The organism is Klebsiella sp. CN_Kp073, from assembly GCF_040065495.2.
Lineage (GTDB): Bacteria > Pseudomonadota > Gammaproteobacteria > Enterobacterales > Enterobacteriaceae > Klebsiella > Klebsiella aerogenes.
Genome location: NZ_CM198051.1, coordinates 2,581,233 through 3,484,890, shown reverse-complemented (window position 1 = coordinate 3,484,890; position 903,658 = coordinate 2,581,233). Strand labels below are relative to the sequence as shown.

The window sequence follows — 903,658 nt, the reverse complement described above, 5'->3', positions numbered from 1 at the left end:
TACTTTGCTGTTTCGCTGCGCCTGATCGGCGCGCTGGCGCTCATTCTCACCTCCTGCGGTCTGGCGGCGATCAACGCCGATGATATCTGGTACTTTGCCTCCGGCGGCGTCATTGGCAGCCTGCTTAGCACCACATTGCAACCTTTGCTGCACAGCAGCGGCGGTACAATCGCTCTGCTATGCATCTGGGCCGCCGGTTTAACGCTGTTCACCGGCTGGTCATGGGTCAGCATTGCCGAGAAACTCGGCGGCGCCATCCTTTCTATTTTGACCTTTGCCAGTAATCGTACCCGTCGGGACGATACCTGGGTTGATGAAGGCGAATATGAAGATGAGGAATATGAAGATGAAGACGACGACGATACCGCGCAGCCGCGGGAATCGCGTCGTGCCCGCATTTTGCGTAGCGCGTTAGCGCGTCGTAAGCGTCTGGCGGAAAAATTCGCCAACCCGATGGGGCGTAAAACGGATGCCGCACTGTTCTCCGGTAAACGTATGGATGATGCGGAAGCCGTACAATATAGCGCCAGCGGCGCGCCTGTCGCGGCCGATGATGTCCTGTTCTCAGGCGCCAGCGCCGCGCGTCCTGGCGATTTAGACCCTTACGATCCACTACTGAATGGCCATACGGTTGCCGACCCGATCGGCGCGGCTTCCGCCGCTGCAGCTGTGCCGCAGGCATGGGCGGAGCAGGGGACAGGGCAGGCATATCAACCGGAGGCTGCCCACCTGCAACCACCAGTGTATCAGCCGGAATACGCGCCGCAGCAGCCACCGGTTTATCAACCGGAAGCCGCCCATCCGCAGCAGCCGGTGTATCAACCTGAATACGCGCCGCAGCAGCCACCGGTTTATCAACCGGAAGCCGCCCATCCGCAGCAGCCGGTGTATCAACCTGAATACGCGCCGCAGCAGCCGCCGGTTTACCAGCCGGAAGCCGCCCATCCGCAGCAGCCGGTGTATCAACCTGAATACGCGCCGCAGCAGCCGCCGGTTTACCCGCCGGAAGCCGCGCATCCGCAGCAACCGGTGTACCAGCCGGAATACGCGCCGCAGCAGCCGCCGGTTTACCCGCCGGAAGCCGCGCATCCGCAGCAGCCGGTGTACCAGCCGGAATACGCGCCGCAGCAGCCGCCGGTTTACCAGCCGGAAACTGCGCATCCGCAGCAACCGGTGTATCAGCCTGAGTACGCGCCGCAGCAGCCGCCGGTTTATCAGCCTGAACCGGCTGTTCAACAGCCTGTTTACCATCAGGAACCGGCGCCTGCCGCTGAGCCTGAAGCGCCTCAGGAAGAAACTAAACGCCCGCCGATGTACTACTTCGAGGAAGTCGAAGAGAAACGTGCGCGCGAGCGTGAGTTGCTGGAGTCCTGGTATCAGCCAATCCCTGAACCGGCGAGCCCGGTAGCAACCAAACCGATAACCGCCCCGGCTGCCCCATCCGTGCCGTCCGTCGATGCCGCCGCTGTGACCGCCGTCGCCGCTGGCGTTCATCAGGCCACGACGTCTGGCAGCGCAGCCGCAGCCGCTTCAGCGGCGTCAGCCGCCGCCGACGCAGCGCCAGTCTTCAGCCCGGCATCCAGCGGCCCGCGGGTACAGGTTAAAGAAGGCATCGGTCCGAAATTGCCGCGCCCGAATCGCGTTCGCGTGCCGACGCGTCGGGAGCTTGCTTCCTATGGCATTAAGCTGCCGTCTCAGCGTATTGCTGAAGAGCGCGCGCGTCGGGCCGAGCTGGAACAGCATTACGATAACGAGCCGTTGAGCGACGAAGAAGCCGATGCGCTGGAACAAGACGAGCTGGCGCGCCAGTTTGCCGCAACCCAGCAACAGCGCTATGGCGAGTCCTGGGAGTCAGAAAGCGATGAGCAGGACGAAGACGCAGCCGCTGAAGCGGAACTGGCTCGCCAGTTTGCCGCGACCCAGCAGCAGCGCTATGCCAGCGAGCAGCCGCCGGGAGCCAATCCTTTCTCACCGGCGGACTATGAGTTCTCGCCGATGAAAACGCTGGTCAATGATGGTCCGAGCGAGCCGCTGTTTATGCCGACGCCGGAAGTGCAGCCCCAGCAACCGGCTCAGCACTACCAACAACCGGCAGCCGCGCCGCAGCAGGGTTATCAACCTGCGCAGCCGCCCGTACACCATCAGCCGGTAGCGCCGCAGCCGCAGGCTTATCAGACTGCTCAACAGCCAGTGCAGCAGCAACAGCCGGTTGCTCCGCAGGGTTATCAGCCGCCCGCGCCGCAGCCACAGGATAGCCTTATTCATCCATTGCTGATGCGTAACGGCGACAGCCGTCCGCTGCAAAGACCGACGACTCCGCTGCCGTCGCTGGATCTCCTGACGCCGCCGCCGAGCGAAGTTGAACCTGTTGATACCTTTGCGCTTGAGCAGATGGCGCGCCTGGTCGAAGCGCGTCTCGCCGATTTCCGCATCAAAGCGGATGTGGTGAACTACTCGCCTGGCCCGGTGATCACCCGCTTCGAGCTGAACCTCGCGCCTGGGGTGAAGGCCGCGCGAATCTCTAACCTGTCGCGCGACCTTGCGCGTTCGCTGTCGACCGTGGCGGTGCGTGTGGTGGAAGTCATTCCGGGTAAACCTTACGTCGGCCTGGAATTACCGAACAAAAAACGCCAGACCGTATACCTGCGCGAAGTGCTCGATTGTCCGAAATTCCGCGAGAACCCATCGCCGCTTACCGTGGTGCTGGGTAAAGATATCGCCGGCGATCCGGTGGTGGCCGATCTGGCGAAAATGCCGCATCTGCTGGTTGCCGGTACCACTGGTTCTGGTAAATCGGTTGGCGTGAACGCCATGATCCTCAGCATGCTCTACAAGGCGCAGCCGGAAGACGTGCGTTTCATCATGATCGACCCGAAAATGCTTGAGCTGTCGGTGTACGAAGGTATCCCGCATCTGCTGACGGAAGTGGTCACCGACATGAAAGACGCCGCTAATGCGCTGCGCTGGAGCGTCAACGAAATGGAACGCCGTTATAAGCTGATGTCGGCGCTGGGCGTGCGTAATCTGGCGGGCTACAACGAGAAGATCGCTGAAGCCGCGCGTATGGGACGTCCGATCCCGGATCCTTACTGGAAACCGGGCGACAGCATGGATGCCGTACATCCGGTGCTGGAAAAACTGCCGTATATCGTGGTACTGGTGGATGAATTCGCCGATCTGATGATGACCGTCGGTAAGAAGGTAGAAGAGCTTATTGCGCGTCTGGCGCAGAAAGCGCGCGCGGCGGGTATTCACCTGGTGCTGGCGACCCAGCGTCCGTCAGTTGACGTGATTACCGGTCTTATCAAGGCCAACATCCCGACGCGTATCGCCTTTACCGTATCAAGCAAGATTGACTCGCGCACCATCCTTGACCAGGGCGGCGCAGAATCGCTGCTGGGTATGGGTGATATGCTCTATTCCGGGCCTAACTCCACGATGCCGGTTCGCGTGCATGGCGCGTTTGTCCGTGACCAGGAAGTACACGCCGTGGTTCAGGACTGGAAAGCGCGCGGTCGTCCGCAGTATGTTGACGGCATTACCTCCGACAGTGAAAGCGAAGGCGGTAGTGGCGGCTTTGATGGCGGCGAAGAGCTGGATCCGCTGTTCGACCAGGCGGTCAACTTCGTGACCGAGAAACGCAAAGCCTCGATCTCCGGAGTACAGCGTCAGTTCCGCATCGGCTATAACCGCGCGGCGCGTATCATTGAGCAGATGGAAGCCCAGGGGATCGTCAGTGAGCAGGGCCATAATGGTAACCGTGAAGTCCTGGCGCCGCCGCCCTTCGAGTAAGTGCAAAGTTCGGTAAATAAGCGCAAAATCAGCCTGTTCTGCTATTCCGTTGTTATCAACGGCTCTACAGTAGAGACAGAACAGGCTCCCGCGTCGGGAGTGACGCACAATAAGGATCAACAATGAAGAAACTTGCCATCACCTGTGCATTATTGTCTGGCTTCGTGGTAAGCCAGGTTTGGGCAGACGCTGCCGGCGACTTAAAAAGCCGTCTGGATAAAGTTAGCAGCTTCCATGCCAGCTTCACTCAGAAAGTGACCGACGCAAGCGGCAATGCCGTGCAGGACGGGCAGGGCGATTTGTGGGTGAAACGCCCGAATCTGTTCAACTGGCATATGACCCAGCCGGATGAAAGTATTCTGGTATCGGATGGGAAAACGCTGTGGTTCTACAACCCGTTTGTCGAGCAGGCAACCGCGACCTGGCTGAAAAACGCGACCAGCAACACGCCGTTCATGCTGATCGCCCGCAACCAGTCAGCGGACTGGCAGCAATACAACATCAAGCAAAACGGCGATGATTTTGTGCTGACGCCGAAAAGCGGTAACGGCAACCTGAAGCAGTTCACAATCAATGTGGGCCGTGACGGCACTATCCATCAGTTCAGCGCTGTTGAGCAAGACGATCAGCGCAGCAGCTACCAGCTGAAGTCGCAGCAGAATGGCGCCGTCGACGCATCTAAGTTCACTTTTACACCGCCGCAAGGGGTGACGGTGGACGATCAACGTAAGTAGAGGCGAATGTGAGCAACTTTTCGCTCGATTTTTCCGATAACGCGTTTCAACCTCTGGCCGCCCGTATGCGGCCAGAAAATTTAGCGCAGTACATTGGCCAGCAGCACCTGCTGGCGCCGGGTAAACCGCTACCGCGGGCGATTGAGGCCGGGCATCTGCACTCGATGATCCTGTGGGGGCCGCCGGGCACCGGTAAAACTACCCTTGCGGAAGTGATTGCACGCTACGCCAATGCCGATGTCGAACGTATCTCGGCCGTCACCTCTGGCGTCAAAGAGATCCGCGAAGCTATCGAGCGCGCGCGGCAAAACCGCAACGCCGGTCGGCGCACTATCCTGTTTGTAGACGAAGTGCATCGTTTCAATAAAAGTCAGCAGGACGCCTTTCTGCCGCACATCGAAGATGGCACCATTACTTTTATTGGCGCGACGACCGAAAACCCGTCATTCGAACTTAATTCCGCTTTGCTTTCCCGCGCCCGCGTCTATTTACTTAAGTCGCTGACCACGGATGATATCGAGCAGGTGCTTAACCAGGCGATGGGCGATAAAGCGCGCGGCTACGGCGGGCAAGATATTGTCCTGCCAGATGAAACTCGCAAGGCGATTGCCGAACTGGTCAACGGCGACGCGCGTCGGGCGTTGAACACGTTAGAAATGATGGCCGATATGGCTGAAAGCGACGATTCGGGCAAGCGAGTGCTGAAAGCCGAACTGCTTACTGAAATTGCCGGCGAGCGTAGCGCGCGTTTTGATAATAAAGGCGACCGTTTTTACGATCTTATTTCCGCGTTACATAAGTCGGTGCGCGGTAGCGCCCCGGATGCGGCATTATACTGGTACGCACGGATCATTACCGCGGGCGGCGACCCGCTGTATGTTGCGCGCCGTTGTCTGGCTATCGCGTCAGAGGATGTCGGCAACGCCGATCCCCGGGCTATGCAGGTGGCCATTTCCGCGTGGGATTGTTTTACCCGCGTCGGGCCGGCAGAAGGCGAACGGGCTATTGCTCAGGCTATTGTTTATCTGGCCTGCGCGCCGAAGAGTAATGCGGTGTACACCGCCTTTAAGGCTGCGCTGGCCGACGCCCGCGATCGCCCTGATTACGACGTGCCGGTTCATTTACGCAATGCGCCGACCAAACTCATGAAAGAGATGGGCTATGGTCAGGAATACCGCTACGCGCACGATGAACCTAACGCCTACGCCGCCGGCGAGCAGTATTTCCCGCAGGAAATGGCGCAAACGCGCTATTATCAGCCAACAAACAGGGGGCTCGAGGGCAAAATCGCTGAAAAGCTCGCCTGGCTTGCCGAACTGGATCAAAATAGCCAGATAAAACGCTACCGCTAATTGTGGCGTTGCGGTAAGGTTATTACCTATATTTCCGTGGCCGTAGTTTGCGGCCATTTTTCCTATTTAAATTCGATAAGCACAGGATAAGCATGCTCGATCCCAATCTGCTGCGTACCGAGCCAGACGCAGTCGCAGAAAAACTGGCACGCCGGGGCTTTAAGCTGGATGTAGATAAACTGCGCGCTCTTGAAGAGCGTCGTAAAGTTCTGCAGGTTCAAACCGAAAACCTGCAGGCGGAGCGTAACTCCCGATCGAAATCCATTGGCCAGGCGAAAGCGCGCGGGGAAGATATCGAGCCATTACGCCTGGAAGTGAACAAGCTTGGCGAACAGCTGGATGCCGCAAAGTCCGAGCTGGAAACGCTGTTGGCGGAAATTCGCGATATCGCGCTGGCGATCCCGAACATTCCTCACGATGACGTGCCGGTTGGCCGCGACGAAAACGACAACGTTGAAGTCAGCCGCTGGGGGACACCGCGTCAGTTCGATTTCGAGGTGCGCGACCACGTTACGCTGGGTGAAATGCACGGGGGGCTGGACTTCGCCGCCGCCGTTAAGCTAACCGGTTCCCGTTTCGTGGTGATGAAAGGCCAACTGGCCCGCCTGCACCGCGCGCTGGCGCAGTTTATGCTGGATCTGCACACCGAACAGCACGGTTATAGCGAGAACTATGTTCCTTATCTGGTGAACCAAGACACGCTGTATGGTACTGGCCAGTTGCCGAAATTCGCCGGCGACCTGTTCCATACTCGTCCGCTGGAAGAAGAAGCCGATAGCAGCAACTATGCGTTGATTCCGACCGCCGAAGTGCCGCTGACCAACCTGGTCCGCGACGAAATCATCGACGAAGACGATCTGCCGATTAAAATGACCGCCCATACGCCGTGCTTCCGTTCTGAAGCGGGTTCGTATGGTCGTGATACCCGCGGTCTGATCCGTATGCACCAGTTCGACAAAGTTGAAATGGTGCAGATCGTACGTCCGGAAGACTCTATGGCGGCGCTGGAAGAGATGACCGGCCACGCTGAGAAGGTTCTGCAACTGCTGGGTCTGCCGTACCGTAAGGTAGCGCTGTGTTCCGGCGATATGGGCTTTAGCGCCTGTAAAACCTATGACCTCGAAGTGTGGGTTCCGGCGCAGGATACCTATCGCGAAATTTCTTCCTGCTCCAACGTCTGGGATTTCCAGGCGCGTCGTATGCAGGCGCGTTGCCGCAGCAAGTCCGACAAAAAGACTCGTCTCGTTCACACTCTGAATGGTTCTGGTCTGGCGGTTGGCCGTACGCTGGTTGCGGTGATGGAAAACTATCAGCAGGCCGATGGCCGTATCGAGATCCCGGAAGTCCTGCGCCCGTATATGCGCGGCCTCGAGTATATCGGGTAATCTTTTCTGCTCTTTCCTTAAAAGCGCCTGCGGGCGCTTTTTTTATATCCTTATTGATACCGGGCAATAATCCCCTCAGTAAATCCGGTGATACTCCCTTTGGATTAATACAGCATAAAAAGCCAATAAAATCCGATATATATAAAATTATATAACGATTGTCAGCTTATTGTGAGCAACCAAAGCGAGTATCTATGAAAATCAAAGCCCCCGATGCTTTACTGGCTGCCGAAGTTAGCCGACGTGGTTTGATGAAAACCACGGCGATAGGCGGTCTGGCGATGGCCAGCAACGCATTGACCTTACCCTTCACGCGTATTGCGCACGCCGCTGATACGCTGGCGCCAGTCAGTGAGAAAGTGGTCTGGAGCGCCTGCACCGTTAACTGCGGCAGCCGTTGCCCGCTGCGTATGCACGTGGTTGACGGCGCGATTAAGTATGTAGAAACCGATAATACCGGCGACGATAACTATGACGGTCTGCATCAGGTTCGCGCCTGTCTGCGCGGCCGCTCTATGCGCCGCCGCGTCTATAACCCCGACCGGCTGAAATATCCGATGAAGCGCGTCGGCAAACGCGGTGAAGGAAAATTCGAACAAATTAGCTGGGAAGAGGCGTTCGACACTATCGCCAGCAATATGCAGCGCCTGATTAAAGATTATGGCAACGAATCTATCTATCTGAACTACGGAACCGGTACGCTCGGCGGGACTCTGACTCGTTCCTGGCCGCCGGGTAAAACCCTGATTGCTCGTCTGATGAACTGCTGCGGCGGCTATCTCAATCATTATGGCGACTATTCATCGGCGCAGATTGCGGCTGGTTTGAATTACACCTATGGTGGTTGGGCCGATGGCAATAGCCCGTCGGATATCGAAAATAGTCAGTTAGTGGTGCTGTTCGGCAATAACCCTGGCGAAACGCGCATGAGCGGCGGCGGGGTCACTTACTACCTTGAGCAGGCGCGGCAGAAATCCAATGCCCGCATGATCATTATCGATCCGCGCTATACCGACACCGGAGCCGGGCGTGAAGATGAATGGATCCCAATTCGTCCGGGAACCGACGCGGCGCTCATTTCAGCGCTGGCGTGGGTGATGATTACTGAAAATCTGGTCGATCAGCCCTTCCTCGATAAATACTGCGTCGGCTACGACGAGAAGACCTTGCCTGCCGATGCGCCGTCTAATGGACATTATAAAGCTTACATCCTTGGTCAGGGCTCCGACGGTATCGCTAAAACGCCGGAGTGGGCGTCCACCATTACCGGGATCCCGCGTGAGCGCATTGTGAAACTGGCTCGCGAGATTGCGACGGCGAAGCCGGCGTATATCAGCCAGGGATGGGGACCGCAGCGTCACGCCAACGGCGAAATCGCCACCCGCGCCATCTCCATGCTCGCCATTCTGACTGGTAATGTTGGGATCAATGGAGGTAATAGCGGCGCGCGTGAAGGATCATATAGCCTGCCTTTCGAGCGCATGCCGACGCTGGATAACCCGGTAGAGACCAGCATCTCCATGTTTATGTGGACCGACGCGATTGAACGTGGTCCGGAAATGACCGCGCTGCGTGATGGCGTACGCGGCAAAGATAAGCTCGATGTACCGATCAAGATGATCTGGAACTACGCGGGTAACTGCCTGATCAACCAACACTCCGAGATCAACCGCACCCACGAAATCCTGCAGGACGATAAGAAGTGCGAAATGATTGTGGTAATCGACTGCCACATGACGTCGTCTGCGAAATACGCCGATATTCTGCTGCCGGACTGTACCGCCTCGGAGCAGATGGACTTCGCGCTGGATGCCTCCTGCGGCAATATGTCTTACGTCATCTTTGCCGACCAGGCGATTAAACCGCGTTTCGAATGCAAAACCATCTATGAGATGACCACCGAGTTGGCGAAACGCATGGGGGTGGCGGAGAAGTTTACCGAAGGCCGCACTCAGGAAGGCTGGATGCGCTATTTGTATGAGCAGTCGCGTAAAGCGATCCCCGAACTGCCGGATTTCGATACTTTCCGCCAGCAGGGGATCTTCAAGCAGCGTGACCCGCAGGGGCATCATGTGGCGTATAAAGCCTTCCGTGAAGATCCGCAGGCCAATCCGCTGACTACGCCATCGGGCAAAATCGAAATCTATTCCCAGGAGCTTGCCAAAATTGCCGCGACCTGGGAACTGCCGGAAGGCGATGTGATCGATCCGCTGCCGATCTACACCCCGGGGTTTGAAAACTACAACGATCCGTTGTCCGCCAAATATCCGCTACAGCTGACGGGCTTCCACTACAAGTCTCGCGTCCACTCAACTTATGGCAACGTTGATGTCCTGCAGGCAGCCTGCCGCCAGGAGATGTGGATTAACCCGATCGATGCGCACAAACGCGGCATCGCCAACGGCGATCGCATTCGCATTTTCAACGACCGCGGCGAAGTGCATATCGAAGCGAAAGTGACGCCGCGTATGATGCCAGGCGTTGTCGCGCTGGGCGAGGGCGCCTGGTATAACCCGGACGCTTCACGCGTGGATCAGGCCGGCAGCATTAACGTGCTGACGACTCAACGTCCGTCGCCGTTGGCGAAAGGCAACCCATCGCATACCAACCTCGTCCAGGTTGAAAAGCTGTAAGGAGTAACCGATGACAACTCAGTATGGATTTTTTATCGATTCCGCCCGTTGCACCGGTTGCAAAACCTGCGAGCTGGCCTGTAAAGACTACAAGAACCTGACGCCGGACGTCAGCTTCCGTCGTATCTATGAGTATGCCGGCGGCGACTGGCAGGAGGACAACGGCGTCTGGAATCAGAACGTTTTCGCCTATTACCTCTCTATCGCCTGTAACCACTGCGAAGACCCGGCGTGCACCAAGGTCTGCCCGAGCGGGGCGATGCACAAGCGCGAAGACGGTTTTGTGGTGGTCAATGAAGAGGTGTGCATCGGCTGTCGCTACTGCCATATGGCCTGCCCGTATGGCGCGCCGCAGTACAACGCCGCCAAAGGGCATATGACCAAATGCGACGGCTGTCACGAGCGTGTCGCACAAGGCAAGAAACCGATTTGCGTCGAGTCCTGCCCGCTGCGCGCGCTGGACTTCGGGCCGATTGCCGAACTGCGGGAAAAACACGGCCAGCTGGCCGCCGTGGCGCCGCTGCCTTCAGCGCACTTCACCAGGCCGAGCATTGTGATAAAACCTAACGCCAACAGCCGTCCGTGTGGGGATACCACCGGCTATCTGGCCAATCCGAAGGAGGTCTGAAATGGGAAATGGATGGCATGAATGGCCGTTGATGATTTTCACGGTCTTTGGTCAATGCGTCGCCGGGGGCTTTATCGTTCTCGCGCTGGCGTTGATGAAGGGCGAACTTTCGCGCGAGCAGCAGCAGCGGGTGATAATGAGCATGTTTGGGCTATGGGTGCTGATGGGGATCGGCTTTATCGCCTCCACCATGCACCTTGGTTCACCTATGCGCGCGTTCAATTCGCTGAACCGCGTTGGCGCATCATCGTTAAGCAATGAAATCGCCAGCGGCGCGCTTTTCTTTGCCGTCGGTGGTATTGGCTGGCTGCTGGCGGTGGTAAATAAACTGTCGTCTGGGCTGCGTAGTCTGTGGCTGGTCGTCACCATGATCCTCGGCGTCATCTTCGTCTGGATGATGATCCGCGTATATAACACCATCGATACCGTGCCCACCTGGTACACCATCTGGACGCCGCTCAACTTCTTCCTGACCCTGTTTATCGGCGGGCCGCTATTGGGTTATCTGCTGCTGCGTGTCGCGGGCGTAGATGGTTGGGCGATGCGTTTATTGCCGGTGATTATGCTGGTGGCGTTGGTGATTAGCGTGACCGTCGCGCTGATCCAGGGCAGCGAGTTGGCGACTATTCATAGTTCGATTCAGCAGGCTTCGGCGCTGGTGCCGGATTATGGTTCATTGATGGCATGGCGGACGGTCGCATTAGTGCTGGCGCTGGTCTGCTGGATTGTACCGCAGCTTAAAGGTTATCAGCCCGCATTGCCGCTGTTGGGCCTGGCGTTTGCGCTGGTGCTGGTTGGTGAGATGATTGGTCGCGGCGTATTCTATGGTCTGCATATGACCGTCGGTATGGCAATCGCCAGTTAATCGCGAGTAATCACGCCGGAAGTTTATTCCGGCGTGATTAAAAAATGCGGTTGATTGATGAAATTTTTCTACTGATATTTCCTTCTTCGTTTTCCAATAAATTAATAAAAACAATGGAATAATATAAAGAATAATTCCGTTACCGTTCCGCTGGATAAAAAACTTCTATCGTTGCCCTGAAAACCGCGTCAGGCCTGAATTCTGGCGGATTGACAATGTTTACAGCGGTGTCATGATGCGCACGAAATCTGAACTTCCTCACGGTTAACACCCATGACCATCTACACTCGCCCAGTGCAAATGTTGCTCTGTGGCCTGCTTCTGTTGACGCTGGCAATCGCGGTTTTAAATACGCTTGTCCCACTCTGGCTCGCCCATGAAAATATGCCAACCTGGCAGGTTGGGATGGTCGGCTCCTCTTATTTTACCGGCAATCTGGTGGGCACGTTATTTGCCGGTTGGGTCATTAAACGTCTGGGGTTTAACCGTAGCTATTACCTGGCGTCATTAATTTTTGCCGTTGGCTGCGTTGGCCTGGGTATTACGCTCGGCTTCTGGACATGGCTGAGCTGGCGTTTTATTGCCGGGGTGGGCTGCGCGATGATCTGGGTGGTGGTGGAAAGCGCGCTGGTGTGCAGCGGTACTTCCCGCAGCCGCGGTCGACTGCTGGCGGCGTACATGATGGTCTATTACATCGGTACCGTATTGGGCCAACTGATGGTCAGCAAATTACCGACCGATTTAATGAGCGTGCTGCCGTGGGTTACCGGCCTGGCGCTGGCGGCGATCCTGCCGCTAATGTTTACACGTATTATGAGCCAGGCCGACGAGCCGCATGAAACGGTACGTATCTGGCCGATGCTGAAACTGCGTCAGGCGCGCCACGGTGTGAATGGCTGCATCATTTCCGGCATCGTGCTTGGTTCACTGTACGGCCTGATGCCGCTGTGGCTAAATCATCAGGGCGTCAGCGATTCGGGTATTGGTTTCTGGATGGCGGTGATGGTTAGCGCAGGCATTCTCGGGCAGTGGCCGGTCGGGCGTCTGGCGGACCGCTATGGCCGCCTGCTGGTGCTGCGCGTACAGGTCTTTATGGTGATTCTGGGCTGTCTGGCGATGCTGAGCCAGGCGGCAATGGCTCCCGCGCTTTTTGTGCTCGGCGCATCCGGTTTTACTCTGTATCCGGTGGCGATGGCCTGGGCCTGCGAGAAGGTTGAACACCATCAACTGGTGGCGATGAACCAGGCGCTGCTGATGAGCTATACCATCGGCAGCCTGCTGGGGCCGACCCTGACGGCAATGCTGATGCAGAACTTCTCTGATAACCTACTGTTTATTATGATCGCCAGCGTATCGTTTATTTACCTGCTGACGCTGCTGCGCAAAGCCGGGCATCATCCGACGCCGGTGGCACACGCGTAAACATTCTGGCGCGCGGCGAAGGCCGCGCGTAGTCCGTTTATCAAATGAATGTTCCTGTGGGCAGACGGTATTGCGTTCATAGTGTGGCGTTATCGGCGGGATTGATACTATTATAGTTGCGGGCCGTGGTGAGAGTACCTCCGGCCCGCTGCTAGTTTAGTACATCACCTTATGGCCATACTGCTCCAGGATGCCTTTTACCCGCTCCATGGTCTCTTTCTTCGGTGGGTGTACGCCGTCAAGTTTGTACTCTTCGCCCATTGCCACCCATTTGTGTTTACCCAGCTCATGGTAGGGCAGGAGTTCGATTTTCTCGACGTTACCCATATCGCGGGTAAACTCACCCAGACGATGCGCGGAATCGTCATCATCAGACCAGCCGGGAACCACGACGTAGCGGATCCACACGTTAATCCCTTTCTTCGACAGATACTGGGCGAACTCCAGCGTACGATGGTTAGAAACGCCGACCAGGTTCTGGTGGATTTCATCGTTCATCTGCTTAAGGTCAAGCATCACCAGATCGGTGACTTCCAGCAGCTCGTCAATCACGGGATCGTAGCGACGTACGAAGCCGTTGGTATCCAGACAGGTGTGGATACCTTCTTTTTTACAGGCGCGGAACCAGTCGCGAACAAATTCCGCCTGCAGGATTGCCTCGCCGCCGGATGCGGTGACGCCGCCGCCGGAGGCATTCATAAAGTGGCGATAGGTCACCACTTCTTTCATCAATTCTTCAACGGTGATTTCTTTACCGCCATGGGTATCCCAGGTGTCGCGGTTATGGCAGTAAAGGCAGCGCATCAGGCAGCCCTGGAAGAAGGTAATAAAGCGGATACCTGGGCCATCGACGGTGCCACAGGATTCAAAGGAGTGAATACGACCAATAGTTGACATTGCGGTGATATCTCCGGATTCGGCCCTCCAGGGCCTATGATGCACAGCTCAAACCGGCTGTGTTAAGTCTGTTTTGACAGGTACCCAAAGTATAGATAACTGGCAAAGCAGGCTGGGGCAGGGTATCACTTGTTAAAAAGGCCCCACTGATGTGGGGCCTTTATTGTACGCTTTTTCAGTCAGACAGGGAATTACATGGTCTGAGTGAAGGTACGGGTAATAACGTCCTGCTGCTGTTCTTTAGTCAGGGAGTTAAAACGTACCGCGTAGCCAGATACACGGATGGTCAGTTGCGGATATTTTTCCGGGTTTTCCATCGCGTCGAGCAGCATTTCGCGGTTCATGACGTTCACGTTCAGGTGCTGACCACCTTCGATGGACGCTTCGTGGTGGAAGTAACCATCCATCAGACCAGCCAGGTTAGTCTTACGAACTTCGTCATCTTTACCCAGCGCGTTCGGTACGATAGAGAAGGTGTAAGAGATACCATCTTTAGCGTAAGCAAACGGCAGTTTAGCAACGGAAGTCAGAGAGGCTACAGCGCCTTTCTGGTCACGGCCGTGCATCGGGTTAGCACCTGGTCCGAACGGCGCGCCAGCGCGACGACCATCTGGGGTGTTACCGGTTTTCTTACCATACACGACGTTAGAAGTGATGGTCAGAACGGACTGAGTCGGGATAGCGTTGCGGTAGGTATGCAGTTTCTGAATTTTCTTCATGAAACGTTCAACCAGGTCAACGGCCATGTCATCGACGCGAGCATCGTTGTTACCAAACTGCGGATATTCGCCTTCGATTTCGAAGTCAACAGCCAGACCGTCTTCGTCACGAATCGGTTTAACTTTCGCATATTTGATAGCAGACAGGGAGTCAGCAGCAACGGACAGACCTGCGATACCACACGCCATGGTGCGGATAACGTCACGGTCGTGCAGCGCCATCAGAGAGGCTTCGTAGCTGTACTTGTCGTGCATGTAATGAATGATGTTCAGCGCGGTGACGTACTGTTTAGCCAGCCAGTCCATGAAGTGATCCATGCGCTCCATGACTTCGTCGAAGTTCAGGACGTCGCCTTTGATCGGTTCAGATTTCGGACCAACCTGCATTTTCAGTTTTTCATCAACGCCGCCGTTGATAGCATACAGCATGGTTTTCGCGAGGTTAGCGCGAGCGCCGAAGAACTGCATTTGTTTACCAACAATCATCGGGCTTACGCAGCATGCGATAGCGTAATCGTCGTTGTTGAAGTCCGGGCGCATCAGGTCATCGTTCTCGTACTGCAGAGAAGAGGTATCGATGGATACTTTAGCGGCGAATTTCTTAAAGCTCAGCGGCAGTTTTTCAGACCACAGGATGGTAATGTTCGGCTCCGGAGACGGCCCCATGGTGTACAGGGTGTTCAGGAAGCGGAAGCTGTTTTTGGTTACCAGAGTACGGCCGTCAACGCCCATACCACCGATAGATTCCGTTGCCCAAATCGGGTCGCCGGAGAACAGTTCATCATATTCCGGGGTACGCAGGAAGCGAACCATACGCAGTTTCATGACCAGGTGGTCAACCATTTCCTGCGCGTCTTGCTCGGTGATTTTACCCGCCTGCAGGTCACGTTCGATGTAGATATCCAGGAAGCTGGAAGTACGACCGAAGGACATTGCCGCGCCGTTCTGAGATTTAACGGCGGCCAGGTAACCGAAGTAGGTCCACTGAATAGCTTCCTGAGCGGTAGTCGCCGGACCGGAGATGTCGTAGCCATATTTAGCCGCCATCTCTTTGATCTGACCCAGCGCGCGATGCTGTTCAGCAATTTCTTCACGCAGACGGATGGTTGCTTCCAGATCTTCGCCGCTTTCCAGTTTCGCCTGCAGCGAGTTGAACTGGGCGAATTTGTCTTTCATCAGGAAGTCGATACCGTACAGCGCAACGCGACGATAGTCACCGATGATACGACCACGGCCGTAAGCATCCGGCAGACCGGTCAGTACGCCGGATTTACGGCAGCGCAGGATGTCCGGGGTATATACGTCGAAAACGCCCTGGTTGTGAGTTTTACGGTACTCGGTGAAGATTTTTTTCAGCATCGGGTCCAGTTCGCGATTGTACGCTTTGCAGGAACCTTCAACCATTTTGATACCGCCGAACGGGATAATCGCACGTTTCAGCGGAGCTTCAGTTTGCAGACCAACGATTTTCTCGAGCGCTTTCTCGATGTAGCCCGCGTCGTGAGAAGTGATGGTGGATGCGAGAGAAGTGTCGAAATCAACAGGCGCGTGAGTGCGGTTTTCCTGTTTAACGCCTTCCATTACGCTGTCCCACAGCTTGGTGGTCGCATCAGTTGCGCCAGCCAGGAAGGATTCGTCACCTTCATATGGGGTGTAGTTTTTCTGGATAAAGTCACGTACGTTGACTTCGTTCTGCCAGTCACCTTTCGCAAAACCTTCCCAGGCTGTGGCTAACTTTTCATTAAGCTCGGACATGTAACACCTACCTTCTTAAGTGGATTTTTTATTTACTGCCTGAGACAACCATTAATGATGATCGTCGCCACGCAGGTAAATGACCCAGTATGTCAACCCAACCAACAAACCACCGCCGATGATGTTTCCGATAGTGACTGGAATCAGGTTATCAGTGATGAAGTTCATAACGGTTAAGTGAGAAAAACTCTCCGGAGTTGAACCGATAGCGGTCCAGAATTCCGGGCTTGCAAAGTTGCGAATTACGATACCCATCGGGATCATAAACATATTAGCGATGCTGTGTTCAAAGCCGCTGGCGACAAACATCGCAACCGGCAACACCATGATCATCGCTTTGTCCATCAGGCTGCGGCCGGAGTAACTCATCCAGACAGCCAGACAAACCATCAGGTTCGCCAGGATACCCAGGCAGACGGCTTCAATAAACGTATGGTGCATTTTGTGGTCTGCAGTTTGCAGAACATTTAAGCCCCAGCCGCCGTTGGCAGTCATATATTCGCCTGATAACCACATTAACAGTACAAACAGCAGCGCGCCGATCAGGTTTCCAACATAGACGTTAAGCCAGTTTTTTGCCAGCTGACCCCAGGTAATACGCCCGCTGGCTTTCGCCACGACGATCAGTACGGTCGAGGTGAAAAGGTCAGCACCGCAGATGACGCAAAGAATCAGACCTAGTGAGAAGCATACCCCGCCGATAAGTTTGGCAATCCCGAAAGGCATTGCGGCAGTACCGGTGGTCGCCGTGATATAAAACACAAAAGCGATGGAGATGAAGACACCTGCGGTAATCGCCAGATAAAATGTCTTCAGCGGATGTTTCGTCGCTTTATAGACACCTGCTTCTTCGGCGACTTTCGCCATCGCGGCAGGGAGTAAAAGATCAAAAGGGTTGTCAGCTTTCACACTAACTCTCTCTTTATATAAGTTGGCGGTGTGATACTAACAAAGCATTATAGAAGGGAATTTGATGTAGATCATATCCTACCGGAGTCATAGGCCCATTTTGCGTGTGGAATTAGCCTGTTATGGCTTTATCTTTTTGATTTTTAATGAAAAACTAAATTTTAATATTTGCAAATAATGTTGAAAATTTCCATGAGTGACCATTGTTTACGGTTAATTAAAATGGAGTATTTTTATTAAAATTAACAATCTAAATATCATCAATGTTTGGATTTTACTTATAGTTAACTTTGCACCTACAAAATGGCGTGGTTTTGGAGCAAATCATAAAAAAACGGAGCCGCTGGCGGCCCCGTAACGTTATGGTTTACCCCTAATGGGTTATTTGGCCCAGAAGGCCGCTTTTGCCCGCTGCAGCTTTTCGTAGGCCTTCAGTAAAGACTGATGTGCCGGGAAAGCGCGCAGATCGTTATCGACCGCCTGAAGGCCATAGAATGGCGCCTCTCCGCTCAGGGCGGCGCTAGCGGCTTCCACAGCATCCGCGCCATACATACGGATGAAGGCATTCAGGTACTGCAGCGGCTGGCGCTCTTCTTCCTGGCTAAGCAACAGCAGCGTTTGCAGGCAGCGATAATAGTTGGCGCGCTCAGGGCTGAAGATGGAGGCATTGAATTCCATGGTCCACTCTGTCCAAATCAACGCCTGTTCAAGGTCGCCGCCGGCCAAGGCCAGCATCGCTTTCAGCTCGCCGATACGCAGGGTATACCAGCCATTGTCTTTGCCGGTTGCCAGGCCTAATAGTTCGCGGACGCGCGTGAAATCATCAAGTCCTTCATCGTCCATTTGCTCGATGAGCGCCAGATAATCTTCTTTTTCCCACTCGCTACCCGGCAGGGAGAGAATAGTGTCGCGCAGGTGTGCGCCCATGCTGTTATTAGCGAGCCACAGGTCTTCCGCCGGATAAATATCGGACATCCCCGGAACGATGATCCGGCAGGCGTAGACGCTCAGATGTTCGTAGTCGGCGATATAGACTTCTTTATCTTCAGCTTTGAAGATAGCCATCAGGGTGGCGAACTCTTCTTCAGTGCTGCCGGAGAAATTCCAGTCAACGAACGGATAGTCGGCATCCTGTTTAAACATATCCCAGGAGATCAGGCCGCTGGAATCAATGAAGTGAGTTTCCAGGTTGGCGTGCTCGGCAACTTCTTCGTCATCAAAGGTCGGAGGGGTAAAGACGTCGAGATCTTTCAGACTGCGGCCTTGTAGCAGTTCGGTAACAGTACGCTCCAGCGCCACGCCGAAATCCGGATGGGCGCCGAAAGAGGCGAAGCAGGTGCCGTTAGCCGGGTTAAACAGGACTACGCAGATAACCGGATATTTACCACCAAGAGAGCCATCGTAGGCGAAGATCGGGAAACCTTCGGCTTCCAGTTTGGCGATAGATTCAACGACGCCCGGATAGCGCGCCATCACTTCAGCCGGGATCTCCGGCAGGCTGATGCTCTCTGCGATGATACGGTTTTTGATATGACGCTCAAAGACTTCAGACAAGCCCTGCACGCGCGCTTCATTCGGGGTATTACCCGCTGACATGCCGTTGGAAACGTACAAGTTGCCGACAATGTTCATCGGAATATAGACGGTTTCGCCGTCTGATTGACGGGTAAACGGCAGGCCGCAGACGCCGCGCTCGTCGTTGCCGGATTGCAGATCCACGAGCATGCTGGCGGTCAGTTGATCGTCCGGATCGTAAAAGGCGCGCAGGCGGGCATCCAGCAGGCCTTCCGGTACTTCATCATCTTCCGTCAGCGGGAACCACTTTTCGTTCGGATAATGAACGAAGGGACCGTTGGCGATGGTATCGCCTAACCAGAAGTCCGCGAAGAAGTAGTTGGTAGACAGACGTTCGAAATATTCGCCCAGCGCGGAAGCCAGCGCCGCCTTTTTAGTTGCGCCTTTACCATTGGTAAAACACAGCGCGCACTCTTTATCGCGAATGTGAACGGACCACACGTGTGGTACCGGATTCAGCCACGAGGCCTCTTCGATATCAAATCCGAGGTCGAGCAGTTTCTGCTGGAAGCGAGCGATGGAATCTTCCAGGGCGGCATCTTTGCCGGGGATAAATGTCTGGGTCATAGCAATTCGTTTATTGTTGGCAGGATGCGCAATGATACGGGTTTTACCGGTAAGTGGCTATGTCGTTAGCCGCGGCAATGCATAAAAAGAGAAGAGCGGTAAATGGCATGCGGAGAAACTCCACATGCCGTAGCAAGTTACAGAATCGGCGTACAAATGCTAACGATCATTGCCGCGCCGGCGAGACTGGTACCGACGATGCCTGCCGCCATTACCGCGAAGCCTGCGCCCAGCGTAAAGGGCCCGGTTATCGCTCCGATGACAATCGTCGGAATGCTGACCAGTAAACCAACTGCCGCAGGAATGGACAACAGGCCAAAGCCGCCGCTCACATCAGACATTTCGTTATAGGTTAATTCACGCATAAATATTCCTTTAAAAGTGATTAATACCAGTCTTCATCGGCTGGTTCGAAAATTTTAATGATCTGGAAATACGACGGTAAATGACGGTGCTCTCGCGGAAACATAATTCATGAAGAATTAAGATAATATTCAAGTATTAAATGAGTTGACGGGGGGAGCTACGGCGAGATCGTTTCCTGTGAACGTAGATGATAATTATTTATGCCGTCAGTCCAAATCCGGAATGGACGGCGGAAGAGAGAGGAAAAAGCGATCTGCTCGCAGCGATTATGTCGGTTTAATGACGTCAAGCTGGTTGATTCTTTTGTGTGACGGTGGCCTCGTTTGTGGGCCGCTTAGTTTTACTCGTTGCGGTGTGTGTCACTGAATGATAAAACCGATAGCCACAGGAATAACTTATGCCCGCGACGGTTCGCGTGCAGACAATATAGCAACGTGGTGAGGGGAAATGGCTCAGGTCTATAACTTTAGTTCGGGCCCGGCAATGCTGCCGGCAGAAGTTCTCAAACTGGCGCAACAGGAACTGTGCGACTGGCACGGTCTGGGGACGTCGGTAATGGAAATCAGCCACCGTGGTAAGGAGTTTATCCAGGTGGCTGAAACGGCAGAACAGGATTTCCGCGATCTGCTTAATATCCCTTCCAACTATAAAGTGTTGTTCTGTCATGGCGGCGGTCGCGGACAGTTTGCCGGGATCCCGTTAAATCTGCTGGGTGATAAAACGACAGCAGATTATGTGGACGCCGGTTACTGGGCGGCAAGTGCGGTGAAAGAAGCGCAAAAATACTGCACGCCGAACGTTATCGATGCGAAAACTACCGTTGACGGCCTGCGAGCCGTTAAACCGATGAGCGAATGGCAGTTGACGCCGGGCGCGGCCTATTTGCACTTCTGCCCAAATGAAACCATCGATGGTATCGCTATTCACGAAACGCCGAATTTTGACAAAGATGTCGTCGTCACCGCGGATTACTCCTCCAGTATTCTGTCCCATGAAATCGACGTCAGCCGTTATGGCGTGATTTACGCTGGCGCGCAGAAGAATATCGGCCCGGCAGGGTTGACGCTGGTTATCGTGCGTGAAGACCTGCTGGGTAAAGCCAGCGTCGCCTGCCCATCAATTCTTGATTACACCGTGCTGAACGCCAATGACTCAATGTTTAACACGCCTCCGACCTTCGCCTGGTATCTGGCGGGGCTGGTATTCAAATGGCTGAAAGAGCAGGGTGGCGTGGCCGCGATGGATAAAATCAACCGCCAAAAAGCGGACCTGCTGTATGGCGTGATTGATAACAGTGATTTTTATCGTAACGATGTTGCCGCTGCCAACCGCTCGCGGATGAACGTGCCGTTCCAGCTGGCGGATAGCGCGCTGGACAAACTGTTCCTTGAAGAGTCTTTTGCGGCCGGTTTGCATGCGCTGAAAGGCCACCGCGTGGTGGGCGGTATGCGTGCTTCTATCTACAATGCGATGCCGCTGGCCGGCGTCAAGGCGCTCACCGACTTCATGCAGGACTTCGAACGTCGTCGCGGCTAATTGCTGAGCGCTTATTTTCATCCCCGCGGCCGGTCTGCGGGGTTTTTATTCTGTTTTTTTGAGAGTCGAGTTTCATGGAATCCCTGACGTTACAACCCATTGCGCGCGTTGATGGCACCGTAAACCTACCCGGGTCAAAAAGTGTCTCTAACCGCGCTTTGCTGCTGGCGGCATTAGCCCACGGCACCACCGTGCTGACCAACTTGCTGGACAGCGATGATGTTCGCCATATGCTCAATGCGCTTAACGCCCTGGGAGTTCACTACACCTTGTCTGCCGATCGCACTCGTTGTGAAGTCACCGGCAACGGTGGTCCGCTTCAGGCCAGCGGCGCGCTGGAGTTGTTTCTCGGTAATGCTGGTACGGCGATGCGCCCGCTGGCAGCGGCGTTGTGCCTCGGCCACAACGATATTGTGCTGACCGGCGAACCGCGAATGAAAGAGCGACCGATAGGGCACCTGGTCGATGCGTTACGCCAGGGGGGCGCGCAAATTGAGTATCTGGAGCAGGAAAACTATCCGCCCCTGCGCCTGCGCGGTGGTTTCAACGGCGGCCAGGTGGAAGTTGATGGCAGCGTCTCCAGCCAGTTCCTTACCGCTTTACTGATGACTGCGCCGCTGGCGCCGCAGGACACGACGATCGCGATTAAAGGCGAGCTGGTATCTAAACCTTATATCGACATCACGCTGCACCTGATGAAAACCTTCGGCGTTAACGTTGAAAACCACAACTATCAGCGCTTTGTCGTGCGCGGTGGGCAACAATATCAGTCGCCGGGCGATTATCTGGTGGAAGGCGATGCCTCCTCAGCTTCTTACTTCCTCGCTGCCGGCGCTATTAAGGGCGGTACGGTGAAAGTGACCGGTATTGGCCGCAATAGCGTACAGGGCGATATTCGATTCGCCGACGTGCTGGAAAAAATGGGCGCGACGGTTGTCTGGGGCGACGATTTTATCGCCTGTACACGCGGCGAGTTGAATGCCGTTGATATGGATATGAACCATATTCCGGATGCGGCCATGACCATCGCTACCGCGGCGTTGTTTGCGAAAGGTACCACGGTGCTGCGTAATATTTACAACTGGCGGGTGAAAGAGACCGATCGTCTGTTTGCGATGGCAACTGAACTGCGTAAAGTCGGCGCCGAAGTGGAAGAGGGTGAAGACTATATTCGCATCACGCCGCCTGAGACGCTGAAATTTGCTGAAATCGGTACCTACAACGATCACCGCATGGCGATGTGCTTCTCGCTGGTGGCGCTGTCGGCAACGCCAGTCACTATCCTTGACCCGAAATGTACGGCGAAAACGTTCCCGGACTATTTCGAGCAGTTAGCGCGAATTAGTACCCTGGCGTAAATTCTGTCTCGTCCGATAAGGTAAAGCTTTGTCATCTTCCGGGCTGGTATTCCGCCAGCCCGCTATAATTGCGCAATTCTTCTACATTTAATTTCTACTATTCCGTAATTTGCACACAATGCTCACTTTCTGGCGCATTGATGCGTATAATGCGCGGCGTTTATATTCATGCGCCTTGCTAAAGGAGAATAAAGATGACGGCAAATGTTCCGGTAATCACCATTGATGGACCTGGCGGTGCGGGTAAGGGTACGTTGTGCAAGGCAATGGCGGAAGCGCTTGGCTGGCATCTGTTGGATTCCGGCGCTATCTATCGCGTTTTGGCGCTGGCGGCCTTACATCATCATGTTGACGTCGAGTCAGAAGAGGCGCTGGTTCCGCTGGCCGCTCATCTCGATGTACGTTTTATTTCTGCTGACGGCAACCTGGAAGTGGTGCTGGAAGGTGAGGATGTGAGTGCGGAGATCCGCACCCAGGAAGTGGCCAATACCGCCTCGAAAGTCGCTGCCTTCCCGCGCGTTCGCGAAGCGCTGCTGCGCCGTCAACGCGCCTTTCGCGAGCAACCCGGCCTGATTGCCGACGGCCGCGATATGGGCACCGTCGTTTTCCCTGATGCGCCGGTTAAAATTTTCCTCGATGCGTCGGCGGGAGAACGCGCGCAGCGCCGCCTGCTACAGTTGCAGGAAAAGGGTTTTAGTGTTAACTTTGAACGTCTTTTGTCCGAGATAAAAGAGCGTGACGATCGCGATCGTAATCGTGCCGTGGCGCCGCTTGTCCCGGCCGCTGATGCATTAGTTCTCGATTCAACTGAACTAAGCATTGAGCAAGTAATTGAAAAAGCGCTACAATATGCGCGCGAAAAACTGGCTATCGCTTAACCGTTAAGCGGCAAAGCGTTGCGAGCCTCCGAATTATAGCAGTACCCCCGCAGCAACGGAGTGTTAGCGGGTATGTTAAACAACCCCATCCGGCACGGAGCCAGGTGGACGTTAAATATGAAACCTGAAGATTAAACATGACTGAATCTTTTGCTCAACTATTTGAAGAATCCTTAAAAGAAATCGAAACCCGCCCGGGTTCCATCGTTCGTGGTGTTGTTGTTGCTATCGACAAAGATATCGTACTGGTTGACGCTGGTCTGAAATCTGAGTCCGCCATCCCGGCTGAGCAGTTCAAAAACGCCCAGGGCGAGCTGGAAATCCAGGTTGGTGACGAAGTTGACGTTGCTCTGGATGCAGTAGAAGACGGCTTCGGTGAAACCCTGCTGTCCCGTGAGAAAGCTAAACGTCACGAAGCTTGGATCACGCTGGAAAAAGCTTACGAAGACGCTGAAACTGTAGTCGGTGTTATCAACGGCAAAGTTAAAGGTGGCTTCACTGTTGAGCTGAATGGTATTCGTGCGTTCCTGCCGGGCTCCCTGGTAGACGTTCGTCCGGTGCGCGACACGCTGCACCTGGAAGGCAAAGAGCTTGAATTCAAAGTCATCAAGCTGGACCAGAAACGTAACAACGTCGTTGTTTCTCGTCGTGCCGTTATCGAATCCGAAAACAGCGCAGAGCGCGATCAGCTGCTGGAAAACCTGCAGGAAGGCATGGAAGTCAAAGGTATCGTTAAGAACCTCACTGACTACGGTGCATTCGTTGATCTGGGCGGCGTTGACGGCCTGCTGCACATCACCGATATGGCCTGGAAACGCGTTAAGCATCCGAGCGAAATCGTAAACGTTGGCGACGAAATCACTGTTAAAGTGCTGAAGTTCGACCGCGAGCGTACCCGTGTATCTCTGGGCCTGAAACAGCTGGGCGAAGATCCGTGGGTAGCTATCGCTAAGCGTTATCCGGAAGGTACCAAACTGACCGGTCGCGTGACCAACCTGACCGACTACGGCTGCTTCGTTGAAATCGAAGAAGGCGTTGAAGGCCTGGTTCACGTTTCCGAAATGGATTGGACCAACAAAAACATCCACCCGTCCAAAGTTGTTAACGTTGGCGATGTAGTGGAAGTTATGGTTCTGGATATCGACGAAGAACGTCGTCGTATCTCCCTGGGTCTGAAGCAGTGCAAATCTAACCCATGGCAGCAGTTCGCGGAAACCCACAACAAGGGCGACCGTGTTGAAGGTAAAATCAAGTCTATCACTGACTTCGGTATCTTCATCGGCCTGGACGGCGGCATCGACGGCCTGGTTCACCTGTCTGACATCTCCTGGAACGTTGCAGGCGAAGAAGCAGTTCGTGAATACAAAAAAGGCGACGAAATCGCTGCAGTTGTACTGCAGGTTGACGCAGAACGTGAGCGTATCTCCCTGGGCGTTAAACAGCTGGCGGAAGATCCGTTCAACAACTACGTTGCTCTGAACAAGAAAGGCGCTATCGTAACCGGTAAAGTAACTGCAGTTGACGCTAAAGGCGCAACCGTAGAACTGGCTGACGGCGTTGAAGGTTACCTGCGTGCTTCTGAAGCATCCCGTGACCGCGTTGAAGATGCAACTCTGGTTCTGAGCGTTGGCGACGAAGTTGAAGCTAAATTCACCGGCGTTGATCGTAAAAACCGCGCAATCAGCCTGTCTGTTCGTGCGAAAGACGAAGCTGACGAGAAAGATGCAATCGCAACTGTTAACAAACAGGAAGATGCAAACTTCTCTAACAACGCAATGGCTGAAGCTTTCAAAGCAGCTAAAGGCGAGTAATCTTAGTTATTCAGGCCACAACGGTCTGAATAATGACGAGTTTACTTGACAGATTGCAGGATTCGTCCTGTAATCAAGCACAAAGGGCGGCTACGGCCGCCCTTGTTTAAGCTGTAAGCTAACTTTGCCTTGAAGGAAACCGGAGGAAAAATGACCAAGTCAGAATTGATAGAAAGACTTGCCAGCCAGCAATCTCATATCCCGGCGAAAGCGGTGGAAGATGCTGTTAAAGAAATGCTGGAACATATGGCCTCAACGCTTGCTCAAGGTGAGCGCATTGAAATCCGCGGTTTCGGCAGCTTCTCTCTGCACTATCGAGCACCTCGCACCGGGCGTAACCCGAAGACTGGCGATAAAGTGGAACTGGAAGGTAAATACGTTCCGCACTTTAAGCCTGGGAAAGAACTACGCGACCGCGCCAATATTTACGAAGAGTAAGTTTTTCCGCATCAGGCAAAGACTTACTTAATAAAAAAGCACCTGAGGGTGCTTTTTTTATGCCTGTTTTCCGTGTCCGCTCGCAAAACTTTTGTTAACTGATAGCAAGAGACAATATTTCCCGGACAGCGCGACGCAATGCCATTCTTTTCAACATGATCGCGGCGGCGAATTGTCTGACACTCCCCGATAACAGGGAGGTGTTATGCGATTACCACATCTGGCAGGCTGCGCCATAATCGGAATTTCGCCGCTGCTTTGGCTACCGGCACTACCGAATATGCTAAGCGTTTGGTGTCTTATTGGCGTTGCGATAATCATGGCAACGCTGCGCAAACCTTACACAACGTATGCCGCATTGACGTTGCTATTTCTCGTGTGGGGAATATTACATGCCCGGCAGGCGCTGTGGCCCACTGAGCATATTCCCGGTCGCAACCGGCAGGCCGTTATTGAGCTGGTAGGCGGTGATGGCCTGACGAGCTGGCAAGGTAAGATAATCCGTCTTGATGGGCGGCGTTTATATCCCGCGGTTGGGATCACCCTCCACGGCGGCGAACTGCCTGAAGCAGGCTGCGTTGGGCAGCGCTGGCTGATGACCATCCGCGCTCGTCCGGTGCATGGGCAGTTAAATGAGGGCGGCTTCGATAGCCAGCGCTACGCCCTTGCTCAACATCGTCCGCTTAGCGGACGTTTTCTGAATGCCTCATCGCTTGATTCACGTTGTAGTTCCCGGGCTCGCTATCTGGACTCGTTGAACCGCGCACTTGCTAATTATCCGTGGAGAACGGTGATGCTGGGGCTGGGAATGGGGGAGCGCCTTGCGGTTGCGGATGAGATAAAAAGGTTAATGCAGGAGACGGGGACGTCTCATTTAATGGCTATCTCCGGCCTGCATATTGCGCTGGGGGCGTCGCTTGGCTGGTTGCTGGTTCGCGGAATACAGTTCTTTCTCCCGTGCCGCTGGATAGGCTGGCGGATACCGCTGCTTGTCGGGTTAGGTTGCGCGCTGTTTTACGCCTGGCTTACCGGCATGCAACCCCCGGCGCTACGTACCTGTGCGGCCTTAACCGCAGGATGTCTGTTGCGGCTACAGGCCAGGCGCTGGTCGCCCTGGCAAATATTTTGCTGTTGTATTGCGGCAATACTGCTGGCCGATCCACTGGCGATAATTTCAGAAAGCCTGTGGTTATCGGTCTTTGCGGTTGCTGCGTTGATTTTCTGGTATCAGCTTGCGCCGCTTCGCCCTTACCGCTGTCATTCACCGTGGCGGCACCTGCTGGCGCTGAGCCACCTGCAGTGTGGCCTGATACTATTATTGGCACCGCTGCAGATAGCCCTGTTCCATGGTATTAGTCTGACATCACTGATAGCGAACCTGATTGCCGTTCCGCTGGTGACATTTCTAATAGTCCCGCTGATTTTAGCGGCCATGCTACTGCATCTCAGCGGTCCGGCATTGCTTGAAATGGCGTTATGGCAACTCGCCGATCGGTTGCTGGCAATCTTATTCTGGTTCTTACGCCATTTGCCTGCGGGATGGGTATCGCTTGACGAACGCTGGCTGGCGGTCAGTTTACTGCCGTGGCTGGCGCTTCTGGTATGGCGTTTTCAGGCCTGGCGTCAGATGCCGTTACTCTGTATTAGCGGCGTGGCGCTACTCAGTTGGCCTTTCTGGCGCGCCGCCTCACCGGGCGAGTGGCGGGTGACGATGCTGGATGTCGGACAAGGGCTGGCGGTGGTCATCGAGCGTCAGGGCGCGGCAATTTTGTACGATACCGGCCCGGCCTGGCCGGGAGGCGATAGCGGCGAGCGGCTTATCGTACCCTGGCTACGCTGGCGCGGTCTTCATCCGGAAGGCATAATATTGAGCCACGAACATCTTGATCATCGCGGTGGCCTGAATGCGATTATTCAGGCGTGGCCCAATCTCGTTATTCGTAGTCCGCTTAAAGCGCGCGGGCATCTACCCTGTCGCAGAGGGGAAACCTGGCGCTGGCGAGGGCTCCGATTTCAGGCGCTTTGGCCATTGCCTGCGGGTGAGCATAAAGGGAACAATGGTTCCTGTGTGGTTAGGGTCGATGACGGCAAGCGTAGCGTTTTACTTACCGGCGATATCGAAATCCCGGCCGAACAGCAGATGATAAGCCATTACTGGCAGCATCTTATGTCTACACTTATTCAGGTTCCGCACCACGGCAGCAACACTTCATCCGGCGTGACATTGTTGCAGCGGGTAGGGGGAGAGGCGGCTATCGCCTCGGCAGCGCGATACAATGCATGGAAGATGCCTTCCCAAAAAGTCGCGCAGCGCTATCGTGAGCAGGGATATCGGTGGTTTGATACGCCGCACTCGGGGCAAATAACGATTATTTTTTCTCCAGAAGGTTGGCAAATCCATAGCTTACGAGATCAACTTTTACCGCGTTGGTATCATCAGTGGTTTGGCGGGGACGCGCAGAACGGGTAGAATATGCGGCTATTTCAACATAAGCTGGTTTATTGAATGCAGAACGATAAAGATCTCTCCACGTGGCAGACCTTCCGCCGACTTTGGCCGATGATAGCGCCGTTTAAAGCCGGGCTAATCGTAGCGGCCGTGGCGTTGGTGCTTAACGCGGCAAGTGATACCTTCATGTTATCGCTTCTTAAACCGTTATTGGATGATGGTTTTGGTAAAACGGATCGCTCAGTGCTGTTATGGATGCCGCTGGTGGTGATCGGTTTGATGGTGCTGCGTGGCATCAGTAGCTATATCTCGAGCTACTGTATCTCCTGGGTTTCCGGCAAAGTGGTGATGACCATGCGTCGCCGCCTGTTCGGTCATATGATGGGCATGCCTGTCGCTTTCTTCGACAAACAGTCCACCGGGACATTGCTGTCGCGTATCACCTACGACTCCGAACAGGTCGCTTCATCTTCCTCCAGCGCGTTGATAACCGTAGTGCGTGAAGGGGCCTCAATTATCGGCCTGTTCGCCATGATGTTCTATTACAGCTGGCAATTGTCGCTAATTCTTATCGTGCTTGCGCCTATCGTCTCTGTGGCGATTCGGGTGGTTTCGAAGCGTTTTCGTAATATCAGTAAGAATATGCAGAACACCATGGGGCAGGTGACCACCAGCGCGGAACAGATGCTCAAAGGGCATAAAGAAGTGCTGATGTTCGGCGGTCAGGCGGTTGAAACCAAGCGTTTTGACAAAGTCAGTAATAAGATGCGCCTGCAGGGCATGAAAATGGTCTCCGCGTCCTCCATCTCCGACCCGGTCATTCAACTCATTGCCTCTCTGGCGCTGGCCTTTGTGCTCTACGCGGCGAGCTTCCCAAGCGTCATGGAAACGCTGACCGCCGGTACCATTACCGTGGTCTTTTCTTCGATGATCGCGCTGATGCGCCCGCTGAAATCCCTGACTAACGTCAACGCGCAGTTCCAGCGCGGTATGGCTGCATGTCAGACGCTTTTCTCCATTCTGGATTCCGAGCAGGAGAAAGATGAAGGCACTCGCGTGATTGAGCGCGCCAAAGGTAACCTGGAGTTCCACAACGTCACCTTTAGCTATCCTGGCCGCGAAGTTGCCGCGCTGCGTAACATCAATCTGAGCATCCCGGAAGGGAAAACCGTTGCGCTGGTAGGGCGTTCAGGCTCAGGTAAATCCACCATCGCCAGCCTGATTACCCGGTTCTACGACGTTGACGAGGGGCAGATTCTGCTGGATGGCCACGATTTACGCGAGTACAAACTGAGCTCCCTGCGCGATCAGGTGGCGCTGGTTTCGCAGAACGTGCATCTGTTCAATGATACCGTCGCCAATAACATCGCCTATGCGCGTACCGAAGAGTACACCCGCGAGCAAATTGAAGAAGCGGCGCGTATGGCCTATGCGATGGACTTTATCAACAAGATGGATAATGGACTGGACACGATTATCGGCGAGAATGGCGTGATGCTCTCCGGTGGTCAACGTCAGCGTATCGCTATTGCGCGTGCGCTGCTGCGCAATAGCCCTATTCTGATCCTCGATGAAGCCACCTCGGCGCTGGATACCGAGTCGGAACGTGCAATTCAAGCGGCGCTGGATGAACTGCAGAAAAACCGCACCTCGCTGGTTATCGCCCACCGTCTGTCGACTATCGAACAGGCTGACGAAATCGTGGTGGTAGAAGATGGTCGCATCGTTGAACGCGGCAGCCATCTGGATCTGCTGGAACATAAAGGCGTTTACGCGCAGTTACACAAGATGCAATTCGGTCAATGATAGCGCGCATCTGGTCCGGCGAATCGCCGCTATGGCGGCTATTGCTGCCGCTTTCCTGGCTGTATGGCCTGGTGAGCGCTTGCATCCGCCTCAGCTATAAACTGGGGTGGAAAAAAGCCTGGCGCGCGCCGGTGCCGGTGGTCGTGGTCGGTAATCTGACCGCCGGCGGCAACGGTAAAACGCCGGTGGTGGTTTGGCTGGTGGAACAACTGCAGCAGCGGGGCATACGCGTCGGCGTGGTATCTCGCGGCTACGGCGGCAAAGCCGACCGCTATCCGCTGCTGCTGGATAATGCCACCAGTACAGCGCAGGCGGGCGATGAACCGGTGTTAATTCATCAGCGTACCGGCGCGCCGGTGGCGGTTGCGCCACTGCGTAGCGAGGCGGTAAAAGCCTTATTAGCCGCTCACGATTTACAAATTATCGTCACCGATGATGGTCTTCAGCATTATAAGCTGGCGCGGGATACAGAAATCGTTGTGATTGACGGCGTACGCCGCTTTGGCAATGGTTGGTGGTTGCCGGCCGGGCCGATGCGCGAGCGAGCATCCCGTTTGCAAAGCGTCGATGCCGTTATCGTCAACGGCGGCGTCGCACGTCCGGGGGAAATCCCGATGCAGTTGCGTCCCGGCATGGCGGTGAACCTGCTTACCGGCGAGCGTCGCGACGTTGCGACCCTCGACAACGTAGTGGCGATGGCCGGCATTGGCCATCCGCCGCGCTTTTTCGCGACGCTTGAAAGCTGCGGCGTGCATCCGGTGAAAACCGTGGCGCTGGCGGATCATCAGGCACTTAGTCAAAGCGCGGTCGCTGTACTGGCAAGCTCGGAGCAGACGCTGCTAATGACCGAAAAAGACGCGGTTAAATGCCGTGAATTTGCCGCCGCTAACTGGTGGTATCTACCGGTTGACGCCATAATGACCGATGAACGCGCACAGCGGTTGCTCGCGGACTTAGTGACGCTGGCGCAACGTTAACCTGCGTGCTGGTTTTGCTCGCCGCTGTGCTTGAATCCCCTACGGAGAACCTGCATGTCGGTATTGCAATTGTCGCTAAAAGAGGCTCGCCATCTTCATCTCGCGGCGCAAGGGCTACTGAAAAAGCCCCGGCGTCGCGCTCGCCAGACTGACATCCTTTCCACTATTCAGCAGATGTCGCTGCTGCAAATCGATACGATCAACGTGGTCGCCCGTAGCCCTTATCTGGTGCTGTTTAGTCGTCTTGGCAGTTATCCTCAGCACTGGTTGGATGATTCTCTGCGTAGCGGCGAGCTGATGGAATACTGGGCGCATGAGGCCTGTTTTTTGCCGCGTAGCGATTTCGCCCTCGTGCGCCACCGGATGTTGAATCCTGACAAGATGGGTTGGAAATACCATAAAGAGTGGATGCACGAACACGCCGCTAGCATAGAAGAGTTGCTGGCGCATATCGCGCAAAATGGCCCGGTTCGATCGGCGGATTTTTCCCATCCGCGTAAAGGTGCCAGCGGCTGGTGGGAATGGAAACCGCATAAACGTCATCTTGAAGGGTTGTTCACCGCCGGCAAACTGATGGTCGTTGAGCGGCGTAACTTTCATCGCGTCTATGATTTAACCCATCGGGCGATGCCGCACTGGGATGACGAGCGCGACGCGCTCTCCCGCCAGGAGGCCGAGTCTATTATGCTGCGTAACAGCGCGCGCAGCCTGGGCGTTTTTCGTCCACCGTGGCTGGCCGATTATTATCGTCTACGCCAGCCTGCATTACCGGCGCTGCTGAAGGGCTGGCAGGATGAGGGGCTGGTGGTGCCGGTTATGGTTGAAGAACTGGGGGAAATGTGGCTGCATCGCGATCTGCAAGCGTCGCTGGAATCGGCATCCGGCGGTAAGTTAACCGCCAGCCACAGCGCCGTGCTCTCGCCGTTTGACCCGGTGGTGTGGGACCGTAAACGGGCCGAGCAGTTATTCAACTTCAGCTATCGACTGGAATGTTATACCCCTGCGCCGAAACGGCAATACGGCTACTTTGTGCTACCGTTGCTGCATCAGGGAAAACTGGTTGGCAGGATGGACAGCAAGTTGCACCGAAAGGACGGCATGCTTGAGATCTTTTCGCTGTGGCTGGAAGAGGGCGTGAAAGTGACCGCCGGGCTGGAAAGCGGACTCCAGCGGGCAATTAACGATTTTGCGCGCTGGCAAGGTGCAGAAGAGGTTGTGCTGCGCCAGCTACCTGCGACGCTATTTGCTAACCAGCGGCAAGGTTGGGGCGTTGAAGCCGCGTGATACGCCGGCTACCATCCTGTGATATGCTGCTGATAAATCTATTCGGTCCATCAGGAGGAATCATGGATCACCGTTTACTTGAAATTATCGCCTGCCCGGTTTGTAACGGTAAGCTGTATTACAGTCAGGATAAGCAAGAGCTTATCTGCAAAGCCGACAGTCTGGCCTTCCCGCTGCGCGAAGGGATCCCGGTACTACTTGAAAACGAAGCGCGCTCACTCGCGGTAGAAGAGAGCCAGCCATGAGTTTCGTCGTCATTATTCCTGCCCGATTTGCCTCCACGCGCCTGCCGGGGAAACCTCTGCAGGATATCAACGGTAAACCGATGATCGTCCACGTGCTGGAACGCGCCCGTGAATCCGGCGCGGATCGCATTATTGTCGCCACCGATCATGAAGATGTCGCGCGTGCGGTTGAAGCCGCGGGCGGCGAGGTTTGCATGACCCGCGCTGACCATCAATCCGGCACCGAGCGTCTGGCGGAAGTCGTTGAAAAATGCGCTTTCAGCGATGACACCATCATCGTCAATATTCAGGGTGATGAACCGATGATCCCGTCGGCGATCGTGCGCCAGGTGGCGGAAAACCTCGCGGCCAGCACCAGCGGGATGGCAACGCTGGCGGTGCCTATCCACGATGCCGAAGAAGCGTTTAACCCGAATGCGGTCAAAGTGGTCATGGATGCCGACGGCTACGCGCTCTATTTCTCACGAGCGACGATTCCGTGGGATCGCGATCGCTTTGCAAAATCGCGTGAGCAAATTGGCGATTCCCTGCTGCGCCATATTGGTATTTACGGCTACCGCGCTGGTTTTATTCGCCGCTACGTCAGCTGGGCGCCAAGCCCGCTCGAACAAATTGAGATGCTCGAACAGCTGCGCGTATTGTGGTATGGCGAAAAAATTCACGTTGCGGTGGCGGAAGTGGTTCCTGGCACTGGCGTGGATACCCCGGAAGATCTGGAACGCGTCCGCGCCGAACTGCGTTAATTCTTGCCGTCCCCTTCGCCTGGAGGGGACATATTTCTGCCGCTAATTAGCCCATTTTTGATCTTATCCGCTGACAAGTCGCCCCCAGACGCTCATTATGAAAACAGTAGTCTTCATGAGGGTATCTATGATGGAACAGTTGCGAGCCGAACTGAGCCACCTGCTTGGCGAGAAGCTAAGCCGCGTGGAATGCGTTAGCGAGAAACCCTCGTCAGCGCTGTGGTCGCTGTATGATGCGCAGGGAAACCCGATGCCGCTGTTGGCGAAAAGCTTCACTACGCCGGGCGTGGCGCGCCAGCTGGCGTGGAAAATCTCAATGCTTGCCCGTAGCGGCACCGTTCGTATGCCGGTGGTGTATGGCGTCATGACACATGAAGAGCATCCAGGGCCTGACGTATTGCTGATTGAACGGTTACGCGGCGTTTCAGTAGAAGCGCCGGCGCGCACGCCCGAGCGGTGGGAGCAACTGCAGGATCAGATTGTCGAAGGATTACTGGCATGGCACCGCCACGACAGCGGCGGCTGTGTGGGAATGGTCGATAGCACTCAGGAAAACGTCTGGCCGCACTGGTATCGCCAGCGGGTAGAAATGCTGTGGAGCACGCTTAACCTCTATCATGACACCGGGCTGACAATGCAGGATAAGCGCATTTTATTCCGCAGTCGTGAAAGCCTGCCGCAATTGTTTAGTGATTTCAACGACAACTGCGTGCTGGTCCATGGCTGCTTTACGCTACGTAGCATGCTCAAAGACGCGCGCACCGATCAGCTGTTGGCGATGGTCGGGCCGGGGATGATGCTGTGGGCGCCGCGCGAGTATGAATTGTTCCGCCTCGCCGACGGCGGGTTAGGGGAGCAGCTGTTATGGCGTTATTTGCAGCGGGCGCCGGTCGCGGAGTCTTTCGTCTGGCGGCGCTGGTTATATCAGTTATGGGATGAAGTCGAAAACCTGGTGAATACCGGGCGCTTCGATCGCGCCCGTTTCTCATTTGCCGCGAAATCAATCCTGCCCTGGATCGCCTGACGCTCCCTTCAGCCACTGCCAGCCCCGCCCCAGAGTCTCGTAAATCGCGCGTTCGCTGTGCATCAGCCAATACGGTGACGGCAGCGCGCGCTCCCAGGGGTTAAGCGCCGACTCTACCGCCAGCTGGTTGGCTGGCGCCGGTAACGGATTTAGCCCTGCATGGCGGAAAAATATCATCGCTCGCGGCAGGTGCGAGGCGGAGGTCACCAGCAGGAATGGCGCGCCGCCGATGGTTTTTTTCACTTCAGCCGCTTCTTGTTCGGTATCTTTTGGTCGGTCAAGGACGATAATGGCGCTGCGCGGTACGCCGAGGCTCTCGGCGACGCGCGCCCCCGCCTCGGCGGTGCTGACCGGATTGGTTTTGGCCGCCGCGCCGGTAAAAATCATTTTCGCGCCAGGGTTTTCTCGCCACAGGCGGATCCCTTCTGCCAGCCGCGGCAGACTGTTGTTGATCAGGTTGGAGCTCGGTGCCCACTGCGGGTTCCAGGTATAGCCGCCGCCCAGCACCACGACATACTCAACGGATTTGCCGCCGCGCCAGGTCGGGTAGCTTTTTTCTATCGGTTTTAATAACCCATCAGCCACCGGCTGCAGGCTTAATAGCGCCAGCAACAGCCAGCTTAAAGTGACCACCGTCTTGCCGGTTTTTTGAAAACGGCTGCGCCACAGCAGGGCGATGCCGACCGCCATCAGCAATAACAGCAGAGGAAGCGGCAACAGCATACCGCCAAAAACCTTTTTCAGCGTAAAAAGCATCCCGGATGGTTCCTTTTTTAACCATATAAGCAAAGTTCTGCGTGGATCTTATAACAGATCGCTTCATTATCGCCGTGGGTATGACAAAATAGCGGTTTTGTGTTGGCTTGTGGAGTCGTCCGTGCAGGATCGCAATTTTGATGACATCGCTGAAAAGTTTTCGCGCAATATTTATGGCACCACCAAGGGCCAACTGCGTCAGGCGATCCTTTGGCAGGATCTGGAACCGCTGCTTAAGCAGATGGGGCCAGGACCGTTGCGGGTGCTTGATGCCGGCGGCGGCGAAGGGCAAACGGCGATCCGCGTCGCGGAATTAGGCCATCACGTCACGCTATGCGATCTTTCCGCCGAAATGGTGGCTCGCGCTCAGCAGGCGGCCCGCGATAAAGGTGTGATCGACAACATGTATTTTGTACAATGCGCGGCGCAGGATATTGCTCAGCATTTGGAAAGCCCCGTCGATCTGATACTGTTTCATGCGGTGCTTGAGTGGGTCGCGGAACCGCAGGAAATGTTGCGCACGCTGTGGTCGGTGTTGCGCCCGGGCGGCGCGCTGTCGTTAATGTTCTACAATGCTAACGGCCTGCTGATGCACAATATGGTCGCCGGAAACTTCGACTACGTACAAATCGGCATGCCGAAAAAGAAAAAACGCACGCTGTCGCCGGATTATCCGCGCGATCCGCAGCAGGTTTACGGCTGGCTGGAAGATCTCGGTTGGCAGATAACCGGTAAAACCGGCGTGCGGGTGTTTCATGATTATCTGCGTGAGAAACGTAAACAGCATGACAGTTTTGCGGTGCTGCTGGAGCTGGAAACGCGCTACTGTCGCCAGGAGCCGTATATCAGCCTGGGCCGCTATATTCATGTCACCGCGCTTAAGAAAGATCCAGGCGCACAGCCGCAGATGCAAGGATAAACTATGAGTGAATTTTCCCAGACAGTCCCCGAACTGGTTGCCTGGGCCAGGAAAAATGATTTTTCCATCTCGCTGCCGGTCGACAGACTCTCTTTTCTGCTGGCTGTCGCCACGCTGAACGGCGAGCGGCTGGAAGGGGAAATGACCGAGGGAGAACTGGTGGACGCGTTCCGCCACGTTAGTGATGCGTTTGAGCAGACCAGCGAAACCATCAGCCAGCGCGCCAATAACGCCATCAACGATATGGTGCGCCAGCGTCTGCTGAACCGCTTTACCAGCGAAATAACGGAAGGGAATGCTATCTATCGCCTGACGCCGTTAGGTATCGGCATTACCGATTACTACATTCGCCAGCGTGAATTTTCCACCCTGCGTTTGTCGATGCAGCTGTCGATTGTGGCCGGCGAACTGAAGCGGGCTGCAGATTCCGCGGATGAGGGTGGCGATGAATTCCACTGGCATCGCAACGTTTTTGCGCCGCTGAAATATTCGGTGGCGGAAATCTTCGATAGTATCGATCTGACTCAACGCATCATGGATGAGCAGCAGCAGCAGGTGAAAGACGATATCGCCCAACTGCTGAACAAAGACTGGCGCGCGGCGATTTCTAGCTGCGAACTGCTGCTGTCCGAAACCTCCGGCACCCTGCGCGAATTGCAGGATACCCTGGATGCGGCGGGCGATAAGCTGCAGGCCAACCTGTTGCGTATCCAGGACGCTACCATCGCGCGCGACGATCTGCATTTTGTCGACCGTCTGGTGTTCGACCTGCAAAGCAAGCTCGACCGTATCGTCAGCTGGGGCCAACAGGCTATCGACCTGTGGATCGGTTACGATCGTCACGTACATAAATTTATCCGTACCGCCATCGATATGGATAAAAACCGCGTTTTCGCCCAGCGTTTGCGTCAGTCGGTGCAGACCTACTTCGATGCTCCGTGGGCGCTGACCTACGCCAGCGCCGATCGCTTGCTGGATATGCGCGATGAAGAGATGGCGTTGCGCGATGAAGAAGTCACCGGCGAGCTGCCGGCAGACCTCGAATTCGAAGAGTTCAACGAAATTCGCGAGCAGCTGGCCGCGCTGATTGAAGCGCAGCTGGCGGTCTACAAAGAGAAAGGGATGCCGCTGGATCTCGGCCTGGTGGCGCGAGAGTTCCTGGCGCAATATCCGCGTGCGCGCCATTTTGACGTCGCGCGAATCGTCGTTGACCAGGCGGTACAGCTGGGCGTCGCCCAGGCAGATTTCACCGGACTGCCGGCAAAATGGCAGCCGATTAATGATTACGGAGCCAAGGTACAGGCGCATGTCATTGACAAATATTGAACAAGTGATGCCAGCTAAGCTGGCGCAGGCGTTGGCCAATCCGTTATTTCCGGCGCTGGATAGCGCCCTGCGCGCAGGTCGTCACATTGGCCTCGATGAGCTGGATAATCACGCATTTTTGATGGATTTTCAGGATTACCTGGAAGAGTTTTATGCGCGCTACAACGTTGAGCTGATCCGCGCGCCGGAGGGGTTCTTCTACCTGCGCCCGCGCTCTACGACGTTGATCCCGCGCTCGGTATTATCAGAGCTGGATATGATGGTCGGCAAAATTCTTTGCTACCTCTACCTCAGCCCCGAACGTCTGGCTAATGAAGGCATCTTCACCCAGCAGGAGCTCTACGATGAGCTCCTGACGCTGGCGGACGAAAGCAAATTGCTGAAGCTGGTGAACAACCGTTCCACCGGCTCCGACCTCGACCGCCAGAAGCTGCAGGAGAAAATGCGCGCGTCTCTCAACCGCCTGCGTCGCCTCGGCATGGTGTGGTTTATGGGTCACGACAGCAGTAAATTCCGCATCACCGAATCGGTGTTCCGCTTTGGCGCTGATGTGCGCGTCGGCGACGATCCGCGCGAAGCGCAGCTGCGCATGATCCGCGATGGCGAAGCAATGGCGCTGGAGAATCACCTGCAGCTCAATGACGAGAATGAAGAGAATCAGCCGGATAGCGGGGAGGAAGAATAATGATTGAACGCGGTAAGTTTCGCTCGCTGACGCTGGTTAACTGGAACGGTTTTTTTGCCCGGACCTTCGATCTTGATGAGCTGGTAACGACGCTCTCCGGGGGTAACGGCGCCGGTAAATCGACAACCATGGCGGCTTTCGTCACGGCGCTGATCCCCGATTTAACCCTGCTGCACTTCCGTAACACCACCGAAGCGGGCGCCACCAGCGGTTCGCGTGATAAAGGCCTGCACGGTAAACTGCGTGCCGGCGTCTGTTACTCGGTGCTCGACGTGATCAACTCGCGCCACCAGCGCGTGGTTGTCGGCGTACGTCTGCAGCAGGTTGCCGGGCGCGATCGTAAAGTCGATATTAAGCCATTTGCCATCCAGGGATTGCCAACCTCGATCCAGCCGACCCAACTGTTGACCGAAACGCTCAACGAGCGCCAGGCGCGCGTCGTGAGCCTCAACGAGCTGAAAGACAAGCTCGACGCGATGGAAGGGGTGCAGTTCAAACAGTTCAACTCGATCACCGAATATCACTCGCTGATGTTTGATTTGGGCGTGGTGGCCCGTCGTCTGCGCTCTGCATCCGATCGTAGCAAATACTACCGCCTGATTGAGGCCTCGCTGTACGGCGGGATCTCCAGCACCATTACCCGCTCCCTGCGCGATTACCTGCTGCCGGAAAACAGCGGCGTGCGTAAGGCGTTCCAGGATATGGAAGCGGCGCTGCGTGAAAACCGTATGACCCTGGAAGCGATTCGCGTAACTCAGTCCGATCGCGATCTGTTTAAGCACCTTATCAGTGAAGCCACCAACTACGTGGCGGCGGACTACATGCGCCACGCCAACGAGCGGCGAATCCATCTGGATAAAGCGCTGGAGTACCGTCGCGAGCTCTTTACCTCGCGTTCGCAGCTGGCGGCAGAGCAGTACAAACATGTCGATATGGCGCGCGAGCTGCAGGAACACAACGGCGCAGAAGGCGATCTGGAAGCTGATTATCAGGCCGCCAGCGATCACCTGAACCTGGTACAAACCGCGCTGCGTCAGCAGGAAAAAATCGAGCGCTACGAAGCGGATCTCGACGAACTGCAGATTCGTCTGGAAGAGCAAAATGAAGTGGTGGCGGAAGCCGCCGACCAGCAGGAAGAGAACGAAGCTCGCGCCGAGGCCGCCGAACTGGAAGTGGATGAGCTGAAAAGCCAGCTCGCCGATTACCAGCAGGCGCTCGACGTGCAGCAGACTCGCGCCATTCAGTACAATCAGGCCCTACAGGCGCTGGAGCGCGCGCGCGCGCTGTGCCACCTGCCGGATTTAACCGCCGATAGCGCCGATGAATGGCTGGAAACTTTCCAGGCGAAAGAGCTGGAAGCGACGGAAAAAATGCTGTCGCTGGAACAAAAAATGAGCGTGGCGCAAACCGCGCACAGCCAGTTTGAACAAGCGTATCAGCTGGTTGCGGCGATCAACGGCCCGCTGGCGCGTAATGAAGCCTGGGATGTGGCGCGTGAATTACTACGCGATGGCGTCAACCAGCGTCATCTGGCGGAGCAGGCTCATGGGTTGCGTAGCCGTCTCAACGAGCTGGAGCAGCGCCTGCGTGAACAACAGGACGCCGAGCGCCAGCTGGCCGAGTTCTGTAAGCGCCAGGGCAAACGCTACGATATCGACGATTTGGAAACGCTGCATCAGGAGCTGGAAGCGCGCATCGCGTCATTGGCCGATAGCGTTTCTAACGCTCAGGAACAGCGCATGGCTCTGCGTCAGGAGCTGGAACAGCTGCAGTCGCGTACCCAGACGTTGATGCGCCGGGCGCCGATTTGGCTGGCGGCGCAAAACAGCCTCAACCAGCTGTGCGAGCAGAGCGGCGAGCAGTTTGAATCAAGCCAGGACGTCACCGAGTACCTGCAGCAGCTGCTGGAGCGCGAGCGCGAAGCCATTGTTGAGCGCGATGAAGTCGGCGCCCGCAAGCGCGCCATCGACGAAGAAATCGAGCGTCTCAGCCAGCCGGGCGGTTCTGAAGACCCGCGTCTGAACGCGCTGGCGGAGCGCTTTGGCGGCGTGCTGTTGTCGGAAATCTACGACGACGTTAGCCTCGAAGATGCCCCGTACTTCTCCGCGCTGTATGGCCCATCGCGCCATGCGATCGTGGTTCCGGATCTGTCGCAAGTGGCGGAGCAGCTCGAAGGGCTGGAAGATTGCCCGGAAGACCTGTATCTGATCGAAGGCGATCCGCAGTCCTTCGATGACAGCGTTTTCAGCGTCGATGAGCTGGAAAAAGCGGTGGTCGTGAAAATTGCCGACCGCCAGTGGCGCTATTCGCGTTTTCCGACGCTGCCGCTGTTTGGCCGCGCCGCGCGTGAAAACCGCATCGAAACGCTGCACGCCGAGCGTGAAAGCCTCTCCGAGCGTTTTGCTACGCTGTCGTTTGACGTGCAGAAAACGCAGCGCCTGCATCAGGCCTTTAGCCGCTTCATCGGTAGCCATTTGGCGGTTGCCTTTGATGACGACCCGGAAGAAGAGATCCGCAAACTCAATAGCCGCCGCGGCGAACTCGAGCGCGCGCTGAATGCGCATGAAAGCGATAACCAGCAGAACCGCGTCCAGTACGAGCAGGCGAAAGAGGGCGTGTCGGCGCTTAACCGCCTGCTGCCGCGCCTGAATCTGCTGGCCGATGAGACGCTGGCCGATCGCGTAGATGAAATCCAGGAGCGTCTGGATGAAGCGCAGGAAGCGGCGCGCTTTATCCAGCAGCATGGCAATCAGCTGGCGAAACTGGAACCCATCGTCTCGGTACTGCAGAGCGACCCGGAACAGTTCGAACAGCTGAAAGAAGACTACGCCTATTCGCAGCAAATCCAGCGCGATGCGCGCCAGCAGGCTTTCGCGCTGGCGGAAGTCGTGCAGCGCCGCGCTCACTTCAGCTACTCTGACTCGGCGGAGATGCTCAGCGGCAACAGCGATCTTAACGAAAAGCTGCGCCAGCGCCTGCAACAAGCAGAATCCGAGCGTAGCCGCGCTCGCGAAGCGATGCGTAGCCACGTTGCGCAGTTGAACCAGTACAACCAGGTGCTGGCGTCGCTGAAAAGTTCGTATGACACCAAGAAAGAGCTGCTCAACGATCTGTATAAAGAGCTGCAGGATATCGGCGTGCGTGCCGATGCCGGCGTGGAAGAGCGCGCGCGCGCGCGTCGTGATGAGCTGCATATGCAGCTGAGCAACAACCGCTCCCGCCGTAATCAGCTGGAGAAAGCGTTGACCTTCTGCGAAGCGGAGATGGACAACCTGACCCGCAAGCTGCGCAAGCTGGAGCGCGATTACTGCGAAATGCGCGAGCAGGTGGTGAGCGCTAAAGCGGGCTGGTGCGCGGTGATGCGTCTGGTGAAAGACAACGGCGTGGAACGTCGTCTGCACCGCCGCGAGCTGGCCTATCTCTCCGCCGACGAACTGCGTTCGATGTCGGATAAGGCGCTGGGTGCGCTGCGTCTGGCGGTCGCTGATAACGAGCACCTGCGCGACGTCCTGCGTATTTCGGAAGATCCGAAACGTCCGGAGCGCAAAATTCAGTTCTTCGTTGCCGTTTATCAGCATCTGCGCGAGCGTATCCGCCAGGATATTATTCGCACCGATGATCCGGTAGAAGCGATCGAGCAGATGGAAATCGAACTCAGCCGTCTGACCGAAGAGCTGACCAACCGCGAACAGAAGCTGGCGATCAGCTCACGCAGCGTGGCGAATATCATTCGCAAGACCATTCAGCGTGAGCAGAACCGTATTCGCATGCTCAACCAGGGGCTGCAGAGCGTATCGTTTGGTCAGGTCAACAGCGTGCGTCTGAACGTCAACGTGCGTGAAACCCACTCGACGCTGCTTGATGTCCTCTCCGAACAGCATGAGCAGCATCAGGATCTGTTTAACAGTAATCGCCTGACCTTCTCGGAAGCGCTAGCGAAACTTTATCAGCGCCTGAATCCGCAGATTGATATGGGGCAACGTACGCCGCAAACCATCGGCGAGGAGCTGCTCGACTACCGCAACTATCTGGAGATGGAAGTGGAAGTTAACCGTGGTTCCGACGGCTGGCTGCGCGCGGAGTCCGGCGCGCTGTCAACCGGTGAAGCGATCGGTACCGGGATGTCGATTCTGGTGATGGTGGTGCAGAGCTGGGAAGATGAATCCCGTCGTCTGCGCGGTAAGGATATCTCGCCTTGCCGTCTGCTGTTCCTCGATGAAGCAGCGCGTCTTGATGCTCGCTCTATCGCCACGCTGTTCGAACTGTGCGAACGTCTGGAGATGCAGTTGATTATCGCGGCGCCTGAAAATATCAGCCCGGAAAAAGGCACAACTTATAAACTGGTGCGTAAAGTGTTTAATAATCACGAACACGTACACGTTGTCGGCCTGCGCGGTTTTGCCGCGCCGGTGCCGGAAGCGCTGCCTGGAACCGCTGACGCCTCCTGAAAGGGTGCCGATTAATAGGAAAAAGGGTGACAATTTGTCGCCCTTTTTGTTTTTCTGTACAGTACGCTAACAAGGTATAGTCTTTAAACTTCTTTACATTTGGTAAGGCAAAAGCGTTTTCGCCTTTATATACTGAGAATAAGCCCCATTAGGCGGGCAGCAATGTGTTAACAGGGGGCAAGGGATGTTGCTAAAGAAACGGTATGGTCGACAATTGTCGGTGCTCAGCCTGAGCCTGAGCCTGGCTTTTGCATTTGCTCCGCTGTTCAATGTCCAGGCCGCAGAGCCTGAAGTTATACCCACAGATAGTTCCGCGACGGTGGGCGATCTGTCGTCGGCATTAGCCCAAAGCGACGGCCAGTCCGCTGCGGTCGCGCAAATGGCCGGCGAGAAGCCGCTGGCGGCGGATGCGGTGGCGAAAAGCCGTGCTGAAATCGAGGGCTTACTGCCGTCTGGTTATCATCCGGTTTATATCAATCCGCTGGTAGCGCTGTACGCTGCCCGCGACATGAAACCCATGTGGGAGAACCGCGAAGCGGTACAGGCCTTCCAGCAGCAGCTGGCGGAGGTCGCTATCGCTGGCTTCCAGCCGCAGTTCACCACCTGGGTGAGCCTACTGACTGACCCGTCAGTCAGCGGCCTGGCCCGCGATGTCGTGCTCTCCGACGCCATGATGGGATATCTGCATTTTATTAGCGGTATTCCGATGCAGGGGAACCGTTGGCTGTACGGCTCAACGCCTTACAAAATGACGACGCCGCCGCTCTCGGTCATCAATCAGTGGCAGCTGGCGCTGGATAACGGTTCGTTAACGCAATTTATTGCCGGACTGGCGCCGCAACATTCACAATATGAAGCAATGCATCAGGCGCTGCTGACGCTGGTGGCGGATAACCGTCCGTGGCCGCAACTGACCAGCAACGCCTCGCTACGTCCGGGAGAGTGGAGCAACGATATTGGCGCGCTGCGTGAAATCCTGCAGCGTACCGGCATGCTGGATGATTCGGCGAAAATCGCCCTCCCGGGCGATGTGGTAAGCCCATCGGCGAAACCGAAATCGAAAACAAAACCTGCCGCGCGTGGCGTGTACGATCGCCAACTGGTCGAGGGCGTTAAACGCTTTCAGGCCTGGCAGGGGCTGGGCGCTGACGGCGTCATCGGCCAGTCTACCCGCGACTGGCTGAACGTCTCTTCGGCGCAGCGTGCCGGGGTGCTGGCGCTGAATATCCAGCGTCTGCGTTTGCTACCGAGTAAATTGTCCACCGGTATCATGGTCAATATTCCGGCGTTCTCGCTGGTCTACTATCAGGACGGCAGTCAGGTGCTGGCATCGCGGGTCATTGTCGGTCGTCCGGATCGTAAAACGCCGATGATGAGCAGCGCGTTGAACAACGTGGTGGTCAACCCGCCGTGGAACGTGCCGCCGACGCTGGCGCGCAAAGATATCCTGCCGAAGGTGCGCAACAATCCAGGCTATCTGGAGCAGCATGGTTATACGTTGATGCGCGGCTGGAACAGCAAAGAAGCTATCGATCCGTATGGTGTCGATTGGTCTACCATCACCGAGAAGAATCTACCGTTCCGTTTCCAGCAGGCGCCGGGCGCGCGCAACTCGCTGGGGCGGTATAAGTTCAATATGCCAAGCTCGGATGCTATTTATCTCCACGATACGCCGAACCACAATCTGTTCCAGAAAGATGTTCGCGCGTTGAGCTCGGGCTGCGTTCGCGTCAATAAAGCATCTGAACTGGCGAATATGCTATTGCAGGATGCGGGCTGGAATGATTCACGCATTTCCGACGCGCTGAAACAAGGGGATACGCGCTACGTCAATATTCGGCAAAATATTCCGGTTAATTTATATTATTTGACTGCCTTTGTTGGCGCTGATGGACGTACACAATATCGAACAGATATTTACAATTACGATCTCACCGCGCGATCCAGCGCACAAATTCTGCCAAAAGCGGAACAATTAATCAGGTAAATGAAGTAGTTCTGCGAAAAATGTTGTCCTAGCACTGAACGAAATCGGGCCATGGTCGTCTACAAGGCCCGTATTTCCTGGGGTGAGGCTGCCTTGACGTTGGCAATAATGCCCGGTAAGGTGCCTTTCGTGCGCCAGAAGTGCATATACATATAATCCGCAAAAATGTATTGCGGCGGTCAGTACGAAAACGCTCTCCTGCTGAGCTTTATTAGCGGTAAGGGAGCGTTAGCGCGTCGTCAGCCAAATACGTTGTAGCGGAATAGTATATTACGATTCATTTACCTGTAGACCTGATTATCATGGACAAATTTGACGCTAATCGCCGCAGATTGCTGGCGTTGGGTGGCGCTGCCCTCGGTGCTGCCGCCATTCTCCCTGCGCCGGCATTTGCCACCCTCTCGACCCCCCGACCGCGTATTTTGACGCTGAATAACCTGCACACCGGTGAATCACTCAAGGCGGAGTTTTTCGATGGTAGAGGCTATATTCAGGATGAATTAGCAAGACTTAACCATTTTTTCCGTGATTTCCGCGCGAATAAAATTAAGTCTATTGACCCAGGATTATTCGATCAGCTTTATCGCCTACAGGGACTACTCGGCACCAATAAGCCTGTCCAGCTCATCTCCGGTTATCGCTCCGTCGATACCAACGATGAACTTCGCGCACGAAGCCGTGGTGTAGCGAAACATAGCTATCACACCAAAGGCCAGGCGATGGATTTCCACATTGAAGGCGTTGCCTTAAGCAATATTCGCAAAGCGGCGTTATCTATGCGCTCAGGTGGTGTAGGATACTACCCACGTAGCAACTTTGTGCATATTGATACCGGTCCGGTACGGCACTGGTAACGAAAGGAGCATCATGAACTATCGTATTATTCCGGTCACGGCGTTCGCCCAGAACTGTTCTTTAATTTGGTGTGAACAAACCCGGCTTGCCGCTCTGGTCGATCCTGGCGGCGATGCCGAGCGCATCAAGGAAGAAGTCGCGGCGGCAGGCGTCAGCCTGATGCAGATCCTGTTGACGCATGGTCACCTGGATCACGTCGGCGCGGCAGCCGAGCTGGCGCAACATTACGGTGTGCCAATTATTGGACCGGAAAAAGAAGATGAGTTCTGGCTGGAAGGATTGCCGGCGCAAAGCCGCATGTTCGGGCTGGATGAATGTCAGCCTTTGCAGCCGGACCGCTGGCTGAATGAAGGGGATGTGGTAACCGTCGGCAATATCGCTTTGCAGGTATTGCACTGTCCTGGCCATACGCCGGGGCACGTGGTTTTCTTTGACGATGCCTCGCGTCTGCTGATTTCCGGCGATGTGATTTTCAAAGGCGGAGTAGGACGCAGCGACTTCCCGCGCGGCGACCACGGCCAGCTGATTGATGCGATTAAACGTAAACTGTTGCCTTTGGGCGACGACGTGACGTTTATCCCCGGTCATGGCCCGTTATCGACGCTGGGATATGAGCGCCTGCATAATCCGTTCCTGCAGGATGAAATGCCGGTCTGGTAATGCCTGACCTCAAGGAAGTAAAAAAGGCCGCGATTGCGGCCTTTTCTTATGTGTCAGGGCTGGGAATTACAGCACCGCGACGATGGCTTCGCACAGCGGCGCCATATTATCAGGCGTCATGCCGGCAACGTTGATACGCCCGGACGCGACCGCATAAATAGCGAACTCTTCACGCAGACGCAGTACCTGCTCTTTGGTCAGGCCGCTAAACGAGAACATCCCATTCTGTTTGGTGATGAAGGTAAAGTCGCGGCTGGCGCCTTTTTCCTGCAGAGTATTCACAAACAGTAAGCGCATGCGCTGAATACGCTGGCGCATATCGGTGAGTTCTTGTTCCCAGATGGCGCGCAGCGCGTCGTTGCTGAGAATCGTCGCCACCACCGAGGCGCCGTGCGCCGGCGGGTTTGAGTAGTTGGCGCGGATAACCGCTTTCATCTGGCTGAACGCGCGATCGACGGTGTCCTGATCGGCGGCAACCAGCGTACAGGCGCCAACGCGCTCGTTATACAGGCCGAAGTTTTTCGAGTAAGAGCTGGCGACCAGTAGCTCTTTATGCAGCGCGGCAAACGCGCGCAGGCCTTCAGCGTCTTCTTCCAGACCGCGGGCGAAGCCCTGGTAGGCGAAGTCAAACAGCGGCAGCCAGCCTTTTTCGGCGGACATCTGCGCCAGCTGTTGCCACTGTTCCAGCGTTGGATCGATGCCGGTTGGGTTGTGGCAGCAGCCGTGGAACAGCACAACGTCGCCCGCCTGCGCTTCGTTCAGGCTGGCTAGCAGACCGTCGAAATCAAGCTGGTGGTTAGCGGCATCGTAGTAAGCGTATTCACGCACTTCCAGCCCGGCAGCGCCAAAAACGCTTTTATGGTTCGGCCAGCTTGGGTTGCTTACCCATACCCGTTTAACGTCGGTGTTTTTGGCAAGGAAATCAGCCGCTACGCGCAGGCCGCCGGTGCCGCCTGGGGTTTGGGCGGTACGGGCGCGCTTATCGCTGATAATTGCGCTTCCTTTACCGAACAGCAGCTCCTGAGTGCAACGACCAAACTCCGGAATACCATCAATACCGAGGTAGTTTTTGGTGGTTTCATTTTCCAGCAGATATTGCTCGGCTTTTTTTACGCTGGTCAGAACAGGCGTTTTACCTGTCTCATCTTTGTAAACACCAATTCCGAGGTTAATTTTGCCTGGGCGGTCATCGGCACGAAACAGATCGGCCAGGCCCAGAATAGGGTCGGCAGGGGCGGCTGTAATGTTCTCAAACATGACGAGGTTCCATTGTGATTACTGAGGGAAATCCGCTATCAGGGTAACGGTAGATTTACAAATTGCCAACCGTTTGCGACAAAAAGCGAGAAGGTTTTTGCAAGTTACGATCTTCGTCTTAGTAACGCAGAAAAGCAGGACCGAAGTCCTGCTTTTTAGGCATATCACGAAGGGGTGTACTACAGATTAGAACTGGTAAACGATACCAACCGCAGCCTGGTCGTCGGTGGCAACGCCTGCTTCACGAGTATAGGAGTTGTCGTCCAGCTGGTTGAACTTGTACGCCGCGTACACGTTCATGTTTTTGTTGAAGTAGTACCAGGTACCCAGTTCAATGTATTTAACCAGGTCCGCATCGCCGCCGCCGAAGCCGCCGCGAGCCTGCAGATTTTTACCTTTAGTCTGCACGTAGCCGAGGGACGGACGCAGACCGAAATCGAACTGATACTGAACCACAGCTTCGAAGTTCTGAGTTTTGCCCGCGAAGTAGTTATCTTCTTCCGGGGTCATGTTGTAAGTCTGGGAGTACATAACAGCGGCGTAGATGTTGTTAGCATCGTACTTAGCAGAGGTTGCCCATGCTTCAGCTTTGTTACCGTTGCCGTCGCGCTTCTGGTCAACGCTACGGTTGGAGTTAGCGTAACCTGCGGACAGCGCGATACCGTTATCAAACGCGTAGGTTGCCGCGGTGCTGAAGCCGTCGCCGTTCTGTTTACGAATCACACGGTCGTGATCGTTTTTACCCTGGTACTGCAGCGCGAAGCTCAGACCGTCAACCAGACCGAAGAAGTCTGAGTTACGGTAGGTGGCCACGCCGTTAGTACGGCCGGTCATGTAGTTATCGGTGTAGTTCCAGCCGTCGCCGCCCCACTCAACCAGCATATCGGTTGCGGATTCGACGTCGTAGATGGCGCCGTAGTTACGGCCATAGTCGAATGAACCATATTCGCCCGCTTTCAGACCGGCGAAGGCCAGACGGGTTTTAGTGGTCTGGGAACCTTCAACGTTGGACGCATCCATGTTGTATTCCCACTGGCCGTAACCGATCAACTGGTCGTTGATTTGGGTTTCGCCTTTCAGGCCGATACGGGCATAGGTGGTGTCGTCGCTGCTGGTGTCACCATTGGTGGTCCAGACATGTTCGCCAACCATTTTTCCGTAGAAATCCAGCTTGTTACCATTTTTGTTATAGATTTCCGCAGCGTTGGCCGCACCGGCTACCAGCAGGGCAGGGATCACCACTGCCAGAATATTGCGCTTCATCATTATTTATTACCCTCATTAATATTTTTTATATGACACTTGCCACCGCCGCCAATAAATTCCGTCAATGAAAATTTACAGAACTATTGAAGATAGTTTGGTGTCTGAAGGCATCTTTCCATCGGTAGTGCCGTTTCGCTAGCCGGAAAATGCTACCAATATCGTAAAATAGTAACAAAAAGAAAAAACATGTAACCAAATATTTATTTTTGGGAACTTTGTGAACTCAATCAAAATTCCGTTCCACTTTGCGAAGATTGTCACCTTCTTATATATATCTATATGAATTAGTTATGAATATTTTCGCTAAAGACAGATTTGATTATTTTTTGTCTCAGTTTGGCTCCTTTTTCGCTCAGGCGCCTTTTTTGCATAACGTGCGCGTAATGATTAAAAAATAGCCAATTCAATCAGTGTATTCATTTGTGTCTTAACATAAGGTGCGAAATCTACGTACTAAGGGTAAGGAAATAGTGAGTAACATAATTACGAATTGTGAAGGTTGATGTTTAAGTTTGTTGAAATTCGCTCACGAAAATTGACATAAAAAAAGGCCGGCTTGCGCCGACCTTGTCAGTGTTTTAACGAAACGCGATTAGAATGTGGCGTTACGTGGCGTACGTGGGAAAGGAATCACGTCGCGAACGTTCTGTACCCCTGTTACGTAGGCGATAAGACGCTCGAAGCCCAGACCGAAGCCAGAATGCGGTACGGTGCCGTAACGGCGCAGGTCGCGATACCACCAGTAGTCTTCTTTATTCAGACCCATTTCGGCCATACGCGCGTCCAGCACATCGAGACGTTCTTCACGCTGGGAGCCGCCGATGATTTCACCGATGCCCGGCGCCAGAACGTCCATTGCGGCGACGGTTTTACCGTCTTCGTTAAGGCGCATGTAGAAAGCCTTAATGTCTTTCGGATAGTTTTTCACGACCACCGGCGCTTTGAAGTGCTCTTCGGCCAGATAACGCTCATGCTCTGAGGAGAGATCCACGCCCCAGTACACCGGGTTTTCAAACTGCTTGCCGCAGTTTTCCAGGATAGTGACGGCGTCGGTGTAATCAACCTGGGCGAAATCAGCAGAGACAAAACGCTGCAGACGGTCGATGGCGTCTTTATCCACGCGCTCGGCAAAGAACTTCATGTCATCCGCACGCTCTTCCAGTACCGCCTTGAAGACGTACTTCAGCATGGCTTCCGCCAGACCGGCAACATCGTTGAGGCTGGCGAAGGCAACTTCTGGCTCCAGCATCCAGAACTCCGCCAGGTGGCGGCTGGTGTTGGAGTTTTCGGCGCGGAAGGTTGGGCCGAAGGTATAGATTTTGGACAATGCGCAGGCATAGGTCTCACCGTTCAACTGGCCGGAAACGGTCAGGAACGACTCTTTACCGAAGAAGTCTTTATCGAAATCGACTTTACCCTGGTCGTTACGCGGCAGGTTTTCCAGATCCAGCGTCGATACGCGGAACATTTCACCGGCGCCTTCGGTATCGGAAGCGGTGATAAGCGGGGTGGATACCCAGAAGAAACCCTGTTCGTCGAAGAAGCGATGCAGTGCCTGCGCCAGGGTGTGGCGTACGCGCGCTACCGCGCCAATCAGGTTGGTGCGCGGACGCAGGTGCGCCACTTCACGCAGATACTCGATGCTGTGGCGTTTCGCCGCCATCGGGTAGGTGTCCGGATCTTCAACCCAGCCGGTGACTTCCACGCTGGAGGCCTGGATTTCAAAGCTCTGGCCCTGACCCTGGGAGGCCACGACTTTACCGATGACGATAACCGAACAGCCGGTGGTCAGGCGCAACACTTCCTGATTGTAATTGGGCAGAGAATTATTAATAACGGCCTGTACAGGATCAAAGCAGGAACCGTCATAGACGGCAAGGAAAGAAAAGCCAGCTTTAGAATCTCGGCGGGTACGCACCCATCCGCGCACGGTGACTTCGCTGTCAACGGCAACGCGGCCCTGGAGTACGTCGGCTACAGGCACAACGCTCATAATATTCTCTCTATATAGTCCAATAAAAAAGTCTCTTCCCCTTCAACGGGGGGATATCTATGTTACCTGTCATCTTCCATCAGACAAGCAGAATTCGCATCATAAAGGGATAATTTGACAATAAATAATAAAGAAAAAGGAGCCTGAGAGGCTCCTTGTTGAAATTAACTCGCCTTTTTAATCGGCGGCAGGTCGAAGGCCTCGCGCAGGGCGCGGACGAACGCCTTATCGTGGCAGATGGTTTTACCCGGGCTATCTGAGAGTTTCGCCACCGGCTTGCCGTTACATTCTACTAGTTTTATCACGATATTTAGCGGTTTCACCTGTGGAATGTCGCAGGTTAACCGGGTGCCGATACCGAAGCTGAGCTTCACCCGCGAGGAGAAGTGGCGATACAGTTCGACCGCTTTGCCGAGGTCGAGGTTATCGGAGAACACCAGCACTTTACTCATCGGGTCGATACCCAATTTCTGATAATGGGCGATAGCTTTCTCGCCCCACTCCAGCGGATCCCCGGAGTCATGGCGCAGTCCCTGATAGCGGGTAGCGAATTCAGGGCCGAAATCACGCAGGAAAGCGTCCATGGTGATGCAGTCGGTCAGGGCAATACCCAGCTGATCCGGATATTCCGCCAGCCAGGCGGCTAGCGCCGCGCGCTGGCTGCTGGCCAGGTTTGGACTGATTTGCTGGTGGGCCTGGAACCATTCGTGCGCCTGGGTGCCCATCGGGGTTAAATTGAGTCGGCGGGCCAGATCGTAGTTGCTGGTGCCGACAAACCACGGCTCCTGCTGCAAGCGCTGCACGATAGCCTGCTGTACTTCGCGGGAGAAGCGGCGGCGGGTGCCGAAATCCATCAGGCGGAATGCCGACATATCGATGTCGGCGGTCATATCAGCGAAGTCGGCAAGCTTATGTTCGAGCGTCTCCAGCGCCAGGTCGACGCCGATTTCCGGCGAACGGTAGTGGTGCACCAGTTCGCTGATGACCGCCAGCAGCGGCACTTCCCACATGATCACTTCGCGCCACGGCCCGGCGAGGCGAATATTCAGCTTGCCATGATCGTTGATGACGGTGACCTGGCTTGGGTCGTAGCGGAAGTCGCGCAGCCAGTCGAGATAGTCCTGCGAGAAGAACGGCAGGGTGGACAGCCAGTGATACTCATCGTCCTGCAGCTTCAGGTCGCGCATGGTTTCAACCTGCTCACGAATCGCGTCGGCATAGATGCCGAGCAGGTCGTCTCCGCGGCAGCGGAACTCTGCCGCCACCTCCACATCATAGTAGCGGTGGAAGACGGCCTGCTGCATATGCAGCTTATAGGCATCCGTATCAAGCAGCGAGTGCAGTACAGGAGAAGTGAATTGTGTCATGGTGCGCAGTAGCATCCTCTCACTGGGGCGTTCCATTCAAACCAAAGCAGAAAAAAGGAGGCGGAGTATACCTTTAATACCCGGTGCTGTCCTGCTGCGATGGCTCGACGGTAACGCTGACGGTCATTTGCGAGGCCTAGTTTAATATATTGAACACGGATCACACCACAAGCTTTGCGCCGGGTCGAGCGCATTTCGTGCCTCATGTGTTATCAATATGTAGCGATTTTCGTGTTGAACGTTGAAAAGATGAAGATTCTGCATAGCGCGATCTGCGCAACAGGAATAGACTGGAGCCGATACTTTACAGACACGCTAAAGGTTTTTTATGACACAACAGCCCCAAGCCAAATACCGCCACGACTACCGTGCGCCGGATTATCTGATTAGCGATATTGATTTGACCTTTGACCTGGATGCCGCGAAAACCGTTGTCACGGCCGAGAGTAAGGTTTCCCGTCACGCGGCTGCGTCTGATGTGCCATTGCGTCTGGATGGCGAAGACCTGACCCTGATTTCACTGCAGGTGAACGGCCAGCCGTGGAACGACTATAAAGAAGAAAACAATCAGCTGGTGATTAGCGGTTTGCCGGACAGTTTCACTCTGACTATCGTCAATGAAATTAGCCCGGCGGCGAACACCGCGCTGGAAGGCCTGTATCAGTCAGGCGAAGCGCTATGTACCCAGTGCGAAGCAGAAGGCTTCCGCCATATTACCTGGTACCTCGACCGCCCGGACGTGCTGGCGCGCTTCACCACCAAAATCATCGCCGATAAAGCGAAATACCCCTACCTGCTTTCTAACGGCAACCGCGTAGCGCAGGGCGAGCTGGACAATGGCCGTCACTGGATCCAGTGGCAGGATCCGTTCCCAAAACCCTGTTACCTGTTCGCGCTGGTGGCCGGCGATTTCGACGTGCTGCGTGATACCTTCACCACCCGTTCCGGGCGCGAAGTCGCGCTCGAACTGTACGTTGACCGCGGCAATCTCGACCGCGCGCCGTGGGCGATGACCTCGCTGAAAAACTCAATGAAGTGGGACGAAACCCGTTTCGGTCTCGAATATGACCTCGACATCTATATGATCGTCGCCGTCGACTTCTTCAACATGGGCGCGATGGAGAACAAAGGTCTCAACGTCTTTAACTCTAAATATGTGCTGGCCCGTACCGATACCGCGACCGATAAAGACTACCTCGACATCGAGCGCGTCATTGGTCACGAATATTTCCATAACTGGACCGGCAACCGTGTGACCTGTCGCGACTGGTTCCAGCTCAGCCTGAAAGAAGGGCTGACCGTATTTCGCGATCAGGAGTTCAGTTCCGATCTCGGCTCGCGTGCGGTAAACCGTATCAACAACGTGCGTACCATGCGCGGGCTGCAGTTTGCCGAAGACGCCAGCCCGATGGCGCACCCGATCCGTCCGGATATGGTTATTGAAATGAACAACTTCTACACCCTGACGGTCTACGAAAAGGGCGCGGAAGTGATCCGTATGCTGCACACCCTGTTAGGCGAAGCCAATTTCCAGAAAGGGATGCAGTTGTACTTTGAACGCCACGACGGCAGCGCCGCCACCTGCGATGATTTCGTGCAGGCGATGGAAGATGCTTCGAACGTAGATCTGTCGCATTTCCGTCGCTGGTACAGCCAGTCCGGCACGCCGGTCGTTACCGTGCATGACGACTATAACCCGGAAACCGAGCAGTACACGCTGACTATCAGCCAGCGTACGCCGCCGACCGCGGAACAGGCCGACAAGCAGCCGCTGCACATCCCGTTCAGTATCGAGCTGTACGATAACGAAGGCAAAGCGATCCCGCTGCAGAAGGGCGGCCATCCCGTGCACCACGTGCTGAACGTGACCCAGGCGGAGCAGACATTCGTCTTTGATAACGTTTACTTCCAGCCGGTACCGGCGCTGCTGTGTGAATTCTCCGCGCCGGTCAAGCTTGAATATAAATGGAGCGACCAGCAGCTGACGTTCCTGATGCGCCACGCGCGTAACGACTTCTCGCGCTGGGATGCCGCGCAGAGTCTGCTGGCGACCTACATCAAGCTCAACGTTAATCGTCATCAGCAGGGACAGCCGCTGTCGCTGCCGATCCACGTCGCTGACGCCTTCCGCGCGATCCTGCTCGACGAAAAAATCGATCCGGCGCTGGCGGCGGAAATTTTAACGCTGCCGTCGGCCAACGAAATCGCTGAACTGTTCACCATCATCGATCCGATTGCCATCGCGGCGGTGCGCGAAGCGCTGACCCGTACGCTGGCGAAAGAGCTGGCCGATGAGCTGCTGGTGGTTTACAACGCCAACAAGCTCGACAGCTATCGCGTTGACCATGCCGATATCGGTAAACGTTCTCTGCGCAATACCTGCCTGCGCTATCTGGCTTTTGGCGATGTTGAGTTGGCAGATAAGCTGGTGCAAGCCCAGTATCATCATGCTGACAACATGACCGACGCGCTGGCTGCGCTGTCGTCGGCGGTGGCGGCGGAGTTGCCGTGCCGTGATGCATTGATGCAGGAGTATGACGATAAGTGGCACCAGGACGGTCTGGTGATGGACAAGTGGTTCATCCTGCAGTCCACCAGCCCGGCGGCCAATGTGGTTGAGACGGTACGCGGATTGCTCAAGCACCGTTCATTCACGATGAGCAACCCGAACCGGGTACGTTCGCTGATCGGCGCCTTCGCGAGTAGCAACCCGGCGGCGTTCCATGCCGAAGACGGCAGCGGTTACCAGTTCCTGGTGGAAATGCTGACCGAGCTCAATAGCCGCAACCCGCAGGTGGCGTCGCGTCTGATTGAGCCGCTGATTCGTCTGAAACGCTACGATGAGAAACGTCAGGCCAAGATGCGTGCGGCGCTGGAACAGCTGAAAGGGCTGGAGAATCTCTCCGGCGATCTGTTCGAGAAGATCGCCAAGGCGCTGGCGTAACGGCGGTGCAAATCCCGGATAGCGGCGCAAGCGCCTTATCCGGGCTACCGTTCATTCACTACGCTGGCTGAAACTGCCGGTGTTGGTGGCCGCAAAATCCCCGGTGGCGCACTCGCTTACCGGGGCTACAGCGCTTTGCGATTTGGTAGTCCGGCCGAGCGAAGCGCGGGCCGGGGACGTTAGTTAGCCATGACTAAACAAACGCGGCGCGCGCTCGCTGTCGCCGCGCTTCATCACCCGATCGAGCACCTGTGCTTCCAGTTCCGCCAGCTTCGCCGAGCCGAACCGCCTCGGACGTGGAATATCCACGTTCAAATCGAGGCCGATTTTCTTTTCTTCTATTAACAGCACCCGGTCGGCCATCGCCACTGCTTCACTCACATCATGGGTTACCAGCAACACGGTAAAGCCGTGCTCCTGCCAGAGCGAAACAATCAATTCCTGCATTTCCAGGCGGGTGAGGGCGTCGAGGGCTCCCAGCGGTTCATCCAGCAATAACAGACGCGGGCGATGGATCAGCGCGCGGGCCAGCGCAACGCGCTGTTTTTGCCCGCCGGAAAGCGCGGCCGGCCACTCATCGGCTCTCTCTTCCAGCCCGACGCTGGCCAGCGCCTGGCGGGCGGCATCGCGCCACTGGCCCTTCAGCCCAAGCCCAACGTTGTCGATAACCGTCTTCCAGGGCAGCAACCGCGCGTCCTGGAACATCATGCGCGTATCCTCCTGAATCTGCGCAAGCGGCGTCGCGCCTGCCAGTAGTTCGCCGCCGTTGGGTTTTTCCAACCCGGCCAGCAGGCGCAACAGGGTGCTTTTACCGCCGCCGCTGCGGCCGACCACCGCGACAAATTGCCCGGTAGGAATATGTAAATCCAGCTCATTGAGAATGACATTGTCGCCGTAGCGTTTGCTGACCCCATTGAGTAACAGCGGGATCCCGGGATTAAGACGAGCAGTATTCATGCGTTAGCCTCCTGAAGACGGTACGCCGGGTTCCAGCGCAGCCAGACGCGTTCCAGCAGTTGCGCGCTGAAATCGGCGAGCTTGCCGAGTATGGCGTAAAGAATAATGGCGACCACCACCACATCGGTTTGCAGAAATTCGCGGGCGTTCATCGCCAGATAGCCAATCCCGGCATTAGCCGAGATGGTCTCAGCGACGATAAGCGTCAGCCACATCAATCCGAGGGCGAAGCGAATGCCGACCATAATCGAGGGCAGGGCGCCGGGGAGGATCACGTGGCGGAAAAGAGCGAATCCGGATAAGCCATAGCTACGCGCCATTTCCACCAGACCGCGATCGATATTGCGAATGCCGTGCCAGGTATTGATATAAATCGGAAACATCGTCCCCAGCGCGACAAGAAATATTTTGGCGCTTTCATCAATACCGAACCACAAAATCACCAGGGGGATCAGCGCGAGATGCGGCACATTGCGCAACATCTGGATGGAGGTATCCAGCAGGCGTTCGCCCCAACGCGAGAGCCCGCTAATGAGCCCGAGCGTCAGGCCGATGGAGCCGCCGATGGCGAAGCCAAGCAAGGCGCGCCAGGAACTGATCGCCAGATGTTGCCACAGTTCGCCGCTGGCGGAGAGCGTCCAGAAGGCTTTCAGTACCCCCTCCGGAGAGGGGAGAATACGGGTTGAGAGCCAGCCTACCGAGGACGCCAATTGCCAGATAAGCACGGTGCCTACCGGTAAAAACCAGGGGGCGAGGCGTAACAGAAGTTTTTGCGAAGAGGCTGCCATAGTTCGCTCCCTAACTTTGCGCCGCTTTACGCGGGATAAATTCATTCGCTACCGCTTCCCCCTGCATGCGCAGGTTTTGCGGCTGAGGGATCGTCGGAACGTTGACATCGAGCAGCGGGAACAGCAGTTCGCCGACTCGCCAGGCTTCCTCAAGGTGCGGGTAGCCGGAGAAGATAAAACTGTCGATGCCAAGTTCGGCGTATTCATTAATACGTTCAGCGACGGTGGCCGCATCGCCAACCAGCGCAGTACCTGCGCCGCCGCGCGCCAGACCGACCCCGGCCCACAGGTTCGGGCTGATCTCCAGTTTGTCGCGACGGCCGTTGTGCAGCGCCGCCATGCGGTGCTGGCCAACAGAATCGGTTTGCGCGAAGGCTGCCTGCGCGCGGGCGATGGTCTCGTCATCCAGATGGGAGATTAAGCTCTCCGCCGCTTGCCATGCCTCTTCATTGGTTTCGCGAACGATGACGTGCAAACGAATACCAAAGCGGACGCTGCGGCCGAGGCGCGCGGCTTTCTCACGCACCTGGGCGATTTTTTCCGCCACCTGCGCCGGCGGTTCGCCCCAGGTCAGATAGAGGTCTACCTGTTCGGCGGCCAGATCCTGGGCAACGTCCGAGGAGCCGCCAAAGTAGAGCGGCGGTCGCGGCTGTTGCTGCGGCGGGAAGAGCAGTTTCGCCCCGCGTACGTGCTGATGTTTGCCGTGAAAGGTCACGGTTTCGCCTTCCATCAGCTTGCGCCAGATATGGGTGAACTCGGCGGAGGCTTCATAGCGTTCGGTGTGGTCGAGGAATACGCCATCGCCGGCTAATTCATTTGGATCGCTGCCGGTGACCAGGTTGAACAAGGCCCGGCCATTAGAGAGTCGATCAAGCGTAGCTGCCTGGCGCGCGGCGACGGTAGGCGATACGACGCTTGGGCGCAGCGCGACGAGGAACTTCAGCCGCTGGGTGACGGGGATCATTGAAGCGGCAACCAGCCAGGCATCTTCACAGGAGCGTCCGGTGGGAATAAGTACGCCGGTAAAGCCGAGTCGGTCGGCGGTCTGGGCGATTTGCTGCAGATAGCTGTAGTCTACCGGGCGCGCCCCTTCGTCGGTGCCCAGATAGCGGCCGTCACCGTGGGTGGGTAAGAACCAGAACATATTCAGACTCATGATTTCGCTCCTTGTGCGGGGGCAGGCTGCCAGATACGGTTTTGAATAGTGATTTTTTTCGGTACCAGCTTGTTCTCATAGAACAGATCGGCGGTTTGCTGTTGGCGAGCGGCCGTTTCAGCGCTTACCGGGGATATCGCGGTTGGCGGACGATGGTCGAGATAGCTGGCGATTACCGCTTCGGGTAGCCCCATCGTTTTGGCCAGCAGGGCAATACTTTCCTGGCGATGGCTGATGGTCAGGGCATCCGCCTGGCTAAAGGTCGCCAACACGCCTTCGATAAAGGCGCTGTTCTTTTCGGCATAAGGACGGGCGGCAAGATAGAACGAACCGGTCTGCTTCAGGTCGCTACCATCTTTCAGTACCCGTACCCCGCCTTGCAGCAGCGCCGCAGAGTAATAGGGATCCCAGATAGCCCAGGCGTCGACATTACCCTGCTGAAATGCGGCGCGGGCATCGGCGGGGGCAAGATATACCGGCTGGATATCGCTGAATTTCAGGCCTGCCTGCTGCAGAGCGCGCAGCAGCAGATTGTGCGAGCTGGAGCCCTTCTGGAACGCCACCTTACGTCCTTTCAGTTCTGCCACGCTTTTGATTGGGCTGTTATCGGCGACCAGAATCACTTCCGCTTTCGGTTTCGCGGGTTCCGCGCCGATATAGACCAGATCGGCGCCGGCAGCCTGAGCGAAAATTGGTGGAATATCGCCAGTACTGCCGATATCAATACTGCCGACGTTCAGCGCTTCCAGCATTTGCGGCCCGGCGGGAAACTCGACCCATGAGATCTTAGTTTGCGGATAGCGCTGCTCCAGCAACTGATGGCTCTTCGCCAGCACCATACTGACGCTGCCTTTCTGGTAGCCGATGCGTAACGCTTCCGGCGCCTGCTGGGCCGCATGCGTAATAAAGGAAAGCATGAGTAGCCCGCCGAGAGTCAGGGCGCGCAGAGGATTAAGCATGCTCAACCCCCTGTAATGTCTTTAGTCCGGAGATACGGCTGTTGCGGCGATTCAGCGCCTGCCAGAAGGTCTCCAGCGCCTGGTCGAGACGGTTTTGCAGATTCGGTGTGAACTGCGGCTTGTGTTGATAATCGGTGACCTGGCTATCATCGGCGAAAACGCCATGTAAGATTTCCTGCGCTTTCAGAGCATTAAGCACCGGTTTCAGAGCGTAATCGACCGCCAGCATATGGGCGATGGTGCCGCCTGTCGCCAGCGGCAGGACAATTTTGCCTTCCAGAGCGCGTTCCGGCAGCAGGTCGAGCAGCGTCTTCAGCGCGCCGGAAAAAGAGGCTTTATAGACGGGGGTGGCGATAATCAGGCCATCGGCGCCGGCCAGTTGTTCATTTAAGGTATGCAGAGCGTGGTTATCGAAGCGGGCGTAAAGCAGATCTTCGGGATCAAAATTCTGTAAATGCCAGTGATAGACTTCGATGTCGGCTGCGGCAAGTTTCTCTCTGGTGTACTCCAGCAATGCGCTTGAGCGAGAAGGGTAGCGGGGACTGCCCGCGAGTGTAATAACGCGCATACTCTCTCCTTATAACCAAATGTTTGCATTTATCTATAATTGATAACATTTTATGGCAGTGTGACAGAGGGCGTTTATTTCCCTAAATGATTTTTCCGGCGTTAAATTGCCAAAATGCGCATAACAGGCGGTAGAGAAGTAAACGTTTGCGTTGGACACGTGATTTTTTGTCGCAGGTCAATTCCCTTTCGGGCGCGGATCGAACATAATACGCCCCCGGTTTGCACACCGGGAATCCAGGAGAGTTCATGTACTATCCCTTCGTTCGTAAAGCTCTTTTTCAGCTCGATCCTGAGCGCGCTCATGAAGTAACCTTCCAACAATTACGCCGCGTAACCGGCACGCCGCTGGAAATACTGGTTCGGCAAAAAGTACCGTCGAAACCCGTTACCTGCATGGGGCTCACTTTCAAGAATCCGCTGGGGCTGGCGGCCGGGCTTGATAAAAACGGCGAGTGCATTGATGCGCTCGGTGCGATGGGCTTCGGCTCAATTGAAATTGGTACCGTAACCCCGCGTCCACAGCCGGGCAATGACAAGCCGAGGATCTTCCGTCTCGTCGATGCCGAAGGTTTGATCAACCGCATGGGCTTTAATAACCACGGTGTTGATAACCTGGTCGAGAATGTGAAAAAAGCGCATTTTGACGGCGTACTGGGGATTAATATCGGTAAAAATAAAGATACCCCGGTTGAGCAGGGTAAAGATGATTATCTGATTTGTATGGAAAAAGTCTATCCATACGCTGGATATATCGCCATTAATATCTCCTCGCCGAATACCCCAGGGTTACGTACTCTACAATATGGTGAAGCGCTGGATGATTTACTCGGCGGTATTAAAAATAAGCAGCTCGAACTTCAACAGAAACATCAAAAATATGTTCCTGTGGCGGTGAAGATCGCCCCGGATCTTTCCGTCGAGGAATTGATCCAGGTGGCCGACAGCTTAGTTCGCCATAATATTGATGGCGTCATTGCTACCAATACCACCCTCGATCGTTCACTGGTCCAGGGGATGAAGCATTGTGATGAAACCGGTGGGTTGAGTGGTCGTCCATTACAATTAAAAAGCACCGAAATTATTCGTATGCTGGCGACGGAATTAAATGGTCGTTTGCCAATTATCGGAGTTGGCGGTATTGACTCGGTGATTGCCGCTCGTGAAAAGCTGGCTGCTGGCGCCACGCTGGTGCAGATTTATTCCGGGTTTATTTTTAAAGGCCCGCCGCTGATTAAAGAAATTGTTACACACATCTAATCTTTTCCGTCTCTGAATCTTCCCCAGGGCTTTATTTCCGGCCCTGGTTGTTTTATATTCCTTCATTGTTGCTTATTTAGACATTTTAGTCTTTTCTTAATTTTAGAAATTATTCTGTAGCAGGATGCCATTGCTTTGCAGAAGGAAGTGGAAGAGGACGGGGGTAGAAATGCGGATTAAACCTGACGATAACTGGCGTTGGTATTACGACGAAGAGCATGACCGCATGATGCTCGATCTGGCCAATGGTATGTTATTTCGCTCACGTTTTGCCCGGCGCATGTTAACGCCTGACGCTTTCGCACCGTCGGGATTCTGCGTCGATGACGCGGCGCTTTATTTTTCTTTTGAAGAAAAATGCCGCGAAATTGAATTAAACAAAGAGCAGCGTGCCGAATTAGTATTAAATGCCTTAACCGCGATCCGTTTTCTAAAACCGCAGATGCCGAAGAGCTGGCATTTCACCACGCATCAGCAGAACTGGCAACCCGCCAGCGGCGACGCTGCCAGCGTGTGGATCAGCGATACCGGCGAGCAGGTCAATTTGCTGGTGGTCGAACCGGGTGAAAACGCCACGCTTTGCCTGCTGGCGCAGCCTGGACTAACTCTGGCTGGCCGGGTGATGCAGTTAGGCGATGTGATAAAAATTATGAATGACAGGCTGCAGCCGGCACAGAGCGCGGCCAGCTACAGCCTCGGACAGGCGGTTTAAGGCGCCAGGCGCAGCGCGGTTTTCGGTACGCAGCTGCAGCATAAAATGGTGCCATCCGCGGCGACCGCATTTTTCTTTAACGGACTCACTTCTCCCTCTTCGAGGCGGATACGACAGCTGCCGCAGATCCCGGCGCGGCAGGAATAAGGGATACGAATACCCTGTTGTTCCAGTTGCTCCAGCAGTACCTGCTGGTTATTGCCGGTAAACTGTTGCCCTTGCCACTCAATCTCAACCGTCGCTTTTGGCTGCGTATCCGCCGCCAGGGTATCGTCGCTATCGCCGGCGCCATAGGCTTTAGCCGGACCACGGGTCAGCACTTCCACTTCATCACCCACGCGTATCACGCCGCTGTTGCGGGCGATCAGATTCTGGCCAAAATCGACATCGCCATTATCCTGCGCGGTACGAAAACGCTTTAACGTCTCCAGCGGTTCGCCGGACGGATGCTTTTGCCCACGTTCCGGGCTGACGGTGGTGAAAATGCAGCGGCTGCAGGGTTTGGCGACGTCAAATACTACCTCGCCGATGCGAATGACTTTCCAGCTATCTTCATCCCACGCCGCCGCGCCGGTGACCACCAGATTAGGGCGAAATTGTTCTATGCTTACGCTGGCAGGGCACCGCTGCTGCAGGTCGCGAAGCGAGGCCTCGTTGGCGAGCAGGTAGGGATAACCGTCGGCGAAGGAGAGCGGCACCGCGTCGTGACGTTTTACTCGCCGCGTTAGCTGCGGCCCGAGCCAGCGCAGTTGGACGTCGCGGTTGAAGAAGCCGCTGAGCCACTGGTTGATGGCGGCTGGCGCGATCAAGGCGGTGAAATGGTTGCCCCAGACCTCCGTCGGCTCGCCCTGGGGAGCGAAATCATCAAAGCGCACCAGCGCGCTGCTGCCATCCGGCGCGGTCAAATGCAGGCCGTCGTGAAGCGGAGAAGGCAGGAATTTTACCATCTGCGGAAACTGACGCGCGGTAATAAACGTACCGTCGGTTTCGGTCAGCATAAAGATGCGGTCGAAGGCCATGCCGCTAATATCGGCAAAGGCATGGGTGACGCCAATTCCGCGCATGGATTTGACGGGATGAATAAAAAGTTTCGATAGCGTTACCATACGCTGCCCCTGGGTTCAAAAATAAGCCTTTAACTTTATGACATAGGGCACATATTGGCTATAATGCGCACCAATTTTCTTTAAGTAAAAGTGACGATATGAAATCTCTGTTTGCCAGCACGGCTCGTGGTCTTGAAGAGCTGTTAAAAACTGAACTGGAAGGACTTGGCGCCACGGAGTGCCAGGTTGTCCAGGGCGGGGTTCATTTTCAGGGAGATACGCGACTGCTGTATCAAAGCCTGATGTGGAGCCGGCTGGCCTCGCGCATCATGCTGCCGCTGGGTGAGTGCAGCGTGTATAGCGATCTGGATCTCTACCTTGGGGTTCAATCGATTCCGTGGACGGAGATCTTTACCACTGACGCCACCTTTGCGGTGCATTTTAGCGGCCTCAACGAGGAGATCCGCAACAGTCAGTATGGCGCATTGAAAGTCAAAGACGCTATCGTCGATAGCTTCACGCGTAAAAACCTGCCGCGTCCGAATGTCGATCGTGAAAACCCCGATCTGCGTATCAACGTCTGGCTGAACAAAGAGACGGCGCATATCTCGCTGGATCTGAGCGGCGAAGGCCTGCATCTGCGCGGCTACCGTGACGGTACCGGCATGGCGCCTATCAAAGAAAACCTCGCGGCGGCAATCGTTATGCGCTCCGGCTGGGTAGCGGGAACGCCGCTGCTCGATCCGATGTGCGGCTCCGGCACATTGCTGATTGAAGCGGCGATGCTGGCGACCGATCGCGCGCCGGGTCTGCACCGCGGCCACTGGGGCTTTGGCGGTTGGGCGCAGCATGATGACGCTATCTGGAAAGAGGTGAAAGCCGAGGCGCAAACGCGCGCGCGCCAGGGGCTGGCCGCTTATGAATCGCGCTTCTACGGCTCTGACGTCGACGCGCGCGTGATTGAACGCGCGCGCCGCAACGCCCGCCGCGCCGGAATTGGCGAGCTCATCAATTTTGAAGTGAAAGACGTCGCGCAGCTCAATAATCCGCTGCCGAAAGGCCCGTACGGCACCGTTATCAGCAACCCGCCGTACGGCGAGCGCCTGGAAAGCGAACCGGCGCTGATTGCCCTGCACAGCCTGCTGGGGCGGATTATGAAAAACCAGTTTGGCGGCTGGAACCTGTCGGTCTTCAGCGCCTCGCCGGAATTGCTGAGCTGCCTGCAGCTGCGTGCCGATAAACAGTTTAAAGCCAAAAACGGCCCGCTGGACTGCGTACAGAAGAACTATCATCTGGCGGAAAGCGAAGGCGGCAAGCCGGCGATGCTGGCGGAAGATTTCGCCAACCGCTTACGTAAAAACCTGAAGAAGTTTGAAAAGTGGGCGCGTCAGGAAGGCATTGAATGCTATCGCCTGTACGATGCCGATTTGCCGGAATACAACGTGGCTATCGACCGCTACGGCGAGTGGGTGGTGGTGCAGGAGTATGCGCCGCCGAAAACCGTCGATGCGCACAAAGCGCGCCAGCGTCTGTTCGATATTATCGCCGCGACTATCGCGGTGTTAGGGATCGCGCCGAATAAGCTGGTGCTGAAGACCCGCGAGCGGCAGAAGGGTAAAAATCAGTACCAGAAGATGGCGGAGAAGGGCGACTTTATCGAGGTACAGGAGTATAACGCGCGTCTGTGGGTTAACCTTACCGACTATCTCGACACCGGTCTGTTCCTCGACCACCGTATTGCCCGTCGTATGCTGGGCCAGATGAGCAAGGGTAAGGATTTCCTCAACCTGTTCTCCTATACCGGCAGCGCCAGCGTCCACGCCGGTCTCGGCGGCGCGCGCTCCACCACGACCGTCGATATGTCGCGCACCTATCTGGAGTGGGCGGAACGCAACCTGCGTCTGAACGGCTTAACCGGCCGCGCGCATCGCCTGATGCAGGCGGACGTGCTGGGTTGGCTGCGGGAAAGTACCGAGCAGTTCGATCTGATCTTTATCGATCCGCCGACCTTCTCCAACTCCAAACGTATGGAAGATGCCTTTGACGTGCAGCGCGACCATATCCGTCTGATGACCGATTTAAAACGTCTGCTGCGTAAAGGCGGCACGATTATGTTCTCGAATAACAAACGCGGTTTCCGTATGGATCATGACGGGCTGGCGGCGCTTGGCCTGAAGGCGCAAGAAATTTCGCAAAAAACGCTGTCGCAGGATTTTGCCCGCAACCGTCAGATCCACAACTGCTGGCTGATTACCGCGGCCTGAAAGGAATAAAGAATGTCACTGATTAGTATGCACGGCGCCTGGCTTTCGTTCAGCGATGCGCCGCTGCTGGATAACGCTGAACTGCATATCGAAGATAACGAACGCGTCTGCCTGGTAGGGCGTAACGGCGCCGGCAAATCGACCCTGATGAAAATCCTCAACCGCGAGCAGGGGCTGGACGATGGGCGTATTATTTATGAACAGGATCTGATCGTCGCGCGTCTGCAGCAGGATCCTCCGCGTAATGTCGCCGGTACGGTGTACGATTTTGTCGCGGAAGGTATTGCCGAGCAGGCGGCGTACCTGAAATCCTACCATGATGTTTCGCATCAGGTGATGACCGATCCGAGCGACAAAAATTTAAATGAACTGGCTCGCCTGCAGGAACAGCTGGATAACCTTGGGCTGTGGCAGTTAGATAGCCGTATTAATGAAGTGATCGAGCAGCTTGGCCTTAACGCCGACGCGCAGCTGGCGTCGCTCTCCGGCGGCTGGCTGCGTAAAGCGGCGCTGGGTCGCGCGCTGGTCAGCGGGCCGCGCGTGCTGCTGCTGGATGAACCGACCAACCACCTCGATATCGAAACTATCGACTGGCTGGAAGGGTTCCTCAAATCCTTTAAAGGCACCATCATCTTTATTTCGCACGACCGTTCTTTCATCCGCAATATGGCAACGCGCATCGTCGACCTCGATCGCGGCAAGCTGGTGACCTATCCGGGCAATTACGATCAGTATCTGCTGGATAAAGAAGAAGCGCTGCGCGTCGAAGAGTTACAGAATGCTGAATTCGACCGCAAACTGGCGCAGGAAGAGGTGTGGATCCGTCAGGGGATTAAAGCGCGCCGTACCCGCAACGAAGGCCGCGTCCGCGCGCTGAAGGCGATGCGTCGCGAACGCGGAGAGCGCCGTGAAGTGATGGGCAGCGCGAAGATGCAGGTCGAGGAGGCTTCTCGCTCCGGCAAAATCGTCTTTGAGATGGAAAACGTCAACTATCAGGTTGACGGCAAAGTGCTGGTCAAAGATTTCTCCGCACAAATCCAGCGTGGGGACAAGATTGCGCTGATTGGCCCGAACGGCTGCGGTAAAACCACGTTGCTGAAGCTGATGCTCGGCCAGCTACAGGCCGATAGCGGGCGTATCCACGTCGGTACCAAGCTGGAAGTCGCCTACTTCGACCAGCACCGCGCGGAGCTGGATCCGGACCGCACGGTGATGGATAACCTTGCGGAAGGTAAGCAAGAGGTAATGGTTAACGGTAAGCCGCGTCACGTGTTGGGCTATCTGCAGGACTTCCTGTTCCATCCAAAACGGGCGATGACTCCGGTACGCGCGTTGTCCGGCGGGGAGCGTAACCGCCTGCTGCTCGCGCGCTTGTTCCTGAAACCCAGTAACTTATTGATCCTCGATGAACCGACTAACGACCTTGATGTCGAAACGCTGGAGCTGCTGGAAGAGCTGATCGATGGCTACCAGGGCACCGTGATGCTGGTGAGCCACGATCGTCAGTTTGTCGACAACACCGTGACCGAGTGCTGGATCTTCGAGGGCGGCGGCCGTATCGGCCAATATATCGGCGGTTATCACGACGCGCGCGGACAGCAAGCGCAGTCGCTGGCGAATAAACAGACGATTGTAAAAAAACCAGCGGAAGTCGCTCAACCGAAAGCAGAAAGTGTCAAACGCGCCGCCAGCAAACTAAGCTATAACCTGCAGCGCGAACTGGAACAGCTGCCGCAGAAGCTGGAAGATCTGGAAACTCAACTGCAGACGCTGCAGGAAAAAGTTGCCGATCCTTCGTTCTTCGGCCAGCCGCATGACCAGACCCAGCAGGTGCTGGCGCAGTTAGCGGAAGCGGAACAGGCCCTGGAAGCGGCCTTTGAACGCTGGGAATATCTCGAAGGACTCAAAAACGGCGCTTAAGCTGAGGAGTGTTCATGTGCGATCATCATCATGCTGCGCGGCACATATTGTGCCCACAATGTGATCTGCTGGTGGCTTTGCCGCCGCTGGAGCATCGCCAGAAAGCCGCATGCCCACGCTGCGGCACCACGCTCACCACATCGTGGGACGCGCCGCGGCAGCGTCCCACGGCCTATGCGCTGGTGGCGCTGTTCATGCTGCTACTGGCAAACCTGTTTCCTTTTGTTTATATGAAAGTCGGCGGGATCAGCAGCGAAATTGAGCTGCTGGAAATACCAAACGTGCTGTTCACCGAGGATTACGCCAGCCTTGGTACGTTCTTTTTACTGTTTGTCCAACTGGTCCCGGCGTTTTGTCTGGTGACCATCTTATTGTTGGTCAATCGCGTTCATATGCCTTCACGCTTGAAGGCGTTTCTGGCGCGGATTTTGTTTCACCTCAAAAGCTGGGGGATGGCCGAGATTTTTCTCGCCGGGGTGCTGGTCAGCTTCGTTAAACTCATGGCCTACGGTGATATCGGTGTTGGACTGAGCTTTGTTCCCTGGTGTCTGTTCTGCCTGCTGCAGTTGCGGGCGTTTCAGTGCGTCGATCGCCGCTGGCTGTGGGACGATATTGCGCCAATGCCGGTCATCAAGCAGCCGCTGCGCCCTGGCGTACCGGGGCTGCGTCAGGGTCTGCGCTCCTGCTCGTGCTGTACGGCGGTGCTGCCAGCGGATGAGAAAGAGTGTCCGCGCTGTCACACCAAAGGTACCCCGCGGCGTAAAAACAGCCTGCAGTGGACGCTGGCGCTGCTGATGACGTCGTTTGTGCTCTATTTACCCGCCAATATTCTGCCGATTATGATTACCGATCTGCTGGGCGATAAAATGCCGTCGACAATCATGGCGGGCGTCGTTCTGCTGTGGAGTGAGGGCTCTTACCCGGTCGCGCTGGTTATCTTTATCGCCAGTATCATGGTGCCGACGTTAAAAATGATCGCTATCGGCTGGCTGTGCTGGAGCGCGAACGGAAACGGCGCGCGTGATTCAGAGCGTATGCACCTGATTTATGAAGTGGTTGAATTTGTTGGCCGTTGGTCAATGATCGACGTTTTTGTCATCGCGGTACTCTCGGCGCTGGTGCGCATGGGAGGCTTGATGAATATCTATCCGGCGATAGGCGCGGTGATGTTCGCGCTGGTCGTTGTCATGACCATGTTCTCGGCCATGATGTTTGACCCACGTCTATTGTGGGACCGTGAACCAGATCCAAGCCATGAGGAAATGCAACAGCATGGAAAATAAGAGCGGAGAAGCGAAAGTGCAGAAGGTGAAGAACTGGTCACCGGTCTGGATCTTTCCGATTGTGACTGTGCTCATCGGCGCATGGATACTGTTTTACCACTACAGCCATCAGGGGCCGGAGGTGACGCTTATTACCACCAACGCCGAAGGCATTGAAGGGGGTAAAACGCGTATCAAGAGCCGCAGCGTTGATGTCGGGGTGGTGGAAAGCGCTATCCTGACTGATGACCTGAAACACGTAGAAATTAAAGCGCGTCTGAACTCGGGGATGCAGAAGCTACTGCATAAAGATTCGGTGTTCTGGGTGGTGAAACCGCAGGTGGGGCGCGAGGGGATCAGCGGCCTCGGCACTTTGCTTTCCGGCGCCTATATCGAATTACAGCCGGGTAAAGAAGGCTCTGTCGCGCCGCAGTATCCGCTGTTGGATTCGCCGCCACTGGCTTCACCGGATGCCAAAGGTATCCGTGTTTTGCTGGAAAGTAGCAAAGCCGGGCAACTCTCGCCCGGCGATCCGGTGCTGTTCCGCGGCTATCGCGTTGGTTCGGTTGAAACCAGCACCTTTGATACGCAGAAGCGCCGCATCACTTATCAGCTGTTTATCAACGCGCCGAACGACCGTCTGGTGACCACTAACGTTCGCTTCTGGAAAGATAGCGGTATTGCGGTTGATCTTACCTCTGCGGGAATGCGCGTTGAGATGGGATCGCTGTCGACGCTGTTTGGCGGCGGTGTAAGCTTTGATATTCCGGAAGGATTGGATCTCGGCGAGCCGGTGGCGAATAAAACGGAATACCACCTGTTTGACGATCAGAAGAGTATCCAGGATTCGGTGTTCACCCAGCATATCGATTACGTCCTGTTCTTTAAAGATTCGGTGCGTGGTCTGCAGCCGGGAGCGCCGGTTGAATTCCGCGGTATTCGCCTTGGTACCGTCGGCAAAGTACCGTTCTTTATCCCCGGTTTGAAACAGAGCCTGAACGATGATTATCGTATCCCGGTAGAAGTGCGTATTGAGCCGGAACGTCTAATCAACCAGCTGGGCGGCGACCCTAACATTCGCGCGCATATTGACGATCTGATCAACCGCGGCCTGCGCGGTTCGCTGAAAACCGGCAACCTGGTCACCGGGGCGCTGTATATCGATCTCGACTTCTATCCGAAAGCGCCTCCGCGCGGCAAGATTCAGGAGTTCGGCGGCTATCCGATCATTCCAACCGTCAGCGGCGGTCTGGCGCAGATCCAGCAGCGTCTGATGGATGCGCTCGATAAGATTAACAACCTGCCGATTAACCCACTGCTGGAGCAGGCGACCAGTACCCTGGCGCAGAGCCAGAAAACCATGCAGCGTGTCCAGACTACGCTCGACAACTTGAATAAGATCACTTCAAGCCAGTCGATGCAGCAGCTTCCTGCCGATATGCAGAGCACGTTGCGCGAGTTGAATCGCAGTATGCAGGGCTTCCAGCCGGGCTCGGCGGCCTACAATAAGATGGTTGCGGATATGCAGCGGCTGGATCAGGTGCTTCGTGAACTGCAGCCGGTACTGAAAACCCTCAACGACAAGAGCAATGCGCTGGTATTTGAGGCCAAGGATAAAAAAGATCCGCAGCCGAAGGGAGCGAAACAATGAAAAAGTGGTTAGTGGCGGCAGCGGTATGCGTACTGACGGCCTGCAGCAGCGGTGGTGAGAGTAAAACTTACTATCAATTACCGGTAGCAAAGAGCGGCGCGCAAAGCGCCGTCAACCAGAGCAAGAATTTGCTGTGGGTTGAGCAGGTCAGTATCCCTGATTATCTGGCCGGCAATGGCGTGGTTTATCAGACGACCGATGTGCAGTATGTGATTGCTAATAACAATCTGTGGGCCAGCCCGCTGGACCAGCAGTTACGTACCACTCTGGTGGCGAATCTGAGTAACCAACTGCCGGGCTGGGTGGTGGCATCGCAGCCGTTAGGCAGCGAGCAGGATACGCTTAACGTCTCCGTAAGCGGTTTCCACGGTCGCTACGACGGCCGGGTCATCGTTAGCGGTGAATGGCTGCTTAAGCATCAGGGGCAGTTAATTAAGCGTCCGTTCAATATTGAACTTAAGCAACAGCAGGATGGCTACGACGCGATGGTTAAGACCCTGGCGCAGGCCTGGAGCCAGGAAGCCACCGCGATTGCGAGCGAGCTGAACCGCCTGCCATAAGTAAAATTAATACAATACAAGCCGCCGCGACCTGAAAAATCGCCGCGGCTTTTTTATTTGCCGCGTCAGGTTGATAGTTGTGCTGGCTCACGATTTTTGTACAAATGAACTTTCATATAGCTCACAAATATGACACTGGCGTGAATTTTGCGCATTGACGCTGCCTGCGTTTCGCGGTAAAGGTTATACGTGGTTGCATATTTAGTGACCACTGTTTTCTTTTCCACCAGATCAAATAATGAGGGAAACGAGGCATGAAGAGACAAAAACGAGATCGCCTGGAACGGGCACATCAGCGTGGATATCAGGCCGGCATTACCGGCAGATCGAAAGAAATGTGTCCCTACCAGACCCTTAATCAGAGGTCCCATTGGCTAGGAGGTTGGCGAGAAGCCATGGAGGACAGGGTGCAAACTGCCTGACTGTCTCTTTAAAAAAGAAGCCTTCGCTCTGCGAAGGCTTCGCCTTTTGTACTTCAGGACCTTTTGTACTTCAGGATAAGTACGGAAGGTAAATCAGAACGCGGAAGTATCCTGGAACAGACCTACTTTCAGGTCAGTTGCAGAGTAGATCAGACGACCATCAACCAGCACTTCGCCATCCGCCAGGCCCATGATCAGGCGACGGTTTACAATGCGTTTGAAGTGGATACGATAGGTGACTTTTTTCGCCGTCGGCAGAATCTGACCGGTAAATTTCACTTCGCCTACGCCCAGCGCGCGGCCTTTTCCTTCGCCGCCCAGCCAGCCCAGATAGAAGCCAACCAGTTGCCACATTGCGTCCAGACCCAGGCAGCCAGGCATTACCGGGTCGCCGATGAAGTGACAACCGAAGAACCACAGGTCCGGGTTGATGTCGAGCTCAGCTTCAACGTAACCTTTGTCGTAGTTGCCGCCGGTTTCGGTCATCTTGACGACGCGGTCCATCATCAGCATGCTTGGCGCCGGCAGTTGCGGGCCTTTCGCGCCAAACAGTTCACCACGACCAGAGGCAAGAAGATCTTCTTTTGTATAGGATTCGCGTTTATCTACCATGTTTTCAGTAAGCCTTATTTTGAGTTCGGGACGCAGGATAGCTAACACGTGTAAGCTGAACAAGTCCGATCAGTTCGAATTTGATCCGCCTAACCAGCGTAGCGGCCATGGAAAACGATGGCGAGTCTCTTGTTGCATCGCCTGCGCAATCCGTTCCTGAATAGTTTGTCGTAGCGTTTGTCCTTCGCCATCCCATTGCAGTTGGGTGAGAAGCGGCAGGGCTTCGGTAACGTCGTCAATGGCCCAGATAAAGAACCGCTCGTCAGCCACTGCCTGGCGAAGTTCCTGGGCGAGGCTCAGATGACGGACGTTGGCAGACGGGATAATGACGCCTTGCTTGCCTGTTAATCCGCGCTGCTGGCAGATAGTGAAGAAACCTTCAATCTTTTCGTTCAGACCGCCGACCGGCTGGACGCGACCGAACTGATCGACCGAACCGGTAATCGCAATACTCTGGTTAATCGGCACATTGGCCAGCGCGCTGATGAGAGCGCACAGCTCGGCCATTGAGGCGCTATCGCCATCCACTTCGCTGTAGGACTGTTCGAAGGTCAGCGATGCGCTAAACGGCAGCTGCTGTTCAAGTTCAAGCTCGGACATGATAAACGCCTGCATGATCATCATGCCTTTGGCGTGAATATTGCCGCCGAGTTCAGCTTTGCGTTCTACATCAATGAATTCGCCGTCGCCGATATGCACTACGCAGCTGATGCGCGAAGGTTCGCCAAAGGCGCGTGGGTGGCCTGGAAATTCGATTACCGACAGGGCGTTGATCTGACCGATGCATTCGCCTTCGGTATCAATCATGATCTGATCGAGAAGAATTTCATCGCGCATCCGCTCGGCAAGATAGCCTTCACGCCATTCACGGCGCTCAAGCATGGTTTGCATCTCCGCGCCGCTAATCCATTCGCCTTCGCAGAAGGCTGCCGCTTCACGCAGCTGGCGGCTAATCCAGAGAGGGGAAAGCGGAAGCGTCTCCTGATCGCCGGTGTCTCGAGCGCCTTCTGCAATCAGCAGCGGCCATGCGTCTGCCGCCGGCCCCGGTAGCGAAAGCTGGCGAGCATTTTGCCAGACCCACTGACACCAGAGTTTCAGGGTGTCAGCATCGGCTATCTGCAGGTTGTCTTCATACTCGCTATAAATGGCCTGCGAGGCGAGTTCCGGTTCCATCTCCTGGAAATCAGCCAGCGCATCGCGCTCGCCGATCAGAATGATCCTCAGGTTCAGCGGCATGGAGGGAATGCTAACGGGAAGAGGGCGGGATTCGTCAATAGACAGCCAGTCAAAGCGCTGACGGGTCACCATGTTCTTCAGGCGCATCCACAGCAGCGGCTGGGCCAGCAGCGCGCGCAGGGAGAGCAACAGGACGCCGCCGTTCGCGCGATGCACCAGGCCCGGTTGCAGCGAAATTTCGCCGTTAAACTGGCGTACGCAGCCAAAGAGCTGTTCCGCTTCAATCCAGTCTGCGGATTCAACCGGACCGCTGCTGGCAAAATTGTCTTCCGCGCTTTGGGCCGGCGACAGGGTTACGTTGCCGCCGTTGACCTGATAGCGTACACCGAAGAGCGCTGTTGTGGGTTGCTGCAGGCTGCGGGCGGCTTCGGCTACCCAATGCAGATATTCCGGTTCTTCCGGCGCCTTTACCAGCATAAAAGATGAAATGGCTGGCGTGATCAGAAGCTGTTCCAGCGCATAAAATAAACGGGGCTGTAGATCGCCGGCGAGGGATGCCTCTGCCTCGGCGAGATTGACCTGGGTAAACAGCGCCTGATAACTTTCCGTATCAGGAGCGAGGTCGTTTCGGGTAAGTTTCGTAATGGTCAAAGTCGCTGTTTTTTAGTCAGATGTAAAACGAGCGATTATACCCGATGCCGCGTCTGAGCACACGGAGGATTGCGTTTATCACGCTGATAATGGAATCGTCCACATCACGAAAGATGATTTATTCTCAGCACATCCAGAAAAAACTGATATCCTGAAATGAGTTACACGGTCACATTGAGATCGCAATGAAATATCAACAACTGGAAAACCTTGAAAGCGGCTGGAAATGGAAATATCTGGTAAAGAAGCACCGGGAAGGTGAGCTGATTACCCGCTACATTGAAGCCAGCGCTGCGCAAGCCGCGGTCGATGTCTTGCTGACGCTCGAAAATGAACCTGTTCTGGTGAATACCTGGATCGATCAGCATATGAATCCGGAGCTGGCTAACCGGATGAAGCAGACTATTCGCGCACGACGCAAGCGTCATTTTAACGCCGAGCATCAGCATACGCGGAAAAAGTCCATCGATCTGGAGTTCGTTGTCTGGCAACGCCTGGCCGGGCTTGCCCAACGGCGAGGAAAGACATTATCAGAAACCATCGTACAGCTGATTGAAGACGCCGAGCATAAAGAAAAATATGCCAGCAAGATGTCGAGCCTGAAGCACGATCTGCAGGTGCTCTTAGGAAAAGAGTAAGTATTGTCGCGACGTTGCTTGTGATTTTTCTTTTTGAGCTCAAAATCAGGCCAAAAAAAACCCCGCATCAGCGGGGTTTTTTATCGTAGAAAACTTAAGCCTGCGGCTGAGTTACTACGTCTTTGTAACCTTTAACTTCGATCGCTACGCGACGATCCGGAGCCAGGCAGTCGATCAGTGCAGCGCGAGCTTTCACGTTGTCACAGGTGTTGCCGGTAACCGGATCAGATTCGCCCATACCGCGAGCAGAGATCTTGTTAGCCGGGATGCCTTTAGCTACGAGGTAGTCAACAACGGACTGAGCACGTTTCTCAGACAGTTTCTGGTTGTACTGCTCGGAACCGATGCGGTCGGTGTAACCCAGAACAACTGCAGAACCGTCTTTCGGGTCCATGTTGCTCAGCTGGGTGTACAGCTGATCCAGAGCCTGCTGACCTTCTGGTTTCAGAGTTGCTTTGTTGAAGTTGAACAGTACGTCAGACTTCAGGGTGAAGGTCTTGGTGGTGACTTCTGGAGCCGGAGCCGGAGCCGGAGCTACAACCGGTGCATTGTCTTCCTGACCGAAACGGTAGGAAACACCAACGCTCAGCATGCCGTTGTCCGGACGAACGCCTACAGTGCCTGCGTCGCCGATGTTGTTAACCCACTGGTATTCCAGACGGGTAGCGATGTCACGGGTCATTGCCCACTCAACGCCGCCAGCGAATACTGGGGAAACGCCGGTGTCGTGGTTGTCGCCAGCGATGCTGTTGCTGGAGTCAGCGCGCCATACCATGCCGCCCAGACGGGTGTAGATGTCCAGATCGTCAGTGATCGGGTAACCCAGTTTAGCGGTCAGCTGAACGCCCTGAGCTTTGAATGCGCCGTTAACTTTGTCGCCTTTGTAAGGCATACGGCCCAGCCAGTCGTAACCCATTTCGAAACCGAGGTACGGGTTAACCTGATAACCACCGAACGCACCAGCGCCCAGCTGGCTTTCGTGGGTCGGGCCATTGTTGTTCAGGTTGCTGTTGTACCAGCCGGTGTCATGGAACTGGGACCAACCCAGTTTACCACCTGCATACCAGGTGTTATCTTTCGGAGCGGCCTGCGCTACGGTAGCGAAGCCAGCCAGTGCCACTGCAATCGCGATAGCTGTCTTTTTCATTTTTTGCGCCTCATTATCATCCAAAATTCGCCATGATGGTACATAAGACCTCACGGTTAAATCCTTCACCGGGGGCGTGACTCGTTGTTAACTATGCTGATACATGCAGCGTAAGCCGATCACCCCTGGCGATGTAAAGTCTACAACTTAGTTAGAAACTTACAAGTGTGAACTCGGTCAGGCATATGAAAAAAAAGGGTTGTATACACAATATTTAACAAATATGGTTAATTTGTGAACACGGTAAAAAGTCGCGAAACCGCACCACACCGGGATCTCTGTGAAATTAACCACTTTACGAGAATGGTTTTTGATGAGGCAAAAAAAATTCCAGGATTAATCCTAATTTCACTCAATGATATAAATTTGAGTGAATTTTTAGCCCACTTAATTGTCTCCCAGGCTGGCTTGTATTTCTCACCGGGCGCATGATAAAGCCCATCGCATGACCTTCTTCTGCGGCGAGCGCCAGGCGTTCATGCTCTTGTTCAGTAAGTTCATCCGTCAGCCAGCCAATAACCACGCTATAATTCCCGGTACGTAAAGCGCGAATCATCGATTCCAGAGTGTTGCAGGGCGACATCTGGTTAATTTGCATCACTTTTGATAGCGGCAGACCGGATGATTGTACCCATTCTTTACTCAGCTTCTGCTGCGGCGTGAGCCACAGTTGCCAGCGCGACTGCTGGCCCAACTGTTGTAATAAAGGTAGCAACAAAAGCTGCGTCATCATGGGTTGATCTTCGCGATAGACGATTTCACTAATCAGCCCAGTGGCTGAATGTTCGACGACGCTGTGCGAAGAGCGACGTACTGAAGCCGAAGTCAGTGGTGAACGATTTGCGTGAGCTGAAGTAAACATAGTCTATCTCGCCTGTGAGTTACTGTATGTATATACAGTATATCCACCAGGGGTTAACGTCAACCTCATTTTCCCACTTTTGCATATATTTTATGCACTCTACCCGGCTATGAATCAGAGCTGCGGCGACTTGTTTATATGAATTCACTGTCCCCATGCTGAAGCCGCAGGAGATATTTCCCTCTATTTATCTTTGCTTCACGGCTACCGGGCATGATGTCGATGGGGCCGATATGCTGTTTATCAATTAACATTGCTTAAGTATTCAGCGAGTCTCTGCAACACGATTTGCAGAATAACTTTTTCCTGAAAGCGCCTCGCAAAACGGCGAGCTGGTTGAAATGAAGCCAAAATTCATCTTGCTGCACAAAACGAACTCACTTATTTTCTTCAATAACGGATCCGTTAATAAAAATTACTTTTATATGCATGATTACCAAAGGAATGATCATGAAGAAACTATCAAAATTACGGTTCCTCCAGTTTCAGGAGTGCCTTTCTCCCTTAGGCAAAATCAGTAGCCGGCCTCTATTTGGCGGTTACAGCCTGGCGATAGACAATACCGTGTTTGCCATGGTGGCCGAAGGCGAAATCTATCTTAGAGTGTGTGAGCAAAGCGCAGAATATCGGGTCGAGCATCATAGCCCAATGTTAACCATGCGCAAAAATGGTCGGCCGGTAGCGCTAAAATATTACCGTATAGATGAAGCATTATGGCAGGACAGTAAAATGCTGTTTCACCTCTCGGAGCTGTCTTTGCATACGGCGCGTAGCGAAAAGCAGCATCAGCGTGATTCTGGCAGGCTAAAAGATTTGCCTAATATCAGTTTCCACATGGAATTGATGTTGATTCATGCCGGAATAACCGATGTGAAAATGCTGCGTACAATTGGTGCGGAAAAAAGCTGGTTAAAATTGAGGGAGCATAATAAAGGAATATCAATCAATGTCCTTGAGTCCCTGGCGGGCGCGATTGCCGGCACCCATTCCGCCGCGCTCCCGGCGCAGCGGCGCCAGGAGCTACGGGAGTGGGCTAATACGCAAGGGTACGGCGTGGAGGATTATTCTGGTTGACCGGCAATCCGGCGCTGCAGGCGACATATTTCCGGCAGCAGTGCGAGCAGTAGCCCAATCTGCTGCAGGACCAATGGTTCTTTGCTGTCGGCTCGCGGTTCCAGGTGTTGAATACGTGATTGCAGGTTGCTGAGCGCCTGCTGAACGCGCTGTTCGTCCGCGGGAGAATGATGCAGCGCATCATCGACGTAGCAGACGGCATCATCGAGTAACGCCAGTATTTCCGGCGTCGTCAGTTTCTCCCTGTGCGCCCCCAACGCGGAAATATAGCTGGTAAACGTATGGTTAAGGCACAGCAGGCGGAATGCGGTTTCACGCATTGTGTTGTCGGCTTTTGGCTCTGTGGATAAATTGGATACCACTGATGCCAGCTCGCTATCCCGGTTATGTGCATTACGTCGGGCGACGCGATACTCAAGACGGTTGTCGCGCCCCTGATGGTACTGCTCAAGAATAGCGTCCAGATAACGGCAGTTAGCGTTGATAGCCTGATCAAGTACCCGAGGTAAATTACGGAAGTTCCAGTCTGGCCAGATAAAGGTCACTGCCGCCCAGGCGATAGCGCAGCCGATTAATGTATCGAGGATACGCGGTAAAGCGACTTCGAATCCCTCGCCCAACAGGTTAAAGCACAGCAGTACCAGCAGCGTGATAAACATAGTGGCATGCGCATACTGGACGTTGCGAAAGGCGAAAAACAGCACACCGGTTAGTACAATGAGCAATAGCTGGCCTTCGACCGAGGGAACCAGCAGCAGCACCGGTAGCCCGATAGCGACCCCTACCAATGTCCCGATGATCCTTAACGCCAGGCGATGCCGGGTAGCGTTATAGTTCGGCTGGCAAACAAACAGGCTGGTCAGCAGAATCCAGTAACCGTGGTTGAGGCCGGTAAACTGAATGAAGGCATAGCCCGCGCACAGCACCAGTGACATGCGCACCGCATGGCGGAAAAGCGCCGATTCCGGCGTCATATTGCTGCGCAGCCGTAGCCAGATATCGCTAAAGCCGCTGGGGCGATCGTCTGCAAGCAGGTTTTCGGGATGGTTGCTGGCCAGCACGCTGGTTTGCACCGATTCGATGGTTGCCAATTGCGCATCAATGGCGCGTAGGTTATTGAGTAGAAAACCCAGCGCTTTGACCTGATCTTGCGGCGCGCCGCTGGCGCGAACGCGATCCAGCGCCGCGTCAAGATGCATAAAGGCGCGTTCAAAATGCGCATCATGCTGATACGGAACGCGTAAGAGGATGGCGCGGGAGAGTTTCTGACACGCCTGCGCCTGCATCGACAGCATCCGCTGGAAACGGAACATCACATCGCTGTAGCGGAAATGGTCGCGAAGCGTCTGATACTGAATATGCGACGAGCTGGCACGCTCATGAATGTCCTGAGCGACGAAATAGTACTGTAGGGTACGACGAGTACCGCGTTGCCCGCGGTCGCCGCGCAGGCGCGTAAGTAAAGACGCTTTCGTCTGGTTCAGCATCGCAACCAGTTTGCCGTTGGCGAGCGCCAGATCGTACAACGGCGCCTGACTTTCATCTTCGATATCCGGATCGAACAACCGTGATTTAAGTTCAAGATACTGCGCCAGCTGTTCATAGCTGCGCGCAAGGTTATCCTGCAGCGGACGAATGGGGAAAATAAGATGACCGGCGAGTGTTAATACGTTGTACCAGATGGCGCCAGCCAGCAAAAAGAGCGGCTGCAGGTACCAACTGTTATACAGAGTGACCCCTAACATGGTGTAGATAGCGATCAGTAAGGCGCCGAAAGCAATGGTGGCATAGCGTTGACCCAGACCGCCGAGCAAGATAAAGCCCGTCGTGGACAGGGTTAAGCCTATAGCAAACAGCCATGGCCACGGAAACAGTAATTCCACCGATGCGGAAGCAATAAAGAAGCAGACCAGCGTAATGGCGAGATTACGTAGCCGCCCGGTGAGGCGATCGTCGAGGTCGGTCAGCGCCGCGGCTACCACCCCGAGCGTTAACGGGATCGTGAGTTTGACTTCGCCAATCCACCACGGCGCGATCGTGGTGCCACAAAGCGCAATAAATATCCTGGCGTTATATAACCAGGCGCTATTCCATGTATAACGGCGGAGCAGGGGGCTTAACATAACAGTGATCCGTACAATTACTGAAAGCGGCGGCGGGCGTTGGCTTCGCGTGCGGCGCGAGCCGTTTCAACGGAGACCACGCGGCGTCCTACTGGCCAAAGCGCAATAGCGGCAATTTTAAAGTTGGCGATCCCGACAGGGATACCAATGATGGTCAGGCACTGGGCGATACCGCTGAAGATATGCATCAGGCACAGCCACCAGCCAAAGAACATGAACCACAAAATATTCAAAATAGTGCCGCCCGCGTTCAGTAAGCTGTTTTTTGCTTCAGGTTCCAGTTCATCAACATGAATGGCTTCATTACCGTAGGGGAAAAGCGATAACCTGGTAATTTCCCAACATGAACGGGTCAGCGGTAACGTGAAAATCAAAACAATACTGACCAGCGTCGCCAGTAGCCAACCGAGCGTGGTGGCGAAACCGCCAAGAACAAAGTTTAAAATATTCAGAATGGTACGCATAAACCCTCTGGTTAACCCTATGGATAATAAGACCCGACAATTGTAACGTTTTTTTGCGCTGGAGCACCTGCTCGCGGGCGGTTAAACTTAAAAACATTCAAACTGATTGAAATTTGGCGATATATGGAACTTAAAGCGACAACATTGGGCAAACGCATGGCGCAGCATCCTTATGATCGGGTGCAGTTGCTGAATGCCGGGGTTAAAGTCTCCGGCGATCGTCATGAGTATCTTATACCTTTCAATCAGTTATTGTCAGTTCAATGTAAGCGTGGCCTGGTGTGGGGCGAGCTGGAGTTCGCACTGCCTGAAAGCAAAGTTGTGCGTTTGCATGGTACCGAGTGGGCTGAGACGCAACATTTCTATCATCATCTCAATAATCTCTGGCAGCAGTGGAGCGCGGAGATGAGTGAAATTGCCGCGCAATTACTGCGCCAACAGTTAAGTGAAATTGAACGCGCCAGCGCCGAAGGTAAGTGGCTGACCCGCCAGCAGGTCGCCGATGTTCAGGCGAAGATACGCCGGGCCTTAACCGGACTGCCTTTCCCTGAGAGCCGTCTGGATGAATTTGATAACTGCCGCGAACTGTGGCGCCAGTGTCAATGCTGGCTTAGCGATATCGACGAGGCTCGCCTGGCGCATAATCAAGCCTATACCGAAGCCATGCTGGAACAGTATCGCGCTTTCTTCGATAAGGTCGAGTCTTCACCGCTCAACCCGGCGCAGGCGCGGGCGGTGGTTAACGGCGAGCGTTCGTTGCTGGTGCTTGCCGGCGCCGGTAGCGGAAAAACCTCGGTGCTGGTCGCCCGTGCAGGGTGGTTGTTAAATCGCGGCGAGGCGGCAGCCGATCAGATCCTGCTCCTGGCGTTTGGCCGTCAGGCTGCTCAGGAAATGGATGAACGTATTCAGGAGCGATTGGGAACCGACGAGATTGCTGCTCGGACCTTTCATTCACTGGCGTTACATATTATTCAGCAGGGTAGTAAGAAGGTTCCGGCGATCAGTAAGCTGGAAAACGATACCGCCGCCCGGCAAAAGCTTTTGTTGAAGGCCTGGCAGCAGCAGTGTCAGGAGAAAAAAGCGCAGGCTAAAGGCTGGCGTCAGTGGTTGATGGATGAGATGGAGTGGCAGATTGACGAAGGCGATTTCTGGCAGGATCGCGCGCTGCTGCGTCGCCTGGCCGGCCGTCTTGACCGCTGGGTTAGTTTGATGCGTATGCATGGCGGCTCGCAGGCGGAGATGATCGCCAGCGCGCCTGAAGAAGTACGCGACCTCTTTAATAAGCGTGTGAAACTGATGGCCCCGCTACTGAAAGCCTGGAAAACGGCGTTGAAAGAGGAGAATGCCGTTGATTTCTCCGGGCTTATTCACCAGGCCGTTAACATACTGGATAAAGGCCGTTTTGTGAGCCCCTGGAAACATATTCTGGTGGATGAATTTCAGGATATCTCTCCACAGCGCGCTGAATTGCTGGCGGCGCTGCGCCGGCAAAATAAACAGACCACGTTATTTGCGGTGGGTGACGACTGGCAGGCTATCTATCGCTTTAGCGGCGCGCAGCTCTCTTTAACCACGGCATTTAACCACTACTTTGGCGAAGGGGACTGTTGCGCGCTGGATACCACCTATCGATTTAATGGTCGTATCGGCGAAATCGCCAACGGTTTTATTCAGCAAAACCCGCATCAGTTGGCTAAACCGCTGAATAGTCTGACCGCTGGCGATAAGAAAGCGGTAACCCTGCTGCCCGACGATAAACTCGACGATCTGCTCGACAAGTTGAGCGGCTACGTTAAACCGCAACAGCGGATTTTGCTGCTGGCGCGCTATCACCATCTGAAACCCGCCGCGCTGGAAAAAGCCGCGACCCGCTGGCCGCATCTGCAGCTAGATTTTATGACAATTCATGCCAGCAAAGGCCAGCAGGCTGACTTTGTTATTGTGTTGGGCTTGCAGGAGGGTGATGACGCCTTCCCGGCGCCGGCAAGAGAGTCGGTGATGGAACAGGCATTGCTCCCACAGCCGGAAGATTTCCCTGATGCTGAAGAGCGTAGGCTACTGTATGTGGCGATAACCCGCGCCCGCCTGCGGGTCTGGCTGCTGTTCAATAAAGAACGACCATCGCCGTTTGTTGAGGTTTTGCAGGAGTTGGGCGTGCCGGTGGCGCGAAAGCCCTGATCATCGGCGGCCGTCTGGCCGCCGTGGGAATTACTTCAGGCGCTCGGCAAGGTAACGCTGGTAATCAGGGATGAGAATATCGATAGGCTGGTTGAAATCCGGCGACTGAATAATAAAGTCAGCGGTGGCGGCATTCGTGGCAACCGGGATATTCCACACCGTCGCCAGACGCAGGAGCGCTTTGACGTCAGGATCGTGGGGCACTGCATTCAGCGGATCCCAGAAGAAGATCAGCACATCAATTTTCCCTTCAGAAATCAGCGCGCCCACCTGCTGGTCGCCGCCCATCGGGCCGCTCAGCATCGCTTTCACTTCCAGCCCGGTGGTGCGTGAGACCAGGTTGCCGGTGGTCCCGGTTGCATAGAGCTGGTGCTGAGCCAGTAGCGCCTGGTGACGTTCGACCCATTTCATCAGCAGATCTTTGCAGTGATCGTGTGCTACCAGCGCGATATGTTTGCGTGCGGGCAAGGTGCGTGTTGTCAGTTCCATAATGGGGTTCCACTTATATTAACTTGCAGACAGATTACTGGAAGTGACTGATGCTGCAAGCGTTGGGGAGAAAATTTTTGCTGTATCTGTGAGTTAGTCTGGATGGCTGCTTTACCCGTATTAGCTTACACTAGGGCTAAAGAGCAGGAGGATTATGATGAAAGAGAACGATATTGCCGGCATTCTAACCGCGACGCGGACGATTGCGCTGGTAGGCGCCAGCGACAAGCCCGATCGCCCGAGCTATCGGGTAATGAGATATCTGTTGGAACAGGGCTATCATGTCATTCCTGTTTCGCCCAAGGTGGCGGGCAAAACGCTGCTCGGTCAACAAGGCTATGCCACCCTGGCGGAGGTACCTGAAAAGGTCGATATGGTCGATGTGTTCCGCAATTCCGAAGCGGCGTGGGGCGTGGCGCAAGAGGCCGTCGCCATCGGAGCGAAGACGTTGTGGATGCAGCTTGGCGTTATTAATGAACAGGCAGCGGTTATGGCGCGTGAAGCGGGGTTAAATGTGGTCATGGACCGCTGCCCTGCGATTGAAATTCCGCGGCTTGGGCTAGCGAAGTAAAATAAAAAACCCCGTGTTAACGCAATGCCGTTCACTTAAGCGGAGCGGCATGAGAGTTCACCGGATAGCGGGTTTTTGACATCTTAACCGCCCTCGGCCTTGATGGTCGGGGGCGTTTTGTTATGAACACCGCCTCCAGATTTCCTCGCAGATGCTCCAGCCGCCTCGGGATGGTTCCCGGCGATACCGTATTGCCCAGTACTATCATTTCCGTCGCGATAAACTGGAACGCGAACTTGAAGCTTATTTCTGAGGGCGCCTTCCTGTGTTTCTCCGCCGCCCTTGTTGCCTCGCGCCGTATCAGGTTATAGGCCAGTAACATCCCCCATACCTCCTGCTCCAGCAGGTCAACTTTCCGGCTTCTCAGCACCAGCGCATTATCCAGAAGACTGCCTGAACCCGACCTCGATTTCCCAGCGTGAATGATAAAGCTCTGCCACATCCTTTGCCCGATAGCGGTCTGCCGGAAGCGAGGTCAGGACCGTTTTCTCCACACCATTCACCTCGTAAGTCACCGCCCGGGCATACCAGTATTCCGGCAGTGAAGCATTCTTTTTCCGGGCCTGCGGGGACACCTTCAGCTTCAGTAGCCTGTCTCCTGAACCGTAACTTTCCTCTGTTGCCGCCACCATATTCTTGCGGGCTGGCAGCAGCCAGTGCCGGTTATTCCCCTGCTGATTCAGCGTCACCAGCAGGTCTGCACTGTAGAACAGTTTGTCGAACAGCGTGACGGAGTTGTCCGGAATAGAGGCCGTCATCGACTGTGCCAGCAGGATTTCACTCCGTCGGTAAGGGGCGGTCACCGCATCCAGCAGCACATGACTGCCCAGGTTCATTAAGGCCACCAGACGCATAACCGGATATGCACTCTGGCGCGTGGTGGACGTATTCGCTGAGCCGTAATAGTCGCGAAGTTCAGGTTCGTCAGGTGTTCTGAACTGAGCGCCATCAACAGCAAAAAGTTGCAGGCCCTGCCAGTCATCTTTGTGGTAGCGCTCGGCTCCCCAGGTCTGCGCGGTCTGGCGAAAGAGCCATTCAACCGGAGCCGCTCCGACCTGCTGGCGAGCCTGGGTGACAGCGCTGCGGGCCAGCAGGTTCATACCCGCTTCACCATCAGCACTCAGGTTCAGTCGGCGGACCACATCGGTAATCGGCTCATTGCGGAAAAAGGCCATCGCCACGACCATCCAGATAACCATATCACCGGGCAGACGGCGACGCCGGACGGTGGCGTGCTCAGAGAGCGTCAGGCAGTGTTGTATCCACTCAGCAGGGAGATGTTCTGCAAACATCTGTGCAGAAGGCGGCGGCATAAGGGGATGGTCGCTGAAATCGAGCAGGTCATTGAGAAGTGGCATAAGAAAACGGCTCCCTGTAGTGGAAGCCGTTATAGTGCCGTAGTTTGAGGATCGATCAACCGATCCTTAACTGATCGGCATTGCCCGTGTTAACGGGGTTTTTAACAAAGCATCGGGAACAAAGGCCAGTCAGTTCCGCAGCCGCGGCGCCTGCAGCTGTTTACGGATAGTCTGCGCCAGTTCGTCCATCGATGGCTGCTCAGGATGCTCATCGCTGGCTTCACTACTGAGCTGCGCTTCCGCGAGGTAGGTGTGGACCGGCTGGCCGTCCTCATCTTCCATCACAACATGATACCAGGGGGCCGCGCGCAGTTCATCGTTGGCGCCGATTTCATCCGCGGCGGGCTCGTCAAGCGAATACTCTGGATCGATATCAACGATTACGCCAAGGTAGCCGAGTAGCGTATGGCGAACCTGTTGGCCGATACCGAATTTGCTGGCAATCATAGTCACCTCCCGGGAAACGCTGGCGCCCACTGTATCCATCATCTTCAAATGTTCTTGAGTCATGAGAATAACGTGTGGGCGATGTTCCGCTTTTCAAGTTACATGACGCGACAGGCAAACCCTTTCAGATACAGTCCTTCCGGGTAGGTTGCGATCACCGGGTGATCGGCAGCCTGACGGAACTGCTCTATAAATTGTACATCACGCCCGGCGTCTATTGCGGCATCGGCGATGATTTTCTGAAATAAATCGGTAGTCATCAGGCCGGAACAGGAGAAAGTCAACAGCACGCCGCCGGGGTTCAACAGCTGGATCGCCAGCATGTTGATGTCTTTATAGCCGCGGCAGGCGCCCATCAGTTGGCTTTTGTTTTCGACGAATTTTGGCGGATCCATGACGATGACATCGAATTTTTCCCCCTGATCGCGATATTTACGCAGCAGTTTGAATACGTCATCGCGCACGAATTCGGCTTTGGACAGATCCAGCTTATTGAGCTCAACGTTCTGCCGGGCGACGTCCAGCGCTTCCTGTGAAGTATCAACGCTGGTGACCTGACGGCAGCCGCCCATCAGCGCAGAAACCGCGAATCCACCGGTATAAGAGAAGCAGTTGAGGACGCGCTTATCGGCGACGTAGCGGCGGGTCGCCAGACGGCTATCGCGCTGATCGAGATAGTAGCCGGTTTTATGGCCGCCCTGGATATCTACCAGCAACTGCATACCGTGCTCGGTAATGGGCAGCAGCGCAGGCGGCAGTTCGCCTACCACCGGGCCCTGCGCCAGATCCAACCCTTCTTTTTTACGCACCGCCACATCGCTGCGATCGTAAATAGAGCATTGCGGGAACAGGGTCTGCAGGGCGCTGACAATGGCCGCACGCTGATATTCGGCGCCGGCGCTCAACAACTGCAGGACGAAGAAATCGCCAAAGCGATCGATTGTCACGCCAGGCAGGCCGTCGGATTCCCCGGCGATTAAACGATAGCTGTCAAGACCATCGCGCTCTGCCAGCCATTGACGCCAGGTTTGCGCCTGCTGCAGGCGACGCTCGAAAAAAGCATTATCGATAGCTTCATGACGATCGAAACTCCAGACACGGGCGCGGATCTGCGAGGAGGGCGAATAGGCGCCGCGAGCGAGCCATTTCCCTTGGGAATCAACGATATCAATCGTCTCGCCGGAACGAGCTTTACCTTCCATCCGGGCGACGGCGCCGGAGAAAATCCATGGATGGCGACGCAGCAGGGATTTCTCGCGTCCTTTGGCTAATACTAAGCGTGGGATAATGGAATCTGTCATGGGGCTACCTTTAAGCGACGGAGCGTCGGCACCGAAAAATGGCGCGTAGATTAGCATAACTGGCTGGGGCAAGCACCATTCCTGCCGCCGCCGGGCGGATGTTTTAGCGTCAGGCAAAAGTGAGTATGCTGGAGAGAATTTGCTATTCTCTGCAACAGGATAGCGTAGTAGAGGGGGTAATATGGCGAAGGTATGCACGATGGCATGGGTTCACGGAGTCGTTCAGGGCGTGGGATTCCGCTATTCAACGCAGCGTGAAGCGCTGCAGCTGGGGCTTACAGGTTATGCGCGAAATCTGGATGATGGCAGCGTGGAAGTGCTGGCCTGCGGGGAGGTGGAGCAGGTGGAGAAACTGATTGCCTGGCTTAAGGCCGGCGGGCCGCGTAGCGCAAGGGTCGACAGGGTGTTAACCGAGCCCCATCAACCCACCAGAGAGTGGCAAAAATTCGCTATTCTCTATTAAATGCATTTTACGGGCTTCGGCAGACCGGCGATTTTAGTCGCCTGTTTAGCCGGGCCTTTGGGGAATAATCGATACAGGTAGCGGCTGTTGCCTTTCTCTTCACCGAATTTATTCGCCATCGCTTTGACCAGCATACGGATGGCTGGCGAAGTGTTGAACTCCAGATAAAAATCGCGCACGAAGCGCACCACTTCCCAGTGTTCGACGGACAGGGTGATCCCTTCCTGAGCGGCGATAACTTCCGCCATCGCTTCACTCCACTGAGTCGTCTCTTTCAGATAGCCTTCGCTATCGGTCTCTATTTCACTGCCTTCAAAGATAAACATGATTTTTCACATAATGCGGAAACTGCGCGCAGTGTAGCAAAAAATAAGGCCCCGCATAAGCGAGGCCTGGTGTTGCAGGAGAGAAGGTTAGTCTCTGCTGGCGAAGCCGAGGATGCTCAGCAGGCTGACGAAGATATTGTACAGCGAAACATACAGGCTAACGGTGGCGCGAATGTAGTTGGTCTCGCCGCCGCGGATGATGTTGCTGGTTTCAAACAAAATCGCGCCGGAAGAGATAAGGATGAACACCGCGCTGATGGCCAGGTGCAGAGCCGGCAGCTGCAGGAAGATGTTCGCCACCATACCAATCAGGACGACCACCACGCCCGCCATCAGCATGCCGCCGAGGAAAGACATGTCTTTGCGCGTCGTTAATACGTAAGCCGAGCAGCAGAAGAAGACCAGCGCGGTGCCGCCCAGCGCCAGACCGATCAAATCGCCCATGCCTGCGGACAGGTAAGCGTTCAGCATTGGCCCCAGGATGTAGCCGAGGAAGCCGGTAAAGGCGAAGGCCGCCAGAATACCGCTTGGTTTATTAGCCAGTTTGTAGGTCAGGAACATCAGACCATACATGCCCACCAGGGTGAGGATGAGCCCCGGAGACGGCAGCATCAGCACGGTGCTGGCGGTGGCGGTGATCGCCGAAAACGCCAGCGTCAGGCTAAGCAGAAAATAGGTGTTACGCAGAACTTTGTGCGTGCTGAGCAGCGATGAACGGTCACGCGATGAGGTAATTATACGATCCATGAGTCACTCTCTTATGACAGATGTAATTAGTTATGAAGCATAAGAAAAGCGAGCCGAAAGCCATAATGCTTTTACCCATCTTTACTCAGATCCCGGTGCCGGTGGGGTAGCGTTTTATTCTGGTAAAATAGATTAAGACAGTATGTTTATGCGTTCAACGACGGAAAGCAGATCTGAATCTTATAGGTCACTGAAAAATATTGCCTTAATGCCAGCCAGCGACTAAGTGTGGAAGGGGTATCAACGAAGCATAAAGGCAAGGGAAATGAAACGAAAACAATATAACCACATCACACACGCATTATTGGTCCTGGGTTTACTCGGCAGCGCGGCCACGGCAATGGCCGCCCAGGTCCCGCAGGGTACCGAACTTGCAGCAAAACAGGAGCTCGTCAGGAACAATGGTAATGAACCCGCTTCGCTCGACCCGCATAAGGTCGAAAGCGACGTCGAGTATAATATCATCAGCGATCTGTTCGAAGGGTTGGTGAGCGTTTCGCCGCAGGGCGAGATTCAGCCGCGGCTGGCGCTGAAGTGGGAGAATAAAGAGAACCTCGTCTGGACTTTCCATCTGCGTCCTGGCATCACCTGGTCCGATGGGACAGCGATTACCGCGCAGGATATCGTCTGGAGCTGGCAGCGGCTGGTCACGCCGACCACCGCTTCGCCGTACGCCAGCTATCCGGGTAATATGCATATCGTTAACGCCCGCGATATCTCGGAGGGAAAACAGTCGCCGGAAACTCTCGGCGTAAAAGCGCTGGACGATACCACGCTGCAGATCACGTTAGATCAGCCTAACGCCGCCTTCCTCGCAATGCTTGCTCACCCGTCGCTGGTGCCTATTGATAAGGTGCTGGTGGAGCGTTTTGGTGACAAATGGACTAAACCGGAACATATCGTCACCAGCGGCCCTTATACGCTTTCGAAGTGGGTCGTCAACGAGCGCATCGTGGCGCAACGCAACCCTAAGTACTGGGATAATGAACATACGGTAATTAATAAAGTGACCTATCTGCCGATTACCTCCGAAGCGGCGGATGTGAATCGTTATAAAGCCGGTGAGATAGATATTGTTTATACGCTGCCGGTGAACCAGTTTGCGTTACTGAAGAAAACGATGGGCTCGCAGCTGAATGTTTCTCCGCAGCTGGCGACCTACTATTACGAACTCAATACCACTAAACCGCCCTTTAATGACCCCAGAGTGCGCCGGGCGCTCAACATGGGGCTGGATAAAGATATCATCGCCGATAAGGTGATGGGGCAGGGACAGCGTCCGGCATGGCTAATTAGCCAGCCCGATATTGGCGGCGTCACGCTGAAACAACCGGATTACGCCAGCTGGCCGCGCGACAAACGCATTGCTGAGGCAAAAAAACTGCTTAACGAGGCGGGCTTTAACGAAAGTCATCCGCTGGTCTTTAACCTGCTTTATAACACCTCGGAGACGCACCAGCGCATTGCCATCGCCGCCAGTTCAATGTGGAAGAAAAATCTCGGCGTAGAGGCGAAGCTGCAGAACCAGGAGTGGAAGACGATGCTGGATACCATGCATACGCATAATTTTGATGCCGTGCGTTATGCCTGGATCGCCGATTATGACGATGCGGCGTCATTCCTGAATAACTTCCGCACCGGCGATAGCGAAAACACCAGCCAATACAGTAACCCGGCCTATGATAAAGCGCTGCATGATGCGGCGAAGGCGGCGGATACCGCCGCGCGAGGCAAATTCTATCAGCAAGCGGAGGATCTGTTGGCTGAGGATGTGCCCGCGATTCCTGTTTATCACTATGTGCGTACCCATTTAGTGAAGCCGTGGGTCGGCGGGTTCGAGCCGGATAAGCTGGGCTTTTACTACACCAAAGATATGTACATCATAAAACATTGAGTCAAAGGGCGTTCTTAACGCCGAATTTCTGCGCAAACTGCCTGAAATTCAGACGAATAACGCATATTTGTTTGTTTTTAAGGCAGTTGAACAAAATGATGCTTTACAGCATCGGCAGAGGTGTTTATAGTGCGCCCCATACCGGAAGCGTGGCCGAGCGGTTGAAGGCACCGGTCTTGAAAACCGGCGACCCGAAAGGGTTCTAGAGTTCGAATCTCTACGCTTCCGCCAAATATGAAAAGGGGTTACCGAAAGGTAACCCCTTTTTGCTTTGGGCTGTTGGTATAGTGTTGGTATATTCACTTGGTCTATTTTCACTTGCCGGTTGCTTTTTTTGTTAAATTTTTTGGCTTTAGGCTAGCGCAGCTAGGGTTAGTTGGCAGCGTACCTACCTGTCTTTTTTGGCTACTCGTCCTCACCGTTTTATACGTGTTTTATTGCATCAAAAACAATCTAGCGCTAACAAACATCGAGGAAAAGGAGAAGCATATGAATAAAAATCTACATATCATGGTTTTATCATTTTTTGACACAGTATCAACCGCCATCATGGGGCTAGTGGTCAACTCAGTCAGCGGTGCAACCTCGCTAACCTAAAGCCAAAATTTGCATTCCCCATGTCAGTGGGATTGAGTTTCTTTGTATTACGTTACTTTTTAATCTTCCTTATCTAATGGTGGGACGTCTAAAGTCGGTGATAGCTTCACTTTCCTATCGTAAGTTACTACCTGGCTTTCTGTTTTGTGTCCACTAAACATCTGCTTCTCTTTGCTACTACCTTCATAGACTGAAATTGCTTTGGCTTTAATATCGTGGAACGTACCCGGAACAGGGCGACCCAGTTTCACCGCGGCTTGCTTTTTCGCATTATTCCACCATGTATTGAATGTTTTTTTATTCATCCGCCCATACATGCGCAACGGTGAGAGGGTGAACGACGATCGCCTGCAGCTGGATAACAACGTAATCATGATGGACTCGCTGGCAGCGGTAAAGGTGCTGATTAAGCGAGTAGACGAACTGGAGGAGAAATTATCTGCATTAGAAATCCAGTAATCGTGTTTATTTGTCCAGACCCCAACTGACAATTTGTGCATGCAGAATGCAATCAAATCTGACAGTCCGCTTTGAGCGAGGAGCGGACGTTGGCAGTGACCATAAATCACAGCAGCCAAAAATGACGGTTAGTTAAGCAGTGGGGATTCCTTTCGCATTCAGCCGGTTGCTATAAACTGATCTGGTCAGCTTTATAAGGACTATGCAATCTCACGGTCATTTAACTAAGGTAACTCAGAATGCCAATTTCTATTAAAACGACGAAAAATACCCGCACAGGCATCAGGGGGGTACAACGATATGGAGCAATGTATCGCTGGCGTGTTGATGCTACTCGATTTAGAAGTCTTACAGGACAAGACCCAACACCGCCATTCATTGCCTGTCTTAATAAGAGTAAATCCGGGTGTGTAGACTCTGTTCGTTTTCATACGATTGAGGATGCTGGTGATGACCTTTGCCGGTTCTTAAAAGCTATGACTGGGGTCTCATTCGAGTATCAATGACCTTTGCATCGACCCGTTGAACTCACAGTGGAGGAGCAGACATTGCTAACAGCGTATGTGAAACACGGGGGAGCAGATTAATAGAACATAGGGGGTAAAATCTGTACTAAAATCACTCTAAATCAAGCAGTGGTGTTTTATCCGTATGAGGATAAATGATGAGAACAATCGTTGCTTTTGTCTGCCTGACATCTGTTTCCTGCACCTCGCCTTACCCTAATGCTATTCCTGAGATGAATTACGTCAGTTCATTAGATTGCAGTAATAAAAAAACGGCTTCTCAATGCATAAACACAGCTAAAAATGATTATGAAAAAATGGCTACTGAAGTTAAAAGATATGAAATGCAATTACGAGAAAAAGAACAGCAACTAGCCACGCAAAAATATCTTCTAAGTGATACCAGTGCCGCTGGTGCTGTGACATCAGTGATTGCGGCTGCGAGTGGAGCACTGACCACGGCACTTTATGCCGGTGGAACTTCTGTGGTAGGTGGTGCCGCAAGCCAGCGATATAATTATGATATTCAACTTCTGAATTATCGCTCTACCCGGAAAAAATTAAACTGTATATATCGCTCCATGATGGATATAACATCCGACCAAATGGATATTGCAATAAGTACCGACCCCAATCCTTCAGTAAGTGGGCTGATACAACCATATTTAAACAGTGTAATGTCTGATCTGGAGTTTGAACTCCAGTCGGAGCAGGCCGCCGTCAGTCTGGTTGCACCCGATGTCACAGAGATTGCTGAGACCTTAAATCAGCAAAAGGCGGCGCAGAGTAGCTTAATGTCTTTTTCGGCCGCCGATAAAAATTCAGCAATAGCTCTCGCTGAGCTTATCCGTACCAACATAAAAATGTGTAAAGCAACGCCTGCCACTGCGCCGGTAGTTGCATATCAGGTAACCAAACCGGCAGGCGGAAATAGTGCTCAAAGTAAAGGTGATGGAAAATGAGGAATATCAATATGATAAATAGTATCCAGAACTTTAAAATTGCAAGGCTTACTTGGCGCACATTTCTGTCGCTGGGAGGGGGAGCGCTCGTCAGTTCCTGTATGCAACCTGCACAAATTATCAATCAGGAATATCGCATACTGACACCTGATTTTCAGGACACTTTTGATATCCCGCCTCCCCCCGACAGTTCGACCGGGAGAAAAATAAAGCTATGGTCGACTAACTTTTATACCACGCAACCCGTCGAGGATAAAAACGGCGTCCCATTCCGGGATAAAGATGGTATCCCGATATCGGATAATGTCAGTAAGCGTAGCTGGTGCCTGGGTGCTCAGGAAGGTTCTGTCAAAACAACATTTCATGGGGAGGAAATCAGGCTCACGCATGCAGGAGTATTTAAGAAAAAACCTCCTTATTATATCGACTGTGATGTGGAATATGAAACCCATACTCATGATCTGTCTGCCTATGGGTTAAGTTATCATGTAAAAACCAACGCACCGTTTGGCTTAGGAATTAACAATTACTTTTTGGTTCCGTACCGGACTATGGCTGTAAAGGTTAATGATAATTCAGGTTTAAAATTAAAGGCAGGAGACGTACTTTATATTAATGATGTGACTAACAATATGATCACAGATCCCTACACTGGCAGGAAATTCAAGCATGACGGATATTTCTTTGTCGGAGATGTTGGTGGAAAAGTTAAAGATATCCATGCTGACACCTTTTGTGGTTTCCAAAAAAATTGCCTTCCTCCGTTTACAAGCAGTGATGACGATCATCATTATATGTTTACAGCCGTGGTTATCACTGACCCCGCAATCAAAGAAAAACTGCTACGAATGCACTTAAAATCCAGCTACAGGTAGTTGCGGGTATAACATGCGCTGCAATCTGTGCTTTTAGGCGTAGTCAAAAGTTTCCGGCTATTGCAGAAGGCGCCGCCAGGCTCTGCCTGGTGGCGGCAACCGTGGCTAGCTATCGTTGCGATAAGCCGGTCGGGGAATTCTGTGAACTGCACCCCGTAGATCCAAAAAAATGTAGTTAGCTACTTCCGCTTCTGGCACGGAGCGGACTTTCAGATTATGTTTGGCTCTGTGACTTAAGAGTGTCAGATCAGATCTAAGATACAACAAATAATGTCATTAAATGACATGCTATCACCCAGTAACCGTCTGCAGGGGTTACCGGGTGGGGATAGTCTTCGATACCGGGTATTTGGGGGCAGATTTTGGGGCAAAACGCGCCGTATTCAGCCCCGAAAATGACAGAGGTATACTATCTGCAGAGAAGTGGATAACTAACTGAAAAATTTGGGCGTAATAATGTCTAAATATACCACTGGCTTATGATAAGACATTGATTTTAAATAACTTTTACACATCCTTGAAAACCGGCGACCCGAAAGGGTTCTAGAGTTCGAATCTCTACGCTTCCGCCAAATATGAAAAGGGGTTACCGAAAGGTAACCCCTTTTTGCTTTGGGTTCCTCCGGCACATCACTGCTTCACCCATTCTCGTCGTTAATGAATCTCTTCCTCCCAGTAGGGCGGCATCCCAATCTTTTCAACCATAAAGTCGATAAAGGCTCGGACTTTATGCGGTACTCTCCTGTTTTGTGGGTACAGCATCCAGATGGCGGTTTCGCTGGGGAACATACTAAATTCCCACTCCGGGAAGACGCGTTGAATAAGCCCTTGTTCTTCAGCCTGCTGCGATAGCCAGTTCGGTAAAATCGCAATCCCGGTGTGATTGACGCAGGCATAAAGCATGGCGGCGCTATCGCTAACGCTCAGTCGGTAGTGAATCGGGATGCGCTGCCATTCATCTTCTGAACCCGTCTTACGGGTATACCAACCGGCGCCATGCAGACGAGAAAACATCACAATATTAATCTGCTGCTGGTCGGCGCCCGGCGTGGCAGAAGGGCGGTTTTCCGCAATCCACTGCGGGCTGGCCCAGGCTGAACGCGTCTGAGAAGCCAGTTTACGGGCATGAATCGAGGAGTCAGGCAAAATGCCGATGCGAATACTCAGGTCGATGCGCGCTTCAATCAGGTCCTGCACTTCATCGTTAAAGCTAATATCCAGCGAAATGTTGGGATGCAGGCGAAGAAATTCATCAACAAAAGGCATCACGTGCAGACGGCCGAAGGTACTGGGTACGCTTAACCGCAGCAGGCCGGAAGGTTGTTTATCCAGTGCGGAAGTTAACTGACGGGTTTCCTCCCATTGTAATAACAGTTGTTGGGCGTGCGAGTAAAAAAATGCCCCGGTTTCGGTTAATGCTAATCCACGGGTTGAGCGGTTAAACAACGTCACCTGTAAATACGCCTCCAGCTCGGAAATATGGCGAGAGACGGTGGATACTTCAATATTTAAGGCTTTGGCGGCGGCGCTGAAACTTTGATGATCAGCGGCGCTGACGAAGGTTCTGATTGCGGATAAATGGTTCATCTGTTTTACGTCTCATTGATGATGAATGTTTCTCAGCAACCTGTTCTGGTGTAGCCGACTACAATAGCGGTCCTGATGTCACAGCTTATCACTTTGTTTCTCGAATTATTCCCGGCAATATCTATGGATAATGATTCTCAGGATATAAAAAAGGCTTCCCTGACTGCGGGAAGCCGGATAATTGATAGTTATATTTTATTTTGCGCTGACGCGCCAGACGGTATTACCGACATCGTCGGCAATGATTAACGCTCCTTCGTTATCCTGCGCGAGTCCGACCGGCGCGCCGTACAATTCTTTCTCATCGCGGGAGACAAAGCCGGTGACCACGCTCTCAGGTTTACCGACCGGCTTGCCGTCTTTAAAGGCGACAAAGCTGACTTTGTAGCCATTCAGCGGCGAACGGTCCCAGCTGCCGTGTTCGCTGATAAACACGCCGCCCTGATAGGTCTGCGGCAAAATTTTTCCGGTATAAAACAGCATTCCCAGCGGCGCAACGTGGGAACTCAGGGCATAATCCGGTTTGATCGCTTTAGCGACCATGTCCGGGCGCGGCGGCTGTACGCGGCGATCCACATGCTGTCCGAAATAGCTCCACGGCCAGCCATAAAATCCGCCATCCTGCACCGAAGTTAAATAATCAGGCACCAGGTCGGCGCCGATCTCATCGCGCTCATTGGCAATGGCCCAAAGCTTGCCCGTCTGCGGTTCCCAGCCGAGTCCGGTAGGATTCCTGATACCGCTGGCGAAGATACGGCTTGCGCCGGTTGCCGTATCAACCTCCAGAACGGTGGCGCGACGATATTCGATATCCAGCCCATTCTCGGTGATATTACTGTTCGAGCCGACGCCCACATACAGCTTCTTACCATCCGGGCTTGCCAGTAACGCTTTGGTCCAGTGGTGATTGACGGTGCTGGGCAGGTCAGCCAGCTCGCTCCCCGCATCGCTGATATGTGTCGCCCCTGGCTGGTAGTGATAACGCATGATGTTGCCGGTATTGGCGACGTATAGATTATCGCCAATCAGCTGGACACCGAAAGGCGAGTGCAGGTGTTCAAGGAAAATATGTTTTTCCCAGCCGCTGGCGTTTTTACGCAATAGCGTAATGCGATTCCCGCCTTTTCCACCTTTGCCTGACTGATTTTTCACTATCCCGGCAATCAGCTGCTTCGGCGTAGTCAGCGGCTCCTCGCCAGGACCGTTGCTTTCAACGACCAGTACATCGTCGTTTGGCAGGACATAGACCATTCTGGGATGCAGGAATCCATCGGCTATTTTTTCTATTTTCAGCCCCTGGGCAACCGCCGGTTGCCCATCTGTCTTCCAGCCCACGCCGCGGGGAACCTGCATCGGCGGCATCAGGAAATCCTGGGCCTTCGGCATTACGGGATCGGGCCCTACCTGCTGATCCGGGCTAAGTTTCGCTTTCTCATCGCATCCGGACAGGGCAAGCGCCATGGCGAGCATAACGGGCAGGGGCAGTAGTAATTTATTCATGGCGAATCCCCTTATTATTAGCCAGGCAAGTGGAGCTGATAATATTGGCGACCAGCAGGCAGATAACGGTAATCGATGAATAGATTACGTTCTGCGGCGCAATCGCCCAGGCGTCGCGGCTATGAACAAAACAGTTTACCAACGCGGCAATAATAGCGATAAGGTTTAGCCAGAAATCAATTTTTGCCGCCGGGCGTCGAGGAGTAAAAAACCACACCTGCGCCAGATTAATCAATCGCGGAATGATGGCAAAAATAAGGCCAAGGGCAATAAGCCAGCTGGCACTTTTTCCCCACATCACGTTCGTACTGTAGAGATAAATAATATCGAAGATGAGACCGGCGATAAAAAAGCCGTAAGGCACCGGATTGAGTAGATTATATATGACCATCGCAAGGCTATTACCTCGGTCATGAGAGCGTTCACTCATTGTCAATTCCTTGTCAGGGGGAATAAGGTAGGATGAAAATAATGCTGACGTTCAAGCCGGAATAATGAATACCGCTTAGCAGATAAAATTATACATATTGTTAACAATTTCAGTATGCCAATCGCGGGAAATCTGTTTTGCGCAAATGGTCATACTGGCTACGGTGAGATTGTTGCAGAAGGGAGGAGGCGGGCCAGATGCTGGCCGCGCCATCGTACGTTTAACTTTCTATTCGGGCAGCCAGCTGCTGGGCCATTTCGGCGAAAATCCGCGCTGCAGCTTTTGGCCGGGCGCCTTTGCGCTGCATTAACACCGCGGTTCTCTCAAGCGCGGCTTCTTTAAGCAATCGGGTCGTCAGGCCGGTACGCTGGGCGGCGACCTTCAGCGGCAGAATGGACACTAATTGGGTTCGCTGGATGATATCGAGGATGGCGTTGATCGAATGCATTTCAATGGTCACCTGCGGGTGGAAACCGGCTTGTTGTAAGCAGTGGTCAATTTGCAACCGGGTGGCGAAATGATGATTAAGCAGAATAAACTCCTCCGCGGCCAGCTGGCTCAACGAAAGGGAGTCTTCGCGGGCCAGCGGGTGATGGTCCGCGACAACTAGCGCCAGCACCTCCTGTAGCAATGGGGTGGAAACGATGTCCGGCGCAATTCCGCCAGCAAAGGCAATACCAATATCCAGCTCATTTTCCAGCAGCATACCTTCCATTTTCTCCTGCGACATCTCCTGTATATCCAGCGTGATATGCGGATAACGCGCATGAAATTCCGCCACTAATGGGACGACGAAATAGGAAGTAAAGGTGGGCGTCACGGCAATGCGTAGAGAACCGCGACTGAGGTCTTCGACATCATGAATGGCGCGTTGGCCCTCATCCAGCAGTTGAAATGCCTGGCGCGCATACTGCAAAAACACCTCACCTGCATCTGTCAGGTGAATATGCCGGCCGCTGCGGTCAAAAAGCTGCGCATCCAGGCTCTCTTCTAACATCCTGATTTGCTGTGAGAGCGCAGGCTGCGAAATGTGCAGGGCTTCCGCCGCGCGGGTAAAGCCCTGATGTTCGGCGACGGCGAGGAAATATCTGACATAGCGAATATTCACACGTTCAACTCATAAGTTTTTTGAATGAATTTGATTATAAACAAGACTTTTATTTTATGCCACGCGGCGCGTAACCTCCCTGACATTCCACAGCGAGGTAGACATTATCATGAAAGAAATCATTGATGGTTTTCTTAAATTTCAACGTGATGCATTTCCTGCACGCGCTGAACTGTTTAAAAGTTTAGCCTCCCGGCAGAGCCCCCGTACGCTGTTTATTTCATGCTCCGATAGCCGGATGGTTCCTGAGTTGGTTACCCAGCGAGAACCCGGCGATCTATTTGTCATCCGTAATGCCGGCAATATCGTCCCTTCTTACGGTCCGGAGCCCGGCGGCGTGTCGGCATCGGTGGAATATGCCGTTGCCGTCCTGAAGGTCACGGATATTGTGATTTGCGGTCACTCCGATTGCGGGGCGATGACGGCGATTGCGCAGTGTAGCTGTCTGGATCATGTCCCCGCCGTTAAGCACTGGTTGCAATATGCGGATTCGGCAAAAGTGGTGAACGATGCCCGCGAGCATCGCGACCCGCAGGCCAAAACCGCGGCGATGGTGCATGAAAACGTGATTGCCCAGTTGGCGAATATTCAAACCCATCCGGCGGTGCGTCTGGCGCTTGAGGAAGGACGTCTGGCGCTACACGGCTGGGTGTATGACATTGAAACGGGAGAGATTGCCGCCTATGACGGCAATGCCAGAGCTTTTATTTCGCTGGCCGGTCATCCGGATACCCGAGCGGTGCCGGTTTACGGTTAGTCATTTCATTTCACTACGATATAACGAGGTAACACCATGATTCAGTCACAAGTTAGCCGCGAAGTTCGTCTGGAGTTAGCGAACAAAATATTGCTGATTAAAGCCAAAAAGGATCTCTCCTTTGCACAGCTTGTTGAAGGCACCGGTTTATCAGAAGCCTTCGTGACGGCCGCGCTATTGGGCCAGCATCCGCTGCCTGCCGAAGTCGCGAAAATGGTAGGCGCAAAACTGGAGCTCAGCGACGATGACATTTTGCTGCTGCAAACCATCCCGGTCAGAGGTTCTATTGAAGACCGCATACCAACGGACCCGACGATGTATCGCTTCTATGAAATGCTGCAGGTCTACGACACCACCCTGAAAGCGCTCATTCATGAAAAATTCGGCGACGGGATCATCAGCGCGATTAATTTTAAGCTGGATGTGAAAAAGGTCAGCGATCCGGAAGGCGGACATCGCGCGGTGATCACGTTCGATGGAAAATATCTGCCAACGAAACCTTTCTGATGACAATTAACCGTTAACGGCACGGGCCTGAACCACGATCCAGGCCCGTTATTATCTGGCGGGCTGATAACGCATTTGCAATGTTGCGGGCAGATAACGCTGCAGCGGCTGTGGCGTTTTACCATCGATCAGCTGACTGATGAGATCGTAGCAGTGCCAGGCCAACTGGCGGTTGTCCTGCTGGATGGTGTCGATGCGCAGCGACAGCGAATCATACAGATAGTGGTCATCGAAGCTGGCTAAATGGATCCCGGAATCCAGCAGGTTATGCTGGCTCATATAGCGTAGTACCCCTTCCAGCAAGCCGCAGGCGGCGGTAAACAGCGCCTTAGGCGGCCGCCCGAGGCGGGCGCACAGCGCGGCAAACATCTCATAGCCTGAGCTTGGGTGATAGTTGCCGTTGATAATCCACTCCGGGCGCAACTCAACGCCTGCCTGGGCTAATCCCTGACTAAATCCGGCCAGCCGATCGCGCGAAGGCGAGAGCCGCGGCTGCCCGCCGAGAAACCAGAACTCATCCGGGTGTTGCCCGGCGATACGGGCGATAAGTTCCGCCGTCGGCGCCAGTGAATCGGTCATCACCAACGGCAGGGCGCTATCGTTTGGATTGCGATCGAACAGCACCACCGGCAGCTGTTCGCTGAGCTTCAGATAGTCGGCGTCGCTGTGCATACAAGAGGCGACAATCAGGCCATCGACCTGACGGGCAATCATATTATTGACCACCATGCTCTCCTGACCGGGATTCTCATCGGTGCAAGAGATAAGCAGCTGTACGCCGGCTTCGCGGCACAGGGTTTCCAGCTCGTGAGAAAAAACGGCAAAACCATAGTTAGTGATCTCGGGTACCACCAGACCAATGGTATGGCTGCGGCTATCGCGCAGTGAACGGGCGTGAATGCTCGGCTGGTAGTGCTGCTCGCGGGCGATAGCCAGCACCCGTTCGCGCGTCTCCTGCGCCACGCGCAGCTCTTTGCCGCGACCGTTCAAGACCAGGCTGGCGGTGGCTTTAGAGACGCCAGCCAGTTCGGCGATATCTTTTATGGTAATGCGTTTGGGTTTCATCACGAGCCTGGGGCCTGAAAGCAAAACGCTTATTCTACCATGCATGGCCGCAGCGGCCAGCAGCAGAATGCCCCCGGCGTCGCGCCGCTGAATATCAGTTCTCCTGGATAATCGGCAAAGAAGCGGCTGCTCATCACCCCGGCGCCATCATTAATAAAAATTTCGACGCTGGAACGATCGATGAGGATCTGCAGTTTATGCGCCGAGCCGCGCCAGTAACGGTAATCGACAGTATCAGCTACCAGGCTTCGACGGGCCAGGCGTACGCCGCGACTGTCCAGCGAAAGCTGCAGCGCACCCGCGAAATCCAGCGTCAGCGCATCGCCTGGCGCAACCTCGAAGGCCAGTTCCATCGGCTGCAGCACCTGCGGTTCGGTCTGCCAGCCTTGCGCCTCGCCGCGCAGCGCCGCCAGTTCGCGTACGGGATTTTGATATAGCGTGCCGTGGCGCCAGCTGAGTTCCCGCAGGCAGGTCATCTGGTGGATCCAGCCGTGGGCTCGCGTAGGTTGCTGCATCTCTTCTCCGTCGGGAACGCCCATCCAGCCAACCAATAGGCGCCGACCATCTTCCGCCAGGGTGGTTTGCGGCGCATAGAATTCGAAGCCGCTATCCAGCACTTCGAGCGCGCCGTGGCTAAAAGTCGCGTCCGCATTGTCGAAATGCCCGTGCATCCAGACCGCCGGATAGGTGTTCAGGAAGCGCTGGGCTTCTCGCGGTAGCCCCTGTGGGCAACTGAGTAAAATATGCTGGTCGCCGAGCGGGAACAGATCCGGGCATTCCCACATATAACCGCCATCGTTCAGGCCGTTAAGCCCGCTACCGGCAATTTCGCCATGGCTGCTCCACTGCATCAAATCAGCGGAGCTGAATAGCAGTACCTTACCGCGGTCGGCCAGATCGCGCGCGCCCAGCACCATCAACCAGCGATCGCCGTCGCGCCAGACTTTGGGATCGCGCACGTGTCCGCTATAGCCGGCTGGCAGCGCCAGCACCGGGCCCTGCTTGCGAAAAGTACCGTCGGGATTTTGCGTCGCCAGACACTGCCAGGCGGTACGGCTGCCATCGTTAAATTTCACATTACCGGTGTAGCACAGCGTCAGGACGCCGTTGTTATCTACCGCACTGCCGGAGTAACAGCCGTTACGGTCGTACTCCGCATCCGGCAGCAGGGCAATCGGTTCATGCCGCCAGTGCAGCAGATCCGCTGAACTCCAGTGTCCCCAGCCTTTATAGCGATGATCGCAGGCGAGGGGATTCCACTGATAAAACAGATGATAACGGCCATTGAAGTGGATAAAACCGTTTGGATCGTTCAGTAGCCCACATACCGGCGCCAGATGCCACTGCGGATAGTGGTCATCCCGCCGCGCGCGCGGCTGGTGGTTCATGACGGCCTGCAGGACCGCCGGTAACAAAGAAGGCTGCGTCATTATTCAGCATCCGTTTTGTATTTGAGCGTCAGCGAAACGATAAAGGCGACCACAAACGCAATAGCCAGCCCGATGATGTAGTTAAGCAGGGAACTGGCCTGCACGATAGCCATGCCGGGGATGGCCGTCAGGCCGACGGCGGTCATATAGACGTGCATGGAGACCACCCAGGCGCCACCCGCCGCGCCGCCAATCAATGCGGCGATAAATGGCTTAACGAAGCGCAGGTTGATGCCGAATATCGCCGCTTCGGTGATGCCAAGCATCGCCGAAAAGGCTGAGGGGAGGGCAATGGCTTTCACTTTTACATCTTTGGTTTTAAACCACACTGCCAGACAGGCGCCGCCCTGGGCAATATTAGCCATCGCCCAGATAGGCAGCAGGAAATTGACGCCGATCGACGGGTTGCCGAGCAGCCCGGCTTCGATGGCATGGAAGCTGTGGTGAATACCGGTAATAACAATCACCGAATACAGCCCACCGAACAGGAGTCCCGCCAGCCAACCGGCGTGGGCAATGAGCGTGCTGAGAATAAAGGAGATGCCGTCGCCGAGGGCACGACCGGCCGGACCGATTATCAACAGGGCGATAAAACCGGAGATAATAACCGTCAGGAACGGGGTGAGGATCAGATCCAGCGCGTCGGGAATCAGGCGTCGCAGTTGCTTCTCAAGCAGGCTCATAAACCACACCGCCAACAGCACCGGGAACACCGTCCCCTGATAACCGATCATCGCCACCTCGAGGCCGAAGAAATTCATGGTGTGGAAGCCCGAAGCCACTCCCCAGGCGTTGGTCAGCGCCGGGTGGGTAAGAATACCGCCGAGGGTTGCGCCAAGATAAGGGTTGCCGCCGAATTCACGCGCGGCGGTAAACCCGATCAGGATTGGCAGAATAATAAAAGCGGCCGAACTACACATATCGAGGATCAGGTAGATGGCGTTGCCCGGGTCGACCCAGCCGTAGGTTTTCACCATCCCCAACAATCCCATCAGCAGGCCGGAGGCGACGATAGCCGGGATAATGGGCACAAAGATGTTCGATAGCAGGCGGGCGATCCGCTGGAACGGATTCAGTTTTTTCGCCGCCAGATCTGCGGCTTCGGATTTGCTCGACTCGCTAATACCGGCTGCCTGAATAAAGGCGGCATACACTTTATTGACCACGCCGGTACCGAAGATGATTTGCATCTGGCCGGCGTTGCGAAAGCAGCCTTTTACCCCCTCAATTTTGCCGATGGCCTGCTGGTCGGCGAGCGCGTCATCGACCAGTACCAGACGCAAGCGGGTGGCGCAGTGCGCGGCGCTGGCGATATTTTCTTTGCCGCCAAGCAGCGGCAGCAGCGTGCGAGAAATCTGTTGAAAATCCATAGTACCCTCTACAAAGTCTGTCATCATCATGGGCAATTGGGGATGTCCGAATCCCCGAACCGCCGCTTTGCTAATTTTGCTAAAACGTTTTAATTATTTTGCCTGCCTGCATCGTTAAAACTGGCGGTTCACATCGGCCTGGTACGGTAAGGCGGTCATCGCGCCTTTGGCGGTGGTCGCCAGCGCGCCGCAGGTTTGCGCCAGCGCGACGATCGGCTCCAGCGCGGCGACATCGTCAGGGAAGCCGTGAGCGGCGAGGCTGGCGAGTAGCCCGGCAACAAAGGCATCACCGGCTCCGGTGGTATCAACGCTGACCACCGGACGGGCCGGGAAGTGAATATGCTGTTGCTGGAACAGCGCTTGCACCCCGGCTTTTCCTTGCGTGACCAACAGCAGTTTTGGCTGAAAGCGCTCGCGGAATCGCGCAATACCGCTGGCGATATCGTCGCCACCGCTAATAAAGGCCAGTTCCTCTTCCGATAGTTTCACTACGTCAGCTAATGCCAGCGCCTGTTCGAGACAACGCCGTAACAACAGGGGATCCTGCCACAGATCGCTGCGGATATTCGGGTCGAAGCTGACGCTACCGCCGGCGCGTTTAATCTGTTCCATTGCCATAAAGGCGCTGCTGCGGCTGGGCTCGGCGCTGAGAGCGATAGAGCAGACGTGCAGCCACTGGCCGGCCGCGAAAGGGGGGAGATCGTCTGGTTGTAGAAAAAGATCGGCGCTCGGACGGACCATAAAGGTAAAGGTGCGTTCGCCGTGTTCATCCAACGCGACCACGACGGTTGAGGTGCGCTGTGCGGGATCTAAAGAAAGGTGGCGGATATCCACGTTCTCTTGTCGTAGCGTCTGGCGCATAAAATGGCCAAAAGGGTCACCGCCGACCCGACCGATGAACCCGCTATTGCCGCCAAGCCGCGCGACGCCGACCGCGACGTTAGCCGGTGCGCCGCCCGGACATTGTAATAAGCGGCCATCACCCTCAGGCAGCAGGTCGACGACCGCATCGCCGAGTACCCATACTTTACTTGTCATACTGAAATTCCTTCTTGCTAAACTTTGTTAAACCGGTTTAGCTAATTTAAACATAACCCCTAACCCAACGGAACGCGGAAGTGATGAAAATGCGATCGGCTACGATAAAATGTGATCCAGCCGCGATATTGCGCGCTTAGCGCTAGCTATTTTTCCTTTACTACAAATAGGCAAATGAACTGTCATTTTCCCTACCAATAATAAGGGGGAGGGAGGTCTGGTTGAAAGAGCGCTTATTGTCGGATGAAAAATCCTCATATATCTATTTATTAATATTAACTTGCCGTCAGGGTGCGGCTAAAAAATATATTCCTGATGGCTTTATGCCAGGGTTTGACACCGTTAATTACTTCTCATTTTTTATTATTACCACGTGATAATAAGCCCGTTTCGTTAAAAGAATGTTAGAAAAATAACCCGGGAAAAATACCTATTTGGGGTAATACGTCAGGCCGTAAATGTTATAAAAAATTTATCCATATCTGGAGGCGTTCAGCCACGAGCAGGAGCGCAAAAATAGCGTCAGGCGTCGCGATATAGGGTGAATTGAACGCATCTTGTACAATTGGTTGAGCTGAAAAAACAGGCTAACCCAGGTCGTTTTTGTTCGATTTTTATACTCCTTCCGTCACTGTCATCCGAGTAGTAGATCTAATATCCTTGTATTACACCATGGTTATTTTTTGCGGTGAAAACTAATGATTTACGTTGAATTTAACGCTTGTTCAGATTTTTATTCTTCAATTTTTATAATGTTATTTTTTTGTTCTAAATGTGCCAGAAAAAACTAATTGCAATGGTTGATAACACTTTTTTTAAGATAATTCATTTACTTGTGATCGTTAAATGATCGAATGTTGGCTATAAAGTGATCGAAATGGGGTGTTGTTACCGGTATTATTTTTTGTTTTTGTGATCTATATCTCATTATATTCAAAATTTCCCCATACTTAATTGTGTGTGCTAATGATTCGGGAGTAGAGTTGCGCCGCCTTAAGAATATTCTTATAGAATTTCTAAAAATAGTTTCATGGCAATTCAACTCTCTAGAAGCAAATTCTTTACATCCTCCACTCCAGTTTGCACCTGTAACAAACTATTAACAGTGGGGCGAATTTGACGATTAGCTGAATTTTTAGCTATCGCGAGTGAGCGTTTTAATTGCCGTCTTGGGGAAATGACTGAGGTCACGGGCGATTAAGTATCACGCCCCGTGTATGTTTTCTAACATGGCTTATCGGGATAGGGATTATGGGTACCTCCGAATTACTTAAGCATATTTATGACTTCAACCTGTCGTATTTATTTTTAGCGCAGCGGCTGATCAACGATGAAAAAGTATCCGCAATGTTTCGTTTGGGAATTGACGAAACCATGGTTGATACCCTGGCGCAGCTGACGTTACCGCAGATGGTGAAACTGGCTGAAACTAATCAGCTGGTGTGTAATCTGCGCTTCAGCGACCATCAGACTATCGAGCAATTGACCAAAGAGTCGCGCGTTGATGACCTCCAGCAGATCCATACCGGTATCCTGCTTTCCAGTCACCTGCTGCAAGAGCTCCGCGCCAAAGAAGGCGCTGCGGCGAAGAAAAGTGTTTGATAATGGCTGAGAAAAGTATTGTTCAGGAAGCGAAGGATATTCAGCTCGCCATGGAGCTGATATCTCTCGGCGCGCGTCTGCAGATGCTGGAGAGTGAAACTCAGCTCAGCCGCGGGCGCTTAATTAAACTCTACAAAGAGCTGCGCGGAAGCCCGCCGCCGAAAGGGATGCTGCCGTTCTCGACCGATTGGTTTATGACCTGGGAGCAGAATATTCATTCGTCGATGTTCTACAACGCCTATTTGTTCCTGCTGAAGAGCGGCAAATGCAGCGGAGTGGAAGCGGTGATCAAAGCCTATCGCCTGTACCTCGAACAGTGTCCGCAAGAGGCGGGCGAAGCGCCGCTACTGGCGTTGACCCGCGCCTGGACGCTGGTGCGCTTTGTTGATAGCGGTATGCTGCAGCTCTCCGCCTGCAATAGCTGCGGCGGCTCATTCATCACCCACGCGCACCATCCGCAGCACGATTTCGTCTGCACGTTATGCCAACCGCCGTCACGCGCCGTAAAAAGACGTAAACTTTCTCCGCAACTGGCCGATATAACCTCTCAACTGCTGGACGAGCAGGCTAAACGCGTCATGTAAGTCGCCGTTCCGACGACTTACGGCAATCCATTTTCGACGTGTAATACGCAGGGGCGGCATGCCGCCCCCCATTCCCCGCCTGGTTTACGCCAGGGCGCGTTTGCCTCGCCCGCCATCCACATTGTTAATTTGAGGTATGCGTGTGCTAGTGATATTGGGTTATCTCGTGGTCCTGGGAGCGGTATTTGGCGGCTATTTGCTGGTGGGGGGCCACCTGGGCGCGCTGTACCAACCGGCGGAATTCCTGATTATCGGCGGCGCCGGCATCGGCGCGTTTATCGTCGGCAACAACGGAAAGGCCATCAAATCCACGCTGCGGGCGTTGCCCAAAATGGTACGTCGTTCCAAATACAGCAAGGCGCTGTATATGGATCTGATGGCGCTGCTGTTCCTGCTGCTCGCTAAATCCCGTCAACAGGGAATGCTGTCGCTTGAGTTCGATATCGACAATCCTCAGGAAAGTGAAATTTTCGCTAATTATCCGCGCATCCTTGCCGATAACCATCTGGTGGAGTTCATAACCGATTATTTACGCCTGATGGTGAGCGGCAACATGAATGCTTTTGAAATTGAAGCGCTGATGGACGAAGAGATCGAAACCTTCGAACAGGAGAGCGAAGTGCCCGCCGGCAGCCTGGCGATGGTCGGCGACTCTCTGCCGGCATTTGGTATTGTCGCGGCGGTAATGGGGGTGGTGCACGCGCTGGCCTCGGCGGACCGTCCGGCGGCAGAGCTCGGGGCGCTTATCGCCAACGCGATGGTGGGGACTTTCCTCGGCATTCTGCTGGCCTATGGATTTATCTCGCCGCTATCGACGCTGCTGCGGCAAAAAAGCGCCGAGACGGTCAAGATGATGCAGTGCATCAAGGTGACATTGCTCTCCAGCCTCAACGGCTACGCGCCACAAATCGCCGTCGAATTCGGCCGCAAAACGCTGTATACCACCGAGCGCCCGTCGTTTGTTGAGCTCGAAGAGCACGTGCGCCAGGTGAAAGCGCCCGCCGCGCAGGCGACGGAAAGCGAAGAAGCATGAAACATAATCACCCGGTGGTACTGGTCAGAAAACGCAAATCGCACCAGCACGCCCATCACGGCGGTTCATGGAAGATTGCCTATGCCGATTTTATGACGGCGATGATGGCTTTCTTCCTGGTCATGTGGCTGCTGGCGATCGCCAGCCCGCAGGAGCTGACGCAGATTGCCGAATATTTTCGCACGCCGCTGAAAGTGGCGCTGACCAGCGGAGATAAAAGCAGCTCGGAAAGCAGCCCGATCCCCGGCGGCGGCGAAGACCCGACCCGTGAAGTCGGGCTGGTCAGCAAACAGATCAATACCGCGGATAAACGCGCCGAAGAGCTACGGCTTAACAAACTGCGTGACAAGCTCGATCAGTTGATTGAGTCAGACCCGCGTCTGAAGGCGCTACGTCCGCATCTGCTGATCAACATGATGGACGAAGGACTGCGCATTCAGATTATCGATAGCCAGAATCGCCCGATGTTTAAAACCGGTAGCGCCCAGGTGGAAAGCTATATGCGCGATATCCTGCGGGCGATAGCGCCAATCCTCAATGATTTGCCGAACAAGATAAGCCTCTCCGGCCACACCGATGACATCCCCTATGCCAGCGGCGAACGCGGTTACAGTAACTGGGAACTGTCGGCGGATCGCGCCAACGCCTCGCGCCGCGAACTGATTGCCGGCGGCCTGGCGGAAGGGAAGGTGCTGCGGGTGGTCGGTATGGCGGCGACCATGAGTCTGAAACAGCACGGCGCTGATGATGCCATCAACCGCCGCATTACCGTACTGGTGCTTAACAAAGAGACCCAGCAGAGCATTGAGCATGAAAATGGCGAAAGCAATGCGCTGGAGATTAGCCAGCCGGATGCGCTGCCAAAGCTGGTCGCGCCCGCGCCGGTTAACCGTGATTCACACCCAGAGGTGACCCCATGAGCATGGATATTAGCGCTTTTTATCAGACTTTTTTTGATGAAGCAGACGAGCTGCTGGCAGACATGGAGCAACACCTGCTGGAGCTGGATCCGCAGGCCCCCGATATCGAACCGCTGAACGCGATTTTTCGCGCGGCGCACTCGATCAAAGGCGGCGCGGCGACGTTTGGCTTTTCCGTATTGCAGGAAACCACCCATCTGCTGGAGAACCTGCTCGACGGCGCCCGGCGCGAAGAGATGCGCTTGAGCACCGAAATTATCAATCTGTTTCTGGAAACCAAAGATATTATGCAGGAGCAACTGGACGCCTATAAAACCTCGCAGCAGCCTGACGCTGAGAGCTTTGACTATATCTGCCAGGCGCTGCGGCAGCTGGCGCTGGAAGCACAGCAGCAGGACGCGCCAGCCGCGCCGCCCGTCGTGGCCCAGCCTGCGCCGACGGCCGTCGCCGGCGGTATGCGCGTAAGCTTAACCGGGCTAAAAGCCAATGAAATTCCGCTGATGCTGGAAGAGCTTGGCAATCTCGGCGAGGTACAGGATCCGCTGCAAACTGACAATAGCCTTGAGGTGACCCTGCTGACCACCGCCAGCGAAGAAGACATCTGCGCGGTGCTCTGTTTCGTCCTTGAGCCGGAACAAATCAGCTTTACCACGCCGCCAACGACTGCCGCTAAGCCATTGGCGTCGGCCGAAGTTGTGCCGCCGCCTGTCGCCCAGCCGCAACCTGCTGCCGTCGAGCCGCCCAAAGCGCCGAGAGCGAAGGCCAGCGAATCGACCAGCATTCGCGTGGCGGTAGAGAAAGTTGACCAGTTGATTAACCTCGTCGGCGAACTGGTGATCACCCAGTCAATGCTGGCGCAGCGTTCTGGCAATCTGGATCCGGTAACCCATGGCGATCTGCTCAACAGCATGAGCCAGCTGGAACGTAATGCCCGCGACCTGCAGGAATCGGTAATGTCGATTCGCATGATGCCGATGGAATATGTATTCAGCCGCTACCCACGGCTGGTGCGCGACCTGGCCGGCAAGCTCAATAAGCAGGTGGAACTGACGCTACAGGGCAGCTCTACCGAACTGGATAAGAGCCTGATAGAGCGCATTATCGACCCGTTGACCCACCTGGTGCGTAATAGCCTCGACCACGGTATTGAAGATCCGCAAACCCGTCTGGCGGCAGGTAAGTCTGAGGTGGGCAATCTGATTCTTTCCGCTGAACATCAGGGCGGCAATATCTGCATCGAAGTGATCGATGACGGCGCCGGGCTTAATCGCGAAAAAATTCTCGCCAAAGCGGCGGCGCAGGGGCTGGCGGTCAGCGACAGCATGAGTGATGAAGAGGTCGGAATGCTCATTTTCGCGCCGGGCTTTTCGACCGCGGAACAGGTGACCGACGTCTCTGGCCGCGGCGTCGGCATGGACGTCGTGAAACGGAATATCCAGGAGATGGGCGGTCACGTTGAAATCCATTCCCGGGCGGGCAAAGGGACCTCGATTCGTATTTTGCTGCCGCTGACGCTCGCCATCCTCGACGGCATGTCGGTCAAGGTCAATGAAGAGGTCTTTATTCTGCCGCTCAATGCGGTCATGGAATCGCTGCAGCCGCAGGCTGAAGACCTGCATCCGATGGCCGGCGGCGAGCGGATGCTGCAGGTCCGCGGCGAGTATCTGCCGCTGGTGGAGCTCTATCGGGTGTTTGATGTCGCCGGGGCGAAAACTGAGGCCACCCAGGGCATCGTGGTGATTCTGCAAAGCGCCGGCCGCCGCTATGCGCTGCTGGTGGATCAGCTGATCGGCCAGCATCAGGTAGTGGTAAAAAACCTGGAAAGCAATTATCGCAAAGTGCCGGGAATTTCCGCGGCGACGATCCTCGGCGACGGCAGCGTGGCGCTGATCGTCGACGTGTCGGCGCTGCAAATGCTCAACCGGGAAAAGCTGCTGAGCGCAGCGGCCGCGTAACGACTCATCTCATAAAATTAACAGGTGCAGACCATGGCAGGATTAGCAACCGTCAGCAAACTGGCTGGCGAAACGGTAGGTCAGGAGTTTTTAATTTTTACCCTCGGCAATGAAGAATACGGCATCGATATTCTCAAGGTGCAGGAGATCCGCGGCTATGACCAGGTGACGCGTATCGCCAACACCCCGGCTTTCATCAAAGGCGTCACCAATCTGCGCGGGGTGATCGTGCCGATTATCGACCTGCGGGTAAAATTCGCCCAGCAGGGCGTCTCTTATGATGAAAACACGGTGGTTATCGTGCTTAACTTCGGCCAGCGGGTGGTGGGGATCGTGGTCGACGGCGTCTCCGACGTGCTGTCGCTCACCGCTGAGCAGATCCGCCCGGCGCCGGAATTCGCGGTAACGCTGGCGACCGAGTATCTCACCGGTCTTGGCGCGCTCGGCGAACGCATGTTGATTCTCGTCGATATCGAAAAGCTGCTCAGCAGCGAAGAGATGGCGCTGGTCGATAACGTCGCCAAAAGCCACTAAGCAACGGGGCGCGCTCGGTCGCGCCCGGTAAAAATAGTCCCCGCCTGGCATAAAGTTCCCCTCCCGCGCGCCGATAACCCTTTCAGTCACATACGTAAAGCCTGGCCGTTCAGGCTTCCAGGAAGGGGAAACATGTTTAATCGTATTAAGGTCGTCACCAGTCTCTTGTTAGTGCTGGTGCTATTTGGCGCATTGCAGCTGATTTCGGGCGGTCTGTTTTTTTCGTCGCTGAAAAGCGATAAAGAGAACTTCACCGTCCTGCAAACCATCCGTCAGCAGCAGTTGCTGCTAAGTGAAAGCCGGGTCGATCTGCTGCAGGCGCGTAACTCCCTGAACCGCGCAGGGATCCGCTACATGATGGATACCAACAAAATCGGCAGCGGCGCGACTATCGACGAGCTGCTGGCGAAAGCGAAAGAAGAGCTGGCCCGCGCCGAGCGCAACTATGCCGCCTATGAAAAAATCCCGCAGGACCCGCGTCAGGATCCGCAGGCGACGGAAAAACTTAAGCAGCAGTATGGCATCCTGTACGGCGCGCTGTCGGAGCTTATCCAGCTGCTGGGCGAGGGTAAAATCAACGCCTTCTTCGACCAGCCGACGCAAAAATACCAGGACGATTTCGAGCAGACTTATAACGCCTATCTGCAGCAAAACGGCAAGCTGTACCAAATCGCCGTTGACGGTAGCAACAGCTCTTATAGCTCGGCGATCTGGACCTTAATTGTGGTCATCATCGTGGTGCTGGCGGCGATCGTCGGCGTGTGGATGGGTATCCACCATATCCTGGTGCGCCCGCTGAACCGCATGATTGAACACATCAAACGTATTGCCTCCGGCGACCTGACCCAGCCTATCCCGGTGACCAGCCGTAATGAAATCGGCGTGCTGGCCGCCAGCCTCAAGCACATGCAGAACGAGCTTATCGAAACGGTGAGCGGTGTGCGTCAGGGGGCGGATGCCATCTATAGCGGCGCGTCGGAAATCGCCGCCGGGAATAACGATCTCTCATCGCGCACCGAACAGCAGGCGGCATCGTTGGAAGAGACCGCCGCCAGTATGGAACAGCTGACGGCGACGGTGAAACAGAACGCCGAAAACGCGCGTCAGGCCAGCCAGCTGGCGCTGAGCGCCTCCGAAACCGCGCAGAAGGGCGGCAAAGTGGTGGCCAACGTGGTGGAAACCATGCACGACATCGCCAGCAGCTCGCAGAAAATTGCCGATATCACCGGCGTTATCGACGGCATCGCCTTCCAGACCAACATCCTGGCGCTTAACGCCGCGGTAGAAGCGGCGCGCGCCGGTGAACAGGGCCGCGGCTTCGCGGTCGTGGCGGGCGAAGTCCGCAACCTGGCGCAGCGCAGCGCCCAGGCGGCCAAAGAGATCAAAGCGCTGATCGAGGACTCGGTCAACCGCGTGGATATGGGCTCGGTGCTGGTGGAAAGCGCCGGCGACACCATGGGCGATATCGTCAATGCGGTCACCCGCGTGACCGACATCATGGGCGAAATCGCCTCTGCTTCCGATGAGCAGAGCCGCGGCATCGACCAGGTCGGCCAGGCGGTAGCGGAAATGGATCGCGTCACCCAGCAGAACGCCTCGCTGGTGGAAGAGTCGGCCTCCGCCGCCGCCGCGCTGGAAGAGCAGGCCAGCCTGCTGACGCAGTCGGTTGCCGTCTTCCGTCTGAAGTCGGAAGGGCAGGAAGAGTATAAAGCGCCGGTCAGCAATAAAACCGCGCCTGCCGCCATCGCTACGCATAAAAAAACCAGCGCCAGCGACTACCAGGATAACTGGGAGACGTTCTAACGGGTACCGGCCGCCGCATCCCTACACGCGGCGGCCTCTCTTGCGTTGTAAGCCGGCCAAGACCGGCTACCAAGGAGATTGCTATGTTTAACCGAATCCGTATCTCTACCAGTCTTTTCCTGCTGCTGATCTCCTTTTGCATCATGCAATTGATCAGCACCGGGCTCTCTTACGTCGCGCTGCGCGCCGACAACCACAATCTTGAACGTATTACCGTCAGTAGCCAGCAGCGCGATGCGCTTAGCCTGAGCTGGGTATCGCTGCTGCAGGCGCGAAATACCCTTAACCGCGCCGGTACCCGCGCGGCGCTGAAGGTGCCGCAGGAGCAGGTGGATGCGCTGATGGGCGGCGCCCGCAGCTCGCTGCAAAAAGCCGATCTCTACTTTAACCAGTTCCTCGACACGCCTCGCGCGGATGAGCAGGAGCAGCAGTTGGCCGATGCCACGCGCGACAGCTACGAAAAGCTGCGCGGCGCGCTGCGCGAGCTGATCGTGTTCCTCGAAAATCGCAACCTGCAGGCCTTTATGGACCAGCCGACGCAGAAAATACAGGACCGCTTCGAGGCTGACTTTGTGCAATATCTGCAGCTGGCGAAAGCGACGACCGATGAAGCCAGCGCCTCCAGCCAGCGGGCCTACGGCTGGTCAATCTGGTTGGTTGCCGGGGCGGTGCTGATGCTCTTGGTGGTCACCCTCAGCGCGATGTGGTGGCTGCGAACCATGCTGGTGCAGCCGCTGAATATTATTCGCGGCCACTTTGAACGTATCGCCAGCGGCGATCTTTCCGCACCGATTGCGGTCTATGGCCGCAACGAAATCAGCCAGCTATTTGCCAGCCTGCAGCGCATGCAACAGTCGCTGATTGGTACCGTCGGCGCGGTGCGCGACGGTGCGGAGTCGATTCTTATCGGCCTGCAGGAGATTTCAGAAGGCAACAACGATCTCTCCTCGCGCACCGAACAGCAGGCGGCTTCGCTGGAAGAAACCGCCGCCAGTATGGAGCAGCTAACGGCGACGGTAAAACAGAATGCCGATAACGCCCGCCAGGCATCGCAGCTGGCGCGTGATGCTTCTTCAACCGCCGCCAAAGGCGGCGAGCTGGCGGATGACGTGGTCACCACGATGCACGACATCGCCAACAGTTCGCAAAAAATCGGCGCGATTACCAGCGTCATCGACGGCATCGCCTTCCAGACCAATATTCTGGCGCTCAACGCGGCGGTGGAGGCGGCGCGCGCCGGTGAGCAGGGGCGCGGCTTTGCGGTGGTAGCCGGTGAGGTGCGCAACCTGGCCAGCCGCAGCGCCCAGGCGGCAAAAGAAATTAAGCTGCTGATCGACGAATCCGTTAGCCGCGTCAAACACGGCTCGGTGCTGGTGGAAAATTCCGGCGCCACTATGCAGGACATCGTGCGCTCGGTAACCCGGGTCACCGACATCATGGGCGAAATCGCCTCCGCCTCCGATGAGCAGAGCCGCGGCATTGAGCAGGTGACGCAGGCGGTAACCCAGATGGATCAGGTCACGCAACAGAACGCCGCCCTGGTGGTGGAATCCGCTTCCGCCGCCGCTGCGCTGGAAGAGCAGGCGATTACCCTCGCCGATGCAGTGGCGGTATTCCGTCTGGCGGATGACAACTTCGTCGCGCCGGAAACCTCATCCACGGTAAAGGAGACCCTGGATTGTCAAACCGCATAAACCGCTCGTATTTTGCCGGTGCGTCGGCATGAAGCAGACAACATCAACCGCGCCGCGCGAAAGCGGCTCGGCGCTGGCGCAGATGGCCCAGCGTCTGCCGCTCTCCGACGCGCATTTTCGCCGCATCAGCCAGCTTATCTATCAGCGCGCCGGGATCGTGCTGGCGGCGCATAAGCGCGAGATGGTGTACAACCGGCTGGTGCGCCGCTTACGTCTGCTGGGCATTCATGATTTCGGCGACTACCTGGCGCTGCTGGAAAGCGACCCGCACAGCGCCGAGTGGCAGGCGTTTATCAATGCGCTGACCACCAACCTGACGGCCTTTTTTCGCGAGGCGCACCACTTTCCGATTCTGGCGGAGCATGCGCGCTCGCGTCCGGGCGGCTATAGCGTGTGGAGTACCGCCGCTTCGACCGGCGAAGAACCTTATTCCATCGCCATCACGCTCGGCGATGCGCTGGGGGAGCGCGCCAGCGGTTGCCAGGTCTGGGCCAGCGACATTGATACCCAGGTGCTGGAGAAAGCCGAAGCGGGGATTTATCGCCATGAAGATCTGCGTACCCTGACGGCCGGGCAGATGCAGCGCTATTTTCTGCGTGGCACCGGGCCGCATCAGGGGCTGGTGCGCGTGCGTCAGGAGCTAGCGGCGCGGGTCAACTTCCAGCCGCTGAATCTGCTGGCGCCAGAGTGGGCGCTGCCGGGGCCGTTCGACGCGATTTTTTGCCGCAACGTGATGATCTATTTCGATAAGCCGACGCAGGAGCGCATCCTGCGCCGCTTTGTCCCCTTGCTTAAACCGGGGGGGCTGCTGTTTGCCGGTCACTCCGAGAATTTCAGCCAGATCAGCCGGGATTTCTACCTGCGTGGACAGACCGTGTATGGGCTGACCAAGGAGAAGTGATGAGTAAAATCAGAGTGTTATGTGTTGATGATTCGGCCCTGATGCGCCAGCTGATGACCGAGATCGTCAACGGCCACGCCGATATGGAGATGGTGGCGGTGGCCCCGGACCCGCTGGTCGCACGGGATCTGATCAAAAAATTTAACCCACAGGTGCTGACGCTGGACGTCGAAATGCCGCGCATGGACGGCCTCGATTTCCTCGAAAAGCTGATGCGCCTGCGGCCGATGCCGGTGGTGATGGTTTCGTCGCTGACCGGTAAAGGTTCGGAAATTACCCTGCGCGCGCTGGAACTGGGGGCGGTGGATTTCGTCACCAAACCACAGCTCGGGATCCGCGAAGGCATGCTGGCCTACAGCGAACTGATCGGTGAAAAGATCCGCACCGCCGCGCGGGCGCGGCTGCCGCAGCGCGCCAATGGCCAGCCGCCGGCGATTTTAAGCCACGGACCGCTGCTGAGCAGCGAGAAGCTGATCGCCATTGGCGCTTCCACCGGCGGCACCGAAGCGATTCGTCAGGTGCTTCAACCGTTGCCGGCCACCAGCCCGGCGCTGCTGATCACCCAGCATATGCCGCCGGGATTTACCCGCTCGTTCGCCGAACGGCTGAATAAGCTGTGCCAGATCACGGTGAAAGAGGCGGAAGAGGGGGAACGCGTGCTGCCGGGACACGCCTATATCGCGCCTGGGGATCGCCATCTGGAGCTGGCGCGTAGCGGCGCTAACTATCAGGTCAAGCTGCACGACGGCCCGGCGGTGAATCGCCATCGTCCCTCGGTGGATGTGCTGTTTCGCTCGGTGGCCCGCCACGCCGGGCGCAATGCGGTGGGGGTGATCCTCACCGGCATGGGCAACGACGGCGCGCAGGGGATGCTGGAGATGCATCGCGCCGGGGCCTATACCCTGGCGCAGAGCGAAGCGAGCTGCGTGGTGTTCGGCATGCCGCGCGAGGCCATCGCCAGCGGCGGGGTCAGCGAAGTGGTTGAACTGGAGCGCATGAGCCAACGCATGCTGGCGCAGATAGCCGGCGGCCAGGCGCTGCGAATTTAAATTCACGCCGCCGGGACGTCCCGGCGGCGTGGTGTGAAGTGAGTTAAAAATGACACTGTTCAGGGGTAGTAATGGCAGATAAGAATCTCCGTTTTCTGGTCGTCGACGACTTTTCCACCATGCGTCGTATCATCAGAAATTTGCTTAAAGAGCTCGGCTTCAACAACGTCGAAGAGGCGGAAGATGGCGCGGACGCGCTAAATAAGCTGCGGGCCAGCAGCTTTGATTTCGTGGTCTCCGACTGGAACATGCCCAACGTCGACGGTCTGGAGCTGCTGCAGACCATTCGTGCCGATGCCGCGCTGGCGGCGATGCCGGTACTAATGGTGACGGCGGAAGCGAAAAAAGAAAATATTATTGCCGCCGCGCAGGCAGGCGCCAGCGGTTATGTGGTGAAACCTTTTACGGCGGCGACGCTGGAAGAAAAGCTCAACAAGATTTTCGAAAAATTGGGCATGTAAGGAGAGGGCGATGAGAGAGATTCCAATGCCTGCCAGCGATGCAGCGACCGCGGGAGAGATAATCTCCCGTATCGGCCAGCTCACCCGCATGCTGCGCGACAGCATGCGCGAGCTGGGGCTCGATCAGGCGATTGCCCAGGCGGCCGAGGCGATCCCGGATGCCCGCGACCGCCTTGATTACGTTGTCACCATGACGGCGCAGGCGGCGGAACGGGCGTTGAGCTGCGTGGAGGCGGCGCAGCCGCGCCAGGCCGAACTGGAGTCCGGCGCCAGCGCGCTAAAATCGCGCTGGGATGAGTGGTTCGCCAATCCGATCGAACTGGACGACGCGCGCGCGCTGGTGACCGACACCCGTGAGTATCTGGAACAGGTGCCGGGCCATACATCCTTTACCAACGCCCAACTGATGGAAATCATGATGGCGCAGGATTTCCAGGACCTGACCGGTCAGGTTATCAAGCGCATGATGGACGTGGTGCAGGAAATTGAAAAGCAGCTACTGATGGTGCTGATGGAAAACATGCCGGAACCGCCGGTGAAAGAGAAACGGGCCAACGATAGCCTGCTTAACGGCCCGCAGCTTGATCAGAACGGCGTCGGCGTTATCGCCAACCAGGCGCAGGTTGACGATCTGCTCGATAGTCTCGGTTTCTGAATATGACGGGGCGCAGTTGCTGCGCCCCTGCCGCCTTTCCCTCATCCGTGAAATAACCCCTCTTTTTCGCCGTTGTTCCGCCAATGACTTCGCCAATTTTTTGGCATGCTGACCGCCATTCTTTACCCTCCCGACACAGGAACTGCAGGCTTGGCGGAAGACAGCGATCTGGAAAAAAGCGAGGCCCCCACCGCTCACCGGTTGGAGAAGGCGCGTGAAGAGGGCCAGATCCCGCGATCGCGCGAGCTGACCTCGGTGCTGATGCTGGTGGCCGGGCTCGCCATTATCCTGATGTCCGGCAGCAATATCACTCGCCAACTGGCGGAGATGCTGACGCAGGGCCTGCACTTTGACCACGGAATGGTCAGCAATGACAAACAAATGCTGCGCCAGCTGGGAATGCTGCTGCGTCAGGCGGTGCTGGCATTGCTGCCGGTAATGGCCGGGCTGGTGCTGGTGGCGCTGGCCGCGCCGATGCTGCTTGGCGGCATTTTATTCAGCACCAAGTCGCTCAAATTCGATCTTAAACGGCTGAATCCGCTTTCCGGTCTGAAACGCATGTTCTCCACCCAGGTGCTGGCGGAGCTGTTAAAAGGGATCCTCAAAGCCACGCTGGTCGGTTGGGTAACCGGGCTGTACCTGTGGCACAACTGGGCGGCGATGCTGCATCTGATGACCCAACAGCCGCTCGACGCGTTGGCCAATGCGCTGCAGATGATCCTCTATTGCGGATTTCTGGTGGTGCTCGGATTGACGCCGATGGTGGCGTTTGACGTTTTTTATCAGCTGTGGAGCCACTTCAAAAAGCTGAAGATGACCAAACAGGATATCCGCGACGAATTCAAAGATCAGGAAGGCGACCCGCATGTTAAAGGGCGGATCCGTCAACAGCAGCGGGCGATTGCCCAGCGGCGGATGATGGCCGATGTGCCGAAAGCGGATGTGATAGTCACTAACCCGACCCACTATGCCGTGGCGTTGCAGTACAACGATAAAAAAATGAGCGCGCCGAAGGTGTTGGCTAAAGGGGCGGGGGAGATTGCGCTGCGCATTCGCGAACTGGGAGCGCAACACCGTATTCCGATGCTTGAAGCGCCGCCGCTGGCCCGCGCGCTCTATCGCCATAGCGAGATTGGCCAGCATATTCCCGCCACCCTCTATGCCGCGGTCGCCGAAGTGCTGGCCTGGGTTTATCAGCTGCGCCGCTGGCGGCGCGAGGGCGGCCTGATCCCGAAAAAACCTCAACGTTTACCGGTGCCGGAAGCACTGGATTTTGCAAAAGAGAGTGACTCTGATGGCTAATTTGGCCTCCCTGCTGCGTTTGCCGGGGAATGTTAAAGATACGCAATGGCAGGTGTTGGCAGGCCCAATCTTGATCCTGCTGATTTTGTCGATGATGGTGCTGCCGCTGCCGGCGTTTATCCTCGACCTGCTTTTTACTTTCAATATCGCATTGTCGATCATGGTGCTGCTGGTGGCGATGTTTACCCAGCGCACGCTGGACTTCGCCGCGTTTCCAACCATTCTACTGTTCTCGACGCTGCTGCGCCTGTCGCTCAACGTCGCCTCGACGCGCATCATTTTGATGGAAGGGCACACCGGGGCCGCCGCCGCGGGACGGGTCGTGGAGGCCTTCGGCCACTTCCTGGTCGGCGGTAATTTCGCCATCGGTATCGTGGTGTTTATTATCCTCGTGTTGATCAACTTCATGGTTATCACCAAAGGCGCCGGGCGTATCGCCGAAGTGGGGGCGCGTTTCGTGCTCGACGGCATGCCGGGTAAGCAAATGGCGATCGATGCCGACATGAACGCCGGGCTTATCGGTGAAGACGAGGCGAAAAAACGTCGCGCTGAAGTCACGCAGGAAGCCGATTTCTACGGTTCGATGGACGGCGCCAGCAAGTTTGTCCGCGGTGATGCCATCGCCGGGCTAATGATTATGGTGATTAACGTGGTCGGCGGACTGCTGGTCGGCGTGGTGCAGCACGGTATGGAGCTGGGCGCGGCGGCGGAAAGCTACACCTTGCTGACCATCGGCGACGGGCTGGTGGCGCAAATCCCGGCGCTGGTGATCTCTACCGCCGCCGGGGTCATCGTTACCCGGGTGGCGACCGATCAGGACGTCGGCGAACAGATGGTCGGCCAGCTATTCAATAACCCAAAGGTCATGCTGCTGTGTGCCGCGGTACTTGGGCTGCTGGGGCTGGTGCCGGGGATGCCGAACCTGGTTTTCCTGCTGTTTACCGCCGCGCTGCTCGGGCTGGCCTGGTGGCTGCGCGGCCGTGAAAAACAGGCGCCGAAAGCCGCCGACGAACCCATCGTGCAGGAGAATACTCAGGCCGCGGAAGCCAGCTGGGCTGATGTCCAGTTGGAAGATCCGCTGGGCATGGAAGTGGGTTACCGGCTGATCCCGATGGTCGATTTTCAGCAAAATGGCGAGCTGTTGGGGCGTATCCGCGGGATCCGCAAGAAATTCGCCCAGGAGATGGGCTATCTGCCGCCGGTGGTACATATTCGCGATAACCTTGAACTGGCGCCCGCCCGCTACCGCATTCTGATGAAAGGAGTGGAAATCGGCAGCGGCGAAGCGCAGCCGGGGCGCTGGCTGGCGATTAACCCCGGCAACGCCATCGGCGAGCTGGCGGGGGATAAAACCATCGATCCGGCCTTCGGTCTGGAGGCGGTGTGGATCGATAGCGCGTTGCGCGAGCAGGCGCAAATCCAGGGCTATACGGTTGTTGAGGCCAGTACGGTGGTGGCGACCCATCTCAACCATCTCATCGGCCAGTTCGCCAGCGAGCTGTTTGGCCGCCAGGAGACGCAGCAACTGCTCGATCGCGTGTCGCAGGAGATGCCGAAGCTGACCGAAGATTTCGTACCGGGCGTGGTGTCGCTGACCACGCTGCATAAGGTGTTGCAGAATCTGCTGGCCGAGCGGGTATCGATCCGCGATATGCGTACCATTATCGAGACGCTGGCGGAGCATGCGCCGACGCAAAGCGATCCCTACGAGCTGACCACCGTCGTGCGCGTGGCGCTGGGGCGGGCGATTGCCCAGCAGTGGTTCCCCGGCAATGGCGAAATTCAGGTTATCGGCCTGGATACCCAACTGGAACGACTGCTGCTACAGGCGCTGCAGGGAGGCGGCGGTCTCGAACCGGGCCTTGCCGACCGCCTGCTGGAGCAGGCGCGGCAGGCGCTGCAGCGCCAGGAGATGCTTAGCGCGCCGCCGGTGCTGCTGGTTAACCACGCGCTGCGCCCGCTGCTGGCGCGTTTCCTGCGTCGTAGCCTGCCGCAGATGGCGGTGCTTTCCAACCTGGAGATCAACGACGATCGCCAGATTCGCATGACCTCAACCATTGGAGCGGCCTGATGACGCGCTTTCTTCCTTTATTGTGCCTTTTATTGCCGGTTGCCGCCGGCGCGGCATCGGGCTCATGGATTGCCGAAGGGCCCGGCGTCACTCTTGAACAGGGCGGGATGAGTGATTCCTCCGCCGCGCTGCTGCCGCCCAATACGCTGCCTGGCGGCAATGCGCGCATCGAGACCGTTAGCTGGCGCTATCGTCTGCTGTCAGCGGAGCCGGCGGGGCTGCAGGTGCATTTGTGTAGCCTGAATCGCTGTATTCCGCTGACCAGCGCCAGCGGCACCAGCCACGCGTTGGCCGGCGAGGCGGCAGAAGGGCCGCTGCGTTTTGTCTATTCCGTACAGACCCGCGGGCCGTTAAACCCGCCGCTGCGGGCGATTGCCAATCAGGTTATCGTTAATTATCAGTAGTTGTGGGGAAAAGTTTTGTATTAATACAGAGCACATTGCGCTCCCGAAATGTCTTCCGCGTTATGTCTCTCCTGGCGCAGGGAGCGCACAGGGGGATTCTGAGATCACCAGCACCAGTAGTGTCAGCCAGCATGGTGAATAAATTAAAGGCAGGCCGCACGGACCGTAGATACTGTTATCGGTTGGCAACTTTTTTAAGGGTTTTTCCCGGACGCGGCGCGTTGCGCCTTCTCCGGGCTACCAAATCGCAAAGCGCTGTAGCCCCGGTAAGCGGCAGCGCCACCGGGGGATTTTGAGATCACCAACACCGGCAGTTTCAGCCAGCATGGTGAATAAATTAAAGGCAGGCCGCTCGGACCGTAGGTCAGGTAAGCGTAGCGCCACCTGACAAAAAACGGCGCTACGGGTAATCGTCACCAGCGGGGAAAATACAGAGAAAGGCGTTCAGACGCCGATTTTACGGCCCAGCAGACTCGCGGCGCGCGACTGGCCATCCGGCCCGTACAGCGATTTATTATTCTGGCTAAGAATTGCCAGCGCCTGCTGGTTATGGGCGATCTGTTGATTGAGCAACAGACCGTTATGCTGATTCTTTTCACGTAGGCTCTGGCTTAACTGCTGGATCTGCCGCCAGCGTTCGCCGAAGCTTTCATGGCCGGGGTAAGGCGCGCGTAGCGCAAGGTTGGCTTCCAGCGTCGGGCGCTGTTGCTCAAGCCAGGCCACCGTCGCCAGCAGCTGGCTCTTGCTATCGGTGATGCGCTGCAGCGCCACGCCGGGCAGTTCATCCGCACATAGCAACTGTTGCTCTTGCGCCAGCACGTCATCCAGCGTCCGCAGGGTTTCCGCCAGTTTATCCAGCAGAGTGCGTAATCTGTCCATCATCAGGCCTTATCTGTTTTGCTACCGGCAAGGCGCTGGATATCGTTGTGCGCATCCTGCAGCAGGGCGTCGGCGATTTTGCCCGCGTCCATTTTCAGTTCGCCGCTGCGAATCGCCTGTTTGATGGCCTCAACCCGGTTCATATCAATATCCTGGGTGCCTGGCTGCATCAGCCGCGCCTGCGCATCGCTCAGTTTCACTTTGGTGGCGCTAACGGCGGTTTCCGCCACGGCGGCCTTACGCGGCTGAAGCGGGTTGTCGGCCGTGGTTTCACGCGGCTGCACCGTGGAAACCGGCTGTAACCGCTGGGTGCGATCGATACTCATGGTCCATCTCCAAAATGGGTTTCTAATGGGGTTATCGGCAGGGGCTGGCAAACCTTTACTTTTTTATAACGTAATACGGATGGATCCATCCTCCCCGGCGATACCGCTGACGATTTTGCCAGAAACCATGCGTACGCGCACGCTATCTTCGGCCGCCGCGTTATTCATTGCTTTACCGGAACCGCTGATGCTAAAGCCGTCGCCCTCGGCCATGACCTGCACCGGCTGACCGGCTTTAATCACCCACGCGCGACGCAGCATCGACAGCGTCAGCGGTTGCCCTGGGCTGATATTTCGCAGCGTCACGGCGCCCAGCGCTTTCTTACTGTCGGTCAGCGTACGCGGCGGCAGGGTATCGAGCCTGCCTGATTTTAGCACCACATCCGCCGGGGTCAGCGGCGTTCCGCCGCTAATACCGCGCGCCGCCGTCAGATAACGGCCAAATACCTGTACCTGGGTCTGAATAAACCGCCGCTCCTGTCCGCAGCGGGCGGAGACGCTGATATTGCCGCCGATTCGCGCATTGGGCGCCAGCGACAGCTGCGGTAATTCACACGGCGGCCACTGGGCGGGCGGCGTGCGCACCAGCACTTTCACCTGCACGGCATTATCGTTGAATTTACTTTTAATGAAGCTTTCGATTTGCGTCGCCAGCGTGTCGGCGCGGGCGCTCAGGCTGCACAGCAGGCCGACCAGCAGGATTTTACTTTTCATCGCGTTCCCCTCACGCCACCCGGAAAGGGGTTAAGTGTAACGGCTGCCCTGAGGGACTAAACAGATAAATAGCGCTCCATTTTGCCCCTATTCCCGCGATAGGTTGGCGCAGGGGGCGTTTATGCTGTCGGCTCCAAATTCTAACCTTGCGGAGGGAGCATGCTCGACAAACTGGACGCTGCTCTGCGTTTTGGCCAGGAGGCGCTGAACCTGCGCGCCCAGCGCCAGGAAATACTGGCCGCCAATATCGCCAACGCAGACACGCCGGGCTATCAGGCGCGGGATATCGATTTCGCCAGCCAACTGAATAAAGTCCTGCAACAGGGGCGGGTAAACGGCAACGGCATGGCGCTGAACCTGACGGCGGCGCGTCATATTCCGGCGCAAACCATGCAGCCGCCTGAGCTGGATCTGCTGTTTCGGGTGCCGGACCAGCCGTCGATGGACGGCAACACCGTGGACATGGATCGCGAACGCACCAACTTCGCTGACAACAGCCTGAAATATCAGACCGACCTGACGCTGCTCAACGGTCAGATCAAAGGGATGATGTCGGTGCTGCAACAAGGATAAGGCGAATGTCTTTACTCAATATTTTTGATATCTCCGGCTCGGCGCTCTCGGCCCAGTCGCAGCGGATGAACGTCAGCGCCAGCAATATGGCCAACGCCGATAGCGTCACCGGCCCGGATGGCGAACCCTATCGCGCGAAGCAGGTGGTGTTCGAAGTGGCCGCGGCGCCGGGGCAGCAGACCGGCGGCGTGCGCGTCTCACAGGTGGTTGACGATCCGGCGCCCGCGCGGATGGTTTATCAACCGGGTAATCCGCTGGCCGATGCTAAGGGCTACGTGCGGATGCCGAATGTCGATGTGGTGAGCGAAATGGTTAACACCATCTCAGCCTCCCGCAGCTATCAGGCCAACGTCGAAGTGCTCAACACCACTAAGTCGATGATGATGAAAACCCTGACGCTGGGTCAGTAACCGGAGATCCCGATGGCTATCGCCGCAACCACCAATGAATCGACCAATAACGCGGTTCTTGATTCCGCCAGCAAAAGCAGCACCAGCCAGGATTTGCATAACAGCTTCCTGACGCTGCTGGTGGCGCAGTTGAAAAATCAAGACCCGACCAACCCGATGCAGAACAACGAGCTGACCTCGCAGCTGGCGCAGATTAATACCGTACAGGGCATCGAAAAACTCAACACCACCCTTGGCGCGATCTCCGGGCAGATCAACAGCAACCAGTCGCTGCAGGCCAGCGCGCTGATCGGCCACGGCGTGATGGTACCGGGTAATAACATTCTGGTCGGCAGCAAAGAAGGCCAGGTCAGCACCACGCCGTTTGGCGTCGAACTGGAGCGTGCCGCCGATCAGGTCACGGCAACCATTACCAACGCCAACGGCCAGGTGGTGCGGACCATTGAGATTGGCGGCCTCACCGCCGGGGTGCACGCCTTTACCTGGGACGGCTCGCTGGATGATGGTACCGCCGCGCCGGACGGCGCCTATAAAGTGGCGATTAACGCCAAGGGCAACGGCGAGCAACTGGTGGCGCGCAGCCTGCACTTCGGCATGGTTAACGGCGTGATTAACGACAGCAACGGCGCGAAGCTGGATCTTGGCCTTGCCGGTAACGCCAGTCTCGAAGAAGTGCGGCAGATCCTGTAATTCGCACCTGATTTTATCGATATCCTCAATATTTGGAGAGTAACATGGCCTTTTCTCAGGCAGTCAGCGGCTTAAATGCGGCGGCCACCAATCTCGACGTGATTGGCAACAATATCGCTAACTCCGCGACCGCGGGTTTTAAATCCGGCAGCGTGTCGTTCGCCGATATGTTCGCCGGTTCGCAGGTTGGACTGGGGGTTAAAGTCTCCGGAATCACCCAGAACTTTAAAGGCGGCACCACTACCGGCACCAGCCGCGCGCTGGATGTGGCGATTAACGGCAACGGCTTCTTCCGCATGCAGGATAAAGACGGCGGTATTTTCTATACCCGCAACGGCCAGTTTAAGCTGGACGAAAACCGTAATCTGACCAATATGCAGGGGCTGCAGCTGACCGGCTATCCGGCCGCCGGCACGCCGCCGACCATTCAGCAGGGCGCCAACCCGGTACCGCTGAGCATTCCCGAAGGGATGATGAACGCCAAAGCATCGACTTCCGGCGAAATGGTCGCCAACCTCAAGTCGACGCATAAAGTGCCGGAGAACAAGACCTTCGACCCGGCGAAGCAGGACAGCTACAACTACGTCAACACCATCACCGCCTACGATTCGCTGGGTAACGCCCACAACATCAACGCCTATTTCGTGAAAACCGACGATAACAAATGGCAGGTCTATACCCAGGACGGCAGCGCGGCTGCGGTCAGCGCGGGCACCATGGAGTTCAATACCAGCGGCAACCTGGTCAGCGTTAACGGTCAGGCGGGCGAGTTCAGCATGACCATTCCGATGAGCGCGAAAGACGGCGCACCGGCGCAGAACTTCACGCTTAGCTTCGCCGGTAGTATGCAGCAGAACGTCGGTAGCGATTCGGTGAGTAAAGTGGCGCAGGATGGTTATGCCGCCGGCGAATACACCAACTTCCAGATTAACGATGACGGTACCGTCGTCGGTATCTACTCCAACCAGCAGACCCAGGTCCTGGGGCAGATTGTGATGGCCAACTTCTCCAACCCGGAAGGGCTGGCGTCGCAGGGCGATAATGTCTGGCAGGAGACCGGCGCGTCCGGCCAGCCGCGTGTAGGACTCTCCGGCGGCGGCGGTTTTGGCAAGCTGACCAGCGGCGCGCTGGAGTCGTCCAACGTCGACCTGAGCCAGGAGCTGGTGAACATGATCGTCGCCCAGCGTAACTATCAGTCCAACGCCCAGACCATCAAGACGCAGGATTCGATCCTGCAGACGCTGGTCAGCCTGCGCTAACGGAACTGAGTTATGGATCACGCGATTTATACCGCGATGGGCGCCGCGCGCCAGACGCTGGAGCAGCAGTCGATTACCGCCAACAATCTCGCCAACGCCTCGACGCCGGGCTTTCGGGCCCAGCTCGCCGCGCTGCGCGCGGTACCGGTTGACGGGCCGAGCCTCGCCACCCGCACGCTGGTGGCGGCCTCGACGCCGGGCGCCGATATGAGCCAGGGGGCGCTGAACTACACCGGGCGCCCGCTGGACGTGGCGCTGCAGCAGGACGGTTTTCTGGCGCTCAGCCTGCCGGGCGGCGGCGAAGCCTATACCCGCAACGGTAGCATTCAGGTTTCGGCCAACGGTCAACTAACGGTGCAGGGGATGCCGCTGCAGGGCGACGGCGGGCCGATTGAGGTGCCGCCGTCGGCGGAAATCACTATCGCCGCCGACGGCACCATTTCGGCGCTGAATCCCGGCGACCCGCCGAACACCATCGCACAGATTGGCCGCCTGAAGCTGGTGAAAGCCGATGCGCGCGAAGTGATGCGCGGCGATGACGGCCTGTTCCGCCTGACCCCGGAAACCCAGCAGCGCCGCGGCAACCAGTTAGCCAACGACCCGCAGGTGCGGGTCATGCCGGGCGTGCTGGAGGGCAGTAACGTCAAGCCGATGGAGACCATGGTCGATATGATCGCCAACGCCCGTCGCTTTGAAATGCAAATGAAGGTCATCCACAGCGTGGATGAGAACGAACAGCGGGCGAATTCTCTGCTGTCAGTAAGCTGATAGCCAGTCGGCCCGCGGCCAAAGGAAATAACCAATGATTCCCTCTTTATGGATTGCGAAAACCGGTCTTGATGCGCAGCAGACCAATATGGACGTGATCGCCAACAACCTGGCGAACGTCAGCACCAACGGTTTTAAACGCCAGCGCGCGGTGTTTGAAGACCTGCTGTATCAGACCATGCGTCAGCCGGGGGCGCAGTCCTCCGAACAGACCACGCTGCCTTCCGGCCTGCAGATCGGTACCGGCGTGCGCCCGGTCGCCACCGAGCGTCTGCATAGCCAGGGCAACCTGTCGCAGACCAACAACAGCAAAGACGTGGCGATTAAAGGCCAGGGCTTCTTCCAGGTGCTGCTGCCGGACGGCAGCCAGGCCTACACCCGCGACGGCTCGTTCCAGATCGATCAGAACGGCCAACTGGTGACCGCCAGCGGTTTCCAGGTGCAGCCGGCGATCACTATTCCGGCCAACGCGTTGACCATTACCATCGCCCGCGATGGCATCGTGAGCGTCACCCAGCAGGGTCAGACCGCCGCCCAGCAGGTCGGGCAACTGACGTTAACCACCTTTATTAACGACAGCGGCCTCGAAAGCGTGGGCGAGAACCTGTACCAGGAAACGGAGAGCTCCGGCGCGCCGAATGAGAGCACGCCGGGCCTGAACGGCGCCGGCATGCTCTATCAGGGTTATGTCGAGACCTCTAACGTCAACGTGGCGGAAGAGCTCGTTAATATGATCCAGACCCAGCGCGCCTATGAGATCAACAGCAAAGCGGTCTCGACGTCGGATCAGATGCTGCAGAAGCTGACCCAGCTGTAATCTTTGATGACGGGCGTCGCCTGCCGCGCCCGTCGCTTTTTTGGTGTAACAAAGGCGATACCCCGTGGTAACCACACATTCGATGGCCACCCTGCCGCGCCAGGGACAACGCTTGCTGGCGGGCATGGTGATGCTGACGCTGAGCGGCTGCGCGTACATTCCGCATAAACCGTTGGTCGATGGCTCGACCTCGGCGCAGCCCGCGCCGCCGCCCGCGCCGGTACCGAACGGCTCTATTTTTCAGGCCGCGCAGCCGATGAACTACGGCTATCAGCCGCTGTTTGAAGACCGCCGCCCGCGCAACGTTGGCGACACGCTAACCATCGTGCTGCAGGAAAACGTCAGCGCCAGCAAAAGTTCTTCCGCCAATGCCAGCCGTAACGGTTCCAGCAAGTTTGGCGTCGCCACCGCGCCGCGCTACTTAGACGGCCTGCTGGGCAACGCCCGCGCCGATATGGATATTTCCGGCGATAACAGTTTCGGCGGCAAAGGTGGGGCGAATGCCAATAACACCTTCAACGGCACCATTACCGTCACCGTTAATCAGGTACTGAGCAACGGCAACCTGCACGTGGTGGGGGAAAAACAGATCGCCATTAACCAGGGCACCGAATTCATTCGCTTCTCCGGGGTGGTTAACCCGCGCACCATCAGCGGTAGCAACTCGGTCACCTCAACGCAGGTGGCGGACGCGCGCATCGAGTATGTCGGCAACGGCTACATCAATGAAGCGCAGACGATGGGCTGGCTGCAGCGGTTCTTCCTCAACGTCTCCCCGTACTAATGGGCGGGCCATTTGCGGTGTTACTGAAAAGAGATTCACATGGTTAAAAAACTCATCCTTGCGCTATTAATCGGCGCGGCCAGCTTACCGGCGACGGCGGAGCGTATTCGCGATCTGGTGACGGTACAGGGCGTGCGCGATAACGCCTTAATCGGCTACGGCCTGGTGGTGGGGCTCGACGGCTCCGGCGACCAGACCATGCAAACGCCGTTTACCACCCAAAGCCTGAGCAACATGCTATCGCAGCTCGGCATTACCGTGCCGCCGGGCACTAACATGCAGCTGAAAAACGTCGCCGCGGTGATGGTCACGGCGAAGCTGCCGCCCTTTGCGCGCGCGGGGCAGAATATCGATGTGGTGGTCTCATCAATGGGTAACGCCAAAAGCCTACGCGGCGGGACCTTGCTGATGACGCCGCTCAAAGGGGTGGATAACCAGGTTTATGCGCTGGCCCAGGGCAACGTGCTGGTGGGCGGCGCCGGCGCGGCGGCGGGCGGCAGCAGCGTACAGGTCAATCAGTTGGCCGGCGGACGCATCAGCAACGGCGCCACCATCGAGCGCGAACTGCCGACTACTTTCGGCAGCGGCGGGGTGCTCAACCTGCAGCTCAATGATGAAGATTTCACCCTCGCGCAGCAGATTAGCGATGCGATTAATCGCCAGCGCGGCGGCGGCACCGCATCGCCGCTCGATGCGCGTACCATTCAGGTACTGGTGCCGCAGGGCAATAGCTCGCAGGTGCGTTTCCTCGCTGAGATCCAGAATATCAACGTTAACGTTGGCGCCATGGACGCCAAAGTGATCATCAACTCGCGTACCGGTTCGGTGGTGATGAATCGCGAGGTGATTCTTGATTCCTGCGCGGTGGCTCAGGGCAACCTGTCGGTGGTGGTCGACCGACAAACCAGCGTCAGCCAGCCGACGACGCCGTTCGGCGGCGGCCAGACGGTGGTCACGCCGAATACCCAGATTTCAATGCAGCAGCAGGGCGGTTCGCTGCAGAAAATCAACGCCAGCGCCAATCTCAACAACGTGGTGCGCGCGCTGAACGCGCTGGGGGCGACGCCAATCGACCTGATGTCTATTCTGCAAGCCATGCAAAGCGCCGGCTGCCTGCGCGCCAAACTGGAAATTATCTAATGGCCAGCGATGTTATGGCGATGTCGGGCGCCGCCTATGACGCCCAGGCGCTGAACGGCCTGAAGCGCGATGCCGCCGCCGATCCGCAGGGCAACCTCAAACAGGTGGCGCAGCAGGTCGAAGGCATGTTTGTACAGATGATGCTAAAGAGCATGCGCGCCGCGCTACCGCAGGATGGCGTACTCAGCAGTGACCAGACCCGGCTCTATACCTCGATGTACGATCAGCAGATTGCCCAGCAGATGTCGCAAAAGGGATTAGGGCTGGCCGACATGATGGTCAAGCAGATGAGCAGTGCCAACGCGGTCCCCAGCGAAACGGCGGGCACCGCGCCGATGGCGCTGGATAATGAGGTGCTGCAGACGCTGCCGAATCAGGCGCTGGAGCAGATGATCCGCCGGGCGGTACCGAAAGCGCCGCCAGCCGCCGCGCCGCTATCGCTAAACAACGGCAACTTCGTTGCCCGTCTGTCAATGCCGGCGCGTGCCGCCAGTGAGCGCAGCGGGATCCCGCATCAGCTGATAGTCGCCCAGGCGGCGCTGGAATCCGGCTGGGGGCAGCGCGAAATCCCGACCGCTGACGGTACCCCGAGCTACAACCTGTTTGGTATTAAGGCCGGGGGCAACTGGAAGGGGCCGGTTACCGAGATCACCACCACCGAATTTGAACAGGGGGTGGCGAAGAAGGTGAAGGCCAAATTCCGCGTCTACGATTCGTATTTCTCGGCGATTGCTGACTACGTCAAGCTGCTGACCAACAACCCGCGTTATGCCTCGGTTGCCGAAGCGTCCACTCCGGAGCAGGCGGCGCACGAGCTGCAGCGCGCGGGCTACGCCACCGACCCGCAGTACGCGAGCAAGCTGGTCAGCGTGATTCAGCAGATGAAGCACGCCGGGGCGCAGGCGGTGAAAGCCTATGCCGCAGATATTAACGATCTGTTCTAGGTTCGAAGGTCGCGCCTTCTCCCGGCTCGCGCTCCCGGTTAATTCTGCTGCGATATGTTTTCCCGGAGGCGGCGCATTGCGCCTTGTCCGGGCTACCACATCGCACAGTGCTGTAGCCCGGTAAGCGGTAGCGCCATCCGGCATAAAAGCGGCTGCGGAATTTTGCAGGCAGATTTACTCAAGTTTTTACTTCTCTGACCGATAACAAGGGCAAGCTGAGCGAATTGACTTGGCAGCATAAGGAACCCTGATGTCCAATAGCTTAATCAATACGGCGATGAGCGGACTGAATGCGGCGCAGGTGGCGCTCAGTACCGTCAGCAACAATATCTCTAACTACAACGTGGCGGGTTATAACCGGCAGACGGCGATTCTGGCCCAAAACGGCGGCCTGGCCACTATGAACGGTTTTATCGGTAACGGCGTGACCGTGACCAGCGTCAACCGCGAATATAACCAGTTCATCACTAATCAGCTGCGCGGCGCGCAGAGCGCGGCCGGTTCGCAGAACGCCTACTACGAAAAGATTTCGCAGATCGATAATCTGCTGGCCAGCAAAACTAATACCCTGTCGGGGAGCCTGCAGGATTTTTTCACCAATTTGCAGAACCTGGTGAGCAACGCCGGCGACGACGCGGCGCGCCAGACGGTGCTGGGTAAGGCTAACGGCCTGGTCAACCAGTTTAATAATACCGATAAATATCTGCGCGACATGGACAGCGGCGTTAATCAGCAAATTAACGACACCGCCCAGCAGATTAACAGCTATAGCCAGCAGATTGCCCGTCTTAACGATGAGATTACCCGCCTGCGCGGCAGCGCCAGCGGCGAACCGAACGCGCTGCTCGATCAGCGCGATCAGCTGGTTAGCGAACTCAACCAACTGGTGGGCGTTCAGGTAACCCAGCAGGACGGCGACGCTTATACCGTCTCCTTCGCCAACGGCCTGACCCTGGTGCAGGGCAACAACAGCTATCAGGTGGAAGCGATCCCTTCCAGCAGCGACCCTTCGCGCCTGACTCTCGGCTATAACCGCGGCAGCGGCGCCAGCGAAGTGCCGGAAGGGCAGATCACCAGCGGCAGCCTGAGCGGCGTGCTGCGTTTTCGCAGCGAGACGCTGGACGGCGTGCGCAATCAGCTCGGGCAACTGGCGCTGGCGATGGCCGATAGCTTTAACCAGCAGCACCGCGAGGGCTTCGATCTCAACGGTGAGCAGGGGGGCGATTTCTTCAGTTTCAGCGGCGCGCGGGTGGTTGATAACACGCGCAATACCGGCGATGCCTCGCTGTCGGTCTCCTATACCGATACCAGCAAGGTAAAAGCCAACGACTACCGCGTGGAGTATGACGGCGCCAACTGGCAGGTCAGCCGTCTGCCGGACAACGTCAAAGTCAACGCCACCGCCGGTAAAGATGCAGACGGTAACCCGACGCTGAGCTTTGATGGTCTCGAAGTCAGTATTGATGGCAACCCGCAGCAGAAAGATAGCTTTACGGTGAAGCCGGTCAGCGACGTGGCGGGCAACCTGAAAGTGGCGATTACCGATTCAGCGAAAATCGCCGCCGCCGGTAAAGATGACAGCGGCCGCGGCGATAACGATAACGCTAAAAAACTGCTCGACCTGCAGACCAAAAACCTGGTGGATGGCAAAGCGACGCTCAGCGGCGCCTACGCCGGGATCGTCAGCGGCGTGGGCAACCAGACCGCCGCCGCGAAGGTGAGCAGCGAATCGCAGTCCAGTATCGTCACCCAACTGGCCCGTCAACAGCAGTCGCTCTCCGGGGTAAACCTCGACGAAGAGTATGGCGAGCTCCTGCGTTTCCAGCAGTACTACATGGCGAACGCCCAGGTGATCCAGACCGCCAGCTCGCTGTTCGACGCGCTGCTGAATATTCGTTGATTGTATTGAGGAACTGACAGCATGCGCATGAGCACCAGCATGATGTACCAACAGAACATGACCGGCATCACCGGCAATCAGTCGCTGTTTATGAAGGCCGCCGAGCAGCTTTCAACCGGCAAGAAGGTGATTAATCCCTCCGACGATCCGCTGGCGGCATCGCGGGCGGTGATGCTGTCGCAATCGCAGGCCGAGAACAATCAGTACACTCTGGCGCGCACATTCGCCCGCCAGAGCGTATCAATGGAAGAGACCGTGCTTTCCGGGGCCACCTCGACGATATCTGATATCAAGGCGCTGATTGTTAACGCCGGCGGCACCGAGAGCGATAACGACCGCGATTCGCTGGCGACCCAGCTACAGGGGCTGAAGGATCAACTGCTCAACCAGGCCAACAGTACCGATGGCAACGGACGCTACCTGTTTGGCGGCTATGAGAATGATAAGCCGCCGTTTGTCGATACTAACGGCAAGATTAGCTATCAGGGCGGCAATAAAACCGTGGAACAGAAGGTTGACGCCAACCGTACGATGACCATCGGCCATACCGGTAATTCGGTATTTATGGCGCTGACCAGCAATCCGAAGCCGGAGCCGGACGGCAGCGCGCCGGTCGCCGATGTGTTCGCCAGTATCGATATTGCGCTGGAGGCGTTGAAAACGCCGCTGCAGGGGGCCGATGACGCCACCAAACAGCAGGTGAACGATGCGCTGGCGAAGGCCAACCGCGGCCTCGATAACTCCTACAACAAGGTATTGAGCGTGCGCGCTGAGCTGGGCAATCAGCTACAGGAGATGGATCAGCTCGATAGCATCGGCAAAGAGCGTGATATGACCAACCAGCTGCAGATGAGCGCCCTGACCGATGCTGACCTTGCGGAATCTATCTCTTCTTATTTTATGCAGCAGGCGGCGCTGCAGGCATCTTATAAAACCTTCAGCGATATGCAGGGCATGTCGCTGTTTCAGATGAATCGCTAATCACGAATATCCACTTTTTCATTTAGCACCTTGGCACCACATCCCGTTCTCTCTGTGTACGCGGGGTGAGGTGCCCTTTTTTTCGGGGGCCTGATTAGGGAAGAGAGTGGGTGGGCTCTCAGCGACAAATTCACCACATCGTAGCGTGTAAACTCAAACCGGATCCCAACCTTCACACCGTATCCTCTTCAGGAGAATCCAGGATGTTTACTCATATGCGTATCGCCAAACCCGTCACCGATCTTGCACGGTCCTGTTTGATGTACTGCCAGGGACTGGGCTTACACAAAATTGCTGAATTCAACGATCACGATGGTTTTAATGGAATAATGTTAGGGCGACAGGGGCTCGGCTGGCATATAGAATTTACCTGGTGCCAGTATCATCCCGTGCAACCCTTGCAGACGGAGGAAGATTTACTCGTGCTGTATTACCCGGATAAGAAGGAGTGGTCGGATGCTTGCGCCAGAATGCGCGAAGCGGGCTTTAACTTGACGAATTCTTTTAACCCTTACTGGGATGTCAATGGCCAAACGTTCGTTGATCCAGATGGCTACAGGGTGGTACTCCAGAATAAAGCGTGGGGATAAAGACTCGCGCCTCAATGCGCTAATTCTTCCTCAGCAAGCCCCAATACGGGGATGTTCATTTAAACAGTCTAATGCCCTTCGCCACAATTTTTTTAAATTCAGGGCATTGCATATGTTCCGGCGCAGTACAGCGGGCAGCGTGTTTTAGCCCCTGGCTTAACAGCTGTAACCGACGAATGGTGTTATCAATTTCCTGCGCGCGCTGCTCAAGCCGTTGGTTATCAATGGCTATCTTGCCGTCAGCGTTAAATATCCCGGCTATTTCAGAAAGCGAAAAGCCGGCGGCCTGTCCCAGCACGATCAGTTCCAGCTTGTTCAGCACATTTTCATGGTACTGCCTTCGCAGGCCATGACGACCAATCGGTTTGATCAAACCTTTCTTTTCATAAAAACGCAGCGCTGAAGGCGTAATGCCGGACAGCGTCGCGACCTCGCGGATATCCAGTTCTTTCATGATTGACTTAAACCTCACTTTAAGTTGCACACTGGTCAACAGAGTAGCATTGGCTCATAAAAAGGAAGAATAAATTGAAGATGATTGTTGCTGTGCAAATTTTGCTGACGGGCCTCGGCGCCACGTTAGTCATGGATTTATGGTCGCTCTTTCAGAAGCATATACTCAAGATTGCGCCGCTGAACTATGCGCTGGTCGGTCGCTGGGCGTTATGGCTTTCGCGGGGGAAAGTGCGGCATAACACCATCGCCGCAACCCCTCCGCTAGAGGGTGAGCGTTTTATCGGCTGGTTATGCCATTATCTGATCGGTATCGCTTTTGCGGCGGTGCCGCTTGTGTTGAGCGGCGCCGATTGGTTTTATGCCCCCACTCTGGCGACAGTGCTGCTGTCAGGGGTCGTAACCTTATTCGCGCCGTTCTTGATCCTGCAGCCCGCATTTGGTTTTGGCGTCGCGGCCTCACGGACTCCCCGACCGTGGCTGGCGCGTTCGCTGAGCCTGGTGGCGCACCTGGCCTACGGCATCGGGCTGTATCTGGCGGCGAGCGCTTACAGAGTTATGGCGATGTCAGCTGATCTTTAATCTCATCAAACAGGGCAATTAAATGATCGGCCACCACTCTGACGCGCCGCGAGTGGGCTAAATCGGAATGCATTACCAGCCATAGGGTTTGGTCGACGCCGATATCCGCATTCACGCACTGCAGGCCATTTTTTCGCGCCATAAAGTGTGGCAACACGCCCAACCCCAGGCCGGCTGAAACCGCCGACAGTTGCGCCAGCAGCGTGTTGGCTTCCACCCGGCACGGCCTGCCGCGAAGCGTCCGAGTTATCCAGCGCGCGGCGGGCAGATGCTGGTGTGATTCTGGCCAGCCTATGTAGTGAGCGTGATTGAACGCGACGTCGGTAGAACCTGCTTGTCCGGTATCGGCGCTGTACAGACCAAACCCCACCTTCCCGAGACGCTTCAGCGTCAGGTTGCCGCTTTCCGGTTTGACCATTCGAATGGCTAAATCGGCATCCCGTCGATGCAGGTTGACGGATTGCACGCCGCTGAGCACCTCGACCCGCAGGTCGGGATATTTTTCCATCAAGCCGTTGAGTGAAGGCAGAATAAAATGCGCCGCCAGATTGTCCGAGGTAGCCAGCCGGACCAGCCCGGCAACATTCCCCTGCAGCCTCGCCGTCTCGCCAAAAGCGAGCCCTGCATGCTCGAGCGCCTCTGCTCGCGCCAGCAGCGCCTCGCCATCATCCGTTAGCCGGTAGCCGCTTTGATGCCGGCTGAAAAGGGGGACGGCCAATGATTTTTCCAGCCGGTCGAGTCTTCTTGACAGGGTTGCGATGCCCATATCCATAGTTTCTGCCGCGCCGCTTAGCGTACCTGAGCGGGCCACAGCCAGAAAAATCCGCGTATCGTCCCAGTTAAAATCTGCTTTCATTATTTTCCATTTTTGGAAAACGGCTCTCCGTTTTCATGGCTGTTTTATCACTTCTCCTGGAATGATACTGCACTGCACCTCAAGAGAAGGCAATAAGCAACGACGCGGAAACTCTAGCGTATCAGGCAAGCCAACTCCTTTTCAGCCATTTTCACCGGGATACAGAAGACATGAACGACCTTGTTTTACAGGCCAACCCAACGCCAATGCGCGCATGGCTCGCCGTAGCTGCGCTGGGCGTCAGCGCATTTTCGATTGTGACCAGCGAACTGGCGCCGGTCGGTATGCTCAGCGCGCTGGCAAACGATTTGCATCAGTCGCAGGCGGGAGCGGGTCTTGCCGTCACCGCTTATGGCTGGGTAGCCGCGCTGGCCGCCTTACTGGCCGGCGCGATCCCCGCCCGGATTTCACGTAAGGCGTTGTTGATTGTGTTGATGTTAATCCTCGCATTTTCTTGTCTGGCGGCGACCCAGTCGCACACTATGCAGACATTTATGACGGCGCGGATGACAGGGGCGCTGGCGCATGGCGCATTCTGGGCGCTAATAGGCACCGTGGCGGTACAACTGGTACCGGTTGATAAACTGGGGCTGGCCACCTCGGTGATTTTCGCCGGTGTTTCGGCGGCCAGCGTGTTGGGCGTGCCGCTATCGAGCTTTATTGCCGACATGGTCGGCTGGCGACAGGCATTCAGCGCGATTTCACTGCTCTCACTAGCCACCGCCGTGGCTTTGCTCTGGACGCTTCCCACGCTGGCGGCTCCGCAGCCGTTGAGGCTGAAGGTTTACGTTGGGATAGTTAAGAATCCGCTACTGCTTTCATTGTTCGGCGCTACAGCCTGCGTTATTTCCGCGCATTTTGCAGCTTTCACCTATCTTGAGCCGTTGCTCACGCAAACCCGAGGTATACCGACATCGGCGATTTCCGCGCTGCTGCTGATGTCAGGACTTTCCGGGCTGCTGGGAAATATCATCGCCGGCAAACTCATCGATCGACATATCAGGTTGCTGATTATGACATCACTGCTGCTCAGCGCAGGCGCGCTGGGGATGCTGGGGATGAAGAGCCTGTCCTCGCTTCCTCTTTGGTTCACCGCGGTATTGCTCGGCATATGGGGCGCGGGCATGGCTATCGTGTTCGTTGGCTTGCAAACCTGGCTGCTACAAAGCGCAGGGGAGGCGACGCAACCCGCATCCGCCTTATATGTCGCTATTTTCAATGCTGCCATCGGCACTGGCGCGCTTGTCGGCGGCCTGGTATCGGCAAGGTTTGGTCTTTCGTCACTGGCATTACTGGCGGCGGTGGCGATGATCTGCGGCATGGCGCTGGTCTGGAAGCTGAAAAGCCCAAGAGCGATATAACGCTTTACTCATCGAATAGTCATCGGTAAATGGACAACGTGAGCGGGTCTGGCAGACGTAAGGTTTGCCAGATATCTGGCTGCGACGGGCGGTGTTATTTTATAACTTATTGAAATTTAATTTGTTTTTGTTTTTTCTCAACGTTCTCCTTCTTTACCGACTTTAAACATCTGTGATTCACCTCTTATTTACATCATTTAAACCAATCGTTAACTGGATAAAAACGCGACAGCCTCGTTATAGTAGTTTTGTAAAATAAAACACGGTTGTACATAGTACAACAAAAGCGAGGTGTTCATGGAGATCGTTACCGCACCGCATCTTGCGGTCAGAAACGAGTGGCTTGCGTTACATCGTGAGGCGCCACTACAACCCGAGCTGCCCATCATTGATGCGCATCATCATCTCTGGGATAGGCAAACCGGACGCTATCTCACCCATGAGTTCAGCGACGATATCCAGACCTCAGGGCATCGCGTTTACTCATCGGTCTACGTGCAATGCCGCTCTATGCTGCGCCGCCACGGGCCGGAAACGCTGAAACCGCTTGGTGAAATCGAGTTTGCCAGCGGGATAGCCGCGATGTTCGCCAGCGGACATTATGCAAACGCTCTCGGATGTGGAGCCATCATCGGCGGCCTTAGCTTGCTGGCGGGCGATGCGATGCAGCCTGCCATCGAGAGCGCGCTGGCTTTATCAGGCGGGCGGTTGCGCGGAATGCGTAATCCACTGGCCTGGCATCCGGATCCGCGGGTCACGTCCAGCCCGGTTACGCCACCAGCAGGACTGGCGCTGAGCGACCCGTTCCGTCGGGGCGCTCTCTGCCTTGCGAAAAATGGATTGTCGCTTGATGTGTGGGTTTACCACACGCAACTGGATGAAATTGCCGAGCTGGCGCGGCACATACCAACGCTTCAGATTGTGCTCGATCACTGTGGCGGGCCAGTCGGCGTTGGACCCTATTCAGAAAGGGATCCAGACATGTTTCAGCAGTGGCGAAACAGTATGCGACATCTGGCGGAACTACCGAACGTATGCGTAAAAATTAGCGGATTTGGTATGACGGTCAGGGGATTTCCCTTCGCAGCGGCAGAAACACCGCCGGATTCGCAAATGCTGGCACAGGCCTGGCAACCGTGGTTTGAGACCATTGTTTCGCTTTTCGGTGCGGAACGCTGCATGTTCGCCAGCAACTTTCCGGTCGATAAAGGCATGTTCAGCTACGGCGTTTTCTGGAACGCCTGCAAACGCCTGGCGCAACAGATGTCCCCTGGCGAACAGGCGCAGTTGTTCTGGCGCACTGCCGCAACCTGTTATCGGTTAACCTCTGTGGAGAATATCAATGACCAGTAAAAGCGAGCTGAATCAATTTACTGCGACTAAATCGACGCCTGACACATTGCCACAACGCGTTGCTGAGAGGCGGACGCTGGCGTTGGGCGGCCTTGGCTGGACATTTGAAAGCTACGACTCCTTCCTGCTTTCGCTGCTATTGCCGGTACTGGGCGTGGTGTTCGGTATTAATAAAACCGAGCTTGGGCTGTTTATCAGCGTCACGGCCGGGGGGCAGATTATTGGCGGGATCCTGTTTGGTTTTATCGCCGACAAAATTGGCCGTGTAAAAACGGCGCTGACCTGTATCGCCATCTATTCACTCTTTTCCGGCCTGTTAGCCTTTACGCACGATCAACAACATTTCGCGCTTTTACGTTTTTGCGGCGCGCTGGGTATGGGCGGAATGTGGACATCGGGCGCGGCGCTGATTGCGGAAACCTGGCGGCCAGAGCGGCGCGCGCGCGGCGGGGCGCTGATGCAAATGGGGTTGCCCGTTGGCGCGATTCTGGCCATCAGCCTGACGGCAATCGTGAGCTCGGTTAATGGCGGCCTGGAGCAGGGCGCATGGCGCTATCTGTTTATGATCGGCGCGCTACCGGTGTTCATTATGAGCGTGGTGGCCTGGTTCACGCCGGAATCGCAGGTTTGGCTTGCTCGTCAACAGGCGAAGGCGACGAGTAGTCAACCTGTCGCGAAGCTGGGTAAACACAATCTGAAAGGTCTGCTGCTGGCCTTTGTCTTTATCTTTTTTATTCAGTATCTGTTCTGGGGCGTATTTACCTGGACACCCACCTATCTGCGAGAAGTAAAACACCTGGATTTTCTGCACAGTCTGAAATTTGTACTTGCGCTGCAGGCTGGGGCCATCGCGGGTTTTCTGGTGTTTTCGGTGCTGGCAGATAAATGGGGACGTCGTCCGATGTTCCTGATTTATCTGTTAACGGGCGCCATTGCCGTCGCGCTTTACCTTGTGACCACGCAACCCTTCATTCTGATGGTGGCGATTTTCATGGCCGGTTTTGGTGTTAATGGTATTTTTGCGGGATCGGGACCCTTCCTTGCAGAAATCATTGGAGACACGTCATCGCGCGGTTTCCTGATGGGGCTTGCCTACAATGGTGGCCGGCTGGGCGGATTTATCGCGCCGCTACTGATTGGCGCCGTCGCCAACGCCGGCGGTTTCACCGCGGGACTGGCGACGACCGTGGTCGCCTTCCTTGCGGCGATGCTGGTGGTGTGGCGAGCGCCGGAAACCAGGGGCATCAAGCTGAAGTAACGTATTTCATCTCTACATCGTTTTCCTGATAAACATAATGAAACCCTGCGAGGAAACAATGACCGATCAATTACCGAATAGCGCTATCGACAACGACGCGCTGGAAAAAGAGACCATGCGGCGGGTTATCTGGCGCATCCTGCCCTTTTTGATTGTCAGCTATCTGGTCTCGATTATTGACCGGGGCAATATTGGTATGGCGGCGCTACAGATGAATGAGGATCTGGGCTTGAGCAAGGCGGCTTTTGGCTTCGCCAGCAGCTTGTATTTTGTCGCCTACTTTATATTTGAAGTTCCCAGCAACCTGGCGATGCAGAAGGTGGGCGCGCGATTGTGGCTCCCGCGGATAATGATCAGTTGGGGCGTGGTATCGATGTGCATGGCGCTGGTGCAAAATACAACCTCCCTTTATATCGTGCGTTTTCTGCTGGGAGCGGCGGAAGCGGGCTTTTTCCCGGGCGTGGTGCTCTATCTTACCTGGTGGATCCCTTCGCGTTACCGTGCGCGCATTATTGCCTCTTTTATGGTGGCCATTCCGCTGGCTAACTTTATCGGTTCACCGCTTTCAGGGTTGATCCTGACGCTGGATGGCTGGTTCGGGTTACGCGGCTGGCATCTGTTATTCATCATTGAGGGGCTGCCTGCGGTGCTGCTGGGGATAGCCGCATTTTTTATCCTGCGTGACCGCCCACATCAGGCTGGCTGGTTGAACGAGCGGCAGAAAGTGTGGCTGGAAAACACGCTTCAGGCAGAGCGCCAACAGCAGAAACAGATCGGTCACATCAGCACATGGCAACTGTTAAAGCATCGCCAAATCTGGCTGATGGCGCTGATATACGCGGGCGCGTCGTCTGCTGGCACCACGCTTAGCGTCTGGTCTCCACAGCTACTGAAGTCTTTCCATCTTGATAACCTGACTACCGGGCTGCTCAATGCCATCCCCTATGGTCTGGCCTCGGTGCTGATGATTGTCTGGGGGCGGAGTTCGGATCGCACCAATGAACGCCGCTGGCACACGGCTCTCACCCTCTTTATGATTGCGGCTGGCGTGTTCGCGGCGTTCATCAATCTGTCGCTGCCGATTACCATTGTTATTCTCAGTACCATATTAATTGGCGCTTATTCGGCGAAGGGGCCATTCTGGGCGTTGGCCTCAGGCTGGATGAGCAACACGTCAGCCGCTGCGGGGCTGGCGGCAATCGGCGCGATAGCCAACCTGATTGGCGGAGTGGTGATGGTGAATGCCTATGGTGTGATTAGCGAACAGACAGGAAGCCATACGCTGGCGATGCTACCGCTGGCTGGATTGTGCCTGGCAGGCGGCATCGCGGTGCTGATCATGGGACGCCGTTACTCGCAGCCTGCCGGTCAGGAAAAACCGGTCACCCATTAATAAGCACAGGCGGGATTTTTCCCGCCTTTTCAACATACGTTATTCTTTTATACCGTAAAACGTTTCGCAGAAGGATTTACTGGCCCCTAACTTGATCGACAGGCGGTTGGCCGTCTCGCGCATTAGCTGGCTGAGGCCGCTCTCTTTACGGTCCGCAGTCAGACGCGATGACGGTCCTGTCAGCGCCAGTGCCGCGATGGGGTTATCGTGGACGCCAAAAACCGGCATCGCGAAGGCGGAGGTGTGCGGATCGCGCGCGCCAGAGGTATAGAACGGAAGCGTTTCTTCGTCTTCCGGCAGCGCCTCACCCAGTCCCCAATGACGTAAAACTTTGCTGATCGCGGAACCGTCCAGTGGGAACTGGCTGCCGGGCAGGTTGCTATGGCGTAATCCCTCTGAAGCTTCGGCGCGGAACAGACACAGTCGTTGCCCGCCCTCTATCACATACCAGCTCGCGCTTTCACTGGAGGCCTGAGACAGCGCCTGCAATTCCGGCTGTACAATTCTCGCAAGCTGAAATGATTGCTCATAAAGCTTGCCGAGATAGAGCAGACGGTGGCCGAGCGTATAGGTGCCATCGTCATGCCGGATAATGTAGCTCATACGCTCAAGCGAATTCATTAAGCGATAAACGGTGGTTTTGTGATATCCCGAAAGCTGGGCCAGCTCAGTTAACGTCAGGCTGTCATTACCGGGACGGAAGCAATCCAGTAAAGCGAGCGCCTTTTCAACGGCAATTACGCCTTCATTCCCCATCATTTTCTCCTTTTGGCCGAACAAAATTGTACCTGAATTTTGTGATTAACATCGTGTTTACATCACAAACACGCTCTCAGCGCTGGCGAAAAGAGAAGCAATGCTCGTATAGTTGTTTTATATAGTACATCTGTGTTGTACATAGTAAAACAAATGGAGACTAACCATGCCTGCATCACAACAGAAATTAATAAATGTGGATATTGAGCGCGTTAGCGCGGAGGAGGTCCGTCAGGCCGCTGAATATCAGGCGGCGATTCTCGCTGACGTGGCCGGACGCCGCGGCACATTACATGGCCGTATCAAGCCACTGGCGCCACACATGGCTGTGGCCGGCCCGGCGATTACCGTAGAGGTCCGCCCGGGAGATAACCTGGCGATTCACGCTGCGATGGCCGTCGCTAAACCTGGCGATGTGCTGGTGATAGACGGCAAAGGCGATCTCTCCTGCGCTTTACTCGGTGAGATCATGGCCACGCAGGCGCAGGCCAGCGGCATCGCAGGTATCATCATTGACGGCGCAGTTCGCGATGCTGAAACCTTAAGTAAACAAAACTTTCCTGTTTTCGCTGCCGGTCTTAATCCGTGTGGTCCCACCAAGTTCATTCCCGGCCGGGTCAATCATGCTATCTCGGTCGCGGGCGCCGCGGTGCAGGCGGGTGACCTGGTGGTAGGGGATATTGACGGCGTGGTGGTTATCCCCCGCGATGAAGTACGCGCCATCATTGAGTTGGCGAAAGGTAAACTGGAAGGGGAAGTCAAACGTCTGTCGGCCATCCACGACGGCGATCTTCGCCCGCACTGGCTGGAGAACGCGTTGCGTCAGGCGGGTATGCTGAGCGAAGGGGAGGCATTGCCATGAGCGATAAAAAAGTCGTACTGGTAACCGGCAGCGATTTGGCTGAAGCCGCGTTCGGCATGCTGGAAGATTATGAACTCGTATTTGCTGGCCGCCAACCAACAGAAAACCAATTGATAGCATTATGTCAGCAGCATAATCCGGTCGCCATATTAGTGCGCTATGGCAAGATTACGGCATCTGTGATGGATGCCGCTCCGGCGTTGAAGGTCATTTCCAAGCATGGCAGCGGCATTGATGTCATTGACGTCGAAGCGGCGGCGGCGCGCGGCATTATGGTTCGCGCGGCGACAGGCGCTAACGCCGCGGCGGTTTCAGAACACGCCTGGGCATTAATTCTGGCCTGCGCCAAGTCAATCATTCCGCTTGACCGCCGCCTGCGCGAAGGGCACTGGGATAAATCGACGCATAGATCGCTCGAACTGGAGGGCAAAACGCTGGGGCTGATTGGTCTGGGCGCGATTGGCAGCCGCGTGGCGAAAATTGCCGGCGCCTTCGGTATGAAGGTGCTGGCTTACGATCCGTATGCCGCCACGGTTCCTCCCGGATGCGAACGTGTTGATGTACTCAAAGACCTTCTCACGCAGGCTGATGTTGTCTCCCTTCATTGTCCCTTAACGCAGCAAAATCGGGGAATGATAAATGCCGTTACCCTGGCACAGTGTAAACCCGGCGCCATCCTGGTCAATACCGCGCGGGGCGGATTAATCGACGATGCAGCGCTGGCAGCGGCACTAAAAGGAGGGGCGTTGCGCTGGGCGGCGCTCGATAGCTTTAACAGCGAACCACTCACCACGCCGCACATCTGGGAGCGGGTCGAAAATGTCATTCTATCTCCGCACGTTGGCGGCGTAAGCGACGCCTCTTACGTCAAAATGGGTACCGCCGCCGCGGCCAATATTCTACAGGTAGTGCAGGATTCATCGCAGACTGAAACAGCGTACTAACTTGTCTTTCAGCAGCTCCGCTCTTTCGGGGCTGCTGTGCTTTTTGCAAAGAGCAAGATGAGTGATGCTGTGAGCAATGTTATTGCTCCGCAAAATTAACCAGCGCTTCGCCATCGAGGCGATAGCGGACCCATTCGCTTTGCGCCGCGGCGCCAATACTGAGGTAAAAATCAATGGCCGGCTGGTTCCAGTCCAGCACGCTCCACTCAAGGCGTCCGCAGCGGCGCGCAACCGCATACCGGGCAATGGTTTTTAGCAGCGCTCGACCCGCGCCCTGGCCGCGATAGTCCGGTGAGATATACAAATCTTCCATATAAATACCGTTGCGTCCGAGCCAGGTTGAATAGCTGGTGAAGAACACGGCATAGCCCGCCGTTTTACCGTCAATTTCGCAGATCAGCGCTTCGGTTTTACTGTCGTCGCCAAACAGGGTTTCGCGGATCTCTTCGGGGGTGGTGACCACTTCCTGCGGGGCTTTTTCGTACACCGCCAGTTCATAAATCATGTTGTAGATGGCGGAAGCGTCATCCGCACGGGCCTGTCTAATCGTAATACCCATAATTTTTCCTGTCGTTTTCACACGTTAACGATATTGATGACGCTAAGCATAGGGGGTATTGTCAGAAGAATTAAGTGCAATGAAATCACCCAATGATGAATATTATGCATCCGGCGCTCAGACGCCTCGATCTCAATCTGCTGCTCGTTTTTGATGCTATCTATCGCCACTGTTCCGTTCGTCTTGCCGCCGATGAGCTGGCGATGAGTACCTCCGCGTTGAGCCACGCGCTGTCGCGGCTGCGCGTGGCGCTGAACGATCCGTTGTTTTTTCGCGAAGGACATCGGATGTGCCCGAGCGTCTATGCCACTCAGCTCGCGCCCTCCATCGCTTCAGTATTGAAATTGCTTAATCAGGAACTCACGCGACAGCCCGAGTTTATTGCCGCCGACAGCACCGAGCGGATCCAGATAGCCATTACCGATTTCACCGCGTTATGCATTTTTCCTGCGCTGATGCAAAAGCTGCAGCATGAAGCGCCGGGACTGCGTTTTGAACTCCGTTATTTGCCGCATAGCCCGGCGCTGACGGAGCTGCTGGCGGGAGAGGTGGATCTGGCGCTGGGCTTCAGCACCGCTGAAGATATCCGTCATCATGAACTGGAGGAAATTGACTGGTTTGAGGATGAGTACGTGGTTATCAGCAATACCCGTCGCACGGCGCTGACGCTGGCGGATTATCTCGCCGCGCGGCATCTGGTGGTCACGCCGTGGAATGAAAAGCAGGGAGTGTTGGATTTACGCCTGCAGGAATTAGGCTATACGCGGCAGATAGCGCTCAAAACCCCCTCGATGCTCAGCGCGCCGTTTATTGTGGCGCAAAGCGATCTGTTAATGGCGATTCCTCGTTATGCCGCAGAGAAGTTCCTTCATGCCGCCCCGATCGCGATTTTTCCTTTGCCGTTCGCCATAAGCCCGTTCACCGTGAAGATCTATTCCCATAAACGCGGCGGGCAGCGAGGAGCAACCAAATGGCTTAAGACGGCGCTACAAAGCCTGGCGTTGGCAGAGAATGCCGGGAGTTTTTAACCTCAAAAAACCGAACTTAAAATAACTATCGCTATGGTAACCGTCGCGACAAAACCGGTCTGAAAGGCGAGCGTTCGGATAACGGGGATCCCGGCGGTATGCGCAATATAATGGACAATGCGCGCGAGCAAATAAACTTTAGCCGCAATTAACGTTATAGCGTTATTGACGTTAAGCAACGCGGCGACCACAACCAGTGGGGCAAAAATAACGAGGTTTTCTACCGCGTTGGCATGCGCCTTTTGCGCACGCTGCGCCCAGGGCGCCAGCCCGGTTGATGGCGAATGGCCGTTTCCCGCCGCGGGCGCGACGTTAACGCGCGTGGCTCTGGCAATAATATAGGGGATCCACATCATAACCGTTAGCAGACAAATTAACGCAAGGATAATCAGTTCAGGATTATTTTTCATGGCAATTGACTCTGGTAATTAATAACGATAGAGGAAAGTCTATGGCTAAGGTTAAAATAGAACCATATGCGAAAATGACAATTTCAATACCATTAACGACATGAAGATAAATATTCTGACTCTGGATGGCGTTTTCGACACCGGCTTAGCGACGTTGCTGGATACGTTCGCCGCGGCCAATGATATGGCGCGACGCCAGAGCATGAATATTTCTCGCTTTGAGGTGCAGATGATTGCCGTGACCGGGCAGGTTAAATCAGCCCATGGGTTGAGTATTCCTGCTCATCAGGCATCGGGTTTGGATTATCCCGACTGGATTGTGGTGCCGGCGATCAACGTTCACGCACGACAATCGCCACCGGATGGCTGGCACGATATTGCTGACGCTAAGCGGTTTTTGCAAAACATGGCGAAGCGCGGCGTTAAAATTGCCGCCGCCTGTTTAAATACCTCATCCTGGCGGATAGCCGTTTGCTCAATGAGCAGACCGCCGCTGCGTCATGGCTCAATGCGGCTGCGCCGATCCTTCCCGGCGCAATGATGGGCCATGTGGAGCTGGCGCTGTGGCTGATTCGCCAGAGCAGCCCGCCGCTTGCGGATTTGCTGGCAAAAGCGATGGCGGCTGATATCCGCCATCCTCAGGTTTCACGCCTGCCGGCAGGTTATCCTCAGCATGCCGATGATCTGATCAACCGCTTTGCGCACTGGTCGCGATCGCATCTGGCGCAGGGATTTTCCCTGCAGGCGGCTGCCGGCGCGCTTAACGTGCATCCACGCACCTTACAGCGCAGAATGGAAGCCGCGCTGGGGAAATCACCGTTGGCTTTTTTCCAGCAATTACGGATCGAACGAGTAAAGCAGCTGCTTGCCGAGGGGAAAGATATTGAGACGATTACCGCTGACGTGGGTTATTCGGAAGTGTCAACGCTGCTGGCGTTGCTGCGCCGTCAGACTGGAAAGGGAATACGGGCGCTGCGTCATGCTGTGTGATTTTATTTATTAGTCAGGGTAAGATGCGGTAAGTTATTATTCTGAGCAGGCTACCAGTGAATGCGACCAAAAGTAACATCACTATTTAATAGCACCTTTATTACTTTTTTTTGACGCTATAACTATTTTAATAATACCATAAATTATTATTGTAACTATACTGCATAGAAACCAGTATCCTGGGATTGTAAAGTAATAAAATGTAAAAAGAGAAATGATAATGACATAAACTTTAAGGTCGTTAAGTATTTCTTTAAAAAAAGGAGATAAACAGGGCATTACATCACCTTTTTAATCTTTAAAAATACCACGCTGCTGATAATGATAGCACCTATGAATGATAATATAACCAAAAAGATAAACCATGAATTAAACGAATCGATAAAAACTGATTTTTCCATAAAGTTGATAACTTCATCAGCCTTTAATAGGCGAAACGCTAATTCAAACATCAGGGTAACCAGGATGATAAATGATAGGATGAAAGAAAAAATAATAAAAATCCATTTTTTCATAATTCATTCCTCATGATATGGTGCTAATTACACCTCGTGTTTTTATCATGAAAAGGGAATTCAGGCAATGTCTATATCTTCGATGGTCAAATTTAGAATGGAAACCGACAGGTATGCTGCTATAGCACTCGACCGTGCTGTAAGAGGTGTTCAACAGAATAGTATCAGTGTCCTGGAAGATGTTCGATCTGGTTTAGAGAGGGCTACATGGTACAGTACATGTCTTTTGGATGAGTATAAGGCTATATGCTCGGAATTATCAGAAGAGGATATCCGTTTCATAAAATGTATTTACGAGATATATAAAAGGAAAAACATCATTGCAGATATGATGAGGATGTATATTGAGGAAGAACTTAAATATTTAAAAGTGAGCGAGATAAAATATCTTGATATCAGTCTTGCAAAAGGTCTATCAAGTTATCGAAGTGGATTACTAACAAGGGGCGCAATTGCAAATGCTTTATCTATCATCATTGTTAACTCATTTAATTTCAAAAATGATGTCATGATGCAACTTAACCGATCCAGTTTTGTGGTAGTGACAGCCGCATCTCTTTATGGAAAGGTTCAGACGGCAGCGATTTCTGCAAGAAAACTCAGGGATATATCGCCTCAGTTATATTTGGCACTCTACAACAATAATATGGAAATGCTTTATTTTCTTGTCAGCGATAAAATTGATAGAGCTTTGATAAATGCAATAGGGCTTCGCGGAGAAGAGCGCATTCTTTCAGTAATAAAAAGCTTAGCATATTAATCGTCATTGAATAAGTTTGGGTTACGTAGGGTTGAAAATATTCACAGCATCTACCCGCGTTACTTTTTTGTCGGGTGGCGGCTAGCGCCTTACCCGACCTACGGTCCGTGCGGCCTGCCTTTAATTTATTCATTGCGCTGGCTGACACTACTGGTGCTGGTGATCTCAAAATCCCCCGGTGGCGCTGCCGCTTACCGGGGCTACTGCGCTTTGCGATTTGGTAGCCCGGAGTAGACGCAACGCGCCGCGTCCGGGAAAAACCATTAAAAAAGTTGCAAACCGATAACAGTATCTACCACGGCATGTGATCTGTAGGCCCGCGCAAGCGTAGCGCCGCCGGGCAATAACCGCGGGTAAAGAGCTACTTTCGCGCCGGATGGCGGCTGCGCCTTATCCGGCCTACGGTCTACGACTCGTACCATTGAGAACTGAAACTGCCGGTATTGGTGGCCTCAAAATCCCCGGTGGCGCGAGCGCTTACCGGGGCTACGGCACTGTGCAATTTGGAATTATGTTGCGCAAAGATCAATTGCCAGTCAGGATTATTTCTTTTTCTTCACCACTTTCCATTTTCCGCCAGCGGCGGTGTCGGCCAGCACGATTTTAAATCGGTTACTTTCCCAGTGGGGCAGGCCTAATACACGCCGCGCTATACGGTTACCTTTCGCCTTAATCATGATGTCGCTCCTTATTTTATTAAAGATGCACTAAACCCACGCATAAAAATATTCTGCGTTTCCCGAGGTTTTAATTTTCTAAAAAATAAAATTCACTAACAATTAAATTCAGGCTTTATTGTAGGGTGGCTATTTTTTAATTCAAGCCGCTATGAACATTCGGACCTTAGTAGCAATAAAAACGTTTTTCCAGGCTTTTATCCCAGTAAACGGTTTTTATTGCCATTTTGTCCGGCGAAAAAGAGGGAAATAACGGCAGGGTTAAAACGTCATACCGCCGATAACGGCCGCCAGGCGATCGAACATCTCGCCAAACAGGTGTTCGCAGAAGGGGGCCAGCATCGGCATCATCATGCCGAGGGTCATAATGCCAAAGGTCATGGTCACCGGGAAACCGATCACGAATACCGATAGCTGCGGCGTCATGCGGTTGAGCAGACCCAAAGCGATATTGAGCGTGAGCAACAGACAAATCAGCGGTAACGCCAGCATCATGCCGTTGATAAAGATTAACGAACCCAGTTGGGCGAGCGCCAGGAAACCGTTGCCGTTTAGCGGCTGGCTCTGGATCGGCAGGGTATGGAAGCTGTCGGCCAGCAGCGAGATAAGCCACAGGTGGCCGTCAAAGCTTAAAAACAGCAGCATTGCCTGCAGGTTCAGCAGCCGCGCCAGCACCGGCATATTGGGGCCGCCGCTGGGGTCGAAGAAGGTGGCGAACGATAGCCCCATCTGCATGCCGATGACTTCGCCGGCGAGGCGTACCGCGGCGAAAGCCAGCTGCATCGTCAGCCCCAGCGCCGCGCCGATCAGGATCTGCTGAATCGCCAGCCATAAACCGGCAGTAGAGATAATGGGGATCGCGTTGGCGGGCAGCGTTGGGGCGATCAGTATCGCAATCAGGCCGCCGAGGCCGATTTTCACCTTTTTGCTTATCTGCTTTTCACTCAGTACCGGCGCGGTGCTGATGAGGGCCAGAATACGCAGCAGCGGCCAGAAATACTGGCTGAGCCATTCGCTAAGCTGGGCGCTGTCAAAGGGGATCACGGCTAGCCGATAATATTAGGCAGGTTGCTGAATAACGTGCGCATATAGTCCAGCAGCAGGTTCAGCATCCACGGCCCGGCGATAATAATCGTCGCCACCACCGCGAGAATTTTGGGGATAAACGACAGGGTCATCTCGTTAATCTGGGTGGCGGCCTGCAGCAGGCTGACCACCAGCCCGCTGATTAGCGCCGCCAGCAGCAGCGGGGCGGCCAGCGCCAGGGCGACCTTCATCGCTTCGGTGCCAATGGCCATCACGGATTCTGGCGTCATGATTGTTCTCCGGCGGTTCAGGAATAGAAGCTCTGCGCCAGCGAGCCGAGCAGCAGCTGCCAGCCATCCACCAGCACAAACAGCATTAGCTTAAACGGCAGCGAGATCGTCGCCGGCGGCACCATCATCATCCCTAGCGCCATCAGCACGCTGGCGACCACGAGATCGATAATCAGGAACGGAATAAACACCGTAAAACCAATCTGGAAGGCGGTTTTCAGTTCGCTGGTGACGTAGGCGGGCAGCAGAATACGCATCGGTACCGCCTCCGGCCCGGCCAGCGGCGGCTGGTTGGCCAAACGAGCGTACAGCGCCAGGTCGCTTTCGCGGGTCTGACGCAGCATAAATTCGCGCAGCGGCTGCGCGCCTTTATCCAGCGCCGCATCAAGGCCGATTTTGTCCTGACTAAAGGGCAGGTACGCCTCCTGATAGACCTTGTCGAACACCGGCGACATGATAAAGAAGGTCAGGAACAGCGCCAGCCCGAGCATCACCTGGTTCGGCGGCGCGGAAGGCGTGCCCAGCGCGTTACGCAGCAGACCCAGTACGATGATAATGCGGGTAAAACTGGTCATCATCAGCAGCATCGCCGGCAGGAAGGTCAGCGAGGTCAACAGCACCAGCGTCTGCACCGGCAGCGACCAGCTCTGGCCGCCGTTGGCCAGCGGCTGACTGATAAGCCCCGGAAGCTGTGCGAAGGCGGCAGGACTCAGCAGCAGTAACGCGGCGGCGAGCCACGGCGCCCGACGGCGGAGACAAGCGAACAGAGTAGGGAACATGGCTATTTTTCCGGGCGGTTGAGGACGTTGCGCATCAGCTGGCGGAAGTCGTTCGCAGGCGTGACCGCCGGAGTATCTTCATCGCGCGGCGGAGCCGGGTACTGATGAAGCGGGGTGATCTGCTGGGCGGTGACGCCCAGCACCAGCAGGGTATTATCGACTTCCACCACCACCACGCGCTCGCGCTGGCCAACCTGGCAGCTGGCGCGCAGGTTAAGCAACCGACCGTTGCGCGCCTGCGGCGCAAAGCCGAGGCGGCGGAACAACCAACCGGCCAGCAGGATCAGGAGCAGAATCGCGCCGAGCGCGCTGCTTACCTGCATGAGCGCCGAGCCGCCGGATATTGCCGGTTCGGTAGCCGGTTGGCTGGTCTGCACGATAACGGGGGCGGTCATTAGCGGCTCAACCGACGCATACGTTCGGACGGAGTAATGATATCGGTAATGCGCACGCCGAATTTATCGGCCACCACCACCACTTCGCCCTGGGCTATCAGATAGCCGTTGATCAGGATATCCAGCGGTTCGCCCGCCAGGCCATCCAGCGCGACAACCGATCCCTGCGACAGGCGCAGCAGCTCTTTAATCGTCATTTTGGTGCGCCCCAGTTCAACGGTCAGCTTCACCGGAATATCGAGGATCAGATCGATATCCTGCAGGCTGCCGAGCGCATCCTGGGCCTCCAGCGATTTGAACACCCCATCGGTGGTGGCGCTGGATTTCTCAGACGACTGTTGTTCATTAAGCGCATCAGCCCACAGATCGTCTACGGATTCCTTCCCTGCGCCAGACGGTTGCTTAGGATCACTCATTGGGCTGTTCCTCACTCAGAGCATTCAAAATAGGGTTTATCAAGTGTTCAACACGAAGGGCGTACTGCCCGTTTAAGGTGCCATATTGGCTGGTCAGCACCGGCACGCCGTCGACATGGGCGATAATGCGATCCGGTTTATCTATCGGTAAAACGTCGCCAGGCTGCAGCTTAAGAATTTTCGACAAGCGCATCGGGATATCGACGAAGTTGGCAATCAGCTCAAGCTCGGAGTGCTGCACCTGCTTGACCAACGTTTCGCGCCACTGGCTATCTTCCTGGCGGGAATTCTCCAGCGGCGGATTGGTCAGCAGTTCACGCAGCGGTTCAATCATGGCGAAAGGAATACAGATATTAAATTCACCGCTTAGCGCGCCAATCTCCACCTGGAACGGCGTGGTCACCACGATATCGTTCGGCGAGGTGGTGATGTTGGTGAATTTGACCTGCATTTCCGCACGCACGTATTCGACGTCAATCTTATAGATTGCGCTCCACGCGTCGCCGTAGGCGTCCAGCGCCAGGCGCAGCATACGTTTGATGACCCGCTGCTCGGTGGGTGTGAATTCGCGGCCTTCGACCTTGGTCGGGAAACGCCCGTCGCCGCCGAACAGGTTATCGACGGCGATAAATACTAGGCTCGGCGCGAAGACGAACAGCGCGGTGCCGCGCAGCGGGTTCAGGTGTACCAGGTTAAGGTTGGTCGGCACCGGCAGATTGCGGGCAAACTCGTGGTACGGCTGAATTTTAATCGGCCCGACGGTGATGTCCGGGCTGCGGCGCAGCAGGTTGAACAATCCCATGCGGAACTGCCGGGCAAAACGCTCGTTGATAATTTCCAGCGCCTGCAGGCGTTCACGCACCACGCGGCGCTGGGTATTCGGATCGTATGGCTTAACCTCGCTCTCTTTACCGCCGACAACCGTCTCGGGCTCATCGCCCGTGTTGTCGCCGTTGAGCAAGGCGTCGATCTCTGCCTGTGAAAGAATGCTATCGCCCATGGTGATTACCGCAGTATGAAGGCGGTGAACAGCACATCGCTGACCACCTGCTTCGGTTGTCCCTTAACCAGCGGCGCGCTCAGCGTCTCTTTGATCTGCGCGACCAGCTGCTGCTTGCCCTGCTCATTCGCCAGGTGACCGGCCTCCTGACGCGAAAGCAGTATCAGCAGACGGCTACGCACCTCCGGCAGGAAATCATTAAGCTGGCGGCGGGTTGCTTCATCCGGCAGGCGCAGCGTCAGGCCGATATACAGTACGCGGTCCGGATCGTTGTCCGGGGTCACCAGATTGACGGTAAAGGTATCCAGCGGCATAAATACCGGCGGCGCGGGCGGTTTTTCCTTTTCGATGGCGGTTTGCGCGCCGCCGTCGCGCTGTTGCAGCAGCCACCAGCTGTAACCTGCGGCAGCACAGGCGGCCACGGCCACGATCGTCAGCAGGATGATCAATAAGGGGCGTTTGGGCGCGGTTGCCGGAAGGGAGTTTTGAGACATAGCCAAATCAAATTCCTGTTGTTCCGCCCGCCGCGTTGCTGACGGGCATCACGCGCGGCGGCGCCGCACGTATGACATATAAAGGTATTATCGCGGCTAACGCGCGAGGCAATAGCCGGAATAAACGGGCAAATGGGGGCCAGATTGGCCGTTTAGCGCCCCTCAGGCGAAAATATCGACGCCGTTGACCTGGCTGACCATTCGCTGCAGGGCTGCCGGGGCGCTGACTGGCTCAATCGGCGCGCCATCGTTGCCGCCGCCGTGGCGTTCCGCGTAGCTGGCACGGCCTTCACCGTTGCCGTTTTGCTGCTGCCATTGCGGCGTCGCCTCGCCGCCAACGCTGCTCTGACCGAGGTTGATTCCGCTCTCCGCCAGCGCGTGACGTAGCTGCGGCATAGCCGCTTCGACCGCCGCGCGTACCTGACCGTGTGCGGAAGCGATATGCAGCTGCGCCTGTTTATCGTCGAGCTGCAGGGTGATCTGCAGCGCGCCCAGCTCCTGCGGATGCAAGCGCAGTTCGGCGCTCTGCTGGCCATTGCGGTGGAACATCAGTACCTGCTGGCTCAGCGCCTGCTGCCATTCCGGACTACCAAGCTGGGCATTAAGCTGCGGCGTCGGCGGCGCGGTTACCAGCGCACTGGCGGGCGTGGCGCTCTGGCTGGGGCTGGCGGTGGCGAAAGCGACGGCGGCTGGCTGCGCCGGAGTATTCTCCACCGGACGTTCGGCCATATCGTGCTGCGGCGTGGCCGCGGCCTGCGCGACAGGGGAGGGCAGATTTTGCCCGCTAAGGGGATCCGTGCCCGGCTGCGGCTTCGCCGCCGGTTCGCCTTCCGGCAGATTCACGACATGCTGAGTCGCCACGTTGCCGATGCGGAACGCGGCTTTATCGCCGCTGGGCGCTGGTTGTTGAGCCTGCGGTAGCGCGGTCTGCGGCGACGGGGCGACGATTGCCGCCGGCAGCATGGCGTACAGCGCCTGCAGCGTCGCCGGATCTAAGGTTTTCGCCTCGCTGAGCGGCGGCGTATGCGGGCCGCTATCCTCTTTTTTCGCTGTTGCGTCGACGGCGTTTCCCGCCGATGGCGGTAACGCATTGACCAGCAGCGCGCCGCGTTCGCCGAGCGCCGCCAGCAGCTGGTTAAGCTGGTTACGGCTTAGCGGCGGGGCGCTTTCATCGTCGGCGCTCAGCGCCGCGGGCGGCAGCGTGCCGCTTTGCGCGGGCGTGAAGCGCGCGCCGAGCAGTTGCGCGAAGGCAGACGACAGCTGAACGTCGTCGAGCGCCAGATCCGGCAGGGCGCTGGCGTCGCCGGGCAGGCTAAGGGCGGGCAAAGCATTGAGATTCATGAAGCGGTATTCCTTTGTGTACTGCGTTGCGCGAACTCATCCATCAATTTTTGATTGCGTTTGTTTTCCAACTGCAGCTCGGCGTTTTGCGCGCGCGTGTGCAGGGTGTCGTAGGCGTTCAGCCGCTGCTGATGGTCCTGCCACTGCTTCACGGCGTGCTCCACCTTTTGTCCCCACTGCAGCAGCTGCTGGCGCTGTTGTTCGATGGCCTGTTCGAGGGTGGCGATAAACTGCTGGTAGTTCTGCCAGCGAGAGCTTTCCATGCCGCCGGAAAGGGTGCTGTTGAGCTTTTGCCGGTACTCGTCCTGATAGTTAAGCAACATCGTCAGCTGTTGCTCGGCGGCCTGTTGCGCCTGGCGCGCCTGGCCCAGACGCTGCGCCGCCTGTTCGACGGCCTCCTGGGCCAGATTGCGCAGGGTAATCAAAGGGGACTGTGCTTTCATCGCGTGGCGTCTCCGATGGCGTTAAACAATCAGCTGCTGTAGCTGCTGACAGGCTTCGTCATAACCGCAGCGCTCGAAAATTCCCTGCTGCAGATAGGTCTCCATTTGCGGATACAGGGCAATGGCTTTATCCAGCAGCGGGTCGCTACCGGCGGCATAGGCGCCGACGCTTATTAAATCGCGGTTACGCTGGAAGCTGGCCAGCATCTGCTTAAAGGTACGTACCCGGCGATAATGTTCGTCATCGATAAGCGACGTCATCGCGCGGCTGATCGAGGCTTCAATATCGATGGCCGGGTAGTGACCGGCTTCCGCCAGCCGTCGGGACAGCACCACGTGGCCATCGAGGATCGCGCGTGCCGAATCGGCAATCGGATCCTGCTGATCGTCCCCTTCGGTCAGTACGGTATAGAAGGCGGTGATTGAACCGCCGCCGCTGATACCGTTGCCCGCGCGTTCAACCAGCGCCGGCAGTTTGGCGAATACCGAAGGCGGATAGCCCTTGGTAGCCGGCGGTTCGCCGATCGCCAGCGCGATTTCACGCTGCGCCATCGCATAGCGGGTGAGCGAATCCATGATCAGCAGCACGTGCTGACCGCGGTCGCGAAAATCTTCGGCAATGCGGGTGGCGTAAGCGGCGCCCTGCATGCGCAGCAGGGGGGATACGTCTGCCGGGGCGGCGATCACCACCGAACGCGCGCGGCCTTCGGCGCCGAGAATATTCTCGATAAAGTCTTTGACTTCCCGGCCGCGTTCGCCAATCAGGCCGACGACGATAACGTCGGCCTGGGTGTAGCGCGCCATCATGCCCAGCAGTACGCTTTTACCGACGCCGGAGCCGGCGAACAGCCCCATACGTTGGCCGCGCCCAACGGTCAGCAGGCCGTTGATGGTGCGCACGCCGACGTCCAGCACCTGCTCGATAGGGGTACGCTGCAGCGGGTTAAACGGCGCGGTAATCAGCGGCGCGCGATAGCCGGTTTCCGGCGCGGGCAGGCCGTCAAGCGGCCTGGCGCCGCCGTCGAGCACGCGTCCCAGCAGCGCCGGGCCCAGCGGGAGTTGTTTACCGGCGTGCTGGCCGTCCGCCGTGCTGCGGGCGTAAACCCGCGCCCCAGGCACGATCCCTTCGACCTCTTCCAGCGGCATCAGATACAGCCGCTGATCGTTAAAGCCGACCACTTCGCTTTCCACTTCCTGCACGCCGTCGCCGCCGTCGCGCTCGATAAGGCAGGTTGCGCCGAGCGGCAGCTGCAGGCCGGTGGCCTCCAGCACCAGGCCGGTGGCGCGGGTCAGCCGACCGTAGCGTCGCACGGTCGGCGTTCGGGCGATACGCTGTTCCAGCGCTTCAAGCGAATTCAGCCAGCGGCCAAGACGGGCGGTCATCACAGCGCTCCCGGCGCGGCGAGGCGACACAATTCATGCCAGCGGGTGGCGAGGCTGGCGTCGAGATCGCCCTCTTCGGCGCTGACCTTACAGCCGCCGGGATGCAGATCGCCGTCCGCCAGCAGCCGCCAGCCATGCAGGCTGAGGGTGGTACCTAACTGCTGTTCAACGCGCTCATAATCTTGCGGGTGTACGCGCAATTGCGGCTTGCCGTTGAACATCGGCTCTTGCTGGATCAGCTGTTGAATTTGCGTCAGCAGGGCGGTGCCGTCACAGACCGGCGGCTGGCCAAGCACCTGTTTTGCGGCGGTCAGCGCCAGCTGCATCAGACGTGAGGCGATCACCGAATCGAGCGCATCAAGGGTGTGCTGAAACTCGCTCACCAGCTGCTGCCAGTGGTCGGTCAGCGGCTGTTGCTGCTGCTGAGCTTCCAGTAGCCCCTGCTGGCGGCCCTCCTCAAGCCCCTGCTGAAATCCGGCTTCATAGCCTTTTTGCTGGCCATCGGCATAGCCGGATTGCTGACCTTGCTGCTCGGCCTGTAGGCGCAGGGCGGCAAGCTGCTGCTGCAGTTCTGCCTGCGCGTCAGGCTGCAAGGCTTCGTTATCCAGCGTCGGTAGCGGCGGTTCGAAAGCCGGGGCCGCGTCGCCAAGGTCGTTGAGCGACCAGGGCTGCCAGGGCATGGAATTAATGCGATCAGACATAGGTGTCCTCGCCGCCGCCAATGATCATTTCGCCGCTTTCCGCCAGCCGTCTGACTATCAGCAGAATCGCTTTCTGTTCGTTTTCCACCTGCGACATGCGCACCGGCCCACGGTTGGCGAGATCGTCGCGTAGAATATCGGCCGCGCGCTGCGACATGTTTTTGAGGAACTTCTCGCGCAGCGGCTGTTCGGCGCCCTTCAGAGCAATCAGTAGCGATTCGCTGTCCACGTCCTGCAGCAGGCGCTGGATACTGCGATCGTCGACCTCCACCAGGTTTTCAAACAGGAACATCTCGTCGATGATCTTCTGCGCCAGCTCGCCATCGTATTCGCGCATCGCGTCGATAACGGCTTCTTCCTGCTGGGTTTTCATCAGGTTGATAATCTCGGCGGCGGTACGCACTCCGCCCATTTTGCTGCGCTTGAGGTTCTGGCCGTCGAGCAGGTTGTTGAGCACTTCGGTCAACTCCGCCAGCGCCGCCGGCTGCACGCCGCCGAAGGTGGCGATACGCAGCATCACGTCGTTGCGCAGGCGCTCATCGAACTGCGCCAGAATATCCGCCGCCTGGCCGCGCTTGAGGTGTACCAGGATGGTGGCGATGATCTGCGGGTGTTCATCGCGGATCAGGTCGGCGGCGCTCTGCGGCTCCATAAAGTTGAGCGTTTCCATCCCGGAGGTGGTTTCGCGGGATTCGAGAATATCCTCCAGCAGGCTGGCGGCGCGCTCTTCGCCCAGCGCTTTCACCAGCACCGACCGCAGATAGTCGCTGGCGTTGACGCTCAAGGCGGCGAACTGTTCGGCATCGTCTTCAAATTCAGAGAGGATCTCGCCGAGCTGTTTATGCGAGACCTGGCTCATGCCGGCCATGGTGCCGCTCAAAAGCTGGACTTCGCGGGAGGAGAGGTGCTTGAGCACCTCCGCCGCGCGGTCTTCGCCCAGCGTCATTAATAAAATGGCGCTTTTATCGGTTCCGGTCAGGCTCATAGTTCGTTACTCATCCATTGGCGGATTACCAGAGCGACGACCCGCGGATCTTTATCCGCCAGTTCGCGGATGCGTTGGCTCTGGACTTCTGCGCTGACGCGCTGCTGCGATTTACGGCGCAGCGCCAGCTCCTCATTGCTTGGTTTATGGCTGTCGTTCGCCTTAGCGACCGGCGCGCTGGCGGCGGCCACCGCGGCTTGCTGCGCGGCTTGACGCTGCTGCAGCTGCGGCTTAATCAGCTTGCGCCATAATACCCAGCCGACCAGCAGTACCAGCAGGTAACGTCCTAGTTCGAGCAGCAAATCGATAAACGCCTGGCTCTGCCAGAACGGCAGTTCGCCGCCGGTCATCTGATTGTCGGTAAATGGCGTATTGACCACCTGCAGGCTATCGCCGCGGGTGCTGGAGTAGCCCATCGCTTCGCGCACCAGCGCTTCAATTTGCGCCAGTTGTTCTTTACTCATCGGCTGCGCTTTGCCGTCGGCGTTGAGGCTATAGTTCACCACCACGGCGACCGACAGGCGTTCCACCGTCCCGGCTTTCTGTTGGGTATGGCGGATGGTGCGATCGAGTTCGTAGTTGGTGGTGGCGTCGCGTCGGGTGCTTAACGGGCCGCTGTTGGCCGCGGCGCTGCGGGTGTTGGTCGCGTTATTGGCGTTATTGGCCGCCGGTTTAGCGCTTTCAATCGGCGCCGTTGCCGGCGCGCTCGGCTGGTTGGATAACGCCCCAGGGACGCCGCCCACCTGCGGACCGCCGATTTGTTCGTTGCTGCTGGTTTGCTGCGAACGGATCGCCGCTTTCTCGGGCTGCTGGTTCGGCTGATATTGTTCGTCGGTCTGCTCGCGGGAGGCGAAATCGATCTGCGCGGTCACCTGAGCGCGGACGTTGGCGCTGCCGACCACCGGCGCCAGGATAGTTTCAATGCGTCGCTGATAGCCGTTTTCCACTTCGTTGGCATATTTCAGCTGCGAGGCGTTGAGGTCGCGTCCGGTGCCGTCGGACTGCGTCAGCAGGCGTCCGGCCTGATCGACCACGGTGACGTTACCCGCCGGCAGGCCGGCGACGCTACTCGATACCATATAGACGATAGCGTTGATTTGGCCATCATCCAGCGCACGACCCGGCTGCAGCGTCAGGGTGACAGAGGCTGAAGGGGATTTTTGCTCGCGGACGAACAGCGAGGGCTTCGGCAGCGCCAGGTGCACCCGCGCATTCTGCACCGGCCCCAGCGACTCGATAGTGCGTGAGAGTTCGCCTTCGAGAGCGCGCTGATAGTTAATCTGTTCGCTGAACTGGCTGATGCCGAATTTTTCCTGATCCAGCAGTTCGAAGCCGACGGCGCCGCCCTTCGGCAGCCCCTGCTGTGCCAGACGCAGGCGGGTTTCATGCACTTTTTCCGCCGGGATCATCAGCGCCGCGCCGTTCTCGGCGAAGCGGTAGGGGATGTTCATCTGCGTCAGCTGGGTGACGATAGCGCCGCCGTCGCGATCGTTTAGATTGCTGTACAGCACGCGATAATCCGGGCTTTTCGCCCACAGCAGCAGCGCGACGATAATGGCAATCGCGGCGGAGGCGGCCACCAGCAGCGGAATTTTTGGATTGGCGCGCAGACGGCTCCAGATGGCCTGCAGGCCGTTGTCGCGGCTTTCGCCGGCGGATAACGAGGCACTCATGGTAGGCGGTATCCTTCGCTGGCGTTCAGACGGCGACGCGCGCTGGCGTGCTGACGAACGGTATGGATAGCGTTATGTGACAAAACAGACTCCCTGATACACATCTTTTCTCAATAGCGGCGCTCCCATTTCTGGGCAGGCCATTATTCGTCTTATCAGATGATTCTGATTGCCCGATAAGCCGGGTTTTTTGCAGCTAATTAACCGCTTTAAGCAAAAATCGCTGTGTTAGGGTGTGCAGCATTGGAGAAATACAGGGTGAAATAGCGCCTGGCGATCACGAGAGTATTGAGGAAAAGATGGCGATTCAGGGTATTGAAGGCGTACTGCAACAGATGCAGGCGATGGCGATTCAGGCGGGAAAAAACGGGCAGAATAGCGTACCGCAGGGAGTCAGTTTTGCCAGTGAACTCACCGCCGCGCTGGGTAAAATCAGCGATACTCAGCAGGCCGCGCGTCAACAGGCGCAGAACTTCGAGCTGGGCGTGCCGGGCATCAGTCTGAATGATGTGATGGTCGATTTACAAAAATCTTCAGTTTCATTGCAGATGGGCGTGCAGGTGCGTAATAAGCTGGTGGCGGCCTATCAGGACATTATGAATATGCCAGTTTAGTCATAAAATCTCGGCGCTACTTCTTCCTGCAAACCGCTATGCTTAACGCTGGCGGTTTTGTCTATTTACGGCGACAACGGCAAAAAATTGCGCGCCTCTGCATTGATTTTAACCCATCAACCGGTGAATGAATGAGTCTGAAATATCACTACAATCGATAGGGGATACAGATCAATAGCCGTTCATCGATCGATACAAACGATCTGACTACTACCACTACAAACTGTATGGTCTTGCCAAAATAATTCTAATTTGGAATAGCAGATGTCCGAAAAAGTAGACCATCAATTGCGGCGTAAGGTATGGATAGGGATTTTTCTCGGTTTGTTGGTCTTTTGGGGAGCGATAGCGACGATGGTGGCCTACGCGTTGGCGTAGTCCGAACAGCTTAGACTGTTATTTAGTATCGGCTTGTCAGCCAGAAGACAGGCATTGTTGTGTTATCGGGGTAAGGCGAAAATTTAAATTTGGATGGCAATTCACTATCGTTTTTCGGCTCTGTAGCAAATAATCTGCGCAAATTTTGCTCCGCGGAGGCGTTATGCTGTGGCTTCAGACCGTTGTATTTTTTGTCGTTTTAGCTTTTGTTGCGATAGCGATGTTTCATGAAACCTGGCGACAGGATAGCGAGTAACCGCCGCTTTTACTCTTCTTGATATGCCCCTCCTTACCAACAACTAAACTTAGATCGTGTCTAACAATCGTCTGGAGGTTGTTGTGAATAGATCCCACGATGAATACGACGAGCGGGAACTGTACCATATGGTCTGCCGTTGGGAGGATGAAGGCGGGGCGGTAGCGTAACGCATCTCCTTTAAACTGACAGCATTCTGGCGGCTCAGGCGTGAAACCGTTGTAGGGTATGAACGCGCGCGCTTGACCCCTGGCAACTTCAGGGGCAATATTCCACGGACTGTGGTAACCCCGGCAGTGGCATTACATCTGAGCATTTGGCTGAGCAACGCAATGGGTATCTTCAGTCGGAAATATTGGAAAAATATATAACCAGCATGGAGGAGCCGGGCGTGGGAAAGCAGCTAACTGAAGATGATCTTCGTGAACATGGCTTCACCGAAAAAGAGATTGCGCGCCTGCGTGAAATCCTGGCGCGACAAGAAAGCCAAAACAAAAGCTATTTTGATTTAATCGATGAACTTCGCAAAAGACTTTGGGCTGGAGTCTTAGGTTTTTTTATTGTTTTTATAGTGCTCATTCATTGGTGTTATAATTATGATTCAATTAATCATTTTGCCTATTTTTTCATTTTATTATTCGGTTTCTCGGTAGTTTACAAACTAACTCCGTTTCCAATGGCGCTCAAAGCATACAAATTGTATCTAAAAATAAGATAGTCATTTATCTTTAACTTCATACATCGTGTTACCTATCTGTATCCCTTTTACCGTTTTGGCTGAGCGATATAACGGGTATCTTCAGTCGGAAACGTTGGAGAAATATATAACCAGCATGGAGGAACCTGGCGTGGGAAAGCAGCTAACAGAAGATGATCTTCGTGAACATGGCTTCACCGATAAAGAGATTGCCCGCCTGCGCGAAATCCTGACGCGACAAGAAAGTAACAATGAAACCTATGCTACTTTGATCGACAGTTTACGAAAACGTTTTTGGGGCGGCGTTATTATTGTTTGTATTGCCTTTGCCATAGTCGTTTCGTGGATTTTTAACTTCGAAAGTAATGATTTTACTTATCCGCTAATCATTATTTTTATCCTGATTGCTGTTTGGAAATTAACACCTTTCCCGATGGCTTTTAAAGCATATCTTATCTACTTGAAAATCGAGTGATTACTTATTATCAATTTCATATATGGTATTGCCTGTTTGTATTCTTTTACTGTTGATGAAACACCTTAAAGAGCCAACGCAGGGGCACTCATTTCCCGAAGAATACATCCATGTTTTATCCCGTGAGTAATATCATATTAATCCGGTCAAGATAACACAGTATATTTTACAGGCATATTTCCCTAAGCCCGTGAGTGGCTTATTTTAGCTGGCGCGATGTTTGGAATATTTAATTGATGAATGTATGAAGCGTAAATGAAATAATTGATTATATATTATTGCTTATTCACTCCTGTAAAATCCGCCGATGGCTTACCAGGCAACACTCTGCATTGCCCTGGTGAGACCCATCATGCGCTTCCTGACCGGATATCAGGCTGTGACGCTGTTGTTGTTATTATAATTCTTCGCTTTTGCTCTTGATGGCGACCACATTATCGGACTGCAGTTCGCCAAGCAGGAGCGAGCGATCGTCGAACTGGCCGTAAGCGTTGTTGACCGCGTTCTGGCGGGTGGATTGATCGATCAGCGTTTTTAATTGTTCCATCCGCTGTTGCAATAGCCCTTTCAGTACTCCCTCATTGTCGATAATCTGCTTCAACTTAGCGTTGAGCATCTCTTGCAGAGCCAGCGATGGCCCCGCTTTGCCGGTAAATTCGGCGGTTTTCTCGACCGCCGTCACGTAGGCAAACTGCATTTCCACCAGCGCTTCCCATTGCCCGGCGCGCGCCAGGGCAATCATCTGACTGCTCAGGGTATGGATCTGCTGATAGGCGGCTAAAAGCTGCTGTTGGCGTTCCATCACAATGTACCCTGAGCAGGTTGATAGTTTGGCCCAATTTGCCGCCAGGCATCGGCGATATTCTCCAGCAGCTTGACCACTTCGACGATCGCCGCTTCGTCATTATGCAGGTTGGCCTGCATCAGGCGTCGCTTCATATAATCGTACAGCGCCGCCAGATTATCGGCGATTTCGCCGCCTTGCTGGTGGTCGAGGCCGCTTTTCAACCCGTTGTCGATGATGTTGATTGCCTTCGACAGCGCCAGGCCTTTACCGGCGATATCCCCCTGATTCATCAGGATGCGTGCGCGAAGCAGGGCGTTAAGCGCCCCGTCGAACAACATTACGATTAACTGGTGCGGACTGGCGCTCATCGCGCTGCTTTCCAGACTGACCTGTGCGTAGGCTTGCGTGCCGCTACGGTTATACATGCTGTTTCATTACCTGATTAAGGGTTACTGGGACGAGAACTGCTGTTGTAAGTAGTTACCCGTGCTGCTCAGCTTGGACATCATGGTATCCAACTGAACAAACTGTTGTTTATAGCGATCGATAGTGTTCTGGATGCTGTCGGAAACGGTGTCGATCTGGATATTCAGGCGATCGAGATTGGTGTTGATGCTTTTGGTCGAGTTCTCGATGATGCCGCCTGCTTTAATATAGTTCTGGATTTCATTATGGATTTCGGTGGCCATCCCGGTGTCTTTACCGTTGCCGGCGAAGAAGTTGGCGACCTGATCCGGTTTCTCGTCGAGCGCTTTATTGAGCTTCGTGCTGTCGACTTCAAGCTTGCCGGTTTTGGGATTGGTAGAGATCCCGAGGTTACCAAGGCCTTTCAGCTCCGGATTGTCCTGAGCGGCGCTGAGCGCGCTTTTAATCGAGGACTGAATGCCGCGCAGGGTGTTATCGCCGAGCAGCGCGCCGTTCTTGGCGCTCTGCGCTTCACCGCTTTTCACCGGGGTATATTTGGTCAGCGAGCCGAAGGTGTCGAGCAGCGAATTGTAGTTATCCACCCAGGATTTGATTTTGTCGGCGGTGCCGCTTTTATCGATGCCGATCACCAGGTTTTGCGGTTCGCCGGCTTTGGTGGTGGTTTTCAGGTCGATGGTGACGCCCTGCAGCGCATCGGCAATCGAGTTGGTGCTGCGCTTAATTTTGGTGCCGTTGACGACAATCTCCGCATCCTGCCCGGCGACGGTCTGCTTCATCGCGCCGCTTTTGCTGCTGCTGTCGTAGTTGAGGATGGCGCCGAGTTTATCGTCGTTATTCACCTGCACCGAAACGGTGTTTTTCTCGCCGGTGGTGGAGGAGCTCAGCGCCAGCTGATAGTCATTGTCGCCGACGCGCATGATGCTGGCGGTGACGCCGGCTTTAGCGCCGTTGATGGCATCGCGCATCTCCAGCAGCGAGGTCTGGTCGTCGCTCAGCGGAATCGTGGTCTCTTTTGGTGGGTCGCCGGCGGTGATCGTAATGGAGCGATTGCTATTGCCGGCGGTACCCAGCTTCTCTTGTTGGTCGGTAATCGTCGCCTGGGTGGTCAGGGTTTGCGGCTGCGCCAGCTTCTGCACTTCAACGCTATAGTTGCCCGGCACCGCCTTATTGGTGGTGGTGATGGTGAACTGGTCGTGCTTGGTGGCGGTGGTGCTGTTGAAAAACTCCGGCTTGGCCAGCTCCTTGCTCAGGTTATCGAATTTTTCCAGCGAGCTTTTTAACGTGCCGTAAGCCGTTAGCTGCGCGTTATAGCTGGTTTGCTGAGTGGTATACGGCGTCAGGCGCTGTTGTTCCGCCTTGCTGAGTTTGTCCAGTAAACCGTTGAGGTCGAGTCCTGAGCCGATGCCTAAGGAACTGATCGATGCCATTGGTGTTTCTCCTTACTAATGACGTTATTCGCTTATTGCGTTATCGGCCCAGTGGAGAAAAAGTTTACCGAAAAAGTGAAAAGGCGATGGCGTAATAGAAGAGGGAAAAAGCGCGTTATTTTCGCCATTGGCGGAGGGGCAAAAATTTTTCAAAAAATGGCTAAAGGTTGCAAAGGATACGTCGATACCAGAAGGGACGGTGGTTGACGCCGTGGGCAAGCAAGCCCGAACCTTTTAACCACGTTGCACTGAACGCAACTGACTCGTAAGGAATGCATATAATGGCACAAGTAATTAATACCAACAGCCTGTCGCTGATGGCGCAAAATAACCTGAACAAATCCCAGTCTTCCCTGGGCACGGCGATTGAGCGTCTGTCTTCCGGTCTGCGCATCAACAGCGCCAAGGACGATGCCGCGGGTCAGGCGATCTCCAACCGTTTCACCGCTAACATCAAAGGCCTGACTCAGGCTTCCCGTAACGCTAACGACGGTATCTCCCTGGCGCAGACCACCGAAGGCGCGCTGAACGAAGTCAACGATAACCTGCAGAACATCCGCCGTCTGACCGTACAGTCACAGAACGGTTCTAACTCCGCAAGCGACCTGCAGTCCATCCAGGATGAAATCTCCCAGCGTCTGTCTGAAATCAACCGTATCTCCGAACAGACCGATTTTAACGGCGTTAAAGTCCTGAGCGGCGACCAGAAGCTGACCATCCAGGTCGGCGCCAACGACGGCGAAACTATCGATATCGATCTGAAAGATATCAATGCGAAGACTCTGGGTCTGGATAAGTTCAGCGTGGCTAATCCGATGGATCCTGCAACTCAGATCGGTGCAACCGCGGTTACTCAAGTAGGTGGTACATCTACTACAACAAATACAGCGGTATCCACGACTAGCACCGGTGCTGATACGGCGGATCTGTATCAAGACGTGGGTGGTACGGGTGATTACTACGTTAAGAAAGGTACTGATACTTTCAAAGTGGACATGGATCCTGCGACAGGTAAATATACCTACGATGTTTCTGATGCAACGACTAAAATCACAGCTACTGGTACTGAAACTAAAGTGACAACCGTACCTGTTACCACCACTACTGGTGGTAAAACCGTCTCAGGTTTGGGTACTGGTGAAGAGTTACGTACTCTGACTGATGCGAAAGGCAATGCTAACGGCTATGCCATCAAAGGTAAGGATGCAGACGGTAATGATGCTTACTTTAAGGCGAATATCGATGAAGCTACTGGTAAGGTAACGAAAGGCGATCAAATCCAGACTTCAGCGAAAACTGCCGATCCGCTGGCTACCCTCGACAAAGCCCTGTCCCAGGTTGACCAACTGCGCTCCTCCCTGGGTGCGGTACAGAACCGTTTCGATTCTGTAATCAACAACCTGAACAGCACCGTTAACAACCTGTCCGCTTCCCAGTCCCGTATTCAGGATGCTGACTACGCGACCGAAGTGTCCAACATGAGCCGCGCGAACATCCTGCAGCAGGCGGGTACCTCCGTGCTGGCGCAGGCTAACCAGTCGACTCAGAACGTCCTGTCTCTGCTGCGTTAATCGCACGTCTGATTACTGTCGCATCGCAACCCCGCTTCGGCGGGGTTTTTGTTTTTTGCCCGTAGCCACCCGGTACAAAACGGCGCAACGGCAAAGCATGTCGTAAATAGAGACGCTTTTATGCGGTTTTTCCGGCGATTGGCATTTTTGCCCCTGCGCATAATAGCGCTGACTCTCTTATCCGCAGGTTTCAGAAATAGTGAGCGATTTGTATACCGCCGAAGGCGTGATGGACAAAAATTCCCTCTGGCTGCGCTACGTTCCGTTAGTGCGGCACGAGGCGTTACGCCTGCAGGTCAGGCTGCCCGCCAGCGTCGAGCTTGACGATCTGCTGCAGGCCGGGGGAATCGGGTTGTTGAACGCCATCGAGCGTTATGACTCGCTACAGGGCACGGCCTTTACCACCTATGCGGTGCAACGTATCCGCGGCGCAATGCTCGATGAACTGCGTAGCCGCGATTGGGTGCCGCGCAGCGTGCGGCGTAACGCCCGCGAAGTCGCTCAGGCGATGCAGAAGCTGGAGCAGCATCTGGGCCGCCCGGCCACGGAAAGCGAACTCGCGCAGACGCTGGGTATCACCCTTGCCGAGTACCGACAAATCCTGCTGGATACCAATAACAGCCAGCTGTTCTCCTATGACGAATGGCGGGAAGAGCAGGGCGAGAATGCCGAACGACTACTGGAAGGGCACGAAGAGGCCAATCCGTTGCATCATCTGCTGGAAGGCAGCCTGCGCCAGCGGGTCATTGAGGCGATTGAAGCCTTGCCGGAACGCGAAAAAATGGTCCTCACCCTCTACTACCAGGAAGAGCTAAACCTTAAAGAGATCGGCGCGGTGCTGGAGGTGGGGGAATCCCGCGTTAGCCAGCTGCACAGCCAGGCGATTAAGCGCCTGCGCGCGAAGCTGGCCAACGAAGGCTGATAACCACCTGCCGGGCAGGTGGTTAGCGGATTACGATTTACGCAAATCAATGCGCAGAATGCGCTCCTTCGCCCCTTCGACAAATACCTCAGGATCCCACTCGCGATTGAACCCTTCTTTAATGCCGACGTACAGGGTATCCATGTCCGGCGACAGCACCATTTGATTCGGATAAACCGGGGCGCGGAATTCATGGGTTACCCGCCAGGTTTTGCCATCCACGACGCTGATGGTGCCGCTGGTGAAATTGCTGACGTACAGCTCGTTGTATTTCGGATTGTAGCGTACCGCGTTGGCGCCCACTCCGGTACGCACGTAACCCCGCGATTTGCCGTCTTTCAGATCGAAAATATACAGGCCGTCGTGAGGGCCGCTGCGATCGTCGTGATCGAAGGCGACGACGAAAATACGCCCTGAGTCGGAATCGACGATCAGGTTTTGCGCGCTGGCCAACTGCGGCGCGTTAAGCGGGATAGTGCGGACAACCTGCTGGGTTCTGGCATCGATCTCGTTGATATAGTCGCGGCCGCCAACGTAGATCTTCTGCGTCTTTTCATCCAGCGTCAGGCCGTAGGCGGTGCCGCGATAGGCGCCTTTGACTTCCCCTTTTAGCTGTAACGTCGTGCCGTCGAGCATCAGTAATTTATGTAGCGGACGCATTCCGTCCTGGGTTTTCAACATATGGCTGTAGCTGACGAATAACAGGTTAGCGGCGCGGCTGTATACCATATGCCGCAGATGCTCGAAGCGCGCATCGGCGGCGCCGTCGGTGGTGAAGCTCAGGCGCGGACTGGTGCGGGTGATTTTACCGCTGGCGACGTTGAACTGGCTGATACGCAGCGAAGCCGCCTGGGTATGGCCGACGTAAAGCACGCGCGCCGGCTGGTTCATCGCCAGCGAGAAAGCGCGCCAGGGCATATCATAGCGCTGGATAACCTGCAGGGTGGCCGGATTAAAGGCGTAGAGATAACCTTTATTGGCCGCGCGGTTAACCCGGTCGGTCGCCGCGGCGAATAGCAGGTTGTCGCCATTATCGAACGCCAGCTCATAAACCCCTTCATTGGCTTCCTGCAGGTAATTGGTTTTCATCGCAAAGCGCGACGCTTCCCGCGGCGGCGGATCGATGGCGAATGCCGGCGGGGGGAGCAGGGCGGCGAGCAGCAGCGCAGCCAGCGGTTTTATCAAGTTGCGATTAGGCATGATGGTTATCCTTGTTGATAAATAGGGCTCAGAACTGGATTTCGCCGCCGAAAATATAGGTGCGGCCGCGGGCGGTGGTGTTAACAGACGCCCCCTCTTTGGCGTTATCGAGACTCTGGTTCATACGGTTTAGCGCTTCGGAATAGTCACGATTCGTCACGTTCTGCACGCTAAAGCGCAGCAGCACGTTCTCGGTCATCTGCCAGCTGCTATAGAGGTCGATAATGGTCGGGATCTTCGGCATGCTCTCTTTCGGCACCGTATTGGTATCGAGGCTAATACCTTCGGTACTCAGGCGTTTTGATTTACCGGTGAATTTCACCAGGCTGCCGACGGTGAGTTTGCGATCGAACAGGCGCCCGCCGACATCAACCGTGGCGTAGCTGCTGGGAAGATCGCTCAGGTCGCTATAGGCGAAGCTATAGACCGTGCTGGCAATAGAGGTGGGCTGATCGGTACGCTGCTTGCTCCATGACACATTGGCGTAGGCAAAACCGATGTCGTATCCGGCTTCAATCTCATAGCCCTCGGTGGTCACCGGCGAGGTCACGTTAACTGAGATATTGGCGTTGAAATCCGGCGAAGCATTGGCGACATCTTTACACAGCCCGCCGTTGCTGCACAGCAGGAAGGATTCGCTGGTGATGTAATCTTTAATCCGCGAGCGGTAGGTAAGCGCTTTCAGATGAAGGCTATCCTGCTCGCTCAATAATCCTTTTTTGATAACGTTAAAACCGGCCTCCCAGGTCTCGGCTTTTTCCGGCTTCAGGAACGGATTCATTGATGCGCCGCCCTCGTTGGCGAAGAACACTTCCTGAACGTTCGGCGCGCGCGATGAACGGCTCCAGCTGACAAACGGCTGCAGCCATGGCGTCACCTGAGCGGAGAAGGTCGCCGAGGGATTAAAACCGTTATCTTTGACGTTGAGCTGGGTTGCCCCTTGCGGGAAGCATTTTTCGTTATCTGCACAGGCCGGTTTATAGCCCTGTACCCGGCTACGGGTATAGTTGAGATTAAGATCGAGCTGATAAATATCCTTGTTTAATGTCAGCCCGCTATAGAGCGAGGCGATCTTCTGTTTGCCCGCCGGGGCAAAGGCGTTATGGTCGGTCTCGTTATCCTGCACGAAGCGGCGGGAATAGCGGGTGTCCATTAACTTGCCGCCTAGCTGGAAAGCGGCATACAGATCGTCGGTAATACGAAAACGGCTGGTGTTGTTCACGTCCAGCGCGTTGGACTTATTGGTGGTCGAGGAGTCGTTAAAATTATACAGCGACTCCGGTTTATATGCCTGATTGCCGCGGCTGGTGCTGGCCAGGACATTAAACTCGACCAGTTCATTGAGCGGCGCATAGTTATAGCGCAGATAGTAGTCGTCGCTGCTAATATCGCGACGGGTAAAACTATTGCGATAATTACGCCCGGAAAACTCGAAGCGGTTAAATTGATCGACGTTGAAATTGATTTTGTACAGCTGCGAGCGCGGCTCCTGGCGCAGATATTTATTATCTTCGCCGATAAACTCTTCGCTGCTGCGTCCGCCGCCGTTTTTATAGGTCGCATAGGTGCGGGTGCCGCTGATGCCGAGCAGCGCGCCAAGGCCGCCGCCGTTATCGAAAGTGTCGGTTTTGCCGGCTACCGTTACCATACCGGTACGGCCGAGTCCGTTATCGCCCACGGAAAAACGCGACAGCAGGCCGACTTGATGCCCCGGTTTTAACACATCATCGATACCGATCGTACGCAGGTTGGCGCTGCCCGCCAGCGCGTTGACGCCTTGCGAACCGGCGCTATTGCCGCGGGTGATATCCACTTCGGCCAGAAAGTTAGGGTCCAGCGGCACTCCGGCGGCGGTATTCGCCCCGCCGTGATAGTTAGCCGGCGCCATGCCGAAGAAGGTCTGGGTGACGCCATCCACCATGGTGTTGACCCGGCCCAGCCCGTTCATACCGCGAATATTGACGCTGATGGTGCCCTGCAGCGGGTCGATTTGCGTATAGGTGCCCGCCATGCTGCGCAGCGAGGCGTCGAGGCTTTGCAGATTCTTATTGAGCGTTCGCGAGCTGTAGGCGCCGGGACGGGTATAGCTCTCCTCTGAGGAGCCGACCTGGCCGGCATTCTCCGCCAGCGGGTTATCGGTAATGGTGATAGGAGAGAAAACAGATTCTCCTTCGCTTTCGGCGGCGAAAGCCTGGCCGTTGACGATAAGGAGCCCGGTGACGAGCCCCTTAATGAGCTGTGATTTTTCCATAATCAAATCCTGAGGTAATAAATATTTAACGCACAAAAAGGGCAGCAGCGTGCATCGCGCTTATTGCTAAGTGCGATGACACATTGCCCAAAATAAAAAAACATCAGCGGTCAGTGACCGTTATAAATAACGTCCGGGTTGCCTGAATAAATAACAGGGAACCTGGGGTTTATATTTTTAATAAGCCGAATTCCACCGGCAGCGTGACCTTATTTATACCGTTACGCAGCAGCTCTTTTGGCGGCGGCGGAAGCGGACGCGCATTTTCCAGCGCCATCAGCGCGGCGCGATCCAGCGAATGGGTCCCTGAAGAGTTCACCAACTGCGATTGCAACACCTCGCCGCGTTCGTTGACGCTGAAGGTAATAATGGCGGTACCGGTACGTTTACGGCGGCGCGCATCTTCCGGGTAGTGGCGCATTTTGTTGATTTTGCCTTTCACCAGCGATTCCCAACTGATCTTGTTGTCGCTCAGGCGTGCGGCATCGCTATCGAGCGGCGCGGTGGTACGCTGAGTGAGGGCGGCTGGCGCCGGGGGCGCGGCGAAGCTGGTGATGGTTGAGTTACCCTTTTCCTCTTGCTGCTGGCGGCGGGACTGTTTTTTAACCTCGATTTTCTTTTTCCGCTGCGGTTCGGGTTTGCTGGCGGAGAGCTTTATTTGCGCATTGTCATGAATGAGCAGCTTCGGCGCCTCTTTCACCGCTGCGGTTTCCTGCTCGGTCATCGCCTCGACTTTGCGCTGCTGGGTGACGCCCGGCGGCAGCTCGGGGTGAATAAATGACACTTCCAGTTCCGGCGCGAACTCTACCATCACCGCGGCAGGGGGGGCGACATCCGGCGGCGAGGCGAAGTGAATGATAAAAGGCGCCGCCAGCGCCAGATGGCCCAGTACGCTGGCCGTTGTCCCCGCGAACCAGCGGGGACGCGACGCTATTAATGGCGTGGAGAGAGGGATATTCATTTTTCTGCCGCTACCGACCAGACATAATCAGCCTGCTTCGCCGTCGGCGTGACGCCGTCGGTGGTCAGTAGCAACACCAGCGGTTTTTCCGCCCTGAGGTCGGCCAGATGCAGCGGTACGCCAATATCTTTGGCCGCATGATAGCCGCCGGCAATCAGCAGCGCCGGGCGCGGCGCGGCTTTCATTTGCGTCGCCATCAGGCGATCGCGCTGCTGCTGGATGGCGAGCATGGAAGTGACCTGCTCGCCATCGATTTGCCCGTTATGTATCAGATAGATAATGGCCGATAGCGATTCATGTACCTGCGGGCTGTTGGAGAGCGTTCCGCGGGGAAACGTGGGATGCTGATAGATGTCGCTCACCTGCTGGCGGCTGAGATTGGCTGCCAGCAGCGGATAAGGCGCTTGCAGCGCGGTCATCACGACGTCGCGATAAAGCGCCCACGGCCAGCCGGGATTCCAGTGCAGCGTTTCCGCCGCGCGAGTGGCGGAAACGGTCGTCCCGCTGAGGCTGGCCTGCTTGACCCGATTAACCGCTTCCTGCTGGCTTAGGTCGATCATCTCCATCAGCACGCTACCCTGCGGGCGAAGGGTGTGAAGGTTCTGCAGCAACCAGCGCTCAATCTGGTGATGCTGGGTGTTGGTATGTTCTTCGCCAACAATAACCAGCGGCGCCTGGGCGAGTTGGTTCAGCAATTGTTGCGGCGTCAGGGAGCGCCCGCTGGCGGTATCACGAATATCCGCCTGCTCTACCAGCGCGCCCTCCCCGGCAGGGGAGAGGGGATAAACCGGGCTGTGACAGGCGCTCATGAGCAACGCGCAGCCTATAACCAGAGTGTTTAAAAGGGTTTCCTTAAACATAAAATATCCATTTTCGGCTTTTTAGTCGTCTTTTCTTCGTATCTTGCTGCTGGAACAGGATGATATGTGATATTGAGAATGATTATCAAGATCATTCTCATTTAAAGTTATTGGCAAGAGTGATGGTTTCATCCGGCAAACAGCGGTCCGTTGCCGTGTCGCGGGGAGAATCTGTGAAGACGATCAAGATTTTAAACAGCGATAATATTTAAACCTGTTGGCTTAATGTTGTCTTAAGGTTTGTTTCAGTCGCGCGTCGAAATAAGCATTTTGTCATCAGGAAATTCTAATTGGCGGTGTTTTTCACTTTTTTAAAATGATGGTAATTGTTTTCATTATCATTCACATTCCTCTGTGATTTAATCCGTGCCAGCCCGGTTTCTCCACGGCTTTTCGACTACCCATACTAAGGATTAGCTTATGAATTTCCGCTTATCGGCATATTGCGCGGCGATGCTCGCTGCGACGGCTCTGTTTACCGCTCCGCAGGTTATGGCTGCTGACAATGGCGACGGCATTGTGGTGTATAACGCCCAGCACGAAAACCTGGTGAAATCCTGGGTTGACGGCTTTACCAAAGAAACCGGTATTAAGGTCACGCTGCGCAACGGCGACGATAGCGAATTGGGTAATCAACTGGTGCAGGAGGGGTCAGCCTCGCCGGCGGATGTCTTCCTGACCGAAAACTCGCCTTCCATGGTGCTGGTCGATAACGCCAAACTGTTTGCGCCGCTGGATGCCGCAACGCTGAATCAGGTCGCCCCGCAGTATCGTCCCGAGCACGGCCGCTGGATTGGCATTGCCGCCCGCAGCACCGTTTTCGTTTATAACCCGGCGAAAATCAGCGAATCTCAGCTGCCGCATTCGCTGATGGATCTGGCGAAACCTGAGTGGAAAGGGCGCTGGGCCGCCTCCCCATCGGGTGCCGACTTCCAGGCTATCGTCAGCGCCATGCTGGCGTTGAAGGGTGAAAAAGCGACCCTCGACTGGCTGAAGGCGATGAAAACGAACTTCGTGGCCTACAAAGGCAACAGCACGGTAATGAAAGCGGTCAACGCCGGTCAAATCGACGGTGGGGTGATCTACCACTATTACCGCTTTGTCGACCAGGCGAAAACCGGCGAGAACAGCAAAAACACCAAACTTTATTATTTCAAAAATCAGGATCCGGGCGCTTTCGTGAGTATCTCCGGCGGCGGCGTACTGGCTTCCAGCAAACATAAAGAGCAGGCGCAGGCCTTTATCAAATGGATCACCGGCAAGCAGGGTCAGGATGAGCTGCGCACCAATAACGCCTTCGAATATGCGGTGGGCGTGAATGCCGCCTCTAACCCGAAACTGACGCCGCTGAAAGAGCTGGATGCGCCGAAGGTTGAACCGTCAACGCTCAATAGCAAGAAAGTGATCGACCTGATGACCCAGGCGGGCCTGCTGTAATTTGATGCTGAAGTGATTTATCTATGTCTGCTCTGAGTCTGGTACTCGGAAAGAAAACAGGACGCCTGCCCGAGCGCAGGCGTCCTGCATTTCCGATGGTTGCCTTAGCTGTACTGTTTTCGCTAATGGCGTTACTGCCGTTAGGTTTTGTGGCCGCCGTAGGAATTGAGACCGGCTGGCCGACCATAAAAGCACTGGTGTTTCGCCCGCGGGTGGCTGAACTGCTAAGCAATACGCTATGGCTGACGCTGCTGGCGGTGCCTATTTGCATCGCATTGGGCGTGGCGGTGGCCTGGCTTACTGAACGCACCGCGCTTGCCGGGCGTCAGCTGTGGTCGGCGCTGGCTGTCGCGCCGCTGGCTATCCCGGCATTTGTCCAAAGCTATGCCTGGGTCAGCGCGGTTCCTTCGCTCCACGGTCTGTCCGCCGGGGTGTTCCTCTCCGTGCTGGCCTACTATCCCTTTATCTACATGCCGGTGGCGGCGGTGCTCCGTCGTCTCGACCCGACGCTGGAAGATGTTGCCGCCTCGTTGGGTACGCCGCCGTGGAAGGTTTTCTTCCGCGTGGTGCTGCCGCAACTGCGGTTGGCTATCTGCGGCGGCGCGCTGCTGGTGGCGCTGCATCTGCTGGCGGAATATGGCCTGTATGTGATGATTCGCTTCGACACCTTCACCACCGCCATTTATGACCAGTTCCAGTCCACCTTTAGCGGCCCGGCGGCGAATATGCTGGCGGGAGTGCTGGCGCTGTGCTGCCTGGCGATCCTGCTACTGGAGAGCGTTTCGCGCGGTAAAGCGCGCTACGCGCGCATCGGCGCCGGCGCGGCGCGCGAACAGAAGCGACGTCCTTTGGGGAACGTGGCCGCATGGGCCGCGCAACTGCTGCTGCTGACGCTGGTGATGCTGGCGATGGGCGTCCCGCTGCTGGTGCTGTGCCGCTGGCTATGGCTCGGCGGGGTGGAGAACTGGCTGCATGCCGATCTCTGGCATTCGCTACGCCAGACCCTGATGTTGGGCGCGGGCGGCGCGCTGCTGACCACCGCCTGCGCGATTCCTGTCGCATGGCTCGGCGTGCGTTATCCGCGCCGGCTGTTCCGCCTGCTGGAGGGCTGTAATTACATTACCAGCTCACTGCCGGGTATCGTCACCGCGCTGGCGCTGGTGACGGTGACTATCCACTATGCCCGCCCGGTGTATCAGACCGAAGTGACGCTGTTTCTGGCTTACCTGCTGATGTTCATGCCGCGAGCGTTAATTAACCTGCGCGCCGGTATCGCCCAGGCGCCGGTTGAGCTGGAAAACGTCGCCCGTAGCCTTGGGCGCAGTCCGGCCCGCGCCTTATGGAGCGTCACCATGCGTCTTGCCGCTCCGGGAGCGGCCGCTGGCGCCGCGTTGGTGTTTCTTGGCGTGAGCAACGAGCTTACCGCGACGTTGCTGCTATCGCCGTTAGGCACCCGCACGCTGTCGACCGGTTTTTGGGCGTTAACCAGCGAGATCGACTACGTCGCCGCGGCGCCTTATGCGATGCTGATGATCGTGATTTCGCTACCGCTGACGGCGGTTTTTTATGTGCAGTCGAAAAAAATTGCAGGGTTGTAACATGCTGGAATTGTCTTCTATCTCGAAATCTTTCGCCGACGCGCTGGTGCTCGATAACCTTAATCTGACCGTGGCGCCGGGAAGCCGTACCGCCATTGTCGGCCCGTCGGGTTCCGGTAAAACCACGCTGCTGCGAATTCTTGCCGGTTTTGAAACCCCGGATCACGGGCGAATCGTTCTGCAGGGCAACACCCTGTTTGCCGACGGCGTGTTTGTGCCGGCGCATCAGCGTGGGATCGGTTTCGTGCCGCAGGAAGGGGCGCTGTTCCCCCATCTTAACGTCGCGGACAATATCGCCTGGGGGCTCGATTGCGGTCGCGAAGAGAAACGCCGCCGGGTCGCCGCGCTGATGGAGATGGTGGCGTTAGATTCGACATTAGCGAGCCACTGGCCGCATGAAATTTCCGGCGGCCAGCAGCAGCGGGTTGCGCTGGCGCGCGCGCTGGCCCAGCGGCCATCGCTGATGCTGCTGGATGAACCTTTCTCGGCGCTGGATACCGGGCTGCGTGCGGCGACGCGCAAAGCCACCGCCGACCTGCTGGCCGAGGCTGGCGTAGCGTCGATTCTGGTTACTCACGATCAGACGGAGGCGCTGTCGTTTGCAAGCCAGGTCGCGGTGATGCGGCAGGGGCGTTTTACTCAGGTAGGAACCCCGTTCGAGGTCTATTCGCGCCCGGTTGACGAGGCCACCGCGCTATTTCTTGGCGATGCGCTGGTGCTCGACGCCGAGCTCACGGAGGGGCGCGCGCGTTGCGCCATCGGCGAGTTACCGACTGACAATCCTCACGCCAGCGGCCGCGGACGCGTAATGCTGCGCCCGGAGCAACTGCGGGTGTCGCCGTGCGGGCCGCAGGAGAGCGCCTTTCGCATCGTAGATGTCGATTTCGCCGGCCATATCTCGACGCTGACGGTGACGGTAGCGGGGCAATCAATGCCGCTGGTGCTGAAAACCGTCAGCCAGGCTGCCTGGCAAACAGGCGCTCCGGTTCGCCTGGAGATTATTGGCCAGGCGCGGATATTTTGCGCATAGCGGCTAAAAGCTGACCGCTCAGCTGGGATAAAAATTGATTTGGCGCGGAGATGCGTTAATTAGCTGCTGATGTAGCACATTGTGCTAATTACACTACCAGCGAACGCATTAGTATCCGCGCCACTGATCTCGTCGCCATGGAGTGGTAGGTCGTTGGAATATTTCCGCGGGGTCAGTCCATTCTTATTTCCCCTGAGATGATTAACGCTGCTGCGCGCTACGGCAGTGGCGACGATATTCCGAAGGTGAACGTTCAGTATTACGTTTAAACACCCGGCAAAAATAGTTGCTATCGATAAAGCCGCAATTATGCGCAATTTCTTTTACTTTTAAATCGTAACCGCGTAATAGTTGCTTGGCTTTTTCCAGCCGCACGGCGGTTAGATATTCATTAAAGCCCACTGAACCCGATTTCTGAAATATATGCGAAAGATAGTTCGGGGTAATATGAAAGCGTCTGGCAACCGATTCGCGGGTCAGCGGCTGGCTAAGATTTTCTTGCAGATAATCCTGAACCGCTAAAAACAGATCGCGGCTGCGGCTAACGCGCATTTCCAGACCGACAAGTTGTTCAAGGCAGTGGCTTAACAGCGCGGAAACCACCAGCCGGGCGGTTATTGGGTCAGGTTGCAGGCAGACTTCATTCAACGCCAGCAGCAGATAGGAGCCAACGCGTGGGCCCAGCCGGGCGACGTTTTGCTTTTCAGTATGTAGTTTTTTTCCGTCCCAGCGCTGAATGCAAAAGCCGAGCTTTTGGCGGCCAAATAAAATGCTGAGCGTGACCGCCGGACCGTTCCACTCGGGTAGCGTCCACTTTCCCGCCTGTACGTAGAGTACCTGCGAAGTGGCTAAAACCGCCGCGGATAGCGGTAGACCCTGATCATGGAGCTCGCCTTCAAGGACGATTTCCAGACGCGGGAAGGGCACCTTCAACGCCAGCGCCGGAACGGGAATATCCGGCTCCGGAAAGCGGACCTGCAGCCTATCTTTTTGATTAACTAAACGATTTAGTATGCCCGCCAGATCATCAATCATCCTGTCGACCCCGAGTTAAAATTATCTCTTTGATTATAATCTTTTTTATCCTGATGTTCCGCCTTACGGCGCGCGGCGGATGCATTATTAAATGGGTGAATATTTACAACGAATTTACCCATCGGCAATTATTGATAAGGCTCACATTTTTGTGTCTGGCGTACGGATATCCAGTTTTTCGTAGTTTTCCCTTCCTGCCTGGTCGTTGGCCGCATCGTAGAGTTTGATTGTGTTATCTAAAAGTTAAAAGGAAGGCAATATGGACTCACAATCGATGATTCATCTGGAGGCGCTTGGCGCGACCCGGACGCTAAGCGACCAAATGAAACATGAACTTGATACGCTTGGCTATACCGTGGTGCACAACGTCGTTGATCCTCAGTGGCTGAGCGAGATACGCGAGCGCATTGACGCGCTGGTGGAGCGTGAAGGCGAGAATCTGGCGATGGAACACCATCAGGAGGCGACGGCGACGCGTATTGCCAACCTCATCAACAAGGGCGTTATCTGGGAGAAGGTGTGGTCGCATCCGCTCATTCTTTCCGCCTGTCGTTATATTTTTAATGGCGCGTTTAAAGTTTCCAGCCTCAATGCCCGCGAGGCGCTGTATAACGGTGGTCATCAACCGCTGCACGCCGACTGGAAAAAGCCACGGGTAGACTTCCCGAAAGTGCATCTGGTCAATACGATATGGGCTATTGATGATTTGAGCGCCGCCAACGGCGCGCCGCGGATTATTCCCGCTACCCATCTGCTCCCGGAGCTGCCGGAAGAGGTTTTGGCGGATCCGGAAAAGACACATCCTGATGAAATTGTTTTTGCCGCGCCGGCCGGCAGCGTAATGATTTATAACGCGCATGCCTGGCACGGCGGCACCCGCAATCTTGAAGGCAGCAGAAGGCGCGTGCTTCATGGCTTATATATTGATCGTGCTGATACCGCGCAGCAGGACCAGCAGCGCTGGCTGACGCCAGAAACGGCGAGCCGCCTGACACCCGCGCAAAAGTGGCTGCTCGACGTGCAATAAACGCCGTGGCCGGTCAGGGAACTTCCAGGTAAACGACCGGCTTTTTCATAATGCTATTAACGGCTTTGACAATCTGCTGTGGCTGCAACAGGAAGGTGGCGATACTGGTTTTAATGGTACGGAGTCCGTTAAAGCGCTGAGCGCCATCGATTTCGATATCGGTTACCAGTAACACCACCGTGGCGCGGGCAATATCCTCTTCGCTAATTCGGTTTTCCACGCCGAGCGCGCCCTGGGTTTCCACTTTCAGAGACCATTTTTCATGATGACCAACTTTTTCCAGTAGCTCGGCTGCCATATAGGTATGTGCAACTCCGCTCACGCAGGCGGTCACCGCGACAATGTTGAAGTCCATAACATCCTCCAGGCGTTAACCGCCGATAGTGACGTGATATCCTGCTGCTTCAGCCAGCGCTTGATAAGGATGAATATCCGCCTCTCGGGGAGCGTTGACGTTGGCCAGCGGCCAGGTTTTACCCAGCAGACGGTATTTCGCCTCGCCATATTGATGAAACGGCAACAGATGAATCTCCGTCAGACCGAACGGCGCGAGGAACTTTAAGATCTGCTTAAAATTCTCCGTGTTCATCGTGTAGCCAGGGATCAGCGGCACGCGCGGGATAAGATTCATTTTGCGGATGGCCAACTGACGGAAGTTGTCCAGCACTCGCGGCTGATTCATCTGCAGTAGTGAATGGGCCTGCTCGCTATTCATGATTTTCAAATCAAACAGTATTTCGTCACAGGCTTCGGCGACCGGGATAAAACGGGTAAAGGCGCAGTCGCCCGCGGTCTCGATAGCGGTGCGCACCCCCCAGTGGCGCAGGTGCTGGAGGAAGCGGGCGGCAAACACGGCCTGCATCAGCACTTCGCCCCCTGACAGGGTGACGCCGCCGCCGGAGGCGCGGAAGAAGACCTCGTCCTTAAGCACCTCGCGCAGCAGGGCATCGAGCGTAACATCCCGGCCAATCTGCTCCCATGCCCCGGAGGGACACTCGGCGACGTCCTGCAGGCAGCGCGTGCAGCGCAGGCATTTACTCTCCCGGCGCACGGTCTGGATCTTTGGCGAGATCGATTCAGGATTGGCGCACCACGGGCAGGTGTGGGGGCAGCCTTTGAAAAACACCACCGTGCGGATCCCTTGCCCGTCATTAAGCGAGTAGCGTTGGAGGTTAAAAATGCGCGCCGTATCGGCGCGCGTTTCGATGACCTCACAGCTGATGCGCGGTGCGGCGGATAATGTCATCCTGTATCTCCTTTGACAGCTCAACAAAGAAGGCGCTGTAACCTGCGACGCGCACCACCAGACCGGCAAAATCCTGCGGCCGCTGCTGCGCTTCACGCAGCGTGTCCGCGTTGACCACGTTAAACTGGATATGCTGCAGTTTGAGCTTGCAGAAGGCCTGTAAAAAGTCTGCCAGTTTGTTCAGGCCGCTGTCGCCGGCAAGCGTTGCCGGGGTGAATTTGACGTTCAGCAGCGTACCGTTCGATAGCAGATAATTATCCAGTTTGCTGACCGATTTCAGCACCGCCGTCGGCCCCTGGGCATCCTGCCCAATCATTGGCGACAGGCCGCCGTCCGCCAGCTGTTCGCCGGCCAACCGGCCGTCCGGCGTCGCGCCGACCACCGAGCCCAGCGGCACATGCGCGGATACGGTATAGGAGCCTGGGGTGAAATGGCCGCCGCGCGGGTTTAGATACCGTTCTACCTCTTTACAGTAAAAACGCAGCAGATCGGCGCTAATATTATCCACTTCGTCGATATCGTTGCCGTATTTCTCGTAACGGTTGATCAAACGGGCGCGGATTTTTTCTCCTTCCGGCGTGCGGAAGTTGGCTTTCAGTACCGCCATCAGTTCGGCAAAGCTGAGGCGCTGTTGCTCGAAGACCATGCCCTTCAGCGCGTGCAGCGAATCGCTCAGGTTAGCGATTCCGATACCCTGAACGCCGGAGAAGTTATAGCGCGCGCCGCCTGCGGTGATATCTTTGCCGTGCTGCACGCAATCTTCGATAAAGGATGACAGCAGGGGGACCGGAGCCCAGTCGCGGTGTCCGATATCGCAAATGTTGCTGCCCTCGACCATCAGCTTGATGTAATAGCGGATTTTGTCGCGGATTTGGCTGATGAGACCGTCCCAGCTGACTTCAGGCTGATGTTCATTTTCCTGCAGCACAATTTCCATCACCTTCAGCAGATTAAACATCGCGATATCGTGCAGGCCGTAGGTGCGCCCTGGAATAGAGAGCTCTACGCAGCCGACCACCGCGTAATCGCGGGCATCTTCCAGCGACACGCCGCGGTTAAGGAAGGCCGGGACGACCACTTCATCGTTGAAAATCTGCGGGATCCCGGTACCCAGGCGAATGGTCTCAGCGGTTTTGCGCAGGAACGGGCGGTCAATCAGCTCATTGACCCGCACGCCCAGATTTGGCTGCGGTAGCTGCACATTCTGGTAAGCATCGAGAGAAAGAAAGGACAGTACGTTTACCGCACTACGCCCGGTTTCCGTCAGTCCGCCAAGCAGGGCGGTGTAGCCGGTGGGAAAACCGGCGAAATAGCGTGCGCTGCTGGATGAACGCAGTAGAACGATATCGTTACACTTCACCCATAGCGACTCCAGTAGCTCCTTGAGATACGCGGGATCCTGACCCTGATTCAGCGATGCCTGATAAAAAGGCAACATGTACTGGTCAAAGCGTCCGAGCGAAATCGAGCTGGCGTTGGACTCGTACTGCAAAATAATATTCATATACCAGAACAGCTGGCAGGCCTGGGCAAAATCCTGCGGCCGATGCTGCGCGTTATGGCGTGAGATGGCGGCGATGGTTGCCAGCTCCTGCTGACGTTGGGTATTTGTGCAGTTGGCGGCCATCTCTTCCGCCAGCGTGGCGTAGCGCAAAATATGACGCTGCGAAGCTTCAAGCAAGATCAGGACCGCCTGATAAAAGTGGTTATCAGGCTGCCGGGCGCAGTGTGATTTCAGCTCGGCGATCAGCGCATCAAGGCCATTATTCAGCAGCCGCGGATAGTCGATAATAATATGGCCCTGGCCTTTATCCGTCTGGTTAACGCTGAAAATCTGCGTGCCGATCGCGGCCTTGACCTCCTCGGTTATTTGACCGTTAATGAAATCTTTCATCGAACGCTTTTCCCAGTAAGGGAACAGCGTTTCGCGGTAAATCCGCTTATCTTCTTCACTTATCGCGAAGCGGTCCTGCGGGCGGGTCGGGAAGGCGTCGAGCTCGTTGAGCAGCCAGTAGGGGTCCATCTCCGGCGACATGATCCCCGCACGTGGTTTGACGGTGCGGTTGCCGGCAATCAGTTCATCATCACGAATCGAAATGGCCACCTTATCGAGGATCCACGCCGTGGCTTTCGCCCGGCGGATAATCACCGGCTCCCCCTCCGTCAGCCGATGGCTGGCGGTATAGAGCAATGCGCGTTCAAGGGAGATTTCGCGCGGCTGGGCGAACAGGCTGGCTTTCAGGCGTTGAGTACGATTCGTCATGACAAACTCCATGTTGTGGCTAAGAGGCGCGTAGCGCCTCTGAGATTAATGACAAACCTCATGCAATCATTGAGCTTGCAAATTGCACCAGGCAAATAACAAGGAAAATCAATTTATTGATTTTCGGCTGATAACCACAAAGAAGGAAAAACCACGCTTTTTCCTTCTTTGTCAGCAGTCTGAGAGGCGCGTAGCGCCTCTTTTGGGCTTCAGGCGTTCTGGGAAAGGTGGCTGTCTATCTTGTTCATGATGGCGTCTGCGCGTTTTACCGCATCGCTGATGTTGACGCGCACAATGGTTTTCCCGGCAAAGCGTTCTTCAAACTTAATGCCGATGTCTTTGGTCAGGATGACCATATCGGCAGCGGCGATCTCTTCCGCCGTAAGTTCGTTCTCAATACCAATGGAACCCTGGGTCTCTACCTTAACCTGCCAACCTTTGGCTTTGGCGGCGCTTTCCAGCGACTCGGCGGCCATATAGGTATGAGCGACGCCCGATGGGCAGGCGGTAACGGCGATAATGTGGGTCATAAGGTGTTCCTTCCAGTCTGTTAGTTAATTTCGAAATCAAGATCTAATTCATCGTCGTCCTGGGCGTCGGACGGTTTCTTTTTGGTGAATGCTTTCAGAGTGATGACACAGGCCGCGCTGACGCAGGCGCCGACAAAGAGTGCGGTGACAAAGGCGAGTTTGCCCTGGACCACCGGCAGCACGATAAGCCCGCCCCAGCCGGCATAGCACTGCGCGCCCATCAGCGCGGCGGTAACGCAGCCGCAGGCGGCGCCAATCATGTTGGCGGGAATAACGCGCAGCGGGTCGGCGGCGGCAAAGGGGATGGCGCCTTCGGTCACGCCGACGCAGCCCATCACCAGCGCGGCCTTGCCGGTTTCACGCTCTTCGGCGGTAAAATATTGACGGCCAATCAACGTCGCCAGCCCCATGCCCAGCGGCGGTACGGCGATGCCGACCGCGGCGATTGCCACGACGCTGTAGACGCCCTGAGAGACGCAAATCAGCATAAAGGCGTAGGCCACTTTGTTGACCGGGCCGCCCATATCAAAAGCCAGCATCAGGCCCATAATGATGGCCAGCACCACGATGCTGCCTTCGCGCATCCCTTGCAGCCAACTGGTCAGGTTTGCGGTCAGCGCGCCTACCGGCTCGCCGAGCCCCCACATCATGATCCCGGCGGTGATAAAGGTGCCGACGATGGGAATGATGAAAATCGGCATCACCGAGCGCAGAACTTTATGTACGGGGATTTTTTTCAGGTAATAGACCACCAGACCGCCAATCATGCCGGCTATCAACGCGCCGAAGAAGCCGGCGCCGAAGCTGTTGCCCACCCAGGCGCCAATGGCGCAAGGGGCCAGCGCGGCGCGGTCAGAAATGGAGTAGCCGATATAGGCGGCAAGAAAAGGCACCATCAGCGTCAGCCCGGCGACGCCGATATCAAAGAGCTTCTTCAGATTAGGGTCGGTGGCGGCATCGGGCACCGCGCCTTTGCCATACAACATGACGGACACCGCCAGTAGGATCCCGCCCGAGACGACGAAGGGGATCATGTGTGAGACGCCGGTCATCAGATGCTGGCGAGTATTTTTTAGTATTTGCACCAGTTCGTTCATTGCTTGCTCCTGAGCGCTGTGTGGCCCGTGACAGTATTGATGCTTCAACATTAGAAAAAGGGCGGGGTATAAAATAGTAGAGAAAAAGTGCATTTACTGGATATTTGTAAGGTGAGAAAGGAATTGCGATCAACCTCAAATCTTAGCTGTGAAGAGGGTTATGTATGTCCTGGCTGATGAATTGTGATGGTGAGCATAAAAAAGATGTATGTGTACAATAGTCCAGTAATTGCCAGTTTTATCACGTAGTTCATTGCGCCTTCTTTCATTACCTTTGGCTGAAATAACGCATTGCTCAGGAGGAAGGCGATGGCACTGGTAATTGAATTCATATGTGATTTGCCAAATGGCGTGCATGCGCGCCCGGCAAGCCTGGTCGAAACGCTGTGTAACCGCTTTTCATCGGCGGTTGAGTGGCGGAATCTGCGTAGCGACGGTCGCGGGAATGCGAAAAGCGCGCTGGCGATCATTGGTAGTAACACCCTCAAGGGCGACGCCTGTCAGCTGATTATCAGCGGTGAGGATGAAGCCGAAGCATTTGCCGCGTTAACCGCGTTTATCGAAAATGAGTTTCCGCACTGCGATGCGCCGCTACCTGCCGCGCAAGCGTTGGATATCGAGCCGGTACCGGAATCGCTGTCGCGGCTGAATCCAACGCTGTTTCCTGCGCGCCCGGTCTGCGCCGGCAGTGCGGGCGGTAAGCTGGTTCATCTCAAATCACGCGATCTTCACGACCTTGGCGAACTGCCCGTCGCCGCCGGCCTTGAACAGGAGCAGACGGCGCTGGATAACGGTTTGCGTCTGCTGGTGCAGGATATCGATCTGCGGTTGCTGGACAATGACGGCACCGCCAGCGCGATTCTGCAAGCTCACCGTTCGCTGGCGACCGATGCTTCCCTGCGCCAGCACCTGCTTGGCGGTATTCTTACCGGCCTTAGCTGCGCGCAGGCTATTGTCGCCACCGGCGACCACTTCTGCGCCCAGTTCCGCGATTCCGGCAACAGCTATCTGCAGGAACGAGTGCTGGATGTCCGCGACGTCTGTTTCCAGCTATTGCAGCATATTTACGGTGAAGACCGCTTTCCGGCACCGGGACAACTGCGGGAAGCGGCTATTTGTCTTGCCGATGAACTGACCCCAAGCCAGTTTCTGGAACTGGATAAGTCGCAGTTGAAAGGGCTACTGCTGCGCAGCGGTGGCACCACTTCACATACTGTCATTCTGGCCCGTTCGTTCAATATTCCTACCCTGGTGGGGGTTGACCTGCCGGCGCTGCTGCCGTGGGTCGATACCCAGGTACAGATAGACGGTAATGCCGGGCTGCTGGTGGTGGACCCCAGCCCAGCGGTGGCGCGTTATTATCAGCAGGAGGCCTGGCTACAGGAGCAAATTCAGCAACAGCAGCAGGTATGGCTCGATAAAGCCGGGCAGACGCAAGACGGTATCCGCGTCGAGATTGCCGCCAATATCGCGCATTCGGTGGAAGCGGTGGCGGCATTCAATAACGGCGCGCAGTCGGTTGGGCTGTTCCGCACCGAAATGTTGTATATGGACCGCCCTGGCGCGCCGTCGGAAAATGAGCTCTACAACATCTTTTGTCAGGCGCTGGAGCCGGCCAACGGCCGCAGCATTATCGTGCGGACCATGGATATCGGCGGCGATAAGCCGGTGGCGTATCTCAATATTCCGGCGGAAAACAATCCGTTCCTCGGCTACCGCGCGGTGCGCATTTATGAAGAGTATCAGGCGCTGTTTCATACTCAACTGCGGGCGATTTTACGCGCCTCGGCGCATGGCTCGCTGAAAATTATGATCCCGATGATTTCATCAATGGAGGAGATTCTGTGGGTGAAAGAGCGGCTGGCGGAGGCCAAGCAGTCGCTGCGCGCCGAACAGATCCCGTTTGATGAAAAGATCCCGCTCGGTATCATGCTGGAGGTACCGTCGGTGATGTTTATCATCGATCAGTGCTGTGAAGAGATCGATTTCTTTAGCATCGGCAGTAACGACTTAACGCAGTATCTGCTGGCGGTCGATCGCGATAACGCTAAAGTAACGCGCCACTACAACAGCCTGAATCCGGCCTTCCTGCGCGCGCTGGACTATGCCGTGCAGGCGGTGCATCGTCAGGGGAAATGGATTGGCCTGTGCGGCGAGCTGGGGGCGAAAGGGTCGGTGCTGCCGCTGCTGGTTGGCCTCGGTTTAGATGAATTGAGTATGAGCGCGCCGGCAATCCCGGCGACCAAGGCGCGCCTGGCGCAACTGGATAGCCGCGCCTGCCGCCAGCTGCTGAATCAGGCGATGCAGTGCCGTACTTCGCTGGAAGTGGAACATCTGCTGGCCCAGTTCCGCATGCGTCAGCAGGATGTTCCGCTGGTGAGTACCCAGTGCATTACGCTTAATAGCGACTGGCGCAGTAAAGAAGAAGTTCTGAAAGGGATGACCGACAATCTGCTGTTGGCCGGGCGTTGCCGCTATCCGCGTAAGCTGGAAGCCGATCTGTGGGCCCGCGAGGCGGTGTTCTCCACCGGTCTGGGCTTTAGCTTCGCCATTCCGCACAGTAAATCCGAGCATATTGAGCAGTCGACCATCAGCGTCGCGCGGCTGGCGCAACCGGTGATGTGGGGCGATGAAGAAGCGCAATTTGTCATTATGCTGACGCTGAACAAACACTCGGCGGGTGACCAGCATATGCGGATCTTCTCACGCCTGGCGCGGCGGATTATGCATGAGGGTTTTCGTACCGCTCTGGTGAATGCGGCAAGCCCCGAGGATATCGCCGAACTGTTGCGCCGCGAGCTGGAACTGTGATTGTCTCTCCGGCTAGCGCCGCTGGCCGGAGAGTGAGCTATAAATCCAGCACTAACCGGCCGCCTTTAGCGCGTGAGCAGCAGATCAGCATACTCTGCTGGCTGGCTTTCTCTTCATCGCTGTAGTACTGATCGCGGTGGTCGGCTTCACCCTCGAGAATCATCGTTTCGCAGGTGCCGCATACTCCTTCGCGGCACAGGCATTCCACCTTCGCCGCTTTGTTATTCTCAATAACCTGCAGAATGGTCATGTCCTGCGGCACGGTAAATTCGCGTCCGGAACGCGCCAGCACCAGCGTAAATGCCTCTCCGCCTTTATCCTCAAGGATAAATTGCTCAAAGTGCAGCTGGCTGGCGGGAACCTGATGCCGTTCGGCGGCGGCTTTCACCGCCTCGTTAAGTGCAGCCGGGCCGCAGGTATAGACGTGGGTTCCGGGCTCGATGTCGGCGAACAGGCGCGACAGATCGAGACGGCTGCCGAGCGCTGAGATGTGAATATTGACCCGGTCGCGCCACGGCGCGGCGCGAAGCGTATCGACGAAAGCATTACTGTCGGCGTCGTGAAAACAGTAATGCAGCTGCCAGTCGGCCTGGCGCTGTTCCAGTTCCGGAATATGCGATAAGAAGGGCGTAATGCCGATGCCGCCGGCAATCAGCAGATGCTTGCGCGCCTGTGGCTCGATGGCGAACAGGTTGTTGGGGGTGGACACCGTCAGGGTATCGCCCGGGCGCACCTGCTGGTGCATAAAACGCGAGCCGCCTTTGGAAGGTGACTCGAGACGCACCGCAATCTGCCAGCTGGCGGTATCCAGCGGCGAGCTCATTAGCGAATAGGCATTGCTGTAGCGCTGCTCGCCATCCTGCATCTGGACGATTATATGGCTGCCGCCGCTGAACTCCGGCAGCGGAGCGCCGGTCGACGAGACCAGCGTAAAACGCTTAACCTGGGCGGTGATCTGTTCAACATCGCGAACGATCGTCTCAAACATTTGATAATCAGACATCGCTGAACTCCATCAAAAATCCCGGCGTGGCCAGAGCCGCCGCCGGGAGAATACAGTTACAACCCCTGGCAGAGATACTTCATCTCCAGGTAATCTTCGATACCGTGTTCCGACCCTTCGCGGCCAAGACCCGACTGTTTCACTCCGCCAAATGGCGCGACTTCATTAGAAATCAGCCCGGTATTGATGCCGACCATGCCGTATTCCAGCTGTTCGGAGACGCGCCAGATACGGGCGGCATCGTTGCTGTAAAAATAGGAGGCGAGGCCGTAGATGGTGTTATTGGCCTGCTCAATGACCTCTTGCTCATCCTCAAATTTCACCAGCGCGGCCACCGGGCCGAAAATCTCTTCCTGCAGCAGCAGTGACCCCGGCTGTACGTCGCCGATAACCGTAGGGGTGAAGAAATTACCGCCCAGCGGATGCGCTTTACCGCCGGTTAACAGCGTCGCGCCGCGGGTGAGCGCGTCGTCGAGCAGGGACTGGACTTTGCGTCCGGCGTCGGCGTTGATAAGCGGGCCAATCTGGACATCGGACTCGCTGCCATCGCCGACTTTCAAGGCGGCGACGCGGGCGACGAACTTATCGCAGAATTGGTCGTAGACGGCGCGATGAATATAGAAACGGTTGACGCAGACGCAGGTTTGCCCGGCGTTGCGGAACTTGGCGATCAGCGCCCCCTCGACCGCTTTATCGATATCGGCGTCGTCAAAGACGATAAACGGCGCGTTACCGCCGAGCTCTAAAGAGAGCTTTTTGATGGATTCCGCGCACTGGCGCATCAGCACGCGGCCGACTTCGGTCGAACCGGTAAAGGAGAGCTTACGCACCCGCTCATCGCCGGTGAACACCGCGCCAATCTCACGCGACTGCCCGGTTACGACGTTAATGACGCCCTGCGGGATCCCGGCCTGTTTCGCCAGTTCCGCCATCGCCAGCGCGGTAAACGGCGTTTCATTGGCAGGCTTAATTACCATCGTACAACCCGCGGCCAGCGCCGGGCCGGCCTTACGGGTGATCATCGCCGCCGGGAAGTTCCACGGGGTGATCGCCGCGCAGACGCCCACGCCCTGGCGGATCACCATCAGGCGTTTATCGGCGCCGGGGGAGGGGATTATCTCGCCGTTGGCGCGTTTCCCTTGTTCGGCAAACCACTCGATAAACGAGGCCGCATAGGCGATTTCGCCTTCCGCTTCCGCTAGCGGCTTGCCCTGCTCGGCGGTCATAATCTGCGCCAGCGCGGACTTGTTTTCGAGGATCAGGCGGTGCCAGTTCTTCAATAGCGCGGCGCGCTGGGCGGCGGTAAGCGCGCGCCATGCCGGCAGCGCGGCAGCGGCGGCATCCACCGCCTGCTGCGCTTCCGTCTGGCCCATATTCGGGATCCGGCCGAGCGTCGCGCCGGTGGAGGGATTGCTGACGGCAAGCGTCGTACCGTCGGCGGCGTCGTGCCAGCTTCCAGCAATCAGCGCCTGCTGGCGAAATAGATTTGAGTGAAATACGGACATGGCTAACTCCTTCAACGATTACGGCTGGAACACCTGGGCGACCAGATTGTGGAAATGGGCGATCCCATGCTCGGAGATACCGCTGCCGCTGTTATCCGCCATAATGCGTCCTTGGCCGCGATAGCCGCGGGACTTCAGCCCCTTTTGCACGCTTTCCACCAGACGTAAATCTTCCGGGCGGAACACGTCGCGATACCACTCAATCAGCGCCTTCTGATCGTCGGTCAGCTCTTCATTGGTGAAATAGATGTCGTAGTTCTGCAGGGTGGTCTCTTCATCCACCGGGAACTCATAAATGACGGTCATCATGCCTTTGATCGGCGTGACGTTGAGCATGGTGCACGGCCACAGCCAGAAACCGTGGAACGCGGCGTCGGTGCCTTCTTCGAATTTAAAGGACTGCTCGGACGGTTTGGCGAAGCCATACTGCAGCGTCCATTTGCCGTGCATGGTGTGCCAGTAACGGTCAACCTGCACGGAATCTGAGAAGCCCGGGTGCGCCGGGCCGCAGTGATAACATTCCAGATAGTTATCGACGATATTTTTCCAGTTCGCCGGGGTAAGGGTGGTAAAGCGCGCCGCCAGTTTCAGCTCATGTACATCCGGGCAGGCTTCCAGCACTTTGTCCTGCAGTCCCGGTAGCTGCGTTTCCACGCTCTCCGCTTGCGGGTTCATATTGATAAACACAAAGCCGGCATACTCTTCAAGGCGCACCGGCACAAGCTTTGCCTTTTCGCTATCGAAGTTCGCTACGTTTTCGCAGTTGCGGGCGTGGGCGAGATTGCCGTCCAGCTTGAAGGCCCAGGCGTGATAGGGGCAGGTAATCACGTTTTTGGCTTTACCTTCACCGCTCAGCAACTGGTGGCCGCGGTGCGGGCAGACGTTATAGAAGGCGCGCAGAATGTTGTCGCGGCCGCGGACGATAACGATATTTTCGCCGATGATCTCCCGGGTGATGTAATCGTTCGGCCTGGCGACTTCGCTGCCGTGGGCGACGCAAATCCAGCTATTGGCGAAGATACGCTCTTTCTCGTGCTCAAACGCCTGGCTGTCGGTGTAAAAACGGGCCGGAATGGTCCAGGCGTCCTGCGGATTGGCGCAAAAGTTAATCGGCAGGGTAAAGTCAGGGCTTAAATTGCTCATGTAGGGTCACCTTGTGATTATTGTCAGTAAGCGTTTTTTACAGCGACTGGCCGTCGCCTTTAAGTACCGCGCCAACCGGCAGCGTCTCGGCTTTAACGATCGGCTCGGGCGTATGGGTTTCTATCTGATGCACAGGCACGTGGGCGTAGTCCTGTTTTAGCCAGCGTACAAAGCCGCCGGTCTTGATCAGTAAAATGGCAAGGAACGGTAAGGCGGTCAGCACCACGGTGGTTTTCATGGTTTCCAGCGAAGCGCCGGTAAACAGAATCGATAGCGGGATGATGGTAATCACCACGCACCAGAACAGGCGCATGCCGCGATCCGGATCTTCGCCTTCGCGCAGGTTACGGGTACTGGTCGCCGCCATGGTGTAGGCCACCGCATCCATATGCGAGGCGAGGAAAACGATCATCACGAACAGATAGGCGGCGAGGAACAGCTTGCCCGCCGGCAGCGACATCAGCACCTGCTGGACGGCGGTTTCGCCGCCGAGGGACTGCATCACCTGCGGCACGTTAATCACGCCGTTGACGAACTGATGCATGGCATAGCTTTCCATCACCCCGAAGAAGAACCAGCAGCCGGCGGTGCTGCCGAGGATAAGCCCCCAGATCACCTCTTTAATCTTACGTCCGCGGGAGACGCGGGTGACGAACATCGCCACGCCTGGGGTATAGGAGATCCACCACAGCCAGTAGAAGACGGTCCAGTTGCGGGTAAAGGCGCCATCGCCGAGCGGGTCGGTAAACAGGCTCATCTGCAGAAAGTTTTGGCTCGTCAGACCGATAGCGTTGATGATGTTATTGGTGATGAATTCGGTCGGACCAACCAGTAATACCACCAACGGCAGCAGGAACGCCCCCCAGCCGACCATTTTGCTCAGTCGCTGCAGGCCGTTATTGATGCCAATCCACGAGCTCATGCAGAAAATACCGCCGGAGAGCAGGATCACAAACGCCTGGACGGTGAAGTTATCCGGCAGTCCGGTGAGAGCTGACAGGCCGCGGGTGAAGGTGGCGGCTGTGACCACCAGCGAAATGGTTAACGCGCCGACGGTGGCGATCAGAAACATCAGGTCAACCAGGCGACCCCAGAAACCCTGCGGATTGACGCCGGTGATTGCCGAAATGATCCCGGAGAGGCTGAGACCTTTATTTTTCCGCACGTGGAAGTGATAGGCCATGATCAGCGAGGCGAGGGTGTAGGTCGCCCACGCGCTAATGCCCCAGTGGAAGAAAGAGTAGGGGATGCTGTATTCCAGCGCTTTTGCTGAATGCGGCGCAATATTCAGGCCAGGGGTCTGGTAGTAATAAGCCCACTCGGCAACACCCCAGTACAGCGTAGAGGAGCCGAGTCCGGCGCAAATAAACATAAACAGCCATGAGAGAGTGCTGTATTCGGCTTTGCCTTCGCCGAGCCGGATATTGCCGTATTTGCTGGTGGCCAGATACAACACCAGTCCCAGCGCCAGCAGCACCAGCACCTGTACCGCGGAACCCAGCAGGCGGGTGACGCCGTTAAAAATCGAATTAGCCGCCTGCGCGGTTTGTTGGGGGAAGAGACTTAATGTAGCGGCGATGAAAACAATGGCCGCCAGGCTGATGACAATCAGCGGCACATCTTTTTTCTTTACGTTGCTCAACATGAGTGATCTCCTGGGCACGGTTGCCCGTCGGTGGCTTTAGCCTGTCGTTGTTATCACGCTGTAGGGTCAGGGTTCGTAGCAAAATGCTATTAACAATTGGATTATTTCTTCGTTACATGAATTAAACAATTGGCCGATTCGTGAAGCAATAAAACACGGAACGGAAATAATAAAAGGTGAATTAGCGCAGGTTCTTTCCTTTCGGGAATCAATAAAGTTCGCCGCTGTGATGCGGTTCACTTGTCAATCGTGGGGGATTCTGCATTCAGAGGAGAGAGGGGAGTTGGCGCGAGTTTTCCCGGGTAGCGGCTACGCCTTACCCGGGCTACGGTCCGAGCGACCTGCCTTTTATTTATTCACCACGCTGGCTGAAACTGCTGGTGTTGGTGGCCTCAAAATCGCTGAGACGTTCCCGGAAGGCCGGGGCAGCCCGCATGGATGCGGGCTGAGGGCCGTGTTTTGCAAGGACGCTGCCTCGGCCCGCCCCGAAGCCTGCAGGGATAAGTCGAAGGTACCACGAAGTGGCGATTTTGGCGGCCAGAGCCCGGGAGTACAGAGGGCGGCGGCGAATGGCCGCCCTCTGTGCGCTCCCTGCGCCATGAGAGCCATAACGCAGAAGAAATATCGGGAGCGCAATGTGCTCTGAATTAACACAAAGCACATGTTTTTCCCGGACCAAAACCGTTGCAAACCGATGCGATATCTACATGAGCGTGCCATTGTAGCCCCGGTAAGCGCAGCGCCACCGGGGAGCGGCGGGGTAATTACGCCAAAATGGCCTTGCAGATAGCGTCGCTGACCTGCTGCGTTGAGGCGTTGCCTTTCATGTCCGGGGTTTTCGGCCCGCTGGCGATCACCTGCTCTATCGCCGCCAGAATGCCGTTATGCGCGGCGTGGTAGCGCTCATCGCCGTTGCCAAGGAAATCGAGCATCATCGCCCCGGCCCAAACGGTAGCGATCGGGTTGGCGATATTTTTACCGTAAATATCCGGCGCCGACCCGTGAACCGGTTCGAACAGCGACGGGAAAGTCCGCTCTGGATTGAGGTTAGCCGACGGCGCAATACCGATAGTGCCGGTACAGGCCGGGCCGAGATCCGACAGAATATCGCCAAACAGGTTCGAGCCGACGACCACGTCGAAACGTTCCGGCTGCAGCACGAAGCGGGCGCAGAGAATATCGATATGCTGCTTGTCCCAGCGAATTTCGGGATAGCTTTTGGCCATCTCTTCCACGCGCTCATCCCAGTAGGGCATGCTGATCGCCAGACCGTTAGATTTGGTTGCGGAGGTCAGCGTTTTGCGCGGGCGGCTTTGCGCCAGCTCAAAGGCGTAGCGCAGGATCCGGTCAACGCCGCGGCGGGTGAAGACCGACTCCTGAATCACCACTTCATGCTCGGTGCCTTCATTGGCGCGGCCGCCGAGGGCGGAATATTCGCCCTCGGTATTTTCGCGCACCACGTAAAAATCGATGTCGCCGGCCTTTTTACCTGCCAGCGGACAGGGGACGCCGGGGAACAGGCGCACCGGGCGCAGGTTGACGTACTGATCGAATTCACGGCGGAACTTCAGCAGCGAACCCCATAGGGAGATATGGTCGGGGACGGTATCCGGCCAGCCGACGGCGCCGAAATAGATAGCATCGAAGCCCTGCAACTGCTCTCGCCAGTCGTCCGGCATCATCTTGCCGTGATGGGCGTAATATTCGCAGCTTGCCCACTCCATCTGCTCGAAGCTCAGCGACAGATCCCAACGCTGCGCGGCGGCTTGCAGCACGCGAATACCTTCAGGCAGAACTTCTTTACCAATTCCGTCACCGGGGATGGCGGCAATACGACAGGTTTTTTTCATTCCGGTTCTCACTTTTTAGCGATGATGTTTGACCACCTGCCTATCCTATAATTGACTGGTTCATAATTAATCACGCTAACTGGTGAAACATAAAACACAGATCATGAATAATCTGCCGCTGCTAAATGATTTACGCGTGTTCATGCTGGTCGCTCGCCGGGCCGGTTTTGCCGCCGCCGCCGAGGAGCTTGGCGTCTCACCGGCGTTCGTCAGCAAGCGGGTTTCGCTGCTGGAGCAAACCCTGCATGTGATGTTGCTGCACCGTACCACCCGACGGGTCACCATTACCGAAGAGGGGGAGCGGATCTACGAATGGGCGCAGCGCATTCTGCAGGATGTGGATGAGATGATGGACGAGCTTTCCGACGTGCGTCAGGTACCGCAGGGAACGCTACGGATTATCAGCAGCTTCGGCTTTGGTCGCCGGGTGGTCGCCCCCGCGCTGTCGGCGCTGGCCCGCCAGTACCCGCAACTTGAGCTGCGCTTCGATGTCCAGGACCGGCTGGTGGATTTGGTCAATGAAGGGGTGGATCTCGATATTCGCGTCGGCGACGATATCGCGCCGAATCTGATTGCCCGCAAGCTGGCGACCAACCACCGTATTCTCTGCGCGTCGCCGCAGTTCCTTGCCCGCCACTCGCCGCCGAAACAGCTAAGCGACCTGGCAGCCTTACCCTGTCTGGTGATTAAAGAGCGCGATCATCCGTTTGGCGTCTGGCAACTGCACAGCAAAGAGGGCCAGCACGCGATCAAGGTAACCGGGCCGCTCTCCTCCAACCATGGTGAGATTGTGCATCAGTGGTGTCTGGATGGGCAGGGGATTGCATTACGTTCATGGTGGGATGTCAGTGAAAATATCGCCAGCGGCCATCTGGTACACGTGCTGCCGGACTATTATCAGCCCGCCAACGTCTGGGCGGTCTACGTGTCGCGGCTGGCGACCTCAGCCAAAATTCGCACCACCGTAGAGTTTCTGCGCCACTATTTTCAGCAGCACTATCCCCAGCAGTGTATCGTCAGCAGCGAGGAAAACAGCCGGCGACCAGCGCCGCCGGCGGAGGGCGTTACAGACGAGTGACGCTCTGCAGGATCGTCAGCGCGCGTGAGAATTGAGCATCCGGGATGGTCAACGGATAGAGGAAGCGAATGACGTTGCCATACTGGCCGCAGGTCAACAGCAGCAGGCCCTGCTCCAGCGCCTGCTGCTGGATTTTCTGCGCAATCGCCGCCGACGGTTCGCCGGTCGCCGGATCGAAGAACTCGGCGGCGATCATCGAACCCACGCCGCGCGCTTCCACCAGCGCCGGACACCAGCCCTTAACTTCCTGTAGCGTCGCCAGCAGGCGCTCGCCGAGGAACTGCGCGCGCTCGCACAGCGCTTCGTTATCAATGATATCCAGCACCGCATGCGCAGCCGCCACCGCCAGCGGGTTACCGGCGTAGGTGCCGCCTAAGCCGCCCGGCGCCGGGGCATCCATGATCTGCGCGTTACCGACCACGCCGGAAAGCGGCATGCCGCCCGCCAGGCTTTTAGCCATCGTCATCAGATCCGGTTTATCGGCATAGTGATCCATGGCGAACAATTTACCGGTGCGGGCGAAGCCGCTCTGTACTTCATCGGCAATCATTACGATGCCGTGCTCATCGCAGAGGCGGCGTACTGCGGCAACCAGCTCTTTCGGCGCGACGTTAAAGCCGCCTTCGCCCTGTACCGGTTCGAAAATAATCGCCGCCACCTGTTTGGCTTCGATATCGGCTTTGAACAGGCGTTCAAGGGCGGTAATCGAATCGGCGGTGCTGATACCGTGCAGCGCTGACGGGTACGGCACGTGGTATACCGAGCCGGGGAACGGCCCGAAGCCCAGTTTGTACGGTGCGACCTTACCGGTTAGCGCCATCGTCATATAGGTACGGCCATGGAAACCGCCGCCGAAGGCGATAACGCCGGGGCGTCCGGTATGGGCACGGGCGATTTTCACCGCGTTTTCTACCGCTTCCGCGCCGGTAGAGAAGAAGGCGGTTTTTGCCGGGCCTTTGACCGGTGCCAGTTCGTTGAGCTTCTCCGCCAGCGACACATAGCTTTCATAAGGCACGATCTGATAGGCGGTATGGGTAAATTGCTGCAGCTGCTGTTCAACCGCGGCGACCATCCGCGGATGGCGATGGCCGGTATTCAGCACCGCGATGCCGGCGGCGAAATCGATATATTCATTGCCTTCGACATCGGTCAACGTGGCGTTTTGCGCGCTCTGGGCAAAGAAGTTGCACATAACGCCCACGCCGCGCGGGGTAGCGGAAAGACGACGCTGATGGAATTCATTGTTGCTCATAATAAACACCCTTTAGCAAAAGTTAATCACGGAACCGAACGGCAAATCAGACCCCAAGGCGATCGCGCAGGCTGTAGTAGGCGGCGCCCATGGCGGTAAAAGGAATTCGCAGGCTGCGCCCGCCCGGGAACGGGTAGTGCGGCAGTTTGGCGAAGGCATCGAAGCGCTCGGCATCGCCGCGCAGCAGTTCTGAAATCAAGCGTCCGGCCAGATGAGTACAGGTCACGCCGTGACCGCTGTAGCCCTGCATGTAGTAAATATTGTTATCCAGACGGCCGAACTGCGGCATACGCGACAGGGTCAGCAGGAAGTTGCCGGTCCAGCGGTAGTCAATTTTCACCCCCTGCAGCTGCGGGAAGGTTTTCAGCAGCTTCGGCATAATCAGACGCTCTACGTCGTCCGGGTCACGGGCGCCGTAGACCACGCCGCCGCCGTACAGCAGGCGGTTGTCGCCGGTAAGACGGTAGTAGTCCAGCAGGTAGTTACAATCTTCCACGCAGTAGTTTTTCGGGATCAGCGAGCGGGCTAAGTCTTCCGACAGCGGAGCGGTCGTCACGACCTGAGTGCCGCACGGCATGCTGCGTTTTGCCAGCTCCGGTTCAAGCTTGTCGCCGAGATAGGCGTTACCGGCGACGATCACGTAGCGCGCGGTTACCTGGCCGCGAGCGGTACTGACCACCGCCGGGCTGGTGTGCTGAATTCGGGTCACCGGTGACTGCTCATACACCCGGCCGCCGTTAAGACGAATGGCGTCCGCTTCGCCGATGGCGAGGTTCAGCGGGTGAATATGGCCGCCGCTGTGGTCGAGCAGGGCGCCGACGTAGCGGTCGCTGTCTACTTCGCGACGAATGGCATGGCTGTCGAGCAGTTCCAGTTGGGTATTGCCGTAGCGCTCCCAGTTGGCTTTTTGCTCTTCCAGCGTTTCCATTTGCTTATGGTTCATGGCCACAAACAGGCCGCCTGGGCGGTAATCGCACTGGATCTGGTAGCGCTGAATGCGTTCGCGAATAATATCGCCGCCTTCGAACATCATGCTGCCGAGCATTTTGGCCGCATCCGGGCCGTAGTTCTTCTCAATAACGTCGATATCGCGGCTATAGGAGTTAACCAGCTGTCCGCCGTTACGGCCGCTGGCGCCGAAGCCAATACGTGCGCCTTCCAGCACTACTACGTCGTAGCCCATTTCGGCCAGATGCAGGGCCGAGGAGAGGCCGGTGTAACCGCCGCCGACGACGCAGACGTCACAGTTGATTGATTCCTCCAGCGTTGGGAACGGTTCATACTTGTTGGCGCTGGCGGCGTAGTAGCTAGTGGTATGTTCAGTCATGATCAAGACTCCAGAGCAATCCAGATGGTTTTCAGTTCGGTGAATTTTTCCAGCGCGTGCAGCGATTTATCGCGCCCGTTGCCGCTCTGCTTATAGCCGCCGAACGGGACGGTCATATCACCATCGTTGTAGTTGTTGACGAAGACCGAGCCGGCCTTCAGGCGGCGACTCATGCGGTGGGCGCGCGACAGATCGCGGGTCCACACCGCGGCGCCGAGACCGTAGTCGCTGTCGTTGGCCAGTTGCAGCGCCTGTTCTTCGCTTTTGAAGCGCGTGACCACCAGCACCGGGCCGAAGATCTCTTCGCGGCTGAGGGTTGAGGACGGGTCGACATCGACGAAAATGGTTGGGCCGACGGCGGCTGGCCACGGATTTTTCCGTCCGTCGAGGAATAGCGTGCTTTTGGCCTCACCGCCGCGGATAAAGCTGTGCACGCTGTCGGCATGGGCGTTATCAATTAACATCCCCATGGTGGTATCGGGATCGAGTGGATTGCCCGGCTGCCAGTTTTGCGCCTGGGCTTTCAACAACGTCAGGAACTCATCGGCGATGCTCTCTTCCAGCAGCAGTCGGGTGCCGGCGATGCAGACCTGCCCCTGGTTATAGAAGATACCGCCGGCGGTGGCGTTGACCGCTTTTTGCAGATCCGGACAGTCGGCGAAGACGATATTGGCGCTCTTGCCGCCCGCTTCCAGCCACACGCGCTTCATGTTGCTGTCGCCGGCATCTTTCAGCAGCTGTTTGCCGGTACGGGTGGATCCGGTGAAGGTGATGACTTCAACGTCAGGATGCAGCGACAGCGCCTGCCCGGCCTCGTGGCCAAAGCCGCTGACCACGTTTAACACCCCGTCCGGAAGTCCGGCTTCTTTTGCAAGCCCTGCCAGACGCAAGGCGGTAAGCGGCGATTTTTCCGAGGGTTTGAGGATTACGCTATTGCCTGCCGCCAGCGCCGGGCCGAGTTTCCAGCAGGCCAGCAGCAGCGGGAAGTTCCACGGCACCACCGCGGCCACCACGCCAATCGGTTCACGAACGATCATTGCCAGCTCGTTACCGCCGGTGGGCGCGACTTCGCCATAGACTTTATCCAGCGCTTCGGCGTACCAGCGAATGGCGCGGGCGGAGCCGGGAATATCGTCGCGCAGGCTGTGGCGAATCGGTTTGCCGGTATCGAGCGTTTCCAGCAGCGCCAGCTCTTCACGATGGGTTTCCATCAGGTCGGCAAATTTCGTGAGAACCGCTTTACGCCGGGCCGGGGAGGCCTGCGACCAGTCGCCGTTATCAAAGGCCTGGCGCGCGGCTTTCACTGCCCGTTCGACGTCGGCTTTTTTACCGCGGGCGACCTGCGCTAATGTCTGCTGTGCGGCAGGGTCGATAGTCTCGAAGGTGGTATTATCGGCCGCGGCGCAATATTCGCCGTTAATAAATAAGCGCGTTTCAATGGCCAGGTTTTTCGCTTTTTCCTGCCAGTAAGCCAGGTGCTGAAAATTCATCATGACTCCTTAAAAACATCATCGGCAAAATATCGGGTTCGGCGTTTTCAGGCTGCTCAGGGCGCAGGGCGTCCCCGGGGTAGAAAACCGTCTCTTCGCCATTCACTGGCGTTAATTATCTTTGGGCCAGCAGGAAATAAGATTTCCGCGCTGCGCAGGTATTATTACTGCGAGTTCTTCGCCGCGGCGGAAATATTACATCCGCCGCGGCAGGCCTGAAGAAAGCCTGAAACCTGCTCAGGCTAAGAAATTAGAATGTGGTGGGGGTGTGGGCACTGATAATGCGGCAGATACCTGCCGAGGTGTTGCTGAAACTATGAGGGATGCCGGTATTAATGGCATAGCTCTGTCCAGCCACCAGGTGGTACGACTGACCATTAATCGTCAGCACGATTTCACCTTCCAGTATGGTGCCTATCTCCTCACCCTGATGCTTTATTCTCTCCCCGGTTGTGGTCCCAGGCTGGTAAGTTTCAAAAATCATCGCCAGCGTACGGTTCGGATTTCCGTTATGAACCAGTTTCATTGAAACGCCCTGACTCCCCATTTCGATAAGATCGTCCTGATTAATGACGACCTGCGGTTCATCCGGCTTTTCGGGTTCAGAAAAGAATTCCGAGAGCGACAGCCCATATACTTTCAGCAGCTTTTGCAGCGTACTGATGGCAGGACTGACTTTGTCCTGCTCTATGGTGCTGATGGCACTATGTGTTAACCCAGACAGTTCGGCGGCACGACGCTGTGAAAGACCCAGCTGTTGGCGGATCTCTGACAGACGTTTCCCTGGCGCCAGTCCGTCATCGCTCATATTTGCATTTCCTTAACTGTAGTGGTCAGAGCCGCCGCTTTTCGGCGACATGGCTCTGACAGGCGGTGATAAAACCATCAAACAACATACGCGACAGGGCGTATTCGCTACTGTTCCATTCAGGATGCCATTGTACGCCCAGCGCGAAAGGGTGGTCGTTGACGCTGACCGCCTCAACCAGCCCATCCGGTGAACGGGCCTCCACGCGCAGACGCGAACCCAGCGTTTTTGCGCCCTGGCCGTGTAGCGAGTTTACCCAAAACGTGTTGCAGCCCGGTATTAACTGAGAAAGTAAACCTCCTTCCTGCACCTCCACCTGGTGGGACGGCGCATACTGCTGCTCCACCGGTAGTTCAGGATCTTCGCGATGCTCCAGCAGTTCCGGCTGTTCAAACAGACGACGATACAGAGTCCCGCCGGTGGCGACAACCAGTTCCTGCAGCCCTCGGCAGATGGCGAAAATGGGGATGCGCCTTTCGAGCGCGGCGTTAATTAGCGCCATGCTCAGAAGATCACGCCCGGGGTCGGCGTCAGGCTCATCGCCGTTTTCACCATAAAGGTGCGGCTGCACGTTGCTGGGGCTGCCTGGCAGGTAGATCCCGTCCAGTTTATCGACTAACGCATCCAGTAGTTCCGGCTCGGCCAGCGCGTGCGGCAGGGCAATCGGCAGTCCGCCAGCGTTAACAATGGCATTCAGGTACTTTTCTTGCAGAGTCTGGGTCTGGTGACCCTTAAGCCTGTTTCTACACATCACGACGCCAATAACTGGCTTGTACATTATATTTTCCATGATCGCCCTCACAAAGTGGACTAAATTATGACCGCCAGTGGCTGATAAACGGCCATATCGTTCAATATTTTCTCAATCTAGCAGTGGAAATAGCCGTTTGCAAACTTAATTTAACATTTGACAAACATTTTGTTTGCATACACATTCGAATAGTGGACATTATATTTGACGTTTTCAGTCAGGGTCCGAAAACTAAAACAACGGCGGTGAATCATGGAAACCAATATCGTAGAAGTTGAGAGTTTTGTTCAGCAGACGGAAGAGAGACGGGTAAGCGCGTTCGCTAAAGAAGTGAAGCGCTACCTCGAAACCTACCCCAACACTCAGTATGTCGATGTACTCCTCACAGACCTTAACGGCTGCTTCCGCGGCAAACGCATTCCGGTCGCCAGCCTCAGCAAGCTGGAGAAGGGCTGCTACTTCCCGGCGTCCGTTTTCGCGATGGATATTCTCGGCAACGTGGTGGAAGAGGCCGGGCTTGGCCAGGATATGGGCGAACCGGACCGCAGCTGCGTCCCGGTATTGGGTACGTTGACCCCTTCGGCAGCCGATCCGGAATACATCGGCCAGGTCTTGTTGACCATGGTTGATGAAGATGGCGCTCCCTTTGACGTTGAGCCGCGGAACGTACTCAACCGCCTCTGGCAGCAGCTCCGCCAGCGCGGATTGTTCCCCGTGGTAGCGGTAGAGCTGGAGTTCTATTTACTCGATCGCAAACGCGACGCCGAAGGCTACCTGCAGCCGCCGTGCGCGCCCGGCACCGACGACCGCAATACCCAAAGCCAGGTCTATTCCGTTGATAACCTCAACCATTTTGCCGATGTACTGAATGATATTGATGAACTGGCCCAGTTACAGCTGATCCCGGCGGATGGCGCGGTGGCTGAAGCCTCTCCGGGGCAATTCGAAATCAACCTCCATCACACCGATAACGTGCTGGATGCGTGCGATGATGCGCTGGCATTAAAACGTCTCGTGCGTTTAATGGCGGAGAAGCATAAGATGCACGCCACTTTTATGGCGAAACCTTATGAAGAGCATGCGGGTAGCGGGATGCATATCCATATCAGCATGCAAAACAATAAGGGTGAAAACGTGCTGGCGGATGCGGACGGCGAGGATTCAGCCCTGCTGAAACGCGTGCTGGCCGGGATGATTGACCTGATGCCGGCGTCGATGGCGCTGCTGGCGCCGAACGTGAACTCGTATCGTCGCTTCCAGGCGGGCATGTATGTGCCGACGCAGGCGTCATGGGGGCATAACAACCGTACGGTAGCGCTGCGTATCCCGTGCGGCGATCGACATAACCACCGCGTTGAATACCGCGTAGCCGGGGCGGACGCCAACCCGTATCTGGTGATGGCGGCGATTTTCGCCGGCATCCTGCACGGCCTGGATAATCCGCTGCCGCTGCAGGAAGAGGTGGAAGGTAACGGTCTGGAACAAGAAGGCTTGCCGTTCCCGATCCGCCAGAGCGACGCGCTGTGGGAGTTTATGCAAAACGATCATCTGCGGGAGCGTCTTGGCGAGCGTTTCTGCCACGTTTACCACGCCTGTAAGAATGATGAGTTACTGCAGTTTGAGCGTCTTATCACAGAAACCGAAATTGAGTGGATGTTGAAAAACGCCTGATGTTCGCCCCGTAAGGGGCGCATTAGTTTAATCAGTAGCATCATACGGCCTGAGCGGAGCCTGGTCGTCCTTTTTGCTGGGAGCCCAGCCATTTCCCGGATGTCGCGTTAAGGAGCGCAGGCGGCAACGGGGCTTCAGTTAACGACACAGTGTGTGACGAGGAAATGAGATGATGCAGATGTTCAAATATCCGCAGGGAGAAGGGGGCCTCTTTGGCCGCATTGGATGCCAACTTACCGCCGTTCATCGGTCCGTCTTACCCTTTTATTTACGTCTTACCCCCTTGCTAAGCAGGTTTGTTACCCGGTCTTTGTGCCCGCAAACTGTCGTCGGCATGGGGGGAATGCGTCATGGCTGCTAATCTTCCTGCAGAAAACGCCGCTCAGGCGGGAAAACCGCGTCTGCGTAAATCGCTCAAACTGTGGCAAGTGGTGATGATGGGGCTGGCTTATCTGACCCCCATGACGGTGTTTGATACCTTCGGCATCGTTTCCGGCATCAGTAATGGCCACGTTCCAGCCTCTTATCTGCTGGCGCTGGCTGGGGTGCTATTCACCGCCATCAGCTACGGCAAGCTGGTGCGCCAGTTCCCGGAAGCGGGTTCGGCCTACACCTATGCGCAAAAATCAATTAGCCCGCATATCGGTTTTATGGTCGGCTGGTCCTCACTGCTGGACTACCTGTTCCTGCCGATGATTAACGTCCTGCTGGCGAAGATCTACCTCTCCGCGCTGTTTCCGGAAGTGCCGCCGTGGGTGTGGGTGGTGACCTTTGTCGCCATTCTGACCGCGGCGAATCTGAAAAGCGTCAACCTGGTGGCCAACTTCAATACCTTGTTCGTGCTGGTGCAGATCTCCATCATGGTGGTGTTTGTGATTCTGGTGGTACAAGGGCTGCATAAAGGCGAGGGCGTTGGTACCGTTTGGTCGCTGCAGCCGTTTATCAGTGAGAATGCGCATTTGATCCCGATTATTACCGGCGCGACGATTGTCTGCTTCTCGTTCCTCGGCTTTGACGCCGTTACCACGCTTTCAGAAGAAACCCCGAATGCCGCGCGGGTGATCCCGAAGGCCATCTTCCTTACCGCAATGTACGGCGGCATTATTTTTATCGTCGCCTCGTTCTTTATGCAGTTGTTCTTCCCGGATATCCATCGTTTTAAAGATCCGGACGCCGCGCTGCCGGAAATTGCGCTGTACGTCGGCGGCAAGCTGTTCCAGTCGATTTTTCTGTGCACCACTTTTGTTAATACCCTGGCATCGGGCCTGGCGTCGCACGCCAGCGTGTCGCGCTTGCTGTACGTGATGGGCCGCGATAACGTCTTCCCGGAGCGCATTTTCGGCTATGTGCATCCGAAATGGCGTACCCCGGCGCTGAACGTGATTATGGTGGGCATCGTCGCGCTGTCGGCGCTGTTCTTCGACCTGGTGACCGCGACGGCGCTTATCAACTTCGGCGCGCTGGTGGCTTTTACCTTCGTTAATCTCTCGGTATACAACCACTTCTGGCGGCGTAAGGGGTATAACAAAACCTGGAAAGACCGCTTCCACTACCTGCTGTTGCCGATGGTCGGCGCGCTGACCGTGGGGGTACTGTGGTTGAACCTTGAGGCGACCTCGCTGACGTTGGGTCTGGTGTGGGCCGCGCTGGGATTGCTTTATCTGACCTACCTGACCCGCCGTTTCCGTAAACCGCCGCCGCAGTTTGACGCGACGAAAGCGGAGCAGGCCTGGGAGTCGTAATTCGCCGTTACTATGACAACAAGGCAGGCAAGCCTGATGTCGAATAAGGGCTCCATGTTTATCATGGAGCCCTTTTTAATGACTTGTATATCTGCTTTACCCCATTTTTTGTTTTTTTGTCGGCTTTAAATGAATGTTTTTTATTTCCGCTCTGAATGTAATGGGCTGGTAATATTATATATTATGGAATAATAAACTTATATTTTAATTTTGTGTTGCCGGGCGTATTATTTTTGAGTGACCCTGTTTTATCAAAAGGATATTTGGTTGTGACAGAACAAACGAAAATAATTCAATTACAGGATACGTTAAACCGTTATTTGCTTTACTTTCCGCGAAGCAAAAATATGGCTGCCGATGTGTATTCTTTTATAGGCGAAGAGACGCTCAGTAAGCCGTGTATTTGACTATAAAGCTGGTAAGTTCTGGGAAGATCTACTGCATCGTGCAGACTGGCGAGATCCTTTGAGTTTGAACCAACAGGCAATTGAATATTATCGTTCCGGTAAATTGCCTGCAGCTGTAACCAAATTCTTTATGAACAAACCGAATGAAGTTTTACCCACGGGCAAGTTTGGAGTGTTAAACGAATTTAACAATGCGACCAGGGCGAGGCCATCCCGCGATCTGGCTGCCGGTAATCAGGAAGTGGCAAACCTGCAGTGGGAGATGCCGAAACCCAAAAGTGACAGGGAACTGGATATAGGAAACCAACGGTCAGCTCTCGATATTTAGGGAATATTTATGAAGCAGAGATACACATCAGGGACCGTTCTGGCGGCCATGCTTATGGTCGTTGGATGTCAGGCGCAACAACCGCCGACGCAGGTTATTTATCGTTTCGATGACCACCGTTATCTGGAGCTGAAAGGTTGGGACTGTGAGGGCGAACTCTGGTACACGGATACGCTGAGGGGGATTCATACCGAACCGGTAAGTCAGTTCTACCGAATTTTTACCAAAAAATTTATCCACCCTTCTGATCGCTATACATTACCGCGGAACTGAATTTATCGTCTGGTTACGTGGGGGAGATAACTTCTGTGTGGATGAATTGAGGAGGGTTCTGGAGCACCTGAACATCCCTAACGCCAACGCCTGTGAAGTGGAATACCTTACCGAGTGTCCTGAATACGGCATTGTAGGTAAATGGATCGCTGCGCCCGATGACAACGTCATTAACCGAATCGTCATTACTGTCGATATGCATGAAGAAGACAGTGATTCAAAAAGTATGGAAAGCGCCTGTGCGTTTTCGTTCACTAATCACTATGTCAGAGCAGTAGGCGAAAAGCCGGTATATCTTTACCAGCCGATATCCGTCATTGCTGATGTAGAAGAAAAGATCCCAGTCTATCTGGAGGTTAAGTCCGTTACTGCGCCTAAAACACTGTGGTATACAGGATTGCCCAGAGTGGATAAATACCCATTATTGCTTTTGGCGCCGGTGTGTCATTGACTGTTTTAGCCGTCAATAAGGCATATCAACATATGGGGTATTGAGCTGAATTTTATTGTATTTACGGGAAGAAGCCGACCGTGAGATCGGCTCCTGTCCCTGTTAATACGCAGCCCGGGTGTAAAGATTGGCAAAGTGAAATTATTTCTTTTTTTTATCGGTTGGCAACTGAGCGGCGCGGCGTTCTTTGATATAGGACACCAGACTGTAAACGGCGACTCCCAGCAGAGCAATCGCCACGATAAAGAGCACAAAACCCGACATAAATTAACCTAATGAGTTGTTTAAACAGAAGAAAAAATAACGCCTCACGAAGACGATATCATCGGGATGTTTCCGAAAGATGACCTAAAAGTGCCAAAGGCATCCGGCATGGCTCGTTATGTTAAAGTATTGATGGTGTTAATGGGTTTATGACGCTCTGTGGGCGTCCTGGCGTTGGATGTAACACTCCGTTAAGTCAATTTACAGACGAACGGGGCTGCGGCTGTTACGCTAATCGTTGAATGAGAATTTTCTGAGAGTAATGCATGTTTAAAAAAAGTCTCGCCGGCCTGCTTGCTTCGGCGCTTATGCTGACGGCTTTTGCCAGTTGGGCGCAGTCGGAAAGCCAACAGGTTCGCGAACGAATTGTCGAGCAGGTGTTAAAACCCTGCGAAGGTAAAAAAGCCGGGGATAAAGTGGTTATGGTCGATCGCCGGGGCGGCGAACATGAAGCGATTTGTACGTTGGCGGCGGTGCCATTACCGGAATAGACGCCGCTTTCGCCACTCCCTCTGCGACACTCATCCTGACTCTGTTTTATGCCTTTGGTAGCGGTTAAGTTCATACCAACTGAGGTACTCCCGGGTTATGGTTTGCGCTTTATCCGGGCGACCGGCGGTGCCGTTTTTTGTCGGGTGCGGCTAACGCTTTACCCGATCTACGGTCCGTGCGGCCTGCCGTTAATTTCTTCACCACGCTGGCTGACACTACTGGTGCTGGTGATCCCAAAACCCCCGGTGGCGCTGCCGCTTACCGGGGCTACAGCGCTGGGCGATTTGGTAGCCCGGAGAAGGCGCAACGCGCCGCCTCCGGGAAAAAAAACTGGCAGCGATTAGCCGCCCTCTGTGCGCTCCCTGCGCCGCGGAAAACATATGGCAGAAAAATTAACCGGGAGCGCGATATACTCTGGAGCGACACGAGATAAACGCTTTTCTCAAGCTAAAAAGTTGTAAACCGATAACAGTATCTACGGTCCTGAATCTGCCGCTCCCGGCCATCTCTGAAGTGTTAAAAAAGCGACCGACGCCTCAGTTTGCGAGCCATTGCCCGCAAAAATGCCATAAATCCGTCACAATGATGGCGATGATAATAAATGACTGAGGATGAAGGGATGAAAAAAAGTCTACTCGCCGCCGCGGTGGCCGGGGCCGTATTGTTATCCGCCGGCGTGCAGGCGCAGGACGCCGTTGCGCCAGAGGGCTATCAGCTGCAACAGGTGCTGATCATGAGCCGCCATAACCTGCGCGCGCCGCTGGCCAATAATGGCAGCGTACTTGAGCAGTCGACGCCGAAATCCTGGCCGCAGTGGGATGTACCAGGCGGTCAGTTGACCACCAAAGGCGGCGTGCTGGAAGTCTACATGGGTCACTATATGCGTGAGTGGCTGGCGCAGCAGAAGCTGGTGACCAGCGGCGAGTGCCCGCCGGAAAATGCGGTTTACGCCTACGCCAATAGCCTGCAGCGCACCGTTGCAACCGCGCAGTTCTTTATCACCGGCGCTTTCCCGGGCTGCGGGGTGCCTGTGCATCATCAGCCGCAGATGGGAACCATGGATCCTACTTTCAATCCGGTCATTACCGATAATTCAGCCGAATTCGCGCGAAAAGCGGTGCAGGCGATGGAGAAAGAGCGTCAGGGGATGCAGCTCGCTGAGAGCTACAAGCTGCTGGAAGAGATGACCGACTATCGCAATTCGCCATCCTGTAAAGAAAAGCATGTCTGCTCGCTTAGCGACGGTAAAGATACCTTTAGCGCCAAATATCAGCAGGAGCCGGGCGTCTCCGGGCCGCTGAAGGTCGGCAACTCGCTGGTCGACGCCTTCACCCTGCAGTACTACGAAGGTTTTCCGAAGGATCAGGTGGCGTGGGGCGAAATTGCCAGCGATAAGCAGTGGCAGGTGTTGTCGAAGCTGAAAAATGGCTATCAGGACAGCCTGTTTACTTCCGCGGAAGTGGCGCGCAACGTCGCTAAGCCGCTGGTCAAATATATCGATAATGCGCTGGTGGGCGATGGCGCCGGTAAGGCGAAAGTAACGCTGCTGGTCGGGCATGATTCCAACATCGCTTCGCTGCTGAAGGCGCTGGACTTTAAACCTTATCAGTTACCTGGTCAGTATGAGCGCACGCCCATCGGCGGCAAGTTGCTGTTCCAGCGCTGGCACGATAGCGGCAGCAATCGCGATTTAATGAAAATTGAGTATGTCTATCAAAGCACTGAACAGCTGCGCAACGCGGATGCCTTGAGCCTGCAATCCCCGCCGCAGCGGGTCACGCTGGCGCTTAACGGTTGTCCGGTAGATGATCAGGGATTCTGCCCGCTGGAGACGTTCAAAAAGGTCATGAACGAGGCGGCAAAATAAAACAAAAAACCCGGAGCAATCCGGGTGAAGAATTAGCGCGGGCGCAATGCCCGCGTAATTGAGCTATCAGACGTTTTTACGTTCGATGGTCTGTTCGCCCCAGAAGAGGCTGTCTTTGTCGGTTTTGGCGAAAGCTCGCGACAGCACCTCATCGCTGCCTTCTTCCCAAATTTTCTCCGCCAGCTTTTCATCGTAATTCGCGAGTTCGAAAATGGCTTCGGCGATTTCCAAAGAGGTATTACGTAAGCTTGCCCATTCGCCCACGTGGTGGGCCTTCGCTTCTTGGTTCGGCATGCAACTCCTCCTGTTGAAGGTTAGCCGTGTAATTTCACAGCCACATTGGCGACGTGTTCACCCTGATAGCGGGCGATAGCCAGCTCTTCCTGGCTTGGTTGACGGGAGCCGTCGCCGCCTGCGATGGTGGTTGCGCCATATGGCGTGCCGCCGCGCACCTGGGAGACATCAAACAGCTCCTGCGCGCCGTAGCCAATCGGCACAATGATCATCCCATGATGGGCAAGGGTAGTCCAGGTTGAGGTAATTGTCTGCTCCTGGCCGCCGCCGGTACCGGTTGAACTGAAGACACTGGCGACTTTGCCATACAGCGCGCCAGACGCCCACAGACCGCCGGTCTGATCCAGGAAGGTGCGCATTTGTCCCGACATATTGCCGAAACGGGTAGGGGTACCAAAGATGATGGCATCATACTCCGCCAGTTCCTGCGGTGTGGCGACGGGCGCATTTTGTGTTTTCCCGCCTGCTTTGGCAAACGCTTCAGCCTGCATAGTTTCCGGCACGCGCTTCACAACCACCTCAACGCCGTCAACTTTATTTGCCCCTTCGGCAACGGCATGGGCCATGGTTTCGATGTGTCCATACATGGAATAATAAAGCACCAGAATTTTAGCCATTTGCATCACTCCTCGGTTGCGTAATTGTCCAGCCAAACGACTGGCTATCTATAAAGATAAGGCCTGTGGCGCAGAGTGCAAATCCAACAAACATTTGTTTGATTTATAACAAAATGGCAAAGATTAATTTGCAACGTATCTCGTAGCAAATAGATACATTTTGCGCAGGGCTAATTTCAGCTGAGAGAAGAAATGCTTAGCGGTTGCGCTCGCGGCTGGCGTCTGGTTTTGGCGATTAAATGTTGCGGAATGTGACTATTTGCCCAGGGAATGAGTTTCATTTACTACGCTTATAAGCACGCGATGCATAATGGCCATGCCATATGCCGCGGGGGCTTAGGCCCTGAACTCACCTAATGCAATATGATGTCAAATCCAATGGAGGTCAGTAATGGCAAACCATCGTGGCGGTTCCGGCAACTTTGCCGAAGATCGTGCCAGAGCATCAGAAGCAGGTCGTAAAGGTGGCCAGCACAGCGGGGGGAACTTTAAAAACGATCCTCAACGCGCCTCGGAAGCTGGCAAAAAAGGGGGTAAAAATAGTCACGGCAATCGCAATAGCTAGCCGGGACTGTCTTTAATGATGCGGTGTTAATCTCCCCCGACCCTGCCGCATCACCCTCGCCGCCGACGTATGTCGGCGGTTTTTTTGTCAATGGGTGTTGCTTTCGGCCTGAAGCGCCTGCGAAACTGGTTAGCTATTTTTTGCTATTGGTCGCCGCATGTCTTCGCTCAAACTCTCAATAACGCCGCAGGAACTGATCCTGATTGTGATCACCATGTTCTGGGGCGGAACCTTTCTTGCCGTACAATACGCCGTGAGCTTTAGCGGGCCGTTTTTCTTCGTCGGCCTGCGCTTCGCCACCGCCGCGCTGGCGGTGGCGCTACTGTCGCTGCGTACGCTACGCGGCCTGACCTGGCTTGAGGTTAAGGCCGGTGTCGCGATCGGCGTGGCGATTGCGCTCGGTTACAGCCTGCAAACCTGGGGCTTACAGTCCATCTCCAGCAGTAAATCGGCGTTTATTACCGCCATGTATGTACCGCTGGTACCGCTGTTGCAGTGGCTGTGTCTGGGGCGCATGCCCGGCGTCATGTCCTGCGTGGGCATCGTGCTGGCGTTTATCGGGCTGATCCTGCTGGCGGGGCCGGAAAATAATCTGCTGGCGTTGGGAATTGGCGAAATGATTACCCTGGCAAGCGCCGTGGCTATCGCTGCCGAAATCATTTTAATCAGCGCGTGGGCGCGTCAGGTCGATGTGCGCCGGGTGACGGTGGTACAGTTGGCGACCGCTTCGCTGGTGGCTTTTGCCGCGATGGGCCCGGCAGGGGAGTCTATCCCGCCGATGCGCCCGGAACTGCTGGCCGTCGCGCTGGGGTTGGGGATTTTCAGCGCCATTATTCAGGTCACCATGAACTGGGCGCAGCGTAGCGTATCGCCAACGCGGGCGACGCTGATTTACACCGGCGAGCCGGTTTGGGCGGGCGTGTTTGGTCGTATCGCCGGCGAGCGTTTGCCGCTGCTGGCGCTGGTGGGCTGTCTGTTTATTCTCGCCGGGGTACTGGTCAGCGAGCTGAAGTGGAAGAAAAAATCACGGTCGCAGATCGCGGCGGAGGAAGCACCAGAGCTTGCGGATCGGCACGAGCCCTAATTTTCGCCCCGGCAGCCGCACCGCCGGGGCGAACCCATCCCTGGTTATATCGTAGTGGCTTTCGCCACCTTTTCCTGATGCTGGCGGCGGTTAAGCAACGCATGCAGCGCAATAGCGCCGAAAGTCGCCGTCCCAATCCCGCCCAGGCGGAAGCCCCCCAGCGACAAGGTAAAATCGCCTGCGCCCAGAACCAGCGTCACCGCCACCATGATTAAATTCGCATTCTGGCTGAGATCGACCCGATTCTGCACCCATATCCTCGCCCCGGTGACCGCAATCAAACCAAAAACCACGATTGACGCGCCGCCAATGACCGGGCCTGGAATCGTATGAATCAGGGCGCCGAACTTGGGTGAAAAACCGAGCAGGATGGCGATCAGCGCCGCGGCGACAAACACCAGCGTTGAATAGACTTTGGTCACCGCCATAACGCCGATGTTCTCTGCATAGGTGGTGACGCCGCTACCGCCGCAGGCGCCGGAAAGCATGGTCGCTAGCCCATCGCCGACAAACGCGCGCCCCATCCAGGGATCCAGATTGCGTCCGGTCATTCCCGCGACGGCCTTCAAATGCCCCAGGTTTTCCGCCACCAGAATGATGGCCACTGGCGCTATCAGCAGCATCGCCTGGCTGTCAAAGGTGGGCGAAGTAAAGTGCGGAAGCCCAAACCATGCCGCCTGAGCGACAGGGGCAAAATCCAGCGGTTTGCCAAGACCGAATCCATTGGCCAGCAGCGCATAGAGCGCACAGGCGATAATGAGCCCCACCAGGATCAGCAGACGCTGCAGCAGTCCTCGGGTAAATACCGCGACGGCGCCGATACAAAGCACCGTCAGCATCGCCATCCAGCTGTCGAAGGCGTTGGCGGAAACGCTGTGCACGGAAATCGGCGCCAGGTTAAGACCGATCGCCATCACCACCGCGCCGGTTACCGCGGGCGGCATCAGACGCTCTATCCAGCCGGTGCCGATTTTCATCACCACCAGCCCAATCAGGGTATAGAGCAGCCCGCAGGCGATGATGCCGCCGAGGGCGACGCTGAGATGAGGATTCAACCCCTGACCGGTAAAGCCGGTAACGGTGATGACCACGCCGACGAAGGCGGCGCTGGATCCAAGATAGCTCGGTACCCGACCGCCGGTGACGACGAAGAACAGCAGAGTGCCCACTCCCGACATCAGGATAGCCAGGTTTGGATCAAGCCCCATCAATAAAGGCATTAATACGGTCGCGCCAAACATCGCCACGGCGTGCTGCACGCCCATGATCAGCGTTTGTGCGGCGGATAAACGTTCATCCGGGGCGACAACGCCGGCATCCGCGGCGGGGGAGGTTAACTGCCAGCGAGGAAAACTGAAGAGTGCCATGATGATATCCCGGGTGAGAGGTTAACAAACGGGCCGCATAAGCGTGTGGTAGCCGCGGTCAAACCACATCAGACCGCGCGGTTCCTGTTGGCGTGTGATAGCCACGACCTGGCAAAACAGAATGTCATGGGTGCCGACCTGCAGCCGCTGGTCGATGCGGCAGTCGAAACTGACCAACGCCTCTTTCAGCCGCGGGCAGCCGGTCGCGCCTGTTTGCCAGACGGCGGCGGCGAAACGTTCCGCCATCGGGGTTTTGCCGCCAAAGATAGTCGATAATTCCTCCTGCCCTGCCGCGAGGGTATTGACGCAAAGGGTCTGATGCTCGCTGAATATCGGCCAGACCGAGGCCGAACGGTTGAGGCACACCAGCAGCGTAGGCGGGGTGTCCGTTACGCTGCAGACCGCGCTGGCGGTAAAACCGGCGCGCCCGGCAGGTCCTTCGGTGGTGATAATGTTCACCGCCGCGCCGACGTGGGCCATGGCGTCGCGAAAACTGTGTTGATCCGCTAGGTTCATTATCGTCTCCTTATGCCAGCAGGCAGGCTTCATCAAAGGTCAGGCGCGGCAGTCGGTCGTACAGTTTGCCGGGGTCGCCATAGCCAATATTCACCAGCAGATTGCTTTTCCAGCCGCTGTCGGCGAAAAACGCCGCATCGACTTTCTCGCGCTCGAACCCCGACATCGGGCCGGTGTCGAGGCCCAGCGAGCGGCAGGCGAAAATCAGATACGCCGCCTGCAGCGAGCTGTTGCGAAAGGCGGTTTCCTCAGCCAGCTGCGGGCTGGAAGTAAACCAGCTCCGGGCGTCGCCGTGGGGAAACAGCGCGGGCAGGCGGTCGTAAAACGCGCTATCCCAGGCCACGATGGCGGTGACCGGCGCCTGCATGGTTTTTTCCACATTGCCGCTGGAGAGCGTTGGGCGGAGTTTCGCTTTGCCCTCGGCGCTGCGCACAAAAACGATTCGCGCCGGTGAACAGTTGGCCGAGGTCGGCCCCATTTTCATCAGGTCGTAAATTGCCCGCAGTTGCTGGTCACTAACCGCGTGATCCCGCCAGCCATTGTAGGTCCGGGCACGGGTGAATAGGGTTTCGCAAGCCTTTTGGCTTAATGCTTCGCTCATATATTCTCCTCGGCGACCGGCAGCAGGGTCGTCAGGCCGTCGCGTAAAATAGGGTTAAAAGTGTCGCTGTCGGTAACGTTGCAGGCATGGCCGCCCCAGGCCATTTCCACGAGTCGGCTACCGGGTATCGCCGCCTGCAGCATTCGCGAGCAGGAGGCGGGGACCAGCAGGTCGTCGGCGGCGCTGATGATGAGCGTCGGGCAGGCGATAGCCGCCGCGCGGCGCGAAAAATCCGCCTGTTTCAGGGCCTGCAGCCGTTTCAATAGATTCTCCTTGCCCTGGAAATGGCTAATGGCCAACGCGTCTTCCGCTTCGAGACGCGGCAGGCGGGCTGCCATCCACTCTGCCGGATAGAGAAACAGCGGTTGAGCCTCGACCCACGCCTGAACGCCGCCGGCATGCAGCAGGCGTTCGCGGACCTGAAAGCAGCGGCGGGTATGCGGCGACAGCGTCAGCCAGCCGTTGACCAGCACCAGGGCGCTGACCGCGCGTGGATAGTCGAGCGCCAGCTGCAGGCCAATCAGCGCCCCCAGCGCGTGGCCCACCAGCGCGAAGCGCGTGAGACCGGCCGTTTGCAGAGCGAGGAAAAGCTCCTGCGCCATGGTCGCCATACTGTAATTTTCCGCCAACGGGCCGCGATTCTCCCCGGTACCGTTATGGTCATAGAGCACCAGTTGATAATGCTGTTCCAGCGCCGCCCGCTGCGCCAGCCAGTACGCGCCAGCGCCGCCAAGCCCGGCGCTCAGCACCACCACCGGCGCGCCGGGCCACGGCGGCGGGGCAATATTGAGCCTCATCATGTTGGAGTACCGATATGGGCGACGCTGGCAATTTCCACCAGCGCATCGGGTTTCACCAGCCCGCACTGAATACAGAAACGCGCCGGTTTATCACCGGGGAAAAACTCGGCGTAGACCTCGTTAATCGCGACGTAATTTTGCCAGTCGGTAATAAAGATACTGTTGAAGGTCACATCCGCCATACTGCCCCCCGCCGTTTCGATAACGCATTTGATGGTCTCCAGCACGTGACGGGTTTGCGCCTTTGGGTCGCCGGGGTAGAGCACATTGTTTTGCTTATCAAACGGCAGAGTGCCGGAGACATACACCACCCCGTCGGCGAGCGTCCCAGGAACAAAGGGGGCAATCGGCGTAGCGGTGCCGGGGGGAATAATCACCTGTTTAGGCATAGCGTTTCTCCTCGCAAAAAGCGAGCGGGGCGGCGGGTTCTATGGCGCGACAGAAGCTGCCGACATCGCTGACCCAGCCGAAAAAGGTTTCAATGTTGAACAACGCCGCCTGTTGCGCGAAGGCGGGGCCTGCCTGATGGGTGGCATCCTCCAGCACCACGCCGAAGTATTCGAGGAAGAAGCCATCGCGCAGCGTCGATTCGACGCAGACGTTGGTGGCGATGCCGGTGAACACCAGGTGGCGAATACCGCGGCTGCGTAAAATGCTGTCGAGCGGGGTATTGAAGAAACCGCTGTAGCGCGGTTTCGGCAGGACGATATCGCCCTCCTGCGGCCGCAATTCGTCAACCAGTTGATAATCCCAACCGCCTTTTGCCAGCAGCTTGCCCTGCAGTTCCGGGCGTTGGCGCATGGTCTTCAGCGCGTTGGATTTATGGTAATTCGGCGAGCCGGGGCCGCCGGCTTCCACATACTGTTCGTCCCAGCCATTCTGGAACCAGATAATTAACATGCCGGCGGCGCGGGCGGCGGCCACCGCGAGATTAATATTATCGATAACCGGCCGGGTGGCGGAGACGTCAAAACCGGCGAGATCCAGATATCCGCCCTGGCTTGCATAGGCGTTTTGCATATCGACCACGATCAGCGCGCTGTGCTGGGGCGCGAAGGTCAGCGATTCCGGGCGAGCGGGAAGGGTAATCATCAGGCCACCTCGCGGGTAATGGGAGCAATATGGTCACGGCAGCGCATCAGCGGCTGAATACGTTCGCCGAAGGCGTCAATGCCCAGCAGGAAATCATCGAAGGTCAGCAGTACGCCGTCGGTACCGGGGACCGCCGCCACCTCATCGAGCATACGGGCAACGTTGGCATAAGAGCCGACGAGGGTGCCCATATTGATGTTGACCGCGGAGGTGGGGTCGGCCATCTGGCGGACGTTGGTATCGCTGCCGGAGCGGGTATCTTTCTGGCTCTGTTCGGTCAGCCAAGCCAGCGCCTCTTCATCCGCGCCGGCCTTGTAGTGTTCCCATTTAGCGCGGGCCGCTTCGTCAGTTTCGTCGGCGATCACCATAAACAGCACGTAGGAACCAACGTCGCGGCCGGTTTTTTCCGCCGCCTGCATCATCCGTGCGGCGGTGGGCGCGAAGGCGGCGGGGGTATTAACCCCTTTGCCAAAGCAAAAGTTGTAGTCGGCGTGTTGGGCGGAGAACGCCATGCCGGCGTCGCTTTGCCCGGCGCAGATAACCTTCATCGGCTGCGAGGGCCGCGGGCTGACCCGGCAGTCGTTCATGGTGAAGTAATCACCTTTAAAATCGCTGCGCCCGGTGCCCCACAGGTCGCGCAGAACCGTAACGTATTCAGTCAGGTAGTCATAGCGACTGGCGAAGTATTCATCGCCGGGCCAGATCCCCATCTGGTCATATTCCGGTTTTTGCCAGCCGGTCACCAGATTCACGCCAAAACGTCCGCCGGAGATAGAGTCGATAGTGGACGCCATGCGGGCGACGATGGCCGGAGGGAGCGTCAGCGTCGCGGCGGTGGCATAAATCTCTATCTTCGACGTCACCGCCGCCAGACCGGCCATCAGGGTGAACGATTCCAGGTTATGATCCCAGAATTCCGTTTTTCCTCCAAAGCCGCGCAGTTTGATCATGGAGAGCGCGAAGTCGAAATGGTAGCGCTCGGCCTTCTGCACAATCGCCTTATTCAGTTCGAAGGACGGCATATACTGCGGCGCATGCGTGGAAATTAACCAGCCGTTATTACCAATGGGAACGAAAACACCGATTTTCATAACTACCTCTCTGTCGTCATGGAAGATGAAATCGCGCGGTGCGGCATCCTGCCTCTCCCCGAACCACCTCGCAGTGGAAATAAAGCAAAGGTAATGCCAGTTTTAAAAAAGGTTTTGTTATTAATATGTTGTGTAATGGTTGCCGGATTTGATGATGAAAATGTGGACCGAATGGTCAAAATCAGTGCACGAAAAAACGGCAGTCATGCGCGATCGGAGTGCGCAGGGTCGTGTCGGCGAGGGGCTTTTGCTATGCTGAAGACGACTACTGAAGGAGAAGACGTATGGCACAGGGCGCCGTGAAAAAAACCGGCAAGCGTTCACAGGCGGTGAGCGCCAAAAAAGAGGCCATTCTGGCCGCTGCGCTGGAGACCTTCTCGCAGTTCGGCATTCACGGTACGCGGTTGGAGCAGGTCGCTGAACTGGCCGGGGTATCGAAAACCAATTTACTCTATTACTACCCGTCAAAAGAGGCGCTGTACGTTGCCGTGCTGCAGCGGATCCTCGCCATCTGGCTGGCGCCGCTGCGGGCATTTCGCGAAGATATCAGCCCGCTGGTGGCGATCCGCGAATATATTCGCCTTAAGCTTGAAGTATCGCGCGATCATCCTCAGGCCTCCAGACTGTTCTGTCTGGAGATGCTACAGGGGGCGCCGCTGCTCATGGGCGAACTGACCGGCGATCTGAAGGCGTTGATAGATGAAAAGTCGGCGATAATCTCGTCATGGATTGATAGCGGCAAGCTGGCGGCGGTCGATCCGCAGCACCTTATCTTTATGATCTGGGCGACGACGCAGCATTACGCCGATTTCGCCACTCAGGTGGAGGCGGTAACCGGCGCAACGCTACAGGATGAGCAGTTTTTCCAGCAAACCGTGGATAACGTGCAGCGGATGATTATCGAAGGGATCCGCGTACGTTAATTAGCTGGCGGCAGCGGGCAGTTTTGGTCGCCGTCTTCGCACTGAAGCAGCGAGGCGAGGAAGGCTTCGCGCTCGACGCTCTTATCGGTCATGCACTGGCTTATCAGCATCGGTTGCATACTGCCGCCTTCCGCGCCGGAAGCGAGAAACGCGCAGTCGGCGTCACGCAGGGAAATCCACGCCTGCTGGGCTTTTTTCAGCAATTCAAGCTGTTTGCCGGAGGCGCGTTTCAGCGCCTGCTCCCAGGTCTCATTCAGCTTTTTATCGGCCGCCTGATATTGTGCCGCGGCGCACTGGTTCATTTCGGTTTGCGTGTTGGCGTTGCTGCAGTCATCCGCCCACGCCGCGCCGCTGGCTAATAGGGCAGCCACGGCAATTAAAGTGCGTTTCATCGTTCTACTCCCATAAAAAAAGCTCCCGTCCGGGAGCCTTAATTAAGCACAGCTAACGTCGGCTGTCATTAGTTGAACACGCCGTAGATTTCCCGGATGGCGGCCGGGCTACCCTTTGGCGGGGTTATGTAGCCCCGGTAAGCGTAGCGCCACCGGGGAGCCCGTTTTAGCCGATGGTCATCAGGCTGGCGTTACCGCCTGCCGCGGCGGTGTTGACGCTCAATGAACGCTCGATATACAGGCGCTCCAGCAGCAGATTGGTTTCGCCGCGGGCAAAGCCCTGCACCGATACAATTGCCCCGTCGCGCGCCGCCACCTGCTCACACAGCTCGCGCAGCTGATCGGAATCACCATGATAAATGACCGCGTCGAAGGCCTGACTGGTCAACTGATCCGCTTTCGCAAAATGAATCCGCTCGCTGACCTCACGCGGCAGTTTCTTCGCCAGTTCGCGCTGCAGGGCGCTATCCGGCCACAGCACTTCACAACCAACCGCCATCGCCGCCGCCAGCTGAATCAGCGCATCCTGCTCGTTATCCGCCACGCACAATACGCGCTCGCGCGGCATCAGCGTCAGGGTATTGCGCTCGCCGGTTGGCCCTGGCAGCAGGCGTTGGGTGCCGCTTTGCGCCAACTCGCTGTATTGCTGACACAGCGCCTGCAGTTCAGGACGGCCAGCCGCCCACTGCTGCAGCGCCTGCAGCGGTTTTTCCAGCAGCGTTTTCAACTGGGCGTCCAGCGGACGCTCCGCATCCTGGCGGGCGAAAGTGACGCCGACCGCGCCCTGCGGGCGACTGGACAGCAGACGATACAGGTACAGCGGGCCGCCGGCTTTCGGGCCGGTGCCCGATAACCCTTCGCCGCCGAACGGCTGTACGCCGACCACCGCGCCAACCATATTGCGGTTGACGTACAGGTTGCCGACTTTCGCGCTGCCGGTGACCTGCGCAATGGTCTCGTCGATACGGGTATGCACGCCGAGGGTCAAGCCGTAGCCGGAGGCGTTAATCTGCTCAACCAGCTTATCCAGTTCGTTACGGTTATAGCGCACCACGTGCAGAACCGGGCCGAAGACCTCTTTTTTCAGTTCGTCGAAGCTCTCGAGTTCGATAAGCGTCGGCGCCACGAAAGTACCATGATTCCACTCGCGGGCATCTTCGCTATTTTCACGTACCGCCTGGAAGACATTGCGGCCTTTCGCGCGCAGCGCCTGAATATGGCGTTCGATATTCTCTTTGGCTTCCGCGTCGATTACAGGGCCGATATCGGTGGTCAGGCGACCCGGATTACCCATCCGGCATTCGCTCATCGCGCCGCGCAGCATGGTTAACGTATGGTCGGCGACTTCTTCCTGCAGGCACAGCACGCGCAGGGCGGAACAGCGCTGGCCGGCGCTGTCGAAAGCCGAGGCCAGTACGTCAATCACCACCTGCTCGGTGAGCGCCGACGAGTCGACGATCATCGCGTTCATGCCGCCGGTTTCCGCGATAAGCGGTGTCGGACGGCCCTGCGCATCAAGGCGGTTAGCGATGTTGCGCTGCAGCAGCGTCGCTACTTCGGTCGAACCGGTAAACATTACGCCGCGAACGCGTTCGTCTGAGGTTAGCGCGGCGCCGACGGTTTCCCCGCGGCCCGGCAGCAGTTGAATCACGCCCGGCGGTACGCCGGCTTCCAGCAGAATCGCTACGCCTTGCGCGGCGATAAGCGGCGTCTGTTCGGCCGGTTTGGCCAGCACGCTGTTGCCTGCCGCCAACGCCGCGGCAATCTGGCCGGTGAAGATCGCCAGCGGGAAGTTCCACGGGCTGATACAGACGACCGGGCCTAACGGGCGGTGGGTTTCATTATCGAAATCGTCACGCACCTGACCGGCATAATAGTGCAGGAAGTCGACGGCTTCGCGCACTTCAGCAATGGCGTTGCTGAAGGTTTTGCCAGCTTCGCGCACCAGGATCCCCATCAGGGTCGGCATCTGGCTTTCCATCAGTACGGCGGCGCGCTCAAGAATGGCGGCGCGTTCCTGCGGCGGGGTGGCGAACCAGATTGGCGCGTTATTGATAGCGCTGGTCAGCGCCTGCTGCACTTCGGCATCGCTGGCTTCGCGGACGTAGCCGACGATATCTTTCGGTTCCGCCGGGTTAATGACCGGCTGCATCTCGCCTTCGGCCACCGGCTGCTCCAGCATCGGTAGCGCCTGCCATTTGTGCAGCGCGCTGTTAAGCAACGAAGAGGAGAGGGAGGCCAGACGATGTTCGTTAGCCAGATCCAGACCGGCGGAGTTGCTGCGGCCGTTACCGTAGAGATCGCGCGGCAGCGGAATTTTCGGATGCGGCAGACCGGCCTGACCTTCCTGCTGCGCCAGTTTTTCGACCGCGCTGACCGGATCGGCCACCAGTTCGTCCAGCGGCAGGGTATTATCCGCGATACGGTTAACGAAGGAGGTATTGGCGCCGTTTTCCAGTAGACGACGCACCAGATACGCCAGCAGCGTTTCATGGGTACCGACCGGCGCGTAGATACGACACGGACGGTTTAGTTTGCCGTCGGCGACTTTGCCCACGACCTGCTCATACAGCGGTTCGCCCATGCCGTGCAGGCACTGGAACTCGTACTGGCCAGGGTAGTAATTTTGCCCCGCCAGCTGGTAGATAGCCGCCAGCGTATGGGCGTTATGGGTGGCAAACTGCGGATAAATCAGGTTCGGTACCGCCAGCAGCTTTTTGGCGCAGGCGAGATACGAAACGTCGGTGTAGACCTTACGGGTATAAACCGGATAGCCTTCGAGGCCTTCCATCTGCGCGCGTTTGATTTCGCTATCCCAATAGGCGCCTTTCACCAGGCGAATCATCAGGCGACGGCGGCTGCGGGTCGCCATGTCGATCAGCGAATCAATCACAAACGGGCAGCGTTTCTGATAGGCCTGAATAACAAAGCCGATACCGTTCCAGCCGGCCAGCTCCGGTTCGAAGCATAGTTTTTCCAGCAGGTCGAGGGAGATCTCCAGGCGGTCGGCCTCTTCGGCATCGATGTTAATGCCGATGTCGTACTGGCGCGCCAGCAGCGTCAGCGATTTAAGGCGCGGATAGAGCTCTTCCATGACCCGGTCATACTGCGCGCGGCTGTAGCGCGGGTGCAGCGCGGAGAGTTTAATCGAGATACCCGGACCTTCATAAATGCCGCGGCCGTTGGAGGCTTTACCGATGGCGTGGATCGCCTGCTGATAAGAGACCATATAGGCCTGCGCATCGGCGGCGGTCAGCGCGGCTTCGCCGAGCATATCGTAGGAGTAACGGAACCCTTTCTCTTCCAGCTTGCGGGCGTTGGCCAGCGCTTCGGCGATGGTTTCCCCGGTGACGAACTGCTCGCCCATCAGGCGCATCGCCATATCCACGCCTTTGCGGATCAGCGGTTCGCCGCTCTTGCCAATAATGCGGTTCAGCGAGCGGGAGAGGCTGGTCTCGTTATGGGTCGACACCAGTTTCCCGGTAAACAACAGCCCCCAGGTGGCGGCGTTAACGAACAGCGACGGGCTGCGGCCGATATGCGATTGCCAGTTGCCGTTGCTGATTTTGTCGCGGATTAGCGCATCGCGGGTGGCTTTATCCGGAATGCGCAGCAGCGCTTCGGCCAGGCACATCAGCGCCACGCCTTCCTGCGAGGAAAGCGAGAACTCCTGCAGCAGGCTCTGCACCATGCCAGCGCGGCCGCTGGCGGTTTTCTGGTTGCGTAGCTTTTCCGCCAGCTGGTAGGCCAGCTTGTGCGCCTGTTCGCCTAACGGCTGCGGCAGACGGGCCTGCTCCAGCAACATCGGTACCGCATCGGTTTCCGGGCGTCGCCAGGCCGCAGTGATCGCCGCGCGGCTGACCGATTGCGGTAGAATTTGTTCGGCGAACTCCAGGAACGGCTGATACGGCTCGTCCGCCGGAGCGCCTGCTTCATCGCTTTCATTGGCGGCGCCGGAAAGGAGCGCCGGCAGTTCCGGTAGCGTCTCGTCGTTTTCCAGCTTTTCCAGATAGTTGAAGATAGCTTGCTTAATCAGCCAGTGCGGCGTGCGGTCAATACGGCTCGCGGCGGACTTAATGCGTTCGCGCGTGGCGTCGTCAAGTTTTACACCCATGGTGGTGGTGCCCATTGCGGGAACTCCTGTTAGCTATGTAATGCCCTTTTATTGGTTGCGTAGAAATATCACCTATGTTGCAACTTTGTGCAACCTTGTTAATTGTGACCTGGCTAGCAAGCTGAGAAATGAATGAATTGTTAATAGCCTTGATAAGATTTTCCAATAAATAGCCTCATTCAAATAACGTATTTATCTGCGTTGCTTAACAGTTTTTTCAGGTGCAACCCGTAAAAACGTGAGGGAGTGCAACCTATAGAAAATTGCTATTTTTCCTGAGACAACTTTCGTGTAAATGCTGTGTTAAATCGTTTGTGAAATACCGACGCATCCGTCAGGATACGCTCGCCCAATACAACCAATACGCCATTACCCCGTTCCGGTAGTGGATAAAACGACAAAGTTGGACGTTGTCGAAATAAATTCTGGAGATTTGCATGGCTATTAGCACACCCATGTTGGTGACGTTTATTGTTTATATTTTTGGCATGGTACTGATAGGTTTTATTGCCTGGCGCTCAACCAAGAACTTTGACGATTATATTCTCGGCGGCCGCAGTCTTGGGCCATTTGTGACCGCGCTCTCTGCCGGTGCATCAGATATGAGCGGCTGGCTGCTGATGGGGTTACCGGGGGCGATTTTTCTCTCCGGGATTTCCGAAAGCTGGATCGCCATCGGCCTGACCCTGGGGGCGTGGATTAACTGGAAACTGGTGGCCGGGCGCCTGCGCGTGCATACCGAAGTCAACAACAACGCCCTGACGCTGCCGGACTATTTTACCGGCCGCTTCGAAGATAAAAGCCGCGTGCTGCGTATTATCTCCGCGCTGGTTATCTTACTGTTCTTCACTATTTATTGTGCTTCCGGGATTGTTGCCGGCGCGCGTCTGTTCGAAAGCACCTTCGGTATGAGCTATGAAACCGCGCTGTGGGCCGGTGCCGCCGCGACAATCATCTATACCTTCGTGGGCGGTTTCCTGGCGGTAAGCTGGACCGATACCGTGCAGGCCAGCCTGATGATCTTCGCGCTGATTTTGACGCCGGTGATGGTGATTATCTCGGTCGGCGGTTTCGGCGATTCGCTGGAAGTGATTAAGCAAAAAAGCATCGAAAATATCGACATGCTCAAGGGACTGAACTTCGTGGCGATTATTTCGCTGATGGGTTGGGGTCTCGGTTATTTCGGCCAGCCGCATATTCTGGCGCGCTTTATGGCGGCGGATTCTCACCACAGCATTGTTCATGCGCGTCGTATTAGTATGACCTGGATGATCCTCTGTCTGGCGGGCGCGGTATCGGTCGGTTTCTTCGGTATCGCCTACTTTAATAACAACCCGAGCCTGGCGGGCGCGGTTAATCAGAACGCCGAACGGGTATTTATCGAACTGGCGCAAATCCTGTTTAACCCGTGGATTGCCGGGATCCTGCTGTCGGCCATTCTGGCGGCGGTCATGTCGACCCTGAGCTGCCAGCTGCTGGTCTGCTCCAGCGCGATTACCGAAGATCTGTATAAAGCCTTCCTGCGTAAAAACGCCGGTCAGAAAGAGTTGGTCTGGATCGGCCGCTTCATGGTGCTGGTGGTAGCGCTGATTGCGATTGCGCTGGCCGCTAACCCGGAAAACCGCGTACTGGGTCTGGTCAGCTACGCATGGGCAGGCTTCGGCGCCGCATTTGGCCCGGTGGTGCTGTTCTCGGTGATGTGGTCGCGTATGACTCGTAACGGCGCGCTTGCCGGGATGATTATTGGCGCGGTTACGGTTATCGTCTGGAAACAGTTCGGCTGGCTGGGACTGTATGAAATCATCCCTGGCTTCCTGTTCGGCAGTATCGGGATTGTGGTCTTCAGCCTGCTTGGCAAAGCGCCATCGGCGGCCATGCAGCAGCGTTTTGCCGAAGCGGACGCGCATTACCATTCTGCGCCGCCGGTACGCGCTACCGCTGAATAAAAGTAGCGAGCACCAGAAACCGCAACGGCTCCCATCAGGGAGCCGTTTTTTTTGCCGCCTGTACGGCCCGGCGGAGAGCTGCTGGCGGTCAGGCGGTTACTTCGCCGCGCCTTCGTTTACCCAGTTCATGAAGATCAGATACCCGATAGAGAGCAGAGTGGCACCAATAAACATCCCGAGAATGCCATCGGTGGCCATGCCGCCCAACGCGCCGAGCAGAACGATCGGCATCGGCGCGTCTACGCCGCGGCCCAGCATAAGCGGTTTGAGGACGTTATCGACCATCCCGGCGACAATCAGCAGGACGGTAAACACGATATTCACCGCGGTGCCGTGGTCGCCGGTCATCCACATAATGGCAATCGCCGGGGCGGTGACCAGTATCACCGGGATTTGCGCGATACCGAGCACCAGCGCCAGCACGAAGAAGATGCCGGCGGCCGGGATCCCCGCCAACGCAATGATAATTCCCGTCAGCAAGGCCTGAATCAGCGCCACGCCGATCACCCCCTGCGCGACGGCGCGAATGGTGCCGGTGCACAGACGGCTCAGGGCAACACCTTTAGTTTCATCGGTGATACGAACGGCGATACGTTTAGCGCTGTTGGCGCCTGCCGCGCCCCAGGTCATGATGGCGCCAGCGACAATAAAGGAGAGGACAAAGCCCAGCAGCCCGCCGCCCATACTTGCCAGCACGCCGAGCACCAGTTTCGCCGCCTCGCCAATTTGCGTGTGATAACTGCTCAGTACCGCCGGCAGGTCCGCCGAGGCCTTCAGCCAGAACGCATACAGCTTACCGCCGACGAGGGGAATAGAGGCGACGTTGGCCGATGGCGGCGGCAGCGTGAGATCGCTGCCGCTGACCTTATCAATCAGGCTACCGGCGCTTTCGCCAAGCGAGGTCACCATGAAAATGGTCGGGATGACGATAATCAGCAGGCCGAATAATACCAATATGGTTGATGCCAGCCCCTGTCGCCCGCCGATACGTCGCGCGATGTGTTGATGTAAAGGGTAGAGGGTGACGGCCAGGATCAGCGCCCATAGCATCATGTTCAGGAACGGCGAGAAGACGGTAAAGCAGAAGGAGGCCAGCGCCAGTATCAAGCCGAACTTAATAAACATATCGAGAAAGCGGGTGACAATTCTTTTCTCAATATTAGCTAACTCATTATTTTCTATCATGAATTATTCCAGTTGTTATTTTACGCGGCCGCCAGGCCAGTTAAAAACGCTCAACTATAGAGAAGTCTTTGAAATAAAAAACGCAGGAAATAATTTAAAAAAGAATTTCGCCCAGGCTGTGTTTATCAGTGTAGAACAAAAGAAAATACGCCGTATCGCCAGAGAGTAATGTTCGCGCCTCTCTTGCTAATTCACTGAAAATACGCTGATATCTGGGTACAAAAAACAATGAGGATAGCAAATGAAATTACCCCAGGCCGCCGCGGCGCTGATCGTTGCCGCACTGTTGACAGGATGCGTGGCGCCATCCGAGAAAAGCGCCGCGCGCGTTGATAATAACGCCTGTCCGGCGGACAACGCGATGGTGCAAACCACCCTTTATTTCGGCCTTAGCCGGCCAGCGGGGAAAGATATTACCGCCCAGGAGTGGCAGCAGTTTGTCGACCGCGATGTGACGCCGCGTTTTCGCGATGGCCTGACGGTTTTTGATGCCCGCGGCCAGTGGTTAGGTAACAATGGCGCAGTGGCCCGCGAGTCCAGCAAGGCGCTGATGCTGATTCACAGCAATGATGCGAAAAGTGAGCAGGGGATTGAAGCGCTGCGTAATACGTATAAGACGCGATTCGCCCAGGAGTCCGTTATGCGCGTTGATCAGCCGGTGTGCGTACATTTCTGACGAACAGGGCGGGGAGAGCCCCCGCCCGACGAGTTACAGCACCAGCCCGGCAAAACTGGCGGACAGCAGGCTAACCAGCGTCGCGCCATAGACCAGACGCAGGCCGAAGCGGGAAACGGTGTTGCCCTGTTGCTCGTTAAGCCCTTTAATCGCCCCGGCAATGATGCCAATGGAGGCGAAGTTGGCGAACGAGACGAGAAACACGGAAAGGATCCCTAGCCCGCGCGGCGTCATGCTGGCGGCAATTTTCTGCAGCTCGATCATCGCCACGAATTCGTTAGCGACCAGCTTGGTGGCCATAATACTCCCGGCATTTAGCGCGTCGCTTAATGGAATACCCACCAGCCACGCCAGCGGATAAAAGACGTAACCGAGGATTTGCTGGAAGCTTAGGCCGAAAACGGTCGCAAATAACGCATTAACGGCGCTAATCAGGGCGATAAAGCCGATTAGCATCGCCAGAATAATCATCGCCACCTTAAAGCCCGCCAGGATATATTCGCCCAGCATTTCAAAGAAACTCTGCGATTCATGCATCTTTTCAAGCTTTATTTCAGCTTCGCTGCCGGGGCGCGTAGGGTTAATAATCGACAGCACAATAAAGGTGCTGAACATATTAAGAATCAACGCCGCCACCACGTATTTCGCATCAAGCATGGTCATATAGGCGCCGACGATCGACAGCGATACCGTTGACATGGCGGTCGCCGCCATCGTGAACAGGCGACGCGGAGAGAGGTCCCCGAGTACGCCTTTGTAAGCAATAAAGTTTTCCGACTGGCCGAGGATCAGCGAGCTGACGGCATTGAATGATTCCAGCTTGCCCATGCCGTTCACCTTCGACAGCAGGGTGCCGATCAGACGAATAAAGATCGGCAGAATACGCCAGTGTTGCAGAATACCTATCAGCGCGGAAATAAAGACGATTGGACACAGTACGCCGAGGAAAATAAAGGCCAGCCCTTTTTCACCCATCCCGCCAAATACGAAGTTGGACCCTTCAGCGGCGAACCCGAGTAACGAAGCAAAAAAGCCTGAAATATTTTTCACTACCCATAACCCGCTTTCGGCGTGAAGGAAAAAGAAAGCCAGGGCGATTTCAATAATAATTAACTGCAGAATGTAGCGAATGCGGATTTTTTGACGGTCATAGCTGGCAAGCCAGGCGAGGGCGAGAATAACCGCCAGCGCCAGCAGGAAGTGCAAAATTTGAGTCATGTTATTTATTTCGCAGATAAATCAGGACCGCCATTTAGCCACAGCGCTACGGTCCGGTAAATATGCGACATAAAAAATCATGCTATTTGCCATTTTAATGCTTAGCTGGTGAAATATTTTTGTAAGTGACTATTTTGTAGCGATTAATTTACAACTTGTCATCATTCCCTGAACATTTTGCTTGTGTTTCTCATTGTTGTAATGATAATCACTATCATAAATATTTACCTATCTTTGCATCCGTTGACGGCGGTTCACATTTAAGGGTTTCGGCATGTTTGTTCCATTTCTCATCATGTTACGCGAAGGGCTGGAAGCCGCGCTGATTGTCAGCCTGATTGCCAGCTATTTAAAACGAACCCAGCGCGGCAGCTGGATCGGCGTCATGTGGATTGGCGTATTCCTCGCGGCGGCGCTCTGTCTCGGGTTGGGGATTTTTATCAACGAGACCACCGGAGAATTTCCGCAGCGCGAGCAGGAACTGTTTGAAGGCATCGTGGCGGTGATAGCGGTATTTATCCTCACCTGGATGGTGTTCTGGATGCGTAAAGTGTCGCGCAACGTCAAACAACAGCTGGAGCAGGCGGTGGATAACGCGCTACAGCGCGGGAATAACCACGGCTGGGCGCTGGTGATGATGGTGTTTTTTGCGGTTGCCCGCGAAGGCCTGGAGTCGGTCTTTTTCCTGCTGGCGGCATTCCAGCAGGATGTGGGCATCTGGCCGCCGCTGGGGGCGATGCTCGGGCTGGCGACGGCGGTAGTATTAGGTTTCCTGCTTTACTGGGGCGGTATCCGCCTTAATCTCGGCGTGTTCTTCAAATGGACCAGTCTGTTTATCCTGCTGGTGGCGGCCGGTCTGGCCGCCGGGGCGATTCGTGCTTTCCATGAGGCGGGATTGTGGAATTACTTCCAGAATGTCGCCTTTGACCTTAGCAACGTGGTATCGACGCATACGCTGTTCGGTACGCTGCTGGAAGGCATCTTTGGTTATCAGGAGACGCCCACCGTCAGTGAAGTGGCGGTTTATCTCTTCTATTTGATCCCGGCGCTGGTGTGCTTTGCCTTGCCGCCGGGCAGCAAAACGACAGCATCGCGAGCCGCGTAATTCAGGCGCCGCTGATTAATATAGTTACAACATACTTTTCGAAAGGGATGGTCATGATAATTCATTTTCGCCGTACTGCGCTGCAGTTAACCGTCGCCGCGCTGTTTAGTTCCGCCTTTTACGCTCAGGCTGCGGATATTCCGCAGGTTAAAGTTACCGTCAACGATAAGCAGTGCGAACCTATGCAGGTAACGGTGAAGGCGGGTAAAACCCAGTTCATCATCCAGAACCACAGCCAGAAAGCGCTGGAGTGGGAGATCCTGAAAGGAGTGATGGTGGTCGAGGAGCGGGAAAACATCGCGCCAGGATTCACGCAAAAATTGACGGCTAACCTGCAGCCGGGCGAATACGATATGACCTGCGGCCTGCTGACTAACCCGAAAGGTAAGCTTATTGTCACCGGTGAAACCAGCAAAGATGCGGCGAAAGCCGATGCGGTGCTGAGTCTTGGCGAGGCGATTACTGCCTATAAAGCCTACGTTACCGCGGAGACCGCGCAGCTGGTTAGCGGTACTAAAGCCTTTACCGATGCGGTAAAAGCCGGTGATATCGTGAAAGCGAAGGCGCTGTATGCCCCGACCCGTCAGCACTACGAGCGCATCGAACCGATTGCCGAACTGTTCTCCGACCTCGACGGCAGCATTGACGCCCGTGAAGATGATTTCGAGAAAAAAGCCGAAGACCCGAAATTTACCGGCTTCCACCGTCTGGAAAAAGCGCTGTTTGGCGATAACAGCGTGAAGGGAATGGAAAACTATGCCGAACAGTTGAACAGCGATGTGCTGGAACTGCAAAAACGCATTAGCGAGCTGGCCTTCCCACCGTCGAAAGTGGTAGGCGGCGCGGCGGGGCTGATTGAAGAAGTGGCGGCCAGCAAAATTAGCGGCGAAGAAGATCGTTACAGCCATACCGACCTGTGGGACTTCCAGGCCAATATCGACGGCGCACAGAAAATCGTCGACCTGCTGCGCCCGCAGCTGCAAAAGGATAATAGCGCGCTGCTGGCCAAAGTTGACGCCAACTTCAAAAAAGTTGATGCCATCCTTGCTAAATACCGCACGAAAGACGGTTTCGAGACCTATGACAAGCTCACCACCGCTGACCGTAATGCGCTGAAAGGGCCGATCACGACGCTGGCAGAAGATCTGGCTCAACTGCGTGGAATTTTGGGCCTGGATTAATTCGATGACACAACAGAAACCACGCGACGTGAATGAACCGTCACGTCGCCGCTTACTGAAGGGGATCGGCGCGCTTGGCGGCGCGCTGGCCATCAGCGGCGGTTGCCCGATGGCGCAGGCGGCGAAAGCGGAAAGCTCCCCCGGCACGCTCGCACCCGATGCGCGTCAGGAAAAACAGCCATTTTATGGCCCGCATCAGGCGGGCATACTGACGCCGCAGCAGGCCTCGATGATGCTGGTGGCGTTTGATGTACTGGCGGCGGATAAAGCCGACCTCGAACGCCTGTTCCGCTTGCTGACCCAGCGGATCGCCTTTTTAACCGCAGGCGGTCCGGCGCCGGATACCCCGAATCCCCGATTGCCGCCGATGGATTCCGGGATTTTAGGGCCGTGGATTGCGCCGGATAACCTGACTATCACCGTCTCCGTCGGCCATTCGCTGTTCGATGAGCGCTTTGGCTTAGCGGATAAAGCGCCAAAAAAACTGCAGGCAATGACGCGTTTCCCGAATGATTCGCTGGATGCCGCACTGTGCCATGGCGATTTACTACTGCAGATTTGCGCCAATACCCAGGATACGGTCATTCACGCGCTACGTGACATTATCAAACACACGCCCGATCTACTGAGCGTGCGCTGGAAGCGGGAAGGGTTTATCTCTGATAGCGCGGCCCGTAGCAAAGGCAAAGAGACGCCAATTAACCTGCTGGGCTTTAAAGACGGTACCGCTAATCCGTCGAGCCAGGATAAAGCGCTAATAGATAACGTGGTGTGGGTGACTGCCGACCAGGGCGAACCGGCCTGGGCGATCGGCGGTAGTTATCAGGCTGCGCGTATCATTCAGTTCCACGTTGAGTTCTGGGATCGTACGCCGCTGAAAGAGCAGCAGACGATTTTTGGCCGCGATAAACATTCTGGCGCGCCGTTGGGGATGAAGCATGAACATGATGTTCCGGACTACAGTCGCGATCCGAACGGTGAAGTGATTGCCCTTGATAGCCATATTCGTCTTGCGAACCCGCGTACGCCGGAAACGCAGTCCAGCCTGATGATGCGCCGCGGTTACAGCTATTCGTTAGGCGTCACCAACTCAGGGCAACTGGATATGGGGTTATTGTTTGTCTGCTATCAGCACGATTTGGAAAAGGGATTCCTGACGGTGCAGAAACGGCTGAACGGCGAGGCCCTGGAGGAGTACGTTAAACCTATTGGCGGCGGATACTTCTTTGTGTTGCCCGGCGTGATGAATGACCAGCATTATCTTGGACAATCGCTGTTACAAGCCTGATAGGCGTCCTGCCGGCGAAGGCAGGGCGTTTTCTGCTGTTTTTCTCGGATTCAATATATTTCCTGCCATGTGTTATATTTCTGTAATACAAATGACGGATAGTTTTCTACAATGATTTTAGAAATCATTGTTGCGTCAATGTAAAAAATAAGTTGCATTAAGAATAATTTTTGATGTACTTATTACATACGCGGTAGTTCCCGGCAGTGATGTCGCTCACTATGGAGATCGCGAATGGTAAGGTCCTGTAGCGGACAACGTAAAACCACATACCGTACTTTCCAGCACGGGGGCCCAGCTTCCGGCAGCGATTTTCACTCTGTAACCCCAATTTCTTCCACTACTAATCAGGCTAACTCTGGCAGGGTACGCGGTGCGCGTAGCCGCGACTCGTTGTCCATTCAACCGGCAAGCAATGGCTTACAAGGAAGCCAAACCTCAATCGTTCGTGCGCATAATCGCGTTGCTCTTGACGCGCGTGATGTAAACCAACAACGCAAGGTGCTATCCATGGGAAGACAAAAAGCAGTGATCAAAGCTCGTCGTGAGGCAAAACGTGTGCTGAGACGGGATTCGCGTAGCCATAAACAACGTGAAGAAGAATCGGTCACATCGCTTGTGCAAATGAGTGGCGTAGAAGCAATCGGCATGGCGCGGGATAGCCGCGATCTTTCACCGATTGAGGCGCGTAATGAAGCTCAGGCGCATTATTTGAATGCCATCGACAATAAACAGCTGATTTTCGCCACCGGCGAAGCCGGGTGCGGGAAGACCTGGATCAGCGCGGCTAAAGCAGCTGAAGCCCTGATCCATAAGGATGTGGACAGAATTATTGTTACCCGTCCCGTTCTGCAGGCCGACGAAGATCTCGGCTTCTTACCGGGAGATATCGCCGAAAAATTCGCTCCCTATTTCCGACCGGTATATGACGTACTGGTGAAGAGGTTGGGCGCTTCCTTTATGCAATATTGCCTGCGCCCGGAAATCGGCAAGGTAGAAATCGCGCCGTTCGCCTATATGCGCGGACGCACCTTTGAAAACGCGGTGGTGATTCTGGACGAGGCCCAGAACGTGACCGCGGCGCAAATGAAGATGTTTTTAACCCGCCTCGGGGAGAACGTCACTGTGATCGTCAACGGCGATATTACCCAGTGTGATTTGCCCTCTGGCGTAAAATCGGGTCTGAGCGATGCGTTGTCGCGTTTTGAAGAAGACGAGATGATTGGCATTGTGCGCTTTACCACCGATGACTGCGTGCGTTCAACGCTTTGCCAGCGAACGTTGAAAGCCTATTACTAAACGCTAGTGAGTGTGCAAAGCCCGGGATATCCCGGGCTTTGTTGTTTTTGCAGCATTTTCCCGGCGGCGCTGCGCCTGGACTGGCTACTGATGGTGCGGCCTGTGGGGTTTCCCGGCGGCACTGTGCCTGGCCGGGCTACTGATGGTGCGGCTGTGGGATTCCCGGCGGCGCTGCGCTTGGACGGGCTACTGTGGTGGGGCCTGTGGGATTTCCCGGCGGCGCTGCGCCTGGACTGGCTACTGATGGTGCGGCCTTCGGGATTCCCGGCGGTGCTGCGCCTGGCCGGGCTACTGGTGGTGCGGGCTGTGGGGTTTCCCGGCGGCGCTGCGCCTGGACGGGCTACTGATGGTGGGGCCTGTGGGATTCCCGGCGGTGCTGCGCCTGGCCGGGCTACTGGTTGGTGGTGCGGCCTGTGGGATGGGTAGCCCGGGCGAGGCATTTATGCCGACCCCGGGAAGGGCGGCGGTGCCACATGCGAAAAAAGAGCCCGTACTTTCGTACGGGCTCTTATCTCGAATATGGCGGTGAGGGGGGGATTGACTCGCTTCGCTCGCCGTTACTCGGCCCATCCATGGGCCTCGCCCCTTCGGGGCCAACGCCGGCGTTGTTCAAAAACGCTCCCGGCGTTTTTGTCGGGGCAGCCCGCTTACTGCGTGCGCGGTCTGTCCAACTGGCTGCGCCAGTTGTCGAACCCCGGTCGGGGGTTCTCGTCCCCCCCCCAACGGAGAATATAAAAGAAAAGAGCCCGTACTTTCGTACGAGCTCTCATCTCGAATATGGCGGTGAGGGGGGGATTGACTCGCTTCGCTCGCCCCTGCGGGGCAGCCCGCTTACTGCGTTCGCGGTCTGTCCAACTGGCAGCGCCAGTTGTCGAACCCCGGTCGGGGGTTCTCACCCCCCCGTACGGAGAACATAAAAGAAAAGAGCCCGTACTTTCGTACGAGCTCTCATCTCGAATATGGCGGTGAGGGGGGGATTGACTCGCTTTGCTCGCCCCTGCGGGGCAGCCCGCTTACTGCGTTCGCGGTCTGTCCAACTGGCTGCGCCAGTTGTCGAACCCCGGTCGGGGGTTCTCATCCCCCCCAACGGAGAATATAAAAGAAAAGAGCCCGTACTTTCGTACGAGCTCTCATCTCGAATATGGCGGTGAGGGGGGGATTGACTCGCTTTGCTCGCCCCTGCGGGGCAGCCCGCTTACTGCGTTCGCGGTCTGTCCAACTGGCTGCGCCAGTTGTCGAACCCCGGTCGGGGGTTCTCATCCCCCCCAACGGAGAATATAAAAGAAAAGAGCCCGTACTTTCGTACGAGCTCTCATCTCGAATATGGCGGTGAGGGGGGGATTGACTCGCTTTGCTCGCCCCTGCGGGGCAGCCCGCTTACTGCGTTCGCGGTCTGTCCAACTGGCTGCGCCAGTTGTCGAACCCCGGTCGGGGGTTCTCATCCCCCCCAACGGAGAATATAAAAGAAAAGAGCCCGTACTTTCGTACGAGCTCTCATCTCGAATATGGCGGTGAGGGGGGGATTCGAACCCCCGATACGTTGCCGTATACACACTTTCCAGGCGTGCTCCTTCAGCCACTCGGACACCTCACCATATTGTCTTGCTGCTCACCTTGGGTGGGCAACGGGGCGCTACTATAGGGAGTTGCGCTAAAACGGTCAAGCATATTTTTTTCTTTCTTTACCGTTCGGTTAAGCAATGAACACTGCCCCGTCGATTCATCGACGGGGCAGCTATTTTAACGCTGGGAATCCAGCTTTTCGTTGTTCTTCACGACATCCTGCGCCTTGCTGTAGCTTTCAATCAGCAACTGGTACGCCGGGAAGACTTTGGTATACACCTCAGCCCACTCGGCGGCATCCGGACGGTTCCAGGTGCGCTGCAGTTCAGAGGCTACCGCGGCGGTATCCATTGGCACTACGCCGGCCTGGACTACTCGCGCCAGGGTGATCTCCTGCGCCATTTTGCTGTAGGTACCGGAGGCGTCGATAACGGCAAACACTTTATAACCGTCGGCGACGGCGGCAATTGCCGGGAAAGCCATGCAGACGCTGGTAATGGTACCGGCGATGATTAAGGTTTTGCGCCCGGTCGCTTTCACCGCGGCGACAAACTCCGGGTTGTCCCAGGCATTGATTTCGCCTTTACGCGCAATATATTTCGCATGCGGCGCGTTCTCATGAATTTCCGGAATCAACGGGCCGTTCGGGCCTTGCGGTACGGAAGCGGTGGTGATCACCGGGATCCCGGCAAGGGATGCCATTTTCGCCAGCGCGGCGGCGCGAGCGCGCAGTTCCGGCATCGGCATATCGCCAACGGTCTGGAACAGGCCGCTTTGGTGGTCAATCAACAGCATCGCGGTATCGTTAACATCAATCACCGGACGAGAACTGTTAAAGTTAGCTGGAGTAGACATATTCTTCACCTCAATTTCGTTAGATTTGGCCAAAACGGCCGCTGTTAAAATCGCGAATTGCCTCGGCAATTTGCGTTTTGGTATTCATCACAAACGGGCCGTAGCCCACGATAGGCTCCTGCAGCGGCTCGCCGGCCATCAGCAGAACCTTCGCGTCGGAGCCCGCTTCCAGATGGAAGGCTTCGCCTTTCTGGCTCAGCACCACCAGCTGTCCTTCCCGGGCGTTTTCCGTACCGTTAACGGTGACTTCTCCTTCTAGTACGACCAACGCGGTGCTCCAGCCTTCCGGCTGACGCAATGTCACATCGTGACTTTGTTTGAGCTGCATATCCCACACGTTTAACGGTGAGAATGTGTGCGCTGGGCCGGCAACATCGCCGTAACGCCCGGCAATCACTCTGACGCTCCCGGCATCGTCTTCCAGCGTCGCTTGCGGAATGACGTCTGCGGTAATGCTCTGATAGCCCGGAGTCGTCATTTTGTCTTTCGCCGGCAGGTTGACCCACAGCTGCATCATTTTCAGTTCACCGCCGGAGCGGGTGAACGCTTCGGAGTGGAACTCTTCATGCAGTATCCCGGCGCCAGCCGTCATCCACTGCACGTCGCCTGGGCCGATAACGCCGCCTCTGCCGGTTGAGTCGCGATGCTCTACTTCACCGGAGTAGACAATGGTGACGGTTTCGAATCCGCGATGCGGATGCTCGCCGACGCCGCGTTTACCGCTTCCCGCCGGAAAAGTATGCGGACCGGCATAGTCGAGCAGTAAAAATGGGCTCAGTTGTTCGCCGTGGGTCTGGTAAGAAAACATTGAGCGAACCGGGAAACCGTCGCCCACCCAGTGCTGCGAAGGGGCGGTGTAAACGCCAGTAATCTGTTTCATGGTTATCTCCTGCATGTCTGTATCTGATGTGAATAAGCTTATATCTGGAGCTAATATTCCGGTAGATAGCGAAAATGACCTATACTGTTCTAAAAATGGAACGATGGAGAGAGGGATGCATGACCTCAACGATCTGGCCTGGTTTGTTCAGGTGGTAGACCATGGCGGTTTTGCCGCTGCCGGTCGGGCGCTCGACCAGCCTAAATCCAAACTCAGCCGCCGCATTGCGCAACTGGAAGAACGCCTGGGCGTGCGCCTGATTCAACGAACCACCCGACAGTTCGCCGTAACGGAAGTCGGCCAAACTTTCTATCAACACTGCAAGGCGATGTTGATAGAAGCCGAAGCGGCGCATCAGGCGGTAGAAACGCTGCAGTCTGAACCGCGCGGCAGCGTTAAGCTCACCTGTCCGGTAACCCTGTTGCATGCCCATGTTGGCCCGATGCTGGCGCGCTTTATGGTGCGATACCCAGGGGTGACGCTACATCTTGAAGCCACTAACCGGCGGGTGGACGTGGTGGGCGAGGGGGTTGATGTGGCCATCCGCGTGCGGCCAAGGCCATTTGAAGATAGCGACTTGGTCATGCGGGTGTTGGCCGATCGCGGCCATCGCCTGGTGGCGAGTCCGGCGCTGATCGCTCGGCTTGGGCGCCCACAGGCGCCGGCGGAATTGAGTACCTGGCCGGGGCTAAGTATTGGCGCCGGAAAACATCAGCATAAATGGCAATTGACCGGCCCGGAGGGGGCGCGAGCCGAGGTTTATTTCACCCCGCGAATGGTGACCAGCGATATGCTGGCGCTGCGCGAGGCGGCTATGGCGGGCGTTGGCGTGGTACAGCTTCCTTTATTAATGGTGCGCGATCAGCTGGCATCAGGGGAGCTTGAAATCGTGCTTGATGAGTGGCAACCGCGACGGGAAGTCATTCACGCGGTGTTTGCCTCGCGGCGCGGTTTATTACCTTCTGTCAGAGCGCTGGTGGATTATCTCAGCGAAGAGTATCAGCGGATGGAAGAGGATTAGCTTAGACTCTTTTTCCCCGGCGGCGCTGCGCCTGGTCTTGCTACTGGTGGCGGGACCTGCGTGATTCCCGGCGGCGCTGCGCCTGGACGGGCTACTGGTGGTGCGGCCTGCGGGATTCCCGGCGACGCTGCGCCTGGACGGGCTACTGGTGGTGCGGCTGTGGGATTCCCGGCGGCGCTGCGCTTGGCCGGGCTACTGGCTGGTGGTGCGGCCTTTGGGATGGGTAGCCCGGGCGAGGCATTTATGCCGACCCCGGGAAGGGCGGCGGTGCCACATGCGAAAAAAAGCCCATACTTTCGTACGAGCTCTCATCTCGAATATGGCGGTGAGGGGGGGGATTGACTCGCTTCGCTCGCCCCTGCGGGGCAGCCCGCTTACTGCGTTCGCGGTCTGTCCAACTGGCAGCGCCAGTTGTCGAACCCCGGTCGGGGGTTCTCACCCCCCCGTACGGAGAACATAAAAGAAAAGAGCCCGTACTTTCGTACGAGCTCTCATCTCGAATATGGCGGTGAGGGGGGGATTCGAACCCCCGATACGTTGCCGTATACACACTTTCCAGGCGTGCTCCTTCAGCCACTCGGACACCTCACCATATTGTCTTTCCCGTTGTTGCTGGGAACGGGCGCTAATGTAGGGAAATACGTATCTCGCGTCAATCAACTTTTTTAAAAAAAGATGCGTTTAGCCAAACTTCAAACAACTTGCTTCTTAAACGCGCGGGAATCGTTTTTTTTGTCACCATTCTCTTTATTCCTCGATAGCGATACGAAATTTGTTATGCTGGCAAACCAATACAAAACAAAGAGTAAAACACGACGCAAACCTCAACCTACTCACGCGTCAGTAATCAGGAGTCATTATGGAGATTATTTTTTACCACCCGACGTTCGATACCCCGTACTGGATAGCAGAGTTGGAAAAACATCTGCCGGGAGCGCGCGTTCGTGAGTGGAAACCTGACGACAATCAACCAGCCGACTATGCGCTGGTCTGGCATCCACCGGTAGAAATGCTTCAGGGACGCGAGCTGAAAGCGGTTTTTGCTCTCGGCGCTGGCGTGGATTCCATTCTTAGCAAGCTGCGGGAGCATCCGGAAATGCTGCCGCTTTCTGTCCCGCTGTTCCGCCTCGAAGATACCGGCATGGGCCTGCAGATGCAGGAATATGCGGTAAGCCAGGTACTGCACTGGTTCCGTCGCTTTGATGATTATCATGCGCTGAAGCAGGAATCCCGCTGGCAACCCTTGCCGGAATACCGCCGCGAGGATTTCACTATTGGCATCATGGGGGCAGGGGTGTTGGGCGGCAAAGTTGCGGAAAGCCTGTTGCGCTGGGGATTCCCGCTGCGCTGCTGGAGCCGTAGCCATAAATCCTGGCCGCAGGTCGAGAGTTTTGCCGGTCAGGAAGAGTTGGGCGCGTTTCTCCGAGAAACCCGCGTGCTGATCAACCTGTTGCCAAATACGGCCGAAACTGTCGGTATCATCAATAAAACGCTACTGTCCCAGTTGCCGGATAACAGCTATGTTCTGAACCTTGCCCGCGGCGTGCATATCGTCGAGCCGGATTTACTGGCGGCGCTTGATAGCGGCAAACTGAAAGGGGCGATGCTGGATGTCTTTAGCCGCGAACCGCTGCCGAAAGAGAGCCCGCTGTGGGCGCATCCGCGCGTGGCCATGACGCCGCATATTGCCGCCGTTACCCGTCCGCAGGAAGCAATTGCCTATATTGCCAGCACCATTAGCCGCCTGGAGCGTGGTGAAACGGTCAGCGGGCAGGTCGACCGCCAGCGCGGCTACTAATCGATAACCCCGCTACGGCGGGGTTTTTACTGATCATGACTCCTGATTCCTGCTATTCTTGCCACAAACAGAGGAGGAGATTGTGATGTATCCTGTTGACCTGCACATGCATACCGTCGCCAGCACCCACGCCTACAGTACCTTGCATGACTATATTGCCGAGGCCAAACGTAAAGGCATCAAACTTTTTGCCATCACCGATCACGGCCCGGATATGGCCGATGCCCCGCACTACTGGCATTTCGTCAACATGCGTATTTGGCCGCGTCTGGTTGATGGCGTCGGCATCCTGCGCGGCATTGAAGCGAATATCAAAAATACCCAGGGTGAAATTGACTGTACCGGACCAATGCTGACCTCGCTGGATCTGATCATTGCCGGTTTTCATGAGCCGGTATTCCCGCCTCAGGATAAAGCCACTCATACTGAAGCGATGATTGCCGCGATTGCCAGTGGCGCAGTCCACATGATTAGCCATCCTGGTAATCCGAAGTTCCCAATCGATATTCCGGCGGTGGCCGAAGCGGCGGCAAAGCATCATGTGGCGCTGGAAATTAATAATTCCTCTTTCCTTTCGTCGCGTATTGGTAGTGAGGATAATTGCCGGGCGATCGCCGCCGCCGTGCGTGATGCGGGTGGTTGGGTGGCGCTGGGTTCGGACTCCCATACCGCCTTTACCCTTGGCGAATTTACCGAATGCCGCAAAATCCTCGACGCGGTGAATTTCCCGGAAGAGCGGATCCTTAACGTCAGCCCGCGTCGACTACTGAATTTCCTCGAATCGCGTGGGATGACGGCGATTGCGGAATTTGCAGACCTTTAATTTGAACCACTGGAACATATTGTATGAATGAATTTTCAATCCTCTGTCGCGTGCTGGGCTCGCTGTATTATCGTCAACCGCAGGACCCGCTGTTGGTGCCGCTGTTCACGCTGATTCGCGATGGCAAGCTGGCCGCCAGTTGGCCGCTGGAACAGGATGAATTACTGGAGCGTCTGCAGAAGAGTTGTGATACCCAGCCGTTAACCGCTGATTATAACGCCCTGTTCGTTGGGGAAGAATGTGCGGTCTCGCCTTATCGCAGCGCGTGGGTTGAAGGGGCAACTGAAGCGGAAGTTCGTGGTTTTCTGACGCAACACGGCATTCCTACTGGCGAAGGCCCAACCGATCATATTGGATCCTTACTGCTGGCCGCATCATGGCTTGAAGATCACGCCACGGAAGATGAAAGCGAAACGCTGGAAACGTTATTTGCCGATTATCTATTACCGTGGTGCGGTACCTTCCTTGGAAAAGTGGAGGCGCATGCGCAAACCGCATTCTGGCGCACCATGGCGCTATTAACGCGTGAAGCGATTTCCGCCATGTGGGATGAACTGCAGGAAGAAAACGACGAATAAATGTGACTAAAGTCACTTTTATTGTGAAACAGCAAACTCACGCTTTCATATTGTGTGTTCTGGATCGCATTTGGTTACCGCGTATCTGCTATGATACGCGGCATGAACATACTCTTCGCAATCGCACTCACGACGGGCATTCTCTCCGGTATCTGGGGATGGGTGGCGGTCTCACTTGGCCTGCTGAGCTGGGCCGGATTCCTCGGCTGTACGGCCTATTTCGCGTGCCCACAAGGCGGCCTGAAAGGGCTGTTGATTTCTGCCTGCACGGTCATGAGCGGCGTGATATGGGCGCTGGTGATTATTTACGGTAGCGCGCTGGCGCCGCAGTTAGAAATCCTCAGCTACGTGATGACCGGAATAGTCGCCTTCCTGATGTGTATTCAGGCGCGCCAGCTGCTACTTTCTTTTGTTCCCGGAACCTTTATCGGCGCATGCGCGACGTTTGCCGCGAGCGGCGACTGGCGCATTGTCGTGCCGTCTCTGGCGCTGGGATTGGTCTTCGGCTATGCCATGAAAAACAGCGGACTGTGGCTGGCGGCACGAGCGGCAAAGAGCAAGTCTCTGGCTAACGATAACGTCTGATTTTCTTCACATTTCCTCGATGACAGGAGCAAGGCTCCTGTCACGCACTACATGAAAGCTTTTTTGCATCAACCCCTCTTCGATTGTTTTTTCCTCTTAATGCAGACATTTTGAGCAAACAAACCATAATAATTTGATACCGTTTGCAAAAACGGAGAGAAAAAAGTATCAACAGGTACTTCATATATATACTGATTTTGTATGTAGTTGCTTGTATTCAACTGCGCTCATGGATGATTTGTAAGGTTTTTTTGACCGTTACGCAGAGGGGTTTTGCCGTGAAAAAAATGACTGGCGTACTACTTGCTACAGTTTGTTTCCTTCCCGCTTTATTGACGTTTTCAACTACCTCTAACGCCGCAAGCGGCGTGATTCGTTTCCACGGCGGCGTTGTCGAGCCGCCTTGTAAAATTCGTTCTTCAGAAGATCAGGTCTCGATGGCCTGCGCTAAGCAGAAGTCAGTCACTTTTTCTGCTCAGCAGGTAGCCCGAGGGGATCTGCAACATGCCAATATCAAATCTACGCAATTAACCTACATTAATCCTCAGCACACTAACGCTATCCTCGAAGTGAATTATCGTTAACAGTACAGCCCCTGCCGGACCTGCAGGGGTTTTCCCGTCTCTCACCTGATATTCCCCCGCAGATTTTTTGTAGCAAAATCAAGATGAATCGGTTTTGTTATCAAAAAGAAAACAAAAAGTAATATATTTGTGTTTTGTAACGCAATCATTGCCTTGCCGTAGTCGGGCGGCGCAGTGCGCTCAGGGATGGCCTGTTGCTTCTTTGCTATTCATACAGAGGAGTCTGCCGTGATAAAAAAAATCCACGCCTTAGCTGTGCCATGTCTGATGTTGTCATGCTTATTTGGCTCAGTGAATGCCGCGCCGACCGGCAGCGTTGTCGCCATTTACGGGCAGGTCGTTGACCCTTCCTGCGAGGCCAATAGTATGAATGGTAAGATTGAAATGGCCTGCCCGCGGCTGGGTAGCCAGGCGATTTCGCCGCAGGTGCTGACGACGGGGAATTACAGTAATGACGCCGTCGGTTCGACACAATTAAAGTATATTGATCCGCAACATACCCGCGCTATCCTCGAAGTGAATTATCGCTAATTACTGACCCTCAGGCTTTCGCCTTGGGGTCTATCATGCCATAGTAGACATCACTCTGAGTATGAAGACGTTTGCCGACAGGAGGGGGAAATGGTGGTTCAACCTGAAGTGGTTCTCGGCGATATTACGACGTTGCAGGTAGATGTTATTGTCAATGCGGCAAACCCATCATTACTGGGCGGCGGCGGCGTTGATGGCGCCATTCATCGCGCAGCCGGCCCGGAACTACTGGCGGCGTGCAAAATAGTTCGTCAGCAGCAGGGCGAATGTCCTCCGGGGCATGCGGTTATCACCAGCGCCGGTAATCTACCGGCCAGCGCGGTGATTCATGCGGTCGGCCCCGTCTGGCACGGCGGCGGCGAGCAAGAAGCCGAATTACTGGCGGATGCCTATCGCAATAGTCTGTTGCTGGCGGCAGCCAATAATTATCGTTCTATTGCTTTTCCGGCTATCAGCACCGGCGTATATGGCTATCCGAAACAGGCGGCGGCGGAAATTGCGGTGAAAACGGTGAATGCTTTCCTCACCCGATATAATCCGCTGGAACGGGTGTGCTTCGTCTGCTTTGATAACGAAACGGCGGAGATCTATCAGCGATTATTGCGGGCGGAATGAATCGTTACACCGGCAGCACGCGGGCGCGCTGCCGGTTGAGGCGTTTAGTTAACCGACACCGGCGTTTTAGCCGGCTTTTGCTGCGGTTTACCCGAGAACAGGAAGCGGAGCAGCGGAATACGTAGATGGATTTCGTACAATATCAGCGCAATCCCCACCACAAATACCAGCCCGGTGATAAAACCTAACAGGTTCGATTTTATTATCGGCGTAATCCATGCCCCATACAGCAGAGTCAGCGGATGGTGCACCAGGTAGATAAACAGCGAGGCGTTGACGAAGTAAGTCACCCGTGCGGACTGGAAGTTGAGCAGGCGGTGGCCCAGTGAGAACACCACGTTTACCATCCACAGCCCCAGTACCATCGTAATCACCGATTCGGTTTCATACATCCAGCCATCGCCAGAACCATACTGCTGGTTAAGACGATAGGCGATAAAGCCCAGCAGTGCGCCAACAAAACACCACGGTGATGAGGTGGTGAACATCGCTTTCAGCCGCGGATTGATGAACGTCTGCGCGCCGAGAATAAAGAACGGCAGATAGAACAGGGTCTGCATAACGATGAAGTTAAACAATCCGTTACTGAGAATCGGCGGGTAAATAATAAAAATGGTGCGACGGATCACCGCGTACAATACGCCAAGTCCCAGAAAAATCAGCGATAATTGACTGAATGTGACGGTGTCACCAAAGCTGTTGTCCTGCTTTTTCCGCCGATTGGCCAGCCACTTAAACAGCACTACCCCGGCGGTGGTCAGCACCACGAGCACCAGCAAAAACCACAGATGGGAGATAAGCTCCCAGGCCAGGGTGTTGAATTTGTCATAGCCGGAGAGCGTATGCCAGTCCTGGGCTTTACCATTGACGTATTGCAGCATCAGAAACTGCGGCAGCGTAAGCAGTGGGATTGCGGTGAGCATCGGGATGCCAACTCGCTCTATGCGTACTTTCCACCATTTCTTCAGCGGATAGCGGAGAAACAGCATGTATGAGAAATAGCCGGAAATAACAAAGAAGACCTGCATACGGAAGGCATGGATAAAATCGTTGAATAGCGTTAGCCCCCAGGAGGGCTCCAGGCTATTCACATGCCAGCTGTGGCTGGAGTAGATAAGTGAGATGTGAAACGGGATCCCCAACAGCATCAGCCAGGCGCGGATACTGTCGAAGAAATATTCACGTTCTACTGGTGTTTTATTCATAAATTCACAACAATCTCAGACAATTCGTCTTATCACTCAGGGCGATAACGGGTACATTGCCAGCAACCCTACATGAACTCAGGGTATCTGTCTCCAGGATAAGTACGCAAAGTGCAATATTGGACAGAGAACTGTTTATTCCCTGGTCCGCTAAGCTGAACAATGCAGGGATTATGTTGTCGGATTGCCTGAGTTTCCATTAAAATAGATCGGATCGATTTAAGCACACAAAGGGGGAAGTGCTTACTTACTATGAAACATAAACCACAGATGATGAAAATGCGTTGGTTAAGCGCAGCCGTAATGTTGTCCCTGTGTACTTCATCTGCATGGGCATTCAGCATTGATGACGTAGCAAAACAGGCGAAAACGTTAGCCGGGAAAGGCTATGAAGCGCCGAAAAGTAACTTACCCTCCGCCTTCCGCGATATGAAATACGCGGATTACCAGCAAATCCAGTTCAATCACGATAAAGCCTACTGGAATAACCTGAAGACCCCGTTCAAGCTGGAATTTTACCACCAGGGTATGTATTTCGACACGCCGGTTACTATTAATGAAGTGACCAGCACCAGCGTACGTAAAATTAAATATAGCCCGGATTATTTTAATTTTGGCAATGTTCAGCACGATAAAGACACGGTGAAAGACCTTGGTTTCGCCGGTTTCAAAGTACTGTATCCGATCAATAGCAAAGACAAGAATGACGAAATCGTCAGCATGCTCGGTGCCAGCTACTTCCGCGTTCTGGGCCAGGGTCAGGTATATGGGCTTTCCGCCCGCGGCCTGGCTATCGATACCGCGCTGCCGTCCGGCGAAGAGTTCCCTCGCTTCCGCGAGTTCTGGATTGAGCGTCCGAAAGCGACCGATAAACGCTTAACCATCTATGCGCTGCTGGATTCCCCGCGTGCGACCGGCGCCTATCGTTTTGTGATTATGCCAGGCCGCGACACCGTGGTTGATGTGCAGTCGAAGGTCTATCTGCGCGACAAAGTCGGCAAGCTTGGCGTGGCGCCGTTAACCAGTATGTTCCTGTTTGGGCCGAACCAACCGTCGCCGACCACCAACTATCGTCCGGAATTACATGACTCCAACGGTCTGTCGATTCTTGCCGGTAACGGCGAGTGGATCTGGCGTCCGCTGAATAACCCGAAACATCTGGCCGTTAGCAGTTATGCGATGGAAAACCCGCAAGGGTTTGGCCTGCTGCAGCGTGGCCGCCAGTTCTCCCGCTTTGAAGATCTCGACGATCGTTACGACCAGCGCCCGAGCGCGTGGATCACCCCGAAAGGCGACTGGGGTAAGGGTAAAGTCGAATTGGTTGAAATCCCGACTAACGATGAAACCAACGATAATATCGTCACCTACTGGACCCCGGATCAGCTGCCGGAACCAGGCAAAGAGATGAACTTCAAGTACTCTATTACCTTTAGCCGTGATGAAGACAAACTGCATGCCCCAGACAACGCTTATGTGGTGCAGACTCGCCGCTCAACCGGTGATGTGAAGCAGTCTAATCTCATTCGCCAGCCAGATGGCACTATCGCTTTCATCGTTGATTTCACCGGCGCTGACATGAAAAAAATGGCGGCGGATACTCCGGTAACGGCGCAGGCGAGCATCGGCGATAACGCCGAAATCGTGGAAAACTCGGTGCGCTATAACCCGGTTATTAAAGGTTGGCGTATGACCCTGCGCGTGAAAGTGAAAGATCCGAAGAAAACCACGGAAATGCGCGCGGCGCTGGTCAATGGCGATCAGACGCTAAGCGAAACCTGGAGCTATCAGCTGCCTGCCAATGAATAAGATAACGAATTATATCGACGCATTGCCGCTGTCGGATGCAGAAAAAGCCGCTTTACCTGATGCGAGCCTGCAAGCCGTACATGAAGCGCTTGACGCAGAGCATCATCATTTTCCGCGCGATGAAGATTCCCCGTTAGGATCGTTAAAAGCGCGGCTGGAGCATAGCTGGCCGGACTCTCTGGCCGGCGAGCAACTGGTGAAAGATGATGAAGGGCGCACGCAGCTTCATGCGATGCCGAAAGCCAAACGCTCTTCTATGATCCCGGATCCGTGGCGTACCAACCCGGTAGGCCGCTTCTGGGATCGTCTGCGCGGCCGCGACGTGACTCCGCGCTATCTCTCTCGTCTTACGCAAGAAGAGCGCGAAAGCGAACAGAAATGGCGTACCGTCGGCACCATTCGCCGCTACATTTTGCTGCTGCTGACGCTGGCGCAAACGGTAGTGGCTACCTGGTATATGAAGACCATCCTCCCTTATCAGGGCTGGGCGCTGATCAATCCATCCGATATGGTTGGCCAGGATCTGTGGGTCTCCTTCATGCAATTACTGCCGTACGTATTGCAGAGCGGCATCCTGATCCTCTTCGCGGTACTGTTCTGCTGGGTCTCGGCCGGTTTCTGGACCGCCCTGATGGGATTCCTGCAACTGCTGATCGGGCGTGATAAATACAGTATTTCAGCATCTACCGTTGGCGACGAGCCGCTGAACCCGGAACACCGGACCGCGCTTATCATGCCTATCTGTAACGAAGATGTTGACCGCGTGTTTGCCGGCCTGCGCGCCACTTGGGAATCGGTGAAAGCGACGGGTAACGCTGCGCACTTTGACGTTTACGTGCTAAGCGACAGCTACGACCCGGACATCTGCGTTGCCGAGCAGAAAGCGTGGATGGAGTTGATTGCTGAAGTGCAGGGCGAAGGCCAGATCTTCTATCGTCGTCGTCGTCGTCGCGTGAAACGTAAAAGCGGCAACATCGATGATTTCTGCCGTCGCTGGGGTAGCCAGTATAGCTATATGGTGGTGCTCGACGCTGACTCAGTGATGACCGGCGAGTGCCTGAGCGGGCTGGTGCGCCTGATGGAAGCGAATCCGAATGCCGGGATCATCCAGTCTTCGCCGCGCGCCTCCGGTATGGATACCCTGTATGCGCGCTGCCAGCAGTTCGCCACCCGCGTGTACGGTCCGCTGTTTACCGCCGGGCTGCACTTCTGGCAGTTGGGGGAATCGCACTATTGGGGCCACAACGCCATTATCCGCGTGAAGCCGTTCATTGAGCACTGTGCGCTGGCGCCGCTGCCGGGCGAAGGTAACTTTGCCGGCTCGATTCTTTCGCACGACTTCGTGGAAGCCGCGCTGATGCGCCGTGCGGGGTGGGGCGTTTGGATCGCCTACGATCTGCCGGGCTCCTATGAAGAGCTGCCGCCGAACCTGCTGGATGAGCTGAAACGCGACCGCCGTTGGTGTCAGGGTAACCTGATGAACTTCCGCCTGTTCCTGGTAAAAGGGATGCACCCGGTACACCGTGCGGTGTTCCTGACCGGCGTCATGTCCTATCTGTCGGCGCCGCTGTGGTTTATGTTCCTCGCGCTGTCGACGGCGCTGCAGGTCGTGCACGCCCTGACCGAGCCGCAGTACTTCCTGCAGCCGCGTCAGCTGTTCCCGGTATGGCCGCAGTGGCGTCCGGAGCTGGCTATCGCGCTGTTTGCCTCGACCATGGTGCTGCTGTTCCTGCCAAAACTGCTGAGTATCATTCTGGTGTGGTGCAAGGGGCCGAAAGAGTACGGCGGCTTCTTCCGCGTGACGCTTTCCCTGCTGCTGGAGGTGCTGTTCTCGGTGCTGCTGGCGCCGGTACGCATGCTGTTCCATACCGTGTTCGTGGTCAGCGCGTTCCTTGGTTGGGAGGTGGTGTGGAATTCACCGCAGCGCGATGATGACTCAACGCCGTGGGGCGAGGCCTTTATGCGTCATGGTTCACAGCTGCTGCTGGGGCTGGTATGGGCGGTGGGCATGGCGTGGCTGGATCTGCGTTTCCTGTTCTGGCTGGCGCCGATCGTCGTGTCGCTGATCCTCTCTCCGTTTGTCTCGGCGATTTCCAGCCGCGCGACGGTAGGTCTGCGCACTAAGCGTTGGAAATTGTTCCTGATCCCCGAAGAGTATTCGCCGCCGCAGGTATTGAAAGATACCGATGCTTATCTGACCCTGAACCGTCAGCGTTCGCTGGGCGATGGCTTTATGCACGCGGTATTTAACCCATCGTTTAACGCTCTGGCGACGGCAATGGCAACGGCGCGTCACCGCCACGGGCATATCCTGGATATCGCCCGGGAACGCCACGTCGAGCAGGCGCTAAATGAAACGCCTGATAAGCTTAACCGCGATCGTCGGCTGGTGCTGTTAAGCGATCCGGTAACGATGTCGCGCCTGCACTATCGCGTGTGGAACTCCCCGGAGAAATACTCCTCCTGGGTGGGTGAGTATCAGAAACTCACGCTGAACCCGCTGGCGTTGAAAACGAAGTAAGCCGTACGTTAAGGAAAATACCGGCAATTATGCCGGTATTTTTTTGCCTGAGAGGAAGTGAATGAGAATATTTCTGCTTATCGCCATGACGCTGGTCCTCAGCGGCTGCGGCAGCATTATTAGCCGTACGGTGCCGGGGCAGGGCCATGGCAACCAGTATTACCCCGGTGTACAGTGGGATGTTCGCGATTCAGGCTGGCGCTATCTGACTATTCTCGATCTGCCATTCTCGCTGGTATTCGATACGCTGTTGCTGCCGCTAGACGCCAGCCATGGTCCCTACGAGTAATTAACGCTCATCCCACTCATCGGCTGCGGTCTGCCCCTCTTCGGTATCCAGGGAGGGCTCCAGCTGAAACTCGCCTTCGTCCCATTCGTGTAGCGTATTCTCTTCCACCCACTCCTGGCGTAGCTCGATTTCGTCATAATCGCCGTCAAATACGCTCTGTGCCGCCTCACCACTGAGCATGGGCAAACACTCGCCTTCTTCATCTTCGCTGGCGAAGAATTCGGCCCGCCAGGCGATATCGCCGTCCTGGAGAATGTATTTCTGCATATTGAACTGTTCGATATCGGCACTTTCTTCATCGCTGTCGGGATTATCGGCCAAAAACTCTTCCCGGGCGGCGTCGATTGCCTCTTCGAGCGTGGCGTAGAAAACTGATTCCGTTGACATAGCTAACCCCCTAAGAAGAATGAAAAAGGACACGTTTCAATCTATAGAAGGCGGTTAGCCTGGCGTCAAGGCGGAGTAGCGCTGAAGCGCTTAATTTACCGAACGTTTACCCGAGCCTCCGTCATCCGCCGAAGCGTTGTGCCGTGGGCGGCGCAGACTGATGGTTGAGTAAAAGGCGTTAAACAGGACGACGCAGGCGGTGACGAGGAACACGGCGCGGAAGCCGTAGTTGGCCGAGACCGAGGCGCCGATTAACGGCCCGGTGACGTTACCAATATCGCGAAACGACTGGTTATAACTGAAGATGCGCCCTGATATCTGGCTGGTGGAGTTGTAGACCAGCAGAGTTTGTACAGCGGGTAACAGCGCGCCGTCGGCGGCGCCGAGCAAAAAGCGCAGAATGCCTAGCTGCAGCGGCGTCTGTACGAAGGACATCGGGATTAACAGCAGCACGGAAATAACCAGGGCTACGATCAGGATCTTTTCCGGCCCGATACGATCGCCGAGCTTGCCTAAACGTGGCGCGCTCAGCAGGGCGGCAATGCCGGGTACGGAGGCAATCATACCGCTGATAAAGGCGATATTACTGACGTTACCCGCCAGGTCGCGCACGTAGAGCGTCAGGATCGGCGCAATGGATCCGGTAGCGACCTGGATAATCAATGAGGTGACGAACAAGCTGAGCACCAGTTTCGGGTTCTTAAGCGAACCGAAAACGTCCCTGGCATTGAGCATCTCTTTTTTGTTCACCGGAACAAAGTTTTCGCGGATTAAAAACAGGGTGAACAGGAAGCAGATAAACAGCACCGTGGCGGTCATGAAGAAGACGGTGCGCAATCCCCAGTGGTCGGCAAGGAAACCGCCCGCCAGCGGGCCCAGCAGCGCGCCGCTTACCGCGCCGGTTGAAAGCGTTCCTAGCGCCCAGCCGCTTTTCTGACGCGGGATTTGGGTAGCGATCAGCGCATTGGCATTGGGGATAAATCCGCCCAGTAAACCCAGCAGCGCGCGCAGGATCAGGAATTGCCATATGTTCTGCGCCATGCCCATCAGCATCATGACGATGGCCATCCCCAGCGCCGAGCGTAGCAGCATAATCTTACGCCCTTTACGGTCGGCCAATCCGCCCCAGAACGGCGAGGCGATGGCGGAAAACAAGAAGGTAATGCTAAAGACCAGCCCTGACCACATATTCAGCGCGCTATGGCCGGTCACGCCCAACTGTTCGACGTAGAGCGGCAAAAAAGGCATCACGAGGCTAAAGGCGGCGCCGGTTAAAAAGCAGCCAAGCCAGGTGACGGTAAGATTTCGTTTCCAGTTGATAGGCGTATCAGCAGACGGCATAAGGTCTCACTGGCCCGCGGCGCGGGTCAAAATAAAGGAAAATATGAGCCTGCTAATTATGCGCCTGAGAAATGGTTGCCGCAATGGAGCGTAGCTTTTAAAGCTAAAGGAGTATTAAAAAGGACTGGCGGTAGAATTTATCCGGGCGAGGACCACCCGGATAGAGAGTCAATCAGTAGCGCGAAGGTACGCCTTCCGGACGAGTTTTAAAGCGGCGATGCAGCCACATATATTGCTCTGGCGCCATCATGATGCATTTTTCGACGATTTTGTTCATCCACGCGGCGGTGGTTTCTGCGTTTTCCAGAGGCGGATCGCATTCCGGCGGCAGCATAATGAGCTCATAGCCTTTGCCGTTTGGTTTACGTCGTGGGACAAACGGCACAATGCAGGCTTTGGACATTTTCGCCAGCATCCAGGTGCCGGAAGTGGTGGCGGCCTGGTCGACGGCGAACAGCGGCGCGAAGACGCTGGCGGTCGGGCCGTAGTCGTGATCCGGGGCGTACCAGACCACTTCGCCTTTTTTTAGCGCGCGGATCATGCCTTTGAGATCTTTACGGTCAATCATATCTTTGTTGGAACGCAGGCGGCCCCAGGTCTGCAGCCAGTCGATAACCGGGTTGTCATTTGGCCGATAAACCCCGATACCGGGCTCGTTCATGCCGAACATGCGCGCGCCCATTTCCAGCGTCAGGAAATGGATACCAATCAGCAGAATGCCGCGGTTTTGCGCCTGCACGTCACGGACATATTCAAAGCCAATGGTATCGGTCCAGCGCGCAATGCGGCGGGTAGGCCAGAACCATGCCATGCCGGTTTCCATCAGGCCCATGCCGACGGACTCAAAGTTTTGCACTACCAGTTGATGACGTTCTTGCTCGCTCTTCTCAGGAAAGCAGAGCTCAAGATTGCGATAAGCGATTTTTGCGCGGCGCTTCATAAAACGCATTGCCAGGCGACCGATGGCATTACCGAGACGGTAGATAATCGGATAAGGGAGCTGGACGACTAACCACAACAGGCCAATGCCCAGCCAAAGCAGCCAGTAGCGCGGATGGAGCAGCGCGGCGGAAAATTTCGGTAAATGGGTCATTTCATACCTGTCTGATTTAACAACGCGTTCTATTATCGCATTTTTTTCCGCTGTCGCCAAAAGCCGTCTCCTGCCGCAGATGATTGTTAATGACTGAAAATTGCGTGGATGAAATGTAGCGTAAAATGTAGGGATGTAAATTTACGGGGTTTGCTATATGATGCCCGCCGTTTATTTTACTCATTTCCTATGTCGAGCAGGTACACCATGCCAGTGTTACACAACCGCATTTCAAATGAGACGTTAAAGGCGCAGATGTTGGCTGAAACCGAGCCGCGCACGACGATCTCGTTCTATAAATATTTCACTATCGTTGACCCGAAAGCGACCCGTGATGCCCTGTGGCTGGCGCTGACTAAGCTGAATGTCTTTGGTCGCATCTATCTGGCGCATGAAGGTATTAATGCGCAGATCAGCGTGCCGGAAAGCAAGGTCGCGGCGCTGCGTGAATTTCTTGATGGCTTCGACCCGGCGCTGAAGGGGTTACGTCTGAATATCGCGCTGGATGACGACGGTAAATCCTTCTGGGTCCTGCGTCTCAAGGTCCGCGACCGTATTGTGGCCGACGGTATTGATGACCCGACCTTTAACCCCTCTGACGTTGGCGAGTACCTGAAAGCGGCGGAAGTGAACGCGATGCTGGACGATCCGGACGCGGTATTCATCGATATGCGCAACCATTATGAGTACGAAGTCGGCCACTTCGAGAACGCGATGGAAATTCCGGCGGATACCTTCCGCGATCAATTGCCGAAAGCGGTTGAGATGATGCAGGAGTATAAAGACAAGAAGATTGTCATGTACTGCACCGGCGGCATTCGCTGTGAGAAGGCCAGCGCCTGGATGAAACATAGCGGTTTCAATAAGGTGTGGCACATTGAAGGCGGGATTATCGAGTACGCGCGACGCGCCCGTGAACAGGGCTTACCGGTACGCTTTATCGGTAAGAACTTTGTCTTTGACGAGAGAATGGGCGAGCGTATTTCTGATGATGTGATTGCCCACTGCCATCAATGCGGCGCACCGTGCGACAGCCACACCAATTGCCTGAATGACGGTTGCCATTTGCTTTTTATTCAGTGCCCGGCTTGTGCCGAGAAATTTGCCGGTTGCTGTAGCGAAGCCTGCATGGAAGAGCATAAACTGCCGGAAGAGGAGCAGCGCAAACTGCGGGCGGGACGAGAGAATGGCAATAAGATTTTTAATAAATCCCGCGGCCGTCTGAATACCAAATTAGGTATCCCGGATCCCGACCCGTCAGTAAAACCATAACCAGATGAGGTCGATTGCCGCTAGCAGCAGCCACAGCGCGAGATAAATCATAAAGTGCTCGCGCACGTTGTTGACTAACCAGTGATACAGGCGACGCATACACACTCTCTGATATGAAACGGCCTCGATTGAGGCCGTTTTGTTTTATGGCCGGCTATTATTGTGAAAATCGCGCCAGCGAGAAGGGAGCCAGATCAAACTCCGTCGTTTCGCCTTGCGCAAATTGCGTCGCAATTTCGCCTAGTACCGGGGCAAACTTGAAACCGTGACCGCTTAACCCGGTAATGAGTAATGTATTGTCGTGACCGGGAAGCGTATCGATGATGAAGTCTTCATCGACCGTATTATCGTAAGTGCAGGAGGCGCCGTGCAGGCAGCCGCCAATCCCGGGTAGCACGTTGCGCAGGAAGTTGAACGACTCCGAGCCATCGCTGGCCACCGCGCCAAACGGTTTCCGCTCTTCCGGTTCGGAAATCAGCTGGCCGCCGTTATGCTTGCCGATCTTCAATTCGTTGTCTTCTGCCGGGAAGCCATAATACTGATCGCCATTCGGCAGTTCGCCGGTGAAAGCAGGGAAGTTGTTTTTCGCGCTATAGCGACCATCGGCCTGGAACCAGGCGAAGACTTTACGTACCGGTTGAATGGGCAGTTCCGGCAATAATTTTGTTACCCAGGTTCCGGCGCTGATCAGCAGTTTTTTGCCGCTGTAGCTACCATCGGCGGTATCGATGGTCACGCCGTCGGTGTGATGGTGAATTGCGGTAACCGGGCAGTTGAACAGTTGGGCGCAGCCCGCTTCGCGCGCCAGGCGAATCCAGGTTTCTACCGCCAGCTCGCTGCGTAACACGCCGGAAGCCGGTTCAAAAATAGCCCGGTAATCTTGCGGAATACGAATCTCCGGCCAACGTTTCATGACCGCCTCAGCATCCAACTCTTCCACGTTAAGCTCGAACTGACGCGCGCTGTGAGCCACGTTATTGAGAAAATCGGAGCTAGCGGGGCCAAGGTTAATAACCCCAGTTTTTTCGAATACGGCCTCGCCGCTACTTTGCGCAAATTCGTCCCATAGCTGCTGGGCGCGTAGCACCAACGGCACGTATCTTTCGCCCTCGCCATAGGCGTGACGAATCAGCCGCGTACTGCCATGGTGGCTGCCTTCCTGGTGCGGCGGTTTGTGGGCATCGGTCATCAGGACATTCAGACCGGCGCGACGGGCGTAATAGCCGGCGGCAGCGCCAACGGAGCCACTACCGATAATGATGAGGTCGTATTGCATGGTGAGTTCCGGGTTATTGTTTTATTAGCAGGGTAATTAACATCAGCCGGATGTACAAGCGCGAAAAATAATTCAGGCACCCGCAGGTGCCTGTTCAGTGAATATTTAGACATCATCGGTGATACTAATGTCTGCGATACTCATTTTCCTGGTAATCGCCAGATTCTATCTTCGCTATTCCTGCTTCCAGAATAGAAATAAACTGACGTGCGACATCCGTCGTTAGCCATAGCGTCTGGCCAATTTCTGCTTCTTTATTGCTTTCTTGCGTGGGGTTTTGGTAGTGCAGGCGCAACATCAGCGCATCGTAGCTATCAACGGTGCTGATGTCCCATCCGACGAGGGGATGGGTCTGGATGACTTCATTATTCTTTTCCATCATAACCCCTTATTCATATGTTAAAAGACAACAATTCTCGAGGTTTAATGCTTGTTTTCTGAAGCACGTTAATTATATCAGCAGTTAAGTACAAACTCGAGAAAATAAATAATTAGAGACAAATTTTGCTCTGATTGGCGGTTTTTTGCGCGAGTTTCGTCCTGGGTCTCATTATTTTTTAAGGAATTTATCAGGATATTAAGGAAAGTCTTAGTTATAAGCGGAGATAAAAAAGCCGGGGCGACCCGGCAAAAAAAAGCACAATGAGGGAGCAAATTGATTTTGCGTAAGCAAACCCGGAGGCTTAGTCGTGGATAAACCAGTCGTCGGCGCTTTCCCAGGTTTCCTGCAGGATTTCGCTAATCCGGTCTTTGTCTTCTTTCAAACCACCGATGACCGACAAATTATTGCCGGCGGCATAACGTACCGTGACCTGGTTTTCACGTTCCGGGTAGTGTTGAGCGATACGTTTAGATAGTTCGTTATTCAGCGCTTCCAGCGCGCCGCTGGGTAAGGCTGTGGTTTTGGCAATTGACACTTCGATGCGCATAATGGCCCCCTGGGTAATATACTGTTTATTTATACAGTAACGCTTGCGCATTTACAACAGGGGGCAAAAAACTTTATTTTTTCATCGTCCAACGCACGGTTTCACCGGCCAGGAACGGCACCAACGTATCGCCTGGAAGGGCGATGCTTTCGGCAACGGTACTTTCTTCGCGTACCAGTTCAACGTAGCTTTCATTCACCGGCAGGCTGTAGAAACGCGGGCCATTCAGCGAGCAGAAAGCCTCAAAATGCGCCAGCGCGTTCATCTCTTCAAAGACGGTGGCGTAGCTGCCGAGCGCGGTTGGGGCATTGAAACAGCCCGCACAGCCGCAGCTGGCCTCTTTACGGTGGCGCGCGTGCGGGGCGGAGTCGGTGCCGAGGAAGGCGCGGCTGAACCCGCTGGCGACCAGTTCACGCAGCGCCTGCTGGTGGACATTGCGCTTGAGGATCGGCAGGCAGTATAGATGCGGACGAATACCGCCAACCAGCATATGATTGCGGTTAAACATCAGATGCTGCGGCGTGATGGTGGCGGCCAGCAGTTCGTTGCCGTCGCGCACGTATTCAGCGGCATCTTTGGTGGTGATATGTTCGAAGACCACTTTTAACCCCGGCAGCCGTTTGCGCAGCGGTTCCATCACCGTCTCGATAAAGCGCGCTTCGCGATCGAAGATATCAATATCAGCGTGGGTAACTTCGCCGTGCACCAGTAGCGGCATGCCCAGTTTTTCCATCCGTTCCAGCACCGGCATAATGGCATCGGTGCTGGTCACGCCGTGACTGGAGTTGGTGGTGGCGTTTGCCGGGTAGAGTTTGGCTGCGGTAAATACGCCTTCATGGAATCCGCGTTCCAGTTCGTTCGGGTCGAGCGTGTCGGTCAGGTAGCAGGTCATCAGCGGAGTGAAATCATGCCCGGCGGGAATCGCATCGATGATGCGCTGGCGATAAGCAATGGCAGCAGCGACGGTCGTTACCGGCGGTACCAGATTCGGCATCACGATCGCCCGGCCATAAAACTCACTGGTGTAAGGCACGACGGTTTTTAACATATCATCATCGCGAAGATGGATATGCCAGTCGTCAGGGCGGCGGATTTTCAATACCTGGGGTTGTGCTGTCATGGAAGGCTCCGGCTAATTGGTTCAGTCATCAGGGCTGTTTTTTGCCGGGCACTAAGGATAAGCGTAAACGTTTTCCTTTGCACTCATTTCCGTAAAAAATTAAGGGCGCTATATTCAGCGCCCTTATCGTTTAGTCAGTGAAGGGGATGATTATCTCGCCCGGTTTCACTTCAATGCCTTTAGCGTATTTCTTCGCTAAGGCCTCGCCGGTGCTGGCATCTTCACGCAGAACGTAGGCCGGTTGCTGGTTGAAATAGCTGCGCAGCGACTGATTCAGATAGGGGATCAGCGTCTGTACCACGGAGGTGAGCTTTTCCGGCTTAACTTTCGCATCGACGACTTCCATTTCACGCAGATAAATCGCGCCTTGCTCTTTATTGAACACCGGCAGCGCTTTAAGCTTCAGGTCGATGGTCGCTTTCTGATTGCCAAACAGCGAATTCAGATCCAGATTAGCGGTTCCGCTCAGCGCCACTTTGTTAGGCTCTTCACGACCGATGGCGCTGGTCAGGTTTTGCAGTTCAATATGCGCATCCGCTACGCCAGGCAGGCCGATATCTTTGGCGAAGTGATTACGTTTCTGCAGCGCCTGGTTAATCTCCTGCTCGCTCACCGAGTATTGCGTAAGCTGGTTACATCCGCTCAGAAGGCCGCTGACAATCAGCGCGGCCGCGATCAACATCTTTTTCATTGGGTTCCTTAACGTCATGCCATGGCTAATCCTGACACAAAGCAGCATGGTCTGCTAGCCCCGCTTGTACTAGCGGAAAATGCTGAAAAAAAGGATTACCACTTTGGCCGCGCGTCAGATGCGCGGTTCCAGCATACCGGAAGCCGACCGTTTCTGGCTGAACTGCCACCACAATGCAATGAATGTCGCAAAGCCGATAATGCCCAACATCAACCACGGGAGTTCAGGCTGACTGAGCACTTTACCGGCATCAAACAGCCAGCCGCCGCCGGCGTACCCCAGCGCGCCGCCGAAGGCCAGGCCAAGGCGGCTAAAACCCATATAGCTGCCGCGAGCGCGGGCATCGGCCAGTGACGCGCCCAGCGTTTCGCGCGCGGGTTCGGCAATGATCGACCCGATATAAAAGATACAAATCAGGGTAAAGAGCTGCTGTAGCGTGCTGGTTAAGCCAATCGGCAGCATCGCCGCCGTCATCACCAGCAAACCCGCCATCAGACGATGCTCGAGGCGAAAACGTTTTTCGCTCCAGCGGGCGATGGGGTACAGCAGGGTCAGGGAAATTGTCGCCTCAATGGCATACATCCATTTGACCGCCGCCGGAGAACCCGCAATATCGTTAACCATAATCGGCAGCATGAGCATCACCTGTACGGCCAGCATGTAGTAACCGGTCAGGGTCAGCACGTAAGTGACAAAGCGCTTATCACGTAACACCAGCCCCAACCCTTCGCGGACCGGCGTTTTGACCGTCGAGAGTTTCCAGGCCGGTAGGTACCAGGCGTTAAACGCGGCGCAGGCAATAAAAAGCGCCGCCCCCGCGCTGCATACCAGACGGAAATCGTACTGTAATAGCCAGCTGCCTAGCAGGGCGCCGATTACCGCGCCGGCGCTATCCTGCATCATCAGAATAGAGAAGAAGCGACCGCGTTGATGCGGGCGCACCAGCTTGACCACCAGCGCCGCTCGCGGCGGGTCGAACAGTGTGCCGCCGAGACCGGACAAAATGCACGAGAGCCAGAGTACCCAGGGCTCATGGGCGACGGCCATCGCCGCGAAACCGCCGGCGCGCATCAGCATCCCGGTGACGATCATCGGTTTAGCGCCAAAACGATCGGCGATCGCCCCACCGAAGATGCCTAAACCTTGTTGCACCAGCTGACGCAGACCGAGGGCAATACCGACCATCAGCGCCGCCCAGCCCATCTGGTCGACAAAACGGATCGATATCAGGGGGAATACGACAAAAAAGCCGAGAACAACCAGCATGTTATCGACTAACAGGAAATATTTACCCAGGCTCCTTGCCTGCGATACGCGGGACATTTCCCCTCCAGGGAAAAAGAAAGATAAGCTTAGATATTCTGCGGGTGCGCCGGTTATTTTCCCAGCATACTGGCGACAATATTTTTTTATCAAAAAGCAAGATCGATTGAGGCTATTCATCGAAAAATGGAGATGGTGCAGAAAATGGTATGTTGCTGTTTTCACACCTTCACTCAGGGAAGGTATAGTGAAAGATATCAGTTTGGGGCAGGGAACAGGAGTGAGGAATGTTTGGCTATCGCAGTAACGTACCCAAGGTGCGTTTGACGACGGACCGGCTGGTGGTGCGGCTGGTTCACGATCGTGACGCCTGGCGTCTGGCCGATTACTACGCGGAAAACAAAGGGTTCCTGAAACCCTGGGAGCCGGTGCGCGATGAAAGCCACTGTTATCCCTCCGGCTGGCAGGCGCGATTGTCGATGATTACGGAATTTCATAAACAAGGTTCGGCATTCTATTTCGCGCTGCTCGATCCTGATGAGAAAGAGATTATTGGGGTAGCGAACTTCTCCAACGTAGTGCGCGGTTCATTCCACGCCTGCTATCTCGGCTATTCCATTGGTGAAAAGTGGCAAGGGCAGGGTCTGATGTTTGAAGCGCTGACCGCGGCGATTCGCTATATGCAGCGTACGCAGCATATCCATCGCATCATGGCCAACTATATGCCGCACAATAAACGCAGCGGTGACTTGCTCGCCCGACTGGGTTTCGAGAAAGAGGGTTACGCTAAGGACTATCTCCTCATTGATGGGCAATGGCGAGATCACGTATTGACGGCATTAACGACCACTGACTGGACCCCGGGGCGCTAAGGAGACAACATGAAATATCAGCTAACCGCGCATGAAGCGCGCATTATTGGTTGCCTGCTGGAGAAGCAAGTGACCACACCCGAACAATATCCGCTGTCGGTGAATGCGGTGGTCACCGCCTGTAACCAGAAAACCAACCGCGAGCCGGTGATGTCGCTGGCGGAAAGCGATGTTCAGGATTTGCTGGATGAACTGGTTAAACGCCACTATCTGCGTACGGTAAGCGGTTTTGGCAATCGAGTGACCAAATATGAACAGCGCTTCTGTAATTCCGAATTTGGCGACCTCAAGTTAACAGCGGCGGAAGTCGCCATCGTCACGACGCTGCTGCTGCGCGGCGCGCAAACGCCAGGCGAGCTGCGCAGCCGCGCGCAGCGGATGTATGAATTCCGCGATATGGCCGAGGTGGAAAGCACGCTCGACAATTTGGCCAGTCGCGAAGACGGCCCGTACGTCGCGCGCCTTCCGCGCGAACCGGGTAAACGCGAAAGCCGATATATGCACCTGTTCTGTGATGACATGGATTCGCTCATTACCGTCGTGGAAGCCGTGTCGCCGCCGAATGACGATCTGCAGGCGCGCGTTGAGGCGCTGGAGGCGGAAGTGGCTGAGCTCAAAGTACGCCTTGATTCACTGCTGGCTCACTTAGGAGAGTAATTGTGACGGCAAAATTACGCGTTGGCGTGGTGGGGCTCGGCGGCATTGCGCAAAAGGCATGGCTGCCGGTGCTTGGCGCCGCCGATGGCTGGACGCTGCAGGCCGCCTGGTCGCCGGGGAAAGAGAAAGCGTTACGCATCTGTGAAACCTGGCGCCTACCTTATGCCGAGTCTCTGGATGCGCTGGCAGCGCAATGTGATGCGGTATTTGTCCATACCTCAACCGCTTCACATTATGAAGTGGTGCATCATCTGCTGAATGCAGGAGTTCATGTTTGCGTGGACAAGCCGCTGGCGGACAAGCTCAGCGAAGCCGAATCACTGGTTGAACTGGCGGCGCGTCGGCGTTTAACGTTAATGGTGGGTTTCAATCGCCGTTTTGCGCCGCTGTATCGTGAATTAAAAGCGCATCTCAACGATGCGGCGTCATTGCGCATGGATAAGCATCGTAGCGATAGCGTCGGCAAAGAGCTGCGTTTCACCCTGCTGGATGATTATCTGCATGTTGTCGATACCGCGCTGTGGCTGGCGGGAGATAAGGCGCGGGTGAATGGCGGGGTCCTGCAAACCACTTCTCAAGGGGAAATGCTCTACGCCGAGCATCACTTCAGCGCGGGGCAGCTGCAAATCACGACCAGCATGCATCGTCGCGCCGGAAGCCAGCGTGAGTGGGTACAGGCGGTGACCGATGGCGGGCTGTATGAGGTGAGCGATATGCGCGAATGGCGTGAAGAGCGGGGCAGCGGTATCCTGCAGCGCCCGGCGCCCGGCTGGCAAACAACGCTTGAGCAGCGTGGATTCGACGGCTGCGCGCGTCACTTCATTGAATGCGTGCAAAATCAGACGGTTCCGGAAACCGCCGATGAGCAGGCGCTCTTAGCCCAGCGGATCGTGGAAAAGCTCTGGCGTGAAGCGATGAGCGAATAACTGGTTGTAACAACTGACAGTAGTAATTCATTGCGAACCCGGTAGACTATCGCCACTTTCCAGCGCCCGCTTTTGCGGGCGTTTTACTCCATGGGTTGTGGAATAAGACAGTAATGAATCTATTAAAATCATTAGCGGCAGTCAGCTCGATGACCATGTTCTCGCGCGTACTGGGGTTCGCCCGCGATGCTATCGTCGCGCGTATTTTTGGCGCCGGGATGGCGACCGACGCCTTTTTTGTGGCCTTCAAACTGCCAAACCTTTTGCGGCGTATTTTTGCCGAAGGCGCCTTTTCTCAGGCCTTTGTGCCGATCCTCGCTGAATATAAAAGCAAACAGGGCGAAGACGCGACGCGGGTGTTCGTCTCCTATGTTTCCGGGCTATTGACCCTGGTTCTGGCGCTGGTCACGGTGGCGGGGATGCTGGCTGCGCCGTGGGTGATTACCGTTACCGCACCGGGCTTTGCCGATACGCCGGATAAGTTTGCCTTAACCACCCAGCTGCTGCGTATCACCTTCCCCTATATATTGTTGATCTCGCTGGCATCGCTGGTGGGGGCGATCCTTAACACCTGGAACCGCTTCTCGGTTCCCGCCTTTGCGCCGACCTTCCTCAACGTCAGCATGATTGGTTTTGCTCTGTTTGCCGCGCCTTATTTTCATCCGCCAATGCTGGCGATGGCCTGGGCGGTTACGGTTGGCGGTATCCTGCAACTGGCGTATCAACTGCCGCATCTGAAAAAAATCGGTATGCTGGTACTGCCGCGGGTTAATCTGAAAGATGCCGGGGCGATTCGCGTGGTTAAGCAGATGGGGCCGGCGATCCTCGGCGTCTCCGTCAGCCAGATTTCGCTGATTATCAATACCATTTTCGCCTCCTTCCTGGTCTCAGGTTCGGTCTCCTGGATGTATTATGCCGACCGTCTGATGGAGTTCCCCTCCGGCGTGTTGGGCGTGGCGCTGGGGACTATCCTGTTGCCATCGCTATCAAAAAGTTTCGCCAGCGGCAATCATGATGAGTACTGCCGACTGATGGATTGGGGGCTGCGCCTGTGTTTCCTGCTGGCCTTGCCAAGCGCGGTGGCCTTAGGCATTCTCGCTAAGCCGCTGACGGTATCGCTATTCCAGTACGGTAAGTTCAACGCTTTCGATGCGGCGATGACTCAACGCGCGCTGGTGGCTTATTCGGTTGGGCTGATGGGGCTTATCGTGGTGAAGGTGCTGGCGCCGGGCTTTTACTCGCGCCAGGATATCAAGACGCCGGTTAAAATCGCCATTGTTACTCTGATAATGACCCAGGTGATGAACCTGGCGTTTATTGGCCCGTTGAAGCATGCCGGCTTGTCGCTGTCTATTGGTCTGGCCGCTTGTCTGAACGCCGCGCTGCTTTACTGGCAACTGCGTAAGCAGAAAATCTTCACCCCGCAGCCGGGGTGGTTCGTCTTCCTGCTGCGTCTGGTCATCGCGGTGCTGGTCATGGCGGCAGCGCTCGTCGGCGTGATGTATCTGATGCCGGAGTGGTCGCAGGGGACGATGCCGTTCCGTCTGATGCGCCTGATGGTAGTGGTGGTGGCCGGCGTAGTCGCCTATTTCGCAACCTTGCTGCTGCTCGGTTTCCGTCTGAAAGAGTTTGCCCGCCGCACGATTTAAGTTCATCGCTACGTCGGGCCTGACTAACCCGTTCCGCTATGCGGAGCGGGTTTTTTTATCTCACGGCGCGGTCAGCGGCCTGTAGACGGGCATTTTCCAGCAGGCGGATAATCAGAGCAATCGCGCCGCTGCTCACCGCCAGAATCACCACGCCATTCCAGCCAGCCAGCACGTACAGTTTACTTCCCAGCACCGAACCCAGAGCCATACCGATGAAGACCACGGTAAACAGCAAGGCGTTAAGCCTGCCGCGGGCTTGGGGCTCCAGGCTGTAAACCAGATTTTGATGCGCCACCAGGCTTGATTGCAGACCAAGGTCAAAACCGATAGCCGATAACGCAATCAGCGCCAGTTGGCCATGTACCGGCAGGGCGGGCAGCAACAACATCAGGGCAAAGGAGACGGTGACGAATGCCGCGCCGAGCTGGGTGACTCTCCCCGCGCCAACTTTATCCGCCAGACCGCCTGCCAGCGGTGCCGCCAGGGCGCCTGCCGCGCCCGCGATACCGAAGCCGCCGGCGACCGCGCTACCCATCTGGTAATGTTCGGCGAGCATCACCGCCAGCGTCGACCAGAACGCGCTAAAGGCGATAGATAAAAAGCCCTGGGCGAATGCCGCGCGGCGCAGCGCGGGATAGCGTTGCCACAGATGGGCCATCGACCTCATCAACTGCGGATAACTGAGGGTAGAGTGGATCTCAAAACGCGGCAGAACACGCCACATTAACAGGCCGATGAAAGCGATACTGACTGCCGCAGCCTGGTACATGACCCGCCAGCCAAATAGCGCGCCGACCAGCCCGCTGACGGTACGCGAAAGTAGGATCCCCAGTAGCAGGCCGGTCATCACCGTACCGACCATTTTCCCCTGTTTGCCCGCCGGCGCAAGAATGGCCGCTGCCGGGACAATATCCTGCGCCATGGTCGCCGCCATGCCGATCAGCAGGCTGACGACCAGCAGCGAGGTCAGTTGTCCGGTCAGGCTGCAGAGCAGTAACAGCGCCGCCAGTACGGCGCTTTTCAGCAGGATAAGCGTTCGGCGATCGTGGCGATCGCCGAGCGGCAGCAGGAATAATATTCCCAATGCATAGCCTGCCTGGGTCAACGTGGGCACCAGCCCCATTCCTTCAACGCTGAGATGCAGGTTGGCGCCGATTAATGGCAGCAGCGGCTGGGCGTAGTAGATGGATGCGACGCTAAAGCCTGCGCCGAGCGCGAGAATAAATATAACCCAGCCGGCCTGGCGGGTGGATAAAGGAAGCGGTGTCATAGTAATGCCCTCGTAAATGCGTTGGCGCTATTGTTCCCCGAAGCAGACTGGCGCGGAAGATAGGGTAGTGGTAAAACGGTTATACGTAGCACGTATAGGCAAAATATAAATGAAGAAACAAGAGCGTATAGATCGGATTGAGCTGATGCGGACGTTTATTCGCATCGTCGAAGCGGGTTCGCTCTCGGCGGCGGCTCTGCAGATGAGTACGACTCAGGCGACCGTTAGCCGACGCTTGCAGTCGCTGGAGACGTTACTCGGCGCAAGGCTTATTCTGCGCACGACCCATGCGATGAAACTAACCGATGACGGCGAGCGCTGCTATCAACATGCGCGGCGGCTGGTGGACAGCTGGCTGGCGCTGGAAGATGATCTACGCATCGAGGAAGACCGTCCGGTTGGCGTGCTGCGGGTGCGGGCGCCGCACGCTTTTGGCCAACAGCAGCTGCTGGGCCCGCTGGTTAGCTTTCTGCAGCGTTATCCTGAGCTTTCCGTTGAGTGGATGCTGAATGATAAAACCGTCGATTTTCTTAGCGATAATATTGATTGCGCGATCCGCGTTGGTGCGGAAGTGGATCCGTCAACCGTCTCGGTACTATTGGCTGTGGTTCCCCGCAGCCTGGTGGTTGCGCCTGAGCTATTGGCGCGCCATCCGGAACTCGGCGAACCGCAGGCGCTCTCCGCGCTGCCCTGGGTCGCTATCAGCACCTTTTACCAGCATGAAGTCACGCTACAGCATCAGGTGGGCGGGCAGTTGATGAGTTTCCCGATCGTCCCTTGTCTGAGTACCGATAGCGTCTACGTTGCGCGTAATACCGCTCTGGCGGGGTTGGGTGCGGCAATTGTTTCCAGCTGGGCGGTGGAGGAGGATATTGCGGCAGGCAGGCTGATTGAGCCGTTTGCGCAGTGGCGGGCTTCGCCGCTGCCGGTGCATCTGGTTTATCCCTGGGCGCGCTATTACCCAACGCGGCTGCGCAAGTTTCTCGATTTGATGCGCGAAGTGATGCCGCAGGTGGCGGGGATGCAGCGCCCGGACGAGAACAAATAAAAAACCGGCCAGTTGGCCGGTTTTTTAGTCGTGCACCGTTACTCTACAGGTTGCGGGCGAGTCGCTTCCGCCGTGGCCTGATGAGTAGCGCTATGGCCGCCTGCGGACCCTTTACCCTCAAAGGCAAACGGTGGGCGAACCCAATCGCTTTGGCGCGGCGCTTCCGGCACGTATTCCGGCGCCGGGGCGCGGGTCATCGGCGCGGTCGCGTGTCGAGTTGCGGTGGTTGCCGGTTGCGCTTTTACCACTGGCGCGGCGCTGACGACCGGCGTCGGTTCAACAACCGGCGCGGTTTCTTCAGCTGCGGTAACGGTTGTTTCTTCGACAACAGCGGTTTCTTCTGCGGCAATTGTTGGCTGCACAGTGTCGGTTTCTTCAGTCACCGGAGCTGGCGTGGTCTCAGTTTCTTCGACAACGGCCTCTGCTGGCGCACTGACCTCTGCCTGCGGCGCAACGGTTTCTGCTACAACTGCAGTCTCTTCAACCACTGCCGTTTCTTCGGCAACCGGGGCTTCAGCTACGCTTGCTTCTGCGGTCGGTTCGCTGGTCACTGTCGGTGCGACAGTTTCAGCTGCGACGGTTTCCGCAACGACAACCGGAGCGATAGTCTCCGCGACGACTGGCGTGATGATAGGCTCAACGCTGCTGGTTTCCTGCACCGGTAACTCTTCCTGCAGCTGATCCTGCACGCGAGCAATCGGATAACGGATCCACGCTTTACCTGATGCCAGCTCAGGCGACGCGCAGGCGATAGCCAGCGGCATCGGCGACTGGGTCGGATAACGCTCATCGCGGTAACGACGGCGACGTTGGCCGCTTACGCGCAGGTGGCGCGGAGAGCGACGTGAACGACGCGGCATACCGTTAGATTCACGAGCGTCGCCGTTTTCATCCTGCTCAGCGGCAGTTTCAACGACGGCCGGCAGATCGACTTTTGCCAGTTCGGTACGCGGCGAAGTGGATTCCACCTGCTGCTCGGCAACGGCTTCGACAACCTGCTCGGTTTCTACGGATTCAAAGCGGACTTTCTGCGCCAGCTGACGCGGCTTACGACGCGGCATGCTCTGAACGCGTTCTTCCTGCTCGGTCTCCTGCTGAACTACCGGTTCTTCGCGGGACTGAGATTTTGCTTCCTGCTGTGCCTGGCGCTTGTCATCATTCCGACGACGGTTGCGTTCACGGCGCGGTTGTTGCTGCTCATCGCGAGATTTACTGTTATCAGCCTCATTGCCAGCGGTTTGACGTGATTCGCGCTGTTCAGCGTTCTGCGGCTGTTTCTCACGGCGATTACGGCGGTTTTCCTCACGAGATTCGCGACCTTCCGCGTTTTCTCCGCGATTATCGCGATTGTCACGGTTATCGCGATTATCGCGGTTATCACGACGGTCATTACGATCGCGGCGATTATTAGAACGCGGTTTACGACGCTCTTGCTGACGTTCCGGTTTCTCTTCTGTTTTTTGCTCAGCCTTGACTTCCGCCGGTTTGGCTTCTTCTGCGCCAGCAAAAATGTTTTTCAAAGCGCCAAAGAAACGGGACAGCAGGCCAGGCTGGGCAGGCGTTGCTACTTTTGCGGCTGGAGCGGCGGCGGCTTTCGCTGCGACCGGTGCGGCTGCGGTTTCTTCCTGTACCGGTACTGGCGGCGCATCCGGCATCACGAAAGCGGCAAGAGCTGGCTCTTCACGGCGCTTGCGTTCAGCTGGTTCATCGTCGGACGGCATCGCCATCTCTTCTTCGTGTAGTTTCGGCAGCAAGTAGCTCAGGGTTGAGGTCTCTTCGCCTTTACGCACGCGCAGCACGGAGTAGTGCGGGGTTTGCATCTCATCGTTCGGGACGATGATGACGCGAATGTCGCTCTGACGGGTTTCAATCGCGCTGACTGCGGCACGTTTTTCGTTAAGCAGATAGGAAGCGATAGGTACCGGAACGATCGCATGGACTTCTTTGGTGTTCTCTTTCAGTGCTTCTTCTTCAATCAGACGCAGGATAGAGAGCGACAGCGATTCGTTGTCACGCACGGTACCGGTGCCGCTACAGCGTGGGCACACGTGGTGGCTGGACTCGCCCAGCGACGGGCTCAGACGCTGGCGGGACATCTCCAGCAGGCCGAAGCGAGATATGTGGCTGATCTGGATACGCGCGCGGTCCTGACGAACGGCCTCACGCAGGCGGTTTTCAACCGCACGCTGGTGGCGCACCGGAGTCATATCGATGAAGTCGATAACGATCAGGCCGCCAAGGTCGCGCAGACGCAGCTGGCGCGCAATTTCGTCAGCCGCTTCGAGGTTAGTATTGAACGCCGTTTCTTCGATATCGCCGCCGCGGGTCGCGCGAGCGGAGTTGATGTCGATAGCGGTCAGCGCTTCGGTGCTATCGATAACGATAGAGCCGCCGGAAGGCAGGCGAACTTCACGCTGGAACGCGGATTCAATCTGGGATTCGATCTGGTAATGGCTGAACAGCGGGATTTCACCGGTGTACAGTTTGATTTTGCTGCTGAAATCCGGACGACCGAGGGCGGCGATATGCTGGCGCGCCAGCTCAAGCACTTTCGGGTTATCGATCAGGATTTCGCCGATGTCCTGGCGCAGATAGTCGCGGAAGGCACGTACGATAACGTTACTTTCCTGGTGGATCAGGAACGGAGCAGGGCGACTCTCAGCGGCTTTCTGAATCGCTTCCCAGTGCTTCAGGCGGAAGCTCAGATCCCACTGCAGCGCTTCAGCGGATTTGCCGACGCCCGCGGTACGTACGATAAGACCCATGCCGTCCGGCAACTGAAGGCTCGCCAGCGCTTCTTTCAGCTCGGTACGATCGTCACCTTCGATACGGCGCGAAATACCGCCGGCGCGAGGGTTATTCGGCATCAGTACCAGGTAGCTGCCGGCCAGGCTGATGAAGGTCGTCAGCGCAGCGCCTTTATTACCACGCTCTTCTTTATCAATCTGAACAATGACTTCCTGACCTTCACGCAGAACATCCTTAATGTTAGGACGACCATGAGAGCTGTAATTGGCAGGGAAGTATTCGCGGGCAATTTCTTTGAGGGGGAGGAAACCATGACGCTCAGCGCCGTAATCGACAAACGCGGCTTCAAGGCTAGGTTCAATACGAGTGATTTTGCCTTTGTAGATGTTCGCTTTTTTCTGCTCGTGCCCGGGGCTTTCGATATCCAGGTCGTACAGGCGCTGCCCATCAACAAGAGCGACGCGCAACTCTTCCTGCTGAGTTGCGTTGATTAACATTCTTTTCATCGTAACTTACTCATTATTCTTACATTGACGACTAAGCTACGGGCAGAGTAACGCCTTACCGGGTGAAAACCGATGGCCTCGAGTCTGGTTCACGTCGCCAACCTCACGGTTGTCGCGCGCTTAAGAGGCGCAGAGTGTCGGTCGCCTGTGTTTCAAACGGAAACACAGCGCAATTATTCAGGGGAACAGCCTGGGATGTATCACCAGAGAATATTCCATTTATACACTTCATCCTTTAAGTGATTTCGCGTTGGCCGCGCTTGTTCACTTCAATCGATTGCGTGTACAACCGACTGAAGATTCTCTCTTTTGCAGCCTTGACGCACCTCAAACGATGTTGCGTATATTCTCATCGTCTCTCACGTCGCAGGGGTAATGGCTTAACCTGTTCACCTCAATCGGAGGATTCAGATGAACTCCCGGTAGTCCCGGAGTCGTCGCCGTCCTGCCACGCAAAAATCTTATAGAGCCTGTGCCGGTAAGGACTGCAACCCGCAGCCCGCTAACTGTCTGAAAGATCAATACGTCTTACGCCATTGCTGCGTGGATGATCGGTCAGACAAAATTGGTCATTCCGCTAATTTCTTGTTCTAACAAGTGTCAACACGGAAAACGGCTTCATTATTCCATTGCTAACCTTGTTATAGCAAGTTCACTTTTACCTTTTATCACCGGGTTACTCACAGTTTTTTCACCAGCGTCTACAGATTGTTCTAATAACAAACAAAACGCCGATGAAGCATGCGATGAAATCCGGATACTGATAAATATAAGCATATAAAAATGAGTGGCGCTAATGCCCTCGGCTATTTAGAATCGCCGACCATGAAAACTGAGACTCCAACCGTAAAAATGGTTGCCATTTCCGCCGATGAAGCGGGGCAACGTATCGACAACTTTTTGCGTACGCAACTTAAGGGCGTACCGAAGAGCATGATTTATCGCATCCTGCGTAAAGGCGAGGTGCGGGTGAACAAAAAGCGCGTCAAGCCGGAATATAAACTGGAAGACGGCGATGAAGTGCGTATCCCGCCGGTGCGGGTCGCCGAGCGCGAAGAAGAGGCCGTTTCGCCGCATCTACAAAAGGTGGCGGCGTTGTCGGATGTGATCCTCTATGAAGACGATCATATCCTGGTGCTCAACAAGCCTTCCGGCACCGCGGTACACGGCGGCAGCGGTCTGAGCTTCGGCGTGATTGAAGGGCTGCGGGCGCTACGCCCCGAGGCCCGCTTCCTGGAGCTGGTTCACCGTCTTGACCGGGATACCTCCGGCGTTCTGTTGGTGGCGAAAAAACGCTCGGCGCTTCGCTCGCTTCACGAGCAGCTGCGTGAGAAAGGGATGCAGAAGGATTATCTGGCGCTGGTCCGCGGTCAGTGGCAGTCGCACACCAAGGCGGTACAAGCGCCGCTGCTGAAAAATATCCTGCAGAGCGGCGAGCGCATCGTGCGCGTGAGTCAGGAAGGTAAGCCGTCCGAAACGCGCTTTAAAGTGGAAGAGCGTTACGCGTTTGCCACCCTGGTGCGTTGTAGCCCGGTTACCGGGCGTACGCACCAGATTCGCGTTCACACGCAGTATGCGGGACATCCCATCGCTTTTGACGATCGCTATGGCGATCGCGAATTTGACAAGCAGCTTTCAGGGACGGGGTTAAACCGCCTGTTTTTGCATGCCGCAGCGCTGAAGTTCACTCATCCAGGCACCGGTGAAGTAATGCGTATTGAAGCGCCGTTGGATAATCAACTGAAGCACTGCTTGCAGGTTTTGCGCAATAGCAAATAACCACAGCGGCGGATTCATACTCCGCCGCTTTCTTTAATAGCTAGCTAAGCAGGGGGTTAAAGCCTTCCCGGCGCAGCATCTGGCATAGCGCGATCAGCGGTAGCCCCACCAGTGAATTAGGGTCGCGTCCTTCCAGTCGTTCAAATAGCGTGATGCCTAAGCCTTCGCTTTTAAAACTGCCGGCACACTGCAGAGGGTTCTCTTTACGGATATAGGCCTCGATCTCCTGATCGCTTAAATGACGAAAATGGACGTCGAAAGGTTCGCATTCCGTTTGCAGGTGTCCGTTGGCCGAATTATAGAGCGCAAGCCCGGTATAAAAAGTGACAATCGTGCCGCTGGCCTTGCGTAGCTGACGGTAGGCATTTTCTTCAGTGTGCGGTTTACCGGTGATGTCGCCGTCTAAGACACAAACCTGATCGGAACCTATAATAAGGTGTTGAGGGAAGCGGGATGCCAGCGCCTGGGCTTTGGCTTGCGCCAGACGCGTAACCAACTGGCGGGCGGATTCGCCGGGCAGAGGCGTTTCGTTAACCTCCGGCGCCGCGCATTCGAATGGCAGCGAGAGTTTTTCCAGCAGCATTCGCCGCCACGGCGAGGTTGAGGCCAGGAGAAGATTAGACATATTTTTTCATCCACATATAGCGCTTCGCAGAGCATCATTTTAAACTATGCGCCGCAATGTGTGCGAATAAATGGCAAAAGGCAACCTGAGGCTGCCTTTTTCTTTGACTCTATGACATTACAAAGTTAATATGCGCGCCCTATGCAAAAGGTAAAATTACCCCTGACTCTCGATCCGGTTCGCACGGCTCAAAAACGCCTTGATTACGAGGGTATCTACGCCCGTGATCAGGTTGGCCGTGTCGCCGATTCAGTCGTCAGCGTGGACAGTGATGTGGAATGCAGCATGTCGTTCGCTATCGATAACCAGCGTCTCGCCGTTATTACCGGTGATGCGAAGGTGTCGGTAACCCTCGAATGTCAGCGTTGCGGGAAACCGTTCCCTCATCATGTCCACACAACGTATTGTTTCAGCCCTGTCAGAAATGACGAACAGGCAGAAGCACTACCGGAAGCGTATGAGCCGATTGAGGTTAACGAATTCGGTGAAATCGATCTGCAGGCGATGGTTGAGGATGAAATCATTCTTTCCTTGCCGGTAGTTCCGGTGCATGATTCTGAACACTGTGAAGTGTCCGACGCGGACATGGTCTTTGGCGAACTGCCTGAAGAGGCACAAAAACCAAACCCATTTGCCGTATTAGCCAGCTTAAAGCATAAGTAATTGAGGAGTAAGGTCCATGGCCGTACAACAGAATAAACCAACCCGTTCCAAACGTGGCATGCGTCGTTCCCATGACGCTCTGACCGCAGTCACCAGCCTGTCTGTAGACAAAACTTCTGGTGAGAAACACCTGCGTCACCACATCACTGCCGACGGTTTCTACCGCGGTCGCAAGGTAATCGCTAAGTAATCACGCCTTACTCCGTGGATTTCACGTTGCAAGAAAACGTACCTAACGTCCTTGCAACGTGAAAGACAAGAGTAAAAGCGTGGTGAAGCTTAGTGAGGATCTCCCCGGGTAACTGGGGAATAACCGAACCGGGCAGCGACGAGACCTTGACACGTCTAACCCTGGCGTTAGATGTCATGGGGGGCGATTTTGGCCCATCCGTGACAGTGCCTGCAGCACTGCAGGCACTGAACTCTAATTCGCAACTCACTCTTCTTTTAGTCGGCGACCCCGACGCCATCACGCCATTACTTGCCAAAGCTGATTTCGAACAACGTTCGCGATTGCAGATTATTCCTGCACAGTCAGTTATTGCCAGTGATGCGCGACCCGCACAGGCTATCCGCAGTAGTCGCGGAAGCTCGATGCGCCTGGCGCTGGAGCTGGTGAAAGAGGGCCGAGCCGAAGCCTGCGTTAGCGCGGGAAATACCGGCGCGCTGATGGGGCTCGCGAAATTATTGCTCAAGCCCATTGAGGGGATTGAGCGCCCGGCGCTGGTGACGGTACTGCCGCATCAGCAAAAGGGCAAAACGGTGGTGCTGGATTTAGGCGCCAACGTCGATTGCGATAGCACGATGCTGGTGCAGTTCGCGGTGATGGGCGCGGTGTTAGCTGAAGAAGTCGTGGGGATTAAAAATCCGCGCATTGCGCTGTTGAATATCGGCGAAGAAGAGATGAAAGGCCTCAACAGCATCCGTGATGCGTCGGCGATTCTCAAAAAGCTGCCGTCGTTCAACTATATTGGTTACCTTGAAGCTAACGAGTTGCTGACGGGGAAAACGGATGTTCTGGTTTGTGATGGATTCACCGGCAACGTCACATTAAAGACGATGGAAGGTGTTGTCAGAATGTTCCTTTCGCTGCTGAAATCACAGGGAGAGGGAAAAAAAAGGTCGTGGTGGCTGATTTTATTAAAGCGTTGGTTACAAAAAAGCCTAAGCAGGCGATTCAGTCACCTCAACCCCGACCAGTATAATGGCGCCTGTCTGTTAGGATTGCGCGGTTCTGTGATCAAAAGTCATGGCGCTGCCAATCAGCGCGCATTTTGCGTCGCAATAGAGCAGGCAGTGCAGGCGGTGCAGCGGCAAGTTCCACAGCGGATCGCCGCTCGCCTGGAATCGTTATACCCAGCAGGTTTTGAACTGCCAGGGAGCAGCAGCGGTAACGGGAATGCCCGACAGCACACCGGGACCAACGGATACGACTGACGCCCTGCGGTTTTAACAACGCGGGTATATTACCCAAGAGTGACTGAGCGTACATGTATACAAAGATTATTGGCACCGGCAGCTACCTGCCTGAGCAAGTGCGTACTAACGCCGACCTGGAAAAAATGGTTGAAACGACTGACGAGTGGATTGTCACGCGTACAGGTATTCGTGAACGCCGTATTGCCGCAGCGAACGAAACAGTTGCTACGATGGGCTTCGAAGCCGCAAAGAAAGCGCTGGAAATGGCGAATGTCAACCCGGAGCAAATTGGTCTGATCGTTGTTGCGACCACCTCGGGTACGCATGCCTTCCCGAGCTCTGCGTGCCAGATTCAATCTATGCTGGGGGTAAAAGGGTGCCCGGCGTTTGACGTCGCAGCCGCCTGCGCGGGCTTTACCTATGCCTTGAGCATCGCCGATCAGTACGTGAAAAACGGCGCCGTCGATTATGCGCTGGTGATCGGCGCTGATGTGCTGGCGCGTACCTGCGATCCAACCGATCGCGGCACGATCATTATCTTCGGCGACGGCGCGGGCGCGGTGGTGCTTGGCGCTTCCGAAGAGCCGGGCATTATCTCTACGCATCTGCACGCCGATGGCCGCTACGGCGACCTGTTAACGCTGCCGAATGCCGATCGCGTTGAGCCGGAAAACCCGATTTATCTGACGATGGCCGGCAACGAAGTGTTTAAAGTCGCGGTCACCGAACTGGCGCATATCGTTGACGAGACGCTGGCGGCCAACAACCTTGAGCGCTCGGCGCTGGATTGGCTGGTCCCGCACCAGGCTAACCTGCGTATCATCAGCGCGACGGCGAAAAAGCTGGGGATGTCGATGGATAACGTGGTGGTCACGCTCGATCGTCACGGTAATACCTCTGCTGCTTCGGTTCCTTGCGCGCTCGACGAAGCCGTGCGCGATGGCCGTATTCAACGCGGCCAGTTGATTCTGCTGGAAGCCTTTGGTGGTGGTTTCACCTGGGGTTCCGCGCTGGTTCGTTTTTAGTATAAGGATTTAAACATGACGCAATTTGCTTTTGTGTTCCCCGGACAGGGCTCTCAGGCTGTCGGTATGCTGGCAGATATGGCCGCGACCTGGCCTGTGATTGAAGAGACCTTCGGCGAAGCTTCCGCAGCGTTGGGTTACGATCTGTGGGCGCTTGCCCAACAGGGCCCGGCAGAAGAACTGAATAAAACCTGGCAAACGCAACCGGCGCTGCTGACCGCCTCCGTCGCGTTATATCGCGTATGGCAGCAGCAGGGCGGTAAAGCGCCGGCGCTGTTAGCCGGTCATAGCCTTGGCGAATACTCTGCGCTGGTCTGCGCAGGCGTTATCAATTTCGCTGATGCCGTTCGTCTGGTTGAACTGCGTGGTAAATTCATGCAGGAAGCGGTACCGGAAGGCACCGGCGCGATGTCTGCAATTATTGGTCTCGACGATGCGTCCATTGCGAAAGCCTGTGAGGAATCTGCGCAAGGGCAGGTGGTTTCGCCGGTGAACTACAATTCTCCGGGCCAGGTGGTTATCGCCGGGCACAAAGAAGCCGTTGAACGTGCAGGCGCCGCGTGTAAAGCCGCAGGCGCCAAACGCGCGTTGCCGCTGCCGGTCAGCGTACCGTCCCACTGCGCGCTGATGAAACCTGCCGCAGAAAAACTGGCGGTTGAACTGCAGAAAATCACTTTTAACGCGCCGACGATTCCGGTCGTGAATAACGTCGACGTGAAGTGTGAAACCGCGCCGGATGCTATCCGCGATGCGCTGATTCGTCAGCTGTACAGCCCGGTTCAGTGGACTAAGACCGTTGAGTTTATGGCATCTCAGGGCGTCGAGCACCTGTATGAAATGGGTCCGGGTAAAGTCCTCACCGGCCTGACCAAACGTATTGTTGACACCCTGACTGCTTCTGCGCTCAACGAGCCGGCTGCGATGTCTTCGGCGCTTGAGCAATAAAAGAGGAATACCATGAGTTTTGAAGGAAAAATCGCGCTGGTTACCGGTGCAAGCCGCGGTATCGGCCGTGCAATCGCTGAAACCCTCGCCGCGCGCGGCGCGAACGTTATCGGTACTGCCACCAGCGAAAGCGGTGCGCAGGCGATCAGCGACTATCTAGGCGCCAACGGTAAAGGTCTGATGTTGAATGTGACCGACCCGGCATCTATTGAATCTGTTCTGGAAAATGTTCGCGCAGAGTTTGGCGAAGTTGACATCCTGGTCAATAATGCCGGGATTACTCGTGATAACCTGTTAATGCGAATGAAAGATGATGAGTGGAACGATATTATCGAAACCAACCTGTCATCTGTATTCCGTCTGTCAAAAGCGGTAATGCGCGCTATGATGAAAAAGCGTCATGGGCGTATTATCACTATCGGTTCTGTGGTTGGTACCATGGGAAATGCTGGTCAGGCTAACTACGCTGCGGCGAAAGCGGGTCTGATTGGTTTCAGTAAGTCACTGGCACGTGAAGTTGCGTCTCGCGGTATTACTGTAAACGTTGTTGCTCCGGGCTTTATTGAAACGGACATGACGCGTGCGCTGACCGATGAGCAGCGTGCGGGTACGCTGGCTGCAGTTCCTGCGGGGCGCCTTGGCTCCCCAAATGAAATCGCCAGCGCGGTTGCATTCTTAGCCTCTGACGAAGCGGGTTACATCACTGGTGAAACCCTGCACGTCAATGGCGGGATGTATATGGTCTGACCGAGATTTGCGCAAAATGTTCAGGAAGCGCGCAGTCTGCACGCTTGCGGGTACTGTTTTGTGCGAAATCATTTGCGTTATTAGGGCAAACAGCCGCAAAATAGCGTAAAATCGTGGTAAGACCTGCCGGGATTTAGTTGCAAATTTTTCAACATTTTATACACTACGAAAACCATCGCGAAAGCGAGTTTTGATAGGAAATTTAAGAGTATGAGCACTATCGAAGAACGCGTTAAGAAAATTATCGGCGAACAGCTGGGCGTTAAGCAGGAAGAAGTTACCAACAATGCTTCCTTCGTTGAAGACCTGGGCGCTGATTCTCTTGACACCGTTGAGCTGGTAATGGCTCTGGAAGAAGAGTTTGATACTGAGATTCCGGACGAAGAAGCTGAGAAAATCACCACCGTTCAGGCTGCCATTGATTACATCAACGGTCACCAGGCGTAAGTGAACATCTCCAGGCGGTCATTCGACCGCCTGAGTTTTATCTTTTTTTGTCCCACAAGAATCTATTTTCCCTCCCTGGAGGACAACCGTGTCTAAGCGTCGTGTAGTTGTGACCGGACTGGGCATGTTGTCTCCTGTCGGCAATACCGTAGAGTCTACCTGGAAAGCTCTCCTTGCCGGTCAGAGTGGCATCAGCCTGATCGACCATTTCGATACTAGCGCCTATGCAACGAAATTTGCTGGCTTAGTAAAGGATTTTAACTGTGATGATATCATCTCGCGCAAAGAACAGCGCAAGATGGATGCCTTCATTCAATATGGAATTGTCGCTGGCGTTCAGGCCATGCAGGATTCTGGCCTTGAAGTGACGGAAGAAAACGCAACCCGCATCGGCGCCGCTATCGGTTCCGGTATTGGTGGCCTCGGCTTGATCGAAGAAAACCACAGTTCGCTGGTAAATGGCGGACCGCGGAAGATCAGCCCGTTCTTCGTACCGTCCACAATTGTTAACATGGTGGCCGGTCATCTGACCATCATGTTTGGTCTGCGTGGACCGAGTATCTCCATCGCGACCGCGTGTACTTCAGGCGTACATAACATCGGCCACGCGGCGCGTATTATCGCTTACGGCGATGCCGACGCGATGGTTGCCGGTGGTGCAGAGAAGGCGAGTACGCCGCTGGGCGTAGGCGGCTTTGGCGCTGCGCGCGCGCTGTCTACCCGCAATGATAACCCGCAGGCGGCAAGCCGTCCGTGGGATAAAGAGCGTGATGGCTTTGTGCTGGGCGACGGCGCCGGTATGGTCGTGCTGGAAGAGTACGAGCATGCGAAAAAACGCGGCGCGAAAATCTACGCTGAGATCGTCGGTTTTGGTATGAGCAGCGATGCGTACCATATGACGTCTCCACCGGAAGATGGCGCTGGCGCTGCGCTGGCGATGGTTAACGCCATTCGCGATGCGGCGATTGAACCGGGCCAGATTGGCTATGTCAACGCCCACGGTACTTCGACGCCAGCCGGTGATAAAGCAGAAGCCCAGGCGGTGAAATCCGTGTTTGGCGATGCGGCAAGCCGCGTGATGGTGAGCTCCACCAAATCCATGACCGGCCACCTGTTAGGCGCGGCTGGCGCAGTAGAGTCTATCTACTCTATTCTGGCGCTGCGCGATCAGGCGGTTCCGCCGACCATCAACCTGGATAACCCGGATGAAGGTTGCGACCTCGACTTCGTTCCTCATGAAGCGCGTCAGGTTTCCGGTATGGAATACACCCTGTGTAACTCCTTCGGCTTTGGCGGTACTAACGGTTCGATTATCTTCAAAAAAGTATAATCAACCGCTAATGCTGGTTCAGCGTTGACGAAAAGACCCGCCTGGCGGGTCTTTTTTTATTCGGTTTTCTCCGCTTGTTCTCTGCTTTTTATCCTGAGACACTGTGCCACCGGTGAGAGGAGCCCCCTATGTTCTTGATAAATGGTGTCGAGCAGAGTGTACTGGCAGCTAACGACCGTGCTATTCAATTCGGTGATGGCTGTTTTACCACCTCACGAATCATCAACGGTCAGATAGCCTTCTTCAATGCCCATTTGGCCCGTTTGCAGGATACGTGCGAAAAACTCTTTATTCCTTTTACTGCGTGGCAAATGCTGGCCGCAGAGATGCAAGAACTCGCAAAGTCGCATCGTGAAGGCGTCCTCAAGGTGATCATTACGCGTGGTTCAGGAGGTCGGGGATATAGCGCGAGCGGATGCATTCAACCTACCCGCATGATGAGTGTGTCGTCTTTCCCCGCGCATTATGCGCGTTGGCGAGAAGAGGGAATAACTCTGGCGTTAAGCCCGATCCGCCTGGGGCGCAATCCTTCGCTGGCGGGGCTCAAACATCTTAATCGCCTCGAACAAGTCTTAATTCGTTCTCATCTTGAGCAGACGGACGCCGATGAGGCGCTGGTTCTTGACAGCGACGGGTGGCTTACGGAATGCTGTGCCGCGAATGTGTTCTGGCGTAAAGGAAGCCAGGTGTTCACGCCGCGCCTCGATCAGGCGGGCGTTAATGGCATTATGCGCCAGCACTGTATGGCTATGTTGGCACGTTCTTCTTTTGAGGTTGTCGAAGTATCCATGCGCCCTGATGTACTGCGCGATGCCGATGAAGTGCTGATTTGCAATGCGCTTATGCCGCTGGTACCGGTTTGTCGTTGGGATGACGTCTGTTGGTCTGAACGCGATCTTTACCATTTTTTAGCCCCATTGTGTGAGCTGCCTGGTTAGTCATGAAGAAAATGTTACGTTTTGTCCTGCTGTTAGTCGTGGTGTTCGGTATTGCCGCAGCGGCAGGTATGTGGAAAGTCCGCCAACTGGCAGATAGTAAGTTGCTTATTAAAGAAGAGACCATCTTTACCCTTGAGCCAGGAACCGGGCGAGTGGTGCTTGGTCAGCAGCTGTATGGCGATAAAATCATTAATCGTCCACGCGTATTCCAGTGGCTGCTGCGCGTCGAACCTGAACTTTCTCATTTCAAAGCGGGTACCTATCGCTTCACACCGCAAATGACGGTGCGCGAGATGCTGCAGCTTTTAGCGAGCGGTAAAGAAGCGCAATTCCCGCTACGGTTTGTTGAAGGGATGCGCGTTAGCGACTATTTGCGTCAGCTGCGCGATGCGCCGTATGTGAAGCACACTTTAGAAGACGACAGTTACGAAACGGTGGCCAAAGCGCTGGGTCTTGAGCACGCCGATTGGGTTGAAGGTTGGTTATGGCCGGATACCTGGATGTACACCGCCAATACCAGCGATATCGCCATTCTTAAACGCGCGCACCAGAAAATGGTCGCTGCGGTAGCGAAAGCCTGGGAAGGGCGGGCGGATAATCTACCGTATAAAGATCAAAACCAGTTACTGACCATGGCCTCTATCGTTGAGAAAGAGACCGCGGTTCCTGCCGAGCGCGATCGCGTGGCGTCGGTCTTTATCAACCGTCTACGCATTGGCATGCGTTTGCAGACCGACCCTACCGTAATTTACGGCATGGGAGAGCGCTATAATGGTAAACTGTCGCGTAAAGATCTGGAGACGCCGACCGCTTATAACACCTATGTGATTAGCGGTATGCCGCCAGGGCCAATCGCCGTGCCGGGCGAAGCGTCTCTCAATGCGGCCGCGCATCCGGCGAAAACGCCGTACCTCTATTTTGTTGCCGACGGAAAAGGCGGCCATACGTTCAATACTAATCTGGCCAGCCATAACCGTTCGGTTCAGGACTATTTAAAAGTACTTAAGGAAAAACATGCGCAGTAACTATATCGTCATCGAAGGCCTGGAAGGGGCGGGGAAAACGACCGCACGCAATCTGGTCGTTGAGACACTCGAACAGCTGGGTATCCGCGATATGGTGTTTACCCGTGAGCCGGGCGGTACCATCCTGGCTGAAAAACTGCGCAGCCTGGTGCTGGATATCCAGTCTACCGGCGATGAAGTCATTAACGATAAAGCGGAAGTGCTGATGTTTTACGCCGCCCGCGTACAGCTGGTCGAAACCGTTATCAAGCCGGCGCTGGCCCGCGGTCAATGGGTCATTGGCGACCGTCACGATCTCTCAACTCAGGCCTACCAGGGCGGCGGACGCGGTATCGATCAGCGAATGCTGGCGACGCTACGCGATGCGGTGCTCGGCGATTTCCGCCCTGATTTAACACTCTATCTTGACGTGATGCCGGAGGTCGGCCTCAAGCGCGCGCGCGCGCGCGGCGATCTGGATCGTATCGAGCAGGAGTCGATGAATTTCTTTAATCGTACCCGCGCGCGCTACCTTGAGCTGGCGGCGCAGGATCCGACTATCCGCACCGTGGATGCGACGCAGCCGCTGGAAGCGGTTGAGCGCGACATTCGCGCGGTTGTCACGCAATGGGTTGCGGAGCAGCGCGCATGAAATGGTATCCGTGGTTACGCCCGTCCTTCGAGCAGCTAGTCGCTGGTTATCAGGCAGGACGGGGTCACCATGCGTTATTACTGCAGGCGTTGCCAGGAATGGGGGGCGATGCGCTTATCTACGCATTATGCCGATTCCTGATGTGCCGTCAGCCGGAGGGGCATAAAAGTTGCGGCCATTGCCATAGCTGTCAGCTTATGCAGGCCGGCACCCATCCTGATTACTACACGCTTGTCCCGGAGAAAGGCAAGAGCGCGCTAGGCATCGATGCGGTGCGCGGCATCACTGAAAAACTCTATGAGCGCGCGCGTCTTGGCGGCGCGAAGGTGGTGTGGATCAACGATGCGACGTTGTTAACCGATGCTGCCGCGAATGCTTTGCTGAAGACGCTGGAAGAGCCGCCGGAAAACACCTGGTTTTTCCTGGCCTGTCAGGAGCCGGCGCGTCTACTCGCCACCTTGCGTAGCCGGTGCTTCTCATATCACCTTGCTCCGCCTTCTGAAGCCTGGGCATTAGGGTGGTTAGAGCGCGAAGTGACAATGTCACAAGATGCTTTACTGGCAGCGCTGCGCCTCAGCGCTAACGCACCCGCGGCAGCGCTGGCGTTACTGCAAGAAGCCAACTGGGCGCCGCGACAACAGCTTTGCCAGGCGCTAGCGAGCGCGTTAACCAGCGGCGACTGGCTGTCATTATTACCGGTTCTGAATCACGAACAGGCTCCGGTGCGCCTGCACTGGCTGGCATCGCTGCTGTTGGATGCGCAAAAAAGGCAGCAGGGCATTTCGCTTCTGAGTAATCCGGATGCCTGGACGCTGGTTAACCAGCTGGCGCAAACACTTTCGGGCCCACGTCTTGAGGCTATCACGCGCGATGTTAGCGCCTGTCGCGAACAGTTGCTGAGCGTGGTCGGCGTCAATCGCGAACTGCTGCTCACCGAGCGCCTTCTGCGCTGGGAACATTACCTGCAACCCGGGGCGGTTCTGCCCGTCTCGCATCTCTGAGAATAAGAATATGTTTTTAGTCGATTCCCACTGCCATCTTGATGGCCTGGATTATCAAACGTTGCATAAAGACGTCGATGATGTTCTGGCGAAAGCCGCCGCGCGTGATGTCAGGTTTTTCCTGGCGGTCGCCACGACGCTGCCGGGATACCGCGGGATGCGTGAATTAATCGGCCAGCGCGATGACGTTGTCTTTTCTTGCGGCGTGCATCCCCTGAACCAGGATGAAGCGTATGACTATGAGGAGCTGCGTACGCTGGCGGCGGAAGAGGGCGTAGTGGCGATGGGGGAAACCGGGCTCGATTACTTCTATACCCCGGAAACCAAACTGCGCCAGCAGGAGTCTTTCCGTCAGCATATTCGCATTGGCCGCGAATTAAATAAACCGGTGATTGTGCATACCCGTGATGCGCGCGCCGACACGCTGGCAATTTTGCAGGAAGAAAACGTGACGGATTGCGGTGGCGTACTACACTGTTTCACAGAGGATAGAGAGACCGCGGGTAAACTGCTCGATATGGGGTTCTATATTTCGTTTTCCGGTATCGTCACGTTCCGTAATGCCGAACAGCTGCGAGATGCAGCGCGTTATGTGCCGCTCGATCGCCTGCTGGTAGAGACCGACTCGCCCTATCTGGCGCCGGTACCGCATCGCGGTAAAGAGAATCAGCCGGCGATGGTGCGTGATGTCGCCGAATACATGGCGGTCTTGAAGGGCGTGTCGCTGGAGCAACTTGCGCAACAAACCACCGAAAACTTTGCCAGCTTGTTCCACATCGACCCTGCCAGACTGCAACCTGCCTGATCTTTCTATTATTTTAAGGCTCGTAATTAATACTCAAAGCGAGTAAAGTTCACCGCCGCGACAGAGGCGGTGAACGCATTTCTGCAACATACAGATACACATTATGTAAATCAGTGTAAATTTTTATATGTTGACTGAATGAAACGTGATAGCCGTCAAACAATCTCCGCGTTAATTATTTTACTCTGTGTAATAAATAAAGGGCGCTTAGATGTCCTGTCCACGGCACGGTTCTCCCCCCGGGCCAATGCGTGAAAACGTAAAAAAGTACCAAATACTCAGGAGCACTCTCAATTATGTTTAAGAATGCATTTGCTAACCTGCAGAAGGTCGGTAAATCGCTGATGCTGCCAGTATCCGTACTGCCTATCGCAGGTATTCTGCTGGGCGTCGGTTCTGCCAACTTCAGCTGGCTGCCTGCCGTGGTTTCCCACGTCATGGCAGAAGCAGGCGGTTCAGTTTTCGCCAATATGCCGCTGATCTTCGCAATCGGTGTTGCGCTTGGCTTCACCAATAACGACGGTGTATCCGCACTGGCTGCAGTCGTAGCTTACGGCATCATGGTGAAAACCATGGCGGTAGTCGCGCCGCTGGTTCTGCATTTACCTGCTGAGGAAATCGCAGCGAAACACCTGGCTGATACCGGCGTGCTTGGCGGTATTATTTCCGGTGCGATTGCAGCCTACATGTTCAACCGCTTCTACCGTATCAAGCTGCCTGAATATCTCGGCTTCTTCGCGGGCAAGCGCTTTGTGCCGATTATCTCTGGTCTCGCCGCTATCTTCACCGGCGTGATCCTGTCCTTCATCTGGCCGCCGATCGGTTCCGCCATCCAGACCTTCTCTCAATGGGCGGCTTACCAGAACCCGGTTGTGGCGTTCGGTATCTACGGCTTCATTGAGCGCTGCCTGGTACCGTTTGGTCTGCACCATATCTGGAACGTACCTTTCCAGATGCAGATTGGTGAATACACCAACGCTGCAGGTCAGGTGTTCCACGGCGACATCCCGCGTTACATGGCCGGCGACCCGACTGCGGGTAAACTGTCTGGCGGCTTCCTGTTCAAAATGTACGGCCTGCCGGCTGCAGCTATCGCGATTTGGCACTCTGCTAAACCAGAGAACCGCGCCAAAGTCGGTGGTATCATGATCTCCGCTGCGCTGACCTCGTTCCTGACTGGTATTACCGAGCCGATCGAGTTCTCCTTCATGTTCGTTGCGCCGATCCTGTATATCATTCACGCGATTCTTGCAGGCCTGGCATTCCCGATCTGTATCCTGCTGGGTATGCGTGACGGTACTTCATTCTCTCACGGTCTGATCGACTTTATCGTTCTGTCCGGCAACAGCAGCAAGCTGTGGCTGTTCCCGATTGTCGGTATTTGCTACGCGATCGTGTACTACGTAGTCTTCCGTGTGCTGATTAAAGCGCTTGACCTGAAAACTCCGGGTCGTGAAGATGCCACTGAAGACAGCAAAGGCGCCGCTACCAGTGAAATGGCCCCAGCTCTGATTGCTGCTTTCGGCGGTAAAGAGAACATCACTAACCTCGACGCATGTATTACTCGTCTGCGCGTGAGCGTGGCTGACGTAGCGAAAGTTGATCAGGCTGGTCTGAAAAAACTGGGTGCTGCTGGCGTAGTTGTTGCAGGTTCTGGCGTTCAGGCCATTTTCGGTACCAAGTCCGATAACCTGAAAACCGAAATGGATGAATACATCCGCAACAGCTAAGACGTAGTGTGGGGAGACTAAGGCAGCCAAATGGCTGCCTTTTTTACGTCGGTATTCTGCTCATTGTTGGCAATGGCAGGAAAATGGGGAGAAATGCTTATTCCCTCAGCAGCTAAGTCTATAGTTGAATAAGAAAAACTGCATTCAGGTTGAAAGAGAGGGAGGAAGTCGCTCATACTCTTAGCTGATCCTGTGCATTCGTGTTTATCTGCAGAGGCAGGCCGGAGCACGGTATAAAACTAATAAGGAATCAGTCATGGCAGAAGAAACGATTTTCAGCAAAATCATTCGCCGGGAAATCCCGTCGGATATTGTTTATCAGGATGAGCTGGTCACCGCTTTTCGCGATATCTCTCCGCAGGCGCCGACTCATATTCTGATTATCCCGAATATCCTGATTCCGACCGTGAACGACGTTACGAGCGAGCACGAACTGGCGCTGGGCCGTATGATGACCGTCGCGGCCAGGATTGCCCGTGATGAAGGCCTGGCTGATGACGGCTACCGCCTTATCGTTAACTGCAACCGCCACGGCGGCCAGGAAGTCTACCATATTCATATGCACCTGCTGGGCGGACGTCCGTTAGGCCCGATGCTGGCGCATAAAGGCTAAACCGATGCGCGCTGCTTATTCAGGCGTTTTGATTCTGGCGGCGCTGCTGGCCGGATGTAGTTCGCGCCCGGAAATTCCGGTTGGCGAACAGCAGACTTTGGTGATGGAATCCAGCGTTCTGGCGGCGGGTATCAGCGCCGATCCACCGTCGGTCACCGCCTCGGAAATTCAGGCCACCGCTACCTCAAGATTATTTAACGAACGGCAACAGCCCATTACCGTGCACTACCGTTTTTTCTGGTATGACGCTCATGGGCTGGAGATGCATCCGTTGGAACCTGCGCGAAGCGTGACGGTTCCCGCCCACTCGTCCGTTGTGCTCTACGGCAGTGCAAATATTCTCGGGGCGCACAAAGCCCGCCTTTATCTTTATCTCTAAGAGGTCATCATAATGATTAAAATGTGTCGCTATGCGTTAATCACTGCACTGGCGATATTCCTGGCAGGCTGTGTGGGACAACGTAATGAACCTGCGCCAGTCGAGGAGGCCAAGCCGAAGCCGGAACAACCTGCGCAGCCGCAGCCGACGGTGCCTGCCGTGCCGACGGTGCCAACGCAGCCGGGTCCAATCGAACACGGCAGCGAGCAGCCTTCACAGCCCTCTCAGCCTGCGCCGCGCGTGCGCCACTACAACTGGGACGGCGCTGTGCAACCGATGATCGGCCAGATGCTGCAGGCGGGCGGCGTGAACGCGGGCAGTATTCTGCTGGTGGATAGCGTCAATAACCGTACCAACGGATCGCTGAACGCGTCTGAAGCGACCTCCGCGCTGCGCAATGCGCTGGCGGGCAACGGCAAGTTTACGCTGGTCTCCCCGCAGCAGCTCTCCGTAGCGAAACAACAATTAGGCCTTTCGCCGCAGGATAGTCTCGGCAGCCGCAGCAAAGCGATGGGAATTGCGCGCACCGTTGGCGCTCAGTACGTGCTGTACTCGAATGCCACCGGTAACGTCAACTCGCCGGAGCTGAAAATGCAACTGATGCTGGTGCAGTCCGGCGAGATTATCTGGTCAGGCAAAGGTGCGGTTCAGCAACAATAAGCTTACGCGCGACGAGCTCTTGTCGCGCTTTTTCCCCCGCTATTCACCTGTCGCCGCGCTGACTGAAAATGGTCTTAGCGGCGGCAGCTGTATTATCAGCGATGGCGTCCGCCGGCTGGTGCTGCGCCAGCCGCACGATCCGCAGGCGCCGCTCAGCCATTTTTTACGCCAGTACCGCGCGCTTCAGCGCCTCCCCGCGACGCTGTCGCCGGCACCGGTATTCTTTTCGCCGTGCTGGATGGTGGTGGAGTATTGCGCAGGGGAGGTGAAAAGCGCGCTGCCGGAGTGCCCTTCACTTACCGGCTTATTGTATCATCTGCATCAACAGCCGCGTTTTGGCTGGCGTGTCGAGCTGGCGCCATTACTTGAATTGTACTGGCAGCAGTGCGATCCGGCCCGGCGTACGATTTTGTGGTTACGCTGGCAGAAACGGTTATTACGCCGGCGAGAACCACAGCCGTTGCGTTTGGCGCCTCTGCATATGGACGTCCACGCCGGCAATATCATTCACCGCGACGACGGCCTGCGCTTGATTGACTGGGAGTATGCCGGAGACGGCGATATCGCGCTTGAACTGGCAGCGGTATGGTGCGATGCCCCTACGCGTTGCCAGCTGCTTAAAGACTATTCACGGCTCGCGCAGCTTGATGAGCGACAGCTGCGGCGGCAAATACAACGCTGGCGACCGTGGGTGCTCATGCTGATGGCGGGATGGTATGAACGGCGCTGGCAGCAGAGCGGCGACCGGCAATTTATTACGCTGGCGGATGCGACATGGCGTCAGTTAGAAACAGAAAACAAAGGATAAGAGAGGTCTGTGTGGGTCCGGTAATGTTGGATGTCGAAGGTTTTGAACTGGATGCGGAAGAGCGTGAGATTCTGGCTCATCCTTTGGTTGGCGGCTTAATTTTGTTTACCCGCAACTACCACGATCCGGCGCAATTGCGTGAACTGGTACGCCAAATCCGCGCGGCCTCGCGGAATCATCTCGTGGTGGCGGTTGATCAAGAAGGCGGGCGCGTGCAGCGTTTCCGCGAAGGTTTTACTCGCCTGCCCGCCGCGCAGTCTTTTGCGGCGCTGTTGGGGATGGAAGAGGGCGGTAAGCTTGCCGTAGAAGCCGGTTGGCTGATGGCCAGTGAAATGATCGCTATGGATATTGATATCAGCTTTGCGCCGGTGCTGGATGTCGGCCATATCAGCGCCGCGATCGGCGAACGCTCCTGGCATGAAGACCCGCAAAAGGCGCTGGCGATGGCTCGCCATTTCATTGACGGTATGCATGCTGCGGGCATGAAAACCACCGGTAAACACTTCCCTGGCCACGGCGCGGTGACGGCGGATTCACACAAAGAGACGCCGATTGATCCGCGTCCGGCGGCGGAAATTCGCGCCAAAGATATGGCGGTGTTCAAAAGTCTGATCGATGAACAACGGCTGGATGCGATTATGCCGGCGCACGTGATTTATCCTGATATCGATCCGCGTCCGGCCAGTGGTTCCGAATACTGGCTGAAGACGGTGTTGCGCGGCGAGCTGGGCTTTGACGGCGTCATCTTCTCTGACGATCTGTCGATGGAGGGAGCGGCGATCATGGGCAGCTATGCTGAACGTGGGCAGGCATCGCTCGATGCCGGTTGCGATATGATCCTGGTCTGCAATAATCGTAAAGGCGCGGTGAGCGTATTGGATAACCTGTCCCCGATCAAAGCAGAGCGTGTTACAAAATTGTATCATAAAGGTTCATTTACCCGTCAGGAACTGCGAGATTCCGCGCGTTGGCAGACGGTCAACGCACAGCTGGAGGCGCTCCATGCGCGCTGGCAAGAAGCGAAGTCTGCGTAATTAACCTGAAGGGCGTTGTTGTCTGGTGAGGATACGATGATTATCTATTTACACGGTTTTGACTCTAACAGCCCCGGTAACCATGAAAAGGTGCTGCAGCTGCAGTTTATCGACCCTGACGTACGGTTGATTAGCTACAGTACGCTCCATCCAAAACATGATATGCAGCATTTGTTGAAGGAAGTCGACAAAATGCTGCAGCTCACTGCCGACGATCGGCCGCTGATATGCGGTGTCGGGTTAGGTGGCTACTGGGCGGAAAGGATTGGTTTTCTCTGTGATATTCGCCAGGCCGTGTTCAACCCGAATCTGTTCCCTCACGAGAACATGGAAGGGAAAATCGACAGGCCGGAAGAGTATCAGGATATCACCACCAAGTGCGTGAACAACTTCCGTGAAAAAAATCGCGACCGCTGCCTGGTGGTGCTATCACGCCATGATGAGGCGCTGGATAGCCAACGCTCGGCTGACTTGCTGCATCATTATTACGAAATCATTTGGGATGAAGAACAGACGCATAAATTTAAAAGTCTTTCGCCGCACCTGCAGCGAATAAAGGCTTTTAAGACCCTCGGTTAATCCTGTTTTCACTTATTCAGCCCGCGGCGTGCAAACGCCGCGGGCTTTTTCTTGTCCATAATTGACGTTGTTCGTTTAAAAAATATGCGGTAAAACTTGATGCACATCAATTTTGGTATGACCAATGTTCCGTTCATGCTATTCTCGGTGCTGCTGAATGGTTTCATCGCTGCAACCTATTGTTAACTAAGAGCTATTTGGATAACTTTTAATTAACAATTGGTTAATAATTTTAGGGGGTCTTGTGACTACGCCATTGAAAAGAATCGTTATTGTAGGTGGTGGTGCCGGCGGACTGGAACTGGCTACTCAGTTGGGTAGAAAGCTGGGCCGCAACAAAAAAGCGAAAATTACGCTGGTGGACCGCAACCATAGCCACCTGTGGAAGCCGTTGCTGCACGAAGTGGCGACCGGTTCTCTGGATGAAGGCGTTGACGCGCTGAGCTATCTGGCGCACGCGCGCAACCACGGTTTCCAGTTCCAGCTAGGCTCGGTGGTGGATATCAATCGCGAAGGGAAAACCATTACCCTCGCGGAACTGCGTAACGAGAAAGGCGAGCTGTTGGTTGCCGAGCGTAAGCTGCCGTACGACACGCTGGTGATGGCGCTGGGCAGCACCTCCAATGACTTTAATACTCCTGGGGTGAAGGAAAACTGCATTTTCCTTGATAACCCGCACCAGGCGCGCCGTTTCCATCAGGAAATGCTTAACCTGTTCCTCAAGTATTCTGCAAACCTCGGCGCGAACGGTAAGGTCAATATCGCTATCGTCGGCGGAGGGGCCACCGGGGTTGAGCTGTCCGCTGAGCTACATAATGCGGTGAAACAGCTGCATAGCTATGGCTATAAAGGATTGACCAACGAAGCGCTGAACGTGACGCTGGTCGAAGCCGGCGAACGTATTCTTCCGGCGCTGCCGCCGCGTATTTCCGGCGCCGCGCACAATGAGCTGACCAAACTTGGCGTTCGTGTCCTGACCCAGACTATGGTGACCAGCGCAGACGTTAACGGCCTGCATACTAAAGACGGGCAGTTTATTGATGCCGACCTGATGGTGTGGGCAGCGGGCATCAAAGCGCCTGATTTTATGAAAGAGATTGGCGGCCTGGAGACCAACCGCATTAACCAACTGGTGGTTGAGCCAACGCTGCAGACCACCCGTGATCCGGATATTTACGCTATCGGCGATTGCGCCTCCTGCGCTCGTCCGGAAGGCGGCTTTGTACCTCCACGCGCCCAGGCGGCGCACCAGATGGCAACCTGCGCGCTGAATAACATTCTGGCGCAGATGAAAGGCAAAGCGCTGAAACCGTATGTCTACAAAGATCACGGTTCACTGGTGTCGCTGTCGAACTACTCCACCGTTGGCAGCCTGATGGGCAACCTGATGCGCGGCTCGATGATGGTTGAAGGGCGAATTGCGCGCTTCGTGTATATCTCGCTGTATCGCATGCATCAGATTGCGTTACACGGCTATTTCAAAACCGGCCTGATGATGCTGGTGGGGCGTATTAACCGTATTATTCGTCCGCGTCTCAAGCTGCACTAAGCGGCAAGTAATCAGGATAGCGTCATCGCGACGCTATCCTGAAAACACAGCATATCCTTCTGCCTGAATCGCAACTTCCCGTTAGGAATCCTCTGAATCCCCTTGATTTGCCGTAGGTTCCCGCATTTTTCATCCGCTTTCTGATTTGCATACCCCCTGAGCAGAACGCAGAATTGCTAGTAACAGCAATGAAGGAGGAACTCCCGTGAATAAATCAATGTTGGCGGGTATTGGGATTGGCGTTGCCGCCGCGTTGGGCGTCGCCGCCGTTGCCGGTCTCAATGTATTAGATCGTGGCCCGCAATATGCGCAAGTGGTGTCCAGTACGCCAATAAAAGAAAGCATAAAAACGCCGCGTCAGGAGTGCCGTAACGTCACCGTTACCCATCGTCGCCCGGTTCAGGATGAAAACCGTATTGCCGGTTCCGTTCTCGGCGCGGTCGCCGGCGGCGTGATTGGCCATCAGTTTGGCGGCGGTCGCGGTCGTAGCGTGGCAACCGTCGTCGGCGCGCTGGGCGGCGGCTATGCTGGTAACCAAATTCAGGGCTCGATGCAGGAAAACGACACCTATACCACCACCCAGCAGCGCTGTAAGACGGTCTACGACAAGTCGGAAAAAATGCTTGGTTATGACGTCACCTATAAAATCGGCGACCAGCAGGGCAAGATTCGCATGGATCATCAACCGGGGGCGCAAATACCTCTCGATAGCAACGGTCAGCTGATTCTGAATAACAAAGCGTAAAATAGCAGTTTTAAGCGATTAGCCCCTCAATCACTCAGGCTGAGGGGCTTTTTTTATCAGAACGTTAACGCGTAGTTCAGGCCGAAGGTCCGGCCGCGTCCTTTATATTCGTACAGCCCGGCGCTGCCATAGGTTGGGCTATACAACAGCGGCGCACGCTGTCCCCAGATGGTGACGTAATCTTCGTTCAGCAAGTTTTCGATGCTAAAGGTCAGTTTACCCACCGGGAGCAGATAGCTACCGATAAAATCGACGGTGTTGTACCCATCAAGCTTATTGCCACTGGCGTCGCTTAAATCAAATACCTGCTGGCTCTGCACACGCAGCGACCACGGGTCCGGCGCCCAGCCGACCCAGGCGGTGGCTTTCGACGGCGAGGCCAGGGTGACGTCCCACTTCTGCCAACTGCCATCGGTTTTAACTTGCGATTTCAGCACGTTGAAGTTAGCGCCCAGACTCCAGTCGCTATCAGGCACGAAGAAGTCCACCGCGCCTTCCACGCCGTAAATGCGACGTTTATCCGATTGCACATCAATGGTCATGTCGCTGCGGTTAACTACGATGGTTTTGTCTGATGTCGAGTAATAAGCGGCAAGCTGCGTGCGCAGGTTGTCGCCGGTGTAGCGCCAGCCCAGTTCCCAGGAGTTAACTTTGATCCCCTGTAGCGGCGAGTCGCCGACGTTAACGCTCGAGACCAGCGGCAGATGGCCGTTGACCGCGGCGCCGTAGCTGCCGATACCGTAATATTTGCCCGGATCCGGTAGTTCGACGCCCTGAGAGAAGTTAAACCAGGTCTGCTGGCGTTCGGTAATGTGGGCGACGATCCCGGCATTAAAGAGGAAGTTATCATAATCGGTCTTACCGCCAGGAATGGCATCCGCCGACTGATATTTGCCTTTAGCGACATCCTGCTGCTGCGCGTAGCCGACAAAATCATCGACGCGGTTTTCCGTCCATTGATAGCGCACGCCGCCGCTAAGGGTGAAGATGTCGTTCAGGTCGTAACTGCTTTGCAGGAACGGCGCAAGATTGGTGATGCTGTAGCCAGGATAACGGCCGGTGGTATAGGCAGACTGATTATTCAGGCCGCCGGAAGCCATCGCCTTATCCAGGTCGAAGAACATCTGGTTGGAATTAAAGGTTTCATGGTCGGCGTCAACGCCCCAGGTCAGATCCCATCCCGTTAGCGGCTGGCTGTTGAAGGTGATCTTAGCGCCGTACTGATCGGTATCCTGCTGTGAGGCGGAAAAACTGCTGATTTTACCTTTGCTCAAGGCCGGGAAGGGGTAGAAGGTCAGCGACTCATCGCGGTAGTAAATCTGGCTGACCAGATTCTGGCCGAGGAAGTCGGCGTCGGAATATTGCAGGCTGATCAAATGACGCTCGGTGCCGGGCACGCGATCGGAGTTAAGCCCGTTAGAGGTCCAGGCTTTACTTTCGCCAAGCACCGCCGACATATCTTTGCCCAGATTCAGACCATAATCATCGCCCTGGCTTTTATAGTACTGCGTGACCAGCTGGAGCTGGCGCTGGTCATCGATTTCTATGGTTCCGGTGCCCATCACGTCGAGTCGGTCCGAATGTTGTAAGCCGGTTTGCGTATTATCGAGGATCAGCGCGTCATTGTTGGCGTCATACCAGCCGCCGAAGCGTTGATACGCCACTGATAGACGGCCGGAAGCATGATCGGTACCGCCACTGATGGCCGCCGCCACCCGTTCATCATGATCGTTGCTATTGGCAAAGCCGGTTTTACCACCCAGCTCCAGATCCACCTGGCGTTCCTGCTGGCCCTTTTTCGTGACGATATTAATCAGACCGCCGGTACTGCCGCCGCCGTATAACGATGTGGCGCCGGAAATAACTTCAATATGTTCGATGTTAAACGGATCGATGGCATCAAGCTGGCGGCTATCGGTGCGCGATGAATTGAGGCGCACGCCGTCGATCAGTACCACGATGGCGCGTCCGCGCATGTTCATGCCGTAGTTGGTACGCCCCTGGCTGCTGACATCTATCCCGGGGATCAACTGCGCGAGGACGTCTTTAAACTCTTTACCACCCTGAACCTGTTGCTCAATTTCCTGGCCTTCAATCACCCAGGTGGTTTGCGCCATCTCGGCGACGGTACGGTGGTTACGGTTGGCGCTGACGATGATATCGTCTTCATCGGCGGCCTGCGCGGCAAAGGTAGGCAGGGCGGTGGCCAGCAGCAGGGGATTGAGCAGCCAGAGGCGCTTGTTCATTCGCATTCCTTGATATGAGTTAGTCATTACTGTTGTTATTTTTTTCAGCCACAGGCGCGGCTGTTACAGCGTGAAACATATAGAAAGACAAATGCGAATTTTGCACATATTGATTATCGTTATCAATATCATTTACAACAAATCAACATAATGAAAATATTGAGAAAAGTAAGGGTATTTAGCAGAAGGGGGAAAAAACCGGCGAGCGAGGGCCGCCGGTAGGGGATTAAGGTTGCAGGATTTGCGGCCACAGGCGCAGCGTAGTGTCGCTAATTTGTTTCAGGGTGGCGAAATCAGCGCCTTCGCGCGCGCTGATTGACATTCCTTGCAGCACGCAGTTTAAAAACTGCGCCAACTGCAAGACATTGCCCTGCGCAGGGAGTTCGCCGCGCTGCTGGCGCTGCTGTAAAAATTGCGTCAACGTTTGTTCCTGCACCGCGTGCCGCGACTTAATAGTGTTGGCGATATCGGTTGAAGAGGCGGCCAGCGCCGCGGAGGTGTTAATCATAAAACAACCTGCCGGGGTTTCTTTGCTGGTAAAGCAGGTAGCGACAGCGGTGAAATAGTCGCGCAGCGCCTGATCGACGGTTTTTTGGTCATCGAATAGCAGGGCTTCATGTTTCGCGGCAAAGCGGGAGATGTAGCGATCCAGCACCGCGCGGAATAAGCCTTCTTTGTTCACGAACTCGGCGTACAGCGTCGGGGCTTTCGCGCCGGTCGCTTCGACGAGATCGGCAAGCGAAGTTGCTTCATAGCCGTGCTGCCAGAAAAGTGTCATGGCCTTGTCCAGCGCCGCGTCCCTGTCGAACACTTTAGGTCGGCCACGGCTTTTTTTTACGCAACTTTGAACGTCAGTTGTCATGATGCCGTTGTACCTATGTTGGGTTGTTGAACGGCCATTATAAAAATAAACGTGTCATGCTGCCAGCGGCAGAAGTCCAAAAATAAATAATTCATATATGTATGAAAATTAAGCATTTTATAAATAGTTAAATGATCGTTATAAAAATGAGTTGACCTGTGACATGGATCACATTATCATTTACCTATCGATCGTTAAGTTAATTCTTACGACCCTACTATAAAAATCATCTGCATAGGTATAATAATCATGAAAAACGTCCAAAAACTGGCACTTGCTGCCGTACTGAGCTCACTCTCATTTGCAAGTTTCGCCGCTGTTGAGGTGCAATCCACCCCAGCAGGCCAACATAAAATCGGTACCGTTTCCGCATCCGCCGGCACCAATCTGGGTTCGCTCGAAGATCAGCTGGCGCAGAAAGCCGACGAAATGGGGGCGACCTCTTACCGCATTACTTCGGTAACCGGTCCTAATACCCTGCACGGTACCGCAGTTATCTATAAATAAATGTTGTAACCCCTGTCATGCCACTGACAAAACGCGTTCCTGACCCCCTTCAGCAGAACGCGTGTAGTAAGCAGTAAACGTAGTTCCCTTTGTTATGCCACTCTCGCGACGCGGTCCACACCCCTTCATGGGACCGCGCCCCGCGAAACCTCGTCAGCGAAGCTGGCGATTGCCACAAAAAAACCCGCCGTGCCTGGCGGGTTTTTACTTTCTGCAATTCGCAAATGTATTACAAGGCTTGCTCGGCGGAAAGCTGGTGGTGGGTCACATCGACCGGCATTCCGGAACGCAGCGCCATCGCGCTTTCCATTACCTGCTGATTGGTCTGCGGCGCCTGCTTAAAGTTTTTCATGCTGGCGTTCAGGACGATTGGCAGCGTTTGCGGATCGTCATTGATATGTTCGGAGAGCGGCTGGTGGACTTCCACCAGACGGGTACCGTTTGGCTCTACCGAAACTTTGATAGGTTCGTTGATGATATTCACCCTGGTGCCCGGCGTGATTTTGTTATACAGAGACTTTATATCAGCATCGCGCAGGCGGATACAGCCTGAACTGACGCGCATCCCGATGCCAAAATCGGCGTTGGTGCCGTGCAGTAGATAGACACCGCCGTAGGCTGCAAGACGAATCGCGTGATGTCCCATCGGGTTATTCGGCCCGGCCGGAACCACTGCCGGCAAATCGATCCCCATCGCTTTATAACGCGCACGAATGTTGGCGGTTGGCGTCCAGGTCGGGTTGGCGCGCTTATCGGAAACGGTAGTGACCATCGTCGGAGTCAGGGTATCGCCGCCAAGCTGGCCGATACCGATCGGGTAAACGGTCACGCTATTCTGTCCCGGTGGATAATAGTACAGACGCAGCTCGGCGATATTGAGCACCAGACCTTCACGGGGGGCGTCAGGCAGCAGTGTCTGCAGCGGGATGGTCAGCACGCTCCCGGCGCGCGGCACATAAGGATCGACACCGGGATTAGCCTGCAGCAGCGCGAGAAAACCAACGTTGTATTTTTTGGCAATCGCTTCCAGCGACCCGCCGTTATCCTGCACTACATGAAACTGATTCTGCCCGACCAGTCGGCTACCGCTCGGCGGTAACGGCCAGGTATTGGCGCGGGCGGGAAGGGCCAGCGTCGCCGCGAGAGCGAATGCCGTCAGCCAGGTTGAAACACGCGAGATATTTATCATTACCATAATTCCACAATAAACAAACGGTTATTTTTATAAGATAATCAATGTCAATTATGGCGCGGGAGAGTGTTGGGAAATCCAGGTGGATTGCAAAATGTTTGTAAAGTTTGCTAACTGTGACAGGTAAAGAGATGCGGTTTTGACAACCGCATCTCTTCGTTCTCAAGCGGTAGCGTTTTCTTCCAGCTGACGCATAAACTGGCGTACCCAGTCCATGCGCGTTTTACGCTCATCAAGCTCCTGGAAGAATTTGAGCCGTGTCGGCCCATCCAGCCGGTAATGCTGCGGCTGCTTCTGCAATAGACCGATAAGCCAGACCGGATTAACGTTATTTTTCTCGTTAAACTCGATCACGCCGCCTTTTTCATTGCACTCCAGCTTGCGGATCCCCAGCTTTTGCGCCTGCTGGCGTAGGCGCGTGATATCCAGCAAATTACGCGCCGCATCCGGCAATGTACCAAAGCGATCGATCAGCTCGACTTTGATCTCATCGAGATCGTGTTCGTTTTTGGTGCTGGCGATACGCTTATAGAACGACAGACGGGTGTTAACGTCGGGAATAAAGTCATCCGGCAGCAGCGCCGGCATGCGCAGCTCCACTTCCGTCTGCTGGCTGGTGAGATCTTCCAGCGACGGCTCGCGACCCTCTTTCAGGGCATCGACGGCGTTCTCCAGCAGTTCCATATACAGCGAGAAGCCAATGGTTTCCATCTGTCCGCTCTGACCTTCTCCCAGCAGTTCGCCGGCGCCGCGAATTTCAAGATCGTGGGTCGCGAGGGCAAAACCGGCGCCGAGGTCTTCCAGCGACGCGATAGCTTCCAGGCGTTTCTGCGCGTCGGTAGTCATCGCTTTTGGATGTGGGGTGAGCAGCCAGGCGTAGGCCTGATGGTGCGAACGACCCACGCGGCCGCGCAGCTGGTGCAACTGGGCAAGGCCGAAGTGATCGGCGCGCTCAATGATGATGGTATTGGCGGTCGGGATATCGATGCCGGTTTCAATGATTGTCGTACAGACCAGCACGTTAAAACGCTGGTGATGGAAATCATTCATCACCCGTTCCAGTTCGCGTTCGCGCATCTGGCCGTGACCGATGGCAATTCGCGCCTCCGGTACCAGTTCAGCCAGACGATCCGCCGCTTTCTGAATATTTTCAACATCGTTATACAGATAGTAAACCTGACCGCCGCGCAGGACTTCACGCAGGATCGCCTCGCGAACCACCAGCGCGTCGTATTCACGAACAAAGGTTTTTACCGCCAGACGGCGAGCTGGCGGGGTGGCGATAATGGACAGATCGCGCATTCCGCTCATCGCCATATTCAGCGTACGCGGAATAGGCGTGGCGGTCAGCGTCAGGATATCGACGTCCGCGCGCATCGCCTTGATGCGTTCTTTATGACGCACCCCGAAGCGGTGTTCTTCATCGACGATAAGCAGACCCAGGTCGCGCAGCTTGACTTCATTTTGCAGCAGCTTATGGGTACCGATCAGAATATCGATTTTACCTTCTGCCGCCTGTTCAAGTATCTGCGCCTGCTCTTTGGCGCTGCGGAAACGGGATAGCATCTCAATACGTACCGGCCAGTTGGCGAAGCGGTCGCGGAAGTTATCGTAGTGCTGCTGGGCGAGCAGGGTGGTAGGCACCAGCACGGCCACCTGTTTGTGGTTTTCGACGGCGAGGAAGGCGGCGCGCATCGCCACTTCGGTTTTCCCGAAGCCAACGTCGCCGCAGACCAGGCGGTCCATTGCCAGCGGCTGGCACATATCGCTGAGAACGGCGTTAATTGCCTGCGCCTGATCCGGCGTGGTTTCGAACGGGAAACCGTCGCAGAATAATTGATACTGCTCGCGGTCATGCTTAAAGGCGAAGCCTTCTTTGGCCGCGCGCTGGGCGTAGATATCCAGCAGTTCGGCGGCCACGTCGCGCACTTTCTCCGCCGCTTTTTGCCTTGCCCGCGCCCAGGCGTCGCCGCCCAGTTTGTGTAGCGGCGCATTTTCTTCCGCGCCGCCGGCGTAGCGGCTAATCAAATGCAGTGACGATACCGGGACGTACAGTTTGGCGTCGTTGGCGTAGGTCAGCATCAGATATTCGCCTTTGATGCCTCCGGCTTCGAGGGTGGTCATCCCTGCATAACGACCCACCCCGTGTTCAAGATGCACCACCGGCTGTCCGATATGCAGTTCCGCCAGGTTGCGAATGAGCGTGTCGGGGTTAATGGTACGGCGGGAATCCTGACGGCGGCGGGCGACGCGTTCGCCCAGCAGATCGCTTTCGCAAATCAGCGCCAGATTTGCCTGGCTGTCGATAAATCCGTGCTCGGCGGCGCCGATCATCAGGAAGCGACCATTTCCGGTTGCTTCCTGCAGGCGCAATATATGTTTTGGCGCAACTTTGATGCGTGCCAGCATTTCGCACAGCGCCTCGCGGCGGCCTTCGCTTTCCACTGAGAAAATCACCGGGCCGCTGAAGGATTCAAGGAAGCGACGCAGGTTGTCCAGCGGCGCTTTATTTTGCGCCTGAATCGCCAGCTCGGGCAGGGGTTGATAGCCGAGGTTAGTATGAGCGGCTTTCTCCGCCAGACGTTCAGTTTTTAACTGGACCCGCGGCCATTTTTTCAGCTCGCTAAAAAGCTCGTCGCTGCGCAGCCACAGCTGCTCCGGCGGTAGCAGCGGGCGCATCGGATCGACGCCGCGGTTTTCAAAGCGGGCGCGGGTCTCATTCTGGAAACGCTCGGCGCTGTGCTCCAGATCGCCGGTATTCACAATCAGCGTACTGGGCGGGAAATAGCTAAACAGCGGCGGCAGCGGCTCGTTGAAGAACAGCGGTTGCCAGTATTCGATCCCGGCGGGTAGGGTACCTTTGCTCACCTGCTGGTAGATATGTTCCGGGTCGCGCTTCACGTCAAAGCGATCGCGCCACTGGCTGCGGAACAGTTCGATCGCCGCCTGGTCGGTCGGGAACTCATGCGCCGGCAGCAGATTGATGGCCTCGACTTCTTCCAGAGTACGCTGGCTATCAACATCGAATAACCGCAGGCTGTCTATTTCGTCATCAAAGAAATCGAGGCGATAGGGCTGCTCGCTGCCCATCGGGAAGAGATCGAGCAGGGCGCCGCGGGTCGCGTATTCGCCGTGTTCCATTACCTGATCGACATGGCGGTAACCGGCGCTGTCCAACTGCGTGCGTAGCGCATCGCGCGACAGACGCTGCCCTTTTTTCATTACCAGCGCGTGACCGTGCAGATAATTATGCGGGCAGACCTTCTGCATCAGAGTGCTTACGGGAACGATAAGCACTCCGCGCTGCATGGTCGGCAACTGATATAAAGTCGCAAGGCGCGAAGAGATAATATCCTGATGTGGCGAAAAGCTATCGTAGGGCAGGGTTTCCCAGTCAGCGAGGCCGATCACCATGCTATCGGTAAATTGCCTGATTTCATCATTCAAACGCAGGGCGTTTTGCATGTCGGGCGCAACCAGCACCACCGGGCCATGATGGCGTTCGGCCATTTCGGCTACCAGCGTGGCGCAGGCGGCGCCGGTGAGTTCGCCAAGCTGGCGCTGATCGCCGGCTTTGACCGGCAGAGTATAGCGATATTGTTCAGGCATAACGGTTGTCAGGATCCCTTAGCGCCTATCCCATCAGGCGATTGTTTGTACTGTTTGGCCGCAGTCGGCCAACTCGCTCTACGATGTAGGGGCAAATTGCTGATATTCAATGTCTCTGATTATCCGCAATTGGTCTGATTTCGCCAACCCGATTGGCCTCCTGCGCCATGTTTTCTACAGCGCAAGGCGATTGATAAATATATACACTCTAAATTAACCCTCTGATTTAAAACTATTACTTTGTTATTTTGGCGAAAAAATCTACCGTATCAGCGATTTACGCGTTGGGCTATGCCATATATACTCGAACATCGGCTATCAGCAACCAGATGGATTACATGTACCAACCTGCCGCACTATTTATCGGCCTTCGCTACATGCGCGGGCGCGCAGCCGATCGCTTCGGCCGTTTCGTCTCCTGGCTTTCGACCATCGGCATTACGCTTGGCGTGATGGCGCTGGTGACCGTCCTGTCGGTGATGAACGGTTTTGAGCGTGAGCTGCAAAACAACATCCTGGGGCTGATGCCGCAGGCTATCATTAGCGCCCAGCAGGGCTCTATCAACCCGCAAAAAATGCCGGAAAGCGCCGTTAAGCTGCAGGGCGTGACGCGCGTCGCGCCGCTCACCACCGGTGATGTGGTGCTGCAAAGCGCCCGCAGCGTCGCCGTCGGCGTGATGCTGGGTATCGACCCGGCGCAAAAAGATCCGCTGACGCCTTACCTGGTGAACGTGAAACAAAGCGATCTGCAGGCCGGCAAATATAACGTCATTCTCGGTGAACAGCTGGCCGGCCAGTTGGGGGTTAACCGCGGCGATCAAATTCGCGTGATGGTGCCTTCCGCCAGCCAGTTTACGCCGATGGGCCGTGTCCCGAGCCAGCGTTTGTTTAACGTCATCGGCACCTTTGCCGCCAACAGCGAAGTCGATGGCTATCAAATGCTGACCAACATTGATGACGCCTCCCGCCTGATGCGCTATCCGCTGGGCAATATTACCGGCTGGCGTCTGTGGCTCAGCCAACCGCTGCAGGTTGATACGCTCAGTCAACAGAAGCTGCCCGACGGCACCAAATGGCAGGACTGGCGCGAGCGCAAAGGCGAGCTGTTCCAGGCCGTGCGAATGGAGAAAAATATGATGGGGCTGCTGCTGAGCCTGATCGTCGCCGTCGCCGCTTTCAACATCATTACCTCGCTTGGCATGATGGTGATGGAGAAGCAGGGCGAGGTGGCTATTCTGCAGACCCAGGGGCTGACGCCGCGGCAGATCATGGCCGTCTTTATGGTACAGGGCGCCAGCGCTGGTATTATCGGCGCGCTGCTTGGCGCGCTGCTCGGCGTGCTGTTGGCCAGCCAGCTGAATAATTTGATGCCGATTATCGGTGCGTTTTTGGACGGCGCGGCCCTGCCGGTGGCGATTGAGCCGCTGCAGGTGATTATTATCGCTCTGGTGGCGATGGCGCTGGCCCTGTTGTCTACGTTGTATCCTTCTTGGCGCGCTGCCGCCACCCAACCCGCTGAGGCTTTACGTTATGAATAAGATCCTGCTGCAATGCGACAACCTGTGCAAACGCTATCAGGAAGGCAACGTGCAAACCGATGTGCTGCACGATGTCAGCTTCAGCATTCAAGAGGGTGAAATGATGGCGATTGTCGGCTCTTCAGGTTCCGGCAAAAGTACGCTACTGCACCTGCTTGGCGGGCTGGATACGCCGACCTCTGGCGATGTTATTTTCTCCGGTCAGCCGATGAGCTCGCTTTCTGCGGCGGCTCGCGCCGATCTGCGTAACCGCGAACTCGGGTTTATCTATCAGTTCCACCATCTGCTGCCGGACTTTACCGCGCTGGAAAACGTGGCGATGCCGCTGCTGATTGGCAAGAAAAAAGCGGCGGATATTGAACGCCAGGCGAAAGCGATGCTGCAGGCGGTGGGCCTGGAACACCGTAGCCACCATCGTCCGTCTGAGCTTTCCGGCGGCGAGCGCCAGCGCGTGGCGATTGCTCGGGCGCTGGTGAACAAACCGCGGCTGGTACTGGCGGATGAACCGACCGGCAACCTCGACGCCCGCAACGCCGACAGCATTTTTGAGCTGCTGGGCGAGCTCAACGTGGCGCAGCGTACCGCTTTCCTGGTGGTGACTCATGACCTGCAGCTGGCGAAACGGATGAACCGCCAGCTGGAGATGCGCGATGGCCGCCTGACGGCCGACCTGACCCTGATGGGGGCCCAGTAATGGCTTCACCGTTATCGTTACTGATTGCGCTGCGTTTTAGCCGCGGCAGACGCCGCGGCGGCATGGTTTCGCTGATTTCCGTCATCTCTACTATCGGCATCGCATTAGGCGTGGCGGTACTGATCGTCGGCCTGAGCGCGATGAACGGTTTCGAGCGCGAGCTCAATAATCGCATTCTGGCGGTGGTGCCGCACGGCGAAATCGAGCCGGTTAACCAGCCGTGGAATAACTGGAACGAGGCGCTGACGAAGGTTGAAAAAGTGAAAGGCATCGTCGCCGCTGCGCCCTATATCAACTTTACCGGGTTGGTGGAGAGCGGCAGCAATATGCGCGCCATTCAGGTCAAGGGCGTCGATCCGCAGCAGGAGAGCCGCCTGAGTTCATTACCAAACTTTGTGCAGAACAACGCCTGGGCTAGTTTTAAGGCCGGCGAGCAGCAGGTGATTCTGGGCAAAGGCGTCGCCGATGCGCTGCATGTGAAGCAGGGCGATTGGGTGTCGATCATGATCCCCAATTCAGATTCCGAGCACCAGCTGTTGCAGCCGAAACGCGTCAGGCTACATGTGACCGGGATTCTGCAACTGAGCGGCCAACTGGACCATAGCTTCGCGATGATCCCGATGGCGGACGCCCAGCAGTATCTGGATATGGGCAGCAGCGTGACCGGCATCGCCATTAAAGTCACCGACGTCTTCCACGCCAATACGCTGGTACGCGACGCCGGCGAGGTGACCAACAGCTACGTCTATATCAAGAGCTGGATCGGCACCTACGGCTATATGTACCGTGATATTCAGATGATTCGCGCCATTATGTATCTCGCCATGGTACTGGTTATCGGCGTCGCCTGTTTTAACATCGTCTCGACGCTGGTGATGGCGGTAAAAGATAAAAGCGGCGATATTGCGGTGCTGCGCACGCTTGGCGCGAAAGACGGCTTAATCCGCGCGATTTTCGTATGGTATGGTTTATTGGCCGGTTCGGTCGGGAGCCTGATCGGGGTGGTTATCGGCGTGGTAGCCGCGCTGAAGCTGACATCGATTATCAACGGTATCGAAACGTTGATCGGGCATAAATTCCTTTCCGGCGACATCTATTTTATTGACTTCCTGCCGTCTGAATTGCACTGGCTGGACGTCGTTTATGTGCTGGTGACAGCACTGTTGCTGAGTTTGCTGGCCAGCTGGTATCCCGCCCGCCGCGCCAGTCGTATTGACCCGGCGAGGGTGCTGAGTGGCCAGTAATTTATCGTCGTGGCCCGTCAAACGCCGCATCCCTTAGGCCAGTGCTGTGAAAGCAGATACAGCCCAAAGGATGAGGGGGTGGGGCCAATAAGAGGAATGGCTGAAATGTACTACGGATTTGACATTGGCGGCAGCAAGATAGCGTTGGGCGTATTTGATAACGCCCGACAACTGCAGTGGGAAAAACGCGTCCCCACTCCGACGGAAAGCTATGAGGCTTTCCTGCAGGCGATTGAAGCGCTGGTTCGCGAAGCCGATCGGCGCTTTGGCGTAGAGGGCGCGGTCGGTATCGGTATCCCCGGTATGCCGGAAACCGCGGACGGCAAGCTGTATGCCGCTAACGTTCCCGCCGCCAGCGGCCAACCGCTGCGCGTTGATCTCAGCGCACGCCTGGGGCGTGAAGTTCGTCTTGATAATGACGCCAACTGCTTTGCGTTATCTGAAGCGTGGGATGATGAATTTACCCAATATCCGCTGGTGATGGGGTTAATCCTCGGCACCGGCGTCGGCGGCGGGATCGTGCTTAACGGCAAATCGATAACCGGTCACAGCTACATCACCGGCGAGTTCGGCCATATTCGTCTGCCGGTGGACGCCCTGGAAGTAGTGGGGCGCGATTTTCCGCTAACCCGCTGCGGCTGCGGCCAGCTCGGCTGCATCGAGAACTATCTTTCCGGCCGCGGATTCGCCTGGCTTTATCAGCATTTTTATCATCAATCCTTAACTTCTCCAGAGATCGTCGATCTGTGGCAGCAGGGTGATGCGCAGGCGCGGGAGCACGTCGAACGTTACCTCGATCTACTGGCCGTTTGTCTGGGCAATATCCTCACCATTGTCGATCCGGATCTGCTGGTGTTAGGTGGCGGATTATCTAATTTTACTGCTATAACCGAAGGGCTGGCGCAGCGCCTGCCGCGTCATTTGCTTCCGGTCGCCCGGGTGCCGCGCATTGAGCGCGCGCGTCACGGCGACGCCGGAGGTATGCGCGGTGCGGCCTTCCTTCATTTGACTCATTAATTACAGGGGTAGCTATGCTGTCGCGCCGCTTACATCGCTTAAGCCGTTTCCGCCGTAAAAAACGCCAGTTGCGCGATCGCTTACGGCAACGTGTCTTCTTCGGCGAAGACAAAACGCCGCCGCAGGCAATAGACAAACCGCGGGTGGTGGTGTTAACCGGCGCCGGTATTTCGGCGGAGTCGGGGATTAAAACCTTCCGCGCCGCCGATGGCCTGTGGGAAGAGCACCGGGTGGAAGATGTGGCGACGCCGGAAGGTTTTGCCCGTGACCCAGCGCTGGTGCAGGCGTTTTATAACGCCCGCCGCCGCCAGTTGCAGAGCGCGGAAATCGCGCCCAATGCCGCGCATCTGGCGCTGGCGAGGCTGGAAGAGGCGCTGGGCGATCGTTTTCTGCTGGTGACGCAGAACATCGATAATCTGCACGAGCGCGCGGGTAACCGCCGGGTTATCCATATGCACGGCGAGTTACTGAAAGTACGCTGCTCGTGGAGCGGACAGGTGCTGGAGTGGACCGGCGACGTGACGGCGGATGACAAATGCCACTGCTGCCAGTTCCCGGCGGCGCTGCGCCCGCACGTGGTATGGTTCGGCGAGATGCCGCTGGGCATGGATGAGATCTACAGCGGGCTGGCCGAGGCCGATATCTTTATCGCGATTGGGACTTCCGGGCACGTCTACCCGGCCGCGGGTTTTGTCCATGAAGCTCGTCTGCACGGCGCGCATACCGTCGAGCTTAACCTCGAACCCAGCCAGGTCGGCAGCGAATTCGCTGAGAAACATTACGGGCTGGCAAGCGAAGTGGTGCCCGAGTTCATTGATAAGCTGCTGCAGGAAAACAGATTATAGAAGGAACGTAGTGTAAAAGCGTGCAGAGGCGTTAGTTTAACCACTTCGCCTTGGTACGCTCTTTTTTTTTCGCCATATGGAATGGCTGATGATGACAGGAGTCAAAAATGAACAATCCGCTAGTTGTCGAGACGAGTATGCTGATCGCGGCCGTTGCCGTTGGTGTTATTAGCCAAAATGGCTTGTCCAAACAATCTGATGCAAGAAATATTCTCTTTCTCGTCTGTCTTTTAGTCGGCGTGGCTAGCGCCTTGAGCCTATTATTTGATGGCCTTCTTCTGCTTTTTACTGGCGATTTAGCTACAGGCGGCATGCGAATTATAGGGCCATTCGTGTTACTTATTATTCTGTGGAAACCCGTCAACGTCCTGGTGGGAAAAATCGATGATTTTTTGCAGCGCAAAGAAGCCAACAGCAAGCGCGACCATTAAAACTGGAATGGGAAACACATGAGCGGTCGGAGGCACCCGACCGTCATGAGCGCTTAAGGACACGACTTGCGTTTAACTTTCTGAGGTTGATTCAGCTTGTGCGGAATGAGACCAGACCGTATCCGGAAGTCTTCGCATAATCCAGTACAGCGCCAGAGCGTCTGCTAAAATGAGCGGAACGATGAAAAATGATATCACCCAGAATAATGGGTTGCAGATGGGAAAAATGGTGGTCCAGCGATCGCTCTCATCGGCGCGTGACAACATTCTATTGCTCAGCGTAGTTACGCAATATTTAAAGGAGTAGCGGTGTGTTGGCAAGATATAAACGGGAGAATTAATACCGCGCATATAGTCGTTACACCATTGCCAGGATATGGCATAGTTTAGAATCGTATCTTCAAGGTTAATGGAATAGCGAGAGGCGTTATAAAACAAAGGTATATTATCATCGCTGATGACAACTTTGACCCTTGGGCTAGCTGGTGGGCTGATATGCCAGGTATACCAGGTTCGTGAACTTGCAGAACCGGAACCGTTTCTAAAACTGGGGTGAATAACCTCATGCCAGTTGAAAACTAACGTTTCGACGGGCCATTGAGAAAAAATATTATAGTTGATGCAATGCTTCTGGACATAAATTTTCTGCTCCTGGCGATTTAGTCGAACCATCAACGATTTTGGCTTGATGATGAATAGTCTTACTGCATGTATGCCGCTATATAATAATAAGAGAAGTATAGGCACAAGAAATATAAGCTCCTGGAGATAACCGATCAACGGAGTGAGAATAAACAGGGCTGTCAGAGAAACCAGTACCATAGTAAAAGGCAGCGTGATGCCTAACCATTCACTTCGTGGTATATTCCTGCTGATATCACAGTAAATATCATTAACTTCAGTAACACCGAAGAGTGGTGGGGCTTTAGTTTTTGCGCGGGCCATCATTCCATTTCCTTATGGGGAACCTACGGTGAATCTTTTAAATATTGCTAACGGGTTGTATTGGGGATGTTAAGTAATTCAGGGTATCTCTTTCGTGATTAGCCTCTTTTATTTACCCCAGACGAGACCGGCAGCAAAGCGGCAGTATCGATGCAAAACATCGACGACGGCGAGACAGCTGCAAAACATATAATTATTGAATAAATTCGGATAAAGTGAATAACCCGCAGCGCTTAATTAACGCATGCATTTAAGCAGATATTGACAGTGAATATATTATTTTTTATATGCTGGATAGCATCGACGCTATCCAGCATATTATTACAATTAACGACCGGCTTTCAACTTCTGGTAATACTCTTCATAAATAGCGCTGGCGCTGCCGACATCATTTTGCCATTCGCCTTTTTCGATAGTGGCGGCATCCGGATACAGCGATTTATCGTTGGCCACTTCCGGGCTAAGCATTTTGCGCGCGGCCAGGTTCGGCGTCGGATAACCGATAGTTTCAGCTACCTGTTTCGCGACATCAGGGCGCAGCAGGAAGTTAATTAGCTTCAGCGCACCGTCAACGTTTTTGGCATTCGCCGGAATCGACAGGCTATCCATCCAGAAGATGCCGCCTTCTTTTGGCCAAATCACTTCCAGCGGGGTACCTGCCTGACGCGCGACATAAGCGGAACCGTTCCATACCATGCCGAGGTTCACTTCGCCTTCCATATACGGGTTTGCCGGGTTATCGGAGTTGAACGCAGCGACGTTTGGCATCAGTTTTTTCAGCTCGTTATAAGCCGCTTCAATCTCTTTTGGATCGGTGGTGTTGCCGGAATAGCCCAGTTTACGCAGCGCCATCTGGAACACCTCGCGCGCGTCGTCGGTCAGCAGCAGGCTGCTTTTATATTCCGGTTTCCACAGGTCGGCCCAACTGGTCACGGTTTTCGGGTCGATAGCATCGCTATTGACGCCGATTGCCGTCGCGCCCCAGATGTAGGGAATCGAGTAGTCGTTATTCGGGTCGAAAGGTTTATTCAGCATCTGCGGATCGAGGTTGCTGAAGTTACTCAGCTTGCTCTTATCAATCTTTTGCAGCATGCCTTCTTTACGCATTTTGTCGACGAAATAGGTCGATGGCACCACCAGATCGTAAGCGCCGTCTTTATAGGTTTTGAGCTTGGCGTACATGGTTTCATTCGACTCGTAGGTCGAATAGATCACCTTGATGCCGGTCTCTTTGGTGAACTGTTCCAGCAGGCCTGGCGGCACGTATTCGGTCCAGTTATAGAAGTAGAGCGTTTTGCTATCGTCTGCCTGCGCGGCGCCCATGCCTAAAGCCAGAGCGCCCGCAGCGAGCAGGTGGCGTGACCATTTTTTCATTTTGACGTCCCCTGAGTTTTATCACGTGCAATTAACTGACTGGCGATGACCATCACCAGCGAAAGAACCAACAGAATTGTCGCCAGCGCGTTCACTTCTGGCGAAACTCCGACCTTTACCATCGAATAGATCTTCAGCGGCAGAATTTCATATCCCGGACCCGTAACGAACGAAGAGACCACCACGTCATCCATCGACAGGGTAAAGCTCAACAGCCACCCGGCGGCCACTGCCGGCAACGCCAGCGGCAGAATGATTTTGCGCAGGATGGTCATCTCGCTGGCGCCGAGGTCTTTCGCCGCTTCCAGCATGCGTACATCAAAGCCTTTCAGGCGTGAGAACACGGTTACCACCACGAAGGGCAGGCAGAAGGTGATATGCGAAAACAGCAGCGACCAGAAGCCCAGCTGAATACCGATCAGCATAAACAGCACCAGCAGGGAGATAGCCATCACGATATCCGGCGACATCATCACTACGAATAGCATTCCGCTGACGAACGGCTTACCGCGAAAACGGTAGCGATACAGCGCCACGGCGGTGAGCGAGCCGATAAGCGTGGCGAAGGTCGCCGACAGGACCGCCATGGTCAGCGAGTGCTGGGCGGCCTGCAGCAGGCTATCGTTATTCATCAACAGGCTATACCAGTCGGTGGTGAAGCCTTGCCAGTTGATGCCAAAGCGCGAGCGGTTAAACGAGTTAACGATCAGAATAATAATAGGGATGTAGAGATACGCGTAAATGGCGGTCATAAAGCCGCCGCGCAGCAGTCGACCGATCATTCCAGTTCCACCTTTTTATTCAGCAGGCGCGCCGCGCGCCAGTAAATCAACAACATCAGCCCCATCACCAGCGTTAAGGTGATACTGGTCGCCGCGCCGAACGGCCAGTCGCGGATATTCAGGAACTGACTCTTGATAACGTTGCCGATCAGCAGGTTTTTGGCGCCGCCCATCAGGTCTGAAACATAAAAGAGCCCCATTGCCGGCAGCATCACCAGCAGACAGCCAGCGATAATTCCCGGCATGGTGAGCGGTATAATGATGCGGATAAAGGTCTGCAGCTTGCTGGCGCCGAGGTCTTTTGCCGCCTCCAGCAGCGGACGATCCAGTTTTTCAATGCTGGAGTAGAGTGGCATCACCATAAACGGCAGCAAAATGTAGACCAGGCCGATGATCACTGCTGACGGCGTGTACATAATGCGTACCGGCGTATCGATAACCCCTGACCACAGCAGGAACTCGTTCAGATAGCCTTTGGTACTGAGGAAAATCTTCAGTCCATAGATACGAATAAGCGAGTTAGTCCAGAACGGAACGATCAGCAGGAACAGCAGCAGCGGGCGTACTTTTTGCGGCAAGCGCGCCAGAAACCACGCGAACGGATAGCCCAACGCCAGGCAGGCGAGGGTCGCCAGCAGCGCCATATTCAACGAATGCAGCAGCACATCGTAATAGAGCGGATCCAGCAGCCGCGAGTAGTTATCGAGCGTGAAGACCATTTTGACGAAGTTCGCATCGTCGCGGGTCAGGAAGCTGGTGGCGATGATCATCAGGTTGGGCAGAAAGACGAACAGTACAAGCCAACCCACGATGGTGGCGATCACCACATTCTGGAATTTACTGGTGTTCTTCATCGGCCAGCACAACCTCCCAGCTTTCTACCCAATTAATGGCCATTTTCTGGTCGAGCGAGTGGTCAAAGTCCGGATCGTCTTCATTGAAGAATTCGCTGACCATGACCATCTTGCCGTTTTCCAGCTCAACAACCGACTCAAGGGTCATTCCCTTGTAGTTGCGCTCGCGCACGTAGCCGATAAGGCCGTCCGCTTCGCTACCGTGATGAATTTCATCAACGCGTAGATCTTCCGGACGGAGCAGTACGTTCAGCTGTTGCCCTTTCTCAACGGCGAAGTTGACGTAGATATTGCACTCGCGGCCTTCGACGCAGGCGCGTACGCGCTGTTCATCCAGGCGTTCAATAACGGTTGCGTTGAAGATGTTGATTTCGCCAATAAAACTGGCGACGAACAGATTCTTCGGCTCTTCGTAGATTTCACGCGGGGTACCGTCCTGCTCGATTTTGCCATCGCGCATTACCACAATGCGGTCGGACATGGTCAGGGCTTCTTCCTGGTCATGGGTGACGAAAACAAAAGTGATGCCGAGCTTGCGCTGTAGCGCTTTGAGTTCGTTCTGCATCTGCTTACGCAGCTTGTAGTCGAGCGCCGAGAGCGACTCATCAAGCAGCAGCAGACGCGGTTTGTTGACCACCGCCCGGGCGATGGCGACGCGCTGCTGCTGGCCGCCGGAGAGCTGGTGGGGTTTGCGCTGGGCAAATGTCTCCAGCTGTACCATTTTCAATGCGTCCACCACCCGCGGGGTGATTTCTGCCGCCGGGGTTTTTTGCATCCGCAGGCCGAAGGCGACGTTTTCAAACACCGTCATGTGCGGGAATAGCGCGTAGCTTTGGAATACGGTATTGACGTGGCGGTTTTCCGCCGGGACATGGGTGATATCCTGGTCTTCCAGGTGGATACGTCCGACATCGACGCTTTCCAGACCAGCGATTAGACGAAGAACGGTTGTTTTACCGCAGCCAGAGGGGCCAAGCAGGGTGAGAAATTCACCATTATTGATGGTTAAGTTGAGATCGGAGATAACGGTCTTACCATCAAAGCTTTTGCGAATTCCCGCGAGTTGTACCAGCGGAGAAAGCGAACGCGGTTGTATATTCAATTTTTGACTCTGTCCCATGTAGACGCAACGGAAAAGGGATCGCTGCGGGGTTTGTGATTAACCACCTTTGGGGTTGCACATAATTAATAAGGGCCAGCATTTTACGGCAAACGATTGTAATCGCCAATCATTGTTGTTCTGCGGTGTATCACCTTTACACAGAATGCACGCAAATGTATTAAATTTTGGTTTACGGGCTAAAAATGACCTGACGCAATATTTGTCTTTTCGCCCTTATTGATAATGTTGTCACAAAAAAAGAGGGTGGCCACATGGATAAATTGCTTGAGCGTTTTCTGCAGTATGTTTCTTTAGATACGCAATCGAAGCCTGGCGTACGTCAGGTTCCCAGTACCGAAGGGCAGTGGAAGCTGCTGCGTTTGCTGCAGAGCCAGCTGGAAGAAATGGGGCTGGTCAACGTGACGCTAAGTGAGAAGGGGACGGTGATGGGGACGCTGCCGGCCAATGTCGCAGGGGAAATCCCGGCCATCGGTTTTATTTCCCACGTCGATACCTCGCCGGATTTCAGCGGTAAGAACGTGAATCCGCAAATTGTTGAAAACTACCGCGGCGGCGATATCGCCCTCGGCATCGGCGATGAAGTGTTGTCGCCGGTGATGTTCCCGGTTCTGCATCAGCTGTTAGGCCAGACGCTTATTACCACCGACGGTAAAACGCTGCTCGGCGCCGACGACAAAGCGGGCATCGCTGAGATCATGACGGCGTTGGCGACGCTGCAGGCGAAAAAAATCCCTCACGGTGATATTCGTGTTGCTTTTACGCCGGATGAAGAGGTCGGGAAAGGCGCGAAGCACTTTGACGTTGCCGCGTTTGATGCCCGCTGGGCGTACACCGTTGATGGCGGCGGGATCGGTGAGCTGGAATTTGAAAACTTCAATGCCGCGTCGGTCACTATCAAAATCGTTGGCAATAATGTGCATCCAGGTACCGCGAAAGGGGTGATGGTTAACGCTTTATCGCTGGCGGCGCGAATTCATGCCGAAGTGCCCGCCAATGAAGCGCCGGAAACCACCGACGGTTATGAAGGCTTTTATCACCTGACCAGCATCAAAGGCAGCGTTGACCGGGCGGAGATGCACTATATTTTGCGTGATTTCGATCGCAAGCAGTTTGAAGCGCGTAAACGCAAAATGATGGAGATCGCCAAAAAGGTCGGTAAAGGGCTGCACCCTGACTGCTACATTGAACTGGTGATCGAAGATAGTTATTACAACATGCATGAGAAGGTGATTGCCCATCCGCACGTAGTTGACATCGCGCGTCAGGCGATGGTGGACTGCGATATCGAGCCGCAGATAAAGCCAATACGCGGCGGTACCGACGGCGCCCAGCTCTCGTTTATGGGATTACCGTGCCCGAATCTGTTTACCGGCGGCTACAACTATCACGGTAAGCACGAGTTTGTCACGCTGGAAGGCATGGAGAAAGCCGTGCAGGTGATTGTGCGGATTGCGGAGTTGACGGCGAAACGCTAAACCAGAGCCCGATCCTGTAGGCCCGGTAAGCGCAGCGCCACCGGGCAAAAAGAGTCCATATAAGCTGAAGAGGAGGGAACCTCTGATGTCAAATTATCGCCGTAGTTATCTCCCCGGCGGCTGCTGGTTTTTCACCGTAAACCTGCAAAATCGCCACAGCGATCTGCTGACACGACATATTGATCATCTTCGTGCCGCGATAGCCTGTGCTAAACGTAAGAGACCTTTCCAGATTAACAGTTGGGTTGTGTTACCTGAACATATGCACTGTATTTGGACGTTGCCGGAAGGCGATTCCGATTATTCTGGTCGTTGGCGGGAAATTAAAAAGTCTTTTACGCGTGCGTTAGCGCAGAGCCAGATCTGGCAGCCGCGTTTTTGGGAACATGCTATCCGTAATGATGAAGATTATCGGCGTCATATAGATTACGTTTATATCAATCCACTGAAACACCGGCTTGTCGGACGCGTGAGTGATTGGCCATATTCAACGTTCCATCGTGATGTGAGGCAGGGGTTATATCCTGAGGATTGGGCAGGGCACATCGCCGAAATGGATGCCGGAGAGCGGCGGTAATATGCCGGATGGCGGCTACGCCTTATCCGGCCTACGGTGCCGATGCCGTTTGTAGGCCCGGTAAGCGCAGGGCCACCGGGCAGGATGTGGGTTGATGTCGTTTGTAGGCCCGGTAAGCGCAGCGCCACCGGGCAGGCTGTCGACTCAGTCCTCGAAGAACCAATAGCCGCTGTTGACCAGCGCCGCCAGCATGGCGAGGAAAGATGGGTCTTCCAACGCATCGCCGAAATGTTCGGCGCGCAGCGACAGGTGCGTTGCCAGCGCGTCAAGCGCCGGGCGGTGCGGAGAATTGATTTTCTCGCCGTTGACGAACACTTCGCCATCGATTCGCAGCACGCGCAGGCCGCCGAGGCGGGCGAGCTTATCGCCCTGCTGCAGCGCATCGTAAATTTCATCTGGCTGATATGGCGGCTCCGGCGGCGCCACGTCAAGCTCGTGGCGGGATTGGGTAATGAACTCGCCAAACCACTGCTTAAAGTGCTCAGGCTGGTTAATCAGCCCCAGCATCATCTCGCGCAGACGATCCAGCTCAACCGGCAGAATATCGGCCGGATGGTCGCGGGATGGCACGTCCGGGTCGGCATAGCGCTGACTACCCAGTTCTCGTTGCAAAATATAGTCAGCAAAGCCGCTGAACAGCTCGCGAGCGTTCGGCGCACGATAGCCGACCGAATAGTTAAGCGAATTTTCCAGCGAATAGCCTTCATGCGGGAATCCTGGCGGAATGTAGAGAATATCGCCAGGTTCCATCTCTTCATCGATGATGGCTTCAAACGGATCAACCTGCAGCAGATCCGGATGCGGGCAGTGCTGTTTCATCGGCACCTTTTCGCCCACGCGCCAGCGCCGGCGGCCGGTACCCTGAATGATAAACACGTCGTATTGATCAAGGTGCGGGCCCACGCCGCCGCCGGGGACGGAGAAGGAGATCATCATGTCATCGATACGCCAGTCCGGTAGGGCGCGGAAGGGATGCATCAACGCCGCCGTCGGCTCGTGCCAGTTGTTCACCGCTTGCACCAGCAGCGACCAGTTGTTTTCGCTAAGATGATCGTAGCTTTCAAATGGACCATGGCTGACCTGCCATTTTCCGTCCTGATGACTCACCAGACGGCTGTCGACCTCGCTCTCCATGGCCAGGCCGGCCAGTTCATCCGGGCTGATTGGGTCGATGAAATTGGCGAAGCCGCGCTTTAACACTACCGGGCGTTTTTGCCAGTAGCGTTCGATAAAGTCGGGCCAGTTAAGCGTTAATTGATAGTCCATATTTATATTCCACAGCAGGTGTCTGTCTGGGATTATAACGGATGCGACGCCGCGGCGATGCAGGCGCCGTTAAAAAACTGCTGCGTTAGCTCTCTTTATCATCAGGAAGTTGTCGGCCAAAGATAACTTCCATGCAGGCGCCGCCGAGCAGGCTGTCGCCGGTCAGGATATCGCCATCATACTGTTCGACGATATCGCGGGCGACAGACAAGCCTACCCCCTGACCCGGACGCAACGTATCGGCGCGCTGGCCGCGATCGAACACCGCCGTGCGCTGGTTACGGGGAATTCCGGGGCCGTCATCCTCCACCAGAATATGCAGCTGGTTGTCGTTGGTCTGGCGTACCGAGACTTCGACAAATTCCAGACAGTACTTGCAGGCGTTATCGAGCACGTTGCCCATCACTTCCATAAAGTCGTTCTGCTCGCCGACAAAGCTTATCTCCGGCGAAATATCCAGCGTGATGTTAACCCCTTTACGCTGGTAGACCTTATTCAAAGCCGAGGTCAGGCTATCCAGCAGCGGGGCGATCGGGTGCAGTTCGCGGCTGAGAAGCGCATTGCCGCTGCGCATGCTGGCGCGGTGCAGATAATAGCCGATTTGCTGTGAGATGCGGCTAATCTGCTCCAGCATCACCGGCTCTGCTTCGCTGACGCTAATTTTCTCGCCGCGCAGCGAGCGTAGGGTGCTTTGCAGCACCGCCAGCGGCGTTTTCAGGCTGTGGGTTAAGTCAGTGAGGGTGGTTCGGTATTTGTCGTAGCGGTCGCGTTCGCTTTTCAGCAGGCGATTAAGGTTGCTGACCAGACCGGTAAGTTCACGAGTGGTGTGAGAATCGAGCCTCTCACGATGATGTTCTTCCAGTTCGCGGACCTCTTTCGCCAGTGATTCGATAGGGCGTAAACTCCACCAGGCGGCAAGCCACAGCAGCGGGATGACCAGCAGCAGGTTAGCCGCCAGCACGTAGATAAACCAGCTCCACACCATATAAGAGCGTTTAAGCTCCACCGGGATGGTGTCGACCACCACAATGCTTAATTGCGGCATCTTCGCGGTGGCCGGATAGAGATTAATCGCCACCGAGTGCGTCATCTCCGAGGAGTCATCTTCCTCGCGGATGGCGTCAAGCTGCTCGCGAATTTCATCATTATTGCGCAGTAGCATACTACTGCTGCCAACATCGGCTTCGATTTCATGAAAACCGTTGCTTTTCAGCCATTCAGGTTGGATCCGCTTCACCAGCCAGGGGACGTCATGCTGCGCCCACAGCAGTTTACCTTTGGCGTCGTAAATCAGCGTCACCGTCGGGCTCTGCATATTCAGGTGTTCTGGAATATCGACATCGATGTGGTTATTTTCCCACTTCGCCAGCATGTAGAACAGGTTGCTCTCGCCGCGCAGCAGGCGGAAAGTGGTTTTATCGAAACTGACGCTGTAGCCTACCAGCGCAACCATGCCGTAGGCCAGCGACAGGATCAGCACCACGGCGGCAGTCGCCAGCAGGAAGCGGACGCGCAGAGAAAGCGGGAGAATATGTCGCAACACGCCTTTCATCCGCGCAGTTCGAATAAGTAGCCCTGACCGCGCACGGTGGTGATCACCTCTTGCGGATATTGCGTCTGGATTTTCTTACGCAACCGCCCCATCAGCACATCAATAGTGTGGCTTTCGCGGAGTTCGGCATCCGGATAGAGCTGCAGCATCAGCGAATCTTTGCTCACCACTTTGCCGCGGTTGCGGATCAGCGTTTCCATAATGGTGTACTCAAAGGCGGTGAGCTTAATCGGCTGGTCATTGACCGATAATTCGCGGCGCGATAAGTCAACCTGGAAAGGCGGAATCGAAATTACCTGTGACGCCAGGCCGCTATTGCGACGCAGCAACGCCTGCATGCGGGCGGCGACCTCTTCGATGTGGAAGGGTTTGGTGACGTAGTCATCGGCGCCGGCGCTCAGCACCTCGACTTTATCCTGCCAGCCTTCACGGGCAGTCAGTACCAGTACCGGTACCGATACGTCGTGACTACGCCAGCGGCGGATCAGCGACAGGCCGTCTTCATCCGGCAGGCCAAGGTCAACGATGGCGACATCCGGGATATGCTCGCCCAGGTAGTAATCTGCTTCCTTTGCATCTTCCGCGGCATCCACCTGATGCCCCAGTTCCTGTAGCTGGACCTTGAGGTGATGGCGCAGCAGAGCATTATCCTCAACGACGAGTACGCGCATGCCCATTCTCCATTTCATTTTCGATTTGAATAGTTTAACGCGATTATGTGGCGCTGGGGGTAAACATTATTTAAACCAGGCGGGAGAGAGATTTTTTTACGTGGAAAGTGGAGGGTTGCCAGGTAGCATGTGCGAAGAGATTGCCCATGCTACCTGAGGCAGGCTGGTTATTTCAGCTCGTCGACCATGGTGATCGCGCGGCCGATGTAGTTAGCCGGGGTCATCGCCTTCAGGCGGATTTTTTCTGCTTCTGGCAGCGGCAGGCCGTCGATGAACTGCTGCATACCTTCGGCGTCAACGCGCTTACCGCGGGTCAGCTCTTTCAGCTTCTCGTACGGCTTTTCGATACCGTAGCGGCGCATCACCGTCTGGATCGGCTCAGCCAGCACTTCCCAGTTGTGATCCAGTTCGTCCAGCAGACGATCCTGGTTCAGCTCCAGTTTGCTCACGCCTTTCAGGGTGGATTGGTACGCGATCAGCGCATAGCCGATGCCCACGCCGAGGTTACGCAGCACGGTGGAGTCGGTCAGGTCGCGCTGCCAGCGAGAAACCGGGAGCTTGCTGGCCAGGTGCTGCATTACGGCGTTCGCCAGGCCCAGATTGCCTTCGGAGTTTTCGAAGTCAATCGGGTTCACTTTATGCGGCATGGTTGAAGAGCCGATTTCACCCGCAATGGTTTTCTGTTTGAAGTGGTTGAGCGCGATGTAGCCCCACACATCGCGATCGAAATCGATCAGGATGGTATTGAAGCGCGCGATGCAATCAAACAGTTCGGCGATGTAGTCGTGCGGTTCAATCTGGGTGGTGTACGGGTTCCACTGAATACCCAGTGAGGTAACGAACTCTTCGCTGAACTGATGCCAGTCAACTTCCGGATAGGCGGCGATGTGGGCGTTGTAGTTACCGACCGCGCCGTTGATTTTACCGAGGATTTCCACTTGGTTCAGCTGACGGTACTGGCGCTCCATACGATAGGCGACGTTAGCCATCTCTTTGCCCATGGTGGACGGGGTCGCCGGTTGACCGTGGGTACGAGAAAGCAGCGGCACGTCACGGTATTGGGTCGCCAAATCTTTAATCGCGTCAATCAGTTTACGCCAGTACGGCAGCACCACTTCGTCACGTGCGGTTTTCAGCATCAGCGCGTGCGACAGGTTGTTGATGTCTTCAGAAGTACAGGCGAAGTGAATGAATTCTGACACCGCGTGCAGCTCGGCGATATCGGCGACTTTTTCCTTGAGGAAATATTCTACCGCTTTCACGTCGTGGTTAGTGGTGCGTTCGATGGTTTTGATACGCTCCGCGTCCTCTACGCTGAAGTCGGCAACGATTTTATCAAGGAAACCGTTTGCGTCGGCAGCAAAAGCAGGAACTTCCTTGATCGCTGCGTGCGCGGCCAGTTTTTGCAGCCAGCGGACTTCTACCTGTACACGGAATTTCAGCAAACCGAATTCGCTAAAGATACCGCGCAGCGCGCTGACTTTATCGCCGTAGCGGCCGTCTACGGGGGAAACGGCGGTCAGTGAGGATAATTCCATAAATCATAACTCCGGGGTTAAATGAGCAAGAATTTGTTTTGCCTGGTTAACCAGACGATTGCGAGAAAACATGAGCTGCAGACGTCCGCCGCCAACCTGATGCCAGAGCACGGCGGAACGAATGCCGGCGAGCAGGGTAGAGCGTACCTTCGCCTGAACCTGCGGGCTTTGCAGCACGGCAGGAGAACCGGTGACCTGAATGCGCGGCCCCAACGGGCTGATGACGTCAACGTAAATGCCAGCCATCGCGCTGAGCAGCGTTTCAGATTGTAGATCAAAATGTTCCAACTGACGGCGCAGGCCGCCGATGCGGTTGCCGAGAGTATCCATCGCCCCTTTGCTGGCGGCGAGTTTACGTTCCAGCACCATCAGGCTCAATGTGTAGCGGGTGAGTTCCGCGTTGAGGCCCTGACGGCTGCTGGTATTCAGCACGCCGAGCAGAGTCTCAAGCCCGAGACGAAGATTGGCTTCACTACCACCGAATACCGCCAGCGTTGAGTCCGGGTCGAGATCGATGATGCTGTTCAGCGAAACGTGCAGGGCGTCGCTGTCGCAATGCCCCTGATGCGCCAGTTGCTGAACCAGCCGCGCTGCCTGGCATACGCCCGCCAACGCCAGAGTGATGTCATAATAATTCTTCGCCACGCTTACTCCTTGTAACCCGCCGGGCGTTAATCAGGCGTCCGGCGGAAAATGGTCGATCAGGATACCAGCGGCAGGCGCTGTTCGATAATTCCGCCGCCGAGGCACACTTCGCCGCTATAGAATACAGCCGACTGTCCCGGCGTCACGGCGGCGACGGGTTCATCAAAGATAACTTCGATGCGGTCGTCATCCAGCGCCTTCACGGTGCAGGGGATGTCGGTCTGGCGGTAGCGGGTTTTTACCGTACAGCGAAGGGTGCCCTGCAGCGGCTGACGATCGACCCAGTGTAACTGCTGGGCAATCAGGCCGACGGACATCAGACGCGGGTGATCGTGACCCTGGGCGACAATCAGCACGTTGTTTTCCACGTCTTTATCGACCACGTACCATGGATCTTCGCTACCTTCTTTGGTGCCGCCGATGCCGAGCCCTTTACGCTGTCCGAGGGTGTGATACATCAGCCCCTGGTGTTCGCCTATCTCATCGCCATCGACGGTGATGATTTTGCCCGGCTGCGCAGGCAGATAGCGGCCCAGGAAGTCGCGGAATTTACGCTCGCCGATAAAGCAGATGCCGGTAGAGTCTTTTTTCTTCGCGGTGATCAGATCCAGCTCTTCGGCGATTTTGCGCACCTGCGGCTTTTCCAGCTCACCGACCGGGAACAAGCTTTGCGCGATTTGTTCGTGGCTGAGAGTGTAGAGGAAATAGCTCTGGTCTTTATTGCCGTCGAGCCCACGCAGCAGTTGGCTTTTGCCGTTGACATCGGCGCGGCGCACGTAGTGACCGGTGGCGATGTAGTCAGCGCCGAGATCTTCTGCGGCGAACTCAAGGAAGGCTTTGAATTTGATCTCTTTGTTGCACAGGATATCCGGGTTCGGCGTACGGCCGGCTTTATACTCTTCGAGGAACAGCTCGAAGACGTTATCCCAGTATTCTGCGGCAAAGTTGACGGTATGCAGTTCAATACCGAGCTTATCGCAGACGGCTTGCGCGTCGGCGAGGTCGGCAGCGGCGGTGCAGTATTCCTCACCGTCGTCTTCCTCCCAGTTCTTCATGAACAGGCCTTCCACCTTATACCCTTGCTGTTGCAACAGGTAGGCGGAAACAGAGGAATCGACGCCGCCGGACATGCCGACGATCACTTTTTTTGGACTTTCTGACATTGGAATACTCACCACATTGAACTTCAAGGCGGCGTATTCTAGCACGCGCTAACCGTTCAGGCACCCCCTGTGAACGGCCAGTTAAATTCCGCAATCAGCGACAGCGGATGCCGCGGATCCTGCTGATAGCTGCGAATGCTTTCCGCCACCAGCGGAGAGCGCAGGTTTTTCGCGTTAAGAATTTCCTCAGCACCGAGCCACAGACAGCGATCGATGTCGCTGTCGTGCGGTTCAGTAGCGCACGTATCGTTAAGCTCAATGGCAAACAGGAAGCGCAGGAACGGCGTGTTATCCGGGGCCTGCCACTGGTGCATGCGGATGAAGTGCTGCGGCGCGGCGCGAATACCGGTCTCCTCCCACAGTTCGCGCTCGGCGGCCTGCGCCAGGGTCTCATTGGCTTCGAGATGACCGGCTGGCTGGTTCCATAGCGCTTTGCCGTTAATTGTCTCTTCAACAATCAGGAATTTGCCTTTGGCGTGAACCACGCAGGCGACGGTGACGTGCGGTTTAAACATCGAGCTTCCTTATGAATGCTGTTATTCGGTTTGACGCCACTCGCCGTTGGCTAAACCATCAAGCGTATAGCCGCCCATGGCGTAGCGAATCAGCCTTAGCGTCGGAAAACCGACGTGGGCGGTCATCCGGCGAACCTGACGGTTGCGTCCCTCATAGAGGGTGATTTTTAGCCAGCGAGTGGGAATCGATTTACGCTCGCGAATCGGCGGATTGCGCGGCCAAAGCCAGGCGGGTTCATCCACCAGCTCCACGCCGGCGGGTAGGGTGGGTCCATCGTTTAGCGTCACTCCGTCGCGCAGCGCGCGGATCGCTTCTTCTGTAGGTTCGCCTTCCACCTGAACGTAGTAAATTTTGCCGGTGCGCTTACCGGGCTGGGTCAGTTTTGCCTGTAGCGCGCCGTCGTTGGTCAGCACCAGCAGACCTTCGCTGTCGCGGTCAAGACGACCGGCGGCGTAAACACCGGCGACAGGAATAAAATCCTTCAGCGTGCTGCGCCCGGACTCGTCGGTAAATTGCGGCAACACATCGTAGGGTTTATTGAACAAGATCACAGTTTTAAGCTGGCGTTCTTTACGTTGTCTGGTCACTTGTTGTGTGCTGAATCGCTCAACGCGATGTTTTCTAAATGAAGTTTTCTGCATGGTATTTTCAGGCTCTCTCAATTGCCGCATTATAGCCTAATTACGAATGCCTTTCATGGACGCAAACATTCAGGTAGTATTGACATGCTCATTACAAATTATTAACAAAAAATTGCTCAAACCGATTCGCAATACAGGCAGGAAGGCAACACGGACGCGAATCTCCGGTTAGCGGGGCGACCCGGTACTCAGGAGTAGGCCGACTAAGCCAACACCAGGCTCGCGTGAAGAGGGAAGAGCAGAACCAGAAGCGCTCGAAGGAGAGGTTAATGGAAAGCAAAGTAGTAGTTCCGGCGGAAGGTCAGAAAATCACCCTGCAAAACGGCAAACTGAACGTCCCTCATAACCCGATTATCCCGTTCATTGAAGGCGACGGTATCGGTGTCGACGTTACCCCAGCGATGCTGAAAGTGGTTGATGCCGCCGTTGAGAAAGCCTATAAAGGCGAGCGTAAAATTTCCTGGATGGAAGTTTACACCGGTGAAAAATCTACCCACGTTTACGGCCAGGATGTCTGGCTGCCTGCTGAAACCCTCGATCTGATTCGTGATTACCGCGTTGCTATTAAAGGTCCCCTGACGACGCCAGTTGGCGGCGGCATTCGTTCTCTGAACGTGGCGCTGCGTCAGGAGCTGGACCTCTACGTTTGCCTGCGTCCGGTACGTTACTATCAGGGTACCCCGAGCCCGGTTAAACACCCGGAACTGACCGATATGGTTATCTTCCGCGAAAACTCCGAAGATATTTATGCGGGTATCGAGTGGAAAGCAGATTCTGCCGAAGCTGACAAAGTTATCAAATTCCTGCGCGATGAGATGGGCGTGAAGAAAATTCGCTTCCCGGAACATTGCGGTATCGGCATCAAGCCGTGCTCTGAAGAAGGGACCAAACGCCTGGTACGCGCCGCTATCGAATACGCGATCACCAACGATCGTGATTCCGTGACCCTGGTGCACAAAGGCAACATCATGAAGTTCACCGAAGGCGCGTTCAAAGACTGGGGTTACCAGCTGGCTCGCGAAGAGTTCGGCGGTGAGCTGATCGACGGCGGCCCGTGGGTGAAAATCAAGAACCCGAACACCGGCAAAGAGATCGTGGTTAAAGACGTGATCGCCGATGCGTTCCTGCAGCAAATCCTGCTGCGTCCGGCTGAATACGATGTTATCGCCTGTATGAACCTGAACGGCGACTACATTTCTGACGCCCTGGCGGCGCAGGTTGGCGGTATCGGTATCGCGCCGGGCGCCAACATCGGCGACGAGTGCGCGCTGTTCGAAGCCACCCACGGTACTGCGCCGAAGTATGCCGGCCAGGACAAAGTGAACCCAGGTTCCATCATCCTGTCCGCAGAAATGATGCTGCGCCACATGCAGTGGTTCGAAGCCGCAGACCTGATTGTTAAAGGCATGGAAGGCGCCATCGCCGCCAAGACCGTGACCTATGACTTCGAACGTCTGATGGAAGGCGCTAAGCTGCTGAAATGCTCTGAGTTCGGCGACGCGATCATCAAAAACATGTAATCCAGTTTTCTGGGGTTATGCAAAACGGGAGCCTCAGGGCTCCCGTTTTTATTTGCTGTGTACCGGGTTATCCATAATTAAATAACAGTGAGCTATTCATGTTCGCTGCCGCTTGCTACGGTAATTCATCAATTGGCTTTATTGATTGCCATATTTTACCTGGTTATTCAGGTTATTATTATTAGAGGTGATATTATGAAAAAGATTATTTTGACCCTGGTATTAGCATCAGCAAGTATTTCTGCGTTTGCGGGTTATCATCCGGTCGCAAGGACCGCAGCCGTAGCCTCAGCCGATCATCCGGTGGCGGTAGCGGCGGCAACCAGCGATAACGGCAACCATCCGGTGGCGCGCACCGCGGCTGTCGCTTCGGCAGACCATCCGGTGGCGGTGGCGGCGGCAACCAGCGATAACGGTCGCCACCCAGTTGCGCGTACCACGGTTGTCGCTTCAGCGGATCATCCGATAGCGGCGGCGACAGTCACCAGCCATTAATAATCGTCTTCCCGGCGCCACGCCGGGATTTAGCTACCGCTCACGTCTGCGCATCGATTTCCTTTCCTGCTCCGTTTTACGCTATATTGGCGCTATTATCGTAAATTATCTCTTTATCACAGGTAACATCTACCATGGCTTTGATCCCCAAAAACTATGCCCGCCTGGAAAGTGGCTATCGCGAGAAGGCGCTTAAAATTTATCCATGGGTCTGCGGACGCTGCTCGCGCGAGTTTGTCTACTCCAACCTGCGTGAACTGACGGTACATCACATCGATCACGATCATACCAATAACCCGGAAGATGGCAGCAACTGGGAGCTATTGTGCCTCTATTGTCACGATCACGAGCACTCCAAGTATACCGAGGCCGATCAGTACGGCACCAGAGTGGTGGCAGGTGAAGATGCGCAAAAGGATGTCGGTGAAGCCACCTACAATCCTTTTGCCGATTTAAAAGCCATGATGAATAAGAAGAAGTAGTCACGCTTCGTCGTAATAGAGCACAGCCTGGCTGCTAATTGACGCCCAGGCGCAGGGCTAAATCCTGCGGGTAGGGATCAAAATAGTTTTGCGCCTGCAGATAGCGGTCGGGATACTCGGCCAGGTAGTGCTTAAGCAGCGTCAGGGGCGCCAGAATAGGGAGCAGCCCCGCGCGATAATCCAGTATTACGTCACGCAGCTCGCCGCGCTGACGGCTATTCAACCTTTCGCGGAAATAGCCCTGAATGTGCATCAGCACGTTGGTGTGGTTTTTCCTGGAGGCGGTGTTTTTCAGGATCGCCATCAGCTTATCGCGGTAGGCGACGAAAAAGGCATCCAGGTCTTGCCATTGATGCATTGAGGCGACGAAAGGGCCGATTTCGCGATAGCCGGCCTGATGATGCGCCAGCAGCTGCAGTTTATAGCGGCTATGAAAATCCAGTAACCCCCGACGGGTCAGGCCATTGGCCCGCAGCGTATTCAGTTCATGCAGCGCGAAAAGACGCTCGACAAAATTCTCTCTTAGCTGCGGGTCGTGCAGTCGTCCATCCTCTTCTACCGGCAACCACGGATAGGCTTCCATCAACGCGCGGGTAAACAGGCCGGTTCCTTCTTTGCACCCGCGGTTGCCTTTTTCATCATACAGGCGCACGCGTTCCATGCCGCAGCTCGGTGATTTGGCGCAGACGATAAAGGCAGCTACTTCGCCGAGCCCAGGCAGGTAACCGGCGGTAAAGTCCGCCATTTTGCGCGTGACATCGTCGTGCGGTTCGCTGCTAAAACGCATCTGAATATCACCTGCACCGGTCTGCACCAGGCGCAGGGCCGGACGAGGGGAACTCAGACCGATGGCCATTTCCGGACAAATGGGTTTGAAGGTTACCCACGGCGCCAGTTCATCCATAGCGAATGGCAATCGTTTATGTCCGCCATCAAAGCGCACGGACGAGCCGGTTAAACAGCCGCTGATGCCAATGACAGGTTGCTTATTCATGGCGTACTCCTCGCTTTGTTCTCACTGTTTGGGCCGTCCCGCAAAAACGGTTAGCCCGATATATTAAACTTACACAATCACGAATTTTTGTCCAAGTTTTTGGCGCGATTTTTTAGCGGAGAACATGGCGCAGGGGAGCAAAGCTATTTTTTACAGGGAGATAACGTCCAGAGAAATAACCAACTGACGCCAGAGATCTATCTGTCTCTGGCGGGCGGCGGTGAGCTGGCCCGTGGTCACCAGTAACCAGTGGTGTTGAGGAAATATTTCCGGAGCCAGGGCGGCCGGCGGCATCGGCAGCACATCAATGCGATGACCTTGTCCGGTGCGCATGAGCGCTTCCAGCCAGATTTCACATGGGTCACTCAGGTGCCAGCCGGTAATCAGATAGTTATCGCCCGGTGCGCGTTTATCGCCTTCAAGACAAAAGGAGGTGTAGGAGATGATAATGCCGTCGAGGATCTCACGCAGGGTCTGCATCGCCGGCACATTAGCCGATACCTTACTGCGTAACGGGCGCAGTACGTTGGTAACCAGCTCAGGGCGGGGATTTTCTCGACCGGCATCGTAGATCAGCTGGCGTAGGGATTCGATTTTTCCCTCTTTCAGCCGCTGCAGCATGTTGTCCTGCAGGACAAGCCAGTTATTGCCTGGGCCGCCGTCAGGGCGGGTCAACAGCGGTTTGACCTGGCTTACGGGAACCCCTTTTTTTACCCAGTCGAGAATTTTCAGCGCCAGCTGGACATCGTTATCGTTATAGAGGCGGTGGCCTCCATCGGTGCGCTCGGGTTTAAGCAGGCCGTACCGGCGTTGCCAGGCCCGCAGCGTGGTTGCGTTGATGCCGCAAAGACGGGAAAATTCGCCGATGGAGTAAGACATTGCAATTACCTGATAACCGAGACTGCTTCTAATATACTACGGATGACGGCCGGTTGAATGCCGTATTGCTGGTAATAAAGCGCTGGTCTTATGCTTTAAAATCAATACTGGTATTTTTAAACGTCTGATAAGCGTCATCATCCGGCGCGGCAGGAATGTCAGCTTGCTTAAATGCTGATATCACCGCATGACACAGTTGTTCATCACCTTTTTCCGCACTGATGGAACTCACGGCGCCATCACGCTGCAGCGACAAACGAACCCGACAGCTTTGCCCGGAATATTCCGCGGAATCAGGCATTTTGGCCTTGACGGCGCTCATTATCTGATACGCGTAGGTAGCCCGACGCGATGGCTTCGCCGAAGGGGAGCTGGCGAACAGATCGTCGACTTCGGTGGCGCTCGCCGCCGCGTGCGACGTGGGCTGAGGATGATGACAGCCTGCCAGCAGTAAAGGGAACAATAACAACACCACCGGTGATTTGTTCAGCATGGTAACGCGTCCTTGTTTGTTTGGTATGGGCCAATCATAACGGTAGGTCCAACGCCCTGATAGCTGCTAAACATAGGTGCTTCTACCGTTCGCTCACCGATTCCCTGGGGACGATTATCACGACGGTAAGCGCAGTGGTGGCGTTTGGGAGCCGGAGACGCTTCGTCGCCAGGCGCCGGGCGCCTGACCATACTGGCGTTTGAAGCTGCGGTTAAAGGATTGCTGGGAGTCGAAACCCAGTGCGATTGCCACGTTTAAAATGGGCTCGTCGCTGTTGGCTAAGCGTTCGACCGACCTTTGCAGCTTATGCATGCGAATATACTCAGCGAGAGGGTAACCGGTGTGCTCCTTGAAGATCCGCTGCAGGTGCCATTTCGAATAGCCCGCTCGCCTGGCAACGGTCTCAATGTCCAGACGGCTCTCGAGATTGTTGTCGATCCAATCCAGTAGGTCGTGAATAACCGCAGCAGTGTTCATTTTGTTGCCCCCATGCAGAAAATAAAAGTACCTTTTACAATTGCATTTAAAGGTGGCCCGTTTGGGGATTAATTGCAAGTTTTATTGTTGCATTTAATGCCGTGTCGGGAATAGGCCTTTTTTTCGACCTAAGAATAGCACATAAAGTGCAACAATTATTCTTGCACTTAGTTAAGCGCCTTCCTACAATCGCCGCGATAGTGTATTCGCAACTGTTACAGTTTTGTGGCGATGAACGACACAAATGGCCTCAAGCCTGCCCGGACAAAGGAAGTGGCGCGGCGTCTCCCGCAGCGTCTTGTCCGGCGGCGATAATTACCGGAATAAAAATAATGAGCCTGCAAAAAACCTGGGGAAAACGTCATCTGACAGCAGTAGGTATGGTGCTACTCTCGGCGCTGCTCGCCGGCTGCGATGAAGGCGTCGCGCAAAACGCCGCGCCGCAAGCTCCCGCCGTCAGCGCCGCTGACGTGGTGGTGAAATCTATTAGCCAGTGGGATAGTTTTAATGGTCGGATTGAAGCGGTGGAAAGCGTGCAGCTACGACCACGCGTCTCTGGCTATATTGATAAAGTGAATTACACCGACGGTCAGGAGGTGAAGAAGGGGGAGGTGTTATTCACCATTGACGATCGAACCTATCGTGCCGCTCTGGAACAGGCGCAGGCGAATCTGGCAAGAGCCAAAACACAAGCTAACCTGGCGCGAAGTGAAGCAAACCGCACCGATAAATTAATCAATACCAATCTGGTTTCCCGTGAAGAGTGGGAGCAGCGCCGCTCCGCCGCCGTTCAGGCGCAAGCGGATATTCGCGCCGCCCAGGCGGCGGTCGATGCCGCGCAGCTTAATCTGGATTTCACCAAAGTGACCGCGCCCATCGACGGCCGCGCCAGCCGCGCGTTGATCACCAGCGGTAATCTGGTCACCGCTGGTGATACCGCCAGCGTGCTCACCACGCTGGTGTCGCAAAAAACGGTTTATGTCTACTTTGACGTGGATGAGTCGACCTATCTTCACTACCAAAATCTTGCCCGTAGCGGGCAAGGGGCCTCCAGCAGTCACCAGGCATTACCGGTTGAGATCGGCCTTGTGGGCGAAGAGGGCTACCCTCATCAGGGTAAAGTGGATTTTCTGGATAATCAGTTAACGCCGAGCACCGGTACGATCCGCATGCGCGCGCTGCTGGACAATTCGCAGCGTCTGTTCACGCCAGGGCTCTTTGCCCGCGTCCGCTTGCCGGGCAGCGCTGAATTCAAAGCCACGCTTATCGACGACAAAGCGGTACTGACCGATCAGGACCGTAAATATGTCTATATCGTTGATAAAGAAGGTAAAGCTCAGCGTCGTGATATTACGCCAGGGCGGCTGGCTGCCGGTTTACGTATCGTCAAACAGGGGCTGAACCCAGGCGACAAAGTTATCGTCGATGGCTTACAAAAAGTGTTTATGCCGGGAATGCCGGTTAACGCGAAGACCGTCGCCATGACCACCAGCGCCGCACTTAACTGATCCCTTTTCTGAGAATCCGATCTATGGACTTTTCCCGCTTTTTTATCGACAGACCGATTTTTGCCGCCGTGCTGTCGATTTTGATTTTTATTACCGGCTTGATCGCCATTCCGCTATTGCCGGTCAGCGAATATCCTGACGTCGTACCGCCCAGCGTGCAGGTGCGGGCGGAATATCCCGGCGCCAACCCGAAAGTGATTGCGGAGACCGTGGCGACGCCATTGGAAGAAGCCATTAACGGCGTCGAAAATATGATGTACATGAAATCCGTCGCAGGCTCTGACGGCGTACTGGTAACTACCGTCACTTTCCGTCCGGGAACCGACCCCGATCAGGCGCAGGTTCAGGTGCAAAACCGGGTATCACAGGCCGAGGCGCGTCTGCCGGAAGATGTGCGGCGTTTAGGTATCACCACCCAGAAGCAATCGCCAACGCTGACGTTGGTGGTGCATCTGTTTTCGCCCGGCGGTAAGTACGATTCCCTGTATATGCGTAACTACGCCACGTTGAAAGTCAAAGATGAACTCGCGCGTCTGCCCGGCGTCGGCCAGATCCAGATATTTGGCTCGGGCGAATATGCGATGCGCATCTGGCTGGATCCCAATAAGGTTGCGGCGCGCGGGTTAACCGCATCGGATGTGGTGACGGCGATGCAGGAGCAAAACGTGCAGGTTTCCGCCGGTCAGCTGGGCGCCGAGCCGCTGCCGAAAGAGAGCGATTTTTTGATCTCTATTAACGCTCAGGGGCGTCTGCATACGGAAGACGAGTTTGGCAATATTATTCTGAAAACGGCGCAAGACGGTTCGCTGGTGCGCCTGCGCGACGTGGCGCGTATCGAAATGGGCTCGGGTAGCTATGCGTTACGTTCCCAGCTTAACAATAAAGATGCGGTGGGGATTGGTATTTTCCAGTCGCCGGGGGCGAATGCTATCGATTTGTCTAATGCCGTACGCGCGAAAATGAACGAACTCTCCACCCGTTTCCCGGAAGATATGAAATGGGCGGCGCCTTACGATCCGACCGTGTTTGTGCGCGATTCCATTCGTGCGGTGGTGCAAACACTGTTGGAAGCGGTGGTGTTGGTGGTGCTGGTGGTGATTTTGTTCCTGCAGACGTGGCGTGCGTCGATTATTCCGCTGATCGCGGTGCCGGTATCGGTGGTGGGCACCTTCAGCATTCTTTATCTGCTGGGCTTTTCGCTGAATACCCTCAGTCTGTTCGGGCTGGTACTGGCGATCGGTATCGTCGTGGATGATGCCATCGTGGTGGTGGAAAACGTCGAACGAAACATCGAAGAGGGGCTGGCTCCGCTAGCGGCGGCGCACCAGGCGATGCGCGAAGTCTCCGGGCCGATTATCGCTATCGCGCTGGTGTTGTGCGCGGTATTTGTGCCGATGGCATTCCTCTCCGGAGTGACGGGGCAGTTTTACAAGCAGTTTGCGGTGACGATTGCGATATCGACGGTGATCTCCGCCATCAACTCGCTGACGCTCTCGCCGGCGCTGGCGGCGCTGCTGTTAAAACCGCACGGCGCGGCGAAAGACTTCCCGACCCGGCTTATCGATCGCTTGTTCGGCTGGATTTTCCGTCCGTTTAACCGTTTTTTCCATCGTAGCTCAAATGGCTATCAGGGGCTGGTGGGCAAAACGCTCGGCCGACGCGGCGCGGTGTTTGTGGTCTACGTCCTGCTGCTCTGCGCCGCTGGCGTGATGTTTAAAGTCGTACCCGGCGGGTTTATTCCGACGCAGGATAAACTGTATTTAATTGGCGGCGTGAAAATGCCGGAAGGTTCTTCGCTTGCGCGTACCGACGCCGTGATTCGTAAAATGAGCGAAATCGGGATGAATACCGAAGGCGTAGATTATGCGGTCGCTTTTCCCGGTCTTAATGCGCTGCAGTTCACCAATACGCCGAATACCGGTACGGTCTTTTTTGGTCTGAAACCGTTCGACCAGCGTAAACACACCGCTGCGGAAATTAACGCCGAGATTAACGCCAAAATCGCGCAAATTCAGCAGGGCTTTGGTTTCTCGATTCTGCCGCCGCCGATTTTAGGACTGGGTCAGGGTTCCGGCTATTCGTTGTATATTCAGGATCGCGCCGGTCTGGGTTATGGCGCGTTGCAAAACGCGGTGAACGCGATGTCGGGTTCAATTATGCAGACGCCGGGAATGCATTTCCCGATCTCTACCTACCAGGCGAACGTGCCGCAGTTGGATGTGCAGGTCGATCGTGATAAAGCGAAAGCGCAGGGCGTGTCGTTGACCGACCTTTTCGGTACGCTGCAAACCTATCTGGGGTCATCGTATGTGAATGACTTTAACCAGTTTGGGCGTACCTGGCGCGTAATGGCGCAGGCCGATGGGCCGTTCCGCGACAGCGTGGAAGATATTGCTAATTTACGCACCCGCAATAATCAGGGCGAAATGGTGCCGATTGGCAGTATGGTGAATATTAATACCACCTACGGGCCGGATCCGGTGATTCGCTACAATGGCTATCCGGCGGCGGATTTGATTGGCGATGCCGATCCCCGCGTGCTCTCGTCCACGCAGGCGATGACGCAGCTGGCAGACATGTCTAAGCAGATACTGCCGAACGGCATGAATATTGAGTGGACGGATCTCAGCTTCCAGCAGGCTACGCAGGGCAATACGGCGCTGATCGTCTTCCCGGTCGCGGTTCTGCTGGCGTTCCTGGTGCTGGCGGCGCTGTATGAAAGCTGGACGCTACCGCTGGCGGTGATCCTTATCGTCCCGATGACCATGCTCTCCGCGCTGTTTGGCGTCTGGCTGACCGGTGGCGACAATAACGTATTTGTGCAGGTGGGGCTGGTGGTGCTGATGGGGCTGGCGTGTAAAAACGCGATTCTGATTGTCGAGTTCGCCCGCGAACTGGAAATTCAGGGGAAAGGGATCATGGAAGCGGCGCTGGAAGCCTGTCGCCTGCGTTTACGCCCGATTATCATGACCTCGATTGCCTTTATTGCCGGGACGATCCCGCTGATTCTTGGCCACGGCGCGGGGGCGGAAGTGCGCGGCGTCACCGGGATCACGGTGTTCTCCGGTATGCTCGGCGTGACGCTGTTTGGTTTGTTCCTGACGCCGGTGTTTTACGTGACGCTGCGAAAACTGGTGACGCGTGGCAAACAGGCAAGGGACGTCTTGCCCGCGTAGGTCGCTGCTAATAACAAAAAACCGCCTTTTCGTTTAAGGCGGTTTTTTTTCGCAACAAGAAAAGTTAATGCGCTTCTTTATAGCGGGCAGTCAGCTCAGGCAGCGGATCGCAGCCGCTGGTATCGGCTTTTTTGACCTCTTCCAGGGCGCTTGCCACGGTGTGGCGAGCTAACACCGCGAGCGACGCCTGCTCGGCTTCATCGGCTACGGACTTAAAGTACCAGCAGGCGTTGGCGCTGACCACGCAGCGAGCCGGGACCTCAGGGCGGGACGCCCACAGTTTTTTATCTTCAATAACGGAAAGATAGATATCACGCAGCGTGATTTGGTCGGCAGGGCGGCCAAGATGAATAGAGCCGTTGCGGCCAAGCGTGGAGACGATGATGCCGTCGCGGGTGAGCGGAACCATGAGTTTACGGATAAAGCTCGGGTTGGCTTCCAGGCCGTAGGCCAGAATCGCACTCGTCGAACGTTCACCCAATTGCTCCGCCATCGCTACGCTGAGAACCATCTGCAAAGCTGTCGGGAAGCGGTAATCTAACATTTTCTTATCCTGGGTTGCGGTGAATCTTGTTCTTTTTGGCACCGCAGAGGTAAATAATCAGTGAGTAACACTATAACAAATACGGTAATTTTTTTGAAGCAATCTTAGCCAGGTCCCTCGCTTGCGGCCGCCAGCAGCGGCACGACGACATCGCTGATGGGGGTGGCAACACCCAACCTTCGGCCATAGCGTTGTATGACGCCGTTGCGGATGTCCCATTCCAGCGGACGATTAGCCTGACGGTCGGCGAGTATCGAGGTGCTTAAATCCGCTGGCGCCTGATGAAACCCATCAACAATTTCCTGCGGCACGCTATCGGCGAGTTTCGCCCCTGCGGCGCGCGCCACCGCCAGACACTCGTGTAGATAGGCCAGCGCCAGCCCGGTGATGTCCTGGCGCGAAAACATCCCGGCGCGGCGATTCGCCAGCACCATCAGGCCAGCGACGGCATTTTGCAATAGTTTCCGCCACGCGACCGATGTGAAATCTGCCGTCAACTCAACCGCGCAACGGGTTCCGTCGAGAACCTCGACTATTTTCTTCGCTTGCGGCGTATCGGGTAGCGTCAGGCGCGGTTTGCCGCGTAACCATACCGACGCATCCGCCTCTCGTTGTGCCGGAAACCAGACAACCGAGGGCAACACCTTTGCGCCGTTAACATAGGGGTCAAGCAGGCTTTCCTGTTCAACGCCGTTCTGTAGCGCGCAGACCACCGTGTTTTCATCGCACAGCGCGTTAAGCCAGCCCGCGCAATCCGCTACCTGGGTGGTTTTCACCGCCACAAATAGCAGCTCAACCGGGCGTTCCAGCGTATGCGGATCGGTCAATACCGGCCCAGGAATGATCGTTTCGCCGTCATCCCGGCGTAAAATCAACCGCTGATGCGCGGTGCGCCCGCAGAGCACCGGTTTGCGGCCCGCTTCATGCAGTACGGCGGCAATGGTCGTGCCGATAGCGCCAGGACCTAGCAACGCGACTGAGGCAAGATTAGACATCATGCATTCTCCTGATTGAACCGTACTCATTAATGAATCAAATTTTCGGCAAAAGCCAGGATCAATTGTCGATATCGGGCAACACTTAGAGCAAAGGCATGGTCTACGCTGGCATTGTGCTTTAAACTGCGCGCAGCAAAATTGAGTAGATAAACGATTAATCAGGCGGTAATGGCGATGAACGGTACGATCACAACGTGGTTTAAAGATAAAGGTTTCGGATTTATCAAAGATGAAAATGGCGATAACCGCTATTTTCACGTGATTAAGGTTGCCAATCCGGATCTGATTAAGAAAGACGCGGCGGTCACGTTTGAACCCACGACCAATAATAAAGGTTTATCGGCTTACGCGGTGAAAGTCATCCCGGAAAGTAAACATCTGTATATTGCCGGTGAGCGCCTGAAGCTGACATCGATTAAGTCTTACCTGGTCTACAGTGAGGAAGTGCCGGCCGATACGCGTATCGACAAGGAAAATGCGGTGCTCTCCGTGGGACTGCTGATGAACAGCATCAAGCCGAAAGCGAGCGTGAAGCCGGGCGAAATGCGCACGCTGAAAAAGCTGGCGATCACTACCTTTCAGGGCACGACGCTCATCTTCTCTGAAGATGAAATCGACATCGACGCCACGGTGAAGCTCCTTAAAGTCTGACCCTGATTTACCGTATCCGAAGCAGAATTCCAACGATTGTAGAAACGACGATGACAAAACTTACCTTACAAGAACAGATGCTGAAAGCGGGTCTGGTCACCAGTAAAAAGATGGCTAAGGTTCAGAGAACGGCGAAAAAGTCACGTGTTCAGGCGCGTGAAGCCCGCGAGGCCGTAGAAGAAAACAAAAAAGCCCAGCTTGAGCGCGACAAGCAGCTCAGCGAACAGCAAAAGCAAGCGGCTTTAGCAAAAGAGTATAAAGCGCAGGTTAAGCAGCTGATTGAAATGAACCGAATCACGATTGCGAAAGGCCATATTGCTTTTAACTTTACGGATAATAATCTCATCAAAAACATTGATGTGGATAAAACCACCCAGGCGCAGCTCATTAGCGGCCGTCTGGCGATTGCCCGCCTTGCTGTTGATAATAACGGTAAATATGAATACGCGATTATTCCCGCCAGCGTGGCGGATAAAATCGCCCAGCGCGACGCCGAAAGTATTGTGTTGAACAGCGCCCTGAGCCAGGAAGCCGAGGACGAAGACGATCCGTATGCTGACTTTAAAGTACCTGATGATTTGATGTGGTAATCAGGGCCAGTAGGCTGATGCTATTTATTGTGCGCCTACCGTCATGGGGCGGGGGCGCAATTTCAGATATCGATCACAATTTTCCCGTTTATAAATATCCTTTCTGTCACTGGATGTTATCATCCGGCTGGTAAATACCTTTCAACTCTACCGAGGCTTTGATGCTGGAGAATGTAATCATCTGATAATCAGTTTGCCGACCTTTCAGGCCGGGCTGGTTATCAATGCGCTGAAATCGAATGCGGGCACCGCTGCGTGTTTGCACGTTTTGCACATGATGATTAAACAGGTTTTCCAGTATGAATTTATCCCGTCAGGAACAGCGTACCTTACACGTTCTCGCGAAAGGCGGACGTATTGCGCACATTCGCGACACCTCAGGCCGCGTCATCGCCGTAGAGTGCTATAGCCGCGAAGGCCTACTGCTCAGCGACTGTACGCTCGCCGTCTTCAAAAAACTCCGCACTAAAAAACTGATTAAATCCGTTAACGGCCAGCCGTACCGCATCAACACCAGCGGGCTGAATAACGTTCGCGCCCAGCCGGATAACCGCTAAGGAGAGTGATATGACCACAACTATCGATATCCCACGTATCTATACCATCAGCGAAAGTGAACATCGTATCCATAACCCCTTCACGGCGGAAAAATATGCCACGCTTGGCCGCGTACTTCGCCTGCAGGCGGGGGCGCAAATCCTCGACCTTGGCAGCGGTTCTGGTGAAATGCTCTGCACCTGGGCGCGGGATCATGCTATCGGTGGTCTGGGCATTGATATGAGCCCATTGTTTACCGCACAGGCTAAACAACGCGCCGAAGCGCTTGGCGTCAGCGATCGCGTCACTTTTATCCATAGCGATGCGGCAGGTTACGTCGCCGAACGGCAATACGATGTGGCGGCCTGTATTGGCGCAACGTGGATCGCCGGCGGCGTCGCCGGAACCCTGGCGCAGTTAGCCCGCAGCCTTAAGCCTGGCGGTATGCTACTTATCGGGGAGCCCTGGTGGCGTAAGGTCCCCGCGACAGAAGAAGAAGCGCGCGCCTGCGGTGTTTCTGCGGTGGCTGATTTGTTGCCGCTTCCGGCGCTGGTCACCTCTTTTGGCGAACTGGGCTATGACATCGTTGAAATGGTGCTGGCTGACCGCGAGGGGTGGGACCGTTATGAAGCCGCTAAATGGCTGACCATGCGCCGTTGGCTGCAGGCCCACCCCGAGGATGAATTTGCGTTTGAGGTCCGTGCGCAGCTCAAAGCCGCGCCGCTTCGCCATGTTACCTATACCCGGGAATATTTTGGCTGGGGCGTATTTGCGCTAATGCAGAAATAGCGATCGTTATATTTGGTCAATTTATTTGAACTATTCTGTTAAATAAACGCCATTTATACATTTTGGCTAAGGGGTAGAGTAGGAGAACTACATGCAGACGCGGAATCGTATCTCCGCGTCTGCTGAATGTTTTGCCAAATCAGGGGCTATCCTCATGAAAAAGATCGGATTTTTGTCATTTGGCCACTGGACGCCATCGCCGCAGTCGGCGACCCGTTCTGCTGCCGACACGCTCTTACAATCCATCGTTCTGGCCGTTGCCGCCGAAGAGTTAGGCGCGGATGGCGCCTATTTTCGGGTTCACCATTTTGCCCGTCAGCTCAGTTCACCGTTCCCGCTGCTGGCCGCTATCGGCGCGAAAACTAAAAAGATTGAGATTGGCACCGGCGTTATCGATATGCGCTATGAAAACCCGCTATATATGGCGGAGGATGCTGGCGCTGCGGATTTGATCTCGGGAGGGCGTTTGCAGCTTGGCATCAGCCGCGGTTCACCGGAACAGGTGATTGATGGCTGGCGTCATTTTGGTTTTCAACCACAGGATGGCGAGTCCGACGCTGACATGGCGCGGCGCCATACTGAGGTGCTGTTGGACGTGCTGCGCGGCGAAGGTTTCGCGAAACCCAACCCGCAACCCATGTTTCCCAACCCGCCGGGATTGCTACGTCTTGAGCCGTACTCCGCCGGATTACGCGAACGTATCTGGTGGGGCGCGGGCTCTAATGCTACGGCGATGTGGGCGGCGAAGCTCGGCATGAACTTGCAAAGCTCGACGCTGAAAGATGATGAGACGGGCGAACCATTCCATATCCAACAGGCGAAACAGATCCGCGCCTATCGTCAGGCCTGGACGGAAGCGGGGCACACGCGTACGCCGCGGGTATCGGTCAGTCGAAGTATCTTTGCCCTGATGGACGATCGCGACCGGATGTATTTCGGCTCCAGCCGGGATAATAGCGACAGTATTGGTTTTCTTGATGAGAAAACCCGCGCCATTTTCGGCCGCAGCTATGCCGCTGAACCCGATAAGCTCGTCGAGCAACTGAAACAGGATGAAGCGATCGCGGAAGCCGATACCTTATTGCTGACCGTACCGAATCAGCTGGGCGTGGATTATAACGTTCATGTGATTGAGTCTATTCTGAAGCACGTTGCGCCGGCAATGGGATGGCGTGATTAAAAGAATACCTCGCGGGGCATTAATTGATGCTCCGCGATGATATAAAAGTATTAGCTTTGTTTATCTTTTGAACAAAAAGTGTGATCTTGATCAAGCCATACCCGCGCAGACTTAAAGAATATTGCAATGCTGTAACAATATTATTCATGGCGAGGGATTTATGGCAATTAAGGATTTTTTTGTACAGACTGCACCTGGTCGGCGTCGCTATGGCGTCGCCTTATTGGTTGGGGTTATTGCCGGAATTATGTCGGCATTCGTTAAGTGGGGGGCGGAAGTGCCTCTGCCGCCGCGAACATTTTCCGGCGGGCGTGATGAATTCAACCCTCCTTATCTCTTTCTACGCGACTATCTTGGTATTGACCCAACGCATACCGTTTACACCTTTTCTGAGCATATCATCAACCCGGTGATGGTCACGCATATCATCTTCTCGTTGGTGTTTGCGATTGGCTATTGCGTGGTGGCGGAGATATTCCCAAAAGTTAAATTATGGCAGGGCGTGTGGGCAGGCATTGTCGCCACCATTGCGGTTCACTGGATATCTTTCCCGCTATTAGGACTTACGCCGTCGTTATTCAATATTCCGGCTGATGAATATATTTCCGAACTGCTTGGCCATATTTTTTGGTTCTGGGCAATTGAGATGATTCGTCGCGATCTGCGTAACCGAATCACCCATGAGCCTGACGCAGAAATTCCTTTAGATGCGCCGTTCAGATAATTTAAAGCCTCGCGAGTGATAAAACTCGCGAGGCTTTAAAATGAAAAATCCGCGCCGGGGCGCGGATTTTATCGGCAGGGATTAGACGTTGAACAAGAAGTTCATCACGTCGCCATCTTTAACGATGTAGTCTTTGCCTTCCGCACGCATTTTACCGGCTTCTTTCGCGCCTTGTTCACCTTTGTAAGCAATGAAGTCTTCATAGGCGATGGTCTGGGCGCGGATAAAGCCTTTTTCGAAGTCGGTGTGGATTTTACCGGCGGCCTGCGGCGCGGTCGCGCCAACCGGAATAGTCCATGCGCGAACTTCTTTCACGCCGGCGGTGAAGTAGGTCTGCAGGTTCAGCAGAGCGTAGCCTGCGCGGATCACGCGGTTCAGGCCCGGCTCTTCCAGGCCCAGCTCGGCCATAAACTCGTCGCGCTCTTCGTCGTCCAGTTCGGCAATGTCGGATTCAACGGCGGCGCAAACCGGAACTACTACGGAACCTTCTTGCTCAGCGATAGCGCGAACCTGGTCGAGATACGGGTTATTTTCAAAACCGTCTTCGTTAACGTTAGCGATATACATGGTTGGCTTCAGGGTCAGGAAGCTCAGATAGCGGATGGCGTCTTTCTCTTCTTTGCTCAGATCCAGCGCGCGCAGCATGCCCGCTTTTTCCAGCTGCGGCAGGCATTTTTCCAGCGCGGCCAACTCAACCTTAGCGTCTTTATCGCCGCCTTTGGCTTTCTTGGACACGCGGTGGATAGCGCGTTCGCAGGTATCGAGGTCAGACAGCGCCAGCTCGGTGTTGATAACGTCAATATCTTCCGCCGGGTCAACTTTACCCGCGACGTGGATAATGTTGTCGTTTTCAAAGCAACGCACTACGTGGCCGATGGCTTCGGTTTCACGGATATTGGTCAGGAACTGGTTGCCCAGACCTTCGCCTTTGGACGCGCCTTTAACCAGACCGGCGATATCTACGAATTCCATGGTCGTCGGCAGGATACGCTGCGGCTTGACGATCTCAGCCAGTTTGTCCAGACGCGGATCGGGCATCGGTACGACACCGGTGTTCGGCTCAATGGTACAGAACGGGAAGTTGGCCGCTTCAATACCTGCTTTGGTGAGCGCATTGAACAGGGTGGATTTGCCGACGTTGGGCAAACCGACGATACCGCATTTGAATCCCATGATTTAAATCACCTTAATCTTTGGATAATCAGTCAGTTATGAATAACAGACTGTAGAAAAGTAAATAGCTTTGCCTATTATACACGGTGTGCGGCAAAAATTCCGCACGTCGACCGTTTATTGCGCTTTAAAGGCGTGTAAACGGTTAGTCGCTTTGGTTAAACCGTCTTTCAGCCACACCTCGGTACAGCGCGCCGCTTCATCAACCGCTTCGTCAATTAGCTTCTGTTCGCTGACCGGCGGTTTACCCAGCACAAAACCGACAACTTTGTTTTTGTCGCCCGGATGACCGATTCCGACGCGTAAGCGGTGAAAGTTCGGGTTATTGCCCAGCTTACTGATAATGTCCTTCAGGCCATTATGGCCGCCGTGTCCGCCGCCGAGTTTAAATTTAGCGACGCCGGGTGGTAAATCGAGCTCGTCGTGAGCGACCAGAATTTCATCCGGATTAATACGGTAAAAGGTAGCCATCGCGGCCACCGCTTTACCGCTAAGATTCATAAAGGTGGTCGGCACCAGCAGGCGCACGTCTTCCCCCGCCAGGTTGAGGCGCGAGGTATAGCCGAAGAATTTGCTCTCTTCGCGCAGCGGCGCGCGGTGGCGCTCCGCCAGTAAATCTACGTACCAGGCGCCAGCGTTATGGCGCGTTGCCGCGTATTCCGCGCCGGGGTTAGCCAGGCCGACAATCAGTTTTATCGTCACTTTTTATTCCTGCATGGGTCGTTCTTTGCCGCGTAGTGTACTGCCTGCGTCGGCGCTTGACAAAATTCTGCCGACGAAACGGTATCATTGTTGATAATTTCTTCTTTGAACCATTAGAATTTGATGTTGTTCAGTGGCTTATTTGTAAACTTTTGTTGATCAGATGTTCCCGAATGTGATCACTCACGCAATCAGGCTTATCCCCATTGTCTATACTTAACCTATAAATTTTGGGGATATTCCCATGCAGCCCAAGGTCCGGAGGTGACATATGAAACGCAGAAACGCTTCGTTACTCGGTAACATACTGATGGGTTTAGGGTTGGTTGTGATGGTGGTCGGCGTTGGTTACTCTATTTTAAACCAGCTTCCACAGCTTAACCTGCCGCAATTTTTTGCTCATGGCGCGGTGTTGAGTATCTTCGTCGGCGCCGTTTTGTGGCTGGCGGGCGCTCGCGTAGGCGGTCATGAAAGAGTCACCGACCGCTATTGGTGGGTTCGCCATTACGATAAACGCTGCCGTCGCGATCCGCACCGTCACAGCTAACGGAATTCAGCTCGCCGGATAGCCCTTCCGGCGAGCCTCTCATTTATTGCCCTAATTCTATATCCGCCAGCGCCGCATTGCGGTCCGGATAGAAGCTTAGTCGACCTGGAATCGGCTGGACGCCTGCGCGCGCCAGGGTACGCAGCGGCTGGAATTCGAGATTCGATACCCGCAGCTCGCAGCCTTCCGGCAGGCGTTTCACGAAGCGCAGGAACGCGTCAAGACCACCGGCATCCAGCACCGGTACCGCATCCCACTTCAGCACCACTACGCGTTTGCCTTCAATCCGGCTTTCCAAATCGGTAAATAGTCCTTCCGCCGCGGCGAAAAACAGCGGGCCGATAACTCGCAGTACCAGAACATCATCCGGTACTTCAACGTTCACCGGCGCAAGGCGCGTCATGCGCGCGATGCGGCGCATAAACAGCAGCGAAGCCAGCACGATCCCGACGCTAATGGCGATGACCATATCGAACAGTACGGTCAACGACATGCACATCAACAGCACGACGATGTCGTCTTTGGGCCCGTGGCGTAGCAGGTTAATCACCTTATGCGCTTCGCTCATGTTCCACGCTACCATCAGCAGCAGGGCGGCCATCGCCGACAGCGGCAGCCATGAGAGCAGCGGGGCGAGGATTAACAGCGCAAGGATCACCAGCAGGGCATGGATCACCGCGGAAATTGGCGAGGTCGCGCCGGCGCGCACGTTAGCCGCGGAGCGGGCAATCGCCGCGGTGGCGGTTATCCCGCCAAAGAATGGCGCGACGATATTGCCAAGGCCCTGGCCTACCAGCTCGCTGTTAGCTTTGTGTTTGGTGCCGGTCATACCGTCGAGCACCACTGCGCAGAGCAGTGATTCAATGGCGCCAAGCATCGCCATAGAGAAGGCGGCAGGCAGCAGCGCGCGCAGCGACGACCAGCTCAGGGTAAACTCCGAGCCCGGCATATCCCACGGCAGCACCAGTTGCGGCAGCAGCTGCGGGATACCGTTGCCCTGGCTGCCGTCGGCGAGTACATAGTGGAACTGCGAGCCGATGGTCGCTACATGCCCGCCGAGTAAATTAACGATGCCCATCACCGCACAGCCCGCCAGCAGCGCCGGCAGATGCCCCGGCAGGCGGATCCCCAGGCGCGGCCAGAAAATCAGGATACCCAGCGTTACGATACCGATGGCGGCATCGCCAACGTTAATTGTCGGCAGCGCCATCACCAGCGCGCCGACTTTCTGCAGATAGTGCTCCGGGACGTGCGCCATCTGCAGACCAAGGAAATCTTTAATTTGCATGGTACCGATAGTGATGCCGATACCGGAGGTAAAGCCAAGGGTGACTGAAAGCGGGATATATTCTATCAGGCGGCCAAAGCGGGCGAGGCCGAAAAGGATTAAGAAGATACCCGACATTAGCGTCGCCACCAGCAGGCCGGCCAGGCCAAACTGCTGTGACACTGGATATAGGATCACCACGAAGGCCGCGGTTGGGCCGGAAACGCTAAAGCGTGAACCGCCGGTCAGGGCAATGACTATTCCCGCCACCGCCGAGGTGTATAGCCCATATTGCGGCGCGACGCCGCTGCCAATTGCTAACGCCATCGCCAGTGGGATTGCGATAATCCCGACGGTTATCCCGGCAATCAGATCGCGGGTAAAGCGCGATGCGGTATATTTTTCTTTCCAGCAAGCGTCGATGAGGGCGCGGAAAGGCATCACATGTGAGGAAAATAATCTATTCACAATAATGTTTCATCCATGAGCGCATCATCTGTCAACTGAATGGCAGGTGAAGGAGGCATTAGTCATACAAATATGAACCAGAGACAAAAAAACCCGCCGCAGCGGGTTTTTCGGCTGGGCTCGATTAGTGCTCGAACATAGCAGAAATGGATTCTTCGTTGCTGATACGACGAATCGCTTCGGCCAGCATACCAGACAGGGTCAGGGTACGGACTTTGTCCAGCGCTTTGATTTCCGGCGTCAGCGGAATGGTATCGCAGACGACGAATTCATCAATCACAGAGTTTTTAATGTTCTGGATAGCATTGCCGGAGAAGATCGGGTGAGTCGCGTAGGCGAAGACACGTTTCGCACCGCGCTCTTTCAGCGCTTCCGCTGCTTTACACAGGGTGCCGCCGGTATCGATCATGTCATCAACCATCACGCAGTCACGGCCAGCGACGTCGCCAATGATATGCATCACCTGAGAGACGTTAGCGCGCGGGCGGCGTTTATCGATGATCGCCATGTCGGTGTCGTTCAGCAGCTTCGCGATAGCGCGAGCGCGAACCACGCCGCCGATGTCCGGAGAAACCACGATCGGGTTGTCCAGATTCAGCTGCAGCATATCTTCGAGCAGAATTGGGCTACCGAATACGTTATCAACAGGAACATCAAAGAAGCCCTGAATCTGTTCAGCGTGCAGGTCAACGGTCAGTACGCGGTCAACGCCGACACTGGACAGGAAGTCAGCGACGACTTTAGCGGTGATTGGCACACGAGCGGAACGTACGCGACGGTCCTGGCGGGCATAGCCGAAGTAAGGGATAACAGCGGTGATACGGCCTGCAGAAGCGCGACGCAGGGCATCAACCATAACAACCAATTCCATCAGGTTGTCATTGGTGGGAGCACAAGTGGACTGGATGATGAAAATATCACCACCGCGTACGTTTTCGTTGATTTGTACGCTGACTTCGCCGTCGCTAAAACGACCTACAGCGGCGTCGCCAAGAGAAGTGTACAGGCGGTTGGCAATACGTTGTGCTAGTTCCGGGGTGGCGTTACCAGCAAAAAGCTTCATATCAGGCACGAGAAGAACCTCAGGCATGCGTCCAGTGGTGGATGAAACGGGCCATTAAACTGTGCGGGCCGGCACCATCTCATCCAGGCGGTGTATTAAAGAGCACGATGCAACGTCTGGAACAGGGTGACGTTGTCACCGATACTCTGTTTGCCCGGCAAACTTGCCGTTATTCATGCAAAATGCAGAATTACTTCAGTAGGGCTTGCTTCAGCGGCGAGACATTAATTCCTCGCGCAACAAAGCCTTGCAGCCATTCCGGGGCTTTTTCCAGCACCTGACGAGCGGCGGATTCGGTGTCAAATTCAGCAAAGACACAGGCTCCTGTGCCAGTCAGGCGCGACGGCGCGTATTCTAACAGCCAGGAAAGCGTTGCATCAACCTCACGAAAACGTTTTCTTGCGATAACCTCGCAATCGTTGCCGAATTCACAGTTTAGTAAGGTATTAATTGACCTGCTCGGGGTATTTCGTGGTAACTCCGGATCGCGAAAAATGATCGGCGTCGGGATACTCACGCCCGGGTGGGCGACCAGATACCATTTTTCCGGCGGATTCACCGGGGTGAGGATTTCGCCAACCCCTTCGGCAAACGCCGCGTGACCGCGAACGAAAACCGGGACATCGGCGCCGAGCTGTAGCCCAAGCGTCGCCAGTTGGTCTTCGCTAAGCCCGCAGCCCCACAGATGATTGAGGGCTACCAGCACCGTCGCGGCGTTAGAAGAGCCGCCGCCTAAGCCGCCGCCCATCGGCAGGCGTTTGTCGATGCTGATATCCGCGCCGCTGCCAGCGGGAAGTTGACCGTGAGACTCCGCAGCTGCCATCAGCAGCCTGGCGGCGCGAATAATCAGGTTCTCTTCATCCGGCACGCCGGCGACCGGCGTTAACAGCCGCAGTTTCCCGTCGCGGCGTGGTTCAATGGTCAGCGTGTCGCCATAGTCGAGAAACTGAAACAGCGTCTGCAGCGTGTGATATCCATCGGCGCGCTGGCCGGTGATATACAAAAACAGATTCAATTTTGCAGGTGCGGGCCAGCGACTCATCATTTCACAATCCAGTTATCCATTTTCAGCTTGATGCGCTGGCTGCCATTGTTGAGTTCCATATTAGACGGCAGGGTGGGTTTGGTGTCGCTGGTATAGCCGCTGTAGGTCACGTGCCAGGTTTTGCCGTTCTGCGTGTAGTTGAGTTCGCGCAGGCGGTACTGGTCATCCAGCGCATAGTCGGTGGCGTCGCCCGGCAGGCCGATAATCCACTGACGCAGGCTGTTAAGCGGGATCGGCATGCCGGTCAGGCGGCCAATCATCTCTTCGGCATCGGTAGCGTTATAGGTCTGGCCTTTGTTATCGATCAACTGGACGCCGCCCGGCTGCGCGGTCAAAGACAGTTCGGTGCTGCCAAGCGGGTTGGTCAGCAGCAGGCGGTAGCGGTCCTGGCCGGTTTGTTGCCAGAAGAAACGGGCATACACTTTCTGCTCATCGGACAGATAGGCGAACGCCCCGCGGGTCTGGAACTGGTTAAGGTTGCGGACATCCTGCTGGTGCTGGCGCCACTGCGGGGAGTCCGGGCTTTTACCTGGCCCTTGCGGCGGAGTATTGATTGCACAGGCGGTCAGAACGAGGCTTGCCAACGGCAGCAGGCGGAACAGTCGATTCATAATGATGACAAATCCTTGATGTCTACAGTGAAATGCGGCGACTGATAGTTCGCACACCGATTTGTGTAGCGGGTTGCAATAATAACCCTTAATGCTAGCGTCGCTGGCCGATAGCGTCTACGTTCAAGTTGTCTGAAATCAAAAAATTACCGTTAGTGGCTTTTAAGCCCTGACTATTACTCCAAAAGGGGGGCGTCTCTTTTATTGAGTACGCGCATCCTGTATGATGCGCTCAGACTAACCTTAGCAACGCTGGTACTATTCCCTCACCATGACCCTTTTAGCTCTTGGCATCAACCACAAAACAGCTCCGGTAGCGCTGCGAGAACGCGTAACGTTTTCGCCGGATACGCTCGACAAGGCGCTGGAGAGCTTGCTGGCTCAGCCGATGGTGCAGGGCGGGGTGGTGCTATCAACCTGTAATCGCACGGAGCTGTATCTCAGCGTTGAAGAGCAGGACAACCTGCAGGAAGCGCTGATTCGCTGGCTATGCGACTTCCACGGCCTGAATGAAGAAGACCTACGTAAAAGTCTTTATTGGCATCAGGATAACGACGCCGTCAGCCATCTGATGCGCGTCGCCAGTGGCCTGGATTCGCTGGTGCTTGGCGAGCCGCAAATCCTCGGACAGGTGAAAAAAGCATTTGCTGATTCCAGCCGCGGTCATCTGAACGTCAGCGAACTGGAGCGCATGTTCCAGAAATCGTTCTCGGTGGCTAAGCGCGTGCGTACCGAAACCGATATCGGCGCCAGCGCCGTTTCCGTTGCCTTCGCCGCCTGTACGCTGGCGCGACAAATTTTTGAATCGCTCTCCAGCGTCACGGTGTTACTGGTTGGCGCGGGGGAAACTATCGAACTGGTCGCCCGCCATCTTCGCGAACATAACGTTCGCAAAATGGTGATTGCCAACCGCACCCGTGAACGCGCCCAGGCGCTGGCGGATGAAGTCGGCGCGGAAGTTATCGCCCTCAGCGATATCGACGAGCGCTTAAAAGACGCCGATATTATTATCAGTTCTACCGCCAGCCCGCTGCCGATTATCGGCAAAGGGATGGTCGAGCGCGCGCTGAAGGCGCGCCGCAATCAGCCGATGCTGCTGGTGGATATCGCGGTGCCCCGCGACGTCGAGCCGGAAGTCGGCAAGCTGGCCAACGCCTATCTGTACAGCGTTGATGACCTGCAAAATATCATTCAGCACAATCTGGCGCAGCGTAAGGCCGCGGCGGTGCAGGCGGAATCGATCGTCGAGCAGGAAACCAGCGAATTTATGGCCTGGCTGCGCGCCCAAAGCGCCAGCGAGACTATCCGCGAATATCGTTCCCAATCCGAGCAGGTTCGCGAGGAGCTGACGGCGAAAGCGCTTGCCGCGCTGGAGCAGGGCGGCGATGCGCAGGAAATCATGCAAGATCTGGCCCGTAAGCTGACCAATCGCCTGATCCACGCTCCAACCAAATCTCTTCAGCAGGCTGCCCGTGACGGGGATGATGAACGCCTGCATATTCTGCGCAACAGCCTCGGGCTGGAATAGCGCACATTTCTCTATTTAAAGACAGGGTGAATTCACGCCTATGAAGCCTTCTATTGTTGCTAAACTGGAAGCTCTGTACGAACGCCATGAAGAAGTTCAGGCGCTGCTTGGCGACGCCGCCACCATTGCCGACCAGGACCGTTTCCGCGCGCTGTCGCGCGAATATGCGCAGCTTGGCGATGTCGCCCGCTGCTATACCGACTGGCGCCAGGTGCAGGACGATATCGAAACCGCGCAGATGATGCTCGACGATCCGGAAATGCGCGAAATGGCGCAGGAAGAGCTGCGCGATGCCAAAGAAAAAAGCGAAGCGCTGGAGCAGCAGCTGCAAGTTCTGTTATTGCCGAAAGATCCTGACGATGAACGTAACGCTTTTGTCGAAGTTCGCGCCGGTACCGGCGGCGATGAAGCGGCGCTGTTCGCCGGCGATTTGTTCCGCATGTATACCCGCTACGCTGAAGCCCGCCGCTGGCGGGTAGAAATCATGAGCGCCAACGAAGGCGAGCATGGCGGATTTAAAGAAGTGATTGCCAAAATCAGCGGCGATGGCGTCTATGGGCGGCTGAAATTTGAATCCGGCGGCCATCGCGTCCAGCGCGTTCCGGCGACCGAATCCCAGGGGCGTATCCACACCTCCGCCTGTACCGTGGCGGTGATGCCGGAGCTGCCGGAAGCCGAAATGCCGGATATCAACCCGGCTGACCTGCGCATCGATACCTTCCGCTCCTCGGGCGCGGGCGGCCAGCACGTCAACACCACCGACTCCGCTATCCGTATTACCCACTTGCCGACCGGTATTGTCGTGGAGTGTCAGGACGAGCGTTCACAGCATAAAAACAAAGCCAAGGCGCTGTCGGTGCTGGGTGCGCGTATTCGCGCCGCCGAAGTCGCCAAGCGTCAGCAGGCGGAAGCGTCTACCCGCCGTAACCTGCTGGGCAGCGGCGATCGCAGCGATCGCAACCGGACCTACAACTTCCCGCAGGGGCGCGTGACCGACCACCGTATCAACCTGACCCTTTACCGTCTGGATGAAACCATGGAAGGCAAACTGGATATGCTGATCGAACCGATTGTGCAGGAATTCCAGGCTGACCAGCTGGCGGCGCTTTCCGAGCAGGAATGATGACCTTTCGACAGTGGCTCACTCAGGCGATAGCCCGGCTCGGCGCGAGCGACAGCCCGCGTCGCGACGCCGAGATCTTACTGGGGCACGTCACCGGCAAAGCGCGAACCTGGATCCTCGCTTTTGACGAAACCCTATTGACGGCGGAACAGTTGGCGGAACTGGAAGCATTGCTGGCGCGCCGCGCCAACGGCGAGCCGGTGGCTCATCTGGTGGGGCAGCGCGAGTTCTGGTCGCTGCCGCTGTTTGTCTCGCCGGCGACGTTGATCCCGCGCCCCGATACCGAATGCCTGGTCGAGCAGGCGTTGGTACGCCTGCCGCAGACGGCCTGCCGCATCCTGGATCTTGGCACCGGCACCGGCGCTATCGCTCTGGCGCTGGCCAGCGAGCGGGCGGACTGCGAGATTATTGCCGTTGATTTTATGCCTGACGCCGCGGCGCTCGCCGCGCGCAATGCCGCCCATCTCGCTCTCAACAACGTGACCGTCCTGCAGAGCGACTGGTTTAGCGCGCTCAAAGGGCAGCGGTTCGCGATGATTGTCAGTAACCCCCCTTATATCGATGAAACCGATCCGCATCTTGCTGAGGGCGATGTTCGCTTTGAACCGAGAACGGCATTGGTCGCCGCCGATCAGGGGCTGGCCGATTTGGCGCATATTATCCGTGAGGGACAACAGTATTTGTTGCCTGGAGGTTTTATGCTACTGGAACATGGCTGGAAGCAGGGTGAGGCGGTACGCGCATTATTTATTGAAGCAGGATACAGCGATGTCGAGACCTGCCGCGATTATGGCGATAACGAACGTCTGACACTCGGGCGTTGGCCGCACAAGGAGCAAACCGGCGAATGAATTTATTTACTGCAGTACTCTATTTACATATTGCCTGCGTGGTGACATCCGTCGGGCTTTTCGTGCTGCGTTACTGGTGGACCTACAGCGGCAGCGCGATGCTGAATCAGCGCTGGGTGCGTATTGCGCCGCATTGTAGCGATACGCTGCTGTTCCTCAGCGGCGCGGGATTAATGGCGATAACGCACTATCTGCCGTTTACTGAAGATGGCGCATGGCTGACTGAAAAGCTGTTTGGCGTTATCATTTACATCGCATTAGGATTTATCGCGCTGGGCCGACGTCGCCCGCGCCGCCAGCAGACCCGGTTCATCGCCTTTCTGCTGGCGCTGGTGGTGTTGTTCTTTATCGTTCAACTCGCCATCACAAGAATACCGTTACTGGGGTAAGGCATGAGGTCATTAGCTGATTTCGAATTTAACAAAGCGCCATTATGCGAAGGCATGGTCCTCATTTCTGAATTGATCCGCGACGACTTTCCGACGCACTTTGTGCAGGATGAGCTGCAGCGGTTGTTAACACTGGCGCAGGAAGAGATTGCCACCTCCTGGGATCAGGAGCGTCAGCTCGACCGGCTGCTGGAATTGTTCTATCACGAGTGGGGCTTCGGCGCATCGCAGGGCATCTACCGCCTGTCCGATGCGCTATGGCTGGATAAAGTGCTGGTGAATCGCCAGGGGAGCGCCGTGTCGCTGGGAGCGATTCTGTTGTGGATTGCTCAGCGTCTGGATCTGCCGGTGGTGCCGGTTATCTTCCCGACGCAGATGCTGCTGCGCGCTGACCCGGACACCAGCGAAGAGATGTGGCTAATTAACCCATTCAACGGCGAGACGCTCGATGAACATACCCTGGAAGTGTGGCTGAAGGGGAATATTAGCCCGGTGGCGGAGCTGTTTAATGAAGATCTCGATGAGGCCGACAACGCCGAAGTGATCCGCAAACTGCTCGATACGCTGAAATCGGCGCTGATGGAAGAGCGGCAGATGGAGCTGGCCCTACGCGCCAGCGAAGCGCTGCTGCAGTTTAATCCAGAAGACCCGTATGAAATTCGCGACCGCGGGCTCATCTACGCCCAACTGGAGTGCGATCACGTAGCGCTGCTGGATCTCAATTATTTCGTTGAGCAGTGTCCGGAGGATCCGATTAGCGAGATGATCCGCGCGCAGATCAACACGATTTCACATAAACAAATTACATTGCATTAGTCTGGAACCATTCCGGTTACACCCTGATAAGGCGATCTTATGAAACAAAAAGTGGTTAGCATTGGTGATATCAACGTAGCAAACGACCTGCCGTTCGTGCTGTTTGGCGGAATGAACGTGCTGGAGTCCCGCGATCTTGCGATGCGTATCTGCGAACATTATGTGACCGTCACGCAAAAGCTGGGCATTCCGTATGTGTTCAAAGCCTCTTTTGATAAAGCCAACCGTTCTTCCATCCACTCCTATCGTGGGCCGGGTCTGGAAGAAGGGATGAAGATTTTCCAGGAGCTGAAGCAGACTTTCGGCGTGAAAATCATCACTGACGTCCACGAAGCCAGCCAGGCGCAGCCGGTGGCCGACGTGGTTGATGTGATCCAGCTGCCGGCGTTCCTCGCGCGTCAGACTGATCTGGTGGAAGCGATGGCCAAAACCGGCGCTGTTATCAACGTCAAGAAACCGCAATTCGTCAGCCCGGGCCAGATGGGCAACATCGTCGATAAGTTCATTGAAGGCGGTAACGACAAAGTGATCCTCTGCGATCGCGGCGCCAACTTCGGCTACGACAACCTGGTCGTAGATATGCTCGGCTTCGGCGTAATGAAGAAAGCGTCCAACAACTCGCCGGTTATCTTTGACGTGACCCACGCCCTGCAGTGCCGCGACCCGTTTGGCGCTGCCTCAGGCGGCCGCCGCGCTCAGGTGACGGAACTGGCCCGCGCCGGGATGGCGGTGGGTATCGCCGGTCTGTTCATTGAAGCGCACCCGGATCCGGACCACGCGAAATGTGATGGCCCGTCCGCGCTGCCGCTGGCTAAACTGGAACCGTTCCTGAAGCAAATGAAAGCAATCGACGATCTGGTGAAAAGCTTCGACGAGCTGGATACCAGCAACTAAGTTTCGTTGAGCAGTAAAAAAGCCTGCCGGTTTCGCCACCGACAGGCTTTTTTTTGGGGTTTATTGCTGATTACCTGGTCAGGCAAATATCGTCATCAGGTAGGCGGCGAACAGCGCCAGATGCGCCGCGCCGTTGAGGACATTGGTGCGCCCGGTTGAGAACGAAATATGGCACAGCACCAGCGACGCTACCATCACCACCATTTCCGGCGCGCCAAGGCCGAAGCGGAGTTCATTGCCGGTAAGGAAGGCGATAAGTGTAACGACAGGCACCGTCAGGGAAATCGTCGCCAACACCGAACCAAAGAAGAGGTTCATCGCGCGCTGCACCTGGTTATTCAGTACCGCTTTCAAGGCGCCGAGTCCTTCCGGTGAGAGGATCAGCAGCGCCACCAGGAAGCCGGTAAAGGCGACAGGCGCGTTCATACTGGTCAACAGCGTTTCCAGCGGATTTGCGTTCATTTTGGTAACGGCGATAACCGCAACCAGGTGTACCAGTAACCAGGCCGTGTGCCAGCCGCTGCTGTGCGCCGATGGCTTACCGTGATGCGGGTCGTCATCGTCGCTGTCATCTTCATGCTCGTAGACAAACAGGCTCTGGTGTGTTTTGGTCTGAATGAGCAGAAATACGCCGTACATGGCGGCGGAAATCAGCGCCACCAGCAGCGCCTGACCGGTGCTGAAGTTGGCGCCCGGCAACGCCATCGGGAATACCAGCACGATAATCGCCAGCGGGAAGAGGGCGATCAGGTACTGCTTGATACCAAACAAATTCATATACTGCGTAGCGAATTTACGCCCGCCCAGCAGTAATGAGAAACCGACCAGACCGCCGGTGACGATCATAATGATTGAATATAACGTATCGCGCATTAGCGTTGGCGCGGCGTCGCCGGTCGCCATTAATGCGGAAATCAGGCTCACTTCAAGAATGACCACTGACAGGCTCAAAATTAATGAACCATAGGGCTCGCCGAGGCGGTGAGCAAGGACGTCGGCGTGGCGAACCACGCTAAATGCGCTACTCAGAATCCCGACCAGCGCCAGAATATTAATCGCAACGACCACTGGTAGTGATTGACTGCTTCCCCAGAGAAACAGCACCACCAGTGCTAAAACCGGAAAAACGAGGGAGGTCTCCTTGTGGCGGGTCTTAACCGCCTCATGTGCATGTGTCATGAACCATCTCCATTTATGCAGGTGTTATAATTATAGATAACGTAAGTTAATAAAATAACAGACATTGATAGGTTTAATTTGTATTTTTACTTAAATTTACCACTCTTGCATAAGAAATGCGTTGGTCTGTCAAAAATGGCTGTTACGTATGTTTTGTACATATTTTTCAGATAATTACTAAAATTCATTTCTCAATATTCCTGTGATTTGCCAACCCGGGAATTGTGTTCCAGACTTAGTTTTTATCCTGATTCTGGAGGTCATTATGCCTTACCGCAGTAAACAAGAGCTTCCCGATAGCGTTCAGCACGTCCTGCCGGAACACGCGCAGGAAATTTATAAAGAAGCTTTCAATAGCGCCTGGGATCAATATAAAGACAAAGCCGACCGTCGCGATGATGCCAGCCGTGAGGAGACGGCGCATAAAGTCGCCTGGGCGGCGGTTAAAAATGATTATCAAAAGGGCGATGACGACAAATGGCATAAGAAAAAGTAATCACTTTTGCGATCTAATTTTTTTTCAGACCCCTTGTCAACGCTCCGTTAATTGCTTATTGAGTAATAAAGCTGGATAATAATTCAGCAATATTCACGGATGGCACAGATTATCGCCGGGAAGCAGGCAGTGGCGGAGGTAGTAGAAAGTGTTAACTCGTGATTTCTTAATGAATGCGGATTGTAAGACGGCGTTTGGCGCGATTGAGGAATCGCTGCTGTGGTCGGCAGAGCAACGGGCAGCCTCGCTGGCGGCGACCCTGGCCTGTCGTCCGGACAACGGTTCGGTGTGGATTTTCGGCTATGGTTCGCTGATGTGGAACCCGGCGCTGGAATACAGCGAATCCTGCACCGGTACGCTGCCAGGTTGGCATCGCGCGTTTTGTCTGCGCCTGACCGCCGGTCGCGGTAGCGCGCATCAGCCGGGCAGGATGCTGGCGCTGAAGGAAGGCGGGCGCACCACCGGAGTAGCCTATCGTCTGCCGGATGAGACGCTGGAGCAAGAGCTGACGCTACTGTGGAAGCGAGAAATGATCACCGGCTGCTATTTGCCCACCTGGTGCCGTCTTGAGCTTGATGACGGGCGTACGGTGAATGCGCTGGTGTTTATCATGGATCCGCGCCACCCGCTGTATGAATCCGATACCAGCGCGCAAACCATCGCGCCGCTAATTGCCCGCGCCAGCGGGCCGCTCGGCACCAATGCCCAGTATCTCTTTTCGTTGGATCAGGAATTACGCAAGCTCGGCATGCGTGACGCCAGTCTTGACGATCTGATTATCCAGGTGCGGCATCTGGTCGGCGAGGCGAGCCAACCCGGGCTTGCATAAAAAACGCCCGGTCAGCCGGGCGTTGAGGTTCAGGCGGGAACGTAGCTAATGGAGTGCTCCAGCGACTGGCTATGGCTGTCGATCAGCACGTTCCAGGTACCGCTGTAGGGCACGGTGAGATAAGCGCTGTCCCTGTCCTGCACGCTAAAAATATCGGCGTGGCTGTCGCCGGCGGCCTTGGCGCTCATTAAGTGAATATGACAGCGCTCCGAACAGCGCACCACCAGCGTATCACCGCCGAATAACGTCAAACTTGCTTTTACCATTGCCATTTTCATACCCCGTTTCTGTCTCTGAATACATCAACCCGCGCGTGATATTGTTCACACTTTGCTCGTTGCATAACACCAAAGGGGGAGCGTGTGGATGATGATTTCGATCAACAAAATGAATAACGATTAAACAAAAATGACAATCTTCCTGAAAGCGTTCAGCTGGCGTACTTTTGCATCAGCAATAGCCACCAGCCTGACATTTAATCCTGTTAATGGCGATTAATTCAGAAGGTCAGCACTTTATCCGCCGCCAGCGTCCACTGCGCCAGCTCGACCAGGGTTCCCACTTCCACGCCATCTACTAATGGCAAATGGGTGATCCCGCGTCCGTCCGTGCAGGTTTTGCAGAGTTTTACCGGCACATTCTGCGCGGTGAGGATCTCCAGCATCTGCTGAATGTTATAGCCTTCCGCCGGTTTCTGTCCGCGCAGCCCGGCGGTCACCGCATCGGACATTAAAAACAGCTTCAGATCGAGGTCTGAATTTTGCTCGCGCAGGGCGATAGCCAGACGCAGGCTATTAAACAGGGATTCGCTGCCGTAGGCGGCGCCGTTGGCGACAATCACAATACGTTGCATAAAGACTCCTTTTATCAGGCACGGTTATTGCTTAGCTTTACCTAAAGACGTAATTCGGGAGGGGGTATGAATAATACGACCGGCATGACGCCTGAAGCAATCGGCTGGTTTCATTATGCGCGCCAACTACAAAAACAGCAGCTCCGCCAGCTAACGCAGCAAGGGACGCTGGCGAGCGAAATAAGTGGGTTGGTTCATATGCTGCAGTGCGAGCGCGGTGCCTCCAATATGTGGCTCTCTTCCGATGGCCGCTTGTATGACGCCGAGCGTCGGGCTGGCGGGGCGCTGGTGGACGCGCGCTTAAGCGCTTTTTATGCTGCGCTGCAACCGGCGCGGGAATCCGCCAGCAGCGCGCTGTGTTGGCGAATAGCCAGCGCGGTGTGGTATCTGGCGCAGCTTCCGGCGCTGCGGACGGCGGTGCAAGGCCGCGCGGTGGACGCTCAGGAGGCCACTCAGCGTTTTAGCCGTATTATTCGCCATATATTGAATATTGTGCCGCAGTTGAATGACAGCATTGACGATCCGCAGATCGCCGGGCGTATGGTCGCCCTGTACAGCTTTATGCAGGGTAAAGAGCTGGCGGGCCAGGAGCGCGCGCTGGGAGCGTTGGGCTTCGCGCGCGGCCAATTTAACGGCGAGCTCCGTCAGCTACTGGTTGACCGCATTGACGGTCAGCAGCCCTGTTTTGACAGCTTTCAGGCACTTTCCGGTCTGCCACGGACGCTTGAGCTGATGCAGGGTTGCGAAGCCGGGCGCGAGATAGAGCAACTGCGGCGCATCGCCTGTACCCGCCAGCCCTCGGCGGACGAAGGGGCCGCGGCGCACCGCTGGTTTAGTCTGCAAACTGAACGGATTGAGCAGATGCGCGGTCTGGAGGAGGCGTTGATTGCCGATCTGCTCAGCGCGACCCGGCAGTTGCTAGAACGTGGAGAAGACGATATGCCGCCGCTGCAATGGCCTGAAGAAGAGTGCGGCGATAGCCTGACTTTGCGCCTGGATAAGCAGCTTCTGCCGCTGGTCCGCCAGCAGGCGTGGGAACTTGAGCAACTTTCCGGCCAACTGGCTTCACTGAAAGCGACGCTTGAGGAGCGCAAGATTATTGATAAGGCGAAAGCGCTGCTGATAAGCCATCAAGGGATGCAAGAAGAACAAGCCTGGCAGGCGCTGCGTAAAATGGCGATGGATAAGAACCAGCGGATGGTTGAAATCGCTCGCGCGTTGCTGACGGTGAAAGCTCTGCTGCCGGACTCATCGTCAAATTGAATGCACAATCAGCGAGCAGGGTTGCCTGACGATGGTGCAATAGTTTACGCGGCGGAGCGGTAAAACGACGCCTGGCGGGCAATGATAAAGTGGCATCTGCTTTGCATTACTGAACTTGAGTGAATCAACAATTTGAGATAACGGGCCAACGGCGGTCTGAAGATCTCTGGATAAAGGCGTCCTGCGGTGCGAAAGCACTGCCGGGCGCTTTTTTTTGCGCGTTCTGGAGCGGCTATGGGCGATAAAGTTTTCATTTCACGACGGCGTTTTTTGCAGGTCGGGGCAGCGCTGAGCGGCGCTATGCTGCTGCCCGGCGTGATGCAGGCGGCGTGGGCGGCGGGTTCCGATAAACCGGAGTTGGCCACCGTGCGGGTCGGATTCATCCCGCTAACCGACTGCGCGCCGCTGGCGATTGCGGCATTGAAAGGATTCGATAAAAAGTATGGCATCAGCCTGCAGCCAAGTAAGGAGGCCAGTTGGGCGGCGGTGCGCGATAAGCTGGTTGCCGGCGAACTCGATGCGGCGCATATCCTCTACGGCATGCTGTATGGCCTTGAGCTTGGTATTGCCGGCAAACCGCAGCAGATGGCCAACCTGATGACCCTGAACCGCAACGGTCAGGCGATCACCCTCTCAAGTGACCTGCAGGCGCAAGGCGTTAGCGATAGTCATGGGCTCAAGCGGCTGATCGGCCAAAAAGCGCCGGGCAGCTACACCTTCGCCCACACCTTTCCTACCGGCACCCATGCGATGTGGCTCTATTACTGGCTGGCCAATGCCGGTATCGATCCTTTCGCCGATGTGCGCATGGTGGTCGTGCCGCCGCCGCAAATGGTAATGAACATGCGCATCGGCAATATGGTTGGCTTCTGCGTTGGCGAACCGTGGAACGCGCGTGCGATCAACGATCGCATTGGTTTTACGGCGGCAACCAGCCAGCAAATCTGGCCAGATCATCCAGAAAAAATTCTCGGCGCGCGCAGCGATTGGGTGGCGCGCTACCCAAATACCGCAAGGGCGCTGGTGGCGGCGCTGCTGGAGGCACAGCGCTGGATTGAAGCGTCTGCCGACAACACCCGCGAAACCGCGCGGATCCTCGCCAGACGCGCGTGGCTCAACACGAAAGAACAGTACCTTAGCGGTCGAATGCTTGGCGAATACGACAACGGCATCGGCAAACGCTGGCGCGACGATCACCCCATGCGCTTCTTCCAGCAGGGCGAAGCCAGTTATCCGTGGCTTTCAGACGGCATGTGGTTCTTAACCCAATTCCGCCGCTGGGGCCTGCTGAAAAGCGCGCCTGATTATCAGGCGGTAGCGCAGCGTATCAACCGCATCGACCTGTGGAAAGAGGCGGCGCAGGCCGTGGGCGGTATCACTGCGCCAACGCAAACGCTACGCAGCAGCACGCTGCTGGACGGCAAAGTGTGGAACGGCATCGACCCGGAAGGGTACGCCACCAGTTTCGCCATTCAACATAAGGGGACATGAGATGAAACCAGCCATTAACACGCAGCCGCGCGCGCAGACGTCAACCGCGCCGGGCGAAATCATTGTCCTGCCGCCGCTGCAGGTGCGCAAAGCTACACCGTTCGCCAGGCGCTGGCTTAATGCCGCGCTGCAGCGTCTGCTGCCACCGCTGCTGGGCCTGGGTCTGCTGCTGCTCGGCTGGCAGCTGGCGGCGATTGGTACGAAAGGCTTCCCGACGCCGCTGAGCACCCTGGATTCGGCGCTGACGCTGTTTTCCGACCCGTTCTACCGCGACGGACCGAACGATATGGGCATCGGCTGGAACGTGCTGGCTTCGCTGCAACGGGTTGCGGTGGGCTTTGGTTTGGCGGCGCTGGCCGGTATTCCGCTGGGCTTTCTTATCGGCCGCTCGCTGTTCTTTGCGCGAATGTTTAATCCGCTCATCGCGCTGCTGCGCCCGGTGAGTCCGCTGGCGTGGTTACCGATTGGCCTGCTGCTGTTCCAGAAGGCGGAACCGGCTTCCAGCTGGACCATTTTTATCTGCTCTATCTGGCCGATGGTCATTAACACCGCGGAAGGCGTCAGGCGTATCCCGCAGGACTATCTCAATGTGGCTCGCGTGCTGCAGCTGTCGGAATGGACGGTGATGCGCAAAATCCTCTTTCCGGCAGTGCTGCCCGCGGTATTAACCGGCGTGCGGCTATCGATAGGCATTGCCTGGCTGGTGATCGTCGCCGCCGAGATGCTGACCGGCGGGTTGGGTATCGGGTTTTGGATCTGGAATGAATGGAACAACCTCAATGTGGAAAACATCATCATCGCCATCGTCATTATCGGCGTTGTCGGCCTGCTGCTAGAACAGGGGCTCATATTGCTCGCCCGCCGCTTCAGCTGGCAGGAAAAATAAGGAGTCGCTATGAAACCATTAATTCAGGTACAGGCCGTCAGTCAACGCTTTAACACCGCCAGCGGCGAGTTCCTGGCGCTGCAAAACGTCTCTTTTGATATTCACGAAGGGGAAACCATTAGCCTGATTGGCCACTCCGGATGCGGAAAATCCACGCTATTGAACCTGATCGCCGGGATTACCCAGCCTACTGAGGGCGGACTGTTATGCGATAACCGTGAAATTTCCGGGCCGGGGCCTGAACGGGCTGTGGTGTTTCAGAACCATTCGCTGCTGCCATGGCTGAGCTGTTTTGACAACGTGGCGCTGGCGGTGGATCAGGTGTTTCGCCGCACCATGAGCAAGGCAGAGCGCCGGGAGTGGATCGAACACAATTTACAGCGAGTACAGATGGGGCACGCGCTGCACAAACGGCCGGGAGAGATCTCCGGCGGTATGAAGCAACGCGTTGGCATCGCGCGCGCGCTGGCGATGAAGCCAAAAGTGTTACTGCTTGATGAGCCTTTTGGCGCGCTGGACGCGCTCACCCGAGCCCATCTGCAGGACGCGGTAATGCACATCCAGCAGGAACTGAACACCACCATTGTCGTGATCACCCACGACGTCGATGAAGCGGTGCTGCTTTCCGACCGGGTGTTAATGATGACCAATGGCCCGGCCGCGACGATCGGCGAGATCCTTGACGTTAATCTGCCGCGTCCGCGTAGCCGGGTCCAACTGGCGGAAGATAACCGCTACCACCACCTGCGTCAGCAGATCCTCCATTTCCTCTACGAAAAGCAGCCGAAAGCGGCGTAAGGCGGAATGATGCGGCGACTGGTGATTATCGGCAACGGTATGGCGGCAACCCGGCTGGCTGAGAAGCTGGCGGCGCGCGCGCAGGGGCGTTTCATCATCACGCTAATCGGCGATGAACCACAGCCGGCCTACAACCGCATTCAGCTCTCGCCGGTACTCGGCGGGGAAAAAACGGCGGCGCAAATCCAACTGCTGCCGACGGAGTGGTACGCACAGCATGGTGTCCGCGTGCGGCTTGGCGAAGCGGTCAGCGAAGTGGATGTCGCGGGGCGGAGGCTGCGCGTCGGCGGCGACTGGCTGGGATGGGATGAACTGGTGTTCGCCACCGGATCGCAGCCATTTATCCCGTCGCTGCCGGGCATTGAGCGCCCGCAGGTATTCGCCTTTCGCACCCAGGCGGATGTCGAAGGCATCCTGGCAATCCCCGGCCCGGCGGTGGTAATCGGCGGTGGCGTACTGGGCGTGGAGGTCGCGGCGGCGCTGCGCCGTCACGGTGGGGAAGTGACGCTACTCCATCGCGGTAGCGGTTTGATGGAGCCGCTTACCGATGCTTTTGCCGCGGAACAGTTAAAACAACAGCTTGAGGCACGCGGCATCCACTGCGAGCTGGAGAGCCGAATTGCCGCTATTGACGAGCAGCATGTGCGGCTGGAGGACGGGCGCGCTTTTGCCGCCAGCCGGGTGGTGTTAGCCACCGGTGTACGGCCGGATATCCGTCTGGCGGCGCGCAGCGGCGTAGCCTGCCAGCGGGGGATTATCGTCGACCGCCGGATGGCGACCTCGCTGCCGGGGATCAGCGCTATCGGCGAGTGTTGTGAGATTGACGGCCAAACCTGGGGGCTGGTGGCTCCCTGCTTGCGCCAGGCCGATGTGTTAGTTGAACGCCTGTGCGGGGCTCCCGGCGAAGAATTCAGCTGGCAGGACGGCGGCACCCGGCTGAAGGTCTCCGGTATCGAGTTTTTTAGCGCCGGCGAACAGCGGGCCGGCGAGCAGGACCAGATCTACAGCAGTTGGGACCCCATCGATCGCCACTACCGTCGCCTGTTGGTCCGCGATGGCCGGCTGCACGGCGTGCTGCTGCTGGGCGACTGTCAGCATGCGGCGCCGCTTACCGCGCTGCTCGGCAGCGATAAGTCGCCTTCGGCGGAGTGGCTTTTTGACCCTTCTATAACGCAGCCGCGAGCTGCAGGAAAAATGACGATGACTAAACCTGTATTAGTGCTGGTCGGACACGGCATGGTCGGCCACCATTTTCTTGAGCAATGCGTGAGCCGGAACCTGCACCAGCAGTACCGTATCGTGGTTTTTGGCGAAGAGCGCTATGCCGCCTATGACCGGGTTCATCTCTCGGAATATTTCGCCGGGCGCAGCGCAGAGTCGCTATCGCTGGTAGAGGGAGACTTTTTTAGCCAGTACGGGATTGAGCTGCGGCTAGGAGAGACGATCGCGGAAATCGATCGTCCGGCGCGAATCGTGCGCGATGCCCACGGCCATGAAACCCATTGGGATAAGCTGGTGCTGGCGACCGGCTCCTATCCCTTTGTGCCGCCAATCCCCGGTAACGATGAAGAAGGCTGCTTCGTCTATCGTACGCTTGACGATCTTGACCGCATTGCCGACCGCGCCGCCACTGCGCAGAGCGGGGTGGTCATCGGAGGCGGGCTGTTGGGGCTGGAAGCCGCCAACGCGTTAAAACAGTTGGGGCTTAAGACCCATGTGGTGGAGTTCGCCGCCAACCTGATGGCGGTGCAGTTGGATAACGGCGGCGCGGCGATGCTACGGGAGAAAATTCTCGATCTGGAGGTTGGCGTGCATACCAGCAAAGCGACGACCTCGATAGTGCGCACCGCCGACGGGCTGCAGCTTAACTTTGCCGATGGCGGCACGCTGCAGACCGATATGGTGGTCTTTTCCGCCGGGATCCGCCCGCAGGATGCGCTGGCGCGCGGCGCAGGCCTGGCAATCGGCGAACGCGGCGGTATCGGTATCGATGACCACTGCCGGACCTCGGACGCAGATATATTGGCGATTGGCGAATGCGCGCTGTGGAACAACAAAATTTATGGCCTGGTGGCGCCGGGCTACCACATGGCGCGCACCGCAGCGGCGCAGTTGACTGGCGAAGCGGCCCGTTTTAGCGGCGCCGATATGAGCACCAAACTCAAACTGCTCGGCGTGGATGTGGCGTCGTTTGGCGATGCTCACGGACGTACAGCTGGTTGCCAGAGCTATCAATGGACCGATGGTCCGCGGCAGATCTACAAAAAGATCGTTGTCAGCGCTGATGGCAAAATGCTGCTGGGCGGCGTATTGGTGGGCGATGCCGGTGACTACGCGACGCTGTTGCAGATGATGCTGAACGGCATGGCGCTACCGTCTCGTCCGGAAAGTCTGATCCTCCCGGCCATGGATGGGGCCACGACGAAAGCGCTGGGGGTGTCGGCGCTGCCGGATAGCGCGCAGATTTGCTCTTGCCATAACGTCAGTAAGGGAGACATTTGCCAGGCGGTCAGCGCCGGAGCGGGCGATATGGCGGCAATCAAAAGCTGTACTAAAGCAGCGACCGGCTGCGGCGGCTGTAGCGCGCTGGTCAAACAGGTGATGGAACACCAGCTTGCCGGGCAGGGCGTCGAGGTTAAAAAAGATATCTGCGAGCATTTTCCGTGGTCGCGGCAGGAGATCTATCATCTGGTACGAGTTAACCACATCCATACCTTCGATCAGCTCATTAGCCGTTACGGGCAGGGCCACGGCTGTGAAGTGTGTAAACCGTTGGTGGCGTCGGTACTGGCCTCCTGCTGGAATGAGTATCTGCTGAAACCGGCGCATCTGCCGCTGCAGGACACCAACGATCGCTACTTCGCCAATATTCAGAAAGACGGCACTTACTCGGTGGTGCCGCGGATGGCCGCAGGCGAAGTGACACCGGATGGGCTTATCGCTATCGGCCATATCGCCAAACGTTACCAACTGTACAGTAAAGTGACAGGAGGGCAGCGTATCGACCTGTTTGGCGCGCGGTTGGAGCAACTGCCGGACATCTGGCGTGAACTGGCGGCGGCGGGATTTGAAACCGGACACGCCTACGGCAAATCATTACGCACGGTAAAATCCTGCGTCGGCTCGACCTGGTGCCGCTATGGGGTTCAGGATTCAACGGGGCTGGCGGTAAGGCTTGAACATCGTTACAAGGGGCTGCGCGCGCCGCACAAAATCAAAATGGCGGTCTCGGGCTGTACCCGCGAATGTGCCGAAGCGCAAGGTAAAGACATCGGGGTTATTGCGACTGAAAAGGGCTGGAATCTTTACGTCTGCGGCAACGGCGGGATGAAACCGCGCCATGCGGACCTCTTTGCGAGTGACCTTGATGACGCCACCCTAATTCGTACTGTCGATCGGTTGTTGATGTTTTATATTCGCACCGCCGACCGCCTGCAGCGCACCAGTAGCTGGATGGATAACCTTGAAGGCGGCGTGGCGTATCTACGCGAGGTGATCTTGCACGATAGTCTCGGTATCGGCGATGAGCTGGAGCAGGAGATGGCGCGGGTGGTGGATAGCTACCAGTGTGAATGGCAGACCACCCTGAACGACCCACAGAGGCTGGCGCTATTCCGTTCCTACGTTAACAGCGATGAGGCCGATGAGGCGGTGCAGCGGCAAATCCTGCGCGGTCAGCCGCAGCTGGTGGCGCCTCAAGGGCTTGGGCAACCGGCCCTGCCGTCGCGGCCGTGGCAGGCGATCTGCGACCTGGACGCGATTCCGCCGCAGGCGGGGATCGGCGCGCGCCTCGGCGAACGGCAGATTGCGCTGTTCCGCTTCGGCGAGCAAGTTTATGCGCTGGATAACCAGGAACCCGGCAGCGAGGCCAACGTGTTATCGCGCGGCATTTTAGGCGACGCGGGCGGCGAGCCGATCGTCATTTCGCCACTCTATAAACAGCGGATTCGCTTGCGAGACGGTCGCTTGTACGACAGCGGCGAGCCGTCGGTGCGCGCGTGGCCGGTGAAGATCGAACAGGGCAAAGTGTGGGTCGGCAACCAGGTATTACTGCTGCGCGCGGAGGCTAGCTGATGAGCGAAACCCGAACCACCTGTCCATACTGCGGCGTCGGTTGCGGAGTTATCGCCCGCGTTGAACCAGGCGGAACCGTCACGGTTCGCGGCGATGAAAACCACCCCGCTAACTTTGGTCGCTTGTGCGTAAAAGGGGCTGCGCTTGGGGAAACGACCTCGCTTACCGGGCGGTTATTACACCCTGAAGTCGATGGCCGGGCGGTCGGCTGGCCGCAGGCGCTGGCGGAGGCGGGTTCACGTCTGCGCGACATTATTGAGCGCTACGGCCCGCAGGCGGTCGCGTTTTACGCTTCCGGTCAGCTGTTAACTGAGGATTATTACGCCGCCAACAAGTTGATGAAGGGCTTTATCGGCGCCGCCAATATTGATACGAATTCGCGGTTATGTATGTCATCGGCGGTCACCGGCTATAAACGGGCGCTCGGCGCGGACGTCGTGCCGTGCAGCTATGAAGATGTCGAGCAAAGCGATCTGGTGGTGCTGGTGGGCTCCAACGCCGCCTGGGCGCATCCGGTTCTCTATCAGCGGTTGGCGCAGGCGAAACGCGATAATCCGCGGTTGCGGATCGTGGTGGTGGATCCGCGACGCACCGCGACCTGCGATATTGCCGACGATCATCTGGCCTTGGCGCCCGGTAGCGATGGCGGGCTATTTGTCGGCCTGCTTAATGCCATTGCCGCCAGCGGCGAAATGGCGGCGGGTTTTCGCGACCAGCGGCAGGCGCTGACTATCGCCGCGGAATGGAGCGTGGAAAAAGCGGCCGCATTCTGCGGCCTGGCGCCGGAGCAGGTGGCCCGCTTTTATCGTGATTTTATCGCTGCACCGCGCGCCATCACGCTGTACACCATGGGAATTAATCAGTCCGCCAGCGGCAGCGATAAGTGCAACGCGATTATCAATGTCCATCTTGCCAGCGGGAAATTTGCCCGCCGCGGCTGCGGGCCGTTTTCGCTGACCGGTCAACCAAACGCCATGGGCGGGCGTGAAGTGGGGGGACTGGCGACGATGCTGGCGGCGCATATGAATTTTGAGCCGCAGGACCTGCAGCGATTAGCGCGTTTTTGGGGCAGCGAGCGACTGGCGCAGACGCCGGGACTAACCGCCGTCGAACTATTCGCCGCGATTGGACGCGGTGAGGTCAAAGCGGTGTGGATTATGGGGACCAATCCGGTGGTCTCACTGCCCGATAGCCACGCGGTGAGTCAGGCGCTGTCCAGGTGTCCGCTGGTGATGGTCTCCGATGTCGCCGCCAATACTGATACGGGTCGCTTTGCCCATATCCGCTTTCCGGCGCTGGCATGGGGCGAAAAAAACGGTACCGTGACCAACTCGGAGCGGCGAATTTCGCGTCAACGGGCTTTTTTGCCGCCGCCGGGGGAGGCGAAAGCCGACTGGTGGATCATTTCCCGTCTCGCCGCCGAATTAGGTTATGCCCGGGCTTTTTCATGGCAACATCCGCATGAGGTGTTTTGTGAACACGCGGCGCTCTCAGGATTTGAAAATGACGGTCAGCGGGCGTTTGATATCGGGGGGCTGGCGGACCTCAGCCGGGAGTCGTGGGATGCCCTGGCGCCGGTGCGCTGGCCGGTGAGCCGCAGCGCCGCGCCCTGGCGGTTAACGGAGGGCTGGCACGTCGACGGCAGGTTGCGGATGGTGCCGGTGTCGCCGCAGCCGACCCGGGCGCAGACCGAGGCATTTTATCCATTGATCCTCAATAGCGGACGTATTCGCGATCAGTGGCATACCATGACCCGCACCGGCGACATACCGCGGTTGATGCAGCATATTGCCGAACCGGTCGTCGAGGTGGCACCTGCCGACGCTCGTCGTTTTGAATTACGAGAGGGAGAACTGGCTCGCGTCTGGTCGCCCCACGGCGTGATGATTGCGAAGGTGATAGTCAGCGAAGGGCAGCGCGGCGGTTCACTCTTTGTGCCGATGCACTGGAATAATCAGTTTGCCCGCCAGGGGCGGGTCAATAACTTACTGGCGGCGGTCACCGATCCGCATTCGGGGCAGCCGGAGAGCAAGCAGTCGGCGGTAGCGATAGCGCCGTGGCGGCCAGCGTGGCAAGGCGAGCTATTATCTCGCGAGCCCTTGCCGTTGCCTTCCTCGCTGCACTGGCGGCGGCGGGCGGCGGTAGAGCTCAGCCATTTGTCGCTAGCCGCGGACACCGGCCCGCAAAGCTGGCTGACCGAGTGGTGTCGCAAGCAGGGATGGCAGTTGCAAATTGCCGAGGGCGGTGGGCTGTGGAACCTACTGGCCTGGCACGACGGACAATTGATGCTCGGCTGCTGGAGCGATATTAAGCCGCCGCAAATCGATGCTGAATGGCTGTATACGGCGTTCCGGACGCCGCCGCAGACCGCCGGGCTACGCCATGCGCTGCTCAGCGGCCGTAAGGGCGGCGACAGCATGCCGCGTGGGCAGACTATTTGCAGTTGCTTTAGTATCGGTGAGCGGCAGATCGGCGAGGCTATTGCCGGCGGTTGCGTCAGCGTAGAGGCGCTTGGCGCGAAGCTCAAGTGCGGCACCAACTGTGGTTCCTGTATTCCGGAACTCAAAGCGCTGCTGGCGGCAAATCAAACCCGAACGCTGGTTTGATGATAGGGGAAAACAAACGCCAACCGGTTTCAGTTTATTCCTGGAATGGCCCACAGGGCTGCGGGGAAGGGCAAAAAACGATAAACTAACGTGATGTTGTTATTCCCCGTGAGCTTACGTTAATCCGTTTGATGCCTTTGCCGTACCGCTTAACCCCATCACTGACGCTTCTCCTGCTGCTGACAGGCACTCCCGCTTGGGCGCTGATTGCCAACGATAACAGTATGCCGCCGGAAACTACGCTGCCCGATTTAGGAATAGCGCCGCAGGTTGACGACGATGCCAAACATTTCGCCGAGATGGCAAAAAAATTCGGCGAAGCCAGCATGAGCGATAACGGACTGACCACCGGCGAGCAGGCGCGGATGTTCGCCATCAGCAAAATCGGCAATGAGTTCAGCCATCAGCTGGAAAACTGGCTGTCGCCGTGGGGTAATGCCAATATCGACCTGTTGGTGGATAAAGAGGGTAACTTCACCGGCAGCAAGGGTAGCTGGTTTGTGCCGCTGCAGGACAATGAGCGTTACCTCACCTGGAATCAATATTCGGTTACCCGGCGCGAGAACGATCTGGTGGGCAATATTGGGCTCGGTCAGCGCTGGCGTGTCGGTAGCTGGCTGTTGGGTTATAACTCGTTTTACGACAAAGTGCTCAGCGAGAGCCTGGCGCGCGGCAGCATCGGCGCGGAAGCCTGGGGCGAGTACTTGCGCTTATCGGCCAACTATTACCACCCACTCGGCGATTGGCAGTTGCGGGAAAATCAGACCCAGGAGCAGCGGATGGCCGTTGGCTATGACGTGACTGCCCAGGCGCGATTGCCGTTTTATCAGCACATTAATACCAGCGTCAGCGTTGAACAGTACTTCGGCGATAGCGTCGATCTGTTTCATTCCGGTACCGGATACCACAATCCGGTAGCGGTTTCGGTGGGACTGAATTACACCCCGGTACCGTTGGTGACGGTCACCGCAAAACACAAACAGGGTGAAAATGGCGTCAGCCAGAATAATGTCGGCCTGAAGCTGAATTATCGTTTTGGGGTACCGCTGAAACAGCAACTGGCGGCGGATGAAGTGGCTATCAGCAACTCGCTACGCGGCAGCCGATACGATAGCCCGGAACGCGATAATCTGCCGGTAGTGGAGTATCGCCAGCGTAAGAATCTGACGGTCTATCTGGCGACGCCGCCGTGGGATCTGCACTCCGGCGAAACGGTACAGCTGAAGCTGCAAATTAATAGCCTGCACGGTATTAAATCGCTGCACTGGCAGGGGGATACTCAGGCGCTAAGCCTGACGCCGCCGGTTAATGCCAACAGTGCGGATGGCTGGAGCATCATTATGCCGGTATGGAACAGCGAGCCGGGCGCGGTGAATCGCTGGCGTCTGTCGGTGGTGGTTGAAGACAAATCGGGTCAGCGCGTCTCGTCCAATGAGATCGCACTGGCGCTGACCGAGCCGCTGGTGACGTTTACGGCTCCCGACGTTTCCTGGATGGAATCGCCTTAGAAGATCCGTTCCTGGTGAACCCAGACGGCGGCTTCAACGCGTGATTTCAGCTTCATTTTCTTCAGCATATGCTTCACATGCACTTTAACCGTACTTTCGGTGATATCCAGGCGGCGGGCGATCATTTTGTTCGGCAGGCCCTGGGCAATCAGCTTCAGGATATCGCGCTCGCGCGGGGTCAGCTGGCTGATGTCGCGGTCGGACGTGGCGCGATTAGCGCGCAGGCTGGCGGCCAGTACCGGGGTTAACGCTTCGCTTAATACCATTTCGCCCGCAGCGGCCTGCTGCAGCGCTTTCAGCAAATCTTCCGGTTCCATATCTTTCAGCAGGTAGCCGTCGGCGCCGCGTTTCAGGGCGGTCACCACGTCCTCTTCATGATTGGAGACGCTGAATACGACCACGCGGCCGGAGAGCGATTTTTCCCGCAGCTTGTCAAGGGTTTCGAGGCCGTTCATCCCCGGCATATTAAGGTCCAGCAGAATAAGATCCGGATCCAGCGATTCCGCCAGTTCAATACCTTGTTCGCCATTGCTGGCTTCGCCGATAACCTGAATGTCCGGCGCCATGCTAATCAGTTGCTTAACGCCAGTGCGCAGCATGGGATGATCATCAATGAGAAGGATGGTTGCCCGTTCCTGTTGACTCATAGGGGTCTCCTTATTGGATTGAGAAGGCTTTTTCCGGGATAAATGTCACCACGACTTCGGTACCGCCGGTCTCCCGGCGGCGGACCTGACAGTCGCCGCGCAAGCTTTGCGCGCGATCCCGCATAATAATTAAACCGTAATGGTTACTTCGCTCCGCGTTTTCCGGTACGCCGCGGCCGTTATCGGCAACGACTAAACGTACCTGATTATCGCGTTGTGACACGGTCACGGTGACTTCCGTCGCGTTGGCGTGCTTCAACGCATTGCTTAACGCCTCGCGGGCGATCTGCAACAGGTGAATCGCCTGATGCGACGGGACAAATCGCGGCGGCAACTGGTAATCGAGTTGCACCGTGAAACCAAAATGGGCGCTGTACTCCTGACAGCTGGCCTCCAGCGCCGGACGCAGTCCTGCTTCGGTAAGCTGCAGACGGAAGGTGGTTAATAACTCCCTCAACTGCGCCCACGAAGTATTCAGTTCGTTGCGTATTTGCCCCAGCAGCAGGCGGCTTTCATCCGGCAGGCTGTCGCCCTGCATCTGCAGACAGCTGACCTGCATCTTCATGCACGAAAGCGACTGGGCGATTGAGTCATGCAGCTCGCGGGCAATGGTGGCGCGCTCTTCCATCACAATAAGCTGCTGCTGCTTCTCCTGATGGCGGTCCAGCGCGAGCGTGCTGGTCAGCTGTTCCACCAGCGTATCCACCAGTTGCTGTTGATCGTGGCTCAGATGGCGGCCAACCGGCAGCGTGGCCAGCAGGATGCCATACTGGTTATGCGCGTCCGATAGCCGCCATTTCAGCGTCGTACCGCCATCCGGCAGCGGGGGAAGATCGCGCGGACACAGATAACAGCCTTTATCATCGCATTCGATATCGGAGTGGCAGGCAAATTCCTGATGATTGTCTTCATCCTCGAGATCATATACCCGCACTTCAATATCACGCAGCAGCGTCAGCCCCTGCAGGCCATTCAACACCGGTGAAATGCGCTCGCACAGCGGGGCGCTGGAGTGTAGCCGACGGTTGGCCTGCCATAAAAAGGCCAGAATCTCGTTTTTCTGCTCGAGGCCGGCGGTCTTTTCCTGTACTCGCCGTTCAAGCACGGCGTAGCTTTCCGCCAGCTCTTCCGACATATTATTCAACGCCATACCGAGCGTCGCCATTTCGTTACGCCCGCTAATGTGCGCGCGCTGGGTAAAATCGCGCTGGCTGACCGCCCGCGCCATACCCAGTAACTGTTTCCATGGCCGTAGCAGACGCGCACGCAGCCAGATGATGGTAAAGATCAGCAGCACCGCCATGCCGATGGCGAGAATGCGATGGATCCAGACCACGCGCTCGATACGCTGTTCTGTCGTGTGGTCGAAAGCGGTAACCAACCGGTCAATACGGTCGACAAAATCGGCGACATCTTGCGCCACGTCGCTTTGCCTGACCGCCTGTTTCATGCCCGGTCCCAGCGACAACTGCCAATATTGCTGCAGCGCTTTCAGCTGTACTTCCTGGCCGTCACGACGCGCGGAGTATTGCAACTCCGGGCTAAATACGGTTGCAGTCATATCGTTAAACAACTTTTGATCGTTGTCCGTCAGCGGAATAGCCGCCAGCAGGCGATAGCTCTGCATACGCAGCGAGCCGGCCTTGTTAATGGCGTGGGCGCTGCCCTGCACCCCATGCACCAGGCGGGCGGATATCGCCATGCCGGCCACGCCGATGATGGTGGCGAGCAGTACGATTAACGCAAGCTGATTAACCAACGTCAGCGGCGTAAAAAGACGTTTTAACATGGAATGGGTGGCTCCTGATGGGTCATCTCTCCGGGAGTGGCGCTTATTCTCGGCTATCCCCTGGAGTATACCCATACCCCTAAGGTATTACTCCTTAATTGTCGGTGGTAGGCGCCGTGGTGGGAGGGATAACCAGAAACCCGGCAGTCGCGTGAAAAACCACACTTTTTCTCTCACAATTATCTACTCACTTCGGAGCATGATTTATTTTTGTACAAAATGGCCCGCGCTTTTCCTTTGATTTATATCAACTTACAGCCTTGAGCAACCCCTAAGGTAGCATCAGGAAATATGAATAATCAGAGGTATCTATGAGTCACTCTTCAATCCCGGAGAAGGCTAACAGCTCAGTCATCACCGACTGGCGTCCTGAAGATCCTGAGTTTTGGCAACAGCGCGGCCATCGTGTGGCGAGCCGTAATTTGTGGATCTCCGTTCCCTGCCTTTTACTGGCGTTCTGCGTCTGGATGTTGTTCAGCGCCGTCGCCGTGAACCTTAATAAAGTTGGCTTTCAGTTTACTACCGATCAGCTGTTTATGCTGACCGCCCTCCCGGCGCTTTCCGGCGCATTATTACGCGTACCTTATGCCTTTATGGTTCCGCTGTTCGGCGGCCGCCGCTGGACGGCGTTCAGTACCGGTATCATGATTATTCCGTGCGTATGGCTGGGCTTCGCGGTACAGGATACCTCCACGCCGTTTAGCGTGTTCGTGATTATCTCTCTGCTGTGCGGCTTTGCCGGCGCTAACTTTGCATCCAGCATGGCGAACATCAGCTTCTTCTTCCCGAAAGAGAAACAGGGCGGGGCGCTAGGGGTTAACGGCGGTCTGGGTAACATGGGCGTTAGCGTAATGCAGCTGGTTGCGCCGCTGGTGGTCTCGCTCTCTATCTTTGCCGTGTTCGGCGGTAGCGGTAGCGAGCAGCCGGATGGCTCGATGCTGTATCTGGAAAACGCCGCGTGGATCTGGGTGCCTTTCCTGATTATCTTTACCCTGGCCGCGTGGTTCTTTATGAACGACCTGTCGGCCTCAAAAGCGTCGCTGAGCGAACAGTTACCGGTACTTAAACGCCTGCATCTGTGGATCATGGCGCTGCTGTATCTCGCGACCTTCGGCTCTTTCATCGGTTTCTCCGCCGGGTTTGCGATGCTGTCAAAAACCCAGTTCCCGGACGTGCAGATCCTGCACTATGCCTTCTTCGGTCCGTTTATTGGCGCGCTGGCGCGCTCAATGGGCGGCGCGATTTCCGACCGACTCGGCGGGACCCGCGTGACGCTGGTCAACTTCGTGGTGATGGCTATTTTCTGCGCGTTACTGTTCCTGACTCTGCCGACCAATGGTCAGGGCGGCAACTTCATTGCCTTCTTCGCGGTATTTATGGTGCTGTTCCTGACCGCGGGATTGGGCAGCGCCTCCACCTTCCAGATGATTTCCGTTATCTTCCGTAAGCTTACGATGGATCGCGTCAAAGCGCAGGGCGGCAGTGAAGCGCAGGCGATGCGTGAAGCGGCGACGGATACCGCCGCGGCGCTGGGCTTTATTTCGGCGATTGGCGCGATCGGTGGTTTCTTTATTCCGAAAGCGTTCGGTATTTCGCTGGATCTGACCGGATCGCCGGCCGGAGCAATGAAAGTCTTCCTCGTGTTCTATATTGCCTGCGTGGTGATCACCTGGGCGGTATACGGCCGTAAACAGAAATAAGTCTTTTCTTAACGGTAAGTGACAGGGCGCGCCACAGGGTGCGCCTTTTTTATGAGTGGCTATTAGTTACAACATACTTTTGATCTGCGCAAGGTGGTTAAATTCAGGGAGATAACGCTGGTAAGCCATCTACCACTTAATACCTAAGCGTGGCATAAATCCCGGTTAACATTCTGTCATATTTAAAATAATCCTTATAAAACAAAGTGATAATCAATGAATATTGTTACTACTTTGGTGGTAATTGTGGTTTGAGGGCGGATTTATAAGGTATTTCGCATTGATCGTCATCAATTCTCCTCCTTCGGCATGGCGCTATTTTCGCTGCAAATCCAGCAATGTCGATTTATCAGAGAGCCGTCAGGCTCCATATCAGGAGAAACCCGATGAGTAAATTTCTGGACCGGTTTCGCTACTTCAAACAGAAGGGTGAAACCTTTGCCGATGGGCACGGCCAGCTTCTTAAAACCAACCGGGATTGGGAGGATGGATACCGCCAGCGTTGGCAGCATGACAAAATCGTGCGTTCCACTCACGGTGTGAACTGCACCGGCTCATGCAGCTGGAAAATTTATGTCAAAAATGGTCTGGTCACCTGGGAAACCCAGCAGACCGATTACCCGCGCACCCGCCCCGATCTGCCGAACCATGAGCCACGCGGCTGTCCGCGCGGCGCCAGCTACTCCTGGTATCTGTACAGCGCTAACCGCCTGAAATATCCGCTGATGCGTAAACGTCTGATGAAAATGTGGCGTGAAGCGAAAGTTCAGCATAGCGATCCGGTTGAGGCATGGGCTTCAATTATTGAAGATGCCGATAAAGCGAAAAGCTTTAAACAGGCCCGCGGCCGCGGCGGTTTTGTTCGTTCTTCATGGAAAGAAGTGAACGAACTGATTGCCGCCTCAAACGTTTACACCGTCAAAACTTATGGTCCAGACCGCGTGGCAGGCTTCTCGCCAATCCCGGCGATGTCGATGGTTTCCTACGCGTCCGGCGCCCGTTACCTGTCGCTGATTGGCGGTACCTGCCTGAGCTTCTACGACTGGTACTGTGACCTGCCGCCGGCCTCGCCGATGACCTGGGGCGAACAGACCGACGTGCCGGAATCTGCCGACTGGTATAACTCCAGCTATATCATCGCCTGGGGCTCCAACGTCCCGCAGACCCGTACCCCGGACGCGCACTTCTTTACCGAAGTTCGCTATAAAGGGACCAAAACCGTGGCAATTACTCCGGACTATGCCGAAATCGCCAAGCTCTGCGATCTGTGGCTGGCGCCGAAGCAGGGTACCGATGCCGCGATGGCGCTGGCGATGGGCCACGTCATGCTGCGTGAGTTCCACCTCGATAAACCGAGCCAGTACTTCACCGATTACGTACGTCGCTACACCGACATGCCGATGCTGGTTATGCTCGAAGAGCGCGATGGCTACTATGCCGCTGGCCGTATGTTGCGCGCTGCCGACCTGGTTGACTCCCTGGGCCAGGAGCAGAATCCGGAATGGAAAACCGTCGCCTTTGACGAGAAGGGCGAAATGACCGTACCTAACGGTTCTCTGGGCTTCCGCTGGGGCGACAAAGGCAAGTGGAACCTCGAGCAGCGCGATGGTAAAACCGGCGAAGAGATTGAACTGCGTCTGAGCCTGCTTGGCAGCCACGACGATATCGCCAACGTCGGCTTCCCATACTTTGGCGGTGAAGGTTCCGAGCATTTCAACAAAGTCGACCTCGAAAACATTCTGTTGCACAAACTGCCGGTGAAACGCCTGCAGATGGCCGACGGCTCCACCGCGCTGGTGACCACCGTTTATGACCTGACCATGGCTAACTATGGCCTGGAACGTGGGCTGAACGATGAAAACTGCGCGACCAGCTACGATAACGTCAAAGCGTACACTCCGGCCTGGGCTGAAAAAATTACCGGCGTATCCCGCGCGCACATCATCCGTACCGCCCGCGAATTTGCCGATAACGCCGATAAGACCCACGGCCGTTCGATGATTATCGTCGGCGCGGGCCTGAACCACTGGTTCCATCTGGACATGAACTACCGCGGACTGATCAACATGCTGATCTTCTGCGGCTGCGTTGGCCAGAGCGGCGGCGGTTGGGCGCACTACGTTGGTCAGGAAAAACTGCGTCCGCAGACTGGCTGGCAGCCGCTGGCGTTCGCCCTTGACTGGCAGCGTCCGGCACGCCACATGAACAGTACATCGTACTTCTATAACCACTCCAGCCAGTGGCGCTATGAAACGGTCACCGCGCAGGAACTGCTGTCGCCGATGGCGGATAAATCCCGCTACAGCGGACATCTGATCGACTTCAACGTGCGCGCTGAGCGTATGGGCTGGCTGCCGTCGGCGCCACAGCTGGGCGTGAACCCGCTGCGTATTGCTGACGAAGCGAAGAAAGCCGGCATGACGCCGGTCGATTACACCGTGAAATCGCTGAAAGAGGGGGCTATTCGCTTTGCGGCCGAACAGCCGGAGAACGGTAAAAACCATCCGCGTAACCTGTTTATCTGGCGTTCCAACCTGCTGGGTTCCTCCGGTAAAGGTCATGAATACATGCTCAAGTACCTGCTGGGTACCGAGAATGGCATTCAGGGCAAAGACCTTGGCAAGCAGGGCGGCGTGAAGCCGGAAGAAGTCGAGTGGCGGGATAACGGCCTCGACGGCAAACTGGATCTGGTCGTCACGCTCGACTTCCGTCTGTCGAGCACCTGTCTCTATTCCGACATCGTACTGCCGACCGCAACCTGGTACGAAAAAGACGACATGAATACTTCGGATATGCATCCGTTTATTCACCCGCTGTCGGCCGCCGTTGACCCGGCCTGGGAATCGAAGAGCGACTGGGATATCTATAAAGGTATCGCTAAGAAATTCTCTGAAGTGTGCGTGGGTCACCTCGGAAAAGAAACTGACGTAGTGACGCTGCCGATTCAGCACGATTCCGCCGCGGAAATGGCGCAGCCGTTTGACGTTAAAGACTGGAAAAAAGGCGAATGTGACCTGATTCCAGGGAAAACCGCGCCGCATATTATTCCGGTCGAGCGCGATTATCCGGCGACCTACGAGCGCTTCACCTCTATCGGCCCGCTGCTGGAAACCATCGGCAACGGCGGTAAAGGGATCGCCTGGAATACCCAGAGCGAGATGGATCTGCTGCGTAAGCTCAACTACACCAAGGCGGAAGGCCCGGCGAAAGGCCAGCCGAAGCTGGAGACCGCTATCGACGCCGCTGAAATGATCCTCACTCTGGCGCCGGAAACCAACGGTCAGGTGGCCGTGAAGGCGTGGAAAGCGCTGAGCGAATTTACCGGCCGCGAGCATGCGCACCTGGCGCTGAATAAAGAAGACGAGAAGATCCGCTTCCGCGATATTCAGGCGCAGCCGCGTAAGATCATCTCCAGCCCGACCTGGTCTGGCCTGGAAGACGAACATGTCTCCTATAACGCTGGCTATACCAACGTTCACGAGCTCATCCCTTGGCGTACGCTGTCCGGCCGTCAGTCGCTGTATCAGGATCACCAGTGGATGCGCGACTTTGGCGAAAGCCTGCTGGTCTATCGTCCGCCGATCGACACCCGTTCGGTGAAAGCGGTGATGGGCGAGAAGTCCAACGGCAATCCAGAGAAGGCCCTTAACTTCCTGACGCCGCACCAGAAGTGGGGGATTCACTCCACTTACAGCGATAACCTGCTGATGCTGACCCTGTCGCGCGGCGGGCCGATCGTCTGGATGAGCGAAGCGGATGCGAAAGATCTCGGTATCGAAGATAACGACTGGATCGAAGTATTTAACGCCAACGGAGCCCTGACGGCGCGTGCGGTAGTGAGCCAGCGCGTACCGGCCGGAATGACCATGATGTATCACGCGCAGGAACGTATCGTGAACCTGCCAGGCTCTGAAGTTACCGGTCAGCGCGGCGGGATCCACAACTCGGTCACCCGTATTACGCCAAAACCGACCCATATGATCGGCGGCTACGGCCACCTGGCATACGGCTTTAACTACTATGGCACCGTCGGTTCCAACCGCGATGAGTTTGTTGTGGTACGTAAGATGAAGAACATTAACTGGTTAGACGGCGAAGGTAATGACCAGGTACAGGAGAGCGTAAAATGAAAATTCGTTCACAAGTCGGCATGGTGCTGAATCTCGATAAATGCATCGGCTGCCACACCTGCTCCGTAACCTGCAAAAATGTCTGGACCAGTCGTGAAGGGATGGAGTACGCCTGGTTCAACAACGTAGAAAGTAAGCCAGGCGTCGGTTTCCCCAACGACTGGGAAAACCAGGAAAAATGGAAAGGCGGCTGGATCCGCAAAATCAACGGTAAGCTGCAGCCGCGCATGGGCAACCGCGCGATGCTGCTGGGTAAAATCTTCGCCAACCCGCATCTGCCGGGGATCGATGATTACTACGAGCCGTTTGATTACGACTACCAGAATCTGCATAACGCGCCGGAAAGTAAACATCAGCCGATCGCCCGTCCGCGCTCGCTGATTACCGGCCAGCGGATGGACAAAATTACCAGCGGCCCGAACTGGGAAGAGATCCTCGGCGGCGAGTTTGAAAAACGCGCCAAAGACCAGAACTTCGAAAACATGCAGAAGGCGATGTACGGCCAGTTCGAAAACACCTTCATGATGTATCTGCCGCGCTTGTGCGAGCACTGCCTGAACCCGGCGTGCGTCGCGACCTGCCCGAGCGGCGCCATCTATAAGCGTGAAGAGGACGGTATCGTCCTGATCGACCAGGATAAGTGCCGCGGCTGGCGGATGTGTATCACCGGCTGCCCGTACAAGAAGATCTACTTCAACTGGAAGAGCGGGAAATCCGAGAAATGCATCTTCTGCTACCCGCGTATTGAATCCGGGATGCCGACGGTGTGTTCCGAAACCTGTGTGGGCCGTATCCGCTACCTTGGCGTACTGCTGTATGACGCGGACGCAATTGAAAACGCCGCCAGCACCGAGAACGAGAAAGATCTGTATCAGCGCCAGCTGGACGTCTTCCTCGATCCAAACGATCCAAAAGTGATTGAGCAGGCGCTAAAAGATGGCGTACCGCAGGGCGTAATTGAAGCCGCGCAGCAGTCTCCGGTATACAAAATGGCGATGGACTGGAAGCTGGCGCTGCCGCTGCACCCGGAATATCGTACCCTGCCAATGGTCTGGTACGTGCCGCCTCTGTCGCCGATTCAGTCCGCCGCCGATGCGGGTGAACTGGGTAGTAACGGGATCCTGCCTGACGTAGAAAGCCTGCGAATTCCGGTCCAGTATCTGGCGAATCTGCTAACCGCGGGCGATACCCAGCCGGTACTGCTGGCGCTGAAACGTATGCTGGCGATGCGCCACTTCAAACGAGCGGAAACCGTCGACGGCGTCGTCGATACCCGCGCGCTGGAAGAGGTGGGGCTGAGCGAAGCGCAGGCGCAGGAAATGTATCGCTATCTGGCCATCGCCAACTACGAAGATCGTTTCGTGGTACCGAGCAGCCATCGCGAACAGGCCCGCGATGCCTTCCCGGAGAAGAGCGGTTGCGGCTTTACCTTCGGCGATGGTTGTCACGGTTCTGACAGCGAATTCAACCTGTTCAACAGCCGTCGCATCGACGCCATTGACGTTACCAGCAAAACGGAGCCGCACTCATGATTGAACTCGTGATTATGTCGCGTCTGCTCGAATACCCTGACGCTGCCTTGTGGCAGCATCAGCAGGAGATGTTCGAGGCTCTCGCGTCATCGGAAAAACTCGCCAAAGAAGATGCCCATGCGCTGGGCGTTTTCCTGCGCGATTTGGTGGCTCAGGATCCGCTGGACGCCCAGTCGGCGTACAGCGAGCTGTTCGACCGCGGCCGCGCCACCTCGCTGCTGCTATTTGAACATGTTCACGGCGAATCCCGCGATCGCGGGCAGGCGATGGTCGACCTGATGGCGCAGTACGAGCGCCATGGTCTACTGCTTGATAGCCATGAGCTGCCGGATCACCTACCGCTGTATCTGGAGTATCTGGCGCAGTTGCCGGAAGAGGAAGCGCTTGGCGGCCTGCGGGACGTTGCGCCGATCCTCGGCCTGCTCAGCGCGCGTCTGCAACAGCGCGAAAGCCGCTATGCGGTGCTGTTCGAGCTGCTGTTGAAGCTGGCCAATACTCAGGTCGATAGCCAGAAAGTGGCGGAGAAGATCGCCGACGAGGCCCGCGACGATACGCCGCAGGCGCTGGATGCCGTCTGGGAAGAAGAGCAGGTCAAATTCTTTGCCGACCAGGGCTGCGGCGAGTCGGAGATTTCCGCTCACCAGCGTCGTTTTGCCGGAGCCGTGGCCCCGCAATATTTGAATATCTCTAACGGAGGACAGCACTAATGCACTTCCTGAATATGTTCTTCTTTGACATTTATCCGTACATTGCGGGTTCGGTGTTCCTTATTGGCAGCTGGCTGCGCTACGACTACGGTCAGTACACCTGGCGCGCCGCCTCCAGTCAGATGCTGGATCGTAAAGGGATGAACCTGGCGTCAAACCTGTTCCATATCGGGATCCTGGGTATTTTCGCCGGCCATTTCCTCGGCATGCTGACTCCGCACTGGATGTATGAATCCTTCCTGCCGATCGACGTGAAGCAGAAAATGGCGATGTTCGCCGGCGGCGCGTGCGGCGTGATGACGTTGGTGGGCGGTTTACTGCTGCTTAAGCGCCGTCTGCTGAGCCCACGCGTTCGCGCTACCACCACGACAGCGGATATTCTGATCCTCTCGTTACTGATGGTGCAATGCGCGCTGGGACTGCTGACCATTCCATTCTCCGCCCAGCATATGGACGGTAGCGAAATGATGAAACTGGTCGGCTGGGCGCAGTCGGTGGTGACCTTCCACGGCGGCGCTTCGCAGCATCTTGATGGCGTGGCGTTTGTCTTCCGCGTGCACCTGGTGCTGGGGATGACGCTGTTCCTGTTGTTCCCGTTCTCACGTCTGGTTCATATCTGGAGCGCGCCGGTCGAATACCTGACGCGCAAATACCAGATTGTACGCGCACGTCGCTAGTTCATCCGCGACGGCTGACTCACCCCGCCATGGCGGGGTTTTTTTTCGCCCCAACCAAGGTTGTTGCCCGCAGCGGCAAGCAAAATCAGCACCCCTCCTGCCAACTGCAGCGGCGCCAGCGCATGATGGAAAACCAGATAGTCCACCAGAATAGCCACCAGCGGATAGATAAACGACAGCGAACCGGTGACCGGCGTCGGTAGCTTTTGAATCGCACTATATAAAAGCTGGTACATAATCCCGGTATGGACAACGCCGAGGATCAGCAGATAGCGCCAGGGGAAGTGGCTGTTAAACTCAGGAGCATGAACCAGCGGCAAAAGCATTACCGTGCCGACGATAACCTGAATAAAAGCGATATGCTGCGCCGGGAGCGGCTGCAGTTTGCGGGCAATAATAGCGGTCAGGGCATAAAAAAATGCCGCGCCTAATGCCAGGATAATACCGGTGACGAGATTATCGCTGTGGGCGGGAGTCAGCTCGCTCGACAGCAGAATCACCACGCCGGTAAAGGCCAGGAGTAACCATGCCCATTTTACCGCGCTTACCTTTTCACCCAGCATCATGCTCAGTAATACCAGCATAAAAGGCTGGGTATTGTAGACCACGGTGGCCATCCCAATAGAAACGCGTGAGTAGGCGGCAAAAAGCAGCAGCCAGTTAATGACCAGCGCGACGCCGCCAAGGATTGCCAGCGCCAGGGTGAGACGCGTCAGGCGGCTGAAGGGCTGTCGGCTTAACAAAATAAACAGCAATAATGTGACTGCGCCGATAAGACAGCGCCAGAAAACCACGTCGATTACCGGCAACCCTGAGAGCAGCACGAACGCGCCAATCGAGCCGGAAATTATCATCGCCAGACTCATTTGCCAGACTCCACGAGAAAGCTGCATATTTCACCTCCAGAAGTTTTCCATTATTGTCGTGAAAAGCCTGACAGCTTGATATATCTGAATTAAGGTAAAAACAGATAAATACCTTTATTAATTAGGTGAAATAAATGGAATACATTATTGATGAAATAGACCGGGCGATTCTGGCCTGCCTGACGCAAGATGCCAGAGTTTCGCTTAAGGTATTGAGTGCGCAGGTGGGATTGACCTCCCCGAGTACCGCCGAGCGGGTAAAACGCCTTGAGGAAAAAGGAGTGATTCAGGGTTATAGCGCACGGGTTAATCTGGCGGCATTGGGATATAGCCTGCAGGCATTAGTACGGGTGAGGCCGCTACCGGGATTGCTGCAAAAAGTGGATAAATATATTCAGGCTATACCGGAGTGTATTGAAAGCGACAAGGTCACCGGAGAGGATTGTTTTGTTATGCGTCTCGTGGTGCGCGATATTGCGCAGCTGGATACGATATTGGATGGTCTGGCAGAATATGCGCAATGCAATACGTCGGTGGTGAAAAGCTCGCCGGTAAAAAGGCGCTTGCCCCCGCTGTGAGTTTTCCCGGAGGCGGTGCTGCGCACCTGTCCGGGCTACCAGACGTCACCACCTGTAGCCTCGCTAAGCGAAGCGCGAGCGAGGGGATAGCAGAACAGGTGGCTGAGAGAGTGTAAGAGTATGTAGCCTCGCTAAGCGAAGCGCGAGCGAGGAGATAGCAGAACCGGTGGCTGAAGGGAGATGGTGGTGGGGGAAGGATTACTCGGCGCTAAAGCGCCTCGCCCTTCGGGCCGTTGCCTGCGGCAACGTGCTCTCGCTGACGCTCGAGTCGAACCTTAGTCGAAGCTTCTCATCCTTCCCCATTGGGCAGAATATAGAATATCGCAGGTAGATTAAGCTGGGTATGACTTGGGGAGATGGTGGTGGGGGAAGGATTCGAACCTTCGAAGTCGATGACGGCAGATTTACAGTCTGCTCCCTTTGGCCGCTCGGGAACCCCACCAGGGGTAAAATCAAATTGTAGGCTATTCAGCAAAATGAATGGTAGTGGGGAAAGGATAACTTGTCGCTATCGCTCCTCGCCCTTTGGGCCGTTGCCTATGGCAACGTTCTCTCGCTGGCGCTCGAGTCGAACCTTAGTCGAAGGTTCTTACCCTTCCCGCTAAGTGCAAACATCGTTTACGCTTGTCGGGGAAACCATATCACTGTAGTGAATAATGGTGGTGGGGGAAGGATTCGAACCTTCGAAGTCGATGACGGCAGATTTACAGTCTGCTCCCTTTGGCCGCTCGGGAACCCCACCACGGGGTAATGCTTTGTACTGGCCTGCTCCCTTCTCGGGAAGCGGGGCGCATCATACCAAATGACGCGCCCCTGTAAAGCATTCCTTTGACAAAATTAAACTGGTTGCCTGATTTTTACGCGTAACGCCGTAAAGCTAACCAATTCATTTCGCTGTCGATTAAAGAATAATCGTCCGGTTACCGTAAACAAAGACGCGCTGCGCCAGCACTTGATAAAGCGCTCGGCTTAAGACGTTTTTTTCAACGTCGCGCCCCGCGCGCATCATATCTTCGGCGGTATAGGTATGATCGACGTGAATCACGTCCTGCATGATGATTGGGCCTTCATCCAGATTATCATTCACGTAGTGGGCGGTGGCGCCGATGATCTTCACTCCGCGCTCATAGGCCTGATGATAAGGACGCGCACCGATAAACGCCGGCAGGAACGAGTGGTGAATATTAATGATTTTGTTCGGGAAACGAGCGACAAACGCCGGAGTAAGTACGCGCATGTACTTTGCCAGTACCACGTAGTCCGGATCGTGGGCGGCTATCGCATCGCCCATTCGCTGGTCGTGCTCTTCACGGCTCAGTCCTTCATGGCTCACCAGCTCAAAAGGAATACCGAAACGTTCCACCAGCGTGCGCAGCGTTTCATGGTTGCCGATTACCGCGGCGATGTCGACATCCAGCCCACCGTAGTTGGCTTTCATCAGTAGATCGCCGAGACAGTGCGCTTCTTTGGTGACCAGAATCACCACCCGGCGACGGCCGGCCGGGTTGAGTTCGCGAATTGAACCTTCCGGCAGCGCGCTATCGAGGTCGGCCAGCAGTGTGGCGTCGTTAAAAATACCTTCGAGCTCGGTACGCATGAAGAAGCGACCGGTACGGTGGTCGACAAACTCATTGTTCTGCACGATGTTTAACTCGTGCTTGTAGCAGATATTCGTGATACGCGCGATGAGGCCTTTCTGATCAGGGCAAATGGTGCGTAGTACTTTACGTTGTAATGAATGCATCGCGGGGGAAATCCTGTTGTGTTTGCAATTGCTGATGCCGGGCCTTACTGGCCGCAGCATTTTTTAAATTTTTTACCTGAACCGCAAGGGCAGGGGTCATTACGACCAATTAATGGCCGGGTACCGTCAATATAGTACCACTGTCCGTTTTCTTTTAAGAATCTGGAACGTTCAATAATCGCGCCGGGGCGGTTATCTTCAGTAAAACGTGCGATAAAACTGACGAAGCCTTCGTCGGGATTACGTCCGTTATCGGTGGCGAAAACGGTTAAGCCGAGCCATTGCGTATTGGCAAAGCCTTTTTCAATATCGGTGCGAAAACGTGACGCTTCACAGGTCGGATGCCAGGTTTTGATTAAATAATCGACATCTTTCATCACGAATGCGCTATAGCGGGAACGCATCAGCTGTGACGGGCTCGGCGCTAGCTGACCGCCGTCCAGATATCGCTGGCAACATGAGCTATACTCGAGAGCGCTGCCACAGGGGCATAATTGCGACAAAATCGCCTCCATGGAAAAGAATGACGGCGCCTGAGCGCCAACCTGCATTATGTTAACTGAGCGATGGCGCTGATGTCATGCTCGGAGTGGAAGGATATGTATCAGTACTAATGAGAAAGTTGAAGATTGGTTTAGCGCTAGGGGCTGGCGCCGCGCGCGGTTGGTCGCATATCGGCGTGATAAAAGCGCTGCATCGGGCGGGAATTGATGTCGATGTAGTGGCGGGATGTTCTATTGGTGCCTTAGTCGGTGCGGCTTACGCCTGCAATCGTCTCCCTGCGTTGGAAAAGTGGGTTAGCTCCTTTAGAAACTGGGATGTGCTGCGATTGATGGATCTCTCCTGGCGGCGCGGCGGTTTGTTACGCGGCGAGCGGGTGTTCAATCAATACCGGCAAATTATGCCTGTTGCGCAAATCGAAGAGTGCGAACGTCGTTTTGCCGCCGTGGCGACAAACCTGAGCACCGGGCGTGAATTATGGTTTACGGAAGGTGACCTGCACATGGCGGTCCGCGCTTCTTGTAGTATGCCGGGCCTGATGTCGCCGGTGATGCATAACGGCTACTGGCTGGTAGATGGTGCGGTGGTCAATCCGGTCCCGGTCTCGCTAACGCGAGCCTTGGGGGCGGATATTGTGATTGCCGTCGACCTCCAGCATGACGCCCATCTTATGCAGCAGGACCTATTATCAATCGAATCGCCGCGTCCGGAGCCGATAGAAGAGCTAAGTTGGCATTCCCGCCTGCGATCCCGGTTGGGGAGAATGAGCTCTCGTCGTGCGACAATAACCCCCACGGCGATGGAGATTATGTCCACCTCGATTCAGGTGCTGGAAAACCGCCTGAAACGTAATCGTATGGCAGGCGATCCGCCAGATATCCTGCTACAGCCGTTTTGTCCGCAAATCTCCACTCTCGATTTTCATCGTGCTGGCGAAGCGATGGCCGCAGGACAGCTGGCCGTTGAGAAAAAAATGGATGAATTATTACCCTTGGTGCGCACTTCCGCGTAGCGCACTTGTCCAACACTTAAGTAAATTCTGACAGGCGATAGCGTGAATAGCGTGCCACTATTTAATTATCGTCAGCCAGGGGAGAGAACATGACGCAGCCATTGGCGGGAAAACAGATTCTGATAGTTGAAGACGAACCCGTTTTCCGCTCTCTTCTGGATAGCTGGCTCACTTCACTGGGGGCGACCATCCGCCAGGCGGAAGACGGCATTGAGGCGCTGCAGCAAATCGCGATTTCGAAACCGGATCTGATGATTTGTGATATCTCGATGCCGAGAATGAACGGCCTGGAGCTGGTTGAACAGGTTCGCAACCAGGGTGAACAACTTCCTATTTTGATGATTTCCGCGACCGAAAACATGGCGGACATTGCCAAAGCGCTGCGTCTTGGCGTGCAGGATGTCTTACTGAAGCCGGTAAAAGATTTTAATCGCCTGCGTGAAACGGTGTATGCATGTCTCTACCCGACAATGTTTAGTTCTCGAGTAGAAGAGGAAGAGCGATTATTTGAAGACTGGGATGCGTTAGTTAGCGACCCTCTGGCCGCGTCAAGGTTATTGCAGGAGCTTCAGCCGCCGGTACAGCAGGAGATATCTCATTGTCGCATTCATTACCGTCAGCTTATCTCTGCGGATAAACCGGGGCTGGTGCTGGATATTGCGCCGTTATCAGAAAACGATCTGGCGTTTTATTGCCTGGATGTTACCCGTGCCGGTGATAATGGCGTTCTGGCCGCATTATTATTACGCGCTTTGTTTAATGGCTTGTTGCAAGAACAGCTTGCTCATCAGGGGCAGCGACTGCCGGAAATGGGCGCATTGTTAAAACAAGTTAACCAATTACTCCGCCAGGCCAATTTACCAGGCCAATTCCCATTGTTGGTTGGTTATTATCACAGCGGATTAAAAAATTTGATTCTGGTTTCTGCCGGCCTTAACGGCACGCTGAATACCGGAGAGCATAAAATTCAAATTAGTAACGGCGTTCCGTTAGGAACGTTGGGCAACGCATACCTCAACCAAATTAGCCAGCGCTGCACATCATGGCAGTGTCAAATTTGGGGAGCAGGGGGACGTTTACGCCTGATGTTGTCTGCAGATTGAACAATTCTATCTATTTTTAGTAGGTGGGATTACCGGGCCTACATTTCCGGTGGTACTATCACTGCGTTTTATGCGTAAAAGTCCTAATTCGAGGGTATCCAAACCTTTTCAGACCAGGTTTATCTGATCAGACTGATATACTCGATGCGTTATTTATTGACGATTAAGTTCAAAAAACGAACAGTCCAGGAGATTTCAATGGCTGCCCTTAATTCTAAAGTAAGAAAAGCTGTTATCCCGGTAGCGGGATTAGGCACCAGGATGCTACCCGCCACCAAGGCTATTCCGAAAGAAATGCTGCCACTGGTAGATAAACCATTAATCCAATATGTTGTTAACGAATGTATCGCCGCTGGGATTACTGAAATTGTTCTGGTGACACACTCTTCGAAAAACTCTATTGAAAACCATTTCGATACCAGCTTCGAACTCGAAGCGATGCTGGAAAAACGTGTAAAACGTCAGCTTCTGGAAGAAGTTCAGTCTATTTGTCCGCCGCACGTCACCATCATGCAGGTACGTCAGGGGCTGGCTAAAGGTCTGGGCCACGCGGTGCTGTGCGCGCATCCGGTTGTCGGCGACGAACCGGTTGCGGTTATTCTGCCGGACGTGATTCTGGACGAATATGAATCCGATCTGACCCGCGATAACCTGGCGGAAATGATTGCTCGTTTTGACGAAACGGGCGCCAGCCAGATCATGGTTGAGCCGGTTGATGACGTTACGGCCTATGGTGTTGTTGACTGCAAAGGCGAAAGCCTGCAGCCTGGCGAAAGCGTGCCGATGGTTGGCGTTGTTGAGAAACCGAAGGCAGACGTCGCGCCGTCTAATCTGGCGGTAGTCGGTCGTTATGTGCTGAGCGCCGATATTTGGCCGCTGCTGGCGAAAACCCCTCCGGGAGCTGGCGATGAAATTCAGCTGACTGATGCTATTGATATGCTGATCGAGAAAGAAACCGTTGAAGCCTACCACATGAAAGGCAAAAGCCATGACTGCGGTAATAAGCTCGGTTATATGCAGGCCTTCGTAGAATATGGCGTTCGCCATAAAACTCTGGGCGAAGACTTTAAAGCCTGGCTTGAGCAGGCTGTCGCGAAGTAATATTCGCCAGCAGAACAACCGGGTCGTCTGATGATGATCCGGTTTTTTTATGCCTGTTACTTTAAGCGTGTAGCGATAAAAAAAATCCCGCCGAAGCGGGATTTTTATATCAAGCATAAAGCTAATTAGAGCAGGAAATCGTCCAGTGTTTTACCTTGCTCGTCCATTGCTTTCTTGATGACTGCCGGAGTACGACCCTGGCCAGTCCAGGTTTTAGTTTCGCCGTTTTCATCAACGTAGCTGTATTTAGCCGGACGTGCAGCACGTTTAGTTTTGGTGCCAGCTTTAACTGCCGCCATGGTGCTCAGCAGTTCATTCGGATCAATACCGTCAGCGATCAGCATTTCGCGGTACTGTTGCAGTTTACGAGTGCGCTCTTCAATTTCTGCAGCAGCGGCGCTTTCTTCTTCGCGACGTTCGTTAACGACAACTTCTAATTTTTCCAGCATCTCTTCAAGCGTTTCAAGGGTGCATTCTCTTGCCTGCGCACGAAGAGTACGGATGTTGTTCAAAATTTTAAGTGCTTCGCTCATTGTAGTAATCTCAAACTTATATTGTGGGGTGGTTTGTTGAAGTAATAATAGAGCGATAAAATCAGATGTGCAATAGGGGAGAATGTAAGGAATTCAAAATTACTTGTTATTTGTCTGGTTGATTAAATAATTTAAGTTAAATTTTCGCGCGACTTCACATCTTCTCGCTTATAGCTTAAGCATACGCCCAGGCGCTAAAACCATGAGTCAGGATGGTTTTCCTGCGTTTCGAGAGTAAATTTATACTTTACGTGGATAAATATCACTCTTCAGTTTTAGCGCATTAGTTACGGTGATGCTTAATATAAATTGGCGGCCAAAACCCATTATAGTTGTCCGGAGAATGGCGGTTTAAGCACAAAACGACAATGATTTGTATCTGCTGGCGCAGTAACGGTCTTGCCTGAAGCTATTCATTCACCGTCCGTTTCATTTTTTGTAAAGCATTATCGTTAAGTCGGCAATACCCCCTGTGAAAGCACGGTCGGCTCGGTAATATATGATACAATTGCGCAGTAAAACACATTGATTGGGGTTACGCAGCCGATGGCACAACTTTATTTTTACTATTCTGCAATGAATGCCGGTAAGTCTACCGCACTGTTGCAGTCTTCGTACAATTACCAGGAACGAGGGATGCGTACCGTCGTTTATACCGCTGAAATCGACGACCGCTTTGGTTCTGGCAAAGTGAGCTCGCGAATCGGGCTTTCTTCTCCGGCGCGGCTGTATAATCCTCAGACGTCGTTATATGCCGATATAGCGTCAGAACATGCCCGCCAGCCTATTCATTGCGTGCTGGTGGACGAAAGCCAGTTCCTGACCCGTGAACAGGTCCACGAGCTCTCAGAAGTGGTGGATGAGCTCGATATCCCTGTATTGTGCTACGGCTTGCGTACGGACTTTCGCGGTGAGTTATTTAGCGGTAGCCAGTATTTGTTGGCATGGTCGGATAAGCTGGTTGAATTAAAAACTATTTGCTTCTGTGGGCGAAAGGCAAGCATGGTTTTGCGTCTTGACCAGGAGGGGCGCCCGTACAATGAGGGCGAGCAGGTGGTGATTGGCGGTAATGAGCGCTACGTTTCCGTATGCCGTAAGCATTATAAAGAGGCGTTGAATATCGGTTCGTTAACCCAGGTGCAAAGTAAGCTGCGCCACTGCGAATAATTCTTTAATTTCATTATCTTCAGGCGCCTGTATGGCGCCTGTTGTCTTTTATGGAATCGGTTCCTGTATTCAGATATTACCCAGTGTATTGCTTCTTGTACTTCTGTATGTGAACACTAATAAAGTACGAATATAAAAAAAGCCCCATCAATAGATGGGGCTTCGTTCATATCAATGCCGTGAATTAAGCGGATTTTTTCGCTTTTTTCTCAGCTTTGACTGGAGCCGCTTCTTTTTTCACAGCCGCTGCTTCGCCTTCGACAAAGTCACGACCGTAGTAGGTGTCCAGCAGAATCTGTTTCAGCTCGGCGATCAGCGGGTAGCGCGGGTTAGCGCCGGTGCACTGGTCATCGAAGGCGTCTTCAGACAGCTTATCAACATGAGCCAGGAAATCAGCTTCCTGAACACCGGCTTCACGGATAGATTTCGGAATTCCCAGCTCCGCTTTGAGGCTTTCCAGCCATGCCAGCAGTTTCTCGATTTTCGCAGCAGTGCGGTCGCCCGGAGCGCTCAGACCCAGGTGGTCCGCGATCTCGGCGTAACGACGGCGTGCCTGCGGACGGTCATACTGACTGAATGCGGTCTGCTTGGTCGGGTTGTCATTCGCGTTATAGCGGATAACGTTGCAGATCAGCAGGGCGTTCGCCAGACCGTGAGGAATGTGGAACTGTGAGCCCAGTTTGTGCGCCATAGAGTGGCACACGCCCAGGAAGGCGTTAGCAAACGCGATACCGGCGATAGTGGCGGCACTGTGCACACGTTCGCGGGCTACCGGGTTCTTAGAACCTTCGTGGTAAGAGGCCGGCAGATACTCTTTCAGCAGTTTCAGCGCTTGCAGAGCCTGACCATCGGAGAACTCGGAAGCCAGTACGGAGACGTAAGCTTCCAGGGCATGAGTCACGGCGTCCAGACCACCGAAGGCGCACAGGGACTTCGGCATATCCATGACCAGGTTGGCATCGACAATCGCCATATCCGGAGTCAGCGCGTAATCGGCCAGCGGATATTTCTGTCCAGTTGCATCGTCGGTTACCACGGCGAACGGAGTCACTTCAGAGCCGGTACCGGAAGTCGTGGTGATGGCAACCATCTTCGCTTTAACGCCCATTTTCGGGAACTTGTAGATACGTTTACGGATATCCATAAAGCGCAGCGCCAGTTCTTCGAAGTGGGTTTCCGGATGCTCATACATAACCCACATGATTTTGGCTGCATCCATCGGGGAACCGCCGCCCAGCGCAATGATTACGTCTGGTTTGAAGGAGTTGGCCAGATCCGCGCCTTTACGCACGATGGTCAGCGTTGGGTCAGCTTCAACTTCAAAGAACACTTCGGTTTCTACGCCAGCCGCTTTCAGTACGGAAGTGATCTGGTCTGCATAACCGTTGTTGAACAGGAAGCGGTCAGTCACAATCAGCGCGCGTTTGTGACCATCAGTAATCACTTCATCCAGTGCGATTGGCAGAGAGCCACGACGGAAGTAGATAGATTTCGGAAGTTTATGCCACAACATGTTTTCAGCTCGCTTAGCAACGGTTTTCTTGTTGATCAGGTGTTTCGGACCAACGTTTTCAGAGATGGAGTTACCACCCCAGGAACCACAACCCAGAGTCAGGGAAGGTGCGAGTTTGAAGTTATACAGGTCGCCGATACCACCCTGAGAAGCCGGGGTGTTGATCAGGATACGCGCGGTTTTCATCATCTGGCCGAAGTAGGCCACGCGAGCCGGCTGGTTGTCCTGGTCGGTGTACAGGCAAGAGGTGTGACCGATACCGCCCATGGCGACCAGTTTTTCTGCTTTATCGACCGCGTCTTCGAAATCTTTCGCCCGGTACATTGCCAGCGTCGGAGACAGTTTTTCGTGAGCGAACGGTTCGCTTTCGTCAACGTCGGTAACTTCGCCGATCAGAATCTTAGTGGTGGCCGGCACGGTGAAGCCTGCCAGTTCAGCGATTTTTGCCGCCGGTTGACCAACAATCGCCGCATTCAGCGCGCCATTTTTCAGGATGATGTCCTGAACGGCTTTCAATTCTTTGCCCTGCAGCAGGTAGCCGCCGTGGCTGGCAAAACGTTCGCGAACGGCATCGTAGACCGAGTCGACAACAACAACAGACTGTTCAGAAGCACAGATAACGCCGTTATCGAAGGTTTTTGACATCAGTACGGACGCTACTGCGCGTTTAATATCGGCAGTTTCATCGATAACAACCGGAGTGTTACCTGCACCAACGCCGATAGCTGGTTTACCAGAACTGTAAGCAGCTTTAACCATACCCGGGCCACCGGTGGCGAGGATCAGGTTGATGTCAGGGTGGTGCATCAGCGCATTAGAAAGTTCTACTGAAGGCTGGTCGATCCAACCAATCAGATCTTTCGGCGCACCGGCAGCAATCGCCGCCTGCAATACGATGTCAGCCGCTTTGTTGGTAGCGTCTTTAGCACGCGGGTGCGGGGAGAAGATAATGGCGTTACGCGTCTTCAGGCTGATCAGCGATTTGAAGATAGCCGTTGAGGTCGGGTTGGTAGTCGGAACGATACCGCAAATAATACCGATTGGTTCAGCAATGGTGATGGTACCGAAAGTGTCGTCTTCAGACAGGACGCCACAGGTTTTTTCATCTTTATAGGCGTTGTAGATATATTCGGAGGCGAAGTGGTTTTTGATCACTTTATCTTCAATAATACCCATGCCGGATTCGGCAACGGCCATTTTTGCGAGAGGGATTCGAGCATCTGCAGCGGCCAGAGCGGCGGCACGGAAGATCTTATCAACTTGTTCTTGAGTGAAACTGGCATATTCACGCTGGGCTTTTTTTACGCGCTCTACAAGTGCGTTAAGTTCAGCGACATTAGTAACAGCCATAATGCTCTCCTGATAATGTTAAACTTTTTTAGTAAAACAGTAGCTCGATTCGACATTATAGACAGGCTGTTAACAGCTTGCATGTAAATGTTAACGTAAAGATTTCTAACGCTTTGAACACACTGATTTACTAAAAAAGCTTTGTCTCACTACGCACTCAGGTACTTCGGCCTTTCACTCTCTTGATGTAGCCAAGATTACTCACTTCTGAGTATGAATTACGTGATTTAGATCAATATTTGGCGATGCTGATACCTTTCAGCAGGGCAATAATTGACCAGTCAGATGATGGGGAGTGATAAGGTATGCATATTTAATGAATAAAGCTCATCCGCTAAACAAATATATAACAAATAAAAGCAAACAGCCGCGGCTGCATATTTGAGATGAATTGTGGCTATGAAAAGGGTATCTTCTGCCAAATTAATTTGTACTGACACTGTCAACAGCCTTTTTTAATGGTGCTGCGGAGTTCACTGTGACCCTACCGTTGTTTGATTTCGCTGTTTATTTTAAATTTTTTATCGGCCTTTTCGCGCTGGTCAACCCGGTCGGCATCATCCCGGTTTTCATTAGCATGACCAGCTACCAGACGGCGCTGGTGCGCAATAAGACGAATCTGACGGCTAATCTGTCGGTGGCTATCATTCTCCTTACCTCGCTCTTCCTTGGCGATGGCATCTTGCAAATTTTCGGCATCTCTATTGATTCTTTCCGTATTGCGGGTGGGATCCTGGTGGTGACTATCGCCATGTCGATGATTAGCGGCAAACTCGGTGAAGATAAACAAAACAAACAGGAGAAGTCGGAGACGGCTATTCGTGAAAGTATCGGTGTCGTACCGTTAGCGTTACCTTTAATGGCGGGGCCGGGGGCGATAAGCTCCACGATCGTTTGGGGGACTCGCTATCACTCCATTGCCCACCTGATCGGTTTTTCAATCGCCATTGCGCTGTTTGCCGCCTGTTGTTGGGGAATTTTCCGCATGGCGCCATGGTTGGTCAGATTGTTAGGGCAGACCGGGATTAACGTCATTACTCGTATCATGGGTCTGTTGCTGATGGCTTTAGGGATTGAGTTTATCGTCACCGGGATTAAAGCGCTGTTTCCTGGATTGACAGGGTAACTTACTTGGCAGGCGCGGGGCGTGGGGCCTCGCGTTTGAAAGATTATTAGCAAAACTTATTTCTGCAACTGATATAAAAGACAAACTATAATTTTTACTAATAATTATATAATTTTATATTTATCATATGGTTAGTTGTTTTTATTCTATCTCGCCGTACTGTCTTTCTCCCCCCATCACTGTTATTTTCGTCACATCATTCTCTGGCGCTTGCTGTCGGATCATTGAAATGATATTAGTAATTTCTGCGAGACAGCAGATTAATGTGCTAAAAATTAGACAATTGTTAAATTATTGTGCAAAAAAGCAACTTTGCGCGCAGAGCCGGAACGCAAAATGACAGGGTGTTCCTATATTGCTGATTAAAAGCAATATTTTTGCTTTTTTAACATGATAAGTCTTACGTTAAGTGCGGCTAAAAAAACAATAAAAGAGAATCCGGTAACATATTTGCAAATTGCATTGGCGGACATGAAACCGTTTTGGTACTTTCCGGCCTGATCGCTAACTAAATAATGTGCACAAATGAGAATTATTATTAAATAACTCATTGTGCCGGAATTCCCCTCTGGACAGGGGGATAAAGAATCGACGTCAAGGCTGCCGTTTGAGCGGTCGTAATAAATAAGTCGGTGATAGCAAGCAGTAGAATCTGACAGCGGCAAAGACTCCTGCACTGTACAGAATCCCTTTAAGGGAAAAATAACAGGCTGGTTAAATAACCAGTAATTATAATGAGTGGAGTAACAACACATGACCATCATCACTAAAAAAAGTCTGGTAGCGGCGGGAATTTTATCTGCGCTAATCACCGCAAATGTTGCTATGGCAGCAGATGTTCCTGCCGGGGTGCAACTGGCGGATAAACAAACGCTGGTGCGTAATAACGGGGCAGAGGTGCAATCTCTGGATCCGCATAAAATTGAAGGCGTCCCGGAGTCCAACGTTAACCGCGATCTGTTTGAAGGGTTAGTGATTGGCGATCTTAACGGCCATCCTGTGCCTGGCGTTGCCGAATCGTGGGATAACAAGGATTTTAAAGTCTGGACCTTCCATATCCGCAAGGATGCCAAATGGTCCGACGGTTCACCGGTTACCGCGCAAGATTTCGTTTATAGCTGGCAGCGTCTGGCCGATCCGAAAACGGCATCTCCTTACGCCAGCTATCTCCAGTACGGCCATGTCGCCAACGTCGATGAGATTATCGCTGGCAAAAAACCTGCAACAGACCTTGGCGTCAAAGCGATTGACGACAAAACGTTTGAAGTCACGCTGAGCGAACCGGTTCCTTATTTCTATAAACTCCTCGTCCATCCATCCGTTTCTCCAGTACCAAAAGCCGCCATTGAAAAATATGGTGAGAAATGGACTCAGCCGGCGAATATTGTCACCAACGGCGCTTATAAATTAAAAGACTGGGTGGTCAACGAGCGTATTGTGCTCGAGCGTAATACGAATTACTGGGACAACGCCAAAACCGTTATTAACCAGGTAACTTACCTGCCAATTTCTTCTGAAGTTACCGATGTGAACCGCTACCGCAGCGGCGAAATCGACATGACCTATAACAACATGCCGATTGAACTGTTCCAGAAGCTGAAAAAAGAGATCCCGAAAGAAGTTCACGTCGATCCTTATCTGTGTACTTATTATTACGAAATCAATAACCAGAAAGCGCCATTTACCGACGTACGCGTCCGTACCGCGCTCAAGCTGGCGCTGGATCGCGATATTATCGTCAATAAAGTGAAAAACCAGGGCGATCTGCCGGCTTACAGTTATACCCCGCCATACACCGACGGCATGAAACTCGTTGAACCGGAGTGGTTCAAATGGTCTCAGGACAAGCGTAATGAAGAAGCGAAAAAATTACTGGCGGAAGCCGGCTATACCGCTGATAAGCCGCTGACCTTTAATCTGCTCTACAACACTTCCGATTTACATAAAAAACTGGCTATCGCCGTGGCGTCCATCTGGAAGAAAAACCTTGGCGCTAACGTTAAGCTGGAAAATCAGGAGTGGAAAACCTTCCTCGATAGCCGTCATCAGGGCACCTTCGATGTCGCTCGCGCCGGCTGGTGCGCTGATTACAACGAGCCGACATCGTTCCTGAACACCATGCTCAGCGACAGCTCTAACAACACGGCGCATTATAAGAGCCCGGCATTCGATAAGATCATCGGCGATACCCTGCAGGTCACCGATGAAGCGAAACGCGCCGAGCTGTACGCGCAGTCGGAACAACAGCTGGATAAAGATTCCGCGATTGTGCCTGTTTACTACTATGTGAACGCGCGCCTGGTTAAACCGTGGGTTGGCGGTTATACCGGTAAAGACCCGTTGGATAATATTTACGTGAAGAACCTTTATATTATCAAACATTAATGGCAAGACGTGGGGCAGGCTGAGCTTGCCCCACCGTGTCTGAATTCATCGCACTCGATAGGCACAGGCCAGAAGGTACGGGCAATGTTAAAATTCATATTACGTCGCTGTCTGGAAGCGATTCCGACGCTATTCATTCTTATTACTATCTCTTTCTTCATGATGCGCCTCGCGCCGGGCAGTCCTTTTACCGGTGAACGCACGCTGCCGCCGGAAGTCATGGCGAATATTGAAGCGAAATATCATTTAAACGACCCCATCATGACCCAGTACTTCAATTATCTGAAGCAACTGGCGCACGGTGATTTCGGTCCTTCCTTCAAATATAAAGATTATTCGGTCAACGATCTGGTCGCATCAAGCTTCCCGGTTTCCGCCAAATTGGGCCTTGCAGCCTTCTTGTTAGCCGTGATTCTTGGCGTCAGCGCCGGGGTTATTGCCGCGTTAAAACAGAATACCAAATGGGACTACGCGGTGATGGGGGTGGCAATGACCGGCGTCGTCATACCGAGTTTCGTAGTGGCGCCGCTGCTGGTGATGATTTTCGCCATCACGCTGCACTGGCTGCCTGGCGGTGGCTGGAACGGCGGGGCGCTGAAATTTATGATCCTGCCGATGGTGGCGTTATCGCTGGCCTATATTGCCAGTATCGCCCGTATCACCCGCGGTTCGATGATTGAAGTTTTGCACTCTAACTTCATTCGCACCGCAAGGGCGAAAGGTCTGCCGATGCGCAGAATTATCTTCCGCCACGCGCTGAAGCCTGCGCTGCTGCCGGTGCTTTCCTATATGGGTCCGGCGTTCGTCGGCATTATCACCGGCTCAATGGTTATCGAAACGATTTACGGCCTGCCAGGTATTGGCCAGTTATTCGTCAACGGCGCGCTTAACCGCGACTACTCGCTGGTGCTTAGCCTGACGATTCTCGTCGGCGCGCTGACCATTCTGTTTAACGCGATCGTCGACGTGCTGTACGCCGTTATCGATCCGAAAATTCGCTACTGAAGCCGGAGTTCGCCATGATGTTAAGTAAGAAAAACAGCGAGGCGCTGGAGCACTTCAGTGAGAAGCTGGAGGTTGAGGGCCGTAGCCTGTGGCAGGATGCGCGTCGCCGCTTTATGCATAACCGCGCGGCGGTAGCCAGCCTGATTGTGCTGGTGATTATTGCGCTGTTTGTGACTATCGCTCCAATGTTGTCGCAGTTCTCCTATTTCGATACCGACTGGGGGATGATGTCCAACGCTCCGGATATGGAGTCTGGTCACTATTTTGGTACCGATTCATCCGGTCGCGACCTGCTGGTGCGCGTAGCGATTGGCGGACGTATTTCGCTGATGGTTGGCGTGGCCGCAGCGCTGGTGGCGGTGATCCTCGGCACCCTCTATGGTTCACTTTCCGGTTATCTCGGCGGCAAAGTGGACTCGGTGATGATGCGTTTGCTGGAAATCCTCAACTCCTTCCCGTTCATGTTCTTCGTGATCCTGCTGGTTACCTTCTTTGGTCAGAACATCCTGCTGATCTTTGTGGCGATCGGGATGGTATCTTGGCTGGATATGGCGCGTATCGTACGCGGCCAGACTCTAAGCCTGAAACGTAAAGAGTTCATTGAAGCCGCGCAGGTCGGCGGGGTATCCACCGCGAATATCGTTATTCGTCATATCGTGCCGAACGTCCTGGGGGTGGTGGTGGTTTACGCTTCACTGTTGGTACCCAGCATGATTCTGTTCGAATCCTTCCTGAGCTTCCTCGGCCTTGGTACCCAGGAGCCGCTGAGCAGTTGGGGCGCGTTACTCAGTGATGGCGCCAACTCAATGGAAGTCTCGCCGTGGCTGTTATTGTTCCCTGCCGGGTTCCTGGTGGTAACGCTGTTCTGTTTCAACTTTATCGGCGATGGCCTGCGTGATGCCCTCGACCCGAAAGACCGCTAAGGAGCGCCGTCATGAGCACAATTGAAATGACTAAAGCGCCGCAGGCCGCGCAGCAAAGCGGTCTGCTGCTGGATGTGAAGGATCTTCGGGTGACGTTTAAAACGCCGGATGGCGATGTCACCGCGGTTAACGATCTGAATTTTAACCTGCGGGCTGGTGAAACCTTAGGTATCGTCGGTGAGTCAGGTTCCGGTAAATCGCAAACGGCATTCGCTTTAATGGGGCTGCTGGCGGCGAATGGCCATATCGGTGGTTCCGCCACTTTTAACGGTCGTGAAATCCTCAATTTGCCGGAGCGCGATCTGAATAAGCTGCGTGCCGAACAGATTTCGATGATTTTCCAGGATCCGATGACGTCGTTGAACCCTTATATGCGGGTCGGCGAGCAGCTGATGGAAGTGCTGATGCTGCATAAAGGGCTGAGCAAAGCCGCGGCTTTTGAAGAGTCGGTACGGATGCTCGATGCGGTGAAGATGCCGGAAGCGCGTAAGCGCATGAAGATGTTCCCGCACGAGTTCTCCGGCGGGATGCGCCAGCGCGTGATGATCGCCATGGCGCTGTTATGTCGGCCAAAACTGCTGATTGCCGATGAACCGACCACCGCGTTGGACGTCACCGTGCAGGCACAGATCATGACCCTGCTTAACGAGCTGAAGCGCGAGTTTAACACCGCGATTATTATGATTACCCACGACCTCGGCGTGGTGGCGGGGATCTGCGATAAGGTACTGGTGATGTATGCCGGGCGTACCATGGAATACGGTCAGGCGCGCGATGTGTTCTACCAACCGTCGCACCCGTACTCGATCGGTTTGCTCAATGCGGTACCGCGTCTCGATGGCGAAGGCGATTCCTTGCTGACGATTCCCGGCAACCCGCCGAACCTGCTGCGTCTGCCGAAAGGATGTCCGTTCCAGCCGCGCTGTCCGCATGCTATGGAAATCTGTAATAGCGCTCCGCCTCTGGAGTCGTTTGCGCCAGGTCGCCTGCGCGCCTGCTTTAAACCGGTAGGGGATCTGCTATGAACGCCGTGATCGAACAAAGAAAAGTGTTGCTCGAAATTGCTGACCTGAAAGTACATTTTGATATTAAAGATGGTAAGCAATGGTTCTGGCAGCCGTCAAAAACGCTCAAAGCGGTGGATGGCGTTACTCTGCGCCTGTATGAAGGCGAAACGCTCGGTGTGGTTGGTGAATCCGGCTGCGGTAAATCGACCTTCGCCCGCGCCATCATCGGCCTGGTGAAAGCTACCGACGGTAAAGTGGCCTGGCTTGGAAAAGATCTGTTAGGCATGAAGCCGGAAGAGTGGCGCGACGTGCGCAGCGATATCCAGATGATCTTCCAGGATCCTTTAGCATCGCTGAATCCGCGTATGACCATTGGCGAAATCATCGCTGAACCGCTGCGGACCTATCACCCGAAGATGCCGCGTCAGGAAGTGCGCGATCGCGTGAAGGCGATGATGATGAAGGTCGGACTGCTGCCGAACCTGATTAACCGCTATCCGCACGAATTCTCCGGCGGCCAGTGTCAGCGCATTGGTATCGCTCGCGCGCTGATCCTTGAGCCTAAGTTGATTATTTGCGATGAGCCGGTATCGGCGCTGGATGTTTCCATCCAGGCGCAGGTGGTGAACTTACTACAACAACTGCAGCGGGAGATGGGGCTGTCGTTGATTTTTATTGCCCATGACCTGGCGGTAGTAAAACATATTTCCGACCGCGTGCTGGTCATGTATTTGGGTCATGCGGTGGAGTTAGGTACCTATGATGAGGTGTACCATAATCCGCTGCATCCTTATACCAAAGCGCTGATGTCGGCCGTACCGGTGCCGGATCCTGATCTTGAGAAGAATAAAACCATCCAACTGCTGGAAGGGGAGTTGCCTTCGCCGATTAATCCGCCTTCGGGTTGCGTGTTCCGCACCCGATGTCCATTGGCCGGGCCCGAATGCGCCAAAACGCGTCCGGTGCTGGAAGGCAGTTTCCGCCATGCGGTTTCCTGCCTGAAGGTAGACCCGTTATAATCACTTGGGCTGACTGATGTCAGCCCTTTTTTATTGTGAGGTTAACGTGGCAGTTTCGCTTTCCGCCGCCCGTTTGCGGCTTTACCATTTACTTTTCGATCAAACTCGTCGCTCCGGCCGCCGTTTTGAAGGGCTTTGCGGTTTATTCGCCCTGTTGAGCGTGGTCATTATTTTTGTTGAGTCCGGGCTCGGTTCGCAGTATCACCTGTCGCTAGATGAATGGCATATTTTTGTCTGGCTGGAGTTGGGGGTCACCGCGGTCTTCACCGCGGAATATATTTTACGCGTTATAAGCTGGCCGAATCCGCTGCGCTATATCTTCAGCTTCTGGGGATTTATCGATCTGGCGACCGTTTTGCCGCTGTATGTGATGTGGCTATGGCCGGAAATGAGCCTCGAGTATGTTTTTGCCTGGCGGGCCATGCGGGTTATCCGCGCGCTGCGTATTCTTAAACTGCTGCGCTTTATGCCGTCGCTGAATATTTTTTGGCGGGCTATCGTCAGCGCCCGCCATCAGCTCATTCTGTTCTACTCGTTTATTGCTATTGTGATGGTGATTTTCGGCTCGCTGATGTATTTAATTGAAGGGCCGCAATACGGGTTTACCACCTTAAATGCTTCGGTCTATTGGGCAATCGTCACCATTACTACCGTGGGGTATGGCGACATTACGCCGCATACGCCGCTAGGGCGGATACTCGCCTCGGTGTTAATTCTCATCGGTTATTCTATCATCGCCATCCCAACCGGGCTGATAACGACACATATGACTTCGGCGCTGCAAAATCGACGCGCCCGCCGCGTTTGCCCAAACTGCAATAACGCCGAGCATGATAAAAATGCCCGTTTCTGCCACGCCTGCGGAACAGAATTACCGCACTAACGTATAAAACAAAAAGCCTGCCGATGTTACCGTCGGCAGGCTTTTTTACAGGCGCATTAGCTTAATGCTTATTCACGCCACAGAATGTGGCACAGCTTGTGATCTTTTTCGCGGCACAGCAGAACGCGAGCGAAGATATCGTTGATCTCACCGCCATCGGTATCGGCCAGGCCAATGACAACTTCGGCGAAGAAATCTGGATTGAGGTCGTAATCGACATGCTCCTGCCAGTCTTCCGCCGGGTCAAACAGCTCGGCGCCGCCGCGCTCTTCAAACTGCAGATTGAAAAGAATGATATCCGCTGGGTCTAGGTTATCTGCCGCCAGCTCAAGAAAGATATCGTAGGCCTGTTCGAGCGTTTCGTCTTCGGTCAGGCGATTGTTTAAATCCATATCCATGATTGCTACCCGTTAAGCATCTGATGGGCACGTTTTACAGCAACGGGCTGAAGAAGTAAAACAGTCGCTCTGCGATCCGCTGCCATAGCGGACGTTTGGCCCACAGTTTTGCATCCAGCAGGCGCGATCGGGAGATGTAATCGTCCTGTACCGCCGCCAGGTCTCCGCCGAAGCCCACGTCGTCGATCGCCAGCGTGATCTCGAAATTAAGCCACAGGCTGCGCATATCGAGATTAACGGTACCGACCAGGCTCAATTCGCCATCCACCAGCACGCTTTTGGTATGTAGCAGACCGCCTTCGAATTGGTAAATTTTCACGCCAGCGGCAAGCAGTTCAGTGAAGAAGGCGCGACTGGCCCAGCCTACCAGCAAGGAGTCGTTTTTACGCGGCATGATAATACTCACCTCGACACCGCGTTGGGCGGCGGTACAGATGGCGTGCAGTAAATCATCGCTGGGGACGAAGTAGGGGGTGGTCATGATCAGATGTTCTTTCGCCGCATAGGCTGCGGTTAACAACGCCTGATGAATCAAATCTTCCGGGAAGCCGGGACCAGAAGCAATGGTATGGATGGTATGGCCATTGGCTTCCTCAAACGGCATGATGTTGACGTCCGGCGGCGGCGGCAAAATTCGCTTGCCGGTCTCAATTTCCCAGTCGCAGGAGTAGACGATACCCATCGCCGTCGCCACCGGACCTTCCATTCGCGCCATCAGATCGACCCATTGGCCGACGCCGGAATCCTGTTTGAAGTAGCGCGGGTCAACCATATTCATGCTACCGGTGTAGGCAATATAGTTGTCAATCATCACCATTTTACGGTGCTGACGCAGATCCATACGGCGTAAAAATACACGCATTAGATTCACTTTTAGCGCTTCGACCACCTCGATACCGGCGTTACGCATCATTGCCGCCCACGGGCTGCGGAAAAAGGCGACGCTACCGGCCGAATCGAGCATCAGCCGGCAATGCACGCCGCGTCGTGCGGCTGCCATCAGCGATTCCGCCACCTGGTCGGCCATCCCGCCGGGCTGCCAGATGTAGAACACCATTTCGATGTTATGCCGCGCCAGCTGGATGTCTCGAATCAGCGCCTGCATGACATCATCAGATTCGGTCAGCAGCTGTAGCTGGTTACCTTTTACGCCAGCGATTCCCTGGCGACGTTCGCACAGTTTGAACAGTGATTCGGCAACCGGACTATTTTCTTCAGCAAAAATATGTTTGCAGCTTTTCAGGTCCGTTAGCCATTTGGCGGTGGAGGGCCACATGGCGCGAGCGCGCTCGGCTCGACGCTTACCAAGATGCAGTTCGCCGAAAGAGAGGTAAGCGATAATTCCCACCAGCGGCAGGATGTAAATAATCAGTAACCATGCCATGGCGGAAGGCACTGCGCGACGTTTCATTAGAATGCGTAATGTAACGCCGGCAATCAGTAGCCAGTAACCAAGAATGACCAGCCAGTTTACGACCGTGTAAAAGGTTGTCATAGATGAAAAATCCTTTTGAATAGCCCGATGCCATGAGTTTACGCATCATCATCCATCTGGCAAATAAAAACGCAGCGAAAGCGATGGTCAGACAGATTCATCGGTTTATAATGAGGGCTGTTTTTCACTCGTAGAGTAGTAGCAATGAAGCGTAGTAGAACGGAAGTAGGGCGCTGGCGCATGCTTAGACAAGTAAGTCGCCGTAAATCGCGCTGGCTGGAAGCCCAATCTCGCCGCAACATGCGGATTCTTTCAATCAGGAAGTGCCTGGTCAAACGGCAGCGTCATGCTTTGCTGTTCACCTTCTCTGAATTCTGAGAGTTAAAACGAAAGGCACCGCTTGCGGTGCCTCTGTGTTTTAAGTGGGTGATTAAAATACTTTTTTGTAAGGTTTCACCGAGACGTGCTGATAGACGCCTGCGGCGATATAGGGGTCATCGTTGGCCCAGGACTGCGCGGCTTCCAGCGATTCAAATTCTGCGATAACCGTTGAGCCGCTAAATCCTGCCGCGCCAGGTTCATTGCTATCTACCGCGGGCATCGGGCCTGCGGTCAGTAAACGGCCTTCATCATGTAATAGTTGTAGGCGCGCCAGATGGGCAGGGCGCACCGCCTGGCGTTTTTCCAGAGAATCGGCGATATCTTCTGCGTAGATGACGTAAAGCACGGCAAGGCTCCTTAATCAAAAAATAGGCAAATCACGTGACGTGAAAGCGTTATGAGCAGCAATGTAAGATGCGCACGCCTTTAGCATGCCACGGCACGCCGGTTTTTTTCCACAAAACGAGGCAAAATTTGATGCAAGATAACACGTCTTATTGAATATGATTGCTATTTGCATTTAAAATCAGGGCATCATTTTTCAACAGAAACGACTATGAGCGCAATGACCCTTGATTTACCTCGCCGCTTTCCGTGGCCAACGCTGCTGTCCGTGGCTATCCACGGTGCCGTTGTGGCGGGGTTGCTTTATACCTCGGTACATCAGGTTATTGAAAAGCCTTCGCCTTCACAGCCAATCGAAATAACGATGGTGGCGCCGGCGGATTTAGAGCCTCCACAGGCGGCGCAGCCGGTCGTTGAACCCGTTGTTGAACCGGAGCCGGAACCTGAAGTGGTGCCTGAGCCGCCAAAAGAGGCGCCAGTGGTAATCCACAAACCGGAGCCGAAGCCCAAACCTAAGCCGAAACCAAAGCCTAAGCCAGAGAAAAAGGTCGAGCCGAAACGTGAGGTGAAACCCGCTGAGCCGCGTCCGGTCTCGCCGTTTGAGAATAACAATACGGCGCCTGCGCGTACCGCCCCGAGTACGACGGCGGCAACGGCAAAACCGATGACCACCGCGCCGAGCGGTCCTAAGGCGTTGAAACGCGGCGATCCTTCTTACCCGCAACGTGCGCAGGCGCTACGTATTGAAGGTGACGTGAGCGTGAAATTTGATGTTACTGCCGATGGTCGCGTGGAGAACATCCAGATAGTCTCTGCTAAGCCGGCCAATATGTTTGAGCGTGATGTCAAAACAGCGATGCGTAAATGGCGCTACGAGCCTGGCAGACCGGGTACTGGCCTGACGATGAACATCCAATTCCGCTTAAATGGCGTGAAAATGGATTAATCCTGCTGATGAAAAAGGCCCCTTTGAGGGCCTTTTTTTACGCTTCTTGCAGGGCTTCATCGAGCGCTTTTTGCGCGGTAACCAGGTGTTGGCCGCCGAACAGAATCGCCCGATTAAGTAAGGTATATAGCTGGTAAATCGGTTGTCGTTCAAGGAAGCCAGCAGGCAGCGGCGAGACCGACTGGTAACCGTCATAAATCTGCGGCGGCTGTTCCGGATGAAGTGGCAGCATAGCCAAATCGCATTCGCGATCGCCCCAATAACACGCCGGATCGAAAATATACGGGCCATTGGGCCCCAGCGCGCAGTTCCCTGACCACAAGTCGCCATGTAATAAAGAAGGCTGCGGCTGATGGTTGCTGAGCCGCCGCTGTACGGTGTCGACAATGCTGTCGATATCGCCGAAGTGCAGCCCTTTTTCCGCCGCTAGCTCCAGCTGCCAGCCAATGCGTTGTTCAGCGAAAAACGTTGACCAGCGGCGCTGCCAGGCATTCGGCTGCGGGGTCGTCGACAGATCGTTGTCAAAATCAAGGCCAAACTGCGGCTGATCGCTCCACTGATGTAAATGGGCTATTTGCTGACCGAGAAGAAACGCGTTATGTGCATCCAGCGGGCGCGGCGGTAAATATTCCATCACCAGAAAGCTGTAATCCCGATCGCTGCCGACGGCGAAGACCTGCGGAACGCTAACGGTTTTACAGCGCGAGAGCAGCTCCAGCTGATCGGCCTCCGCGGTAAAAATGGGGAGCAGCTCGCGTTCATCGCATTTGACGAAATAATCTTTCCCGCCAAAACGTAAATGCCAGGCGGCATGGATTTCTCCGCCGGGTAGCTCGTTGCGCAGTTCGATTTCAGCGCCGTCAGTGTGCTGCTCGCTTAACAAATTGCTAATAGCTTGCCACATGCTGTCTCTCCCCATGTTTTCCACCATATCATAAGGTTAGCGTATAAACTGGCCGTAAAGTTCGAGCTAACGCACAACTGGCGCCTTCCGCGATGGTAATCGCACTTATTGAGCTTTTAACCATTCGCTAAATGTGGTGATGGCGATCTCTGCCGGTCTGCCTAAGGCAGTTTCCGCAAGACCTGCGCTTAAAGCTCGGACGTCGTCGGCGCTCTGCGCGCTCAGCAGGCCAAATGTGTTGGTGCCTAATTCATGAGTTTTGCCATCATCATCGTTGAGCGTCAGGACAAAACCTGCGCGGATGAAATGATTGCTGAGCTCATTTATCTCGGTCAGCGCCTGTTCCTGAAATTTAACGGTGATCACGTGCGCGGTAATATCGTTGCTCATTTTTCACTCTGTTGTTATGCATGGAATTTCTAGCATAGACCATGATGGCGAATTGACCCCCTTCACCGGAGCGAAGGGGGGCGAGGCTAGCGGCCGCACAGGTAATCGTAGATTTTCTGCGTATTGGCTAAGGAACAGAGACGGGTGCCGTGGTTAATCGTGGCGGCGCTACCGGCGGCGACGCCAAAGCGGACCATATCTTCCAGCGAGGCGTGCTCGGCGAGACGCAATGTCATCGCGCCGACCATACTGTCGCCGGCGCCGACGGTGCTTTGGCTTTTCATCGGCGGCGGCACCACCTGTACGCTACCGTTGGAATCAACCCCCAGCGCCCCCTGCGGGCCCAGCGAAACCACTACCCGGCGTACTTTTCCGGAGCGGATGAGCTCCAGCGCGGCATTGCGCACATCGTCCGGCTGGCTGAGGTCGCGCTGTATCAGCGCGCTGAGTTCTTTCTGGTTAGGTTTGACCAGTTCGATATTGCCAACGTCCAGCGCGGCGGCCAGCGCATCGCCAGAGCTGTCGATGATGCAACGCAGCCCGTGTTGCTGGGCATTTTTTACCAGTTGAGTCAGATGCCCGACGCTGATACCGGGCGGCAGACTGCCGCTGATAACCAGCAGAGAACCGGGCTCAATCGCCAGCACTTTCTCTTCCAGGCGGCGGAATTCATCTTCGGTTAGCGCCGCGCCGGGCATGACAAAGCGATATTGTTCGCCGCTGGCATCGACATGCACATGTAAGTTTTGCCGCGTCCAGTCGCGGGTTTCTACTGTTTCGACCGGGACCTGCTCGTCAGCCATCAGGGCTGAAAGATGCTCGCCGGTGGCGCCCCCAACCGGAAAAATCGCCGTCGCTTTACCGCCCAGAAAAGTAATCGCCCGGGCGACGTTGATGCCGCCGCCGCCGGGTTCGAAAACCGGAGCGCTACAGCGTAATTTGCCTTCGGGGTAAATTTGCGGCGTCAGCGTTGCGCTGTCGAGTGATGGGGCTAGCGTGAGCGTATAAATTTTGGTCATCCTGTTCCTCCTTAATACGAATAAAGCTGCTTTTTTAAGCATGGCACCGAAATGGAGTGAGGGGAAGCGGGGCGGGCGGCGGATTTACAAAGATGTCTGTGTTTTTATCTTTATGAAATAAAGATTGTTTTGGGAACCGTCTTATTCAAAAAACGAAATAGCAACTGATTGCTAAGTTATTCGTGCTTTTTTATAATCAAGCGCCTTTCTTAAGACTCGCATTCAGCGCGCCTCGCGAAAGTTTCCGGGACCTGTCGGGTCTCCTTAAATGTTGTACGGACTCTAAATTCAATGAAGGGATCTCTGGTCCATTCATCATTTGTACTGTCCTGAAGATATGTATTTTAGAGAGTTATAATGAAGCTTTTGAAGACAGTACCCGCAGCGGCATTGCTGGCGGGGGGGCTTTTTGCGTCTGTAAACGCACTGGCCGATGATTCCGTTTTTACCGTCATGGATGACCCTTCCACTGCTAAGAAACCTTTCGAAGGTGCTGTGAATGCGGGTTATCTCGCTCAGTCCGGCAACACGAAAAGCTCCTCAATGACCGCTGACTCAACGCTGACCTGGTACGGCGATACCACGGCCTGGTCACTGTGGGGCAACGCGAGCAACACGTCCTCTAACGATCAACGCTCTTCGGAAAAATATGCCGTTGGCGGTCGTAGTCGTTATAACCTGACCGATATGAACTACGTATTTGGTCAGGCCAGTTGGCTGACCGACCGCTACAACGGTTATCAACAGCGCGACGTCCTGACCGCCGGTTATGGTCGCCAGATCCTCAACGGCCCGGTTCACAGCCTGCGTTTTGAATTTGGTCCGGGCGTGCGTTATGACGAATATACCGATGGCGATAACGAAACTCAGCCGCTGGGTTACGCGTCCGGAACCTGGGCGTGGCAGATGACCGACAACGCTAAATTTACGCAAGGTGTTTCGGTATTCGGGGCTGAAGACACGACGCTGAATTCGGAAAGTGCATTAAACGTGGCCATCAACGCCCACTTTGCGCTACGCGTCGCCTATAACCTGACGTGGAACTCGCAGCCGCCGGCCTCGGCGCCGGAGCATACCGACCGCCGCACCACCTTGTCGCTCGGTTATAAAATGTAATTTTTCAGGCCGGGCAGCCGGCCTGATTCCTGTTGTTTCCTGCCGGGTATGAATACTCAATATAACGGATGATTTTTTCATTCGTTTTTTAGCGGTGGGGGGATTTATTTATGTATGCAGATAATTTATCGATTAATTAACCGCGTGGTATGAGCGGGAATTGCCACGATTAATTGTCAGCGCCCCTTGCTATTTAAAAGAAGAATAACCATTTAGTTATTGCGTCTTTAATCGCGCACTAATGATGTGTACACTAACACCCGGTGTTATCAACGAGCGGCTGCAGGTGAGGGCGGTTCAATAGATAGACGGGCGTACTCATATTTTCGCAGAGTGAAGCGGGAGCTGAGCCACAACTCGTTGATAATTATGATTATATTGTTTTGTATGTGCTCTTTCGTGTAGGTCACTAACACTGTTTCATCCTGTTCACCTCTGTTTCACCACCTCCCTTTAAACCCTCGCCATCATTGACTAATCCGCTTGCGGGTGTTTCACTCCGTTTTACTTTATTCCACTTTGTGCCACGGAAATTGTGTACACATCGATGTACACAGCTGGCGGGTGTACATCTCATGCTTACAGACGCAAAACTCAGAAAATTAAACGGCAAATCGATCCCAAAACGCATGGAGCTTTCCGATGCGAATGGCCTTTCTGTTCGAATCACTCCAACCGGCGTTATCGTTTTCCAGTATCGATACAAATTTGACGGGCGCCCCCGGAGGATGACCTTGGGTCAATATGACCAGCTATCTCTAAAAGAGGCCCGCGAACTGGTCAGCGAATACCGGAAGCTGGTTTCTGTAGGTAAAGATCCGATTACTGTTCGTGACATGACGGTTGAAGCCAATGTGAAAGCAGCTACCGTGGAGGATTGCATTAAAGCATGGCTGGCGAGCGCTGCTGCAAGCCGTCTTGTTAAGCGCGATGAATGGGAAAGAGCGCTCAATCGCCACGTCGTTCCGTACGTCGGATCCATGCTTGTGGATGAAATGGCAATATCTCACTGGCAGCCTGTATTCAAACGCATGCGAGACAATGGGGCTGAAACATACGCCGGCGAGATACTCTCGAGAATGAAAACTATTTTCTCTTACTGCATTCGAATTGAGTTGATAAAACGTAACCCGGTGAGTGATCTGAGAGTCATTGACGTTGGTAAGCCAGCCAGAAAAGGGAAGAGGAATCTGAACGATAAGGAGATTGGTGCCTTCTGGCATGCGGTAGAGGCATCAACGATAACTCACCAGAATAAATTGCTGCTGAAGCTGCTATTACTGACGGGCTGTCGCGGTGTTGAAATGCGTCTGTCCAAGAAAAGGGATTTTGATTTGGATGGCAGAGTGTGGCGCGTTCCTGATGAACATTCTAAAACCAGGGAGCCATTTGAAAGGGGGCTTTCATCTGCGGCGGTGGAACTATTGAAGGAAGTGTTTGAACTCTATCCTGACTTTGAGCAGGTATTTCCTCCTGCGTCCAAAAAGGAAGATCGCCCAATGGCTGCCAGCGTAATACTGAACCTGGCGATCCAGTTACGTGCTGACATGACCATTGAGCATTGGTCGATACATGATTTGCGGCGGACGGCAAAAACGAAGATGGCAGAGCTGGGTGTCCTGCCGCATGTTTCTGAGAAAGTATTAGGCCATAAGTTGAGTGGAGTCCTCGCAATTTATGACCAGCATAGTTATCTGCGTGAACAGCAAGAAGCACTGGACCTTCTTGCCGCACATATTCAGTCATGCGTTGACTCAACCAACCCCTGAGCCTCCATGAAACGCATCACATCGCAATATCGGTATTGCTCACCACCGCGACCTGGATTTGTACCTGGTGCTTTTTCTGGGAACGGGGTACCGGCGGCGCTCCATTGTTGGCGCTTACGATAGAAGGTTGTGCGGGATATGCCTCCCAGCATCTGCTGGACTGTCTCACGGTTTACAATCACCGGATTTACTGCGACTTGAGTATTGTTCATTCCTATACCTCAGGCAAAAAGAACCCGGCGCCTGGCCGGGCAAAAGGGATAATGGAGGCGGTGTTTTCGCACCCAATAGCCAGCTCATAACTGGCTATAAGTTGCGTCAGTCGTCATCGTCGTAGTTGTACTGGCCATTCATGCCGTGCTGTTGCGGCGTGTCGCCTGGGTAGCGAACCTGAAAAGCAAACTTTCGCCATTTGAAATGCTCTTCTTCGGTCTGTTCACTCCAGCGCGGAGCAATGTCATCTGCTGACCATGCGCCATCTTTCAGCAGGACTGTTCCGCAGTTGCTGCCCATATCTTCATCCGCAAAACTGATATGGAATTCAAGGTATGGAAATCTGCTGGCGAGTTCATGGTAAACAGGCTCTGGGCAACTCCATGCTGTCTCAAAACGAATCACTAGCGGGGCGCCGCTCGCCGCATGACGCGTCAGCTTCTTTTTGAAAATACGTTTATCGTATGCCCGCACGTGAGTTGGCCGATGCTGATATCCTCGCTTTACCCTTTCATATGGCCTAGAGATAGGCATTTCTACGCTGTAGGCATTCCACTTTGTTCCCCATTTAGCGCACGACCAGTCATACCAGGAGTAAAACCCGTAGCGGCGCTTATTTTCGATGCGCATCAGTGCGTGTTGCTTAACCTTTTTTATGTATTTGTCCGTGCTTCCATGCTTGCGCATCATCTCTATTACTGCGGATGGGCTTTCAATTTCTTCAAATGCGAAGCGGCCCATATGCTCTCCAGCGATAGCACTGGCAAGTTTTTCCACCCAGGAACTCTCGTCAATCATCAGGCTCTTTGGCATGCGAGAAATATTGTTGAAGTCAATATTCCCGCGCTTATTAGTAATTGATCGGATAAACGCGAGGCGCTGTTTATTAGTTCCGCCGATAACGCGGATTTCGTTTGTTACGTGGTTTGGCATGCTTTCTCCTTCCGCCGCACGCTGGGCGCGCAGCTTCTTCAGGTGTTCTGCTGTTTCGATTTCTTCTGCGATCCGCTCGGCCTGTGCTTTGGTCAGTGGCTCGAATTCATGCTGAAATCGGGCCATGCTGGCGATGCAGGTGCGGCCGTTACGGATGTAGTGGATTACTTCGTGGGTAGTGCGGAGGACTTTGCAGGCTTGCCGTGGGGATCGGCGTACCAGGTATTAGGCTGGATTATCCTGAACATTGGCTGAGTCCTGCATCATGAGGAATACAATCATTGCGGCGCGTAGCGGGTTGACGTTGTCCTGATAATGGTCTGGGTCATAATCCCAACACCAACAACCATCCGTCATCATCCCGCCAACATGTGCGCACCATGACTTTTCAATTTCAGCCCAATTAAGGCTAATTTTGTTTTCTAAGATGATGGGCCATGCATCTGATGGGTTTGTACATGGTTCGAAAAACGAGTATTGATGCCGACCATGACGTCTAAAAATCACTGAATGGGTTTCGCAAAAATCCTCTTCGAGGAAGCCGCCGACCGCCATAGCTACGCGCTTGCTAACTTCATAGTCACTCAATTCGCTGTAATCCATCATAATCCCCTCTGCTTATTCTTCAGCTCGATAACGCTCTGGCACTCCGCGCATGTCTGGCAGCCGGGAACGGCAGCGCGCCGCGGCGCCGGGATATCCTCTCCGCATTCACTACAATGCTCAGCTGATATGGCGTTGTGGTTTATCCGGTGCGCTGCGATTGCCATGTCGATTCGTTGCTGCGCTAGTTCGTTGGCCTGATCGATGATTTCTGCGCTCATGCTGCACCGCCTTCGCCTTTTTCCGCTTCAACTGCCATCTGCTCAAGCTTTCATGAAAGCTCGGCAGACAATGCTTGGAACTCTTCCTCTGTCGCTACCGGGATCGGCACAAAACGGATGCCGATATGAGCGAGGCCATGTGCGGCCTCAAGGCATTTCCTCAAATCAACTGGAGAGGCTCTGTTCATGCTGTACCGCCTGCGTTGCGCAGCCAGATGCAGACTGCACCATCTTCCGTTTCGTGAATTGAACCGACAAACCAACCATCACCAGCGGGAGTTTCTGGTTGCCACGCTGAAATGTCATAGCCGTCGACATCGGGGTCAACGTCATCCTCATCGCGGCAAATTACTTTCCATTCGAGGCCGTTCTTCTCCAGCCAGGTGTTGAATTCATCAGGAGAGATAAATTCACGTCCATTGCAAAATTCATCGTAGAGTGGGTGAGTCCAGTAACCATATTGATCTCGCTCTACGGGCAGGGCTTTAAACTCTGTTGTCATTGTTCGGCTCCAAACCGCCCGTTAAGGCGGCCAGTTTTGACGACGAACTCCAGGAGGCTAACTCCAAGAGGTGCAATTTGCTGGTGGTGTTTCTTGATGATGGGCTTAACTGTTGCATCCCATTTAGGCTTTGGCTTTTTGCGCATAGCCTGTTTGATTTCCTCTGTACAACGGCGGCAGGCGGCGCGGATGGCGTTTTCGTCGGCTGGTGTCATGCGGCCTCCGTTTTCTTTTTGAAGGAGTGAGCAATCCGCGCAGAAGCAATGGTTACGTAATCCGGGTTCAGTTCGATTCCGATGAAGTTATAGCCTTCCTCGATGGCGGCCCGGCCAGTGCTCCCGCTTCCCATCCACGGATCAAGCACTGTTCCACCTAGAGGGGTAATTAGTCGGCAGAGATAGCTCATCAGAGCGAGCGGCTTAACAGTAGGATGATTGTTTCTAGCGCCATTGGTGCGACCGGCACCGGCGCGCGGGTCGTTTATACCGACGCTTCCTTCTTTGCGTCCACCTGTCATGTCGCTTGCTGATGTCGCAATAAATCTCTCGAGACCTTCGTCGCGCTCCTTCGGTTTGACCTTGGCGCAATAGAAGAATCTTGCCGCGCTTCCTTTATCGCCGTGGTGGACGGTGGCCACGCGCTTGCGTATTCCAAGTACTTGACCTGTTGATGCTGCTGAAGGTTCGTTGCCGGTTACTGGTGCTGCAGCGCCAGCATTAGCAGGGAAGCAGGCGATAACCTCTTCACTGCCGTCGTGAATAATGTTGGCTGGCCAGCGCCCTTCCGGCGCCTGCTCGAAGTCGGCAACCGGTTTGGTACCGTCACGCTGATGCGAAAGCAGGCCGCCGGAGCCACCATTAAGCGCTTCATCGGTAGGTATCCGGCAGGCGTCGATATTGATTGCTCCGGTACCATGTTCGTTCATGTTGGCTGACACGGTTTGCTTGAATGGCTTTCGAGCCATGACGATCGGTTCGTGCGCAGGCTTTAGAGCCGTTCCCCAACCATCAAAATCACCATCTAAGTTATGCGACTTGGGGAAGCCGCTGCCGTAAATCCATAGGATCTGGTCGCGGATTTCGAACCCGGCATCCTCAACGTTAACGACAAGTCGGTGATAGGTACGTGATCCGCCGAACGCCAGAAGATGGCCGCCAGGCTTGAGAACTCGCAGGCATTCCTGCCACTGCTCTACCTTAGGGACGTCGTAATCCCATTTGTGATTCATGAAGCGAAGCCCGTACGGCGGATCCGTCACGATGGCATCAACGGAGTTATCAGGCAGAGTTTTAAGGACTGCCTCACAGTGCCCGACGTGAAGCTGATATGTCATACATCCTCCCTTTCAGGGTCGCAAACATCCCAACCGTTTCGTTCGATATTGTCCTGCAGCCGTCGATTTCCGATCTCTTCAATGCTTCGCCCGGTGATTTCAGCTATTTCTACGTTTGTGTGTCTGCGGAGAAGTGCCAACTCTTCTACAGACCATTCAAGCGGCAGCTTCCCGCCAGATTGCTGTAGCATTGCAGCGCGCTTACTTCTCACCGAGTAGATAGAGCGACCGGTGGCAGTAGCTATTTCTTCATTGGTAAATCGACCTAGCAGGAATAACTCAGCTTTTGTCCACGGTCGGCCATTCATCCGACAGGGGAGTTTTATTTCAAGGCGCCGGGCTTTATCGATGATGGCTGATTCAGATCGCTCAAGCTTTGCAGCGATAACAGGAAGGGGCATGGTCTTACTTACTTCGTGAAGAAACAGATTTTCCCATGGTTGCCAGTGGCTAGCGCCCATAGCTACCTCCATTGCTCGCCAAAGGAGAAGCCGATCTCCGCCAGGGCCTCATCCATCTTCTCAATGAACTCCGGCACCATTTCATCAAAATCGGCCATATATTGAGGATCCCGCTCAACGACTACATGGTGAATGCCTTCGCGTTTCATGCGTGGGTCGTAGTTTGCAAAGAACCAGGCCTCTTTCCCTGTGATCCACATGCTGTACTGAACTTGCGCCATGTAGTCAGACTTAATGGCCTCGAATCCTCCAAGGCGGAACTTCATGAAGTCGCGAGAGGTGAAAGGGCATTTCAGCTCAAGCCCAAACTCGTTACTGCAAAGGCCGTCAGGGGAGCAGGCTGTGCGCATGCTCTCATCTCGAAAGAGGATCGGGGTTTCCACAACGTTAACGCCAGTCGTGAACTCGAATAGCGTCCGCGCGTCTTCTTCGTATTGCTTTCCCCATGCCAGCGCCTTGGCGTTAACTTCCGGCGCTACACCGGTACATACTTCAGCAAGAAGAGTATGGAAATAGGACATTTTCATTCCTGTCCATTTGGTGCCGGAGCGCGGTTTTGAAATGACATTGTGTACTTCGGAAGCTGTAATAACGCCGAGGCGCAGCTTATGCCACGCCTCATCGCCCTGTTCTATGGTGGTCACGTCAATGCCGGTACGCGCCAGGATGGTTTCTGGTGTCATGCTGCTGCCTTCTGTCTGAGGAACCCTAGAGCCTTAACGCCTTCCGGTTCTGTCAGGTCGGCGGGCTGCGAAATAGGGCGTTTGAAAATGCGTGAGCAGAGAGGGAGAAGATCTGCTTCCCATGTCTTATCCAAAGAGACAAGCAGGTCGTTAATCTCTTTCTGCGTAGTTTCGCTAAGCGGCGTTATATCGCGCTCAGGCTGACGCTCGGCTGCAAAGTTGATACCTTCTTCGCCCTCGGTGTTAACGTGGTCGATGGCGGCGTCTAAGCGTTCACGCCGCGGCCAGTACTTTGCAGCCTGTTTCACGACCGTCTTAAGGATCATCTGTTCTTCGTCAGTTACCCATGGACACTTCTTGCTGTTGTCAGATTTATACTTTTTCCACGCTTCAGACCGGTCACGGATTGCGTAGATAGCGTCGATGCGCATCGTATGAGTGAGGTAATCACCGTCGTCAGTTTTTACCGTTACATACGCGCCTACTATGTCCCCGCGCTGCTCTTCTGTATCAAAGTCGTTGTGGATGTGAGCTGGTGGCTTATCAATTCCCTCGCGGCGGAACTGGTCGTTTCTACGAACTATGGCTGACTGGCACCACTTAATTGCGCCTGACTGCTGCGCGATATGCATCAGACCCATGTAACTGATGTCGAGGCATACGGCGCCTTTTCTCGGTACCAGGTAAGCAAGTTTTTGTGCCGGGTTAAGAGAAATACCGATAGCGGCTACGTTGATAATGGCGTTTTGCGTGCTTGTCTGGTTCTGGAAGGCGACTTTGGCGAGATAATCGTTGTTCTGGAAAAGCTGGATGGCAAACTGGCTTTCTTTCGCCCATACCATCCGTTCGTCAGTAGCTGCCTTAACGAAGAGCGGCTCTTGCTGTTTGACGAAGTCCACAAGTGTGAAACCCATCTTTAACTCCTTTAGTCATTTCAGAAGGGACAGGAGGTTAGTCGCCCCCATTCCTCTTCAGCGCGGGCATAGGCGCAGACAGAGATGTAATCGTTATAGGCTTCTTCAGCCTTATCACCGATAAGGGCTAGCTGAGCCTCCTTTGGAAGAAAAAGGCTGCTCATTTGCAGAGGCTTGGACGGGAACATGGCGATCAGTTCTTTCGTCCGGTCGTCAATCCACTTTTCTTTGTCCTCGGAAAGCTGCTGCTCAACCCAGCGACGTTCTTCAATGCGGTCGTATGTGAGAAATGCGTTCATTTGAACCTCAGTAATGAATTGTCGCGCAGGGGATCAGGTTATCTTTCAATGCCGTAAGCACTTCGATAGCCTGCTCGCGGGTGATGCTGGTATGACTGGTTAACGCGTTGACAATATTGGTGCCGACAGTCTTACGGTGTTTAACGTCAGCCTCTCTTTTCGCCTGCTCTTCGGCTTTGCGCTTTTCTTCAGCCAGGCGAGCTTCTTCTGCCTGTTTTGCTTTAAGGCGCTCGGCTTCGACGGCCGCGGCTTTTTCACGCTCAGCCCGCGCTTCGGCTTCCAACTTCTCACGTGCCGCACGCTGTTCCGCTTCGATGCGCTGACGCTCAGCCAGCTCTGCACGTGCTTTCTCTTCAGCTTCGCGACGCGCTGCGGCTTCAATCTCCGCTTTGTGCTTCGCTTCGGCGTCACGCTTGGCCTGTTCAGCTGCTTCGCGCTTAATTCGTTCTTCGTGTTCTCGTCGGGCCTGTTCCGCCAGGCGGAGCTGCTCTTCACGGTCATGGTCAAACTTGTCATTCATCAACAGTGCCATTTCGTGGTCTGCTTCGTACTGGATCGCGCGCTGCAGATCGATGTTCTCGTTCATCACCAGCGCTTCGGCATGCAGCGTGTTCATGGCTTCTTCGGCCTTAATGCGCTCCTGCTCGGCTTCCCACTCGGTGAGCGGGCGGCGCACCTCATCTTTAAGCGCGTCAAGTCGCTCACGAACAATCCGTCGGCTTTCGTCGATCTGCTTCGGTAAGGCTTTAAGCTCAGCGACCAGGTCTTTCCCGGCGTTGTCGATATATGTTTTTGAACGGGCCACCTTATGTGCCATGGATGCGATAGCGTCGCGGCCTTTACGAGTCGACACATCCGGGACAAGGCTGCGAGCTTCCTTTTCGATCGCCTCAATAATCGGGTCGAGTTGCTCTTTGGTGGTGAATACCGCCATTGCGTTCTGTTTCTCAATGACTACTAAATCCGTTACTTCGCTCATGGCTTCTCCTGAATTTTTGGTGTACGAATCCTGCCCGCTTGTTGCCAGGCAGATCGGTTGAATTGGTTGGTTAGTTGCTTAATCCGTTTCCTCGTCCATCGAGGTAGATCTCGATAAGCAGGGCTTTGGTGTAGGTACGTTCGCAGCCGCGGTGAAGGTACAACTTGCCGCGCTTGTGAGCTGATGCCGTCCAGGTGCCATCGCGATGCTTAACCAGCATGCCAGGCTGAACGGCGCCGCGGTTAACGGTCTGGGTACCGTAGTGCTGACTAATCATGGAAGACCTCCATCACAAACAAGGCAATCAGCAGGTATATGGCTATCAAGCCAATGCAGATGCGGGTCAGGTTTCGCCAGCACCGGCGCGACATACCGCAACGACCATCATCAAATTCATCGTGATTCATATCACCCTCGTTGCCTTATCGCCGGCCAGCGGAACAAGAAAGACTTCTGCGCTTAATCTCTGGCGGTGGATGGCCGCCGGTTGTCATAACGAAACAGGCTCTTTGAACCCGTTTGGGTATGAAAAAAGCCGCTTGTTAGGCGGCTCTGAGTTTGTTGACGTAATTCATGCAAGCCGTAGGGCTGCATGTTCGCCATTTAGTTTTATGCTGCATCCGCTTGCTTGGCGGGTAGTAAGCAACACTGCCTTGCGGTGTGCGAAATATGAGGGTATTTTCTCCCTCTTCGAACTCAACTCCATTACGCTGAAAGAATGCCTTCATCCCTTCATGTGCCGAGTTGCGCGCTTTCCTGCGCCGCTCTTTAAGTTCTGGCTTCATGTCTCGCCAAAACTCGCCCATCGTATAATCGTCGTCTGCCATAAAACCCTCTGTCGCTACCTGCTAATGCGGGAGAAATGCTTAATTCAGCCCAGCCCACTCAATTTCGAATGGACTGGAATAAATCTGTTTGCGCTTCGCACCTCTCATCCCGTCCGTGTTTCCCGTTCTCACGCCTTTATCGCTCTCGCGAGGGGGTAGCCTCACACCGACCGGATCGCGCCCGGTGCTACGCCGCACATTTGCGTTGGGGTCTAAACAGGATTACCGAGTGCTGTTCCGACTTTGCATGTTGTTAAAAAGCAGGCGACTTGCTGTCCGCCGCGGCTTAACTCTGGTGGCCGCATCGATGTTTCGTTTCGATGGACTTATTAAAAACCATAGTTGTTTTATCGTCAACAACAATAGTTGTTAATGTGGTTGTTTTGGTTTTATGTGGTTGTAGGTAAACGGAATTTATTTTTTATGTTGGTGTGGTATGCTCAAAAAAACATCATTAGGGGATGGGAATGGAACGAGATGAACTTGCAGATGACCGTATGGCCTTCATGGCTGGAGAGGTTGGGTGTGTAGTATTCGAGCTGATTTATAATGGCATTGAGATCAACAAAGAGAACATTGTCGGATTTCTGGAGAGAAAGCGTAAGGCTGTAGGCAATGTCATTCACAAGGGGTTGCTGCGCGACGCCGCAGAGATGGTGCGGAAAGGGAAGTAGGAGAATAAAAACCCGGCGCGTTGGCCGGGCAGTGCGTGTATAGCGACGTTCTCAACTCTCTGCAAAGCGGGGGCTTATCATGCTTGGTCAATCAAAGTCATCCCGCTCATCCTTCCGCTTGAAGAAAACCTTATCCAGCCTTAGCACGATCCCAACCAACCCGATAATCAGTAAAGTAATCAGTATGGGGATAACCAAGTCAGACATGCTTCCTCTGCATTTCTACGGAGTTACTAGAACACTTAACAGTCCAAATAAACAGGATCTACCCATGCTTTCTGTATGTTTGCGGCATGCTGCCAATAACTTTGCCGAACACAAAAACACGATTCATCTCGTCTTTTTCGATGGGTTCCCACGGTACATAGGTTTTGTTATCCGATATCACAATAAGCTTATCCTTCATCATTTGAAGGCGCTTAACGTGAGCTGTCTCATCGTAGAGGAATGCATAAATCCCATCCCCATCGAAGCGCTGAACGCTGATATCGACGAAAAGAAGATCTCCAGGCTCGATAGTCCCGCTCATGCTATCGCCACGGACGTTAATTATTCTGATTTGATCAGCTTTGCGTCCATTAAACATCTGGCGAGCATCAGATTCTGAGTACTCGACTGAACGCAGAACTTCAATGAACTCATTGTTAATTATGCCAGGGCCTGCACTTACTGTGAGATCAAGAACGTCAACCCTGAAAGTGTCTGAAGCTGAATTTCTGGATTGAACCTTGGCTGCGTTTTCTCCGACGGTATTCATCACACCTTCACCGGAACTTAGCCATTCTGGTTGAACCCCTAGAGCGTTGGCGATCTCTACCAGCTTGGTCGTTTGATTTGCTTTGCCAGTTTCAATCTTCTGTATAGCCGCTTGGCTTACCCCAACTAACTCCCCGAGAGCCTTTTGAGTAAGGCCTCGTTTAGAGCGCGCTTCTTTGAGTCGTTCTGCGAGTGTCGTTTTCATAGTTCAAATGTACAACCGTGGTTTTATTCCATCAAACGAAAATGGTTGTTGACTAAATACAACCATAGTTTTATTCTTCTTTCATATTCACTACGGAGGTTGTTATGAACCCAGTAATTAAAACCGCAATCAGTATTGTCGGTTCTCAGAAAAAACTGGGCGATGCCTGCGAAGTTTCTCAGCAGGCCGTTTACAAGTGGCTGCATAACAAAGCGAAGGTTTCCCCTGAGCACGTTGGCAGCATTGTTAGCGCCACTGGAGGGGCAATCAAGGCTCACCAGATTCGCCCTGACTTGCCGACATTGTTCCCGAATGCCGAGAAGTCAGTAGCTTAGTGTTCCAGATTTAAACGCTCTTTAACAATCAGGAAATTAAATCTAACGGCTGAATTATCAGCCATTTGGAAACTATTTAACTAAGGGAATGCAAATGCAATCACTTACGTATCAACACAATACCGGATTCGTTCCGGCAGCGATGATAAATCGCGCTCAAACAAAACAGGATCACGATCATGACCTGATCCGAGATGCAGTAAGAGCCTGGGCGTCGGCTATCGACAATCAGGACGTGGTATCAGCTCTGATTATCAACGAGTACCGGGAGCAGGGCGGCGATTCAATCAGCTTTCCTGACGATATCAGCCGTGCCAGGCAGAAACTCTTTCGCTTTCTCGATAACCGGTTTGATTCGGATCAGTACCGCGAGAACGTTCGCCACCTGACACCAGCAATCATGGCCGTATTACCGCTCGAATTCCGCACCAAGCTGGCGCCGCAGAACGACACTATGTCGTTGATAGCTTCGGCAATGAAAGAGTGTGCTGAGGCCAAGCAGGCAGTGCTTCTTAACGCGCCTGAGCATCAGAAACTGAAGGAGGTAAGCGAGGGTATAGCTTCGCTGTTTCGCCTCATGCCGGAGCAGGTAGGCCCACTGATGACGATGGTGACATCGATGCTGGGGGTTATGTGAGAACTACAGAAATGGCGAAAGCCGCGGTGCTGCAACACCAACGGCTTTCAGGTGGAATTAACTGGATCAATTCACAGGAGCAATTATGGCAAACACCGCCGAAGTAATCAATTTTCCTGTGCCTGACGTGGCACTTAAGGAGCCGCGCGTGGCAGATATTGACGACGGCTATACACGGATTGCTAACGAACTTCTGGAGCACATAGCAAGTGCTGATTTAACTGCTCGTCAGCTAAAACTGATGCTGGCATACATCCGGAAAACATACGGTTTCAACAAAAAAGCAGATCGCATTGCTGATGAGCAAATTGCTCAGCTGACAGGTTTATCCAGGCAGAACGTAAACAAAGCAAAAAGGGAATTGCTTTCAATGAATTGCCTGATTGTTGAAGGCAATAAAATTGGCGTAAACAAGGCGGTTTCTGAGTGGAAATTCAGCAAGTGTCTCCAAGTTAGTAATCTTGTCTCTAAGCCAGAGACAAAGAGTGTCTCCAAGTTAGCGACAAATGAAGTCTCTGAGTTAGAGACACACAAAAGACATTATTTAAAGACAACTTTAAAGACAGATCTTACCCCTATAGTCCCCACGGGGGACGAGTGTGATAAACCAGTTTTTGATGAAGCTGTTCAGGACGAACCGAAAACCGATCCTGTCAGGAGGGTTTTCACACACTGGCAAACAGAACACCACCACCAGTCTGCAAAACTGGATGACAAACGACGCAAGCGCATCAAGGCCAGACTTGCTGAAGGTTTCACCGCAGATGAACTCTGCCGGGCAATATCTGGCGCCAAAGGTGATCCCTGGCTGATGGGCAAGAACCCCTCCAAGAAACGATATGACGGCGTAGAAACCATTCTGCGTGACGCCGCACAGGTCGAAAGACTGCGCGACCTGGCGGGAGATGAGCACGCTATGGCGGTCGCACAAGGCCAGTACTCGGCAACCACTGCACGCAACCTCGAAACCCTCCAGCGCTGGGCTGGCGGCACTGATTCAGGAGAGCTTTTCTGATGAACGATTCTGAAAAACCAAAGTTCGCCCAGTCCATGGCGGCGATCGGGGAGATTTACGGCAAGGATATCTCCGAAGTGATGATTGGCATCTACTGGAATGCCCTTAAGCCATACCCGGTTGAAGACGTGATGCGCTCTTTTCAGGGGCATACCCGAGACACCGACAACGGTCAGTTTTTCCCTAAGCCAGCCGATCTCCTGCGTCACATCGAAGGGAACAAAGACGGGAAGGCGCTGATGGCCTGGTCGAAGGCCTACAAGGCAATTTGCAGTTACGGCCGCCGCAACAGTGTTGTGTTTGACGACCCGACCATTCACGCAGTCATCGCCGACATGGGAGGGTGGATTGAGTTTGCTGGAATGAGCGAAGAAGAAATGCCATTCCGGGCTCGCGAGTTCGAAAAACGCTACCGCTCTTACCTGATTACCGGTGTTAGCAAGTGTGAAACGGTGATGATCGGCATGGATGACGCGCAAAACATCCGCTCAGGCTTCCAGCGCGAACCAATGCCATTCCTGATTGGCGAGAGAGATAAGGCCAAACTCATCCGCAACGGACAGGTATTAATCGAAAACAGGTGGTGCTGATGAAAGGTAAACAGGCAATTCTGCGTTATCTCGAAACGCACCGTACCTTCACTGCGAAGGATGTGGCTACTGAGTGCGGAATGACGATCAACTGCATCACGAAGAATGCCATTGAGCTTGAGCGGGCCAATAAGCTTGTTCGTTTAAGCAAGGTCTGGCGAACGGTTACATATCGGATGGCTTCACCTGAAGAGCAGGAAGGAACGGCACGCAGTTGCACCAATCAGATTTTCAACGAGTGCCGGCAGAGCCCGGTTATGAAACGAATTTTAGCGGTCTACGGGAGAGCGCAGGCATGAATAACGAACTCACAGCAGCACTGTTAACTATCGATAAATGCCGCGAGCTTTCAGGCTGCCCGGCTGGCGTAGACCTGCAGGACTGGGTGAAGCAGTTGGCGGCGGAGAACTTGGCGCTGAAAGTCATTGTTTCTGAAATTAACAATGAGCTTTACGGTCAGGGATTTGAGGTTGCAGGCTGGCATCTGAATGGTGCGCTTGAACCACTGGACAATTGGTTTACTGATAACGGATGGGGTGAGCCTGAAACCCCCGCCACCGATCGCATCGTAGCCGAAGCTGAGGCGCGCGGAATTGAAAAGGGCATTGCACACCTTGAGAACAAATTCAGCAATATCGGCGTTCAGATTATGAATCTGCAATGGTTGGCTGATTCGCTGCGCGAGGGGGCCGACAAATGAGCAAGTCACTCAGCTTTACTGATAATCATTTTCTTAGCGTTCGTGTCGATGAAATTTGCTCCTCAGTTCCTACTTTTACGACTAAACAGGCGGCACTCGATGCTGGTTCATTGTTCGGCTGGCGTTCAGCTGTTCGCATTGAAAGACGTTTCGAGAAGGTTTGGGTTGTCGGTAAGCGGTGCTTTCAGGACGACCATGTTGCAGGCCTTAATTTCGATTCCTGGCGATTTCCTCTGCTTAAGTGGGTGCAAGAAAACGGCGTAACTAAATGCCCGGTTCTTACCGTCCGTAGGTTTAAACAGGAGCGTGCAGCGTGACCAATATCACCGAACTGGAGCAGAGCCTGAAAGCGGCAGCAGAGAAAGCGACTCCTGGCCAATGGATGCGGTCAAGCGTGCTATTTAACAGCATTACCAATATCGCCAATCCAATGGAGCAGGGCAATAAACCTCACGTAGCTAACACCTCAGAGAAGCGTGACGCTGAATTCATCGCTCTGGCCAACCCTGCCAACATCCTCGCGCTGGTAGAGGCGCTGGAGAAGGCGCAGGAGACGATTGCATTTCAGCAAGGAGAAATTAAAGCGCTTTTGTCGTCGTTGGAGTCCCGCACCGTCACCGTGAAGCTGCCGCCAAAAATTGAGCGTAACGATGCTGACGGCTGGTTTATGTACAACGGCGGTCGCGTCGGTGGTGGCGCTGCTGAGTGGTACAACAAGGCGCTGGATGATGTCGGCTCAGAACTTACCGCCGTTGGCATCAAGTGGGAGGCTGAGTGATACGTAAATCATCAATGGCAATAGCAATTGCTCTTGGCTACATAGGGACTGCTTACGTGGAATGGAAAGGATTGAGAGAAGCACTTAGTCCGCAGGGTTATCCGGTTTCAAATCGCCATACCGGGAAGGCCGCAGAACGCCGAAACGCCAAACGCCGCAGGAGAGCAAAGCAATGACCAATAACCAGTTAACCAAAGAATGGCTACAGCAGACTATCGCCGAACTGGAATCTGTACGCGATGAAATTCCGTTCGGAATTGACACAAATAGCGGATTAGAGCTGGCTGCTTTCAAGATAGCGCTGGCCGCAATGGACAGCGAGCCGGTAGCGTGGTTGGCGATTTATCACGGAGAGGTGTACGACGAAGCGATCGGCATTACTCGCTCCGTTGTTGAGGCTCAAGCGGACCATTTTGGCTGGGAGTCGGCGTTAACGGAAATTATCCCGCTTTACCGCCACGCGCAGCCAGAGCCGGTAGTGCCGGAGGAAATGAAAATCCCTACCATTGACGAATGGGAGAATAAATCAGTTTTCATGGAGATGTTTGGTATGGCAACAGGCTGGAACGCCTTCCGCGCCGCCATGCTCCAGTCTGGTACCCTCACCAGTGAGGATACCAAACAATTTGAACCTGTAACGACGGCTTACAAGTTGCCGGAAACGCAGTTTAAACAGGTTGCTGACCTCTATGCCATTACCTCGCCAACAGGCAGCGAAACAACTTTCACATTTGACCCAGTGGAGGCGGCAAACTTCAAAGATGGCGGATGGAGTGTGCAGGAATACGTCGAACTTGAGCGATTGCAGGAATCGCTGACCGGCAACTATCCGGTAATTCAGGATGGTTACGTGATGGCACCGAAGGAGCCGACGAAGGAGATTCTCGACGAGTTCGATTCAATTATCGACTATGGCGCAGAAGACTCTGTAGACGCCTGGCGCAGACTGCTCGCAGCCGCCCCGCAGGAGGTGAAGTGATGTCTACCATGACTTTCGTCGTTGAGTTCGAAGAAGGGAAAGAGCCGCCGGTACATGCGCACATGGAGGTGTTTGGCGGGAAGGTTATCGCAGTGGCTTTCCGTGACGCATTGGAAGAGCCGGAAGAGGATGAAGACTGATGCCTAAATCCCCAGCAGAACGCAAAGCCCGAATAGTGGGAAAATTGTAGAAAATAAAACGCCGGGGTTGCCCCCGGCGCTCCAGTTTGCTGTACGATCTGGGTTTCCCCTCAGTCACCGCTTATCCTTTATCCGTAGATAATGGTTTCGATATATGCCCGGGGTGACTATCTTCGTTAACCAGCCAAAAAACTAATTAACAGATATCGCGGGTAAGTTCAAAAACTGGGTCAAGGCTTACCTCCTTAGCGACACAGCTCGCATACTCTAATACACTGGACCTACGATTCTATATTTTGCTGGCGAGCTGTCAATCAGGAGCAAATAAAAATGTCACAGTGGAACATTGCAGCCAAGCCGAAAGACGAACAAGACAAGGTCAACGTCGATCTAGCGGCATCCGGCGTCGCCTACAAAGAGCGCCTGAACATGCCTGTGATAGCAGAGCAGGTTGCCAGAGAACAGCCGGAGCACCTCCGGGAGTACTTTATGGAACGAGTTCGCTACTACCGCGAGCAGAGCATCAAACTTCCTCGCGCTTCTGATCCGCGCTACATCGAAATGGCCGAGCAGAACGCCAAAAAGTAGTTTTGATTTTCCGTTATCAACCAGCCATAATCATGTCATCGGAGCCTGAACAACTCCGGTGACTTCTGCGCTTTGAGGGGACTCAAAGTGCAAACGACAATCAGAACACCTTTCAACCAGTCACAGATGCAGAAATGCACCTGCGATTTTCTGCATTCTGCGTTTTATCTCTCAGGAGGTGAAGCGTGAAGCAACAATTCCACCTCGTCAACGAAAGCGTTAAGCAGAACGCTATCAACTTCATCCGCACTTTACCGGTTGACCAGAAGCGGCCACTAATTCTCGACATCAAAGAGATGACTCGCACGCTGGATCAGAATCGCAAGATGTGGCCACTCCTTAAAGACCTGTCTGACCAGGTTACCTGGTTCGAGAACAAATACGATTCCGACGACTGGAAAGATCTCATCACGGCGATGGTAGCTAAGGCCAAAAAACAAGAACAAAGAATGGCGCCCGGACTTGATGGCGGCGTTGTGATGTTTGGTCAGCGTACCAGCAAGATGACCGTTCGCCAGATGGTAGAGGTCATTGAGGCTATCTACTGGTTCGGCACACAGCAGGGCGTCAAGTTCAGCGAGAAATCCCGCCTCGAAATCGAATGGGCTAAAGAGTGGGGTGAGCAGCATGGTTAACCAAATGGCTCGCGTCATGAATGATCACATCTTTAAGGTGAGGACACGTAGCAAGCGCAAGCAGGAACCAAGCCCATCAGAAATACCAACACTGCTCGGATATACCGCCGGTCTCGTTGATAAGAAATGGCTGCGCCTGGCGGCAAGGGGGAAGCGTGGCTAAGAAACCCCAGCGCCGCTGCAAAATCTGCCGGGCTAAATTCACCCCAGCATTCGAAAACCATCGTTGGTGCTGCCCTGAGCATGGCGCTGAATATGCCATGAAGGAACTTGAGAAGAAACGCGAAAAGCAGGCGCATGCGAAAGCGAAGAAAGAGCGCGCCGAATGGCGCAAACGCAAGGCCGCGGTGAAACCTCTCAGGCACTGGGAGGATATGACCCAACGTGTCGTTAATGACTTTATCCGCGAACGTGACCACGACCTGCCGTGCATCAGCTGCGGCACGTTCGATACGGTGCAATGGGAAGCCGGTCATTACCGTTCCCGCGGTAAAGCATCGCACCTGCGCTACAACGAGGACAACATTCACAAGCAGTGCCATCACTGCAACGTGCAGATGTCAGGAAACCAGCAGCAGTACCGCCTTGGCCTGGTAGAGAAAATCGGTGCTGAGCGCGTCGAGGCGCTGGAAAACAACAACACCCCTCACCGATACACCATCGAAGAACTGGAAGGCATCAGGCGCCATTACAGCGCGCTACGCCGTGCGCTAATAAAACAACGGGAGGCCGCATGAGCCGTGACGTTATCGAACGCATCCGCGACCGCTGGCACAAGCTCCGCCTCTGCCGGCACCGCGGAACAGTAATGACCGATTATCGAATTTTGAAAAACTTTGTCCGCATTTATCAGTCTCTGGGAGAAATAGCATGAACCTTGAATCCATCGCTAAATACTTTGCGCCTAAATCACCAATGTTCAGCGATTCCCCGCGCGCGACCGCATCTGATTCACTTACCGGAACGGATGTGATGGCCGCTCTTGGGCTGGTTAAAGCTAAGTGTGGCTTTGGTTTCGATCTTTACCTGGCAAAGATTGGCATCAGCAGCCCGGAGCCTGCCATTGAGGCCCTCTTTAATGCTTCTATTGAAATATCCAGAGAGTTCAAAGCAGTCACCCAACTCAATGAGAATACTCGCCGCCGGGTACTCGAAATCATGTGTGCTTTTGCATACCAGGATTATGCCAGAAGCGCGGCAAGCGTGCGTCAGTGTACCTGCTGTAATGGTGCTGGTTTCATTGATGCTGAGGTCTTCACAACCAAGGTTCATTACCCGGATGGAAAACCACCAAAATGGGCGGCCATTACCAAAGGTGTTTTCCCTTCCTACTGGGAGGAGTGGAAATCAGTACGTGAAGGGGTGCGTGTGTTGTGCTCGGCCTGCAACGGAAAGGGCGTTATCAGTAACGCATGCCGCTGTCATGGAAAGGGGAAAGTGGTTGATCAGAAAGAAAGCCAACTGCAGGGCGTCCCGGTGATGAAGGAGTGCGGGAAATGTTCTGGCCGCGGCTATGCTCGCATCCCCGCAGAAAACGTGCGTAAGGCGCTGTGTTCTGATGTGATGGAAATAAGCCAGCCGACATGGTCCCGCAATTTTAAACCGCTCTATGAGTTGTTGGTCACTCGCTGCCATGCTGAAGAATCACAAGCCGATGCAGAATTAAAAAACGTAACACGATAAATTCATTTTGTTGGGTATTTCTCATAATTTAGATGCAAGGTCTTGCATGTTTGAATAAAAAGGACTAATCTCACACCAACGATGGGAAATTCTGCTCAACGTTTAATGAATCACTAAAAGCCTCGGTAAAACACCGGGGCTTTTTTTTCGTCTGAAGTAAACCCGGCGCAAACAAATCCCGCTACCCAGGGATCATTACGGTCAGAGAGCCGTTTAATTGCTCGCTATCCTTGCCCGCTTCCCGCGGGCTTTTCTATTTTGACCATCAGAATTTATCTGGTGGCATGCCTCTACACACGGAATAACTATGTCTGAGCCATTAACCATTGCAGGCGGAGTTGCATCCGCAACCGTCGGTGTGACGTTCGCCTCTATGTTCCCGGAGGCGACGCCCGGCGTAATGTTATGCGCACTTGCCGGGGCAGCAATGTATGTGCTGACCTCAGAACCTCATCAACTTTGGAAGCAGTTCCTGTTTGCTGTGATTTCATTCATGGGCGGCGTTTTCTTCTCGACATCGATGGCGAAAATCCTGGCCGGTTTGATCAACGCAGCTCTCAGCTTTTTGCAGCCGCCAGTAGTGATAGAAGTATCACCTAATATCGGCGCGCTGGTGGCTGCTTCCATTTCCGTGGCAGTTCTGCTGCGTATTCTCGCAAAGTCAAAAAGCGTGAAGATGCCAGGGCTGGAGGAGGAAGACAAATGACATGGCAAACCATCTTTCTGGATGTGAACGCCATTGTTTGCGTGCTCATCGTAGTGAGGCTGATGTTCTTTAGTAAATCGGGAAGGCGTCATCGCCCGGCCGTCGCGGTCATGGCATACCTGATAATCCTGTCTGCTGGCTACATAGCCTTCAGCATTCTTTTCGGGAAGTATTTGCAGGTCGATCCCGGTGAGTTATTCCTGAATATTGGTGTCTGCATCGCAGTCTGGCGCGCGGACGGGAACCTTGCAAAAGTGGTGAAGGTGAGTCAGTGACTAAAGACAATATTTTCGATGCCATTCTTGGTAAAGAGGGCGGATATGTCGATCACCCAAACGACAAGGGTGGACCGACGAACTGGGGAATTACCCAAGCCACAGCACGGGCTCATGGCTATGCCGGAGATATGCGTAACCTCACCCGCGAACAAGCGCTAAGCATCCTTGAAGCGGATTACTGGTACGACCCACGATTTGACCAGGTTGCATCGGTTTCTTCAGCAATCGCTGCAGAACTTTGTGATACCGGCGTAAACATGGGGCCATCAGTCCCAGTGAAATGGTTACAGCGTTGGTTGAATGCCTTCAACAATCAGCAAAAGCTCTACCCTGACTTGGTTGCAGATGGACAAATTGGACCGCGTAGCATAAGCGCCCTGAAGTCATATCTGGCAGCGAGAGGGAAAGATGGTGAAGAGGTAATGCTTCGCGCACTGAATTGCAGTCAGGGCCAGCGTTACCTCGAACTGGCAGAAGGTCGGCCGGCAAACGAGTCATTTGTCTATGGCTGGGTGAAAGAGCGCGTAAAGCTATGACAAAACTCAAAGCCATCCTGGTGTTTATTGCCACAACTGCAATCCTGGTGCTTGGCGCGTTTGGGTTCGGTCGGATGCGAGGACGTGAAATCGCCAAAACCGAATCTGATAAAGAACGCACTGAAGAGAAAGCCGCTGCTAGCGTCGCAGCAGCTGAACGGAAAGAGGAAGCCACCAGAGAGGCCAGCAATGTACAGCAGACTGTTAGCCATATGCCTGATGACGATGTTGATCGGGAGCTGCGCGAAAAGTTTACCCGCCCCGGTGGTGGTTGATACGGCCTGCAGTTGGGTACGAATTATCTACCTGACAGACCACGATATCGATGTGCTGGATAAGCAGACCAAGCGCGACATACTGGCGCACAACAAATCGGTGCTGGCCAACTGCCCGAATCTAAACGCTACCCGGTGACAGCCCATGACGATATGCACGCTTTCAGTCGAAGTAAAAAGCCGCTGGTGGCTGCCGCTATATCTAAAAACGCTGACGTTATTCTGCCAGATTGTTCAGCGAGAGCCTGATTACGTAAAGGTATCTGCATTCATTGTGAAGTATGGCATCAGCCAGAAGTTGAAACATGAAACTGCAAAGAAATAACGGAGTACCCAATGGCGAACGATGATGAGCGCAGGCCATATCCTCCGGTTAACTTCATCGGCTCCGATAACTGGCAGCCATACACCAGGCTCATTCCTGCCAACGAAGTGCATGAGTGGGTTAACAGGCAAATACTCATCGACACCGGAAGCATCTATAACCCAGACCATGGGCATCTTCTCGATGCTGACCTCTGCTTTATGTGGGCGTCTGATTCTTTCGCGAAGAAAGGGCGTTATGTTCTCGGTCAGGCCGAACAGGTAATGCTTCGCGCCGGCGGTTGGCAGAAAGCCAGAATGGAACAGCAGATGCATGAATGGTTCGGGCGCATACCGAAGTTCATCATCACGCTGGCGGCCGATTACTGCTCACAGTGCAGTGACCTTGAATTTTGCGCGCTGGTGGAGCATGAGCTTTACCACATAGCCCAGGCTACCGATGATTTCGGCGCGCCAAAGTTCAACAAAGAGACCGGGCAGCCAGTTCTTACTCTGCGCGGACACGATGTCGAAGAGTTTGTTGGTGTGGTCAGGCGTTACGGTGCCAGTAAGGATGTGCAGGAAATGGTTGATGCGGCAAACAAGCCCGCGGAGGTTGCTCATCTCGATGTTGTCAGGGCGTGCGGGACTTGCATGCTGAAACTGGCTTAATTTTGGAATGCTTTGGAAGGATGGTTATCTATGGCTGCACTAAAACCTGAAGTGAAAGCCGCCATCGTTCAAATGCTTGCGTGCTATGACAGCCTGTCAATTGTTGTCGAGTCTATCCAAAAAGATTACGGATTAAAGGTCACACCTCAGCAAGTTGAATCGCATGATCCAACGAAGGTAAGCGGCAAGAGGCTGGCTAAAAAGTGGGTTGACCTCTTCAATGCTACCCGCGAACGATTCCTGAATGAAATCTCCGATATCCCGATCGCGAACAAAGCCTATCGCCTGCGCGTCCTGCAGCGAATGTCCATGACTGCCGAAAACATGAAGAACATTGGCATGACGGCTCAGCTACTGGAGCAGGCAGCGAAGGAGGTAGGTGAAGCTTACAGCAACAAGCAGAAGGTCGAGCACACCAGCCCTGACGGAAGCATGACGCCGCGGCCAACGACGATCAGACTGGTAGGAGTAGAGCCAACTAATGGAAAATCAGGTTGACCTGCAAATCCCGGCGAAACTTGTTCCTGTATTCGCGACAGAGGGCATTCGCTATCGCGGCGCTCATGGTGGCCGCGGTTCCGCAAAGACGCGCACATTCGCGCTGATGAGCGCGGTTAAAGCGTATCAGGCAGCAGAGAGTGGATTAAGCGGCGTCATTCTCTGTGCTCGCGAGTTTATGAACTCCCTCGAAGAGTCATCAATGGAGGAAGTAAAACAGGCGATCCGGTCTGTTCCCTGGCTGGATGATTACTTCGATATCGGCGAAAAATACATCCGCACCAAAAACCGCAACGTCAGCTACGTCTTCTGCGGCTTGCGTCACAACCTCGACAGTATTAAGTCAAAGGCGCGCATTCTGGTTGCATGGGTAGATGAGGCTGAGTCGGTATCGGCGACTGCCTGGAAGAAGCTGCGCCCGACTGTGCGAGAAAATGGCTCTGAAATCTGGGTGACCTGGAACCCGGAGAAAGACGGCAGCGCCACTGACAAGCTCTTCAGAAAGAACCCGCCGAAAAGCTCGATGATTGTCGAAATGAATTACAGCGACAATCCATGGTTCCCGGATGTACTAGAAGAAGAGCGCCTCGAAGATCTGGAAAACCTCGACTACGCCGATTATGCGTGGATTTGGGAAGGCGCCTATCTGGAGAACTCAGATAAACAGGTGCTGGCGAATAAATACGTCGTGCAGAGTTTCGAAGATGACCTCTGGAAGAAATCAGAACGCCTGCTATTTGGTGCTGACTTCGGCTTCGCAAAAGACCCGAGCACGCTTATTCGCATGTTCATTCTGGATAACAACCTCTACATCGAATACGAGGCCTACGGCAACGGGGTAGAGCTTGACGATATGTGGAAGTTCTACGCTGGCAAAACCGATGCCACACCGAAACAACTTGAAGACTGGAAGGTTACTGACGAGGCGAAATTCCCCGGCATACCCGAGGCTCGAAAATGGCCTATCAAAGCTGATAATTCCAGACCTGAAACTATCAGCCATATCAAGGGACAGGGATTCAATATCTCAGCAGCTCAGAAATGGCAGGGCAGCGTTGAGGATGGCATTACCTGTCTACGTGGCTTTAAGAAAATCTTCATTCATCCACGCTGCAAAGAGACAGCGAAAGAGGCTCGGCTTTACTCGTACAAAACGGACCGGATCACTGGCGAAGTCTTGCCAGTTATTGAGGACAAAAACAACCACTGTTGGGATGGTGTCCGGTACGGTCTGGACGGGTATATCAAACGTAAACCTCAGTCGATGGGAATGATGATTCCAAAACGCCTTCAGGGCAGATAATCCAACTACGGACAAACCATGACTGACAAATTAACTCTCGCCGTCAACCATGCGTTGAACGATGCGCGAATGGCGCGCGCCCGTATGGGGCTGATGGCGCCTACAATGGGGCTGGACAATAAGCGCCATTCTGCATGGTGTGAGTATGGCTTCCCTGAACAGGTAACCTACGAAAACCTTTATGCCCTGTACCGCCGAGGTGGTATTGCTCATGGAGCCGTTGAAAAGTTAGTGGGCAAGTGCTGGCAGACGAACCCGGAACTCATTGAGGGTGACGACGCTGACGAGAGCAAGGATGAAACCCCTTGGGAGAAGAGCGCCAAAAAGGTTTTCACTAAACGACTCTGGCGCGCTTTTGCTGAAGCGGACCGCCGTCGTTTGGTCGGTCGCTATGCTGGAATCCTGCTTCACATCAACGATTCCAGAAAATGGGATCAGCCGGTTGTTCGCGGGAAGTCACTCAAAAAGGTAACGATCGCATGGGCCGGTTCGTTAACTGTCAGTCATTGGGTCACTGACGAAAATTCGGCAGACTACGGGCAGCCAAAGCAGTGGAAATACGTTGAGAGTCTGCCAAATGGAGGGACAAATCAGCGTTTTGTACATCCCGATCGCGTTTTCATCCTTGGTGATTATTCTAACGATGCCATTGGCTTCCTTGAACCTGGCTATAACGCCTGCGTCAGCCTAGAGAAGGTTGAAGGCGGGTCAGGTGAGGCATTCCTGAAGAACGCCGCTAATAAGCAGAGCATTAATTTCGACAAAGACGTTGATTTCAACAACCTTGCTTCTTTGTACGGCGTATCTGTTGATGAACTTCAGGAGAGATATAACGATGCTGCCAGAGAGTTAAACATCGGTAATGACGTTCTTCTGATTACTCAGGGTGCCCAGGTAACGTCGATGGTGTCGGCAGTTTCAGATCCTGACCCTACCTATAACGTCAACCTGCAAACCTTTGCCGCTTCTGTCGATGAGCCGGTGAAAATTCTGGTGGGGATGCAAACTGGCGAAAGGGCGAGCACTGAAGATCAGAAGTATATGAATGCTCGCTGCCAGTCACGCCGCGGTGACCTGTCATTCGAAATTGAAGACTTCAGTGACAAGCTCATCGACCTAAAAATCATTGATGCTGTCAGCGAGAAGACGGTTATCTGGGATGACCTAAACGAGCAAACTGGAACTGAGAAGCTCGCCAATGCCAAAACCATGGCAGAGATTAACCAGACGTTCCAGGGCAGCGGAGAGAATCCAGCGTTCAGTCGTGAAGAGATTCGTACGGCAGCGGGTTATGAAAACGTTGATGAATTTCCATTAGGAGAAGAGGATGGCAACGAAGAAAACGAAGCCACCGATTCTACCGCGTAACTATCAGGATCCGACGGGAGCCGATACGCTCGAACGCAGGGCAATGAAAGATTTCGCCAGGCGGATGAATAAGATTGGCAAAGCGTACAAATCAGCACTCGACAAAATACCTTCCTCCCTCGCAGTAAACGCCAGATACGAATACCAGCTAAACCCAACATTACTCTCAATCATCCTGAATGATGCCAGTTATCTGGTAGATCAGGTGCTGCTGGATGGGAACGAGTACGACCTGTGGTTTTACGAGTATGTCGATTTGGCGTCAGAGAAAGGCACAGGCCAGTCATTCTACAACCTTAGCCAGCAGTCGCCTGTGTATGCCGCCGGGCGTGAGTCACTGGCCTCAATCCTCGCAAGTGACCCATACCAGCAACGCATGGCGCTGGTGCATGCGCGTGTGTTTGAGGAAATGAAAGGCCTGAGTGCAGAAGTGAAGCGCGATATGGCTCGCGTGCTGACTGATGGTGTAGGGCGAGGGCTTAACCCGCTGGATATCGCCAGGAACCTTACCGCACAGACTGGCATCGAAAAACGTCGGGCGAACCGGATAGCTCGCACCGAAGTGACTACAGCACTGCGTCGGGCTAAATGGGATGAAGATCAGGAGGCGAACGACCTCTACGGACTAAAAACGCTTCTGGTTCACATCTCAGCACTGTCACCGACAACCCGACATACCCACGCAGTACGCCACGCACACCTTTACACCAACGAAGAGGTCCGTGACTGGTACAGCAAGGACGGTAACTCCATCAATTGCAAATGCAGCCAGCAATCGGTGCTGGTGGATGCGGACGGTAACCCGGAGTACCCGGACACCATCAAGAAACTCAAACAGGAATACAAATCGATGCAGGCGCGCGGTTACGCCTGGGCGGAGAAATAACTATGCCTATGCAGGTCAATATCACCACTAAGGTGAATAGCCAGTCTATCCGACGCGAAACGTACAACGGGCGTGAGCATCTGGTGCTGCCGAGTTACACGCTTCCGGCGAACGTCGTCATGAACGGCGGGCTGTACACGGAAGATGAAATCAATGCCCACTATCAGGGGCTAGAAGGCACTCTGGCGCCGCTGGGGCACCCACAGGTTAACGGCCAGTTCGTATCCGCGTTTTCTCCTGAAGGGATTAATGCCGGCCATATCGGCGCATGGAACCGTAACGTTAAGAAGTCCGGTAATCGCATTTACCTCGAAAAGTGGGTTGATGTGGCCCGCGCCGGCGAGTCTGAGGGCGGAAAGGAATTGCTTGAACGTGTCGCTGCTATTGAGCGAGGTGAAGATGTCCCGCCAATTCACACCAGCGTGGCGGCATTCCTCGACCAGCTCGAACCAAATGAACAGCAGCGCGCAACAGGTGCCGATTGGGTAGCAAAAATCCACAGCATGGACCATGACGCGATCCTGCTTCATGAAGTTGGAGCCGCTACCCCTGAGCAGGGCGTTGGCCTGATGGTTAACGCCGACCTGGCACAGCCGCTAAAAGCTAACTCTGGCGCGCTGGTGGGCGAATCCTACCGGGAGCGAGAGCAGCGACTCGACCGGGCAGCCAAAGCGAAGTTTGCACCAGGTGAAAACGAATATGCCTGGGTGGCTGATTTCACTGACTCGCAAGCGGTAATCATCCGTAACGGCGGCAATGCTGAGGTGTTTGGTTACAAGTCAGAAGGCGGGGTTATCACCTTCGACGATACCGGCACCGCAGTTGCACGACAGGAGTCGTGGGTGGCCGTCGTCGCCAATAAACTCAAATCTCTATTCACACCGCAGGAACAGCCTGCACCAAACCACAAAACGGAGGGCGACATGCCTTTAACCAAAGAAGAACTGGAACAAATCGGCAGCATGATCGGCCAGGCTGTTGCGACCAATACCGAAGCGGCTATTAAGCCTCTTGCAGAAAAGGTTGATGCGCTACAGGCCAATCATCAGAAACTCGCGGAAACCCTGACTGCTAACTCCCGCGCTGAAGAGAAAGCAAAGCGTGAGGCGGTAGCGAAAGTCCACGGCGATATCGTCGCCAATGCGCTTTCAGGCGATGCCCTGGACGCAATGTTCAAGTCGCTGGGTGAAGCTGCTCCGCTGGGCGCTAACAATGCTCAGCTGCCGAAAGAAACTGGCGCGCCTGCCGCATCTGAATACTTCAAATAAGGAGCCGGAATAATGGCACGTTATCGTCGCGTCAATATTGACGGTCAGTCTCTGTACAAGACTGAAACCCGTACTACGTCAGCCGCGTTGCTTCCAGGTACTGCGGCAACTATTAACTCATCCGATCAATTTGCTCAGGCCACTGCGCTAACTGGCCGACTGTACATCATCGATGTTGGTTATCACCAGGGCTTGACCATCACTGAATCAATCCCTGCCGGTGATTCTGCCGTCGGAAACTATGTCGAAGAAGGCAGAGAGTTGGCGCTGCGCTGCCTGCCTGGCGCGTATAAGAAAGATAGCCCGATCAAACTGGGAACTGCTGGTCAGTTCACCCTCGCAACCTCTGACACTGATTCAGTGATCGGCTACAGCCAGGATGAATACACCATTGCGGCCAGCACCACCGACTTCATTCGCGTGCGCATGCGCGTTGGCACCGTCGCCGCAGCTGGCGCGTAACAAAAGGACAAACACTTATGTACTTCTCTAAAGAGACGCTGGCGACTAACTCCCGCCTCGGCGGGCACTGGAGCGAGTTGTGGGCAAACCGCAACATGTGGAACCGGCAGAACGATTCCATCATTGCGGCTAACCGCGAAATCATGACTCCTGACATGCTGGCCTGTAACGCAGTTGGTGGTTTCTCCCGTGACTTCTGGGCTGAGATTGATAACCAGGTACTGCAACTGCGCGATCAGGAAGTTGGCATGGAAATCGTGAACGACCTGATCGGCGTTCAGACGGTGCTGCCGGTTGGTAAAACCGCCAAACTGTATAACGTTGTAGGCGACATCGCCGACGACGTGTCAGTAAGCATTGATGGCCAAGCGCCGTTCTCGTTCGATCACACTGACTATGCGAGCGACGGTGACCCGATTCCGGTGTTCACTGCTGGTTATGGCGTTAACTGGCGTCATGCCGCTGGTCTGAACTCAGTGGGAATTGATCTGGTGCTGGACTCGCAGATGGCGAAGATGCGTAAGTTCAACCAGAAGCGCGTCAACTACTACCTGAACGGCGATTCAAAAATTCAGGTTCAGTCCTATCCGGCGCAGGGCATCAAGAACCACCGCAACACCAAGAAGATTAACCTCGGATCTGGTGCTGGTGGCGCGAACATCGACCTGACAACCGCAACCACCGAGCAGATCATTGAGTTCTTCGGTAAAGGTGCGTTCGGTACTACTGCGCGTGCTAATAAGGTTTCTTCCTATGATGTCATGTGGGTGTCTAACGAGATTTGGGCGAACCTGGCTAAGCCGTATGTAGTCAACGGTGTTATCAGTGGTAACGTTCTGCAAGCCGTCCTGCCATTTGCCCCTGTTAAGGAAATTCGACCAACCTTCGCGTTCTCCGGTAACGAGTTTATCGCGTACGTTCGTCGCCGTGACGTGATCTCCCCACTGGTGGGTATGGCTGTAGGCGTTGTTCCGCTGCCGCGCCCACTGCCTAATGTTAACTACAACTTCCAGATCATGTCTGCTGAAGGCCTGCAAATCACTGCAGATGATCAGGGCCTGTCTGGTGTTGTCTACGGCGCTAACCTGGCGTAAGGAAACAGCATGGATAAATACGAAGTTGTGCGTCCATGGTTCGGTGTGAAGGTTGGCGACGTGGTCGAGTTGAAAGAGCTTCATCCGGCACTGAAGTCTAACGTCCGCGCAATGAAGGGCGAAGCTGGTGGTGAGCTTACCCCGTCGACACCTGGTGCCGGTACTGGCGAGAAATCTCGCAAAGAGATTATTCAGGACCGCCTTACTGAGCTGGGCATTGAGTTCAAAGGCACCCTGGGCGCTGAAAAGCTCAGTGAGCTGTTGCCGGATGGCGAACTCGAAAAGCTTTTCCCTGCTGAATAACAGCCGCCGCTAAGGCGGTTTTTTTATGCCCCGCTCCGGCGGGGTATTTCACGGAGTCGATAATGGTAACTCTTGAACAGGCAAAGGAGTATCTGGAAGGTCAGGGAATTACCATTCCCGATTTTGTGCTGCAGGCGTTCGTTGATGAGGCGAACAGCATTCAGGAATGCCTTGATGCGCATTACCCGGCATCTACCGCCTTGCTGATTCAGCTCTACCTGTTAGCGCTGATGGGGCTCGGGAGTGGAGATAAATACATTTCCAGCCAGACGGCACCAAGCGGGGCATCCCGATCATTCCGTTACCAGTCATTCTCTGACCGATGGAAGGCATCAGTAAACCTGCTGCGCAGTCTGGATAAGTACGGGTGCGCCAGCGCGCTGATTCCTGCCGATCCAACTGCTGCTCCAGCATTCGCCGGCATTTGGATTGGCAAAGGGGGCTGTATGTGTGGTGGCAACAAATGAAATGGATATCCGTAAAAGAACGCCATCCGCGTTCATTCGTCCGTGTCTGGGTGATGACCGATACCGGGCGGGAGACTACCGGATACGTGAAATCGGACGGCGAGTGGTTCATCAACTGCCTGCGCATCCGGGCGACCGGCGCGAAGGTGCTGCGCTGGAAGGAGGGATGATGTCATCGGTAGCGAACTGGTCATACACAGCCACTGCGACCATCTGGCGCAAGGTTGGCGGAAACGATGAGATAGGTGACCCGCTGGGCTATGCAGCTCCTGAGCAAATCCTCTGCGATTACGAGGGCGGGCTCAGCAAGAAGTTAGCCAGCCTGGGCGCTGAAATCGTCGTGAAGAACACCGTCTGGACGGAGTTTGCGCTGGCGGCCGCAGGTGATTACCTGCTGATTGGCGTATCGACCGAAGCCGACCCGGTGGTGGCCGGCGCCGACGAGGTGAGGCAGGTTATCCGCTACGCCGACACGTTCGAGCGAGTGGCGGATGATTACGCCATCCTGACGGGAGTGTAGCCATGGGCATCAAAGTGAAGGGCATCAGCCAGGCGAAAAAGCACCTGAACGATGTCATCAACGACGTGAAGGGGCGAAAGGTAATCCGCGCGCTGCAGTCGGCGATGATTCTCATCGGTGCGCGGGCGGCCTATTACACCCCGATCGACACCTCCACGCTGATTAACAGCCAATTTCGGGAGATCGACGCTGGCGGAGTATTCATTACCGGGCGCATCGGCTACTCAGCGAACTATGCCGCGTATGTTCATGAGGCGTCAGGTAAGCTGAAAGGTCAGCCGCGCGCGCACTTTGGTACGACCCGTTCCGGTCAGCAGTTCGGCGGAGGGACAGGAACGGGCAACTACTGGGACCCTCACGGTGAGCCTCAATTCCTGACCAAAGGCGCGAATGATGAGCGCGATAACGTAGACGCGGTGATGCGCAAGGAGCTTTCGCTATGACGCCCATGATGCACGAGCGGGTGCGCAACATGTTCGTCGACGCCGGGCTCACGACCGGCTTCACGGTGCAGCAGCTGATGTACGACGACCCGAAGGACTTGGCTAAAGCCATAATCGTCTTCAGGCCAAACGGCGGCTCGAATATCCGTACTGACCTCGGCTCTGAGTATCACGTCCTGGTTGATGTCGTAGGCGCGAAGGACAAGCGCAAAGACGCGCTCAACGCCGTGCAGCGCATCGTTGATTACGTCCAGGCCAACCCCATGGCTGACGAGTGTGTCGGCTACATCCAGAACATGGGCGCAATCCCAGCGCCGGTGCTCACAGAAGAAGGGCGAATAGTCTTCCGACTCCAGTTCGCCTGCACTTACGGCGAATAGCCATCCCAACCAAATAACCCGCTCCGGCGGGTTTTCTTTTATACGTCAAAGAGGAGTTTCACATGGCTAATTGCCAGAACTCGAACGAGCGCCTGTTCGGCGGTGCGGTCGTGCTGGAGGTCGCCGATGGCTGCCCGGATGTCAAACCACTCGAATCTGAGTGGAAGTCTCTGGCCGCTGGTACTTCCAAAGGGTTTGACTTCAATCCGAACTCAGTAACTTCAGATGCGGATGACGGCGGTGGTTACGTCGAGACCATCATTACCAACAGTGATTTTACCCTGAGTTTCGAGGGGGAAGTTCGTAAAAAAGATAAGTTGGATCAGTACGGAGTCGGTAAGTTCATCAAGTATTTTGCTGATGAGCTAAAGGCCAAGCGTCAACCTGGTATTTGGGTTCGAATGGACTACGGCCCTGTTGAGTTCATTGGCTACATGAACATTACGGCGCTGAGTTCTGATGGCGGAACCAACGACATCGTTACGTTCTCCACTGAATTCAAAGTTGGTGATGCCAGCACCATTGAAGTGAATGAGGTGACTTCTGTAGCAGTAACAGGTGTGACGGTAACTCCGGCCACCAGCACTGGCGCAGCAGCTGGAACCAGCACCTTCACGGTGAATATAGCTCCCGCCGGAGCTACCAACAAAAACTTTACCGTAGCGACTACCGATGCGGCGAAAGCAACGGCTACCGCCTCCGGCAACACAGTTACCGTGACGCGCGTCGCCACCGGCAGCGCGCAGATCATCATCAACACCGAAGACGGCAACTTTGTGGCCGTGCATACGGTCACCATTACCTAACGGACATTCCAAAGGGCAGCGTGCTGCCCTTGATAATGACCGTTTACTGGAATGAGCTATGACTGCATTAATCGACATTGGTGAATTCTCTGTCAGTGATAGCCGCGATGGAGGCAAAGACTATCTGTTAAGGCCATCTTTCGAGGCGATGACTCGCATTGGGACGTCTGCAGAGATTGTGCGAGCGTATGCCACTATTCACGGAAGTGATGTTGCAAAATTACTTGAAGCCTGTACTGGCACATTGAGAAGAATACCTGACTGGCTTTCACCTTCATTTAACAGATCAGCAGAGAAGGTGCTCTCAACATGCATGCATGTGCTTCAGGCTTGCTGCGAAGATGATATGACATCAATGATTGGCGAGTGGAAGGGGTGGCGGCATTGTGTCGTCTATCGACCCGGACAGATGCCGAAGAACGATATCATCGTGCTGGCTCAACACCTCATGCAGCACGGCGTTGTCGGCAAGGCTAAGGTTCGACAGCTACAGCGCCATGAAACAGGCGAACGCACGACAGAGTTTAAAGCATTCGACTACATTAGCGCCGCACGTAGCCACTTTGGCATGAGCCGCTCCGAAGCATCGCAGCTGACGATGACCGAATTCCAGATGCTACTGGCGGCTAAATACCCAGACCAGAAGGGATTCACGCGCGAAGAGTATGATGCAATTGCTGATGACTTCTTGGCAAAGCAAGCAGCAAGAAGGGCTGCAAAAAGCAAATCTGAAAATGTTTAATCTTGTAAGCAATCATATCCCTGCTACCATTTGGAAAATTAAACAAGAGGGATAGGGATATGAAAAAACTAATTTTACTTATTTTTATTGGTTCCGTTCTTAGTGGATGTGTGTATAGAAGTACTGCCCACAGTGGTCGTGATTTCGATGAAACTAAAGCAACACAAATAGTACCAGGAAAAACCACTGAAGCTGATCTTATTAAGAACATTGGCGAGCCGATGAAGAAAGAAATCGTAGGTGATCATGAGGTTAAATGGATTTATGAGTATGTAACTTCAAATGCAGCTGTCCGCGTCTTCTCAGCTAAGCCAAAGGTTGACGTCACTAAGAAGACTTTAGAAGTTCTTATCAGGGATGGTGTTGTTGTTAATTCCGCATTGTCCAATCCCGGAACTACTCAATACCGATAAGGAAAGTGGACCATTAATAAAACCTCGCGAATGCGGGGTTTTTTTATGCTTGGAGAAAGATATGGCAGGTGAGAAAGATGCAGGTAGCATCGTCTATACAGTAAGCGCTGATATAGCCCCTTTACTTCAGGCTGGACGGCAAGCCATTGAGTCGCTTGATGGAATGGGTGATGGCGCAGGGAAAGCTGCTGATAATTTTTCCGGTCTTGAGAGAGCTACTGATAAATCTGGGAAATCGATTGCTAGGACCGCGGATGACGCGAGCAATGCAGCAAAAATCATGGAACGGCTTGGTAATGAAATAGCTGTTCTTGAAGAAGCAAATAAAAACGGAGCCCGCAGCGCAGCTGCCCTGGCAGCTCAGATTGCAGCATCAGGAGATGCGTCAGAGGCGCAAAGCAGGGAGATCGGTAACCTTGCCGTCAAGCTTTTTGACGTAAAACAGGCCGCGATTGATGCAGCCAAAGCGAATAGTGATAGCGCCGCTGCTTACAGAGCATCAGAATCTGCGATCTCATCACTTGAGAGCGAATTATCCGTCCTAAATGCGGAGATGATTGAGGGTTCTCGCAGTGCCGCTATTCTGTCTGCACAAATGAAGGCTGGGAATGGCGCAACGGAGGAGCAAAAGGCGCGCATATCGCAACTGGCTGGCCAGTTATATGACCTAAAGTCTGCTCAAAATGCCTCAGCAAAAGCATCATCTGAAGCAGCTAAGCAGGCTGCTCAACAAGCCAACGACGCGGCAAGGTTGCGTACAATTTCACTGGGTCTCACGCAGCAGATTGCGGTTCTCAATGAAGAGCAAAAGAATGGCGCTAGAAGTGCAGCAATGCTATCTGCCAGGCTCCAAGCTGGCTCTACGGCAACGGCGTCTCAAAGAAAAGAAATAGGCGAGCTTGCCGGGAAATTATACGACCTCAAGCAAGCGCAAAATCAGATAACAAAATCTTCGTCCGGATTAAAAACAGGACTTTCAGCCATAGCTTCCGCAATAGCGGTTTCTCAGGTGGTTGATTATGGTAAGCGCTTCCTTGAAGCAGCTGACGCCATGTCTCAATTACAGGCCAGGATCGAGAGGTTAACAGGCAGCGCCGCGAGCGCCACCCAGACGATGCAGGGTTTGATGCGCATCAGTTCGGCAACAGGCGGTTCGCTACAGGAGACTGCTAAGTTGTGGGAAACTCTCAGCACGGCGTTGCGAGATACCGGAGCGACTAACGGCCAGATAATCCAACTCACAGAAACACTTCAGAAAATAGGACGTATAGGCGGATCCTCTTCCGAAGAAATGGCGAATGCACTCCGCCAATTCGGCCAGTCTATCTCCTCCGGCACTGTCCGTGCTGAAGAATTTAACTCCATCCTTGAGCAAATGCCTGAACTGGCACGCCAGATTGCCGCCGGGATGGGGGTAAGCATAGGAGAACTGCGCCAGTTGATGCTGGACGGGAAACTGACAGCAGAAGATGCACTAAACGCTATCCAGAAACAAACCAGTTCGGTGAATGCTGAATTCGAGAAGCTCCCTCGAACTCTTGCTCAGGCAAACACTGCACTGACAAACTCATTCTTATCCATGATTGACTCTGTTAACCAGGCGACAGGTGCAAGCTCTGGTATGGTGGCTGTTATTGATTCATTGACGGCTGCGCTCGACAGGCTGGCAGGAAAGGCAATTTCTGCAGATGCTCAGATCTCTGATCTGAATAGCACTGCAGAGATGTTCACGCGCAGGGCCCGCACTTGGTCATGGCTGGGGCTAGACGGCTGGGAGGCGCAAAACAAAGCGCTTGCCGGTCTTAGCAATAAGGCCGCCATGTTGGTCGGTGATCTGGCTGCTGTTTCCAAGGCATCTCAGACCGCGGCCAACACAAAACCAATCGAGATTAAGGCCACTGGGACTACTACCGGTAGCAAGGGTAAGGGCGGCAAGTCAGCAGCTCAGAAGGAGGCGGAGCAATACGCAAAAGCGCAGGAATCAATTAACCAAAAACTGGACGAACTGAAGCAAAAGGCCGAATTGTCAGCAAGTAGTGTTGGTGAGCTTTCGCGCGCTCAGGCCATTCTTAATGCTCAGCAATCACTCGGTAACACCGCAACCCAAGATCAGCTCATGCTGGCAGGGCAGTACGCGGCAAAAGCATGGGATAACGCAAATGCATTGCGAGCGCAGGCCAAGGCAGAAAAGGAAAGAACTGACGCTGCCAATAAGTTCAGTACAATCCGGGGTAAAACCAGCAAAACGGCGGGGCTGGACAGCCAGTATCAGAAAGATATCGCAGATATTGACCAGTATGCCAAGCTTTACCCGCAGAAGATAGGAGAGGCTGAGGCTGCGCGCGCTGCAATCGAGCAGCAATACCGGGAGCAGCGTAACGCGGCAATGTGGGAAGAGTGGGCGAAACAGAACGCAGCTACGCAAGCAACGGCAGCTGCATTCGACTCCCTAGCAGGTAATGCCTCTAATGCTTTGACCGGAATTATAACTCAAAGTATGAGTGCCGAAGATGCGCTGAGATCTATCGGTAGCAATGCGCTTAATAGCCTCATTAACTCATTTGTGCAAATGGGTGTTGAATGGGCTAAATCAGCAATTATGGGGGCGACGGTTCAGAATGCTGCTATCGCAACCACGACGGCCGCACAGGTTAGCTCACTAGCCACCACTACTGCAGCTAGCGCATCATCAGCTGCGGCCACAACGGCAGCATGGACGCCGGCGGCGCTTGTGGCGTCGATCGGGTCTTTCGGCGGCGCGGTTGCTATTGGTCTCGGCGCCCTGGTAGCTGCGCTGGCTGTAGGCTCATCGCTAGCCGGAAAGCGCAAGAACGGTGGGCCGGTATCGGCCGGATCAATATATGAAACTGGCGAAGGGGGATTGCCAGAGATATATCGAGCCAGCGATGGTCGGCAATATATGATTCCTGGCAACGACGGCTCTGTCATCAGTAATAAGGATCTGCAGGGTAGTGGCGGCGGCGCGCTGCAGGTCGTGAACAACGTTTACAACTATGCAAATGGCGTCAATGTCGATACCCGCAGCAGCCAGAACGGCGGGCAACTGGTTATCGAGACCTTTATTACCGATATGCAGAACGGCGGCCCGATGTCCTCTCAGATGCAGGACACGTTCGGCCTTCGGCGGCAGGCCAATGGCGATTACTAAAACCAACCCGCTCCGGCGGGTTTTTTAATGCCCGGAGGAAACGTGGCAACAGTTTCATACCCGGAATATCTACCCCTTCCACAGCGAGCAAGCCAGAACATGACACAGGATACCGGCTGGCAGACAACGCAGCCGGCGGTCGGGCCAGCAATATTCACCCCGTTTACGACGGACCTGAAAACGACATGGACGCTTCAGTGGATATTCACTCTTAAACAGGCGGAAGTGTTTAAGTCTTGGCTACGATCGCCGACGTACTGTGACCGCGGACGTAACTGGTTCCAGATGCGTATCGACCTTGGCGACACTTACGGCCCGCAGCTGCAGACGCTTCACTTCATCAACATGCCGGTGCAAACCAGCAAAAATGGCGGAGTGGTGACCTGGACGGCGACGGTTCTGTCAAACGGCATGAGTGACTATACCGAGCAATACGACGACTGGATCGTTGGGATGGCTCCTGGTACCGAATATCTCTATGACCTGCTTGTTACGGAGGTTATGCCGGAATACCCGGGAGGTAATTCATGACAACATTGCGCGAATGGAAGGAGCGGCGGCCGGCGAGTGATATCAAACAGACCATCGAGTTCTATCACCCGGCGTTTGGATATTACCGTGTGGTGAACAAGCTTTTTCAGGAGGCGACGTTTGGCGGCAACCTGTATCAACCGGCAGCGTTTGATATCACAGAACCGACCCAGAACGGGTCAGCAATCATCACGATGGGGATCACCTTCCTGCAGGGGGCTGAAGAGGTCAGAAACACGCTAAAAGCGTGGACAGGTGCCGCCAGGATGACGGCGATAACCTGCAAGTATCAACAATGGAATGCGATCGGTGATGCGGAGCCCCTAAAGACCTGGTCACTGTTTGTGAAGGATGTTGGCGCCGACGGCACAAACGTCACCGTTAATTCCGGCAAGACCAATCCGCTGACGCTGGCCAATCCCATCATTTACACCACGAAAGACTATCCCGGACTGATTACCGTATGACGCAGAACGAATTTATCCGGCTTGTGAATGGCAAGCCGTGGGTTAACCGTGCCTGTTGTTTTGAACAGATGGATTGCTGGGGGCTGGTGGTGCTGTATTACAGGCATGTGCTAGGTCTGGAGCTGCATCATATTCCCGGCTACGAATCGGGCGCCGACTTCATCACCTGCTACTCAGAGGAATCCGCCCACTGGCGAGTGGTTCCCGTAGCTTCGCCTGGCTGCCTCGCCGTGTTTTATTACGCTGATCGTCCTGTTCATGTGGGCGTAATGCTGGACCCGGTTAAATGCATGCACTCCCGCGGTGAGTTCGGGTTTGTGCGCGCTGACAGCATGGTCATCCTGGCGAAGAAATTCAACAAAGTGGAGTATCTGGTTCATGGTTCGATATGAGCTCCAGCGCCTGCCTGGCGCGCCGAAACAATATGGAACGACGCCGCCGGGAACTGAGTTGATAGCATTACTGGATTCTCTCAGACTGCACAATAACGTGAAGGTGCGTCTGAATGGCCGCGAGCTTAAAGATGATTTTGACTTGTCGTTTAAGTTGCGCGCCGGCGACGTGGTAGCGGTTTTTGACCAGCCAGAGAGCGGAGGCCTGTTAAAGACGCTGCTCAACCCTGTAGAGCACCTTAACCCGATCCGCTTTACCAAAAAGGTGCTGGCGGGGATCACCGGGCAGCAAAATGCATCTGCTCCGTCAATTTCGACTGGCGAATCACCAAATAACGACGCCACCGGACAAACTAACCGCGCCAGACTGTACAAAGGGCGACCGAACATTTACGGCCAGTGTAGGGTGTTTCCGGATCTGACGCAGCAGGCGTTGTTCGAGTTCATCGACAACAACAAATACATTACCGAATGGTTTGAAGTGGGATTGGGAAAATACACCATTTCCTCTGTCCGGTATTCAGAATCGAATCTGGGGAGTCTGGCCGGCGCCAGTTACCAGATTTTTGATCCTGGCGCGACGATAGGCACTATTGACGTTGGTTATCAGTTCGATGATATCGATAACGAAGAAGTGCCTGGGCTGAATGAGAGTGAGGATTTCCCGGCGCAGACGGCGACCACATCCACGCCGACCGCAATGAGCATTGAGAGCAATCAGCTTAAAGCGACGGTGCTATCTAATGACGACAATTTCTCATATTTTGCTGCATTGGCTGTGCCGCATCCGGTCACCTTTGTGATTAATGCAACCTGGAACTCAGGCGGGAGCCCCGTCACCAGGAATGTCACCGGCAGTGGGAATATTGTCTATTCAGAGAGCTATATTGGCGAGGATACGCAGTCATACACCACGTTTTATCTGGGTGACATGACCGGAGAAATCACCACTTTACCCGCTAACGCGACCATAAATCTGACTCTGTTTACCCTGAACGATCAGACGCCGCTGGTCATTGGCCCGTCGGTCTCTCCCCTTGAGTCTTCTCAAATCTGGGTTCATGCGATGGTTCAGTTAGGTGCCACGGCGGGTACGACGCGCTATCGGATCCGGTTCTGGAAGGTTGACGAGAACAACAACCAGATCCCCGGAACGGCAGAGCAGTATGATTACTTCTTCGATAACGATTATCAGGTCTCGACGCGTAACTTCCGAACCACGCACAAATTCACCCCTGCCGCCGGGACAGGGCGCTATGCGGTCACAATTGAGAGGCTGGATAACAGCAACGATAGCAACGTCGTCACGCTGATGGCGATTCACGCGGTAAATACCCGCGTCAATGTTGTTTATCCTGACGATACGATCGCCAGAGTGACCATCAAGGGGAGCAACAATAGCAACAGCAATCGCGAGCAGAAATACAACATGCTCGCACAGCGCCATACCATCAGCTATGACCGGGCGACCGGCCAGATTGACTACACGCTGCGCCCAAGCCGTTCATTTGCCGACGCTGCACTGCATGAGTGGATAGTTATCGGTAAGCAGGATGTTTCAAGCATCGATGTCGCTACGCTATACGCGATTGCTGACTCAATAACGGTACCGGAACTCGGCTATTTCGATTACACCTTTTCAGATGAGAAGTTGTCGCTCGGTGAGCGGATCCGGACTATCTGCAATGCGGCGAGGGTGGATGGAAATAACATCGGTGATGTGTTGATGTTCTGGCGCGATGAAAAGGTCAGCTATCCGGATGCGGTTTTCGCGCGCTCAAACATGTTCTTTGATGAATATAAGGTTTCATGGCAGATGTCGCTGCCGGGAGGATATGACGGCGTCACGGTCGATTATATTGACCCGCTCACCAATAAGAAATCTTATATCTACCTGCAAATCGACGCTGGTGGCATCAGGGAAGTTGAAGATGCAACCGTCAATGCCAGCCAGATTAGCCTGGATGGTTGCCGTAATCGTGCTCAGGCTTTGGATCGGGCGTGGCTTGAGGCTCAGCGCCTTCTGTATTCGCGACTGAGCATGACGGTCAAGGTGCTGGAAACTGAGCAGGTGGTTCGCGGCGCCGTCGTCCAGTGTCCGGACATGTACGACAACAAGCAGCAGAACGGCTATCTTACTGGCCGCAATGGTGACATCTTCACGACCTCAGAGCGTATTGATTTTTCACTGGGCGACATGTGGGTGGTGATGACGGATAGCCTGGGTAACTTCCGCGGTAGGTGGCGCACTTATCCTGTAACGGGAAATGCAAAAGCTTTCCAGGCCGCTGCAGATGCTTTCGACCTGAATATCTACAATGGCAGCGATTGTCAGGTAGCCAGCCGCTACTTCATTGCAACAGACACTGAATTAAACTCGTCCATCTGGCGCGTTGAAACTGCCAAACCCAATGGCGATTACACCCAGACACTGACCCTGTCCGAATATTCAGACGCAATTTATCCGTAACATACTGCAGTAACTCTTCAACCTTCGCGCACCACATCAGATTAATTTCTGAGGCTTTCGTGCGCCATTTATAGGGCGACAAGCACAATGGCAACACCGTTACCGACTCCAACGCAGAACCCGGTGCCAAGTACGGACATCAGGGATGCTGTATTTGCCGGCGCAAAAATGGATGAGATTGTCTCGTCTGATAACAAAACGTATATCGACAGGCTCGGAGTGGAGCGCTATACGTGGGCTGGCGCTCTCGCAAATATAGAGCCTCTCGGTCATCCATGGACAGAAGCAGAGGCCAGCGCCGCTATTGCATCCGGTGAAATACCAAACATGGCTTATTATTTTGTCTGGTCTGACGATAAAAATAATGTTGCTGATGTCTGGCAGAATATCAATGGCGTGCCTACCAGAACGGGCAAAAGCTACCCATCGAGTGATTTTGTTTACGGTTTGCAAAAACAGGTCGACTTCATTTTCGACAGCAATGCAAAAAACGTGACAGGGTTTCCGGGGATAGCTGAGATGGCAACAGATAAGAATGGCAATGTAACCTATCAGCGCCTTGAGGACGGAACATCACAGTTCCCGGCTGTGATGGTAGGCAGCAGTATTGAGCAGGTTCAGAAAGCTGATGGCTCAGTGTTTCAGTCAAGAGCATCAGGCACTTCAGTTCTGTCATTGTCAGAAGATGGCAGCGTGGGAATGCTTCGGTTCAATACTTTCTTCTCTGCTGACTACCCTGACTATGCAGAAGTCCACGCCGATATTAATGGCGAAATCTTCAAAATCGTTAAGCGCAATGGTGAGGTTATAGATCTGCGTGATAGCGAAGCAGACCAGAGCGGGCCGGTTGTATCTGCCGATGGCGGAATGGCAATTGAAGTAAGCGGAAACCTCAAATTTATTTCACCTGAAGGGGCGAATACTGACATCACAACTGACGGGGGGAATACCGGTCCGGTTACGTTCCGCGCAGTTGATAACAGTTATTTTGTGAAATTCGCTTCGCTGGAGGGCGGCAGCGGTGACTATCATCTTCACCGCATCAAAACCGATGGACGTTCACGCATCAGGCAGGGGCGCGCTGAGCTGGTTCACATCATGCTTGTTGGACAGTCGCTCTCTGTTGGCGCGGCATCTGTAGTTCAGGCTCCTGTAACGACAACGGCCAGATACCCATACGGGGCGGTGATTTTCAATGGCGGTTCAAAATATGACAGCGCACACGCTGAGAAATCAGTCGCGCTGTCCGATTTGCAGTATCTGGTTCCAGCTGTGGAAAACATCGGTAAGGCTGGCTCTCAGGAATCAGACTGCAGCGGCCTTGGCGAGCGCCTTTTTGAAAAGGGTGGTGTGACCTGTCTTGTTTCAGCAACCGGGGCGTCCGGCACATCACTGGCGAATATTTCGAAAGGGACTGCCTCTTTCATTGCGACTCAACTGGTGATGCAGCGAGGGTATGAAGTTGCCAGAAGTCTCGGAATGGCTTACCAGCCTTATTTGCTGTTCATTCACGGTAATGCGGACGCGGTAAACAACACCAGTGCGGATACCTATAAAAGCCTGATGATCAGTCTTCGTCAGGACTACGAACGCTATCTCCACTCCCTCACCGACGACGGCGATCAGTCCCTGAAGATGTTTGTTCAGCAGTTCAGTAACGCTACCGTTCAGGCGGGGGCGGCGGGAGCTGACGTTAATCTCGTCATTGGCAACGCACAGTATGAAATTTGCCGGGATAACGAAGAATTTATCCTGACTGGTACGCAGTATGCGCGGCCGTATGTCGATAAAGACCATCTGTCCAGCAATGGCTACCGGACAGATGGGGAGATTGCTGGCGTCTCAATTGCTCAGTATCTGAATGCAGGGAGCGTGCTGGCGCTTCGCCCTGATGATGCCAATATCACCCAGACATCAACAGAGGTGATCATTCCACTGCTTGGCGGTGTCGGAAATGCGGTGATTGATACCGTTCGGGTATCCGATCCGGGTAACTATGGTTTCCGGCTTGTCGGCGCCACCATCACAGGGGTGACCATTGACGCGGGCAGAACCATTCGAATCGCAAAAACGGGTACCGCAACCGCGGTGAATTACGCCTACGTGGGTAACCGGGCAAATATGCCGGGCGCAACGACTGGCAGCAGGGGATGCATCAGGGACTCTGCCACAGATATTTCACCCGTATCAAACCTTCCGCTTTACAACGACCTGGTCGCTTTTAACAAAACTCTCTGAGGTAACAATGACAACTACCCGCGTTTATATCGATGGTACCGTGACGGCCAGCCGTTCTCTTGGTCAGATTGCTTTCCCCATCACTAGTTTGCCTGACCTGGTACCGGGCATGATCCTCCAGTGGGACGTTGACGGGACAACCGGCTCGCTGGCACGCAATCGAGTTGGTGCGGATATGACGGTTGTGGGTTCGCCAGCAATCGCCAGCTACGCCGCATCACTTAATGAGACGGCATACATTGATACGGGGATCAGTATTGCCCCCTATGCCAACAGTGATATGACCTTTATCGGGATAACGAACAATCCCGGAGGCAAGTTTAACGTGGTTGGGGTGATGCAGGTTGCTGCGCCGAAACGGTCACGGTGCCATGAGTTTGAAACTACGCATAAACCAGGCGGTTTATGGCTGAACTCCGCCGGTGCATCATGGTTTTCAGTGCTGGACTCAGCGCCGGCAGAAGCTGCTGCGCCAGATGGTATTTTCTCTGTCTCCAGAACGGTGACAAATGATGGTACTGGCCGGGTTGGGATCCACGCTGACTTGCCGATAACGGGTCAGCATGCGCTGGTGACGAATGGCACAGCACCTTCACCGTCAATCACCGGAAATATTTATATTGGCGCCAGTCTTGACCATGGCACTACAGTAACGGGTCAGGTAATGGCTGTACTGGCTTTTAGTCGGGCCATCACCGATACGGAAATGGCGACCATCTACCGGGCATACAAAAGCTATTATGCCGGGCTGGGTAAAAGTATCTGATGATGTACAAGCCTGCAGCGATCAAAGCTGCAGGCTATTCCCCGCGTTTCCGCCACAAATCCCATTCCATATGGGCCCAAAGGAGCAATACCACAATATCGGGAACGAATAGAGGATGTGGCCATCTGGTCCCCAGGAACGTTAGCGAGTAAAGCGCAACCAGAGCGGCAAGACGAAGAATGTTTGTTATAAGCATATTATTCTGCTGTGTAATTATTTAGCTAAACATGATTTAGCCAAGCCATATCCATGGTTTATATGTAAATGCCATACATTTAGTGAGACTATACCTTACTTAAGGCTATCGGCTAAATCAATGAATGTAATGGCTTTATTTATTCTACCTTTCGCTGTTTTCTCTGTTCCTTCCTATAAGTCCTTATAATACTTAATGATAATTAATAATTATTGAAGTGCTTAAACAGAGCGCTTGATCTTGTGCTACTTCGAAACTACTGTATATAAAAACAGTAGTTATAGGTGCAGATCATGCTTCAACAATCACCGTTTTACGAGACAACTGGCATAAGCCAGCATGCAACATTTGTTGAAACACAACGTGGAGTCGCTGTAGTTGAGCGCTCATCATCACCATTAGCATCAGCGGTTTTACTTATCTCATATTGTGGGGTGCAGCAGTTTGCGCGCTTCCTTGGAGGATCGCTCATTACTGAGGATGGGGAAGCTAGCTATAGAAGGGGAATCGCTCGCGGATGTAGAACTGATAGGTGTGGTTACCCACATCATCAGCAAAGCTGGCTTTGATGACTGCCCGGTGATGTGATGTTTGCTTTGGTTGATGTGAACAGCTTCTATGCGAGCTGCGAAACCATTTTCAGGCCGGATCTGCGAGGGAAGCCGGTTGTCGTATTGTCCAATAACGATGGGTGCGTGATAGCGCGTTCTGCCGAAGCCAAGAAACTTGGTATCAAGATGGGGGATCCGTACTTCAAATGCAAAGACCAGTTCCGCCGGCATGGCGTGGTTTGCTTCAGTTCGAACTATGAACTCTACGCGGATATGAGCAACCGGGTCATGACGACACTGGAGGAAATGTGTCCCAGAGTTGAAATCTACAGTATCGATGAGGCCTTTTGCGATCTCACTGGTGTACGCAATTGCCGTGTGCTGGAAGAGTTCGGTCATGAGCTGAAAGATACCGTTTACCGTAATACCAGGCTTCCGGTCGGAGTGGGGATCGCACAAACAAAGACGCTGGCAAAACTCGCTAATCATGCGGCGAAAACATGGAAAGCCACAGGTGGGGTAGTTGACCTGTCGAATGTGGAGCGGCAGCGCAAACTGATGGCTTTACTTCCGGTTGATGAGGTGTGGGGTGTTGGTCGCCGTATCAGCAAAAAGCTTGAGGCGATGGGGATAAAAACCGTCCTGCAGCTAGCTGATACGGATATCCGCTTCATCCGCAAACACTTCAACGTGGTGCTTGAGAGAACTGTCCGGGAGCTTCGCGGCGAGCCGTGTCTTGAGCTGGAAGAGTTTGCGCCAGTGAAACAGGAAATCGTCTGCAGCCGGTCGTTCGGGGAGCGCATTACCACCTATGAGCAAATGCGCCAGGCTATCTGTTCATATGCGGCCAGAGGCGCAGAGAAACTTCGTGGGGAGCATCAATACTGCCGACACATATCGGCGTTCGTGAAGACGTCGCCGTTTGCGCTGAACGAAAAATACTACGGTAACAGCGGATCCATTAAGTTACTGACGCCCACGCAGGATAGCCGGGATATCATCAATGCTGCGGTAAAGTGTCTGGATGCGATATGGGTCGATGGGCACCGGTATCAGAAGGCGGGGATCATGCTCGGTGATTTCTATAGCCAGGGTGTCGCTCAGCTGAACCTGTTTGACGACAATGCGCCACGGCAGAACAGCGAGAAACTGATGGAAGTTCTCGACCACCTCAATGCAAAGGATGGGAGGGGAACTCTCTATTTTGCTGGGCAGGGGATCCAGGCCACCTGGCAGATGAAGAGAGAAATGCTTTCTCCTCGCTATACAACCCGTTTTTCTGATTTGCCGGTCGTCAGGTGATGGGGTCGATTAGTTCGGCGCCCTGATTCTTCACATTTCCAACGGCGCGCGTCACTGCGTGCCAGATAAACTTGTCTGCGGGCACCGTACCGTCCGCAGCTATTTCTTCGGCTTCTTTCCCTCCTATATCCTGTCTCATCCATTCCCTGACTGCTTCTGGTGACAACACCAGTGGTCGGCGGTCGTGAATATCTACCAGTCCTTTATCAGCTGCTGCAGTGACAATCAGAAAGCCTTCTGATTCGTCTCCACGTTCAAATGGTGTGCTTCCGATTGCTGCCATGAATATCGGCTGGCCATCGGCACGATGGATAAAGTAGGGCTGCTTCTTGTCGCCTTCCTTCTTCCATTCGAACCAACCATCAGCAAAGCAGATCGCCCGGCCATGTTGCCAGAGAGGTTTAAACATTCTGCTGGTGGCCGCCGTTTCGACGCGTGCGTTAATCAGAGGTGGTTTATCCCACCATCCTGGCGCATAACCCCAGAAGACCGGATCAATATGCAATTGTTCGTCGCGTTCGCTCAGTAGCAAAACCTTGGTACCTGGCGCGACGTTGTATCGACCAATCGGTTCCGGGTCATATGCGATGTCACGGTCGGCTTCATCGGCAAGACAGGAAAGATAATCTTCACGGGTCATTGACTGGGAAAATCGTCCGCACATATCAACCTCCAGTGGTTAGACTGAAAGTATAGAAGAGGGGAGAGGGGTTGAAATGAGGTAATAAGGACTCATATATAAAGTCCACAATGAAAGTGTGCAGTTAATGCCATTACCGCGCTTTTACAATTTATCAATGGCGTGTACTATTGAGGCTCGTTATCAGCAGGCGAAGGTAGGTACATTTAGGAAATTGTACATCCTGGTGTACACAGTTTGCAGAGTGAAGCAAATAAAGCCATCTAACCTGATGATATAGTTAATTTATTTAGTTTTGTATGTGCTCTTTCGTGTGGGGCACCACTGCAAATAAGGACATAAAATGCCTGTAATTACGCTTCCTGATGGCAGCCAACGCCATTTCGACCACGCAGTTAGCCCGATGGATGTTGCTCTGGATATCGGTCCAGGCCTGGCGAAAGCCACCATCGCCGGACGTGTTAACGGTGAGCTGGTTGATTCCTGCGACCCGATCGAAAATGATTCCACGCTTTCTATTATCACCGCAAAAGATGAAGACGGTCTGGAGATCATTCGTCACTCCTGCGCGCACCTGTTAGGTCATGCGATCAAGCAGCTGTGGCCGAACACTAAAATGGCCATTGGCCCGGTTGTCGACAACGGTTTTTACTATGATGTCGATCTGGACCACACCCTGACTCAGGAAGACATCGACGCGCTCGAAAAACGTATGCACGAGCTCGCCGAGAAAAACTACGATGTCATCAAGAAGAAAGTCAGCTGGCACGAAGCGCGTGAAACCTTCGTGAAGCGCGGCGAAACCTATAAAGTTTCCATTCTTGACGAAAACATCGGCCATGATGACAAGCCAGGCTTGTATCATCACGAAGAATATATCGATATGTGCCGTGGCCCGCACGTACCGAATATGCGTTTCTGCCATCACTTCAAACTGATGAAAACCGCTGGCGCGTACTGGCGTGGCGACAGCAACAATAAAATGTTGCAGCGTATCTACGGTACCGCGTGGGCAGATAAAAAAGCGCTGAACGCCTACCTGCAGCGTCTGGAAGAAGCCGCTAAGCGTGACCACCGTAAAATCGGGAAACAGCTAGACCTGTATCATATGCAGGAAGAAGCGCCGGGTATGGTGTTCTGGCACAATGACGGCTGGACCATCTTCCGTGAACTGGAAACTTTCGTTCGCTCGAAGCTGAAAGAGTATCAGTATCAGGAAGTCAAAGGCCCGTTCATGATGGACCGTGTGCTGTGGGAAAAAACCGGCCACTGGGACAACTACAAAGATGCGATGTTCACCACCTCTTCTGAGAACCGTGAATACTGCATTAAGCCGATGAACTGCCCGGGTCACGTGCAGATCTTCAACCAGGGGTTGAAATCTTACCGCGATCTGCCGCTGCGTATGGCTGAATTCGGTAGCTGCCACCGTAATGAGCCGTCGGGTGCGCTGCATGGTCTGATGCGCGTTCGCGGCTTTACTCAGGATGATGCGCATATCTTCTGTACTGAAGATCAGGTTCGCGATGAAGTGAACGCCTGTATTCGTATGGTTTATGATATGTACAGCACCTTTGGCTTCGAGAAAATCGTCGTCAAGCTGTCTACTCGCCCGGAAAAACGTATCGGTAGCGATGAGACCTGGGATCGCGCGGAAGCGGATCTGGCGGTGGCGCTGGAAGAAAACAACATCCCATTTGAATATCAACTGGGCGAAGGGGCGTTCTACGGCCCGAAAATTGAATTTACCCTGTATGACTGCCTCGATCGTGCATGGCAGTGCGGTACTGTACAGCTGGACTTCTCCCTGCCGCAGCGTTTAAGCGCCTCTTATGTTGGTGAAAACAACGAGCGTCAGGTACCGGTAATGATTCACCGCGCGATTCTCGGCTCGCTGGAGCGCTTCATCGGCATCCTGACCGAAGAGTTCGCTGGCTTCTTCCCAACCTGGCTTGCGCCAGTGCAGGTAGTGGTCATGAATATTACTGATTCTCAGTCTGAATACGTTAACGAATTGACGCGTAAACTACAAAATGCGGGCATTCGCGTAAAAGCGGACTTGAGAAATGAGAAGATTGGCTTTAAAATCCGCGAGCACACTTTACGTCGTGTCCCGTATATGTTGGTCTGTGGCGACAAAGAAGTCGAAGCCGGCAAAGTGGCCGTGCGTACCCGTCGCGGTAAAGACCTCGGCAGCATGGACGTAAATGAAGTGATCGAGAAGCTGCAACAAGAGATTCGCAGCCGCAGTCTTCAACAACTGGAGGAATAAGGTATTAAAGGCGGAAAACGAGTTCAAACGGCACGTCCGAATCGTATTAATGGCGAGATTCGCGCCCAGGAAGTTCGCTTAACTGGTCTGGAAGGTGAGCAGCTGGGTATTGTGAGTCTGAGAGAAGCTATCGAAAAGGCTGAAGAGGCTGGAGTAGATTTAGTTGAAATCAGCCCTAACGCCGAACCGCCAGTTTGTCGTATCATGGACTACGGCAAGTTCCTTTATGAAAAGAGTAAGTCTTCTAAGGAACAGAAGAAGAAGCAGAAAGTTATCCAGGTTAAGGAAATTAAATTCCGCCCTGGTACTGATGAAGGTGACTATCAGGTAAAACTCCGCAGCCTGATTCGCTTTCTCGAAGATGGCGATAAGGCCAAGATCACGCTGCGTTTCCGCGGTCGTGAGATGGCCCACCAGCAGATCGGTATGGAAGTGCTTAATCGCGTGAAAGACGATCTGGTTGAACTGGCAGTAGTCGAATCCTTCCCAACGAAGATCGAAGGCCGCCAGATGATCATGGTGCTCGCTCCGAAGAAGAAACAGTAAGGCCATCAAGTAACATTCCGGTGGGCTTCGGCTCACTGGTTTGTTCGCCTTTGTTTCGTTTATTAACAATGCGAAGTGGAAGTTATTAAAATGCCAAAAATTAAGACCGTACGCGGTGCTGCAAAGCGCTTCAAAAAAACCGGTAAAGGTGGTTTTAAGCACAAGCACGCTAACCTGCGTCACATTCTGACCAAAAAAGCTACCAAGCGTAAACGTCACCTGCGTCCGAAAGCCATGGTTTCCAAAGGCGATCTGGGCCTGGTAATCGCGTGCCTGCCGTACGCATAAGTCGTTAACCCTTTTAACTTTTTAATTAGAATAGATACAGGAGAGCACATATGGCTCGCGTAAAACGTGGTGTAGTTGCCCGTGCACGTCACAAGAAAATTTTGAAACAAGCTAAAGGTTACTACGGTGCGCGTTCTCGCGTATACCGCGTTGCCTTCCAGGCTGTTATCAAAGCTGGTCAGTACGCTTATCGTGACCGTCGTCAGAAAAAGCGTCAGTTCCGCCAACTGTGGATTGCGCGTATCAACGCAGCAGCACGTCAGAACGGTATTTCTTACAGCAAATTCATCAACGGCCTGAAAAAAGCCTCTGTTGAAATCGACCGTAAGATCCTGGCTGACATCGCCGTATTCGACAAATTAGCGTTCACCGCTCTGGTCGAAAAAGCGAAAGCAGCTCTGGCATAAGCCAGTTGAAAGAGGGAGCTTGTCTCCCTCTTTTCGTTTCAACACTATCAATACATTGACTTTTATCCGTGCAGGCTTTTCAATACAGGTCTGACATTTCTTACCAGACAAGGTAATGCAAGCATGAATGCTGCTATTTTCCGCTTCTTTTTTTACTTTAGCACCTGAACTCAGGAGGCTAGCGCGTGAAAGAAGAAACGGAAAACAGCGCCAGAAAGCCTCCCCTGTGGAGGCTTTTTTCGTATATAGATTCGGGAAATTTATTTCACTAAAACCGGTGTCTGCACCGACATAATGAGGAAAACCATGTCACATCTCGCAGAGCTGGTTGCCAGTGCCAAGGCAGCCATTAACGAGGCATCAGATGTTGCCGCGCTGGACAACGTCCGCGTTGAATATCTGGGTAAAAAAGGGCATCTGACCCTGCAAATGACCACCCTGCGTGAGTTGCCGCCGGAAGAGCGTCCGGCAGCGGGTGCGGTCATTAACGAAGCGAAAGAGCAGGTGCAGCAGGCGCTGAACGCGCGTAAGGCTGAGCTGGAAGGCGCCGCGCTCAATGCCCGTCTGGCGGCAGAGACCATCGACGTTTCGCTGCCGGGTCGCCGCATCGAAAATGGTGGTTTGCATCCGGTTACCCGCACTATCGACCGTATCGAAAATTTCTTCGGCGAGCTTGGCTTCACCGTGGCGACTGGCCCGGAAATCGAAGATGACTATCATAACTTCGATGCGCTGAACATTCCGGGTCACCATCCGGCGCGCGCTGACCACGATACCTTCTGGTTCGATGCGACCCGTCTGCTGCGTACTCAGACCTCTGGCGTGCAGATCCGCACCATGGAAAACCAGCAGCCGCCAATTCGTATTATCGCGCCGGGCCGCGTCTATCGTAACGATTACGATCAGACCCACACCCCGATGTTCCATCAGATGGAAGGTCTGATTGTCGATAAGAACATCAGCTTCACCAATCTGAAGGGTACCCTGCACGATTTCCTGAATAACTTCTTCGAAGAAGATCTGCAGGTACGATTCCGTCCGTCCTACTTCCCGTTCACCGAACCGTCTGCAGAAGTTGACGTTATGGGTAAAAACGGTAAATGGCTGGAAGTACTGGGCTGCGGCATGGTGCACCCGAACGTTCTGCGTAACGTCGGCATCGATCCGGAAGTTTACTCCGGCTTCGCCTTCGGCATGGGCATGGAGCGTCTGACCATGCTGCGTTATGGCGTGACCGATTTGCGCGCATTCTTCGAAAACGATCTGCGTTTCCTCAAACAGTTTAAATAAGGGCAGGACAGAACAATGAAATTCAGTGAACTGTGGTTACGCGAATGGGTTAACCCGGCGATCGACAGCGAAGCGCTGTCCGATCAGATTACCATGGCGGGTCTGGAAGTTGACGGCGTTGAGCCGGTTGCCGGTAGCTTCAACGGCGTGGTCGTCGGTGAAGTGGTCGAGTGCGGCCAGCATCCGAATGCTGACAAACTGCGCGTTACTAAAGTCAATGTCGGCGGCGAGCGTCTGCTGGACATCGTCTGCGGCGCGCCAAACTGCCGTCAGGGGCTGAAGGTGGCCGTCGCGACTATTGGCGCCGTACTGCCGGGCGATTTTAAAATTAAAGCGGCGAAACTGCGCGGCGAACCGTCGGAAGGGATGCTGTGCTCTTTCTCCGAGCTGGGTATTTCCGACGACCATAGCGGTATCATCGAACTGCCGGCCGATGCGCCGATCGGTACCGATATTCGCGAATACCTCAAGCTTGACGATAACACCATTGAAATCAGCGTTACGCCAAACCGCGCCGACTGCCTGGGTATCATCGGCGTGGCGCGCGATGTCGCTGTGCTGAACAAAGCGCCGTTGAACGCGCCGGAAATCACTCCGGTTGCCGCCACCATCGATGACGTGCTGCCGATTCAGGTTGACGCGCCGCAGGCGTGCCCGCGCTATCTGGGCCGCGTGGTGAAAGGCATCAACGTCAAAGCGCCAACCCCGCTGTGGATGAAAGAGAAACTGCGTCGCTGCGGTATCCGCTCCATCGATGCGGTGGTTGACGTGACCAACTACGTGCTGCTTGAGCTGGGCCAGCCGATGCACGCCTTTGACCGCGACCGCATTGACGGCGGTATCGTGGTGCGGATGGCGAAAGAGGGCGAAACGCTGGTGCTGCTGGACGGCTCTGTAGCTAAGCTCGACAGCGATACGCTGGTCATTGCTGACCATAATAAAGCGCTGGCGATGGGCGGTATCTTCGGCGGCGAACATTCCGGCGTTAACGACGAAACCCAGAACGTGCTGCTGGAATGCGCGTTCTTCAGCCCGCTGTCTATCACCGGTCGCGCGCGCCGTCATGGCCTGCACACCGATGCATCCCACCGCTACGAGCGCGGCGTCGACCCGGCCCTGCAGTATAAAGCGCTGGAGCGTGCGACCCGTCTGCTGATCGACCTGTGCGGCGGTGAAGCCGGTCCGATTATCGATGTGACCAACGAAGAGACGCTGCCAAAACGCGCCACCATCACCCTGCGCCGCAGCAAGCTGGATCGCCTGATTGGCCATCATATTGATGACGCGCAGGTGAGCGATATTCTGCAGCGCCTGGGTTGCGAAGTGACCGTTGGTCAGGACGAGTGGCAGGCCGTTGCGCCAAGCTGGCGTTTCGATATGGAGATCGAAGAAGACCTGGTTGAAGAAGTGGCCCGTGTCTACGGCTACAACAACATTCCTGACGAGCCGGTACAGGCGGGTCTGATCATGGGTACTCACCGTGAAGCGGACCTGTCGCTGAAGCGCGTGAAAACGCTGCTTAACGACAAAGGTTATCAGGAAGTCATTACCTACAGCTTTGTTGACCCGAAAGTACAGCAGCTAATCCATGCCGGTGAAGAAGCGCTGATTCTGCCAAGCCCGATCTCCAGCGAAATGTCGGCGATGCGCCTGTCGCTGTGGACCGGTCTGTTGGGCACCGTCGTCTACAACCAGAACCGTCAACAGAGCCGCGTACGCATCTTTGAGAGCGGTCTGCGCTTCGTGCCGGATACGCAGGCGCCGCTGGGTATTCGTCAGGATGTGATGCTGGCCGGGGTGATTAGCGGTAACCGCTACGAAGAGCACTGGAACCTGGCAAAAGAAACCGTCGATTTCTATGATTTGAAAGGCGATCTGGAATCTGTTCTTGACCTGACCGGTAAATTAGCCGATATCGAATTCCGCGCAGAAGCGGCTACCGCACTGCATCCGGGACAATCCGCGGCGATTTATCTGAAAGGTGAACGCATTGGTTTCATTGGGGTTGTTCATCCGGAACTGGAACGTAAACTGGATCTCAACGGCCGCACTCTGGTGTTTGAAATTGAGTGGAACAAGCTTGCAGACCGCGTGGTGCCTCAGGCGCGCGAAATTTCCCGCTTCCCGGCGAACCGTCGCGATATCGCGGTACTGGTCGCGGAAAACGTCCCTGCAGCCGATGTTTTGGCCGAATGTAAGAAAGTTGGCGTAAATCAGGTAGTTGGCGTAAACTTATTTGACGTGTACCGTGGTAAGGGTGTGGCGGAAGGCTTTAAGAGCCTTGCGATTAACCTGATCCTTCAGGATACCAGCCGTACACTCGAAGAAGAGGAGATTGCCGCTACCGTTGCCAAATGTGTAGAGGCATTAAGAGAGCGATTCCAGGCATCATTGAGGGATTGAACCTATGGCGCTTACAAAAGCTGAAATGTCAGAATATCTGTTTGATAAGCTTGGGCTTAGCAAGCGGGATGCCAAAGAACTGGTAGAGTTGTTTTTCGAAGAGATCCGTCGTGCTCTGGAAAACGGAGAACAGGTAAAACTCTCCGGGTTTGGCAACTTCGATTTGCGTGATAAGAACCAACGCCCGGGACGTAACCCGAAAACGGGGGAAGATATTCCCATTACAGCCCGGCGTGTGGTGACCTTCAGACCCGGACAGAAGTTAAAAAGCCGTGTCGAAAACGCTTCACCCAGAGAGAAATAATCTGGACTGACTAATTAAAAAGGCCGCTATGCGGCCTTTTTTCTTACCTAATTTATCTTACGCTTTTACGGCGGTGACCATGATCTCCACCAGAATATCTGGCCGCGCCATCTCGGCCTGAACGGCTGCCCGCGCCGGGCTATGGCCTTCCGGCATCCACTTCACCCAGACCTCATTAAACGCCGCAAAATCGCGTGAGATATCTTTAAGCCAGATTTGTGCGGAAAGGATGTGCTGCTTGTCGCTATCGGCCGCGGCCAGCAGGGCGTCGATCTTCTCCAGTACTTCGCGGGTTTGCAGCGCAATATCATCAGTGCTGCTTTTCGGCGTTTGGCCGGAGAGGAACACCAGATTGCCATATTCGACGCTGGCGGAAAGTCGGGGTTGCGGATTATTACGAATAATTGTCATGCGGATTGTTTCCATGTCAGACCATCTAAAGAAATTGCCGGCGCTTCGCCATCGAGGAGCGCTCCCAGCACCACGGCGCTGCCGGCCGCGAGCGTAAATCCAAGGCTACCCTGGCCGAGATTCATCCACAGATTCTGGTATCCGGCGCGCCCCAGCATCGGTGGGCCCGCGGGCGTCGACGGACGCATACCGGTCCAGGCCTCGGCCTCATCCAGCCCCTGCAGATCGGGAAAGCTGCTAGCGACGATTTTCTTCAGCGCCTGAACGCGGCTATCACGTAGTTCATCCCCGTCGTAGCCGATATCCACCATCGCCGCGATACGCAACTGTTCTCCCAGGCGGGCGTAAACGATTTTATGTCCGTAGTCGGTCACGCTGATATCCGGCGCGATCCCGGCCTCTTTAGGGTAGGGAAGGGTCAGGCTGTATCCCTTCAGCGCGCACAGCGGCACGCGCACGCCCAGATGACCCAGCAGCGGGCCGCTACCGTTGCCGGCGGCGACGACATAATCATCGCCGGTTATCGTACCGCGGCTGGTCTCAAGCGAACTGATGCGCCCGTCGCGTTTATTGAGCTTGAGCACCTCGCAGTGGGTGAGCAGGCTGAAGTTGCTACTGGCATTGAGTTTGTCGAGCAGGGCGAGACAGAATTTATGGCAGTCTGCCGTTTCATCTCCCGGTGAATAAATCCCGCCCTGTAGCGAATGGCTGATGTGTTTCAGCGCCGGTTCCAGCTGCAGGCAGGCTTCGGCGCTTAGCGCATGCTGGTACTGCGGATTCATTCCTTTCGCCGCTTTATGAAAGTCATATTCCCGGCGATGGATAATAAGTTTGCCGCTACGCCGCCAGTGAAAATCGGCAAGATTATCTTCATCAAGCCACGACTGCATGACCTGACGACTGAGCAGGGATAAGCGCAAAATATGATCGCCGTTAATTTTGTTGCTTTGGCTATTGCAGGCACGCAGAAACTGCAACAGCCAGCGCCACTGCTGGAAAGACATTTGCAGGCGCATATTCAGCGGCGAATCGGCTTTGCCCATCCATTTAATTCCCTGCAGGGGGACGCCGCGGTCGGCAAGCGGCGCGACGTAGCGGTAGCTTAGCTGCCCGCCGTTGGCAAAGCTGGTGGCGCTGCCCGGCTCGGCGTTGCGCTCCAGCAGTTGAACCTGGTGTCCGCTCTTAATTAATACCCAGGCGGTGGCCAGTCCCACCACGCCGCCGCCGATAATCACAATGCGTTTTTTCATAACCTGATATATCCACCGCTGATAAATATCTTGCGGTTATGTCAAAGCATTTACCCTTGCGGCGCAATTGACTTTTTATGGTCAGGGTATAACTGCAGGTTAATTTCTTTGAGCTGTTGACGCAGCTGTCGACACAGAAAATCGACAAATTTCTGCGTGATTGGGCTGAGCGAAACATCGGCGCGACGCAGCAGGCAAAGGTTAATTTTCATCGGCGGCGTAATGGGGTGAATCATTTCCGGCGACAGATTATGCCGCGCCGAGAAAATATCGGTAATGCTGCAGCCGATGCCGCGCTTCACGAACTCGGTGGCCATGTAATAGGTCTGCACGTTAAGCCGGGTGGTGGAAAAGTCACGGCGAGTGGCGATGGCGGCAGAGAGCGAATGCGGCCCCGGCGAGATCCAGCGCTGCTGATCGATCTCCTTGATGTCCACCGCGCCTTGCCGGTAGTCGCGGTCGATATAGACCAGCGGCACTTCGGCAATCAGGGTGGTGATGATCTCCCCCTGCTGGACCGGCTGCAGCGTCAGCGCTAAATCTATTTCGCGTAGATCCAATTTCTTGACCAACGTCTCAGTATGCTCGGTGGTTAAGGTCATCACCAGATTACTGTTTTGCTGATAAAAATCGGTCACCAGCTCCGGCACCAGGCTTAATCCGAGGCTTGGTAAACAGCCTAAGGCGATCTTGGCGCGCGGGTCGCGGGCCAGATTATCGGCCAGCAGGCGCAGGTTATCAAGATCCTGATAAATGCTCTGCGCCTTTTCAAAAAGTGTGAGCGCTTCGCTACTCGGCAGCAGCTTGCCTCGTACCCGCTGAAACAGCTTAAAGCCGAGCTTAAGCTCGGCGTTTTTTAACGCTTTACTGGCGGCCGGCTGGGAGATATTCAGCGATTCCGCCGCGCGTGAGAGAGAGCCGCAAGTCATCACGGCGTAGAAGATTTCCAGATGGCGCAGTTTCATGAACAGTTAACTCAGGGTTATAGCTTGCCGATAAAAAGTCATTTTCTACTAACACTAAATTAACATAAATTTAATCGCCAATCAGCGCTTCGGTTACATATTGCGCTGCTGGTACCGTCTTCAGGCGGTCTTTTACGTTCTCAGAACCATTCCCTTTGTACCCTGCAAACCCTCAGGCCATGAAGCCAATAATGATAACGAGGGGGGATATTTTCTGAGCAGGCCCGAATACGCCAACCTGCAATTGTGGTCGGTTTTAATGGCTTTAAGGAGTTATATGAGTGACTCAACGCTCGCTGGCAATACCCTCGCCAGACGAAATATCACGAGAAAAAACGTTGTTATTGGCCTGTTATTGGTGCTTTTTGTGTTAACCGCGTGGTGGTGCCATGGCCGCCCGAGCAGTGAACTCGGCCTGTTGGGCTTTACGCCATTAGTGGCGTTAGCGGTGCTGTCGCTGGTCGGCGTCGATATTGTGTTGGCGGTGATTTCTTCGATTATCATCGCCATGATTATGACCTCGACCGGGTTGCCGGAAATGGGCACCATGCTGGCGAAATCCACCGGTTCGTTTATTGCCACCGTCGGGTTAATTATTATGCTCGGCGCCGGCGTGGGTGAAGTCGCCACCCGTACCGGCGCCGCGGTTGAGTTAGTGAAATTTGTGGTTCACCGCATCGGCCTTTCCAGCCAGACGCGGGTGAAGTTCGGCATCGTTGTATCTTCGATTTTAATCTGCGGCTCGCTGGGCACAATGGCCGGTGGTAACGCGATTATCGTCGCGGTGATCATCCCGGTGGCGGCTGCGGTACGCTTAACGCCGCCGACGGTGGCTGCGCTGATGATGACCGCCGGTTCGGTGGGGTTGTTTACCGGGCCGTTTACGCCCAGTACCGTCACCATCCTGAGCCTCGGCGGATTGAGCTATCCTGATTATCTGCTGTACGTTGGCCTGCCGATGAGCGCAGTCACGTTATTGGCCGGCTGGGTGATGGCGGGGCGGATCCAGAAGATGACCGAAGGTAAACTGCGCTATGAAGTCGATCTCACGGAGAAGCCAACAGAAGCACTGAGCGCCGCGCAGCTGCGTTGGCGTAAGCTTAGCGCGCTGGCTTTCGCGGCAACGATTATTGTAATGGCGGTCATTGGCGTGGTGATCAAAGCCGGATTCAGCTTTGCGATTATCGTGATGCTGCTGGTGGCCCTGATTACCGGGCTGGTGGGCGGCCTGCGCCCGACGCAGATCCTGCAGGCGCTGTACCACGGTTGTGGCCGTCTGGTGTGGATGTTTATTCTCTACTGGCTGTATAACCCGATCCTGGAGCTGATGGATGGCCTTCATGCCTATCAGGGGCTGCTCGACTATACCCAGCCGCTGCTGGAAGGCATTTCGCCTGCCTGGCTGTGCTTTTGCATCTTCGCTTTCAATATTATTGGTCACGTACCGGGGGCGGCGGTGGCGCAGATGACCTTCACCCACAAAATTTTCGGCCCGATGCTGATGGCCGCCGGCGTACCGCCGCAGGGATCCACTGCGGTGCTGCTGGCCTCTTCGCAGGTCGACTGGTTTGGCCCATTCCCCTCTTCGGATATGTTCGGTCAGATGGGGCTGGCGCAGTCTACCCATCTGAAATACATGCTGTATAACGGCTGGGCGATTGTGGTGGCGAATATCATTCTCTTCGCGCTACTGTTCCAGATACTGGTGTAACTTCCGTTTTCACGCAGGCGTCCTGGCGAGCACTGACGTCTGCGTGAAGATTGCTCTGCGTTTTTCCTTTTCTCCCCGCCATCGCCACCGTAAAATCAATCACCTCGCTCACTTGCCTCCGGGACTTATGCAGACCTTCGTCGATATTCAACAGCGCCATAACCGTCGTTGGCTAACCGCCTTAACGCTGATTCTGCTCGTCACATTGACTATTAGCCTGTGCGCCGGTGACCAGTGGATCCCGCCGCAGGAGTGGTTTAGCGCCAAAGGCGAGCTGTTTATCTGGCAAATCCGCCTGCCGCGCACGCTGGCGGTGCTATTAGTGGGGGCGGCGCTGGCGCTTTCCGGGTCGATCATGCAGGCGCTGTTTGAAAACCCGTTGGCGGAGCCGGGTCTGCTGGGCGTTTCTAACGGTGCGGGCGTTGGGCTGATTGCCGCCGTGCTGTTAGGCCACGGCGTGTTACCCATGTGGGCGCTGGGGCTGTGCGCCATTGCCGGCGCGCTGCTGATTACCTTTATTCTGCTCCGTTTCGCCCGGCGCCACCTGTCCACCAGCCGTCTGCTGCTGGCGGGCGTGGCGCTCGGCATTATTTGTAGCGCGTTGATGACCTGGGCGGTCTATTTCTCAACCTCTTTTGACCTGCGCCAGCTGATGTACTGGATGATGGGGGGTTTTGGCGGCGTCGACTGGCAGCAGCTGTGGCTGATGCTGGCGCTAATACCGGTGCTGCTGTGGGTATGCTGGCAGTCGCAGCCGCTGAACCTACTGGCGTTGGGCGAAGTCTCGGCGCGTCAGCTCGGCCTGCCGCTGTGGTTATGGCGAAAACTACTGGTGGTGGCCACCGGCTGGCTGGTCGGCGTCAGCGTGGCGCTGGCGGGGGCGATTGGCTTTATTGGTCTGGTGATCCCGCATATTTTGCGCCTGTGCGGCCTGAGCGATCATCGGGTGCTGCTTCCCGCCTGCCTGTTAGCTGGCGCCAGCGCGCTGCTCGGCGCCGATATCATCGCCCGTCTGGCGTTATCGGCGGCGGAATTACCGATCGGCGTGGTGACGGCGACGCTGGGGGCGCCGGTGTTCATCTGGTTGCTGCTGCGTTCGGGGCGACGGGGGTAGGGAGACGCCGTCATAGTGGACGGCGTCGGGTGACGATTACCAGCCTTTGATGGCATCGCCTTTATAGACTTCCTGCGCTTTATCGGCGACTTCCCTGGTCTGGAAGGCCTCTTTCAGCTCCTGAATTTTCTTGCTGTCTTTATTATCCTCGCGCGAGACGATCGCATTCACATAAGGTGAATCCGGGCCTTCCATAAACAGGCCATCGCGGGCGGCGGATAAACCGACCTGCGCCGAGAAATTAGTGTTGATGATGGCAAGCGTAACGTTCGGATCGTCGAGCGTGCGGGTCAGCTGCGGAGTATCGACTTCAACAATCTTCAGATGCTTCGGATTATCGATGATATCCAGCGTGGTGGGCAGATAGCCGACGCCATCTTTCAGCTTGATTAATCCTTGTGCCTGTAACAGCAGCAGGCTGCGGCCGAGGGTGGTGGTTTCGTTAGAGATAGAGACGGTCGCGCCGTCAGGCAGTTCGCTGATATTTTTGATTTTGCGCGAATAGGCGGCAATCGGGAAGACGAACGTTTTACCGACGATAGCGAATTTATAGCCGCGCTCTTTCGACTGCGCCTCGAGATAGGGCAGCGTCTGGAAGGCGTTAGCATCGACATCTTTATTATTTAACGCTTCATTCGGCAACACGTAATCATTGAAAGAGATAACTTCAACGTCAAGGTTATATTTGTCTTTTGCTACCTGCTCCACGACTTTCCAGATAGCTTCATCCGGGCCGGTATTGATCGCGACTTTAACCTTATTGTTATCGTCCGGAGAGCAGGCGGATAACAGCGCCACCGATGTGGCGATTAACACCGAGCTTAATAACTTCTTCATCTCTAAAAACTCTCATAAATTAACAAGTAACGAAACACTATTACATACTTTTCACACTGTACACTGATTTGTCCGCTGCGGATATTGAGAGGAATTCATGTTGTCGTCGGCAAGCGCAGCGCTGTCACATCAAGCGACATTTGCCCGCGAATCAAAGTAGAATCAAGCGCGTTGAATCCGCTACAGTAGATAGGGATCTCCTTAACCTGCATTATTGACTGAGGGAAGGCTATGCAACACGACATTCTTAATACCGAAGTGACGACCATCGATGGCGAAAAAACCACCCTGGCGGCGTACGCCGGAAAGGTGCTGCTGATCGTCAACGTGGCCTCAAAATGCGGCCTCACGCCGCAGTATGAGCAACTGGAAGCGCTGCAAGAAGAGTTTGCCCCGCAGGGATTTAGCGTCCTTGGCTTCCCTTGTAATCAGTTTCTCGGCCAGGAGCCGGGCAGCGAAGAAGAGATTAAAACGTTCTGCAGCGTGACCTACGGCGTCACCTTCCCGCTGTTCAGTAAAATTGACGTCAACGGCGAAGATCGCGCGCCGCTGTATCAAAAATTGATTGCCGCCGCGCCGAAGGCCGTCGCGCCGGAAGGGAGCGGTTTCTATGAGCGGATGGCCAGTAAAGGCCGCGCGCCGCTGTACGTTGACGATATCCTGTGGAACTTTGAAAAATTCCTCGTGGGCCGCGATGGTCAGGTGATTCAGCGTTTCTCGCCGGATATGACGCCGAACGATCCGCAATTGCTGGCTGCGGTAAAAGGAGCGCTAGCGCAATAATGCCGTTTTTGATGCAGCTACAGGATGTAGCGGAAGCGGGGCGGCTGTTGTCGTTTACCGCTGACGTTCGGCCCGGAGAGATAGTCCATCTGGTGGGGCCGAACGGCGCGGGCAAAAGTACCCTGCTGGCGCGGATGGCCGGGCTGACCGCCGGCCCTGGTCTGATTACGCTTAACCAGCGGGCGCTGGATCAGTGGCCCGCGGCGGAACTTGCCCGCCATCGCGCCTATTTGAATCAGCAGCAGCTCCCGCCCTTCGCGATGCCGGTGTGGCACTATCTGTCATTACATATGCAAGACAGCGCCCCGCAGGGGTTGCTCAACGAGATAGCCGGGCAACTGGGGTTAAGCGATAAGCTGGGGCGCCAGGTCAACCAGATCTCCGGCGGCGAGTGGCAGCGGGTGCGTCTGGCGGCGGTGATCCTGCAGATTCACCGCCGCGCGAATCCTGTCGGGCAGCTGTTATTGTTAGATGAACCGATGAACAGCCTCGATGTCGCGCAGCAGGCGGCGCTGGATAGCGTGCTGGCGTCGCTGAGCGCGCTGGGGATCGCTATCGTGATGAGCAGCCACGATCTCAACCATACGCTGCGTCATGCGCAGAGGGCGTGGCTCATTTGTGAGGGGCGGATGATTGCCTGCGGGGAAACGTATGAGGTGTTAAGTGAAGAGAATTTGATCGCCGCTTATCATATCGCGTTTCAGCGGGTGGAAGTCGCGGGTCATCTAATGCTCGTGGCGTCACAGTAGCGGTTAAGGATCTTGCCTGTAAGCCGCTAAACAGGCTAAATTATTTCAATAACAGGACAGGGAACAGAGGAATCGTCTGAGATGCGTGTGTGGTTCATTTTTATTGCGGCGATGGTGCTGGCAGGCTGTAGCAGCCACCGGGCGCCGCCGCCGAATCCACGGCTGGCTGATTCCATTACCGTGGTAGCGAATCTCAATGAGCAATTGCGTAACTGGCGTGGGGCGCCGTACCGCTATGGCGGCATGACGCCGCGCGGCGTCGACTGCTCGGGCTTTGTGGTACGCACGTTCCGCGATAAATTCGCCATGCAGCTGCCGCGGGAAACTCGTGAGCAGGCGGAAATCGGCACCCGCATTGATAAAAGCGATCTGTTGCCCGGCGATCTGGTGTTCTTCAAAACCGGCTCCGGCGAAAGCGGCCTGCACGTCGGTATCTATGATACCGACAATCAATTTATTCACGCCTCCACCAGCCAGGGCGTTACCCGCTCGTCGCTGGACAACGTCTACTGGAACAAGAAATTCTGGCAGGCGAGGCGCATTTAAGCCGCATTCGGCGAAAAAGGGAGCGATGGCTCCCTTTTTTAATTGCCATAACCCTGCAGTTCGCCCGTGTTAATCCCCTGTTTAAGGCACTACACTGGCGGCAGGAGGAACCATGACCCTGTCTTTTACTACTCACTGGCGCGATCGGCTGCCGGGATTTTACACATCGCTGGCGCCCACGCCGCTGGATAACGCGCGTCTCATCTGGCGCAACACCGCTTTAGCGCAAACGCTGGGCGTCCCGGAGACGTTATTTAATCCGCAACATGGGGCGGGCGTTTGGGGCGGCGAAGCGTTGCTGCCGGGAATGTCGCCGCTGGCGCAGGTCTATAGCGGCCATCAGTTCGGCGCCTGGGCCGGCCAGCTTGGCGATGGACGCGGCATTTTGCTTGGCGAGCAGCAGTTGCCGAATGGTCAACGTTTTGACTGGCATCTTAAAGGCGCGGGTTTGACGCCCTATTCGAGAATGGGCGATGGCCGGGCGGTATTGCGCTCGACTATCCGCGAAAGCCTTGCCAGTGAAGCAATGCATGCGCTGGGCATTCCCACTACCCGCGCGCTGGCGATGGTGACCAGCGACACGCCGGTTTACCGCGAACGCGAAGAACGCGGCACGATGTTGATGCGCATCGCCGAAAGCCACGTACGCTTTGGCCATTTCGAACATTTTTATTATCGTCGCGAAGCGGAAAAAGTGCAGCAGCTGGCAGATTATGTGATTGACCACCACTGGCCGCAGCTGCAGCAGGAAGCGGATAAGTATATTCTCTGGTTCCGTGACGTTGTCACGCGCACCGCGGCGATGATAGCCAGTTGGCAGACCGTTGGCTTTGCCCACGGGGTGATGAATACCGATAATATGTCGATTCTTGGCCTGACCATGGATTATGGTCCGTATGGCTTCCTCGATGATTTCCAGCCCGGGTTTATCTGTAACCACTCTGATTACCAGGGGCGCTACAGCTTTGATAACCAACCGGCGGTAGGGTTGTGGAACCTGCAGCGTCTGGCCCAGTCGCTCTCGCCGTTTATCAGCGCCGACTCGCTGAACGCGGCGTTGGATGACTATCAGCATGCCTTATTGACCGCCTACGGCCGCCGCATGCGCGACAAACTCGGCTTCTATACTCAGCAAACCGGCGATAACACACTGCTTGATGGACTGTTCAGCCTGATGGAGCGTGAAGGGAGTGACTACACCCGTACCTTCCGGATGCTGAGCCAAAGCGAGCAGCACAGCGCGGCATCGCCGCTGCGCGATGAATTTATCGACCGCGCGGCGTTTGATAGCTGGTTTGCCGACTACCGGGCGCGGCTGCGCGATGAACAGATCGACGATAGCGAACGCCAGCAGCGGATGCAGGGCGTCAACCCGGCGGTGGTGCTACGTAACTGGCTGGCGCAGCGGGCGATAGAACAGGCCGAAGCTGGCGATATGCGCGAGCTGGAACGTCTGCATGAAGCCCTCGCGCAGCCGTTCGCCGATCGTACAGATGATTACGCCAGCCGCCCGCCTGATTGGGGTAAACATCTGGAAGTGAGCTGCTCCAGCTAACCGTAAAGCCTCGCCATCGCGCGGGGTTTTATTTGGTCAAAATTAGCTTACCGGCGTGGGTCTGGCGCAGCAGATAGCGCTGGCCGTCATGTTCGATCACCACGCGTCCTTCCGGGCCTAACAGCGTCCGGCTGCTGATTTGGCGATCGCTGGCAATAGGATAGGGAGCATTGTCTTTTGTTTTCTCTGCTGTGGCAGTGTTATCCATACGCGTCATAGCACCAAAATAAAAATAAAAGAAACAATGATAATCATTATCAGTAATGTTAATTTTCACGGCAAGCCTTTTTTGTCGTGGCTTACCATTTCAGGTAGCTATTGCGCAGAGGATGAACGGCGAGCGGTTAAAACCCGCCGCGAGCGCGGCGGGGGAAGGGATTACAACCGTGTAGCGGTGGCTGCAGCCAGTTCAGCGAGCATTTTTTCGCTATCTTCCCAGCTCAGGCACGGGTCGGTAATCGACTGACCCCAGGTCAGCGGCTGACCGGGGATCACTTTTTGCGTCCCTTCGGCGAGGAAGCTCTCCGCCATGATCCCGGCAATGGCGGTGGATCCATCGCGGATCTGCTGGCAGATATTGGCGCACACTTCCAGCTGACGGCGATGCTGCTTCTGACAATTGCCGTGGCTGAAGTCGACGACCAGTTGCTCAGGGAGATCGAATTCCCGTAGCGCTTCACCGGCGGCAGCGATATCCGCTGCATGATAATTCGGCCGTTTACCGCCGCGCATAATGATATGGCCGTACGGGTTACCGCTGGTCTGGTAGATGGTCATCTGGCCCTGTTTATCCGGCGACAGGAACATATGGCTGGCGCGCGAGGCGCGTATCGCGTCGACCGCGATGCGGGTGTTGCCATCGGTACCGTTTTTAAAACCAACCGGGCAGGAGAGCGCCGAGGCCATCTCGCGGTGAATTTGGCTTTCGGTGGTGCGCGCGCCGATGGCGCCCCAGCTAATCAGATCGGCGATAAACTGTCCGGTCACCATATCCAGAAATTCGGTGGCGGTGGGGATACCCAGCTCGTTGACCTGCAGCAGCAGACGACGCGCCAGTTCAATGCCGTGGTTGACCCGGTAGCTGCCGTTGAGGTCAGGGTCGGAAATGAGTCCTTTCCAGCCCACGACGGTGCGCGGTTTTTCGAAATAGGTGCGCATGACAATTTCCAGCTGCGGCTGGTAACGTTCGCGCATGCCCTGCAGGCGGCGCGCATATTCCAGCGCCGCTTCGGGGTCGTGAATGGAGCAGGGGCCGATAATCACCAGCAGGCGGCGGTCTTCGCCGTTGAGGATCTTTTCAATCCGCCGGCGGGAAGCGGAGACGTGGGCGGCAACCTCGGCCGACACGGGATGGCGCTGCGCCAGTTCCGCGGGCGTTACCAGGCTTTCAATGCGCGCGGTACGCAATTCGTCTGTTTTATTCATTGGGGTCTCAAAAATCTGTTTCTTCCGCGGCGAAAATGCCGGGAAGTGATGCGCATCACGATAAACCAATCCCTGCTTATTGCAAGAGCAGGGCATGATCCTGTATAGGCCACGAGCGATAGCATAAACAAATTTTCAATAATGTACTAGTGTATTAGTACATCCTGCGATTCAGCCCCATGATATCCATGATTTTGGTGGCAATTTCCTCTACCGAATAGTTGGTACTGTTAAGGCAGGGGATCTTGTTTTTGCGATATAGCGCTTCGACTTCGGTTACTTCCATGCGGCACTGGCGCAATGAGGCGTAGCGGCTGTTTTCGCGGCGCTCTTCGCGGATTGCCGCCAGTCGCTCCGGGTTAATCGTCAGGCCGAACATCTTGTGCTGCAGCGGCTTTAACGAGGCCGGGAGAACCAGATTGTCCATATCGTCGGCGATAAAAGGGTAGTTAGCGGCGCGAATACCATACTGCATGGCCAGGTACAGGCTGGTCGGCGTTTTACCGCAGCGCGAAACGCCGAGCAGGATCACCTGCGCCTGATCGAGATTGCGCAGCGAAATGCCGTCGTCATGGGCGAGCGTGTAATCGATGGCGGCGATACGCGCATCGTATTTAATCAGGTTACCGGGATTCAGGCCGTGGGTGCGGTGAGCCACCGGCGTAGGATCCAGATGTAATTCTTGCTGCAGCGGGGCTACCAGCGCCTGCACGATATCCTGACAAAAACCCTCGCTTTGCAAAATTATGTCGCGAATTTCGGGGATAACGATGGAATAGAAGACCAGCGGACGGATGCCGGTTTGTTGAAAAATGGCATCGATTTGCTCTTTTACCGCCCGGGCTCGACTGACATTTTCGACGAACGGCAATGTCACGCTACTGATGGCCACCGGGAATTGCGACATTACCGCATGGCCTAAAACTTCCGCCGTAATAGCGGTACCGTCAGAAATATAAAATACGTGGCGATCTACAGCACTGTCCATTTTGACCATCCGGTATAATTATCTAAAAGCAGAGTAAATTTAAGCACAGAGCTTTAACCTTTGTCTCACTTAAAAAAATGAAACGCTATTTTTGTTTTTAATGAAATGGCAGGTTCAGTTTCTTTTTTTGCACACTATTTGTATCAAATATCAATAGAATCCATTTTAATCATATAGTTAGGGAATTCCGGAAAACAATCCTAAAAACAGAAAATTAATTTGCTTGAACGATTCACCGTTTTTTTCAGCGGCATAAATATGTCAGGATGAATACCGTAGTCGATCGTGTGTTTTCTATAATTTGTATTAAATCACAAAAGGATTGTCTCGATGTCCAACAATGGCTCGTCACCGCTGGTGCTTTGGTATAACCAACTCGGCATGAATGATGTAGACAGAGTTGGGGGCAAAAATGCCTCCCTTGGTGAAATGATTACTAACCTGTCCGGTATGGGTGTCTCCGTGCCAAACGGGTTCGCCACCACCGCTGATGCTTTCGATCAGTTCCTGGACCAAAGCGGCGTTAACCAGCGCATTTATGCACTGCTGGATGAAACCGACATTGACGACGTTTCCGCATTAGCGAAAGCGGGCGCGCAGATCCGTCAGTGGATCATCGACACCCCCTTCCAGAGCGAACTGGAAAACGCGATTCGCGAAGCTTATGACCTGCTGTCCGCCGATGACGCCGAGGCCTCGTTTGCCGTGCGTTCTTCGGCGACGGCGGAAGATATGCCGGATGCCTCCTTCGCCGGCCAACAAGAGACATTCCTCAACGTGCAGGGCTTTGACGCCGTGCTCGTTGCCGTGAAGCACGTATTTGCTTCACTGTTTAACGATCGCGCGATCTCCTATCGCGTGCATCAGGGTTACGATCACCGCGGCGTGGCGCTATCCGCCGGGGTGCAGAGGATGGTGCGCTCCGACCTGGCCTCCTCCGGCGTGATGTTCTCCATCGATACCGAGTCCGGTTTCGACCAGGTGGTGTTTATCACCTCGGCGTGGGGGCTTGGCGAGATGGTGGTGCAGGGCGCGGTGAACCCGGACGAATTTTACGTTCACAAACCGACCCTGGCGGCTAACCGCCCGGCTATCGTGCGCCGTACCATGGGGTCGAAAAAAATCCGCATGGTGTACGCGCCGACTCAGGAACACGGCAAGCAGGTGCGGATTGAAGATGTGCCCCAGACGCAGCGCGATGTTTTCTCGTTAACCAACGAGGAAGTGGAAGAGCTGGCGAAGCAGGCGGTGCAGATCGAGAAGCATTACGGCCGTCCGATGGATATCGAGTGGGCGAAAGATGGCCACACCGGTAAGTTGTTTATCGTCCAGGCGCGCCCGGAAACCGTCCGTTCGCGCGGTCAGGTGATGGAGCGTTATACCCTGCATGCCCAGGGGCAGATCATCGCCGAAGGTCGAGCTATCGGCCACCGTATCGGCGCCGGCCCGGTCAAGGTTATCCACGATATCAGTGAGATGAACCGCATCGAGCCCGGCGACGTGCTGGTCACCGACATGACCGACCCGGATTGGGAACCGATCATGAAGAAAGCCTCGGCGATCGTCACCAACCGCGGCGGACGTACCTGTCACGCGGCGATTATCGCCCGTGAGCTGGGGATCCCGGCGGTGGTCGGCTGCGGCGATGCGACCGACCGTATCCAGGAAAACCAGAATGTCACCGTTTCCTGCGCCGAAGGCGACACCGGCTACGTCTACGCAGAGTTACTGGACTTCAGCGTGAAGAGCTCCAGCGTCGGCGAGATGCCGAACCTGCCGCTGAAGGTGATGATGAACGTCGGCAACCCGGATCGCGCCTTTGACTTCGCCTGCCTGCCGAATGAAGGCGTGGGGCTGGCGCGTCTGGAATTTATCATTAACCGCATGATTGGCGTTCACCCGCGCGCGCTGCTGGAGTTTGACGACCAGGAACCGGGCCTGCAGAACGAAATCCGCGAGTTGATGAAAGGCTACGACTCACCGAGAGAGTTCTACGTTGGCCGCCTGACCGAAGGGATCGCTACCCTTGGCGCCGCCTTCTACCCGAAACGGGTGATCGTGCGTTTGTCCGACTTTAAATCTAACGAATACGCCAACCTGGTGGGCGGCGAGCGTTACGAGCCGGAAGAAGAGAACCCGATGCTTGGCTTCCGCGGCGCCGGACGCTACGTTTCAGAAAGCTTCCGCGATTGCTTCGCGCTGGAGTGTGAAGCGATGAAACGCGTGCGTAACGACATGGGGCTGACCAACGTGGAAGTGATGGTGCCGTTCGTACGTACCGTCGCGCAGGCGAAAGCGGTGGTCGAAGAGCTGGAGCGTCAGGGGCTCAAGCGCGGCGAAAACGGGCTGAAGATCATCATGATGTGTGAAATCCCGTCGAACGCGCTTCTGGCGGAGCAGTTCCTCGAGTACTTCGATGGCTTCTCGATCGGTTCGAACGATATGACGCAGCTGGCGCTGGGCCTTGACCGCGACTCCGGCGTCGTGTCTGAGCTGTTTGATGAACGCAACGACGCGGTGAAAGCGCTGCTGTCGATGGCCATCCGCGCGGCGAAAAAACAGGGCAAATACGTGGGCATCTGCGGCCAGGGTCCGTCCGACCACGAAGACTTTGCCGCCTGGCTGATGGAAGAGGGGATCGATAGCCTGTCCCTGAACCCGGATACCGTGGTGCAAACCTGGTTAGGTCTGGCTGAACTGAATAAATAAGTTCAACGCGGCTAGCACAATCCCTGGCAGAGATGCCGGGGATTTTTTTTGCCTTCAGCAACGTTTCGCTATTTGATTTTGACGTAAAAAAAAGCCCATCGTGGGAGATGGGCAAAGACTACACACAGCAATTCGTTGTTTCACTCAGGGGATTTCCATGCTTATAAATCAATATCTTGATCTATAACCGTGGGCTAATAGTAGGCATCAGGGCTGTTGGCGTCGATCGGATTCTTCTCAATAGTTAAATCAGTGTGAAGAATATGAGAGGTAAATATCGAGCTGGAACATGAATATGCCGGAAGTGGCGAGGGATTGATAAATTTAGCTTAAGTTTAAGGCGGGTTTCCCCGCCTTTCTGTTACTTTTCGCTTTTGTTATGGCTGGCATTAAGCTCGGCGAGCTCCGCCAGAACCAGATCGGGGTCCAGCGGCGGCGGCGGTACTTCTTGCACCCAGGCGTCGTAAAGACGCCAGGAGACGGCCAGCAGCACCGGGCCGATAAACAGGCCAATCATGCCGAAGGCGATCAGGCCGCCGATAACGCCGGAGAGGATCAGAATCATCGGCAGGTCGGCGCCCATGCGAATCAGCACCGGGCGAATCACGTTATCCATCGTACCCACCACGCAGCTCCACACCAGCAGCACCGTGCCCCAGGTCGTATCGCCGGTCCAGTACAGCCAGATAATTGAAGGGACCAGCACGATAAGCGGCCCCAGCTGTACCAGACAGGTGAAAATCATCACCACGGTCAACAGCGCGGCGTAAGGCACGCCGCTTATCGCCAGCCCGATACCGCCGAGCACCGCCTGCGCCAGCGCGGTGACAACCACGCCCAGCGCCACGGCGCGAACCGCCTGTCCGGCAAGGACCACCGCAGCATCGCCACGCTTTGAGGCCAGACGGGTAGCGAAGTAGCGGAAACCATAAGCGACGCGTTCGCCGCGCCAGTAAAGCAGAGCGCTGAACAACAGCATCAGTCCGCAGTAAACCAGCAGTTTACCAATATGCGCCGCCTGGCCGACAAACCAGGTGGTGGTGGCGCCGATATAAGGGCGAACCTTAGCCATAATCGCCGCGCCGCCCATCTCCAGCAGGCTATGCCAGGCGGAATAGAGTTTATCGCCGATCAGCGGAATCGAGTTCAGCCAGGCGAAATCCGGCAGCGTTACCTGGCCGGTGCTGACGATTTTGATCAGCGGGGCACTATTATCGACCAGGCTATTCACCAGTAAGGCGATAGGAATAACGAACAGTAAAAACAGCAGCAGCGTCATCACCAGCACCGCCAGCGAGCGCTTGCCAAACAGCAGCTTTTGCAGACGCAGCAGCACCGGCCAGGTTGCGATGACCACGGTGCCGGCCCAGGCAAAAGAGAGAATAAATGGTTGCACAACCCACAGGCAGGAAATAATTATCAGGGACAAAAACAGCACCGACAGCAGAATTTGCGGTATGTCCCGGGGCTGATGTTGGTTAATCATAGAGAAAATTTACCTTTCCAGTCGCGTCTCAATGCTGACGCAGCGTAATTCCATGTACAGATAATAATATCAATAATTTCGCGCGCCTGATTTTGCCCGTAAATCTCGTGGGCGGATATGAAAAAAATGTGATAAAAAGTTGAGTGCGCCACGCAAACGTTTAATTTGCGCATTATTACATCATCTAAACACAACATATTCAGGCAGGGTCAAGCGTCATGATCCCACAGATTTCTCAAGCGCCGGGCGTCGTTCAACTGGTGCTGAATTTTTTGCAGGTACTGGAGCAACAAGGATTCACCGGCGATACCGCCACCAGCTATGCCGACCGGCTCACCATGGCGACCGATAACAGCGTCTATCAGCTGTTGCCGGACGCCATTCTGTTTCCCCGTTCCACCGCGGACGTCGCTTTACTGGCGCGGCTGGCGGCGGAACCGCGCTTTCAATCGCTGATTTTTACCCCACGCGGCGGCGGTACCGGCACCAATGGTCAAGCGCTGAATGCGGGGATCATCGTCGATATGTCGCGCTATATGAACCGTATTATCGAAATCAATCCTGAAGAGGGGTGGGTGCGGGTCGAAGCCGGGGTAATCAAAGACCAGCTCAACCAGTTTCTTAAGCCCTACGGCTACTTCTTCGCGCCGGAACTGTCGACCAGTAACCGCGCGACGCTCGGCGGAATGATCAATACCGATGCTTCCGGACAGGGTTCATTGGTTTACGGTAAAACCTCCGATCATGTGCTTGGGGTGCGATCGGTACTGATGGGCGGCGATATCCTTGATACCTTGCCTATTCCCGCCGCGCTGGCGGAAACGCTGGGGCGAGAGCAGTCAGCGATTGGCCGCATCTATCGTACCGTCTATCAGCGCTGTAAAGCGCAGCGTCAGCTGATCATCGATAAATTCCCGAAATTGAACCGCTTCCTGACCGGCTACGATCTGCGTCATGTCTTTAATGATGAGATGAGCGAGTTCGACCTGACGCGCATTCTGACCGGCTCCGAAGGCACGCTGGCATTTATCACCGAAGCGCGGCTCGATATTACGCGTCTACCGAAAGTGCGCCGCTTGGTCAACGTCAAGTATGACTCCTTTGATTCGGCGCTGCGTAACGCGCCATTCATGGTTGAAGCGAAGGCGCTGTCGGTGGAGACCGTCGACTCGAAGGTGCTTAATCTGGCCCGCGAAGATATCGTCTGGCACTCGGTAAGCGAACTGATCGCCGATGTGCCGGATAAAGAGATGCTGGGTCTCAATATCGTTGAGTTTGCCGGGGATGATGCTGAATTAATCGACGGCCAGGTAACCACCCTGTGTCAGCGTCTTGATGAACTCATGTCGCAGGGCGCCGCGGGAGTCATTGGCTGGCAGGTCTGTCATGAACTGGATGGCGTCGAGCGCATCTATGCCATGCGTAAAAAGGCGGTTGGTCTGCTGGGCAACGCCAAAGGCGCCGCTAAACCGATTCCTTTTGCTGAAGATACCTGCGTGCCGCCGGAGCATCTGGCGGATTACATCACCGAGTTTCGTGCTTTACTCGACGGGCATGGCCTGAGCTACGGCATGTTTGGACACGTCGACGCCGGAGTGCTGCACGTTCGTCCGGCGTTGGATATGTGCGACCCGCAGCAGGAGGTGCTGATGAAGCAGATCTCCGATGAGGTGGTGGCGCTGACGGCCAAATATGGCGGCCTGCTGTGGGGCGAACATGGTAAAGGGTTCCGCGCCGAGTACAGTCCGGCCTTTTTTGGCGAGGAGTTATATAGCGAACTGCGTAAAGTGAAAGCGGCATTTGATCCGGACAACCGATTGAATCCGGGGAAAATTTGCCCACCTGAAGGCGTCGATGCGCCGATGATGAAAGTCGATGCGGTGAAGCGCGGCACCTACGATCGTCAAATTCCCATTGCAGTGCGTAGCGCCTGGCGTGGCGCGATGGAGTGTAACGGTAACGGTCTGTGCTTTAACTTCGATGTAAAAAGCCCGATGTGTCCGTCAATGAAGGTCAGTAATCAGCGCATTCATTCGCCGAAAGGCCGCGCGACGCTGGTGCGTGAATGGTTACGTCTGCTGGCCGACCGCGGGATAGACCCGAACAAACTGGAGCAAGAACTTCCGGAAAAAGGTGTGAGCCTGCGCGCCCTGATCGAGCGTACCCGCAATAGCTGGCATGCGCGTAAAGGCGAATATGATTTCTCGCATGAAGTGAAAGAGGCGATGTCCGGCTGTCTGGCCTGTAAGGCCTGTTCAACCCAGTGCCCGATTAAGATCGACGTGCCGGAATTCCGCTCCCGCTTCCTGCAGCTGTATCACAGCCGCTACCTGCGCCCGGTACGCGATCATCTGGTGGCGACGGTCGAATCGTACGCGCCGCTGATGGCCCAGGCGCCGAAAACATTCAACTTCTTTATCAATCAGCCGTGGATGCGCAAGCTGTCGGAAAAACACATCGGCATGGTCGATCTGCCGCTGCTCTCCGTACCGTCGCTCAAGCAGCAGCTGGCAGGCCATCGCTCCGCCAATACCACGCTTGAGGATCTGGAAGCAATGAGCGTCGAACAGCGTGCGAAGAGAGTGCTGGTGGTGCAGGATCCGTTTACCAGCTACTACGAAGCGCAGGTGGTGGCTGACTTTGTCCGCCTGATTGAAAAAGTCGGCTATCAGCCGGTACTGTTGCCGTTCTCACCGAACGGTAAAGCGCAGCATATCAAGGGGTTCCTGACGCGCTTCGCGCGCACGGCGCAGAAAACCGCTGATTTCCTCAACCGCGTAGCGCAGCTGGATATACCGATGGTTGGCGTCGACCCGGCGCTGGTGCTTTGCTATCGCGATGAATATAACCAGACGCTGGGCGAGAAACGCGGCGATTTTCGCGTGATGCTGGTGCATGAATGGCTGACCGAGGCGATAGCGCCTTCAGCCGGGAGGGACAACAGCGGCGAACCCTGGTACCTGTTTGGCCATTGCACCGAAGTGACGGCGCTACCGGCCGCGCCCAAACAGTGGGCAGAGATCTTTGCCCGTTGCGGGGCGAAAATGGAGTACATCAGTACGGGTTGCTGCGGCATGGCTGGCACCTACGGCCACGAAGTGAAAAACCACGCCAACTCGCTGGCGATTTACGCGCTTTCCTGGCAGCAGGCGATGGCGCGTTTACCGCGCGGTCGCTGTCTGGCCACCGGCTATTCCTGCCGAAGCCAGGTGAAGCGTATCGAAGGTAGCGGGGTACGTCACCCGCTGCAGGCTCTGCTGGAGATTATGGGATGATTTGGAAACGTCAGGCTTCGCTGCCGCAGCTTAACGCGATGGGCGAGGGAAACATGGTTGGCCTGTTGGATATTCACTTTGTGTCCATCAGCGATAACGCGATTGAAGCGACGATGCCGGTGGATCACCGTACACATCAGCCTTTTGGTCTGCTACACGGCGGCGCATCGGTGGTTCTGGCTGAAACCCTTGGCTCGGTCGCGGGCTATCTGTGTACCGAAGGAGAACAAAAAGTGGTCGGCCTGGAAGTCAATGCCAACCATATTCGTTCGGTGCGCAGCGGGCGGGTGCGAGGGGTTTGTACCGCGTTGCATGTTGGGTCTCGCCATCAGGTGTGGCAAATCGATATCACCGATGAGCAGGGGCGACTGTGCTGCTCCTCACGACTGACCACCGCCGTGGTGTAACGGTCGCCACATTATTTTAAGGGGATGCGCTTGCATCCCCTTCTTGTTATTGCGTTTCGTCCTTGATGACCTCGCTGGCGCCGTTTTTCTGCACCGAGGCGATACCCTTTTTAGCCGCATCTTTCGACGAGTACATCTCGCTGGTGGCGATGGTCTCATGGTTGTCAGCCTTCAGCAGAAAATACCACGGCTGCGAGACACTCTTTTCAGACTTTTTCAGTACGTAATATCCCATTTCTCACTCCTTCGGCGTTAACGAGCACTGAATAATCTGTAGACCATGGCTAACGGCGCGGCAAGCAATCATCTAATAAATATATATTTGTTAAATCATTCGTTGTAATTATGCTACTATTTTAATTACGAATTACATTCACGGTAACAAAGAGGACGGAGTTAACCATGGGTATCATTTCCTGGATCATTTTTGGTTTGATCGCTGGTATTTTGGCTAAGTGGATTATGCCGGGCAAAGACGGCGGTGGATTTATTGTCACCGTGATCCTCGGTATTATCGGTGCGGTAGTCGGTGGCTGGATCAGTACGTTATTCGGCTTTGGCAAAGTTGACGGTTTTAACTTCGGTAGCTTTGTCGTGGCGGTAATTGGCGCACTTGTGGTGCTGTTTATCTACCGTAAAGTGAAGAGCTAATACGCCGAGCGCCTATTCACGCTGAGACAGCAAACCGCCGTGAATCACGGCGGTTTTTTTTGTGCTCATGATAGCCGCAAGCAAACAAAAAAAGCCCGCTGGATACCTGCGGGCGAACCCATTTTGGCAAATTTTTCGGATGCTTCCTTACAAAGGGCGTAAACACCGTTTTGCCGGATGTTAAGGCGCAGCCCGACCGCTTCCCGGCTGGAGAAGCGGCTGGACAATTTTATGCCCAATTCAGTGGTAAAATAAGCTAACAAAAACGGTAGGGGAAGGGGGGATGGTTACTCCAGTAACACGCTCATCACCAGCAGCACTACCATGCACATCGACATAATACTGATATCAATCATCCTGTAAGACACAAGCTCCCGTAAATAATAGCCCAGCGTTGCTCCGGCAAGTATTCATCAACGACGTCAATTGTACATGAGTAAACGCAGACTTAACCAACCCTGCTTTTAAGAATTAACTCACTTCATCACAAAATTGAATCGTTCTGCAAAGAAGGCTTGCTATTAATTGCCAGCAGCGTCGATTGGCGCTTTGGGGAAAATCTGTAGTCGGGCTTCGGATGTGTAAAATGGAATCAGCAGAAAAGCTAAACCTGCACCACCGGTTGCATACTGCACTGCCAGATCGGCGCTGCGGGTGATAAATATTTGATGACCTCCCCAACTACAAGCCACGCTCATATCCGGCGTACAGTTTTTCCATTTGCTCAGTAACTCGCCACTTTTTGTCAGGTATAAGTACTTCTTGTCCGAACCCGATGGCGGCGCCGCGGATTCGGCTAACAGGATGAACGTTTGAGTGCTTACTACTTTCCCTTGTCCGTCTAACGATGAGGCCTGTAGCGTTGCGGTAGGGTAGTTGAAGCGTAATTCAACGGTTGCGGCATTTTTATCACTGACGTAAAAAACCTGCGTTAAATTATCCGCGCCCCAATACTTTCCGCCGCTGGATTGAAGCGGTTTGATCTTAAATCGATATACGTTCTGCGTGCGTATATCCTGGCGCTGGGAGTATTCGGCATTGTATTGCGCGCTTTGCGGCGCGTTAACCGAGCAGCCGGTAAGTAACCCCATTAATATTAATGCTGAAATTTTGCGCATGCCTTCCCCGTCCATCATTCATCTATTGCCGCCGGTTGATTATGCCCGTTAAGCCAAACGATAAAAAACGCAGAACGCTACCAAACTCGGTAGGTCGTTGCATCACGCGCCATCTGTCATATAGTTAAAATAAGTGGTGGCACGCTTGTTATTGCATCATGGAACAGAGAGGGAGATATGACAATTACGCTTTGCAAAGCTTGCGGTACCTCCTATGAATTTAGCGAAGGCCCTGCACAACAACATTGCCCGATCTGCGAAGATGAGCGTCAATTTGTTCCTGTGGGCGGGCAGCAGTGGATTACGTTAAATAAGCTTACCGCATCGCATAACAATAAGTGGCAGCAGCATAACAGTGGGCTTTTTAGCATTCGCACCATCCCCAGTTTTGCCATTAACCAGCGTGCATTTCTGCTGCGTACGCCGCAGGGCAATATTCTGTGGGACTGCATCGCCAACCTCGATGAGGCGACAAAAACGCTGGTTTCCGCGCTGGGTGGGCTGAAAGCCATCGCTATCTCACATCCGCATTACTACAGTTGTATGCAGGATTGGGCGGCGGAGTTTAAGGCGCCAATCTATCTGCATGGGGATGACCGCCAGTGGGTCATGCGCGACAGCCCGTGGATTACCTTCTGGGAGGGCGATAGTCTGCAACTGACGGCCGATGCCAGTCTGATTCGCCTTGGTGGGCATTTTGCTGGTGGCTGCGTCCTGCACTGGGCGCAGGGCGACGGCCTGCTATTATCCGGCGATATAGTCCAGGTTGCGCCGGGAGCTAACGCCGTTTCTTTCATGTGGAGTTATCCCAATATGCTGCCGCTGCCGGCTGCCACGGTGAGTGATATCCTCCGACGTCTCGACGGGGTGAAGTTTAGTCAAATCTACGGCGCGTTTGAAGGGCGGGAAATTCTGGTTAATGCCCAAGAAATCGTACGTCAATCGGGGAAAAAGTATGTGGCATGTTTGGCCAGACATAGCGTCTAGTTATGCCGGGCTCTCTTTAGGACGAAAAAAACTGAATCGGAAGTATTCTTGAACCAGTAATATGCCCGGCGAAAGTTCATGAGGAATTGGCCATGAATATTTCTGGTCTTGAGCGACACTTATTATTTTGTGTCAATGTTTCTGGTTTATTTACCACAAAAATGATAATCGATAGTCTGCATTGGGCATTGCTTGTAGCGGTTTTTTACAATGGGGTTTATATCATTGTTTTCTTCGCCAGCGAGTCACTTACCGTGGTGCAATAAATATTCTATGGAAAAGTCATTAAAGGCATGGCGAAGAGCGTCAGCGTGGGGGGGCGTTTCTTGTTGTGTCTGTATGCCCCTGTGACGGGGCATGATTGAAAATTATAATGGAAAGTCTTTTGATAGAAGTGGGGAATAATATTTGAGTTATTAATATTTCTTTTTGAATGTGCTTTTTTGTTTTTTTCGATCCTTGATATAGGAGATGAAAACAGCAACGGCAAGTAACAAAAGAATTATCACAATAATAACGAAAAATAAATTTTCCATTTGAGATATCCTCAGGAATGAAGATCGGCGATTTTATTGTTATGGCGAAGAATCTACCTCTCCACCAGGAAAAATCCTAGTAAAAAATACGCGTCGGATAACAAAAAGTATAACCGAATGATGGTTCATAATAGAGGTGGCATTAAATTCCGAATTCCAGCGGCAGAAACGCTATTTTCTATAGCTAATTACTATTATTTTCACTTTGATGACATCCTGAAGGTACAGGCGTTCTCAATCCTGGCGCTGGCTAGGAAGCTACCTGTGGCCACCACATAGACGGGCCTTTTGCCTATTCAATAAATAGGTATTTTCGATGCATCTTTCTTCATTGCCGCTTTATATACGCGCTTATCCTAATAACTTATTATTTATCAATCTATTAATTGCAAAAAATGCGGTCTGATAACCTCTCGACCAGGGTCTATGCTTATAGAAAAGCGTAAAAAGGGGCGAAATGGCCGAATACTCCTGTTCCTGCAGGGTTGAAGTGATAATCATTATCACTAACATGAGGGTAGGGCCCGATAGCGGCAATCGATGAGGTAGAGCGATGGAATTACAAACAAGCACCTTTAATCCCGACGATTTTAACTGGCAGGGGCTGAAGATGACCCCCGCGGCGGCGGCCCATATCCGCGAACTGATGCATAAACAGCCGGACAAGCAGGGGCTACGTCTGGGAATCAAAACCAGCGGCTGCGCCGGTTTTGGCTACGTGCTGGAGATGATTGCCGAACCGGCGGACGACGACCTGCTGTTTGAGCGCGACGGCGCGAAGCTGTTTGCGCCGCTGCAGGCGATGCCGTTTATTGATGGCACCGAACTGGATTATGTTCGCGAAGGCTTAAATGAAATATTCAAGTTTCATAACCCGAAAGCGCAGCACGAATGCGGCTGCGGCGAAAGCTTCGGGGTGCAGGCGGAGTAACTATGTCTCGAAATACTGAAGCAACTGACGATGTCAAAAGCTGGACCGGCGGCCCGCTCAACTATAAAGAAGGCTTCTTTACTCAGCTACAAACCGATGAGCTAGCCAAAGGCATTAACGAAGAGGTGGTTCGCGCGATTTCCGCGCGTCGTAATGAACCGGATTGGATGCTCGAATTTCGTCTCAACGCTTTTAAGGCGTGGCAGGAGATGGAAGAGCCGCACTGGCTGAAAGCGCATTACGATAAGCTCAATTATCAGGATTACAGCTACTACTCGGCGCCATCCTGCGGTAACTGCGATGATACCTGCGCCTCGGAACCCGGCGCGGTACAGCAAACCGGGGCGAATACCTTCCTGACGAATGAAGTCGAGGAAGCCTTTAACCTGCTTGGCGTACCGGTGCGTGAAGGCAAAGAAGTGGCGGTGGACGCCATTTTCGACTCGGTATCCGTGGCGACCACCTACCGCGAGAAGCTGGCGGAGCAGGGGATCATCTTCTGCTCCTTTGGCGAAGCGATTCACGATCATCCGGAACTGGTGAAAAAGTACCTTGGTACCGTAGTGCCGGGCAACGACAACTTTTTTGCCGCGCTGAACGCCGCGGTCGCCTCTGATGGCACCTTTATCTACGTGCCGAAAGGCGTGCGTTGCCCGATGGAACTGTCGACCTATTTCCGTATCAACGCCGAGAAAACCGGCCAGTTTGAACGTACGATTCTGGTCGCCGACGAAGGTAGCTATGTGAGCTATATCGAAGGCTGCTCGGCGCCGGTACGCGACAGCTATCAGCTGCACGCGGCGGTGGTGGAAGTCATCATCCATAAAGATGCAGAAGTGAAGTACTCCACCGTGCAGAATTGGTTCCCCGGCGATAACAATACCGGCGGCATCCTTAACTTCGTCACCAAGCGCGCGCTGTGCGAAGGCGAAAACAGCAAGATGTCGTGGACCCAGTCGGAAACCGGTTCGGCCATTACCTGGAAATACCCGAGCTGCATCCTGCGCGGCGATAACTCGATCGGCGAATTCTTCTCGGTGGCGCTGACCAGCGGCCATCAGCAGGCGGATACCGGGACCAAAATGATTCATATCGGCAAGAACACCCGCTCGACCATTATCTCAAAAGGGATCTCCGCCGGACACAGCCAGAACAGCTATCGTGGGCTGGTCAAAATTATGCCGACCGCCACTAACGCCCGTAACTTCACCCAGTGCGATTCGATGCTGATCGGCCCGGACTGCGGGGCGCATACCTTCCCCTATGTCGAATGCCGCAATAACAGCGCCCAGCTGGAACACGAAGCCACCACCTCGCGTATTGGCGAAGATCAGCTGTTCTACTGTCTGCAGCGCGGCATTAGCGAAGATGATGCGATCTCGATGATCGTCAATGGATTCTGTAAAGACGTGTTCTCAGAATTGCCGCTGGAGTTCGCCGTCGAAGCGCAAAAATTGCTGGCTATTAGCCTTGAACATAGCGTCGGCTGATAATTAAGGAAAAAAGATGTTAAGTATTAAAGATTTGCAGGTCGCCGTAGAAGACAAAGAGATCCTGCGCGGGCTGAACCTTGAGGTGCGCCCCGGCGAAGTGCACGCGATCATGGGCCCTAACGGCTCAGGGAAAAGTACGCTCTCGGCGACGCTCGCCGGACGGGAAGATTACGAAGTCACCGGCGGCAGCGTCGAGTTTAAGGGCAAAAACCTGCTCGAATTAGCCCCGGAGGATCGCGCCGGGGAAGGCATTTTTATGGCTTTTCAGTACCCGGTGGAAATTCCCGGCGTCAGTAATCAATTTTTCCTGCAAACCGCGCTCAATGCGGTGCGCGGCTATCGCGGCCTGGAAGCGCTGGATCGTTTCGATTTCCAGGATTTAATGGAAGAGAAGATCAAACTGCTGAAGATGCCGGAAGATCTGCTAACTCGTTCGGTGAACGTCGGTTTCTCCGGCGGCGAGAAAAAACGCAACGATATTCTGCAAATGGCGGTGCTTGAGCCTGAGTTGTGTATCCTGGATGAATCGGATTCCGGGCTGGATATAGATGCCCTGAAGATTGTCTCGGAGGGGGTTAACTCGCTGCGCGACGGCAAACGCGCCTTTATTATCGTCACCCACTATCAGCGTATCCTCGATTACATCAAACCGGATTACGTCCACGTGCTGTATCAGGGGCGGATCGTCAAGTCAGGCGATTTTACTCTGGTTAAACAACTGGAGGAGCAGGGCTATGGCTGGCTTAGCGAACAGCAGTAACGCGCTGCAGCAGTGGCATCATCTGTTTGAAGCGCAGGGCGAGGCGCGCACGCCGCAGGCCAATCAGCATCTGCAGCAGCTGTTGCGCCTGGGACTGCCGACGCGCAAACATGAAAACTGGAAATACACCCCGCTGGATACGCTGCTAAGCGGCACTTTTGTTGCAAGTCCGGCGACGCTCGGCGTGGCGCAGCGCGACGCGCTGGCGCTCAATCTCGACGCCTGGCGGATGGTGTTTGTCGATGGCCGCTTCAGCCCGGCGCTCAGTGACGATCTCGCCGCTAGCGGTTTTGACGTCAGCGTTGATAACCAGCGCCAGCATCTGCCGGAAGCGGTACAGCCGGAAGTGTTTCTGCATCTCACTGAAAGCCTGGCGCAGACGGTGACTCGCATCAGCGTGAAGCGCAACCAGCGCCCGGAAAAGCCGCTGCTGCTGATGCATATCACCAGCGGTCTGGCCGGCGACGAGCTTAATACCGCCCACTATCGTCATCATCTGGCGCTGGAGAGCGGGGCGCAGGCGACCATCATCGAACACTATACTAGCCTTGATGAGCAGCGGCATTTCACCGGCGGACGCCTGACCATGTCTGTCGCCGACAATGCCCATCTGCAGCATATCAAGCTGGCATTTGAAAATGGGCAAAGCTATCACTTCGCCCATAACGATCTGCTGCTTGGCCGCGATGCTTCGGCTTTCAGCAGCAGCTTCCTGCTGGGCGGCGCGGTGTTACGACACCATACCAGCACCCGTCTGGCTGGTGAAAACAGCAATCTGCGTATTAACTCGCTGGCGATGCCGGTGAAAAACGAGGTCTGCGACAGCCGCACCTGGCTCGATCACCGCGTTGGCTACTGCAACAGCCGTCAACTACACAAAACCATCGTCAGCGATAAGGGGCGGGCGGTGTTTAATGGCCTGATTAACGTCGCGAAACACGCGCTGAAAACCGATGGTCAGATGACCAATAACAATCTGTTGTTGGGAAGGCTGGCGGAAGTCGATACCAAACCACAGCTGGAAATTTACGCCGACGACGTCAAATGCAGCCACGGCGCTACCGTCGGGCGCATTGATGACGAACAGCTGTTTTATTTGCGCTCGCGTGGTATCGATCAACAGGCGGCGCAGCAGATGATCCTTTACGCCTTCGCCGCCGAGCTCACTGAAGCTATTAGCGATGATGCGCTGAAACAACAGGTGTTGGCGCGTATAGGCAAGCGCCTGCCGGGAGGAGATGCATGACATTTTCAGTGGAACGCCTGCGCGCCGATTTCCCGGTGCTGAGCCGCGAGGTTAATGGTCAGCCGCTGGTCTATCTCGATAGCGCCGCCAGCGCGCAGAAACCGGAAGCGGTGATTAATGCCGAAGCCGAGTTTTATCGCCACGGTTACGCTGCCGTCCATCGTGGTATCCATACCCTGAGCGCCGAAGCGACGGCGCGGATGGAGCAGGTACGCCAACAGGCGGCCGCTTTCCTTAATGCCCGTTCGCCGGAAGAGCTGGTGTTCGTACGCGGTACCACCGAAGGCATCAATCTGGTGGCCAATAGCTGGGGCGGGGCTAACGTCGGGGCCGGCGATAATATTATCGTCAGCGAGATGGAACACCACGCCAATATCGTGCCGTGGCAGATGCTCTGCGCCCGCGTCGGCGCCGAGCTAAGAGTGATCCCCCTCAACCAGGATGGCACCCTACAGCTCGACGTTATCCCCGGCCTGTTTGACGACCGTACCCGACTGCTGGCGATAACCCAGGTGTCGAACGTGCTGGGGACGGAAAATCCGCTATCGGCGCTGATCCCGCTGGCACATCAGCATGGCGCTAAGGTGCTGGTGGATGGCGCGCAGGCGGTGATGCATCACCCGGTGGATGTGCAGGCGCTGGATTGTGATTTTTACGTCTTCTCGGCGCATAAGCTGTACGGGCCGACCGGTATCGGCGTGTTGTACGCCAAAGAAGCATTGCTGCAGGAGATGCCGCCGTGGGAAGGCGGCGGGTCGATGATCGCCACCGTCAGCCTGAAAGAGGGTACCACCTGGGCGAAAGCGCCGTGGCGCTTTGAAGCCGGTACGCCGAATACCGGCGGAATTATTGGCCTCGGCGCGGCGCTGGACTATGTCAGCCAGATTGGGCTTGAGCAGATTGGCGAATATGAGCAGACGCTGATGCGCTATGCTCTCGAGGAGCTGAAAAAGGTGCCGGACTTGACGCTTTATGGCCCGCAACATCGGTTGGGCGTCATCGCTTTTAACCTCGGGAAACATCATGCCTACGATGTCGGCAGTTTTCTCGATAACTACGGGATCGCGGTGCGCACCGGCCACCACTGCGCAATGCCGCTGATGGCGTTCTACCAGGTTCCGGCGATGTGCCGGGCATCGCTGGCGATGTACAATACGATGGAAGAGGTGGATCGGCTGGTGGCCGGGCTACAGCGGATCCACAAATTACTTGGTTAAAGGACGCGACTATGGCGGCATTACCAGACAAAGACAAATTGCTGCGCAACTTTACCCGCTGCGCCAACTGGGAAGAGAAGTATCTCTACATCATTGAACTCGGCCAGCGCCTGGCGCCGCTCAGCGCGGAAGAACACATCGCGCAGAACATTATTCAGGGCTGCCAAAGCCAGGTGTGGATCGTGATGGAGCAGGAGCCATCCGGCGTGATTACCCTGCGCGGCGATAGCGATGCGGCCATCGTCAAAGGGCTGATTGCGGTGGTCTTCATCCTTTACGACCGCATGACCGCGCAGGATATTAGCGAATTCGATGTGCGTCCGTGGTTTGAAAAAATGGCGCTGACCCAGCATCTTACCCCCTCCCGCTCGCAGGGCCTTGAAGCGATGATCCGCGCAATTCGCGCGAAAGCTGCAAATCTTAGCTAGAATAAACAGGTAGATTTCATTCTGTTACGTGCGACGAAGGCGAGTGCTTTCGTCGCCGCGCAGATCCTGGCGTTTTATCAGCGAAAGAAGGAATCTCAGTATGAAACGCGCGTCTCTCATCACGATGACCCTTCTCGCAGCTCTGAGCGCGCAGCACGGCGCCTGGGCTGTCGATTATCCACTTCCCCCTGCCAACAGCCGTTTGATTGGCCAAAACCAATACTGGACGGTACAGGAAGGGGATCGCAACCTGCAGGCTATCGCCCGCCACTTCGACACGGCGGCGATGCTGATTCTTGAAGCCAACGATACGATTGCGCCGGTGCAGCCGAAGCCGGGCACCCGGGTCTTAATCCCATCGCAGATGCTGCTGCCGGATGTGCCGCGTGAAGGCATTGTCGTCAATCTGGCCGAGCTGCGGCTGTACTATTTCCCGCCGGGGCAAAATCAGGTGCAGGTCTATCCCCTCGGCATTGGCCAGTTGGGGCTGGAAACGCCGGAGATGACTACCCGCGTCGGTCAGAAAATCCCTAACCCGACCTGGACGCCAACTGCCGGTATTCGCGCGCGCTCGCTGGAGAAGGGCATTAAGCTGCCGCCGGTGATCCCCGCCGGGCCTAATAATCCATTAGGCCGTTACGCCCTGCGGTTGGCCTACGGTAACGGCGAATATCTGATCCACGGTACCAACGCCCCTGATAGCGTCGGGCTACGGGTGAGCTCCGGCTGTATGCGGATGAATGCCGATGACATTAAGGCGCTGTTCAGCCAGGTGCGCGCCGGGACGCCGGTGCGGATTATCAATCAGCCGGTGAAGTTCGCGGTAGAACCCGATGGTAAACGCTACGTAGAGGTCCACAGGCCGCTTTCGCAAACCGAAGGGGAAAATACCCGGACAATCTCTTACTCGCTTCCTGCCGCGTTTCAGGCCTTTTCTGACGATAAAGCGGTGGATGATCTGCAGCTGAAAAAAGCGCTGTCGCGAAGAGCGGGGTATCCGGTGGTGGTTTCGGAAGGGGCGGGCAGCGCGACGACGGAGCTGTCGGCGCAGAATAGCCAGCACAACGACGCTAAGCTGACGCAGTAGGGTAAAATGACAGGCAAAAAAAATGGCGCACAATGTGCGCCATTTTTATTACCAGAACTCTTACTTACGGTAAGAGTGAGCCTGGTTGTCCAGACGCTGGTTAGCGCGAGCTGCGTCGTCTTTAGCAGCCTGAACGTCAGAACGCATTGCGTTCACGTCGTTGCTCAGCTGGTCAACTTTAGCGTTCAGAGTCTGAACGTCAGAAGACAGCTGATCGATTTTAGCATTGCTGGAGCAACCAGCCAGCAGAGTAGAACCCAGGATTACCGCGCCCAGTACCAGTTTAGTACGATTCATTATTAATACCCTCTAGATTGAGTTAATCTCCATGTAGCGTTACAAGTATTACACAAACTTTTTTGGGATGAGAATATTTTTTTTATCCGAATGCACTTATTTTTGATCGTTCGCTCAAAGAAGCATCGAATTCGTCGATCTGGTTTAAAAAGCGCTGTGAAAACAGAAGGCTTCCATCGGATTCATCTTAGATAATCTCTTATTAAATAGTAAAATCCGATTTGCATTTTTATTAAGAACAGCTAGGGAATGAATAAAAAAAAGCGCCCCAGAGGGACGCTTTAAAAAAAGATAAAATAACCTGTAAATTATTACAGCACGTGCACGGAGGCTGTGTTAGTGGTGCCGCTTGGAACCAGCGCGCCGGAAACCATCACAACCACGTCGCCTTTACGCGCCAGGCCGCTCTGCAGCGCCAGCTCTTTACCCAGGTGGTAGAAATCATCAGTAGAGGCGATCTCTTTCACCAGCTGCGGTACCACGCCTTTGCTGAGAACTAACTGACGAGCGGTGGTTTCGTTGGTGGTCAACGCAAGGATAGTGGCGTCCGGGAAGTATTTACGCACTGCGCGCGCAGATTTACCGCCCTGGGTGGCGACGACGATCAGCGGCGCTTCCAGTTTCTCAGCGGTTTCAACGGCGCCGCGGCAAACCGCTTCGGTAATGCGCAGTTTACGGTTGTCGTTGTTGTAATCCAGACGGCTGGTCATCACGCGGTCGGTACGCTCGCAGATGGTCGCCATAATGGTAACGGCTTCCAGCGGGTATTTACCTTTCGCGGATTCGCCGGACAGCATAACGGCATCGGTGCCGTCGAGGATGGCGTTAGCGACGTCGCCTGCTTCAGCGCGGGTCGGGCGCGGGTTTTTGATCATGGAATCCAGCATCTGGGTCGCGGTGATAACGACTTTGCGCGCGCGGATACATTTTTCGATGATCATCTTCTGCGCGAAGATAACTTCTTCAACCGGGATTTCAACGCCCATATCGCCGCGAGCAACCATGATGCCGTCAGAAGCTTCGAGGATTTCGTCGAAGTTGTTCAGACCTTCCTGGTTTTCGATTTTGGAGATGATCTGGATGTTTTCGCCGCCGTGCGCCTTCAGGTGCTCGCGGATTTCAACGACGTCAGAACGTTTACGGATAAAGGAAGCCGCAACGAAATCAACGCCTTGCTCACAACCGAAGATCAGGTCCTGCTTGTCTTTGTCAGCCAGCGCCGGCAGAGCGATGGAAACGCCCGGCAGGTTAACGCCTTTGTTCTCGCCGAGGTCGCCGTTGTTCAGCACTTTACAGATAACTTTGTTACCTTCGATAGCGGTCACTTCCATGCCGATCAGACCATCGTCGACCAGCACGGTGTTGCCGACGCTCAGGTCGGTGGTGAAGCCTTCGTAGGTCACCGCAACGATTTCATTGTTGCCGACCACGGACTTGTCAGTGGTAAAGGTAAAGGTCTGGCCCGCTTTCAGGGAGACGTCGTTGCCGCCTTCCAGCTTAATGGTGCGGATTTCCGGCCCTTTGGTATCCAGCAGGATTGCGGCTTTCTTACCGGTTTTGTTCATCACATTGCGCAGGTTCTGGATGCGCTGACCGTGTTCCGCATAGTCGCCGTGAGAGAAGTTCAGACGCATGACGTTCATGCCCGCGTCCAGCATTTTGGTCAACATCTCTTCGGATTCGGTTTTCGGACCGATGGTGCAAACAATTTTGGTCTTTTTCATGACAGTCTTAGTCTTTAAGTTGTGAAGGATATGGAAATCTCGCTCCGGGGGCGCACTGCCGCGGAGTCAAACCTGTGTTACGAAAGTTGCAATGCCACGCTCTAAGGATAGGTGACAACAAAAGAGCGTGCAGAAGAATGTGTGCTGGCGGTTCAGCCCATGAAAAGTGGCAATGTTTTGTACGTTTTTTTGTGCAGTCCAATGCGCTGAAACCATTCAAGAAAGAATCGAGGCGCATTATACGCTGCCGAAACCAAAAAGGAAAATAAAAACGGCGTTTCATTTTTAGTGTGATTAATGTAACAAAATTCACACGATTTGCTCGCGAACCTGCAACACACTTTTGCCGCAGCGGATCAGATTAAACGGCGTTTTATCATATTTACTAACCGATTAAAGGCAGTAAAACGCCTCATTGAACGAAAAAAATAGCGCAGTTTGCTTTATTATAAAATCGTATCAATAATGAATTGATTGATAATGATAATTTAAGAGTCTTAATAATGGGAAATAAAGCGAAAGACGACGAGCTCTATCAGGAAATGTGCCGCGTAGTGGGTAAGGTGGTATTGGAAATGCGCGATCTTGGCCAGCAGCCAAAACATATTGTTATTGCCGGTGTCGTACGCACCGCGCTGGCAAATAGCAAAATTGAACGTTCCGCGCTAACCCGCGAGGCGATGGAAAGGGTGATTCACGCGTTATCGGGGCACTAATCGCCGCGCCCCGACATAAGTAATGCTTAAGAGATAACGAACCGAATCACCGCTTTCACCGCAATCTCGCAGTGGTGTGAAACCATTGCTTCGTCGTCGATTTCAGGCAGCGGATCGTCGAGGTACAGGCTACTGAAGGTATAAAAATTCGATACCTGATAGAAGCTGAAGCTGCTAATCAGTCGGTGCACGTCGCGCGCCTGCAGACCGGCCTGGAAAATCCCCTGTTGCTGGCCGCGTTGTAAAATATCCTCGATTATCGACAACGCGGTACGGTTCAGCGGCTTCAGCTCCTCTGAACCCTTGAGCCACTTCCCGCGCTGCATGTTTTCCATGCAGATAACCCGCATATAGTCGGCATGCGTGGCGTGATAGCGCACGCTCCATTTCACCAGTTGCGCCAGCGCCTCTACCGGCGGCAGATGCTCCAGCCCCAGCTGTTGTTCCGTTTCACGGATCTGCGCATACACATGTTGCAGTACCGCCTGGTACAGCTGCTCTTTGCTCTTGAAGTAGTAGACCACCATACGCTTGGTAGTTTGCGCCTCGATGGCGATCTGCTCCATACGCGCGCCGGGAAGGCCATATTCGGCGAACACGGTAATGGCGGCGGCGAAGATGCGCTCTTTCAGGGATTGTGCTTCATCATGAGCAACGAGGGACATAACGACTCCTTTTTCTGTGGAGACAAAAAATACACATAATGATCACAATTCAGCAACCAAATCTGGCGCCTGTGAACCAAATGATACATAGTCAGTGCTCATGTCGAATGATGACCCGAGGACTCTTATGTTGCGTTCCATCGCTACCGTTTCGATATCCGGTACTTTACCTGAAAAGCTGCACGCTATCGCCGCGGCCGGTTATCAGGGCGTTGAAATCTTTGAAAACGATCTGCTCTATTATACGGGCACGCCGCGCGATATTCGCAACCTTGCCGCTGAATTAGGGCTAAAAATCACGCTTTTTCAACCCTTTCGTGATTTCGAGGGCGCCAGCCGCGCGCAGTTTGCCGCTAACCTGCAGCGGGCGAAGCGGAAATTCGCCCTGATGCATGAATTAGGCTGCAACACCATGCTGCTCTGTAGCAACGTTCAGCCGGACTGTTCTGCCGATATCGAACTGCAGGTCGCCGACCTGCGCGCGCTGGCTGAGCTCGCCGAGCAGGAGGGGATTATCATCGGCTACGAGGCGCTGGCGTGGGGAACCCACGTCAACCGCTGGCGTCAGGCATGGGAACGGGTGCAGCGGGTGAACAGCCCGGCGATGGGCATTGTGCTTGATAGCTTCCATATTCTGTCGCTCGGGGATGATCTACAAGGCCTTGCCGCGGTGCCGGTTGAGAAAATCACCTTCCTGCAGTTGGCTGACGCGCCGATGATGAAGATGGATGTCCTTGAATGGAGCCGTCATTTCCGCTGCTTCCCGGGCCAGGGGCAACTGCCGCTGGTGGAATTCGCCTGTGAACTGACCCGCTGCGGCTACCGCGGACCCTGGTCGCTGGAGATTTTCAATGACGGCTTTCGCGCCTCACCCAACGGCGCCACGGCAAAAGATGGCTACCGTTCATTGCTGTGGCTCGAAGAGCAGACTCGTCGGCAGCTTGCGGATAGCGACGCGGCGTTATTTTCGCCACCTGCGCTACCGCACTATGACGGTCTGGAGTTTATCGAGTTCGCCGCCAGTCCGGCGGAGTCTACCGCGCTAGGCCAGCGCCTGACGCAACTGGGCTTTAAGCATCAGGGCAAGCATCGTTCCAAGCAGGTTGCGCTCTGGCGCAATGGCGAGGCGCGGGTGATTGTTAATGCGCAGCCGCACAGCTGGGCCGACCATTTTCATCAGCGCCACGGCGTCTCATTGTGCGCGATGGCGCTACGGGTAAGCCGCAGCGCGCCGGTTGTGGAACGCGCCCGCGCCTACGGTTATGCCACCTGGCAGGGGGATGCGGGGCCAAATGAGAGTTCGATCCCGGCGGTTTGCGCTCCGGATGGCAGCCTGATCTACCTGGTCGAAGCCGGTGACGATATCTACGCCCGCGATTTTCATTTACAGGCAGCGGCGCCGCGCGACGACTACCGCGGTATTGACCATCTCGCGTTAGGCATGGAGGCCGATAGCCGCGACAACTGGATTATCTTTTTCCGTACGGTTTTCGGCTTCAGTCTCGAACATGAACAGACGTTGCCTGACCCGTATGGACTGGTGCGCAGCCTGGCGGTTCATAGCCCGCAGGGCGATATTCGTCTGGCGCTGAATATATCGCAAAGCCGAGCCACGCAGATTGCGCGTTCGGTCGCCTGTTATCAGGGGGCCGGGCTGCAGCACGCCGCTTTTGCCTGTCGCGATTTACCCGTAACGCTCGAAAGTCTGCCGCAGGCTGCGCTGAACGCGCTGCCTATCCCGGCGAATTACTATGAGGATCTGCTGGCGCGCTTTGGCGAAGAGCCGCAGGTAGAGACATTGCAGCGCCTGCAAATTCTCTACGACCGTGACGCCCGCGGCGGCGAATTCCTGCATCTTTATACCCGTCCATTCGTGGCGGGGCGCTTCTTCTTCGAATTGACCGAACGGCGTGACGGTTACGCCCAGTACGGCGCGGTAAATGCCGCCGTCCGCCTTTCGGCCATGCAGTACAGTTAAACGTAGCAAATGGTTCACAACACAACATCGCAAACACAATAACAACATTCATCTGTACTCAAGACAGGAAACGACTATGAATTCTTATAGCCATAACCAGGCGACGGCGGCGGATACTGCGACCACCGCGCCTCGCTCCCGGCGGCGTATCGGGATCCTGGCGCTGCTGGCCGTCGGCACGATGATTAACTATCTCGACCGCACGGTGCTCGGTATCGCCGCGCCGAGACTGACCGCCGAGCTCGGCATTGATGCCGCCATTATGGGAATTGTCTTTTCGGCCTTTGCCTGGACCTATGCGCTGGCGCAAATTCCCGGCGGTATTTTCCTCGATCGCTTCGGCAATAAGGTGACCTATTTTCTCTCCCTGGCGCTGTGGTCGCTGTTCACTTTATTTCACGGTATGGCAATTGGCTTGAAAACGCTGTTGCTGTGTCGTTTTGGGCTTGGCGTCAGTGAAGCGCCCTGTTTTCCGGTTAACAGCAGGGTAGTGAGTACCTGGTTTCCGCAGCAGGAGCGCGCGAAGGCCACGGCGGTCTACACCGTCGGCGAATATCTCGGGCTGGCCTGTTTCTCGCCGCTGCTGTTCTGGATTATGGGCAGCTTCGGCTGGCGTGCGCTGTTTATCAGCGTCGGGGTTGTTGGCATCCTGTTCGCGCTGGTCTGGTGGCGTTGCTACCGCGACCCCCATCAGGACAGCCGCCTGAGCGACAGTGAACGCGAACATATTCTTCGCGGCGGCGGACTGGCTAGCGCGCAGCAGCAGCAAAACGCTTTTAGCTGGCCGCTGGTGCGCCAGCTGTTGGCAAAACGACAGGTGATTGGTGCCAGCGTCGGTCAATTCGCCGGTAATACCGTGCTGGTCTTCTTTCTGACCTGGTTTCCAACGTACCTGGCGACCGAGCGCCACATGGCGTGGTTGAAAGTAGGCTTCTTCGCCATCTTGCCGTTTCTCGCCGCAGCGGGTGGCGTGCTGTTTGGCGGCTGGCTCTCCGACAAGCTGTTGAAAGCCACCGGTTCGGCCAATCTGGCGCGTAAGCTGCCTATCGTCGTCGGGCTGATGATGGCCAGCAGCATTATTTCCGCCAACTGGCTGCCGAGCGACCTGGCGGTGATCCTGATGATGTCTTTTGCCTTTTTCGGTCAGGGTATGGTTGGCCTTGGCTGGACGCTAATCTCCGATATCGCGCCGCAGGGGATGGGCGGGATAACCGCCGGTATCTTTAATTTCTGCACCAATCTGGCGGGGATCCTCACGCCGCTGATTATCGGTTTTATCGTTGCCGCTTCCGGTAGTTTTTTCTACGCGCTGGTCTATATCGGCGGCGCGGCGCTGCTTGGCGTAGTGGCCTATCTGTTTATTCTTGGCGATGTCAAACGCATCGAACTTTCGCAGTAACAACAGGAGTAGGGCATGATCATTAGTGGTCATACGCGGCTGATAGCGCATCTTGGTTATCCGACCGCCAGTTTTAAAGCGCCGATGATTTATAACCCATGGCTGGCCCATTGCGAGGCGGACGTCAAAGTGGTGCCGATGGGGGTGAAGCCGGAGGATTACGCGGCGCTGGTGCCAGCGCTGTTTTCCATGACTAACATCGTCGGCGCGCTGGTCACCATGCCGCATAAAATGGCGACCTGTGGGCTGGTCGACCAGTTGAGCCCGACGGCGGCAATCGCCGGCGCCTGCAACGCCATCCGCCGCGAAGCCGACGGCAGCCTGCTCGGCGATATGTTCGATGGCGCAGGCTTTGTGCTGGGGATTACGCGCAAAGGCTTTCAACCACAAGGGGCGAGGGCGCAGGTGTTCGGCTGCGGCGGCGTCGGCTCGGCGATTGCCGCATCGCTGGCGGCCGCCGGGGTCAGTACCTTGACGCTGTTCGATACCTCTTTATCCGCCGCCGAGGCGCTGGCGCAGCGGCTGCATCAGCACTATCCACGTCTGGAGATCGTTCTGATGCAGCGCGATCCCGCCGCGCAGGATCTGGTGGTCAACGCCACGCCGCTGGGCATGAAAGCGGATGATCCGCTACCGCTGGATGTTTCGCGCCTGTCGCCGCGTACCTGGGTCGGCGAGGTGGTGATGAGCGTTGAATATACTCCGCTACTGCGGGCGGCGCAGGCGCTGGGGTGCCCGATTCAGCGCGGTACCGATATGCTGTTCGAGATGATCCCGGCCTATCTCGAGTTCTTCCAACTGCCGGTGGCGACGCCGGAACAGCTGCGCGAACGGGCGGAAATTCGCTACTGAATCAGTAAAAAAGGCGTTACCCTAGCGCTATATCTTCATCTTTATAGCGATTGTTGTGATGACCACTTCATTGACCCTGCTGGCGGCGGGAAGCCTGAAAAGCGCTTTCCTCCCGCTGCTGGCGCGATTTCAGCAGCTTAGCGGCATTCTGGTCGAGGCGCAGTTCGGCCCGGCCGGTCTGCTGCGCGAACGCATTGAAGGCGGCGAACGCTGCTCGCTGTTCGCCAGTGCGAATACCGAACACCCTCAGGCGCTGCTGCAGGCCGGGCTTGCGATAAACTGCTGTTCGTTTGCCGCCAACCGGCTGATGCTGACTGCGCGCCGCGCGCCTGACACCGATCGCGCTGACTGGCTGGCGTTACTTCGCGACGGGCGACTGCGGCTGGCGACCTCGACGCCGGGTTGCGATCCTTCCGGTGATTACACCTGGCAACTCTTTGCTCGCCTTGAAGCCAGCTATCCGGGCCTCGGCCGGGCGTTGATGTCCCGGGCGCAGCAGCTGGTCGGCGGTCGGGCGTCGCTGACTGTACCGTCTGGCACGAGCGCAGGAGAGTGGCTGATTGGCGAAGACTTTGCCGACCTGTTTATCGGCTACGCCCACTATGCGGTTCAGATGACGGAGAGCGCGCAGTTTCGCACGCTACTGATTCCCGAGCCGTGGAACATTCGCTGCGAGTATCAGCTGGCGCAAATTGAGGAGAGCGCTGCCGCGCGGCAGCTACGGCGCTATATAACCGCAGAAGAAGGGCAGATGTTTCTGCGCGCGGCAGGATTTTTGACCGTTAGCGATGGATCGTAAACTGCGGCGCCAGTAACGGCACTGCGCTACCGGGATGGTCGATTTTGTGAACCGGCAGGCCGTAGGCACGCTGCAGGTTCGCTTCGCTGAGTACCGCGAACGACTCTCCCGCCAGCCATTCGCCGCCGGGCAACAGCAGCAGGGTGTGGCTGGCTATCTGCAGAGCATGAGTCGGGTCATGGGTGGTGAATACCACGGTGCGCCTCTGCCGATGAGCAAGATTGCTAATCAGCTGTAATACAACCTGTTGATTAGCCAGATCCAGCGCCGAACAGGGTTCGTCTAACAGAATATTTTGACTGGCGCCGACCAGCGCGCGGGCAATGAGCACCAACTGCTGCTGGCCGCCGGACAGAGCGCGAAACACCTGATTGGCCAATGCGGCGATCCCCAGCAGCGCCAGCGCCTGTTGAACCTCCCGCTCATCTTCCGGCCCCGGCTGCGCGAACAGATCGACGAGTCGCGCGCGGCCCATCAGCACCACATCGCGTACCCGCCAGCCAAACGCCGGGCGGAACGATTGCGGCACGATGGCAATGCCGCCTTCTACGTTAAACTGCCCGCCGAGCGGCGACAGAACGCCGGTCAGGGTATCCAGTAGCGTGCTTTTGCCGCGACCGTTGGCGCCCAGTATCGCCCAGATTTCCCCGTGACGGCACTGCATGGACAGCGGGGCGAAGAGCGGCTGACGATGGCCGTAGCGCAGGGCGTTCAGTGATAATGAAATGTTCATTGGGCCACACCGCGGCGTTGGGACTGAATCAGTAAAAGGGTAAACAGCGGCGCGCCGAGCAGGGCGGTAATAATGCCAATCGGAATCTCCGCCTGGGTTAACGTGCGCGCCAGGTCGTCCACCACCACCATAAACGCGCCACCGAGCCAGAATGCTGTTGGCAGCAGGCGGCGGTGATCGGCGCCGACAAGCAGTCGCGCCAGATGCGGAATAACCAGCCCCACCCAGGCGATGCTGCCGCTGACCGCGACCTGGGCGGCGACCAGCACCGCGCAGCAGACCAACACTCCGCGGCGCAATTTGACCACCGAAACGCCAAGACCGCGCGCATCTTTATCCTCCAGCGCCAGCAGGTTGATACGCCAGCGCAGCTTTAGCAGGATAACGGCGGCGACGGCGACCGGCAGCGCCATGGACAGCACTTTATGCCAGTTGGCGGTGGCAAAGCTGCCGAGCAGCCAGAAAACGATATTCGGCAGGGTTTCTTCCGTATCGGCAAGGTACTGCATCAGGCTGACCAGCGCGGCAAAGAAACCGCTGAGAATAATGCCGGAAAGGATCAGCGCCAGCGTGTTTTCACGCCCCTGCAGCGTGGCGATGAGATAAACCAGCGCCAGCGCGGCGAGGCCGAAGAAGAAGGTGCAACCCATCATCGATACGATGTCCAAGCCCAGCAGGATAGCAAGCGTCCCGCCGAAGGCGGAGCCGGAGGTGACCCCGATGATATGCGGGTCGACCAGCGGGTTATGGAATACGCCCTGTAGCGTCGCGCCGCATAGCCCCAGCGAGCCGCCGGCCAGCAGCGCCATCGCTACCCTGGGAAGTCTGACTGACCAGACGATCTGCCCGGCGACGCCACTGCCGGGCGCGCCATGGGTAAGCTCATGAAAGACCTCATTCAGGCTGAGGTGGTATTGCCCCAGGCATAGTGAGGCGATAGCGATAAATAGCGTCGCCGCCGCCAGCCCGCCGTGCAGCAGCGCCCAGTGAAGGTTACTGCGCATTCGGCGTCCATTTCACGCGGTAGAAGCGTTGATAGTAATCCTGCGCTTTGGCATCGACATCGACGTTCCGGTAGCGGGAAGGATAGAGCTTTTTCGCCATCCACAGTTCGCCTATCGCCAACGCCTCCGGCATTGGGTAGCCCCAGGCCTTGGCGTATTCCGGCATCAGCCATACCCGGTGGTTTTTCACCGCGTCTATCGCTTGCCATTGCGGGTCGTTTTCAATCTGTTTGACCACTTGCGGATAGCGGTCCTGGACGAAGATCACCTCAGGGTTCCATTGCAGAATCTGTTCCAGCGAGACCTGGCGTGCGCCCTTGACCGTGGCGGCGGCGACGTTTAGCGCTCCGGCATGCTTCATCATCAGCCCGGTATATTTGCCGGAACCGTATGTGTTGAGGTCCGGGTTGGCCATGTACACGCGCACACGCTGGCTGTCAGGGATAGCGGCGACCGGGGCGTTAGCTTCTGCCCGCGCCGCGAAGGTGTAATCAATCAGCGCTTCGGCCTGGCTTTGGCGTTCGACGACTTCGCCAATCAGGCGGATCCCCTGTTTAAGGCCGTCGTTATAGGCCTGTTCTTCATTGGCCATTGTCGGGTTCATTTTGTTTTTCTCACCCGCCGCGTCCTGACGGAGGGATATCGCGACGACCGGAACCCCGGCGTTTTGGATCTGCTGGATCATCGCCTGCGGCGCGTAGTTAGCGACGAACACCACCTGCGGATGCAGTGCCAGCAGGCTTTCGATATTGACCTGAGTTAAATCGCCCGGCGTCGGCAGCTTTTCAATAGTGGGCATAAAGCGGACAAACTGCGGCCCGAGCTGTTTTTTCCAGCTGCTTAACACGCCAACGATATCGTCGGCGGCATTCAACTGGACCAGGAGATTAAGCGTCTGGTGCTGCAGGACGACCGCGCGGGTGATGTGATCCGGCAGCGTAACCTGGCGGCCCAGCTGGTCGGTGACGGTGCGCTCGGCAAAAGCCTGGCTGGTGAACAGGCTGGCGCTGCACAACGTCAGCGCCAAAAGTAAACGGTGTGGTGACATGGATTGACCCGGTTGGATAAGAATAATCGATGTATATTAAATTATATAGCGGTGCCGGGTGCAAATAATTACTGCGTTCCCACCTTGTTATGGCCGGCAGCGAGCTTGAGGTCCCGCCGGGAACAAAGCATCCACATCTTGCGTATCGATGGGCTTTGGCCTACGGTAAATCCACCACCAATTTATTTACGCGCCGTTATGTCTTATCCATCCCGCTTATTAAGTGATATCCCCGGTATTCGCTACGCTTTTCTTGATGTGCACGAAACCGCCGCCTTTCCGTACAGCGAAATGGCGCCGGTGAAGCTGGTGCACGGCAATGTGGTTCATCACTATCAGGGGCCGCAGGCAGAGCGGCCGCACGCCGATGCGGTGTTTACGGCCCTGCGTGGGCAAAAGGTCGGCGTCGTTACCGCCGACTGTTTACCGTTATTGATGGCCTCGCGGGATGGGCGCTATGTTTGCAGCGTGCATGCCGGCTGGCGCGGAGCGGCGAGCGGCATTATTGAAAACAGCCTGGCGCTGTTTCACCAGCATCAGGTGGCGCCAGAAGAGATAGTGGTGGTCTGCGGGCCGCATATTCACGCCTGCTGCTATGAGGTTTCGGCCGAGTTTTATCAAACGCTGTTGACCATGCCGGCGGGCGAGTTGGTACGACGCTACAGCGACGAGCTCTTTCATCAGCGCCTCGCTCCGCCAGAAGCGGGGCAAGCGCGGGCTAGCGGTAGCGATAATCTGTGGTTCGATCTCCGCGCGCTGGCGCAACGGGTGCTGCAACAGGCCGGGGTGGCGGCGGAAAATACCGAATGGCTGGGGAGCTGTACCTACTGCACGCCGCAGGCGCTCGGCTCCTACCGTCGGCGCACCCATTTTCCGGCGGCCAAAACCTTCCAGTACTCATGGATTATGCGCGAATGAGATAAAATGATGTTTGCTGATGTGTAACATCGGCGCCGGTTTGCTATCTCTACGGTCCTTCAAACAAGGAGGATCGTAAAATGAAAGCTAACTCAGTTGTACTGGCCCTGACCCCGCTGCTGGCCGCCAGCGCTTTTTCCGCCCATGCAGGACCGCAAGCCCAGGCGGTATGCGGCTACAGCCACACCCTTGGCGACGACGCGATTATGATGTTCGGTATGCCAAACCAGGCGATGTGGCATGATTTCTTCGGCAATATCCACACCGACGCGGTCTCAACCTATCAGACTCTGCGCGCGCAGCCGGAAACCACCTGTGATAACAAGGCCGACAGTTCTGCTTACTGGGCGCCGTCGATGAAGTTGCCGGATGGACAAATTGTCACTCCGGCTTATCAGAAAACCTATTATCAGGCGACCAAAGTCGAACGGTATCCGCTGCATCCTTTCCCGTCGGGGCTGGAGCTGCTGGCTGGCGACCACCACGGCTCCGCGCCGAGCTCGCGGATAACCTTCCTGTGCGCCAACGGTAAAGGCTATAGCAACAAAGCCGGTGAGGTTTGCGGCCTGCGTAAAGCGGGAGATGCGGTGCAGTTTAATATCGGTATTCAGTTCCCCAACTGCTGGGACGGCGTTAACCTCAAGCCGAGCCATGACCACAGCAATGCCGCTTATGATGTCAACGGCGCCTGCCCGGCCGACTATCCGGTAAAAATCCCGACGGTCAATATGAATATCGCCTACGTACTGCCGCAGATTACGTCTCTGGACACGGCGAAAATTGAGCTGTCGATGGACCCGGTTATGAATGGTGATAAACGTGAAGAGAAGTGGGGCAGCATCTATACCGCCCATGCTGATTTCATGAACGGCTGGACGGTAGAAGGGGCGCACTTCATGACCGAACACTGTATGAATGAAGGCATGGATTGCGGTACCAACGTGCCTTATAGCTTCTCGCTGGCGGAAGAAAACGCGGTGGTTGAGAGCGCGCAGCCGAATGTTAACTTCGGCGCGCCCGAAGCGCTGCAAATTTCCGATAACTGGAAGAACGGCGGCCGCACCAGCAACCCGGAAACCCTCACCCTGGTGAAGTTTAAAATCCCGGCGCTGCCTAAAGATCAGGATGCGTCGCTGTTTAAATATCGCCTGCGTCTGTACGGCGGTAAGGTTGAAACCAACGGCGCGGACCAGATCTTCTTCTACCCGGCCAGTAATGACTGGAGCGCGGCGAGCGTGACCTGGAAGCATCGCCCGACCTGCAGCTACAATTCAGATGCTCAACTGTATCTCAATTCATCACGTGAGTATCGGATGGTGGATATCGATAAAGCGGTACGTAAAGCGCTGGCGGAAGGGAAAACCGAGATCTCCTGGTACATCGGCGGCGATCGTCAGGGTAACCACTATCAGTTTGACGCCGCATCGGCGCAGAAGCAGCCGATCCTGATGCTGGTTGGTTTTAAAACCACCCCGGAAATTTAATTCACAATAAAGGTAAGTTATTCCCGGTGGCGATGTCGCCACCGGGTTTTTAACCTACAACACCTTAAAGCCGTGGGTGCCATCGCGCGCCAGCTGTTCCACCAGGCCAAACTCCCAGTCGAGATAAGCCTGCATCGTCTCTGCGGTGTTATCGGTTCCTTCATATGGCCGTCGGTAGCGATCGCTGCGTGCTGTCGCTAGATGCGTTTCGCCCTGTTCCAGCGCCAGCCCGGCATTAATCCACGCCAGCGTCCCGCCGCTTAACAGCTGTACCGGCTTACCGGTCAATGCCGCGACTTCAGGCGCGGCGTAGCGGGCCAGCAGACTACTGCCGCATGTGACAACGTAACGTTCGGCGGGAGGGATGACTTCCAGCGCCTGACGCAGCTGTGAACGCACCAGCCACCAGGCGCCGGGGATATGCCGCGCGACATAGTTCGCGCTGGTGGTGAAATCCAGTACCACGGTGCCGGGTTCGCGCAATTGTTCCGCTAACTGCGCTGGGGTTATCTCCTCAGCCCGCGGTGCCGGCGGTACGTTGGCGGGCGGAACGCCGCGTTCGCTCAATTGCTCCACGCGGACATCGCGTAATACCGCCACTTCCCAGCCCATCTGCGCCAGCCAGGACGCCGCGATCGGCGCGCGTATCTCATCATCGGCGACCAGCACAATCCGCGCTCCGCGTACGCTGGCATAATGATCGGTTTCCTGCACCAGCTGGCCGCCGGGGGCATTCACGCTGTGCGGCAGATGGCCTGCGGCATACTCCTCGGGGCTGCGAACATCAAACAGATAGGTGGTGCGGCTCGGCTGCTGTTGCCAGCGGGCTAAAGTAGGGGCATCAATGAAGGCCACGCCAGCGCGCTCGGCCAACTGCGTCACTACAGCCACGCGTTGCGCTGAGGCGCGGAAATCGGCGTCGTAGCGCCGCTGCTGGCCGTGCTCGAGCTCCAGTCCGGCTAAGGTCCAGCCGATGGTGCCGTTGCGCAGCGCGTAAACCGGATTGGCTAAACCGGCATTACGTAGCGATTGGCTGCCGATAATGCTGCGGGTACGGCCGGCGCAATTAACGATAACCGGCGTTTGCTGCGATGGCAGCAGGCCTTCGATGCGTAACGCCAGCTCGCCGCCGGGCACGCTAATGCTGCCGGGAATATTCATCGTTTGATATTCATCAAAACGACGCGCATCGACCACCACGACTGGCTGTGGACCCTCGATCAGCGCCTTCACTTCCTCGGCGCTCAACGAGGGCGTCTGGCGCTCGCTCTCTACCAGCTCGCCGAACGCTTTGCTCGGGGAGTTAACGTCCTGAAAAAGCTCGCCGCCGCTACGCTGCCAGCCCGTCAGGCCGCCTGCCAGTAGCGCAACATCCTGATAGCCCCAGCGTTGCAGCCGCTTAACGGCCTGCTCCGCGAGACCTTCGCCATTGTCGTAGAGGGTAATCGGCGTCGTCAGGCGCGGTACGCGGCGAAAAATCTCCAGCTCCAGCTTGCTGAGCGGCAAATTAGCGGCAAATAGCGGATGGTTAGTGGCAAATGCGGCCTCTTCACGAACGTCGATGAGCGCCACTTCCGCGCCATCGATCAGCGCCTGGCGCACCTCGGCTGGCTGGCGGTAATTGTAATCAGGCATATGAATTATCCTTTGAGAGATCCCAGATATTGGGCAAGTGACGGTTGGAGTAACCGGAGACGAATGGTTTGGCGATCCCATCCGCGCTATAAACCGCACGCCTGACGCCGCCGATGTTAGCGCCATAGACGTGAATACTGATTGAGACGTGGTCCGCGAGCGCGTTACTCACCCGATGAATATCGCCATCGCGGGAAGAGACTTTTTCTACTTTGCCGGCAGAAAGCCGTTCAGCAGGACCATTGGCTATCGGTAAACCGCGCTCGTCGAGTCGATAGCGCTGATTTTCCTCCGCGCCGCGCAACATACCGATGGCCCCCCATACCCGATGGTCGTGGATAGGCGTCGATTGCCCCGGTCCCCAGACGAAGCTGACAATCGAAAAGCGTTGGCCGGAATCGACATGCAGCAAATACTGCTGATAGTGGTGGGGATGCGGCAGGGTGTACTCTTCCGGCAACCAGTCATCTTTTTGCACCAGCGAAGCCAGGCGCACGGCGACGGCGTCGAGCAGGGTGGCCTCATCGGTAAACTGGCGATGCAGGGCATCAAGGTCTTGAATGAACTGGCGTAATTTTTCCACTCGCGGTGCGGTCATGGTGATTTCCTGTTGTCGGGACTGGTCATTACGCTAGCAAAGGCGTTAATATAATTAAAATGCAATTTCCGCATATATTAATATGCAAAAATCACATTAAGGATTGTATGCGTATCGATGACATTGATGCTCTGCTGGCTACCGTGCAGTTTTCCTCTCTGAATCAGGCGGCGGAATACCTTGGCATTACCCAATCGGCGATTACCCGTCGGCTTCAGCGTCTGGAGCAAACCCTCAATGTGACGCTGCTGGAGCGCCAGACCCGGCCCCTGACGCTCACCGCCGCCGGACATCGGGTGTATGAGCAGTGCCTGAGCATCAAGCGGGAAACCAAAAAGCTGTACGGGCTGCTCGATCCGGAGGCGGAGCCGCAGGGCGTTCTGCGTCTCGGCGTGCCGCAGAGCGTGGCGGAAATCGCCCTCCAGCCGGCGCTGAGCGCGCTACGCCAGCAGTTCCCGGCCCTTGAGCCGCAGGTGACCTGCGGCTGGAGCGGGCTGCTGCAAAAACGGCTGGAGAGCGTCGAACTGGATGGCGTGCTGGCGATGGGACCACAACAGCAGCGCTTTGCTGACGGCTACAGCGGGAGACTGCTGTGTCCGCTGGATATCGTGGTCATCGCGGCGAAAAGCTGGCGACTGCACGCCGGAGCGCTGCGCGACTGTGCGCAGCGAGGCTGGATACTCAATCCCGACGGCTGCGGCCTGCGGGCCGGGCTAATCCGCGAACTGCACTCGCAGGGGCTGCGGCTGGCGCTGAACGTCGAGACCGCCGGCGCCCAGTTGCAAATCAGCCTGGTGGCGCAGGGGCTGGGGCTTGGCCTGGTGCCTCGCGCCGCGCTGGCCGCCAGCCCGTGGCGCGATGAAGTGTCCACGCTTGCGCTCGCGGATTTTCAGCCGCAAGTGCATCTGTGGCTGGTACAGGCGCAGAATCTGGCTAACCTCAGCCAGCCGCTGACTTTTTTCGCCGGTAAAGTGGTCCAGCAACTTAATGCATCTGACTGATACATATATGTTATTTTTATAAATGCTTATCTTGCATATTAAGTTATGATAAAAATGCATTTTGCTCATTAAGAGCCTGTGTATAGGGTAATGAAAACGCGCCGCCGCCGCGGCCCATTCATTACCTTACTACCAGGAGTTCTGTATGAGCATTCAGTTTCTCGGCATGATCGGCCACCGCCTGTCGTCGGAAACCATCGCCCCGGTAGGGCCGATTTTTGACCGTGATTATATTGTGCGCTTCGCGCAAACACATGAAGCCGCGGGTTTTGACCGCCTGCTGGTGGGGCACTGGTCCGATCAACCCGACGGCTTTTTGGTGACCGCGCTGGCGGGGTTGTCGACGCAAAAGATAGCTTTCCTGCTGGCGCACCGTCCCGGTTTTGTCTCGCCAACTCTCGCCGCGCGTAAATTCGCCACCCTTGAACATCTGCTTGGCGGCCGGCTGGCGGTACATATCATCAGCGGCGGCAATGACGCCGAGCAGCGCCGTGACGGCGATTATCTCGACCACGACCAGCGCTATGCGCGCACCGACGCCTTCCTCGATACCATCCGCCAGGTCTGGACCGCCGAACAGCCGGTGGACATCGACAATGATTTTTATCAGGCGCAACAGGCCTGGTCAGCTATTCGCCCGCTGCAGAAACCGCATATTCCCCTCTATTTCGGCGGTTCGTCGGAAGCGGCGATTACGGTGGCCGGTAAACACGCTAACGTCTTCGCGCTATGGGGGGAGTCGCTGGCGCAAACGGCGGAAACTATCCAGCGGGTACGGGCGGAAGCGGCAAAACATCAGCGCGAGATCGATTTCAGCGTGTCATTCCGGCCGATTATCGCCGATAGCGAAGCGGAAGCCTGGGAGAAGGCCGAGCATATTCTGCATGTCGCCACCGAGCGGGCGGCGCAGAGTGAGGGGGGCTTTAAAGCCAAGCCCGATAGCGTTGGCGCGCAGCGTCTGCGGGCCACGGCGGCGCAGGGTAAGGTGGTGGATAAACGCCTGTGGACCGGCATCGCGCAGCTGGTGGGCGGCGGCCACAATTCCACCGCGCTGGTCGGCACGCCGGAACAGGTGGCCGATGCGCTGCTCGACTACTATGACCTCGGCGTACGTAACTTCCTGATCCGCGGATTCGACCCGCTGAACGATGCGCAGGAGTATGGCAAAGCGCTGCTGCCGATCACCCGCGAAAAAGCCGCGCTGCGCGCCGTGGCGGAGCGCGCATCATGAGGCCTCACCCCAGCGATGACTGGGTGCGGCAGCTCGCGGAGATCCGCCATCTGATGACGGAGGAGGCGGCCAGCCTTGATGCCAGCGGCGATTTCCCCCATCGCAATATTGACGTTCTGCGCCGACGCGGGTTTTTAAGCCTTGCCGTACCGGAGCAGTACGGCGGACCAGGCGCCAGTTTAGCCGAGCTGCAACAGGCCATTGCCGCCATCGCCTGGGGCGAACCGGCGACCGCGCTGATTGTCTGCATGCAGTACCTGCATCATCTGCGGCTGGCGGAAAATGTCCATTGGGCTGAGCCGCTACGCCAGCGCGTATTTGATGATGCGCTCACAAACGGCGGGTTGATGAATAGCCTGCGCGTCGAGCCGGATCTGGGCTCTCCGGCGCGCGGCGGTCTGCCGCAAACGATAGCCAGCCGGAACAGCCGGGGTTGGCTGATTAACGGCCACAAAATTTATACCACCGGGATCGAAGGGTTGAGCTGGCTGGCGCTGTGGGCGCGTAGCGACGACAATCCGCCGCTGGTCGGTAGCTGGCTGGTTCCTGCCGACAGCGAGGGCATCAGCGTAGTGAAAAGCTGGGATCACCTCGGCATGCGGGCTACCGGCAGTCACGAGGTGGTGCTGAAAAACGTGCAGGTATCCGCCGGGCACGCGGTAGACGTTTGGCCCGCCGACGAGCCGCCCGCGCCGGACGCCGAACAATTTCGTCTGTTTGCTAACCGTCATACGGCGTTGCTGGCGGCGATTTACGACAGCGTGGCCCGCGCGGCGCGCGACTGGCTTGTCGCGTGGCTGGGTGCGCGGGTTCCCGGCAATCTTGGACAACCGCTTTCCAGTCTGCCGCGGGTACAGGAAAAAGTGGGGCAGATAGAGGGGCTGCTGCTGGTTAACCGCGCGCTGCTGGAGAATGCCGCGGAGCTGGGCTTTTCCGCTATTGAGGCCAATCTGGCGAAAGTCACTATCACCGATAACGCCATTCAGGCGGTCAATCTGGCGCTTGAACTCACCGGCAATCATGGTTTAAGCCGGCAAAATCCTCTGGAACGCCACTATCGCAACGTCCTGTGCGGGCGGGTACATACGCCGCAGAACGACAGCGCGTGGCAGGCGGCGGGTAAACACGCTTTTCAACAACAAGGATAATTCAGATGCGCATACCTCATTTTACCCGCATAGCCGGGGCGCTAATGCTATTGACGCTGAGCGGCTATGTTGCGGCTCAGGAAAGAATCACCCTGCGAATTGCCGATCAAAAAGGCGGCATGCGGTCGCAACTGGAAGCTGCTAACGCCTTGCAAAACCTCGCTTACGATATTAAATGGGCCGAGTTTCCTGCCGCCGCGCCGCTGGCTGAAGCGCTCAACGCCGGCGCGGTTGACGTGGGGATTATCGGCGATGCGCCGCTGCTGTTCGCGCTGGCGAACGGCGCGCCGGTAAAAGCGATTGCCGTCGATAAGAGCAACCCGGCGGGGACCGCCGTGCTGGTGCCGCCCGGCAGCGCGTTAAAAAGCGCGGCGGATCTAAAAGGTAAACGCATTGCCACCGGTAAAGGATCGATTGGCCATTTTGTGGCGCTGAAAGCGCTGGAGCAGGCGGGGATTTCGCCGAAGGATGTGCAGTGGGTATTCCTTGGCCCGGTGGATGCGAAAGTCGCGCTGCTTAACGGTTCGGTAGATGCCTGGGCAACCTGGGAGCCCTATACCACGCAGTTGGTGAAAACCGCCGAAGGGCAGATTCTGGTGAGCGGCAAAGGGCTGCTGCCGGGTAATACTTTCCTGGCCGCCACCGATAATGCGCTGAAGGATCCGCAAAAGCGCGCGGCGCTTCAGGATTATCTCACCCGACTGGCCGGCGCCGAGCGTTGGGCTTATGCCAATCTCGATAGCTATGGCAAAACGCTGGGGGAGATCATTCGCTTCCCGGCGGAGATTGCCCGCGCGCAGTTTGCCAACCGCCAGTCGCAGTGGCAGCGGCTGGACGCGCCGACGGTCGCCCAGCAGCAGTCGACGGCGGACTTTTATCTTGCCAACGGCCTCATTCGCGCAAAGCTCGATGTAACGCCGACATTTGATAACGGCTTCAGCGTGCCCGTCGCGCCGGTTCATGCGGAGGCGGCGCCATGATGACCACACGTTTTACCCGTCGTCGTTTCTTACAGTTTACCGGCGGGCTGGCGCTGGCCGGGGCGTCTGCGCCGCTATGGGCTCACGATATGGCAGAGATGGCGAGCGGCGATGAACATCCGGCGCTGCGTCTGGCGCAGCCTTACAAAATCAAGCTGGCGATCAACAAAAGCGCGGTGTGCCTGGCGCCGGTCGCCGTCGCGGAGCAGCAGAAGATTTTTAGTAAATATAATCTCGACGTTGAGTTTGTTAACTTCGGTAACTCGACGGATGTCCTGCTGGAAGCGATTGCCACCGGCAAGGCCGACGCCGGGGTCGGCATGGCGCTACGCTGGCTGAAGGCGCTGGAGCAGGGCTTTGATGTCAAGCTCACCGCCGGGACGCACGGCGGCTGCCTGAATCTGCTGACGGCCAAAAACTCGCCTTTTAGCGCGCTGGAGAGTCTGAAAGGGCAAACCATTGGCGTCACCGATATGGCCGGGCCGGATAAAAACTTCTTCGCCATCTTGCTGAAACGCCACGGTATCGACCCGATTAGCGATGTGCAGTGGAAAGTCTATCCGGCCGACCTGCTCAGCGTGGCGCTGGATAAGCGCGAAATCGCCGCCATTAGCGGCAGCGAACCCTTCAGCTATCGCCTGCTGGAAACCGGCAAATATCAGCTAATCGCCAGCAATATGACCGGCGATTACGCCAACCTTAGCTGCTGCGTGCTGGGCGTCAGCGGTTCCCTTGCGCGCGATCATAAACCGGCGGCGGCCGCGCTTACCCAGGCGATTCTGGAAGCGCACAGTTATGCCGCCGCGCACCCGGAAAGCGTGGCGCAATCTTTTCTCGCCCATGCGCTAAACACTAACGAAGCGGAGGTGAGCGGCATTCTTCACGGCCAAGGGCACGGCCATCATGCGGTGGGCGAGGCTTTTGTTAAAGAGCTGACGCAGTATGCCGTGGATCTGCAGCGGGTACAGGTCATCAAACCGGGAACCGATCCTCATCAGTTTGCGGAGAGTATTTATGTCAACGTTTTCGCCTGATCGCGCGCTCGCCCGCCCGGGACCCGGCGCTCTGCTATGGACGGAGGGCGGGCTTGCCGCCGTGCTATGGCTGCTGGGCGGCCTGTTCACGCAGGCATGGCCCGATGCTGGTCGGCGCTGGCCGTTTAGCGAGGAGTGGGCGCTGGCGCAGTTCACTCTCGGCGGCGGCCTGCTGTTACTGACGCTGAGTTACCGTTACTGGCGGCAGCGGGGGGCGCGTTTGCAGCGTGCCGGGAAATGGCTGGCGCTGCTGCCGGTACTCTTCGCGCTATGGGAAGGGCTGACGGCCAAGACGGCGTTGTTGCCGGTGCCGTTTTTCGCTCCGCCGCAGGCGCTGGTTGAAGTGCTGCACGATGACTGGCCGCGGCTGCTTGATAGCCTGCTGCATTCGCTGGGGCTGCTCGGACTCGGAGTGCTGCTTGGCACCAGCTGCGGGTTTATCAGCGGGCTGGCGATTGGCTGGTCTCAGCGTATTGGTTATTGGGTGCATCCGATTTTACGCCTGCTGGGGCCGGTGCCTTCCACCGCGCTGCTGCCGCTATGCCTGTTTATCTTTCCTTCAAGCTTCGGCGCCAGCGTGTTTTTGATTGCGCTCAGCACCTGGTTCCCGGTCACGGTATTGACCTGGTCCGGGGTCATCGGTATCGATAAAGCGTGGTATGACGTGGCGCGAACGCTGGGAGCCAGCCAGCGATTTCTGATCCTGCGCGTGGCGATCCCCGCTGCGCTGCCGAACGTGTTTGTCGGCTTGTTTATGGGGCTTGGCGCGTCGTTTTCGGTGCTGATTGTCGCCGAAATGGTCGGCGTCAAATCCGGGATCGGTTTTTATCTACAGTGGGCGCAGGGCTGGGCGGCCTATCCGAATATGTACGCGGCGCTATTCGTGATGGCGTTGTTATGTTCCGGCCTGATTAGCGGGCTATTTATGATTCGCGATCGGCTGCTGAGCTGGCAGCGCGGAGGAATGCAATGGTAAGTGCCCAGACAATTTCGACCGGCGCGGCGGTGGCGGTACGTCATCTTCATCATGCGTTTACGTTGGGCAAACAAACGGTGCCGGTGCTGGAAAATATCAGCCTGCAGCTGCGGCCAGGCGAGAGCGTTGCGCTGCTTGGCCCCTCAGGATGCGGTAAATCGACGCTGCTGCGCCTGCTGGCGGGGCTCGAGCCGCAGCAAAGCGGGCATATTGAGATTGATGATGCGGCGATGGGCGGGCCGGGGCCGGAACGGATCCTCGTTTTCCAGGACCCGACGCTTTATCCGTGGCTGACGGTGCGGCAGAACGTGCTGCTGGGGCCGCAGGCGCAGGGGAAAAAGGGGCTGGAGCCGAAGGCCGACGCGCTGATTTCGCGCATCGGGCTGCAGGCGTTCAGCGAGGCGTGGCCGCGGCAGCTTTCCGGTGGGATGGCACAGCGTGCGGCGCTGGCGCGCGCGTTGCTCAATGAACCGCGTTTACTGCTGCTTGATGAGCCGCTGGGTAAGCTGGATTCACTTACTCGCATCAGCATGCAGCGCGAACTGATTGCGCTATGGCAGCAGCAGGGTTATACCAGCCTGCTGGTCACTCATGATATCGAAGAAGCGCTGCTGCTATGCGAGAGAGTGCTGGTGATGTCGCCGCGGCCGGGGCGAATTATCGCTGAGTTTACGCTGCCGCTGGCGTTTCCCCGCCATCGCGACAATCCGCTGTTATTGCAGCATCGGCAGGATATTTTGCGTATCCTCGGCCAGGAAGAGGATTGGTAAGCCAGGTGCGTTGTCCGGTATTTCCCCGCAGAAGGGGCTGGGGGGAAGTAGCCCGGATAAGGCGCAGCGCGCCGCTATCCGGGGCAGGGCAAGGTTTAAAAATCCATTTTCACCGTAAACTGCACTTCACGCGGGTCGCCAATCTGGTTGCCGAGATTATTGGTGCCAATTGACGAGGTGTAATAGGTCTTATCGAACAGGTTCTTCACATTCACCTGTAGCGTTACCGGATACTGCCGCTTCATTTTGTAAGCCGCGAAGACGTCGGCCACCGCATAGCCCTGCAGATAATAATCCGCGCCGTTGGTGCCGGACCGTTTGCTGACCGCGTGGCCGCCGCCGCCAACGGTCAGGGTGTTGCTGTTATAGACGTTATGAATGTCATAGGTCAGGAACAGCGAACCGGTATGTTTTGGCACGTTCGGTAGCGGTTTACCGGCATAATCGGGATCTTCCAGCACTTTAGCATCGGTATAGCCGTAGCTGGCGATGATGCTGAGGTTATCGGTGAGCGAGCCCGCCAGATCCACCTCCACGCCGCGCGAGCGAACCTTACCCGCGGTCTTCGCCACCGTCTCGTCGCCGATACTTTCGGTATACAGCACGTTACGTTTATGAATATCAAATAACGCGATATTGGCGGTAATACCCTCTAACAGGTCGAATTTGGCGCCGACTTCGTAAGAGGTGGACTCTTCCGGCGGCAGTTCGCCGATGTAGCTGGCAATCGACGACTGCGGCATAAACGACTGGGCGACGTTAGCAAACAGCGACACGTTTGGCGTTACCTTGTAGACCAGGCCTGCCTTCGGCGTCCATTTCTCATCGCGGCTATCGGTATTGACGTTAAACGGTCGGCCTTTCCCGGCATACTGGGTGTAATACTGGTAGCGTACGCCGGCCACGGCAATCCAGTTGTCGGTCAGATATAGGGCGTCCTGCAGATAGGTTGCGTAGCTCTCCTGCTTGATACGCTGATCGCTATCGGCAGCGGAGACGGTATTACAGGTATCGAGAGTGCCGTAAACCGGATGATAAATATTAAAGCCTTTCACGTTCTTACAACGCAGCATATCGGTACGCAGCAGATCGTAATTCTCATAGGCGACGCCGGTCAGCAGTTCATTATAAAAGCCGCCGATGACCACATTGCCTTGTAGATCGGCGCGGGTGGAATGCATCTTTTGCGTCGAGCCGTGCGTGCCGTCGACCCGGCGGGTCAGGTTGCCGGTCGCAGAATCATAGGCCATCACCCTGGCCTGATTATCGTTGTAGTGATCCTGGCTGTAGCTGTAATCAAAGCGCGCGGTCCAGGCACTGTTAAGTCGATACTCGGCATTCAATTGGGCAATATCGGAATAACCATCGGTGATATTAAAGGCTTCATCGAAACGGGTTTTACGGTCGACGTTGACCGCGTGGCCAGTATTGAGATCGAAAATGGTGCCGCGGTCAAAAGGAGCGCTGTAATCGCGATGTGAATACGAAGCGGTAATAGTCGCGCTATCGCCAAACCAGCTCAGGGAAGGGGCGATAAAGCTGCTTTTGTTCTTGCCGAAATTACGCCAGTAATCTTCATTTTGATATTCGCCGATCAGTCGATAGGCCAGACGAGTCCCTTCTATCGGACCGGTCACGTCGAAGCTACCCGTGCCGCCGCCAAAACTGCTGGAGGTGGCGGAAACCGAACCAGAGAACTGGCGCTCGGGGCGTTTGGTGACAACGTTAATCAGTCCGCCGGGGTCGAGAATACCGTACAGCGTCGAGGCCGGGCCTTTCAGAACTTCCACCCGTTCGGTCGCGGCGTTAAAGCTGCGCGGCAGAACGGTGCGCAGGCCGTTGGTCATGATAGAACCGTCGCGATTGGCGCCAAAGCCGCGGCGGGTAAAGGCATCCTGGGTACCGCCGAGGGTATTGGTCTGCACCACGTTGGCGACGTTATACAACGCTTCATCCAACGAGGTGGCGTGCTGATCTTCCAGCACCCGGTCGCTGACGGTATTCACCACCTGCGGAATATCCAACAGCGGCATTGAGGTCAATGTCGCCGTAGATGAACTCAGTGGCTGATAGCCGCTGGTGGCGTTCTGCTGGCGGCCCTCAGCTACCACAGTAATGGTGTCCTCGGCGTCTTTTGTATTATTTGCCGCGTTATTTTCTGCGGCCATTAATCCCGGTGAGGCTAAAAAAAGAAGCGAAAAAAGCGCGCGCCCTTGCAACGTCCTGCAGGCGACATGGGGTTGAGTCATTATCTGTTTCTCGTGAACGAATCTGCCTTTGCGGTCAGATAAAGCCAATAAAATCATTGCCCTGAAAATAAAACCTATCTGTTAAGCGTCTGAACGCGCCTTCAGATATGTAATTGAGAATCATTCAAACACGAAGAAATGTAGTAGTAAATGTTATGTAAGATAAAAAATCGTCGCAGAAGAAAAGCACGATTTCGCAGCCTGTCGTAGGTAGTGAGATGCTTTTATTTTATTGATTATAAATACTATTCATAAAATTCATTTTGTGTCGCCGCGGGGTAGTGAACGTAACGATAACAACATGAAGCACAGTATTGACTACTACATTCATCCCCTTCATGATCAAAAGAGAATGAGATTTATTTTGATTTGACTGCAGAACGTCGAGGGCTGATGCCGGAACGCTGCGGCGCAGGAGCGAGTTATGCCACAGCGGGTAAACCCTGCAGAAAAGGGGATCGTCCTGGAGTCCCTGTCGGCCGGATATGGCCAGACGCTTATCGTCGATGACATTAACCTGACGATCCCCAGCGGTAAAATGACGGTGCTTGCCGGGGCCAACGGCTCAGGCAAATCAACGCTATTATCGACCATCGCCCGGATGCTAAAACCGCTCGGCGGCTGCGTGCGTCTGGACGGAAAGACCATCCACGAAATGCCGACCAAAGCGGTCTCCCGCCAGCTGGGGATCCTGCCGCAATCGCCGCTGACGCCGGAAGGGCTCACGGTGTTTGAACTGGTATCGCGCGGGCGCTATCCGTGGCAGGGGCTGATGCGCCAGTGGTCTGCAGCCGATGAACAGGCGGTGGAAGAGGCGCTGCAATTAACCGGCACCGCCGAATTCGCCCATCTGCCGGTCGATAGCCTTTCCGGTGGCCAGCGCCAGCGCTGCTGGATAGCGATGGCGCTGGCCCAGCAGACGAAAACCATTTTACTGGATGAGCCAACCACCTGGCTCGACCTGCGCTATCAGGTAGATATTCTTGAACTGCTGCAAAGCTTGACCCGCGAACATGGTCGTACGGTAGTGACGGTGCTTCACGACCTGAACTTTGCGGTGAACTATGCCGACCTGCTGGTATTTCTCAAAAAGGGGCGGATAGCCGGGACCATTTCAGAACAGGAAATCTGCAGCCCCGAACTGATTAAAAACGTCTTTGATGTTGATGTGCAGATGTCAATCAATCCGCAAACCGGCAAACCTTTCTTTATGCCGTTTCGCGCACCCCAGGCCGTTGCCCGATGAGCGCCTCCGTGCTGTACGCCACGCGGCGTCGTACCCGTCCGCGGCTGGCATTGCTGCTATTAACCCTGATGCTTATCGCCGGTTCGCTGGTTCATCTTGGTTTAGGCGCCCGCTGGATCGCGCCGCAAACGGTCCTGCAGGCGCTGCTCGAGTACGATCCGCGGAACTTCGATCACCGTATTATTGTTGATTTACGTCTGGTTCGGCTGGCGGCGGCGCTGGTGACCGGCGCGGCGCTCGGCGTAGCCGGGGTGCTGCTGCAGACGGTGATCCGCAACCCGCTTGGCGAACCGCATATTCTTGGGCTTAACGCCGGCGCCTCGCTGGCGGTGGTCGCGACCTCGGCGCTGGGCCTCTCTCTCGGCGATTTTCCGGCGGCACGCCCGCTAACCGCCGCCTGTGGCGCGGCGCTGCTGTTCGGCGGGGTGATGGCGCTGGCCGCTGCCGGGCGCGGCGGGGCGACGCCGCTGCGCATTACGCTATGCGGCGTGGCGCTCTCGGCGTTTGCCTCGGCGGTGACGGCGGCGATATTAATTCTTGATGAACAAACGCTGCTGGCGATGCGCACCTGGCTTGCCGGCGATCTGTCCGGGTTGAACTGGGCTAGCCTACAGGCGGCGCTGGTGCCGGCGCTTTCTGGCATGGGACTGGCGCTGCTTCTCGCGCCACGCCTGAACGTGCTGGCGCTGGGCGATAAAGTGGCGCTGGGGCTGGGGGTGAATCTGGTGCAGACCCGACTGTTGGGGCTGGTCGCTATCGCGCTGCTGTGCGGCGCGGCGGTGGCGGTCGCCGGGCCAATTGGGTTCGTCGGGCTGGTGGTGCCGCACGTAGTGCGCCGTCTGATAACGCAAGATATTCGTCTGGCGTTACCGCTGGCGGCGCCGGTCGGGGCGCTGGTGCTGGTGTTGGCGGATATCGCCGCCCGTACCCTCGTCGCGCCGCAGGAACTGGCGACCGGCGCGATGACCGCGCTGGTGGGCGCACCGCTGTTTATCTTTATCGCCGCGAGGTTTTTTAAATGAAACGCGCCGTTCACCGCGCCGGATTTCGGCCACTGGGTTTTGCTTCAAGGCATCTGTTGTTGCGCCCGGCTTCATTAAAAATTGCCGCCTTCATCCTGCTGCTTTTGCTGGCTCTCGGGCTCTACAGCCTCAGCCGAGGCAGCTTCCCGCTGCCATCTTCGACATGGGCGCGTGCGCTGCTGGCGCCGGAGCAGATTGGCGAACAGCAGCGTTTTATCCTGTTTGACATCCGCCTGCCGCGAATTTTGATGGCGCTGCTGTGCGGCGCCATGCTTGGGCTGGCCGGGGCGGCGATGCAGAGCATTACCCGTAACGGTCTGGCGGACCCCGGCCTGATTGGCGTCAAAGAGGGCGCCTGCATTGTCGTGCTGGCGCTAATTCTGTTTTTTCCGGCCGTAGGGCTGGCGTGGCGACCGCTGGCGGGAATGCTCGGCGGCGTGCTGGTGGCGCTGTTGGTGCTGGCGCTGGCGCGCGATTGTTCACGTCCGCGCTTTATTTTGATTGGCATTGGCGTGTCGTGGACGCTGGCGGCAGCGGTTGGCATTTTTATGACCACCGCCGACGTACGCGATGTACAGACGGCGATGATCTGGCTCTCCGGCAGCCTGCACGCGGCGACCTGGCCGCTGCTGGCGGTGGCGTTTTGCTGGGCGCTGCCTGGCGCACTGATTCTGTTCTGCACTGCCCGCGCGGCGGATGTGGCGCTGCTTGGCGACAGTACCGCCATCGGTCTTGGCGTGCGTTTGCCCCAGCTCACGCTACTGCGTTTCTTCGCCCCCGTGCTGCTGACCTCTGCCAGCGTTTCCTGCGTTGGCAGTCTGGGTTTTGTCGGTCTGATGGCGCCGCATATGGCGCGCTTCGTCTTGCGCGGCGGTCAGGTGGCGCTGCTCTGCGGCAGCGCGCTGATTGGCGCGTTGCTGGTGCTGGCAACCGATACGCTGGGGCGGCTGGCGTTTGCGCCGCTGCAGATCCCGGCGGGGATTGTCATTGCGCTGGTAGGGTGCCCATTTTTTATTGCTCTGCTTTGGCGTCGCCGTGACGCCCTGTAAATCAAAAAGGATTGTTATGCGTTGGTTCGTTTCTCTGCTGGTGCTGTGCGCGGGCGCTGCCGCGGCTGTCGATTCGCAAACCTTCACCGACGATTTAGGTCGTACGGTGAGCGTACCGCTGCATCCGCAGCGTATCGTTTCGATGCACGATCTCGATATTACCATCCCGCTGATCGAGCTTGGGGTGCCGCCGGTAGCCAGCCATGGCCGGACGCGCCCTGACGGCAGCCATTACCTGCGCTCCAGCGCTCAGTTAACCGGCGTCGATTTCGACAATAGCGATATTCGCTTTATTGGCACCGCCGATATTGACCTTGAAGCCGTGGCCGCGGCGAAACCGGATCTGATCATTACCGAGCCCAGCCGCCATGTCTCGGTGGAGCAGCTGGCGAAAATCGCGCCGACGGTCAGTATCGATCACCTGCAGGGCAGCGCGCCGCTGATTTACCGCAAACTGGCGCAGCTCACCGGCAGCCAGGCGCGGCTGGCGGTGCTTGAACGTCGTTATCAGGAACAAATAAAACAGCTAAAGGCCACGGTCGACCCCCAGCAGTACCGCGTGTCGGTGATTCAGGCGAATAACGGTAAGGTAACGGTACACCACTCGTATCACGCGCTGGGGCGGGTTCTGCGCGACGCCGGGTTCCGCTTCCCGCCGTTGATCGACAAGATCCCCGATGGCCAGCGGATCGACGTCAGCGCTGAACAGCTACCGGAGCTGGATGCCGATTTTGTCTTCGCCACCTGGCGTTCGGACACCGGCGGTAAGCCGCAGGATGAGCTAAAGGCCATGGAGGCGGTCATGCCCGGCTGGTGTGACTTTATGCGCGCCTGCCGAACCGGCCGCTATATTTTGCTGCCGCGCGAAGAGGTTATTTCTAATTCGTACGCCGCATTGACGCTGATGGTGGCTCAGGTGCAGTCGCACATCGCCGGACGGCCGATTCCAGCGGGGGCGAAATGAAAGCAGGGGTGAAAAAAGAGAAGGGCAGAGTCGATCTGTTTGGCGAGCGCTTTCGCGCTCGCGCGCACCAGCTTTCGCCCCGTTTACGCGAGGTGGCAAACTACATCAATGATAATCGTGAAGTGGTGCTGGAACGCACGGCAATGGAGATAGCCACCGCCACCCACACCTCCGATGCCACCGTGGTGAGGGCGATTCAGGCATTGGGTTTTGCTGGGCTGCGCGAGTTAAAAGAGACCATGGCGCGCTGGTTCGGGCCGTCAGCGACCTCGTCGGAAAAGATGCGCTCGACGGTGGGGGCGCTCTCCTGTGATGTCAATTCCAGCATCGATTTTGTGCTGGATGGTCATCAACGCGCCTGTGAGGTGCTATCGCGTGCCGATAATCGCGCGGCGGTAGCCCAGGCGGTGGCGCTACTGGGCGATGCGCGTCAGGTGGCGATATTTGGCATCGGGGCGTCGGGGATCCTCGCCGAGTACACCGCGCGTCTGTTTAATCGTATTGGCTTACCTGCCTGTACCCTCAACCGTACCGGCTTCAGTCTTGCCGAGCAGTTGATTAGCCTGCAGCGCGGCGATGTGCTGATTATGATGGGGCAAAAATCACCGCATCGGGAGGGCATGACCACATTGCGCGAGGCGCAGCGGCTGGGGATCCCGACGATATTACTCACCCAGGCGCTGGATTCGCGCTTCAGTCAACTGGCGCAGGTGGTGATTGATGTTCCGCGCGGCGGCGATAACGGGCGGGTGCCGCTGCACGGCACCGTGCTGATTTACCTTGAGATGATCGTGCTGTCCGTCGCCTCGACCGCGCCGCAAAAGACGGTCAAATCAATGAAGCGAATCAATGAATTGCATCGAGCCATCGGCAAATCAGGTGGTCAACGCGGTTGAACAAAAGATAATTCACTATCCGGATGCTTTCCGGTTGCATGCCATGCTAAGTATGTGTATTTTTATGCAAAATAAATGCATAAAAAGGATATCTCATGGTCAAGAATTTGCTCAAAGCGTGTTTCATGATGGCCGCGCTGGCGGCAGCCGGACAGGCGGCTGCGGAAACCTATACCGTCGGCTCCGGCGGCACCTACCGTCCCTTTGAATTCGAAAATAGTCAAAAACAGCTGGAAGGCTTTGATATCGATATCATCAAAGCCATCGCCAGGGCCGAAGGTTTTGACGTGAAGCTGGTCAACACCCCCTGGGAGGGCATTTTCGCCACCCTGGGCACCGGCGATCGCGACATTATCATCTCGGGTATTACTATCACCGATAAACGCAAACAGATGGTGGATTTCTCTACGCCGTACTTCCCGGCCGAGCAGTCGATTGTGGTGCCGGAAGGTTCAAAAGTGAACTCGCTGGCGGCGTTGAAAAACGAGAAAGTTGGGGTGGTGAACTCCAGCACCGGCGATATTGTGGTTTCGCAGGAACTGGGTAAAAACAGCACCTCCATTAAGCGCTTCGACAATACGCCGCTGATGCTGCAGGAGCTGTTTGAGGATGGCGTCAGCGCCGCGGTAGGCGACGTCGGGGTAGTAAAATACTACATCAAGCAGCACCCGGAAAAGCAGTTCAAGCTGGTGCCTGACGCTAAATTTGAGCGCCAGTATTTCGGTATCGCCGTCGCTAAAGGTAACAGTGAACTGCTGGGCAAAATCAACGCCGGTTTGCAGAAAATCGTTGCCGACGGCACCTACGCCAAAATCTATAAAACCTGGTTCGATGACAACGTACCGACGCTGCCTGCGCAATAACACCATTTTTCAGTGACCGCGGCTGTCGCTCAGGCGATGGCCGTATTTTTTTAGGGAAGGACTATGACGGGATTCCGTTGGGAGATCATCGAGGAGTACGGCCCGCTGTTTATGGACGGCGCCTTGATGACGATTAAATGTACCATTATCTGCGTGATCCTCGGGACGTTGTGGGGGTTAACGCTTGGACTGGGGCGGATGGCGAAGGCCGAGCACGGGCCATGGAAATATATTCTGCGTTATCTGGTGCAGTTTCCGGTGCGCTTCTACGTCAGCGCCTTCCGCGGTACGCCGCTGTTTGTGCAGATTATGGTGGTCCACTTTGCGCTGGTGCCGCTGTTTATTAACCCGCGCGACGGCCTGCTGGTCACCAGCGGGATAATGAGCGCCGATTTCGCCCGCGAACTGCGTTCTAACTACGGCGCGTTCCTCTCCTGTATCGTGGCGATTACCCTTAACGCCGGGGCCTACGTGTCGGAGATTTTCCGCGCCGGGATCCAGTCTATCGATAAAGGGCAGATGGAAGCTTCGCGCGCGCTGGGTATGCCGTGGTGGAAAACCATGCGTAAAGTGATCCTGCCGCAGGCATTTCGCCGCATTCTGCCGCCGCTTGGCAACAACGCTATCGCTATTGTTAAAGACTCATCGCTGGCCTCGGCGATCGGGCTTGCCGATCTGGCCTACGCGGCGCGAACCGTCTCCGGCGCGTACGCCACCTACTGGGAGCCCTACCTGACGATCTCGCTGGTCTATTGGGTGATTACCTTCCTGCTGGCGCAGCTGGTTAACCGTCTGGAAAAGAGGTTTGGCAAAAGTGATTCACATTAATAATTTACATAAGCGCTTTGGCGATAGCCACGTGCTGCGCGGCATCAGCTGCGATATTAAACCGCAGGAAGTGGTGTGCATTATCGGGCCCTCCGGCTCGGGCAAAAGCACCTTTTTGCGCTGTATGAATGCGCTGGAAACCGTGAGCGAAGGCGAAGTGGTGGTCAACGGCTTTGCCGCCCATGACCGGACGACCGACCTCAACAAGATGCGTGAAAGTGTTGGCATGGTTTTCCAGCGCTTTAACCTGTTTCCGCACATGACGGTGCTGGAAAACCTGCTGATGGCGCCGATGAATTTGCGCAACATGCCGCGCCAGCAGGCGGTCGACCTGGCGGATGCCTTGCTGGCGAAGGTGGGCCTCAGCGATAAGCGCGATGCCTGGCCTTCCAGCCTCTCCGGCGGTCAGCAGCAGCGGGTAGCGATTGCCCGCGCGCTGGCAATGAAGCCGTCGATCATGCTGTTTGATGAGCCCACGTCAGCGCTGGATCCGGAACTGGTAGGGGATGTGCTGGAAGTGATGAAAAATCTCGCCAGCGAAGGGATGACGATGGTGATCGTGACCCACGAAATGGGCTTTGCCCGCGAAGTGGCCGACCGGGTGATTTTCATCGATCAGGGGGTGATTCAGGAAGAGGGCAAACCGGCGCAGATCTTTAGCGCGCCGACCAATCCGCGCACCGCTGCCTTCCTCAGTAAGGTGCTGTAGCCAAAAGCAAAACGGGCAGGTGGATCCCCGCCTGCCCGTTATCAACAACCTCCGCTATTGCGCGGTCTCGGTAGCCTCTTCCATGTCTTCTTCCTGCTCATTGGCGAGCAGCGTTTTTTCATTCTTGCTAAGGCACTGGATTAGCAGGAACAGCACGCCGCTGGCGAACAGGGTGATGATCAAGCCGTCATAGCCGGAGACGCCAATCAGCATGCCGCTGACAATCGGCCCTGCCACGCTACCGGCGGACCAGAAAAAGCCAAACAGGGCGTTAATCATGATGAGCTTTTGCCCGCTAAAGGTTTTCCCCGCTCGCACCAGCGACAGGGTGTAAAGCGCGCCCGCCGCGGCGCCGAGCAGCAGGCAGATAGCCATCAGCTGTACGCGCGAGGCGAGCATAAACGGCAGCGCCAGTAGCGACAGGCTAAAGACAACCGCGCAGATAAGATGCACGCGACGGATGCCGAAGCGGTCGGCAACCCAGCCCAGCGGCGCCTGAAACATGGCGTCGCCGGTGAGGACGACGGTGACCAGCAGTACCGCCATCGTTTCATTTAAACCTTTATCGATGCCGTACAGCGGCAGTAGCGCGAGAATACTGGCGTCGAAGAAGGCAAAGCAGAATACCCCAGAGGCCAGCACCGGCAGAAACGCCCCCAGGCTGCGCCAGCTCGCGCGCTCGGCAAGGCTTTCGCGACTGCCGCGCGGCAGATGACGCAGCATTAGCAGGCAAACGGCGGTAATGGCGACAATGGCCATCAGCGCCGCGTGTTGCCAGGCGGGGCCGACGGAGATAAGCAGCGGGCCGGCGAGCTGGCAGCCGGTAAAGGCCGAGGCATAGATGCCGGTGAGAGTAGCGCGATTACTGCCCGCCGCGCCGCCGGTTATCCAGCTTTCCCCCAATACGATAATGACGCCGGAGGCGAGTCCGGTCAGCAGACGCGGCACCAGCAACAGCGTCATGTCGGTGGTCATGCAGGAGGCGATGGTCGCCAACGCCAGCAGGATCAGGCTAACGCTGAGCAACGCGCCCATTTCAAAACGACGGCACAGCGCGGGAGAAAGAAAAGAAGAGAGCATCATTCCAGCGGGCGGCAGCGCGGCCAGCAGGCCGACATAAAGCGGAGCAACTTGCTGCTGCGCCAGCTCGAGGCTGATTAATGGCACCGTATAGCCGGTGATAAATCCCACAAGTGAAGCGGCCATGATCATCGCCAGCGTGGGGGCCAGGCGATTCTGGTCTGGGTTAAACATTGTATTCCCGATAACGGAAGGTTGCAGGTGGATAATCCGGCAAGACGCCGACCAGTCTGCATGATAATTAATCAGCTGACGGAAGTCACCGCTGAAACAGCTACTATTTTTGATATCGATAAAACGATCCGCTGGTGAATAGACAAAAATCATCATCGCTGAAGTTGTCAGCCGCGGGGGCGAAAGGATATAACGAAGGGTGCCGCCTGGAAGCAGCAGGACGGGGACCACTCATTCAGTAATGGAAGGAACAGGACATGGCGGTATCGTCTTCACTGATTGCCGAAGCTATCGGCTGGCGTCGCGATTTTCATGCTCATCCGGAGCTCGGGTACCAGGAGCAGGAGACCTCGCGTCGGGTTGCCGGGCTACTGGCTTCGTTCGGCCTGCAGGTACATGTCGGGCTGGCAGGTACCGGGGTGGTCGCGACGCTTGAGAACGGCCCGGGGCCGGTGATTGGCCTGCGCGCCGATATGGATGCGCTACCGATCGCTGAACAGGGGACGGTGGAATATCGTTCGCGTCGTGCTGGCGTGATGCATGCCTGCGGTCATGACGGCCACACCGCCATGCTGTTGGCTGCCGCCGCGCACCTTGCCCAGACCCGCAACTTTGGCGGCACCGTGCATTTTGTCTTTCAGCCCGCGGAGGAGAACCTCGGCGGCGCGCGCAAAATGGTGGAAGAGGGGTTGTTCGAGCGCTTCCCGATGGACGCCATTTACGCGTTGCACAACTGGCCAGGCTTGCCGCTGGGGCATGTGGCGGTGAATCCCGGGGCAATGATGGCCTCGCTTGACGCCTTTGAGATAACGCTCACCGGTAAAAGCTGCCATGCGGCGATGCCGGAAAGCGGCGCCGACCCTATCGTCGCCGCCGCCCAGCTGATTATGGCGCTGCAGACGATTCCGTCGCGCCGCCTGTCGCCGCAGGATTCCGCGGTGGTCAGCATTACCCAGATAAACGGCGGTGAGGCGATCAACGTGCTGCCGGACCGCGTGGTGCTGCGCGGGACTTTTCGCTGCCTGAGCAATACGGTGCGCGAGCGGGTAAAAAACCTCATTGAGCAGTACGTGCATACGCAGCCGCAGGTTTCCGACGTTGACGGTCAGATTTCGTGGTATCCGGGCTATCCGGTGACCAAAAATGATGCGCAACAGGCGCTGAAGGTGCGCGAGGTGGCGCAGGCCGAGCTCGGCGAAGCCGCGGTGCGCTGGCAGATCAATCCTTCCATGGCGTCGGAAGATTTTGCCTGCATGCTGGAAGTGTGTCCCGGCGCCTATTTCTGGATAGGCACAGACGGCGAGACGCCCTCCAGGCCGCTACACAATGCCAGCTACGATTTTAACGACGATCTGCTGGCGCCCGGCGTGGCGCTGTGGACGGCGCTGGTGGAATCACTGCTGCCTGCCGGGCAGGGCTAAGTTTTCGTGTGCCGTGGAAAGCGCGGGTGAACGGTCTCCGGGGGCCAACAAAGAAATGATAAATAAAATATTGGTCAGTGCCTGCCTGATGGGCCTTAAAGTCCGTTATAACGGAAAAGAGAAAGCGCAGATGACCCATCAACTTGCTCGCTGGCAACGGGAGCAGCGCCTGGTAATCCACTGCCCTGAGCTGGCTGCCGGGCTACCTGTTCCGCGACCACCTGCCGAGATCGTGTCGGCTGATGGGAGAGACGTAATGAGTGGACAAGCCAGAATAATTGAGAATACGGGAAGGGATGTTACGCCGCATTATCAACTGGCAGCCTGGCTGGCTCTGCGAGCAGCACAAGAAGCAGGTTGTACCGCCGCATTATTAACTGATGGTAGTCCTACGTGCGGCAGTCAGTTTATCTATAACGGTTCTTTCAGTAATCAGCGTAAATCGGGTATGGGAGTGGCGGCGTCACTGCTCAGTGAGCATGGCATCGCGGTATTTTCAGAAGCTCAGTTTGCGGAGCTTGTGAGCTGGATAGAAGAACGGGAATGAGCGGTTCCCCAGGGTTAACGTCGAACTGTATGAGGTTCACACCTCGACATAGCCGACGTTAAAGCCTTATGAAACTCTTGCAGTTTAAAAGCACTGGGGGGAGTTTCACTCAGCTAAATAACCACCATCGATGGGATAAACGCCGCCGGTACAGAACGCCGCATTTTCTGACAGCAAAAACAGTATGAAGTCTGCTATTTCCCGCATTTTTGCCATCCTCTTCATAGGGTGGCTATTGGCGAAACTACGTACGATATTGTCAGGAAATTCACTCATTCGTGGCGTTTGGACATAGCCCGGAGCGACGGCATTGATTCGAATGCCTTGCGTTGCAAACTCTAATGCTGCGGTTTGGGTCAAACCGATGATACCGTGTTTAGCCACGGTGTAAGGCGCTAATCCTGGAATGCCAACCAGACCATTTACTGCAGATAAATTAACGATAGAACCGCCAGACTTCATCATTGCAGGTATTTCGTATTTTAGGCAGTAAAAAACGCCGCTCAATGAAGTGGCAATAACTTTATCCCAGTTTTCAACCGTCTGCTCTGTTATATTTTTACCATGCTCACCTGTTATGCCCGCATTATTTACAGCATAATCAAGTCTGCCAAAATGTTTGATAACTTTAGCGATCATTTTCTCTACTTGCTCGGGTTGTGACACATCGCATCCGATCCCCAGCGCCTGTTGCCCCTGTGAAGATAATTGTTTCGCTTTTTGGATGGCCTGCTCTGGTGAACGGGAGACAATAACGACCTTAGCCCCATGTTGGTGTAATTGCTCTGCGACTGCCTCACCTATCCCTGTCGTGCTTCCTGTGATGACAGCAACTTTATTCTGGAAATTCATCATTCCCCCTATGACGTAGTATTGAGTCTTGCATCTGGGGGAGTATACAAAATCGCTGTGACAGTTTTTGTCAGTACTCTTTTGCCTCGTCGATCCTTTCTTTTATTCTCCATTTTTTCAATAAAGCCGTCCGGCTTTCCTTGTAGATAGAGTCCAGTTGTGCCATCTCTGCAATTTGATCAGTTCTAAAGTGACGAAAATCATTTCTCATTTCGCACCATGCGACCAAAAGCCAACATGACTGCATATATGCCAATCCGATGGGCCATATAACACGAGAAGAGTAAGCGCCTTTCTTGTCACAATATTTTATTTTGATTTTCCTTTGCTTTTTAATAGCGCTACGAATGTCTTTGAAAAATACCTCATTGCTTTCTGCAGGGCCGATCAAATAGGATTGGCTTTCGATAAGGTTTTTTAATTCATCAGGAATGACGGCGTGTATTTTGGCAAGCGCATTCCTTGCTGTATTTTTGAAATCATCATCTGTGTTATGAGATACCCAGTTTAGCCCAAGGGTAATAGCATTGATTTCTTCATGAGAAAGATTTAAGGGCGGCAAATGAAAATCAGACTTGACGATATAACCAATACCGGCCCCACCTTCAATGCGAACCCCTTGATCCTGTAGCGTTTTTATATCTCTATAAAGCGAGCGCACGCTTATTCCTAATCTTTCTGAGAGCGCGGATGCCGTGATGGGATATCTTTGCGCCCTTAATATCTGTAGTAACTCGAGAAGCCTCTCTGTTCTGGTCATATTGATAAATCCATCCCGATACTGCGAAAAATCTTAAATCTAAAGTTTCCCGTTCATGCGCAGCGCATCAACAACGAGTGAAAAGGCAGGGGAAGGCTGCTTGCGGCTGGGATAATAAAGATAGTAGCCCGGAAAAGGATGACACCAGGACTCAAGCACCCGCACGAGACGACCTTCTCTGATGTGTGAGCCGAATTCCTCTTCAGGTAAAAAGGCGATGCCTAACCCGGCCAGGGCGGCGTCGACAACATGATCCGACGTGTTAAACGTCAACTGTCCATTAACCCGGACGTTCAACTCTCCTCCCACGCGATCGAATTCCCAGACATAAATCCCGCCGGAGCGGACCATGCGCAAATTAATACACTGATGCTGCGTCAGCTCATGAGGCGTTTGCGGCTGCGGGTATCGCGCGAAATAATCTGGCGAGGCGGCTGCGGCCATGCGTAGTTTCGGGCCGATTGGCATCGCTATCATATCTTTATCAATCGTATCGCCAAGCCGCACGCCCGCATCAAACCGATCCGCCACGATGTCCCGGAATCCGTGATTAGCATCGAACTCAATATGAATATCCGGATATTCGCGGAGCAGCGGCGCAAGCTTGGGCAGCAGGGTCGTCTTCAGCACGTTCGGCCCGCAGGTGATGCGGACGGTGCCTGCAGGCTTGTCCCGCAGTTCAGTCAGCATGTCCAGCTCAGCCTCTATCTCGTCAATACGGTGGCCCACCGATTGCAACAGGCGCTCCCCGGCGGCCGTTGGGGACACACTGCGGGTGGTCCGCGTTAATAGTCGGATTTGCATTCGTTCTTCCAGTCCGGAAATCGCCTGGCTTAGCGCAGGCTGGGTCACGCCAAGCTGCGCGGCGGCGCGCGTGAAGCTACCTTCCCGCGCCACGGTGACGAAAGAGAGTAAATCGTTGAGGTTGCGTCTTGCCATGTTGGTTTCCGGGCTATTTATAAATTTTACTTATAAGGCTATTAAGCATTCATTAGCTAGTTTCACTGCTGCCTATTGGTAACAATAATGCGATGAAAAAGTCAACGCTAAACGAGATGGAAAATGCTCACCGTAAAACGCCACTGCTGATGATCCTCTCCGCCGGGCTCAGGGCTGTGGATTGAGCCGTCGCGCCTTCCATATCCATCGTTCTCTTTAACTCACGCGCTTATCCCCCACGTCGCCGTTTCAGGAGGGGAAGGGCATCGCATTATCAACAGAAAAGAAAGGCTAAATGCGTAATCAGAAAACTGAAACCAGAAATCAGAACGGAGCCAGTGAAAAACAACAGGCGCACTGGGGCGGCGTGTTTGCTATGACGCTGTGCGTCTTCGCCCTGATTGCCTCCGAATTTATGCCGGTCAGCCTCCTGACATCGATGGCGCAGTCCCTGAAGGTCACCGAAGGTATGGCCGGGCAGGGAATTGCCATTTCCGGCGCGTTTGCGGTGATGACCAGCCTGTTTATTTCCCGACTGGCAGGCACGCTTAATCGAAAAACGCTGTTGCTTGGCCTGACGTGCATCATGGCTCTTTCCGGGGGCGTCATTGCGATGGCACCTAATTACCTGACCTATATGACGGGCCGGGCCCTGATTGGCATCGTGGTCGGCGGGTTCTGGTCGATGTCGGCGGCAACAGCGATGCGTCTGGTGCCGGTGCACCGTGTTCCGCTGGCCCTGGCCATTTTTAACAGCGGCAACGCGCTGGCAACCGTTGTGGCCGCGCCTCTGGGCAGCTGGCTGGGTTCCGTCATCGGCTGGCGGGGGGCCTTTTTGTGCCTGTTACCCGTCGCCATCGTCGCGTTTATCTGGCAACTGCTCAGCCTGCCCTCGATGCCGGTTACCCGCCAGCCAGCGGGGGCCGGCAACGTCTTCACACTGTTACGCCGCCGGGTGGTCATGTTGGGCATGCTGGGAGTGGGGATCTTCTTTATGGGGCAGTTCACGCTCTTTACCTATATCAGACCTTTCCTTGAGACGGTCACGAAGGTAGACGCCTCAGCGGTGACTCTCATCCTGCTGGTTATCGGGATGGCGGGTTTCATCGGCACCACGCTGATTGGCCGGGTATTGAAGCGCGGATTCTACTCGACGCTAATGGCGATTCCCGTGCTGATGGCGATCGTCGCGCTGGCCCTGATCGCGTTTGGCAGCCAGGCAGCCATCGTGACGGCCTTGCTCGGGCTGTGGGGGGTTATTTCAACCGCTGCGCCCGTGGGATGGTGGGCATGGGTTCCACGCACGTTCCCTCAGAATGCCGAAGCGGGCGGCGGGCTGATGGTGGCGATGGTGCAATTGTCCATTGCGCTGGGATCCACCGTGGGGGGCGTGCTGTTCGACCATCATGGCTACCAGAGCACCTTTCTGGCCAGCGCCGCGATGTTGATTATCGCAACCGTACTGATATTCCTGACCTCACGTGCAGACGCGTCTGCCGAGGGTCTTTCATCACACTCGTCCTGACAAGGAAACTATCATGAATAAATTTGCGTTAGCCCTGGGAATGTTCATCAGCGCATTTGCCGCCTCGGCGGCGGATATGTCCAGAGGCGCTGATAACTTTTATAAAAGCGAAAAAGTGACGCAGCAGAAAGTCACTTTTAAAAATCAGTATCAAATGAACGTGGTTGGCAATCTGTTTGTCCCGAAAACGTTAAATCAGAACGCCAAAAACCCGGCGATCGTCGTTGGTCATCCAATGGGCGCGGTCAAGGAACAAAGCGCAAACCTATACGCGCAGAAGCTGGCGGAGCAGGGGTTTGTTACGCTGGCGATCGATCTCTCGTTCTGGGGGGAAAGCGAAGGCAAGCCGGGGCACCTGATTTCACCAGAAATCTACGCGGATGATTTCAGCGCGGCGGTGGATTACCTCAGTACACAATCGTTTATTGATCCAGAAAATATCGGCGTGCTGGGCATCTGCGGTAGCGGAAGTTTTGTCATCAGCGCCGCGAAAATTGACCCGCGTATGAAAGCTATCGCCACCGTCAGTATGTATGACATGGGCGCCGCGTTTCGTAACGGCCTTAACCACTCCCAGACGCTGGAACAGCGTAAGGCCTTTATCCAGTCGGCCATTGAGCAGCGGTTTGCCGAGTTCAAAGGAGGAGAGAAAGCATACATTCCGGGCACTGTGAATAAGCTGGACGCTTCCACGCCGGAAATTCAGCGCGAGTTCTTTGATTTCTACCGTACCGAACGCGGCGGTTATACCCCGCAGGGCGAGAAAGAGGAACTGACGACCAAACCGATGCTGAGCAGTATCGGTAAGTTTATGAACTTCTATCCGTTCAATGATATTGAAACCATTTCGCCGCGTCCGATGCTCTTTATTACCGGTGACCAAGCCCATTCAAAAGAGTTCAGCGAGGACGCCTTTAAACGCGCCGGTCAGCCTAAAGAGCTGTATGTCGTTCCGGGGGCAGGGCACGTCGATCTGTATGACCGCACGGACGTGATCCCCTTCGACAAGCTGACGGACTTTTTCCGCAACAACCTGAAATAACGCGTGGAAATGGGTTGTATCAACAGCTACCGGCCTTCGGGTCGGTAGGGGGGCGTAATTTGAGCAAAAGGACAAAATGCTGCCGCATCACTGAGAGTTGAAATGTCTGTGTAGTGCCAGGAGGGGACATTACAGAGATGGCTGTGTGGTGTCACTTGCGGGGGTTACATGATTTACCTGTAATCAAGTGCCATAGCAAACGGGCAAATATTCTTGAGGCTGCGGGGAAGTGCAGCCTCAGTGATATGACTGTGGAAAGCGGTTTATTATTTCTTTGCTGCTCGAATCAGGCCGTCAAGCCATTCCTGATGACCATTAAGCATTGGGTTCGGGCGGGTATTGGCCAGATCTTTTGCCGGGACTCCGTTCTGTGTTTCCTGCGTTAGGATACGGACCCTATGACCGGAAAGATCCTCCAGTAGCCACGCATGATGGACATCGAGTCGTTGAGCGGTATCTTTTTCACCGGCCCATCCGTGCCATGCCAGGCGAGCAGGTTTACCCTCAGCAGGTGGAACAAACTCCACAACCTGAGCTTCAACTGGGAAACCAAACGTGCTGAAGTAGAAGCGAACCCCATTTTCCAATTCTGGACCTTTGTTGTCATAAAAGCGCACATCGGCGGAATTTTTATAGTATTCCGGCCATAGCAGTGGCTGACACAGGAGCGGCCAGACATCATTGACGTTCAGACCTGAGATGATCATTTCATTAGAAACAAAGTTATCGGTAAAACCCGGAATAAAGCCTTCAGGCCAGTTAATCGCGTTCATAAATTTCTCCAATTGCTATAGTTGAGTGTACTGCGTGTGTCATTACGGCAGTAACGTGATGACAGTGATTATTGGTGCAATGGAGTTATAAGGCGAATTGTCATTACTTATATTCTTAATAAGATAAATTATATCAGGGCGCGGGATGTTGGCTTACTTCTGCGCATAAAGCACGAATCCACTGATGACTTGGGTCACGATGGGTTCGCTCATGCCAGGCCATGCTCTTGGTAAAGCCGGGTACTTTCAGGGGCAAAGGGAGAATGATGAGATCGTTGTTAGTCAAGACCATGCGGTGAGGTACAACTACAATCATATCAGTCACTTGCAATATATCAGGTATCACCTGAAAACTGTTAACTGACATGCCTACTCGTCGTGTCAGACTGAGCTTAGCCAGTGCTTCATCTGTAACACCGGTGAAGTTACCTTCTGATGACACCAAAATATGTTCCTGTTTGCAAAATTGTTCGAGCGTCATTTCCGAACTCGCTGCCAGAGGATGATGACGTCGTGCTACGCAGACATAATCTTCTTCATAGAGCGCTCTTCCATGCAGGTCTTCGGGGGTTGTTTGCGGTGTTATCAAAGCCAGATCAACTTCACCCCGAGACAACTGCTGATACATTCGCTCATTGTCCACGGGCCGCACGGCGATTTTAATATTCGGTGCACGTTGTTTTAGCTCAGCCATCAACGGAACGACAACAGCCTTAAGTGCATAGTCCGTTGCTACGATGGTATAAGTCAGCTCCGCCGCCATAGGATCAAATTGCTTTGGTTTCAGCATGATAGCGATATCGGTGAGTATTTGTTTCACCGGCATAGAAAGTTCGGTGGCCCGCATTGTGGGAACCATACCGTGACTGGTGCGAACAAAGAGGGGATCGTCAAAATAATCACGCAAGCGAATAAGCATGCCACTGACGGCAGGTTGTGTCAGGGAGAGGCGCTGCGCAGCCCGGGTCACGCTTCCTTCATCCAGTAATGCATCAAGGGCCTTAAGAAGGTTAAGGTCGAGGGTTCTCATATCATTTTTCATAGTGAAGTAGCCTGACAGATATAAAATTTTAATTCAGGCTAAATGCTCGGGAAAAGGTTGTCTAGAAGGTTTATGAGTGTTTTCCTTTTGGTGATCTTTTAGTTTTGGCTGGTAACCTTTGTAAAGATAAATCCGCTCTTCGCTTACGGCAGACCTGAGTTTGTCCGCTCCGTGCCAGAGGCGGACGTTGAGGAGAATGTTATTTTGATGCGAAATATTTGCGTAATATTTTTTCTAATAGCGAGAAAACGACCGTCACCCTTTTTGGAGTAATCAGCTGGTAAGGCCGATATAAATAAAATTGCCATTTCTCCTGTCGCAGTTCTGGCAGTGGGGGAACAAGTTGGCCGCTTGTTAAGTACTCCCTACAAATAAAATCGCTGGATTGTACAACTGTTTTCCCGGCCAAGGCAGCCTGAATTTCGGCGTATGGGTCTGTTGTATAAAACTCGATATGACGAGGGACAAAAGTATTCACTGCGTCACTCATAAACTCAAATAATTTTCCTGTATCAGGGTTAATTAAACCACTAAATGGATAACGCTGCCGAAGATCTTCTAAATCAGTTGGTGCTCCCAGGCGTGCAATGAGTTCAGGGGATGAGACTAAAATATGTTCAACTTGCCCGATGTTTTTAATGATAAAGTTAGGATTAGGTTCTCGCCCTACGCGTATACCTATATCGATACGATGCTCTATAGTATCAAGTTTCATCATATCTAAACGCCAGTCGATAAATAACTCAGGATAGGGACGTAGTGCAGTCAATAGTTCATACAATATTTGTTCATGATTTGGAAATCGAAGTAATGTGATACGAACAATACCCTTCATTTCATTATCATCTTTCGCCGTCTGAAATAGTTTTTCAGAATCCTCCAGCAGTCGCTTCGCTTGGGGTAAAAATAGCTCGCCGAAACTGGTGAGAAAGATCGAACGAGTATTGCGTTTGAAAAGAGGTTCACCAAGTTGTTTCTCCAGCTCAGCGACTGTCCGCGTGACTACTGATGGTGAAACCGACAGCTTGGTTGCTGCTTCGCGGAAGTTCAGGGTATCAGAGGCGATGATAAAAAACTTTAGAGCATCAAGTTTGTTCATGATTGTTGTGAAAATTGCAATAATGTATTTTGATAATAGCAATTAATTTGCAACTATTCCAGTCATATAATCGAACAATCAAATAAGTAACCTGTCTTAATTTTTTATCAGAACTCAAAAGAGTAAATTATGTCAATTCAACCAGTAGAGTTAAACAAAGCCTATCGTTTATTGCAGATCGGGCCAACAACAATGATATCGGCTAAAAATGATGGCATTGAAAATGTCATGGCAGCGGCTTGGGTGGGATTAATAGGCAATAACAAAGTGATGGCTTTTATAGGTCCACAGGCATTTACTCGTGGGCTTGTAGAAAAAAGCGGATATTACGTTGTCCAGATCCCAGTAGTAAATCAGATGGAAATGGTTTTATATGCTGGGGGCAACAGTTATTCTGACACACCCGATAAAAACAGTAAAATTCCACTGTTTTATCAGAAAGAGTTTGATCTGCCTTTAGTTGAAGGTTGCGTTGGTTGGCTAGTCTGTAAGGTCATACCCAATGAAGAAAATGAAAAGCAGCACAACTTGTTCATGGGGGAAATTGTCGGAGCATGGAGCGATGACCGCGTTTTCAGAAATGGGCACTGGATTTTTGATGATGCGCCTGATGAATTACGTACTGTCCATTACGTAGCTGGCGGACAGTTTTACGCCATTGGCAAAGGTACAAAATTTAATTATGGTCCAGGAAAAGACTAATCCTTACCTCTGTCTCAATGTAGCCATATAACATGGCTACATTGAGGTAGTAGCATAAAAAAATAATTAAGATGTCCGCTTCTCGTTCACTGCGGACCTCCAGCTAAGTTCGCCTTGTCATAACAGGAAAGCCCATTATACACGTGTATAATGGGCTTTCCTGTGCTGATTCGTTGGCTTGCTTCCCTTCATTATTAAGTGATGCCACCATTGAGAACCTGTTCCATAGGTAAGCATGACAGCTCTTCGCTCACAGTGGCCTTTCTGCTCAGTGAATCCGTCCACTCCGTGCCAGAGATAACCTCTTGATCTCAATAATAAATGGCATCTAATTTGTCCTGACTGATGCGGGATGACAGCACCTGATGGCGCTATTTTCGCTCGCTGTATCTCGGCAAGGTATCCGCTTTATCCTGGCTGTAACCATCAATAGTTTGAGGAGAGGGGATAAGTACCGTTGTACTTTTATCATAACTCCTGCTTTTGAGTTTCATATATTAAACAGAGATCAAAACCACGTACACCCATACGACGGCCTTATTACAGCAGAGCACAGAATCCGGGCACAATAAAACAATCTAAGCCGCTGAGGGCAGGTCAGTTGTATATAGGCGGTTTGAGCACCTGTGGAAAAATTGAATATTTAGCGCTGTTTCGTCAATACCCAGAAGCCCAGAAGTATAATAGTTTACCTGTGTAGAGCAAATTGCACCCTGACCATATGAAAAGGGGGTAAAAAGTGTCATATCGATATGGAATGGATTCGTATGAGTCTCAGGGGCATTATAGCGAAATACCATATCACGTTGAAACATGTGCAAGAGCTGACTGCAGAGCTTAAAAAAAGAAAATATTCACTCGATTGGATGAAGTGAATGCCGAAGCCAGACTTAGCTGACCTGGTGGCGGGTTTACACACAGATATCGGAGCTCGTGATATCTGTGTGTGAAGTTTTTAAAGCTGATGTTCCGGAATCCGGGCGATAACCTTTATCTCAAAATCAAATCCCGCCAGCCAGTTAACCCCCACGGCTGTCCAGTTGGGATATGGCGGCTTCGGAAAAACGGTTTGTTTCACCTGCATAATGGTTGAAAACTGACTCTCCGGATCGGTATGAAAGGTTGTCACATCGATAAGATCTTCAAACGAACATCCTGCGGCGGTAAGAGTGGCCTTGAGGTTTTCAAAGGCACGTTCTACCTGCGTTGCAAAGTCGGGCTCAGGACTACCATCTTCCCGGCTACCCACCTGACCGGATACAAACAGTAAATCACCAGAGCGGATCGCAGCAGAATAACCATGCTTCTCATAGAGAGCGTGGCGATTCGCCGGGAAAACAGGTTTCGGTTGGTTCATAACGTATCCTTTTTTCGGATGTGTGAAGCCGTGCGTGACATAAATAAATCAATTAATATACGCAGTGTATGTAAACTTAACCACACATACGCGGCGTATGTCAAATTTCATACGCTGCGTATATTGCAAGGAGTCCGCATGGCTGCCAAACGCCGCGCCGAAACGATGGAAGAAACCCGCACGAAGTTGATTACAGCCGCACGAAAAGCCTTTGCCGAAAAAGGGTTTGCAGCAGCATCAATGGATGATTTGACTGCCAGCGTTGGCCTGACGCGTGGGGCTCTGTACCATAATTTTGGGGACAAAAAAGGGTTGCTTGCCGCTGTGGTTGCCCAGATTGACTCAGAAATGGCACAAAGTGCCAAGAGTGCAGCGACACAGTTCAGGGATGACCAGCAAAAGCTTCTGGCTGAAGGGATAGCCTATATCAGAATGGCTCTGGATGAAGAAGTCCGGCGTATCGTTCTGCTTGATGGCCCGGCTTTTCTTGGCGATCCTACGAAATGGCCGAGTCAGAACAACTGCCTTGACGCCACCCGAGAGAGCATTTCAGATCTGATTGAACGCGGCTTAATCAAGCCGGTAGATGTGGATGCTACCGCCTGGCTGCTAAATGGAGCTGCACTGAATGCCGCTCAGTGGGTGGCTGCCAGTGAAGATCCGCAGCATGCTTTACCAAAAGCGATTCAGGTTTTCACCCTGCTGGTAAATGGCCTGCTGGAAGAGGGCAAGCACCCATAACCTCCATTCTCAACCTGAAGGTTCGTTAATAAGTTGAGCTCCGTGCCGCTTGTTCCGGCTTCGATTCTCTCGGGTCAGTAATTCAGTCTGAAAATCACATAAGGCCGGTTCAATACGGCCTTCACGAATCTTGATAGTAAAGAATTTTGTGTAGCAATGTTTTACCAGATTTTTCGGACGTTACAATACAGCCAGCCCGATTGTGTATAAACAGGCCCGAGAAGCTAAACTCCACCTTTCATTCATAGAGATCGTACGGCTATTCAGGCAGTCCGCGTCGCGCCAGAAGCGGATATTGATAATTTGATCAATTAATTATTCGATGCGTTTAACATCTGGATGACGTTCGGTTGCAGCTTCATGGAAAATATCATCTAACCAGCCTGCAATTTCATCTTCTGCCAGATCATCTGGAATAACAACGTCATAGATACGGGAATACTTTCTTTCTGTCAGATCTACTCGAAAAACCAACCAGCACTCATTCTTACGCAGAATGCCAAGGTATCGACCAAAGACATTATAAACCAACATGTTATACCTCCAGTAATGTCAATCAAACCACACGTTATATTACTTCGAATAAGAAAGGCAGAGAATAAATCCTGCATTCGTTAGAGGACAACATCTTCTTTTGTCATGACAGTTCTGGTGATCCTGCATGCTGACCGCTTCGTGCCAGGAGCGGACGTTTATGAAAAGGGTGATAGATAAACATCAGCAATTTTATCTCCGATTACAGCACCTCAACCACTTCGAATTCTTCTGCGATCAACTCCATATCCTCAGAAAAATGACCTTCACGGATGAAAAATCGCTGATGCTCTTTCTTCCAGTATTCAAGACTTAAATCGCCTTCACCCTCTTTGCGAGCGAACTCCTCATTAATATCGCAAAAACGCACCAATTGTAGCGAAACCAGCCGGATCACGCATACCGGGACATTCTGTCCATCAAGAATTATGTTATAGCTGCCAATCCTCGGAGCAGATTCTTCCTGTTGGTAAGAGGCAAAAGATCCACAAGAGGCCGTTTTGATTCCTTTTTTAATAAGGTTAGCAAGCTCGCTTGCCAGTTCTGGACTGTCTCCCATTTGCCAGGCCCCTGCGCCTGGATATTTCATTTCTATTTCCCTAAGCTTAACCATTAATGCATCTGCCTAACCGTTGATGAAAAAAGTAATAATAGTATTAGCGTTAATGGGGTCACCATTAACAGTAATACGTTACCTCAGATAGTGTGGTTTGCTCTTCGCTCAGACTGGAGCTTAAACTCAGTTGGTTCATCCGCGCAGTGCCAAAAACTGCCCCTGACTGCTTGTTAACCGCGCCTCCTATTGTATAGATATTTTCTGTACATCAAGATACATTGAGATAGCTATTTAATGGCTTAAATAGTAATAGACACTAAGTTCAGGAAGGAAAAGTGCTGATGCCAATACCTATTCTCTATACAGAACGCTTACTGTTAAAACCATTATCCTCAGAAGATGCCTCACAAATTCAGATACTTTATCCTCGCTGGGAGATTGTTCGGTACATGGTCTCATCAGTACCGTGGCCCTATCCGGATAATGGCGCCGAGAATTATGTCAATAACGTTGCCTTGCCTGATATAGCAAATGGAATCGCTTGGATCTGGACTATTAGGCATCGTGAAACACCTGACAACATGGTAGGTTTAATCTGTCTTTATGATGTTGAGGATAACAACCGAGGATTTTGGTTATCTCCGGAGCATCAGGGCAAAGGTTTTATGCGTGAGGCCTGTAACGCAGCTACAGATTATTGGTTCAATTCCTTAAATAAGACTATATTGCGTGCGCCGAAAGCGGCTCTCAATAACCGCTCCAAACGTATCTCACAAAGCAGTGGCATGCGGCTCATTAGGACTGAAAAGAAAGCATATGTCAGCGGTCTGCTGGATTCCGAGCTATGGGAAATCACACGTGATGAATGGAATGCTCGTAAAGGTGGCTGATAAGCTGATGGCATGTCCGCTAATCGCTCCCAGCGGACCTTCAGCTTCGTTAACACGTCCGCTCCGTGCCAAAAGCGGAAGTTAACTACGGATAAAATTCAGCGCCCCACACCCAGAGCCGCTGCATAACGGCAATAAGCTACACTTGTTCATTATTTCCACAACAGAAAAGCCTTCCGCTGCTTCAACGGTGTGTGTTTGACATCGCGCAGTTGGGACATTTTGATCAACAACGAGCATGGCCAGCTAACGATGAAATTGATACTTGTTCGACACGCAGAAACAGAGTGGAATTGGGAAGGAATTATTCAGGGGCACAGCGATAGCTCCTTGACCTGTCGGGGTTTGCGTGAAACATCCCTCCTACTAGCAGCGTTTAGTGCAAGTGAGTATCAAATAGAGCGTGTTTACGCTTCTCCGCTTGGGCGTGCCTGGCAAATGGGGCAAAGCCTGGCTGAACACTTTCATTGTTCACTGACGGCTGAACCGGCCCTTAAAGAGCAGGCCTTTGGTCAGTTTGAAGGTATGCCGTTAGAACTACTCAGACAAAAACATCCAAACTATGCAAATGCATTATTCAGGCTTGATGCAGAGTATTGTCCACCAGGGGGGGAGTCACTGGCGCATGCTTCTCAGCGAGTTATGCGTTTTTTACAAAACCTGGAAGATACCTCATCACATCAACAAACAATATGTATTGTGTCTCACGGGCATGTCAGTCAGGGCACTCTGGCAATTCTTAAAGAAGGGACTGTCGATAGTTTCCCTCGCTATGCTCATCCCAATGCAAGTTATTCTGTTATCGACCTGATTAATGGAAAATGTATTGGCCTAAAGTGGGGGATTGCTACACATTTACGTCACCTGAATTAGTGGCTACCTTCCAGGCATTGAAAACCCATCCTGCCAGAGTCATCATTATTTAAGCACAATGTTCACTCCTCGCTGTGAGTTCAACGGGTCGATGCAACGCTATCCTTAATCAAGGGGGGGACGTTGCTATGAAACGAAGAACTCGGATTAACTTACCTGCGTTTTACCGGGAGCGCGCATCGCAAACTCATGCTCTACTGATGACGTGGGTGCTAAAGATAATTATCCACTCATTGAAACCTGACTTTTTCACACTGACACAATCAATGATTCCAGCCTAATTGAGGTAATGGCATAATCAGGCTGGCGAAAGTGAGGGTGAAAATGGATAAAACAGCGAAAAATCAGATAGTAGATAGCGACATTGCACAGTTATTACTAAAGCACAGGAAAGCTCGTAACTGGACGGTAACGGAGCTTGCTCAACGCTCAGGCGTGAGCCAGGCGATGATTAGTAAGATTGAACGAGGCGTCTCCAGCCCCAGCGCGACTATCCTTAGTCGTTTAGCGAACGCCATGAATATTACGCTATCAAAACTTTTCGCCGAGCTTGAGCAACATCAGAACTCGCTGGTTCGTTTCGCTCACCAGCAGCAGCATTGGACAGATGAACAATCAGGCATTATTCGTTGGACATTGTCCCCGGCGGGCGCCAGTCCGGAACTGATAAAAGTTGAAATCCCTGCAATGGGTCAACTGACGATCCCCGCCTCCGCTATTGAGCATCTTTGCGGGCAAACACTTTGGATGCTGAGCGGCAACCTTGATTTTAGGGTCAATCATCAGACTCATCATTTGCAAGCGGGTGATTGTCTTGCTCTTACCTTTGCAGGCGAGTGCCAAATGACTAACCCGGATAGCGAACAGAGCTGTACATACATCGTTGCGTTTAGCCAAAAAAACAGATGATATTTCCCCTGCCAAACGGTTAGACGCCATTCCCTTTACGCAGATGCAGCAGGGGATAAGGTCTTCCCTGACTATCCTGCCCGGAGCGCCCTGAAACCTGGAAGCCCATATGTTGATAAAACCCGACAGCCCGTTGGTTTTGTTCATTGACGTCGACGCTTAAATCAGGATGAAGAGCAAGGGCATGGGATATCAACTGTTTGCCGACGCCAAACCCGCGAGCAGCAGCATCTACGAACAGTGCCTCCAGATGACCATCATGTAAAAACATAAATCCGAGTGGAAGGTCTTCATCATTTGTCGCTACCCATACAGGGATTTCTGAAAAAAAACCGACCACCTCTTTTTCGATCTCTTGCCGGTCATGTGTTGTCAGAAAATCGTGCGTAGCATCTACAGAACTTTTCCAAATCTGGATGATGTCTTCCGCTTCAGAAGGTCGTGACATTCTGATTTTTATCATTTTATTTTCCTTAAAGTGGACATGGTTTGGGGTAATTACCTACAAAAACAATCCCATTAATTTACTATGGTGTAATTAAATTCACAATAGTGATGATGTCGCCATGTCTATCGTTGCTAGACTCACTTTCAGGTGCAGAATGCCACGACCGGCTCTGGCCTGATAGCGCTCGAACTGGCGTACAAGCCGTTCGAGCGTATGGAAAGCCGCGATGAGTTCCGATTTATTGTTGTGGAGCTCACCCTATGCATGTCCTCAAGGTCGTAGTCACTGCCCCGGCTATGAAGCAGACTCGCTACAAGATAGTCGAGTAAAGGGCAATGGATAATGCCTTTCAGGCCGATGCGTTCTACTGATTCAGAAATCTTTTTTACGGAAGCTATCGCGGATGGCGTCCCCCATCAGACAGGTCAGGTTCATCCAGGTAGGCTCGACTGCGAAATTCGCCATGTTTCCAGCCATATTGTCGAACGCTCGCTTGTTGGTGTACAGCATGTGCCCTGGTGACATAAACTTTGTCTCCATGATCGATTTCTCAACGTTCTCGTAATTGAGTAGGTTGCCAAAGTTGCCGCGACCAGAAACGAACGTCTTGCCTGCCTCATTTCCACCCCAGGTAAGATAGGGGTTGAGAAAAATGAAGGACGGCATGCTGTTGATGGCGACCGCACCATATTCCAGGTCAGACACCGCTTGCTCGAGTAATTTCTGATGGGCCTTTCTGGTGTCCTCATCGATAAGTATCGCACTGGCGAGCGTGCCCAGGAGCTGGGTGTTGGCGAACTTGACGGCGCCGGGGAGGAAGTGCGCGGCATTGGCTGGCAGATCTAGCGGCACCTCAGCGAGCACCAGGCTGAACGCTTCATGTGAAGTGGCGTAGCCACCGGGCTCAACGTCTGTTAGTAATATGACGTCGGAATGCGGATACTTGCCGCCCTCGGGGCTCAGTACTTCCGCATCGGGATAGGCCTGTCGAAAACCATCCACGACCTTGTCGGCGCCGGGGTAGTACATACCCATGGCCGGAGTAGTCTCCGAGATAGCGACCCGCAGCGCGTCGAGGAATTCCTTGCGCTGCGGCCAGTGTTTGCTTGTCACCAGAGTCTGGGGACGACCGCAGTTCGCGCCACCATTGAACTTTGCCATGGTGGCTATCTGCACTGCCTGATGCTCAATTTCCTTCTTTGTCCATGGCCGGTCGCCCGGCACGATGATGCATGGGTTATTGCCGCCGCATTCGGAGATAAGCGGCGTCTCTGTCGCTGACATGATAGCCTCGGCCGTTGCGGTTCCACCTGTAAAGTAGATCCGGGAGAGGCGGGGATCTACTGTCAGGTCTTGTCCCCGATCGGCGTCGCAGAAGCTCAGAACGCGCCGATCGATCAGCGGCTGCATGATCTTCGCCCAAATCCTGTCGGTTTCTTCGTTCAGGTGATGCGGTTTGTGTACGACTGTACAGTTCTCGAAGAAGATCGCTTTCAACACCTCGAGCGCTGAGCTGTAGTTGCCGGCACCCAGCACGGCAATAATACCCGCGGGCTTTTCCATCGGATTGATTTGTTTCGGTGCGCCTTTCACACGGATGCGACTCTTCTGATCCGCGTACATCAACTTGTCCTTCCGCTCCTGCGGAAAGACATAAATGTCGTAGAGATCCTCACTCACTTTTTCCACGCTCAGCGGCTGTGGCATCTTGCCGTCGAGGATGGATTCATAAAGGATGATGGCTGCCGAGACGGTACTCGCCATAGGAACGACGGTAGCAACCTTTGACATTGGGTATGAAAAAAGAGGCGCACCGAGGATGCCATTCTTCATTTTGCTGTCGGCGAAGGCGAGGTCATCACCGTACTTCTTCAGGTTTGCACGGATTTCCTCCAGCAGATGCAAACGTTCTGCGGGAGATGTTGTAGTCCATTTTTGGGGATCCAGTTGGTCGATAGCTTCGGTAGCATTCATTGGGATTTCTCTATTGTTCAGATTGGACCGTCAGGACTGGTGGAACGTGCCCTGGCTGGTGTGATGTTTTCATCTCACTATAGGAAGCAAGCCGCGACAACGCTCTGGCAATCCGCGCCAATTTTAATGCGAGAGATGCCAGCACAGGGAGTGAGTCGCGGATGTTACAGGTTGGCGCAACGTGCAGTCATTGTGGCGCGGTTTGACGGGGGTTAAGCGCACGACTGCTCTATACTCTGAGCGTCGGTTGAATGAGCAATAGTGACGGAGTGCTGAAGGTGCAAAACAAAACTTTTCCCATGGATATTGGCTGGCTGGCAATACTGAAGGACTTAGGTGTTCAGCCTGGCCATGTATTACGTCGGGCCGGCCTTCCAGACGATTTACTCTCCCGTACAAGACAGGGGCTTTCTGGCGAAGACTATTTTCGTTTCTGGCGCGCTTTAGAGGCTGAGGCAAGTGATGCCATTTTTCCCTTACGCCTCGTCGAGACTCTCTCGGCTGATTCTTTCAACCCACCGCTGTTCGCTGCCCTGTGCAGCACGAATCTGGTACAGGCTATGCAGCGCCTCGCCAAATACAAGCAACTTGTGGCGCCCATGAGCCTGGAAGTCAATACGGGTGACGCAGGCGAGCTGGTCGTGACGCCTCGCTGGTTGTCGATACAAACCGCGGTACCTCACTCGCTGCAAGTGGCCGAGATTGCGTTTTTCGTGCGACTAGCCAGACTGGCTACCCGTGAGCACATTAAGGCGCATCGCGTTATCCTGCCGGAACTTCCGTCCAGTCGTTATCTCCGGCGTTACGAGAATTTCTTCGGCGTACCTGTGCAAAAGGGAGAGTATCCAGCAATCGCTTTCGCCGCTGTGGATGCTTTGCGTCCATTCCTCACGGTCAACGAAAGCATGTTTCACGCGTTCGAACCCGATCTTCGTCGACGGCTCAGTGAACTTGATTCGACGGCGTCGACGGCGGAACGCGTGCGTGCTGTCTTACTTGAGCTGTTGCCTGGTAACGCGGCTACCATTGAGAAGGCCGCGGAACGACTGGGTTTGAGCAAGCGTACGCTTCAACGTCGGCTTGAGGAGGAGGGGGAAAACTTTCGCGCCCTGGTCAATATGGTGCGGGAGAGCCTTGCCCGACATTATCTGGCAAATACCACGATGTCCGGCGCAGAGATCGCTTTCCTCCTTGGATTCGAAGATCCCAATTCCTTTTATCGCGCATTCCAGGGGTGGACTGGAAAAACACCTGACAGCGTCCGTCATGCCATGCGCTTGAATTGAGGAAAAACACACCATGTCTAAACTTACCGAACAACGGAAAGTCCTGCTTGCTGGCGCCACAGGGCTGGTGGGCGGCTATATACTTCAGTCCCTGCTGGCAGGTCCCTGAGCGGTACAAAAGATTTTCACAAAGTCGTCCTGCCAAAGAAGGCCTATTTTGATGTCAATCCAGACAGCGTCAGATTCCAGGGAGAAGCTAAGCCTCCCCCTGAATTCACCCTCAGGCGTTAGCCGCCGCCTTTAACCGCGCCTTCATCAGACTATAGGTCGTCCAGGCGTACCGTTCCGCCCAGTCCTGGTCGGCAATGGCCTCGACCTTCACCGCGCAGTACTTGGTTTCCGGCGTTTTCGAGATAGGATCCAGATTATCCTGGGTCAGCTCATTACAGGCGCCGACCCACCACTGGTAGGTCATGTACACCGCGCCGGGGTTGATACGCTCGCTGAGATCGGCGCGAGTCATCACTTTGCCGCGCCGCGAACTCACCCATACCAGCTGACGATCGGCGATACCTGCCCGCTCGGCATCGGCTGGGTGCATCTGTATCCGGCCCGGTTCGTCCGCCAGCGACTGCAGCGCGGCGCAGTTGCCGGTCATTGAACGGCAGGAGTAATGTCCGACTTCGCGCACCGTGCAGAGCACCAGCGGGAAATCATCGTCCGGCGTTTCCGCCGGCGCGCGCCACGGCGCGGCGAACAGTTGCCCTTTGCCCGATGGGGTATCAAAGTGATTATCCTGATACAACCACGGCGTACCGGGGTGATCGAGCGTCGGGCACGGCCACTGCACGTGGCCCATATCGCCCATTTTCTCCCAGGTTACGCCGTAGAACAGCGGGCAGAGTTCACGCATCTCATCCCAGATTTGCTGGTTACTGGCGTAATGCATCGGATAGCCCATCTCGCTGGCCAGCAGGCTGATAATTTCCCAATCGCGTTTCACGTTACCTGTGGGAGAAATAGCCTGCTCGAAACGCTGGAAGCCGCGGTCGGCGCAGGTAAAGACGCCGCCGTGCTCGCCCCAGGACGTCGCCGGCAGCAGTACGTCAGCCACTTCCGCCGTTTTGGTCATAAAGATATCCTGCACCACCACGAAATCCAGCGCCTCCATCCCTTTGCGTACCAGACCCAGGTCAGCCTCGGTTTGCAGCGGATCCTCGCCCATGATGTAGTAGGCTTTGATTTCTCCCGCCAGCGCTTTATGCGGGACTTCGGTGATACGAGTGCCGATTTGCGTATCCATCATCGCCGGATCGATGCCCCAGGCATTGGCGAATTTGGCGCGCACCGCGGCGTCGGTGACATCCTGATAGCCCGGGAACTGGTTGGGTAATACGCCCATGTCGCAGGCGCCCTGAACGTTATTTTGTCCGCGAACCGGGCCGACGCCGACGTTAGGCCTTCCGAGGTTGCCGGTCAGCAGCGCGAGGCTGGCGAGACCACGAACGACATCAACCGCCTGGCCGAACTGGGTTACGCCCATTCCCCACATAATGGTGGCGGAAGGGGCGGCGGCGAAGGTACGCATCGCCCGCCGGATAGCCAGCGCCGGGACGCCGACCAGTGCTTCCACGGCTTCGGGAGAGTAGTCTTTCACCGCTTCGCGGTAGGCCTCCAGCCCTTCGGTATAACGCTCAACGTAATCGTGGTTGTAGAGATCTTCCTCCAGCAGGACGTGGGCGAAGGCGTTGACCAGCGCCATATTGCTGCCGTTGTTGAGTTGCAGATGCTGGTCGGCGATGCGGGCGGTTTCAATGCGCCGCGGATCGCAGACGATGATTTTCGCGCCGTTATCGCGGGCTTTGAGCACCCGTCGCGCCACGATAGGGTGAGAATCGGCGCAGTTGTAGCCAAAGACCAGCAGGCATTTTGAGTTCTCGATATCGCTTATTGAGTTACTCATCGCGCCATTGCCGAGTGAAGCCTGCAGTCCGGCGACCGACGGCCCGTGGCAAACGCGGGCGCAACAGTCGACGTTATTGGTATTGAGTACCGCTCGGGCGAATTTCTGCATCACATAGTTGGTTTCGTTACCGGTGCCGCGGGACGATCCGGTGGTCATGATGGCTCGCGGCCCGTACTTGGCTTTGATCTCGCTGAGCTTAGCGGCGGTGTAGCGAATCGCTTCTTCCCAGCTGACCGGGGTGAACGGGCCGCCTTTCTGATAACGAATCATCGGTTGCTTGAGGCGAGGCGTGAGAAGCTGCGTGTCATTGAGGAAATCCCAGCCGTAGTAGCCTTTCAGGCATAGCTGGTTTTGATTGGTGACGCCGTCGGCGGCTTCGGCGCGAATGATTTTATCATTTTCGACAACCAATTTGAGTTTACAACCCGCCCCGCAATAGGGGCACACGCTGGTAATTTTATTCATCAGTAACAGACCTGTTAACAGTGAAGATAGGGCGATAGCGCGCCGGGCCCGGCAGGCTACCGTCAGCAAACGCGCGACGTCGATCGTCGTGCGATGCAGTTCGATTGCATAATGCGTGCCAAAGTGAAAATAGCGCTGATGACGCGGGATGAAGGTGATGAAGACGTGGGAAAATCACTGACGTCGTCACAAGTGACGATGACGCGGGACGCCGTGGCTGACGATCGCCCCGCGGGGACTGAGGTTAAGCGTTAACTTCCATATTTTGCTGCAGTTGGTTCAGCGTCTCTTGCGACATGCCGGCCTGCCGCGCGGCGGCGCAGATCGCCTGCCAGCTACTGGCATCGAGCGGAATACCGTTTGCCAACCGCTGCTGACGATTGGCCGCTTCCCACTCTCCAGGCGCCAGAATAGGCGTATCGGCATCATGCGGCGACTGTTTACACCAGTCGATAAAGGCCTCGGTTTCGCGCTGCATCTGCGGCGCATCGAAGGCTTCAGGGCTGAGAATAATGGTAGTCATGCAGTTGAAGATGGCGTCGACGCAGCCCTGCAGGCTGTCCTGATGGGTCGTTTGCCCGCCTGAGACCGCACCGCCGAGTACTTCACAGAGCGTCGCCAGGGCATAGCCTTTATGTTGAGCAAAAGTGAGCAGGGCGCCAAGCGGCGAGGTCTGCATCACCGCCGGATCGGTGGTCGGTTCGCCGCGAGAGTCAATCAATGAGCCGGCAGGCACCGCTTCGCCTTTATGCCATGCGACGCGGGTTTTGCCAAAAGCGATGGCGCTGGTGGCGTAATCGAGCAGCAGCGGCGGATGGCCTTCACGCGGGAAGACCACGCAGAGTGGGTTAGTGCCGAAGCGACTATCTTTGCCGCGAAATGGCGCCACCATCGGGTCGCCGACGACGCTAACGAAATGAATGGATATTAACCCCTGCGCCGCGCATTGTTCCGCCCAGTAACCGATGCGCCCGATATGGTGAGCATTGCGCAGCGCCACGGCGGCGAGGCCGTGCTGTTTGGCTTTTTCAATCCCCAACTGCATGGCTTCATGGGCAACGACCTGGCCAAAACCGGCGTTGCCGTCGAGGGTGACGACGGCGCCGGCGTCTTTCATCACGCTGGCATGGCGGTTAAGTTGCAAAAAACCTTCGCTATGGGATTTTACGTAGCTCGGGATCATGCCGACGCCGTGGGAATCGTGTCCGGCAAGGTTGGCGGCGATCAGGTGGTCTGCGACCAGCGCGGCTTCGGTTGGCGTACTGCCCAGCTGCGTGAACAGTGTAGTGACGAAGTGGTGTAGCTCCGTGGGGCGAAATCGATGTCCTGTAGGCACGGATAGTCTCCTCGATGTATGTTGTTGTTTTGTTGCGTTTGCCGTTCCATGCTGCGCCGCGAGGCGCAGAAGATCAAGGAGCTAGCAGTAGAATTTAGGTTTAGACATAATAAATCGGTATGCTTGTTCGTGTAAAAAATAACCGATATATCATATGGATACGATCTTCTTAGCAAAGTGTTATTTAGAGAAGATAGTAAATAGCGATACCGCCTTTATTTCTTGAGGCTTTATATCTAGAGTTATATTTGTGACGCATTAAATGCGCACCAGGCATTCGCCTGCATACCAATAAATATGCCAGAGTATTTTCTTAATAGCATGGAAAACTAACATTAATGATATTCTACTTTATCATATAGAGGTTTATTATGCCGATTTCTGCACAGCAATTATCTAAGGTTGTTATTAATGAGTGGGATAGATGGGGAACCTACCCAGGAACGCCGAATTTAAAATCCCAACATTTGGAGTCACAGGCTAAGTTCTCGCCTATTGTTCATCAATACTGGCAATCTATAGGTGCTGATTTGGACGGTACGAGCCCTTATGCATGGTCGGCTGCTTTTATTTGTTTTTGTATAAAACAGATAGGCTATACTGGCCATGATTTTCCACTAAAATCGTATCATTCCGAATATTGCGCCTATATCTATGCGGGGAAATATCCAAAATTTTCATTGTTAGATCCAGAACTTACCCCGGTGCAAGTAGGCGATATCATTTGTAAAAGACGGCCTGATGCAAATGGCAATTATCATGAGCCATTAACCTACTATAGTGCAATTTCTTTTTATAATAACATTCTTGTTGACGATAGTAATAATTTTGATTCTCACAGTGATATTGTTATTGAGGTTAACAATGGTACGATTTTAGCTGTAGGGGGAAACGTTAGCGATGCAGTTGCTTCATCAACCTATGATCTGACAAGTAATGGCGGACTGAACATGAATGATGCTCCTTTTTTAGCTATTATTAGAATAAACTCATAATAGAGCTAAGGTAAATGACAGGAGAGCATCAATGATGTTCTCCTGGTTTATATCCTAGTTCAGTTTGGTTTCGCATTTTTTCATTTCATTCAATAGCTCGTCGGTTTCCACTTGAGACATGTTAGAGCCACTATTTTTATTATTTTTTGTAATGACAGGGGGTGGCATTTTATATGGGTTGTTAATAATGGCGATTAAACCAGAAATATCGGGGGTGCCGAGTACCATCGAATATTGCAACTGTCTTAACTTCTCTCTGACATTAGTTAATGAGTCCAGTGCTGCGTTACGAATGGCATGGTTATCAGGAAACCTACGGTCTTTGAAAGGAAATGTTGCCATATATAGACACTGCATCGCCTGAGAAGCCAAATCGTAATTATGCGATTGCACTTCAAGGCGGTATCGCTTGCTGTATAGGGTACCTGCCGCACCCACTGACGCGCCGGCAATCACCGTCTCAGGGGATTTAGTGGCTAGTCCGACAGCACTGGCCAGTAATCCGTAAAAGGTTATTTCATCTGCTGTTTGCGACTCCAACTTTTTGGTATCGGCAACGTGCTCCCATTTTATGGCGAAGGCTTTATATGCACCAACTACCTTTTTAAAAGAATCTAGACCATCGGCATAATTATGACATGTACGAGCGTTCTGAATACACTCTTTATCGGCATCAATAATCGGAACCGGGAGTGGTGAGCTGCAGGAGATAAGCATTGATAACCCGGACAACAACCAGTATTTCATAGTTAATGATGCTTGGTGGGGAGTAACGGGAATCCCGGAGTGGCTTTACCGGGCCAAATTTCATACCTGACGGCAATTTCATCAATTCCTCCATGTAGCGGATTTCCGCCTACCCCGAGCGCCTCTGCTGCAGCGATGCTTAATTCACCAATACCATTGCCGCTACTATCTGCAACCACACAATTTATAGATTTATCTTTCCATGTTACTCTCGCCTGGCATCCAATCACTGTGCCTTTTGTTTGCGCGATCACTATCATTGGTACGGCAATGTAGAGAACTGTCGCTGCATCGATATAAGCTTTGGGGTCATCTAATGAAATATGTTGATAATGTAATGATGTTTTAGATGCAATAATTCCTTGCGGAAATATTTTTGGTTGACCATTGCCGTCTAAGATGGCATTAACTCCACTTGTAGGGTTTATTTTGTGGAATACACCATTGGAATCTATTTTTAAATTAAGGTTAACTAAACGATCGCTGCCTATTTCCTTAAACTGGTCATTTATTTGGTAAGCGGCGGGAAAACCGTTTTGCCCATTGGCGCCATCCGCATCAATACTGGCATCCGCCGTATAATAGACATACTCTCCTTCCTCAGTATTTTCAAGGTGTATATCAACCGGAATTTTGTGCTCTTTATGGACGACATAAAGTGTACCGATAATAGGCATGAGATTTGCTCCAGCTTAAATAGAGATAGATGACTTGTTAAAAGTAAACGGAATTGCACGCGCTTAAAATATTCAACATCAACAGACTGATAGCCGCAAATTGCTATCATGTTATTTATAAAAACGGTCAACGAAAAATACGGCAGATAAAAATGTTATTGTCGATTAAAATGAGTCTGGCACAAAAGCAAGAAAATACAATGCTGGCCGGTAAAAATAATTTCGCATAGTAACTTTATGTATTTATAAGAAATTACCATGATGACTGTATATGCTCGTTACTGAGACCCGCAGTTAGTGGTCGACTATAGGCGCTGGATAAACAGGCTTCAATACGCAGCATTAATCTGTGACCTCGCTCGCTGTTTTCACTACTCGCTGAATAAACTCCATAAACACCACTTTTTAAACTACACCACTGTCACAAAAGCTATAAAAAACCCGGCCCATGCGTTGCAGAGGTTCTTACAGCGCTATATGTTAAATTTGTGTTTAATTATTGATGCTTAAGGGTTGATTTTATGTATAAGAAAATCGGTGGTTTAGTGGTTTCACTGACGACAGTCTTCTCGTACTCCGCGCTGGCGGAGGTGCCGCAGGGCTACCCGGCAGATTATCAAAAGGTCGTTGGTGCCGGGGTGAAAGAGGGCAAAGTCGTGGTTTATTCCACAACGGACACCAAAGCGGCAGGGCCGTTAATTAAAGGCTTTGAAGCGCAATATCCTGGGATTAAAGTTGAATATAACGATATGAACAGCACCGAGCTGTACAACCGTTATATTAGTGAACAAGCCGCCGGCGGCGGGAGCGGCGACGTAGTGTGGAGCTCTTCCATGGACACGGCGCTGAAATTAGCCACCGATTATGCGCAAGAGTATGCCTCGCCGGAAGTCGGCAAGCTGCCGAAATGGGCGGTCTGGCAGCAAAAAGCCTACGGTACAACCTATGAGCCGGTGGTCTTTATCTATAACAAACGGCTGATCCCGCAAAATGAAGTGCCGGATTCACATACCGCATTGGCCAAACTTATCGCCGGGCAGGCTGATAAATTTAAAGGCAAAGTCACCACCTACGATATCGAGAAGTCGGGGCTTGGTTTTATGCTGGCGGTGCAGGATAGCAAGGCTGACGGCAATTACTTTGCAGACCTGGCGAATATCGCCAAAGGCGGCCTGACGGTGCAATCCTCTACCGGCACCATGATGGAGCGCGTCTCCTCCGGTGAAAACCTGATCGGTTATAACATCCTCGGCTCCTATGCCGAAGCGCGCGCTAAAACCGACCCGTCATTAGGTATTGCCTATCCGAAAGACTACGTGCTGGTGCTGTCCCGCGTCTCATTTATCACCGCGGAAGCAGGGCATCCTAACGCGGCGAAACTGTGGTTCGACTACGTACTGTCGGAAAAAGGGCAAACGATTCTCGCCTCTCAGGGTGATATTCCATCAATTCGCAACGATATTGAAGGTAAAAATGATATCGACGGAATGACGAAATTACTGGGCAATGCCCTGAAGCCGATTCCGGTGGATGAAAGCCTGTTGCAATATCTGCAACCTAAACAGCGTCTGGAATTTATTAAGCAATGGCGTGCCGCCGCTGCGAAATAAAGTTATGGCTTTTGAAAATTCCCCCGGAATGCAGTCGGGGGAATGACCTTATCAGTGTTCAGTAAATAAGTACTCATATCTCTTCTTGATAATTTATCTCTGCACTTTGCCAGGGGAATTAAAGATGAACATTTTACGCAGAAAGTGGCAGGGACTACCGCGTGGCATGGTGGTATTGATTGCGGCGCTGATGATTTACGTTCCGCTATTATTTATCGTGGCGCAAAGCTTTCTTTCCGCGCCATTTTTTGCCCGCTCAAAAGAGTGGAGCCTCGAAGCCTTCGGTTTTATTTTTACCGATCCGGATTTTTATCTGGCCTTACGCTCCGGATTTATTCTCGCCTTTGGTCTGGTCATTATCGCGATTCCGCTGGGCGGCATTCTGGCCTTTTTAATGGTTCGCACCGATTTACCCGGGCGACGTTTTATTGAGCCGCTGATCCTGGTGCCGATTTTCGTCTCGCCGATGGTGCTGGGCTTTGGTTACGTGGTGGCCGCCGGGCCGGTCGGTTTCCTGTCGCAGTGGGCGCAGGAGTGGCTTGGTTTTGTGCCGTGGAATATCTATTCGATGTTCAGCATCGTGGTAATCGCCGGTTTAACGCACGTCCCGCACGCCTATCTTTATATCTCCTCGGCGCTACGTAGCGTCGGTTCGGACGTGGAAGAGGCGGCGCGTACCGTCGGCGCCACGCCGCTGCAGGTGATGACCTCGGTGAGCTTGCCGATGGTACGGCCGTCCATTCTCTACGCCTGCGTGCTGCTGTTCTTCCTCGGCCTGGAGGTCTTTGGCCTGATGCTGGTGCTCGGCGATCCGGAGGGCAACATGGTGCTGGCGACCTATCTCTATAAGTTGACCAATAAACTGGGAACGCCTTCTTACCATCTGATGGCGGCGGTCGCGGTGGTGTTAATCTGCATTACCATTCCGCTGGTGATGTTGCAGCGCCGGTTGATGCGTACCGCCAACCGCTTCGTGACCATGAAAGGTAAAGCGTCGCAGTCGCGCGCCTTGCCGCTGGGGAAATGGCGTTGGGTCGCGGGCGCGGTCGTGGTGGCGTGGTTGACCGTGACCATCGGCGTCCCGCTGCTGGGCGTGGCGCTACGGGCCTTTATTTCCAATTGGGGCGTTGGCGTTTCGCTATGGGATGAGCTGTCGCTGGCGACTTTCCGCAACATCTGGCAGCAGCCGAACCTGCTGCGGGCGATCGTCAACTCGATGGCGATCGGGATTATCGGCGGCGCGCTGGCGGTGGTCTGCTATCTGTTTGTCGGTATCGCCATGCACCGTAAGCCGGATAACGTGACGCGTTTTCTCGACTACAGCGTGCTGGTACCGCGTGCGGTGCCGGGCCTGTTGGCCGGTCTGGCGTTTCTGTGGGTGTTTCTGTTTGTGCCGATGTGGCTCGATCAGTCGCTGAAAAACGGCTGGCTCTCGGCGCTGCCGGTCGCCGACTGGCTGCGCGAACACCTTATCGTGCAACTGCGCGCGCTGCGCAACACCATTTTCAGCGTCTGGTTGGCCTATACGGTGGTGTGGATGGCCTACGGCCTGCGCCTTATCTCGTCAACGCTGCTGCAGGTGGCGCCGGAGCTGGAGGAGGCCGCGCGCAGCACCGGCGCCTCTCGCGGGCAAATCACCCGCCACGTCACTGTTCCTCTGGCGCGCTACGGGCTTATCGGCTCCTGGCTGCTGATGTTCCTGATCTTTGAACGCGAGTATTCAACCGGCGTTTATTTGTTGTCGCCAGGCACTGAAACGATCGGTTCGATGCTGGTCTCTCTGTGGGCGGCGGGCGCCATTGATATCGTCGCGGCGCTATCGTTTATCAATATTCTGCTGGTGGTAGTCGGTCTGGGTATCGCCCTGCGCTTTGGAGTGAAATTACATGATTGAGTTATCGGTAGACAATTTACATCTGACCTATGGCGACAACCCGGTGCTGAAAGGGGTGTCGATGGAGCTCAAACGCGGAGAGGTGGTGTCGCTGCTCGGCCCTTCAGGCAGCGGGAAAACCACGCTGCTGCGTGCGGTTGCTGGTCTGGAGAAACCGACCGCCGGGCGGATCACCATTGGCAATAGCGTGGTTTATGACGGCAGCCCGCGTAGCGAGATCCCGGCGGAAGAGCGTAATCTCGGGCTGGTGTTCCAGTCCTACGCCCTGTGGCCGCATAAAACGGTATTCGACAACGTGGCCTATCCGCTGAAACTGCGTAAGGTGGCCAGCGGCGAGATTAAACAGCGGGTGCAGAGCGTACTCGAGCAGCTAGGTCTGGGACATCTGGGCAACCGGCACCCGCACCAGCTTTCCGGCGGCCAGCAGCAGCGCGTGGCAATTGGGCGGGCGCTGGTCTATAACCCGCCGGTTATTCTGCTGGATGAGCCGCTATCCAACCTCGACGCCAAGCTGCGTGAAGAGGCGCGGGTATTTCTGCGCGAGCTCATTATTAAGCTGGGCCTGTCGGCGCTGATGGTTACCCACGATCAGAATGAAGTGATGGCGATCTCCGATCGCATTTTGCTGCTTAACAACGGCGTGATTGAACAGCAGGGGACGCCGCAGGAGATGTACGGTAACCCAGCTACTCTGTTCGCCGCCGAGTTTATGGGCAGCAATAACCGCCTGCACGGTAAGGTGACGGCGCTGGAGAACGGACGCGCGCGGGTTGAAGGCGCCAGCTGGGCGCTATGGGGCCGCGCGGGCGAGGGGATAAGCGTTGGCCAGCCGGCGACGGCGGTGATCCGCGTCGAACGCCTGCGACTTGACTGCTCGCCGCAGGATAACAGCCTGGAACTTCCGCTGCTGACCAGCATGTACCTCGGCGATCGGTGGGAATATCTGTTCCGCACCGAGGGCGATGACTTTGCGATTCGCGCCTACGGCACGGCCCTGCGTGACGCCGAACATTGTCACCTGACGCTGCCCGCGGACGATGTGTGGATCTTCCCGCAGCGATAAACTTTGCTTAGGGCGCCAGATGACACACCGCTTCGATATTGTGTCCATCTGGCGCAATGACAAAGGCGGCGTAGTAATTGGCGTGGTAATTAGGCCGCAGTCCCGGCGCGCCGTTATCCTTGCCTCCGGCGGCCAGCGCCGCGTGCCAGAAGGCATCAACCTGCTCGCGGCTGTCGGCGCAAAAGGCGATATGCAGCGGCGCGGGTTTATCTTCGCTTTGATAGAGGCATAAAGAGGCATCGTTCGCCCCGGCTAACTCCGCGCCGTAAGCTGGCTCGCCTTCGCCTGCCAGCGTCACGCCGAGCGGCGCCAGCGCCTGTAAAAAGAATGCCTTGCTCGCGGCATAATCACTGACGCCAAATTTGACATGATCGAACATAAATTCTCCTCGTTATTGGGAATATCTGTACGACATCACCGTGTCGTTAAAATGAGAAGGGCACAGATACTGATTTAATTAACAACGGTGATTAACTAATTTAACAGCTCGAATTGTTTAATTATTCATTAAGCGAGTATTTACAGGTGCTTAATCTGCCATGTACCATAAACAAAAAATAACAAATGTGATACATATCACCCTTTATTGGCGCTTTGGTAAAACCAAAGGCGCGAAATTTCCGCATGACTTACCGCTCTCAGGTTATTAAATGCCCGATCTTATCGTGACAACCCGGTGAATATTTGCGCCATTTTCCCGCGTTACGTTGAGAATCGTCTAATATCCAAACGATAACCCTATAAATCTTATCGCTATTGGCGATTTATTGTACGTCTTATTGGCCAAAGCCAGACGGTCTGTTTCGCAACAGTTCAATGGTATCGGTACCAGAGCGGGATTTGCTGGGCTTGTAAGCGACAAAACAGTATTTTTAATTGACAGGAATGTGATTATGTCGAGCGAGAAAACCAACAATTCAAGGCGTGATTTTTTAGTAAAATCAATGGCCTTGATTCCAACGGTAGTCATCGGCGGCGGCAGCGTGGGCGCCATTGGCGTGGCGGCGAGCGCCACGGCACAGGCGGCCTCCGCACCCTCAGCCGGTGGCAACGCGGCATCCAGCGACTGGAAGCCGCAATTCTTCAACGATCGCGAGTGGCTGTTTATCAACGCCGCCGTCGCTCGCTTAATCCCGGCCGATGAACTCGGTCCCGGCGCCAAAGAGGCCGGTGTGCCGGAATTTATCGACCGTCAGCTCAACACCCCTTATGCTACCGGTTCCATCTGGTATATGCAGGGGCCATTTAACCCCGACGTACCGAAAGAGATGGGCTACCAGCTGCCGCTGGTACCAAAACAGATTTATAACCTCGGTATCGCCGATGCCGAAGAGTGGTGTCAAAACCAGTATCACAAGAGCTTTGCTGAACTGAGCGGCGAGCAGCAGGATGAGGCGCTCGGTCTGTGGGAATCCGGCAAGGCGCAGTTCAAACAGCTGCCGGCCTCGCTGTTTTTCTCCTATCTGTTGCAAAACACCCGCGAAGGCTTCTTTAGCGACCCTATCCATGGCGGCAATAAAGGCATGGTCGGCTGGACGCTGATTAATTTTCCCGGCGCGCGCGCCGACTTTATGGACTGGGTTGAACGAGGCGAACGCTATCCCTTCCCACCGGTATCAATTAATGGGGAGAGGGCGTAATCATGGCGACCGTATTGAAAAAAACCGATGTGGCGATCGTTGGCTTCGGCTGGGTTGGCGCGATCATGGCCAAAGAGCTGACCGAAGCGGGGCTCAACGTCGTCGCGCTGGAACGCGGTCCGATGCGCGATACCTGGCCGGACGGCGCTTATCCGCAGGTTATCGATGAGCTGACCTATAACATCCGCCGCAAGCTGTTCCAGGATCTCTCTAAAAGCACGGTGACGATTCGTCACAACACCAGCCAGCAGGCGGTTCCCTACCGTCAACTGGCCGCCTTCCTGCCGGGCACCGGCGTTGGCGGCGCGGGTTTGCACTGGTCCGGCGTGCATTTCCGCGTCGATCCGATCGAACTGCGTATGCGCAGCCGCTATGAAGAGCGCTACGGCAAAAACTTCATTCCCCAGGATATGATCATCCAGGATTTCGGCGTCACCTACGACGAACTGGAACCGTTCTTCGATAAAGCGGAAAAAGTCTTTGGCACCTCCGGTACCGCCTGGTCGGTCAAAGGGAAGGTTGTCGGTAAAGGCCGCGGCGGTAACGCCTTCGCGCCGGATCGCTCGGACGATTTCCCGCTGCCGGCGCAGAAAAATACCTGGTCGGCGCAGCTGTTTGAAAAAGCGGCGCTGGAAGTGGGCTATCATCCCTATAACCTGCCGTCAGCAAACACCTCCGACTCCTATACCAACCCGTATGGCGCGCAGATGGGGCCGTGTAACTTCTGTGGTTTCTGCAGCGGCTACGCCTGCTACATGTATTCGAAAGCCTCGCCGAACGTGAACATCCTGCCGGCGCTGCGCCAGGAAAAACGCTTTGAACTGCGTACCAACGCCAATGTACTGAAGGTCAATCTGACTGACGATAAATCCCGCGCCACCGGTGTGACCTATGTCGACGGTCAGGGCCGTGAACTGGAACAGCCGGCGGATCTGGTGATTATCGGCGCCTTCCAGTTCCATAACGTGCATCTGATGCTGCTTTCCGGGATTGGTAAACCGTACAATCCTGAGACTGGCGAAGGGGTGGTCGGGCGTAACTTCGCCTATCAAAACATGACCACTATCAAGGCCATTTTCGATAAAGATACCTTCACCAACCCGTTCATCGGCGCGGGCGGCAACGGCGTCGGCGTCGATGACTTCAACGCCGATAACTTCGATCACGGCGCGGCGGGCTTCGTCGGCGGTTCGCCGTTCTGGGTTAACCAGGCGGGGACCAAGCCTATCTCCGGCCTGCCGGTGCCTCCGGGTACCCCGGCGTGGGGCAGTAAGTGGAAATCGGCGGTGGCCGACACCTACACGCACCACCTGTCGATGGATGCCCACGGCGCGCATCAGTCCTATCGCCAGAACTACCTCGATCTTGATCCGAACTACAAAAACGTCTTTGGTCAGCCGCTGCTGCGCATGACCTTCGACTGGCAGGAAAACGACATCAAGATGGCGCAGTTTATGTTCGATAAGATGGCGCCGATCGCCAAAGCGATGAAGCCGAAATATATGCTCGGCAGCCCGAAAAACGCCAATAGCCACTTTGACACCACCAGCTACCAGACCACCCATATGAACGGCGGCGCGGTGATGGGCGAAGATCCGAAGACCAGCGCGGTGAACCGTTATCTGCAGAGCTGGGACGTGCATAACGTCTTTGTCATCGGCGCTTCCGCTTTCCCGCAGGGGCTGGGCTACAACCCGACGGGTACCGTTGCCGCGCTGGCCTACTGGTCGGCGAAGGCTATCCGCGAACAGTACCTGAGAAATCCGGGTCCATTGGTGCAGGCATAAGGGAAAGCAAATCATGAAAATGCAATGGTTATCGGCACTGGTTCTCGGTGCGTTAAGCTGCGCGGCGTTCGCCGAAGAGGTGCCCGCGGACAGCAATCTGATTAAGCAGGGCGAATATCTGGCGCGCGCCGGCGACTGCGTGGCCTGCCACACCAACGGTAAAGAGGGCAAACCTTTTGCCGGCGGTCTGCCGATGGAAACGCCGATCGGCACCATTTATTCCACCAACATCACGCCGGACAAAGCGCACGGTATTGGCGGTTATACCTTCGAAGAGTTTGACGACGCGGTGCGTAAAGGCGTGCGTAAAGACGGCTCCACGCTCTATCCGGCGATGCCGTATCCTTCCTTCGCCCGTATCAACGAAGCGGATATGCGCGCCATGTACGCCTACTTTATGCACGGCGTGGAGCCGGTGAACGTCGCCAACAAAGACACGGACATCCCGTGGCCGCTGTCGATGCGCTGGCCGCTGGCGTTCTGGCGCGGCATCTTCGCCCCGACGCCGAGCGACTTTGTCGCCAATCCGCAGGTGGATCCTGTACTGGAGCGCGGTCGTTACCTGGTGGAAGGGCTTGGCCACTGCGGCGCCTGCCACACCCCGCGTAGCCTGACGATGCAGGAAAAAGCGCTTAGCGAAAGCGAAGGCGATGATTACCTGGCGGGTAGCAATGCGCCGATTGACGGTTGGGTGGCTTCCAGCCTGCGCGGTGAAAATCGCGACGGTCTGGGGAGCTGGAGCGAAGCCGAGCTGGCCGAGTTCCTGAAAACCGGGCGCAATGATAAATCCGTGGTCTTCGGCGGCATGAGCGACGTGGTTGAGCACAGTCTGCAGTATCTCTCGAATGACGATATCACCGCTATTGCCCGCTATCTGAAGTCGTTACCGCCGCGCGGCGGTAAACAGACGCCAGCTCCGGTTGAAGATAGCGTGGCGAAAGATCTGTGGAAAGGCGATGACAGCAAAACCGGCGCGGCGCTGTACGTCGATAACTGCGCCGCCTGCCACCGTACCGACGGCGTCGGTTATAAACGCGCGTTCCCGTCGTTGAAAGGCAACCCGGTGGTACAGACTGAAGATGCGACCTCGCTGATTCACATCATTCTGACCGGCAACACCACGCCGGCGGTGAAGGATGCGGTCTCGAACCTGACCATGCCGTCGTTCGGCTGGCGCCTTGACGATCAACAGGTCGCGGATGTGGTCAACTTCATCCGCACCAGTTGGGGCAACAACGCGCCGCCGGTGAGCGCCAGCGATGTGGCGAAAGTACGTAAAGATAAGTCGATGATTCGCGATGAAAAGGCGTTAGGTAACGCCGACGTCTCGAAACTGCCGGCTGCTGCAGAGTAACTGGGCCGGGGCGGGGCACTGGATTCGCCCCGCCTGAGGTAAAAAACGTGATGACACCTGAACAACAGGGGACACAGCCATGATGCCGGAACTGGGCAACTATCTGCTGTGTCTGGCGGCGGGGCTGGCGCTGCTGCTAAGTATCTTTCCGCTATGGGGCGCGGCGCGTCAGGAACGATGGTTGATGGCATTAGCCCGGCCGCTGGCCTGCGCGCTGTTTATTTGCATCATCGGCGCGTTTGCGCTGCTGGTGCATGCCTTTGTAATCAATGACTTCACCATCCGCTACGTGGCGGAAAACTCCAACACCGCGCTGCCGGTGTGGTACCGGGTGGCGGCTACCTGGGGAGCGCACGAAGGCTCTTTGCTGCTGTGGGTGCTGCTGCTCAGCGTGTGGACGTTCGCCGTCGCGCTCTTCAGCCGACAGATGCCGTCCGACGCGGTGGCGCGGGTGCTGGCGGTGATGGGGATGATCGCCTTCGGTTTCCTGCTATTTATCCTGTTCACCTCCAATCCGTTCAGCCGCAGCCTGCCGCTGTATCCCGTAGATGGCCGCGATCTCAATCCTATGTTGCAGGATATCGGGATGATTTTTCATCCACCAATCCTTTACATGGGCTACGTTGGCTTCTCGGTGGCCTTCGCCTTCGCGATTGCGTCGCTGCTGGCGGGGCGGCTGGATACCGCATGGGCGAGATGGTCGCGCCCGTGGACGCAGGCGGCGTGGATGTTCCTGACACTTGGGATCGTGCTGGGCTCGGCGTGGGCCTATTACGAACTGGGCTGGGGCGGCTGGTGGTTCTGGGACCCGGTGGAAAATGCCTCGTTTATGCCGTGGCTGGTTGGCACCGCGTTGCTGCATTCCCTGGCGGTAACCGAAAAGCGCGGCAGCTTCCGCGCCTGGACCGTGCTGCTGGCGCTGGCTGCGTTTTCGCTGTGCCTGTTGGGGACTTTCCTTGTGCGATCTGGCGTGCTGGTATCGGTGCACTCCTTTGCCTCCGATCCGGCGCGCGGGATGTTTATTCTTGCCTTGCTGACCCTCGCGATTGGCGGCTCGCTGCTGCTGTATGCGGTGAAAGGTGGGCGAGTGCGGGCGCGAGTGGAACATACGCTCTGGTCGCGCGAGTCGTTCCTGCTTGGCAACAATATTCTGCTGATGGCCGCGATGCTGGTGGTGCTGTTAGGCACGCTGCTGCCGCTGGTGCACAAAGCGCTGGGTCTGGGGACGATATCGATCGGCGAACCGTTCTTCAATACCATGTTCACCGCGCTGATGGCGCCGTTTGCGCTGCTGCTGGGGCTGGGGCCGCTGATTCGCTGGCGGCGCGACCTGCCGGGTAAACAGCTTAAACGACTGGCGACATCTCTTCTGGTGACGTTGTCACTTTCTCTGGCGTTGCCATGGCTGCTTCAGGACCGCATCACCGCGATGGCGGTCATCGGCCTGATGATGGCGCTGTGGGTGCTTATCTTCGCGCTGATTGAAGTCCACGAGCGGGCCACGCATCGCCACGGTTTCTGGCGCGGCCTGCGTACCTTAACGCGCAGCCAGTGGGGCATGGTGTTCGGCCATGTCGGCGTGGCGGTAACCGTTATTGGCATCACCTTCAGCCAGAACTACAGCATCGAGCGCGATGTCCGCATGCGGGCTGGCGACAGCCTAGATATTCATCGTTATCACTTCGTCTTCAAGGGCGTGCGTAATATCGTCGGGCCGAACTGGAGCGGCGGCGAGGGGGTGATTGCCGTCAGCCGCAACGGTCGCCCGGAAGCCACGCTGTATGCCGAAAAACGCTTTTACACCGCCAGCCGGATGATGATGACCGAAGCGGCCATCAGCGGCGGGTTTACCCGCGATCTTTACGCTGCGCTGGGTGAAGAACTGGATGATGGCAGCTGGGCGGTGCGTCTGTACTATAAACCGTTCGTGCGCTGGATCTGGTACGGCGGCGTACTGATGGCGCTGGGTGGGTTATGTTGCATGCTCGATCCGCGTTACCGCCGGTCGCGGCAACAGAAAACAGCAGCGGATCGCAATGACATTAACCGCTCGCTGTACCAGTCCCGACTGCGCGAACTTGAGCAGGAGCGCACTGATAGTAATGAAGCGATGATCGTCGAGCTGCAACGGACGTTGTTGGCGGATATTTCGCCGCAGGAACCGACGCGCGTTCGGCCGCTTAGCCGCTGGTTGCTGCTACCGGGGGCGCTGTTATTGGTCTTCGTCAGCGGCGGGCTCTATCTGAAAACCAGCGACGTGGGTCAGGTGCTGCTGTGGCGACAAAGCGAGCGCCATTATCCCGCGCTGCTGGCGCAGGCGAAAGATCCGACCGCGGCGCCGCTGCGGATGGATGAGTTGGCCCAGCTGAGGCTTGGGCTGCGCAGCCATCTGCAGGATAGCCCTGACGATCTCGCCGGCTGGCAACTGCTTGGACGGCTTGGCCTGCTGCTAAACGATGGCGAGACGGCGATCGGCGCGTTCGGGCGGGCGCATAAGCTGGCGCCGGATGACCCGGCGGCAAGTTTCGATTACGCCAGCGCGCTGGTGCGGGCGGGCGATAACGCGCAGATGCGGATGGGCGAGCTGTTGCTGCGCGAGCTGCATCAGCGGCAGCCGAAAAATCTGCCGGTGCTGGAGATGCTGGCGCTCAGCGCGGTACGTAATGAAGACTATCCGCAGGCGGTAGCGGCGCTACAGCAGCTGCTGATGTTGTTGCCGGAGGGCGATGCCCGCCGCGAGGCGATTGCCCGCCAGTTGGCGCAGGCGCAGCAGGCTCGGTAGTAGATACTGTTATCGGTTGGCAACGGTTTTGTCGCACAGGGGGGGGCCCGGAGGCGGCGCGTTGCGCCTTCTCCGGGCTACCAAATCGCACAGCGCTGTAGCCCCGGTAAGCGGCAGCGCCACCGGGGGGTTTGAGGCCATTGGTACCGGCAGGGCCGTAGGCCGGATAAGGCGTAGCCGCCATCCGGCAAAATAACGGCGTAACAGACGAAAAAAAGCCCCTGCGAACAGGCAGGGGCAAACCATGTCAGAGCTTATTTTTTTATTAATTGAATACCATGCCGCCATCGATCAGCAGCGATTGACCGGTCATATAATCGGAATCCGGGCTGGCAAGATAAGAGACGCAGGCGGCGACATCTTCTGGCTCCGACAGGCGACCAAGGGTGATGCGTTTGGCGAATTCTGCGGTGCCATAGCCCAGAGGTTTACCGGCCGCTTCGGAAACCTGACGATCGATCTCGGCCCACATCGGCGTTTTCACAATCCCCGGGCAGTAGCCGTTGACGGTAATACCCAGCGGCGCCAGGTCGCGGGCGGCGGTTTGCGTTAAACCGCGTACGGCGAATTTGCTCGAGCTGTAGACCGCCAGTTCCGGGTTGCCAACGTGGCCGGCCTGCGAACAGGCGTTGATGATTTTGCCGCCGTGACCCTCTTTTTTAAAGGCATCGACTGCCGCCTGAATCCCCCAGATCACCCCTTTAACGTTGATGTTGTAGACCTTGTCGACAATCTCCGGCGTAATGGATTCGATAGGCGTCGATGGCGCAACCCCGGCGTTGTTGACGATGACGTTGAATCCGCCCAGCGTTTTCCGCGCCTGTTCGACGGCGGCAAACACCTGCTCGCGGTCGGAAACATCGACTTTGACCGCGATTGCCCGGCCGCCGTGCTGATTGATTTCATCCGCCACGGCTTTTGCAGTAGCGTCATTGTAATCGGCGATCGCCACGGCAAAACCGTCCTTCACGAGGCGTAACGCGATAGCTTTACCAATGCCCTGACCGGCGCCGGTGACAAGTGCGACTTTTTTCATTTCCATTTCCTTTTGTGATGACTTAAAGAATCTGACTCAGGTGTAGCTGGCCCATCAGCAGCGGGTTATCGCGGTAATCCACGGGGATGGCGACCACCGCCGGGCCGTCGACGTCCATCGCCGCGCGTAGCGTCGGCTCCAGCGCATCAGCGCTTTCCACCGCAAACCCTTTCGCGCCGAAGGATTCGGCATAGGCTTTAAAATCCATTGGCCCGAACTCGACGCCGGACAGGCGTTGATATTTTTTCTCTTCCTGGATAGCAACCATGTTGTAGCCGTTATCGACCCAGATAAGATGCAGGATGTTGGCTTTCAGGCGGACCGCCGTTTCCAGCTCCATACTGGATTGCAGAAAACCGCCATCGCCGGAGACCGAGACCACTTTGCGCTGCGGATTGACCAGCCAGGCCCCGATGGCCCACGGCAGGGCGACGCCCATGGTTTGCTGACCGTTGGAGATCATCACCTGACGGGCGCGGAAGCTGTAGAGATAGCGGGCGATCCAGATATGGAAGCTGCCCATATCGACCGTCAGCGTGACGTCGCTGTTGACGATATCCTGCATGGCGCGAACGATGCGCAGCGGGTGCAGGGCGAACTGATTCAACTGCGCTCCGCGGCGGTCAAGCAGTTCCCGCTGATGCTGGCGGTCGTGGAGGATTTCAGTGGCCTGCGGCGAGAGCACCAGCCGATGATCGATATTTTGCGCCAGCTTGTTCAGCGTGCCGGCGATGTCGCCCACCAGCTCGACATCCGGCGTGTAGTTACGCTCTTCATAGGCGGGCAGTACGTCGATATGTACCAGCGTCGCGTTGCCGCTGTTCCACATCGCCGGTTCGTATTCCACCGGGCTATAGCCGATGCAGATAACCAGGTCGGCCAGTTGCAATAAGTGGTCACCGGCCTGATTGTTAAACAGCCCGACGCGCCCGGCGAAGCGCGAGAAGTTATCCTGATTGACCGCCCCGGCTGCCTGATAGGTGCTGGTGACCGGAATATGGCTGGTTTCCAGCAAACGATGCAGCGCGGCGCTGTTTTCCGTCTGGCTGGCCATCAATCCAAGCAGGAACACCGGATTCTTCGCCTGGGCAATCAACTTCGCGACCTGATTGATTGCCTCGTCAGGCGCGGCGCCCATCTGCGGCGCGCTGCTGGCGGGCAGCACTTTGCCGGTCGCCGGACCATCGACGACATCCTGCGGCAAGCTGACGAAGGCGCTGCCCGGGCGCCCCTGCTCGGCGGCGCGAAAGGCATTAGAAACCACTTCCGCCAGCGCATCCGGCGAGGTCACTTCCACGGCGTATTTGGTGACCGGGCTGAACATCGCCACTGTGTCCATACTCTGATGCACCTGTTTGGCTTTATCGGCGCGTTTGACCGCGCCGCCCAACGTCACCACCGGGTCGCCTTCGCTATTAGCGGTGGCCATGCCGGTTATCAGGTTGGAACAGCCCGGACCGGAGGTCACCAGCGCGACGCCCGCTTTGCCGGTAATACGCCCGACCGCGGCGGCCATAAAGGCGGCATTGGCCTCGTGGCGCACTGGAATAATGCGGATTGAGGAGTCCAGTAACGAGTCGAAAACCTTATCGATTTTAGCGCCGGGGATCCCGAAGACCTGGCGTACACCTTGCGCTTCCAGTTGGCTGACGACCAGATCGGCGCCGTGCGCCCACTGGCGCAGCGGATACTGTTTGTCCATGTGAACCTCCTAACTTTCTACTGAACGGATGGCGGCATCGAGATTGTCGGGATGCAAATTGGCCTGCAGGAACGCGCTGTCGGCGGGAAGATCGATCATCAGCTTATGAATTTCGCCGAAGGTCAACACCCCGCTGTCGAGCTGGTAGTCCAGCAGGTGGCCGCCGCCCTGGCGGTCATCGGTGATAAAGTGTTCGTGATAGCCGGCGACGTTAATTCCCTGCATATGCTGTGGGGTACGAAAACCGACCAGTACGCCGTCACGCTGGTTAAAGCGGAACACCGGCTGATCGTCGAGTACGTCGGTCATCGCCCGGTAGGGCGGCGTCTGACGCGGCACGGTGCGGGTATGGGCGTGGCGGAAATGACCATCGATTCGCAGCGCGCAGAACAGATTGTCGGAAGGGATTTGCTGGTCAATAACCTCATGCAGCTGCTGGCGGCTGACCGGATGGTCAAAGGTTTTACGGTACTGCGGCTGAAACCAGGTCATTACCGCAAACGGGGTTTTCTGTTCCGGACGCGCTTTACGCGCGCTGCCGTCGGCACGCAGTTGATACACCTGGCTGCTAAACGCGATCAGCTCGCCGTCGAGTTCATTAAAAGTGCCGAGCCCGAAATCGCCGTGCTTCAGCAGGTCCGCAATGGTGGTGGTACCTTCGTAGACGCCGCTAAGCAGGGCGCTCATCAGCGAAGTTTGATATAGCACGCTATCGGGATGCTGGGCGGAAAACGCGCGTAGCGTTTCACACAGACTCTCTTCGCAGGTGCAATCTGAAGCATGATTCATGAGCCACTTCCTCGTTCAACAAATATAAGAAAGGTTAAATAAAGGTTGACCCGATTCAGCTCACAGTTCCAATATAGAAATCATGCTGGTTTGAGACGTTTTCGATATGGAACTTCGTTATCTACGCTATTTTGTCGCCGTCGCCCGGACGCGGCACTTCACCCGGGCAGCGAAAGAACTGGGTATCTCACAGCCACCGTTAAGTCAGCAAATTCAGCGGCTTGAGCGAGAGGTTGGCACTCCGCTGTTGCGTCGGCTAACCCGCGGGGTGGAGCTGACCGAAGCCGGGGAGTCCTTTTATGAAGATGCCTGCCAAATCCTCGCGCTGAGCGATGCGGCGCTGGAAAAGGCCAAGGGCATTGCCCGCGGCATGAACGGCAGTCTGTCGTTAGGTATTACCAGTTCTGATGCTTTCCATCCGCAAATCTTCACCTTGCTGCACCGTTTTCAGCTAGAACATCCGGGCGTCGCCCTCCATCAACAGGAAGGCAACATGGCGAATTTGATGGCGGCGCTGAGCGAGGCGGAGATCGATATCGCCTTTGTCCGCCTGCCGTGCGAAAGCAGCAAGGCGTTTAATCTGCGTATCATTGATGAGGAGCCAATGGTCATCGCACTGCCGCGCGATAATCCATTGTCAGCGGAGCCAACGCTGGCGCTGGAGCAGCTGCGGGACGTCGCGCCGATCCTCTTCCCGCGTGAAGTGGCGCCGGGTTTGTATGAGCTGGTGTTCAATAGCTGCCTGCGCGCCGGTATTGATATGAACCGCGCCAGGCAGTCGTCGCAGATTTCATCGTCGCTGAGTATGGTAAACGCCGGATTTGGTTTCGCGCTGGTGCCGCAGTCGATGACCTGTATCGCGCTGCCCAACGTCAGCTATCAATCGATACAGGGGACGCCGGTCAAGACCGATATTGCCATCGCCTGGCGCCGTTTTGAGCGCTCGCGTACGGTGAAGCGATTTTTGGAGATGTTCTAATTCCCGGGGCGCATAGCGTGACCCAACGGAGATACGCTGACCTTTTCTCCGTTGGGTTAGCGTTACTGCGCCACCCAGCCGCCATCCATATTCCACGCCGCGCCGCGAACCTGCGCGGCGGCGTCGCTGCATAAAAATAGCGCCATTTCCCCCAGTTGCTGAGGCGTCACGAATTCGCCGGAGGGTTGTTTTTCGGCAAGCAGCTGCGCTCTGGCCTGCTCCGGGTCGGCCCCCTCGGCGATACGTTTATCGATCTGCTGCTGAACCAGCGGCGTCAGCACCCAACCGGGGCAAATCGCGTTGCAGGTAATGCCGGTACGCGCGGTCTCCAGCGCCAGCGTTTTGCTAAAACCAATCACCCCATGCTTAGCGGCGACATAGGCGGATTTCTCTTTCGAGGCGACTAACCCATGCACGGAGGCAATATTAATAATCCGCCCCCAGTTGCGCTCGCGCATGCCCGGCAGCGCCAGGCGGCTGGTGTGGAAAACGCTGGACAGATTTATCGCCAGAATATCGTTCCATTTTTCCACCGCGAACTGCTCCACCGGCGCAACATGCTGGATACCGGCGTTATTAATCACAATATCGACGCCGCCAAATTCGCTTTCGGCATAGCGCATCATGGCTTCAATTTGCCCGACGTCGCGCAGGTCGGCATCGTGATAGCCGGGAATTTTACCCAGCGCGGCAACCTCGGCTCGCGCGCTCGTGCTGTCGCCAAAACCATTCAACACCAGCTGCGCGCCGGCCTGCGCCAGTACTTTGGCAATGCCTAAACCAATACCGCTGGTGGAGCCGGTGACCAGCGCTGTTTTACCGTTTAAATTCATTTCATTACTCCTTACATCAGGCATCAGACAATGCCGGTTAAATAGAACACGGCAATGACAAACAGAACCGCGAGGCTTTTGATAAGCGTAATGGCGAAAATGCCGCCGTAAGCCTGGCGATGACTTAAGCCGGTGATTGCCAGCAGCGTGATGACGGCGCCGTTATGCGGCAGGGTATCCATGCCGCCGCTGGCCATCGACGCGACGCGGTGCAGTACCTCAAGCGGGATATTGGCGGCCTGCGCGGCGGCCACGAAGGTATCTGACATCGCCGCCAGCGCGATGCTCATTCCGCCGGAGGCGGAACCGGTGATCCCGGCCAGTACGGTGACGCTTATCGCCTCGTTTAACAGGGGATTGGGAATAGCGGTCAGTGCTTTCGACAACACCAGGAAACCCGGCAGGGCGGCAATCACCGCGCCGAAACCATATTCCGAAGCGGTATTCATCGCCGCGAGGATCGCGCCACCCACCGCCGTACGGCTGCCTTCCGCCAGACGGCCGCGGATATTGCGAAATCCGAACAACAGCACCACGACGATGCCGGACAGCAGCGCGGCCTCGACGGCCCAGATAGCGGTGATTTTGCCGACCTCGGTGACGATGGGTTTGGCAAGCCCAGGCAGGGTCAGCTCGTGGCTGGCGCCATACCACTGCGGGATCCAGCGGGTAAACAGCAGGTTCAGCACGCCGACCAGCAGCAGCGGGGCAATGGCGATCAGCGGATGCGGCAGATTGATGTTATCCGGCGTCTGCGGCTCGTTTTGCAGATCGGTACCGTAACCCTCGCCATTCGCGAGCGCTTTACGCCGCTGTCGTTCCAGCCACAGTAAACCGAAGGTGATGATAAACAGTGAACCTATCAACCCAAGCCAGGGGGCGGCCCAGGCGTTGGTGCCAAAAAAGCTGGTGGGGATAATGTTCTGGATCTGCGGGGTGCCCGGCAGGGCATCCATAGTGAAGGAGAACGCGCCCAGCGCGACGGTTGCCGGGATCAGCCGCTTCGGGATACCGCTCTGGCGAAACAGTTCGGCGGCAAAGGGATAGACCGCAAACGCCACCACGAACAGCGAAACGCCGCCGTAGGTCAGCAGGGCGCAGACCAGCACGATCACCGGGATCGCATGTCGCCGCCCGAGAATTTGAATCGCGGCGGCGACGATCGAACGTGAGAAGCCCGACAGCTCAATCAGCTTGCCAAAGACGGCGCCGAGCAGGAATACCGGAAAATAGAGCTTCACGAAACCGACCATTTTTTCCATAAACAGGCCGGTAAAGGTGGGGCCTACCGCGCTCGGGTCGGTGAGCAGAACCGCGCCAAGCGCGGCGATAGGGGCAAACAGGATAACGCTGTATCCACGATACGCAGCCAGCATCAGTAATGCCAGCGCGGCCAGGGCGATCAACACACTCATTACGACTCCTCACTATCATTGTTATTGTCGGGGTACAAAACGAGAAGTTACGGTTTCAGGGCGTAGCGCAGCTGATGTTCACGGCGCGACTGTATTCGTTTCTGCCGGGCCTCATCCCAGCGATAAAAACCTTGCCCGCTACGGGCGCCGGTATCGCCTTGCGCGACCTTGTCGGCGACCAGCGACATCATGTCGCTGCCCGTGGCCAGTTCCGGCAGCAGGTGCTGGCAGATATCCTGGACGGTCGCCAGACCGGTCATATCGGCGGCTTCCAGCGGGCCGACCATCGCGTAACGGCGGCCGAGCGAGGCGCGCATCACTTTGTCGACCACTTCCGGCGAAGCGATGCCGCTCTTGACGATATGCAGCGCTTCGCGCAGCAGGGCGAACTGTAGTCGGTTGCCGACGAACCCCGGCGCGGCGCGGTTGAGTACTACCGCTTCCAGCGAGCAGGAGGATAAAAAGTCGCTGACCTGGTTGGCGAGATGCGGCAGGGTAGCGCTACCCGGCACCACTTCCACCAGCGGGATAAAATGCGGCGGATGCCAGAAGTGGGCGATTAACAAGCGCTCCGGATGCCGCATCCCCTGCGCCAGCCGATCCGGCGGTAGTCCGCTGGTGTTGCTGGCGATGATAGCTTCGTCGGCGATCAGCGTTTCCAGTTCCCGGTATAAGGCGTGCTTGAGCGCCAGACGCTCCGGAATCGCTTCGATCAGCAAGCTGGCGTCAGCAAGATCGCCTAATGCCGTGGTGCCGGAGAGGCGCGAGAGCACCGACGCACGCTGAGCGGCGTCAAACTGCTCGCACTCTTCAAGCTCGCGCAAAATGGCGGCGGCGACGCTCTGGATCTCGCTAATGCGCGCCGGGTCGGTGTCGTAGAGGCGTACGGCGTGGCCGTGGCGGGCAAAATGGCAGGCGATGCCGACGCCCATCAGGCCGGCGCCCAGTACCGCCAGTTGTGGTGTAAACATAGTGGCTCCTGTTAACGTTCGATGGTCATCGCGATACCCTGACCGCCGCCGACGCAAAGCGTCGCCAGGCCTTTGCTGACATCGCGGCGCTGCATTTCGTGCAGCAGACTAACCAGAATGCGACATCCTGAGGCGCCAATCGGGTGGCCGAGCGCGATAGCGCCGCCATTGACGTTGACCTTCTGGTTGTCCCACTCAAGCAATTTACCGACTGCCAGCGCCTGTACGGCAAAGGCCTCGTTGGCTTCGATGAGGTCCACCTCCTCCAGCGCCCAGCCGGCGCGCTGCAGCGCCTTCCGGCAAGCGCTTACCGGGCCGATACCCATCACGGACGGATCGACGCCGGCCACCGCAGAGCTGACTATTCGCGCCAGCACCGGCAAGCCAAGCTGCCGCGCTTTATCGACGCTCATCAATAAGACTGCCGCCGCGCCATCGTTGAGCGAAGAGGCATTGCCCGCGGTAACGCTGCCATCTTCCGTGCGGAAGGCCGGGCGCAACTGCGCCAGCTGTTGTTCGCTGGTTTCCGGGCGCGGCTGTTCGTCTGCGTCCACCCTGCGCGGCGCTTTTTTACCCTGAGGGACGCTCAGCGGCACTATCTCAGCCTGAAAGCGTCCGGCGGCTATCGCGGCGGCGGCTTTGCGCTGCGAAAGGGCGGCGAAGGCATCCTGCTGGGGGCGGGAGATGTCAAAGGCGTCGGCAAGGTTCTCGGCGGTGATGCCCATGTGATAGTCGTTAAACGCATCCCATAATCCGTCCTGAATCATGCTGTCCTGCATGCTGGCATGGCCGAAGCGCAGACCATCGCGCGCGCCCTGAACCAGATACGGAGCATTGCTCATGCTCTCCTGGCCGCCGGCGATAGCGATCTCCGCCTCGCCGCTGCGAATGGCCTGTACTGCCTGTTGCACGGCTTTCAGCCCGGAACCGCAAACCAGATTGACGGTAACGGCCGGGGTTTCAACCGGTAGCCCGGCGCGCAGCGCGGTTTGTCGCGCCGGATTCTGTCCGCAGCCGGCGGTTAATACCTGGCCAAAAATCAGTTCGTCAACGGCGCTGGCCGGTAGCTGTGTGCGTTCAAGCAGACCACGCACTACGGCGGCGCCAAGCTCGACGGCGGAAAGGGAAGATAAGGCGCCGCGAAAACTGCCGATTGGCGTACGTAGCGCACAGACGATAGCGACTTCTTTCATATTGCCTCCTTAGTTGAAGCGCATTTCGCGGACGTCATCGGCAATGACCAGCCGTCCAGCCGTTTTACGGGCAATTTCGTCAATGCTGACGCCGGGAGCGTATTCGTGCAGAACAAAGGCGCCGTCGCTAATTTCCAGCAGCGCGAGATCGGTCAGTACCCGGCGAATACAGCCCGCGCCGGTGAGCGGCAGGGTGCACTGCGCCAGCAGTTTGGATTCGCCGTTTTTCGAAGCGTGCGTCATCACGACGATGATGTTTTGCGCGCCGGCCACCAGATCCATGGCGCCGCCCATGCCTTTCACCATTTTCCCGGGGATCATCCACGAGGCGATATTGCCCGCGACATCGACCTCAAAAGCGCCCAGAACCGTGAGATCGACGTGGCCGCCGCGGATCATGGCGAAGGACTGGGCGGAGTCAAAGATAGCCGCCCCGGTTTGGGCGGTAACGGTCTGCTTGCCGGCGTTAATCATGTCGGCATCGAGAGTCGACTCATCGGGAAATTCGCCCATCCCCAACAGGCCGTTTTCGGACTGCAGCATCACTTCAATACCGGCGGGAATATAGTTAGCGACCAGCGTGGGAATGCCGATACCGAGATTGACATAATCGCCGTCGCGCAGTTCCTGGGCGACGCGCATCGCCATTTGTTCGCGAGTTAACATGTTAAGTTCCCTCCGGCACGCAGCGTGCGCTGTTCAATACGTTTTTCGAATTGCCCGACGATCAGCCGGTCGACATAAATACCGGGCGTGTGGATGGCGGAAGGAGGGAGTTCGCCCGGCGCGACGATTTCTTCGACTTCCACTACCGTGATCCGCCCGGCGGTGGCCATCAACGGGTTAAAATTCTGCGCGGTATGGCGGTAGACCACGTTACCGAACCAGTCGGCTTTCCAGCCCTTTACAAGGGCGAAATCGCCGCGAATGGCCTCTTCGAGAATGTAATTTTTACCGTCGAACTGACGCACTTCTTTGCCTTGCGCCACCGGCGTGCCGTAACCGGTCGCGGTATAGAATCCAGGGATCCCGGCGCCGCCGGCGCGAATTTTCTCGGCAAGCGTCCCTTGCGGCGTCAGCTCCACGGCGAGTTCGCCGCTTAGTACCAGCTGTTCGAAGAGGGCGTTTTCTCCCACGTAGGAAGCCACGACTTTGCGCACCTGGCGCGTTTCCAGCAGCATGCCGAGACCAAAGCCATCGACGCCGCAGTTATTAGAAACTACCGTCAGGCCCTGTACCTGGCGGCGTTTGACCTCGGCAATTAAGTTTTCCGGAATGCCGCACAGGCCGAAGCCGCCGGCCAGTAACGTCATGCCATCGGTTAATCCGTCCAGCGCCGCTTCATAGCTGGCGACGCGCTTATCCAGTCCTGCCATCATTTTTCTCCTGCCTTGCGATGGCTCTATCATTAAGGGCGCCGACTGATTTGATAATTTTGAATTTGTGACCCACTCATTTGGATTTTTTATTAATTTATCGTTAACTAAATTCTTTCAATTAGTTAACAGGTGGAAAAATGAGAATGAGTGTCAAACAGTTACGCGCGTTTCTAGCGGTAGCTCACACTCTCAATTTCGCCCACGCCAGCGAGCGCCTGAACCTGTCGCAGCCGGCGCTGAGTTTGACCATCAAGGGGCTGGAAGAGGCGCTTGGCGGCGCGTTGCTGCAGCGCAGCACCCGCAAAGTGACCTTAACCCAGGAGGGAGAGACCTTTCTGCCGATGGCCCGCCAGCTGCTGGCGGACTGGGACAATGCCGAAGAGGCGATGCGGCAAAGTTTCACCCTGCAGCGGGGAAAGATCTCCGTCGCCGCGATGCCGTCGTTTGCCGCTAACGTGCTACCGGAAGTGCTTAAAGCCTTTCGCGACCGCTATGCGGGAGTCAACGTGACGGTGCATGACGTGATTAATGAGCAGGTGATTGAGATGGTGCGCGAAGGCCGGGTGGAGATGGGGATCGCGTTTGAGCCATCGCCAGGCAACAATCTGTTGTTTACGCCGCTGGCGGTGGATCGCTTTGTGGCGATCGTACCGAAAACGTCGCCTTTAGCGAGTAAAAAGCAGTTAAGCTGGCGTGAACTGCTGACGCTGGATTTCATTACCCTGCAGCGACCGTCGGCGGTGCGTTTGATGCTGGAAGAAGAGCTGGCGCGCAGCGGCAGCCAGTTGGACGTGGCGCTGGAAAGTCATCAGTTGGTCACCGTTGGGCGGATGGTCGCCAGCGGTCTGGGCGGCAGCGCGGTGCCCGCGTTATGCCAGTCGCAGATGCAGTCGCTGGGAGCGGTTTGTCTGCCGTTAAGCGATCCGCCGATTGAAAAGTGTATTGGCGTTATTCACGCCGGACATATGCAGTTGTCGAAAGCGGCGCAGGCGCTGCTGGAAACGCTGAAGGGTTTTTTGCCCGCTTAGGTCGTTCACAGATAAAAAAACCGGCCTTGTTAGCCGGTTTAATCATCAGATTTTGCAGGCATCGCCGCAATCATCATCGGCAACAATCGCCTGCGCTTTTTTGTCCGCTTCGTCCAGGCGTTCAGCGTTACGTTCTTCCGCTTCTTCCAGGCCACTAAACACCAGGTTGTCGAGATCAATTTCCATGAGTTACCCACTTTGCTACTTTTTTGACTGTCGGCAGAGTATAGGTCAAAACAATGGAAGGTTGCACCCCGCGCCCGAAGCTATCGCACAGAGCGTTAATCGTCAGCTTGTTTTTGGTAGCGGAGTGGAGGGGTATTAGTCAATAACCGCTATTATTCATAGTTGACATTATTCATTTATTATATGAAAGCATAAAATGATAATTTTCGGATTGTTTCTTAAATGAAATGACAACGAACCAGTAAATAACGATTGACCCGTTTCAGATATGGTAATATGGCCGCGATTATGGATGAGTCTATGGACCTTGATCAATGGTATCGATAACAGCATCTGCCATCAAAGAATGGCGGAGAAATAATAAAGTCATTTGTCACGTAAAACTTAAATATAAAAAGGTATTGCGAAAATGTCGCGAAATACCTTTAACAGGAGGTAAGTACAAGGAATATCAACGGCTTTGCCAGACATACACATGTGCAAAATTGACCAGTACGACACCGGGGCTGGTACATTTTGAAGATAAACCTTTTAAGGCATATTTAAATAAGCGAATGTCGAAAAGAGCTAAACTGAATATTGCCCATGGCGCTTTGAATTTTATTGAAAAAAGCTTTCAGACGGAAATATTACCGCAGTTGTATAATGTATCGTCGTTCGGTTGCTCGATGATTACCATCCCGTTGAAGAATGGAACCAGCCTGGAAGTGAAACTTCTGGCCTCGCCGTTCCAGGAAGAGGGGGAACTGATGCTGCAGATGTTCTTTGAAAATAAACGCGTATATAGCGTCTGTTTTTCCTGCACGGATCAAGGAAGCGCGTGGATTGGCGGTATTCAGGGCGGTAAAGACATTAGCAACGATGAAGTGAAGTCGTTGACCAAAGAGCTCTACGGCACGCGGCCAAAAAACCTGATTATCACCTTGCTGTACGGGTTATTGCGCCACTTTAATATCCGTGAGATCTACGCCATCGACAGCGACTACCATGTGAAGAGCGACAAGGTGAAAGCCAGTTACTCAGAGTTGTGGTTAGAAATCGGCGGCGAGAAGCAGCGGCGCGGTTGGTACAAATTACCTCCACAAGAGATTAAAAAAAGTCTTGAAGAGGTGAAAAGTAAACATCGCAGCCAGTTCATTAAACGTGAGAGTTTAAAAGAGCAGGCGCAGTTGGATCTGATCGCAGCATTACGGCAGATTAGCGTAGGTAACAACACCAACCAACCATAATACTGGATTGCCGATTCGCCGGGGGCGGCGGGTCGGCAAGCCATGATTGATGCCATCTTCTTCCTTGCGGCCCCGTCTAACACCACTCTCCTTTACAACCTGCTCATCTATCAAATCCAGTTTATAAATTAAAAAATTTTAAACATTTTATGCGGTTAAATTTTACATAAAATTTACATGTCCATATACTTTCTTACGTTCTTCGCCCTGGTTTGGGGCGTCCAACCAACAGGTTAACTGCGCTGTACGGCATCGCTTATCGATCGGCGCTTTAAAATAAATGCTTTGGTTATATCGACATATGTCGAATGGGATGAAATATGGACGAACAAAAAGGTCATGGTCGAAGGATCTTCTTCACCATATACCGATTGCTTTTTGTGTTACTGAGTTTTGGCATTGGGATTTTCTTAACTATCTGGGGGGGCAAGCTGCTCTCGCTCGGCGGCAGCGCCTGGTATCTGTTAGCCGGTCTCGCTTATCTCATCATCGCCGTCGGTTACTTCACTCGTAGTCAATACGCGCTTCCTCTTGCTGTTCTTACCTTTCTGTTAACGCTGGCCTGGGCGCTGTATGAAGTGCAGCTCAGCTACTGGGGCTTGATCCCTCGTCTGGTGGTTCCTGCGCTGATGCTGATGCTGGCCCTGTGGCTGGCGGCGGCGATGCCGGTGGCTCGCGTGCGTCTGGCGAACTGGAGCGCGACGGTTATCTTTATTGCGCTGCTGGCGACGCTGGTTTCGGCGTTCTACCCGCACGGCGGCATCCATAATGGCGTCGTGAAAGCGGCGAATGGCAACAGCGCGACGCAGGCGGCAAAAAGCGATAACTGGGAATTCTTCGGCCGCGATGCCTCCGGCACCCGTTTTGCGCCGTATACAGATATTACCCCGGAAAACGTTCATAAGCTGAAAGTTGCCTGGACCTACCACACAGGCCGCCGCCTGACCGGCCCGGCCATTGGCGTTGACGAAAATACGCCGCTGCAAATTGGCGATACGCTGTATTCCTGTACGCCGCTTAACGTGGTGACCGCCATTGATGCCGATACCGGCAAGGCGCGCTGGCGCTTTGACCCGCACGCGCAGACAGCGGAACATGTGACCTGCCGCGGCGTGGGTTACTATGATGTGCAGAGCGACGATACGCTCAGCGCGGAAGAAAAAGCGAGCCCGGCGCTGCAACAGTGTCCGCAGCGGATCATGGTATCGACCGTGGATGCGCGCCTGCTGGCGCTGAATGCAAAAACCGGCGAACTGTGCGATGACTTCGGCGACCACGGCAGCGTGGATCTGAAGCAGGGCATGGGCGACACCGAAAACAGCAAACGCTACCATCCGACTTCAACGCCGGTGATCATGGGGCATATTGCGGTGCTGGGCGGCTGGGTACGCGATATCGTACACGGCGAGCCATCCGGGGTCGTACGCGCTTTTGACGTACGCGATGGTAAAGTCGTCTGGGCCTGGGATGTCGGCAAGCCGGAAAATATCACCGACCCGGAAAAAGGCCGCGTTTATACGCTCGAAACGCCGAACGTGTGGACCATTCCCGGCTTTGATAAAGAGCTGAATCTGGTTTATCTGCCGACCGGTAACGGGCCGCCGGACTACTGGGGCGGCGATCGTAATGAAGCGAAAGAGAAATATGGCTCCGCGGTGGTGGCGGTGGATGCCAGTACCGGTAAAACAAAATGGGTTTTCCAGACCGTTCACCACGATATCTGGGATTACGACCTGCCATCGCAGCCGGTACTGTTCCACATGAAAAACGAGCAGGGCGAGGACGTGCCGGTTCTGATCCAGACCACCAAAACCGGACAGATTTACGTGCTCGACCGCCGCACCGGCAAACCGGTGACCCGCGTCGAAGAACTGCCGGTCGCTCATCAGGGAGCGGAGGGCGAACATCTGTCTGCCACCCAGCCGTTCTCTACCGGCATGCCGCAGTTAGGCGTCGAGCCGCTGAGCGAAAAATCAATGTGGGGCGTGACGCCGTTCGACCAACTAATGTGCCGTATCGATTTTAAAGAGTCGACCTACCTTGGCATGTATACGCCGCCGTCAGAGAAACCGTATATCGAGTGGCCAAGCCTGCTCGGCGGCATGAACTGGGGCGGCATCACCATCGATGAACGTACCGGCACGCTGTTCGTCAACGATATGCGTATGCCGTTGCGGATGTCGCTGGTGCGCAAAGAAGAGATGGCGAAATACAAAGTCTCCACCGACGAAGTCCCTGGCTTTATGGGCACCGTTCGCCCGCAAGTTGCCGGGCCTTACGGCGGCGTACGTATCGACATCCTGCAGTCCGCGCTGGGCGTGCCCTGTAATACCCCGCCGTTTGGTACCATGAGCGCTATTGACCTGAACAACCGTCAGCTCTTGTGGCAGGTGCCGATGGGCTCGGTAGAAGATACCGGGCCGCTGGGGATGAAAACCCATCTGCATATCCCGTTGGGAATGCCGACGCTGGGCGGCCCAACCTCCACCGCCTCGGGCCTGGTGTTCTTCGCCGGTACCCAGGATAACTATCTGCGGGCGCTGGATTCCGCCAGCGGTAAAGAGCTGTGGCGCGCTCGCTTGCCGGTTGGCGCGGTAGCGGCGCCGCTGGTCTACAAATCGCCGAAAACCGGCAAAGAGTACGTGCTGATTTCCGCCGGCGGTGCCAGCCACTCGCCGGACGTCGGTGACGATATCATCGCCTACGCGCTGGAGGACTAACCTCCTTACACGAAACAGGTCCCGGAAACGGGACCTGTTACTGGCTGACAGCCCGCGTGTTGCAGGGGTCAATCCTGGACTTTTACTATCTGAACATCGCTTTGCGCAATACGCTGCCCTGCGGCATTGACGTAGGCCAGAGACACCGGCGCACCGCTGGTTTTATCTACTAACTGGATATGCGGCGACGTATGCAAGAGTTGCTGATGTCCCCATTCCATCAGGGCAAAAAGAACCGGCGCCAGGCTGCGGCTCTTTTCGGTCAGCGTATATTCATAACGCTCACGCGCCCCCGCTTCGCGATAGGGAAGTTTACGTAGTAGCCCCACATCAACCATCAATTTTAAACGCTGAGTTAACGTCTGTTTGCTCATTCCGGTATGAGCGCGAATCGTTTCGAAACGCGTCACGCCGTAAAACGCCTCTCTTAAAATCAATAAAATCCATTGATCGCCAACAATTTTAGCGCTTTCCGCCAGGCCGCAAAGTTCCGCGGGCAGGTAAGGGGATGAATTATCTTTTGACATGATTTAGGTTATCTCCTAACCTGAGTTTGAAATATAGACTCAGTTAATCGGGAGAATACTGTGCCTTTTGTTAATGTGCAAACGATTAAAGGGATCATGACCGCCGAGCAGAAGAATGAACTGCTGCGTCGCATGACTGACCTCATGGTGGAAATTGAAGGCCGGGGCGATCCGCAATTCCGTCAGTCCGTCTGGATCCGTATTGATGAACACGAGCCGGAACAGTGGAGCCTCGGAGGAATACAGCCGACAGCGGAGATGATAGCGGCAAAATTTGCCGCTAAACGATGATCTAATTGCCGTTATTGTTATGCGATAACCACGCGCGATTCAGCCTCAATTTCATGACAGGCGACCTGGTGCCCCGGCGCGATTTCGCGTAGACGCGGCGGTTCGCGACGGCAACGTTCGTTTGCCTGCGGGCAGCGAGATGAAAAGCGGCAGCCAGCAGGCGGTCGGGAAGGGTCGGGAATTTCCCCCTGAACGACCGCCAGCGGCTCGCTATCAGGATCCAGCGTGGGCACTGCGGCCAGCAGCGCCTGGGTATAGGGATGAAGAGGGCGGCTAAACAGCGCATCGCGGCTGGCCGTTTCCACCAGTTGACCGAGGTACATCACCGCCACGTCGTCGCACAGATGCTCCACTACTCCGAGGTCATGTGAGATGAATAAAAAAGTGACGCCACGTTCGTCGCGCAGGTCGGCAAACAGATTGATAATCTGCGCCTGAATCGACACATCGAGTGCGGAAATGGGTTCATCGGCGACGATAAAGTCCGGATTAAGAATCAGCGCACGCGCGATGCCGATGCGCTGCCGCTGACCACCGGAAAATTCATGCGGAAAACGGTGGTAATGCTGAGGCGCCAGCCCGCATATCTTCATCACCGCAATGACTTTCTCATAGAGTTCAGCGCGCGTGCACAGTTTATGCTGCAGCATCGCCTCGCCAATCGCCTCGCCGATGCGGATGCGTGGATTCAGTGAACTATAGGGGTCCTGAAATACCAGCTGAATTTTTGGCCGTAAAGCCTGCATTGCTGCCGCTGACAGTTCGGATAACTCCTGACCGCGGAATTTAATGCTGCCGGCGGTTTTTTCATACAATCCAAGCAAGGTGCGGCCAACGGTGGTTTTACCGCTACCGGATTCTCCGACGAGGCCGAAAATCGTTCCCGGACGGATATTAAAACTGACGTCATCGACCGCGCGCAGTTCCCCGGTCTGCTGGCCGAACAGGCCGTCGCGCAGCGGAAAATACTTTTTCAAGCCATTAACTTCAATTACATAGGGCTGATTCATGCCACCGACTCCGTGAATTCACTATAAAAACAGGCCGCCTGGTGAGAGGGCCCCAAAAGTGGCGGTGTATCCTGGCGGCAGCGCGCGGTTGCCTGTTGGCAGCGATCGGCAAACGCGCAGCCCGCAGGCAGTTGCGCGAGGTCCGGTACCTGGCCGGGAATGGAGTAAAGCCGCCGGCGGCGTGCGCCCGGCACCGGGCGAGAGGCGATAAGACCGCGGGTATAGGGATGCTGCGGCTGGCGCAGTACCTCGGCGGTGGTTCCCTGTTCGACGATCCGCCCGGCATACATCACCACTACCCGTTCGGCCATCTGTGCGATCACTCCCAGATCGTGGGTGATCAGCAGCAGAGCCATCTGGTTTTCGCGCGCGCGGTCGCGCAGCAGTCGCAGGATCTGCGCCTGTACGGTGACATCCAGCGCGGTTGTCGGTTCATCCGCTATTAATAATTTTGGCCGGCAGCTCAGCGCCATGGCGATCATTACCCGCTGTAGCATGCCGCCGGAAAGCTGGTGTGGATAGTTCGCCATCAGGCTTTCGCTGCGCGCCAGTCCCACCTCGTTTAACAGTTGTATTGCGCGCTGCCAGGCGGCTTGCGGCGAGTCACCGCGATGACGTATTAGCGGCTCGCAGAGCTGTTCGCCTATGGTCAGTACCGGGTTGAGCGCCGACATCGGCTCCTGGAAGATCATCGCCAACTGGTTGCCGCGCAGGTCGGCCATGTGACGGGCTTTCAGCTTGAGCAGATCGCGTCCTTCGAAATGGATCTCGCCGCCGTCAATGCGAGCGGCCTGGGGAGGCAGCAGGCCCATTAACGACATGGCGGTCACGCTTTTGCCGCAGCCGGACTCACCGACGATACCTACCGTTTGCCCGGCCTGAATCGAAAAAGAGACTTCCTGTACCGCGCGCACCCGGCTACCTTCAGCAGCGAAAGAGACAGAAAGTTGCTTAAAAGAAATTAATGGCGTGCGCATTTCAGCCTCTGTTTCATTTTCGGGTCCATTGCGTCGCGCAGGCCGTCGCCCAGCACATTAATAGCAATCACAGTAATAAAGATGGCAATCCCGGGAGGCATCCATAGCCACGGTCGCCGCTGAAAATCAATCAGGCTGTTAGCAGCATCCATCATGTTGCCCCACGATGGTGTCGGCGGTACCACGCCGAGGCCGAGATAGCTCAGCGCCGATTCGCTCAGAATGGCGTTAGCGACCGCCATTGTCGCCATCACCACCAGAATCGGGATGGTATTGGGCAGCAGGTGACCGAACAGCCGGCGGCGCGCCGAGAGTCCCAGTACCTGCGTCGCCAGCATAAAATCGCGTTCGCGTAGCGACAGGCACTGCCCGCGCACCAGCCGCGCCAGCTTCGGCCACTCCAGCAGGCTGAGCATAATTACGACCATCCAGATGCGGGAATCCGGCGAAAAGTCGAGCTCGGAGAGCATCGCGCCGGCGACGATTAATAATGGCAGGCCGGGTATCGTCATCACCAGATCGGCTAGCCGCATGATCAGTTTATCGGTGAGCCCGCCGACATAGCCCGACAGCGCTCCCAGCAGGTAGCCCAGCGTTACCGACAGCAGCATGGTCAGCAGGCCGATTATCAGTGAAATGCGCCCGGCCAGCAGTAAACGCGTATAGATATCGCGGCCAAGAAAATCGGTACCTAACCAGTGTTCGGCGCCGGGTGGTTTGTTGATCATCAGCGCATCGGTGGCGTCATCTTTCCACGGCGACCACATCGGCCCGAGCGCGCACCACAGGGCCATCACCGCAAGCAGGATTAAACACAGCATCGCCATTCGGTTGCGGCGCAGTTGGCGCCACGCCTGATGCCATGGAGAGGGAGTTATTTGCGCGAGCGCGGGGATTGTCGCCTGGCGCAGGCGGCGACGGTGGCCAAACAGGGAAGTTATCATCATTACCTCACTCGAATGCGCGGATCGGCCCACGCGTAGAGCACATCGGCCAGTAAATTACCGATGATCGTCAGCACCGCCAGAAACAGGGTAAATCCCATCAATACCGGATAATCGCGAGCGGCCAGCGAATCGATATGAATGTGCCCGGCCCCCGGCCAGTTAAATACTTTTTCGGTAATGATGGCGCCGGAGAACAATCCCGGCAGTTCAAAGCCAAGCAGGGTGATGACCGGCAGTAGCGCATTGCGCAGCGCGTGTTTCATGATAACCGTGCGTTCTCGCAGACCTTTAGCACGGGCGGTACGAATGAAATCCATCTTCACCACGTCGAGCATGCTGGCGCGAAAATAGCGCGTCAGGCTACCGGCCTGCAGCATCACCAGCGCCAGTACCGGCAGTACCAGATGGGCGGCGACCTGCAGCACATACTGCCAGCCGCTATCGTCGCTGCCGGTATTGGTCATCCCGCCTACCGGCAGCCAGTGGAGGTCGACGGCAAACCACTTAATCAGCAGCAGGCAGAGGAAAAAGGTGGGAAAGGACATGGCGGCGAACACCGCGATACTCACCAGATGATCAAACCAGGAATTAGGTCTGAGCGCGGAGACCACGCCAACCGTCAGGCCGATACCCCAGTAGAAAACCAGCGCCACGCTTGCCAGCAGGAAAGAGTTCCAGATGTACTGGTTCAGTAGCTGGCTGACCGGAATTTGGTATTGCAGCGAGAAGCCTAAATCCCCGCGCAGCAGTTGCCCCAGCCAGTGAAGGTAGCGGGTGAAAAGCGGCTGGTCGAGGCCGTATATCGCCTTCAGTTCGGCGGCGCGGGCGGCCGTCAAGGTGATGTTGCCATCGATAAAGTCGCCGGGGGTTTTGGCAAAGAGCATAAAAATGATAAAGGAGGCCAGCAGCAGCATCGGCAGCGTCTGCAATAAGCGCCTCAGGATGAAATTTTTCATAACATTCTCACATCAGCCGCCGGGGAGGCCGGCGGCTGGGGGATTTACTTCACGATTTTCACGTCCGGCAAACTGCCGGTGAGGCCGTTATAGATATCCGGCTTAAAGCCGGTCACGCGGGCGCTGCTGGCGGAAAGAATCTCCCGGTATCCAAGCAAGATAACCGGCGGATCCTCGGCCAGCACCTGGTACAGCTGGTGATAGATAGGCTTGCGTTGTTCGACATCCAGCACCGCGTTACCCGCATTGATAAGCTTATCGACTTCAGCATTGTGGTAGCCCGACTCTTTGGCTTCGCTGCTGTAGAAGTCCCACACGCCGTCATGCGGATCGTTGAGGGTGCTGGTGCTAAACGACGCCAGATCGTAATTACCCGCTTTGCGCTGCGCCATCAGCGCGTTGAAATCAACCACCTGCGGTTTCAGCAGCACGCCGATCTGTCGCCAGTTCTCTTTGGCAATCGGGATCAGCGCATCGTTAATGACTTTTTTGCTCGCCAGCAGGGTCAGCTCCAGCCGTTTACCGTCTTTCACGCGGATGCCATCGGCGCCAGGCAGCCAGCCCGCTTCATCGAGCAGTTTTTTCGCCTGCGCCGGATCGTAATGGTAGGGGTTGACACCCTGCGCGTTGAAAGCCCAGGAAATAGGCGCGATTGGTTCAATGGCTACCTTGCCGTATCCCTGATACACCACGTCGATTAACTTCTGGCGGTCAAGCCCGTAAATCAGCGCCTGACGCACTTTTTTATCCTGTAGCGCCGGGCGATGGACGTTGAACTCCACCTGGCTGTAGTCGCTGGAACCGTAGAGGTTGATATTGGCAAAACCGAGCATCTTAAGCTGCTCAATATCATCCGGACGCGAGGTGAAGGCGTCGTAGTCGGTTTCGCCGGTCTGGAATAACTGGAAATTGGTGGACGGATTGGTCACGCGATAGATAAAGCGTGGCGTTGGCGGCGTACCGCGGTAAAAATGCGTGTTGGCGTGGAAGCGAATCTCCTGACCGGGAATATATTTATCGTAGACATACGGGCCGTTACCCAGCGGTTTTCCGTGCAGAGAACGCAGATAATCCAGATTTCCGCGTTGATACCCTTTGCCGTACCAGGCTTTTGATAATACCGGACCGCCGATTTTCGCCAGCGTCGTCGCGCCCGGCTGAGTGGTGGTAACCTGCAGGGTCAGCGGATCGATAACTTTCAGGCCGCTCACGCTATCGGCTTTGCCGGCTTTATATTCTGCGCCGCCGGCGATATTGGCCAGAGTAATATCGGTGTCGCCGTCATATTTCGGGTCGAGCAGAACGGTCAGCGTAAAGGCGACATCCTCCGCGGTGAGTGGCGATCCGTCGCTGAAGGTCAGGTTAGGGCGTAATTTGATGGTATAGACTTTGTTATCCGCGCTCACCGTCCAGCTCTCAGCCAGCCCCGGCACCAGCTTACCCTGACTGTCCCAGTCAATCAGGCGCGAGAAAATAACGTTGGTGACGTTCTCATCCCAACCGTTGACGAAGAAGTAAGGGTTAAAGATCCCCTGCGGTTCGGAAATGCCGGCCACCACCGTGTCTTTACGCAGTTTGGCGCTTGCCGGGATCTGGCTGGCATCGGTTGCGGGAGTGATCCCTTCTTTAAGGATATCGTCGGCGTTGGCGACAGAAGAAAATGCCACCATGCTACCGAGTAGCGCCACTTTCAGCGCCAGCGCGAAGCGCGTTTGTCTGGTTTTTAATCCTTGCCGTAATCTGGACAAAAGTGCTACCTCATCAAATGATTGCGTTGTTATTTACAATTCATGACGAAGATAAGAGGCGCGCTGAATACTGTCTAACAACGAAACGCTATGGTTTATAGCCATTTCGCATTAGCAAAAAACCGGCAATATAATGCCGGTTTTCGGGGAAGTCATAGTGGATTGTTCTTTATGCCGCGGCAGCTAATCGCGGGCCTCAACCGGCAGCCACAGAGCCTGCGGATTGGCGAAATAATATTCAACTTCGGCATAAAAACGGCTGGCGTGCAGGCCATCCACAAAAGCGTGATTAAATCGGCCGGCAACCGGAATAATGCCATTTTTCAGTTTCCCCCACGTCAGGGCGGGCACCGCCGCGCCAACGTAGTATTCCGCATGGGTCATGGCGCTGAAGTGCAGCCACGGCAGGCAACTGGCGCAAAAGAAATTTTCTTCTTCCACAAGAAGCGGTGAGGGATTGGTGCTTGTTGCGGCCTCAATGCGCGGCGTTGCGCAGGCGCTAAACGCGGGGAAATCAGCGGCGTTATCGCACCATACCTGCCGAAAACCTTCGCTGGCCGTCATGATCGGCGTCATCACCGAGATGGCGTCATATTCGATGATATCGTCGTTGCGCAGGCGCTGTTTTAGCTGCGGTACGGCGTTGGCCGCGCGCAACAGGCCGAATAATGCCAGTTGGAAGAAGGAGACGCCGTGGTCCTTCGCGCAGGTATATAACTGTTGCGCTTCGACCGGTACGCACAGATTGAAGCTGGGATTGGCAAAGGTACGGTAGAACGTAAAGTGATCCAGGCGAGGCCAGCTCGCTTTATCAATGACGCGATAATGTGCCACGGTCGGCTCCTTCATGTGGGTTTCCCTTACTATGCGACGATTTCCACCAGGTTACCATCCGGGTCTTTGATAACCGCCTCATAATAGCCATCACCGGTGGTGCGTGGGGCAGAGACTAAAATGTCCGCCATTTCAGCGCGTTTGGCTAACGCATTAACCTGTTCCGCGCCGCCGACGGCGATCGCCAGATGCGCCCACCCCGTATGGTTGTTATCGCGGGGCGAGTCCTGTAAGCCGGGTTTGGCCATTAACTCAATTGCCACGTCAGAGCCAATTTTTACAAAGTAGGATTCAAAACCAGGATTGGTCTTACTGTGGTACTTTTCGTTGATTTCACCGGCAAAAAACTCCACCCAAAAGCGTGCTTGTTGCTCAAGATGGCGGGTCCAGAGGGCGATGTGGGCAACTTTCATGATTTACCTCGTAAGGGTTCGGGTTGACAGCATGCGCATGAGTGAATGATTATGCTCTTTTCTGCTCGTTATGTTTATTTAAAGGAGTTATTGTGCTCGATTATGCTGCTTTCCCTCAGCAACGACAAGCGCTGATTTGTCAGATCCTGCAGGAGGACGGTAGGGTCGTCTGCGCCGATTTGGCTCAGCGCTTACAGGTCTCTGAACACACTATTCGCCGCGATCTTCATGAGTTGAGCAAAGAAGGATATTGTAAGAAAGTCTACGGCGGCGCGGTGATGACCCTGCCGGAATCCATGGAGTACAGCGAACGTAAAGAGAAAAACAGGGCAACAAAGAGCAGGATCGCACAGAAGTGCGCACAGCTAGTGAAACCGGGCGGCTGTATTTTTATTGATACCGGCACCACCAATCTGGCAATGGCGGAAGCGCTACCGGGCGAGCTGGCCTTAACCGTGGTCACCAATTCTCCGGAAATCGCGGCGGTTCTGCTTAAAAAACCGCTTTACGAGGTTGTGATGCTCGGAGGTCTGGTGCAACGCGCGGCTGGCGGTTGTGTCGGCGCATCGGCGGTGGCCCAGGTGCAGGGGATCCTCTTTGACCAGGGGTTTATTGGCGGCTGCGCGATGGCTCCGGAGTCAGGTTTAACCGGCTTTGATCACGCCGATTGTGAATTTAAGAAAGCGGTTATCAAACAGTGCAGTGAGATTATCGTTGGCTTAACCTCAGATAAAATCCCCGCCGTCGCGCGTTTTGTGGTAGCTGAAAGCAGCGCCATTGACGTGCTGGTGGTGGAGGAAAACATTAGCCGTAAATACCGGGATGCTTTCCGTGAACACGAGATCCGTATCTATACCGTCTAGTTCACGGGCAAATTATTAATTTGAGAAAACCGGGCTATCACTTTGATAAAAATGGCGGCGAAATGTTTCTGCCCTGCGGGCCGCGGCCTTAGTAGCGCTATTTTCTCCGCACTTTAGCCGTATTTTGCGCGGCGACTCACAAAAACGAAGCTTACGCAGCACCTCATTGATTTCTGGCACAAATCTTGGATTTGTTATCGGTGAAGTGGCTTTTCCCATGGGTTATGGATAGCGCGACGTTTAGCGAACCCGGGATTGCCCGCAACGGATAATCATTGAGGGGACTGTTATGTGTGCTTCACCTTCAGCGCCGCTACGGCGCGTGGATGGACTGGCGAAAGTCAAAGGAACGGCCGTTTATGGCGACGATATTACCTTACCGGGCATGCTGTATGGCGTTTGCCGCTTTGCGGATATACCCGCCGGGAAAATCGAGGCGATAGATCTTAGCGAGGCGCTGAATGTTGCAGGCGTAGTAAAAATCGCCACCTGGCAGGATATCCCCGGTACACCGGTCGTGGGGATCATCGTCAAAGATTATCTGCCTATCGTCAAAGACGAGGTGGTCTTCCACGGCGATGTCGTCGCCGTGGTGGCGGCAACCAGTTATGAAGCCGCCTGCGAAGCGGCGGATAAAATACATGTGCGCTATACGCCTTATGAGCCGCTAACGGACGTAGAAGCCGCGCTGGCGGCGGACGCCCGGCGAATTCACCCGGAGCGCAGCGATAATATCGCCGCTCATCACCACACTGTTAAGGGCGACATCGCCAAAGGCTTTGCCGAAGCCAGTCACGTGATTGAACGTGAATATGAAGTGGGCTTCCAGGAACACGCCTACATCGAACCGGAAGTCGTACTGACCTGGCTTGATCCTACCGATGGTAGCCTGATTATCTCCGGCTCCATTCAGAACCCGCACCGCGTACGCAGCTTCGTGGCTAAGTTTATGGGCTGCCCGCAAAGCCAGATTAACGTCAAACGCGCGGTGATGGGCGGCTCGTTCGGCGGGAAAGACGACATTATCGATCATCTGGCCTGCCGTTCCGCATTGATGACGCGGCTTACCGGTCGTCCGGTTAAATTTACCTACACCCGCGAGCAGTCCATTATCGAAAGCTGTAAGCGCCACCCCTATAAAATGAAGTATCGCGCCGGGGTGGACGACAACGGGCGTATTCTGGCGATCAAAATCGATATTCTTGCCGATAGCGGCGGTTATGCGGCGTCTTCCCCGTTCGTCACCTGGCGTTCTTCGGTGCAGGCGGCGGGGCCGTACAATATTGATAACGTCCATATCGACGTCAAAGCCGTCTATACCAACAACAGCTATACCTCGGCGATGCGTGGTTTCGGTTCACCACAGGTGGTTTACGCCAACGAATCCTTTATGGATGAAATTGCCGAAGTGCTCAATCTCTCGCCGGTGGCGGTGCGTGAAGTGAATGCGCTGCGTCAGGGAGATACCTCGGTCACCGGGCAGCGGTTTGATAAACACACCGTCTCGGCGACTGAAGTCCTGAGTAAGGCGGTGAATGCCTCGGAATTTGCGGCAAAACGCCAGCACTATCGTGAATTGAACCAAAAAGGCGGCGTTTATCGATATGGTATTGGCCTGGCGCTGAGCTATCGCGGCTGTTCCATTGGCGCGGAAGGGGTTGATACTTCGACGGCGCTTATCCAGGTCAATGAAGACGGTAGCGTCAATCTGGCGACATCGGTATCGGAAAACGGTCAGGGTCTGCAAACCGCGATGTCGCTAATCGCCGCGGAAGCCTTTGGTATTCCTCTTTCTGAACTGCATTTTATGGAGCCGCCGACCTCGGTTATCGGCGACGGCGGATCGACGGCGGCGACCCGCGGGACAATGGTCGGCGGCGGGGCGATTCTTGACGCCGCGGACAAGATAAAGCGCCGTATTCTTAGCGTCGTCGGCGACAGCATCGGCACCCGCGAGTTGGAAGAAACCCTGTGGCAGGACGGCTTTATCATCAACGCCCAGGACAGTGAACGGCGTATTGACTTCAAAACCGCGGTTAATAAGACCAAATGGGCCAGCGTCAGCCTGACCGAGTACGGCTGGTTTGTGCCGCCGCCCATTCATTGGGATGAAGAAAAAGGCTGCGGCAGCCCGTACTTTACCTGGGTCTACGGCTGCCAGGTGGCGGAGGTACGGGTGAATACCAGCACCGGTAAAACCGATTTGCTGCATGTTACCGCCGCCCATGACGTGGGCCGGGTACTCAACCCGGTGGGTTTTGAAGGCCAGGTTTACGGTGGGGTGGCGCAGGGTTTTGGCTATGCGCTACTGGAAGACTTCAACATTGAAAACGGCCGGGTCAAATCGGAAAACTTCGACAGCTACCTGCTGCCGACGATGAAAGATATTCCGCCGATGACGATTATCGGCGTAGAAAACCCGGATATCGCCGGGCCTCTGGGGGCGAAGGGGATCGGCGAGCCGGCCACGGAACTCGCGGCGGCGGCTATCAACAACGCGGTAAGTTTCGCCCTCGAGACGCGGTTTAATAAATTACCGCTGACCCTTGAACAGGTGATCCTCGGCTACAACCTGAAAAAGCCGGTTCGCCAAAGCGAAATGATGCTGGAGGCGGAAAACAAGAAGCAGGTGCTGCGTCTCACTGACGTGGAAGTGACTCGCGCGAAAAGCCTGCAGGAGGCGTTAGCCCTGCTGGCGCAAGAGGGCGTGACGGCTATCGCCGGCGGGACCGATGTAATTGTGCAGGGGCGTCTGCAAACCCGCGCGATGCGGCTGGTTGATATTTCCCGTCTGCCGGAGTTGACGCAGGTGAGCGAAGATCCGGTCAGCCATGAGGTCATCATTGGCGGAGCGATGACCTTTAACCGTATTACCGATCATCCGCTGTTGCGCGAACGTTACCCGCTGCTGGTGCAGGCCTGTCATACCGTCGGTTCGCACCAGATCCGCAACCGCGCCACCATCGGCGGCAATATCGTCAACGCCGCGCCCTGCGGCGATTCCATTCCGCCTGCCATCCTCTATGACGCGCGCATCGAACTGCGCTCGCTAAATGGCGCACGCACCCTCGGTCTGGCCGAGTTCTTGCTGTCTGGCTACAAGACCCAGCGCCAGCCGGATGAACTGCTGACCAAAGTGATACTGCCGCCGCCGGCGCGCCCGCAGGCGAAAGGGTTTTATCACCAGTTAGGGCGGCGCAACGCCCTCAACATCACCCGTCAGAGCCTGAGCGCGTTACTGGACTTTGCTGATGATGGCACGGTGAGCTACTGCCGGCTGGTGGACGGCGCGCTGTTCAGTAAGCCGCAGCGGCTGCTCGATATTGAGCGCTGTCTGCTGGGGAAACCACTGAACAACGACACCATCGATAGCGCCTGCGAAGTGCTGGATAAGCTTATCTATGCGGCCATCGGCAAGCGCTGGTCGGCGGCATATAAGCAGCCGGTGTTCGTCAATATGTTCCGCGACATGATGGCCGAGGCGCAACGGGCCTCAGGGATTTAATGATTCAATCAGGGCGCCAGAGCGCCCTGTACAGGATAAAGCTATGAGCACAATTAAAGTGAAGGTAAACGGCAAGCTGGTGGAAGCAAAAGTAGAAGGCAATATGCGCCTATTGGATCTGGTGCGGGATACATTGCATCTTACCGCCACCAAAGAGGGATGTTCGATTGGCGAATGCGGCGCCTGCACGGTGCTGATGGACGGTAGCGCCGTTTGTTCTTGTCTGGTACTGGCCGAACAGTGTGATGAAGCGGAGATCGAGACCCTGGAAGGGTTAAACGATAATCCGATTACGCAAAAATTACAGGATGCGTTTATTGAGAAGGGCGGCGTGCAGTGCGGGTTCTGTACGCCGGGAGTATTGGTCAGCGCCACCGAGTTGTTAACCAAAGAGCCGCACCCGGACGAAGCGCAAATAAAGGATGTATTAGAAGGCAATATGTGCCGCTGTACCGGCTATCAGCCGATTATTGACTCCATTCAACACGCGATTAAATCGTGATCTTGTACCGGGGCTGCTGTTTTGTGCGATTTGGTGGCCGGATAAGGCGCCACCGGGGGAGAATTCCCGGATAGCGGCGCATAGCGTTTTATCCGGGCTACGGTTTGATATTCGTTGGTAGCCCCGGTAAGCGTAAGCGCCACCGGGGAGGATTCCCGGATAGCGGCGCATGGCGCCTTATCCGGGCTACGGTTCGGTAGTCGGTTGGTAGCCCCGGTAAGCGTAAGCGCCACCGGGGGAGAATTCCCGGATAGTGGCGCATGGCGCCTTATCCGGGCTACGGTTCGGTAGTCGGTTGGTAGCCCCGGTAAGCGTAAGCGCCACCGGGGAGGGTTCCCGGATAGCGGCGCATGGCGCCTTATCCGGGCTACGGTTCGGTAGTCGGTTGGTAGCCCCGGTAAGCGTAAGCGCCACCGGGGAGGGTTCCCGGATAGCGGCGCACAGCGCCTTATCCGGGCTACGGTTCGGTATTCGGTTGGTAGCCCCGGTAAGCGTAAGCGCTACCGGCGGAGGATTCCCGGATAGCGGCACATGGCGCCTTATCCGGGCTACGGTTCGGTAGTCGGTTGGTAGCCCCGGTAAGCGTAAGCGCTACCGGGGAGGGTTCCCGGATAGCGGCGCATGGCGCCTTATCCGGGCTACGGTTCGGTATTCGGTTGGTAGCCCCGGTAAGCGTAAGCGCTACCGGGGAGGGGGCCCGGATAGCGGCGCATGGCGCCTTATCCGGGTTACGGTTCGGTAGTCGGTTGGTAGCCCCGGTAAGCGTAAGCGCCACCGGGGAGGATTCCCGGATAGCGGCGCACAGCGCCTTATCCGGGCTACGGTTCGGTATTCGGTTAGTAGCCCCGGTAAGCGTAAGCGCCGCCGGCGGAGGATTCCCGGATAGCGGCGCATGGCGCCTTATCCGGGCTACGGTTCGGTAGTCGGTCGGTAGCCCCGGTAAGCGTAAGCGCCACCGGGGGAGGGTTGGTATGGCCGTCGAACCTTAACCCATCGCGCTTTCGCGCAGGCGGGCTTTCAGCTTGTTGTACTCGTCGATCACGTACTGCTCCGCCGCGCGCTGATCGGCAATCCGCTCAACGTTAACCGCGCAGTACTTGTACTCCGGCGTTTTGGTTATCGGGCTCAGGTTCTCCGACACCAGCTCGTTACAGGCGCCAATCCACCACTGGTAGGTCATGTATACCGCGCCTTTATTCGGCCGATCGCTGACCTGCGCGCGGGTGATGATGCGCCCCTTACGCGAGTTGACCCACACCAGCGCTTCATCCTCGATGCCTAACCGTTCGGCGTCGGCGGTGTTGATTTGCGCATAGCCCGGTTCATCCGCAAGCCTGCTTAAGGCCGCACAGTTACCGGTCATCGAACGGCAGGAGTAGTGACCGACTTCGCGCACCGTTGAGAGCACCATCGGGTACTGTTCAGAAAGTTTATCTCCCGGCGCGACCCAGTCGCAGGTAAAGAACTGGGCTTTACCGCTCGGCGTAGAGAACGTCTCTTTAAACAGATACGACGTCCCCTGGTCGGCGTCGGACTCATCGCGGCATGGCCACATGACATAGCCGAGCTCGCCCATTTTTTCATAGGTGGCGCCGTAGAAGTTCGGGCACAGATGCCTCAACTCGTCCCAGATCTCCTGGGTGTTGTTGTAGTGCATCGGATAGCCCATCCGGGTGGCGATTTCGCTGATGATCTGCCAGTCGGTTTTCAGGTCCCACTTCGGCTCCACCGCTTTAAAGAAGCGCTGGAAGCCGCGGTCCGCTGCGGTATACACGCCTTCGTGCTCGCCCCACGAGGTGGATGGCAGGATGACGTCGGCCGCGGCGGCGGTTTTGGTCATGAAAATATCCTGGACGATAACCAGTTCCAGCTGTTCAAACGCCTTGCGCACCGCGGAAAGCTCGGCATCGGTCTGCAGCGGATCCTCGCCCATAATGTAGGCGGCGCGAACTTCGCCGTGTTCGGCGCGGTGCGGTAGCTCGCTGATGCGGTAGCCGGTATGCTCCGGCAGGCTGTCGACGCCCCACGCTCTGGCAAACTTCTCGCGGTTTTCCGGGAACTTAACGTACTGGTAGCCCGGATAGGTATCCGGCAGCGCGCCCATATCGCAGGCGCCCTGAACGTTGTTCTGTCCGCGTACCGGGTTGACGCCGACGCTCGGCTTGCCGAGGTTGCCGGTGAGGATCGCGAGGCTGGTCAGCGACCGCACGGTCTCCACGCCCTGGTAGAACTGGGTGACGCCCATGCCCCACAGGATGGCGGCGGATTTGGCGCTGGCGTACATCCGGGCGCAGGCGCGGATCTCCTGAGCGCTGACGCCGGTTATCTCTTCCACCGACTCCGGCGTGTAGCCTTCGACGATTTTGCGATACTCCTCGAAGCCCTCGGAACGGCTGGCGACGAAGGATTTATCGTACAGATCCTCTTCAATAATAACGTGGCCAATGGCGTTGAGCAGCGCGATATTCGAGCCGTTCTTCAGCGCGATGTGCATGTCGGCGATGCGCGCGGTTTCAATCTTGCGCGGGTCGCAGACGATGATTTTCGCCCCGTTGCGTTTGGCGTTAATGACGTGATTCGCCACGATAGGGTGGGAATCCGCCGGGTTGTAACCGAAGATAAACACCAGATCGGTGTTATCAATCTCCGTGATGGCATTACTCATGGCGCCGTTACCGACCGACTGGTGCAGACCTGCAACCGAAGGGCCGTGTCAGACGCGAGCGCAGCAGTCAACGTTATTGGTACCAATAACGGCGCGCGCGAATTTTTGCATCACGTAGTTGGTTTCATTGCCGGTCCCGCGGGAGGAGCCGGTGGTCTGGATCGCGTCCGGGCCATATTTTTCTTTAATGGCGCCAAGGCGGGCGGCGACGTAATCGAGCGCCTCGTCCCAGGAGACGGCTTCCAGTTTGCCGCTGCGCTTACGACGGATCATGGGGGTTTTGAGACGCGGGGTCAGGATCTGGGTATCGTTAATGAAGTCCCAGCCATAATAGCCTTTCAGACACAGGGTTCCCTGATTGTTTTTCCCCATGGCCGCTTCGGCGCCGACGACCATGCCGTCGTCCACCACCAGCCGCAGCTTACAGCCAGCGGCGCAGTAGGGACAGACGGTGGTTACTTTTTCCATCGTGTGACTCCTTAAAAATAGTACGGCAGCAGATAGATAAAACGGCTGTTAATTCCGAGGGTAATGGCGTCCTGGATGGCGGGAACCGCCATCAGGGCCATCATCAACAGTGCAAAAAGCAGACGTTGCGACATAGACATAATCACTCCTGGCCGTCAGCGGCGGTTTGACCTTTCTGTACCTTGCGCAGCAGTAGCCACATGCGCACCGTACGCACGGCCATGTTGCGGGCAGCCGCGCTCGGCGGCGCCGGGTCCGGTTCCGGGACATCGTGAGAAATACGGAACGGCACGCTGCCGTTCAGCGTCAGGTTGGCGACAATCGCCGTCAGGGTGCCGATAGTGATGCCGCTATGCAGAAACAGCTGCATCATCGGCGGGAACTGGGTAAACAGATTCGGCACCAGTACCGGCATCATGCCGAGACCAAGGGTGAGCGCGACGACCATCCCATTGTTATTGTTGCGATAGTTGACCTGGCCGAGAGTACGAATACCGGAAACGGCAACCATGCCGAACATAACGATACCGGCGCCGCCGAGGATCGGTTTCGGAATCAGTACCACCAGCGCCGCCATTTTGGCGAAAATGCCCATTAGCATCAGGATGACGCCCGAGACCGACACCACGAAGCGGCTGCGTACGCCGGTCAGGCCAATCAGGCCGACGTTTTGCGCAAAGGCCGCGTAGGGAAACAGGTTGAAGAAGCCGCAGATCGTCGTCGCCAGTCCGCAGGTATTCAGGCCGTTACGCAGCATGCTGGCCGTGACCTGTTTACCGACGATATCGCCGGTCGCCATGATGGACGACATGGTTTCGACCATCACCACCACCATGACCATCGACAGCAGGGCGACCGGCACGATATGAAACTCAGGCCGGGCGAACTGCATCACCTGTGGCAGATGCAGCCAAGGCGTAGCGTTGACGAGGTTAAAATCCAGCGGCTTGAAGAAGCTCCATAAAATAGTGCCGATCACCAGCCCGATCAGCACCGAGGTGTTCTTGACCACGCCGGTGGCGAAGGTATAAAGGTTAAGAATAATGACCAGCGTGATGGCCGCCATCAGCAGCGAGAAGAGATCGCCGAAACCGGCCATCTCGCTGCTGCCGCCGCCAATCCATCCTCCCGCGACCGGCATAATAGAGAGGCCGATCAGCGTCACAATGCCACCCATCACCACCTTCGGAAAGAAGCGAATGAGACGGCTAATCCACGGCGCGCAGCAGAGGATAAAAATGCCGGAGACGATAACCGAGCCGGAGATCGCCCCGATACCGTACTCTTTGCCGATAAGCACCATCGGGATCAGCGCGGCGAAAGTACAGCCCTGGATCAGCGGTAAGCGGCAGCCCAACCATTGCTTGATGCCCATCGATTGCACGATGGTTGCGGCGCCGCAAATAAACAAATCGGCGCTGATTAATAAAATAATATGCTCCGCAGGCAAACCGACCGCGTTACCCACCACCAGCGGTACCGCCACCGCCCCGGCGTACATCACCAGCACGTGCTGCAATCCATAGAGAATCATTTGCGTAATTGGCAGGACCTCATCGACCGGCGCGACAGTCGCCGTATTGCGTGAGGCCGGAATGGCAAAATCTTTCATGAAGTAGTTGTCTCCTTTACGACTTCTTCCCGTGCCGAACTGAAAGGGCAGAAGTTACGATTCGAAGGCCATTGCCTCCCTCTGCTGATGATGTTCACCAGCGTATAACGCGCACGGAGTTGCTTATGCGTTAGGAGGGTTATGCGTAAGCTGTGCCAAAAATGAGCGAAGCGGTAGTGGAAGAATATATTTGTGAAATCAATCACGGGTTGGCATGTTTATTTCTTGCAGGCCCGTTTAACGCTGCGAGCGGGCATCAGAAATAAAAATGGCGAATATCAGTTTGAGATATATGCCGTCTCATTTTGGTAGGCGAAATAAGCGCTAAGAAGGTAAAAATGATAAAAAGGCAGGACGGGCTTGAGATGCCATCCCGGTGATTTGATGAGCTTTTATTTATTCGAGAGTGACAGGAGAGTAATAATTTGAGCTGACTCGCAAAAATGAATGGCAGCAGAAGGTGAGCGCCCAATATCGCCCGAATATTGCAATCCATCCCTGAGACTATTCCAGAAGAATAAAAGGGAAGCAAATGAATCGATTTATTGTGGCCGATGTTGCGAACTGTATTGGATGTCATGCCTGCGAAGTAGCCTGCGTCACGGCGCATCATCAGGATGCCTGGCCGGCACAGCGCAGCGCCTTTGTTCCGCGCATCCATGTTGTCTTCCACCGGAATGCCAGTACTGCGACCACTTGCCACCATTGCAACGACGCGCCTTGCGTCACCTCCTGCCCGACTCAGGCGCTGTATGTCGCCAACGACAGCATCCAGTTTACCCAGTCCGAGTGTATCGGTTGCAAAAACTGCGTCGTCGCTTGCCCATTTGGCGCAATCGAGATGGTCGCCAGCGGGGAAGATGGCCCGCAGCTGGCGCAAAAATGCGATCTTTGTCGCGAGCGCCCCTCCGCAGAACAGGCCTGCGTGGCCAGTTGCCCGACACAGGCGCTGCGCGTAATGGACGAGAGCGCGCTCCAGCGGTTACAGCGGGAAAGACAAATCCGCTCCGCCCAAGGGCAGCCGCTGGCCGAGCGTCGTGGCGCAAGGCGCGAAGCAATCCTGGATAAAGCGCCGCGGGTGGGGGCGAAGAAGCTTGCCGCGGAGGAGCGAAAAGCGCATTTTGCCGAGATCTACCAGCGCCTTAGCGAATGTGATGCCGAATATGAAAGCGAGCGTTGCCTGTACTGCGCACAAAAAGCCTGGTGCAACTGGACCTGCCCATTACACAACCATATTCCCGATTTCATCCGACTGGTGCGTGAAGGCAAAATTATTGAGGCCGCAGAACTCTGTCATCAAAGTAGTTCGCTTCCGGAAATTTGCGGCAGGGTCTGCCCACAGGACAGGCTATGTGAGGGTGCCTGTACGCTGAAAAACGAAGGCGGCGCGGTGGCGGTTGGCAATCTGGAACGCTATATCACCGATACCGCGCTGGCGATGGGCTGGCGGCCAACCACAGGCGAGGTTGCGCCGCGTCGGGAACGCGTGGCTATTATCGGCGCCGGACCGGCGGGACTGGGCTGCGCGGATATTCTCGCGCGCGCCGGGGTACAGGTTGATGTTTTTGATAAACATCCTGAAATTGGCGGGCTGCTGACTTTCGGCATTCCATCTTTCAAGCTGGAAAAAACGGTAATGGCGTTGCGGCGTGAGATCTTCAGCGATATGGGGATTCGTTTCCATCTCAATCAGGAAGTGGGGCGCGACGTGGCCTTCAGCGACCTGGTTGCTAACTATGACGCGGTCTTTTTAGGCGTCGGCACCTATGGGCTGATGGGCGCTGGTCTTGATGGCGAAGATGCGCCGGGTGTTATTCAGGCGCTGCCGTTCCTGATTGCCAATACCCGTGAGGTGATGGGGCTTGAAGAGAGCGCCGAATATCCGTTTACCGACATTAAGGGTAAGCGGGTGGTGGTGCTGGGCGGTGGCGATACGGCGATGGACTGTCTGCGCACCGCGGTGCGTCGCGGAGCCGAGAGCGTGACCTGCGCCTATCGTCGCGATGAATTAAGCATGCCGGGCTCGAAAAAAGAGGTGGTGAACGCGCGGGAGGAGGGCGTGGCGTTTCAGTTTAACGTTCAGCCGCAATATATCCTGCGTAACCGTAAAGGGCAGGTCAGCGCCGTTGGGATGATCCGTACCGAAATGGGTGAACCAGGGCCGGATGGCCGCCGCCGCCCGCGGCCAATTGCCGGTTCAGAATTCGAACTCCCGGCCGATGTGCTGGTGCTGGCGTTTGGTTTCCAGGCCCATGACATGCCGTGGCTGCGGGGGCACGGCATCAAACTTGACCGCTGGGGGCAGATTGTGACGGGCGGCAAAGGTCGCGGCACCACGCAGACCAGCCATGACAAAATCTATGCCGGCGGCGATGCGGTGCATGGCGCCGATCTGGTGGTGACGGCAATGGTTGCCGGGCGCCAGGCCGCAAGCGAAATGCTGGCGCGATTTGACCATAAGGAGCGGTGATGACCCATTTTATTCTTGCCAGTTCACAGGCCTGTATCGGTTGTCGTACCTGCGAAGTCGCCTGCGCACTGGAGCATGTGGCGGAAGGGGCGGAATTTCATCCGCGATTGAAGGTGATGCGACTCGACACGTTGAGCGTGCCGGTGTTGTGCCATCAGTGTGAGAACGCGCCATGCGTTGGGGTCTGTCCGACCGGCGCATTGGCGATGGGCACCGAACGGGTCGAGGCCGATGCCGGGCGCTGCATAGGCTGCCAGAGCTGTGTCGTTGCCTGCCCATTTGGTGCGATTACTATCGAGACATCGGCGGCGCATCCGCCGGTTATCGTGAAGTGCGATCTCTGCGAGCAGCGAGACGGCGGCCCGGCCTGCGTATCGGTGTGCCCAACGGCGGCAATATCGCTGATGACCGGTGAGGCGCTGGCGGCGCTGCAGAAACAGAGAACGATCGCCAGCGCCAGCTTGTTGAGTTTGTAGGAAAGTCCCGGATGGCGACGCGCCGCGTCTTATCCGGGCTACTTCTGTGCCAATAGCGACTGAAACAGCCGCCGTTGGTGGCCTCAAAATCGCTGAGACGTTCCCGGAAGGCCGGGGCAGCCCGCATGGATGCGGGCTGAGGGCCGTGTTTTGCACGGACGCTGCCTCGGCCCGACCCGAAGCCTGTAGGGATAAGTCGAGGGGACCGCGTAGCGGCGATTTTGGCGGCCAGAGCCCGGGGGGACAGGGGGCGGCGGTGATTGGCCGCCCCCTGTGCGCTCTCAGCACCACAGAAAACATATTGCAGAAAAATTAACCGGGAGCGCAATATACTATGGAGCGAAACGAGATAAACGCTTTTTCTCAAGCCAAAAAGTTGCCAACCGATAACAGTATCTAACCGATTGATGTCGCAGAATTTCTCGACCGTAAATCTATTCCCGTCATCGGGCAAAAATAAACCCGGTACAGTGACCGGGTTTTGTTTTGCCGTGATGGGATTACGGCAATGCATCCATCCGCTGCCACATCTTCTTCGCCACCTTCCGCGCTTCGGCGAAAATCGTATCGCAATCAATAGCGAACTGCCGATCCTCATAGATCATGACGCCATTCACCATCACGCTATGAACGTGGCTGGCCCCCATACCGAAGGCGATGTGCCCGGCGAGATTAGCCGCCAGCAGCGGCGTCGGCGGAATATAATCGCTGATGGTTAAATCCGCCTTATAGCCCGCCTCAATACGGCCGAAACGGTCGTTAAAGTTGCGGCTAAGCAGCGTGTTGCCGTTGCTTAATGCCCGCGCAAAGCTATCCGGCCACAGCGGTCCGCCGGCATCACGGTGTTTAAAGAAGGCGAACTTGAGCTCTTCAAACATATCGGAGCCGATACCGTCGGTGCCCAGCGCCAGGTTGCGAAATGCCGTCAGCTGCTGGTTATAGCCAACATGGTTGTTCATGTTAGAGCGGGCGTTATGGACAAGAAAACCATCGTGCGCGTTCAGTAGTTCAATATCCGCGTCCGACAGATACAGCCCGTGAGCCACCAGCGTTTTACTATCGATGAGATCGAACTCTGCCAGGCGTACCAGCAGATCTTTACCGTAGTGATGGTGGCTGTGGGAAACGTCGTAACGGTCTTCCGCCATATGAATATGCAGGCCGCGCCCGGTTGCTTTTAATGCTTCGCGAAGCATCAAAAGCCCCTCGTTGGGAACCGTAAACGGCGCATGGGCGCCGATATGCGCTTCTACCAGATAGGGTTCGTCGCCGTTTTCCCGCGCCCGATCGATTTCGTGGGCAAAACGGATATTTTCCTCCACGCTTGCCTGAAGTTCCTGCAGGCCGCCGTTACGGTCGGTGGTTTCAAAACAGGTCATGCCGCGCAGGCCGACCTTGATGAAAGCGTTACGTAACTGACTTAATGATCCAGCGATATAGTTCGGCGACGCGCTGTGGTCAATGACGGCGGTACAGCCGCTGCGAATGGCCTCCAGCGAACAGATAAGCCCGCTGTAGTATAAGGACTCCTCATCCAGCGCGCGGTCCAGGCGCCACCACAGGTTTTTCAGCGTGGAGATAAAATCGGGACTCGGCGCAATATTGGCCTGAATCCCGCGCGACAGTCCGGAATAAAAATGGTTATGCGAGCAGACCATTCCCGGCATCACCAGCCGGCCGCGCATTTCTTTAATACGCGCCTGCGGATAACGCTGGCTCAGGTTCGCGCCTGTTTCGATAATTCTGTCATTTTCGATGACGATATCGACACCTTCTTCCACTTTTGCCGGATGAAGCTGGGCAAGGGTGGCATTTTTAAGCACTAAGATACTCATACTTCGACGGCTCCCAGCAAATAGTGATGATGTTGATGGACGTGGCTGATGATGCGGCACATGGCATCCAGCTGCGGCGGAACTTCAGCGAACTGACCCTTAGTATCGATTTCCAGCTGCCAGATCAGGCCATCCTGACGGACATGAACCCGCTGCTGTTCCACGAGGAAACCAGGATTGCTGCTGTTGTTGAAATCCTGTTCGAGGCTAAAAACGGTGACTTTGTCCTTATAAGGTTTGCCTTGCCATGGGCAGAACTGCGCGCAGTTGCCGCATTCGTTGCAGTACGCGTCGAGGTGCAGCGTCTGGAAGCGGTTGTCGAACCCCGGCACCGCGATTGAGACGTTGGCGCGGTTCGGGCAAACATCCACGCACTTGCTGCAGACGTAATTACATTCGAGGCAACGCTCCGCCTCCTGCGCGACAAAGGCATCGCGGTCGTCTTTATCAACCTGAGCGATAGCAATGGTTCCTTTGCGGCGGTAAATATCCGCGGGATCGACGTTATTCCACTGTTTATCGCCGAAGTGGCTGCGGATATTCTCGCGCTTCAGGATCGCATCGCTGGCGCGACGGGCGTTGCCTATCGCCGAGACGATCGAAGAAGGACCATGCTGTACATCGCCAATCAGGAAGACGTTAGCCAGACGGATTTCGCCATCAGCATTGACCTCAGGCCAGCCGTGGTCGTTGAGCGGGATCCCCATCGCCGCCAGCGCTTCGCCATCCTGCTGTTCGCCGATAGCGGTAATCAGCGTATCGACCTGCAGCGTCCAGGTTTCATCGGTGGGCAATGGGCGACGTCGACCCTGTTCATCAGGTTCGCCGAGGGCCATGGTGCGAACGGTCAGCGTGCCGTCAGCGGCGAAGTGCTCCGGGTTACTGAGGAAGCGGAACGTAACGCCATCCTGAAGGGCTTCTTCGTACTCCTCGCGCCATGCTGGCATCTCCTGCTGCGAGCGGCGATAAATCACCGTCGCTTTCTCAACGCCGGGGATGTGCAGCGCCGCGCGGGCGCAGTCCATTGCAGTATTACCCGCGCCGACAATGGCCACGTGTTTACCCACGTTCAGGCGATCGCCGCGGTTGAACGCGCGCAGGAAGTTGAGCGATTTATGAATATTCGTGTTGTCGCCGCCAAGCTTCACGCCGCTGTTTTTGTCGGTACCAGTGCCGACCAGTACATAGCGATAACCCTCCTGACGGAGTTTTTCGACGGTGAGATGCGGGTCGCAGCCGTAGACAATATTGACGCCGTGATTAACAACGAACTCGATATCCTGCTGGATAAGTTCCGCGGGAATGCGGAAATGCGGAATGATGTTTTTTACCACTCCGCCAGCGTTAGCTTCGCGCTCAAATAGCGTGACCGGGTGGCCGGCGCGGGCGAGGAAGTAACCCGCCGCCAGCCCCGCCGGGCCTGCGCCAATCACTGCCACCGGGTTACGGCTACCGGAACCAGCCGGTTTATGCCAGCGGCGTTGGTATTCCGGCCAGCCTTTCTCAAGGGCGATTTTTTTCAGCTCGCGGATATTTAACGCGCTGTCATAATCAAGACGCGTACAGTTGTACTGGCACTGGTGATCGCAGATATGGCCGGTGATCGCCGGCAACGCGTTACGTTGATAGATAAGCTCCAGCGCATCGGCATAGCGCTGCTCGCCCATCAGGCGAATGTATTCCGGAATATCCTGTTTGATGGCGCAGGCGCTGACGCAAGGGGCGACGTAGCAGTCAGTTAACGGCAGCGGCTCGCCAACGTCGATGCGATCGTCCGGCTTCCAGTGTTTTTGCGTGTACTCCATGCTCACCGCTTTTTCCGCCAGCGCGTTCAGGCGCTTGACGTCGACCTGATTCATTTCCCAGCCATCGGCCGGTTCCAGCTCGCGCATGCACTGGCTAAGACGCAGGTAACCACCGGGTTTTAGCAGATCGGTCGCCATGGTAATGGGGCGGATCCCGGTTTCAAAGATATCGCGGATATTGAGCTGGCTGGCGCCGCCGGAGTAGGAGATCGGGAGTTTGCCGTCGAATTCACGCGATAGCAGCGCCGCAACGTTGATGGAGAGGGGGAACAGGGCGCGGCCGGACATATACATCTCATCGCCGGGCAGTGCGCCTTTATTGTTGACCGTGCCGAGGGTGTTGGTTAGCTTCACGCCGAAGCCGAGTTGTTTACTTTTCGCCAACGCCATCAGACGCGTCAACATTTCCAGCGCCTGGCCGATTTTAAGATCGTGTTCAAAAGATTCTTCATTCAGACCGATATAGTCAAAGCCGCAGGTGTCGAGAATTTCGCGTACGCGCGGGTAGCCCAACAGCGTCGGATTAAGCTTCACGAAGGTGTTGAGCTGCTTCTCTTCCAGCATATAGCGGCAAATGGCTTCGATTTCATCCGGCGGGCAACCATGCATGGTAGAGAGAGTAACCCCTTGTACCAGTTTTGCCGGAATGCGTTCCGCGAGCGTCGCCAGCCGCGGGCGGATATCATCCAGCGACAGGCGGGCAAGGAAGGCGTCATCATGCAGCCAGCGGTTCAGCGTGTCGCGGTACTGGGTAAATTTCGGCTGCCCGGCGGCGTTCATCATATTATCGATAAACTGCTGCATCGGCGGTTGTTTGATGCCTTCCAGGTTATAGCCGACGCTCATATTGAAAATAAATGACTTGCCGTTTTGCGCCGGCGTGAACGGGAAAATCTCTTCCAGCAGATGCAGAATAAACCATGCTTTAAGGTATTCATCCCACGCTTTTTGCAGCGTGAATTCCGTAGACCATTCGGTATTGAAACATTCGTCTTCAGCGTCGATGCAGGGTTTTTCCAGCTCAAGCCGGTCGAGGATCTGTACGGTTTTCAACTCGATAAACCGCCCGCCGGTGAGCCAGGCGGTGATGATATTCTGCGCCAGTTGGGTATGCGGGCCGGCGGCCGGGCCGATTGGGGTGGCGCAGCTTTCGCCGAAGACGCTTACCCGGCGTTGGTTGGTGGGCGAATAGAACTGCTGCTCAGGAATACCAAAAATGGAATGGTGTTGTTGATACTCATCGAAAATGCGCGTCAATAATTCCTCAAACGGGACGGGACGCATGATATCCCCCATAACCCTCTCCTTTATCTGTGCAATCAAATTTGCCGGTTAGTGGTGCTTATTCCGACGGATAGTTAAGGAAGAGCAACAATCGAACCAGTTATTAAAGGCAGAAGGTTTGAATAATTAAAAATGTGAGAGAGATCTAAAGAACACCTGGCTTTGTGAATAGGCTCACGCTATGGTAATGAGAATTAAAATCACTCTATATTTTTATCCGCCGGGATTTCTCAAAATAAACGGCGAAATATCACAATGATAATTTCCCGACAAAGGCATTATTAATCCTGGTTTTGCAGGCGAATAAAATCAGCAGGGGTATCGATATCCCAGACCATTTGCGGAAAATCTAACTCCAGACAGCGATGGCGGCTTTGTAATAACCGTTTGCGCATTGAGCCGGGTCCATCGTGAGTGATAAGTTGGCGCAACTGCGTGCCGGCAATAAGGATTGGATGACCCGGTACGCCTTGATATTGCGGAAGAAGCGCGCTGTCGCCCCGTTGTTGCCACAGCCGCTGGAAAAGCGCAGTCGGCAGGCAGGGTAAATCGCCGAGGGTGATAAAACAGTAGTTGTTTCGCACCTGGCTTGCGCCGGCGCAAACAGAAGTAAACAGACCCTGCTGATAGTTGGGATTATAAACCAGGGTTATTTTTGGATGCGCCGAATAGCGTTGATGTAACTCCTCTGCGCGAAAACCGCTCACCAGAATAATACGCGAGCAGAATTGCAGGGCGTTTTTTATACTTGCATCAAGTATTGTCGTTCCGCGCCAGGGTAACATCATTTTCCACTGTCCCATCCGGGAGGACAATCCGGCGGCGGTAATAATACAATCGACCTGTTTCATACTCCTCCCTGAATAATGGAATCCTGTCCAGCGCATGGAAAATATACCGCATCTGCAATCGCTGTTTTGTGATTTAGGCGTAAATGATGGTCCGCTGCTGATTTCCGCCGTCGGCGCGGGAGGTAAAACCAGTACCTTAATGTGGCTGGCGCAGCGTTTTCGTGAGGCTGGCCGGCGAGTTCTGCTCACCACGACCACCCACATGTATCTTCCGGCAACCCTACCTGTGCTGATTTGCCGCGATCCGCTGGCGCTGCCTGACGAGGTTTGGCAGCGGCCGCTACAGGCCTGCTACGCCTCATGGCTCGCCCCTGCGGGTAAAGTTCGTGGGTTTAGCCCGCAACAGCTTGATGCGCTGGTTGCCGCAGGTTGCGTGGACGTGGTGCTGGTAGAAGCTGACGGGGCTCACGGTTTCGCCTTAAAAGCGCCAGCTGAGCACGAACCTTGCATACCTCAATCCTGTTGCTGCGTTATTGCCGTCATGGGGGCCTGGAGGCTCGGGCAAAACGTTGGGCCAGCGACCGTTCATCGCTGGCCCCTTTTTTCCCGGATAACCGGCGCGGCGCCGGATACAGCGCTGAGGTGGCCGATGCTGCATCGCTTGATCGCGCATCCGCAGGGAGCGTTTAAAGGCGTTCCGCCCGCCAGTCGCCGGATCCTGCTGCTGAATCAGCTTTCTCAAAATGAGAATTTACCGGAGGAGGCGCTGTTGCAGCAGTGGGGGGTTAACGCACTGTGGGCGGGAGCGGTACAAGAGCAACCCGCGATAACGCGGCGACGAACAACAGAGTGACGCCCCGGCTTGGGCGCATGGCGGATATCCATTGAGGTTGTTATGAATATTTTCTCTGAAGCGGCAAAACTCGAAGCACAGAATCGCCCGTTTGCCCTGGCGCAGATTGTCGATAGCCGCGGCTCAACGCCGCGCCATTCGGCGCAGATGTTAATCCGTGAAGATGGTTCGATAGTCGGCACCATCGGCGGCGGCATGGTTGAGCGTAAAGTGATTGAACAGGCGCTGGAAGCGCTCAGCGAAAAAGCGTCGCGCATGTTTCATGGGCGGATGGCGCGCAGCGGCAGCGATGCGGTCGGCTCCGATTGCGGTGGGGCGATGTCGGTCTATATTAGCGTACATGGCCTGCGCCCGCGGCTGGTGCTGATCGGCGCCGGGCACGTTAACCGCGCGGTGGCGCAAAGCGCGGCGCTGCTGGGTTTTGAGGTGGCGGTGGCCGATATCTATTCTGAAAGCCTGAACCCCGACTATTTTCCGCCGACAACGCAGTTGCTGCATGCTGAAACCTTCAGCGAGGCGGTGGATTCCCTGGCGATCCGCGGTGATGACTTTGTGTTAATCGCCACCAATAACCAGGACCGTGAAGCGCTGGATAAACTGATTGAACGGCCGGTCGCCTGGCTTGGGCTGCTGGCCAGCCGCCGTAAAGTCCAGGTGTTTTTACGCCAGCTACGGGAAAACGGCGTTGCCGCAGAACATATTGCCCGCCTGCACGCGCCGGTTGGCTATAACATTGGCGCCGAAACGCCGCATGAGATAGCGATTAGCATTCTGGCGGAAATCCTGCAGGTAAAAAATCGCGCGCCCGGCGGCCTGCTGATGGCGGCTGCCACGCCTGCGCAGCAGCAGTTGGTCGCTATTCGCGGCGCCGGCGATATCGCCAGCGGCGTGGCTCTGCGCCTGTGGCATGCGGGGTTCAAAGTGGTGATGCTGGAAGTGGCGAAGCCGACGGTTATCCGCCGCAGCGTCGCTTTTGCCCAGGCAGTCTTCGACGGTGAAATGACGGTAGAAGGGGTGATGGCGAAGCGGGTGTCATCCGCTCAGGAGGCCATCCAGGTGATTGAGAATGGCGTGATTCCGGTATTGGTGGATCCGCTGTGCGAATCGCTGACTGAACTGCGTCCTGTCTGCGTCGTGGATGCCATTCTGGCGAAAGAGAATTTTGGTACGCAACGAGAAATGGCGCCGGCGGTAATTGCGCTGGGCCCGGGTTTTTGCGCCGGCGTGGATTGTCATGCGGTGATTGAAACCAATCGCGGCCATTGGCTAGGGCAGGTGATTTACGATGGCAAAGCCCAGGAGAACACCGGGATTCCTGGTAATATTCTTGGGCATACTTCACGACGGGTGATCCGCGCCCCGGGTGCCGGGGTGATGCATGCGAAGGTGGCGCTGGGGGATATCGTTAATGAAGGCGATATCATCGCCACTATCGGCGAGGCCGAGATTATTGCGCCACTAAGCGGTATGGTGCGAGGTTTGCTCAGCGATGGGTTAGTGGTCGATAGCGGCTTTAAAATTGGCGATATCGACCCGCGCGGCGCCAGCGCCGATTTTACCAGCGTCTCCGATAAGGCGCGCGCCATCGGCGGCGGGGTGCTTGAGGCGCTGATGACGCTGATGAATCAGCGGGTAAAAGAGAAAAGCGTATTGTTGTCGGTGGCGTAGATAGCGGCACGAAGCCGCTTTTTTGCCGGGTGGCGGCTACGCCTTACCCGGCCTACCATTCGTGCGACCGGCCTTTAATTTATTCACTACGCTGGATGAAGCCGGTGTTGGTGGCCTCAAAATCCCCGGTGGCGCTACCGCTTACCGGGGCTACAGTACTGTGCGGTCTGGTAGCCCGGATAAGGCGCAACGCGCCGCCTCCGGGAAAACAGTATCTACATTTCGTGCCTTTTTACCCTTCAATAACCGTACCGGTTTTTCCTTCAATTCCTTCTTTGGCTTTATTTAATACGGTGATGAGCGCTTTGCGCCCCGGACGTGAACGGGCGAATGACGCGGCGGCCTCAACTTTAGGCAGCATCGAACCCTTAGCGAAGTGACCCTCACGAATGAACTGTTCGGCATCGCTGAGCGACAGCTTATCCAGCCACTGCTCGTTGGGTTTGCCAAAGTTGATCGCCACTTTCTCGACCGCGGTCAAGATGATCAGCATGTCGGCGTCGATCATCGCCGCCAGTTTAGCGCTGGCCCAGTCTTTATCAATTACCGCGCTGGCGCCGCGCAGATGATTGCCTTCGCGGATTACCGGGATCCCGCCGCCGCCCGCGGTGATCACCACGTGACAGGCATCCATTAGCGCTTTTACCGTCTCTTTCTCAATAATATCGACCGGCTGCGGCGAGGCGACAACCCGGCGATAGCCGCGCCCGGCATCTTCTTTCATGACGTAGCCCTGACGCGTGAGCTGTTCCGCTTCCTGCTCGGTGAAAAAAGAGCCGATAGGCTTGGTCGGATTTTTAAACGCCGGATCGTTGGCGTCGACTTCCACCTGGGTGATGATTGTCGCCACCGGGATATGCATCGATCGCGACAGCAGCTCCTCGCGCAGGGCATTTTGCAGGTCATAGCCGATATAGCCCTGACTTAGTGCCACGCAGACCGACATGGGCAACATCGGGGTATGGGCCTCGGTTTTGGCTGCGGCTTCGAAAGCAAGGTTAATCATCCCAACCTGCGGGCCGTTGCCGTGGGTCACGACCACCTGGTGGCCATGGGCTATCAGGTCGACAATAGCCTGCGCGGTTTGCTTGACGGCCTGCATTTGCCCGGCCAGATCCTCGCCAAGTGCGTTACCGCCGAGGGCGAGTACAATTTTCTTACTCATGAATGCCTCACTTAAGATGTGGTTCCGCTGACCGGAAGGTGAGCGGTAGAAAAGGGGTCGCGGCGTAAAAAACGCCCCTGGCCAGCGCTGCCGGTGAAGGTGCCGTTATCGAAAATAACCCGGCCATGCGATAAGGTCTGGCGAATCGCGCCCTGGCAAATAAAGCCCTCCCAGGGCGAATAGTCGGCGTTGTCATGCAACATCTCATGGCGGATCGTGGTGGTGCGCTGCGGATCGATTATGACGACATCGCCGTCTGCGCCGGGTGCCAATAGTCCTTTTTTCGGCCACAGGCCAAATAGCTTCGCGGGGGTGGCGCTGGTGAGCGCGACGAAACGCTGCGGTGAGATCCGCCCGGTCATGACGCCGTGGGAAAACATGAGCAACAGGCGGTTTTCCACCCCAGGTAGGCCGTTCGGACAGCGGCTGAAATCGCCGCCGGAGAGCTGCTGGCGTTGGGCCATCGAGAAAGCGCAGTGATCGGTCGCCACCACGTCGATCGAGCCATCGGCGATACCGCACCACAGCGCATCATTGTTGCTGGCGTTGCGCAGCGGCGGGCTTAACAGATATCCCAGCGCGTCTTCGCGTTCATAGCACCGGTCGTCAAGCAGCAGATATTGCGGACAGGTTTCAATCCACACCGGCTGATGCCGCCGCTGGGCGAGACGCAGATAATCCAGCCCCAGGCCGTTGGAGAGATGAACGATATACAGCGGCGCATTGTCGGCGAGCTGGGCGAGGTTGATCATCCGCGCGATAGCCTCCGCTTCACACTCCAGCGGGCGGCTAAGGGCGTGGTAGCGCGGCGCGGTTTTGCCGGCCGCCAGAAATTCGGCCCGTTTACGGGCGATAGCGGCGTCGTTTTCCGGATGAACGGTGGTTAGCGCGCCGGCGCGGTGGAGATGGCGCATCGCCTGAAGCACTTCGTCATCGTTCAACTTATACTGGTAGGTCAGGTAGAGCTTGAAGCTGCTAATCCCGGCATCCACCATCATCGGGATTTCATCGAGGATGGCATGGTTGATATGCTGGATAACGCCGTGAAAACTGTAGTCGATCACCGCTTTGTAGGCGGCATATCCGTGATAGGCCTCTAGCTGGTGACGAAGGCGGCAGCCGGCGGGGCCGAAGCCCATATGGTCGACGATAGTGGTGGTACCGCCGCAGGCGGCGGCGCGGGTGCCGGTGAAGAAATCATCGCAGCTGCGGGCGTGCCCGGTATCGATATTAAAGTGAGTATGAACGTCAATGCCGCCGGGCATGACGTAGCAACCCGCGGCATCGATAGTCTGGCAAGGTTCGGTCGGGGTTATCCGTTCGGCGAGCTGGCTGACCAGGCCGTTTTCAATCAGCAGATCCTGTTTTGCCTGGCCGTCGGCGTTGACCACGATGCCGTTTTTAATCAGTACGCGCATAAAAACTCCAGACTCCCGCCGACGCGCGGCGGGAGGAATAACCGTACGAACTTACTCCGTTGCCAGCCAGCTCAGCGGGATTGCGGCGTACATCGCGGCGCAGGTCACCAGATGCTGTTTCCAGGTTTTTTCATTTGGCGCATGGGCTTCCGGCTCTTTACCCGGACCGAAACCGATAACCGGGATGCCGTGACGGCCCATGATGGAAACGCCGTTGGTGGAGAAGGTCCATTTGTCGACCACCGGCGCTTTACCGAACAGCCCTTCATAGGCGTTGCTGAGCGCGCGTACGGTGAAATGATCCTCTTCAACTTTCCAGGTCGGGAAGTAGCATTCCGTTGGATAAACCAGCCCGGTCCATGACGGGCGTTCATAGTTGTACATTGAGACCACGGCGCCAGCCTTCTGCACGGCAGGCAGGGCGCGGATCTCATCCAACGCGCCTTCCCAGGTTTCGCCCCAGGTCAGACGGCGGTCAATAGAGACCGCGCAGCTGTCGGCAACCGCGCAGCGGCTTGGCGAGGTGAAGAAAATTTCTGAAACGGTGAGGGTGCCTTTACCCAGGAATTCATCGTTGCCAAGGTTATGGGACAGCTCCTGCAGCTCGTTAAGAATCGGCCCCATTTTGAAAATGGCATTATCGCCGCGCTCCGGCGCCGAGCCGTGGCAGCTCACCCCCTGAACATCAACGCGAATCTCCATACGCCCGCGCTGACCGCGATAGATTTGGCAATCCGTCGGCTCGGTACTGACCACGAATTCCGGGCGAATGCCGGACTGCTCGATGATGTACTGCCAGCACAGACCGTCGCAATCTTCCTCCTGGACGGTACCGGTCACCAGCAGGGTATATTCATCTTCCAGACCGAGGTCCTTGATGATTTTTCCAGCGTAGACCATCGACGCCATCCCGCCTTCCTGGTCGGACGCGCCGCGTCCGCCGATCAGCTCATCGGTTTCCATCCCCTGGTAGGGGTCGAAGGTCCAGTTCTTGATGTTACCGATGCCGACGGTATCGATATGCGCGTCCATGGCGACCAGTCGCGGGCCGTGGCCGATATAGCCCAGCACGTTGCCCATCGGGTCGATCTCGACTTTATCGAAGCCGACTTTTTCCATCTCTTCTTTAATACGATGCACGACGCGTTTTTCGTCACAGCTTTCGCTGGGGATGGCGATCATATCGCGCAGGAAGCGGGTCATATCCTGCTGGTAGTGGTTTGCTTTTTCGACAATCAGTTTGAATGGAATGTGCTTAGCCATGAATTAACTCTCCGGTCCTGATTTCCCGCTTCGCGGGATGAATATGTTGAATAAATTGAACGTTTATTGTGCTGCCGGCAGCTTGCCTTCCCAGACGACCTCGCGGTAATGCTGCACGTCGGTGTCGCCTTCGGTGCTGATGACCAGCACCACGGAGTGGTTATCAAGCCCCAGTTTGTTCATCAGCGCCTGGCGCTGCGGATGGAAGTGGACGGCGGCCAGCGTCCCGAGCCCGACGGCGCCGGATTCCCCGGAGATAACCCGGTGATCATTGCCGACGGGATTACCGAGTACGCGCATACCGAGGGCGGCAACGGCATCCTGGCAGGAGATAAATTGGGTGGCGCAGTTGCGCAGGATTTCCCAGCCCAGCGGGTTAGGTTCGCCGCAGGCCAGTCCGGCCATGATGGTGGCCATGTCGCCGCCGACGTTGACGATGTCGCCTTTTACCCCGGAGCGATAGATGCAGTCCGCCAGTTCAGGTTCGACGATCACCGAGTGCAAATCGCGGGCGCCGAAGACGTCGACCAGATAGCCGAGCACGCCGCCTGCCATCGCGCCGACACCGGCCTGCAGGAAGACGTGGGTAGGGCGAGCAATGCCCATCGCCGCCATCTGTTCTACCGCTTCATCGGCGAGGGTGGCGTAACCTTGCATAATCCAGGTTGGGATTTTGGTGTAACCTTCCCATGCGGTGTCCTGTACCACTTCCCAGCCGTTTTTCTGCGCGGTTTGCATGGTAAAGCGCACGGTATCGTCGTAGTTCATATCGGTAACGATACATTCCGCGCCGAGGCGCAAAATGGCATCCACGCGTTCCTGCGCTGAACCTTTCGGCATGTATACCACCGCGTTTTGCCCTAGCTGCTGGGCGGCCCAGGCGACGCCGCGCCCGTGGTTGCCGTCGGTGGTAGTGGCGAAAGTCATCTTCTCTTTGATGGTGGATTTCAGGGTATCAAACGAGAAGGCGTTAATATCGAGACGGTATTTTTCACACAACAGCTGGGCGATGGCGTAGGCGCCGCCGAGCATTTTGAAGGCGTTGAGGCCAAAGCGCTGGGATTCATCTTTTACCAGGATGTTCTTTACGCCGAACAGCGCCGCCAGTTCCTTCAGGGCATATAGCGGCGTCGGTTGGTAACCGGCGATTTTTTGATGAAAATGACGCGCCTGTTGCGCCTGCTGACGGGAAAACAGCGGCGAGGTTTCACCGGTAAAGAAGCGGTTGTCGGCAATATCCATTTTCAGCGAAAAAGCAGACATATTCTGTCCTTATCCTTCTTTGGAGTCGGGGAAGCCGGCCCGCAGACCGGCTTGCGAGGTTATTTGATGCGTTTTTGCGCGTCCTGCAGCAGTTGCTCCAGCAACTGACCGGGTTTGGCATATTTGCGACAGAGGATCATGGCGGCGATGATGTACGGCTTCCAGCTGGCCTCTTTATAGGTGGCGATACGGTATTTTTCGAACACCGCTTCGGTGACTTCGCCTTCCTCGCAGGAGACGCCGGTAATATCCGCCGGCAGGCAGTGCATATACAGCGCGTCACCGTCTTTGGTGTGCTTCATCATCTCTTCGGTACAGTGCCAGTCTTTGTGATTGGCGTTCTGGGCGAGACAGGCTTTTTCCAATGCTTTCAGCCCGTCATGGTCGTTGGCGCGCAGTAGCTCGGTGCGCTGTTCCATCACTTTGTATGGCGCCCAGGATTTCGGGTAAACGATATCGGCGTCTTTAAAGGCTTCCGCCATATCGGTGACCTGACGGAAGCTGCCGCCGGATGCCGCGGCGTTTTTCTTCGCCACTTCGATAACATCCGGGATCAGATCGTAGCCTTCCGGATGGGCGAGGGTGACGTCCATACCGAAGCGGGTCATCAGACCGATGATCCCCTGCGGAACGGAAAGCGGTTTGCCGTAGCTGGGCGAGTAGGCCCAGGTCATGGCAATTTTTTTACCTTTCAGATTTTCCAGCGAGCCGAAGTGTTCACGCAGCCAGGCCAGATCGGCCATCGCCTGCGTCGGATGGTCGATGTCGCACTGCAGGTTTATTAATGCCGGGCGCTGCGGCAGTACGCCCTGTTTGTGGCCGTCATCCAGCGCTTCGCCGACTTCACGCATATAAGCGTTGCCGGCGCCGAGATACATATCGTCGCGGATACCGATGGCGTCAGCGCAGAAGGAGATCATATTGGCGGTTTCACGTACCGTTTCACCGTGGGCGATCTGCGACTTGCCTTCGTCGAGGTCCTGCTGCGCCAGGCCGAGCAGGTTTAACGCCGAGGCATAAGAGAAGCGGGTGCGGGTCGAGTTATCGCGAAAGACCGAAATACCCAGCCCGCTGTTAAAAACTTTGGTAGCGATGTTTTCCGCCCGCAGCGTTTTCAACGCCGCGGCGACATCCAGCACCTGCTTCAGCTCGTCCGGCGATTGCTCCCACGTCAGCAGGAAGTCTTTTTCATGCAGGTTGGAGTTGAGCTTATTGATATCCTTGATCAGTTCGTTAACAGTTTTCATATTTCGATCCTGGTAGTGAATGACGGCTTATTGATTGCTGTGCAGTCGAAATGACATTGATGTAAGTGGCGACGGCCAGCGCTGTATTACCACTAACAATAAGCGTGCCAGTTGTAATTCAGTCGCGGTGCGCGAGCGAAAAAGTCGGGAATTATGAGAGGCGGGTCACGAAAAATGGCTTATAACGGTCAATTGATAGAAATGAAATTCATTCGCCAGTTGTCACGATAAATTAAATTTGATCCATCAGACGATCGTGGATATCGTTCTGCGACGGTGATTTCGACACCAAAATGATAATTTTGGCCCGTGGATTATCATATTGAGAGGAAAATGTGATACCTCTTCCATATTTTCTTTAAGCCGTAAAAAAGCGCAGGGTTGGCACCTTTTTTCAAGTTGCGCAGCGGTAGTATGATAAACGCAGAATAAAAAGAGTCGATCTTCAGCTTTTCTCTTTCGGCTACTGATATTAAAAGGTCAATTATGATTCCCTCCAATTCTCTATCCGTTTTAATGCAGATTCAGCCAACGATTCAACGTTTTGCCCGCATGCTCTCCAGCGTGTTACAACTCGAGGTCGAGATTGTCGACAATACGCTGTGCCGCGTCGCCGGTACCGGCGCCTACGGTAAATTCCTGGGGCGAAAATTAAACACAGATTCGCGACTTTTACGTTACATAATAGAAACAAAAAAAGAAAAAGTCGTGACTCATTCGCGTTTTGACCCCTTGTGTAAGGGGTGTACCAATAAAGAGAACTGTAAAGAGAAGGCATTTCTGGGCACTCCGGTCATTTATCAGGAACAGTGTGTCGGGGTTATTAGCCTGGTCGCCCTAACTCGCGAGCAGCAGGAGCGCATTAATGACAACCTCCACGAGTTCTCAGATTATGTACGACACGTTTCTTCAATATTTGTCTCTCGCCTGTTAGAAGACCAGGGTGGGGGAGACAATATGCTCAAAATGTTTTCCACCATGATTGAAAACATGGATCAGGGCGTGCTGGTGGTTAGCCAGGATCAAAAAGTTAAATTTGCCAATCAGGCGGCAATGAAAATCCTTGGCGCGAATCACGGTAGTATGATTGGTAAAACTATTCATTTTCGTCCGCTGACTTTTGCGCAAAATTTTATTCGCGGCCACGTTCAGCACGTCATTTCTTTTGATGATAAGAAAGAGCTGATTATCGGCCAGCTGCACGCTATTCAGGATCAATGGCTGTTCTTAATGGCCTTCCATCAGTCGCATTCGTCGGCCGATCTGGCGCCGCCGCAGGATGGCCCGCAGATTGAACAGATGGTTGGCGAATGTCGGCCAATGCGTCAGCTGAAAAAACTGATTACCCGTGTGGCGCCAAGCCCGTCGAGCGTAATGATCGTCGGCGAAAGTGGAACCGGCAAAGAGGTGGTCGCTCGCGCGGTGCATAAGCTCAGCGACAGACAGGCAAAGCCTTTCATCGCCATCAACTGCGCGGCCATCCCCGAGCAGCTACTGGAGAGCGAGCTCTTTGGTTACGTCAAAGGCGCATTTACCGGGGCGTCGGCAAACGGCAAGACCGGGTTGATTCAGGCAGCTAATCACGGCACGCTGTTTCTCGATGAAATCGGCGACATGCCGTTAACCCTGCAGGCTAAGCTGCTGCGGGCGATTGAATCGCGCGAAATTCAGCCGGTGGGGGCGAGCCATCCGGTGCCGGTCGATATCCGCATTATTTCGGCCACTAACCAGAATCTTGAGCAGTTCATTGCCGAAGGCAAATTCCGCGAGGATTTGTTCTATCGGCTTAATGTCATCCCACTGCGCCTGCCGCCGCTGCGCGAGCGTCAGGATGATATCGAACTGCTGATTCACTATTTCCTGCACCTGCACACCCGGCGGCTGGAGCTGGTCTATCCCGGCGTGTCCCCGGAAGTTATCGCCTTACTGAAGAACTACCGTTGGCCAGGCAATATTCGCGAGCTGAGTAACCTGATGGAGTACCTGGTTAACGTGGTTCCCTCCGGTGAGGTGATCGATCTGTCGCTGTTGCCGCCAAATCTTATCAGCAGCGGCAAAGTCAACGAGCGTGAAAGCACCGGGGCGGCGCCAGCCAGCGTTGCGAAAGAAGAAGAGGGGGGAACGGCGCTGGAGGAGATGGAAAAGCAGATGATCCGCGATGCTTTGACGCGTTATAGCAATAAAAAGCAGGCCGCCGATGAACTCGGGATCGGCATTGCGACGCTATATCGTAAAATCAAAAAATATGAACTGGTCGGGGTTTGATAACCCGTATCACTCTGAGAGCAATGTTTATCAAAATCGCCGATCGTTATTGATCTGGCATGCATCACGCGCCGAATACCCGGAAAAGAGAAAATCACTACCGATGATTTTCTCTTTTTTTTACAGCTTTCAACTCCTCCCTCATGGCTTAACTGTTCTGCTTGCTCGCTTCAGTCACCATTTTCTGTTCGTTTTTTCAGCAGGTGGCATTGTTCTTGCCTTTACCGTTTGCCATCGGCTGCTGCGATAGCCGGCAAACAAACATGATAAGGACAGGAACATGGTGCAGATAAATGAGAATCTCGTGACTCCGCCCGTTTCATCGTTGAGTCGTTTTTTTGCTAAGCCCCGCATTATTGCTAAACCTGGATTTAACCGCTGGTTGGTCCCACCGGCGGCGCTGGCGGTGCATTTGTGCATTGGTATGGCCTACGGCTTTTCAATCTACTGGCTGCCAATGTCGCAACTGATCGGCGGCAGCGCGCCGCTGCAGTGTCCGGTCGATATGTCATTCTGGCAGCAACTGGTTACCCGCCAGTGCGACTGGAAAATTTCCCTGCTTGGCTGGACCTATACGCTGTTCTTCGTTTTTCTCGGCTGCTCCGCGGCGCTCTGGGGGAGCTGGCTGGAGAAGGTTGGCCCGCGTCTGGTGAGTTTCGTTGCAACCCTTTGCTGGTGTGGCGGCCTGCTGCTGGCGAGCGCGGCAATCTATTTTCATCAGCTGTGGCTACTGTGGTTGGGCGCCGGGGTGATTGGCGGCATTGGCCTGGGGCTTGGCTATATTTCGCCGGTCTCAACGCTGTTGCGCTGGTTTCCCGATAAGCGGGGGATGGCCGCGGGAATGGCGATCATGGGCTTCGGCGGCGGGGCGCTGGTGGGGGCGCCGCTGGCGAATTGGCTGATTAATTTTTTCGCCGATGGTCAGGAAAGTGGGGTATGGCAAAGCATTCTGGCGCTGGCGGTGATTTATGCGCTGTTTATGCTCTGTGGGACATTCGGCTATCGCCTGCCACCGATGGGCTGGCATCCGCGCGGCGCGAAAGCGCAGCAAGTCATCGGCAAACAGCCAACCATTCAGGTTCACGTCAGCGTCGCGTGGCGCACTCCGCAGTTCTGGCTGCTGTGGCTGGTGCTGTGGCTTAACGTTACCGCCGGGATCGGCATTCTCGGCATGGCCTCGCCGATGCTGCAGGAGATTTTTGCCGGTAAGTTACTATCGCTGGATCTGGGCTGGCAGGAACTTAATACAGAACAGCTGAAGCGTATCGCGACGATGGCGGCGGGATTTACCGGCCTGCTCAGCCTGTTTAATATTCTGGGGCGCTTTTTCTGGGCTTCTGTTTCCGATATGTGCGGTAGGAAGGTCACCTTCGCGCTGATCTTCTTTCTGGGAACCCTACTTTACGGCACGCTGCCGCTCATTAACCACGGCGGCTACGTGGCGTTTTTTGTCTGTGCGCTTTGCGTGATTATCTCTATGTACGGCGGCGGGTTCGCGACCATCCCGGCATATCTCGCCGATGTATTTGGCTCACAAATGGTTGGCGCGATCCATGGCCGTCTGCTGACTGCCTGGTCGGCGGCGGGGATCAGCGGCCCGGTGCTGGTCAACTATTTGCGTGAATACCAGCTGGCGCAAGGCGTGGAACCCGCGAGAATATATGACATCACGCTGCTGGCGTTGACCGGGTTGCTTATCATCGGCTTTATTTGTAATCAGCTGGTTCGGCCGATTTCGCAGAAATATGCCATGACCGCGGAGCAACAGCAGCAGGCGAGGGGCCTGTATACTATCAATAAAGACGCGCAGCTGAGCTGGGAACCGACGCCCGCGCCGCTGCTGCTGACGCTAAGCTGGCTGGCGGTCGGCATACCCTTGCTGTGGGGGATGGGGACCACCTTGCAACAAGCGGTGAAGTTCTTGATGTAGACCCACAGAGGTAAGCACCCAAAGGAGAGGTTGGGTGCTTATTGTGCAGCTATTACCAATAACGATTCCCATTCTGCGCTTCGGTGATACACTAACTAAATGTGATCTTTGTCATATCGTAATTACTACAGAGAAAAGAGACACTGCTATGCAACATATCATTGAGGGCTTCCTCAACTTCCAGAAAGAGATTTTCCCGCAACGCAAAGAGCTCTTCCGCAGCCTGGCGTCGAGCCAGAATCCTAAAGCGTTGTTCATCTCTTGTTCCGATAGCCGCCTGGTTCCGGAACTGGTTACCCAGCAGGAACCTGGGCAGCTGTTCGTTATTCGTAATGCCGGTAATATTGTGCCCTCATTTGGACCGGAGCCGGGCGGCGTGTCTGCCACCATTGAATATGCCGTTGTCGCCCTTGGCGTGACGGATATTGTTATCTGCGGTCACTCCAACTGCGGCGCGATGAAAGCCATCGCCACCTGCCAATGTCTGGAACCAATGCCTGCCGTTTCCCACTGGTTGCGCTACTCCGACGCGGCGAAAGCGGTGGTTGAGAAGAAAACCTGGGCCAGTGAAACCGATAAAGTGAACGGTATGGTGCAGGAAAACGTCATTGCCCAGTTGAACAACATTAAAACGCATCCATCGGTCGCGGTTGGCCTGCGTGACAAAACCCTGCGTCTGCACGGCTGGTTCTATGATATCGAAAGCGGCGATATTCGCGCGCTGGATAAAGACACCAAAACCTTCGTTTCATTGTCGGAAAACCCGGAAGTCTACTTCGAATAATATCCCCCAGGGCAAGGAAGCCCTGAGCATCGTAATAGATAATTCATGAGCCCATCTCATAGGTCTGTTCGTTAACACCTGGCTAATCAACGCCCTGCCAAGTTTCTATAATCCTCTTCTCCTGTCGATACTTTCCGCTTGGAGAACAAACGATGCAAAACCCATTGAACGCGCGCCAACAGGCGCTGATCCCGGTTGGCGCCCTGGCCGCTGAAGGCAATATTGCGGCATTGGCCCCGGCGCTGGAGACCGCGCTTGATATCGGCCTGACAATAAATGAATTAAAAGAGACGCTGGTGCAGTTGTATGCCTACTGCGGCTTTCCGCGGAGCCTGAATGCGCTCTCCTGCCTGATGAGGGTGATAACCGAGCGCCAGGCGCGAGGCGTTATTGATAACGAGGGGGCGACAGCGACCCCGTTACCGGAGAACTGGGATAGCCTGCAGGCCGGTAGCCGTAATCAGACACAACTGGTAGGGCAAACGGTCAGCGGACCGCTATTTGATTTTGCGCCGGCCATTGACTGCTATCTGAAGGCACATCTGTTTGGCGATATTTTCCAGCGTGACGTTCTGGATTGGTCGACGCGCGAGCTGGCGACGATCTCAATGCTGGCAGCGCTATCCGGCGTGGAAAGCCAGCTGAAGAGCCATTACGCGATTAGCCTGCACAACGGCCTGACGGCGCAGCAGCTGCGCGGATTTATTAACGTGTTGGCGACAAAAGTCAGCGCTGGGATAGCGGATAAGGCCTCGGTGGTGCTGGAACAAGTGGTTATTGAGCAGCAGCAGGATGGAAAAGGCGTTTAATGGCTGCGGTCTCTTCCAGCCGGTTGAATCATTGGCGGAGAGTACATCTCATTAATGGTTGGAAGAGGTGAACGACGGAGGGGACAACAACATTGTCTACGCTAAAAAGCAGCGCGGCGCGCCAGAGAGAATGTCTGACGCGCCATGCTCGCACTATTATTTGCTCAGTTCGGCAGTCATATAGACGCGGTTATTGAACTGGGCGCTGGTGATTTTATAAGACGCGCCTTGCTCTGCAGCCTGCGCGGCAATTTTCGCTTCCGCACGGTCGAGGGTCGAAGCGGTTGCCGTCACGCTCTGCGCGAAAGCACCGAATGACATCAGGGACAGAACGGTAACAGCAGCAAAAGTTTTGATGGATTTCATGGTCATATTCCTTAAATTTTTTGTTTGGGGAGGAGCACTGTTGCTCCGATGTGATAAGAATAGAACCAATGCCGGTTGTTTAAAATCGAAACAATTTGCGTATTTCATTCAAAATTTATGATCAATATTGGCGGCGAATGTTTATCTGAAACGGAGGCGGGGATGATAGGGCGGGCTGATAGGGTGGCGGCTTTACAAAGCCACACAAATGTTGAAGGAACTTGCCGTAAAGCGTGCTACTCTCTATCTGAAGTTGTTGAATTTACTACGGAATGGTTAACGCCTGAAGGAGAACGCTATGGTAATGACCACGCTATCCCCCTTAGTAGTGACGCGTTGGAGTGAAAGCCCGGCGGTGCAGGAACTACAAGATACCCAATTGCTGCGGCCTTGGGCAAAAGCCACCGCCTGCTGTCGTAGCAAGAAAGCCTGGAAGAGGCGTTATGTCACTCGCCAGAAACAGGCCGAATAAACCGAAACGGTATTTGCCGGTCTATTCCTGGTGTTGCGGTTGATAGCGTAGTGGATACTCCGCAAGTGGATGGGGCAGGTTCATATTATGGCTGCCCTCAATCTCGGCAACGATGGTTTGATAACCGGCAATCCAGCGTTGCCCCTGCGCTTTAGCCTGCTGGTGTTGCAGATGGTTCATCATCATTTCCATAGACTGTCGGTCACGCCAGTAGTAATTATTGATGATTCTGCCGCTGGCGGCATCATGATAGCTCTCCATCCCGATAAACCCTTCTAGCGACCGGGTGTAGCGTTCGATTACGCCGTCCAGTTGATAAAAGTCGTCGTCGTACTCTTTCTTCTGGAAGATAAAACTGGTTAAAAATAGTGACATCGCCTGCTCCTGTGCCTGCCTTTACAGACTGATTAACGTGGACTGGTGACTCAGGCCGGGCATCATCTGCTCCAGTCCCTCGGTAAGCATCCGCCCGGCCTCATGCAGCGCTTCGAACGGCATTTCCGGCAGGCTTTCCAGAATAAACCACATCTGCGGGTCGCGAGCGCTCAGACGGGTGCGAACTCCCTGTCGCCAGTTCCAGCGGCGGCAGGTAACGCCGCGATCGTCACGCCAAATGACTTCTCCCGGCTCCGCTGATTCAACGGCGGCTAAGCCTTCCTTCATCGTATCAAAAAGCTCAGAACCGTCGGCGATAACCAGACGCGGCGCGCCGCAATAGGCGGCGATGTTCTCCCCCCCGACCGGAACGGCATACCGCAGGCTGACGGCATTGTAGAGGTCAACGACCGGGTCAATTGCCGGCATGGCGCCCTCGCGCAGTACGCGTTTACGCAACGCCTCCGCGGAGCAGGGCGTGCGTTTTGGCTTAGCGCCAAACGCTTTGAATACCGTAGACCAGGCCGCGAGATGATCTTCCGCCCAGGCGGGCTGTCCGGCTAATACCGCCTGACAGGCTGTGGCCAGCGCGGCTTCACCGATAGAAGCATCACGTAGCGGCGCAGCGTTGACGGTAATACTCAGCGCCCGAAACCCCGGGGCGATCGCGGCTAACTGTGGGCTAATTGACGGTAATGGGTGAGACATTGCATAATCCTGTAACGACTGATTTAGAGCATAATATCGACCGATGAACGACAAAGTCAATATAACGACCGATAATAGCAACGATCTAAGCCGCATTAATGAGGCGGTATCGCGGCGTATTAAGCAGTTTCGACGCGAAAAGAAGATCTCTCTCGACGAGCTTTCCCGTCGCGCAGGCGTCAGTAAAGGGATGTTGGTGGATATCGAAGGGTGTCGGGCGAATCCCAGTATCGCGATGTTGTGCAAAATCGCTGCGGCGATGGGGGTGTCGGTGGCGGAGTTTGTCAACGTCGCCAGTGAACCGATGGTCCATCTTATCGACCGTGACGCAATTCCGATATTATGGCGCGGCGAGCAGGGCGGCAGCGCCAGACTGCTGGCCGGCACCAGCGGACCGGATATGCTTGAGCTCTGGCAGTGGCGGATGCTGCCTGGCGAATCGTTCCGTTCGCCGGGGCACCCGGCCGACACCTACGAACTGCTATACGTGACCGAGGGGCAGCTCACCCTGACGGTGAATAATGACCAATATCAGGTGGCAGAGGGATGTTCTGCGGTAGCGCGTACTGATGCGCCGCATGAATATTGTAATGTTAGCCAGTTGCCCGTCGTCTTTACCATGACGGTGTATGAGAAAGGGCGCTGACGCGGACTCTGGCGTAATTCTGGCTTCACCACTACGCTCAATAATTCACTCCCTGGATAGAGATAGTATCCAGGGGAACGCGGTGAGCCAGAGGAAGCCTTATGAGTGAAGTCAAAATTGTTGCCACGCTGACCCCTTATCCTGAATATATCGATACCATCAGAAATGCGGCATTAGCCATGGTGCCGCCGACGCACAGAGAAGCAGGGTGCCTGCAATACGACCTGCACGAAAGCCGGGAGATCCCTGATGTCAGGCAGCTTTCCCAACAAGGAAAGATCTCATTTGTGTTTATTGAGCGTTGGCGTTCGGAAGACGATCTGAAACAGCACGTTGCGATGCCCTATCATGATGATTTTCTGGCGATACTGGACGGTAAACTGGAGAGTATTCAGGTACAGCGATTGATGGCGTTGTAGATAAAAGCAAGGGGAAAAAAGAGGAGTGCGCACCAAATCAATAATGATTGAAATGGTGCGTCCGAGTGGACTCGAACCACCGACCCCCACCATGTCAAGGTGGTGCTCTAACCAACTGAGCTACGGACGCAAATGGTGCGTTTAATTGGACTCGAACCAACGACCCCCACCATGTCAAGGTGGTGCTCTAACCAACTGAGCTATAAACGCAAATGGTGCGTTCAATTGGACTCGAACCAACGACCCCCACCATGTCAAGGTGGTGCTCTAACCAACTGAGCTATGAACGCAATGTTGTGGTGACAACGGGGACGCATATTAACGGCAGGGAGGCCATGTGGCAAGAGGCAAACGTCACTTTTCTTGCAGAATAGACGCGTTTGCAGAACTTTTATCCATGTCGCACATATTTTACTGATGATAAAGGATATTTCTTCAGCAATATCCCGCTTCGTTGCGTTTTTCTGCCCGGATTGGCAGGGGAGACGCTCACCGACTTTATGCTAGAGTGTGCGGCAAATAAACGACGGAGCGCGGTAATGAAAGCAATTGGCATTTTTTGTGGTTCTTCTACCGGGGAAAACCCGATTTATCAGGTTTACGCGCAACAGGTTGGCAAGGCGCTGGCGCAAGCCGGGGTGGAGCTCGTGTATGGCGGCGGCAAAGTGGGACTCATGGGCGCCGTGGCAGACGCGGCATTAGAACACGGCGGGCGGGTCATTGGCGTGATGCCGCGCGGGCTGGTGGAGCGCGAAATTGCGCATAGCGGATTAAGCGAGCTGCATGTCGTTGAGAATATGCATGAGCGTAAAAACAAAATGTCGCTGCTGGCGGACGGCTTCATTGCCATGCCGGGCGGAGCCGGAACGCTGGAAGAAATTTTTGAACAGTGGACCTGGGCGCAGCTCGGTATTCATGAAAAACCCTGTGCTTTTCTGAATGTGAACGGCTATTACAATCCGCTGCAGGCGATGGCGGAAAAAATGGCCGCCGAAGGGTTTATGCACCGCCGCTATGCTGAGATGCTGACTTTTAGCGATGATGTGCAGGAGATTTTGACCGCATTCCACCGCTATGAGCCGCCGCAGCGCAAATGGCTTGCGAAGTAGCGCTATTTTTAAGTCGATTTATTATTTAACGCCAAAAAAAGGGCAAACCGCGTCAACGGCTTGCCCTTTTATTTAGCATTTTTGGTTAGCGCGCTGCGCGCTGCAGGATAATGCTGGACGGCTGACGCTGCAGGAAGCGCATGCGCAGCATCATCATGATGGCAGCGGAGGTCAGGCCGATGATAAAGCCGCACCAGAAGCCCGCAGGCCCCATCCGCGGCACCACAATATCGGTCAGCGCCAGCAGATAACCGCTTGGCAGCCCCAGTACCCAGTAAGCGGTGAAGGTAATAAAGAAGATCGACCGCGTATCTTTATAACCGCGCAGAATACCGCTGCCGATCACCTGAATGGAGTCGGAAATCTGATAAATCGCCGCCAGCAGCATCAGCTGTGAGGCCAGTAGCACCACCTCAGGGTTATCGTTGTACAGCAGGGCAATCTGCTTACGCATCAGGATCGTGAAAATCGCGGTGATCATTGCCATGCAGACGCCCACGCCGACGCCGGTACGCGCGGAGGTCTGGGCATCCAGCGTCGAGCCCTGGCCGAGACGAAAGCCAACGCGAATGGTCACCGCCGCCGCCAGCGAGAGCGGAAGAACGAACATCAGCGAACTGAAGTTGAGCGCGATTTGATGCCCTGCGACATCGATAATTCCCAATGGCGAAACCAGCAGCGCCACAACTGCGAACAGCGTGACTTCAAAAAACAGCGCCAGCGCGATTGGCAACCCCAGCTGTACCAGCCGTTTTAATACCGAAAAATCAGGTTTACTGAAACGCTCAGCGCAGCGGATATCGCGCATTGAGCGCGCGCGGCGTACCCAGGTCAGCATGCTGGCAAACATGACCCAGTAGACCGAGGCGGTCGCGACCCCGCAGCCGATACCGCCAAGCTCCGGCATGCCGAAATGACCATAGATAAAAATGTAGTTCACAGGAATGTTGACCAGCAGGCCGATAAAACCCATCACCATTCCGGGTTTGGTTTTTGCCAGCCCTTCGCACTGGTTACGCGCAACCTGGAAAAACAGATATCCCGGCGCTCCCCACAGCAGCGCACGCAGATACCCCACCGCTTTGTCGGCAAGCTGTGGGTCGATGTTGTGCATCGAGCTAATGATATAGCCTGCGTTCCACAGCACCACCATCACCAGTACGGAGACAAAGCCCGCCAGCCAAAAGCCCTGGCGTACCTGCTGGGCGATACGATCGCGGCGGCCGGAGCCATTGAGTTGGGCGATAACCGGCGTTAGCGCCAGCAGCAGACCGTGGCCAAACAGGATGGCAGGTAGCCAGATCGAGGTGCCGATAGCCACGGCGGCCATATCGGTTGCGCTATAGCCGCCGGCCATCACCGTATCGACAAAACCCATCGCCGTCTGGGCGACCTGCGCCAGAATGACCGGGATAGCCAATGCTAATAACTGACGCGCTTCTATAAAGTACTTCTGCACGTGAACACCTTTATATTGTTGTTATTTTGAGACTAAAAAAGCCGCCTTAAATGGCAGCAAGAAGAAAAAACAGGAGGAATTTCCAGTCTATTGTAGCGAGGATTAGCCATTAAGCCAGTGAAAAAATGGTGGGGGCACGATGCGCGCTGGCAACCTGTTTGGCCAACTGTTATTGTTCCGCGTATATATAACGGTAATGATACCGTCACGATTCTCAACAGGAGCAAAGTATGTTTACTGGTATTGTACAGGGGACTGCGAAAGTGGTGTCCATCGATGAGAAACCGAATTTCCGCACCCACGTGGTGGAGCTGCCGGCGCATATGCTCGACGGCCTGGAGACCGGTGCTTCGGTGGCGCACAATGGCTGTTGCCTGACCGTTACCGAAATTGACGGCCCGCGAATCAGCTTTGATTTGATGAAAGAGACGCTGCGGATCACCAACCTTGGCGCTATCCATGAAGGCGATATGGTCAACGTTGAGCGAGCGGCGAAATTCAGTGATGAAATCGGCGGCCATTTGATGTCCGGCCATATTATGACCACCGCCGAAGTCGTTAAAATCCTCACCTCGGAAAACAATCGCCAGATTTGGTTTAAGGTACAGGACCCGGCGCTGATGAAATATATCCTGTATAAAGGGTTCATTGGCGTGGACGGTATTAGCCTGACGGTTGGCGAGGTGACCCCGACTCGTTTCTGCGTGCATCTTATTCCGGAAACGCTGCAGCGCACCACGCTTGGGGTGAAAAAACTCGGCGATAAAGTAAATATCGAAATCGATCCGCAAACTCAGGCGGTGGTGGATACCGTGGAACGCGTGCTGGCGGCAAAAGAAGCGGCGCAAAAAAGCGCGGAAGAATAATAAAAAAGCCCCCGCAGAAATACATTTCTACGGGGGCTTTTTTTAGCGAGTCTAGCGGGCTACGCGCAGGCCATGTTCAACACCGCGCGAGAAGACGACTTGCCAGAGCTGAATGTCGCGGGCGCGGAAAGCACCCGCGCAGGCATTCAGATAATAGGTAAACATGCGTTTGAAACGGTCCGAATAGTTATCGGCAATATCCGGCCAACTGGCAAGGAAACGCTCGTACCAGGCCATCAAGGTGGTGTCATAATCGGCGCCAAAGTTATGCCAATCTTCCATCACAAAATGCTTCTCGCTGGCATCGGCGATATGGCGTACCGACGGCAGGCAACCATTAGGGAATATATATTTATTAATCCACGGATCGACGTTGTGATCGGTAATTTTTGAGCCAATGGTGTGCAGCAGAAAACGACCGTTTGGTTTTAAATTACGATCGACAACTTCAAAATAAGTGGCGTAATTTTTAGGCCCTACGTGCTCGAACATCCCGACGGAGACGATGCGGTCAAAACTTTCGTGGAGATCGCGATAGTCCTGCAGCAGAATATTGACATCTAATCCCGCGCAACGCTCTTGCGCCATTTTTTGTTGTTCAGCCGAAATGGTCACGCCCGTCACGCTGACGTTATAGTTTTTGGCCATGTAATAGGCCAACCCACCCCAACCGCAACCGATATCCAGCACTTTCATTCCCGGCTCAAGCTGCAGTTTGCGACAAATAAGATCTAATTTATCCTGCTGCGCCTGCTCCAGATTTTCGGCCTCTTTCCAGTATCCGCAGGAATATTGCATATAGGGATCGAGCATGCGGTGGAAAAGGTCGTTGCCTAAATCGTAGTGTTCTTTACCAACAATCCAGGCGCGTTTTTTGCTTTGCAGATTGAACAGACGAGCGCCAGCGATACGAAGCGTATCTTTGAAGTGGCGGGGGAGTTGCTTATCCAGCCCGGCGCGCAATACCTTGTGAAAGAATATATCCAGGCGTTCGCATTCCCACCAGCCGTCCATATAGCTTTCGCCTAATCCGAGAGACCCTTCCTGTAACACGCGTTTAAAAAAGAGCGGGTTTTTTACCCGGATATCGGAGGGTGCGGAACCATTGATTTCAATTCCGGCACGGCCCAATAATTCAGCTGCAATCCGGTACCAATCATCGTTTGGTACACTTACTTCTTCTATACACGATGAACTCATAGCTTCTCCATCACGCCCAAGTGATCAGAACCTTAAAACAGCGTAGACGCTTTTTTGGCTTTGTGAGAAATCTCACGAAAAAATCGTGAGGGTGCTATCCGACGTAGAACAGAGGAAGGGAGATAACCCTTGCCGAAAGGCCTTCCATGGTTAAACGGGCTGCGTCCTGCCCCCGTTAATATCTAAAAAACTTTCTATTTATGTGATGCCGGATCCAGTATAGGCCGCTAAAAACCGCCTTTCAATAAAAATATATTAGCAGGCTAATGACTGGTCCGGGATATCCTTTAAAAATTCATCAAGCGTGAGATGATTCACTCACTAACTGTACGCGTCGTTGCTGCATCCAGAAACCGATGCCTGCCAGGACGATGGAAATCAGCATCACGCTGGTGGTGGTCAGAAGCGGAGTGGCGATAAGGCTTGAGACCAGCAGGCTTGCCAGGAAGCACAGGCCAAGCTGCAGCGTATTCTGCAGGGCGGCGGCGCGGCCGGTCGCCTGTGGAAAAGGTTTCAGCGCCTGGGCGACAACGATAGGGTAAATGCCGCCATTCACAATCGCCATGATGCAAAACGGAACCATTAACGCAACCAGCGACGGATGATCCTGTATTCCGGCAAGCCAGGTCGCGGCTACGCTCAGCGCAAAAACAACCAGCAGCCAGGGCAGCATCTGATGACCCTGCCATTTTTGCAGCGCCGCGCGGCAGCCGTAACCGCCGATCAGGAAGGCGATAGTTTGCGGCACGTAGCTAAGACCAATTACCGTCGGACCATAGCCCATTTCATGGAGGATAAATGGCGAACCGGTGAGCCAGGCGAAGAAGCTGGCGGAACACGCCGCATAAATGAGCACGTTACCGCTATATTCACGTGAACGCAGCAGGGACATAAAGGTAATTTTCTGCTGGGTTTCGCCAGCAGATTTGACGACCGCCTTCAGACGAAAAGCCGGTAGCATCAACAGTATGGTGATAGCGAACAGGGTGGCGAAGATAGCCTGCCATTCCAGATGGACTAACAGCCAGCTGCCGAGTAACGGCGCCAGCGCCGGAGAGAGCCCGACCAGCGGCATGATCGTCGCGAAAATGCGGTTGGTGCGCTGGGCCGGATAGTAGTCGGTCACCATCGCCTGCCAGGTCACCGCGGCGGCGCATACGCCAATCGCCTGGACAAAACGCAGTACCAGCATCAGCGTCGCATCGCGTACCCACAACATCCCAAGGCAGCCAAGAGCGAAGATAGCCAGCCCGGCGAGCAGAATCGGTTTCCGACCATAGCGGTCCGATAGCGGCCCCCAGAACAGCTGGCCGATCGCGAAGCCCGCGAGGAATAAGCTCAGGCTGGCGCTAACCGATGCGGCAGAGGTGTTGAGGTCTTGCTGAATGGCGGCAAAGGCCGGTAGATACATGTCGGTGGCCAGAAAGCCAAGCACGCTCAGGCCGCCCAGCCACACTAAAAATCCTTTCCCAGGTTGTTGCATAACGTTCTCTTTCTACTGATGCAGGTACGATGCCGCAGAGTGTAGGGAGTGTAATCCGCCTTGTGAAACGCTATTATTTGTCACATGCATTCAAAAATTTTGCAGGCAGAATATGTGGTCTGAATATTCCTTAGAAGTGGTTGATGCTGTGGCGCGTAACGGGAGTTTCAGCGCCGCGGCGCAGGAGTTGCACCGCGTACCTTCGGCGGTGAGCTACACGGTACGACAACTGGAGGAGTGGCTTGCGGTTCCGCTTTTTGAACGTCGCCATCGTGATGTTGAATTGACCCCCGCCGGGCACTGGTTTTTGCAGGAAGGACGTTCTGTTATCAAAAAAATGCAGATCACCCGCCAGCAGTGCCAGCAGATTGCTAACGGCTGGCGTGGCCAGCTGTCGATTGCGGTGGACGATATCGTTAAACCGGCGCGGATGCGCCAGATGATTGTTGATTTTTATCGCCATTTTAGCGATGTCGAACTGATCGTTTTTCAGGAAGTTTTCAACGGCGTCTGGGATGCGTTAGCCGATGGGCGGGTAGAATTAGCTATTGGCGCGACGCGTTCGATTCCGGTGGGCGGGCGTTACGCTTTCCGCGATATGGGGATGCTTAACTGGCATTGTGTCGTCGCCAGCAGCCATCCGCTGGCGCAGATGGAAGGGCCGCTCAGCGATGACGTGTTGCGCAACTGGCCGTCACTGGTGCGCGAAGATACCTCACGCTCGCTGCCGAAGCGCACAACCTGGCTGCTGGATAACCAGAAGCGGGTGGTGGTGCCGGATTGGGAATCTTCAGCCACCTGTCTTTCGGCAGGATTGTGCGTCGGGATGGTGCCAGGCCACTTTGCCCGCCCGCATATTGATAGCGGGGAGTGGACGGCCTTAACGCTGGAAAACCCATTCCCGGATGCCGCCTGCTGCCTGACCTGGCAACAAAGCGATGTCTCACCCGCTTTGAGCTGGCTGCTTGACTATCTTGGCGATAGCGAAACGTTGAATCGGGAGTGGTTGCGGGCGCCGGAATAACCGGCGCCGGGGGGAGGGCGTTAGCGGCGATAATCGACGAACGGGCCGTCGGCAACCGAGCGGCGCTCGATAAGACGCGGATGTACCTCGATGGACTGCGACTCTTCACGTTTATTAACAATGCGATCGAGCAGCATATTGAATGCCGCTTCCCCGAGCGAGTCCTTTGGCTGATGTATAGTGGTCAGCGCCGGGCTGAAGTAGCGGGCGTTACGCACGTTATCATAACCGATCAGCGAAATGTCCTGCGGTACGCGCAGGCCCATTTCGTCGGCGGCGCAGATAGCGCCCATCGCCATGATGTCGCCGCCGCAGAACACGGCGGTTGGGCGGTGCTGCTGATTGAGGATCTGCTGCATGGCGCGGTAGCCGGATTCCGGTTCAAAGTCGCCCTGAACAATCCAGTTTTCCGGCACATTGATATGCGCTTCTTTCATCGCCTGCATGAAGCCTGCCAGGCGTCCGGCACCGGTGTTACGCTCAAGCGGGCCCGGAATAACGCCAATTTCGCGGTGGCCGCGTTCAATCAGGTAACGGCCAGCGATATAGCCGCCTTCAAAGGCATTATCGATAACCGAGTCGGTAAAGTCCGCTTTGGCTTCGCCCCAGTCCATCACCACCATCGGGATATGACGATACTCTTCGAGCATACTGAGTACGGACTCCGGGTACTCGGAACACATCACCAGCAGGCCGTCAACGCGCTTTTGCGCCATCATAGACAAGTAGGCGCGCTGTTTTTCCGGATCGTTCCAGGCGTTGCCCAGAATCAGGGTATAGCCTTTCTGGAAGCAGCTTTTTTCTACGGATTCGATAATTTCAGCGAAATAGGCCGCTTCGCTGCTGGTGGCCAGCAGACCGATCGATTTAGTGTGATTGACTTTCAGGCTGCGAGCCACGGCGCTTGGCGAATAGTGGAGTTCTTTAATTGCCGCCCACACCGCATTGCGCGTCTCTTCCGCCACGAAACGGGTTTTGTTAATCACATGTGATACAGTTGTAGTGGAAACGTTTGCGCGTTTCGCTACATCTTTAATAGTTGCCATTACTTCTCACTCCAGACCTTGACCTGATCGTCTGATTATCGATACGTAAACGTTTGCCTATACACACCCTGTATACAATGATCAACATTGCAACACCTGGGAAAACGACACAGAACGACAGGAAGGGGTCAATGGCCGATACGCTTTCAAATTAGCGTGGGATTTTGTCCTATCTCGCGGCAAAGGGGAAGAGCAAAAATGTGCATCACTCTAAATCCGGGAAGATTTTTGCATATTTTTGTGCAAAAATGAGCAAGCTCACTTTCTATGTGGGGATAATCAGGGGAGAAAATTGATGGACACAAATTTAAAGTTTTCGCTGACAACGACGGTTATTGTTCTGGGTCTGATCGTCGCCGCCGCGTTGACCGCGGTACTGCACTGATTCCAGCAGGGAGGGGGCTTCCCCTCCCATCCCGCCATTATTAGCAGATCTGCAAAAATCTTTTGTCATTTCGTTTACTTCTGTTTTTCTGTGATTGATGTCATGCTTTTGGCTTCTGATGTAATGCCGTGTCCTGAATCGGCCTGATGGAGTCTCTGAATGAAAATCAACTTTCCCTTACTCGCGTTGGCGATCGGTGCCTTTGGTATCGGTACCACCGAGTTTTCCCCGATGGGATTACTGCCGGTTATCGCCAAAGGCGTAGATGTTTCTATTCCGGCCGCGGGGATGCTGATTAGCGCCTATGCCATTGGCGTGATGGTCGGCGCGCCGTTAATGACGTTACTGCTGTCGCATCGCGCTCGCCGCAATGCATTGATCTTCCTGATGGGGATCTTCACCCTCGGCAACGTGCTCTCTTCTATTGCGCCGGATTACACGACGCTACTGCTGTCGCGCATTATCACCAGCCTCAATCATGGCGCGTTCTTTGGCCTTGGCTCGGTCGTTGCCGCAAGCGTGGTGCCAAAACACAAACAGGCCAGCGCGGTCGCGACCATGTTTATGGGGCTGACCATTGCCAATATCGGCGGCGTACCGGCTGCCACCTGGCTTGGTGAAACCATCGGCTGGCGAATGTCGTTCCTGGCCACGGCGGGTCTGGGGTTAATTGCGATGGTAAGCCTGTGGTTCTCCCTGCCGAAAGGTAGCGCCGGCGAGCGTCCGAACGTGAAGCGCGAGCTGTCGGTATTAATGCGGCCTCAGGTACTCTCTGCGCTGTTGACCACCGTGCTGGGCGCCGGGGCAATGTTCACGCTGTATACCTACATTTCTCCGGTACTGCATACCATCACCAACGCTTCACCGCTGTTTGTTACCGCCATGTTGGTATTAATCGGCGTCGGTTTCTCGCTTGGCAACTATCTGGGCGGTAAGTTTGCCGACCGTTCAGTCTCCGGCACTTTGAAAGGATTCCTGTTGTTGTTGATTGCCATCATGTTGGCTATTCCGCTGCTGGCGCAATCGCAACTGGGTGCTGCCGTCAGCATGGTCGTGTGGGGCGCGGCAACCTTCGCGGTGGTTCCGCCGCTGCAGATGCGGGTAATGCGCGTGGCGCACGAAGCGCCGGGTCTGTCATCATCGGTGAATATTGGCGCTTTCAACCTCGGTAACGCGTTGGGCGCGGCGGCGGGCGGCGCGGTGATATCCGGCGGTCTCGGGTATGCTTTTGTGCCGGTGATGGGGGCGATTATTGCCGGGCTGGCGTTGGCGGTGGTGCTGTTTGGCGGGCGTTCTCAACCAGAAGAAGCATTAGCGAATAACTAAGTCGCACTAAGAAAAAACCGCAGCGGGGTAACCCTGCTGCGGTTTTGTTTTTATGCTGCCAGGTTAGCGGCAACAAATTTCCAGTTTACCAGCGCCCAGAAGTGTTCCAGATAATTAGGACGGGCATTGCGGTAGTCGATGTAGTAGGCGTGTTCCCAGACATCAACGGTCAGCAGCGGCGTCGCATCGGTAGTCAGCGGAGTGCCGGCGTTGCTGGTGGAGACGATAGCCAGGCTGCCGTCTGCGTTTTTAACAAGCCAGGTCCAGCCTGCGCCGAAGTTTTTTGCCGCGGCATCGGTGAATTTCGCTTTAAAATCAGCGAAGCTACCGAAAGATTTGTTAATCGCTGCGGCCAGTTCGCCTTCCGGCTCACCGCCGGCGTTCGGCGCCAGGCAGTTCCAGTAGAAAGTGTGGTTCCAGACCTGCGCTGCGTTATTGAAGACGCCGCCTTCAGAAGAGCGAACGATCTCTTCCAGAGATTTGCCTTCAAAAGCGGTGCCTTTGATCAGGTTGTTGAGGTTGGTCACGTAGGCCTGGTGATGCTTACCGTAATGGTATTCCAGGGTTTCAGCGGAAATGTGCGGCGCCAGGGCGTCTTTTGCATATGGTAATGCAGGTAATTCGAACGACATTGCTACTCTCCTTATAACTTTTTGTTTTTTCTCACATTAATTAGGTGAAGATTCACCTGAATACAGTATTTACTGTGTAACGCTGTCGCGAGTGTTACATGTTATTGTGTTGAGAATGTTAACATTTGCTGAAGTCAGTTAAAAGACTTACAACAACAAAGGTTATTCATTGCTAACGCGACTGATTAAGCCTTCGCCAGTCTGGCGCATGGCGAGCGATGTGATTCGCAAATTCCCCATCGACGCGCCTGCCTACGACTAAAACGCTTCGTATCTTCACCGCCTGTTATCTTTTTAGATCGCTATAAAACATTAGCTTGCGAGCATTATGCGTAATGGGAATGACTTTCATGCCCAATAATCATTAGGATTAATTTTAATTGTATGACAAATATAATTGTCTCTGCAGGCAACGGACCTCGGAGTAAGAAATCGTTATTGAACAAGCATAAAGCTCATAATTGATGGATGAAAAGAGATGGCGCACAAACATGAAATGGTCAGTGAACATATCATTCCGATCGTCATAGATATTATCGAATGGATCGAAGACAACATTTTTACCGCGCTCCCCGTTACCGCGATCTCGCGAAAATCGGGTTATTCGCACTGGTACTTTCAGCGTCAGTTCGCGCTGATTACCGGTTATACGCTGGGAACGTATGTGAGTCGACGCAAAATGACCATTGCCGCCGGCATTCTCAAACAGACGAAGGATTCGGCGCTGAGTATCTCATTGCTGCTCGGGTTTGAAGGCCAGGCGACATTCTGCCGTACTTTCCGTCGTCATTTTGGTATGTCGCCGACCAGTTATCGCCGTCACCCAGCGCTACTGGAGGAACGTATGCAGTATCCGCTGAATCTGCAAGAGGAGGGGAATGTACAGCAGAACGGTATGCCGCCGCAGCGGCAAACCGGGATCGGCGTTTCTTAACGAATGGTTTTTGGCGTCATCACGCGGCGCGCGCCGACGTAGTGGCGAACCCAATAATCTTCGCTTAAAGAGGTTATCTGGATGTCACGGCCGGTACGCGGCGACTGGATAAACTTTCCGTTTCCAACGTAAACGCCAACGTGGTCGGCGGTGCCGCGTCCGCGGGTGCGGAAGAAGACCAGGTCGCCGCTTTGCAGTTCATCGCGGTCAACCGGGCGGGCATCGCGCAGGTGATACATTTCGTTAGCGGTGCGCGGAATATGAATTTTAACCAGATCTTTATAGGCGTAATAAACCAGCCCGCTACAGTCAAAACCGGTGCGCGGAGAGGAGCCTCCCCAGCGGTAAGGCTTGCCTAGCTGATCCATGAGTTTATTCATCGCGGTGCTTTGCGCTTTTTGCACCCGGGCTTTGTGCGCATCGGCAATCGTCAGATTCGGTTCATCGGCAACAGGTTTACAGCGCTTTTTGTAGCCTTTACGCACCACGCATTTGCTTTTTACGCTGTTCAACGCCAGCGTCGTTGCTTCGCTGGAGGTTACCGTTTTCGCACACTGCTTTTTATAACCTTTGCGCAACACGCATTTTTTGCTGGCGCCGGCGGCTTGACGATTAAGTGCGGTTTGGCTTGCTGCGGTAGTACGGGTAGGGTGCTTTGCGCTTGAGGTTTTTTTACGGGTAGTTTTAGCGGTGGATTTAGATTTATTCTGTGCCGCTTTCTTCTTACGCTCGGCGGTGGAGCCTTTCGCCGGATGCGCCTTCGGCGTAGCCGAAGCGTGCGTATGCCCTGAAGCATGCGCCAATGGCGTAAGCGAGATAGATGTAAACAGTAATGCACAGAGCGATATCGCGATTTTATTGAGCCGCGCCACTGAGCAATCCCCTGATTAAATTACAGACATATACCAATGCCTGACGGTGAATGACAAACCGGAATGATTCTAAAGCATAAAAAGCCAGAAAGTTAATACTCTTTTGTATCTAAAATGTCGTTTGGTTAACGATTGCAAAAAAATAAGTCAGAGAATCGCCGACCCGTACAGAAAGTGCGCAATTCGCCTCGCGGCGGCGTTACAAAGTGATATTTTTAAGGCAACTTCAGACGACAGAAGATAAAATGTGGCGAGTGAAAAAAATGTTATTATCGGTCCTGCGTCCAGGACGCTACAATGACAAATTACTGCCGTAAAGATGTTTAAGGAAGCACGACAATGAGCACCACTTTAGAAACGATCCAACGTCAAATCGCTGAAAACCCAATTCTGCTGTACATGAAAGGCTCTCCGAAGCTGCCGAGCTGCGGTTTCTCCGCTCAGGCAGTGCAGGCGCTTTCCGCTTGCGGCGAACGTTTTGCCTACGTAGACATCCTGCAGAACCCGGATATTCGCGCTGAACTACCGAAATACGCTAACTGGCCGACCTTCCCGCAGCTGTGGGTTGACGGCGAACTGGTTGGCGGTTGCGACATCATCATCGAAATGTATCAGCGCGGCGAACTGCAGCAGCTGATTAAAGAAACGGCTGCCAAGCACAGCGCTGACGAGCCGAAAGCAGAGTAATTCTTCGCTGCAAAGAAAAAGCGACTTCTCCGGAAGTCGCTTTTTTTATGGTTTATGCTTCGATCGGCGCTAGCGGCCAGCCGCCAAGGCGCTTCCAGCGGTTGACGATTTCGCAGAATAGCTGGGCGGTTTGCTCGGTATCGTACAACGCGGAATGGGCCTTACTGCCGTCAAACTCCATTCCTGCGGCGATGCAGGCTTTAGATAATACGGTTTGCCCTAAGGCCAGCCCGCTCAGCGCGGCGGTATCGAAGGTCACGAAAGGGTGGAACGGATTGCGTTTCAACCCGGCGCGCTCGGCGGCGGCCATCGTGAAGCTGTGATCGAAAGTCGCGTTATGCGCCACCATTATCGCCCGGCTGCAATCGCTCTCTTTCATCCCTTTGCGGACCATCTTAAAAATAGCGTGCAGCGCATCGTATTCGCTTATCGCGCCGCGTTCAGGATCGTTTGGGTTAATTCCATTGAAAGCCAGCGCTTCTGGCTGCAGGTTGGCCCCTTCGAAGGGAGCCACGTGAAAATGCAGCGTTTCGTCCGGCATTAGCCAGCCCTGCTCATCCATCTTCAACGTAATAGCGGCGATCTCCAGCAGGGCGTCGGTTTTGGCATTAAACCCGGCGGTCTCAACATCAATCACCACTGGGTAAAAACCGCGAAAACGGCCGCACAGACCATTAAGTTGAGCGTTCTCGGACATCAGATTCTCTTAGCTGGAAAAAAGTAGCGCGCATTATGGCAAATTTTGCCGCGGCTTGCAGCAGGAAGGGAGAAAACATCGGGGGCGAACGCGCCCGATGAGATTGATGATAAACGTCATGCAATCAGTGGGAATTCAGATTGCATTAGGACAAATAACAAGGAAAATCAATTTATTGATTTTCGGCTGATAACCACAAAGAAGGAAAAACCACGCTTTTTCCTTCTTTGTCAGCAGTCTGACGGGCGCGAATGCGCCCGAATTAACTTAGTTGCCGAGACCTTTTCCGGCATCTTTCTCTTCGATCAGCTCGATTTTGTAGCCGTCCGGATCTTCAACAAAAGCGATAACCGTGCTGCCGCCTTTCACCGGACCTGCCTCGCGAGTGACATTGCCGCCGTTCTGACGAATACGTTCGCAGGCTTCCGCCGCGTTATCGACGCTCAGCGCAATGTGGCCATAGGCGGTACCGAGCTCGTAGCTATCTACGCCCCAGTTATAGGTCAGTTCGATAACCGCGGTATCGCTCTCTTCGCCGTAGCCGACGAAAGCCAGCGAGTATTTGTACTCAGGGTTTTCGCTGGTACGCAGCAGCTTCATGCCCAGCACGTTGGTATAAAACTCAATAGAACGTTGCAGGTCGCCAACGCGCAGCATGGTGTGAAGTAAGCGCATAATTTCCCCTATGCAGTTTGTTTTGATACATCAGAGTCTTGAGTATAGCGGCGATGGTACGCCGCTATCAATGGAGGGATTACAGGGTTGGATAATCGGTATAACCTTCCGCGCCGCCGCCGTAGAAGCTTTCCGGGCGCTGCGGGTTCAGCGCCGCTTTTTTCTGCAGACGCGCCACCAGATCCGGGTTGGCGATGTAATCGCGGCCAAAGGCCACGGCATCGATCAGTCCTTTATTGATAAGGTCGTTGGCTTTCTCCACCGTGTAGGCGCCAGCACCGATAATCGCGCCTGGGAAACGATCGCGAACTTTCTGGCGAAATTCGTCGCTATACGGTTGACCGCCGGCCCAGTCTGGTTCGGACATATGCAGATAAGCGATACCGCGTTTCGCCAGTTGCTCAATAAGATAGAGCGCATCGGCTTCCTCGTTCGGGCCGTTATCGACGTTCTGGAAACTACCGATTGGCGACACGCGAATGCCGATACGGTCGGCGCTCCACTCTTTGCTGACGGCATCGACCACTTCCAGCACCAGACGGGCGCGGTTTTCAACGCTACCGCCGTACTGGTCGGTACGCTGGTTAGAAGAAGGCGACAGGAACTGGTGCAGCAGATAACCGTGCGCGGAGTGCAGCTCTACCAGATCGAAACCCACATCGCGGGCATTGCCTACCGCCTGACGGAAGTCATCAACGATGCCTGGGATTTCGTCCGTTTCCAGCGCGCGCGGCATCGATGTATCGACGCGAATGGCATGACCGTTTTCATCACGCAGCGAAGTACGCGTGCCTGCGCTCAGCGCCGATGGCGCAACCGGCGCGGCGCCGCCTGGCTGCAGACTGTTATGAGAAATACGCCCGGTGTGCCACAGTTGCACGGCGATATGACCGTTTTCAGCATGTACGCCAGCGGTGATTTTTTGCCATGCGGCCATTTGCTCTGCGCTATGCAAGCCCGGCGCGCCGGCATAGCCTTTCGCCTGGGCGGAAATTTGCGTCGCTTCGGTGATAATCAGGCCGGAGCTGGCGCGCTGACGATAGTACTCAGCCATCAGCGGAGTAGGGATGTCGCCAGGCTCGATGCTGCGCAGACGGGTCAGCGGAGCCATAAATACGCGGTTAGGTACGGTCACCGCACCGACTTTTAACGGGCTGAACAATTTAGATTCTGACATAATGACTCCTGAGTAGACCGGTCGTCTTGTAACTGGTTAAATAAAAACGCCTGTTAAACCGCAGGCGCTGCAATGATCTGTTTGGCGTGAGCAAGGGCGCTTTCCAGCGGCGTTGCGCTACGCGTAATTTTGGCCTGTAAATTGGCCCCCAACCACAACGAGTACAGCACCTGTGAAAGGGTAATTGCCTCCCCCTCAAACAGCAGGCTACCCTCCAGGCGGCCTTTTTCCAGCGCTTCGCCCAACAGGGCGATAATCTGGCTGGCGCCTTTATCCATGGCGGTACGCATATCTTCCGACAAGTCGCACACCTCTGCCGACAGCTTCACGGTTAAGCAACCGCTGATAATACCCTGTTGGCAAAACTGATTCAGCGTGTGCTGATAGTAGGCCAGCAGTCGGTCGCGGTAGTTGCCTTCGCCATGGTCAAAGTGGTCAACCAGGCGCTGCAGATAGCCGGTGTAGTGATGTTCAAGCAACGCGACGCCGAAGGCTTCTTTTGAGCGAAAGTAGTGATAGAAAGAGCCTTTCGGCACTTCCGCGGTTTTCAGAAGTTCACTTAAGCCCATTCCGGTAAAACCACGATGCATGCATAGTTGTTCGCCGGTGACGAGGATGTGTTCTCGGGTATCGCATTCGCTGTGTCTGTTCATGGGGCACACTGTAGTAGACCGATTGGTCTAATGCAAGCAAAATGATCATTCTGCGAGGATAACAAACCAACAAAAGTTGCGCGCGAGCGGCAGAGCGTCTTCAATGAGAGACAGAGAGAATAAACGGGAGAGCGGTGGTGGCAGAGCAGCTTGAGTTTTTCCCGGTACAGAGTCCGTGCCGGGGAATATGTCAGTCCGATGAACGCGGTTATTGTCGCGGCTGTTTTCGTAGCCGTGATGAGCGCTTCAATTGGCAAAAGCTGAGCGATGCGCAAAAACAAGAGGTCCTGCGTCTGTGCCGCCAGCGTTTACTGCGTAAAATTCGCGCGGCTAAGCAGGCGCCCGCGGAAGAACCGCAGCAACCCTCACTGTTTTGACGACAAATATGCGTATACTCAGAACACTTTTTTTCGAGGAAGCGTTTATGGTTCAGCGTATTGCTATGGCTCCGCAGGGGCCGGAATTTTCACGTTTTGTTATGGGTTACTGGCGGCTAATGGACTGGAAAATGTCCACAGACGCGTTGGTTGGTTTCATTGAGCAGCACCTGGATCTAGGGGTTACGACCGTCGACCACGCCGATATCTACGGCGATTACCAGTGTGAAGCCGCTTTTGGCGAAGCGATGAAGCGAGCGCCGCACCTGCGTAGCCGTATGGAAATCGTTAGCAAGTGTGGGATTGCGACTAAAGCGCGTGCGGAAAATACCATTGGTCACTATATCACCGATCGCGACCACATCATTCTTAGCGCCGAACAATCGCTGCGCAATCTGGTGACCGATCATCTCGATTTACTGCTGATTCATCGCCCGGATCCGCTGATGGATGCCGACGAAGTCGCAGAGGCTTTCCTCGCGCTACATCATAGTGGGAAAGTGCGCCACTTTGGCGTATCTAACTTTACGCCGGCGCAGTTTACGCTATTACAATCGCGCCTGCCTTTCACCCTGGCCACTAACCAGGTCGAGATCTCACCGGTACATCAGCCTCTATTGCTTGACGGTACCCTCGATCAGCTCCAGCAGTTGCGCATTCGACCGATGGCCTGGTCGTGTCTCGGCGGCGGACGCCTGTTCAATGACGAGAGCTTCCAACCGCTGCGCGACGAGCTGGCGCAAATTGCCCAGGAGCTCAATGCAGATAGCATTGAGCAAGTCGTCTATGCGTGGGTGCTGCGCCTGCCGTCGAAACCGCTGCCGATTATCGGCTCGGGCAAAATCGAGCGCGTGCGCTCGGCGATTGTGGCGGAAAAACTGCCTATGACGCGCCAGCAGTGGTTCCGCATTCGTAAAGCGGCGCTGGGTTACGACGTTCCTTAAACCATCTTACGCCTCCGGATGCCGCTACCTGGTTTACACTTATCAGGGATACAGCCAATCCGGAGGTGTTATGCAACGATGTTTACTCGCTATTTTCACTCTCGCATTTTGCGCTGGCGCGCAGGCCGCCAGTGAAGATGTCTCCCTTAATCTTGTCACCAGCCAGAGCGTTGGCCAGGCCGTCGGTAGCGTTAAAATTACTGAAACCGACAGAGGCCTTGAATTTACTCCTGATTTACGCGCGCTTCCGCCGGGCAAACACGGTTTTCATATCCACGCTGAGGGAAGCTGCCAGCCGGCGATAAAAGACGGTAAAGCGGTCGCCGCCGGCGCGGCGGGCGGTCATTTCGATCCGCAACATACCGGTAAGCATGAAGGGCCGCTGGGCGCAGGGCATCTTGGCGATCTTCCACTGCTGGTGGTCAACGACGATGGGGTGGCTAACCAACCGGTTATTGCCCCGCGCCTGAAAACGCTCGCGGAAGTGAAGGGCAAAGCGCTGATGGTTCATGTCGGCGGCGATAATATGGCCGATAGCCCGCAGCCGCTGGGCGGCGGCGGCGAGCGTTTTGCCTGCGGGGTGATTAAGTAGTCCGTTCGGTAATGGTGCCGGCAATTGGCGCCTGTTCCAGCTGCGATAGCGAGCAGTATAACCGCCAGATTATCGCCGCCAGCTCTTTAGCCGCCGGCTGATGATGATGGTTAAGGGTATCGCAGATCCGCTGCAACTCCAGCAACGTCGAGGCAAGTGGACGTTGCTGGACGCCGCGTTCGCTCATGACGTCGCGAAGCAGGCTGATACACAAGTCGCGTACTTGTGAGAGGGGGTCTGAACGTGTCTCCCAATCACGTAGTTGCCACACGACATGCGAGCAGTTGAGCAGCACTACACCCCAGCGCAGCAGCCAACGTCGCGCCAGCGCGTCCTGGCTGCTGCTCAACTGGCTGATGTGGTGATACACCAGAGACTCAAATTCGTGCTCGCTATGCTGCGGGCGGCGGCTCAACTGATCGACAAAGTGACGCCGTAACGCACGGATATGGCGGCGACTTTTCCGCGCATCTGAGCCGGGACTGATAACCGCAAAGGCAAGCCACGCCAGACCAACACCGATAATTTTGCCGAGATTATCATTAAGAAACGAGGCAAAGTCATAAACCGGAGGGTTGGTCACCGAAATAAACGATCCCATAAAGACGATTAACTGCCCCCAAAGCCCAGCGAACTTCGGCATCTGGAGTTTCAATAACTGCATGGTGGTGAGCAGCGGGAACAGAAACAGTAAAAACTGCCACAGGTCGGTTATCTGCACCATTAAGCCAAACTTCACCACAAAACTGAACAGCGACAACAGCACCAGGGTACGCATCAATAAGGTGAGCGATTTAAATGGCGACGGCGATATTGAGTAGAGTACGCAGCTAATGGCGGCGAGGGTGAGCGCGGCGGCGCAGGCCTGCCATTGGGTGCTGATACCCCAGGCGCCCACGGCCACCAGCGCGCAGAAGGTACGTAAGCCGTTCCATAACGCTTCAGCCTGATCGGTATGACGCGACAGCGCCGGCGCCGAAGGGACATTAAACTCGGTGATAGCGCTGGCGTTCTCGATGCGGCGGATCCAGCGGCTGCTTTCGAGATAGATACGACAGAAATAACGCAGCCGTTTCCAGAACGCCAGATGGCGATAGTCGGCGTTAGGGCCGGGGGCCAGCGGCAGCAGAATCCGCGCCACGCTATAAACATTTGCGTGCGGATTGGCGAGCTCGCTGAGTAGCGTTTCGAGCACCGCTCGCGTATTGCCAGGCGCATCCGGCCAGTTCAATAACATTCTTCGCAGGCTGGAGATGACGCTGGTCATTCGCAACTGCTGATGAAGCAGATAATTCAGCAAGGGATTCTGCCGTCTGAAACGGTAGTGGCTCCAGAAGGCCTGGATACGCAGCAAATTCATGGTCAGGATCTGGCCGATGACGCTTTCATGGGCGCTACGAATCGCATCGGTGGTTTCCGGCACCCACAGCAGGCTGGCATGCTCTAATAGCCGGGAATGCATATTCTTCAGTGCCGTCAGCAGCGTGACGCCATCTGAGGTACTGGGCAGGATCATCATCATGAACCCGCCGGACAATATCCCCACAATCACTTCACAAACTCGCGACTGAGCGATAGTCCACAGTTCATTCGCGTCGGCAACATTAATAACCGGGAAGGCGATAATTGCGCAGGTATAGCCTGCCAGTTGAAAAGCGTAGGCGACGTTATTGGTGAACATCGCGCAGGCCCAGGTACAGAGTGCAATCCAGGCTGAAATACTGAACAAGAATAGCCACGGGTCGTTAAGGGTATGGCCGGCCAACAGCAGGGCGGCGCAGGCGCCGAGCAGGCTGCCGGCGATACGACCAAAGCTCTTGCTGATAACGCCGCCAACGGTCGGGAAGCTGACGACCGCGGCGGAGGTCATTGCCCAGTAGGGCTCATCAAGATCCAGCGCATAGGCGATGCTAAGCGCCAGACACATCGCAATGCCGTTGCGTAACGCGTAGCGCCATTGCGGACGGCTGGCTTTAAACCACGGCAGTGATTGCCAGCGCAGAGCCTGCAGCTTCATTACTGTCCGCCAATCGATACGGTGCAAGTGGTACCTGAAACCAGCGTGACGTCCGCAGGCAGCTTATCGAGCTCAATACGTACCGGTACGCGTTGCGCGAGGCGTACCCATGGAATGTTGGGTTTAATATTAGCGACCAGCGCCGAACCGCCTTCGACGCTCTGATCAACGATGGCGCGGCCGATGCTGGAAACGTGACCCTGTAACGTTTGTTTGCTGCTATAGAGAACGACCTGAGCGCTAGCGCCTTCGCGGATGTGACGCAGTTTGGTCTCTTCAAAATAACCCAGGACATAAAAAGAATGACTATCAACCAACGCAAATACCGGGTGGCCGACGGAGGCGTAATCTCCGACCCGCGTTGACAAATTAGTGATCCAGCCATCAACCGGCGCTTTGACCTCGGTTTGCGTCAGCTGCCACTGCGCATGTTCCAGCGCGGCTTGCGCCACGCCAACCACTGCTTTAGCCGCCTCATAAGTGGTATTGGCGGTATTCAAAGCGGTATTAACGGTTTCCATATCTTCAGCGGAGATGAAGTTTTGCGAAAGACTGCGGCGGCGAGTAACGTCGCTGGCGGCCTTGGTTTGCTCGGCTTTGGCTTTTGCCAGTTCCGCTTTGGCTTTTGCCAACTGCGCCTGAGCGTTTAAAACCGCAATGCGATAGGGGGTATCGTCAATGCGGAACAAAACGTCGCCGGCTTTGACCAACTGGTTGTCTTTAACATTCAACTGCAAAATACTGCCGGAAACCTGAGGCGTAATGCCGACCTGTTCGGCGCGAATTTTGCCATCCCGCGTCCATGGTGACTGAGTGTAGTAATTCCATACCAGCCAGGCGGCGATAATCGCAATAGCGGCAATAATTAAGGTTGAGAGATATTTTAGTTTCTTCATGAAATGAGCATCACAAGAGAGTCAGGAGAACCAGCGCCAGGCAAACGGCCAGCGCAAACAGGGAAAGGTCCATCAGCAGGGGATGCCAGATTTCGCCGGCGTACATCCAGTCGCGTAGCTGACGATGAACGATTAACCAGATAAAGAAACCAAGCACGACGGCTTTAAATAACGGGGGAAAATAGATAGAAGCGCCGAACACCAGGTCCTGTAGCGACAATCCGGGAGTGTTAAGACTCAGTTTCACAAGCAAAAATCCTTTGCCGTTGCAGGGATAATGTTCTTGGTGATGAATTAGTTCACATTGTAAATCATTGTCTTGAATTTAGTGAATCAAGTAATTCATTTGTTTTGGTAATTTAAATGCTGCACACTATTCTAAAAGCAGTATAATAACTTAGCAAGCTAATTATAAGGAGATGAAATTGGAATCGCCACTTGGTTCTGATCTGGCACGTTTGGTACGCGTTTGGCGCGCGCTGATCGACCATCGCCTGAAACCTCTGGAGTTAACGCAGACGCACTGGGTCACGCTGCATAACATTCATCAGCTACCTCCTGAGCAGTCGCAAATCCAGCTGGCCAAGGCTATTGGTATTGAACAGCCCTCTTTAGTGCGCACGCTGGATCAACTGGAGGAGAAAGGGCTTATTTCTCGCCAGACTTGTGCAAACGATCGCCGGGCGAAACGTATCAAGCTCACGGAAAAGGCGGAACCGCTGATCAACCAAATGGAAGACGTGATCGGCAAAACGCGTGATGAAATCCTTGCGGGTGTATCTAAGCAGGAAGTCGAAACGCTGCTCAACTTAATCCGTAAACTTGAAAACAATATCCTCGATCTTCAGGCAAAAGACTAGCCGGGAAAAGGGCTTTGCGTTCGCAAAGCCCTTTCTCTTATTCCTGCCAGACCACCACGCGATTGCGGCCACCGTTTTTCGCCGCGTACATAGCCGCATCCGCGCGTTTGACGCACTCTTCAGCCCCAATGTTGGAGCTCGAAACGGTGTAGACCCCCATACTAATCGTCATCCGTTCCGGCAGTGATGCCTGCCCGGCGCTGACCATCTGGCGAATTCGCTCGGCTATCGCCAGCGCATCATCAGCATCAGTATTTACCAGCAACAGGGCAAACTCCTCGCCGCCGATACGGGCGGCAATATCCTCACGGCGCACATGAGTTTGTAGTACGCTGGCGGCAAACTGAATTACCTTGTCGCCCTGAACATGGCCGTAGTTGTCATTGATGCGCTTAAAATGATCGAGATCGCTGACGATGACCGATAGCGGTCGTGTTGCTGAAGTCTGCGGTAGCAAACCGCTGAGCGTGTCGTAAAAGTAGCTGCGGTTGTACAGTCTGGTCAGCGGATCGCGGATAGAGTTCTGATACGAATTGATGTATTTGTTGTTAGAGTCGCGATAGAGAATAAAAACGTCACTTAACAGTACGAACAGCATAAATAACGTACTCAAAGTTTCGAACAGGCGCGCCTGATTCCAGGCGATAATATGCTGACTACCTGTCGCTGTGAGTAATACGTTTAGCGTAAATATATAGGCAGCACAGAAAAATGCGCCGCTATACCAGAAGATATTACGTAGCTTGGTTAGTATAACCAATAATATCAACGTAAATACCCAGGCGAAAAATAGCAGCCAGCCCATCCAGTTATGCCATAACGGAGTAAAAGTGCTGGTGATGTCGTCGATAAAATCGATGCTTAATAATGGGCTGTTACTGGAGTGTAACCACGATAAAATAAGAATAGTAGCGCTAAAAATAAAACATCCCGTCAATATTAAAGTATGCGCGCCGGCCGCTTGATTAAGATACTGACGATAGCGGTATATAATAATGGCAGTGATGAACAACACGACCATCAAAATATTACGGAATGAGTAAAAAATCAGCGCGTCATTTTGTTTAACAATATATTCGCTGTTGCACAGTAGCCAGCCGGGATAGCTGCTCAGGGTGCCCAGCATCAGTAAGGCGGAGCTGGCAAAGGCGAAGGCGATAGGCATCAGATAGAGACGGCTTTTATCACACCAATACTTCATGCTCATGAAGCAGGAAATAGTAATGTGAAAAATCATTAATATAATTGTCAGCAAAGGAAAAAGTGGTGATGAAGTCGTAGGGATACGATTAACGACTGAATCAGATAGTATATCAATCGTAATAATTGCCAGGCTGCAGGCGATGATATAAGCGAATAGGCGGTGCGATAATCGATTTAAATTCAGAGGCACAGGTAAACTCCCGCGATAAAAATGGGGGGTAAAAACGACGCGCAGGTCGCTAAATGAGAAAATCCACTTCAGGCTAACGAATTAATTAACGGGGAATATTGCGCAAACGCAAGTTGCCGTGCAGAAATATCAATAATATTGATATATGTATGATGAATGTTTTGGTGGTAAATAATGAATCTGGAGAATTAATGCGGCCAATTAAGGCCGCATTAGAGAGGCTTAACGCGGGGAAACCGTCACTTGACTGCCGCTGCCGGCAATGGCTACGCGCTGACCAACGGAGAACGGGGTGCTGCCCTGTTTCTGAACCACCATGATGGTATTGCCGTCATCTTTGCGGATTTCCAGCTCAACGCCTTGCGTTTTGTTCATCGCGCCCTGTACGCCCTGACCGGCTACGCCGCCGGCAACCGCGCCTGCAGCGGTTGCAAGAGAACGACCGGTGCCGCCGCCAATGGTATTACCAAGGAAGCCACCGAGTACCGCGCCGCCAATCGCGCCGATAGCATTGCTGTCATCGCCGCTTTGGATCTGGACCGCACGGGTATGTACGATGGTACCGTAGGTCACGCTTTGCACCTGCTTGGCTTCTGATGCTGTGTAAACATCGCCAGATAGACCGCTGCTGCTGACGCAACCCGCCAGGGTTAAGCCAATCATCGAGACAGCCAAAACACGTAAAATCATTTATGAATCTCCTGTGTACCAAAAATGTTCCAGTGAACTTCCATGTGGTCAATTATATGGCATTTAAGCGTTCGCTGGCATAGCTTCCTTATGGACTGTTTAAAAATAATAAGGTTCGCTTTAACGACGAATAAACGTAAGTACTTTACCTAACAAATTGTCGCGGCAGAACTATTGTTAAAAAGTATTAGTGCGCCATAGCATTGAACCCTGCTTTATGATGCACTGATGGTTCTGCAAAAGTCATGGAATGAGGGTAGGCGTATGAAATCAGGTCGTTTTATTGGCGTAATGTCTGGCACCAGCCTTGATGGCGTAGATGTCGTTCTGGCGGCGATAAATGAAAACATGGTGGCGCAGCAGGCGAGCCTCTCGTACCCCATCCCGGTCAAACTGAAAGAAGAAATATTAGCGATTTGCCAGGGGCAGCAGCTGACCTTGTCGCAACTGGGGCGTCTGGATACCCGTTTGGGGCGGCTTTTTTCGGATGCAGTATTAGCGCTGATGCGCCAGCAGAACCTTCAGCCTGAAGATGTTGTCGCCATCGGTTGCCATGGTCAGACGGTGTGGCATGAACCGACCGGCGATGCCCCGCACACCATGCAAATAGGCGATAACAACCAGATCGCTGCGCATACCGGCGTGACCGTCGTGGGGGATTTCCGCCGCCGCGATATGGCGCTTGGCGGCCAGGGCGCGCCGCTTGTCCCGGCCTTCCATGAGGCTCTGTTGGCGCACCCGGTTGAAAGGCGCATGGTGCTTAACATCGGCGGCATTGCCAACCTCTCGTTGCTGGTTCCGGGGCAGCCTGTACGCGGTTATGACACCGGGCCGGGGAATATGCTGATGGACGCCTGGATCTGGCGTCAGTGCGGTAAACCCTACGATAAAGACGCGCAATGGGCCAGTGAAGGCAAAGTCTTACTACCACTTCTGCAGGATATGTTGAGCGACCCTTGGTTCGCGTTACCCGCGCCGAAGAGCACCGGTCGAGAGTATTTCAACTATGGCTGGCTGGAAAAGCATCTGGCGCGCTATACCCATCTGCGGGGGCAGGATGTTCAGGCCACGCTGACAGAACTGACAGCGGTGTCCATCAGTGAGCAGGTTTTGTTAAGCGGCGGCTGTGAGCGTTTGTTAGTTTGCGGCGGCGGGGCGCGGAATCCGCTGTTGATGGCGCGTCTGGCGGCATTGCTGCCAGGGACTGAAGTCACGACCACCGATGACGCCGGTATCAGCGGCGACGATATGGAAGCGTTGGCCTTTGCGTGGCTGGCATGGCGTACGCTTGCCGGTCTGCCGGGGAATCTTCCCTCCGTCACCGGCGCCAGCGAAGCGACAATTCTTGGCGCCATCTATCCCGCGAATCGAGCGCAGAATCAGAGTTAACTGAAGTCGCTATTTTTTATTTACCGGTAAACTGGACGAAATTCCGGGAGGGCGGTTTGCTCTCCTGACCGGGAAAGTCGAAGGCATACACATGAAAAAAATTCTTATTGCGGTAGTTCCTTTTATGCTCGCTGGGTGTAGCTACTACAACCAATTCGTTGAACGGATGCAGACCGACACCCTTGAATATCAGTGCGATCAAAAACCGTTGACCGTCCATTTGAACAACGCTCGTCAGCAGGTGAGTTTTATCTATGATAATCAGCAATTAAACCTGACCCAGGGGCTCTCGGCTTCCGGGGCTCGTTATACTGATGGCGTTTATGTGTTCTGGTCGAAAGGCGACAGCGCCACCGTTTATAAACGCGACCGCGCGGTGTTGGATAACTGCCAGTTACAGACCGCGAAACGTTGAGATTTCCGTAGCGGGGGCGCACAATAACGCCACCCTATGACAACGATCTCAATGGTTATGTCTGATAACGACGAATTGCAGCAAATCGCGCATCTGCGCCGTGAATATACCCGTGGCGGCCTTCGTCGCCACGATCTTCCCGCTGAACCCCTGACGTTATTTGAACGTTGGCTGCGTCAGGCCTGCGACGCTAAGCTCGCAGACCCGACGGCGATGGTAGTCGCGACCGTTGATGAAAACGGCCAGCCCTATCAACGCATCGTATTGTTAAAGCACTATGACGAAAAAGGGCTGGTGTTTTATACCAACCTGGGTAGTCGCAAAGCACATCAAATCGAAAAAAATCCCCGTATCAGCCTGCTGTTTCCCTGGCATATGCTGGAACGCCAGGTCATGGTAATAGGTCAGGCAGAACGTCTGTCGACGCTGGAAGTGGTGAAGTATTTCCACAGCCGACCGCGCGATAGCCAGATTGGCGCATGGGTCTCCCAACAGTCCAGCCGTATCTCCGCTCGTGGGATCCTGGAAAGTAAATTCCTCGAGTTGAAACAGAAATTCCAGCAAGGCGAAGTGCCGTTGCCAAGTTTCTGGGGCGGTTTCCGCGTTAGCATCGAACAAATGGAGTTCTGGCAGGGCGGTGAACATCGTCTGCACGACCGCTTTTTATACCAGCGGCAAAATGATGGCTGGCAAATCGACCGTCTGGCGCCATAAAGGACGCAAAATGTTGTTTTAAGCGCTGGTGCTACGTGCTCCGGCGCTTTATTCTATGTACCTTTCGCGTCTGGCGAAAAGTCGTGTACCGGCAAAGGTGCAGTCGTTTATACATGGAGAATTTGATGGCAAGCAGTAACTTGATTAAACAATTGCAAGAGCGGGGGCTGGTAGCCCAGGTGACGGACGAAGAAGCGTTAGCAGAGCGACTGGCGCAAGGCCCGATCGCGCTCTATTGCGGCTTCGATCCTACCGCTGACAGCTTGCACTTGGGGCATCTTGTTCCATTGTTATGCCTGAAACGCTTCCAGCAGGCAGGCCATAAGCCTGTGGCGCTGGTCGGTGGCGCGACCGGTCTGATTGGCGACCCGAGCTTTAAAGCCGCTGAGCGTAAACTCAATACCGAAGATACCGTGCAGCAGTGGGTGGATAAAATCCGTAAACAGGTTGCGCCATTCCTCGATTTCAACTGCGGCGACAACTCGGCGATTGCCGCGAATAACTACGACTGGTTCGGCGGCATGAATGTGCTGACCTTCCTTCGTGATATCGGCAAGCACTTCTCTGTGAACCAGATGATCAACAAAGAAGCGGTGAAGCAGCGTCTGAACCGTGACGATCAGGGGATCTCTTTCACCGAATTTTCCTATAACCTGCTGCAGGGTTATGACTTTGCTTGCCTGAATAAACTGCACGGCGTGGCGCTGCAAATCGGTGGTTCCGATCAGTGGGGCAACATCACTTCAGGTATCGACCTGACTCGTCGTTTGCACCAGAATCAGGTCTTCGGTTTGACCGTTCCGCTGATCACCAAGGCCGACGGCACCAAGTTCGGTAAAACCGAGGGCGGCGCGGTATGGTTGGATCCGAAGAAAACCAGTCCGTACAAATTCTACCAGTTCTGGATCAACACCGCTGACGCAGACGTTTATCGCTTCCTGAAGTTCTTCACCTTCATGGACATTGCCGAGATCAATGCGCTGGAAGAAGAAGATAAGAACAGCGGTAAAGCGCCGCGCGCGCAGTACGTACTGGCAGAGCAGGTGACGCGTCTGGTCCACGGCGAAGAAGGCCTGGAAGCGGCTAAGCGCATTACCGAAAGCCTGTTCAACGGCAATCTGAGCGACCTGAGCGAAGCGGATTTCGAACAGCTGGCGCAAGACGGCGTGCCAATGATCGAAATGGAAAAGGGCGCCGATCTTCTGCAGGCGCTGGTGGATTCCGAGCTGCAGCCGTCCCGCGGTCAGGCGCGTAAAACCGTAGCCTCCAACGCGGTGACCATTAACGGTGAAAAACAGTCCGATCCGGAATATGTATTCAGCGATAGCGACCGCCTGTTCGGCCGCTACACCTTACTGCGTCGCGGTAAGAAGAATTACTGCCTGGTCTGCTGGAAATAAAAAATAAAACCAGGGCGTGGGAAACCACGCCCTTTTTTCTTTTTAGGGTTGTGGTAAGAAAATGAAGAACATCCTCGCCATTCAGTCTCACGTCGTGTTTGGCCATGCGGGCAACAGCGCCGCTGAATTTCCGATGCGCCGTCTCGGCGCCAACGTCTGGCCCCTCAATACCGTACAGTTCTCCAACCATACGCAATACGGCAAATGGACCGGCTGCGTCATGCCGCCTTCGCATTTGACCGAAATCGTGCAGGGGATTGCCGATATCGATAAGCTGCAGAGCTGCGATGCGGTACTGAGCGGCTATCTGGGTTCCGCCGAGCAGGGCGAACATATTCTCGGCATCGTGCGTCAGGTGAAAGCGGCGAATCCGGCGGCAAAATACTTTTGCGATCCGGTTATGGGGCATCCGGAAAAAGGCTGCATCGTCGCTCCTGGAGTGGCTGAATTCCACGTACGCTATGCGCTGCCGGCCAGTGATATCATCGCGCCGAATCTTGTCGAGCTGGAGATCCTGTGCGGCCATCCGGTGGCCAACGTTGATGAAGCCGTTAGCGCGGCCCGTGAGCTTATAGCGCAAGGGCCTCAGGTAGTGCTGGTGAAACATCTGGCGCGGGCGGGTATGAGTATGGATCGCTTTGAGATGTTGCTGGTGACGGCGGATGAAGCCTGGCATATCAGCCGCCCGCTGGTCGATTTTGGCAGCCGTCAGCCGGTCGGCGTGGGCGATGTGACCAGCGGCCTGCTGCTGGTTAAGCTACTGCAGGGCGCCAGCCGGCGCGACGCCCTTGAGCACGTCACTGCGGCAGTGTATGAAATCATGCTGGCAACCAAAAATATGCAGGAGTATGAACTGCAGGTAGTGGCGGCGCAGGACCGCATCGCCAAACCGGAACATTACTTCAGCGCAACGCAACTGTAAGCGCGATGGCATGCCCGCTTGCGGGCATGCCGATGATTTACTTCAGACCTTCCGCCGACAGCGCCGCCGCAACGGACGGACGCGCCGCGACATGCGCCATCCAGGCGCCAATATTAGCGTAAGCTTCCATATTCAGTTTCACCGCATAGCCCCAGCGCAGGACCGTAAACAGGTAGCCATCGGCGATGGTGAAGCGATGCCCATTCAACCACTGTTTATCCTGTAGCGCCTCATCGACATACTGTAGCTTTTTCTCCAGCAGGGCGCGCACCGTTGGCTTGTAGTCTTCCGGGGTGTCCGGACGGAACAGCGGAGTAAAGCCTTTATGTAGTTCGGTGGCGACGTAATTCAGCCATTCCAGCGTCTGATAGCGGGCAATGGTGCCCACTGGCGCCAGCAGCTGGCGGTCGGGCACGCGGTCGGCAATATACTGCATGATGGCCACACCCTCGGTCAGCAGCACTTCATCGTCAAGCAGCAGCGCGGGAACCTGACCCTTAGGATTAATCAGCAGGTAGTCATCGCCGTTTTCGAGGCGTTTCTTCGCCAGGTCGACGCTATCGATGGTAAAGTCGAGGCCGCTTTCGCGCAGGGCGATATGAGAGGCAAGGGAACAGGCGCCGGGCTTGTAGAACAGTTTCATCAGTAACTCCTCGTGGCTGCAGTTTCCTGTATGTTAGTCCCCCGTGGGGCAAAAAAAAAGCCGCTAACATACGTTAGCGGCCTAAATTTATTGGTTTTCCCGGAGCATTTAAGCGGTTGCGGTTTCGCGCGCTTTGGCGACAGCGTCGTCGTCCAGCGTCATACGGTTTAGCTTCGGCGCGGTCAGCAGCATCAGGAAGGCGATGACAGCGGTCGCGATACCAATTTGCAGGAACACGTGGCCGTAAACATTCAGAGAAACCAGCGGGTCGGTCACGTTTTCCGGTACTGCCATCAGGTTAGCGATTTTACCTGCAATGATGGCGGCGCCTGCGGTGGTCAGGAACCAGCTACCCATGATGAAGCCCATCAGACGTTGCGGTACCAGTTGAGCAACCATCGCCAGGCCGAGGCCGGAAATCATCAGTTCACCGATACTCTGCAGCGCGTAGCTGAGGATCAACCAGTTGACGGAGACGATACCGGCGTCGCTGGCGAATTTGGTACCCAGCGGCAGTACCAGGAAAGCGCCGGAGCACAGCACCATACCGATGGCGAACTTATGCGGCATCGGCAGGCGGTCACCCATCTTGTTATAAATCGCGGCCAGAATCGGGCTACCAATCATAATCCAGAACGGGTTCAGCGCCTGATACTGCTCAGGTTCGAACGCGATACCCAGAATCGAGTGCTCAACGTTACGGATCGCGAAGAAGTTCAGCGAGGTTGGCATCTGGCTGTACAGTACGAAGAATACAATCGCTTCAACCATCAGCAGGAAAGCAACGATCATTTTACGACGCGCCGCGCCCTGCAGCGCCATGGCTTCTTTAGCGAAGATGATAACGATGCCCAGTGCAATGACGCCCAGCGCCATACGTGCGATGCCCTGATTGTGCAGCAGCCAGGTGGCAATAGCGACCAGCACTACCACGCCGACGATGGTCGCCAGCAGTTTGCCGACATGCACCGGAGCGAAGTCAGGTTTGGAACCGTACTGTTTAACCCACTTCTGGCAGAAGGCGAAGTTAACCACGGTGATCAACATGCCCACGACGCTCAGCGCGAACGCCACGCTCCAGCCGAACTTCGCTGCCAGCCACGGCGTGGCGAGCATAGAGAAGAAGGAGCCGATATTGACGGACATATAGTACATGGTAAATGCACCGTCCAGACGCGGGTCGTTCTTGTCATAGCAGGTGGAGAGCAGGGAAGACGGGTTAGCTTTGAACAAGCCGTTACCGACGGCGATAGTCGCCATACCCATATAGACGATGGCGGCATCGTGACCGGACCAGGCAACCAGCGCATAGCCGATAGCCAGAACAATCGCGCCAAGCATGATGACGCGTTTGGTGCCAAGCACCTTGTCGCCGAGCCATCCGCCGATAGCGACCAGGCCATAAACCAGTGCACTAAAGGAAGAGAACAGGGTGATAGAATCCGCTTCCGACATACCCAGCTGTTTTACCAGGTAAACGGCCATGATCCCTTGCAGGCCGTAATAACCAAAACGCTCCCATAACTCAATGGAGAAGATGAGATAAAACGCTCTTGGTTGTTTGAAAGCGTTCAAACTCACGCTTTCTGCTGGTTTATTGTTTGCAGTTGACACATATACCTCTTTTTTTACATCCCATATTAACGGGGGCTGTTTGGGGCGCAATCCCGGAGGACCGCCGCCTTTATAGTTATTCTTGGAGGGAAAACGGCAAGTAATGTTCACTATCCTGCCCCATCAGGCAATAGCTTTGTAATACTCTGTTACACATAACCAAGCTACTATAATTAGCCAGTCATACAAATGTTATACAGAGTTAAATTTCACCTTTTCGTTAAACCTGATATTTTAATCTGCGCCGGGCGGCCATCGTGGGGATAAAGGCGATATATTCTGCTTTTTGACCTTGAAGGTAGTGGGATGGCCTATATTCCTAAAAATAAGCAGGCTATTCTCCTGGTGACTGAGGCTCTGATATTGAAATTGCTGGCTTTTTTCAGCATTTTTGCAACAGTAATTTAACGACGAGTTGCGTGGATGATCTTGATCACAAATACATAGAAAATTTTCAGCGGTAAAAAACGATTGCGCTGATTGCTGGTTATATAACCGCATAATTATCCATCTAAATGGCAAAAGTATGGAGTCATTGTCGGTGTGATTGATGAAAAATAGAACCATAACCACAGGTTAGGTTATGGATCCGGGCGATCGTTGGTGAAAATAGCGGTGACTGACGAGGACGGTAATATTCAGCAGATATGCAAAAATCAGGACTCAACCTTCTCTTTATACTCGCACAAATCTTCTATCAGGCAGGAACCGCAGCGCGGTTTTCGCGCGACGCAAGTGTAACGGCCGTGAAGAATAAGCCAGTGGTGACAGTCAACTTTAAACTCCGCCGGAACCACCTTTAACAACTTTTCTTCGACTTGTTCAACGTTCTTACCGGGAGCAAATTGTGTCCGATTGCAAACGCGGAAGATATGGGTGTCGACGGCAATAGTCGGCCAGCCAAAAGCGGTATTCAGCACGACATTGGCGGTCTTACGACCGACTCCTGGTAGCGCTTCCAGCGCCGCCCGGTCTTCCGGCACCTCACCGTTATGTTTCTCCAGTAAGATGCGGCAGGTCTTAATGACGTTTTCGGCTTTACTATTAAACAAACCAATGGTTTTGATATAGGACTTCACGCCGTCAACGCCAAGCTCCAGCATCGCCGCCGGCGTATTGGCGACCGGATAGAGCTTCGCAGTAGCTTTGTTGACGCTAACATCAGTGGCCTGCGCTGACAGCAGCACCGCAATAAGTAGCTCGAACGGTGACGTGAAATTGAGTTCAGTGGTTGGGTGCGGGTCGTTATCCCGCAGCCTGGTCAGGATCTCTAGGCGTTTGGCTTTATTCATCTTACGCTTTCCCTGTCACATCAGTTGGGGCGACGGAGACGGCCTGCGCCGCTTTCGCCTTACGCTGCTTAGTACGCTCATCGATGAGGTATTTTACCGCCAGCATCATACCGAGGCCAATGAAAGCGCCAGGCGGTAGCATCGCCAGCAGGAACGGCGTATCGGTATGGAAAACTTCAATGCGCAGGACTTTCGCCCAACTGCCTAATAAGCTATCGGCGCCATCAAACAGCGTGCCATTACCGATTATTTCGCGCAGCGACCCCAGCACAAACATGGCGCAGGTCGCGCCCATACCAATGGAAAAACCATCGAGCGCCGACAGCGCCGGTCCTTTTTTGGCGGCGAACGCTTCGGCGCGCCCCACCACGATACAGTTAGTCACGATAAGCGGAATGAAGATACCCAGCGATTGATACAGGCCGAAAGCGTAGGCGTTGATAAGCATTTGTACCACGCTGACTACCGAGGCGATAATCATCACGTAGATCGGAATACGGATCTCCGCCGGTGTCCAACGGCGCAGGCTGGAAATGGTGAGGTTGGTGAGCGTCAGCACCAGCGTGGTCGCCAGACCGAGACCCAGGGCATTGGTAGCCGTCGAGGTAACCGCAAGCAGGGGACACATCCCCAGCAGCTGGACCAGCGCCGAGTTATTCTTCCACAACCCTTGAACAATGACGTCTTTTACTTCGCTCATGGCTTAGTCTCCGCAGGCGGTGAATTCAGGGATATGCGCGGGCAGCGTTTGCGCATACAGTCCCGCGCGTTTAACGGCGTTTACCACCGCGCGTGGGGTAATGGTCGCGCCGGTGAATTGGTCGAAATCACCACCGTCTTTTTTCACCGCCCAGTGGCTATCATTTTGGCCATGGATAACCTTGCCGCTGAAGTGGGTGATCCAGTCAGAAATACGCAGTTCAATCTTATCACCGAGCCCGGGGGTCTCATGATGCTCGGTGACGCGTGAGCCGAGAACGGTGCCTTTAAAGTCAGCTGCGACCAGCAGTTGAATCGCCCCGGAATAACCATCCGGCGCCGTGGCTTCCATCACCGCGCCGACCGGCGCATCGTTATTCTTTGCAATCCATACTTTATGCTGACCTTTGCCTAACTGCGGCGCGGTCACCAGATAACAGCTTTTCAGCAGATCGTTATTATAACTCTCCGCTGGCAGGACCTGATCGAACAGGGCCTTTTGCTGTAGCGCGGCCTGCTGCTCAATGGTGTTCTTGGTTAATTCATTGATGGCGGCCGTCAGTCCGGTAGAGCCAGCGGCAAAGAGCGCCAGCGTGATGCCGTGTTTACGCATGCTATTTAACATCGCGACTCCTCAACGGTGGCCATACACGCGCGGACGCGTGTAGTAGTCAATCAATGGGACGGTAATATTCGCCAGCAGCACGGCGAAGGCGACGCCGTCCGGATAACCGCCGAAGCTGCGGATTAGCCACACCAGTAAACCTGCCAGCGCGCCGAAAATCAGGCGTCCGCGGTTGGTAGTGGATGCCGTCACCGGATCGGTAAGGATAAAGAACGCTCCAAGCATGGTGGCGCCGGAAAGCAGATGCATCTGCGGCGATGCCAGGCTTTCCGGTGAGAAAATCCAGCCGAGAGTGGCGCAAACGGCAAGGCTTAACAGGAAGCTTACCGGAATATGCCAGCGAATGGTTTTTTGCCAAAGCAGGAACAGACCGCCAGCCAGCCAGGCGAGGTTAACCCACTGCCAGCCGAGACCAGCCAGTTGGCCGCCGTAAATTGGATACTGCAGGATCTCTTTTGCGCTGTGTCCGGCATGCAGGGACGTTTTAAACGTATCCAGCGGCGTGGCCTGGCTGATACCGTCGATTCCCATACGCAGGCTGTTCATATCGCCGCCGCTGGCGGTATGGCCGCTGAAAATAACCTGCAGCGCATCCATAAAACCAGGCACCTGAGCGGCAATCTCATGCGGTGGTAACCAGGAGGTCATCTGCACCGGGAAAGAGATCAGCAGAACAACATAGCCGATCATCGCCGGGTTAAAGGGGTTATGCCCTAATCCGCCGTACAGTTGCTTGGCAATGACTACCGCAAAGGCGGTGCCTAACACCACCATCCACCACGGCGCCAGCGGCGGAATACTGACGGCCAGCAACAGCCCGGTCAGCAGGGCGGAGTTATCCGCAAGGGTTGCCGCAATATTTTGTTTGCGCAACTTGAGAATAGCCGCTTCGGTTCCCCATGCGGTGAAGGCCGCGAGGATAATCTGCAACAGGGTACCCCAGCCGAAAAACCAGCTCTGGACGATAATACCAGGGATCGCCGCCAGCAGCACCACTAGCATAATTCGCGAGGTCTGGCGCTGGTTGTGGGTATAAGGGGAGCTTGCGATTCTGAAAACCATTTATTCCTCGTTAACTGCCTGCTGTGTTGCTTTACGCGCCTGAACGCGAGCGATAGCTGCCGCGACGGCCGCCTTACGCGGATCGTCATTGGCGGCATCCGGCGCGGATTGTTGTTCTGCTTGTTGTGCTGCCTTTCGCGCTTTGGCACGGGCGATAGCGGCCTCAACGGCGGCTTTACGCGGGTCGACCACGGGGGCAGCCTCAACCAGTGTTTCACTTTCGGCAGAAGGTGCTGCGCTTTCAACTTGCTGTGCGGCCTTACGCGCTTTTGCACGGACGATAGCGGCTTCAACGGCGGCTTTACGCGGGTCGACCGCGGGGGCAGCCTCAACCGGTGTTTCACTTTCGGCAGAAGTTGCGACGTTCTCAACCTGCTGTGCGGCCTTACGCGCTTTGGCACGGGCGATAGCGGCTTCAACGGCGGCTTTACGCGGGTCGACCGCGGGGACAGCCTCAACCGGTGTTTCACTTTCGGCAGAAGGTGCGACGTTCTCAGCCTGCTGCGCGGCTTTGCGCGCTTTGGCACGGGCGATAGCGGCCTCAACGGCCGCTTTGCGCGGATCGCTTGCTTCGGCTGTTGATTCAACAGCGGCTTGCTGTTCGGCTTTGCGCGCCCGAGCCTCGGCCTTACGCGCTTCGCGGGCGGCAATCGCTTCGCTGTTGTCCGGTTTGCTGCCGGACTGAATGACAATCGGCTGCGCCGCGTCACGCTGCTTATCGCGTACGCGGGCCAGCGCGGCGTTAATGGCATCCTGATCTTTTGCCGCCGGTTGTACGGCCGCTTTTTTGTGCCGCTCCTGACGCGCGGCTTTTTCACGTTCAAGACGCGCCTGTCGCGCTTCAAAACGAGCTTTCGCTTCGGCGGCGCGCTGTTCTTCCAGGCGAATGGCGGCTATTTCCGCTTTTTCCTGGCGGAAATATTGCACCAGTGGAATATTGCTGGGACAAACCCAGGCGCAGGCGCCGCATTCGATGCAGTCCGCTAAGTTATGGGTAGTGGCTTTGTCGTGCTGCTGGCCTTTACTGAACCAATACAGCTGCTGGGGGAGTAGATCTGCCGGGCAGGCATCCGCACAGGCGCTGCAGCGGATACAGCCTTGTTCTTCCTGCGTTTCGCCCATCTCAGTTATCGACGGCGCCAGCAGGCAGTTAGTGATTTTCACGACAGGAACGTCAAGCCAGGGCAAAGTGAAGCCCATCAGCGGCCCGCCCATGATGACCATCGGCTCCGCGCTGGCGCAGAAACCGGCATCGCTCAGCAGATGACGCACCGGCGTACCAAGGCGCGCCCAAACGTTGCCCGGACGGCTAATCGCTTCGCCGGTTAAAGTGACGACGCGCTCGGTTAACGGCTCGCCGTCAATAACCGCGCGTTTAACAGCATAAGCGGTACCAACGTTCTGCATCAGGACGCCAATATCGGAGGAGCGGCCTCCGTGCGGCACCTGCTTACCGGTAAGAATTTGCGTGAGCTGCTTCGCGCCGCCGGAGGGATATTTCGTTGGGATCACCCGCAGCGCTATGCCATGGGCGTCGGATAATACCGCGCGCAGCATGGAAATGGCCTGCGGTTTATTATCTTCTATACCAATCAGCACCTGTTTGGGCTGCAAAATATGCGCAAGGATGCGGATCCCTTCAACGACCTGCGCCGCGCAGTCCTGCATCAGGCGATCGTCGGCGGTGATATAGGGTTCGCATTCCGCGGCATTGATAATCAGGGTGTCGATTTTATCACCGCCGCCGCGCAGTTTTGTTCCCGTGGGGAAGCCGGCGCCGCCTAGCCCGGCAACGCCAAACTGGTGGATACGCTCGATCAGTTCTTCACGCGATTTGTTGTGGTAGTCGCTCCAGCCGTCGCGCTCGATCCAGCAGTCATCGCCATCGGCGTCGATAATAACGCTCAGTTCCGCCAGCGCGGAAGGATGGGCGGTCGAGTGAGGCTCGATGGCCGTCACCGTCCCGGAAGTTGGGGCATGGACCGGCAGCATTCTGCCAAAACCGCGGGTCAACGGTTGGCCGCGCAGAACCTTATCGCCCGGTTGTACGCACAGTTCGCCTTCAGCACCGATATGCTGCTTCAGCGGAATGACGAAACGCTGCGGCAGAGGAACCTGACGCAGCGGCGTGCCGTTGGACTGAGTTTTCATTTCCGGCGGATGAATACCGCCGTTGAAATCCCAGATCTTGTCTTTTCGGAAAGCGGAAAATAACTTAAACATGTTGTTCCACAGGAATATTGCGTACTGGGATGGTTTGCAGGTCCCATTTCCAGGTTTCGGTGGTCTGGGCGACTGGACGCAGGTCAATACACTGAGTCGGGCAGGGGGCCACACAGAGATTACAGCCGGTACACAGGTCGCTCATTACCGTATGCATGGCGCGGGTCGCGCCAACGATGGCATCGACCGGACAGGCCTGAATACATTTGGTGCAGCCAATGCAGTTGGCTTCATCAATCACCGCCAACATGCGAACCGGCTCTTGCTGCTGCTCGTCGCCGTCAATAGGCTGCGGATCGACATTCAATAACGCGGCGATTTTTAACATGACTGCTTCGCCGCCGGGTGCGCAGCGGTTGATTTTTTCACCCTGGGTGCCTACGGCTTCCGCGTAGGGACGGCAGCCCGGAAAACCGCACTGACCGCATTGGCTTTGCGGCAGCAGTTCATCAATTTTTTCTACCACCGGGTCGTCTTCCACCGCAAAACGGCGCGACGCGTATCCCAGTATTAAGCCGAAGATCAGCCCGAGCAGGCTGATGGCGATCACGGCTATCCAGACAGCGCTCATTACAACTTCACCAAACCACTAAAGCCCATGAATGCCAGTGACATTAATCCAGCGGTCACCAGCGCAATCGCGTTACCGCGAAACGGCGCGGGAACATCGGCAACCACCAGGCGTTCGCGAATGGCGGCGAATAACACCATCACCAGCGAGAAACCGACGGCAGCGGCGAAACCGTACAGCGCGGACTGCAGGAAATTATGCCCGAGGTTAATATTCAGCAATGCCACGCCCAGCACCGCGCAGTTGGTGGTGATTAACGGCAGGAAGATCCCCAGCAGACGATACAGCGCCGGACTGGTTTTACGGACCACCATCTCGGTAAATTGCACCACCACTGCGATGACCAGGATAAAGGCCAGGGTGCGCAGATAAACAAGGTTCAGCGGGATAAGGATCCAGGTATCAATCAACCAGGCGCAAATCGAGGCCAGCGTCATCACGAAGGTGGTGGCCAGTCCCATCCCCATAGCGGTTTCCAGCTTTTTGGAAACCCCCATAAACGGGCACAATCCAAGAAACTTCACCAGCACGAAGTTATTAACAAGGACAGTACCGACAAAGAGCAGTAAATAATCAGCCATTATTGGACCTGAAACGAAAAAAAGCCGCCTATTATCGAATAAATCGATACCGGCGACAACAGGTGAACTGTGTGGTTATTACGGATTGACGAAGGTCCGCTTAACCCGCGCAGAGCGTCGAAAATAGGGCGCAAACAACGCTGCGGCAAGCAACGGAAACAACAGCTGGCGCATGGCCAGAAGATCCGAAATCGGCGAAAAAGCGAACGCCTTAATCGCCAGCAGCAGAGAAATAAGCAGCCAGATAATGTAGTGCTTAGGTACCACCGCGCGGCGTTTGAAAAAAGCGATTGTCAGCCACAGGGTATAATACCACATCGCGACGGCGAACAGCAGGGAAGCCAGCCATAGCGCCAGGTGGCCGAAGCTCATTGCTTTCAGCAATGCCCAGGTCTGCGGCGCCATCAGCGCATTCGCGTACAGTATTAATGATAGAGAGGTGCTGAACAGCGCGAGCAGTAACCACGCCAGCGGCGCCAGTAGCCAGCCGCCGATACGTTCTGCAGATTGAGAGGACATCGTAACCCCCGGATTCAACGCCAGTTAGTTAATTTCAGGGCGGGAAGTATAAGCAACTGGCGTGAATGATAACAGCCTTTATTGCACGTAACGCCATACCGACTTCGGCACCTGGCCTACATCGAACAGTTTTCCGCCAGAGACTAACTCGGCGCGGCGGTGATCGGCGGCGCGATACATGTTGACGATTTCATTGGTGTCAGAGAGAGAATAGTTAAGATGATCAAAAAGTTTTTCCAGGCTTTCCAGCGAACTAATTTTGCGGAATTTTAATAAATAATCCTGTACGGTCATTTGTGTATCCATTTAATAATCGGAATTAAGTCGAATATTACCAATTTTCTGTAAACCGTGTTTCAACTAACCGCGCCTTCTTGATGGGCCGGCGGAATTATTTCGGTTGCCAATACTAAAAACAAGAACTGATTAGGGTCCTGGCATCGTAAAAAGAAATTTAAGAATATTCTACAACCAGATCAGGCGCCGGACGGCGCCTGGGAGGGAAGATTAACGCTGTTCGCCTCGGCTGGCAATAACGTTTTGATACCAGAAATAACTCTTTTTTCGTTTGCGAGCGCGGTTCTGCTGGTGATCGACGTAGACAAAACCGTACTGCTTCTGATAACCGTTGAGCCAGCTTAGCAGGTCAATAAAGGACCACGGGTAAAAACCACGGACATCCGCACCTAATGCTATTGCTTTTTCCAGCGCATTAATGTGGCTACTCAGATAGTCAATTCGCGGATCGTCGACAATTTCACCGTCAATTATCGGATCTTTTGCCCCCAAACCATTTTCGGTGATATAGATTGGGATATCGCCATAGCGCTCTTTTATCATCATGATGCCGTCGGTTAATCCCTGCGGCCAAATTTCCCAACCCCATTCAGTATAAGTACTTTGCGGATTGCGGACGAAATAAAATAATCCATCTACGCCGGACTCGCCGACGCCTGGACCCTCCTGCGGCGTGGCGGAGACCGTCTCCCGACGGTAATAATTCAGGCCGATAAAATCACAGCGGTTTTCCTTGAGCAGCGCATCATCGCCCGGGGCGAAGCGCGGTACATTCCACAGCGCCTGAGCCTGACGAAGCAAATCGTCTGGATAGACGCCTTTCAGTACCGGATCGTAGAACCAGTGGGTATGAATAGCATCGGCCAACGCAGTGGCCTTAATATCCTCCGCGCTTGGCGTCAACGGCGTATGGGGCTGCAGGACATTAACGAAACCAATCTGACCGTCAATGTTCATTTCACGAAAGCTCTTAACGGCCAACGCGTGGGCGATAAAGACATGGTGACAGGCCTGGATGGCGCGCGCCGGGTCGCGTACCGCCGGTGGATGGCAGCCATTTATATAACCGTGGCCAATAAATACGATAGTTTCGTTAAAGGTGGCCCACAGCTTGACCCTGGAACCGAAGCGCTGATAGCACAGACGCGCGTATTCGGCGAAGGCTTCCGCGGTGCTGCGGGCCTCCCAACCGCCTTCGTCCTGCAATGCCTGCGGCAAATCCCAGTGATAAAGGGTGATCATCGGTTCGATATTGTGCGCCAGCAGTTCGTCGATCAAATCGCTGTAAAACTGTACGCCGGGTTCATTGACTTCGCCGCGGCCACGAGGCAATAACCGTGGCCAGGAGATAGAAAAGCGGTAGCTTTGGAGCCCCATTTCCGCCATCAGGGCGACATCTTCACGAAAACGATGGTAGTGATCGACTGCGATATCACCATTGGTGCCCTGAAAGGTGGTTCCCGGCTGGTGCGAGTAGATATCCCAAATAGAAGGGCCTTTGCCATCGGCATCGTGCCCGCCTTCAACCTGGTAGGCGGCCGTTGCGGCCCCCCAGAGAAAATCTTGCGGAAATGCGCCCATCAAAAAAACTCCTTATCAAGTGATAAAGAGAGTGTATTGAATGGCGCGACAAATCTGCAACCGGTTTCTGAAACCGGTTGCAGATTTGCGGCGAGTATCACTTTTTGCCGTTACTTTGCCTGAACGGTGCTGGCCGGAGGCGGGGACTGATAATCATCGATTTGATGCGCAACCACCAACAGCACAGCCGAAACGCCAAAAACAACCCAACCAATAAGTTCTACAATGCGGGTAAAAACAGTCGTCATAATTCTAAAGCGGAAAGTTAAAATGGACTGAAATGTTACTAAACCGCGGAAACAACGCAAGTACTACCGCCCATGCATTGCGCAAATGGCGCAAAGATGAACACCGTACGCTGATAAGTGGAAGATTGCGGTTTATAGTTAAAGTCATGTTGCCTGTGAGGATGACGCCATGAGTGATGCTATACGGGTAGGGCTGATAGGCTACGGTTATGCAAGCAAGACATTTCATGCGCCTTTGATTTCCGGTACGCCGGGCATGGCGCTGTCGGCTGTGGTCAGTAGCGACGCGAAGAAAGTGCTGGCAGACTGGCCGGCGACCCAGGTGGTGGCTTCCGCGAATTCGCTCTTTGCTGACCCCGATATCGATCTCATTGTCATTCCGACCCCCAACGATACTCATTTTCCGCTGGCGCGGGCGGCGCTGGAGGCGGGCAAACACGTCATTGTTGATAAGCCTTTTACCGTGACACTGTCACAAGCGCGTGAATTGGATGCTATCGCCAGAAACCGCGGGCGTCTGTTATCAGTATTTCACAACCGGCGCTGGGATAGCGATTTTCTCACGCTGAAGGCCTTGATTGCCGCTGGGGAATTGGGAGAGGTCAGTTACTTTGAATCACATTTCGATCGCTATCGTCCGCAAATTCGCGATCGCTGGCGTGAGCTAGGCGGCCCTGGCAGCGGCATCTGGTATGACTTAGGCCCTCATCTGCTGGATCAGGCGGTCAATCTGTTTGGCCTGCCGGTGAGTATTGCCGTCGATCTGGCGCAGCAGCGCCCCGGCGCTCAGGCGACGGATTATTTCCACGCGGTGTTAATTTATCCGCAACGACGCGTGATTTTGCACAGTACGCTGCTGGCGGCGGCGGAAACGGCGCGTTATATCGTCCATGGTTCACGAGGAAGCTATGTGAAATATGGTCTCGATCCGCAGGAAGAGCGTTTGAAAAGCGGCGAGCGGCTGCCGCAAGAGGATTGGGGCTACGATATGCGCGACGGCATATTGACCCGCGTTGAAGGTGAAGAGCACGTCGAGGAAACCTGGCTGACGCTGCCGGGAAATTATCCCGCTTATTATGCGGCGATCCGCGATGCGCTCAACGGCAGCGGTGAAAACCCGGTACCCGCAAGCCAGGCGATTCAGATTATGGAACTGATTGAGCTGGGGATTGAATCGGCACGGCACCGGACGGCGCTGTGCCTGATTTAACCGCTTACTCCGCCTGTGCGGCGGAGCTTTGACTTAATGAGCCTGCAGGACGCGTTGCATTAGCGCCTCTTTTTCCTGACGACTCAGGAACGCCAGCTCCAGACCGTTAATTTGCGCCTGGCGGATCTGCGCACGGCTGAGGCCCGCCGCCGGTGCGGCGACATTGTACTCATGAATGATATCCACACCCTGTACCGCCGGATCATCGGTGTTAATGCAGGCCAGAACGCCGTGATCGAGGAAGGTCTTCAGCGGATGCTGCGCCAGTGAGGCGACGGTACTGGTCTGGATGTTTGATGTCAGGCAGGATTCAATGCCAATACGTTCAGCGGCTAGGAAGTCCATCAGCTTCGGATCCTGCACAGCTTTCACTCCGTGACCGATACGTTCGGCGCCCAGTTCACGAATAGCCTGCCAGATACTTTCCGGCCCGGCGGCTTCACCTGCGTGGACGGTAATACGCCAACCCGCGTCACGTGCGCGGCGGAAATGATCCATAAACAGCGCGCCAGGGAATCCCAGCTCATCGCCAGCCAGATCCAGCGCGGTGATACCATCGCGATGGGCCAGCAGGGCGTCGAGTTCCTCTTCACAGGCCGCTTCGCCGAAGGTGCGGCTCATGATGCCAATCAGACGCGCTTCGACGCCAAAATCACGGCAGCCTTCACGTACTCCGGCAATCACCGCTTCGACGACGCCGGCGACCGGCAGCTGATGGGTCATCGCCATATAACGCGGAGAAAAGCGCAGCTCAACGTAGTGCAGGCCGTTGCGCGCGGCGTCTTCAACGTTTTCCCAGGCAACACGCCGGCAGGCTTCCAGAGAAGCCAGCACCTTCACGCCCCAATCGAGTTTCGCCAGGAAGCTGACCAGGTCTGGTTCATTGCTGGTGACCTGCACATGCGGACGCAGCGTTTCAAGCGTGTCTGCCGGGAGAGTAATATTGAACTGGCGGCCAAGATCGAGAATGGTTTGGGCACGGATGTTGCCGTCAAGATGGCGGTGAATGTCAGTTAAAGGCAAAGTTGAATCAATCATGGACGCACTCGTTTTTTAGTTGAAGTGCACGATATTATACATCAGCAATGTAACTGTTTAAAAGTAGGGAAAAAATCCTGTTGATACAGAGAGATGACTTGAACAAAGTCTTTTTTTGCGCAAATAAAGAGCCATTTTTCTTTTTGTTGCGCAATTCGGCTGATGGGCTGCCCGCCACAAAACTAACTGCGGGCCGCCTGAATATCCGCATGAGCGTTTAATAATTTCTGCGATTAAAAGGGCAGAATCATATTTTCCATATGCAATAACGTATTATCTTTTGACCAGTAATGGCGCGTTTTTTCATTAAGATCAACCACCCACTTGAATACCCCTGCATTTGCCAGTTCAGCGCAATAGATATCAAAAGGGGTGATACCGCTAAAGTGGCGTCGCGCAGCTTCTCGGGTAAGCGTTCTGCAGGCCTGCGAGTTAACACGCAGCAACTTTCTGTTGCTTTTCAGGGAAACGAAAGTATCTGATGACATAACAAAATTCACATTCCCGGTAGCGACAAAATAAATGTAATAAGAGACGTTATTTTCAATAAGTACTTCAGTAAATGAAATAAAATCCGCATCAGTACGTACTCGCTCAAAAATGGTTCTGAGCAAATCCAGAAGCTCCATGGTTTTCCTTGTGGGTCGTGTGCGCGCGTGAGACGGCTTCATATACGGTTGGTGTATATAAAACGTTCACATATCTATTTATTATAATGCTAATTATATAAGCTTAATTTTAATGTGTGTAATGGTGTTGGAACAGTGTTTCAAGTGTTACAAAATATTGCTTCGGCGTCAGATATCGCGGTTGAACTGGCAGGGAGTAAAACAGCGCGGCGACTTATCAATAGCATTTCGCTATTAGTCATAGAGAATCAGTATTTAATCTTAATATGCCGCTTTTATATAGTGTCGCGGACTACTATTCCTGCCATCGTTAGCAGGCTATTTTATAAAGGACGCTGGGAAAATGGCATTTACTCTGAAAAATTTGACGCATTCATTGGTTTTCGCTGGCGCATTGCTGCTGGCGGGCTGTGGGCCAAAAGATCAGGATCCGAATCATATTAAAGTGGGGATTAGCGCGGGGATCGACCAGCAAGTCTGGGCGGTGGTGCAAAAGGTCGCCAAACAAAAATATAACCTCGATGTTGAGGTGGTGACTTTCAATGACTTCGTCCTGCCAAACGAGGCGCTGAACAATGGCGATCTCGATATCAATGCTTTCCAGCATAAACCTTATCTGGATAAACAGATTCAGGAGCGCGGCTATAAGCTGGTAGATGTCGGTACCACATTTGTCTATCCGATAGCCGCTTATTCAAAGAAAATCACCGCCATTTCACAGCTTCCGGACGGCGCCCAGGTGGCGGTGCCTAACGACCCAACCAACCTTGGACGCTCACTGTTATTGCTGGAGAAGCAGGGGCTCATCACGCTGAAAGAGGGGGTTGGCCTGCTGCCAACCGCGCTGGATATCGTGAATAACCCGAAGAAGCTGAAAATCGTCGAGATTGAAGCGCCGCAGCTGACCCGCGCGCTGGATGATAAACAGGTGACCATGGCTATCATTAATACCACCTTTTCCAGCCAGATTGGCCTGTCGCCGACGCGCAATGGTCTGTTCATTGAGGATAAAAATTCGCCGTACGTCAATATCTTCGCCAGCCGTGAAGATAATAAAGACAGCGCAAAGGTAAAGAACCTGGTGAAAGCCTATCAGACCGACGAAGTCGCCAATGCCGCCGCCGAATTGTATAAAGGTGATGCAGTGAAAGGTTGGTAGCTATTCTTCCCTCGCGGTCTGGCTCTGCGCATCCAGCACCTGAGTTAACACGCGCCGCGCATTAGCGGCGCAGTCAATGTCATCCGGCTTCTGTTGTATCTCATCAATAACGCTTACCAGCTGCGCTTTGCTGTGCGCGAGTTTCTGTTCCAGTTTTTCAATATCCGCCACTTTTTGCTGCAGGGTGGTGAGAAGCGTTTGTCGGTCCCAGTGGTTGAGATTGGACGGTAACAGGGCGGCGATTTCTTCAAGAGTAAATCCCGCCGCCTGAGCGGTAGTAATCAATCCCAGCACCACCAGCGCCTCTTCCGGATAGCTGCGATAGCCATTGGCTTTACGCTGCACGGTTTTGAGGATCCCGGCGCGCTCGTAATAACGGATCCGCGAAGGCGTAAGGCCGCTGCGTTTTGCCAGAGTACCGATGTTCATTTTTATTCCTCATAAGCTGCTTGACCTTAAACTTAACTTTAAGGTTATGGTTTGTCCAGTACACTGACTGGAGCCCTGACATGACACTCTTTACTCCGCTGCGACTGGCCTCTGGCGTCGTCATTAACAACCGCATCGCTAAAGCGGCGATGGAAGAAAATATGGCCGATGCCGATCATGCGCCGTCAACGGAATTACTCACTCTCTATAAGGCCTGGGCGCAGGGGGGCGCCGGGGTGATTATTACCGGCAATGTGATGGTGGACGCCAGGGCGATGACCGGCCCGGCGGGCGTGGTGCTGGAAGATGAACGACATCTCGACAGGTTTCGCGCCTGGTCGCAGGCGGCGCGGGCGAATGGCGCGCAGGTGTGGATGCAGATTAATCATCCTGGGCGACAGATGCCTGCGGGCCTGGGACAGGAGACGCTGGCCCCTTCGGCGTTGGCGCTGGATCTTGGGTCGCAATCTTCGCGCTTTCGCCTGCCGCGGGCCATGGATGAGAATGATATCGCCGATGTGACGCGACGGTTCATCACCACCTCCCGGTTAGCGGAACGCGCTGGATTTCACGGCGTCGAAATCCATGCCGCCCACGGTTATTTGCTGAGCCAGTTCCTCTCGCCGCTCAGTAATCAGCGCACCGATCGATATGGCGGGAGCATTGAAAATCGCGCCCGTCTACTGCTGGATATCGTGCGCGGCGTACGCGAGACGGTGGCGGCGGATTTTACCGTTGCGGTCAAACTCAATTCAGCGGATTTCCAGCGCGGCGGCTTTTCGATTAACGATGCGAAGAGGGTGGTGCAAATGCTGGCGGAAAGCGGCGTCGATCTGGTCGAACTTTCCGGCGGCAGCTACGAAGCGCCGGCGATGATGGGCGCCATGCGCGATGAGCGGACGCTGGCGCGGGAAGCTTACTTCCTGCAGTTTGCCGAGCAGATCGCCGAAGTGGCGACGATTCCTTTAATGGTCACCGGCGGCGTGCGGCGGCGTGAAGTGGCGGAAAGGGTGGTGAATAGCGGGGTTGCGCTGGTGGGCATCGCCACGGCGATGGCGATTGTCCCCAGTCTGCCGCAGTACTGGCGTGAGGGGGAGTTCGATGCGCCACTGCTGCGTCAGGGTAACTGGAAGAACAAGGCCATTGCCGCCACCGCGCATATGGCGGCGGTGAAATATCAGCTGCAGCGGCTAAGCCGCCACCGCGCGGCGCGGCCGCAGGTCTCACCGCTATGGGCGCTGCTGACGGCGCAACTGACGGCGAAACGGCAGGCTAAACGTTATCGGCGCTGGATGGCGGGAAAGTAATGACAGCCGGTAGCGTGCTACCGGCCCCTCGCGTCACTTTTGAATCAGATAGCGGATTGTCGGCCCGTCCTGCTGAATATCCAGCACGGTGTAGCCGTGATTTTTAGCATCGTGCGGGATGTTGTTGATTGACTGCGGACAGTCGCTCACCACTTCCAGTATTTCCCCTTTTTTTAGTGCCGGCATCGCTTCAAGCGTGGCCACGGCTGGGTAGGGGCAAGGTTCGCCAACCATATCGAGGCGGTAATCAGGAACGATCTCTTTCATGCGGTATCCTTAATACGGGTCGCCGAAGTGTTTTTCTGGCGAAAGAAGTGTTTTTCCCAGGCGATAACCAACATCAGCGCGATAAACAGCAGCAGGTAGGTGATAAGCAGGCCGCCGAACGGACCAAAAGTCGTCAGCAGGTTAATCTTATCCCAGTTGGTGGCAAGCGTCGGCGATAAATCATCCCAGAAGTAAGCCAGCAGGGTGGAGCCGATAACGTTGCCTAACCCGACCCACCAATAATGTACCTGGCCTTCAACGGCGCGATACATCCAACCGGTTTCGCAACCACCGGCCAGTACGATGCCAAAACCGAACAGCAGGCCGCCAATTACCGCGTTTGGCCCGGCCCACATGATTTTGGGCTCCATGCCGAGCTGTACATAGCTAAAGATACCGATAGCGCTAGCCGCCATCCCGAAGATGATTGCTTTGGCCATATAGGTGCGCCCGGTCACCCACATATCGCGAAAGGCGGAGGTGAAACAGATTTGCGCTCGCTCGATGAGCAGGCCAAAAGCAACGCCGAACAGCAGGGCCAGGCCCAGTTTAGGCTGATTGGCGGCGGTCAGTAGCCCCCAGCCGATCATAGCGACAAATACCAGCATTCCCAGACGAAAGCGGCGACGCGCCTGCGCGGGTTTTTGAGTTAACGGTGAGGCCGCGGAGACTTTCTCAATTTTGACCGGAATACGGAAAACAGGCAGCAGCGTAAAACGCGCGCCGAACCAGGTCCCGATGGCGGTGGCGATGGCGAAGAACCATGCGTGCAGGGAAAACTGCGGGATCCCGGTGAAGAAAGCCGCCAGGTTACAACCCATTGCCAGCCGGGCGCCGAAGCCAGCGATAATGCCGCCGGCCAGCGCCTGGAAAATGCGAATGCGGCTACGCGGCATCCGCAGCTTGACGTTATTCGCCCACAGCGCGGCGGCGAGGCAACCGCCAAACATGCCAAGGATCATCATGCCGTCGATACGCGTTAACGGCGTACCTTCGAGATGGATTAATTGGTAGTAACCCCAGTTTTCGGCCGGAACGCCCATCATCTGCAGCAGTTGGCCGCCCCAGCGGGTAAATTCGCCGGTGACTGCCCAGAATGTACCGGTAATGCCAAAATAGTAAGTAGAAAGAATACCGGCGGCGATCACCGCAGGCGCTGGCGCCCAAAACTTAATTAGCCAGGCTTGTTTGAATTGTTGCCATGTCATAGAAATGCCTCTGAACTCAGAAGGTAATTCGCCCCGAAAGGGCTTGAAGAGCCGCGATAATACGCCGCTTAGCTTTCAGAATCACTCGACGAGATCAAAAGCGGGAAGAATGCCTCATGAAAAAGGCCGCCAGTCAGGGCGGCCTTAAATCAACAACGCTGGAATTAATTAAAGCCCAGGCGAATAAGATTCAATGGGCAATACAATTCATGACTACCGTCTAATTCTACGCAGTCACTGCGGCGCAGCTGTTCGCTGTTTTTATTGGCGCCATGAATGGCCTTAATCACTCCCGTCGCGCCGCTGTCGGCCACCATGACCCGGCTGCCGGCATCAATAGCATTACGGTTACGATCGTAGGTTTTCATCATTTCCTCCTCTGCATTGTCATTCGGACGTGATTGTTTAGCGTTGTTTTAATACTCCTGTGTGGTTAAAAAGTTTTTGAGATATATCAAAATTATTTTAATTCAGGGCGCAATGACCGCAGAGCGGCAATCAATCCTTGAACCCCTTTCTCAAGCTTCACCCGCGGGCATCCGGCATTTAGCCTGATGAAACCGTTACCCTCTTCGCCATAGGTATAACCCGGCATGATCGCGAGTTTTTGCTCTTCAATCAGCGCTTTTTGCAACGCGCGATCGTCGATACCGAGTGGACGCAGATCGATCCACGCCAGATAGGTGGCCTGTGGCGGCTGCCAGTTTAGCTGCGGGAAGGCCTGATTCAGCTGCCCGGCGATATAGCGCATGTTTTCCTGCAGATAATCGCGTAGCGCATCCAGCCATGGCGCGCCCTGACGATAGGCGGCGATATGCGCGACCAGCGCCGGAACCGACGGAGAAGAGAGTCCATCGCGGCCTTTCAGCGCTTGCAGATAGCCATCGCGCGAAGCAGTATCGGCGATGAGCCCATAGGCGCCGGTAAATGCCGGGATATTGAAGCTTTTTGAGCCCGACGTGAACAGCGCCCAGGACCCCTGCGCAACGGCGCACCAGGGGGTATGATGGTGTTCGCCCCAGGTCATATCCATATGAATTTCATCGCTAATAACCCGGACGTTATGCTTCGCGCACAGTTGCGCCATGGTGGTCAGTTCATCGCGGCTCCAGACTTTGCCCGTCGGATTGTGCGGGCTGCACAGCAGCAAAATGCGGTTGTCGGGATGGGCGAGCGCGGCTTCCAGTTCGTTCATATCGCAACGCCACTCACCCTCATCAAGCTTGAGCGCCACCGGGGCAATGCGGCGCTGGTTGCCGTCGATAGTTTTGTAAAACGCGTCGTAAGCCGGAGTATGGACCACGATGCCGTCGCCCGGATTCGACCATTGCCGAATCATTTCGGCCACCATGTAGATAACCGACGGGCCGTAAACGATGGCGTCGTGGTCGATGGGGCTATGAAAACGGCTGGCGAACCAGTGGCTGACGGCCCCGAGAAATTCGTCGTTTTTCCAACGGCTATAGCCAAAAACGCCGTGCGCCAGGCGCTGGCTGACGGCGTCGATAATACAAGGGGCGGTAGCGAAATCCATATCGGAGATAGTGAACGGCAGCAGGTCGGCAGCGCCGAAACGGTCGGCAACGTAATCCCATTGGGTGCACCAGGTACCGTGGCGATCGACTGGCGTGGCAAAATCAAACATCTGAACGTCCTTCGAAAATGCCCCCTACGCGTGGAAGGGGGCGTATGTTTAGGCCTGAACGGTATTCATCAGGGTGGCCATTTCATCTTTTACCGACTGAACCTGTGGGCCGATGACCACTTGCAGGTTGTGATCGTTAAGCTGGACCACGCCGATTGCGCGGTTGGCTTTCAGCGCGGCGGTATCGACTTTGCTCATGTCGTTCACCGACAGGCGCAGGCGGGTAATGCAGTTATCGAGCGTGACAATATTGTCGGCACCGCCGAGCGCGGCCAGAATCGCCGGCACGTTATAACCTGATTTGCCAATCGTTCCGGCAACCGCTTTTTCGATGTTAGTCGCCGTTTCGATATCGCGGCCCGGCGTTTTCAGATTGAAGCGGGTGATGGCGAAACGGAAGATTCCGTAGTACACCGCGAACCAGATGGCGGCGACAACCGGCACCATATACCACTTGGTCGACAGCCCGTGCAGGATGCCAAAGACCACGAAGTCGATAATGTTGCCGTCGGTGTTGCCGATGGTGACGCCAAGTACCGCCATGATAGTGAAACCAAGGCCGGTCAGCAGGGCGTGGATGACGTACAGTACCGGCGCGACGAACAGGAACAGGAATTCCAACGGTTCAGTGGTACCGCCGACTACGCAGGCAATGACGCCAGAAATGAGCAGCCCTTTAATTTTATGACGGTTTTCTGGGCGGGCGCAGTGGTACATCGCCAGCGCCGCGCCGGGCAGGCCGCCGAGGAAGGCGGGCATTTTACCCTGTGACAGGAAGCGGGTCGCGCTTTCAGAGAAGCCGTGCGTCGTCGGACAACTCAACTGCGCCTGGAAGATGGTCAGCGCGCCGCTGACGCTGTGGCCGCAAACGTCCATGGTGCCCCCCGCTTCGGTAAAGCGGATCAGCGCCACCAGAATATGATGCAGGCCGAACGGCAGCAGCAGGCGTTCTCCGGTGCCGAAGATCATCGGGCCAAAATCGCCGGCGCTATTGATAACATGTCCTAGTCCGTTGATACCCATCGCGAACACCGGCCACACCAGTGGAATAACCAGGCCGACCAGGCCTAACACCACGGTGGTAATGATCGGTACAAAGCGCGTGCCGCCAAAGAAGGCCAGCGCGTCCGGCAGACGGATGTTGTGGAAGCGTTCATGCAGCATCCAGACGATAATCCCGGCGATCACCGCGCCGAGGATCCCGGTGTCGATCGACTGAATACCGATAATATTCTGAATGTTGTTGGCCTTGAGGATCGCCGCGTCGGTCGTTGGCAGAATGCCTTTCGCCGTCAGCCAGAAGTTAACCGCGAGGTTCATTACCGCGTAGCCGACGAAGCCCGCGAAAGCGGCGACGCCTTTGTTTTCACGCGCCAGGCCGAGCGGAATAGCGATACAGAACATGACCGGCAGGAAGCTAAAAGCAAATGAGCCGACTTTACTCATCCAGACAAAAATCGCCTGCAGCAGCGGCACGTTTAGCCACGGCAGCAGCGTAATCACATCGTGGCTGCTTAACGAGCTGCCGATCCCCAGCATGATCCCGCAAAACGAGAGCAACGCCACGGGCAACATAAAGGTTTTTCCTAACTGCTGGAAAAACTCCCATAAGGTAATTTTTGGTGCTGTTTTCGCCGTCATACACGAATCCTGGTTCTGAAAAGGGTCGATAGGATGTAACGTAGCGGCAAGATAAAACGTTTTACCATTTTTTAGTGCGATAAAAATCACATAATCAAGCGATAATAAGGTTTATAAAGATAACATACTGATAAAACGTTTTATCGAAAGGCAAAGGGAGTCAGCCAGTCGTTATGGCTATCGCAAAAAAGACAACCATCAATGATGTGGCGCTGGCGGCTGGCGTCTCGGTTAGTACGGTATCGCTGGTGCTCAGCGGTAAAGGGCGTATCTCTTCGGCCACCGGCGAGCGCGTCAATCAGGCCATTGAGCAACTCGGTTTTGTGCGTAATCGCCAGGCGGCGTCGCTCCGCGGCGGGCAAAGCGGGGTGATTGGCCTTATCGTTAGCGATCTGTCGAAACCGTTTTATGCCGAACTAACCGCCGGGTTGACCGATGCGCTGGAATCACAGGGTAAAATGGTATTTCTGACCCAGGGCGGGCATCGCGGCGAGAAAATGCTCCAGCGTTTTGAAACGCTGGTCTCGCAGGGGGTGGACGGGGTGATTATCGCCGGCGCTATCGACAAGGGCGGCGAACTGCGCGATCGTGCCGCCGAAGTGGGGATGCCGCTGGTTTTTGCCTCCCGCGCCAGCTACCTGGACGATATCGACCTGATCCGCCCGGATAACATGCAGGCGGCGCAAATGGTGACTGAACATCTGATTCGCCGCGGTCATCAGCGCATCGCCTGGCTGGGCGGGCAAAGCGCGTCTCTGACCCGCGCCGAACGGGTGGGCGGCTATTGCGCCACCTTATTGAAGTACGGGCTGCCGTTTCATAGCGAATGGGTTGTCGAGTGTGGATCCAGTCAGCAGCAGGCGGCGGAAGCCATGATCGCGCTGCTGCGGCAAAACCCGACCATCAGCGCGGTGCTTTGCTATAACAGCGTCATCGCCACCGGGGCGTGGTTCGGTCTTCTGCGCGCCGGGCGGCAGAGCGGCGAGGGCAGCGTGGAAAGTTATTTTGAGCAACGCATCGCGCTGGCGGCCTTTGCCGAAGTGCCGGAAGCGGCGCTCGATGATGTTCCCTTGACCTGGGTGACCACCCCCGCGCGTGAGATGGGGAACAGTCTGGCGGAGTGTATTTTACGCCGCCTCGAGGAGGGGCAAGGCAGCGCGCGTAATCAGATTATGCCGCCGCGGCTGGTTATTAGAAAATAGGGGCCGCCATCGATTAAGGTGGTTCCCGGGCTGCGGCTTACGCCTTGCCCGGGTAACCTGATTGCAGCCCGGTACGTGTTTTTACTGCTGCGGTTCGGCGGTGGGGAGCGTCAGGCCGAACATGGCGGCGAAATCAGCCAGCGGCATTTTCTGCCCGTTTAGCGTGACCTGGCCGTCGGCGTACTGCAGGCTGGAGGTAATCGCGTTATCTTCCATCGTGGTCAGACGGAACATCTGGCCCATCGCCGCCAGCCCTTTAACCTGCTGCTCGGCAAGTTTCGCCGCATCCTCCGGCTGATAGCCTTCCAGCCCGGCAATCTGCGTCATCAGAGCGGTGGCCATATCCACCGGGATCACCAGCTTGCCGTCCAGCGATTTAATGCTGCGGTCCAGTTCATCGGCGACGGTCTGCGGCGCGGCGGTCGTTTGCGCCGGATCCTGCATCAGCACCGACAGATTCAGGGTGCTTTCGCCTTTCGCATTTTGCCAGCTCAGCGGGGAAATCGTCAGCGACGGATTACCTTTCAACAGAATCGGCAGCGAGCTAAAGAAGATTTCGCTTAACGCCTGCTGATAGAGTTCCGGATTCTGCGCCAGCTCTGGCTTCGCCATCAGCGCCTGTGCCTGGGCGTTATACTGCTGGCTGAATTGATGCCACGCCTGTCCGTCGAGATTATCCAGCTTAACGGTGAGTTTGCCGCGGCCCATATCCTGGTTTTGCAGTTTCAGGCTGTTAAGGTTGTAATCAAGCTGGCTATTGATACGCTTGCCGTCATCGGAGAGCGTAGAGCGGCCGTCGATATTCATGCCTTCCAGCAGCGCCAGCTCTTTACCTTCAACGCCGATCGCCAGTTTATCAAGCGAGATCTTCTGCTTGCCGATACGCTCCTCAAAAGCGGTCATTTCGGTGGCGCCGTCAGCCTTCAGGTTGCTGAAATTGAGCTGAACTTTCTGGTTGTATTCGTTGACCGCGTTGATCTGCCCGCTGGCCGCTTCGCCGCTCAGACTGATAGTTTTGCCATCGCGATCGGCATTGAGCTGGAACTGGCCACCGCTAAAGATAACTTTTTCATTGTCTTTAGCGTAATCCAGCGGGTTAAGGAAGATGGCCGACTGGGTATCGCCGCTATAGGCAATACGGGTGTCGATGTTAAACGGCGCTTGCCCTTTAGCAATATCGAACAGCGCTTTGCTGGCGTCGTTATTCACGAGAGTCGTGTTGACGGAGGCCATTGCCGGCGCGAGGTTAAAAGATTTTAACGAGGCAAGCGGGAAGGGACCATGATCGACCTTCTCGTCAAACACCAGGCTTTGACCGGCGGCCAACAGGCTGTGTTCTTTACCGGCCTGCGGCTTTACCACCAATTGCAGATGGCTGCTGAATAACCCGCGCTGGTAGTCCTGATAGCTCAGCTCTACGCCCGCTTCCGGCGCGTTGCTCTGCAGTTGGGCGTTAGCCTGCTGCACCATTTCGGCAATACGGTTTTCCAGTTGCTTACCGGTAAACCAGGCTCCGCCTGTCCAGACGACTCCGAGCGCGACGATAACTCCCGCGGCGACCAACGTTTTTTTCATAGCATTTGTCCATAAATGAAACCAGGCGGAACATGCCGCCTGGTTGTGTTGTCATGATGGGGGAAGTCTAGCAACTGCGGATTAAAAGTTCAGTAACTTACTTAAGCTTATTGAACACGCGCGCCAGACGACCGTTGCCGCTGACCTGTACCGGCGATTCGTTGCAGGCGATAAACGCCGATTCACCCGGCTGCAGGGTCAGACGCTGCTCGCCTTTACGCAGCGTTGCTTCGCCTTCCACACAGAACAGAATCGCGGCGCTCTCTTGCGCCAGAGAGGCCTCATTAGTGGTCAGATCGTGCAACGAGAAGGCGAAATCATCGACCGGGATTGGGAAATCCAGCTCGCTACCGCGTTGTTCCGGCTGGGTCAGCAGCTCAGCGGCAGGTTTGGCGACAAATTTCACGTTCGCCACCAGTTCCGGAATATCGATGTATTTTGGCGTCAGACCGGCGCGCAGCACGTTATCTGAGTTGGCCATCACTTCCAGCGCCACGCCCTGCAGGTAGGCGTGCGGGGTCTCGGCGAACAGGAACATCGCTTCGCCAGGATTCAGTTTCACCACGTTGAGTAGTAGCGGGGAGAAGAGGCCGCTGTCATCCGGGTAGAATTCAGCGATCAGACGAATGGTCTGCCACGGCTCGCCCTGCTGGCGGTCGAGGGCGTTTTGCAGCACGCTGAGCGCATGCGCTTTTTCTTCACCTTTCATATTCAGCAGGCTGGCGAATAGCTGGCTTAAATGCGCGGCATCCGGCTGTTGAATGAATTCGCCAATTGCCGGATGCGCCTCGGCAACCGGCTGCAGCAGCGCGACAATTTCATTAAATTCGCGGAACGCGTTCATAGCGAGGAACGGCGTCAGGGCGAAGACCAGCTCCGGCTTGTGGTTGGGATCTTTATAGTTGCGCTCGGCGGCATCCAGCGGAATACCCGCGGCGTTCTCTTTGGCAAAGCCAATTTCCGACGCGCGTTTATTCGGGTGAACCTGGATGGAGAGCGGCTGGGCGGCGCACAGTACTTTGAACAAGAACGGCAGTTCGCCAAAACGCTCGGCGACGTTAGCGCCGAGGAGGGCATTTTTATCGGCTTCAATGACCTCGCGCAGCGACTGCGGCTGGCCGTCGGCGTTAAGGATCCGCGAGCTGCTTTTCGGGTGTGCGCCCATCCACAGTTCCGCCATCGGCAGGTTGTCCGGATTGGCGATACCGTAAAGGTCGGTTAACGCGGTGTGACTTCCCCATGCATAGTTTTGCACTGAGTTAATGAGCTTCTGCATTCTCAATCCCTGTTTCCACATAAAAATGTTGGCTCTATTAAACCAACAAATCGTCGAGAAGCAACTGCTGAAAGAAAAAGTCGTCCTTGTCTCAGTTTTTGTTAAAAAATTGTGTAAGATTGATCGACTCGCTTTTCTACAGGCAAATGGAGTGTCTGCCTGAAACATAATCAGCCAAGCAGTAAGTGAGAGTACAATGTCGAACAAACCGTTTGTTTATCAGGATCCTTTTCCGCTTAAAAAGGATGACACCGAGTATTATCTCCTCAGCAGTGATTACGTCTCCGTCGCCGAATTCGCCGGCCAGGAAGTTCTGAAGGTTGAACCTCAGGCGCTAACCTTACTGGCCCAACACGCGTTCCACGACGCCTCCTTTATGCTCCGCCCGGCACACCAGCAGCAGGTCGCGGATATCCTCAACGACCCGGAAGCCAGCGAAAACGACAAATACGTCGCGCTGCAATTCCTGCGTAACTCCGATATCGCCGCCAAAGGCATTCTGCCGACCTGTCAGGACACCGGTACCGCGATCATCATGGGGAAAAAGGGACAGCGCGTTTGGACCGGCGGCGGCGATGAAGCCGCGCTGGCGCAGGGCGTGTACAACACCTATATCCAGGACAACCTGCGTTATTCGCAGAACGCGCCGCTGGACATGTATAAAGAGGTCAACACCGGTACCAACCTGCCGGCGCAGATCGATCTTTATGCAACCGATGGCGATGAGTATAAGTTCCTCTGTATCGCCAAGGGCGGCGGCTCCGCGAACAAAACCTATCTGTACCAGGAAACGAAAGCGTTAATCACCCCGGCGAAGCTGAAAAACTACCTCGTCGAGAAGATGCGCACCCTCGGTACCGCAGCCTGTCCGCCTTACCATATCGCCTTTGTTATCGGCGGCACCTCAGCGGAAGCCACGCTGAAGACGGTGAAACTGGCCTCGACCAAATACTACGATGGTCTGCCGACCGAAGGTAACGAACATGGCCAGGCGTTCCGCGATGTGCAGCTGGAGCAAGAGCTGCTGCTGGAAGCGCAGAACCTCGGCCTCGGCGCGCAGTTCGGCGGCAAGTACTTCGCCCACGATATCCGCGTGGTCCGCCTGCCGCGTCACGGCGCCTCCTGTCCGGTGGGGATGGGGGTTTCCTGTTCCGCTGACCGTAACATCAAAGCTAAAATCAACCGCGACGGCATTTGGCTGGAGAAACTGGAGAGCAACCCAGGGAAATACATCCCTGAGCACCTGCGCCAGGCCGGCGAAGGCGAAGCCGTGAAGGTGAACCTCAATCAGCCGATGAGCGAGATTCTGGCGCTGCTGTCGCAGTATCCGGTGTCGACGCGTCTGTCGCTGAGCGGCACGATCATCGTGGCCCGCGATATTGCCCATGCCAAGCTTAAAGAGCTTATCGATAATGGCGAAGCGCTGCCGCAGTATGTCAAAGATCACCCGATCTACTACGCCGGCCCGGCGAAGACGCCGGATGGTTACGCTTCCGGTTCTCTGGGGCCGACGACTGCTGGCCGCATGGACTCATATGTCGATCTGTTGCAATCGCACGGTGCGAGTAAAATCATGCTGGCCAAGGGTAACCGCAGCCAGCAGGTGACCGATGCCTGCCACAAACACGGCGGTTTCTATCTCGGTAGTATCGGCGGCCCGGCGGCGGTTCTCGCGCAGCAGAGTATCCGCAGCCTCGAGTGCGTGGCTTATCCGGAGCTGGGAATGGAAGCTATCTGGAAAATCGAAGTGGAAGATTTCCCGGCCTTTATCCTCGTTGATGATAAAGGTAACGACTTCTTCCAGCAGATCCAGACGTCGCAGTGTTCGCGCTGCGTGAAGTGAACGATGCCGCCCTTCGGGGCGGTTTTTGTTTGTGCCGCTTAGCGGCACGAACGACCAAAACAACTAATAAATCTGGTTAATACTTAATCCTTTAAGCAGGTGAGCTTTGTCGCTATGACGCACTTTGAATCCAAGGAGAAAGTAATGACAACGCATCGCAGTGAAAAAGACTCGATGGGCGCCATCGACGTCCCGGCCGATAAACTTTGGGGCGCGCAGACCCAGCGCTCGCTTGAGCATTTCCGTATCTCAACGGAGAAAATGCCTGGTGAACTGATCTACGCGCTGGCGCTGACCAAACGCGCGGCGGCGAAGGTTAACCAGGACCTGGGGCTGCTGGCGGCGGATAAAGCGGGCGCCATCATCGCCGCCGCGGATGAAGTCCTCGCCGGCAAGCATGCGCAGGAGTTTCCGTTGGCTATCTGGCAAACCGGCTCCGGTACCCAAAGCAACATGAATATGAACGAAGTGCTGGCTAACCGTGCGAGCGAGTTGCTTGGCGGCGTGCGCGGCATGGGGCGCAAAATTCATCCCAATGATGACGTCAATAAAAGCCAGAGCTCGAATGATGTTTTTCCAACGGCGATGCACGTCGCGGCGCTAATCGCGCTGCGCGAAAAGCTGATCCCGCAGCTACAGGCGCTGCGGGCCACGCTACAGGAAAAGTCGCTGGCCTTCGGTGACATCGTTAAAATTGGCCGCACCCACCTACAGGACGCTACGCCGCTGACGTTAGGGCAGGAGATCTCCGGTTGGGTCGCGATGCTGGAACATAATCTCCGCCATATTGAACACAGCCTGCCGCATCTCGCAGAGCTGGCGCTGGGCGGTACGGCGGTTGGCACCGGCTTGAATACGCACCCGGAATATGCGGTGCGGGTGGCGGCGGAACTGGCGTCGCTTAGCGGACTGCCGTTCGTCACCGCGCCCAACAAATTTGAAGCGCTGGCCACCGTGGATGCGCTGGTCCACGCCCACGGCGCGCTGAAGGGGCTGGCGGCTTCGCTGATGAAAATCGCCAACGATGTGCGCTGGCTGGCCTCCGGGCCGCGCTGCGGCATAGGTGAAATCGCCATTCCGGAGAACGAACCGGGATCCTCCATTATGCCCGGCAAGGTCAACCCGACGCAGTGCGAAGCGTTGACGATGCTGTGCTGCCAGGTGATGGGTAACGACGTGGCGGTGAATATCGGCGGCGCGTCAGGGAACTTTGAGCTTAACGTCTATCGGCCAATGGTCATCCACAACTTCCTGCAGTCGGTACGCCTGCTGGCGGACGGCATGGAGAGCTTTAATGAGCACTGCGCGGTGGGTATTGAGCCGAACCGCGAGCGAATCAACCAGTTGCTGAATGAGTCGCTGATGCTGGTGACCGCGCTCAATACCCATATCGGCTACGATAAAGCGGCGGAGATCGCCAAAAAAGCGCACCATGAAGGGCTGACGCTGAAAGCCGCGGCGCTGTCGCTTGGTTACCTGACGGAAGCCGAATTCGATAGCTGGGTTCGCCCGCAGGATATGGTTGGCAGCCTCGCTACTCGCTAGCCAGCCATAAATGCAGACGCGGGATCAGTAATCGTAACGACTGTGCCTGCGGCTTGTGGCGGTACTGCACGTTATCAGCATCGTAATTCAAAAGTTCGCCGAGATCCGGCACGCTAACCCCGTGGGTGCCGGAGATTAGCGCAATCAGCGGGCCGGGGCAGGCGTACTGCACCTGCTTCTGCTCGCCGGCATACCACACCCGGGCAATCGGCTGTACCTTGACCGGGCGTTTGATTTTCAATTTTGCCCGTTGCGGCAGGGCAGCGATATCCTGAAATTCCCGTTCCAGCTTGCTTTGCCACTGTTCGCGGGTCCAGGGCGGCACCGCACGCGGCGATTGCAGGCTCTTCTCTAACTGCATTAATACTTCATCGCGGGTCAGATTTTTAATCACATGCTTATTGGCCCAGCCGAAGCGGATGGTGCTGGGATCGAGCAGCGGCGTCAGGGTACGATAGGCGCTAAGGGTAATCAGGCCGGGCAGGTGGCGGTGAACCCATTCGAAACGCGCGGCGGCCGGCAATCCGGAATCGACGGTCACTATTTTCTCAAACGCCGCTTTCAGCGCGTTAATGGCGCTGATTTTCTCCAGCAGGTCTGCCTGCTGTTGCGTATCAACCGCCAGGCAAATCGCCCCGGGGAGGCGTACCGCCGCCTTGCTGCTGCGGTTTTCCGACTGCTGCTGTATAAACAGATGGCTGTAGTGCCTGAGCGCCATCTCCAGCGCGCTTTGCCCGACGTGCTGGGTGACCTGAATGGTATCCAGCGGCGCGTGCTCCGCCTCTTTACTCACCGCGGGTAATTCGAAAACCCGCGCCGCCAGCAGACGGCAGCGGCTCAGCGACGCTTTGAAGGTTTGTAGTTCGCGCTCAAGCTCACGAAAGGTGTCATTTAAGCGCGCAACGAGGTCGTAGCTTGCCATGATTACCGCCTTAGTTACAACATACTGTTTGAGTATAAACTATACGCAGGCCGTAACGCCTGCGCAAGCTCGGCTAAGCAGAAGTAAAAGCGGGAAGCTGGTGGTAAATAGGCCAGCTGAAAATGAACGCCGCGCCGCCGAGCGAGCTTTCGTCGCAGCGGACTTCACCGGCCATCGCCTGAGCAATACTGTGTACGATAGCCAGCCCCAGGCCGCAGCCGCCAGTGGCACGATCGCGGCTGGGATCGAGACGGACAAACGGCTCGAATACCCGTTCGCGTTCCTCAAGGGCGATACCCGGGCCATCATCTTCCACTCGCAGCGTCGCCCGTGAACCGGCCAGCGACAGGCTGATATGAATATGTTGATGGCTGTAGCGCAGGGCATTATTGACCAGGTTATCCAGCACGCGCTCCATTAAACGCATATCCAGCGCGCCGTAGTCGCCGGCCGTCAGCTGGCGCAACGCGACTTCACGCTGCGGATTGACCAGTTGAATGTCCTCGACGTGCGCGCGGATCCAGGCCGGGAAATCCGGGGTGGTCAGGTTGAGTTCGTTCTGCGGGCGATCGAGACGAGCGTAGGTCAGTAATTCTTCAATCAGCGCTTCCAGTTGCCCGATATCGCGGTTGAGAGCCTGCGACTCGGCCTCGGTCAGATTTTCGCTCATCTCCAGGCGATAGCGCAGGCGCACCAGCGGCGTGCGTAGTTCATGAGCGATACCGTCAATAAGCTGTTTTTTACTGGCTATCAGGGCGTTGATATTATCCGCCATTTGGTTAAAGGCCACGCCGAGTCGCTCGAAGCTCGACATGCTATCGAAATGGATGCGCTCGCTAAAATGGCCTTCGCCGAAGCGCTGTGCGGCGGTTTCGATACGCAACATATCCTGCCAGTGCGGACGCATCCAGATAAACACCGGAAAAGCCAGTGAAATAGCGATAAACGCCATCAGCGCGACGTCCAGCAGGCGCATCTCATGCAAAAAATAGAGATAGGGCACCGGGCCGACTGATAATACGTAATGGCTGCGCGGAATGCGTTGAATGAAGGTGTACTGATCGTCCAGCGCCACGATATCCCCCGCGCGCAGGTGCTGCATCGAGCTTTCCGACAGCTTGAATTTGCTTAACGGTTCAATGTGCAGATCGAAAGAGAGGTTAAGGTCCAGTTCTTTCAGCGTGTTGCTCCAGTCGCGCGGCGGGATCTCACGCAGTTCGCTGCGCATCAGATACAGCGAGCTTTTCATCAGATCGTCCAGCGACTGGCGACCGGCGCGCTCGGCGGTGAATTTATACACCAGGCCGACCAGCATGGTCATGACCAGGAAGCAGACGAACAGCAAAAGGTAAAACTGCACAAACAGTTTTTTCATTAATCATCACCGGTCATTAACTGGGTTATCTCGCGTCAAAAGATTCTACAGGAGAAGGATCCCGCTCGGCAAAGTTCTCACAGAGGCGCCAGGCCAAATGGCCGATGGCCGTATTGTGCCATTCCCCGGTCTGCCAGACGCCAGCCTCTCTGTTAATTTAAGCGCCCCTTAAATGACGGAGAGCGCCAGATGACTAAGCCCGTGTATTTGCATACTGATAATGATGTTGAGATTTTAAAAACCTTCGATATGGTCCTCAGCCATATGCAGGCGATCGCCGACCCTTATCAGTGGAAGTGGGTGATTACCGGCTGGCACAGCATCCTGCAGAACGCAATGGTGTTGGCGCTGTGTCAGGGCAATGACTTTCAGGTATACCTGGCCGACGGTAAAGCGTCGACTCGAGATATTTTCCTGCAAATTTATAACGACGATTTTTCCAACATCGACAAGCTGCAACTGCCGTCCTTTATGACGCTATACCGTGCGACAATGGAGAACAGCGCATTCGCACCCAGCGAAGACTGTACGGTGGCGATGGGTAAGCTTCACCAGCTGCGCAATGATTTCATCCACTATCATCCCGGAGGCTGGAGCCTGCAGGTCGATGGTTTACCGCAATGGATTCTGGCGAGCGGCGAACTGCTGGATCATTTCCTCGCCAGCCGTGAGGTCGTACGCTGGTATGGCGAAGACGATGAAATGGCATTCAGAGAGAAATACGCTGAATTTCAAGACCGACTACACGGCGTGATATCGGTCTATTCCTGACGCCGATTAATTATCCCAGGCGTGCGGAGCGAACAGATAACCTTTGTTGCGCACCGTCTTGATACGGTAGGGCTCGTTGGCGTTGTCGAGCAGCTTTTTACGCAGGCGTGAAATCGCGACATCGACGCTGCGATCCATGCCGTCGTAGCTGACGCCACGGAGATTTTTCAACAGCGCATCGCGATCCATAATCTGCCCGGCATGGGTCGCCAGCTCCCACAGCAGGTCGAAATCGGCGGTGGACAAAGCAACGTTGTCGCCACCGAGCAATACCTGACGGTTAACCGGGTCGATCGACAGCGAACCAAAGACAATGGCTTTATGCGGCGTCAGGGTTGCGGGAGCGGGCATCGACGGCGAAGCCACATGCTGGCGCAGATGCAAACGTAACCGGGCCAGCAGCACCGCAGGCGGGGTGGTCTTGAGGATATAATCACTGGCGCCCATCTCCAGCGACAGAATATGGTTCATATCGCTATCGAGCGAGGTCAGCAACACAATCGGACCCTGCCACTGGCTGCGCAGGTCGCGGCACAGCGTCATTCCGTCTTTGCCAGGCAGCATGATATCCAGCAGTACCAGATCGGGTTGTTCACGAGCAATAACCTCTTCGGCCCGGTCGCCGCGCGGTTCAACGACCACGTCCATATCATGCTTTCCCAGATAGGCGGCGATAAGCGCGCCAACTTCGGGCTCATCCTCAACAAAAACGATCTTATTCATATCTTACGCGTATAAATTAAAAAGCTAACATACACCGCCCGCAAATTGCCTGCCATTAATCTTTCATAAACAAATGTTCTTCCGTTATGCTGGGGAAATTGTTGTTCAAATGTTAAGGCATAAAATGGGGCTGTTGATTAAAGCGCTGCTGGGAGCGCTGGTGGTGGTACTGATAGGCGTACTGTCAAAAACCAAAAATTACTATATTGCCGGTTTAATTCCGTTATTTCCGACCTTCGCGCTTATTGCCCATTATATCGTCGCCAGCGAGCGCGGCATTGAAGCGCTGCGCACGACTATCGTCTTCGGCATGTGGTCAATCATCCCGTATTTTATCTACTTACTTTCGTTATGGTACTTCACCGGCGTAATGCGCCTGCCTTACGCGCTGGCAGGCGCGGTGATCTGCTGGAGTCTGGCGGCCTGGCTGCTGATCCTCGGCTGGAGCCGTTTCCACTAGCGCAGCGGTCGGCCGCCGTCGACCGCGAAAGAGCGGCCGGTGACGTAGCAACTGGTGAACAGATAATCGATGAGGTCGATAATCTCTTTTTCACCCGGTGCGATTTTCATCAGCGATTTATCCAGCGCCTGTTTACGGTATTCAGCGTCATCATGCTCGTTAAACATAATCAGCGATGGCGCGATGGCGTTGACCTTCACTTCCGGGGCCAGCTTACGGGCGAAAGAGCGGGTCATATTATCAAGTGCCGCTTTACTGGCGGCATAGGCGATATGCTTATCGCTGCCGCGTTCCACCACGTAGTCGGTAATGTGAATAATATCGCTGGCCGCATGACCAAAACCGCGCAGTAGGCTCTCCAGCGCGTGGTTAAGCAGATAGGGCGCGTGGACGTGAATTTGCATCATCCGCGATATCACCGTGGATAACGGCACCCCCGGTTTCTCCGCCATCCAATCACTGGCGTTATGAATAATCGCGCGCAGGCCGCTGGTCTGCGCTTTCACCGCTTCCGCGAAGGTAAGAATACCGTCGTCGCTGCTGAAATCGGCCTGCAGACACACCGCGCCGGCGTCGCGCAGGGTGTCAATCGATGGATAATGCTGGCGATAGCTGACGATCACCGGTTGCTGCTGGTTTAAAAAATGGTGTGCCAGAGCGAGGCCGATACGGCGGCCTGCTCCCGTGATCAGGACCGGACGAGGCTGTGCTTCAGCCATGGGTATCTCCTTTCAAGTTCAGCGGTAGGGCAACCGCTTACCCCACCAGCATCCACGTTGCCGGAACGGCGGCAACCAGCAAAAAACCAATTAATGCCATTTCACGGCGTTTGAGCATGCGATCGTGCTGGTGAGTACGGCGGGCGTACAGGAAAACCAGAAGACCCGGAGCGTAAAGTACCACCGACAATAGCAAATGCACAGGACCGGACGCATACAATAACCATAAGCCATAAACGCACGCGCCGACACCCACGGCTTTGTGTAACGGACGTACGGCAATCTTAAGCAGGAAAGCGCCGACGAGGAAATAGGGCACCAGAATCATTTCTGAGGCGATGGTTAGCAGGGTACCGTAGTCGGATCCGGTAAGCCAAATCAGCACCAGACAAATCTGCACGCTGATGTTGGTCAACCACAGCGAGGAAGAGGGGGCGTTATTCTTATTGGTTTTGGCGAACAGGCGTGGGAACGCTTTATGCGTCGCCGCCAGATACGGCACTTCAGCGGCCATAATGGTCCAGCTTAAATAGGCGCCGCAGACGGAGATAATTAATCCCGCGGCGATCACTACCTCGCCCCACGATCCCATCATCTTGACCATCAGGCCAGCCATCGACGGGTTGCGCATTTCAGCCAGTTCCGGGCGGGCGACAACGCCCAGCGACAGCAGGGTGACCAGCAGATAAACCGCCAGCGCCGAGACTACCGCCAGCAGTGTCGCGCGGCCAACGTCGCGCTTATGACGGGCGCGGGCAGAGACCACTACCGCGCCCTCCACGCCGATAAATACCCACAGGGTAATCAGCATGGTGTTTTTCACCTGTTCCCATACCGGTACGCCGAGCGCGATACCGCTGAAGTCGAGACGGAAAGTATCGAGCCGGAACGCGATAGCGGCCAGCGCCACAAACGCGCCGAGCGGCAACAGCTTCGCCAGCGTCGCCACCAGGTTAATGCCTGCAGCGGTCTGTACCCCACGCAGCACCAGAAAATGCACCACCCAGAGCAGCACGGACGCGCCGACGATCGCCTGCCAGGTGTTACCGTCACCAAAAATACGCATCTCCGGCGTATCGGTGAAGAAACTCAGGGCGGAGAAGACGATAACCAGGTAGGAGACGTTGGCAATCACCGCGCACAGCCAGTAGCCCCAGGCGGAACAGAAACCGATCAGTTCGCCAAAACCTTCCCGGGCATAGGTAAATATGCCGCCATCCAGTTCCGGGCGGATACGGGTCAGTAATAGCATGGCGAATGCGAGGAATAGAATCCCGACGCCGGTGATGGCCCAGCCGATAAGCAGAGCGGATGGGCTGGCGACGGCAGCCATGTTTTGCGGCAAACTGAAAACGCCCGCGCCCAGCATGGAGCTGAGTACCAGTGCGGTCAGGGCGCTAAGGCCCAGTTTCTTTTCCATTGTATTCCCGAGGTGGCAACAGTGAATCAAGAATATTTATTTGGCGAAATCGCATAAAAATGGAAGATTACGCTAAGGCGCGGGATTTTACGGAGTGTCTTGTACGCATGCAATGGCGGCGGGCGAAAAAATGCAAAAAGGCGACATCATGTCGCCTTTTTGAGCAGTTGAAACCGATTACTTATACAGGTCGGCGCTAATGGTGATGTTACCGCCACGTTCCTGCCACTGGCGGGTGATGTGGTAGTATTTCGCTCCTTTCTTCGCCGCGCGTTTCGCGGTCTGATAGGAGATTTCCGTCATGTTGCCGTAGTTACCGGTGAATTTGATGCTATCAAACGGCACCATCTGCGCGGCGGTGATTTTGTTCACCTCTTCGACTTTCGTGCCGTCCGGCAAGGTGACAGTGTAACGTCCGCCTTTCGACGATTGGGTTTCGTAGAACAGACCTACGCCGGTACCGGCGCCGACCGCGGCAGAGGAGGCCACGCCTGGGATTTCGACGTTTTTAGCCGCTTCGCCGCCTTTAGCCAGAGCGGCGCGACCGGCTTCGGAATCAGCAGGAATCGCATCCGGGCTCTGCAGTACGCGCTTCTGCGCATCCTTTTTATAAATATAAGCGGTGATGCGCTGGTTGCCGCCCTGGTTGGCGTCAACCTGGCGGACGATGAAGAAGGCATACGCGCCTTTAGCTTTTGCCGCTTTGGCGATGGCGTCGTTGACTTCCGGCTGGCTACGGTAGAAGCCCTGCACGGTTACGGTGTCATACGGCATCAGCGCGACGGCCTGATCTTTCGGCAGTTCCATCACGCCGTTAATGATACGGTTTTTCGGGGTATCCGCCTGCGGGGCGTTTTCTTTATAAAAATCCGCCGTTACGCGCCAGTTGCCGCCGTTGCCGAAATCTGAGGTGTCGACAACATAAAAGGAAGCTGCGCCATCTTTATCCGCCTTGCGGGAAACCGCCTGTACGGCATCGCCAATCGCGTTAAAACGGCCAGTGACGACGACGCGGTCATAGGGCTTCAGCGCTGCCGCTTGCTCCGGAGTCAGCTCGGTCGCTGCATGGGCAGACAACGCGGTGGTAGCCAGAAGAGCAGACGCCAGGAGTGTGTTCTTAAGCTTCATAAAAATAATCCTTTGCCTTGCGCAAACCATGTACTGGTATTGTTGTTGACTGAAAACAGGTGATTATTGCATTTAAACAACGTAACTGTCTGCGTCATTTTTCACTTCCCGCCCGAATCGTTCGTTACAAAAATATAACAAATACTGATATGTTGAAAAAACAGCCCCTTGAACAGCAAAATCGATAATCAATATCACTTTTATAAGTTAACGTAATGTTAATGCAATGATACTGGCGGTAATAAATGGCGAATTAACCGCAAAGGTAAGCGAATTATCAGGTTCTGGCATAAAATTAAGGCAAATATTGCTGCCTGACGCAGTCAGGACTAATTTTTCTCAATAAAATCAAAAATTCTGTTTTAACGATGTAGATCACAATCGGTATTTTCAGTAGGTTATAAAAAGTTTGTTACTGTTTCATTTTCCAGATGAATACCTGTGCGGCGTTTTTGCGCCGCCGCTGGCGCATTTGTGAAAAAAATAAACCATCATCAAAAACCGATGGAAGGGAAAACTATGCGAATTGGGATACCAAAAGAGAGCTTAGCTCAGGAAACCCGGGCCGCTGCGACGCCGAAGACGGTCGAGCAGCTGCTTAAGCTCGGGTTTAGCGTGGCGGTCGAGAGCGGGGCCGGGAAACTGGCGAGCTTCGACGATGAAGCCTTCGAACAGGCGGGCGCGGAAATCGTCAGCGCGGATAACGTCTGGCACTCCGACGTTATCCTCAAGGTTAACGCGCCGAACGATGCGGAAATTGCGAAGCTCAACCCGGGCACCACGCTGGTGAGTTTCATCTGGCCGGCGCAGAATCCGGATCTCATGGAAAAGCTGGCCGCTCGCGGTATCAACGTCATGGCGATGGACTCGGTGCCGCGTATTTCCCGCGCCCAGTCGTTAGATGCGCTGAGTTCGATGGCTAACATCGCCGGTTATCGCGCGATTGTCGAAGCGGCGCACGAATTCGGACGCTTCTTTACCGGCCAGATCACCGCTGCGGGTAAAGTGCCGCCTGCGAAGGTGATGGTCATCGGCGCAGGCGTCGCCGGCCTCGCAGCGATCGGCGCGGCGAACAGCCTCGGCGCCATCGTCCGCGCCTTCGATACCCGTCCGGAAGTGAAAGAACAGGTGCAGAGTATGGGCGCCGAGTTCCTTGAACTGGACTTCAAAGAAGAAGCGGGCAGCGGTGACGGTTATGCCAAAGTCATGTCTGAAGCCTTTATCAAAGCCGAAATGGCGCTGTTCGCCGCGCAGGCTAAAGATGTCGATATCATTGTTACCACCGCGCTGATCCCGGGTAAACCGGCGCCGAAGCTGATTACCCGCGAAATGGTTGACTCCATGAAGTCGGGCAGCGTCGTCGTCGACCTGGCGTCGCAAAACGGCGGCAACTGCGAATACACCGTGCCGGGCGAAGTCGTGACCACCGCCAACGGCGTGAAAATTATCGGTTATACCGACCTGCCGGGTCGTCTGCCGACGCAATCTTCTCAGCTCTACGGCACTAACCTGGTAAACCTGCTGAAGCTGCTGTGCAAGGAAAAAGACGGCAATATCACCATCGATTTCGACGATGTGGTGGTACGTGGCGTTACCGTGGTCCGCGAGGGCGAAATTACCTGGCCGGCGCCGCCGATTCAGGTATCCGCGCAGCCGCAGGCGGCGGCGAAAACCGTCGAAGCGCCAAAAGAAGAGGCCAAACCAGGCTCGCCGTGGCGTAAATACGCGCTGATGGCGCTGGCGATTATCCTCTTTGGCTGGCTGGCGAACGTCGCGCCTAAAGAGTTTCTGGGTCACTTTACCGTCTTCGCGCTCTCCTGCGTAGTCGGCTACTACGTGGTGTGGAACGTGTCGCACGCGCTGCACACGCCGCTCATGTCGGTAACCAACGCCATTTCAGGGATCATTGTCGTTGGGGCATTGCTGCAGATAGGGCACGGCGGCTGGGTCAGCTTCTTGAGCTTTATCGCGGTGCTGATCGCCAGCATTAATATTTTTGGTGGTTTCACCGTCACTCAGCGCATGCTGAAAATGTTCCGCAAAAACTAAGGGGTAGCACATGTCTGGAGGATTAGTTACAGCTGCATACATTGTTGCCGCTATTCTGTTTATCTTTAGCCTTGCGGGGCTGTCAAAGCACGAAACGTCGAAGCAGGGGAACCTGTACGGCATCGCCGGGATGGCGATTGCGCTGATTGCCACCATTTTTGGGCCGGACAGCGGTAACGTCGGCTGGATCATCGTGGCGATGGTTATCGGCGGGGCGATTGGTATCCGTCTGGCGAAGAAAGTCGAAATGACCGAGATGCCGGAGCTGGTGGCGGTGCTGCATAGCTTCGTTGGTCTGGCGGCGGTGCTGGTTGGCTTCAACAGCTATCTCGACCACGGACCGGGCCTCGATCAGGTGCTGGCGAATATTCACCTGACCGAAGTATTCCTCGGTATCTTTATCGGCGCCGTAACCTTCACGGGCTCGATCGTTGCCTTTGGTAAGCTGCGCGGCAAAATTTCGTCAAAACCGCTGATGTTGCCGAATCGCCACAAGCTGAACCTGGCGGCGCTGGTCATTTCCTTCCTGCTGCTGGTGGCCTTCGTGCGTACCGACAGCACCGGAACCCAGGTACTGTGCCTGCTGGTGATGACCATTATCGCCCTGGCGTTCGGCTGGCACCTGGTGGCGTCTATCGGCGGCGCGGATATGCCAGTCGTGGTATCGATGCTGAACTCCTACTCCGGTTGGGCGGCGGCGGCGGCGGGCTTCATGCTCAGCAACGACCTGTTGATCGTGACCGGCGCGCTGGTTGGTTCTTCCGGTGCCATCCTCTCCTACATTATGTGTAAGGCGATGAACCGTTCGTTTATCAGCGTTATCGCCGGCGGTTTCGGCACCGATGGCGGCAGTTCCAGCGGCGATGAAGAAGTCGGTGAGCATCGTGAAATCAGCGCCGAAGAGACGGCTGAAATGCTGAAAAACTCGCATTCCGTGATCATCACGCCGGGCTACGGTATGGCGGTGGCGCAGGCGCAGTATCCGGTCGCGGAAATCACCGAGAAGCTGCGCGCGCGCGGTATCAAGGTGCGCTTCGGCATCCACCCTGTCGCCGGGCGACTGCCGGGGCATATGAACGTGCTGCTGGCGGAAGCGAAAGTACCTTACGACGTGGTGCTGGAAATGGACGAAATCAACGATGATTTCGCCGATACCGATACCGTACTGGTGATCGGCGCGAACGACACCGTCAACCCGGCGGCGCAGGACGATCCGAAGAGCCCGATCGCCGGTATGCCGGTGCTGGAAGTGTGGAAGGCGCAAAACGTGGTGGTCTTCAAACGTTCGATGAACACCGGCTATGCTGGCGTGCAGAATCCGCTGTTCTTCAAAGAGAACACCCACATGCTGTTTGGCGACGCTAAAGCCAGCGTGGATGCCATTCTGAAAGCGCTGTAATAGCGCAACGCTCTAAGCCGTCTCTGTTGAGACGGCTTTTTTATATAGACAGTGAAACCATGATTTTGCTCATAAAGTGAACGGCGATGGGTGTTATACTATGCCTGTTTTTTCACCACACTGAGGATATTATGGATACCGAGTTAACCCCCACGCAGATGGCCATCGAGTACCTGCGCCGCGACACTTCCGTTATGACCCCCGCGCAGTACCTGAAGAAGCTCAAACTCCTCGAGCTCGAGTTTGCCGATCTGATGTCGCTTTCATCAATGGAGCTGAAAGAAGAGATCGACCTGGCCTGGCGTTTAGGTATCCACTAACGCATTCTGTAAGTATGTTCAATTAGCGTTGATATCCCGGGCCGTATGGCCCTTTTTCTTTTTTAGCGGGCCGACAAAAAAATCCCCCGACGGGCGGGGGATGATTAGATAAAACTTCAGGCCTGATGAGACGCCGTTAATCGTCGTCTTCATCGTCCAGTTCAACTGGAGTTTGATAGGCCTCCGGTTTCAGTACCAGCAGGTCGCAGCGCAGGTGGTCGATAACCTGTTCCGCGGTATTGCCGAGAAACGCGGCAGAGATGCCGGTGCGGCCAACGGTGCCCAGCACCACAATCCCGGCCTGCAGGTGTTCAGCTAAATCAGGAATAACCTCTTCCGGCAGCCCTTTTTCTACGTGGGTGCGGCTTTCATCGATGCTGAATTTCTGACGCAGCGCTTTCATTGCCAGCAGATGCTGGCCGCGAATCGCATCGTTATAGATGCTCGGGTCAAAATCAGGTAATTCAATGGCGATGTTAATAGGCGTCACCGGATAGGCGCCAACCAGATGTACTTCGGTATGGTTAACCTGATCGGCGAGGGCGATGGTCTCCCGCACCAGTTTTTCATTAAGGGCGTTGTGATAGTTCTCTTCACTGGCCAGATTAACCGCCACCAGCGCTTTACCGCCTTCCGGCCACGGCTGATCTTTAACCATCCATACCGGGCATGGACATTTGCGCAGCAGGTGCCAGTCGGTCGGGGTGAAGATGACCGCTTCGAGTTTGTCGTGCTGATGGGCCATTTTCAGCAGCAGGTCGTGTTTATCGCTGATGATTTCCTGAATGATGGCTTCAAAGGGGCGGTTGTGCCACACCACTTTGATATCGATTGGCACCCCGGATTCAATGTAAAACTTGGCCTGTTCACGGATCCAGGCGCTGCGTTGGCTAATCACGCCCTGGCGCATCGCCGTCCGCTCGTCGGGCGACAGCAGGGTAGTCATTTCGTAGGAAAAATCATAAATCGGCAAAAAGGCTTTGATGCGTCCACCAATCCGTTGGTGCAGATACACCGCGCGCCGTAATGCAGGCTGGTCGTCCTGGTTAGGGTCGATTACTACCAGCATGTTCTGATACTTCGCCATACAGGGTCTCCTTACAGCTGTAGCTACAGTCAGTATTTAAAAAGATAACCTATATGGATGAATTGAAACAGGGGATGACCCTGGCCAGATCAACAAATTAGAAAAAAATGTCGATCCGGCACAAGGTGGAAGAGAGTATAGCGGAGATAAATCAGGCGACGTTGCGCGCCTGGCCTGCCAGTTGCGCCAGCAGATCGCTGTTTTCGATGGTGATATATTTCCCTTTCACCGCCAGCATACCGCTTTTCTGGAAACGACCAAGCAGGCGGCTGATGGTTTCAACCGTCAGGCCCAGATAGTTGCCGATGTCGCCACGGGTCATGGTCAGACGGAACTCACGCGGTGAGAAGCCGCGCTGCGCGAAACGGCGGGACAGGTTGTAGATAAAGGCCGCCAGCCGTTCTTCTGCGTTCTTTTTGGAAAGCAGCAGGATCATGTCCTGATCGCCTTTGATCTCGCCGCTCATCAGACGCATCATCTGCTGACGCAGGTTCGGCATTTTACCGGAAAGATCATCCAACGTTTCGAACGGAATTTCGCAGACCATCGAGGTTTCCAGCGCCTGCGCGAAGCTTGGGTGCAGGGCGGTGCCAATGGCGTCAAAGCCGACCAAATCACCTGCCAGATGGAAGCCGGTAATCTGCTCATCGCCTTGTTCGGTGATGGTATAGCTTTTGATGGTCCCTGAACGGATAGCGTACAGCGACTTCAGCTCATCACCCGCTTTGAACAGGGTTTGCCCTTTCTGAATAGGCTTTTTACGCTCGATGATATTATCAAGCTGATCCAGCTCATGTTCGTTCAAAGTAAAGGGGATGCAGAGCTGGCTAATGCTGCAATCCTGACAATGGATTGCACAACCACCAGACTGAATGCGTCGTATAATTCGCTTTTCCGGGATCATATGTCTGCTCAAGCTTTAATTGATATTGGTCAATTTTAACATCTTTTTGAGGAGCAAGTAAGTCTCGAAACCCGGAAAGACGTAATATTAGAAGGGTAAATATGTCGATCGCCATATCTCTTTGATAACAAGAAAATTATTAAGCGATTAATTATTGTAAAGTTACCTGTAATTTCCAAAAAAGGCATTATCTGTTAAAGCAGCAAATAGCCCTCATGGCGCAATAACCACTCTTTACGCTGTACGCCGCCGGCGTAGCCGGTCATGGTGCCGTTGCGGCCAATTACCCGATGGCAGGGAACCACAATGCTGACCGGATTGGAACCGTTTGCCGCGCCAACCGCACGGGCCGCGCCCGGACGGCCAAGAACCTCGGCTAACTGACCGTAATGCATCACCTGCCCGCAGGGAATCGTGCGCAGCGCTTGCCACACCTGACGTTGAAAGGGGGTACCGGCGGTTGCCGTCGGCAGGGTATCGATAATTGCGAGATCGCCGTCGAAGTATTGCTGCAGCTTCGCGCTCAGCCCGCCAGGATCGCGCGCATCAACGCGTTTATAACCCTCGTGACGGTAGTGGATGTCGAGCAGTTGCTCCATGCGGTCGCGGTGCTGATCCCACTCTACGGCGCGCAGGTTGAATTGTTCATCGCAAATGACCCACAGCGGCCCCAGCGGGGTGTCGATTTTATCTTGCAGCAGCGTCAGCATCGGGCGTCCTTCTACGAGGTTAATTCGGCAAGGGCACACCATATCATGACGTGCGGCCTGCAAACTATACCTCCGAAAGGTCAGCAAATAATGAAACCTGTACTATTAATTTATAAATACGAATCGCAGTCATTTAAATTCAGTCATTCCGTTGCCTGATGGTTAATCGTCGGAATAAAGGAAGGGGTGGAGCAATGTTTATTTTTGCATTAACTAGCAGGCGCGGCGTGATGGGCATTTTGCTACCTTTGTCTGGCGGCGAATTTCCCTGTGCGGAGGAGCGTTCAGTTCAAATCTCTATGCAGTTTGTCATACGCACGCGGATTAGTGTGAACTGGCTAATTCACCGGGAGGCACCCGGCGCCGCAGATAAATATACAGGCATTCCTTGAGTCAATTATTTTTTCCAGCGCTTTGGCGCTGGTTTTTTTTAACTACAAGAAAGGTGGCGATATGCAATACATGTTAACGGGAGTTGTTGTGTTGATTATCAGCGGATTAGCTATCAATTTGCTGTCGGTGGTCATCGAAAGTCTGTATAAAACGTTCCTGAACCGCACCACATCGCGTTAACTTACGCAGGCCATCCCTGGCCTGTCGCCGCGTTATGGCAAGCGTGGATAAATACCTGGGCCAATCGGTAGCCCTACCAGGTACCAGCCCACCAGCAACAGCAGCCAGACGGCTAAGAAAATCAGCGGGTAGGGTAATACCAGCGAATAGTAGGTACCCAGTCTGGCATCGGGCCGGTAGCGCTGTAAAAAGCCGAGAAACAGCGGTACAAATGGCGATACCGGCGCGAGCGGCAGTACGGACGAATCGGCGATACGAAACAGGATCTGCGCAAACGCCGGGTGAAAGCCCAGCAGCATAAACATCGGTACAAAAATGGGCGCCAGAATCGACCAGATAGCCGAACCGCTGGCGATAAACATACACAGAAACGCCGACAGCAGCGCCAGACCGACAAACGCCGGCACGCCATTCATTCCCGCACTTTCCAGTATATCCGTTAATCCTACCGCCATGAATTTCCCCATATTGCTCCAGTTGAACATGGCGACAAACTGGGCCAGCGGGAAGACCATCACGATGAAGCCGGCCATCTCCTTCATCGGCTCGATCATTAACTGCGGCAGGTCAGCCTGACGGCGAATTTTGCCGGTGGCGATGCCGTAAGCTAAAGATACGACGAAAAAGAAAAAGATAATCAGCGGTACGATGCCTTTAATAAAAGGCGAGGGCATCACGGTATGTTTGATAGGATCGCGCAGGATGCCGTTTTCCGGCACCACCATCAGTGCGATAACCGCCACAAACAACAGCGCCGCAATACCGGCAATGCGCAGCCCGAAGCGCTGTTCCGCCGTCAGCGTCTGCAGCGTTTCATCGCTCTGGCCTTGCCACTTTCCTAGCCGCGGCTCGACCAGTTTATCGGTAATCAACCCGCCGACCAGCGTCAGAACGATGACTGAGGTGGCCATGAAGTACCAGTTGTCGATAACGCTAACATGCAGCGAGGCATCAAGCGTTTTCGCCGCTTCGGTACTAATACCGGAGAGCAACACGTCGGTAGTGACAATAAGTAAATTTGCCGTGAATCCGCAGCCGACGCCGGCGATTGCCGCCAACAACCCGGCTACCGGATGGCGGCCGACGGCGAGAAACATTAACGCCCCCAGCGGCGGCATAATGACCAGCGCCGCGTCGGAAGAGATGTGGCTGAAGAAGGCAATAAATAACACCATGTAACTGGCGTAACGCGCGCTAACGTGCGATGACATCTTGACCATCAGCGACGGCAGCAGGCCGACACGTTCGGCGAAACCGGCACCGAGCACCAGCGCCAGAATCGCCCCCAGCGGCGCGAAGCCGCTAAAGTTTTTAATCACGTTTGGCAGAAACCAGTGCAGCCCTTCAACGCTGAGCAGATTCTTTACCACCACTCGCGAACCGTCGGTGGGGTTCTGTACGCCGACGTTTAGCGCCGACAAAATGGCGGTGGCGGCCATCAGCGCGACGATCAGATAGATAAACAGCAAAAATGGATGCGGAACCTTATTACCTATTTTTTCAACCCAGCCATACAGCTTACCGGTGGGGGAATGCGACGGTATGGATGACATACTCATGGGCGTTCCTCAGTTGTCGTTGTTGTGTTGTTTGCGGCATGCCTCAGGGGTTGTCAGCTGTTATTTTTATTGGCGATTGCCATCACGCTGTACGCTATCCCAGAGGCTAATTTTTCTTATTTTAAAATTGATGGTACGACGTCACGCGGGATCGGGCACTGGTATGGAGTTACCGCCAGTACCTGAGCCAGTTCCTGCTGGCTTGCTTCGAGTAACGGTCTGTCGCTGAACAAACGAATCGCCGTTGCTCCCAGAATTTTACCCGCCAGCAGCATCCCTTTATGGGCGATGGAAGTTCTTCCCTGGCTCACCAGTTGCCAGCTATGCAGCGGCGTACCGATGGCGAAACAGGGGCTAAAACACTGGGCCACCGGCGCTTTCCAGCTCACGTCGCCGACGTCGGTAGATCCCGCCAGCACGTTTTCCGTTGCCGCCCACGGCGCGACCTCATCGATCAACACCGTGTCGTGATGACGGCGGGCAAACGCTTTTCCTTCTTCACCGCTGGTACCGGCAATATTCTTCAGGCTGTTCTGTATATCGTTCACGCCGAGCGTGGCGCGAATATCCGCCGCGAAAGCGCGCTCCTGGTCACTCCACTGCGGCGTACCGTAATGACATACGGCCTGATACATTGCCGCTTCCAGCGTGCGATTGGGGAGATAGCTGGAACAGGCTTTTTCAAATCGGCAACTGACGCTGGTTTCGGTCATCAGCGCGGCGCCCTGGGCGATTTTCTCAATACGGGCGAAGATTTGCTGCACATCGGCCATCTCCGGAGCGCGAATCAAATACAGCACTTCAGCCTGCGCCTGCACCACGTTGGGCGACACGCCGCCGGTATCGGTAATGGCGTAGTGCACACGCGCTTTCTCGATAATATGCTCATTGAGGAAATTACTGCCGGTGGTCATCAGCGTGACGGCGTCCAACGCGCTACGCCCCAGATGCGGTGAGTTTGCCGCGTGCGCGGCGGTTCCGGTAAAGCGCCACGCCGCCTGAATATTGGCCAGCGTGCTGGTACTGAACATCCCGGCCCAGGCTTCCGGATGCCACGTGAGGGCGGCGTCAATATCATCGAATAATCCCTCGCGCACCATAAAGGTTTTACCCGAGCCGCCTTCTTCCCCCGGGCAGCCATAAAAGCGCAGGGTGCCCGCTCCGCCTTGCTGCTGCAGCCACTGTTTCGCGGCGACGGCGGCGGCGAACGCCGCGGTGCCGAGGAGATTATGCCCACAGCCGTGGCCGTTTTCCCCCGGCGTCGCGGATGTTGGTTCAGCACTGTGCGCCTGTTGGCTGAGTCCTGCCAGCGCATCAAACTCGCCGAGCAGGGCGATGACCGGTTTACCCTCGCCGTAGCTGGCGATAAACGCATTGGGTATGCCGCCAGCGTGACGGGTTAGCTGAAAACCTTCCGTTTCCAGCGCATCGGCCAACCGCGCGGCAGACCAGAATTCCTGGAAGCGGGTTTCCGGATGATCCCAGATATCATCGGCAATAGCGCAAAAATCGTCGCGCCGTGACGTAATGATGTCATCGACAAATTGATAGATCTTTTCCATCACACACCTCGCTGCCAGGGAAAGTTGAGCGCGATGCGCGCCAGCGTCTCGACCGCGATGACCATCACGCCTTCGTCGAAATCAAATTTCTCGTTGTGATGTCCGGCGCTCAGTTCAGTACCGAAAATCATGTATGAAGCCAGTCCGCCGCGATCCTGTACCCGCGCCATCATCAAAGTGGCATCTTCGGAACCCGCCGGCGCGGCAATATGATCCACTGCTTCTACTACCCCCGGCACCTGTGCTGCCTGCTCACGCAGGTATTGCACCCACGCCGGAGAGGGGGCGCTGGAGGTTGCCGCGCCCATGAGCCGAAGTTCATAGCGGGCTTCATACATCGCTGCGGCGCCGGCAATCACGTTTTGCGCCCGCTCAAACACATACTGGTTGATAGCTTCCGTCTCGCCGCGGGTTTCCACTTTAATTAGCGCCGATGAGGGGACCACGTTACGCCCGGTGCCGGCCTGTATGACGCCGACGTTAACCCGCGAGGCGCCTGCGCTGTGCGGCGCGATGGCGTGTAATGCGAGGGCGGCCTGGGCGGCGGCCAGTAGCGCGTTGCGCCCATCTTCCGGTTTGCCGCCGGCGTGAGCGGCGACGCCCTCGAATTGCACGTCGAATTTGGTGGTCGCCATAAAGTTGTCACCGCCGCAGACCACGGTACCGTTGGGAACGCCGGTACCGATATGAATGGCGGTGAAGTAGTCCACGTTATCGAGCACGCCTGCCGCCACCATCGCGCGCGCGCCGCGGGTGCCTTCTTCGGCAGGCTGGAAAATCAGCTTGATGATCCCGTTGAGCCGATCGGCATACTGCTTTAGCACGTGCGCCAAACCCAGCCCAATGGCGGTATGTCCGTCATGGCCGCAGGCGTGCATCATCCCGGCGTTGCAGGAGGCGAAACCCGCGCGATGCGGGCGATGGCGATCGTCGTGTTGTTCGTTAAGATCGAGCGCGTCCATATCGACGCGAAACGCAAGCGTAGGGCCGGGGCGGCCGGTGTCCAGGGTGGCGACGACGCCGGCGAATCCGCCTTCAAAAGCCGGTAGCCAACGTTCCGGCGCTCCCTGTTCGCGGGCGCGCTGGAATGCCTGCTCCAGGGTGGCATCGTCGGGCAGCCCCATCCGGCTGTCGGCATCGATAACGTCGCGCCCCAGCGCCAGTTGATAACCGAGGCCGTCTAAGATCTCGGCAACCTTGCTGGCGGTGCGAAATTCCAGCCAGCCGGACTCCGCGTGCAGGTGAAAATCACGACGCCATTGCGTCATTTCCGGCGCCAGCTGGCTTACCAATTCATGAAGTTGCGGCATAACCCTTCCTGTCATAATTAAAAAGTGTGACGGCGTTCACGGTGTGATAGCTTTTAATTATCACAAACGCCTTTCTGGCAATCTCACCCTTAACCTGCCACAGCATGATGGATTACAGTAGATGTCATTTTCTTCTGTCTGATAAACAATGGTTATCACCTAAAACATGTCATTTCAGATTAAATTTCATCAAATTCGCGCCTTCGTTGAGGTCGCTCGCGAGGGGAGTATTCGCGGCGCCAGCCGGGCGCTGGCGATCTCGCAGCCCGCGTTGACCAAAGCGATTAAAGAGCTGGAAGAAGGGCTTTCCGCCCAACTGTTTGTCCGCCGCAGCCAGGGGGTGGCGCTGACGGAAAACGGCGAAAGTTTTTATCAACATGCGAGCCTGATCCTTGAAGAGCTTCGGGCGGCGCAGGATGAACTCCTGCAGCGTCAGGGGGAGCAGGCCGGGCAGATTAATATTGGTCTCGGCGCCAGCGTCGCCCGTTCGCTGATGCCATCGGTTATCTGTCGCTTTCATCAGCAGCATCCGCTGGTGAAGGTTCGGATCATGGAAGGGCAACTCCTGGCGATGATTAATGAACTGCGCCAGGGTGAGCTTGATTTCACTATCAACACCTACTATCCCGGCCCGTACGATCATGAATTCAGCTTTGAAAAACTGTTTGAGAAACCGTTCGCGGTATTCGCCCGCGCAGGGCATCCGGCGGCGCGCGCCACTTCCCTGACTGAATTGCTCGCTCACCACTGGACGATGCCAACGCCGCGCGGTAGCTACTTCAAACAGTTGCAGGAGATGTTCAATCAGGCCGGGCTGGCGCCCAAGGTCGATATCGTTTGCGAAACCTTCTCTTCATGCATCAGTCTGGTGGTGAAGAGCGATTTCCTTAGTATTCTGCCGGTAGAGCTCGGAAACGATCCGATGATGGCGGATAAACTGGTGATGATCCCCATACGTGAGGTATTGCCCAGGGCAACTTACTACCTGATCCAGCGGCGCGACACGCGACCAACGCCGTTAACGGCTTCGTTAATCACCCTGTTTCGTCGTCAAAGCCGTCAATTGTTTCCTTAAATATCCCGCGTTGGTCTATTTGCCAGCAGTTGCGGCTAAACGCGTTGAGGGGTAGGCGTGAGGCGGCTATAGTAGCAGGCGATAGCCGCTGGAGGAGTGACCATGAACCTTGACGACAAATCCCTGTTTCTTGACGCCATGGAGGATGTCCAGCCTCTGAAACGCAATAATGACGTACACTGGCATCGTGAACGACCCGCGCGCGCGCCGCAGCGTATCGATACCCTACAGCTCGATAATTTTCTGACCACCGGCTACCTCGATATTGTGCCGCTCGCCGTGCCGCTGGAGTTCAAACGGGAAGGGCTGCAAAGCGGAGTGCTGGAAAAGCTGCGGCGTGGAAAATACAGCCAGCAGGCAAGCCTGTCGCTGTTGCGTCAGCCGGTCGAACAGTGCCGGCAAATGCTGTTCGCCTTCGTGATACAGGCGCAAAAAGAGGGGCTGCGTAATTTACTTATCATCCACGGCAAAGGCCGTGATGACCAGGCCCACGCCAATATTATTCGCAGCTACCTGGCGCGCTGGCTGCCAGAGTTGCCCGAGGTACAGGCGTTTTGCGCCGCGCTACCGCACCACGGCGGCAGCGGCGCTTGTTACGTGGCGCTGCGTAAATCCGAACAGGCTAAGCAGGAGAACTGGGAGCTGCACGCTAAACGCAGCCGCTAGCGCAGCAGCAGCGTTAGCTCGCGGGCGGCTTTTTGTAATTCCGGCAGCACCCGGTCCAGCATTTCGCGGGTCGACATCTGGCCCGCGTGAACCCCGACGTTCAGCGCTGCTTCCACCTGTCCCTGCGGGTTATATAGCGGTACCGCCAGCGAACGCAGCCCCATTTCCAGTTCCTGATCGTTCAACGCATATCCCTGCTGATGCACGCGTTTTAGCTCCGCGCGCAGCTTATTCACCGAATCTACCGTTTGCGGGGTGTAGCGAATCATCGTCACCCGGCCCAGCATGTCGTTCAGCCGTTCTTCCGGCTGATGGCTTAACAGCACGCGCCCCATGGAGGTCGCCCACGCCGGCAGGCGGCTGCCGATATCAAGATCGATCGTCATAATTCGCGAACTGGAGGCGCGGGCGATATACAGGATATCGTCGCCATCCAGGGTGGCGATTGAGCAGGACTCATTGAGCATTTCGCTCAGATGCTTGAGCACCGGCTGCGCCGAGCGCGCCAGCGGCGTTGAGGCCAGCCAGGCGTGGCCAAGGGCAAGTATCCGTGGACGCAGTTGGAAATTCTTGCCGTCTTCGGCGTAGACGAAACCCAGCTTGCTTAGGGTGTACAGGCAGCGACGTACCGCCGCTCGGGGGATGCCGGTCTTTTGGCTGATCTGCGAAATCGACAGTACCGGGCGCTGCGGGGTAAAAGCCTGAATCACTTCCAGCCCGCGCGCCAGCGATGCCATAAAGTTCGGATCGCCCTTAAACGGATCGCCGTCGCCCGCCACTACATCATCTGGATGCTTGTCCATTTTGTTCTCCGTATTTGCCATCGATCACATTCTTTCGCTAAAGATATACGATGTTCGATTATCGCACCATATTTCGATTATCGCCCTTGACCAGCATCGTTAAGCGGGTCACATTTTGTGCGAACAACGCATATAAGTGCGATTACCGCACGTTAAGGAGCGACCTGATGATTGATAAAAGCGTGTCGACGCTGAGTGAGGCCATTGCCGGGATCCACGACGGCGCGACCATCATGATCGGCGGATTTGGCCCCGCCGGGCAGCCGACGTATCTGATTGACGCCCTGATTGACCAGGGCGCCCGCGACCTAACCATTATTAATAACAACGCGGGTAATGGCGAGGTGGGGCTGGCGGCGCTGCTCAAAGCCGGGCGGGTGCGCAAAATGATCTGCTCGTTCCCGCGCCAGGTAGATTCACAAATTTTCGATGACCTCTATCGCCGCGGCAAAGTTGAGCTGGAACTGGTGCCGCAGGGCAATCTGGCGGCGCGGATCCAGGCCGCTGGCGCAGGTCTCGGCGCGGTCTTTACCCCTACCGGCTACGGCACGCCGCTGGCGGAAGGCAAAGAAACCCGGGAAATCGACGGCCGTCATTACGTGCTTGAATATCCAATTAAAGCCGATTTTGCGCTGATTAAAGCCCATCAGGGCGACCGCTGGGGCAACCTGGTCTACCGCAAAGCGGCGCGCAACTTTGGCCCGATTATGGCGACCGCCGCCAAAACCACCATTGTTGAAGTCTCGCAACTGGTCGCCCTTGGCGAACTCGACCCGGAAAACATCATCACCCCGGGGATTTTCGTCCAGCGCGTATTCTCGCTGGAAAATCTGTCCGCCGCGCAAAGCGCCTGAGGAGCCGAACATGCAAAAACTGACTCGTGACGAAATGGCCCAGCGCGTCGCCCGCGATATTCCGGAAGGCGCTTACGTAAACCTCGGTATTGGCCTGCCGACCCGTATCGCCAACTATCTACCTGCCGATAAAGAGGTGTTCCTGCACAGTGAAAACGGGCTACTGGGAATGGGGCCGAAGCCGCAGCCCGGCGAAGAGGACCCGGAGCTGATCAACGCGGGTAAAGAGTATGTCACCCTGCTGCAGGGCGGCTGTTTTTTCCACCATGGCGACTCCTTCGCCATGATGCGCGGCGGGCATCTCGATATCTGCGTGCTGGGCGCCTATCAGGTTTCCGCCAGCGGCGATCTCGCTAACTGGAGCACCGGCGCGCCGGATTCGATCCCGGCGGTCGGAGGGGCGATGGATTTGGCTATCGGCGCCCGCCAAGTGTTTGTAATGATGGACCATCTGACCCGCGATGGCGAATGCAAACTGGTCGAGCAGTGCAGCTATCCGCTGACCGGCGTCGGCTGCGTCAGCCGTATCTATACCGATCTGGCGGTCATCGATATTACCGACCGTGGTCCGGTGGTACGCGAAATCTTTAACGGCCTCTCATTTGAAGAGCTACAGCGCATCACTCCGGTGGCGCTGACTTTTGAACAACTGGCGGAAAGCGCGTGAGGAACCTATGATGAATCAGGCATTTATCTGTGATGCGGTGCGTACGCCGTTTGGCCGTTTTGGCGGCGCATTATCGAGTTTGCGCGCTGACGATCTGGCGGCGCTGCCGCTGAAAGCGCTGCTGGAGCGTAATCCGGGTCTCGATCCGGCGCTAATTGACGATGTGATCTACGGCTGCGCCAACCAGGCCGGAGAAGATAACCGTAACGTGGCGCGTATGGCGCTGTTGCTGGCCGGCCTGCCGCAGAGCGTTCCCGGCAGCACGATTAACCGCCTGTGCGGCTCGAGCCTTGATGCGATCGGCGTCGCGGCGCGGGCGATTAAAAGCGGCGAAACCCAGCTGATGATCGCCGGTGGGGTGGAGAGTATGTCGCGCGCGCCGTTTGTGATGGGCAAAGCCGAGAGCGCCTTTAGCCGCTCGATGCAGATGGAAGATACCACCATTGGCTGGCGTTTTATTAACCCGCAGATGAAAGCGCTGTACGGCGTGCACTCGATGCCGGAAACCGCGGAAAACGTCGCCGATGAGTTTGCCATTTCTCGCGCCGACCAGGATGCTTTTGCGCTTCGTAGCCAGTTGCGTACCGCTGCGGCGCAGGAAGCGGGGCGTTTCGCCGATGAACTGATCGCCGTATCGGTACCGCAACGCAAAGGTGAACCGCTGTGTTTCAGCCGCGATGAACACCCGCGCAGCACCTCGCTGGAGGCGCTGGCTAAACTGCGCGGCGTGGTCCGAGCCGACGGCAGCGTTACCGCCGGTAACGCCTCCGGCGTCAATGATGGCGCCTGCGCGCTGCTGTTGGCCAGTGAACAGGCCATGTCGGCGAATGATTTACAGCCGCTGGCGCGGGTTGTCGGCGTGGCGACGGCAGGGGTGGCGCCGCGAATTATGGGCTTCGGCCCGGCGCCGGCGGTGCGCAAAGTGTTAGCGCAAACCGGGCTGACGCTGGCGCAGATGGACGTCATCGAATTGAATGAGGCTTTTGCCGCACAGGCGCTGGCGGTTACCCGTGATTTAGGTCTGCCGGATGATGCCGCCCACGTTAACCCCAACGGCGGAGCCATCGCGCTGGGCCATCCGCTAGGCGCTTCCGGCGGTCGTCTGGCGATGACCGCCGCATATCAGCTGAAGCGTACCGGCGGCCGCTATGCGCTGTGCACCATGTGTATCGGCGTGGGCCAGGGGATTGCGCTGATTATTGAACGCGTTTAAGGAGTTGCGATGAGTTTGTTGACCCCCATGTTGCGCAGCAGTCCGCTAACCGACTGGTTTAGTGATGCGCAGCGGGTACAGGGCATGCTGGATTTCGAAGCCGCGCTGGCGCAGGCGCAGGCCGACTGCGGTCTGGTGCCGAAGGCGGCAGTCTCGCCGATAGTCAACGCCTGCCGGCATGCGCTTATTGATTTCGACGCGCTGGGACAGGCTGCGGCCAGCGCCGGTAATCTGGCAATTCCGCTGGTCAAACAGCTGACCGCGCGGGTGAAAGCGCAGGATCCTGACGCCGCGCGCTATGTCCATTGGGGCGCCACCAGCCAGGACGCTATCGATACCGGGTTTGTTTTGCAACTGCGCGGCGCGCTGGCGGCGACGGATAGCCTGCTACAAAGCCTGATTGATGCGCTTGCCGAACAGGCGCAACGCTATCAACATACGGTGATGCCGGGGCGCACCTGGATGCAGCATGCGCTGCCGGTCACGTTTGGCCTTAAACTGGCGGGGACGCTGGATGCTCTGCTGCGCTGGCAGCAGCGGTTGATTGAGATGCTCCCACGGGTGCTGGCGCTGCAGTTTGGCGGCGCGGCTGGCACGCTTGATTCATTGAAACAGCAGGCGCCGCAGGTCGCGCAGGCGTTAGCGCAAACCCTCGAGCTGCAGTTGCCGGATACGCCATGGCATAGCCAGCGCGACCGTTTCCTCGAAGTCGGCGCCTGGTTCGCCGGCGTTTGCGGCACCCTGGGAAAATTCGCCAATGATTTTTCGCTGCTGATGCAAACCGAAGTTGCGGAAGTCGGCGAGCCGCTGGCGGAAGGGCGCGGGGGCTCCTCGACCATGCCGCACAAACGTAATCCGGTCTCCTGCGCGGCGATTTTAACCGCGGCGCAGCGCACGCCGGGGCTGGTCGCCACCCTTTACGCCGGTCAAATCCAACAGCATGAGCGCGCGCTCGGCGGCTGGCAGGCGGAATGGGAAACGCTACCGGAGCTGATTATGCTGGTGGGCGGGGCGCTGGCGCAAACTGACATACTGGTGCGCGAGATGCAGGTTTTCGTGCATAAGATGCGTGCCGACCTTGATATTACCCACGGGCTGATTATGGCGGAAGCGGTGACCCTGGCGCTGGCGGAGTTTATCGGCAAAGCCGAGGCGCATCACCGTGTAGAAGCGCTGTGCCGCCAGGCTCTGGACAGTCACGGTTTACTTGTCGATCTGCTGGCGGCTGACCCGCTGGTCAGTCAGTATCTCTCCCGCGAACGTTTAAACTCGCTACTGGATCCGGCAACGGCCACCGGTAGCGCCGAACGCTTTGTGCGCCAGGTACTGGCGCGTTATCAGGAGCAACATCATGAATCTTGATTATCAACTCGACGGGCCGGAAGGCGCGCCGGTTATCGTGCTGTCGAACTCGCTTGGTACCACGCGCGCAATGTGGCAGCCGCAAATGGAGGCCCTGACGGCGAATTTTCGCGTACTGCGTTATGACACCCACGGCCATGGTAAAACGACGAAAAACGGCAAGGTGACCCTGGCGCAATTGGGTGAAGATGTGATTGCGCTGCTCGATCACCTAAATATCGACAAAGCGCTGTTTTGCGGTATTTCGATGGGCGGGCTGACGGGATTATGGCTGGCGCGCTTTGCGCCGGAACGTTTTTACGCGGTGGCGGTGGCCAATACCGCGGCGCGGATCGGCGATCAGTCGGGCTGGCTTTCTCGCGCCCGCGCGGTGCGTCAGGAAGGGATGGATGTGGTTGCCGCGGGGGCGGCGGATCGCTGGTTCAGCGATGCTTTCCGCCAGCGCGCGCCGGAGGTGGTCGAGGCATTATGCCATCAACTGACTCATAGCGACGCCGAAGGCTACGCTGCCTGCTGCGAAGCCCTGGCGGCGGCAGACCTGCGGGGGGAGGTCGGGCAAATTGCGATTCCGGTGCTGATTATTGCCGGAGAAAGTGACCCTGTCACGACTGTCGCCGACGCTAACTTCCTGCATCAGCAGATCGCCACTTCACAGGTGGTGGTGTTGAAGGCGTCGCATCTGTCGAACATTGAAGCGCCTGCTGCCTTTAACGCCGCGCTGAACGGCTTTTTGCTGGGGGAGCAAAATGGAAGATAAACAACGTTACCAGCAGGGAATGGAGGTTCGCCGCAAGGTATTAGGCGATGCTCACGTTGACCGTACTCTGCAGAATCTGACGCCGCTGAACGAGGAGTTTCAGGATTTCATTACCCGTTACGCCTGGGGAGAAACCTGGACCCGTCCAGGGCTCGATCACCATACCCGCAGCATGATCACTATTGCGATGCTGATTGCGCTGAACCGCGAGGCGGAACTTAAGATGCATCTGCGCGCCGCCTTTAATAACGGCGTGACCCGTGATGAGCTGAAAGAGCTGATTATGCATTCGGCGCTGTACTGCGGCTTACCGGCGGCGAACGCCACGTTGCACCTCGCGCAGCAGGTGTTTGCCGAGATCGACGCCGCGCAGGCGTAGCGGGGCGGCGCATTGCGCCTTGTACGGGCTACTAAATCGCACAGCGCTGTAGCCCCGGTAAGCGGTAGCGCCACCGGGGATTTTGAGTTGTAGGCCGGATAAGCGCAGCGCCATCCGGCATTGCCTGATGGCGCTGCGTCGGCGTGGGACGACGTTACCTGTCGCGCTCCTGCGGCGCGACCGCCGGGGCGGTATACCAATCCTCTTTGGCGACCACCACCGCGCCTTTCGGTTGCATGACAAAATTGGGCGACATAATCTGCACGCCAAATTCGTTAAATACATCGATAATGCTGCTGTGCAGCGCGCTGCGCCCCTCCGGCAGCGTCGTTTCCGGTAACAGCCGCACCTGCAGTTCATACGACGTATACCAGTCGAGCAATCCCAGTTTGCGAACCACCGGCGCCACCTGATGATCCACTCCCTGGGCGCGGTGGGCCGCCAGTTCCAGCATCGCCTGTACCTGCCGCCACGGCGTGTCGTAACCAATGGTCACGCCGGTGGTGAGGTTAATTCCCTGTTGCGGGTCGCTGGCGCTGAGATTGGTGATTTTACCGCTGACCACCACCGCGTTCGGCAGGGTGACAATATAGTTTTCGCGGGTCAGTATTTTGGTCGCCAGCATGCCGATCTCGCTGACCTGGCCTTCGTTATCGGCGATGCGGATCCAGTCGCCTTTATGCAGCGCGCGGGTATAAATCAGCACCAGGCCGCTCATGGCGTGATTCATCACCCCCGCTGAGCCCAGCGTCAACATCAGACCGAAGAACACGCTAATCCCCTTGAAGGCCAGAGAGTTTGCGCCAGGCAGGAAAGGATAGGCGGCGGAGAGCGCAAAAAGCCAGATAACCACGGCGATAAGCTTTCGCGTGGCGCCGACGGTTTCCGGATGCAGACCGGGGATCTGCAGACGCCCGGCGGCGACCTGATCCAAAACCACCTTCAGCAGGCGGATGATAAACCACGTAATCAGAAAGATAAGCAGTACGATCATCAGTCCCGGCAGCGCCGACACGATAGACAGCGAAATATCGCGAATCACACCTACCGACCACTCACCGAGCGATTCTCCCCATACCCGGGTCCACGGAAACAAACTGAAAACCCAGCTCAGCCAGATATAACCCGCCAGTATCCCAAGCAGTACTAACAGCAGCGCGTATAACCGGCTCTCGACGTTACCGAGAAACCGCCGCCAGCTATGTGGGATCATGCTGCGTTTTTCGAGGATCCGTAGATGGAAAAAACGGCGCACTCGCCGCCATGAGCGAAAAGCGAAATAGCAGGCCAGGGCGAGGAGCAACGCGCCGACGGCGGATTTTAGCGCCGCCAGCAGCAGATAGCGGGTATTGTACTGTTCGCGAAGCGACGTCCGCTGCGCTTCCATGCGGGCAAGAACGCGCTGCGCCGCCTGATCGAGGGTAAGATCGTCGCCTTCATCGAGGTCGGCCTGGCTGAGTAACATGATGGGTTTGCCATTCATCAGAAACAGCCGTCCCGGCTGGTTGTAGCGGGTGACTGGCACCACCTGCAGCGGCTGGCTGATATCGGCCTCGGTAAAGGCGCGTAGGGTATTGCGGATGCGTAGAACCCGTTCTTCCGGCGTGGTCTGGCCGAAGGTGGCCTGCAGCATGACGATCGGTTGATGGAAAATCGCGACGGTTCGCGCCTGCTCGCGAGCGGTGGGCTGCTGACGAGGTTCTGCCGCCGAAAGCGGGAAGGCCAGCCATAGCAGAAAACTCGCCGTTAATAACGCCTGGATCCTGTTCATATGCGACACCGGAAATGGGGGAATTATTGTTATTTTTCAGCTGGTCAAACTCTGAACGGCTGCTGGATTGAGCATAGTTCAGCGTCGGGTGAATTCAAGAATAAAGGGGGAGAATACGCCCGACGATGAGCCGCCGGGCGAGGAGGGAATTAGCCGTGTTGTTTACAACCGGCGCACTGCTGATTTTGGATCTGCTGGAAGAAATCGTTACCTTTATCATCAACGAGAATAAAGGCCGGGAAATCTTCGACTTCGATTTTCCAGATAGCTTCCATTCCCAGCTCCGGATAAGCCACGCACTCGAGGCTCTTAATGCTCTGTTGGGCAAGGACTGCCGCCGGGCCGCCAATGCTGCCGAGGTAGAAGCCGCCGTGTTTATGGCAGGCGTCGGTCACCTGCTGGCTGCGGTTGCCTTTGGCCAGCATTACCATGCTGGCGCCGTGCGATTGCAGCAGATCGACGTAGGAATCCATACGTCCCGCGGTGGTCGGGCCCAGGGAGCCGGAGGCGTAACCAGCCGGCGTTTTGGCCGGACCGGCGTAGTAGATCGGGTGATCTTTCACGTACTGCGGCAGCGCTTCGCCGTTATCGATAAGCTCTTTCAGTTTCGCGTGGGCAATGTCGCGGGCTACGATAATAGTGCCGTTAAGGCTCAGACGCGTGGAGACCGGGTGCGCCGACAGCTGTGCCAGGATTTCGCTCATCGGCTGGTTCAGGTTGATGCTAACCACATTGCCTTCGCCTTGCTGGCGCAGGTGTTCAGGAATGTATTTCCCCGGGTTGCTTTCCAGTTTTTCAATCCAGATGCCGTCGCGGTTGATTTTAGCTTTGATATTGCGGTCGGCGGAGCAGGAGACGCCCATGCCGATCGGGCACGAAGCGCCGTGGCGCGGCAGACGGATAACGCGGATATCGTGGGCGAAATATTTCCCGCCGAACTGCGCGCCGAGACCGAGATTTTGCGCTTCTTGCAGCAGCTCTTGCTCCAGCTGCACATCGCGGAAGGCCTGACCGTGCTCGTTGCCTGCGGTCGGCAGGTCGTCATAGTAGCGGGCGGAAGCCAGCTTAACGGTCTTCAGCGTGGCTTCCGCCGAGGTGCCGCCGATCACAAAAGCGATGTGGTAGGGCGGGCAGGCCGCGGTACCGAGGGTACGCATCTTCTCGACGAGATAGTTTTTCAGCTTCGCCGGGGTGATTAACGCTTTGGTTTCCTGGTACAGATAGGTTTTGTTGGCGGAACCGCCGCCTTTCGCCATGCACAGGAATTTATATTCGTCGCCGTCGACGCTGTAGAGATCGATCTGCGCCGGAAGGTTGGTGCCGGTGTTGACCTCTTTATACATATCCAGCGGCGCATTCTGCGAGTAACGCAGGTTGTCTTCGGTATAGGTGTTATAGACGCCCTGCGCCAGCGCGGCTTCATCGCCGCCGCCGGTCCATACGCGCTGGCCTTTTTTACCCATGATGATGGCGGTGCCGGTATCCTGGCAGGTTGGCAGCACGCCTTTGGCGGCAATTTCGGAATTACGCAGGAACTGCAGCGCGACGTATTTGTCGTTTTCGCTGGCCTGCGGGTCGAGCAGAATGGCCGCGACCTGCTGCTGATGTGAGACGCGCAGCATAAAAGCGGCATCGTGGAAGGCCTGTTGCGCCAGCAGGGTTAACGCCTGTGGTTCCACTTTCAATACTTCCTGACCATCGAATTCGGCGACGGAGACGAGCTCTTTGCTGAGCAAATAGTATTCGGTATCGTCATGCGCCATCGGGAACGGGTCTTGATAAACAAAGGGTTTCGTCGACATATTCACATACTCCATAAAGATAAAAACCGCCGGGGGAAGACCCGGCGGTTATGAATCAGAACATCATGGACATCCACGGATAGCCAATCAGCAGCAGGGCGGCCAGGAAGATGGCGCCGAAGATGGTGCCGAGGCGCCAGTAGTCTTTGGTCGGCAGATAGCCGCTGCCGTAGTAAATCGGGCTCGGACCGGTACCGTACGGGGTGATGATGCCCATCACGCCCAGCGAGGTCACCATCAGCAGGACGAAGACTTGCATATTCATTCCCGGAATAGTCGAAGCGATGGTCAGCATGGCCGGCAGCAGCGCGGTAGTGTGCGCGGTGGTACTGGCGAACAGGTAGTGCAGCAGATAGAACGCCAGCAGCAGGACGATGGTCGCAACGCCCGGAGAAATACCGCTCATCAGCGCGCCGCCTTCTTTACCCAACCAGGCGATGAAACCAGTGGAGGAGAGACCGTCAGCCAGCGCGACCAGCGTGGCGAACCAGACAAAGGTATTCCACGCCGCTTTGTTGTTGGTTATATCGCTCCAGGACAGCACGCCGGTCCACAGCATCAGCACGATAACCAGCAGGGCAGCCAGCGCCGGTTCAATCCAGTCGGCGGCGAAGATCCACATCATCAGTGCGAAGCAAACAAACACCAGCAGCAGGATTTCATTGCGCGACAGTTTGCCCAGTTTCTCCAGTTCACGAGCGGCCCACAGCGGTACTTCGTTATTGATTTTAACTTCTGGCGGATAGAACCAGTACGCCAGCAGCGGCATGGCCAGAATCAACAGGATACCGAGCGGCAGGAAGGCGATAAACCAGGTACCCCAGGAGATGTTGATACCAACGATGCTTTTTACCAGCGCCAGCGCCAGCAGGTTCGGCGCCAGCGCCGACAGGAACATGGAACTGGTGATACAGGCGGCGGTAATAGCTACCCACATCAGATAAGAACCAATACGGCGTGCGCTCGGATCGTTAGGTTTAGAACCGTACAGCGGCGGCAGGTTAGCGATAATCGGGTAGATGGTCCCGCCGCTACGTGCGGTGTTGGACGGGGTAAACGGCGCCAGCAGCAGGTCAGCGAAGGTAATGGCGTAGCCCAGCGTCAGGCTGCGGCGGCCAAGATATTTTACCAGAATCAGCGCCAGACGGCGGCCGAACTGGGTTTTGTCATAGCCGGCGGCGAACATGAACGCGCCGAAGATAAGCCACACGGTAGAGTTGCCAAAGCCGCTCACCGCCCATTTAAATGACGCGCCGGCCAGCTTAAAGCTTGGCGCCGCCATCTGTTCCGGGCTGAACAGTAGCCACTGGCTACATAAAGCAATCACCACCACCCCGGTGATACCGATAACGGCGCCCGGCAGCGGTTCGAAGATAAGGCCGACGATGACGCCAACGAAGATAGCAAAATAGTGCCAGGCGAAAGGCGGTAAGCCGTCAGGCACCGGGACGAACAGCAGCAGTACGGCGACGATAATGGGCAACGCCATCATGATCAGACGTTTATACGCCGCGTTAGACGCGGCACCGGCAGGCGGTATGGTTGTCTTTTTCTCTTTCATAATGAGTATCTGCTAGTAGTTGAAAATACGGTTCCGTCTTCGCTTACAACACTCGATTTTTTTAGTTGCGAAAGTTTCTTTAATTATTAATTGTCGAGATTGCTTGTTGCTTAAACGGTTATTTAACGCGTTTTTCGCGGCGTTAAATTAAATTCATTGGGTATTTATATATTGCGCTTTCACGTTGCATTGCAATTGATCGAGATCAAAAAAAACAGGTGATCTGGATCTTTTTTTTCGTTTGGCAATAACCACATATGATGATGTGGTTATTATCCGCAAGAAACGTTAATTGTTAATGGAACGCTTAAAAAATAATAAATGGCTAAAGCAATTAATTATTTAAATTGTTGAAATTTAGTGTTTTATTTTTGTTTTGCGCGTTTTTCTAGCGTTAACAAAAGTGACCGAAATGTTATCATTCATTTGTATTATGTAAATACGATATATAAATTTAATAATACAATGGAGGTATTGCTGTTATTGCAGGTATTAAATAGTTTTTTAACTAACGTAATTAATTTAGTAACTAAAAAACACGCTATATTATTGGCATGACAACAGGAATGAAAATAAACAATCAATAAAATTTCCGTCACCCAATTCTGAATTTCAATATTTAAAATCTGGAGTATTAATATGACCAGTAACGAACGAATTCTGCAGCCATTTACTTTACCGAATGGGACTGAACTGAAAAACCGTTTGCTAATGGCGCCAATGACCACCTGCACCGGTTATTTCGATGGTACCGTCACCAGCGAGCTCGTTGAATACTATCGCGCCCGCGCCGGCAGCATCGGGACTATCATCGTTGAATGCTGCTTTATTGATGATTATGGTCTGGCCTTCCCGGGCGCTATCGGCATCGATAACGATGAAAAAATCGCCGGGCTGGCGAAAATCGCCGAAGCGATTAAAGCGGAAGGCTCAAAAGCGATTTTGCAGATTTACCACGGCGGTCGCATGGTTGACCCGCAATTGATTGGCGGTCGCCAGCCGGTGGCGCCGAGCGCCATTGCCGCGCCGCGCGACGGCGCCGCCATGCCGCGCGCCCTCAGTGGTGAAGAAGTCGAAGGCATGATCGCCAAATTTGGCGACGGCGTGCGTCGCGCGATTCTTGCCGGTTTCGACGGCGTCGAAATCCACGGCGCCAACACCTATCTTATCCAGCAGTTCTATTCACCGAACTCCAACCAGCGTGACGACCAGTGGGGCGGCAGCCGTGACAACCGCGCCAGATTCCCGCTGGCGGTACTGGACATCACGCATAAAATGGCCCGTCAGTACGCTGACGATGCCTTTATTATCGGCTATCGCTTCTCGCCGGAAGAGATGGAAGTCCCGGGGATCCGCTTCGACGACACCATGTATCTGCTGGAGAAACTGGCCTCCCGCGGCGTCGATTATCTGCATTTCTCGGTTGGCGCGACGCTGCGCCCGTCTATCGTTGATACCAGCGATCCGACGCCGCTGATTGAAAAATACTGCGCCATGCGTTCTGAAACGCTGGCGCAGGTGCCGGTGATGGGCGTCGGCGGGGTAGTTAACGCAGCCGACGCCGAACAGGGCCTCGATCACGGTTATGACCTGATGGCCGTCGGCCGCGCCTGCATCGCCTATCCGGACTGGGCTTCACGTATCGCCGCCGGCGAAGAGCTGGAACTCTTTATCGACAGCACCCAGCGCGAGGCGCTGCATATTCCGGAACCGCTGTGGCGTTTCTCGCTGGTCGAAGCGATGATCCGCGACATGAGCATGGGCGACGCGAAATTTAAACCGGGGATGTTTGTCGAAACCGTTCAGGACGATGCCAACGAACTGGTCATTAACGTCAGCCTCGAAAACGATCGCATTGCGGATATCGAGCTGGCCGCAAGCCCAGTACAGAGCGTTGAATTTACCACCAGCTTCGAAGAGATCCGCGAACGTATTCTGACCGCCAACACGCCGCACGTCGATGCTATCTCCGGCGCGACCAGCCAGAGCGAAGCGGTGAAAAAAGCGGTGTCCAAAGCGATGCTGAAATCCAGCAAAGCGCTGGCCGCGGAAGAGGGCGGCAACGATACCGCGCCGAAAAGCTATGACGTTGTGGTGGTGGGGAGCGGCGGCGCCGGTCTGGCCGCGGCGATTCAGGCCCACGACGAAGGCGCCAGCGTGCTGATCGTCGAAAAAATGCCGACTATTGGCGGCAACACCATCAAAGCTTCCGCCGGGATGAACGCCGCGGAAACCCGCTTCCAGCGCGTCAAAGGTATTCAGGACAGTAAAGAGTTGTTCTATCAGGAAACCCTGAAGGGCGGCCACAACAAAAACAACCCGCAGCTGCTGCGCCGTTTCGTTGAAAACGCGCCGCAAGCCATTGAATGGCTGGCGGACCGTGGGATTATGCTTAACGATATCACCACCACCGGCGGGATGAGTATCGACCGTACCCACCGTCCGCGCGACGGATCGGCGGTTGGCGGCTACCTGATTAGCGGTCTGGTGCGTAATATCACCAAACGCGGTATCGATGTGCTGCTGGATACCTCGGTAGAAGAGATCCTGATGCGCGACGACGAAGTGAGCGGCGTGCGTCTTATCAACGATGAACAAGAGATCATCGAAGTGCAGACCAAAAGTATTATCGTGGCGACCGGCGGCTTCAGCGCCAACAGCGCGATGGTGGTGAAATATCGTCCTGACCTCGAAGGCTTCGTGACCACCAACCATAAAGGGGCGACCGGTAGCGGTATCGCGCTGCTGGAACGTATTGGCGCCGGCACCGTGGACATGGGCGAAATTCAAATTCACCCGACCGTCGAGCAGCAGACCTCGTACCTGATTTCCGAATCGATTCGCGGCGGCGGCGCTATTCTCGTTAACCAGCAGGGGAACCGCTTCTTCAACGAGATGGAGACCCGCGATAAAGTGTCTGCGGCGATTATCGCGCTGCCGGAACACTATGCTTACATCGTCTTCGACGAGCATGTGCGGGCGAAAAACAAAGCCGCCGACGAGTATATCGCCAAAGGCTTCGTCACCAGCGCCAGCTCGCCGCGTGAACTGGCGGAGAAACTGGGGATGGATTACCATGCGTTCCTCGCTACCCTGGAATGCTACAACGGCGCGGTGGAAAAACAGCACGATGAAGCGTTTGGCCGCACAACCGCGCTGCGCGCGCCGATTAACGAAGGCCCGTTCCACGCCATTCGTATTGCCCCAGGGGTACACCACACTATGGGCGGCGTGACCATTAATACCGATGGCGAAGTGCTGAATGTGGCACAGCAGCCGATTCGCGGCGCCTACGCCGCGGGTGAAGTGGTTGGCGGTATCCATGGCGGTAACCGCATCGGCGGTAACGCGGTCGCGGATATCATCATCTTCGGTACCCTCGCGGGCCATCAGGCGGCGAAACGTGCCAGAGGATAATAGGTAATTGCTGATGCCGGGCTGGTTTAGCCGCCCGGCTTATCCCTTCTAAGGAGAGCCCGATGTCCGATAACCGCGTCTATAGCTACTCCGCCGTGTTGATGGGCTCGCCCATCCTGCTCAAACTCTATTCCCACGATGAGGCACTGGCCTCCCGCGTATTTCAGTTAATTAAACGCTACGAAGATCTGCTCACCGTTAACCGCGCGCAGTCGCAGGTAATGAATATCAACCATGCCGCCGGGCGTCATCCCGTTACCGTTAGCCGTCCGGTGTACCAGCTGATTAAGTGCGCTAAAGCCGCCAGTATGGTGCGCGACAGCGCCTTTAATCTGGCTATTGGCCCGCTGGTTAAACTGTGGCGCATTGGCTTTCAGGGGCATAGCGTGCCGTCGGCGGCGGATATTGCGGCGCGGCTGCCGTTAACCCGCCCGCAGGATGTCATTCTTGATGACGAAAAGCAGAGCGTGTGGCTGGCGCAGGCTGGAATGGAAATTGACCTTGGCGCAATCGCCAAAGGATATATCGCCGATCGGGTACGCGATTACCTGGGCCAGCAGGGGATCGAACAGGCGCTGATTAATCTCGGCGGCAATGTACATACGTTAGGGGAATGGGCGATTGGGCTGAAAAAACCCTTTGCCGCGGCGCAGGAACTTATCGGCTCGATTGCCGTTAGCGGGCAGTCGGTTGTCACTTCAGGCACCTATGAACGCTATTTCGAGCAGGATGGCAAACGCTGGCACCATATCCTCGATCCGCGCAGCGGCTATCCATTGGATAACGAACTCGACAGCGTCACGGTCATTTCCGCGGATTCACTGGACGGCGATATCTGGACCACGCTGCTGTATGGCCTTGGCGTGGAGAAGGGCTGCGCGGCGCTGCGCCAGCGGGACGACATTGAAGCGATTTTTGTCACCAAAAACCGCAACGTGATTCTATCGTCACCGCAGCGCATCCGCTTTCAGCTGCGCGACAGCGGCTACCAGATTACTGACTGTACTGCTTGAGCAGGCCGTACTGCTCGGCGACCAGGCGGTAGCGATACACCGGTCGGCCGGTCGCGCCGTAATGGATGGTCGTATAGAGAATATTGATCTGCGCGAGCCAGATCAGATATTTGCGGCAGGAGACGCGCGAGATATTCACCGCCGCCGCCAGCTCATCGGTAGAAAATTCCACATCAGGGTGGCTGTCAATCCACTGGCACAGCGTGCGTAGGGTTTGCGCCGTTAAGCCTTTCGGTAGCTTACGCGCGTCAGCCGCTTCCGGCGCGCCGCCGTGCAACAGACGATCGACATCCGCCTGCTCGTAATAGGGCTGGCCGGTCATCAGTTTGCGCTTTTCGCGCCATGCGGTCAGCGCCTCTTCAAAGCGCGGGAACTGGAAAGGTTTAATCAGATAATCCACCACGCCGTAGTGCATGGCGGTTTGAACGGTGGCGGCATCGGCGGCGGAGGTTATCATAATCACGTCGATGGCGCGGCCGCTGGCGCGAATGGTCGGCAGCAGATCCAGGCCGCTATCCTGCTGCATATAAACGTCCAGCAGTACTAAATCGATCGCCATCTGCGGGTCGTTAATCATCTCCTGGGCTTTGCCGAGCGTCGACGCGGTGCCGCAGCAGCTGAAACCGGGGATGCGCGCCACGTACAGGCGATTCAGCTCGGCAACCATCGCATCGTCGTCAACAATCAATACATTTATCACGCTTTTTTCCTTTTACTATCCCAGGGCAGGTGAACAAAAAATTGGGTAAATACGCCAGGCTCGGACTCAACGGCTAGCGTGCCGCCGAGTTCGTGGAGCTGCTGGTTGGCGAGAAACAGGCCGACGCCGCGATTCTCGCCTTTGGTGGAGAAGCCCTTATTAAAAATGGCGTCGATATTGGCCGCCGGGATCCCCGGGCCGTCGTCGCTGACTTCACCGCTTAGCCAGCCATCCTGATAGTGCAATAGCAGGCTCACTTCACCTTCCGCCTGGCCGCTCATCGCATCCAGCGCATTTTCAATGAGATTACCTAATACCGTTACCAGCACGGTGACCTGTTTTTCATTCGGGCAATCCGGCACCAGGCTTTCTTCGGCGAGGTTCAAGGTGAAGCCTCGCTCTTTGGCGCGCTGGATTTTACCAATCAGGAAGCCGGCGACCACCGGCGATTTTATCCGGTGCTGAATTTCGCCGATGTCGGCCTGATAGGCATGGGCGGTTTGCAGCACATATTCTTCCAGCTTGTCATAGCTTTTCATATTCAGCAGGCCGAGGATCACGTGCAGCTTGTTCATAAATTCGTGCGAAGTGGTGCGCAGGGCATCGACGTAGCTCATCATGCCATCCAGCCGTTGCACCAGTTGGCTCATCTCGGTTTTATCGCGGAAGGTGCTGATGGCGCCAACGATGGCGTTCTGGCTGCGCACCGGGACGGTATTGCTAATCAGCAACAAGCCATTACAGCCGAGCGCGCGGTCATAGATGGGCTCGCCGCTGCGCAGAACTTCCTGCAGGTCCGCCAGCAGCGGGGTGCGATCGATGCTTTTATCCGGCCCGCTAAGTAACATGCCGCGGGCGGCCGGGTTAATTAGCGTGACCTGGCCGCTGCTATCCACAGCGATCACGCCTTCTTTGAGCGAGTGCAGCATCGCCTGACGCTGTTGGAACTGGGTAGAGATATCCTGCGGCTCCAGCCCCAGCAAAATACGCTTCAAGCCGCGCACCAGGCTCCAGGTGCCGATTGCGCAGACCAGCGCACTGAACAGAATGGTCAGCAGGACGTCCCAGCGGCTATTGGCGATCTGTTCGTCGACTTTACTCAGCGAAATCCCCACCACCACCACGCCTATCTGTTGATGCTGTTCATTGAATACCGGGGTGAACACGCGCAGCGCCGGCGCCAGTACGCCGTGGTTAATCGCCACGTTTTCGCGCCCGGCGAGCGTCGGGCGGATATCCTCGCCGATAAACGGTTTACCGATGATGGCGCTATCCGGATGCGAATAGCGGATACCGCGCATGTCGGTCACAATCGCGTAAAGCAGATCGTTACGTCGGGTAATGGCCTGCGCCAGCGGCTGAATAATATTGCTCTGCGGCGGCTCGCTGAGGCCGCGCTTCACCTGCGGCATATCGGCCATGGTGCGCGCCACCGCCAGCGCCGTCTCTTTTAAGCCGTCGCGGGTGGCGTTGCTGATCTGCATAAACCATAGCGCGTAGACCAGCAGCAGCACCGCGCCGATAACGCTGCCAATCATCAGCGTGACGGCGGTACTTAATTTCAGGCTGCGGGCGCGCTTACGTGCGGGCGGCTGTAGCTCGGCTTCCTTCATGACAACCCCGGTCAATTCGTTGAACGATCATTATCGCCGATAGGGCGGCTTTCATAAAGCCGTGTAATAACAGTAAAACCGGCTTACCGGATATCCGCTGCCTGACATGCGTAGCCCTCATGCTCGGATAACGCGCAATCGCGCCGCGATTAGGTGTCGAGTGAACAAACTGTGACCCCCGTGGCGGTAAAGCCGTGGATGAAGGCTTTACACTGACCGCATCAATCAAATAGCCGTGATGAATGAATGGATATGTCATTGCTATTGATGTAGCCGCAGTGAGTTCGGTTTTAAATGGAGGTTTTATGAGCAGTAAGCCAACCGCATCAATGCTGGAACGACGCCACCCGCAAACGCGCCATATCGATACGCTCGCCACCCTCGATATGCTGACCCTGCTGCAGCAGGATAACAAACAGATAGCCGTCGCCATCGATGCCTGCCTGCCGCAGATTACCCGGCTGGTGGATAACGCCGCGGCGACCCTGAGCCGGGGAGGACGGCTGGTGATCATTGGCGCCGGGGCATCCGGGCAGGCGGCGTTGCAAACGGTTAATGACTATTCCCCTGAAGCCAATCACTCACTGGTGGCGATTATCGCCGGCGGCGAAGAGAGCTCGCTGCAGGCGGCCGAGATGGCGGCTAACGATTATGACGCGGGCGTGCGCGATTTGCAGCTACATGCCTTCAGCGCCAACGATATGCTGTTGGCCCTTTCCGTCAGCGGCAAAACACCGTGGGTGTGGGGAGCCATGCGTCACGCCTGGTCGCTGGGAGCGCCGATTGCGCTACTGACGCAGCTAAGCGACAGCGAGGCTGCGCAGCTGGCGGATATTATTATTGCGCCGCAGACCGGGCCGGAGGCGGTAGCCGGTTATGGCAACCCGAAAGCGCAACTGGCGCAGCGGCAGATCCTCACCCTGTTAACTACCGGCCTGGCGGTACGCAGCGGCAAGGTGTACGGCAACCTGCGCGTAGACCTCCAGGCAACCAGCCCGCGTTGGGAGGAGCGGCAAATCGCCATGGTGATGGCCGCCACAGAGTGTACGCGCGCGCAAGCCAAAGCTGCGCTGGCCAGTTGCAATCAGCATTGTCGGACGGCGATTCTGATGCTGATGACGGGGCTTGATGCCTGGCAGGCGCGGGATCTGCTAAGCGAAAACAACAACCATCTGCGTATCGCTTTGGGTGAAGCGCAAGAGAAAACGCCATGTAACGTCAATTAATTTCCTCGCCGCGCCGGTTTGTTAAATAACTAAATAAACCGGCGCTATATTTCTTATCGCCTGAATAATCCTGCTTTTTTTGCCGCAATTTTCACAATAACCGCCAGTGAAATAAATAAACTGCTTTTTTAAGTTAAAAAACTGTTTGCATTAAAATATCGAAGTGTAAATGATATTTTAAAATAAAGTAAAAGTGCGTTAATATGACGGCTCTTATTACACTTTTGCTACGCGATATTTCTATTATGCCTGCAATTAAAAAAACGATTATATCTATGACCGCATTAGCGATGTTCGTCAGTACGGCGACCTACGCGAATGGCGATACCTCGAAAAAAACTGATTTTCTGCTGATCGGCGGCGGCATCATGAGCGCTTCGCTGGGCACCTGGCTGCAGGAACTGCAGCCGGAGTGGAAACAGGTGATGGTGGAGAAACTCGACGGCGTCGCGCTGGAGTCCTCTAACGGCTGGAATAACGCCGGTACCGGTCACTCGGCAAATATGGAACTGAACTACACGCCGCAGCGTGCAGACGGTTCTATTGATGTCAGCAAAGCGCTAGATATCAATGAACAGTTTATGATTTCGCGCCAGTTCTGGTCGGCGCAGGTCAAACGCGGTATTTTGCACGACCCGCACTCGTTTATTAATTCCACGCCGCATATGAGTTTCGTGTGGGGCGATAATGTTGATTATCTGCAAAAGCGTTATAACGCGCTGCAGCAGACTACCTTATTCCAGGGAATGAAATTCTCCACCGATCACGCGCAAATTAAACAGTGGGCGCCGTTGGTCATGGAAGGACGCGATCCGCAGCAAAAAGTGGCCGCCACCTGGACGCCGGTCGGTACCGACGTGAACTACGGTGAAATCACCCGTCAGCTGATCGGCAGCCTGAAAAAGAGCAGCAATTTCTCGCTGCAGACCTCTTCTGAAGTCACCGATTTCAAACGCAATGCCGACAACTCCTGGCACGTGACGATTAAGAACGTGAAGAGCGGTGAAGAGCAGGCTGTCGACGCCAAATATGTCTTCATCGGCGCCGGCGGCGGCGCGCTGAAGCTGCTGCAGAAAACCGGCATTCCGGAAGCGGACAACTATGCGGGCTTCCCGGTAGGCGGCTCGTTCCTGATGACCGAAAACCCGGAGCTGACTAAACTGCACCAGCAGAAAGTCTATGGTCAGGCCTCGGTTGGCGCGCCGCCGATGTCGGTACCGCACCTGGATGCTCGTTACCTCGATGGTAAGCGCGTGGTGCTGTTCGGACCATTCGCCACCTTCTCCACCAAGTTCCTGAAAAACGGTTCGTTCTTCGATCTGTTGAGCACCACCACCACCAGCAACGTACTGCCGATGACCCACGTTGGCCTCGACAACTTCGATCTGGTGAAGTACCTGATTAGCCAGGTTATGCTCAGCGATGATGACCGCTTTGCGGCGCTGAAAGAGTACTACCCGAACGCGCGCAAAGAAGACTGGAAACTGATTCAGGCCGGTCAGCGCGTGCAGATCATCAAAAAAGACGCGGAGAAGGGCGGCGTTCTGAAGCTCGGTACCGAAGTGGTGGTCGATCAGCAGAAAACGATTTCTGCGCTGCTCGGCGCATCGCCAGGTGCTTCCACCGCCGCGCCGATCACCCTGAACGTTCTCAAGCAGATGTTCCCGCAGCAGTTTAACTCGCCGGAATGGCAGAGCCGCATTCGCGCCATCGTGCCGAGCTACGGCGAGAAGTTAAACGGTAACGTGGCGCTGACCCAGCAGGTTTGGGATGACACCGCCGCGACGCTGCAGTTGACTAAGCCTCCGGTCATTCAGATGCCAGAGTCCGCGCCGACCGCGACCGCCAAACCGGCAGAGACGCCGCGCGAAGCCTCGCCGCAGCACGATATGGCGCTGTAACGACGCATCCAGGCAGTGAATAAAAGGGAAGACCATGGTCTTCCCTTTTTTGCGTTATTTACCGGCTGACGCCGCGCGCTGCCTGCAACTTTGGCCTCATAAAAGATATACTGGTTTGAATTGAAACAGAAAATTAAACCAGGAGTGTGGAAGGGCTATGAAAGACGATATCAACCAGGAGATCACCTTCCGCAAGCTGTCGGTCTTTATGATGTTTATGGCGAAGGGCAATATCGCCAGAACCGCCGAAGCCATGAAGCTCAGCAGCGTTAGCGTTCACCGCGCACTGCATACGCTCGAAGAGGGGGTCGGCTGCCCGCTGTTTGTCCACAAAGGGCGCAACCTGCTGCCGCTGCAGGCGGCGTGGACGCTGCTCGAATACTGCCAGGATGTGATGAGTCTGATGAGCCGCGGGCTTGAGGCGACGCGCAAAGTCGCCGGCGTTGGTCAGGGGCGGTTGCGCATCGGTACTCTCTATTCGCTGACGCTGGAAACCGTTCCGCGCATCATTATGGGGATGAAGCTGCGTCGCCCGGAGCTTGAACTGGATCTGACGATGGGCTCCAACCAGATGCTGCTGGATATGCTGGAAGACGATGCCCTTGACGCTATTTTAATCGCCACCAATGAAGGCGAGTACAATAATTCGGCCTTCGACGTGGTGCCGCTGTTTGAAGATGATATCTTCCTCGCCGCGCCGGCGACGGAACAGCTGGATACCTCGCAGCTCGCCGACCTGCGCGATTACGCCGATCGCAAGTTTGTCTCGCTGGCGGAAGGGTTTGCGACTTATGCCGGGTTTCAGGAGGCTTTTCAGGTAGCCGGTTTTGAGCCGGAAATTGTGACCAGGGTGAATGATATCTTTTCGATGATAAGCCTGGTGCAGGCGGGCGTCGGCTTCGCGCTGCTGCCGGGTCGCATGAAGAAAGTCTATGAAAACGATGTGCAGCTGTTAAAGCTGGCGGAACCCTATCAGATGCGCCAGCTGATCTCTATCGTCTATTCACACCATCGCGAGCGCGATGCCGACCTGCTGGCGCTGGCGGCGGAAGGACGCATGTACGCCCGCAGTATTAATCGCTAAGCCGCTTTGCAAGATGGCGGGCGACGTCTACGCCGCTGCGCTCCAGCGCAATGGTCTCGCCGCGCCAGCCCGCCTGGCGGGTCAGGCAGGTGAGCACGCCGCCGGGCGGCATCTCGATTGCCAGTCTCGCGTCGCGTTCATCGGCGGCGATCATCGCCTCCTGCCAATGTACGGTGCGCGCCATGTTCATCGCCAGATCGTCGGCGATCCGCTGCGGATCCCACAGTACGCGCGCCGTCGAGCCGCTTAAATAGGCGCGCTGAGGGCGCGTTAAGGTGACCTCGGCGAAGGCTTTTGCCAGGGCGGCGGCCGGTTTAGCCAACAGCGCGCAGTGCGACGGCACGCTGACCGCCAGCCGTTGGGCTTTACTGGCGCCAGCCTGCAGCGCCAGCTGCGCCACCTCGGCCATGGCTTCATCGCGCCCGGCGATCACGATCTGCGTTTCGGCGTTCAGGTTGGCGAGATACACCTCGTGGCCCTGCATCAGCGCCTCAATCCGCGGGCGGGTCAGCCCCATAATCGCCGTCAGCCCGTAACCTTCGGGATAAGCCTGCTCCATTAAATCGCCGCGCAGCGCCACCAGCCGCAGCGCGCTGGCGAAATCGAGCGCGCCGGCAATCACCGCAGCCGGAAACGCGCCGATGGACAGACCGCTGACCATCTGCGGATCCACACCCTGACGCTGAAGCTCGCGCGCCCAGGCCACCCCGGCGATCAGCAGACAAAGCTGGACCGCACGGGTATGCTTTAGCGCATCGGCGCTATCGAGAGTATCGACTTCATCCCCCAGCACGGCGCGCGCCTGGGAGAGGATAGCCTCGCGATCGGGGATTGCCGCCAGCATCGCGGGGCGCTGACCGCCCTGACCGGGAAACGTAAATAAAATCTTCATCATTCCTCCCTGTGCCACGGCGTCGCGGTTAAGCGCGCGCCACGGGATGTTTTCAGCAGCGCGCGGCCATCGCGCAGCCACTCATTAAGGGCGAAGGCGCCGTAGGGGGTTTCTACCTGGGTATCGGCGCGGCACGGTAGTTGGGCCACCCGGGCCTGCCATTCCAGCAAGGCCTCACGGTCCAGCGGCTGCGGCGCGCGGATCAGCAGATCCAGATCGCTTGCCGCATGCAGCACCGGGATTTCGGTTGCCAGCGCGTAGCCGGTACTGCCGGTGACGCCCCAGCCCCAGGGCCAGCGGTGTAAGGTGAGGGCGATAGCCGCCTGGACCGGCGGCTGCGAGACAAACGGCGAGCAGAGTAATGCTTCGCGCTCGACAAGCATCTCCGGGGTGACGCTGCGCACGATATTGTGCGCCTGTACCCAGCCAGCGGCGCGCTGCTCGCGCTTCATGCCCCGCACTCCAACCGGGATGCGGGCCTGGTCGTCAACGTCGCGCCTCACCACCACCGGCAGCGCGGCTCGCCACTGCTGAGCCACCCACGACTCGGCAATGTCTTCCAGAGCGCTGGCGTGGTTTAACCAAACTAAATCGTGGGGACGCGGCGTTGATGACATGGTTTACAGTCCTGAAGTCAAAGAGATAAACAGCGGTAGCGACAGGATACACAGAACCGAGCTTAACAGCAGCACGGCTTCAGCATCCGGAGACTGCACGCCGAAGCGGTTGCCGAAGACCACGCCGAAGAAGCCGGCGGCCAGCGCAATCATCAGGATCGCGGTAATGGCGATAGAGCCGTGCAGACCAAGTAACATCACCAGACCCCAGGCAATAAACGGCTGCACCAGCAGTTTCACGATGGTTGAGGTAGCGATCAGCGCATTGAGCTGCAGTTTACGTGCCGACAGGATCACCCCGGTAAGGAACAGCGCGGCGGCGGTGGCGGCAAGGCCCAGCGGTTTGATCGACGCCAGCAGCAGGTCCGGCATTTTAATGCCGATAGCGGAAAGCACCACCCCAAGCAGCGGGCCCCAGACGATCGGTTTTTTCACCGAACGCCACATCAGCACCGGCAGCATCTCCAGCGTAGAACCGCTGTTTTCACCCGCGGCGCGGGCTTTTTCACGCTCCAGAATCAGCAGGCAGAACGGGGTCATCAGCACCGAGCCGCAGGCGATAGAAACCGCCACCGACAGCGAGGTTGACGCGCCTTCACCCAGCACGCTGCCGAGGATCGGCAGACCCAGCGCGGCATAGTTTGGCAGGGCGACGGTGAGGGTCAGCACCGCGGCATCCTGCGGCGTACGTTTGAACACGCTGGTGGCGAGGAAGTAGATTGCGGCATAGGTGATCCACATCGCGCCGGTCAGCACCAGCACCAGTGGCGACTGGGCGACGATACCGGCCCACGGCGTTTGTACCGTCGCGCTAAACAGCGTGGCGGGTAAGGCAAAATCCATTACAAAAATATTAAGCAGCGAGACGTTTTTGTTATCTACCATCCCGGCCTTTCCGGCCCAGAAACCCAGCAGCATAATGACGAAAATGGGCGCGAGAGCATGAATAATCACATAAGTCATAAATCACCTGTAAATAAAATAGAGTACTGGCGCGATTGTTATTTTTTCTAAAAGCCGTCCCTTCCCGGAGCGTTTATTCCGCGCTCCGGGAGACTGCTTCCGGCAGGTTTTCTTCTACTACTTACGTACGAACGTCTTACCAGCTGGCGCGCATGCGATCGCGAACCAGTTGTGAGCTGCGGCGGTTTTCCGCGCCCAGGCGGCACTTCAGTGAGGTATCGGTGCGCGCGTCAGCGATGGCGTCGCGCAGGGTACGGCTGACCAGCGACAGATCGCCTTCGTCTGGCGCATCCGGATGGTTGATATCGAGCAGGGCGGAGAGCAGGCCGAGCGTAGCGTAGTTGCTGACGTCGTAGGCCATCGGCGGGATCGTCGCCGCCAGTTTCTCCAGCGCTTCTACGGTACGCAGCGTAATACGCGCCGCCGATTCTTTACCCATCGCGTGAACCAGCACGCCGCTATCGTTAAAGGCGATCAGGCGGTTGGCCTGATAGCCGTGGGCCAGAAACGCCCCGGACATCGCTTTTCCGACAATCAGGCCAATCACCGGGTGGCCGGCAAGACGGGCTTTGGCGTAGGCGCCTGCCGCCCCGGCCAGGGCCTGGTGGATGCCAAAGGCTTCTTCGCGGCGGCCATAGGCCTGGCTCGGGACATCAATTACCGCGACGATCGGCCGTTTGACAGGCCGATCGGCGTCGGCGGCGATGGTTTCGTTGACCACTTTCGCCAGCGTCCAGCCTTCCAGCAGTCCGACTTCGCCACCGGCGGCGCGCGGGTAGTGGTTGTTAGCGTCAGGCACCACGGCGATAAAGCGGACGTTTTCGCCATCAATCTGGCCATCTGCGACCTGCACTGAAGGGCACAGACCACTCATCAGCGGCGCGTTGGGCGCCAGTTTGTTCAGCCATAGCGCGGCGCGGTTTGGGAACTGACTCATTATTTATCCTCCCGGGCAAAAAGCTGTTTAATCTGCGCGGTATCCGCCTGCTGGCGGGTATCGAATTGGCTCAAGCGACGCAGATAATCGTCATAGTTGTCGCTGCGGTGTTGTGCCGGTACACCTTTGGCGATCGCCTCATTCATTGCGGTTTTAACCGCGTTAACGCCATCGTTAACCAGCGCGTCGACCAAGCCGCTGGCGGCGCGAATTTCGCCGCCGGTCATGCTCCAGATAAACGGACGGTTACGGGAGTCGTACTCTTCAATTCCGGCTTCCTGCTCGATAACCTGCGGGCCGTTGAGGCCGAGACGGGCTTCACGGGTGACTATAAGGTAGCTGCACAGCGCCGCGGCGATGGACATGCCGCCGAAGCAGCCGACGGTACCGGTAATAATGCCGACCACCGGGGTGTAGCGGCGCAGGTCGACAATCGCGGCATGAATATCGGCGATGGCGGCCAGACCGAGGTTGGCCTCCTGCAGACGTACGCCGCCGGTTTCGAGGCACAGTACCGCCTGCGTCGGGATACCGTTGCGGTTATCTTCCGCCGCCAGCTCCAGTGCGGCGGCCATTTTGGCGCCGGAGACTTCGCCCATGCTGCCGCCCTGGAAGGTGCCTTCGATGGCAATTACCACCGCAGGTTGGCCGTTGATAGTGCCTTTGGCGACCACCATACCGTCGTCGGACTGCGGGACGATGCCCTGCGCGCCGAGCCACGGCGACATAATGCCTTCAAACGGATCCAGCAGTTCGCGGTAGCTGCCGTCGTCCAGCAGGGCGTGGGCGCGTTCGCGAGCGCGCAGTTCAATAAAGCTGCGATCGTTACGCATGAGCAGCCTCCTCAAATACTTGTTCAATACGAATACGGGCGACGCCCGGCGTGGCGCCGAAGTCGTGGATAATCAACTGCCCGGCGGGCAGACCGTTGATCAGGTTCAACCTGTCGAACAGCGCCTGCCAGCGCGCCTGGCTGTTATCCACTGAGGTGGTGATTTGTACGTTGAGCGTGGCGCCCTGTGCGGCGGTATAAAGCACTTCCATATCGCCTGAACCTACGACCCCTGCCAATGCTTTGCCGCTGAGGGCGCGGTTGGCAGGAAATGACAATGTAATCTGTTCCATAACATCCTCTGAATGCGTTAGCCGGAAACCCGGTCGAGAAACAGGGTGGCGGCAAGGAGATCGGCCGCACCACCCGGCGAGGCGTTTTGCGCCAGCATCTGCGCATCGAGGCGCGCCAGCGCGGCGCGACCGGCGACGCTGGCGCAACCGCCCGCCGCCAGAACCTCACGGGCGCCTTGCTGCATGGCGTGCAGGCCGTTCATGCCGGCCCGCGACAGCACGCAGGTATCGCTCAGCGAGGTCATGATGGCCATCAGCGCGTCGAGGCGCGCCTGCGGCTCGCTGGCGCCTCGCGCCCGGCTTTGCTGCAGTTGCGGCAGCGCCAGGGCGGTAACATGCGGAAATCCGCGCTGCGCTTCCTCGCGTGCCCCCGGCACCTGCCAGCGACGGCTGGCGCGCAGCCCTTTACTAAAGCTTTTCGGCGCGAAGCCGTCAGGCAGGCGGGCGAGGGAGGCGGCGGCGGCGGCGATCGCCTGTGATTGACCCTCTCCACCCAACATCGCCACCGCGCTGACCAGCAGGCCCAGCGCCCAGATAGCGCCGCGGTGGGTGTTAACTCCACCCGTCGCCATCATCATCTGCGCTTCACCTTCGCGACCGAGGCGGCCGACGGTTTCGCGCAGGGCGATATCCGCCGGACGCTGCCAGCTTTGCTGCGCCAGCGCGTGAAACGTCGGCTGTAGGCTACGGGCGGAGCGTTCCATCAGGTCCAGATTGAGATCCTGATGCGCGCCGTTGCCGCGACTATCGACCAGACCCGGTTTCGGGCTCAGACGGGCTTCGTCAATCAGACACGCGCTGGCGGTATGCGCCAGCCAGCTGACGCGGCTTTCTGCGTGTAGGGGGGAGAGTTTTTTCATTACCAGCTCCGGAATTTTGCCGGTGGGTTATACAGTCCGTCGGACCATTTCACCAGGTCGGCGACGCTGCCGGCGGCCAGTAGTGAGCGGGTGGCATCACTGCGGCGAATGCCGATATCTTCCGGGTACACCACTTTGCCGCTCTGGCGCAGCGCGGCGACGCGTTTGGCGTCCACGCCGAGGCCAATATCGGTGATCCCGGCCACCGCGGCGACCATCGCCCGGCGCTCTTCAAGGCTTTCCGCCCGGTACAGGTAAGCGATACCCTCTTCGGTCAGCACGTGGGTCACGTCATCGCCGTAAATCATCACCGGCGCCAGCGGCATGCCGGAAGTTTTGGCGACCTCGACCGCATCGAGCGTTTCAACGAAGGTCGGTTTCACGCCGGCCTGGAAGGTTTCGACCATCTGCACCACCAGTTTTTTACCGCGCTGCATCGGGTCTGGTTCAGTGATCATATTGAGCCAGGCCGGGGTGGCGTGGCGGCGACCGTGCGGGTCGTGGCCCATGTTCGGCGCGCCGCCGAAGCCGGAAAGGCGGCCGCGGGTGACGGTGGAGGAGTTGGCCAGACCATCAACCTGCAGGGTCGAACCGATAAACATATCTACCGCGTACTGACCTGCCAGCTGGCAGAAGGCGCGGTTAGAACGCATCGACCCGTCCGGGCCGGTAAAGAAGATATCCGGGCGGGCGCGGATGTACTCTTCCATCCCCAGTTCGCCGCCGAAGCAGTGCACGCTCTCCACCCAACCGCTCTCGATGGCCGGGATTAAGGTAGGGTGCGGGTTCAGCGTCCAGTGTTTACAGATTTTGCCTTTCAGGCCGAGCTGTTCGCCGTAGGTGGGCAGCAGCAGCTCGATGGCGGCGGTATTAAAACCGATACCGTGGTTAAGCGACTGCACCTGATGCTCCGCGTAGATGCCTTTAATCGCCATCATCGCCATCAGAATGTGTTCTTGCTTAATCAGACGCGGGTCGCGGGTGAACAGCGGTTCAATAAAGAACGGTTTGTCGGCGACCACCACGTAATCGATCCACGAGCCGGGAATATCGACGCGCGGCAGATCGCATTCGTCGTCCACCAGTTCGTTGACCTGGGCTATCACAATGCCGTCGTGGAAGGCGGCGGCTTCTACCAGCGCCGGGGTATCTTCGGTACTCGGTCCGGTATACAGGTTGCCTTTACGGTCAGCTTTATAGCCGGCGATCAGCGCGACGTTTGGCGACAGATCGACATACAGGCGGGAGTAGAGTTCGATATAGGTGTGGATGGCGCCGATTTCGAGCAGACCATCTTCCAGCAGTTGCGAGATGCGCAGGCTTTGCGTGCCGGAGAAAGAGAAATCCAGTTTACGGGCAATGCCTTTTTCAAACAGGTCCAGATGCTCGCTGCGCCCGACGCTTGGCATAATCATATGCAGGTCGTGGATTTTCTGCGGATTGACCTCGGCGAGCATGCGGGAGAGGAAATCAGCCTGCTTCTGGTTGTTACCTTCCAGTACTACCCGGTCGCCAGGGGCGAGCAGATTTTCCAGTACGCTGACCAGTTGGTCAGTGGGGATGACTTTGCCGGCAATCTTCGTTTCGGCCAGCCGCCGCTGTTTTTCCGTCCGGCGACGGTTCCAGACCCGTCCCGTCGTTTGTTCAGCATTCATTGTTAACCTCCTGATTCGACAAATCGTTTCGTTTGTCCTGGTGGAAGTTAGTGTGCGATGCGCAGCGCTGCGCATCAATTAAGCACGCCGGCTAATCGTTAGCTTTAGAGTAATGATTGGATATGCCCATTTGTGATGGGGATCAATAATAAAAAAGGAGTAACGGTCTAAGCGGAAAAGATGAAAGGAGGGGAAGGCTGGCGGATAGGCCAGCCAGATTGCCGGTTATTCTTTACTTAAGTCGCTGAGTAAGAAAGCAATACTCTGCCCGCCGTTGGTTTGCTCAAGGGCGATTTTCACAATGATGGTCAACGGCACCGACAGCAGCATGCCGACCGGGCCAAGCAACCAACCCCAGAATATTAACGACAGAAATACCACCAGCGTGGAGAGCCCCAGTCCGCGGCCCATAATGCGCGGTTCGAGAATATTGCCGAACACCAGGTTGATAATAAGGTAACCGGCAGTGACGATGAGCGCCTCATACAGGCCGCCAAATACCATTACCTGCAAAATCGGCGGGATGGCTGCCAATACCGAACCGATATTGGGAATGTAGTTCAGCGCAAAAGCCAGCAGCCCCCACATAAAGGCGAAACGGACGTCCAACAGCGCCAGCATACCCCAGACCACCAGTCCGGTGACCAGGCTTATCGCGGTTTTCAGCACCAGATAGTGGGACACGCTATCAATCGCCCGCTGAATGGCGCCCATCCCCTCAACCGGCCGCGACATCAGCTGCTGGAGCTTGGCGGGCAGTTGCGGCACTTCCAACAGCATAAATACTACGGTGAGCAGCAACAGAAAAATGGACGACATCGCATTCGACAACTGGGTCAACAGGCTGGTAACCAGCGTCATCACCGCGTTGGGATCGATATACTTATTCAGCTCAATGGCGGAGACGGTAAAACCAAAGCGCTGTAGCCATGGCGTGACCGTTTTTAGCGGTTCGGCCAGCGACGTGCGGTATTGTGGCAGAGTGCGCGCCAGTTCGTTAAGCGAGGTGCCAAGCGACGCCAGCAGTACCACTGCCAGCAGGACGATAGCGCCCACCAGTAGCGAAATCGCCAGCACCCGGGGCACCCGACAGCGCACCATCAGCTGGACCAGCGGATTGATCACCACCGCAAGGAACAGCGCTAAGATAAAGGGGACGATAATGTCGGCGGCAAAACGGATGCCCGTAAGGATGATAACCAACATGCCCAGCATGATGACGATCTTGAGTCCATTAAGGGTGATGATGGGTTTGGCCATTGGGTTCCTTACGGTAAAGATGAAAACGTCCTTGATCATAGCGACTTTGCTATACACGTTTATGATGGAGATCAGTTTGAGAAAATACTAATTGAAATCGCGCCTTAGACGTAAAGAATTGCAAAGACTTTGAGTTAATATTAACACTATGGTACAAATTTACTTGTGTTTAACTACCGAGGACAATTTTTTTCCGCAATGACGAGAAGCAACACCGCGGATAATTGTAATTTTATGAACAATCAGTTCAGTCTTTATTTTTCGACTCATCACGCATTACCTTTCATCCTTTCCCGATTTGCTGGCGAACAGCACTGGCGCTCCGCGCTATAGTCCCATTCTCTCTGCCTGAGCTGGCGCACCGCGCACGGCTAAAACTACGTCAGAATTTTTTCGGTTTACCTTCGTAAGCCGTCATGGATTGTATTCTCAAGCAGGAGAAGGGATTATGTTTTATTGGATTTTATTAGCCTTAGCTATCGTTGCTGAAATAACCGGCACGCTGTCTATGAAATGGGCAAGCGTCAGCGGCGGTCATACGGGCTATATTTTAATGCTGGCAATGATTGCGCTTTCATATATTTTCCTGGCCTTCGCCGTTAAAAAGATTGCTCTCGGTGTGGCGTATGCGCTATGGGAAGGTATCGGTATTCTGTTGATTACCGTATTTAGCGTGCTGCTGTTCGATGAAAGCCTGTCTATCGTAAAACTGGCCGGGCTGGCAACGCTGGTCGCGGGTATTGTGCTGATTAAGTCCGGCACAAAGAAAGCGGTGAAACAGCGTGAGGAGACAGCTCATGCAACAGTTTGAGTGGATTCACGGCGCCTGGCTGGCGCTGGCTATCGTACTGGAAATTACCGCGAACGTATTTCTGAAATTTTCCGACGGTTTTCGTCGTAAAATCTACGGTATCCTGTCGCTGGCGGCGGTGTTAGGGGCTTTTAGCGCTCTTTCGCAGGCGGTAAAAGGTATCGATCTTTCCGTCGCTTATGCGTTGTGGGGAGGGTTTGGGATCGCGGCGACTATCGCCGCCGGTTGGATCCTCTTTGGACAACGCCTTAACCATAAAGGCTGGGTTGGCGTCGTGCTGCTGGTAGCCGGCATGGTATTGATAAAACTGGCTTGATATGATGCCGCCTGCGTAAGCTGGCGGCAAATTCTGTCCTCTGTATTACGCTTAAAAAGCAGATTCGGCCTGGTTTCGGTAGGCCGCTATGAGGACAGCGCATGATCCCTTTGCCAGGCTGGCGGAATATTCCCTCTGCCAAAATTCTTTCTGTACTGGTCTTTTTCGCCGGCCTGGGGCTGGTGGTCTCCGTTATTTCTCTTTTCTATTTGTCACAACACCTGGTCAGTATAAAAACCAATGAAATTGATAAGCACCGTTCGATGCTCTCGGTGCAAGGGGCCGTACAGACATCGGTCAATCGGGTGTTGTCTTTGGTATTGGATAATTCGATTTGGGATGATGCGGTTAAACAAACCTATACGCCCCATCTTGACCCACTCTGGCTGTATGATTCGTGGGGGGCGGGTTTTAAGATTAATAATCTCTACGACGGGACCTTTATCCTGGATGAAAACTATCGGATCCTGTGGGGCGCTTTTCGCAGCGAGCCATTTACCGAACCCGATATTGGTTTTTTTGGCAGCGGGCTGCAAGCCCTTATCGAGCAACACGCGAACACGCTGAGACGTGGTGAAAATGCCTTTGCTGGTATTACCCGCACCCGGGAGGGTATCGCGTTTGTGGGTATCGGCTTGATTCGCCCGACGATCGGCCGCTTACCGGTTTATGACAAGACCCGTCGCTATCTGGTTATTACCCGCCACATTAATCCGACCATGCTGGAAAACCTGGGGAATACTTTCCAGATTAATCGCCTGCATACGACGCAGCTCGCCGGCGAATACAGCGTACCATTGCGCACAGAAGGTGGGGAAACGCTGGCATATCTGAGCTGGCAACCGCGTCTTCCTGGCGCGGAGGCGGCGCGAGCCGCGTCAAACAGCATCAGGCTCATCGCCATTCTGGCGGCGAGTTTGATTCTGCTATTTATTCTGCTCAGTAGCCTGGGGTTATACAAACTGGCGCGCGGCGAACAGCAGGCGCGAAAAAATGCGTTAATCGATTGGCTGAGCCGTTTGCCGAACCGTCGGGCGCTGATTGAACGCTTAAATGCGATGGGCGAATGCGGCAAGAATGAAATGCAGAGCGTGGTATTTATCGATCTCGATGGCTTCAAAGACGTTAATGACAACTATGGCCATGATGTTGGCGACGCGCTAATCGCACGCATTGCCCGCGAATTACGCGACCGTGTTCCGGCGGGGGCGATGCTGGCGCGGATGGGCGGTGATGAATTCGCCATGACCGTCAGCGGTGAACAAGCGGTTAATCAGGCTTCCGCGTTTGCCTGGGCGGTGCTTGAGTTATTAAAAGCCCCTATTGAACTCAGCGAGCGCAAAATATACATCAGCGCCAGTATCGGTATTGCCAGCGGCGTACCGGCATTATGCTCCAGTACCGAGTTATTCCGCCGCGCCGACATGGCTATGTATCACGCGAAGAAGAGCGGTAAGGGGAGAGCGGCCTGGTACGATGATACCCTCAACGAAACGCGTCAGCACCAGTTGCACATTGAAAATAGTATCCGGGAAGGGCTGGAAAGGGGCGAATTTGACGTCTGGTATCAGCCGATCGTCAACGCCGAAACGCTGGCGATGGAAGGAGTTGAAGCGTTACTACGCTGGCCGCGGCGGCCTGAAGGCCCACTTGCGCCAGATGCTTTTATTTCTATCGCTGAAAGCAGTGGTTTGATCTACGCGCTAGGTCAATTTGCCTTATCGCAAGCCTGTTACGACTTACAACCGATGGGGGATTTGTTGCTTTCCGTCAATATTTCACCGGCGCAATTCCGTGACCCGGAATTCGAAACGCGGGTGGTCCAAACCCTGGGACGCTGTCAGTTTCCTGCTCGCCGCCTGCAGCTTGAAGTGACCGAAAGCTATGTACTGGAAAACCCGGAGCGCGCCCGCGTGGCTATCGAGAACCTGAAAGCGTTGGGTATCGCCGTCGCGCTGGATGATTTCGGCATTGGCTATTCCAGTATTGGTTATCTACGCAGCTGTCGTTTTGATAGCCTCAAGATTGATAAGTCGTTAGCCGGGGTGGTGGATGTCGACCCACAGGCGGCAGAACTGGTGCGCGGCACGGTACGTATCGCTAATGCGCTGGGGATCACCGTGGTTGCCGAAGGGGTAGAAACTCAGCAGCAGCTGGCGCTGCTGCGGCGGGCGGGATGCGATCGACTGCAGGGATTTTATTTCAGCCAACCGATGCCTATCGACTCATTGCTTCAACTGCGCCAGCAGCAGGGATAATTACTCTTTGGCCAGCGCTTCCAGCTTGTCGAGAAAACCGGTCACGGCAATGGCCCGGTTATCGGCGCGATAGCGATCTTTCGGCCCCGGCGCCGAGCTTTGCACTGCAATGACCTGCCAGCCGTTATCCGTTTTCAACAGCAGTGGAGAACCGCTGTCGCCCGGTAGCGTATCGCATTGATGCGATAACACCGACGTTTGCGCCCATCCCGTCACCAGACAATCCTGGTGGCTATAGAGGCTATCCAGATGATCTTCCGGGTAGCCGGATTGCGTCACTTTGCGGTCCGTGGCTTTTAGCGCCGCGGTCAGCGCTTCTTTATCACCACTAAAAACAGGAACAGGCGTAATACCGCCTGGCGCGTAGCGCAGGACGATCAGGCCAAAGTCCCAGGGGGCTGCGGAAGAGGGGACAATCCAGCCATCGCCGTCAGCTTTAAGCCGTTTGCCTAGCGATGGGTCGGTACGGCCGTCAATCCCGTGAATTTCATAGACCCAGTTGCCTTTACGCGAGATAAAACGCAACGCGACGGCCTTGTCCGGCTTGCCTTTCGGCGGCTGCAGCAAACAGTGACCGGCGGTGAGGGCCAGATGCGGAGAAATCAGCGTTGCGGTACACAGATTACCGCTGGCGGTTTCTAATTGACCGATGGCATCCCAGGGGGAACTGGCCGGATCGCTGACCGCTTTACGATCGTCATGGCCGAAAAAAAGCGTTTTGATATCTTTCGCGCTCATGCCGTCATCATCGGCGTGAGCAAACAGGGGAAATACACAAAACGAACACAGTAATAACAGTACGTCTCTACGCATATCACTCTCTGGGGAGATAATTATGTCTATTGAAAGTAGCAGGAGATTTAAGTTTATGAAAGTTAAGAATAATTTTTATTAAGCCAAACGGCAGATAAAACGACTCCTGAAGACATTTCATCTCTGCGAGAACCATGGTAATTCAGAGGGTTAACGCATAATCTCTGCTGTCGTCATTTCCGCAGAAAGCGGCGGGCAACGCAACATAATTCGTGTATCGGAACGTACGTAAAGCGCGGGAAAAATAATCACTTTGCCTTGCAGGACATTCGTAAAGCGCAATTTTTAGCGGGCGTTTTAGTTGCCTGAAGTACGCAAAAGTTCATCGTCATTGGCGTTTTTTTACCATCTTCTCAATTATTTTCACTACGAAACATTTTCTCACTGTAAACATTGTTTTCGCCGGTTCCCATTGAGTGAAATGTGAGGTTGACCCGGCCATCATAAGCACAAGGTCATTTCCCGCAGTGGGAGGGTGTATGTCTAAACAAGGTATTCGCGCGTTAGTTTATGTTTCGTTAGTTTCAATTTTTATGTGGGGAGCGATGGGTTATCTCGTGATTGAGGCGGTACATGCCCTGTAACGAGCCGCCAGCGCCGCTGAGGTGGCGTTGGCTATAATATCTGCCAGTGAATGCAGAACTGGCGGACATGATGACTATCGATGAGACGCAATTACGGGCGGTGATTACAGGAGCGAAAACCGAAGTGTCGGCCGCTGAATTGGCGGTGGAGTTGCTGGCGGCGCGGCAAAAAATTAGCGAGCTGGAACGTCAACTGGCGACGCCGATTCGCTTGCCTTTCTCCAGCGCGAGCCCGGTATGTGAAATTGAAGCGGGATATGCTGCAGGAGTCAGCGATTGCCGTCAGGCTATTCGTGAAGCCGGTTTTCCCATTGAGGGGGAAGATTAGCGGCGCCTAATAGAGGAAAAAGCGGGTTGCCACTAGCGCGCAGATTATCAGCAGTATCAGGATGAGCTCAAAACGATAACGTCGCAGCATAGCGCTCTCCAGAAAAAAACGGCGCTGAAACAGCGCCGATTTATACAAGACCAGACTAACCGGAAAGATTATGCAGCCGGCTGAGCAGCAGGTTTAGCTGCGGTGTGTTTAGTGGTTTTGTGGTGTTTTTTGGCAGCCTGAGCTTTCTGCGCTACTGGTTTAGCGGCAGTTTTGTGGTGCTTTTTGGCAGCCTGAGCTTTCTGCGCAGCCGGTTTAGTGGCGGCTTTGTGGTGTTTTTTCGCTGCCTGAGCTTTTTGCTCTACAGCAGGTTTTGCCGCGGCTTTTTTGTGTTTCTTGGCAGCCTGGGCTTTCTGTTCTGCAGCTGGTTTGGCGGCAGCTTTGTGATGTTTTTTATGGTGAGTGGTCTTGGCAGTGGTGCTGTGAGTTGCAGCAGCAGGTGCCTGAGTGGTGCTTACTGCATCAGCAGCGAAAGCAGCGGAAGACAGACCCATAGCAGCGGCAACGACCAGAGCTAATACTTTTTTCATTCTGATATCCTCGAAAAGGTTTCTTCATTTCAACCCCACTGCGGGGCCGTTGAAGTAACTATATGCTTGTCTTTTCGAGCTTTCCGTGAGTGTTTGGTATCGGCGTGTAACCGTTTGTACAATACGAGCAAGGCGGGGGTAAAGCGCCGGAGCAGGCCCCGGCGCGCAGGCTTAGAGATAACGGGCGGTAAGGTGCTGGCGGAAATACTCGCTGTTGAGATCTTCACCGGTGGCATTCTTAATCAGCTGCGAAGTGGTAAAGCGGCTGCCGTGTTGCCAGATATTTTGCCGCAACCAGTCGAACAGGGCGTTAAAATCGCCGCCGGCGATATCCTGTGCGAGATTCGGTAGCGCGCGTCTGGCGGCCGCCATCAGCTGTGCGGCGTACATCGCCCCCAGCGTATAAGAAGGGAAATAGCCGAAACCGCCATCGGTCCAGTGAATATCCTGCATACAGCCGTCACGATAGTTGCCGAGGGTCGAAATACCCAGCCAGCTCTGCATTTTCTCATCCCACAGGGCCGGAATATCGTCTACTTCAATATCGCCGTCGATCAGCGCCCGCTCGATTTCATAGCGCAGAATGACGTGCGCCGGGTAGCTGACTTCGTCGGCATCGACGCGAATGAAGCCCGGCTTCACGCGCTGGTTCCAGGCGATAAAGTTTTCCGCGCTGAACGCCGGCTGGTCGCCAAAGCGCTGACGCACGGCGGGCAGCAGGCGGTTGAGGAAGGCTTCGCTGCGGCCAAGCTGCATTTCGAAGAACAGACTCTGAGATTCGTGAATCGCCGTTGAGCGAGCCAGCCCAACCGGCTGATCGACCCAGTTACGCGGGAGGTTCTGTTCATAGCGAGCGTGGCCGGTTTCGTGGATCACGCCAAATAGCGCGCTGAGCAGATCGTTTTCGTTATAGCGGGTGGTGATCCGGACGTCCTCTGGCACGCCGCCGCAGAAGGGGTGTGCGCTAATATCCAGACGCCCGCCGTCAAAATCAAAGCCTAAAACCCGCATCGCTTCCAGGCCCAGCTCACGCTGATCGGCGATGGCGAAGGGCCCCTGTGGCTCGAGCAGCGTCTTCTGCGCTTGCTTATCGACGACGTTTGCCAGCAGCGACGGCAGCCAGGATTTCAGATCGGCGAATAGCACGTCAAGACGCGCGCTGGTCATGTCGGGTTCAAAAATATCCAGTAGGGCGTCGTAGCGGGAACACCCTTTCGCTTCGGCTCGGATTTGCGCCTCTTCGCGACTGAGCTTAACGACTTCGCACAGGTTTTCGGCAAATCCCTGCCAGTCGTTAGCCGGACGCTGGCTGCGCCACGCGTGTTCGCAGCGGCTGCCGGCCAGTGATTTCGCCTCCACCAGGCTCTCCGGCAGTAGCGCCGCCTGCTGGTACTGTCGGGTCATTTCGCGCAGGTTAGCTTGCTCCAGATCGTTAAGATCTTCCTGCTGGGCGTGCCGCAGCCATTCGCCAACCTTCTTATCGGTCAAAATTTGGTGCTGCAGTACCCCGAGCTCCGCCAGCGCTTCGCCGCGCGCGCGGCTGCCGCCGGGCGGCATCATGGCGAACATATCCCAGCCGGCGATGGCGGCAAGGTGCGAGAAGCGGGAGAGCCGTTGGAAAGTGCGGGTGAGCTGCTGATAGTTGTTGTTTTCAGTCATAGTCTCTGCTGGCCTGTGGCGAGTGAAATAAATCTGTTGTCAGTGGGTACACTAGCGCGTCGGGGGGATTTGGTCGAGTCGTGGGCACGACATTTTGCGTGCGGCGAAAAATGCGCATGTGATGATTATAACGGACGGCGCGCCACGCCAGCGGCTACACTGATAACAGGCGCTGGCTGTCAGCGGAGGCGAGTATGAATCCGTTCACGTGGGTGTTTTTCGCACTGCTCTCTATGGATGCTCTCAGAGAACTGTTGGGGTTGCCGTCGGTGCTCGGGCTATGGTGAGCGGACGTGACCCGTAAGGTCACGTCGTTTAACGATTATTTCAGGCGGTTGTGCAAACAGGCGCCGGTCAGCAGCGCGGCCATTAACAGGAGCGCGATAAAGCCGCCGACGCCGTTCCAGCCGTAGTGATGCCAGAAGACTCCGCCCAGCGTCCCCGCAATACTGGAACCCAGATAGTAGCTGAACAGATATAGCGAAGAAGCCTGGCCGCGCGCGCGACGCGCCCGTGGGCCGATCCAACTGCTGGCGACCGAGTGCGCGGCAAAAAAGCCGGCAGAGAACAGCAACATGCCGATGAAAATTAGCCACAGCGGCGAGAATAGCGTCATCAGCAGGCCAAACAGCATCACCGCAATAAAGAACAGCATCACCGGTCCGCGGCCATAGCGCACCGTCAACGCGCCGGCTTTTGGCGAACTCCAGGTCCCGGTCAGGTAGGCGACCGACAGCAGACCGACCACCGCCTGGTTCAGTGACCACGGCGACATCATCAAGCGGTAGCCAATATAGTTAAACAGGGTCACAAATGCGCCCATCAGCAGGAAACCTTCGAGGAACAATAGCGGCAGGCCGCGATCGCGCCAGTGCAGATGGAAGTTAATCAGCAGCGTTTTCGGTTTCAACGAAATAGGGCGGAAGTGGCGCGACTCGGGAAGAATACGCCAGAACATGATTGCCGCCGCGAGGGCGAAGGCGCTTATCACCGCCAGCGCCACGCGCCAGCCGAAGAAATCGGTAAAGACCCCGGTGAGCAGGCGGCCGCTCATGCCGCCTATCGAGTTACCGCTGATATAAAGCCCCATTGAAAACGCCACCACGCTTGGGTGGATCTCCTCGCTGAGATAAGTCATCCCAACGGCGGCTACGCCGCTTAACGAAAGACCAATCAGCGCGCGCATGATCAGAATCCCGTGCCAACTGGTCATCATTGTTGATAAGAGGGAGCAGCACGCGGCCAGCAGTAACGCGGTGACCATCACCGGTTTACGGCCAATGGCATCCGACAGCGGGCCGGTAAATAGCAGGCCGACGGCGAGCATCGCGGTGGAAATCGATAACGAAATACTGCTGCTGGCGGGGCTTACGCCGAACTCGCCCGACAGCACCGGCAGAATGGGCTGCACGCAGTAAAGCAGGGCGAAGGTTGCCAGTCCGGCGGAAAACAGCGCCAGGGTGACGCGGATAAACGCCGGGGTACCGCGTTTAATAAATTGATTTGGCTGGTTTACCGCCTTATCACCGGCGCTGCTCGCCGGCGCGGTGCCGGCGGTTGTTGTGTTACTCACGGAGAATTCCTTGCTTATATACAGCTGGATTACAAACAAACTGATGTGACCATTCAGCTCACATTTTTAGGGTATAAAATTGTAAATATTCCGTCTAATATATTAATAATCTCAAATAAGATGTTTTAAATATGAATATCGAGCTGCGTCATTTGCGTTACTTCGTCGCCGTGGCGGAAGAGCTACATTTTGGCCGTGCGGCGGCGCGCCTCAACATCTCTCAGCCGCCGTTAAGCCAGCAGATTCAGATTCTCGAACAGCAAATTGGCGCGCGACTGTTTGCCCGCACTAACCGCAGCGTCAGCCTGACGGCGGCAGGGAAGCAATTTCTCGCCGATAGCCGACAAATTCTGACGCAAGTTGAAGATGCCGCCGCCCGTGCCGGGCGCCTGCATCACGGCGAAACCGGTGAACTGCGCATTGGTTTCACCTCATCTGCGCCATTTATCAAAGCGGTTTCCGATACGCTATCCACTTTTCGCCGTCGCTTTCCCGATGTCCATATCCAGACTCGCGAAACCAATACCCGCGAACAGATAGTGCCGTTAACTGAAGGGGCGCTTGACCTTGGCCTGATGCGCAACACGCAGCTGCCGGATACGTTGTGCTGGGAAAAAGTGCTGCGCGAACCGCTACTGGCGATGGTGCCCAGCGATCATCCTCTGGCCCGTCAGCAGGCGGTCAGTCTGCTTGAGCTGGCGCGCGAGCCGTTTGTCTTTTTCGACCCGCACGTTGGTACCGGCCTGTATGACGATATTCTTGGGCTGATGCGCCGCTACGGTACCGCGCCGGTTATCACCCAGGAGGTCGGCGAGGCCATGACCATCATCGGCCTGGTGGCTTCTGGTCTTGGGGTATCAATCCTACCGGCCTCGTTTAAGCGGGTGCAGTTGAATGAAATGCGCTGGTTGCCGATTAGTGAACCCGATGCGGTGTCGGAAATGTGGCTGGTGTGGGCCAAACATCGCGAACAGGGGCTGGCGGCGCAGCGTTTTCGCGATTATCTACTCGCCGCCGCCGCGTTAGCAAAATGAGACAAAAAAGACCCAAAAACGTGCGGTAAATCACAAGGCTAAGTAAAAATTTGACGTGTACCATCGAAGTGCTTCACCATAGCCGAAAGTTTATTTCGAAGCGCGAAAATAAAGGGAGTCAACGGTGGTAGCGGACAGTCAACCAGGCCATATCGATCAAATAAAGCAGACCAACGCAGGAGCCGTGTATCGCCTGATTGATCAGCTTGGCCCGGTGTCGCGTATCGACCTTTCCCGATTTGCGCAACTGGCGCCGGCCAGCATTACCAAAATTGTTCGCGAGATGCTGGAAGCGCATCTGGTGCAGGAGACCGAAATCCAGGAGCCGGGGAGCCGCGGCCGCCCGGCGGTCGGGCTGATGGTTGAAACGGAAGCCTGGCATTATTTGTCGTTGCGCATCAGCCGGGGGGAGATTCATCTGGCGCTGCGCGATCTCAGCAGCAAACTGGTGGTGGAAGAACAACTGGAACTGCCGCTGCAGCATGCGCAACCGCTGCTGACGCGGATCATCGAGCATATCGACCAGTTTTTTATTCGCCATCAGCACAAGCTCGAGCGCCTTACCGCTATCGCCATCACCTTGCCAGGGATCATCGATACTGAAAACGGCATCATTCACCGGATGCCATTTTACGACGATGTGAAAGACATGCCGCTTGGCGAAACGCTGGCTAATCACACCGGGGTGTCGGTCTATATTCAGCACGATATCAGCGCCTGGACCATGGCCGAATCGTTGTTTGGCGCGTCACGCGGGGCGCGTGACGTCATCCAGGTGGTGATCGACCACAACGTCGGCGCTGGCGTCATTACCGATGGCCGCCTGCTGCATGCCGGTAGTAGTAGCCTGGTGGAGATCGGCCATACCCAGGTCGACCCTTATGGTAAACGCTGCTACTGCGGCAATCACGGCTGCCTGGAAACCATCGCCAGCATCGAAAGTGTGCTGGAACTGGCGCAGATGCGCATGGCAAAATCGATGAGCTCGATGCTGCATCAGCAGCAGTTGAGCGTTGAATGGTTATGCCTGGCGGCGCAGCAGGGTGATTTACTGGCGCGGGATATCATTACCGGTGTTGGTACGCACGTGGGGCGTATTCTGGCCATTATGGTTAACCTGTTTAATCCACAAAAAATCCTTATCGGTTCGCCGTTCAACCAGGCATCCGATATTTTGTTTCCGGCAATTTCTGACTGTATTCGGCAACAGGCGCTGCCAGCATATAGTCGTCATATTGCGGTTGAGAGCACCCAGTTCTCAAACCGCGGCACGATGGCTGGCGCGGCTCTGGTGAAAGACGCCCTCTATAACGGATCGCTCCTTATCCGACTGTTACAGGGTTAACATTTTTTCATAGTCGCACCAAAAATTGCGCTATCTCAATCTGGGCCCCGACGGCTTCGCGTAGACTTTTCCCACTGTTGATTATTTCTCTTATGTATCTTTCGTATAGACAACTTTGGGGTTAGTGATGTTTAAGCGTTTCTTTATAACAGGTACTGACACTGCTGTCGGGAAGACGGTAGTTTCCCGCGCGTTGCTGCAGGCACTTGCTGCCAGCGGTAAAAGCGTCGCCGGGTATAAGCCTGTGGCGAAGGGCAGCAAAGAGACGCCGGACGGACTGCGTAATAAAGACGCGCTGGTATTACAGAGCGTGTCGACGTTGTCGCTGCCGTATGATGCTGTCAATCCCATCGCGTTAAGCGAAGAAGAAAGCAGCGTGGCGCACAGCTGCCCGATCAACTACGGTTTACTCAGCGACGGGCTGCAGCAGCTCAGCGGCAGGGTCGATCATGTCGTAGTGGAAGGTACCGGCGGCTGGCGCAGCCTGATGAACGATTTACGCCCGCTCTCCGAGTGGGTGGTACAGGAACAACTGCCGGTAGTGCTGGTGGTGGGTATTCAGGAAGGGTGTATCAACCATGCCCTGTTGACCGCTCAGGCGGTGGCTAACGACGGTTTGCCATTAATCGGCTGGGTCGCCAACCGCATTAATCCTGGTCTTGCGCACTACGCTGAAATCATTGATGTACTGAGCAAAAAGCTACCCGCGCCGCTTATTGGCGAGCTGCCTTATCTGCCGCGCGCCGAACAACGTGAACTCAGCCAGTATGTTGACTTAGACGTTCTCGGCAGCGTCATGGCGATAGATCGAATCCCGGCGTAACGTTCGCGACAGTACCGAGGCCAGTACGCAGGCGATCAATAAACCGGGCAGCAGCACATACTGCCCGGTCATCTCACAAATCATCAGCGTTGACATAATCGGCGCATGCGTTGTCGCGGCGAGAAACGCCGCCATCCCGGTTAACCCAATCATAATCGCCATGTTCTGATCGTTATCTAACCACAGCCCGCTAAAACTGGCGAACAGCATGCCCAGCGCCAGCCCGACGAAAAGCGTCGGGGTAAAGACGCCGCCCGGGGCGCCGGAGCCGCTGCTGGCCAGCACCGCCAACAGCTTACAGACAAAGACGATGATAATGACGCTAAATAGCGGCGGCGACAGCAGGTAGCTTTGCACCACACTATAACCGTTGCCCCACACCGCTGGGGTAATGAGCGATAACATGCCGACGATCAGTCCACCCATCGCCAGCTGCCACGGCGGTGACAGTTTCAGCCTCACGAAGCCACGGTGGCTGTAGTTCATCAGCCAGATAAATAGCGGCCCACACAGCCCGGCCAGCAGGCCGGTCGCCAGCATTAAAACGTAATGCAGCGCGTTAAGGTTTTGCTGAAAGACGACGTGGTACAGCGGCGCGGCGCCGCCGTTGAGCAGATTCGTTAGTAACAGGGCGATTACCGCCGAAATGACTACCGGGCCGAGCGAGGCCAGCATCAGAGTGCCAAAGAGGATTTCGGCGATAAACAGGCTACCCGCCAGCGGCGCATGATAGGCGCTGGCCATCCCGGCGGCGGCGCCGCAGGCGACCCACAGCTTCCATTCAGCGCGCGGGGTAAAGCGGCGGGCGAACAGCGAGGCGGCCAGCGCGGCCAGCAGGATCATGGCTCCTTCGCGGCCAATGGCGCTGCCGGTCACAACCACCAGCAGCGACGCCAGAGATTTCACGAGGCTTGCCGGCGTATCGAAACAACCATCGCCGGTTTCCAGCGCTTCCATGTAATCGGTCGGGGCGTGCGGACGCGACACGCTGCGCCGTTGCCATAACCACAGCAATGTCCCCGCGGCCAGTCCGCCAAGCGCTGGCGTCAGCAGCCGACGCCACCACGGCAGCGACTGTGCGGCGTTCACCAGGCTACCGCTATCGTTACCGAGAAATAATGTTTCCAGCACGACCATCGAGTGGCGAAACAGCGCCACGGCCAGCGCCGCAAAGATGCCGACGAGCGTGGCGATGAGCAGGCGACGGAACATCACCTGCACATCAGGATAGTTATGAAGACGGTGCATTAGCGGGCGTGAAATTGGGAGTCATGGCGTTATTGTGATAGGGAATAACCTTAGATGCAAAAGCTATAAGTGCCGCGCCGGGGATCGACGCGGCGGGTGAGTTAACGATACAGCTGCTTTTCTGCCACCGCGATGGGCAAATGTGCCTGCCAGTTAGCCAGCGTCGACTGCGCCAGTTGGCCCAGCGCCCGATAGAACGGATGCCCGGCGTTTTCCATAAAGACGCTCAGGAAACGCCCGGACCACGGCAGCAGATGCCAGGCCAGCAGTTGCGCAAACAACTCATCCTGATTTGTTTCGCACAGCCATGCAGCCAGCAGCAGCAAGGTGCCGAAGTGATCTTCGGGTTCGTTGCGCTCAAGAGCCAGCGCGATACCGCTGGCCCGCATCCATTCGCGCAGCGCAAGCGTCGAGTCGCCGAATAACACCGACTCTTTATCCAGCCACACCGAGCCCCACGGCGGAGCGGGCAGCGCCCATGGGCCGATAAACAGACGCTGCCAGGCTTGCGGCAGCGTCTCGTCGCTGCTGGCGGCGAATTCCATTGCCAGTGAATCGGAGACCGGGAACGGCCACTGCGGCTGCCAGCTACCATCGAGAAAAGCGGCGACCAGCGGCGCGTTTTGCTCGCTGTCCGGTACAAAAGAGAACAGCGCGCCCAGCGTACGGGCGCTTAGTGCGACGGCGTCGCGATTTGGGATCTGCATCATTACCCTATTCCTTACTGCGGCGCGCACAGGCGCGCCGTCTCGTTAACCCGCAACCGCCATACCTACGGTCATATGCAGGCCATAAAACAGGCCGCGGCCTATACACTCCGCGACTAAAACCATTATCAGCCCGATCAATAACCCGGCGGCGCGCGGCGGCTGGCGGCGGAGAAGCGGACACAGCCAGCAGCCGAGACCGAGCGCCAGCAGGATCAGCCGTAGAACCTGCAGTCTGCCGTAATCCGGAAGAAGGGCATTCGCCTGTTGTACTGAACTGTGGATCGTGCCGAGGTCAGCGCTTTGCAAGACAACAACGGCCACGCTGATGATGAGGGCGGCAACGCTAATCGCGGCAAAAAACCAGCCGTTGAAGTCAACTTTCGCCAGCTTCAGCAGCAGGGCGGCGAACAGCGGCCCGCTGAGTAGTACCGTCAGGAAGAACGCGCTGGTAGTGTAGCCATTATACCACGTCGGCACGGTGTCAATTTGGTAGACGCGGGTCATCGCCATCACAAACAGCAGTCCCAGTAGCATGGTGAGAAACAACCAGATTTTGCCGAGCGCCGCCGGCATTTTTCCTGGCACCGCCAGTAGCCACCAGAATCCGCCAACGGCGAAGAAGAGGGCGCCGCTGGCGATTTCATTACTGAGCGCTGAAGCGCCAACGCGGTTCAGTGAATTAAATGCGCGCAGCGGCGAGCCGAGATGGATTACGGAAGCGAGAAAACCTATTCCCATCAATAGCCAGATAAAGAACATGCTGCGCACCAGCCGCTCTCGCGCTTCGCGCTGACCGGAGAGCGACACCCAGCCCAGGCCGCTGACGATGACTGCGCCAGCGACGCATTGCCCCAGTACCGTAAACAGAACCAGCGGCCATTCATGCCATCCATTTCCCATTTCAGACCTCCTGCGGATTGGCCAGATAGCCGGTGGTATCGCCACACGGACGGCTGTTGACGTTAGGTTTTATCACAATGCTCGGCCTGGTGAAGTGCGCTGAAGGCAGAGGCGCCACGGCGGCCAGCTGGCCGTGTTTTTCCCGCAGTTCGCTAATCGGCCCGAAGTCCAGCGCGCGCAGCGGGCAGGACTCGACGCAAATCGGTTTCTTGCCTTGTGCGACACGCTCGTGACAGCCGTCGCATTTGGTCATATGCCCTTTAGCGGCGTTGTACTGCGGCGCGCCATACGGGCAGGCCATATGGCAGTAGCGACAGCCGATGCACACCTCTTCATTGACCACCACAAAACCGTCTTCGCGCTTGTGCATCGCCCCGCTCGGGCAGACCTTGGTGCACGCCGGGTCTTCGCAGTGGTTACAGGCGATAGAGAGGTAATAGGCGAAAACGTTCTGATTCCAGACGCCGTTGTCCTCCTGCCAGTCACCGCCGGCATACTCATAGATACGACGGAAGCTGACGTCCGGCGTCAGGTTCTTGTAGTCTTTACAGGCCAGCTCGCAGGTTTTGCAGCCGGTGCAACGGGCGGAATCGATAAAAAATCCGTATTGAGCGCTCATGGTTTACTCCTTAAACCTTCTCGATTTCGACCAGGTTGGTATGCTGCGGATTTCCCTTCGCCAGCGGTGAAGGCCGGTGGGTGGTGAGGGTATTCATGCAGGCGCCGTGGTCGACGCGATCGCCAGACATATTGGCATCGTGCCATGCCCCCTGACCCATCGCCGTCACCCCAGGCATAATACGCGGCGTGACCTTCGCCGGAATACGCAGTTCGCCGCGCTGATTAAAGACGCGCACCATGTCGCCGTTTTTAATCCCGCGTTTTTCGGCATCGAGAGGGTTAAGCCACACTTCCTGACGGCAGGCCGCTTGTAAGACATCGACGTTGCCGTAGCTGGAGTGGGTACGCGCCTTATAATGGAAGCCAAACATTTGCAGCGGGAACTGGCTGCGCAACGGATCGTCCCAGCCTTCAAAGGTGGAGGCATAGACCGGCAGCGGACTGATGACGTCGCCTTTTTCCAGCTCCCAGCGGGCGGCAATCTCGGCGAGGCGGCTGGAGTAAATCTCAATTTTGCCGGAGGGGGTTTTTAGCGGATGCGCTTCAGGATCGCGACGGAAATCGCGATAGGCGACGAAATGGCCGTTCGGGTCTTTACGCTTGTAGATGCCCATTTTTTTGAGCTCGTCATAGCCCGGCAGCGCCGGATCTTTAGCGACCATTTTGGCGTACAGGTACTGTAACCACTGCTCCTGAGTCCGGCCTTCGGTGAAGCGCTGATGCACGTCGTCGCCAAGGCGTTTTGCCACTTCACTTAGGATCCAGTAGATAGGTTTGCGTTCGAACTTCGCCGTGGTGGCGGGCTGGATGAAAATCAGATAGCCCATATTGCCGGCATAGTCGTTAGGAATGATATCTTCCTGTTCTACGGTCATCAGGTCCGGCAGCAGAATATCGGCATATTTTGCCGACGAGGTCATAAAGTTTTCAATAACCACGATCGTCGAGCATTTGCTCTCGTCCTGCAGGATATCGTGGGTTTTATTGATGTCGGAATGCTGGTTAATGATGGTGTTGCCAGCATAGTTCCACAGGAATTTGATGGGAACCGTCAGCTTCTCTTTGCCGCGCACGCCGTCGCGGGTGGCGGTCATCTCCGGCCCGCGGGCGATAGCGTCGGTCCAGCTAAAGCAGGAGATGGCGGTTTTTACCGGATTTTCCAGTACCGGCAGACGCTCAATGGTGATGGTATAGGTCGATTCTCGGGCGCCGCTGTTTCCGCCGTTGATGCCGACGTTGCCGGTTAAAATCGGCAGCATGGCGATAGCCCGCGCGGAGAGCTCGCCGTTCGCCTGGCGCTGCGGCCCCCAGCCCTGGCAGATATAGGCGGGTTTGGTCATACCGATTTCGCGCGCCAGTTTAATGATGCGATCGGCGGGAATACCGGTAATACGCGAGGCCCACTGCGGCGTCTTGGCGGTAGCGTCGTCCCCCTGGCCGAGAATATAGGCTTTATAGTGGCCGTTGGCCGGAGCATCGGCCGGCAAGGTTTTCTCATCGTAGCCGACGCAGTATTTATCGAGGAACGGCTGGTCTACCAGATTTTCATTAATCAATACCCAGGCGATACCGGCGACCAGCGCCGCATCGGTACCGGGACGAATGGGGATCCACTCATCTTCACGCCCGGCCGCGGTATCGGTATAGCGTGGGTCGATGACGATCATGCGGGCGTTGGAACGCTCGCGGGCCTGCTCCAGGTACCAGGTAATGCCGCCGCCGCTCATGCGGGTTTCCGCCGGGTTATTGCCGAACATTACCACCAGTTTACTGTTTTCAATATCCGAAGTGCTGTTACCGTCGTTGCTACCGTAGGTATAGGGCATGGCGCAGGCGATCTGCGCCGTACTGTAGGTGCCGTACTGGTTGAGCGATCCGCCGTAGCAGTTCATCAGCCGCATCACCGGCGAGGCGGAAGGGGAAGAGCGGGTCATATTGCCGCCGACAATCCCGGAAGAGTAGTTAATATAGACCGCTTCGTTGCCGTACTCTTTTACCACGCGTTTCAGACTTTCGGCGATGGTATCCAGCGCTTCGGTCCAACTAATGCGTTCGAATTTTCCTTCGCCGCGTTTGCCTACGCGTTTCATTGGGTAGTTAAGACGATCGGGGTGATTGATACGTCGGCGGATAGAACGCCCGCGCAGGCAGGCGCGAACCTGATGATCGCCGTAAATATCATGGCCGGTATTATCGGTCTCCACCCACACCACTTCGTTGTCGCGAACGTGCAGGCGCAGCGCGCAGCGGCTGCCGCAGTTAACCGAGCAGGCACCCCAGACGGTTTTTTCTTCTGCTCCGGTGGCTTGCTGCACGGCGGCGGCCGCGGCGCGTAGACTGAAAGGCAGCGACAGGCCGCCGGCGGCCAGGGCCAGGGAACCGATTGCTGAGGATTTTATGAGGGTGCGACGACTGACGCCGCCGGGATGTTCAGGGTTGGACATTGTGCTCACTCCATGATTTTTATTATGCGAAATGCCGCTGGCAACCGCAGGATTGCTGGCGCATGGGTGAGGAATAATACTTAAATAGGGGTAGGTGAATCTTATCTCCGGTCAACCAGAGATAAGATCCTTCACTCGAAAGCGGCGGTTATTGCCCGTCTGAATCGGTCGCCGTCGCGTCGCCGTTGCGGGTATAGATTATCTTGAAGGTGTCGTTAGCGCAGTGGCCAACCACCTGAGCGCCGGGCTGGTCAGGCTGATCGTTCGGTACAATGGCCAGGCTAAAACCAGAAGCCGGAACGCCGTTGTTGATGATCTTTTGCTGGATCTCGCCCTTTACCCGCTCGCAGGAGTCCGGCGCTGCCAGTGCGGATGCCGAACCCAGCAGCAGGGCCGCGCACAACCATGGGGATAGTTTCATCATAAGCTCCTTATTGATGTCATCCATTTTTAAGCATAGCAGAATTGGTGTAAATAATTGTATTTGCTAAAATGATTGGAATATTCCCAAAAAGGTAGCGGCTGTGAATAAACTGTTTTTGCTGATCCCGGCAGCGTTGCTGCTCAGCGCCTGCGATAAGCCGTCAACGCCGGCGGCGTTTACCCCGGAGATGGCCAGTTTTTCCAATGAGTTTGAATTCGACCCGCTGCGCGGCCCGGTGAAAACGTTTACTCAGATCCTGTTCGACGACCAGGGGGAAATGGTGAAGCGGGTGCGTGCCCAGGTGTCGGCAGAAGGGTGTTTTGATCTGCTGGATTTTACCGACCTCGAAAACAAAACCGGCGCCACGCTGGTACTTGACGCGAATTACTATCTGGATGCGCAAACGCAGGAGAAACGCCTGCGGCTGCAGGGGAAATGCCAGCTCGCCGAGATGCCGGCGGCGGGCGTCAGCTGGGAGACCGATGACAACGGGTTTGTGGTGACGGCTCGCGGGAAAGAAAGCACTTCCAGCTATCGCTATGACAGCGAAGGTTATCCGCTGGGCAAAACCACCACCGCGAAAGATGAGCGCTTCAGCGTCGTATCGACGCCGTCCACCGATCCGCGTAAAAAGCTCGATTACAGCGCGGTGAGCGTATTTAACGACCGCGCGTTAGGTAAGGTGAAGCAAACCTGCGACTATGACGATCACGACAACCCGATCCGCTGTGAGATGCAGGTTGTCGATGAAAGCGTCCAGCCGGCGGTGACGCGACACTACAGCATCAAAAACACTATCGACTACTACTGAGCGGTGGGCTTGAGCAGCGTCTGGCCTTGAGGACGATGTTTCTCAAGGTACTGATGCTGGAACAGGCACATGCGAATGGTATTGCGGTATTCGCCGTTGATAAAGAACTCGTGAATCAGCTCTCCTTCGACCATGAAACCGAGTTTGCGGTAGATGTGGATCGCTTTTTCGTTTTCTTTATCAACAATCAGATACAGCTTATACAAATTGAGAACGGTAAAGCCGTAGTCCATTGCCAGCTTAGCGGCGCGCGTCGCCAGCCCTTTGCCCTGATATTCCGGGGAGATGATAATCTGGAACTCGGCGCGACGGTGAACGTGGTTTATCTCCACCAGTTCAACCAGCCCGGCTTTTTCGCCATCGCATTCGATAACGAAACGGCGTTCACTTTGATCGTGAATGTGTTTGTCGTAAAGGTCAGAGAGTTCGACGAAGGCCTCGTAAGGTTCTTCAAACCAGTAACGCATTACGCTGGCGTTATTATCAAGCTGGTGGACGAAGCGCAGGTCTTCGCGCTCAAGCGGGCGGAGTTTGACGTGAGGGGCGTCAGACATGGGAAATCCTGTTTGCATTAATAGAGGATGGCGCCCATGGGCGCCGGGGAATTATGGCGTAATAACGCGACCGGTGCGGCGGTCAAGACAGCGCAGGGTGTTGGGTTCCCAGTAGGCGTTGACGTTGGCGCTCTTCTGGCAGTTATCCTGCGCATCGAAGGCGACGTCGGTTTTGTCCCACTCTTTCTCCGCGCGTTTATTTACCTTCTGCCGTAGCGAGCGGGTATCGTTCCACTGCTCTTTTTCCATTGCGGCTTGCTGACGGCTCTGCGCGCTGTCGCCGGACTCGATCACCAGTTTGTCGGTTTGCGCGAAGGACGAAGCGGTATAGACCATTGCGCTTGCCGCCAGCAGGGCGGTCAGGCACCAGCGTTTATTGCGTGTCATTTTCATCACGATTTCCTTTGGGTGATAAAAAGGGTTAACCAGTTGGACAAGTTTACTACAACTCGCTACCCGCGCCTACCGGACAAAATGGCATGGGTACCTGCGCATTATCGCGTACACTAGTGCAACAAATTGTCTCATTTACCAAACTTTAATGCTGAAAACCACGTTACTTTTCTTTGCTACCGCGCTGTGTGAAATCATCGGCTGTTACCTGCCGTGGCTATGGCTGAAGCGGGGCGGTTCGCCGCTGCTGTTGATCCCGACTGCGATGGCGCTGGCGATGTTCGTCTGGCTACTGACCCTGCACCCGGAGGCCAGCGGCAGAGTGTATGCCGCTTATGGCGGCGTCTACGTCTGCACCGCGCTGCTGTGGCTGCGTTTCGTCGATGGTGTGAAGCTAAGCCACTTTGACTGGGCGGGGGCCGCGATTGCGCTATGCGGCATGCTGATCATCGTTGCAGGCTGGGGGCGGGCTTAACGTCGCGCATCAGGATAAAAAATCGCCCTTTGTGATCTTCCACGCTAATTTTAACCTTGATTCTTGTATGGTAGCCGACTAGTTGCCTTACTTACTCTAACCGCATCGTGCTGTTTATCGTAAGAGGCAATTATGGCTACACAAACCCTTGCCAGCGAAGCTGGCGCCAAACCCGTGCGCATTGGCCGGGTGCAAAAAGTCACCCTGACGCTGCTGTTCATCGCCGGTATCGTCAACTTCCTCGATCGTTCGTCATTAAGCGTTGCCGGTGAGGCTATTCGCGGCGACCTCGGGCTTAGCGCGACGGAATTCGGCGTGCTGCTGTCGGCGTTCTCTCTGTCATACGGCTTTGCTCAACTGCCCTCGGGTATTTTGCTCGATCGCTTCGGCCCGCGAATTGTATTGGGGGCAGGGCTGATTTTCTGGTCACTGATGCAGGCGCTAACTGGGGTGGTGAACTCCTTTAGCCACTTTATTTTGCTCCGTATTGGCCTCGGGATTGGCGAAGCGCCGTTTATGCCGGCGGGGGTAAAATCCATTACCGACTGGTACGTACAAAAAGAACGCGGTACCGCGGTCGGCATCTTTAACTCCTCAACGGTGCTTGGCCAGGCGATCGCGCCGCCGGCGCTGGTGCTGATGCAGATAGCCTGGGGCTGGCGCACCATGTTCGTGGTTATCGGCCTTGCCGGGATCGTTGTGGGCCTGTGCTGGTACGCGTGGTATCGCAACCGCGCGCAGTTCGATCTGCAACAGGAGGAGCGCCAGTATCTGGCGGCGCCGGAAAAAGCGCGCCCAACGCTGGTATTCAGCGAGTGGCTGGCGCTGTTCAAACGACGCACCACCTGGGGCATGATTTTAGGCTTCTCCGGGGTTAACTATACCGGCTGGCTGTATATCGCGTGGCTGCCGGGTTATCTGCAGGCGCAGCAGGGATTGAGCCTGGCGAAAACCGGCTGGGTGGCGGCGATCCCGTTCCTGGCCGCGGCGGTGGGCATGTGGGTCAATGGGCTGGTGGTTGATGCGCTGGCGCGCCGCGGTTACGATTTGGCGAAAACGCGCAAAACGGCCATTGTGGTTGGCCTGACGCTTTCTGCGCTCGGCACGCTGCTGGTGGTGCAATCTAACTCGCCGACCCAGGCGGTGGCGTTTATCTCCATGGCGCTATTCTGCGTCCACTTTGCCGGAACCTCGGCCTGGGGACTGGTACAGGTGATGGTCAGCGAGAATAAAGTCGCGTCGGTGGCGGCGATCCAGAACTTCGGCAGCTTTGTTTTCGCCTCTTTTGCGCCGGTTGTCACCGGCTGGGTAGTGGACACCACGCACTCCTTTAACCTGGCCTTGGTCATTGCCGCCTGCGTGACCTTTACCGGCGCGCTGTGCTATTTCTTCATCGTAAAAGACCGCATCAATTAATCGCGAACGGGGGGCGCCAGGCGTCCCCCGCAACCAAACCCGTTTGTGATCCTTCGCATCTTTTTTAAATATCATACTTGTATGGTAGTAGGTCTGGTGATTTAATTTTGATCACTAACCGCACAGATGTAAGGAATTACCCATGAAGATCGTTGCCGCCGACGTGTTCGTTACCTGCCCAGGGCGTAACTTCGTCACCTTAAAAATCACCACCGATGACGGGATTGTCGGCCTCGGTGATGCCACGCTCAACGGCCGTGAATTGTCGGTCGCCTCATACCTGAAAGATCACCTTTGCCCGCAGCTGATTGGCCGTGATGCTCACCGCATCGAAGATATCTGGCAGTTTTTCTACAAAGGCGCCTACTGGCGCCGCGGCCCGGTGACCATGTCGGCGATTTCCGCCGTTGATATGGCGCTGTGGGATATCAAAGCCAAAGCCGCCGGAATGCCGCTTTACCAACTGCTGGGCGGCGCCTCGCGCGAAGGGGTGATGGTCTACTGCCACACCACCGGTCATTCCATTGATGAAGTGCTGGACGACTACGCCCGCCATCAGGAAATGGGTTTTAAGGCGATCCGCGTGCAGTGCGGTATTCCGGGGATGAAAACCACCTACGGCATGGCCAAGGGCAAAGGTCAGGCATACGAGCCGGCGACCAAAGGCGTGTGGCCGGAAGAGCAGCTGTGGTCAACGGAAAAATATCTCGATTTTACCCCGCGGCTGTTTGCCGCCGTGCGCGAACGATTTGGTTTCAACGAGCATTTACTGCACGACATGCACCATCGCCTGACGCCAATCGAGGCGGCGCGCTTTGGTAAAAGCATTGAGGAGTATCGCCTGTTCTGGATGGAAGATCCGACACCTGCAGAGAATCAGGCGTGCTTCCGCTTAATCCGCCAGCATACCGTCACGCCGATTGCCGTCGGCGAAGTCTTTAATAGCATCTGGGATTGCAAACAGCTGATTGAAGAACAGCTCATTGATTATATCCGCACCACTATTACCCACGCTGGCGGGATCAGCGGCATGCGGCGCATCGCCGATTTTGCTTCATTGTACCAGGTTCGCACCGGCTCTCACGGGCCGTCCGATCTCTCTCCGGTGTGCATGGCGGCGGCGCTGCATTTCGATCTATGGGTGCCAAATTTCGGCGTTCAGGAGTACATGGGCTATTCCGAACAGATGCTGGAGGTCTTCCCGCATAGCTGGCGTTTTGACAATGGCTATATGCATCCGGGCGATAAACCAGGGCTGGGCATCGAGTTCGACGAGAAGCTGGCGGCGAAATACCCCTATGAACCCGCTTGTCTGCCGGTGGCGCGCCTCGAAGATGGCACTTTGTGGAATTGGTAAGGAGAGAAAAATGAAAAGTATTGTTATTCAACAGCCGAACGCGCTGGCGATTGAAGAACGGCCATTGCCGCAGCCGGGGAACGGGGAAGTGCGGGTAAAGGTGAAACTGGCGGGAATTTGCGGCTCAGATAGCCACATCTATCGTGGACATAATCCGTTCGCCAAATATCCGCGGGTCATTGGCCACGAGTTTTTCGGCGTGATTGATGCCGTGGGCGAGGGCGTGACGGATAAAGTCGTGGGCCAGCGGGTGACGGTTGATCCGGTGATCAGCTGCGGCCACTGTTATCCCTGTTCGGTCGGTAAGCCCAACGTCTGCGCGTCGCTGGTGGTGCTGGGCGTGCATCGCGATGGCGGGTTTAGCGAATACGCGGTGGTACCGGCCAAAAATGCCTGGCCGGTGCCGGAGAACGTGAGCGACCATCATGCGGTAATGGTGGAGCCCTTTACTATTGCGGCGAATGTCACCGGGCAGGCTAAACCACGCGAACAGGATATCGCGCTGGTCTACGGCGCTGGGCCGATGGGGCTGACCACCATTCAGGTGCTCAAGCGCGTCTATAACGTGCGGCAGGTGATCGTCGCCGACCAGATCCCTGAGCGGCTGCAGATGGCGCAGCAAAACGGCGCCGACTGGACCATTAATAATAAGGAGCAACCGCTGGCGCAGGTGCTGGAAGCGCAGGGTATCCGACCGACGCTGATTATCGACGCCGCCTGCCATCCGGCGATTTTCCCAGAGGCCATCGCACTGGCTTCGCCGGCAGGCAGGATTGTGCTGATGGGCTTTTCTACCGAACCGTCAATGGTGGCGCAGCAGGGGATCACCGGCAAAGAGCTCACTATTTATTCGTCCAGGCTCAATGCCAATAAATTCCCGCTGGTTCTCGAATGGTTGGCAAACGGCTTAATTAATCCGGATCGGCTAATCACCCATCAGTTTGCTTTTGAGCATGTTGTCGATGCCATGACGTTATTTGAAGAAGACCGCAAGCATTGTTGTAAGGTGTTATTAACCTTCAACGCATAAATATAAATAACCTCGCTGTATCCTACTTTAGAGATTATTATTATGACGACAGCTAAAAATGAGAGAAGCACTACGGATCTTATCCGCGCCGCGGTATCCGGCTGGCTTGGCACGGCACTGGAATTTATGGATTTCCAGCTTTATTCTTTAGGCGCCGCGCTGGTCTTTCATGAGATATTTTTCCCGGAGCAGTCGGCTGCCATGGCGCTGATATTAGCGATGGGAACCTATGGCGCAGGATATATTGCGCGGATCGTCGGCGCTTTCATATTCGGTAAAATGGGGGACCGCATCGGGCGTAAAAAGGTTCTGTTTATTACCATCACCATGATGGGCATTTGTACCACATTAATCGGCGTATTACCCACTTATGCGCAGATTGGTATTTTTGCGCCGGTGTTACTGGTGACCCTGCGTATTATTCAGGGGCTGGGGGCGGGCGCCGAAATTTCCGGCGCCGGTACCATGCTGGCGGAATATGCGCCGAAAGGCAAACGCGGCATCATCTCTTCTCTGGTGGCGATGGGCACCAACTGCGGAACGTTGAGCGCCACGGCCATCTGGGCAGTGATGTTCTTCCTGCTCGATCGCGAACAACTCGTCGCTTGGGGCTGGCGTATTCCGTTCCTTGCAAGCGTCGTGGTAATGATCTTTGCTATCTGGCTGCGTTTAAATCTGAAAGAGAGCCCGGTATTTGAACAGGTCAACGAAGCCGATGAAGTTAAGGCTAAAGTCGCCGCCGCGCAAAATACCTTCGGCGCGATGTTAAAAAGTAAATCATTCTGGCTGGCGACCGGTTTACGCTTTGGACAGGCCGGTAATTCCGGTTTATTGCAAACATTTCTCGCGGGATATCTGGTTCAAAGCCTATTATTTGATAAAGCGATTCCGACCGATGCCTTAATGATTAGCTCAGTGATTGGCTTTATTACTATCCCACTGTTAGGCTGGCTATCGGATAAAGTTGGGCGCCGTTTACCTTATATTATCGTCAATATTTCCGCCATTATTCTGGCCTGGCCGATGCTGGCTATTATTGTCGATAAAAGCTACAGCGCCAGCACCATTATGCTGTCCCTGATTGTTATTCATAACGTGGCGGTACTGGGGCTGTTTGCGCTGGAAAATATCACCATGGCGGAAATGTTCGGCTCGCGTAATCGCTTTACCAGAATGGCTATCTCAAAAGAGGCCGGCGGCCTGGTGGCGGTGGGATTCGGGCCGGTGCTGGCCGGTATCTTCTGTAACGTAACCGGTTCGTGGTGGCCGATTGTCGCGATGCTGATCTGCTATTCAGCTATCGGTCTCATCTCGTCATTACTGATGCCGGAAGTGTGTGACCGTGACCTGAGTCTGGACCACGATGCGGCGGACGCCGGTACGCGCCAGGCGCTAAACGCGAATGGCCAATACGCGAAATCATAATCACATCGTTAACCCAGGATAGCCGGGATACTCCCGGCTCATCCCCGCCATTGCGCGCAGGATCACGAAACGCGACAGCGCCGGATCTTCTTGTATGGTAGTTGATGAAAATCAAAGATGTCATACCAATTGCGTGCGATGGTTTACCTCACCAAAACATTCTGTTTGAGAATGATTTATCAGTCATCATAAAAATGAGAGACACCATGGAAAACACGCTTTTAAACGCCAGGGCAACGCTTCCTTCTTACGATCGCAGCAAGCTGGTTTCTCGCATCGTTCATCTCGGTTTTGGGGCTTTTCACCGCGCCCATCAGGCGGTGTATGCCGATATCCTTGCCGCCGAACACGGCAGCGACTGGGGCTATACCGAAGTGAACCTCATTGGCGGTGAGCAACAGATTGCCGATTTGCAACAGCAGGACTTGCTCTATACGGTGGCTGAAATGTCCGCCGATGCCTGGACCGCTCGCGTCGTCGGCGTGGTGAAGCAGGCGATGCATGCGCAGGTCGATGGCCTGGAAAGCGTGTTGGCGAAAATGTGCGAGCCGCAGGTGGCGATTGTCTCGCTGACCATCACCGAAAAAGGCTACTGCCACTCTCCGGCCACCGGTCAGCTGCAGCTTGATAACCCGCTGATTGCCGCCGATCTGCAAACTCCACACCAGCCGAAATCGGCGCCGGGCGTGGTGGTAGAAGCGCTGGCGCGCCGTCGTGCCGCCGGTCTGCCGGCTTTCAGCGTCATGTCCTGCGATAATATGCCGGAAAACGGCCACGTAATGCGCAACGTAGTTTGTGCGTATGCCCGCGCCGTTGATGACGAACTGGCGCAGTGGATTGAGCAGAACGTGACGTTCCCTTCCACAATGGTCGACCGGATCGTTCCGGCAGTGACCGCTGATACGCTGGATAAAATTGAACAACTCACCGGGGTGCGCGATCCGGCCGGTGTGGCCTGTGAACCGTTCCGCCAGTGGGTTATCGAAGATAACTTCGTCGCCGGTCGTCCGCAGTGGAAGAAAGCCGGCGCGGAGCTGGTCACTGACGTCGTGCCGTTTGAGGAGATGAAGCTGCGAATGCTCAACGGCAGCCATTCGTTCCTCGCTTATCTGGGCTATCTCGCCGGTTATCAGCATATCAATGATTGCATGCAGGATGATAACTACCGCCGCGCCGCGCAGGCGTTAATGCTGCAAGAGCAAGCGCCGACGCTGAGTGTACAGGGTGTGGATCTGGCGCGTTATGCGGGTTTGCTCATTGAGCGTTATAGCAATCCGGCGCTTAAGCACCGCACCTGGCAGATTGCGATGGACGGTAGCCAGAAGCTCCCGCAGCGTATGTTGGACTCCGTGCGCTGGCACCTGGCGCATCACAGTGATTTCAGCCTGCTTGCGCTGGGTATTGCCGGCTGGATGCGCTACGTGAGCGGTGTCGATGACAAGGGGCAGGCGATTGAAATCAGCGATCCGCTGCTGCCGGTCATTCAAAAGGCGGTGCAGGGTAGTAAAGAGGGTAGCGAACGCGTGCAGACGCTGCTGGGTATTAAGGCCATTTTCGGCGAAAGTCTGCCGCAGGAACCGCGTTTTGTCGATGCGGTGACGGCGGCGTATCTCTCTTTACAGATTCACGGCGCCAAGGCGACCGTCGCCGAATGGGCTAAAGGCCAGTAAAAAAACATCATTCCATTCATAGCCCGGCATCGCATAGCGAGTCGGGCTATTTTTGTATTAGCAATACGAATAGCCTCTGATATTTCCCGTCTATACATAACTCTAACTTTCCATAATTAATTATATATTGTTGATGTTTATTTTTATCTCTGAAGTATTTATTTGGGTGATTGATCGTATTCCCACACGCTTAAATATGACAGAATAAAATCTCCCCAACGGTTTCTTCAGGACTAAGGAGCTCAGGCTATGTACAAAAAGATATTATTGCCGGTCGATGTGTTTGAAATGGATTTAAGCGATAAGGCCGTTCGTCACGCGGATTTTTTAGCATCTGCCGAAGAAGGTGAAATCACGTTGCTGAACGTGCTGCCAAACAGCACCAGTTCCCTGCTGCGCGGCTTCACGGCGGATATTCGTAAATTTGAAGCCTTCATGAAAGAAGAGTCGGAAAAGAAAATGCGCGATCTGTCGCGATTGTTTTCAATCCCGGCGTCGCGGATCCATACCCGCATTGTTTTTGGCAATGTGCGTGATGAAATATTAGCGCTGAGCGAAAAAGAGAATTTTGACGTTATCGTTATTGGTTCACGCAAGCCGGGTATATCAACTCATCTCCTCGGTTCTAACGCCGAATCCGTTTTACGCTATGCCAAAATTCCGGTGTTAGTGGTTCGGTAATCTATTTTACGGCAGCTGACGCAACGTTGGCTGCCGTGTAACGCATTATTCTTCGCTGAACCACTCGCTATTTTCCTGACGAATCAACAAAACCGACTCGCTAATTTCATGCAGGTGAATATTCATCGCCTTTTCTACGGCATCAAGATCGCGTTTTTCCAGCGCCTGAAAAATATCGAGATGCTGACGCAGCAGCATATCGGGCGGAGTCACGTGATCAAGGCTCATATAGCGTACCCGATCGATGGTCGCCTTGATATTTTCAATGGTGTCCCACGCCAGCTGGCAGTCGGCGATAAGGGATAATTTCTGGTGAAATTCGTCATCGAGCTGGAAAAAATCATTGAGCTGCTGACGTTCAACCGCCACCCGCTGCTGGTTGAGGTTTTGTTCCAGCTGATAGAGCTGTTCATCGTTGATCATCGTTCCTGCGCGGCGCACTACCGCGCACTCAATGGCCTGACGTACGAAACAGCCGTTGCGCACCTGGGTCATTGAGATTTTATTCACATAGCTGCCGCGCTGGGGACGGATCTGAATCAACCCGTTTTCCGCTAATTTGATGAAGGCTTCCCGTACCGGCTGGCGCGAAACATCAAACCGCACCGACACCTCTTTCTCTGACAGCGGGGTTCCCGGCGGGATCAGGCAATGGACAATATCCCGACGAAGGATGCGATAGATTTGCTGATTGACGGGCTGGGTCGGATTCAGTTGCGTTTCTGCGGCCATTGATGATTACTTTTTAATGGGTTATGAGCATTATTTTACTCGTTTTTTGCCGTTCCGCCCAGACCTGGCCCGCAGGCCAGGCCGCTGAGGGCGTTAGCCCTGACGATGGACGCTGAGCCCGGCGAAGCTCTGGCTGACCGGCATCATTTCCAGCGTGTTAATGTTGACATGTTTCGGCAAGTTCGCGACCCACCACACCGCTTCGGTGACATCTTCCGGCGTCAGCGCCTGGGTGTTCTCGTAAGTTTTACCGGCTTTCGCATCGTCGCCTTTAAAACGGACGTTGGAGAACTCGGTGCCGCCTACCAGGCCCGGCTCGATATCGGTGACGCGAACCGCGGTGCCGTGCAAATCAGTGCGCAGATTCAGGCTGAACTGGCGCACGAAAGCTTTGGTCGCGCCGTAGACGTTGCCGCCGGCGTAGGGCCAGCTACCGGCGGTCGAACCGATATTAATAATATGGCCGCGATTACGCTCCACCATCCCCGGCAACACTGCGCGGGTCATGTACACCAGGCCTTTATTATTGGTATCGATCATGTCTTCCCAGTCTTCGACGCTGGCGCGATGAGCGGGTTCCAGACCCAATGCCAGGCCGGCGTTATTCACCAGAACATCGATAGACTGCCAGTCCGCGGGCAGTCCGGCGATCATCTCTTCTATGGCGGCGCGATTACGCACGTCGAGTTGCGCGGTATACAGGTTATCGCCAAGCTCCTCTTTGAGCGTCTTCAGGCGCTCTTCACGACGCCCGGTGGCGATCACTTTGTGGCCGTTAGCGATAAAACGACGAGTAATACTTTCGCCAAATCCAGCAGTTGCACCAGTCACCAGAATAATCATCTTACTGTTCCTCAACGCTTTTTGTGTTGTCATAACATAGCACGCGTTAACGCCGCGCGGTAAAGGAAAATCGTATCGTCATCTGTTGGTATAGCGCGCTGGCTGGATAAATCATTGCGGCCAATCAATGAGTTGCCTAATCTTAGTGGATACCCGCGTTCAGGAGAGAATGATGACGGACAATAATCCCTTTTTACACGTCAGCCTGCTGCCGTACCAGGCGCCGCATTTTGATTTGATTGCAGATAGCCATTATCGCCCGGCTTTTGATGAAGGCGTTCGGCGCCAGCGCGAGGAGATTGCGGCAATCGTCAACAATCCGGCGCCGGCGGATTTTGACAATACCCTGGTCGCGCTGGAGCAGAGCGGCCAGCTCCTGGGCCGGGTGACCCGGGTCTTTTTCGCTATGGCCGGGGCGAATACTAATCCGCTGATACAGCAACTGGATGAACAATTCTCCGCCGAGCTCGCCGAGCTTGGCAACGACATCTGGCTCAACGATGCGCTGTACCAGCGAGTCAAACAGGTCTGGCAGCAGCGCGACGCCCTGAATCTGGATCCGGAGTCGCGGCGTCTGCTTGAGGTGAGCTGGCAGCGTTTCCAGCTGGCGGGAGCCGCGCTGGCGCAAGAGCAGAAAACCGCGCTAAAAGCATTGAATACCGAGGAGGCGTCGCTGCAAAGTCAGTTCCAGCAGCGTCTGCTGGCGGCGGTGAAGTCCGGCGGTCTGGTTGTCGATTATCAACACCAGCTCGACGGGCTGGCCGCGGATGAGATTGCCGCCGCCGCCGATGCCGCGCGCGATAAAGGCCTGCAGGACCGTTGGCTGCTGGCGCTGACCAATACCACCCAGCAACCGGCGCTACAGGCCCTTGCCGATCGCCAGACCCGGCACAATCTATTCACTGCAGGCTGGACGCGTAACCAGAAGGGCGATGCCAACGACACCCGTGAACTGGTTTTGCGGCTGGCGGAAATCCGCGCGCGTAAGGCCGCATTGCTCGGCGTCGCCGATTACGCGAGCTGGTCGATGGCTGACCAGATGGCGAAAACGCCGTCTGAGGCTTTGGCTTTTATGCGCCGCATCGCGCCGGCGGCCCGCCGTCGCGCCGAACAGGAGCTTGCCGATATCCAGCAGGTTATTGATGAAGAGGGTGGCGATTTTCAGGCTGCGGCCTGGGACTGGTTATATTACGGCGAGCAGGTGCGGCGCGCTAAATTCGCCATCGATGAAGCGCAGCTAAAACCCTATTTCGCCCTGGATCGGGTGCTGGAAGATGGCGTGTTCTGGACCGCCTCCCAACTGTTTGGCATTCGTTTTGTCGAACGTTTTGATATTCCGCTTTACCATCCCGATGTACGGGTATGGGAAATCTTTGATGCCAACGGCGAAGGAATGGCGCTGTTTTACGGCGACTACTTCTCGCGTGACAGCAAAAGCGGTGGCGCCTGGATGGATGTGTTTGTCGAGCAATCGACGCTGCGTGCCCAGCGTCCGGTGATTTACAACGTTTGCAACTACCAGAAACCAAAAGCCGGCGGCTGCGCGCTGCTGTCGTGGGATGACGTCATCACGCTGTTCCACGAATTTGGTCATGCGCTGCACGGCCTGTTCGCTAACCAGCGCTATGCGAGTCTTTCAGGCACCAATACGCCGCGTGATTTCGTGGAATTCCCGTCGCAGATTTATGAACATTGGGCCAGCGAGCCGCAGGTCTTCGCCCATTATGCGAAGCACTACCAGACCGGCGAAGCCATGCCCGATGATCTGCGCGACAGCATGTTCCGCGCCTCAACGTTCAATAAGGGTTATGACATGAGCGAACTGCTGGCGGCGGCGCTGCTGGACATGCACTGGCACAGCGTCACCCCGCAGGCGCTGCCGCAGGATGTCGATGCTTTTGAACAGCAATCGCTGCGCGAGGAGCAGATGGATCTGGCGGCGGTTCCGCCGCGCTATCGTAGCAGCTATTTTTCGCATATTTTCGGCGGCGGTTATGCGGCGGGCTACTATGCCTATTTGTGGACGCAAATGCTCGCCGACGATGGTTATCAGTGGTTTGTCGAGCAGGGGGGATTAACCCGGGAAAACGGTCAACGTTTCCGCGAGGCGATTTTGTCGCGCGGTAATAGCTGCGATCTCGAAGCGCTGTATCGCGACTGGCGCGGGCACGATCCGCTGATCGAGCCGATGTTGAAAAATCGCGGCTTGTAGATACTGTGCTATTCGTCGCCGCCCGGTTTTTTCTCCGAGGCGGCGCATCACGTCTTGTCCGGCTACCAAATAGCTCAGCATCCCACTGTAACCAATGTACATTTTGCGACCATTCTCAACGCCCTGAGCAACAAATAAGAGTTGTTAAGATTCACAATTCCACTTTTTTCCTTCATCATTTGTCGGCCTTTACTACTAATAATGCGTGCTTACAAAGTGCAATTCGTTTTTTTTTATACTCCAGGCCGCTATGAACTATAAAAAAGTACATACGACGATTTTTTTTCCTGCGGCGCTTCAGCGTGGCCAGGGACTTGTTCAATGACATTTTTGACCCCACTCGGGAGGAATACAGTGCACCCGTTAATTAAGGTCATGCTGGTGGGCGGCAAAGCAGATGGTCTGCTGGTTAGCGTCGCCGACACCGCGACGGAAGTTTCCGTCACTCCTGCGCAGTACGGCGCGCCATCCGGACAGCCGTTGAACTACCGGGTCGTGTCGCAGGTTATTGATGATGAACGCCTGTTTTTCGGCGTCTTTAGTGATTCACATCTGGATGCCGATAAACTCGCCAGAGTCGCGCTAACGCGCGGGATGAAAAAATCGCTCAGTTGAGCATCGGCGCGCCAGAGGAAAGGTATGATTAACCGCATTCGTATTAACAATTTCCGTTCAGTCAGGGCGATTGAACTGGAACTCGGGCCGCTGAATATCGTGTTTGGCCCCAACGGTTGCGGAAAATCGAACATCTACAAAGCGATTCACCTGTTAACCGCCTCGGCCAGCGGCCAGTTTTCCAGCTATGTCAGCGAGGAGGGTGGGCTTGAGAATATCATGTGGTCGGGGAAACAGGCGCCGACCGACCGCCACCCACGGCGTCTGCAAATCGCCTGCCTTACCGACGAATTTGAATACGAATTGCAGGTCGGGTTTCCGGAAAAACTGCCGTATCCAACGCAATTCATGCTTGACCCGATCGTTAAAGAAGAGAATATCTGGCTATCGGGTTTTAACCGCCGGCCATCGTCACGGGTACTGCAACGAAAAAACCAGGCGGCGTTTCTGGTTGATGTCAATGGCGAAAAAAGTACCTTCACCGATACTATTTACGAAAACGAGTCTATTTTCGGCCAGCTAGGCGAACCGCATCGTTTCCCGGAAGTGTCGCGCGTGCGGGAGACCATGCGCCGCTGGCGTTTTTACCATGAGTTTGCCATCGGCAGGCTTTCACCGCTCCGCCAGCCGACGGTCGGCTACCGTTCACCGGTGCTCGATAGCGATGGCGGCAATCTGGCGGCGGCCTTTCAGACTATCGTCGAAATCGGCGCTGAGGAGTTGCTGCACGAAATCCTCGGCGAAGCGTTCCCCGACTGTACCTTTTTCTGCGAGAACGACAACTCGCGTTTCGTGATGAAGATGCGCCGGGAGGGGATTTATCGGCCGCTGCTGGCGGCGGAGATGTCTGACGGCACCCTGCGTTTTTTGTGCCTGGCGGTCGCGTTACTCAGCCCACGGCCACCGGCGTTTCTCGCCATTAATGAGCCGGAAAACAGCCTGCATCGCCAGATGTTCCCGGCGCTGGCGCGTCTGATTGTCGAAGCGTCACGCTATAGCCAGATCTGGCTTACCAGCCACTCGGCAGAACTGGCGCAATTGATCTCAGTGCGAGCGGAGTGCCGCCTCTACGAACTGGAGAATAGCGGCGGGCAAACGCAAATCAAAGCGGCGTCTCCGTCATCCGTGACGGAAGGATAATCTCAGGACGCATTGTTATACTCTGCTGTAGGCAGCAGTGTCTTACTACCTTTTAAGGTAAATAGCGATATCAGGGTAAAGCTCAGGGTGATTGAGCCGAGGATCAGGTAGGCCTGGTGAAAACCTACGGTGTCGTACATCCGTCCCACCCAAGCCGAAAGCACTACCCCGGAAAGCTGTTTCGACAGGTTAAAGCCGATTAAAAATAGGGTGGCGGAAAGCTTAGGGTTAAATGCGGAAGAAATATATTTGAAAGTGCCGACCAGCAGGAACGGTAATTCAAACATATGCAGCATTTTTAAAATGACCACTTCCACCGCCGAAGTCGCAAAAGAAGATCCGAGGATGCGCATCGACATAATTATGCCGGCGGTCAGCAGGGCGTTTTTCGCGCCGATGCGGTTAATAATTGCCGGTGCGCAGAACATAATCAGCGCGTTGAGTAATTCACCGCCGGTGGTGACAAAGCCGAAGACCTCGGTTCCACGCTGCGGCGTGGCGAAAAAGCCTTTAAAAAAGTTAGCGAACTGCTGGTCGAAAACGTCATAGACGCTGGCGACGCCTACCACATAAATAATAAATCCCCAGAAGCGCGGCATTCGCAGCAGTTCGGCCGCCGTACGTAGTGAAAAGGCCTGGCGGTTGGCGCCGATGGCGTCGATAACCTGCGCGCTGCTGCTGGCCTCCGGGCGCGATAGCCATAACAACACGCCAAGCACCAGCGCAAAACCGGAGGCTATCCAGAAGGTAATGTTAGGGTCGATACCGAACAAGATGCCGGTAATTGACGCGCACAGCGCCCAGCCGACGCAGCCGGAGACGCGTACTTTGCCGTATTCAAAACGGTTGGCGCGGCTGACGCGTTCAATATAGGCCTCGACCGCGCCGGAACCGCTGGAAAACACCACGCCTAAATAAATTCCTCCCACCAGCGCGCCGGCGATAATGTTCATTTGCAGCAGCGGCGAGAAGACAAAAATAAAGAACGGGGCGAACAAAATAAGCAGTACGGTAATGGTCCACAGCAGATGTTTACGCAGCCCGAGCTTATCGGAAATCAGTCCAAACACCGGTTGGAATATTATCGCGAACAGCGAAATGGAGGAGAAAACAATCCCCGTTTCGGTTTTCGTTAAATGGTTTACTTCCGCCAGCCACACCGGAAAAAAGGGAAAGTAAGCCGACATAATGAAATAGTAAAAGAAAAAGAACAGCATGAAATAGATAAAATTATGCCGTTCGCGGGGCGTGAGTTCAGAGAGTTTCATATCTTATTATACCTGTGCGGTGGGGGCCGAAGCCCCCGTTATTATTGACAATGAAGCGTAACCTGATAGTGCCATTGGGCCTCGAGCAGCAGCCACTGTGACAGAACGCTTGGTGTCCAGGAATCATCGCCGCCAACGCCCATATGCTGGCCGTCGAGCGTGATCCAGACGCCTTTTTCCGGCGTCATACGATGCCAGTGATCGGTCGTCATCAGCTGTTCCGTACTGTACGGCTGCACCGAGAAGTGGAACTGGCCTGCGACGTGCCAGCATCCCCAGTCCAGCGCTTTGCAATCGCAGCGCAGACCGTTTTCGCTGGGGAAGATATAGGGCGTGCTCATCTCGCGCAGCGGCTGTTGCCAGCGCGAAAAACAGGCGCTGCTTTTGCGATCCGGATAGTTTTCGTGCGGCCCTAATCCCAACCAGCTGACTTCGGCATGTTGATCGGCGACCTGGAAGCGCAGCCCGACGCGCGCCAGCGGCGGTAACGTTGCGGCACGTTCGCCATCAACGGTGATCTGGAGCCCGCCGTCGGCCGTGAAGGTCATGCGCCAGTGGCTGGCAATGACCGTCTCCTCGCCGCGCAGATAGTGCCAGTGGCTATCAACGATCACCTCCCGCGCCAGCTGCTGCGCCTCGCATTTCACGCAGCGGGTCGTCAACGAATACAGACCGGCGCTCTTCCAGCGCTCGACCCAGGCGTTCGGATCGATACGTTCGACTTCGCTGACGCCAATATCATTGTCCAGCGGCGCACGGATAAACTGATCCGCCAGCGGGGTCAGCAACTGCTGTTTGCCCGCGGCATACCATTCGCTTAAACGTCCGCTCTGACGATCGATAATCCAGCGCTGGGATCCGACGCTGACCTGATAGAGCGTGGGTTCGATCGTCAGGACCGGCGCCGGGCCTTCGGCGGACGTCTCAGATAGCGCCAGCGGCGCGGCAAGCGCTAGCTGCTGCCAGGCGACGCGGTGACCGGGCTCAGACCATGACGTCGCCTGCGGCTGGATCACTTCGAGCTGCAGCCAGACATCACGGGCGCCGCGCGGCAGGGCCAGGCAGTCGCTAAGAATCAATTCCGCCCGTCCTTGCGGCTGCAGCGCCAGCGCTAAGTCGCCGTTGGCTATCGTTTCTCCGGCGCACTCTACGCGCCAGCGCAGCGTTTCGTTATCGGTGGCGCGGAACAGGTATTCGCTGGTGATAGCAATCCGCAGCGGATTTTGCTCCAGCAAAGCGAACTGGAAATACTGTTGCGCATGTTTGGCCTCGATAAGCGAAGGATGGGCGCGCCGGTCGGGGAATACCAGGCCATTCATGCAGAACTGCCGGTCGTTAGGTTTATCGCCAAAATCGCCGCCATAGGCCCAGCCGACGCTACCATCCGGGAACGTTTTCTCGATTGCCTGGTCGGCCCAATCCCAGATAAAACCGCCCTGCAGGCGAGGATAGTCGCGGAAAGCCTGCCAGTAATCGGCGAAATTGCCCAGGCTATTGCCCATCGCGTGGGCGTATTCGCAAAGGATCAGCGGGCGTTGTTCGCTGGGCATCCCGATCCACTTCTTGATCGACCATTTGGGTACCGCCGGGAACGGCTGGTCGCGCTCGACGCGGGCGTACATCGGGCAGATAATATCGGTGGCGCTGCTGTCGGCGCCGCCGCCTTCATACTGTACCGGACGCGAAGGATCGTTATGCTTCAACCACTGGTACATGGCCTGATGGTTGTCGCCGCAGCCGGACTCATTACCCAGCGACCAGATAATGATCGAGGGATGATTGCGGTTGCTCTGCACCATACGAGTGACGCGCGCGCTGTAAGCGGCAAGCCAGGTCGGATCGTCAGACAGCCGATTCATCGGTACCATGCCGTGAGTTTCGATATTGGCTTCGTCCACCACGTACAGGCCGTAGCGGTTGCATAGCTCGTACCAGCGCGGGGCGTTGGGGTAGTGCGAACAGCGCACGGCGTTGAAATTGTTCTGCTTCATCAGCAGAATGTCCTGCACCATATCCTCTTCGTTGACCACCTGGCCGCGCTGATGATGATGTTCGTGGCGGTTGACGCCGCGGATCAATAGCGGCTTGCCGTTGAGCAACAGTAGCCCGTCGCGGATTTCTACCTGGCGCAAACCAATATCCCAGCCTTCCGCTTCAAGCAACGTCTCGCCGCGCCATAGCGATACCACCGCGCGGTAGCAATGCGGCTGCTCGGCGCTCCACAGCCGCGGGCGCTTAATATCGAGATTGACAATTGCCCGCTCGCCGTAGCTGCCGCGTTCATCGATAATCGGCGTACCCAGCGGCTGGCGCTGGCTGGCAAGGCGCGTTTTGCCATCCCACAGCGCGACGTCAATTTCCAGCGCCGCTAGCGCTTCAGGCGCGGCCTCGACGCTAAGCTTGACCTGCAATTGCGCGTCGCGATATAGAGCATCGAGCTGCGGGGTTAATTGCACATCGCTGAGGCGGGCCTGCGGTTTATGCAACAGCCACACCGAACGGAAGATACCGCTCATGCGCCACATATCCTGATCTTCAAGCCAGCTTCCCGCGCTCCAGCGCATCACCATCACGCACAGGCGGTTGGCGCCTTGCTGCAGAAACGGGCTTAAATCAAAGGCGGCGGGCAGACGGCTATCCTGGGAGTAGCCGACCCACTCGCCGTTGCACCACAGATGAAACGCGGAGTTGACGCCGTCAAAGATAATTTGCGTTTGCCCTTCGACCCGCCACGCCTCATCGACGGTCAACTGTAGCGAATAGCAGCCGGTAGGGTTGTCTTCGGGCACCCGCGGCGGCACGGTATCAATCGGATAGCGGACGTTGCTGTAAATCGGCGCGTCATAGCCCTCCATTTGCCAGTTTGAAGGCACCGGCGTCGGGCGGCTGTCGGGCAGGTCATGCTGCAGCCAGTTGGCATCTACCTGAAACGGACTACGGGCATAGGAAAATTGCCATTCGCCGTCCAGCTGACGGCGGCGGTCGGAAGGGCGGTTGTCGCGCGCCGCATCGGCATCGCGCCAGCTGGCAAAAGAGGGATGGGCGGGTAGGCGGTTGAGGTGAGTGATAGTCTGGTTTTGCCAGTCCTCGCGGGCCAGAACTTCGTGAAAAGCGGGGCCGCGAGCGGCGCCTGAATCATATCGTTGCATACGCATACCTGACGGATAATGGTAATAAATGTTATTCGCTAAACAATCTCATCGGGTTATCGGGTATTTTCCACAGACCCGCAATGTTGGCGAAAATGAAACCCATTCACGATCACGAATCACGGCGCAAATAGCAGATTTTTGTCGTAAGGAAGACATAAAATGTTAGCGTAAGACATTACGCCGTTTTCACTGACAGGAGTACGCGATGCAGCGCCGTTCAGCCACTTTAGAAGATGTCGCCCGCGAGGCGGGCGTTTCGCAGCAGACGGTGTCGCGGGTGGTGAATAACCCACAGATTGTGGCGCAGCGCACCCGTGAAAAGGTGCTGCGCGCGATGCAGACGCTGCACTATGTACCTAACCGTTCGGCACAGCTATTGGCGGGCAAAGCGGCGGCATCGATAGGGCTTATCACCGCGTCGTTGACCTTACACGCGCCGTCGCAAATTGCCGCGGCGGTGAAAAGGTATGCCGGTGAGCAGGGGCTGGAGGTCGCCATCGCCATGCCGGCGCAAAGTGATTACCCGGCGCTGCAGGCGCGGCTGGATGAGTTTCGCGCCCAGCATATTCGAGGCACCATTATCAGCCTGCCGCTGGAGAGCAGCGTCGCCGAACGGCTGGCGGCGGAAAATACGGATATCGCCTGTTTGTTTCTCGATGTCTCGCCGGAGACAGATGTCTCCTGCGTGCGTTTCGATCATCGCGATGGCTGCGGCGCCTGCGTGCGCCACCTTTGGGAATTAGGGCACCGAGAGTTTGGCCTGTTGGCCGGGCCGGAAAGCTCGGTGTCGGCGCGGATGCGCCTCGGCAGCTGGCGCGAGACGCTGCACCGGCTTGGGGTCAGTCAATCGATCACGGTGTTCGGCGACTGGAGCGCCGCCAGCGGCTGGCAAAAAACCTTCGAGTTGCTGCATAAAAACCCGAAATTAAGCGCGATCGTGGTCGCCAACGATCAGATGGCACTCGGGGTGCTAAGCGCGCTGGCGCAGCTTAATCGACGCGGCAGCCAGGCGATTTCGGTGACCGGCTATGACGATACGGCCGATAGCCTTTACTTTCAGCCGCCGCTTACCACCGTCGCCCAGGATTTTGATCTGTTAGGCCGGCGGGCGGTGGAATTACTGATGCAGCAGATGGCGGCGCCGACCGGCCGCCTGCGCGAACTGCTGCCGGCCCGGCTGGTGGTACGTCAGTCGACGTGGCCGCTCGCGACGCAGGACAATACCGCGCCGCTGATCGCTGAACTAAAAGCGCTGGTGGAGAAGCTATGAGTACGTCTGCGGTTTAAGATTTATTGAACAAGGGCGTGCTAGCCTGCGAGTCAGACGTAGGAAGTCCCGACGCACTTCTACGAAAACGCTAAATACAATCTACGATCTATCCATGCAAGCATTTATTCACCGCCAGTCACATGGCGGTTTTTTTTTGCCTATTCACCCCTGGCTCGTCGCTGGCGATTTTATTATCTTCTGCTGATTGCCGATAATTTGCGCTGATAACAGCATAAACGCATTGTTTTTCATGGCGTGGGTCTCGGCGCTTCCCTGGGCCGTATTTTTTAAGCCAGCATAAAATGCGGATAGCTATTGGGATGGAAAAAACGGCCAGGGCTAACCATACTGATGACATTGCGACAGGAGGTGGTGCTTTCAATGAACGATGATTTTCAGGCGATTAAGAACGAATTTGCTAAATACGCCGATGCGGCGCAAGGGACCGCGGTGGCTTTCGCCATGTATGAAGATTTAGCCCGACGGCTGGCGAATTACTTTCATAACCTCGATCAGCTCAACAAACGCCGTTTTCTGCTGAAGCTGGAAGAGGGGGAACGCGAAATTGGTACCCAGGGCAGCTATGACTGGTATGGGGCGCTGACGCGCTTTTCATCGGCTGCTCATTAATCCCGCCATCTGATTTTTTCGCTTTATTGCAATGAGGCTTTATGAAATTCCCAGGCGTACCGGAAAATGAAGAAGAAAGACTGAAATCGCTGTATCTGGCGGACCTGCTCGATACCCGTGATGATGAGCGTTTCGAACGCCTCACCCGGCTGGCTAAAAGAATTTTTCAGGTGCCGGTGGTACTCATCAGCCTGCTCGACCGTGAACGGCAGTGGCTGCTCGCCTGTCAGGGGTTGGGGATTCGCCAGACCCGGCGCGATATCTCTTTTTGCGCCCACGCCATCTTGCAGGATGGCGCATTCATCGTTAACGATGCGGTTAATGACGATCGTTTTTATGATAACCCGTTGGTGACGGGTGAACCCTATATCCGCTTCTACGCGGGCTATCCTGTCCATCTGCCCGATGGCGCCGTGGCCGGCACGCTATGCCTGATTCATACCACACCGCGCGAGTTTAACGATGAAGAGATCGCCGTCCTCAAGGATCTGGCGTATATCGTTGAGGATGAGTTCCAGGTGATTGGCATGGCGATGACCGACAGTCTGACCGGCATCGCTAACCGGCGCGGCTTTTACCGTATCGGCGATAAACGTTTCCGTACGCTTACTAGCAACGCAACGCCGTTTAGCCTGGTCTTTTTTGATCTTGATAAATTCAAACCCATTAACGATCTGTGGGGGCATGCGGAAGGTGACGAGGTGCTAAAAACCTTCGCGGCGTTTCTGGCGCAACATCTGCTGCCAGGCGAGGTTGTCGGCCGTTTAGGCGGCGATGAGTTCGCCGCCATCATTACCCGCAACGGGCGTGCCGACACATTCTTGCAAAAGCTGCGTGAGAGTGTCGATCATTACAACCAGACGTCAGGAAAACCCTATAACATTAATTACTCTTACGGCGAGCTACAGAGCGATGTCAGCCGTTATCCGACGCTCGGGGATATGCTCAAACAAAGCGATGAAGTGATGTATTCGCGCAAGCGTAGGAAAACCTTATAAACGCGATTATTCCGCCAGAGGATATTTTTTAAAAGCGGCTAAAGCCTCACATGCTTCTGCTAAACCATGTATATGTTTAAAATCGTGGGGCGGGATCGTCGTTGGGATCATGGCCTGAATAAATGACCAGACGACAGTACTGGTTATCATGACCTGATCCAGCGGTTGGGCGGTAGTGCGGCCGGCCAATCTTGCATCCCATTCATGACAAGCTGCCAGCAGTTGCTGTGTTACACGCTCAATCCATGGCTGATGCTGTTTTTCCGCCGGACGGAGACGATGTTCATAAATATTTTGTACCGCCTTTTCGCTGGCAGCGAGAATAAACCCCAACAGTTGCAGATCCTCCGCTAACCGATGCGGATTTTTCGGTAACAGTTTACGCCTGGGTTCGGCCTGCATTTCGAAATATTGTAGAATCAGTGTCGAGTCCATTAATAACAAACCGTTATCCAGTACCGCCGTTGGCGCTTTAACAACCGGGTTAATTTGTGAAAACGCATCAAAGGTGCTGAATACTGATAAAGGAACGCTCACAAATTGTATGCCGTATAGTTCCAGCGAGATTGCAACACGCCTAACGTAAGGCGAATCCATCATACCAATAAGTTTCATCGTCATTTTTTATTCCAGATTAACATCATTCTATTATCGGGAAATCATGTGTTCAGGCGCTGCCGATAAGCAGACCATCGCAGATTAGCGTAAACCGATAGCGACGAATATCATGGTTTTCTTATACAGAGCGTAAGTATTTCTGACATTAGCCGGCAAGGTGCAGAGAACAACAGATGTCGAATTATCCACCCATTGCAAGTTTACGCAGTTTCGAGGCCGTCGCCCGTCTTGGCAGCGTGACGCTAGCGGCGAAGGAACTGAATGTGACACATTCGGCGATTAGCCAGCAAATCAAAATCCTCGAGGAGCTCGTTGGGGTAAAACTCTTTATCCGCCAGGGGCGTGGCGTACAAATCAATGAAGAAGGGCGGCTGTACGCGCTGCAAATTCGCGAGGCTCTGCAGCACATCGCAGAGGCGACAAAGCTGGTACAGATTAAACCTCGGACGTTGGAACTTACGTTGTCAACACTACCTTCATTTGGCTGTCACTGGCTATTGCCGCGGCTAATGCGATTCCGCGAGAAATATCCTCACATCTTATTGCGGCTTCAGGCCAGCTTGACGGTGAGCGCTCTGGAACAGGAAGGGATTGATATTGCTATCCGTATGGGGCGTGGTGAATGGGAAGGGGTTAAAAGTCATTTTCTCTTTGCGGATGAATTAATGGTAGTCGCCGCGCCAAATTATAACGGCGGCAAGCTGCCAGCGACGCCGGAGGAGGTGGCTGCGAGCAACATTATTTTTTCGATGGAATCATGGAAAAGCTGGAGCCTGAACGCTGGGCTGGAGAAAGAGATCGAGCCTGGCGGACTACGGATTAATGATTCAAATCTGGTTCTTGATGCGGTACGGCTAGGCGAAGGTATCGCTCTGGAGCGTAGATCTCTGGTTCAGGGGGCGCTGGATAGAGGTGAGTTGGTGCAGATAACGGCAATTACTGCGCCTTATCCCTGGCACTACTGGTTGGCGGTCTCTCCGTTGGCGGAGGAAAAGGAGGAGGCAGCGCTGTTTATCGGCTGGCTTTTTGACGAAATCACTATTTGGCAGCAACAACGGCAATAACGGTCTTTAAAAACAGAACGCCCCCTGGTGCAACAGCAGCAGGGGGCGCTTACGGGTGGGGATTATCGTCGTTCATCAGTCATCCCATTTGTGGCTTAGATACGCGGCCAGAAAACCAAAGAACAGGATGGTTCCCAGTACGGCCATGAAAACATGCATATTTCCCAGCATGATCTACCTCCATCTTATTTATGCGCTAATGTTGTCCTCATTGAACAGGGTTTACGGTTGTTGAATAGATAATATCCTGGTCAATCTAAACAAAAGATTAACCAGAATAGCGTTATGTTTATGAAATAAATTAACGCATCAGATGGCGCGTTCGAGCACAAATAAATAGGCTTCGCGCGACCAGAACAGGGCGCTGCGGCGGCGTTCGACCGCCATGGTTTTGACTTCCCAGCCCTGCTGCGTGTACTCAGTGAGGAACCGGCTCATTTTATCGGGATCGGCTTTCGCTTCGCCAAAAAACATACTGCCCAGCAGCCCCTCTTTATAGATAACGACGCGACACTCTTTTTTCATCAGCTTAATCCTTGCAGGTGTAATTCAACGACGTGAATTATTGTCGCTGGCCATCTTAATATTACTACTGACGGGGGAAAACTTTTTTCGATATTGCAGCGGACTCACGGCGAAATGCTGGCGAAAGTGGTGACGTAGCGTACTGGCATTAGCGAAACCGCAGATTTCGGCGATTCTGTCGATGCTGAGACGGCTATCGGTGAGCTGCTGGCGGGCGCGAAGCAACCGCTCATCAAGCAGCCAGCGGGCCGGCGATTTACCGGTCGCCTGCTGAAAACGACGCAAGAAAGTGCGCGGGCTCATATCCATTCGCTGCGCCAGCGAGGCAAGGGTATGGCTCTCAGCGAGATGCTGATGCAGATAATCAAACAGCTGGCCGAGGCGCTGGCTTTCACGCGCTGTTGCTACCGGGCGGATCACCTGCTGCGCCTGCCCGCCGTCGCGGTGCGGCGACACCACCAGCCGCCGGGCGACGATGTTCGCCGCTTCGTGACCGAAATCTTCGCGCACCAGATGCAGACAAAGGTCGATGCCCGCGGCGCTGCCGGCGGAGGTCATCAGCCGCGCATCGCCGACGTACAGCACGTCTTCCACCACTTCAATCAACGGAAAACGCTCCTGCAGCCGGGCAGTATAACGCCAATGGGTGGTGGCCTGCCGGCCGTTGAGCAATCCGGCGGCGGCGAGCACAAATACCCCGGAACAGATAGAGACGATTCTGCAGCCGCGCGCATACGCTGCCGCCAGCGCCTGGCACAGCGCCTGAGGAACCTCGCTTTCTATGCCTCGCCAGCCGGGGACGACGATGGTGTCCGCTTCGTTAAGCAGCGCCAGCCCGCCGTCGCTGACGATACGAATACCGCCGGTGGCGCGAAGCTCGCCATCATCGACGGCGGCGACCGCGAACCGATACCAGCTATCGCCCATTTCCGGGCGCGGGAGACCAAAAATCTCGACCGCCACGCCGAACTCGAAGGTACACAGGCCGTCATAGGCCAGAACGACGACTTTTGGTGGTGACAGTGTCACATTGTTGGTTGTCAGGATTTCAGCGTTTTCTGTCATCAATGGGGGCGGTGGTCCGGGTCGGGTGGTGGTTAAAGTAGTGTTACCACAGACAAGGAGAATACGCCATGAGTGTTGTAAGCCAATTTACGCCAGCCGCCCCGGCCGATGCCGCTGCCTGGTTTGCCCATAAACTGAGTGTCGAAACCGACTGCGCCGATGTCCATCACGCTTTGCAGCACGGTGAGCAGGACTTTGTGCTGCTGCATGTGATAGGCAGTCATGATGTTTTCGCCCGTCGTCACCTGCCAGGGGCGCTGCATCTGCCGCATCGCGAGATCAATGCCGCGCGAATGGCGCAGTGGCCCGCGGAAACGCTGTTTGTTGTCTATTGCGCTGGGCCGCACTGCAACGGCGCGGATATTGCCGCCTTAAAACTGGCGCAGCTTGGCAGACCGGTAAAAATGATGCTCGGCGGCCTGACCGGTTGGGCGGATGAGGGGTTTGCATTTAGCGTCAGCGAAGCCAGCAACATGAAATAAATTCAACAGCCATGAATTTTTCTCGTTTGCCGATGCTCCTTCTGCATGACAGTATCTGGACATATAGACATCCAGAAGTCTAAAAATTCAAATAATGAATTATCACGGCGGGCAACTACCTGCCTGCCGTTAAGGAGAGAACATGCAACGTCACCAGGCCCCGTTCCGCGCAGATATTGTCGGCAGTTTTTTACGTCCTAACGCCATTAAGCAGGCGCGCCTGCAGCTGGCGGAAGGCAATATTGATGCCGGCCATCTGCGTGAAATTGAAAATGAAGCCATCCGCCAACTGGTTCAGCAGCAGTGCGATTGCGGCCTGCACGTGGTGACCGACGGTGAGTTCCGGCGCGCGTGGTGGCACTTCGACTTCTTCGACGGTCTGGAAGGCGTTGAACGTTACGATTCAGAGAAAGGTATTCAGTTCAACGGCGTACAGACCAAAGCGCACGGCGTGCGCGTGACCGGTAAACTGGGCTTCGGCAACCATCCAATGCTGGAAGATTTCCGCTTTTTGAAAAGCGTCAGCGGCAATGCGCAGCCGAAAATGACCATCCCCAGCCCCAGCGTGCTGCACTTCCGCGGCGGACGTAAAGATATCGATAGCACGGTATACCCGGACCTGGCTGAATACTTCGACGATCTAGCAACCACCTGGCGCGATGCGATCCGCGCTTTCTATGACGCTGGCTGCCGTTATCTGCAGCTTGATGATACCGTCTGGGCCTATTTATGTTCAGACGAACAACGCCAGCAGGTACGCGAGCGCGGTGACGATCCGGACGAACTGGCGCGTACTTATGCCCGGGTACTGAATAAAGCCCTTGAAGGGAAGCCGCAGGATCTCACCGTCGGCCTGCACGTCTGTCGCGGTAACTTCCGCTCGACATGGATTTCAGAAGGCGGCTACGAGCCCGTGGCGGAGATCCTCTTCGGCGGCGTCAACATTGACGCGTTTTTCCTTGAATACGACAACGATCGTTCCGGCGATTTCGCCCCGCTGCGCTTTATTCGTCCAGGGCATCAGCAGGTGGTGCTTGGGCTGATCACCACCAAGAACGGCGAGCTGGAAAATCCGGAAGGCGTGAAGGCGCGCCTGAAGGAGGCGGCGCAGTATGTACCGCTGGAGCAGATTTGCCTGAGCCCGCAGTGCGGCTTTGCCTCCACAGAAGAGGGCAATTCGCTAAGCGAAGCCCAGCAGTGGGATAAAGTGCGGCTGGTCACTGGGATCGCCGCCCAGGTCTGGTAACGAGATAGCCCGCATTAAGCGGGCTTTTTCTATTTACGCAGCAGGCGCTGCAGTCGCGCCTGCCGCCACTGGCGGATCCACCCGGCAAAGACAAACAGACGTAATCCCCGCAACAGCAATAACGCGCCCCAGATGATTGCCACCCACACTGACCAGTAGACGTCCGGTTGGGTAAAACGGTTAATCACCAGCAACAAAACGCAAACCGTGACCGCCACGCTCAGCGAGCGAAAAAAACGGCTCTCCTGATGCAGGCGGCTTTTCGCTTCTTCGATACGTAAATCGAGCGATGCTTCGTGACCGACGGGAGCATCGTCGCTGAGCTCGGCCACATTTATCTCAAACACCGCCGCCAGAGCGCTCAGGGTTTCTAACCCCGGGCGATCGCCGTTTTCGATCCGCTGGATAGTGCGAACGCTGACGCCAGCCAGTTCGGCAAGTTGTTCCTGGGACCAGGCGCGCTGCAGACGTAATTGCTTTACTCGGGTACTGCTGTTCATGGTGTTAATCTCCGGATGGGAACCTGAGACCAGTGTGGTTTTTTAACCTGCCAGGCGCCACGACGGGCACCCGACAGAGAGGCGACAGCAACCCGACAGCCGCATGACGCCTGGGTTTACGCCTGTACGGTTTGCCAGGGACGCACATTCATGCCGCGGAAAATCATCAGCCAGGCGGCGACGATCGCCAGCATTAAGATGAAGAATAGCGACCAGTGCGGCAGATGGGTAAGGATTATCCCGGTCAGCATCGGGTTGAACGCCGCGCCTAACCAGCCTAACGACTGGGCGGAAAAATAGCTGGCTTTCATACCGAGTGGGGCAATCTGATCGATCAACATATATTCGCCCGGCGCATAAATAACTTCGCCAAGGGTAAAGATAGCGGCGGAAATGCCCCACATCAGCAGATTATTACCGGAGAGGATAAAACCGCCGAGACCCAACACATAGCACAGGGTGCCGAAGGTCATCAGCGGGCGGATGTTTCGCGCCGAAAGCCGTCGCCCGACGGCGTATTGCAACGCGACCACCACCGCGGCGTTGACCGGCAGCACTACCGCGACCACTTTTTCCGCGAAGTCGCTGGTGCCTGCGGCGAGTACATACTGCGAAATACAGGAGGCAAATGAGCCGCCGACAAACGATGCCAGTAAACCGGAAAAAGTAAACCACAGCAAGGCGCGATCGCGCAAAAGCACCGACGGCGTCCACTGCGGCGCGGTACCTTCCACGCTAACGGCAGAGGTACGTTCGACGAAGAGCTGTATAAACACCAGCGGGAAGGCGGCACACAGCGCGGCCAGCCAGAAAGGCAGGTTAATGCTCTGCATCACCAGTAGGGTGCCAATTGGCGGCCCAACGGTCCAGCCGATATTGAGGAAGGTATAGTTGAGCGAAAAGATGCGCGCCTTTTTCTCCGGCGTCAGCACATCGGCAAACCAGGCTTTCAGCACGGTAGAAAAAACCGAATAAGCGCAGTTGATCAATGAGAAAAAGAATACCACCAGCGCCACGCTATTGACCGCGGGGATGGCGATAAAGCCAGCGATAAACGCCACGATGGCGATCAGCATATAGCGTTTTTTGTCGAACTTATCGGCAAGAATACCGAAGCCCATGCTGAAGATAACGCCGACGACCAGCGCGACGGAGAGCGCATAGCCGATGACGTCGACTTCCAGCTGAAAACGGCGGGTGAGATAAATCGTCATAAAAGGAAGCGTTGCGCCGCGGCCGATGGTTAACAGCAACGACGACGCCAGTAGCGCTACCGTTGAGCGCCTGATGGTGGTTGTCATTTTTTCCTTGCCCGATGTTGTGTTTTATTTTTGTTGTGCCCGATCACAAATAGCATGCTAACTGAGCCTTGTATAGCGGGCTCTATGTCGGAAAGTGCCTTCAGCACCTGCTAAAAATAATGATCTGTTCGAGCGGCGGGAATTTGGTTACTTTGACCTTGGTCATCGTTGACCAGAAAGACAGAGGCATCGTATGACGCGCAGAGATGGACTGCTGGCAATGCTGGTAGTGGTGGTGTGGGGGCTTAATTTTGTGGTGATTAAGCTCGGGTTGCACAATATGCCGCCGCTGATGCTGGCGGGGTTACGTTTTTTACTGGTGGCGTTTCCGGCGCTACTGTTCGTTGCGCGGCCCAAAATACCGCTGCGCCTGCTGCTGGGCTACGGCCTGACCATCAGTTTCGGCCAGTTCGCCTTTTTATTCTGCGCGATTAACCTCGGTATGCCAGCCGGTTTGGCATCTCTGGTACTGCAGGCTCAGGCCTTTTTCACTATCGTGCTGGGCGCTTTTGTCTTTGGCGAGCGGTTACAGGGAAAGCAGGTCGCCGGTATCGCGCTGGCTATTTTTGGCGTATTGGTACTGGTTGAGGCCAGCCTCGGCGGCCAGCACGTGCCGCTGGTCAGCTTTATGCTGACTCTGGCGGCGGCGTTCAGCTGGGCCTGCGGCAACATTTTCAACAAGAAAATTATGTCTCATCAACATAAGCCGCCGATTATGTCGCTGGTGGTGTGGAGCGCGTTGATTCCGGTGTTACCGTTCATGCTGGCGTCTGGCATTATTGATGGCCCGCAGGCGATGGCGGCAAGCCTGGTTAATATCGACGCCACGACCGTGCTGTCGCTGATGTATCTGGCGTTTGTCGCCACCATCGTTGGTTACGGTATCTGGGGGGCGCTGCTCGGGCGTTATGAAACCTGGCGGGTGGCGCCGCTGTCGCTGTTGGTGCCGGTAGTCGGGATGGCGAGCGCGGCTCTGCTGCTTGGCGAACGGCTCAATGGCCTACAGCTGTTGGGGGCGGCGCTGATTATGGGCGGGCTCTATATTAACGTGTTCGGTCTGCGGCTTGCGCGCCGCGGCGCAGCGCGGTAATGACCGTCCCGACGAAGCCGGGATAAAAAAGCCCCGCTTCAGCGGGGCTTGAGTCATTGCGGAATGGGCGGGCGTTAGTTGTAATACGGTACGCCCAGCTCATCCGATTTATCATTGCCGGCAGCCATGTGATTAAAATCAAACGGCGAGTCGTTATGTTCGGAAGGGATAATCATCGCGTCCCGGTTATTGTGGCGAACCGGAGTGGTGGTTTGCTCCGCATAACTCTGGCTTGCAGCCAGCGCCATTAGCACGATGGCGGCGGTAGCGAATAATTTCATGATTTCCTCAGTACGTCTTTATGCAGGCGATTAACAACAATAATTATTTAGCGGCATCAGGTAGCGGGATTCACCCGGAACGTTGGTGATGCGATATTTATGCGGCGGCACATCGAAATAGTTTTTAAACGTCCGCGTCAGCGTCTGCTGCGATTCAAAACCGTAGCGCTCGGCCAGATACAAAATCGGCTCATTGCTCTGCTTGAGTTTTTGCGCGATTTCCGTCAGCTTGCGGCTGCGGATGTACTGGCCCAACGAGTGGCCGGTCTCTTTCTTAAACATTCTTTGCAGGTGCCATTTGGAGTAACCTGAGCGCTCCGAAACTTTCTCCAGCGATAATGGAGATTCCAGGTTCTCTTCGATCCACGACAAAATACTATGGATAGTGATGGCGTCGTTATTGCGTCTGGACATCATCTTACCTCTTCTTATTACGGCAGGACTTTCTTGAGCAGTTGCTCAAGCATGACCACTTCGTCTGCCGTTAGATTTTTTGTTAGTTCCTGGTGCAATTTTTGACCCACAACCTGATGACAGTGCTCACAAAGGGCTGCGCCTTCTGGTGTCAGTTGCACCAGAACGCCGCGCTTGTCATTTGGGTTGGGCAACCGTTCTATCCAGCCTTTGCAGACTAGCCTGTCGAGCATGCGCGTCATTGCGCCTGGATCGACCGACAGGACGGTCTTCAGCTCAACGGGTGTTGTACATACTTCACAGCGAATGGAACAGAGCACCCGGAACTGGGTGGCGGTGATATCCATGGGTGAAAGATAGTCGTTGAGCAGTCGATCTTTTTTCTGGTTAACCATCTGGATCAATCGGCCAAGAGGGATCATCTCGTTGAACAGATTGTTAGTGTTTTCCATGATAGTTGCCCAGGCAATTATTTAGTTGCGATGGATATTATTGCCGCGGCAATCATAAGTCAACATTATGAATTCGCCGATGCCACGATTTGCTAAAGATTGATAATTTGACGGCTGTCACTTTTTCTCATTTTACTAACACTTGTTATTTTTTATCGACGTGATTTTTTTCGTGGATGTGGCATCTGAGTCGCTGCTGTCGATATACTCACGGGGTGAAACTGTACTGAAAAAATAATACTTAACGGGATGTTGACTCACTATGCTGGAACTGTTTAAAGCAATAGGGATCGGTCTGGCGGTGATTTTACCGTTGGCGAACCCGCTCACCACCGTGGCATTGTTCCTTGGTCTGGCGGGCAATATGAACAACGCTGAGCGTAATCGACAGTCGCTGATGGCATCGGTGTATGTCTTTGCGATCCTGATGGTGGCGTGGTACGCCGGTCAGGTGGTGATGAATACCTTTGGTATTTCCATTCCCGGTCTGCGTATCGCCGGCGGTCTGATTGTGGCTTTTATTGGTTTTCGGATGCTGTTTCCGCAGCAGAAAGCTCATGATTCGATGGAAGCGAAAATTAAATCGGAAGAGCTGCAGGATGAACCCACGGCGAATATCGCCTTCGTGCCGTTGGCGATGCCCAGCACCGCGGGGCCGGGCACCATCGCGATGATTATCAGCTCCGCCTCGACGGTAAAACACGGTGTTGATTTCCCGGAATGGGTCGTGCTGGCCGCGCCGCCGATTATTTTTGCGCTGGTAGGGATCATTCTGTGGGGCTGCCTGCGTAGCTCTGGAGCGATCATGCGGCTGGTGGGGAAAGGCGGTATCGAGGCGATTTCCCGCCTGATGGGTTTCCTGCTGGTCTGTATGGGCGTGCAGTTCATTATTAACGGCGTGCTGGAAATTATCACCAACTACCACGCCTGAGGGCAGCAATATGATTCACGTGCCCGGCAGTAAGCGGCCGGGCTTCGCTGAAGGCTAATGGGAGTGGTGCGGCTGCTGCTCATCGCCCGGCGATGGCCAGCGGCGAAAAATCATCACCGACCACACCAGCGCTACCAGCGCCGGTACGGCGCCAACGTAGCCTATCGCCGACATCGACAGTTGCGTACTCACCTGGCTGCCGACCAGCGCGCCGGCGCCAATACCAATATTGAAAATTCCCGAAAACAGCGACATCGCCACATCGGTAGCATCCGAAGCCAGCGCCAGCACTTTCACCTGCATGCCGAGGCCGATGACCATAATCGCGATCCCCCAGAACACGCTGAGCAGCATGAGCTGGTTGGCGTTCCTTGAGGCAGGTAGCAGCAACAGCAGGCATACCAGCAGCATGCCGATAGCGGTGGTAATCAGCCCGGAAGCATGTTGGTTTCCCAGCTTGCCGAATACAATACTACCAATAATACCCGCGCCGCCGAGCACCAACAGCAGCAGAGTGGCGAAATTAGCGCTCAACCCTGCGACGTTCTGCACGAAGGGTTCAATATAGCTGTATGCCGTGTAGTGGGCGGTCACCACGATAACCGTCAGCAAATAAATACCGAGCAGCGCCGGACGGCGGAACAGCACCGGCAGGCTCTTGAGCGAACCGGAATGTTCGCTTGGCAGCGCCGGCAATAGTTTTGCCAGGCACACCAGCGTCGCTAAAGCGCCAAGACCAATGGCCAGGAAGGTTGTGCGCCAGCCAAAATATTGTCCGACGATACGGCCAATAGGAATGCCGAACACCATGGCCAGCGCGGTACCGGTGGCGATAAGGCTAAGCGCCTGAGCGCGCTTGCCGGGAGGGGCCATACGGATAGCCAGCGCGGAGGTGATCGACCAGAACACCGCGTGGGCGAAGGCGATGCCAATGCGGCTCACCACCAGCACCGTGAAGTTCCACGCGAAAAATGACAATACGTGGCTGGCGATAAATAACACGAACAGGCCAATGAGCAGGCGACGGCGCTCCATCTTGCTGGTCAGCAGCATGAACGGCAGCGACATCAATGCCACTACCCAGGCATAAATGGTCAACATGATCCCGACCTGGGCCGTTTCCATACCGAAGCTGTCGGCAATATCAGACAGCAGGCCGACCGGGGCAAATTCTGTGGTATTAAAGATAAAGGCGGCTATTGCCAGCGTGACGACCCGCAGCCACGCGACTTTGCGTGAGACCGTATTTGTAAGCATAAATTCCGGGCTGGTAGTAATGAGAAGAAGAGGAGGCGATCTTAAAACGAATGCTGCTGAAAATACAATCACTTTGTGATCTGTATCTCATTTTTTGCTGATGTCTGTGGCAGCTAACAACTTAATTTTTCGGCTAATAGTGTGCGGGTATGGTTTATGTGTCATGTTGATAGCCGATAAAAAAGGGGAGCACGATGAAAGAAATCAGTTTTTACCTGGTCGATGCCTTCAGCGATCGCAATTTTGGCGGCAACGCGGCGGCAGTATGCCCGCTCAGCGAATGGCTGCCTGATGAAACGCTCTTAAAAATGGCGCAGCAGCATAATCAATCCGAAACGGCGTTTTTTGTCCGCACCGACGCTGGCTATGAGCTGCGCTGGTTCACGACGCTTGATGAGATTAACCTCTGCGGCCACGCCACGCTCGCGGCATCGCACGTGATTTTTGAATATCTCGACCACCCCTCGGCAACTATCGTATTTAGCACCCGTTTTGTCGGTGAACTACGGGTAACGCGCAGCGGCGACTGGCTGACGCTGGATTTCCCCGCCTGGCAAACCACGCCGGTGCATGACGTACCGCCGGCGCTGTTCGCCGGGTTGGGCATCGATGACGCGCTGGAGGTGCGGGAAGGGCGTGATTATCTGGTGGTTCTGCGCGACCGGGCGCAGGTTGAAGCGGTGCGCCCGAATATGGCGCTGCTGGAGACGCTGGATAAGATGATTTGCATTAGCGCGGCCGACGAAGAGTACGATTTTGTCAGCCGCTTTTTCTGCCCCGGTGAATCGGTACCGGAAGATCCGGTAACCGGGTCAACCCACAGTATGCTGATCCCCTACTGGGGAGCGAAGCTCAATAAAACCGACCTGCTGGCGCGCCAGGTGTCGGCGCGCAGCGGCGAGCTGCGCTGCCAATGGCGCGATGACCGCGTACTGATTAGCGGCCAGGCGACCACCTATCTGCGCGGCACGGTCTATTTGCGCGAAGGTTAATGATAGTTTCCCCCGGCTGGCGCGACGTTTAGCCGGGTACTCCTAACCAAGCGAGGCGCCGCCACACATCACCAGCTCTTGTCCGGTCATGGCCGCGGCTCCTTCGCTAAGTAGCCAGCTCACCAGCGACGCCACCTCCTGTGGCTTAATCAATCTACCGAGCGGCGGCGCCTTCGGCGGCGAACTCTCGCGTCCCGGCTGGCGCAGCATTGGCGTATCGGTGGCGCCGGGGGCGACAACGTTAACGGTAATGCCCGCAGCGGCAAGTTCCGCCGCCCAGCTTCTCGCCAGCGCCACCAGCGCCGCTTTGGTTGCCGTATACTGAGAACGGCCTGCCGCTCCGCGCGAGGTCCGGCTACCCAAAAGAATAATCCGTCCGCCACGGTCCATGACGGGCGCAAAGCGGTTGGCTAAGGTCTGCGCCGCATCTACATGTAGACGCCACAACGTCTCGCCACGCTGCGCGTCAAGTTCTCCTAGCGGCGCCGCCGCCATCAAACCGGCGGCATGGATAATCGCCTGCGGCGGTGGTACCGACGACAGAGCATCAACCAGCGCGCGGCGGTCGCTCACATCGACCGCCAGATGGGTGAAGCCTTCATGGATGAACGTCGGCGCGGAGCGGCTCAGACCGAGCACCTGCCAGTCCTCCGCCAGCAGTTGACCGACAATCGCGGCGCCGATCCCCGAGCTCGCGCCCGTCACCAGTGCCTGCTTCATGGCGCCTCCAGCATGCTGCGCGGTACTTTAAACACCGCTTTCCTCACCGGGGCGGGTGACGTAACGGCGCACAGTGCCTGGTGCGGTTCGCCGGGGAGAAAGACCGCGAAGTCCCCGGCGCACAGATGCAGCGTGACGCTTTGCGGCGTCTGCTTGCTGATAAAGAGATCCGGCTTGCGTTCTTCATCATCAGGTTGGCCTGTGTACACCATACCGGCATGCAGCGTCTCCTCGCCGGCTAAAATGACCTGAATATCGGCCCATTGGTGGTGATATTCGGTATGTCGCTGTCCTGCCGCCTGGGTTTGCGCGGTGCCGATGGTGCAGTACCATCCGCCATCTGCAGGTTGGAAGCGGCCATCTTCGCGGGCTGTCAGGGCGGCAAGAGAACATTCAGTGCGGCTGAGTATCTGCCGCAACGCCAGCGGCAACCCCGCCTGAGGCAGGGCATTCAGATTACCGATGATCATACGCCTTCTCCTTTAACCCATTGCGGCGAGACGCGGACATACTTAATGGCCTGCCGGTACCAGGTATAGGCAATGTGTAAATTACCGTCTTCACCCTGTTTAATACTGGGATAGGAGAATTCACGGTTTAGTTTTTGCTCTGAATTGTTGGTCATACAGTAGCCGTCGCCCTCATCAAGGTTGCGCATCCACGGCCAGCTTTTGCCGCCATCGGCGGAGATAGCCACGGTCATTGGTGCGCGCGGCGCGCCCCAGAAGGCGGTTTTCCCGGTGCATTCAGGCTCTTTCCGGCCGTCGTCGTCTTCTATCTCATCGTATAGCGATGCCCGACGCTCGCTGGCGCCTGCTGCGCTCATGTTATTGAAGACCAGCGCCAGATCGCCGTTACTCAACGTGGTCGCCTGAATGGACGAGTTATTGTTTGGCAGCGTGGTGGGGATCGGCGCTGACCAGCTTTCGCCATAATCTGTCGACTGGCTGTACCAGATATGATCGGCCCAGCGGCTGCGGAAGAAGGCGGCCAGCGAGCCATCGGCCAGCGGGGTGATATTCATATGCACGCAGCCGAGGCTTTGCGGTACCGCCACGTCGCGCCAGCTTTTGCCGCCATCGGCTGAGATTTTTACCGCGCTGATATCGTCGTTACCGACCCATTTTTCCCCTGGACGGGTACGACAATAGAAAACCGGCAGCAACCAGTTGCCGTTGGGCATTACGGTTATGGGTTGCCGGATAAAGGTGCCGGGTTCATCGAGTAGGGTGGCAATCGCTCCCCAGTGCTTTCCTCCATCGTGCGACTGGCGATAACGCACAATAGCGGTGTCCTGATTGCCGGCGTGCTGCGCGGTCCATAACAGCCACAGCACGCCATCAGGAGCCTGGAACAGCACCGGATTTTGTTCTGAACGTTCCGGGTCGTCGGATAACTTTATCGCGTCGCTCCACGTTGTGGCGCCCGGCGCTAAACGCGATCCCCAGACTGAAATATCCGCTTTCCCTTCCTGCGAACCGCCGAACCACACGCACATCAGCGTGCCATCGGGCAGCGGCAGAAGATTGGCGGCATGGTTTTGCGGGCAGCCGGAGGGCAGCATTGCCGCGGCGAGCTTAGGATCCTGCTGGTGTTGGCGAATCACGCCGTCAAAAGTTGGGGTGGTGGTCATTTTTACACTCCACGTTGTTCAATGGGGGCCGGGGATGATTGTTGCGCTTTATTGGGGATTAGGCGGTCGATCACCATAATCAGGGCCGGGGTGATCAGCGCGATGTACATGTTATTGATGCCGAACGGATCGCCGAGCAAATACCACGCCGAAGTCACCACGCAGGCGCCGATGAGGCCAGCGTTCGCGCCGCGGGCGCTCTTAAAGAACGGCGCATAGAAGGCGATGACCGCGACCACGGTGATAGAGAGTCTGATGGCGCGGGTAAAGAAGGAGAGCTTCAGCACTTCCGGTACCAGCAGCACAAAAATAAGCGGCAGAAAACCGATGATCAGCGAGGCCCAGCGGGTGGCCTTAAACTCCTGCTCCGGCGTTGGGTTGCGCCACGGCACGTAAAAATCTTTTACCACCAGAGAGGCAATCGCCAGGGCAACGGTGCTGACGCTAACGAAAATAGAAGCCACAAGTGACGTTGTCACTAATCCGGCAAGCCACGGGTTCATATCCTGCAGGAACACCGGTAGAGCGTACAGGCTGTTGATTTCCGGGTGCAGAAACTTCGCCGCCACGCCGATAATGGCGATCGCGAAGGCGATAGGCAGGCAGAAGAAAAAGGCAATCCAGGTAGAGCGTTTCGCCGATTTTACGTTTTTGGTCGAACTGATCGCCTGAATGACAAACTGGGTACAGAAGATGGAGCCGATAGTGCCGATAAGCCAGGCGCAGATGGTGCCGGCGCCAAAATTACCATCCCAGGTCCAGTAGTAATCCGGCATCTTCTCAATCATCGGCGTGAAACCGCCGGTTTTTGCCAGCGCGAAGCCCATAATAATGAGTAGACCGGCATATTTTAATGCGCTGTGCAGCATGGTGACCCAGGCTACGCCTTTCATACCGCCGAAGGCAAAATAGAAAGTACTTACAATGGCGGTAATAAACGCCGCGAGGGGTAAATTGATCTTTAATACCGTGGAAATTGCCGCCGCGCCGCTGACGTAGTTACCGACGTTCACCAGCAACAGGGCGTAAATCATAATGATGGAAATAATATTCTTGGTACTGGTGCCGTATCGCTCGGCAATCGCCCCGGAAATAGTAATTTTACCAGTATTATAAATCCGCTTAACCAGTATCAGGCCAAACAACGGAAAGCCAATGGCGGCGCCCAGCACCGACCACGAGGCGGCAATCCCGCTCTCAAATGCGGCCTGTGCGGTACCGATAGTCGACTTGGCGCCGATATATTCCGACATCAGCAGGATACCGACGATAAAGGCAGGCATCGCGCGCGAGCCCTCCATAAAATCCCCGGAATTTTTACTTCTGATACGGAACGTCAGCCAGGTGGTAAATAAGATATAGGCGATGACAATGCCGACAATAATAAAGGTATCTTCAGTGGTAAAATGATTCATCTTAGCCTCTCTTTGGGCGTACGAATCCTGGGTACACAGGTACCCGGTCTATTTTGTTGAAGAAGCGCAGCGCTTAATTAAGATACTGCGCGATGATCCCGCGTATTTGCTGCAGTTGAGATGCGCTAAACTGCACCGCGTAGCGGCTATCGCCGACTTCATGGCCCATCAGCTGCAAGGCTTTTTTCACCGCGGCAGGGGAAAAGGCGACTTTATAGAGATCGGTACGCAGGCCGGTGACGTTTTCCTGCGCCAGCCTTGAGGCCGCAATATCGCCAGCCTGGAAGGTTGACCAAATCGCGTTAATCTCCCGTGGCGCCACGTTAGCCAGCCCGGAAATGCACGCTGAACAACCATCCACGAAACCCTGATGAATCAGCGAATCCGGCCCGTTCAGGACATTAAAACCGTCGATGTCGCGCACCGCATCAAGAAAGCCCTTCAGGCTGTCATAGCTACCTGCGCTATCTTTTATGCCAATAATGTTGCCATGCGCAGCCAGCCGACGAGCGGTTTGCGGTTCAATGGTGTTCCCGGTACGCGCCGGGATGTTATAGAGAAATACCGGTACGCTGAGCGCATCGGCGATCGCCATGTAGTGGCTTACCAGCTCATCTTGTTTAAGCGGCACGAACCACGGGGTGATGACGGACACCGCGTCGACGCCTGATCTTGCTATCTGCCGGCCAAGACGAATGGTTTCCCGCGTCGACACTTCGCCAATATGGGCCACCACCGGCGCGCGTCCGGCAACCGCCTCGACGCAGGTTTCGGCAACCGCAATTTTTTCCGCCTCATTAAGGACGAAAAACTCGCCGTTGGTTCCGCCGCAAAAAATGCCGTTACCGGCGGCCAGCTGTCGCTCTACCTGCTGGCGTAGCGCCGTCAGGTTCAGTTCACCGCTAGCGGTAAAGGGGGTAACAATGGCGGTTAACACGCCGCGAATGGAATGATGCATTTATCTCTCTTCTCCCTGATGACATGACTGTGGAAACAGCGTCTGGTAAATCGCCTGGACTTGAGCCTGGCTTACGCTGCATGGGGCATTGTTCATTAATCGTTTTACTTCCAGCGCCGCGGCGCTTAGCGTTTCAATGCTCTCTGGCGGTACGCCCAGCGCGGCGAGGTTGTCCGGCAGCGCCAGCCGTTTCACCAGCTGTGCCAGCCAGCGGACCAGCGCATGAGATTTCTGTTCGTTATTCAAGGTCAGATCGGCGTCCGGGATCAGATCCCAGACCCGGGCGAATTTATCCACCGCGTACGGGCGCACGACCTGCATACAGGGGGCCAGCAGAATGGCGTTCGCGACGCCGTGCGGCAGATGCCAGGTGCCGCCAAGCGGGTAGGAGAGCGCGTGCACCAGATGCGTGCCGGCATGATTGATAGCCACGCCGCCATAGTACGAAGCCCACAACATCTCCAGTTTCGCCGTGAGATCCTGCGGGTCGGTCACGGAACGCTCAATATTCCGTACCAGCTTATACAGGCCGATTAAGGCGGCGTTATCGCTTACCGAGTTCGCGACGGTTGAAGTAAAGCACTCCAGAAGATGACACAGCGCATCGATGCCGGTGGAGGCGGCAATGGCCGCAGGCATGCTGGTGGTCAGTTCTGGCAACAGGGCCACGAAATCCGGCAGCAGCACCGGGGAGATAATCCCCACTTTGGTATTACGTTCGGGAATAGCCAGGATAGCGTTTGGCGTCGCTTCCGAGCCGGTGCCGGCGGTGGCGGGTATCAGCAGCGATGCCAGACGCAGGCGCGGTTTCTCGCCGTCGATCAGCGCGTTCAGCGAAGGGGATGCGGGATGAAGTAGTACCGAGAGCAGCTTAGCCACGTCGAGAACGCTGCCGCCGCCGATACCGACGACCATCTCCGGCTGCGCTCCCGCGAGTTGGGCAACAATCTGCGCCACATCATGTTGGCTGGGCTCTGCCGGGACGGAATCCACGATCCTCACATCAACGGTATTCTCGCCCAGCAGATGTTGGATCCGTTTGGTCGCTTCGAGCTTACCGACGTTCGCATCGGTGACCAGCAAAATGCTTTTTTTACCTGCCAGCACTGGCTTCAGGGCTGAGATGGCGCCCGCGCCGCTGATAATCGTGCTGTTAATCGTCGCCACGTCTTACTCCTCTTTTGTAATGATTAAATTCAATCAATCCACTTGGTGTTCACTCATTTCGATGAGCAAAAGTTATAATTTATACGGAGGTTTAATAACTTGAGATTGCTCACATTTAATCAAATATGATTGAATATAATCATTAGCGATTCAGATAAGCGATGAAGGAAAGAGAATGAGCTGCGGCGATAATCCTGTTCTGGTGCTGGCAGATGACTTTACCGGGGCCAATGATGCCGGTGTCAGTCTGGCGGAAGCGGGTTTAGCGGTTGAGGTGGCGTTTAACGCCGGTTATCAGCCGACCACCCGGGCGTTGGTTCTCAATAGCGATAGTCGGGCGCTTTCCGGGGCGCAGGCAGCAGAGAAAGTAAACGCGATACTCCGTGATGCGGAAAATTTCGCCGCCGTCTGGCAGGTGAAGAAAATCGACTCCACCCTGCGCGGCAACCCCGGCGCGGAACTGGAGGCAATGATGCGTGCGCGGGGCTGCTCTGTCGCGGTTGTCGCGCCGGCCTTTCCGGCGGCAGGGCGCATAACCCGCGGCGGACGATGTTATGTCCACGGCGTGGCGCTCGATAAAACCGAATTCGCCAGCGATCCCAAAACGCCGGTCAGTAGCGCCGATATTGGGCAATTGCTCGCCATGCAGAGCCGCCTGCCGTGCCGTTCGCTGGATGCGCAGCAACTGGCAGCCGCCCTCGCGGAAGAGAGCGACCAACCGCGTGTGTTGATTATTGATGCTGAAGAAGACGCGCAGCTGGATAAGGTAATCGCCGCGGTAGCCAGCCGCGCGCGACAAACGCTGCTGGTGGGATCTGCGGGGATCTGCGAGGCGCTGGCGCGCTACCTGCGCCGGGCCACGACCGGGCCGTTGCTGGCGGTGGTCGGCTCCATGAGTGAAATAGCGCAGGCTCAGGTCGCCGCTTTGGCCGGCCATCCGCGAGTCGCGCGGATCGGGATTGATGCCGCCCGCGCCTTTAACGGCGACGCCCTGGCCGATGCCCGGCGAATCGCCGCGGCGCTGGCGGCAAATCATCATTGCGTGGTCACCACCTGCGCGGACAGCGCTGTCCGGCACGGCATTGAGGCGCTGTGCCGTGAACGCGGCTTGAGCCGCGCTGCGCTGGGAGAACGGATCTGCGCTTATCTCGCGCAGGTCACTCAACTCGCCGTTGAGTTCCATGCGCCCGGGGCGCTCTATCTGTCCGGTGGCGATGTCGCGATCGCCGTCGCTCAGGCGCTCGGCGCGCAGGGGTTTCATATAACCGGCCGGGTGGCGCAATGCGTGCCGTACGGCCATTTTCTCGGAAGTCGCTGGCCGCGTCCGGTGATGACCAAAGCAGGGGGATTCGGTACGGAGACCACGCTGCGGGATGTCGTGAATTTTATTGAGGAGAAACTGAGTGTCTAACATGATTGCGGTAACGATGGGCGACCCGGCGGGCATTGGTCCGGAAATTATTATTAAATCGCTGAGCGAAGGCGAACTGAGCGGCGCGCCGGTGGTGGTGGTGGGCTGCGCGCAGACGCTGCGGCGAATCCTGGCGCTGAACATTACCCCGCGCGCGGAGTTGCGGATTATTGAGCACCCGAGAGAAGCGCAGTTTTCACCCGCGACGATTAACGTGATTGATGAACCGTTAAGCGACCCTCAGGCCCTGCGGCCCGGTGAAGTTCAGGCCCAGGCCGGGGATTTGGCGTATCGCTGCATCAAGCGCGCCACCGCGCTGGCGCTGGCGGGCGAAGTTAAAGCTATCGCCACCGCGCCGTTAAATAAGGAAGCGCTACATTTGGCCGGGCACCATTTCCCGGGACACACCGAACTGCTGGCCCACCTGACCCAGACTAAAGATTATGCCATGGTGCTGTACACCGATAAGCTTAAGGTGATCCACGTCACCACCCATATCGCGCTGCGACGCTTCCTCGATACTCTAAGCCAGTCGCGGGTAGAGACGGTTATCCGCGTCGCCGATGATTTTTTACGCCGCGTGGGTTACCAGCAGCCGCGTATCGCGGTCGCTGGGGTGAATCCCCATGCCGGTGAAAACGGTCTGTTTGGCGATGAGGAGATTCGTATCGTCGCCCCGGCCGTCGCGGCGATGAAGGCACAGGGCGTTCATGTCTTCGGACCGTGCCCGCCGGACACCGTTTTTATGCAGTGCCACGAAGGCATGTACGATATGGTGGTGGCGATGTATCACGATCAGGGGCATATTCCGCTCAAGCTGCTCGGGTTCTATGATGGAGTGAATATCACCGCCGGGCTGCCGTTTATCCGCACCTCCGCGGACCACGGCACCGCCTTTGATATTGCCTGGACAGGTAAAGCGAAGTCTGAGAGCATGGCAACCTCCATTGAGCTCGCCATGCAAATCGCACAGGAATAACATGAAGGGATATAATCGGTTAGAGCAGATTATGGACTTCCTGAAAAGCCATAATCTGGTAACGGTCGACCAACTGGTTGCGGTAACCAACGCCTCGCCGGCGACCATTCGTCGCGATCTGATTAAACTCGATCAGGAAGGGGTAATTAGCCGTACCCACGGCGGCGTGACGCTCAACCGATTTATTCCCACACAGCCGACGACGCTGGAAAAAGCGCAGCGTAGTCCGCAGGAGAAGTACGCCATCGCGAAAGCGGCGGCGTCGCTTATCAAGGCCGGCGATGCCATTGTGCTGGACGCCGGTACCACCATGATTGAACTGGCGCGACAGATTACGCATCTGCCGCTGCGGGTCATCACCAGCGATCTGCATATCGCACTGTTTCTGGCTGAATTCAAACAGATTGAAGTGACGATTATCGGCGGGCGCATCGATGACAGCAGCCAGTCGTGTATTGGCGAACATGGGCGACGCCTGCTGCAGAATGTGTGGCCGGATCTGGCGTTCGTCAGCTGTAACGGTTGGGATTTGCAAAAGGGCATTACCGCGCCGACGGAAGAGAAGGCGGCGCTGAAACGCGATCTGATTGCCAACGCCAGGCGGCGGATCCTGCTGGCCGACAGTTCGAAATACGGCGCCTGGTCACTGTTCAATATCGCGCACCTCGACTCGCTCACGGACATTATCACCGACGCGCATTTGCCGACGGAAACCCGCGAGGCGCTCCAGGAGCTCTCGCCGCGGCTGATTATCGCCGATTAACGTCCGCCATCATGTCGCGGTTGCCGCCTGACGATCCTCGTTCAGCAATTCAATAAATGCCTCCAGCTGGCGCGTTTTCGCGCCGCGCCGCCATACAAGCCAGGTCGTCAGCCAGCGCCACTCTTCGGCGAGCGGCCAGGCGGAAACCTGCTGATGGCCGGGCATACTCTCCAGCATACTGCGCGGGATCAGCGCCAGCCCGGCGCCGGCGATTACGCAGGCTAGCATACCGTGGTAGGACTCCATCTCATGGATCCTTCCGGGCGTCGCGCGGTCGGCGTGAAACCAGCTCTCAAAATGGCGGCGGTAAGAGCAGTTGGCGCGAAATGCGTAAACGTTCGCGCCGTTAACCTCGCTGGCGCGCGTCACCGGCGCATGGCCAAAGGGGGCGACGATCATCATCTCTTCCGGGAACACCGGCAGCCCCTCCAGACCGGGGTGAACCAGCGGACCGTCAACGAACGCCGCGCTCAGCGCGCCTTCCAGCACGCCGTCAATCATGGTGCCGGACGGGCCGGTGGATAATGCCAGGTGGATCTTCGGATAGCGTTGGTTGAAATGAGCCAGCGTCGTGGGGATACGTACCGCGGCGGTGCTTTCCAATGATCCGAGGGAAAACAGCCCCTGCGGTTCATCGCCGGCCACCACCATCCGCGCTTCATCGACTAACGCCAGGATTTGCTGGCTGTAGCGTAAAAAACTGTGCCCGGCCGGCGACAGACGCAGCCGCTGATTCTCGCGAATAAATAGCTCGACGCCGAGGTCTGCCTCCAGTTGGCGAATGCGGGTGGTCAGATTCGACGGGACGCGGTGCACCTTCTGCGCGGCCTGGGTAATACTGCCGGTGCTGGCGACGGCGTTAAACATCTCAAGCTGGGTTAAGTCCATACTATTCTTCTTTTGTGAATGTGTTGCTTAATATTATTCATTTTCAATGAAAGGAAGGGTAGGCCACAATATCCACACTTCGCAATCCCTACAGAGAGAATAACCATGAATTTATCTGCCACCCATGCGGTTTCCGTTAACCCGACCACTGGTGAAGTCGTGTCGTCTCTGCCGTGGTCAACCGAACAACAAGTGGATTCAGCCATCGCTCTGGCGCAACAGGCTTTTCGCCAGTGGCGCCACGTAGCGGTCACCGACCGCGCCGCCGCGCTGCGTAAAGTCGGCAGCGCAATGCGCGCCCGTGGCGAAGAGCTGGCGCAAATGATCAGCCTTGAAATGGGTAAGCCTATCGCCCAGGCGCGCGGCGAAGTGAGTAAATCGGCCAATCTCTGCGACTGGTATGCCGAGCATGGCCCGGCGATGCTGGCGACCGAAGCCACCCAGGTAGAAGATAATAAGGCGGTGATTGAATATCGTCCGCTGGGGCCGATTCTGGCGGTGATGCCGTGGAATTTCCCGGTCTGGCAGGTTCTGCGCGGCGCGGTACCGATTTTGCTGGCAGGGAATAGTTATCTGCTGAAGCATGCGCCAAATGTGATGGGCAGCGCGCAGCTGCTGGGCGAACTGTTTCCCGAAGCGGGACTGCCGGCTGGCGTTTTTGGCTGGATCAACGCCACGAACGAGGGCGTCTCGCAAATTATCAATGACGACCGTATCGCGGCGGTCACGGTGACCGGTAGCGTACGCGCCGGGCGGGCAATCGGCGCTCAGGCCGGCGCAGCGTTGAAAAAATGCGTGCTGGAGCTTGGTGGTTCCGATCCCTTTATCGTGCTCAACGATGCCGATCTGGACGAAGCGGTAAAAGCCGCCGTCATCGGCCGTTATCAGAATAGCGGACAGGTCTGCGCGGCGTCGAAACGCTTTATTGTGGAAGCGGGTATTGCCGACGCTTTTAGCAAAAAATTTGTGGCCGCGGTGGCGGCGTTGAAAATGGGCGACCCGCGCGACGAGCAAAATTATATCGGTCCGATGGCGCGTTTCGATCTGCGCGATGAACTGCATCAACAGGTGGAAGCCACGCTGAAAGAAGGGGCAACGCTGCTGCTTGGCGGCGAGAAAATCGCCGGCGCCGGTAACTATTACGCGCCAACGGTGCTGGCCAACGTTACCCCCGAGATGACCGGTTTTCGTCAGGAGCTTTTCGGACCGGTGGCTACCATCAGCGAAGCCCGCGACGCGGCGCATGCGCTTGAACTGGCTAACGATAGCGAGTTTGGCCTTTCCGCAACCGTATTTACGTCAAGCAGCGCGGAAGCGGAACGTTTTTCTCGTGGTCTGGAGTGTGGCGGGGTATTTATCAATGGCTATAGCGCCAGCGATGCCCGCGTGGCTTTCGGCGGTGTGAAGAAAAGCGGCTTTGGTCGGGAACTGTCGCATTTTGGCTTGCATGAGTTCTGCAATATTCAAACCGTATGGAAAGACCGTCGCTAATCGACGTTAGCGCCTGACGTCCGTCGTCGCGCTCTGCTATACTCGCCACCCGAATTTCGATGGTGGGCAAGGAGCCGAGTGTGGCGACGGTTATTAATAATGCAATGCTGGATGCCGTTCTGGCAGAAATCAGGCCGCTGATTGGGCGCGGCAAGGTAGCGGACTACATTCCAGCCCTGGCGCGCGTTAGCGGCAATAAACTTGGCGTCGCTATCTGTACGGTCGACGGTCAGCACTATAGCGCCGGCGATGCCCACGAACGCTTCTCAATTCAGTCTATCTCGAAGGTGCTCAGTCTGGTGGTGGCGATGAACCATTATCAGGAAGAGGAGATCTGGCAACGCGTCGGTAAAGATCCCTCCGGACAGCCCTTTAACTCCTTACTGCAGCTGGAGATAGAACAGGGCAAACCGCGTAACCCCTTTATCAACGCCGGAGCGTTGGTGGTTTGCGACATGCTGCAAAGCCGTCTGAGCGCGCCGCGTCAGAGAATGCTGGAGATCGTGCGTCGGCTGAGCGGGGTGGACGATATTGCCTATGATTCGGTGGTCGCGCGATCCGAGTTCGAACACTCTGCACGTAATGCCGCCATCGCCTGGCTGATGAAATCTTTCGGCAATTTCCATAACGATGTCGCCACGGTGCTCCAAAACTATTTCCACTACTGCTCGCTGGAGATGAGCTGCGTCGAGCTGGCGCGGACCTTCCTGTTCCTCGCCGATCGGGGGATTGCCCCGCATCTGGCGGATCCGGTTATCGCGCCGATACAGTCGCGGCAGGTAAACGCGCTGATGATGACCAGCGGTATGTACCAGAACGCCGGCGAGTTCGCCTGGCGCGTCGGGCTGCCGGCAAAATCCGGCGTCGGCGGCGGCATTGTGGCGATTGTGCCGCAGGAGATGGCGATTGCGGTGTGGAGTCCGGAACTTGATGAGGCCGGTAACTCGCTGGCGGGGATCGCTTTACTGGAAAAACTCACCCAACGTTTAGGAAGATCGGTGTTCTGATGTCTGCAATGGAAACTCTGTTCGCCCGGCTTGGGCGTTCAACGTTCCGTTCACGCTTCCACCTTGGGGCGAAAGAGCGGCAGTATTGTTATGATAAAGGGCCGGAGGTTATCGACAGCCACGCGGCGGATTTTATCGCCAAACGGCTGGCTCCGGCGCAGATCGCTAATGATGGTAAGCAGACGCCGATGCGCGGGCACCCGGTGTTTATCGCTCAGCACGCCACGGCCACCTGCTGCCGCGGCTGTCTGGAAAAATGGCATGCGATCCCGCGCGGACGGGAACTGAGCGGCGAGGAGCAGCGTTACGTCGTACAGGTGATTCACCATTGGCTGGTCATGGAAATGAATGCGATTACCCGCCGTTAACCTGTAACGCGAAGGCATGGCAGTATGCCTAACAAATATTCTCATGCTATGATAATCCGCTAACTAATTATTTACATAATAATTGCCTGAAACAATTAGACGGATAATTACTGAATGTCTTCACTGTCGATTCGGTCATTCACGCTATTTCGCGAGGATCAACCGGTGCGCGATGCGCTGGTGTTATTCACGCTGACGATCCTGCTGCACTTTATGGGCGCCATGCTGCGTCTGGTGCAGGAGCTTTCGTTCTTTTGGCCGCTCAATGCCGTCATGGCAGGTATTTTCGCACGCTACGTCTGGCTAAATCGCAGCTATTTTTACGCTATTTGTTTTGCCGCGATGCTGGTTTATGACGGCCTGACTTCCCGTTGGGGCATGGGTTTTGCGTCGCTGCTGATTAACTTCTCCAATATCGTCTTTATCGTTATTCTGGCGCAACTGGTGCTGTGGGATAAGCGGCGCGCCGATTCGATGCCGGGGCCAATTAACGCTCTGAATCTGTTTTGTTATTGCCTGCTGGCGGCGCTGGTGTGCGCCGCGGTAGGCGCGCTGGGTTCGGTTGATGTTGAACGGGCGACGTTCATTCCGCAACTGGCGGACTGGTTTAGTGAGCAGTTCTCGACCGCGGTACTCATCTTGCCGTTTATTCTGACCCTGACGCTGCCCTCGGTGCTGGGCCGTTTTCGCTTTAGCCAACTGTTGCCGGTTATCGCGCTGGTGTTATCGATAGCGCTCGGCGTGGCGGTAGGCGGCGCCGGAAGCCTGACCTTCCCGTTGCCGGCCTTGATCTGGTGCGCGATTCGCTATCCCTTGCCGCTGACCTGCCTGCTGACTTTTATGACCGGTATCACGGAAATTCTGCTGGTGGCGAACTCGCTTATTCATCTTTCGCCGGATGCGCGTCCCCAGCCGTGGCAGCTGTTTTCAACCCGTCTTGGTATGGCGGCGATGCTGATTAGTCCGGTGATCGTGGCGACCAGCGTCGAGGCTATCAACAACCTGGTCAAACAGCTGGCGCTCCGCGCTGACTTTGATTTTCAGACCCGCGTTTACTCGCGCTCCGGTTTGGGCGAGGCGCTGAAACGTCAGGCGCCGCAGGCGAATAAACAGCTCTCGGTGATGGTGCTGGATATCGATGGTTTTAAACGGGTGAATGATACCTGGGGTCATGAATGCGGTGACTGCGTGCTGGCCCAGTTTGCCCAGCGCGTACGTGAACTGGCAGGCGAAGAGGGAATGGTGGCGCGTATCGGCGGGGAAGAATTTGCCGTCGCGGCGCTGCTCGATAATGCTCAACAATCCCATCTGCTGGCGGAAAAAATTCGCCAGGGAATCGAGTCGGAAACCTTCACCTGGGGGCAGCAGCGTATTCGCCTGACGGTGAGTCTCGGCCTGCAGTGCCGTGAAGTGGGTGAAGGACGGATCGCCGAGCTGTTTAATCAGCTGCTAATGGAAGCGGATGACCTGTTAGTCAACGCCAAGCAGGCCGGGCGCAATCGTGTTTGCGTGCAGGCGCTGCCTGACGGCGTGTGATAAGAAAATCCAATGGTCTTTTTGCTTGAGTTAAATATTAGTTAAAAACATAGTGATGTGGTCATTATCAGGGAGCAACCCATGGCCACACCTATTTCACTTCGCACGCTGACGCGTGAATCCATTCTTGAACATCTTCCGCAATTAAATGAAATCCTCGCCAGCTGCGTTAACGGCGGGGCTTCGGTCAGTTTTATGCAGCCGTTTTCGCCGGACACCGGCGAGCGATTCTGGCAGCGGATGGCGCAAAGCGTCGCCGCCGGTGAGCGGATTGTGCTGGCGGCAGAAAACCAACAACGGCAGATAGTGGGGACCGTCCAGTTGATTATCGACCAACCGGAAAACCAGCCGCACCGTGCCGATATCGCCAAGCTTTTGGTTCACCAAAATGCGCGCCGACAGGGGATCGCCGGGTTACTGATGAGCGAGCTTGAGGCTATTGCACTGGCGCACGGGAAAACGGTGCTGGTGCTGGATACCGCGACCGGCAGCGGAGCGGAACGCTTCTATCAGCAGTGTGGCTGGCAAAAAGCGGGGGAAATTCCGCAGTTTGCCTTAATGCCTGACGGGGAAATGACGGGCACCACGCTGTTCTATAAGATCCTCCCGGCGACAGAATAAAACGAAGAGGTTTGATCAAAACGGGGTTTTGCCAATCATAAAACCTGATAACTTATTGGACCAATTACTCAGGTTGTATGACTACTCTAAGAGGGAACCCATTGTGAAAACCTTAAACCGTCGTGATTTCCCCGGCGCGCAGTACCCTGAACGTATCATCCAGTTTGGCGAAGGTAACTTCCTGCGCGCGTTTGTTGACTGGCAGATTGACCTGCTTAACGAGCATACTGACCTGAATGCTGGCGTGGTCATCGTCCGACCCATCGCCAGCGATTTCCCGCCGTCGCTGAGCACTCAGGATGGCCTCTATACCACGATTATTCGCGGATTGAATGAAAAGGGCGAGGCGGTCAGCGATGCGCGTCTTATTCGTTCGGTAAACCGCGAAATTAGCGCCTACCACGATTACGATGAATTTCTGCGCCTGGCGCACAATCCGGACATTCGTTTTGTCTTCTCCAACACCACGGAGGCCGGTATTAGTTACTATGCGGGCGACCGTTTCGACGATGCGCCCGCGGTAAGTTATCCGGCGAAACTGACGCGGCTGCTATATGAGCGCTTCAGCCATTTTGCCGGCGCTGCTGATAAAGGCTGGGTTATCATCCCTTGTGAGCTCATTGATTATAACGGCGAGGCGCTGCGTGAACTGGTGCTGCGCTATGCACGTGAATGGGCGCTGCCGGCAGCTTTCGCCGCCTGGCTTGCAGAGGCGAACACCTTCTGTTCGACGCTGGTGGACCGCATCGTGACCGGCTATCCGCGCGATGAAGCGGAGCAGATTGAAACGCAGCTTGGCTATAACGACGCCTTTCTTGATACCGCCGAACACTTTTACCTGTTCGTGATCCAGGGGCCGAAATCGCTGGCCGCCGAACTGCGCCTCGATAAATTACCGCTCAACGTGCTGATTGTTGACGATATCAAACCGTATAAAGAACGAAAGGTCGCGATTCTCAACGGCGCGCATACCGCACTGGTGCCGGTGGCCTGGCAGGCGGGTCTGGACACCGTTGGTGAAGCGATGAACGACGTGGAAGTCTGCGCATTTGTCGAAAAAGCGATATACCAGGAGATTATCCCGGTTCTCGATCTGCCGCGCGATGAGCTGGAATCGTTCGCCAGCGCGGTAACAGGACGCTTCCGCAATCCCTATATCAAGCACCAACTGTTATCTATCGCCCTTAATGGCATGACTAAATTCCGCACTCGTATCCTGCCGCAGCTGCTGGCAGGGCAGAAGCAGAGCGGTAAGCTCCCTGCGCGCCTGACCTTCGCGCTGGCGGCGCTGATCGCCTTCTACCGCGGCGAACGTAACGGTGAAGTCTACCCGGTTCAGGACGACGCGGAGTGGATCGAACGCTTCCAGTCGTTGTGGGCGCAGCATCGCGACGGCCAGCTTGCAACGCGGGATCTGGTAACGTCGGTGTTGTCGGTAGAAACGCACTGGCAGCAGGATCTGACGAAGGTGCCGGGGCTGACGGCGCAGGTGACGGCCGATCTGGAGGCTATTTTACGTGATGGCATGCGCAGTGCCGTAAAACCGCTGTGCTAAACGCTCCACTGTAATGACCCGGCATGCTGCCGGGTTAATTTTTATCATTAGTTACAACATTCTGATTGTTATTAACAATAAACCGTTGCAGTAACGCCATACCCGCATCGCTTAGTAGGGAGGAAAAAGATGAAATGTGCACTCGGCGCTTGAAGTCATTTTCAGAAAGCAAAATAATGACTTAACGATGACGTTTAGCGTGCGGAGATCCCATCAATGAATATCGACATTCGTGAACCTGCCGACCGGGATTACAGCGCCTGGCGAGCGTTATGGGAGGGGTACACGCAGTTCTATAATAGCCCGCAGCCGGATAGCGTTACCGAACATACCTGGCGGCGTTTGCGGGATCCACATTCACCGGTAATCGGCCGGGTGGCCGTGGTTGATGGCGAGGTGCTGGGGTTTGCTATCTGCGTACTGCACGAAGGCACCTGGGTGACGACGCCAATTTGTTATCTGGAAGACCTGTTTGTTGCGCCAAAAGCCCGCGGACGGGGAGTCGCGAGAACGCTGATTCAAACCCTGCAGGCTGAAGGTAAAATTCAGGGATGGTCGCGGCTGTACTGGCACACCCGTCACGATAATCCTGCACGCCGACTGTATGATGAATTCACCCCTGCGGACGATTATGTTCGGTATCTGATGAAGCTCTAGCTGTGCGACACAGGAGAAGCAACATGGAAAAACGAATCGAAACTACCGTTAATCTGATTATGTTTCTGTCGTTACTGGCCACCGCCTGGGATCTTTCGCTAGTTCACGACTTCCCCTGGTAACATGCCGCGGCGCCGTCGGGCGCCGCTGGTACCGAACCTATTTGAGGTAATCCGCCATATACTCTTCGATCATTTCGCTGAAGCTGTGGTTGGCGCTAAACCCAAGACGCTGAGCGTAACGCGTGTCGAAATCGCCGGGCCATGAATTGACAATGCGTTCAATGGCGGCATCGGGGGTGAAGGTAATGCGCTGCGCGACCTCACTGCCGGCAACCTGGCGTAACGCCGCTATCATCTGTTCGACGCTGACCGACAGCCCGCAGAGATTAATCACCCGACCGTCCGTCAACTGTGCTTCAGCCAGTTCATGCCCGTGAATTAAAGCTTTAATTGCGTTACGGGGCGACAACAGCCATAAACGAGTATCCGCCGGGACCGGGCAAACGGCGGGTTCTCCTTTAAGAGGCTCGCGGATAATACCGCTGGCAAAACTCGATGCCGCCTGATTGGGCCTTCCCGGACGCACGACGATGGTGGGCATGCGCAGACTTCTGCCATTAAGCCAACCGCGTCGGCTGTAATCCGCCAGTAACAGATCGCAAATCGCTTTTTGCGTACCGTAAGAACTCTGCGGCAACCATACCTGTGAATCGCTCACTTTTTCCGGCAAGTCGCCGCCGAACACCGCCACCGAACTGGTGGTCACCAGTTTGACGCTCTGCGGCAGCTGACGCAGGTGCTCCAGCAGTTGGCGGAAGGCATCAACGTTGATTTTCATCCCCAGCTCGAAGTCTTGTTCCGCCTGGCTTGAAACGATGGCGGCTAAATGAAAGACGCTATCGACCTGAGCGGGAATCGCGCTACGTAACCATTCGCTATCGCTGATGTCGCCGGTTAATACTTGTAAACGGCTATCGTCGATCCCCTGTAACGCCACGCGGTCGATAGCGATCAGTCTACCGATTTCTTGCGTTTCGCCCTGCGGGCCGCTTAGCGAACCACGTTGAAGCAGGGCCTTGACCAGTTGGGAGCCAAGAAATCCGGCGGCGCCGGTGACGGCAATCGTTAATGTATTATTCATGGTGATGTTCTCAATATTATTAATGGTTAACCATACGAGCAGGAATGCGGAATATCGCAGCGGCGCCGATAAACAGCGTCGCGGAGATGATTAAGGTGCCAGTTAGCGTCGAATGGGTCATATCGGTGAGCAGGCCCATGATCCACGGCGCGACAAAGCCGGCGAGATTGCCAAAGGAGTTGATTACCGCGATACCAACCGCCGCTGAAGCGCCGCCAAGGAAGGCCGTCGGTAGGCTCCAGAAGAGTGGTAGGGTGCTCAATCCGCCCGCGGCGCCAATTGTTAAGCCGATCATCGCAATCACCAAATCGTGGCTGAATAACGCCGCAATAATCATGCCCAGGCCGCTCATGACGGCGATGGCGGCGAGATGCCAGCGACGTTCTCTGTGTTTATCGGCGCTACGCGAAGCGGCAATCATGGTGACTATCGCTGCGGCATAAGGAATAGCGGTTAACAATCCGACTTTCAGCACATCGCCTTCACCGGCGTTGTGAATCAGCGTTGGCATCCAGAAACTAACGGTATAGAACCCGGCAATCAGGCAGAAATAGATAAAAGTCAGTAACCAGACCTTCGGATTCTTCAGGACGGCCAGCATTGAACCATGCTGCTCGGTTTTATGGCTGCCATCGCTGTGCAGTCGCGCCTCGAGCAACGCTTTTTCGTCATCTGAAAGCCATTTCGCCTGAGAAATGCGGTCGGTAAGCAGAAATATCACCAGTACGCCAATCAGCAGTGATGGCGCGCCTTCAATAATGTACAACCACTTCCAGCCAGCGAGACCGCCATACTCATGAAAATGGCCCATAATCCAGCCAGAAAGCGGAGCGCCGAGGATCCCCGAAAGCGGCACGGCGGTAGCAAAGAGGGCAAACATCCGTCCGCGGCGATAGCTGGGGAACCAGAACGAAAGATACAGAATTACGCCGGGATAAAAGCCTGATTCCGCCACGCCTAAAAAGAAGCGCACGGTATAAAACTCCAGCGGCGTGCGCACGAATGCCGTCAGCGGCGCGATGAGCGCCCAGGAAATAAGTAAACCGCCAAGTAAACGTCTGGCGCCGAAGCGATGAAGGATCATATTGCTGGGAATTTCAAAAAAGAAAAAGCCGATAAAAAATATTCCCGCGCCGATACCGTAAACAGTATCGGAAAAGGCCAGATCGCTCGACATTTGCAATTTAGCGATACTGACGTTGATTCGATCAAGATAGGCCAGAATATAGCAAATCATTAATAAGGGCAGCGTGCGGCGGACGACTTTCTTCCACACTAACTCTTCATTTACGGCAGGCGCAACCGCCTCCAGGCTCAACGCAGAGTGGTTTGACATAGTTCTATCTCCAGAAAATGAGCGCGCATCGGCGCTCACTGAGGCATTGATATTATGTGATTTTTAGTTATTTAACCAAGGTTGCGCCCAGCGCAGTCCGGCTTGTGTCCCGGCGCGTGGACTATATTCTGCGGCGACGTAACCCTCATATTTTTCCTGCTCGAGTACGGCGAATATCCATTGATAATCCACTTCGCCGTCAATCGGTTCCTGGCGCGCCGGTACAGATGCGATCTGGATATGGCCGATATACTCTTTAAAGTTTTTCAATAAATAAGTTAGATTGCCATCGACCTGCTGGGCGTGGAAAATATCAAGCTGCAGTCGAATATTATCGCGGTCCGCCTGGTGAATATATTCCATCGCCTGATATTGGCTGGAAAATAAATATCCCGGACGGGTGGCGGGCGATAAACCTTCAAGCAGAATGGTGATGTTATGCGGTTTGGCTCGATCCGCCGCGTAGCGTACGTTGTCAATAAACGTGTTAGCACATTGCTGCCGGTCGAACCCTTCGGTGACGCCCGCCATAACGTGTATCGCCGGGCACTGCAGAGCTGCAGCATAATGAATAGCTAAATCAATGGCTTTGCGGGCTTCCTGTTCACGGCCGGGTAAAGCCGATAACCCCCATTCGCCGCGTGCGGTATCGCCTGCCGGAGTATTGATGCCGATAAGCTTGAGGTGATGTTTCTCTAATTCGTGGGCGACGGTCGCTACGGGATATTCATAGGGGAACCACATCTCCACGGCGTTAAAACCGGCACTAGCCGCCAGGGAGAAGCGCTCCAGAAGCGGATTTTCGCCGAATAACATCGATAAATTGGCAGCAAGTTTCAACATTATTGCATTCCTCGAAGCACAGTCATTTGTTGATGATCGAGATAGTTCACCGGGCTGTTTTTCAACGTGAAGAACAGGCGGGCGGACGCTTCCATCTCTTCCAGATTGTCGGCGGCATCGCGAAGCGATTTACCCACCACCACCGGACCATGATTAGCCAGCAAAAAAGCCTTATGCTGCGCGGCGCGTTCGCCGAGCCATTGGCCAATCTGCGGATCGCCTGGGCGGAAATAGGGGACAAGCGGTATTTCACCTACCCGCATGACCACATACGGCGTGCAGGCCGGCAGGGTATTAGCCGGATCCAGATCCTGCAGGCAGGATAAAGCCGTCAGGTAGTGGCAATGCAGATGGACGACGGCGCGACACTGAGGATTGTTGCGGTACAGCGCGAGATGAAAACTCACCTCTTTTGAGGGTTTTAACCCCGAGAGCAATTCACCGCTCAGGGTCACGTGCGACAATTCTTCGGCGTTAAGCTCGCCAAGACAGGAGCCTGTCGGGGTGGCCAGAATCGTGCCGTCAGCAAGCTGGACGGAAAGATTGCCCGCCGAACCGGTTGCGTAGCCGCGTTGAAAGAAAGAGCGTGCGATAGCCACCATCTGTTGGCGTAAGGATGACTCGTTCATGCGCAAACCTCCGCGGACTGCGCGCGAGCAAAGAAATTGTCATCGCCAAAATTACCCGATTTGAGCAGCAAGAAAAGCGGTCGGGAATCTGCCTTAATCCACGGCACGCCGGGTGAGACCGCGGCGCCAATAGCGAAATGGCGAAGCTCCAGCGCTTGCGTTACCGCGCCGGAGGTTTCTCCACCAGCGACGATGAACCGGCTGACGCCTTGCTGCACAAGTTGTTTTGCCAACAGAGAAAACAGCGCCTCAACAATCAACCGGCTTGGCTCGGCGCCATAGCGTTGCTGGATGTTGTGCAGTTCGGCGACCGAAGTGGTGGCATAAATCATAGGCGCCATGTCCGCGTTGGACTGCTTTTTCAGCCATTCAACGATCTGGACGCAGTACTCATCAAGCTTCCAACGTTTATCCAGCAAACCTGCCACGTCTACGGCCAGCGATGGCGCCAGTTGGCGGTATTTTTCCACCTGCGCCTGAGTTCTCATAGAACAGGAGCCGGATAATACTACCGTACTGGCCGCTGGCGTGGTGACGCTAAAGGGAAGGGAAGGCGCCGTGGCGTTGGCCCAGCAGCGCGCGAGACCGGCGGCTAAGCCGGATCCCCCGGTAACCAGCTTCATATCGTGCAGCGCTTGTCCCTGAATTTGCAGATGTTTATCGTTTAATGCGTCCAGTGCGATATAGCGATAGCCCGCGGCGGATAGGGTTTGGATGCCGTCGCGCACGGCCGCCTCGCCGGACTCCAGCATCTGAGCATTGATAAGGGCGCATGTTCCGCGTGACTGACGTTCCATTAAACGTCGCAGATCGCTGTCATCCATGGGATTGACCGGATGATTGCGCATACCGGATTCCTGGAGCAGGCGATCTTCAACGAATAAATGTCCCTGATACACCGTACGACCGTTAATGGGCAAAGCCGGAGAGATCACCGTGGTTGCGACGCCCAGCGCATCCATTAAGGCATCGGTGACCGGACCGATATTCCCCGCGATCGTGCTATCGAAGGTGGAGCAGTACTTAAAATAAAAACGATCGCACCCCTGTTGTTGCAACCAGTGCAGCGCATTAAGTGACAGTGTCACAGATTCTTTGGCTGGAACAGAACGTGATTTCAGACTCACGACTAATGCGCGAGCATCACCCAGGTAATCTTCTCCTGGGACGCCGCTAAACAGGCTGGTCGCTATTCCGTTATTGGCCAGAAAACTGGCGATATCCGTCGCGCCGGTAAAATCATCGGCAATTATGCCTGCTCTCATATCCAGTCCTCTTCATACAGCAAGTGTTAATTTACGGTACTATCTGTTGTTAAATGTTAATATCAATGATTCAGATGATGAATACAGCGACAGTGATCACATTAAATAACATTTATTATCTATTTTTCACATCACGTGGCGCTGTCAATCCGATGTACAGCCCATCTGAATGTGATAAAATGTGAAAATATGAGATGACGAGACACCATCAGGAGAAATCGATGCTGCCGTTGGAAAGACAAGAGAAGATACTGGAAATCATTAAAGACAAAGGGGTGGTCAGCGTCGTCGAACTGGTCGAGGCGCTGGGCGTGTCGCATATGACGATCCGGCGCGATATTCAGCGCCTGGAGCAGCTTAACGTGCTGGCCAGCGTATCAGGGGGCGTGGCCCTGCCGCAACGAACCCGCTTGCTGAATGAACCTTCGCATCGCGATAAGACTCTGATGTTCCCACAGGAAAAGGAAGCTATTGGCCTGGCGGCGCTTAAGCACATTCCGGCGAATAGCACCGTCTATCTGGATGCCGGGACCACGACGCTGGCGTTGGCTGAAAACCTGGTTGAGCGCAAGGATTTGCTTATCATCACCAATGATTTTGCCATTGCCAATTTGATGATTGAACGCGGGCAGTGTGAATTGATTCATACCGGCGGGCGTCTATGTCGTGAAAATCAGTCAGCCGTTGGCCACCTGACGGCGAAAATGTTAGAGAATCTGTTTATCGATGTCGCGTTTATTTCAGCGTCATCGTGGAATTTACGCGGTCTGTCGACGCCTAACGAAAATAAAGCCATCGTGAAACAGACCGTCGCGAAGGTGAGTGAAAAATGTATCCTGCTCAGCGATTCATCAAAATACGGAAAAATGGCGAATTACCTGATCCTGCCGCTGAGCGAACTTGATGTCATCATCAGCGATGACGGGCTGAGTAGCAGCGTGGTAAATCAACTGAATGCGCTTAACGTTGAGGTCGAACTGGCGACGAGGCGTTAACCAGGCGTCGCGCGACAATAAACAGCCGCGGGAACAATAACAGCACCTTTCCGTTACACTGTAACGGATAGTGTTGCTGTAACAGCGTCAGATAACGCTCTAAAAACACCTTCTTTTCTGCTTCATCAAGATTTTGCAGATACGGGCGCAGACCGGTCGCCTGCAGCCAGTCAACGATCGCCTGGTGCGACTCCAGAGGGTGATAATAGGTGGTGCGCCAGATGTCTACCTCGCAGCCGCTGTGGGTCAGCAAGTCGTAATACTGCTGGACGCTGGGGAGCGGCTGTCGGCCGCTTTCCGGAAATCCCAGTTCTTCAGCAACCTGACGCATCAGAGTATGAGAGGGCTCTTGCCAGTTATCCGGCATCTGAACCGCCAGAACGCCGCCATCGCTTAACTGACCGGCCAGCCGTGGTAACAGCGTTTGATGGTCTGTAAGCCATTGCAAAGAGGCATTGGCATAAATCAGGTCAACCCGCTCTGCGGAATACCAGTCTTCGATATTCGCCGTAACGAATTCGCAATCGGGAAGCGCTTGCGTCGCCTGTTCCAGCATGGCGACGGAATTATCAACGCCGATAATTCGTGCTTCAGGCCAGGTAGCGCGCAGCAAGGCAGTGCTGTTACCGGGGCCGCAGCCCAGATCGACTGCCAGCTTTACCGGCTGTTGCGCAATACGCGCCGTGAGCTCAGCCGCCGGTCGGGTACGCTCATCAGCAAATTTCAGATACAGCGAGGGATTCCAGTCTGCCATAGTCGACCTCAGATTAATGTTCCGCGTTCATCAGCATAGAGGACGTAGCGCGGTTGTGAAGCTGTTTTTTAGTGACGGTGTCACTTTTTTGGGGGTGAAGGGTGCGGCGCTCATCACACAGATTGCAGGGTTTCTTCGTTACACTGGTCGTGCATATATAACAGGGATGAATGATATAATGGCCTTAACCATCAGGGTATTACTGGAAAATCGCCTTGCGGCGCACGCCGATCCGGCGTTGATAGCCAAAGCCGGGCTCAGCCTGCTCATTGAAGATGAAACCAGCAAAGTGCTGTTTGATACCGGCCCGGACGGCAGTTTTCTTGAGAATGCGCAGCGGATGGGGATTAAACTGGAGAATTTGACCGCGACGGTATTATCACACGGCCACTACGATCACTGCGGCGGCGTCCCCTGGCTGCCGGAGGAGAGTCGAATTATCTGTCATCCACGGCTTGCCCAACCGCGCTATGCCGCTATCAGCCTTGGCCGGCACGTACGCAAAATCAAAAAACTCTCGCTTGAGCTCGACTATTCCCGCTTTCGCATGGAATGCTACCGGCAGCCGTTTGCCATCAGCGAACGTCTGTTGTGGTCCGGCGAGATCGTGGTAAACCGTCCGCAATCCTTTGGCATTTTAGCCAGTACGCCGTTGACGCCTGATTATATCGTCGATGAAGGCGTCCTTATTTATCTCTCCGACCACGGTCTGGTCATCATCTGCGGCTGCGGACATCGCGGAGTAGAGAACATCGTGCGGCATTGTCAGAATATCACCGGCATCGAGCGGGTCCACGCGTTGATCGGCGGGCTACACCTGCGCGCCGCATCTGTCGCCAGGGTCTGGCAGGTCAGGAGTTACTTACAGCAGCTGCAGGTGGAGAAAATTATGGCCTGTCACTGTACCGGCGCCTGGGGAAAACTGTGGCTCGCCGGCGCACAGGCACCGGCCACCGGCGATATTTTGCAACTAGCTTAATAAGGGTCAGTCGGCATCTTTGAGCATTTCGGCGCGCCGGGCGGTGGCATAGACGAATTCCAGCATCGGCTCAAGGTCAGTATCGTGTCCCGCCTGGATGATTTTGCCACGCAGCCATTCGATTTCGCTGGTGATATCCGGATGAAAAATGTTGTTGTCCTGCGCCTTGCGTAACCATTTGAGAAGAAAATTATTTTTTCCTCTCGCTCCGCCCGATTTCTTCGTTTTTACGTGGATTTTCAGCGCGACCAGAATGCAGTAGTAAAAATGGACGCGCTGGTTGAAACTTTGATGCATGTCGGTATTTCCCGCCAGGGTAAGCCGCTCGCCGCATCAGGCGACGAGTCGAATGGAGCCAGGTCACGGGGGGATCGTTTTGTTGACGACCTCTATCACTGCACCCGTACCGCCCGGCATCCAGGACTGGATGCTCGCGGAATGGTGGCACGGATATTAAAGCGTCGTCAATTATTGATTAAATTGTTACCAGTATCATGATTAATCGGCATACATCATACGTTCTGCCCGGCCTGTTGTATTTTGATTAATTTATGGTTTCCTGCGCAAGCTCCAGCAAGATGGCGTTAATCGCGTCTTTATGCTGTGCGAGATACTGCTCTGCCATGGCGGCTTTTTGCTGTGCGATAGCCACCCCCGGTTGCTGTGTGAAGGCTCTCAGCAGTTCTGAGCCAGGTAGCATGGGGATCGGTTTCCCGGACAGAATATCGATCGCTTCAACTTCCAGACTGATGGCACCGAAGGCACCGGCGACGCCCAGTATTTTCCCCTGAACGCTTTTTTGCCTGATGGCGAGAGCCACGCCACCCGCCAACGTGGCGGCGCCCACCACCCAGCCGGCCACAATAAGGGGGGAAAGTGATTTGTTGCAGTTGTTGCCGAAATAGACCATCCGGTAACGGAAGTAACCGCCCCAGGGTTCACGGGAGCCAAAGGCATTGTGCATGAACCAAGCCCGTGAATCATGGATCTGATCGTCAAACAATGCTCGGACAAGACTGGCGGGCCGGTCTGTATTGACAGCTTCGCCGGTGTCAGGAAACAGCACTTTCAGCCGGGATTCGCCGGCAGTCTTCATGCGCATCCACTCCGCGTATTCATCGTCGGTGTTCAGCAGGTACAGGGTATTTTTAAGGGCGTAAAGGGGTTCGTAATACCATGATTGAGTACTGTCCCGCCGCAGTTCCCGGTAATCCTCCCTGAATTCTTCAGCACCCTGTCGCAGCTGGGTCTGACCGAGCATTGCATCGAAGTCTTTCGGTCCCTGAGGTAGAAGGATAAAACTGTTTTTTGGCGCCTTGATTAACTCGTTTTTGCGGTCATCTTCCACGGCCTTCTGTTTGTCTTCCCGCTCCTGTTCATGGGCTTTGCGGACTTCCGGGTCACTGTCGGCATCCAGGCCGCTGGCGGCGGCATCGAGGTAAAAGCGCTGTGTTTTATAGGTTCCTGTGGCGTAACGCCCGATGCGCCAGGTGGTAAGCCAGGCGACCTGGGTTTCCATAGCCTTTTCCAGGGGAATTGGTGCTAGCGCAGGTGTGAACTGAGAGGCCTGCTCCGGGCTGATATCCTCTTCTAATGAGGCGAGGTTCAGGGTCAGGGTACGCCAGGCATTAAAGCGACGCACCATTAGAGACTCAATGATAAACTCATCCTGTACATCCGGCGGCAATGCCCGCCACTGGTCTTTTTTCAGCGCGTCAGGGATGGCTTCAAGGGGAACCTTAAGAGGGGCGCCAGCGGCGAAAGCGGCGGCATACATGTCATGTAGGGCAATCTGTGACAGCAGCAGGGCATCATCCGGCCCGTTCGCCTTGCCCTGGTCCCCCGGTGGATAGCCGCCGCCGAGGTCGGAGTGCATGCCCGGATAGAGTACCTCGACGCAGCGGGCCGGATAGGAGCCATCGGTGCGGCGGATGGAGTCCAGCGGAAAGCACAGACGCTGCTCGTGAGCAGAAACCAGATGTACACCGTGCTTTATCAGTCCGCCGTATCTTTTTTCCTCCGGCAGTGCCTGATTGCCGTCAGCCCAGCCCATATGCCCTTCGGCAACCGGGGCGATATGCGGTATTCCGACGGATGCGACAGTATCGAGCAGACCGAGAAACTCAACGCTGAGAGGGATTTTAAGGTCGCCAGACATCAGGCACTGCTCCGGTTTATCCTGGCCTTCCTTCGGGGCGGGAAGCAGTTCGCTGAGCCAGCTGACAAAGGCGCGTGCTGCCGCCGCACCCCGCGAAAAACCGTAAATATACAGCTTAATGCCCAGTAGCTTCATTTGTCCGGGGCCCCCGGGATTAAGCGCCACTTTCAGTCTGCTGTGCAGCGGTGGAGATTTAAGAAGGCGCTGAAACTCGTTATAGCGGTTACTGCCGCCGGTCAGCCCGAAGGACATCATGGTGGTGGACATAGCCTGCACCGATGACCAGCATTCTCCGTCGTCCATTTTACCGAGTCCGGTGGTACGTCGCAGCGCATCAATGATGCGCAGTAGTCCCCAGTTAATCCTGTCTTCCCCGTGAGAGGCAAAGGCCAGCCCGCCCATGGTGAAATCGAGATCCATAATCTCCGGGAACGGGGTGCCGATACCGGGCATATAGTACTTATAATACTTGTTGCCGGCCGTGTCCGGCAGGTCCGTCAGAGCTGAATTATTATTTCCGAGCCCGGCGGCATAGCCTTGTCCTACGGTGGCACGAAAAAGGCGGGCGATATTGGTGGGGTGTTTGGGGTCTGCGATGTTGAGGTCGTGATTGAGGTTGTTGCCGGTACCGTCAAAGAACACGCTGATATGCAGGGTTTTGCAGCAGGGCGGCGCGACCAGGCGGTTTGCGGCGAGACAGAGTTCGTTATGGTAAGCCCGCTCCTGACTGTCCTGCTGGTGACAGTTTTTCCCGGTCAAAGAGGCAACAGAGGGAAGGCGTCCCTGCTCCGGGAAAGATGGTGGATACCAGACCGGCGCACTATTCACTTCGGACATACGGCGGGCTCCTTCATCTGAATGGGGTCTTTAACCGGATAAGCCGGACTGCCGTAATCGGCGCAGCTTGTTGTGACTTTTACCTGGTCACAGGGCTGGAAATGCACGGTGATGCCGCAGGTTTTGTCTGTGGAGGTATAGGGCGGGAGTGGCACGATGCGTGAATGCTGTTTTTTCATCCGCCTGATTTTTGCGAACCATTCCCTATTTTTAGCACTGTACTCATCCCAGGCACGATTTCTGTCTTTTTGAGACATCCCTGTGGTATTAGGTGGGATGGGTTTGGGTTCTGTCATATCAAGAGTGCTACCCAGACCTGTTTCCCAATCCACTCTGACTGTCAGGCCGGGTTTCCATGACGGCGGCGCGCGGTAACAGCACCCGCCGCCTCCCCCCTGAAAGGGGCCTATGGCATCCAGACCGGACTGTCCGTTAACGCTGAAATGATTAATCGCCCATTTGGTATGGTTGATGGCTTCGATAGTGCCTGCAAATGCGACGGGAGAGCCGGTAAGCAGCAGAACGACACCGGTCAGCAAAGTCCTGTAACAGGGATTCATCCATAATTCCTTTTATTCTGGGATGGGGTATGGTCATAATACCTACTATTTGTAAGGATTCCCCGCTGTTTTTTCTGAAAATCAAAAACAGGCTTAACGCGAGTTGTAGTTACACTGAGCTTCAGATCCCTCGACGAACCCGAAGTAGCAGGATAAATGCCATGGCGACCACTACCGCGGCCAGCAGATATAGCGTATCGAGCGCATAATAACCCGCCACCCAACCGGCAACCGGGCCGGTCAAACCCAGCGCCAAATCGAGAAAGGCTGAATAGGTGCCTAGCGCCGTACCCTGGTTTTGTTCTTCTACCTGTTTCACCGCCTCGACGCCCAGCGCCGGGAAGACCAGCGAGAAACCAGAACCGGTGAGGAATGCGCCAATACCGGCGACCCACGCCGACGGCGCCTGCCAGATAATCAATAATCCAAGACACTCCACTACGAAGCAGACAAGCGACACCGGCACGCCGCCGTAGCGGGTAATGGTGTTGCCAAGGATCAGGCGTATACAAATAAAACCGATGCTGAAGAGAGAGAGCGTGAATGCAGCGCCTTGCCAGTGGTGAGCCGAAAAATAGAGGGTGATAAAGGTGGCGATGACGCCAAAGCCGACGGTACCCAGCGCCAGCCCCAGCCCGTAGGGCCAGATCCTGCGCACTACCACATGGAATGGCGCTCTCACTCCGGCGGTTACGCTGACATCCTGTCGCGTGCGGGCAAACAGCAGGCCAATTAGCGCAACCAGCACTACCACTACGGCAAAACCGCTGATGCCAAAATAGCTATTGAGCATCACCCCCAGCGGCGCGCCGACGGCCATTGCCACGTAGGTCGCGACGCCATTCCATGAAATCACCCGCGAGGTGTGAATCGCGCCAACGGTTTTAATGCCCCATAACGTCGCCCCGGTGGCGGTAAAGCTTTCTCCCACGCCGAGGAAAACCCGGCCAATCAACAGGGCACTGACGGCGAGAAGCGGTATAGCTTGCAATATCACCGCCGCGAGGGTGAAGACTCCGCTTAACATGCAGCAGATGATGCCGAGGCTAACGACCTTTTTCGGCCCCCAGATATCGGTATAGCGGCCAGCGTGAGGTCGACTTACGAGCGTTGAAATGTACTGCAGGCTGATAACGACTCCGGCGATTAGCGTACTGTACCCGAGCTGATAGTGGATGTAGCCGGGAAGCACCGCCAGCGGCAGGCCGATGGAGAGATAGCAGATACAGGTGAAAACCACGATGGAAATAATACGCAGGTTAAGCTGAGTGGTGCTAACAGAAGTGGTCATAACGCTAAGTGTTTAAAACGAAAGGGAGGATAAGCATAGCGCAAGCGCGGCGACTCCGGCGAGCGGGCGAGCATTTTATGCCAACGCTCGGTTCATTTATTGGCAAAATGACCGATAATATAGCTATACAGATGATAAATAACGCCCATATTATTTTTTAGAGTGATACCTGAGTTTGAAAGGGAAATGGATGAGTGGCCAGTCTTAGGATGGAGCACGGCAATCTATTTGCTTCCCGGAGGTCATCGCGATGAAAAAATTACTTATATTGCTCATTGTTTTTGCAGCATCCGCCTGTTCAGGAGGTTCCTCATCATCCTCGGGGATGGCGCCTGGTCAGGGCCTTGATTCGCAAACCTGCATGAACGACACCATTGATGCTAACAGCGCCTGCGGCCATTCGGTTGCGCCACAGTTTAATTGATAGAAGACAGCCTGAGAGAGGAGCGCGCCTCAAATCAGGATGCCGACTATTTTAACGGGCAAAGCGCTTCGAACCGATCACGCAGAAAATGATGCCAAGCGTGACGACTACCATCAACGGGCTCACTGCTTCATGAAGGAGCAGCGCCGCCAGCGCCAGGCCGAAAAAGGGCTGCAATAGCTGGAGTTGACCGACCGCCGCAATACCGCCGATTGCCAGTCCCCGATACCAGAAGATAAAGCCTACCAGCATGCTGAATAACGAGACATAGGCCAGCGCCGTCCATGCAGACGCACTGATACCACTGAAGCTGACGGGAAGCGTTAAGCCGCAGGCTATCAACATCAGGGGTAGGGACAGGAGCAGCGCCCAACAGATGACCGCCAGCCCGCCAAGCTCTCGGGTGAGGCGCCCCCCCTCGGCATAACCCAATCCGCAGACCACTACCGCCGCCAGCATTAGCAGATCGCCCGCGACGGAGATCCCGGCATTACCGGCCAGCGCGAAACTGGCCACCAGCACGCTGCCCAGCAGCGAGAATCCCCAAAAGGCAGGGCGCGGTCTCTCACCACCGCGGATCACCGCGAAAATCGCCGTCGCCAGCGGCAATAACCCAATAAAAACAATTGAGTGTGCGGATGTCACCCGCTGTAGCGCCAGCGCCGTCAGCAGCGGAAAGCCGATGACCACGCCGCCGGCAACCAGCGCCAGTGAACGCCATTGTCCCGCTTGCGGGCGCGGCAGGCGTAAAAGCCAGATCAGGCCCAGCGCAAGCACACCGGCAATCGCACCACGACAGAAAGTCAGGAAAAAAGGATCGAATTCCTGCACGGCGATGCGGGTGGCGGGTAGCGAGCCGCTAAAAATAGCGACGCCGATAAAGCCGTTTATCCAACCGGATATGGAAGTGGAAGCGCGACGGTTGTGCACGTGAGACCTCTTTGTAGTGATAGTTAAGGTGGTTGACCGGGTCGATAGTAGGTCGCACAATTCATGACAATCAAATAATTGTCATGGATACAATGACGATGAAAAACCGCTATAAATCTCTGGTTGATCGCTATGCGGCAGCAATCCGCAGCGGTGCGCTGGCGGCTGGCAGCCAACTGCCGACCCATCGGCAATTGGTCGTTGAACATGGAATTTCTCTGGCTACCGCGACGCGGGTCTACAGTGAACTGGCGTTAATGGGGCTGGTCAGCGGTGAAACGGGACGCGGCACTTTTGTGCGTGAACTGAGCTTGCCGCCGGGGCTGGGTGTCGATCAGCACGCCATTGCCCCGGATATGATCGATCTTAATTTCAACTCTCCGGCGTTGCCGGAACAAACCGTTCTCCTGCGCGAGGCCTTAAAAAAGCTATCTGGCGCGGGCGATCTGGAGGCGTTGTTACGCTATCAACCGCACGCCGGACGCATGAGCGAACGGGAAATAGTGGCCCAGCATCTTAACAGACAGGGTATTGCGGCCAGCGCCGGGCAGGTCGCTATCGTTAACGGCGCTCAGCATGGGCTGGCGGTCACGCTCGGCGGCCTGCTGCGTCCCGGCGACGTGGTTGCGGCAGATGCGTTGACCTATCCGGGATTTCGCGCCCTCGCCAGGCTCTATCAACTTGAACTGGTTGCTATCCCGCACACAACACAAGGGCCGGATCTCGATATGCTCCGCAGCCTGTGTGAAAAACGGCGGGTAAAAGCGATTTACACCATGCCGACGCTGCATAACCCTCTCGGCTGGGTAATGAATCTGGCGCAGCGTAGTCAACTGGTTGATATTGCCCGCCAGTTCGATTTGTTCCTCATTGAGGATGCCGCCTATGCATGGTTGATTGACAACGCGCCGCCGCCGCTGATGTCTCTGGCGCCTGAGCGTACGGTCTATGTGTGCGGTTTTTCAAAAAACATCGCCACCGGTTTACGGGTTGGCATGGTGGTATGCCGCGAGGGGTTAATGCCGGCGATAGAGCGGACGATCCGCGCCACCAGCTGGAATACGCCGGCTTTAACGACGGCGCTGGTCTGCGGCTGGATCCAGGATGGGACGCTGGCCCGACTCGAAACTATAATGCGCGCAGATGCGCGGCAGCGGCAGGCCATCGCCCGTCAGGCGTTGGCTGGCTTACCAATGATTGGCAATGAAAATGCCTGGTTCCTTTGGCTGCCGTTGGGCGAGGAGATCCGCGCCGATCGCGTCGTGAAACAGCTGCTAACCATGAATATCGCTATTTCCACCGCCGAACCGTACAGCGTCGGCCGTGATGTGCCGCATGCTTTACGTCTGGCGCTGGCGTCACCGAGTCTCGATAAACTGAGCGCCGCGCTGAAGATAATGCGGCCCATTATCGAGTACGGCGTTTAACGACCATTTGCTCCTGACAACCATCCTTCGTCTCTAATCGAAGTATCTTGCGGTTGGTGCTTTTACTCTTTGCCTTAGCGCGACGACTTGCTCGGCGCATTATGCTATTTCATAATAAAAAGAGAATTAAAATTAAATGATATTCTCTTTTTGAGATTAATTTTGCAAGGGGTAACGGAGATGCGACAAATCAGGCCGCAGATAAACGCTTTCTTATTAGCGCTGGCAGGGGCGACGGTATTAATGATTGGTATGGGTTACGGCCGCTTCGCCTTCACCGGGATCCTGCCGGTGATGTTAAGCGATCAGATCCTGACGCTGCGTCAGGGTAATCTGGCCGCCTCCGCTAATTATGCCGGATACCTGCTGGGAGCATTGTTGCTGGCGAAGGCAAAGCCGGAGCAGGCGACCAGAATGAATATTGTCTCGGTCATTCTGACCCTAATTTGTCTGGCGCTACTGGCCTGGCTGCGTTCGCCGCTGGCTATCATTATCCTGCGCGGGTTGGCCGGGGTACTCAGTGCGGTAACGCTTATCTCCGCCTCGTTATGGCTACTGCAGCATATGAAACATCATAACGGCGCGCCGGTACTGTTTGCCGGTGTCGGGATGGGGATCTTTTTATCGGCGGAGTTTATTGCCGCCGGTAAAGCGCTGGCGTTTAGCAGTCAGCAAATCTGGCTACTGTGCGCCATCACGGCGACGGTGCTGTTTTTATGCGCCTTGCGCGGATTATTAAGCCCGGCGGATTCGCTGCTGGCGTTACACCGCGGGGCCGCAACAGCGATGCCGAGCGACAATGGGCGCACGAGCGATGCGGTAAAATTGCTGCTGATTTATGGCCTCGCGGGTTTCGGCTACATCATCACCGCGACCTATTTGCCGCTGTTTTTGCACGGCGCGCTATCGGGTATCGACCCGGTGCACCTGTGGGCGGTATTTGGTCTCGCGGCGGTACCTTCCTGTTTTATCTGGCACCAACTTGTACTAAAAATTGGCTATCAGCGGGCATTTTGTAGCAATCTCGTTATTCAGGCCTTCGGCGTGGCCTTACCGGCATGGAGCCACTCATTCACCTTTTGTCTGTTGAGCGCGCTGCTGGTTGGGGCGACCTTCCTTGGGACGGTAACCATTGCCTTGTCAGAGGGCAAGCGGCTAAATCAGGCGGTAAAATTTAATATGATTGCTGCGCTCACGGCGACTTACGGCGTCGGGCAGATAATCGGGCCGCTGGTCGCCGATGGGTTATACAGCCTGACGGGATCGTTTAATCCTTCACTATTGACGGCCAGCGGCGTGTTGCTGGGAGCCGCCGGGCTGGTTGCCTGTGGCCGGCGTCAGCAATAACTGGCGCAGGGCGTCGAGAATAGGCGACACATACCCGCGGCGCCAGATAAGCTGGGTGGCGGCCTGGGTCACGTATTGCGTCTGGCAGCCTGCGGGCAGCGTGAGCAGGGCCAGGACGCTTTCCGGGAGCAAACAGGCGTAGCGACCGGTGGCGACGTTGGCCATCATCGCGTGATAGGAGCTGACATCGACGATGTCCACGTGCGTTCCCGTCTGCTGCAGATATTCGATGCCGCGCTGGCGGTAGGAACATCCTGCCGGGAAGGCGGCAAAGCGGTAGTCGCGCCCATCAACAGGGGCGATCAGGACCAGCTGTTCGATGAAAAGCGGTAGATATTCAAGCGTTTGTGGGCATTGAAGGCTGCCGTCAGGACCGGCCGGCAGTGAAACCAGCGCGCAGTCCAGCGTTGCGTTTTCGACCAGTTCAGTCAGCTGACGGGTGGGCATGGTACGCAATGTCAGGTCGGCGTCCGGACAGCGTTGCTGAAACAAAGGCAATATGGCCGGCAGGCGGCTGGCGGCGCAGGCTTCCATCGCGCCGAGTTTTAACGTCCCCGCGGGCCGTGCCGGGTGCAGCGCCAGTTTGGCCTCTTCGGCAAGGCTTAAAATTCGCCGCGCGTAGCTGAGAAAGTTTTGTCCGGCGGGTGAAAGCAGCATCTTCTTGTTTCCGCGCACGAAAAGCTCGACTTCCAGCTCCTCTTCAAGCTGCTGAATGCGCGTGGTGATATTGGATTGCGCGCGACCAAGTTGTTTCGCCGCCTGAGTGACGCTTTGCGTTTCGGCCACCAGTTTAAAGATCAGTAATGTGGTGTGGTTCATATTTTTCTTCTCAATATGACAATGCAGTTGATCTTATCATCTTAAAAAGAGATGGTTAATGTCTCACATCGCAAATTGCGCAGGATCGTCAATGAATCAACATTTAATGCAATTGCTTAATATTCGTTACCCGATTATTCAGGCGCCGATGGCGGGCGTGTCGACGCCGGCCCTGGCTGCGGCGGTAAGCAATGCCGGGGGATTGGGATCGCTTGGGCTCGGCGCGTCGACGGTTACGCAGGCGCAGGCGCTTATTGAACAAACCCGGCAGCTCACCGAACGTCCCTTTAACGTCAACCTTTTCTGTCATACGCCGTCGCGCCGCGATGCTGTTCAGGAAGCGCAGTGGCTGGCGCGGTTGGCTCCGGCGTTTGCCCGCTATCACGGCACGCCGCCGAAACAGCTTAACGAGATTTATCAGAGCTTCCATCAACATCAATCCATGCTCGATATGCTGCTTGAAGAGAAGCCGGCGGTGGTGAGTTTTCATTTTGGCGTGCCGTCTTCAGAGGTTATTCGCCGCTTCCAGCAACAGGGAACGGTGACGATGGCGTCCGCCACCTGCGTCGCGGAAGCGCGATTAATTGCGCAAGCGGGTATTGATGTCGTTATTGCGCAAGGGTATGAGGCCGGTGGCCATCGGGGGATTTTTGACCCGCACGGCGACGATCGTCAAATGAGCACCTTCACTCTGCTTCAGGCACTACTGCGGGCCGTCGATTTACCCATTATCGCCGCCGGCGGCATTATGCATGGAACGGCGATAGCCAGTCTGATGCAGCTCGGCGCGTCGGGCGTTCAGCTGGGAACCGCGTTTTTATTATGCCCGGAAGCGGGTATAGATAGTGGATATCGACAGGCGCTCACGCAAAATAGTGACGTTGTCACCTTTTTGACGGCGGCCATTTCGGGTCGGCCAGCACGCTGCGTTAAAAATAGCTGGAGCGAAATGGTGGCTTCATTCAATGAACGGGACATTCCCGCCTATCCGCTCGCTTATGACGCCGGAAAAGCGCTGGCGACGGCGGCAAAGGCGCAGGGCGATCATGGTTTCGGCGCGCACTGGGCGGGACAAGGGGTGGCGATGATCCGCGAAATGCCGGCGGCTGACCTGGTCAGGGTTCTGGTGGTAGAAGGCGGCCTGCAGTAGCCGCCTGCGAATGATAACTTAGCGGCGATGGGCAAGCTGTCGTACCAGCCTGTCGCCGATCATTTGTACGCCCTGAACCATCACCACCAGAATCAGTACCGTACCGACCATCACCTGATCGTTAAAGCGCTGATAACCATAGCGAATCGCCAGGTCTCCAAGCCCGCCGCCGCCAATGACGCCCGCCATCGATGAAAAGCCAATCAGCATCACGATAGTCAGGGTGATCCCGGCAAGCAGGGTCGGTAGCGCCTCCGGCAGCAGCGATTTAAAGATAACGTGCCACAGATTACCGCCCATCGACAGAATGGCTTCAATGCGCCCGTAATCCACTTCATCCAGCGCGTTTTCGGTCAGCCGCGCGAAAAACGGAAAAGCGCCGATAGTAATCGGCACGACGGCCGCGGTGCTGCCCAAGGTGGTGCCGATAATCAAACGGGTGAAGGGGATCAGCGCAATGAGCAGTACAATAAACGGCAGCGATCGGCCAAAATTTATAATCGCCCCCAGCAGCGCATTCAGTTTCGGCATCGGCGCCAGGCCGTTGCGCCGGGAGACAAACAGTAACACGCCGACCGGCAGGCCGATTAAGATGGTAAACAGCGCCGCCAGCCCCACCATATAGAGGGTTTCAAGGCTGCCTTCCCATAATAAGGGCCATAAATCTTCCCAGCTCATGCGACTACGCATAAAGGCCTCCCGTGAAAGCCGTGGCGGGCAAGGAAATCTTGCTCCGCCTGCGGATTATGCAGTAGCGACTGACGTAATCTGGACCACGGCGCCACCAGCAGATCGGCGATTTTCCCGCTCTCGATGACTTCGCCATGCTCCAGCAACGCCGCGTGATCGCACAGCGTTTTGACGACTTCCAGCTCATGGGTAATAAGCACGATAGTCAGATTGAGCCGCTGATTGATATCGGCCAGTAACGCCAGCACCGAGGCGGTGGTTTCCGGATCGAGGGCACTGGTTGCTTCATCGCATAGCAGCACATCCGGGCCGGCCGCCAGCGCGCGGGCGATGCCGACGCGCTGCTTTTGACCGCCGGAAAGCTGGGATGGAAAGGCGGTTGCTTTATCCGCCAGTCCAACCAACTCCAGCAACTCGAGCACGCGTTCGCGGCGCGCACGTTTGTCGACACCGGCGATTTCCAGCGGTACCGCGACGTTGTCAGCCACGTTGCGGGCATGCAGCAGGTTGAAGTGCTGGAAGATCATTCCGGTGCGCAGACGGTGCTGACGTAAACCGGCTTTGTCTAACTGAGTGATATCCTGTCCGTTCACCACAATCCGGCCCGTAGAGGGCCGTTCGAGTAAATTGAGACAGCGGATCAGCGTGCTTTTGCCTGCGCCGCTGCGCCCGAGAATGCCATAAATCGCGCCTTTCGGGATCTGCAGCGACACGTCGTTCAACGCCGGTCGGCCTGTTCCGGCATAGGTTTTACTCAGCCCGACGACCTCAATCATGATTGCGGCGCTACCGGGATAACCGAGCCGTTATAGTTTTTGCGAATAAACTCGGCAACCTGCGGTGAGGTGAGATCTTTGGCCAGCGCTTTAATGCGTGGGTCATTAGCCAACTGCGGCGTCGTCACCAGGATATTGGCGTAGGGGTTGTTGTTCGCGCTCTCCAGTCCTAACGCATCTTTCGCCGGTACCAGTCCCGCCTCCAGCGCGTAGTTGCCGTTAATAACCGCTAAATCGACATCGTCTAATGAACGCGGGATCTGCGGTGATTCAATTTCGAGGATCTTCAGATGTTTGGGGTTTTCCACGATGTCTTTCGGGGTGGCTAACGTGGTCGCCGGGTTGGTGAATTTAGCGCCGAGTTTGATTAATCCCTGGCTTTGCAGCAGGAACAAGGCGCGACTGAGATTGGTGGTGTTGTTCGGCACCGCGACGGTCCCGTTTTCCGGAACGGAATTAAAGTCTTTGTGCTTACGGGAATAAATACCCAGCGGTTCAATATGCACTGTGGCAGCGACGGCAAAAGTCTTACCCAGCGCTTTTTCCTGGTCCTTCAAATAGGGAACGTGCTGGAAGTAGTTGGCATCAACATCGCCATTCGCCAGCAGTTCGTTGGCGTTGACGCCGCTGGTGAGTTCGACCACTTTGATATCGAGGCTGGGATCGATTTTTTTGATGTAATTGAGAATCTCAGCGTGCGGCACCGGGTCAGCGGCAACGCGCAGCGCGGCGGCCTGGGCGGATGTCCATGCCAGAGAAAGAGATAAAGCGACCCCTGCCAGTTTGAATGCGGCATATTTCATGTTGTTATCCTTATTAAATTAAACGATCAGTTGCTCAGTACGTTCGCGAAAAACATCCTGGTAATAACGTTCGGCGACGTCCGGGTGGGAACGCAGCCGCCCTTTGAGGTAATTCCAGCCAACATCCCGCAGCAGCGGATTTTGCGGATCGCTATCCGGGCCGAGCGCTTCCTGCGCCAGATGGGCGGGCAGGCGGTACACCGGCACCACGGCATCGAGCTGCGCGCCAAGAAAGAAGGCGATAGAGAGACGTTCCTGTTCTGCCGGCGGCGAGACCACGCGATGAACGGTGGCGCGCAGATAACCATTAGTCGCCAGCTCAAGCAGCTCGCCGATATTTACCACAAAGCTGCCCGCCAGCGGCGTGGCATCGATCCAGCGGTCCGGCGCGACTTCCACCTGCAGTCCTTTTTGCTCGTCCTGTAACAGGAAGCTTAAGAATCCGGAATCTTTATGCGCGCCGACGCCCTGGGAGCTTTTCGTTTCACGCTGTCCGGGGTAACGAATCAGTTTGATATGTTCATTCGGTTTATCGCCATACAGCGCGTCAAAGGCGTCGGCAGGCAACTGTAGCGCTTCGGCAAACGCGCGCAGCAAGGTCATCCCGACGCCGGTCATCGCCTGCTGCCAGCCCAGTAGAGTGGGTTTCAGTGACGGTAGCGCGGCGGGCCATAAATTCGGTCCCTGCAGGCGCTGCCAACGTGGCGCGTTTTCGGCGAGAGTTAAAGCCGGGCGTTCAGCGCCGATATCAAACTGTTCGCGCCAGTCCGGCTGGCCGCGAGTGAGCTCGGAAGCTGCGCGGTTATAGCCGCGAAAATGGGGGGAGTGAATCATCGCCACCTGCTGCTTTTCGCTATCATCAAGGGCAAAAAAGCGTCGCGCCTGGCGTTGAACTTCAGTTTGCAATCCGGCGTCCACGCCGTGATTAATAAGATAAAAGAAACCAATATCGCGAGCGGCCTGGCGGAGGTCGGCAAGAAAACCGGCCTTTTCAGCAGGATTGCTATAGCGGGCCAGATCGAGAATCGGCAAAGTCGTGGCGTTCATTGTGTTCTCCGAAAACGGGGTACGGGTCATTGGCTATTGAGTGATTCTGGGTTCGGCAACAACAACGGCGCATGATGATTTCCTCTGTCGGGTAGATGAGCTCAGCTTGCCTTAGCGCAATTTTTTCGACCAATAACGTTCTTTTCTAATTTATGACCGCGGTGGGTTCAGTGCTTTTGCGAAAAACGGATAAGGAGAGAGGAAACCGCGTGGACGTGATGTAAAAAATTAGCGGGATGTTGCATGATGCCGCCGCGGTCCGTATGGTGAGCGAAATTTTTCATGCAGGAAAGACAATGCACACGTCAAAAGATCCGCTTCACGGCGTGACGCTCGAAGCGTTACTCACTGACCTTGTGGCCAGATATGGCTGGGATGAACTGGCCAGACATATCAAAATCAACTGTTTCAAAAGCGATCCGAGCATTAAGTCGAGCCTGAAATTTCTGCGCCGCACGCCGTGGGCGCGTAAAGAAGTCGAAAACTTTTATCTCGATTCGCTGGAAGGGCTTATCGACAAATCTACTGCCTCTGCCGACGCTGGCCCGTGGGCCAACTGGCAGAAGAAGTAACGCTTATCAGGTTACCGCTTGTTCATTGACACCATTGCGCAGCGCTCCCGGCGCTTTGCCGGTAATGCGTTTAAAAGCGCGGCTAAACGCGGCGAGCGAGTTGTAGCCGAGGCGGAAGGCGACTTTTTCCAGCGCTTCGCCTTCGTGGCTGATGTACTGCACCGCCAGGCGCATGCGTAATTCCGTCAGGTAGCGGGCCGGCGTGGTACCGGTGGCGGTGAGAAAACGTTCGGCGAATACCGAACGCGACAGGCCGGATTCGCGGGCTAAGTCTTCTACCTTCCAGTTGACGCCGGGCTGCTGATGCATAGCGTATATCGCGCGCGATAGCTTCGGGTCGCGCAGTACCTGTACCCAGCCGGTGGCGTTACCGCAGCCGCATTCCACCCAGGCGCGGACGATCAGCGCCGCGACGACGTCGGCGAGACGTGCCAGAATGCCGGCATAGCCCACCTGACGCGTCAGGGATTCACGCTCCATTGCCGCCAGCAGCGGCTGGATTTCCGGGCGGGCGTTTAACAGGCTACTCACCAGCATCACCTCCGGCATGGCCCGAACCAGCGGCTGCATTCCGCCTAATTCAAAATCCATACAGGCGCTGAAGACAACCGCATTTTCTTCAGTATTAACGCAGCCCGCGTTTTTGACGCAGGAAACCGTCCCGCAGACCGGTTTGCTGTCGAGCTCCATCACGTTCACCCGCGCGGCTTTGCTATCTGAGAGCAGAGCATGCGCATCGCTATTGGGAATAAACACCGCATCGCCGCTCTCAAGCGAGAACTGTTTACCGTTGCTCATTTGTAGCAGCAGCGGGCCGCGGCTGACAAAATGAAACTGCGCTTTGCCAGGAACCGAATTAAACTCCACGCCAAAAGGACGAGAGGTTTCAATCCGTCGGTATTTCACTCCCGACAGCCGCATGCCCTGTAACAGCTCGCTGGTCAGATCTAAGGTTTGCAGGCTCATCTTTTTTTCCGGACGAATAATCAATAATTGCAGAGTATGTATCATATATCGTCTTAACGGAAGCCACTAAGCTTGGCGAATGTTAATGATTCTGGAGAGATGTATATGAGTTCTTGCATTGTCGCTGAAGAGAGCGCGATTAACGCCCGTCCGGCGTGGCGCGCCGTGTATGCGCTGGCGCTGGGGGTCTTCGGCCTGATCGTCGCTGAATTTCTACCGGCCAGTTTACTGACGCCGATGGCCAGCAGCCTGGGCGTGAGTGAGGGGATGGCCGGACAGGCGGTGACCGCCACGGCGTTAATCGCTCTGGTGACGGGGTTATTGATTACCTCTGCAACCCGCAATATCGACCGGCGTTGGGTGCTGATGTTCTTTTCCGTATTGCAAATCATCTCCAGTCTGATTGTGGCCTTTGCCGGTTCACTGGAGTTCCTGCTGCTGGGACGCCTGCTGCTTGGCATCGCTATCGGCGGCTTCTGGGCGATGTCGACGGCGACGGCGATGCGGCTGGTACCGGCGGCGATGGTGCCGAAAGCGCTGGCGATTATCTTCTCGGCGGTGTCGATTGCCACCGTAGTGGCGGCGCCGCTGGGTAGCTATCTGGGCGCGCTCATTGGCTGGCGTAACGTCTTTATCATCTGCGCCGTACCGAGCCTGGTCGCGCTACTGTGGCAGCTATGGGTACTGCCGTCGATGCGCCCGGAAAGTGCTGGCAGCTTTAGTACGCTCTTTAAGGTACTGCGGCGGCCGGGAATGGTTGGCGGTCTGCTGGCTTCGATTTTGATTTTTGGCGGCCACTTCGCTTTCTTTACCTATCTGCGGCCATTTCTCGAAACCGTGGCGCTGGCAAGCGTAGAAGGGGTATCGTTGATTTTGCTGGGGTTCGGCGTGGCCAACTTTATTGGCACCTCGATTGCCGGGCATCTGCTGGCGCGCAGTTTGCGGATGACGCTGGCGCTGGTTCCACTGGCGATGAGCGTGCTGGCGCTGATGATGGTGCTGTATGGTCATATTGCGCTACTGGATGGTCTGTTGGTCGCTCTGTGGGGATTTGCATTCGGCCTGGTGCCGGTGGCCTGGTCAACCTGGCTTGCCACCACGGTACCGGATGAAGCGGAAAGCGCAGGGGGATTATTAGTCGCGGCGATCCAGTTGGCCATTAGCGCCGGGGCTGCCGGCGGTGGGGCAATATTTGATATCAGCGGCGCCAGCGGCGTATTTACCGGCAGCGGACTGTTATTATTAAGCGCCATGCTGATTGTCTTTATTGGCGTCAGGGTGACGCCGCCGGTCAGAAACAATTAATGATTAAACGCGCCAACTGGCGCGTTTATTTTTCTTCAGGCGCAGCGAGTACTCATTTTATTATTATAAAACGAGCGGGTAATTGATGAGTTGAAAACTATGTATGCTTTCCCGCATGAATGCGGTTGCTGGCCTCAGCGTTTTGTCAGGTGGCTTCCATCACAGATTGGGCGCTATGTTATTAATTATTCTGTTAAATAGCGTCTGTCAGTTGGTCAACGATAACTTTACCGCTGTTATCAAACTGGGTAATACGAAAATTAACGTTCCACGAGCGACGAGTATTAAATTTATCAAACAGGGAGACGCGGCCTTTTTTCTTACCCTCTTTATTGAGGATCACCCACTCAGTCACTTCGGTATACTGCTGGCTAGGTTGATGACCGCTTTGTTGTTCAACTAATTGGTCTTCAGAATCCAGTTTTAAATAATCGCGTAACATTTCGCACCTCTTTGTTAATGTTTTTTTAACGTTACTCCTTTTTTTGATTCTTTCAATCTGAGTTTTTAATCGATGTGTGTGACTATTAGTCGGCGATCTAGCTGGTATATTTTTGCTATTCACTCTGCTGAATATCAGTTCATTGTGACCATCCTGCACCAGACCAATCTAAGGACGCGAAGCGATGGATGCCTCATCCAGCGGAAAGGGCCCGTTGGATTTGGCATCGATTACCCGGTTTTTGGGATTGAGGTTATTCATCGTGCTGATGGATATTACAGCACCGCTACGTACTTAATACCGTTATTGTTCTGTTTTAGCCTTTCCAGCGCCTGCGGGATCTCGTCGAAGCTGACGCTTTCTATCGGCGGCATCACCAGTTCGCCGCGGCCTATCTGCTGCAGCATGCTTTCCCCGGCCTGACGTAATCGACTCCACTGTCTCTGGGTACCGTAAGGATGGATTGCCGCCAGCGCGACCTCATGTAGTGAGATACTGGTAGTAAACGCCGGTAGCGGCGCGTGCTCGAGCCGGTCCTGTATACAGACCAGATGGCCGTAGTAGCCCAGCAACCCGGCAAGCGAAAGGGCATTTTGCTGGTTTACGGTATCGAAAGCGGCGTACAGCGATTTACCCGCCAGCGCGCGTTTTAACTCCTGCGGCCACGAGGTATGGTGATAATCAAAGGCCTGAATCACCCCGCGAGCCAACAGTTTCGCGTGATGCGTGGCGCTGGCCGTGACGTAGACGTTAGCGCCGCTCTCAATCAGTAACTGGCTTAACAGACTGCCGGCAGCGCCGCCGCCGCCGCTGACCAGTACATTCTCGCCAGCCGGAAGGGGGATCTTTTGCGCTGCCTGCCACGCCGTCAGACCAGGGCAGGGTAGCGCCGCAGCGGTGAGGTCGCTGATGTGGTCGGGAACCGCAATCACCGCCTGGGCGCTGACTAACGTATGGCGGGCAAAGCTACCGTCAAAACGCAGGTCAGTGTGATACATCACACGCGTGCCGGGACGAAGGTGGCGGGCGTTGCGGCCAACGGCGGTAATCACCCCCATGCCGTCGACGCCGGGGATCTGATCCTCCTGCCAGGCGTCGGAGAGACCAGCCATCAGCTTCCAGTCGACCGGATTAAGGCCAATGGCGCGGTTCTCGATCAGCACCTGATCGTCAGCGGGTGTGACTAACGTTTTCTCATGGCGTTCGAGCAGAAGCGGGGAGGCGTGCTTTTTCCACAGCCAGGCGTCGGTTTTTATCATTGTTTCTTCCTCTGGTGTTGGTGAGCTATCCATTTAAACAAAATCAGAACTCAAGATAATTCCCTAAATAGCAATTATCTATTGCGATTAGTGCTGTTTATTGCAATAGCATTCCATGAAACACTTTGCTCATATTTTCAACGTGATACCGCCCGGCGGTTGACGGAGTGACCTATGAGCATCGAAAAATTAACCCAGCAGCCGCTAACGATTGGCGTTGAACTGCCGCTGGACAATGACTGGTCAACAAGCGGACAGCTAAAACGGCAGCGCGACGGGCGACCGTTTGGCGTGCCGGATATGAGCGAGCACGCGGAGCGCATTAAACTGGCGGATACGCTCGGTTTTCGCGCCGCCTGGATCCGCGATGTTCCGCTGTACGATCCGCAGTTTGGCGATGCGGCTAACGTCTTTGAAGCCTTTACCTACCTCGGCTATTTATCGAGCCTGACGCAAAATATTTTACTGGGCACGGCGGCGGTTGTGTTGCCGCTACGTCAGCCATGGCTGGTACGTAAAGCCGCCGCCACGGTGCAGGCGCTCAGCGGCGACCGGCTGCTATTGGGCATCGCCAGCGGCGACAGGCCGGTCGAATACCCGCTATTTGGTGAAGACTACGCCAGCCGTGGCGAGCGTTTCCGTCACGGCGTGAGCGTGCTGAAGGGGGAGACCGATCGTCAACTGGAGCCGGGCCTGCAGTTATTGCCAGCCAAACCGACTCCGCCGCTGCTGGTTGCTGGTTTGGCACAACAAACGGCGCAATGGGTAGGCAGTAATATGGATGGCTGGCTCGCCTATCCAGGTCAGCCTGACGAGCACGTTAGCCGCGTCAGGCTGTGGCGCCGGGTAGCGGGCAAGAAACCCTATATCAGCTTCATCCACCTGGATCTGCAAGATGACCCCAATGCGCCGATTCAGCGCCATCGTTTCGGCATCAGCAGCGGCCGCTATGGTCTCATTCAGGAATTGAATGCGATGCGTGATGCCGGCGTGAACCATATCGGCCTGCATTTCCGCCGTAACCAGCGTCCGCTGGCGGAGACGATGCAGGAGATTGGCGAACTGGTGCTGCCGACATTCCATCATTAAAGTACGCCGTCACCGCCGTCAGAACACCAGACCTGGCCGGAGGCATACGAGCAGGCATCAGAGGCGAGGGTGACATACAGCGGGGCGATCTCAACGGGTTGCCCTGGCCGCCCCAGCGGCGTATCGCCGCCGAAGTTTTGCACTTTTTCTGCCGGCTGTCCGCCGCTTGACTGCAGCACCGTCCAGTACGGGCCGGGAGCGACTGCATTGACCCGAATCCCACGCGGCCCTAACTGCTTGGCCAGCGATTTGGTGAATGCCACCAGGCAGGCTTTGGTCTGGGCGTAATCCAGCAGAATTGGGCTCGGTTTAAAAGCCTGGACCGAAGAGGTGTTGATAATCACGCTTTGGGCTTTGAGGTGCGGTAGCGCGGCTTTGGTTATCCAGAACGGCGCATAGACGTTGGTTTTGAAAGTAGCATCGAAATCGGCGGTGGTGAGTTGCTCAATTTTTTCACAGTATTGCTGACGTCCTGCATTATTCACAACAATATCCAAACCGCCAAGACCGCTTACCGCTTTTTCCACCAGCGTTTCACAGAAGGATTCCACGCGAATATCGCCCGGTATCGCCACCGCGGTACGGCCTTCCGCTTTGATAAGCGCGATAACGGCGTCCGCATCGCTCTGTTCTTCCGGCAGATAGTTAATGGCAACATCCGCGCCCTCGCGGGCAAAGGCGATGGCCACGGCGCGACCAATCCCGGAATCTCCGCCGGTAATCAGCGCTTTCTTACCCTGTAGCCGTCCTGAACCGCTATAGCTGACTTCACCATGATCCGGTGTGGGTTCCATTTCGGCGGCCAGGCCGGGAGGCGTTTGCGGTTGATCGGGGAAAGGGGGTTGTGGCCAATGGTTGGTACGCAGTTTGTCATTATCCATAGCAATCTCCTTCACAGAAAAGAGTAATGATAGAAGACATGCGCAAGTTTTTAAAAATACAGCTGGAGTCTAAATAGATATATTCCCGGTTTTTTACGGGGCAACTGTTTGATATAAGAGGTTTTGCAAACTGATGTCTTTGCTGTGGTTTTTAGGATTATTCAATGATGAAATATTTCGAATTATAATCTTTAACATTTTTTACATTACACTTTTTATCTCGGCGGGATAGTTTTTTATTTATCCTGCGGTTGCGTTTATTTCTCTCATAAAATATCACTTTATGCCGCTAAGTTGTTATTTTGCGGCTTCGCTATTTATTGTTTAATTAATTTTGTGGTGGCTTTTAATTAATTATTAGTGAATTGCTTTTTTTAGTGGTTACGCCATGCTTAGTTTTCGACGGCGATGATTTAGACCGATAAATCATCATTAACTAACCAAGCTAAAAGGTAACCATTATGGCAGAACATAGAGGCGGTTCAGGTAATTTCGCAGAAGACCGGGATAAAGCATCTGAGGCCGGACGTAAAGGCGGTCAGCACAGCGGCGGGAATTTTAAAAATGACCCGGAACGTGCATCCGAAGCCGGTAAAAAAGGCGGTAAAAACAGCCATGGCGGCGGCCGTAAATCCGGTGATAGTTAGTTTGTGAATATAAATGATTTGATCTGGAAACTGCTGTTAAAAATACCCTGCGGGTCATCCGACCCGCAGTTTTTAAAAGGTGTGATTTATGAAAATTAAAACCATTGAAGATATTTTTACCCATTTATTATCGGATACCTATAGCGCGGAAAAACAGTTAACCCGCGCGCTGGCTAAACTATCCCGCGCCAGCGCATGTGAAGAGCTACAAACCGCATTCAGCGCTCACCTCGAGGAAACGCAGGGCCATATAGAACGTATCGATAAACTCCTCGAACAAAATGATCAAATTCGCCTGAAACGGATGAAGTGCGTGGCGATGGAAGGGCTTATCGAAGAGGCCAACGAAGTGATCGAAGCGACGGAAAAGAACGAGATCCGCGATGCTGCGCTGATAGCCGCCGCGCAGAAAGTTGAACACTATGAAATTGCGGCCTACGGTACGCTGTGTACGCTGGCAGAGCAGCTCGGCTATAAAGCCGCGGTGAAACTGCTGGCGGAAACGCTGGAAGAAGAAAAAGACGCTGATATGAAATTAACGGACATCGCCGTTGGACACGTCAATCAGGATGCCCAACAGTCCGCTTAATCCTATCTAAGGCATCAGGCAAAAAAATGAGTCTTAGTCCGGTTGTAATAAAAAGGTGTCATCTCGTCGCGGCGATAATGTGGTTTGTACTGGCTATACCGTCGGTAATATGGTGGAAAGACAGTGTCCTGTGGGTCATCATTATTAGTATTTATGCAAATATTGTCGGCCACTTATCAGGGTATAGCGCAGCGCGAGCCGACCAGGCCGCAGAAGAAAATGAAGATAAGGCTGAAGAGTAATTATCTTTTTATAAAGAGGTTGTTATGACTGATATTGAAAACTATCACGATTGGTTGCGTGACGCGCACGCTATGGAAAAGCAGGCTGAATCAATGCTTGAATCAATGGTAAAACGAACCGACAGCTACCCGGAATTATGTACCCGCCTTGAGCAGCATCTTTTTGAAACCCGTCGGCAAATTACCGTGCTGGATGATATTATTGCGCGCAATAATATTTCCCGCTCGGTTCTTAAAGACTCAATGAGTAAAATCGCCGCGATGGGACAATCTATTGGTGGAATGTTTCCACAAGATGAAGTGGTGAAAGGGGTGATCAGCGGTTACGTTTTCGAGCAGTTTGAGGTCGCCTGTTATACCTCCTTATTAACTGCCGCGCAAAAGGTCAACGATCATGATTCGATTGCTGATTTAGAAAGTATTCTGGCGGAAGAAAGAGGCATGGCCGAATGGTTGCTGCATCATATACCCGATATTACGGAGCAATATATTATTCGCTCCGAAACGCCGGGTTTTGATGCCAAGCGTTAGCGGCAAAAGGTTTATAAATGATACGCCTCCTTGCCATCTTGTCACGAATTAACCAAAGCTCGCTGGCTCTAACGAGGGCGGAAAAGCAGATTATGTTAGAGATAAATTTCAGCGAGCACTGTCAGTGTCCGTCATTGACCCCGAGGCAGCAAATGATGGTAGATAAACTTGCCACACGTCCGAAGCCTGCGCAGAGAAAATAAGAGCTTATACCTCGGGTATGCTTCGGGCGCTCGTGATGTTCTGCTGATACGAGGGGGAATAATGCCTCGCCAACCGTGGTTTCAAAACGCTGTAATTTATCAGGTTGATACCTCGCTGTTTTATGATGCCAATGGTGATGGCTGTGGCGATCTGGCCGGGATAAGGCAAAAACTCTATTACTTACGTAGCCTTGGGGTGACGGTATTGTGGTTAACCCCCTTTTATCTGACCCCATTTCTCGATGACGGTTACGATGTGCAGGATCATCTGCAGCCCGATCCGCGTTTTGGGCAAATTAGCGACGTTATTCGACTGATTGATGACGCGCGCGAATTGGGGATACGCGTAATCATCGAGTTGGTTATCCAGCATACCTCTTCGCAACATCCCTGGTTTCAAGAGGCGCGTAAAAACAGGCATTCTCCTTTCCGGCCATATTATCTCTGGGCCGATTCGCCGCCCAAACAGGACGATCCGCCAATGTTTCCCGGTGTCGAAAAGAGCGTCTGGCGCTGGGATCAACAGGCGGGACAGTATTATCGCCACATATTCTATCGCCACGAGCCGGATCTCAATCTGGTGCACCCTCCGGTGATAGACGAAATTGACAATATTGTGCGTTTTTGGCTACGCGTAGGGATTACGGTTATCGCTGGTTTAGCCGCCAGCACGATTAACGGCGCTTGCGCGGGCGGCGTAGTAGTCCGCGTAATATCATCAGTCCAAATGCGATCCCTACGCCAGATGCGATTTTACCAGGCAAATCGGCGCTGACGTTAAATGAACGCTGGCGAGCGCCGGCGCTAAATTTCCCGCGAGTGCTGTGCTCGCCCCGCACGGCAGAGTAGAGATCGTCTGGCTTTTCGCTACGTTTCGCTTGCGCTGTCAGCTGACCTTCCCAGGCTTTGTTAACCATCAGGCGGTCAAGTAGTGAAGGGAAGAAAAACTGGCCAACGATGGATTGAATGGTGCTTTTACCTACCCACAATTCGCGAACGGGGCGCTGAACGACGCTAAAAATCGCCTCTGCCGCCACCTCCGGCTGATAAACCGGGGGAACGGGCTGCATCTCTTTATCCATTTTATTCCTTGCCCAACCAAACTGTGTCGTATTCATTCCGGGCAGTTGCACCATGGTTAATTGGATCCGGCTGCGTTGATGCATCAGTTCGGTTCGCACTGCATCGGTAAATCCGCGAATCGCCGCCTTCGCGCCGCAATACGCCGATTGCAAAGGGATGGAACGCCAGGCAAGCGCGGAGCCCACCTGGATTATTATCCCGCGGTTTCTGGGGCTCATGACTTCCAGCGCGGCGCGTGTGCCGTTGACATAACCCAGATAGGTCACCTCCGTCACGCGGCGAAATTCCTCATCACTCATCAAATGGAAGGGCGCTAACACCGTGGTCATAGCATTATTAATCCACACTTCAATGGCGCCGAGCTGGGTTTCGATTTCCGCCGCGGCTTGCCGCAGCGAGCGGGCGTCAGCGACATCAGCGCTGATAACCTGCGTCCGCACGCCGAACTGGCGGCATGCGTGTTCGGCCTCCTGTAACCCACTTTCATCGCGCGCAATAATCGCCACGTCATAGCCGGCTTTCGCAAAACGTAGCGCCGTCGCTTTACCGGCGCCCGCACTACCGCCGGTGATAACCATTACCGCCATAGTCGCCTCGATTGGTCTGAACATGGCATTTCGCCATGGTGTATTGGTCATGAGTAATTGAGTATTATTGATTCATTGCTGGCTGGTGGTCGGAAATATCTGAGAGTACTTATTATGGCTAACAAGCGATATTATTTATAATGGCAATGGATAAATTTCGTGGTAACGCTACCTTTATAATTCAATGCCGCAAGGTTGGAGGGGTATGTATATTAATTATGTTGCTGAAAAAGAAGAGGACGACCCGACACGGGCACCTGAGTCGGGAGATAAACAACCGGAACGTGATAAACGTGATAAGTAACGTCTCACGTTTCGGTCGGAATAATTGAAATCTGGCCGTTACGTTCGAGGATCGCAAATTTAATCTTCTCAAGTTGATATATACCATGGTGCTGTCGCGCGGCGAGCAATATGTCATCCACAGAGATATTGACCATTTTCATTTTATCGTCAGCGACAACACCATTTTCTACGACGATCGTCGGCGAACCATCAAGATAATTCTCAGCCTGCGAAAAGCGTTTCTTAATATAGCCAAATAAAATATCTACGCTGACCAGCGTGACAATCGTCAGCATTGAACCGGTGACAGAATAGTCGGTACTGAGCATGGCCTGCTGGGTGGCCTCACTGATAATCAGCAGTAAAATCAGATCAAAACTGGTGAGTTGCATAAGCGTTCTTCTGCCAGCAACTTTAAAAATAATCAATAAGATAAGATAGATTGCGACGGCTCTGAGCACCATTTCCATCGTTGTGGCTCCTACGGAAAGACAAATTGGTTAAAGGTGACGGCGGGTTGCTGATTCGCCTGCAGTGTCGTGGAAAGGTTGCCGAAAGTTTTTGGCGTGATGGATAACCACACTGAAAGCGGCGCGCCACGGCTATTTTCATTGTAAACCAGGATCAGATGACCGTTAGCGCTGTACATTTTATCGGGCTGCGGTCGAATATCGCCAATTTGGTAATGGCTTAATAACGTGGGTGAAAAATCCACTGAGGTATGAGCGAGGCTACTGTTTTTCACCTGAATATTGACTTCGGTTTCGCTCATTAGTCTGGCAAAACGGTCATAGTCTACCGTTAACGATGAAGCGGAATTCTCATGATGGGCGGAACTCAGGATGCCAGATGAAAATAAACCGCATAATGCAGCAATGATAATAATGGCGAGAAAAACCACCCCGTAGCGCCGGAAGTTATACTCGAAGCGTAGCGCCTGTAGATTCTCGTTTATCTCTGGCGGATCCTGTTGATTATTGTCCATTATTTGGGCTCCAGCATGATGTTTATATTTAACGCAGCGATAGCGACGTTGTTATTTTAGCTGATATCAGAATTATTGACGTTGTTAAAATCGCTATCAGCGGCCAGACTTTAATAACAGTCTGCTGACATGAAAGGTGAAATAATGAGGAAAAAGCTAATCGCGACACTCTGTTTGTTACTCACCGCTGGCGTCTGGGCTGAAGAAAAGGGCGGTTTTAAAAACGATGCCGCGCCGCCGCCACCGCACCAGCTGGACGACGGCTATCGCGGTATGGAGGATGGCCGGATTATGACCATTGAGCAGGCGAAAACCATGCACGACGGTGCGACTATTTCCCTGCGCGGCAATGTGATTAAGCATGAAGGCGACGACCGCTATCTGTTCCGTGATAAAACCGGCACCATTGCGGCCATTATTCCGGCAGCCGTTTTTGATGGTCAGGAAATCAAGCCGGACAAACTGGTGAGCATTAACGGAAGCCTGGATAGCAAAATGACGCCGCCGCTGGTGCGGGTTGATAAGCTGCGCCAACAGGCGCCCAATTAACCGGAGAGCCAGACGATGAGCAGAGCGCATCACCATGAACTGGATAAACGCGGTAAACACCCGGCGCGCGAAGAGCCGGGTAAACACGGTGAGATCCCACGTAAACGGGATGATAGCGACGATCACAAAAGCGATCCCTATCATCCGACGGAAAACGCCAAAGCGGTATGTTTCTGCTGAAGCTCATGATACCCCGCGCGGTGCGCGGGGTTAGCGTTTACTCACGTAACGCGTTTCGCCAGTCAGCAATCAGGTCTTGCGGATCTTCAATACCTACCGAGAGTCGGATCAACTGCGGCGTTATGCCATTCGCCAGCCGCTGTTCCAGCGGAATGGAGGCGTGCGTCATGCTGAATGGCTGGCTCACCAGGCTTTCCACGCCCCCCAGGCTTTCCGCCAGCGTAAATAACCGTAGTTTTTTGATGATGCGCCCGGCGTAGTCATCATCTCCTTTGACCACAACGGAAATCATACCGCCTGGCAGGGCCATCTGTCGGCGAGCCAGATCGTGATGAGGATGGCTGGCGAGCCAGGGGAACCACACTTTCTCGACCTGCGGCTGCTGCTCCAGCCATTCCGCCAGCAGCAGAGCGTTGCTGCTATGACGTTCCACCCGTAGAGCCAGGGTGCGAATGCCGCGCAGGGTCAGGAAGCTGCTGAATGGGTCAAGTACGCCGCCGACGGCGTTTTGCAGATAGCCCAGCTTCTCGGCCAGCGCGGAGTTGTCGCCAACCACCGCCAGACCGGCAACCACGTCCGAGTGGCCGTTGAGATATTTGGTCGCCGAATGCACCACGATATCAAAGCCCAGTTCGATAGGGCGATGAATGATCGGTGAGGCGAAGGTATTATCGGTGACGCTGATAATGTTATGTCGACGGGCAATCGCGGCGATGGCGGTAAGGTCCGCCAGCTTTAATAACGGATTGGTCGGCGTTTCTACCCAAATCATCCGTGTATCAGGGCGGATTGCGGCTTCGATGCCTGGCAGATCGTCAGGTTTGACCCAGGTGACCTGTAACCCGGCACTACGACGGCGAACATTTTCAATCAGTCGGTATGTGCCGCCATAGACATCATCTACCGCTACCAGATGACTGTCCTTATCCAGCAGTTCCAGTACCGTGGAAATAGCTGCGAGGCCTGAAGCGAAAGCAAAACCCCGGCTACCGCTTTCCAGCTCAGCGATGGCCGTCTCCAGCGCGTGGCGGGTTGGATTACCACTACGTGAATATTCATAGCCGGTATGCTGACCCGGCGCGGGCTGGGCAAAGGTGGAGGTGGCATAAATCGGCGGCATCACCGCGCCATGCTGGTCGTTAAAAATGCCGCTATGGACGCTGAGCGTCTGTAGGTTTTTCATGTTCGTTCCTTATTGTTCCAGTCGGTTACGCCAGGTGGTCAGGACGTCGCTACGGGTGATCAGGCCGATAAACCGATCGTTATCGGTGACGACCACGACGTGTCCACGGTCGAAGATATCTTTAAGCGCACTTTCCGGGGCGTGCTTATCCAGGGTTTCGACATGGCGGGTCATCGCCTCTCTGACCGGCAGCGCGAAACGCTGGCTGTCGCCCTGGACGTGGCTTATCAGATCCCATTCGTCGACGATGCCTACCACGTGACCGTTTTCCAGCACCGGCAGCTGGGAAAAATCGTACAGGCGCATACGAGCAAGGACGGCAGCCAGCGTATCGTCGGGCGCGGCGGTGACGGTTGCGCCTTCGTCATGACGCAGGGCAATAAAATCGCTAAGATCGCCGCGCGTCGGACGGCTTAGCAGACCTTGCTGGCGCATCCAGTCATCGTTGAACATTTTCGACAGGTACTTGTTACCGCTATCGCAGGCGAAGGTCACCACCCGTTTAGCGGTGGACTGCGCCTGGCAGTAACGCAGGGCTGCTGTCAGCAGGGTGCCCGTTGACGATCCGGCGAGGATACCTTCCACCTGCAGCAGTTGCCGGGCGGTGGCGAACGCTTCACGATCGGTCACCCGCCATGCTTTGCGTACTTTCTCCAGATGGGCGAGCGGGGGAATAAAATCTTCGCCGATCCCCTCCACCAGCCAGGAGCCGGTTTCACCGTATTGCCCGGTCTCTACCTGATCCGCCAGAATCGACCCCGCAGGATCGGCAAGAATAAATTCGGTTTTCGGCGAATGCTCCGCAAACCACGCCTGCAAACCGCCCAGGGTACCGCCTGAGCCGACACCGACCACCACGGCGTCAATATCGCCATCGAGCTGCTCAAACAGCTCCGGCGCGGTAGTGGTGGCATGAGCCAACGGGTTGGCTTCATTGTTGAACTGGTCAATATAAAACGCGCCCGGCGTTTCCTCCGCCAGACGGCGGGCGTAGTCCTGATAATAGGCGGGATGGCCTTTGTTGACGTCCGAGCGGGTTAACTGCACGGTGGCGCCCAGCGCGCGCAGATGGAAAATTTTCTCGCGGCTCATTTTGTCCGGTACCACCAGGATCAGTTTGTAGCCTTTCTGGGCGGCAATCAGCGCCAGCCCCAGCCCGGTATTACCGGCGGTGGCTTCAATGATGGTGCCGCCGGGGCGCAGTTTTCCCTGGCGCTCGGCTTCATTAATCATCGACAACGCCACGCGATCCTTTATCGAACCGCCGGGGTTTTGGTTTTCCAGTTTCAGGAACAGGCTGCACGGGCCGGTATCCAGTTTATGCAGCTGTAACAGCGGGGTATGACCAATCAGGTCGCTTACAGAGTGAAAGAGTGACATAACCATTTACCCATTCGTATCGAGATAGCTGAATGGTAGAACTGTAAAAACGGCATTTTAAAGAACATAAATCTGCCGTTTAGCGCAAAATGGAATATAAGATGCTTTTTAGCCATCCAGAAGGAAAGCAGGTTATCCGCCCGGGCGTATCGATTGCTGGAATAGCGGTTTTTTGCCTTGTTTTTAAGCAAATTAGCCGCTGTCTTTAACCTGTCTATGCGTTTTCCGGCAAAGCATTACTGAAAATTATCGATAGCTTGACTCTCCAGGCATAGCGATTATAAATAAATTGACTATGCCGATACGGCAAGGTTATGACCGTCACTGGATTACCACCTGGACCGATAAGGGAATACTGATGAAACTGTGGAATAAAACGCTGATTACCTCTGCATTGTGCCTGGCGTTGTTTGGCTGCGATGACTCATCGAAAGTCGACAATAAACTGGATCAGGCTAAAGATAACGCGGAACAAATTAAAGATGCGGCTGCCGATAAAGCGCGGGCCATTAAGCAAGAAGCGGATAAGCAGATCGACGACATCAAAACGCAGGCCAATAATGAAGCGGATAGCCTGAAAAACCAGGCCAGCAGTATTAAATCTGAAGCCGACAAGAAAGCCGACGCGATTGCCCTGGATGCGAAAAATAAAGCGGATGCGGTTAAACAGGATGCGCAGCAAAAAAGCGATGCGATCATGAAAGAGGCGGGAAAAATTAAAGATAACGCCATCGTTGAAGCCAACCAGCTTTCCGCCGATGCCGCCAATAAAACCAAAGAGATAAAAGAGAGTATCGCGCCGGAGCAAGCGCCAGCTCAGCAGGCGCCTGCCGGCCAGCAGTAAGATACTGGACTGCTACCGCGGCGATACTATTCTCGCCGCGGTGTATTTTATCAGGAAATAAACAGACTCAGTAATAACACCATCAACAGACCCACCACCGAGTTGATAAGCTCCAGTAAGCCCCAGGTCTTAAAGGTATCGCGCATCGAGATACCAAACGTTTCCTTAAATAGCAGAAACCCGCCGTCATACATCAGAGTAATGGTATTGCTACCGCAGGCCACCGCCAGACACATCAGCGCCGGATTAAGGTGAAACGCGGTCACCATCGGCGAAACAATCCCGGCTGAAGTAATTGCCGCCACGGCGCCCTGGCCGGTAAGAATACGAATAATCGCCGTAATCAACCAGGCGATAATAAACGGCGACAGCGGGACGTGGCTCATCATCGTGACGATATGATCGCCGACGCCGGAATCGATAATAACCTGTTTGAGAATGCCGCCGGCGCTGATGACGAACAGGACGTTGGCAATTCTGGCGACCGAATCCGTTACGCAGTGGTTAACCTGAACGGCGTTCATACCGCGGCGGCAGCCGAGCAGCCAGATTGCGGCGCCGGTCGCCAGCAGCATGCTAATTTCCGCGCTGCCGAGAAACTGGAAGAATTTTGCCGCAGAAGAGGTCGCGCCAAACAGCGACTGAATCAGCGAAGACGCAATCATTAATATCGCGGGGATCAGCGGAATAGCAATGCTGACCGCAAACGACGGCAACGCCTCCGCGGGTTTCTCCTCCTGTGGTTTAATCATGGCATTCAGCTTCATCTCGCGGATGCCCGGAAGCCAGGCGGGTAATAAAATCCCCGCACAGAACAGCGCCGGGATGATAACGATAATTCCGTACAGATAAACCTGAACAATATCTGCCTGGAAGGCGCTGACTAATGCAACCGGCCCCGGCTGTGGCGGAAATAAACTATGGCCCATGGTGGCGCCGACGACCGTCGGTATAACCAGTTTCATCCACGGGATATTGGCTTTGCTGGCGATGTTGAGAACCAGCGGCATGGCAATCAAAAACGCCACTTCATAAAACATGGCGATGCCGAAGATGACGCCGATAAACATCAAGCCGACCGCCAGATAACGGGTGCCGCAACGCCTGATGACCGTATCGGCAATCTGCTGGCTGGCGCCGGATTCAGTCATGAATTTGCCGATGATAGCGCCGAATATAATGATCAGCGCCAGGTGTCCCATTATTCCGCCCAGTCCTTGCTGAACCATCGAGACGATTTTATCGAGGGGCACGCCCTCCATAATGGCGACAAACAGGCCGGCAATTAACAAGGCGAAAATATTGTGGACTTTGTATTTCAGATTCATGATGACCAGTAGCGCAATACCGACCACCACCCATAGCAGAGCCAGGGCTGGAGACATGGCATCCTCCCAACAGAGATTTTATTATATTTTCAGTGCCGGAGAACTCCGGCACCTGAGTGAAGAGCGGATCAGGCGTGCTGGTTTTCCAGCGCTTCCCATAATCCCAGCAGGTAAGTGGCGCCGAGCGCGCGATCGTACAGGCCGTATCCCGGGCGGCCGGTTTCACCCCAGATAAAACGGCCATGATCGGGACGAATATAGCCGTCGAAGCCGTTGTCGTGCAGCGCCTGCATCACCCGATACATATCGAGCGAGCCGTAGCGGGTAGGGTGCGCCGATTCGTAGAAATCTTTATCTTTTATGATTTTAATATTTCTCACATGAGCGAAATGAATGCGCCCGCGCTGGCTGAATTCCGCGAGGATTTGATAAACATTATTTTGCGGCTCCTCGGCAATAGAGCCGGTACATAAGGTAATTCCGTTTGCCGGTGAATCCACCGCGCGACACAACCAGTCGAGGTCGTCGCGGTTTTTAATAATGCGCGGCAGACCAAAAATAGAATACGGCGGATCGTCAGGATGAATGGCCATTTTCACGCCGACCTCTTCGCAGACCGGGATAATTTTCTCCAGGAAATAGAGCAGATTTTCTCGCAGTTTGTCATCATCGACCGCTTTATAGCTGTCGAATAGCGTCTGTACCTGCGCTAAACGTTCTGGCTCCCAGCCCGGCAGGGCATAGCCGTTGGCGTTGCTGAGCACTTCCGAGACGACCTGTTCCAGCGTTTTATCGATGCCGGCTTTTTCAAAAGCCATCGTCAGCGACCCGTCCGCCAGCCGGTAGTTCATGTCGGTTTTCATCCAGTCAAAAACCGGCATAAAGTTGTAGCAGATGACCTTAACGCCAAAGGCGGCGAGGTTACGGATAGTTTGCTGATAGTTGGCGATATAGCGATCGCGCTCCGGTAGCCCGATTTTAATCGCGTCGTGAATATTCACGCTTTCGATAACTTCCATCGTCAGACCGTTAGCGTGGGCCTGCTCGACTAACGCCTTAATTTTCTCCCGCGGCCAGACTTCGCCAACCGGAACGTCGTACAGCGCGCCGACCACACCTTCCACCCCCGGAACCTGACGGATCTGTTCAAGAGTGACTTTATCTTCGTCTGGCCCAAACCAGCGCATCGTCATTTGCATGAAAACTTTTCCTTACCGCGTTGTTTATAGTCTACTACCATACAAGTTGAATTAAGGATAACGACAATGCGTAGTGGAGGACATGATCGAACTCACAAAACCATACATCGGATGAATTGCACTCGCTGACGCAATAGTCATTACAAGATGCGTAAAATCGGGTAAAAAGGGCGGCTAACGTGGCGGCATCAGGTAGAATTACTATGCTTAGAGACGAGGTCTCTTTTTTAAGTCGTTAATTTTGTTTGTATGGAGAGTGTATGGGTTTCTGGAGAATCGTATTTACTATCATCCTGCCGCCGCTGGGCGTACTGCTGGGTAAAGGTTTCGGCTGGGCATTCATTCTGAATATAATTCTGACCTTGCTGGGCTACATTCCTGGTCTCATCCACGCGTTCTGGGTGCGAACCCGCGATTAACCCTGCCGTAATCTAGCGGCGCTGATGCGCCGCTATCATTCGCTTCGTATAGTCTCAGCAATTAGCTTTTAACGTACCTTTTAGACCATGCGGCTCCGAGCGCAGATATTGCGGCGGCACGCTAACCTGGGCCCCCAGAGCAGCCGCAGCCTGCCACGGCCAGTGTGGGTTGTAGAGCGCAGCGCGGGCGATGGCAATCAGATCGGCGTCGCCGTTTACCAGGGCATCTTCAGCCTGCTGCGGTTCTGTGATTAACCCTACGCCAATGACCGGAACGTTGATCTGCTGGCGGATTTCATGGGCGAACGGTAATTGATAGCCAGGACCGACCTGAATCGCCTGCTGTGGCGACAATCCGCCGCTGGAAACGTGAATATAGTCGCAACCCAGCGCTTCAAGCTGCTGACTAAAGACGATGGATTGCGCGGTATCCCAACCGCCGTCCACCCAGTCCGTCGCCGAAAGTCGCACGCCGACGGCGATATTTTCGCTGACCGCCTCCCGTATTGCCTGGAACACCTCCAGCGGGAAACGTAAGCGGTTCTCCAGCGAACCGCCGTATTCATCTGTACGCTGGTTGCTCAACGGGGAGAGGAACTGATGCAGCAGATAGCCGTGCGCGGCATGCAGCTCTATCAGTTCAATTCCCAGGCGTTCGGCGCGCCGCGCGCTATCAACAAAGGCTTGCTTAAGCCGCGCCAGATCGTCATGGCTCAGCGCTTTCGGCGCCCGGTCGCCGTCATGGAATGCCAGCGCGGATGGGGCGACGGTTTGCCATCCGCCGTTATCCAGCGCTAACTGACCGCCGCCAAGCCAGGGTGCAGCGGCGGAAGCTTTGCGCCCGGCATGTCCCAGTTGGATACCGATGCGGGTTGCTGAATAGGCGCGAACATCTTCCAGTACCCGGTACAGGGCGGCTTCGGTTTCATCGTCCCACAAGCCGACGTCCGCCGGGGAGATGCGGCCCGCAGGCTCGACGGCGCTGGCTTCGATAATTAATAAACCGGCGCCGGAAAAAGCCAGTTGACCGAGATGAATGCGGTGCCAGGCGGTTGCTTTGCCATTATCCGCGGAGTACTGGCACATCGGGGCGATGACAATACGGTTTTCCAGCTCCAGTTTGCCAATTCGCGCAGGGCTAAATAGTTGACTCATAAGTACCTCGTAAGCGTTGTGCTGCCTGATGACCTTTAGTTGTAGCATGCCTGAATGGCGGCCTCTTTTCCGTTGTTGCGCTTAAGACGCTGTTCGTCGTTATTCGCATGCTGATGGATCACCACTCATCGCTGAACCACAGCTTGCGCCGGCGACCGCTGGCCTGTTGTGAAACCGCTCTCGCCATCGCGGCGCCGATTTCCGCGCTGGCGACGAGGCCCTGAACGAAAGGGCGGTCATGCATCAACCACGGCAGCGCGCCGAAGGCAATGCGTCCGCGAGCGCACGCCGGCGCCTGCAGGGTGTAATCGTCACCAATATCCGGGATTTCATCACCACAGGCGAGAAGCTGCTGGCGCAGCGTCGGGAAAGGGATGTCTTTACTCTTCAGCGCCTTTTGGCCTCTGGCGTCAATAAAGACGTCAAATTCGCTGCGTTGATTGTGATGGTGGATGACCGTTCGTTGTGGTTGAACTTCCAGTTGATAATCGGACCCCAGCGGCAGAATACTAATAAGCCCTGCCTCCCGTAACGCCAGCAGGCGGCGAATCGATTCCGACGGAATGGCCGCGTAATTATCGATAAATACCCGGGCGAGCCCTGTTTTAAAGCGTTCACGATCGCGTTCGTTAAGATGCGGCGCAATCATCTCAATCACTTCATGCAATCGCAGAATGGTATACCGCCACGGCACGGTATGCTGTTGCTGTTTGTTGCGTTCCACTTCCTGCAAATTGGCTTGCGCCCAGGCGAAGGGATCGTGGCGTTTTCTGTCGACAAACCAGGCGTCGCTGAATGTATCCGCGGTGAGCTGGCGTAACCCTATCTGCTTGCACCAGTGCGGCGCGGCGAGTTCCAGCTCTTTGACGATAAGTTGGAATACACGATCCAGCAATCCCTCGCTCCCCTCGGCAATGGCCGCTTCCAGCGCCTGATGGGTGACTATCTCCAGCGGTTCATAGGGGATGGGGCAGTAGAAATCGGCCTCGGGCAGAATGCCGTTTCGCGACATCAGAGTAATGTGGAGTTTGTGGCTGGCGTCATTAAGCCGAAAATGGACGCTCTCATCCTCGTCAGTCGTAAAGTGGCCATGCTGAATGACGACGGCGACGGCGGCATCAATGCCGCTGAGTGACGTCCCCATGATACCGACCCGACACGGGGCTATCTGCGCCTGCATCAAGCCGCTCCAGGGACTGGGATAATATTCGCGGGGGGAATCATCATCCTGCGGCCAAAGATGTCCGGTGGCGATAACGGCAAAATCCGCGCGTTCCGCTGTGGGCGCGTGGTTAACCCACAGTTTGACGCCATCCTGTTCTGCCTGGATATCGGTCACCTCGCAGGACTCGCGCACGCTAACTTTGAACCCCGCTAACCTTGCTTTCTCTAACAGCGCGAGAAACCGATCGCGATAATAGTCGCCGAGGATCACACGCGGTAAAAACTGCCGCTCATGTAAGGCCTCACGCTCAATGCCATACCGGGTGAGCCAGTCTTCGCTCTGATTTTGTAGCCACGTCAGATAGGTAATATAGATGGGGGGGATTTCGATACTGGCGATATTCGCCAGCATTTGCGCTGAATTATGCTCATCGTTATAAGGCATGCCGACGCCAGCCTCTTCACCCTGCTCGTAGAGCACTATCTCCAGCGGCTCACCCCGTTCAACCAGGGAATGAAAGGTATATATCCCGGTCGGCCCGACGCCGACAATCGCCACTTTCTTCATCGTTATCCTTCCTTTGGTGCGGTTCCCGAACTGAAAGATAAGTGTGGTAGAGAAAATGACGAAAGGTGGAGTTATTTAGGCAAAGCGAGGAAAAGTGTGCGTTCCTGGGTGGTTGAGGCTTTGAATCCGTGGTGTAGATAGAATCGTTTCGCGCTATCGGTCAGAGCATGGACCATCAGGGCACGTACGCCAACATTTTCGGCAACGCGATAACTGCGTAAGAGCGCATCATGGAGTAGATCGGCCCCCAGCCCCTGTCCGTGAAAAGCGCAGTCGATCGCCAGGCGGGCGAGAATGATGACCGGGATAGGATCGGGCATATTGCGCCGCAGGCCGCCAGTGGCTTCCGTGTGATTAACGCTGCCGGTTGCTAACGAATAAAACCCCACCACCTGGTGGCTATCTTCCTTGCAGACCACAAAGGTTCTCGCGGCGCCCTGAGCCTGGTTTTTCAATCCTCGCTGTTTTAGCCATTGATCGAGAACCGTTTCTCCACAACAAAATTCCGCAATCTGGTGGTGTGAAGATAGCGGCGTCGGCGCGCTTACTTTTCCCATTGCGGTTTTCTCGCCAGCAATTTATCGAGAGCGGGGTTAGCTTCAACCGGCGCATCCAGCATGTCGATAAATTCGGCGTATTGTTCATCGCTTAAGTTAAACACCCGACGGTCGAGAATGACGTTTTCTGCCGCCTGGCAGGCCATCTCAAGAATAAAGTCGGTCCGCGATTTATGCAGAATTTCAGCGGCCGCATCAATCAGCGCCCGCTGGGACTCCTTCGCCCGGATGTTGAGTTGGATATCTGATTTCATCTTCTTTTCCCGTATAGCAATTGGTATACAGCTCATTGTAGAACAGCTGTATATCAAATGCTATACATTCTGCCTGCGCGGGGTATCAGGGGACATATACTTAATTTGAAACAAATTAGCATGCTAATTAACTTGCAGCCATACGATTGTTGGGTGTATTTAACATATGGGTAACTTAAGAAACTTTACATTTACATATGCAGTTGGCCCTGCATGTTCTTTCGGCTAGCTGCTACATCTCCAGGCCGCTGTGCCAGGATAGGGATAACACGATGTTAGGCTGGACTTCACTACAGCGCAATGCCGCCATTGCCAGCTTCTTAAGCTGGACACTTGATGCCTTCGATTTTTTCCTCCTCGTCTTCTTACTGAGTGACATTGCCCAGACGTTTCACGTTGGGCTGGAAAAGGTCACGCTGGCGATATTACTGACGCTTGCCGTACGGCCTATCGGCGCGCTCATTTTTGGTCGGCTCGCCGAGAAATATGGCCGTAAGCCGATCCTGATGTTGAATATCATCTTCTTTTCGATATTCGAGCTGTTGTCCGCCGCGGCGCCGTCATTAACGATTTTTCTGGTTTTAAGAGTGCTGTATGGCGTGGCGATGGGCGGTATTTGGGGCGTGGCGTCGTCGCTGTCAATGGAAACCATTCCGGATCGTTCCCGGGGGCTGATGTCAGGAATTTTCCAGGCCGGTTATCCGTTTGGCTATCTGATTGCCGCCGTCGCTTATGGGCTGCTATTTGATTTACTCGGCTGGCGCGGGATGTTTGTTATCGGCGCTGCGCCTATTTTGCTGCTGCCGTTTATCTGGTTCTGCGTGCAGGAGTCACCGGTATGGCTGGCGTCACGGGCGAAAAAGGAGAGCACGGCGCTACTGCCGGTACTGAAAACGCACTGGAAATTGTGCTGTTATCTGGTGGTACTGATGGCGGCGTTCAACTTTTTTTCCCACGGCACCCAGGACCTGTATCCGGTATTTTTGAAAGTGCAGCACGGCTTTGATCCGAAAACGATCAGTATTATTGCGGTCACTTACAATATTGCGTCGATCATCGGCGGGGTGCTGTTCGGTTCGCTTTCCGAGAAGATTGGTCGTAAAAAGGCCATTATAACCGCCTCGCTGCTGGCGCTACCGGTTATCCCGCTGTGGGCATTCGCTAGCGGTTCACTGATGTTGGGAATCGGCGCATTCCTGATGCAGTTCATGGTTCAGGGCGCCTGGGGCGTGGTCCCGACCTATCTGAATGAACTCGTTCCAGCGAATACCCGGGCGGTGCTGCCGGGCTTTGTGTATCAACTGGGTAATCTTATTGCTTCGGTTAATGCGACTTTGCAGGCCACGATCGCGGAACATCATGGTCAGAACTATGGACTGGCGATGGCAATTGTTGCCGGTACGGTAGCGATCATTATCGCGATACTGACCTTCTTTGGTCAAGAAAGTCGAGCGAAGAAGATAAGCGGGGCGGTTGAGCAAAACGCCATGCAGCATGTGAGTCGGTAATGCTCTGTGGCTGGAAGAAAACTGGCGCTTGAAGATCAAGTCGCCAGTTTTTTATTATGCGTGGTCTGGTTGCCAGGCCTGAATAGCTTCAGTCATCGGCTTACAAAATCCCATGTTTCCGCCAGGAATAGCACTGTTATCGAGAGACATGATCATTTTGGCTGCATCGGGGCCGTCATTAAGTTGGCAGATAACTCCATAAGCAGAGGCTGGTTGAAAACCAAAGCGAGGGTAATAGTCAGGATGTCCCAGTACGGTCATGAGTTTCTCGCCAGCGTCGCGTGCGGCTTCGATAATCGCAATGACCAGGGCGCTGCCAATACCCACCCCTTGATATGCCGGATGTACCGACACTGGGGCTAACGTAACCGCCGGATGTAAACCCACACTGGCTCGCGTGCAAACGGCATGCCCCACGATTGTTCCTTGCTTATCTCTCGCAACCAGTGAAAGAGTCGGGATCCAGGCGGCGTCCTCTCTCAGCTTATTCACCAGCAATGCCTCTTCGGCTGAGCCAAAAGCCTCAATAATGACCTGTTGAACCAGGGGAATATCCTGGGGGCGTTCAATATCAATATTTATCATAATAAATTGCCATGTGGTTGTAGATTGGTGGCCATGGCTCGATTGAACGTTCTGGAATGAGATTACTGGGGGAGACGTGGAGGCGAGACGCCATTCATGCTGTTTACAATCCGTAATCATCATGCACCAAAACGTACCAATACAAAGCGTTGGCATATATGTTTAAGCGCGGTGTAATCAGCCACCCCAGAATCGAAAGGGCATACCGATTATCAGATGATTACATTCTCCAGCATCAATACCTCTGTCGCGATGAGTTATAAAACGCGCGAATGATAACACAACCCATCATTAACCACTACATGAGTGTGGGGTTGGGGAAGCATTCTCTAAAGCATAAATATATCGCGGATAACCTCTGGCGATCCGCGATGACCCATATCGTGACTACTGACGAGCCCAGTTAACTGGCGTTCAGTTCATTTTCAACCGATTGCAACCCGGCAATCGCGCAGGCTTCGTCAAAATTTCCCCCCGGCGCACCGCCGACGCCAACCGCGCCAATGACCTGGTTGCCCATCTTAACCGGCACTCCGCCAGCTAATAGTAGAAAACCGGGTATATCGCGCAGGTTCGCGGCTCCGGCGTTGGACTGAGAACCTTTCATGACAGCGCTGGTGGCGTTTTTAGTGGTTAGCGCGGTGAATGCTTTCATACGGCTGGCTTCGACGGTATGCGGGCCGGCATTATCCATTCTCTTCATCAATAGTGGCGTACCGGAACGGTCGACCAGAGTGACGGCGACGTTATAGCCATCTTTGACGCAGGCCTGAAGCGTGCTTTGCGCGATTTTATCCGCGAGCTCAAGTGACAAATTTTGCTGGCTGAGTACGCCCGTGGCGGCGCTGGCGGTAGTGACCAGACTACCGAGCAGAATGGTGCTAAGAAGAATACGTTTCATAGTGATGCTCCGTCGTGTTGAGTGGCGATAGGCCAATACTAGGGCGCAGGGAGCATGGCGACTATTGCCGCGAATACCGAACGTACCAGGTATTTTTACTTAGAACCACTGGCGACATCAGCGTAAATCTTTAACAGTTTGGGCAGCGAGTTAACTTCAAGCTTGCTAAAAATATTGGCGCGATGCGCTTCGACGGTACGCGGCGATAGCGAGCATAAACGAGCGATTTCTTTACTGGAATATCCCTGAATCAGCTGCTGGAGCATTTCATGTTCGCGGGCGGTAAGTGTGGCGAGCTTTTCCTGCAGCGGCAGTAATATTTGTTGTCGTTCGAGATGCGCTTTTTGCTGCGCCATCGCTTCGCCGACCACTTCGAATAACAGGTCGGCATCAATGGGTTTGGTTAAAAATTCAAAGGCGCCATTTTTGAAGGCGCGACGGCATAAATCAATATTACCGTGCCCGGTCATAATAATAACCGGTAAGGTTAAACCTAGCTGGCGCCACTCATCGAGCAGCGTCAGCCCGGTTTTCCCCGGCATGCGGATGTCCAGCAGCATACAGCCGGTTAATTCAGCAAGATTCCCTGCCTGATGTTGAAAAGCGTGTGCGCTATCAAAAGCCTGCGCCTGCCAGCCAACGGTTGAGAGCAGCAGACTCAATGAATCGCGGATTGCCGCATCGTCATCTATTAACCAGATATACTGTTCCATTACTTCTCCTCCGTGCGTAGCGGAAACCATAGCCGGAAGCAGGCGCCTTGTCCGGTGATATTGCTCGCTTCTATCGTGCCATTAAGGCGCTGGACGAGAGTATCGGTGAGGGCCATGCCCAACCCAACGCCGTCGCTACGGGTGGTATAAAACGGCATAAATACCTGCTCCAGCGCTTCAGTCGATAACCCTGGTCCGCCATCAGTAATCGTTAAGGTAATACCGTCATTCACTCGCTCAGCTTGTAAATGAATCCATGCGCTACCGGGAGCATTTGCGCCTTGCGCCTGAATGGCATTGCTGGCGATATTATGCAGAATTTGCTCCACCCATAGCGGCGGCGCAGGAAGCGCGGGGAGGTCCGGCGGAAAATGGCTGGAGACGCGAACTTTCCCCGCGCCGATCTCGTTATCCAGTAATTCGCAAACGCGTAGCCACAGGGACGGAAGGTCCACCGGCTGATATTCGGCGCGCTTACTAGTGAGCTTGAGACGAAACTGGCTGAGCAGGGCGTCAATGCGTTTTATCTGCAACACTGAGGCCTCAAGTAGTTCGGGGATCCGCACGGGATCATTTTTTTTAATCAGGCGCACTGCCGCCTGGTTATAGCTCATGATGGCGGTCAACGGTTGATTAAGCTCATGTACGATGCCGGCGGCCAGTTCGCCCATGGTATTAAGACGAGTAAGTTCGCCATAGCGAGAGCGTAAATCGGCGATATCCCGTCGGCGTTTATTGGTTCGATACTGATTAACGAGATAGATAATCACCGCCCAGAACAGTGCCGGTGAAAGTATCAACCACCACGGCAGTTGATGCCACTGCGGGTTATCGCCTGCGCTAATCCGCAGCGGCTGCGTCGGGCTGGCGACGGTTTTCTCCCAACGCCACCAGGTGTTGGCAGAGGCGGTACCTTCCTCAAGCAACGTGGTATCGTCCCAGAGAATGGCAAGATGTTTGAATGTCTTTTTCTCATTGAGACTGTTAAGTAGGGTGTTCAAATCAATCAGCAGGGAGATGCCCGGAAGATTCAGCCAGTAGCGTGCAGGGCTTTGCGCGACGATGGGGCGTCGCGGTTCAAGGGAATCGTAGCGGCGCCATTGCACGATTTGCGGCAGGATCTGCTGGACTTCGGCGGCATTTTGACCGGCCGGAAGCAGGGGGATGATGGCATCGTGCTGCGACACCTTTACCGTGATTTCTCGATACAGGATGCGGAAGTCGGCGGAGCGCGCGTCATATTGCTGTTGAAGAAACCAGGCGCCAAGCCCCGTCGAGCTTAACAACGTCAGCATGAGCCAGCAGAGGTTTTTTATCATATCGCATTTTGTGCATGATGTTTTAATTGCCAGCGCCAAACTCGATTATGTAAATAAAATGCTGAGGTTTTTACAAACATAGCGCTGTTAATGAGTTTGATGCTCCCAGCGCTAAACAATACACCAACCAAAGCACTTATAAGCAAACCGGCATGCCCGCCAAATATGAATACCGAAATGAATGCGTAAACGAGATTTCCCGCGGCGAGCGCGGCGGTCAGGAAAATCAGACCTAGATAGAACTTAAGCGCCGCCAGAAAACCCCGAGAGAACAGCGTCATCGACGGGAAGATCAGCAGACAATAGAGTAAACCTGTGGGGATGATACCAGCAAAAACAGCATGCGCGGGCCAGGAAAACCACTGAAAGATGGCTCCCCAAAGCGTTAGCTGCGGCATAGCAAAACTTATTACGCTTAACAGTGCGCTTAAAATAAAAGGCACGCCAGCCGTATGCAACCCGACAGGCGTTCCCATACGCTCCATCAAGTACATTTTCGCGGACTCTAGCTGCTTAGGATCCTGCTCCTTTATCCTTTGCTCAACGATGGTGCCCAGTTTGAGACTGTCATTAATATATTTCATTATGCCGAGTGCTTTAACTATCTAAAATGAGAACGACTGTATAACGCCGATGACGTACTTACCGGATTGCGTCACATTTTGCGGATGGCGTATTGTTCCGGTGAGCGCGCTCCCCGCGAAGGCTGAGGTATTAATAACCGCATTCGTTAATTCGCGCTGCAAAGAACGCTGTATTGCCTCAGACGGGAAACGCTTAGGGTAAAGCTGCGCCTGCATGGCCGCCTTAATTCCACCGTTAGAAATTCCTGGATTTTGGGCGCGGATGATTTCTTCTGTAATACGCTTACGCTCGGCCCGGCTCAGACTTTTGAGCCAGTTTATCGCCCCGGAGGAGGAACTGGCTTTCATTAATTTATATGTTGCAATGGTACTTTTTAAACCCGCACCAGCGCCAGCTAAAGAAACGATATCCAAGGCTGTTGAGGTTGCGGTATACCAGTCCTGGCTGTCAAGCCAGGCAATATCCTCCTCATGGCCGATACCGATAGCTAACAGACGTCCGCTACCGATAAAACACTGTAAACCTGTCGCCACACCACCTGCAGTGATCATTGCTGCCACCACGCCTGAGGCTCCGGCGGTGAGGGGGATGGCCGCGCCAGCTCCAAGCGCTAAAAAGACAGTGACCACGGCAGCGCCGCAGGCTATAGCCGTGGAGGTAATTTCATTAGCCAGTGACGGTGCTTGTAGCGTTTTGATCGTGGCTTTTGCGGCATTGTGCGGCGTCGAGGATGCAATTTTTGTCACGATAACATGGCTAACGCTACTTTGGTTTGGTGTGGCGATTCTACGTGAAGGGCGCACAAGCCAGCGATTCATTCCGTCGGAATAGATTATCCCGGCTTGAGAGAAATCACGGGAGCAGTCCAGTTGTGCGGCCAGCGCGGTAAAATCAAAATCACTACCAGAGGCTAGTCCCAGGCTACGAGCAAACCCATAGTCGGGCAGATTTGAAGAATGTGCAGGGAAGGTCATGAGCTGCTCGCTACGTGAATTGTGGAATTATAGAAAAATGAGGTTAGATGTTAAAAAAACCATAAACAACCAGGAATAGTCCGAAACAGACTAACTTTTGAACTCAATCAAGTATTTACCTGATATTGGAAGGGTACGCGTCGTACAGTACGGATGAGGGCTTGAGCAATATAATTAGGCGGTGATGAAAAATTGAAAACATCGCCTGCCAGCGATTTAGTGTATCGCCGGCAGGAACGAAGTGGATGGTACAAAGTTATGAAATAAACTGGTGAATTATTTATTCAGCAGTTCTTCATATTGCGCCTGAAATTGCGGCGCGTTCGTTGCCCCATCAAAGAGGGTGTAGGTGATATAACCTTTATTAAGCCAGCCGGAATCGGTATCGTTCTCAACGTTCTTTAACGATGCCGGGTTGATGATTTGTTTGGCGCGTCCATCAGGTAAAATATCATAACCAATCTGTGGGGTAGGGAACATCTCATTTTCGATATAGTGCACACCTTTAATTTTTGATTTTGGCAGCGGCGGATAGTTAATGCTTAAGCCCGATCCTTTAGGCACTAAAGGTGAACCAGGAACATGATTACGATTCAGGGTCTCAACAACCTCAACCACATAATCCACCGCATCAGGCCAATATTTATGTGTGCTTGGCCATTTATTCTTCATTTCATCTTCGGTAAAGATATACCCAATGCTGGCCGCAATCGCCGGGAAACCATAACGTACAGCCCTGGCTGCCGCACTTACCGTCCCTGAATTGACCTGGGCCATCCCGGTATTCGGGCCATCGTTGACGCCAGAGATAACCAGGTCCGGCTGATTATTAATGAGTAGTCCCCGTAAGCCGAAATCAACCGCATCAGCGGGCGTTCCCGGGAAGCAGTAGCGTTTGTCAGCAGCTTTCTTTACATCAAAGATTTTACCCGTTTTGAAGGTAATGGCCGAACCGATGCCGCTCTGATTGGTGGCAGGAGCGACCATCCATACCTCAAAACCTTTTTGCGTGAGTTTTTCCTGAAGCGAAATACTGCCCGGAGATTCGCAACCATCGTCGTTTACAATCAAAATTTTAAGCGGGGCGGCGCTTACGGTGAAAGTGAATGCAGAGATCAGCGCTGCGGCAATACATGACTTGTTCATCGAAACTCCTGTTAATCCTAGGGTAGATGCAATGCAAAAAAAAACCTAAGGCCGCTCCTGCAACGAGTACAGAAACGACCTTAGGTTTTGCCTGAAAGAGTAACAATCCCAAGTGAATGTAAAATACGTACTGCAGATATTTACGTCCAGACGGAAATACGGTTGATATGAGGAGGATCACATTTACATAAATCATCGTTATAGATTAAGTGCAATTCAAAAGCATTAGTGATAGGGTCCGTAATAGCTGGATTGTTACTGTATCAACAGGCAAAACCTACGTTTTCTTCTCCACCTGCATGCCAGGGCGCTGAAGAGTACGTAGGTTTTTTTTTGGCTATAGAAAAGGATTCTTATAAAATGAAAAAATTATTTCTGGTGGCCTTAATGGCTGTTACCGCCGTTACCAGTCCACTGCTGATGGCGAAAAGTAACGATAAAAATGACCAGGAGGTCATCAATATTTATTTTGCGCGTCATGGGAAAACGCTGCTTAATTCCTTTGACCGCGTGCAAGGTTGGATTGATTCCCCGTTGACGAAGGATGGGGTGCAGGTTGCTCAATATTTAGGTGAGGGACTCAAAGGGATAAAATTTGATCGTTTTTATTCCAGTGATGCGGGACGGCAGCGCGAAACCATGGCAGTGATTCTTAAACAGGCTGGCGTAACGGATTATCATTTAACCGAAATGACAGGCCTGCGAGAGGCGTTTTTTGGCGGTTTTGAAGGCGGTTATAATGTCGATATGGCCAATGCAGGCGCACACGCACTAGGAATGTCGGACAGTAAAGCGCTTTTTAAGGCGATGAAAGCTGGCACACTTTCGGTAAGCGAAAGCCAGAACGCGCTGGCCAAATCCGATCCTAAACAGCTAGCGGAAAACTATGAGCAGGTAAAAGAACGGACACAAGCTGCGCTGGCAACTATGGTAGAAAATGCCCAAAAAGAGGGTGATAAAAATATTCTGGCCATTTCTTCAGGTACCGCGATTCAGATAATGATTTCCGATCTAACGGACGACCCGGCCAAAAATCTGCCATTGTCGAATGCTGCGGTGGTGAAAATCACTTATCACGATGGCAAATACAGTGTGCCAGAAATTGGCACCATGAAATACGTTGAAGCAGGCAAGGTTTCACTAAACCATAAATAATCTGACAGTTTAGTTTTCCGCCATAAATATGCTATGGCGGATCTTTTCTCAGGAAATAAAAATGTTTAAAAATATAACTGCCGCGTTAATAGCGTGCGGGCTAGTTACGCCTGTATGGGCCGCTACAGACGCTATTTTTGAAGATCCTTTTTTTACTGACTCACAGCTCACTGTCTCTGCAAAGAATTATTGGAAATATCTTAAGGAGGAAAATGCCAACCCTAAACATGTACACAACGCCTGGGGACAGGGATTTTCAGCAGAATACCAGTCTGGTTATTTAGCAGATATTATCGGCTTCGACGTATCGTATTATAGCGCGATAAAGTTGGGCGCCAGCGACTATTTCAACTCCCGCGGCGTGCTTTATAACAATGGGACTGGTAACAAAAAAAGCAATGCAGAAGGGTATTCAAAGTTTGGTCAGCGTAACGTGAAGCTTAACTACACGCTTTCTGGTGCTCAGCTAAACGCGCGCTGGGGATGGCAGATGCTGAAAAATTATGGCGTTATTTCAACATCTAACAGGCTTTCGCCGACAACGTATTCCGGCGTAAGCAGTGCTTTAAGCTACGGTCCATTTACCATAAGAGGGGCATGGCTTGAAAATTCCATGGACAGAAACTCACCAGATAAAAAGCGATTTCAGACCAATACCGGTGAATATATTAGCCACCTGGCAAGCGGAGAAATTCTCTGGCGTGGAAAAAATTTTGATGCACAGTATGCTTATGGTGAGAGCAAAGGCTATCTGCAGCGGCACCTGCTGTTTACGCAGTTTCGACCTGATACGCAGCTAACGATAGGCACTCAGGTATACGGCACCCACGCCATGGAAAGTTACCGTGCAATGCCCGCAAGTAAACGGGATTTTGACAATAATGCCTGGCATTTTGCATTGGACGCGACCTGGAAAGGTGAACGCTGGAATAGCAAAATGGGCATTGGCTACACCAATGCTAAAAAAGCAGATGAAGTCGGGTTTTATCCACGCCACATGAGCAAAAATTCCCGGGGAACATTTATTTCTATGGCCTACGCTGGCGACGATTACATGCGTGATGGGGAACTGGTGCTGGCGAACATCACCGAATATCGGTTAACGCCTGAATTAGCCGTGGGCCTGGCGGGAAACATCGGGCAATTTAACTATAAGGGGAATCACGTGCGCACCGGGGAAATCAATGCCTTTAGCCGTTGGGTTCCAACGCAGTCCATGTTTAAAAACTTCACCTTTTGGGCAATGTTCGGGCCGGGATGGTCATACAAGACGCAAGGAAAAACGCCAGTCCTTACGGATGGCCATTACACACGTACAAACACGCTGTCTTCGGAAGTCATCATGGAATATCGATTTAAGGTGTTCTGATCGGGATGACATGGCGAGGACGAAGTCGCCCGGAAGCGATGGCGAACGATGAGCCGTGAAAACGCCATGTTGAGAATGATATTGTAGATGCGGACAACGACATAATGATGTTGTTGTTGTCCGCGATGTAATCTGACAGCCGGAGATGATTGTTGGAGAAAGAAAGCGACATGTCTGGAACCACAATAATGCACAACGTTAAACGCCGTTATCCGTCACGCTCCATGCATGTCTGGGCTGTTTTCAAAGGTCCGCTTTGTGGCTAAATAGAAATGTCCGCATGTGGGTTATGTTTCAGCTTTTGCCAAAGATTTCCTGGCTTCTTGTCTGGAGTTGCTGCAGAGCTTCCAGCATGTCGTCCTGGTTCAGGCTTCTTTGTGATTTCTTTCCGGGCTGTTTCTTTCTGCGTGAGGTCTGGCCGTCCAGTGATGGCAGGGCCTGCGAGCGGGTGTTGTCCCGTTTGTCCTGAACCAGCTTTATCATCTCCAGAGCACGTCCCAGGCGCTTGTTGTCAACGATGGCGCCCTGGTCCAGTTCTCCCAGCCGGTCGTAGGTTATGAAGGGCAGGGAAGTACCGTTAGCCCGGAGTTCGATGGTACCGTCCGGATACTGCCAGACATCAATGTACTTCCCCTGAAAACGTCGGTTTTCTTCATTATCTTCAAGCAGATAGAGCTTTTTATCATACTGTAATGTCAGGTTTTTTGAGACCTTACGTTGTTCACGCCAGGTGAATGTTGCTGCCAGATTTTCATTATTCTCGAGCGGACGGTGAACATCGAAATCGTGACGTGGCGGCTTCGCAAACCGGTGGTTGTAGTCAGCCATGAACTCTTCGGCAAAGGCGTTTGCAGCCTCGGGTGTACTGATACCGCGGAGCCGCAGCTCCTTGACGAGGCGATCCTGCAACGTAAGGTGGGCCCGCTCAACACGGCCCTTGGCAGAACTGGTATTGGCACAGATACCGGTGATATTCAGCTCGTTCATAGCACGGCCAAACTGAGTCTGGCCATCTCCGCCGATGGCCTGCTTATTGTTGATCCTGAAGACACTGGCCTTGTCGCTGTAGAATGCCAGAGGCTTACCGTAACGCTCCAGATAGCCCCGGGTGGCTTCAAAATAGGTGAAAGTGGACTCAGAACTGACGAACAGAAGCTGCATCAGCCGGCTGGTCGCATCATCAACGTAAACGAGTAACGTGCAGGCCGGACCACGATCCTCGAACCAGCGATGCTCACAGCCATCAATCTGGATGAGTTCTCCGGTGCAGGCCCGACGCGGTCGTGGCTGATGCACACGAGGCGGCCGTAACTTGCGGGGGAGCCATAAACCAGCCTGTGTCATCAGCTTGCGTACTGTCTCTTTGGCCAGATACAGCCCATGAACCTCGGCGAGCTTCTCACAGGCTAAAGTCGGGCCAAAATCAGCGTAGCGTTCGCGGATAATTCGTAGTGCTCGTTCAGCGAGGCCCGGCATGAGTTGCCGGTTGCCAGGCTGGCCACGACGACGGTTAACAAGTGAAAGCGGCCCATGTTCACGATAGCGCTCCAGCAACCGTCGGCAGTGTCTGTCAGATATCTCAAGCCGGTTTGCTGCAAGACGTGTGGTAAGACGGCGGTCGATAACATCCTGAAGGATCCTGAGTCGGTTTACATCGTTCATTGAGAAAAACTCCGTTCCGTATGCCGTCATGAGTCTCATCCTTTGAAAGCAGTGATCGCTGTGGTGAGACTGTAGCGCGGACATGTCTATTTGGTCAGAGACGGACATCTCAATTTAGCTACTACAACATTGGTGCGCATAATGTATATTATGTTAAATATGGTGAGTTTGTTCTTACGTTATGAGTTCCTCTCTTTCAGGAACTTACCGATGAATCAGTCAGTTGCCAAAGTTTAGTTGTGGACTTTATCGTCCCGTAGCGGATATCAGAAAATCAATCAGGGCCTTCACTCTTTTCGTTTTACCCGCGTTTTTGGGGTAATAGAGATACACTGGCGGGTAGGTTTTCCAGTAGCTCTCCATCACGGGTATAAAGCGCTCCCTGTCCGGCTGTAACTGCAAGATGGGTTCAAACAAACGTCCGATTCCCAGGCCGTTACGGATCCCGTCTGCCATAACGTCAATATCGTTGCTGATTAACTGCCCGGGCATCTCAACCGTCAACTGCTCTCCGCGATCGTTCAGAATCAACGGAAGGATGCGGTTGTTAGTAATAAAACGGTAGCCAATCAGCTTGTGTTGACTGAGGTCAGCCGGCACCTCGGGCATTCCATGCTCGCTGATATAAGCTGCGGATGCATATAACCCTTCACGAAATGGTTTCATTAACGGCCGCGCCACCACCCCACCTTCGAGGATATAGCCAAAACGGATCCCAAGATCAAAACGCTCTTCGATAACATTCACGGTACCGTCGTGAACCGAAATTTCAAGCTGTATACCCGGATATTGCTGACAGAATTTCGCCATTGCAGGCTTAAGAATTAACAGATAGGCAAAACGCGAGAGCGTGATTCGCACGATACCAGAGGGCTCCTGATTCTGGTCGCGAATGCTTTCAAGCGAATTTTCCAGCGACTCCACCGCCGCAGCGGTCTGTTCCAGCAACAGCTGCCCAGTTTCCGTCAGCTCAATACGGCGGGTCGTACGCACAAAAAGCGGATGGCCAATATGATCTTCCAGCAGCTTAAGCGCATTGCTGACGGAGGGAGGCGTAATTTCCAGTTTTCTTGCGGCTGCCGAAATATTGCCCTCACGTGCAATGCTCTGAAAGATCCGTATCTGGTTATACAGGGCGTTATTCATAATGTTTTCCTAAAGCAATCTCCGCCTGATTATTAAGTACAGTCTAAAGATGCTTAAGTCAATGCTCCTCTAATCTTCGTGAAATTCGCCTCTTATACTTTTATCTCTTTCTACAACGACCTGAGTTCAGGAGACTATGATGCGAATTTTATGTCTGGATATCCCCGCACCTGGAGCATCGCTGGAAAAATATGCTCCACACCTTAACGCTGAAGCGCTGCACGCCTGGGGATTGTATAAATCCGGCTTCATCCGCGACATCTACTTCCGTCAGGACAGACCTGGCGTCGCTATTTTTCTTGAATGTGACTCTGTCGATGAAGCGATGAACGTAATGGCCGAATTCCCGCTGGCAAAAGCTGGCTTATTAAGCTTTGAGTGCATTCCGCTTGGCTCCTTTATTAACTGGGAAAATCTCTTTGCCGCTGAATTTAAAAATAAATAGTGAGGCCCGATATGAAACCTGCAGATAAACCCGTGCTGTGTGTCGTTTCCAGTCATCCGATTAAAGGCGCATCCGGTGTACCAACCGGTTTTTTCCTGGCTGAGCTGACGCATCCGCTGAAAGTACTGGAAGATGCCGGACTAAAAACGATGATAGCCAGCATTCGCGGGGGACAGCCGCCGGTGGATGGATTTGACCTCAGTGACTCTGTCAACGCCTGGTTCTGGAACGAAACCGATTTTCAGCAGCGCCTGGCCACAACGCCTGCGTTATCTGAGCTGAACGGTTCCGATTACAGCGCCGTTTTCTTTGCGGGCGGGCATGGAACCATGTGGGATTTCCGCGACAGCCATGATGCCCAGCGTATTATCCGCGAAGTGTATGAAAGTGATGGGATTGTCTCAGCCGTCTGCCACGGGCCTGCGGCACTGGTTGACGCAAAGCTCAGCAGCGGCGAATACCTGGTGAAAGGCAAAAACGTGGCGGCCTTTACCAACAAGGAAGAGGAAGAAGTTCACACTACAGATGTGGTTCCCTACCTGCTTGAGACTGCACTCCGCGAGCATGGCGCGCTTCATCATGAAGCCCCGAACTGGTCTGAAAACGTGGTTACCGACGGACGCCTTATCACGGGGCAGAATCCCGCTTCAGCGCACGGTGTCGGTGTGGCGCTGTTAAATGCCCTCCGCGAGCCAACTTAATTCATTCATCTGTCTTTCATCGTTACTCACCCTCTTTGGCCGGTTTACGTCAGCAACGTTCCGGCCTTTTTTCAGGAGCTGAATATGAAAACTCTTCCTCCAGTCGCGCTCGGCACATGGTCCTGGGGCACCGGCTTCGCCGGTGGCGACACCGTCTTCGGCAATCATCTTTCTGATACTCAGATGGCAGACGTGTTCACCACGGCCATGAGTAAGGGTCTCAACCTCTGGGATACCGCAGCAGTATATGGCATGGGGAGTTCCGAGGCAGCGCTGGGAACATTAGTCCGTCAGTTCCCCCGCGAGGATATGATTTTATCCACCAAATTCACGCCGCAGATTGCGAACGAGCAGTCTGCACAGCCTGTCAGCGATATGCTTGAGGCCAGCCTCGGACGCCTGGGCGTGGACGCGATTGATATCTACTGGATCCATAATCCCCTCGACGTCGAAAAATGGACGCCAGGACTGATCCCACTTTTACAAAGCGGTAAGGTAAAACGCGTAGGTGTTTCCAACCACAATCTGGCACAAATCAGACGCGCCAATGAAATCCTTAACGCTTCCGGTTATTCCCTCAGTGCAGTACAAAATCACTACAGCCTGCTCTATCGCGCTTCTGAAGAGGCCGGGATCCTTGATTATTGCCGACAAAATAACATCACGTTCTTTGCTTACATGGTCCTGGAGCAAGGCGCGCTCAGTGGTCGTTATGATTCAAATCATCCCATGCCTGCCGGGAGTGGCCGGGCCGAAAGTTATAACGCAGTACTGCCGCAGATAGAAAGACTAACCGCCGCCATGAAAAAAATGGGAGCCGAAAGGAATGCCAGCGTGGCACAGATAGCCATCGCATGGGCTATTGCGAAAGGTACCCTTCCCCTCGTTGGTGCGACTAAAGTCCATCACGTTCTGGACGCCGCCTGCGCTTCAGACATCCAGTTACGCGATGAGGAAATCATCCTGCTGGAACAACTCGCCGCAGAGACCAGAGTGGATACACGAGGCGCCTGGGAAAAACCGATGGTGTAAAGCCCGTCCGGAACAGACTGTCATGAATCACATTCACGTATGGACAGTTCCGGGCGATCCTAATCTGTATCACTTTTACTGCTTTGTATGAAGGGTGAGAATATGAAAATCATTTGCCTTGAAGAACATTATCTCGACTGCGAGTTAGGCCGAGCGTGTATGCCTGTTGCGCTTGAGCAGGCGCCTTTCCTTGGCGACTGGGGGAAAACCGTCGCTGATGGTCATAATCCTGACCGAAGCCGGCCGCAGATAGAAAAGAATGCGCTGATAAACGCGAAAGGCGCTGATTTGGGAAGCCGCCGCCTCAGGGATATGGATGAAGCTGGAATTACCCTGCAGATACTCTCTGTGGGCGGATTCCCCCAGTTGGCACCCGAGGATGAAGCGGTAACATTAAATATGGCGGCAAACGATCGCGTTGCCGGGGCGGTAAGAAATCACCCGGATCGCTTCGCGGCATTTGCCACACTTCCCTGGGCACAGCCGGAAGAGGCTGAAAATGAGCTTGTCCGCGCAGTTGAAAAACTAGGATTTAAAGGAGCACTGCTGAATGGCAGACCCTCTTCATGCTTTCTCGATCATCCTGACTATGACTCCCTGCTTTCCCGCTTTAATAAACTGAATGTGCCACTCTATCTTCATCCCGGATTACCGCTTAAAAGCGTACAGCAGGCCTACTTCACGGGCTTCAGCGCAGAGGTCAACGCCAGGCTTTCTATGTTTGGCTGGGGCTGGCATCACGAAGCGGGGATCCATTTGTTGCGGCTGATGTTATCGGGCGCATTTGATAAATATCCCAACCTGCAGGTAATCAGTGGCCACTGGGGGGAGATGTTACCCTTCTGGCTGCAGCGTCTTGATGACAGCCTACCACTGGCTGCAACGGGTCTGTCACGCACGCTAACGAGAACCTTCCAGGAACACGTTTACGTTACCCCGTCAGGTATGCTGACACTGCCGCACTTCAAGTTTATCTACGAGTTAATGGGGGCAGAAAGGATCCTGTTCTCCGTCGATTATCCCTATCAGACCCTGGACGGTGTAAAAACCTTTATCGACAGTCTGCCTGTCAACAAGGCTGAAAAAGAGGCCATCGCATTTCGCAATGCAGAACGTTTACTGGGCATCACGGCGTAGTTCACGGGTTCGTGATGACCGGTACAATGAGAACAGTTGACCATTATTAGTTTTTGTCTAAAAGTGAATGAGTCTTTACTGCTCTAAAAAAAATAATGGTGTCACTCTATACTGGGTTAAACATTCACCAAATATATTTAACTCATTGAAATGAAAAATATCCTTATTGTTTCAGGTCATCCTGAGCTTACCCATTCCGTCGCCAATGCCACGATCCTTGATGAAGTGGCGACCGCCCTTCCCGATGCTGAAATTCGTCGTCTGGACTGGCTCTATCCGGACGGCAAATTCAATATCGCTGCGGAGCAGGAAAGCCTGCTCAGGGCCGATGTGATTGTCTGGCAGTTTCCTTTTTCCTGGTATGGGCTGCCCGGGTTAATGAAACAATGGCTGGACGAGGTCTTTGTCCACGGCTTCGCGCATGGCTCAACGGCGAAACTGGGCGGTAAAAAGCTGCTCCTCTCCTTCACTACAGGGGCGCCACAGGCGCTCTATACCGCTGACGGTTTCTTTGGCCATGCCATTGAAGAGTATCTTATTCCATTCGAGACCACGGCAAAACTGTGCAATCTTGAGCTGCTGGCGCCGGTTTATACCTGCGGTATCAGCTATGCCGACCGGGATGCCGACAAAATCGCGCAGCAAAAAACGCTTGCCCGGGAACACGCTTCAAGGCTTGTCGATCTGCTCAATTCCGTCGTGAATAATCCAGAGAGAGAATAACGATGCAGTATACCCGGCTCGGTAAAAGTGACTTACTGGTCTCCCGCATCTGTATGGGATGTATGGGGTTTGGCGACCCGTTAACGGGCCAGCATCGCTGGACGCTGGACGAAACAGCAAGCCGGGACATCATCCGCTACGGTCTCGAAAAGGGTATCAATTTTTACGATACCGCCATCGCCTATCAGAACGGCTCCAGCGAGCGATACGTTGGCCGGGCGCTGCGGGAGATGGCAAAACGCGAGGACGTGGTGCTGGCCACCAAGTTTCTGCCACGAACCGCCGCGCAAATTGCTGCGGGGATCGGCGGAAAAGAGGCAATAGCCCAATCGCTCGACCAGAGCCTGCAGAATCTGGGGATGGACTACATCGACCTCTACATCTACCACATCTGGGATTACAACACGCCAGTTATTGAGGTGCTTGAAGCGCTTCATGCCGCCGTTACTGCGGGCAAAGTGCGCGCTATTGGTATTTCCAATTGCTATGCCTGGCAGCTGGCGAAGGCGAACGCCCTTGCAGAACGCGAAGGGCTGACGCCCTTTGTCTCCGTGCAAAGCCACTACAACCTGATTATGCGTGAAGATGAACGAGAGCTCTTCGGTCTGTGCGCTGAAGATGATATCGCAATGACCCCCTATAGCGCGCTGGCCAGCGGTCGTCTCTCCCGGAAAGAAGGCCACACGCGGCGAGCCACGGAGGATGATTATGCGCGTGGAAAATATGACAGCACGGCTGAACAGGATCGGCTCATTATTGAGCGTGTCGCCGAACTTGCCGAACGGCATCAGGTGTCTATGACGGAAATATCTCTCGCTTGGTTGCTGACAAAAGTCACGTCACCTGTCGTCGGGGCCACAAAAAAAGATCACGTCGATGACGCGGTAAACGCCGTAAACCTTCAACTGAATCCGGAGGAAATCCGGCTTCTGGAAGAAACCTACCAGCCGCATGTTCTGACGGGGATCATGGGGCAAAACACGCCGCAAACGAAAGACGTTAAGCAGGTCTGGACGCGGTAGCAAACAGTAATTTCAGTAAAAGGATCATCGTGAAAAAGCCCCTTATGCTTTTAATTTGTATGCTCATAAGCTGCCCTGTCTTTGCAACAAAACTGGACGCGCCGGATAAGGTAATGATGAATATCTTTGAGCTCGGCGTCAGGCACGATCGGGACAAAGATTTTGCAGACGTAGCCAGACAGACGATTTCCGCTTCGGTTGATCATGAAGCAGGTACGCTGGCGATGTACGCCCTGCACCGCAGCGACAATCCACGTAAGGCATTCATGGTCGAACTCTATGAAAACGAGAGTGCTTACCGCAAACATCTGAATGCCGAACCATACAAGGCATTCGCTGCCCGGGCACCTGACATTATCGATCGGAAAAATAAAATCACTCTGGAGCCCCAGTTTCTGGGGGACAAACACATCATACCGAATGAGCGAACCATTAATAATCTGGTGATCGTCGAGGTAAAGCCTGAATTACAGACCGAATTTAAAAACATCGTCATGCCTGAAATGGCTGAGTCACTCAAAGTAGAGAAAGGCGTGTTAGCCATGTATTCCGCTACAGACTCACAGACTCCGAACCGCTGGTATTTCTATGAGATTTACGCCAGTGAGGAAGCGTATCAACTGCACCGACAAACGCCACACTTCCGTGACTATCTCAGGCAAACGGCGCATATGAGCACCAGTAAGGACGCTATCCCGGTAAAACCGGTATTTCTTCGTAACAAAGGCGGAATCAAACAGGATCCGCACCGTTGACCAGTGAGGATTGACATGAAAAGCGTAATTGCAGCAGCGGCCATGTCGCTTGTTATTTCTGATTTTGCTAATGCTGAGGAAACAAGAGGTAAAACTATGATGAAAATTGAACCTTCAGCGATTTCTGAAGCTGATATTCGTTCTGTCTCACCGGCTCTTGCGCGCTTTGGTCGAGAAGCTATTACTGAAGATCTGTGGACACGCGATGCCCTCTCGCCCAGGGATCGTAGTATGGTGACCGTCGCCATGCTAATTGCCAGAAACCAGCCTGGCGACCTTAAGCACTATATAGACATTGCCCTTGATAATGGCGTTACACCAGCGGAATTGTCAGAAATCATTACCCATCTGGCGTTCTACTCAGGTTGGCCAAATGCAATGTCAGCCGTCAGCGTGACCAAAGCAGTATTTGAAACTCGTGGCGTCACGGCAGATGCACTTCCTGAAGCTTCTCCGGACCTGCTTCCTCTCAATCAGGAAGCAGAAAAGCAGCGTTCAGAGACAGTGGAAAAAAATGTTGGCCCAATATCTCCAGGCCTGGTTAAATTCACTGCTGATCCACTCTTCCTGGATCTCTGGCAAAGACCCGCGCTGAAACCCCGCGACAGAAGCCTGATTACGGTCAGCGCCTTAATCGCATCCGGACAGAGCGCGCAGATTGGCTATCACCTCAATAGAGCAATGGATAATGGACTTTCTGTTGAGGAAGCTGGTGAGATCGTTACCCAGGCCGCCTTCTATGCTGGCTGGCCAAACGCATTTACCGCTGCTCCGGTTGTGGGAGAGGTGCTAAACAATCGATCATCGAGTAAAAGGTAACATTACTGAACACTAAAACCTGACGCACATCACAAAATTAGAACGATCAGTTCATGAACCAACAGACGTGACATCGAGTGATTTATGGACAGCGTTTAACACAGTTATGAACCAAAACTGAGTTCATAACTGTGAGCTTGAATCGCCATTTGATTAATATCCATTTAAAACAGTTTGTTATACTGTTTCTGGTGCTGTCGTAAATTATGTATATTCCTCAAACCCAGAATAGTTAAATCACATTAAGCATACCTGACGATCTCCACATGGGATTATGAACCTGGTAATTTGTGGTGATTAGCGACCTCCCGCAAAGCAGACCAAACTGCCCTTTTTTCTTCTTAAGTAAAAGCAGCTTGATCTAAACGAGTCGATGCCGCAGATTCAAGACTCCATTTGTTCATGGAGTCAGCTCAATCAGCCGCAAACTCAGCAGACCGTTACTGTCTGAAATGTCGCTGGGTGGCCGGTTCATTAACCTGACAGGCCTGAAACCTGACATCAAACCATCGCTGGAGGAAGCATGCTTAAAAAATCGATAGTCGCCCTTTCATTGTTTTTCGCTCTGACGCCCGCCGTTTTTGCGGGCAATAGCGAAAGCGAGCTGTTGAATAAAAAGAATGTCATTGATTTTTATAATAAGGCCTTAAACGACAAAGACTTCTCTGCCGCCAGGCCCTATCTCGGGGATCGCTATGTACAGCACAATCCGATGGCAAAAGATGGCGTGGAAGGCTTCGAGCAGTTTATCGCTTTTCTGAAGAGTAAATATCCCGACTCGCACAGCGAAATCAAGCAGGCATTCGTCGACGGAGATAACGTGATTTTGCATGTTGAAGTAACCGGTCGTGAGCCAGGCGTTACGCGGGCTATCGTGGATATCTTCCGCCTCAACGAACAGCACAAAATCGTTGAACATTGGGATGTTACCCAAAACGTTCCGCAAAAAACCGCCAGCGGCAACGGCATGTTCTAAGACCTTTGACTCACGCTCTTGCTTTCCCTTTTTTCATTCGTATAGAAGATTGCTTGTTTAAATAATTTATTTACTTTACTGTAAAGTAAATAAATTCATGAGATCACACTGATGCTCAACGAAAGAAATTGGGGAAAGCTTCTTTATTTCATTGGCTTATGGCTTTTTAGCTCCAGTGCTGATGCTGGTTTGCCAAACATACTTGCGCGCATCACCATGTGTTGCAACCCGCAAATTGTTCACAATCAACTCCTACGGCGTGGCAAAACAGATACCGCCCTTGCCTTTTTCTCCTCTTCCGGCTGACGACGAGCTAAACGAACCAACTGACGCGTTTGCTATGCAAAAATCCCTTAACTGACTAAAGGTGAATAACAATGCTGGCCCGTTTTTTTGTCTTTCGCCCGGTTTTTGCCGCGGTCATCGCCATCTGCATCATGGCAACCGGCGCTCTCGCCATGATGACTTTGCCGGTGGAACAGTATCCGGATATCGCCCCGCCTGCTGTTAATGTCACGGCTAACTATACTGGCGCTTCAGCAGAAACCGTCGAGGATAGCGTTACTCAGGTGCTGGAGCAGCAGATCAAAGGTATCGATGGGTTGATCTACTTTTCCTCAAGCAGCAGTTCAGCTGGCCAGGCCCGCATTAGCCTTAGTTTCGATCAGGACGTTAACCCTGATATGGCGCAGGTACAGGTACAAAACGCGGTAAATCAAGCAATTACACGATTACCACAAGAGGTGCAGCAGCAAGGAATTACCGTTACCAAATCTCAGGGGGACAGCTTGATGGTGGTAGCCCTGTATGACCCAAGCAGGCAATTAACCAGCCTTGATATTAGCGATTTCCTCATCAGCTCTTTACAAGAACCGTTGAGCCGCGTCGAAGGCGTGGGTGAAACCACTGTTTTTGGCGCGCAGTATGCCATGCGCATCTGGCTCAATCCGCTCAAACTAACCAGCTATGGATTGATGCCCTCGGACATACAGGCCGCGATCGAGGCGCAGAATTCGCAAGTGACCAGCGGTGAAATTGGTTCTCTGCCGACGATTGAGGGACAATATTTGAACGCCACGGTGACGACGCAGTCCCGCCTTGGTCATCCGGAGCAGTTTGAGAATATTATTCTACGCACCCATCGCGATGGCTCAGTAGTGTACTTGCGCGACGTGGCCCGCGTGGAAATCGGCGCGGAAAACTATCAAAACCAAACGACGCTCAATGGTTACCCTTCCGCTGGGATCTCAATTCAGTTGGCCTCGGGAGCCAACGCGCTGGAAACGGCGGAGAAAGTTAGGACTGAAGTCGAACGCCTTTCTCCCCGCTTTCCACAAGGCGTAATCGCCGCCTATCCACGCGACAGCACTCCGTTTGTGACGGTATCGATCGAAAGCGTGGTGCATACGCTGATTGAAGCGATACTCTTTGTCGTGGCCGTTATGTATCTTTTTCTTCAAAGCTGGCGTGCAACGCTTATCCCGACCCTGACGGTACCGGTGGTTCTGTTGGGCACTTTCGGCATTCTAAGCCTGCTTGGCTACAGCATCAATACACTGACCCTTTTTGCCATGGTGCTGGCAATCGGGCTGCTGGTAGATGACGCTATCGTGGTGGTGGAAAATGTTGAACGTTTGATGGCAGAGGAAAACCTCACTCCACAGGAGGCCACGCTGCGCTCGATGAATGAGATAACCGGGGCGCTGATAGGTATTGCTCTGGTTCTCTCCACCGTTTTTATCCCGATGGCGTTCTTTGGTGGCTCTGTGGGGATTATCTATCGTCAGTTCACCGTGACCATTGTTTCAGCAATGGCGCTGTCTGCATTGGTCGCTCTGACGCTGACGCCAACGCTGTGCGCCCACCTGCTCAAGCCTGGACACATAAATAAAGGTCGTTTTTTTACCCTCTTCAATCGCGGAGTAGCGATAAGTCAGAACAGCTACCTGGCCACACTTCGTCGAATGACCGCCCATCCACTCCGTTTTGTTTGTCTGGCCCTGATACTAACTTTTTTGATGCTCTGGCAATATCAAAAGCTCGCAAGCGGATTTTTGCCCGAGGAGGATCAGGGCGCGGTTATGGTTCAGTACTCACTGCCGTCTGGTTCGCCGATGTCGATGACCGAGGCCGTTGGCGCGGATATTACCCACTATTTTATGACTGAGGAGAAAGATAACCTCGACGTTATTTTTATGGTCACAGGAAGAAATAATGCCGGTAGCGGGCAGAACGTCGGTATGGCATTCGCTGAGTTAAAACACTGGGACCAGCGTCCCGGGAAAGAAAACAGCGCTCAGGCCATTATTCTACGCGCGAACCAGTATTTTAATAAAAATGCCAGGCAGGCCAACATAAGCGTGATGTCACCCCCGACCATTCGCGGTCTCGGACAATCCAGCGGTTTTGAATTATGGCTGCAGGACAGCGCCGAAAATGGCAGTGCGGCACTTATGCAGGCACAAACCACCCTGCTCAATGCCGCCAGAGAGAATCCTGCTCTTAACGCGGTAAGGATTAATAGTCTGGAGGAAAAGGCGCAGCTGCAGGTCGATGTCGACCGACAAAAAGCGCAGGTTCAGGGGCTGGATCAGGCCGATATCAACAATACGCTTTCAGCGGCCTGGGGGGGCATATATGTTAACGACTTTGTCGATCGAGGGCGGGTTAAACGCGTGTATATCCAGGGAGACGCGCCCTGGCGTTCAACACCAGAAAATTTATCCGCCTGGTTTGTCCGTGGCAACAGCGACAACATGGCGTCCTTCGACAGCTTCTCGACGCTTCGCTGGACCAGCGGACCGCAGATGCTTCAGCGTTTCAATGGGCTGTCGGCCGTGCAGTTTCAAGGAGGTGCTGCGTCTGGCGTCAGCTCCGGCGTGGCAATGGCTGAAATGTCCGAAATGGTCAGCTCGCTGAACGGATTTGACCTGCAATGGAGCGGTTTGTCCTGGCAGGAGCGCTCATCTTCGGTGCAAACGCTGTGGGTCTATCTGGCATCGCTAGCCTTTATGTTTCTGTGCCTCGCTGCCTTATATGAAAGCTGGTCGATCCCCATTGCCGTGATGTTGATTATCCCGTTGGGCATCATTGGCGCGATCAGCGCTTCGTTGCTCGCCGGTTATGAAAATGATATTTATTTCCAAGTGGGGATGTTAACAACAATGGGCCTTTCGGCCAAAAATGCGATCCTGATCGTCGAATTCGGGCTATCGCAGTTTCAGCAAGGAAAAAGCCTGACGGAAGCCGCACTGGAAGGCGCACGGCTGCGCTTGCGTCCGATTATTATGACCTCACTCGCATTTGTTGTCGGCGTGATCCCTCTGGTACTCTCTGCAGGTGCCGGCGCTGCCAGCCAACAGGCGGTGATTGGCGGCATGCTTTCAGGGACGCTACTGACGTTGCTTTTAGTTCCACTATTTTTCCTGCTAGTGCAGCAAGGAATCATGCGACTGAAAAGTCGCAAACAGTAAGGACTCAATTGATGATCAATCAACGCGGGCGGCCGATGAAAGCTCGCCCTCGCATTTTGCAAACCGCGCGTGAGCTGTTTCTCCAGCACGGACTGGACGTGTCTTTGGATACCATCGCCGCCGAAGCGGGCACCACGCGTCCGACGCTGTACAGCCATTTTCCCGGTGGTAAAGATGCGCTGCTGCTGGAGACTTTTGCGTTTCTGAATGACACAATGCAGCCCCCACTACGCCAGCTTTTTCAGGAATGTCAGCAGGATTTTCCCGCGCTGCTGCACGGATTTGCAAACGTTGTGCAGCAGCACTTCTATGCCCCTGAGAACATCCATTTTCAGCGCTTACTGATCCAGGTTCTCGTGCAGAAACCCGAGCTATATGTCACGCTTGAGCAACGGCCCTCCGGTCGCGTACTGCAGGCACTCAGCGAGATCCTTGCGCAAAAACAAGACGAGGGACTGTTGACCATCAACGACCCGGAACTGCAGGCAACAGCGTTTCTAGGCGCAATTATGGGTTACCCGCTGCCTGGGGCGCTCATTGCACAAAAAGCAATAGATCCAAAAAGGCTGGAGCAACTTGCCGACTGCGCAATTGAGGGGTTTCTCAAAGCATGGGGGTACAAGCCGTAATGCTTTGCCACAACTATCTGAAAAAACAAGGAGAATACCTGAGGTACTCTCCTTGTTTTATAGGTGGTTAATCACCCCGACATATATAAGTGGGATAATGCCGGTCCTGGATCAGCCACACCGAAGGCGCAACCTCGGAGATGGTAAGATAGTAACGGGCGGTTGGATTGGCGAAACTGCCCCATTGCGCATCCGGCGTGTTGTCATTGTGCCTGCGCCAGGTTTTGGTGTAGCTCAATACCACCACTTTATCATCATCCCGCCGCGACCAGATAAAATCGACATCTCTGTCAACGATCATACTCTGGCCATTTGCCCAGGCAGCCCCTTTGTAGGCGGTCAGACCAGTACCGTCGCGGTGAAAATAGAACTGAGCAACTGTATTAACCCGCACTTCACTGGCCTTCCCTTCATTGCGCGTAAAATTAAATTCTGTACTGCAGGCCAGTACATCACGTTTACTAACTCCGGTAGAACAGTAATAAAGCGCCAATCCGCCACCGAGCAGAAAAATACCGAGGCCACAGAAAACTTTAATTTTCATTTTTCTGCTCCACTTTTATAGCGAATGGTTTTACACAAACTGGCTTTATTGATCGGGCATGCGCCGATAAACACTTCATCCGCAGCGACCAGGGAAAAACGAGCGCTGAAATAATAGACGCTGTACTCCTCGCGCTGGCACGCTACGTTGTTTTTATCCAGCAACGCGGCCAGTTTCGATAATACCAACGGTCGCCCATGATCGTTAATAAGCCAGATGCTACATTTAGCGATTTTTTGCTCAACCGGCTTTAGCTTTATCGGCGTCGTTATATTCTGTTGTTGGCGAATAATTATACCAATACCGAATGCCGACGCTAATAATGCCGTGAATACCAGCCACCATTTCAGACGTCGTGGTTGCTTCCTCTTTTCAGCGTTTTGTCGCTGGGGTTGAGGTTCGCTTGCGCAAGCGTTTTGCGCCGGTTGAAAAATAACATCCGCCTCAAACCGGAAACCATAGCGTGGTATGGTCACAATCAATTCATGATGTTCTCCCAACGCCTGGAAGCTTTTGCGTAACTCACTTATCGCTTTGTTGAGATTATTTCCCGAAGGCGTGAAACCGAATTCCTGCCACACGCGGGTAATCAACTCCTCACGGCTAAGTTCGCTTCCTTTATGTCGAATAAATTCCTGTAACAGACGCACGGCGGGTGCCGAAAGCGTTAATACGGACTCAGGCTGTCCAACAATACTTAATGTGTGAGCTTCAGGATCAAATAACAACGAATTGTTGCATATAAAAAACATATTTCATTCTCGGCTGTTGCCGCTTGCTTTTTATCCCTGTAACTGCAGGCAAGAAATCCCCTTCTGAATTAGCTTATTTTTTCATCAGCAGGAATTTTCTCCCCATCCTGGGTTGCGGCATTTTCTTTTAACTATACAACTTTAAAGCCTGGATTGCAGGATAAAGAACTGTATTTTTTAAGTTAACTAATACAAATTTTCACAACCTGCTGTTCCGGTTAAAGTTTCCCTGTCCTGAAGCGATACGAAAGCAGACGGTGTCGTGGTGTAAAAACGCCGTACATGAACTCAGAGCAGGCAGAATGAATGTGAAAGTAAAAAACAGAGTAAACAAGTCCACTGCGCTTTATCTCGCTGCCCTGTCGATGTCATTTTTCGCAGAAATGACACAGGCTAATATGAGCGTTTACCCGATGGAACTTAACGTCGACAGTTCCGGGACGGCCCAAATCAGAGTGGCCTCTAAAAGCGATGATATTCAGTTCATTCGGGTGAGGCAAAAGAAAATTCTTAATCCGGGTACGCCACAGGAAAAAGAAGTTGAGATGGCAGCCTGGAAAGACGGTAGCGTTGTCGTTACCCCTGAAAAATTCGCCTTAGCGGCAGGCGCTTTACGTATCGTGAGGCTGGTATCTCTGACCCCGCCAGAAAAAGAGAGTACCTGGCGCGTTTATTTTGAAGGGGTAAAACAGCCGGATAGTATTCTGCCTGCAGCATCCGCGGGAACGCCGGCTTCGGCCAAACTCGGCGTTAACGTTATCTGGGGAGCATTGGTTCATTTGGCGCCGGAAAAGCCGGTGGTTTCTCTGCGAATAAATCCCGCAGCAGGAACTTTAAAAAATGACGGCTCTTTGCGGGTACCGCTGAAAGAAATTGGCGCTTGCGATGTTAATGATAAATGCAGGTGGTTTAAAGAAGATGCGACTATTTATCCGGACACCGAGCGAAAATTAAAAGTGCTCACTCAGGTTCGTGGCCAAAAATATAAATTCCGCTATTTCAACTGGATTAATAAAACAGCTGAAGAAGCCGACTTACCCGTCGTGCAATAACACGACATCACTGTCAAAACCACGTGTGGTTTGTTTAAAGAGCTAATGGAGCTCGTTTATAAATATGGAGATATCAATGAAGAAGTATATTAAACCTCTGATGATCGTTGCTGCGATGTCGACTGCGTTCAGCGCAATGGCTATTCAGAAGGATATTACGGTTAATGCCAACGTAGACTCCCAGTTGGATATGACCCAGGCCGATAATACGCCATTACCAGCCAGCATCGATATGCAATATCTGCCGGGCCGTGGGCTGGAAAGCTACCGTCTCAATACCAAAATTTGGTCGAACTCAGCCACCAGCAACGTCAAAGTGCGTCTGGTTAGCGCAGCGAATCTGACCAATGAAGATGGCGCCGAAACGGTACCGATGACCGTAAAACTGGGCGATAAAACCCTGAATACCACCGATGCTGAATTCACCGGTAGCGAACTGTTCCCGGGCAGCGTTGAAAACGGTTCTGCGGTCCTGCCGCTGACCATCTCTCAGACCACAAAAGGCATTCTGAAAACCGGTCAGTACAGCGGCGTGGTGAGTCTGATGCTGACTCAGGCGACCACCGCGGAAGGCGGTGCGTAACCCCACAATACGTATAAGGAAGTACATCAGAGGGCGCCTGCCCTCTGATGTCAGGATGACGTCGAGGCTCGTTCATGGCTTTTCACAGAAATGCTCTTCTTTTTGTCGTTTTGTTACCCGCTTCCGTTCAATTAGCCAGCGCCACTATCGTCGTACCTGCGGGCTTTGAGGATCTGGCGAAAACGCAGCGCCTGTGGACAGAAGTGAGTCTGTATGGCACTTCGCTTGGCCTGTTTGAAGCCGATATTACGCTTGAAACGGTAACCTTCGTGGCGCCGGAAACGCTTGTCGCGGCAATTAAACGTCAGTTCAACGATGATCCTGCCTTGATCGCCTCGGTGACCGGCGCCCTTTCCTCTCCGCTTGCGCGTAACGGCAATCTCGCCTGCAGCAGCAATGGTTCCGCGCCGGGTTGCGATTTTATCGACACCAAAAGCGTGGCCCTGATTTATGACGAGAATAACGCGCGCATAAACCTGTTTTTCGACAGGCGGTATCTACCCAAACAAACGGCGGAAAATCAGTGGTATCAGCCTACGCGTAATACCGAAAACGCGCTGATCCACCAGCAAAATATCAACTTCGTGGCCGATGAAAACTATCAGTCGATGACCGTGCAGGGAAACGGCGCGCTGGCCATGACTGAGAATGGGTATTTTAACCTCGACTGGACCTGGCTTGGGCAGCGCTCTCGCCATCAACAGCAGCAGGAGATCACGGTGAATAACGCCTGGTTCCGTCAGGATCTATGGCACGAATATTACGTTCAGTTAGGTGAAATGGATACGCGCGATCTCTTCAGCGCGGCCGGCGGCAATATCAACCTCAGCCAACTGCCGCTTGGAAAAATTCGCGGGCTGCGTGCCGGCTCGACGCGAGCGTGGATCAACCCCGTTCAGCAGTCCAGCGGAACGCCCATTACCGTGCTGCTTTCCCATGACGCGCGTATAGACGCCCGTAGGGGGAATCAGCTGCTGGCCAGTTTTTATCTTAATGCCGGGGCGCAAACCCTGGATACCCGTTCGTTTCCGGACGGGAGCTATACCGTGACGCTGGCGATTTATGAAAACAACCGCCTGACCCGCACCGAGCAGGTTCCGTTTACCCGCACCGGCATCACGCCATTCGACCGCGTCGAGTGGTTTATGCAGGCCGGTGAAACCGATAACGACGATATGAGCGACGAACGCAGCGCCGTGGTGCAGGCGGGTATTCGCCTGCCTGTAACTTCTACGCTGGCGGTCACCAGCGGCGCAACGGTGAAAAAGAACCAGCGTTTTGTGGAAAGTGCCGTCGACTGGAGCCGCGGATTCAATACCGGCCCCATCGATGGCGTCCTCAGCACACGCTTTAGCTACCTTTATGGCAGCCAGGGCCAACGCGGCAATATCCAGCAAATCAGCTACAACGATGGCTTTTCACTAAGCTTCTATCGTAATGCCTTATCGGCTGACAACTGTGACTCCAGCAGTACCGGGTTTGATGCGGTGAATGGTTGCTACCGAAGCCTCTCGGTAATGTTCTCCGTTCCTGTCGGCTCGTGGTATGCCAACCTCGGTTATTCCGATAACCGCAATGAAGGTCGCTATGTTTCGCGGCGTGAATTACCGAATAGTGACGATCGGCGCGACAACGGTTTGCCCTGGGAATCGGTGTATATGACCCGCACCCGCTCGCAGGCATGGCAGGCCGGACTGAGCAATTCGTTCAGCACCCGCGGGCTGAATATCAACAGCAGCATAAACCTGTTTATGCGTAACGATCATTCTGGTGATGGCAAGGATAAAGGCGGCTTCCTGAGCGTAAGCCTGTCGCTGGCTCATAACCGTCAGGGCGATGCTTCCAGCTACACTTCCGTGGGGGCCACATGGCAACAGCAGAAGCATGAAAAAAATCAGCTCAACTATAACGTCGCGCACAACTGGTACACCGATGCGCGCGGTGAAAACGAATATGGTCTCAACGCTTCCGGGATTAATAGCGACTCGCTAAATACTTCGGCCTATACCCGTCAGGGCGGCCGTTTTGGTAACGGAAGTTTGACCGTCAGCGATTCGTGGGATCGCCAGGATCATCGCCACCGGTTCAGCAGCAGCGGTAACTACAGTTCTACGTTGGCGTTATCTCGTTCTGGCTTGTGGTTTGGCCGCTGGGGTGACGGACGCCCGGCGTCAGCCATTGCGGTCAACGTCGCAACGCCGGAAGCGTCTCCTGATTCCCGCATTGCCGTTTCGCTGGATAACAGCGGTAGCGCCGATATCCCGGCAAACGCCCGCGCGCTGTTCGCCCTGCCCGGCTATCAGCAAACCACACTCACTATCAATGAGTCGACGGACATTTCCCACGGCGCCAACAGTGAAATTACGCAGGGGTCGGGAAGCAGAACGGTATTTATGGTGCCAGGAAAAATGCTGCACAGAGAGGTGCAAACCACCACGCGTTACACCTGGCTTGGCCAGTTGACCGATGAACAACATACGCCGTTTATCGGCGGCATGCCGCTCAACGTCAGCGGCTGGAGCGATTTAGGTAATGGCGGCTTTAGCGCGGAAAGCGACAGCCTGATTCAGTCGCTCTACCTGGTGAAACAACAACAGTTTTACCAGTGCGCGCTGAAGGTGAAGACCATGCGTGACGTCGTGCGTTATGTCGGCACGGTGACCTGCGAAGAACTGACTTATTCCGCGTTACCGGAAACCGTGCAGCAGCAGGCGCAATTACTGCTGGCTGGCCGTACGCCGGCGGTCAGCCCAACGGCGATGAATAACTCTACTCTCTCTACAGGAAAATGATGTGATAACGCGTCTTTTGATTTTACTGCTTGCCTGCATCTGTTTTGCCGAGGCTCAGGCCGGTAGTCCCGCCGGCAGAAATACCAGCGTGGCGTTCGCCTTCGATCGCCAGTCTCCTCCTGCCCGCCTGGATATCTGGCTGCACGAGTCCGGTGGTTATGATTCCAGCGATCCGCAAAAATGGGGACGAAATACCCTGACCTGCCAGTCGCGTACCGATACAACCTATGGCGCCTGCATGACCGCGCCGGTATGGTTTCCGGCGAACCCGGCCGCGCCCTATCCGATAAACCTGCGCTTTACCCACGCAATAACCAACAAAACGGTGGACGTAAAAGTCTATGGCGAACACCGTATGTTTATCAATAACAAAACTTTTGTCTTTGCCAGCTATGTGAGTGGGGGGACCGTTGATGAATCAGCATGGAACAGTGAGCCGTACTTTGATTTTTACATCGTCCGTAGCGAATTAAACAAACTCGATCAGGCCGGTATCTGGACGGCAACGCTGAAACAGAATTTGCGCGAATGGGGCACCGCCGACTGCAACGGCAACTTTAATGACGTCAATGTTGGCTGCCCAGGCTACCTCACTCTTGCTAACTGGCAGGCAAACCTGCGTATTGAGGTGGTCGACCCGGGCAATCAGCAGATTTACTTACCGGCATTTCCGCACTCCACGCCGGTGGTGAACCTCAACCTCACCAATTTCCCGGGCAGACCCGGCGGCAGTGAGATTAAGGGCGAAAACTCGCTGGATATGTGCCTCTATGATGGCAACAACAGTTCCAGCTCGCGGGCGTTTCTACGCTTTGAAGACGATGGACTTGACGCGACCGGGCGTGCCGAAGGGGCGTTCTCCATCCGGCGACGGGGGGGCAGCCAGACAGATCCAAGAGATCGTCTTGATTATCAGGTGCTCGTGACCAACCCGACCACCGGCGCAACTGAAGTTGCCGCTAACGGTAAAACGTTGACCTGGGAGGGCACCAACAATCGCCGCTATTTGCGCCAGGTTGTCCTGCCGGGCGGCCGCGAAAGCGTGTTATGCATCCCGGCGCCCATTACCCTGAAAACACCCGCCTTTGCCGCCAGCAGCAAAAACGCGGGTGACTATACCGGTACGTTACGCGTTATCTATACCCCCAGTACGTTATAAAGAGGCTACTGTGAGCTACGTTGTTCTTGATAATAATCGCTTTTATGCGGAGGGACTGCGCTACGCCCTCCTCCGTCGTAACGTTAAGACGGAAGTGCATAGCGGCACGGTGCAGTGGCAGCCCTTACTGTTAGAGAGCACCACCCTTGTTATTCGCTGCCGTTTCTCCATCAGTGGTACACATCAGTCGCTGGTTGAAATTTTGCTTACCCTCGAGGCCCATTGCTGGCAGGGTACGGGCTATCTGGTGTGTAATGAAAAAAGCTGGGGGCTGGCCACCTATCTGCGCAAGCGCTTTGAAACGTTAACGTTGCATATCATTGATGACCGGATTTCCGTTGCGGATGCCGCCTGGCTGTTATCTAAAGAGCCAAGGCGGATCCGCACCCTGCGCTGCTGCCTGACCGAGATGGAATTTAACGTCCTCGACAGACTGGTTAAGGGGCAGTCGGTAAGATATGTCGCGCATATGACGAAGATGAGTGAAAAACAGGTCTCGACCTATAAATGTAATGCGCTGAAGAAACTCAATGCGAATAATCTTCTACAGCTTCTGGTGTAACGACTTGTCCATGCGGCATATCGCCACTATTTTCTCTCTAAGCCAGCGGTGAGCGGGATCGCGTTCCATTCTCGGATGCCACATCTGCGAGACGGTAATCCGCCGGCTTTTAAAAGGCAGTTCAAAAAGATGCACCTGCTCAACTACTTGCTGATTGACTAAATAGAGGGCGGGGATCATAGCGATAAGATCCGTTTGCAGCGCCACGGAAAGCGCGGTCGGAAATCCGGGTACGACGCTGGCGATTTTGCGTTTCATGCCGAGTTCGGCCAGTACATCATCGACGGACCCGTGCAGCGTACCTTCTGGTGAGGCCACCACATGACCCCAGGCAACATAATCCGCCACGGTTATCTCTGTCAGGGCGGCCAGCGGGTGCCCCTTACGCACCACCCCCACAAACCGATCTTCAAATAGCCGTTGCAGACGGATTTCAGGCCCCATATTGCTCTGGACGCCAATCTCCAGATCAACCAGTCCTTCCCGTAGATAGCGTGACGTTTTTTCAGGCTTAGGCGCAAAGCGTAGACAGACATTGGGCGCGGCTTCGGCTACTGCCGCAATCAGCGAAGGGCCAAACGCTACCACAAACCCATCGTTTGCCCTGATGGTAAAAAGACGCTCCAGATTTTGCACGTTGAGCGCTTCGGCCGCTGGCTGCAGCACCGCTTTCGCCTCGAAGACCGCGCGACGGGCGCGATCGCGGGTCGCCTCCGCCCACGGCGTCAGCACCATGTTACGCCCGGCGCGAACCAGTATCGGATCTCCGGTGACGTCGCGTAACCGGCTTAGCGTGCGGCTCATGGCTGACGTACTGAGATTCAAACGACGTGCCGCGCCCGCCACGCTGGCTTCGTTAAGTAATACGTCGAGTGCAATCAATAAATTAAAATCGGGGTCTGACATGACCATCACTCCTGGAACATTCAGATAAGGCGTTTCATGCAACTATAGAGTGTAAATGGTGCGTCTTCCGCCCGGTAAAAGCCATCTTTATAGTTTCGTCATCCAGATATTCTCTGCAGGAGACAACACGATGACACTTTTTTCCAGCCAACCTGGCGATGACGGGCTGCCAGGCCCGGCGCGAGCGCGGGTCATGGCCGCGGTAATGACCACCACGTTAATGGGTGTCTTTGATGGCACCATGGTAAACATTGCCCTGCCGTCGATGGCGCAGGAACTGCAGGCGTCAGCCAGTACCGCCGTCTGGTTCGCCAACGGGTATCTGCTGGCGGCGGCGATGACGCTGGCGATATTCGCCGCACTGGCGGCGCGTTTCGGCTACCGCCCGGTGTTTCTGGCCGGACTGACGACATTTATTTTGGCATCAGCAGGTTGCGCGCTGGCGACGACGCCTGAGCTGCTCATCAGCATGCGGGTGCTGCAAGGGATCGGCGGCGCGGCAACGCTCAGTATCGCGCCCGCCATATTGCGCTCCGTTTTTCCCGGACGACTGCTGGGGCGTATTCTCGGGATACACGCCCTGCTCATCGCTTCAAGCTCCGCCATCGGGCCGGTGCTGGGCGGCACGATCCTGCATACCTTGAGCTGGCAATGGCTGTTTGCAATAAACGTGATCCCCGGCACCGTCGCCTTACTGCTGGCGGTCAGAGCGCTACCGCGGCCGGCAGTTGGCGGGCAAGCCGCTTTTGATACGCCCGGAGCGATATTGTCGGCGCTGCTATTGGGTTCAACGATCATGGCGGCGAATAGCTTGCAGAGCGCTTCGCAGCATATCGATAGTCTGTACTGGACGTTGCTCGCGGCGATAAGCGGTACCGCCTTTATCTGGCGTATCCGGCGTACGGACAACCCGCTGCTGCCGCCTGCGATGTTTAAGAATGAACGTTTTACCCTTTCGGCCTTTACGTCGCTGATCGCCTTCGTAAGCCAGGGGATCACTTTTATTGCGCTGCCGTTCCTGTTCCAGAACGGGTATGGCTATAGTCCGATGCTCTCGGCGCTGCTGTTTACTCCGTGGCCATTAGGGATAGTGCTGATCGCGCCGCACGCCGGCCGCTGGGCGGACTCAATCTCTGCTCCGCTCATCTCGACGCTGGGATTGATGATTTTTGTCGCGGGTTTAATCCTGCTGGCGATGCTGCCCACTACGCCCGCCGCGTGGGATATCTGCCTGCGGAGCCTGGTATGCGGTATTGGCTTTGGCTGCTTCCAGAGCCCGAATAACCGCGAAATGCTGTCAAACGTGAGTCGCGAACAGGCGAGCTATGCCTCGGGCGTATTATCCATCATGCGCACGTTCGGGCAGTGTCTGGGCGCCGCCGTGATGGGCGTACTGTTGGCAAAAGACGAAAGCGCCGTTCATATTGCGCTGTGGATCGCCGCCGCGGCCTCGGCGTTGTCGGCGGCCGTTAGCGCCAGCCGACTGCGGAAAATAGCTCTTCCTGCGGGAGCGGGATAAGTCTGCGGCGCATCCCCGACAAGAGGATGCGCCCGTTATTGTTTTACCCGGCAAGTTTTATCACCGCCCGGCTGAAGGCATCAATCGCCAGTTCGACATCGGCTTCGCTGACCGATTCCGCCGGATGGTGACTAATTCCCCCTTTACAGCGCACAAACAGCATCCCCACCGGCCAGCGCTCCGCGACAGCAATCGCATCATGTCCGGCGCCGCTTGGCAGCGTCAACGCCGCGCCCTGTACCTCGCATACCGCTTCGGCAATCACCCCCTGTAATCGCGGATCGCAGGTGGTTGCCGCAATGCGATAGAACTCCTCAGCGGCAAACTGCAGGCCGCGACGCCCGGCAATCTCTGCGGCAGACGCCAGCAATGAATCCAGTAATGCATCCAGCGGTTGATCCTGCGGACCGCGGATATCAAGAGTCAATGCGACTTCGCCGGGAATGACGTTAACCGCCCCCGGCGAGCAGCGCAATGTCCCGACGGTAGCGACCAGGTTGCCTCCCTGCTGGCGCGTAGTGCCCTCAATACACAGCATCCACTCCGCGGCGGCGGCAAGCGCGTCGCGGCGCTGGTCCATCGGCACCGTACCGGCATGACCCGCCTCGCCGGTAAAACAGCAATTGAGGCGCCGCGCACCGTTGATCGCCTCGACCACGCCGAGTGCCGAACCGGCCTGTTCCAGCCTCGGCCCCTGCTCGATATGCAGTTCGAGATAGGCGGAAAAATCTTCCGCCGGGCGCGAGGATGAGTTAACGCGTGATGGATCCAACCCGGCGTTGACCATCGCATGCGCCAGGCTAATGCCATCGGCATCATGCTGGTCGAGCCAGGCATGTGGCCAGCTTCCCGTCAGACCCTTGCTGCCTAATAGCGTGATACCAAAGCGCGTTCCTTCTTCATCGCAGAAACCGACGATTTCGATGGCCTGCGCCAGTCGGCGTTCCTGATTATGTAAGCTCTGTACCACTTCGATGGCGGCTAACACCCCCAACATGCCATCATATCGTCCGGCGTTGCGAACCGTATCGAGATGCGATCCAAGCAAAATCGCCGGCGCCCCTTCTTCACGGCCTTCATAGCGTCCGCAAATATTACCGACGCTGTCCTGCCAGACGAGCATGCCTGCCTGGCGCATCCAGTAGCCAACCTGCTGATTAGCTTCGAGATGCTGTGGCGAAAGGTAAACCCGCGTCAGGCCTTCCGGCGTTTCGCTTATCGCCGCTAATCTCTCAGCTCGCGCCATCACTCGCGCTGCGGCCAGGTTCATAGCGGCTTCTCGCTGCGATAATGATCCCACGCCGCCTGCATGGCTGCCCCTTGCGTGGTGGGGAATTTCAGGTAATTGAGTACTGATTCCAGCGCGCTGAGGGTAGTCATGACGCAATCTTTACGCGCGTTGTAACCCATTGTGCCTATACGCCACACTTTGCCGTGCAGCGGGCCGAATGAGGTGCCAATTTCAATGGCGAAATCTTCCAGCATCAGTTGGCGGACCTGGTCGCCATTAATGCCCTGCGGGATGATCACGCCCAATACGTTATTCATTTTGTGTTGCAGGTCGCCAAAGATTTCCAGACCCATCGCCTGAATACCTTTCACCAGCGCGTCGCCGTGCAGTTTGTGGCGGGCAATGCCGTTATCGAGCCCTTCCTCAAGAATCAGACGCGCGCATTCGCGGGCGGCGAACAGCGCGGATGTCGCTTCCGTATGATGGTTAAGGCGTTCTGGCCCCCAATAATCCATCACCATCCCGAGATCGAAATAGTTGGAGTAAACCATCTCATCGACGCCATCAAGGTGCTCGGCGGTACGGATCCCCTGCTCAACGCATTTACGTCGACGAATAGCCTCTTCCATCCGCGGGCTCAGGGTAATGGGCGAGGTGCCGGAGGGGCCGCCGAGGCATTTTTGCATCCCCGCCGATACCGCATCCAGCCCCCAGGCATCGGTCTCCAGCGCATTGCCGCCCAATGAGGCGGTGGCGTCGGTATAAAACAGCACATCATAACGACGGCAGATCTCGCCCAGCTCCGCCAGCGGCTGCAACATGGTGGTGGAGGTGTCTCCCTGTACCGTCAGCAGCATACGTGGACGCACCCGTTTGATCGCATCTTCAATCTGCTCGGGAGAGAACACTTCACCCCACGGCACCTCAATGGTATGCACTTCCGCCCGGCAGCGGCGGGCAATTTCACATAACAGATGGCCAAAGCGGCCAAATACCGGCACCAGCACTTTGTCGCCGGGGCGGATCGCGGAGATCAGAATGGCTTCAATCCCCGCCCGTGACGTGCCATCCACCAGCATGGTCCAGCGGTTGCTGGTGCGGAATACCCCGCGGTATAACGCCATGACTTCGTTCATATAGTGCGTCATAGCCGGATCGTATTGGCCGATAAGCTGGCTGGACATCGCGCGCAGGACGCGCGGGTCGGCGTTGATCGGCCCCGGCCCCATCAGCAGACGATGCGGAGGATTGATTTGTGAAAATTGAGCGATATCCATCGTAGATTCCTTTATTAATTCAGTCCGCGCACGGAGGAGATAAATTGTTTGAGTTCATTGGTTTGTGGCTGGCTAAACAGCGTTTTGCTGTCGCCCTGCTCCCAGACTCGCCCCTGGTGCATAAACACCACCCGGTCGCCGACTTCACGGGCAAAATTCATTTCATGAGTAACCAGAATCAGCGTCATTCCTTCCGCGGCCAGCTGTTCCAGCACTTTAAGCACCTCTCCCACCAGTTCCGGATCCAGCGCGGAGGTGATTTCGTCACAGAGTAAAACTTTTGGCGACATCGCCAGCGCGCGGGCGATAGCTACCCGCTGCTGTTGCCCGCCGGAGAGGCTGGAGGGATAGAAATCCAGCCGATCGCCAAGCCCGACTTTTCCCAGCATTTGCTGCGCCAGTTCGCGGCACTCGGCAGGCTTTTTTTTCAATACCCGCCGCGGCGCCAGCATCACATTTTCCAGCGCCGTCATATGCGGAAATAAATTGAAGTTCTGGAATACCATGCCAACGGAGCGGCTAATCTCCCGCGCCTGCGAGTCACGATCGGTAATGGTCATGCCGCCGAGCTTAATGCTGCCTTCCTGGTACCCCTCCAGCCCGTTAATGCAGCGCAATAAGGTGCTTTTCCCCGAGCCGCTTCGGCCGATGATGGAAATCACTTCGCCCATATTGATATCGAGATCGACCCCCTTCAGCACGTGGTTATCGCCGTAGAATTTCTGCACCTGATTAATGGTGATGAGCGGCATTGAATTTATTCTCCAGATAGCGGCTGTAACGGGACAGCGGATAACACAAGATGAAGTAGCCCAGCGCGACCAGCGCGAAAACCTTAAACGGCTGATACGTCACATTGGTGAGCATGGTGCCAGCCTTGGTGAGCTCGACGAAACCGATAATCGACGCCAGCGCGGTGCCTTTTATCACCTGCACGGCGAAACCCACGGTGGGAGCGATGGCAATCCGCACCGCCTGTGGCGCCACTACGCGACATAACGTCTGGGTGAAATTTAATCCCAGGCAACGCGATGCCTCCCACTGTCCTTTCGGCAAGGCCCGGATACTGCCGTACCAGATATCCAGCAAAAAGGCGCTGGTATAGAGGGTCAGCGCCAGCGCGGCGGCGGTCCACGGCGACACATCGATCCCGAATAACGCCACGCCGAAAAAGGCGAGAAACAGCTGCATCAGCAATGGCGTCCCCTGAAATAGCTCGATATAGCCACGAATGAGGCGCTGCACCCACAATTTACCCCGCAGACGCAGCAGCAACAGCGGTAATGTCACCAGCGCGCCGCCAATAAAAGCCGTCAATGACAGCAGCACGGTCCAGCGTCCGGCCAGCAGCAGGTTGCGTACGATGTCCCAGTCGGTAAAGGTTGTCATCATGCCTGCACCCTCAGCCATTTACGTCCAGCCGCCATTAGCAGCTGGCGCATCGCTATCGATAACGCTAAATAGAGACACGTTGTCACCAGATACACCTCGAAGCTCAAAAACGTTCGCGATTGAATTAAGTTGGCGGCAAAGGTCAGCTCTTCATAAGAGACCTGCGATACCACCGACGATCCGAGCATCACGATAATGCACTGGCTCACCAGCGCCGGATAAATACGCTGCAACGCCGGCGGCAACACCACCTGAATAAAGGTCTGACTCCGGCTGAGCCCCAGTACCCGGCCGGCCTCCCACTGCCCTTTTGGCGTCACCTGGATCCCGGCGCGGACGATCTCCGTACTGTAGGCGCCCAGGTTGACGATCATCGCCAGCAGCGCCGCTTCGCCCGCCGTCATCTTCAACCCCAGATTCGGCAGGCCGAAGACAATAAAGAACAGTTGAACCACGAACGGCGTATTGCGGATAACCTCAACGTAAGCCCCCCATATCCGACTCAGCCAGCTTGCCCGCCCGCTACGCAGAGCCGCGCCGACGATCCCGATGGCCAGGCCACCGAGTGTGGCGAGTACAGTGAGTTGGATAGTGATCCAGAGTCCCGCCACGAGCTCCGGCCAATAAGGCCAGAGCGCGGAAAAATGTAATTGCTCCGTCATCGCCGTACCTTAAGCGGCAAAATCGCTGGGCAACGGCGCTTTCAGCCACTGCTGTGACAACGTATTGAGGGTGCCGTCCTTAATGCCCTGCGCGATTAAGGCATTCACCTTTTCCTTCATCGCCGGTTCATTCTTTTTCAGGCCAATCACGCACGGTGAATCCTTAAGCATAAAGTTGGCGACCGGGGCTTTCGCCGGGTTTTGCCGCGAGATAGCCGCCACCACCAGGTTACCCGTCGCTACGTATTGCACCTGACCAGAAAGCCAGGCCGACAGCGTGGTGTTGTTATCTTCGTAACGCTTAATCTGCGTCGCTTTCGGCGCAATGCTGGTCAGCACCATATCTTCCACCGCGCCGCGGGTCACGCCGATACTCTTACCGCTCAGTTCGGCCGCGTCTTTCAAGGTACTGCCCTGCGGGCCGAAGACGCCAAGGAAAAACGGCGCGTAGGGTTGGCTGAAATCGATGACCTTTTCCCGCTCGGCGTTCTTACCCAGGCTTGAGATCACCAGATCCACTTTATCGGTCTGCAAATACGGTACCCGGTTGGCGCTGCTCACCGGAACCAGTTGCAGTTTTAGCTTCATCTGCTTTGCCAGATAGCGGGCCATATCGATGTCATACCCCTGTGGCTGGAGATCGGTGCCGACGGAACCAAACGGCGGGAAATCCTGGGGAACGGCGACGCGGATCACCCCGCGTTTTTCAATATCCTGGAGTTGGTCCGCGCGTGCGGCGGTGATTTGTGTTAACAGACAAGCGGCCCCGGTCAGCGCGATCAGCAGTTTTTTCATCATCATTCCCCGTTACGTTAGTATGAAACAAAAGATTCTTTAAATAAACTTCTGCAACTAATGTGCCAGATACGGACAAAACAAATTTGCGCCGGCTAATCGGCTTTTAGCGGGAAATGACGGGAATATTAACCATAGCGGTAAGAAGAATTGGATTTCTTCTTACCGCATTTTGGCACCAAAAGGGTGCAAAGCACCAGCATGACTCCCCATTATCGTTGTTCAAGCTCATCCAGTTGTTGGTATAACCTAGCGATGTCATGAATGCGCGGGCGACCGCTATCGAGAATTTCATGTAGCAAGGCGTTGGCCAGCAGGTTGATAAGACTATTGGCCGACGCGTAGCTGTCGAAAGCCGACACGCTGTCCAGTGGGGCGCAGAGCCGCCAGCGCGCCAGAGGAAACAGGCTATGCGCCTGCGGCTCACAGATTAGCAGCTGCGGAACTCCCCGCTGTTGCAGTTGCTGCATCAATGGGCGAATAATTCGCGGCCGACGGCGAAACGCCATCACCACCACCATATCTTCCGCGCTTAAATCGACCAGTTCTTCACTTAGGCTTTGCCCCGGTTGCGGCAGCACCACCACTTGCCCGCGCGCCTGCAGTAACTGCTGACGTAGATGCAACGCCAGCGGCCAGGAGTTACGCATCCCAATAATGACGACGCGCCTGGCATTCACCAGTGCGTTAATGGCTTCGGCAAACTGCCGGGCATCCAGCGCGTTGACCCACTGCGTCAGGTTTGCCATCTCCTGCTTATAATGCCGCGCCAGCAAGGTATTACCCTGCACCGCCTCGCGATGATCGGTCAACGGCATCCCGCTCTGGCGTAACGTGCGCAGCTCATCGCGCATATCGCGATACTTTTCATACCCCAGCCGTTTAAACAGGCGGCTTACCGTCGCTTTAGATACCCCGCTCAGCTGGGCCAGCTCGGCGCTGTTGTAGCTAATCAGGTCATCAAAGTGGTCGACAATGAAATCCGCCACCCGCTGCTCCTGGGGTGACAACGACGCATATTGCGCCTTCAGCCGTTCATCGAGTTGTTCCATAGCGCCTCTGTAACTTTTGTTTCACTGAACTATACCGCTAACCCCCTTCACAATGCATGCCACAATGAGAAAAGAAAATGATAACCGCAACATTGAAACTTTCTTTTCAAAGTGGAACAGCTTTTGCACGGACAGCGTTTGCAGCAGTGGCTGCACGATTCGTTACGAGGATAATTTATGCAGAGTCATTTCTCGCCCCAGGGGATGGCGGTCGCCCCCCATCATCTGGCTAGCCAAAGCGCGCTGTCCGTGCTGCGCGAAGGCGGAAGCGCAATAGAAGCGATGGTCGCCGCCGCTGCGACCATCGCGGTGGTCTATCCGCATATGAATGGTTTAGGCGGCGATGGGTTCTGGCTGATCGTGCCGCCGCAGGGCGATCCGATCGCCATTGACGCCAGCGGCGCCGCTGGTTCACTGGCGACGCCGGAAGCCTATGCCGGGCTAACGCACATCCCGCATCGCGGCCCGCAATCCGCCCTGACCGTCGCCGGCACCGTCAGCGGCTGGGATGAGGCGCTGAAAGTTTCACAATCCCTGACCGGTAAATCACTACCGCTTTCGCGCCTGTTACAGGACGCGATTGGCTATGCCGATAACGGTATTCCGGTGACCGCCTCACAAGCCAGCGCCACCGCTGGAAAGTTAGATGAACTTCAGCGCCAGCCGGGCTTCGCTGAGACCTTTCTGGTCAATGGCCGCCCTCCTGAAAGCGGCAGCCGCTTTTGTCAGCCTGCGCTGGCCTCCACGCTAAAACGGCTGGTTGCGGAAGGGCTTGATAGTTTCTATCGCGGCTCGCTGGCGGAACAACTGGCGGCCGGCATGGCCCGTTACGGCCTGCCTATCACGCTTGACGATCTGCGCCAGCATCGCGCGCGCCGCCCGCAACCACTGCGGCTACAGCATCAACATGGAGAGTTATGGAACCTGGCACCGCCGACGCAGGGCCTGGTGTCGCTGGCCATCCTCGGCATCACTGACCGGCTGGCGATGGAACAGGCCGACGATGCGCAGACCATCCACCGTATCGTGGAAGCGACAAAACAGGCCTTTAGCCTGCGCGATAAACATATTACCGACCCGCTGCATCTGGAATATTCAAAGTTTGCTGTCCCCGCAGGCGTTACAACCGCTGGCGGAGAAGATCGACGACCAGCGCGCCGCGCCATGGGGCGCAGGCAAAGGCCCCGGCGATACCGTCTGGATGGGCGTGATGGATAGTAGCGGGCTGGCGGTCTCCTTTATCCAGAGTCTCTACCATGAGTTTGGCAGCGGCGTGGTGCTTCCGGACAGCGGTATTGTCTGGCAAAACCGCGGCGCGTCGTTCAGCCTCGACCCGGCGCATTTGCTGGCGCTGGCGCCCGGCAAGCAACCCTTCCATACCCTTAATCCCGCCGCCGCACGCCTGAACGATGGGCGGGTGATGGTTTATGGCTCAATGGGCGGCGACGGCCAGCCGCAAACCCAGGCGGCGCTGTTCACCCGTTATATCCTGCAGAACGTCCCGCTTCAGGAGAGTATTTCTCGTCCGCGCTGGCTCCTTGGGCGCACCTGGGGACAGACCTCGGACTCACTAAAAGTGGAAGGTCGCTTTGCGCCGCAAACCCTCGCCCGACTCAGGGAACTGGGGCATGAAGTTGAGGTACTGGCCGACTTCAGCGAGGCCATGGGACATGCCGGGGCCATTGTCCGCCATCCTGACGGCCTGTTTGAAGGCGCGTCTGACCCGCGCAGTAACGGCACCGCCGCTGGCTATTAGGAGGAGAAGCATGAAACAAACCGAAAAAGAGTGGCGCGACTGGCTTCTACAGATGGAACAGATCCTCGCCCTTGAACTGGATGAATCGCGCCGCGCTGAGCTGCTGGCGCAATTTCGCCGCATTGCCGATATGGCTGAACCGCTGATGGCCTATCCGCTCGATCAGCGTCTGGAAATCGCCGGAGTGTATAAAGCATGAAGCTACATCAGATGACCATTGCCGACATTCAGCAGTCGCTGAGTCGCGGTGAATTTAGCGCCAGAGAGCTGGCTCGCCAGACGCTTGATGATATTGCGCAAAGTAACCCGCGGCTCAACGCCTGGACGACAGTCACCGGGAAACGGATGCTCGACGAAGCGGACGCCATTGATGCCCTACGGCGAACGAATCAGCCGCTGCCTGCGCTGGCAGGGGTTCCCTACGCGATCAAAAATCTGTTTGATGTCGCAGGGGAAACCACCTTCGCTGGCGCGCAACTGTTCAGCAATAACCCGCCTGCCCGCGTCGATAGCTGGGCGGTAAGTCAGATCCATAGCGCAGGCGGCCTGCTCAGCGGGATGCTGAATATGGACGCCTATGCTTACGGTTTTACCACGGAAAATAGCCACTATGGCGCGACGCGCAACCCGCACGATCTTAACCGCATTGCCGGCGGATCCTCCGGCGGCTCAGCGGCGGCGGTCGCCGCCGGATTGGTTAATTTCTCGCTCGGTAGCGACACCAATGGTTCGATTCGCGTTCCGGCATCCCTGAGCGGGATTTTTGGTCTCAAGCCAACCTTCGGCCGCCTGTCGCGCGCCGGTAGCCACCCTTTTGTTCCCAGCCTCGATCATATTGGTCCGTTTGCCCGCACGGTAGAGGATTTAACCACAGTTTACGATGTTCTGCAGGGGCGAGACGTCAACGACGGGTTTCAGGCCGAACGCGGCGTCGCCCCTGCCACGCCGCATCTACGATATGGCCTCCAGGGGCTGCGTTGCGCGGTTTTAGGCGGCTATTTCAGCCGCTGGTGCGATGACGATGCCCGCGCGGCGGTGGCTCGCGTCGCCCGTTATCTCGAAGCCTCTGAAGAGTATCTCTTCCCCGAAGCGGAGCTGGCGCGCGCTTCTGCGTTTATCATTAGCGCTTCTGAAGGCGGAAACCAGTACCTTCCAGCCTTACGGCGCGAGCCGGAACGCTTTGAACCGCACTCGCGCGAACGTCTGCTGGCGGGCGCGATGATCCCTTCCGCCTGGTACCTGCAGGCGCAGCGCTTCCGTCGCCACGCTCAGCAGCGAGTCGCCTCGCTGTTCACCCATGCCGATGTGCTCATCGCTCCGGCAACACCGTGCAGCGCGACGCTTATTGGCGAGCAGACGATGGAGATCAACGGCGAGTCTTTACCGATACGCGCCAGCATGGGCATGCTTACTCAACCAATCTCCTTTATCGGTCTGCCGGTGGTGACCGTTCCGCTACGTACCGCGACGGGGCTGCCTGTCGGCGTGCAGTTAATTGCCGCGCCGTTTAATGAACAGGCTTGTCTGCGCGCCGCCTATGCGCTGGAAGCGATGGGAGTAACCGATTCTCGTCCGGTGGGGGTAGCCGCATGATCGCATCGCAAGACATCAATCTTCCGCAAGTGGTCGCCGAAGTTACGGCGGCCTTTTATCGCTATGAACAGGCGCTGGTGAGTAACGATATCGCAGTGCTGGATGCGTTGTTCTGGCACGATACGCGCACGGTTCGCCTCGGCGCCGGGGAGAATCTATATGGTATTGATGAGATCCGCGCCTTCCGCGCCGCGCGCCCCGCCGCAGGACTTGCGCGGGAGTTACGCCATACGGTGATCACCACCTATGGAGAGGATTATGCGGTATGCAGTACCGAGTTCACCCGTGAAGGCAGCGAACGTATTGGCCGTCAGCAGCAAACCTGGGTGCGGTTTGCCTGCGGCTGGCGTATCGTTGCCGCGCAGGTCAGTTTGATGGGGCATTGATGCCGTAGTCGCCCCCTGCTTGCGCTGCGCTTAGCAGGGCTACCAACTCACAATGGCACGGATCGTAGGCCGGATAAGGCGCAGCCCCATCCGGCGCGAAAGTGGTTCTTTACCCGCGGTTATTGCCCGGCGGCGCTACACTTACGTGGGCCTACAGATCACATGCCGGCGTAGATACTGTTATCGATTTGCAACGGTTTTGGTCTGGGAAAAACATGTGCTTTGTGTTAATTCTGAGCACATTGCGCTCCCGGTTAATTTTTTCCGCAATATGTTTTCCGTGGCGCTGGGAGCGCACAGAGGGCGGCCAGTCGCCGCCGCCCTCTGTACTCCCGGGCTCTGGCCGCCAAAATCGCCACTTCGTGGTTCCTTCGACTTATCCCGGCAGGCTCCGGGGCGGGCCGAGGCAGCATCCCTGCAAATCACGGCCCTCAGCCCGCATCCATGCGGGCTGCCCCGGCCTTCCGGGAACGTCTCAGCGATTTTGAGGCCACCAACACCGCAGTTTCAGTAGCCATTTACAAGATAGAGATCTTAAGCTCACAACGGTACGGACCATAGATACTGTTATCGGTTTGCTACTTTTTTAAGGGGTTTTCCCGGACGCGGCGCGTTGCGCCTTCTCCGGGCTACCAAATCGCAAAGCGCTGTAGCCCCGGTAAGCGGCAGCGCCACCGGGGATTTTGAGGCTACCAACACCGGCAGTATAAATTAACGGCAGGCCGCACGGACCGTAGGTCGGGTAAGGCGTTAGCCGCCACCCGACAAAATAACGGCGCAATGGGTCTGCTGCTATGGCTGGTACGGATGTACCTGCCGCCAGTGGTCGGCAATCTGCTGGCGGGTACAAATCCACACGCGCTCATGCTGCTGCACGTAATCGAGAAAACGTTGCAGAGCGCGGAAGCGTCCGGGGCGACCCAGCAACCGGCAGTGCATGCCGATAGACATCATTTTCGGCGACGTTTCGCCTTCCGCGTACAGCACATCAAAGCTGTCTTTCAGATAGGTATAAAACTGTTCAGCGGTATTAAACCCCTGAGCGGTGGCAAAACGCATATCGTTGGCATCGAGCGTGTAAGGCACGATGAGATGCGGTTTACGCTGCCCGTCGGCGCAAGGCACTTCCGTCCAGAACGGCAAATCATCGCCATAATAGTCGCTGTCGTAATCAAATCCGCCATGCTCCACCACCAGTTGCCGGGTGTTAGGGCTATCGCGCCCGGTATACCAGCCGGTGGGCGGTTTGCCAAACAGGTCGGTCAGCACCTGCACCGCTTTATGCAGATGGTCACGCTCCTGTTCAATCGCCATATGCTGATAGTGGATCCAACGCCACCCGTGGCTGACCACATCGTAGTTGGCCGCTTTGATCGCCGCGACGATATCCGGATGACGCGCCAGCGCCATTGCCACGCCAAACACCGTCAACGGCAACCCCCGCTCCTGAAAGGCATGATGGATACGCCAGAAGCCCGCGCGGCTGCCATATTCATACAATGAGTCCATTGACATATGGCGGTCGGGGTAGCTGGCAGCGCCGATGATATCGGAGAGAAACTGTTCGGAACCCGCATCGCCGTGCAGGACGTGATTCTCGGCGCCCTCTTCGTAATTAAGCACAAACTGCACCGCGATACGCGCCTGGTTTGGCCACTGCGCGTGCGGCGGTTTTCCCGCATAGCCGCGCAAATCGCGCGGATATGATTCTGCTGCTGGTATCATCTCCCACCCCTTCATTTAATCATTAAACACGGCAAATTTACCGCTAAGCGTTTTACGTTCCGGATAGGCTAAATCACCGTGCTTGCTGGTTGTCAGTCCTAGCGACACCAGAGATTCAACCATCTTCACCGCCGCGCTGACGCCATCAATAACGGGTACCTGAAGTTCCCGGGTCAGTTGCTGCGCCAGGGTCGCCATACCGCCACAGCCCAGCACGATAGCGCCGCAGCCGTCCTCCTTTAGCGCCTGAATACAGCGGGCGCGTACTTTTTCCTGCGCCAAGCCGCTGCCATCTTCCAGTGCCAGCACCGGTAGATCGATCGCATGCAGACCGGCGCAATGGTCATGGAATCCATACTGATGTAGCAGGTGGCGAGCGATAATCAGCGTGCGCGGCAAGGTAGTGACTACCGAGAAGCGGGTAGCGACCAGCGTCGCCATATGCATCGCCGCCTCGGCAATACCAATAACCGGCCCCTGGGCCAGTTCACGAGCGGCCAGTAATCCCGGATCGCCAAAACAGGCGATGACATGGCCGGAAACGCCCTGCCGCCGCCCGGCTTTAATCTGCTCCAGCACGCCGACGGCGGCGATGGCTTCGTCAAAATGTCCTTCAATCGACGGCACGCCGTCCGGTGGACACACCGCGAGAATATCGGTTCCTGGCGACGCCGCGGCGCGGGCCGCCTCGGCGATGGTTTGCGTCATACCGGGATCGGTATTGGGATTGATAACTTGTATACAGATGGTGGACATTACCGCTCCTTATAGCCGGCGAATAGCCGGGCGAAATCGGGAACCGACTCTCCCGTGCGGGAAAAACATAAACTGGCGACGATGTGTTCAAAGTGATGGTTGAGCGCCTCGGTCAGCGCGGTTAGCGCTTTTTCGCGCAGCAGGCCGACAAGGCGCTCGTGATCATCGCAGCGGCACCCTTGCCGCCACGGCGCGCCCCAGGCGGCAATCACCAGTGATGAGCGTTGACTGAGTCGGGTGACCATCTCCGTTAGTACCTGGTTGCCGGAAATGGCCTGTAACTGAATATGAAAATTAGCGGAGTGGCGGATAGCCGCCGGGCCATCGTAGGCCTCATGCGCCAGTTGCTCTTGCTGAATAATGGCTTCCAGCGCCGCCAGATGCGGAGGCTGGCAGCGTTGCAGGACATCCGGCAGATTCGCCACTTCCAGTAGCGCGCGGGTGCGGAATATTTCCCGTGCCTCGTCGACCGTCGGACTGGCGACCTGTGCACCACGTTTGGGCGTTAATGTCACCATTTGCACAGCGGCGAGTCGTTGCAGCGCTTTGCGTACCCCCGTGCGACTGACGCCGAACACCTCCGCCAGCGCCTCTTCCGGCAATTTGCTGCCCGGCAGCAGCTGTTGCTCGACAATCGCGGTCAGCAAGGCTTCGTAGATAGACTCATCCTTGTCATGCAGTCCGGCTGCGGCCTGCAGCGGATTTTCATTGCCCATTGGTCTACTCCACTTTCCATTTTGATATCAAATCGTATACATAAAATAAATATTTTGTATACAATATTAACCATTCTGGCCTGAATCCTGCAACGCCTTCCGCTATCAACGGCACAACGTTTGTCTTCAGAGGAGCAGGATCCATGCCAAATACACAAAATACGCATCAGCTCAACGCCGGAGACCCGGCATCAGGCTACAGCCCGCGTCTTTGCAACGAGGATCTGGCGCCGACGCGCGAGCAAAACTGGAACTGGTACAACATTTTTTCTTTCTGGATGTCGGATGTGCATAGCATGGGAGGCTATGTAGTGGCGGCGAGTTTCTTTACGCTGGGGCTGGCGAGCTGGCAGGTACTTATCTGCCTGTTGGCCGGAATTGTTATCGTCCAGCTTTGCGCCAATCTGGTGGCCAAACCCAGCCAGATTGCCGGCGTGCCCTATGCGGTCATTTGTCGTCAGGCGTTTGGCGTCTTCGGCGCCAATATTCCGGCGGTGATACGCGGACTGATTGCTTTCGCCTGGTACGGGATCCAAACCTATCTGGCTGCGAACGCCTTGATGCTGGTGCTGCTGAAGTTCTGGCCCTCGCTGGCGGCAATGACGCAAACCTCATTGCTGGGTCTTTCATCGCTTGGCTGGCTCTGTTTCGCTACCATGTGGCTGTTGCAGGCGATGGTGTTCTGGCACGGCATGAGCGCGATTAAGCGTTTCATCGACATCGCCGGCCCGGCGGTATATGTGGTGATGCTGGCGCTGGCGGGCTGGATTGTATACAAGACAGGCCTCGACGGTATCTCCTTTACCCTCGCCAGTAAGACGCTGACCGCTGGCGAGCAAAGTTGGCAGATGATCACCGCCACCGCGCTGGTGGTCTCTTACTTCTCCGGTCCGCTGCTCAATTTTGGCGATTTCTCCCGTTATGCCAGAAGCATGGGCGAAATTCGCCGCGGTAACCGCTGGGGGCTGCCGTTTAACTTCCTGCTGTTCTCGGTGGTGACTGTAGTGATCGTCTCCGGGACGCAATCTTTATTTGGCCGGATGATCACCGACCCGATTGAAACGGTGAGCCATGTGGGTAACGATCTGGCGGTGGCCATCGGCTTGCTGACCATGATCACCGCCACTATCGGCATTAATATTGTCGCCAACTTCGTCTCGCCGGCATTTGATTTTTCCAACTGCGCGCCACAAAAAATCAGTTTCCGCACCGGCGGGATGATTGCCGCCGTCGGCTCGATACTGCTCACCCCGTGGAACCTGTTCAACTCCCCTGAGCTTATCCACTACACCCTGGATGTATTGGGAGCGTTTATCGGGCCGTTGTTCGGCATTCTGCTGGTTGATTTCTATTTGATTAAACGCGGGCAGGTATCGGTCAACGATCTGTTCGATGACACTCCGAAAGGCAAATACTGGTACCGCAACGGTTTTAACCCGAAGGCCATCGCCGCGCTGCTGCCCTCGGTAGCGGTTGGCCTGATTATCAGCTTTATTCCCGCTCTGCATGAAGTGGCCAATTTTAGCTGGTTCATCGGCGTGCTACTTAGCGGCAGCCTGTATCGCTGGATTGCCCGCGATGAGCGGCAGGCCGCTTCCTCCGCCCGCTTTACCCCCGGCGCGCTGGCGCAGAAAGAATAATCCCGCCCGGCCGCGGCATCTGTCGCGGCCTTCTGGCATTAAATTTGCAAAACATTTGCGTAATAGATATCTCCACACTCAAATAAGGCGGCAACATGCTGGAATACCACACCGCGCTACGCGGTGCGTTTTTTGATATTAGCCAACCCGCCGCCAGCGCTGACGATATCGCCCGCTACGCGCGATATATTGATGATGGCGTGCTGTTTATTTACGCCGGAAAGATTCAGGCTCTACTGCCATGGCAGGAAGGCGAAGCATTACTCGATCCACAGAAAGGCTATCGCGATCTGCGCGGTAAACTACTACTGCCGGGGTTTGTCGACGCCCATATTCATTATCCTCAAACCGAAATGATCGGCGCCTTTGGCGAACAGCTGCTGGAATGGCTGACCACCTATACCTTCCCGGTGGAAAGCCAGTTTGCCGATGAACGGTACGCGGCAGATATCGCCCGTTTTTTTGTCAACCAGTTGCTCAGCCATGGCACCACCACCGCGCTGGTATTTTGTACGCTTCATCCGGCGTCCGTGGAGGCCCTGTTTACCGAGGCGTTGCGCCTGAACATGCGCCTGCTGGCCGGTAAGGTGATGATGGATCGCCATACGCCGGAGTATTTAACCGAAACCGCCGAACAAAGCTATCGCCAGACCCGCGAACTGATCCAGCGCTGGCACCGGCGCGGTCGTCTGGGCTACGCCATTACGCCGCGTTTCGCCCCCACCTCCACGCCGGAGCTGCTGCAAGCTGTTCAGCGGCTGCGGGAGGAGTTTCCCGATACCTGGCTACATACCCATCTGAGTGAAAACCTAAATGAAATAGCGTGGGTAAAGCAGTTATGGCCGGAGCATGAGCACTATCTTGATGTTTATCATCACTATCAATTGACCGGTGAGCGCAGCGTCTTCGCCCACGGGATCCATCTGGCAGAGAAAGAGTGGCGGTGTCTGCATGAGACCGGTTCGGCAATTGCTTTCTGTCCGACGTCAAACCTGTTTCTGGGTAGCGGGCTATTTCGCCTGCCCGCCAGCTGGCAACATCAGGTCCGGATCGGCATCGGCAGCGATGTTGGCGCCGGGACCTCCTTCAGCCTGCTGCGTACTCTCGGCGAGGCCTATAAAGTGGCGCAGCTACAGAGCTATCGCCTGCGCGCCAGCGAAGCGTTTTATCATGCGACGTTGGGCGGCGCGCACGCGTTACGCCTGGATGACAAAATAGGTAATTTCCAGTCGGGAAAAGAGGCCGATTTGGTGGTTATCGACCCGGCGGTGACACCGCTACAAAGACTGCGCAGCGCCCGCTGTCAGGATGTGTATGAACAGCTGTTCGTGTTAATGACCTTAGGCGATGAACGGAACATTAGTGAGACCTGGGTCAATGGCGAACAGGTATGGTGTACGAAGGATGAACCGCTGCCCGGCACTGTATTCTGACCGGGCAGCGGACTCAATTTAACTTCCGCGATAGGTCGACCAGCCGCCGGGGGCAATTAAAAAAGGCAGATGAAAATGGTCTTTGTCATCAATGGTAATCATAAAATCGATCTGCGCCTGTCGGTACAGGGTCTGGCGGCCATCGCGCGCAAACCACGATTGCAGTTCGGCCACCAGCTGATAGTTTCCGGGACGCAGCTGTCCCTTCGCCAGCTCGCCCAGACGGCCATTGCTGTCCGTCACGCCTGATGCCAGGCTGCGCCCTTCGCATAACAGGGTGACCGCCACGCCTTGTGCAGGCTTGCCGGTGGAAATATCAAGAATATGGGTGCTCAGGGTGATCATGCGCTAATAACTCCCGCCAGTCTGAGTAAGGTGATTTCACGTAATTGTTCCAGTGCCGCTTCAATTTCCTGCGCGTCATTATGCGTCAGCCGTTGGGTCAGCGCCTGCAGGATCTCGGCGGCGCTGCGCCCTTTGGCGCGGATCAGAAACACACGGTCAAAGCGGGCTTCGTAACGGGCATTCCCTTCTTTCAGCGCCCGGGCGATAGCGGCATCGTCGGCATTAACCTCCGCCTGCTCCTGGCGAGACAGCGCGGCATGCGCTTCCCCGCCTGTCGGCTTCTCTCCGATCCGCGGGTGGGCGCAGAGCGCCCGCGCCAGGTCCGCCTCCCCCCAGTGCTGCATCAGCTGTTGTGCGCGGTCCGTTAAGGCCGTCAGTGTGGCATAGGGGCGCCCCAGCGCCAGCGCTTCGCGCCAGGCGGGGAGCGCCACGCAGGGTTCGAGCAGTCGCAGGGCTTGCGCCTGCGGCAGCTGATTAAAGTGGTTGAGTGTTATCATCATTGCTCCTTGCCGCTGCCGTCATGGCGGCTTTCTCTTGCGGAATAATCAGATTCAATACAATCGCCACCAGCCCGCCGCTGGTAGCGGCAGATCCAAACAGATTGCCGATGATGGGCGGGAAATGGGCAAGGAAAGCGGGAACCGCCTCAATGCCGAGGCCAAAACCAAATGCCAGGCCCACAATCAGCATATCGCGGCGGGTTAGCGGGGTCTGGGTGATAATGCGGATCCCGGCCGCCACGACACAGCCAAACATGACCATCGTCGCGCCGCCTAACACCGGCGTGGGGATCTGGCGCAGGATTTCGCCAAATGGCGGAAATAGACCAAGCAGAATCAGCAACACGCCGATATAACGCCCGACATAGCGGCTGGCGACGCCGGTCATCTGGATCACGCCGTTATTCTGCGCGAAGGTGGTATTGGGAAAAGCGCAGATCGCCGCGGCGATCAGGCAGCTAATACCATCCGCGAGGATCCCGCCTTTCAGGCGTGAGCGAAACGCGCCATCATCGATGGACTGTTTTGAGATCAGGCAGTTGGCGGTTAAATCGCCGACGGCTTCAAGAATGCAGACCAGCGACACCAGCGCGACCGGTAAAAAGATGGCGCTATTAAACTGAAAGCCAAAAGGAAAGAGCGCCGGCAGACGAAACCAGCTCTCGCCGACCGGCGCCAGATGAAATTTCCCGCTCAACGCGGCGGCGATACAGCCCACAGCCATGCCGATGACCACCGACGATAAACGCAGCCAGCGGTTTTTCGCGCAGCTTAATAACACGATAATCCCTAAGGTCACGCCGCCCAATGCGATATTGCCAGGGCTGGCGAAATCCTTCGCGTGCTCGCCGCCGCTCCAGTTAATAATACTGACCTTTATCAGGCTGATGCCGATCAGCGCAATGACGCTGCCGGTAATAATCGGGGTAAAGAGTTTTTTCAGCGGTTCGATAAAGCGGCTGACGACGACCGGTACCAGCGCGGCAACAACGTTGACGCCGAACAGCATAGCCATAATGTCCTGCGGGCCGCCTCCCTGCGCTTTCACCCACATGCCGCCGGCAATCGCTACGCCGAGAAAAGCGAAGCTGGTGCCCTGCATACAGATCATGCCCGCACCGATCCCCCAGACGCGGTTAGCCTGAAGAAAGGTGCCAATCCCGGAAGCTATTAGCGACATACTAATTAAATATGGCAGCCATTCGCCAAGCCCCAGCGCGGCGCCAATAATCAGCGGCGGCGTAATAATGCCGACCAGCCCCGCCAGCACGTGCTGTAAGGCGCTAAAAAAGGCTGGCAGCGGCGGGATGCGCTGCTCGAGGCCATAAAGCAGGTTGCTGTTCTTTTCATCAGACATGGGGTCACCGTCTCGTCGTGGGTAAGCGTTGACGATGTAGTGCACAAAGCAGGCCACATTGCTGACTCCCTCTATCTTTATCCACCTAAAAATCGTTTTATCTATTATTTTTCAGTGAAATAGCTTCATTAAAGTGTGGGGGGGCCGTAACGATCGTTGGCGCAAGGCCATGAAACTTTTGATTCCTGAATTCATTTAAAGAAATCTTTGATTCATAAAAAGGCAACATAATCGCAACTTTGCCCTTCTTTGGTGCGCACTCCGCCCATCACCCTTCCGTTTTCCGCTGATTTCGTATGTTCTGCTACCTGGTACGCAAATTGCTGAACCCCTTAAACAACACACCTAAGGGGAAGACAATGAAAGCAATCGTGATTGGCGCGGGAATCGGCGGCTTGAGCGCCGCGGTGGCGCTCCGTAACGCAGGCATCGCATGCGAAGTGTTCGAAGCGGTAAAAGAGATTAAGCCGGTTGGCGCCGCGATTTCTATCTGGCCCAACGGCGTCAAGTGTATGAACCGCCTGGGGATGGGCGAGATCATCGACGCTTACGGCGGCCCGATGCATTATCTGGCGTATAAGGAGTATCAACGCGGAGAAACGCTCACCCGCTTCAGCCTCGCGCCGCTGGTTGAACGTACGCAGGGCCGCCCTTCGCCTGTGTCGCGAACGGAACTGCAGGGCGAGATGCTCGATTTCTGGGGGCGTGAGCAGGTGCGGTTCGGCAAGCGGGTTACCCGCGTGGAAGAGCATACCGACGGCGTAACCGTCTGGTTTACCGATGGTAGCGAGGCGCACGGCGATGTGGTCATCGCCGCCGATGGCAGCCATTCGGCGCTGCGGCCATATGTGCTCGGCTATACGCCGGAACGCCGCTATGCCGGTTACGTTAACTGGAATGGTCTGGTCGATATTGATGAGTCCATTGCTCCCGCCGATCAGTGGACGACGTTTGTCGGCGAAGGGAAACGCGTGTCGCTGATGCCGGTGGCGGGCGGACGCTTCTACTTCTTCTTCGATGTGCCGTTGCCGGCCGGATTAGCGGAAGATCGCCTCACCCTGCGCGACGATTTAACCCGCTACTTCACCGGCTGGGCGCCGCCGGTGCAAAAGCTTATCGCCGCCCTCGACCCGCAGACCACCAACCGGATAGAAATTCACGATATTGAACCTTTTGATAAGCTGGTACGTGGCAAGGTGGCGCTACTGGGCGATGCCGGACACAGCACCACGCCGGATATTGGCCAGGGCGGCTGCGCGGCGATGGAGGACGCGGTCGTGCTGGGGAATGTACTACGCGAAAACAGCGATATTGTCACCGCGCTGCGCCAGTACGAAGCATTGCGCTGTGAACGGGTGCGTGACCTGGTGCTCAAAGCGCGTAAACGCTGTGATATCACCCACGGTAAAGATATGGCGTTAACCAAAGCCTGGTATCAGGAACTGAAAACGGAAACCGGCGAGCGTATTATCAATGGCTTGTGCGAAACCATTCAGGGCGGGCCATTAGGCTGAGAGTGAGCAGCGCTACGCATCTCCTCCATCACCAGCGTGAGTTTTTGAATCGCCATTTGCGCCGGACGAGATAGCTGGCGCGATGGCGCGGTGCATAGCGCCAGGGTCAAAGGCCGCAGCAGCTTATTACGTAGCGGCACAAACGCCAGCGAACCGTTGTTTACCTCGTCCTGCACGTCCAGCAGGCTCAGGACCGCCACTCCGCCGCCTTTAAGCACCAGCGATTTAATCAGACGAATATCATTGCAGCTAACGGTGTTGGGCGGCGAAAAATCATAATGGCGATAGAGCATTGCCACCCGGTCATGCACTATTAACGGCGCGCCGGGAATAATATGCCGTTCATCGCTAAGTTCCCCCAGCGAGATCGCGGGCGCAGCGGCAAAAGGATGGTGCGGATGCATTACCACCCCGACTTCCATTTCAATAAACGCCAGTACGTTGAGACCCGCCTGACCTTCAGGATCGAGGATCAGACCAAAATCGACATCGGCCTGACGCACTCTGTCGCTGATGCTCTGGCTATCGGCGACCTGCAACATCAGTTCCAGCCACTCGCACTGGTTGATAATCTCTGCCAGCGCCGCGGCAAAACTCCCTTCGGCCAGCGCCTGCACCATACCGACATTCACCGTTCCGCGTTTTAGCCCCTGCAGTTCATCAAATTTCTGTTGGGTTACGCGAAACTCTTTTTGCCAGCGCAGCAGATTGTCATACAGCAACTCGCCTGCGGTGGTCATCCGCAAACCTTCCGGCAGCCGCTCAAACAGCGGCGTGCCGAAGGACGCTTCAGCCTGCAGTATCTGGCGGTTAATCGCCGAAGCCGAAATATGCAGTTTTTCCGCCGCCCGACGCAGGCTGCCGCTGCGGGCCACTTCCATAAAATAGCGAGCAAAGCGTGAGAAAGGACTCATCGGTTACCTGTACTGATTTTTGCAACGGATAGCTGAATTAATGCTGATGGATGTCAACACCCTACTATGGCAACAATTAACTCACAACAATTAAACAATCACTTTAGCCATCAGGAAGCAAAACGATGAACAGACAACCGCTCACGCCCCCCGCGCATTGCACCTTTGAACCCCAGGACTGGCTGCGGCTGGCAAAATGCTGGCATCCGGTGGCGCGTAGCGCGGATATCGGCCGGCAACCGGTGAAGGCCACCCTGCTGGATGAAAAGCTGGTAATCTATCGCCTGCACGAAAGCATAGTGGTCGCCCGCGACGCTTGCCCCCACCGCGGGGTACCATTGACGTTAGGTTTTCATGACGAAGAAGGTATCATTTGCCCTTATCACGGCCTGCGCTTTGGGGAAGATGGCCGCTGTAACCGAATCCCCTCCAGTCCAAATCAGCCGATACCGGCGAAATTAAATCTGACCAGCTACGCGGCGGAAGAGCGCTATGGTCTGGTGTGGGTCTGTCTCGATTATGATGCTGACAGTCCCCCGCAGTTACCGACCATGCCGCACTGGGCAGACGACGGATTTCAGCAACTGACCTGCCCGGCTTTTGAGGTCAATGGCTTCGCAGGCCGTCAGGTTGAAGGGTTTCTTGATGTGGCGCATTTTGCGTGGATCCATACCGACACCTTCGCCGATGCGGATAATCAACAGGTTCCTGACTACCTGCCTGAGGAAACGGAAAATGGGTTTGTCGTCGACTACTGGAGTACGGTCGGCAATTATCCGGCAAGCGCCGGCTACCGCGCTCCGGAGGGTTTTCAATGGCTGCGTCGCTTTGAGATGCATTTGCCCTTTACCGCCACCCTGACGATTCATTTCCCCGGCGAAGCCCGGCTGGTAATTATGAATGCCGCCTCGCCCGTCTCATCACGGATCACGCGAATGTTTGCCCCTATCGCCCGCAATTTCGACCTGCATGTGCCGGTGGAGGAAGTCTACGCCTTCAACCTTCGCGTGTTTGAAGAAGACCGGCTGATGGTAGAGAGCCAGCGTCCGGAGACGCTACCTCTGGATCTTACCCTGGAAGCACATATTCCTGCCGACCGTAGCTCAATTGCCTACCGTCGCGGCTTGAAGCGGCTGGGTTTCGGTGCATTTTTCCTGGTCTGAGCAAGGAGTTATATGATGAGTACTCTGATTGAGGTGGTTGTCGATGGTCTCTGGCGCGAAGGCGAACATAATCTGGCGGTCAGGCTGGTGACGGCTGACGGCGGCCCATTACCCGCATGGCAGCCCGGCGCCCATATCGATCTGCATCTGGCGAGCGGCGTAACCCGTCAGTATTCACTCACCGGCAGCCACAGCAGGCTGGAACGTTATCTGATTTGCGTGGCCAGAGCGGCAGAATCGCGCGGCGGTTCGCGCTACATCCATGAGACGCTGCGACCGGGTCAGAGGATGATGATATCACCGCCGAGAAATCAGTTTACCCTGCAGACGGCGCGACACGTCACCCTGCTAGCCGCCGGGATTGGCATTACGCCACTGTATAGCATGGCGCGGGCGTTAGCGGCGCAGGGAAATCCGTTTACCTTGCATTATTACCTCAACCGTCGAGAAAACGGCGCCCTGCTAGCCGCGATTGCCCGCAAGCTGGCGCCAGAAAACGTGAGAATTTATAGCTCAGCTGAAGGCGGGAGCCCGCGAGAAAATCTGGCTGGCAGATTGAGCGTTCCTCACCGTGAGGATCGGCTTTACGTATGCGGTCCGGCGGGATTTATGGCCGCCGCGCGCCAGGCGGCGGCGATACAAGGCTGGCAGGCTGAGCAGATCCATGAGGAGGCGTTTCAGGCGTCAATGCCCGCGAACGACGCCCGGCCAGAAGAGACGTTTACGGTGACGCTCGCCTCTTCTGGCCAATGCTGGCCTGTCGCCGCCAATCAAACCATTGCGCAGGTATTGCAGGAAAATGGTGTGGCAGTGCCGCTCTCTTGTGAGATGGGGATTTGCGGCGCCTGTCTGACCAGAGTCGTTGAGGGAGAGGTGGACCATCGTGATACGGTGCAGTCAGCAGCAGAAAAATGCGCCATCGTGCAGCATGTCGCGCTGTGCTGCTCCCGCAGTCGCAGCACGAATCTGCTCATTGATTTATAAAATAAGGCCAGGCGAAAACTGCCGGTTGTTGCCGCCCTTTTCTAACGTGAAGCGCGGCGCGGCATTTGGCGCTGAATATTAAGCTGTTTTCGCCAGACCCTGTTATGTAAATAAAGGGCGTTTGCACGGTAAAAAGTCTGGCTATTTATGCATCGGATACAGCCGAACATAAATAATAGTCCCAGCACGGCGCTGATGAGAAATCCTGGTTTTAGTCCGGCGCCGAATAATGCCCCGAGGCAAACAGAAAGAAAATAAACACTCGCAACCAGACCACTGAAAACCATCAAAGCCAGTGATAATTTAAGCGCCAGAAAATTGCCTCTGGCAACGAAGTACATCGCCAGAACCATTACCAGACTATAAATTAGCGATACAGGCACAATCGCCGCCATCACGGCATACTGCGGCAGCCCAAATAGATCGAACATCGCCAGGCAGAGATAAGGTTGAGCCAGGGCAAAAGCGAGCATGCTCAGAATCATTGCCCCTATCAGCGGTATTCCTGACATATGCCAGCCGACCGGAATACCCATCCGGTCTTTTAATCTGTCTTTAAGCTTCTCCAGTTGCTGCGGATCGTTGGTTTTTATTCTGTCCCTGACGACCGCACTGAGCAGCAAACTGTCTTTCATGAACTTCAGCATCCTCTGAACATCCTGTTGTCGAGATGGATATACGCGCCAATTATGGCCCTTCCGTCGACGGCGGTGTCGTCGTCCGTAAACTGTTTTCCTGCGATAAGCGCCAGAAATCATGCCCGGCGGGATACTGGTAAAGACGCAGTGAAAACTGCCCGGCCACGGCGGTAATGTATTCAAAAATAGCGGATTGCGTGTTCTCGTAATCCATCCATAGCGTCGATGAGGTAAAGCAGTAGATTTCCAGCGGCAGCCCGGACGGCGATGGTTTTAACGTCCGCGCCACGATGTACATATCTTTAATGATATCTGGCCGTTCGGCGAGATAGCTCATCAGGTAATGGCGAAACAGCGTCAGGTTAGTCAACCCGTTATCAATAAACCAGCGATCCGCGACGCCGCCCGGATCCCGACCATCCAGTAATTTACTGAGCGGCTCACCCACCCCGCGGATTGCCAGCATCGGGGTTAACATCTCCTGATTCAGGAAGGTTACCGAGTGCTGATCGATATTAATGCTACGCATGATCCGCCGTGCGCCGGACGAGAACATCGCCTGCCAGTTGGTATACGTTTCTGTGAGGAAATTCTTGGTCGGAATACGCGAAATGGTGTTGTCCCAGTTACGGATAGTAATGGTATGCAGCGCGATATCCGTCACTTCCCCGCTCAGGTTCTTGTCGGGCATTTCGATCCAGTCGCCCAGTTGCAGGACATCGTTGGACGATAGCTGGACGTTGGCCACCAGCGACAGCAAGGTATGTTGAAACACTAACATCAGCACCGCCGCGACGGCGCCGAGGCTGGAAATGATAATCACCGGTGATTTATTCGACATCACGGCGAGGATCATAATCGCGGCCAGAATGTGAACTAAGATTTTACCTATCTGGATATAGCCTTTGATGGAGTGGTTTTTACGTTTGGTCTTACGCAGATAAGAGCTATTGACGATATCCAGCATTTCGTTGAAGAAGATCGACAGAAAAATAAAAAACAAAATTCCGCAGATGGTATTAATCGCCGTTACCAGCGATGCCGGCATATTGGGCATAAACTGCAGAACGTAGTAGACGATAATAACCGGAATGAAGTTTGACAGTTTCTCGGCGATACGGCGGTCTTTTTCCAGCGGCACGTCCTGTTTATGGCTGGCGAAGAACACCTTGCGTATCACTTTAATCAGCAAAAACTTGCACAAAAGATGGGCAAAGATGCCGGAGACGACCAGCAGAATAAGGTTAAAGCCGATCGCCAGAGCCGGATTACTTTCAATAAACGTCAACAGATGATTCAAATACGCCATGCGTTATCGCCTGAATTAATATGCCCTTTTGTATTAGCCATTTACTATCAGCTATTAATACAAAAATTTAACCAATGTGCATCATGACATGTCAAAGCCGCATAAGTCCACGCTTTGCGCGGGGGATCACATTCATTGTATAAATATGTTCATTTGCATTAATGATGCTCTGCGCCCACTATTAAGGGGCCCGAAATGAGGACATATCAACTCCAGGAGGAAACATGTTCAAAGCACTTGCCGCCGTCGTCGCACTCACTGCATCCGCCAGCGTCATGGCGCAAAGTGATGTCACGCTGACTTCACTTGCCAAAGATAATGCGACCAAAGCGTCGTTCAGCCAGATGGTTAAAGGCCATAAACTCCCGGCCTGGGTTAACAGCGGTGGTACCGGATCCCCGGCACAAACCGTGAAACTGGGATCTGAATCCTGGCAGGTATTAAGCGCCTGTAAACCACACGATTGTGGTAGCGAACGTATCGCCGTGATCTGGTCGGAAAAATCCAAACAGATGTCGGGCGTCTTCTCGGTGGTAGATGAGAAAACATCGCAGGAAAAACTGACCTGGCTTAACGTCAGCGATGCGCTGTCGATTGATGGCAAAACCGTGCTGTTTGCCGCGCTGAGCGGCAGCCTTGAAAACCATCCTGACGCGTTTAACTACCCGCAATAAACAAAACCCCTGGCTATCCGTTGATAGTCAGGGGTTGCTCACCGTCTTCGCCGCTCTCTATTTACGCTGCCGGCGTAGTTTGCCCGCGAGAAGAGCCAACCGCTGGCTACGACAATAAATCGCGTACAGCACGAATCCCTGGCGGTTAAATATTAGCCGGCAACACAGTAATGCCAGCGCGGCGAACGCCAGCGGCCAGAGACTTTCACCTGCGCTAACCATCGCTCGCAATGCTTGCACCACCGTTGACGCTGAGAGGATAAGAAATAGCGCCAGAAATCCCTTCAGCCCGAGGGTATAACCGCGAGCCAGCAACACGCCGCTGGTTAACAGAAAAAATATTATCACCAGCGCCGGTACAAAAAAACTCGCTACCCGTATCGGTGCCGAGAATGGCGGGAGCGTCTGCAAAAATGGTAGCAAGTTGAATGCAAAAGCCACTAAGAACAGTGGGAATAGCGCGGCGACCGGAAATGGGTTTTGCCGGGGAAGTTCGCCTGGTGGACGCGAAAAGTAGCCTTCAAGTCCTGGCGTGGAGTGATTCAGCAAGCTGGCGTCCCGGCGCGCAATAGCGCGGTCTATCTCCCGACCATGCTGCAGGAGATCGTAGAAGACGGGCCCCACTATCGGAGAAACTATCGACATCAGATGAGGGCCTGGGCGCGAATTATTGCTGCAAAAATAGTGCTGAATGTTTGTGGGCCGCTGAGACGCTCCACCACCTGACCATCGCGGAAAACAAGCGTATTGGGTAACCCCCAGACGCTATATTTCGCCGCCAGCACCGGAGCCTGAACAACATTTACTGTACCGACTAAAACATCAGACGGTAGCCGGTCGGCCGCCTGGAGAAAAAGACTTTCGCTGCTTTGACAAGGGCCGCACCACGGCGCATGAAAACGCACAACAGCCACGCCGTTATAGCGTTCAACTTGCGAGAAATTGTCTTCATTCCACTGAATGACGCTCGGATTCATTTTGACCCTTATAACTCTGCACAAAAAGTGATTCAGTTGAGCGATTGTAATCGTTTTCTCGCATAGCCGACAGCTTACGGCGCCAGCATCAATACCTTGAACTGGCTGGGTACGATGCGCATACCGACCGCGTTTGTCGAATTTTGCAGGCTAACGCTGGTTAGACGCGTCGCCGGCGTGCCTTTCAGCAGCACGGTAAATGCGCCGGTCAGATGACGCGATGGCCCCATCACCGTACCTGACGCTACCCCGGTCGCCACGCCGGGGTTATCGCCGTTGGTGAGCGGCGTCACCGTCGCCATATTGTGCGCGGGCATGCCCATAAACAGAATATTGAGCGCGTTAGGGATCGCCGTCGGCCCCAGCGCGATATCCGGATAGGGAATCGGTGTAGGCGCCGGCATCGGCGTCAGACAGACGTCGGGGAAGGCTAAATCGACACCAAAAAGCTGGCAGTTGGCAAACATGATTAGCTCCTTAGCCCATGTGGATCTGTTCTGAATCGACTTTGGTGATCGCTTTTGAGGTGATGACCGTATTGTGCGCATGCAGGCGGGCATAATCTTCCGCTTTCATATCCAACTGCCCGGCGCGCACCTGCTCGGTCTGCCGGGTGGTGCGCAGCAGATTGTGGCTAATTTGCGTCACCGTTTGCCAGACCGATTCGGCGCGCTTGCCGACAATACGTGACAGTGTCACCCATGCCGAGAGCTTATCGCCGCTGTAGTTCATCTCGCTGATATGGCAGTCCCCCTGCGCGGCATTGACGCACAGCCGCTGACCGCTGAGGCTGAGTTCCCCCTGACTTTGAATATGCAGGTCACCCGGTACGCTGAGCTCCGCCTGCCGGCTTTCATCACGCTCCAGCACCGCTAACAGCCAGATCTGGTTGTCCACGCTGCTGATGAGTACGCGATCCCCAGCCTGCGGCGCGATCAGACAGCTGACCGCTCGCCGACAGTGCCAGCCGCGCCCTTCGCTCTCGACGGTCACGCTACCGTCGGCAAAGCAATGGGTCACCGTGCCGGAAGCCTGCGCCGGCGGCATCACCGCCTGGGCCAGTTTGTGATTAATAGTTGTCATCTGTTGTCTCCTTAACAACGGCTGTGGCGCTGGGCGCTCCACGCCTCAGCGGCTAATAACTCTTCATCGTATTCCAGGATCCCCTGGCGGCCGGTAAACAGCGCTTCGTCCTGGCGGGCGCGATGCAGCCGGGTGCGGGAAAAGGTCGCGCCGCGCAGATCCGCCTGGCGCAGGTCGGCGGCGGAAAAATCACTCCACGTCAGATCGCAGAGCGCGAATCGCGCCCCAGCGGCCTGAACCCGCTGTAAAACGCTCTGGAACAACCTGCTCTGGCTAAAGTCGGCCTGCTCCAGGATCGCGCCGACAAATATCGCCTGGTCGAACCGGCTGCCGCGACACTGGGCGCCGCGCAGATCGGCCTCCATAAGCAGCGCCTGGCTGGCGTTCACCTGATTGAGCTCTGCTTCACGCAATGACGCGCCTTTGAAATTGCACTGGGTTAGCTGGGCGCCGTTAAACTTCGCGCCGTCCAGCGGACAATCGGTGAACTGGCAGCCGGTAAAGCCCTGCCTTGAATAGTCTTTGCCGCGCTGATCGCACTGGAAAAACACCAGCCGGTCGCACTGCATTCCGTTCAGCGCGGTGTCCCGCAAATCAATATGGTAAAAGGTGGTCAACAGACCGCGGCTTTGCGCAAAGCTGGCGTGAGTCAGGTCAGCCTCATAAAACACGCTGCGTTCCAGCGTTGAACCGCTAAAACGGCTCCTGCTCATCTGGCAACGCATAAACTGGCTGCTTTGCAGCGTCGTTGCCGAGAAATCGCTCTCTTGCAGGTCGCACTGATTAAACACGCAACTATCAAGCGTGGTTTCAGCGGCCTGAAGATGGGCCATTTCACACTGATTGAAGGTCGTCTGCTTAAGTTGGGCGCCTTGCAGCTGCAGGTTCTGCAGCTGGCACTCGGTAAACAGGGCTTCATGCAGATTGGCATTTTGCAGATTAGCGCCGCGTAGCGACACCTCCTGAAACAGTCCGCCGGAGAGATCGCAGCCCTGCAGGTTGATACCATCCAGCGATATTTCATTGAGTGGCTCGCCGTTTTTGATGCGCTGAACGATCTCCTCCGGGCTCAGTATCGTCATATCACTTCTCCATCGCGCTTCGGCAGGGTTTTAATGCGTTTGGTCCATGCGCCGTCCAGCCGCGTGGTTTTACTGGTAAAGGATTGTGAAAGATCGGCGCGGAACAGATTGGCGCCTTCGAAATTGGCCCCGGCAAGCTGGCTTTTTTGCAGCAGCGCGCCCATCAGGTTGGCGTCGGTAAAATCAGCCTCGCGAAAATCGGTGCGAACAAACAGACTGCCGACCAGATTCGCCCGTACAAAGCTGGCATCGCGACAATCAGCCTCACTCAGATCGCTGTTTTCGATTTTTGCCAGCGCAAAGCACGCGCCCTGTAATGGCGTCTGGCGCAAATTGCTCTGCTGCAGCGTTGCGTGGCTGAAGTCGGCGCCGATAAGTGAGCTTTCCGACACCGCAGCGCTGGCTAGCCATGTTGCAGCGCTAAAATCAGCGCGCTCCGCTCGGGTCTGCACCAGCGAACAGCTTTCCAGCGTCGCCTCGTGGAAAATGGCATGCTCCAGTTCAGATTGTAAAAACGAGCATTTGTGCAGCCGCGCGTGGCTGAAATCAGGTTGTGCCAGCGTCAGTTCCATAAAGACGCAGCCATCCAGCTCGGCGCGCTGAAAACGGCAGTCAATCAGGCTGATTTCCCGAAGGATCAGCGTTTTTAGCGTCGCGTTATCGAAAATGCATTGCGCAAACAGCGCGTTCTGTAGCTGACTATCTTCAAAGCGAGCGCCGGTGAAGTCGCTTTGATGGCACTCCGCCAGTACCAGGCTGGAGCCGCTGAAATCACAGTTACGCAGCGACGAATGCTGTAGCTCCGTTCTGGCCAGCACGGCCCCCTGAAAAGAGGCGTTATCCAGCTGACAGTGGCTGAGGTCCGCGCATTCCAGTAACGCCTTTTCAAAATTGGCGCCGCGAAAATCCATGCCGGAAAAATCAACGCCGGTCAGATCCATCCCGCTAAAATTGCCGCCCTGCGCCATGGTACGCTCGGCGCGTTGGCGCAGGATCATCGCCAGATCGCCCTTCAGCCGGACCGCCGGTGGCTGATGCTGCACCGCGGCCAGGTACATCTGATGTAGCGCCTCACGCGTTTGCGCGCGCTTCTTCTCGCTCAGTTCCTGCTGGTGCTGATGTAGCATCTCCTGCATCCGGTGCATGGATTCGGGGCCGCGCGGTTGGTTTTCATCGTTTTTCAACTGCGGATATTGCGCCTCCATCTCACGTTTGCGCTGTTGCGCATCATTCTCCATTTCCTGCGCCTGACGCTCCATGTCGGCGATAAACTCCGGCAGGTCTTCAAGCTTAGGTAACGTGGGCTCGTCGATATCCGCCAACAGGCTATCGATATCACCGCCGCTGGCTTCGATGGCGGCGCGATGCTGTTCACGCAGCAGACGAGCGCGGTTTTTCATATTCTCCTGC

At 55.2% G+C, this 903,658-nt stretch carries 876 protein-coding genes, 8 tRNA genes, 6 other RNA genes, 14 pseudogenes and 1 other annotated feature (2 of these 905 only partly in view); of the genes and pseudogenes, 478 read left to right on the top strand and 426 right to left on the bottom strand.

Annotated features, from left to right (window positions below; all coding sequences use genetic code 11):
- The 8 genes from ftsK to ABLV66_RS16880 form a co-directional block, all read left to right on the top strand.
- Window positions 1-3,792, top strand: partial view of a DNA translocase FtsK gene (ftsK, locus tag ABLV66_RS16915; protein ID WP_430915793.1) — the 3' portion only. The gene continues 324 nt to the left of window position 1, outside the view; only the last 3,792 of its 4,116 coding nucleotides appear in the window; its start codon lies beyond the left edge, outside the window; its stop codon occupies window positions 3,790-3,792.
- Between the two features lie 122 nt (window positions 3,793-3,914).
- Window positions 3,915-4,526 carry an outer membrane lipoprotein periplasmic chaperone LolA gene (gene lolA / locus ABLV66_RS16910; RefSeq protein ID WP_015367486.1) on the top strand — a complete coding sequence of 204 codons (612 nt, stop codon included), beginning with the start codon at window positions 3,915-3,917 and terminating at the stop codon, window positions 4,524-4,526.
- Between the two features lie 8 nt (window positions 4,527-4,534).
- Complete coding sequence (gene rarA, locus ABLV66_RS16905; RefSeq protein ID WP_045396235.1) at window positions 4,535-5,878, top strand: replication-associated recombination protein RarA; 1,344 nt, start codon at window positions 4,535-4,537, stop codon at window positions 5,876-5,878.
- A gap of 92 nt (window positions 5,879-5,970) precedes the next feature.
- Window positions 5,971-7,263, top strand: a complete 1,293-nt coding sequence (gene serS, locus ABLV66_RS16900; protein WP_015367484.1) for a serine--tRNA ligase — start codon at window positions 5,971-5,973, stop codon at window positions 7,261-7,263.
- A gap of 194 nt (window positions 7,264-7,457) precedes the next feature.
- Entirely contained in the window at window positions 7,458-9,896 is a 2,439-nt protein-coding gene (gene dmsA / locus ABLV66_RS16895) for a dimethylsulfoxide reductase subunit A (protein ID WP_063416358.1), read from the top strand.
- A gap of 10 nt (window positions 9,897-9,906) precedes the next feature.
- Window positions 9,907-10,524, top strand: coding sequence for a DMSO/selenate family reductase complex B subunit (locus ABLV66_RS16890; protein ID WP_015367482.1), 618 nt, complete (start codon window positions 9,907-9,909; stop codon window positions 10,522-10,524).
- A gap of 1 nt (window position 10,525) precedes the next feature.
- The gene (locus tag ABLV66_RS16885; RefSeq protein WP_045395752.1) at window positions 10,526-11,389 is read left to right on the top strand and encodes a dimethyl sulfoxide reductase anchor subunit family protein; all 864 of its coding nucleotides are present in this window, start codon (window positions 10,526-10,528) and stop codon (window positions 11,387-11,389) included.
- A gap of 273 nt (window positions 11,390-11,662) precedes the next feature.
- Window positions 11,663-12,811, top strand: a complete 1,149-nt coding sequence (locus ABLV66_RS16880; protein ID WP_348876385.1) for an MFS transporter — start codon at window positions 11,663-11,665, stop codon at window positions 12,809-12,811.
- A gap of 156 nt (window positions 12,812-12,967) precedes the next feature.
- Here the strand turns inward: ABLV66_RS16880 and pflA are convergent, their stop codons facing one another.
- The 5 genes from pflA to ABLV66_RS16855 all read right to left on the bottom strand — a co-directional run bounded on the left by pflA (window position 12,968) and on the right by ABLV66_RS16855 (window position 19,598).
- Entirely contained in the window at window positions 12,968-13,708 is a 741-nt protein-coding gene (gene pflA, locus ABLV66_RS16875) for a pyruvate formate lyase 1-activating protein (RefSeq protein WP_015367479.1), read from the bottom strand.
- Between the two features lie 191 nt (window positions 13,709-13,899).
- Window positions 13,900-16,182 carry a formate C-acetyltransferase gene (gene pflB, locus ABLV66_RS16870; RefSeq protein WP_015367478.1) on the bottom strand — a complete coding sequence of 761 codons (2,283 nt, stop codon included), beginning with the start codon at window positions 16,180-16,182 and terminating at the stop codon, window positions 13,900-13,902.
- Between the two features lie 51 nt (window positions 16,183-16,233).
- The gene (gene focA, locus ABLV66_RS16865) at window positions 16,234-17,091 is read right to left on the bottom strand and encodes a formate transporter FocA (RefSeq protein ID WP_015367477.1); all 858 of its coding nucleotides are present in this window, start codon (window positions 17,089-17,091) and stop codon (window positions 16,234-16,236) included.
- Between the two features lie 381 nt (window positions 17,092-17,472).
- On the bottom strand, window positions 17,473-19,233 hold the full coding sequence (gene ycaO, locus ABLV66_RS16860; RefSeq protein ID WP_047045589.1) for a 30S ribosomal protein S12 methylthiotransferase accessory factor YcaO: 1,761 nt from the start codon (window positions 19,231-19,233) through the stop codon (window positions 17,473-17,475).
- Window positions 19,234-19,370: 137 nt separating this feature from the next.
- Window positions 19,371-19,598, bottom strand: coding sequence for a hypothetical protein (locus tag ABLV66_RS16855; protein ID WP_045395746.1), 228 nt, complete (start codon window positions 19,596-19,598; stop codon window positions 19,371-19,373).
- 448 nt (window positions 19,599-20,046) lie between these two features.
- Here ABLV66_RS16855 and serC point away from each other — a divergent pair, with 448 nt between their 5' ends.
- From serC to ABLV66_RS16795, 12 genes are all read left to right on the top strand, one after another.
- Window positions 20,047-21,135 (top strand): 3-phosphoserine/phosphohydroxythreonine transaminase, encoded by a 1,089-nt coding sequence (gene serC / locus ABLV66_RS16850; RefSeq protein WP_045395743.1) that lies wholly within the window; start codon window positions 20,047-20,049, stop codon window positions 21,133-21,135.
- A 74-nt stretch (window positions 21,136-21,209) separates the two neighbouring features.
- Window positions 21,210-22,493, top strand: a complete 1,284-nt coding sequence (aroA, locus tag ABLV66_RS16845; protein WP_047045592.1) for a 3-phosphoshikimate 1-carboxyvinyltransferase — start codon at window positions 21,210-21,212, stop codon at window positions 22,491-22,493.
- A gap of 194 nt (window positions 22,494-22,687) precedes the next feature.
- Window positions 22,688-23,371 carry a (d)CMP kinase gene (gene cmk / locus ABLV66_RS16840; protein WP_348876215.1) on the top strand — a complete coding sequence of 228 codons (684 nt, stop codon included), beginning with the start codon at window positions 22,688-22,690 and terminating at the stop codon, window positions 23,369-23,371.
- Window positions 23,372-23,508: 137 nt separating this feature from the next.
- Window positions 23,509-25,182, top strand: a complete 1,674-nt coding sequence (gene rpsA / locus ABLV66_RS16835; RefSeq protein ID WP_015367470.1) for a 30S ribosomal protein S1 — start codon at window positions 23,509-23,511, stop codon at window positions 25,180-25,182.
- Between the two features lie 150 nt (window positions 25,183-25,332).
- Entirely contained in the window at window positions 25,333-25,620 is a 288-nt protein-coding gene (gene ihfB, locus ABLV66_RS16830) for an integration host factor subunit beta (RefSeq protein WP_004100704.1), read from the top strand.
- Window positions 25,621-25,825: 205 nt separating this feature from the next.
- Window positions 25,826-28,090, top strand: a complete 2,265-nt coding sequence (locus ABLV66_RS16825) for a ComEC family protein (protein ID WP_348876214.1) — start codon at window positions 25,826-25,828, stop codon at window positions 28,088-28,090.
- A gap of 36 nt (window positions 28,091-28,126) precedes the next feature.
- Window positions 28,127-29,875 (top strand): lipid A ABC transporter ATP-binding protein/permease MsbA, encoded by a 1,749-nt coding sequence (msbA, locus tag ABLV66_RS16820; RefSeq protein ID WP_032707692.1) that lies wholly within the window; start codon window positions 28,127-28,129, stop codon window positions 29,873-29,875.
- Window positions 29,872-30,852 carry a tetraacyldisaccharide 4'-kinase gene (gene lpxK, locus ABLV66_RS16815; protein ID WP_348876213.1) on the top strand — a complete coding sequence of 327 codons (981 nt, stop codon included), beginning with the start codon at window positions 29,872-29,874 and terminating at the stop codon, window positions 30,850-30,852. Before msbA ends, lpxK begins: the two co-directional genes overlap by 4 nt.
- Window positions 30,853-30,906: 54 nt before the next feature.
- Window positions 30,907-32,136 carry a winged helix-turn-helix domain-containing protein gene (locus ABLV66_RS16810; protein ID WP_289577008.1) on the top strand — a complete coding sequence of 410 codons (1,230 nt, stop codon included), beginning with the start codon at window positions 30,907-30,909 and terminating at the stop codon, window positions 32,134-32,136.
- Window positions 32,137-32,198: 62 nt separating this feature from the next.
- Window positions 32,199-32,381, top strand: coding sequence for a protein YcaR (gene ycaR, locus ABLV66_RS16805; RefSeq protein ID WP_042892909.1), 183 nt, complete (start codon window positions 32,199-32,201; stop codon window positions 32,379-32,381).
- Entirely contained in the window at window positions 32,378-33,124 is a 747-nt protein-coding gene (kdsB, locus tag ABLV66_RS16800) for a 3-deoxy-manno-octulosonate cytidylyltransferase (RefSeq protein ID WP_045395726.1), read from the top strand. Before ycaR ends, kdsB begins: the two co-directional genes overlap by 4 nt.
- Before the next feature lie 130 nt (window positions 33,125-33,254).
- A complete protein-coding gene (locus ABLV66_RS16795) occupies window positions 33,255-34,148 on the top strand; it encodes a YcbJ family phosphotransferase (RefSeq protein WP_213797541.1) in 894 nt (297 codons plus the stop codon).
- Here the strand turns inward: ABLV66_RS16795 and elyC are convergent.
- A complete protein-coding gene (gene elyC, locus ABLV66_RS16790; protein ID WP_047077864.1) occupies window positions 34,125-34,904 on the bottom strand; it encodes an envelope biogenesis factor ElyC in 780 nt (259 codons plus the stop codon). The genes ABLV66_RS16795 and elyC overlap by 24 nt on opposite strands.
- A gap of 121 nt (window positions 34,905-35,025) precedes the next feature.
- Here elyC and cmoM point away from each other — a divergent pair.
- From cmoM to ABLV66_RS16755, 7 genes and pseudogenes are all read left to right on the top strand, one after another.
- Window positions 35,026-35,830, top strand: a pseudogene (gene cmoM / locus ABLV66_RS16785) (tRNA uridine 5-oxyacetic acid(34) methyltransferase CmoM).
- Window positions 35,827-37,149, top strand: a complete 1,323-nt coding sequence (gene mukF / locus ABLV66_RS16780) for a chromosome partition protein MukF (protein ID WP_015367460.1) — start codon at window positions 35,827-35,829, stop codon at window positions 37,147-37,149. The pseudogene cmoM and the gene mukF overlap by 4 nt, the downstream one beginning before the upstream one ends.
- Window positions 37,130-37,834, top strand: coding sequence for a chromosome partition protein MukE (gene mukE, locus ABLV66_RS16775; protein ID WP_015367459.1), 705 nt, complete (start codon window positions 37,130-37,132; stop codon window positions 37,832-37,834). The genes mukF and mukE overlap by 20 nt, the downstream gene beginning before the upstream one ends.
- Window positions 37,834-42,282: a chromosome partition protein MukB gene (gene mukB / locus ABLV66_RS16770; RefSeq protein WP_348876212.1), complete on the top strand. Its 4,449-nt coding sequence runs from the start codon at window positions 37,834-37,836 to the stop codon at window positions 42,280-42,282. Before mukE ends, mukB begins: the two co-directional genes overlap by 1 nt.
- Before the next feature lie 184 nt (window positions 42,283-42,466).
- Window positions 42,467-44,269, top strand: a complete 1,803-nt coding sequence (gene ldtD / locus ABLV66_RS16765; protein ID WP_348876210.1) for a L,D-transpeptidase LdtD — start codon at window positions 42,467-42,469, stop codon at window positions 44,267-44,269.
- 302 nt (window positions 44,270-44,571) lie between these two features.
- Window positions 44,572-45,123: a peptidoglycan L,D-endopeptidase MepK gene (gene mepK / locus ABLV66_RS16760; RefSeq protein WP_015367456.1), complete on the top strand. Its 552-nt coding sequence runs from the start codon at window positions 44,572-44,574 to the stop codon at window positions 45,121-45,123.
- Between the two features lie 13 nt (window positions 45,124-45,136).
- Window positions 45,137-45,784: an MBL fold metallo-hydrolase gene (locus tag ABLV66_RS16755; protein WP_015367455.1), complete on the top strand. Its 648-nt coding sequence runs from the start codon at window positions 45,137-45,139 to the stop codon at window positions 45,782-45,784.
- A 66-nt stretch (window positions 45,785-45,850) separates the two neighbouring features.
- Here the strand turns inward: ABLV66_RS16755 and ABLV66_RS16750 are convergent, their stop codons facing one another.
- The 4 genes from ABLV66_RS16750 to pncB all read right to left on the bottom strand — a co-directional run bounded on the left by ABLV66_RS16750 (window position 45,851) and on the right by pncB (window position 51,667).
- A complete protein-coding gene (locus tag ABLV66_RS16750; protein WP_045395708.1) occupies window positions 45,851-47,041 on the bottom strand; it encodes an amino acid aminotransferase in 1,191 nt (396 codons plus the stop codon).
- A 186-nt stretch (window positions 47,042-47,227) separates the two neighbouring features.
- Window positions 47,228-48,307 (bottom strand): porin OmpK35, encoded by a 1,080-nt coding sequence (ompK35, locus tag ABLV66_RS16745; protein WP_047045617.1) that lies wholly within the window; start codon window positions 48,305-48,307, stop codon window positions 47,228-47,230.
- Window positions 48,308-48,899: 592 nt separating this feature from the next.
- Window positions 48,900-50,300: an asparagine--tRNA ligase gene (gene asnS / locus ABLV66_RS16740; protein WP_348876209.1), complete on the bottom strand. Its 1,401-nt coding sequence runs from the start codon at window positions 50,298-50,300 to the stop codon at window positions 48,900-48,902.
- 164 nt (window positions 50,301-50,464) lie between these two features.
- Complete coding sequence (gene pncB / locus ABLV66_RS16735) at window positions 50,465-51,667, bottom strand: nicotinate phosphoribosyltransferase (RefSeq protein WP_047065560.1); 1,203 nt, start codon at window positions 51,665-51,667, stop codon at window positions 50,465-50,467.
- 328 nt (window positions 51,668-51,995) lie between these two features.
- Between pncB and pepN the strand changes: the two genes are divergently transcribed.
- The gene (pepN, locus tag ABLV66_RS16730; protein WP_047065518.1) at window positions 51,996-54,611 is read left to right on the top strand and encodes an aminopeptidase N; all 2,616 of its coding nucleotides are present in this window, start codon (window positions 51,996-51,998) and stop codon (window positions 54,609-54,611) included.
- 183 nt (window positions 54,612-54,794) lie between these two features.
- Here the strand turns inward: pepN and ssuB are convergent, their stop codons facing one another.
- Genes ssuB through ssuE form a run of 5 tightly spaced genes read right to left on the bottom strand, consistent with a single transcriptional unit; the run spans window position 54,795 to window position 59,039 of the window.
- On the bottom strand, window positions 54,795-55,568 hold the full coding sequence (gene ssuB / locus ABLV66_RS16725; RefSeq protein ID WP_047045623.1) for an aliphatic sulfonates ABC transporter ATP-binding protein: 774 nt from the start codon (window positions 55,566-55,568) through the stop codon (window positions 54,795-54,797).
- Window positions 55,565-56,356, bottom strand: a complete 792-nt coding sequence (gene ssuC, locus ABLV66_RS16720; RefSeq protein ID WP_015367447.1) for an aliphatic sulfonate ABC transporter permease SsuC — start codon at window positions 56,354-56,356, stop codon at window positions 55,565-55,567. Before ssuC ends, ssuB begins: the two co-directional genes overlap by 4 nt.
- A gap of 10 nt (window positions 56,357-56,366) precedes the next feature.
- On the bottom strand, window positions 56,367-57,512 hold the full coding sequence (gene ssuD / locus ABLV66_RS16715; protein ID WP_348876208.1) for an FMNH2-dependent alkanesulfonate monooxygenase: 1,146 nt from the start codon (window positions 57,510-57,512) through the stop codon (window positions 56,367-56,369).
- On the bottom strand, window positions 57,509-58,471 hold the full coding sequence (locus ABLV66_RS16710) for a sulfonate ABC transporter substrate-binding protein (RefSeq protein WP_512173804.1): 963 nt from the start codon (window positions 58,469-58,471) through the stop codon (window positions 57,509-57,511). The genes ssuD and ABLV66_RS16710 overlap by 4 nt, the downstream gene beginning before the upstream one ends.
- A complete protein-coding gene (gene ssuE, locus ABLV66_RS16705) occupies window positions 58,464-59,039 on the bottom strand; it encodes an NADPH-dependent FMN reductase (RefSeq protein WP_348876207.1) in 576 nt (191 codons plus the stop codon). Before ssuE ends, ABLV66_RS16710 begins: the two co-directional genes overlap by 8 nt.
- Before the next feature lie 248 nt (window positions 59,040-59,287).
- Between ssuE and pyrD the strand changes: the two genes are divergently transcribed.
- Entirely contained in the window at window positions 59,288-60,298 is a 1,011-nt protein-coding gene (gene pyrD / locus ABLV66_RS16700; protein WP_020079247.1) for a quinone-dependent dihydroorotate dehydrogenase, read from the top strand.
- Window positions 60,299-60,467: 169 nt separating this feature from the next.
- Window positions 60,468-61,010, top strand: a complete 543-nt coding sequence (gene zapC / locus ABLV66_RS16695; protein WP_045395659.1) for a cell division protein ZapC — start codon at window positions 60,468-60,470, stop codon at window positions 61,008-61,010.
- Here the strand turns inward: zapC and ABLV66_RS16690 are convergent.
- Window positions 61,007-62,116, bottom strand: a complete 1,110-nt coding sequence (locus ABLV66_RS16690) for a YcbX family protein (RefSeq protein ID WP_045395655.1) — start codon at window positions 62,114-62,116, stop codon at window positions 61,007-61,009. The two genes, zapC and ABLV66_RS16690, sit on opposite strands and share 4 nt — an antisense overlap.
- Window positions 62,117-62,214: 98 nt before the next feature.
- Between ABLV66_RS16690 and rlmKL the strand changes: the two genes are divergently transcribed.
- From rlmKL to rmf, 6 genes are all read left to right on the top strand, one after another.
- Window positions 62,215-64,320: a bifunctional 23S rRNA (guanine(2069)-N(7))-methyltransferase RlmK/23S rRNA (guanine(2445)-N(2))-methyltransferase RlmL gene (rlmKL, locus tag ABLV66_RS16685; RefSeq protein WP_213797504.1), complete on the top strand. Its 2,106-nt coding sequence runs from the start codon at window positions 62,215-62,217 to the stop codon at window positions 64,318-64,320.
- A 12-nt stretch (window positions 64,321-64,332) separates the two neighbouring features.
- Window positions 64,333-66,240 carry an ABC transporter ATP-binding protein gene (locus ABLV66_RS16680; RefSeq protein ID WP_213797503.1) on the top strand — a complete coding sequence of 636 codons (1,908 nt, stop codon included), beginning with the start codon at window positions 64,333-64,335 and terminating at the stop codon, window positions 66,238-66,240.
- Between the two features lie 14 nt (window positions 66,241-66,254).
- Window positions 66,255-67,523, top strand: coding sequence for a membrane integrity-associated transporter subunit PqiA (gene pqiA / locus ABLV66_RS16675; protein WP_032711301.1), 1,269 nt, complete (start codon window positions 66,255-66,257; stop codon window positions 67,521-67,523).
- On the top strand, window positions 67,513-69,153 hold the full coding sequence (gene pqiB, locus ABLV66_RS16670) for an intermembrane transport protein PqiB (RefSeq protein WP_042892880.1): 1,641 nt from the start codon (window positions 67,513-67,515) through the stop codon (window positions 69,151-69,153). The genes pqiA and pqiB overlap by 11 nt, the downstream gene beginning before the upstream one ends.
- Window positions 69,150-69,713: a membrane integrity-associated transporter subunit PqiC gene (gene pqiC / locus ABLV66_RS16665; RefSeq protein WP_015367436.1), complete on the top strand. Its 564-nt coding sequence runs from the start codon at window positions 69,150-69,152 to the stop codon at window positions 69,711-69,713. The genes pqiB and pqiC overlap by 4 nt, the downstream gene beginning before the upstream one ends.
- Window positions 69,714-69,967: 254 nt before the next feature.
- A complete protein-coding gene (gene rmf, locus ABLV66_RS16660) occupies window positions 69,968-70,135 on the top strand; it encodes a ribosome modulation factor (protein ID WP_015704906.1) in 168 nt (55 codons plus the stop codon).
- A gap of 93 nt (window positions 70,136-70,228) precedes the next feature.
- Here the strand turns inward: rmf and fabA are convergent, their stop codons facing one another.
- The gene (gene fabA / locus ABLV66_RS16655) at window positions 70,229-70,747 is read right to left on the bottom strand and encodes a bifunctional 3-hydroxydecanoyl-ACP dehydratase/trans-2-decenoyl-ACP isomerase (protein WP_015704907.1); all 519 of its coding nucleotides are present in this window, start codon (window positions 70,745-70,747) and stop codon (window positions 70,229-70,231) included.
- A 69-nt stretch (window positions 70,748-70,816) separates the two neighbouring features.
- Window positions 70,817-72,574 (bottom strand): AAA family ATPase, encoded by a 1,758-nt coding sequence (locus ABLV66_RS16650; protein ID WP_348876206.1) that lies wholly within the window; start codon window positions 72,572-72,574, stop codon window positions 70,817-70,819.
- A gap of 185 nt (window positions 72,575-72,759) precedes the next feature.
- Between ABLV66_RS16650 and matP the strand changes: the two genes are divergently transcribed.
- The gene (gene matP / locus ABLV66_RS16645; protein WP_015367432.1) at window positions 72,760-73,212 is read left to right on the top strand and encodes a macrodomain Ter protein MatP; all 453 of its coding nucleotides are present in this window, start codon (window positions 72,760-72,762) and stop codon (window positions 73,210-73,212) included.
- Window positions 73,213-73,306: 94 nt separating this feature from the next.
- Here the strand turns inward: matP and ompA are convergent, their stop codons facing one another.
- Together ompA and sulA are read right to left on the bottom strand one after the other, a co-directional pair.
- Window positions 73,307-74,359 carry a porin OmpA gene (ompA, locus tag ABLV66_RS16640; RefSeq protein ID WP_080473199.1) on the bottom strand — a complete coding sequence of 351 codons (1,053 nt, stop codon included), beginning with the start codon at window positions 74,357-74,359 and terminating at the stop codon, window positions 73,307-73,309.
- A 352-nt stretch (window positions 74,360-74,711) separates the two neighbouring features.
- On the bottom strand, window positions 74,712-75,221 hold the full coding sequence (sulA, locus tag ABLV66_RS16635) for an SOS-induced cell division inhibitor SulA (RefSeq protein ID WP_348876205.1): 510 nt from the start codon (window positions 75,219-75,221) through the stop codon (window positions 74,712-74,714).
- A gap of 450 nt (window positions 75,222-75,671) precedes the next feature.
- Here sulA and ABLV66_RS16630 point away from each other — a divergent pair, with 450 nt between their 5' ends.
- Entirely contained in the window at window positions 75,672-76,295 is a 624-nt protein-coding gene (locus ABLV66_RS16630; protein ID WP_045395642.1) for a TfoX/Sxy family DNA transformation protein, read from the top strand.
- On the opposite strand, the gene yccS is transcribed toward ABLV66_RS16630, so the two are convergent.
- Window positions 76,283-78,418 carry a YccS family putative transporter gene (gene yccS, locus ABLV66_RS16625; RefSeq protein ID WP_348876204.1) on the bottom strand — a complete coding sequence of 712 codons (2,136 nt, stop codon included), beginning with the start codon at window positions 78,416-78,418 and terminating at the stop codon, window positions 76,283-76,285. The two genes, ABLV66_RS16630 and yccS, sit on opposite strands and share 13 nt — an antisense overlap.
- 17 nt (window positions 78,419-78,435) lie before the next feature.
- On the bottom strand, window positions 78,436-78,882 hold the full coding sequence (locus ABLV66_RS16620) for a YccF domain-containing protein (RefSeq protein ID WP_045395640.1): 447 nt from the start codon (window positions 78,880-78,882) through the stop codon (window positions 78,436-78,438).
- 123 nt (window positions 78,883-79,005) lie between these two features.
- On the opposite strand from ABLV66_RS16620, the gene helD reads away from it, so the two are divergent.
- A complete protein-coding gene (gene helD, locus ABLV66_RS16615; RefSeq protein ID WP_047045647.1) occupies window positions 79,006-81,060 on the top strand; it encodes a DNA helicase IV in 2,055 nt (684 codons plus the stop codon).
- A 30-nt stretch (window positions 81,061-81,090) separates the two neighbouring features.
- On the opposite strand, the gene mgsA is transcribed toward helD, so the two are convergent.
- Window positions 81,091-81,549 (bottom strand): methylglyoxal synthase, encoded by a 459-nt coding sequence (gene mgsA, locus ABLV66_RS16610; RefSeq protein ID WP_045395636.1) that lies wholly within the window; start codon window positions 81,547-81,549, stop codon window positions 81,091-81,093.
- Window positions 81,550-81,706: 157 nt separating this feature from the next.
- Here mgsA and ABLV66_RS16605 point away from each other — a divergent pair, with 157 nt between their 5' ends.
- Entirely contained in the window at window positions 81,707-82,120 is a 414-nt protein-coding gene (locus tag ABLV66_RS16605; protein ID WP_032714178.1) for a CoA-binding protein, read from the top strand.
- Window positions 82,121-82,151: 31 nt separating this feature from the next.
- Here ABLV66_RS16605 and ABLV66_RS16600 read toward each other — a convergent pair.
- The 3 genes and pseudogenes from ABLV66_RS16600 to rlmI form a co-directional block, all read right to left on the bottom strand.
- A pseudogene (locus tag ABLV66_RS16600) lies at window positions 82,152-83,478 on the bottom strand (IS4 family transposase).
- 129 nt (window positions 83,479-83,607) lie between these two features.
- Window positions 83,608-83,925, bottom strand: a complete 318-nt coding sequence (gene hspQ / locus ABLV66_RS16595; RefSeq protein ID WP_015367415.1) for a heat shock protein HspQ — start codon at window positions 83,923-83,925, stop codon at window positions 83,608-83,610.
- A gap of 98 nt (window positions 83,926-84,023) precedes the next feature.
- Window positions 84,024-85,226 carry a 23S rRNA (cytosine(1962)-C(5))-methyltransferase RlmI gene (gene rlmI / locus ABLV66_RS16590; RefSeq protein ID WP_015367414.1) on the bottom strand — a complete coding sequence of 401 codons (1,203 nt, stop codon included), beginning with the start codon at window positions 85,224-85,226 and terminating at the stop codon, window positions 84,024-84,026.
- A 181-nt stretch (window positions 85,227-85,407) separates the two neighbouring features.
- On the opposite strand from rlmI, the gene yccX reads away from it, so the two are divergent.
- Window positions 85,408-85,689 (top strand): acylphosphatase, encoded by a 282-nt coding sequence (gene yccX, locus ABLV66_RS16585; protein WP_047065499.1) that lies wholly within the window; start codon window positions 85,408-85,410, stop codon window positions 85,687-85,689.
- Here yccX and tusE read toward each other — a convergent pair.
- Window positions 85,686-86,015 carry a sulfurtransferase TusE gene (gene tusE, locus ABLV66_RS16580; protein ID WP_045360166.1) on the bottom strand — a complete coding sequence of 110 codons (330 nt, stop codon included), beginning with the start codon at window positions 86,013-86,015 and terminating at the stop codon, window positions 85,686-85,688. The two genes, yccX and tusE, sit on opposite strands and share 4 nt — an antisense overlap.
- 87 nt (window positions 86,016-86,102) lie before the next feature.
- Window positions 86,103-86,762, bottom strand: coding sequence for an FtsH protease modulator YccA (gene yccA, locus ABLV66_RS16575; RefSeq protein ID WP_015704916.1), 660 nt, complete (start codon window positions 86,760-86,762; stop codon window positions 86,103-86,105).
- 265 nt (window positions 86,763-87,027) lie between these two features.
- On the opposite strand from yccA, the gene ABLV66_RS16570 reads away from it, so the two are divergent.
- Complete coding sequence (locus ABLV66_RS16570) at window positions 87,028-88,656, top strand: ABC transporter substrate-binding protein (RefSeq protein ID WP_348876203.1); 1,629 nt, start codon at window positions 87,028-87,030, stop codon at window positions 88,654-88,656.
- Between the two features lie 143 nt (window positions 88,657-88,799).
- Window positions 88,800-88,887: transfer RNA gene (locus ABLV66_RS16565), tRNA-Ser, on the top strand.
- 425 nt (window positions 88,888-89,312) lie between these two features.
- On the opposite strand, the gene ABLV66_RS16560 is transcribed toward ABLV66_RS16565, so the two are convergent.
- Window positions 89,313-89,558, bottom strand: coding sequence for a site-specific integrase (locus ABLV66_RS16560; protein ID WP_074165817.1), 246 nt, complete (start codon window positions 89,556-89,558; stop codon window positions 89,313-89,315).
- A 28-nt stretch (window positions 89,559-89,586) separates the two neighbouring features.
- Here ABLV66_RS16560 and ABLV66_RS16555 point away from each other — a divergent pair, with 28 nt between their 5' ends.
- From ABLV66_RS16555 to ABLV66_RS16545, 3 genes are all read left to right on the top strand, one after another.
- A complete protein-coding gene (locus ABLV66_RS16555; RefSeq protein WP_259678439.1) occupies window positions 89,587-89,712 on the top strand; it encodes a hypothetical protein in 126 nt (41 codons plus the stop codon).
- Window positions 89,713-90,373: 661 nt separating this feature from the next.
- A complete protein-coding gene (locus ABLV66_RS16550; protein ID WP_130942411.1) occupies window positions 90,374-91,180 on the top strand; it encodes a hypothetical protein in 807 nt (268 codons plus the stop codon).
- 11 nt (window positions 91,181-91,191) lie between these two features.
- Window positions 91,192-92,055, top strand: a complete 864-nt coding sequence (locus ABLV66_RS16545; protein WP_130945907.1) for an RlpA-like double-psi beta-barrel domain-containing protein — start codon at window positions 91,192-91,194, stop codon at window positions 92,053-92,055.
- 654 nt (window positions 92,056-92,709) lie between these two features.
- Here ABLV66_RS16545 and ABLV66_RS16540 read toward each other — a convergent pair.
- From ABLV66_RS16540 to cynR, 4 genes are all read right to left on the bottom strand, one after another.
- Window positions 92,710-93,642, bottom strand: a complete 933-nt coding sequence (locus ABLV66_RS16540; protein WP_348876202.1) for a LysR family transcriptional regulator — start codon at window positions 93,640-93,642, stop codon at window positions 92,710-92,712.
- Between the two features lie 195 nt (window positions 93,643-93,837).
- A complete protein-coding gene (locus ABLV66_RS16535) occupies window positions 93,838-95,142 on the bottom strand; it encodes a PQQ-dependent sugar dehydrogenase (RefSeq protein ID WP_348876201.1) in 1,305 nt (434 codons plus the stop codon).
- Window positions 95,135-95,572, bottom strand: a complete 438-nt coding sequence (locus ABLV66_RS16530) for a DUF2231 domain-containing protein (protein ID WP_045397745.1) — start codon at window positions 95,570-95,572, stop codon at window positions 95,135-95,137. Before ABLV66_RS16530 ends, ABLV66_RS16535 begins: the two co-directional genes overlap by 8 nt.
- A 220-nt stretch (window positions 95,573-95,792) precedes the next feature.
- Window positions 95,793-96,680: a transcriptional regulator CynR gene (gene cynR, locus ABLV66_RS16525; protein ID WP_047065492.1), complete on the bottom strand. Its 888-nt coding sequence runs from the start codon at window positions 96,678-96,680 to the stop codon at window positions 95,793-95,795.
- Between the two features lie 109 nt (window positions 96,681-96,789).
- Between cynR and ABLV66_RS16520 the strand changes: the two genes are divergently transcribed.
- Both ABLV66_RS16520 and cynS read left to right on the top strand, forming a co-directional pair.
- The gene (locus ABLV66_RS16520; protein WP_047043710.1) at window positions 96,790-97,437 is read left to right on the top strand and encodes a carbonic anhydrase; all 648 of its coding nucleotides are present in this window, start codon (window positions 96,790-96,792) and stop codon (window positions 97,435-97,437) included.
- A gap of 36 nt (window positions 97,438-97,473) precedes the next feature.
- Window positions 97,474-97,944, top strand: coding sequence for a cyanase (cynS, locus tag ABLV66_RS16515; RefSeq protein ID WP_348876200.1), 471 nt, complete (start codon window positions 97,474-97,476; stop codon window positions 97,942-97,944).
- A gap of 51 nt (window positions 97,945-97,995) precedes the next feature.
- Here cynS and ABLV66_RS16510 read toward each other — a convergent pair whose 3' ends face one another.
- The 4 genes from ABLV66_RS16510 to cscK form a co-directional block, all read right to left on the bottom strand.
- Window positions 97,996-99,009 carry a LacI family DNA-binding transcriptional regulator gene (locus ABLV66_RS16510; RefSeq protein ID WP_045397754.1) on the bottom strand — a complete coding sequence of 338 codons (1,014 nt, stop codon included), beginning with the start codon at window positions 99,007-99,009 and terminating at the stop codon, window positions 97,996-97,998.
- A gap of 29 nt (window positions 99,010-99,038) precedes the next feature.
- Window positions 99,039-100,439 carry a sucrose-6-phosphate hydrolase gene (locus tag ABLV66_RS16505; protein WP_348876199.1) on the bottom strand — a complete coding sequence of 467 codons (1,401 nt, stop codon included), beginning with the start codon at window positions 100,437-100,439 and terminating at the stop codon, window positions 99,039-99,041.
- Window positions 100,439-101,809, bottom strand: coding sequence for a sucrose-specific PTS transporter subunit IIBC (locus tag ABLV66_RS16500; RefSeq protein ID WP_045397759.1), 1,371 nt, complete (start codon window positions 101,807-101,809; stop codon window positions 100,439-100,441). Before ABLV66_RS16500 ends, ABLV66_RS16505 begins: the two co-directional genes overlap by 1 nt.
- A gap of 114 nt (window positions 101,810-101,923) precedes the next feature.
- Window positions 101,924-102,847, bottom strand: a complete 924-nt coding sequence (gene cscK / locus ABLV66_RS16495) for a fructokinase (RefSeq protein ID WP_348876198.1) — start codon at window positions 102,845-102,847, stop codon at window positions 101,924-101,926.
- A gap of 1,251 nt (window positions 102,848-104,098) precedes the next feature.
- Here cscK and flhD point away from each other — a divergent pair.
- From flhD to ABLV66_RS16420, 15 genes are all read left to right on the top strand, one after another.
- The gene (gene flhD / locus ABLV66_RS16490; protein ID WP_015367348.1) at window positions 104,099-104,449 is read left to right on the top strand and encodes a flagellar transcriptional regulator FlhD; all 351 of its coding nucleotides are present in this window, start codon (window positions 104,099-104,101) and stop codon (window positions 104,447-104,449) included.
- A 2-nt stretch (window positions 104,450-104,451) separates the two neighbouring features.
- Window positions 104,452-105,033, top strand: coding sequence for a flagellar transcriptional regulator FlhC (gene flhC / locus ABLV66_RS16485; RefSeq protein WP_045397765.1), 582 nt, complete (start codon window positions 104,452-104,454; stop codon window positions 105,031-105,033).
- 142 nt (window positions 105,034-105,175) lie between these two features.
- The gene (gene motA / locus ABLV66_RS16480; RefSeq protein ID WP_015704927.1) at window positions 105,176-106,066 is read left to right on the top strand and encodes a flagellar motor stator protein MotA; all 891 of its coding nucleotides are present in this window, start codon (window positions 105,176-105,178) and stop codon (window positions 106,064-106,066) included.
- Entirely contained in the window at window positions 106,063-106,986 is a 924-nt protein-coding gene (motB, locus tag ABLV66_RS16475; RefSeq protein ID WP_348876197.1) for a flagellar motor protein MotB, read from the top strand. The genes motA and motB overlap by 4 nt, the downstream gene beginning before the upstream one ends.
- Entirely contained in the window at window positions 106,983-108,941 is a 1,959-nt protein-coding gene (gene cheA, locus ABLV66_RS16470) for a chemotaxis protein CheA (RefSeq protein ID WP_045397768.1), read from the top strand. Before motB ends, cheA begins: the two co-directional genes overlap by 4 nt.
- Window positions 108,942-108,974: 33 nt before the next feature.
- Window positions 108,975-109,475: a chemotaxis protein CheW gene (cheW, locus tag ABLV66_RS16465; protein ID WP_348876195.1), complete on the top strand. Its 501-nt coding sequence runs from the start codon at window positions 108,975-108,977 to the stop codon at window positions 109,473-109,475.
- A gap of 132 nt (window positions 109,476-109,607) precedes the next feature.
- Window positions 109,608-111,278: a methyl-accepting chemotaxis protein gene (locus tag ABLV66_RS16460; RefSeq protein ID WP_047065481.1), complete on the top strand. Its 1,671-nt coding sequence runs from the start codon at window positions 109,608-109,610 to the stop codon at window positions 111,276-111,278.
- 83 nt (window positions 111,279-111,361) lie between these two features.
- Window positions 111,362-112,972 (top strand): methyl-accepting chemotaxis protein, encoded by a 1,611-nt coding sequence (locus ABLV66_RS16455; RefSeq protein WP_047043699.1) that lies wholly within the window; start codon window positions 111,362-111,364, stop codon window positions 112,970-112,972.
- Window positions 112,973-113,000: 28 nt separating this feature from the next.
- Complete coding sequence (gene cheR, locus ABLV66_RS16450) at window positions 113,001-113,873, top strand: protein-glutamate O-methyltransferase CheR (protein ID WP_047043697.1); 873 nt, start codon at window positions 113,001-113,003, stop codon at window positions 113,871-113,873.
- Window positions 113,873-114,922, top strand: coding sequence for a protein-glutamate methylesterase/protein-glutamine glutaminase (locus ABLV66_RS16445; protein ID WP_045397782.1), 1,050 nt, complete (start codon window positions 113,873-113,875; stop codon window positions 114,920-114,922). Before cheR ends, ABLV66_RS16445 begins: the two co-directional genes overlap by 1 nt.
- A gap of 71 nt (window positions 114,923-114,993) precedes the next feature.
- Window positions 114,994-115,383, top strand: coding sequence for a chemotaxis response regulator CheY (gene cheY / locus ABLV66_RS16440; RefSeq protein WP_015367338.1), 390 nt, complete (start codon window positions 114,994-114,996; stop codon window positions 115,381-115,383).
- A gap of 10 nt (window positions 115,384-115,393) precedes the next feature.
- Window positions 115,394-116,038, top strand: coding sequence for a protein phosphatase CheZ (gene cheZ, locus ABLV66_RS16435; RefSeq protein WP_113374265.1), 645 nt, complete (start codon window positions 115,394-115,396; stop codon window positions 116,036-116,038).
- A gap of 150 nt (window positions 116,039-116,188) precedes the next feature.
- Window positions 116,189-117,340, top strand: coding sequence for a flagellar biosynthesis protein FlhB (gene flhB, locus ABLV66_RS16430; RefSeq protein ID WP_015367336.1), 1,152 nt, complete (start codon window positions 116,189-116,191; stop codon window positions 117,338-117,340).
- Window positions 117,333-119,411, top strand: a complete 2,079-nt coding sequence (flhA, locus tag ABLV66_RS16425; protein WP_213797494.1) for a flagellar biosynthesis protein FlhA — start codon at window positions 117,333-117,335, stop codon at window positions 119,409-119,411. Before flhB ends, flhA begins: the two co-directional genes overlap by 8 nt.
- A complete protein-coding gene (locus tag ABLV66_RS16420; protein ID WP_045397788.1) occupies window positions 119,411-119,815 on the top strand; it encodes a flagellar protein FlhE in 405 nt (134 codons plus the stop codon). Before flhA ends, ABLV66_RS16420 begins: the two co-directional genes overlap by 1 nt.
- Before the next feature lie 444 nt (window positions 119,816-120,259).
- On the opposite strand, the gene ABLV66_RS16415 is transcribed toward ABLV66_RS16420, so the two are convergent.
- From ABLV66_RS16415 to flgA, 3 genes are all read right to left on the bottom strand, one after another.
- A complete protein-coding gene (locus ABLV66_RS16415) occupies window positions 120,260-120,694 on the bottom strand; it encodes a flagellar protein FlgN (protein WP_315712748.1) in 435 nt (144 codons plus the stop codon).
- Window positions 120,695-120,696: 2 nt separating this feature from the next.
- Window positions 120,697-121,020 (bottom strand): flagellar biosynthesis anti-sigma factor FlgM, encoded by a 324-nt coding sequence (gene flgM, locus ABLV66_RS16410; RefSeq protein ID WP_348876194.1) that lies wholly within the window; start codon window positions 121,018-121,020, stop codon window positions 120,697-120,699.
- A gap of 63 nt (window positions 121,021-121,083) precedes the next feature.
- Window positions 121,084-121,734, bottom strand: coding sequence for a flagellar basal body P-ring formation chaperone FlgA (flgA, locus tag ABLV66_RS16405; protein ID WP_047065471.1), 651 nt, complete (start codon window positions 121,732-121,734; stop codon window positions 121,084-121,086).
- 159 nt (window positions 121,735-121,893) lie between these two features.
- On the opposite strand from flgA, the gene flgB reads away from it, so the two are divergent.
- The 12 genes from flgB to ABLV66_RS16345 all read left to right on the top strand — a co-directional run bounded on the left by flgB (window position 121,894) and on the right by ABLV66_RS16345 (window position 132,590).
- A complete protein-coding gene (gene flgB, locus ABLV66_RS16400) occupies window positions 121,894-122,307 on the top strand; it encodes a flagellar basal body rod protein FlgB (RefSeq protein WP_015367330.1) in 414 nt (137 codons plus the stop codon).
- 5 nt (window positions 122,308-122,312) lie between these two features.
- Complete coding sequence (gene flgC / locus ABLV66_RS16395; protein WP_015367329.1) at window positions 122,313-122,717, top strand: flagellar basal body rod protein FlgC; 405 nt, start codon at window positions 122,313-122,315, stop codon at window positions 122,715-122,717.
- A 12-nt stretch (window positions 122,718-122,729) separates the two neighbouring features.
- Complete coding sequence (gene flgD / locus ABLV66_RS16390) at window positions 122,730-123,407, top strand: flagellar hook assembly protein FlgD (protein ID WP_015367328.1); 678 nt, start codon at window positions 122,730-122,732, stop codon at window positions 123,405-123,407.
- A 44-nt stretch (window positions 123,408-123,451) separates the two neighbouring features.
- Window positions 123,452-124,666, top strand: a complete 1,215-nt coding sequence (flgE, locus tag ABLV66_RS16385) for a flagellar hook protein FlgE (protein ID WP_015367327.1) — start codon at window positions 123,452-123,454, stop codon at window positions 124,664-124,666.
- A 12-nt stretch (window positions 124,667-124,678) separates the two neighbouring features.
- Window positions 124,679-125,434 carry a flagellar basal-body rod protein FlgF gene (locus ABLV66_RS16380; RefSeq protein WP_047043683.1) on the top strand — a complete coding sequence of 252 codons (756 nt, stop codon included), beginning with the start codon at window positions 124,679-124,681 and terminating at the stop codon, window positions 125,432-125,434.
- Between the two features lie 34 nt (window positions 125,435-125,468).
- Window positions 125,469-126,251: a flagellar basal-body rod protein FlgG gene (flgG, locus tag ABLV66_RS16375; RefSeq protein ID WP_015367325.1), complete on the top strand. Its 783-nt coding sequence runs from the start codon at window positions 125,469-125,471 to the stop codon at window positions 126,249-126,251.
- A gap of 82 nt (window positions 126,252-126,333) precedes the next feature.
- Window positions 126,334-127,035, top strand: coding sequence for a flagellar basal body L-ring protein FlgH (gene flgH / locus ABLV66_RS16370; RefSeq protein ID WP_348876219.1), 702 nt, complete (start codon window positions 126,334-126,336; stop codon window positions 127,033-127,035).
- A gap of 39 nt (window positions 127,036-127,074) precedes the next feature.
- Complete coding sequence (locus tag ABLV66_RS16365) at window positions 127,075-128,175, top strand: flagellar basal body P-ring protein FlgI (protein WP_047065469.1); 1,101 nt, start codon at window positions 127,075-127,077, stop codon at window positions 128,173-128,175.
- The gene (gene flgJ, locus ABLV66_RS16360; RefSeq protein ID WP_047077839.1) at window positions 128,175-129,119 is read left to right on the top strand and encodes a flagellar assembly peptidoglycan hydrolase FlgJ; all 945 of its coding nucleotides are present in this window, start codon (window positions 128,175-128,177) and stop codon (window positions 129,117-129,119) included. The genes ABLV66_RS16365 and flgJ overlap by 1 nt, the downstream gene beginning before the upstream one ends.
- Window positions 129,120-129,369: 250 nt before the next feature.
- Window positions 129,370-131,019 carry a flagellar hook-associated protein FlgK gene (gene flgK, locus ABLV66_RS16355; RefSeq protein WP_015704937.1) on the top strand — a complete coding sequence of 550 codons (1,650 nt, stop codon included), beginning with the start codon at window positions 129,370-129,372 and terminating at the stop codon, window positions 131,017-131,019.
- Between the two features lie 21 nt (window positions 131,020-131,040).
- Entirely contained in the window at window positions 131,041-132,000 is a 960-nt protein-coding gene (gene flgL, locus ABLV66_RS16350) for a flagellar hook-associated protein FlgL (protein WP_015704938.1), read from the top strand.
- A gap of 203 nt (window positions 132,001-132,203) precedes the next feature.
- On the top strand, window positions 132,204-132,590 hold the full coding sequence (locus tag ABLV66_RS16345; RefSeq protein WP_348876193.1) for a VOC family protein: 387 nt from the start codon (window positions 132,204-132,206) through the stop codon (window positions 132,588-132,590).
- Window positions 132,591-132,645: 55 nt separating this feature from the next.
- Here the strand turns inward: ABLV66_RS16345 and ABLV66_RS16340 are convergent, their stop codons facing one another.
- Window positions 132,646-133,044 carry a helix-turn-helix domain-containing protein gene (locus ABLV66_RS16340; protein WP_020079217.1) on the bottom strand — a complete coding sequence of 133 codons (399 nt, stop codon included), beginning with the start codon at window positions 133,042-133,044 and terminating at the stop codon, window positions 132,646-132,648.
- Window positions 133,045-133,124: 80 nt separating this feature from the next.
- Here ABLV66_RS16340 and ABLV66_RS16335 point away from each other — a divergent pair, with 80 nt between their 5' ends.
- Window positions 133,125-133,625, top strand: coding sequence for a DUF2938 domain-containing protein (locus tag ABLV66_RS16335; RefSeq protein ID WP_512174182.1), 501 nt, complete (start codon window positions 133,125-133,127; stop codon window positions 133,623-133,625).
- On the opposite strand, the gene ABLV66_RS16330 is transcribed toward ABLV66_RS16335, so the two are convergent.
- On the bottom strand, window positions 133,600-134,481 hold the full coding sequence (locus tag ABLV66_RS16330; protein WP_045397858.1) for a LysR family transcriptional regulator: 882 nt from the start codon (window positions 134,479-134,481) through the stop codon (window positions 133,600-133,602). The two genes, ABLV66_RS16335 and ABLV66_RS16330, sit on opposite strands and share 26 nt — an antisense overlap.
- 170 nt (window positions 134,482-134,651) lie before the next feature.
- On the opposite strand from ABLV66_RS16330, the gene ABLV66_RS16325 reads away from it, so the two are divergent.
- The 4 genes from ABLV66_RS16325 to ABLV66_RS16310 all read left to right on the top strand — a co-directional run bounded on the left by ABLV66_RS16325 (window position 134,652) and on the right by ABLV66_RS16310 (window position 139,846).
- Window positions 134,652-135,842, top strand: coding sequence for an MFS transporter (locus ABLV66_RS16325; protein ID WP_047043673.1), 1,191 nt, complete (start codon window positions 134,652-134,654; stop codon window positions 135,840-135,842).
- A gap of 297 nt (window positions 135,843-136,139) precedes the next feature.
- Window positions 136,140-137,195: an amidohydrolase family protein gene (locus ABLV66_RS16320; RefSeq protein WP_213797488.1), complete on the top strand. Its 1,056-nt coding sequence runs from the start codon at window positions 136,140-136,142 to the stop codon at window positions 137,193-137,195.
- A complete protein-coding gene (locus ABLV66_RS16315; protein WP_047043669.1) occupies window positions 137,185-138,453 on the top strand; it encodes an MFS transporter in 1,269 nt (422 codons plus the stop codon). The genes ABLV66_RS16320 and ABLV66_RS16315 overlap by 11 nt, the downstream gene beginning before the upstream one ends.
- A 58-nt stretch (window positions 138,454-138,511) precedes the next feature.
- Window positions 138,512-139,846, top strand: a complete 1,335-nt coding sequence (locus ABLV66_RS16310; RefSeq protein WP_320482618.1) for an MFS transporter — start codon at window positions 138,512-138,514, stop codon at window positions 139,844-139,846.
- Window positions 139,847-139,885: 39 nt separating this feature from the next.
- Here the strand turns inward: ABLV66_RS16310 and ABLV66_RS16305 are convergent, their stop codons facing one another.
- On the bottom strand, window positions 139,886-140,602 hold the full coding sequence (locus ABLV66_RS16305; protein WP_047065455.1) for an IclR family transcriptional regulator: 717 nt from the start codon (window positions 140,600-140,602) through the stop codon (window positions 139,886-139,888).
- 166 nt (window positions 140,603-140,768) lie between these two features.
- On the opposite strand from ABLV66_RS16305, the gene ABLV66_RS16300 reads away from it, so the two are divergent.
- Together ABLV66_RS16300 and ABLV66_RS16295 are read left to right on the top strand one after the other, a co-directional pair.
- Window positions 140,769-141,464 (top strand): RraA family protein, encoded by a 696-nt coding sequence (locus ABLV66_RS16300; RefSeq protein ID WP_047043665.1) that lies wholly within the window; start codon window positions 140,769-140,771, stop codon window positions 141,462-141,464.
- The gene (locus ABLV66_RS16295) at window positions 141,461-142,408 is read left to right on the top strand and encodes a hydroxyacid dehydrogenase (protein ID WP_047043663.1); all 948 of its coding nucleotides are present in this window, start codon (window positions 141,461-141,463) and stop codon (window positions 142,406-142,408) included. The genes ABLV66_RS16300 and ABLV66_RS16295 overlap by 4 nt, the downstream gene beginning before the upstream one ends.
- A gap of 79 nt (window positions 142,409-142,487) precedes the next feature.
- Here ABLV66_RS16295 and ABLV66_RS16290 read toward each other — a convergent pair whose 3' ends face one another.
- Entirely contained in the window at window positions 142,488-142,967 is a 480-nt protein-coding gene (locus tag ABLV66_RS16290; RefSeq protein ID WP_316422532.1) for a GNAT family N-acetyltransferase, read from the bottom strand.
- 92 nt (window positions 142,968-143,059) lie between these two features.
- On the opposite strand from ABLV66_RS16290, the gene ABLV66_RS16285 reads away from it, so the two are divergent.
- A complete protein-coding gene (locus ABLV66_RS16285) occupies window positions 143,060-143,995 on the top strand; it encodes a LysR family transcriptional regulator (protein WP_213797485.1) in 936 nt (311 codons plus the stop codon).
- Between the two features lie 2 nt (window positions 143,996-143,997).
- Here ABLV66_RS16285 and ABLV66_RS16280 read toward each other — a convergent pair whose 3' ends face one another.
- Entirely contained in the window at window positions 143,998-144,405 is a 408-nt protein-coding gene (locus ABLV66_RS16280) for an MAPEG family protein (protein ID WP_348876191.1), read from the bottom strand.
- 100 nt (window positions 144,406-144,505) lie between these two features.
- Between ABLV66_RS16280 and ABLV66_RS16275 the strand changes: the two genes are divergently transcribed.
- Window positions 144,506-144,946, top strand: a complete 441-nt coding sequence (locus ABLV66_RS16275; RefSeq protein WP_348876190.1) for a type 1 glutamine amidotransferase family protein — start codon at window positions 144,506-144,508, stop codon at window positions 144,944-144,946.
- The gene (locus tag ABLV66_RS16270; protein WP_348876189.1) at window positions 144,877-145,395 is read left to right on the top strand and encodes a helix-turn-helix domain-containing protein; all 519 of its coding nucleotides are present in this window, start codon (window positions 144,877-144,879) and stop codon (window positions 145,393-145,395) included. Before ABLV66_RS16275 ends, ABLV66_RS16270 begins: the two co-directional genes overlap by 70 nt.
- 278 nt (window positions 145,396-145,673) lie before the next feature.
- Here the strand turns inward: ABLV66_RS16270 and ABLV66_RS16265 are convergent, their stop codons facing one another.
- A complete protein-coding gene (locus tag ABLV66_RS16265; RefSeq protein WP_047077832.1) occupies window positions 145,674-145,910 on the bottom strand; it encodes a hypothetical protein in 237 nt (78 codons plus the stop codon).
- Between the two features lie 67 nt (window positions 145,911-145,977).
- On the opposite strand from ABLV66_RS16265, the gene ABLV66_RS16260 reads away from it, so the two are divergent.
- The gene (locus ABLV66_RS16260; RefSeq protein ID WP_047077831.1) at window positions 145,978-146,670 is read left to right on the top strand and encodes a hypothetical protein; all 693 of its coding nucleotides are present in this window, start codon (window positions 145,978-145,980) and stop codon (window positions 146,668-146,670) included.
- 542 nt (window positions 146,671-147,212) lie between these two features.
- On the opposite strand, the gene sra is transcribed toward ABLV66_RS16260, so the two are convergent.
- From sra to fliF, 14 genes are all read right to left on the bottom strand, one after another.
- Window positions 147,213-147,347, bottom strand: coding sequence for a stationary-phase-induced ribosome-associated protein (sra, locus tag ABLV66_RS16255; RefSeq protein ID WP_072251507.1), 135 nt, complete (start codon window positions 147,345-147,347; stop codon window positions 147,213-147,215).
- 261 nt (window positions 147,348-147,608) lie between these two features.
- Window positions 147,609-148,391 (bottom strand): flagellar biosynthetic protein FliR, encoded by a 783-nt coding sequence (gene fliR / locus ABLV66_RS16250; protein WP_348876188.1) that lies wholly within the window; start codon window positions 148,389-148,391, stop codon window positions 147,609-147,611.
- A gap of 2 nt (window positions 148,392-148,393) precedes the next feature.
- The gene (fliQ, locus tag ABLV66_RS16245) at window positions 148,394-148,663 is read right to left on the bottom strand and encodes a flagellar biosynthesis protein FliQ (RefSeq protein ID WP_015367302.1); all 270 of its coding nucleotides are present in this window, start codon (window positions 148,661-148,663) and stop codon (window positions 148,394-148,396) included.
- Window positions 148,664-148,680: 17 nt separating this feature from the next.
- The gene (gene fliP / locus ABLV66_RS16240) at window positions 148,681-149,442 is read right to left on the bottom strand and encodes a flagellar type III secretion system pore protein FliP (RefSeq protein ID WP_045397378.1); all 762 of its coding nucleotides are present in this window, start codon (window positions 149,440-149,442) and stop codon (window positions 148,681-148,683) included.
- A gap of 2 nt (window positions 149,443-149,444) precedes the next feature.
- Window positions 149,445-149,837, bottom strand: a complete 393-nt coding sequence (gene fliO, locus ABLV66_RS16235; protein WP_047043652.1) for a flagellar biosynthetic protein FliO — start codon at window positions 149,835-149,837, stop codon at window positions 149,445-149,447.
- On the bottom strand, window positions 149,837-150,253 hold the full coding sequence (gene fliN / locus ABLV66_RS16230) for a flagellar motor switch protein FliN (protein WP_015367299.1): 417 nt from the start codon (window positions 150,251-150,253) through the stop codon (window positions 149,837-149,839). The genes fliO and fliN overlap by 1 nt, the downstream gene beginning before the upstream one ends.
- On the bottom strand, window positions 150,246-151,253 hold the full coding sequence (fliM, locus tag ABLV66_RS16225; protein WP_015367298.1) for a flagellar motor switch protein FliM: 1,008 nt from the start codon (window positions 151,251-151,253) through the stop codon (window positions 150,246-150,248). The genes fliN and fliM overlap by 8 nt, the downstream gene beginning before the upstream one ends.
- 5 nt (window positions 151,254-151,258) lie before the next feature.
- Window positions 151,259-151,747, bottom strand: a complete 489-nt coding sequence (fliL, locus tag ABLV66_RS16220; RefSeq protein WP_289576844.1) for a flagellar basal body-associated protein FliL — start codon at window positions 151,745-151,747, stop codon at window positions 151,259-151,261.
- 162 nt (window positions 151,748-151,909) lie between these two features.
- Window positions 151,910-153,088 carry a flagellar hook-length control protein FliK gene (locus ABLV66_RS16215; protein ID WP_213797481.1) on the bottom strand — a complete coding sequence of 393 codons (1,179 nt, stop codon included), beginning with the start codon at window positions 153,086-153,088 and terminating at the stop codon, window positions 151,910-151,912.
- Entirely contained in the window at window positions 153,085-153,531 is a 447-nt protein-coding gene (gene fliJ / locus ABLV66_RS16210; protein WP_045397390.1) for a flagellar export protein FliJ, read from the bottom strand. The genes ABLV66_RS16215 and fliJ overlap by 4 nt, the downstream gene beginning before the upstream one ends.
- Before the next feature lie 21 nt (window positions 153,532-153,552).
- Window positions 153,553-154,914, bottom strand: coding sequence for a flagellar protein export ATPase FliI (gene fliI, locus ABLV66_RS16205; RefSeq protein ID WP_047065441.1), 1,362 nt, complete (start codon window positions 154,912-154,914; stop codon window positions 153,553-153,555).
- Window positions 154,914-155,615: a flagellar assembly protein FliH gene (gene fliH / locus ABLV66_RS16200; RefSeq protein WP_047065439.1), complete on the bottom strand. Its 702-nt coding sequence runs from the start codon at window positions 155,613-155,615 to the stop codon at window positions 154,914-154,916. Before fliH ends, fliI begins: the two co-directional genes overlap by 1 nt.
- On the bottom strand, window positions 155,608-156,600 hold the full coding sequence (gene fliG / locus ABLV66_RS16195) for a flagellar motor switch protein FliG (RefSeq protein WP_015367292.1): 993 nt from the start codon (window positions 156,598-156,600) through the stop codon (window positions 155,608-155,610). Before fliG ends, fliH begins: the two co-directional genes overlap by 8 nt.
- The gene (fliF, locus tag ABLV66_RS16190) at window positions 156,597-158,273 is read right to left on the bottom strand and encodes a flagellar basal-body MS-ring/collar protein FliF (protein ID WP_045397400.1); all 1,677 of its coding nucleotides are present in this window, start codon (window positions 158,271-158,273) and stop codon (window positions 156,597-156,599) included. Before fliF ends, fliG begins: the two co-directional genes overlap by 4 nt.
- Before the next feature lie 299 nt (window positions 158,274-158,572).
- Here fliF and fliE point away from each other — a divergent pair, with 299 nt between their 5' ends.
- From fliE to ABLV66_RS16170, 4 genes are all read left to right on the top strand, one after another.
- Complete coding sequence (gene fliE / locus ABLV66_RS16185) at window positions 158,573-158,887, top strand: flagellar hook-basal body complex protein FliE (protein WP_045375469.1); 315 nt, start codon at window positions 158,573-158,575, stop codon at window positions 158,885-158,887.
- Between the two features lie 264 nt (window positions 158,888-159,151).
- Window positions 159,152-159,265, top strand: coding sequence for a YmiA family putative membrane protein (locus ABLV66_RS16180; protein WP_072048039.1), 114 nt, complete (start codon window positions 159,152-159,154; stop codon window positions 159,263-159,265).
- Between the two features lie 647 nt (window positions 159,266-159,912).
- Window positions 159,913-160,239, top strand: a complete 327-nt coding sequence (locus ABLV66_RS16175) for a hypothetical protein (RefSeq protein ID WP_045397403.1) — start codon at window positions 159,913-159,915, stop codon at window positions 160,237-160,239.
- 130 nt (window positions 160,240-160,369) lie between these two features.
- Complete coding sequence (locus ABLV66_RS16170) at window positions 160,370-160,693, top strand: hypothetical protein (protein WP_223683770.1); 324 nt, start codon at window positions 160,370-160,372, stop codon at window positions 160,691-160,693.
- Window positions 160,694-161,090: 397 nt separating this feature from the next.
- Here ABLV66_RS16170 and fliT read toward each other — a convergent pair whose 3' ends face one another.
- Genes fliT through fliD form a run of 3 tightly spaced genes read right to left on the bottom strand, consistent with a single transcriptional unit; the run spans window position 161,091 to window position 163,333 of the window.
- On the bottom strand, window positions 161,091-161,495 hold the full coding sequence (gene fliT, locus ABLV66_RS16165; RefSeq protein WP_348876218.1) for a flagella biosynthesis regulatory protein FliT: 405 nt from the start codon (window positions 161,493-161,495) through the stop codon (window positions 161,091-161,093).
- Window positions 161,495-161,905 carry a flagellar export chaperone FliS gene (gene fliS / locus ABLV66_RS16160; protein WP_015704959.1) on the bottom strand — a complete coding sequence of 137 codons (411 nt, stop codon included), beginning with the start codon at window positions 161,903-161,905 and terminating at the stop codon, window positions 161,495-161,497. Before fliS ends, fliT begins: the two co-directional genes overlap by 1 nt.
- A gap of 24 nt (window positions 161,906-161,929) precedes the next feature.
- Window positions 161,930-163,333, bottom strand: coding sequence for a flagellar filament capping protein FliD (fliD, locus tag ABLV66_RS16155; protein ID WP_045397414.1), 1,404 nt, complete (start codon window positions 163,331-163,333; stop codon window positions 161,930-161,932).
- A 281-nt stretch (window positions 163,334-163,614) separates the two neighbouring features.
- Between fliD and ABLV66_RS16150 the strand changes: the two genes are divergently transcribed.
- A complete protein-coding gene (locus ABLV66_RS16150) occupies window positions 163,615-164,904 on the top strand; it encodes a flagellin FliC (protein WP_047050582.1) in 1,290 nt (429 codons plus the stop codon).
- A gap of 199 nt (window positions 164,905-165,103) precedes the next feature.
- Window positions 165,104-165,826: an RNA polymerase sigma factor FliA gene (locus ABLV66_RS16145; RefSeq protein ID WP_015704963.1), complete on the top strand. Its 723-nt coding sequence runs from the start codon at window positions 165,104-165,106 to the stop codon at window positions 165,824-165,826.
- Window positions 165,827-165,856: 30 nt separating this feature from the next.
- Here ABLV66_RS16145 and ABLV66_RS16140 read toward each other — a convergent pair whose 3' ends face one another.
- From ABLV66_RS16140 to ABLV66_RS16125, 4 genes are all read right to left on the bottom strand, one after another.
- Window positions 165,857-167,026, bottom strand: a complete 1,170-nt coding sequence (locus ABLV66_RS16140; RefSeq protein WP_348876187.1) for a YncE family protein — start codon at window positions 167,024-167,026, stop codon at window positions 165,857-165,859.
- Between the two features lie 28 nt (window positions 167,027-167,054).
- Window positions 167,055-169,277 carry a TonB-dependent receptor domain-containing protein gene (locus ABLV66_RS16135; protein ID WP_316422540.1) on the bottom strand — a complete coding sequence of 741 codons (2,223 nt, stop codon included), beginning with the start codon at window positions 169,275-169,277 and terminating at the stop codon, window positions 167,055-167,057.
- Between the two features lie 169 nt (window positions 169,278-169,446).
- Entirely contained in the window at window positions 169,447-170,238 is a 792-nt protein-coding gene (locus tag ABLV66_RS16130) for an energy transducer TonB (RefSeq protein ID WP_226473616.1), read from the bottom strand.
- Window positions 170,235-171,098 carry a ChaN family lipoprotein gene (locus ABLV66_RS16125; RefSeq protein ID WP_348876186.1) on the bottom strand — a complete coding sequence of 288 codons (864 nt, stop codon included), beginning with the start codon at window positions 171,096-171,098 and terminating at the stop codon, window positions 170,235-170,237. The genes ABLV66_RS16130 and ABLV66_RS16125 overlap by 4 nt, the downstream gene beginning before the upstream one ends.
- Window positions 171,099-171,518: 420 nt before the next feature.
- Between ABLV66_RS16125 and ABLV66_RS16120 the strand changes: the two genes are divergently transcribed.
- The 3 genes from ABLV66_RS16120 to ABLV66_RS16110 are packed head-to-tail and all read left to right on the top strand — an operon-like array spanning window position 171,519 to window position 175,163.
- A complete protein-coding gene (locus tag ABLV66_RS16120; RefSeq protein ID WP_045397430.1) occupies window positions 171,519-172,535 on the top strand; it encodes an iron ABC transporter substrate-binding protein in 1,017 nt (338 codons plus the stop codon).
- Between the two features lie 23 nt (window positions 172,536-172,558).
- Window positions 172,559-174,133, top strand: a complete 1,575-nt coding sequence (locus ABLV66_RS16115; RefSeq protein ID WP_348876185.1) for an ABC transporter permease — start codon at window positions 172,559-172,561, stop codon at window positions 174,131-174,133.
- Window position 174,134: 1 nt separating this feature from the next.
- A complete protein-coding gene (locus tag ABLV66_RS16110; RefSeq protein ID WP_045397437.1) occupies window positions 174,135-175,163 on the top strand; it encodes an ABC transporter ATP-binding protein in 1,029 nt (342 codons plus the stop codon).
- 201 nt (window positions 175,164-175,364) lie between these two features.
- Here ABLV66_RS16110 and ABLV66_RS16105 read toward each other — a convergent pair whose 3' ends face one another.
- A complete protein-coding gene (locus tag ABLV66_RS16105) occupies window positions 175,365-176,198 on the bottom strand; it encodes a helix-turn-helix transcriptional regulator (RefSeq protein WP_047043623.1) in 834 nt (277 codons plus the stop codon).
- 259 nt (window positions 176,199-176,457) lie between these two features.
- Between ABLV66_RS16105 and ABLV66_RS16100 the strand changes: the two genes are divergently transcribed.
- Complete coding sequence (locus ABLV66_RS16100) at window positions 176,458-177,225, top strand: phytanoyl-CoA dioxygenase family protein (RefSeq protein WP_047043621.1); 768 nt, start codon at window positions 176,458-176,460, stop codon at window positions 177,223-177,225.
- A 13-nt stretch (window positions 177,226-177,238) separates the two neighbouring features.
- Here the strand turns inward: ABLV66_RS16100 and ABLV66_RS16095 are convergent, their stop codons facing one another.
- From ABLV66_RS16095 to ABLV66_RS16075, 5 genes are all read right to left on the bottom strand, one after another.
- A complete protein-coding gene (locus ABLV66_RS16095; protein WP_047065412.1) occupies window positions 177,239-177,580 on the bottom strand; it encodes a PTS fructose-like transporter subunit IIB in 342 nt (113 codons plus the stop codon).
- A 15-nt stretch (window positions 177,581-177,595) separates the two neighbouring features.
- A complete protein-coding gene (locus ABLV66_RS16090) occupies window positions 177,596-178,471 on the bottom strand; it encodes a [formate-C-acetyltransferase]-activating enzyme (protein ID WP_348876184.1) in 876 nt (291 codons plus the stop codon).
- Window positions 178,437-180,734, bottom strand: a complete 2,298-nt coding sequence (locus ABLV66_RS16085) for a formate C-acetyltransferase (RefSeq protein WP_348876183.1) — start codon at window positions 180,732-180,734, stop codon at window positions 178,437-178,439. Before ABLV66_RS16085 ends, ABLV66_RS16090 begins: the two co-directional genes overlap by 35 nt.
- Window positions 180,735-180,943: 209 nt before the next feature.
- Window positions 180,944-181,264: a PTS fructose-like transporter subunit IIB gene (locus ABLV66_RS16080; RefSeq protein WP_032711368.1), complete on the bottom strand. Its 321-nt coding sequence runs from the start codon at window positions 181,262-181,264 to the stop codon at window positions 180,944-180,946.
- A gap of 20 nt (window positions 181,265-181,284) precedes the next feature.
- Complete coding sequence (locus ABLV66_RS16075; protein ID WP_047043613.1) at window positions 181,285-182,361, bottom strand: PTS fructose transporter subunit EIIC; 1,077 nt, start codon at window positions 182,359-182,361, stop codon at window positions 181,285-181,287.
- 309 nt (window positions 182,362-182,670) lie between these two features.
- Between ABLV66_RS16075 and ptsP the strand changes: the two genes are divergently transcribed.
- Window positions 182,671-185,172 carry a phosphoenolpyruvate--protein phosphotransferase gene (ptsP, locus tag ABLV66_RS16070; protein WP_047065405.1) on the top strand — a complete coding sequence of 834 codons (2,502 nt, stop codon included), beginning with the start codon at window positions 182,671-182,673 and terminating at the stop codon, window positions 185,170-185,172.
- 37 nt (window positions 185,173-185,209) lie between these two features.
- Here the strand turns inward: ptsP and ABLV66_RS16065 are convergent, their stop codons facing one another.
- From ABLV66_RS16065 to ABLV66_RS16045, 5 genes are all read right to left on the bottom strand, one after another.
- Complete coding sequence (locus tag ABLV66_RS16065; protein WP_032714222.1) at window positions 185,210-186,175, bottom strand: PDR/VanB family oxidoreductase; 966 nt, start codon at window positions 186,173-186,175, stop codon at window positions 185,210-185,212.
- 56 nt (window positions 186,176-186,231) lie between these two features.
- Window positions 186,232-187,680 carry an NAD-dependent succinate-semialdehyde dehydrogenase gene (locus ABLV66_RS16060; protein ID WP_348876182.1) on the bottom strand — a complete coding sequence of 483 codons (1,449 nt, stop codon included), beginning with the start codon at window positions 187,678-187,680 and terminating at the stop codon, window positions 186,232-186,234.
- An 18-nt stretch (window positions 187,681-187,698) separates the two neighbouring features.
- Complete coding sequence (gene yeaW, locus ABLV66_RS16055; protein WP_045397447.1) at window positions 187,699-188,823, bottom strand: carnitine monooxygenase, oxygenase subunit YeaW; 1,125 nt, start codon at window positions 188,821-188,823, stop codon at window positions 187,699-187,701.
- A gap of 37 nt (window positions 188,824-188,860) precedes the next feature.
- Window positions 188,861-190,468: a BCCT family transporter gene (locus ABLV66_RS16050; RefSeq protein WP_348876181.1), complete on the bottom strand. Its 1,608-nt coding sequence runs from the start codon at window positions 190,466-190,468 to the stop codon at window positions 188,861-188,863.
- Window positions 190,469-191,232: 764 nt separating this feature from the next.
- On the bottom strand, window positions 191,233-192,318 hold the full coding sequence (locus tag ABLV66_RS16045; RefSeq protein ID WP_015367268.1) for a tartrate dehydrogenase: 1,086 nt from the start codon (window positions 192,316-192,318) through the stop codon (window positions 191,233-191,235).
- An 82-nt stretch (window positions 192,319-192,400) separates the two neighbouring features.
- On the opposite strand from ABLV66_RS16045, the gene ABLV66_RS16040 reads away from it, so the two are divergent.
- Window positions 192,401-193,396, top strand: coding sequence for a LysR family transcriptional regulator (locus tag ABLV66_RS16040; RefSeq protein WP_161801883.1), 996 nt, complete (start codon window positions 192,401-192,403; stop codon window positions 193,394-193,396).
- Here the strand turns inward: ABLV66_RS16040 and puuE (ABLV66_RS16035) are convergent.
- From puuE (ABLV66_RS16035) to puuD, 5 genes are all read right to left on the bottom strand, one after another.
- Entirely contained in the window at window positions 193,383-194,648 is a 1,266-nt protein-coding gene (gene puuE, locus ABLV66_RS16035; RefSeq protein WP_045386357.1) for a 4-aminobutyrate transaminase, read from the bottom strand. The two genes, ABLV66_RS16040 and puuE (ABLV66_RS16035), sit on opposite strands and share 14 nt — an antisense overlap.
- 46 nt (window positions 194,649-194,694) lie before the next feature.
- Window positions 194,695-195,975 carry an NAD(P)/FAD-dependent oxidoreductase gene (locus ABLV66_RS16030; protein ID WP_045397003.1) on the bottom strand — a complete coding sequence of 427 codons (1,281 nt, stop codon included), beginning with the start codon at window positions 195,973-195,975 and terminating at the stop codon, window positions 194,695-194,697.
- A gap of 2 nt (window positions 195,976-195,977) precedes the next feature.
- Window positions 195,978-197,465 carry an aldehyde dehydrogenase PuuC gene (gene puuC, locus ABLV66_RS16025; RefSeq protein ID WP_348876217.1) on the bottom strand — a complete coding sequence of 496 codons (1,488 nt, stop codon included), beginning with the start codon at window positions 197,463-197,465 and terminating at the stop codon, window positions 195,978-195,980.
- Between the two features lie 250 nt (window positions 197,466-197,715).
- Window positions 197,716-198,273, bottom strand: coding sequence for an HTH-type transcriptional regulator PuuR (gene puuR, locus ABLV66_RS16020; RefSeq protein ID WP_002898590.1), 558 nt, complete (start codon window positions 198,271-198,273; stop codon window positions 197,716-197,718).
- Window positions 198,274-198,298: 25 nt separating this feature from the next.
- Window positions 198,299-199,051 (bottom strand): gamma-glutamyl-gamma-aminobutyrate hydrolase, encoded by a 753-nt coding sequence (gene puuD / locus ABLV66_RS16015; protein WP_161798760.1) that lies wholly within the window; start codon window positions 199,049-199,051, stop codon window positions 198,299-198,301.
- 225 nt (window positions 199,052-199,276) lie between these two features.
- Between puuD and ABLV66_RS16010 the strand changes: the two genes are divergently transcribed.
- The 5 genes and pseudogenes from ABLV66_RS16010 to ABLV66_RS15990 all read left to right on the top strand — a co-directional run bounded on the left by ABLV66_RS16010 (window position 199,277) and on the right by ABLV66_RS15990 (window position 203,896).
- On the top strand, window positions 199,277-200,695 hold the full coding sequence (locus tag ABLV66_RS16010) for a glutamine synthetase family protein (RefSeq protein WP_348876180.1): 1,419 nt from the start codon (window positions 199,277-199,279) through the stop codon (window positions 200,693-200,695).
- Window positions 200,696-201,045: 350 nt separating this feature from the next.
- Window positions 201,046-202,437 (top strand): APC family permease, encoded by a 1,392-nt coding sequence (locus ABLV66_RS16005; RefSeq protein ID WP_015367261.1) that lies wholly within the window; start codon window positions 201,046-201,048, stop codon window positions 202,435-202,437.
- Window positions 202,438-202,902: 465 nt separating this feature from the next.
- On the top strand, window positions 202,903-203,172 hold the full coding sequence (locus tag ABLV66_RS16000) for a hypothetical protein (RefSeq protein ID WP_047078730.1): 270 nt from the start codon (window positions 202,903-202,905) through the stop codon (window positions 203,170-203,172).
- Window positions 203,173-203,181: 9 nt separating this feature from the next.
- A pseudogene (locus ABLV66_RS15995) lies at window positions 203,182-203,427 on the top strand (T6SS immunity protein Tli3 family protein); the annotation flags it as partial.
- Between the two features lie 55 nt (window positions 203,428-203,482).
- Window positions 203,483-203,896, top strand: coding sequence for a hypothetical protein (locus tag ABLV66_RS15990; RefSeq protein WP_348876178.1), 414 nt, complete (start codon window positions 203,483-203,485; stop codon window positions 203,894-203,896).
- Window positions 203,897-204,037: 141 nt separating this feature from the next.
- Here the strand turns inward: ABLV66_RS15990 and ABLV66_RS15985 are convergent, their stop codons facing one another.
- Window positions 204,038-204,160 carry a small membrane protein gene (locus ABLV66_RS15985; RefSeq protein WP_072251592.1) on the bottom strand — a complete coding sequence of 41 codons (123 nt, stop codon included), beginning with the start codon at window positions 204,158-204,160 and terminating at the stop codon, window positions 204,038-204,040.
- Between the two features lie 266 nt (window positions 204,161-204,426).
- On the opposite strand from ABLV66_RS15985, the gene ABLV66_RS15980 reads away from it, so the two are divergent.
- Entirely contained in the window at window positions 204,427-204,651 is a 225-nt protein-coding gene (locus ABLV66_RS15980) for a hypothetical protein (protein ID WP_045396984.1), read from the top strand.
- Window positions 204,652-205,271: 620 nt separating this feature from the next.
- The gene (agp, locus tag ABLV66_RS15975; RefSeq protein ID WP_348876177.1) at window positions 205,272-206,519 is read left to right on the top strand and encodes a bifunctional glucose-1-phosphatase/inositol phosphatase; all 1,248 of its coding nucleotides are present in this window, start codon (window positions 205,272-205,274) and stop codon (window positions 206,517-206,519) included.
- Between the two features lie 66 nt (window positions 206,520-206,585).
- Here agp and ABLV66_RS15970 read toward each other — a convergent pair whose 3' ends face one another.
- The gene (locus ABLV66_RS15970) at window positions 206,586-206,813 is read right to left on the bottom strand and encodes a YccJ family protein (RefSeq protein ID WP_015367252.1); all 228 of its coding nucleotides are present in this window, start codon (window positions 206,811-206,813) and stop codon (window positions 206,586-206,588) included.
- Window positions 206,814-206,833: 20 nt separating this feature from the next.
- A complete protein-coding gene (gene wrbA / locus ABLV66_RS15965) occupies window positions 206,834-207,430 on the bottom strand; it encodes an NAD(P)H:quinone oxidoreductase (RefSeq protein WP_015367251.1) in 597 nt (198 codons plus the stop codon).
- Window positions 207,431-207,821: 391 nt separating this feature from the next.
- Between wrbA and ABLV66_RS15960 the strand changes: the two genes are divergently transcribed.
- Together ABLV66_RS15960 and ABLV66_RS15955 are read left to right on the top strand one after the other, a co-directional pair.
- The gene (locus ABLV66_RS15960; RefSeq protein WP_015367250.1) at window positions 207,822-207,995 is read left to right on the top strand and encodes a con-10 family general stress protein; all 174 of its coding nucleotides are present in this window, start codon (window positions 207,822-207,824) and stop codon (window positions 207,993-207,995) included.
- 157 nt (window positions 207,996-208,152) lie between these two features.
- Window positions 208,153-209,079: a DMT family transporter gene (locus tag ABLV66_RS15955; protein ID WP_045396980.1), complete on the top strand. Its 927-nt coding sequence runs from the start codon at window positions 208,153-208,155 to the stop codon at window positions 209,077-209,079.
- Between the two features lie 44 nt (window positions 209,080-209,123).
- Here ABLV66_RS15955 and rutG read toward each other — a convergent pair whose 3' ends face one another.
- Genes rutG through rutA form a run of 7 tightly spaced genes read right to left on the bottom strand, consistent with a single transcriptional unit; the run spans window position 209,124 to window position 214,546 of the window.
- Window positions 209,124-210,446 (bottom strand): pyrimidine utilization transport protein G, encoded by a 1,323-nt coding sequence (gene rutG / locus ABLV66_RS15950; protein ID WP_348876176.1) that lies wholly within the window; start codon window positions 210,444-210,446, stop codon window positions 209,124-209,126.
- A 21-nt stretch (window positions 210,447-210,467) separates the two neighbouring features.
- Window positions 210,468-210,962, bottom strand: coding sequence for an NADH-dependent FMN reductase RutF (gene rutF, locus ABLV66_RS15945; protein WP_348876175.1), 495 nt, complete (start codon window positions 210,960-210,962; stop codon window positions 210,468-210,470).
- A gap of 10 nt (window positions 210,963-210,972) precedes the next feature.
- The gene (locus ABLV66_RS15940) at window positions 210,973-211,563 is read right to left on the bottom strand and encodes a malonic semialdehyde reductase (protein WP_045396972.1); all 591 of its coding nucleotides are present in this window, start codon (window positions 211,561-211,563) and stop codon (window positions 210,973-210,975) included.
- Complete coding sequence (gene rutD, locus ABLV66_RS15935) at window positions 211,560-212,363, bottom strand: pyrimidine utilization protein D (protein WP_348876174.1); 804 nt, start codon at window positions 212,361-212,363, stop codon at window positions 211,560-211,562. Before rutD ends, ABLV66_RS15940 begins: the two co-directional genes overlap by 4 nt.
- Window positions 212,360-212,752, bottom strand: coding sequence for a pyrimidine utilization protein C (gene rutC / locus ABLV66_RS15930; protein ID WP_063414588.1), 393 nt, complete (start codon window positions 212,750-212,752; stop codon window positions 212,360-212,362). Before rutC ends, rutD begins: the two co-directional genes overlap by 4 nt.
- Window positions 212,745-213,455 carry a pyrimidine utilization protein B gene (rutB, locus tag ABLV66_RS15925; protein WP_047078735.1) on the bottom strand — a complete coding sequence of 237 codons (711 nt, stop codon included), beginning with the start codon at window positions 213,453-213,455 and terminating at the stop codon, window positions 212,745-212,747. The genes rutC and rutB overlap by 8 nt, the downstream gene beginning before the upstream one ends.
- Window positions 213,455-214,546: a pyrimidine utilization protein A gene (gene rutA, locus ABLV66_RS15920; protein WP_047066431.1), complete on the bottom strand. Its 1,092-nt coding sequence runs from the start codon at window positions 214,544-214,546 to the stop codon at window positions 213,455-213,457. The genes rutB and rutA overlap by 1 nt, the downstream gene beginning before the upstream one ends.
- Before the next feature lie 284 nt (window positions 214,547-214,830).
- Here rutA and rutR point away from each other — a divergent pair, with 284 nt between their 5' ends.
- Complete coding sequence (gene rutR, locus ABLV66_RS15915) at window positions 214,831-215,469, top strand: HTH-type transcriptional regulator RutR (protein ID WP_045396960.1); 639 nt, start codon at window positions 214,831-214,833, stop codon at window positions 215,467-215,469.
- Here rutR and ABLV66_RS15910 read toward each other — a convergent pair.
- Both ABLV66_RS15910 and putA read right to left on the bottom strand, forming a co-directional pair.
- Window positions 215,466-215,861, bottom strand: a complete 396-nt coding sequence (locus ABLV66_RS15910; protein ID WP_045396958.1) for a lysozyme inhibitor LprI family protein — start codon at window positions 215,859-215,861, stop codon at window positions 215,466-215,468. The two genes, rutR and ABLV66_RS15910, sit on opposite strands and share 4 nt — an antisense overlap.
- A gap of 166 nt (window positions 215,862-216,027) precedes the next feature.
- A complete protein-coding gene (gene putA / locus ABLV66_RS15905; RefSeq protein ID WP_047050552.1) occupies window positions 216,028-219,990 on the bottom strand; it encodes a trifunctional transcriptional regulator/proline dehydrogenase/L-glutamate gamma-semialdehyde dehydrogenase in 3,963 nt (1,320 codons plus the stop codon).
- A 422-nt stretch (window positions 219,991-220,412) separates the two neighbouring features.
- Here putA and putP point away from each other — a divergent pair, with 422 nt between their 5' ends.
- On the top strand, window positions 220,413-221,921 hold the full coding sequence (gene putP, locus ABLV66_RS15900; RefSeq protein ID WP_045365591.1) for a sodium/proline symporter PutP: 1,509 nt from the start codon (window positions 220,413-220,415) through the stop codon (window positions 221,919-221,921).
- Between the two features lie 96 nt (window positions 221,922-222,017).
- Here putP and ABLV66_RS15895 read toward each other — a convergent pair whose 3' ends face one another.
- A complete protein-coding gene (locus ABLV66_RS15895) occupies window positions 222,018-223,106 on the bottom strand; it encodes an AI-2E family transporter (RefSeq protein WP_072251571.1) in 1,089 nt (362 codons plus the stop codon).
- A 241-nt stretch (window positions 223,107-223,347) separates the two neighbouring features.
- On the opposite strand from ABLV66_RS15895, the gene ABLV66_RS15890 reads away from it, so the two are divergent.
- Complete coding sequence (locus tag ABLV66_RS15890) at window positions 223,348-223,782, top strand: DUF3574 domain-containing protein (RefSeq protein WP_063447263.1); 435 nt, start codon at window positions 223,348-223,350, stop codon at window positions 223,780-223,782.
- A gap of 33 nt (window positions 223,783-223,815) precedes the next feature.
- Here the strand turns inward: ABLV66_RS15890 and ABLV66_RS15885 are convergent, their stop codons facing one another.
- A complete protein-coding gene (locus ABLV66_RS15885; protein ID WP_213797467.1) occupies window positions 223,816-225,000 on the bottom strand; it encodes a NupC/NupG family nucleoside CNT transporter in 1,185 nt (394 codons plus the stop codon).
- Between the two features lie 274 nt (window positions 225,001-225,274).
- Here ABLV66_RS15885 and efeU point away from each other — a divergent pair, with 274 nt between their 5' ends.
- The 5 genes from efeU (at window position 225,275) to ABLV66_RS15860 (ending at window position 230,299) form a co-directional block, all read left to right on the top strand.
- Window positions 225,275-226,105, top strand: a complete 831-nt coding sequence (efeU, locus tag ABLV66_RS15880; RefSeq protein ID WP_213797466.1) for an iron uptake transporter permease EfeU — start codon at window positions 225,275-225,277, stop codon at window positions 226,103-226,105.
- 53 nt (window positions 226,106-226,158) lie between these two features.
- Window positions 226,159-227,286, top strand: coding sequence for an iron uptake system protein EfeO (gene efeO, locus ABLV66_RS15875; protein ID WP_348876173.1), 1,128 nt, complete (start codon window positions 226,159-226,161; stop codon window positions 227,284-227,286).
- A gap of 4 nt (window positions 227,287-227,290) precedes the next feature.
- Entirely contained in the window at window positions 227,291-228,574 is a 1,284-nt protein-coding gene (efeB, locus tag ABLV66_RS15870; protein WP_289576765.1) for an iron uptake transporter deferrochelatase/peroxidase subunit, read from the top strand.
- A gap of 510 nt (window positions 228,575-229,084) precedes the next feature.
- The gene (phoH, locus tag ABLV66_RS15865) at window positions 229,085-229,873 is read left to right on the top strand and encodes a phosphate starvation-inducible protein PhoH (RefSeq protein WP_045396936.1); all 789 of its coding nucleotides are present in this window, start codon (window positions 229,085-229,087) and stop codon (window positions 229,871-229,873) included.
- A gap of 12 nt (window positions 229,874-229,885) precedes the next feature.
- Complete coding sequence (locus ABLV66_RS15860; RefSeq protein ID WP_512173803.1) at window positions 229,886-230,299, top strand: hypothetical protein; 414 nt, start codon at window positions 229,886-229,888, stop codon at window positions 230,297-230,299.
- Window positions 230,300-230,833: 534 nt separating this feature from the next.
- Here the strand turns inward: ABLV66_RS15860 and ABLV66_RS15855 are convergent.
- The 6 genes from ABLV66_RS15855 to ABLV66_RS15830 all read right to left on the bottom strand — a co-directional run bounded on the left by ABLV66_RS15855 (window position 230,834) and on the right by ABLV66_RS15830 (window position 233,171).
- Window positions 230,834-230,972, bottom strand: a non-coding RNA gene (locus ABLV66_RS15855) — RtT sRNA.
- A 43-nt stretch (window positions 230,973-231,015) separates the two neighbouring features.
- Window positions 231,016-231,154, bottom strand: a non-coding RNA gene (locus ABLV66_RS15850) — RtT sRNA.
- 43 nt (window positions 231,155-231,197) lie between these two features.
- Window positions 231,198-231,336: non-coding RNA, RtT sRNA (locus tag ABLV66_RS15845), on the bottom strand.
- Window positions 231,337-231,379: 43 nt separating this feature from the next.
- Window positions 231,380-231,467: transfer RNA gene (locus ABLV66_RS15840), tRNA-Ser, on the bottom strand.
- Window positions 231,468-231,613: 146 nt separating this feature from the next.
- Entirely contained in the window at window positions 231,614-232,291 is a 678-nt protein-coding gene (locus ABLV66_RS15835; protein ID WP_348877156.1) for an isochorismatase family protein, read from the bottom strand.
- Between the two features lie 19 nt (window positions 232,292-232,310).
- The gene (locus tag ABLV66_RS15830) at window positions 232,311-233,171 is read right to left on the bottom strand and encodes a pirin family protein (protein ID WP_348877155.1); all 861 of its coding nucleotides are present in this window, start codon (window positions 233,169-233,171) and stop codon (window positions 232,311-232,313) included.
- 115 nt (window positions 233,172-233,286) lie between these two features.
- Between ABLV66_RS15830 and ABLV66_RS15825 the strand changes: the two genes are divergently transcribed.
- Entirely contained in the window at window positions 233,287-234,192 is a 906-nt protein-coding gene (locus tag ABLV66_RS15825; protein WP_047046926.1) for a LysR family transcriptional regulator, read from the top strand.
- A gap of 503 nt (window positions 234,193-234,695) precedes the next feature.
- Here the strand turns inward: ABLV66_RS15825 and ABLV66_RS15820 are convergent.
- Window positions 234,696-234,783, bottom strand: a tRNA-Ser gene (locus ABLV66_RS15820).
- 268 nt (window positions 234,784-235,051) lie between these two features.
- Here ABLV66_RS15820 and ghrA point away from each other — a divergent pair.
- The 7 genes from ghrA to ymdB all read left to right on the top strand — a co-directional run bounded on the left by ghrA (window position 235,052) and on the right by ymdB (window position 239,706).
- Window positions 235,052-235,990 carry a glyoxylate/hydroxypyruvate reductase GhrA gene (gene ghrA / locus ABLV66_RS15815; protein WP_213797663.1) on the top strand — a complete coding sequence of 313 codons (939 nt, stop codon included), beginning with the start codon at window positions 235,052-235,054 and terminating at the stop codon, window positions 235,988-235,990.
- A gap of 85 nt (window positions 235,991-236,075) precedes the next feature.
- On the top strand, window positions 236,076-236,813 hold the full coding sequence (locus ABLV66_RS15810) for a phosphatase (RefSeq protein WP_047046923.1): 738 nt from the start codon (window positions 236,076-236,078) through the stop codon (window positions 236,811-236,813).
- Between the two features lie 23 nt (window positions 236,814-236,836).
- A complete protein-coding gene (locus tag ABLV66_RS15805) occupies window positions 236,837-237,391 on the top strand; it encodes a TorD/DmsD family molecular chaperone (protein WP_045393616.1) in 555 nt (184 codons plus the stop codon).
- A gap of 102 nt (window positions 237,392-237,493) precedes the next feature.
- Entirely contained in the window at window positions 237,494-237,976 is a 483-nt protein-coding gene (locus ABLV66_RS15800) for a DUF1097 domain-containing protein (RefSeq protein ID WP_045386447.1), read from the top strand.
- A gap of 287 nt (window positions 237,977-238,263) precedes the next feature.
- Entirely contained in the window at window positions 238,264-238,560 is a 297-nt protein-coding gene (locus tag ABLV66_RS15795; RefSeq protein ID WP_226473727.1) for a YmdA family protein, read from the top strand.
- A gap of 228 nt (window positions 238,561-238,788) precedes the next feature.
- Window positions 238,789-239,091, top strand: coding sequence for a YmdA family protein (locus ABLV66_RS15790; RefSeq protein ID WP_052766969.1), 303 nt, complete (start codon window positions 238,789-238,791; stop codon window positions 239,089-239,091).
- A 90-nt stretch (window positions 239,092-239,181) separates the two neighbouring features.
- Window positions 239,182-239,706 carry an O-acetyl-ADP-ribose deacetylase gene (ymdB, locus tag ABLV66_RS15785; RefSeq protein WP_045393619.1) on the top strand — a complete coding sequence of 175 codons (525 nt, stop codon included), beginning with the start codon at window positions 239,182-239,184 and terminating at the stop codon, window positions 239,704-239,706.
- Between the two features lie 44 nt (window positions 239,707-239,750).
- Here the strand turns inward: ymdB and mdoC are convergent, their stop codons facing one another.
- Window positions 239,751-240,911: a glucans biosynthesis protein MdoC gene (gene mdoC, locus ABLV66_RS15780; protein ID WP_348877154.1), complete on the bottom strand. Its 1,161-nt coding sequence runs from the start codon at window positions 240,909-240,911 to the stop codon at window positions 239,751-239,753.
- A gap of 252 nt (window positions 240,912-241,163) precedes the next feature.
- Here mdoC and mdoG point away from each other — a divergent pair, with 252 nt between their 5' ends.
- The 3 genes from mdoG (at window position 241,164) to ABLV66_RS15765 (ending at window position 245,527) form a co-directional block, all read left to right on the top strand.
- The gene (gene mdoG / locus ABLV66_RS15775) at window positions 241,164-242,717 is read left to right on the top strand and encodes a glucans biosynthesis protein MdoG (protein WP_047046915.1); all 1,554 of its coding nucleotides are present in this window, start codon (window positions 241,164-241,166) and stop codon (window positions 242,715-242,717) included.
- Complete coding sequence (mdoH, locus tag ABLV66_RS15770) at window positions 242,710-245,238, top strand: glucans biosynthesis glucosyltransferase MdoH (protein ID WP_348877153.1); 2,529 nt, start codon at window positions 242,710-242,712, stop codon at window positions 245,236-245,238. The genes mdoG and mdoH overlap by 8 nt, the downstream gene beginning before the upstream one ends.
- Before the next feature lie 61 nt (window positions 245,239-245,299).
- Window positions 245,300-245,527 (top strand): YceK/YidQ family lipoprotein, encoded by a 228-nt coding sequence (locus ABLV66_RS15765; protein ID WP_045393628.1) that lies wholly within the window; start codon window positions 245,300-245,302, stop codon window positions 245,525-245,527.
- Here ABLV66_RS15765 and ABLV66_RS15760 read toward each other — a convergent pair whose 3' ends face one another.
- The 3 genes from ABLV66_RS15760 to ABLV66_RS15750 form a co-directional block, all read right to left on the bottom strand.
- Window positions 245,528-245,914 (bottom strand): MysB family protein, encoded by a 387-nt coding sequence (locus ABLV66_RS15760; protein WP_045393629.1) that lies wholly within the window; start codon window positions 245,912-245,914, stop codon window positions 245,528-245,530.
- A gap of 90 nt (window positions 245,915-246,004) precedes the next feature.
- Entirely contained in the window at window positions 246,005-247,255 is a 1,251-nt protein-coding gene (gene mdtG / locus ABLV66_RS15755) for a multidrug efflux MFS transporter MdtG (RefSeq protein ID WP_047066444.1), read from the bottom strand.
- A gap of 172 nt (window positions 247,256-247,427) precedes the next feature.
- On the bottom strand, window positions 247,428-248,348 hold the full coding sequence (locus ABLV66_RS15750; protein ID WP_047046907.1) for a Kdo(2)-lipid IV(A) acyltransferase: 921 nt from the start codon (window positions 248,346-248,348) through the stop codon (window positions 247,428-247,430).
- Window positions 248,349-248,555: 207 nt separating this feature from the next.
- Here ABLV66_RS15750 and trhO point away from each other — a divergent pair, with 207 nt between their 5' ends.
- Window positions 248,556-249,620 carry an oxygen-dependent tRNA uridine(34) hydroxylase TrhO gene (trhO, locus tag ABLV66_RS15745; protein WP_049061350.1) on the top strand — a complete coding sequence of 355 codons (1,065 nt, stop codon included), beginning with the start codon at window positions 248,556-248,558 and terminating at the stop codon, window positions 249,618-249,620.
- Here trhO and ABLV66_RS15740 read toward each other — a convergent pair.
- The 7 genes from ABLV66_RS15740 to mdtH form a co-directional block, all read right to left on the bottom strand.
- Entirely contained in the window at window positions 249,606-249,719 is a 114-nt protein-coding gene (locus ABLV66_RS15740) for a DUF2770 family protein (protein ID WP_064571551.1), read from the bottom strand. The two genes, trhO and ABLV66_RS15740, sit on opposite strands and share 15 nt — an antisense overlap.
- A gap of 58 nt (window positions 249,720-249,777) precedes the next feature.
- The gene (gene solA, locus ABLV66_RS15735) at window positions 249,778-250,896 is read right to left on the bottom strand and encodes an N-methyl-L-tryptophan oxidase (protein ID WP_045393642.1); all 1,119 of its coding nucleotides are present in this window, start codon (window positions 250,894-250,896) and stop codon (window positions 249,778-249,780) included.
- Window positions 250,897-251,020: 124 nt separating this feature from the next.
- Window positions 251,021-251,275, bottom strand: a complete 255-nt coding sequence (gene bssS, locus ABLV66_RS15730; protein WP_045393644.1) for a biofilm formation regulator BssS — start codon at window positions 251,273-251,275, stop codon at window positions 251,021-251,023.
- 304 nt (window positions 251,276-251,579) lie between these two features.
- Window positions 251,580-251,825, bottom strand: a complete 246-nt coding sequence (dinI, locus tag ABLV66_RS15725; RefSeq protein WP_045393647.1) for a DNA damage-inducible protein I — start codon at window positions 251,823-251,825, stop codon at window positions 251,580-251,582.
- A gap of 73 nt (window positions 251,826-251,898) precedes the next feature.
- Entirely contained in the window at window positions 251,899-252,945 is a 1,047-nt protein-coding gene (pyrC, locus tag ABLV66_RS15720; RefSeq protein WP_348877152.1) for a dihydroorotase, read from the bottom strand.
- 130 nt (window positions 252,946-253,075) lie between these two features.
- A complete protein-coding gene (locus ABLV66_RS15715) occupies window positions 253,076-253,636 on the bottom strand; it encodes a lipoprotein (RefSeq protein ID WP_015367205.1) in 561 nt (186 codons plus the stop codon).
- Window positions 253,637-253,750: 114 nt separating this feature from the next.
- Entirely contained in the window at window positions 253,751-254,959 is a 1,209-nt protein-coding gene (gene mdtH / locus ABLV66_RS15710) for a multidrug efflux MFS transporter MdtH (RefSeq protein ID WP_045393652.1), read from the bottom strand.
- A 227-nt stretch (window positions 254,960-255,186) separates the two neighbouring features.
- On the opposite strand from mdtH, the gene rimJ reads away from it, so the two are divergent.
- The 4 genes from rimJ (at window position 255,187) to murJ (ending at window position 259,003) form a co-directional block, all read left to right on the top strand.
- Complete coding sequence (gene rimJ / locus ABLV66_RS15705) at window positions 255,187-255,771, top strand: ribosomal protein S5-alanine N-acetyltransferase (RefSeq protein WP_045393654.1); 585 nt, start codon at window positions 255,187-255,189, stop codon at window positions 255,769-255,771.
- Between the two features lie 9 nt (window positions 255,772-255,780).
- The gene (locus ABLV66_RS15700; RefSeq protein WP_045393656.1) at window positions 255,781-256,428 is read left to right on the top strand and encodes a YceH family protein; all 648 of its coding nucleotides are present in this window, start codon (window positions 255,781-255,783) and stop codon (window positions 256,426-256,428) included.
- Between the two features lie 2 nt (window positions 256,429-256,430).
- Complete coding sequence (locus tag ABLV66_RS15695; RefSeq protein WP_348877151.1) at window positions 256,431-257,354, top strand: Gfo/Idh/MocA family protein; 924 nt, start codon at window positions 256,431-256,433, stop codon at window positions 257,352-257,354.
- A gap of 113 nt (window positions 257,355-257,467) precedes the next feature.
- On the top strand, window positions 257,468-259,003 hold the full coding sequence (murJ, locus tag ABLV66_RS15690) for a murein biosynthesis integral membrane protein MurJ (RefSeq protein ID WP_015367200.1): 1,536 nt from the start codon (window positions 257,468-257,470) through the stop codon (window positions 259,001-259,003).
- 55 nt (window positions 259,004-259,058) lie between these two features.
- On the opposite strand, the gene ABLV66_RS15685 is transcribed toward murJ, so the two are convergent.
- Window positions 259,059-260,273: an MFS transporter gene (locus ABLV66_RS15685; RefSeq protein WP_047046896.1), complete on the bottom strand. Its 1,215-nt coding sequence runs from the start codon at window positions 260,271-260,273 to the stop codon at window positions 259,059-259,061.
- A gap of 109 nt (window positions 260,274-260,382) precedes the next feature.
- On the opposite strand from ABLV66_RS15685, the gene ABLV66_RS15680 reads away from it, so the two are divergent.
- Window positions 260,383-261,321: a LysR family transcriptional regulator gene (locus ABLV66_RS15680; protein ID WP_045393662.1), complete on the top strand. Its 939-nt coding sequence runs from the start codon at window positions 260,383-260,385 to the stop codon at window positions 261,319-261,321.
- A gap of 38 nt (window positions 261,322-261,359) precedes the next feature.
- Here the strand turns inward: ABLV66_RS15680 and rne are convergent, their stop codons facing one another.
- On the bottom strand, window positions 261,360-264,575 hold the full coding sequence (gene rne, locus ABLV66_RS15675) for a ribonuclease E (protein WP_348877150.1): 3,216 nt from the start codon (window positions 264,573-264,575) through the stop codon (window positions 261,360-261,362).
- Between the two features lie 825 nt (window positions 264,576-265,400).
- Here rne and rluC point away from each other — a divergent pair.
- On the top strand, window positions 265,401-266,354 hold the full coding sequence (gene rluC / locus ABLV66_RS15670) for a 23S rRNA pseudouridine(955/2504/2580) synthase RluC (RefSeq protein ID WP_072251500.1): 954 nt from the start codon (window positions 265,401-265,403) through the stop codon (window positions 266,352-266,354).
- A gap of 40 nt (window positions 266,355-266,394) precedes the next feature.
- Here the strand turns inward: rluC and ABLV66_RS15665 are convergent, their stop codons facing one another.
- A complete protein-coding gene (locus ABLV66_RS15665) occupies window positions 266,395-266,979 on the bottom strand; it encodes a Maf family protein (RefSeq protein ID WP_047046888.1) in 585 nt (194 codons plus the stop codon).
- Between the two features lie 141 nt (window positions 266,980-267,120).
- Here ABLV66_RS15665 and yceD point away from each other — a divergent pair, with 141 nt between their 5' ends.
- The 22 genes from yceD (at window position 267,121) to ABLV66_RS15555 (ending at window position 286,052) form a co-directional block, all read left to right on the top strand.
- Window positions 267,121-267,642 carry a 23S rRNA accumulation protein YceD gene (gene yceD / locus ABLV66_RS15660; protein ID WP_015705036.1) on the top strand — a complete coding sequence of 174 codons (522 nt, stop codon included), beginning with the start codon at window positions 267,121-267,123 and terminating at the stop codon, window positions 267,640-267,642.
- A 16-nt stretch (window positions 267,643-267,658) separates the two neighbouring features.
- Window positions 267,659-267,832, top strand: coding sequence for a 50S ribosomal protein L32 (gene rpmF / locus ABLV66_RS15655; RefSeq protein ID WP_000290724.1), 174 nt, complete (start codon window positions 267,659-267,661; stop codon window positions 267,830-267,832).
- Between the two features lie 146 nt (window positions 267,833-267,978).
- Window positions 267,979-269,079 (top strand): phosphate acyltransferase PlsX, encoded by a 1,101-nt coding sequence (plsX, locus tag ABLV66_RS15650; protein ID WP_088389843.1) that lies wholly within the window; start codon window positions 267,979-267,981, stop codon window positions 269,077-269,079.
- A gap of 53 nt (window positions 269,080-269,132) precedes the next feature.
- Window positions 269,133-270,086, top strand: a complete 954-nt coding sequence (locus ABLV66_RS15645) for a beta-ketoacyl-ACP synthase III (protein WP_045393676.1) — start codon at window positions 269,133-269,135, stop codon at window positions 270,084-270,086.
- A 15-nt stretch (window positions 270,087-270,101) separates the two neighbouring features.
- Entirely contained in the window at window positions 270,102-271,031 is a 930-nt protein-coding gene (gene fabD, locus ABLV66_RS15640) for an ACP S-malonyltransferase (protein ID WP_045393679.1), read from the top strand.
- A gap of 12 nt (window positions 271,032-271,043) precedes the next feature.
- Entirely contained in the window at window positions 271,044-271,778 is a 735-nt protein-coding gene (gene fabG, locus ABLV66_RS15635; protein ID WP_348877149.1) for a 3-oxoacyl-ACP reductase FabG, read from the top strand.
- Window positions 271,779-271,988: 210 nt separating this feature from the next.
- Entirely contained in the window at window positions 271,989-272,225 is a 237-nt protein-coding gene (acpP, locus tag ABLV66_RS15630) for an acyl carrier protein (RefSeq protein ID WP_000103754.1), read from the top strand.
- Window positions 272,226-272,313: 88 nt separating this feature from the next.
- Entirely contained in the window at window positions 272,314-273,555 is a 1,242-nt protein-coding gene (fabF, locus tag ABLV66_RS15625; RefSeq protein WP_015705037.1) for a beta-ketoacyl-ACP synthase II, read from the top strand.
- 128 nt (window positions 273,556-273,683) lie between these two features.
- Window positions 273,684-274,493 (top strand): aminodeoxychorismate lyase, encoded by an 810-nt coding sequence (pabC, locus tag ABLV66_RS15620; RefSeq protein WP_049060031.1) that lies wholly within the window; start codon window positions 273,684-273,686, stop codon window positions 274,491-274,493.
- Window positions 274,494-274,495: 2 nt separating this feature from the next.
- A complete protein-coding gene (gene yceG, locus ABLV66_RS15615; RefSeq protein ID WP_047046881.1) occupies window positions 274,496-275,518 on the top strand; it encodes a cell division protein YceG in 1,023 nt (340 codons plus the stop codon).
- Window positions 275,508-276,149, top strand: a complete 642-nt coding sequence (gene tmk, locus ABLV66_RS15610) for a dTMP kinase (RefSeq protein WP_348877148.1) — start codon at window positions 275,508-275,510, stop codon at window positions 276,147-276,149. The genes yceG and tmk overlap by 11 nt, the downstream gene beginning before the upstream one ends.
- Window positions 276,146-277,150, top strand: coding sequence for a DNA polymerase III subunit delta' (gene holB, locus ABLV66_RS15605; protein ID WP_047066461.1), 1,005 nt, complete (start codon window positions 276,146-276,148; stop codon window positions 277,148-277,150). Before tmk ends, holB begins: the two co-directional genes overlap by 4 nt.
- Window positions 277,151-277,160: 10 nt before the next feature.
- A complete protein-coding gene (locus ABLV66_RS15600; RefSeq protein ID WP_047046875.1) occupies window positions 277,161-277,955 on the top strand; it encodes a metal-dependent hydrolase in 795 nt (264 codons plus the stop codon).
- Between the two features lie 296 nt (window positions 277,956-278,251).
- Window positions 278,252-279,685 (top strand): PTS glucose transporter subunit IIBC, encoded by a 1,434-nt coding sequence (ptsG, locus tag ABLV66_RS15595; RefSeq protein WP_045393695.1) that lies wholly within the window; start codon window positions 278,252-278,254, stop codon window positions 279,683-279,685.
- A 256-nt stretch (window positions 279,686-279,941) separates the two neighbouring features.
- Window positions 279,942-280,298, top strand: a complete 357-nt coding sequence (gene hinT / locus ABLV66_RS15590) for a purine nucleoside phosphoramidase (protein ID WP_047046872.1) — start codon at window positions 279,942-279,944, stop codon at window positions 280,296-280,298.
- A 4-nt stretch (window positions 280,299-280,302) separates the two neighbouring features.
- A complete protein-coding gene (locus ABLV66_RS15585) occupies window positions 280,303-280,677 on the top strand; it encodes a YcfL family putative periplasmic lipoprotein (protein ID WP_045393699.1) in 375 nt (124 codons plus the stop codon).
- Window positions 280,678-280,698: 21 nt separating this feature from the next.
- Entirely contained in the window at window positions 280,699-281,337 is a 639-nt protein-coding gene (gene lpoB, locus ABLV66_RS15580; protein WP_161801944.1) for a penicillin-binding protein activator LpoB, read from the top strand.
- A complete protein-coding gene (thiK, locus tag ABLV66_RS15575) occupies window positions 281,318-282,145 on the top strand; it encodes a thiamine kinase (RefSeq protein WP_213797669.1) in 828 nt (275 codons plus the stop codon). Before lpoB ends, thiK begins: the two co-directional genes overlap by 20 nt.
- Window positions 282,146-282,168: 23 nt before the next feature.
- Window positions 282,169-283,179, top strand: a complete 1,011-nt coding sequence (gene nagZ, locus ABLV66_RS15570) for a beta-N-acetylhexosaminidase (RefSeq protein ID WP_161801943.1) — start codon at window positions 282,169-282,171, stop codon at window positions 283,177-283,179.
- A 36-nt stretch (window positions 283,180-283,215) separates the two neighbouring features.
- Window positions 283,216-283,758, top strand: coding sequence for an alpha/beta hydrolase YcfP (gene ycfP / locus ABLV66_RS15565; protein WP_348877147.1), 543 nt, complete (start codon window positions 283,216-283,218; stop codon window positions 283,756-283,758).
- A 244-nt stretch (window positions 283,759-284,002) separates the two neighbouring features.
- Window positions 284,003-285,307, top strand: coding sequence for an NAD(P)/FAD-dependent oxidoreductase (locus tag ABLV66_RS15560; RefSeq protein ID WP_015367177.1), 1,305 nt, complete (start codon window positions 284,003-284,005; stop codon window positions 285,305-285,307).
- A 205-nt stretch (window positions 285,308-285,512) separates the two neighbouring features.
- Window positions 285,513-286,052, top strand: coding sequence for a glycine zipper 2TM domain-containing protein (locus ABLV66_RS15555; protein WP_052671546.1), 540 nt, complete (start codon window positions 285,513-285,515; stop codon window positions 286,050-286,052).
- A 56-nt stretch (window positions 286,053-286,108) separates the two neighbouring features.
- Here ABLV66_RS15555 and ABLV66_RS15550 read toward each other — a convergent pair whose 3' ends face one another.
- From ABLV66_RS15550 to ABLV66_RS15540, 3 genes are all read right to left on the bottom strand, one after another.
- The gene (locus tag ABLV66_RS15550) at window positions 286,109-288,298 is read right to left on the bottom strand and encodes a TonB-dependent siderophore receptor (protein ID WP_213797670.1); all 2,190 of its coding nucleotides are present in this window, start codon (window positions 288,296-288,298) and stop codon (window positions 286,109-286,111) included.
- 226 nt (window positions 288,299-288,524) lie between these two features.
- Window positions 288,525-289,160, bottom strand: a complete 636-nt coding sequence (locus tag ABLV66_RS15545) for a TetR/AcrR family transcriptional regulator (RefSeq protein ID WP_213797671.1) — start codon at window positions 289,158-289,160, stop codon at window positions 288,525-288,527.
- On the bottom strand, window positions 289,157-289,276 hold the full coding sequence (locus ABLV66_RS15540) for a hypothetical protein (RefSeq protein WP_161801890.1): 120 nt from the start codon (window positions 289,274-289,276) through the stop codon (window positions 289,157-289,159). Before ABLV66_RS15540 ends, ABLV66_RS15545 begins: the two co-directional genes overlap by 4 nt.
- A gap of 133 nt (window positions 289,277-289,409) precedes the next feature.
- On the opposite strand from ABLV66_RS15540, the gene bhsA reads away from it, so the two are divergent.
- Entirely contained in the window at window positions 289,410-289,667 is a 258-nt protein-coding gene (gene bhsA / locus ABLV66_RS15535; protein ID WP_045375056.1) for a multiple stress resistance protein BhsA, read from the top strand.
- Between the two features lie 229 nt (window positions 289,668-289,896).
- Here bhsA and ldtC read toward each other — a convergent pair whose 3' ends face one another.
- Both ldtC and mfd read right to left on the bottom strand, forming a co-directional pair.
- Window positions 289,897-290,856 carry a L,D-transpeptidase LdtC gene (ldtC, locus tag ABLV66_RS15530; RefSeq protein ID WP_045393713.1) on the bottom strand — a complete coding sequence of 320 codons (960 nt, stop codon included), beginning with the start codon at window positions 290,854-290,856 and terminating at the stop codon, window positions 289,897-289,899.
- A gap of 165 nt (window positions 290,857-291,021) precedes the next feature.
- Window positions 291,022-294,468: a transcription-repair coupling factor gene (gene mfd, locus ABLV66_RS15525; RefSeq protein ID WP_047046853.1), complete on the bottom strand. Its 3,447-nt coding sequence runs from the start codon at window positions 294,466-294,468 to the stop codon at window positions 291,022-291,024.
- Window positions 294,469-294,806: 338 nt separating this feature from the next.
- Here mfd and lolC point away from each other — a divergent pair, with 338 nt between their 5' ends.
- The 6 genes from lolC (at window position 294,807) to ABLV66_RS15495 (ending at window position 300,237) form a co-directional block, all read left to right on the top strand.
- On the top strand, window positions 294,807-296,006 hold the full coding sequence (gene lolC / locus ABLV66_RS15520) for a lipoprotein-releasing ABC transporter permease subunit LolC (protein WP_348877146.1): 1,200 nt from the start codon (window positions 294,807-294,809) through the stop codon (window positions 296,004-296,006).
- Entirely contained in the window at window positions 295,999-296,700 is a 702-nt protein-coding gene (gene lolD, locus ABLV66_RS15515; RefSeq protein WP_015367168.1) for a lipoprotein-releasing ABC transporter ATP-binding protein LolD, read from the top strand. Before lolC ends, lolD begins: the two co-directional genes overlap by 8 nt.
- A complete protein-coding gene (gene lolE / locus ABLV66_RS15510) occupies window positions 296,700-297,944 on the top strand; it encodes a lipoprotein-releasing ABC transporter permease subunit LolE (RefSeq protein ID WP_047066475.1) in 1,245 nt (414 codons plus the stop codon). The genes lolD and lolE overlap by 1 nt, the downstream gene beginning before the upstream one ends.
- Before the next feature lie 105 nt (window positions 297,945-298,049).
- A complete protein-coding gene (gene nagK / locus ABLV66_RS15505) occupies window positions 298,050-298,961 on the top strand; it encodes an N-acetylglucosamine kinase (RefSeq protein WP_049059665.1) in 912 nt (303 codons plus the stop codon).
- Window positions 298,962-298,975: 14 nt separating this feature from the next.
- Window positions 298,976-299,806: a Sir2 family NAD+-dependent deacetylase gene (gene cobB / locus ABLV66_RS15500; protein ID WP_047046845.1), complete on the top strand. Its 831-nt coding sequence runs from the start codon at window positions 298,976-298,978 to the stop codon at window positions 299,804-299,806.
- A 107-nt stretch (window positions 299,807-299,913) separates the two neighbouring features.
- Window positions 299,914-300,237 (top strand): hypothetical protein, encoded by a 324-nt coding sequence (locus ABLV66_RS15495; RefSeq protein ID WP_047046842.1) that lies wholly within the window; start codon window positions 299,914-299,916, stop codon window positions 300,235-300,237.
- A 72-nt stretch (window positions 300,238-300,309) separates the two neighbouring features.
- Here ABLV66_RS15495 and ABLV66_RS15490 read toward each other — a convergent pair whose 3' ends face one another.
- The 5 genes from ABLV66_RS15490 to potA form a co-directional block, all read right to left on the bottom strand.
- The gene (locus ABLV66_RS15490) at window positions 300,310-301,185 is read right to left on the bottom strand and encodes a DUF6708 domain-containing protein (RefSeq protein WP_047046838.1); all 876 of its coding nucleotides are present in this window, start codon (window positions 301,183-301,185) and stop codon (window positions 300,310-300,312) included.
- A 324-nt stretch (window positions 301,186-301,509) separates the two neighbouring features.
- Entirely contained in the window at window positions 301,510-302,556 is a 1,047-nt protein-coding gene (gene potD / locus ABLV66_RS15485; protein ID WP_020079135.1) for a spermidine/putrescine ABC transporter substrate-binding protein PotD, read from the bottom strand.
- Window positions 302,553-303,338, bottom strand: coding sequence for a spermidine/putrescine ABC transporter permease PotC (gene potC / locus ABLV66_RS15480; protein ID WP_045393735.1), 786 nt, complete (start codon window positions 303,336-303,338; stop codon window positions 302,553-302,555). Before potC ends, potD begins: the two co-directional genes overlap by 4 nt.
- Complete coding sequence (gene potB / locus ABLV66_RS15475; RefSeq protein WP_041908286.1) at window positions 303,335-304,192, bottom strand: spermidine/putrescine ABC transporter permease PotB; 858 nt, start codon at window positions 304,190-304,192, stop codon at window positions 303,335-303,337. The genes potC and potB overlap by 4 nt, the downstream gene beginning before the upstream one ends.
- Window positions 304,176-305,312 (bottom strand): spermidine/putrescine ABC transporter ATP-binding protein PotA, encoded by a 1,137-nt coding sequence (potA, locus tag ABLV66_RS15470; RefSeq protein ID WP_020079134.1) that lies wholly within the window; start codon window positions 305,310-305,312, stop codon window positions 304,176-304,178. Before potA ends, potB begins: the two co-directional genes overlap by 17 nt.
- 254 nt (window positions 305,313-305,566) lie before the next feature.
- Between potA and pepT the strand changes: the two genes are divergently transcribed.
- Window positions 305,567-306,790: a peptidase T gene (pepT, locus tag ABLV66_RS15465; protein WP_348877145.1), complete on the top strand. Its 1,224-nt coding sequence runs from the start codon at window positions 305,567-305,569 to the stop codon at window positions 306,788-306,790.
- A gap of 85 nt (window positions 306,791-306,875) precedes the next feature.
- Window positions 306,876-307,367, top strand: a complete 492-nt coding sequence (locus tag ABLV66_RS15460) for an REP-associated tyrosine transposase (RefSeq protein ID WP_063414915.1) — start codon at window positions 306,876-306,878, stop codon at window positions 307,365-307,367.
- A 144-nt stretch (window positions 307,368-307,511) separates the two neighbouring features.
- Here the strand turns inward: ABLV66_RS15460 and ABLV66_RS15455 are convergent, their stop codons facing one another.
- The 8 genes from ABLV66_RS15455 to rluE form a co-directional block, all read right to left on the bottom strand.
- Window positions 307,512-308,633, bottom strand: coding sequence for a ribosomal protein uL16 3-hydroxylase (locus tag ABLV66_RS15455; RefSeq protein WP_348877144.1), 1,122 nt, complete (start codon window positions 308,631-308,633; stop codon window positions 307,512-307,514).
- Between the two features lie 85 nt (window positions 308,634-308,718).
- Window positions 308,719-310,185, bottom strand: coding sequence for a two-component system sensor histidine kinase PhoQ (gene phoQ, locus ABLV66_RS15450; protein ID WP_045393745.1), 1,467 nt, complete (start codon window positions 310,183-310,185; stop codon window positions 308,719-308,721).
- Window positions 310,182-310,856, bottom strand: a complete 675-nt coding sequence (phoP, locus tag ABLV66_RS15445; RefSeq protein ID WP_047046826.1) for a two-component system response regulator PhoP — start codon at window positions 310,854-310,856, stop codon at window positions 310,182-310,184. The genes phoQ and phoP overlap by 4 nt, the downstream gene beginning before the upstream one ends.
- A 167-nt stretch (window positions 310,857-311,023) precedes the next feature.
- The gene (gene purB / locus ABLV66_RS15440; RefSeq protein ID WP_045393751.1) at window positions 311,024-312,394 is read right to left on the bottom strand and encodes an adenylosuccinate lyase; all 1,371 of its coding nucleotides are present in this window, start codon (window positions 312,392-312,394) and stop codon (window positions 311,024-311,026) included.
- Between the two features lie 3 nt (window positions 312,395-312,397).
- Window positions 312,398-313,039 carry a high frequency lysogenization protein HflD gene (hflD, locus tag ABLV66_RS15435; RefSeq protein ID WP_015367144.1) on the bottom strand — a complete coding sequence of 214 codons (642 nt, stop codon included), beginning with the start codon at window positions 313,037-313,039 and terminating at the stop codon, window positions 312,398-312,400.
- A 56-nt stretch (window positions 313,040-313,095) separates the two neighbouring features.
- A complete protein-coding gene (gene mnmA, locus ABLV66_RS15430; protein WP_045393753.1) occupies window positions 313,096-314,202 on the bottom strand; it encodes a tRNA 2-thiouridine(34) synthase MnmA in 1,107 nt (368 codons plus the stop codon).
- A gap of 56 nt (window positions 314,203-314,258) precedes the next feature.
- Complete coding sequence (locus ABLV66_RS15425; protein ID WP_045393756.1) at window positions 314,259-314,717, bottom strand: NUDIX hydrolase; 459 nt, start codon at window positions 314,715-314,717, stop codon at window positions 314,259-314,261.
- 21 nt (window positions 314,718-314,738) lie between these two features.
- Complete coding sequence (rluE, locus tag ABLV66_RS15420; protein ID WP_045393759.1) at window positions 314,739-315,389, bottom strand: 23S rRNA pseudouridine(2457) synthase RluE; 651 nt, start codon at window positions 315,387-315,389, stop codon at window positions 314,739-314,741.
- A gap of 239 nt (window positions 315,390-315,628) precedes the next feature.
- On the opposite strand from rluE, the gene icd reads away from it, so the two are divergent.
- From icd to yajD, 3 genes are all read left to right on the top strand, one after another.
- Window positions 315,629-316,879, top strand: coding sequence for an NADP-dependent isocitrate dehydrogenase (icd, locus tag ABLV66_RS15415; RefSeq protein WP_015705065.1), 1,251 nt, complete (start codon window positions 315,629-315,631; stop codon window positions 316,877-316,879).
- Window positions 316,880-317,074: 195 nt separating this feature from the next.
- Window positions 317,075-317,374 carry a hypothetical protein gene (locus tag ABLV66_RS15410; RefSeq protein WP_045393825.1) on the top strand — a complete coding sequence of 100 codons (300 nt, stop codon included), beginning with the start codon at window positions 317,075-317,077 and terminating at the stop codon, window positions 317,372-317,374.
- A 134-nt stretch (window positions 317,375-317,508) separates the two neighbouring features.
- Window positions 317,509-317,856 carry an HNH nuclease YajD gene (yajD, locus tag ABLV66_RS15405; RefSeq protein ID WP_015367133.1) on the top strand — a complete coding sequence of 116 codons (348 nt, stop codon included), beginning with the start codon at window positions 317,509-317,511 and terminating at the stop codon, window positions 317,854-317,856.
- A gap of 34 nt (window positions 317,857-317,890) precedes the next feature.
- On the opposite strand, the gene ABLV66_RS15400 is transcribed toward yajD, so the two are convergent.
- The 4 genes from ABLV66_RS15400 to ABLV66_RS15385 all read right to left on the bottom strand — a co-directional run bounded on the left by ABLV66_RS15400 (window position 317,891) and on the right by ABLV66_RS15385 (window position 320,699).
- Window positions 317,891-318,850 (bottom strand): YbgA family protein, encoded by a 960-nt coding sequence (locus tag ABLV66_RS15400; RefSeq protein ID WP_348877143.1) that lies wholly within the window; start codon window positions 318,848-318,850, stop codon window positions 317,891-317,893.
- Window positions 318,851-319,000: 150 nt separating this feature from the next.
- On the bottom strand, window positions 319,001-319,729 hold the full coding sequence (locus ABLV66_RS15395; protein ID WP_348877142.1) for a MerR family transcriptional regulator: 729 nt from the start codon (window positions 319,727-319,729) through the stop codon (window positions 319,001-319,003).
- Between the two features lie 88 nt (window positions 319,730-319,817).
- Window positions 319,818-320,222 carry a cell envelope integrity protein TolA gene (tolA, locus tag ABLV66_RS15390; protein ID WP_316423309.1) on the bottom strand — a complete coding sequence of 135 codons (405 nt, stop codon included), beginning with the start codon at window positions 320,220-320,222 and terminating at the stop codon, window positions 319,818-319,820.
- Window positions 320,223-320,339: 117 nt separating this feature from the next.
- Window positions 320,340-320,699 carry a helix-turn-helix domain-containing protein gene (locus ABLV66_RS15385; protein WP_045393772.1) on the bottom strand — a complete coding sequence of 120 codons (360 nt, stop codon included), beginning with the start codon at window positions 320,697-320,699 and terminating at the stop codon, window positions 320,340-320,342.
- Window positions 320,700-321,031: 332 nt separating this feature from the next.
- Between ABLV66_RS15385 and oqxA the strand changes: the two genes are divergently transcribed.
- Complete coding sequence (oqxA, locus tag ABLV66_RS15380; RefSeq protein ID WP_045393774.1) at window positions 321,032-322,207, top strand: multidrug efflux RND transporter periplasmic adaptor subunit OqxA; 1,176 nt, start codon at window positions 321,032-321,034, stop codon at window positions 322,205-322,207.
- 23 nt (window positions 322,208-322,230) lie between these two features.
- Complete coding sequence (gene oqxB, locus ABLV66_RS15375) at window positions 322,231-325,383, top strand: multidrug efflux RND transporter permease subunit OqxB (protein WP_045393776.1); 3,153 nt, start codon at window positions 322,231-322,233, stop codon at window positions 325,381-325,383.
- Window positions 325,384-325,447: 64 nt separating this feature from the next.
- Here the strand turns inward: oqxB and oqxR are convergent, their stop codons facing one another.
- Both oqxR and ABLV66_RS15365 read right to left on the bottom strand, forming a co-directional pair.
- Window positions 325,448-325,927, bottom strand: a complete 480-nt coding sequence (gene oqxR / locus ABLV66_RS15370; protein ID WP_045393779.1) for an efflux pump transcriptional repressor OqxR — start codon at window positions 325,925-325,927, stop codon at window positions 325,448-325,450.
- 104 nt (window positions 325,928-326,031) lie between these two features.
- A complete protein-coding gene (locus ABLV66_RS15365) occupies window positions 326,032-326,925 on the bottom strand; it encodes an oxidoreductase (protein WP_409977439.1) in 894 nt (297 codons plus the stop codon).
- 168 nt (window positions 326,926-327,093) lie between these two features.
- Between ABLV66_RS15365 and ABLV66_RS15360 the strand changes: the two genes are divergently transcribed.
- Both ABLV66_RS15360 and ABLV66_RS15355 read left to right on the top strand, forming a co-directional pair.
- The gene (locus tag ABLV66_RS15360) at window positions 327,094-327,576 is read left to right on the top strand and encodes a cold-shock protein (protein WP_045375123.1); all 483 of its coding nucleotides are present in this window, start codon (window positions 327,094-327,096) and stop codon (window positions 327,574-327,576) included.
- 50 nt (window positions 327,577-327,626) lie between these two features.
- A complete protein-coding gene (locus ABLV66_RS15355) occupies window positions 327,627-328,166 on the top strand; it encodes a DUF2058 domain-containing protein (RefSeq protein WP_015367123.1) in 540 nt (179 codons plus the stop codon).
- A 106-nt stretch (window positions 328,167-328,272) separates the two neighbouring features.
- Here the strand turns inward: ABLV66_RS15355 and ABLV66_RS15350 are convergent, their stop codons facing one another.
- Window positions 328,273-328,431, bottom strand: coding sequence for a hypothetical protein (locus ABLV66_RS15350; RefSeq protein WP_155960940.1), 159 nt, complete (start codon window positions 328,429-328,431; stop codon window positions 328,273-328,275).
- A gap of 34 nt (window positions 328,432-328,465) precedes the next feature.
- Here ABLV66_RS15350 and ABLV66_RS15345 point away from each other — a divergent pair, with 34 nt between their 5' ends.
- The 4 genes from ABLV66_RS15345 to ABLV66_RS15330 all read left to right on the top strand — a co-directional run bounded on the left by ABLV66_RS15345 (window position 328,466) and on the right by ABLV66_RS15330 (window position 331,396).
- Complete coding sequence (locus ABLV66_RS15345) at window positions 328,466-328,723, top strand: YjhX family toxin (RefSeq protein ID WP_015705074.1); 258 nt, start codon at window positions 328,466-328,468, stop codon at window positions 328,721-328,723.
- Between the two features lie 10 nt (window positions 328,724-328,733).
- Entirely contained in the window at window positions 328,734-329,492 is a 759-nt protein-coding gene (locus ABLV66_RS15340) for an SAM-dependent methyltransferase (protein ID WP_348877141.1), read from the top strand.
- Window positions 329,493-329,646: 154 nt separating this feature from the next.
- Complete coding sequence (locus tag ABLV66_RS15335) at window positions 329,647-330,672, top strand: LLM class flavin-dependent oxidoreductase (protein ID WP_348877140.1); 1,026 nt, start codon at window positions 329,647-329,649, stop codon at window positions 330,670-330,672.
- A 160-nt stretch (window positions 330,673-330,832) separates the two neighbouring features.
- Complete coding sequence (locus tag ABLV66_RS15330) at window positions 330,833-331,396, top strand: YagU family protein (protein WP_045393784.1); 564 nt, start codon at window positions 330,833-330,835, stop codon at window positions 331,394-331,396.
- Window positions 331,397-331,477: 81 nt separating this feature from the next.
- Here the strand turns inward: ABLV66_RS15330 and ychF are convergent, their stop codons facing one another.
- Both ychF and pth read right to left on the bottom strand, forming a co-directional pair.
- Window positions 331,478-332,569 carry a redox-regulated ATPase YchF gene (ychF, locus tag ABLV66_RS15325; RefSeq protein WP_047066495.1) on the bottom strand — a complete coding sequence of 364 codons (1,092 nt, stop codon included), beginning with the start codon at window positions 332,567-332,569 and terminating at the stop codon, window positions 331,478-331,480.
- A gap of 117 nt (window positions 332,570-332,686) precedes the next feature.
- On the bottom strand, window positions 332,687-333,271 hold the full coding sequence (pth, locus tag ABLV66_RS15320) for an aminoacyl-tRNA hydrolase (RefSeq protein WP_047046770.1): 585 nt from the start codon (window positions 333,269-333,271) through the stop codon (window positions 332,687-332,689).
- Between the two features lie 271 nt (window positions 333,272-333,542).
- Between pth and ychH the strand changes: the two genes are divergently transcribed.
- Complete coding sequence (gene ychH / locus ABLV66_RS15315; protein WP_045393789.1) at window positions 333,543-333,818, top strand: stress-induced protein YchH; 276 nt, start codon at window positions 333,543-333,545, stop codon at window positions 333,816-333,818.
- Window positions 333,819-333,861: 43 nt separating this feature from the next.
- On the opposite strand, the gene dauA is transcribed toward ychH, so the two are convergent.
- The 4 genes from dauA to lolB form a co-directional block, all read right to left on the bottom strand.
- Window positions 333,862-335,553: a C4-dicarboxylic acid transporter DauA gene (dauA, locus tag ABLV66_RS15310; RefSeq protein ID WP_072047995.1), complete on the bottom strand. Its 1,692-nt coding sequence runs from the start codon at window positions 335,551-335,553 to the stop codon at window positions 333,862-333,864.
- 124 nt (window positions 335,554-335,677) lie between these two features.
- Window positions 335,678-336,625 (bottom strand): ribose-phosphate diphosphokinase, encoded by a 948-nt coding sequence (gene prs, locus ABLV66_RS15305; RefSeq protein ID WP_015367113.1) that lies wholly within the window; start codon window positions 336,623-336,625, stop codon window positions 335,678-335,680.
- Window positions 336,626-336,806: 181 nt separating this feature from the next.
- Window positions 336,807-337,658: a 4-(cytidine 5'-diphospho)-2-C-methyl-D-erythritol kinase gene (ispE, locus tag ABLV66_RS15300; RefSeq protein ID WP_165430693.1), complete on the bottom strand. Its 852-nt coding sequence runs from the start codon at window positions 337,656-337,658 to the stop codon at window positions 336,807-336,809.
- Window positions 337,658-338,272 carry a lipoprotein insertase outer membrane protein LolB gene (gene lolB, locus ABLV66_RS15295; protein ID WP_045393797.1) on the bottom strand — a complete coding sequence of 205 codons (615 nt, stop codon included), beginning with the start codon at window positions 338,270-338,272 and terminating at the stop codon, window positions 337,658-337,660. The genes ispE and lolB overlap by 1 nt, the downstream gene beginning before the upstream one ends.
- Window positions 338,273-338,543: 271 nt before the next feature.
- On the opposite strand from lolB, the gene hemA reads away from it, so the two are divergent.
- From hemA to kdsA, 6 genes are read left to right on the top strand one after another with little or no spacing between them, the layout of a single operon-like run.
- Window positions 338,544-339,800: a glutamyl-tRNA reductase gene (gene hemA, locus ABLV66_RS15290; RefSeq protein ID WP_015367110.1), complete on the top strand. Its 1,257-nt coding sequence runs from the start codon at window positions 338,544-338,546 to the stop codon at window positions 339,798-339,800.
- A 40-nt stretch (window positions 339,801-339,840) separates the two neighbouring features.
- Window positions 339,841-340,923 carry a peptide chain release factor 1 gene (gene prfA / locus ABLV66_RS15285; RefSeq protein ID WP_015367109.1) on the top strand — a complete coding sequence of 361 codons (1,083 nt, stop codon included), beginning with the start codon at window positions 339,841-339,843 and terminating at the stop codon, window positions 340,921-340,923.
- On the top strand, window positions 340,923-341,774 hold the full coding sequence (prmC, locus tag ABLV66_RS15280) for a peptide chain release factor N(5)-glutamine methyltransferase (protein ID WP_316423337.1): 852 nt from the start codon (window positions 340,923-340,925) through the stop codon (window positions 341,772-341,774). Before prfA ends, prmC begins: the two co-directional genes overlap by 1 nt.
- Window positions 341,771-342,163 carry an invasion regulator SirB2 gene (sirB2, locus tag ABLV66_RS15275; RefSeq protein WP_015367107.1) on the top strand — a complete coding sequence of 131 codons (393 nt, stop codon included), beginning with the start codon at window positions 341,771-341,773 and terminating at the stop codon, window positions 342,161-342,163. Before prmC ends, sirB2 begins: the two co-directional genes overlap by 4 nt.
- 3 nt (window positions 342,164-342,166) lie before the next feature.
- Window positions 342,167-342,979, top strand: coding sequence for an invasion regulator SirB1 (sirB1, locus tag ABLV66_RS15270; RefSeq protein WP_045393803.1), 813 nt, complete (start codon window positions 342,167-342,169; stop codon window positions 342,977-342,979).
- Window positions 342,980-343,018: 39 nt separating this feature from the next.
- Window positions 343,019-343,873 (top strand): 3-deoxy-8-phosphooctulonate synthase, encoded by an 855-nt coding sequence (gene kdsA / locus ABLV66_RS15265; protein WP_015367105.1) that lies wholly within the window; start codon window positions 343,019-343,021, stop codon window positions 343,871-343,873.
- 78 nt (window positions 343,874-343,951) lie between these two features.
- Here kdsA and chaA read toward each other — a convergent pair whose 3' ends face one another.
- On the bottom strand, window positions 343,952-345,052 hold the full coding sequence (gene chaA, locus ABLV66_RS15260; RefSeq protein WP_015367104.1) for a sodium-potassium/proton antiporter ChaA: 1,101 nt from the start codon (window positions 345,050-345,052) through the stop codon (window positions 343,952-343,954).
- Between the two features lie 265 nt (window positions 345,053-345,317).
- Here chaA and chaB point away from each other — a divergent pair, with 265 nt between their 5' ends.
- Window positions 345,318-345,548, top strand: coding sequence for a putative cation transport regulator ChaB (gene chaB, locus ABLV66_RS15255; RefSeq protein ID WP_015367102.1), 231 nt, complete (start codon window positions 345,318-345,320; stop codon window positions 345,546-345,548).
- A gap of 148 nt (window positions 345,549-345,696) precedes the next feature.
- Entirely contained in the window at window positions 345,697-346,377 is a 681-nt protein-coding gene (locus ABLV66_RS15250; protein ID WP_015705085.1) for a gamma-glutamylcyclotransferase, read from the top strand.
- A gap of 29 nt (window positions 346,378-346,406) precedes the next feature.
- Here the strand turns inward: ABLV66_RS15250 and ABLV66_RS15245 are convergent, their stop codons facing one another.
- Window positions 346,407-346,649, bottom strand: coding sequence for a DUF1883 domain-containing protein (locus ABLV66_RS15245; protein WP_015705086.1), 243 nt, complete (start codon window positions 346,647-346,649; stop codon window positions 346,407-346,409).
- A 227-nt stretch (window positions 346,650-346,876) separates the two neighbouring features.
- Entirely contained in the window at window positions 346,877-347,230 is a 354-nt protein-coding gene (locus tag ABLV66_RS15240) for a DsrE/DsrF/TusD sulfur relay family protein (RefSeq protein ID WP_047046759.1), read from the bottom strand.
- 66 nt (window positions 347,231-347,296) lie between these two features.
- Between ABLV66_RS15240 and nasR the strand changes: the two genes are divergently transcribed.
- From nasR to ABLV66_RS15205, 7 genes are all read left to right on the top strand, one after another.
- Window positions 347,297-348,493: a nitrate regulatory protein NasR gene (nasR, locus tag ABLV66_RS15235; RefSeq protein WP_047046757.1), complete on the top strand. Its 1,197-nt coding sequence runs from the start codon at window positions 347,297-347,299 to the stop codon at window positions 348,491-348,493.
- A 234-nt stretch (window positions 348,494-348,727) separates the two neighbouring features.
- Window positions 348,728-349,984: a CmpA/NrtA family ABC transporter substrate-binding protein gene (locus ABLV66_RS15230; RefSeq protein WP_063414889.1), complete on the top strand. Its 1,257-nt coding sequence runs from the start codon at window positions 348,728-348,730 to the stop codon at window positions 349,982-349,984.
- Between the two features lies 1 nt (window position 349,985).
- On the top strand, window positions 349,986-350,870 hold the full coding sequence (gene ntrB / locus ABLV66_RS15225; protein WP_045361320.1) for a nitrate ABC transporter permease: 885 nt from the start codon (window positions 349,986-349,988) through the stop codon (window positions 350,868-350,870).
- A 9-nt stretch (window positions 350,871-350,879) separates the two neighbouring features.
- Window positions 350,880-351,668 carry an ABC transporter ATP-binding protein gene (locus ABLV66_RS15220; protein WP_047078765.1) on the top strand — a complete coding sequence of 263 codons (789 nt, stop codon included), beginning with the start codon at window positions 350,880-350,882 and terminating at the stop codon, window positions 351,666-351,668.
- Window positions 351,669-351,674: 6 nt separating this feature from the next.
- A complete protein-coding gene (gene nirB, locus ABLV66_RS15215; protein ID WP_348877139.1) occupies window positions 351,675-355,742 on the top strand; it encodes a nitrite reductase large subunit NirB in 4,068 nt (1,355 codons plus the stop codon).
- Window positions 355,742-358,348: a nitrate reductase gene (locus tag ABLV66_RS15210; RefSeq protein ID WP_348877138.1), complete on the top strand. Its 2,607-nt coding sequence runs from the start codon at window positions 355,742-355,744 to the stop codon at window positions 358,346-358,348. The genes nirB and ABLV66_RS15210 overlap by 1 nt, the downstream gene beginning before the upstream one ends.
- 131 nt (window positions 358,349-358,479) lie before the next feature.
- Window positions 358,480-359,856, top strand: coding sequence for a YchO/YchP family invasin (locus ABLV66_RS15205; RefSeq protein ID WP_047078767.1), 1,377 nt, complete (start codon window positions 358,480-358,482; stop codon window positions 359,854-359,856).
- Here ABLV66_RS15205 and narL read toward each other — a convergent pair.
- Window positions 359,853-360,503 (bottom strand): two-component system response regulator NarL, encoded by a 651-nt coding sequence (narL, locus tag ABLV66_RS15200; protein ID WP_045375156.1) that lies wholly within the window; start codon window positions 360,501-360,503, stop codon window positions 359,853-359,855. The genes ABLV66_RS15205 and narL overlap by 4 nt on opposite strands.
- 10 nt (window positions 360,504-360,513) lie before the next feature.
- A complete protein-coding gene (narX, locus tag ABLV66_RS15195) occupies window positions 360,514-362,292 on the bottom strand; it encodes a nitrate/nitrite two-component system sensor histidine kinase NarX (protein ID WP_045393808.1) in 1,779 nt (592 codons plus the stop codon).
- Between the two features lie 311 nt (window positions 362,293-362,603).
- Here narX and ABLV66_RS15190 point away from each other — a divergent pair, with 311 nt between their 5' ends.
- The 5 genes from ABLV66_RS15190 to narI all read left to right on the top strand — a co-directional run bounded on the left by ABLV66_RS15190 (window position 362,604) and on the right by narI (window position 371,038).
- Window positions 362,604-363,992 carry a NarK family nitrate/nitrite MFS transporter gene (locus ABLV66_RS15190; protein ID WP_045393811.1) on the top strand — a complete coding sequence of 463 codons (1,389 nt, stop codon included), beginning with the start codon at window positions 362,604-362,606 and terminating at the stop codon, window positions 363,990-363,992.
- A 386-nt stretch (window positions 363,993-364,378) separates the two neighbouring features.
- The gene (locus tag ABLV66_RS15185; protein ID WP_047078768.1) at window positions 364,379-368,122 is read left to right on the top strand and encodes a nitrate reductase subunit alpha; all 3,744 of its coding nucleotides are present in this window, start codon (window positions 364,379-364,381) and stop codon (window positions 368,120-368,122) included.
- Window positions 368,119-369,654: a nitrate reductase subunit beta gene (gene narH, locus ABLV66_RS15180; protein ID WP_045393813.1), complete on the top strand. Its 1,536-nt coding sequence runs from the start codon at window positions 368,119-368,121 to the stop codon at window positions 369,652-369,654. The genes ABLV66_RS15185 and narH overlap by 4 nt, the downstream gene beginning before the upstream one ends.
- The gene (narJ, locus tag ABLV66_RS15175; protein ID WP_348877137.1) at window positions 369,651-370,361 is read left to right on the top strand and encodes a nitrate reductase molybdenum cofactor assembly chaperone; all 711 of its coding nucleotides are present in this window, start codon (window positions 369,651-369,653) and stop codon (window positions 370,359-370,361) included. Before narH ends, narJ begins: the two co-directional genes overlap by 4 nt.
- Window positions 370,361-371,038 carry a respiratory nitrate reductase subunit gamma gene (gene narI, locus ABLV66_RS15170; RefSeq protein ID WP_015367083.1) on the top strand — a complete coding sequence of 226 codons (678 nt, stop codon included), beginning with the start codon at window positions 370,361-370,363 and terminating at the stop codon, window positions 371,036-371,038. The genes narJ and narI overlap by 1 nt, the downstream gene beginning before the upstream one ends.
- Here the strand turns inward: narI and ABLV66_RS15165 are convergent.
- A complete protein-coding gene (locus ABLV66_RS15165) occupies window positions 371,035-371,931 on the bottom strand; it encodes a DMT family transporter (RefSeq protein WP_047046738.1) in 897 nt (298 codons plus the stop codon). The two genes, narI and ABLV66_RS15165, sit on opposite strands and share 4 nt — an antisense overlap.
- Before the next feature lie 107 nt (window positions 371,932-372,038).
- Here ABLV66_RS15165 and ABLV66_RS15160 point away from each other — a divergent pair, with 107 nt between their 5' ends.
- Window positions 372,039-372,482, top strand: coding sequence for an Lrp/AsnC family transcriptional regulator (locus tag ABLV66_RS15160; RefSeq protein ID WP_045393819.1), 444 nt, complete (start codon window positions 372,039-372,041; stop codon window positions 372,480-372,482).
- A 181-nt stretch (window positions 372,483-372,663) separates the two neighbouring features.
- Here the strand turns inward: ABLV66_RS15160 and ABLV66_RS15155 are convergent.
- From ABLV66_RS15155 to ABLV66_RS15130, 6 genes are all read right to left on the bottom strand, one after another.
- Window positions 372,664-372,796, bottom strand: a non-coding RNA gene (locus ABLV66_RS15155) — RtT sRNA.
- A gap of 43 nt (window positions 372,797-372,839) precedes the next feature.
- Window positions 372,840-372,924, bottom strand: a tRNA-Tyr gene (locus ABLV66_RS15150).
- A 39-nt stretch (window positions 372,925-372,963) separates the two neighbouring features.
- Window positions 372,964-373,096, bottom strand: a non-coding RNA gene (locus ABLV66_RS15145) — RtT sRNA.
- Window positions 373,097-373,139: 43 nt separating this feature from the next.
- Window positions 373,140-373,224: transfer RNA gene (locus tag ABLV66_RS15140), tRNA-Tyr, on the bottom strand.
- Window positions 373,225-373,383: 159 nt separating this feature from the next.
- Entirely contained in the window at window positions 373,384-374,226 is an 843-nt protein-coding gene (purU, locus tag ABLV66_RS15135; RefSeq protein WP_045397565.1) for a formyltetrahydrofolate deformylase, read from the bottom strand.
- 44 nt (window positions 374,227-374,270) lie between these two features.
- On the bottom strand, window positions 374,271-374,729 hold the full coding sequence (locus tag ABLV66_RS15130; RefSeq protein WP_045397568.1) for a YchJ family protein: 459 nt from the start codon (window positions 374,727-374,729) through the stop codon (window positions 374,271-374,273).
- A 110-nt stretch (window positions 374,730-374,839) separates the two neighbouring features.
- On the opposite strand from ABLV66_RS15130, the gene rssA reads away from it, so the two are divergent.
- The 3 genes from rssA to galU all read left to right on the top strand — a co-directional run bounded on the left by rssA (window position 374,840) and on the right by galU (window position 377,943).
- Window positions 374,840-375,739 (top strand): patatin-like phospholipase RssA, encoded by a 900-nt coding sequence (gene rssA / locus ABLV66_RS15125; RefSeq protein WP_348877136.1) that lies wholly within the window; start codon window positions 374,840-374,842, stop codon window positions 375,737-375,739.
- Window positions 375,740-375,828: 89 nt separating this feature from the next.
- Window positions 375,829-376,842 (top strand): two-component system response regulator RssB, encoded by a 1,014-nt coding sequence (gene rssB / locus ABLV66_RS15120; RefSeq protein WP_045397559.1) that lies wholly within the window; start codon window positions 375,829-375,831, stop codon window positions 376,840-376,842.
- Between the two features lie 198 nt (window positions 376,843-377,040).
- The gene (gene galU / locus ABLV66_RS15115) at window positions 377,041-377,943 is read left to right on the top strand and encodes a UTP--glucose-1-phosphate uridylyltransferase GalU (protein ID WP_045397556.1); all 903 of its coding nucleotides are present in this window, start codon (window positions 377,041-377,043) and stop codon (window positions 377,941-377,943) included.
- Window positions 377,944-378,068: 125 nt separating this feature from the next.
- Here galU and hns read toward each other — a convergent pair whose 3' ends face one another.
- On the bottom strand, window positions 378,069-378,476 hold the full coding sequence (gene hns / locus ABLV66_RS15110) for a histone-like nucleoid-structuring protein H-NS (RefSeq protein ID WP_004103116.1): 408 nt from the start codon (window positions 378,474-378,476) through the stop codon (window positions 378,069-378,071).
- Window positions 378,477-379,022: 546 nt separating this feature from the next.
- On the opposite strand from hns, the gene tdk reads away from it, so the two are divergent.
- A complete protein-coding gene (gene tdk / locus ABLV66_RS15105) occupies window positions 379,023-379,643 on the top strand; it encodes a thymidine kinase (RefSeq protein ID WP_045397553.1) in 621 nt (206 codons plus the stop codon).
- Between the two features lie 184 nt (window positions 379,644-379,827).
- Here the strand turns inward: tdk and adhE are convergent, their stop codons facing one another.
- Window positions 379,828-382,506: a bifunctional acetaldehyde-CoA/alcohol dehydrogenase gene (gene adhE, locus ABLV66_RS15100; RefSeq protein ID WP_045397551.1), complete on the bottom strand. Its 2,679-nt coding sequence runs from the start codon at window positions 382,504-382,506 to the stop codon at window positions 379,828-379,830.
- Window positions 382,507-382,984: 478 nt separating this feature from the next.
- Between adhE and ABLV66_RS15095 the strand changes: the two genes are divergently transcribed.
- The 7 genes from ABLV66_RS15095 to ABLV66_RS15065 all read left to right on the top strand — a co-directional run bounded on the left by ABLV66_RS15095 (window position 382,985) and on the right by ABLV66_RS15065 (window position 390,854).
- Window positions 382,985-383,632 carry a YchE family NAAT transporter gene (locus ABLV66_RS15095; RefSeq protein WP_045397549.1) on the top strand — a complete coding sequence of 216 codons (648 nt, stop codon included), beginning with the start codon at window positions 382,985-382,987 and terminating at the stop codon, window positions 383,630-383,632.
- A 753-nt stretch (window positions 383,633-384,385) separates the two neighbouring features.
- Window positions 384,386-386,017, top strand: coding sequence for an oligopeptide ABC transporter substrate-binding protein OppA (oppA, locus tag ABLV66_RS15090; RefSeq protein WP_045397547.1), 1,632 nt, complete (start codon window positions 384,386-384,388; stop codon window positions 386,015-386,017).
- Window positions 386,018-386,101: 84 nt separating this feature from the next.
- A complete protein-coding gene (gene oppB, locus ABLV66_RS15085) occupies window positions 386,102-387,022 on the top strand; it encodes an oligopeptide ABC transporter permease OppB (RefSeq protein WP_015367069.1) in 921 nt (306 codons plus the stop codon).
- 14 nt (window positions 387,023-387,036) lie between these two features.
- Entirely contained in the window at window positions 387,037-387,945 is a 909-nt protein-coding gene (oppC, locus tag ABLV66_RS15080) for an oligopeptide ABC transporter permease OppC (protein WP_015367068.1), read from the top strand.
- An 11-nt stretch (window positions 387,946-387,956) separates the two neighbouring features.
- Window positions 387,957-388,970 carry an ABC transporter ATP-binding protein gene (locus ABLV66_RS15075; RefSeq protein WP_047046733.1) on the top strand — a complete coding sequence of 338 codons (1,014 nt, stop codon included), beginning with the start codon at window positions 387,957-387,959 and terminating at the stop codon, window positions 388,968-388,970.
- Window positions 388,967-389,971: a murein tripeptide/oligopeptide ABC transporter ATP-binding protein OppF gene (gene oppF / locus ABLV66_RS15070; RefSeq protein ID WP_015367066.1), complete on the top strand. Its 1,005-nt coding sequence runs from the start codon at window positions 388,967-388,969 to the stop codon at window positions 389,969-389,971. The genes ABLV66_RS15075 and oppF overlap by 4 nt, the downstream gene beginning before the upstream one ends.
- 16 nt (window positions 389,972-389,987) lie before the next feature.
- The gene (locus ABLV66_RS15065; RefSeq protein WP_348877135.1) at window positions 389,988-390,854 is read left to right on the top strand and encodes an ion transporter; all 867 of its coding nucleotides are present in this window, start codon (window positions 389,988-389,990) and stop codon (window positions 390,852-390,854) included.
- 68 nt (window positions 390,855-390,922) lie between these two features.
- Here ABLV66_RS15065 and ABLV66_RS15060 read toward each other — a convergent pair whose 3' ends face one another.
- Both ABLV66_RS15060 and cls read right to left on the bottom strand, forming a co-directional pair.
- On the bottom strand, window positions 390,923-391,252 hold the full coding sequence (locus ABLV66_RS15060; RefSeq protein WP_015367064.1) for an HI1450 family dsDNA-mimic protein: 330 nt from the start codon (window positions 391,250-391,252) through the stop codon (window positions 390,923-390,925).
- A 34-nt stretch (window positions 391,253-391,286) separates the two neighbouring features.
- Entirely contained in the window at window positions 391,287-392,747 is a 1,461-nt protein-coding gene (gene cls, locus ABLV66_RS15055; RefSeq protein ID WP_045397543.1) for a cardiolipin synthase, read from the bottom strand.
- Window positions 392,748-392,891: 144 nt separating this feature from the next.
- On the opposite strand from cls, the gene ABLV66_RS15050 reads away from it, so the two are divergent.
- The gene (locus ABLV66_RS15050) at window positions 392,892-393,065 is read left to right on the top strand and encodes a YciY family protein (protein WP_086538044.1); all 174 of its coding nucleotides are present in this window, start codon (window positions 392,892-392,894) and stop codon (window positions 393,063-393,065) included.
- Between the two features lie 52 nt (window positions 393,066-393,117).
- On the opposite strand, the gene ABLV66_RS15045 is transcribed toward ABLV66_RS15050, so the two are convergent.
- Window positions 393,118-393,414, bottom strand: a complete 297-nt coding sequence (locus ABLV66_RS15045; RefSeq protein WP_015367051.1) for a YciI family protein — start codon at window positions 393,412-393,414, stop codon at window positions 393,118-393,120.
- 210 nt (window positions 393,415-393,624) lie between these two features.
- Here ABLV66_RS15045 and tonB point away from each other — a divergent pair, with 210 nt between their 5' ends.
- Complete coding sequence (gene tonB, locus ABLV66_RS15040; protein ID WP_047046726.1) at window positions 393,625-394,359, top strand: TonB system transport protein TonB; 735 nt, start codon at window positions 393,625-393,627, stop codon at window positions 394,357-394,359.
- A gap of 37 nt (window positions 394,360-394,396) precedes the next feature.
- Here the strand turns inward: tonB and ABLV66_RS15035 are convergent, their stop codons facing one another.
- The 3 genes from ABLV66_RS15035 to pfkB all read right to left on the bottom strand — a co-directional run bounded on the left by ABLV66_RS15035 (window position 394,397) and on the right by pfkB (window position 396,672).
- Window positions 394,397-395,263: a fructosamine kinase family protein gene (locus tag ABLV66_RS15035; RefSeq protein ID WP_047046724.1), complete on the bottom strand. Its 867-nt coding sequence runs from the start codon at window positions 395,261-395,263 to the stop codon at window positions 394,397-394,399.
- 105 nt (window positions 395,264-395,368) lie between these two features.
- The gene (ghoS, locus tag ABLV66_RS15030) at window positions 395,369-395,653 is read right to left on the bottom strand and encodes a type V toxin-antitoxin system endoribonuclease antitoxin GhoS (protein WP_047046721.1); all 285 of its coding nucleotides are present in this window, start codon (window positions 395,651-395,653) and stop codon (window positions 395,369-395,371) included.
- An 86-nt stretch (window positions 395,654-395,739) separates the two neighbouring features.
- Window positions 395,740-396,672: a 6-phosphofructokinase II gene (pfkB, locus tag ABLV66_RS15025; RefSeq protein ID WP_348877134.1), complete on the bottom strand. Its 933-nt coding sequence runs from the start codon at window positions 396,670-396,672 to the stop codon at window positions 395,740-395,742.
- A gap of 357 nt (window positions 396,673-397,029) precedes the next feature.
- On the opposite strand from pfkB, the gene ABLV66_RS15020 reads away from it, so the two are divergent.
- Window positions 397,030-397,788, top strand: a complete 759-nt coding sequence (locus ABLV66_RS15020) for a DUF481 domain-containing protein (RefSeq protein ID WP_015705111.1) — start codon at window positions 397,030-397,032, stop codon at window positions 397,786-397,788.
- Between the two features lie 575 nt (window positions 397,789-398,363).
- Window positions 398,364-399,557 (top strand): tyrosine-type recombinase/integrase, encoded by a 1,194-nt coding sequence (locus ABLV66_RS15015; RefSeq protein ID WP_348877133.1) that lies wholly within the window; start codon window positions 398,364-398,366, stop codon window positions 399,555-399,557.
- Here the strand turns inward: ABLV66_RS15015 and ABLV66_RS15010 are convergent.
- From ABLV66_RS15010 to ABLV66_RS14940, 15 genes and pseudogenes are all read right to left on the bottom strand, one after another.
- Window positions 399,527-399,769: a hypothetical protein gene (locus ABLV66_RS15010; protein WP_074165349.1), complete on the bottom strand. Its 243-nt coding sequence runs from the start codon at window positions 399,767-399,769 to the stop codon at window positions 399,527-399,529. The two genes, ABLV66_RS15015 and ABLV66_RS15010, sit on opposite strands and share 31 nt — an antisense overlap.
- A 106-nt stretch (window positions 399,770-399,875) precedes the next feature.
- A complete protein-coding gene (locus ABLV66_RS15005) occupies window positions 399,876-400,703 on the bottom strand; it encodes a DUF1281 family ferredoxin-like fold protein (protein WP_348877160.1) in 828 nt (275 codons plus the stop codon).
- Window positions 400,704-400,721: 18 nt separating this feature from the next.
- Window positions 400,722-400,951, bottom strand: a pseudogene (locus ABLV66_RS15000) (DUF4222 domain-containing protein); the annotation flags it as partial.
- Window positions 400,929-401,309 carry a phage protein NinX family protein gene (locus ABLV66_RS14995; protein ID WP_348877132.1) on the bottom strand — a complete coding sequence of 127 codons (381 nt, stop codon included), beginning with the start codon at window positions 401,307-401,309 and terminating at the stop codon, window positions 400,929-400,931. The gene ABLV66_RS14995 and the pseudogene ABLV66_RS15000, both read right to left, overlap by 23 nt.
- Window positions 401,306-401,527: a TraR/DksA family transcriptional regulator gene (locus ABLV66_RS14990; RefSeq protein ID WP_348877131.1), complete on the bottom strand. Its 222-nt coding sequence runs from the start codon at window positions 401,525-401,527 to the stop codon at window positions 401,306-401,308. The genes ABLV66_RS14995 and ABLV66_RS14990 overlap by 4 nt, the downstream gene beginning before the upstream one ends.
- A 53-nt stretch (window positions 401,528-401,580) precedes the next feature.
- A pseudogene (locus ABLV66_RS14985) lies at window positions 401,581-401,715 on the bottom strand (DUF1382 family protein); the annotation flags it as partial.
- On the bottom strand, window positions 401,712-402,029 hold the full coding sequence (locus tag ABLV66_RS14980) for a hypothetical protein (protein WP_348877130.1): 318 nt from the start codon (window positions 402,027-402,029) through the stop codon (window positions 401,712-401,714). The gene ABLV66_RS14980 and the pseudogene ABLV66_RS14985, both read right to left, overlap by 4 nt.
- Window positions 402,026-402,244 (bottom strand): hypothetical protein, encoded by a 219-nt coding sequence (locus ABLV66_RS14975; protein WP_348877129.1) that lies wholly within the window; start codon window positions 402,242-402,244, stop codon window positions 402,026-402,028. Before ABLV66_RS14975 ends, ABLV66_RS14980 begins: the two co-directional genes overlap by 4 nt.
- The gene (locus ABLV66_RS14970; protein WP_348877128.1) at window positions 402,241-403,362 is read right to left on the bottom strand and encodes a DNA-methyltransferase; all 1,122 of its coding nucleotides are present in this window, start codon (window positions 403,360-403,362) and stop codon (window positions 402,241-402,243) included. Before ABLV66_RS14970 ends, ABLV66_RS14975 begins: the two co-directional genes overlap by 4 nt.
- Window positions 403,359-403,553: a hypothetical protein gene (locus ABLV66_RS14965; protein WP_348877159.1), complete on the bottom strand. Its 195-nt coding sequence runs from the start codon at window positions 403,551-403,553 to the stop codon at window positions 403,359-403,361. Before ABLV66_RS14965 ends, ABLV66_RS14970 begins: the two co-directional genes overlap by 4 nt.
- 272 nt (window positions 403,554-403,825) lie before the next feature.
- Window positions 403,826-404,506: a lambda exonuclease family protein gene (locus ABLV66_RS14960; RefSeq protein WP_348877127.1), complete on the bottom strand. Its 681-nt coding sequence runs from the start codon at window positions 404,504-404,506 to the stop codon at window positions 403,826-403,828.
- Complete coding sequence (gene recT, locus ABLV66_RS14955; protein ID WP_348877126.1) at window positions 404,503-405,420, bottom strand: phage-derived integrase/recombinase RecT; 918 nt, start codon at window positions 405,418-405,420, stop codon at window positions 404,503-404,505. The genes ABLV66_RS14960 and recT overlap by 4 nt, the downstream gene beginning before the upstream one ends.
- Before the next feature lie 20 nt (window positions 405,421-405,440).
- A complete protein-coding gene (gene gamL / locus ABLV66_RS14950; RefSeq protein ID WP_348877125.1) occupies window positions 405,441-405,719 on the bottom strand; it encodes a host nuclease inhibitor GamL in 279 nt (92 codons plus the stop codon).
- A 7-nt stretch (window positions 405,720-405,726) separates the two neighbouring features.
- Complete coding sequence (locus ABLV66_RS14945; protein WP_348877124.1) at window positions 405,727-406,698, bottom strand: hypothetical protein; 972 nt, start codon at window positions 406,696-406,698, stop codon at window positions 405,727-405,729.
- A gap of 70 nt (window positions 406,699-406,768) precedes the next feature.
- Window positions 406,769-406,975, bottom strand: a complete 207-nt coding sequence (locus ABLV66_RS14940) for a phage encoded cell division inhibitor protein (RefSeq protein ID WP_015705909.1) — start codon at window positions 406,973-406,975, stop codon at window positions 406,769-406,771.
- On the opposite strand from ABLV66_RS14940, the gene ABLV66_RS14935 reads away from it, so the two are divergent.
- On the top strand, window positions 406,974-407,684 hold the full coding sequence (locus ABLV66_RS14935; protein ID WP_348877123.1) for a hypothetical protein: 711 nt from the start codon (window positions 406,974-406,976) through the stop codon (window positions 407,682-407,684). The genes ABLV66_RS14940 and ABLV66_RS14935 overlap by 2 nt on opposite strands.
- Before the next feature lie 308 nt (window positions 407,685-407,992).
- Complete coding sequence (locus tag ABLV66_RS14930) at window positions 407,993-408,199, top strand: hypothetical protein (protein ID WP_348877122.1); 207 nt, start codon at window positions 407,993-407,995, stop codon at window positions 408,197-408,199.
- Between the two features lie 265 nt (window positions 408,200-408,464).
- Here the strand turns inward: ABLV66_RS14930 and relB (ABLV66_RS14925) are convergent, their stop codons facing one another.
- The gene (gene relB, locus ABLV66_RS14925; RefSeq protein ID WP_463135301.1) at window positions 408,465-409,160 is read right to left on the bottom strand and encodes a type II toxin-antitoxin system RelB family anti-toxin; all 696 of its coding nucleotides are present in this window, start codon (window positions 409,158-409,160) and stop codon (window positions 408,465-408,467) included.
- A gap of 104 nt (window positions 409,161-409,264) precedes the next feature.
- Between relB (ABLV66_RS14925) and ABLV66_RS14920 the strand changes: the two genes are divergently transcribed.
- From ABLV66_RS14920 to ABLV66_RS14690, 47 genes and pseudogenes are all read left to right on the top strand, one after another.
- Window positions 409,265-409,495 (top strand): transcriptional regulator, encoded by a 231-nt coding sequence (locus ABLV66_RS14920; protein ID WP_015705720.1) that lies wholly within the window; start codon window positions 409,265-409,267, stop codon window positions 409,493-409,495.
- Window positions 409,496-409,589: 94 nt separating this feature from the next.
- Window positions 409,590-410,132 (top strand): toxin YdaT domain-containing protein, encoded by a 543-nt coding sequence (locus ABLV66_RS14915; RefSeq protein ID WP_348877121.1) that lies wholly within the window; start codon window positions 409,590-409,592, stop codon window positions 410,130-410,132.
- 85 nt (window positions 410,133-410,217) lie between these two features.
- Window positions 410,218-411,147 (top strand): replication protein, encoded by a 930-nt coding sequence (locus tag ABLV66_RS14910; protein WP_348877120.1) that lies wholly within the window; start codon window positions 410,218-410,220, stop codon window positions 411,145-411,147.
- Complete coding sequence (locus ABLV66_RS14905; protein ID WP_348877119.1) at window positions 411,147-411,737, top strand: DUF6475 domain-containing protein; 591 nt, start codon at window positions 411,147-411,149, stop codon at window positions 411,735-411,737. Before ABLV66_RS14910 ends, ABLV66_RS14905 begins: the two co-directional genes overlap by 1 nt.
- The gene (locus ABLV66_RS14900) at window positions 411,737-412,036 is read left to right on the top strand and encodes a protein ren (protein WP_193129491.1); all 300 of its coding nucleotides are present in this window, start codon (window positions 411,737-411,739) and stop codon (window positions 412,034-412,036) included. Before ABLV66_RS14905 ends, ABLV66_RS14900 begins: the two co-directional genes overlap by 1 nt.
- Window positions 412,033-412,437: a hypothetical protein gene (locus ABLV66_RS14895; protein WP_348877118.1), complete on the top strand. Its 405-nt coding sequence runs from the start codon at window positions 412,033-412,035 to the stop codon at window positions 412,435-412,437. Before ABLV66_RS14900 ends, ABLV66_RS14895 begins: the two co-directional genes overlap by 4 nt.
- A complete protein-coding gene (locus ABLV66_RS14890) occupies window positions 412,434-412,754 on the top strand; it encodes a hypothetical protein (protein ID WP_101704066.1) in 321 nt (106 codons plus the stop codon). The genes ABLV66_RS14895 and ABLV66_RS14890 overlap by 4 nt, the downstream gene beginning before the upstream one ends.
- On the top strand, window positions 412,751-413,215 hold the full coding sequence (locus ABLV66_RS14885) for an ead/Ea22-like family protein (RefSeq protein ID WP_348877117.1): 465 nt from the start codon (window positions 412,751-412,753) through the stop codon (window positions 413,213-413,215). The genes ABLV66_RS14890 and ABLV66_RS14885 overlap by 4 nt, the downstream gene beginning before the upstream one ends.
- 172 nt (window positions 413,216-413,387) lie before the next feature.
- Window positions 413,388-414,194, top strand: coding sequence for a hypothetical protein (locus ABLV66_RS14880; RefSeq protein WP_348877116.1), 807 nt, complete (start codon window positions 413,388-413,390; stop codon window positions 414,192-414,194).
- Complete coding sequence (locus tag ABLV66_RS14875) at window positions 414,194-414,334, top strand: hypothetical protein (protein WP_348877115.1); 141 nt, start codon at window positions 414,194-414,196, stop codon at window positions 414,332-414,334. The genes ABLV66_RS14880 and ABLV66_RS14875 overlap by 1 nt, the downstream gene beginning before the upstream one ends.
- A gap of 330 nt (window positions 414,335-414,664) precedes the next feature.
- A complete protein-coding gene (locus ABLV66_RS14870) occupies window positions 414,665-414,922 on the top strand; it encodes a DNA polymerase III subunit theta (protein ID WP_348877114.1) in 258 nt (85 codons plus the stop codon).
- A gap of 120 nt (window positions 414,923-415,042) precedes the next feature.
- A pseudogene (locus ABLV66_RS14865) lies at window positions 415,043-415,111 on the top strand (hypothetical protein); the annotation flags it as partial.
- A complete protein-coding gene (locus ABLV66_RS14860; RefSeq protein ID WP_348877113.1) occupies window positions 415,108-415,557 on the top strand; it encodes a recombination protein NinB in 450 nt (149 codons plus the stop codon). The pseudogene ABLV66_RS14865 and the gene ABLV66_RS14860, both read left to right, overlap by 4 nt.
- On the top strand, window positions 415,550-415,720 hold the full coding sequence (locus ABLV66_RS14855; RefSeq protein ID WP_348877112.1) for a NinE family protein: 171 nt from the start codon (window positions 415,550-415,552) through the stop codon (window positions 415,718-415,720). The genes ABLV66_RS14860 and ABLV66_RS14855 overlap by 8 nt, the downstream gene beginning before the upstream one ends.
- Window positions 415,713-416,294: a recombination protein NinG gene (locus ABLV66_RS14850; protein WP_348877111.1), complete on the top strand. Its 582-nt coding sequence runs from the start codon at window positions 415,713-415,715 to the stop codon at window positions 416,292-416,294. Before ABLV66_RS14855 ends, ABLV66_RS14850 begins: the two co-directional genes overlap by 8 nt.
- Window positions 416,291-416,431 (top strand): YlcG family protein, encoded by a 141-nt coding sequence (locus ABLV66_RS14845; RefSeq protein WP_348877110.1) that lies wholly within the window; start codon window positions 416,291-416,293, stop codon window positions 416,429-416,431. The genes ABLV66_RS14850 and ABLV66_RS14845 overlap by 4 nt, the downstream gene beginning before the upstream one ends.
- The gene (locus ABLV66_RS14840; protein ID WP_348877109.1) at window positions 416,428-417,240 is read left to right on the top strand and encodes an antitermination protein Q; all 813 of its coding nucleotides are present in this window, start codon (window positions 416,428-416,430) and stop codon (window positions 417,238-417,240) included. Before ABLV66_RS14845 ends, ABLV66_RS14840 begins: the two co-directional genes overlap by 4 nt.
- 307 nt (window positions 417,241-417,547) lie before the next feature.
- Window positions 417,548-417,946: a putative holin gene (locus ABLV66_RS14835; RefSeq protein ID WP_047063140.1), complete on the top strand. Its 399-nt coding sequence runs from the start codon at window positions 417,548-417,550 to the stop codon at window positions 417,944-417,946.
- Window positions 417,943-418,221 (top strand): phage holin family protein, encoded by a 279-nt coding sequence (locus ABLV66_RS14830; RefSeq protein WP_047063138.1) that lies wholly within the window; start codon window positions 417,943-417,945, stop codon window positions 418,219-418,221. Before ABLV66_RS14835 ends, ABLV66_RS14830 begins: the two co-directional genes overlap by 4 nt.
- Window positions 418,218-418,760 (top strand): glycoside hydrolase family 108 protein, encoded by a 543-nt coding sequence (locus ABLV66_RS14825; RefSeq protein WP_348877108.1) that lies wholly within the window; start codon window positions 418,218-418,220, stop codon window positions 418,758-418,760. Before ABLV66_RS14830 ends, ABLV66_RS14825 begins: the two co-directional genes overlap by 4 nt.
- Window positions 418,757-419,035, top strand: coding sequence for a hypothetical protein (locus ABLV66_RS14820; protein WP_348877107.1), 279 nt, complete (start codon window positions 418,757-418,759; stop codon window positions 419,033-419,035). Before ABLV66_RS14825 ends, ABLV66_RS14820 begins: the two co-directional genes overlap by 4 nt.
- Window positions 418,986-419,174 (top strand): hypothetical protein, encoded by a 189-nt coding sequence (locus ABLV66_RS14815; protein WP_285198693.1) that lies wholly within the window; start codon window positions 418,986-418,988, stop codon window positions 419,172-419,174. The genes ABLV66_RS14820 and ABLV66_RS14815 overlap by 50 nt, the downstream gene beginning before the upstream one ends.
- 197 nt (window positions 419,175-419,371) lie before the next feature.
- A complete protein-coding gene (locus tag ABLV66_RS14810) occupies window positions 419,372-420,010 on the top strand; it encodes a putative metallopeptidase (RefSeq protein ID WP_348877106.1) in 639 nt (212 codons plus the stop codon).
- A gap of 30 nt (window positions 420,011-420,040) precedes the next feature.
- Window positions 420,041-420,508 carry a DUF2280 domain-containing protein gene (locus ABLV66_RS14805; RefSeq protein ID WP_348877105.1) on the top strand — a complete coding sequence of 156 codons (468 nt, stop codon included), beginning with the start codon at window positions 420,041-420,043 and terminating at the stop codon, window positions 420,506-420,508.
- Window positions 420,492-421,811, top strand: a complete 1,320-nt coding sequence (locus ABLV66_RS14800; protein ID WP_348877104.1) for a PBSX family phage terminase large subunit — start codon at window positions 420,492-420,494, stop codon at window positions 421,809-421,811. Before ABLV66_RS14805 ends, ABLV66_RS14800 begins: the two co-directional genes overlap by 17 nt.
- Window positions 421,812-421,829: 18 nt before the next feature.
- Window positions 421,830-423,179: an anti-CBASS protein Acb1 family protein gene (locus tag ABLV66_RS14795; protein WP_348877103.1), complete on the top strand. Its 1,350-nt coding sequence runs from the start codon at window positions 421,830-421,832 to the stop codon at window positions 423,177-423,179.
- The gene (locus tag ABLV66_RS14790; protein WP_348877102.1) at window positions 423,139-424,065 is read left to right on the top strand and encodes a phage minor head protein; all 927 of its coding nucleotides are present in this window, start codon (window positions 423,139-423,141) and stop codon (window positions 424,063-424,065) included. The genes ABLV66_RS14795 and ABLV66_RS14790 overlap by 41 nt, the downstream gene beginning before the upstream one ends.
- A 2-nt stretch (window positions 424,066-424,067) precedes the next feature.
- Entirely contained in the window at window positions 424,068-425,333 is a 1,266-nt protein-coding gene (locus ABLV66_RS14785) for a hypothetical protein (protein WP_348877101.1), read from the top strand.
- Window positions 425,334-425,345: 12 nt separating this feature from the next.
- Window positions 425,346-425,795, top strand: coding sequence for a gp53 minor capsid family protein (locus ABLV66_RS14780; RefSeq protein WP_059290652.1), 450 nt, complete (start codon window positions 425,346-425,348; stop codon window positions 425,793-425,795).
- Between the two features lie 17 nt (window positions 425,796-425,812).
- Window positions 425,813-426,889: a major capsid protein gene (locus tag ABLV66_RS14775; RefSeq protein ID WP_348877100.1), complete on the top strand. Its 1,077-nt coding sequence runs from the start codon at window positions 425,813-425,815 to the stop codon at window positions 426,887-426,889.
- Window positions 426,890-426,898: 9 nt separating this feature from the next.
- On the top strand, window positions 426,899-427,192 hold the full coding sequence (locus ABLV66_RS14770) for a hypothetical protein (RefSeq protein ID WP_348877099.1): 294 nt from the start codon (window positions 426,899-426,901) through the stop codon (window positions 427,190-427,192).
- Between the two features lie 62 nt (window positions 427,193-427,254).
- Window positions 427,255-427,659 carry a DUF7370 family protein gene (locus tag ABLV66_RS14765; RefSeq protein WP_040239892.1) on the top strand — a complete coding sequence of 135 codons (405 nt, stop codon included), beginning with the start codon at window positions 427,255-427,257 and terminating at the stop codon, window positions 427,657-427,659.
- A complete protein-coding gene (locus ABLV66_RS14760) occupies window positions 427,656-427,829 on the top strand; it encodes a hypothetical protein (protein WP_348877098.1) in 174 nt (57 codons plus the stop codon). The genes ABLV66_RS14765 and ABLV66_RS14760 overlap by 4 nt, the downstream gene beginning before the upstream one ends.
- Window positions 427,829-428,179: a hypothetical protein gene (locus tag ABLV66_RS14755; protein WP_203069844.1), complete on the top strand. Its 351-nt coding sequence runs from the start codon at window positions 427,829-427,831 to the stop codon at window positions 428,177-428,179. Before ABLV66_RS14760 ends, ABLV66_RS14755 begins: the two co-directional genes overlap by 1 nt.
- Before the next feature lie 2 nt (window positions 428,180-428,181).
- Window positions 428,182-428,622, top strand: coding sequence for a hypothetical protein (locus ABLV66_RS14750; RefSeq protein WP_032646322.1), 441 nt, complete (start codon window positions 428,182-428,184; stop codon window positions 428,620-428,622).
- A complete protein-coding gene (locus ABLV66_RS14745; protein ID WP_047746632.1) occupies window positions 428,619-429,002 on the top strand; it encodes a phage tail termination protein in 384 nt (127 codons plus the stop codon). The genes ABLV66_RS14750 and ABLV66_RS14745 overlap by 4 nt, the downstream gene beginning before the upstream one ends.
- 62 nt (window positions 429,003-429,064) lie before the next feature.
- The gene (locus ABLV66_RS14740; RefSeq protein ID WP_348877097.1) at window positions 429,065-429,808 is read left to right on the top strand and encodes an Ig-like domain-containing protein; all 744 of its coding nucleotides are present in this window, start codon (window positions 429,065-429,067) and stop codon (window positions 429,806-429,808) included.
- Window positions 429,809-429,866: 58 nt separating this feature from the next.
- Window positions 429,867-430,550, top strand: coding sequence for a DUF6246 family protein (locus ABLV66_RS14735; protein WP_348877096.1), 684 nt, complete (start codon window positions 429,867-429,869; stop codon window positions 430,548-430,550).
- A gap of 59 nt (window positions 430,551-430,609) precedes the next feature.
- A complete protein-coding gene (locus ABLV66_RS14730; RefSeq protein ID WP_063410434.1) occupies window positions 430,610-430,963 on the top strand; it encodes a hypothetical protein in 354 nt (117 codons plus the stop codon).
- 832 nt (window positions 430,964-431,795) lie between these two features.
- Entirely contained in the window at window positions 431,796-434,132 is a 2,337-nt protein-coding gene (locus ABLV66_RS14725; protein ID WP_512174178.1) for a tape measure protein, read from the top strand.
- 42 nt (window positions 434,133-434,174) lie between these two features.
- Complete coding sequence (locus tag ABLV66_RS14720) at window positions 434,175-434,663, top strand: hypothetical protein (protein ID WP_348877095.1); 489 nt, start codon at window positions 434,175-434,177, stop codon at window positions 434,661-434,663.
- Complete coding sequence (locus tag ABLV66_RS14715; RefSeq protein ID WP_348877094.1) at window positions 434,660-435,130, top strand: hypothetical protein; 471 nt, start codon at window positions 434,660-434,662, stop codon at window positions 435,128-435,130. The genes ABLV66_RS14720 and ABLV66_RS14715 overlap by 4 nt, the downstream gene beginning before the upstream one ends.
- Window positions 435,127-435,522 carry an NlpC/P60 family protein gene (locus ABLV66_RS14710; RefSeq protein WP_348877093.1) on the top strand — a complete coding sequence of 132 codons (396 nt, stop codon included), beginning with the start codon at window positions 435,127-435,129 and terminating at the stop codon, window positions 435,520-435,522. Before ABLV66_RS14715 ends, ABLV66_RS14710 begins: the two co-directional genes overlap by 4 nt.
- Window positions 435,509-437,992 carry a host specificity factor TipJ family phage tail protein gene (locus ABLV66_RS14705; RefSeq protein ID WP_348877092.1) on the top strand — a complete coding sequence of 828 codons (2,484 nt, stop codon included), beginning with the start codon at window positions 435,509-435,511 and terminating at the stop codon, window positions 437,990-437,992. The genes ABLV66_RS14710 and ABLV66_RS14705 overlap by 14 nt, the downstream gene beginning before the upstream one ends.
- 168 nt (window positions 437,993-438,160) lie before the next feature.
- Window positions 438,161-440,230 carry a hypothetical protein gene (locus tag ABLV66_RS14700; RefSeq protein WP_348877091.1) on the top strand — a complete coding sequence of 690 codons (2,070 nt, stop codon included), beginning with the start codon at window positions 438,161-438,163 and terminating at the stop codon, window positions 440,228-440,230.
- Window positions 440,231-440,237: 7 nt separating this feature from the next.
- Window positions 440,238-440,996: a hypothetical protein gene (locus ABLV66_RS14695; protein WP_348877090.1), complete on the top strand. Its 759-nt coding sequence runs from the start codon at window positions 440,238-440,240 to the stop codon at window positions 440,994-440,996.
- A gap of 783 nt (window positions 440,997-441,779) precedes the next feature.
- The gene (locus tag ABLV66_RS14690) at window positions 441,780-443,045 is read left to right on the top strand and encodes a Y-family DNA polymerase (RefSeq protein WP_171824382.1); all 1,266 of its coding nucleotides are present in this window, start codon (window positions 441,780-441,782) and stop codon (window positions 443,043-443,045) included.
- Here ABLV66_RS14690 and ABLV66_RS14685 read toward each other — a convergent pair.
- Window positions 443,038-443,709: an SOS response-associated peptidase gene (locus ABLV66_RS14685; protein WP_348877089.1), complete on the bottom strand. Its 672-nt coding sequence runs from the start codon at window positions 443,707-443,709 to the stop codon at window positions 443,038-443,040. The genes ABLV66_RS14690 and ABLV66_RS14685 overlap by 8 nt on opposite strands.
- A 319-nt stretch (window positions 443,710-444,028) precedes the next feature.
- On the opposite strand from ABLV66_RS14685, the gene thrS reads away from it, so the two are divergent.
- The 8 genes from thrS to ihfA all read left to right on the top strand — a co-directional run bounded on the left by thrS (window position 444,029) and on the right by ihfA (window position 451,195).
- Complete coding sequence (gene thrS / locus ABLV66_RS14680) at window positions 444,029-445,957, top strand: threonine--tRNA ligase (RefSeq protein WP_348877088.1); 1,929 nt, start codon at window positions 444,029-444,031, stop codon at window positions 445,955-445,957.
- Between the two features lie 3 nt (window positions 445,958-445,960).
- Window positions 445,961-446,503, top strand: coding sequence for a translation initiation factor IF-3 (infC, locus tag ABLV66_RS14675; protein ID WP_004189469.1), 543 nt, complete (start codon window positions 445,961-445,963; stop codon window positions 446,501-446,503).
- A gap of 90 nt (window positions 446,504-446,593) precedes the next feature.
- Window positions 446,594-446,791 carry a 50S ribosomal protein L35 gene (gene rpmI, locus ABLV66_RS14670; protein ID WP_001124225.1) on the top strand — a complete coding sequence of 66 codons (198 nt, stop codon included), beginning with the start codon at window positions 446,594-446,596 and terminating at the stop codon, window positions 446,789-446,791.
- Window positions 446,792-446,841: 50 nt separating this feature from the next.
- Complete coding sequence (rplT, locus tag ABLV66_RS14665) at window positions 446,842-447,198, top strand: 50S ribosomal protein L20 (RefSeq protein WP_004102963.1); 357 nt, start codon at window positions 446,842-446,844, stop codon at window positions 447,196-447,198.
- A 118-nt stretch (window positions 447,199-447,316) separates the two neighbouring features.
- Window positions 447,317-447,441 (top strand) — a sequence feature (Phe leader region).
- A complete protein-coding gene (pheM, locus tag ABLV66_RS14660; RefSeq protein WP_001386830.1) occupies window positions 447,322-447,366 on the top strand; it encodes a pheST operon leader peptide PheM in 45 nt (14 codons plus the stop codon). It overlaps the preceding feature by 45 nt.
- 63 nt (window positions 447,442-447,504) lie before the next feature.
- Window positions 447,505-448,488, top strand: a complete 984-nt coding sequence (gene pheS, locus ABLV66_RS14655) for a phenylalanine--tRNA ligase subunit alpha (RefSeq protein WP_015367044.1) — start codon at window positions 447,505-447,507, stop codon at window positions 448,486-448,488.
- Window positions 448,489-448,503: 15 nt separating this feature from the next.
- Entirely contained in the window at window positions 448,504-450,891 is a 2,388-nt protein-coding gene (gene pheT, locus ABLV66_RS14650; protein ID WP_348877087.1) for a phenylalanine--tRNA ligase subunit beta, read from the top strand.
- Window positions 450,892-450,895: 4 nt separating this feature from the next.
- Entirely contained in the window at window positions 450,896-451,195 is a 300-nt protein-coding gene (gene ihfA / locus ABLV66_RS14645; protein ID WP_015367042.1) for an integration host factor subunit alpha, read from the top strand.
- A gap of 57 nt (window positions 451,196-451,252) precedes the next feature.
- Here ihfA and ABLV66_RS14640 read toward each other — a convergent pair whose 3' ends face one another.
- From ABLV66_RS14640 to admX, 3 genes are read right to left on the bottom strand one after another with little or no spacing between them, the layout of a single operon-like run.
- A complete protein-coding gene (locus tag ABLV66_RS14640) occupies window positions 451,253-451,606 on the bottom strand; it encodes a RidA family protein (RefSeq protein ID WP_072251454.1) in 354 nt (117 codons plus the stop codon).
- Window positions 451,603-452,856 carry a D-amino acid dehydrogenase gene (locus ABLV66_RS14635; protein ID WP_047046716.1) on the bottom strand — a complete coding sequence of 418 codons (1,254 nt, stop codon included), beginning with the start codon at window positions 452,854-452,856 and terminating at the stop codon, window positions 451,603-451,605. Before ABLV66_RS14635 ends, ABLV66_RS14640 begins: the two co-directional genes overlap by 4 nt.
- Before the next feature lie 50 nt (window positions 452,857-452,906).
- On the bottom strand, window positions 452,907-453,821 hold the full coding sequence (admX, locus tag ABLV66_RS14630; protein ID WP_045396052.1) for an HTH-type transcriptional regulator AdmX: 915 nt from the start codon (window positions 453,819-453,821) through the stop codon (window positions 452,907-452,909).
- A 277-nt stretch (window positions 453,822-454,098) separates the two neighbouring features.
- Here admX and ABLV66_RS14625 point away from each other — a divergent pair, with 277 nt between their 5' ends.
- A complete protein-coding gene (locus ABLV66_RS14625; protein ID WP_348877086.1) occupies window positions 454,099-455,532 on the top strand; it encodes a gluconate:proton symporter in 1,434 nt (477 codons plus the stop codon).
- A 127-nt stretch (window positions 455,533-455,659) separates the two neighbouring features.
- Window positions 455,660-456,646, top strand: a complete 987-nt coding sequence (btuC, locus tag ABLV66_RS14620) for a vitamin B12 ABC transporter permease BtuC (protein ID WP_045362716.1) — start codon at window positions 455,660-455,662, stop codon at window positions 456,644-456,646.
- Window positions 456,647-456,682: 36 nt separating this feature from the next.
- On the opposite strand, the gene ABLV66_RS14615 is transcribed toward btuC, so the two are convergent.
- Window positions 456,683-457,483: a MetQ/NlpA family ABC transporter substrate-binding protein gene (locus ABLV66_RS14615; RefSeq protein ID WP_045362713.1), complete on the bottom strand. Its 801-nt coding sequence runs from the start codon at window positions 457,481-457,483 to the stop codon at window positions 456,683-456,685.
- Between the two features lie 231 nt (window positions 457,484-457,714).
- Between ABLV66_RS14615 and ABLV66_RS14610 the strand changes: the two genes are divergently transcribed.
- The 4 genes from ABLV66_RS14610 (at window position 457,715) to selO (ending at window position 461,116) form a co-directional block, all read left to right on the top strand.
- Window positions 457,715-458,266: a glutathione peroxidase gene (locus ABLV66_RS14610; protein ID WP_348877085.1), complete on the top strand. Its 552-nt coding sequence runs from the start codon at window positions 457,715-457,717 to the stop codon at window positions 458,264-458,266.
- Complete coding sequence (gene btuD, locus ABLV66_RS14605; protein ID WP_512173802.1) at window positions 458,266-459,015, top strand: vitamin B12 ABC transporter ATP-binding protein BtuD; 750 nt, start codon at window positions 458,266-458,268, stop codon at window positions 459,013-459,015. Before ABLV66_RS14610 ends, btuD begins: the two co-directional genes overlap by 1 nt.
- 81 nt (window positions 459,016-459,096) lie before the next feature.
- Entirely contained in the window at window positions 459,097-459,561 is a 465-nt protein-coding gene (locus ABLV66_RS14600; RefSeq protein ID WP_045396070.1) for an NlpC/P60 family protein, read from the top strand.
- A 112-nt stretch (window positions 459,562-459,673) separates the two neighbouring features.
- On the top strand, window positions 459,674-461,116 hold the full coding sequence (gene selO / locus ABLV66_RS14595; RefSeq protein ID WP_348877083.1) for a protein adenylyltransferase SelO: 1,443 nt from the start codon (window positions 459,674-459,676) through the stop codon (window positions 461,114-461,116).
- Between the two features lie 28 nt (window positions 461,117-461,144).
- Here selO and hemP read toward each other — a convergent pair whose 3' ends face one another.
- The 3 genes from hemP to ppsR all read right to left on the bottom strand — a co-directional run bounded on the left by hemP (window position 461,145) and on the right by ppsR (window position 463,529).
- Window positions 461,145-461,324 (bottom strand): hemin uptake protein HemP, encoded by a 180-nt coding sequence (gene hemP / locus ABLV66_RS14590; protein ID WP_161799839.1) that lies wholly within the window; start codon window positions 461,322-461,324, stop codon window positions 461,145-461,147.
- 170 nt (window positions 461,325-461,494) lie between these two features.
- Complete coding sequence (aroH, locus tag ABLV66_RS14585) at window positions 461,495-462,541, bottom strand: 3-deoxy-7-phosphoheptulonate synthase AroH (protein WP_047078818.1); 1,047 nt, start codon at window positions 462,539-462,541, stop codon at window positions 461,495-461,497.
- A gap of 154 nt (window positions 462,542-462,695) precedes the next feature.
- Entirely contained in the window at window positions 462,696-463,529 is an 834-nt protein-coding gene (gene ppsR, locus ABLV66_RS14580) for a posphoenolpyruvate synthetase regulatory kinase/phosphorylase PpsR (RefSeq protein WP_015367027.1), read from the bottom strand.
- A gap of 330 nt (window positions 463,530-463,859) precedes the next feature.
- On the opposite strand from ppsR, the gene ppsA reads away from it, so the two are divergent.
- Entirely contained in the window at window positions 463,860-466,238 is a 2,379-nt protein-coding gene (gene ppsA, locus ABLV66_RS14575) for a phosphoenolpyruvate synthase (RefSeq protein WP_047078779.1), read from the top strand.
- A gap of 83 nt (window positions 466,239-466,321) precedes the next feature.
- Here ppsA and rprA read toward each other — a convergent pair.
- Together rprA and ydiK are read right to left on the bottom strand one after the other, a co-directional pair.
- Window positions 466,322-466,429, bottom strand: an RNA gene (gene rprA, locus ABLV66_RS14570) — antisense sRNA RprA.
- 170 nt (window positions 466,430-466,599) lie between these two features.
- The gene (ydiK, locus tag ABLV66_RS14565; RefSeq protein WP_015367025.1) at window positions 466,600-467,724 is read right to left on the bottom strand and encodes an AI-2E family transporter YdiK; all 1,125 of its coding nucleotides are present in this window, start codon (window positions 467,722-467,724) and stop codon (window positions 466,600-466,602) included.
- 218 nt (window positions 467,725-467,942) lie between these two features.
- Between ydiK and ydiJ the strand changes: the two genes are divergently transcribed.
- Together ydiJ and menI are read left to right on the top strand one after the other, a co-directional pair.
- Window positions 467,943-470,999, top strand: coding sequence for a D-2-hydroxyglutarate dehydrogenase YdiJ (gene ydiJ, locus ABLV66_RS14560; protein WP_045396078.1), 3,057 nt, complete (start codon window positions 467,943-467,945; stop codon window positions 470,997-470,999).
- Window positions 470,996-471,406, top strand: coding sequence for a 1,4-dihydroxy-2-naphthoyl-CoA hydrolase (gene menI / locus ABLV66_RS14555; protein ID WP_045396082.1), 411 nt, complete (start codon window positions 470,996-470,998; stop codon window positions 471,404-471,406). Before ydiJ ends, menI begins: the two co-directional genes overlap by 4 nt.
- A gap of 46 nt (window positions 471,407-471,452) precedes the next feature.
- Here the strand turns inward: menI and ABLV66_RS14550 are convergent, their stop codons facing one another.
- Window positions 471,453-471,641: a YegP family protein gene (locus ABLV66_RS14550; protein WP_045396087.1), complete on the bottom strand. Its 189-nt coding sequence runs from the start codon at window positions 471,639-471,641 to the stop codon at window positions 471,453-471,455.
- A gap of 167 nt (window positions 471,642-471,808) precedes the next feature.
- On the opposite strand from ABLV66_RS14550, the gene ABLV66_RS14545 reads away from it, so the two are divergent.
- Window positions 471,809-472,057: a GlsB/YeaQ/YmgE family stress response membrane protein gene (locus ABLV66_RS14545; RefSeq protein WP_020079088.1), complete on the top strand. Its 249-nt coding sequence runs from the start codon at window positions 471,809-471,811 to the stop codon at window positions 472,055-472,057.
- Window positions 472,058-472,578: 521 nt separating this feature from the next.
- On the opposite strand, the gene ABLV66_RS14540 is transcribed toward ABLV66_RS14545, so the two are convergent.
- Entirely contained in the window at window positions 472,579-473,175 is a 597-nt protein-coding gene (locus ABLV66_RS14540) for a hypothetical protein (protein ID WP_045396221.1), read from the bottom strand.
- 177 nt (window positions 473,176-473,352) lie between these two features.
- Here ABLV66_RS14540 and ABLV66_RS14535 point away from each other — a divergent pair, with 177 nt between their 5' ends.
- Both ABLV66_RS14535 and ABLV66_RS14530 read left to right on the top strand, forming a co-directional pair.
- Window positions 473,353-474,162 (top strand): MBL fold metallo-hydrolase, encoded by an 810-nt coding sequence (locus ABLV66_RS14535; RefSeq protein WP_045396090.1) that lies wholly within the window; start codon window positions 473,353-473,355, stop codon window positions 474,160-474,162.
- A gap of 92 nt (window positions 474,163-474,254) precedes the next feature.
- Window positions 474,255-474,428 carry a hypothetical protein gene (locus ABLV66_RS14530; protein WP_155956331.1) on the top strand — a complete coding sequence of 58 codons (174 nt, stop codon included), beginning with the start codon at window positions 474,255-474,257 and terminating at the stop codon, window positions 474,426-474,428.
- A 150-nt stretch (window positions 474,429-474,578) separates the two neighbouring features.
- On the opposite strand, the gene ABLV66_RS14525 is transcribed toward ABLV66_RS14530, so the two are convergent.
- Window positions 474,579-474,698 carry a small membrane protein gene (locus tag ABLV66_RS14525; RefSeq protein WP_348877082.1) on the bottom strand — a complete coding sequence of 40 codons (120 nt, stop codon included), beginning with the start codon at window positions 474,696-474,698 and terminating at the stop codon, window positions 474,579-474,581.
- Window positions 474,699-475,251: 553 nt separating this feature from the next.
- On the opposite strand from ABLV66_RS14525, the gene sufA reads away from it, so the two are divergent.
- From sufA to ldtE, 7 genes are all read left to right on the top strand, one after another.
- Window positions 475,252-475,629, top strand: a complete 378-nt coding sequence (gene sufA, locus ABLV66_RS14520) for a Fe-S cluster assembly scaffold SufA (protein WP_348877081.1) — start codon at window positions 475,252-475,254, stop codon at window positions 475,627-475,629.
- A gap of 2 nt (window positions 475,630-475,631) precedes the next feature.
- Window positions 475,632-477,119: a Fe-S cluster assembly protein SufB gene (sufB, locus tag ABLV66_RS14515; RefSeq protein ID WP_045396097.1), complete on the top strand. Its 1,488-nt coding sequence runs from the start codon at window positions 475,632-475,634 to the stop codon at window positions 477,117-477,119.
- Window positions 477,120-477,135: 16 nt separating this feature from the next.
- Window positions 477,136-477,882: a Fe-S cluster assembly ATPase SufC gene (gene sufC / locus ABLV66_RS14510; RefSeq protein ID WP_045396098.1), complete on the top strand. Its 747-nt coding sequence runs from the start codon at window positions 477,136-477,138 to the stop codon at window positions 477,880-477,882.
- Complete coding sequence (gene sufD, locus ABLV66_RS14505; RefSeq protein ID WP_045396101.1) at window positions 477,857-479,128, top strand: Fe-S cluster assembly protein SufD; 1,272 nt, start codon at window positions 477,857-477,859, stop codon at window positions 479,126-479,128. The genes sufC and sufD overlap by 26 nt, the downstream gene beginning before the upstream one ends.
- On the top strand, window positions 479,125-480,345 hold the full coding sequence (gene sufS / locus ABLV66_RS14500; RefSeq protein ID WP_047050186.1) for a cysteine desulfurase SufS: 1,221 nt from the start codon (window positions 479,125-479,127) through the stop codon (window positions 480,343-480,345). The genes sufD and sufS overlap by 4 nt, the downstream gene beginning before the upstream one ends.
- A gap of 11 nt (window positions 480,346-480,356) precedes the next feature.
- On the top strand, window positions 480,357-480,773 hold the full coding sequence (gene sufE, locus ABLV66_RS14495) for a cysteine desulfuration protein SufE (RefSeq protein WP_047046681.1): 417 nt from the start codon (window positions 480,357-480,359) through the stop codon (window positions 480,771-480,773).
- Window positions 480,774-480,873: 100 nt separating this feature from the next.
- Window positions 480,874-481,860: a L,D-transpeptidase LdtE gene (gene ldtE / locus ABLV66_RS14490; RefSeq protein WP_047046679.1), complete on the top strand. Its 987-nt coding sequence runs from the start codon at window positions 480,874-480,876 to the stop codon at window positions 481,858-481,860.
- Window positions 481,861-481,920: 60 nt separating this feature from the next.
- On the opposite strand, the gene ABLV66_RS14485 is transcribed toward ldtE, so the two are convergent.
- The 3 genes and pseudogenes from ABLV66_RS14485 to ynhH form a co-directional block, all read right to left on the bottom strand.
- On the bottom strand, window positions 481,921-482,157 hold the full coding sequence (locus ABLV66_RS14485; RefSeq protein WP_002908860.1) for a major outer membrane lipoprotein: 237 nt from the start codon (window positions 482,155-482,157) through the stop codon (window positions 481,921-481,923).
- A 311-nt stretch (window positions 482,158-482,468) separates the two neighbouring features.
- Entirely contained in the window at window positions 482,469-483,881 is a 1,413-nt protein-coding gene (gene pykF / locus ABLV66_RS14480; RefSeq protein WP_045396113.1) for a pyruvate kinase PykF, read from the bottom strand.
- Window positions 483,882-483,888: 7 nt separating this feature from the next.
- Window positions 483,889-484,023 (bottom strand): annotated as a pseudogene (ynhH, locus tag ABLV66_RS14475) (protein YnhH); the annotation flags it as partial.
- On the opposite strand from ynhH, the gene ABLV66_RS14470 reads away from it, so the two are divergent.
- Together ABLV66_RS14470 and fumD are read left to right on the top strand one after the other, a co-directional pair.
- The gene (locus ABLV66_RS14470; protein ID WP_161801916.1) at window positions 484,019-484,150 is read left to right on the top strand and encodes a hypothetical protein; all 132 of its coding nucleotides are present in this window, start codon (window positions 484,019-484,021) and stop codon (window positions 484,148-484,150) included. The pseudogene ynhH and the gene ABLV66_RS14470 overlap by 5 nt on opposite strands.
- A gap of 234 nt (window positions 484,151-484,384) precedes the next feature.
- Window positions 484,385-484,597 (top strand): fumarate hydratase FumD, encoded by a 213-nt coding sequence (gene fumD / locus ABLV66_RS14465; RefSeq protein ID WP_045396115.1) that lies wholly within the window; start codon window positions 484,385-484,387, stop codon window positions 484,595-484,597.
- 26 nt (window positions 484,598-484,623) lie between these two features.
- On the opposite strand, the gene ABLV66_RS14460 is transcribed toward fumD, so the two are convergent.
- Entirely contained in the window at window positions 484,624-485,262 is a 639-nt protein-coding gene (locus ABLV66_RS14460) for a TetR/AcrR family transcriptional regulator (protein WP_045396118.1), read from the bottom strand.
- Between the two features lie 127 nt (window positions 485,263-485,389).
- On the opposite strand from ABLV66_RS14460, the gene ABLV66_RS14455 reads away from it, so the two are divergent.
- The 4 genes from ABLV66_RS14455 to ABLV66_RS14440 all read left to right on the top strand — a co-directional run bounded on the left by ABLV66_RS14455 (window position 485,390) and on the right by ABLV66_RS14440 (window position 490,290).
- A complete protein-coding gene (locus tag ABLV66_RS14455; protein ID WP_348877080.1) occupies window positions 485,390-487,240 on the top strand; it encodes a bifunctional sugar phosphate isomerase/epimerase/4-hydroxyphenylpyruvate dioxygenase family protein in 1,851 nt (616 codons plus the stop codon).
- 76 nt (window positions 487,241-487,316) lie between these two features.
- Window positions 487,317-488,639 carry an MFS transporter gene (locus ABLV66_RS14450; RefSeq protein ID WP_348877079.1) on the top strand — a complete coding sequence of 441 codons (1,323 nt, stop codon included), beginning with the start codon at window positions 487,317-487,319 and terminating at the stop codon, window positions 488,637-488,639.
- Window positions 488,640-488,654: 15 nt separating this feature from the next.
- Window positions 488,655-489,491 carry a shikimate dehydrogenase family protein gene (locus tag ABLV66_RS14445; protein ID WP_348877078.1) on the top strand — a complete coding sequence of 279 codons (837 nt, stop codon included), beginning with the start codon at window positions 488,655-488,657 and terminating at the stop codon, window positions 489,489-489,491.
- 55 nt (window positions 489,492-489,546) lie between these two features.
- Window positions 489,547-490,290 carry a substrate-binding domain-containing protein gene (locus ABLV66_RS14440; protein ID WP_223683742.1) on the top strand — a complete coding sequence of 248 codons (744 nt, stop codon included), beginning with the start codon at window positions 489,547-489,549 and terminating at the stop codon, window positions 490,288-490,290.
- Here ABLV66_RS14440 and ABLV66_RS14435 read toward each other — a convergent pair.
- The 3 genes from ABLV66_RS14435 to ABLV66_RS14425 are packed head-to-tail and all read right to left on the bottom strand — an operon-like array spanning window position 490,274 to window position 493,075.
- A complete protein-coding gene (locus tag ABLV66_RS14435) occupies window positions 490,274-491,023 on the bottom strand; it encodes an ABC transporter ATP-binding protein (protein ID WP_348877077.1) in 750 nt (249 codons plus the stop codon). The two genes, ABLV66_RS14440 and ABLV66_RS14435, sit on opposite strands and share 17 nt — an antisense overlap.
- Complete coding sequence (locus ABLV66_RS14430) at window positions 491,020-492,027, bottom strand: FecCD family ABC transporter permease (protein WP_348877076.1); 1,008 nt, start codon at window positions 492,025-492,027, stop codon at window positions 491,020-491,022. The genes ABLV66_RS14435 and ABLV66_RS14430 overlap by 4 nt, the downstream gene beginning before the upstream one ends.
- Window positions 492,017-493,075, bottom strand: a complete 1,059-nt coding sequence (locus ABLV66_RS14425) for an ABC transporter substrate-binding protein (protein WP_348877075.1) — start codon at window positions 493,073-493,075, stop codon at window positions 492,017-492,019. Before ABLV66_RS14425 ends, ABLV66_RS14430 begins: the two co-directional genes overlap by 11 nt.
- Before the next feature lie 198 nt (window positions 493,076-493,273).
- On the opposite strand from ABLV66_RS14425, the gene ABLV66_RS14420 reads away from it, so the two are divergent.
- Together ABLV66_RS14420 and ABLV66_RS14415 are read left to right on the top strand one after the other, a co-directional pair.
- A complete protein-coding gene (locus ABLV66_RS14420; protein WP_047078791.1) occupies window positions 493,274-493,993 on the top strand; it encodes a purine nucleoside phosphorylase YfiH/LACC1 family protein in 720 nt (239 codons plus the stop codon).
- A gap of 80 nt (window positions 493,994-494,073) precedes the next feature.
- The gene (locus tag ABLV66_RS14415) at window positions 494,074-495,477 is read left to right on the top strand and encodes a CBM96 family carbohydrate-binding protein (protein ID WP_348877074.1); all 1,404 of its coding nucleotides are present in this window, start codon (window positions 494,074-494,076) and stop codon (window positions 495,475-495,477) included.
- 54 nt (window positions 495,478-495,531) lie between these two features.
- On the opposite strand, the gene ABLV66_RS14410 is transcribed toward ABLV66_RS14415, so the two are convergent.
- A complete protein-coding gene (locus ABLV66_RS14410; protein WP_348877073.1) occupies window positions 495,532-497,112 on the bottom strand; it encodes a rhodanese homology domain-containing protein in 1,581 nt (526 codons plus the stop codon).
- Window positions 497,105-497,710 carry a cysteine dioxygenase family protein gene (locus tag ABLV66_RS14405; protein ID WP_045396149.1) on the bottom strand — a complete coding sequence of 202 codons (606 nt, stop codon included), beginning with the start codon at window positions 497,708-497,710 and terminating at the stop codon, window positions 497,105-497,107. The genes ABLV66_RS14410 and ABLV66_RS14405 overlap by 8 nt, the downstream gene beginning before the upstream one ends.
- A gap of 107 nt (window positions 497,711-497,817) precedes the next feature.
- Here ABLV66_RS14405 and ABLV66_RS14400 point away from each other — a divergent pair, with 107 nt between their 5' ends.
- From ABLV66_RS14400 to ABLV66_RS14370, 7 genes and pseudogenes are all read left to right on the top strand, one after another.
- Window positions 497,818-498,711 carry a LysR family transcriptional regulator gene (locus tag ABLV66_RS14400; protein WP_045396152.1) on the top strand — a complete coding sequence of 298 codons (894 nt, stop codon included), beginning with the start codon at window positions 497,818-497,820 and terminating at the stop codon, window positions 498,709-498,711.
- Window positions 498,712-498,856: 145 nt separating this feature from the next.
- Window positions 498,857-499,961: pseudogene (locus tag ABLV66_RS14395) on the top strand (LLM class flavin-dependent oxidoreductase).
- On the top strand, window positions 499,939-501,090 hold the full coding sequence (locus ABLV66_RS14390) for an acyl-CoA dehydrogenase family protein (protein WP_320482524.1): 1,152 nt from the start codon (window positions 499,939-499,941) through the stop codon (window positions 501,088-501,090). The pseudogene ABLV66_RS14395 and the gene ABLV66_RS14390 overlap by 23 nt, the downstream one beginning before the upstream one ends.
- 5 nt (window positions 501,091-501,095) lie before the next feature.
- A complete protein-coding gene (locus ABLV66_RS14385; RefSeq protein ID WP_063447702.1) occupies window positions 501,096-502,070 on the top strand; it encodes an ABC transporter substrate-binding protein in 975 nt (324 codons plus the stop codon).
- Window positions 502,067-503,104 (top strand): ABC transporter substrate-binding protein, encoded by a 1,038-nt coding sequence (locus ABLV66_RS14380; RefSeq protein ID WP_063415800.1) that lies wholly within the window; start codon window positions 502,067-502,069, stop codon window positions 503,102-503,104. Before ABLV66_RS14385 ends, ABLV66_RS14380 begins: the two co-directional genes overlap by 4 nt.
- A complete protein-coding gene (locus ABLV66_RS14375; protein ID WP_348877072.1) occupies window positions 503,085-504,080 on the top strand; it encodes an ABC transporter permease in 996 nt (331 codons plus the stop codon). The genes ABLV66_RS14380 and ABLV66_RS14375 overlap by 20 nt, the downstream gene beginning before the upstream one ends.
- Complete coding sequence (locus ABLV66_RS14370; protein WP_063447704.1) at window positions 504,074-504,850, top strand: ABC transporter ATP-binding protein; 777 nt, start codon at window positions 504,074-504,076, stop codon at window positions 504,848-504,850. Before ABLV66_RS14375 ends, ABLV66_RS14370 begins: the two co-directional genes overlap by 7 nt.
- A gap of 95 nt (window positions 504,851-504,945) precedes the next feature.
- Here the strand turns inward: ABLV66_RS14370 and ABLV66_RS14365 are convergent, their stop codons facing one another.
- Complete coding sequence (locus ABLV66_RS14365; protein ID WP_348877071.1) at window positions 504,946-507,018, bottom strand: TonB-dependent siderophore receptor; 2,073 nt, start codon at window positions 507,016-507,018, stop codon at window positions 504,946-504,948.
- Window positions 507,019-507,523: 505 nt separating this feature from the next.
- Here ABLV66_RS14365 and ABLV66_RS14360 point away from each other — a divergent pair.
- The 8 genes and pseudogenes from ABLV66_RS14360 to ABLV66_RS14325 all read left to right on the top strand — a co-directional run bounded on the left by ABLV66_RS14360 (window position 507,524) and on the right by ABLV66_RS14325 (window position 514,676).
- Window positions 507,524-508,345, top strand: coding sequence for an ABC transporter ATP-binding protein (locus ABLV66_RS14360; protein WP_315710140.1), 822 nt, complete (start codon window positions 507,524-507,526; stop codon window positions 508,343-508,345).
- Window positions 508,342-509,367: a FecCD family ABC transporter permease gene (locus ABLV66_RS14355; RefSeq protein WP_315710141.1), complete on the top strand. Its 1,026-nt coding sequence runs from the start codon at window positions 508,342-508,344 to the stop codon at window positions 509,365-509,367. The genes ABLV66_RS14360 and ABLV66_RS14355 overlap by 4 nt, the downstream gene beginning before the upstream one ends.
- Window positions 509,364-510,416, top strand: coding sequence for a FecCD family ABC transporter permease (locus tag ABLV66_RS14350; protein ID WP_045396176.1), 1,053 nt, complete (start codon window positions 509,364-509,366; stop codon window positions 510,414-510,416). The genes ABLV66_RS14355 and ABLV66_RS14350 overlap by 4 nt, the downstream gene beginning before the upstream one ends.
- A gap of 11 nt (window positions 510,417-510,427) precedes the next feature.
- Window positions 510,428-511,380 (top strand): annotated as a pseudogene (locus ABLV66_RS14345) (iron-siderophore ABC transporter substrate-binding protein).
- Window positions 511,377-512,276: a MurR/RpiR family transcriptional regulator gene (locus ABLV66_RS14340; RefSeq protein ID WP_512173801.1), complete on the top strand. Its 900-nt coding sequence runs from the start codon at window positions 511,377-511,379 to the stop codon at window positions 512,274-512,276. Before ABLV66_RS14345 ends, ABLV66_RS14340 begins: the two are co-directional and overlap by 4 nt.
- A gap of 95 nt (window positions 512,277-512,371) precedes the next feature.
- Window positions 512,372-513,139, top strand: a complete 768-nt coding sequence (locus ABLV66_RS14335) for a basic amino acid ABC transporter substrate-binding protein (RefSeq protein WP_047046620.1) — start codon at window positions 512,372-512,374, stop codon at window positions 513,137-513,139.
- A gap of 63 nt (window positions 513,140-513,202) precedes the next feature.
- Complete coding sequence (locus tag ABLV66_RS14330) at window positions 513,203-513,967, top strand: amino acid ABC transporter permease (RefSeq protein WP_020079062.1); 765 nt, start codon at window positions 513,203-513,205, stop codon at window positions 513,965-513,967.
- Window positions 513,954-514,676, top strand: a complete 723-nt coding sequence (locus ABLV66_RS14325) for an amino acid ABC transporter ATP-binding protein (RefSeq protein WP_032715551.1) — start codon at window positions 513,954-513,956, stop codon at window positions 514,674-514,676. The genes ABLV66_RS14330 and ABLV66_RS14325 overlap by 14 nt, the downstream gene beginning before the upstream one ends.
- A 54-nt stretch (window positions 514,677-514,730) precedes the next feature.
- Here the strand turns inward: ABLV66_RS14325 and ABLV66_RS14320 are convergent, their stop codons facing one another.
- Complete coding sequence (locus ABLV66_RS14320; RefSeq protein ID WP_026612337.1) at window positions 514,731-515,930, bottom strand: MFS transporter; 1,200 nt, start codon at window positions 515,928-515,930, stop codon at window positions 514,731-514,733.
- Between the two features lie 257 nt (window positions 515,931-516,187).
- Here ABLV66_RS14320 and ABLV66_RS14315 point away from each other — a divergent pair, with 257 nt between their 5' ends.
- Both ABLV66_RS14315 and ABLV66_RS14310 read left to right on the top strand, forming a co-directional pair.
- Window positions 516,188-517,351 (top strand): M20 aminoacylase family protein, encoded by a 1,164-nt coding sequence (locus tag ABLV66_RS14315; protein ID WP_032707833.1) that lies wholly within the window; start codon window positions 516,188-516,190, stop codon window positions 517,349-517,351.
- Between the two features lie 55 nt (window positions 517,352-517,406).
- Window positions 517,407-517,898 (top strand): 2-thiouracil desulfurase family protein, encoded by a 492-nt coding sequence (locus ABLV66_RS14310; RefSeq protein WP_020079058.1) that lies wholly within the window; start codon window positions 517,407-517,409, stop codon window positions 517,896-517,898.
- 105 nt (window positions 517,899-518,003) lie between these two features.
- Here the strand turns inward: ABLV66_RS14310 and ABLV66_RS14305 are convergent, their stop codons facing one another.
- The 3 genes from ABLV66_RS14305 to ABLV66_RS14295 form a co-directional block, all read right to left on the bottom strand.
- Window positions 518,004-518,750 carry an SDR family NAD(P)-dependent oxidoreductase gene (locus tag ABLV66_RS14305; RefSeq protein ID WP_289576914.1) on the bottom strand — a complete coding sequence of 249 codons (747 nt, stop codon included), beginning with the start codon at window positions 518,748-518,750 and terminating at the stop codon, window positions 518,004-518,006.
- A gap of 70 nt (window positions 518,751-518,820) precedes the next feature.
- Window positions 518,821-519,510, bottom strand: coding sequence for a helix-turn-helix transcriptional regulator (locus ABLV66_RS14300; RefSeq protein WP_315710146.1), 690 nt, complete (start codon window positions 519,508-519,510; stop codon window positions 518,821-518,823).
- A gap of 39 nt (window positions 519,511-519,549) precedes the next feature.
- Entirely contained in the window at window positions 519,550-520,449 is a 900-nt protein-coding gene (locus tag ABLV66_RS14295) for a LysR family transcriptional regulator (protein WP_316423330.1), read from the bottom strand.
- A gap of 295 nt (window positions 520,450-520,744) precedes the next feature.
- Here ABLV66_RS14295 and ABLV66_RS14290 point away from each other — a divergent pair, with 295 nt between their 5' ends.
- Complete coding sequence (locus tag ABLV66_RS14290) at window positions 520,745-521,974, top strand: MFS transporter (RefSeq protein ID WP_316423331.1); 1,230 nt, start codon at window positions 520,745-520,747, stop codon at window positions 521,972-521,974.
- Window positions 521,975-521,987: 13 nt separating this feature from the next.
- Complete coding sequence (locus tag ABLV66_RS14285; protein ID WP_047046608.1) at window positions 521,988-523,016, top strand: alpha/beta hydrolase; 1,029 nt, start codon at window positions 521,988-521,990, stop codon at window positions 523,014-523,016.
- 266 nt (window positions 523,017-523,282) lie between these two features.
- On the opposite strand, the gene ABLV66_RS14280 is transcribed toward ABLV66_RS14285, so the two are convergent.
- From ABLV66_RS14280 to ABLV66_RS14270, 3 genes are all read right to left on the bottom strand, one after another.
- Complete coding sequence (locus ABLV66_RS14280; protein ID WP_045396209.1) at window positions 523,283-523,789, bottom strand: SRPBCC family protein; 507 nt, start codon at window positions 523,787-523,789, stop codon at window positions 523,283-523,285.
- Between the two features lie 133 nt (window positions 523,790-523,922).
- A complete protein-coding gene (locus ABLV66_RS14275) occupies window positions 523,923-524,831 on the bottom strand; it encodes a LysR family transcriptional regulator (protein WP_348877070.1) in 909 nt (302 codons plus the stop codon).
- Window positions 524,832-525,030: 199 nt separating this feature from the next.
- Complete coding sequence (locus tag ABLV66_RS14270; RefSeq protein ID WP_032709936.1) at window positions 525,031-525,930, bottom strand: LysR family transcriptional regulator; 900 nt, start codon at window positions 525,928-525,930, stop codon at window positions 525,031-525,033.
- Window positions 525,931-526,059: 129 nt separating this feature from the next.
- Here ABLV66_RS14270 and ABLV66_RS14265 point away from each other — a divergent pair, with 129 nt between their 5' ends.
- The gene (locus tag ABLV66_RS14265; RefSeq protein ID WP_047046604.1) at window positions 526,060-526,632 is read left to right on the top strand and encodes a flavin reductase family protein; all 573 of its coding nucleotides are present in this window, start codon (window positions 526,060-526,062) and stop codon (window positions 526,630-526,632) included.
- A gap of 955 nt (window positions 526,633-527,587) precedes the next feature.
- Here ABLV66_RS14265 and ABLV66_RS14260 read toward each other — a convergent pair.
- Window positions 527,588-527,989 carry a RidA family protein gene (locus ABLV66_RS14260; RefSeq protein ID WP_015705171.1) on the bottom strand — a complete coding sequence of 134 codons (402 nt, stop codon included), beginning with the start codon at window positions 527,987-527,989 and terminating at the stop codon, window positions 527,588-527,590.
- A 138-nt stretch (window positions 527,990-528,127) separates the two neighbouring features.
- On the opposite strand from ABLV66_RS14260, the gene ABLV66_RS14255 reads away from it, so the two are divergent.
- Window positions 528,128-528,730 (top strand): TetR/AcrR family transcriptional regulator, encoded by a 603-nt coding sequence (locus ABLV66_RS14255; RefSeq protein WP_015705172.1) that lies wholly within the window; start codon window positions 528,128-528,130, stop codon window positions 528,728-528,730.
- A gap of 315 nt (window positions 528,731-529,045) precedes the next feature.
- On the opposite strand, the gene ABLV66_RS14250 is transcribed toward ABLV66_RS14255, so the two are convergent.
- Together ABLV66_RS14250 and ABLV66_RS14245 are read right to left on the bottom strand one after the other, a co-directional pair.
- Window positions 529,046-529,264 carry a DUF7661 family protein gene (locus ABLV66_RS14250; protein ID WP_015366962.1) on the bottom strand — a complete coding sequence of 73 codons (219 nt, stop codon included), beginning with the start codon at window positions 529,262-529,264 and terminating at the stop codon, window positions 529,046-529,048.
- Between the two features lie 202 nt (window positions 529,265-529,466).
- Window positions 529,467-529,823 carry an ASCH domain-containing protein gene (locus tag ABLV66_RS14245; RefSeq protein ID WP_161798772.1) on the bottom strand — a complete coding sequence of 119 codons (357 nt, stop codon included), beginning with the start codon at window positions 529,821-529,823 and terminating at the stop codon, window positions 529,467-529,469.
- A gap of 338 nt (window positions 529,824-530,161) precedes the next feature.
- Between ABLV66_RS14245 and ABLV66_RS14240 the strand changes: the two genes are divergently transcribed.
- From ABLV66_RS14240 to relB (ABLV66_RS14230), 3 genes are all read left to right on the top strand, one after another.
- On the top strand, window positions 530,162-530,710 hold the full coding sequence (locus ABLV66_RS14240; RefSeq protein WP_032707855.1) for a GNAT family N-acetyltransferase: 549 nt from the start codon (window positions 530,162-530,164) through the stop codon (window positions 530,708-530,710).
- A gap of 252 nt (window positions 530,711-530,962) precedes the next feature.
- Window positions 530,963-531,583, top strand: coding sequence for a histidine phosphatase family protein (locus tag ABLV66_RS14235; protein ID WP_071647597.1), 621 nt, complete (start codon window positions 530,963-530,965; stop codon window positions 531,581-531,583).
- A 324-nt stretch (window positions 531,584-531,907) separates the two neighbouring features.
- Window positions 531,908-532,492: a type II toxin-antitoxin system RelB family anti-toxin gene (gene relB, locus ABLV66_RS14230; RefSeq protein ID WP_015705175.1), complete on the top strand. Its 585-nt coding sequence runs from the start codon at window positions 531,908-531,910 to the stop codon at window positions 532,490-532,492.
- 19 nt (window positions 532,493-532,511) lie between these two features.
- Here the strand turns inward: relB (ABLV66_RS14230) and ABLV66_RS14225 are convergent, their stop codons facing one another.
- Both ABLV66_RS14225 and ABLV66_RS14220 read right to left on the bottom strand, forming a co-directional pair.
- Window positions 532,512-532,955, bottom strand: coding sequence for an acetyltransferase (locus ABLV66_RS14225; RefSeq protein ID WP_348877069.1), 444 nt, complete (start codon window positions 532,953-532,955; stop codon window positions 532,512-532,514).
- A gap of 357 nt (window positions 532,956-533,312) precedes the next feature.
- Entirely contained in the window at window positions 533,313-534,914 is a 1,602-nt protein-coding gene (locus ABLV66_RS14220) for an aldehyde dehydrogenase family protein (protein WP_348877068.1), read from the bottom strand.
- 278 nt (window positions 534,915-535,192) lie between these two features.
- Between ABLV66_RS14220 and ABLV66_RS14215 the strand changes: the two genes are divergently transcribed.
- On the top strand, window positions 535,193-536,200 hold the full coding sequence (locus tag ABLV66_RS14215) for an AraC family transcriptional regulator (RefSeq protein ID WP_074165853.1): 1,008 nt from the start codon (window positions 535,193-535,195) through the stop codon (window positions 536,198-536,200).
- Between the two features lie 220 nt (window positions 536,201-536,420).
- Here ABLV66_RS14215 and fdhF (ABLV66_RS14210) read toward each other — a convergent pair whose 3' ends face one another.
- Together fdhF (ABLV66_RS14210) and ABLV66_RS14205 are read right to left on the bottom strand one after the other, a co-directional pair.
- Window positions 536,421-538,571, bottom strand: a complete 2,151-nt coding sequence (gene fdhF / locus ABLV66_RS14210; RefSeq protein ID WP_047046592.1) for a formate dehydrogenase subunit alpha — start codon at window positions 538,569-538,571, stop codon at window positions 536,421-536,423.
- A gap of 244 nt (window positions 538,572-538,815) precedes the next feature.
- A complete protein-coding gene (locus tag ABLV66_RS14205; RefSeq protein WP_015705181.1) occupies window positions 538,816-539,907 on the bottom strand; it encodes a malate/lactate/ureidoglycolate dehydrogenase in 1,092 nt (363 codons plus the stop codon).
- 371 nt (window positions 539,908-540,278) lie between these two features.
- Here ABLV66_RS14205 and ABLV66_RS14200 point away from each other — a divergent pair, with 371 nt between their 5' ends.
- Window positions 540,279-540,902, top strand: a complete 624-nt coding sequence (locus tag ABLV66_RS14200; protein ID WP_080957264.1) for a DUF2272 domain-containing protein — start codon at window positions 540,279-540,281, stop codon at window positions 540,900-540,902.
- Window positions 540,903-540,956: 54 nt separating this feature from the next.
- On the opposite strand, the gene ABLV66_RS14195 is transcribed toward ABLV66_RS14200, so the two are convergent.
- Both ABLV66_RS14195 and ABLV66_RS14190 read right to left on the bottom strand, forming a co-directional pair.
- On the bottom strand, window positions 540,957-541,649 hold the full coding sequence (locus ABLV66_RS14195) for a hypothetical protein (protein ID WP_348877067.1): 693 nt from the start codon (window positions 541,647-541,649) through the stop codon (window positions 540,957-540,959).
- A gap of 2 nt (window positions 541,650-541,651) precedes the next feature.
- A complete protein-coding gene (locus ABLV66_RS14190; RefSeq protein WP_196796339.1) occupies window positions 541,652-542,326 on the bottom strand; it encodes a hypothetical protein in 675 nt (224 codons plus the stop codon).
- Between the two features lie 521 nt (window positions 542,327-542,847).
- Here ABLV66_RS14190 and ABLV66_RS14185 point away from each other — a divergent pair.
- The 3 genes from ABLV66_RS14185 (at window position 542,848) to ABLV66_RS14175 (ending at window position 546,893) form a co-directional block, all read left to right on the top strand.
- The gene (locus ABLV66_RS14185) at window positions 542,848-543,936 is read left to right on the top strand and encodes an ABC transporter substrate-binding protein (RefSeq protein WP_348877066.1); all 1,089 of its coding nucleotides are present in this window, start codon (window positions 542,848-542,850) and stop codon (window positions 543,934-543,936) included.
- A 124-nt stretch (window positions 543,937-544,060) separates the two neighbouring features.
- The gene (locus ABLV66_RS14180) at window positions 544,061-545,830 is read left to right on the top strand and encodes an ABC transporter permease (RefSeq protein ID WP_348877065.1); all 1,770 of its coding nucleotides are present in this window, start codon (window positions 544,061-544,063) and stop codon (window positions 545,828-545,830) included.
- Entirely contained in the window at window positions 545,823-546,893 is a 1,071-nt protein-coding gene (locus ABLV66_RS14175) for an ABC transporter ATP-binding protein (protein WP_348877064.1), read from the top strand. Before ABLV66_RS14180 ends, ABLV66_RS14175 begins: the two co-directional genes overlap by 8 nt.
- A gap of 7 nt (window positions 546,894-546,900) precedes the next feature.
- Here the strand turns inward: ABLV66_RS14175 and ABLV66_RS14170 are convergent, their stop codons facing one another.
- Window positions 546,901-547,272, bottom strand: a complete 372-nt coding sequence (locus tag ABLV66_RS14170) for a VOC family protein (protein WP_020079032.1) — start codon at window positions 547,270-547,272, stop codon at window positions 546,901-546,903.
- A gap of 511 nt (window positions 547,273-547,783) precedes the next feature.
- On the opposite strand from ABLV66_RS14170, the gene ABLV66_RS14165 reads away from it, so the two are divergent.
- From ABLV66_RS14165 to ABLV66_RS14145, 5 genes and pseudogenes are all read left to right on the top strand, one after another.
- Window positions 547,784-548,533 (top strand): gluconate 2-dehydrogenase subunit 3 family protein, encoded by a 750-nt coding sequence (locus tag ABLV66_RS14165; RefSeq protein WP_161799853.1) that lies wholly within the window; start codon window positions 547,784-547,786, stop codon window positions 548,531-548,533.
- A 2-nt stretch (window positions 548,534-548,535) separates the two neighbouring features.
- Window positions 548,536-550,320, top strand: coding sequence for a GMC family oxidoreductase (locus ABLV66_RS14160; RefSeq protein ID WP_348877063.1), 1,785 nt, complete (start codon window positions 548,536-548,538; stop codon window positions 550,318-550,320).
- 10 nt (window positions 550,321-550,330) lie between these two features.
- A complete protein-coding gene (locus tag ABLV66_RS14155) occupies window positions 550,331-551,674 on the top strand; it encodes a c-type cytochrome (RefSeq protein WP_308926740.1) in 1,344 nt (447 codons plus the stop codon).
- Window positions 551,675-551,753: 79 nt separating this feature from the next.
- Window positions 551,754-553,865: pseudogene (gene ccmI, locus ABLV66_RS14150) on the top strand (c-type cytochrome biogenesis protein CcmI); the annotation flags it as partial.
- Window positions 553,866-553,931: 66 nt separating this feature from the next.
- Window positions 553,932-554,456, top strand: coding sequence for a tetratricopeptide repeat protein (locus tag ABLV66_RS14145; protein WP_430915640.1), 525 nt, complete (start codon window positions 553,932-553,934; stop codon window positions 554,454-554,456).
- A 265-nt stretch (window positions 554,457-554,721) separates the two neighbouring features.
- Here ABLV66_RS14145 and ABLV66_RS14140 read toward each other — a convergent pair whose 3' ends face one another.
- From ABLV66_RS14140 to budA, 3 genes are read right to left on the bottom strand one after another with little or no spacing between them, the layout of a single operon-like run.
- On the bottom strand, window positions 554,722-555,492 hold the full coding sequence (locus ABLV66_RS14140) for a (S)-acetoin forming diacetyl reductase (RefSeq protein WP_045397690.1): 771 nt from the start codon (window positions 555,490-555,492) through the stop codon (window positions 554,722-554,724).
- A gap of 22 nt (window positions 555,493-555,514) precedes the next feature.
- Complete coding sequence (gene alsS / locus ABLV66_RS14135; RefSeq protein ID WP_348877061.1) at window positions 555,515-557,194, bottom strand: acetolactate synthase AlsS; 1,680 nt, start codon at window positions 557,192-557,194, stop codon at window positions 555,515-555,517.
- A gap of 9 nt (window positions 557,195-557,203) precedes the next feature.
- Entirely contained in the window at window positions 557,204-557,983 is a 780-nt protein-coding gene (gene budA, locus ABLV66_RS14130) for an acetolactate decarboxylase (RefSeq protein WP_047078441.1), read from the bottom strand.
- Window positions 557,984-558,089: 106 nt separating this feature from the next.
- On the opposite strand from budA, the gene ABLV66_RS14125 reads away from it, so the two are divergent.
- Window positions 558,090-558,962 (top strand): LysR family transcriptional regulator, encoded by an 873-nt coding sequence (locus ABLV66_RS14125; RefSeq protein WP_045397688.1) that lies wholly within the window; start codon window positions 558,090-558,092, stop codon window positions 558,960-558,962.
- A 62-nt stretch (window positions 558,963-559,024) separates the two neighbouring features.
- On the opposite strand, the gene ABLV66_RS14120 is transcribed toward ABLV66_RS14125, so the two are convergent.
- From ABLV66_RS14120 to ABLV66_RS14095, 6 genes are read right to left on the bottom strand one after another with little or no spacing between them, the layout of a single operon-like run.
- Window positions 559,025-559,795 carry a 3-hydroxybutyrate dehydrogenase gene (locus ABLV66_RS14120; RefSeq protein WP_032707870.1) on the bottom strand — a complete coding sequence of 257 codons (771 nt, stop codon included), beginning with the start codon at window positions 559,793-559,795 and terminating at the stop codon, window positions 559,025-559,027.
- Between the two features lie 23 nt (window positions 559,796-559,818).
- Window positions 559,819-561,210: a GntP family permease gene (locus ABLV66_RS14115; protein ID WP_348877060.1), complete on the bottom strand. Its 1,392-nt coding sequence runs from the start codon at window positions 561,208-561,210 to the stop codon at window positions 559,819-559,821.
- A gap of 47 nt (window positions 561,211-561,257) precedes the next feature.
- Window positions 561,258-562,181 (bottom strand): 3-hydroxyacyl-CoA dehydrogenase family protein, encoded by a 924-nt coding sequence (locus ABLV66_RS14110; protein ID WP_063414375.1) that lies wholly within the window; start codon window positions 562,179-562,181, stop codon window positions 561,258-561,260.
- A gap of 11 nt (window positions 562,182-562,192) precedes the next feature.
- Window positions 562,193-563,374: an acetyl-CoA C-acetyltransferase gene (locus ABLV66_RS14105; protein ID WP_348877059.1), complete on the bottom strand. Its 1,182-nt coding sequence runs from the start codon at window positions 563,372-563,374 to the stop codon at window positions 562,193-562,195.
- A gap of 9 nt (window positions 563,375-563,383) precedes the next feature.
- A complete protein-coding gene (locus tag ABLV66_RS14100) occupies window positions 563,384-564,040 on the bottom strand; it encodes a CoA transferase subunit B (RefSeq protein WP_045397682.1) in 657 nt (218 codons plus the stop codon).
- Window positions 564,034-564,750 (bottom strand): CoA transferase subunit A, encoded by a 717-nt coding sequence (locus tag ABLV66_RS14095; protein WP_348877157.1) that lies wholly within the window; start codon window positions 564,748-564,750, stop codon window positions 564,034-564,036. The genes ABLV66_RS14100 and ABLV66_RS14095 overlap by 7 nt, the downstream gene beginning before the upstream one ends.
- Before the next feature lie 140 nt (window positions 564,751-564,890).
- Between ABLV66_RS14095 and ABLV66_RS14090 the strand changes: the two genes are divergently transcribed.
- The gene (locus tag ABLV66_RS14090; RefSeq protein ID WP_020079025.1) at window positions 564,891-565,781 is read left to right on the top strand and encodes a LysR family transcriptional regulator; all 891 of its coding nucleotides are present in this window, start codon (window positions 564,891-564,893) and stop codon (window positions 565,779-565,781) included.
- 45 nt (window positions 565,782-565,826) lie between these two features.
- On the opposite strand, the gene ABLV66_RS14085 is transcribed toward ABLV66_RS14090, so the two are convergent.
- On the bottom strand, window positions 565,827-565,967 hold the full coding sequence (locus tag ABLV66_RS14085) for a hypothetical protein (protein WP_015705194.1): 141 nt from the start codon (window positions 565,965-565,967) through the stop codon (window positions 565,827-565,829).
- Between the two features lie 314 nt (window positions 565,968-566,281).
- On the opposite strand from ABLV66_RS14085, the gene ABLV66_RS14080 reads away from it, so the two are divergent.
- Window positions 566,282-567,196, top strand: a complete 915-nt coding sequence (locus tag ABLV66_RS14080) for a DUF535 family protein (protein WP_320482541.1) — start codon at window positions 566,282-566,284, stop codon at window positions 567,194-567,196.
- A 320-nt stretch (window positions 567,197-567,516) separates the two neighbouring features.
- Window positions 567,517-569,916, top strand: a complete 2,400-nt coding sequence (locus tag ABLV66_RS14075) for a membrane-bound PQQ-dependent dehydrogenase, glucose/quinate/shikimate family (protein WP_348877058.1) — start codon at window positions 567,517-567,519, stop codon at window positions 569,914-569,916.
- 68 nt (window positions 569,917-569,984) lie between these two features.
- Here ABLV66_RS14075 and ABLV66_RS14070 read toward each other — a convergent pair whose 3' ends face one another.
- Window positions 569,985-570,443, bottom strand: a complete 459-nt coding sequence (locus ABLV66_RS14070; RefSeq protein ID WP_047046525.1) for a winged helix-turn-helix transcriptional regulator — start codon at window positions 570,441-570,443, stop codon at window positions 569,985-569,987.
- A 60-nt stretch (window positions 570,444-570,503) separates the two neighbouring features.
- On the opposite strand from ABLV66_RS14070, the gene ABLV66_RS14065 reads away from it, so the two are divergent.
- A complete protein-coding gene (locus tag ABLV66_RS14065; protein ID WP_045397673.1) occupies window positions 570,504-570,734 on the top strand; it encodes a tautomerase family protein in 231 nt (76 codons plus the stop codon).
- Window positions 570,735-570,751: 17 nt separating this feature from the next.
- Here ABLV66_RS14065 and ABLV66_RS14060 read toward each other — a convergent pair whose 3' ends face one another.
- The 7 genes from ABLV66_RS14060 to ABLV66_RS14030 all read right to left on the bottom strand — a co-directional run bounded on the left by ABLV66_RS14060 (window position 570,752) and on the right by ABLV66_RS14030 (window position 577,619).
- On the bottom strand, window positions 570,752-571,744 hold the full coding sequence (locus tag ABLV66_RS14060; RefSeq protein WP_047050611.1) for an ABC transporter ATP-binding protein: 993 nt from the start codon (window positions 571,742-571,744) through the stop codon (window positions 570,752-570,754).
- Entirely contained in the window at window positions 571,741-572,721 is a 981-nt protein-coding gene (locus ABLV66_RS14055) for an ABC transporter ATP-binding protein (protein ID WP_348877057.1), read from the bottom strand. Before ABLV66_RS14055 ends, ABLV66_RS14060 begins: the two co-directional genes overlap by 4 nt.
- Window positions 572,706-573,665: an oligopeptide ABC transporter permease gene (gene opp4C, locus ABLV66_RS14050; RefSeq protein WP_063414381.1), complete on the bottom strand. Its 960-nt coding sequence runs from the start codon at window positions 573,663-573,665 to the stop codon at window positions 572,706-572,708. Before opp4C ends, ABLV66_RS14055 begins: the two co-directional genes overlap by 16 nt.
- A gap of 2 nt (window positions 573,666-573,667) precedes the next feature.
- Window positions 573,668-574,624 (bottom strand): ABC transporter permease, encoded by a 957-nt coding sequence (locus ABLV66_RS14045; protein ID WP_015705201.1) that lies wholly within the window; start codon window positions 574,622-574,624, stop codon window positions 573,668-573,670.
- Window positions 574,625-574,668: 44 nt separating this feature from the next.
- Complete coding sequence (locus ABLV66_RS14040) at window positions 574,669-576,372, bottom strand: ABC transporter substrate-binding protein (RefSeq protein WP_308958422.1); 1,704 nt, start codon at window positions 576,370-576,372, stop codon at window positions 574,669-574,671.
- 183 nt (window positions 576,373-576,555) lie between these two features.
- Window positions 576,556-577,206 (bottom strand): CatA-like O-acetyltransferase, family 1, encoded by a 651-nt coding sequence (locus ABLV66_RS14035; RefSeq protein ID WP_348877056.1) that lies wholly within the window; start codon window positions 577,204-577,206, stop codon window positions 576,556-576,558.
- 29 nt (window positions 577,207-577,235) lie between these two features.
- Entirely contained in the window at window positions 577,236-577,619 is a 384-nt protein-coding gene (locus tag ABLV66_RS14030; RefSeq protein WP_348877055.1) for a VOC family protein, read from the bottom strand.
- Window positions 577,620-577,711: 92 nt separating this feature from the next.
- Between ABLV66_RS14030 and ABLV66_RS14025 the strand changes: the two genes are divergently transcribed.
- The 3 genes from ABLV66_RS14025 (at window position 577,712) to ABLV66_RS14015 (ending at window position 582,489) form a co-directional block, all read left to right on the top strand.
- Window positions 577,712-578,482 (top strand): DeoR/GlpR family DNA-binding transcription regulator, encoded by a 771-nt coding sequence (locus tag ABLV66_RS14025; RefSeq protein WP_045397662.1) that lies wholly within the window; start codon window positions 577,712-577,714, stop codon window positions 578,480-578,482.
- Window positions 578,483-578,771: 289 nt separating this feature from the next.
- Entirely contained in the window at window positions 578,772-581,987 is a 3,216-nt protein-coding gene (locus tag ABLV66_RS14020; RefSeq protein ID WP_348877054.1) for a molybdopterin cofactor-binding domain-containing protein, read from the top strand.
- A gap of 43 nt (window positions 581,988-582,030) precedes the next feature.
- Window positions 582,031-582,489 (top strand): (2Fe-2S)-binding protein, encoded by a 459-nt coding sequence (locus ABLV66_RS14015; RefSeq protein WP_063414385.1) that lies wholly within the window; start codon window positions 582,031-582,033, stop codon window positions 582,487-582,489.
- A gap of 186 nt (window positions 582,490-582,675) precedes the next feature.
- Here ABLV66_RS14015 and ABLV66_RS14010 read toward each other — a convergent pair whose 3' ends face one another.
- From ABLV66_RS14010 to ABLV66_RS13990, 5 genes are all read right to left on the bottom strand, one after another.
- Complete coding sequence (locus tag ABLV66_RS14010) at window positions 582,676-582,903, bottom strand: hypothetical protein (RefSeq protein ID WP_512173800.1); 228 nt, start codon at window positions 582,901-582,903, stop codon at window positions 582,676-582,678.
- A 43-nt stretch (window positions 582,904-582,946) separates the two neighbouring features.
- Window positions 582,947-583,264 (bottom strand): hypothetical protein, encoded by a 318-nt coding sequence (locus tag ABLV66_RS14005; RefSeq protein ID WP_289577968.1) that lies wholly within the window; start codon window positions 583,262-583,264, stop codon window positions 582,947-582,949.
- Between the two features lie 210 nt (window positions 583,265-583,474).
- Window positions 583,475-585,622 carry a formate dehydrogenase subunit alpha gene (gene fdhF, locus ABLV66_RS14000; protein ID WP_321140144.1) on the bottom strand — a complete coding sequence of 716 codons (2,148 nt, stop codon included), beginning with the start codon at window positions 585,620-585,622 and terminating at the stop codon, window positions 583,475-583,477.
- Window positions 585,623-585,633: 11 nt separating this feature from the next.
- Window positions 585,634-585,762 carry a hypothetical protein gene (locus ABLV66_RS13995; RefSeq protein WP_015366915.1) on the bottom strand — a complete coding sequence of 43 codons (129 nt, stop codon included), beginning with the start codon at window positions 585,760-585,762 and terminating at the stop codon, window positions 585,634-585,636.
- 2 nt (window positions 585,763-585,764) lie between these two features.
- Window positions 585,765-587,234, bottom strand: coding sequence for a nucleobase:cation symporter-2 family protein (locus ABLV66_RS13990; RefSeq protein WP_015366914.1), 1,470 nt, complete (start codon window positions 587,232-587,234; stop codon window positions 585,765-585,767).
- Between the two features lie 532 nt (window positions 587,235-587,766).
- Here ABLV66_RS13990 and ygfT point away from each other — a divergent pair.
- Together ygfT and ABLV66_RS13980 are read left to right on the top strand one after the other, a co-directional pair.
- Window positions 587,767-589,704: a formate-dependent uric acid utilization protein YgfT gene (gene ygfT / locus ABLV66_RS13985; RefSeq protein ID WP_063415908.1), complete on the top strand. Its 1,938-nt coding sequence runs from the start codon at window positions 587,767-587,769 to the stop codon at window positions 589,702-589,704.
- Window positions 589,704-590,180 carry a 4Fe-4S dicluster domain-containing protein gene (locus tag ABLV66_RS13980; protein ID WP_348877161.1) on the top strand — a complete coding sequence of 159 codons (477 nt, stop codon included), beginning with the start codon at window positions 589,704-589,706 and terminating at the stop codon, window positions 590,178-590,180. Before ygfT ends, ABLV66_RS13980 begins: the two co-directional genes overlap by 1 nt.
- Window positions 590,181-590,680: 500 nt before the next feature.
- On the opposite strand, the gene ssnA is transcribed toward ABLV66_RS13980, so the two are convergent.
- The 3 genes from ssnA to ABLV66_RS13965 all read right to left on the bottom strand — a co-directional run bounded on the left by ssnA (window position 590,681) and on the right by ABLV66_RS13965 (window position 595,955).
- Window positions 590,681-592,015, bottom strand: a complete 1,335-nt coding sequence (ssnA, locus tag ABLV66_RS13975; protein ID WP_063415909.1) for a putative aminohydrolase SsnA — start codon at window positions 592,013-592,015, stop codon at window positions 590,681-590,683.
- Window positions 592,012-595,116, bottom strand: a complete 3,105-nt coding sequence (ygfK, locus tag ABLV66_RS13970; protein ID WP_348877162.1) for a putative selenate reductase subunit YgfK — start codon at window positions 595,114-595,116, stop codon at window positions 592,012-592,014. The genes ssnA and ygfK overlap by 4 nt, the downstream gene beginning before the upstream one ends.
- A 269-nt stretch (window positions 595,117-595,385) precedes the next feature.
- Window positions 595,386-595,955 carry an NTP transferase domain-containing protein gene (locus ABLV66_RS13965; RefSeq protein WP_047042744.1) on the bottom strand — a complete coding sequence of 190 codons (570 nt, stop codon included), beginning with the start codon at window positions 595,953-595,955 and terminating at the stop codon, window positions 595,386-595,388.
- 34 nt (window positions 595,956-595,989) lie between these two features.
- Between ABLV66_RS13965 and yqeC the strand changes: the two genes are divergently transcribed.
- The gene (gene yqeC, locus ABLV66_RS13960; protein ID WP_063415913.1) at window positions 595,990-596,748 is read left to right on the top strand and encodes a selenium cofactor biosynthesis protein YqeC; all 759 of its coding nucleotides are present in this window, start codon (window positions 595,990-595,992) and stop codon (window positions 596,746-596,748) included.
- A gap of 42 nt (window positions 596,749-596,790) precedes the next feature.
- Window positions 596,791-598,416: a selenium-dependent molybdenum cofactor biosynthesis protein YqeB gene (yqeB, locus tag ABLV66_RS13955; protein ID WP_047042750.1), complete on the top strand. Its 1,626-nt coding sequence runs from the start codon at window positions 596,791-596,793 to the stop codon at window positions 598,414-598,416.
- Window positions 598,417-598,648: 232 nt separating this feature from the next.
- Here yqeB and arcC read toward each other — a convergent pair whose 3' ends face one another.
- The 5 genes from arcC to ygeW form a co-directional block, all read right to left on the bottom strand.
- Window positions 598,649-599,581, bottom strand: coding sequence for a carbamate kinase (arcC, locus tag ABLV66_RS13950; RefSeq protein ID WP_047042754.1), 933 nt, complete (start codon window positions 599,579-599,581; stop codon window positions 598,649-598,651).
- 11 nt (window positions 599,582-599,592) lie between these two features.
- The gene (gene hydA, locus ABLV66_RS13945; protein WP_047042757.1) at window positions 599,593-600,999 is read right to left on the bottom strand and encodes a dihydropyrimidinase; all 1,407 of its coding nucleotides are present in this window, start codon (window positions 600,997-600,999) and stop codon (window positions 599,593-599,595) included.
- Between the two features lie 51 nt (window positions 601,000-601,050).
- Window positions 601,051-602,262 (bottom strand): YgeY family selenium metabolism-linked hydrolase, encoded by a 1,212-nt coding sequence (locus ABLV66_RS13940; RefSeq protein WP_015705213.1) that lies wholly within the window; start codon window positions 602,260-602,262, stop codon window positions 601,051-601,053.
- A gap of 63 nt (window positions 602,263-602,325) precedes the next feature.
- Window positions 602,326-603,525, bottom strand: a complete 1,200-nt coding sequence (gene dpaL, locus ABLV66_RS13935) for a diaminopropionate ammonia-lyase (protein WP_045392528.1) — start codon at window positions 603,523-603,525, stop codon at window positions 602,326-602,328.
- Between the two features lie 59 nt (window positions 603,526-603,584).
- Window positions 603,585-604,772, bottom strand: coding sequence for a knotted carbamoyltransferase YgeW (gene ygeW / locus ABLV66_RS13930; RefSeq protein ID WP_015366901.1), 1,188 nt, complete (start codon window positions 604,770-604,772; stop codon window positions 603,585-603,587).
- Window positions 604,773-605,258: 486 nt separating this feature from the next.
- Between ygeW and ABLV66_RS13925 the strand changes: the two genes are divergently transcribed.
- The 4 genes from ABLV66_RS13925 (at window position 605,259) to ABLV66_RS13910 (ending at window position 610,560) form a co-directional block, all read left to right on the top strand.
- The gene (locus ABLV66_RS13925; protein WP_047042759.1) at window positions 605,259-607,037 is read left to right on the top strand and encodes a sigma-54 interaction domain-containing protein; all 1,779 of its coding nucleotides are present in this window, start codon (window positions 605,259-605,261) and stop codon (window positions 607,035-607,037) included.
- Between the two features lie 280 nt (window positions 607,038-607,317).
- Window positions 607,318-608,967 (top strand): OFA family MFS transporter, encoded by a 1,650-nt coding sequence (locus ABLV66_RS13920; protein WP_348877163.1) that lies wholly within the window; start codon window positions 607,318-607,320, stop codon window positions 608,965-608,967.
- Window positions 608,968-609,115: 148 nt separating this feature from the next.
- Window positions 609,116-609,751 (top strand): carbonic anhydrase, encoded by a 636-nt coding sequence (locus ABLV66_RS13915; protein ID WP_015366898.1) that lies wholly within the window; start codon window positions 609,116-609,118, stop codon window positions 609,749-609,751.
- Between the two features lie 152 nt (window positions 609,752-609,903).
- On the top strand, window positions 609,904-610,560 hold the full coding sequence (locus ABLV66_RS13910; protein WP_045392519.1) for a carboxymuconolactone decarboxylase family protein: 657 nt from the start codon (window positions 609,904-609,906) through the stop codon (window positions 610,558-610,560).
- 156 nt (window positions 610,561-610,716) lie between these two features.
- Here the strand turns inward: ABLV66_RS13910 and ABLV66_RS13905 are convergent, their stop codons facing one another.
- Entirely contained in the window at window positions 610,717-610,926 is a 210-nt protein-coding gene (locus tag ABLV66_RS13905) for a YdgH/BhsA/McbA-like domain containing protein (RefSeq protein WP_015366896.1), read from the bottom strand.
- A gap of 298 nt (window positions 610,927-611,224) precedes the next feature.
- Here ABLV66_RS13905 and ABLV66_RS13900 point away from each other — a divergent pair, with 298 nt between their 5' ends.
- Window positions 611,225-611,398, top strand: coding sequence for a hypothetical protein (locus ABLV66_RS13900; protein ID WP_165430646.1), 174 nt, complete (start codon window positions 611,225-611,227; stop codon window positions 611,396-611,398).
- A 21-nt stretch (window positions 611,399-611,419) separates the two neighbouring features.
- Here ABLV66_RS13900 and ABLV66_RS13895 read toward each other — a convergent pair whose 3' ends face one another.
- Both ABLV66_RS13895 and ABLV66_RS13890 read right to left on the bottom strand, forming a co-directional pair.
- Window positions 611,420-611,773 (bottom strand): antibiotic biosynthesis monooxygenase family protein, encoded by a 354-nt coding sequence (locus tag ABLV66_RS13895; RefSeq protein ID WP_045392516.1) that lies wholly within the window; start codon window positions 611,771-611,773, stop codon window positions 611,420-611,422.
- 21 nt (window positions 611,774-611,794) lie between these two features.
- Window positions 611,795-612,481 carry a B3/B4 domain-containing protein gene (locus ABLV66_RS13890; protein ID WP_348877164.1) on the bottom strand — a complete coding sequence of 229 codons (687 nt, stop codon included), beginning with the start codon at window positions 612,479-612,481 and terminating at the stop codon, window positions 611,795-611,797.
- Window positions 612,482-612,524: 43 nt separating this feature from the next.
- Between ABLV66_RS13890 and ABLV66_RS13885 the strand changes: the two genes are divergently transcribed.
- Window positions 612,525-613,127, top strand: a complete 603-nt coding sequence (locus tag ABLV66_RS13885) for a cupin domain-containing protein (RefSeq protein WP_348877165.1) — start codon at window positions 612,525-612,527, stop codon at window positions 613,125-613,127.
- Window positions 613,128-613,228: 101 nt separating this feature from the next.
- On the top strand, window positions 613,229-613,546 hold the full coding sequence (locus tag ABLV66_RS13880) for a putative quinol monooxygenase (RefSeq protein ID WP_045392507.1): 318 nt from the start codon (window positions 613,229-613,231) through the stop codon (window positions 613,544-613,546).
- 53 nt (window positions 613,547-613,599) lie between these two features.
- Here ABLV66_RS13880 and ABLV66_RS13875 read toward each other — a convergent pair.
- The 3 genes from ABLV66_RS13875 to ABLV66_RS13865 form a co-directional block, all read right to left on the bottom strand.
- Window positions 613,600-613,676, bottom strand: a tRNA-Val gene (locus ABLV66_RS13875).
- A gap of 3 nt (window positions 613,677-613,679) precedes the next feature.
- Window positions 613,680-613,756 (bottom strand) — tRNA-Val (locus tag ABLV66_RS13870).
- 3 nt (window positions 613,757-613,759) lie between these two features.
- Window positions 613,760-613,836 (bottom strand) — tRNA-Val (locus ABLV66_RS13865).
- 249 nt (window positions 613,837-614,085) lie between these two features.
- On the opposite strand from ABLV66_RS13865, the gene ABLV66_RS13860 reads away from it, so the two are divergent.
- Window positions 614,086-614,655 (top strand): LOG family protein, encoded by a 570-nt coding sequence (locus tag ABLV66_RS13860; protein ID WP_045392504.1) that lies wholly within the window; start codon window positions 614,086-614,088, stop codon window positions 614,653-614,655.
- Between the two features lie 85 nt (window positions 614,656-614,740).
- On the opposite strand, the gene mdtK is transcribed toward ABLV66_RS13860, so the two are convergent.
- The gene (gene mdtK, locus ABLV66_RS13855; RefSeq protein WP_047064934.1) at window positions 614,741-616,114 is read right to left on the bottom strand and encodes an MdtK family multidrug efflux MATE transporter; all 1,374 of its coding nucleotides are present in this window, start codon (window positions 616,112-616,114) and stop codon (window positions 614,741-614,743) included.
- A 230-nt stretch (window positions 616,115-616,344) separates the two neighbouring features.
- Between mdtK and ABLV66_RS13850 the strand changes: the two genes are divergently transcribed.
- Window positions 616,345-616,980, top strand: coding sequence for a riboflavin synthase (locus tag ABLV66_RS13850; protein ID WP_015366888.1), 636 nt, complete (start codon window positions 616,345-616,347; stop codon window positions 616,978-616,980).
- A gap of 51 nt (window positions 616,981-617,031) precedes the next feature.
- Here the strand turns inward: ABLV66_RS13850 and cfa are convergent, their stop codons facing one another.
- A complete protein-coding gene (gene cfa, locus ABLV66_RS13845) occupies window positions 617,032-618,180 on the bottom strand; it encodes a cyclopropane fatty acyl phospholipid synthase (RefSeq protein WP_045392498.1) in 1,149 nt (382 codons plus the stop codon).
- 298 nt (window positions 618,181-618,478) lie between these two features.
- Complete coding sequence (gene punC, locus ABLV66_RS13840) at window positions 618,479-619,663, bottom strand: purine nucleoside transporter PunC (protein ID WP_348877166.1); 1,185 nt, start codon at window positions 619,661-619,663, stop codon at window positions 618,479-618,481.
- A 112-nt stretch (window positions 619,664-619,775) separates the two neighbouring features.
- Between punC and punR the strand changes: the two genes are divergently transcribed.
- Window positions 619,776-620,687 (top strand): DNA-binding transcriptional activator PunR, encoded by a 912-nt coding sequence (punR, locus tag ABLV66_RS13835; RefSeq protein ID WP_348877167.1) that lies wholly within the window; start codon window positions 619,776-619,778, stop codon window positions 620,685-620,687.
- Window positions 620,688-620,707: 20 nt separating this feature from the next.
- Here punR and purR read toward each other — a convergent pair whose 3' ends face one another.
- On the bottom strand, window positions 620,708-621,733 hold the full coding sequence (purR, locus tag ABLV66_RS13830) for an HTH-type transcriptional repressor PurR (RefSeq protein WP_015366884.1): 1,026 nt from the start codon (window positions 621,731-621,733) through the stop codon (window positions 620,708-620,710).
- A gap of 295 nt (window positions 621,734-622,028) precedes the next feature.
- Between purR and cydH the strand changes: the two genes are divergently transcribed.
- Window positions 622,029-622,118 (top strand): cytochrome bd-I oxidase subunit CydH, encoded by a 90-nt coding sequence (gene cydH, locus ABLV66_RS13825; RefSeq protein WP_032705726.1) that lies wholly within the window; start codon window positions 622,029-622,031, stop codon window positions 622,116-622,118.
- A 159-nt stretch (window positions 622,119-622,277) separates the two neighbouring features.
- On the top strand, window positions 622,278-623,444 hold the full coding sequence (locus ABLV66_RS13820) for an MFS transporter (RefSeq protein ID WP_015366882.1): 1,167 nt from the start codon (window positions 622,278-622,280) through the stop codon (window positions 623,442-623,444).
- Window positions 623,445-623,494: 50 nt separating this feature from the next.
- Here the strand turns inward: ABLV66_RS13820 and sodB are convergent, their stop codons facing one another.
- A complete protein-coding gene (sodB, locus tag ABLV66_RS13815) occupies window positions 623,495-624,076 on the bottom strand; it encodes a superoxide dismutase [Fe] (protein WP_015366881.1) in 582 nt (193 codons plus the stop codon).
- Window positions 624,077-624,554: 478 nt separating this feature from the next.
- Here sodB and ABLV66_RS13810 point away from each other — a divergent pair, with 478 nt between their 5' ends.
- Window positions 624,555-625,010 (top strand): helix-turn-helix domain-containing protein, encoded by a 456-nt coding sequence (locus ABLV66_RS13810; RefSeq protein WP_047077700.1) that lies wholly within the window; start codon window positions 624,555-624,557, stop codon window positions 625,008-625,010.
- Here the strand turns inward: ABLV66_RS13810 and ABLV66_RS13805 are convergent.
- Window positions 625,007-625,882, bottom strand: coding sequence for a C40 family peptidase (locus tag ABLV66_RS13805; protein WP_047077701.1), 876 nt, complete (start codon window positions 625,880-625,882; stop codon window positions 625,007-625,009). The genes ABLV66_RS13810 and ABLV66_RS13805 overlap by 4 nt on opposite strands.
- Before the next feature lie 339 nt (window positions 625,883-626,221).
- On the opposite strand from ABLV66_RS13805, the gene ABLV66_RS13800 reads away from it, so the two are divergent.
- Window positions 626,222-626,569, top strand: coding sequence for a Grx4 family monothiol glutaredoxin (locus tag ABLV66_RS13800; RefSeq protein ID WP_045392486.1), 348 nt, complete (start codon window positions 626,222-626,224; stop codon window positions 626,567-626,569).
- A 52-nt stretch (window positions 626,570-626,621) separates the two neighbouring features.
- Here the strand turns inward: ABLV66_RS13800 and rnt are convergent, their stop codons facing one another.
- The 4 genes from rnt to ABLV66_RS13780 form a co-directional block, all read right to left on the bottom strand.
- Window positions 626,622-627,266, bottom strand: a complete 645-nt coding sequence (gene rnt / locus ABLV66_RS13795; RefSeq protein ID WP_045392483.1) for a ribonuclease T — start codon at window positions 627,264-627,266, stop codon at window positions 626,622-626,624.
- A 267-nt stretch (window positions 627,267-627,533) separates the two neighbouring features.
- Window positions 627,534-627,941, bottom strand: coding sequence for a lactoylglutathione lyase (gene gloA / locus ABLV66_RS13790; RefSeq protein ID WP_045373539.1), 408 nt, complete (start codon window positions 627,939-627,941; stop codon window positions 627,534-627,536).
- 79 nt (window positions 627,942-628,020) lie between these two features.
- Entirely contained in the window at window positions 628,021-629,118 is a 1,098-nt protein-coding gene (locus ABLV66_RS13785) for an alkene reductase (RefSeq protein ID WP_015366875.1), read from the bottom strand.
- Window positions 629,119-629,171: 53 nt separating this feature from the next.
- A complete protein-coding gene (locus ABLV66_RS13780; RefSeq protein ID WP_045392477.1) occupies window positions 629,172-629,771 on the bottom strand; it encodes a TetR/AcrR family transcriptional regulator in 600 nt (199 codons plus the stop codon).
- 134 nt (window positions 629,772-629,905) lie between these two features.
- Here ABLV66_RS13780 and ABLV66_RS13775 point away from each other — a divergent pair, with 134 nt between their 5' ends.
- The 3 genes from ABLV66_RS13775 to sodC all read left to right on the top strand — a co-directional run bounded on the left by ABLV66_RS13775 (window position 629,906) and on the right by sodC (window position 631,684).
- Complete coding sequence (locus tag ABLV66_RS13775; RefSeq protein WP_161801910.1) at window positions 629,906-630,148, top strand: DUF1289 domain-containing protein; 243 nt, start codon at window positions 629,906-629,908, stop codon at window positions 630,146-630,148.
- Between the two features lie 47 nt (window positions 630,149-630,195).
- Complete coding sequence (locus ABLV66_RS13770; RefSeq protein ID WP_348877168.1) at window positions 630,196-631,092, top strand: aldo/keto reductase; 897 nt, start codon at window positions 630,196-630,198, stop codon at window positions 631,090-631,092.
- Between the two features lie 70 nt (window positions 631,093-631,162).
- A complete protein-coding gene (gene sodC, locus ABLV66_RS13765; protein WP_015366871.1) occupies window positions 631,163-631,684 on the top strand; it encodes a superoxide dismutase [Cu-Zn] SodC in 522 nt (173 codons plus the stop codon).
- Here the strand turns inward: sodC and ABLV66_RS13760 are convergent.
- The 3 genes from ABLV66_RS13760 to ABLV66_RS13750 are packed head-to-tail and all read right to left on the bottom strand — an operon-like array spanning window position 631,677 to window position 634,844.
- Window positions 631,677-633,701 (bottom strand): FUSC family protein, encoded by a 2,025-nt coding sequence (locus ABLV66_RS13760; protein WP_047064928.1) that lies wholly within the window; start codon window positions 633,699-633,701, stop codon window positions 631,677-631,679. The two genes, sodC and ABLV66_RS13760, sit on opposite strands and share 8 nt — an antisense overlap.
- Window positions 633,701-634,597, bottom strand: coding sequence for an efflux RND transporter periplasmic adaptor subunit (locus ABLV66_RS13755; protein WP_348877170.1), 897 nt, complete (start codon window positions 634,595-634,597; stop codon window positions 633,701-633,703). Before ABLV66_RS13755 ends, ABLV66_RS13760 begins: the two co-directional genes overlap by 1 nt.
- 10 nt (window positions 634,598-634,607) lie before the next feature.
- Window positions 634,608-634,844 (bottom strand): DUF1656 domain-containing protein, encoded by a 237-nt coding sequence (locus tag ABLV66_RS13750; RefSeq protein ID WP_015366868.1) that lies wholly within the window; start codon window positions 634,842-634,844, stop codon window positions 634,608-634,610.
- Between the two features lie 172 nt (window positions 634,845-635,016).
- Between ABLV66_RS13750 and slyA the strand changes: the two genes are divergently transcribed.
- The gene (gene slyA, locus ABLV66_RS13745; RefSeq protein WP_020078997.1) at window positions 635,017-635,457 is read left to right on the top strand and encodes a transcriptional regulator SlyA; all 441 of its coding nucleotides are present in this window, start codon (window positions 635,017-635,019) and stop codon (window positions 635,455-635,457) included.
- Between the two features lie 37 nt (window positions 635,458-635,494).
- On the opposite strand, the gene ABLV66_RS13740 is transcribed toward slyA, so the two are convergent.
- Together ABLV66_RS13740 and slyB are read right to left on the bottom strand one after the other, a co-directional pair.
- The gene (locus tag ABLV66_RS13740; protein ID WP_047042794.1) at window positions 635,495-636,850 is read right to left on the bottom strand and encodes a sensor domain-containing diguanylate cyclase; all 1,356 of its coding nucleotides are present in this window, start codon (window positions 636,848-636,850) and stop codon (window positions 635,495-635,497) included.
- A 222-nt stretch (window positions 636,851-637,072) separates the two neighbouring features.
- Entirely contained in the window at window positions 637,073-637,540 is a 468-nt protein-coding gene (gene slyB / locus ABLV66_RS13735; RefSeq protein WP_045392464.1) for an outer membrane lipoprotein SlyB, read from the bottom strand.
- A 264-nt stretch (window positions 637,541-637,804) separates the two neighbouring features.
- On the opposite strand from slyB, the gene anmK reads away from it, so the two are divergent.
- The 5 genes from anmK to pdxY all read left to right on the top strand — a co-directional run bounded on the left by anmK (window position 637,805) and on the right by pdxY (window position 642,380).
- Entirely contained in the window at window positions 637,805-638,929 is a 1,125-nt protein-coding gene (anmK, locus tag ABLV66_RS13730) for an anhydro-N-acetylmuramic acid kinase (protein WP_045392462.1), read from the top strand.
- A gap of 85 nt (window positions 638,930-639,014) precedes the next feature.
- Window positions 639,015-639,344, top strand: coding sequence for a C-type lysozyme inhibitor (gene mliC, locus ABLV66_RS13725; RefSeq protein ID WP_161801899.1), 330 nt, complete (start codon window positions 639,015-639,017; stop codon window positions 639,342-639,344).
- 57 nt (window positions 639,345-639,401) lie between these two features.
- Window positions 639,402-640,058, top strand: coding sequence for a pyridoxamine 5'-phosphate oxidase (pdxH, locus tag ABLV66_RS13720; RefSeq protein WP_045392565.1), 657 nt, complete (start codon window positions 639,402-639,404; stop codon window positions 640,056-640,058).
- A 125-nt stretch (window positions 640,059-640,183) separates the two neighbouring features.
- Window positions 640,184-641,458, top strand: a complete 1,275-nt coding sequence (tyrS, locus tag ABLV66_RS13715; RefSeq protein WP_045392458.1) for a tyrosine--tRNA ligase — start codon at window positions 640,184-640,186, stop codon at window positions 641,456-641,458.
- 61 nt (window positions 641,459-641,519) lie between these two features.
- Complete coding sequence (gene pdxY, locus ABLV66_RS13710) at window positions 641,520-642,380, top strand: pyridoxal kinase PdxY (RefSeq protein ID WP_348877171.1); 861 nt, start codon at window positions 641,520-641,522, stop codon at window positions 642,378-642,380.
- Window positions 642,381-642,417: 37 nt separating this feature from the next.
- Here pdxY and gstA read toward each other — a convergent pair whose 3' ends face one another.
- From gstA to blr, 13 genes are all read right to left on the bottom strand, one after another.
- Window positions 642,418-643,023 (bottom strand): glutathione transferase GstA, encoded by a 606-nt coding sequence (gene gstA, locus ABLV66_RS13705; protein ID WP_045392456.1) that lies wholly within the window; start codon window positions 643,021-643,023, stop codon window positions 642,418-642,420.
- Window positions 643,024-643,131: 108 nt separating this feature from the next.
- Entirely contained in the window at window positions 643,132-644,637 is a 1,506-nt protein-coding gene (gene dtpA / locus ABLV66_RS13700) for a dipeptide/tripeptide permease DtpA (protein ID WP_087858483.1), read from the bottom strand.
- Window positions 644,638-645,293: 656 nt separating this feature from the next.
- Window positions 645,294-645,929 (bottom strand): endonuclease III, encoded by a 636-nt coding sequence (gene nth, locus ABLV66_RS13695; protein WP_045392454.1) that lies wholly within the window; start codon window positions 645,927-645,929, stop codon window positions 645,294-645,296.
- Between the two features lies 1 nt (window position 645,930).
- Window positions 645,931-646,629 (bottom strand): electron transport complex subunit E, encoded by a 699-nt coding sequence (locus ABLV66_RS13690; RefSeq protein WP_015366856.1) that lies wholly within the window; start codon window positions 646,627-646,629, stop codon window positions 645,931-645,933.
- 3 nt (window positions 646,630-646,632) lie between these two features.
- Window positions 646,633-647,253: an electron transport complex subunit RsxG gene (gene rsxG / locus ABLV66_RS13685; RefSeq protein WP_063447909.1), complete on the bottom strand. Its 621-nt coding sequence runs from the start codon at window positions 647,251-647,253 to the stop codon at window positions 646,633-646,635.
- Between the two features lie 9 nt (window positions 647,254-647,262).
- Complete coding sequence (rsxD, locus tag ABLV66_RS13680) at window positions 647,263-648,315, bottom strand: electron transport complex subunit RsxD (protein WP_316422196.1); 1,053 nt, start codon at window positions 648,313-648,315, stop codon at window positions 647,263-647,265.
- Window positions 648,316-650,538 carry an electron transport complex subunit RsxC gene (gene rsxC, locus ABLV66_RS13675; protein WP_348877172.1) on the bottom strand — a complete coding sequence of 741 codons (2,223 nt, stop codon included), beginning with the start codon at window positions 650,536-650,538 and terminating at the stop codon, window positions 648,316-648,318.
- Complete coding sequence (gene rsxB / locus ABLV66_RS13670) at window positions 650,531-651,109, bottom strand: electron transport complex subunit RsxB (protein WP_045392444.1); 579 nt, start codon at window positions 651,107-651,109, stop codon at window positions 650,531-650,533. The genes rsxC and rsxB overlap by 8 nt, the downstream gene beginning before the upstream one ends.
- Window positions 651,109-651,690 (bottom strand): electron transport complex subunit RsxA, encoded by a 582-nt coding sequence (gene rsxA / locus ABLV66_RS13665; protein WP_015366851.1) that lies wholly within the window; start codon window positions 651,688-651,690, stop codon window positions 651,109-651,111. The genes rsxB and rsxA overlap by 1 nt, the downstream gene beginning before the upstream one ends.
- A gap of 78 nt (window positions 651,691-651,768) precedes the next feature.
- On the bottom strand, window positions 651,769-652,209 hold the full coding sequence (locus ABLV66_RS13660; RefSeq protein WP_047042807.1) for a DUF2569 domain-containing protein: 441 nt from the start codon (window positions 652,207-652,209) through the stop codon (window positions 651,769-651,771).
- 78 nt (window positions 652,210-652,287) lie between these two features.
- Window positions 652,288-652,503 carry a transcription modulator YdgT gene (gene ydgT, locus ABLV66_RS13655; RefSeq protein ID WP_015366849.1) on the bottom strand — a complete coding sequence of 72 codons (216 nt, stop codon included), beginning with the start codon at window positions 652,501-652,503 and terminating at the stop codon, window positions 652,288-652,290.
- Window positions 652,504-652,716: 213 nt separating this feature from the next.
- Window positions 652,717-654,087 (bottom strand): GH1 family beta-glucosidase, encoded by a 1,371-nt coding sequence (locus ABLV66_RS13650; RefSeq protein WP_289576902.1) that lies wholly within the window; start codon window positions 654,085-654,087, stop codon window positions 652,717-652,719.
- 110 nt (window positions 654,088-654,197) lie between these two features.
- Window positions 654,198-654,335 carry a division septum protein Blr gene (blr, locus tag ABLV66_RS13645; protein ID WP_015366847.1) on the bottom strand — a complete coding sequence of 46 codons (138 nt, stop codon included), beginning with the start codon at window positions 654,333-654,335 and terminating at the stop codon, window positions 654,198-654,200.
- A 169-nt stretch (window positions 654,336-654,504) separates the two neighbouring features.
- On the opposite strand from blr, the gene ABLV66_RS13640 reads away from it, so the two are divergent.
- Window positions 654,505-655,545 (top strand): oxidoreductase, encoded by a 1,041-nt coding sequence (locus ABLV66_RS13640; protein WP_348877173.1) that lies wholly within the window; start codon window positions 654,505-654,507, stop codon window positions 655,543-655,545.
- A gap of 33 nt (window positions 655,546-655,578) precedes the next feature.
- Here ABLV66_RS13640 and add read toward each other — a convergent pair whose 3' ends face one another.
- Both add and ABLV66_RS13630 read right to left on the bottom strand, forming a co-directional pair.
- The gene (gene add / locus ABLV66_RS13635; RefSeq protein ID WP_045392433.1) at window positions 655,579-656,583 is read right to left on the bottom strand and encodes an adenosine deaminase; all 1,005 of its coding nucleotides are present in this window, start codon (window positions 656,581-656,583) and stop codon (window positions 655,579-655,581) included.
- A 233-nt stretch (window positions 656,584-656,816) separates the two neighbouring features.
- Window positions 656,817-657,212: a DUF1398 domain-containing protein gene (locus tag ABLV66_RS13630; protein WP_045392431.1), complete on the bottom strand. Its 396-nt coding sequence runs from the start codon at window positions 657,210-657,212 to the stop codon at window positions 656,817-656,819.
- A gap of 343 nt (window positions 657,213-657,555) precedes the next feature.
- Here ABLV66_RS13630 and metQ point away from each other — a divergent pair, with 343 nt between their 5' ends.
- Entirely contained in the window at window positions 657,556-658,371 is an 816-nt protein-coding gene (gene metQ / locus ABLV66_RS13625; RefSeq protein WP_289576453.1) for a methionine ABC transporter substrate-binding lipoprotein MetQ, read from the top strand.
- Here metQ and ABLV66_RS13620 read toward each other — a convergent pair whose 3' ends face one another.
- Entirely contained in the window at window positions 658,372-658,800 is a 429-nt protein-coding gene (locus ABLV66_RS13620) for a MerR family transcriptional regulator (RefSeq protein ID WP_047077710.1), read from the bottom strand. It abuts the gene before it with no gap.
- A gap of 80 nt (window positions 658,801-658,880) precedes the next feature.
- Between ABLV66_RS13620 and ABLV66_RS13615 the strand changes: the two genes are divergently transcribed.
- A complete protein-coding gene (locus ABLV66_RS13615) occupies window positions 658,881-660,107 on the top strand; it encodes an NADH:flavin oxidoreductase/NADH oxidase family protein (protein ID WP_047077711.1) in 1,227 nt (408 codons plus the stop codon).
- A gap of 33 nt (window positions 660,108-660,140) precedes the next feature.
- Here ABLV66_RS13615 and yedF read toward each other — a convergent pair whose 3' ends face one another.
- The 5 genes from yedF to malX form a co-directional block, all read right to left on the bottom strand.
- A complete protein-coding gene (yedF, locus tag ABLV66_RS13610) occupies window positions 660,141-660,374 on the bottom strand; it encodes a sulfurtransferase-like selenium metabolism protein YedF (RefSeq protein WP_015366840.1) in 234 nt (77 codons plus the stop codon).
- Window positions 660,371-661,582, bottom strand: a complete 1,212-nt coding sequence (gene yedE / locus ABLV66_RS13605; RefSeq protein WP_348877174.1) for a selenium metabolism membrane protein YedE/FdhT — start codon at window positions 661,580-661,582, stop codon at window positions 660,371-660,373. Before yedE ends, yedF begins: the two co-directional genes overlap by 4 nt.
- A 164-nt stretch (window positions 661,583-661,746) precedes the next feature.
- On the bottom strand, window positions 661,747-661,950 hold the full coding sequence (ydfZ, locus tag ABLV66_RS13600) for a putative selenium delivery protein YdfZ (RefSeq protein ID WP_015705242.1): 204 nt from the start codon (window positions 661,948-661,950) through the stop codon (window positions 661,747-661,749).
- Window positions 661,951-662,042: 92 nt separating this feature from the next.
- The gene (locus tag ABLV66_RS13595; RefSeq protein ID WP_047042823.1) at window positions 662,043-663,227 is read right to left on the bottom strand and encodes a MalY/PatB family protein; all 1,185 of its coding nucleotides are present in this window, start codon (window positions 663,225-663,227) and stop codon (window positions 662,043-662,045) included.
- Window positions 663,228-663,275: 48 nt separating this feature from the next.
- Window positions 663,276-664,868: a maltose/glucose-specific PTS transporter subunit IIBC gene (malX, locus tag ABLV66_RS13590; protein ID WP_045392419.1), complete on the bottom strand. Its 1,593-nt coding sequence runs from the start codon at window positions 664,866-664,868 to the stop codon at window positions 663,276-663,278.
- A gap of 173 nt (window positions 664,869-665,041) precedes the next feature.
- Here malX and ABLV66_RS13585 point away from each other — a divergent pair, with 173 nt between their 5' ends.
- Entirely contained in the window at window positions 665,042-666,070 is a 1,029-nt protein-coding gene (locus ABLV66_RS13585; RefSeq protein ID WP_015705245.1) for a Mal regulon transcriptional regulator MalI, read from the top strand.
- Window positions 666,071-666,151: 81 nt separating this feature from the next.
- Here the strand turns inward: ABLV66_RS13585 and ABLV66_RS13580 are convergent, their stop codons facing one another.
- Together ABLV66_RS13580 and manA are read right to left on the bottom strand one after the other, a co-directional pair.
- Entirely contained in the window at window positions 666,152-667,645 is a 1,494-nt protein-coding gene (locus ABLV66_RS13580) for a YdgA family protein (RefSeq protein ID WP_348877175.1), read from the bottom strand.
- A gap of 97 nt (window positions 667,646-667,742) precedes the next feature.
- Window positions 667,743-668,921 (bottom strand): mannose-6-phosphate isomerase, encoded by a 1,179-nt coding sequence (gene manA / locus ABLV66_RS13575; RefSeq protein WP_047042830.1) that lies wholly within the window; start codon window positions 668,919-668,921, stop codon window positions 667,743-667,745.
- A gap of 196 nt (window positions 668,922-669,117) precedes the next feature.
- On the opposite strand from manA, the gene fumA (ABLV66_RS13570) reads away from it, so the two are divergent.
- Complete coding sequence (gene fumA, locus ABLV66_RS13570) at window positions 669,118-670,764, top strand: class I fumarate hydratase FumA (protein ID WP_032714392.1); 1,647 nt, start codon at window positions 669,118-669,120, stop codon at window positions 670,762-670,764.
- 144 nt (window positions 670,765-670,908) lie between these two features.
- Window positions 670,909-672,309 carry a class II fumarate hydratase gene (gene fumC / locus ABLV66_RS13565; protein ID WP_047077714.1) on the top strand — a complete coding sequence of 467 codons (1,401 nt, stop codon included), beginning with the start codon at window positions 670,909-670,911 and terminating at the stop codon, window positions 672,307-672,309.
- Here the strand turns inward: fumC and tus are convergent.
- Window positions 672,299-673,231: a DNA replication terminus site-binding protein gene (tus, locus tag ABLV66_RS13560; protein ID WP_047077715.1), complete on the bottom strand. Its 933-nt coding sequence runs from the start codon at window positions 673,229-673,231 to the stop codon at window positions 672,299-672,301. The two genes, fumC and tus, sit on opposite strands and share 11 nt — an antisense overlap.
- Window positions 673,232-673,304: 73 nt before the next feature.
- Window positions 673,305-674,606, bottom strand: coding sequence for a two-component system sensor histidine kinase RstB (gene rstB, locus ABLV66_RS13555; RefSeq protein ID WP_015705253.1), 1,302 nt, complete (start codon window positions 674,604-674,606; stop codon window positions 673,305-673,307).
- A 189-nt stretch (window positions 674,607-674,795) separates the two neighbouring features.
- Between rstB and ABLV66_RS13550 the strand changes: the two genes are divergently transcribed.
- Window positions 674,796-675,377, top strand: coding sequence for a hypothetical protein (locus tag ABLV66_RS13550; protein ID WP_315710257.1), 582 nt, complete (start codon window positions 674,796-674,798; stop codon window positions 675,375-675,377).
- 6 nt (window positions 675,378-675,383) lie between these two features.
- On the opposite strand, the gene rstA is transcribed toward ABLV66_RS13550, so the two are convergent.
- On the bottom strand, window positions 675,384-676,100 hold the full coding sequence (rstA, locus tag ABLV66_RS13545) for a two-component system response regulator RstA (protein WP_015366827.1): 717 nt from the start codon (window positions 676,098-676,100) through the stop codon (window positions 675,384-675,386).
- Window positions 676,101-676,224: 124 nt separating this feature from the next.
- Between rstA and ABLV66_RS13540 the strand changes: the two genes are divergently transcribed.
- On the top strand, window positions 676,225-676,560 hold the full coding sequence (locus ABLV66_RS13540) for a GlpM family protein (protein ID WP_015366825.1): 336 nt from the start codon (window positions 676,225-676,227) through the stop codon (window positions 676,558-676,560).
- On the opposite strand, the gene folM is transcribed toward ABLV66_RS13540, so the two are convergent.
- The 3 genes from folM to ydgH all read right to left on the bottom strand — a co-directional run bounded on the left by folM (window position 676,557) and on the right by ydgH (window position 679,827).
- On the bottom strand, window positions 676,557-677,279 hold the full coding sequence (folM, locus tag ABLV66_RS13535; RefSeq protein WP_045392402.1) for a dihydromonapterin reductase: 723 nt from the start codon (window positions 677,277-677,279) through the stop codon (window positions 676,557-676,559). The genes ABLV66_RS13540 and folM overlap by 4 nt on opposite strands.
- Before the next feature lie 37 nt (window positions 677,280-677,316).
- Entirely contained in the window at window positions 677,317-678,699 is a 1,383-nt protein-coding gene (locus ABLV66_RS13530; protein ID WP_015366823.1) for an amino acid permease, read from the bottom strand.
- Between the two features lie 177 nt (window positions 678,700-678,876).
- Window positions 678,877-679,827, bottom strand: a complete 951-nt coding sequence (gene ydgH, locus ABLV66_RS13525; protein WP_032711543.1) for a DUF1471 family protein YdgH — start codon at window positions 679,825-679,827, stop codon at window positions 678,877-678,879.
- 519 nt (window positions 679,828-680,346) lie between these two features.
- On the opposite strand from ydgH, the gene pntA reads away from it, so the two are divergent.
- From pntA to ABLV66_RS13510, 3 genes are all read left to right on the top strand, one after another.
- Window positions 680,347-681,876, top strand: coding sequence for a Re/Si-specific NAD(P)(+) transhydrogenase subunit alpha (gene pntA / locus ABLV66_RS13520; protein WP_045392560.1), 1,530 nt, complete (start codon window positions 680,347-680,349; stop codon window positions 681,874-681,876).
- Window positions 681,877-681,886: 10 nt separating this feature from the next.
- On the top strand, window positions 681,887-683,275 hold the full coding sequence (gene pntB, locus ABLV66_RS13515; protein ID WP_020078971.1) for a Re/Si-specific NAD(P)(+) transhydrogenase subunit beta: 1,389 nt from the start codon (window positions 681,887-681,889) through the stop codon (window positions 683,273-683,275).
- 131 nt (window positions 683,276-683,406) lie between these two features.
- Window positions 683,407-683,595 (top strand): YdiH family protein, encoded by a 189-nt coding sequence (locus ABLV66_RS13510; protein ID WP_045392396.1) that lies wholly within the window; start codon window positions 683,407-683,409, stop codon window positions 683,593-683,595.
- Between the two features lie 136 nt (window positions 683,596-683,731).
- Here the strand turns inward: ABLV66_RS13510 and uspE are convergent, their stop codons facing one another.
- The 3 genes from uspE to ogt all read right to left on the bottom strand — a co-directional run bounded on the left by uspE (window position 683,732) and on the right by ogt (window position 686,296).
- Complete coding sequence (gene uspE / locus ABLV66_RS13505; RefSeq protein ID WP_045392393.1) at window positions 683,732-684,682, bottom strand: universal stress protein UspE; 951 nt, start codon at window positions 684,680-684,682, stop codon at window positions 683,732-683,734.
- A 151-nt stretch (window positions 684,683-684,833) separates the two neighbouring features.
- Entirely contained in the window at window positions 684,834-685,586 is a 753-nt protein-coding gene (fnr, locus tag ABLV66_RS13500) for a fumarate/nitrate reduction transcriptional regulator Fnr (protein ID WP_004862555.1), read from the bottom strand.
- Window positions 685,587-685,780: 194 nt separating this feature from the next.
- A complete protein-coding gene (ogt, locus tag ABLV66_RS13495; protein ID WP_045392390.1) occupies window positions 685,781-686,296 on the bottom strand; it encodes a methylated-DNA--[protein]-cysteine S-methyltransferase in 516 nt (171 codons plus the stop codon).
- Window positions 686,297-686,749: 453 nt separating this feature from the next.
- Here ogt and ABLV66_RS13490 point away from each other — a divergent pair, with 453 nt between their 5' ends.
- Entirely contained in the window at window positions 686,750-686,869 is a 120-nt protein-coding gene (locus ABLV66_RS13490) for a hypothetical protein (protein WP_045392558.1), read from the top strand.
- Window positions 686,870-686,901: 32 nt separating this feature from the next.
- Here the strand turns inward: ABLV66_RS13490 and abgT are convergent, their stop codons facing one another.
- The 3 genes from abgT to ABLV66_RS13475 form a co-directional block, all read right to left on the bottom strand.
- The gene (abgT, locus tag ABLV66_RS13485) at window positions 686,902-688,428 is read right to left on the bottom strand and encodes a p-aminobenzoyl-glutamate transporter (RefSeq protein ID WP_047064905.1); all 1,527 of its coding nucleotides are present in this window, start codon (window positions 688,426-688,428) and stop codon (window positions 686,902-686,904) included.
- Between the two features lie 116 nt (window positions 688,429-688,544).
- Window positions 688,545-689,990: a M20 family metallopeptidase gene (locus ABLV66_RS13480; RefSeq protein ID WP_348877176.1), complete on the bottom strand. Its 1,446-nt coding sequence runs from the start codon at window positions 689,988-689,990 to the stop codon at window positions 688,545-688,547.
- Complete coding sequence (locus ABLV66_RS13475) at window positions 689,990-691,300, bottom strand: M20 family metallo-hydrolase (RefSeq protein ID WP_047064903.1); 1,311 nt, start codon at window positions 691,298-691,300, stop codon at window positions 689,990-689,992. Before ABLV66_RS13475 ends, ABLV66_RS13480 begins: the two co-directional genes overlap by 1 nt.
- Before the next feature lie 166 nt (window positions 691,301-691,466).
- Between ABLV66_RS13475 and ABLV66_RS13470 the strand changes: the two genes are divergently transcribed.
- Together ABLV66_RS13470 and smrA are read left to right on the top strand one after the other, a co-directional pair.
- Window positions 691,467-692,375: a LysR family transcriptional regulator gene (locus tag ABLV66_RS13470; protein WP_047042859.1), complete on the top strand. Its 909-nt coding sequence runs from the start codon at window positions 691,467-691,469 to the stop codon at window positions 692,373-692,375.
- A gap of 102 nt (window positions 692,376-692,477) precedes the next feature.
- Window positions 692,478-693,041 (top strand): DNA endonuclease SmrA, encoded by a 564-nt coding sequence (gene smrA, locus ABLV66_RS13465; protein ID WP_047077719.1) that lies wholly within the window; start codon window positions 692,478-692,480, stop codon window positions 693,039-693,041.
- On the opposite strand, the gene ABLV66_RS13460 is transcribed toward smrA, so the two are convergent.
- A complete protein-coding gene (locus ABLV66_RS13460; protein WP_015366809.1) occupies window positions 693,038-693,844 on the bottom strand; it encodes an IclR family transcriptional regulator domain-containing protein in 807 nt (268 codons plus the stop codon). The genes smrA and ABLV66_RS13460 overlap by 4 nt on opposite strands.
- A gap of 167 nt (window positions 693,845-694,011) precedes the next feature.
- Between ABLV66_RS13460 and ABLV66_RS13455 the strand changes: the two genes are divergently transcribed.
- Genes ABLV66_RS13455 through pcaC form a run of 6 tightly spaced genes read left to right on the top strand, consistent with a single transcriptional unit; the run spans window position 694,012 to window position 699,076 of the window.
- Window positions 694,012-694,698 (top strand): 3-oxoacid CoA-transferase subunit A, encoded by a 687-nt coding sequence (locus ABLV66_RS13455; protein ID WP_045392371.1) that lies wholly within the window; start codon window positions 694,012-694,014, stop codon window positions 694,696-694,698.
- Window positions 694,699-694,708: 10 nt separating this feature from the next.
- The gene (locus ABLV66_RS13450; protein ID WP_015705262.1) at window positions 694,709-695,365 is read left to right on the top strand and encodes a 3-oxoacid CoA-transferase subunit B; all 657 of its coding nucleotides are present in this window, start codon (window positions 694,709-694,711) and stop codon (window positions 695,363-695,365) included.
- A 10-nt stretch (window positions 695,366-695,375) separates the two neighbouring features.
- Complete coding sequence (gene pcaF / locus ABLV66_RS13445; protein WP_047042866.1) at window positions 695,376-696,578, top strand: 3-oxoadipyl-CoA thiolase; 1,203 nt, start codon at window positions 695,376-695,378, stop codon at window positions 696,576-696,578.
- A 9-nt stretch (window positions 696,579-696,587) separates the two neighbouring features.
- The gene (locus ABLV66_RS13440) at window positions 696,588-697,940 is read left to right on the top strand and encodes a 3-carboxy-cis,cis-muconate cycloisomerase (protein WP_047077720.1); all 1,353 of its coding nucleotides are present in this window, start codon (window positions 696,588-696,590) and stop codon (window positions 697,938-697,940) included.
- The gene (gene pcaD, locus ABLV66_RS13435) at window positions 697,930-698,697 is read left to right on the top strand and encodes a 3-oxoadipate enol-lactonase (RefSeq protein WP_045392362.1); all 768 of its coding nucleotides are present in this window, start codon (window positions 697,930-697,932) and stop codon (window positions 698,695-698,697) included. The genes ABLV66_RS13440 and pcaD overlap by 11 nt, the downstream gene beginning before the upstream one ends.
- Window positions 698,687-699,076: a 4-carboxymuconolactone decarboxylase gene (gene pcaC / locus ABLV66_RS13430; protein ID WP_015705266.1), complete on the top strand. Its 390-nt coding sequence runs from the start codon at window positions 698,687-698,689 to the stop codon at window positions 699,074-699,076. The genes pcaD and pcaC overlap by 11 nt, the downstream gene beginning before the upstream one ends.
- A 154-nt stretch (window positions 699,077-699,230) precedes the next feature.
- Here pcaC and ABLV66_RS13425 read toward each other — a convergent pair whose 3' ends face one another.
- The 3 genes from ABLV66_RS13425 to ABLV66_RS13415 form a co-directional block, all read right to left on the bottom strand.
- Window positions 699,231-700,847 carry a mechanosensitive ion channel family protein gene (locus ABLV66_RS13425; protein WP_348877177.1) on the bottom strand — a complete coding sequence of 539 codons (1,617 nt, stop codon included), beginning with the start codon at window positions 700,845-700,847 and terminating at the stop codon, window positions 699,231-699,233.
- A 149-nt stretch (window positions 700,848-700,996) separates the two neighbouring features.
- Complete coding sequence (gene fumA, locus ABLV66_RS13420) at window positions 700,997-702,649, bottom strand: class I fumarate hydratase FumA (protein WP_348877178.1); 1,653 nt, start codon at window positions 702,647-702,649, stop codon at window positions 700,997-700,999.
- A 55-nt stretch (window positions 702,650-702,704) separates the two neighbouring features.
- The gene (locus ABLV66_RS13415) at window positions 702,705-704,210 is read right to left on the bottom strand and encodes an anion permease (protein WP_015366800.1); all 1,506 of its coding nucleotides are present in this window, start codon (window positions 704,208-704,210) and stop codon (window positions 702,705-702,707) included.
- Between the two features lie 639 nt (window positions 704,211-704,849).
- On the opposite strand from ABLV66_RS13415, the gene ABLV66_RS13410 reads away from it, so the two are divergent.
- On the top strand, window positions 704,850-707,627 hold the full coding sequence (locus ABLV66_RS13410; RefSeq protein WP_348877179.1) for an NADH-dependent fumarate reductase: 2,778 nt from the start codon (window positions 704,850-704,852) through the stop codon (window positions 707,625-707,627).
- A 62-nt stretch (window positions 707,628-707,689) separates the two neighbouring features.
- Window positions 707,690-708,640 carry an FAD:protein FMN transferase gene (locus tag ABLV66_RS13405; protein ID WP_047077725.1) on the top strand — a complete coding sequence of 317 codons (951 nt, stop codon included), beginning with the start codon at window positions 707,690-707,692 and terminating at the stop codon, window positions 708,638-708,640.
- Here the strand turns inward: ABLV66_RS13405 and dcuR are convergent.
- Complete coding sequence (gene dcuR / locus ABLV66_RS13400) at window positions 708,621-709,340, bottom strand: two-component system response regulator DcuR (protein WP_047042881.1); 720 nt, start codon at window positions 709,338-709,340, stop codon at window positions 708,621-708,623. The genes ABLV66_RS13405 and dcuR overlap by 20 nt on opposite strands.
- The gene (locus tag ABLV66_RS13395) at window positions 709,337-710,953 is read right to left on the bottom strand and encodes a sensor histidine kinase (RefSeq protein ID WP_045392345.1); all 1,617 of its coding nucleotides are present in this window, start codon (window positions 710,951-710,953) and stop codon (window positions 709,337-709,339) included. Before ABLV66_RS13395 ends, dcuR begins: the two co-directional genes overlap by 4 nt.
- A gap of 305 nt (window positions 710,954-711,258) precedes the next feature.
- On the opposite strand from ABLV66_RS13395, the gene ABLV66_RS13390 reads away from it, so the two are divergent.
- The 3 genes from ABLV66_RS13390 (at window position 711,259) to ABLV66_RS13380 (ending at window position 715,164) form a co-directional block, all read left to right on the top strand.
- Window positions 711,259-712,179, top strand: a complete 921-nt coding sequence (locus ABLV66_RS13390) for an N-acetylmuramic acid 6-phosphate etherase (RefSeq protein WP_045392343.1) — start codon at window positions 711,259-711,261, stop codon at window positions 712,177-712,179.
- Between the two features lie 290 nt (window positions 712,180-712,469).
- Window positions 712,470-714,080 carry a malate dehydrogenase (quinone) gene (gene mqo, locus ABLV66_RS13385; RefSeq protein ID WP_321140167.1) on the top strand — a complete coding sequence of 537 codons (1,611 nt, stop codon included), beginning with the start codon at window positions 712,470-712,472 and terminating at the stop codon, window positions 714,078-714,080.
- Window positions 714,081-714,237: 157 nt separating this feature from the next.
- A complete protein-coding gene (locus ABLV66_RS13380) occupies window positions 714,238-715,164 on the top strand; it encodes a LysR family transcriptional regulator (RefSeq protein WP_045392340.1) in 927 nt (308 codons plus the stop codon).
- On the opposite strand, the gene mdcH is transcribed toward ABLV66_RS13380, so the two are convergent.
- From mdcH to ABLV66_RS13335, 9 genes are all read right to left on the bottom strand, one after another.
- Window positions 715,154-716,056, bottom strand: coding sequence for a malonate decarboxylase subunit epsilon (gene mdcH, locus ABLV66_RS13375; protein ID WP_348877211.1), 903 nt, complete (start codon window positions 716,054-716,056; stop codon window positions 715,154-715,156). The genes ABLV66_RS13380 and mdcH overlap by 11 nt on opposite strands.
- The gene (locus ABLV66_RS13370; protein ID WP_348877180.1) at window positions 716,056-716,673 is read right to left on the bottom strand and encodes a malonate decarboxylase holo-ACP synthase; all 618 of its coding nucleotides are present in this window, start codon (window positions 716,671-716,673) and stop codon (window positions 716,056-716,058) included. Before ABLV66_RS13370 ends, mdcH begins: the two co-directional genes overlap by 1 nt.
- 3 nt (window positions 716,674-716,676) lie before the next feature.
- Window positions 716,677-717,636: an AEC family transporter gene (locus ABLV66_RS13365; protein ID WP_348877181.1), complete on the bottom strand. Its 960-nt coding sequence runs from the start codon at window positions 717,634-717,636 to the stop codon at window positions 716,677-716,679.
- Between the two features lie 136 nt (window positions 717,637-717,772).
- Window positions 717,773-718,573, bottom strand: a complete 801-nt coding sequence (gene mdcE, locus ABLV66_RS13360; protein ID WP_213797280.1) for a biotin-independent malonate decarboxylase subunit gamma — start codon at window positions 718,571-718,573, stop codon at window positions 717,773-717,775.
- Window positions 718,573-719,406 carry a biotin-independent malonate decarboxylase subunit beta gene (locus tag ABLV66_RS13355; protein WP_012541866.1) on the bottom strand — a complete coding sequence of 278 codons (834 nt, stop codon included), beginning with the start codon at window positions 719,404-719,406 and terminating at the stop codon, window positions 718,573-718,575. The genes mdcE and ABLV66_RS13355 overlap by 1 nt, the downstream gene beginning before the upstream one ends.
- On the bottom strand, window positions 719,399-719,698 hold the full coding sequence (gene mdcC / locus ABLV66_RS13350; protein ID WP_008805033.1) for a malonate decarboxylase acyl carrier protein: 300 nt from the start codon (window positions 719,696-719,698) through the stop codon (window positions 719,399-719,401). The genes ABLV66_RS13355 and mdcC overlap by 8 nt, the downstream gene beginning before the upstream one ends.
- Before the next feature lie 17 nt (window positions 719,699-719,715).
- Complete coding sequence (locus tag ABLV66_RS13345; protein WP_047042900.1) at window positions 719,716-720,558, bottom strand: triphosphoribosyl-dephospho-CoA synthase; 843 nt, start codon at window positions 720,556-720,558, stop codon at window positions 719,716-719,718.
- On the bottom strand, window positions 720,558-722,213 hold the full coding sequence (gene mdcA / locus ABLV66_RS13340) for a malonate decarboxylase subunit alpha (RefSeq protein ID WP_315710288.1): 1,656 nt from the start codon (window positions 722,211-722,213) through the stop codon (window positions 720,558-720,560). Before mdcA ends, ABLV66_RS13345 begins: the two co-directional genes overlap by 1 nt.
- A gap of 225 nt (window positions 722,214-722,438) precedes the next feature.
- Window positions 722,439-723,473 carry an AI-2E family transporter gene (locus tag ABLV66_RS13335; protein WP_015366785.1) on the bottom strand — a complete coding sequence of 345 codons (1,035 nt, stop codon included), beginning with the start codon at window positions 723,471-723,473 and terminating at the stop codon, window positions 722,439-722,441.
- A 198-nt stretch (window positions 723,474-723,671) separates the two neighbouring features.
- Here ABLV66_RS13335 and ABLV66_RS13330 point away from each other — a divergent pair, with 198 nt between their 5' ends.
- From ABLV66_RS13330 to ABLV66_RS13315, 4 genes are all read left to right on the top strand, one after another.
- Window positions 723,672-723,806: a protein YdgV gene (locus ABLV66_RS13330; RefSeq protein WP_463731291.1), complete on the top strand. Its 135-nt coding sequence runs from the start codon at window positions 723,672-723,674 to the stop codon at window positions 723,804-723,806.
- A gap of 115 nt (window positions 723,807-723,921) precedes the next feature.
- Window positions 723,922-724,284, top strand: coding sequence for a multidrug/spermidine efflux SMR transporter subunit MdtJ (gene mdtJ, locus ABLV66_RS13325; protein ID WP_021463805.1), 363 nt, complete (start codon window positions 723,922-723,924; stop codon window positions 724,282-724,284).
- Complete coding sequence (mdtI, locus tag ABLV66_RS13320; RefSeq protein WP_045392324.1) at window positions 724,271-724,600, top strand: multidrug/spermidine efflux SMR transporter subunit MdtI; 330 nt, start codon at window positions 724,271-724,273, stop codon at window positions 724,598-724,600. The genes mdtJ and mdtI overlap by 14 nt, the downstream gene beginning before the upstream one ends.
- Window positions 724,601-724,701: 101 nt before the next feature.
- The gene (locus ABLV66_RS13315; RefSeq protein ID WP_348877182.1) at window positions 724,702-726,858 is read left to right on the top strand and encodes a putative bifunctional diguanylate cyclase/phosphodiesterase; all 2,157 of its coding nucleotides are present in this window, start codon (window positions 724,702-724,704) and stop codon (window positions 726,856-726,858) included.
- Here the strand turns inward: ABLV66_RS13315 and ABLV66_RS13310 are convergent, their stop codons facing one another.
- The gene (locus ABLV66_RS13310) at window positions 726,859-727,671 is read right to left on the bottom strand and encodes a trypsin-like serine peptidase (RefSeq protein WP_047042911.1); all 813 of its coding nucleotides are present in this window, start codon (window positions 727,669-727,671) and stop codon (window positions 726,859-726,861) included.
- Between the two features lie 654 nt (window positions 727,672-728,325).
- Between ABLV66_RS13310 and ABLV66_RS13305 the strand changes: the two genes are divergently transcribed.
- Window positions 728,326-728,583 carry a hypothetical protein gene (locus ABLV66_RS13305; protein ID WP_052667954.1) on the top strand — a complete coding sequence of 86 codons (258 nt, stop codon included), beginning with the start codon at window positions 728,326-728,328 and terminating at the stop codon, window positions 728,581-728,583.
- Between the two features lie 6 nt (window positions 728,584-728,589).
- Here the strand turns inward: ABLV66_RS13305 and ydgU are convergent, their stop codons facing one another.
- The 3 genes from ydgU to ABLV66_RS13290 all read right to left on the bottom strand — a co-directional run bounded on the left by ydgU (window position 728,590) and on the right by ABLV66_RS13290 (window position 730,820).
- Window positions 728,590-728,673 (bottom strand): small membrane protein YdgU, encoded by an 84-nt coding sequence (gene ydgU / locus ABLV66_RS13300; protein WP_095103248.1) that lies wholly within the window; start codon window positions 728,671-728,673, stop codon window positions 728,590-728,592.
- 68 nt (window positions 728,674-728,741) lie between these two features.
- Window positions 728,742-729,161, bottom strand: a complete 420-nt coding sequence (gene asr, locus ABLV66_RS13295) for an acid resistance repetitive basic protein Asr (RefSeq protein ID WP_045392316.1) — start codon at window positions 729,159-729,161, stop codon at window positions 728,742-728,744.
- Window positions 729,162-729,332: 171 nt separating this feature from the next.
- Window positions 729,333-730,820 carry a carboxypeptidase M32 gene (locus ABLV66_RS13290; protein WP_316422224.1) on the bottom strand — a complete coding sequence of 496 codons (1,488 nt, stop codon included), beginning with the start codon at window positions 730,818-730,820 and terminating at the stop codon, window positions 729,333-729,335.
- 194 nt (window positions 730,821-731,014) lie between these two features.
- On the opposite strand from ABLV66_RS13290, the gene ABLV66_RS13285 reads away from it, so the two are divergent.
- Window positions 731,015-731,107, top strand: a complete 93-nt coding sequence (locus ABLV66_RS13285; RefSeq protein WP_020078946.1) for a KPN_01571 family protein — start codon at window positions 731,015-731,017, stop codon at window positions 731,105-731,107.
- 35 nt (window positions 731,108-731,142) lie between these two features.
- Here ABLV66_RS13285 and ynfM read toward each other — a convergent pair whose 3' ends face one another.
- A complete protein-coding gene (gene ynfM, locus ABLV66_RS13280) occupies window positions 731,143-732,393 on the bottom strand; it encodes a multidrug efflux MFS transporter YnfM/SxtP(Kp) (protein ID WP_045392312.1) in 1,251 nt (416 codons plus the stop codon).
- Between the two features lie 131 nt (window positions 732,394-732,524).
- Between ynfM and ynfL the strand changes: the two genes are divergently transcribed.
- The 3 genes from ynfL (at window position 732,525) to bioD (ending at window position 735,595) form a co-directional block, all read left to right on the top strand.
- On the top strand, window positions 732,525-733,427 hold the full coding sequence (gene ynfL / locus ABLV66_RS13275) for a multidrug efflux transcriptional activator YnfL/SxtR(Kp) (protein ID WP_047077732.1): 903 nt from the start codon (window positions 732,525-732,527) through the stop codon (window positions 733,425-733,427).
- Window positions 733,428-733,551: 124 nt separating this feature from the next.
- Window positions 733,552-734,772 (top strand): sugar metabolism global transcriptional regulator Mlc, encoded by a 1,221-nt coding sequence (mlc, locus tag ABLV66_RS13270; RefSeq protein WP_348877183.1) that lies wholly within the window; start codon window positions 733,552-733,554, stop codon window positions 734,770-734,772.
- A gap of 127 nt (window positions 734,773-734,899) precedes the next feature.
- The gene (gene bioD / locus ABLV66_RS13265; protein WP_045392306.1) at window positions 734,900-735,595 is read left to right on the top strand and encodes a dethiobiotin synthase; all 696 of its coding nucleotides are present in this window, start codon (window positions 734,900-734,902) and stop codon (window positions 735,593-735,595) included.
- Here the strand turns inward: bioD and clcB are convergent.
- From clcB to ABLV66_RS13235, 6 genes are all read right to left on the bottom strand, one after another.
- Window positions 735,548-736,843 (bottom strand): voltage-gated ClC-type chloride channel ClcB, encoded by a 1,296-nt coding sequence (gene clcB / locus ABLV66_RS13260; protein WP_047042925.1) that lies wholly within the window; start codon window positions 736,841-736,843, stop codon window positions 735,548-735,550. The genes bioD and clcB overlap by 48 nt on opposite strands.
- Window positions 736,844-736,944: 101 nt before the next feature.
- Window positions 736,945-737,553 carry a Tat proofreading chaperone DmsD gene (gene dmsD, locus ABLV66_RS13255; RefSeq protein ID WP_045392302.1) on the bottom strand — a complete coding sequence of 203 codons (609 nt, stop codon included), beginning with the start codon at window positions 737,551-737,553 and terminating at the stop codon, window positions 736,945-736,947.
- 42 nt (window positions 737,554-737,595) lie between these two features.
- Window positions 737,596-738,453 carry a DmsC/YnfH family molybdoenzyme membrane anchor subunit gene (locus tag ABLV66_RS13250; RefSeq protein ID WP_289576384.1) on the bottom strand — a complete coding sequence of 286 codons (858 nt, stop codon included), beginning with the start codon at window positions 738,451-738,453 and terminating at the stop codon, window positions 737,596-737,598.
- 1 nt (window position 738,454) lies between these two features.
- Complete coding sequence (locus ABLV66_RS13245) at window positions 738,455-739,072, bottom strand: DMSO/selenate family reductase complex B subunit (RefSeq protein WP_289576382.1); 618 nt, start codon at window positions 739,070-739,072, stop codon at window positions 738,455-738,457.
- Window positions 739,073-739,082: 10 nt separating this feature from the next.
- Window positions 739,083-741,518, bottom strand: coding sequence for a selenate/tellurate reductase subunit YnfE (gene ynfE / locus ABLV66_RS13240; protein WP_348877184.1), 2,436 nt, complete (start codon window positions 741,516-741,518; stop codon window positions 739,083-739,085).
- A gap of 148 nt (window positions 741,519-741,666) precedes the next feature.
- Entirely contained in the window at window positions 741,667-741,939 is a 273-nt protein-coding gene (locus tag ABLV66_RS13235) for a DUF1161 domain-containing protein (RefSeq protein ID WP_045394628.1), read from the bottom strand.
- A 103-nt stretch (window positions 741,940-742,042) separates the two neighbouring features.
- Here ABLV66_RS13235 and ABLV66_RS13230 point away from each other — a divergent pair, with 103 nt between their 5' ends.
- The gene (locus ABLV66_RS13230; RefSeq protein WP_045394624.1) at window positions 742,043-742,753 is read left to right on the top strand and encodes a YnfC family lipoprotein; all 711 of its coding nucleotides are present in this window, start codon (window positions 742,043-742,045) and stop codon (window positions 742,751-742,753) included.
- On the opposite strand, the gene speG is transcribed toward ABLV66_RS13230, so the two are convergent.
- Complete coding sequence (gene speG, locus ABLV66_RS13225; protein WP_015366764.1) at window positions 742,747-743,307, bottom strand: spermidine N1-acetyltransferase; 561 nt, start codon at window positions 743,305-743,307, stop codon at window positions 742,747-742,749. The two genes, ABLV66_RS13230 and speG, sit on opposite strands and share 7 nt — an antisense overlap.
- A 51-nt stretch (window positions 743,308-743,358) precedes the next feature.
- A complete protein-coding gene (locus ABLV66_RS13220) occupies window positions 743,359-743,700 on the bottom strand; it encodes a DUF1283 family protein (protein ID WP_015366763.1) in 342 nt (113 codons plus the stop codon).
- 86 nt (window positions 743,701-743,786) lie between these two features.
- On the opposite strand from ABLV66_RS13220, the pseudogene ABLV66_RS13215 reads away from it, so the two are divergent.
- The 7 genes and pseudogenes from ABLV66_RS13215 (at window position 743,787) to ABLV66_RS13185 (ending at window position 751,754) form a co-directional block, all read left to right on the top strand.
- Window positions 743,787-744,175, top strand: a pseudogene (locus ABLV66_RS13215) (YnfA family protein).
- 132 nt (window positions 744,176-744,307) lie between these two features.
- Window positions 744,308-745,591 (top strand): MFS transporter, encoded by a 1,284-nt coding sequence (locus tag ABLV66_RS13210; protein WP_113373463.1) that lies wholly within the window; start codon window positions 744,308-744,310, stop codon window positions 745,589-745,591.
- Between the two features lie 142 nt (window positions 745,592-745,733).
- Window positions 745,734-746,948, top strand: a complete 1,215-nt coding sequence (gene rspA / locus ABLV66_RS13205) for a starvation-sensing protein RspA (protein ID WP_047067372.1) — start codon at window positions 745,734-745,736, stop codon at window positions 746,946-746,948.
- Window positions 746,949-746,958: 10 nt separating this feature from the next.
- The gene (locus ABLV66_RS13200) at window positions 746,959-747,978 is read left to right on the top strand and encodes a Zn-dependent oxidoreductase (protein WP_063415191.1); all 1,020 of its coding nucleotides are present in this window, start codon (window positions 746,959-746,961) and stop codon (window positions 747,976-747,978) included.
- 42 nt (window positions 747,979-748,020) lie between these two features.
- Entirely contained in the window at window positions 748,021-749,403 is a 1,383-nt protein-coding gene (locus tag ABLV66_RS13195; protein WP_348877185.1) for an MFS transporter, read from the top strand.
- A gap of 206 nt (window positions 749,404-749,609) precedes the next feature.
- Window positions 749,610-751,073: a mannitol dehydrogenase family protein gene (locus ABLV66_RS13190; protein WP_348877186.1), complete on the top strand. Its 1,464-nt coding sequence runs from the start codon at window positions 749,610-749,612 to the stop codon at window positions 751,071-751,073.
- Between the two features lie 249 nt (window positions 751,074-751,322).
- On the top strand, window positions 751,323-751,754 hold the full coding sequence (locus tag ABLV66_RS13185; RefSeq protein WP_047048088.1) for a universal stress protein: 432 nt from the start codon (window positions 751,323-751,325) through the stop codon (window positions 751,752-751,754).
- Between the two features lie 45 nt (window positions 751,755-751,799).
- On the opposite strand, the gene ABLV66_RS13180 is transcribed toward ABLV66_RS13185, so the two are convergent.
- Together ABLV66_RS13180 and ydfG are read right to left on the bottom strand one after the other, a co-directional pair.
- Window positions 751,800-752,486: a GntR family transcriptional regulator gene (locus ABLV66_RS13180; protein WP_045394600.1), complete on the bottom strand. Its 687-nt coding sequence runs from the start codon at window positions 752,484-752,486 to the stop codon at window positions 751,800-751,802.
- Window positions 752,487-752,579: 93 nt separating this feature from the next.
- Window positions 752,580-753,329, bottom strand: coding sequence for a bifunctional NADP-dependent 3-hydroxy acid dehydrogenase/3-hydroxypropionate dehydrogenase YdfG (gene ydfG, locus ABLV66_RS13175; protein WP_045394599.1), 750 nt, complete (start codon window positions 753,327-753,329; stop codon window positions 752,580-752,582).
- 172 nt (window positions 753,330-753,501) lie between these two features.
- On the opposite strand from ydfG, the gene dcp reads away from it, so the two are divergent.
- The 3 genes from dcp to ABLV66_RS13160 all read left to right on the top strand — a co-directional run bounded on the left by dcp (window position 753,502) and on the right by ABLV66_RS13160 (window position 757,296).
- Complete coding sequence (gene dcp / locus ABLV66_RS13170; RefSeq protein WP_348877212.1) at window positions 753,502-755,541, top strand: peptidyl-dipeptidase Dcp; 2,040 nt, start codon at window positions 753,502-753,504, stop codon at window positions 755,539-755,541.
- 354 nt (window positions 755,542-755,895) lie between these two features.
- On the top strand, window positions 755,896-756,156 hold the full coding sequence (locus ABLV66_RS13165) for a hypothetical protein (RefSeq protein WP_045394594.1): 261 nt from the start codon (window positions 755,896-755,898) through the stop codon (window positions 756,154-756,156).
- A gap of 24 nt (window positions 756,157-756,180) precedes the next feature.
- Window positions 756,181-757,296 carry an AAA family ATPase gene (locus ABLV66_RS13160; protein WP_348877187.1) on the top strand — a complete coding sequence of 372 codons (1,116 nt, stop codon included), beginning with the start codon at window positions 756,181-756,183 and terminating at the stop codon, window positions 757,294-757,296.
- 2 nt (window positions 757,297-757,298) lie between these two features.
- Here ABLV66_RS13160 and ABLV66_RS13155 read toward each other — a convergent pair whose 3' ends face one another.
- Together ABLV66_RS13155 and ABLV66_RS13150 are read right to left on the bottom strand one after the other, a co-directional pair.
- The gene (locus tag ABLV66_RS13155; protein WP_045394589.1) at window positions 757,299-758,564 is read right to left on the bottom strand and encodes an MFS transporter; all 1,266 of its coding nucleotides are present in this window, start codon (window positions 758,562-758,564) and stop codon (window positions 757,299-757,301) included.
- Between the two features lie 41 nt (window positions 758,565-758,605).
- Complete coding sequence (locus tag ABLV66_RS13150; protein WP_348877188.1) at window positions 758,606-761,713, bottom strand: beta-galactosidase; 3,108 nt, start codon at window positions 761,711-761,713, stop codon at window positions 758,606-758,608.
- A gap of 208 nt (window positions 761,714-761,921) precedes the next feature.
- Between ABLV66_RS13150 and ABLV66_RS13145 the strand changes: the two genes are divergently transcribed.
- The 3 genes from ABLV66_RS13145 to ABLV66_RS13135 all read left to right on the top strand — a co-directional run bounded on the left by ABLV66_RS13145 (window position 761,922) and on the right by ABLV66_RS13135 (window position 764,614).
- A complete protein-coding gene (locus tag ABLV66_RS13145; RefSeq protein ID WP_047048093.1) occupies window positions 761,922-762,986 on the top strand; it encodes a LacI family DNA-binding transcriptional regulator in 1,065 nt (354 codons plus the stop codon).
- Between the two features lie 381 nt (window positions 762,987-763,367).
- Window positions 763,368-763,616 (top strand): hypothetical protein, encoded by a 249-nt coding sequence (locus ABLV66_RS13140; protein ID WP_045394583.1) that lies wholly within the window; start codon window positions 763,368-763,370, stop codon window positions 763,614-763,616.
- A 41-nt stretch (window positions 763,617-763,657) separates the two neighbouring features.
- Window positions 763,658-764,614, top strand: coding sequence for a sensor domain-containing diguanylate cyclase (locus ABLV66_RS13135; protein ID WP_045394581.1), 957 nt, complete (start codon window positions 763,658-763,660; stop codon window positions 764,612-764,614).
- 6 nt (window positions 764,615-764,620) lie between these two features.
- On the opposite strand, the gene ABLV66_RS13130 is transcribed toward ABLV66_RS13135, so the two are convergent.
- Window positions 764,621-765,229 (bottom strand): glutathione S-transferase family protein, encoded by a 609-nt coding sequence (locus tag ABLV66_RS13130; protein WP_316422427.1) that lies wholly within the window; start codon window positions 765,227-765,229, stop codon window positions 764,621-764,623.
- A 176-nt stretch (window positions 765,230-765,405) separates the two neighbouring features.
- Here ABLV66_RS13130 and ABLV66_RS13125 point away from each other — a divergent pair, with 176 nt between their 5' ends.
- A complete protein-coding gene (locus ABLV66_RS13125; protein WP_316422237.1) occupies window positions 765,406-766,296 on the top strand; it encodes a LysR substrate-binding domain-containing protein in 891 nt (296 codons plus the stop codon).
- A gap of 75 nt (window positions 766,297-766,371) precedes the next feature.
- On the opposite strand, the gene mgtS is transcribed toward ABLV66_RS13125, so the two are convergent.
- The 3 genes from mgtS to ftrA form a co-directional block, all read right to left on the bottom strand.
- Entirely contained in the window at window positions 766,372-766,467 is a 96-nt protein-coding gene (gene mgtS, locus ABLV66_RS13120; RefSeq protein ID WP_004102377.1) for a protein MgtS, read from the bottom strand.
- 138 nt (window positions 766,468-766,605) lie between these two features.
- Window positions 766,606-766,821, bottom strand: a complete 216-nt coding sequence (locus tag ABLV66_RS13115) for a DUF4177 domain-containing protein (RefSeq protein ID WP_015366741.1) — start codon at window positions 766,819-766,821, stop codon at window positions 766,606-766,608.
- A gap of 24 nt (window positions 766,822-766,845) precedes the next feature.
- Window positions 766,846-767,886, bottom strand: a complete 1,041-nt coding sequence (gene ftrA, locus ABLV66_RS13110; RefSeq protein WP_047079239.1) for a transcriptional regulator FtrA — start codon at window positions 767,884-767,886, stop codon at window positions 766,846-766,848.
- Window positions 767,887-767,954: 68 nt separating this feature from the next.
- Between ftrA and ABLV66_RS13105 the strand changes: the two genes are divergently transcribed.
- Both ABLV66_RS13105 and ABLV66_RS13100 read left to right on the top strand, forming a co-directional pair.
- A complete protein-coding gene (locus ABLV66_RS13105) occupies window positions 767,955-768,368 on the top strand; it encodes a rhodanese-like domain-containing protein (protein WP_047048097.1) in 414 nt (137 codons plus the stop codon).
- 142 nt (window positions 768,369-768,510) lie between these two features.
- Window positions 768,511-769,614: a cobalamin-independent methionine synthase II family protein gene (locus ABLV66_RS13100; protein ID WP_063415215.1), complete on the top strand. Its 1,104-nt coding sequence runs from the start codon at window positions 768,511-768,513 to the stop codon at window positions 769,612-769,614.
- Window positions 769,615-769,643: 29 nt separating this feature from the next.
- Here ABLV66_RS13100 and relB (ABLV66_RS13095) read toward each other — a convergent pair whose 3' ends face one another.
- Window positions 769,644-770,114 carry a type II toxin-antitoxin system RelB family anti-toxin gene (relB, locus tag ABLV66_RS13095; RefSeq protein ID WP_348877189.1) on the bottom strand — a complete coding sequence of 157 codons (471 nt, stop codon included), beginning with the start codon at window positions 770,112-770,114 and terminating at the stop codon, window positions 769,644-769,646.
- A gap of 116 nt (window positions 770,115-770,230) precedes the next feature.
- Window positions 770,231-771,415: an efflux MFS transporter YdeE gene (ydeE, locus tag ABLV66_RS13090; RefSeq protein ID WP_348877190.1), complete on the bottom strand. Its 1,185-nt coding sequence runs from the start codon at window positions 771,413-771,415 to the stop codon at window positions 770,231-770,233.
- A 193-nt stretch (window positions 771,416-771,608) separates the two neighbouring features.
- Here ydeE and eamA point away from each other — a divergent pair, with 193 nt between their 5' ends.
- On the top strand, window positions 771,609-772,505 hold the full coding sequence (gene eamA, locus ABLV66_RS13085) for an O-acetylserine/cysteine exporter (RefSeq protein WP_348877191.1): 897 nt from the start codon (window positions 771,609-771,611) through the stop codon (window positions 772,503-772,505).
- A gap of 74 nt (window positions 772,506-772,579) precedes the next feature.
- Here the strand turns inward: eamA and marB are convergent, their stop codons facing one another.
- From marB to marR, 3 genes are read right to left on the bottom strand one after another with little or no spacing between them, the layout of a single operon-like run.
- Window positions 772,580-772,786: a multiple antibiotic resistance protein MarB gene (marB, locus tag ABLV66_RS13080; protein ID WP_020078926.1), complete on the bottom strand. Its 207-nt coding sequence runs from the start codon at window positions 772,784-772,786 to the stop codon at window positions 772,580-772,582.
- Window positions 772,787-772,816: 30 nt separating this feature from the next.
- The gene (gene marA, locus ABLV66_RS13075; RefSeq protein WP_015366733.1) at window positions 772,817-773,200 is read right to left on the bottom strand and encodes an MDR efflux pump AcrAB transcriptional activator MarA; all 384 of its coding nucleotides are present in this window, start codon (window positions 773,198-773,200) and stop codon (window positions 772,817-772,819) included.
- Window positions 773,201-773,217: 17 nt separating this feature from the next.
- Window positions 773,218-773,652, bottom strand: a complete 435-nt coding sequence (gene marR, locus ABLV66_RS13070) for a multiple antibiotic resistance transcriptional regulator MarR (RefSeq protein ID WP_045394564.1) — start codon at window positions 773,650-773,652, stop codon at window positions 773,218-773,220.
- Window positions 773,653-773,914: 262 nt separating this feature from the next.
- Between marR and ABLV66_RS13065 the strand changes: the two genes are divergently transcribed.
- The gene (locus ABLV66_RS13065; RefSeq protein ID WP_047048110.1) at window positions 773,915-774,583 is read left to right on the top strand and encodes a MarC family NAAT transporter; all 669 of its coding nucleotides are present in this window, start codon (window positions 773,915-773,917) and stop codon (window positions 774,581-774,583) included.
- Window positions 774,584-774,637: 54 nt separating this feature from the next.
- Here the strand turns inward: ABLV66_RS13065 and ABLV66_RS13060 are convergent, their stop codons facing one another.
- Window positions 774,638-775,840, bottom strand: coding sequence for a sugar transporter (locus ABLV66_RS13060; RefSeq protein ID WP_047079234.1), 1,203 nt, complete (start codon window positions 775,838-775,840; stop codon window positions 774,638-774,640).
- A 194-nt stretch (window positions 775,841-776,034) separates the two neighbouring features.
- On the opposite strand from ABLV66_RS13060, the gene ABLV66_RS13055 reads away from it, so the two are divergent.
- Window positions 776,035-776,832 (top strand): PhzF family protein, encoded by a 798-nt coding sequence (locus ABLV66_RS13055; protein ID WP_047048115.1) that lies wholly within the window; start codon window positions 776,035-776,037, stop codon window positions 776,830-776,832.
- A 42-nt stretch (window positions 776,833-776,874) separates the two neighbouring features.
- Here the strand turns inward: ABLV66_RS13055 and ABLV66_RS13050 are convergent, their stop codons facing one another.
- The 6 genes from ABLV66_RS13050 to ABLV66_RS13025 form a co-directional block, all read right to left on the bottom strand.
- A complete protein-coding gene (locus tag ABLV66_RS13050; RefSeq protein ID WP_348877192.1) occupies window positions 776,875-777,552 on the bottom strand; it encodes an SDR family NAD(P)-dependent oxidoreductase in 678 nt (225 codons plus the stop codon).
- Window positions 777,549-778,022 (bottom strand): NanQ anomerase/TabA/YiaL family protein, encoded by a 474-nt coding sequence (locus ABLV66_RS13045; RefSeq protein WP_213797263.1) that lies wholly within the window; start codon window positions 778,020-778,022, stop codon window positions 777,549-777,551. Before ABLV66_RS13045 ends, ABLV66_RS13050 begins: the two co-directional genes overlap by 4 nt.
- Entirely contained in the window at window positions 778,019-779,185 is a 1,167-nt protein-coding gene (locus tag ABLV66_RS13040; RefSeq protein ID WP_348877193.1) for a sialidase family protein, read from the bottom strand. The genes ABLV66_RS13045 and ABLV66_RS13040 overlap by 4 nt, the downstream gene beginning before the upstream one ends.
- Before the next feature lie 2 nt (window positions 779,186-779,187).
- The gene (locus ABLV66_RS13035) at window positions 779,188-780,600 is read right to left on the bottom strand and encodes a sodium:solute symporter family protein (protein ID WP_047038689.1); all 1,413 of its coding nucleotides are present in this window, start codon (window positions 780,598-780,600) and stop codon (window positions 779,188-779,190) included.
- A gap of 73 nt (window positions 780,601-780,673) precedes the next feature.
- Window positions 780,674-781,558, bottom strand: a complete 885-nt coding sequence (locus tag ABLV66_RS13030) for a dihydrodipicolinate synthase family protein (protein WP_348877194.1) — start codon at window positions 781,556-781,558, stop codon at window positions 780,674-780,676.
- A complete protein-coding gene (locus tag ABLV66_RS13025) occupies window positions 781,559-782,725 on the bottom strand; it encodes an iron-containing alcohol dehydrogenase (RefSeq protein ID WP_348877195.1) in 1,167 nt (388 codons plus the stop codon).
- Between the two features lie 175 nt (window positions 782,726-782,900).
- On the opposite strand from ABLV66_RS13025, the gene dtnK reads away from it, so the two are divergent.
- Genes dtnK through ABLV66_RS13010 form a run of 3 tightly spaced genes read left to right on the top strand, consistent with a single transcriptional unit; the run spans window position 782,901 to window position 785,878 of the window.
- On the top strand, window positions 782,901-784,136 hold the full coding sequence (gene dtnK, locus ABLV66_RS13020) for a D-threonate kinase (RefSeq protein WP_063447039.1): 1,236 nt from the start codon (window positions 782,901-782,903) through the stop codon (window positions 784,134-784,136).
- Window positions 784,129-785,115 carry a D-threonate 4-phosphate dehydrogenase gene (locus tag ABLV66_RS13015; RefSeq protein WP_047067417.1) on the top strand — a complete coding sequence of 329 codons (987 nt, stop codon included), beginning with the start codon at window positions 784,129-784,131 and terminating at the stop codon, window positions 785,113-785,115. The genes dtnK and ABLV66_RS13015 overlap by 8 nt, the downstream gene beginning before the upstream one ends.
- Window position 785,116: 1 nt before the next feature.
- Window positions 785,117-785,878, top strand: a complete 762-nt coding sequence (locus ABLV66_RS13010; RefSeq protein WP_047048141.1) for a DeoR/GlpR family DNA-binding transcription regulator — start codon at window positions 785,117-785,119, stop codon at window positions 785,876-785,878.
- Between the two features lie 9 nt (window positions 785,879-785,887).
- Here ABLV66_RS13010 and ptrR read toward each other — a convergent pair whose 3' ends face one another.
- The gene (ptrR, locus tag ABLV66_RS13005; protein WP_063415232.1) at window positions 785,888-786,766 is read right to left on the bottom strand and encodes a putrescine utilization regulator PtrR; all 879 of its coding nucleotides are present in this window, start codon (window positions 786,764-786,766) and stop codon (window positions 785,888-785,890) included.
- 105 nt (window positions 786,767-786,871) lie between these two features.
- Here ptrR and sad point away from each other — a divergent pair, with 105 nt between their 5' ends.
- The 7 genes from sad (at window position 786,872) to ABLV66_RS12970 (ending at window position 794,001) form a co-directional block, all read left to right on the top strand.
- Window positions 786,872-788,257, top strand: coding sequence for a succinate-semialdehyde dehydrogenase (sad, locus tag ABLV66_RS13000; RefSeq protein WP_348877197.1), 1,386 nt, complete (start codon window positions 786,872-786,874; stop codon window positions 788,255-788,257).
- An 80-nt stretch (window positions 788,258-788,337) separates the two neighbouring features.
- Window positions 788,338-789,264: a glutaminase B gene (gene glsB, locus ABLV66_RS12995; protein WP_015366717.1), complete on the top strand. Its 927-nt coding sequence runs from the start codon at window positions 788,338-788,340 to the stop codon at window positions 789,262-789,264.
- Entirely contained in the window at window positions 789,264-789,632 is a 369-nt protein-coding gene (locus ABLV66_RS12990) for a DUF4186 domain-containing protein (RefSeq protein WP_047050917.1), read from the top strand. The genes glsB and ABLV66_RS12990 overlap by 1 nt, the downstream gene beginning before the upstream one ends.
- 114 nt (window positions 789,633-789,746) lie before the next feature.
- A complete protein-coding gene (locus ABLV66_RS12985) occupies window positions 789,747-791,168 on the top strand; it encodes a GGDEF domain-containing protein (protein ID WP_045394513.1) in 1,422 nt (473 codons plus the stop codon).
- An 81-nt stretch (window positions 791,169-791,249) separates the two neighbouring features.
- On the top strand, window positions 791,250-791,789 hold the full coding sequence (locus ABLV66_RS12980; protein WP_049059760.1) for a GNAT family N-acetyltransferase: 540 nt from the start codon (window positions 791,250-791,252) through the stop codon (window positions 791,787-791,789).
- Window positions 791,790-791,892: 103 nt separating this feature from the next.
- Window positions 791,893-793,344 carry a tagaturonate reductase gene (locus ABLV66_RS12975; protein ID WP_348877198.1) on the top strand — a complete coding sequence of 484 codons (1,452 nt, stop codon included), beginning with the start codon at window positions 791,893-791,895 and terminating at the stop codon, window positions 793,342-793,344.
- A gap of 216 nt (window positions 793,345-793,560) precedes the next feature.
- Complete coding sequence (locus ABLV66_RS12970) at window positions 793,561-794,001, top strand: GNAT family N-acetyltransferase (protein ID WP_316422246.1); 441 nt, start codon at window positions 793,561-793,563, stop codon at window positions 793,999-794,001.
- Window positions 794,002-794,160: 159 nt separating this feature from the next.
- Here the strand turns inward: ABLV66_RS12970 and denD are convergent, their stop codons facing one another.
- The 5 genes from denD to otnK all read right to left on the bottom strand — a co-directional run bounded on the left by denD (window position 794,161) and on the right by otnK (window position 799,217).
- Complete coding sequence (gene denD, locus ABLV66_RS12965; protein ID WP_348877199.1) at window positions 794,161-795,144, bottom strand: D-erythronate dehydrogenase; 984 nt, start codon at window positions 795,142-795,144, stop codon at window positions 794,161-794,163.
- 19 nt (window positions 795,145-795,163) lie between these two features.
- Window positions 795,164-796,480, bottom strand: a complete 1,317-nt coding sequence (locus ABLV66_RS12960) for an MFS transporter (protein WP_045394499.1) — start codon at window positions 796,478-796,480, stop codon at window positions 795,164-795,166.
- A gap of 63 nt (window positions 796,481-796,543) precedes the next feature.
- The gene (gene otnI / locus ABLV66_RS12955) at window positions 796,544-797,323 is read right to left on the bottom strand and encodes a 2-oxo-tetronate isomerase (RefSeq protein WP_047048168.1); all 780 of its coding nucleotides are present in this window, start codon (window positions 797,321-797,323) and stop codon (window positions 796,544-796,546) included.
- Window positions 797,323-797,952 (bottom strand): 3-oxo-tetronate 4-phosphate decarboxylase, encoded by a 630-nt coding sequence (otnC, locus tag ABLV66_RS12950; protein ID WP_045394494.1) that lies wholly within the window; start codon window positions 797,950-797,952, stop codon window positions 797,323-797,325. The genes otnI and otnC overlap by 1 nt, the downstream gene beginning before the upstream one ends.
- Window positions 797,949-799,217 carry a 3-oxo-tetronate kinase gene (gene otnK / locus ABLV66_RS12945; RefSeq protein WP_348877200.1) on the bottom strand — a complete coding sequence of 423 codons (1,269 nt, stop codon included), beginning with the start codon at window positions 799,215-799,217 and terminating at the stop codon, window positions 797,949-797,951. Before otnK ends, otnC begins: the two co-directional genes overlap by 4 nt.
- A 221-nt stretch (window positions 799,218-799,438) precedes the next feature.
- On the opposite strand from otnK, the gene ABLV66_RS12940 reads away from it, so the two are divergent.
- Complete coding sequence (locus ABLV66_RS12940; RefSeq protein ID WP_348877213.1) at window positions 799,439-800,212, top strand: DeoR family transcriptional regulator; 774 nt, start codon at window positions 799,439-799,441, stop codon at window positions 800,210-800,212.
- On the opposite strand, the gene tam is transcribed toward ABLV66_RS12940, so the two are convergent.
- Complete coding sequence (gene tam, locus ABLV66_RS12935; RefSeq protein WP_047048173.1) at window positions 800,178-800,966, bottom strand: trans-aconitate 2-methyltransferase; 789 nt, start codon at window positions 800,964-800,966, stop codon at window positions 800,178-800,180. The genes ABLV66_RS12940 and tam overlap by 35 nt on opposite strands.
- A 178-nt stretch (window positions 800,967-801,144) precedes the next feature.
- Here tam and ABLV66_RS12930 point away from each other — a divergent pair, with 178 nt between their 5' ends.
- Window positions 801,145-801,945: an MBL fold metallo-hydrolase gene (locus tag ABLV66_RS12930; RefSeq protein WP_047079219.1), complete on the top strand. Its 801-nt coding sequence runs from the start codon at window positions 801,145-801,147 to the stop codon at window positions 801,943-801,945.
- A 6-nt stretch (window positions 801,946-801,951) separates the two neighbouring features.
- Here ABLV66_RS12930 and ABLV66_RS12925 read toward each other — a convergent pair whose 3' ends face one another.
- From ABLV66_RS12925 to ABLV66_RS12910, 4 genes are all read right to left on the bottom strand, one after another.
- A complete protein-coding gene (locus tag ABLV66_RS12925) occupies window positions 801,952-802,242 on the bottom strand; it encodes a hypothetical protein (protein ID WP_015366702.1) in 291 nt (96 codons plus the stop codon).
- A 247-nt stretch (window positions 802,243-802,489) separates the two neighbouring features.
- Window positions 802,490-804,940: a Tle1 family T6SS lipase effector gene (locus tag ABLV66_RS12920; protein ID WP_047048177.1), complete on the bottom strand. Its 2,451-nt coding sequence runs from the start codon at window positions 804,938-804,940 to the stop codon at window positions 802,490-802,492.
- The gene (tli1a, locus tag ABLV66_RS12915; protein ID WP_047048182.1) at window positions 804,928-805,500 is read right to left on the bottom strand and encodes a Tli1a family immunity protein; all 573 of its coding nucleotides are present in this window, start codon (window positions 805,498-805,500) and stop codon (window positions 804,928-804,930) included. The genes ABLV66_RS12920 and tli1a overlap by 13 nt, the downstream gene beginning before the upstream one ends.
- A 121-nt stretch (window positions 805,501-805,621) precedes the next feature.
- On the bottom strand, window positions 805,622-806,791 hold the full coding sequence (locus ABLV66_RS12910; protein ID WP_213797254.1) for an MFS transporter: 1,170 nt from the start codon (window positions 806,789-806,791) through the stop codon (window positions 805,622-805,624).
- Between the two features lie 250 nt (window positions 806,792-807,041).
- On the opposite strand from ABLV66_RS12910, the gene ABLV66_RS12905 reads away from it, so the two are divergent.
- Complete coding sequence (locus ABLV66_RS12905) at window positions 807,042-807,215, top strand: hypothetical protein (protein WP_162184068.1); 174 nt, start codon at window positions 807,042-807,044, stop codon at window positions 807,213-807,215.
- A 51-nt stretch (window positions 807,216-807,266) separates the two neighbouring features.
- Here ABLV66_RS12905 and ABLV66_RS12900 read toward each other — a convergent pair whose 3' ends face one another.
- A complete protein-coding gene (locus tag ABLV66_RS12900; protein WP_289576322.1) occupies window positions 807,267-808,145 on the bottom strand; it encodes a DMT family transporter in 879 nt (292 codons plus the stop codon).
- Window positions 808,146-808,243: 98 nt separating this feature from the next.
- Here ABLV66_RS12900 and ABLV66_RS12895 point away from each other — a divergent pair, with 98 nt between their 5' ends.
- Together ABLV66_RS12895 and ABLV66_RS12890 are read left to right on the top strand one after the other, a co-directional pair.
- Entirely contained in the window at window positions 808,244-809,572 is a 1,329-nt protein-coding gene (locus ABLV66_RS12895) for an aminotransferase-like domain-containing protein (protein ID WP_348877214.1), read from the top strand.
- A gap of 180 nt (window positions 809,573-809,752) precedes the next feature.
- A complete protein-coding gene (locus ABLV66_RS12890) occupies window positions 809,753-810,919 on the top strand; it encodes a YbfB/YjiJ family MFS transporter (RefSeq protein WP_348877201.1) in 1,167 nt (388 codons plus the stop codon).
- On the opposite strand, the gene ABLV66_RS12885 is transcribed toward ABLV66_RS12890, so the two are convergent.
- Complete coding sequence (locus ABLV66_RS12885; RefSeq protein WP_047048199.1) at window positions 810,851-811,738, bottom strand: LysR family transcriptional regulator; 888 nt, start codon at window positions 811,736-811,738, stop codon at window positions 810,851-810,853. The genes ABLV66_RS12890 and ABLV66_RS12885 overlap by 69 nt on opposite strands.
- 91 nt (window positions 811,739-811,829) lie before the next feature.
- Between ABLV66_RS12885 and ABLV66_RS12880 the strand changes: the two genes are divergently transcribed.
- Window positions 811,830-812,888 (top strand): NAD(P)H-dependent flavin oxidoreductase, encoded by a 1,059-nt coding sequence (locus tag ABLV66_RS12880; RefSeq protein WP_348877202.1) that lies wholly within the window; start codon window positions 811,830-811,832, stop codon window positions 812,886-812,888.
- 18 nt (window positions 812,889-812,906) lie between these two features.
- Here ABLV66_RS12880 and ABLV66_RS12875 read toward each other — a convergent pair whose 3' ends face one another.
- From ABLV66_RS12875 to ABLV66_RS12860, 4 genes are read right to left on the bottom strand one after another with little or no spacing between them, the layout of a single operon-like run.
- On the bottom strand, window positions 812,907-813,566 hold the full coding sequence (locus ABLV66_RS12875) for a methionine ABC transporter permease (RefSeq protein WP_161798788.1): 660 nt from the start codon (window positions 813,564-813,566) through the stop codon (window positions 812,907-812,909).
- The gene (locus ABLV66_RS12870) at window positions 813,563-814,354 is read right to left on the bottom strand and encodes a methionine ABC transporter ATP-binding protein (RefSeq protein ID WP_213292570.1); all 792 of its coding nucleotides are present in this window, start codon (window positions 814,352-814,354) and stop codon (window positions 813,563-813,565) included. Before ABLV66_RS12870 ends, ABLV66_RS12875 begins: the two co-directional genes overlap by 4 nt.
- Window positions 814,351-815,157, bottom strand: a complete 807-nt coding sequence (locus tag ABLV66_RS12865; protein WP_015366692.1) for a MetQ/NlpA family ABC transporter substrate-binding protein — start codon at window positions 815,155-815,157, stop codon at window positions 814,351-814,353. The genes ABLV66_RS12870 and ABLV66_RS12865 overlap by 4 nt, the downstream gene beginning before the upstream one ends.
- 18 nt (window positions 815,158-815,175) lie before the next feature.
- Window positions 815,176-816,204 (bottom strand): isopenicillin N synthase family dioxygenase, encoded by a 1,029-nt coding sequence (locus ABLV66_RS12860; RefSeq protein ID WP_348877203.1) that lies wholly within the window; start codon window positions 816,202-816,204, stop codon window positions 815,176-815,178.
- Window positions 816,205-816,500: 296 nt separating this feature from the next.
- Between ABLV66_RS12860 and ABLV66_RS12855 the strand changes: the two genes are divergently transcribed.
- Window positions 816,501-816,776, top strand: a complete 276-nt coding sequence (locus ABLV66_RS12855; RefSeq protein WP_047048980.1) for a VF530 family protein — start codon at window positions 816,501-816,503, stop codon at window positions 816,774-816,776.
- Between the two features lie 6 nt (window positions 816,777-816,782).
- Here the strand turns inward: ABLV66_RS12855 and ABLV66_RS12850 are convergent, their stop codons facing one another.
- Window positions 816,783-817,742, bottom strand: coding sequence for an AraC family transcriptional regulator (locus ABLV66_RS12850; protein ID WP_348877204.1), 960 nt, complete (start codon window positions 817,740-817,742; stop codon window positions 816,783-816,785).
- A 105-nt stretch (window positions 817,743-817,847) separates the two neighbouring features.
- Here ABLV66_RS12850 and ABLV66_RS12845 point away from each other — a divergent pair, with 105 nt between their 5' ends.
- Window positions 817,848-819,047 carry an MFS transporter gene (locus tag ABLV66_RS12845; RefSeq protein ID WP_213797249.1) on the top strand — a complete coding sequence of 400 codons (1,200 nt, stop codon included), beginning with the start codon at window positions 817,848-817,850 and terminating at the stop codon, window positions 819,045-819,047.
- 193 nt (window positions 819,048-819,240) lie between these two features.
- Here ABLV66_RS12845 and ABLV66_RS12840 read toward each other — a convergent pair whose 3' ends face one another.
- Together ABLV66_RS12840 and ABLV66_RS12835 are read right to left on the bottom strand one after the other, a co-directional pair.
- Window positions 819,241-819,489, bottom strand: a complete 249-nt coding sequence (locus ABLV66_RS12840; RefSeq protein WP_015366686.1) for a hypothetical protein — start codon at window positions 819,487-819,489, stop codon at window positions 819,241-819,243.
- Between the two features lie 275 nt (window positions 819,490-819,764).
- Entirely contained in the window at window positions 819,765-820,748 is a 984-nt protein-coding gene (locus ABLV66_RS12835) for an alcohol dehydrogenase catalytic domain-containing protein (protein WP_063415253.1), read from the bottom strand.
- A 174-nt stretch (window positions 820,749-820,922) separates the two neighbouring features.
- On the opposite strand from ABLV66_RS12835, the gene ABLV66_RS12830 reads away from it, so the two are divergent.
- Window positions 820,923-821,837 (top strand): TIGR03571 family LLM class oxidoreductase, encoded by a 915-nt coding sequence (locus ABLV66_RS12830; RefSeq protein WP_063415255.1) that lies wholly within the window; start codon window positions 820,923-820,925, stop codon window positions 821,835-821,837.
- Here the strand turns inward: ABLV66_RS12830 and ABLV66_RS12825 are convergent.
- Window positions 821,834-822,718 carry an SDR family oxidoreductase gene (locus ABLV66_RS12825; protein WP_015366683.1) on the bottom strand — a complete coding sequence of 295 codons (885 nt, stop codon included), beginning with the start codon at window positions 822,716-822,718 and terminating at the stop codon, window positions 821,834-821,836. The genes ABLV66_RS12830 and ABLV66_RS12825 overlap by 4 nt on opposite strands.
- A 461-nt stretch (window positions 822,719-823,179) precedes the next feature.
- On the opposite strand from ABLV66_RS12825, the gene ABLV66_RS12820 reads away from it, so the two are divergent.
- The 5 genes and pseudogenes from ABLV66_RS12820 to ABLV66_RS12800 form a co-directional block, all read left to right on the top strand.
- On the top strand, window positions 823,180-823,365 hold the full coding sequence (locus ABLV66_RS12820) for a con-10 family general stress protein (protein WP_045394453.1): 186 nt from the start codon (window positions 823,180-823,182) through the stop codon (window positions 823,363-823,365).
- Window positions 823,366-823,453: 88 nt separating this feature from the next.
- Window positions 823,454-823,954 (top strand): YciE/YciF ferroxidase family protein, encoded by a 501-nt coding sequence (locus ABLV66_RS12815; RefSeq protein WP_063415257.1) that lies wholly within the window; start codon window positions 823,454-823,456, stop codon window positions 823,952-823,954.
- Window positions 823,955-823,980: 26 nt separating this feature from the next.
- A complete protein-coding gene (locus ABLV66_RS12810) occupies window positions 823,981-824,196 on the top strand; it encodes a hypothetical protein (protein WP_032705768.1) in 216 nt (71 codons plus the stop codon).
- A gap of 24 nt (window positions 824,197-824,220) precedes the next feature.
- Window positions 824,221-824,727 carry a ferritin-like domain-containing protein gene (locus ABLV66_RS12805; protein ID WP_045394448.1) on the top strand — a complete coding sequence of 169 codons (507 nt, stop codon included), beginning with the start codon at window positions 824,221-824,223 and terminating at the stop codon, window positions 824,725-824,727.
- Between the two features lie 264 nt (window positions 824,728-824,991).
- Window positions 824,992-825,576 (top strand): annotated as a pseudogene (locus ABLV66_RS12800) (alpha-amylase family glycosyl hydrolase); the annotation flags it as partial.
- Between the two features lie 28 nt (window positions 825,577-825,604).
- Here the strand turns inward: ABLV66_RS12800 and ABLV66_RS12795 are convergent.
- The 3 genes from ABLV66_RS12795 to ABLV66_RS12785 all read right to left on the bottom strand — a co-directional run bounded on the left by ABLV66_RS12795 (window position 825,605) and on the right by ABLV66_RS12785 (window position 827,870).
- The gene (locus tag ABLV66_RS12795; protein WP_228339413.1) at window positions 825,605-826,591 is read right to left on the bottom strand and encodes an SDR family oxidoreductase; all 987 of its coding nucleotides are present in this window, start codon (window positions 826,589-826,591) and stop codon (window positions 825,605-825,607) included.
- 317 nt (window positions 826,592-826,908) lie between these two features.
- Window positions 826,909-827,355 (bottom strand): DUF421 domain-containing protein, encoded by a 447-nt coding sequence (locus ABLV66_RS12790; protein WP_045394445.1) that lies wholly within the window; start codon window positions 827,353-827,355, stop codon window positions 826,909-826,911.
- Between the two features lie 11 nt (window positions 827,356-827,366).
- Entirely contained in the window at window positions 827,367-827,870 is a 504-nt protein-coding gene (locus tag ABLV66_RS12785) for a hypothetical protein (RefSeq protein ID WP_047048243.1), read from the bottom strand.
- Window positions 827,871-828,014: 144 nt separating this feature from the next.
- Between ABLV66_RS12785 and ABLV66_RS12780 the strand changes: the two genes are divergently transcribed.
- Window positions 828,015-828,419 (top strand): YdeI family stress tolerance OB fold protein, encoded by a 405-nt coding sequence (locus ABLV66_RS12780; protein ID WP_045394442.1) that lies wholly within the window; start codon window positions 828,015-828,017, stop codon window positions 828,417-828,419.
- Window positions 828,420-828,434: 15 nt separating this feature from the next.
- Window positions 828,435-828,599, top strand: a complete 165-nt coding sequence (locus ABLV66_RS12775; RefSeq protein ID WP_074165369.1) for a hypothetical protein — start codon at window positions 828,435-828,437, stop codon at window positions 828,597-828,599.
- A 37-nt stretch (window positions 828,600-828,636) separates the two neighbouring features.
- Here ABLV66_RS12775 and ABLV66_RS12770 read toward each other — a convergent pair whose 3' ends face one another.
- Both ABLV66_RS12770 and ABLV66_RS12765 read right to left on the bottom strand, forming a co-directional pair.
- Window positions 828,637-829,782, bottom strand: coding sequence for a trans-sulfuration enzyme family protein (locus ABLV66_RS12770; RefSeq protein ID WP_348877206.1), 1,146 nt, complete (start codon window positions 829,780-829,782; stop codon window positions 828,637-828,639).
- A 9-nt stretch (window positions 829,783-829,791) separates the two neighbouring features.
- The gene (locus ABLV66_RS12765; RefSeq protein ID WP_165430647.1) at window positions 829,792-831,168 is read right to left on the bottom strand and encodes a pyridoxal-phosphate dependent enzyme; all 1,377 of its coding nucleotides are present in this window, start codon (window positions 831,166-831,168) and stop codon (window positions 829,792-829,794) included.
- A gap of 352 nt (window positions 831,169-831,520) precedes the next feature.
- Between ABLV66_RS12765 and ABLV66_RS12760 the strand changes: the two genes are divergently transcribed.
- Entirely contained in the window at window positions 831,521-832,006 is a 486-nt protein-coding gene (locus ABLV66_RS12760) for an E3 ubiquitin--protein ligase (protein ID WP_512174171.1), read from the top strand.
- A 50-nt stretch (window positions 832,007-832,056) separates the two neighbouring features.
- On the opposite strand, the gene ABLV66_RS12755 is transcribed toward ABLV66_RS12760, so the two are convergent.
- Both ABLV66_RS12755 and uxuA read right to left on the bottom strand, forming a co-directional pair.
- Window positions 832,057-833,391, bottom strand: coding sequence for a gluconate:H+ symporter (locus tag ABLV66_RS12755; protein WP_045394438.1), 1,335 nt, complete (start codon window positions 833,389-833,391; stop codon window positions 832,057-832,059).
- A 71-nt stretch (window positions 833,392-833,462) separates the two neighbouring features.
- The gene (gene uxuA / locus ABLV66_RS12750; RefSeq protein WP_045394436.1) at window positions 833,463-834,533 is read right to left on the bottom strand and encodes a mannonate dehydratase; all 1,071 of its coding nucleotides are present in this window, start codon (window positions 834,531-834,533) and stop codon (window positions 833,463-833,465) included.
- A gap of 260 nt (window positions 834,534-834,793) precedes the next feature.
- Between uxuA and ABLV66_RS12745 the strand changes: the two genes are divergently transcribed.
- Window positions 834,794-834,952 carry a YqaE/Pmp3 family membrane protein gene (locus tag ABLV66_RS12745; protein ID WP_348877208.1) on the top strand — a complete coding sequence of 53 codons (159 nt, stop codon included), beginning with the start codon at window positions 834,794-834,796 and terminating at the stop codon, window positions 834,950-834,952.
- Window positions 834,953-835,006: 54 nt separating this feature from the next.
- Here ABLV66_RS12745 and ABLV66_RS12740 read toward each other — a convergent pair whose 3' ends face one another.
- From ABLV66_RS12740 to ABLV66_RS12725, 4 genes are all read right to left on the bottom strand, one after another.
- Complete coding sequence (locus tag ABLV66_RS12740; RefSeq protein WP_315710398.1) at window positions 835,007-836,107, bottom strand: NADH:flavin oxidoreductase/NADH oxidase; 1,101 nt, start codon at window positions 836,105-836,107, stop codon at window positions 835,007-835,009.
- 118 nt (window positions 836,108-836,225) lie between these two features.
- The gene (locus ABLV66_RS12735) at window positions 836,226-837,839 is read right to left on the bottom strand and encodes an FAD-NAD(P)-binding protein (RefSeq protein WP_113373400.1); all 1,614 of its coding nucleotides are present in this window, start codon (window positions 837,837-837,839) and stop codon (window positions 836,226-836,228) included.
- Between the two features lie 71 nt (window positions 837,840-837,910).
- Window positions 837,911-838,396: a GNAT family N-acetyltransferase gene (locus ABLV66_RS12730; protein ID WP_047048257.1), complete on the bottom strand. Its 486-nt coding sequence runs from the start codon at window positions 838,394-838,396 to the stop codon at window positions 837,911-837,913.
- Entirely contained in the window at window positions 838,384-838,650 is a 267-nt protein-coding gene (locus tag ABLV66_RS12725; RefSeq protein WP_015705366.1) for a type II toxin-antitoxin system TacA family antitoxin, read from the bottom strand. Before ABLV66_RS12725 ends, ABLV66_RS12730 begins: the two co-directional genes overlap by 13 nt.
- A gap of 272 nt (window positions 838,651-838,922) precedes the next feature.
- Here ABLV66_RS12725 and ABLV66_RS12720 point away from each other — a divergent pair, with 272 nt between their 5' ends.
- Entirely contained in the window at window positions 838,923-840,158 is a 1,236-nt protein-coding gene (locus tag ABLV66_RS12720; protein ID WP_047067471.1) for an MFS transporter, read from the top strand.
- A gap of 54 nt (window positions 840,159-840,212) precedes the next feature.
- Here the strand turns inward: ABLV66_RS12720 and ABLV66_RS12715 are convergent, their stop codons facing one another.
- The 7 genes from ABLV66_RS12715 to surE all read right to left on the bottom strand — a co-directional run bounded on the left by ABLV66_RS12715 (window position 840,213) and on the right by surE (window position 846,381).
- Window positions 840,213-840,743, bottom strand: a complete 531-nt coding sequence (locus ABLV66_RS12715; RefSeq protein ID WP_289577526.1) for a GNAT family N-acetyltransferase — start codon at window positions 840,741-840,743, stop codon at window positions 840,213-840,215.
- Between the two features lie 403 nt (window positions 840,744-841,146).
- A complete protein-coding gene (locus ABLV66_RS12710; RefSeq protein WP_320482434.1) occupies window positions 841,147-841,644 on the bottom strand; it encodes a GlcG/HbpS family heme-binding protein in 498 nt (165 codons plus the stop codon).
- 95 nt (window positions 841,645-841,739) lie between these two features.
- Complete coding sequence (locus tag ABLV66_RS12705) at window positions 841,740-842,357, bottom strand: response regulator transcription factor (RefSeq protein ID WP_045394421.1); 618 nt, start codon at window positions 842,355-842,357, stop codon at window positions 841,740-841,742.
- The gene (locus tag ABLV66_RS12700) at window positions 842,357-843,676 is read right to left on the bottom strand and encodes a sensor histidine kinase (protein WP_348877209.1); all 1,320 of its coding nucleotides are present in this window, start codon (window positions 843,674-843,676) and stop codon (window positions 842,357-842,359) included. Before ABLV66_RS12700 ends, ABLV66_RS12705 begins: the two co-directional genes overlap by 1 nt.
- Window positions 843,673-844,260, bottom strand: coding sequence for a hypothetical protein (locus tag ABLV66_RS12695; protein ID WP_047048272.1), 588 nt, complete (start codon window positions 844,258-844,260; stop codon window positions 843,673-843,675). Before ABLV66_RS12695 ends, ABLV66_RS12700 begins: the two co-directional genes overlap by 4 nt.
- A gap of 21 nt (window positions 844,261-844,281) precedes the next feature.
- On the bottom strand, window positions 844,282-845,235 hold the full coding sequence (gene ssp4, locus ABLV66_RS12690; RefSeq protein WP_047079196.1) for an Ssp4 family T6SS effector: 954 nt from the start codon (window positions 845,233-845,235) through the stop codon (window positions 844,282-844,284).
- A gap of 276 nt (window positions 845,236-845,511) precedes the next feature.
- A complete protein-coding gene (gene surE / locus ABLV66_RS12685) occupies window positions 845,512-846,381 on the bottom strand; it encodes a 5'/3'-nucleotidase SurE (RefSeq protein ID WP_047067481.1) in 870 nt (289 codons plus the stop codon).
- Window positions 846,382-846,741: 360 nt separating this feature from the next.
- Here surE and ABLV66_RS12680 point away from each other — a divergent pair, with 360 nt between their 5' ends.
- A complete protein-coding gene (locus ABLV66_RS12680) occupies window positions 846,742-847,536 on the top strand; it encodes a histidine phosphatase family protein (RefSeq protein WP_348877210.1) in 795 nt (264 codons plus the stop codon).
- A 61-nt stretch (window positions 847,537-847,597) separates the two neighbouring features.
- Window positions 847,598-848,905: an OprD family outer membrane porin gene (locus tag ABLV66_RS12675; RefSeq protein WP_213797244.1), complete on the top strand. Its 1,308-nt coding sequence runs from the start codon at window positions 847,598-847,600 to the stop codon at window positions 848,903-848,905.
- A gap of 294 nt (window positions 848,906-849,199) precedes the next feature.
- Here the strand turns inward: ABLV66_RS12675 and ABLV66_RS12670 are convergent, their stop codons facing one another.
- Both ABLV66_RS12670 and ABLV66_RS12665 read right to left on the bottom strand, forming a co-directional pair.
- Window positions 849,200-850,597, bottom strand: a complete 1,398-nt coding sequence (locus tag ABLV66_RS12670; RefSeq protein WP_348876406.1) for an ISNCY family transposase — start codon at window positions 850,595-850,597, stop codon at window positions 849,200-849,202.
- A 216-nt stretch (window positions 850,598-850,813) separates the two neighbouring features.
- The gene (locus ABLV66_RS12665; protein WP_348876624.1) at window positions 850,814-851,713 is read right to left on the bottom strand and encodes a LysR family transcriptional regulator; all 900 of its coding nucleotides are present in this window, start codon (window positions 851,711-851,713) and stop codon (window positions 850,814-850,816) included.
- A gap of 139 nt (window positions 851,714-851,852) precedes the next feature.
- Between ABLV66_RS12665 and ABLV66_RS12660 the strand changes: the two genes are divergently transcribed.
- The 12 genes and pseudogenes from ABLV66_RS12660 (at window position 851,853) to ABLV66_RS12605 (ending at window position 863,425) form a co-directional block, all read left to right on the top strand.
- Window positions 851,853-852,158 carry a hypothetical protein gene (locus ABLV66_RS12660; protein ID WP_045910563.1) on the top strand — a complete coding sequence of 102 codons (306 nt, stop codon included), beginning with the start codon at window positions 851,853-851,855 and terminating at the stop codon, window positions 852,156-852,158.
- A gap of 11 nt (window positions 852,159-852,169) precedes the next feature.
- Complete coding sequence (locus tag ABLV66_RS12655) at window positions 852,170-852,859, top strand: type 1 glutamine amidotransferase domain-containing protein (protein ID WP_063447078.1); 690 nt, start codon at window positions 852,170-852,172, stop codon at window positions 852,857-852,859.
- Between the two features lie 84 nt (window positions 852,860-852,943).
- Window positions 852,944-853,891, top strand: coding sequence for an aldo/keto reductase (locus ABLV66_RS12650; RefSeq protein WP_063447079.1), 948 nt, complete (start codon window positions 852,944-852,946; stop codon window positions 853,889-853,891).
- Between the two features lie 102 nt (window positions 853,892-853,993).
- Entirely contained in the window at window positions 853,994-855,028 is a 1,035-nt protein-coding gene (locus tag ABLV66_RS12645) for an amidohydrolase family protein (RefSeq protein ID WP_315710429.1), read from the top strand.
- Between the two features lie 150 nt (window positions 855,029-855,178).
- The gene (locus ABLV66_RS12640) at window positions 855,179-855,751 is read left to right on the top strand and encodes an NAD(P)H-dependent oxidoreductase (protein ID WP_047048324.1); all 573 of its coding nucleotides are present in this window, start codon (window positions 855,179-855,181) and stop codon (window positions 855,749-855,751) included.
- A 2-nt stretch (window positions 855,752-855,753) separates the two neighbouring features.
- Window positions 855,754-856,773, top strand: coding sequence for an aldo/keto reductase (locus tag ABLV66_RS12635; RefSeq protein ID WP_047048327.1), 1,020 nt, complete (start codon window positions 855,754-855,756; stop codon window positions 856,771-856,773).
- A gap of 59 nt (window positions 856,774-856,832) precedes the next feature.
- Window positions 856,833-857,528, top strand: coding sequence for a putative quinol monooxygenase (locus ABLV66_RS12630; RefSeq protein WP_047048993.1), 696 nt, complete (start codon window positions 856,833-856,835; stop codon window positions 857,526-857,528).
- 15 nt (window positions 857,529-857,543) lie between these two features.
- Window positions 857,544-858,347 (top strand): carboxymuconolactone decarboxylase family protein, encoded by an 804-nt coding sequence (locus ABLV66_RS12625; protein WP_032705781.1) that lies wholly within the window; start codon window positions 857,544-857,546, stop codon window positions 858,345-858,347.
- A 349-nt stretch (window positions 858,348-858,696) separates the two neighbouring features.
- Window positions 858,697-858,830: pseudogene (locus ABLV66_RS12620) on the top strand (hypothetical protein); the annotation flags it as partial.
- Between the two features lie 40 nt (window positions 858,831-858,870).
- A complete protein-coding gene (locus ABLV66_RS12615) occupies window positions 858,871-859,323 on the top strand; it encodes a nuclear transport factor 2 family protein (RefSeq protein ID WP_047048333.1) in 453 nt (150 codons plus the stop codon).
- Window positions 859,324-859,700: 377 nt separating this feature from the next.
- Window positions 859,701-862,796: a multidrug efflux RND transporter permease subunit gene (locus tag ABLV66_RS12610; RefSeq protein ID WP_348876625.1), complete on the top strand. Its 3,096-nt coding sequence runs from the start codon at window positions 859,701-859,703 to the stop codon at window positions 862,794-862,796.
- 11 nt (window positions 862,797-862,807) lie between these two features.
- Window positions 862,808-863,425, top strand: coding sequence for a TetR/AcrR family transcriptional regulator (locus ABLV66_RS12605; RefSeq protein ID WP_348876626.1), 618 nt, complete (start codon window positions 862,808-862,810; stop codon window positions 863,423-863,425).
- 67 nt (window positions 863,426-863,492) lie between these two features.
- On the opposite strand, the gene ABLV66_RS12600 is transcribed toward ABLV66_RS12605, so the two are convergent.
- Window positions 863,493-863,969 carry a hypothetical protein gene (locus ABLV66_RS12600; protein WP_047079190.1) on the bottom strand — a complete coding sequence of 159 codons (477 nt, stop codon included), beginning with the start codon at window positions 863,967-863,969 and terminating at the stop codon, window positions 863,493-863,495.
- Window positions 863,966-864,721 carry a winged helix-turn-helix domain-containing protein gene (locus ABLV66_RS12595; RefSeq protein ID WP_047079189.1) on the bottom strand — a complete coding sequence of 252 codons (756 nt, stop codon included), beginning with the start codon at window positions 864,719-864,721 and terminating at the stop codon, window positions 863,966-863,968. The genes ABLV66_RS12600 and ABLV66_RS12595 overlap by 4 nt, the downstream gene beginning before the upstream one ends.
- Before the next feature lie 308 nt (window positions 864,722-865,029).
- Here ABLV66_RS12595 and ABLV66_RS12590 point away from each other — a divergent pair, with 308 nt between their 5' ends.
- The 5 genes from ABLV66_RS12590 to ABLV66_RS12570 all read left to right on the top strand — a co-directional run bounded on the left by ABLV66_RS12590 (window position 865,030) and on the right by ABLV66_RS12570 (window position 870,869).
- On the top strand, window positions 865,030-865,773 hold the full coding sequence (locus tag ABLV66_RS12590; protein WP_463135310.1) for a fimbrial protein: 744 nt from the start codon (window positions 865,030-865,032) through the stop codon (window positions 865,771-865,773).
- Window positions 865,774-865,849: 76 nt separating this feature from the next.
- Window positions 865,850-866,356, top strand: a complete 507-nt coding sequence (locus ABLV66_RS12585; protein ID WP_015366620.1) for a CS1 type fimbrial major subunit — start codon at window positions 865,850-865,852, stop codon at window positions 866,354-866,356.
- Window positions 866,357-866,430: 74 nt separating this feature from the next.
- The gene (locus ABLV66_RS12580) at window positions 866,431-869,148 is read left to right on the top strand and encodes a TcfC E-set like domain-containing protein (RefSeq protein WP_348876627.1); all 2,718 of its coding nucleotides are present in this window, start codon (window positions 866,431-866,433) and stop codon (window positions 869,146-869,148) included.
- Between the two features lies 1 nt (window position 869,149).
- Window positions 869,150-870,307, top strand: a complete 1,158-nt coding sequence (locus ABLV66_RS12575) for a CblD like pilus biogenesis initiator family protein (RefSeq protein ID WP_348876628.1) — start codon at window positions 869,150-869,152, stop codon at window positions 870,305-870,307.
- A 10-nt stretch (window positions 870,308-870,317) separates the two neighbouring features.
- Window positions 870,318-870,869, top strand: coding sequence for a LuxR C-terminal-related transcriptional regulator (locus ABLV66_RS12570; RefSeq protein WP_045394397.1), 552 nt, complete (start codon window positions 870,318-870,320; stop codon window positions 870,867-870,869).
- Here ABLV66_RS12570 and ABLV66_RS12565 read toward each other — a convergent pair.
- Window positions 870,852-871,775, bottom strand: a complete 924-nt coding sequence (locus ABLV66_RS12565; protein ID WP_047048354.1) for a LysR family transcriptional regulator — start codon at window positions 871,773-871,775, stop codon at window positions 870,852-870,854. The two genes, ABLV66_RS12570 and ABLV66_RS12565, sit on opposite strands and share 18 nt — an antisense overlap.
- A gap of 130 nt (window positions 871,776-871,905) precedes the next feature.
- Here ABLV66_RS12565 and ABLV66_RS12560 point away from each other — a divergent pair, with 130 nt between their 5' ends.
- Entirely contained in the window at window positions 871,906-873,294 is a 1,389-nt protein-coding gene (locus ABLV66_RS12560) for an MFS transporter (RefSeq protein ID WP_348876629.1), read from the top strand.
- Window positions 873,295-873,337: 43 nt separating this feature from the next.
- Here the strand turns inward: ABLV66_RS12560 and hpxK are convergent, their stop codons facing one another.
- The 7 genes from hpxK to hpxU all read right to left on the bottom strand — a co-directional run bounded on the left by hpxK (window position 873,338) and on the right by hpxU (window position 879,703).
- Window positions 873,338-874,564, bottom strand: coding sequence for an allantoate amidohydrolase (hpxK, locus tag ABLV66_RS12555; RefSeq protein ID WP_348876630.1), 1,227 nt, complete (start codon window positions 874,562-874,564; stop codon window positions 873,338-873,340).
- A complete protein-coding gene (gene pucG, locus ABLV66_RS12550) occupies window positions 874,561-875,802 on the bottom strand; it encodes a (S)-ureidoglycine--glyoxylate transaminase (RefSeq protein ID WP_213292551.1) in 1,242 nt (413 codons plus the stop codon). Before pucG ends, hpxK begins: the two co-directional genes overlap by 4 nt.
- Before the next feature lie 14 nt (window positions 875,803-875,816).
- Window positions 875,817-876,554: an amino acid ABC transporter ATP-binding protein gene (locus ABLV66_RS12545; protein WP_045394384.1), complete on the bottom strand. Its 738-nt coding sequence runs from the start codon at window positions 876,552-876,554 to the stop codon at window positions 875,817-875,819.
- The gene (locus ABLV66_RS12540) at window positions 876,535-877,191 is read right to left on the bottom strand and encodes an amino acid ABC transporter permease (RefSeq protein ID WP_032715563.1); all 657 of its coding nucleotides are present in this window, start codon (window positions 877,189-877,191) and stop codon (window positions 876,535-876,537) included. The genes ABLV66_RS12545 and ABLV66_RS12540 overlap by 20 nt, the downstream gene beginning before the upstream one ends.
- The gene (locus ABLV66_RS12535; protein ID WP_348876632.1) at window positions 877,191-877,856 is read right to left on the bottom strand and encodes an amino acid ABC transporter permease; all 666 of its coding nucleotides are present in this window, start codon (window positions 877,854-877,856) and stop codon (window positions 877,191-877,193) included. The genes ABLV66_RS12540 and ABLV66_RS12535 overlap by 1 nt, the downstream gene beginning before the upstream one ends.
- Before the next feature lie 9 nt (window positions 877,857-877,865).
- Window positions 877,866-878,651, bottom strand: coding sequence for a transporter substrate-binding domain-containing protein (locus tag ABLV66_RS12530; protein WP_348876729.1), 786 nt, complete (start codon window positions 878,649-878,651; stop codon window positions 877,866-877,868).
- Between the two features lie 212 nt (window positions 878,652-878,863).
- Window positions 878,864-879,703 (bottom strand): MurR/RpiR family transcriptional regulator HpxU, encoded by an 840-nt coding sequence (gene hpxU / locus ABLV66_RS12525; protein ID WP_315710457.1) that lies wholly within the window; start codon window positions 879,701-879,703, stop codon window positions 878,864-878,866.
- Between the two features lie 177 nt (window positions 879,704-879,880).
- Here hpxU and hpxW point away from each other — a divergent pair.
- The 4 genes and pseudogenes from hpxW to hpxZ all read left to right on the top strand — a co-directional run bounded on the left by hpxW (window position 879,881) and on the right by hpxZ (window position 883,438).
- Window positions 879,881-881,459: pseudogene (hpxW, locus tag ABLV66_RS12520) on the top strand (oxamate amidohydrolase).
- 10 nt (window positions 881,460-881,469) lie between these two features.
- Window positions 881,470-881,658 carry an oxalurate catabolism protein HpxX gene (gene hpxX / locus ABLV66_RS12515; protein ID WP_015366605.1) on the top strand — a complete coding sequence of 63 codons (189 nt, stop codon included), beginning with the start codon at window positions 881,470-881,472 and terminating at the stop codon, window positions 881,656-881,658.
- Window positions 881,655-883,052, top strand: coding sequence for an AtzE family amidohydrolase (locus ABLV66_RS12510; RefSeq protein ID WP_348876633.1), 1,398 nt, complete (start codon window positions 881,655-881,657; stop codon window positions 883,050-883,052). The genes hpxX and ABLV66_RS12510 overlap by 4 nt, the downstream gene beginning before the upstream one ends.
- Entirely contained in the window at window positions 883,049-883,438 is a 390-nt protein-coding gene (gene hpxZ / locus ABLV66_RS12505) for an oxalurate catabolism protein HpxZ (RefSeq protein WP_047048378.1), read from the top strand. Before ABLV66_RS12510 ends, hpxZ begins: the two co-directional genes overlap by 4 nt.
- Window positions 883,439-884,230: 792 nt before the next feature.
- On the opposite strand, the gene puuE (ABLV66_RS12500) is transcribed toward hpxZ, so the two are convergent.
- From puuE (ABLV66_RS12500) to ABLV66_RS12490, 3 genes are read right to left on the bottom strand one after another with little or no spacing between them, the layout of a single operon-like run.
- Complete coding sequence (puuE, locus tag ABLV66_RS12500; protein WP_015366602.1) at window positions 884,231-885,163, bottom strand: allantoinase PuuE; 933 nt, start codon at window positions 885,161-885,163, stop codon at window positions 884,231-884,233.
- Window positions 885,164-885,178: 15 nt separating this feature from the next.
- A complete protein-coding gene (gene hpxA, locus ABLV66_RS12495) occupies window positions 885,179-885,919 on the bottom strand; it encodes an allantoin racemase (protein WP_512174137.1) in 741 nt (246 codons plus the stop codon).
- Window positions 885,919-886,635 carry a GntR family transcriptional regulator gene (locus ABLV66_RS12490; protein WP_015705421.1) on the bottom strand — a complete coding sequence of 239 codons (717 nt, stop codon included), beginning with the start codon at window positions 886,633-886,635 and terminating at the stop codon, window positions 885,919-885,921. The genes hpxA and ABLV66_RS12490 overlap by 1 nt, the downstream gene beginning before the upstream one ends.
- 143 nt (window positions 886,636-886,778) lie before the next feature.
- Between ABLV66_RS12490 and ABLV66_RS12485 the strand changes: the two genes are divergently transcribed.
- On the top strand, window positions 886,779-888,275 hold the full coding sequence (locus tag ABLV66_RS12485; protein ID WP_045394361.1) for an NCS1 family nucleobase:cation symporter-1: 1,497 nt from the start codon (window positions 886,779-886,781) through the stop codon (window positions 888,273-888,275).
- Window positions 888,276-888,370: 95 nt separating this feature from the next.
- The gene (guaD, locus tag ABLV66_RS12480) at window positions 888,371-889,708 is read left to right on the top strand and encodes a guanine deaminase (RefSeq protein ID WP_348876634.1); all 1,338 of its coding nucleotides are present in this window, start codon (window positions 888,371-888,373) and stop codon (window positions 889,706-889,708) included.
- 18 nt (window positions 889,709-889,726) lie between these two features.
- Here the strand turns inward: guaD and uraH are convergent, their stop codons facing one another.
- Genes uraH through ABLV66_RS12465 form a run of 3 tightly spaced genes read right to left on the bottom strand, consistent with a single transcriptional unit; the run spans window position 889,727 to window position 891,910 of the window.
- Window positions 889,727-890,053, bottom strand: a complete 327-nt coding sequence (gene uraH / locus ABLV66_RS12475) for a hydroxyisourate hydrolase (RefSeq protein WP_348876635.1) — start codon at window positions 890,051-890,053, stop codon at window positions 889,727-889,729.
- Window positions 890,050-890,550, bottom strand: a complete 501-nt coding sequence (gene uraD / locus ABLV66_RS12470) for a 2-oxo-4-hydroxy-4-carboxy-5-ureidoimidazoline decarboxylase (RefSeq protein ID WP_047056833.1) — start codon at window positions 890,548-890,550, stop codon at window positions 890,050-890,052. The genes uraH and uraD overlap by 4 nt, the downstream gene beginning before the upstream one ends.
- Window positions 890,528-891,910, bottom strand: coding sequence for a nucleobase:cation symporter-2 family protein (locus ABLV66_RS12465; RefSeq protein ID WP_047067529.1), 1,383 nt, complete (start codon window positions 891,908-891,910; stop codon window positions 890,528-890,530). Before ABLV66_RS12465 ends, uraD begins: the two co-directional genes overlap by 23 nt.
- Before the next feature lie 359 nt (window positions 891,911-892,269).
- Between ABLV66_RS12465 and hpxO the strand changes: the two genes are divergently transcribed.
- Window positions 892,270-893,424: an FAD-dependent urate hydroxylase HpxO gene (hpxO, locus tag ABLV66_RS12460; RefSeq protein WP_348876636.1), complete on the top strand. Its 1,155-nt coding sequence runs from the start codon at window positions 892,270-892,272 to the stop codon at window positions 893,422-893,424.
- Here hpxO and hpxR read toward each other — a convergent pair.
- Window positions 893,403-894,338 carry a LysR family hpxDE operon transcriptional regulator HpxR gene (hpxR, locus tag ABLV66_RS12455; RefSeq protein WP_348876637.1) on the bottom strand — a complete coding sequence of 312 codons (936 nt, stop codon included), beginning with the start codon at window positions 894,336-894,338 and terminating at the stop codon, window positions 893,403-893,405. The two genes, hpxO and hpxR, sit on opposite strands and share 22 nt — an antisense overlap.
- A 125-nt stretch (window positions 894,339-894,463) precedes the next feature.
- Between hpxR and hpxD the strand changes: the two genes are divergently transcribed.
- Both hpxD and ABLV66_RS12445 read left to right on the top strand, forming a co-directional pair.
- Window positions 894,464-895,501 (top strand): molybdenum cofactor-independent xanthine hydroxylase subunit HpxD, encoded by a 1,038-nt coding sequence (gene hpxD / locus ABLV66_RS12450; protein ID WP_348876638.1) that lies wholly within the window; start codon window positions 894,464-894,466, stop codon window positions 895,499-895,501.
- 15 nt (window positions 895,502-895,516) lie between these two features.
- Window positions 895,517-896,485 (top strand): PDR/VanB family oxidoreductase, encoded by a 969-nt coding sequence (locus ABLV66_RS12445; protein ID WP_047048405.1) that lies wholly within the window; start codon window positions 895,517-895,519, stop codon window positions 896,483-896,485.
- Between the two features lie 41 nt (window positions 896,486-896,526).
- Here ABLV66_RS12445 and ABLV66_RS12440 read toward each other — a convergent pair whose 3' ends face one another.
- Complete coding sequence (locus tag ABLV66_RS12440; protein ID WP_348876639.1) at window positions 896,527-897,132, bottom strand: hypothetical protein; 606 nt, start codon at window positions 897,130-897,132, stop codon at window positions 896,527-896,529.
- A 40-nt stretch (window positions 897,133-897,172) separates the two neighbouring features.
- Window positions 897,173-898,432, bottom strand: coding sequence for a mechanosensitive ion channel family protein (locus ABLV66_RS12435; RefSeq protein ID WP_047048406.1), 1,260 nt, complete (start codon window positions 898,430-898,432; stop codon window positions 897,173-897,175).
- A gap of 224 nt (window positions 898,433-898,656) precedes the next feature.
- Here ABLV66_RS12435 and ivy point away from each other — a divergent pair, with 224 nt between their 5' ends.
- On the top strand, window positions 898,657-899,106 hold the full coding sequence (gene ivy, locus ABLV66_RS12430; protein WP_047048409.1) for an Ivy family C-type lysozyme inhibitor: 450 nt from the start codon (window positions 898,657-898,659) through the stop codon (window positions 899,104-899,106).
- Between the two features lie 57 nt (window positions 899,107-899,163).
- Here ivy and ABLV66_RS12425 read toward each other — a convergent pair whose 3' ends face one another.
- From ABLV66_RS12425 to ABLV66_RS12400, 6 genes are all read right to left on the bottom strand, one after another.
- Window positions 899,164-899,751 carry a hypothetical protein gene (locus ABLV66_RS12425; protein WP_047048412.1) on the bottom strand — a complete coding sequence of 196 codons (588 nt, stop codon included), beginning with the start codon at window positions 899,749-899,751 and terminating at the stop codon, window positions 899,164-899,166.
- Entirely contained in the window at window positions 899,751-900,083 is a 333-nt protein-coding gene (locus tag ABLV66_RS12420; RefSeq protein WP_047079168.1) for a thioredoxin family protein, read from the bottom strand. Before ABLV66_RS12420 ends, ABLV66_RS12425 begins: the two co-directional genes overlap by 1 nt.
- Before the next feature lie 74 nt (window positions 900,084-900,157).
- Window positions 900,158-900,550: a DUF4150 domain-containing protein gene (locus ABLV66_RS12415; RefSeq protein ID WP_015366584.1), complete on the bottom strand. Its 393-nt coding sequence runs from the start codon at window positions 900,548-900,550 to the stop codon at window positions 900,158-900,160.
- A 10-nt stretch (window positions 900,551-900,560) separates the two neighbouring features.
- Window positions 900,561-901,166 (bottom strand): DUF3540 domain-containing protein, encoded by a 606-nt coding sequence (locus ABLV66_RS12410; protein ID WP_015366583.1) that lies wholly within the window; start codon window positions 901,164-901,166, stop codon window positions 900,561-900,563.
- An 11-nt stretch (window positions 901,167-901,177) separates the two neighbouring features.
- On the bottom strand, window positions 901,178-902,248 hold the full coding sequence (locus tag ABLV66_RS12405; protein WP_047048422.1) for a pentapeptide repeat-containing protein: 1,071 nt from the start codon (window positions 902,246-902,248) through the stop codon (window positions 901,178-901,180).
- A protein-coding gene (locus tag ABLV66_RS12400) for a DUF2169 family type VI secretion system accessory protein (RefSeq protein ID WP_348876640.1) crosses the window boundary here: on the bottom strand, window positions 902,245-903,658 show its 3' portion. The gene runs 1,127 nt beyond the window's last position; the window shows 1,414 of its 2,541 coding nt (coding positions 1,128-2,541); its start codon lies off the right edge, out of view; it ends in the stop codon at window positions 902,245-902,247. The genes ABLV66_RS12405 and ABLV66_RS12400 overlap by 4 nt, the downstream gene beginning before the upstream one ends.

What these genes read in the sequence shown, in the direction of transcription:
- lolA (WP_015367486.1), top strand. Translation starts at nt 3,915, where the DNA reads ATGAAGAAACTTGCCATCACCTGTGCATTATTGTCTGGCTTCGTGGTA.
- serS (WP_015367484.1), top strand. Translation starts at nt 5,971, where the DNA reads ATGCTCGATCCCAATCTGCTGCGTACCGAGCCAGACGCAGTCGCAGAA.
- dmsA (WP_063416358.1), top strand. Translation starts at nt 7,458, where the DNA reads ATGAAAATCAAAGCCCCCGATGCTTTACTGGCTGCCGAAGTTAGCCGA.
- ABLV66_RS16890 (WP_015367482.1), top strand. Translation starts at nt 9,907, where the DNA reads ATGACAACTCAGTATGGATTTTTTATCGATTCCGCCCGTTGCACCGGT.
- ABLV66_RS16885 (WP_045395752.1), top strand. Translation starts at nt 10,526, where the DNA reads ATGGGAAATGGATGGCATGAATGGCCGTTGATGATTTTCACGGTCTTT.
- ABLV66_RS16880 (WP_348876385.1), top strand. Translation starts at nt 11,663, where the DNA reads ATGACCATCTACACTCGCCCAGTGCAAATGTTGCTCTGTGGCCTGCTT.
- pflA (WP_015367479.1), bottom strand. Translation starts at nt 13,708, where the DNA reads ATGTCAACTATTGGTCGTATTCACTCCTTTGAATCCTGTGGCACCGTC.
- pflB (WP_015367478.1), bottom strand. Translation starts at nt 16,182, where the DNA reads ATGTCCGAGCTTAATGAAAAGTTAGCCACAGCCTGGGAAGGTTTTGCG.
- ycaO (WP_047045589.1), bottom strand. Translation starts at nt 19,233, where the DNA reads ATGACCCAGACATTTATCCCCGGCAAAGATGCCGCCCTGGAAGATTCC.
- ABLV66_RS16855 (WP_045395746.1), bottom strand. Translation starts at nt 19,598, where the DNA reads ATGCGTGAATTAACCTATAACGAAATGTCTGATGTGAGCGGCGGCTTT.
- serC (WP_045395743.1), top strand. Translation starts at nt 20,047, where the DNA reads ATGGCTCAGGTCTATAACTTTAGTTCGGGCCCGGCAATGCTGCCGGCA.
- aroA (WP_047045592.1), top strand. Translation starts at nt 21,210, where the DNA reads ATGGAATCCCTGACGTTACAACCCATTGCGCGCGTTGATGGCACCGTA.
- cmk (WP_348876215.1), top strand. Translation starts at nt 22,688, where the DNA reads ATGACGGCAAATGTTCCGGTAATCACCATTGATGGACCTGGCGGTGCG.
- rpsA (WP_015367470.1), top strand. Translation starts at nt 23,509, where the DNA reads ATGACTGAATCTTTTGCTCAACTATTTGAAGAATCCTTAAAAGAAATC.
- ihfB (WP_004100704.1), top strand. Translation starts at nt 25,333, where the DNA reads ATGACCAAGTCAGAATTGATAGAAAGACTTGCCAGCCAGCAATCTCAT.
- ABLV66_RS16825 (WP_348876214.1), top strand. Translation starts at nt 25,826, where the DNA reads ATGCGATTACCACATCTGGCAGGCTGCGCCATAATCGGAATTTCGCCG.
- msbA (WP_032707692.1), top strand. Translation starts at nt 28,127, where the DNA reads ATGCAGAACGATAAAGATCTCTCCACGTGGCAGACCTTCCGCCGACTT.
- lpxK (WP_348876213.1), top strand. Translation starts at nt 29,872, where the DNA reads ATGATAGCGCGCATCTGGTCCGGCGAATCGCCGCTATGGCGGCTATTG.
- ABLV66_RS16810 (WP_289577008.1), top strand. Translation starts at nt 30,907, where the DNA reads ATGTCGGTATTGCAATTGTCGCTAAAAGAGGCTCGCCATCTTCATCTC.
- ycaR (WP_042892909.1), top strand. Translation starts at nt 32,199, where the DNA reads ATGGATCACCGTTTACTTGAAATTATCGCCTGCCCGGTTTGTAACGGT.
- kdsB (WP_045395726.1), top strand. Translation starts at nt 32,378, where the DNA reads ATGAGTTTCGTCGTCATTATTCCTGCCCGATTTGCCTCCACGCGCCTG.
- ABLV66_RS16795 (WP_213797541.1), top strand. Translation starts at nt 33,255, where the DNA reads ATGGAACAGTTGCGAGCCGAACTGAGCCACCTGCTTGGCGAGAAGCTA.
- elyC (WP_047077864.1), bottom strand. Translation starts at nt 34,904, where the DNA reads ATGCTTTTTACGCTGAAAAAGGTTTTTGGCGGTATGCTGTTGCCGCTT.
- mukF (WP_015367460.1), top strand. Translation starts at nt 35,827, where the DNA reads ATGAGTGAATTTTCCCAGACAGTCCCCGAACTGGTTGCCTGGGCCAGG.
- mukE (WP_015367459.1), top strand. Translation starts at nt 37,130, where the DNA reads ATGTCATTGACAAATATTGAACAAGTGATGCCAGCTAAGCTGGCGCAG.
- mukB (WP_348876212.1), top strand. Translation starts at nt 37,834, where the DNA reads ATGATTGAACGCGGTAAGTTTCGCTCGCTGACGCTGGTTAACTGGAAC.
- ldtD (WP_348876210.1), top strand. Translation starts at nt 42,467, where the DNA reads ATGTTGCTAAAGAAACGGTATGGTCGACAATTGTCGGTGCTCAGCCTG.
- mepK (WP_015367456.1), top strand. Translation starts at nt 44,572, where the DNA reads ATGGACAAATTTGACGCTAATCGCCGCAGATTGCTGGCGTTGGGTGGC.
- ABLV66_RS16755 (WP_015367455.1), top strand. Translation starts at nt 45,137, where the DNA reads ATGAACTATCGTATTATTCCGGTCACGGCGTTCGCCCAGAACTGTTCT.
- ABLV66_RS16750 (WP_045395708.1), bottom strand. Translation starts at nt 47,041, where the DNA reads ATGTTTGAGAACATTACAGCCGCCCCTGCCGACCCTATTCTGGGCCTG.
- ompK35 (WP_047045617.1), bottom strand. Translation starts at nt 48,307, where the DNA reads ATGATGAAGCGCAATATTCTGGCAGTGGTGATCCCTGCCCTGCTGGTA.
- asnS (WP_348876209.1), bottom strand. Translation starts at nt 50,300, where the DNA reads ATGAGCGTTGTGCCTGTAGCCGACGTACTCCAGGGCCGCGTTGCCGTT.
- pncB (WP_047065560.1), bottom strand. Translation starts at nt 51,667, where the DNA reads ATGACACAATTCACTTCTCCTGTACTGCACTCGCTGCTTGATACGGAT.
- pepN (WP_047065518.1), top strand. Translation starts at nt 51,996, where the DNA reads ATGACACAACAGCCCCAAGCCAAATACCGCCACGACTACCGTGCGCCG.
- ssuB (WP_047045623.1), bottom strand. Translation starts at nt 55,568, where the DNA reads ATGAATACTGCTCGTCTTAATCCCGGGATCCCGCTGTTACTCAATGGG.
- ssuC (WP_015367447.1), bottom strand. Translation starts at nt 56,356, where the DNA reads ATGGCAGCCTCTTCGCAAAAACTTCTGTTACGCCTCGCCCCCTGGTTT.
- ssuD (WP_348876208.1), bottom strand. Translation starts at nt 57,512, where the DNA reads ATGAGTCTGAATATGTTCTGGTTCTTACCCACCCACGGTGACGGCCGC.
- ABLV66_RS16710 (WP_512173804.1), bottom strand. Translation starts at nt 58,471, where the DNA reads ATGCTTAATCCTCTGCGCGCCCTGACTCTCGGCGGGCTACTCATGCTT.
- ssuE (WP_348876207.1), bottom strand. Translation starts at nt 59,039, where the DNA reads ATGCGCGTTATTACACTCGCGGGCAGTCCCCGCTACCCTTCTCGCTCA.
- pyrD (WP_020079247.1), top strand. Translation starts at nt 59,288, where the DNA reads ATGTACTATCCCTTCGTTCGTAAAGCTCTTTTTCAGCTCGATCCTGAG.
- zapC (WP_045395659.1), top strand. Translation starts at nt 60,468, where the DNA reads ATGCGGATTAAACCTGACGATAACTGGCGTTGGTATTACGACGAAGAG.
- ABLV66_RS16690 (WP_045395655.1), bottom strand. Translation starts at nt 62,116, where the DNA reads ATGGTAACGCTATCGAAACTTTTTATTCATCCCGTCAAATCCATGCGC.
- rlmKL (WP_213797504.1), top strand. Translation starts at nt 62,215, where the DNA reads ATGAAATCTCTGTTTGCCAGCACGGCTCGTGGTCTTGAAGAGCTGTTA.
- ABLV66_RS16680 (WP_213797503.1), top strand. Translation starts at nt 64,333, where the DNA reads ATGTCACTGATTAGTATGCACGGCGCCTGGCTTTCGTTCAGCGATGCG.
- pqiA (WP_032711301.1), top strand. Translation starts at nt 66,255, where the DNA reads ATGTGCGATCATCATCATGCTGCGCGGCACATATTGTGCCCACAATGT.
- pqiB (WP_042892880.1), top strand. Translation starts at nt 67,513, where the DNA reads ATGGAAAATAAGAGCGGAGAAGCGAAAGTGCAGAAGGTGAAGAACTGG.
- pqiC (WP_015367436.1), top strand. Translation starts at nt 69,150, where the DNA reads ATGAAAAAGTGGTTAGTGGCGGCAGCGGTATGCGTACTGACGGCCTGC.
- rmf (WP_015704906.1), top strand. Translation starts at nt 69,968, where the DNA reads ATGAAGAGACAAAAACGAGATCGCCTGGAACGGGCACATCAGCGTGGA.
- fabA (WP_015704907.1), bottom strand. Translation starts at nt 70,747, where the DNA reads ATGGTAGATAAACGCGAATCCTATACAAAAGAAGATCTTCTTGCCTCT.
- matP (WP_015367432.1), top strand. Translation starts at nt 72,760, where the DNA reads ATGAAATATCAACAACTGGAAAACCTTGAAAGCGGCTGGAAATGGAAA.
- ompA (WP_080473199.1), bottom strand. Translation starts at nt 74,359, where the DNA reads ATGAAAAAGACAGCTATCGCGATTGCAGTGGCACTGGCTGGCTTCGCT.
- sulA (WP_348876205.1), bottom strand. Translation starts at nt 75,221, where the DNA reads ATGTTTACTTCAGCTCACGCAAATCGTTCACCACTGACTTCGGCTTCA.
- ABLV66_RS16630 (WP_045395642.1), top strand. Translation starts at nt 75,672, where the DNA reads ATGAAGAAACTATCAAAATTACGGTTCCTCCAGTTTCAGGAGTGCCTT.
- yccS (WP_348876204.1), bottom strand. Translation starts at nt 78,418, where the DNA reads ATGTTAAGCCCCCTGCTCCGCCGTTATACATGGAATAGCGCCTGGTTA.
- ABLV66_RS16620 (WP_045395640.1), bottom strand. Translation starts at nt 78,882, where the DNA reads ATGCGTACCATTCTGAATATTTTAAACTTTGTTCTTGGCGGTTTCGCC.
- helD (WP_047045647.1), top strand. Translation starts at nt 79,006, where the DNA reads ATGGAACTTAAAGCGACAACATTGGGCAAACGCATGGCGCAGCATCCT.
- mgsA (WP_045395636.1), bottom strand. Translation starts at nt 81,549, where the DNA reads ATGGAACTGACAACACGCACCTTGCCCGCACGCAAACATATCGCGCTG.
- ABLV66_RS16605 (WP_032714178.1), top strand. Translation starts at nt 81,707, where the DNA reads ATGAAAGAGAACGATATTGCCGGCATTCTAACCGCGACGCGGACGATT.
- hspQ (WP_015367415.1), bottom strand. Translation starts at nt 83,925, where the DNA reads ATGATTGCCAGCAAATTCGGTATCGGCCAACAGGTTCGCCATACGCTA.
- rlmI (WP_015367414.1), bottom strand. Translation starts at nt 85,226, where the DNA reads ATGACAGATTCCATTATCCCACGCTTAGTATTAGCCAAAGGACGCGAG.
- yccX (WP_047065499.1), top strand. Translation starts at nt 85,408, where the DNA reads ATGGCGAAGGTATGCACGATGGCATGGGTTCACGGAGTCGTTCAGGGC.
- tusE (WP_045360166.1), bottom strand. Translation starts at nt 86,015, where the DNA reads ATGTTTATCTTTGAAGGCAGTGAAATAGAGACCGATAGCGAAGGCTAT.
- yccA (WP_015704916.1), bottom strand. Translation starts at nt 86,762, where the DNA reads ATGGATCGTATAATTACCTCATCGCGTGACCGTTCATCGCTGCTCAGC.
- ABLV66_RS16570 (WP_348876203.1), top strand. Translation starts at nt 87,028, where the DNA reads ATGAAACGAAAACAATATAACCACATCACACACGCATTATTGGTCCTG.
- ABLV66_RS16560 (WP_074165817.1), bottom strand. Translation starts at nt 89,558, where the DNA reads ATGAATAAAAAAACATTCAATACATGGTGGAATAATGCGAAAAAGCAA.
- ABLV66_RS16550 (WP_130942411.1), top strand. Translation starts at nt 90,374, where the DNA reads ATGATGAGAACAATCGTTGCTTTTGTCTGCCTGACATCTGTTTCCTGC.
- ABLV66_RS16545 (WP_130945907.1), top strand. Translation starts at nt 91,192, where the DNA reads ATGATAAATAGTATCCAGAACTTTAAAATTGCAAGGCTTACTTGGCGC.
- ABLV66_RS16540 (WP_348876202.1), bottom strand. Translation starts at nt 93,642, where the DNA reads ATGAACCATTTATCCGCAATCAGAACCTTCGTCAGCGCCGCTGATCAT.
- ABLV66_RS16535 (WP_348876201.1), bottom strand. Translation starts at nt 95,142, where the DNA reads ATGAATAAATTACTACTGCCCCTGCCCGTTATGCTCGCCATGGCGCTT.
- ABLV66_RS16530 (WP_045397745.1), bottom strand. Translation starts at nt 95,572, where the DNA reads ATGAGTGAACGCTCTCATGACCGAGGTAATAGCCTTGCGATGGTCATA.
- ABLV66_RS16520 (WP_047043710.1), top strand. Translation starts at nt 96,790, where the DNA reads ATGAAAGAAATCATTGATGGTTTTCTTAAATTTCAACGTGATGCATTT.
- cynS (WP_348876200.1), top strand. Translation starts at nt 97,474, where the DNA reads ATGATTCAGTCACAAGTTAGCCGCGAAGTTCGTCTGGAGTTAGCGAAC.
- ABLV66_RS16510 (WP_045397754.1), bottom strand. Translation starts at nt 99,009, where the DNA reads ATGAAACCCAAACGCATTACCATAAAAGATATCGCCGAACTGGCTGGC.
- ABLV66_RS16505 (WP_348876199.1), bottom strand. Translation starts at nt 100,439, where the DNA reads ATGACGCAGCCTTCTTTGTTACCGGCGGTCCTGCAGGCCGTCATGAAC.
- ABLV66_RS16500 (WP_045397759.1), bottom strand. Translation starts at nt 101,809, where the DNA reads ATGGATTTTCAACAGATTTCTCGCACGCTGCTGCCGCTGCTTGGCGGC.
- cscK (WP_348876198.1), bottom strand. Translation starts at nt 102,847, where the DNA reads ATGACAAGTAAAGTATGGGTACTCGGCGATGCGGTCGTCGACCTGCTG.
- flhD (WP_015367348.1), top strand. Translation starts at nt 104,099, where the DNA reads ATGGGTACCTCCGAATTACTTAAGCATATTTATGACTTCAACCTGTCG.
- flhC (WP_045397765.1), top strand. Translation starts at nt 104,452, where the DNA reads ATGGCTGAGAAAAGTATTGTTCAGGAAGCGAAGGATATTCAGCTCGCC.
- motB (WP_348876197.1), top strand. Translation starts at nt 106,063, where the DNA reads ATGAAACATAATCACCCGGTGGTACTGGTCAGAAAACGCAAATCGCAC.
- cheA (WP_045397768.1), top strand. Translation starts at nt 106,983, where the DNA reads ATGAGCATGGATATTAGCGCTTTTTATCAGACTTTTTTTGATGAAGCA.
- cheW (WP_348876195.1), top strand. Translation starts at nt 108,975, where the DNA reads ATGGCAGGATTAGCAACCGTCAGCAAACTGGCTGGCGAAACGGTAGGT.
- ABLV66_RS16460 (WP_047065481.1), top strand. Translation starts at nt 109,608, where the DNA reads ATGTTTAATCGTATTAAGGTCGTCACCAGTCTCTTGTTAGTGCTGGTG.
- ABLV66_RS16455 (WP_047043699.1), top strand. Translation starts at nt 111,362, where the DNA reads ATGTTTAACCGAATCCGTATCTCTACCAGTCTTTTCCTGCTGCTGATC.
- cheR (WP_047043697.1), top strand. Translation starts at nt 113,001, where the DNA reads ATGAAGCAGACAACATCAACCGCGCCGCGCGAAAGCGGCTCGGCGCTG.
- ABLV66_RS16445 (WP_045397782.1), top strand. Translation starts at nt 113,873, where the DNA reads ATGAGTAAAATCAGAGTGTTATGTGTTGATGATTCGGCCCTGATGCGC.
- cheY (WP_015367338.1), top strand. Translation starts at nt 114,994, where the DNA reads ATGGCAGATAAGAATCTCCGTTTTCTGGTCGTCGACGACTTTTCCACC.
- cheZ (WP_113374265.1), top strand. Translation starts at nt 115,394, where the DNA reads ATGAGAGAGATTCCAATGCCTGCCAGCGATGCAGCGACCGCGGGAGAG.
- flhA (WP_213797494.1), top strand. Translation starts at nt 117,333, where the DNA reads ATGGCTAATTTGGCCTCCCTGCTGCGTTTGCCGGGGAATGTTAAAGAT.
- ABLV66_RS16420 (WP_045397788.1), top strand. Translation starts at nt 119,411, where the DNA reads ATGACGCGCTTTCTTCCTTTATTGTGCCTTTTATTGCCGGTTGCCGCC.
- ABLV66_RS16415 (WP_315712748.1), bottom strand. Translation starts at nt 120,694, where the DNA reads ATGGACAGATTACGCACTCTGCTGGATAAACTGGCGGAAACCCTGCGG.
- flgM (WP_348876194.1), bottom strand. Translation starts at nt 121,020, where the DNA reads ATGAGTATCGATCGCACCCAGCGGTTACAGCCGGTTTCCACGGTGCAG.
- flgA (WP_047065471.1), bottom strand. Translation starts at nt 121,734, where the DNA reads ATGAAAAGTAAAATCCTGCTGGTCGGCCTGCTGTGCAGCCTGAGCGCC.
- flgB (WP_015367330.1), top strand. Translation starts at nt 121,894, where the DNA reads ATGCTCGACAAACTGGACGCTGCTCTGCGTTTTGGCCAGGAGGCGCTG.
- flgC (WP_015367329.1), top strand. Translation starts at nt 122,313, where the DNA reads ATGTCTTTACTCAATATTTTTGATATCTCCGGCTCGGCGCTCTCGGCC.
- flgD (WP_015367328.1), top strand. Translation starts at nt 122,730, where the DNA reads ATGGCTATCGCCGCAACCACCAATGAATCGACCAATAACGCGGTTCTT.
- flgE (WP_015367327.1), top strand. Translation starts at nt 123,452, where the DNA reads ATGGCCTTTTCTCAGGCAGTCAGCGGCTTAAATGCGGCGGCCACCAAT.
- ABLV66_RS16380 (WP_047043683.1), top strand. Translation starts at nt 124,679, where the DNA reads ATGGATCACGCGATTTATACCGCGATGGGCGCCGCGCGCCAGACGCTG.
- flgG (WP_015367325.1), top strand. Translation starts at nt 125,469, where the DNA reads ATGATTCCCTCTTTATGGATTGCGAAAACCGGTCTTGATGCGCAGCAG.
- flgH (WP_348876219.1), top strand. Translation starts at nt 126,334, where the DNA reads ATGGCCACCCTGCCGCGCCAGGGACAACGCTTGCTGGCGGGCATGGTG.
- ABLV66_RS16365 (WP_047065469.1), top strand. Translation starts at nt 127,075, where the DNA reads ATGGTTAAAAAACTCATCCTTGCGCTATTAATCGGCGCGGCCAGCTTA.
- flgJ (WP_047077839.1), top strand. Translation starts at nt 128,175, where the DNA reads ATGGCCAGCGATGTTATGGCGATGTCGGGCGCCGCCTATGACGCCCAG.
- flgK (WP_015704937.1), top strand. Translation starts at nt 129,370, where the DNA reads ATGTCCAATAGCTTAATCAATACGGCGATGAGCGGACTGAATGCGGCG.
- flgL (WP_015704938.1), top strand. Translation starts at nt 131,041, where the DNA reads ATGCGCATGAGCACCAGCATGATGTACCAACAGAACATGACCGGCATC.
- ABLV66_RS16345 (WP_348876193.1), top strand. Translation starts at nt 132,204, where the DNA reads ATGTTTACTCATATGCGTATCGCCAAACCCGTCACCGATCTTGCACGG.
- ABLV66_RS16340 (WP_020079217.1), bottom strand. Translation starts at nt 133,044, where the DNA reads ATGAAAGAACTGGATATCCGCGAGGTCGCGACGCTGTCCGGCATTACG.
- ABLV66_RS16335 (WP_512174182.1), top strand. Translation starts at nt 133,125, where the DNA reads ATGATTGTTGCTGTGCAAATTTTGCTGACGGGCCTCGGCGCCACGTTA.
- ABLV66_RS16330 (WP_045397858.1), bottom strand. Translation starts at nt 134,481, where the DNA reads ATGAAAGCAGATTTTAACTGGGACGATACGCGGATTTTTCTGGCTGTG.
- ABLV66_RS16325 (WP_047043673.1), top strand. Translation starts at nt 134,652, where the DNA reads ATGAACGACCTTGTTTTACAGGCCAACCCAACGCCAATGCGCGCATGG.
- ABLV66_RS16320 (WP_213797488.1), top strand. Translation starts at nt 136,140, where the DNA reads ATGGAGATCGTTACCGCACCGCATCTTGCGGTCAGAAACGAGTGGCTT.
- ABLV66_RS16315 (WP_047043669.1), top strand. Translation starts at nt 137,185, where the DNA reads ATGACCAGTAAAAGCGAGCTGAATCAATTTACTGCGACTAAATCGACG.
- ABLV66_RS16310 (WP_320482618.1), top strand. Translation starts at nt 138,512, where the DNA reads ATGACCGATCAATTACCGAATAGCGCTATCGACAACGACGCGCTGGAA.
- ABLV66_RS16305 (WP_047065455.1), bottom strand. Translation starts at nt 140,602, where the DNA reads ATGGGGAATGAAGGCGTAATTGCCGTTGAAAAGGCGCTCGCTTTACTG.
- ABLV66_RS16300 (WP_047043665.1), top strand. Translation starts at nt 140,769, where the DNA reads ATGCCTGCATCACAACAGAAATTAATAAATGTGGATATTGAGCGCGTT.
- ABLV66_RS16295 (WP_047043663.1), top strand. Translation starts at nt 141,461, where the DNA reads ATGAGCGATAAAAAAGTCGTACTGGTAACCGGCAGCGATTTGGCTGAA.
- ABLV66_RS16290 (WP_316422532.1), bottom strand. Translation starts at nt 142,967, where the DNA reads ATGGGTATTACGATTAGACAGGCCCGTGCGGATGACGCTTCCGCCATC.
- ABLV66_RS16285 (WP_213797485.1), top strand. Translation starts at nt 143,060, where the DNA reads ATGATGAATATTATGCATCCGGCGCTCAGACGCCTCGATCTCAATCTG.
- ABLV66_RS16280 (WP_348876191.1), bottom strand. Translation starts at nt 144,405, where the DNA reads ATGAAAAATAATCCTGAACTGATTATCCTTGCGTTAATTTGTCTGCTA.
- ABLV66_RS16275 (WP_348876190.1), top strand. Translation starts at nt 144,506, where the DNA reads ATGAAGATAAATATTCTGACTCTGGATGGCGTTTTCGACACCGGCTTA.
- ABLV66_RS16265 (WP_047077832.1), bottom strand. Translation starts at nt 145,910, where the DNA reads ATGAAAAAATGGATTTTTATTATTTTTTCTTTCATCCTATCATTTATC.
- ABLV66_RS16260 (WP_047077831.1), top strand. Translation starts at nt 145,978, where the DNA reads ATGTCTATATCTTCGATGGTCAAATTTAGAATGGAAACCGACAGGTAT.
- sra (WP_072251507.1), bottom strand. Translation starts at nt 147,347, where the DNA reads ATGATTAAGGCGAAAGGTAACCGTATAGCGCGGCGTGTATTAGGCCTG.
- fliQ (WP_015367302.1), bottom strand. Translation starts at nt 148,663, where the DNA reads ATGACGCCAGAATCCGTGATGGCCATTGGCACCGAAGCGATGAAGGTC.
- fliP (WP_045397378.1), bottom strand. Translation starts at nt 149,442, where the DNA reads ATGTTCCCTACTCTGTTCGCTTGTCTCCGCCGTCGGGCGCCGTGGCTC.
- fliO (WP_047043652.1), bottom strand. Translation starts at nt 149,837, where the DNA reads ATGACCGCCCCCGTTATCGTGCAGACCAGCCAACCGGCTACCGAACCG.
- fliN (WP_015367299.1), bottom strand. Translation starts at nt 150,253, where the DNA reads ATGAGTGATCCTAAGCAACCGTCTGGCGCAGGGAAGGAATCCGTAGAC.
- fliM (WP_015367298.1), bottom strand. Translation starts at nt 151,253, where the DNA reads ATGGGCGATAGCATTCTTTCACAGGCAGAGATCGACGCCTTGCTCAAC.
- fliL (WP_289576844.1), bottom strand. Translation starts at nt 151,747, where the DNA reads ATGTCTCAAAACTCCCTTCCGGCAACCGCGCCCAAACGCCCCTTATTG.
- ABLV66_RS16215 (WP_213797481.1), bottom strand. Translation starts at nt 153,088, where the DNA reads ATGAATCTCAATGCTTTGCCCGCCCTTAGCCTGCCCGGCGACGCCAGC.
- fliJ (WP_045397390.1), bottom strand. Translation starts at nt 153,531, where the DNA reads ATGAAAGCACAGTCCCCTTTGATTACCCTGCGCAATCTGGCCCAGGAG.
- fliI (WP_047065441.1), bottom strand. Translation starts at nt 154,914, where the DNA reads ATGACCGCCCGTCTTGGCCGCTGGCTGAATTCGCTTGAAGCGCTGGAA.
- fliH (WP_047065439.1), bottom strand. Translation starts at nt 155,615, where the DNA reads ATGTCTGATCGCATTAATTCCATGCCCTGGCAGCCCTGGTCGCTCAAC.
- fliG (WP_015367292.1), bottom strand. Translation starts at nt 156,600, where the DNA reads ATGAGCCTGACCGGAACCGATAAAAGCGCCATTTTATTAATGACGCTG.
- fliF (WP_045397400.1), bottom strand. Translation starts at nt 158,273, where the DNA reads ATGAGTGCCTCGTTATCCGCCGGCGAAAGCCGCGACAACGGCCTGCAG.
- fliE (WP_045375469.1), top strand. Translation starts at nt 158,573, where the DNA reads ATGGCGATTCAGGGTATTGAAGGCGTACTGCAACAGATGCAGGCGATG.
- ABLV66_RS16180 (WP_072048039.1), top strand. Translation starts at nt 159,152, where the DNA reads ATGTCCGAAAAAGTAGACCATCAATTGCGGCGTAAGGTATGGATAGGG.
- fliT (WP_348876218.1), bottom strand. Translation starts at nt 161,495, where the DNA reads ATGGAACGCCAACAGCAGCTTTTAGCCGCCTATCAGCAGATCCATACC.
- fliS (WP_015704959.1), bottom strand. Translation starts at nt 161,905, where the DNA reads ATGTATAACCGTAGCGGCACGCAAGCCTACGCACAGGTCAGTCTGGAA.
- fliD (WP_045397414.1), bottom strand. Translation starts at nt 163,333, where the DNA reads ATGGCATCGATCAGTTCCTTAGGCATCGGCTCAGGACTCGACCTCAAC.
- ABLV66_RS16150 (WP_047050582.1), top strand. Translation starts at nt 163,615, where the DNA reads ATGGCACAAGTAATTAATACCAACAGCCTGTCGCTGATGGCGCAAAAT.
- ABLV66_RS16140 (WP_348876187.1), bottom strand. Translation starts at nt 167,026, where the DNA reads ATGCCTAATCGCAACTTGATAAAACCGCTGGCTGCGCTGCTGCTCGCC.
- ABLV66_RS16135 (WP_316422540.1), bottom strand. Translation starts at nt 169,277, where the DNA reads ATGGAAAAATCACAGCTCATTAAGGGGCTCGTCACCGGGCTCCTTATC.
- ABLV66_RS16130 (WP_226473616.1), bottom strand. Translation starts at nt 170,238, where the DNA reads ATGAATATCCCTCTCTCCACGCCATTAATAGCGTCGCGTCCCCGCTGG.
- ABLV66_RS16125 (WP_348876186.1), bottom strand. Translation starts at nt 171,098, where the DNA reads ATGTTTAAGGAAACCCTTTTAAACACTCTGGTTATAGGCTGCGCGTTG.
- ABLV66_RS16120 (WP_045397430.1), top strand. Translation starts at nt 171,519, where the DNA reads ATGAATTTCCGCTTATCGGCATATTGCGCGGCGATGCTCGCTGCGACG.
- ABLV66_RS16115 (WP_348876185.1), top strand. Translation starts at nt 172,559, where the DNA reads ATGTCTGCTCTGAGTCTGGTACTCGGAAAGAAAACAGGACGCCTGCCC.
- ABLV66_RS16110 (WP_045397437.1), top strand. Translation starts at nt 174,135, where the DNA reads ATGCTGGAATTGTCTTCTATCTCGAAATCTTTCGCCGACGCGCTGGTG.
- ABLV66_RS16105 (WP_047043623.1), bottom strand. Translation starts at nt 176,198, where the DNA reads ATGATTGATGATCTGGCGGGCATACTAAATCGTTTAGTTAATCAAAAA.
- ABLV66_RS16100 (WP_047043621.1), top strand. Translation starts at nt 176,458, where the DNA reads ATGGACTCACAATCGATGATTCATCTGGAGGCGCTTGGCGCGACCCGG.
- ABLV66_RS16095 (WP_047065412.1), bottom strand. Translation starts at nt 177,580, where the DNA reads ATGGACTTCAACATTGTCGCGGTGACCGCCTGCGTGAGCGGAGTTGCA.
- ABLV66_RS16090 (WP_348876184.1), bottom strand. Translation starts at nt 178,471, where the DNA reads ATGACATTATCCGCCGCACCGCGCATCAGCTGTGAGGTCATCGAAACG.
- ABLV66_RS16085 (WP_348876183.1), bottom strand. Translation starts at nt 180,734, where the DNA reads ATGACGAATCGTACTCAACGCCTGAAAGCCAGCCTGTTCGCCCAGCCG.
- ABLV66_RS16080 (WP_032711368.1), bottom strand. Translation starts at nt 181,264, where the DNA reads ATGACCCACATTATCGCCGTTACCGCCTGCCCATCGGGCGTCGCTCAT.
- ABLV66_RS16075 (WP_047043613.1), bottom strand. Translation starts at nt 182,361, where the DNA reads ATGAACGAACTGGTGCAAATACTAAAAAATACTCGCCAGCATCTGATG.
- ptsP (WP_047065405.1), top strand. Translation starts at nt 182,671, where the DNA reads ATGGCACTGGTAATTGAATTCATATGTGATTTGCCAAATGGCGTGCAT.
- ABLV66_RS16065 (WP_032714222.1), bottom strand. Translation starts at nt 186,175, where the DNA reads ATGTCTGATTATCAAATGTTTGAGACGATCGTTCGCGATGTTGAACAG.
- ABLV66_RS16060 (WP_348876182.1), bottom strand. Translation starts at nt 187,680, where the DNA reads ATGTCCGTATTTCACTCAAATCTATTTCGCCAGCAGGCGCTGATTGCT.
- yeaW (WP_045397447.1), bottom strand. Translation starts at nt 188,823, where the DNA reads ATGAGCAATTTAAGCCCTGACTTTACCCTGCCGATTAACTTTTGCGCC.
- ABLV66_RS16050 (WP_348876181.1), bottom strand. Translation starts at nt 190,468, where the DNA reads ATGTTGAGCAACGTAAAGAAAAAAGATGTGCCGCTGATTGTCATCAGC.
- ABLV66_RS16045 (WP_015367268.1), bottom strand. Translation starts at nt 192,318, where the DNA reads ATGAAAAAAACCTGTCGTATTGCCGCCATCCCCGGTGACGGAATTGGT.
- puuE (WP_045386357.1), bottom strand. Translation starts at nt 194,648, where the DNA reads ATGAGCAACAATGAATTCCATCAGCGTCGTCTTTCCGCTACCCCGCGC.
- ABLV66_RS16030 (WP_045397003.1), bottom strand. Translation starts at nt 195,975, where the DNA reads ATGACTGAACATACCACTAGCTACTACGCCGCCAGCGCCAACAAGTAT.
- puuC (WP_348876217.1), bottom strand. Translation starts at nt 197,465, where the DNA reads ATGAATTTTCAGCACCTGGCTTACTGGCAGGAAAAAGCGAAAAACCTG.
- puuR (WP_002898590.1), bottom strand. Translation starts at nt 198,273, where the DNA reads ATGAGCGATGACGGACTGGCGCCAGGGAAACGTCTGTCAGAGATCCGC.
- puuD (WP_161798760.1), bottom strand. Translation starts at nt 199,051, where the DNA reads ATGTACAAGCCAGTTATTGGCGTCGTGATGTGTAGAAACAGGCTTAAG.
- ABLV66_RS16010 (WP_348876180.1), top strand. Translation starts at nt 199,277, where the DNA reads ATGGAAACCAATATCGTAGAAGTTGAGAGTTTTGTTCAGCAGACGGAA.
- ABLV66_RS16005 (WP_015367261.1), top strand. Translation starts at nt 201,046, where the DNA reads ATGGCTGCTAATCTTCCTGCAGAAAACGCCGCTCAGGCGGGAAAACCG.
- ABLV66_RS15985 (WP_072251592.1), bottom strand. Translation starts at nt 204,160, where the DNA reads ATGTCGGGTTTTGTGCTCTTTATCGTGGCGATTGCTCTGCTGGGAGTC.
- ABLV66_RS15980 (WP_045396984.1), top strand. Translation starts at nt 204,427, where the DNA reads ATGTTTAAAAAAAGTCTCGCCGGCCTGCTTGCTTCGGCGCTTATGCTG.
- agp (WP_348876177.1), top strand. Translation starts at nt 205,272, where the DNA reads ATGAAAAAAAGTCTACTCGCCGCCGCGGTGGCCGGGGCCGTATTGTTA.
- ABLV66_RS15970 (WP_015367252.1), bottom strand. Translation starts at nt 206,813, where the DNA reads ATGCCGAACCAAGAAGCGAAGGCCCACCACGTGGGCGAATGGGCAAGC.
- wrbA (WP_015367251.1), bottom strand. Translation starts at nt 207,430, where the DNA reads ATGGCTAAAATTCTGGTGCTTTATTATTCCATGTATGGACACATCGAA.
- ABLV66_RS15960 (WP_015367250.1), top strand. Translation starts at nt 207,822, where the DNA reads ATGGCAAACCATCGTGGCGGTTCCGGCAACTTTGCCGAAGATCGTGCC.
- ABLV66_RS15955 (WP_045396980.1), top strand. Translation starts at nt 208,153, where the DNA reads ATGTCTTCGCTCAAACTCTCAATAACGCCGCAGGAACTGATCCTGATT.
- rutG (WP_348876176.1), bottom strand. Translation starts at nt 210,446, where the DNA reads ATGGCACTCTTCAGTTTTCCTCGCTGGCAGTTAACCTCCCCCGCCGCG.
- rutF (WP_348876175.1), bottom strand. Translation starts at nt 210,962, where the DNA reads ATGAACCTAGCGGATCAACACAGTTTTCGCGACGCCATGGCCCACGTC.
- ABLV66_RS15940 (WP_045396972.1), bottom strand. Translation starts at nt 211,563, where the DNA reads ATGAGCGAAGCATTAAGCCAAAAGGCTTGCGAAACCCTATTCACCCGT.
- rutD (WP_348876174.1), bottom strand. Translation starts at nt 212,363, where the DNA reads ATGATGAGGCTCAATATTGCCCCGCCGCCGTGGCCCGGCGCGCCGGTG.
- rutC (WP_063414588.1), bottom strand. Translation starts at nt 212,752, where the DNA reads ATGCCTAAACAGGTGATTATTCCCCCCGGCACCGCTACGCCGATTGCC.
- rutB (WP_047078735.1), bottom strand. Translation starts at nt 213,455, where the DNA reads ATGATTACCCTTCCCGCTCGCCCGGAATCGCTGACCTTCGCGCCCCAG.
- rutA (WP_047066431.1), bottom strand. Translation starts at nt 214,546, where the DNA reads ATGAAAATCGGTGTTTTCGTTCCCATTGGTAATAACGGCTGGTTAATT.
- rutR (WP_045396960.1), top strand. Translation starts at nt 214,831, where the DNA reads ATGGCACAGGGCGCCGTGAAAAAAACCGGCAAGCGTTCACAGGCGGTG.
- ABLV66_RS15910 (WP_045396958.1), bottom strand. Translation starts at nt 215,861, where the DNA reads ATGAAACGCACTTTAATTGCCGTGGCTGCCCTATTAGCCAGCGGCGCG.
- putA (WP_047050552.1), bottom strand. Translation starts at nt 219,990, where the DNA reads ATGGGCACCACCACCATGGGTGTAAAACTTGACGACGCCACGCGCGAA.
- putP (WP_045365591.1), top strand. Translation starts at nt 220,413, where the DNA reads ATGGCTATTAGCACACCCATGTTGGTGACGTTTATTGTTTATATTTTT.
- ABLV66_RS15895 (WP_072251571.1), bottom strand. Translation starts at nt 223,106, where the DNA reads ATGATAGAAAATAATGAGTTAGCTAATATTGAGAAAAGAATTGTCACC.
- ABLV66_RS15890 (WP_063447263.1), top strand. Translation starts at nt 223,348, where the DNA reads ATGAAATTACCCCAGGCCGCCGCGGCGCTGATCGTTGCCGCACTGTTG.
- ABLV66_RS15885 (WP_213797467.1), bottom strand. Translation starts at nt 225,000, where the DNA reads ATGACTCAAATTTTGCACTTCCTGCTGGCGCTGGCGGTTATTCTCGCC.
- efeU (WP_213797466.1), top strand. Translation starts at nt 225,275, where the DNA reads ATGTTTGTTCCATTTCTCATCATGTTACGCGAAGGGCTGGAAGCCGCG.
- efeO (WP_348876173.1), top strand. Translation starts at nt 226,159, where the DNA reads ATGATAATTCATTTTCGCCGTACTGCGCTGCAGTTAACCGTCGCCGCG.
- efeB (WP_289576765.1), top strand. Translation starts at nt 227,291, where the DNA reads ATGACACAACAGAAACCACGCGACGTGAATGAACCGTCACGTCGCCGC.
- phoH (WP_045396936.1), top strand. Translation starts at nt 229,085, where the DNA reads ATGGGAAGACAAAAAGCAGTGATCAAAGCTCGTCGTGAGGCAAAACGT.
- ABLV66_RS15835 (WP_348877156.1), bottom strand. Translation starts at nt 232,291, where the DNA reads ATGTCTACTCCAGCTAACTTTAACAGTTCTCGTCCGGTGATTGATGTT.
- ABLV66_RS15830 (WP_348877155.1), bottom strand. Translation starts at nt 233,171, where the DNA reads ATGAAACAGATTACTGGCGTTTACACCGCCCCTTCGCAGCACTGGGTG.
- ABLV66_RS15825 (WP_047046926.1), top strand. Translation starts at nt 233,287, where the DNA reads ATGCATGACCTCAACGATCTGGCCTGGTTTGTTCAGGTGGTAGACCAT.
- ghrA (WP_213797663.1), top strand. Translation starts at nt 235,052, where the DNA reads ATGGAGATTATTTTTTACCACCCGACGTTCGATACCCCGTACTGGATA.
- ABLV66_RS15810 (WP_047046923.1), top strand. Translation starts at nt 236,076, where the DNA reads ATGTATCCTGTTGACCTGCACATGCATACCGTCGCCAGCACCCACGCC.
- ABLV66_RS15805 (WP_045393616.1), top strand. Translation starts at nt 236,837, where the DNA reads ATGAATGAATTTTCAATCCTCTGTCGCGTGCTGGGCTCGCTGTATTAT.
- ABLV66_RS15800 (WP_045386447.1), top strand. Translation starts at nt 237,494, where the DNA reads ATGAACATACTCTTCGCAATCGCACTCACGACGGGCATTCTCTCCGGT.
- ABLV66_RS15795 (WP_226473727.1), top strand. Translation starts at nt 238,264, where the DNA reads ATGACTGGCGTACTACTTGCTACAGTTTGTTTCCTTCCCGCTTTATTG.
- ymdB (WP_045393619.1), top strand. Translation starts at nt 239,182, where the DNA reads ATGGTGGTTCAACCTGAAGTGGTTCTCGGCGATATTACGACGTTGCAG.
- mdoC (WP_348877154.1), bottom strand. Translation starts at nt 240,911, where the DNA reads ATGAATAAAACACCAGTAGAACGTGAATATTTCTTCGACAGTATCCGC.
- mdoG (WP_047046915.1), top strand. Translation starts at nt 241,164, where the DNA reads ATGAAACATAAACCACAGATGATGAAAATGCGTTGGTTAAGCGCAGCC.
- mdoH (WP_348877153.1), top strand. Translation starts at nt 242,710, where the DNA reads ATGAATAAGATAACGAATTATATCGACGCATTGCCGCTGTCGGATGCA.
- ABLV66_RS15765 (WP_045393628.1), top strand. Translation starts at nt 245,300, where the DNA reads ATGAGAATATTTCTGCTTATCGCCATGACGCTGGTCCTCAGCGGCTGC.
- ABLV66_RS15760 (WP_045393629.1), bottom strand. Translation starts at nt 245,914, where the DNA reads ATGTCAACGGAATCAGTTTTCTACGCCACGCTCGAAGAGGCAATCGAC.
- mdtG (WP_047066444.1), bottom strand. Translation starts at nt 247,255, where the DNA reads ATGCCGTCTGCTGATACGCCTATCAACTGGAAACGAAATCTTACCGTC.
- ABLV66_RS15750 (WP_047046907.1), bottom strand. Translation starts at nt 248,348, where the DNA reads ATGACCCATTTACCGAAATTTTCCGCCGCGCTGCTCCATCCGCGCTAC.
- trhO (WP_049061350.1), top strand. Translation starts at nt 248,556, where the DNA reads ATGCCAGTGTTACACAACCGCATTTCAAATGAGACGTTAAAGGCGCAG.
- ABLV66_RS15740 (WP_064571551.1), bottom strand. Translation starts at nt 249,719, where the DNA reads ATGCGTCGCCTGTATCACTGGTTAGTCAACAACGTGCGCGAGCACTTT.
- solA (WP_045393642.1), bottom strand. Translation starts at nt 250,896, where the DNA reads ATGCAATACGACCTCATCATTATCGGTAGTGGCTCCGTTGGCGCTGCC.
- bssS (WP_045393644.1), bottom strand. Translation starts at nt 251,275, where the DNA reads ATGGAAAAGAATAATGAAGTCATCCAGACCCATCCCCTCGTCGGATGG.
- dinI (WP_045393647.1), bottom strand. Translation starts at nt 251,825, where the DNA reads ATGCGCATCGAAGTGTCAATTGCCAAAACCACAGCCTTACCCAGCGGC.
- pyrC (WP_348877152.1), bottom strand. Translation starts at nt 252,945, where the DNA reads ATGACAGCACAACCCCAGGTATTGAAAATCCGCCGCCCTGACGACTGG.
- ABLV66_RS15715 (WP_015367205.1), bottom strand. Translation starts at nt 253,636, where the DNA reads ATGAAAAAGATGTTGATCGCGGCCGCGCTGATTGTCAGCGGCCTTCTG.
- mdtH (WP_045393652.1), bottom strand. Translation starts at nt 254,959, where the DNA reads ATGTCCCGCGTATCGCAGGCAAGGAGCCTGGGTAAATATTTCCTGTTA.
- rimJ (WP_045393654.1), top strand. Translation starts at nt 255,187, where the DNA reads ATGTTTGGCTATCGCAGTAACGTACCCAAGGTGCGTTTGACGACGGAC.
- ABLV66_RS15700 (WP_045393656.1), top strand. Translation starts at nt 255,781, where the DNA reads ATGAAATATCAGCTAACCGCGCATGAAGCGCGCATTATTGGTTGCCTG.
- murJ (WP_015367200.1), top strand. Translation starts at nt 257,468, where the DNA reads ATGAATCTATTAAAATCATTAGCGGCAGTCAGCTCGATGACCATGTTC.
- ABLV66_RS15685 (WP_047046896.1), bottom strand. Translation starts at nt 260,273, where the DNA reads ATGACACCGCTTCCTTTATCCACCCGCCAGGCCGGCTGGGTTATATTT.
- ABLV66_RS15680 (WP_045393662.1), top strand. Translation starts at nt 260,383, where the DNA reads ATGAAGAAACAAGAGCGTATAGATCGGATTGAGCTGATGCGGACGTTT.
- rne (WP_348877150.1), bottom strand. Translation starts at nt 264,575, where the DNA reads ATGAAAAGAATGTTAATCAACGCAACTCAGCAGGAAGAGTTGCGCGTC.
- rluC (WP_072251500.1), top strand. Translation starts at nt 265,401, where the DNA reads ATGAAAACTGAGACTCCAACCGTAAAAATGGTTGCCATTTCCGCCGAT.
- ABLV66_RS15665 (WP_047046888.1), bottom strand. Translation starts at nt 266,979, where the DNA reads ATGTCTAATCTTCTCCTGGCCTCAACCTCGCCGTGGCGGCGAATGCTG.
- yceD (WP_015705036.1), top strand. Translation starts at nt 267,121, where the DNA reads ATGCAAAAGGTAAAATTACCCCTGACTCTCGATCCGGTTCGCACGGCT.
- rpmF (WP_000290724.1), top strand. Translation starts at nt 267,659, where the DNA reads ATGGCCGTACAACAGAATAAACCAACCCGTTCCAAACGTGGCATGCGT.
- ABLV66_RS15645 (WP_045393676.1), top strand. Translation starts at nt 269,133, where the DNA reads ATGTATACAAAGATTATTGGCACCGGCAGCTACCTGCCTGAGCAAGTG.
- fabD (WP_045393679.1), top strand. Translation starts at nt 270,102, where the DNA reads ATGACGCAATTTGCTTTTGTGTTCCCCGGACAGGGCTCTCAGGCTGTC.
- fabG (WP_348877149.1), top strand. Translation starts at nt 271,044, where the DNA reads ATGAGTTTTGAAGGAAAAATCGCGCTGGTTACCGGTGCAAGCCGCGGT.
- acpP (WP_000103754.1), top strand. Translation starts at nt 271,989, where the DNA reads ATGAGCACTATCGAAGAACGCGTTAAGAAAATTATCGGCGAACAGCTG.
- pabC (WP_049060031.1), top strand. Translation starts at nt 273,684, where the DNA reads ATGTTCTTGATAAATGGTGTCGAGCAGAGTGTACTGGCAGCTAACGAC.
- yceG (WP_047046881.1), top strand. Translation starts at nt 274,496, where the DNA reads ATGAAGAAAATGTTACGTTTTGTCCTGCTGTTAGTCGTGGTGTTCGGT.
- tmk (WP_348877148.1), top strand. Translation starts at nt 275,508, where the DNA reads ATGCGCAGTAACTATATCGTCATCGAAGGCCTGGAAGGGGCGGGGAAA.
- holB (WP_047066461.1), top strand. Translation starts at nt 276,146, where the DNA reads ATGAAATGGTATCCGTGGTTACGCCCGTCCTTCGAGCAGCTAGTCGCT.
- ABLV66_RS15600 (WP_047046875.1), top strand. Translation starts at nt 277,161, where the DNA reads ATGTTTTTAGTCGATTCCCACTGCCATCTTGATGGCCTGGATTATCAA.
- ptsG (WP_045393695.1), top strand. Translation starts at nt 278,252, where the DNA reads ATGTTTAAGAATGCATTTGCTAACCTGCAGAAGGTCGGTAAATCGCTG.
- hinT (WP_047046872.1), top strand. Translation starts at nt 279,942, where the DNA reads ATGGCAGAAGAAACGATTTTCAGCAAAATCATTCGCCGGGAAATCCCG.
- ABLV66_RS15585 (WP_045393699.1), top strand. Translation starts at nt 280,303, where the DNA reads ATGCGCGCTGCTTATTCAGGCGTTTTGATTCTGGCGGCGCTGCTGGCC.
- lpoB (WP_161801944.1), top strand. Translation starts at nt 280,699, where the DNA reads ATGTGTCGCTATGCGTTAATCACTGCACTGGCGATATTCCTGGCAGGC.
- nagZ (WP_161801943.1), top strand. Translation starts at nt 282,169, where the DNA reads ATGTTGGATGTCGAAGGTTTTGAACTGGATGCGGAAGAGCGTGAGATT.
- ycfP (WP_348877147.1), top strand. Translation starts at nt 283,216, where the DNA reads ATGATTATCTATTTACACGGTTTTGACTCTAACAGCCCCGGTAACCAT.
- ABLV66_RS15550 (WP_213797670.1), bottom strand. Translation starts at nt 288,298, where the DNA reads ATGAACAAGCGCCTCTGGCTGCTCAATCCCCTGCTGCTGGCCACCGCC.
- ABLV66_RS15545 (WP_213797671.1), bottom strand. Translation starts at nt 289,160, where the DNA reads ATGACAACTGACGTTCAAAGTTGCGTAAAAAAAAGCCGTGGCCGACCT.
- ABLV66_RS15540 (WP_161801890.1), bottom strand. Translation starts at nt 289,276, where the DNA reads ATGCTTAATTTTCATACATATATGAATTATTTATTTTTGGACTTCTGC.
- bhsA (WP_045375056.1), top strand. Translation starts at nt 289,410, where the DNA reads ATGAAAAACGTCCAAAAACTGGCACTTGCTGCCGTACTGAGCTCACTC.
- ldtC (WP_045393713.1), bottom strand. Translation starts at nt 290,856, where the DNA reads ATGATAAATATCTCGCGTGTTTCAACCTGGCTGACGGCATTCGCTCTC.
- mfd (WP_047046853.1), bottom strand. Translation starts at nt 294,468, where the DNA reads ATGCCTGAACAATATCGCTATACTCTGCCGGTCAAAGCCGGCGATCAG.
- lolC (WP_348877146.1), top strand. Translation starts at nt 294,807, where the DNA reads ATGTACCAACCTGCCGCACTATTTATCGGCCTTCGCTACATGCGCGGG.
- lolD (WP_015367168.1), top strand. Translation starts at nt 295,999, where the DNA reads ATGAATAAGATCCTGCTGCAATGCGACAACCTGTGCAAACGCTATCAG.
- lolE (WP_047066475.1), top strand. Translation starts at nt 296,700, where the DNA reads ATGGCTTCACCGTTATCGTTACTGATTGCGCTGCGTTTTAGCCGCGGC.
- nagK (WP_049059665.1), top strand. Translation starts at nt 298,050, where the DNA reads ATGTACTACGGATTTGACATTGGCGGCAGCAAGATAGCGTTGGGCGTA.
- cobB (WP_047046845.1), top strand. Translation starts at nt 298,976, where the DNA reads ATGCTGTCGCGCCGCTTACATCGCTTAAGCCGTTTCCGCCGTAAAAAA.
- ABLV66_RS15495 (WP_047046842.1), top strand. Translation starts at nt 299,914, where the DNA reads ATGAACAATCCGCTAGTTGTCGAGACGAGTATGCTGATCGCGGCCGTT.
- ABLV66_RS15490 (WP_047046838.1), bottom strand. Translation starts at nt 301,185, where the DNA reads ATGATGGCCCGCGCAAAAACTAAAGCCCCACCACTCTTCGGTGTTACT.
- potD (WP_020079135.1), bottom strand. Translation starts at nt 302,556, where the DNA reads ATGAAAAAATGGTCACGCCACCTGCTCGCTGCGGGCGCTCTGGCTTTA.
- potC (WP_045393735.1), bottom strand. Translation starts at nt 303,338, where the DNA reads ATGATCGGTCGACTGCTGCGCGGCGGCTTTATGACCGCCATTTACGCG.
- potB (WP_041908286.1), bottom strand. Translation starts at nt 304,192, where the DNA reads ATGAAGAACACCAGTAAATTCCAGAATGTGGTGATCGCCACCATCGTG.
- potA (WP_020079134.1), bottom strand. Translation starts at nt 305,312, where the DNA reads ATGGGACAGAGTCAAAAATTGAATATACAACCGCGTTCGCTTTCTCCG.
- pepT (WP_348877145.1), top strand. Translation starts at nt 305,567, where the DNA reads ATGGATAAATTGCTTGAGCGTTTTCTGCAGTATGTTTCTTTAGATACG.
- ABLV66_RS15460 (WP_063414915.1), top strand. Translation starts at nt 306,876, where the DNA reads ATGTCAAATTATCGCCGTAGTTATCTCCCCGGCGGCTGCTGGTTTTTC.
- ABLV66_RS15455 (WP_348877144.1), bottom strand. Translation starts at nt 308,633, where the DNA reads ATGGACTATCAATTAACGCTTAACTGGCCCGACTTTATCGAACGCTAC.
- phoQ (WP_045393745.1), bottom strand. Translation starts at nt 310,185, where the DNA reads ATGAAAGGCGTGTTGCGACATATTCTCCCGCTTTCTCTGCGCGTCCGC.
- phoP (WP_047046826.1), bottom strand. Translation starts at nt 310,856, where the DNA reads ATGCGCGTACTCGTCGTTGAGGATAATGCTCTGCTGCGCCATCACCTC.
- purB (WP_045393751.1), bottom strand. Translation starts at nt 312,394, where the DNA reads ATGGAATTATCCTCACTGACCGCCGTTTCCCCCGTAGACGGCCGCTAC.
- mnmA (WP_045393753.1), bottom strand. Translation starts at nt 314,202, where the DNA reads ATGTCAGAAAGTCCAAAAAAAGTGATCGTCGGCATGTCCGGCGGCGTC.
- ABLV66_RS15425 (WP_045393756.1), bottom strand. Translation starts at nt 314,717, where the DNA reads ATGTTTAAACCGCACGTCACCGTCGCCTGCGTGGTTCACGCCAAAGGC.
- rluE (WP_045393759.1), bottom strand. Translation starts at nt 315,389, where the DNA reads ATGCGGCAATTGAGAGAGCCTGAAAATACCATGCAGAAAACTTCATTT.
- icd (WP_015705065.1), top strand. Translation starts at nt 315,629, where the DNA reads ATGGAAAGCAAAGTAGTAGTTCCGGCGGAAGGTCAGAAAATCACCCTG.
- ABLV66_RS15410 (WP_045393825.1), top strand. Translation starts at nt 317,075, where the DNA reads ATGAAAAAGATTATTTTGACCCTGGTATTAGCATCAGCAAGTATTTCT.
- yajD (WP_015367133.1), top strand. Translation starts at nt 317,509, where the DNA reads ATGGCTTTGATCCCCAAAAACTATGCCCGCCTGGAAAGTGGCTATCGC.
- ABLV66_RS15400 (WP_348877143.1), bottom strand. Translation starts at nt 318,850, where the DNA reads ATGAATAAGCAACCTGTCATTGGCATCAGCGGCTGTTTAACCGGCTCG.
- ABLV66_RS15395 (WP_348877142.1), bottom strand. Translation starts at nt 319,729, where the DNA reads ATGTCTTACTCCATCGGCGAATTTTCCCGTCTTTGCGGCATCAACGCA.
- tolA (WP_316423309.1), bottom strand. Translation starts at nt 320,222, where the DNA reads ATGCTGAACAAATCACCGGTGGTGTTGTTATTGTTCCCTTTACTGCTG.
- ABLV66_RS15385 (WP_045393772.1), bottom strand. Translation starts at nt 320,699, where the DNA reads ATGAACACTGCTGCGGTTATTCACGACCTACTGGATTGGATCGACAAC.
- oqxA (WP_045393774.1), top strand. Translation starts at nt 321,032, where the DNA reads ATGAGCCTGCAAAAAACCTGGGGAAAACGTCATCTGACAGCAGTAGGT.
- oqxB (WP_045393776.1), top strand. Translation starts at nt 322,231, where the DNA reads ATGGACTTTTCCCGCTTTTTTATCGACAGACCGATTTTTGCCGCCGTG.
- oqxR (WP_045393779.1), bottom strand. Translation starts at nt 325,927, where the DNA reads ATGTTAGATTACCGCTTCCCGACAGCTTTGCAGATGGTTCTCAGCGTA.
- ABLV66_RS15365 (WP_409977439.1), bottom strand. Translation starts at nt 326,925, where the DNA reads ATGATGTCTAATCTTGCCTCAGTCGCGTTGCTAGGTCCTGGCGCTATC.
- ABLV66_RS15360 (WP_045375123.1), top strand. Translation starts at nt 327,094, where the DNA reads ATGGCGATGAACGGTACGATCACAACGTGGTTTAAAGATAAAGGTTTC.
- ABLV66_RS15355 (WP_015367123.1), top strand. Translation starts at nt 327,627, where the DNA reads ATGACAAAACTTACCTTACAAGAACAGATGCTGAAAGCGGGTCTGGTC.
- ABLV66_RS15345 (WP_015705074.1), top strand. Translation starts at nt 328,466, where the DNA reads ATGAATTTATCCCGTCAGGAACAGCGTACCTTACACGTTCTCGCGAAA.
- ABLV66_RS15340 (WP_348877141.1), top strand. Translation starts at nt 328,734, where the DNA reads ATGACCACAACTATCGATATCCCACGTATCTATACCATCAGCGAAAGT.
- ABLV66_RS15335 (WP_348877140.1), top strand. Translation starts at nt 329,647, where the DNA reads ATGAAAAAGATCGGATTTTTGTCATTTGGCCACTGGACGCCATCGCCG.
- ABLV66_RS15330 (WP_045393784.1), top strand. Translation starts at nt 330,833, where the DNA reads ATGGCAATTAAGGATTTTTTTGTACAGACTGCACCTGGTCGGCGTCGC.
- ychF (WP_047066495.1), bottom strand. Translation starts at nt 332,569, where the DNA reads ATGGGATTCAAATGCGGTATCGTCGGTTTGCCCAACGTCGGCAAATCC.
- ychH (WP_045393789.1), top strand. Translation starts at nt 333,543, where the DNA reads ATGAAACGCAGAAACGCTTCGTTACTCGGTAACATACTGATGGGTTTA.
- ispE (WP_165430693.1), bottom strand. Translation starts at nt 337,658, where the DNA reads ATGAGTCGCTGGCCCGCACCTGCAAAATTGAATCTGTTTTTGTATATC.
- lolB (WP_045393797.1), bottom strand. Translation starts at nt 338,272, where the DNA reads ATGAATCGACTGTTCCGCCTGCTGCCGTTGGCAAGCCTCGTTCTGACC.
- hemA (WP_015367110.1), top strand. Translation starts at nt 338,544, where the DNA reads ATGACCCTTTTAGCTCTTGGCATCAACCACAAAACAGCTCCGGTAGCG.
- prfA (WP_015367109.1), top strand. Translation starts at nt 339,841, where the DNA reads ATGAAGCCTTCTATTGTTGCTAAACTGGAAGCTCTGTACGAACGCCAT.
- prmC (WP_316423337.1), top strand. Translation starts at nt 340,923, where the DNA reads ATGACCTTTCGACAGTGGCTCACTCAGGCGATAGCCCGGCTCGGCGCG.
- sirB2 (WP_015367107.1), top strand. Translation starts at nt 341,771, where the DNA reads ATGAATTTATTTACTGCAGTACTCTATTTACATATTGCCTGCGTGGTG.
- sirB1 (WP_045393803.1), top strand. Translation starts at nt 342,167, where the DNA reads ATGAGGTCATTAGCTGATTTCGAATTTAACAAAGCGCCATTATGCGAA.
- kdsA (WP_015367105.1), top strand. Translation starts at nt 343,019, where the DNA reads ATGAAACAAAAAGTGGTTAGCATTGGTGATATCAACGTAGCAAACGAC.
- chaA (WP_015367104.1), bottom strand. Translation starts at nt 345,052, where the DNA reads ATGACACATGCACATGAGGCGGTTAAGACCCGCCACAAGGAGACCTCC.
- chaB (WP_015367102.1), top strand. Translation starts at nt 345,318, where the DNA reads ATGCCTTACCGCAGTAAACAAGAGCTTCCCGATAGCGTTCAGCACGTC.
- ABLV66_RS15245 (WP_015705086.1), bottom strand. Translation starts at nt 346,649, where the DNA reads ATGGCAATGGTAAAAGCAAGTTTGACGTTATTCGGCGGTGATACGCTG.
- ABLV66_RS15240 (WP_047046759.1), bottom strand. Translation starts at nt 347,230, where the DNA reads ATGCAACGTATTGTGATTGTCGCCAACGGCGCCGCCTACGGCAGCGAA.
- nasR (WP_047046757.1), top strand. Translation starts at nt 347,297, where the DNA reads ATGAATAATACGACCGGCATGACGCCTGAAGCAATCGGCTGGTTTCAT.
- ABLV66_RS15230 (WP_063414889.1), top strand. Translation starts at nt 348,728, where the DNA reads ATGGGCGATAAAGTTTTCATTTCACGACGGCGTTTTTTGCAGGTCGGG.
- ntrB (WP_045361320.1), top strand. Translation starts at nt 349,986, where the DNA reads ATGAAACCAGCCATTAACACGCAGCCGCGCGCGCAGACGTCAACCGCG.
- ABLV66_RS15220 (WP_047078765.1), top strand. Translation starts at nt 350,880, where the DNA reads ATGAAACCATTAATTCAGGTACAGGCCGTCAGTCAACGCTTTAACACC.
- nirB (WP_348877139.1), top strand. Translation starts at nt 351,675, where the DNA reads ATGATGCGGCGACTGGTGATTATCGGCAACGGTATGGCGGCAACCCGG.
- ABLV66_RS15210 (WP_348877138.1), top strand. Translation starts at nt 355,742, where the DNA reads ATGAGCGAAACCCGAACCACCTGTCCATACTGCGGCGTCGGTTGCGGA.
- ABLV66_RS15205 (WP_047078767.1), top strand. Translation starts at nt 358,480, where the DNA reads ATGCCTTTGCCGTACCGCTTAACCCCATCACTGACGCTTCTCCTGCTG.
- narL (WP_045375156.1), bottom strand. Translation starts at nt 360,503, where the DNA reads ATGAGTCAACAGGAACGGGCAACCATCCTTCTCATTGATGATCATCCC.
- narX (WP_045393808.1), bottom strand. Translation starts at nt 362,292, where the DNA reads ATGTTAAAACGTCTTTTTACGCCGCTGACGTTGGTTAATCAGCTTGCG.
- ABLV66_RS15190 (WP_045393811.1), top strand. Translation starts at nt 362,604, where the DNA reads ATGAGTCACTCTTCAATCCCGGAGAAGGCTAACAGCTCAGTCATCACC.
- ABLV66_RS15185 (WP_047078768.1), top strand. Translation starts at nt 364,379, where the DNA reads ATGAGTAAATTTCTGGACCGGTTTCGCTACTTCAAACAGAAGGGTGAA.
- narH (WP_045393813.1), top strand. Translation starts at nt 368,119, where the DNA reads ATGAAAATTCGTTCACAAGTCGGCATGGTGCTGAATCTCGATAAATGC.
- narJ (WP_348877137.1), top strand. Translation starts at nt 369,651, where the DNA reads ATGATTGAACTCGTGATTATGTCGCGTCTGCTCGAATACCCTGACGCT.
- narI (WP_015367083.1), top strand. Translation starts at nt 370,361, where the DNA reads ATGCACTTCCTGAATATGTTCTTCTTTGACATTTATCCGTACATTGCG.
- ABLV66_RS15165 (WP_047046738.1), bottom strand. Translation starts at nt 371,931, where the DNA reads ATGCAGCTTTCTCGTGGAGTCTGGCAAATGAGTCTGGCGATGATAATT.
- ABLV66_RS15160 (WP_045393819.1), top strand. Translation starts at nt 372,039, where the DNA reads ATGGAATACATTATTGATGAAATAGACCGGGCGATTCTGGCCTGCCTG.
- purU (WP_045397565.1), bottom strand. Translation starts at nt 374,226, where the DNA reads ATGCATTCATTACAACGTAAAGTACTACGCACCATTTGCCCTGATCAG.
- rssA (WP_348877136.1), top strand. Translation starts at nt 374,840, where the DNA reads ATGAGAAAGTTGAAGATTGGTTTAGCGCTAGGGGCTGGCGCCGCGCGC.
- rssB (WP_045397559.1), top strand. Translation starts at nt 375,829, where the DNA reads ATGACGCAGCCATTGGCGGGAAAACAGATTCTGATAGTTGAAGACGAA.
- galU (WP_045397556.1), top strand. Translation starts at nt 377,041, where the DNA reads ATGGCTGCCCTTAATTCTAAAGTAAGAAAAGCTGTTATCCCGGTAGCG.
- hns (WP_004103116.1), bottom strand. Translation starts at nt 378,476, where the DNA reads ATGAGCGAAGCACTTAAAATTTTGAACAACATCCGTACTCTTCGTGCG.
- tdk (WP_045397553.1), top strand. Translation starts at nt 379,023, where the DNA reads ATGGCACAACTTTATTTTTACTATTCTGCAATGAATGCCGGTAAGTCT.
- adhE (WP_045397551.1), bottom strand. Translation starts at nt 382,506, where the DNA reads ATGGCTGTTACTAATGTCGCTGAACTTAACGCACTTGTAGAGCGCGTA.
- oppA (WP_045397547.1), top strand. Translation starts at nt 384,386, where the DNA reads ATGACCATCATCACTAAAAAAAGTCTGGTAGCGGCGGGAATTTTATCT.
- oppB (WP_015367069.1), top strand. Translation starts at nt 386,102, where the DNA reads ATGTTAAAATTCATATTACGTCGCTGTCTGGAAGCGATTCCGACGCTA.
- oppC (WP_015367068.1), top strand. Translation starts at nt 387,037, where the DNA reads ATGATGTTAAGTAAGAAAAACAGCGAGGCGCTGGAGCACTTCAGTGAG.
- ABLV66_RS15075 (WP_047046733.1), top strand. Translation starts at nt 387,957, where the DNA reads ATGAGCACAATTGAAATGACTAAAGCGCCGCAGGCCGCGCAGCAAAGC.
- oppF (WP_015367066.1), top strand. Translation starts at nt 388,967, where the DNA reads ATGAACGCCGTGATCGAACAAAGAAAAGTGTTGCTCGAAATTGCTGAC.
- ABLV66_RS15065 (WP_348877135.1), top strand. Translation starts at nt 389,988, where the DNA reads ATGTCAGCCCTTTTTTATTGTGAGGTTAACGTGGCAGTTTCGCTTTCC.
- ABLV66_RS15060 (WP_015367064.1), bottom strand. Translation starts at nt 391,252, where the DNA reads ATGGATATGGATTTAAACAATCGCCTGACCGAAGACGAAACGCTCGAA.
- cls (WP_045397543.1), bottom strand. Translation starts at nt 392,747, where the DNA reads ATGACAACCTTTTACACGGTCGTAAACTGGCTGGTCATTCTTGGTTAC.
- ABLV66_RS15050 (WP_086538044.1), top strand. Translation starts at nt 392,892, where the DNA reads ATGAAGCGTAGTAGAACGGAAGTAGGGCGCTGGCGCATGCTTAGACAA.
- tonB (WP_047046726.1), top strand. Translation starts at nt 393,625, where the DNA reads ATGAGCGCAATGACCCTTGATTTACCTCGCCGCTTTCCGTGGCCAACG.
- ABLV66_RS15035 (WP_047046724.1), bottom strand. Translation starts at nt 395,263, where the DNA reads ATGTGGCAAGCTATTAGCAATTTGTTAAGCGAGCAGCACACTGACGGC.
- ghoS (WP_047046721.1), bottom strand. Translation starts at nt 395,653, where the DNA reads ATGAGCAACGATATTACCGCGCACGTGATCACCGTTAAATTTCAGGAA.
- pfkB (WP_348877134.1), bottom strand. Translation starts at nt 396,672, where the DNA reads ATGACCAAAATTTATACGCTCACGCTAGCCCCATCACTCGACAGCGCA.
- ABLV66_RS15020 (WP_015705111.1), top strand. Translation starts at nt 397,030, where the DNA reads ATGAAGCTTTTGAAGACAGTACCCGCAGCGGCATTGCTGGCGGGGGGG.
- ABLV66_RS15015 (WP_348877133.1), top strand. Translation starts at nt 398,364, where the DNA reads ATGCTTACAGACGCAAAACTCAGAAAATTAAACGGCAAATCGATCCCA.
- ABLV66_RS15010 (WP_074165349.1), bottom strand. Translation starts at nt 399,769, where the DNA reads ATGAACAATACTCAAGTCGCAGTAAATCCGGTGATTGTAAACCGTGAG.
- ABLV66_RS15005 (WP_348877160.1), bottom strand. Translation starts at nt 400,703, where the DNA reads ATGCCAAACCACGTAACAAACGAAATCCGCGTTATCGGCGGAACTAAT.
- ABLV66_RS14995 (WP_348877132.1), bottom strand. Translation starts at nt 401,309, where the DNA reads ATGATGGATTACAGCGAATTGAGTGACTATGAAGTTAGCAAGCGCGTA.
- ABLV66_RS14990 (WP_348877131.1), bottom strand. Translation starts at nt 401,527, where the DNA reads ATGAGCGCAGAAATCATCGATCAGGCCAACGAACTAGCGCAGCAACGA.
- ABLV66_RS14980 (WP_348877130.1), bottom strand. Translation starts at nt 402,029, where the DNA reads ATGACAACAGAGTTTAAAGCCCTGCCCGTAGAGCGAGATCAATATGGT.
- ABLV66_RS14975 (WP_348877129.1), bottom strand. Translation starts at nt 402,244, where the DNA reads ATGACACCAGCCGACGAAAACGCCATCCGCGCCGCCTGCCGCCGTTGT.
- ABLV66_RS14970 (WP_348877128.1), bottom strand. Translation starts at nt 403,362, where the DNA reads ATGACATATCAGCTTCACGTCGGGCACTGTGAGGCAGTCCTTAAAACT.
- ABLV66_RS14965 (WP_348877159.1), bottom strand. Translation starts at nt 403,553, where the DNA reads ATGCTACAGCAATCTGGCGGGAAGCTGCCGCTTGAATGGTCTGTAGAA.
- ABLV66_RS14960 (WP_348877127.1), bottom strand. Translation starts at nt 404,506, where the DNA reads ATGACACCAGAAACCATCCTGGCGCGTACCGGCATTGACGTGACCACC.
- recT (WP_348877126.1), bottom strand. Translation starts at nt 405,420, where the DNA reads ATGGGTTTCACACTTGTGGACTTCGTCAAACAGCAAGAGCCGCTCTTC.
- gamL (WP_348877125.1), bottom strand. Translation starts at nt 405,719, where the DNA reads ATGAACGCATTTCTCACATACGACCGCATTGAAGAACGTCGCTGGGTT.
- ABLV66_RS14945 (WP_348877124.1), bottom strand. Translation starts at nt 406,698, where the DNA reads ATGAGCGAAGTAACGGATTTAGTAGTCATTGAGAAACAGAACGCAATG.
- ABLV66_RS14935 (WP_348877123.1), top strand. Translation starts at nt 406,974, where the DNA reads ATGGAAGACCTCCATCACAAACAAGGCAATCAGCAGGTATATGGCTAT.
- ABLV66_RS14940 (WP_015705909.1), bottom strand. Translation starts at nt 406,975, where the DNA reads ATGATTAGTCAGCACTACGGTACCCAGACCGTTAACCGCGGCGCCGTT.
- ABLV66_RS14930 (WP_348877122.1), top strand. Translation starts at nt 407,993, where the DNA reads ATGGAACGAGATGAACTTGCAGATGACCGTATGGCCTTCATGGCTGGA.
- relB (WP_463135301.1), bottom strand. Translation starts at nt 409,160, where the DNA reads ATGAAAACGACACTCGCAGAACGACTCAAAGAAGCGCGCTCTAAACGA.
- ABLV66_RS14920 (WP_015705720.1), top strand. Translation starts at nt 409,265, where the DNA reads ATGAACCCAGTAATTAAAACCGCAATCAGTATTGTCGGTTCTCAGAAA.
- ABLV66_RS14915 (WP_348877121.1), top strand. Translation starts at nt 409,590, where the DNA reads ATGCAATCACTTACGTATCAACACAATACCGGATTCGTTCCGGCAGCG.
- ABLV66_RS14910 (WP_348877120.1), top strand. Translation starts at nt 410,218, where the DNA reads ATGGCAAACACCGCCGAAGTAATCAATTTTCCTGTGCCTGACGTGGCA.
- ABLV66_RS14905 (WP_348877119.1), top strand. Translation starts at nt 411,147, where the DNA reads ATGAACGATTCTGAAAAACCAAAGTTCGCCCAGTCCATGGCGGCGATC.
- ABLV66_RS14900 (WP_193129491.1), top strand. Translation starts at nt 411,737, where the DNA reads ATGAAAGGTAAACAGGCAATTCTGCGTTATCTCGAAACGCACCGTACC.
- ABLV66_RS14895 (WP_348877118.1), top strand. Translation starts at nt 412,033, where the DNA reads ATGAATAACGAACTCACAGCAGCACTGTTAACTATCGATAAATGCCGC.
- ABLV66_RS14890 (WP_101704066.1), top strand. Translation starts at nt 412,434, where the DNA reads ATGAGCAAGTCACTCAGCTTTACTGATAATCATTTTCTTAGCGTTCGT.
- ABLV66_RS14880 (WP_348877116.1), top strand. Translation starts at nt 413,388, where the DNA reads ATGACCAATAACCAGTTAACCAAAGAATGGCTACAGCAGACTATCGCC.
- ABLV66_RS14875 (WP_348877115.1), top strand. Translation starts at nt 414,194, where the DNA reads ATGTCTACCATGACTTTCGTCGTTGAGTTCGAAGAAGGGAAAGAGCCG.
- ABLV66_RS14870 (WP_348877114.1), top strand. Translation starts at nt 414,665, where the DNA reads ATGTCACAGTGGAACATTGCAGCCAAGCCGAAAGACGAACAAGACAAG.
- ABLV66_RS14855 (WP_348877112.1), top strand. Translation starts at nt 415,550, where the DNA reads ATGGTTAACCAAATGGCTCGCGTCATGAATGATCACATCTTTAAGGTG.
- ABLV66_RS14845 (WP_348877110.1), top strand. Translation starts at nt 416,291, where the DNA reads ATGAGCCGTGACGTTATCGAACGCATCCGCGACCGCTGGCACAAGCTC.
- ABLV66_RS14840 (WP_348877109.1), top strand. Translation starts at nt 416,428, where the DNA reads ATGAACCTTGAATCCATCGCTAAATACTTTGCGCCTAAATCACCAATG.
- ABLV66_RS14835 (WP_047063140.1), top strand. Translation starts at nt 417,548, where the DNA reads ATGTCTGAGCCATTAACCATTGCAGGCGGAGTTGCATCCGCAACCGTC.
- ABLV66_RS14830 (WP_047063138.1), top strand. Translation starts at nt 417,943, where the DNA reads ATGACATGGCAAACCATCTTTCTGGATGTGAACGCCATTGTTTGCGTG.
- ABLV66_RS14820 (WP_348877107.1), top strand. Translation starts at nt 418,757, where the DNA reads ATGACAAAACTCAAAGCCATCCTGGTGTTTATTGCCACAACTGCAATC.
- ABLV66_RS14815 (WP_285198693.1), top strand. Translation starts at nt 418,986, where the DNA reads ATGTTGATCGGGAGCTGCGCGAAAAGTTTACCCGCCCCGGTGGTGGTT.
- ABLV66_RS14810 (WP_348877106.1), top strand. Translation starts at nt 419,372, where the DNA reads ATGGCGAACGATGATGAGCGCAGGCCATATCCTCCGGTTAACTTCATC.
- ABLV66_RS14805 (WP_348877105.1), top strand. Translation starts at nt 420,041, where the DNA reads ATGGCTGCACTAAAACCTGAAGTGAAAGCCGCCATCGTTCAAATGCTT.
- ABLV66_RS14800 (WP_348877104.1), top strand. Translation starts at nt 420,492, where the DNA reads ATGGAAAATCAGGTTGACCTGCAAATCCCGGCGAAACTTGTTCCTGTA.
- ABLV66_RS14795 (WP_348877103.1), top strand. Translation starts at nt 421,830, where the DNA reads ATGACTGACAAATTAACTCTCGCCGTCAACCATGCGTTGAACGATGCG.
- ABLV66_RS14790 (WP_348877102.1), top strand. Translation starts at nt 423,139, where the DNA reads ATGGCAACGAAGAAAACGAAGCCACCGATTCTACCGCGTAACTATCAG.
- ABLV66_RS14785 (WP_348877101.1), top strand. Translation starts at nt 424,068, where the DNA reads ATGCCTATGCAGGTCAATATCACCACTAAGGTGAATAGCCAGTCTATC.
- ABLV66_RS14780 (WP_059290652.1), top strand. Translation starts at nt 425,346, where the DNA reads ATGGCACGTTATCGTCGCGTCAATATTGACGGTCAGTCTCTGTACAAG.
- ABLV66_RS14775 (WP_348877100.1), top strand. Translation starts at nt 425,813, where the DNA reads ATGTACTTCTCTAAAGAGACGCTGGCGACTAACTCCCGCCTCGGCGGG.
- ABLV66_RS14770 (WP_348877099.1), top strand. Translation starts at nt 426,899, where the DNA reads ATGGATAAATACGAAGTTGTGCGTCCATGGTTCGGTGTGAAGGTTGGC.
- ABLV66_RS14765 (WP_040239892.1), top strand. Translation starts at nt 427,255, where the DNA reads ATGGTAACTCTTGAACAGGCAAAGGAGTATCTGGAAGGTCAGGGAATT.
- ABLV66_RS14760 (WP_348877098.1), top strand. Translation starts at nt 427,656, where the DNA reads ATGAAATGGATATCCGTAAAAGAACGCCATCCGCGTTCATTCGTCCGT.
- ABLV66_RS14755 (WP_203069844.1), top strand. Translation starts at nt 427,829, where the DNA reads ATGTCATCGGTAGCGAACTGGTCATACACAGCCACTGCGACCATCTGG.
- ABLV66_RS14750 (WP_032646322.1), top strand. Translation starts at nt 428,182, where the DNA reads ATGGGCATCAAAGTGAAGGGCATCAGCCAGGCGAAAAAGCACCTGAAC.
- ABLV66_RS14745 (WP_047746632.1), top strand. Translation starts at nt 428,619, where the DNA reads ATGACGCCCATGATGCACGAGCGGGTGCGCAACATGTTCGTCGACGCC.
- ABLV66_RS14740 (WP_348877097.1), top strand. Translation starts at nt 429,065, where the DNA reads ATGGCTAATTGCCAGAACTCGAACGAGCGCCTGTTCGGCGGTGCGGTC.
- ABLV66_RS14735 (WP_348877096.1), top strand. Translation starts at nt 429,867, where the DNA reads ATGACTGCATTAATCGACATTGGTGAATTCTCTGTCAGTGATAGCCGC.
- ABLV66_RS14730 (WP_063410434.1), top strand. Translation starts at nt 430,610, where the DNA reads ATGAAAAAACTAATTTTACTTATTTTTATTGGTTCCGTTCTTAGTGGA.
- ABLV66_RS14725 (WP_512174178.1), top strand. Translation starts at nt 431,796, where the DNA reads ATGCTATCTGCCAGGCTCCAAGCTGGCTCTACGGCAACGGCGTCTCAA.
- ABLV66_RS14715 (WP_348877094.1), top strand. Translation starts at nt 434,660, where the DNA reads ATGACAACATTGCGCGAATGGAAGGAGCGGCGGCCGGCGAGTGATATC.
- ABLV66_RS14710 (WP_348877093.1), top strand. Translation starts at nt 435,127, where the DNA reads ATGACGCAGAACGAATTTATCCGGCTTGTGAATGGCAAGCCGTGGGTT.
- ABLV66_RS14705 (WP_348877092.1), top strand. Translation starts at nt 435,509, where the DNA reads ATGGTTCGATATGAGCTCCAGCGCCTGCCTGGCGCGCCGAAACAATAT.
- ABLV66_RS14700 (WP_348877091.1), top strand. Translation starts at nt 438,161, where the DNA reads ATGGATGAGATTGTCTCGTCTGATAACAAAACGTATATCGACAGGCTC.
- ABLV66_RS14695 (WP_348877090.1), top strand. Translation starts at nt 440,238, where the DNA reads ATGACAACTACCCGCGTTTATATCGATGGTACCGTGACGGCCAGCCGT.
- ABLV66_RS14690 (WP_171824382.1), top strand. Translation starts at nt 441,780, where the DNA reads ATGTTTGCTTTGGTTGATGTGAACAGCTTCTATGCGAGCTGCGAAACC.
- ABLV66_RS14685 (WP_348877089.1), bottom strand. Translation starts at nt 443,709, where the DNA reads ATGTGCGGACGATTTTCCCAGTCAATGACCCGTGAAGATTATCTTTCC.
- thrS (WP_348877088.1), top strand. Translation starts at nt 444,029, where the DNA reads ATGCCTGTAATTACGCTTCCTGATGGCAGCCAACGCCATTTCGACCAC.
- rpmI (WP_001124225.1), top strand. Translation starts at nt 446,594, where the DNA reads ATGCCAAAAATTAAGACCGTACGCGGTGCTGCAAAGCGCTTCAAAAAA.
- rplT (WP_004102963.1), top strand. Translation starts at nt 446,842, where the DNA reads ATGGCTCGCGTAAAACGTGGTGTAGTTGCCCGTGCACGTCACAAGAAA.
- pheS (WP_015367044.1), top strand. Translation starts at nt 447,505, where the DNA reads ATGTCACATCTCGCAGAGCTGGTTGCCAGTGCCAAGGCAGCCATTAAC.
- pheT (WP_348877087.1), top strand. Translation starts at nt 448,504, where the DNA reads ATGAAATTCAGTGAACTGTGGTTACGCGAATGGGTTAACCCGGCGATC.
- ihfA (WP_015367042.1), top strand. Translation starts at nt 450,896, where the DNA reads ATGGCGCTTACAAAAGCTGAAATGTCAGAATATCTGTTTGATAAGCTT.
- ABLV66_RS14640 (WP_072251454.1), bottom strand. Translation starts at nt 451,606, where the DNA reads ATGACAATTATTCGTAATAATCCGCAACCCCGACTTTCCGCCAGCGTC.
- ABLV66_RS14635 (WP_047046716.1), bottom strand. Translation starts at nt 452,856, where the DNA reads ATGAAAAAACGCATTGTGATTATCGGCGGCGGCGTGGTGGGACTGGCC.
- admX (WP_045396052.1), bottom strand. Translation starts at nt 453,821, where the DNA reads ATGAAACTGCGCCATCTGGAAATCTTCTACGCCGTGATGACTTGCGGC.
- ABLV66_RS14625 (WP_348877086.1), top strand. Translation starts at nt 454,099, where the DNA reads ATGAGTGACTCAACGCTCGCTGGCAATACCCTCGCCAGACGAAATATC.
- btuC (WP_045362716.1), top strand. Translation starts at nt 455,660, where the DNA reads ATGCAGACCTTCGTCGATATTCAACAGCGCCATAACCGTCGTTGGCTA.
- ABLV66_RS14615 (WP_045362713.1), bottom strand. Translation starts at nt 457,483, where the DNA reads ATGAAGAAGTTATTAAGCTCGGTGTTAATCGCCACATCGGTGGCGCTG.
- ABLV66_RS14610 (WP_348877085.1), top strand. Translation starts at nt 457,715, where the DNA reads ATGCAACACGACATTCTTAATACCGAAGTGACGACCATCGATGGCGAA.
- btuD (WP_512173802.1), top strand. Translation starts at nt 458,266, where the DNA reads ATGCCGTTTTTGATGCAGCTACAGGATGTAGCGGAAGCGGGGCGGCTG.
- ABLV66_RS14600 (WP_045396070.1), top strand. Translation starts at nt 459,097, where the DNA reads ATGCGTGTGTGGTTCATTTTTATTGCGGCGATGGTGCTGGCAGGCTGT.
- selO (WP_348877083.1), top strand. Translation starts at nt 459,674, where the DNA reads ATGACCCTGTCTTTTACTACTCACTGGCGCGATCGGCTGCCGGGATTT.
- hemP (WP_161799839.1), bottom strand. Translation starts at nt 461,324, where the DNA reads ATGGATAACACTGCCACAGCAGAGAAAACAAAAGACAATGCTCCCTAT.
- aroH (WP_047078818.1), bottom strand. Translation starts at nt 462,541, where the DNA reads ATGAATAAAACAGACGAATTGCGTACCGCGCGCATTGAAAGCCTGGTA.
- ppsR (WP_015367027.1), bottom strand. Translation starts at nt 463,529, where the DNA reads ATGGACAGTGCTGTAGATCGCCACGTATTTTATATTTCTGACGGTACC.
- ppsA (WP_047078779.1), top strand. Translation starts at nt 463,860, where the DNA reads ATGTCCAACAATGGCTCGTCACCGCTGGTGCTTTGGTATAACCAACTC.
- ydiK (WP_015367025.1), bottom strand. Translation starts at nt 467,724, where the DNA reads ATGATTAACCAACATCAGCCCCGGGACATACCGCAAATTCTGCTGTCG.
- ydiJ (WP_045396078.1), top strand. Translation starts at nt 467,943, where the DNA reads ATGATCCCACAGATTTCTCAAGCGCCGGGCGTCGTTCAACTGGTGCTG.
- menI (WP_045396082.1), top strand. Translation starts at nt 470,996, where the DNA reads ATGATTTGGAAACGTCAGGCTTCGCTGCCGCAGCTTAACGCGATGGGC.
- ABLV66_RS14550 (WP_045396087.1), bottom strand. Translation starts at nt 471,641, where the DNA reads ATGGGATATTACGTACTGAAAAAGTCTGAAAAGAGTGTCTCGCAGCCG.
- ABLV66_RS14545 (WP_020079088.1), top strand. Translation starts at nt 471,809, where the DNA reads ATGGGTATCATTTCCTGGATCATTTTTGGTTTGATCGCTGGTATTTTG.
- ABLV66_RS14540 (WP_045396221.1), bottom strand. Translation starts at nt 473,175, where the DNA reads ATGCGCAAAATTTCAGCATTAATATTAATGGGGTTACTTACCGGCTGC.
- ABLV66_RS14535 (WP_045396090.1), top strand. Translation starts at nt 473,353, where the DNA reads ATGACAATTACGCTTTGCAAAGCTTGCGGTACCTCCTATGAATTTAGC.
- ABLV66_RS14530 (WP_155956331.1), top strand. Translation starts at nt 474,255, where the DNA reads ATGAATATTTCTGGTCTTGAGCGACACTTATTATTTTGTGTCAATGTT.
- ABLV66_RS14525 (WP_348877082.1), bottom strand. Translation starts at nt 474,698, where the DNA reads ATGGAAAATTTATTTTTCGTTATTATTGTGATAATTCTTTTGTTACTT.
- sufA (WP_348877081.1), top strand. Translation starts at nt 475,252, where the DNA reads ATGGAATTACAAACAAGCACCTTTAATCCCGACGATTTTAACTGGCAG.
- sufB (WP_045396097.1), top strand. Translation starts at nt 475,632, where the DNA reads ATGTCTCGAAATACTGAAGCAACTGACGATGTCAAAAGCTGGACCGGC.
- sufC (WP_045396098.1), top strand. Translation starts at nt 477,136, where the DNA reads ATGTTAAGTATTAAAGATTTGCAGGTCGCCGTAGAAGACAAAGAGATC.
- sufD (WP_045396101.1), top strand. Translation starts at nt 477,857, where the DNA reads ATGGCTGGCTTAGCGAACAGCAGTAACGCGCTGCAGCAGTGGCATCAT.
- sufS (WP_047050186.1), top strand. Translation starts at nt 479,125, where the DNA reads ATGACATTTTCAGTGGAACGCCTGCGCGCCGATTTCCCGGTGCTGAGC.
- sufE (WP_047046681.1), top strand. Translation starts at nt 480,357, where the DNA reads ATGGCGGCATTACCAGACAAAGACAAATTGCTGCGCAACTTTACCCGC.
- ldtE (WP_047046679.1), top strand. Translation starts at nt 480,874, where the DNA reads ATGAAACGCGCGTCTCTCATCACGATGACCCTTCTCGCAGCTCTGAGC.
- ABLV66_RS14485 (WP_002908860.1), bottom strand. Translation starts at nt 482,157, where the DNA reads ATGAATCGTACTAAACTGGTACTGGGCGCGGTAATCCTGGGTTCTACT.
- pykF (WP_045396113.1), bottom strand. Translation starts at nt 483,881, where the DNA reads ATGAAAAAGACCAAAATTGTTTGCACCATCGGTCCGAAAACCGAATCC.
- ABLV66_RS14470 (WP_161801916.1), top strand. Translation starts at nt 484,019, where the DNA reads ATGTGTGCTGGCGGTTCAGCCCATGAAAAGTGGCAATGTTTTGTACGT.
- fumD (WP_045396115.1), top strand. Translation starts at nt 484,385, where the DNA reads ATGGGAAATAAAGCGAAAGACGACGAGCTCTATCAGGAAATGTGCCGC.
- ABLV66_RS14460 (WP_045396118.1), bottom strand. Translation starts at nt 485,262, where the DNA reads ATGTCCCTCGTTGCTCATGATGAAGCACAATCCCTGAAAGAGCGCATC.
- ABLV66_RS14455 (WP_348877080.1), top strand. Translation starts at nt 485,390, where the DNA reads ATGTTGCGTTCCATCGCTACCGTTTCGATATCCGGTACTTTACCTGAA.
- ABLV66_RS14450 (WP_348877079.1), top strand. Translation starts at nt 487,317, where the DNA reads ATGAATTCTTATAGCCATAACCAGGCGACGGCGGCGGATACTGCGACC.
- ABLV66_RS14445 (WP_348877078.1), top strand. Translation starts at nt 488,655, where the DNA reads ATGATCATTAGTGGTCATACGCGGCTGATAGCGCATCTTGGTTATCCG.
- ABLV66_RS14435 (WP_348877077.1), bottom strand. Translation starts at nt 491,023, where the DNA reads ATGAACATTTCATTATCACTGAACGCCCTGCGCTACGGCCATCGTCAG.
- ABLV66_RS14430 (WP_348877076.1), bottom strand. Translation starts at nt 492,027, where the DNA reads ATGCGCAGTAACCTTCACTGGGCGCTGCTGCACGGCGGGCTGGCGGCG.
- ABLV66_RS14425 (WP_348877075.1), bottom strand. Translation starts at nt 493,075, where the DNA reads ATGTCACCACACCGTTTACTTTTGGCGCTGACGTTGTGCAGCGCCAGC.
- ABLV66_RS14420 (WP_047078791.1), top strand. Translation starts at nt 493,274, where the DNA reads ATGTCTTATCCATCCCGCTTATTAAGTGATATCCCCGGTATTCGCTAC.
- ABLV66_RS14415 (WP_348877074.1), top strand. Translation starts at nt 494,074, where the DNA reads ATGAAAGCTAACTCAGTTGTACTGGCCCTGACCCCGCTGCTGGCCGCC.
- ABLV66_RS14410 (WP_348877073.1), bottom strand. Translation starts at nt 497,112, where the DNA reads ATGCCTGATTACAATTACCGCCAGCCAGCCGAGGTGCGCCAGGCGCTG.
- ABLV66_RS14405 (WP_045396149.1), bottom strand. Translation starts at nt 497,710, where the DNA reads ATGACCGCACCGCGAGTGGAAAAATTACGCCAGTTCATTCAAGACCTT.
- ABLV66_RS14400 (WP_045396152.1), top strand. Translation starts at nt 497,818, where the DNA reads ATGCGTATCGATGACATTGATGCTCTGCTGGCTACCGTGCAGTTTTCC.
- ABLV66_RS14390 (WP_320482524.1), top strand. Translation starts at nt 499,939, where the DNA reads ATGAGGCCTCACCCCAGCGATGACTGGGTGCGGCAGCTCGCGGAGATC.
- ABLV66_RS14385 (WP_063447702.1), top strand. Translation starts at nt 501,096, where the DNA reads ATGCGCATACCTCATTTTACCCGCATAGCCGGGGCGCTAATGCTATTG.
- ABLV66_RS14380 (WP_063415800.1), top strand. Translation starts at nt 502,067, where the DNA reads ATGATGACCACACGTTTTACCCGTCGTCGTTTCTTACAGTTTACCGGC.
- ABLV66_RS14375 (WP_348877072.1), top strand. Translation starts at nt 503,085, where the DNA reads ATGTCAACGTTTTCGCCTGATCGCGCGCTCGCCCGCCCGGGACCCGGC.
- ABLV66_RS14370 (WP_063447704.1), top strand. Translation starts at nt 504,074, where the DNA reads ATGGTAAGTGCCCAGACAATTTCGACCGGCGCGGCGGTGGCGGTACGT.
- ABLV66_RS14365 (WP_348877071.1), bottom strand. Translation starts at nt 507,018, where the DNA reads ATGGCCGCAGAAAATAACGCGGCAAATAATACAAAAGACGCCGAGGAC.
- ABLV66_RS14360 (WP_315710140.1), top strand. Translation starts at nt 507,524, where the DNA reads ATGCCACAGCGGGTAAACCCTGCAGAAAAGGGGATCGTCCTGGAGTCC.
- ABLV66_RS14355 (WP_315710141.1), top strand. Translation starts at nt 508,342, where the DNA reads ATGAGCGCCTCCGTGCTGTACGCCACGCGGCGTCGTACCCGTCCGCGG.
- ABLV66_RS14350 (WP_045396176.1), top strand. Translation starts at nt 509,364, where the DNA reads ATGAAACGCGCCGTTCACCGCGCCGGATTTCGGCCACTGGGTTTTGCT.
- ABLV66_RS14340 (WP_512173801.1), top strand. Translation starts at nt 511,377, where the DNA reads ATGAAAGCAGGGGTGAAAAAAGAGAAGGGCAGAGTCGATCTGTTTGGC.
- ABLV66_RS14335 (WP_047046620.1), top strand. Translation starts at nt 512,372, where the DNA reads ATGGTCAAGAATTTGCTCAAAGCGTGTTTCATGATGGCCGCGCTGGCG.
- ABLV66_RS14330 (WP_020079062.1), top strand. Translation starts at nt 513,203, where the DNA reads ATGACGGGATTCCGTTGGGAGATCATCGAGGAGTACGGCCCGCTGTTT.
- ABLV66_RS14320 (WP_026612337.1), bottom strand. Translation starts at nt 515,930, where the DNA reads ATGTTTAACCCAGACCAGAATCGCCTGGCCCCCACGCTGGCGATGATC.
- ABLV66_RS14315 (WP_032707833.1), top strand. Translation starts at nt 516,188, where the DNA reads ATGGCGGTATCGTCTTCACTGATTGCCGAAGCTATCGGCTGGCGTCGC.
- ABLV66_RS14310 (WP_020079058.1), top strand. Translation starts at nt 517,407, where the DNA reads ATGATAAATAAAATATTGGTCAGTGCCTGCCTGATGGGCCTTAAAGTC.
- ABLV66_RS14305 (WP_289576914.1), bottom strand. Translation starts at nt 518,750, where the DNA reads ATGAATTTCCAGAATAAAGTTGCTGTCATCACAGGAAGCACGACAGGG.
- ABLV66_RS14300 (WP_315710146.1), bottom strand. Translation starts at nt 519,510, where the DNA reads ATGACCAGAACAGAGAGGCTTCTCGAGTTACTACAGATATTAAGGGCG.
- ABLV66_RS14295 (WP_316423330.1), bottom strand. Translation starts at nt 520,449, where the DNA reads ATGGCAAGACGCAACCTCAACGATTTACTCTCTTTCGTCACCGTGGCG.
- ABLV66_RS14290 (WP_316423331.1), top strand. Translation starts at nt 520,745, where the DNA reads ATGCGTAATCAGAAAACTGAAACCAGAAATCAGAACGGAGCCAGTGAA.
- ABLV66_RS14285 (WP_047046608.1), top strand. Translation starts at nt 521,988, where the DNA reads ATGAATAAATTTGCGTTAGCCCTGGGAATGTTCATCAGCGCATTTGCC.
- ABLV66_RS14280 (WP_045396209.1), bottom strand. Translation starts at nt 523,789, where the DNA reads ATGAACGCGATTAACTGGCCTGAAGGCTTTATTCCGGGTTTTACCGAT.
- ABLV66_RS14275 (WP_348877070.1), bottom strand. Translation starts at nt 524,831, where the DNA reads ATGAAAAATGATATGAGAACCCTCGACCTTAACCTTCTTAAGGCCCTT.
- ABLV66_RS14270 (WP_032709936.1), bottom strand. Translation starts at nt 525,930, where the DNA reads ATGAACAAACTTGATGCTCTAAAGTTTTTTATCATCGCCTCTGATACC.
- ABLV66_RS14265 (WP_047046604.1), top strand. Translation starts at nt 526,060, where the DNA reads ATGTCAATTCAACCAGTAGAGTTAAACAAAGCCTATCGTTTATTGCAG.
- ABLV66_RS14260 (WP_015705171.1), bottom strand. Translation starts at nt 527,989, where the DNA reads ATGAACCAACCGAAACCTGTTTTCCCGGCGAATCGCCACGCTCTCTAT.
- ABLV66_RS14255 (WP_015705172.1), top strand. Translation starts at nt 528,128, where the DNA reads ATGGCTGCCAAACGCCGCGCCGAAACGATGGAAGAAACCCGCACGAAG.
- ABLV66_RS14250 (WP_015366962.1), bottom strand. Translation starts at nt 529,264, where the DNA reads ATGTTGGTTTATAATGTCTTTGGTCGATACCTTGGCATTCTGCGTAAG.
- ABLV66_RS14245 (WP_161798772.1), bottom strand. Translation starts at nt 529,823, where the DNA reads ATGGGAGACAGTCCAGAACTGGCAAGCGAGCTTGCTAACCTTATTAAA.
- ABLV66_RS14240 (WP_032707855.1), top strand. Translation starts at nt 530,162, where the DNA reads ATGCCAATACCTATTCTCTATACAGAACGCTTACTGTTAAAACCATTA.
- ABLV66_RS14235 (WP_071647597.1), top strand. Translation starts at nt 530,963, where the DNA reads ATGAAATTGATACTTGTTCGACACGCAGAAACAGAGTGGAATTGGGAA.
- relB (WP_015705175.1), top strand. Translation starts at nt 531,908, where the DNA reads ATGGATAAAACAGCGAAAAATCAGATAGTAGATAGCGACATTGCACAG.
- ABLV66_RS14225 (WP_348877069.1), bottom strand. Translation starts at nt 532,955, where the DNA reads ATGATAAAAATCAGAATGTCACGACCTTCTGAAGCGGAAGACATCATC.
- ABLV66_RS14220 (WP_348877068.1), bottom strand. Translation starts at nt 534,914, where the DNA reads ATGAATGCTACCGAAGCTATCGACCAACTGGATCCCCAAAAATGGACT.
- fdhF (WP_047046592.1), bottom strand. Translation starts at nt 538,571, where the DNA reads ATGAATAAAATTACCAGCGTGTGCCCCTATTGCGGGGCGGGTTGTAAA.
- ABLV66_RS14200 (WP_080957264.1), top strand. Translation starts at nt 540,279, where the DNA reads ATGCCGATTTCTGCACAGCAATTATCTAAGGTTGTTATTAATGAGTGG.
- ABLV66_RS14195 (WP_348877067.1), bottom strand. Translation starts at nt 541,649, where the DNA reads ATGAAATACTGGTTGTTGTCCGGGTTATCAATGCTTATCTCCTGCAGC.
- ABLV66_RS14190 (WP_196796339.1), bottom strand. Translation starts at nt 542,326, where the DNA reads ATGCCTATTATCGGTACACTTTATGTCGTCCATAAAGAGCACAAAATT.
- ABLV66_RS14185 (WP_348877066.1), top strand. Translation starts at nt 542,848, where the DNA reads ATGTATAAGAAAATCGGTGGTTTAGTGGTTTCACTGACGACAGTCTTC.
- ABLV66_RS14180 (WP_348877065.1), top strand. Translation starts at nt 544,061, where the DNA reads ATGAACATTTTACGCAGAAAGTGGCAGGGACTACCGCGTGGCATGGTG.
- ABLV66_RS14175 (WP_348877064.1), top strand. Translation starts at nt 545,823, where the DNA reads ATGATTGAGTTATCGGTAGACAATTTACATCTGACCTATGGCGACAAC.
- ABLV66_RS14170 (WP_020079032.1), bottom strand. Translation starts at nt 547,272, where the DNA reads ATGTTCGATCATGTCAAATTTGGCGTCAGTGATTATGCCGCGAGCAAG.
- ABLV66_RS14160 (WP_348877063.1), top strand. Translation starts at nt 548,536, where the DNA reads ATGGCGACCGTATTGAAAAAAACCGATGTGGCGATCGTTGGCTTCGGC.
- ABLV66_RS14140 (WP_045397690.1), bottom strand. Translation starts at nt 555,492, where the DNA reads ATGAAAAAAGTCGCACTTGTCACCGGCGCCGGTCAGGGCATTGGTAAA.
- alsS (WP_348877061.1), bottom strand. Translation starts at nt 557,194, where the DNA reads ATGGACAAACAGTATCCGCTGCGCCAGTGGGCGCACGGCGCCGATCTG.
- budA (WP_047078441.1), bottom strand. Translation starts at nt 557,983, where the DNA reads ATGAATCATGCTTCAGATTGCACCTGCGAAGAGAGTCTGTGTGAAACG.
- ABLV66_RS14125 (WP_045397688.1), top strand. Translation starts at nt 558,090, where the DNA reads ATGGAACTTCGTTATCTACGCTATTTTGTCGCCGTCGCCCGGACGCGG.
- ABLV66_RS14120 (WP_032707870.1), bottom strand. Translation starts at nt 559,795, where the DNA reads ATGAATTTAAACGGTAAAACAGCGCTGGTCACCGGCTCCACCAGCGGT.
- ABLV66_RS14115 (WP_348877060.1), bottom strand. Translation starts at nt 561,210, where the DNA reads ATGAGTGTGTTGATCGCCCTGGCCGCGCTGGCATTACTGATGCTGGCT.
- ABLV66_RS14110 (WP_063414375.1), bottom strand. Translation starts at nt 562,181, where the DNA reads ATGTTTACACCACAACTGGCGGTACTGGGCGCCGGCCTGATGGGCGTC.
- ABLV66_RS14105 (WP_348877059.1), bottom strand. Translation starts at nt 563,374, where the DNA reads ATGAAAGAAGTCGCTATCGTCTGTGCGCTACGTACGCCAATCGGCAGT.
- ABLV66_RS14100 (WP_045397682.1), bottom strand. Translation starts at nt 564,040, where the DNA reads ATGTTAACTCGCGAACAAATGGCGATGCGCGTCGCCCAGGAACTGCGC.
- ABLV66_RS14095 (WP_348877157.1), bottom strand. Translation starts at nt 564,750, where the DNA reads ATGGCAGGACTGGATAAGCGCGTCGCCAGCTATGAAGCGGCGCTGGAC.
- ABLV66_RS14090 (WP_020079025.1), top strand. Translation starts at nt 564,891, where the DNA reads ATGAGAATGAGTGTCAAACAGTTACGCGCGTTTCTAGCGGTAGCTCAC.
- ABLV66_RS14085 (WP_015705194.1), bottom strand. Translation starts at nt 565,967, where the DNA reads ATGGAAATTGATCTCGACAACCTGGTGTTTAGTGGCCTGGAAGAAGCG.
- ABLV66_RS14080 (WP_320482541.1), top strand. Translation starts at nt 566,282, where the DNA reads ATGGTATCGATAACAGCATCTGCCATCAAAGAATGGCGGAGAAATAAT.
- ABLV66_RS14075 (WP_348877058.1), top strand. Translation starts at nt 567,517, where the DNA reads ATGGACGAACAAAAAGGTCATGGTCGAAGGATCTTCTTCACCATATAC.
- ABLV66_RS14070 (WP_047046525.1), bottom strand. Translation starts at nt 570,443, where the DNA reads ATGTCAAAAGATAATTCATCCCCTTACCTGCCCGCGGAACTTTGCGGC.
- ABLV66_RS14060 (WP_047050611.1), bottom strand. Translation starts at nt 571,744, where the DNA reads ATGAATCAGCCCTATGTAATTGAAGTTAATGGCTTGAAAAAGTATTTT.
- ABLV66_RS14055 (WP_348877057.1), bottom strand. Translation starts at nt 572,721, where the DNA reads ATGCGCACGCCATTAATTTCTTTTAAGCAACTTTCTGTCTCTTTCGCT.
- opp4C (WP_063414381.1), bottom strand. Translation starts at nt 573,665, where the DNA reads ATGATAACTTCCCTGTTTGGCCACCGTCGCCGCCTGCGCCAGGCGACA.
- ABLV66_RS14045 (WP_015705201.1), bottom strand. Translation starts at nt 574,624, where the DNA reads ATGAAAAATTTCATCCTGAGGCGCTTATTGCAGACGCTGCCGATGCTG.
- ABLV66_RS14030 (WP_348877055.1), bottom strand. Translation starts at nt 577,619, where the DNA reads ATGAAAGTTGCCCACATCGCCCTCTGGACCCGCCATCTTGAGCAACAA.
- ABLV66_RS14020 (WP_348877054.1), top strand. Translation starts at nt 578,772, where the DNA reads ATGTGTGCTTCACCTTCAGCGCCGCTACGGCGCGTGGATGGACTGGCG.
- ABLV66_RS14015 (WP_063414385.1), top strand. Translation starts at nt 582,031, where the DNA reads ATGAGCACAATTAAAGTGAAGGTAAACGGCAAGCTGGTGGAAGCAAAA.
- ABLV66_RS13995 (WP_015366915.1), bottom strand. Translation starts at nt 585,762, where the DNA reads ATGTCTATGTCGCAACGTCTGCTTTTTGCACTGTTGATGATGGCCCTG.
- ABLV66_RS13990 (WP_015366914.1), bottom strand. Translation starts at nt 587,234, where the DNA reads ATGAAAGATTTTGCCATTCCGGCCTCACGCAATACGGCGACTGTCGCG.
- ygfT (WP_063415908.1), top strand. Translation starts at nt 587,767, where the DNA reads ATGAATCGATTTATTGTGGCCGATGTTGCGAACTGTATTGGATGTCAT.
- ABLV66_RS13980 (WP_348877161.1), top strand. Translation starts at nt 589,704, where the DNA reads ATGACCCATTTTATTCTTGCCAGTTCACAGGCCTGTATCGGTTGTCGT.
- ssnA (WP_063415909.1), bottom strand. Translation starts at nt 592,015, where the DNA reads ATGAGTATCTTAGTGCTTAAAAATGCCACCCTTGCCCAGCTTCATCCG.
- ygfK (WP_348877162.1), bottom strand. Translation starts at nt 595,116, where the DNA reads ATGGGGGATATCATGCGTCCCGTCCCGTTTGAGGAATTATTGACGCGC.
- ABLV66_RS13965 (WP_047042744.1), bottom strand. Translation starts at nt 595,955, where the DNA reads ATGAAACAGGTCGATTGTATTATTACCGCCGCCGGATTGTCCTCCCGG.
- yqeC (WP_063415913.1), top strand. Translation starts at nt 595,990, where the DNA reads ATGGAAAATATACCGCATCTGCAATCGCTGTTTTGTGATTTAGGCGTA.
- yqeB (WP_047042750.1), top strand. Translation starts at nt 596,791, where the DNA reads ATGAATATTTTCTCTGAAGCGGCAAAACTCGAAGCACAGAATCGCCCG.
- arcC (WP_047042754.1), bottom strand. Translation starts at nt 599,581, where the DNA reads ATGAGTAAGAAAATTGTACTCGCCCTCGGCGGTAACGCACTTGGCGAG.
- hydA (WP_047042757.1), bottom strand. Translation starts at nt 600,999, where the DNA reads ATGCGCGTACTGATTAAAAACGGCATCGTGGTCAACGCCGACGGCCAG.
- ABLV66_RS13940 (WP_015705213.1), bottom strand. Translation starts at nt 602,262, where the DNA reads ATGGCTAAGCACATTCCATTCAAACTGATTGTCGAAAAAGCAAACCAC.
- dpaL (WP_045392528.1), bottom strand. Translation starts at nt 603,525, where the DNA reads ATGTCTGCTTTTTCGCTGAAAATGGATATTGCCGACAACCGCTTCTTT.
- ygeW (WP_015366901.1), bottom strand. Translation starts at nt 604,772, where the DNA reads ATGAAAACTGTTAACGAACTGATCAAGGATATCAATAAGCTCAACTCC.
- ABLV66_RS13925 (WP_047042759.1), top strand. Translation starts at nt 605,259, where the DNA reads ATGATTCCCTCCAATTCTCTATCCGTTTTAATGCAGATTCAGCCAACG.
- ABLV66_RS13920 (WP_348877163.1), top strand. Translation starts at nt 607,318, where the DNA reads ATGGTGCAGATAAATGAGAATCTCGTGACTCCGCCCGTTTCATCGTTG.
- ABLV66_RS13915 (WP_015366898.1), top strand. Translation starts at nt 609,116, where the DNA reads ATGCAACATATCATTGAGGGCTTCCTCAACTTCCAGAAAGAGATTTTC.
- ABLV66_RS13910 (WP_045392519.1), top strand. Translation starts at nt 609,904, where the DNA reads ATGCAAAACCCATTGAACGCGCGCCAACAGGCGCTGATCCCGGTTGGC.
- ABLV66_RS13905 (WP_015366896.1), bottom strand. Translation starts at nt 610,926, where the DNA reads ATGAAATCCATCAAAACTTTTGCTGCTGTTACCGTTCTGTCCCTGATG.
- ABLV66_RS13900 (WP_165430646.1), top strand. Translation starts at nt 611,225, where the DNA reads ATGGTAATGACCACGCTATCCCCCTTAGTAGTGACGCGTTGGAGTGAA.
- ABLV66_RS13895 (WP_045392516.1), bottom strand. Translation starts at nt 611,773, where the DNA reads ATGTCACTATTTTTAACCAGTTTTATCTTCCAGAAGAAAGAGTACGAC.
- ABLV66_RS13890 (WP_348877164.1), bottom strand. Translation starts at nt 612,481, where the DNA reads ATGTCTCACCCATTACCGTCAATTAGCCCACAGTTAGCCGCGATCGCC.
- ABLV66_RS13885 (WP_348877165.1), top strand. Translation starts at nt 612,525, where the DNA reads ATGAACGACAAAGTCAATATAACGACCGATAATAGCAACGATCTAAGC.
- ABLV66_RS13880 (WP_045392507.1), top strand. Translation starts at nt 613,229, where the DNA reads ATGAGTGAAGTCAAAATTGTTGCCACGCTGACCCCTTATCCTGAATAT.
- ABLV66_RS13860 (WP_045392504.1), top strand. Translation starts at nt 614,086, where the DNA reads ATGAAAGCAATTGGCATTTTTTGTGGTTCTTCTACCGGGGAAAACCCG.
- ABLV66_RS13850 (WP_015366888.1), top strand. Translation starts at nt 616,345, where the DNA reads ATGTTTACTGGTATTGTACAGGGGACTGCGAAAGTGGTGTCCATCGAT.
- cfa (WP_045392498.1), bottom strand. Translation starts at nt 618,180, where the DNA reads ATGAGTTCATCGTGTATAGAAGAAGTAAGTGTACCAAACGATGATTGG.
- punC (WP_348877166.1), bottom strand. Translation starts at nt 619,663, where the DNA reads ATGCAACAACCTGGGAAAGGATTTTTAGTGTGGCTGGGCGGCCTGAGC.
- punR (WP_348877167.1), top strand. Translation starts at nt 619,776, where the DNA reads ATGTGGTCTGAATATTCCTTAGAAGTGGTTGATGCTGTGGCGCGTAAC.
- purR (WP_015366884.1), bottom strand. Translation starts at nt 621,733, where the DNA reads ATGGCAACTATTAAAGATGTAGCGAAACGCGCAAACGTTTCCACTACA.
- cydH (WP_032705726.1), top strand. Translation starts at nt 622,029, where the DNA reads ATGGACACAAATTTAAAGTTTTCGCTGACAACGACGGTTATTGTTCTG.
- ABLV66_RS13820 (WP_015366882.1), top strand. Translation starts at nt 622,278, where the DNA reads ATGAAAATCAACTTTCCCTTACTCGCGTTGGCGATCGGTGCCTTTGGT.
- sodB (WP_015366881.1), bottom strand. Translation starts at nt 624,076, where the DNA reads ATGTCGTTCGAATTACCTGCATTACCATATGCAAAAGACGCCCTGGCG.
- ABLV66_RS13810 (WP_047077700.1), top strand. Translation starts at nt 624,555, where the DNA reads ATGGCGCACAAACATGAAATGGTCAGTGAACATATCATTCCGATCGTC.
- ABLV66_RS13800 (WP_045392486.1), top strand. Translation starts at nt 626,222, where the DNA reads ATGAGCACCACTTTAGAAACGATCCAACGTCAAATCGCTGAAAACCCA.
- rnt (WP_045392483.1), bottom strand. Translation starts at nt 627,266, where the DNA reads ATGTCCGAGAACGCTCAACTTAATGGTCTGTGCGGCCGTTTTCGCGGT.
- gloA (WP_045373539.1), bottom strand. Translation starts at nt 627,941, where the DNA reads ATGCGCTTACTTCACACCATGCTGCGCGTTGGCGACCTGCAACGTTCT.
- ABLV66_RS13785 (WP_015366875.1), bottom strand. Translation starts at nt 629,118, where the DNA reads ATGTCAGAATCTAAATTGTTCAGCCCGTTAAAAGTCGGTGCGGTGACC.
- ABLV66_RS13780 (WP_045392477.1), bottom strand. Translation starts at nt 629,771, where the DNA reads ATGAACAGACACAGCGAATGCGATACCCGAGAACACATCCTCGTCACC.
- ABLV66_RS13770 (WP_348877168.1), top strand. Translation starts at nt 630,196, where the DNA reads ATGGTTCAGCGTATTGCTATGGCTCCGCAGGGGCCGGAATTTTCACGT.
- sodC (WP_015366871.1), top strand. Translation starts at nt 631,163, where the DNA reads ATGCAACGATGTTTACTCGCTATTTTCACTCTCGCATTTTGCGCTGGC.
- ABLV66_RS13760 (WP_047064928.1), bottom strand. Translation starts at nt 633,701, where the DNA reads ATGAAGCTGCAGGCTCTGCGCTGGCAATCACTGCCGTGGTTTAAAGCC.
- ABLV66_RS13755 (WP_348877170.1), bottom strand. Translation starts at nt 634,597, where the DNA reads ATGAAGAAACTAAAATATCTCTCAACCTTAATTATTGCCGCTATTGCG.
- slyA (WP_020078997.1), top strand. Translation starts at nt 635,017, where the DNA reads ATGAAATTGGAATCGCCACTTGGTTCTGATCTGGCACGTTTGGTACGC.
- slyB (WP_045392464.1), bottom strand. Translation starts at nt 637,540, where the DNA reads ATGATTTTACGTGTTTTGGCTGTCTCGATGATTGGCTTAACCCTGGCG.
- anmK (WP_045392462.1), top strand. Translation starts at nt 637,805, where the DNA reads ATGAAATCAGGTCGTTTTATTGGCGTAATGTCTGGCACCAGCCTTGAT.
- pdxH (WP_045392565.1), top strand. Translation starts at nt 639,402, where the DNA reads ATGTCTGATAACGACGAATTGCAGCAAATCGCGCATCTGCGCCGTGAA.
- tyrS (WP_045392458.1), top strand. Translation starts at nt 640,184, where the DNA reads ATGGCAAGCAGTAACTTGATTAAACAATTGCAAGAGCGGGGGCTGGTA.
- pdxY (WP_348877171.1), top strand. Translation starts at nt 641,520, where the DNA reads ATGAAGAACATCCTCGCCATTCAGTCTCACGTCGTGTTTGGCCATGCG.
- gstA (WP_045392456.1), bottom strand. Translation starts at nt 643,023, where the DNA reads ATGAAACTGTTCTACAAGCCCGGCGCCTGTTCCCTTGCCTCTCATATC.
- nth (WP_045392454.1), bottom strand. Translation starts at nt 645,929, where the DNA reads ATGAATAAAGCCAAACGCCTAGAGATCCTGACCAGGCTGCGGGATAAC.
- ABLV66_RS13690 (WP_015366856.1), bottom strand. Translation starts at nt 646,629, where the DNA reads ATGAGCGAAGTAAAAGACGTCATTGTTCAAGGGTTGTGGAAGAATAAC.
- rsxG (WP_063447909.1), bottom strand. Translation starts at nt 647,253, where the DNA reads ATGTTAAATAGCATGCGTAAACACGGCATCACGCTGGCGCTCTTTGCC.
- rsxD (WP_316422196.1), bottom strand. Translation starts at nt 648,315, where the DNA reads ATGGTTTTCAGAATCGCAAGCTCCCCTTATACCCACAACCAGCGCCAG.
- rsxC (WP_348877172.1), bottom strand. Translation starts at nt 650,538, where the DNA reads ATGTTTAAGTTATTTTCCGCTTTCCGAAAAGACAAGATCTGGGATTTC.
- rsxB (WP_045392444.1), bottom strand. Translation starts at nt 651,109, where the DNA reads ATGAGCGCTGTCTGGATAGCCGTGATCGCCATCAGCCTGCTCGGGCTG.
- rsxA (WP_015366851.1), bottom strand. Translation starts at nt 651,690, where the DNA reads ATGGCTGATTATTTACTGCTCTTTGTCGGTACTGTCCTTGTTAATAAC.
- ABLV66_RS13660 (WP_047042807.1), bottom strand. Translation starts at nt 652,209, where the DNA reads ATGTCCTCTCAATCTGCAGAACGTATCGGCGGCTGGCTACTGGCGCCG.
- ydgT (WP_015366849.1), bottom strand. Translation starts at nt 652,503, where the DNA reads ATGACCGTACAGGATTATTTATTAAAATTCCGCAAAATTAGTTCGCTG.
- ABLV66_RS13650 (WP_289576902.1), bottom strand. Translation starts at nt 654,087, where the DNA reads ATGGGCGCATTTCCGCAAGATTTTCTCTGGGGGGCCGCAACGGCCGCC.
- blr (WP_015366847.1), bottom strand. Translation starts at nt 654,335, where the DNA reads ATGACGACTGTTTTTACCCGCATTGTAGAACTTATTGGTTGGGTTGTT.
- ABLV66_RS13640 (WP_348877173.1), top strand. Translation starts at nt 654,505, where the DNA reads ATGAGTGATGCTATACGGGTAGGGCTGATAGGCTACGGTTATGCAAGC.
- add (WP_045392433.1), bottom strand. Translation starts at nt 656,583, where the DNA reads ATGATTGATTCAACTTTGCCTTTAACTGACATTCACCGCCATCTTGAC.
- ABLV66_RS13630 (WP_045392431.1), bottom strand. Translation starts at nt 657,212, where the DNA reads ATGGAGCTTCTGGATTTGCTCAGAACCATTTTTGAGCGAGTACGTACT.
- metQ (WP_289576453.1), top strand. Translation starts at nt 657,556, where the DNA reads ATGGCATTTACTCTGAAAAATTTGACGCATTCATTGGTTTTCGCTGGC.
- ABLV66_RS13620 (WP_047077710.1), bottom strand. Translation starts at nt 658,800, where the DNA reads ATGAACATCGGTACTCTGGCAAAACGCAGCGGCCTTACGCCTTCGCGG.
- ABLV66_RS13615 (WP_047077711.1), top strand. Translation starts at nt 658,881, where the DNA reads ATGACACTCTTTACTCCGCTGCGACTGGCCTCTGGCGTCGTCATTAAC.
- yedF (WP_015366840.1), bottom strand. Translation starts at nt 660,374, where the DNA reads ATGAAAGAGATCGTTCCTGATTACCGCCTCGATATGGTTGGCGAACCT.
- yedE (WP_348877174.1), bottom strand. Translation starts at nt 661,582, where the DNA reads ATGACATGGCAACAATTCAAACAAGCCTGGCTAATTAAGTTTTGGGCG.
- ydfZ (WP_015705242.1), bottom strand. Translation starts at nt 661,950, where the DNA reads ATGAAAACCTACGATCGTAACCGTAATGCTATTGATGCCGGCAGCCGG.
- ABLV66_RS13595 (WP_047042823.1), bottom strand. Translation starts at nt 663,227, where the DNA reads ATGTTTGATTTTGCCACGCCAGTCGATCGCCACGGTACCTGGTGCACC.
- malX (WP_045392419.1), bottom strand. Translation starts at nt 664,868, where the DNA reads ATGACGGCGAAAACAGCACCAAAAATTACCTTATGGGAGTTTTTCCAG.
- ABLV66_RS13585 (WP_015705245.1), top strand. Translation starts at nt 665,042, where the DNA reads ATGGCTATCGCAAAAAAGACAACCATCAATGATGTGGCGCTGGCGGCT.
- ABLV66_RS13580 (WP_348877175.1), bottom strand. Translation starts at nt 667,645, where the DNA reads ATGAAAAAAACGTTGGTCGCCGCGGGAGTTATCGTCGCGCTCGGAGTC.
- manA (WP_047042830.1), bottom strand. Translation starts at nt 668,921, where the DNA reads ATGCAGAAGCTCATTAACTCAGTGCAAAACTATGCATGGGGAAGTCAC.
- fumA (WP_032714392.1), top strand. Translation starts at nt 669,118, where the DNA reads ATGTCGAACAAACCGTTTGTTTATCAGGATCCTTTTCCGCTTAAAAAG.
- fumC (WP_047077714.1), top strand. Translation starts at nt 670,909, where the DNA reads ATGACAACGCATCGCAGTGAAAAAGACTCGATGGGCGCCATCGACGTC.
- tus (WP_047077715.1), bottom strand. Translation starts at nt 673,231, where the DNA reads ATGGCAAGCTACGACCTCGTTGCGCGCTTAAATGACACCTTTCGTGAG.
- rstB (WP_015705253.1), bottom strand. Translation starts at nt 674,606, where the DNA reads ATGAAAAAACTGTTTGTGCAGTTTTACCTTTTGCTGTTCGTCTGCTTC.
- ABLV66_RS13550 (WP_315710257.1), top strand. Translation starts at nt 674,796, where the DNA reads ATGACTAAGCCCGTGTATTTGCATACTGATAATGATGTTGAGATTTTA.
- rstA (WP_015366827.1), bottom strand. Translation starts at nt 676,100, where the DNA reads ATGAATAAGATCGTTTTTGTTGAGGATGAGCCCGAAGTTGGCGCGCTT.
- ABLV66_RS13540 (WP_015366825.1), top strand. Translation starts at nt 676,225, where the DNA reads ATGGGGCTGTTGATTAAAGCGCTGCTGGGAGCGCTGGTGGTGGTACTG.
- folM (WP_045392402.1), bottom strand. Translation starts at nt 677,279, where the DNA reads ATGGCTGAAGCACAGCCTCGTCCGGTCCTGATCACGGGAGCAGGCCGC.
- ABLV66_RS13530 (WP_015366823.1), bottom strand. Translation starts at nt 678,699, where the DNA reads ATGGAAAAGAAACTGGGCCTTAGCGCCCTGACCGCACTGGTACTCAGC.
- ydgH (WP_032711543.1), bottom strand. Translation starts at nt 679,827, where the DNA reads ATGAAGCTTAAGAACACACTCCTGGCGTCTGCTCTTCTGGCTACCACC.
- pntA (WP_045392560.1), top strand. Translation starts at nt 680,347, where the DNA reads ATGCGAATTGGGATACCAAAAGAGAGCTTAGCTCAGGAAACCCGGGCC.
- pntB (WP_020078971.1), top strand. Translation starts at nt 681,887, where the DNA reads ATGTCTGGAGGATTAGTTACAGCTGCATACATTGTTGCCGCTATTCTG.
- ABLV66_RS13510 (WP_045392396.1), top strand. Translation starts at nt 683,407, where the DNA reads ATGGATACCGAGTTAACCCCCACGCAGATGGCCATCGAGTACCTGCGC.
- uspE (WP_045392393.1), bottom strand. Translation starts at nt 684,682, where the DNA reads ATGGCGAAGTATCAGAACATGCTGGTAGTAATCGACCCTAACCAGGAC.
- fnr (WP_004862555.1), bottom strand. Translation starts at nt 685,586, where the DNA reads ATGATCCCGGAAAAGCGAATTATACGACGCATTCAGTCTGGTGGTTGT.
- ogt (WP_045392390.1), bottom strand. Translation starts at nt 686,296, where the DNA reads ATGCTGACGCTGCTGCAAGATAAAATCGACACCCCGCTGGGGCCGCTG.
- ABLV66_RS13490 (WP_045392558.1), top strand. Translation starts at nt 686,750, where the DNA reads ATGCAATACATGTTAACGGGAGTTGTTGTGTTGATTATCAGCGGATTA.
- abgT (WP_047064905.1), bottom strand. Translation starts at nt 688,428, where the DNA reads ATGAGTATGTCATCCATACCGTCGCATTCCCCCACCGGTAAGCTGTAT.
- ABLV66_RS13480 (WP_348877176.1), bottom strand. Translation starts at nt 689,990, where the DNA reads ATGGAAAAGATCTATCAATTTGTCGATGACATCATTACGTCACGGCGC.
- ABLV66_RS13475 (WP_047064903.1), bottom strand. Translation starts at nt 691,300, where the DNA reads ATGCCGCAACTTCATGAATTGGTAAGCCAGCTGGCGCCGGAAATGACG.
- ABLV66_RS13470 (WP_047042859.1), top strand. Translation starts at nt 691,467, where the DNA reads ATGTCATTTCAGATTAAATTTCATCAAATTCGCGCCTTCGTTGAGGTC.
- smrA (WP_047077719.1), top strand. Translation starts at nt 692,478, where the DNA reads ATGAACCTTGACGACAAATCCCTGTTTCTTGACGCCATGGAGGATGTC.
- ABLV66_RS13460 (WP_015366809.1), bottom strand. Translation starts at nt 693,844, where the DNA reads ATGGACAAGCATCCAGATGATGTAGTGGCGGGCGACGGCGATCCGTTT.
- ABLV66_RS13455 (WP_045392371.1), top strand. Translation starts at nt 694,012, where the DNA reads ATGATTGATAAAAGCGTGTCGACGCTGAGTGAGGCCATTGCCGGGATC.
- ABLV66_RS13450 (WP_015705262.1), top strand. Translation starts at nt 694,709, where the DNA reads ATGCAAAAACTGACTCGTGACGAAATGGCCCAGCGCGTCGCCCGCGAT.
- pcaF (WP_047042866.1), top strand. Translation starts at nt 695,376, where the DNA reads ATGAATCAGGCATTTATCTGTGATGCGGTGCGTACGCCGTTTGGCCGT.
- ABLV66_RS13440 (WP_047077720.1), top strand. Translation starts at nt 696,588, where the DNA reads ATGAGTTTGTTGACCCCCATGTTGCGCAGCAGTCCGCTAACCGACTGG.
- pcaD (WP_045392362.1), top strand. Translation starts at nt 697,930, where the DNA reads ATGAATCTTGATTATCAACTCGACGGGCCGGAAGGCGCGCCGGTTATC.
- pcaC (WP_015705266.1), top strand. Translation starts at nt 698,687, where the DNA reads ATGGAAGATAAACAACGTTACCAGCAGGGAATGGAGGTTCGCCGCAAG.
- ABLV66_RS13425 (WP_348877177.1), bottom strand. Translation starts at nt 700,847, where the DNA reads ATGAACAGGATCCAGGCGTTATTAACGGCGAGTTTTCTGCTATGGCTG.
- fumA (WP_348877178.1), bottom strand. Translation starts at nt 702,649, where the DNA reads ATGTCGACGAAACCCTTTGTTTATCAAGACCCGTTCCCGATGGCGCAT.
- ABLV66_RS13415 (WP_015366800.1), bottom strand. Translation starts at nt 704,210, where the DNA reads ATGAAAGAGAAAAAGACAACCATACCGCCTGCCGGTGCCGCGTCTAAC.
- ABLV66_RS13410 (WP_348877179.1), top strand. Translation starts at nt 704,850, where the DNA reads ATGACCAGTAACGAACGAATTCTGCAGCCATTTACTTTACCGAATGGG.
- ABLV66_RS13405 (WP_047077725.1), top strand. Translation starts at nt 707,690, where the DNA reads ATGTCCGATAACCGCGTCTATAGCTACTCCGCCGTGTTGATGGGCTCG.
- ABLV66_RS13395 (WP_045392345.1), bottom strand. Translation starts at nt 710,953, where the DNA reads ATGAAGGAAGCCGAGCTACAGCCGCCCGCACGTAAGCGCGCCCGCAGC.
- ABLV66_RS13390 (WP_045392343.1), top strand. Translation starts at nt 711,259, where the DNA reads ATGAGCAGTAAGCCAACCGCATCAATGCTGGAACGACGCCACCCGCAA.
- mqo (WP_321140167.1), top strand. Translation starts at nt 712,470, where the DNA reads ATGTTCGTCAGTACGGCGACCTACGCGAATGGCGATACCTCGAAAAAA.
- ABLV66_RS13380 (WP_045392340.1), top strand. Translation starts at nt 714,238, where the DNA reads ATGAAAGACGATATCAACCAGGAGATCACCTTCCGCAAGCTGTCGGTC.
- mdcH (WP_348877211.1), bottom strand. Translation starts at nt 716,056, where the DNA reads ATGAAGATTTTATTTACGTTTCCCGGTCAGGGCGGTCAGCGCCCCGCG.
- ABLV66_RS13370 (WP_348877180.1), bottom strand. Translation starts at nt 716,673, where the DNA reads ATGTCATCAACGCCGCGTCCCCACGATTTAGTTTGGTTAAACCACGCC.
- ABLV66_RS13365 (WP_348877181.1), bottom strand. Translation starts at nt 717,636, where the DNA reads ATGACTTATGTGATTATTCATGCTCTCGCGCCCATTTTCGTCATTATG.
- mdcE (WP_213797280.1), bottom strand. Translation starts at nt 718,573, where the DNA reads ATGAGTCAGTTCCCAAACCGCGCCGCGCTATGGCTGAACAAACTGGCG.
- ABLV66_RS13355 (WP_012541866.1), bottom strand. Translation starts at nt 719,406, where the DNA reads ATGCGTAACGATCGCAGCTTTATTGAACTGCGCGCTCGCGAACGCGCC.
- mdcC (WP_008805033.1), bottom strand. Translation starts at nt 719,698, where the DNA reads ATGGAACAGATTACATTGTCATTTCCTGCCAACCGCGCCCTCAGCGGC.
- ABLV66_RS13345 (WP_047042900.1), bottom strand. Translation starts at nt 720,558, where the DNA reads ATGAAAAAACTCTCCCCCCTACACGCAGAAAGCCGCGTCAGCTGGCTG.
- mdcA (WP_315710288.1), bottom strand. Translation starts at nt 722,213, where the DNA reads ATGAATGCTGAACAAACGACGGGACGGGTCTGGAACCGTCGCCGGACG.
- ABLV66_RS13335 (WP_015366785.1), bottom strand. Translation starts at nt 723,473, where the DNA reads ATGGCCAAACCCATCATCACCCTTAATGGACTCAAGATCGTCATCATG.
- ABLV66_RS13330 (WP_463731291.1), top strand. Translation starts at nt 723,672, where the DNA reads ATGACGAGAAGCAACACCGCGGATAATTGTAATTTTATGAACAATCAG.
- mdtJ (WP_021463805.1), top strand. Translation starts at nt 723,922, where the DNA reads ATGTTTTATTGGATTTTATTAGCCTTAGCTATCGTTGCTGAAATAACC.
- mdtI (WP_045392324.1), top strand. Translation starts at nt 724,271, where the DNA reads ATGCAACAGTTTGAGTGGATTCACGGCGCCTGGCTGGCGCTGGCTATC.
- ABLV66_RS13315 (WP_348877182.1), top strand. Translation starts at nt 724,702, where the DNA reads ATGATCCCTTTGCCAGGCTGGCGGAATATTCCCTCTGCCAAAATTCTT.
- ABLV66_RS13310 (WP_047042911.1), bottom strand. Translation starts at nt 727,671, where the DNA reads ATGCGTAGAGACGTACTGTTATTACTGTGTTCGTTTTGTGTATTTCCC.
- ABLV66_RS13305 (WP_052667954.1), top strand. Translation starts at nt 728,326, where the DNA reads ATGACTATCGATGAGACGCAATTACGGGCGGTGATTACAGGAGCGAAA.
- ydgU (WP_095103248.1), bottom strand. Translation starts at nt 728,673, where the DNA reads ATGCTGCGACGTTATCGTTTTGAGCTCATCCTGATACTGCTGATAATC.
- asr (WP_045392316.1), bottom strand. Translation starts at nt 729,161, where the DNA reads ATGAAAAAAGTATTAGCTCTGGTCGTTGCCGCTGCTATGGGTCTGTCT.
- ABLV66_RS13290 (WP_316422224.1), bottom strand. Translation starts at nt 730,820, where the DNA reads ATGACTGAAAACAACAACTATCAGCAGCTCACCCGCACTTTCCAACGG.
- ABLV66_RS13285 (WP_020078946.1), top strand. Translation starts at nt 731,015, where the DNA reads ATGAATCCGTTCACGTGGGTGTTTTTCGCACTGCTCTCTATGGATGCT.
- ynfL (WP_047077732.1), top strand. Translation starts at nt 732,525, where the DNA reads ATGAATATCGAGCTGCGTCATTTGCGTTACTTCGTCGCCGTGGCGGAA.
- bioD (WP_045392306.1), top strand. Translation starts at nt 734,900, where the DNA reads ATGTTTAAGCGTTTCTTTATAACAGGTACTGACACTGCTGTCGGGAAG.
- clcB (WP_047042925.1), bottom strand. Translation starts at nt 736,843, where the DNA reads ATGCACCGTCTTCATAACTATCCTGATGTGCAGGTGATGTTCCGTCGC.
- dmsD (WP_045392302.1), bottom strand. Translation starts at nt 737,553, where the DNA reads ATGATGCAGATCCCAAATCGCGACGCCGTCGCACTAAGCGCCCGTACG.
- ABLV66_RS13250 (WP_289576384.1), bottom strand. Translation starts at nt 738,453, where the DNA reads ATGGGAAATGGATGGCATGAATGGCCGCTGGTTCTGTTTACGGTACTG.
- ABLV66_RS13245 (WP_289576382.1), bottom strand. Translation starts at nt 739,072, where the DNA reads ATGAGCGCTCAATACGGATTTTTTATCGATTCCGCCCGTTGCACCGGC.
- ynfE (WP_348877184.1), bottom strand. Translation starts at nt 741,518, where the DNA reads ATGTCCAACCCTGAACATCCCGGCGGCGTCAGTCGTCGCACCCTCATA.
- ABLV66_RS13235 (WP_045394628.1), bottom strand. Translation starts at nt 741,939, where the DNA reads ATGAAACTATCCCCATGGTTGTGCGCGGCCCTGCTGCTGGGTTCGGCA.
- speG (WP_015366764.1), bottom strand. Translation starts at nt 743,307, where the DNA reads ATGTCTGACGCCCCTCACGTCAAACTCCGCCCGCTTGAGCGCGAAGAC.
- ABLV66_RS13220 (WP_015366763.1), bottom strand. Translation starts at nt 743,700, where the DNA reads ATGAAAATGACACGCAATAAACGCTGGTGCCTGACCGCCCTGCTGGCG.
- ABLV66_RS13210 (WP_113373463.1), top strand. Translation starts at nt 744,308, where the DNA reads ATGGCTACACAAACCCTTGCCAGCGAAGCTGGCGCCAAACCCGTGCGC.
- rspA (WP_047067372.1), top strand. Translation starts at nt 745,734, where the DNA reads ATGAAGATCGTTGCCGCCGACGTGTTCGTTACCTGCCCAGGGCGTAAC.
- ABLV66_RS13200 (WP_063415191.1), top strand. Translation starts at nt 746,959, where the DNA reads ATGAAAAGTATTGTTATTCAACAGCCGAACGCGCTGGCGATTGAAGAA.
- ABLV66_RS13195 (WP_348877185.1), top strand. Translation starts at nt 748,021, where the DNA reads ATGACGACAGCTAAAAATGAGAGAAGCACTACGGATCTTATCCGCGCC.
- ABLV66_RS13190 (WP_348877186.1), top strand. Translation starts at nt 749,610, where the DNA reads ATGGAAAACACGCTTTTAAACGCCAGGGCAACGCTTCCTTCTTACGAT.
- ABLV66_RS13185 (WP_047048088.1), top strand. Translation starts at nt 751,323, where the DNA reads ATGTACAAAAAGATATTATTGCCGGTCGATGTGTTTGAAATGGATTTA.
- ABLV66_RS13180 (WP_045394600.1), bottom strand. Translation starts at nt 752,486, where the DNA reads ATGGCCGCAGAAACGCAACTGAATCCGACCCAGCCCGTCAATCAGCAA.
- ydfG (WP_045394599.1), bottom strand. Translation starts at nt 753,329, where the DNA reads ATGATTATTCTGGTGACTGGTGCAACTGCTGGATTTGGCGAAAGTATT.
- dcp (WP_348877212.1), top strand. Translation starts at nt 753,502, where the DNA reads ATGACGGACAATAATCCCTTTTTACACGTCAGCCTGCTGCCGTACCAG.
- ABLV66_RS13160 (WP_348877187.1), top strand. Translation starts at nt 756,181, where the DNA reads ATGATTAACCGCATTCGTATTAACAATTTCCGTTCAGTCAGGGCGATT.
- ABLV66_RS13155 (WP_045394589.1), bottom strand. Translation starts at nt 758,564, where the DNA reads ATGAAACTCTCTGAACTCACGCCCCGCGAACGGCATAATTTTATCTAT.
- ABLV66_RS13150 (WP_348877188.1), bottom strand. Translation starts at nt 761,713, where the DNA reads ATGCAACGATATGATTCAGGCGCCGCTCGCGGCCCCGCTTTTCACGAA.
- ABLV66_RS13145 (WP_047048093.1), top strand. Translation starts at nt 761,922, where the DNA reads ATGCAGCGCCGTTCAGCCACTTTAGAAGATGTCGCCCGCGAGGCGGGC.
- ABLV66_RS13140 (WP_045394583.1), top strand. Translation starts at nt 763,368, where the DNA reads ATGAACGATGATTTTCAGGCGATTAAGAACGAATTTGCTAAATACGCC.
- ABLV66_RS13135 (WP_045394581.1), top strand. Translation starts at nt 763,658, where the DNA reads ATGAAATTCCCAGGCGTACCGGAAAATGAAGAAGAAAGACTGAAATCG.
- ABLV66_RS13130 (WP_316422427.1), bottom strand. Translation starts at nt 765,229, where the DNA reads ATGAAACTTATTGGTATGATGGATTCGCCTTACGTTAGGCGTGTTGCA.
- ABLV66_RS13125 (WP_316422237.1), top strand. Translation starts at nt 765,406, where the DNA reads ATGTCGAATTATCCACCCATTGCAAGTTTACGCAGTTTCGAGGCCGTC.
- mgtS (WP_004102377.1), bottom strand. Translation starts at nt 766,467, where the DNA reads ATGCTGGGAAATATGCATGTTTTCATGGCCGTACTGGGAACCATCCTG.
- ABLV66_RS13115 (WP_015366741.1), bottom strand. Translation starts at nt 766,821, where the DNA reads ATGAAAAAAGAGTGTCGCGTCGTTATCTATAAAGAGGGGCTGCTGGGC.
- ftrA (WP_047079239.1), bottom strand. Translation starts at nt 767,886, where the DNA reads ATGACAGAAAACGCTGAAATCCTGACAACCAACAATGTGACACTGTCA.
- ABLV66_RS13105 (WP_047048097.1), top strand. Translation starts at nt 767,955, where the DNA reads ATGAGTGTTGTAAGCCAATTTACGCCAGCCGCCCCGGCCGATGCCGCT.
- ABLV66_RS13100 (WP_063415215.1), top strand. Translation starts at nt 768,511, where the DNA reads ATGCAACGTCACCAGGCCCCGTTCCGCGCAGATATTGTCGGCAGTTTT.
- relB (WP_348877189.1), bottom strand. Translation starts at nt 770,114, where the DNA reads ATGAACAGCAGTACCCGAGTAAAGCAATTACGTCTGCAGCGCGCCTGG.
- ydeE (WP_348877190.1), bottom strand. Translation starts at nt 771,415, where the DNA reads ATGACAACCACCATCAGGCGCTCAACGGTAGCGCTACTGGCGTCGTCG.
- eamA (WP_348877191.1), top strand. Translation starts at nt 771,609, where the DNA reads ATGACGCGCAGAGATGGACTGCTGGCAATGCTGGTAGTGGTGGTGTGG.
- marB (WP_020078926.1), bottom strand. Translation starts at nt 772,786, where the DNA reads ATGAAATTATTCGCTACCGCCGCCATCGTGCTAATGGCGCTGGCTGCA.
- marA (WP_015366733.1), bottom strand. Translation starts at nt 773,200, where the DNA reads ATGTCCAGACGCAATAACGACGCCATCACTATCCATAGTATTTTGTCG.
- marR (WP_045394564.1), bottom strand. Translation starts at nt 773,652, where the DNA reads ATGGAAAACACTAACAATCTGTTCAACGAGATGATCCCTCTTGGCCGA.
- ABLV66_RS13065 (WP_047048110.1), top strand. Translation starts at nt 773,915, where the DNA reads ATGCTGGAACTGTTTAAAGCAATAGGGATCGGTCTGGCGGTGATTTTA.
- ABLV66_RS13060 (WP_047079234.1), bottom strand. Translation starts at nt 775,840, where the DNA reads ATGCTTACAAATACGGTCTCACGCAAAGTCGCGTGGCTGCGGGTCGTC.
- ABLV66_RS13055 (WP_047048115.1), top strand. Translation starts at nt 776,035, where the DNA reads ATGAAAGAAATCAGTTTTTACCTGGTCGATGCCTTCAGCGATCGCAAT.
- ABLV66_RS13050 (WP_348877192.1), bottom strand. Translation starts at nt 777,552, where the DNA reads ATGAAGCAGGCACTGGTGACGGGCGCGAGCTCGGGGATCGGCGCCGCG.
- ABLV66_RS13045 (WP_213797263.1), bottom strand. Translation starts at nt 778,022, where the DNA reads ATGATCATCGGTAATCTGAATGCCCTGCCTCAGGCGGGGTTGCCGCTG.
- ABLV66_RS13040 (WP_348877193.1), bottom strand. Translation starts at nt 779,185, where the DNA reads ATGACCACCACCCCAACTTTTGACGGCGTGATTCGCCAACACCAGCAG.
- ABLV66_RS13035 (WP_047038689.1), bottom strand. Translation starts at nt 780,600, where the DNA reads ATGAATCATTTTACCACTGAAGATACCTTTATTATTGTCGGCATTGTC.
- ABLV66_RS13030 (WP_348877194.1), bottom strand. Translation starts at nt 781,558, where the DNA reads ATGCATCATTCCATTCGCGGCGTGTTAACCGCCATTGTTACCCCCTTT.
- dtnK (WP_063447039.1), top strand. Translation starts at nt 782,901, where the DNA reads ATGAGCTGCGGCGATAATCCTGTTCTGGTGCTGGCAGATGACTTTACC.
- ABLV66_RS13010 (WP_047048141.1), top strand. Translation starts at nt 785,117, where the DNA reads ATGAAGGGATATAATCGGTTAGAGCAGATTATGGACTTCCTGAAAAGC.
- ptrR (WP_063415232.1), bottom strand. Translation starts at nt 786,766, where the DNA reads ATGGACTTAACCCAGCTTGAGATGTTTAACGCCGTCGCCAGCACCGGC.
- sad (WP_348877197.1), top strand. Translation starts at nt 786,872, where the DNA reads ATGAATTTATCTGCCACCCATGCGGTTTCCGTTAACCCGACCACTGGT.
- ABLV66_RS12990 (WP_047050917.1), top strand. Translation starts at nt 789,264, where the DNA reads ATGTCTGCAATGGAAACTCTGTTCGCCCGGCTTGGGCGTTCAACGTTC.
- ABLV66_RS12985 (WP_045394513.1), top strand. Translation starts at nt 789,747, where the DNA reads ATGTCTTCACTGTCGATTCGGTCATTCACGCTATTTCGCGAGGATCAA.
- ABLV66_RS12980 (WP_049059760.1), top strand. Translation starts at nt 791,250, where the DNA reads ATGGCCACACCTATTTCACTTCGCACGCTGACGCGTGAATCCATTCTT.
- ABLV66_RS12970 (WP_316422246.1), top strand. Translation starts at nt 793,561, where the DNA reads ATGAATATCGACATTCGTGAACCTGCCGACCGGGATTACAGCGCCTGG.
- denD (WP_348877199.1), bottom strand. Translation starts at nt 795,144, where the DNA reads ATGAATAATACATTAACGATTGCCGTCACCGGCGCCGCCGGATTTCTT.
- ABLV66_RS12960 (WP_045394499.1), bottom strand. Translation starts at nt 796,480, where the DNA reads ATGTCAAACCACTCTGCGTTGAGCCTGGAGGCGGTTGCGCCTGCCGTA.
- otnI (WP_047048168.1), bottom strand. Translation starts at nt 797,323, where the DNA reads ATGTTGAAACTTGCTGCCAATTTATCGATGTTATTCGGCGAAAATCCG.
- otnC (WP_045394494.1), bottom strand. Translation starts at nt 797,952, where the DNA reads ATGAACGAGTCATCCTTACGCCAACAGATGGTGGCTATCGCACGCTCT.
- otnK (WP_348877200.1), bottom strand. Translation starts at nt 799,217, where the DNA reads ATGAGAGCAGGCATAATTGCCGATGATTTTACCGGCGCGACGGATATC.
- ABLV66_RS12940 (WP_348877213.1), top strand. Translation starts at nt 799,439, where the DNA reads ATGCTGCCGTTGGAAAGACAAGAGAAGATACTGGAAATCATTAAAGAC.
- tam (WP_047048173.1), bottom strand. Translation starts at nt 800,966, where the DNA reads ATGGCAGACTGGAATCCCTCGCTGTATCTGAAATTTGCTGATGAGCGT.
- ABLV66_RS12930 (WP_047079219.1), top strand. Translation starts at nt 801,145, where the DNA reads ATGGCCTTAACCATCAGGGTATTACTGGAAAATCGCCTTGCGGCGCAC.
- ABLV66_RS12925 (WP_015366702.1), bottom strand. Translation starts at nt 802,242, where the DNA reads ATGCATCAAAGTTTCAACCAGCGCGTCCATTTTTACTACTGCATTCTG.
- ABLV66_RS12920 (WP_047048177.1), bottom strand. Translation starts at nt 804,940, where the DNA reads ATGTCCGAAGTGAATAGTGCGCCGGTCTGGTATCCACCATCTTTCCCG.
- tli1a (WP_047048182.1), bottom strand. Translation starts at nt 805,500, where the DNA reads ATGAATCCCTGTTACAGGACTTTGCTGACCGGTGTCGTTCTGCTGCTT.
- ABLV66_RS12910 (WP_213797254.1), bottom strand. Translation starts at nt 806,791, where the DNA reads ATGACCACTTCTGTTAGCACCACTCAGCTTAACCTGCGTATTATTTCC.
- ABLV66_RS12905 (WP_162184068.1), top strand. Translation starts at nt 807,042, where the DNA reads ATGAAAAAATTACTTATATTGCTCATTGTTTTTGCAGCATCCGCCTGT.
- ABLV66_RS12895 (WP_348877214.1), top strand. Translation starts at nt 808,244, where the DNA reads ATGAAAAACCGCTATAAATCTCTGGTTGATCGCTATGCGGCAGCAATC.
- ABLV66_RS12890 (WP_348877201.1), top strand. Translation starts at nt 809,753, where the DNA reads ATGCGACAAATCAGGCCGCAGATAAACGCTTTCTTATTAGCGCTGGCA.
- ABLV66_RS12885 (WP_047048199.1), bottom strand. Translation starts at nt 811,738, where the DNA reads ATGAACCACACCACATTACTGATCTTTAAACTGGTGGCCGAAACGCAA.
- ABLV66_RS12880 (WP_348877202.1), top strand. Translation starts at nt 811,830, where the DNA reads ATGAATCAACATTTAATGCAATTGCTTAATATTCGTTACCCGATTATT.
- ABLV66_RS12875 (WP_161798788.1), bottom strand. Translation starts at nt 813,566, where the DNA reads ATGAGCTGGGAAGATTTATGGCCCTTATTATGGGAAGGCAGCCTTGAA.
- ABLV66_RS12870 (WP_213292570.1), bottom strand. Translation starts at nt 814,354, where the DNA reads ATGATTGAGGTCGTCGGGCTGAGTAAAACCTATGCCGGAACAGGCCGA.
- ABLV66_RS12865 (WP_015366692.1), bottom strand. Translation starts at nt 815,157, where the DNA reads ATGAAATATGCCGCATTCAAACTGGCAGGGGTCGCTTTATCTCTTTCT.
- ABLV66_RS12860 (WP_348877203.1), bottom strand. Translation starts at nt 816,204, where the DNA reads ATGAACGCCACGACTTTGCCGATTCTCGATCTGGCCCGCTATAGCAAT.
- ABLV66_RS12855 (WP_047048980.1), top strand. Translation starts at nt 816,501, where the DNA reads ATGCACACGTCAAAAGATCCGCTTCACGGCGTGACGCTCGAAGCGTTA.
- ABLV66_RS12850 (WP_348877204.1), bottom strand. Translation starts at nt 817,742, where the DNA reads ATGAGCCTGCAAACCTTAGATCTGACCAGCGAGCTGTTACAGGGCATG.
- ABLV66_RS12845 (WP_213797249.1), top strand. Translation starts at nt 817,848, where the DNA reads ATGAGTTCTTGCATTGTCGCTGAAGAGAGCGCGATTAACGCCCGTCCG.
- ABLV66_RS12840 (WP_015366686.1), bottom strand. Translation starts at nt 819,489, where the DNA reads ATGTTACGCGATTATTTAAAACTGGATTCTGAAGACCAATTAGTTGAA.
- ABLV66_RS12835 (WP_063415253.1), bottom strand. Translation starts at nt 820,748, where the DNA reads ATGATAAAAACCGACGCCTGGCTGTGGAAAAAGCACGCCTCCCCGCTT.
- ABLV66_RS12830 (WP_063415255.1), top strand. Translation starts at nt 820,923, where the DNA reads ATGAGCATCGAAAAATTAACCCAGCAGCCGCTAACGATTGGCGTTGAA.
- ABLV66_RS12825 (WP_015366683.1), bottom strand. Translation starts at nt 822,718, where the DNA reads ATGGATAATGACAAACTGCGTACCAACCATTGGCCACAACCCCCTTTC.
- ABLV66_RS12820 (WP_045394453.1), top strand. Translation starts at nt 823,180, where the DNA reads ATGGCAGAACATAGAGGCGGTTCAGGTAATTTCGCAGAAGACCGGGAT.
- ABLV66_RS12815 (WP_063415257.1), top strand. Translation starts at nt 823,454, where the DNA reads ATGAAAATTAAAACCATTGAAGATATTTTTACCCATTTATTATCGGAT.
- ABLV66_RS12810 (WP_032705768.1), top strand. Translation starts at nt 823,981, where the DNA reads ATGAGTCTTAGTCCGGTTGTAATAAAAAGGTGTCATCTCGTCGCGGCG.
- ABLV66_RS12805 (WP_045394448.1), top strand. Translation starts at nt 824,221, where the DNA reads ATGACTGATATTGAAAACTATCACGATTGGTTGCGTGACGCGCACGCT.
- ABLV66_RS12795 (WP_228339413.1), bottom strand. Translation starts at nt 826,591, where the DNA reads ATGGTTATCACCGGCGGTAGTGCGGGCGCCGGTAAAGCGACGGCGCTA.
- ABLV66_RS12790 (WP_045394445.1), bottom strand. Translation starts at nt 827,355, where the DNA reads ATGGAAATGGTGCTCAGAGCCGTCGCAATCTATCTTATCTTATTGATT.
- ABLV66_RS12785 (WP_047048243.1), bottom strand. Translation starts at nt 827,870, where the DNA reads ATGGACAATAATCAACAGGATCCGCCAGAGATAAACGAGAATCTACAG.
- ABLV66_RS12780 (WP_045394442.1), top strand. Translation starts at nt 828,015, where the DNA reads ATGAGGAAAAAGCTAATCGCGACACTCTGTTTGTTACTCACCGCTGGC.
- ABLV66_RS12775 (WP_074165369.1), top strand. Translation starts at nt 828,435, where the DNA reads ATGAGCAGAGCGCATCACCATGAACTGGATAAACGCGGTAAACACCCG.
- ABLV66_RS12770 (WP_348877206.1), bottom strand. Translation starts at nt 829,782, where the DNA reads ATGAAAAACCTACAGACGCTCAGCGTCCATAGCGGCATTTTTAACGAC.
- ABLV66_RS12765 (WP_165430647.1), bottom strand. Translation starts at nt 831,168, where the DNA reads ATGGTTATGTCACTCTTTCACTCTGTAAGCGACCTGATTGGTCATACC.
- ABLV66_RS12760 (WP_512174171.1), top strand. Translation starts at nt 831,521, where the DNA reads ATGAAACTGTGGAATAAAACGCTGATTACCTCTGCATTGTGCCTGGCG.
- ABLV66_RS12755 (WP_045394438.1), bottom strand. Translation starts at nt 833,391, where the DNA reads ATGTCTCCAGCCCTGGCTCTGCTATGGGTGGTGGTCGGTATTGCGCTA.
- uxuA (WP_045394436.1), bottom strand. Translation starts at nt 834,533, where the DNA reads ATGCAAATGACGATGCGCTGGTTTGGGCCAGACGAAGATAAAGTCACT.
- ABLV66_RS12745 (WP_348877208.1), top strand. Translation starts at nt 834,794, where the DNA reads ATGGGTTTCTGGAGAATCGTATTTACTATCATCCTGCCGCCGCTGGGC.
- ABLV66_RS12740 (WP_315710398.1), bottom strand. Translation starts at nt 836,107, where the DNA reads ATGAGTCAACTATTTAGCCCTGCGCGAATTGGCAAACTGGAGCTGGAA.
- ABLV66_RS12735 (WP_113373400.1), bottom strand. Translation starts at nt 837,839, where the DNA reads ATGAAGAAAGTGGCGATTGTCGGCGTCGGGCCGACCGGGATATATACC.
- ABLV66_RS12730 (WP_047048257.1), bottom strand. Translation starts at nt 838,396, where the DNA reads ATGGGAAAAGTAAGCGCGCCGACGCCGCTATCTTCACACCACCAGATT.
- ABLV66_RS12725 (WP_015705366.1), bottom strand. Translation starts at nt 838,650, where the DNA reads ATGAAATCAGATATCCAACTCAACATCCGGGCGAAGGAGTCCCAGCGG.
- ABLV66_RS12720 (WP_047067471.1), top strand. Translation starts at nt 838,923, where the DNA reads ATGTTAGGCTGGACTTCACTACAGCGCAATGCCGCCATTGCCAGCTTC.
- ABLV66_RS12715 (WP_289577526.1), bottom strand. Translation starts at nt 840,743, where the DNA reads ATGATAAATATTGATATTGAACGCCCCCAGGATATTCCCCTGGTTCAA.
- ABLV66_RS12710 (WP_320482434.1), bottom strand. Translation starts at nt 841,644, where the DNA reads ATGAAACGTATTCTTCTTAGCACCATTCTGCTCGGTAGTCTGGTCACT.
- ABLV66_RS12705 (WP_045394421.1), bottom strand. Translation starts at nt 842,357, where the DNA reads ATGGAACAGTATATCTGGTTAATAGATGACGATGCGGCAATCCGCGAT.
- ABLV66_RS12700 (WP_348877209.1), bottom strand. Translation starts at nt 843,676, where the DNA reads ATGATAAAAAACCTCTGCTGGCTCATGCTGACGTTGTTAAGCTCGACG.
- ABLV66_RS12695 (WP_047048272.1), bottom strand. Translation starts at nt 844,260, where the DNA reads ATGAAATATATTAATGACAGTCTCAAACTGGGCACCATCGTTGAGCAA.
- ssp4 (WP_047079196.1), bottom strand. Translation starts at nt 845,235, where the DNA reads ATGACCTTCCCTGCACATTCTTCAAATCTGCCCGACTATGGGTTTGCT.
- surE (WP_047067481.1), bottom strand. Translation starts at nt 846,381, where the DNA reads ATGAACAAGTCATGTATTGCCGCAGCGCTGATCTCTGCATTCACTTTC.
- ABLV66_RS12680 (WP_348877210.1), top strand. Translation starts at nt 846,742, where the DNA reads ATGAAAAAATTATTTCTGGTGGCCTTAATGGCTGTTACCGCCGTTACC.
- ABLV66_RS12675 (WP_213797244.1), top strand. Translation starts at nt 847,598, where the DNA reads ATGTTTAAAAATATAACTGCCGCGTTAATAGCGTGCGGGCTAGTTACG.
- ABLV66_RS12670 (WP_348876406.1), bottom strand. Translation starts at nt 850,597, where the DNA reads ATGACGGCATACGGAACGGAGTTTTTCTCAATGAACGATGTAAACCGA.
- ABLV66_RS12665 (WP_348876624.1), bottom strand. Translation starts at nt 851,713, where the DNA reads ATGAATAACGCCCTGTATAACCAGATACGGATCTTTCAGAGCATTGCA.
- ABLV66_RS12660 (WP_045910563.1), top strand. Translation starts at nt 851,853, where the DNA reads ATGCGAATTTTATGTCTGGATATCCCCGCACCTGGAGCATCGCTGGAA.
- ABLV66_RS12655 (WP_063447078.1), top strand. Translation starts at nt 852,170, where the DNA reads ATGAAACCTGCAGATAAACCCGTGCTGTGTGTCGTTTCCAGTCATCCG.
- ABLV66_RS12650 (WP_063447079.1), top strand. Translation starts at nt 852,944, where the DNA reads ATGAAAACTCTTCCTCCAGTCGCGCTCGGCACATGGTCCTGGGGCACC.
- ABLV66_RS12645 (WP_315710429.1), top strand. Translation starts at nt 853,994, where the DNA reads ATGAAAATCATTTGCCTTGAAGAACATTATCTCGACTGCGAGTTAGGC.
- ABLV66_RS12640 (WP_047048324.1), top strand. Translation starts at nt 855,179, where the DNA reads ATGAAAAATATCCTTATTGTTTCAGGTCATCCTGAGCTTACCCATTCC.
- ABLV66_RS12635 (WP_047048327.1), top strand. Translation starts at nt 855,754, where the DNA reads ATGCAGTATACCCGGCTCGGTAAAAGTGACTTACTGGTCTCCCGCATC.
- ABLV66_RS12630 (WP_047048993.1), top strand. Translation starts at nt 856,833, where the DNA reads ATGCTCATAAGCTGCCCTGTCTTTGCAACAAAACTGGACGCGCCGGAT.
- ABLV66_RS12625 (WP_032705781.1), top strand. Translation starts at nt 857,544, where the DNA reads ATGAAAAGCGTAATTGCAGCAGCGGCCATGTCGCTTGTTATTTCTGAT.
- ABLV66_RS12615 (WP_047048333.1), top strand. Translation starts at nt 858,871, where the DNA reads ATGCTTAAAAAATCGATAGTCGCCCTTTCATTGTTTTTCGCTCTGACG.
- ABLV66_RS12610 (WP_348876625.1), top strand. Translation starts at nt 859,701, where the DNA reads ATGCTGGCCCGTTTTTTTGTCTTTCGCCCGGTTTTTGCCGCGGTCATC.
- ABLV66_RS12605 (WP_348876626.1), top strand. Translation starts at nt 862,808, where the DNA reads ATGATCAATCAACGCGGGCGGCCGATGAAAGCTCGCCCTCGCATTTTG.
- ABLV66_RS12600 (WP_047079190.1), bottom strand. Translation starts at nt 863,969, where the DNA reads ATGAAAATTAAAGTTTTCTGTGGCCTCGGTATTTTTCTGCTCGGTGGC.
- ABLV66_RS12595 (WP_047079189.1), bottom strand. Translation starts at nt 864,721, where the DNA reads ATGTTTTTTATATGCAACAATTCGTTGTTATTTGATCCTGAAGCTCAC.
- ABLV66_RS12585 (WP_015366620.1), top strand. Translation starts at nt 865,850, where the DNA reads ATGAAGAAGTATATTAAACCTCTGATGATCGTTGCTGCGATGTCGACT.
- ABLV66_RS12580 (WP_348876627.1), top strand. Translation starts at nt 866,431, where the DNA reads ATGGCTTTTCACAGAAATGCTCTTCTTTTTGTCGTTTTGTTACCCGCT.
- ABLV66_RS12565 (WP_047048354.1), bottom strand. Translation starts at nt 871,775, where the DNA reads ATGTCAGACCCCGATTTTAATTTATTGATTGCACTCGACGTATTACTT.
- ABLV66_RS12560 (WP_348876629.1), top strand. Translation starts at nt 871,906, where the DNA reads ATGACACTTTTTTCCAGCCAACCTGGCGATGACGGGCTGCCAGGCCCG.
- hpxK (WP_348876630.1), bottom strand. Translation starts at nt 874,564, where the DNA reads ATGAACCTGGCCGCAGCGCGAGTGATGGCGCGAGCTGAGAGATTAGCG.
- pucG (WP_213292551.1), bottom strand. Translation starts at nt 875,802, where the DNA reads ATGGATATCGCTCAATTTTCACAAATCAATCCTCCGCATCGTCTGCTG.
- ABLV66_RS12545 (WP_045394384.1), bottom strand. Translation starts at nt 876,554, where the DNA reads ATGCCGCTCATCACCATTAATCAGGTGCAGAAATTCTACGGCGATAAC.
- ABLV66_RS12540 (WP_032715563.1), bottom strand. Translation starts at nt 877,191, where the DNA reads ATGACAACCTTTACCGACTGGGACATCGTACGCAACCTGCTGCTGGCC.
- ABLV66_RS12535 (WP_348876632.1), bottom strand. Translation starts at nt 877,856, where the DNA reads ATGACGGAGCAATTACATTTTTCCGCGCTCTGGCCTTATTGGCCGGAG.
- ABLV66_RS12530 (WP_348876729.1), bottom strand. Translation starts at nt 878,651, where the DNA reads ATGAAAAAACTGCTGATCGCGCTGACCGGGGCCGCTTGTCTGTTAACA.
- hpxU (WP_315710457.1), bottom strand. Translation starts at nt 879,703, where the DNA reads ATGGAACAACTCGATGAACGGCTGAAGGCGCAATATGCGTCGTTGTCA.
- hpxX (WP_015366605.1), top strand. Translation starts at nt 881,470, where the DNA reads ATGAAACAAACCGAAAAAGAGTGGCGCGACTGGCTTCTACAGATGGAA.
- ABLV66_RS12510 (WP_348876633.1), top strand. Translation starts at nt 881,655, where the DNA reads ATGAAGCTACATCAGATGACCATTGCCGACATTCAGCAGTCGCTGAGT.
- hpxZ (WP_047048378.1), top strand. Translation starts at nt 883,049, where the DNA reads ATGATCGCATCGCAAGACATCAATCTTCCGCAAGTGGTCGCCGAAGTT.
- puuE (WP_015366602.1), bottom strand. Translation starts at nt 885,163, where the DNA reads ATGATACCAGCAGCAGAATCATATCCGCGCGATTTGCGCGGCTATGCG.
- hpxA (WP_512174137.1), bottom strand. Translation starts at nt 885,919, where the DNA reads ATGTCCACCATCTGTATACAAGTTATCAATCCCAATACCGATCCCGGT.
- ABLV66_RS12490 (WP_015705421.1), bottom strand. Translation starts at nt 886,635, where the DNA reads ATGGGCAATGAAAATCCGCTGCAGGCCGCAGCCGGACTGCATGACAAG.
- ABLV66_RS12485 (WP_045394361.1), top strand. Translation starts at nt 886,779, where the DNA reads ATGCCAAATACACAAAATACGCATCAGCTCAACGCCGGAGACCCGGCA.
- guaD (WP_348876634.1), top strand. Translation starts at nt 888,371, where the DNA reads ATGCTGGAATACCACACCGCGCTACGCGGTGCGTTTTTTGATATTAGC.
- uraH (WP_348876635.1), bottom strand. Translation starts at nt 890,053, where the DNA reads ATGATCACCCTGAGCACCCATATTCTTGATATTTCCACCGGCAAGCCT.
- uraD (WP_047056833.1), bottom strand. Translation starts at nt 890,550, where the DNA reads ATGATAACACTCAACCACTTTAATCAGCTGCCGCAGGCGCAAGCCCTG.
- ABLV66_RS12465 (WP_047067529.1), bottom strand. Translation starts at nt 891,910, where the DNA reads ATGTCTGATGAAAAGAACAGCAACCTGCTTTATGGCCTCGAGCAGCGC.
- hpxO (WP_348876636.1), top strand. Translation starts at nt 892,270, where the DNA reads ATGAAAGCAATCGTGATTGGCGCGGGAATCGGCGGCTTGAGCGCCGCG.
- hpxR (WP_348876637.1), bottom strand. Translation starts at nt 894,338, where the DNA reads ATGAGTCCTTTCTCACGCTTTGCTCGCTATTTTATGGAAGTGGCCCGC.
- hpxD (WP_348876638.1), top strand. Translation starts at nt 894,464, where the DNA reads ATGAACAGACAACCGCTCACGCCCCCCGCGCATTGCACCTTTGAACCC.
- ABLV66_RS12445 (WP_047048405.1), top strand. Translation starts at nt 895,517, where the DNA reads ATGAGTACTCTGATTGAGGTGGTTGTCGATGGTCTCTGGCGCGAAGGC.
- ABLV66_RS12440 (WP_348876639.1), bottom strand. Translation starts at nt 897,132, where the DNA reads ATGCTGAAGTTCATGAAAGACAGTTTGCTGCTCAGTGCGGTCGTCAGG.
- ABLV66_RS12435 (WP_047048406.1), bottom strand. Translation starts at nt 898,432, where the DNA reads ATGGCGTATTTGAATCATCTGTTGACGTTTATTGAAAGTAATCCGGCT.
- ivy (WP_047048409.1), top strand. Translation starts at nt 898,657, where the DNA reads ATGTTCAAAGCACTTGCCGCCGTCGTCGCACTCACTGCATCCGCCAGC.
- ABLV66_RS12425 (WP_047048412.1), bottom strand. Translation starts at nt 899,751, where the DNA reads ATGTCGATAGTTTCTCCGATAGTGGGGCCCGTCTTCTACGATCTCCTG.
- ABLV66_RS12420 (WP_047079168.1), bottom strand. Translation starts at nt 900,083, where the DNA reads ATGAATCCGAGCGTCATTCAGTGGAATGAAGACAATTTCTCGCAAGTT.
- ABLV66_RS12415 (WP_015366584.1), bottom strand. Translation starts at nt 900,550, where the DNA reads ATGTTTGCCAACTGCCAGCTTTTTGGTGTCGATTTAGCCTTCCCCGAC.
- ABLV66_RS12410 (WP_015366583.1), bottom strand. Translation starts at nt 901,166, where the DNA reads ATGACAACTATTAATCACAAACTGGCCCAGGCGGTGATGCCGCCGGCG.
- ABLV66_RS12405 (WP_047048422.1), bottom strand. Translation starts at nt 902,248, where the DNA reads ATGACGATACTGAGCCCGGAGGAGATCGTTCAGCGCATCAAAAACGGC.